This is a genomic window from Pseudoxanthomonas yeongjuensis (assembly GCF_010093345.1).
Lineage (GTDB): Bacteria > Pseudomonadota > Gammaproteobacteria > Xanthomonadales > Xanthomonadaceae > Pseudoxanthomonas_A > Pseudoxanthomonas_A yeongjuensis.
Genome location: NZ_PDWT01000001.1, coordinates 114,225 through 1,036,970 on the forward strand (window position 1 = coordinate 114,225; position 922,746 = coordinate 1,036,970).

Annotated in this window: 805 protein-coding genes, 23 tRNA genes, 2 other RNA genes and 5 pseudogenes (2 of these 835 running past the window's edge); 434 read left to right on the top strand and 401 right to left on the bottom strand. The window is 65.0% G+C overall.

Annotation, left to right across the window (positions count from 1 at the left end):
• The 9 genes from CSC74_RS00525 to CSC74_RS00565 form a co-directional block, all read right to left on the bottom strand.
• Positions 1-1,010 carry the 5' portion of a glycosyltransferase family 4 protein gene (locus tag CSC74_RS00525; RefSeq protein WP_162313663.1) on the bottom strand. Its footprint begins 139 nt before the window's first position, so 1,010 of the gene's 1,149 nt are visible here — the first part of the coding sequence; the start codon lies at positions 1,008-1,010; the stop codon falls past the left edge of the window.
• 217 nt (positions 1,011-1,227) lie between these two features.
• A complete protein-coding gene (locus CSC74_RS00530) occupies positions 1,228-1,674 on the bottom strand; it encodes a GFA family protein (RefSeq protein WP_162312489.1) in 447 nt (148 codons plus the stop codon).
• A gap of 162 nt (positions 1,675-1,836) precedes the next feature.
• On the bottom strand, positions 1,837-2,208 hold the full coding sequence (locus CSC74_RS00535) for a nuclear transport factor 2 family protein (protein ID WP_162312490.1): 372 nt from the start codon (positions 2,206-2,208) through the stop codon (positions 1,837-1,839).
• A 45-nt stretch (positions 2,209-2,253) separates the two neighbouring features.
• The gene (locus CSC74_RS00540; protein WP_162312491.1) at positions 2,254-3,216 is read right to left on the bottom strand and encodes an aldo/keto reductase; all 963 of its coding nucleotides are present in this window, start codon (positions 3,214-3,216) and stop codon (positions 2,254-2,256) included.
• A gap of 52 nt (positions 3,217-3,268) precedes the next feature.
• Positions 3,269-4,798 carry an exopolyphosphatase gene (gene ppx / locus CSC74_RS00545; RefSeq protein WP_162312492.1) on the bottom strand — a complete coding sequence of 510 codons (1,530 nt, stop codon included), beginning with the start codon at positions 4,796-4,798 and terminating at the stop codon, positions 3,269-3,271.
• A gap of 121 nt (positions 4,799-4,919) precedes the next feature.
• Entirely contained in the window at positions 4,920-6,980 is a 2,061-nt protein-coding gene (gene ppk1 / locus CSC74_RS00550) for a polyphosphate kinase 1 (RefSeq protein ID WP_162313664.1), read from the bottom strand.
• 35 nt (positions 6,981-7,015) lie between these two features.
• Complete coding sequence (gene phoR, locus CSC74_RS00555) at positions 7,016-8,356, bottom strand: phosphate regulon sensor histidine kinase PhoR (RefSeq protein ID WP_162312493.1); 1,341 nt, start codon at positions 8,354-8,356, stop codon at positions 7,016-7,018.
• A gap of 197 nt (positions 8,357-8,553) precedes the next feature.
• The gene (phoB, locus tag CSC74_RS00560) at positions 8,554-9,243 is read right to left on the bottom strand and encodes a phosphate regulon transcriptional regulator PhoB (protein WP_162312494.1); all 690 of its coding nucleotides are present in this window, start codon (positions 9,241-9,243) and stop codon (positions 8,554-8,556) included.
• Positions 9,244-9,551: 308 nt separating this feature from the next.
• Entirely contained in the window at positions 9,552-11,192 is a 1,641-nt protein-coding gene (locus tag CSC74_RS00565; RefSeq protein WP_162312495.1) for a M48 family metalloprotease, read from the bottom strand.
• A gap of 182 nt (positions 11,193-11,374) precedes the next feature.
• Between CSC74_RS00565 and grxC the strand changes: the two genes are divergently transcribed.
• The 4 genes from grxC to CSC74_RS00585 all read left to right on the top strand — a co-directional run bounded on the left by grxC (position 11,375) and on the right by CSC74_RS00585 (position 14,826).
• Positions 11,375-11,695: a glutaredoxin 3 gene (gene grxC, locus CSC74_RS00570; protein ID WP_425501428.1), complete on the top strand. Its 321-nt coding sequence runs from the start codon at positions 11,375-11,377 to the stop codon at positions 11,693-11,695.
• A complete protein-coding gene (locus tag CSC74_RS00575; protein WP_162312497.1) occupies positions 11,692-12,087 on the top strand; it encodes a carboxymuconolactone decarboxylase family protein in 396 nt (131 codons plus the stop codon). Before grxC ends, CSC74_RS00575 begins: the two co-directional genes overlap by 4 nt.
• Before the next feature lie 266 nt (positions 12,088-12,353).
• Complete coding sequence (locus CSC74_RS00580) at positions 12,354-13,364, top strand: isocitrate dehydrogenase (RefSeq protein ID WP_162312498.1); 1,011 nt, start codon at positions 12,354-12,356, stop codon at positions 13,362-13,364.
• 136 nt (positions 13,365-13,500) lie between these two features.
• Positions 13,501-14,826 (top strand): Na+/H+ antiporter NhaC family protein, encoded by a 1,326-nt coding sequence (locus tag CSC74_RS00585; protein WP_162313665.1) that lies wholly within the window; start codon positions 13,501-13,503, stop codon positions 14,824-14,826.
• 86 nt (positions 14,827-14,912) lie between these two features.
• Here CSC74_RS00585 and CSC74_RS00590 read toward each other — a convergent pair whose 3' ends face one another.
• Entirely contained in the window at positions 14,913-15,686 is a 774-nt protein-coding gene (locus CSC74_RS00590; RefSeq protein ID WP_162313666.1) for a Bax inhibitor-1/YccA family protein, read from the bottom strand.
• 150 nt (positions 15,687-15,836) lie between these two features.
• On the opposite strand from CSC74_RS00590, the gene CSC74_RS00595 reads away from it, so the two are divergent.
• The 13 genes from CSC74_RS00595 to CSC74_RS00655 all read left to right on the top strand — a co-directional run bounded on the left by CSC74_RS00595 (position 15,837) and on the right by CSC74_RS00655 (position 25,684).
• Positions 15,837-15,913, top strand: a tRNA-Pro gene (locus tag CSC74_RS00595).
• Positions 15,914-15,972: 59 nt separating this feature from the next.
• Positions 15,973-16,049, top strand: a tRNA-Arg gene (locus CSC74_RS00600).
• A gap of 39 nt (positions 16,050-16,088) precedes the next feature.
• Positions 16,089-16,165 (top strand) — tRNA-His (locus CSC74_RS00605).
• Positions 16,166-16,232: 67 nt separating this feature from the next.
• A tRNA-Lys gene (locus CSC74_RS00610) sits at positions 16,233-16,308 on the top strand.
• 87 nt (positions 16,309-16,395) lie between these two features.
• Positions 16,396-16,478 (top strand) — tRNA-Leu (locus tag CSC74_RS00615).
• Positions 16,479-16,850: 372 nt separating this feature from the next.
• A complete protein-coding gene (gene tig / locus CSC74_RS00620) occupies positions 16,851-18,143 on the top strand; it encodes a trigger factor (protein ID WP_162312499.1) in 1,293 nt (430 codons plus the stop codon).
• Positions 18,144-18,219: 76 nt separating this feature from the next.
• Positions 18,220-18,849, top strand: coding sequence for an ATP-dependent Clp endopeptidase proteolytic subunit ClpP (gene clpP, locus CSC74_RS00625; RefSeq protein ID WP_162312500.1), 630 nt, complete (start codon positions 18,220-18,222; stop codon positions 18,847-18,849).
• Positions 18,850-18,988: 139 nt separating this feature from the next.
• Entirely contained in the window at positions 18,989-20,275 is a 1,287-nt protein-coding gene (gene clpX, locus CSC74_RS00630; RefSeq protein WP_162312501.1) for an ATP-dependent Clp protease ATP-binding subunit ClpX, read from the top strand.
• A gap of 120 nt (positions 20,276-20,395) precedes the next feature.
• Positions 20,396-22,825 carry an endopeptidase La gene (lon, locus tag CSC74_RS00635; protein WP_162312502.1) on the top strand — a complete coding sequence of 810 codons (2,430 nt, stop codon included), beginning with the start codon at positions 20,396-20,398 and terminating at the stop codon, positions 22,823-22,825.
• Between the two features lie 218 nt (positions 22,826-23,043).
• On the top strand, positions 23,044-23,316 hold the full coding sequence (locus tag CSC74_RS00640; RefSeq protein ID WP_162312503.1) for an HU family DNA-binding protein: 273 nt from the start codon (positions 23,044-23,046) through the stop codon (positions 23,314-23,316).
• Positions 23,317-23,354: 38 nt separating this feature from the next.
• Positions 23,355-23,429: transfer RNA gene (locus CSC74_RS00645), tRNA-Val, on the top strand.
• Between the two features lie 31 nt (positions 23,430-23,460).
• Positions 23,461-23,537: transfer RNA gene (locus CSC74_RS00650), tRNA-Asp, on the top strand.
• A gap of 164 nt (positions 23,538-23,701) precedes the next feature.
• Positions 23,702-25,684, top strand: a complete 1,983-nt coding sequence (locus CSC74_RS00655; protein ID WP_162312504.1) for a SurA N-terminal domain-containing protein — start codon at positions 23,702-23,704, stop codon at positions 25,682-25,684.
• Positions 25,685-25,781: 97 nt separating this feature from the next.
• Here CSC74_RS00655 and CSC74_RS00660 read toward each other — a convergent pair whose 3' ends face one another.
• From CSC74_RS00660 to gloB, 3 genes are all read right to left on the bottom strand, one after another.
• Positions 25,782-26,576, bottom strand: a complete 795-nt coding sequence (locus tag CSC74_RS00660) for an enoyl-ACP reductase FabI (protein WP_162312505.1) — start codon at positions 26,574-26,576, stop codon at positions 25,782-25,784.
• Positions 26,577-26,652: 76 nt separating this feature from the next.
• Positions 26,653-27,792, bottom strand: a complete 1,140-nt coding sequence (locus CSC74_RS00665) for a lytic transglycosylase domain-containing protein (RefSeq protein ID WP_162313667.1) — start codon at positions 27,790-27,792, stop codon at positions 26,653-26,655.
• Positions 27,793-27,902: 110 nt separating this feature from the next.
• Positions 27,903-28,670 carry a hydroxyacylglutathione hydrolase gene (gene gloB / locus CSC74_RS00670; protein ID WP_162312506.1) on the bottom strand — a complete coding sequence of 256 codons (768 nt, stop codon included), beginning with the start codon at positions 28,668-28,670 and terminating at the stop codon, positions 27,903-27,905.
• A 69-nt stretch (positions 28,671-28,739) separates the two neighbouring features.
• On the opposite strand from gloB, the gene CSC74_RS00675 reads away from it, so the two are divergent.
• Genes CSC74_RS00675 through dnaQ form a run of 4 tightly spaced genes read left to right on the top strand, consistent with a single transcriptional unit; the run spans position 28,740 to position 31,167 of the window.
• Positions 28,740-29,405 carry a class I SAM-dependent methyltransferase gene (locus CSC74_RS00675; protein WP_246192888.1) on the top strand — a complete coding sequence of 222 codons (666 nt, stop codon included), beginning with the start codon at positions 28,740-28,742 and terminating at the stop codon, positions 29,403-29,405.
• 53 nt (positions 29,406-29,458) lie between these two features.
• A complete protein-coding gene (gene rnhA, locus CSC74_RS00680; RefSeq protein WP_162312507.1) occupies positions 29,459-29,911 on the top strand; it encodes a ribonuclease HI in 453 nt (150 codons plus the stop codon).
• Positions 29,912-29,919: 8 nt separating this feature from the next.
• The gene (locus CSC74_RS00685) at positions 29,920-30,450 is read left to right on the top strand and encodes a GNAT family N-acetyltransferase (RefSeq protein ID WP_246192890.1); all 531 of its coding nucleotides are present in this window, start codon (positions 29,920-29,922) and stop codon (positions 30,448-30,450) included.
• A gap of 9 nt (positions 30,451-30,459) precedes the next feature.
• Complete coding sequence (gene dnaQ / locus CSC74_RS00690; protein ID WP_162312508.1) at positions 30,460-31,167, top strand: DNA polymerase III subunit epsilon; 708 nt, start codon at positions 30,460-30,462, stop codon at positions 31,165-31,167.
• 92 nt (positions 31,168-31,259) lie between these two features.
• On the opposite strand, the gene CSC74_RS00695 is transcribed toward dnaQ, so the two are convergent.
• A complete protein-coding gene (locus tag CSC74_RS00695) occupies positions 31,260-31,964 on the bottom strand; it encodes a PP2C family protein-serine/threonine phosphatase (protein WP_162312509.1) in 705 nt (234 codons plus the stop codon).
• 199 nt (positions 31,965-32,163) lie between these two features.
• On the opposite strand from CSC74_RS00695, the gene CSC74_RS00700 reads away from it, so the two are divergent.
• Both CSC74_RS00700 and CSC74_RS00705 read left to right on the top strand, forming a co-directional pair.
• A tRNA-Ser gene (locus CSC74_RS00700) sits at positions 32,164-32,253 on the top strand.
• 103 nt (positions 32,254-32,356) lie between these two features.
• Positions 32,357-32,767, top strand: coding sequence for a DUF6165 family protein (locus tag CSC74_RS00705; protein WP_162312510.1), 411 nt, complete (start codon positions 32,357-32,359; stop codon positions 32,765-32,767).
• Between the two features lie 7 nt (positions 32,768-32,774).
• On the opposite strand, the gene CSC74_RS00710 is transcribed toward CSC74_RS00705, so the two are convergent.
• Positions 32,775-33,812, bottom strand: a complete 1,038-nt coding sequence (locus CSC74_RS00710; protein ID WP_211369528.1) for an NAD(P)H-dependent flavin oxidoreductase — start codon at positions 33,810-33,812, stop codon at positions 32,775-32,777.
• A gap of 32 nt (positions 33,813-33,844) precedes the next feature.
• Positions 33,845-34,894, bottom strand: a complete 1,050-nt coding sequence (locus CSC74_RS00715; protein WP_211369529.1) for a glycosyltransferase family 9 protein — start codon at positions 34,892-34,894, stop codon at positions 33,845-33,847.
• A gap of 21 nt (positions 34,895-34,915) precedes the next feature.
• Between CSC74_RS00715 and CSC74_RS00720 the strand changes: the two genes are divergently transcribed.
• The 7 genes from CSC74_RS00720 (at position 34,916) to CSC74_RS00750 (ending at position 39,825) form a co-directional block, all read left to right on the top strand.
• On the top strand, positions 34,916-35,665 hold the full coding sequence (locus CSC74_RS00720) for a 3-deoxy-D-manno-octulosonic acid kinase (RefSeq protein ID WP_162312511.1): 750 nt from the start codon (positions 34,916-34,918) through the stop codon (positions 35,663-35,665).
• Complete coding sequence (locus tag CSC74_RS00725; RefSeq protein WP_162312512.1) at positions 35,665-36,423, top strand: MBL fold metallo-hydrolase; 759 nt, start codon at positions 35,665-35,667, stop codon at positions 36,421-36,423. The genes CSC74_RS00720 and CSC74_RS00725 overlap by 1 nt, the downstream gene beginning before the upstream one ends.
• Entirely contained in the window at positions 36,420-37,457 is a 1,038-nt protein-coding gene (moaA, locus tag CSC74_RS00730; protein WP_162312513.1) for a GTP 3',8-cyclase MoaA, read from the top strand. The genes CSC74_RS00725 and moaA overlap by 4 nt, the downstream gene beginning before the upstream one ends.
• On the top strand, positions 37,458-37,946 hold the full coding sequence (gene moaC / locus CSC74_RS00735) for a cyclic pyranopterin monophosphate synthase MoaC (RefSeq protein WP_162312514.1): 489 nt from the start codon (positions 37,458-37,460) through the stop codon (positions 37,944-37,946).
• A complete protein-coding gene (locus tag CSC74_RS00740; RefSeq protein ID WP_425501395.1) occupies positions 37,946-38,188 on the top strand; it encodes a MoaD/ThiS family protein in 243 nt (80 codons plus the stop codon). The genes moaC and CSC74_RS00740 overlap by 1 nt, the downstream gene beginning before the upstream one ends.
• 156 nt (positions 38,189-38,344) lie before the next feature.
• Positions 38,345-38,782, top strand: coding sequence for a molybdenum cofactor biosynthesis protein MoaE (locus CSC74_RS00745; RefSeq protein ID WP_162312516.1), 438 nt, complete (start codon positions 38,345-38,347; stop codon positions 38,780-38,782).
• 20 nt (positions 38,783-38,802) lie between these two features.
• Positions 38,803-39,825, top strand: a complete 1,023-nt coding sequence (locus CSC74_RS00750; RefSeq protein ID WP_162312517.1) for a YncE family protein — start codon at positions 38,803-38,805, stop codon at positions 39,823-39,825.
• A 45-nt stretch (positions 39,826-39,870) separates the two neighbouring features.
• Here the strand turns inward: CSC74_RS00750 and ffs are convergent.
• An RNA gene (ffs, locus tag CSC74_RS00755) (signal recognition particle sRNA small type) lies at positions 39,871-39,967 on the bottom strand.
• 46 nt (positions 39,968-40,013) lie between these two features.
• Positions 40,014-40,106, bottom strand: a tRNA-Ser gene (locus CSC74_RS00760).
• 202 nt (positions 40,107-40,308) lie between these two features.
• Here CSC74_RS00760 and dnaX point away from each other — a divergent pair.
• The 4 genes from dnaX to CSC74_RS00780 all read left to right on the top strand — a co-directional run bounded on the left by dnaX (position 40,309) and on the right by CSC74_RS00780 (position 43,537).
• On the top strand, positions 40,309-42,027 hold the full coding sequence (gene dnaX, locus CSC74_RS00765) for a DNA polymerase III subunit gamma/tau (RefSeq protein ID WP_162312518.1): 1,719 nt from the start codon (positions 40,309-40,311) through the stop codon (positions 42,025-42,027).
• An 11-nt stretch (positions 42,028-42,038) separates the two neighbouring features.
• A complete protein-coding gene (locus CSC74_RS00770) occupies positions 42,039-42,359 on the top strand; it encodes a YbaB/EbfC family nucleoid-associated protein (protein WP_162312519.1) in 321 nt (106 codons plus the stop codon).
• A gap of 121 nt (positions 42,360-42,480) precedes the next feature.
• Positions 42,481-43,080, top strand: a complete 600-nt coding sequence (recR, locus tag CSC74_RS00775; protein WP_162312520.1) for a recombination mediator RecR — start codon at positions 42,481-42,483, stop codon at positions 43,078-43,080.
• 100 nt (positions 43,081-43,180) lie between these two features.
• Positions 43,181-43,537 carry a histidine triad nucleotide-binding protein gene (locus CSC74_RS00780; RefSeq protein ID WP_162312521.1) on the top strand — a complete coding sequence of 119 codons (357 nt, stop codon included), beginning with the start codon at positions 43,181-43,183 and terminating at the stop codon, positions 43,535-43,537.
• Positions 43,538-43,724: 187 nt separating this feature from the next.
• On the opposite strand, the gene CSC74_RS00785 is transcribed toward CSC74_RS00780, so the two are convergent.
• The 4 genes from CSC74_RS00785 to CSC74_RS00800 are packed head-to-tail and all read right to left on the bottom strand — an operon-like array spanning position 43,725 to position 48,115.
• The gene (locus CSC74_RS00785; RefSeq protein ID WP_162312522.1) at positions 43,725-44,243 is read right to left on the bottom strand and encodes a Slp family lipoprotein; all 519 of its coding nucleotides are present in this window, start codon (positions 44,241-44,243) and stop codon (positions 43,725-43,727) included.
• Positions 44,244-44,259: 16 nt separating this feature from the next.
• A complete protein-coding gene (locus CSC74_RS00790; RefSeq protein WP_162312523.1) occupies positions 44,260-46,188 on the bottom strand; it encodes a transglutaminase TgpA family protein in 1,929 nt (642 codons plus the stop codon).
• The gene (locus CSC74_RS00795) at positions 46,179-47,156 is read right to left on the bottom strand and encodes a DUF58 domain-containing protein (protein WP_162312524.1); all 978 of its coding nucleotides are present in this window, start codon (positions 47,154-47,156) and stop codon (positions 46,179-46,181) included. The genes CSC74_RS00790 and CSC74_RS00795 overlap by 10 nt, the downstream gene beginning before the upstream one ends.
• Positions 47,157-47,161: 5 nt before the next feature.
• A complete protein-coding gene (locus CSC74_RS00800) occupies positions 47,162-48,115 on the bottom strand; it encodes an AAA family ATPase (protein ID WP_162312525.1) in 954 nt (317 codons plus the stop codon).
• 40 nt (positions 48,116-48,155) lie between these two features.
• Here CSC74_RS00800 and CSC74_RS00805 point away from each other — a divergent pair, with 40 nt between their 5' ends.
• Entirely contained in the window at positions 48,156-49,997 is a 1,842-nt protein-coding gene (locus CSC74_RS00805; RefSeq protein ID WP_162312526.1) for an ArnT family glycosyltransferase, read from the top strand.
• 9 nt (positions 49,998-50,006) lie between these two features.
• Here the strand turns inward: CSC74_RS00805 and CSC74_RS00810 are convergent, their stop codons facing one another.
• Positions 50,007-50,576 carry a Maf family protein gene (locus CSC74_RS00810; RefSeq protein ID WP_162312527.1) on the bottom strand — a complete coding sequence of 190 codons (570 nt, stop codon included), beginning with the start codon at positions 50,574-50,576 and terminating at the stop codon, positions 50,007-50,009.
• A 122-nt stretch (positions 50,577-50,698) separates the two neighbouring features.
• On the opposite strand from CSC74_RS00810, the gene CSC74_RS00815 reads away from it, so the two are divergent.
• The 3 genes from CSC74_RS00815 to CSC74_RS00825 all read left to right on the top strand — a co-directional run bounded on the left by CSC74_RS00815 (position 50,699) and on the right by CSC74_RS00825 (position 52,669).
• A complete protein-coding gene (locus CSC74_RS00815; protein WP_162312528.1) occupies positions 50,699-51,208 on the top strand; it encodes a YceD family protein in 510 nt (169 codons plus the stop codon).
• A gap of 120 nt (positions 51,209-51,328) precedes the next feature.
• Positions 51,329-51,526, top strand: coding sequence for a 50S ribosomal protein L32 (gene rpmF / locus CSC74_RS00820; RefSeq protein ID WP_162312529.1), 198 nt, complete (start codon positions 51,329-51,331; stop codon positions 51,524-51,526).
• A 117-nt stretch (positions 51,527-51,643) separates the two neighbouring features.
• Positions 51,644-52,669, top strand: a complete 1,026-nt coding sequence (locus tag CSC74_RS00825) for a beta-ketoacyl-ACP synthase III (protein WP_162312530.1) — start codon at positions 51,644-51,646, stop codon at positions 52,667-52,669.
• Positions 52,670-52,697: 28 nt separating this feature from the next.
• On the opposite strand, the gene CSC74_RS17385 is transcribed toward CSC74_RS00825, so the two are convergent.
• The gene (locus CSC74_RS17385; protein WP_170865767.1) at positions 52,698-52,850 is read right to left on the bottom strand and encodes a hypothetical protein; all 153 of its coding nucleotides are present in this window, start codon (positions 52,848-52,850) and stop codon (positions 52,698-52,700) included.
• A gap of 171 nt (positions 52,851-53,021) precedes the next feature.
• Here CSC74_RS17385 and fabD point away from each other — a divergent pair, with 171 nt between their 5' ends.
• The 9 genes from fabD to CSC74_RS00870 all read left to right on the top strand — a co-directional run bounded on the left by fabD (position 53,022) and on the right by CSC74_RS00870 (position 61,095).
• Positions 53,022-53,984, top strand: a complete 963-nt coding sequence (gene fabD, locus CSC74_RS00830) for an ACP S-malonyltransferase (RefSeq protein ID WP_281349699.1) — start codon at positions 53,022-53,024, stop codon at positions 53,982-53,984.
• Positions 53,981-54,730: a 3-oxoacyl-ACP reductase FabG gene (gene fabG / locus CSC74_RS00835; RefSeq protein WP_162312532.1), complete on the top strand. Its 750-nt coding sequence runs from the start codon at positions 53,981-53,983 to the stop codon at positions 54,728-54,730. The genes fabD and fabG overlap by 4 nt, the downstream gene beginning before the upstream one ends.
• Positions 54,731-54,843: 113 nt before the next feature.
• Positions 54,844-55,083, top strand: coding sequence for an acyl carrier protein (gene acpP, locus CSC74_RS00840; RefSeq protein WP_093279723.1), 240 nt, complete (start codon positions 54,844-54,846; stop codon positions 55,081-55,083).
• A gap of 102 nt (positions 55,084-55,185) precedes the next feature.
• The gene (gene fabF / locus CSC74_RS00845) at positions 55,186-56,424 is read left to right on the top strand and encodes a beta-ketoacyl-ACP synthase II (protein ID WP_162312533.1); all 1,239 of its coding nucleotides are present in this window, start codon (positions 55,186-55,188) and stop codon (positions 56,422-56,424) included.
• A gap of 115 nt (positions 56,425-56,539) precedes the next feature.
• The gene (locus CSC74_RS00850; protein WP_162312534.1) at positions 56,540-57,904 is read left to right on the top strand and encodes an aminodeoxychorismate synthase component I; all 1,365 of its coding nucleotides are present in this window, start codon (positions 56,540-56,542) and stop codon (positions 57,902-57,904) included.
• Between the two features lie 158 nt (positions 57,905-58,062).
• Entirely contained in the window at positions 58,063-59,136 is a 1,074-nt protein-coding gene (gene mltG / locus CSC74_RS00855; RefSeq protein WP_170865768.1) for an endolytic transglycosylase MltG, read from the top strand.
• On the top strand, positions 59,133-59,780 hold the full coding sequence (gene tmk / locus CSC74_RS00860; protein WP_162312535.1) for a dTMP kinase: 648 nt from the start codon (positions 59,133-59,135) through the stop codon (positions 59,778-59,780). Before mltG ends, tmk begins: the two co-directional genes overlap by 4 nt.
• Positions 59,777-60,739, top strand: coding sequence for a DNA polymerase III subunit delta' (locus CSC74_RS00865; RefSeq protein ID WP_162312536.1), 963 nt, complete (start codon positions 59,777-59,779; stop codon positions 60,737-60,739). The genes tmk and CSC74_RS00865 overlap by 4 nt, the downstream gene beginning before the upstream one ends.
• The gene (locus CSC74_RS00870) at positions 60,736-61,095 is read left to right on the top strand and encodes a PilZ domain-containing protein (RefSeq protein ID WP_162312537.1); all 360 of its coding nucleotides are present in this window, start codon (positions 60,736-60,738) and stop codon (positions 61,093-61,095) included. Before CSC74_RS00865 ends, CSC74_RS00870 begins: the two co-directional genes overlap by 4 nt.
• Positions 61,096-61,140: 45 nt before the next feature.
• Here CSC74_RS00870 and CSC74_RS00875 read toward each other — a convergent pair whose 3' ends face one another.
• Together CSC74_RS00875 and CSC74_RS00880 are read right to left on the bottom strand one after the other, a co-directional pair.
• Positions 61,141-61,314, bottom strand: a complete 174-nt coding sequence (locus CSC74_RS00875) for a hypothetical protein (RefSeq protein WP_162312538.1) — start codon at positions 61,312-61,314, stop codon at positions 61,141-61,143.
• A gap of 88 nt (positions 61,315-61,402) precedes the next feature.
• Complete coding sequence (locus CSC74_RS00880; RefSeq protein WP_162312539.1) at positions 61,403-63,481, bottom strand: 3-hydroxyacyl-CoA dehydrogenase NAD-binding domain-containing protein; 2,079 nt, start codon at positions 63,479-63,481, stop codon at positions 61,403-61,405.
• A 242-nt stretch (positions 63,482-63,723) separates the two neighbouring features.
• Here CSC74_RS00880 and rpoE point away from each other — a divergent pair, with 242 nt between their 5' ends.
• From rpoE to recO, 9 genes are all read left to right on the top strand, one after another.
• Positions 63,724-64,368 (top strand): RNA polymerase sigma factor RpoE, encoded by a 645-nt coding sequence (gene rpoE / locus CSC74_RS00885; RefSeq protein WP_162312540.1) that lies wholly within the window; start codon positions 63,724-63,726, stop codon positions 64,366-64,368.
• Positions 64,365-65,243 (top strand): sigma-E factor negative regulatory protein, encoded by an 879-nt coding sequence (locus CSC74_RS00890; protein ID WP_162312541.1) that lies wholly within the window; start codon positions 64,365-64,367, stop codon positions 65,241-65,243. The genes rpoE and CSC74_RS00890 overlap by 4 nt, the downstream gene beginning before the upstream one ends.
• Before the next feature lie 82 nt (positions 65,244-65,325).
• Positions 65,326-66,879: a Do family serine endopeptidase gene (locus tag CSC74_RS00895; protein WP_162312542.1), complete on the top strand. Its 1,554-nt coding sequence runs from the start codon at positions 65,326-65,328 to the stop codon at positions 66,877-66,879.
• Between the two features lie 165 nt (positions 66,880-67,044).
• Positions 67,045-68,838 (top strand): translation elongation factor 4, encoded by a 1,794-nt coding sequence (gene lepA / locus CSC74_RS00900; protein WP_162312543.1) that lies wholly within the window; start codon positions 67,045-67,047, stop codon positions 68,836-68,838.
• An 88-nt stretch (positions 68,839-68,926) separates the two neighbouring features.
• Entirely contained in the window at positions 68,927-69,751 is an 825-nt protein-coding gene (lepB, locus tag CSC74_RS00905; protein ID WP_162312544.1) for a signal peptidase I, read from the top strand.
• A gap of 29 nt (positions 69,752-69,780) precedes the next feature.
• Positions 69,781-70,197 carry a DUF4845 domain-containing protein gene (locus CSC74_RS00910; RefSeq protein ID WP_162312545.1) on the top strand — a complete coding sequence of 139 codons (417 nt, stop codon included), beginning with the start codon at positions 69,781-69,783 and terminating at the stop codon, positions 70,195-70,197.
• The gene (rnc, locus tag CSC74_RS00915; RefSeq protein WP_162313673.1) at positions 70,193-70,870 is read left to right on the top strand and encodes a ribonuclease III; all 678 of its coding nucleotides are present in this window, start codon (positions 70,193-70,195) and stop codon (positions 70,868-70,870) included. The genes CSC74_RS00910 and rnc overlap by 5 nt, the downstream gene beginning before the upstream one ends.
• Positions 70,867-71,790 (top strand): GTPase Era, encoded by a 924-nt coding sequence (gene era / locus CSC74_RS00920; protein ID WP_162312546.1) that lies wholly within the window; start codon positions 70,867-70,869, stop codon positions 71,788-71,790. Before rnc ends, era begins: the two co-directional genes overlap by 4 nt.
• Before the next feature lie 133 nt (positions 71,791-71,923).
• The gene (recO, locus tag CSC74_RS00925) at positions 71,924-72,667 is read left to right on the top strand and encodes a DNA repair protein RecO (RefSeq protein ID WP_162312547.1); all 744 of its coding nucleotides are present in this window, start codon (positions 71,924-71,926) and stop codon (positions 72,665-72,667) included.
• A gap of 81 nt (positions 72,668-72,748) precedes the next feature.
• Here recO and CSC74_RS00930 read toward each other — a convergent pair whose 3' ends face one another.
• Positions 72,749-73,456 (bottom strand): response regulator, encoded by a 708-nt coding sequence (locus CSC74_RS00930; protein WP_162312548.1) that lies wholly within the window; start codon positions 73,454-73,456, stop codon positions 72,749-72,751.
• A gap of 34 nt (positions 73,457-73,490) precedes the next feature.
• On the opposite strand from CSC74_RS00930, the gene CSC74_RS00935 reads away from it, so the two are divergent.
• The 10 genes from CSC74_RS00935 to CSC74_RS00980 all read left to right on the top strand — a co-directional run bounded on the left by CSC74_RS00935 (position 73,491) and on the right by CSC74_RS00980 (position 84,284).
• Entirely contained in the window at positions 73,491-75,548 is a 2,058-nt protein-coding gene (locus tag CSC74_RS00935; protein ID WP_162312549.1) for a translocation/assembly module TamB domain-containing protein, read from the top strand.
• 17 nt (positions 75,549-75,565) lie between these two features.
• A complete protein-coding gene (locus CSC74_RS00940; RefSeq protein WP_162312550.1) occupies positions 75,566-76,183 on the top strand; it encodes a YdbL family probable chaperone protein in 618 nt (205 codons plus the stop codon).
• A 214-nt stretch (positions 76,184-76,397) separates the two neighbouring features.
• Positions 76,398-77,726, top strand: a complete 1,329-nt coding sequence (gene rlmD, locus CSC74_RS00945; protein ID WP_162312551.1) for a 23S rRNA (uracil(1939)-C(5))-methyltransferase RlmD — start codon at positions 76,398-76,400, stop codon at positions 77,724-77,726.
• A gap of 135 nt (positions 77,727-77,861) precedes the next feature.
• Positions 77,862-78,380, top strand: a complete 519-nt coding sequence (locus tag CSC74_RS00950) for a CYTH domain-containing protein (protein WP_162312552.1) — start codon at positions 77,862-77,864, stop codon at positions 78,378-78,380.
• A gap of 13 nt (positions 78,381-78,393) precedes the next feature.
• The gene (gene nagZ / locus CSC74_RS00955; RefSeq protein WP_162312553.1) at positions 78,394-79,401 is read left to right on the top strand and encodes a beta-N-acetylhexosaminidase; all 1,008 of its coding nucleotides are present in this window, start codon (positions 78,394-78,396) and stop codon (positions 79,399-79,401) included.
• Positions 79,401-79,955 carry a hypoxanthine-guanine phosphoribosyltransferase gene (locus CSC74_RS00960; protein ID WP_162312554.1) on the top strand — a complete coding sequence of 185 codons (555 nt, stop codon included), beginning with the start codon at positions 79,401-79,403 and terminating at the stop codon, positions 79,953-79,955. The genes nagZ and CSC74_RS00960 overlap by 1 nt, the downstream gene beginning before the upstream one ends.
• Positions 79,956-79,959: 4 nt before the next feature.
• A complete protein-coding gene (locus tag CSC74_RS00965) occupies positions 79,960-80,721 on the top strand; it encodes an S-methyl-5'-thioinosine phosphorylase (protein WP_162312555.1) in 762 nt (253 codons plus the stop codon).
• Between the two features lie 91 nt (positions 80,722-80,812).
• Positions 80,813-81,019 (top strand): cold-shock protein, encoded by a 207-nt coding sequence (locus tag CSC74_RS00970; protein ID WP_162312556.1) that lies wholly within the window; start codon positions 80,813-80,815, stop codon positions 81,017-81,019.
• 195 nt (positions 81,020-81,214) lie between these two features.
• The gene (locus CSC74_RS00975; protein WP_162312557.1) at positions 81,215-82,480 is read left to right on the top strand and encodes an FAD-dependent oxidoreductase; all 1,266 of its coding nucleotides are present in this window, start codon (positions 81,215-81,217) and stop codon (positions 82,478-82,480) included.
• A gap of 166 nt (positions 82,481-82,646) precedes the next feature.
• Positions 82,647-84,284 (top strand): acyl-CoA dehydrogenase family protein, encoded by a 1,638-nt coding sequence (locus CSC74_RS00980; protein ID WP_162312558.1) that lies wholly within the window; start codon positions 82,647-82,649, stop codon positions 84,282-84,284.
• Between the two features lie 303 nt (positions 84,285-84,587).
• Here CSC74_RS00980 and CSC74_RS00985 read toward each other — a convergent pair whose 3' ends face one another.
• The 3 genes from CSC74_RS00985 to fabR form a co-directional block, all read right to left on the bottom strand.
• Positions 84,588-85,112, bottom strand: a complete 525-nt coding sequence (locus CSC74_RS00985; protein ID WP_162312559.1) for a GrpB family protein — start codon at positions 85,110-85,112, stop codon at positions 84,588-84,590.
• Between the two features lie 63 nt (positions 85,113-85,175).
• Positions 85,176-85,565, bottom strand: a complete 390-nt coding sequence (locus CSC74_RS00990; protein WP_211369530.1) for a DUF1761 domain-containing protein — start codon at positions 85,563-85,565, stop codon at positions 85,176-85,178.
• 28 nt (positions 85,566-85,593) lie between these two features.
• Entirely contained in the window at positions 85,594-86,256 is a 663-nt protein-coding gene (gene fabR, locus CSC74_RS00995; RefSeq protein WP_162312561.1) for an HTH-type transcriptional repressor FabR, read from the bottom strand.
• Positions 86,257-86,344: 88 nt separating this feature from the next.
• On the opposite strand from fabR, the gene CSC74_RS01000 reads away from it, so the two are divergent.
• Positions 86,345-87,451 (top strand): ferredoxin reductase, encoded by a 1,107-nt coding sequence (locus CSC74_RS01000; RefSeq protein WP_162312562.1) that lies wholly within the window; start codon positions 86,345-86,347, stop codon positions 87,449-87,451.
• A gap of 8 nt (positions 87,452-87,459) precedes the next feature.
• Positions 87,460-88,584 carry a fatty acid desaturase family protein gene (locus tag CSC74_RS01005; protein WP_162312563.1) on the top strand — a complete coding sequence of 375 codons (1,125 nt, stop codon included), beginning with the start codon at positions 87,460-87,462 and terminating at the stop codon, positions 88,582-88,584.
• A 204-nt stretch (positions 88,585-88,788) separates the two neighbouring features.
• On the opposite strand, the gene CSC74_RS01010 is transcribed toward CSC74_RS01005, so the two are convergent.
• Genes CSC74_RS01010 through CSC74_RS01025 form a run of 4 tightly spaced genes read right to left on the bottom strand, consistent with a single transcriptional unit; the run spans position 88,789 to position 92,733 of the window.
• Positions 88,789-90,603, bottom strand: a complete 1,815-nt coding sequence (locus CSC74_RS01010; protein ID WP_162312564.1) for an ABC transporter transmembrane domain-containing protein — start codon at positions 90,601-90,603, stop codon at positions 88,789-88,791.
• On the bottom strand, positions 90,600-91,193 hold the full coding sequence (locus CSC74_RS01015) for an IMPACT family protein (protein WP_162312565.1): 594 nt from the start codon (positions 91,191-91,193) through the stop codon (positions 90,600-90,602). Before CSC74_RS01015 ends, CSC74_RS01010 begins: the two co-directional genes overlap by 4 nt.
• Complete coding sequence (locus CSC74_RS01020; RefSeq protein ID WP_162312566.1) at positions 91,190-92,218, bottom strand: hypothetical protein; 1,029 nt, start codon at positions 92,216-92,218, stop codon at positions 91,190-91,192. The genes CSC74_RS01015 and CSC74_RS01020 overlap by 4 nt, the downstream gene beginning before the upstream one ends.
• Complete coding sequence (locus CSC74_RS01025; protein WP_425501429.1) at positions 92,215-92,733, bottom strand: RNA polymerase sigma factor; 519 nt, start codon at positions 92,731-92,733, stop codon at positions 92,215-92,217. Before CSC74_RS01025 ends, CSC74_RS01020 begins: the two co-directional genes overlap by 4 nt.
• Before the next feature lie 337 nt (positions 92,734-93,070).
• On the opposite strand from CSC74_RS01025, the gene CSC74_RS01030 reads away from it, so the two are divergent.
• The gene (locus tag CSC74_RS01030; RefSeq protein WP_246192979.1) at positions 93,071-95,968 is read left to right on the top strand and encodes a bifunctional diguanylate cyclase/phosphodiesterase; all 2,898 of its coding nucleotides are present in this window, start codon (positions 93,071-93,073) and stop codon (positions 95,966-95,968) included.
• 353 nt (positions 95,969-96,321) lie between these two features.
• Here CSC74_RS01030 and CSC74_RS01035 read toward each other — a convergent pair whose 3' ends face one another.
• Both CSC74_RS01035 and xseA read right to left on the bottom strand, forming a co-directional pair.
• Positions 96,322-98,094, bottom strand: coding sequence for a vWA domain-containing protein (locus CSC74_RS01035; RefSeq protein ID WP_162312569.1), 1,773 nt, complete (start codon positions 98,092-98,094; stop codon positions 96,322-96,324).
• Positions 98,095-98,266: 172 nt separating this feature from the next.
• A complete protein-coding gene (gene xseA, locus CSC74_RS01040) occupies positions 98,267-99,598 on the bottom strand; it encodes an exodeoxyribonuclease VII large subunit (protein ID WP_162312570.1) in 1,332 nt (443 codons plus the stop codon).
• A gap of 132 nt (positions 99,599-99,730) precedes the next feature.
• Here xseA and ispG point away from each other — a divergent pair, with 132 nt between their 5' ends.
• A complete protein-coding gene (gene ispG, locus CSC74_RS01045) occupies positions 99,731-100,996 on the top strand; it encodes a flavodoxin-dependent (E)-4-hydroxy-3-methylbut-2-enyl-diphosphate synthase (RefSeq protein WP_162312571.1) in 1,266 nt (421 codons plus the stop codon).
• On the top strand, positions 100,977-101,708 hold the full coding sequence (locus tag CSC74_RS01050; RefSeq protein WP_162312572.1) for a phosphatase PAP2 family protein: 732 nt from the start codon (positions 100,977-100,979) through the stop codon (positions 101,706-101,708). Before ispG ends, CSC74_RS01050 begins: the two co-directional genes overlap by 20 nt.
• A gap of 133 nt (positions 101,709-101,841) precedes the next feature.
• Here CSC74_RS01050 and CSC74_RS01055 read toward each other — a convergent pair whose 3' ends face one another.
• Positions 101,842-102,738 (bottom strand): GGDEF domain-containing protein, encoded by an 897-nt coding sequence (locus CSC74_RS01055; protein ID WP_162312573.1) that lies wholly within the window; start codon positions 102,736-102,738, stop codon positions 101,842-101,844.
• A 97-nt stretch (positions 102,739-102,835) separates the two neighbouring features.
• Here CSC74_RS01055 and CSC74_RS01060 point away from each other — a divergent pair, with 97 nt between their 5' ends.
• The 3 genes from CSC74_RS01060 (at position 102,836) to CSC74_RS01070 (ending at position 110,954) form a co-directional block, all read left to right on the top strand.
• Positions 102,836-105,571, top strand: coding sequence for a serine/threonine-protein kinase (locus CSC74_RS01060; protein WP_162312574.1), 2,736 nt, complete (start codon positions 102,836-102,838; stop codon positions 105,569-105,571).
• 405 nt (positions 105,572-105,976) lie between these two features.
• A complete protein-coding gene (locus tag CSC74_RS17630; protein ID WP_162312575.1) occupies positions 105,977-109,294 on the top strand; it encodes a S8 family serine peptidase in 3,318 nt (1,105 codons plus the stop codon).
• Between the two features lie 94 nt (positions 109,295-109,388).
• Entirely contained in the window at positions 109,389-110,954 is a 1,566-nt protein-coding gene (locus CSC74_RS01070) for a YadA-like family protein (protein WP_246192893.1), read from the top strand.
• A 199-nt stretch (positions 110,955-111,153) separates the two neighbouring features.
• On the opposite strand, the gene CSC74_RS01075 is transcribed toward CSC74_RS01070, so the two are convergent.
• Both CSC74_RS01075 and CSC74_RS01080 read right to left on the bottom strand, forming a co-directional pair.
• Positions 111,154-111,417: a hypothetical protein gene (locus tag CSC74_RS01075; RefSeq protein WP_162312576.1), complete on the bottom strand. Its 264-nt coding sequence runs from the start codon at positions 111,415-111,417 to the stop codon at positions 111,154-111,156.
• Positions 111,418-111,456: 39 nt separating this feature from the next.
• Positions 111,457-112,362: a DMT family transporter gene (locus tag CSC74_RS01080; protein WP_162312577.1), complete on the bottom strand. Its 906-nt coding sequence runs from the start codon at positions 112,360-112,362 to the stop codon at positions 111,457-111,459.
• 538 nt (positions 112,363-112,900) lie between these two features.
• On the opposite strand from CSC74_RS01080, the gene CSC74_RS01085 reads away from it, so the two are divergent.
• A complete protein-coding gene (locus tag CSC74_RS01085) occupies positions 112,901-114,073 on the top strand; it encodes a DmpA family aminopeptidase (RefSeq protein WP_162312578.1) in 1,173 nt (390 codons plus the stop codon).
• 242 nt (positions 114,074-114,315) lie between these two features.
• Complete coding sequence (bla, locus tag CSC74_RS01090; protein ID WP_162312579.1) at positions 114,316-115,371, top strand: class A beta-lactamase; 1,056 nt, start codon at positions 114,316-114,318, stop codon at positions 115,369-115,371.
• A 49-nt stretch (positions 115,372-115,420) separates the two neighbouring features.
• Here bla (CSC74_RS01090) and CSC74_RS01095 read toward each other — a convergent pair whose 3' ends face one another.
• Positions 115,421-116,533, bottom strand: coding sequence for a helix-turn-helix transcriptional regulator (locus tag CSC74_RS01095; RefSeq protein ID WP_162312580.1), 1,113 nt, complete (start codon positions 116,531-116,533; stop codon positions 115,421-115,423).
• Positions 116,534-116,814: 281 nt separating this feature from the next.
• Here CSC74_RS01095 and CSC74_RS01100 point away from each other — a divergent pair, with 281 nt between their 5' ends.
• The 3 genes from CSC74_RS01100 (at position 116,815) to CSC74_RS01110 (ending at position 120,305) form a co-directional block, all read left to right on the top strand.
• Positions 116,815-117,894, top strand: a complete 1,080-nt coding sequence (locus CSC74_RS01100) for an N-acetyltransferase DgcN family protein (protein ID WP_162312581.1) — start codon at positions 116,815-116,817, stop codon at positions 117,892-117,894.
• A gap of 7 nt (positions 117,895-117,901) precedes the next feature.
• A complete protein-coding gene (dgcA, locus tag CSC74_RS01105) occupies positions 117,902-118,885 on the top strand; it encodes an N-acetyl-D-Glu racemase DgcA (RefSeq protein WP_162312582.1) in 984 nt (327 codons plus the stop codon).
• A 115-nt stretch (positions 118,886-119,000) separates the two neighbouring features.
• A complete protein-coding gene (locus CSC74_RS01110; RefSeq protein ID WP_162312583.1) occupies positions 119,001-120,305 on the top strand; it encodes a dicarboxylate/amino acid:cation symporter in 1,305 nt (434 codons plus the stop codon).
• A 125-nt stretch (positions 120,306-120,430) separates the two neighbouring features.
• Here the strand turns inward: CSC74_RS01110 and CSC74_RS01115 are convergent, their stop codons facing one another.
• Positions 120,431-121,588, bottom strand: a complete 1,158-nt coding sequence (locus CSC74_RS01115; protein WP_162312584.1) for a serine hydrolase domain-containing protein — start codon at positions 121,586-121,588, stop codon at positions 120,431-120,433.
• Between the two features lie 527 nt (positions 121,589-122,115).
• Here CSC74_RS01115 and CSC74_RS01120 point away from each other — a divergent pair.
• On the top strand, positions 122,116-124,989 hold the full coding sequence (locus tag CSC74_RS01120) for a TonB-dependent receptor plug domain-containing protein (protein WP_162312585.1): 2,874 nt from the start codon (positions 122,116-122,118) through the stop codon (positions 124,987-124,989).
• A gap of 397 nt (positions 124,990-125,386) precedes the next feature.
• On the opposite strand, the gene murB is transcribed toward CSC74_RS01120, so the two are convergent.
• The 7 genes from murB to CSC74_RS01155 all read right to left on the bottom strand — a co-directional run bounded on the left by murB (position 125,387) and on the right by CSC74_RS01155 (position 135,443).
• Complete coding sequence (gene murB, locus CSC74_RS01125; protein ID WP_246192895.1) at positions 125,387-126,424, bottom strand: UDP-N-acetylmuramate dehydrogenase; 1,038 nt, start codon at positions 126,422-126,424, stop codon at positions 125,387-125,389.
• The gene (locus CSC74_RS01130; RefSeq protein ID WP_162312587.1) at positions 126,421-127,476 is read right to left on the bottom strand and encodes a quinone-dependent dihydroorotate dehydrogenase; all 1,056 of its coding nucleotides are present in this window, start codon (positions 127,474-127,476) and stop codon (positions 126,421-126,423) included. The genes murB and CSC74_RS01130 overlap by 4 nt, the downstream gene beginning before the upstream one ends.
• A 3-nt stretch (positions 127,477-127,479) precedes the next feature.
• On the bottom strand, positions 127,480-127,755 hold the full coding sequence (locus tag CSC74_RS01135) for a DUF4190 domain-containing protein (RefSeq protein WP_162312588.1): 276 nt from the start codon (positions 127,753-127,755) through the stop codon (positions 127,480-127,482).
• An 18-nt stretch (positions 127,756-127,773) separates the two neighbouring features.
• Positions 127,774-129,306 (bottom strand): L-piperidine-6-carboxylate dehydrogenase, encoded by a 1,533-nt coding sequence (gene amaB / locus CSC74_RS01140; protein WP_162312589.1) that lies wholly within the window; start codon positions 129,304-129,306, stop codon positions 127,774-127,776.
• A gap of 184 nt (positions 129,307-129,490) precedes the next feature.
• Positions 129,491-131,758, bottom strand: a complete 2,268-nt coding sequence (locus CSC74_RS17425; protein WP_162312590.1) for a DUF559 domain-containing protein — start codon at positions 131,756-131,758, stop codon at positions 129,491-129,493.
• A 7-nt stretch (positions 131,759-131,765) separates the two neighbouring features.
• Positions 131,766-134,573, bottom strand: coding sequence for a cyanophycin synthetase (cphA, locus tag CSC74_RS01150; RefSeq protein ID WP_246192897.1), 2,808 nt, complete (start codon positions 134,571-134,573; stop codon positions 131,766-131,768).
• Positions 134,574-134,597: 24 nt separating this feature from the next.
• Positions 134,598-135,443, bottom strand: coding sequence for a cyanophycinase (locus CSC74_RS01155; protein WP_162312591.1), 846 nt, complete (start codon positions 135,441-135,443; stop codon positions 134,598-134,600).
• Positions 135,444-135,795: 352 nt separating this feature from the next.
• Here CSC74_RS01155 and CSC74_RS01160 point away from each other — a divergent pair.
• From CSC74_RS01160 to CSC74_RS01200, 9 genes are all read left to right on the top strand, one after another.
• Positions 135,796-135,872, top strand: a tRNA-Arg gene (locus tag CSC74_RS01160).
• Positions 135,873-136,194: 322 nt separating this feature from the next.
• On the top strand, positions 136,195-138,684 hold the full coding sequence (gene thrA, locus CSC74_RS01165) for a bifunctional aspartate kinase/homoserine dehydrogenase I (protein WP_162312592.1): 2,490 nt from the start codon (positions 136,195-136,197) through the stop codon (positions 138,682-138,684).
• Between the two features lie 163 nt (positions 138,685-138,847).
• On the top strand, positions 138,848-139,768 hold the full coding sequence (locus CSC74_RS01170) for a homoserine kinase (protein WP_162312593.1): 921 nt from the start codon (positions 138,848-138,850) through the stop codon (positions 139,766-139,768).
• Positions 139,769-139,930: 162 nt separating this feature from the next.
• Positions 139,931-141,223, top strand: a complete 1,293-nt coding sequence (gene thrC / locus CSC74_RS01175) for a threonine synthase (RefSeq protein ID WP_162312594.1) — start codon at positions 139,931-139,933, stop codon at positions 141,221-141,223.
• A gap of 82 nt (positions 141,224-141,305) precedes the next feature.
• Positions 141,306-142,337, top strand: a complete 1,032-nt coding sequence (locus tag CSC74_RS01180) for a LacI family DNA-binding transcriptional regulator (RefSeq protein ID WP_162312595.1) — start codon at positions 141,306-141,308, stop codon at positions 142,335-142,337.
• Positions 142,338-142,582: 245 nt separating this feature from the next.
• A complete protein-coding gene (locus tag CSC74_RS01185; RefSeq protein WP_162312596.1) occupies positions 142,583-144,721 on the top strand; it encodes a TonB-dependent siderophore receptor in 2,139 nt (712 codons plus the stop codon).
• A gap of 20 nt (positions 144,722-144,741) precedes the next feature.
• The gene (locus CSC74_RS01190) at positions 144,742-145,035 is read left to right on the top strand and encodes a hypothetical protein (RefSeq protein WP_162312597.1); all 294 of its coding nucleotides are present in this window, start codon (positions 144,742-144,744) and stop codon (positions 145,033-145,035) included.
• Positions 145,035-145,298 carry a hypothetical protein gene (locus tag CSC74_RS01195; RefSeq protein ID WP_162312598.1) on the top strand — a complete coding sequence of 88 codons (264 nt, stop codon included), beginning with the start codon at positions 145,035-145,037 and terminating at the stop codon, positions 145,296-145,298. The genes CSC74_RS01190 and CSC74_RS01195 overlap by 1 nt, the downstream gene beginning before the upstream one ends.
• A 10-nt stretch (positions 145,299-145,308) precedes the next feature.
• On the top strand, positions 145,309-146,892 hold the full coding sequence (locus tag CSC74_RS01200; RefSeq protein WP_162312599.1) for a PepSY-associated TM helix domain-containing protein: 1,584 nt from the start codon (positions 145,309-145,311) through the stop codon (positions 146,890-146,892).
• Positions 146,893-146,958: 66 nt separating this feature from the next.
• On the opposite strand, the gene CSC74_RS01205 is transcribed toward CSC74_RS01200, so the two are convergent.
• Complete coding sequence (locus CSC74_RS01205; protein ID WP_162312600.1) at positions 146,959-148,632, bottom strand: alpha-amylase family glycosyl hydrolase; 1,674 nt, start codon at positions 148,630-148,632, stop codon at positions 146,959-146,961.
• Complete coding sequence (locus CSC74_RS01210; RefSeq protein ID WP_246192985.1) at positions 148,629-150,065, bottom strand: MFS transporter; 1,437 nt, start codon at positions 150,063-150,065, stop codon at positions 148,629-148,631. Before CSC74_RS01210 ends, CSC74_RS01205 begins: the two co-directional genes overlap by 4 nt.
• A 454-nt stretch (positions 150,066-150,519) precedes the next feature.
• Between CSC74_RS01210 and CSC74_RS01215 the strand changes: the two genes are divergently transcribed.
• The 3 genes from CSC74_RS01215 (at position 150,520) to CSC74_RS01225 (ending at position 156,568) form a co-directional block, all read left to right on the top strand.
• Positions 150,520-152,139 carry an alpha-glucosidase family protein gene (locus CSC74_RS01215; protein ID WP_162312602.1) on the top strand — a complete coding sequence of 540 codons (1,620 nt, stop codon included), beginning with the start codon at positions 150,520-150,522 and terminating at the stop codon, positions 152,137-152,139.
• Between the two features lie 160 nt (positions 152,140-152,299).
• The gene (locus CSC74_RS01220; RefSeq protein ID WP_162312603.1) at positions 152,300-153,301 is read left to right on the top strand and encodes an alpha/beta hydrolase; all 1,002 of its coding nucleotides are present in this window, start codon (positions 152,300-152,302) and stop codon (positions 153,299-153,301) included.
• A 456-nt stretch (positions 153,302-153,757) separates the two neighbouring features.
• Complete coding sequence (locus CSC74_RS01225) at positions 153,758-156,568, top strand: TonB-dependent receptor (protein ID WP_162312604.1); 2,811 nt, start codon at positions 153,758-153,760, stop codon at positions 156,566-156,568.
• 217 nt (positions 156,569-156,785) lie between these two features.
• Here the strand turns inward: CSC74_RS01225 and CSC74_RS01230 are convergent.
• Positions 156,786-156,861 (bottom strand) — tRNA-Ala (locus tag CSC74_RS01230).
• A 249-nt stretch (positions 156,862-157,110) separates the two neighbouring features.
• Here CSC74_RS01230 and CSC74_RS01235 point away from each other — a divergent pair.
• Positions 157,111-157,443, top strand: coding sequence for a DUF6172 family protein (locus CSC74_RS01235; RefSeq protein WP_162312605.1), 333 nt, complete (start codon positions 157,111-157,113; stop codon positions 157,441-157,443).
• Positions 157,444-157,522: 79 nt separating this feature from the next.
• On the opposite strand, the gene CSC74_RS01240 is transcribed toward CSC74_RS01235, so the two are convergent.
• On the bottom strand, positions 157,523-158,791 hold the full coding sequence (locus CSC74_RS01240) for a DEAD/DEAH box helicase (RefSeq protein ID WP_162312606.1): 1,269 nt from the start codon (positions 158,789-158,791) through the stop codon (positions 157,523-157,525).
• Positions 158,792-159,014: 223 nt separating this feature from the next.
• Entirely contained in the window at positions 159,015-160,097 is a 1,083-nt protein-coding gene (gene rnd, locus CSC74_RS01245; protein WP_162312607.1) for a ribonuclease D, read from the bottom strand.
• Positions 160,098-160,187: 90 nt separating this feature from the next.
• Here rnd and CSC74_RS01250 point away from each other — a divergent pair, with 90 nt between their 5' ends.
• Genes CSC74_RS01250 through CSC74_RS01260 form a run of 3 tightly spaced genes read left to right on the top strand, consistent with a single transcriptional unit; the run spans position 160,188 to position 163,533 of the window.
• Complete coding sequence (locus CSC74_RS01250) at positions 160,188-162,038, top strand: formylglycine-generating enzyme family protein (protein ID WP_162312608.1); 1,851 nt, start codon at positions 160,188-160,190, stop codon at positions 162,036-162,038.
• Positions 162,039-162,052: 14 nt separating this feature from the next.
• Positions 162,053-162,991: a M48 family metallopeptidase gene (locus CSC74_RS01255; RefSeq protein WP_162312609.1), complete on the top strand. Its 939-nt coding sequence runs from the start codon at positions 162,053-162,055 to the stop codon at positions 162,989-162,991.
• Positions 162,991-163,533, top strand: coding sequence for an SRPBCC family protein (locus CSC74_RS01260; RefSeq protein ID WP_162312610.1), 543 nt, complete (start codon positions 162,991-162,993; stop codon positions 163,531-163,533). The genes CSC74_RS01255 and CSC74_RS01260 overlap by 1 nt, the downstream gene beginning before the upstream one ends.
• A gap of 95 nt (positions 163,534-163,628) precedes the next feature.
• On the opposite strand, the gene phbB (CSC74_RS01265) is transcribed toward CSC74_RS01260, so the two are convergent.
• The 4 genes from phbB (CSC74_RS01265) to gluQRS form a co-directional block, all read right to left on the bottom strand.
• Positions 163,629-164,369 carry an acetoacetyl-CoA reductase gene (gene phbB / locus CSC74_RS01265; protein WP_162312611.1) on the bottom strand — a complete coding sequence of 247 codons (741 nt, stop codon included), beginning with the start codon at positions 164,367-164,369 and terminating at the stop codon, positions 163,629-163,631.
• A 185-nt stretch (positions 164,370-164,554) separates the two neighbouring features.
• Complete coding sequence (gene phaR, locus CSC74_RS01270; RefSeq protein ID WP_162312612.1) at positions 164,555-165,061, bottom strand: polyhydroxyalkanoate synthesis repressor PhaR; 507 nt, start codon at positions 165,059-165,061, stop codon at positions 164,555-164,557.
• A 209-nt stretch (positions 165,062-165,270) separates the two neighbouring features.
• Positions 165,271-166,011: a beta-ketoacyl-ACP reductase gene (gene phbB, locus CSC74_RS01275; protein WP_162312613.1), complete on the bottom strand. Its 741-nt coding sequence runs from the start codon at positions 166,009-166,011 to the stop codon at positions 165,271-165,273.
• Between the two features lie 46 nt (positions 166,012-166,057).
• A complete protein-coding gene (gene gluQRS / locus CSC74_RS01280) occupies positions 166,058-166,960 on the bottom strand; it encodes a tRNA glutamyl-Q(34) synthetase GluQRS (protein WP_425501430.1) in 903 nt (300 codons plus the stop codon).
• 151 nt (positions 166,961-167,111) lie between these two features.
• On the opposite strand from gluQRS, the gene htpX reads away from it, so the two are divergent.
• Positions 167,112-167,993, top strand: a complete 882-nt coding sequence (gene htpX / locus CSC74_RS01285) for a protease HtpX (RefSeq protein ID WP_162312615.1) — start codon at positions 167,112-167,114, stop codon at positions 167,991-167,993.
• 69 nt (positions 167,994-168,062) lie between these two features.
• Here htpX and CSC74_RS01290 read toward each other — a convergent pair whose 3' ends face one another.
• Both CSC74_RS01290 and epmB read right to left on the bottom strand, forming a co-directional pair.
• Complete coding sequence (locus CSC74_RS01290) at positions 168,063-170,138, bottom strand: EAL domain-containing protein (protein ID WP_162312616.1); 2,076 nt, start codon at positions 170,136-170,138, stop codon at positions 168,063-168,065.
• A gap of 224 nt (positions 170,139-170,362) precedes the next feature.
• Positions 170,363-171,412, bottom strand: coding sequence for an EF-P beta-lysylation protein EpmB (gene epmB / locus CSC74_RS01295; protein ID WP_162313676.1), 1,050 nt, complete (start codon positions 171,410-171,412; stop codon positions 170,363-170,365).
• Positions 171,413-171,525: 113 nt separating this feature from the next.
• Between epmB and efp the strand changes: the two genes are divergently transcribed.
• From efp to folE2, 6 genes are all read left to right on the top strand, one after another.
• A complete protein-coding gene (gene efp, locus CSC74_RS01300; protein ID WP_162312617.1) occupies positions 171,526-172,092 on the top strand; it encodes an elongation factor P in 567 nt (188 codons plus the stop codon).
• A gap of 174 nt (positions 172,093-172,266) precedes the next feature.
• Positions 172,267-173,610, top strand: coding sequence for a TRZ/ATZ family hydrolase (locus CSC74_RS01305; RefSeq protein ID WP_162312618.1), 1,344 nt, complete (start codon positions 172,267-172,269; stop codon positions 173,608-173,610).
• Between the two features lie 80 nt (positions 173,611-173,690).
• Positions 173,691-174,425: a bifunctional 2-polyprenyl-6-hydroxyphenol methylase/3-demethylubiquinol 3-O-methyltransferase UbiG gene (ubiG, locus tag CSC74_RS01310; protein ID WP_162312619.1), complete on the top strand. Its 735-nt coding sequence runs from the start codon at positions 173,691-173,693 to the stop codon at positions 174,423-174,425.
• The gene (locus CSC74_RS01315; RefSeq protein WP_162312620.1) at positions 174,415-175,134 is read left to right on the top strand and encodes a phosphoglycolate phosphatase; all 720 of its coding nucleotides are present in this window, start codon (positions 174,415-174,417) and stop codon (positions 175,132-175,134) included. Before ubiG ends, CSC74_RS01315 begins: the two co-directional genes overlap by 11 nt.
• An 84-nt stretch (positions 175,135-175,218) precedes the next feature.
• A complete protein-coding gene (locus tag CSC74_RS01320) occupies positions 175,219-175,932 on the top strand; it encodes a phytoene/squalene synthase family protein (RefSeq protein WP_162312621.1) in 714 nt (237 codons plus the stop codon).
• Positions 175,933-176,008: 76 nt separating this feature from the next.
• Positions 176,009-176,941 (top strand): GTP cyclohydrolase FolE2, encoded by a 933-nt coding sequence (gene folE2 / locus CSC74_RS01325; RefSeq protein ID WP_162312622.1) that lies wholly within the window; start codon positions 176,009-176,011, stop codon positions 176,939-176,941.
• Between the two features lie 105 nt (positions 176,942-177,046).
• Here folE2 and CSC74_RS01330 read toward each other — a convergent pair whose 3' ends face one another.
• From CSC74_RS01330 to yidD, 3 genes are all read right to left on the bottom strand, one after another.
• Positions 177,047-177,829, bottom strand: a complete 783-nt coding sequence (locus CSC74_RS01330) for a M23 family metallopeptidase (RefSeq protein WP_246192901.1) — start codon at positions 177,827-177,829, stop codon at positions 177,047-177,049.
• Positions 177,830-178,026: 197 nt separating this feature from the next.
• Positions 178,027-179,373 carry a dihydroorotase gene (locus CSC74_RS01335; protein ID WP_162312624.1) on the bottom strand — a complete coding sequence of 449 codons (1,347 nt, stop codon included), beginning with the start codon at positions 179,371-179,373 and terminating at the stop codon, positions 178,027-178,029.
• 45 nt (positions 179,374-179,418) lie between these two features.
• The gene (yidD, locus tag CSC74_RS01340) at positions 179,419-179,637 is read right to left on the bottom strand and encodes a membrane protein insertion efficiency factor YidD (RefSeq protein WP_162313677.1); all 219 of its coding nucleotides are present in this window, start codon (positions 179,635-179,637) and stop codon (positions 179,419-179,421) included.
• A gap of 106 nt (positions 179,638-179,743) precedes the next feature.
• On the opposite strand from yidD, the gene dksA reads away from it, so the two are divergent.
• Positions 179,744-180,832 (top strand): RNA polymerase-binding protein DksA, encoded by a 1,089-nt coding sequence (dksA, locus tag CSC74_RS01345; RefSeq protein WP_162312625.1) that lies wholly within the window; start codon positions 179,744-179,746, stop codon positions 180,830-180,832.
• Positions 180,833-181,064: 232 nt separating this feature from the next.
• Here dksA and CSC74_RS01350 read toward each other — a convergent pair whose 3' ends face one another.
• The 3 genes from CSC74_RS01350 to cysS all read right to left on the bottom strand — a co-directional run bounded on the left by CSC74_RS01350 (position 181,065) and on the right by cysS (position 184,324).
• The gene (locus tag CSC74_RS01350; protein WP_162312626.1) at positions 181,065-182,294 is read right to left on the bottom strand and encodes an MFS transporter; all 1,230 of its coding nucleotides are present in this window, start codon (positions 182,292-182,294) and stop codon (positions 181,065-181,067) included.
• Positions 182,291-182,731 (bottom strand): SufE family protein, encoded by a 441-nt coding sequence (locus tag CSC74_RS01355; protein ID WP_162312627.1) that lies wholly within the window; start codon positions 182,729-182,731, stop codon positions 182,291-182,293. The genes CSC74_RS01350 and CSC74_RS01355 overlap by 4 nt, the downstream gene beginning before the upstream one ends.
• A 225-nt stretch (positions 182,732-182,956) precedes the next feature.
• The gene (gene cysS / locus CSC74_RS01360; RefSeq protein ID WP_162312628.1) at positions 182,957-184,324 is read right to left on the bottom strand and encodes a cysteine--tRNA ligase; all 1,368 of its coding nucleotides are present in this window, start codon (positions 184,322-184,324) and stop codon (positions 182,957-182,959) included.
• Between the two features lie 128 nt (positions 184,325-184,452).
• Here cysS and CSC74_RS01365 point away from each other — a divergent pair, with 128 nt between their 5' ends.
• The 11 genes from CSC74_RS01365 (at position 184,453) to CSC74_RS01415 (ending at position 195,867) form a co-directional block, all read left to right on the top strand.
• Positions 184,453-184,947 (top strand): ribonuclease E domain-containing protein, encoded by a 495-nt coding sequence (locus CSC74_RS01365; protein WP_211369532.1) that lies wholly within the window; start codon positions 184,453-184,455, stop codon positions 184,945-184,947.
• 215 nt (positions 184,948-185,162) lie between these two features.
• Positions 185,163-186,167, top strand: coding sequence for an N-acetylornithine carbamoyltransferase (locus CSC74_RS01370; RefSeq protein ID WP_162312629.1), 1,005 nt, complete (start codon positions 185,163-185,165; stop codon positions 186,165-186,167).
• A gap of 112 nt (positions 186,168-186,279) precedes the next feature.
• Positions 186,280-187,476 carry an argininosuccinate synthase gene (locus CSC74_RS01375; RefSeq protein ID WP_162312630.1) on the top strand — a complete coding sequence of 399 codons (1,197 nt, stop codon included), beginning with the start codon at positions 186,280-186,282 and terminating at the stop codon, positions 187,474-187,476.
• A 99-nt stretch (positions 187,477-187,575) separates the two neighbouring features.
• Positions 187,576-188,667 (top strand): acetylornithine deacetylase, encoded by a 1,092-nt coding sequence (locus tag CSC74_RS01380; RefSeq protein ID WP_162312631.1) that lies wholly within the window; start codon positions 187,576-187,578, stop codon positions 188,665-188,667.
• A gap of 95 nt (positions 188,668-188,762) precedes the next feature.
• Entirely contained in the window at positions 188,763-190,079 is a 1,317-nt protein-coding gene (locus CSC74_RS01385) for an acetylglutamate kinase (RefSeq protein ID WP_162312632.1), read from the top strand.
• A 1-nt stretch (position 190,080) separates the two neighbouring features.
• Entirely contained in the window at positions 190,081-190,701 is a 621-nt protein-coding gene (locus CSC74_RS01390) for a GNAT family N-acetyltransferase (RefSeq protein WP_162312633.1), read from the top strand.
• The gene (argC, locus tag CSC74_RS01395) at positions 190,694-191,653 is read left to right on the top strand and encodes an N-acetyl-gamma-glutamyl-phosphate reductase (RefSeq protein ID WP_162312634.1); all 960 of its coding nucleotides are present in this window, start codon (positions 190,694-190,696) and stop codon (positions 191,651-191,653) included. The genes CSC74_RS01390 and argC overlap by 8 nt, the downstream gene beginning before the upstream one ends.
• Positions 191,650-192,951 (top strand): argininosuccinate lyase, encoded by a 1,302-nt coding sequence (argH, locus tag CSC74_RS01400; RefSeq protein WP_162312635.1) that lies wholly within the window; start codon positions 191,650-191,652, stop codon positions 192,949-192,951. Before argC ends, argH begins: the two co-directional genes overlap by 4 nt.
• 105 nt (positions 192,952-193,056) lie before the next feature.
• Positions 193,057-193,329, top strand: a complete 273-nt coding sequence (locus CSC74_RS01405) for a YciI family protein (protein ID WP_162312636.1) — start codon at positions 193,057-193,059, stop codon at positions 193,327-193,329.
• Between the two features lie 9 nt (positions 193,330-193,338).
• Entirely contained in the window at positions 193,339-194,511 is a 1,173-nt protein-coding gene (proB, locus tag CSC74_RS01410; protein ID WP_162312637.1) for a glutamate 5-kinase, read from the top strand.
• Between the two features lie 105 nt (positions 194,512-194,616).
• Positions 194,617-195,867, top strand: a complete 1,251-nt coding sequence (locus CSC74_RS01415) for a glutamate-5-semialdehyde dehydrogenase (RefSeq protein WP_162312638.1) — start codon at positions 194,617-194,619, stop codon at positions 195,865-195,867.
• A 153-nt stretch (positions 195,868-196,020) separates the two neighbouring features.
• On the opposite strand, the gene CSC74_RS01420 is transcribed toward CSC74_RS01415, so the two are convergent.
• A complete protein-coding gene (locus CSC74_RS01420) occupies positions 196,021-197,292 on the bottom strand; it encodes a CynX/NimT family MFS transporter (protein WP_162312639.1) in 1,272 nt (423 codons plus the stop codon).
• A 252-nt stretch (positions 197,293-197,544) separates the two neighbouring features.
• Positions 197,545-197,621: transfer RNA gene (locus CSC74_RS01425), tRNA-Pro, on the bottom strand.
• A 139-nt stretch (positions 197,622-197,760) separates the two neighbouring features.
• On the opposite strand from CSC74_RS01425, the gene hisS reads away from it, so the two are divergent.
• Together hisS and CSC74_RS01435 are read left to right on the top strand one after the other, a co-directional pair.
• The gene (gene hisS, locus CSC74_RS01430; RefSeq protein ID WP_162312640.1) at positions 197,761-199,167 is read left to right on the top strand and encodes a histidine--tRNA ligase; all 1,407 of its coding nucleotides are present in this window, start codon (positions 197,761-197,763) and stop codon (positions 199,165-199,167) included.
• Positions 199,168-199,199: 32 nt separating this feature from the next.
• Positions 199,200-201,095, top strand: coding sequence for an HAL/PAL/TAL family ammonia-lyase (locus CSC74_RS01435; protein WP_162312641.1), 1,896 nt, complete (start codon positions 199,200-199,202; stop codon positions 201,093-201,095).
• Positions 201,096-201,349: 254 nt separating this feature from the next.
• Here CSC74_RS01435 and CSC74_RS01440 read toward each other — a convergent pair whose 3' ends face one another.
• On the bottom strand, positions 201,350-203,110 hold the full coding sequence (locus CSC74_RS01440; protein ID WP_162312642.1) for a sensor domain-containing diguanylate cyclase: 1,761 nt from the start codon (positions 203,108-203,110) through the stop codon (positions 201,350-201,352).
• Positions 203,111-203,420: 310 nt separating this feature from the next.
• Between CSC74_RS01440 and CSC74_RS01445 the strand changes: the two genes are divergently transcribed.
• The 11 genes from CSC74_RS01445 (at position 203,421) to CSC74_RS01495 (ending at position 213,109) form a co-directional block, all read left to right on the top strand.
• Positions 203,421-203,747 carry a YerC/YecD family TrpR-related protein gene (locus CSC74_RS01445; protein WP_162312643.1) on the top strand — a complete coding sequence of 109 codons (327 nt, stop codon included), beginning with the start codon at positions 203,421-203,423 and terminating at the stop codon, positions 203,745-203,747.
• Positions 203,748-203,757: 10 nt separating this feature from the next.
• Positions 203,758-204,672, top strand: coding sequence for an ATP phosphoribosyltransferase (gene hisG / locus CSC74_RS01450; RefSeq protein ID WP_162312644.1), 915 nt, complete (start codon positions 203,758-203,760; stop codon positions 204,670-204,672).
• Positions 204,669-205,967 carry a histidinol dehydrogenase gene (hisD, locus tag CSC74_RS01455; protein WP_162312645.1) on the top strand — a complete coding sequence of 433 codons (1,299 nt, stop codon included), beginning with the start codon at positions 204,669-204,671 and terminating at the stop codon, positions 205,965-205,967. Before hisG ends, hisD begins: the two co-directional genes overlap by 4 nt.
• Positions 205,964-207,046, top strand: a complete 1,083-nt coding sequence (hisC, locus tag CSC74_RS01460; RefSeq protein ID WP_162312646.1) for a histidinol-phosphate transaminase — start codon at positions 205,964-205,966, stop codon at positions 207,044-207,046. The genes hisD and hisC overlap by 4 nt, the downstream gene beginning before the upstream one ends.
• A complete protein-coding gene (gene hisB / locus CSC74_RS01465) occupies positions 207,043-208,116 on the top strand; it encodes a bifunctional histidinol-phosphatase/imidazoleglycerol-phosphate dehydratase HisB (protein WP_162312647.1) in 1,074 nt (357 codons plus the stop codon). The genes hisC and hisB overlap by 4 nt, the downstream gene beginning before the upstream one ends.
• Positions 208,113-208,715, top strand: a complete 603-nt coding sequence (gene hisH, locus CSC74_RS01470) for an imidazole glycerol phosphate synthase subunit HisH (protein ID WP_162313679.1) — start codon at positions 208,113-208,115, stop codon at positions 208,713-208,715. The genes hisB and hisH overlap by 4 nt, the downstream gene beginning before the upstream one ends.
• Positions 208,712-209,449, top strand: coding sequence for a 1-(5-phosphoribosyl)-5-[(5-phosphoribosylamino)methylideneamino]imidazole-4-carboxamide isomerase (gene hisA / locus CSC74_RS01475; RefSeq protein ID WP_162312648.1), 738 nt, complete (start codon positions 208,712-208,714; stop codon positions 209,447-209,449). The genes hisH and hisA overlap by 4 nt, the downstream gene beginning before the upstream one ends.
• Positions 209,443-210,219: an imidazole glycerol phosphate synthase subunit HisF gene (hisF, locus tag CSC74_RS01480; protein ID WP_162312649.1), complete on the top strand. Its 777-nt coding sequence runs from the start codon at positions 209,443-209,445 to the stop codon at positions 210,217-210,219. Before hisA ends, hisF begins: the two co-directional genes overlap by 7 nt.
• Positions 210,209-210,811 carry a bifunctional phosphoribosyl-AMP cyclohydrolase/phosphoribosyl-ATP diphosphatase HisIE gene (gene hisIE, locus CSC74_RS01485; RefSeq protein ID WP_162312650.1) on the top strand — a complete coding sequence of 201 codons (603 nt, stop codon included), beginning with the start codon at positions 210,209-210,211 and terminating at the stop codon, positions 210,809-210,811. Before hisF ends, hisIE begins: the two co-directional genes overlap by 11 nt.
• A 131-nt stretch (positions 210,812-210,942) precedes the next feature.
• Positions 210,943-212,529 (top strand): calcineurin-like phosphoesterase C-terminal domain-containing protein, encoded by a 1,587-nt coding sequence (locus CSC74_RS01490; protein ID WP_162312651.1) that lies wholly within the window; start codon positions 210,943-210,945, stop codon positions 212,527-212,529.
• A gap of 4 nt (positions 212,530-212,533) precedes the next feature.
• Positions 212,534-213,109 carry a YdeI/OmpD-associated family protein gene (locus CSC74_RS01495; protein WP_162312652.1) on the top strand — a complete coding sequence of 192 codons (576 nt, stop codon included), beginning with the start codon at positions 212,534-212,536 and terminating at the stop codon, positions 213,107-213,109.
• A gap of 10 nt (positions 213,110-213,119) precedes the next feature.
• On the opposite strand, the gene yddG is transcribed toward CSC74_RS01495, so the two are convergent.
• The 5 genes from yddG to CSC74_RS01520 form a co-directional block, all read right to left on the bottom strand.
• Entirely contained in the window at positions 213,120-213,992 is an 873-nt protein-coding gene (yddG, locus tag CSC74_RS01500) for an aromatic amino acid exporter YddG (protein ID WP_162312653.1), read from the bottom strand.
• Between the two features lie 13 nt (positions 213,993-214,005).
• Complete coding sequence (mtnC, locus tag CSC74_RS01505) at positions 214,006-214,710, bottom strand: acireductone synthase (RefSeq protein WP_162312654.1); 705 nt, start codon at positions 214,708-214,710, stop codon at positions 214,006-214,008.
• Between the two features lie 109 nt (positions 214,711-214,819).
• Positions 214,820-215,389 (bottom strand): 1,2-dihydroxy-3-keto-5-methylthiopentene dioxygenase, encoded by a 570-nt coding sequence (locus CSC74_RS01510; RefSeq protein ID WP_162312655.1) that lies wholly within the window; start codon positions 215,387-215,389, stop codon positions 214,820-214,822.
• A gap of 214 nt (positions 215,390-215,603) precedes the next feature.
• Positions 215,604-216,245 carry a methylthioribulose 1-phosphate dehydratase gene (locus tag CSC74_RS01515; protein ID WP_162312656.1) on the bottom strand — a complete coding sequence of 214 codons (642 nt, stop codon included), beginning with the start codon at positions 216,243-216,245 and terminating at the stop codon, positions 215,604-215,606.
• An 83-nt stretch (positions 216,246-216,328) separates the two neighbouring features.
• Entirely contained in the window at positions 216,329-217,873 is a 1,545-nt protein-coding gene (locus CSC74_RS01520) for an amino acid permease (RefSeq protein ID WP_162312657.1), read from the bottom strand.
• 159 nt (positions 217,874-218,032) lie between these two features.
• Here CSC74_RS01520 and CSC74_RS01525 point away from each other — a divergent pair, with 159 nt between their 5' ends.
• Complete coding sequence (locus CSC74_RS01525) at positions 218,033-218,590, top strand: NUDIX hydrolase (RefSeq protein ID WP_162312658.1); 558 nt, start codon at positions 218,033-218,035, stop codon at positions 218,588-218,590.
• Positions 218,591-218,689: 99 nt separating this feature from the next.
• Here the strand turns inward: CSC74_RS01525 and serA are convergent, their stop codons facing one another.
• Positions 218,690-219,931 carry a phosphoglycerate dehydrogenase gene (gene serA / locus CSC74_RS01530; protein WP_162312659.1) on the bottom strand — a complete coding sequence of 414 codons (1,242 nt, stop codon included), beginning with the start codon at positions 219,929-219,931 and terminating at the stop codon, positions 218,690-218,692.
• 190 nt (positions 219,932-220,121) lie between these two features.
• On the opposite strand from serA, the gene CSC74_RS01535 reads away from it, so the two are divergent.
• From CSC74_RS01535 to CSC74_RS01545, 3 genes are all read left to right on the top strand, one after another.
• The gene (locus tag CSC74_RS01535; RefSeq protein WP_162312660.1) at positions 220,122-221,510 is read left to right on the top strand and encodes an FAD-binding oxidoreductase; all 1,389 of its coding nucleotides are present in this window, start codon (positions 220,122-220,124) and stop codon (positions 221,508-221,510) included.
• A 314-nt stretch (positions 221,511-221,824) separates the two neighbouring features.
• Positions 221,825-222,124, top strand: a complete 300-nt coding sequence (locus CSC74_RS01540; RefSeq protein ID WP_162312661.1) for a DUF2388 domain-containing protein — start codon at positions 221,825-221,827, stop codon at positions 222,122-222,124.
• A 17-nt stretch (positions 222,125-222,141) separates the two neighbouring features.
• Complete coding sequence (locus CSC74_RS01545) at positions 222,142-223,974, top strand: DUF7844 domain-containing protein (protein WP_162312662.1); 1,833 nt, start codon at positions 222,142-222,144, stop codon at positions 223,972-223,974.
• Positions 223,975-224,066: 92 nt separating this feature from the next.
• Here CSC74_RS01545 and yeiP read toward each other — a convergent pair whose 3' ends face one another.
• From yeiP to CSC74_RS01590, 9 genes are all read right to left on the bottom strand, one after another.
• Positions 224,067-224,633 (bottom strand): elongation factor P-like protein YeiP, encoded by a 567-nt coding sequence (yeiP, locus tag CSC74_RS01550; RefSeq protein WP_162313680.1) that lies wholly within the window; start codon positions 224,631-224,633, stop codon positions 224,067-224,069.
• Between the two features lie 107 nt (positions 224,634-224,740).
• Positions 224,741-225,511 carry an SDR family NAD(P)-dependent oxidoreductase gene (locus tag CSC74_RS01555; protein WP_162312663.1) on the bottom strand — a complete coding sequence of 257 codons (771 nt, stop codon included), beginning with the start codon at positions 225,509-225,511 and terminating at the stop codon, positions 224,741-224,743.
• Positions 225,512-225,622: 111 nt separating this feature from the next.
• Complete coding sequence (locus tag CSC74_RS01560; RefSeq protein ID WP_162312664.1) at positions 225,623-226,138, bottom strand: GNAT family N-acetyltransferase; 516 nt, start codon at positions 226,136-226,138, stop codon at positions 225,623-225,625.
• The gene (locus CSC74_RS01565) at positions 226,131-228,713 is read right to left on the bottom strand and encodes a sensor domain-containing protein (protein ID WP_162312665.1); all 2,583 of its coding nucleotides are present in this window, start codon (positions 228,711-228,713) and stop codon (positions 226,131-226,133) included. The genes CSC74_RS01560 and CSC74_RS01565 overlap by 8 nt, the downstream gene beginning before the upstream one ends.
• Positions 228,714-228,715: 2 nt before the next feature.
• Entirely contained in the window at positions 228,716-229,609 is an 894-nt protein-coding gene (locus CSC74_RS01570) for a hydroxymethylglutaryl-CoA lyase (protein ID WP_162312666.1), read from the bottom strand.
• Positions 229,606-230,217, bottom strand: coding sequence for a hypothetical protein (locus CSC74_RS01575; RefSeq protein ID WP_162312667.1), 612 nt, complete (start codon positions 230,215-230,217; stop codon positions 229,606-229,608). The genes CSC74_RS01570 and CSC74_RS01575 overlap by 4 nt, the downstream gene beginning before the upstream one ends.
• 88 nt (positions 230,218-230,305) lie before the next feature.
• The gene (locus CSC74_RS01580) at positions 230,306-232,306 is read right to left on the bottom strand and encodes an acetyl-CoA carboxylase biotin carboxylase subunit (RefSeq protein WP_162312668.1); all 2,001 of its coding nucleotides are present in this window, start codon (positions 232,304-232,306) and stop codon (positions 230,306-230,308) included.
• Positions 232,307-232,310: 4 nt separating this feature from the next.
• On the bottom strand, positions 232,311-232,703 hold the full coding sequence (locus tag CSC74_RS01585) for a VOC family protein (RefSeq protein ID WP_162312669.1): 393 nt from the start codon (positions 232,701-232,703) through the stop codon (positions 232,311-232,313).
• Positions 232,700-233,497 carry an enoyl-CoA hydratase-related protein gene (locus CSC74_RS01590; RefSeq protein WP_162312670.1) on the bottom strand — a complete coding sequence of 266 codons (798 nt, stop codon included), beginning with the start codon at positions 233,495-233,497 and terminating at the stop codon, positions 232,700-232,702. Before CSC74_RS01590 ends, CSC74_RS01585 begins: the two co-directional genes overlap by 4 nt.
• A gap of 108 nt (positions 233,498-233,605) precedes the next feature.
• Here CSC74_RS01590 and CSC74_RS01595 point away from each other — a divergent pair, with 108 nt between their 5' ends.
• From CSC74_RS01595 to CSC74_RS01605, 3 genes are read left to right on the top strand one after another with little or no spacing between them, the layout of a single operon-like run.
• A complete protein-coding gene (locus CSC74_RS01595; protein ID WP_162312671.1) occupies positions 233,606-233,854 on the top strand; it encodes a FeoA family protein in 249 nt (82 codons plus the stop codon).
• Positions 233,851-235,734, top strand: coding sequence for a ferrous iron transport protein B (feoB, locus tag CSC74_RS01600; protein ID WP_162312672.1), 1,884 nt, complete (start codon positions 233,851-233,853; stop codon positions 235,732-235,734). Before CSC74_RS01595 ends, feoB begins: the two co-directional genes overlap by 4 nt.
• Positions 235,731-235,973, top strand: a complete 243-nt coding sequence (locus CSC74_RS01605; RefSeq protein ID WP_162312673.1) for a DUF6587 family protein — start codon at positions 235,731-235,733, stop codon at positions 235,971-235,973. The genes feoB and CSC74_RS01605 overlap by 4 nt, the downstream gene beginning before the upstream one ends.
• A gap of 115 nt (positions 235,974-236,088) precedes the next feature.
• On the opposite strand, the gene CSC74_RS01610 is transcribed toward CSC74_RS01605, so the two are convergent.
• From CSC74_RS01610 to CSC74_RS01650, 9 genes are all read right to left on the bottom strand, one after another.
• Positions 236,089-236,466 carry a hypothetical protein gene (locus CSC74_RS01610; protein ID WP_162312674.1) on the bottom strand — a complete coding sequence of 126 codons (378 nt, stop codon included), beginning with the start codon at positions 236,464-236,466 and terminating at the stop codon, positions 236,089-236,091.
• Positions 236,463-236,996: a bactofilin family protein gene (locus CSC74_RS01615; protein ID WP_162312675.1), complete on the bottom strand. Its 534-nt coding sequence runs from the start codon at positions 236,994-236,996 to the stop codon at positions 236,463-236,465. Before CSC74_RS01615 ends, CSC74_RS01610 begins: the two co-directional genes overlap by 4 nt.
• Positions 236,997-237,111: 115 nt before the next feature.
• Positions 237,112-237,885, bottom strand: coding sequence for an SDR family NAD(P)-dependent oxidoreductase (locus tag CSC74_RS01620; protein ID WP_281349702.1), 774 nt, complete (start codon positions 237,883-237,885; stop codon positions 237,112-237,114).
• A 3-nt stretch (positions 237,886-237,888) separates the two neighbouring features.
• Positions 237,889-239,496: a carboxyl transferase domain-containing protein gene (locus CSC74_RS01625; protein WP_162312676.1), complete on the bottom strand. Its 1,608-nt coding sequence runs from the start codon at positions 239,494-239,496 to the stop codon at positions 237,889-237,891.
• A gap of 122 nt (positions 239,497-239,618) precedes the next feature.
• Positions 239,619-240,026, bottom strand: coding sequence for a hypothetical protein (locus CSC74_RS01630; RefSeq protein ID WP_162312677.1), 408 nt, complete (start codon positions 240,024-240,026; stop codon positions 239,619-239,621).
• A gap of 149 nt (positions 240,027-240,175) precedes the next feature.
• Positions 240,176-240,517, bottom strand: coding sequence for a hypothetical protein (locus CSC74_RS01635; protein ID WP_162312678.1), 342 nt, complete (start codon positions 240,515-240,517; stop codon positions 240,176-240,178).
• Positions 240,518-240,649: 132 nt separating this feature from the next.
• A complete protein-coding gene (locus CSC74_RS01640) occupies positions 240,650-241,825 on the bottom strand; it encodes a thiolase family protein (RefSeq protein ID WP_162312679.1) in 1,176 nt (391 codons plus the stop codon).
• 180 nt (positions 241,826-242,005) lie between these two features.
• Positions 242,006-243,193 (bottom strand): acyl-CoA dehydrogenase family protein, encoded by a 1,188-nt coding sequence (locus tag CSC74_RS01645; RefSeq protein WP_162312680.1) that lies wholly within the window; start codon positions 243,191-243,193, stop codon positions 242,006-242,008.
• 41 nt (positions 243,194-243,234) lie between these two features.
• Positions 243,235-244,335, bottom strand: a complete 1,101-nt coding sequence (locus tag CSC74_RS01650) for a Glu/Leu/Phe/Val family dehydrogenase (RefSeq protein ID WP_162312681.1) — start codon at positions 244,333-244,335, stop codon at positions 243,235-243,237.
• 697 nt (positions 244,336-245,032) lie between these two features.
• On the opposite strand from CSC74_RS01650, the gene CSC74_RS01655 reads away from it, so the two are divergent.
• From CSC74_RS01655 to CSC74_RS01700, 10 genes are all read left to right on the top strand, one after another.
• On the top strand, positions 245,033-246,616 hold the full coding sequence (locus CSC74_RS01655) for a tetratricopeptide repeat-containing sulfotransferase family protein (RefSeq protein WP_162312682.1): 1,584 nt from the start codon (positions 245,033-245,035) through the stop codon (positions 246,614-246,616).
• Positions 246,617-246,670: 54 nt separating this feature from the next.
• Positions 246,671-247,270 (top strand): TetR/AcrR family transcriptional regulator, encoded by a 600-nt coding sequence (locus tag CSC74_RS01660; protein ID WP_162312683.1) that lies wholly within the window; start codon positions 246,671-246,673, stop codon positions 247,268-247,270.
• 95 nt (positions 247,271-247,365) lie between these two features.
• Positions 247,366-248,232, top strand: coding sequence for an alpha/beta hydrolase (locus CSC74_RS01665; protein WP_246192903.1), 867 nt, complete (start codon positions 247,366-247,368; stop codon positions 248,230-248,232).
• Positions 248,233-248,344: 112 nt separating this feature from the next.
• A complete protein-coding gene (locus tag CSC74_RS01670) occupies positions 248,345-251,974 on the top strand; it encodes a methylmalonyl-CoA mutase family protein (RefSeq protein WP_162312685.1) in 3,630 nt (1,209 codons plus the stop codon).
• A 249-nt stretch (positions 251,975-252,223) separates the two neighbouring features.
• On the top strand, positions 252,224-253,744 hold the full coding sequence (locus tag CSC74_RS01675; protein ID WP_162312686.1) for a tetratricopeptide repeat protein: 1,521 nt from the start codon (positions 252,224-252,226) through the stop codon (positions 253,742-253,744).
• Complete coding sequence (locus tag CSC74_RS01680) at positions 253,741-254,478, top strand: hypothetical protein (protein ID WP_246192905.1); 738 nt, start codon at positions 253,741-253,743, stop codon at positions 254,476-254,478. Before CSC74_RS01675 ends, CSC74_RS01680 begins: the two co-directional genes overlap by 4 nt.
• An 87-nt stretch (positions 254,479-254,565) precedes the next feature.
• Positions 254,566-255,099 (top strand): DUF2058 domain-containing protein, encoded by a 534-nt coding sequence (locus tag CSC74_RS01685; RefSeq protein WP_162312687.1) that lies wholly within the window; start codon positions 254,566-254,568, stop codon positions 255,097-255,099.
• Positions 255,100-255,251: 152 nt separating this feature from the next.
• Positions 255,252-256,760: a M20/M25/M40 family metallo-hydrolase gene (locus CSC74_RS01690; RefSeq protein ID WP_162312688.1), complete on the top strand. Its 1,509-nt coding sequence runs from the start codon at positions 255,252-255,254 to the stop codon at positions 256,758-256,760.
• A 206-nt stretch (positions 256,761-256,966) separates the two neighbouring features.
• Positions 256,967-257,488 (top strand): Pvc16 family protein, encoded by a 522-nt coding sequence (locus CSC74_RS01695; protein ID WP_162312689.1) that lies wholly within the window; start codon positions 256,967-256,969, stop codon positions 257,486-257,488.
• 2 nt (positions 257,489-257,490) lie between these two features.
• Positions 257,491-258,108 carry a hypothetical protein gene (locus CSC74_RS01700; protein WP_162312690.1) on the top strand — a complete coding sequence of 206 codons (618 nt, stop codon included), beginning with the start codon at positions 257,491-257,493 and terminating at the stop codon, positions 258,106-258,108.
• A 63-nt stretch (positions 258,109-258,171) separates the two neighbouring features.
• On the opposite strand, the gene CSC74_RS01705 is transcribed toward CSC74_RS01700, so the two are convergent.
• Positions 258,172-258,312, bottom strand: a complete 141-nt coding sequence (locus tag CSC74_RS01705; RefSeq protein WP_162312691.1) for a hypothetical protein — start codon at positions 258,310-258,312, stop codon at positions 258,172-258,174.
• Between the two features lie 19 nt (positions 258,313-258,331).
• Here CSC74_RS01705 and CSC74_RS01710 point away from each other — a divergent pair, with 19 nt between their 5' ends.
• Both CSC74_RS01710 and CSC74_RS01715 read left to right on the top strand, forming a co-directional pair.
• Positions 258,332-259,144, top strand: a complete 813-nt coding sequence (locus tag CSC74_RS01710; protein WP_162312692.1) for a restriction endonuclease — start codon at positions 258,332-258,334, stop codon at positions 259,142-259,144.
• Positions 259,141-259,371 (top strand): hypothetical protein, encoded by a 231-nt coding sequence (locus tag CSC74_RS01715; protein ID WP_162312693.1) that lies wholly within the window; start codon positions 259,141-259,143, stop codon positions 259,369-259,371. Before CSC74_RS01710 ends, CSC74_RS01715 begins: the two co-directional genes overlap by 4 nt.
• Positions 259,372-259,406: 35 nt before the next feature.
• On the opposite strand, the gene CSC74_RS01720 is transcribed toward CSC74_RS01715, so the two are convergent.
• Together CSC74_RS01720 and CSC74_RS01725 are read right to left on the bottom strand one after the other, a co-directional pair.
• Entirely contained in the window at positions 259,407-260,018 is a 612-nt protein-coding gene (locus CSC74_RS01720; protein WP_162312694.1) for a DUF892 family protein, read from the bottom strand.
• A 149-nt stretch (positions 260,019-260,167) separates the two neighbouring features.
• Positions 260,168-261,238, bottom strand: a complete 1,071-nt coding sequence (locus tag CSC74_RS01725) for a magnesium transporter CorA family protein (protein ID WP_162312695.1) — start codon at positions 261,236-261,238, stop codon at positions 260,168-260,170.
• A gap of 451 nt (positions 261,239-261,689) precedes the next feature.
• Here CSC74_RS01725 and CSC74_RS01730 point away from each other — a divergent pair, with 451 nt between their 5' ends.
• The gene (locus CSC74_RS01730) at positions 261,690-263,075 is read left to right on the top strand and encodes a hypothetical protein (RefSeq protein ID WP_162312696.1); all 1,386 of its coding nucleotides are present in this window, start codon (positions 261,690-261,692) and stop codon (positions 263,073-263,075) included.
• 683 nt (positions 263,076-263,758) lie between these two features.
• On the opposite strand, the gene CSC74_RS01735 is transcribed toward CSC74_RS01730, so the two are convergent.
• Positions 263,759-264,121, bottom strand: coding sequence for a helix-turn-helix transcriptional regulator (locus CSC74_RS01735; protein WP_162312697.1), 363 nt, complete (start codon positions 264,119-264,121; stop codon positions 263,759-263,761).
• Positions 264,122-264,495: 374 nt separating this feature from the next.
• Here CSC74_RS01735 and CSC74_RS01740 point away from each other — a divergent pair, with 374 nt between their 5' ends.
• The 3 genes from CSC74_RS01740 (at position 264,496) to CSC74_RS01750 (ending at position 266,798) form a co-directional block, all read left to right on the top strand.
• A complete protein-coding gene (locus CSC74_RS01740; RefSeq protein WP_211369533.1) occupies positions 264,496-265,284 on the top strand; it encodes an XAC0095 family protein in 789 nt (262 codons plus the stop codon).
• An 82-nt stretch (positions 265,285-265,366) separates the two neighbouring features.
• On the top strand, positions 265,367-265,999 hold the full coding sequence (locus CSC74_RS01745) for a hypothetical protein (protein ID WP_162312698.1): 633 nt from the start codon (positions 265,367-265,369) through the stop codon (positions 265,997-265,999).
• A 223-nt stretch (positions 266,000-266,222) separates the two neighbouring features.
• Positions 266,223-266,798 (top strand): lysozyme inhibitor LprI family protein, encoded by a 576-nt coding sequence (locus tag CSC74_RS01750; RefSeq protein WP_162312699.1) that lies wholly within the window; start codon positions 266,223-266,225, stop codon positions 266,796-266,798.
• A gap of 106 nt (positions 266,799-266,904) precedes the next feature.
• Here CSC74_RS01750 and CSC74_RS01755 read toward each other — a convergent pair whose 3' ends face one another.
• On the bottom strand, positions 266,905-267,267 hold the full coding sequence (locus CSC74_RS01755; RefSeq protein ID WP_162312700.1) for a VOC family protein: 363 nt from the start codon (positions 267,265-267,267) through the stop codon (positions 266,905-266,907).
• Positions 267,268-267,347: 80 nt separating this feature from the next.
• On the opposite strand from CSC74_RS01755, the gene CSC74_RS01760 reads away from it, so the two are divergent.
• A complete protein-coding gene (locus CSC74_RS01760; RefSeq protein ID WP_162312701.1) occupies positions 267,348-267,752 on the top strand; it encodes a winged helix-turn-helix transcriptional regulator in 405 nt (134 codons plus the stop codon).
• A gap of 98 nt (positions 267,753-267,850) precedes the next feature.
• The gene (locus CSC74_RS01765; protein ID WP_162312702.1) at positions 267,851-269,839 is read left to right on the top strand and encodes a serine hydrolase domain-containing protein; all 1,989 of its coding nucleotides are present in this window, start codon (positions 267,851-267,853) and stop codon (positions 269,837-269,839) included.
• Between the two features lie 248 nt (positions 269,840-270,087).
• Here CSC74_RS01765 and CSC74_RS17505 read toward each other — a convergent pair whose 3' ends face one another.
• Together CSC74_RS17505 and CSC74_RS17635 are read right to left on the bottom strand one after the other, a co-directional pair.
• Positions 270,088-270,288 (bottom strand): winged helix-turn-helix transcriptional regulator, encoded by a 201-nt coding sequence (locus tag CSC74_RS17505; protein WP_281349720.1) that lies wholly within the window; start codon positions 270,286-270,288, stop codon positions 270,088-270,090.
• A gap of 12 nt (positions 270,289-270,300) precedes the next feature.
• Positions 270,301-270,435: a hypothetical protein gene (locus tag CSC74_RS17635; RefSeq protein ID WP_281349703.1), complete on the bottom strand. Its 135-nt coding sequence runs from the start codon at positions 270,433-270,435 to the stop codon at positions 270,301-270,303.
• 79 nt (positions 270,436-270,514) lie between these two features.
• Here CSC74_RS17635 and CSC74_RS01775 point away from each other — a divergent pair, with 79 nt between their 5' ends.
• Together CSC74_RS01775 and CSC74_RS01780 are read left to right on the top strand one after the other, a co-directional pair.
• Positions 270,515-270,841: a nuclear transport factor 2 family protein gene (locus tag CSC74_RS01775; protein WP_162312703.1), complete on the top strand. Its 327-nt coding sequence runs from the start codon at positions 270,515-270,517 to the stop codon at positions 270,839-270,841.
• A 389-nt stretch (positions 270,842-271,230) separates the two neighbouring features.
• A complete protein-coding gene (locus CSC74_RS01780) occupies positions 271,231-272,274 on the top strand; it encodes a S66 peptidase family protein (RefSeq protein WP_162312704.1) in 1,044 nt (347 codons plus the stop codon).
• Positions 272,275-272,314: 40 nt separating this feature from the next.
• Here CSC74_RS01780 and CSC74_RS01785 read toward each other — a convergent pair whose 3' ends face one another.
• Positions 272,315-272,794: a VOC family protein gene (locus tag CSC74_RS01785; RefSeq protein WP_162312705.1), complete on the bottom strand. Its 480-nt coding sequence runs from the start codon at positions 272,792-272,794 to the stop codon at positions 272,315-272,317.
• A gap of 401 nt (positions 272,795-273,195) precedes the next feature.
• Between CSC74_RS01785 and CSC74_RS01790 the strand changes: the two genes are divergently transcribed.
• Positions 273,196-274,023 (top strand): alpha/beta fold hydrolase, encoded by an 828-nt coding sequence (locus tag CSC74_RS01790; protein ID WP_162312706.1) that lies wholly within the window; start codon positions 273,196-273,198, stop codon positions 274,021-274,023.
• Between the two features lie 125 nt (positions 274,024-274,148).
• Entirely contained in the window at positions 274,149-275,051 is a 903-nt protein-coding gene (locus CSC74_RS01795; protein WP_162312707.1) for an amidohydrolase family protein, read from the top strand.
• Between the two features lie 133 nt (positions 275,052-275,184).
• On the opposite strand, the gene CSC74_RS01800 is transcribed toward CSC74_RS01795, so the two are convergent.
• Entirely contained in the window at positions 275,185-276,495 is a 1,311-nt protein-coding gene (locus CSC74_RS01800) for an acetamidase/formamidase family protein (RefSeq protein ID WP_162312708.1), read from the bottom strand.
• Between the two features lie 226 nt (positions 276,496-276,721).
• Between CSC74_RS01800 and CSC74_RS01805 the strand changes: the two genes are divergently transcribed.
• Positions 276,722-277,543 carry an SGNH/GDSL hydrolase family protein gene (locus CSC74_RS01805; protein WP_162312709.1) on the top strand — a complete coding sequence of 274 codons (822 nt, stop codon included), beginning with the start codon at positions 276,722-276,724 and terminating at the stop codon, positions 277,541-277,543.
• Between the two features lie 72 nt (positions 277,544-277,615).
• Here the strand turns inward: CSC74_RS01805 and CSC74_RS01810 are convergent, their stop codons facing one another.
• Positions 277,616-278,221: a DUF1579 domain-containing protein gene (locus CSC74_RS01810; RefSeq protein WP_162312710.1), complete on the bottom strand. Its 606-nt coding sequence runs from the start codon at positions 278,219-278,221 to the stop codon at positions 277,616-277,618.
• 259 nt (positions 278,222-278,480) lie between these two features.
• Here CSC74_RS01810 and CSC74_RS01815 point away from each other — a divergent pair, with 259 nt between their 5' ends.
• Positions 278,481-279,386 (top strand): dienelactone hydrolase family protein, encoded by a 906-nt coding sequence (locus tag CSC74_RS01815; RefSeq protein WP_162312711.1) that lies wholly within the window; start codon positions 278,481-278,483, stop codon positions 279,384-279,386.
• 160 nt (positions 279,387-279,546) lie between these two features.
• On the opposite strand, the gene CSC74_RS01820 is transcribed toward CSC74_RS01815, so the two are convergent.
• The gene (locus tag CSC74_RS01820; RefSeq protein ID WP_162312390.1) at positions 279,547-279,807 is read right to left on the bottom strand and encodes a hypothetical protein; all 261 of its coding nucleotides are present in this window, start codon (positions 279,805-279,807) and stop codon (positions 279,547-279,549) included.
• 286 nt (positions 279,808-280,093) lie between these two features.
• Here CSC74_RS01820 and CSC74_RS01825 point away from each other — a divergent pair, with 286 nt between their 5' ends.
• Both CSC74_RS01825 and CSC74_RS01830 read left to right on the top strand, forming a co-directional pair.
• Positions 280,094-280,309 (top strand): hypothetical protein, encoded by a 216-nt coding sequence (locus tag CSC74_RS01825; RefSeq protein ID WP_162312712.1) that lies wholly within the window; start codon positions 280,094-280,096, stop codon positions 280,307-280,309.
• 134 nt (positions 280,310-280,443) lie between these two features.
• On the top strand, positions 280,444-281,376 hold the full coding sequence (locus CSC74_RS01830) for a M14 family metallopeptidase (RefSeq protein ID WP_162312713.1): 933 nt from the start codon (positions 280,444-280,446) through the stop codon (positions 281,374-281,376).
• Positions 281,377-281,532: 156 nt separating this feature from the next.
• Here CSC74_RS01830 and CSC74_RS01835 read toward each other — a convergent pair whose 3' ends face one another.
• Positions 281,533-282,840 carry a vanadium-dependent haloperoxidase gene (locus tag CSC74_RS01835; protein WP_162312714.1) on the bottom strand — a complete coding sequence of 436 codons (1,308 nt, stop codon included), beginning with the start codon at positions 282,838-282,840 and terminating at the stop codon, positions 281,533-281,535.
• A gap of 255 nt (positions 282,841-283,095) precedes the next feature.
• Between CSC74_RS01835 and CSC74_RS01840 the strand changes: the two genes are divergently transcribed.
• From CSC74_RS01840 to CSC74_RS01850, 3 genes are all read left to right on the top strand, one after another.
• Positions 283,096-284,010 carry a bifunctional helix-turn-helix transcriptional regulator/GNAT family N-acetyltransferase gene (locus CSC74_RS01840; RefSeq protein ID WP_162312715.1) on the top strand — a complete coding sequence of 305 codons (915 nt, stop codon included), beginning with the start codon at positions 283,096-283,098 and terminating at the stop codon, positions 284,008-284,010.
• Between the two features lie 199 nt (positions 284,011-284,209).
• On the top strand, positions 284,210-285,526 hold the full coding sequence (locus tag CSC74_RS01845) for an aminotransferase class V-fold PLP-dependent enzyme (RefSeq protein WP_162312716.1): 1,317 nt from the start codon (positions 284,210-284,212) through the stop codon (positions 285,524-285,526).
• Between the two features lie 108 nt (positions 285,527-285,634).
• Positions 285,635-286,117, top strand: coding sequence for a thioredoxin domain-containing protein (locus CSC74_RS01850; protein WP_162312717.1), 483 nt, complete (start codon positions 285,635-285,637; stop codon positions 286,115-286,117).
• Between the two features lie 78 nt (positions 286,118-286,195).
• Here the strand turns inward: CSC74_RS01850 and CSC74_RS01855 are convergent, their stop codons facing one another.
• The gene (locus CSC74_RS01855; protein WP_162312718.1) at positions 286,196-286,747 is read right to left on the bottom strand and encodes a peroxiredoxin; all 552 of its coding nucleotides are present in this window, start codon (positions 286,745-286,747) and stop codon (positions 286,196-286,198) included.
• A gap of 241 nt (positions 286,748-286,988) precedes the next feature.
• Between CSC74_RS01855 and CSC74_RS01860 the strand changes: the two genes are divergently transcribed.
• Positions 286,989-287,687 carry a hypothetical protein gene (locus CSC74_RS01860; protein ID WP_162312719.1) on the top strand — a complete coding sequence of 233 codons (699 nt, stop codon included), beginning with the start codon at positions 286,989-286,991 and terminating at the stop codon, positions 287,685-287,687.
• Positions 287,688-287,901: 214 nt separating this feature from the next.
• The gene (locus CSC74_RS01865) at positions 287,902-288,114 is read left to right on the top strand and encodes a hypothetical protein (protein ID WP_162312720.1); all 213 of its coding nucleotides are present in this window, start codon (positions 287,902-287,904) and stop codon (positions 288,112-288,114) included.
• 127 nt (positions 288,115-288,241) lie between these two features.
• Here the strand turns inward: CSC74_RS01865 and CSC74_RS01870 are convergent, their stop codons facing one another.
• The 4 genes from CSC74_RS01870 to CSC74_RS01885 form a co-directional block, all read right to left on the bottom strand.
• Complete coding sequence (locus tag CSC74_RS01870) at positions 288,242-289,609, bottom strand: sensor domain-containing diguanylate cyclase (RefSeq protein WP_170865769.1); 1,368 nt, start codon at positions 289,607-289,609, stop codon at positions 288,242-288,244.
• A 176-nt stretch (positions 289,610-289,785) separates the two neighbouring features.
• Positions 289,786-290,973, bottom strand: coding sequence for a right-handed parallel beta-helix repeat-containing protein (locus CSC74_RS01875; RefSeq protein WP_162312721.1), 1,188 nt, complete (start codon positions 290,971-290,973; stop codon positions 289,786-289,788).
• A 115-nt stretch (positions 290,974-291,088) separates the two neighbouring features.
• Positions 291,089-292,219, bottom strand: coding sequence for a DUF1615 domain-containing protein (locus CSC74_RS01880; protein ID WP_170865770.1), 1,131 nt, complete (start codon positions 292,217-292,219; stop codon positions 291,089-291,091).
• A 7-nt stretch (positions 292,220-292,226) separates the two neighbouring features.
• Positions 292,227-292,469, bottom strand: a complete 243-nt coding sequence (locus CSC74_RS01885; protein ID WP_162312723.1) for a DUF2789 domain-containing protein — start codon at positions 292,467-292,469, stop codon at positions 292,227-292,229.
• Between the two features lie 252 nt (positions 292,470-292,721).
• Here CSC74_RS01885 and CSC74_RS01890 point away from each other — a divergent pair, with 252 nt between their 5' ends.
• Positions 292,722-293,324, top strand: coding sequence for a 2'-5' RNA ligase family protein (locus CSC74_RS01890; RefSeq protein ID WP_162312724.1), 603 nt, complete (start codon positions 292,722-292,724; stop codon positions 293,322-293,324).
• A 16-nt stretch (positions 293,325-293,340) separates the two neighbouring features.
• Here the strand turns inward: CSC74_RS01890 and CSC74_RS01895 are convergent, their stop codons facing one another.
• Both CSC74_RS01895 and CSC74_RS01900 read right to left on the bottom strand, forming a co-directional pair.
• Positions 293,341-294,411: a tetratricopeptide repeat protein gene (locus tag CSC74_RS01895; RefSeq protein WP_162312725.1), complete on the bottom strand. Its 1,071-nt coding sequence runs from the start codon at positions 294,409-294,411 to the stop codon at positions 293,341-293,343.
• A gap of 82 nt (positions 294,412-294,493) precedes the next feature.
• Entirely contained in the window at positions 294,494-294,658 is a 165-nt protein-coding gene (locus CSC74_RS01900; RefSeq protein ID WP_162312726.1) for a hypothetical protein, read from the bottom strand.
• A 60-nt stretch (positions 294,659-294,718) separates the two neighbouring features.
• On the opposite strand from CSC74_RS01900, the gene CSC74_RS01905 reads away from it, so the two are divergent.
• On the top strand, positions 294,719-294,985 hold the full coding sequence (locus CSC74_RS01905; protein WP_162312727.1) for a DksA/TraR family C4-type zinc finger protein: 267 nt from the start codon (positions 294,719-294,721) through the stop codon (positions 294,983-294,985).
• 64 nt (positions 294,986-295,049) lie between these two features.
• Complete coding sequence (locus tag CSC74_RS01910) at positions 295,050-295,658, top strand: DUF6445 family protein (protein WP_162312728.1); 609 nt, start codon at positions 295,050-295,052, stop codon at positions 295,656-295,658.
• 174 nt (positions 295,659-295,832) lie between these two features.
• On the opposite strand, the gene CSC74_RS01915 is transcribed toward CSC74_RS01910, so the two are convergent.
• Positions 295,833-296,807 carry a hypothetical protein gene (locus CSC74_RS01915; protein WP_162312729.1) on the bottom strand — a complete coding sequence of 325 codons (975 nt, stop codon included), beginning with the start codon at positions 296,805-296,807 and terminating at the stop codon, positions 295,833-295,835.
• Here CSC74_RS01915 and CSC74_RS01920 point away from each other — a divergent pair.
• From CSC74_RS01920 to CSC74_RS01940, 5 genes are all read left to right on the top strand, one after another.
• Positions 296,760-297,242 carry a hypothetical protein gene (locus CSC74_RS01920; RefSeq protein WP_162312730.1) on the top strand — a complete coding sequence of 161 codons (483 nt, stop codon included), beginning with the start codon at positions 296,760-296,762 and terminating at the stop codon, positions 297,240-297,242. The two genes, CSC74_RS01915 and CSC74_RS01920, sit on opposite strands and share 48 nt — an antisense overlap.
• A gap of 727 nt (positions 297,243-297,969) precedes the next feature.
• Complete coding sequence (locus tag CSC74_RS01925) at positions 297,970-298,329, top strand: hypothetical protein (RefSeq protein WP_162312731.1); 360 nt, start codon at positions 297,970-297,972, stop codon at positions 298,327-298,329.
• 76 nt (positions 298,330-298,405) lie between these two features.
• Positions 298,406-298,744 carry a tRNA-binding protein gene (locus CSC74_RS01930; RefSeq protein WP_162312732.1) on the top strand — a complete coding sequence of 113 codons (339 nt, stop codon included), beginning with the start codon at positions 298,406-298,408 and terminating at the stop codon, positions 298,742-298,744.
• Between the two features lie 61 nt (positions 298,745-298,805).
• Complete coding sequence (locus CSC74_RS01935; RefSeq protein WP_162312733.1) at positions 298,806-299,177, top strand: hypothetical protein; 372 nt, start codon at positions 298,806-298,808, stop codon at positions 299,175-299,177.
• A 115-nt stretch (positions 299,178-299,292) separates the two neighbouring features.
• Entirely contained in the window at positions 299,293-299,910 is a 618-nt protein-coding gene (locus CSC74_RS01940; RefSeq protein WP_162312734.1) for an HD domain-containing protein, read from the top strand.
• A 43-nt stretch (positions 299,911-299,953) separates the two neighbouring features.
• Here the strand turns inward: CSC74_RS01940 and CSC74_RS01945 are convergent.
• Positions 299,954-300,433: pseudogene (locus tag CSC74_RS01945) on the bottom strand (YgjP-like metallopeptidase domain-containing protein); the annotation flags it as partial.
• Between the two features lie 38 nt (positions 300,434-300,471).
• Here CSC74_RS01945 and CSC74_RS01950 point away from each other — a divergent pair.
• Positions 300,472-300,636, top strand: coding sequence for an oxidoreductase-like domain-containing protein (locus tag CSC74_RS01950; protein ID WP_162312736.1), 165 nt, complete (start codon positions 300,472-300,474; stop codon positions 300,634-300,636).
• 68 nt (positions 300,637-300,704) lie between these two features.
• Here CSC74_RS01950 and CSC74_RS01955 read toward each other — a convergent pair whose 3' ends face one another.
• The 3 genes from CSC74_RS01955 to CSC74_RS01965 form a co-directional block, all read right to left on the bottom strand.
• On the bottom strand, positions 300,705-301,025 hold the full coding sequence (locus tag CSC74_RS01955) for a YkgJ family cysteine cluster protein (protein ID WP_162312737.1): 321 nt from the start codon (positions 301,023-301,025) through the stop codon (positions 300,705-300,707).
• A complete protein-coding gene (locus CSC74_RS01960) occupies positions 301,022-301,708 on the bottom strand; it encodes a class I SAM-dependent methyltransferase (protein ID WP_162312738.1) in 687 nt (228 codons plus the stop codon). The genes CSC74_RS01955 and CSC74_RS01960 overlap by 4 nt, the downstream gene beginning before the upstream one ends.
• A gap of 288 nt (positions 301,709-301,996) precedes the next feature.
• Positions 301,997-303,487, bottom strand: coding sequence for a phospholipase D family protein (locus CSC74_RS01965; protein WP_211369534.1), 1,491 nt, complete (start codon positions 303,485-303,487; stop codon positions 301,997-301,999).
• A 117-nt stretch (positions 303,488-303,604) separates the two neighbouring features.
• Between CSC74_RS01965 and CSC74_RS01970 the strand changes: the two genes are divergently transcribed.
• A complete protein-coding gene (locus CSC74_RS01970) occupies positions 303,605-303,949 on the top strand; it encodes a RidA family protein (RefSeq protein WP_162312739.1) in 345 nt (114 codons plus the stop codon).
• 327 nt (positions 303,950-304,276) lie between these two features.
• On the opposite strand, the gene CSC74_RS01975 is transcribed toward CSC74_RS01970, so the two are convergent.
• Positions 304,277-304,987 carry an rRNA pseudouridine synthase gene (locus tag CSC74_RS01975; RefSeq protein WP_162312740.1) on the bottom strand — a complete coding sequence of 237 codons (711 nt, stop codon included), beginning with the start codon at positions 304,985-304,987 and terminating at the stop codon, positions 304,277-304,279.
• Between the two features lie 119 nt (positions 304,988-305,106).
• Here CSC74_RS01975 and CSC74_RS01980 point away from each other — a divergent pair, with 119 nt between their 5' ends.
• The 4 genes from CSC74_RS01980 to CSC74_RS01995 all read left to right on the top strand — a co-directional run bounded on the left by CSC74_RS01980 (position 305,107) and on the right by CSC74_RS01995 (position 306,971).
• On the top strand, positions 305,107-305,964 hold the full coding sequence (locus CSC74_RS01980; protein WP_162313684.1) for a PA4780 family RIO1-like protein kinase: 858 nt from the start codon (positions 305,107-305,109) through the stop codon (positions 305,962-305,964).
• A gap of 107 nt (positions 305,965-306,071) precedes the next feature.
• The gene (locus tag CSC74_RS01985) at positions 306,072-306,581 is read left to right on the top strand and encodes a DUF1993 domain-containing protein (protein ID WP_162312741.1); all 510 of its coding nucleotides are present in this window, start codon (positions 306,072-306,074) and stop codon (positions 306,579-306,581) included.
• 15 nt (positions 306,582-306,596) lie between these two features.
• The gene (locus CSC74_RS01990) at positions 306,597-306,791 is read left to right on the top strand and encodes a hypothetical protein (protein WP_162312742.1); all 195 of its coding nucleotides are present in this window, start codon (positions 306,597-306,599) and stop codon (positions 306,789-306,791) included.
• Positions 306,792-306,818: 27 nt separating this feature from the next.
• A complete protein-coding gene (locus CSC74_RS01995; RefSeq protein ID WP_162312743.1) occupies positions 306,819-306,971 on the top strand; it encodes a hypothetical protein in 153 nt (50 codons plus the stop codon).
• Between the two features lie 135 nt (positions 306,972-307,106).
• Here CSC74_RS01995 and CSC74_RS02000 read toward each other — a convergent pair whose 3' ends face one another.
• Positions 307,107-308,372, bottom strand: a complete 1,266-nt coding sequence (locus tag CSC74_RS02000; protein WP_162312744.1) for a TIGR03862 family flavoprotein — start codon at positions 308,370-308,372, stop codon at positions 307,107-307,109.
• Between the two features lie 84 nt (positions 308,373-308,456).
• Here CSC74_RS02000 and CSC74_RS02005 point away from each other — a divergent pair, with 84 nt between their 5' ends.
• The gene (locus tag CSC74_RS02005; protein WP_162312745.1) at positions 308,457-310,070 is read left to right on the top strand and encodes a serine hydrolase; all 1,614 of its coding nucleotides are present in this window, start codon (positions 308,457-308,459) and stop codon (positions 310,068-310,070) included.
• On the opposite strand, the gene CSC74_RS02010 is transcribed toward CSC74_RS02005, so the two are convergent.
• On the bottom strand, positions 310,064-310,495 hold the full coding sequence (locus tag CSC74_RS02010; protein ID WP_162312746.1) for an FKBP-type peptidyl-prolyl cis-trans isomerase: 432 nt from the start codon (positions 310,493-310,495) through the stop codon (positions 310,064-310,066). The two genes, CSC74_RS02005 and CSC74_RS02010, sit on opposite strands and share 7 nt — an antisense overlap.
• Before the next feature lie 88 nt (positions 310,496-310,583).
• Here CSC74_RS02010 and CSC74_RS02015 point away from each other — a divergent pair, with 88 nt between their 5' ends.
• On the top strand, positions 310,584-310,949 hold the full coding sequence (locus CSC74_RS02015) for a DUF6164 family protein (RefSeq protein WP_162312747.1): 366 nt from the start codon (positions 310,584-310,586) through the stop codon (positions 310,947-310,949).
• A gap of 35 nt (positions 310,950-310,984) precedes the next feature.
• Here CSC74_RS02015 and CSC74_RS02020 read toward each other — a convergent pair whose 3' ends face one another.
• The 3 genes from CSC74_RS02020 to CSC74_RS02030 are packed head-to-tail and all read right to left on the bottom strand — an operon-like array spanning position 310,985 to position 312,345.
• A complete protein-coding gene (locus tag CSC74_RS02020) occupies positions 310,985-311,509 on the bottom strand; it encodes an SRPBCC family protein (RefSeq protein WP_162312748.1) in 525 nt (174 codons plus the stop codon).
• Positions 311,510-311,545: 36 nt separating this feature from the next.
• Complete coding sequence (locus CSC74_RS02025; protein WP_162312749.1) at positions 311,546-311,992, bottom strand: SRPBCC family protein; 447 nt, start codon at positions 311,990-311,992, stop codon at positions 311,546-311,548.
• On the bottom strand, positions 311,989-312,345 hold the full coding sequence (locus CSC74_RS02030) for an ArsR/SmtB family transcription factor (RefSeq protein ID WP_162312750.1): 357 nt from the start codon (positions 312,343-312,345) through the stop codon (positions 311,989-311,991). The genes CSC74_RS02025 and CSC74_RS02030 overlap by 4 nt, the downstream gene beginning before the upstream one ends.
• A gap of 203 nt (positions 312,346-312,548) precedes the next feature.
• Between CSC74_RS02030 and CSC74_RS02035 the strand changes: the two genes are divergently transcribed.
• From CSC74_RS02035 to CSC74_RS02045, 3 genes are all read left to right on the top strand, one after another.
• Positions 312,549-313,286, top strand: coding sequence for a sulfurtransferase (locus tag CSC74_RS02035; protein WP_162312751.1), 738 nt, complete (start codon positions 312,549-312,551; stop codon positions 313,284-313,286).
• Between the two features lie 80 nt (positions 313,287-313,366).
• The gene (locus CSC74_RS02040) at positions 313,367-314,038 is read left to right on the top strand and encodes a glutathione S-transferase (protein ID WP_162312752.1); all 672 of its coding nucleotides are present in this window, start codon (positions 313,367-313,369) and stop codon (positions 314,036-314,038) included.
• Positions 314,039-314,173: 135 nt separating this feature from the next.
• Positions 314,174-315,154: an LLM class flavin-dependent oxidoreductase gene (locus CSC74_RS02045; protein WP_162312753.1), complete on the top strand. Its 981-nt coding sequence runs from the start codon at positions 314,174-314,176 to the stop codon at positions 315,152-315,154.
• A gap of 136 nt (positions 315,155-315,290) precedes the next feature.
• On the opposite strand, the gene CSC74_RS02050 is transcribed toward CSC74_RS02045, so the two are convergent.
• Complete coding sequence (locus CSC74_RS02050) at positions 315,291-316,484, bottom strand: BaiN/RdsA family NAD(P)/FAD-dependent oxidoreductase (RefSeq protein ID WP_162312754.1); 1,194 nt, start codon at positions 316,482-316,484, stop codon at positions 315,291-315,293.
• Positions 316,485-316,487: 3 nt separating this feature from the next.
• Positions 316,488-317,033 carry a YaeQ family protein gene (locus CSC74_RS02055; protein WP_162312755.1) on the bottom strand — a complete coding sequence of 182 codons (546 nt, stop codon included), beginning with the start codon at positions 317,031-317,033 and terminating at the stop codon, positions 316,488-316,490.
• 58 nt (positions 317,034-317,091) lie between these two features.
• On the opposite strand from CSC74_RS02055, the gene CSC74_RS02060 reads away from it, so the two are divergent.
• Positions 317,092-317,988: a pseudouridine synthase gene (locus CSC74_RS02060; protein ID WP_246192909.1), complete on the top strand. Its 897-nt coding sequence runs from the start codon at positions 317,092-317,094 to the stop codon at positions 317,986-317,988.
• Here the strand turns inward: CSC74_RS02060 and CSC74_RS17400 are convergent.
• Complete coding sequence (locus tag CSC74_RS17400; protein WP_170865771.1) at positions 317,985-318,146, bottom strand: hypothetical protein; 162 nt, start codon at positions 318,144-318,146, stop codon at positions 317,985-317,987. The two genes, CSC74_RS02060 and CSC74_RS17400, sit on opposite strands and share 4 nt — an antisense overlap.
• Positions 318,147-318,421: 275 nt before the next feature.
• On the opposite strand from CSC74_RS17400, the gene CSC74_RS02065 reads away from it, so the two are divergent.
• Complete coding sequence (locus tag CSC74_RS02065; RefSeq protein ID WP_093279947.1) at positions 318,422-318,631, top strand: cold-shock protein; 210 nt, start codon at positions 318,422-318,424, stop codon at positions 318,629-318,631.
• A 95-nt stretch (positions 318,632-318,726) separates the two neighbouring features.
• A complete protein-coding gene (locus CSC74_RS02070; protein ID WP_162312757.1) occupies positions 318,727-320,286 on the top strand; it encodes a protein adenylyltransferase SelO in 1,560 nt (519 codons plus the stop codon).
• Between the two features lie 97 nt (positions 320,287-320,383).
• Here CSC74_RS02070 and dbpA read toward each other — a convergent pair whose 3' ends face one another.
• From dbpA to CSC74_RS02090, 4 genes are all read right to left on the bottom strand, one after another.
• Positions 320,384-321,769: an ATP-dependent RNA helicase DbpA gene (gene dbpA / locus CSC74_RS02075; RefSeq protein WP_162313685.1), complete on the bottom strand. Its 1,386-nt coding sequence runs from the start codon at positions 321,767-321,769 to the stop codon at positions 320,384-320,386.
• A 75-nt stretch (positions 321,770-321,844) separates the two neighbouring features.
• Positions 321,845-322,282 (bottom strand): barstar family protein, encoded by a 438-nt coding sequence (locus CSC74_RS02080; RefSeq protein WP_162312758.1) that lies wholly within the window; start codon positions 322,280-322,282, stop codon positions 321,845-321,847.
• On the bottom strand, positions 322,279-322,800 hold the full coding sequence (locus CSC74_RS02085; RefSeq protein WP_162312759.1) for a ribonuclease: 522 nt from the start codon (positions 322,798-322,800) through the stop codon (positions 322,279-322,281). Before CSC74_RS02085 ends, CSC74_RS02080 begins: the two co-directional genes overlap by 4 nt.
• A 7-nt stretch (positions 322,801-322,807) precedes the next feature.
• On the bottom strand, positions 322,808-323,263 hold the full coding sequence (locus CSC74_RS02090) for a hypothetical protein (RefSeq protein WP_162312760.1): 456 nt from the start codon (positions 323,261-323,263) through the stop codon (positions 322,808-322,810).
• Between the two features lie 175 nt (positions 323,264-323,438).
• On the opposite strand from CSC74_RS02090, the pseudogene CSC74_RS17510 reads away from it, so the two are divergent.
• Positions 323,439-323,492 (top strand): annotated as a pseudogene (locus CSC74_RS17510) (hypothetical protein); the annotation flags it as partial.
• 257 nt (positions 323,493-323,749) lie between these two features.
• On the opposite strand, the gene CSC74_RS02100 reads toward CSC74_RS17510, so the two are convergent.
• Entirely contained in the window at positions 323,750-324,529 is a 780-nt protein-coding gene (locus CSC74_RS02100) for an endonuclease/exonuclease/phosphatase family protein (RefSeq protein ID WP_162312761.1), read from the bottom strand.
• Between the two features lie 118 nt (positions 324,530-324,647).
• On the bottom strand, positions 324,648-326,408 hold the full coding sequence (locus CSC74_RS02105) for a M14 family metallopeptidase (protein ID WP_162312762.1): 1,761 nt from the start codon (positions 326,406-326,408) through the stop codon (positions 324,648-324,650).
• Positions 326,409-326,519: 111 nt separating this feature from the next.
• Here CSC74_RS02105 and CSC74_RS02110 point away from each other — a divergent pair, with 111 nt between their 5' ends.
• The 3 genes from CSC74_RS02110 (at position 326,520) to CSC74_RS02120 (ending at position 329,636) form a co-directional block, all read left to right on the top strand.
• Entirely contained in the window at positions 326,520-328,154 is a 1,635-nt protein-coding gene (locus CSC74_RS02110) for a POT-type proton-dependent oligopeptide transporter (RefSeq protein ID WP_425501400.1), read from the top strand.
• The gene (locus CSC74_RS02115; protein WP_162312764.1) at positions 328,154-328,771 is read left to right on the top strand and encodes a rhomboid family intramembrane serine protease; all 618 of its coding nucleotides are present in this window, start codon (positions 328,154-328,156) and stop codon (positions 328,769-328,771) included. The genes CSC74_RS02110 and CSC74_RS02115 overlap by 1 nt, the downstream gene beginning before the upstream one ends.
• Before the next feature lie 112 nt (positions 328,772-328,883).
• The gene (locus tag CSC74_RS02120; RefSeq protein ID WP_162312765.1) at positions 328,884-329,636 is read left to right on the top strand and encodes a hypothetical protein; all 753 of its coding nucleotides are present in this window, start codon (positions 328,884-328,886) and stop codon (positions 329,634-329,636) included.
• 126 nt (positions 329,637-329,762) lie between these two features.
• Here CSC74_RS02120 and CSC74_RS02125 read toward each other — a convergent pair whose 3' ends face one another.
• Complete coding sequence (locus CSC74_RS02125; RefSeq protein WP_162312766.1) at positions 329,763-329,975, bottom strand: hypothetical protein; 213 nt, start codon at positions 329,973-329,975, stop codon at positions 329,763-329,765.
• Between the two features lie 208 nt (positions 329,976-330,183).
• On the opposite strand from CSC74_RS02125, the gene CSC74_RS02130 reads away from it, so the two are divergent.
• The 4 genes from CSC74_RS02130 (at position 330,184) to CSC74_RS02145 (ending at position 333,001) form a co-directional block, all read left to right on the top strand.
• Entirely contained in the window at positions 330,184-330,462 is a 279-nt protein-coding gene (locus CSC74_RS02130; RefSeq protein ID WP_162312767.1) for a GNAT family N-acetyltransferase, read from the top strand.
• Positions 330,463-330,581: 119 nt separating this feature from the next.
• Entirely contained in the window at positions 330,582-331,367 is a 786-nt protein-coding gene (locus tag CSC74_RS02135) for a DUF3298 and DUF4163 domain-containing protein (protein WP_211369565.1), read from the top strand.
• A 19-nt stretch (positions 331,368-331,386) separates the two neighbouring features.
• Positions 331,387-332,520 (top strand): cyclopropane fatty acyl phospholipid synthase, encoded by a 1,134-nt coding sequence (gene cfa, locus CSC74_RS02140; protein ID WP_162312768.1) that lies wholly within the window; start codon positions 331,387-331,389, stop codon positions 332,518-332,520.
• A gap of 73 nt (positions 332,521-332,593) precedes the next feature.
• Positions 332,594-333,001 carry a hypothetical protein gene (locus tag CSC74_RS02145; protein WP_162312769.1) on the top strand — a complete coding sequence of 136 codons (408 nt, stop codon included), beginning with the start codon at positions 332,594-332,596 and terminating at the stop codon, positions 332,999-333,001.
• A gap of 139 nt (positions 333,002-333,140) precedes the next feature.
• Here the strand turns inward: CSC74_RS02145 and CSC74_RS02150 are convergent, their stop codons facing one another.
• A complete protein-coding gene (locus CSC74_RS02150; RefSeq protein WP_162312770.1) occupies positions 333,141-335,327 on the bottom strand; it encodes a M3 family metallopeptidase in 2,187 nt (728 codons plus the stop codon).
• A 169-nt stretch (positions 335,328-335,496) separates the two neighbouring features.
• Here CSC74_RS02150 and CSC74_RS02155 point away from each other — a divergent pair, with 169 nt between their 5' ends.
• The 3 genes from CSC74_RS02155 (at position 335,497) to CSC74_RS02165 (ending at position 339,122) form a co-directional block, all read left to right on the top strand.
• Positions 335,497-337,551 (top strand): amidohydrolase family protein, encoded by a 2,055-nt coding sequence (locus CSC74_RS02155; RefSeq protein ID WP_246192911.1) that lies wholly within the window; start codon positions 335,497-335,499, stop codon positions 337,549-337,551.
• Positions 337,552-338,233: 682 nt separating this feature from the next.
• On the top strand, positions 338,234-338,716 hold the full coding sequence (locus CSC74_RS02160) for a glutathione peroxidase (RefSeq protein WP_162312771.1): 483 nt from the start codon (positions 338,234-338,236) through the stop codon (positions 338,714-338,716).
• Positions 338,717-338,723: 7 nt separating this feature from the next.
• Complete coding sequence (locus tag CSC74_RS02165; RefSeq protein WP_162312772.1) at positions 338,724-339,122, top strand: hypothetical protein; 399 nt, start codon at positions 338,724-338,726, stop codon at positions 339,120-339,122.
• A gap of 117 nt (positions 339,123-339,239) precedes the next feature.
• Here the strand turns inward: CSC74_RS02165 and CSC74_RS02170 are convergent, their stop codons facing one another.
• The 5 genes from CSC74_RS02170 to CSC74_RS02190 form a co-directional block, all read right to left on the bottom strand.
• Positions 339,240-339,425 carry a TlpA family protein disulfide reductase gene (locus CSC74_RS02170; protein ID WP_162312773.1) on the bottom strand — a complete coding sequence of 62 codons (186 nt, stop codon included), beginning with the start codon at positions 339,423-339,425 and terminating at the stop codon, positions 339,240-339,242.
• 15 nt (positions 339,426-339,440) lie between these two features.
• A complete protein-coding gene (locus tag CSC74_RS02175; RefSeq protein ID WP_162312774.1) occupies positions 339,441-340,220 on the bottom strand; it encodes a ferredoxin--NADP reductase in 780 nt (259 codons plus the stop codon).
• 174 nt (positions 340,221-340,394) lie between these two features.
• Positions 340,395-342,038, bottom strand: coding sequence for a pseudouridine synthase (locus tag CSC74_RS02180; RefSeq protein ID WP_162312775.1), 1,644 nt, complete (start codon positions 342,036-342,038; stop codon positions 340,395-340,397).
• A complete protein-coding gene (scpB, locus tag CSC74_RS02185; RefSeq protein WP_425501401.1) occupies positions 342,035-342,904 on the bottom strand; it encodes an SMC-Scp complex subunit ScpB in 870 nt (289 codons plus the stop codon). Before scpB ends, CSC74_RS02180 begins: the two co-directional genes overlap by 4 nt.
• Positions 342,905-343,057: 153 nt before the next feature.
• A complete protein-coding gene (locus tag CSC74_RS02190; protein ID WP_162312776.1) occupies positions 343,058-343,972 on the bottom strand; it encodes a segregation and condensation protein A in 915 nt (304 codons plus the stop codon).
• Positions 343,973-344,311: 339 nt separating this feature from the next.
• Between CSC74_RS02190 and CSC74_RS02195 the strand changes: the two genes are divergently transcribed.
• The 9 genes from CSC74_RS02195 (at position 344,312) to CSC74_RS02235 (ending at position 357,533) form a co-directional block, all read left to right on the top strand.
• A complete protein-coding gene (locus CSC74_RS02195; protein WP_162312777.1) occupies positions 344,312-344,611 on the top strand; it encodes a YciI family protein in 300 nt (99 codons plus the stop codon).
• Entirely contained in the window at positions 344,608-344,886 is a 279-nt protein-coding gene (locus CSC74_RS02200; protein WP_162312778.1) for a BolA family protein, read from the top strand. Before CSC74_RS02195 ends, CSC74_RS02200 begins: the two co-directional genes overlap by 4 nt.
• Before the next feature lie 173 nt (positions 344,887-345,059).
• Entirely contained in the window at positions 345,060-346,100 is a 1,041-nt protein-coding gene (locus CSC74_RS02205; protein WP_162312779.1) for a LacI family DNA-binding transcriptional regulator, read from the top strand.
• Between the two features lie 82 nt (positions 346,101-346,182).
• Positions 346,183-349,197, top strand: a complete 3,015-nt coding sequence (locus CSC74_RS02210) for a TonB-dependent receptor domain-containing protein (protein ID WP_162312780.1) — start codon at positions 346,183-346,185, stop codon at positions 349,195-349,197.
• A 126-nt stretch (positions 349,198-349,323) separates the two neighbouring features.
• Positions 349,324-350,949 (top strand): glucoamylase family protein, encoded by a 1,626-nt coding sequence (locus CSC74_RS02215; protein ID WP_162312781.1) that lies wholly within the window; start codon positions 349,324-349,326, stop codon positions 350,947-350,949.
• A gap of 162 nt (positions 350,950-351,111) precedes the next feature.
• Positions 351,112-352,365 (top strand): sugar ABC transporter substrate-binding protein, encoded by a 1,254-nt coding sequence (locus CSC74_RS02220; protein ID WP_246192913.1) that lies wholly within the window; start codon positions 351,112-351,114, stop codon positions 352,363-352,365.
• Positions 352,362-353,240, top strand: coding sequence for a carbohydrate ABC transporter permease (locus CSC74_RS02225; RefSeq protein WP_162312782.1), 879 nt, complete (start codon positions 352,362-352,364; stop codon positions 353,238-353,240). The genes CSC74_RS02220 and CSC74_RS02225 overlap by 4 nt, the downstream gene beginning before the upstream one ends.
• A 118-nt stretch (positions 353,241-353,358) precedes the next feature.
• Positions 353,359-354,183 (top strand): carbohydrate ABC transporter permease, encoded by an 825-nt coding sequence (locus tag CSC74_RS02230; protein ID WP_162312783.1) that lies wholly within the window; start codon positions 353,359-353,361, stop codon positions 354,181-354,183.
• A gap of 143 nt (positions 354,184-354,326) precedes the next feature.
• Positions 354,327-357,533: a discoidin domain-containing protein gene (locus CSC74_RS02235; RefSeq protein ID WP_162312784.1), complete on the top strand. Its 3,207-nt coding sequence runs from the start codon at positions 354,327-354,329 to the stop codon at positions 357,531-357,533.
• A gap of 264 nt (positions 357,534-357,797) precedes the next feature.
• Here the strand turns inward: CSC74_RS02235 and CSC74_RS02240 are convergent, their stop codons facing one another.
• The 4 genes from CSC74_RS02240 to CSC74_RS02255 all read right to left on the bottom strand — a co-directional run bounded on the left by CSC74_RS02240 (position 357,798) and on the right by CSC74_RS02255 (position 363,033).
• Positions 357,798-358,457 (bottom strand): bifunctional 4-hydroxy-2-oxoglutarate aldolase/2-dehydro-3-deoxy-phosphogluconate aldolase, encoded by a 660-nt coding sequence (locus CSC74_RS02240; protein ID WP_162312785.1) that lies wholly within the window; start codon positions 358,455-358,457, stop codon positions 357,798-357,800.
• Positions 358,458-358,474: 17 nt separating this feature from the next.
• Positions 358,475-360,385: a phosphogluconate dehydratase gene (edd, locus tag CSC74_RS02245; RefSeq protein WP_162312786.1), complete on the bottom strand. Its 1,911-nt coding sequence runs from the start codon at positions 360,383-360,385 to the stop codon at positions 358,475-358,477.
• Positions 360,386-360,617: 232 nt separating this feature from the next.
• Positions 360,618-361,622, bottom strand: coding sequence for a glucokinase (glk, locus tag CSC74_RS02250; protein ID WP_162312787.1), 1,005 nt, complete (start codon positions 361,620-361,622; stop codon positions 360,618-360,620).
• Positions 361,623-361,671: 49 nt separating this feature from the next.
• A complete protein-coding gene (locus CSC74_RS02255) occupies positions 361,672-363,033 on the bottom strand; it encodes a GH1 family beta-glucosidase (RefSeq protein WP_162312788.1) in 1,362 nt (453 codons plus the stop codon).
• A gap of 212 nt (positions 363,034-363,245) precedes the next feature.
• Between CSC74_RS02255 and CSC74_RS02260 the strand changes: the two genes are divergently transcribed.
• The 10 genes from CSC74_RS02260 (at position 363,246) to pbpC (ending at position 384,849) form a co-directional block, all read left to right on the top strand.
• The gene (locus tag CSC74_RS02260; protein ID WP_162312789.1) at positions 363,246-364,328 is read left to right on the top strand and encodes an ABC transporter ATP-binding protein; all 1,083 of its coding nucleotides are present in this window, start codon (positions 363,246-363,248) and stop codon (positions 364,326-364,328) included.
• Between the two features lie 348 nt (positions 364,329-364,676).
• Entirely contained in the window at positions 364,677-368,180 is a 3,504-nt protein-coding gene (smc, locus tag CSC74_RS02265) for a chromosome segregation protein SMC (RefSeq protein ID WP_162312790.1), read from the top strand.
• A 92-nt stretch (positions 368,181-368,272) separates the two neighbouring features.
• Positions 368,273-368,998 carry a cell division protein ZipA gene (gene zipA / locus CSC74_RS02270; protein ID WP_162312791.1) on the top strand — a complete coding sequence of 242 codons (726 nt, stop codon included), beginning with the start codon at positions 368,273-368,275 and terminating at the stop codon, positions 368,996-368,998.
• Positions 368,999-369,159: 161 nt separating this feature from the next.
• Positions 369,160-371,499, top strand: coding sequence for an NAD-dependent DNA ligase LigA (ligA, locus tag CSC74_RS02275; RefSeq protein ID WP_162312792.1), 2,340 nt, complete (start codon positions 369,160-369,162; stop codon positions 371,497-371,499).
• 109 nt (positions 371,500-371,608) lie between these two features.
• On the top strand, positions 371,609-372,559 hold the full coding sequence (epmA, locus tag CSC74_RS02280; RefSeq protein ID WP_211369535.1) for an EF-P lysine aminoacylase EpmA: 951 nt from the start codon (positions 371,609-371,611) through the stop codon (positions 372,557-372,559).
• A 173-nt stretch (positions 372,560-372,732) separates the two neighbouring features.
• The gene (locus CSC74_RS02285; RefSeq protein WP_162312794.1) at positions 372,733-373,353 is read left to right on the top strand and encodes a DUF3011 domain-containing protein; all 621 of its coding nucleotides are present in this window, start codon (positions 372,733-372,735) and stop codon (positions 373,351-373,353) included.
• Positions 373,354-373,444: 91 nt separating this feature from the next.
• The gene (gene mtnA, locus CSC74_RS02290; RefSeq protein WP_162312795.1) at positions 373,445-374,500 is read left to right on the top strand and encodes an S-methyl-5-thioribose-1-phosphate isomerase; all 1,056 of its coding nucleotides are present in this window, start codon (positions 373,445-373,447) and stop codon (positions 374,498-374,500) included.
• A gap of 281 nt (positions 374,501-374,781) precedes the next feature.
• Entirely contained in the window at positions 374,782-377,373 is a 2,592-nt protein-coding gene (gene gyrA / locus CSC74_RS02295; protein WP_162312796.1) for a DNA gyrase subunit A, read from the top strand.
• A gap of 136 nt (positions 377,374-377,509) precedes the next feature.
• Positions 377,510-382,390: an alpha-2-macroglobulin family protein gene (locus CSC74_RS02300; protein ID WP_246192989.1), complete on the top strand. Its 4,881-nt coding sequence runs from the start codon at positions 377,510-377,512 to the stop codon at positions 382,388-382,390.
• Positions 382,391-382,464: 74 nt separating this feature from the next.
• Positions 382,465-384,849, top strand: coding sequence for a penicillin-binding protein 1C (gene pbpC, locus CSC74_RS02305; protein WP_162313689.1), 2,385 nt, complete (start codon positions 382,465-382,467; stop codon positions 384,847-384,849).
• Between the two features lie 105 nt (positions 384,850-384,954).
• On the opposite strand, the gene CSC74_RS02310 is transcribed toward pbpC, so the two are convergent.
• A complete protein-coding gene (locus CSC74_RS02310; protein ID WP_162312798.1) occupies positions 384,955-385,557 on the bottom strand; it encodes a ferritin-like domain-containing protein in 603 nt (200 codons plus the stop codon).
• A 30-nt stretch (positions 385,558-385,587) separates the two neighbouring features.
• A complete protein-coding gene (locus CSC74_RS02315; RefSeq protein ID WP_162312799.1) occupies positions 385,588-386,070 on the bottom strand; it encodes a peroxiredoxin in 483 nt (160 codons plus the stop codon).
• A gap of 147 nt (positions 386,071-386,217) precedes the next feature.
• Here CSC74_RS02315 and CSC74_RS02320 point away from each other — a divergent pair, with 147 nt between their 5' ends.
• Positions 386,218-386,688, top strand: a complete 471-nt coding sequence (locus CSC74_RS02320) for an Hsp20/alpha crystallin family protein (protein WP_162312800.1) — start codon at positions 386,218-386,220, stop codon at positions 386,686-386,688.
• 110 nt (positions 386,689-386,798) lie between these two features.
• Positions 386,799-387,692: a DnaJ C-terminal domain-containing protein gene (locus tag CSC74_RS02325; RefSeq protein WP_162312801.1), complete on the top strand. Its 894-nt coding sequence runs from the start codon at positions 386,799-386,801 to the stop codon at positions 387,690-387,692.
• A gap of 34 nt (positions 387,693-387,726) precedes the next feature.
• Here the strand turns inward: CSC74_RS02325 and pilH are convergent, their stop codons facing one another.
• The 13 genes from pilH to purB all read right to left on the bottom strand — a co-directional run bounded on the left by pilH (position 387,727) and on the right by purB (position 401,652).
• Positions 387,727-388,119 (bottom strand): twitching motility response regulator PilH, encoded by a 393-nt coding sequence (pilH, locus tag CSC74_RS02330; protein WP_162312802.1) that lies wholly within the window; start codon positions 388,117-388,119, stop codon positions 387,727-387,729.
• A 94-nt stretch (positions 388,120-388,213) separates the two neighbouring features.
• Positions 388,214-389,209 (bottom strand): acrylyl-CoA reductase family protein, encoded by a 996-nt coding sequence (locus CSC74_RS02335; RefSeq protein ID WP_162312803.1) that lies wholly within the window; start codon positions 389,207-389,209, stop codon positions 388,214-388,216.
• Between the two features lie 62 nt (positions 389,210-389,271).
• Positions 389,272-389,841 carry a GIY-YIG nuclease family protein gene (locus tag CSC74_RS17685; protein ID WP_343037866.1) on the bottom strand — a complete coding sequence of 190 codons (570 nt, stop codon included), beginning with the start codon at positions 389,839-389,841 and terminating at the stop codon, positions 389,272-389,274.
• Complete coding sequence (locus CSC74_RS02345; RefSeq protein ID WP_162312804.1) at positions 389,805-390,398, bottom strand: LOG family protein; 594 nt, start codon at positions 390,396-390,398, stop codon at positions 389,805-389,807. Before CSC74_RS02345 ends, CSC74_RS17685 begins: the two co-directional genes overlap by 37 nt.
• 99 nt (positions 390,399-390,497) lie before the next feature.
• Positions 390,498-391,922, bottom strand: coding sequence for a dihydrolipoyl dehydrogenase (gene lpdA, locus CSC74_RS02350; protein WP_162312805.1), 1,425 nt, complete (start codon positions 391,920-391,922; stop codon positions 390,498-390,500).
• 120 nt (positions 391,923-392,042) lie between these two features.
• Positions 392,043-393,269, bottom strand: a complete 1,227-nt coding sequence (gene sucB / locus CSC74_RS02355) for a dihydrolipoyllysine-residue succinyltransferase (protein ID WP_162312806.1) — start codon at positions 393,267-393,269, stop codon at positions 392,043-392,045.
• A gap of 57 nt (positions 393,270-393,326) precedes the next feature.
• The gene (locus tag CSC74_RS02360) at positions 393,327-396,173 is read right to left on the bottom strand and encodes a 2-oxoglutarate dehydrogenase E1 component (protein WP_162312807.1); all 2,847 of its coding nucleotides are present in this window, start codon (positions 396,171-396,173) and stop codon (positions 393,327-393,329) included.
• A 215-nt stretch (positions 396,174-396,388) separates the two neighbouring features.
• The gene (locus CSC74_RS02365) at positions 396,389-397,297 is read right to left on the bottom strand and encodes a GNAT family N-acetyltransferase (protein ID WP_162312808.1); all 909 of its coding nucleotides are present in this window, start codon (positions 397,295-397,297) and stop codon (positions 396,389-396,391) included.
• Positions 397,298-398,473 carry a ribosomal protein uL16 3-hydroxylase gene (locus tag CSC74_RS02370; protein WP_162312809.1) on the bottom strand — a complete coding sequence of 392 codons (1,176 nt, stop codon included), beginning with the start codon at positions 398,471-398,473 and terminating at the stop codon, positions 397,298-397,300.
• Complete coding sequence (bla, locus tag CSC74_RS02375; protein ID WP_246192915.1) at positions 398,470-399,375, bottom strand: subclass B3 metallo-beta-lactamase; 906 nt, start codon at positions 399,373-399,375, stop codon at positions 398,470-398,472. The genes CSC74_RS02370 and bla (CSC74_RS02375) overlap by 4 nt, the downstream gene beginning before the upstream one ends.
• An 11-nt stretch (positions 399,376-399,386) precedes the next feature.
• Positions 399,387-399,785: a VOC family protein gene (locus CSC74_RS02380; protein WP_162312810.1), complete on the bottom strand. Its 399-nt coding sequence runs from the start codon at positions 399,783-399,785 to the stop codon at positions 399,387-399,389.
• A complete protein-coding gene (locus CSC74_RS02385) occupies positions 399,782-400,150 on the bottom strand; it encodes a VOC family protein (protein ID WP_162312811.1) in 369 nt (122 codons plus the stop codon). Before CSC74_RS02385 ends, CSC74_RS02380 begins: the two co-directional genes overlap by 4 nt.
• Positions 400,151-400,284: 134 nt before the next feature.
• Entirely contained in the window at positions 400,285-401,652 is a 1,368-nt protein-coding gene (gene purB / locus CSC74_RS02390) for an adenylosuccinate lyase (RefSeq protein WP_162312812.1), read from the bottom strand.
• 232 nt (positions 401,653-401,884) lie between these two features.
• Between purB and CSC74_RS02395 the strand changes: the two genes are divergently transcribed.
• The gene (locus CSC74_RS02395) at positions 401,885-403,291 is read left to right on the top strand and encodes a class II fumarate hydratase (protein WP_162312813.1); all 1,407 of its coding nucleotides are present in this window, start codon (positions 401,885-401,887) and stop codon (positions 403,289-403,291) included.
• Positions 403,292-403,420: 129 nt separating this feature from the next.
• Here the strand turns inward: CSC74_RS02395 and CSC74_RS02400 are convergent, their stop codons facing one another.
• The 7 genes from CSC74_RS02400 to CSC74_RS02430 form a co-directional block, all read right to left on the bottom strand.
• On the bottom strand, positions 403,421-404,116 hold the full coding sequence (locus CSC74_RS02400; RefSeq protein WP_162312814.1) for a DUF2884 family protein: 696 nt from the start codon (positions 404,114-404,116) through the stop codon (positions 403,421-403,423).
• A gap of 35 nt (positions 404,117-404,151) precedes the next feature.
• On the bottom strand, positions 404,152-404,979 hold the full coding sequence (locus tag CSC74_RS02405; RefSeq protein ID WP_162312815.1) for a DUF4097 family beta strand repeat-containing protein: 828 nt from the start codon (positions 404,977-404,979) through the stop codon (positions 404,152-404,154).
• Positions 404,980-405,060: 81 nt separating this feature from the next.
• Positions 405,061-405,615, bottom strand: coding sequence for a YggN family protein (locus CSC74_RS02410; protein WP_162312816.1), 555 nt, complete (start codon positions 405,613-405,615; stop codon positions 405,061-405,063).
• A gap of 145 nt (positions 405,616-405,760) precedes the next feature.
• On the bottom strand, positions 405,761-406,762 hold the full coding sequence (locus CSC74_RS02415) for an ABC transporter permease (RefSeq protein ID WP_162312817.1): 1,002 nt from the start codon (positions 406,760-406,762) through the stop codon (positions 405,761-405,763).
• Entirely contained in the window at positions 406,759-407,631 is an 873-nt protein-coding gene (locus CSC74_RS02420) for an ABC transporter ATP-binding protein (RefSeq protein ID WP_162312818.1), read from the bottom strand. The genes CSC74_RS02415 and CSC74_RS02420 overlap by 4 nt, the downstream gene beginning before the upstream one ends.
• A complete protein-coding gene (locus CSC74_RS02425) occupies positions 407,628-407,990 on the bottom strand; it encodes a GntR family transcriptional regulator (RefSeq protein ID WP_162313692.1) in 363 nt (120 codons plus the stop codon). Before CSC74_RS02425 ends, CSC74_RS02420 begins: the two co-directional genes overlap by 4 nt.
• A gap of 12 nt (positions 407,991-408,002) precedes the next feature.
• The gene (locus CSC74_RS02430) at positions 408,003-408,263 is read right to left on the bottom strand and encodes a hypothetical protein (protein ID WP_162312391.1); all 261 of its coding nucleotides are present in this window, start codon (positions 408,261-408,263) and stop codon (positions 408,003-408,005) included.
• Positions 408,264-408,958: 695 nt separating this feature from the next.
• Between CSC74_RS02430 and CSC74_RS02435 the strand changes: the two genes are divergently transcribed.
• The 4 genes from CSC74_RS02435 to CSC74_RS02450 are packed head-to-tail and all read left to right on the top strand — an operon-like array spanning position 408,959 to position 412,209.
• Positions 408,959-409,900 (top strand): FKBP-type peptidyl-prolyl cis-trans isomerase N-terminal domain-containing protein, encoded by a 942-nt coding sequence (locus CSC74_RS02435; protein WP_162312819.1) that lies wholly within the window; start codon positions 408,959-408,961, stop codon positions 409,898-409,900.
• A gap of 28 nt (positions 409,901-409,928) precedes the next feature.
• Positions 409,929-411,281, top strand: coding sequence for a UDP-glucose dehydrogenase family protein (locus tag CSC74_RS02440; protein ID WP_162312820.1), 1,353 nt, complete (start codon positions 409,929-409,931; stop codon positions 411,279-411,281).
• Complete coding sequence (locus CSC74_RS02445) at positions 411,271-411,507, top strand: SlyX family protein (RefSeq protein ID WP_246192918.1); 237 nt, start codon at positions 411,271-411,273, stop codon at positions 411,505-411,507. The genes CSC74_RS02440 and CSC74_RS02445 overlap by 11 nt, the downstream gene beginning before the upstream one ends.
• Before the next feature lie 60 nt (positions 411,508-411,567).
• Positions 411,568-412,209 carry a DUF2058 domain-containing protein gene (locus CSC74_RS02450; protein WP_162312822.1) on the top strand — a complete coding sequence of 214 codons (642 nt, stop codon included), beginning with the start codon at positions 411,568-411,570 and terminating at the stop codon, positions 412,207-412,209.
• A gap of 66 nt (positions 412,210-412,275) precedes the next feature.
• Here the strand turns inward: CSC74_RS02450 and CSC74_RS02455 are convergent, their stop codons facing one another.
• The 5 genes from CSC74_RS02455 to CSC74_RS02475 form a co-directional block, all read right to left on the bottom strand.
• Entirely contained in the window at positions 412,276-413,460 is a 1,185-nt protein-coding gene (locus CSC74_RS02455) for an MFS transporter (RefSeq protein WP_162312823.1), read from the bottom strand.
• A 4-nt stretch (positions 413,461-413,464) separates the two neighbouring features.
• Positions 413,465-414,169, bottom strand: coding sequence for a hypothetical protein (locus CSC74_RS02460; protein WP_162312824.1), 705 nt, complete (start codon positions 414,167-414,169; stop codon positions 413,465-413,467).
• Positions 414,170-414,308: 139 nt separating this feature from the next.
• On the bottom strand, positions 414,309-417,044 hold the full coding sequence (gene metH, locus CSC74_RS02465) for a methionine synthase (protein ID WP_281349721.1): 2,736 nt from the start codon (positions 417,042-417,044) through the stop codon (positions 414,309-414,311).
• A gap of 111 nt (positions 417,045-417,155) precedes the next feature.
• Complete coding sequence (locus CSC74_RS02470) at positions 417,156-418,247, bottom strand: homocysteine S-methyltransferase family protein (RefSeq protein ID WP_162312826.1); 1,092 nt, start codon at positions 418,245-418,247, stop codon at positions 417,156-417,158.
• Positions 418,244-419,173 carry an ArsR/SmtB family transcription factor gene (locus CSC74_RS02475; protein ID WP_162312827.1) on the bottom strand — a complete coding sequence of 310 codons (930 nt, stop codon included), beginning with the start codon at positions 419,171-419,173 and terminating at the stop codon, positions 418,244-418,246. The genes CSC74_RS02470 and CSC74_RS02475 overlap by 4 nt, the downstream gene beginning before the upstream one ends.
• 123 nt (positions 419,174-419,296) lie before the next feature.
• Here CSC74_RS02475 and CSC74_RS02480 point away from each other — a divergent pair, with 123 nt between their 5' ends.
• Entirely contained in the window at positions 419,297-420,445 is a 1,149-nt protein-coding gene (locus tag CSC74_RS02480; RefSeq protein WP_162312828.1) for an acyl-CoA dehydrogenase family protein, read from the top strand.
• A gap of 194 nt (positions 420,446-420,639) precedes the next feature.
• Positions 420,640-422,508, top strand: coding sequence for a DUF885 domain-containing protein (locus CSC74_RS02485; RefSeq protein ID WP_162312829.1), 1,869 nt, complete (start codon positions 420,640-420,642; stop codon positions 422,506-422,508).
• A gap of 174 nt (positions 422,509-422,682) precedes the next feature.
• On the opposite strand, the gene CSC74_RS02490 is transcribed toward CSC74_RS02485, so the two are convergent.
• From CSC74_RS02490 to CSC74_RS02515, 6 genes are all read right to left on the bottom strand, one after another.
• On the bottom strand, positions 422,683-424,350 hold the full coding sequence (locus tag CSC74_RS02490) for a M28 family peptidase (RefSeq protein WP_162312830.1): 1,668 nt from the start codon (positions 424,348-424,350) through the stop codon (positions 422,683-422,685).
• A 127-nt stretch (positions 424,351-424,477) separates the two neighbouring features.
• Positions 424,478-427,651, bottom strand: coding sequence for an efflux RND transporter permease subunit (locus CSC74_RS02495; RefSeq protein ID WP_162312831.1), 3,174 nt, complete (start codon positions 427,649-427,651; stop codon positions 424,478-424,480).
• Positions 427,652-427,661: 10 nt separating this feature from the next.
• Positions 427,662-428,855: an efflux RND transporter periplasmic adaptor subunit gene (locus CSC74_RS02500; RefSeq protein WP_162312832.1), complete on the bottom strand. Its 1,194-nt coding sequence runs from the start codon at positions 428,853-428,855 to the stop codon at positions 427,662-427,664.
• 538 nt (positions 428,856-429,393) lie between these two features.
• Positions 429,394-432,558 carry an efflux RND transporter permease subunit gene (locus CSC74_RS02505; protein ID WP_162312833.1) on the bottom strand — a complete coding sequence of 1,055 codons (3,165 nt, stop codon included), beginning with the start codon at positions 432,556-432,558 and terminating at the stop codon, positions 429,394-429,396.
• Between the two features lie 12 nt (positions 432,559-432,570).
• Complete coding sequence (locus CSC74_RS02510) at positions 432,571-433,734, bottom strand: efflux RND transporter periplasmic adaptor subunit (RefSeq protein ID WP_162312834.1); 1,164 nt, start codon at positions 433,732-433,734, stop codon at positions 432,571-432,573.
• Between the two features lie 14 nt (positions 433,735-433,748).
• Positions 433,749-434,417, bottom strand: a complete 669-nt coding sequence (locus CSC74_RS02515; RefSeq protein ID WP_162312835.1) for a TetR/AcrR family transcriptional regulator — start codon at positions 434,415-434,417, stop codon at positions 433,749-433,751.
• A 392-nt stretch (positions 434,418-434,809) separates the two neighbouring features.
• Here CSC74_RS02515 and CSC74_RS02520 point away from each other — a divergent pair, with 392 nt between their 5' ends.
• The 4 genes from CSC74_RS02520 (at position 434,810) to CSC74_RS02535 (ending at position 442,299) form a co-directional block, all read left to right on the top strand.
• Positions 434,810-439,822 carry an NAD-glutamate dehydrogenase gene (locus CSC74_RS02520; protein ID WP_162312836.1) on the top strand — a complete coding sequence of 1,671 codons (5,013 nt, stop codon included), beginning with the start codon at positions 434,810-434,812 and terminating at the stop codon, positions 439,820-439,822.
• A gap of 155 nt (positions 439,823-439,977) precedes the next feature.
• Entirely contained in the window at positions 439,978-440,751 is a 774-nt protein-coding gene (locus tag CSC74_RS02525; RefSeq protein ID WP_162312837.1) for an NAD kinase, read from the top strand.
• Between the two features lie 153 nt (positions 440,752-440,904).
• Positions 440,905-441,336, top strand: coding sequence for a hypothetical protein (locus CSC74_RS02530; RefSeq protein ID WP_162312838.1), 432 nt, complete (start codon positions 440,905-440,907; stop codon positions 441,334-441,336).
• Positions 441,337-441,390: 54 nt separating this feature from the next.
• A complete protein-coding gene (locus tag CSC74_RS02535) occupies positions 441,391-442,299 on the top strand; it encodes a 5'-nucleotidase (protein ID WP_162312839.1) in 909 nt (302 codons plus the stop codon).
• Positions 442,300-442,378: 79 nt separating this feature from the next.
• On the opposite strand, the gene CSC74_RS02540 is transcribed toward CSC74_RS02535, so the two are convergent.
• From CSC74_RS02540 to CSC74_RS02570, 7 genes are all read right to left on the bottom strand, one after another.
• Complete coding sequence (locus CSC74_RS02540; protein WP_162312840.1) at positions 442,379-442,915, bottom strand: DUF2939 domain-containing protein; 537 nt, start codon at positions 442,913-442,915, stop codon at positions 442,379-442,381.
• 1 nt (position 442,916) lies between these two features.
• Complete coding sequence (locus tag CSC74_RS02545; RefSeq protein ID WP_162312841.1) at positions 442,917-443,603, bottom strand: DUF2461 domain-containing protein; 687 nt, start codon at positions 443,601-443,603, stop codon at positions 442,917-442,919.
• Positions 443,604-443,729: 126 nt separating this feature from the next.
• Positions 443,730-445,175, bottom strand: coding sequence for an exodeoxyribonuclease I (gene sbcB, locus CSC74_RS02550; protein ID WP_162312842.1), 1,446 nt, complete (start codon positions 445,173-445,175; stop codon positions 443,730-443,732).
• Entirely contained in the window at positions 445,176-446,543 is a 1,368-nt protein-coding gene (locus tag CSC74_RS02555; RefSeq protein ID WP_162312843.1) for an FAD-dependent oxidoreductase, read from the bottom strand.
• 208 nt (positions 446,544-446,751) lie between these two features.
• Positions 446,752-446,892 carry a GIY-YIG nuclease family protein gene (locus CSC74_RS17690; protein WP_343037868.1) on the bottom strand — a complete coding sequence of 47 codons (141 nt, stop codon included), beginning with the start codon at positions 446,890-446,892 and terminating at the stop codon, positions 446,752-446,754.
• Positions 446,893-446,974: 82 nt separating this feature from the next.
• On the bottom strand, positions 446,975-448,249 hold the full coding sequence (kynU, locus tag CSC74_RS02565) for a kynureninase (RefSeq protein WP_162312844.1): 1,275 nt from the start codon (positions 448,247-448,249) through the stop codon (positions 446,975-446,977).
• Between the two features lie 112 nt (positions 448,250-448,361).
• Positions 448,362-449,372, bottom strand: coding sequence for an amidohydrolase family protein (locus tag CSC74_RS02570; protein WP_162312845.1), 1,011 nt, complete (start codon positions 449,370-449,372; stop codon positions 448,362-448,364).
• A 282-nt stretch (positions 449,373-449,654) separates the two neighbouring features.
• On the opposite strand from CSC74_RS02570, the gene CSC74_RS02575 reads away from it, so the two are divergent.
• Positions 449,655-450,443, top strand: coding sequence for a hypothetical protein (locus tag CSC74_RS02575; protein WP_162312846.1), 789 nt, complete (start codon positions 449,655-449,657; stop codon positions 450,441-450,443).
• Positions 450,440-451,534: a GSCFA domain-containing protein gene (locus tag CSC74_RS02580; protein WP_162312847.1), complete on the top strand. Its 1,095-nt coding sequence runs from the start codon at positions 450,440-450,442 to the stop codon at positions 451,532-451,534. The genes CSC74_RS02575 and CSC74_RS02580 overlap by 4 nt, the downstream gene beginning before the upstream one ends.
• A 362-nt stretch (positions 451,535-451,896) precedes the next feature.
• On the opposite strand, the gene CSC74_RS02585 is transcribed toward CSC74_RS02580, so the two are convergent.
• The 10 genes from CSC74_RS02585 to asnS all read right to left on the bottom strand — a co-directional run bounded on the left by CSC74_RS02585 (position 451,897) and on the right by asnS (position 460,868).
• Complete coding sequence (locus tag CSC74_RS02585) at positions 451,897-454,017, bottom strand: FUSC family protein (protein WP_162312848.1); 2,121 nt, start codon at positions 454,015-454,017, stop codon at positions 451,897-451,899.
• 27 nt (positions 454,018-454,044) lie between these two features.
• Positions 454,045-454,575, bottom strand: a complete 531-nt coding sequence (locus tag CSC74_RS02590) for a 3-hydroxyanthranilate 3,4-dioxygenase (RefSeq protein ID WP_162312849.1) — start codon at positions 454,573-454,575, stop codon at positions 454,045-454,047.
• Positions 454,576-454,588: 13 nt separating this feature from the next.
• Positions 454,589-455,020 carry a RidA family protein gene (locus CSC74_RS02595; protein WP_162312850.1) on the bottom strand — a complete coding sequence of 144 codons (432 nt, stop codon included), beginning with the start codon at positions 455,018-455,020 and terminating at the stop codon, positions 454,589-454,591.
• Entirely contained in the window at positions 455,017-455,679 is a 663-nt protein-coding gene (can, locus tag CSC74_RS02600; protein ID WP_162312851.1) for a carbonate dehydratase, read from the bottom strand. Before can ends, CSC74_RS02595 begins: the two co-directional genes overlap by 4 nt.
• Entirely contained in the window at positions 455,676-457,118 is a 1,443-nt protein-coding gene (locus tag CSC74_RS02605) for an aldehyde dehydrogenase (protein ID WP_162312852.1), read from the bottom strand. The genes can and CSC74_RS02605 overlap by 4 nt, the downstream gene beginning before the upstream one ends.
• Positions 457,119-457,237: 119 nt before the next feature.
• Positions 457,238-458,026, bottom strand: coding sequence for an SDR family oxidoreductase (locus CSC74_RS02610; RefSeq protein WP_162312853.1), 789 nt, complete (start codon positions 458,024-458,026; stop codon positions 457,238-457,240).
• An 8-nt stretch (positions 458,027-458,034) separates the two neighbouring features.
• Positions 458,035-458,670, bottom strand: coding sequence for an FMN-binding negative transcriptional regulator (locus tag CSC74_RS02615; RefSeq protein WP_162312854.1), 636 nt, complete (start codon positions 458,668-458,670; stop codon positions 458,035-458,037).
• A gap of 9 nt (positions 458,671-458,679) precedes the next feature.
• Positions 458,680-458,988: a hypothetical protein gene (locus tag CSC74_RS02620; protein ID WP_162312855.1), complete on the bottom strand. Its 309-nt coding sequence runs from the start codon at positions 458,986-458,988 to the stop codon at positions 458,680-458,682.
• Positions 458,985-459,290: a hypothetical protein gene (locus CSC74_RS02625; protein ID WP_162312856.1), complete on the bottom strand. Its 306-nt coding sequence runs from the start codon at positions 459,288-459,290 to the stop codon at positions 458,985-458,987. The genes CSC74_RS02620 and CSC74_RS02625 overlap by 4 nt, the downstream gene beginning before the upstream one ends.
• Before the next feature lie 177 nt (positions 459,291-459,467).
• Positions 459,468-460,868 (bottom strand): asparagine--tRNA ligase, encoded by a 1,401-nt coding sequence (asnS, locus tag CSC74_RS02630; protein WP_162312857.1) that lies wholly within the window; start codon positions 460,866-460,868, stop codon positions 459,468-459,470.
• A gap of 110 nt (positions 460,869-460,978) precedes the next feature.
• Between asnS and CSC74_RS02635 the strand changes: the two genes are divergently transcribed.
• The 6 genes from CSC74_RS02635 to CSC74_RS02660 all read left to right on the top strand — a co-directional run bounded on the left by CSC74_RS02635 (position 460,979) and on the right by CSC74_RS02660 (position 466,450).
• Positions 460,979-461,314 carry a HesB/IscA family protein gene (locus tag CSC74_RS02635; RefSeq protein WP_162312858.1) on the top strand — a complete coding sequence of 112 codons (336 nt, stop codon included), beginning with the start codon at positions 460,979-460,981 and terminating at the stop codon, positions 461,312-461,314.
• Positions 461,315-461,388: 74 nt separating this feature from the next.
• Complete coding sequence (locus CSC74_RS02640; RefSeq protein ID WP_162312859.1) at positions 461,389-463,143, top strand: DUF885 domain-containing protein; 1,755 nt, start codon at positions 461,389-461,391, stop codon at positions 463,141-463,143.
• 229 nt (positions 463,144-463,372) lie between these two features.
• Positions 463,373-463,807 carry a 30S ribosomal protein S6 gene (rpsF, locus tag CSC74_RS02645; protein WP_162312860.1) on the top strand — a complete coding sequence of 145 codons (435 nt, stop codon included), beginning with the start codon at positions 463,373-463,375 and terminating at the stop codon, positions 463,805-463,807.
• 11 nt (positions 463,808-463,818) lie between these two features.
• Positions 463,819-464,049 carry a 30S ribosomal protein S18 gene (gene rpsR / locus CSC74_RS02650; protein ID WP_162312861.1) on the top strand — a complete coding sequence of 77 codons (231 nt, stop codon included), beginning with the start codon at positions 463,819-463,821 and terminating at the stop codon, positions 464,047-464,049.
• 185 nt (positions 464,050-464,234) lie between these two features.
• A complete protein-coding gene (rplI, locus tag CSC74_RS02655) occupies positions 464,235-464,684 on the top strand; it encodes a 50S ribosomal protein L9 (protein WP_162312862.1) in 450 nt (149 codons plus the stop codon).
• 371 nt (positions 464,685-465,055) lie between these two features.
• The gene (locus CSC74_RS02660) at positions 465,056-466,450 is read left to right on the top strand and encodes a replicative DNA helicase (protein WP_162312863.1); all 1,395 of its coding nucleotides are present in this window, start codon (positions 465,056-465,058) and stop codon (positions 466,448-466,450) included.
• A 173-nt stretch (positions 466,451-466,623) separates the two neighbouring features.
• Here CSC74_RS02660 and CSC74_RS02665 read toward each other — a convergent pair whose 3' ends face one another.
• Positions 466,624-467,484: a hypothetical protein gene (locus CSC74_RS02665; RefSeq protein ID WP_162312864.1), complete on the bottom strand. Its 861-nt coding sequence runs from the start codon at positions 467,482-467,484 to the stop codon at positions 466,624-466,626.
• Positions 467,485-467,757: 273 nt separating this feature from the next.
• Between CSC74_RS02665 and CSC74_RS02670 the strand changes: the two genes are divergently transcribed.
• The 3 genes from CSC74_RS02670 (at position 467,758) to pgm (ending at position 472,034) form a co-directional block, all read left to right on the top strand.
• Positions 467,758-469,227, top strand: a complete 1,470-nt coding sequence (locus CSC74_RS02670; RefSeq protein ID WP_162312865.1) for a WS/DGAT/MGAT family O-acyltransferase — start codon at positions 467,758-467,760, stop codon at positions 469,225-469,227.
• 109 nt (positions 469,228-469,336) lie between these two features.
• Positions 469,337-470,014: a YiaD family glycine zipper/OmpA-like lipoprotein gene (locus CSC74_RS02675; protein ID WP_162312866.1), complete on the top strand. Its 678-nt coding sequence runs from the start codon at positions 469,337-469,339 to the stop codon at positions 470,012-470,014.
• A 337-nt stretch (positions 470,015-470,351) separates the two neighbouring features.
• On the top strand, positions 470,352-472,034 hold the full coding sequence (pgm, locus tag CSC74_RS02680) for a phosphoglucomutase (alpha-D-glucose-1,6-bisphosphate-dependent) (RefSeq protein WP_162312867.1): 1,683 nt from the start codon (positions 470,352-470,354) through the stop codon (positions 472,032-472,034).
• A gap of 126 nt (positions 472,035-472,160) precedes the next feature.
• Here the strand turns inward: pgm and gnd are convergent, their stop codons facing one another.
• Together gnd and ssrA are read right to left on the bottom strand one after the other, a co-directional pair.
• A complete protein-coding gene (gnd, locus tag CSC74_RS02685) occupies positions 472,161-473,069 on the bottom strand; it encodes a phosphogluconate dehydrogenase (NAD(+)-dependent, decarboxylating) (protein WP_162312868.1) in 909 nt (302 codons plus the stop codon).
• 265 nt (positions 473,070-473,334) lie between these two features.
• Positions 473,335-473,688, bottom strand: a transfer-messenger RNA (tmRNA) gene (gene ssrA, locus CSC74_RS02690).
• A 160-nt stretch (positions 473,689-473,848) separates the two neighbouring features.
• Between ssrA and CSC74_RS02695 the strand changes: the two genes are divergently transcribed.
• On the top strand, positions 473,849-476,347 hold the full coding sequence (locus tag CSC74_RS02695) for a S8 family serine peptidase (RefSeq protein WP_162312869.1): 2,499 nt from the start codon (positions 473,849-473,851) through the stop codon (positions 476,345-476,347).
• 108 nt (positions 476,348-476,455) lie between these two features.
• On the opposite strand, the gene smpB is transcribed toward CSC74_RS02695, so the two are convergent.
• Positions 476,456-476,950: an SsrA-binding protein SmpB gene (smpB, locus tag CSC74_RS02700; protein WP_162312870.1), complete on the bottom strand. Its 495-nt coding sequence runs from the start codon at positions 476,948-476,950 to the stop codon at positions 476,456-476,458.
• A gap of 93 nt (positions 476,951-477,043) precedes the next feature.
• Here smpB and CSC74_RS02705 point away from each other — a divergent pair, with 93 nt between their 5' ends.
• The gene (locus CSC74_RS02705) at positions 477,044-477,472 is read left to right on the top strand and encodes a type II toxin-antitoxin system RatA family toxin (RefSeq protein ID WP_162312871.1); all 429 of its coding nucleotides are present in this window, start codon (positions 477,044-477,046) and stop codon (positions 477,470-477,472) included.
• Complete coding sequence (locus CSC74_RS02710) at positions 477,472-477,732, top strand: RnfH family protein (RefSeq protein WP_162313693.1); 261 nt, start codon at positions 477,472-477,474, stop codon at positions 477,730-477,732. The genes CSC74_RS02705 and CSC74_RS02710 overlap by 1 nt, the downstream gene beginning before the upstream one ends.
• 3 nt (positions 477,733-477,735) lie before the next feature.
• Here CSC74_RS02710 and CSC74_RS02715 read toward each other — a convergent pair whose 3' ends face one another.
• Entirely contained in the window at positions 477,736-478,128 is a 393-nt protein-coding gene (locus CSC74_RS02715; protein WP_162312872.1) for an outer membrane protein assembly factor BamE, read from the bottom strand.
• A 114-nt stretch (positions 478,129-478,242) separates the two neighbouring features.
• Between CSC74_RS02715 and fur the strand changes: the two genes are divergently transcribed.
• Positions 478,243-478,644 (top strand): ferric iron uptake transcriptional regulator, encoded by a 402-nt coding sequence (fur, locus tag CSC74_RS02720; RefSeq protein WP_162312873.1) that lies wholly within the window; start codon positions 478,243-478,245, stop codon positions 478,642-478,644.
• 89 nt (positions 478,645-478,733) lie between these two features.
• Here the strand turns inward: fur and recN are convergent, their stop codons facing one another.
• Positions 478,734-480,401 (bottom strand): DNA repair protein RecN, encoded by a 1,668-nt coding sequence (recN, locus tag CSC74_RS02725; protein ID WP_162312874.1) that lies wholly within the window; start codon positions 480,399-480,401, stop codon positions 478,734-478,736.
• 115 nt (positions 480,402-480,516) lie between these two features.
• Here recN and hrcA point away from each other — a divergent pair, with 115 nt between their 5' ends.
• The 13 genes from hrcA (at position 480,517) to recJ (ending at position 498,784) form a co-directional block, all read left to right on the top strand.
• Complete coding sequence (hrcA, locus tag CSC74_RS02730; RefSeq protein WP_162312875.1) at positions 480,517-481,566, top strand: heat-inducible transcriptional repressor HrcA; 1,050 nt, start codon at positions 480,517-480,519, stop codon at positions 481,564-481,566.
• A 48-nt stretch (positions 481,567-481,614) separates the two neighbouring features.
• A complete protein-coding gene (gene grpE / locus CSC74_RS02735) occupies positions 481,615-482,145 on the top strand; it encodes a nucleotide exchange factor GrpE (RefSeq protein ID WP_162312876.1) in 531 nt (176 codons plus the stop codon).
• Positions 482,146-482,331: 186 nt separating this feature from the next.
• The gene (gene dnaK / locus CSC74_RS02740; RefSeq protein WP_162312877.1) at positions 482,332-484,251 is read left to right on the top strand and encodes a molecular chaperone DnaK; all 1,920 of its coding nucleotides are present in this window, start codon (positions 482,332-482,334) and stop codon (positions 484,249-484,251) included.
• Between the two features lie 98 nt (positions 484,252-484,349).
• On the top strand, positions 484,350-485,480 hold the full coding sequence (gene dnaJ / locus CSC74_RS02745) for a molecular chaperone DnaJ (RefSeq protein WP_162312878.1): 1,131 nt from the start codon (positions 484,350-484,352) through the stop codon (positions 485,478-485,480).
• Between the two features lie 111 nt (positions 485,481-485,591).
• Positions 485,592-486,794: an aminotransferase-like domain-containing protein gene (locus CSC74_RS02750; protein WP_162312879.1), complete on the top strand. Its 1,203-nt coding sequence runs from the start codon at positions 485,592-485,594 to the stop codon at positions 486,792-486,794.
• Between the two features lie 112 nt (positions 486,795-486,906).
• Entirely contained in the window at positions 486,907-488,199 is a 1,293-nt protein-coding gene (locus tag CSC74_RS02755) for a hypothetical protein (RefSeq protein WP_162312880.1), read from the top strand.
• A 138-nt stretch (positions 488,200-488,337) separates the two neighbouring features.
• Positions 488,338-489,051, top strand: coding sequence for a 4-hydroxy-tetrahydrodipicolinate reductase (dapB, locus tag CSC74_RS02760; protein ID WP_162312881.1), 714 nt, complete (start codon positions 488,338-488,340; stop codon positions 489,049-489,051).
• A 182-nt stretch (positions 489,052-489,233) separates the two neighbouring features.
• Positions 489,234-490,358, top strand: coding sequence for a glutamine-hydrolyzing carbamoyl-phosphate synthase small subunit (gene carA, locus CSC74_RS02765; RefSeq protein WP_162312882.1), 1,125 nt, complete (start codon positions 489,234-489,236; stop codon positions 490,356-490,358).
• Between the two features lie 53 nt (positions 490,359-490,411).
• Positions 490,412-492,316 carry an alpha/beta hydrolase family protein gene (locus CSC74_RS02770; protein ID WP_162312883.1) on the top strand — a complete coding sequence of 635 codons (1,905 nt, stop codon included), beginning with the start codon at positions 490,412-490,414 and terminating at the stop codon, positions 492,314-492,316.
• A gap of 27 nt (positions 492,317-492,343) precedes the next feature.
• Entirely contained in the window at positions 492,344-495,586 is a 3,243-nt protein-coding gene (gene carB / locus CSC74_RS02775) for a carbamoyl-phosphate synthase large subunit (protein ID WP_162312884.1), read from the top strand.
• A gap of 34 nt (positions 495,587-495,620) precedes the next feature.
• Complete coding sequence (gene greA, locus CSC74_RS02780; protein WP_211369567.1) at positions 495,621-496,085, top strand: transcription elongation factor GreA; 465 nt, start codon at positions 495,621-495,623, stop codon at positions 496,083-496,085.
• Positions 496,086-496,097: 12 nt separating this feature from the next.
• A complete protein-coding gene (locus CSC74_RS02785; protein ID WP_162312886.1) occupies positions 496,098-497,024 on the top strand; it encodes a phosphoglycerate mutase in 927 nt (308 codons plus the stop codon).
• An 11-nt stretch (positions 497,025-497,035) separates the two neighbouring features.
• Complete coding sequence (gene recJ / locus CSC74_RS02790; RefSeq protein ID WP_162313694.1) at positions 497,036-498,784, top strand: single-stranded-DNA-specific exonuclease RecJ; 1,749 nt, start codon at positions 497,036-497,038, stop codon at positions 498,782-498,784.
• A gap of 50 nt (positions 498,785-498,834) precedes the next feature.
• Here the strand turns inward: recJ and CSC74_RS02795 are convergent, their stop codons facing one another.
• The gene (locus tag CSC74_RS02795) at positions 498,835-500,025 is read right to left on the bottom strand and encodes an acyltransferase family protein (protein WP_162312887.1); all 1,191 of its coding nucleotides are present in this window, start codon (positions 500,023-500,025) and stop codon (positions 498,835-498,837) included.
• A 151-nt stretch (positions 500,026-500,176) separates the two neighbouring features.
• On the opposite strand from CSC74_RS02795, the gene CSC74_RS02800 reads away from it, so the two are divergent.
• The 5 genes from CSC74_RS02800 (at position 500,177) to CSC74_RS02820 (ending at position 507,483) form a co-directional block, all read left to right on the top strand.
• Positions 500,177-501,085, top strand: a complete 909-nt coding sequence (locus CSC74_RS02800) for a LytTR family DNA-binding domain-containing protein (protein WP_162312888.1) — start codon at positions 500,177-500,179, stop codon at positions 501,083-501,085.
• A 38-nt stretch (positions 501,086-501,123) separates the two neighbouring features.
• Positions 501,124-502,249 (top strand): peptide chain release factor 2 gene (gene prfB / locus CSC74_RS02805; protein ID WP_162312889.1). Its coding sequence is split into 2 segments (ribosomal slippage): positions 501,124-501,198 and positions 501,200-502,249, totalling 1,125 coding nucleotides; the frame shifts between segments, so codons are not numbered across the junction.
• Between the two features lie 91 nt (positions 502,250-502,340).
• Positions 502,341-503,861 carry a lysine--tRNA ligase gene (gene lysS / locus CSC74_RS02810; RefSeq protein ID WP_162312890.1) on the top strand — a complete coding sequence of 507 codons (1,521 nt, stop codon included), beginning with the start codon at positions 502,341-502,343 and terminating at the stop codon, positions 503,859-503,861.
• Between the two features lie 313 nt (positions 503,862-504,174).
• Positions 504,175-505,314 carry a cyclic di-GMP phosphodiesterase response regulator RpfG gene (gene rpfG / locus CSC74_RS02815; protein WP_162312891.1) on the top strand — a complete coding sequence of 380 codons (1,140 nt, stop codon included), beginning with the start codon at positions 504,175-504,177 and terminating at the stop codon, positions 505,312-505,314.
• 3 nt (positions 505,315-505,317) lie between these two features.
• A complete protein-coding gene (locus tag CSC74_RS02820; RefSeq protein ID WP_162312892.1) occupies positions 505,318-507,483 on the top strand; it encodes an ATP-binding protein in 2,166 nt (721 codons plus the stop codon).
• A 52-nt stretch (positions 507,484-507,535) separates the two neighbouring features.
• On the opposite strand, the gene CSC74_RS02825 is transcribed toward CSC74_RS02820, so the two are convergent.
• Positions 507,536-508,408 carry a crotonase/enoyl-CoA hydratase family protein gene (locus CSC74_RS02825; RefSeq protein ID WP_162312893.1) on the bottom strand — a complete coding sequence of 291 codons (873 nt, stop codon included), beginning with the start codon at positions 508,406-508,408 and terminating at the stop codon, positions 507,536-507,538.
• Positions 508,409-508,666: 258 nt separating this feature from the next.
• Entirely contained in the window at positions 508,667-510,352 is a 1,686-nt protein-coding gene (locus CSC74_RS02830) for a long-chain fatty acid--CoA ligase (RefSeq protein ID WP_162312894.1), read from the bottom strand.
• A gap of 121 nt (positions 510,353-510,473) precedes the next feature.
• Between CSC74_RS02830 and CSC74_RS02835 the strand changes: the two genes are divergently transcribed.
• A complete protein-coding gene (locus CSC74_RS02835) occupies positions 510,474-510,923 on the top strand; it encodes a nuclear transport factor 2 family protein (protein WP_162312895.1) in 450 nt (149 codons plus the stop codon).
• 51 nt (positions 510,924-510,974) lie between these two features.
• Here CSC74_RS02835 and CSC74_RS02840 read toward each other — a convergent pair whose 3' ends face one another.
• Positions 510,975-511,544, bottom strand: coding sequence for a hypothetical protein (locus CSC74_RS02840; protein WP_162312896.1), 570 nt, complete (start codon positions 511,542-511,544; stop codon positions 510,975-510,977).
• 104 nt (positions 511,545-511,648) lie between these two features.
• Positions 511,649-514,414: an aconitate hydratase AcnA gene (gene acnA / locus CSC74_RS02845; RefSeq protein WP_162312897.1), complete on the bottom strand. Its 2,766-nt coding sequence runs from the start codon at positions 514,412-514,414 to the stop codon at positions 511,649-511,651.
• A 204-nt stretch (positions 514,415-514,618) separates the two neighbouring features.
• On the opposite strand from acnA, the gene CSC74_RS02850 reads away from it, so the two are divergent.
• Genes CSC74_RS02850 through acnB form a run of 3 tightly spaced genes read left to right on the top strand, consistent with a single transcriptional unit; the run spans position 514,619 to position 517,906 of the window.
• Positions 514,619-514,864, top strand: coding sequence for an AbrB/MazE/SpoVT family DNA-binding domain-containing protein (locus CSC74_RS02850; RefSeq protein WP_162312898.1), 246 nt, complete (start codon positions 514,619-514,621; stop codon positions 514,862-514,864).
• A gap of 14 nt (positions 514,865-514,878) precedes the next feature.
• Positions 514,879-515,280, top strand: coding sequence for a type II toxin-antitoxin system VapC family toxin (locus CSC74_RS02855; RefSeq protein ID WP_162312899.1), 402 nt, complete (start codon positions 514,879-514,881; stop codon positions 515,278-515,280).
• Positions 515,281-515,320: 40 nt separating this feature from the next.
• Positions 515,321-517,906 carry a bifunctional aconitate hydratase 2/2-methylisocitrate dehydratase gene (gene acnB, locus CSC74_RS02860; protein ID WP_162312900.1) on the top strand — a complete coding sequence of 862 codons (2,586 nt, stop codon included), beginning with the start codon at positions 515,321-515,323 and terminating at the stop codon, positions 517,904-517,906.
• 170 nt (positions 517,907-518,076) lie between these two features.
• On the opposite strand, the gene hflD is transcribed toward acnB, so the two are convergent.
• Genes hflD through CSC74_RS02880 form a run of 4 tightly spaced genes read right to left on the bottom strand, consistent with a single transcriptional unit; the run spans position 518,077 to position 520,784 of the window.
• Positions 518,077-518,691, bottom strand: a complete 615-nt coding sequence (gene hflD, locus CSC74_RS02865) for a high frequency lysogenization protein HflD (RefSeq protein ID WP_246192920.1) — start codon at positions 518,689-518,691, stop codon at positions 518,077-518,079.
• Positions 518,688-519,806 carry a tRNA 2-thiouridine(34) synthase MnmA gene (mnmA, locus tag CSC74_RS02870; RefSeq protein WP_162312902.1) on the bottom strand — a complete coding sequence of 373 codons (1,119 nt, stop codon included), beginning with the start codon at positions 519,804-519,806 and terminating at the stop codon, positions 518,688-518,690. The genes hflD and mnmA overlap by 4 nt, the downstream gene beginning before the upstream one ends.
• Positions 519,803-520,279 (bottom strand): NUDIX hydrolase, encoded by a 477-nt coding sequence (locus tag CSC74_RS02875; RefSeq protein ID WP_211369536.1) that lies wholly within the window; start codon positions 520,277-520,279, stop codon positions 519,803-519,805. The genes mnmA and CSC74_RS02875 overlap by 4 nt, the downstream gene beginning before the upstream one ends.
• Before the next feature lies 1 nt (position 520,280).
• On the bottom strand, positions 520,281-520,784 hold the full coding sequence (locus tag CSC74_RS02880) for a hypothetical protein (protein ID WP_246192922.1): 504 nt from the start codon (positions 520,782-520,784) through the stop codon (positions 520,281-520,283).
• A 70-nt stretch (positions 520,785-520,854) separates the two neighbouring features.
• Between CSC74_RS02880 and clpS the strand changes: the two genes are divergently transcribed.
• Both clpS and clpA read left to right on the top strand, forming a co-directional pair.
• Positions 520,855-521,175 (top strand): ATP-dependent Clp protease adapter ClpS, encoded by a 321-nt coding sequence (gene clpS, locus CSC74_RS02885; protein WP_162312904.1) that lies wholly within the window; start codon positions 520,855-520,857, stop codon positions 521,173-521,175.
• 224 nt (positions 521,176-521,399) lie between these two features.
• Positions 521,400-523,682 carry an ATP-dependent Clp protease ATP-binding subunit ClpA gene (clpA, locus tag CSC74_RS02890; RefSeq protein WP_162312905.1) on the top strand — a complete coding sequence of 761 codons (2,283 nt, stop codon included), beginning with the start codon at positions 521,400-521,402 and terminating at the stop codon, positions 523,680-523,682.
• Positions 523,683-523,723: 41 nt separating this feature from the next.
• Here the strand turns inward: clpA and CSC74_RS02895 are convergent, their stop codons facing one another.
• The 6 genes from CSC74_RS02895 to trxB form a co-directional block, all read right to left on the bottom strand.
• On the bottom strand, positions 523,724-524,092 hold the full coding sequence (locus CSC74_RS02895) for a hypothetical protein (RefSeq protein WP_162312906.1): 369 nt from the start codon (positions 524,090-524,092) through the stop codon (positions 523,724-523,726).
• Positions 524,093-524,227: 135 nt separating this feature from the next.
• Positions 524,228-524,446, bottom strand: coding sequence for a translation initiation factor IF-1 (infA, locus tag CSC74_RS02900; protein WP_079726088.1), 219 nt, complete (start codon positions 524,444-524,446; stop codon positions 524,228-524,230).
• 83 nt (positions 524,447-524,529) lie between these two features.
• Complete coding sequence (aat, locus tag CSC74_RS02905; protein WP_162312907.1) at positions 524,530-525,273, bottom strand: leucyl/phenylalanyl-tRNA--protein transferase; 744 nt, start codon at positions 525,271-525,273, stop codon at positions 524,530-524,532.
• 114 nt (positions 525,274-525,387) lie between these two features.
• The gene (locus tag CSC74_RS02910; protein ID WP_162312908.1) at positions 525,388-526,530 is read right to left on the bottom strand and encodes a GNAT family N-acetyltransferase; all 1,143 of its coding nucleotides are present in this window, start codon (positions 526,528-526,530) and stop codon (positions 525,388-525,390) included.
• Positions 526,527-526,964: a GNAT family N-acetyltransferase gene (locus CSC74_RS02915; protein ID WP_162312909.1), complete on the bottom strand. Its 438-nt coding sequence runs from the start codon at positions 526,962-526,964 to the stop codon at positions 526,527-526,529. The genes CSC74_RS02910 and CSC74_RS02915 overlap by 4 nt, the downstream gene beginning before the upstream one ends.
• Complete coding sequence (gene trxB / locus CSC74_RS02920; RefSeq protein ID WP_162312910.1) at positions 526,964-527,932, bottom strand: thioredoxin-disulfide reductase; 969 nt, start codon at positions 527,930-527,932, stop codon at positions 526,964-526,966. The genes CSC74_RS02915 and trxB overlap by 1 nt, the downstream gene beginning before the upstream one ends.
• 355 nt (positions 527,933-528,287) lie before the next feature.
• On the opposite strand from trxB, the gene CSC74_RS02925 reads away from it, so the two are divergent.
• The 10 genes from CSC74_RS02925 (at position 528,288) to CSC74_RS02970 (ending at position 540,239) form a co-directional block, all read left to right on the top strand.
• Positions 528,288-530,657, top strand: a complete 2,370-nt coding sequence (locus CSC74_RS02925) for a DNA translocase FtsK (protein ID WP_162312911.1) — start codon at positions 528,288-528,290, stop codon at positions 530,655-530,657.
• Positions 530,658-530,899: 242 nt separating this feature from the next.
• On the top strand, positions 530,900-532,834 hold the full coding sequence (locus CSC74_RS02930) for a DUF3857 domain-containing protein (protein ID WP_162312912.1): 1,935 nt from the start codon (positions 530,900-530,902) through the stop codon (positions 532,832-532,834).
• 84 nt (positions 532,835-532,918) lie between these two features.
• Complete coding sequence (lolA, locus tag CSC74_RS02935; protein WP_162312913.1) at positions 532,919-533,542, top strand: outer membrane lipoprotein periplasmic chaperone LolA; 624 nt, start codon at positions 532,919-532,921, stop codon at positions 533,540-533,542.
• A 287-nt stretch (positions 533,543-533,829) separates the two neighbouring features.
• Positions 533,830-535,131, top strand: coding sequence for a replication-associated recombination protein A (locus CSC74_RS02940; RefSeq protein WP_162313696.1), 1,302 nt, complete (start codon positions 533,830-533,832; stop codon positions 535,129-535,131).
• 3 nt (positions 535,132-535,134) lie between these two features.
• Positions 535,135-535,539, top strand: coding sequence for a fluoride efflux transporter CrcB (gene crcB / locus CSC74_RS02945; RefSeq protein WP_162312914.1), 405 nt, complete (start codon positions 535,135-535,137; stop codon positions 535,537-535,539).
• A gap of 328 nt (positions 535,540-535,867) precedes the next feature.
• Positions 535,868-537,151, top strand: coding sequence for a hypothetical protein (locus CSC74_RS02950; protein WP_162312915.1), 1,284 nt, complete (start codon positions 535,868-535,870; stop codon positions 537,149-537,151).
• Between the two features lie 229 nt (positions 537,152-537,380).
• Positions 537,381-537,680 (top strand): hypothetical protein, encoded by a 300-nt coding sequence (locus CSC74_RS02955; RefSeq protein WP_246192924.1) that lies wholly within the window; start codon positions 537,381-537,383, stop codon positions 537,678-537,680.
• 1 nt (position 537,681) lies between these two features.
• The gene (locus tag CSC74_RS02960) at positions 537,682-538,374 is read left to right on the top strand and encodes a C39 family peptidase (protein WP_162312916.1); all 693 of its coding nucleotides are present in this window, start codon (positions 537,682-537,684) and stop codon (positions 538,372-538,374) included.
• A gap of 3 nt (positions 538,375-538,377) precedes the next feature.
• The gene (locus tag CSC74_RS02965) at positions 538,378-538,890 is read left to right on the top strand and encodes a hypothetical protein (RefSeq protein ID WP_162312917.1); all 513 of its coding nucleotides are present in this window, start codon (positions 538,378-538,380) and stop codon (positions 538,888-538,890) included.
• Between the two features lie 14 nt (positions 538,891-538,904).
• Positions 538,905-540,239 carry an acetate kinase gene (locus CSC74_RS02970; protein ID WP_211369537.1) on the top strand — a complete coding sequence of 445 codons (1,335 nt, stop codon included), beginning with the start codon at positions 538,905-538,907 and terminating at the stop codon, positions 540,237-540,239.
• Between the two features lie 60 nt (positions 540,240-540,299).
• Here CSC74_RS02970 and CSC74_RS02975 read toward each other — a convergent pair whose 3' ends face one another.
• Entirely contained in the window at positions 540,300-541,373 is a 1,074-nt protein-coding gene (locus CSC74_RS02975) for an SAM-dependent methyltransferase (protein WP_162312918.1), read from the bottom strand.
• Positions 541,374-541,882: 509 nt separating this feature from the next.
• On the opposite strand from CSC74_RS02975, the gene CSC74_RS02980 reads away from it, so the two are divergent.
• The 9 genes and pseudogenes from CSC74_RS02980 (at position 541,883) to CSC74_RS03020 (ending at position 555,210) form a co-directional block, all read left to right on the top strand.
• Positions 541,883-542,305, top strand: a complete 423-nt coding sequence (locus tag CSC74_RS02980) for a DUF4124 domain-containing protein (RefSeq protein ID WP_162312919.1) — start codon at positions 541,883-541,885, stop codon at positions 542,303-542,305.
• A 2-nt stretch (positions 542,306-542,307) separates the two neighbouring features.
• A pseudogene (locus CSC74_RS02985) lies at positions 542,308-542,910 on the top strand (integrase core domain-containing protein); the annotation flags it as partial.
• 210 nt (positions 542,911-543,120) lie between these two features.
• Positions 543,121-545,544 carry a winged helix-turn-helix domain-containing protein gene (locus CSC74_RS02990; RefSeq protein ID WP_162312920.1) on the top strand — a complete coding sequence of 808 codons (2,424 nt, stop codon included), beginning with the start codon at positions 543,121-543,123 and terminating at the stop codon, positions 545,542-545,544.
• 463 nt (positions 545,545-546,007) lie between these two features.
• Positions 546,008-547,525: a M4 family metallopeptidase gene (locus tag CSC74_RS02995; RefSeq protein ID WP_246192993.1), complete on the top strand. Its 1,518-nt coding sequence runs from the start codon at positions 546,008-546,010 to the stop codon at positions 547,523-547,525.
• Between the two features lie 79 nt (positions 547,526-547,604).
• A complete protein-coding gene (locus CSC74_RS03000) occupies positions 547,605-552,527 on the top strand; it encodes a beta strand repeat-containing protein (RefSeq protein ID WP_162312921.1) in 4,923 nt (1,640 codons plus the stop codon).
• A gap of 160 nt (positions 552,528-552,687) precedes the next feature.
• Positions 552,688-553,794, top strand: a complete 1,107-nt coding sequence (locus CSC74_RS03005; protein WP_162312922.1) for a TIGR03032 family protein — start codon at positions 552,688-552,690, stop codon at positions 553,792-553,794.
• Positions 553,791-554,261, top strand: a complete 471-nt coding sequence (locus tag CSC74_RS03010) for an EF-hand domain-containing protein (RefSeq protein ID WP_162312923.1) — start codon at positions 553,791-553,793, stop codon at positions 554,259-554,261. The genes CSC74_RS03005 and CSC74_RS03010 overlap by 4 nt, the downstream gene beginning before the upstream one ends.
• A complete protein-coding gene (locus CSC74_RS03015) occupies positions 554,261-554,773 on the top strand; it encodes a hypothetical protein (protein ID WP_162312924.1) in 513 nt (170 codons plus the stop codon). Before CSC74_RS03010 ends, CSC74_RS03015 begins: the two co-directional genes overlap by 1 nt.
• A gap of 86 nt (positions 554,774-554,859) precedes the next feature.
• Positions 554,860-555,210 carry a helix-turn-helix domain-containing protein gene (locus CSC74_RS03020; protein ID WP_281349722.1) on the top strand — a complete coding sequence of 117 codons (351 nt, stop codon included), beginning with the start codon at positions 554,860-554,862 and terminating at the stop codon, positions 555,208-555,210.
• A gap of 333 nt (positions 555,211-555,543) precedes the next feature.
• Here the strand turns inward: CSC74_RS03020 and CSC74_RS03025 are convergent, their stop codons facing one another.
• From CSC74_RS03025 to CSC74_RS03040, 4 genes are all read right to left on the bottom strand, one after another.
• Positions 555,544-568,371 carry an autotransporter-associated beta strand repeat-containing protein gene (locus tag CSC74_RS03025; protein WP_162312926.1) on the bottom strand — a complete coding sequence of 4,276 codons (12,828 nt, stop codon included), beginning with the start codon at positions 568,369-568,371 and terminating at the stop codon, positions 555,544-555,546.
• Between the two features lie 483 nt (positions 568,372-568,854).
• A complete protein-coding gene (locus CSC74_RS03030) occupies positions 568,855-569,256 on the bottom strand; it encodes a hypothetical protein (RefSeq protein WP_162312927.1) in 402 nt (133 codons plus the stop codon).
• Between the two features lie 316 nt (positions 569,257-569,572).
• Positions 569,573-570,199, bottom strand: coding sequence for a response regulator (locus tag CSC74_RS03035; RefSeq protein ID WP_162312928.1), 627 nt, complete (start codon positions 570,197-570,199; stop codon positions 569,573-569,575).
• 135 nt (positions 570,200-570,334) lie between these two features.
• A complete protein-coding gene (locus CSC74_RS03040) occupies positions 570,335-573,685 on the bottom strand; it encodes a PAS domain-containing protein (RefSeq protein WP_162312929.1) in 3,351 nt (1,116 codons plus the stop codon).
• A gap of 514 nt (positions 573,686-574,199) precedes the next feature.
• On the opposite strand from CSC74_RS03040, the gene CSC74_RS03045 reads away from it, so the two are divergent.
• Positions 574,200-575,411 carry an EAL domain-containing response regulator gene (locus CSC74_RS03045; RefSeq protein WP_281349708.1) on the top strand — a complete coding sequence of 404 codons (1,212 nt, stop codon included), beginning with the start codon at positions 574,200-574,202 and terminating at the stop codon, positions 575,409-575,411.
• Between the two features lie 58 nt (positions 575,412-575,469).
• Here CSC74_RS03045 and CSC74_RS03050 read toward each other — a convergent pair whose 3' ends face one another.
• From CSC74_RS03050 to CSC74_RS03060, 3 genes are all read right to left on the bottom strand, one after another.
• Complete coding sequence (locus CSC74_RS03050; RefSeq protein WP_162312931.1) at positions 575,470-583,335, bottom strand: DUF7507 domain-containing protein; 7,866 nt, start codon at positions 583,333-583,335, stop codon at positions 575,470-575,472.
• 93 nt (positions 583,336-583,428) lie between these two features.
• Positions 583,429-587,103, bottom strand: coding sequence for a TonB-dependent receptor (locus CSC74_RS03055; RefSeq protein ID WP_162312932.1), 3,675 nt, complete (start codon positions 587,101-587,103; stop codon positions 583,429-583,431).
• A 1,172-nt stretch (positions 587,104-588,275) separates the two neighbouring features.
• Positions 588,276-588,728, bottom strand: a complete 453-nt coding sequence (locus CSC74_RS03060; RefSeq protein ID WP_343037878.1) for a redoxin domain-containing protein — start codon at positions 588,726-588,728, stop codon at positions 588,276-588,278.
• Positions 588,729-588,789: 61 nt separating this feature from the next.
• Here CSC74_RS03060 and CSC74_RS03065 point away from each other — a divergent pair, with 61 nt between their 5' ends.
• Genes CSC74_RS03065 through CSC74_RS03075 form a run of 3 tightly spaced genes read left to right on the top strand, consistent with a single transcriptional unit; the run spans position 588,790 to position 591,146 of the window.
• On the top strand, positions 588,790-589,215 hold the full coding sequence (locus CSC74_RS03065; protein WP_162312933.1) for a YciI family protein: 426 nt from the start codon (positions 588,790-588,792) through the stop codon (positions 589,213-589,215).
• 57 nt (positions 589,216-589,272) lie between these two features.
• Positions 589,273-589,812, top strand: coding sequence for an SRPBCC family protein (locus CSC74_RS03070; RefSeq protein WP_162312934.1), 540 nt, complete (start codon positions 589,273-589,275; stop codon positions 589,810-589,812).
• 50 nt (positions 589,813-589,862) lie between these two features.
• Positions 589,863-591,146 carry an RNA polymerase sigma factor gene (locus CSC74_RS03075; protein WP_162312935.1) on the top strand — a complete coding sequence of 428 codons (1,284 nt, stop codon included), beginning with the start codon at positions 589,863-589,865 and terminating at the stop codon, positions 591,144-591,146.
• 131 nt (positions 591,147-591,277) lie between these two features.
• Here CSC74_RS03075 and CSC74_RS03080 read toward each other — a convergent pair whose 3' ends face one another.
• The 5 genes from CSC74_RS03080 to CSC74_RS03100 form a co-directional block, all read right to left on the bottom strand.
• Positions 591,278-591,859 carry a YceI family protein gene (locus tag CSC74_RS03080; RefSeq protein WP_162312936.1) on the bottom strand — a complete coding sequence of 194 codons (582 nt, stop codon included), beginning with the start codon at positions 591,857-591,859 and terminating at the stop codon, positions 591,278-591,280.
• 51 nt (positions 591,860-591,910) lie between these two features.
• Positions 591,911-592,558, bottom strand: coding sequence for a glutathione S-transferase family protein (locus CSC74_RS03085; protein ID WP_162312937.1), 648 nt, complete (start codon positions 592,556-592,558; stop codon positions 591,911-591,913).
• 37 nt (positions 592,559-592,595) lie between these two features.
• A complete protein-coding gene (locus CSC74_RS03090) occupies positions 592,596-592,955 on the bottom strand; it encodes a DUF1428 domain-containing protein (RefSeq protein ID WP_162312938.1) in 360 nt (119 codons plus the stop codon).
• Between the two features lie 142 nt (positions 592,956-593,097).
• Complete coding sequence (locus CSC74_RS03095) at positions 593,098-594,000, bottom strand: SDR family oxidoreductase (protein WP_162312939.1); 903 nt, start codon at positions 593,998-594,000, stop codon at positions 593,098-593,100.
• Positions 594,001-594,025: 25 nt separating this feature from the next.
• Positions 594,026-594,805, bottom strand: a complete 780-nt coding sequence (locus CSC74_RS03100; protein WP_162312940.1) for an SDR family oxidoreductase — start codon at positions 594,803-594,805, stop codon at positions 594,026-594,028.
• 321 nt (positions 594,806-595,126) lie between these two features.
• Here CSC74_RS03100 and CSC74_RS03105 point away from each other — a divergent pair, with 321 nt between their 5' ends.
• From CSC74_RS03105 to CSC74_RS03170, 14 genes are all read left to right on the top strand, one after another.
• On the top strand, positions 595,127-596,863 hold the full coding sequence (locus CSC74_RS03105) for a copper resistance system multicopper oxidase (RefSeq protein WP_162313701.1): 1,737 nt from the start codon (positions 595,127-595,129) through the stop codon (positions 596,861-596,863).
• Positions 596,860-597,705, top strand: coding sequence for a copper resistance protein B (locus tag CSC74_RS03110; RefSeq protein ID WP_162312941.1), 846 nt, complete (start codon positions 596,860-596,862; stop codon positions 597,703-597,705). The genes CSC74_RS03105 and CSC74_RS03110 overlap by 4 nt, the downstream gene beginning before the upstream one ends.
• Positions 597,706-597,887: 182 nt before the next feature.
• Positions 597,888-598,286: a heavy metal-responsive transcriptional regulator gene (locus CSC74_RS03115; protein ID WP_162312942.1), complete on the top strand. Its 399-nt coding sequence runs from the start codon at positions 597,888-597,890 to the stop codon at positions 598,284-598,286.
• Positions 598,283-600,658: a heavy metal translocating P-type ATPase gene (locus CSC74_RS03120; RefSeq protein ID WP_162312943.1), complete on the top strand. Its 2,376-nt coding sequence runs from the start codon at positions 598,283-598,285 to the stop codon at positions 600,656-600,658. The genes CSC74_RS03115 and CSC74_RS03120 overlap by 4 nt, the downstream gene beginning before the upstream one ends.
• 11 nt (positions 600,659-600,669) lie before the next feature.
• Positions 600,670-601,251 carry a DNA-3-methyladenine glycosylase gene (locus CSC74_RS03125; protein ID WP_211369569.1) on the top strand — a complete coding sequence of 194 codons (582 nt, stop codon included), beginning with the start codon at positions 600,670-600,672 and terminating at the stop codon, positions 601,249-601,251.
• Between the two features lie 216 nt (positions 601,252-601,467).
• A complete protein-coding gene (locus tag CSC74_RS03130) occupies positions 601,468-602,913 on the top strand; it encodes a tyrosine-type recombinase/integrase (RefSeq protein WP_162312945.1) in 1,446 nt (481 codons plus the stop codon).
• Between the two features lie 48 nt (positions 602,914-602,961).
• Positions 602,962-603,219, top strand: a complete 258-nt coding sequence (locus tag CSC74_RS03135; protein ID WP_162312946.1) for a hypothetical protein — start codon at positions 602,962-602,964, stop codon at positions 603,217-603,219.
• A 252-nt stretch (positions 603,220-603,471) separates the two neighbouring features.
• Positions 603,472-604,353 carry a hypothetical protein gene (locus tag CSC74_RS03140; protein WP_162312947.1) on the top strand — a complete coding sequence of 294 codons (882 nt, stop codon included), beginning with the start codon at positions 603,472-603,474 and terminating at the stop codon, positions 604,351-604,353.
• Between the two features lie 127 nt (positions 604,354-604,480).
• Positions 604,481-604,714: a helix-turn-helix transcriptional regulator gene (locus CSC74_RS03145; RefSeq protein WP_162312948.1), complete on the top strand. Its 234-nt coding sequence runs from the start codon at positions 604,481-604,483 to the stop codon at positions 604,712-604,714.
• A gap of 161 nt (positions 604,715-604,875) precedes the next feature.
• A complete protein-coding gene (locus CSC74_RS03150) occupies positions 604,876-605,112 on the top strand; it encodes a hypothetical protein (protein WP_162312949.1) in 237 nt (78 codons plus the stop codon).
• A complete protein-coding gene (locus CSC74_RS03155) occupies positions 605,102-605,779 on the top strand; it encodes a helix-turn-helix domain-containing protein (RefSeq protein ID WP_162312950.1) in 678 nt (225 codons plus the stop codon). The genes CSC74_RS03150 and CSC74_RS03155 overlap by 11 nt, the downstream gene beginning before the upstream one ends.
• Positions 605,776-606,582 carry an antA/AntB antirepressor family protein gene (locus CSC74_RS03160; protein ID WP_162312951.1) on the top strand — a complete coding sequence of 269 codons (807 nt, stop codon included), beginning with the start codon at positions 605,776-605,778 and terminating at the stop codon, positions 606,580-606,582. The genes CSC74_RS03155 and CSC74_RS03160 overlap by 4 nt, the downstream gene beginning before the upstream one ends.
• A gap of 2 nt (positions 606,583-606,584) precedes the next feature.
• On the top strand, positions 606,585-608,024 hold the full coding sequence (locus tag CSC74_RS03165) for a hypothetical protein (protein ID WP_162312952.1): 1,440 nt from the start codon (positions 606,585-606,587) through the stop codon (positions 608,022-608,024).
• Between the two features lie 448 nt (positions 608,025-608,472).
• Positions 608,473-609,123 (top strand): terminase small subunit, encoded by a 651-nt coding sequence (locus tag CSC74_RS03170; protein ID WP_162312953.1) that lies wholly within the window; start codon positions 608,473-608,475, stop codon positions 609,121-609,123.
• 485 nt (positions 609,124-609,608) lie between these two features.
• Here the strand turns inward: CSC74_RS03170 and CSC74_RS03175 are convergent, their stop codons facing one another.
• Together CSC74_RS03175 and CSC74_RS03180 are read right to left on the bottom strand one after the other, a co-directional pair.
• Complete coding sequence (locus tag CSC74_RS03175; RefSeq protein ID WP_162312954.1) at positions 609,609-609,932, bottom strand: hypothetical protein; 324 nt, start codon at positions 609,930-609,932, stop codon at positions 609,609-609,611.
• Complete coding sequence (locus CSC74_RS03180; RefSeq protein ID WP_246192926.1) at positions 609,929-613,798, bottom strand: RHS repeat-associated core domain-containing protein; 3,870 nt, start codon at positions 613,796-613,798, stop codon at positions 609,929-609,931. The genes CSC74_RS03175 and CSC74_RS03180 overlap by 4 nt, the downstream gene beginning before the upstream one ends.
• Before the next feature lie 1,095 nt (positions 613,799-614,893).
• Between CSC74_RS03180 and CSC74_RS03185 the strand changes: the two genes are divergently transcribed.
• From CSC74_RS03185 to CSC74_RS03210, 6 genes are all read left to right on the top strand, one after another.
• Positions 614,894-615,196: a hypothetical protein gene (locus CSC74_RS03185; RefSeq protein WP_162312955.1), complete on the top strand. Its 303-nt coding sequence runs from the start codon at positions 614,894-614,896 to the stop codon at positions 615,194-615,196.
• Positions 615,196-616,692, top strand: coding sequence for a His-Xaa-Ser system radical SAM maturase HxsB (gene hxsB, locus CSC74_RS03190; RefSeq protein WP_162312956.1), 1,497 nt, complete (start codon positions 615,196-615,198; stop codon positions 616,690-616,692). The genes CSC74_RS03185 and hxsB overlap by 1 nt, the downstream gene beginning before the upstream one ends.
• Positions 616,692-617,882, top strand: coding sequence for a His-Xaa-Ser system radical SAM maturase HxsC (hxsC, locus tag CSC74_RS03195; RefSeq protein WP_162312957.1), 1,191 nt, complete (start codon positions 616,692-616,694; stop codon positions 617,880-617,882). The genes hxsB and hxsC overlap by 1 nt, the downstream gene beginning before the upstream one ends.
• Positions 617,867-618,544: a His-Xaa-Ser repeat protein HxsA gene (gene hxsA, locus CSC74_RS17710; RefSeq protein ID WP_162312958.1), complete on the top strand. Its 678-nt coding sequence runs from the start codon at positions 617,867-617,869 to the stop codon at positions 618,542-618,544. The genes hxsC and hxsA overlap by 16 nt, the downstream gene beginning before the upstream one ends.
• A 30-nt stretch (positions 618,545-618,574) precedes the next feature.
• A complete protein-coding gene (locus tag CSC74_RS03205) occupies positions 618,575-619,024 on the top strand; it encodes a phosphohydrolase (protein WP_162312959.1) in 450 nt (149 codons plus the stop codon).
• A 393-nt stretch (positions 619,025-619,417) separates the two neighbouring features.
• Positions 619,418-620,131 carry a hypothetical protein gene (locus CSC74_RS03210; protein ID WP_162312960.1) on the top strand — a complete coding sequence of 238 codons (714 nt, stop codon included), beginning with the start codon at positions 619,418-619,420 and terminating at the stop codon, positions 620,129-620,131.
• 608 nt (positions 620,132-620,739) lie between these two features.
• On the opposite strand, the gene CSC74_RS03215 is transcribed toward CSC74_RS03210, so the two are convergent.
• From CSC74_RS03215 to ppsR, 6 genes are all read right to left on the bottom strand, one after another.
• On the bottom strand, positions 620,740-621,765 hold the full coding sequence (locus CSC74_RS03215; protein ID WP_162312961.1) for a hypothetical protein: 1,026 nt from the start codon (positions 621,763-621,765) through the stop codon (positions 620,740-620,742).
• 306 nt (positions 621,766-622,071) lie between these two features.
• Entirely contained in the window at positions 622,072-622,797 is a 726-nt protein-coding gene (locus CSC74_RS03220; RefSeq protein ID WP_162312962.1) for a hypothetical protein, read from the bottom strand.
• Positions 622,798-622,963: 166 nt separating this feature from the next.
• Positions 622,964-623,039, bottom strand: a tRNA-Glu gene (locus CSC74_RS03225).
• Between the two features lie 44 nt (positions 623,040-623,083).
• Positions 623,084-623,159 (bottom strand) — tRNA-Ala (locus CSC74_RS03230).
• A gap of 122 nt (positions 623,160-623,281) precedes the next feature.
• The gene (locus tag CSC74_RS03235) at positions 623,282-623,776 is read right to left on the bottom strand and encodes a DUF1249 domain-containing protein (RefSeq protein ID WP_162312963.1); all 495 of its coding nucleotides are present in this window, start codon (positions 623,774-623,776) and stop codon (positions 623,282-623,284) included.
• 154 nt (positions 623,777-623,930) lie between these two features.
• The gene (gene ppsR / locus CSC74_RS03240) at positions 623,931-624,752 is read right to left on the bottom strand and encodes a posphoenolpyruvate synthetase regulatory kinase/phosphorylase PpsR (RefSeq protein ID WP_162312964.1); all 822 of its coding nucleotides are present in this window, start codon (positions 624,750-624,752) and stop codon (positions 623,931-623,933) included.
• 147 nt (positions 624,753-624,899) lie between these two features.
• On the opposite strand from ppsR, the gene ppsA reads away from it, so the two are divergent.
• A complete protein-coding gene (ppsA, locus tag CSC74_RS03245; protein WP_162312965.1) occupies positions 624,900-627,272 on the top strand; it encodes a phosphoenolpyruvate synthase in 2,373 nt (790 codons plus the stop codon).
• Positions 627,203-628,201, top strand: coding sequence for a mechanosensitive ion channel family protein (locus tag CSC74_RS03250; RefSeq protein WP_425501431.1), 999 nt, complete (start codon positions 627,203-627,205; stop codon positions 628,199-628,201). The genes ppsA and CSC74_RS03250 overlap by 70 nt, the downstream gene beginning before the upstream one ends.
• Before the next feature lie 43 nt (positions 628,202-628,244).
• Here the strand turns inward: CSC74_RS03250 and orn are convergent, their stop codons facing one another.
• Positions 628,245-628,808 carry an oligoribonuclease gene (orn, locus tag CSC74_RS03255; protein ID WP_162312967.1) on the bottom strand — a complete coding sequence of 188 codons (564 nt, stop codon included), beginning with the start codon at positions 628,806-628,808 and terminating at the stop codon, positions 628,245-628,247.
• 105 nt (positions 628,809-628,913) lie between these two features.
• On the opposite strand from orn, the gene CSC74_RS03260 reads away from it, so the two are divergent.
• The gene (locus CSC74_RS03260) at positions 628,914-629,381 is read left to right on the top strand and encodes a DUF2721 domain-containing protein (RefSeq protein ID WP_162312968.1); all 468 of its coding nucleotides are present in this window, start codon (positions 628,914-628,916) and stop codon (positions 629,379-629,381) included.
• 91 nt (positions 629,382-629,472) lie between these two features.
• Here CSC74_RS03260 and tadA read toward each other — a convergent pair whose 3' ends face one another.
• From tadA to folD, 5 genes are all read right to left on the bottom strand, one after another.
• Positions 629,473-629,949: a tRNA adenosine(34) deaminase TadA gene (tadA, locus tag CSC74_RS03265; RefSeq protein ID WP_162312969.1), complete on the bottom strand. Its 477-nt coding sequence runs from the start codon at positions 629,947-629,949 to the stop codon at positions 629,473-629,475.
• Positions 629,949-630,935, bottom strand: a complete 987-nt coding sequence (locus CSC74_RS03270; RefSeq protein ID WP_162312970.1) for an aldo/keto reductase — start codon at positions 630,933-630,935, stop codon at positions 629,949-629,951. Before CSC74_RS03270 ends, tadA begins: the two co-directional genes overlap by 1 nt.
• Positions 630,936-631,008: 73 nt before the next feature.
• The gene (gene guaA / locus CSC74_RS03275) at positions 631,009-632,592 is read right to left on the bottom strand and encodes a glutamine-hydrolyzing GMP synthase (RefSeq protein WP_162312971.1); all 1,584 of its coding nucleotides are present in this window, start codon (positions 632,590-632,592) and stop codon (positions 631,009-631,011) included.
• A 125-nt stretch (positions 632,593-632,717) separates the two neighbouring features.
• Complete coding sequence (gene guaB / locus CSC74_RS03280) at positions 632,718-634,175, bottom strand: IMP dehydrogenase (RefSeq protein ID WP_162312972.1); 1,458 nt, start codon at positions 634,173-634,175, stop codon at positions 632,718-632,720.
• Positions 634,176-634,313: 138 nt separating this feature from the next.
• The gene (gene folD / locus CSC74_RS03285; RefSeq protein ID WP_162312973.1) at positions 634,314-635,174 is read right to left on the bottom strand and encodes a bifunctional methylenetetrahydrofolate dehydrogenase/methenyltetrahydrofolate cyclohydrolase FolD; all 861 of its coding nucleotides are present in this window, start codon (positions 635,172-635,174) and stop codon (positions 634,314-634,316) included.
• Between the two features lie 164 nt (positions 635,175-635,338).
• Between folD and CSC74_RS03290 the strand changes: the two genes are divergently transcribed.
• Positions 635,339-635,635: a DUF1244 domain-containing protein gene (locus tag CSC74_RS03290; protein ID WP_162312974.1), complete on the top strand. Its 297-nt coding sequence runs from the start codon at positions 635,339-635,341 to the stop codon at positions 635,633-635,635.
• A 12-nt stretch (positions 635,636-635,647) separates the two neighbouring features.
• Here the strand turns inward: CSC74_RS03290 and CSC74_RS03295 are convergent, their stop codons facing one another.
• The 12 genes from CSC74_RS03295 to ndk all read right to left on the bottom strand — a co-directional run bounded on the left by CSC74_RS03295 (position 635,648) and on the right by ndk (position 648,443).
• The gene (locus CSC74_RS03295; protein WP_162312975.1) at positions 635,648-637,492 is read right to left on the bottom strand and encodes a monovalent cation:proton antiporter-2 (CPA2) family protein; all 1,845 of its coding nucleotides are present in this window, start codon (positions 637,490-637,492) and stop codon (positions 635,648-635,650) included.
• A 74-nt stretch (positions 637,493-637,566) separates the two neighbouring features.
• Positions 637,567-638,757 (bottom strand): low temperature requirement protein A, encoded by a 1,191-nt coding sequence (locus CSC74_RS03300; protein ID WP_211369538.1) that lies wholly within the window; start codon positions 638,755-638,757, stop codon positions 637,567-637,569.
• Positions 638,758-638,806: 49 nt separating this feature from the next.
• Entirely contained in the window at positions 638,807-639,052 is a 246-nt protein-coding gene (locus tag CSC74_RS03305) for a hypothetical protein (protein WP_162312976.1), read from the bottom strand.
• Positions 639,053-639,179: 127 nt separating this feature from the next.
• Positions 639,180-640,343, bottom strand: a complete 1,164-nt coding sequence (moeB, locus tag CSC74_RS03310) for a molybdopterin-synthase adenylyltransferase MoeB (RefSeq protein ID WP_162312977.1) — start codon at positions 640,341-640,343, stop codon at positions 639,180-639,182.
• 181 nt (positions 640,344-640,524) lie between these two features.
• Positions 640,525-641,742, bottom strand: a complete 1,218-nt coding sequence (locus tag CSC74_RS03315; protein WP_162312978.1) for a molybdopterin molybdotransferase MoeA — start codon at positions 641,740-641,742, stop codon at positions 640,525-640,527.
• Between the two features lie 27 nt (positions 641,743-641,769).
• Positions 641,770-643,170 (bottom strand): ribosome biogenesis GTPase Der, encoded by a 1,401-nt coding sequence (gene der / locus CSC74_RS03320; protein ID WP_162312979.1) that lies wholly within the window; start codon positions 643,168-643,170, stop codon positions 641,770-641,772.
• Between the two features lie 158 nt (positions 643,171-643,328).
• Positions 643,329-644,510 carry an outer membrane protein assembly factor BamB gene (gene bamB / locus CSC74_RS03325; protein ID WP_162312980.1) on the bottom strand — a complete coding sequence of 394 codons (1,182 nt, stop codon included), beginning with the start codon at positions 644,508-644,510 and terminating at the stop codon, positions 643,329-643,331.
• Positions 644,507-645,148 (bottom strand): YfgM family protein, encoded by a 642-nt coding sequence (locus CSC74_RS03330; RefSeq protein ID WP_162312981.1) that lies wholly within the window; start codon positions 645,146-645,148, stop codon positions 644,507-644,509. Before CSC74_RS03330 ends, bamB begins: the two co-directional genes overlap by 4 nt.
• Positions 645,149-645,224: 76 nt before the next feature.
• Complete coding sequence (locus CSC74_RS03335; RefSeq protein WP_162312982.1) at positions 645,225-646,049, bottom strand: helix-turn-helix domain-containing protein; 825 nt, start codon at positions 646,047-646,049, stop codon at positions 645,225-645,227.
• Positions 646,046-646,870, bottom strand: coding sequence for a type IV pilus biogenesis/stability protein PilW (gene pilW, locus CSC74_RS03340; RefSeq protein ID WP_162312983.1), 825 nt, complete (start codon positions 646,868-646,870; stop codon positions 646,046-646,048). Before pilW ends, CSC74_RS03335 begins: the two co-directional genes overlap by 4 nt.
• On the bottom strand, positions 646,854-648,008 hold the full coding sequence (gene rlmN / locus CSC74_RS03345; protein ID WP_162312984.1) for a dual-specificity RNA methyltransferase RlmN: 1,155 nt from the start codon (positions 648,006-648,008) through the stop codon (positions 646,854-646,856). The genes pilW and rlmN overlap by 17 nt, the downstream gene beginning before the upstream one ends.
• A gap of 9 nt (positions 648,009-648,017) precedes the next feature.
• Positions 648,018-648,443: a nucleoside-diphosphate kinase gene (gene ndk / locus CSC74_RS03350; protein WP_162312985.1), complete on the bottom strand. Its 426-nt coding sequence runs from the start codon at positions 648,441-648,443 to the stop codon at positions 648,018-648,020.
• A 210-nt stretch (positions 648,444-648,653) separates the two neighbouring features.
• Here ndk and CSC74_RS03355 point away from each other — a divergent pair, with 210 nt between their 5' ends.
• The 3 genes from CSC74_RS03355 (at position 648,654) to CSC74_RS03365 (ending at position 653,035) form a co-directional block, all read left to right on the top strand.
• On the top strand, positions 648,654-649,280 hold the full coding sequence (locus CSC74_RS03355; RefSeq protein WP_162312986.1) for a TetR/AcrR family transcriptional regulator: 627 nt from the start codon (positions 648,654-648,656) through the stop codon (positions 649,278-649,280).
• 34 nt (positions 649,281-649,314) lie between these two features.
• Positions 649,315-651,687: a 3-hydroxyacyl-CoA dehydrogenase/enoyl-CoA hydratase family protein gene (locus CSC74_RS03360; protein ID WP_162312987.1), complete on the top strand. Its 2,373-nt coding sequence runs from the start codon at positions 649,315-649,317 to the stop codon at positions 651,685-651,687.
• Positions 651,688-651,829: 142 nt separating this feature from the next.
• Positions 651,830-653,035, top strand: coding sequence for an acetyl-CoA C-acyltransferase (locus tag CSC74_RS03365; protein ID WP_162312988.1), 1,206 nt, complete (start codon positions 651,830-651,832; stop codon positions 653,033-653,035).
• An 84-nt stretch (positions 653,036-653,119) separates the two neighbouring features.
• Here the strand turns inward: CSC74_RS03365 and galU are convergent, their stop codons facing one another.
• The 8 genes from galU to cmk all read right to left on the bottom strand — a co-directional run bounded on the left by galU (position 653,120) and on the right by cmk (position 661,474).
• Positions 653,120-654,019, bottom strand: coding sequence for a UTP--glucose-1-phosphate uridylyltransferase GalU (galU, locus tag CSC74_RS03370; protein ID WP_162312989.1), 900 nt, complete (start codon positions 654,017-654,019; stop codon positions 653,120-653,122).
• On the bottom strand, positions 654,016-655,926 hold the full coding sequence (locus CSC74_RS03375; RefSeq protein ID WP_162312990.1) for a polysaccharide biosynthesis protein: 1,911 nt from the start codon (positions 655,924-655,926) through the stop codon (positions 654,016-654,018). Before CSC74_RS03375 ends, galU begins: the two co-directional genes overlap by 4 nt.
• Entirely contained in the window at positions 655,926-656,912 is a 987-nt protein-coding gene (locus CSC74_RS03380; RefSeq protein WP_162312991.1) for an MraY family glycosyltransferase, read from the bottom strand. The genes CSC74_RS03375 and CSC74_RS03380 overlap by 1 nt, the downstream gene beginning before the upstream one ends.
• The gene (gene lapB, locus CSC74_RS03385; protein WP_162312992.1) at positions 656,912-658,090 is read right to left on the bottom strand and encodes a lipopolysaccharide assembly protein LapB; all 1,179 of its coding nucleotides are present in this window, start codon (positions 658,088-658,090) and stop codon (positions 656,912-656,914) included. The genes CSC74_RS03380 and lapB overlap by 1 nt, the downstream gene beginning before the upstream one ends.
• Before the next feature lie 23 nt (positions 658,091-658,113).
• Positions 658,114-658,383, bottom strand: a complete 270-nt coding sequence (locus tag CSC74_RS03390) for a LapA family protein (protein ID WP_162312993.1) — start codon at positions 658,381-658,383, stop codon at positions 658,114-658,116.
• Positions 658,384-658,480: 97 nt separating this feature from the next.
• Entirely contained in the window at positions 658,481-658,786 is a 306-nt protein-coding gene (locus CSC74_RS03395) for an integration host factor subunit beta (RefSeq protein ID WP_162312994.1), read from the bottom strand.
• Between the two features lie 73 nt (positions 658,787-658,859).
• A complete protein-coding gene (gene rpsA / locus CSC74_RS03400) occupies positions 658,860-660,554 on the bottom strand; it encodes a 30S ribosomal protein S1 (protein WP_162312995.1) in 1,695 nt (564 codons plus the stop codon).
• A gap of 248 nt (positions 660,555-660,802) precedes the next feature.
• Entirely contained in the window at positions 660,803-661,474 is a 672-nt protein-coding gene (gene cmk / locus CSC74_RS03405) for a (d)CMP kinase (protein ID WP_162312996.1), read from the bottom strand.
• Positions 661,475-661,674: 200 nt separating this feature from the next.
• Between cmk and ykgO the strand changes: the two genes are divergently transcribed.
• The 8 genes from ykgO to CSC74_RS03445 all read left to right on the top strand — a co-directional run bounded on the left by ykgO (position 661,675) and on the right by CSC74_RS03445 (position 668,776).
• Positions 661,675-661,800 carry a type B 50S ribosomal protein L36 gene (gene ykgO, locus CSC74_RS03410; protein ID WP_005913193.1) on the top strand — a complete coding sequence of 42 codons (126 nt, stop codon included), beginning with the start codon at positions 661,675-661,677 and terminating at the stop codon, positions 661,798-661,800.
• A gap of 242 nt (positions 661,801-662,042) precedes the next feature.
• Positions 662,043-662,372: a hypothetical protein gene (locus CSC74_RS03415; protein WP_162312997.1), complete on the top strand. Its 330-nt coding sequence runs from the start codon at positions 662,043-662,045 to the stop codon at positions 662,370-662,372.
• 13 nt (positions 662,373-662,385) lie between these two features.
• A complete protein-coding gene (locus CSC74_RS03420; RefSeq protein ID WP_162312998.1) occupies positions 662,386-663,417 on the top strand; it encodes an agmatine deiminase family protein in 1,032 nt (343 codons plus the stop codon).
• 120 nt (positions 663,418-663,537) lie between these two features.
• Positions 663,538-664,512, top strand: a complete 975-nt coding sequence (locus CSC74_RS03425; RefSeq protein WP_211369539.1) for an aldo/keto reductase — start codon at positions 663,538-663,540, stop codon at positions 664,510-664,512.
• Positions 664,513-664,522: 10 nt separating this feature from the next.
• Positions 664,523-665,836 (top strand): NTP/NDP exchange transporter, encoded by a 1,314-nt coding sequence (locus CSC74_RS03430; protein ID WP_162312999.1) that lies wholly within the window; start codon positions 664,523-664,525, stop codon positions 665,834-665,836.
• Positions 665,837-666,035: 199 nt separating this feature from the next.
• On the top strand, positions 666,036-666,920 hold the full coding sequence (locus CSC74_RS03435; RefSeq protein WP_162313000.1) for a carbon-nitrogen hydrolase: 885 nt from the start codon (positions 666,036-666,038) through the stop codon (positions 666,918-666,920).
• A gap of 10 nt (positions 666,921-666,930) precedes the next feature.
• A complete protein-coding gene (locus CSC74_RS03440; RefSeq protein ID WP_162313001.1) occupies positions 666,931-667,467 on the top strand; it encodes a GNAT family N-acetyltransferase in 537 nt (178 codons plus the stop codon).
• 73 nt (positions 667,468-667,540) lie between these two features.
• Entirely contained in the window at positions 667,541-668,776 is a 1,236-nt protein-coding gene (locus tag CSC74_RS03445; protein ID WP_162313002.1) for a TraB/GumN family protein, read from the top strand.
• Between the two features lie 374 nt (positions 668,777-669,150).
• Here the strand turns inward: CSC74_RS03445 and CSC74_RS03450 are convergent, their stop codons facing one another.
• The 3 genes from CSC74_RS03450 to CSC74_RS03460 are packed head-to-tail and all read right to left on the bottom strand — an operon-like array spanning position 669,151 to position 676,903.
• Entirely contained in the window at positions 669,151-672,270 is a 3,120-nt protein-coding gene (locus CSC74_RS03450) for an efflux RND transporter permease subunit (RefSeq protein WP_162313003.1), read from the bottom strand.
• Positions 672,267-675,794 (bottom strand): efflux RND transporter permease subunit, encoded by a 3,528-nt coding sequence (locus CSC74_RS03455; RefSeq protein WP_162313004.1) that lies wholly within the window; start codon positions 675,792-675,794, stop codon positions 672,267-672,269. Before CSC74_RS03455 ends, CSC74_RS03450 begins: the two co-directional genes overlap by 4 nt.
• Positions 675,791-676,903: an efflux RND transporter periplasmic adaptor subunit gene (locus tag CSC74_RS03460; RefSeq protein WP_425501433.1), complete on the bottom strand. Its 1,113-nt coding sequence runs from the start codon at positions 676,901-676,903 to the stop codon at positions 675,791-675,793. Before CSC74_RS03460 ends, CSC74_RS03455 begins: the two co-directional genes overlap by 4 nt.
• A 323-nt stretch (positions 676,904-677,226) precedes the next feature.
• On the opposite strand from CSC74_RS03460, the gene CSC74_RS03465 reads away from it, so the two are divergent.
• A complete protein-coding gene (locus CSC74_RS03465) occupies positions 677,227-677,637 on the top strand; it encodes a c-type cytochrome (RefSeq protein WP_162313705.1) in 411 nt (136 codons plus the stop codon).
• Between the two features lie 7 nt (positions 677,638-677,644).
• On the top strand, positions 677,645-678,094 hold the full coding sequence (locus tag CSC74_RS03470; RefSeq protein ID WP_162313006.1) for a c-type cytochrome: 450 nt from the start codon (positions 677,645-677,647) through the stop codon (positions 678,092-678,094).
• Between the two features lie 181 nt (positions 678,095-678,275).
• Here CSC74_RS03470 and CSC74_RS03475 read toward each other — a convergent pair whose 3' ends face one another.
• Together CSC74_RS03475 and CSC74_RS03480 are read right to left on the bottom strand one after the other, a co-directional pair.
• A complete protein-coding gene (locus CSC74_RS03475) occupies positions 678,276-679,847 on the bottom strand; it encodes a hypothetical protein (RefSeq protein ID WP_162313007.1) in 1,572 nt (523 codons plus the stop codon).
• A 13-nt stretch (positions 679,848-679,860) separates the two neighbouring features.
• Positions 679,861-680,457, bottom strand: a complete 597-nt coding sequence (locus tag CSC74_RS03480; protein WP_162313008.1) for an NfuA family Fe-S biogenesis protein — start codon at positions 680,455-680,457, stop codon at positions 679,861-679,863.
• Between the two features lie 94 nt (positions 680,458-680,551).
• On the opposite strand from CSC74_RS03480, the gene CSC74_RS03485 reads away from it, so the two are divergent.
• Positions 680,552-680,896 carry a 4a-hydroxytetrahydrobiopterin dehydratase gene (locus CSC74_RS03485; protein ID WP_162313009.1) on the top strand — a complete coding sequence of 115 codons (345 nt, stop codon included), beginning with the start codon at positions 680,552-680,554 and terminating at the stop codon, positions 680,894-680,896.
• A gap of 77 nt (positions 680,897-680,973) precedes the next feature.
• On the top strand, positions 680,974-681,339 hold the full coding sequence (locus tag CSC74_RS03490; protein WP_246192930.1) for an energy transducer TonB: 366 nt from the start codon (positions 680,974-680,976) through the stop codon (positions 681,337-681,339).
• A gap of 99 nt (positions 681,340-681,438) precedes the next feature.
• Here the strand turns inward: CSC74_RS03490 and CSC74_RS03495 are convergent, their stop codons facing one another.
• A complete protein-coding gene (locus CSC74_RS03495; protein WP_162313010.1) occupies positions 681,439-682,419 on the bottom strand; it encodes an RluA family pseudouridine synthase in 981 nt (326 codons plus the stop codon).
• Positions 682,420-682,837: 418 nt separating this feature from the next.
• On the opposite strand from CSC74_RS03495, the gene rne reads away from it, so the two are divergent.
• Positions 682,838-685,999 (top strand): ribonuclease E, encoded by a 3,162-nt coding sequence (gene rne / locus CSC74_RS03500; protein WP_162313011.1) that lies wholly within the window; start codon positions 682,838-682,840, stop codon positions 685,997-685,999.
• 25 nt (positions 686,000-686,024) lie between these two features.
• On the opposite strand, the gene CSC74_RS03505 is transcribed toward rne, so the two are convergent.
• The 3 genes from CSC74_RS03505 to CSC74_RS03515 all read right to left on the bottom strand — a co-directional run bounded on the left by CSC74_RS03505 (position 686,025) and on the right by CSC74_RS03515 (position 688,127).
• Positions 686,025-686,675 carry a response regulator gene (locus tag CSC74_RS03505; RefSeq protein WP_162313012.1) on the bottom strand — a complete coding sequence of 217 codons (651 nt, stop codon included), beginning with the start codon at positions 686,673-686,675 and terminating at the stop codon, positions 686,025-686,027.
• A 286-nt stretch (positions 686,676-686,961) separates the two neighbouring features.
• A tRNA-Ser gene (locus tag CSC74_RS03510) sits at positions 686,962-687,051 on the bottom strand.
• 89 nt (positions 687,052-687,140) lie between these two features.
• Positions 687,141-688,127 carry a LysR family transcriptional regulator gene (locus CSC74_RS03515; protein ID WP_162313013.1) on the bottom strand — a complete coding sequence of 329 codons (987 nt, stop codon included), beginning with the start codon at positions 688,125-688,127 and terminating at the stop codon, positions 687,141-687,143.
• Positions 688,128-688,244: 117 nt separating this feature from the next.
• Here CSC74_RS03515 and CSC74_RS03520 point away from each other — a divergent pair, with 117 nt between their 5' ends.
• Positions 688,245-688,823 carry an FMN-dependent NADH-azoreductase gene (locus CSC74_RS03520; RefSeq protein WP_162313014.1) on the top strand — a complete coding sequence of 193 codons (579 nt, stop codon included), beginning with the start codon at positions 688,245-688,247 and terminating at the stop codon, positions 688,821-688,823.
• 231 nt (positions 688,824-689,054) lie between these two features.
• Here CSC74_RS03520 and serS read toward each other — a convergent pair whose 3' ends face one another.
• Positions 689,055-690,335, bottom strand: coding sequence for a serine--tRNA ligase (gene serS, locus CSC74_RS03525; RefSeq protein WP_162313015.1), 1,281 nt, complete (start codon positions 690,333-690,335; stop codon positions 689,055-689,057).
• Positions 690,336-690,447: 112 nt separating this feature from the next.
• Between serS and CSC74_RS03530 the strand changes: the two genes are divergently transcribed.
• A complete protein-coding gene (locus tag CSC74_RS03530) occupies positions 690,448-691,134 on the top strand; it encodes an energy transducer TonB (protein WP_162313016.1) in 687 nt (228 codons plus the stop codon).
• 122 nt (positions 691,135-691,256) lie between these two features.
• On the top strand, positions 691,257-691,838 hold the full coding sequence (locus tag CSC74_RS03535; protein WP_162313017.1) for an energy transducer TonB: 582 nt from the start codon (positions 691,257-691,259) through the stop codon (positions 691,836-691,838).
• On the opposite strand, the gene aroA is transcribed toward CSC74_RS03535, so the two are convergent.
• The 3 genes from aroA to serC all read right to left on the bottom strand — a co-directional run bounded on the left by aroA (position 691,825) and on the right by serC (position 695,484).
• Complete coding sequence (gene aroA, locus CSC74_RS03540; protein WP_162313018.1) at positions 691,825-693,138, bottom strand: 3-phosphoshikimate 1-carboxyvinyltransferase; 1,314 nt, start codon at positions 693,136-693,138, stop codon at positions 691,825-691,827. The genes CSC74_RS03535 and aroA overlap by 14 nt on opposite strands.
• Before the next feature lie 3 nt (positions 693,139-693,141).
• A complete protein-coding gene (gene pheA, locus CSC74_RS03545; protein WP_162313019.1) occupies positions 693,142-694,287 on the bottom strand; it encodes a prephenate dehydratase in 1,146 nt (381 codons plus the stop codon).
• Positions 694,288-694,398: 111 nt separating this feature from the next.
• Positions 694,399-695,484, bottom strand: a complete 1,086-nt coding sequence (serC, locus tag CSC74_RS03550; protein WP_162313020.1) for a phosphoserine transaminase — start codon at positions 695,482-695,484, stop codon at positions 694,399-694,401.
• Between the two features lie 177 nt (positions 695,485-695,661).
• On the opposite strand from serC, the gene msrP reads away from it, so the two are divergent.
• Together msrP and msrQ are read left to right on the top strand one after the other, a co-directional pair.
• Positions 695,662-696,630, top strand: coding sequence for a protein-methionine-sulfoxide reductase catalytic subunit MsrP (gene msrP / locus CSC74_RS03555; protein ID WP_162313021.1), 969 nt, complete (start codon positions 695,662-695,664; stop codon positions 696,628-696,630).
• 112 nt (positions 696,631-696,742) lie between these two features.
• Entirely contained in the window at positions 696,743-697,372 is a 630-nt protein-coding gene (gene msrQ, locus CSC74_RS03560; protein ID WP_162313022.1) for a protein-methionine-sulfoxide reductase heme-binding subunit MsrQ, read from the top strand.
• On the opposite strand, the gene CSC74_RS03565 is transcribed toward msrQ, so the two are convergent.
• Complete coding sequence (locus tag CSC74_RS03565) at positions 697,341-698,162, bottom strand: FHA domain-containing protein (RefSeq protein ID WP_425501408.1); 822 nt, start codon at positions 698,160-698,162, stop codon at positions 697,341-697,343. The two genes, msrQ and CSC74_RS03565, sit on opposite strands and share 32 nt — an antisense overlap.
• 68 nt (positions 698,163-698,230) lie before the next feature.
• Here CSC74_RS03565 and CSC74_RS03570 point away from each other — a divergent pair, with 68 nt between their 5' ends.
• Positions 698,231-698,506 carry a polyhydroxyalkanoic acid system family protein gene (locus CSC74_RS03570; RefSeq protein ID WP_162313023.1) on the top strand — a complete coding sequence of 92 codons (276 nt, stop codon included), beginning with the start codon at positions 698,231-698,233 and terminating at the stop codon, positions 698,504-698,506.
• 61 nt (positions 698,507-698,567) lie between these two features.
• Here CSC74_RS03570 and CSC74_RS03575 read toward each other — a convergent pair whose 3' ends face one another.
• A complete protein-coding gene (locus CSC74_RS03575; protein WP_162313024.1) occupies positions 698,568-699,281 on the bottom strand; it encodes a DUF8198 family protein in 714 nt (237 codons plus the stop codon).
• 128 nt (positions 699,282-699,409) lie between these two features.
• On the opposite strand from CSC74_RS03575, the gene CSC74_RS03580 reads away from it, so the two are divergent.
• From CSC74_RS03580 to CSC74_RS03590, 3 genes are all read left to right on the top strand, one after another.
• Positions 699,410-700,666, top strand: coding sequence for a patatin-like phospholipase family protein (locus CSC74_RS03580; RefSeq protein ID WP_162313025.1), 1,257 nt, complete (start codon positions 699,410-699,412; stop codon positions 700,664-700,666).
• Between the two features lie 84 nt (positions 700,667-700,750).
• Positions 700,751-701,302 (top strand): phasin family protein, encoded by a 552-nt coding sequence (locus CSC74_RS03585; protein WP_162313026.1) that lies wholly within the window; start codon positions 700,751-700,753, stop codon positions 701,300-701,302.
• A gap of 243 nt (positions 701,303-701,545) precedes the next feature.
• Entirely contained in the window at positions 701,546-702,505 is a 960-nt protein-coding gene (locus CSC74_RS03590) for a restriction endonuclease (protein ID WP_162313027.1), read from the top strand.
• Positions 702,506-702,572: 67 nt separating this feature from the next.
• Here the strand turns inward: CSC74_RS03590 and CSC74_RS03595 are convergent, their stop codons facing one another.
• A complete protein-coding gene (locus CSC74_RS03595; protein WP_162313028.1) occupies positions 702,573-704,561 on the bottom strand; it encodes an SDR family oxidoreductase in 1,989 nt (662 codons plus the stop codon).
• Positions 704,562-704,722: 161 nt separating this feature from the next.
• Between CSC74_RS03595 and CSC74_RS03600 the strand changes: the two genes are divergently transcribed.
• Genes CSC74_RS03600 through CSC74_RS03610 form a run of 3 tightly spaced genes read left to right on the top strand, consistent with a single transcriptional unit; the run spans position 704,723 to position 706,603 of the window.
• On the top strand, positions 704,723-704,980 hold the full coding sequence (locus CSC74_RS03600) for an acyl-CoA-binding protein (RefSeq protein WP_162313029.1): 258 nt from the start codon (positions 704,723-704,725) through the stop codon (positions 704,978-704,980).
• Positions 704,981-705,002: 22 nt separating this feature from the next.
• Positions 705,003-705,629, top strand: coding sequence for a TetR/AcrR family transcriptional regulator (locus tag CSC74_RS03605; RefSeq protein WP_162313030.1), 627 nt, complete (start codon positions 705,003-705,005; stop codon positions 705,627-705,629).
• 20 nt (positions 705,630-705,649) lie between these two features.
• Positions 705,650-706,603: a DUF6929 family protein gene (locus tag CSC74_RS03610; RefSeq protein ID WP_211369540.1), complete on the top strand. Its 954-nt coding sequence runs from the start codon at positions 705,650-705,652 to the stop codon at positions 706,601-706,603.
• A gap of 78 nt (positions 706,604-706,681) precedes the next feature.
• On the opposite strand, the gene CSC74_RS03615 is transcribed toward CSC74_RS03610, so the two are convergent.
• The gene (locus CSC74_RS03615; protein WP_162313031.1) at positions 706,682-707,113 is read right to left on the bottom strand and encodes a phasin family protein; all 432 of its coding nucleotides are present in this window, start codon (positions 707,111-707,113) and stop codon (positions 706,682-706,684) included.
• A 224-nt stretch (positions 707,114-707,337) separates the two neighbouring features.
• Here CSC74_RS03615 and CSC74_RS03620 point away from each other — a divergent pair, with 224 nt between their 5' ends.
• From CSC74_RS03620 to arr, 5 genes are all read left to right on the top strand, one after another.
• Positions 707,338-708,192 (top strand): tetratricopeptide repeat protein, encoded by an 855-nt coding sequence (locus tag CSC74_RS03620; RefSeq protein ID WP_162313032.1) that lies wholly within the window; start codon positions 707,338-707,340, stop codon positions 708,190-708,192.
• A complete protein-coding gene (locus CSC74_RS03625; RefSeq protein ID WP_162313033.1) occupies positions 708,170-708,793 on the top strand; it encodes a hypothetical protein in 624 nt (207 codons plus the stop codon). Before CSC74_RS03620 ends, CSC74_RS03625 begins: the two co-directional genes overlap by 23 nt.
• Before the next feature lie 25 nt (positions 708,794-708,818).
• Positions 708,819-709,211: a hypothetical protein gene (locus CSC74_RS03630; protein ID WP_162313034.1), complete on the top strand. Its 393-nt coding sequence runs from the start codon at positions 708,819-708,821 to the stop codon at positions 709,209-709,211.
• Positions 709,212-709,299: 88 nt separating this feature from the next.
• Positions 709,300-709,497 (top strand): hypothetical protein, encoded by a 198-nt coding sequence (locus CSC74_RS03635; RefSeq protein WP_162313035.1) that lies wholly within the window; start codon positions 709,300-709,302, stop codon positions 709,495-709,497.
• Between the two features lie 233 nt (positions 709,498-709,730).
• Entirely contained in the window at positions 709,731-710,132 is a 402-nt protein-coding gene (gene arr, locus CSC74_RS03640; protein ID WP_211369541.1) for an NAD(+)--rifampin ADP-ribosyltransferase, read from the top strand.
• A gap of 201 nt (positions 710,133-710,333) precedes the next feature.
• On the opposite strand, the gene CSC74_RS03645 is transcribed toward arr, so the two are convergent.
• Positions 710,334-711,038 (bottom strand): pirin family protein, encoded by a 705-nt coding sequence (locus CSC74_RS03645; protein ID WP_162313037.1) that lies wholly within the window; start codon positions 711,036-711,038, stop codon positions 710,334-710,336.
• Between the two features lie 525 nt (positions 711,039-711,563).
• Between CSC74_RS03645 and CSC74_RS03650 the strand changes: the two genes are divergently transcribed.
• A complete protein-coding gene (locus tag CSC74_RS03650; RefSeq protein WP_162313038.1) occupies positions 711,564-714,728 on the top strand; it encodes an ESPR-type extended signal peptide-containing protein in 3,165 nt (1,054 codons plus the stop codon).
• Positions 714,729-714,899: 171 nt separating this feature from the next.
• On the opposite strand, the gene CSC74_RS03655 is transcribed toward CSC74_RS03650, so the two are convergent.
• The 6 genes from CSC74_RS03655 to CSC74_RS03680 form a co-directional block, all read right to left on the bottom strand.
• On the bottom strand, positions 714,900-716,348 hold the full coding sequence (locus CSC74_RS03655; RefSeq protein WP_162313039.1) for an efflux transporter outer membrane subunit: 1,449 nt from the start codon (positions 716,346-716,348) through the stop codon (positions 714,900-714,902).
• Positions 716,342-717,073, bottom strand: coding sequence for an SDR family oxidoreductase (locus tag CSC74_RS03660; RefSeq protein WP_162313040.1), 732 nt, complete (start codon positions 717,071-717,073; stop codon positions 716,342-716,344). The genes CSC74_RS03655 and CSC74_RS03660 overlap by 7 nt, the downstream gene beginning before the upstream one ends.
• A gap of 70 nt (positions 717,074-717,143) precedes the next feature.
• On the bottom strand, positions 717,144-717,878 hold the full coding sequence (locus CSC74_RS03665) for an SDR family oxidoreductase (protein ID WP_162313041.1): 735 nt from the start codon (positions 717,876-717,878) through the stop codon (positions 717,144-717,146).
• 119 nt (positions 717,879-717,997) lie between these two features.
• Complete coding sequence (locus CSC74_RS03670; RefSeq protein ID WP_162313042.1) at positions 717,998-721,174, bottom strand: efflux RND transporter permease subunit; 3,177 nt, start codon at positions 721,172-721,174, stop codon at positions 717,998-718,000.
• Positions 721,175-721,364: 190 nt separating this feature from the next.
• The gene (locus tag CSC74_RS03675; protein ID WP_162313043.1) at positions 721,365-722,567 is read right to left on the bottom strand and encodes an efflux RND transporter periplasmic adaptor subunit; all 1,203 of its coding nucleotides are present in this window, start codon (positions 722,565-722,567) and stop codon (positions 721,365-721,367) included.
• Positions 722,564-723,337, bottom strand: a complete 774-nt coding sequence (locus CSC74_RS03680; RefSeq protein ID WP_162313044.1) for an SDR family oxidoreductase — start codon at positions 723,335-723,337, stop codon at positions 722,564-722,566. Before CSC74_RS03680 ends, CSC74_RS03675 begins: the two co-directional genes overlap by 4 nt.
• Positions 723,338-723,699: 362 nt before the next feature.
• Between CSC74_RS03680 and CSC74_RS03685 the strand changes: the two genes are divergently transcribed.
• Together CSC74_RS03685 and CSC74_RS17405 are read left to right on the top strand one after the other, a co-directional pair.
• Positions 723,700-724,719, top strand: coding sequence for a LysR family transcriptional regulator (locus CSC74_RS03685; protein WP_162313045.1), 1,020 nt, complete (start codon positions 723,700-723,702; stop codon positions 724,717-724,719).
• A 184-nt stretch (positions 724,720-724,903) separates the two neighbouring features.
• Complete coding sequence (locus CSC74_RS17405) at positions 724,904-725,392, top strand: hypothetical protein (protein ID WP_170865772.1); 489 nt, start codon at positions 724,904-724,906, stop codon at positions 725,390-725,392.
• 302 nt (positions 725,393-725,694) lie between these two features.
• On the opposite strand, the gene msrA is transcribed toward CSC74_RS17405, so the two are convergent.
• Together msrA and CSC74_RS03700 are read right to left on the bottom strand one after the other, a co-directional pair.
• Positions 725,695-726,231 carry a peptide-methionine (S)-S-oxide reductase MsrA gene (msrA, locus tag CSC74_RS03695; RefSeq protein ID WP_211369542.1) on the bottom strand — a complete coding sequence of 179 codons (537 nt, stop codon included), beginning with the start codon at positions 726,229-726,231 and terminating at the stop codon, positions 725,695-725,697.
• A gap of 136 nt (positions 726,232-726,367) precedes the next feature.
• On the bottom strand, positions 726,368-727,777 hold the full coding sequence (locus tag CSC74_RS03700; RefSeq protein ID WP_162313047.1) for an FAD/NAD(P)-binding protein: 1,410 nt from the start codon (positions 727,775-727,777) through the stop codon (positions 726,368-726,370).
• A 492-nt stretch (positions 727,778-728,269) separates the two neighbouring features.
• On the opposite strand from CSC74_RS03700, the gene CSC74_RS03705 reads away from it, so the two are divergent.
• Together CSC74_RS03705 and sigJ are read left to right on the top strand one after the other, a co-directional pair.
• On the top strand, positions 728,270-728,707 hold the full coding sequence (locus CSC74_RS03705; RefSeq protein WP_162313048.1) for a carboxymuconolactone decarboxylase family protein: 438 nt from the start codon (positions 728,270-728,272) through the stop codon (positions 728,705-728,707).
• A 1-nt stretch (position 728,708) separates the two neighbouring features.
• Positions 728,709-729,608: an RNA polymerase sigma factor SigJ gene (sigJ, locus tag CSC74_RS03710; RefSeq protein WP_162313049.1), complete on the top strand. Its 900-nt coding sequence runs from the start codon at positions 728,709-728,711 to the stop codon at positions 729,606-729,608.
• Between the two features lie 224 nt (positions 729,609-729,832).
• On the opposite strand, the gene CSC74_RS03715 is transcribed toward sigJ, so the two are convergent.
• From CSC74_RS03715 to CSC74_RS03730, 4 genes are all read right to left on the bottom strand, one after another.
• Entirely contained in the window at positions 729,833-730,267 is a 435-nt protein-coding gene (locus CSC74_RS03715; protein ID WP_162313050.1) for a hypothetical protein, read from the bottom strand.
• 739 nt (positions 730,268-731,006) lie between these two features.
• Positions 731,007-731,081 (bottom strand) — tRNA-Val (locus CSC74_RS03720).
• A gap of 829 nt (positions 731,082-731,910) precedes the next feature.
• Positions 731,911-732,960 (bottom strand): DUF262 domain-containing protein, encoded by a 1,050-nt coding sequence (locus CSC74_RS03725; RefSeq protein ID WP_162313051.1) that lies wholly within the window; start codon positions 732,958-732,960, stop codon positions 731,911-731,913.
• Between the two features lie 59 nt (positions 732,961-733,019).
• Positions 733,020-733,262: a helix-turn-helix domain-containing protein gene (locus CSC74_RS03730; protein ID WP_162313052.1), complete on the bottom strand. Its 243-nt coding sequence runs from the start codon at positions 733,260-733,262 to the stop codon at positions 733,020-733,022.
• A gap of 130 nt (positions 733,263-733,392) precedes the next feature.
• Between CSC74_RS03730 and CSC74_RS17715 the strand changes: the two genes are divergently transcribed.
• Positions 733,393-733,569: a helix-turn-helix transcriptional regulator gene (locus CSC74_RS17715; RefSeq protein ID WP_162313710.1), complete on the top strand. Its 177-nt coding sequence runs from the start codon at positions 733,393-733,395 to the stop codon at positions 733,567-733,569.
• Positions 733,570-733,929: 360 nt separating this feature from the next.
• On the opposite strand, the gene CSC74_RS03740 is transcribed toward CSC74_RS17715, so the two are convergent.
• From CSC74_RS03740 to CSC74_RS03805, 14 genes and pseudogenes are all read right to left on the bottom strand, one after another.
• Entirely contained in the window at positions 733,930-735,552 is a 1,623-nt protein-coding gene (locus CSC74_RS03740; protein WP_162313053.1) for an FMN-binding glutamate synthase family protein, read from the bottom strand.
• A 44-nt stretch (positions 735,553-735,596) separates the two neighbouring features.
• A tRNA-Leu gene (locus tag CSC74_RS03745) sits at positions 735,597-735,683 on the bottom strand.
• A gap of 208 nt (positions 735,684-735,891) precedes the next feature.
• A tRNA-Cys gene (locus CSC74_RS03750) sits at positions 735,892-735,965 on the bottom strand.
• 86 nt (positions 735,966-736,051) lie between these two features.
• Positions 736,052-736,127 (bottom strand) — tRNA-Gly (locus tag CSC74_RS03755).
• Positions 736,118-736,765 (bottom strand): CDP-diacylglycerol--glycerol-3-phosphate 3-phosphatidyltransferase, encoded by a 648-nt coding sequence (pgsA, locus tag CSC74_RS03760; RefSeq protein WP_162313054.1) that lies wholly within the window; start codon positions 736,763-736,765, stop codon positions 736,118-736,120. The genes CSC74_RS03755 and pgsA overlap by 10 nt, the downstream gene beginning before the upstream one ends.
• Positions 736,762-738,621 (bottom strand): excinuclease ABC subunit UvrC, encoded by a 1,860-nt coding sequence (uvrC, locus tag CSC74_RS03765; RefSeq protein WP_162313055.1) that lies wholly within the window; start codon positions 738,619-738,621, stop codon positions 736,762-736,764. The genes pgsA and uvrC overlap by 4 nt, the downstream gene beginning before the upstream one ends.
• A gap of 11 nt (positions 738,622-738,632) precedes the next feature.
• A complete protein-coding gene (locus CSC74_RS03770; protein ID WP_162313056.1) occupies positions 738,633-740,054 on the bottom strand; it encodes a redoxin domain-containing protein in 1,422 nt (473 codons plus the stop codon).
• Positions 740,055-740,078: 24 nt separating this feature from the next.
• Complete coding sequence (locus CSC74_RS03775; protein WP_162313057.1) at positions 740,079-740,543, bottom strand: low molecular weight protein-tyrosine-phosphatase; 465 nt, start codon at positions 740,541-740,543, stop codon at positions 740,079-740,081.
• Complete coding sequence (kdsB, locus tag CSC74_RS03780; RefSeq protein ID WP_162313058.1) at positions 740,540-741,307, bottom strand: 3-deoxy-manno-octulosonate cytidylyltransferase; 768 nt, start codon at positions 741,305-741,307, stop codon at positions 740,540-740,542. Before kdsB ends, CSC74_RS03775 begins: the two co-directional genes overlap by 4 nt.
• Before the next feature lie 224 nt (positions 741,308-741,531).
• Positions 741,532-742,515 carry a tetraacyldisaccharide 4'-kinase gene (lpxK, locus tag CSC74_RS03785; protein WP_162313059.1) on the bottom strand — a complete coding sequence of 328 codons (984 nt, stop codon included), beginning with the start codon at positions 742,513-742,515 and terminating at the stop codon, positions 741,532-741,534.
• Positions 742,512-744,257, bottom strand: coding sequence for a lipid A export permease/ATP-binding protein MsbA (gene msbA / locus CSC74_RS03790; protein WP_162313060.1), 1,746 nt, complete (start codon positions 744,255-744,257; stop codon positions 742,512-742,514). Before msbA ends, lpxK begins: the two co-directional genes overlap by 4 nt.
• Positions 744,254-744,676 carry an ExbD/TolR family protein gene (locus CSC74_RS03795; RefSeq protein WP_162313061.1) on the bottom strand — a complete coding sequence of 141 codons (423 nt, stop codon included), beginning with the start codon at positions 744,674-744,676 and terminating at the stop codon, positions 744,254-744,256. Before CSC74_RS03795 ends, msbA begins: the two co-directional genes overlap by 4 nt.
• Positions 744,677-744,682: 6 nt before the next feature.
• Positions 744,683-745,345, bottom strand: coding sequence for a MotA/TolQ/ExbB proton channel family protein (locus CSC74_RS03800; RefSeq protein ID WP_162313062.1), 663 nt, complete (start codon positions 745,343-745,345; stop codon positions 744,683-744,685).
• A pseudogene (locus CSC74_RS03805) lies at positions 745,239-747,735 on the bottom strand (DNA internalization-related competence protein ComEC/Rec2); the annotation flags it as partial. The gene CSC74_RS03800 and the pseudogene CSC74_RS03805, both read right to left, overlap by 107 nt.
• A gap of 316 nt (positions 747,736-748,051) precedes the next feature.
• Here CSC74_RS03805 and CSC74_RS03810 point away from each other — a divergent pair.
• Positions 748,052-749,152, top strand: coding sequence for a fatty acid desaturase family protein (locus CSC74_RS03810; protein WP_162313064.1), 1,101 nt, complete (start codon positions 748,052-748,054; stop codon positions 749,150-749,152).
• Positions 749,153-749,196: 44 nt separating this feature from the next.
• On the opposite strand, the gene lolD is transcribed toward CSC74_RS03810, so the two are convergent.
• From lolD to CSC74_RS03860, 10 genes are all read right to left on the bottom strand, one after another.
• Positions 749,197-749,907, bottom strand: a complete 711-nt coding sequence (lolD, locus tag CSC74_RS03815) for a lipoprotein-releasing ABC transporter ATP-binding protein LolD (RefSeq protein WP_425501410.1) — start codon at positions 749,905-749,907, stop codon at positions 749,197-749,199.
• A 7-nt stretch (positions 749,908-749,914) separates the two neighbouring features.
• Positions 749,915-751,159: a lipoprotein-releasing ABC transporter permease subunit gene (locus tag CSC74_RS03820; protein ID WP_162313066.1), complete on the bottom strand. Its 1,245-nt coding sequence runs from the start codon at positions 751,157-751,159 to the stop codon at positions 749,915-749,917.
• Positions 751,160-751,165: 6 nt separating this feature from the next.
• A complete protein-coding gene (locus tag CSC74_RS03825) occupies positions 751,166-751,621 on the bottom strand; it encodes a hypothetical protein (RefSeq protein WP_162313067.1) in 456 nt (151 codons plus the stop codon).
• Positions 751,572-751,844 (bottom strand): FAD assembly factor SdhE, encoded by a 273-nt coding sequence (locus CSC74_RS03830; RefSeq protein ID WP_162313068.1) that lies wholly within the window; start codon positions 751,842-751,844, stop codon positions 751,572-751,574. The genes CSC74_RS03825 and CSC74_RS03830 overlap by 50 nt, the downstream gene beginning before the upstream one ends.
• Complete coding sequence (locus CSC74_RS03835; protein WP_162313069.1) at positions 751,841-752,263, bottom strand: MAPEG family protein; 423 nt, start codon at positions 752,261-752,263, stop codon at positions 751,841-751,843. The genes CSC74_RS03830 and CSC74_RS03835 overlap by 4 nt, the downstream gene beginning before the upstream one ends.
• Before the next feature lie 186 nt (positions 752,264-752,449).
• Positions 752,450-753,229: a succinate dehydrogenase iron-sulfur subunit gene (locus tag CSC74_RS03840; RefSeq protein ID WP_162313070.1), complete on the bottom strand. Its 780-nt coding sequence runs from the start codon at positions 753,227-753,229 to the stop codon at positions 752,450-752,452.
• Positions 753,230-753,249: 20 nt separating this feature from the next.
• Positions 753,250-755,040 carry a succinate dehydrogenase flavoprotein subunit gene (gene sdhA, locus CSC74_RS03845; protein ID WP_162313071.1) on the bottom strand — a complete coding sequence of 597 codons (1,791 nt, stop codon included), beginning with the start codon at positions 755,038-755,040 and terminating at the stop codon, positions 753,250-753,252.
• A gap of 3 nt (positions 755,041-755,043) precedes the next feature.
• Positions 755,044-755,430 carry a succinate dehydrogenase, hydrophobic membrane anchor protein gene (gene sdhD, locus CSC74_RS03850; protein WP_162313072.1) on the bottom strand — a complete coding sequence of 129 codons (387 nt, stop codon included), beginning with the start codon at positions 755,428-755,430 and terminating at the stop codon, positions 755,044-755,046.
• Positions 755,427-755,822: a succinate dehydrogenase, cytochrome b556 subunit gene (sdhC, locus tag CSC74_RS03855; protein WP_162313073.1), complete on the bottom strand. Its 396-nt coding sequence runs from the start codon at positions 755,820-755,822 to the stop codon at positions 755,427-755,429. Before sdhC ends, sdhD begins: the two co-directional genes overlap by 4 nt.
• A gap of 57 nt (positions 755,823-755,879) precedes the next feature.
• On the bottom strand, positions 755,880-756,056 hold the full coding sequence (locus CSC74_RS03860; protein WP_162313074.1) for a DUF1674 domain-containing protein: 177 nt from the start codon (positions 756,054-756,056) through the stop codon (positions 755,880-755,882).
• Between the two features lie 40 nt (positions 756,057-756,096).
• Between CSC74_RS03860 and ygfZ the strand changes: the two genes are divergently transcribed.
• Positions 756,097-756,963, top strand: coding sequence for a CAF17-like 4Fe-4S cluster assembly/insertion protein YgfZ (gene ygfZ, locus CSC74_RS03865; protein WP_162313075.1), 867 nt, complete (start codon positions 756,097-756,099; stop codon positions 756,961-756,963).
• 104 nt (positions 756,964-757,067) lie between these two features.
• Here the strand turns inward: ygfZ and CSC74_RS03870 are convergent, their stop codons facing one another.
• The 6 genes from CSC74_RS03870 to CSC74_RS03895 form a co-directional block, all read right to left on the bottom strand.
• The gene (locus CSC74_RS03870) at positions 757,068-757,625 is read right to left on the bottom strand and encodes an NADPH-dependent FMN reductase (protein ID WP_162313076.1); all 558 of its coding nucleotides are present in this window, start codon (positions 757,623-757,625) and stop codon (positions 757,068-757,070) included.
• Positions 757,626-757,715: 90 nt separating this feature from the next.
• Positions 757,716-759,977, bottom strand: coding sequence for a thiamine pyrophosphate-dependent enzyme (locus CSC74_RS03875; RefSeq protein WP_162313077.1), 2,262 nt, complete (start codon positions 759,975-759,977; stop codon positions 757,716-757,718).
• A gap of 11 nt (positions 759,978-759,988) precedes the next feature.
• Positions 759,989-760,627: a glutathione S-transferase family protein gene (locus CSC74_RS03880; protein WP_162313078.1), complete on the bottom strand. Its 639-nt coding sequence runs from the start codon at positions 760,625-760,627 to the stop codon at positions 759,989-759,991.
• Positions 760,624-761,181, bottom strand: a complete 558-nt coding sequence (locus CSC74_RS03885; RefSeq protein WP_162313079.1) for a GNAT family N-acetyltransferase — start codon at positions 761,179-761,181, stop codon at positions 760,624-760,626. The genes CSC74_RS03880 and CSC74_RS03885 overlap by 4 nt, the downstream gene beginning before the upstream one ends.
• Positions 761,182-761,332: 151 nt before the next feature.
• Positions 761,333-762,496, bottom strand: a complete 1,164-nt coding sequence (locus tag CSC74_RS03890) for an acyl-CoA dehydrogenase family protein (RefSeq protein WP_162313080.1) — start codon at positions 762,494-762,496, stop codon at positions 761,333-761,335.
• A gap of 132 nt (positions 762,497-762,628) precedes the next feature.
• Complete coding sequence (locus CSC74_RS03895; protein ID WP_162313081.1) at positions 762,629-763,450, bottom strand: glycine zipper 2TM domain-containing protein; 822 nt, start codon at positions 763,448-763,450, stop codon at positions 762,629-762,631.
• A gap of 170 nt (positions 763,451-763,620) precedes the next feature.
• Here CSC74_RS03895 and CSC74_RS03900 point away from each other — a divergent pair, with 170 nt between their 5' ends.
• On the top strand, positions 763,621-763,845 hold the full coding sequence (locus tag CSC74_RS03900; protein WP_162313082.1) for a DUF6116 family protein: 225 nt from the start codon (positions 763,621-763,623) through the stop codon (positions 763,843-763,845).
• On the top strand, positions 763,846-764,643 hold the full coding sequence (locus tag CSC74_RS03905) for a TatD family hydrolase (protein ID WP_162313711.1): 798 nt from the start codon (positions 763,846-763,848) through the stop codon (positions 764,641-764,643).
• A 60-nt stretch (positions 764,644-764,703) separates the two neighbouring features.
• Here CSC74_RS03905 and CSC74_RS03910 read toward each other — a convergent pair whose 3' ends face one another.
• Positions 764,704-765,498, bottom strand: coding sequence for a tRNA threonylcarbamoyladenosine dehydratase (locus tag CSC74_RS03910; RefSeq protein WP_162313083.1), 795 nt, complete (start codon positions 765,496-765,498; stop codon positions 764,704-764,706).
• Positions 765,499-765,574: 76 nt separating this feature from the next.
• Here CSC74_RS03910 and CSC74_RS03915 point away from each other — a divergent pair, with 76 nt between their 5' ends.
• Positions 765,575-766,018 (top strand): cytochrome c, encoded by a 444-nt coding sequence (locus CSC74_RS03915; protein WP_162313084.1) that lies wholly within the window; start codon positions 765,575-765,577, stop codon positions 766,016-766,018.
• Positions 766,019-766,175: 157 nt separating this feature from the next.
• Positions 766,176-766,658, top strand: a complete 483-nt coding sequence (locus tag CSC74_RS03920; RefSeq protein WP_162313085.1) for a glycine zipper 2TM domain-containing protein — start codon at positions 766,176-766,178, stop codon at positions 766,656-766,658.
• A gap of 101 nt (positions 766,659-766,759) precedes the next feature.
• On the opposite strand, the gene CSC74_RS03925 is transcribed toward CSC74_RS03920, so the two are convergent.
• Positions 766,760-766,969, bottom strand: coding sequence for a cold-shock protein (locus tag CSC74_RS03925; protein WP_093280354.1), 210 nt, complete (start codon positions 766,967-766,969; stop codon positions 766,760-766,762).
• Between the two features lie 230 nt (positions 766,970-767,199).
• Here CSC74_RS03925 and CSC74_RS03930 point away from each other — a divergent pair, with 230 nt between their 5' ends.
• The 3 genes from CSC74_RS03930 to CSC74_RS03940 all read left to right on the top strand — a co-directional run bounded on the left by CSC74_RS03930 (position 767,200) and on the right by CSC74_RS03940 (position 770,207).
• Complete coding sequence (locus CSC74_RS03930; protein ID WP_162313086.1) at positions 767,200-767,688, top strand: DUF456 domain-containing protein; 489 nt, start codon at positions 767,200-767,202, stop codon at positions 767,686-767,688.
• A 73-nt stretch (positions 767,689-767,761) separates the two neighbouring features.
• Positions 767,762-768,919: a phospholipase A gene (locus tag CSC74_RS03935; protein ID WP_162313087.1), complete on the top strand. Its 1,158-nt coding sequence runs from the start codon at positions 767,762-767,764 to the stop codon at positions 768,917-768,919.
• 169 nt (positions 768,920-769,088) lie between these two features.
• The gene (locus CSC74_RS03940; RefSeq protein ID WP_162313088.1) at positions 769,089-770,207 is read left to right on the top strand and encodes a sterol desaturase family protein; all 1,119 of its coding nucleotides are present in this window, start codon (positions 769,089-769,091) and stop codon (positions 770,205-770,207) included.
• 94 nt (positions 770,208-770,301) lie between these two features.
• On the opposite strand, the gene CSC74_RS03945 is transcribed toward CSC74_RS03940, so the two are convergent.
• The 4 genes from CSC74_RS03945 to CSC74_RS03960 form a co-directional block, all read right to left on the bottom strand.
• Complete coding sequence (locus CSC74_RS03945; RefSeq protein ID WP_162313089.1) at positions 770,302-770,937, bottom strand: glutathione S-transferase family protein; 636 nt, start codon at positions 770,935-770,937, stop codon at positions 770,302-770,304.
• A 195-nt stretch (positions 770,938-771,132) separates the two neighbouring features.
• Positions 771,133-772,662: a fumarate hydratase gene (locus CSC74_RS03950; RefSeq protein WP_246192933.1), complete on the bottom strand. Its 1,530-nt coding sequence runs from the start codon at positions 772,660-772,662 to the stop codon at positions 771,133-771,135.
• 165 nt (positions 772,663-772,827) lie between these two features.
• Positions 772,828-774,111 carry a right-handed parallel beta-helix repeat-containing protein gene (locus tag CSC74_RS03955; RefSeq protein ID WP_162313091.1) on the bottom strand — a complete coding sequence of 428 codons (1,284 nt, stop codon included), beginning with the start codon at positions 774,109-774,111 and terminating at the stop codon, positions 772,828-772,830.
• Entirely contained in the window at positions 774,108-775,076 is a 969-nt protein-coding gene (locus tag CSC74_RS03960) for a right-handed parallel beta-helix repeat-containing protein (protein ID WP_162313092.1), read from the bottom strand. Before CSC74_RS03960 ends, CSC74_RS03955 begins: the two co-directional genes overlap by 4 nt.
• Before the next feature lie 356 nt (positions 775,077-775,432).
• Between CSC74_RS03960 and CSC74_RS03965 the strand changes: the two genes are divergently transcribed.
• Together CSC74_RS03965 and CSC74_RS03970 are read left to right on the top strand one after the other, a co-directional pair.
• Positions 775,433-777,331, top strand: coding sequence for an ABC transporter ATP-binding protein (locus CSC74_RS03965; RefSeq protein WP_162313093.1), 1,899 nt, complete (start codon positions 775,433-775,435; stop codon positions 777,329-777,331).
• Positions 777,332-777,354: 23 nt separating this feature from the next.
• Positions 777,355-777,732, top strand: a complete 378-nt coding sequence (locus CSC74_RS03970; protein ID WP_162313094.1) for a hypothetical protein — start codon at positions 777,355-777,357, stop codon at positions 777,730-777,732.
• Positions 777,733-777,820: 88 nt separating this feature from the next.
• Here the strand turns inward: CSC74_RS03970 and CSC74_RS03975 are convergent, their stop codons facing one another.
• From CSC74_RS03975 to CSC74_RS03985, 3 genes are all read right to left on the bottom strand, one after another.
• Positions 777,821-778,387, bottom strand: a complete 567-nt coding sequence (locus CSC74_RS03975; protein ID WP_162313095.1) for a DUF488 domain-containing protein — start codon at positions 778,385-778,387, stop codon at positions 777,821-777,823.
• 24 nt (positions 778,388-778,411) lie between these two features.
• Entirely contained in the window at positions 778,412-779,209 is a 798-nt protein-coding gene (locus tag CSC74_RS03980) for an amidohydrolase (RefSeq protein WP_162313096.1), read from the bottom strand.
• Positions 779,210-779,317: 108 nt separating this feature from the next.
• A complete protein-coding gene (locus CSC74_RS03985; protein ID WP_162313097.1) occupies positions 779,318-780,466 on the bottom strand; it encodes a pyridoxal phosphate-dependent aminotransferase in 1,149 nt (382 codons plus the stop codon).
• Positions 780,467-780,559: 93 nt separating this feature from the next.
• On the opposite strand from CSC74_RS03985, the gene CSC74_RS03990 reads away from it, so the two are divergent.
• From CSC74_RS03990 to CSC74_RS04045, 12 genes are all read left to right on the top strand, one after another.
• Positions 780,560-781,036: a DUF3293 domain-containing protein gene (locus tag CSC74_RS03990; RefSeq protein ID WP_162313098.1), complete on the top strand. Its 477-nt coding sequence runs from the start codon at positions 780,560-780,562 to the stop codon at positions 781,034-781,036.
• 28 nt (positions 781,037-781,064) lie between these two features.
• Complete coding sequence (ccmA, locus tag CSC74_RS03995; protein ID WP_162313099.1) at positions 781,065-781,709, top strand: heme ABC exporter ATP-binding protein CcmA; 645 nt, start codon at positions 781,065-781,067, stop codon at positions 781,707-781,709.
• Positions 781,706-782,389 (top strand): heme exporter protein CcmB, encoded by a 684-nt coding sequence (ccmB, locus tag CSC74_RS04000; protein WP_162313100.1) that lies wholly within the window; start codon positions 781,706-781,708, stop codon positions 782,387-782,389. The genes ccmA and ccmB overlap by 4 nt, the downstream gene beginning before the upstream one ends.
• A gap of 14 nt (positions 782,390-782,403) precedes the next feature.
• Positions 782,404-783,150 (top strand): heme ABC transporter permease CcmC, encoded by a 747-nt coding sequence (gene ccmC, locus CSC74_RS04005; protein WP_162313101.1) that lies wholly within the window; start codon positions 782,404-782,406, stop codon positions 783,148-783,150.
• On the top strand, positions 783,147-783,311 hold the full coding sequence (locus CSC74_RS04010; protein ID WP_162313102.1) for a heme exporter protein CcmD: 165 nt from the start codon (positions 783,147-783,149) through the stop codon (positions 783,309-783,311). The genes ccmC and CSC74_RS04010 overlap by 4 nt, the downstream gene beginning before the upstream one ends.
• The gene (gene ccmE / locus CSC74_RS04015) at positions 783,308-783,772 is read left to right on the top strand and encodes a cytochrome c maturation protein CcmE (protein WP_162313103.1); all 465 of its coding nucleotides are present in this window, start codon (positions 783,308-783,310) and stop codon (positions 783,770-783,772) included. Before CSC74_RS04010 ends, ccmE begins: the two co-directional genes overlap by 4 nt.
• A 69-nt stretch (positions 783,773-783,841) precedes the next feature.
• On the top strand, positions 783,842-785,761 hold the full coding sequence (locus tag CSC74_RS04020) for a heme lyase CcmF/NrfE family subunit (protein ID WP_162313104.1): 1,920 nt from the start codon (positions 783,842-783,844) through the stop codon (positions 785,759-785,761).
• Positions 785,758-786,348 carry a DsbE family thiol:disulfide interchange protein gene (locus CSC74_RS04025; protein ID WP_162313105.1) on the top strand — a complete coding sequence of 197 codons (591 nt, stop codon included), beginning with the start codon at positions 785,758-785,760 and terminating at the stop codon, positions 786,346-786,348. The genes CSC74_RS04020 and CSC74_RS04025 overlap by 4 nt, the downstream gene beginning before the upstream one ends.
• 169 nt (positions 786,349-786,517) lie before the next feature.
• A complete protein-coding gene (locus tag CSC74_RS04030) occupies positions 786,518-786,949 on the top strand; it encodes a cytochrome c-type biogenesis protein (protein ID WP_246192935.1) in 432 nt (143 codons plus the stop codon).
• Complete coding sequence (locus CSC74_RS04035; RefSeq protein WP_162313107.1) at positions 786,949-787,971, top strand: tetratricopeptide repeat protein; 1,023 nt, start codon at positions 786,949-786,951, stop codon at positions 787,969-787,971. The genes CSC74_RS04030 and CSC74_RS04035 overlap by 1 nt, the downstream gene beginning before the upstream one ends.
• A 160-nt stretch (positions 787,972-788,131) precedes the next feature.
• Positions 788,132-789,259: a homoserine O-acetyltransferase MetX gene (gene metX / locus CSC74_RS04040; RefSeq protein WP_162313108.1), complete on the top strand. Its 1,128-nt coding sequence runs from the start codon at positions 788,132-788,134 to the stop codon at positions 789,257-789,259.
• A 122-nt stretch (positions 789,260-789,381) separates the two neighbouring features.
• Positions 789,382-789,969, top strand: a complete 588-nt coding sequence (locus tag CSC74_RS04045) for a cysteine dioxygenase family protein (RefSeq protein ID WP_162313109.1) — start codon at positions 789,382-789,384, stop codon at positions 789,967-789,969.
• A 76-nt stretch (positions 789,970-790,045) separates the two neighbouring features.
• Here the strand turns inward: CSC74_RS04045 and CSC74_RS04050 are convergent, their stop codons facing one another.
• A complete protein-coding gene (locus CSC74_RS04050; RefSeq protein WP_162313110.1) occupies positions 790,046-791,494 on the bottom strand; it encodes an MFS transporter in 1,449 nt (482 codons plus the stop codon).
• Between the two features lie 266 nt (positions 791,495-791,760).
• Here CSC74_RS04050 and CSC74_RS04055 point away from each other — a divergent pair.
• Positions 791,761-791,846, top strand: a tRNA-Leu gene (locus CSC74_RS04055).
• Between the two features lie 141 nt (positions 791,847-791,987).
• On the opposite strand, the gene CSC74_RS04060 is transcribed toward CSC74_RS04055, so the two are convergent.
• A complete protein-coding gene (locus CSC74_RS04060; protein WP_162313111.1) occupies positions 791,988-792,647 on the bottom strand; it encodes a trimeric intracellular cation channel family protein in 660 nt (219 codons plus the stop codon).
• A gap of 330 nt (positions 792,648-792,977) precedes the next feature.
• Between CSC74_RS04060 and CSC74_RS04065 the strand changes: the two genes are divergently transcribed.
• The 3 genes and pseudogenes from CSC74_RS04065 to CSC74_RS04075 all read left to right on the top strand — a co-directional run.
• A complete protein-coding gene (locus tag CSC74_RS04065; RefSeq protein ID WP_162313112.1) occupies positions 792,978-793,667 on the top strand; it encodes a TetR/AcrR family transcriptional regulator in 690 nt (229 codons plus the stop codon).
• Positions 793,668-793,880: 213 nt separating this feature from the next.
• Positions 793,881-795,095, top strand: coding sequence for an NAD(P)/FAD-dependent oxidoreductase (locus CSC74_RS04070; protein ID WP_162313113.1), 1,215 nt, complete (start codon positions 793,881-793,883; stop codon positions 795,093-795,095).
• A gap of 235 nt (positions 795,096-795,330) precedes the next feature.
• Positions 795,331-795,534: pseudogene (locus tag CSC74_RS04075) on the top strand (HupB); the annotation flags it as partial.
• A gap of 218 nt (positions 795,535-795,752) precedes the next feature.
• On the opposite strand, the gene CSC74_RS04080 reads toward CSC74_RS04075, so the two are convergent.
• The 7 genes from CSC74_RS04080 to CSC74_RS04110 all read right to left on the bottom strand — a co-directional run bounded on the left by CSC74_RS04080 (position 795,753) and on the right by CSC74_RS04110 (position 802,021).
• Complete coding sequence (locus CSC74_RS04080; RefSeq protein ID WP_162313114.1) at positions 795,753-796,187, bottom strand: hypothetical protein; 435 nt, start codon at positions 796,185-796,187, stop codon at positions 795,753-795,755.
• A gap of 8 nt (positions 796,188-796,195) precedes the next feature.
• Positions 796,196-796,354, bottom strand: a complete 159-nt coding sequence (locus CSC74_RS04085; protein WP_246193003.1) for a PspC domain-containing protein — start codon at positions 796,352-796,354, stop codon at positions 796,196-796,198.
• Between the two features lie 176 nt (positions 796,355-796,530).
• Positions 796,531-796,893, bottom strand: a complete 363-nt coding sequence (locus CSC74_RS04090; protein ID WP_162313116.1) for a YfeK family protein — start codon at positions 796,891-796,893, stop codon at positions 796,531-796,533.
• Entirely contained in the window at positions 796,893-797,963 is a 1,071-nt protein-coding gene (locus CSC74_RS04095; protein ID WP_162313117.1) for a class III poly(R)-hydroxyalkanoic acid synthase subunit PhaC, read from the bottom strand. Before CSC74_RS04095 ends, CSC74_RS04090 begins: the two co-directional genes overlap by 1 nt.
• Positions 797,960-799,309 (bottom strand): class III poly(R)-hydroxyalkanoic acid synthase subunit PhaE, encoded by a 1,350-nt coding sequence (gene phaE, locus CSC74_RS04100; protein ID WP_246192937.1) that lies wholly within the window; start codon positions 799,307-799,309, stop codon positions 797,960-797,962. The genes CSC74_RS04095 and phaE overlap by 4 nt, the downstream gene beginning before the upstream one ends.
• Before the next feature lie 91 nt (positions 799,310-799,400).
• Positions 799,401-800,015, bottom strand: a complete 615-nt coding sequence (gene pssA, locus CSC74_RS04105; protein WP_162313118.1) for a CDP-diacylglycerol--serine O-phosphatidyltransferase — start codon at positions 800,013-800,015, stop codon at positions 799,401-799,403.
• A 167-nt stretch (positions 800,016-800,182) separates the two neighbouring features.
• Positions 800,183-802,021 (bottom strand): 3-hydroxybutyrate oligomer hydrolase family protein, encoded by a 1,839-nt coding sequence (locus tag CSC74_RS04110; protein ID WP_162313119.1) that lies wholly within the window; start codon positions 802,019-802,021, stop codon positions 800,183-800,185.
• A gap of 121 nt (positions 802,022-802,142) precedes the next feature.
• On the opposite strand from CSC74_RS04110, the gene CSC74_RS04115 reads away from it, so the two are divergent.
• Together CSC74_RS04115 and CSC74_RS04120 are read left to right on the top strand one after the other, a co-directional pair.
• Positions 802,143-802,808: a response regulator transcription factor gene (locus CSC74_RS04115; protein ID WP_162313120.1), complete on the top strand. Its 666-nt coding sequence runs from the start codon at positions 802,143-802,145 to the stop codon at positions 802,806-802,808.
• A 1-nt stretch (position 802,809) separates the two neighbouring features.
• Positions 802,810-803,256 carry a GNAT family N-acetyltransferase gene (locus CSC74_RS04120; protein ID WP_162313121.1) on the top strand — a complete coding sequence of 149 codons (447 nt, stop codon included), beginning with the start codon at positions 802,810-802,812 and terminating at the stop codon, positions 803,254-803,256.
• A gap of 134 nt (positions 803,257-803,390) precedes the next feature.
• Here the strand turns inward: CSC74_RS04120 and CSC74_RS04125 are convergent, their stop codons facing one another.
• From CSC74_RS04125 to CSC74_RS04135, 3 genes are all read right to left on the bottom strand, one after another.
• Positions 803,391-803,879, bottom strand: coding sequence for an NUDIX hydrolase (locus CSC74_RS04125; protein ID WP_162313122.1), 489 nt, complete (start codon positions 803,877-803,879; stop codon positions 803,391-803,393).
• Positions 803,880-804,087: 208 nt separating this feature from the next.
• Positions 804,088-807,435 carry a hybrid sensor histidine kinase/response regulator gene (locus tag CSC74_RS04130; RefSeq protein WP_162313123.1) on the bottom strand — a complete coding sequence of 1,116 codons (3,348 nt, stop codon included), beginning with the start codon at positions 807,433-807,435 and terminating at the stop codon, positions 804,088-804,090.
• Between the two features lie 194 nt (positions 807,436-807,629).
• Complete coding sequence (locus CSC74_RS04135; protein ID WP_162313124.1) at positions 807,630-809,843, bottom strand: TonB-dependent receptor; 2,214 nt, start codon at positions 809,841-809,843, stop codon at positions 807,630-807,632.
• A gap of 254 nt (positions 809,844-810,097) precedes the next feature.
• Here CSC74_RS04135 and CSC74_RS04140 point away from each other — a divergent pair, with 254 nt between their 5' ends.
• The 8 genes from CSC74_RS04140 (at position 810,098) to CSC74_RS04175 (ending at position 819,298) form a co-directional block, all read left to right on the top strand.
• On the top strand, positions 810,098-811,495 hold the full coding sequence (locus tag CSC74_RS04140; protein WP_162313125.1) for a GntP family permease: 1,398 nt from the start codon (positions 810,098-810,100) through the stop codon (positions 811,493-811,495).
• A gap of 123 nt (positions 811,496-811,618) precedes the next feature.
• Positions 811,619-813,490 carry a DUF1800 domain-containing protein gene (locus tag CSC74_RS04145; RefSeq protein WP_162313126.1) on the top strand — a complete coding sequence of 624 codons (1,872 nt, stop codon included), beginning with the start codon at positions 811,619-811,621 and terminating at the stop codon, positions 813,488-813,490.
• Positions 813,491-813,500: 10 nt separating this feature from the next.
• A complete protein-coding gene (locus CSC74_RS04150; RefSeq protein ID WP_162313127.1) occupies positions 813,501-814,988 on the top strand; it encodes a DUF1501 domain-containing protein in 1,488 nt (495 codons plus the stop codon).
• A 62-nt stretch (positions 814,989-815,050) separates the two neighbouring features.
• A complete protein-coding gene (locus CSC74_RS04155; protein ID WP_162313128.1) occupies positions 815,051-815,713 on the top strand; it encodes an FABP family protein in 663 nt (220 codons plus the stop codon).
• Positions 815,714-815,722: 9 nt separating this feature from the next.
• Positions 815,723-816,856 carry an alpha/beta hydrolase gene (locus CSC74_RS04160; protein ID WP_211369544.1) on the top strand — a complete coding sequence of 378 codons (1,134 nt, stop codon included), beginning with the start codon at positions 815,723-815,725 and terminating at the stop codon, positions 816,854-816,856.
• A gap of 110 nt (positions 816,857-816,966) precedes the next feature.
• Positions 816,967-818,196, top strand: coding sequence for an esterase/lipase family protein (locus CSC74_RS04165; protein WP_162313130.1), 1,230 nt, complete (start codon positions 816,967-816,969; stop codon positions 818,194-818,196).
• Positions 818,197-818,300: 104 nt separating this feature from the next.
• Entirely contained in the window at positions 818,301-818,738 is a 438-nt protein-coding gene (locus CSC74_RS04170) for an OsmC family protein (RefSeq protein WP_162313131.1), read from the top strand.
• Entirely contained in the window at positions 818,735-819,298 is a 564-nt protein-coding gene (locus CSC74_RS04175; RefSeq protein WP_162313132.1) for an NADPH-dependent FMN reductase, read from the top strand. Before CSC74_RS04170 ends, CSC74_RS04175 begins: the two co-directional genes overlap by 4 nt.
• A gap of 294 nt (positions 819,299-819,592) precedes the next feature.
• On the opposite strand, the gene CSC74_RS04180 is transcribed toward CSC74_RS04175, so the two are convergent.
• From CSC74_RS04180 to trpB, 33 genes are all read right to left on the bottom strand, one after another.
• Positions 819,593-819,964: a hypothetical protein gene (locus CSC74_RS04180; RefSeq protein ID WP_162313133.1), complete on the bottom strand. Its 372-nt coding sequence runs from the start codon at positions 819,962-819,964 to the stop codon at positions 819,593-819,595.
• Positions 819,965-820,139: 175 nt separating this feature from the next.
• Positions 820,140-821,864, bottom strand: coding sequence for a chloride channel protein (locus tag CSC74_RS04185; protein ID WP_162313134.1), 1,725 nt, complete (start codon positions 821,862-821,864; stop codon positions 820,140-820,142).
• A gap of 3 nt (positions 821,865-821,867) precedes the next feature.
• Complete coding sequence (locus CSC74_RS04190; RefSeq protein WP_211369545.1) at positions 821,868-822,380, bottom strand: MarR family winged helix-turn-helix transcriptional regulator; 513 nt, start codon at positions 822,378-822,380, stop codon at positions 821,868-821,870.
• A gap of 99 nt (positions 822,381-822,479) precedes the next feature.
• Positions 822,480-824,588, bottom strand: coding sequence for a polyribonucleotide nucleotidyltransferase (gene pnp, locus CSC74_RS04195; RefSeq protein ID WP_162313135.1), 2,109 nt, complete (start codon positions 824,586-824,588; stop codon positions 822,480-822,482).
• 178 nt (positions 824,589-824,766) lie between these two features.
• Positions 824,767-825,027 (bottom strand): 30S ribosomal protein S15, encoded by a 261-nt coding sequence (gene rpsO, locus CSC74_RS04200; protein WP_162313136.1) that lies wholly within the window; start codon positions 825,025-825,027, stop codon positions 824,767-824,769.
• Positions 825,028-825,407: 380 nt separating this feature from the next.
• Entirely contained in the window at positions 825,408-826,340 is a 933-nt protein-coding gene (truB, locus tag CSC74_RS04205) for a tRNA pseudouridine(55) synthase TruB (protein ID WP_162313137.1), read from the bottom strand.
• Between the two features lie 106 nt (positions 826,341-826,446).
• Positions 826,447-826,827 (bottom strand): 30S ribosome-binding factor RbfA, encoded by a 381-nt coding sequence (gene rbfA, locus CSC74_RS04210; RefSeq protein WP_162313138.1) that lies wholly within the window; start codon positions 826,825-826,827, stop codon positions 826,447-826,449.
• Positions 826,828-826,927: 100 nt separating this feature from the next.
• Positions 826,928-829,546, bottom strand: coding sequence for a translation initiation factor IF-2 (infB, locus tag CSC74_RS04215; protein ID WP_162313139.1), 2,619 nt, complete (start codon positions 829,544-829,546; stop codon positions 826,928-826,930).
• A gap of 129 nt (positions 829,547-829,675) precedes the next feature.
• On the bottom strand, positions 829,676-831,187 hold the full coding sequence (gene nusA / locus CSC74_RS04220) for a transcription termination factor NusA (RefSeq protein ID WP_162313140.1): 1,512 nt from the start codon (positions 831,185-831,187) through the stop codon (positions 829,676-829,678).
• 3 nt (positions 831,188-831,190) lie between these two features.
• Positions 831,191-831,868, bottom strand: coding sequence for a ribosome maturation factor RimP (gene rimP, locus CSC74_RS04225; protein ID WP_162313141.1), 678 nt, complete (start codon positions 831,866-831,868; stop codon positions 831,191-831,193).
• 184 nt (positions 831,869-832,052) lie between these two features.
• Positions 832,053-832,129, bottom strand: a tRNA-Met gene (locus CSC74_RS04230).
• Positions 832,130-832,188: 59 nt separating this feature from the next.
• The gene (nuoN, locus tag CSC74_RS04235; protein WP_162313142.1) at positions 832,189-833,637 is read right to left on the bottom strand and encodes an NADH-quinone oxidoreductase subunit NuoN; all 1,449 of its coding nucleotides are present in this window, start codon (positions 833,635-833,637) and stop codon (positions 832,189-832,191) included.
• A 9-nt stretch (positions 833,638-833,646) separates the two neighbouring features.
• Entirely contained in the window at positions 833,647-835,155 is a 1,509-nt protein-coding gene (locus tag CSC74_RS04240; RefSeq protein WP_162313143.1) for an NADH-quinone oxidoreductase subunit M, read from the bottom strand.
• A 34-nt stretch (positions 835,156-835,189) separates the two neighbouring features.
• Positions 835,190-837,373, bottom strand: a complete 2,184-nt coding sequence (gene nuoL, locus CSC74_RS04245; protein ID WP_162313144.1) for an NADH-quinone oxidoreductase subunit L — start codon at positions 837,371-837,373, stop codon at positions 835,190-835,192.
• Positions 837,374-837,380: 7 nt separating this feature from the next.
• Complete coding sequence (gene nuoK, locus CSC74_RS04250; protein WP_162313145.1) at positions 837,381-837,686, bottom strand: NADH-quinone oxidoreductase subunit NuoK; 306 nt, start codon at positions 837,684-837,686, stop codon at positions 837,381-837,383.
• Positions 837,683-838,342, bottom strand: a complete 660-nt coding sequence (locus tag CSC74_RS04255; protein WP_211369546.1) for an NADH-quinone oxidoreductase subunit J — start codon at positions 838,340-838,342, stop codon at positions 837,683-837,685. Before CSC74_RS04255 ends, nuoK begins: the two co-directional genes overlap by 4 nt.
• A gap of 4 nt (positions 838,343-838,346) precedes the next feature.
• Positions 838,347-838,835: an NADH-quinone oxidoreductase subunit NuoI gene (gene nuoI / locus CSC74_RS04260; protein WP_162313147.1), complete on the bottom strand. Its 489-nt coding sequence runs from the start codon at positions 838,833-838,835 to the stop codon at positions 838,347-838,349.
• 3 nt (positions 838,836-838,838) lie between these two features.
• The gene (gene nuoH / locus CSC74_RS04265; RefSeq protein WP_162313148.1) at positions 838,839-839,930 is read right to left on the bottom strand and encodes an NADH-quinone oxidoreductase subunit NuoH; all 1,092 of its coding nucleotides are present in this window, start codon (positions 839,928-839,930) and stop codon (positions 838,839-838,841) included.
• Positions 839,927-842,179, bottom strand: a complete 2,253-nt coding sequence (gene nuoG / locus CSC74_RS04270) for an NADH-quinone oxidoreductase subunit NuoG (protein WP_162313149.1) — start codon at positions 842,177-842,179, stop codon at positions 839,927-839,929. The genes nuoH and nuoG overlap by 4 nt, the downstream gene beginning before the upstream one ends.
• Before the next feature lie 232 nt (positions 842,180-842,411).
• Positions 842,412-843,743 carry an NADH-quinone oxidoreductase subunit NuoF gene (nuoF, locus tag CSC74_RS04275; protein WP_162313150.1) on the bottom strand — a complete coding sequence of 444 codons (1,332 nt, stop codon included), beginning with the start codon at positions 843,741-843,743 and terminating at the stop codon, positions 842,412-842,414.
• 3 nt (positions 843,744-843,746) lie between these two features.
• Entirely contained in the window at positions 843,747-844,274 is a 528-nt protein-coding gene (gene nuoE, locus CSC74_RS04280) for an NADH-quinone oxidoreductase subunit NuoE (RefSeq protein ID WP_162313151.1), read from the bottom strand.
• Positions 844,271-845,575, bottom strand: a complete 1,305-nt coding sequence (locus tag CSC74_RS04285; RefSeq protein WP_162313152.1) for an NADH-quinone oxidoreductase subunit D — start codon at positions 845,573-845,575, stop codon at positions 844,271-844,273. The genes nuoE and CSC74_RS04285 overlap by 4 nt, the downstream gene beginning before the upstream one ends.
• Positions 845,572-846,300, bottom strand: a complete 729-nt coding sequence (locus CSC74_RS04290) for an NADH-quinone oxidoreductase subunit C (protein ID WP_162313153.1) — start codon at positions 846,298-846,300, stop codon at positions 845,572-845,574. Before CSC74_RS04290 ends, CSC74_RS04285 begins: the two co-directional genes overlap by 4 nt.
• An 84-nt stretch (positions 846,301-846,384) precedes the next feature.
• The gene (locus CSC74_RS04295) at positions 846,385-846,939 is read right to left on the bottom strand and encodes a NuoB/complex I 20 kDa subunit family protein (RefSeq protein WP_162313154.1); all 555 of its coding nucleotides are present in this window, start codon (positions 846,937-846,939) and stop codon (positions 846,385-846,387) included.
• A 4-nt stretch (positions 846,940-846,943) separates the two neighbouring features.
• Positions 846,944-847,300: an NADH-quinone oxidoreductase subunit A gene (locus CSC74_RS04300; RefSeq protein WP_162313155.1), complete on the bottom strand. Its 357-nt coding sequence runs from the start codon at positions 847,298-847,300 to the stop codon at positions 846,944-846,946.
• A 127-nt stretch (positions 847,301-847,427) separates the two neighbouring features.
• Positions 847,428-847,512 (bottom strand) — tRNA-Leu (locus tag CSC74_RS04305).
• Positions 847,513-847,562: 50 nt separating this feature from the next.
• Positions 847,563-848,060, bottom strand: coding sequence for a preprotein translocase subunit SecG (gene secG / locus CSC74_RS04310; protein WP_162313156.1), 498 nt, complete (start codon positions 848,058-848,060; stop codon positions 847,563-847,565).
• An 82-nt stretch (positions 848,061-848,142) separates the two neighbouring features.
• Entirely contained in the window at positions 848,143-848,895 is a 753-nt protein-coding gene (gene tpiA / locus CSC74_RS04315) for a triose-phosphate isomerase (RefSeq protein WP_162313157.1), read from the bottom strand.
• Between the two features lie 147 nt (positions 848,896-849,042).
• Positions 849,043-849,996 (bottom strand): isopenicillin N synthase family dioxygenase, encoded by a 954-nt coding sequence (locus CSC74_RS04320; protein WP_162313158.1) that lies wholly within the window; start codon positions 849,994-849,996, stop codon positions 849,043-849,045.
• Between the two features lie 162 nt (positions 849,997-850,158).
• Complete coding sequence (glmM, locus tag CSC74_RS04325; RefSeq protein ID WP_162313159.1) at positions 850,159-851,514, bottom strand: phosphoglucosamine mutase; 1,356 nt, start codon at positions 851,512-851,514, stop codon at positions 850,159-850,161.
• Positions 851,511-852,407 (bottom strand): acetyl-CoA carboxylase, carboxyltransferase subunit beta, encoded by an 897-nt coding sequence (accD, locus tag CSC74_RS04330; protein ID WP_162313160.1) that lies wholly within the window; start codon positions 852,405-852,407, stop codon positions 851,511-851,513. The genes glmM and accD overlap by 4 nt, the downstream gene beginning before the upstream one ends.
• Before the next feature lie 85 nt (positions 852,408-852,492).
• On the bottom strand, positions 852,493-853,293 hold the full coding sequence (gene trpA, locus CSC74_RS04335; RefSeq protein WP_162313161.1) for a tryptophan synthase subunit alpha: 801 nt from the start codon (positions 853,291-853,293) through the stop codon (positions 852,493-852,495).
• A complete protein-coding gene (trpB, locus tag CSC74_RS04340) occupies positions 853,290-854,507 on the bottom strand; it encodes a tryptophan synthase subunit beta (protein ID WP_162313162.1) in 1,218 nt (405 codons plus the stop codon). The genes trpA and trpB overlap by 4 nt, the downstream gene beginning before the upstream one ends.
• Before the next feature lie 100 nt (positions 854,508-854,607).
• On the opposite strand from trpB, the gene CSC74_RS04345 reads away from it, so the two are divergent.
• A complete protein-coding gene (locus CSC74_RS04345) occupies positions 854,608-855,504 on the top strand; it encodes a LysR family transcriptional regulator (protein ID WP_162313163.1) in 897 nt (298 codons plus the stop codon).
• Between the two features lie 9 nt (positions 855,505-855,513).
• Here the strand turns inward: CSC74_RS04345 and CSC74_RS04350 are convergent, their stop codons facing one another.
• The 8 genes from CSC74_RS04350 to prmB all read right to left on the bottom strand — a co-directional run bounded on the left by CSC74_RS04350 (position 855,514) and on the right by prmB (position 863,652).
• Positions 855,514-856,149 (bottom strand): phosphoribosylanthranilate isomerase, encoded by a 636-nt coding sequence (locus CSC74_RS04350; RefSeq protein WP_162313164.1) that lies wholly within the window; start codon positions 856,147-856,149, stop codon positions 855,514-855,516.
• 207 nt (positions 856,150-856,356) lie between these two features.
• Entirely contained in the window at positions 856,357-857,154 is a 798-nt protein-coding gene (gene truA / locus CSC74_RS04355; protein WP_162313165.1) for a tRNA pseudouridine(38-40) synthase TruA, read from the bottom strand.
• Positions 857,155-857,176: 22 nt separating this feature from the next.
• Positions 857,177-858,910, bottom strand: a complete 1,734-nt coding sequence (locus CSC74_RS04360; protein WP_162313166.1) for a type IV pilus assembly protein FimV — start codon at positions 858,908-858,910, stop codon at positions 857,177-857,179.
• 86 nt (positions 858,911-858,996) lie between these two features.
• Positions 858,997-860,025 carry an aspartate-semialdehyde dehydrogenase gene (locus CSC74_RS04365; protein WP_162313167.1) on the bottom strand — a complete coding sequence of 343 codons (1,029 nt, stop codon included), beginning with the start codon at positions 860,023-860,025 and terminating at the stop codon, positions 858,997-858,999.
• A gap of 138 nt (positions 860,026-860,163) precedes the next feature.
• Positions 860,164-861,147, bottom strand: coding sequence for a 2-hydroxyacid dehydrogenase (locus CSC74_RS04370; protein ID WP_162313168.1), 984 nt, complete (start codon positions 861,145-861,147; stop codon positions 860,164-860,166).
• Positions 861,140-862,276, bottom strand: coding sequence for a chorismate synthase (aroC, locus tag CSC74_RS04375; protein WP_162313169.1), 1,137 nt, complete (start codon positions 862,274-862,276; stop codon positions 861,140-861,142). Before aroC ends, CSC74_RS04370 begins: the two co-directional genes overlap by 8 nt.
• Positions 862,277-862,334: 58 nt before the next feature.
• Positions 862,335-862,625 carry a GIY-YIG nuclease family protein gene (locus CSC74_RS04380; protein WP_343037875.1) on the bottom strand — a complete coding sequence of 97 codons (291 nt, stop codon included), beginning with the start codon at positions 862,623-862,625 and terminating at the stop codon, positions 862,335-862,337.
• Positions 862,626-862,722: 97 nt separating this feature from the next.
• Positions 862,723-863,652: a 50S ribosomal protein L3 N(5)-glutamine methyltransferase gene (gene prmB / locus CSC74_RS04385; protein ID WP_162313170.1), complete on the bottom strand. Its 930-nt coding sequence runs from the start codon at positions 863,650-863,652 to the stop codon at positions 862,723-862,725.
• A 99-nt stretch (positions 863,653-863,751) separates the two neighbouring features.
• Between prmB and CSC74_RS04390 the strand changes: the two genes are divergently transcribed.
• Both CSC74_RS04390 and asd read left to right on the top strand, forming a co-directional pair.
• Positions 863,752-864,405 (top strand): SCO family protein, encoded by a 654-nt coding sequence (locus CSC74_RS04390; protein ID WP_162313171.1) that lies wholly within the window; start codon positions 863,752-863,754, stop codon positions 864,403-864,405.
• Complete coding sequence (gene asd / locus CSC74_RS04395; protein ID WP_162313172.1) at positions 864,402-865,256, top strand: archaetidylserine decarboxylase; 855 nt, start codon at positions 864,402-864,404, stop codon at positions 865,254-865,256. The genes CSC74_RS04390 and asd overlap by 4 nt, the downstream gene beginning before the upstream one ends.
• Before the next feature lie 160 nt (positions 865,257-865,416).
• Here the strand turns inward: asd and CSC74_RS04400 are convergent, their stop codons facing one another.
• Positions 865,417-866,988 (bottom strand): transglycosylase SLT domain-containing protein, encoded by a 1,572-nt coding sequence (locus tag CSC74_RS04400; RefSeq protein WP_162313173.1) that lies wholly within the window; start codon positions 866,986-866,988, stop codon positions 865,417-865,419.
• A 136-nt stretch (positions 866,989-867,124) separates the two neighbouring features.
• Here CSC74_RS04400 and CSC74_RS04405 point away from each other — a divergent pair, with 136 nt between their 5' ends.
• The 13 genes from CSC74_RS04405 to CSC74_RS04465 all read left to right on the top strand — a co-directional run bounded on the left by CSC74_RS04405 (position 867,125) and on the right by CSC74_RS04465 (position 879,666).
• Positions 867,125-868,630 (top strand): helicase HerA-like domain-containing protein, encoded by a 1,506-nt coding sequence (locus CSC74_RS04405; RefSeq protein WP_162313174.1) that lies wholly within the window; start codon positions 867,125-867,127, stop codon positions 868,628-868,630.
• 169 nt (positions 868,631-868,799) lie between these two features.
• Entirely contained in the window at positions 868,800-870,026 is a 1,227-nt protein-coding gene (locus CSC74_RS04410; RefSeq protein WP_162313175.1) for a hypothetical protein, read from the top strand.
• Positions 870,027-870,508: 482 nt separating this feature from the next.
• Complete coding sequence (locus CSC74_RS17430; RefSeq protein WP_211369547.1) at positions 870,509-870,961, top strand: hypothetical protein; 453 nt, start codon at positions 870,509-870,511, stop codon at positions 870,959-870,961.
• Positions 870,962-871,471 (top strand): transcription elongation factor GreB, encoded by a 510-nt coding sequence (gene greB / locus CSC74_RS04420; protein ID WP_162313176.1) that lies wholly within the window; start codon positions 870,962-870,964, stop codon positions 871,469-871,471.
• 330 nt (positions 871,472-871,801) lie between these two features.
• Positions 871,802-872,461, top strand: coding sequence for a dienelactone hydrolase family protein (locus CSC74_RS04425; RefSeq protein WP_162313177.1), 660 nt, complete (start codon positions 871,802-871,804; stop codon positions 872,459-872,461).
• 10 nt (positions 872,462-872,471) lie between these two features.
• The gene (locus CSC74_RS04430) at positions 872,472-872,879 is read left to right on the top strand and encodes an HIT family protein (protein ID WP_246192940.1); all 408 of its coding nucleotides are present in this window, start codon (positions 872,472-872,474) and stop codon (positions 872,877-872,879) included.
• Complete coding sequence (gene pxpB / locus CSC74_RS04435; protein ID WP_162313179.1) at positions 872,876-873,568, top strand: 5-oxoprolinase subunit PxpB; 693 nt, start codon at positions 872,876-872,878, stop codon at positions 873,566-873,568. The genes CSC74_RS04430 and pxpB overlap by 4 nt, the downstream gene beginning before the upstream one ends.
• Complete coding sequence (locus CSC74_RS04440; protein WP_162313180.1) at positions 873,565-874,533, top strand: 5-oxoprolinase subunit C family protein; 969 nt, start codon at positions 873,565-873,567, stop codon at positions 874,531-874,533. Before pxpB ends, CSC74_RS04440 begins: the two co-directional genes overlap by 4 nt.
• Before the next feature lie 171 nt (positions 874,534-874,704).
• Positions 874,705-875,466 carry a 5-oxoprolinase subunit PxpA gene (locus tag CSC74_RS04445; protein WP_162313181.1) on the top strand — a complete coding sequence of 254 codons (762 nt, stop codon included), beginning with the start codon at positions 874,705-874,707 and terminating at the stop codon, positions 875,464-875,466.
• Positions 875,463-876,164 carry a DUF969 domain-containing protein gene (locus CSC74_RS04450; RefSeq protein ID WP_162313182.1) on the top strand — a complete coding sequence of 234 codons (702 nt, stop codon included), beginning with the start codon at positions 875,463-875,465 and terminating at the stop codon, positions 876,162-876,164. The genes CSC74_RS04445 and CSC74_RS04450 overlap by 4 nt, the downstream gene beginning before the upstream one ends.
• Entirely contained in the window at positions 876,151-877,119 is a 969-nt protein-coding gene (locus tag CSC74_RS04455; RefSeq protein ID WP_162313183.1) for a DUF979 domain-containing protein, read from the top strand. The genes CSC74_RS04450 and CSC74_RS04455 overlap by 14 nt, the downstream gene beginning before the upstream one ends.
• Entirely contained in the window at positions 877,116-877,769 is a 654-nt protein-coding gene (pcp, locus tag CSC74_RS04460) for a pyroglutamyl-peptidase I (RefSeq protein ID WP_162313184.1), read from the top strand. Before CSC74_RS04455 ends, pcp begins: the two co-directional genes overlap by 4 nt.
• Before the next feature lie 112 nt (positions 877,770-877,881).
• Entirely contained in the window at positions 877,882-879,666 is a 1,785-nt protein-coding gene (locus CSC74_RS04465; protein WP_162313185.1) for a DUF885 domain-containing protein, read from the top strand.
• A 113-nt stretch (positions 879,667-879,779) separates the two neighbouring features.
• Here CSC74_RS04465 and dcd read toward each other — a convergent pair whose 3' ends face one another.
• Together dcd and apbC are read right to left on the bottom strand one after the other, a co-directional pair.
• On the bottom strand, positions 879,780-880,346 hold the full coding sequence (gene dcd / locus CSC74_RS04470) for a dCTP deaminase (protein ID WP_162313186.1): 567 nt from the start codon (positions 880,344-880,346) through the stop codon (positions 879,780-879,782).
• A gap of 97 nt (positions 880,347-880,443) precedes the next feature.
• The gene (apbC, locus tag CSC74_RS04475; RefSeq protein WP_162313187.1) at positions 880,444-881,289 is read right to left on the bottom strand and encodes an iron-sulfur cluster carrier protein ApbC; all 846 of its coding nucleotides are present in this window, start codon (positions 881,287-881,289) and stop codon (positions 880,444-880,446) included.
• Between the two features lie 184 nt (positions 881,290-881,473).
• Here apbC and CSC74_RS04480 point away from each other — a divergent pair, with 184 nt between their 5' ends.
• The 5 genes from CSC74_RS04480 to rnfB all read left to right on the top strand — a co-directional run bounded on the left by CSC74_RS04480 (position 881,474) and on the right by rnfB (position 885,724).
• Positions 881,474-881,905, top strand: a complete 432-nt coding sequence (locus CSC74_RS04480; protein WP_162313188.1) for a DUF2147 domain-containing protein — start codon at positions 881,474-881,476, stop codon at positions 881,903-881,905.
• 89 nt (positions 881,906-881,994) lie between these two features.
• The gene (locus tag CSC74_RS04485; protein ID WP_162313189.1) at positions 881,995-882,432 is read left to right on the top strand and encodes a DUF2147 domain-containing protein; all 438 of its coding nucleotides are present in this window, start codon (positions 881,995-881,997) and stop codon (positions 882,430-882,432) included.
• A 118-nt stretch (positions 882,433-882,550) separates the two neighbouring features.
• A complete protein-coding gene (gene metG, locus CSC74_RS04490) occupies positions 882,551-884,653 on the top strand; it encodes a methionine--tRNA ligase (protein ID WP_162313190.1) in 2,103 nt (700 codons plus the stop codon).
• A complete protein-coding gene (locus tag CSC74_RS04495) occupies positions 884,653-885,264 on the top strand; it encodes an HAD family hydrolase (protein WP_246193005.1) in 612 nt (203 codons plus the stop codon). Before metG ends, CSC74_RS04495 begins: the two co-directional genes overlap by 1 nt.
• Before the next feature lie 40 nt (positions 885,265-885,304).
• Complete coding sequence (gene rnfB, locus CSC74_RS04500) at positions 885,305-885,724, top strand: Rnf electron transport complex subunit RnfB (RefSeq protein ID WP_425501412.1); 420 nt, start codon at positions 885,305-885,307, stop codon at positions 885,722-885,724.
• Between the two features lie 111 nt (positions 885,725-885,835).
• On the opposite strand, the gene CSC74_RS04505 is transcribed toward rnfB, so the two are convergent.
• The 6 genes from CSC74_RS04505 to CSC74_RS04530 all read right to left on the bottom strand — a co-directional run bounded on the left by CSC74_RS04505 (position 885,836) and on the right by CSC74_RS04530 (position 893,317).
• Positions 885,836-886,804, bottom strand: a complete 969-nt coding sequence (locus CSC74_RS04505; RefSeq protein WP_162313192.1) for a TraB/GumN family protein — start codon at positions 886,802-886,804, stop codon at positions 885,836-885,838.
• 11 nt (positions 886,805-886,815) lie between these two features.
• The gene (locus CSC74_RS04510) at positions 886,816-887,760 is read right to left on the bottom strand and encodes a DUF1684 domain-containing protein (RefSeq protein WP_162313193.1); all 945 of its coding nucleotides are present in this window, start codon (positions 887,758-887,760) and stop codon (positions 886,816-886,818) included.
• 3 nt (positions 887,761-887,763) lie between these two features.
• Entirely contained in the window at positions 887,764-889,605 is a 1,842-nt protein-coding gene (mutL, locus tag CSC74_RS04515; protein ID WP_162313194.1) for a DNA mismatch repair endonuclease MutL, read from the bottom strand.
• Positions 889,606-889,673: 68 nt separating this feature from the next.
• Positions 889,674-891,275, bottom strand: coding sequence for an N-acetylmuramoyl-L-alanine amidase (locus tag CSC74_RS04520; RefSeq protein ID WP_162313195.1), 1,602 nt, complete (start codon positions 891,273-891,275; stop codon positions 889,674-889,676).
• Between the two features lie 75 nt (positions 891,276-891,350).
• The gene (gene tsaE, locus CSC74_RS04525) at positions 891,351-891,833 is read right to left on the bottom strand and encodes a tRNA (adenosine(37)-N6)-threonylcarbamoyltransferase complex ATPase subunit type 1 TsaE (RefSeq protein WP_162313196.1); all 483 of its coding nucleotides are present in this window, start codon (positions 891,831-891,833) and stop codon (positions 891,351-891,353) included.
• On the bottom strand, positions 891,833-893,317 hold the full coding sequence (locus CSC74_RS04530) for an NAD(P)H-hydrate dehydratase (protein ID WP_162313197.1): 1,485 nt from the start codon (positions 893,315-893,317) through the stop codon (positions 891,833-891,835). The genes tsaE and CSC74_RS04530 overlap by 1 nt, the downstream gene beginning before the upstream one ends.
• Positions 893,318-893,361: 44 nt before the next feature.
• Here CSC74_RS04530 and queG point away from each other — a divergent pair, with 44 nt between their 5' ends.
• On the top strand, positions 893,362-894,423 hold the full coding sequence (queG, locus tag CSC74_RS04535; protein ID WP_162313716.1) for a tRNA epoxyqueuosine(34) reductase QueG: 1,062 nt from the start codon (positions 893,362-893,364) through the stop codon (positions 894,421-894,423).
• An 87-nt stretch (positions 894,424-894,510) separates the two neighbouring features.
• On the opposite strand, the gene pgi is transcribed toward queG, so the two are convergent.
• The 6 genes from pgi to pcnB all read right to left on the bottom strand — a co-directional run bounded on the left by pgi (position 894,511) and on the right by pcnB (position 900,163).
• Positions 894,511-896,028 (bottom strand): glucose-6-phosphate isomerase, encoded by a 1,518-nt coding sequence (pgi, locus tag CSC74_RS04540; RefSeq protein WP_162313198.1) that lies wholly within the window; start codon positions 896,026-896,028, stop codon positions 894,511-894,513.
• Positions 896,025-896,405 carry an aspartate 1-decarboxylase gene (gene panD, locus CSC74_RS04545; RefSeq protein WP_162313199.1) on the bottom strand — a complete coding sequence of 127 codons (381 nt, stop codon included), beginning with the start codon at positions 896,403-896,405 and terminating at the stop codon, positions 896,025-896,027. The genes pgi and panD overlap by 4 nt, the downstream gene beginning before the upstream one ends.
• Before the next feature lie 173 nt (positions 896,406-896,578).
• Positions 896,579-897,421: a pantoate--beta-alanine ligase gene (panC, locus tag CSC74_RS04550; protein ID WP_162313200.1), complete on the bottom strand. Its 843-nt coding sequence runs from the start codon at positions 897,419-897,421 to the stop codon at positions 896,579-896,581.
• A gap of 27 nt (positions 897,422-897,448) precedes the next feature.
• Entirely contained in the window at positions 897,449-898,261 is an 813-nt protein-coding gene (gene panB, locus CSC74_RS04555; protein WP_162313201.1) for a 3-methyl-2-oxobutanoate hydroxymethyltransferase, read from the bottom strand.
• A 7-nt stretch (positions 898,262-898,268) separates the two neighbouring features.
• Positions 898,269-898,766: a 2-amino-4-hydroxy-6-hydroxymethyldihydropteridine diphosphokinase gene (gene folK / locus CSC74_RS04560; RefSeq protein WP_162313202.1), complete on the bottom strand. Its 498-nt coding sequence runs from the start codon at positions 898,764-898,766 to the stop codon at positions 898,269-898,271.
• A complete protein-coding gene (gene pcnB, locus CSC74_RS04565; protein WP_162313717.1) occupies positions 898,763-900,163 on the bottom strand; it encodes a polynucleotide adenylyltransferase PcnB in 1,401 nt (466 codons plus the stop codon). The genes folK and pcnB overlap by 4 nt, the downstream gene beginning before the upstream one ends.
• 145 nt (positions 900,164-900,308) lie before the next feature.
• Between pcnB and CSC74_RS04570 the strand changes: the two genes are divergently transcribed.
• Positions 900,309-900,383: transfer RNA gene (locus CSC74_RS04570), tRNA-Glu, on the top strand.
• 227 nt (positions 900,384-900,610) lie between these two features.
• A complete protein-coding gene (gene fdxA, locus CSC74_RS04575; RefSeq protein ID WP_162313203.1) occupies positions 900,611-900,934 on the top strand; it encodes a ferredoxin FdxA in 324 nt (107 codons plus the stop codon).
• 266 nt (positions 900,935-901,200) lie between these two features.
• On the opposite strand, the gene CSC74_RS04580 is transcribed toward fdxA, so the two are convergent.
• The 3 genes from CSC74_RS04580 to dapA all read right to left on the bottom strand — a co-directional run bounded on the left by CSC74_RS04580 (position 901,201) and on the right by dapA (position 904,257).
• A complete protein-coding gene (locus CSC74_RS04580; protein ID WP_162313204.1) occupies positions 901,201-902,598 on the bottom strand; it encodes a mannose-1-phosphate guanylyltransferase/mannose-6-phosphate isomerase in 1,398 nt (465 codons plus the stop codon).
• 191 nt (positions 902,599-902,789) lie between these two features.
• Positions 902,790-903,290 carry a hypothetical protein gene (locus tag CSC74_RS04585; protein WP_162313205.1) on the bottom strand — a complete coding sequence of 167 codons (501 nt, stop codon included), beginning with the start codon at positions 903,288-903,290 and terminating at the stop codon, positions 902,790-902,792.
• A 58-nt stretch (positions 903,291-903,348) separates the two neighbouring features.
• A complete protein-coding gene (dapA, locus tag CSC74_RS04590; protein WP_162313206.1) occupies positions 903,349-904,257 on the bottom strand; it encodes a 4-hydroxy-tetrahydrodipicolinate synthase in 909 nt (302 codons plus the stop codon).
• Between the two features lie 133 nt (positions 904,258-904,390).
• On the opposite strand from dapA, the gene CSC74_RS04595 reads away from it, so the two are divergent.
• From CSC74_RS04595 to CSC74_RS04625, 7 genes are all read left to right on the top strand, one after another.
• Entirely contained in the window at positions 904,391-904,966 is a 576-nt protein-coding gene (locus CSC74_RS04595; RefSeq protein WP_162313207.1) for a glycine cleavage system transcriptional repressor, read from the top strand.
• An 18-nt stretch (positions 904,967-904,984) separates the two neighbouring features.
• Positions 904,985-905,467, top strand: coding sequence for a peroxiredoxin (locus CSC74_RS04600; RefSeq protein WP_162313208.1), 483 nt, complete (start codon positions 904,985-904,987; stop codon positions 905,465-905,467).
• A gap of 194 nt (positions 905,468-905,661) precedes the next feature.
• On the top strand, positions 905,662-907,065 hold the full coding sequence (locus tag CSC74_RS04605; RefSeq protein ID WP_162313209.1) for a PhoH family protein: 1,404 nt from the start codon (positions 905,662-905,664) through the stop codon (positions 907,063-907,065).
• Positions 907,066-907,266: 201 nt separating this feature from the next.
• A complete protein-coding gene (locus tag CSC74_RS04610; RefSeq protein ID WP_162313210.1) occupies positions 907,267-907,518 on the top strand; it encodes a helix-turn-helix domain-containing protein in 252 nt (83 codons plus the stop codon).
• Positions 907,518-909,236 (top strand): SulP family inorganic anion transporter, encoded by a 1,719-nt coding sequence (locus tag CSC74_RS04615; RefSeq protein ID WP_162313211.1) that lies wholly within the window; start codon positions 907,518-907,520, stop codon positions 909,234-909,236. The genes CSC74_RS04610 and CSC74_RS04615 overlap by 1 nt, the downstream gene beginning before the upstream one ends.
• A complete protein-coding gene (gene thiD, locus CSC74_RS04620; RefSeq protein WP_425501413.1) occupies positions 909,233-910,042 on the top strand; it encodes a bifunctional hydroxymethylpyrimidine kinase/phosphomethylpyrimidine kinase in 810 nt (269 codons plus the stop codon). Before CSC74_RS04615 ends, thiD begins: the two co-directional genes overlap by 4 nt.
• Positions 910,039-910,899, top strand: a complete 861-nt coding sequence (locus CSC74_RS04625; RefSeq protein ID WP_162313213.1) for an alpha/beta hydrolase family protein — start codon at positions 910,039-910,041, stop codon at positions 910,897-910,899. Before thiD ends, CSC74_RS04625 begins: the two co-directional genes overlap by 4 nt.
• Positions 910,900-911,001: 102 nt before the next feature.
• Here CSC74_RS04625 and galE read toward each other — a convergent pair whose 3' ends face one another.
• Complete coding sequence (gene galE, locus CSC74_RS04630; protein WP_162313214.1) at positions 911,002-912,015, bottom strand: UDP-glucose 4-epimerase GalE; 1,014 nt, start codon at positions 912,013-912,015, stop codon at positions 911,002-911,004.
• Positions 912,016-912,238: 223 nt separating this feature from the next.
• Here galE and CSC74_RS04635 point away from each other — a divergent pair, with 223 nt between their 5' ends.
• The 10 genes from CSC74_RS04635 to CSC74_RS04680 all read left to right on the top strand — a co-directional run.
• Positions 912,239-913,528, top strand: a complete 1,290-nt coding sequence (locus tag CSC74_RS04635; protein ID WP_162313215.1) for a nucleotide sugar dehydrogenase — start codon at positions 912,239-912,241, stop codon at positions 913,526-913,528.
• Positions 913,529-913,565: 37 nt separating this feature from the next.
• A complete protein-coding gene (locus CSC74_RS04640; protein ID WP_162313216.1) occupies positions 913,566-914,573 on the top strand; it encodes an NAD-dependent epimerase in 1,008 nt (335 codons plus the stop codon).
• A 75-nt stretch (positions 914,574-914,648) separates the two neighbouring features.
• The gene (locus CSC74_RS04645) at positions 914,649-915,263 is read left to right on the top strand and encodes an XrtA/PEP-CTERM system exopolysaccharide export protein (RefSeq protein WP_162313217.1); all 615 of its coding nucleotides are present in this window, start codon (positions 914,649-914,651) and stop codon (positions 915,261-915,263) included.
• Positions 915,260-916,819, top strand: coding sequence for an XrtA system polysaccharide chain length determinant (locus tag CSC74_RS04650; protein WP_162313218.1), 1,560 nt, complete (start codon positions 915,260-915,262; stop codon positions 916,817-916,819). The genes CSC74_RS04645 and CSC74_RS04650 overlap by 4 nt, the downstream gene beginning before the upstream one ends.
• Positions 916,816-917,544 carry a P-loop NTPase family protein gene (locus CSC74_RS04655; protein WP_162313219.1) on the top strand — a complete coding sequence of 243 codons (729 nt, stop codon included), beginning with the start codon at positions 916,816-916,818 and terminating at the stop codon, positions 917,542-917,544. Before CSC74_RS04650 ends, CSC74_RS04655 begins: the two co-directional genes overlap by 4 nt.
• A gap of 10 nt (positions 917,545-917,554) precedes the next feature.
• Complete coding sequence (locus CSC74_RS04660) at positions 917,555-918,898, top strand: outer membrane beta-barrel protein (protein WP_162313220.1); 1,344 nt, start codon at positions 917,555-917,557, stop codon at positions 918,896-918,898.
• A gap of 65 nt (positions 918,899-918,963) precedes the next feature.
• Entirely contained in the window at positions 918,964-919,722 is a 759-nt protein-coding gene (locus tag CSC74_RS04665) for a polysaccharide deacetylase family protein (RefSeq protein ID WP_162313221.1), read from the top strand.
• Positions 919,719-920,870, top strand: a complete 1,152-nt coding sequence (locus tag CSC74_RS04670; RefSeq protein WP_162313222.1) for a glycosyltransferase family 2 protein — start codon at positions 919,719-919,721, stop codon at positions 920,868-920,870. The genes CSC74_RS04665 and CSC74_RS04670 overlap by 4 nt, the downstream gene beginning before the upstream one ends.
• Positions 920,867-922,153 (top strand): glycosyltransferase, encoded by a 1,287-nt coding sequence (locus CSC74_RS04675; protein WP_162313223.1) that lies wholly within the window; start codon positions 920,867-920,869, stop codon positions 922,151-922,153. The genes CSC74_RS04670 and CSC74_RS04675 overlap by 4 nt, the downstream gene beginning before the upstream one ends.
• A 10-nt stretch (positions 922,154-922,163) precedes the next feature.
• A protein-coding gene (locus CSC74_RS04680; protein ID WP_162313224.1) for a glycosyltransferase crosses the window boundary here: on the top strand, positions 922,164-922,746 show its 5' portion. It continues 569 nt past the right edge of the window; only the first 583 of its 1,152 coding nucleotides appear in the window; its start codon is at positions 922,164-922,166; the stop codon falls past the right edge of the window.

The window sequence follows — 922,746 nt, forward strand, 5'->3', positions numbered from 1 at the left end:
GCGTCGTCGTCGGCCAGCTTCACTGCCGCGGCGATGAAATCGGCATCGTTGTCCACGGCCGCGCCCTCGATGCCGTTGCGCAGGTGTTCGCGCGCCGCACCATAATCGAAGGCGACCGTGACCACGCCGCTGGCCATGGCCTCAAGCGTGGTGTTGCCGAAGGTTTCGCTGTGGCTGGGGAACAGGAACAGGTCGGCGCTGGCGAAGTGCCGCGCGACTTCGGCGCCACGCTGCAACCCGCAGAAGATGAAATCGGGATGTTCCTGCGCAAGTTTCGCCCGTGCCGGCCCATCCCCGACCCAGACCAGGCGCGCGTCGGGGCGATTGCGCTGCAATTGGCGGAACGCGCGCACGGCCAGGTCGAGGTTCTTTTCCGGCGCGATCCGGCCCAGGTAGATGACCGCAAGGTCGCCTTCGCCCAGGCCCCAGGAACTGCGCAGCAGACGGTCGCGACGCGAGGGATCGAACTGTTCGGTATCGACCGCGCGCGCCAGTCGCGCGACTTTCCTGAAACCCTGCGCCTGCAGGAAGTCCGCCAACTCGCGGGTCGGTACCAGAGTGGCGTCGCCGCCATTGTGGAAGCGGCGCATCCAGCGCAGCGCAGTGCCTTCCAGGAAAGGCATGCCGTAATCGCGCATGTACTGGTCGAAGCGGGTGTGGAAACCGGTGGCGGCGGGAATGCCCAGCTTGCGGGCCGCGCGCAGCGCCGACCAGCCCAGTGGGCCTTCCGTGGCCACGTAGACGGCATCCGGGCGCGAATCGGTCCAGCGGCGGAGCAGGGTGGTGGTCGCCGGCAGGCCGAACCTCAGGCCCGGATAGCGCGGCAGCCCCGCGCCGCGCACGAGTAGCGTGTCGGCGGAGATTGCGATTCCTTCGTCGGCGTCCTGGCGCGGACGTACCAGCATCAGTTCGTGGCCACGCGCACGCAGGCCATGCTCCAACCCCTGCACGGTCAGGGCGACGCCGTTGATCTCCGGCGGATACGTCTCGGTGACGATGGCATAGCGCATGCGCAGCTCCACGTTTTGCGCATGCTGGACGTGGGGCATGAAGCGGGTGTTTCAGCGTCATGACCGGAAGATGACGCGGCTCACCTAAGAATCGCGATGCCGCGTCCTTGTGGGAGCGGCGTAAGCCGCGAAGGCGACAATCCCGGGGCATCGATTCACCTGGCATCGACAGGCTTCCGTTCGCGGCTTACGCCGCTCCCACAAAGTTGAATGCGGGTCAGTCGTCGGCCGCGTCGAATTCCACGTCCGGTATCCAGAGCTTCAACCATCGGGAAACCTTTTCGTCCGCGTCCAGCAGCTGCGGCGAAGCCGGAACCGGCGCCATAAATCCGCTGTCCCCGTCCAGGCATCCGATATTCACCGCGCCGTAGACGCGATCGGCGTGCTCGAAAGCGACCGCGACCAGCACGCCGCATTGGCTGCAGAGCAGGAAGTCGGCGGTGCCGGATCCCTGCCGGTACCTGTGCAGGGCGCCTTCGCGCACCGATATCGAGAGTCGACCAGTGGGGTCCGAGACATAGGCCGCCCCGTGCTTGCGGCAGAACGGACAATCGCATGCGCGCGGGGTGAAGTCCGTCGGGTGCCGTTCGGTTGAAAAGCCGATGCGCAACCGGCCGCAATGGCAGCTGCCATGGAAAATGATCGCATTGCTGGTCGGCGGCATTATCCGTCCCCGTTTCGAACGAACTGACTGGACTGGCTTGCGAACGAGGCGGCTTCGACGCCGATCAATTGCAGTTGCCGAAGCGCTCCGGTGCACGGCTGGACTGCTTTCCGGCGACGTCCGGGGCCTGGCTGCCGGAGGGGGTCCGGCTCGAATGAATGCTCAGGCCCCAAGATAGTTTTCCGGAACGGGAATGCCTTGAAGCCGGAAAAACGACAACTGGTCGAAGTAGCCCCGTTGGAAGACGATCTCGTCGTTCTGCACATGGAAGAAGCCACAGCCACGCAGGCCGGTGGGATCGCTCCATTCCAGGATCGCCCACTGGCCGTCCTCGAAGATGTTCTCGATGAGGCAGGTCATTTCCGCGCGGCCGAACTCCGTGCGGAACATCCGCCGGATGGCCTCGCGGCCGAGCAGGGGGTCCATGACCACCTGATGGTTCGTCGCATCCGCCGCGTAGAGCGAGGCGATGCCATCCACGTCCGCCTTGTTGAAGCGGGAGACCCACTCCTGGACTAGTTGCTTTGGCGACATTCGATGGCTCCTGGATTCCTGGACGGGATGGATCTTCGTTCGCGGTCATGGCGCGCCGGTGCCTCGCACCGCTTCCAGCAGCGCATACCATTCCTCGCGGCTCAACTCGACCGCATCGGCCTGGCAACTGGCGACCAGGCGTTGCGGATTGGTGGTGCCGATGATCGGCTGGATGCCGGCCGGATGCTTCAACAACCAGGCCAGGAGTATGGCTTCGGACGCGACTCCCTTCGCTTCCGCCAGTCGCGCCACCCGTTCCGCGGCCGGATGCAATTCCTTCGCAGGCGTGCCGGCGGACAGCTTGCCGCCGGCCAGGGGCGACCAAGCCTGGACCAGGATCCCGTATTCGCGGCAGTAATCCAGGGTGCGTCCCGCGCCGGTGTCGCCGGGCTGGTTGAACAGGAGGCCGTCGGAAATCATCCGGTGATGCAGCAGGCTCAGTTCCACCTGGTTGACCACCAGCGGCTGCTCCAGCTGTTCCTGCAACAGCGAAATCTGCGCCGCACTGTGGTTGCTCACGCCGAAATGCAGGACCTTGCCGCTGCTTTGCAGATGATCGAAGGCGCGGGCCACTTCCGCCGGTTCCATCAGCGGATCCGGGCGATGCAGCAGCAACAGGTCCAGATGATCCGTGTCCAGCCGCTTGAGCGTCCCTTCCACCGAACGCACGATGTGGCCGCGGCTGAAATCGTAGCGCGCCGGGCTGCCGGCTCCGGGATCGCCGGCGACGCGGATTCCGCACTTGGACTGCAGCACGATGCGCCCGCGCAGTTCCGGGATCTGCCGCAGGGCTTCGCCGAACAATTGCTCCGACTTGCCGCGGGCGTAGATGTCGGCGTGGTCGAACAGGGCGATGCCCTGTTCCAGCGCGGTCTCGACCAGCTTCAGCGTCGCCGATATTTCCGCGGCGGTGATCGCGGTGTCGTCCCAGGCGCGGCTCAGCTGCATGCAGCCATAGGCGATGCGCGGAACATCGAGTTCGGTGTGCGGGATCCGGCAGGTCTTCAAGCCACGGCCCTCTTGTCGACGATGGCGGATTGTCCAGCTTTTGCTGCGACGCTTACAACACGAACGGCTTGAACGCCACGCCCAGTCCGGCCATGTCCTCGGGTTCGCCGATCAGGTCGGTGCGCAGCAGCGGGCGCGCCTCGATCCAGTGCTTGGAAACGACCAGGCCGAGCTTGTCGCCGTCGACGCTGAGTTCCAGCTTCGGGATCGGCTCGGCGTCGTGCGCACGGTGCAGCAGCACCGCCAGGCGCAGCAACGCGGCCTTGCGCCGGGCGCTGAGCATCAGCCGGTCGGGGATCGGGTCGAAGGCGGATTTGGGGATGCCGCGCCGATGCGTCCGCACCAGCGCCGCCAGCACCTGCTGTTCCTGGCGCGAGAAACCGGCGATGTCCGAATGCTCCAGCAGGTACGCGCCATGCACGTGGTACTGGCTGTGGGCCACGGCCAGGCCGATCTCGTGCAGGCGCGCGGCCCAGCCGAGCTGGCGCGCGTCGTCGTCGTCCAGCGCCCAGCTTTCCGCGACCTGTTCGAACAGGCGCATCGCGGTGCCTTCCACGCGCGCGGCCTGGATCTCGTCGATGCCGTAACGCCGGGTCAGCGCCGCCACCGAGGCCTCGCGCGGATCGTTGTCGCCGCCGCGGCCGAGCATGTCGTAGAGGATGCCTTCGCGCATCGCCGCCTTGCTCACGATCAGCCGCTGCAGGCCGAGCGCTTCGAATGCCGCTTCCAGCACCAGCACGCCGCCGGCGATGATCGGGCGACGGTCGCTGGACAGGCCGGGCAGGTCGATCCTGTCGATGTGGTCGGCCATCAGCAGTCGATCGCGCAGCTGCGGCAGGGCCTCGGCGGTGATCGCGCCCTTGGTCAGCTTCATCGCCGCGCAGATATCGCCGATGGCCTTGTGCGTGCCCGAGGAGCCCAGCGCCTCGTGCCAGCCCAGTGCCCGGTACAGGCCGGCGAACTGCTGGAACTCGGTGCCGATCTCGGTCAGCGCATCCTTCCAGCGCTTCTTCGACAGCTTGCCGCCGGGGAAGAAGCGGCGGGTGCTGGCGATGCAGCCGACCTGCAGGCTCTCGCGTTCGATATGTTCGAAGCCGCGGCCGATGATGAATTCGGTGGAGCCGCCGCCGATATCGATCACCAGCCGCAACTGCCCGGGCTTGGGCGGTTGCGCGTGGGCGACGCCAAGGTAGATCAGGCGCGCTTCCTCGCGCCCGGACACCACTTCGATCGCATGGCCCAGCGCGGTTTCCGCCGGGACCAGGAAGTTCTGCGGCGAGGAAAGCTGGCGCACGGTGTTGGTGGCCAGCGCGCGCACCCGCAGCGAAGGGATGTCGCGGATGCGCTGGCCGAAACGGGCGAGGCATTCCAGGCCGCGCTGCCGCGCTTCGGCGGAAAGGCCGCCCTTGCCGTCCAGGCCGTCGGCCATGCGCACGGTCTCGCGCAGGCGATCGACAACGCGCAACTGGCCCAGCGTGTAACGCGCCACGACCATGTGGAAGCTGTTGGAACCGATGTCGACGGCGGCGAACTGGTCGCCGTCCTGCAAAGGGGGGGAGATGGAGGCGACGGCGAAGGGCATGCGCGAATACTAACTTATGGACCCAGTCCGGTTGGCAGATTGCAGGAGCGGGCCTTGCCCGCGATGCTTTTCACGCGTTGGTGCAAGAGCATCGCGGGCAAGGCCCGCTCCTACAAGAGGGTCAGACTTTCGCCAGCAACGCCGCCTGCGCCGAATACGCAGCTTCGCCTTCGGCCGGCGACAGCTTGTGGTATTCGCCGTCGGCGTCCAGTTCCCAGGCGTTGCAATTGTCGTCCAGGTAATTCTGCAGCGCTTCCTTGAACACGCGCCTGGCCAGGTCCTCATCGAGGATCGGGAAACAGGTTTCCACGCGGTGCAGCAGGTTGCGTTCCAGCCAGTCGGCGCTGGCGCAATAGAGCTCGGGATCGCCGTCGTTGCCGAACCAGTAGATGCGGCTGTGTTCGAGGAAGCGGCCGACGATCGAACGCACGCGGATGTTCTCCGACACGCCGGGCACGCCGGGGCGCAGCGCGCAGGCGCCGCGCACGATCATGTCGATCCTGACCCCGGCCTGCGAAGCGGCATACAGCGCTCGGATGATCCGCGGCTCGTTGATCGCGTTGATCTTGACGATGATGCGGCCCTGCTTGCCGGCGCGCGCCAGCTTCGCTTCGCGCTCGATCTTCTTCAGCAGGCCGGCGTGCAGGGTGAACGGCGACTGCAGCAGGCGTTTCAGCTTGGTCGACGGGGCCAGGCCCGAGAGTTGCTGGAATAGCAGGTGCACGTCGTTGCCGATGTCGGGGTCGGCGGTGATCAGACCCAGGTCGGTGTATGCGCGGGCGGTGCCGCTGTGGTAGTTGCCGGTGCCCAGGTGCACGTAACGACGCAGCTTGCGGCCCTCGCGACGCACGATCAGCAACATCTTGCCATGGGTCTTGAAACCGACCACGCCATACACGACCTGCACTCCGGCTTCCTGCAGGCGGTCGGCGACACCCAGGTTGGCGTCCTCGTCGAAGCGCGCGCGCAGCTCGACCACCACGGTCACGTCCTTGCCGTTGCGCGCGGCCAGGATCAGCGCGTCGACGATCGCCGAATCCTTGCCGGTGCGGTACAGGGTCTGCTTGATCGCCAGCACGTTGGGATCGACGGCGGCCTGGCGGATAAGTTCGGGCACGGGGGTGAAGGCGTCGAACGGATGGTGCATCAGTACATCGCCGTCGTCCACCGTCTCGAACATCGAATCCATCCCGCGCAAGGTGCGAGGACTGAACGGCGGATACTTGAGTTCGGGCTTGTCGGCCAGGTCGTAGACCTGGATCACGCGGTTGAGGTTGACCGATCCGTCGATCAGGTAGACCGCGTTCTCGGGCAAGTCGAAGTTCTTCAACAGCGTGCGCACGATCGGCTTGGGACAGTCCCTGGCGATCTCCAGCCGCACCGCCGGGTTGTAGCCGCGACCGATCAGTTCGTCGCGCAGGGCCAGGGCCAGGTTTTCCACCTCGGCCTCGTCCACCACCAGTTCGGAATTGCGCGTCACCCGGAACTGATAGGCGCCCTTCACCTCCATGCCCGGGAACATCTCGTCGGCGAATGCGGAGAGCACCGACGACAGCAGCACGAAATCGTGTTCGCCACCGGACACGCGCTGCGGCAGGTGGATGATGCGCGGCAGCGAACGCGGCGCACGCACGATGGCCATGTGCCCGGCGCGGCCGAATGCGTCCTTGCCCTTCAGCACCACCACGATGTTCAGCGACTTGTTGAGGATCTTCGGGAACGGATGCGAAGGATCCAGCCCCAGCGGCGACAGTACGGGCATGATCTCGTTGCGGAAATAGGCGCGCAGCCAGCGGGTCTGGCGCGCGTTCCAGCTGTCGCGGCTGAGCACGCGCACGCCGGCCTCGGCCAGGCCCGGGCGCAATACTTCGTTCCAGCAACGGTACTGGGCGTCGACCAGCAGGGCGGCGCGCTCGTGGATCTTGTTGAGCACGGTGGCCGGGCTCATGCCATCGGCCGCGGCCGGCAGGCCGAAATCCATCGCATGGCGCGTGGTCGCGGCGCGGATCTCGAAGAATTCGTCCAGATTGGTGCAGGAAATGCACAGGAAGCGCAGTCGCTCCAGCAACGGCACCTGCGGATCCAGCGCCTGGGCCAGCACGCGGAAGTTGAAATCCAGTTGCGACAGTTCGCGGTTGAGGTACAGCGCCGGGTCGCGCAGCGGATCGCCCTCGGTCGGCATGGCGATGGCGGGCAGGGCGGCAGGCAGGGCGGCGGTCATGCTATCTGGCTCTGGGAGGAGGGGCGCGGCGTGGAATCGGGTTCGCGCGGGTGCACGCGGTCGGCGTTGAAATGGATCGAGAACAGGCTGCCCTGGCCGACTTCGCTTTCGACCTCGAGCCGCGCCTGGTGCAGGTTCAACACGTGCTTGACGATGGAAAGACCCAGGCCCGTGCCGCCGCTTTCGCGCGAGCGGCTGGTGGACACGCGGTAGAAGCGCTCGGTGATGCGGGGCAGGTGCGCCTGCGGGATGCCGTAACCGGTGTCTCGCACGCTCAATACCGCGCCGTCGCCTTCGCGCGCGAAGCGCAGCGTGATCGTGCCGCCGACCGGGGTGTAACGCACGGCGTTGCTGACCAGGTTGGAGAAGGCGCTGTGCAATTCCTTGTTGGAACCCCACAGATCGAAGCCGGCTTCGTCCTGGACCACCAGGTTGTGGCGGCGCTGGCTGAGCGCTTCGGCCTCGCGCTTCAGCGTGGCCAGCATCGGCGCCATCGCCACGCTTTCGTCGGGCAGGCTGTCCTGCGCTTCCAGCCGCGACAGGGTCAGCAGGTCCTCGACCAGCTGGGTCATGCGCTGGGACTGCTTCTGCATCTCCGACAGGATCGGCGCCCAGTCGGGGAAGTCGGTCGGGTCCAGCATGTCCAGGTAGCCGTGGACCACGGTCAGCGGCGTGCGCAGTTCGTGCGAGACGTTGGCGACGAAATCCTGGCGCATCTGTTCCAGCCGCAACATCTTGCTGACGTCGCGTGCGACCAGCAGCCAGTACTCGTCCGAGTACGAAATCAGGCGCAGGTTGAGGCGCAGTTCCGGATCCACCGGCGAGGCCGCGTCCAGCATCGGTTCGGCATTGCGGCCCGCCGCCAGCCAGTGCGATAGCGGCAATGGTTGCAGGCGATCGCCGAGCGAGGTGCCCAGGCTGGAGCGTTGCAGGCCGAGCAGCGTGGTCGCCGCCTTGTTGAACCACTGCACGCGCTGGGTGTTCCGGTCCACCACCACGACCGCATCGGGCAAGGCGTCGGCGGCGGCGCGGTAGGCGCGCAGCAAGTCCAGCAAGTGGCGCTTGCGCGTGCGCATTTCCGACTGGCCGCGGTAGAGCAGGCGATCGAGCTCGTTCCATACACCCTCGCCGTGCACGGACTGGATGCGTTGCCGTGCGGTCAGCCGCAACAACACCTTGCGCAGGCGCCAGTAATGCCAGGCCACCACGCCCAGCGCCGCCACGGTCAGCACCAGCCAGACATGGCCCAGCAACCAGCCCAGCAACACGGCGGCAGCAAGTACCGCGACCAGTTGGCCGAGAGTCTTGAACCAGGCGGAGCGGAAGTGGAGGGGCATGGGGGGCAGGAGCGAGGAGTGAGGGAGGAACGAGGAGCGAGGAACGAGAAACGAGGAACGAGGAACGAGGGATGCGTGGATATGGGGGCTCGGGAAGCGGGAATGATATGAGTGAAGCATTACAGACTACCCATTCCCCCCTCACTTCTCACTCCTCCCCACTCACTCCTCGTTTCTCGTTCCTCGCTCCTCGCTCCTCACACCGACGCCGAGAACCGGTAGCCCGAACCCCGCACCGTCTGCACCATGTTTTCCACCCCGTGCGGCTCCAGGGTCTTGCGCAGGCGGCGGATATGCACGTCCACGGTGCGTTCTTCCACGTACACGCTGCCCCCCCAGACATGGTCCAGCAATTGGGTGCGGCTGTAGACGCGCTCGGGGTGGGTCATGAAGAAATGCAGCAGGCGGTATTCGGTCGGCCCGATCGGCACTGGCGCGTCGCCGGCGAACACGCGATGCGCGGCGCCGTCGATGCGCAGCCCGCCGATGGCGATGCTGCCGTCCTCGTCGTCCTCGCGCGAACGGCGCATCACCGCGCGGATCCGCGCCAGCAGCTCGCGCGCCGAGAAGGGTTTGACCACGTAATCGTCGACTCCGGCCTCGAGCCCGCCGACGCGATCGTTCTCTTCGCCGCGCGCGGTGAGCATGATGATCGGCACGTCGCGGGTCAGCGCATCCTTGCGCCAGCGCCGGGCCAGTTCCAGGCCGCTGGTGCCGGGCAGCATCCAGTCGAGCAGGATCAGGTCGGGGACGCGATCCGCGATCGCGGTCTGGGCCTCGCGGGCGTCGCCGGCATGCACGGGCTCGAAATCGCCCTTGCGCAGGGCGAAGGCGACCATGTCGCGGATCGCGGGCTCGTCATCGACGATCAGAATGTGCTTTTGCATATCGAGTCCTGCGCCAGGCCGTTCCGGCATTGTCATCCATGGCGGCAAGTAAACGACGTTTTTGTGACCATAAGGTGACAGTGCCGGCCGGGATGGCGGGAATGGCCGGGTCGTGGGGGGGGCAGATGACAGGGTGGTTGCAGGGTGGGGAGGGACGAGAAACGAGAAACGAGGAGTGAGGAGTGAGGAGTGAGGAGTGAGGAGTGAGGAGAACCGCCGGGAGCTGAAACGCAGAGGACAGACCTGATCCCGACACCGCCTCTCGCCTCTCGCCTCTCGTTTCTCGTTCCTCGTTCCTCGTTCCTCACCTAACGCCGATCCACATCCGGGTCGCGGATTCCCTGGCGGCGCAATTCCAGCACCTGCGGGGTGATGGTGGCGATCCGCGAATCGATGCGCGCGCGGGCGTAATAGTCCAGGTCCTCGCGCTTCTTCAAGGTCTGCAGCTGGATCAGCGCCTGTTCCGGGCGGCCATTGAGGAAGGCGGCCTCGGCATACGCTTCGCCGGCGCGCGCCAGGTCGCCGGCCAGTTCGTTGGAGCGGGCGAAATTCTGCTGGAACACCGGATCGTCGGCGGATCTACCAAGCAGGGGACGCAGTACGGCCTGCGCTCGCTGTCCGGCTTCGCGGCCACCTTGTTCGTTCAACATTTGCGCATAGGTCAGGGCCACGGCGCGGTTGTTGGGTGCCTGCTGCAGCAACCGGTTGAACCGCTGGTTGGCCAGTGCCGCCTTGCCGGCGCGCGATTCCGCTTCGCCCATCGCCAACTCCAGCCACAGGTTGCCCGGGTGTTTTTCCAGCAACGGCTCCAGGTCGGCGGCCGCCGCGCCGGGGCTGTTGCCGCGCAACCGGGCCAGGGCCAGGCCGTATTTCTGCGCGTCGCTGAGTCCTTTCGCGCTGGCCAGGCGGATCCGCTCGTATTCGCCGATCGCTGCGCCGGGTGTGTCTGCACTGAGCACGCGCAGGCGCTCCTTGGCCCAGTCGAACTGGCCGCTGCCGCCCTTGGCCGCATCGCCCACCGAAACGAGCAGGGAGCTCGGCAACAGCGGGTTGAGGAGGCCGGGTATGGCATAGGAGGGATTGCGCGGGATCTGTTCGGTCTGGGTGCCGCCTGGTGTGGTGGTGGTCACCGAGATGCTGTTTTCCTTGGCGATCTGTTCGGCGCGCTGGCGCGCTTCGCTGATCCGGGTGATGGTCACCGGGTGGGTCTGCAGGTAGTCGGGGGTGCGTTCGCGGTCGCCGCCGCGGTTGCCGCGCATGGCCTGCGACATGCGTTCGAAGAACCCGGCCATCGCTTCCACGTCGTAACCGGCGCGGGCCAGGGTATAGATGCCGATCCGGTCGGCTTCGGATTCATTGCTGCGGGTGTAGTCGATCTGGCGCTGGGCGATCAGGCCCATGGCGCTGGCCACCGCGGCCTGGGAGGCGTTGCTGCCCGAATCGCCGCCGGCGGCCTGGGCCAGCACGATCGCGCCCAGCATGCCCAGCAGGATCGGGATCTGGTCGCGCTGCGCGCGTTCCGCCCCGCGCAGGACGTGCTGCTGGGTGACGTGGGCGATTTCATGCGAAAGCACCGCCGCGACTTCGTCCTCGCGCTCGGCGGTGAGGATCAGCCCGGCATTGACCCCGATGTAACCGCCCAGGGTGGCGAAGGCATTGATCTGCCGGTCCTTGAGCAGGAAGAAATTGAACGGCTGGCGCGGCTGGTCGCTGTCGGCGCCCAAGTGGCCACCCATGTTCTGCAGCCAGTCGTCCAGCAACGGGTCTTCCAGCAGGTAACCGTAATTGCGCAACTCGCGCAGCATCATGCCGCCGTATTCGGCCTGCCGCGCCGGGGTCAGCAGTTCGCCTGCGGAAGAGCCGATGTCCGGAAGTTTGGAGTCCTGGGCCGGCGCCAGCGGGGCCGCCAGGGCCAGGGTCAGGGCGACAGCGAGCAGGGAAGGGCGCAAGCAATACTCCGGCAGAGGGGTGGAACAAGTAAGTGGGATACGTAGATGGGAATCGCGAAGGGAGGATGACGGCTGGCGCTGGCTGTCGAGTGAACATCCGGTTAATCCGCAGCGTTCCAGTTCGCGGGCTGGTAACGCCGGGGCATGCCACCATAGTCTCCTGACCCCGATTGCCGCCGAGAATTCCCGTGTCCGATGCAGTTGTTGCTGGAAAACCCGAGATCATCCTTTACACCACGGCCATCTGCCCTTATTGCGTAGCCGCCAAGAACTTCCTCAAGAGCAAGGGCCAGAGCTGGACCGAGGTGCGGATCGACACCGACCCGGTTGCGCGCGAAAAGATGATGGCCGCGACACGGCGCAGCAGCGTGCCGCAGATATTCATCGGCCAGACCCATGTCGGTGGCTATGACGACCTGGTCGCACTGCACCGCGCCGGCAAGCTGGAGCCGCTTTTCGCCGGTCTGGCAGATGGAGAACAGGCCTACGGAGAGCAGGCATGAGCGACAAGACCGGGAACGAAGACGATCGCCTGGCCGAGTTCACCCGGTTCCGCCAGCGCATGAACGAGCGCATTCTCGCCGAACCCAACCAGGTGGTGCGGCGCTTCTTCGCCCTCGATACCCAGACCTACCAGGCCGGCGCGCTGGACGTGAAGACCAAGGAACTGCTGGGACTGGTGGCCTCGATGGTGCTGCGTTGCGACGACTGCATCAGCTACCACGTGGCCCAGTGCAAGGAGGTGGGGGCGACCCGCGAGGAGTTCTTCGAGACGTTCTCGGTCGGGCTGGTGGTGGGTGGATCGATCGTCATCCCGCACCTGCGCCGCGCGGTCGATTTCCTGGACCAGCTGGAAGCAGGAGCATCCGCGCCCGAGGCGCATGATCACGGCTGAGGAGAGGGATCCGGGCAATTGTTGCAAGTGGGTTGCGGCGACTTGTTTCGATTGTGGGAGGGGCTTCAGCCCCGACGCTTTACCGACCTCGTTCGCTGGGGCTGAAGCCCCTCCTGCAGACTGATTCGCGCCTGATCCAGGCTTACCCTAAGACCAAGGTCGATTTGGGGTCGACGGCCAGGATCGGGCATAATCAGCGGATTCACTCTTTTACGCGCCCGCGCCGGTCATCTGCGCCGGTCGCCTCTGTACGGAATCCCCACACAATGACCACTCAGACGATCACCGTCATCCGCGGCGATGGCATCGGCCCGGAAATCATGGATGCCGCCCTCCACGTGCTCGATGCGATGAAGGTCGGCCTGGCCTATGAAGAGGCCGACGCCGGCCTGGTGGCGCTGGAGAAGCACGGCGAATTGCTGCCGCAGGCCACCCTGGATTCGATCCGCAGGAACCGCGTCGCCCTGAAGAGCCCGCTGACCACGCCGGTCGGCGAAGGCTTCAGCTCGATCAACGTGGAACTGCGCAAGCGCTTCGACCTGTACGCCAACGTGCGCCCGGCCAAGTCCTTCCCCAACACCAAGTCGCGCTTTCCGGCGGGCGTGGACCTGATCACGGTGCGCGAGAACACCGAGGGCGCGTACAGCGCGGAGGGCCAGGAAACCTCGCCCGATGGCGAGTTCGCCACCTCGATCACCCGCACCACCCGCATCGGTTCCGAGCGCATCGTGCGTTATGCCTTCGACCTGGCCCGCCGCACCGGCCGCAAGAAGGTCACCGTGGTGCACAAGGCCAACATCTTGAAGTCGACTTCAGGCCTGTACCTGCGCACCGCGCGCAAGGTCGCGGCCGAGTACCCGGACATCGAGTGCAACGAGATGATCGTGGACAACACCTGCATGCAACTGGTGATGCGTCCGGAGCAGTTCGACATCATCGTCACCACCAACCTGTTCGGCGACATCATTTCCGACCTGTGCGCCGGCCTGGTCGGCGGACTGGGCCTGGCTCCGGGCGCCAACATCGGCACCGAGGCGGCGATCTTCGAGGCCGTGCATGGATCGGCCCCCGACATCGCCGGCAAGGGCGTCGCCAATCCCTGCGCGCTGCTGCTGGGCGCGGTGCAGATGCTGGACCACCTCGGCCAGCCGGAGAACGCCGCGCGCCTGCGCAACGCCATCGTGGCCACGCTGGAAGCCAAGGATTCGCTCACTCCCGACCTGGGTGGCACCGGCACCACGATGTCCTTCGCCAAGGCGATCGCCAGCCGGACCTGAACGGTCTTTCCGCGAATGGCAATCGACGTGACGCACAGCGTCCCGTTTTTGCATCCGGGCGTCCCAGTAGTGGACTTGGAAGCCTGGATGTTGCAAAGCACAATCGCCGGCCCAGCCCGTTGATTGACCCGTGCCGATGGATCCCCGACCCAGCGCCCTGGCGCTGACTCCGCTCCTGCTGTTCCTTGCGCTGTTCTTCGGCGCCGGGCTGTACTTCACCTCGCATGGCGATGCCATGGGCTTCTACCAGTTGCACGCGCCGGTCGCGATCCTGCCCGCCCTGGCGCTGGGGTTGTGGATCGCGCATCGCCGTGGGGTCAAGGCGATGGACACGCTGATCGCCGGCATCGGCGATTCCAACATCATCCTGATGTGCCTGATCTTCCTGTTCGCCGGCGCGTTCGCCATGGTCACCCAGCAGATCGGCGCGGTGGATGCGGTGGTGTCGCTGGGCGTGGGTGCGCTACCGCCGGCGCTGATATTGCCGGGCCTGTTCCTGATCGCTGGGTTCCTGTCGTTGGCGATAGGGACTTCCATGGGTACCATCGCCGCGGTCGCGCCGATAGCACTGGGCGTTTCCGACGCGGCCGGAATCGACCGCGCGCTGGTGATCGGCGCGGTCATCGGCGGCGCCACTTTCGGCGACAACCTCTCGGTGATTTCCGATACCGCCATCGCCGCCGCGCGCACCCAGGGTTGCAGCGTGCGCGACAAGTTCCGCGAGAACCTCAAGATCGCATTGCCCGCGGCGGCGTTGACCCTGGTCGTGCTGGCCATGGTCGGCGACGCATCGCCGGTCGTGCAGATGGAGCAGGCCTCGCCCTGGCTGGTGCTGCCTTACGTGCTGGTGCTGGTGCTGGCGGTGATCGGGTTGGACGTGCTGGTGGTGTTGAGCATCGGCCTGGTGGTAGCCGGGTTGTCCGGTTATTTCATCGGCCAGGACTACGGCGTGGCCGACTTCGGCAACGACATCTACGCGGGCTTCGAGAGCGTGGTGGAAATCACCTTGCTGGCCTTGTTCATCGGCGGGCTCGGCGCCTTGATCAAGGCCAGCGGCGGATTGGCCTGGCTGGCCGCGCAGATATCCCGCATCGCCCGCGGCAACAGCGGCCGGCGCACCGGGGAATGGAGCATCGCGGCGCTGGCCTCGGTCACCGATGTGTTCACCGCCAACAACACGGTCGCCATCCTGATCAGCGGCAGCGTGGCGCGCGATATCGCCGAGCGTCACGACGTGCCGCGCGCACGGGCGGCAAGCCTGCTGGATATCTTCGTCTGCAGCGTGCAGAGCCTGCTGCCTTACGGCGCGCAGATCTTGCTGGCCGCATCGCTGGCCGGGCTGTCGCCGCTGGTGCTGGTGGGCAAGGCCCATTATTGCTGGCTACTTGCCGCGGTGACCGTGGTGTTCATGCTGTTGCCCGGGAAACGGCGGGCGCTGGCCGCGGCGGGCGACGAAGCCTGAAACCAGGAAGCCTGGAACAAGGAAGCCTGGAATGAAAAACGGGGCGCGATGCGCCCCATTCCGATTCCGGCAGTACGAAGGATGCGTCAGCGCGAATTGAGTTTCGACAACAGGCGCAGGAACTCGATATACAGCCAGACCAGCGTGACCATCAGGCCGAAGGCGCCGTACCACTCCATGTATTTCGGCGCGCCTTGTTCGACGCCGTTTTCGATGAAGTCGAAGTCCAGGACCAGGTTCAGCGCCGCGATCACGATCACGAACAGGCTGAAGCCGATGCCGACGATGCCCGATTCATGGATCAGCGGGATGTTGACGCCGAAGAAGCCCAGCACGATGCTCGCCAGGTAGACTAGGGCGATGCCGCCGGTGGCCGCGACCACGCCCAGCTTGAAGTTCTCGGTCGCCTTGATCAGGCCGCTGCGGTAGGCCATCAGCAGGGCGAACAGGGTGCCGAAGGTCAGCAGCACGGCCTGGAAGACGATGCCGTCGAAACGCAGCTCGTACACCGCCGAGATCGAGCCCAGGAAGAAGCCTTCCACCAGCGCGTACAGCGGCGCGGTGACCGGCGCCCAGGTCTTCTTGAACACGGTGACCATGGCCAGGATGAAGCCGCCGATCGCGCCACCCAGCATGTAGCCGGTCGCCGCCGGGGCCACGGCCTCGGCCGCGCCGTTTGCGCCCATGAGGAGGGATTGGTTCCAGGCGAAGGCGGCGGTCAGCACGCTCAGCAGCAACAGGATGCCGGTCTTGTTGACCGTGCCGTTCAGGCTCATTGCCCCGGCATCGCGGGAAACCACCGCGCCGCTGCCAAGGTCGAGGAAAGTGGATTCTTTGAGTGCCGGATTGCCGCTGCGGATCATGGGTTTCCTCGTTGGGGTGTACGGACTGCAGTCCACTGAATGTGAGGATAGCCTATCGACGAATCAAGTCGCCGGGTTTGACAGGGCCGGCGCAGGTTCCGACAATACGCGGCCTTGTTGGCCTGCACGGCATCGCGGGGGCCGAGTCGGGGTATAGCGCAGTCTGGTAGCGCATCTGGTTTGGGACCAGAGGGTCGGGGGTTCGAATCCCTCTACCCCGACCACTTCAGGTGCCGACCCTGGATAGGATGTCCAACGGCTGGATGCGACAATCCCGGACCGGGCGCCCGTAGCTCAACCGGATAGAGCACCGGCCTTCTAAGCCGGCGGTTACAGGTTCGAGTCCTGTCGGGCGCGCCACTGCGGTATGTTGTCGTTGTAGTTCGCGTTTTATATATGGTGGATGTAGCTCAGTTGGTTAGAGCACCGGATTGTGATTCCGGGGGTCGCGGGTTCAAATCCCGTCTTCCACCCCATATCGAGAAAGAGTCGTGGCGGGTTCCTGATCCGGCCGCGGCTTGTTACAATCTCCACACAGTTTCAGGGCTGTTAGCTCAGTTGGTAGAGCAGTTGACTCTTAATCAATAGGTCGAAGGTTCGAATCCTTCACAGCCCACCAAACCCGAAGCGCCCGGTCATCCCGGGCGCTTTTTTTGTGGCCGGAGAGACCGGTGGCCCGGTCGACGGATACAATGGCGACGGACCAGCGAAAGTGGCGGAATTGGTAGACGCACCAGATTTAGGTTCTGACGGGTAATCCCCGTGGGGGTTCGAGTCCCCCCTTTCGCACCGCGCCGCGGCTAAACCCAGTCGCGATAATGCTGAACGCGCCGCAGCGCGCCCTGATTCGTAAGTGGCGAGCGTTTGCGGTTTGCCGTCCGTAAGCTGATTCACAAGGTGTCGAACGCGCCGCAGCTTGCCCGATATCAGACAGCGGGCGCTTGCCGCCATGGTCAGGCCCGGCGCGCCGCAGCACCACAACCCCATGCGGCGAGCCTTTTCGGCCACAAAGCCCGCTCCCACGCTGGCAGCCAGCCCCGTAATCGGCGAAACTATTGCGTTGCGCCGGGGTCGCACCAGTCCTGAGACTGGGCATCTTCCGCCAACCAGATCATCAACATCGTGCTACGAGCCGTCTCGTGGCCGCAGGAGTCAGTGGATATGCAAGTTTCCGTCGAATCGCTCGGCAACCTCGAGCGCCGCATGAGCTTCACCCTTCCGGCCGAGCGCCTGGATACCCATATCGGCGGTCGCCTGCGCGAACTGGCCCGCACCGCGCGCATCAAGGGCTTCCGCCCCGGCAAGGTGCCGCAGAAAGTGATCGAACAGCGTTACGGACAGCAGGTCCGCAGCGAAGCCTTGAACGGATTGCTGCGCGAGACCTTCGACTCGGCAGTGCGCGAGCAATCGCTGCAGCTGGCCGGCAACCCGCGCCTGGAGCCGGCCGGTACCGGTGAGCTGGAGTGGGTGGCCACGTTCGAAGTGGTGCCGGATTTCGGCGAAATCGACATGTCCAAGCTCAACGTGACCCGGCACACGGCCGAAGTCACCGAGGCCGACATCGACCAGATGATCGAGAACCTGCGCCTGCAGCGCCGCACCTTCCAGCCGGTGCAGCGCGCAGCCCAGCAGGGCGATCGCGTGGCCCTGGAAACCTGGTCGCAGGCCGGCGACGAGCGCCTGCCTGCCGAGGGCGTCGAGAAGGGTGCCACCCTGATCGGCTCGGGGGTCATGTACAGCGGCATCGAGAATGCGCTGGTGGGCATGTCCAAGGGCGAGGAAAAGGACATCACCGTCGATTTCCCGGCCGACTGGCGCGTGGCCCAGCTGGCCGGTCGCCAGGTGCATGTGTATTTGAAGGCCACCGAGGTTTCCGAGTCGGTGATGCCGGAAGTGGACAAGGAATTCGCCAGGAGTTTCGGCGTGAAGGGCGGCGACCTGGAGCAGTTCCGCGGCGATATCCGCAGCAACCTGGAGCGCGAACTCAAGGGCGCCTTGATGACCCGTCTGCGTCGTGAAGTGGGCGAACAGTTGATCGCAGCCTATTCGCACGTGGAAATGCCGCCGCGCCTGGTCGAGAACGAGGCCAGGGCGATGGTCCAGCAGACCGTGGAACAGGCCCAGCGCAATGGTCAGAACGTGCAGGTTCCGGCCGATGCCCACCAGGGCTTCATGGATCCTGCCCGCAAGCGGGTTCTCGTCGGCCTGCTGGTCGGCGAGGTCGCGCGCAGCAACCAGCTGCGCCTGGATCCCAAGCGCCTGAACGAGACGCTGCGCCTGATCGCCTCGACCTACGAAGAGCCCGAGCAGGTCATTGAGTTGTACCGCAACGATCCCCAGTTGATGAGTGGGCTGCAGAACCGCGTGATGGAAGAGCAGGTGATCGACTGGATCGCCGAGCGCGCCCAGCACACCGAACAGGCGCTGTCTTTCCAGGAAGCCATCCGCCAGTAAGCAAAGGCCAGCCCAGTCCAGGGCCCGGGTGCGCGCATCCGGGCTTTCCCGCCCTCAACCAGGTCCGATACTTCTTATGAGCAATATCCAGCCCCAAGCCCTGAACCTGGTCCCGATGGTGGTCGAACAGACCAGCCGCGGCGAGCGGGCCTACGACATCTATTCGCGCCTGCTCAAGGAACGCGTGATCTTCCTGGTTGGCGGCGTCGACGACCACGTCTCCAACGTCATCGTCGCGCAGATGCTGTTCCTGGAAGCCGAGAATCCCGAAAAGGACATCAGTTTCTACATCAACTCGCCGGGTGGCGTGGTTACCGCCGGCATGGCCATCTACGACACCATGCAGTACATCAAGCCCGACGTGAGCACGATCTGCGTCGGCCAGGCCTGCAGCATGGGCGCGTTGCTGCTTTCCGCCGGTGCCGCAGGCAAGCGTTATGCGCTGCCCAACTCGCGGGTGATGATCCACCAGCCGTCGGGCGGCTCCCAGGGCCAGGCCACGGATATCGATATCCAGGCCCGCGAGATCCTGGCCATGCGCGCCCGCCTGAACGAGATCATGGCCAAGCACACCGGCCAGTCGCTGGAGACCATCGCACGGGACACCGAACGCGACAATTTCAAGAGTGCCGCCGACGCGGTCGCCTACGGCCTGGTCGACCAGGTCCTGGAACGGCGTCCGGACGACTCCATCCAGGCCGGCTGAGCAAGTTGACGAAGCCGCTGAAAGCCCCGCGATATAACGTTTCCACCCATTTCCGGCCCGCGCCCACATCGCGCGGCCGGAACTGCTATTCTCAAACCGAACACCCGCTCGACGGGTCGGGTGACTGGACAACCGAAGCATGAGCGAAGACCGGCAAAGCCGTTCCGGCGACAGCAACAAGATCCTCTACTGTTCGTTCTGCGGCAAAAGCCAGCATGAAGTCCGCAAGTTGATCGCGGGCCCGAGCGTGTTCATCTGCGATGAATGCGTGGAGCTGTGCAACGACATCATCCGCGAGGAACTCGAGGAAAAGGCGCAGTCCGCACGCAGCAGCCTGCCCAAGCCGCGCGAGATCCTGGAAGTGCTGGACCAGTACGTGATCGGCCAGCAGCGCGCCAAGCGCACCCTCGCCGTGGCCGTGTACAACCACTACAAGCGCATCGAGAGCCGCAGCAAGAACGACGAGGTCGAGCTGGCCAAGTCGAACATCCTGCTCGCCGGTCCGACCGGTTCGGGCAAGACGTTGCTGGCCGAAACCCTCGCGCGCCTGCTCAATGTGCCGTTCACCATCGCCGACGCCACCACCCTGACCGAAGCCGGTTACGTGGGCGAGGACGTCGAGAACATCATCCAGAAGCTGTTGCAGAAGTGCGACTACGACGTAGAAAAGGCGCAGCAGGGCATCGTCTACATCGACGAGATCGACAAGATCTCGCGCAAGAGCGAGAACCCGTCGATCACCCGCGACGTGTCCGGCGAAGGCGTGCAGCAGGCGCTGCTGAAGCTGATCGAAGGCACCGTGGCCAGCGTGCCGCCGCAGGGCGGTCGCAAGCACCCGCAGCAGGAATTCCTGCAGGTCGACACCAAGAACATCCTGTTCATCTGCGGCGGCGCGTTCGCCGGCCTGGACAAGATCATCCAGCAGCGCTCCACCGAGGCCAGCGGGATTGGTTTCGGCTCGAAGATCAAGAGTTCCACGATCAAGGCCGAGATGGGCAAGGTGCTGTCGGAAGTCGAGCCCGAGGACCTGATCAAGTTCGGCCTGATCCCGGAATTCGTCGGCCGCCTGCCGGTGGTCGCCACCCTGGAGGAACTGGACGAACCGGCCCTGATCAAGATCCTGACCGAACCCAAGAACGCCATCACCAAGCAGTTCAAGAAACTGTTCGACATGGAAGGCGTGGAACTGGAGTTCCGTCCCGACGCGCTGTCGGCGATCGCGCGCAAGGCGCTCAAGCGCAAGACCGGCGCGCGCGGCCTGCGCACCATCGTCGAATCGGTGCTGCTGGACACGATGTACGACCTGCCGTCGCTGGAAAACGTCGGCAAGGTGGTGGTGGACGAATCGGTGATCGAGCACAAGTCCGAGCCGTACCTGATCTACCAGAACGTGCCGCCGCAGGCCAAGGTCGCTGCCGCCGAGTAAGTCGCCCAAGCCGTTGATCCAAAACGGCTTCCGGGTTTCCTATTGCATCCCTTCGCGGATGGCCCCATAACGGGGCCATGGTGCCTTGCACCGTCTTGTCCGCAATCTTCTGGAGCCCCCATGGCCCGTTCCGAACCCGAATTCCTCGACCTGCCGGTCCTGCCGCTGCGCGATGTCGTGGTATTCCCGCACATGGTCATCCCTCTGTTCGTCGGGCGCGACAAATCCATGCGCGCGCTGGAGCAGGCGATGGAAGCGGACAAGCGCATCCTGCTGCTGGCGCAGAAGTCCGCCGAAACCGACGACCCGACCGCCGCCGACCTGTATTCGATCGGCACGCTTGCCCAGGTGCTGCAGCTGCTGAAGCTTCCCGATGGCACGATCAAGGTGCTGGTGGAAGGCACGGCGCGCGTCGAGGTCAGCGAGGTCAGCGAGCGCGACGGCTCGCTGTACGGGCGCGGCGTGGAAATCGGCTCAAGCGATATCCGTGAAGGACGCGAAGTCGAAGCGGTCGCGCGTTCGCTGATGGGCCTGTTCGAGCAGTACGTCAAGACCAACCGCAAGCTGCCGCCGGAACTGTTGCAGACGCTCGCCGGCATCGACGAACCCAGCCGCCTGGCCGACACCATCGCCGCGCACCTGGGCGTGCGTCTGAGCGACAAGCAACGATTGCTGGAAACGCTTGAAATCGGCGACCGGCTGGAACTGCTGGTGGGTTTCGTCGATGGCGAAATCGATGTGCAGCAACTGGAAAAGCGCATCCGCGGCCGGGTCAAGTCGCAGATGGAGAAGAGCCAGCGCGAGTACTACCTCAATGAGCAGATGAAGGCGATCCAGAAGGAACTGGGCGAACTGGACGACGCGCCCAACGAACTGGAGGACCTGGCCCGCAAGGTCGCCGAGGCGGGCATGCCCAAAGCGGTCGAGACCAAGGCGAAGAACGAGCTGAGCAAGCTCAAGCAGATGTCGCCGATGTCGGCCGAAGCCGCCGTCGTGCGCAACTACCTGGACTGGTTGCTCGGCGTGCCGTGGAAGAAGCGCACCAAGATCCGCAAGGACCTGAAGGTCGCGCAGGACACGCTGGACGCCGACCATTACGGCCTGGAGAAAGTGAAGGAGCGCATCCTGGAATATCTCGCGGTGCAATCGCGGGTGACCAAGATGAAGGGCGCTATCCTGTGCCTGGTCGGGCCGCCTGGCGTGGGTAAGACCTCGCTCGGGCAGTCGATCGCCAGGGCCACCAACCGCAAGTTCGTGCGCATGTCGCTGGGCGGTGTGCGCGACGAGGCCGAGATCCGTGGCCACCGTCGTACCTATGTCGGTTCCATGCCCGGCCGCATCGTGCAGAACCTCAACAAGGCCGGCAGCAGGAACCCGCTGTTCCTGCTGGATGAAATCGACAAGATGTCGATGGATTTCCGCGGCGACCCGTCTTCCGCGTTGCTGGAAGTGCTGGATCCGGAACAGAACAACACGTTCAACGACCACTACCTGGAAGTCGACCTGGACCTGTCCGAAGTCATGTTCGTGGCCACGTCCAATACGCTCAACATCCCCGGCCCGCTGCTGGACCGCATGGAAGTGATCCGCATCCCCGGCTACACCGAGGAAGAAAAGCTCAACATCGCCGAACGCTATCTGGTTCCCAAGCAGTTGAAGGCCAATGGCCTGAAGCCCGAGGAACTGAAGATCGCCGAAAGCGCGATCCGCGACATCGTGCGCTATTACACGCGCGAATCCGGCGTGCGCAACCTCGAGCGCGAGATCGCCAAGATCTGCCGCAAGGTGGTGAAGGAGATCGCGCTGGCGGGTCCGCAGCCCGCGAAGAAGAAGGTCGCCGCGATCAGCGTCACCTCGAAGAACCTTGAGAAATACCAAGGCGTGCGCCGCTTCGACTACGGCCGCGCCGAAGAGCAGAACGAGATCGGCCTGGTCACCGGCCTGGCCTGGACCGAAGTCGGCGGCGACCTGCTGCAGATCGAAGTCAGCCTGGTTCCCGGCAAGGGCGGACTGACCCTGACCGGCCAGTTGGGCGATGTGATGAAGGAGTCGGCGTCCGCGGCCCTGTCGGTCGTGCGCTCGCGCGCCGAAAGCCTGGGCATCGACACCGACTTCCTGCAGAAACAGGATGTGCACCTGCACGTGCCCGACGGCGCCACGCCCAAGGACGGCCCCAGCGCCGGTATCGCCATGGCCACCGCTTTGGTATCCACGTTGACCAAAAATCCAGTGCGGGCCAACGTCGCCATGACCGGCGAAATCACCCTGCGTGGACGCGTCTCGGCGATCGGCGGGCTGAAGGAGAAGCTGTTGGCAGCGATCCGCGGTGGCATCACCACGGTGATCATCCCGGAGGAGAACCGAAAGGATCTCGCCGACATCCCGGCCAACGTCACCCAGGGGATGAAGATCGTGCCGGTGCGCTGGATCGATGAAGTACTGGATCTCGCGCTTGAGCGGCCGTTGACGCCTGCCGCGTCGGGCGGCGGCGAAAAATTGCCCGTGCGCGGGACCGGCAAGGAGTCCGTGCAACCCGATCTCAAGCATTGATCCTGCCTTTGGGCAAGTGCTGAAAAACCCGCAAAACCCGCGCCGTTATTGGCTTTTCGGGTTGCGCGGGGTTTTCGTCGCTGGTATAACTGCGTCACCCGCTGGCGCCCGATTCCATGACGCGCTTCACGGCACACCTCGTCGGATGATCCCCAGACTGCACCGCTGGGCAAATTCGATCACTCATTCCGCGGCATCGCCGCACAGGGAGTTTCTACATGAACAAAACCGATTTGATCGAAGCCGTTTCCGAGGGCGCGGACCTGAGCAAGGCCGACGCCGCCCGGGCCGTTGACGCCGTGATTGGCTCCATCACCAAGGCGCTCAAGAAAGGCGACAGCGTGACCGTGGTGGGCTTCGGTACCTTCCAGGTACGCGAACGCGCCGCCCGCACCGGCCGCAACCCCAAGACCGGGGACACCATCAACATCGGTGCTTCGAAAAATCCTGCATTCAAGGCTGGTAAGGCCCTGAAGGATGCCGTAAACTAACTGGCTACCGCCGGTGCTTTGGCATCGGCTCAGCACCTGGGTGCTTAGCTCAGCGGTAGAGCGTCTCCCTTACACGGAGAGGGTCGGGGGTTCGAAACCCTCAGCACCCACCACCTTCGGGTGATGCAAAGAGTTCTTCAAAGCGGAGTGGTAGTTCAGTTGGTTAGAATGCTGGCCTGTCACGCCGGAGGTCGCGGGTTCGAGTCCCGTCCACTCCGCCATATTTGAGCCGAAAGGGCGCCGCAAGGCGCCCTTTCTGTTTGGGATGCCGGCCCCTGCAATACGCACATCCGGTCCGGGATGCCGCGCTGGGCGTGCCTCCGGTTTTGGGATCGGCCGAAGCGCGCTAAACTGCGCGGCTTACGTAACCGGGCCCGACTCTCCGATGCTGCAGAAACTCCGCGACAAGACTTCCGGCTGGATCGCCACCGCCGTACTCGGTTTGCTTATCGTTCCCTTCGCCTTCGTCGGCGTGAACGAATACATGGGTGGGGGTTCCGACAGCACGGTGGCCAAGGTCGAGGCTCCGCCGGCCTGGTGGCATTCCGCGCCGCATTGGTGGCCGCTGTCGATGCTCTGGCAGCACGAGGAAGTCACCCAGGAGGAATTCCGTGCCGGCTTCGAACAGGCTCGCCAGCAACAGCGGCAGGCGCTGGGCGACAATTTCGATCCGCGCGATTTCGAAACCCTGGATAACAAGCTGAAGGTGCTCGACCAGCTGGTCGATCGCAAGGTCCTGCAACTGGCCGCCAAGCGTGCCGGCATCCAGGTCAGCGACGCGGCGGTGCGCAAGACGATCGCCGAGGAACCGGCGTTCCAGGTGGACGGCAAGTTCGATCCCGCGCGCTACACCCAGATGCTGGCCACGCAGACTCCCGCGTTGACCCCGGTCCAGTTCCAGAAGGACCAGCGCGACAGGTTGCAGTTGGCGTTGATCCCGCAGGGCATCGCCGATTCCGGTTTCGCCACCAGCAAGGAGCTCGATCGTTTGATCAGGCTGCTGGGCGAAACCCGCGACATCACCATCGCCGCGTTGCCGCCGGCTCCGGCCGACGACACTCCGGTGACCGATGCGCAGATCAAGGCGTGGTACGACGGCCATGCGGCCGATTTCAAGCAGGGCGAGTCGGTCACGCTGGAATACGTCGACGTCGATGGTGCGACCCTGGCCAATACTGCCGCGCCGGCCGACGAAGCCGCTTTGCGCAAGCGCTACGAAGACGAAAAATCGCGCTTCATGAGCCCCGAGCAGCGCCTGGCTTCGCACATCCTGGTCGCGGTGCCCGCCGGTGCCGATGCGGCGACGCAGAAGGCCGCGGAACAGAAGGCGGCCACGCTGGCAGCGCAGGCCAGACAGCCGGGTGCGGATTTCGCCGCATTGGCCAAGGCCAATTCCGACGACGCCGGCTCCAAGGCGGGCGGTGGCGATCTCTCCTGGGTCGCGCACGATGGAACCATGGTCAAGCCCTTCGAGGATGCGTTGTTCGCCATGCAGGCCGGGCAGATCAGCGATCCGGTGAAGACCGATTTCGGCTACCACGTGCTGCAACTGCGCGAGATCAGGCCGGGCCATGGCAAATCCTTCGAGGAAGTCCGCGATGAACTTGCCCGCGAACAGGCCGAAGCCGATGGCGAGCGCGCCTACAACGACCTGGCCGGGCGCCTGGTCAACGAAGTATTGAAGAACCCCACCGCGCTCGGCCCCGCGGCCAAAGCGGTCGGCTTGCCGGTGCAGCGGATCGGGCCGTTCTCGCGGGCCACCGCGTCGGGCATCGCCGCCAATCCCGCGGTGTTGCGCGCGGCGTTCTCCGATGCGCTGGTGCAGGACGGCACGGCCAGCGACCCGATCGAGGTCGGACCCAAGCACAGCGTGGTGATCCGCGTGCTCCAGCACACCCCGGAACAGGCGCAACCGCTGGCACAGGTGCGCGATGCGGTGATCGCCGCGATCCGCGCCGACCGCAGCGCCAAGGCCGCTGAAGCGGCGGCGGATGCGATCCTGGCCCGCATCGCCAAGGGCGAAACCCTGAAGGACATCGCCACTGCCGACAAGCTGCAGTCCGGCGAGTTGCCGGGCGTGCCGCGTGGCGCGCCGATGCCGTCGCCGGAAATCAACGCGGCTGTTTTCTCCGTGCAGAAGCCCGCTGCCGGCAAGGTGACGGCCGGCAAGGCCAGGATGGAAACCGGGGCCTACGCGGTTTTCGTGGTGAGCAAGGTCAACGAAGGCGATCTGTCCAAGATCACGCCTGAGGAACGCATGGGTTTGCAGCAGCAGGTGATGCAGATGGAAGGCGGCACCGCGGTCGATGCGTTCGTCGCCGCGCTGCGCAAGCAGTACCGGATCACGCGCCGGGAAGACCAGCTGTAACCGGCGATTCCGGCGGTCGACAGCCCTGCGTCCACAAAAAAGCCCGGCAGCCGCCGGGCTTTTTCCATTCCAGAACCATGCCGGTCCGGGAAAGCACTCAGTCCTCGCCGATCCCGGTCATGCCCAGGATGTTGTAGCCGGCATCGACATAGGTCACTTCGCCGGTCACGCCGGCGGCCAGGTCCGAGCAGAGGAACGCGCCGACGTTGCCGACGTCCTCGATGGTCACCGTGCGGTGCAACGGCGCGTATTGCTCGACATGGCCAAGGATCTTGCGGAAGCCGGCGATGCCGGAGGCGGCCAGGGTCTTGATCGGGCCGGCCGAGACCGCGTTGACGCGGATGCCGTCGCGGCCCAGGTCCAGCGCCAGGTAGCGTGTGGTCGCCTCCAGACTGGCCTTGGCCACGCCCATCACGTTGTAGTTCTGCAGCGCGCGCTCCGCGCCCAGGTAGGTGAGCGTCAGCAGCGCGCCGTTGCGGCCTTTCATGAAAGGCCGCGCGGCCTTGGCCAGCGCGGCGAACGAGTACGCGGAGATGTCGTGGGCCAGGGCGAAGTTCTCGCGGGTCAGGCCGTCGAGGAACTGGCCGGCGATGGCTTCGCGCGGGGCGAAAGCGATGGCATGGACCAGGATGTCGAAGCCGTCGCCCCAGTGCTTGCCGACTTCATCGAAGCAGGCGGCGATCTGTTCATCGCTGGCCACGTCCAGCGGCGCGACGAACTTGCCGCCGTATTCCGCGGCGGCCTTCTCCACGCGGGTCTTGAGCTTGTCGTTCTGGTAGGTGAAGGCCAGTTCGGCGCCTTCGCGGTGCATGGCCTCGGCGATGCCCGAGGCGATGGAACGTTCGCTGGCGATGCCGGTGATGAGTGCGCGCTTGCCTTGCAGGAAACCCATGGATTCTCTCGATTGTTGAGCAACGGCTCCATTTTGCCATCTTTCGCCGCCCGACTTGCCGCATGTACCACTGCAGCTATTTGCCGATGCCGTCGCCTTCCAGTTGCAGGACCATGCCGGGTTGCAGGATGGCGCTGCTGGCCAGGCCATTGCGGGCCAGCAACTGCTGCGGCCGCATGCCGTAGCGGCGGGCGATGGTCCAGGCCGATTCGCCGCGGCGCACGGTATGGGAAAGCGCACTTCCGGTGCTCTTGGCGGCAATGGGCCGCACCGGTGTCGGTGCGGCGGAGCTGCCGGAGGGTGCAGCTTGTGCAACCGCCGTGTCCGCAATGTAGGACATGGCTTCCTTGCCGGCCGGGGCCAGCACCCGCAAGGGCTTTCCGCCACGCGAAAAACCCGTGGCAAGTGCGGGATTCAGCCGCTGCAACAGGGCGCTGTCGTGGCCCTGGCGCCGGGCCCAGGCATCCAGGTTGGCGATATCGGCGGGCAGGACCTGCGAGGCCAGGCGCGGCACCGGCCGGTCCAGGGTGCGCATCCACTCCTCGCGATCGTCGGCCTGCTGGAAGATGCAGGCCAGCGCATGCAGTTTTTCCACGTAGGCATAGGTGATGCCCGACAATCCGGGCAATTGCGCGGGTTTCGCATTCTGCGCATTCATGCCGGCACGGCGCATCGATTGCAGGATGCGATATTCGCCGGCGTTGTAGCCCATTACCGCCAACCGCCAGTCGCCGCCGAACATGCCATTGAGGGTCTTGAGGTAACGGACGGCGGCCTGGGTCGATTCCACCGGCGACAAACGCCCATCGTAGCCATTGCGCATGGCCACGCCGTGGTTGCGCGCGGTGATGCCGATGAACTGCCACAGGCCCGCGGGACCGCTGGCGCTGCGCGCGCCCGGCTTGTAGCCGCTTTCCACGAACGGGATCAAAGCGAATTCGGTAGGCAGGTCGGCTTCGCGCAGCGCGTCCACCACGTAGCCGAACAAGGGCAGCAGGTCGTCATTGGTCCGCGCCAGCCGTACCGGCGCCTGGCTGAAGTGCTTTTTCCAGCGCACGCTGGTGGCGGCCGCGTTGCATTCGGGTTCGGCCAGGCCGGCGCGGAAGCTTTCGTAGATCTGGCGGCCATTGCGCTGGCTGGGAGCGGGCTTGGGAACAGGCACCGATTCCAGTTCGATCGGCGGATTTTCGGGCAGGGAAGCGGCTGCGGCCACCATCACTACCGGAGGAGGCGTGCCCGCTTGCTGATTCGCTGTGTCGGCTGCAAGCGATCCGCCCGCCCATCCACACGCGCACAGCAACAACCAGGCGCCACGGCAACGCCGGGTCATGCGCGGAAGCCGTCTTTCCAGCGCCGCAATTCGGCGAAAGTCTCGACCCGGTCCGCGGGTTCGCGATCCAGCCGCGTGGCAACGGCCGCGTGGATCGCAGGCGCGTCCACGCGCAGGAACGGATTGGTGGCCAGCTCGGTGGCGAGGGTGGAAGGCAGGGTGGGGCGTCCGGCGTTGCGCATGGCTTGGGCTTCCTCGGTGCGGCGACGCAGGGCGTCGTTGGCGGGGTCCACGGCCCGGGCGAAGGCTGCGTTGGCCAAAGTGTACTCGTGGCCGCAGCATACGGCCGTGTCGCCGGGCAGGGCGGCCAGGCGCTCCAGCGACCCCAGCATCTGCGCCGGCGTGCCCTCGAACAGGCGCCCGCAGCCCATGCTGAACAGGGTATCCCCGCAGAACAAATGCCCTGCGGCCCCGTGGAAGGCGATATGGCTCAGGGTATGCCCGGGCACGGCCAGTACGCTGAAATCCCAGCTGTTCAGCTGGAAGCGGGAGCCTTCGCCGACCCGTTCGGTGGCATGCGGAATGCGCGGATCGTCGGGGGCGAACACCGGCAGGGTCGGCCAGCGCTCGCGCAGCGCGGCCACGCCGCCGCAGTGGTCGGGGTGATGGTGGGTGAGCAGTACCCCGGCCGGCCACAGGCCCAGGTCGCTGGCGGCCAGGACCGGCGCGGCATCGCCCGGATCCACGATCACGGCGTTGCCCTCGTCGTCGACCAGGGCCCAGATGTAGTTGTCTTCGAAGGCGGTCAGTGCGGTCAGACGCATCGGTGGTTACCGGGAAGAAGGGGAGAGCCGACAGGGCGGCGGAAGAAGGCGTCCTCTACAATTCCGAACATGCCCGTCCTGCAGATCAGCCGTCAACCCGATGCCCTAGCCTGGTTCGACAGCGTACGCGGCCAGCCCCTGCTGGCAGCGGAACAGGTGCTGATTGCAGCAGCCATGGCCTCGCGCCCGGCCCAGCAGCCCTGGTTGTGGCTGGCCCCGCAGGCCCCAGGGCCCGGCATCCCCGAACTGCCGCGACGGACCCTGGTCCTGGATCGCCGGCAGGACGGCTTTTCCGGCAGTCTGCGCTGCGGCCTGCCACTGCCGCTGCCCAACGAATCGATCGGCAACCTGATCGTGCAGCACGCGCTCGACGATGGCATGGACGGATTGCTGGACGAATGCGCCCGGGTGCTGGAGCCGGGCGGACGGCTATGGCTGTTCACCCTCAACCCCTGGAGCCCGTATCGCGCGCGCTGGCGGCACAGCGGCCTGGTGGCACGCGATCCCCAGGCCTGGCGCGGGGCCTTGCGCAGTCTTGGCCTGCAGCCCCGCATGGGCGGGATGGGTTACCTGGGCCCGATCTGGCGTATGGCCAGCGGCCCGGCGGATCTGGCGAAACCCCGATCCAGCCGCCTGCGTGCCGCCTGCGTGCTGGAATTCGAGAAACGCAGCGCCGCCCTTGTTCCTCCCGCACCGGTCACCCGCCAATGGCAGGCCGGCGCCACTCCCGCATGAGCCAGGCGCGATCCAGCCCCTGCGCGATCCAACCCCATGAAAGAAGGCGACCAATGAAAGAAGTGGAAATCCATACCGACGGCTCCTGTCTGGGCAATCCAGGCCCAGGCGGATGGGCGGCGGTGCTGCGCTACCAGGGGCGCGAACGCGAACTGTCCGGCGGCGAAGCGCTGACCACCAACAACCGCATGGAACTGATGGGCGCGATCATGGCCCTGGAAACGCTGAGCGAACCCTGCCGCATCGTCCTGCACACCGATTCGCAATACGTGCGCCAGGGCATCACCGAGTGGATGGCCAACTGGGTGCGCCGCAACTGGAAGACGGCCGGCGGCAGCCCGGTCAAGAACCGCGACCTGTGGGAACGCCTGCATGCGGCCAACCAGCGGCACACGGTCGAGTGGCGCTGGGTCAAGGGCCATTCGGGCAATCCCGACAACGAGCGCGTCGACCTACTGGCTCGCGATGCGGCGATCCGCTGCCGCGACCTGGCTCCTGCGGGATGAGCATGCCGATGAACATGCCGGTCCTCGAAACCGGGCGCTTGAAAATCCGCCCGCTGTCGGTGGACGGCGACAGCGATGCGATGTTCATCAATCGCCTGCTCAACGAACCCAGCTTCCTGCAGAACATAGGAGACCGCGGCGTCCACAGCCTGCAGGATGCGCGCGCCTACCTGTCGAAAGGCCCGATGGCCAGCTATGCCGCCAACGGTTTCGGCCTGTGCCGCATCGAGCTGAAGGAAAACGGCGCGACCGCGGGAATGTGCGGACTGGTGAAGCGCGCGACGCTGGACGATGTCGACCTGGGTTATGCGCTGTTGCCTGAATACTGCGGCCATGGATATGCGGTGGAAGCGGGTGCGGCGGTGCTGGCCGACGCGCACTCCAGACTCGGCCTGCAGCGGGTCGTCGCCATCACCGATCCACGCAACGAAGGTTCCATCCGCGTGCTCGAGCGGCTAGGTTTCCACTTCGAAAAAAGGGTGCGCCTGACAGCCGACGACATCGAGCTCAAGCTGTTCGCACGGGAGGCCGCAAGGTAAGCTGAAGGCATGCGTCAGATCATCCTCGACACCGAAACCACCGGCCTGGAATGGAAGAAGGGCAATCGCGTGGTCGAAATAGGCTGCGTCGAACTGCTGGAACGGCGGCCTACCGGGAATACCTACCACCAGTACATCAATCCGCAGCGCGAATTCGAACAGGGCGCGGCCGAAGTCACCGGCCTCAGCCTGGAATTCCTGGCCGACAAGCCCTTGTTCGCCGACATCGCCGACGATTTCCTCGCCTTCATCGACGGAGCCGAACTGATCATCCACAACGCGACCTTCGATATTGGTTTCCTCGACTACGAGCTGTCGCTGCTGGGCGAGCGCTATGGACGCATGCGCGACCGCGTGCAGGTGGAGGATTCGCTGCTGATGGCGCGCCAGCGTTTCCCCGGGCAGCGCAACTCGCTGGATGCGTTGTGCAAGCGCCTGGGCGTGGACAACGCCCACCGCCAGTTGCACGGCGCGCTGCTCGATGCGCAGTTGCTGTGCGAGGTGTACCTGTACATGACCGCAGGGCAGGGCGAGATCGGCTTCGGCGGCGACGAGTCTTCGCAACAGACTGCGGTAATGCCGGCTTTCTCGATTCCCGCGCAGGGTGCGCGTCCGCGCGTACTGGTCAGCCCGGCCGAGCTGGCTGCCCACGAATCGCGCCTGGCCGTGCTGCGCAAGAAATCAGGCGACAAATGCCTGTGGGATTTGCCTCTGTAGGAGCGGGCCTTGCCCGCGATGCTCTTGCGTGGCCTGAGGAATGTACGACCCGAGGGAAAGCATCGCGGGCAAGGCCCGCTCCTACGGGGACGTCAGTGGCAACGCACCAGGATCGCGGTGACGTTGTCCGAGCCACCCCCGTCCAGCGCCGCGGCGATCAGCGTATCCACGCATTCCTGCGCGCTGCAGTCGTCGTGGCGCAGGGTGCCGGCGATGCCCTGGTCGTCCACTTCCTCGGTCAGGCCGTCGCTGCACAACAGCAGCTGCATGCCGGGCTTCAGTTCGCCGGTCATGGTTTCCACGTTGAGGTGGTTGGGGTCGGTCACGCCCAAGGCCTGGGTGACCACGTTGCGGTGCGGGTGGGAGCGCGCCTGTTCGTTGGTCAGCGAGCCCTGCGCGATCAATTCCTGCACGTAGCTGTGGTCCTGGCTGAGCTGGGCCAGGTTGCCGTCGCGCCACAGGTAGGCGCGGCTGTCGCCGACCCAGGCCACCTCGAAACGGTTGCCGTGCACGCGCGCCGCGACCACGGTGGTGCCCATGGGCAGGGTGTCGTTGCGGCGCCTGGAGGTGCGGATGATCTCTTCGTCGGCGATGCGGATGGCCTGGGCCAGGGGGGTGCCGTCGCGGATCTCGCGGACGATGGTTTCCCGGGCCAGGGCACTGGCGACTTCGCCGCAGGCGTGTCCGCCCATGCCGTCGGCGACCAGCCACAAACCCAGCTCGCTGTCGCCGTAATAGGTGTCTTCATTCAAGTCGCGGCGCAGGCCCACGTGGGTGAGGTGTCCGAATTCGATCATGGCGCCCTGTTGGTCTGAATCCGATTGTCCGTATCGGTCTCAACGGAATGATCGCGGGGAAACGGACAGGCGGCAAGGTTTCGCGGGTTCGCGCGCATGCGGGGGTTCAGCGGCCCGGGCATGGCGTTGTTTTACTTGTCCCGGCCCGGTCCGGCCCGTATCATGCACGCCCCCGGCTCGCTACACGGCCGGGGCGACCGGAGAGGTGGCAGAGTGGTCGAATGTACCTGACTCGAAATCAGGCGTACGTGTAAGCGTACCGTGGGTTCGAATCCCACCCTCTCCGCCAATACGCCAAGGCCCCCGCAAGGGGGCTTTTGCGTATCTGGCCATCGCTGCCGGGAAATACCGGTGCCGTTACAATCGCTGTCCCCGCAGCGAGAACCCATGCCATGTCCGAAATCCAGGCCCCCGTTTCCTTCGGCGAGCTGCTCGACAAGATCGCCATCCTGCAGATCAAGTCCGAGCGCATGAACGACGAAGCCAAGCTGGCGAATGTGCGCAACGAGCTGTCGGCATTGGAGACGACCTGGATGGCGCATCCCGCCGCCGGCCACAACATCGTCGATCTGCGCGCGCAGCTGAAGGCGGTCAACGAGCGCCTGTGGGTGATCGAGGACGATATCCGGGTCAAGGAAAAGGCCCAGGCTTTCGACGCCGAATTCATCAAGCTCGCGCGCAGCGTCTATTTCGAGAACGACGAACGCGCGCGGATCAAGAAGGACATCAATCTGGCGCTGGGCTCGAGCTACGTGGAAGAGAAGTCCTACCAGGACTACAAGAGCGACGCCGCTCCGCTCTGATCGCGGTTTAGGCCCGCCCGGCCAGTTGTCTGGTCAGTTTGGCCGCGGGAATGTTCCTGCAGCCATCGGGATTCTGCCCCGACCACAGGGGCGAGAAATCCCCGCTTCCTTGACGCTCGCAATACGCCCGCAGCGGCGCCATCGCTGCCGCGGCCAGGGGGAATTCGGGAGCCAGCGGATTCATCGGTCCCAGTTCGCGCATGCAGCGATTGACCAGGCCGCGTGCCGGGCGCCCGCTGAAGAGATTGGTCAGTGCCGTATGCTGGGGTCCCCCGTCCGCCAGTGCCGCGCGATGCACTGCGCTGGTGGTGGCTTCCGGACAGAGCAGGAACGCCGTACCGACCTGCACGCCGGACGCACCCAGTGCGAGTGCGGCGACGACTGCCCTGTGGTCGGCAATGCCGCCGGCGGCGATCACCGGGACGCGGACTGCGTCGACTATCCGCGGCAGCAGGGCGAAAATTCCCGATTGCCGGGTCAGGTCGTCGGAAAGGAAGTGCCCGCGATGCCCGCCGGCCTCCAGTCCCTGCGCGATCACCGCATCCACGCCGCGGGCTTCCAGCCAGCGCGCTTCTTCCACCGTGGTGGCCGTGGACAAGACCTTGCAGTCCCAGCGGCGGATCGTTTCCAGCAGGGCGTGGGAAGGCAGGCCGAAATGGAAGCTGACCACCGCCGGCCTGAATTCCTCCAGCAATTCGGCGGTTGGCGCATCGAAGGGCAGGCGTGCCGGAGTGGCCGTCAGTTGTCCGGGGTCGAGATCGAAGGCGCGATAGTAGGGTTCCAGTACTGCGCGCCACCTGGCTTCTCGCACGGGATCGGACACGGGCGTGGCGTGGCAGAAGAAGTTGAGATTGTAAGGTCGGTCGGTTTGCGCCTTGATCGCAACGAGTTCCGCGCGCAAGGCATCCGCACCCAGCATCGCGCAGGGCAGCGAGCCCAGACCTCCCGCATTCGACACAGCGACCGCCAATGCGTGGTCTTGCGAACCGGCCATCGGCGCCTGGATGATCGGCAGGTCGATGCCGAGCAGGGATTGCAGCGACATTTCGATCTCCGGTGCGGAAAACGGAACCGGGATTATGCGCGCGGATGGTCGGACACGTAGCGCTCGAATGCGGCAACCGCATCTTCCACGCCGACCAGACCCATCACGTCGTCGAACTCGATCTTCGTCCCCCAGCCGAGCTCGCTGGCCGGCTTGCCCAGGAATTTCCGCGCCGCCGCGTCGTATTTGTCCACGCAGTAACGCACGTCGGAATACGGTCCGCTGCGCAACGGGTTGCTCGCCGCATGCAGGCCCAGCACCTTGCTGCCCATGGCGTTGGCGATGTGCATCGGGCCGGAGTCGGGTGTCATCACCAGTGCGGCGCGTTCCAGCAGGGCGGGCAACTGCTTCAGCGTGTCCTTGCCGACCAGGTCCAGCACGGGTGCCTGCATGGCCGCGACGATGGCGTCGGTGGTGCTGCGCTCGAGCTCGCTGCGGCCGCCGCACAACACGATTCGCCAACCCTTCGCTGCCGCATGGTCGGCGACGGCGGCGTAGCGATCCGGATACCAGTTGCGGCGCACATGGCTGGAACAGGGCGAGATCATCAGGGTCGGGGCGCCATCGTCGGCCCATTGCGCGCGCGCCCATTCCCGCGCCGCTTCCGGCACCGGCAGGCTCCACACGACCTCGGTCTGCTTCAGGCCCAGCGGCTCGCAGAAGCTGCCGATGGCATCGAGCACATGGATACCGGGGCGGTCGGGGATGCGTTCGTTGATGAAAAGCCCGTGCAGATCCCTGGAGCGCGTGCGGTCGTAGCCGATGCGGCGACGCGCCGGGATGAAGGCCGACAGCACGTTGGCGCGGAAGGCGACCTGCATCTGCAGCAGCGCATCGAATCCTTCCGCCGGCAGCTGCCTGCGCAGGGCGCGCATGCCGGCCAGTCCCGAGCGTTTGTCGTAGGCGTGGAAGACCACGCCGTCCAGACCATCGAGCAGCTTCTGCCCGCCCTTGTCGATGATCCAGTCGAGCCGCAGTTGCGGCCACGCCTTCTGCAGCGTGCGGACCAGGGGTACGACGTGGGTCACATCGCCGAGCGCCGACAGGCGCAGCAGGCACAGCGATAAGGGATTGATCGACAAGTGTTGTTAGACTCGGAAGATATGGTCGAATTTGACGCCACGGAATCCATGATCCCGTTCCGCGAAGGTAGCGGATTGGGAGCGATTCTGTTCGACAGCAAGCAATTGCGGCAAGCGGATCCGGAATGGTTCCTGCCGGCGAAGTGGGGCGAACGGGCCCGGCCGGTGGACAGCGGCGGCCGTGGCGGGGCCTGGTTCATCGATGCGCCTTTCGGCCCAAGCCTGTTGCGCCTGTACCTGCGCGGCGGTTGGGCGGCCCGGGTCAGCCGCGACCGGTATCTGTGGAATGGAGCCAACCGGACCCGCAGTTTCGAGGAGTTCCGCCTGACCCGCGCCCTGCTGGCCAAGGGTCTGCCGGTGCCACGCCCGATCGCCGCCAGCTATGTACGCGGGGGCATGGGTTATCGCGCCGCGATCCTGATCGAACGGCTGCCCGATGTGCGTTCGCTCGCCGACCGCGCGCAGGTCGCGGGCAAGGACGCGCCGTGGGAGGAGACCGGCCGCCTGGTCGCGCGCTTCCATCGCGCTGGGCTGGACCACGCCGATCTCAACGCGCACAACATCCTGTTCAACCCGCAGGGCAAGGGCTGGCTGATCGATTTCGATCGCGGTGCCCTGCGCATCCCGGCCACGCGCTGGCGCGAGAACAACCTGATGCGCCTGCAGCGCTCGCTGTTGAAGCTGCGCGGCTCGCGCAGCCGCGAGGAAGTGCTGCAGGACTTCGCGCGCCTGCGCCACGCCTACGACACCGCCTGGCAGCGGGGCTACTGATGGGCTGGGCATTGCGATTCCTCGGCGTGGGCAATGCCGCGGCGGTGGAGCTGGGATCGGCCAATGCCACCCTAGAGCGCGACGGCAAGCCCTGGTTGACCATCGATTGCGGCGCCGAAGGCTTGTCGGCCTATCTGGCCCATTACGGCGCGATGCCGCAGGCCCTGTTCGTCACCCATGTGCACCTGGACCACGTCGCCGGTTTCGAACGCCTGTTTGTCGCGACCTGGTTCGATCCGCAGCGGCGCGGAAAGGTGAAGCTTTACGTCCCGGCGACCGTGGTCCCGCTGCTGCACAAGCGCATCGCCGACTATCCCAACGTGCTGGCCGAGGGCGGGGTGAACTTCTGGGATGCGTTCCAGTTGATCGCGGTCGGCGATTCGTTCTGGCATGACGGCGTGCGCCTGGAAGTGTTCCCGGCGCGCCATCACTGGCCCGAGACCGCGTATTCGCTGCGCCTGCGCGGCAGCCTGGTCTGGACCGGCGATACCCGGCCGATTCCCGAGGCCCTGGCCAGATACGCGGATGCGGGGGAAGTGATCGCCCACGACTGCAGCCTGCATGGCAATCCCTCGCACAGCGGCATCGACGACCTGGAGCGCGAATACCCGGCCGAGCTGCTGCAGCGCTGCATCCTGTACCACTATGCCAGCGCCGAGGATGGCCGCGCGCTCGCGGCCCGCGGGTATCGGGTGGCGCTTCCCGGCGAAGTGGTAGCCTTGCAAGAGACGACCGCGGCCCGCATTCCTTCCCCATGAACGCAGCCCTGCAAACCACGACCTGGCCGCCGAGCGTGCCGTCGGATGCGCGTGGCCGGCCGTTGCGCGATCTGCGCCTGTCGGTGATCGAGGCCTGCAACTTCCGCTGCGGTTACTGCATGCCTGCCGACCAGGTGGCGGACGATTACGGACTGGACGCAGCTTCGCGGATGTCGTTCGACGAGATCGAGACCCTGGTGCGCGGCTTTGCCCGCCTGGGCGTCGGCAAGCTGCGTTTGACCGGTGGCGAGCCACTGTTGCGCAAGCGTCTGCCGGAGCTGGTCGCGCGGCTCGCAGCCATTCCCGGCATCGACGACCTGGCCCTGACCACCAACGGTTCGCTCCTCGCCGCGCAGGCCGGCGCATTGCATCGCGCGGGGTTGCGGCGGCTGACGGTCAGCCTGGATGCGCTGGATGCGGTCCTGTTCCGGCGCATGTCCGGCGGTCGTGGCGAAGTGGCGGCGGTGCTGGAAGGCATCGAGGCGGCGACGCGGGCCGGGTTCGCTTCGCTGAAGATCAATTGCGTGGTCCAGCGCGGCATCAACGAAGACCAGGTGATGCCCCTGCTGGAGCGCTTCCGTGGCAGCGGCCACGTCCTGCGTTTCATCGAATACATGGACGTGGGCAACTGCAACGGATGGAAACGCGAACAGGTGGTCACCTCGCGCGAACTGCGCGACCGCATCGCCGCCCGCTGGCCGCTCCGGCCGCTGGATCCGAATTATCGCGGCGAAGTGGCCACGCGCTACCGCTTCGAGGATGGTGCGGGCGAAGTCGGCTTCGTCAGTTCGATCAGCGAAACCTTCTGTGGCGACTGCCATCGCGCGCGCGTTTCCGCCGACGGCCGGCTTTACACCTGCCTTTTCGCGAGCGAGGGAACGAATCTGCGCGATGCGCTGGCGCATGGCGAAGAAGCCCTGGTCGAACGGGTCGCCGGGCTGTGGTCGCGGCGCACGGATCGCTACAGCGAACTGCGCGGCGAACGCGAGGCGGCGAAAGGCAGGCATGTCGAAATGTTCCTGATCGGTGGTTGAATGGCGACCCGCGGCAAGATCCTGACCCACCTCGATGCCGCCGGCCTGCCGGCGATGGTGGATGTTTCCGCCAAGGCCGTGACCGCCCGCGGGGCGAAGGCGGAGTGCCGCGTGCGTTTCCCGAAGGACGTCGCCGCGCAACTGCGCGGCAACGGCTTGCGCAGCGCCAAGGGCGGCATCGTCGAAACCGCGATCATCGCCGGCACCATGGCGGTGAAGCGCACCCACGAACTGATTCCCTTCTGCCATCCCTTGCCGATCGATGGTTGCCGCATCGGCATCGCCTGGGAGGGCGACAGTGCCTTGAGGATCGAGTGCGCGGTCAAGACCACGCATCGCACCGGCGTGGAGATGGAGGCGCTGACCGGCGCTACCGTCGCCGCGCTGACCGTGTACGACATGTGCAAGGCGCTTTCGCACCGCATCGTCATCGGCCCGGCCAGGTTGCTGGGCAAGCGCGGTGGCAAGCGCGATTTCGGGGCGGCGTGATGGCTGCGGTGACGGTGCTTTATTTCGCCAGCCTGCGCGATGCCGCGGGAGTCGCTTCCGAGCGTATCGAATCGGATGCGATCGATCTGCAGGGTCTGTTTGCGCAATTGCAATCCCGTCATGGGTTCGCCTGGCCGGCGGATCGCCTGCGGGTGGCGATCGATGGCGAGTTCGCGCACTGGGAGGATGGATTGCGCGAAGGAAGCGAGATCGCATTCATCCCACCGGTTTCGGGCGGATAGAGCGATGCTCTTTTCGATCAGGCCGATCCTTGCCGTCATCCCGGCATACGCCGGGATCCATCTTGATCCGGCATTCGCGCATCGATATTGCGGAGAAGCAAAGTCAAAATGGGTTCCAGCGGTCGCTGGAACGACGACCCAGGGTGTGGTGCGCCGATGAAACGTTTCCAGCTTTCGGATACTCCGATCCGCATCGAGCCCTTGCGCGATAGCCTTTGCCATCAGACCGCGGGCGCCTTCGCCAGCTTCGAGGGCTGGGTCCGCGACCACAACGAGGGCAGGGTAGTGCTGGGATTGCACTACGAGGCCTATGTCGCTCTGGCCGAAAAGGAAGGCGAACGGATCGTCGAAGAGGCGATGCGCAGGTTCGACATCGTCGAAGCACGCTGCGTGCACCGGATCGGCGAATTGCGCATCGGCGAGCTGGCGGTATGGGTGGGCGTGAGCGCGGCGCACCGGGGTGCGGCATTCGACGCCTGCCGCCATATCATCGACGAAGTGAAGTCGCGGGTGCCGATCTGGAAGCAGGAGCGCTATCGCGAAGGCGATATGGGCTGGCTGCATCCGGCTGCGGCTGCCGCCGGCAAAGACTGATTCCGATACGTAAGCCACGCATGCCCACTCCTCCACGACGGTCGTTGTCCTGCCTGCTGCTGTTTCTTGCGCTTGCGACTGGCGGTGCGCATGCCGATGAGCTGCTGGTCGGCAACAAGTCCGGCGACAGCGTGTGGCGCCTGTCGCCACGCGACGGCCACAAGACCGGCGAATTCCGCACCGGCGAGGCGCCGCATGAGATCGCCGTGGCCGCCAATGGCCGCTTCGCACTGGTCAGCAACTATGGCCGCGAGACCTCGGGCAACACCTTGTCGGTGCTGGATCTGGTCGGCGGCAAGCCGACCCGCCGCATCGACCTGGGCGAACACGGCGCGCCGCACGGCTTGCGCCTGCTGCCGGGCGATCGACGCGTACTGGTGACGACCGAAGGTTCGGCCAGCTTGCTGATGGTGGACGTCGCCAGCGGCAAGTTGGAGCGGGTGATCGACGTGGGTGGCGGCACCGGGCACATGCTCGCGCTGTCGCCGGACTCGAAGTTCGCCTACGTGACCAAGATCAATGCGGGCTCCATCGGCCGGATCGACCTGGCTTCCGGTCGCAAGACCCACGAACGCGCAGCAGGCAAAGGCGCCGAAGGAGTGGCGGTCAGTCCCGATGGCCGCGAGGTCTGGGTGGCCAATCGCGAGGACGGCACCATCACCGTCCACGATCCGGGCACGCTGGCATTGCGGCGGCGGATGAGCAGCAAGGGCTTCCCGATCCGGGTGGCGTTCACCAACGATGGCCGCCGTGCGCTGGTGGTCAATGCCGGGGCAGCCAACGTGGCCGTGTTCGACACCCGCACCAGGTTGCGCATTGCGACCGTCGAACTGGCGGAGGCGGGCATGGACTACAACCAGACCATGCTGGGCCGCGCTGCATTGCCGATCGGGGTGGTGGTGGACCCCGTGCGCGGACGTGCCTACGTGGCGATCAGCGGTGGCGACCGGGTCGCGGTGATCGATACCCGGACATGGGAGATCGTGGATCGCTGGCCAGCAGGCCGTGAGCCTGATGCGCTCGGCTTCGTGTCTGGCGATTGAGCCCAGGCAAGTCGTCGGCGATCCGGGCTCCCTGGAAGAGTGGCGGCCCCGCCGGCTGACCTCGGCACCCGCATCAGTCAATACCGTTGCTGCCTTCCGGCCCTGGCGGAGTTTTCAACCTAGCGTCGCGAGGGGCCGACGGGGCCACCATAGGACATGCATCTGGCGACGCATCAAAACTTCGAAACTGGCGGAGAGAGGGGGATTCGAACCCCCGAAGCGCGGTTTAGACGCTTACACACTTTCCAGGCGTGCTCCTTCAACCGCTCGGACACCTCTCCGGGACCTGCAGGCGGCGCAAAGCCGCTTTCAGGGCCGCGAATTCTAGCGGTCGCGGCGACTTAAAGCGAGTCCCCCTGTCCGGCAGCGGGATTCCGCCGGCCATTCATTATCCGGGCCCGTGGCGGCGGGCCGGGAAATTCTTTCCTTGGACAGATCCACTCGGCGCGGCACAATGACCGTTCAGATGAAAACGGTTGCCTGATGTCCTATCTCGTCCTCGCCAGAAAGTGGCGCCCGAAGCGTTTTTCCGAGCTGGTCGGGCAGGAACACGTGGTGCGCGCGCTGACCAACGCGCTGGAAAGCGGCCGCGTGCACCATGCCTTCCTGTTCACCGGCACCCGCGGCGTGGGCAAGACCACCATCGCGCGGATCTTCGCCAAATCGCTGAACTGCGAGGAAGGCACCAGCGCCGAGCCCTGCGGCAAGTGTTCGACCTGCCTGGACATCGATTCGGGCCGGTACCTGGACCTGCTGGAAATCGACGCCGCTTCCAATACCGGCGTCGACGACGTGCGCGAAGTGATCGAGAACGCGCAATACATGCCTTCGCGCGGCAAGTTCAAGGTCTACCTGATCGACGAAGTGCACATGCTGTCGAAACAGGCGTTCAACGCGCTGTTGAAGACCCTGGAAGAACCGCCGGAACACGTCAAGTTCCTGCTCGCCACCACCGACCCGCAGAAGCTGTTGGTCACGGTGCTGTCGCGCTGCCTGCAGTTCAACCTCAAGCGCCTGGATGAGGACCAGATCTCCGGCCAGATCGGCAAGATCCTGGCCGCCGAAGGGATCGAAGCCGACGCCAGCGCCATCCGCCAGTTGGCCAAGGCCGCCGACGGCAGTCTGCGCGACGGCTTGTCGCTGCTGGACCAGGCCATCGCCTACACCGGCAGCGGCGACGGCGGCGCGCTGCGCGAGGAAGGCGTGCGGACCATGCTCGGCACCGTCGATCGCACCCAGGTCGGCGCCATGCTCGACGCGCTGGCCAATGGCGACGGCGCCCGCCTGCTGCAGATCATTGCCGCGCTGGCCGAATTCTCGCCGGACTGGAATGGCGTGCTCGACGCGCTGGCCGAGGCGCTGCATCGCATCCAGGTCCGCCAGCTGGTGCCGGCCGTGGCAGTCGAAGCCGACGGCATCGACGCCGACGATTTCGCCCGGCGCCTGCGCCCGGAAGTGGTGCAGCTCTGGTACCAGATGGCGGTGAATGGCCGTCGGGACCTGTACCTGGCGCCGAGCACCCGCGCCGGTTTCGAGATGAGCGTGTTGCGGATGCTGGCGTTCCGCCCCGCAGGGGCGGGGCAGGTGCTTGCGGAGCCCACGGGCGCGGCCGAAGCAGCGAAGCCATCGCCGACGACTGCAACAGCTGCTGCGACCGCGGCTCTGCCGCCAGCGACGCCGCCAGCGATGAAACCGGAAGTCGCGGCACCAGCCGCCAAGCCGGCAATCGTTGCTGCAGTCGAGCCCGTCGCCAAACCTGCTCGGCCATCGGAGCCGGTCAAGGTTGCGGCTTCCAACGCCGCCGCCGCCATCGCGACCGCCGAGGAATGGTTGCAGTTCGCCGGCAACAGCGGCATGAAAGGCGCCGCGCGCCAATTGGCTGAGAACGCTGCGTTCGTCGGCTATGGCGACGGCGTGCTGAAGCTGTCGCTGGACGCGGGCTTCGACTATCTGCGTTCGGAAAAATCGCTGGCCGAATTGTCCAGCGTCCTGGCGGCCAGGCTGGGCGCCGCGCCCAGTGTCGTGTTCGATCATGCGCTCGGCGGCGAGTCGGAAACGCTGCAGCAGCGCAGCCATCGCGAGCGCAATATCCGCCAGAGCGCCGATGAAGAAAATTTCATGAACAACCCGGACGTACAGCGCCTGATCCAGCAGCACGGCGCCAAGCTGGTTCCGGATTCCATCCGCCCCTTCGACGAATAACAGGTAAGACAATGCGTGGAAATATCGCCCAACTGATGCAGCAAGCGCAGAAGATGCAGGAAAACATGCAGCGTGCGCAGGAAGAGCTGGCCAACCTGGAAGTCACCGGCAGCGCCGGCGGCGGCATGGTCAGCGTGACCCTGACCGGGGCCAAGGAGTGCAGGAAGGTACGCATCGATCCGAGTGTGCTGTCCGACCCGGAAATGGCCGAGGATCTGATCGCGGCCGCGTTCAACGACGCCTCCAACAAGATCGACGCCGAGTCCAAGAGCAAGATGGGCGCGGCCACCGCCGGCATGCAATTGCCGCCGGGCATGAAGATGCCGTTCTGATTCCCGCTCGTTTTATTTGTGAAAGCGGGGAAGGGTTCGCGTGGCATCCATACGACATTGGCCCTTCATTTGACCCCCTCCCAGCCTCCCCCTGCTTGCGCAAGGGGAGGGGCTTGAAGCCATGAGCGCTCCCCTACTCGAACAACTCATCGAAGCCCTGCGCATCCTGCCCGGTGTCGGCCAGAAGACCGCGCAACGCATGGCCTATCAGCTGCTCGAGCGCGAACGCGAGGGCGGCAAGCGCCTGGCCGCGGTGCTGGGCGTGGCGCTGGAACATATCGGCCATTGCAAATATTGCCGCGACTTCACCGAGACCGAGGTCTGCGCCATTTGCGCCAGTTCCAGCCGCGACCAGCAGCTGCTGTGCGCGGTGGAGTCGCCGGCCGATCGCCTGGCCATCGAACAGGCCACCGGTTACCGCGGGCTCTACTTCATCCTGCAGGGCCGGTTGTCGCCGCTCGATGGCATCGGTCCGCGCGAACTCGGACTCGATGCGCTGTCCCAACGGCTGGCGCAAGGCGGGATCACCGAGTTGATCATCGCCACCAACCCCACCGTGGAAGGCGAGGCCACCGCGCATTACCTCGCGCAGCTGGCGCGGCAGCAGAACGTGCATCCCAGCCGCCTGACCCATGGCGTACCGCTGGGAGGCGAGCTGGAATACGTCGATCGCGGCACGCTGTCGCATGCGTTCGGCACCCGCAGCGAAATGCCTTTGTAGGAGCGCCCATGGGCGCGAGCTCTCGCGTGTTTCGCAATCCGGTCGGAGAGCTCGCGCCCATGCGCGCTCCTACAATTATCCATCCATCAAGGAGACTGCCATGACCGGCGACACCCTCTTCGGCAAGATCATCCGCCGCGAAATTCCCGCCGACATCGTCTATGAGGACGACGACGTGCTGGCCTTCCGCGACATCGCCCCGCAGGCACCGGTGCACGTGCTTTTCATTCCGAAGAACGTGCACATTCCTACGCTGGATGACCTTCGCCCGAATGATGCCGGACTGGTCGGAAAGCTGGTGCTCGCCGCGGCCGAATACGCGCGCCGCGAAGGTTTCGCGCAGGACGGCTACCGGGTGGTCATGAACTGTCGCGACGATGCCGGACAGACGGTCTTCCACATCCACCTGCACCTGCTGGCGGGCGCGCAGCTCGGTCATTTCGGCACGCCGCGCTGAAATGCGCCTCCGAAAGAAAGGGGCTTATCGCGAAAGCCCGTCGTCGTAGGAGCGTCCATGGGCGCGAGCTCTTCGTCCAGGTCGCGGAGATTCTCGTAAAGAGCTCGCGCCCATGGACGCTCCTACGGGAAAAGCCATAAAAAAAGCCGCTCGATGAGCGGCTTTTCTTGTTCGGTCCGGCAGGCGATTACCACCAGCCCCAACGGCCCCAGCGCGGACCCCAGAAGGGATCATAGAACGGGGAGGGTCGCATTACCTGCACTTCGCGCACCTCGGGCCACAGGTAGACCACGTCGGCGGACATTTTCGGCAGGCGGTAGTCGTAGTCGCCGATGCGGGTGGTCTCCACGCCATCGACGCGGCCGATGAAGGTGACTTCGCGGCCTTCGGCGAACACGGCCGGATCGTAGAAACCCGCGCGGCAGGCGATGAAGCGGCCATCGGTGGCATCGGGCGCGCTGCTGAGCGGCCGGCCGGTCGCGCCGAGCGGTCGCGAGATCAGCTGGAAGCAGGTGCTGTCCTGGCGCGGGGTGGTTTCGACGATACGCCCGCCCCAGCGCACCGAAGTTCCGGCCTGGCTGCCGGCCACCGCATCGCGCGGAGTGACCGGGGTGAAGGTGCCCTGCAATGGCTTGGGCGCGGTGGCGCAGGCACCCAGCAGCAGGCTGCTGGCGGCCAGGGCGAGGATGCGGATCTTGCTGTTCATGGCGAATCTCCGGGTTTCAGGGATGGTGCCGGCGCAAATCGTGGACCAGAGTCGGGTCGCCGATGCCTGCAGCGTAGCGCGCATCGGCGAAACGGTGGCTGAGTGGAACCAGGGATTGCGACTGCGGCCGGGCTTCGACCACGCGTTCGGCCCACAACGGGGCCGGCTCATGCATTTCGCGGGCCAGACCGAGCTTGGCGTAGCGTGCGCCCAGCACATGCCAGGCGCGCAACAGCGGGTCGCGCTGACGCTCGCCACGGGCCAGCAGCCAGGCCATCCATGTCAGTGCCAGCAACGCGGAGAGGGCGAACAGCAGGACCAGGTGCTGGCCATCCGGATGGCGGATGCCGAATGCCTGCAACAGGCGCTGTTGGCGATCGGCGTTGAAGCCGAGCACCCAGTTGTTCCAGCCGCGCCGCATCCAGTCGCTCAGGTCGCCGAACCTGGCCAGCCGGCCAAGGGCGCCTGCAGCCGACCCTTCGCCGAGGCGATCCTCCAGCGTGTCGTAGATGCGCTCCGGCGCCACCGCGGCGGTCGGATCCGTCCGCACCCAGCCGCGCTGCGGCAGCCAGACTTCCGCCCACGCATGCGCATCCATCTTCCTGACCACCCAGTAGTCGCCGATCGGGTTGCGCACGCCGCCGGCATAGCCGGTGACCACGCGCGCGGGAATGCCCGCGGCGCGCATCAACACCACGAACGAGGAACTGAAATGCTGGCAGAAGCCTTTCTTTTCGTCGAACAGGAATTCGTCCACGCCATCGCGTCCCGGCAACGGGGTTTCCAGGGTGTAGCCGAAATCGCGGTGGATCCAGTCCATCGCCCTGCGTACGATGGCCGCGTCGTCGTTGCCCGCCTCGCGGCGCCACTGCGCGGCCAGGGCAACGGTGCGCGGGTTGTAGCCGGCCGGCAACGCCAGCGCGCGTCGCCGTAGCGGGTCGCTGAGTTGCGTCTGGAAAGAAGCCGGCGGCGACGACTGCAGGCGCCAGCGGGTCAGCGAACTCAACGACCGGTCCGAATACAGGCCGTAGTCGAGCGAAAGCGTGGTTCCCGCAAGCGCGGCGTGGGGCAAATCCAGGGCGACGAGTTGGCGCCTGTCGGTGGGTTCGAATTCGATCTGGTAATCCCAGCTGAGGTTCCTGCGCTGGACCGGCTGGGCGGGCAACTGCCGCATCATTCCCGGCTGGGTCCAACTGCGCCCGTCGAAGTCCCACAACACCGGGCCACGCCAGTACATGTCCTGCGAGCGCGGGCGCGTGCCGAAGAACTGCACGCGCAGCGCTGCAGTGTCGTCGGCCATCATGTCCAGCCACTCGCCCGGCGTCATGCGATCGGACAGGCCGGGACGGCCGAGCGCGCGTTCGGGCACTCCCCACAAGGGCGTGCCCAGCCGCGGGAACAGCCAGAACATGGCCAGCATCAACGGCAATCCGATCATCACCAGCCGGGCCACGGCCAGCAGTTTTCGCGATGGGGCGATGCTGCTGGACAGCGAGTCGGTCTCCACGTCGGCGAGGCGTTGCAGCGCGACCAGCGCGCACAACACCGCGGTCAGTCCGAGGGCCATGGTCAACGGACCCTGGTCGAGCAGGAAGGCGGCGAACGGCGCGAACAAGGCGAACCCGAGCAGGCTGCGCGCGTCGCGCAGAGTGAAAGTTTCCGAAGGCTTGACCGCGATCATCGCCGCGAGCAGTGCGCAACCGGTGTCGCGGCCCAGGTGCGATCCGGTCTGCGAGAACACCGCTGCCAGCACCAGCAATGCCAACAGCAGGCGCAACGGTGCAGGCAAGGCCTTGCGCCACGACATCGCGGCAACCAACACCGCCGCCAGCGCGATGCTCCAGCCGAGTTGCGGGGGCAGCTGCAGCAGCAAGGGCAGCAGAGCGAGCCCAGCCGTCGCCAGGGTCCATATGCGACTACCGTCGTCGATCCGGATCATGGCCATGACCGGTCTCCGGCGTCGGGCAACAATGCCAGTGCGCGCAGGCAAAGGTGCCGGTGGGCGCTGCCGTGGGCGGGCCCCAGGGCCGGCTGCCCCGGGAGCAGCAGGCGATAGCGCCGGCCTTCGCGTTCGGCCAGGTCCACCCAGTGGGCCAGCCGGTGGATGCGTTGTTCGTAGGCGAGCGGCGACAGCGTGGTCCAGTCCAGGATGACTTCGATCGCCAGCGGCTGTTCGTATTCGCGGACCAGCAAGGTGTCGCGGCGCGCCGAAGGTTTCCAGGCGATCGCGCGACGCGGATCGCCGCTGCGATAACCGCGCAGGTGGTGCACGTCGTCGCCGGCCGGATGCAGTCGCGCGTGGCTGGCGCCGCCATTCCCCGATGGCAAGGGCGGGCCTTGCGGTTCGGCGGAGGGATAGACCAGTAACGGTGCGTCCGGCCACGCCCACGACCAGGCCATGGCCAGGCCCAGCGGCTGGGTGGTGGAAACGCGGATCCGGCCCGGTTCTATCCAGCCGCGGCGCTCGGTCGCCAGTTCCAGCGTGGCCACGACCGGTTCGACGGACATCGGGGGTGCGGTGGCATGCGCCTCGCGACAGCGCAATTGCAGGCCGCGACGCATCCGCGTATCGGCGGTGGACAAGGCGACGTGCAACGACAGCACCGAACCGGCGGCGACCGGTTCGGCGGAAATCGCATCGACGCGCAAACCGGACAGTTGCAGGTGCGCGGCGATCAGGCTTGCCAACCCGGTGGCGCCGAGCAACAAGGCCAGCAGGAAAGCCGGGTTGTTGTTGTAGTTCAGCGCGCCCAGCAGCATGGCGAACAACAAGGCGGCGAAGAACAGGCCGAAACGCGTCGGCAACACATAGACCCGGCGCCGGTCGAATTCCACCGGCAGGGTTTCGCTGCTGCGCGGGTGGGCGAGCAGCGCGGCACGGGCAGCCAGGCGTTCGCGCAATGTCGGCAGCATCGCGATCAGTCCACGGCCACCGCATGGAGGATGGATTTGGCCAATGCCTGCGCGGAAGACGCTTCCGCCTCCGCGACCAGGCGATGCGCAGCGACCGCGCCGAACAAGGCTTGCACATCTTCCGGCAGCACATGCTGTCTCCCCAGCAGCAAGGCATAGGCGCGCGCGGCACGCAGCAGGGCGATGCCGGCGCGCGGCGACAGGCCCACGCGCACGCCCGGTTGCTGGCGACTGCGGGTCAGCAGGGCCTGCACGTAATCCACCAGCGCCTCGCTGGCGTGCACTTCGTTGACCGCTGTCCGCAATTGCAGCACATCGGTGCTGGACAGCAGTGGCGAAGCCCGGGCGATCAATTCGCGGCGATCGGTGCCGGCGAGCAGGGCGCGTTCGGATTCGGCGTTCGGGTAACCCAGGGTCAGCCGCAACAGGAAACGGTCGAGTTGCGAATCAGGCAGCGGATAGGTTCCGGCGAGATCGACCGGGTTCTGCGTGGCGATGACGAAGAATGGATCGGGCAGCGCGCGGGTCATCCCGTCCAGAGTCACCTGATGCTCGGCCATGGCCTCCAGCAACGCGCTCTGGGTGCGGGGCGGCGCGCGATTGATTTCGTCGGCGAGCAGTACATGGGTGAACACCGGCCCCGGGTGGAACTGGAACTGCCGCGATTGCGCGTCGTAGACCGATACGCCCAGGACATCGGCCGGCAACAGGTCCGAGGTGAACTGCACGCGCTGGAAACCGAGCCCGAGGGTCGCCGCCAACGCGTGCGCCAGCGTGGTCTTGCCCAGGCCGGGCAGATCCTCGATGAGGAGGTGCCCGCCGGAAAGCAGCGCCACGAAGGCCAGGCGCACTTCATGCGGCTTGCCCAGCACCAGCGAATTGACTTGCTGTTGCGCTGCCTTCATGGCCTGCAACAGGGTATCGGTTAGCATTCCGCGGGCAGGGGTATCGGCGGGCATTTGTTTTTCCGGATTCGTTTCCAGGGAAGTCTAACGGGATATGCAGGACGAAAAGAGCGCGCAACGCACCTTCCTGGTGCTGTGGACGGCGATCACCGCGATCAAGATCCTGATCGCGGCGCGCCTGCCGTTGTTCGTGGATGAAGCGTTCTACTGGCAGGAAGGCAGGCACCTGGCCGCGGCTTATTCGGACCTGCCGGGATTGACCGCATGGATGACCCGGCTGGGTACGGAAATCGGCGGTCAGCATGTGCTGGCCTTGCGCGCGCCATTCCTGTTGCTGGCGGCGTTGTTGCCCTGGCTGGCGGCGCACATCGCCAGCCGCTGGTTCGGGGAGGCGGTCGGCTGGCGTGCGGGCAGCCTTGTCTTGCTGATGCCATTGGCCGGCAGCCTGGGCATCCTCGCCTTGCCGGACGTGCCCATGGCGTTCGCCACGGTGCTGTGCCTGGATGCCGGTGCGCGGCTGTTGCGCGAGATCGATGCGACTTCCGCCGCCGAGCTGGCGCTCGGGTTGGCGATAGGCGCGTTGAGCCACTATCGCTTCATCGGCGTGATCGGCGTCGGTTTCATGGCCTTGCTGTTGCTGCCGCAGGGGCGACGCGTGCTGCGCGATCCGCGCGTGTGGGTCGCATTGGCGCTGGGAATCGCCGCCTGGGCGCCGTTGATCGCCTGGAACCTGGAAAACGCCGATGCCGGTTTGCGTTTCCAGTTGGTCGACCGCCATCCTTGGTCGTTCCAATCCGATGGTTGGTGGTTCCTGGTGGTGCAGGCGGCGCTGGTCACGCCATTGCTGTTCTTCGCCATGGGCTGGGTGTTCCTGCGCTCGTTCGGCAAGCAGCAGGACATGTCGGCGCAATGGCGGTACTTCGGATTGCTGGGCGGGGTTTCGACGCTGGGCTTCTTCGTCCTGGGTTTTTTCGCGGACGTGGAGCGGGTGAGTTTCCATTGGCCCTTGCCCGGCTACCTGCCGCTGCTGATCGCGGTGCCGGCCTTGCTGCGGCAATGGCCGCGTGGCTGGCGCGTCGCCACCTGGGTGTCCGCCGGCATCGTGCTCGTGCTCGTGCTCGGCTATTACCTGGTGCTGTCCACGCCGGCCTGGCGCGCGCAATTCGCTGCGGAGAAGTTCTATCCCATCAATTTCGTCGGCTGGGATGAACTGGTCGACGCCGTACGCGAGGAGCAGGCGAAGTTGCCTGCGAATACCACGTTGCTGGCGGACAGTTTCAAGTCCGGGGCCGAACTCGGCTTCGCCCTGGGCGATGCCGACATCCGCGTGCTCGACCATCCGCTCAACCACAAGCACGGCCGCGCGCCGCAATTGAACCTGTGGGGATTGCAGAACGACGGCAGCCGCGATGGGCCGCTGCTGCTGGTGCTCGGAACCAATGACGTGCAATACAAATCGTTGCTGGATTACTACCACCGGCTTTGCGCCACGGTCGGTCCGCTGCCGGCGCCGCGCGTGGTCAACGTCGATCACGGCCGGCAACGCTTCCTGCTGTTCGCGCTGCCGGCGAAGAAGGTTGCGGGGCCGTGCACCACACCCGCGTTCGCATGGGTCGATACGCCGCACAGCAAGGCCGGTGTCGCGCGCCGGTTCGACGTGAGCGGGTGGGCCTTCAAGGACGGCGTGGGCTTGAAGGGCGTGGATATCCTGCTGGATGGAAAGGCGGTCGCCGAAGCGCGCTATGGCCTGTCCAGTCCGGGCACGGCTGCGTTCTGGAAGATATCCACCGACCCCAACCACCCCGATGTCGGTTTCGCCGCGGAAGTGGACCTGGCCACGGCCGCGCCAGGCAGGCATTGGCTGGGATTGCGCCTGCATGGCGCCGATGGCAGCGTCGAGGACTGGTCGGAACAGCCGATCGAGGTCGCCGACTAGGGCCTGACCTCAGGGCAGGGAGAACCCGGCTTCCCGCAGCATTTTCGACAGCGCGATCAACGGCAGTCCGACCAGTGCGGTCGGATCGCGCGATTCGATGTGTTCGAACAAGGCGATGCCCAGTCCCTCGCTCTTGAAGCTGCCGGCGCAGTCGAGCGGTTGTTCGGCATCGACGTAGCGCGCGATCTCGTCGGTGTCCAGGGTCCGGAAGCGTACCAGCGTCGTGTCCATCGCCTCGAGCACGGCCTCCCCGCGGACCAGGCACACAGCGGTATGGAAGCGGATTTCCCGCCCGGACATGGCGCTCAGCTGGGAAACCGCGTTTTCACGGGTTCCCGGCTTGCCCAGTGCCTGTGATTCCAGGGCGGCGACCTGGTCGGAGCCTATGATCCAGCTCTCCGGGTGCTGGCTGGCGATGGCCAGCGCCTTGGCCCGTGCCAGCCGCTGGGCCAGGGCGGGCGGGGTTTCTTCGGCCAGTTGGCATTCGTCCACGTCGGGGCGGGCGACATGGAAGGGCAGGCGCAGGCGCTCCAGCAGTTCGCGGCGGTAGCGGGAAGTGGAGGCCAGGATCAGCGGCATGGAAGAGGGTCCTCAGGCAGGGGCGGGCATTCTGCCGAAGCCCGGCAAGGGCGGCAAACCCCAGTCTGGCGGGCTTTGCGGGTTTGACAGCTCGGCCTCGCATCCTTAATATTCAGCGGCTTATGTCCGTGAACGTGCCCGAGATGTTGGATGTTTGGCGCATGGTCGCGGCCAGACGCGGTTTTGAAGGGCGCCTGCCGCTGTCCGCGCTGAAGCGCCTGCAGGGGTTGCTGTTCGATACCGAAGGCGAAGTCGGGTTCACGCTGCAGTTCGACAGCGATCCGCTGCTGAAGGTGTCCTACGCGGAGTTGCGGATCGACGCGGAGTTGCCGCTGGAATGCCAGCGCAGCCTGCAACGGTTCCTGCTTCCGGTGCATATGGTGCAGCGGCTCGGCCTGATTCGCGATGAAGCGGACGAGGCCGCGCTACCTGCGGAATACGAAGCGCTGCTGGTGCCCGAAGACGGCATGCTGCGGCCGCTGGATCTGGTGGAGGACGAATTGGTGCTGGCGGTTCCCGCGGTGCCGATGAATCCGGAGTCCGACGCGGTGGATCGCGACTGGCCGATACCGGAACAAGAATTGGCGCAGGCCAGCCCGTTCGCGGCGCTGTCCTCGCTGAAGAAAAACTGATCAGGAACATCCGGTCGGGAGCTGTCTCACCAAGAGCTGCCTCATCAAGAACATCCGGCCTTTGCATCGGTCGGCACCATCAACACAACGCAACACAGCGAAAAAGTTCGGAGCAATACCATGGCAGTGCAGAAATCCCGCGTCACCCCGTCCCGCCGTGGCCAGCGTCGTTCGCACGACAGCCTGACCGCCAAGCAGCTGGCCACCGACCCGACCAGCGGCGAGACCCACATCCGCCATCACGTGACCGCCGACGGTTATTACCGTGGCAAGAAGGTCATCGCGACCAAGGCCGACGCAGTCTCCGACGAAGATTGATCCGGTTGCGCACCTTGCGGGTGCGCGTTGGATCGAACGCACTGGATTGTGCGTGCTGGATAGGATCGGGTGCGGCAAGTTTTCCAGGCCCTGCGTGGGCCAGCAGCTGGAGCGGGCATGAGCAAGCGTGATTCGGGCGGGCAGGCTTCTGTTGGGCCTGCTTCCAACGGGCGCATTTATGCCCGCATCGCCGGCACGGGCAGTTATCTGCCCGAGAAGTTGCTGACCAACGACGATCTGGCCAAGCAGGTCGATACCAGCGACGAATGGATACGCAGCCGTACCGGCATCCGCGAAAGACATATCGCCGCGGAAGGCGAGACCACGGGCGACCTCGGCTACCACGCCGCGGTGCGCGCGCTCGAGGCTGCGGGCGTGGATGCTTCCGAGATCGACATGATCGTGGTCGGCACCACCACCCCCGACCTGATCTTCCCGTCCACCGCCTGCCTGATCCAGGCCCGCCTGGGCGCCAACGGCTGCGCGGCGATGGATGTGAACGCCGCCTGTTCCGGTTTCGTCTACGCGCTCAGCGTGGCCGACAAGTTCATCCGCTCCGGCGACGTCAAGACCGTGCTGGTGATCGGAGCGGAAACCCTCAGCCGCATCGTCGACTGGACCGAGCGCACCACCTGCGTGCTGTTCGGCGACGGCGCCGGTGCGGTGGTGCTCAAGGCCGACGGCGAGACCGGCATCCTCAGCACCCATCTGCACGCGGATGGCGCCAAGAAGGAATTGCTGTGGAATCCGGTCGGTGTCTCGGTCGGCTTCAAGCACGACGAGCCCAACGGCGGCTCGCACATCCAGATGAAAGGAAGCGACGTCTTCAAGTACGCGGTCAAGGCGCTGGACGGCGTGGTCGATGAGACCCTCGAGGCCAATGGCCTGGACAAGCACGACCTGGACTGGTTGATCCCGCACCAGGCCAACCTACGCATCATCGAGGCCACGGCCAAGCGCCTGGAAATGCCGATGGACCGCGTCATCGTCACCGTCGATCGCCATGGCAACACTTCATCGGGCTCGGTGCCGCTGGCGCTGGATGCCGCGGTGCGCTCGGGTCGCGTGCAACGCGGCCAGTTGCTGCTGCTGGAAGCCTTCGGCGGCGGCTTCACCTGGGGCTCGGCGCTGCTGCGCTATTGAGGCTTGCGCGGTCGAGTCTGGCCGACACTCAGCCGTTGCGCTTGAAGTACTGCACCTCGCGTTCGTGTTTTTCAGCTGCGGCGCGCGTCTTGAACGTGCCCAGGTTGCGACGCTTGCCGGTGCGCGGATCCTTCTTGCGCGAATACAGGCGGAATTCGCCTGAGGTCAGTTTCCGGATCATTGCCTGCTCCAGGATGCTGTATGTGGCTGCGATCGAAACAAAGGCAAGGTAATCGAGGTGTGATCGATCATCGCTGATTCGTGGAGCAGCATGGTCCGACGATACGCACCGGTACAGACGATGCGGGCCGTTCGCCCTTATGATGCGCGCCGACCCCCACCGGATTGGCCAGTGACTCCACGACTCCATACCGACCCGACGCTGGCTTTCGTGTTCCCCGGCCAGGGTTCGCAATCGCTGGCGATGCTCGCCGAGCTCGCCGAGCTGCATCCGATCGTCCGCGAAACCTTCGTCGAAGCCTCCGACGGCGCCGGCGTGGATCTGTGGGCGTTGTCGCAAGGCGGCCCGGAGGAAATGCTCAACCGCACCGAATACACCCAGCCCGCGTTGCTCGCGGCAGGCGTCGCGGTATGGCGCGCGTGGCGGCAGCAGGGCGGAGCCAATCCTTCGGTGTTCGCCGGCCACAGCCTCGGCGAATATTCGGCGCTGGTTGCAGCGGATGCGCTTTCCCTCAACGAGGGTGCGCACCTGGTACGCCTGCGCGGCCAGTTGATGCAGGAGGCCGCGCCGGCTGGCGTGGGCGCGATGGCGGCGGTACTCGGCGCCGACGACGAATTGGTCGCGGAAGTCTGCGCGCAGGCCTCGGGCAGTCAGGTCGTGGTGCCCGCCAATTACAATTCGCCGGGACAGATCGTGATCGGCGGCGATGCCGAGGCCGTGGATCGCGCGATCGCGCTGCTGACCGGGCGTGGCGTGCGCAAGGTGGTGAAGCTGGCGGTGAGCGTGCCCTCGCACACGCCGTTGATGCGCGAAGCCGCCAACCGGCTCGCCGAAACCATGCGCGGCATGCGCTGGCAGGATCCGTCGATCCCCGTGGTGCAGAATGTCGATGCGCAGGTCCATCACGGAATCGACGATATCCGCGATGCCCTGGTGCGGCAGTTGTACCTGCCGGTGCGCTGGACCGACTGCACCCTGGCCTTGAAGGCGAAAGGCGCGATCCGCATCGCCGAATGCGGGCCGGGCAAGGTCCTGACCGGCCTGGTCAAGCGCATCGACAAATCACTTGAAGCAAGATCGCTGGCCACGCCGGGCGATTTCCAATCCGCGATCGAAGAGTGGAAGCAGGCATGAGCGACACGCAATTGTTGAAGGGCGAAATCGTGCTGGTCACCGGCGCCAGCCGCGGCATCGGCGCGGCCATCGCCGATGAGCTGGCCGCGCAAGGCGCTACCGTGATCGGTACCGCGACTTCGGAATCCGGCGCCAAGGCCATCGGCGAACGCCTTGCGGCCCATGGCGGACACGGTCGCGAATTGAACGTCACCGATGCGGCCGCGGTGGAATCGTTGATCGATTCCATCGGCAAGGAGTTCGGCGCCATCAGCATCCTGGTCAACAACGCCGGCATCACCCGCGACAACCTGCTGATGCGGATGAAGGACGAGGACTGGCAGGCGATCCTGGATACCAACCTGACCAGCGTCTACCGCACCTCCAAGGCGGTGATGCGCGGCATGATGAAAGCGCGCAAGGGCCGGATCATCAACATCGCCTCGGTGGTCGGCGTGACCGGCAATGCCGGGCAGGCCAATTACGCCGCGGCCAAGGCCGGCATCATCGCGTTCTCCAAGTCGCTGGCCAAGGAAATCGGCAGTCGTGGCGTCACCGTCAACGTGGTCGCGCCGGGCTTCATCGACACTGACATGACCAAGGCGATGTCGGACGATGCGAAGAACGCGCTGGTCGGCCAGATCGCGCTGGGACGCCTGGGCGAACCGGCGGATATCGCCCGCGCGGTCGCATTCCTGGCCGGACCTTCGGCCAGCTACATCACCGGCGAAACCCTGCATGTGAATGGCGGCATGTACATGCCCTAGCACAATTGTGCCGTAAGTGTTTGATTAAGCGATGATTGCCGGGGCGTGCACCGCATCCCCGGTTTCCACTAAACTACCCCCCGTTCACTCAACTCCGTCTGGAGCCATATCCAATGAGCAGCATCGAAGAACGCGTCAAGAAGATCGTCGTAGAACAACTTGGCGTCAAAGAAGAAGAAGTCACCACCAGCGCATCGTTCGTCGATGACCTCGGCGCCGATTCGCTCGACACCGTCGAGCTGGTGATGGCCCTGGAAGAAGAGTTCGAGTGCGAAATCCCGGACGAAGACGCCGAGAAGATCACCTCGGTGCAGCAGGCCATCGATTACGTCAAGGCGCACGTCAAGGCGTAAGCCCGTAGTTTCGATGAGTCGTGCCGGGGCCGCGGATGCGGCCCCGCGCATATGTGGCATGTCAATGCGCCCGGACAGGGTGCGAGAAGTCGGAGTAATCGTATGAGCCAGCGTCGCGTAGTGATCACCGGCATGGGCATGATCTCGCCCTTGGGCAACGACCTGGCCAGCAGTTGGGACGCCATCGCCAACGGGCGCTCGGGCCTGGGTCCGATCACCTCCTTCGATGCCTCGTTGTTCACCACGCGCATCGCCGGCGAGATCCGGGACTTCGATCCCACCACCTACATGTCGCCGAAAGACGTGAAGAAGATGGATGCGTTCATCCATTACGGCATCGCCGCTTCGCTGATGGCGATGGACGATTCCGGTCTGGAAGTCACCGAGGAGAACGCCGAGCGCATCGGCGCCATCATCGGTGCGGGCATCGGCGGCATCCTCGGCATCGAGGAGCAGACCGCCAGGTATCTCGAAGGCGGGCCGCGCAAGATCTCGCCGTTCTACATCCCCAGCACCATCATCAACATGCTGCCCGGCCAGCTGAGCATCATGAAGGGCATCAAGGGGCCGAGCTTTTCCGCGGTGTCGGCCTGCGCCACTTCCAACCATTCCATCGGCATGGCCATGCGCATGATCCAGTACGGCGATGCCGACGTGATGTTCGCCGGCGGTGCCGAACGCGGTTCCTCGCCGACCTCGGTCGGCGGGTTCTGCTCGATGAAGGCGATGTCCACGCGCAACGACGACCCCGCGGCCGCTTCGCGTCCCTGGGACCGCGACCGCGACGGCTTCGTGCTCGGCGACGGCGCCGGCGTCCTGGTGCTGGAGGAATACGAACACGCCAAGGCACGCGGCGCGCGCATCTATTGCGAGCTGGTCGGCTTCGGCGCCAGTTCCGATGCCTACCACATGACCGCGCCGAGCGAGAACGGCGAAGGCCCCGCACGCTGCATGGCGATGGCGCTCAAGGACGCGAAGCTCAATCCCGACCAGGTCGAATACCTCAATGCGCACGGCACTTCCACGCCGCTGGGCGATCTGGCCGAGACCCTGGCGATGAAGCGCGCCTTCGGCGACCACGCCTACAAGACCATGGTCAGCTCGACCAAATCCATGACCGGCCACCTGCTGGGTGCGGCCGGCGGCGTGGAAGCCATCTTCTCGGTGCTGGCGATCGACAAGGGCATCATCCCGCCGACCATCAACCTGGAGAACCCGGGCGAGGGTTGCGACCTGGACTACGTGCCCAACGTCGCCCGCGAGAAGAAGATCGATGTCGCCATGTCGAATGGTTTCGGCTTCGGCGGCACCAACGGCACGCTGGTGTTCAAGCGGGTTTGACAATTGCTCGTCATTCCCGCGAAGGCGGGAATCGCTCTTGTTTTTTTGCGTTCTCCATATCGAAAGAACAGGAGCGAAGAGCGATTCCCGCCTTCGCGGGAATGACGAGCGTAATGTGATCGAATCCCGCGCACTCCCTCCCGATACCGACCTGCTCGCTCTGCACCGGCAGGCGCCGTCGCGCTATCCGCTGCTGCTCGAGTCGGTCGCGTCCGGTACGGCGCAAGGACGCTGGGACCTGCTGCTGGCGACCGATGGCACCGGCCTGCAGCTGGACGCGCAAGGGGTGACACGGACGCTCGCCGGCCAACCGCTCGCAGGCGACTTCCTCGGCGCGCTCGATACCGAATGGCAAGCGCAACGCATCGCCCGCGAAGAACCGCGCTGGCCATTCCGTGGCGGCTGGGGCTTGCTGCTGGATTACGAATTGGCCGGGCAGATAGAGCCGGTGCTGGAGCTTCCGCAAGGCGATCCGATGGTTCCGGTCGCACTGGCCCTGCGTTGTCCCGCCGCGATCCTGCGCGACCGCACCAGCGGCGAATGCGTCGCCTTGGCCGAGGCCGGATCGAACGGGCTGATCGATCGCATCGCCGCGGACATCGACGCGTCGCGAAGCCAACCGGCATGGCCGGCATGGGGCGGTCCCGAGCACATCGCCGAAGACGATCCGCAACGCTTCCTCGACGGCGTGCAGCGCATCCTTCGATACCTGGTGGCAGGCGACATCTTCCAGGTGAACCTGTCGCGCGCCTGGCGCGCGCGTTTCGGGCAAGCCCTCGATCCGGCCGCGCTTTACGCACGTCTTCGCACCGCCAACCCGGCTCCTTTCGCCGGTCTGTTCGCTGCCTGTGGCCGGGCAGTAGCCAGTTCCTCGCCCGAGCGCCTGGTGTCGATCCGTGGCGACGTGGTCGAGACCCGGCCGATCGCCGGCACCCGTCCGCGCTTCGAGGGCGACGATGATGCGGAACGCATCCGCGAACTGGTCGGCCATCCCAAGGAGCGCGCCGAACACGTGATGCTGATCGACCTGGAGCGCAACGACCTGGGCCGCGTCTGCGAGCCCGGCAGCGTCGAGGTCGATGAGTTGATGACCGTGGAAAGCTATGCCCACGTCCACCACATCGTCAGCAACGTACGCGGCCGCCTGCGCGCCGATGTCACCCCGGGCGAAGTGATCCGCGCGACTTTCCCCGGCGGCACCATCACCGGCTGCCCGAAGGTGCGCTGCATGCAAATCATCGCCGAGCTGGAAGGCCAGGCGCGCGGCGCCTACACCGGTGCATTCGGCTGGCTGAACCGCGATGGCGACCTGGACCTGAATATCCTGATCCGCACCGCGGAGATCCTGCCCGGGCGGGACGGTGGCTCGGAAGTCGTTTTCCGCACCGGGGCGGGCATCGTCGCCGATTCCCTCCCCGAACGTGAGCTGGACGAAACCCGCGCCAAGGCACGCGGCGTGCTCAAGGCCCTGGTCTTGTAGGAGCGGGCCTTGCCCGCGATGCTCTTTGCTTGCTTGCTTGCTTGCTTGCTTGCAGGCAGGCAGGCAGGCAGGTCAAAGGCATCGCGCCCAAGGGGCGCTCCTACAAGAACAGGTGGGCAAGGTATCCTGCACGGCCTGGATCGGGATTCGAGGAAATCGTGGCCAAAGGTTCCAAACGCGGTTGCCGAAACTTCGTCATCGCCTGTCTCTTGCTGCTGATCGCCATTGCCGCAGGTGGCGCCTGGCTCTGGCAGCGCTATGCCGGTTTCAGCGACCGGCCCATCGCCGGCCTGCAGGCCGGCGACAGCGTGATCGTCGCTTCCGGGGACTCGTTCCCGGGCGTGTTGCGCAAGTTGCGCGCGGCGGGCGTGGATGACGGAGAGGACCTGCAGTGGCGTGCGCTGGCGCGGCACCTCGACGTGGCCGGCAGCCTGAAGGTCGGCGAATACGCGCTCGCTCCCGGGATCACCCCGCGCCAGCTGCTGCTCAACATGCGCAATGGCAAGGTCATCAGTTACCGGTTCACGATCATCGAGGGCTGGAACCTCCGCCAGCTGCGCGCGGCGCTCAACGCCGCCACCCCGCTGCGGCATGAAACCGCTGCGCTGGACGACGCGGCCCTGATGAAACAACTGGGCCATCCGGGCCAGCACCCCGAAGGGCGCTTCCTGCCGGAGACCTACGTCTATTCGCGCGGCGACAGCGACGTGGACGTGCTCAAGCGCGCGTATGCGGCGATGGACGAGGCACTGGAAGAAGCGTGGCAGTCGCGGGCCCGCGACTTGCCGCTGCAATCGGCGGAGCAGGCCCTGATCCTGGCTTCGATCATCGAGAAGGAAACCGGCGTGGCCTCCGAGCGTCCGCAGATCGCCGGCGTATTCGCGCGCCGGCTGAAGCAGGGCATCAGGCTGCAGACCGACCCGACCGTCATCTACGGCATCGGCAGCGCCTACGACGGCAACATCCGTCGCCGCGACCTGCAGACCGACACACCGTACAACACCTACACCCGCGCCGGCCTGCCGCCGACTCCCATCGCCATGCCGGGCGTGGACGCGTTGCGCGCCGCGGTCAACCCCGCCCCCGGCGATGCGCTGTTCTTCGTCGCCCTCGGCGATGGCAGCCGCAGCCACGTGTTCTCGGCCACGCTGGCCGAACACAACGCCGCCGTGGCCCGTTACCTGCAGCAGATGCGTCGCCCGCCGCTGCCGGAGGAAAAGCCGCTGCAATGAGCGAAGCCCTGTTGAAACATCCACGCTTGATCAGCCTCGAAGGCGGCGAGGGCGCCGGCAAGACCAGCGCGATCGTCGCGATCCGCGAGCTGCTGCAGGCGCGTGGGCACGAGGTCGTGCTGACCCGCGAGCCCGGCGGCACGCCGCTGGCCGAACGCATCCGCGAACTGTTGCTGAGTCCGCACGAGGAAGCGCTGGCGCCGGAAACCGAACTGCTGCTGATGTTCGCTTCGCGCGCGCAGCACGTGCGCGAAGTGATCCGGCCGGCGCTGCAGCGCGGCGCCTACGTGGTCAGCGATCGCTTCACCGATTCCAGCTACGCCTACCAGGCCGATGGCCGCGGCCTGGACCGCGCCCTGATCGAGGAGCTGGAACGCAAGGTCGTGGGCCTCAAGCCGAGCCTGACCCTGTTGCTGGACCTGGACGTGCGCGAAGGCCGCGCCCGCACCAGCGGCCGCGACCTGTGGCCGGACCGCATCGAGAGCGAGCAGGACGATTTCTTCGAGCGCGTGCGCGAAGGTTTCCGCAAGCGCGCCGTCGCCGAACCCGAACGCTTCCGCGTGATCGACGCCAGCCAGTCGCCGACGGCGGTCGGCGCGTCGGTTTCCAGTGCGGTCTTGCAATGGCTGGAGTCGTCGGCGTGAGCGTTGAATTCTCGCCATGGCAGCAGCGCGCCTACGACCAGGCGGTCGCGGCGCTCGACACGGGAAGACTGGGGCACGGATTGCTGATCTGCGGACCGGCGGGACTGGGCAAGCGCGCGGTGGCCGATCGCCTCGCCCAGCATGTGCTGGCGGGTGGCGATCCCGCCGCGCGAATCCGCAATGCCCAGTTGATCGCGGCCGGCACCCATCCCGACCTGCATGCGGTGTCCTTCGTCCCGACCAAGGACGGCAGCAAGCTGCGCACCGAGATCGTGATCGAACAGATGCGCGAACTTTCGCAGAAACTGTCGCTGACCCCGCAGTACGGCGCGGCCCAGGTGGCGATCGTCGATCCGGCCGATTCGATCAACCGCGCCGCCTGCAATGCCCTGCTCAAGACGCTGGAGGAGCCGGCCGCCGGCCGTTACCTGTGGCTGGTCAGCGCGCAACCCGCGCGGCTGCCCGCCACCATCCGCAGCCGGTGCCAGCGATTGGAATTCAAGCTGCCGCCGCACGACGAGGCGCTGGCCTGGTTGCGGACCCAGGGCCATTCCGCGAAAGACGCCGACGAGGCGCTGGAAGCCGCGCGCGGCCATCCCGGGCTTGCCGACCAGTGGCTGGGCGAAGGCGGCCTGGCCTTGCGCAAGTCGGTCGCCGGCGATCTCGACAAGCTCGAACGCGGCGAGATCGCGGTGATCGAAACCGCGCAGCGCTGGGCCGCCGACGAGCACGCCGACCTGCGCCTGCGCCACGCCGCCGACCTGGTGCTGGCCCAGGCCGGCGATGCCGGCTTGACCGATCCGGCGCGATTGCACAAGCTGGCGACGTGGTTCGATGCCGCCAACCGCACCCGCGACCTGCTGCGTACTACCGTTCGCGGCGATCTTGCGATGGTGGATTTGCTCTTGGCCTGGCGCGTTGGCGATCGCGTGCGGGCCGCCAAAGGAGAACCGAAATGAATGCAGTGGCAGGCGGTGGACGACAGGGCATCCTGTCGCTGGCGGTCAAGGACAAGGCGCAGCTGTACAACGCCTACATTCCGTACGTGAAGAACGGCGGTATCTTCGTGCCCACGCCCAAGCGCTATTTCCTGGGCGACGAGGTGTTCCTGCTGCTGACCTTGCCCGACTCGAGCGAACGCCTGCCGGTCGCCGGCAAGGTCATCTGGGTGACGCCAGTGGGCGCGCAAGGCGCCCGCGTCGCCGGCATCGGCGTGCAGTTCGCCGACACCAACGAAGGCGAAGCGGTGAAGAGCAAGATCGAGACGCTGCTGGCCGGCACGCTCAACGCGGAAAAACCCACGCACACGATGTGATCCGCAGTGCCGGTTTCGCACTGCCGCAACCGGCCACCGATCGGCTTACAGCCCCTTGAACAGGTTCCCCAGCAGCAACGTCCCCAATCCTGCGCACAGGATCCAGAAGGCGTACGGCACCAGCGCCGGGATGTAGCCCAGCTTCGCGGCCACGCCGAGGCCGCCCAGCAGAAGTGAAAGGAAGAACATGCCCGCGGTCGGGGCGCTCAGATTGAACATGCGATAGGTCTTTCGATCGGATTGGGAAGGGAACGGGGCGCCGTGGTTGGCACCCTGGACAGTTTGCAGGATATCGGGTGTCGCGCGATCAGGCGGTCGGGCCGCGCAATGCCGGCGAGTCCCAGCCCGGTCGCGGTGCGAAGCGATCGCCGTAGCGGCCCTGCAGGGTCTTGAGCTTCTCGACCAGCGCATCTGCGCCGGTGGCCTTGATGTATTCGATCGGGCCGCCACGGAACGGGGCGAAACCGGTACCGAAGATCACCCCGGCATCGAGCAGATCGGAGTCGCCGACCACGCCATCGTGCAGGCAGGCGACGGCTTCGTTGAGCAGCGGCAGGATCAGGCGGTCCTCCAGGTCGGAGGGCGCCTGGTAGTCCTTGGCGACCTCGGGTTTCACCGCCTTGCTGCCTTTCTCGGTATGCACCCACTTGTACAGGCCCTGGCCGTCCTTCTTGCCGCGCTTGCCCGGTTCCGGCGGCGCCGACAGCGCGGCGGGAATGGGCAGGCCCAGGAACGGCGCCAGCTCCTTGCCCACGCCCGCGGCGACATCCAGGCCCACGGTGTCGATCAGCTCGATCGGACCCATCGGCATGCCGAACTTCACCGCCGCCTTGTCGATGACCGCCCCCGGAATGCCTTCCGCGTAAGCAGTCACCGCTTCCAGCATGTACGGGAACAGCACGCGGTTGACCAGGAAGCCCGGCGTGCCGGCGACCGGCACGGCGAGCTTGTCGATGGCCTTGCAGAACGCAGCCAGTCTTTTCTCGGTTTCCGGCGCCATCGCGTCGTGGCGGATGATTTCGACCAGCGGCATCTGCGCGACCGGATTGAAATAGTGCAGGCCGGCGAATTGCGCCGGGCGCTGGATGTGTTCGCGCAGTTCGGTCAGCGGGATCGACGAGGTGTTGGTGGTCAGCAGCGCATCGGGCTTCAACCGCGGCTCGAGCGACTGGTACAGGTCGCGCTTGGCTTCCGGGTTTTCGATGATGGCTTCGATGACCAGGTCGGCGCTGGCTACGCCTTCGCCGGCGAGATCGCCCTTGAGGCGCGCGGCCACGGCCAGGCGCTTGCTTTCGTCCTTCACTTTCCTGGCGAACAGTTCCTGCGCGCGGGCGATGGCCGGATCGATGAAGCGCTGCTCGCGATCCTGCAGGGTGACCTCGAAGCCCTTGTAGGCCGACCACGCGGCGATATCGCCGCCCATCACTCCGGCACCGACCACGTGCACGTGCTTGATCCCGTGATCCTTCCCACCCTGACTCTTGAGGCGTTCCTGCAGGAAGAAGATCCGGACCAGGTTGCGTGCCGTGGGTGTGCTGGCCAGCTTGACCACGGCGCGGCGCTCGGCGTCCAGGCGCGCCTGGATATTGCCGCCACCGGATTTCTGCCAGGTGTTGATGAGCGCATAAGGAGCGGGGTAGTGCTCCTTGCGCGCCTTGCGTGCGACCTGCTTGGTCATTTGCGGCGCGAGGATCTGGCGTGCGATCCAGGTGTTGCTGATCCAGCCGAGGAAGCGCTGCCTGAACGGACGTACGGTGCCTTTCTGCGCCATCGCCACCGCGGCATCCAGCAGCAGGGCCGGTTCCACCACCTTGTCGACCAGGCCGATGCCACGGGCCGCGGACGCGGACAGCGTGCGCCCGGTGAGCATCATGTCCATCGCCGCGGGTGCGCCGACCAATCGCGGCAGGCGTGCGCTGCCGCCCCAACCCGGGAAGATGCCCAGCAGCACTTCCGGCAGGCCGATGCGGGTGGAGCCGTCGTTCGATGCCACCCGATAGCGGCAGGCCAGCGAAATCTCGGTGCCACCGCCCATGCAGTGGCCGTGGATCGCGGATACTGTAGGGCAGGGCAGTTCGGCCAGCTTCTGGAACACGGCCTGGCCGCGGCGGATCGCGTCGTTGACCACGCCCTTGCGGTCGAATTCCTGGAATTCCTTCAGGTCGGCGCCGGCGATGAAGCCCGCTGCCTTGGCCGAACGGATCACCACGCCCTTGGGCGGATCGATGGCGATGCGTTCGATCAGGTCGCCCAGCTCGATCAGCACATCCTGCGACAGCGCATTGACCGGCGCGCCCTGGCGATCGAGGCTGAGCACCACGATCCCGTCCACGCGCGACTCGGTCTGCCAATGACTGAATCGGAGCCCATCGAAGCTTGCTGCCATGATCAAACCATCCGTTCGCGTATGGGTAAGGCGACTATCATCCCGAGGTTGTTTAACCCACGTCAAATCCCCACTGATTCAAAGGGACATGACCGGTGGCATGGGCATGGGCCTGTTTCCCTGGTAAATCCCCGGGTTAAATCCCCGACATGGAAGCCGTTCAGGCGTGCTTCTGAACTTTTTCCCGCGATGGCGGTCACAGTGCTCGGTCATCAGCCGAGCCGACAGGAGTGCGGCCCGGCATGGCCGATGTGGATACACAAACCGATAAGGAAAGCACTCCACCCCAGGAGTTGGACCTCGAACTGGTCAGGCGTGTCCAGCGTGGCGACAGTGCGGCATTCGATCTGCTGGTGCGCAAGTACCAGCACCGGATAATCGCCCTGATCGGACGCTACATCCATGACTGGAGCGAATGCCAGGACGTCGCCCAGGACACCTTCATGCGCGCCTATCGCGCTATCGGGAATTTCCGCGGCGATGCCCAGTTCTATACGTGGTTGCACCGGATCGCAGTGAATACAGCCAAGAACCATCTCGTCGCCCACAACCGCCGCCCGCCGACCGATGACGTCGACGCCAGCGATGCCGAGCAATACGACACCGGCAGCCGCCTGCGCGATACCGATACGCCGGAACGCGAGCTGATGCGCCAGGAACTGGAGCGCACGGTGATGAAGGCGGTGGATGCGTTGCCGGAAGAACTGCGGACCGCGATCACCTTGCGCGAGGTCGAAGGCATGAGTTACGAGGAAATCGCGAAGAAGATGGATTGCCCGATCGGCACGGTGCGTTCGCGCATCTTCCGCGCCCGCGAAGCCATCGACATCGAATTGCGACCCCTGGTCGATACCCAGAGCGCCACCCGGGAGCGAGCCCGCACATGACTACCGACAAGATCGACAACCATTATTTCCAGCAACTGTCCGCGCTGGTGGACGGCGATCTGGCCCCCGACCAGGCGCGCTTCCTGCTGCGGCGGATGGAACACGACACCGAGCTGAGCGGCTGCCTGGAGCGTTGGCAACTCTGCGGCGATGTATTGTGCGGCCAGGCCCGGGCGCCGGCGCCGGCGGGTTTCGCCGACGGCATTGCCGCCGCCATTGCGGCCGAAGCCGCACCGCCGGCCGCTGGAGCGGCATCCGCGCGCAATCGCGGCAACCTGGCCAAGTGGGGCGGCGGCGCATTGGCGGCTTCCGTCGCCGCCATCGCCTTGTTCGTGGTGCGCCAGCAGGTTCCCGAGGAAGCCCCCGTCCAGGCGACGCCCACGATGGCCAGCCGGGCGCCCGCCAGCAACAACGAGGCAGGCTCCAACCGGGCAGGCTCCGGCATCCAGGGCGAGGGCGCCGCCGCCGTGACCGCGGCCAGTGTCGCCGTGGCCAGCATTCCGCGCCGGCAGAACGATGCGCGACGCAGTGCGACCCGCAACCAGCAAGCGGCACGCAAAGCGGCGATCGTACGGACCGTTCCCGATCGCGCGGTGGCCGCCGCCGCCGCGCCACCCGCTATCCGTGCGGTCGCCAGTCCGGCCATCGCCACTGCGCCGGCAGCGGGCGCAGTGCATGATCCGTTCTCGAACGTGCAGATCAATACACCCGCTGCCCGGCCGTGGCCGCGTGCGGTGCTGCCGCAGTATTCGGGCAGCGGCGCCTTCAATGCCGGCTACTCGACCGACCGTGCGGCGCAGACTTTCTATCCGTTCGAGCCGCGCCTGCCGGAAGAGCCGCCGGTGATACCGCCATCGTCCGCACCGCGCGACTGATCCGGACGATGCCGTTCGGCTGCATCCTGCGGAATCCTGCAACCCCAATCCCTGGCCCAAACCAACTCGAGGCATGCGTTCGATGACTCCCAGTGTCCGCAATAGTCTGTTCGGTCTCCTGATCCTCACTTCCCCGTTGGCCGCCTGTGCGCAACAGGCGGGCAGCACGCCGCAGGCTTCGGCGCCGGCCGTTGCTGGTTCCATTGCCCAAAGCAGTGCGCCGCAGATCGTCACCGGGTTGCCGGATTTCACCCGGCTGGTCGAGCAGGTAGGGCCTGGCGTGGTGAATATCGAAGCCAAGGTCGGGACCAAGCAGGTCGCACGTGGGCAGGACGCCGATAGCGACGCGCTGCCGGGCAGCGACGACATGCCCGAATTCTTCCGCCGTTTCTTCGGCCCCGATTTCCAGATGCCGGGGCCGCAGCAGGGCCCGCGTGGACCGCAGCGTCGCGGTACTTCCATGGGCAGCGGCTTCATCATTTCGCCCGATGGCTATGTGCTGACCAACCACCATGTCGTCGACGGCGCCGATGAAGTCACGGTCAAGCTCTCGGACCGGCGCGAACTGACGGCCAAGGTCATCGGCAGCGACCAGCAATACGACGTGGCGCTTTTGAAGATCGAAGCCAAGAACCTGCCTTCAATACGCCTGGGCGATTCCAACTCGCTCAAGCCCGGCCAGTGGGTGGTTGCGATCGGTTCTCCGTTCGGCCTGGACCATTCGGTCACCGCCGGTATCGTCAGTGCGACCGGTCGCAGCAATCCGTATGCGGACCAGCGCTACGTTCCCTTCATCCAGACCGACGTGGCCATCAACCAGGGCAACTCGGGCGGACCCCTGCTCAACACCAGCGGCGAAGTGGTCGGCATCAATTCGCAGATCTTCTCCGCCTCCGGCGGCTACATGGGCATCAGCTTCGCGATCCCGATCGACCTGGCGATGAGCGCGGTGGAGCAGCTGAAGAAGACCGGCAAGGTCAGTCGCGGCCAGCTGGGCGTGCAGGTGGGCGCCGTGACCACGGATTCGGCCAAAGGCTTCGGTCTGCCTGATACGCGGGGCGCATTGATCAACGATGTGCTTGCCGGCAGCGCCGCGGAAAAGGCGGGGCTGGAAGCGGGCGATGTGATCCGTGCGGTCAACGGCACCGAGATCGCCACTTCCAGCGACCTGCCGCCGCGAATCGGCGCCATGGCGCCGGGCACCAAGGTGACCCTGGGCATCCTGCGTGACGGCAAACCGCGCGATGTGACGGTGACCCTCTCGACCCTGGAAGAAGATGCGGGCACGGTCGCCAGCGCGGCTGCGCAGAGCGAGGATTCGCCGGCAACCCCGGGGCGTGCCGAATCGGCCTTGCTGGGCATCTCCGTGGCCGACCTGGATGCCGCCACCCGCAAACAGCTGGGGTTGAAGTCCGGTGAAGGCGTGCGTATCACCCGCGTTTACGGCGAATCCGCCAGCGAAGCGCTGCGGCCGGGCATCGTGATCCTGCAGGTCGGCCGCAAGCCGGTGGGCAGCGTCGCCGAATTCAACCAGGAGCTGCGCGGGGTCAAGTCCGGCCAGGTGGTGATGCTGCTGGTCCGCAGCCCGCGCGGTGGTTCGGCCTTCGTGGCGGTCACGGCCGGGGATGGCAACTGATTCCACGGGAATCCGCTCCCGCGCCATAGGCACTGAAAGGCCGACCTGCGCCAGACGCAGGTCGGCCAGTCCCCGGGGCGGCCGTGCGATAATGCGCCGTTATTCTTCCTGACGGCCCTTGCGGCCGCCCCCATGCAGCCCAAGTCCAGCCCGCCCCCTGCGTCCATGCGGAATATCCGCAACTTCTCCATCATTGCCCATGTCGACCATGGCAAGTCCACCTTGGCCGATCGCATCATCCAGCTTTGCGGCGGCCTCCAGGCCCGCGAGATGGAAGCGCAGGTGCTCGACTCCAACCCGATCGAGCGCGAACGCGGGATCACCATCAAGGCCCAGTCGGTGTCGCTGCCGTACACGGCCAAGGACGGGCAGGTCTATCAGCTGAACTTCATCGATACCCCCGGCCACGTCGACTTCAGCTACGAAGTCTCGCGTTCGCTGGCGGCCTGCGAAGGCGCGCTGCTGGTGGTCGACGCGGCCCAGGGCGTGGAAGCCCAGTCGGTCGCCAACTGCTACACAGCGGTGGAGCAGGGCCTGGAAGTGGTGCCGGTGATCAACAAGATCGACCTGCCCACCGCCGACATCGAAAAGGTCAAGGCCGAGATCGAGGCGGTGATCGGCATCGACGCCGAGAACGCGGTGGCGATCAGCGCCAAGACCGGGCTCAACGTCGTCGACGTGCTGGAAGCCATCGTCGAGCGCATCCCGCCACCGCAGCCGCGCGACACCGACAAGCTGCAGGCGCTGATCATCGACTCGTGGTTCGACAATTATCTGGGCGTGGTCTCGCTGGTGCGGGTCATGCAGGGCGAGATCGTGCCCGGCACCAAGATGCTGGTCATGTCCACCGGCCGCACCCACCTGATCGACAAGGTCGGCGTGTTCACCCCCAAGCGCAAGGAGACCAAGAAGCTCGGCGCCGGCGAAGTGGGCTGGATCAACGCCTCGATCAAGGACGTGCACGGCGCACCGGTCGGCGACACCCTGACCCTGGCCAGCGATCCGGCCGCCAAGCCGCTGCCGGGATTCCAGGAAATGCAGCCGCGCGTGTTCGCCGGCCTGTTCCCGGTCGATGCCGACGACTATCCGGACCTGCGCGAGGCGCTGGAGAAGCTGCGCCTCAACGATGCCGCGCTGCGCTTCGAACCGGAAAGCTCCGAGGCCATGGGTTTCGGCTTCCGTTGCGGCTTCCTCGGCATGTTGCACATGGAGATCGTGCAGGAGCGCCTGGAGCGCGAGTACGACCTCAACCTGATCACCACCGCGCCCACCGTGGTCTACGAAGTGCTGAAGACCGACGGCAGCATCCTGACCCTGGACAACCCGTCCAAGCTGCCGCAGACCAACCTGATCGACGAGATCCGCGAGCCCATCATCCGCGCCAATATCCTGACCCCGCCGGATTACGTGGGCAACGTGATCACCCTGTGCGAAGAGAAGCGCGGTCGCCAGATCAGCATCAATTACCTGGGTTCGCAGGTGCAGATCAGCTATGAGCTGCCGATGGCCGAAGTGGTGCTGGATTTCTTCGACCGGCTGAAGTCGGTGTCGCGCGGTTATGCCTCGCTGGACTACCACTTCCTGCGCTTCGAAGCCGGCCCGTTCGTACGCGTGGACACCTTGATCAACGGCGACAAGGTCGATGCGCTGTCGCTGATCGTGCATCGCCAATATGCCGATCGCCGCGGCCGCGAGCTGACCGAGAAGATGCGCGAACTGATCCCGCGGCAGATGTTCGACGTGGCCATCCAGGCCGCCGTCGGCGCCCAAGTCATCGCCCGCAGCACGGTCAAGGCGATGCGCAAGAACGTGCTGGCCAAATGTTATGGTGGCGACATCAGCCGCAAGAAGAAGCTTCTGGAAAAGCAGAAGGAAGGCAAGAAGCGCATGAAGCAGGTGGGCAGCGTGGAGATCCCGCAGGAAGCGTTCCTGGCGGTGCTGCAGATGGACAACAAGTAACGACGGCGAAGGGTAAATAGTAAAGGGTAAAGAGAAGCGCTTTCTTCACCCATCACCCTTTAGCTATTCACCGCTCTCAAGGAATTTTATGGTCTGGTTCGAAACAATCCTCGTCGTACTCACCTTGCTGACCGGCGCCGTCTGGTTGCTGGACAGACTGTTCCTGGCCAAGCGCCGCGCCGCGCGCAACGGCCTGCTGGACGAGGAGCCGGTGCTGGTCGATTACTCGCGCGCTTTCTTTCCGGTGCTGGCCGTGGTCCTGATCCTGCGCAGCTTCATCGCCGAACCGTACAAGATCCCCTCGGCGTCGATGATGCCCAACCTGCTGATCGGCGACTTCATCCTGGTCAACAAGTTCACCTACGGCCTGCGCCTGCCGATCAACAACAGGAAGTTCGTGTCGCTGGGCGAGCCCAAGCGCGGCGACGTGGTCGTGTTCAAGCCGCCGCACGATCCGGAGAACAACTGGATCAAGCGCATAATCGGCCTGCCGGGCGACCGGATCGCCTTCCAGGGCAATACCCTGTCGGTCAATGGCGTGGCCGTGACCTATCAGACGCTGGGCGCCTATTCGGGCCGGGGCGTGGCCATGGGGACTGAATCGGCCTCGCTGCTGCAGGAAAACCTGCCCGGCAAGCCGCACAAGGTGCTGGAAGGGCTGGACAACATCGTCGGGCAGGGCGAATGGGAAGTGCCGCAGGGGTACTATTTCGTGATGGGGGACAACCGCGATAATAGCGAGGACGGACGTTTGTGGCCGGAGCGTGGCGCCGATGGCGAGCCCCTGCCGAACCACAACTTCCTGCCCGAGGAAAACCTGCGCGGCAAGGCGTTCCTGGTATGGCTGAATTGCGAAGGCTGGTTCTGCAAGGACGGTTTCGATGCTTCCAGGATCGGGACCAAAATCCAATAAACGCGTCATCACGTTGGGGGAATGGGCATATGAATCGCAGGCTTGAAATCAATCGGAAGCTGGGCGTGGGTCAAGCCCAGGGGGGCATGACGCTGACCAGTTTCCTGGTGGTGCTGGCGGTGGTTGGCTTCGCCGCCTATCTCGGCATGAAGCTGTTCCCGATGTACCAGGAATACTACGCAGTGCGTACTGCGACCAAGTCGCTTGCCTCCGAACCCGGTGTCGGCGACATGGATCCGTCCAAGATCCAGGACATGTTCTTCAAGCGGCTGTACATCAGCTACTCGGAAAGCGTGAAGCCGGAAAACGTGAAATTCGAGCGGATCGACAGCGGCTGGAACATGAAGGTCAACTACGAAGTGCGCCGCTCGCTGGTCGGCAACCTGGACGTGGTCGGCGTGTTCGATATCTCCCAGGATCTGACCCGTCGCGGTGGGACCGATTGACCTCAAATACCGACGCGGTGAGCTGGATGGCTACCGTTTCTCGGATCCGGGCCTGCTCGAGCAGGCCCTGACCCATCGCAGTGCCGGCGCTCCGCACAACGAGCGCCTCGAATTCCTCGGCGATGGCATCGTCAACCTGCTGGTCGCCGAAGTGCTGTTCCAGCGCTGGCCGAAGGCCGACGAAGGAGCCTTGACCCGGGCGCGCGCGGAACTGGTGCGCGAAGCCTCGCTGGCCACGATCGCCCGCCATCTCGAACTGGGCGCGCGCCTGACCCTGGGGCCCGGGGAAATGAAATCCGGCGGCCACCGCCGAGATTCGATCCTTGCCGATGCACTGGAAGCGGTGGTCGCTTCGATCTACTTGGACTCCGATTTTGCGGCTTGCCGTGCGGCGGTGCTGCCATGGTTCGAGGAATCGCTGGCGGCATTGCCGGTGGGCAAGCCCGGCAAGGACGCGAAAACGCGTTTGCAGGAATGGTTGCAGGCACGCCAGCGGCCGTTGCCGGCCTACGAACTGGTTTCCGAAAGCGGCGACGACCACGCCAAGACGTTCAAGGTCGGTTGCACCATCATCGATCCCACACTCACCGCTGAAGGCGAGGGTAGTTCGCGCCGCAATGCGGAACAGGCCGCCGCCGCGGCCTTGCTGGAAAAACTGGACATCTCCAAGTGAGCACAGACACCTCGGCCAAGGGCGGTCATCGCAGCGGCAGCATCGCCGTCATCGGCCGGCCCAACGTGGGCAAGTCGACCCTGACCAATGCGCTGGTCGGGGCCAAGGTCAGCATCGTTTCCAACCGTCCGCAGACCACGCGCCATCGGTTGCTCGGCATCGCCACTTTCCCGGAAGGACAGATCGCGCTGGTGGATACGCCTGGCCTGCACAAGCAGGAAGGCAAGTTCTCGGCCTCGGCGATGAGCAAGGTGATGAACCGCGCCGCGCGCGGCGCGCTGGAGGAAGTGGACGCCGCCCTGATGGTGATCGAGGCCGGGCGCTGGGACGACGCCGACACGCTGGCCTACAACGTGCTCGGCGACAGCGGCATCCCGGTGATGCTGGTGGTCAACAAGGTCGACCAGATAAAGGCCAAGTCCGAACTGCTGCCATTCCTGACCCGGATCACCGAAGGCCGCACGTTCGCCAGCGTGCACTTGATCTCCGCGTTGAAGCGCAATGGCTTGGAGCAGCTGGTGCGCGACATGTTGGCTCTGCTGCCGCTGGCGCCGCCGATGTTCGGCGAAGACGAGATCACCGACCGCAGCCAGCGTTTCATGGCCGGGGAACTGGTGCGCGAGCAATTGATGCGCCAGCTGGGCAACGAGTTGCCGTATGCGACCACGGTGGAGATCGAGCGTTTCGCCGAGGAAGACGGGCTGTTGCGCATCGGCGCGGTGATCTGGGTGGAGCGTGAGAGCCAGAAATCCATCGTCATCGGCAAGGGCGGCGCGCGGCTCAAGGAAATCGGTAGCAAGGCGCGGCTGCAGATGGAGAGGATGTTCGACAACAAGGTATTCCTGGAGACCTGGGTGCGCGTGCGCGAGGGCTGGTCCGGCGATGCCTCTGCGTTGAAGGCGTTCGGTTACAGCGAATAGTTCCGACGGATAGCGACACGTGGGAGCGCCGTCCAGGCGCGAGCCGTTGCCTTGGCCGTGCGTCCGCAATCCCCAGCGAAAGACTCGCGCCGGGACGGCGCTCCCACGACTCAGCTCTTACAATGCCGTGCCGATGCGCATCGAAAACGAACCCGCCTACGTCCTGCATGCGCGCCCGTGGCGCGAGACCAGCCTGCTGGTCGAAGTGCTGGCCGAAAACCATGGACGGCTCGGCCTGGTCGCACGTGGAGTGCAGGGTCCGAAGAAGCAGGTCCTGCGCGCCGCATTGCAACCGCTGCAACACATCCGCCTTGAAGCGGTGCAGCGTGGCGAACTGGCGCAATTGGTCTCCGCGGAGGCGTTGGACGCCGCTCCCCGGCTTGCAGGCGAAGCGATGCTGGCCGCGTTCTACATCAACGAGCTGGTGATGCGCCTGGCGCCTCGCCAGGATCCGCATGGAGGCCTGTATCGCGTCTATGCAGAAACCCGCTCGCGATTGGACGGCATCGATCCCCTGGCCTGGACCCTGCGCCGCTTCGAACGCGACCTGCTGGAATCGCTGGGCTCGGGTTTCGATCTGACTGAAGATGGCGACGGCCTCGCCGTCGACCCGGCGGCGCGCTACCAGATCGATCCGGAACAGGGCCCGCGCCGGTTGCTGAGCGATCGCGGGCGCGATGAACGCAGCAGCGCCGCGACCGGCAGCGCCTTGCTGGCCCTGGCCGCCGACCGGCAACCGGAGGCGGACGACCTCGCCAGCCTGCGCCTGGCCCTGCGCAGCGTGCTCAGCCATCACCTCGGTGGGCGCGGCCTCAAGTCATGGGAAATGCTGGGCGAGTTGGGGCGCTTGAAACGTCCTGGACCGGCAAAGCCCTGAGCGATGTTTGTGGGAGCGGCGTAAGCCGCGAAGCTCTCGCGGCTTACGCCGCTCCCACAACTACCCCGCGCCGTTCCCGCATCAGCCTGAAGCCAGCGTGTCGTGGACGATGGCGGTGAAGTTCATGGCCACGGAAGGTTCGGACAATGCGTCTTCCAGGTTTTTCGCCGCCGCGTTCAAGCGCGACGCGCCGACGAAACCGCTGCTGGCCTTCAATTGATGCAGGATCTGTTTCGCGGGCCCGGGATCGCCTTTGTCCAACGCATCGATGATCGCATCGTGCTGCCGCATCAGTTCATCGAGGAACATCCTGCGCAGGGTCGCGACATGTTCCTGGCTGCCATTCAGTGCGGCCAGTGCGGCAGCCTCATCCCACAACGGCAGCGCCGTGAACGGGCTCGAAGTTTCGCCTATGCGCGGCGGCGCATCGGAAGCCATTCCCAGCCATCGACGCACCACTTCCTGCAAGCGCGCAGCACTCAGCGGCTTGACCAGCACTTCGGCAAAACCGGCCTGGAGCAACTGCGCCTGCAGCGCCTGGGAGTCGTCAGCGGTGTGGGCCAGTGCCGGTGTCGTGGGGTGCCGGACCCGTAGTTCTGCCAGCAACTCGGTCCCTTGGCCGTCGGGCAGGTTGGCGTCCAGCAGCCACAGGTCCTGGGTGCCTTCCCACGCGAGCGCGGCACGAATCGAATCGGCCGTATCGACCTGCGCAGGCAATGCCTCCAATGCGGCGGCCATGAAACTGCAACTGATCGGATCGTCCTCCACCAGCAGCAGGCGTGGCTTCATTCCCTTGTGATCTGACATCGTTATGCTGCCTTCCATGCCCCGCCGCATCTTACCGCCGCTGTTGCTGTCCCTGCTTGCGACCGGCCTGCTGGTGGTCAGCCTGCTTGCGACCAGTGCTCCCGCGCAGGCCAGGATCCTCAGCGCGCGGATCGCCAGGCTCACGACCCCGGTCGCCAGCCTGGAGCAGGTCAGCGTGCGCCTGGAGTGGCCGGCCGATGCGCAAGCAGGGCAACTGACCCTCAGCGCGCGGCGGATGCTGGCGCCCGACCTTGGCTACCGTTTCGACGACCTCACCTGGCACTGCCCGCTGCAGCGCCCGTCCAATCAGCGGGGATGGCGCTGCGAAGGCGAGATCCGCAGTGCGGGGCGCCGTCCGCTGAAACTTGGCGTGGACCTGTCCACGGCGACCACCGATGCCGAGCTCTCGCATGGCACCGCCAACCTGGCGCTGCACCGCAATGCCGGCAGCCCCGACATCACCCGCATCGACCTGACCCGGGTACCGCTGGCCTGGTCGCAGGCGCTGCTGGCGCAGGCATGGCCCGCGGCGAACCTGAAAGCCGGCACGATGGACGGACGCCTCGACATCCACACCCCCAGCGCACGGCCGTTGCGCGTCGAAGGGCGCCTGACGCTGGCCGGACTTGGCCTGGATACGCCGGATGGCAGCATCGCCGCCGAAGGCCTTGGCGCGCAGTTCGACATCGACTACCGCAAGTCCGCGGGGTTGTCGCTGGTGACCCTGGACGGCAGCCTGCGTGGCGGCGAGATGCTGGTGGGCAATGGCTACATCGCTCTGCCGGCAACGCCGGTGGCGGTCAGCCTCGCCGCGCGGCAACAGGGCGCGGGCGGTTGGGAAATTCCGCAGTTGCTGTGGGACGACAGCAATGCGCTGAAAATCGAAGGTTCACTGGGTTTCGATCCACGGTTGAATCTCGACAATGCGGACCTGCGTGTGCAGAGCGGCGATCTCGCGCCGTTGCGACCGCGCTATCTGTCCGGCTGGCTGGGAATGGCCGGATTGGGCGAACTGCAGCTGCACGGAGCGATCAATGCGCTTGTACGGATGCGGGAGGGGGCCATGGTCCTGGCCGAAGCCGACCTGCGCGAAGTGTCGGTAATCGATGGGCAGCAGCGCTTCCGTTTCGATGGACTGAACGGCAGTCCGGTGTTTTCGGCGCGTGCCCCGATGCAGAGCAACCTGCGCTGGCGTGGGGGAGCGATCCATGGACTGGCGTTCGGTCCGGCCGCATTGCCGCTGACCAGTGCCGCGGGCGTCATCGGTCTGCGCGAGCCGGTCTCGGTGCCCATGCTGAGCGGCGACTTGCGCTTCGAGACGCTCAACCTGCGTCCGCCCGCGGGCGAGCGTGGCCTGGAATTCGAATTCGGCCTGGCTGTGGAAGGGCTCGATGTAGGCCAATTGGCCGCGACGATGGATTGGCCGGCGTTCGAGGGACGGCTCGACGGACGCATTCCCAGGGCGCGCTATGCCGACGACCGGCTCGATTTCGAGGGCATCCTCACCACCCGCATGTTCGACGGCACGGTGCAAGTCTCGGGGCTGGCGATGGAGCGCCCGTTCGGCACTGCACCCACGCTGTCCGCCGATATCGTGATGGACGATCTGAACCTGGAATCGTTGACCAAGGTGTTCGGCTTCGGCGAAATCACCGGCGCACTGGATGGCAGCGTCCGCAACCTGCGCCTGGTCGACTGGAGCGCCGAGGGTTTCGATGCCGACCTGCATACCGATCCCTCCTGGAAAGGCAAGCGCCGCATCAGCCAGCGTGCGGTGCAGGACCTGTCCAGTGTCGGTGGCGGTGGCGGAGGGTTGGGCAACAGCCTGCAGGCGCAGGCGTTGAAGCTGTTCGACGATTTCGGTTACCGGCAAATCGGCATCAGCTGCAGGCTGGCCGAGCAGGTCTGCGACATGGACGGGCTTCGTTCAGCGGGCAACAGCTTTATTATCGTCGAAGGATCGGGCTTGCCGCGCCTGACCGTTACGGGATACAACCGCCGCGTCGATTGGCCCACACTGGTCGAAAGACTGGTGGCGGTCACCCAAGGCGAAACCAAGCCGGTCATCGAATAATCTCTGGGAGAAGCGACATGCATCGTTGGTTGGGAACCTCACTCGCAGCATCGTTGCTGCTCACCGCCTGCGTCACCATCAACGTCTATTTCCCGGCGGCCGAAGCCAAGGAAGCGGCCAAGGAGTTCGTCGACAAGGTGATCGGCGACCCGGTGCCGGCCACCGATGCGAAACCGCAACCGCCGGCCGGGCAGGGCGGCAGCGCCTCGCTGCGGAAACCGGAGCGTGCGTTCAACTGGCTGGCCCTGGTCGGCATCGGCACCGCCTATGCGCAGGAAAAGGCCGACATCAGCATCAGGACTCCGGCGATCCAGGCCATCCAGGGCCGCATGGCCACGCGCTTCAAGGCGCAACTGGCGGCGGGCTTCGATGCCGGAGCGCTGGGCCTGACCCGCGACGGCATGGTCGAGCTGCGCGACGCTTCCAAGCTGGCGCTGAAGGATCGCGTGGCCATCACCCAGGCCGTGGCCGACGACAACCGCGACCGTAAGGCGGTTTACCGCGAAGTCGCGGTCGCCAACGGCCATCCGGAATGGGAAGCCAAGATCCGCGAGACCTTCGCCCAGCAGTGGATCGCCAGCGCGCATGGTGGCTGGTGGTACCAGGATTCGGGCGGGAGCTGGAAGCAGAAGTGAGGGGTGAGGGGGAGCGAGAAACGAGGAGTGAGGAGTGAGGGGGAGCGAGAAACGAGAAACGAGAAACGAGGAGTGAGGAGTGAGTTCCAGGCCCCTTTTCTTCTATCCGTCAGCTTGCCTTTACTCGTTCCTCGTTTCTCGCTCCAGCCACTCGTTCCTAGCTCCCCGCCTTCTGCGACAATAGCGCCCCGCAAACGCACGCAGCTCCCGCCACGTGGCAAGACCCCGTCCCCCCCGCATCGACAAGACTCCCTTTGAAGCCGAGATCGTCGACCACAGCCACGACGGTCGTGGCGTGGCGCGGCGCGACGGCAAGACCGTGTTCATTTCGGGCGCGCTTCCCGGCGAACGGGTCATGGCGGAACAGACCGCCAAGAACCGCCATTTCGACGAGGCGCGCACGGTCGAGGTGCTGCACGCCTCGCCGGACCGGGTGACGCCGCGCTGCCCGCATTTCGGCACCTGCAGCGGCTGCGTGCTGCAGCACCTGGCCGAGGACAAGCAGATCCTGCTCAAGCAGCGCGTCCTGCTGGAGAACCTGGAGCGCATCGGCCATGTCACGCCGCAAACGGTGTTGCCGCCGCTGACCGGCGACAGCTGGGGTTACCGGCGCAAGGGCCGTTTCTCGGTGCGGCGGGTGAACAAGAAGGACAAGACACTGGTCGGTTTCCGCGAAACCGATCCGCGCTTCGTCGCCGACCTGCACGTTTGCCACACCGTCATCCCGCACATCGGCGAACGCGTGGAAGCGCTGGCCGACCTGGTCGAAGGCCTGGAGGCGCGCAACGATATCCCGCAGATCGAATTCATCGCCGGCGATGCAACGGTCGCGTTGGTGTTCCGTCACCTGAGTCCGTTGAGCGACGCTGATCGCGCCGCATTGACGGCCTTCGCCCGGCAGCACGATTTCGCCATCTACCTGCAGTCCGGTGGCGTGGACACGGTGGTGGCGCTGTGGCCGGAAGCGCCGGAGCTGGCGTTCGCGCTGCCGCAATGGAACGTGGAGCTCGTGTTCCGCCCGCTCGACTTCATCCAGGTCAATGCGACGCTGAACCAGAAGATGATCGCGCGTACTTTCGAACTGCTGGATCCGCAACCCGAGGATCGGATCCTCGACCTGTTCTGCGGGCTGGGCAATTTCACCCTGCCGATGGCAAGGCTAGTCGGCGAAGTGGTGGGCGTGGAAGGCGAGGCCGGGCTGGTGATGCGCGCACGCGAGAACGCGGGGCGCAACGGCCTGGCCAATGCGCATTTCCATGCTGCCGACCTGACCGAGGATCAACGCGGCACGCCGTGGATGCGGCAGGGCTTCAACAAGCTGTTGCTGGACCCACCACGTTCGGGCGCCGACGAGGTATTGAAACAATTGCCGCTCAAGAATATCGATCGCATCGTCTATGTCAGTTGCCATCCGGCCTCGCTGGCCCGCGATGCCGGATTCCTGGTCAATGAGCGTGGTTACAAGCTGAAGGCGGCGGGAGTGATGGACATGTTCCCGCATACGGGGCATGTGGAAAGCATTGCGTTGTTCGAGATGAAGTAAGCGATTGGGGTGATTGTTGTTTTTTGATTGCAGGACGCAAGGATCAAGATCGAAGGCACCCCTCCTCAATCCTCCCCTGCTTCGCAAGGGAGGAGGCCAAGAGCAGCAACCACCAATCACCAACGAAAGAACCCCATGGGCATCGAAATAGAACGCAAATTCCTGGTCACCAGCGACGCCTGGCGCGCCGCAGCGCATGAAGTGATGCCGATGGCGCAGGGCTACCTGAACGACCTGGCCATGGTCGAAGGCGGTGCGCAGAAGGCCTCGGTGCGGGTGCGCATCGAAGGCGGCGATGCCTACCTGAACCTGAAATCGCGCGAGCGCGGCCACACCCGCCAGGAATTCAATTACGCCATTCCCGTGGACGAGGCCCGTTCCCTGCTGGCCCTGTGCATCGGCGGCCTGATCGACAAGCGCCGCCATTACGTGCGCCACGAAGGCCATTTGTGGGAAGTCGACGAATTCCTGGGCGACAACGCCGGCCTGGTGGTCGCTGAAATAGAACTGCAACACGCCGACGAAGCCTTCGTCCCGCCGGCCTGGGCCGGCAGGCAGGTCACCGACTCGCTGCGCTATTACAATCTGGCCCTGGCCTCGCGCCCGTATTCGCAATGGGCGGACCACGAACGCGCCGCCACCGACATTCCCTGAGGACAACACACGCATGCTCGTCATCGGCATTTCCGGCACCGAACTCACCGCGCAGGAGCGCGAATGGCTGCAGCACGACGCGGTGGCCGGGGTGATCCTGTTCACCCGCAATTTCTCCTCGCGCGAGCAGGTGGTGGAGCTGTGCGCGGCGATCCGCGAGGCCGCGCCGCGTCCGCAACTGATCTGCGTGGACCAGGAAGGCGGGCGCGTCCAGCGTTTCCGCGACGGCTACAGCCCGCTGCCCTCGCTGGAAGGTTTCGGCGCGCTGTACGCACAGGATCCCGACGCCGCATTGAAGCTGGCCGAGGAACACGCCTGGCTGATGGCCAGCGAAGTGCGGGCCAGCGGCGTGGACCTGAGTTTCGCGCCGGTGGTGGACCTTGCACGCGGCAATCGCGCCATCGGCGACCGCGCCTTCAGCGCCGATCCGCAGGTGGTCGCCGCTTTCACCCGGGCCTATGTGCGCGGGATGCACAGTGTCGGCATGGCCGCCACGCTCAAGCATTTCCCCGGCCACGGCACGGTGCTGGAAGATACCCATTTCGATGATGCGATCGATCCGCGCCCGCTGGATGTGCTGCGCAAGGAAGACCTGGTGCCGTTCGTGGCCGGGATCGAGGCCGGCGCCGATGCGGTGATGCTGGCCCACGTGAGCTACCCGGCGGTGGCACCGGAACCGGCGGGTTATTCGCCCTTCTGGATCCAGCAGGTCCTGCGCAAGGAAATGGGCTTCCGCGGGGTGATCTTCTCCGATGACATCGGCATGGCCGCGGCTTTTTCCGCCGGTGGAATCAAGGCGCGCATCGACGACCACCTGGATGCCGGCTGCGACGTGGTCCTGGTGTGCTCGCCGAAGCTGGTCGAGGAATCGCTGCGTGCGATGGAAGGTCGTGTTTCCAATACCGCCGCGCTGCTGGGCCTGATCGGGCGCGGTGGCCTCGGTTGGGACGGATTGCTGGCCGACGCGCGCTACGGCGCGGCGCAGTCGCGGCTGCCGAACGACGCCGGGAACCTCGCCTGATGCAGCCGCATCCGCTGTCCGCGGCACTGGCCAATGCGGAACTCATCGTCGACCGCGCCACCCTCGATGCCGCCATCGCGGCGATGGCCGCGCCCATCGCGCGCGACTATGCCGGCGAAGTGCCGGTCTACCTGACCGTCATGCACGGTGCCTTGCCCTTCGCCGGCCAGCTTTCGCTGGAGCTGGGCGCGCTGGGCCTGGACCTGGAGTTCGACTACCTGCACGCCACCCGCTATCGCGGCGAGACCAGCGGCGGCGAACTGGTCTGGAAGCATCGTCCCGCCACCGCGCTCTACGGCCGTCGCGTGCTGCTGGTCGACGACATCCTCGACGAGGGTTACACCCTGGCCGCGGTGCGCGAATGGTGCAGGGAGCAGGGCGCCACCGACGTGCGCATCGCCGCATTGGCCACTAAACAGCATGCACGCACGATCGCCGGCATCAGCGCCGATTACGTCGGCCTGGAAGTGCCCGACCGCTATGTGTTCGGTTTCGGCATGGACTACCACGAGCAGGGCCGCAACCTGCCGGGCATCTACGCATTGAAGGATTGAGCGGATGAGCGCGATCGCACTGGCGGTGATTGGCGGAACCGGCGTCTACAAGCTCGCCGACCTGCAGGACGTGGACACGCGCGAAGTCGATACGCGCTTCGGCAAACCTTCCGGCCCGATCCGCATCGGCACCTTGCTGGGCCAACGCGTGGCTTTTCTCGCCCGCCATGGCGAAGGCCACTCGGTGCCGCCGCACCTGATCAACTACCGCGCCAATCTGGCCGCGTTGAAGGATATCGGCGCCACCCGCGTGCTGGCGCTGAACACGGTCGGCGGCATCGGCGACGATTTCGGCCCGCGCGTGCTGGCTTGCCCCGACCAGTTGATCGATTACACCTGGGGCCGTATCTCCACGATCTGCGAGGGTGATGTCGATACAGGCATGGATTCCGAGGTGCTGCATGTCGATTTCGGCGACCCCTACACTACGTTGCTGCGGCACAAGATCATCGCGGCCGCGCGCGTAACCGGTGTTTCGCTACAAGGCCATGGATGCTACGGCGCGACGCAGGGACCGCGCCTGGAGACCAAGGCCGAAATCGCGCGCCTGCGCCGCGACGGCTGCGACCTGGTCGGCATGACCGGCATGCCCGAGGCGGCGCTGGCGCGCGAACTGGGCCTGGACTACGCCTGCCTGGCCATAGTCGCCAACTGGGCCGCCGGTTGCGGCACCGGCGAGGAAATCACCATGGGCGAGGTGCTGGCCAATGTCGAGGCGGCCTCCAACGGGTTGCCGGAGCTGATTGCCGAATTGGCACGCGGGTGATTGTCAACGCGGCCCGGTCTTTGCATACTCCGCCCGTGCGTCTTGCGCACACCACCACCACCCGCATCCAAACCAAGGAAATACCAGAGCTATGCCGACCGGTACCGTGAAATGGTTCAATGACGCCAAGGGCTTCGGATTCATCGCGCCGGAAGATGGCAGCGCCGATGTCTTTGCGCACCACTCCGCGATCAACAGCAAGGGATTCCGCAGCCTGCAGGAAGGCCAGCGCGTCAGCTACGAGTTGACCCAGGGCCCGAAGGGCGCACAGGCCTCGAACATCGAACCTGTCGCCTGACCCCATTGTCTGGATTTATTTGAACCCCGCTACGGCGGGGTTTTTTATGGCTGTTCCCTGTAGGAGCGCCCATGGGCGCGAGCTCTTCGTCCCGATCGCGAGAAGATCAAAAGCTCGCGCCCATGGACGCTCCTACGGGATGACGATCCTTCCCGGTAATCGGTGAAGAACCTTTTTATGGCTGGGAAAGCACGGATGATCGGGAAGTTGAACATCGCCATCGTCGGCTACGGCACTGCCGGACAGGCATTGGCGATCCTGCTGTCGCGGGACGGGCATGCGGTGGAAGTGTTCGAGCGCGCCGCCGAGCCCGGCCCGGTCGGCGCCGGCTTCCTGCTGCAACCGACCGGCCTGCAGGTGCTGTGGCAGATGGGACTGCTTCCCGCAGCGCTGGAATACGGCGCGCCGGTCACCCGCCTGTATGGCGAAACTCCCGACGGGCGCGGGGTGATGGACATGCGCTACCAGGGACTTGATTCGCGGATGCACGGACTGGGCATGCAGCGTGGCGCCTTGTTCACCTTGCTGGCCGATGCCTGGGAAGGCATTGCCGGGTTGCATCGCGGCACCCGCGTGGCCAGTGTCGACCATGAAACCGGACGGCTGGCCGACGAGCATGGCCGCAAGCATGGTCCTTTCGATCTGGTGATCGCCGCCGATGGATCGGCGTCTCAATTGCGCAGGCAGGTATCGGAAAGCCGCGTCGACCGCGTGTATCCCTGGGGCGCGTTGTGGTGCCTGGTGCCGCGTGGCGACTGGCCATGGGCCGGCGAACTGCGCCAGCGCTACGTCGCCGCACGCAAGATGATCGGCCTGCTGCCGGTGGGTACGCGGCCGGGGGACGACGTGCCGCGGCTCAGTTTCTTCTGGAGCCTACCGACCTCCGACTTCGATGCGTGGAAGGAGCGTGGACTGCAGGCGTGGTTGCAGCAAATAGACGGAATCTGGCCGCAAGCAAGCACGCGCCTGCAAGGCATCATCGATGCCTCGCAGCTGGCGCGCGCCAGTTATCGCGATGCGATCCAGAAGCAATGGCATCGCGGGCGGCTGGTGCTGGCCGGCGATGCCGCGCACGCGATGAGTCCGCAACTGGGGCAGGGCGTCAACATGGCGCTGATGGATGCGATGGCCCTGCGCGACGCATTGCGCGACGAGGCGCGGGTGGGCGATGCATTGGCGCGTTACCAGCGCGTGCGTCGAAGGCATGTGTCCATCTACCATTTCTGGAGCCACTGGCTGACCCCGCTGTTCCAGTCGGATCGCGATGTGGTGGCGAAGATCCGCGATATGAGCATGCTGCCCTTGGGCAGGTTGCCCGGCGGCAGCGGCCACATGCTGCGGATCCTCAGCGGCACCCAGCAAGGATGGCTGGGCAAACTGGCGCTGGAACCCGGGTTCATCGCCGCCCTATCCGCACATCGCACTCCCGTGTCCCCCAAGGAGACTTCCTTCGGGGCGTAGGAGCGGGCCTTGCCCGCGATGCTCTTGCTTGGTAGGTCCAAGCTTGCTCGGATGCTCTGGCTTCAATGCGAAAAGCATCGGAGCAAGCTCGGATCCACGAGAAGCGAAGCAAAGGCATCGCGGGCAAGGCCCGCTCCTACGGTTAGAATCGGGGCGAGGTGACGCCGTGAACGATCTGCCGCCATTCGAAACCCACAACGTCGACAACCAGCCGCCGCCGTTCGAGCCACGCGATCTGTGGGCCGATGACGCGGTGTTGCGCGAGGCCATCGCCCGCGAGGGCGCCGTCACTTTCGCCACGCAACTTTCGCACTACGCGCAATTGGCCGGCGACGAGCTGTACCGCATCGGCTTCGACGCCAACCGCGACAAGCCGCGGCTGAAGACCCACGACCGTTTCGGCCATCGCATCGACATGGTGGAATTCCATCCCACCTACCACCGGTTGATGCAGGCCGCGAAGGAACATGGCGTCGCCGGCCTGTCCTGGCACCAGCCGCAGGCGGGCGCGCACGTCGCCCGCGCGGCCTTGAGCTACCTGCATCACCAGGTGGAAGCCGGGACCAGTTGCCCGTTGACCATGACCCATGCCGCGGTGCCGGTGCTGCGCCGCGAACCCGCTTTGCGCGAATGGGCGGACAAGGCGGCGGCGCCTTCCTACGATGCGCGCGACCTGCCTGTCGCGCAGAAGTCCGGCATCACCCTGGGCATGGGCATGACCGAGAAGCAGGGCGGTTCCGACGTGCGCGCCAATGCGACCGTCGCGACGCCGTTGACGGAAGAAGGCGAATATTCGCTGGTAGGACACAAATGGTTCCTTTCCGCGCCGATGTCGGATGGCTTCCTCGTGCTCGCGCAGGCGCCCGGTGGACTGACCTGTTTCCTGCTGCCGCGCCGGCTCGACGATGGCGGCAAGAATGCGTTCCGGCTGATGCGGCTGAAGGACAAGCTGGGCGACTGGTCGAATGCGTCCTCCGAAATAGAATTCTGCGGGGCCTGGGCGCGCCGCATCGGCGGGGAAGGGCGCGGCGTCGCCACGATCATCGAGATGGTGATGTTCACGCGTCTGGACTGCATGCTGGGCGCGGCCGCGGAAATGCGCATGGCCCTGTCCCAGGCGATCCACCACGCGCGCCATCGCCTCACCTTCGGCAAGACGCTGGTCGAACACGCATTGATGCGCAACGTGCTGGCCGACCTGGCGCTGGAATCCGAAGCGGCGCTCGCCTTCTCGCTGCGCGTGGCGCGGGCGGTGGACGCCGCGCCAGGCGATGCCGCGGAGGCGGCGTTCGCACGTATCGCCACCGCCATCGGCAAGTACTGGCTGTGCAAGCGCGCGCCTCCCTTCGTCAACGAAGCGCAGGAATGCCTGGGCGGCGCCGGCTACATCGAGGAATCGATCCTGCCGCGCCTGTACCGGCAGGCGCCGCTCAATTCCATCTGGGAAGGCAGCGGCAACATCCAGTGCCTGGATGTGTTGCGGGCATTGTCGCGGGAACCGGAAACCGGCGCTGCGTTGCTGGCGGAGCTGGAAGCCGTGGGTGGTCGCGATGCGGTGTTCGATGAGTATGCGGCGAAGTTGCGGGCGGATCTATCTGCGGCTTCGACTGAAGAGATCGGTGCGCGCTGGTTGGTGGAGCGGCTCGCGCTGGCGTTGCAGGCTGCGGTATTGCTAGGTTCCAGAAGCCCGGCGGCGAGCCTGTTCGTGCGCAGCCGATTAGGTGGGGAACATGGCTTGGCGTTCGGCACCTTGCGTGCCAGCGATGATATCGATGCGTTGATAGCACGCGCGTTGCCGCTTTAAATCCCTTCTCCCTCCGGGAGAAGTTGGCGCGAAGCGCCGGATGAGGGAGGAAGAATTCCCCCCGTACCGAACTTTCATCGCGATCTGACAATGCATTCCCTCATCCGCCCTTCGGGCACCTTCTCCCGGAGGGAGAAGGGAAGCGCGATGCGCCTCGATCTTGCCCGGATCAGTAGGACGCAATAACCGTAGGGCATTGCGCCGATCGGGAATGACGACGCGGCATCGGCTTGCAAGACAACCCGATCATTCGGTAGCGGATGCTGCCGGCTGCGTATAGCCATGCGGTGCAATGCCCTGCGGTTATTGCGCCCTACGGGGTATTGCCCAGAGCAGGGCGTGTCTTTCGTGCTCTTTTACGAATGCGTCCTTGCCATCCATGTACGCGGCCATGTCGTGTGGATGGGCAATGGCCAAGCGTTCCTTCAGCGCGCCGTATTCCTCGGCTAACGAAAGATGCGCCCGCATGTAATCGCGGAAAGCGACATGGCGGACGACATTCGGTGTGCCTGCTTCGAACGCATGGATCTGGTGCGTCCGTGTTCCATCAGAATCGTTCAGACGGAAATAGCGGCGGCCCGGAATTCCGAACTCACCCTTTGCCTCATAGCCCATGGCTTCAAGTATGGGTGCATGCTGATCCAGAGCTTCGAGTGAAGTGGCCTCCAGCAAGATATCGATGATTGGCTTTGCCTTGGTCTGCGGAATCGCAGTGCTGCCGATATGGTGTATCCGGACGGCAACCTCTCCCAATGCTTGCGCAATCCGTCCAGCCTCAGCCTCGAACCTGACTGGCCAGGCAGGATCATGGGCAACTACTCGAATCATTGTGCGCTCCGGGTGTGCCGCGTAACCAACAGATCGACTGCGACCCGGGGAAAACCGGATCGCTCAATGCCACAACCCCAGCACCAACCCGAACAACACGAACTGCACTGTGTGGTAGCCCCCGTCGATCAACCACAGCTTGAAGCTGCGGTTGGCGAACTGGTAGTTGATGCCGAAGCTGGCCGCGACCAGACCGGCGCCGACGAGCAATCCGTGGTGAAGCGCGATATGGAGTGGGGGACTGGGTCCGAGCAGCCAGGCGAAGAGATAAGCGGCGATCAGCGAGAACAGGAAACTCACCCCGAACACCCTGGCCGGGTGACCGCCGGCTTCGCCTTTGGGATCGCGCCCCGATTCGCGATTCCAGACCGTTCCGAACAACGCCGGCGAATACCAGAGGCCACCCACCAGGAAACTGGAAAGCGCCGCCACCACGACCGCCAACAGGTTCATGTCCGTCATTCTCGAGTGAGTACTGTCGTTATGCCTTGCCGGCCTCGGCCATCGCCCGCGAGCCGGTGATGATCATGCGCAGCATCTGCGAAAGCTGTTCGATCAGCTCCGGATCCTTTTCCGGCGGCATGTCCATCGCGCTGGCGCCGGCGGCAAACACCAGGCGGGTGATCGCCTTGGCCACCAGCGCCGGTTCGTGCAGCCGCGCATTGTCCGCGGCGGCCAGGCGGACCAGGTCGATCTGCAATTCCTCCTCGAAGAAATTGAGTTCGCGGTCCACCGCCTGCTTGAACGCATCCGAGCCCACCGTACCCTCGCGCAACAGCACGTGCAGCAGCTTGTCGTCGGCGCGCAGCTGCTCCATGAAGGTTTCCAGCGAGCCGCGGACCACGCTGCGCTCGGTGGTCGCGCGCTGCCGGGCCTGGCCGATGATCTTGCGCAGCGAGCGTCCGGACAGGTCGATCAGCGCCACCGCCAGCTCGTCCATGTCGCGGAACTGGCGGTAGAAGCTGTTCGGCGCGATACCGGCCTCGCGGGTCACCTCGCGCAGGCTCAGGGTGGACAGGCTGCGGTGCGGGCCGACCAGCTTCAGTGCCGCCGCGATCAGATCGTCGCGCGAGATCGCCGCCTTGCGCGGGGCGGCGTGCTCGGTATCGGCAAGGGTGTCGGTGGGGTTCACGAGGGCCGTCATGCCATTGAAAGGTGATGGGAGCATCATATCGGCTGAATGGAATATACAGTTGTCTAGACAATTGTATCTGCATCCGTATAGTGAGCTCATGAATGCTCGTCTGGATCCGTCCCCCAAGTCCCCGACCAGCCATGTCAGGCGCCTGCTCAGGCCTGTCGTGGCCCCGTCCGTGTTCGATTTCTGGGCTTCCCGGCTCAATCCGGCCTGGTCCTGGGAGCGCCCGCTGGCCCGCGTGATCGCCCGCGAGCAGGCTTCCCGCGACGCCGTGACCCTGGTTCTGAAGCCCAATCGGCACTGGCGCGGCTTCCAGCCCGGCCAACACCTCAACGTGAGCGCCGAGATCGACGGCAGCCGGGTGACCCGCAGCTACAGCCTGACCGGACCGCCGCGCGCCGACGGCCGCATCGCCATCACCGTGAAGGGCATCGAGGGCGGCAAGCTCAGCCAGCACCTGTGCCGCGAGGCCAGGATCGGCGATGTGCTGGAACTCGGCGCCGCCTTCGGCGGCATGACCCTGCCGGAACGCCTGGACGGCCGCTGGCTGTTCCTGGCCGCCGGCAGCGGCATCACTCCGTTGGTGGCGATGGTTCGCACGCTTGCCGCGCAAGCGATGCCGGTGCCGCTCGACCTGGTCTATTGGGCGCGCCACCGCGAAGAACTCTGCTTCGCCGCGGAACTGCGCGCACTGGCCGCGGCCCACGCAAGCTTCAAGGTCCACTTCGTGTTGACGCGGGAGGCGGAACGGGCCGAAGGCGAGTCCTCCGGCCGCATCGATCGCGCGCTGATCGACTCATTGCTCGATGACGCAGGCGAACGGCATGTCTTCGCTTGTGGACCGGGTGGTTTCGTGGACATCGCCAAGTCATTGTTCTCCGCAGGCGCTCCCACCTTCCATGCCGAAGCCTTCACCCCGCCGCCAAGGGTGGTCGAGGGGGGCGGCAACGTGCAGGTCACCCTGGCCGCCAGCGGCCGCACCCTGACCCTGGCGCGCGGCCAGTCCCTGCTGACCGCGCTGGAAGCGGAAGGGCTTAGGCCGGCCTCCGGGTGCCGCATGGGCATCTGCAATACCTGCTCTTGCGGCAAATCGTCGGGAACCACCCGCAACCTCAATACCGGCGATCTCGCCGGCGAACCCGTCTCGGCGCTCAAGCTCTGCATCAGCAGCGCGGTGAGCGACCTCGTACTCGACCTCTGAATCCCCACATGGCCACTAAAATCAAAAACCGCGCACTGACCGCGGCCGAACTCGACGGCTTCGCCGCCGAACTCGATGCCGTGCGCGCCCGCACCACCGCCCGCCTGGGGCAGTCGGATGCGAACTACATCCGCCGCATCGTCAAGGCCGTGCGCTACACGGAAATCGCGGGACGCGCGCTGCTGTTCGCCGGCGCCTTCGTTCCCGCCATCCTGGTGCCGGCATGGATCGTCGGCACGCTGTTGCTGGCGCTGTCGAAGATCCTGGAGAACATGGAACTGGGCCACAACGTCATCCACGGCCAGTACGACTGGATGGGCGACCCGCACCTCAACGGCAAGACCTACGAGTGGGACATCGCCGGCACCAGCGACAACTGGCGCCATACCCACAACTTCCAGCACCACACCTACACCAACGTGCGCGGGATGGACGACGACATCGGCTACGGCCTGCTGCGGATCTTCCCCGAGCAGCGCTGGAAGCCGTTCTACCTGGCGCAGCCGATCATCGCGGTGGTGTTCGCCGTCCTGTTCGAGTGGGGCGTGGCGATCCAGAACCTGAAGCTGGGGCGCTGGTGGGCCGGCAAGACCAGCAAGGCGAAGATGCGTGAAATGTTCCGCCCGGCCGGCAGGAAAATGCTGCGCCAGATACTGAAGGACTACGTGGCGTTCCCGCTGCTGGCCGGTCCGTTCTTCCTGCCGGTGCTGCTGGGCAATGTGGCCGCCAACGTGCTGCGCAACCTGTGGACCTACATCATCATCTTCTGCGGCCACTTCACCGCCGATGCGGAAACCTTCCCCAAGGAATCGATCCGCAACGAATCGCGCGGTCACTGGTACGTGCGCCAGCTGCGCGGTTCCTCCAACCTGTCGGGCGGCAAGCTGCTCAACGTGATGTCGGGCAACCTGAGCCACCAGATCGAGCACCACTTCTATCCCGACATCCCGGCCAACCGCTATGCGGCGATGGCGGTGGAAGTGAAGGAGATCTGCGCCCGCTATGGCCAGCACTACAACACCGGTTCGTTGCCGAAACAGTTCGGCCAGGTGATCTGGCGGATCCTGCGGCACGCGTTTCCCAGCCGGCCCAGGAAAGCGCGGGCGCCGCTATTGCAGGCGCAATCCAGCTGATCCATGTAGGAGCGCCCCTTGGGCGCGATGCCTTTCGGTCAGGTCGCGCAAGAGCATCGCGGGCAAGGCCCGCTCCTACAGGGGTTGTTGTAGGAGCGCCCCTTGGGCGCGATGCCCTTCGGCCAGGTAGCGCAAGAGCATCGCGGGCAAGGCCCGCTCCTACGGGCTGATTGTCGATGGTGGGCCAAGGCCCACCCTACGGTTTCAATCGATGAACTGCAGGCGCGCCAGTTCCGCATACAGGCCGTCCTGGGCGATCAATTCCGCATGCGTGCCCTGGGCGACGATACGGCCGCGATCCATGACCACGATGCGGTCGGCCTTCAATACCGTCGAAAGCCGGTGCGCGATGACCAGCGTGGTGCGGCCTTCCATCAACCTTTCCAGCGCCTGCTGCACCGCTCGCTCGCTCTGCGCGTCCAATGCCGAGGTCGCCTCGTCCAGCAACAGGATCGGCGCGTCCTTCAACAGCGCGCGGGCGATGACGATGCGTTGCTGCTGGCCACCGGACAGGCGCGCGCCGCGTTCGCCGAGTTCGCTGGCGAAACCTTCGGGCAATTCGCGGATGAAATCGTCGGCTTCGGCCGATTCGGCTGCGGCCTGCAGTTCGGCATCGGTGGCATCGAGCCTGCCGTAGCGGATATTTTCGGCGGCGCTGGTGGCGAAGATCGTCGGTTGCTGCGGGACCAGGGCGATGCGTTCGCGCAGTTCGGCCGGGTCCAGTTCGCGCAGGTCCATGCCGTCGATGCGGATGTTGCCGGACTGCGCATCGTGGAAGCGCAACAACATCGAGAACACCGTGCTCTTGCCGGCGCCGGACGGGCCGACCAGGGCCACGGTTTCGCCCGGCTCGATCTGCAGGTCGAAGCCATCGAGCGCCGGCAGGTCCGGGCGCGAAGGGTAGTGGAAGACGACGTTGTCGAAGCGGATGTCGCCACGCAACGGCGACGGCAGGGAGCGTGGATGCGCGGGCGCGACGATGTCCGGGGTTTCCTGCAGCAGTTCGGTGATCCGGCCCATGCCGCCGGCCGAGCGTTGCAGGTCGTTCCACACTTCGGCCAGGGCACCGACCGAACCGCCGACGATCAGGGCGTAGACCACGAACTGGGCCAGCGTGCCCTTGCTCATGTCGCCGGAGATGACGTCGTGGGCGCCGGTCCACAGCATCAGCACGATCGCGCCGAATACCAGGGTGATCGCCGAGGCGGTGACGAAGGCCTGCGCGCGGATGCGCTTGCGCGCGGTGTCCACCGCGGTCGCGACCGCGCCGCCGAAGCGTTCGCGTTCGTAGGGTTCCCGCGCATGCGATTGCACCGTGCGTACTGCGCCGAGGGTTTCGCTGGCCAGGCTGTTGGCGTCCGCCACCCGGTCCTGGCTGGCCCGGGATATCTTCCCCAGGCGCCGGCTGCCGAGCACGATCGGCAACACCGCCGCCGGGATGCCGATCAGCGCGAACGAGGCCAGGCGCGGGCTGGTGACGAACAGCAGGACCAGGCCGCCGACCACGGTCACGCTGCTGCGCAGGGCCACCGACATGCTGGTGCTGACCACGTTGCGCAGCAGTTCGCTGTCGGCGGACAGGCGCGAGACCAGTTCGCCGCTGCGGGTGCGGTCGTGGAAACCGGCGCCGAGGCCGATCAGGTGGCCATAGAGTTTCTGGCGCAGGTCGGCGACGACCTTTTCGCCCAGCAGCGACACGAAATAGAAGCGCGTCGCACTGGCCAGGGCCAGTACCACGGCCACGCCGAACAGGGAAAGGAATGCCTGGTCGACATTGGTGCCGCTGGAAAAGCCCTGGTCGATGATCTGACGGACCGCCATCGGCAGGCTCAGGGTCGCGGCCGAGGCCACCGCCAAGGCGACCAGCCAGGCCGCGAACAGGCCGCTGTGCCGGCGCACGAACGGCCACAGGGCGCGCAGGCTGCCGAGCCTGGGTTTGGGCTTGGCGGCAGCGGGTTCAGCAACCGGGTCAGGTTTTGCGGCTGTCGCGTCGGAGGAATCAACGGCAGGAGAGGTCATTCGGCATCCGATTCGGCAAAGCGCACACGGTTACGGGTGGCGTCGCGCAGGTGGGTTTTCAAGGCGTCGAGCCGTGCCGTGGGCAGGCGCAGGCGCAAGATGACGCCGGTTTCGTGGAACTCCTCGCTCATTTTCTCGGCTGACCAGGATCCCATCGCGGCATGCACGCTGCCCAGGTCGTCGAACGAACAGGCGATCGTGGTTTCGCTCATGACCACCAAGGCCCGGCGCTCCGCGCGGCGTAGGCATTCGGTCGCCGCACCGCCATAGGCGCGGACCAGTCCGCCCGCGCCCAACTTGATGCCGCCATACCAGCGGGTGACCACGGCCACGACCTGGTCGTAGCCCTGGCCCTCGATCGCCGCCAGGATCGGCCGGCCGGCGGTACCGGAGGGTTCTCCGTCGTCGCTGGAACGGTATTCGGCGCCGATCCGGTAGGCCCAGCAATTATGGGTCGCTTCGGGATCGGAGACTTGGGTGAGGAAGGCCAGGGCCGCTTCCGGTGAAGTGGCCGGTGCCGCCTGGACGATGAAGCGGCTGTGCTTGACCTCGAGAGCGTGCGTCGCGATTGCGGCCAAGGTGTCGCTCATTTTTCCAGCAGGGGTTCCAGGTCGCCCGGTACGGCTTCCTCCGGATGGTCCCGGACGAACAGCAGCAGGCTCCGTTTCGCCGCTTCGGCATCGCCCAGGCCATAGCGGGTGCGCACGCGCTCCAGCCATTCGTCCACCGGAAGCCGGGCATCGTCGGAGATCGGCACCTGCAGGTCGGTGCGCTGCAGGCGCGAGCCGGTGACTTCGACGCGATCCAGGCTGGTGCGATCCTGCGTGCCGGGTTCTTGCGCGCCGCGCTCCTGTTCGCGCAGGGCCGTGCTGGCCTTCGTCTCCGCGCGGGCAGCGCTTTGCTTCGCCGTTGTTGCACGGGTGGCGGAATAGCCGGCCGCTTCGTTCGCGGAAAGGCTCACTGCAACGGCCGCATCGTGTGGATCGGGTGCGAACGCCGCCGGCGATTCAGTGGCAGGTTCAGGTGCGGCCATGACCGGAGCAGGCGGGGCGGGAGGTGGCGGCACCGCACCGAGGGAACGAAGACGATCGCCACCCTGCGTCTGGCGCTGGACCGGTGGGGCTTGCGGTGGACGGACCGTGCGCCGGGGCGGCGGCATCGACGTCGCGCGCGGCGGCGCGGTTTTCGCGGCCGGAGGTGGTGGCGGAGGTGCGGGCATCGGAATCTCCGCCGCTACTGCCGAGTCCTGCGCCACTGCGTCTGCATGCGGAAGTGGTGGCGATGCGGGTTCAGCGGCGGGTTCCGCTTCGGTCTGCGTCATCATTTCCGCCGCCACGGGCCCGGGCGCCTCGGACGACGCGGTCGCCACTGGCTGCACCGGGCGCAGCTGCCAGGCGATGCCCACGGCCAGGACCATCGAAGCGGCCAGGCCGATCGCCACCGGCCAGCGTGGTTTGTACGCGCGTTGCGGCTTGCCGGCCACCGCGGCATGCGCGGCGGCCAGGATCTTCGCATCCAGCGTGGTTGGAGGTTCCCCATGCGGGCCCGTGCGCGCGATGAGCTGGGCCAGCTCGCGCTCTTCCTGGGTCAGGGGTTCCGAAGGGTGGCGGTTCATTCGTTCAGTCTCGTGCGCAACTTGTCCATCGCGTAGCGCAACCGCGATTTGACCGTTTCCCGGCCTACACCGGTGATCTGACCGATTTCCTCGAGCGACAGTTCCTGTTCCAGGCGTAGCTGCAGGACCTCTCGCTGGTCTTCGGGCAGTTCGGCCAGGGCCAGTTGCAGGCGCCGCCGTTGCTCGAATTCGGAAAGATTGCGCTCCGGGGTGTCCGGGTCGGGGATCCTCGCGGCGCGTTCATCGCCATCAACGGGTGCCGGCGGGCGGTGCTTGAGCGCGCGCCAGTGGTCGGTGAGGCGATTGTGCGCGATCCGGAACAGCCAGGTGGTGAAAGCCGCTTCAGGCTTCCAGCCTTCACGTGCGGTGATCACGCGTTGCCAGCTGTCCTGGAAAAGCTCGTCGGCCAGCGCGGGGTCGCGGACCTGGCGCAGCAGGTAGCGATACAGGCGGTTGCGGTGGCGCGAATACAACTGCTCGAAAGCGCTCGTGTCGCCAGCGGCATAGGCCAGCATCAGGGCTTCGTCGGCGATTTCCGCGGAATCGTTCACCCTGACAAGCGTACGGCCTCGGCCCCGATCCGCATAGCCGTGCCGGCGCTTGCCGACTGGCCGCAGACGCCGGTTTACCGCGTATAGACAGGAAACAGGTGCAAAAACCGGAGGGGGCATGGCGCGGCGCATGTAACCTGCTAACGTCCCCGTGGCGGAGATGGGGTTTCCGCCCGCGATGGCTTCCGGTATATCGCATCAACGAATTCAACCTGGGGAATCCGTGCACTTGCCGAATACCGAAGCTGCGGAAATCCCGTCTCCTGTCCAGATCGCGACCCCGGACCAGGAGCCTGCGGACGTGGCCAGATCGCCGACCGAGCAGATCGTGGCCGTCCTGTCAGGGTTGCTGCCGAACAAAGCGTCCGTGGCGGTTTGCTGGCGCGACTGGGCCCTGGGTAGTGGCAGTGCGTTGTCCGCGGGCGGAAGCCAGGCGTTGCGCAAGCGCGCCGAGCTTGCGCTATCCGATCTTGAGGCGGCACGTCCGGATGCGGCGTGCGACGAGCAGGAGTGGCTGGTCCACGCCTGGGACAACGTCGATGGCAATGCGCGCATGGCGGTCGCGGCGAGCTTGCCGCAGACCGTGGCCAGCGCCGAACGCGAGTCCTGGCTGGCGCTGGCCAAGACCCTGCTGGTGTCCACCCTGGACGCCTCGCGGGCGCAGGCGCGCATCGTTTCCCTGGAAAAATCCAAGCGCCTGCAGCAGGCCCTGTACGAAATCGCCGACCTGGCCAGCGCCGACCTGGAAATGCCGGAGATGCTGCGCCGGATCCATGTGGTGGTGGGCTCGCTGATGTACGCCGACAACTGCTACATCGTGCTTTACGACGACCAGCGCCGCAGCGTGCGCTTCCTGCACTTCGTCGACCAGCGCGATCCCTATGTCGCCGACCCCGATCGCGAATTCACCGAGGAGGAAATGCCCAACAGCATGACCTTCGCCTTGCTGCGCCACGGCCAGCCGGTGCGCGGGCCTTCGACCGTGATCCGGCAGAAGCTCGGCGTGGTCCCGGACGCGAGCCACGGCCCCGACAGCCTGGACTGGATGGGTGTGCCGATGCGCCGCGAGGATCGCGTCTGCGGCGCGATCGTGGTGCAAAGCTACGACACCCCGGCCAGCTACACGGACGAGGACCGGGCCCTGCTGGGTTATGTCGCCCAGCACATCCTGACGGCGCTGGACCGCAAGCACGCGCACGTGGACCTGGAACGCCGCATCGAGGCGCGTACCCACGAACTGCAGCGCGCCAACCGCGAGCTGCAGGCCGAGGTGCTGGAACGCAAGCGCGCGGAGAAGCTGCAGCGTGCCTTGTTCCGCATCGCCGAACTGGCCATCACCTCGGAAAGCCTGGAGCGCTTCTACGCCGACGTGCACGCGGTGGTGGACGAACTGATCTACGCGCGGAATTTCTACATCGCCCTGCTGTCCGACGATGGCGAGCGTCTGGACTTCCCGTATTCGATCGACGAACGCGACCCGATGCGGCTGTCGCGCAAGCTGACCAACGGCCTGACCGAACACGTCCTGTCCAGCCGCCAGCCCCTGCTGGCCGATCGCGGCAGGCTGGTGGAGCTCGGCCTGCAGGGCAAGGTCCACGAATACGGCCCGCACGCCTACAGCTGGCTGGGCGTGCCCTTGTTCCGCGACGAGGAAGTGGTCGGCGTACTCGCCGTGCAGAGCTATTCGCCCGATGTCAGTTTCAGCCCGTACGACCAGAGCCTGCTGACCTTCGTGGCCCACAACATCGGCAACGGCCTGGCCCGGCAACGCGCCCAGGAACACCTGCGCGTGGCCCATGCCGAACTGGAGCGCAGGGTCGATGCGCGTACCCACGAGCTTGCCGAAGCCAATTCCAAGCTGATGGCGCAGATCGGCGAGCGCTTGCGCGCCGAGCAGCGCCTCACCCACCAGGCCACCCACGACGGGCTGACCGGATTGCCCAATCGGCCGCACCTGCTCGACCGGCTTTCGGCCGCGATCGACCGCGCCCGCCATGGCGATGGCCAGGAGTTCGCGGTGCTGTTCCTGGACCTTGATCGCTTCAAGCTGGTCAACGACAGCATCGGCCATGCCGCGGGCGACGAGTTGCTGGTCGAAGTCGCGCGTCGCATCACTTCCATGGTCCGCAGCAACGACGTGGTTTCGCGCCTGGGTGGCGACGAGTTCGCGGTCCTGATCGAATACACCGATGGCCTGGACAGCGCACGCGAGCTTTCCCAGCGCATCCTTTCGGTGCTGGGACGGCCGATGTGGGTAGCGGGGCGCGAACTGTTCCCGTCCGCCAGCCTCGGCATCGCCGCCTGGCATCCGCGTTACCGCAACGGCGAGGAGCTGCTGCGCGACGCCGATGCCGCGATGTACCGCGCCAAGGCGCAGGGACGCGATTGCTATGCCGTGTTCGACGAACCGATGCGCGAAGCGGCGATGCAGAGCCTGGACCTGGAGGCCGACCTGCGCCGGGCCATCAACAACCACGATTTCCTGCCGTTCTACCAGCCCATCGTCCGCCTGGAGGATGGGGCGGTGATCGGCCACGAAGCCCTGTTGCGCTGGCAGCACGAACGCCGCGGCCTGCTGCTGCCGGCCGAGTTCATCAGCCTGGGCGAGGACAGCGGCCTGATCGAACAGGTCGACTGGCTGCTGTACGAACAGGTGGTGGCGCAGCTGGCGCGCGGCGGCGAAGGCTATATCTCGGTCAACGTCTCGCCACGGCATTTCCGTTCGCCCGATTTCGCCGATCGCCTGCTGTCGATGTTCGATGCGGTCGGCGCCGATCCTTCGCGGATGCGCGTGGAGATAACCGAAGTGGCGCTGCTCGACGACGCTCCGCGCACCTTGCGCACCCTGCGTACGTTGCGCCAGCACGGCATCCTGGCCCAGCTGGACGATTTCGGCACCGGCTTTTCTGCGCTGTCCTATCTGCATCGCTTCCCGATCTCGGTGCTCAAGATCGACCGCAGTTTCATCTCCGGCATCGGTAGCGAAGGGCGGCCGGAAAGCCTGGCCCTGGTGCGCGCGATCCTTGCGCTGGCCAGTACCCTGGGCATCGACACCATCGCCGAAGGCGTGGAGACGCAAGAGCAGAAGCAGGCCCTGATCGACCTCGGCTGCAGCCTCGGCCAGGGATACCTGCTTGGCCGGCCGGCACCGCAGATGGGCGGCCTGCCGGCAGCGCCGCTGTATCCCAACTGGGATTGAACCGACCGGTGTAGGAGCGGGCCTTGCCCGCGATGCTCTTGCGCGATCTGGTCGAAGGGCATCGCGCCCAAGGGGCGCTCCTACACCCACACCGTAGGAGCGGGCCTTGCCCGCGATGCTCTTGCGATCTGGCCGAAGGGCATCGCCCAAGGGGCGCTCCTACACCCACACCGTAGGAGCGGGCCTTGCCCGCGATGCTCTCTTGCGCGATCTGGTCGAAGGGCATCGCGCCCAAGGGGCGCTCCTACACCCACACCGTAGGAGCAGGCCTTGCCTGCGATGCTCTTGCGCGGTCTGGCCGAAGGGCATCGCGCCCAAGGGGCGCTCCTACGGAGGAACCCATTGCGGCTGGATCATTCGCCGGCGATCACCTGGGGCTTGCTGTCGTTGGCGACGATCCGCCGGCCTCGATCGACCAGGTCCACGAACTCCCGGCGCAATCCGTAGCGATCGCCGCCTTCGGCATCGCGCGCGGCTTTGGCGACATCGATCCAGTTCCATCCATCGACATGGGTGCCGCCGCGCAGCAGGTCCGCGTATGCCGCTACCGCGCTGGCGAAGCGGAACGATTCGCCGGGACGGGAGGTCAGCGATGAAGCCAGGATCGGATTCTCGATCAGGCGGCTGCTGTCGTTGCCCGGCAGCTTGTAGCGCAGGCGCAGGTGGGCGAGTTCCCCCTTGCCCTGGCCGGCAAGGCTCTTTTCCTTGCCGTAGCGCAGGGCCGGCAGTCGCTCTGCGCCGGAACCGACCGGTGTGATCTCGTACAACGCGGTGACCTCGTGGCCCGCGCCGATGTCGCCGGCATCGACCTTGTCGTTGGCGAAATCCTCACGAGCGAGCAGACGGTTTTCGTAACCGATCAACCGGTATTCCGACACCTGCGCCGGGTTGAACTCGACCTGGATCTTGACGTCGCGGGCGATGGTCAGCAACGTGGCCTGCATTTCCTCCACCAGCACCTTGCGCGCTTCCTGCGGGGTGTCGATGTAGGCATGGTTGCCGTCGCCTACGTCGGCAAGGCGTTCGGCCATCGCGTCGTTGTAGTTGCCCTGGCCGAAGCCGAGCGTGGTCAATGCGATGCCCGACTTGCGTTGATCGCCGACCAGCGTTTCCAGTGTTTCCTGGCTGACCGTGCCGACGTTGAAATCGCCATCGGTGGCCAGGATCACGCGGTTGACGCCATTCTTCATATAAGCCTTTTCCGCCATGTCGTAAGCCAGGCGGATGCCGTCGCCGCCGTTGGTGCTGCCGCCGGCTTGCAAGCGGTCCAGAGCGCCCAGGATTTCGTCGTGGCGATCGCCCGGGGTCGGCGGCAACACCAGTCCGGCGGAACCGGCGTAGACGACGATCGAGACGCGATCCTGCTCGCGCAATTGCGGCACCAGCATCGAGAACGCCTGTTTCAGCAGCGGCAGTTTGTCGGGCGAATCCATCGAGCCGGAGGTGTCGATCAGGAACACCAGATTCGAAGGCGGCAGCGTGGCCTTGGGCACGTCGTAACCCTTGATCCCGATCATCAGCAGCTGTCGTTGCGGATTCCACGGCGCGGCCGCAAGTTCGGTGGTGACGCGGAAGGGGATATCGCGGTTGACCGGGGCCGGATGCCCGTAGCTGAAATAGTTGATGAACTCTTCGGAACGCACCGAATCGGCGGGTGGGCGGACGCCGTCGCGCAGCATGCGGCGCACATTGCTGTAGCTGCCGGTATCGACATCGACGGAAAAGGTGGAGACCGGCTCCTCGCTGGCGCGATGCACCGGGTTATCGGTGCGCTGTTCGTATTTCTCGGTATCGACGGGCTGTTGCTGGACATAAACCGGCGCGGTCGCGGCATAACCATCGGCCGCGCTGGCGGCGTAGGCCATCAATGCGGCCGGCGGTGGTGCGGGCGGTGCGTAAGCGGACTTGGCCTGGGCGGAGGCGCGCAACTGGCTGCGTTCCATTTCCGCTCGTTTCATGTGGGCGCCGGTGACTTCGACTCGATCCAGTGTGCCGGCTTCCTGGCGTACAGGAGTGTCGGCAGGCGCTTCCGCAGTGCTCTCGGGGCTGGACTTGCAGCCGGCGATGGCGGCGAGGGCGATCAGGCTGGCGGTGAACAGGGCGGTGCGGGGCAGGTGGCGTTGCATGGTGGTTCTCCCGTGGTGGTCGGGAGGGTTGAACGCGCCATGTTCCGAGGTGGGGTTAAGCGATTTCCGAATGGCGAACGGCGTAGGAGCGACGTGAGTCGCGATGGAAAAACCATCGCAACGAATCATTCGCGACTCACGCCGCTCCTGCGTCGCCTCGTGATCGCCCCGCTTATTCGACTCGCAACTTGAGTTCGCCGTCGCTGAGTCGGGCGCTCACCGGATCTCCCGGTTGCGCCTGGGAAACGGATCGGACCAGCCTCCCTTCGGCGTCGACGATGATCGAATAGCCACGGGCCACCGTCGCCAGCGGGCTCACCGCTTCCAGCGAGCGTGCCAATGCGCGCAGTTTCAGGGTGTCGCGCTGCAGCTCGCGCGCGATCGCCGCCTGCGGGCGCAGACCCAGCGATTGCAGGCGTTCGCGCAACATGGCCAGCCGGCGTTGCGGCTGGGTGGCGCGGAGCACGGCCGCGGCATGGCGCAGGCTGGAGCGGCGGCGCTCCAGTTGCTCGCGCCAGGCCGATTCCAGCCGTCGGCGCGCTTCCTGCTGGCGCCGCTGCAACAGTTGCAGCCGCGCCTGCGGACGCATCGCCTGCAGGCGCAGGACCGCACGATCGGCGCGCTGCATCGACTGGCGCAGCGACTGCAGCTGCAGGGCGGACAGGCGGCGCTGCAGGCCCTGCAGGCGGGCGTCGAGGGCGTTGCGATCGGGAACCAGCAATTCCGCGGCGGCCGAAGGCGTGGGCGCGCGCAGGTCGGCGGCGAAGTCGGACAGGCTGAAGTCGGCTTCGTGGCCCACCGCGGAAACGATGGGAACCGGCGACGCGGCGATGGCGCGGGCCAGGCGCTCGTCGTTGAAAGCCCACAGGTCTTCCAGCGAACCGCCACCGCGCGTCACCAGCACGATGTCGTAGCGGCCCGAGGCGCCGGCGCGCTGCACCAGCGAGGTGATCTGCGCCGCTGCCGTCGCGCCCTGCACCTGGGTCGGCAGTATCTCCACTTCCAGCAACGGGAAACGACGCGCCAGCACGCTGAGCACATCGCGCACCGCCGCGCCGCTGGGCGAGGTGATGATCGCCAGACGCCGTGGATACAGGGGTAGCGGACGCTTGCGCGCCTCGTCGAACAGGCCTTCGGCCTGCAGCCTGGCTTTCAGTTCCTCGAATGCGCGGCGCAATGCGCCTTCGCCGGCTTCCTCCAGGTGATCCAGGACCAGCTGGTAATCGCCACGCGCTTCGTACAGGGTCAGGCGCCCACGCCCCAGCACGCGCAGGCCTTCGCGCGGCACGAACTTCAACCACTGGCTCTTGGGCTTGAACATGGCGCACTTCACCTGCGCGCGCGCGTCCTTCAGGGTGAAGTACAGGTGCCCGGAAGCGGGGCGGGTGACATTGCCCAGTTCCGCTTCCACCCAGACCAGCGGGAACGCGCTTTCCAGCAGGTCGCGGGCCAGCGTATTGAGCTGGGTGGGGGTGAGGACGTCGCGGGCGGGGTCTTCGAGCATGGCGATACCCTAACCGATCTTGTGGGAGGGGCTTCAGCCCCGACGCTTGTCCAGTTGAAGAGCATCGGGGCTGAAGCCCCTCCCGCAAGAGCAACTCCTCCCACAAGAGCGGCAGGCGCTAAAATGCGGGTCATGAACGACCTGATCACTCCCTGCAAACTCCCGATCGAAGCCGGCGCCGCACCGCGCCGGATCACCCGCGCCGTCAACGTGGGTGCGGTCACCCTGGGCGGCGGCCATCCGGTGGTGGTGCAGTCGATGACCAATACCGACACCGCCGACATCGCCGGCACGGTGAAGCAGGTGGCGGAACTGTGGCGCGCGGGCTCGGAACTGGTGCGGGTGACGGTCAACAATCCCGAATCCGCCGCGGCCGTGCCGCACATCGTCGAGAAGCTGCGGATGATGGGCGTCGAAGTGCCGGTGATCGGCGACTTCCACTACAACGGCCACACGCTGTTGACCAACGAGCCGGCCTGTGCCGAGGCGCTGGGCAAGTACCGGATCAACCCCGGCAATGTCGGCTTCGGCCGCAAGCGCGACACCCAGTTCGCGCAGTTGATCGAATTCGCGCTGAAGTACGACAAGCCGGTACGCATCGGCGTCAACTGGGGTTCGCTGGACCAGTCGCTGGCGGCACAGTTGATGGACGAGAATGCAAAGCGCGCCGAGCCCTGGGAAGCCAGCCTGGTCCTGCGCGAAGCGCTGATCCGCTCGGCGCTGGATTCGGCCGAACGCGCGGTGAAAATAGGCCTGCCGCGCGAGCGCATCGTGCTCAGCTGCAAGGTCAGCGGCGTGCAGGAACTGATCGCGGTCTATCGCGATCTGGCCCAGCGTTCGGATTTCGCCCTGCATCTGGGTCTGACTGAAGCCGGCATCGGCAGCAAGGGCATAGTCGCCTCGTCCGCCGCGCTGGCGGTGCTGCTGCAGGAAGGCATAGGCGACACCATCCGCATTTCGCTGACGCCGGAACCCGGCCAGTCGCGTACCCAGGAAGTGATCGTCGCCCAGGAACTGCTGCAGACCACCGGCCTGCGCGCGTTCACGCCGATGGTCACCGCGTGTCCCGGCTGCGGGCGCACCACCTCTGAGTTTTTCCAGGAACTGGCCGGCGTGGTGCAGAACCACGTGCGCGGCAAGATGCCGGAATGGAAAGTCAGCCACCCGGGCGCGGAGAACATGACCCTGGCGGTGATGGGCTGCGTGGTCAACGGGCCTGGCGAATCGCGTCACGCCAATATCGGCATCTCGTTGCCGGGCACCGGCGAGGCGCCGACCGCGCCAGTGTTCATCGACGGCGAAAAGGCGGTGACCCTGCGTGGCGAGAACATCGCCCACGAATTCGTCGCCCTGATCGACGCTTACGTCGACAAGCGCTATGCACGAAGCGCTGGGTGAAGCGGCCGCGCGCGGCGCGCGAGTCATCGCCTCACTGCTGAAACGCCACGGCGGCTGGATCGCATTGCTGTTCGTCGGCGTACTGCTGCCGCTGTGGGTTTTCACCGAGCTGGCCGACGAAGTGCATGAACTGGAGCGGTTCGTGTTCGACGATCCGATCCTGTTGCGCGCCCATGCTCATGCCGGCCCGGCGCTGGACCGGTTCTTCATAGTCGTCTCCCGGATCGGCTATGAAGGCGTCATTGCGATCGACGTCGTCATCGTCCTGTCTCTGCTCGGCTTCAAGCGCTGGCGCGAGGCGACGTTCGCCGCGGTCGCTTTCATGGGTTCGGCGCTGCTGAACCTCGGCAGCAAGCAGTTGTTCCAGCGCGACCGGCCTTCGCTGTGGGAATCGGTCTCGCCGGAAACCACATTCAGTTTCCCCAGCGGACATGCGATGGGGTCGATGACCCTGGCGATGGTGGTGATCCTGTTGGCCTGGCCGACCCGCTGGCGCTGGCCGGTGCTGCCGATGGCCGTGGTCTTCGTGTTGCTGGTGGGGTTTTCGCGGATCTACCTGGGCGTGCATTACCCTTCCGACATACTGGGCGGGTGGGTTGCGGCGATGGCATGGGTGGCGGGTGCACACTTGCTGCTCTTCCGCGGTTCCCTGCGGCCCTGGAAGCGGGCATCAACGGCTGTCCAGCAGTCCGGGAATTGCGATGCCTTGTAGATCCGAGCTTGCCCGGGTGCTCTTGATCTTCGCGAAAAACATCCGAGCAGGCCCGGATCTGTAAAGCGGGTAACGGAATCCGGGCAAGCCCGGATCCACGTACCGGATGAAGTCCATTGGGGGCAAAGCGGCATCAGTCCTGGATGCACACCTGGTTGCGACCCTGGCTCTTGGCGCGATAGAGCGCGGCATCGGCCGCAGCCATCATCCGGCTGCAGGTGTCGCGTTCGGCGTTCATCGCTGCAACGCCGATGCTTATGGTGATGGTCTGGGCTTCGTTGCCCGGCCTGAATTCGGCCCCGGCGATGGCCTGGCGCAGGCGTTCGGCGAAACCATAGGCTGCGTCGATGTCGCATTCGGGCAAAAGCACGGCGAATTCCTCGCCGCCGATGCGCGCGGCGAAATCGTCGCTGCGTACGTGCCGGCGCAGCACGCCGGCGATCTGGCGCAGCACGTTGTCGCCGGAGATGTGGCCGTAGCGGTCGTTGACCGGCTTGAACAGGTCCACATCGATGATGCACATGGTCAGCACGCGTCGATGGCGCATGGCGCGCGCGATCTCCTTGTCCGCCATCTCGATGAAATGGCGGCGGTTGTGCAGGTCGGTCAGCGAGTCGTGGGTGGCGAGCTGGTAGATCTCCTCGTGGTAGCGCGCCTCCACGCTGCAGTGGCTGATGAACTTGAGGATGCTCTCGCCCAGGGTGATGTGGTCGCCATCGACCAGCACGGCCTCCTCGATCGCCTGGTCGTTGACCTGGGTGGGATTGGTGGCCTGCAGGTCGCGGATCCGGTATTCGTCGCCGTCGCGCCAGACCTGGCAGTGCTGCCGCGATACGCTCCTGTGCGGGATGTGCAGGTCGGCTTCCTGCGAACGTCCCACCACCACCGCGCGCTCGTCCACGTCCGCGCGCCGGCCAAGTCCTTCGCCATGGATCACCACCACGCAGGCCGAACGCGGCCCGGCGCGATGCGGCCCGGCGCTGAGCATCGTGCGTTGCGTGGTGGCGGGGTTTTCGTCTTTGGGGGCCATGCGCGATGCGCCGGAATGAGCGCGTGAAGTGTAGCCCATGGCCGCTTCGGCACCGGCGCATCCGCTAAGATGGATCCGCTATCGACAGGGGGATGGCATGAACCCGCATGACCCGCCGGACGATCCGGACCCGACTGAGATCCTGCCGGCACGCGTGCCGCAGGCCGCCGCGCAGGCGGGCGAAACGCTGGCTGCCGGCACGCGCGTGGGCCGCTACCGCATCGAATCGCTGCTTGGCCGCGGCGGCATGGGCGAGGTCTATCGCGCCGAGCAACTCGAACCGGTACGGCGCACGGTTGCGTTGAAACTGCTGCTGCGGCAGCGCCTGGATGCCCGGCACCTGGCCTATTTCGAAGTGGAGCGGCAGATGCTGGCGCAGATGCGCCACCCGGGCATCGCCCAGGTCTACGACGCGGGCGCCACCGCGGAAGGCCACCCGTACTTCGCCATGGAGTTCATCGACGGCACTCCGATCAACCGTTATTGCGGAGAGCGCGCGCTGCCGCTGCGCCAGCGCATCGGGTTGTTCATCCATGTCTGCCAGGGCGTGCAGCACGCGCACCAGAAGGGCGTCATCCATCGCGACCTGAAGCCGGGCAACCTGCTGGTCGACGAGGTGGATGGAAAACCGGCTCCCAAGATCATCGATTTCGGCATCGCCACGGCGGCCTCGCTGGCGTCGGGCAATGAAGCCGGCGAACGCGCCGGCACGCCCGACTACATGAGCCCGGAACAGGCCGGTGCCGATCCGGATGTCGCGGGCGCGGTCGATACGCGCAGCGATGTGTATTCGCTGGGTGTGGTCCTGTACGAACTGCTGGCGGGCAGCCGCCCTTCGGCCACGCATGAAACCATTGCCGGCACCGCCGACACGACGGTGCGCCGTCCCTCCGAGCAACTGGCCACGCTTCCGCCGGGGCAGGCGCAACAGGTCGCGCAGGCCCAGGGCGTGAGCCTGTCTGGCATGCGCCGGATGCTGCGTGGCGAGCTGGACTGGGTGGTGCTGAAAGCCATGAACCACGACCGCGGCGGGCGTTATGCCTCCGCCGCGGAAATGGGCGAGGACCTGCAGCGTTTCCTCGATGGCCGTCCGCTGCTGGCGGTGCCGGCCAGCCGCGGTTACGTGTGGGGCAAGTTCGCCCGCCGCCATCGTGGCGCATTGGCGGCGGCGAGTCTGGTGGCCTGCGCCCTGGTCGGCGGGCTGGCGCTGTCGCTGTACGGCTTGCAGCAGGCGCGCGAACAACGCGCGGTCGCCGAACAACGCAGCATCGAGTTGGGCAAGGTCTCCGCTTTCCAGCAATCGATGCTGGAAGACATTGATATCGAAGCCATGGGCCTGGGCATGGCCAACGACCTGCGCGGACAGGTCGCGCAGGCCGATCCCGCCGACACCGCGGCGTTGGAGCAAGCACTGGGCCATGCCAGCACCAGCGACCTGGCCCGCGGACTGATCGAGCGCAACATCCTGGCCGGCGCCGAACAGGCCATCGCCCGCGATTTCGCCGGCGAACCCGCGCTGGCCGCGGACCTGCGCGAATCGGTGGCGCGGGTGCGCAACGCCCTGGGCCTGTATGCGGAAGCGGCGGAAGGTTTCCGCCAGGTCGCCGATTACCGCGCCGGCGTAGCCGGGCCGATGGCGGCAACCACCCTGGAAGCGAGGCGCGAACAGGCCAATGCACTGCTCAACGCGGCCCGGCCCAAGGATGCGATCGCGGTGCTCGACAAGGCGATGGCCGCTGCCCCCGCACTGCTGCCGGGCGACCGCATCCACCTCGGCATGGAGCTGGTGCAGAGCGACGCCATCGCCGCGTTGGGCGACCGGCCGCGCGCGTTGCGCATGCAGCGGGAAATCCATGCGCGCGCGCTTGCCGCCTATGGCGAACGCGACCAGCTGACCATGCAGGCCGCGACCAGCCTGGCCGTGACCCTGGCGCGTTCCGGCGAGATCAAGGCCGGGCGCGCGCTCATGGAAAAACAGGTGCCGTTGAGCACGGCGGTGTTCGGCGCCGACAGCAAGGACACCCTGTTCGCCATCGGCAGCCTGGCCAGCATGCGCGCGATGGATGGCGACTTCGGGAGTGCCGCCGAGCTGCAGCGCGGACTGGTGGCCACGCAGATCCGCCGGCTGGGCAGCGAGCATCCGGCCACCCTCGCTGCACGCGGCAACCTGGTCAACATGCTGATGGATTCGGGACAGGCCAAGGAAGCCTTGCCGGAGGGGCTGGCCGTCGTCGAGGCGCGCACCCGCGTGCTCGGCCCGGACAATCCGCAGACCCTGCGGGGGATGCTGAACCTGTCGACGCTTTACGCGCGGCTGGAGGACTTCAAGTCCGCGCTGGCATTGCAGCAGAAGGTCATCGATGCGCGCATCCGCGTACTCGGCCCAAGGCATCCGGACACGCTCTTCATCATGATCAATCACGCCGGGTCGCTGCAGCAGGCCGGCCAGCCCGCGGCGGCGTTGAAGGAATTGCAGCGCGTGCTGCCGCTGGCGCGCGAGGTGCTGGAACCCGCCCATCCGCAACTGCAGGAGGCGCTGAAGATCGTGGCGCATGCGTCGGAAGACAGGGGCGATTCCGCCAACGAGATCGGTGCCTATCGCGAACTGCTGGAAATGCGGCGCGCGAAGCTGGGCGAGGACGATGCCAAGACCATCGAAGCGGCGTGGCAGCTGGGCGAGGCGCTCGACTACTACGGCAAGCGCGAGGAAGGCGCCGCATTGCGCAAGCGTTACGTCACGCCGCTGCTGGAAGCGAGTGCCGAAAAGCTCGATCCGGCGAAGTCCAGGCTGGCGGAACACATCCGCCAGTCGGACAAGGAAAACGCGTCCTGATTTTCTCTTTCGCGATCAGCGCACCGCCACCGTGGTCGCCTGTTCGCGATCGGGTATGTAAACAGGGGTAGTCCAGAGCGCATTTCTGTTTTCGCTTTTCTAAGGGGGCGCCTAGAGAATTAGTACTCTGATCCCTGTTTATCGGTGCATCGTCCCGCAATAGGGCTGGCGCTCGTTCGATGTGGCTCGCGAAAAATGTGTTGCGGCTCACAAAGATGAGGTATCGTTCAGCTAGGCGCTGGGGAGCGCTGCGGGCAAAGGCCCGCATTTTTTTTGCGGGCCCCGGACGGAGTGTCGTCGGCGCCGGGCCCGCAAGGAATCCCGAATCGGGCGTTCAAAGTGCAGTGCATCTGTGTGCGCCATGGGGTTGGCGCACACCTCCAGATCGAAAACCAAGGGGAAAACATGTCTAGGACGTGGTTGATCAGGAACAAGTGGATAGGCCTGGCATTCGCAGGCGTCGCCGTGCTGGCCGCCGCCGCCGCGAGTGTGGTGGCTGTGCGCAGTGCGATGAATCCGAATGGAGCGCATAGCGCCACAAGCGTGCCGGCGGCCGCTGCGGGCAAGGCTCCAGCATCCGCCAGTGACAATGCGGTGCGGCACAACAACAAGTACATCATCGTATACCGGGAGGCTCCGCTGGCCAGCTACAAGGGCGAGATCAGGAACCTGCCCGCGCCGGACCGGATGAAATCGCGTTCCGGGCGCGTGTCGGTCAATGGCGCTCGTTCGCGCGATTACGTGCGTTACCTGCAAGGCAGGCAAATAGCGCATGAATCGAAGATCCGCAACCTGATTGGCCGCCCGCTGCAGGTCGACCGCCGCCTGCAGCACGCGCTCAACGCAGCCATCGCATCGATGAGCGAGACCGAAGCGCAACGCGTGCGCAAGCTGCCGGAAGTCGCATTCGTCGAGGAGTACCGCGAATACCAGATGGACACCGACACCGGTCCGACGCTGATTGGCGCGCCGGCCCTCTGGAATGCCACCCCCACCCGTTACCGCGGCGAGGGAGTGGTCTTCGGCATCCTCGATTCCGGTATCAATTTCGGCAGCCCTTCGTTCGCGGCTCAGGACGAGAGTGGCTACCAGCATGTCAATCCGCTGGGCGACGGCAACTACCTGGGCACTTGCGCCAGCGGCGGCGTGGATGCGGGTCGTTGCAACGCCAAGCTCATCGGTGGCTATGATTTCGTCTGCACCGCCCGTGCCAACACCTGCGGCCAGGCCGGCATACGCGAGGAGCCGGGTTTCGGCGATACCAATGGCCACGGTAGCCATACGGCGTCCACCGCCGCAGGCAATGCGCGGACTGCCCAGTACAAGAGCGCCCCCGTGCACCTCTCCGGGGTCGCGCCGCGCGCCAACATCATTGCCTATGACATCTGCTATACCAACACCATCACCGGCCAGGGCCTGTGCCCCAACGTCTCCGCGGTTGACGCCATCGACCAGGCCATCGCCGATGGCATCGTCGACGTCATCAACTACTCGGTCGGCGGCGGTGCCCAGCCATGGAGCGAGGCGGTTTCGCTGGCGTTCCTGAATGCCACCGATGCCGGCATCTACATCGCGACCTCCGCCGGCAACTCCGGTCCGGCCGCCAGCACGGCCGGCCATCTGGAGCCGTGGACGGCGTCCACCGCTGCTGCAACACACGGGCGCGGCGAGTTCGGCATCCTGATGCAGGTCACCGGTCCGGGTACCGTCCCGGCCGCGCTGCGGGCAATCGAGATCAACGTGGGTGCGGATAGCGTAAGCCTCACCTCGTCGCTCCCCGGCACCACCGCGTTGCGCGTCAGCGCCGGCATCAACAGTGTCAACGACGGATGCGATGCGTACCCGGCGGGAACCTTCCAGAATGCAGTTGCCCTGATCCGTCGCGGCACCTGCTCGTTTTCGATCAAGGTCAACAACGCGGCCGCGGCGGGTGCCATTGCCACCCTCATTGCCAACAACACGACCGGCGTCATTGCGCCGACGGTAACGGGCACCACCATTCCCAGCTTCGGCATGACCCAGGCCGACGGCGATGCCGTGCGCGACTTCGCAGCCGCGAATGCCAATACCACGCTTGCGATCGGTTATCCGGCGGTGGCGCTGCCAAACACGCCGGATGTATTGGGCGACTTCAGTTCGCGTGGTCCGGCGGGCACGTTCGATCTGGTCAAGCCTGACCTGACCGCGCCCGGTGTCGGCGTGCTGGGAGTCGTGTCCGGCACTGCCGTCACCGGTTCCGAAAACGCACTGGAGCTCTACAACGGCACCTCGATGGCGTCCCCGCACCAAGCAGGCGCGGCCGGCCTGTTGCGCCAGGCGAAGCCGGCCTGGACCGTGCAGGAGATCAAGTCCGCATTGATGATGACCGCCAAGCAGGAGGTCTTCAAGGAAAATTCGGTCACTCCGGCGAATGCGTTCGACATGGGCGCAGGCCGCGTCCAGGTCGACCAGGCGCTGCGTGCGGGCCTGGTCATGAACGAGACCACCGCCAATTTCCTTGCGGCGAACCCGGCAACCGGTGGCGATGTGTCCTCGCTGAACCTCCCCAGCCTGGGCAAGGCCAGTTGCGCTGACAGTTGCACATTCACCCGCGTGTTCCGCAACGTGCTGACCACCCGCCAATCGTGGACGGTGAAAGTGCAGGGCATGACCGCCCTGGTGTCGCCATCGCTGATCAGCCTCAACCCGGGCGAAACCAAGTCGGTCAAAGTGACCATCAGCACCGGATCCCTGCCCAGGGCAACGTGGAACTTCGGCAAGCTGGTGATTACGCCGCAGGGCGGCAATACCACCCAGCCGATCCTGCGCCTGCCGATCGCGGTACGCGTGCCGCCGGCGGTCATCGCGGTGAACCCGGCCAGCATCGCACTCAGTCTGCCGGCCGGCGGTAGCGGCTCGGTCTCCTTCACCGTCGGCAATACCGGTGGTTCGCGCCTGGACTATCAGGTCGACAACACGGGATCGGGCATGCGCACGCTGGTGGATGCACCGAGGGGCGCGGTCAGCAGCGGCTTCCGCAGCACCCGATATGCCGATCCCGCCACTGCCGGTAATCCGGGCCAGTATTCCGCCGATGACTTCACCATGACCGAGTCGGGTGCAGTGAGTCGTCTGTTCACCGAAGGCTTCGTTTCCAGCGGCCAGCCGTTGGCAACGACAACGTTCGGCCTGACCTGGTCCATCTATCGCGACGTGGCTGGGAATCCGGAAGGCAATCCGCAGACCTCGCCGGGCGTGGCGGTCTGGAGTTACAGCGCATCGCCGACCTCCGCCGGCGTGATCGTCGAGGGCGCCAACATCACCCTCAACCTGGCCGCGGCCGGACAGAATGTGAATCTGGCCCCGGGCCGCTACTGGTTGATCGTGCATTCGCACAGCAGCTTCGCCAATCGCTGGGTGTGGTTCGCCAGCACCACCGGCGACAACACCTTCCAGGCCATCACCCCGGGCACTGCCGGCACCGGCACCTGGACTGCTTCCACCGGCTTCGCCGGCCTGGCGTTCAATATGCAGGCGGCTTTCGCCTGCGGTGCGCCGTGGATCGGAAATGCCACGGGCGCAATCGGGCAGATCGCCCCGGGTGCCGCGAATCGCACCGTACAGGTCCAGATCAACACGGTCGGCCTGACACCCGGGACACGCGCTGGCTATGTGTGCGTGGGCAGCAACGACCCGACCAGGCCGAAAACGGCCGTGCGCGTGGCGTTGACCGTCATGCCATAGCGCACTCTCCCGGCCCGGATCCCGCCAAGGATCCGGGCCTGTCCGCTCCGCATTCCGATTTCCATTCCGAACGAGTTCCGACCAGGGGGTTACCTTGAAGACTTTGCATAAGAACATCCTTGCCGCTGCACTGATCCTCGTCACTTCGCCCGCGTGGGCGGGCGAGACCTGCGTGCTCGACGACGGTATAGGCGGCACTACTACCGGAGGCGCTGTGGCCATCGGCTCGCTGGCTATCGCCTGCGGACAAGGCGCGTCGGCCGAAGGCGATTTCGCGGCGGCATTCGGCACCAATAGCATCGCAATGGGCACAGGCAGTTCCGCATACGGTGCCAACAGCACGGCGTCGGGCGTGCAGAGCACCGCAATGGGCATTGGCACTACCGCTTCGGGCGACAACAGCACTGCTGTCGGCGACAGCGCCAGCGCTGCTGGGATATACAGCAGCGCCATCGGCTCCAGCAGCAGTGCTGTGGGCGATTTCGGCACCGCGATCGGTGCAGGCAGCATGGCCAACAACAGCAGCAGCACCGCCATTGGCGCGCTGTCCGATGCGAGTGCGGACAACAGTGTCGCGCTCGGCGCGGGTTCCATCGCTGATCGTGCCGATTCGGTATCAGTAGGAAGCGCAGGCGCGGAACGCCAGATCACCAGCGTCGCAGCCGGCACTCTGGCTACCGATGCGGTGAACCTGGAGCAGATGGAAGCAGGCGACGCCGCGACGTTGGCGGGCGCAAATACCTACACCGACACGGCCACAGCCGGGATCTTGGCCGATGCCAACGACTACACCGACACGGTGGCGGCCGACACGCTGACCAGTGCCAACAGCTACACCGACACGGTGGCGGCCGATACGCTGGCCAGTGCCAACAGCTACACCGACACAGTGGCCGCCGACACGCTGGCCAGCGCCAACAGCTACACCGACACGGTGGCGGCCGATACGCTGACCAGTGCCAATGGTTATACCGACAGCCAAGTCGCCAATGCCAGTGCGGTCACGCTGACGCAGGCGAATGCATATGCCGATGCCGGCGACGTCGCCACACTGGCTTCCGCCAGCACTTATGCCGACGCAGGCGATGCGGCGACGCTGGTTTCGGCCAACACCTACACCGACACGCAATCGGCGGTGACGTTGGCCAGTGCCAATGCCCATGCCGACGCAGGCGATGCGGCGACGTTGGTTTCGGCCAACACCTACACCGACACGCAATCGGCAGTGACGTTGAGTTCGGCCAACACCCACGCCGACGCAGGCGATGCGGCGACCCTGGAGTCCGCGAACAACTACACGGACATACAGGCCACCGAAACCCTGGAATCGGCCAATGCTTATACCGATGCCGCGATCGCGGCCTTCGACTTCGATATCGGCGGTTTCCGCAGCGAGGTGGAACGTCGCTTAGAACACCAGGATCGCCGGATCGACCGTCAGGGCGCGATGAGCTCGGCGATGATGAACATGGCCATCAATGCGGCCGGTTCGCAGACTCCGCGCGGGCGCATTGCGGTGGGTGCGGGCTTCCAGGGTGGCGAACAGGCCTTGTCCATCGGTTATGGCAAGCGCGTTGGCAGCCGTGGTTCATTCTCGCTGGGTGGCGCTTTCAGCAGCGGCGAGAAGTCGGCAGGCGTCGGTTTCGGCTTCGACCTTTAAGCACTTCGCAATCCACCATGCATGGCCCCCGGTATCGGGGGTCATGCCTTGGCCCTTGGCGAGACATGGCGCGGCGGCGGCCATCGTCCGGTTGCAGGCGTCGCTGCTGGCGCGCGGCGAAGTCGCCCGCCATTTCAGTGGAATGCCCGCGATTCCGCAGGCGACGAGGGGAAAAGCCTCCCGACTTTCTTGTCGCGGGTCAGCGCACGACTACCGTGGTCGCCTTGTTCGCGATCAGATAGGGCTTCAGGTCCTCGATCTGCCTGACCTTGCCGATCGCACGCTGGGCGAACTTCAAGCCGGTGATGCGCACATGGCAGTTCTCGAATGGCCGCTCCGCGTCCTTGCCCTTCGAACAATAGACCACGCGGCCGTCGCGGTCCCAGCCCAGCACCAGGCGCTCCTGGTTGTGGCTGGTGCGGTAGATCCAGCCTTTCTGGATATCGGATTCGGACATGGCCATGGCGGTTTTTCCTGGGTTTCGTGATTGGGTGGGGAGCGGCTATTCGCCGGGCTTCGCCGCAGCGGTGGGCGACTGGGTCGCCGCACGCCGGGCCAGAAGCGCTTCGCGGTGGGCGATATAGGCATTCGCGCCGAGGATGATGCCCACACCTATGATCGTCCACCGATCCAGCGATTCGTCGAACAGCCACCATCCGAACAAAGCCACCAGCGGCAGTTGCATGAAGCTGATCGGGGTCAGCGCGGAGACTTCGCCCAACCGCAACGCGCGCGTCCACAGCAATTGCCCCAGCGTGCCGAACATGCCCGTGGCCGCCAGCCACAGCCAGGCGATGCCGGACGGCCACACCCACACGAACAACGCCGGAACCAGCGACAGCGGCACCCAGAACACATAGGTGTAGAACACGACCGTGTCGGCGCCGTCGATCCGGGTCAGCTGCTTGATCTGGATGGCGACCAGCGCGCTGAGTACCGCGGCGAGCACGGCGATCAGGGTGCCGGGAGTGAAATCCGTGGAGCCCGGACGCACGATCACCAGCACGCCGATGAAGCCGATGATCACCGCCCCCCAGCGGCGCATGCGCACGGTTTCGCCCAGCCACAGCACCGCGGCGATGGTGACGAACAGCGGGGTCGAATACGACAGCGAGACCGCCTGGGTCAGCGGCAGGTGGCCCAGTGCCCAGAACCCGCACAGCATCGAGCCCAGGCCGATCACGCTGCGCAGGAAGTAGCGCGGCAGTTGCCGGGTGCGCAGGGATGCGTGGCCCGGGCGAAGCAGGATCGGCAGCAGTGCGAGCAGGCCGAAGGCGTTGCGGAAGAACGCCACTTCCAGGGTAGGCACGTACGCCGTGGCCAGGCGGATGGCCACCGCCATCATGCCGAAGGCCATGGTGCTGCCGAGCATCAGCAGGGCGGCGCGTATGGGTGTGGGGAGAGGCATAGGGGAGAGGGCGGCTCGTTGCTTGTGGCGTTAGTCTGCGGTCGCGGATGCGCGTATGCAATTGCGGGCCTGCGATTGGTGCCATCGATGCGAAGCGGCATTGATCGATCCTGGTGCCGGGGCCAGGCGATTCGCAAGACTGCCATCGCGCGAACGGGCTGTGGTCGGTCGCGGTTCGTCGCCACCGGGATCTCGCCATGCGCGCGGGTTCAAGCCCGATCCGCTCGGGGGCATTGGCATTGCAGTGGAAGCATGGGGAAACCCCGGGTTGCGATTCCTGCGGGGCCACGGCGCATGATCCGCCCGCGCATACCGGGATCGCGTGGGACGGCATATCCGATCCGCGTGGCTCTTTCTTCATCTGTCCGCATCATGCCTCCGGGGCTTGGATGCCGGTGCGCGTCACGAAGCTCGTGCCGTGGCCGGAATTAGGGATTTCCACTGATGCGCCCGGGTGGCGCCTGCCCCAGCATGGAGGGTGTTTGCGGCGTAATGCCCATGACTTTTGCATTCTTGCGCGAAGAGGGATTTTTCTCAGATGAAACTCCGGTCCATCCTGTTGCATGTCCTGGTTGTGGCCAGTGCGGCGCTGCCTGCCACGGCTGCCGAGCAGCGCCCGCGTGCGCGCGAGATCGGGGTTGTCATCGGTACGTTGCCGACCGGTCCGCGTAATGCGATCACCGATGTGGCCGGGGTCGGTGTCGGCCATGCCACGCTGGCCGAAGGCACGCGTCTGCATACCGGCGTCACCGCGATCCTGCCGCACGCCGGCAATCTGTACCGGCAACGGGTGCCGGCGGCGATCGTCGTCGGCAATGGCTTCGGCAAGCTGGCCGGCATCACCCAGGTGCAGGAACTGGGCGAGTTGGAAACGCCGATCCTGCTGACCGGAACGCTGAGCACCTGGAAGGTCGCCGACGCCACTGTGGACTGGCTGCTGCGGCAGCCGGGAATGGAGCAGGTGCGATCGATCAATCCGGTGGTGGGCGAAACCAACGATGGTTACCTCAGCGATATCCGCGCGCGGCCGCTGACCCCGGCCCTGGTGGAACAGGCGCTGACCGAACCGTCCTATGGCGATGTCGGTGAAGGCGATGTCGGTGCGGGCGCCGGCACGGTCGCGTTCGGCTGGAAGGGCGGCATCGGCACCAGTTCGCGGCTCCTGGCGCATGCCGACGGCGGTTACACGGTGGGCGTTCTGGTGCAGAGCAACTTCGGCGGTGAGCTGACCGTGGCCGGGGTGCCGGTCTGGAAGGCCTTGCCGGATCCGGCTGAGTACGCGCGCAGTCTTGCGGTTCCGCCGCCGAGCAGCGGCGATGGCAGCATCATGATGGTGGTGGCGACCGACGCGCCGCTGGACGCGGCGCAATTGCAGCGGCTGGCGCGGCGCGCGCTGGTCGGGCTGGCGCGAACCGGTTCGGTGATGTCGAACGGTTCCGGCGACTATGTCATCGCCTTCTCCACGGCCAAGGACAACCTGCGCGATCCGGACGCACCGGTGCAGCCGGCGCGCAGCCTCGCCGGCGAGAGCATGTCGCCGCTGTTCCAAGCCGCGGCCGAGGCGACCGAGGAAGCCATCCTCAATTCGCTGTTCCGCGCGCGCACCGTGCATGGCCATCGCGGCACCGCCGCGGCGCTGCCGCTGGAGCCGGTGCTGCAGGCGCTGCGCAAGGCGCGGGTACTGGAGCCGGCACGACCGGACAAACCCTGACGGAGGCCCCGATCGTCCCGGTGGCGCCCGCAACGTCGATGTCGAACTGGCCATCGACCTGGCGCGGCGGCGCACGAACGCGGCATCGATCATCGGGCCTTGATCGTGCGCCACGACGCATCACCTGTTGCGCTACGCCGACATCCTGCGCATCGACCAGGCCACGCCGCGTTTCTTCGGGCATCAGCTCTGCGCCGCCACCACGATGCCCTGATCCACGTATTCCCGACGGAGAGAAAAAAATGAGTGGATTTGCCGTGCCAATGCCATTGCGCCCGGGCCCGGCCCGTTCCCTGGTCAGGTCGATCCTGACGGCGCTGGTATTCCTCCTGTTTTGCCCCACGTCGGTTGCCGCCGACAACGCGCCTGCCGGCGCCAGCGGTCTGCAGCAGGAACTGGATCGCCTGGTGTCGTCCTTCGACGGGGAGGCCGGCGTATACGCGCTCGACCTTCGCAGCGGACGCACCGCCCATGCGAACGCGGAGGTCGGTTTTCCCATGGCCAGCACGGTCAAGGTGCCGGTGGCGGTGCATATCCTCGGCCTGGTCGACGAGGGCAAGCTGGACCTGCGCCAGCAGGTGCTGCTGAAGGAAGGGGACATCTATCCCTCGATGGGCGGTCCCGTGGATATCCACCTGACCCCTGGTTCGGCCATCACCCTCCGCGACCTGCTGCACATGATGCTGACGGTCAGCGACAACAACGCCACCGACATCCTGATCCGGTTGGGTGGCGGCGCTGCGGCGGTGAACGCACGGATGCGCGCATTGGGCGTGCAGGGAATCCGTGTCGATCGCTACATCTGGGAAATGCTGTCGCATTATCTCGGCAAGCTGGATGCATCGCCTTCGAAACCGGTCAGCCCGGCCGATTACGCGCTGCTGGACTCGGCGAAAAGAAGTGCGGAGGAACGCCACCGTTTCACCCGCCTGTACAACGACGATCCCCGCGACACCAGCACGCCCGCAGGCATGGCGTCGCTGCTCAGGCTGGTCTGGGAAGGCAAGGCGCTCAAGCCCGCCACGACCGATGCGCTCAAGACGATCCTGCTGGACTGCCGCACCGGACAGGATCGGCTCAAGGGCATGCTGCCCGAGGCCACGCCGGTCGCGCACAAGACCGGCACGGTCGACGAAGTGATCAACGACGTGGGCGTGATCACGCTGCCGGCGGGGAAGGGCGATGTCGTCGTCGCGGTTTTCCTCAAATCCGACCAGGGCGACCGGGCCAGGGACAGGATGATCGCGCAGGTGGCCCGCGCCGCTTACGACTACTTCGTGTTCGTCCCGGGCGATTGAAACGGGTTTGCGCTTGCCACGGGAGAGCGGGCGACGGCGGCTTTCCGAATCAGTTGAGCAGCCGCGCCAGTTGCGTGCGGTTAGCGATGTTCAACTTGCGGAAGATGGAACTGATCTGGCTTTCGATCGTCTTGCGGGAGCGGCACAGCCGTTGCGCGATCGCCTCGTTGCGCAGGCCGGCGGCGACCAGGCCCGCGACTTTCCGCTCGCTGGGCGAAAGGCATTTCAGCGAAGACAATGCGCGCGGCGAGTCGATGTCGACCGCTCCATCGGTTTCGTCGTCGGGGGTCAGGATCAGCAGGTGCTGGGTGTGGCGGGAGGAATTCCCCGGCGCGGAACTGACTTCCAGGCGCAGGCGCAGGTCCGGATGGCGAGGGTGTCCGATCGTGAAAGCGGCCCTGTTGCCGAGGTGGAGCGGCGCCTCCGGCATGCTTTCCATCCACAGGCGCAGGGGGGCTTCGATCGCCCGCGGCAGGCGTCCGTCCTTGTCCGTGTCCTCGCTCCAGCGGCGACAGACGCGCTTGGCCTCCAGCGACATGTACGACGGCGCCAGGTCGCCGTCGACGAGGATCGCGGCAAGCGGAAGCTCGTACAGCAGATCCTCGATGGCCTTGCGCCGCATGCGGTCGGATTCCAGCGAGCGGATGCGCTGCAGGCTGGCATCCAGCAACGGATACAGATCCTTCAGGAAGGACAGTTCGGATTCCGACAGGTAGGCATGCTCGGCGCGGATGCGGATGCTCAGCACGGCTTCAAGGCGTGTGCCATCCCAGAACGCGAGATGGATGAACTCGCGCCAGCCGGGAGTCGGGTTCTGTGCCCTGAGCCGTTCGGGAGCGAGCGCGTCCTGCGAGGCGATTTGCGAAAAGGTGTACCAGCGGATGCGCGGATTCGCGTCCAGGTAAGGCGCCGCGACGTCCAGGCTGGTGATCAGGTGCGCGCCGTCGTCGCGGGTTTCGGTCAGGTGATGCCTGCCCTGCTGCGGCTGGTAATCGTCGATATCGAACAATAGGCTGCAGGAGTGGCAAGGCAGCGCCATGTTGATCAGGGCCGAACAGGATTGCCACAGCGCACCCATGTCGAGCGACTTCACCAGCGCTGCGCGCTCGACGGCCATGTTGTCCGCGGGGGCGGAGGGGCTGAAGGCATCAAGCATCAACATGTCGTCTCCAGCGAAGGTAAAACCAGCGAAGGTAAAGCAGGCATGTGCGCGCCCGGGCATCGGTTGTCGGTCGTGTCGATGGCTCTGTTCCGCCGTATTGCGACCGTCATCTTTTAACACCCGCCCAATGCAGTGGCAAGCATCGGGCAGGAGACTGCAGGGAAGTTGGAAGGCCGGTTTTTCCATGGGGAATATCCGGGTTTCTTCCGATTCCAGTTGCGCCGATGTGTGCTCGAATGTCGAGCATTCCGAACAGGCCCGTGCAGGGATAAGGAGCGACCATGGACCACACCAGTGCAGAGCGGCAGCAAGTGACGGGGACAGCAAACGAGGATGCCGCGAGCCAGTCGTTCGGCACGGTGGCGTTGCGCAAACCCTATCTGCTGTTCCTGGGCGAGGAAACAAATCCGTTGAAGGCGAAGACCGCCTTCGGGCTGCGCGATTGGGCGGCGGAAAGCTGCATCGGCCAGACGCGGATGCCCGGCGGAACGGTGGACCTGGGATTGCCGGAACTGGGGCCGGCCGCGGCCGTCGCCGCGGGCGCGCGTTCGCTGGTGCTAGGCGTCACTCCGCCGGGTGGGAGCATCCCGCCGCATTGGAGCCGGCTGCTGGTCGCGGCGACCGAGGCCGGGCTGGACATCGTCAGTGGCCTGCATACGCCGCTGGAATCCGTGCCTGGCCTGGCGCAGGCCGCGGCAGGCTCCGGCGCGCGGCTGGTGGATGTGCGCAGGCCCCCGGACGGCTTGCCGCGGGCCACCGGCAAGCGACGCAGCGGCAAGCGCGTGGCCATGGTCGGCACCGACTGCGCGCTGGGCAAGAAGTACACCGCCCTGGCGCTGGCCAGGGCGATGCGTGGACAGGGTGTGGACGCCGATTTCCGCGCCACCGGCCAGACCGGGATCATGATCGCCGGCGCCGGCATCCCGGTCGATGCGGTGATCTCCGATTTCATCGCCGGCGCCGCCGAATGCATCTCGCCGGCGGCGGCGCCGGACCACTGGGATCTCATCGAAGGCCAGGGTTCGCTGTTCCATCCGGCCTATGCCGGAGTCACGCTGGGTCTGCTGCACGGCTCGCAGCCGGATGCGTTGATCCTGTGCCACGACCCACGGCGCACGCACACCGTCAGCTGGCCCGACTATCCGTTGCCCAGCCTGAAGGACGCGGAGCGGCTCTACCTGGAGATGGCGCGCAGGACCAATCCGCACGCACGCCTGGCGGGAGTGAGCCTGAATACCTTCGCGATGGACGAAGCCACGGCGCAGGACGCACTGGCGCAGGCGGAACGCGAACTGGGCGTCCCGGCCTTCGATCCGATGCGCACTCCGCTGGAACGGGCGGTCGCGGCGATCCTCGGCTGACGCGGGCATGGCGCGCAGGCTGCAGGCCAGGCCGCATGCCTGGAAGTTGAAGGAACCTTTCGCCATCGCCCGCGGCGTGCGCAGCGAGGCCGGGGTGATCATCGTCGAGTTGCACGAAGACGGGGTCGTGGGTCTGGGCGAGGCCGGCGGCGTCCTCTACCACGGCGAAACCCCGGAGAGCATGCTGGCCCAGATCGAGCAGGTGCGTCCCATGGTCGAAGCCGGCTGCGACCGGCATGAATTACTGGATTCGCTGCCGGCGGGAGGCGCGCGCCACGCGCTGGATGCGGCGCTATGGGATCTGGAAGCCAAACGCACCGGTGTGCCCGTCTGGAAGCGCGCCGGCATGGCTCGCTGGGAGCCGGTCGAGAGCGCGGTCACCATCGGCATGCGCGACATCGCCGCCTATGAAGAAGCCGCGCGTGGCCATGCGGACTTCCGCTGGCTCAAGGTGAAGGTGGGACGTGGCTCGCCGCTGCAAGCAGTGGCCGCGGTACGCAAGGGAGCGCCGAATGCGCGCCTTATCGTCGATGCGAACCAGTCCTGGAGCGTGGACGAGCTGCTGGCCTATGTGGAGCAGTTGCAGCCGTATCGCGTGGATCTGATCGAGCAACCCGTCGCCGCTGGCGCCGACCAGGGACTCGATGGCTATGCGGGCGCGATCCCGATCTGCGCCGACGAGTCGCTGTCCACGCAAGAGGACTTGCTTGGCCTGGTCGGGCGCTACCAGTTCGTCAACATCAAGCTGGACAAGGTCGGTGGCCTGACCGCCGGCCTGGAACTGGCGGCGGCGGCGCGCGCGGCCGGGTTCCGCTTGATGGTGGGCTGCATGCTCGGTGGTTCGATCTCGGTCGCGCCGGGCATGGTACTGGCGCAGCAATGCGAGGTTTGCGACCTGGATGGCCCTTGGCTGCAGGCCGAGGACTGGCCGTCGGGCATCGTCTATCGCCAAGGGCGCATGTCCACGCCCACACCTGCGCTGTGGGGGTGAGGCGAGCGGCAGCGCCGCGTACGCGGCGCTGCACAGGTTTTCCAGAACGCTGCGCGGACTCGCCAGGGTTGTCCGTTTCCGGTGTCACTGCAACCAGTCCGAGCGAAGGTAGACCATGATCGTGGAACAAGCCTGCGGGCGCGCAAAGCTCCCGTTGCACTGGAAGATGGCCATCGGCTTTTCCCTGGGCCTGCTGCTGGGCCTGGCGGTGAACGCCACGGTCGGCGCCGATGCGGATTGGGTGCGATGGCTGACGGGCCACGTGTTGCAGCCGGCCGGCACGCTTTTCCTGCGCCTGATCTTCATGCTGGTGCTGCCGTTGCTGTTCTCGGCGCTGGTCGTGGGCGTGGCGGAAATGGGCGACGTGCGCACGCTGGGCCGCATCGGCTGGCGCACGCTGGCCTACACCGTCATCGTGTCCGGCATCGCCGTGCTGATCGGCCTGGTGCTGGTCAACGTGCTGAAACCCGGTGCCGGGGTCGATCCGGTCGCGGCGCAACAGTTGCTCGCGCAAGGCAGCGAACGCGCGCAGGCGGTCATCGGCGACAACGCCCAGCAACCGGGCGCGGCCGACATGCTGCTGTCGCTGGTGCCGGAAAACGTGGTTCGCGCGGCCAGCAGGAACGAGATCCTCGCGGTGATGTTCTTCGCCCTGATGATCGGGGTGGGTCTGGTCCTGACCAAGGGCGACGAGTCCATCGCGGCCTTCACGCGTGCGGTCGATGGCCTGTTCAAGATTTCGATGACCTTGATCGGGCTGGTCATCAGGCTGGCGCCGTATGCGGTGTTCTGCTTCATGTTCAACCTGGCTGCGTTGTTCGGCTGGGAACTGCTGGCCAAGCTCGGCTCCTACGTCCTCGTCGTCGTGCTGGCGCTCGCATTGCATCTGTGCGTGGTCTATTCGGTGGCGCTGAAGTGCGCCGGCTGGTCGCCGCTGGTCTGGTTCGGGCGGGTGCAGGAAGCGATGCTGATGGCGTTTTCCACCGCCTCCAGCAACGCCACGCTGCCGACTTCGCTGCGGGTGGCGGAGGACAAGCTGAAACTGCCCAACAAGGTCTCGCGCTTCGTGCTGACGGTCGGCGCGACCGCCAACCAGAACGGCACCGCGCTGTACGAGGGCGTGACCGTGCTGTTCCTCGCGCAATTCTTCGGCATCCACCTCGACATCGGCCAGCAACTGCTGGTGATGTTCGTCTGCATCCTCGGCGGCATCGGCACCGCCGGCGTGCCTGCCGGCTCGTTGCCGGTGGTCGCGCTGATCTGCGCGATGGTCGGTGTGCCGCCGGAAAGCATCGGCATCATCCTGGGCGTGGATCGACTGCTCGACATGTGCCGCACCACGCTGAACGTCACCGGCGACCTGGTGTTGGCGACGATCGTATCCAAGGGCGAACAGGACGAAGACGATCCGGTCCAGTGAAAGCGGCACGGCATGCAACGGTTCGCGCTCGTCGCCGAAAGCGCGCCGCTTGCCGAAGGCGGAGGCTGGTCATGCGCTGATCGCGGCCTTGCCAGGGAAACGGCCTCCGGAATACCCGGGACGCCTCAACTATGCGCGCTGGCCCAATCGACGGCCGGGTACTCGCCTTCGCCCATGAACAATTCCAGCACTTCCTTGTAGGTCGATGGTCCGTTCTCGCTGTTGGTGAACAGGACGATGCTTTCGCCGGTGGCGGGATCGAGTGCGAAGAAAGCCTTGAAGCCCGGGTTGTCGCCCCAGTGCCAGACAAGCTTCCTGCCTTCCGTCGACTGGATGCCGACGCCCAGGCCCCAGTCGATGAACGGATCCGCGGGGTTGGGGACGGATTTGTCATCGGCATTGCTAGAGCGGGCGAGCATCATTCCGTGCGTTGACGGCTTGAGCCCTTCGCCTTTGTACAAGCCTCCCTGGATGAAGTTGTTGTAATCATGGGCGTTGGTCACCAGGGTCCATGCGGTGTTTTCCTTCGGGAAGACCCTGGCCGACCTGACCGTGCCATCCTGTTCGTGCCCGGTGGAATTGAATGCATCGAACGCGGCGAGCGTGTGGAAGCTGCTGCTCGGCATGTCGAACCGCGCGAAGACTTCACGTTCGGCCAATTCCTCCCAGCGCATGCCTGCAAGGTGCTCAAGCGTGTTCTGCAGTAGATAGAAACCTTCCCCGGAATACTGGAAACGTTCGCCTGGCGCGAATTCGTTGACCAGCGGCGTGTCGTCTATAGCGGGGTTGGACGGCGAGATCTGCCAGTTCGGAAGCCCGGTGGTGTGGTTGAGCACCATGCGCGCGGTGACTTTCATGGCAAGCGCGTTGTCCCTGGTTCTGGGCGATTGCCAGTAATTCCAGAGTGGCGTGTCCAGGTCGATCTTTCCTTGGTCGACGAACCTGAGCGTGATGTACGCCGCAACGACCTTGGAAAGCGATGCCGCCTGGAACACCGTCTTGCCGGTGACTTCCTTCCCCGATTCATTGCTCATCACGCCATGGCAATACGCCTGGTAGGCGCCCTGGCGCGCGTGGATCAACTGGGCGCCGGGGATTGCCTGCTCCCGCATCGCCTCGCTGAACTTGCCGAGCCTGATGCCAGCGGCGTCGCCGTCATTCGAGGCGGAGAAATCGCTGGTCCTGATGCAATCCGCATCGGCGGCCGGCGGCATCGCGTAGGCAGCTCCCTGGGGAAGTAGTGCTGCCGCAAGCAAGGTCGCGCGCAAGGTTTGTTTCTTCATTCTGTCCTCGGTGGTTGCAATGGATGGATGCGTCATCGGATCTCGAGTCCGACGATCGTTCAGGCGATTCGTGGCCTGGCCTGGATGACTTCGCCGCCGCGGAAATTTTCGCGTGATGGCGAACTGGACGAACTGCAGGAACGATACCGCATCCGTGCCCGATAGGAAGCTCTCGGCGCGATGCGTCGTGTCGTTCGATGACGCCGATGGAAACGTGTCCATGGCGTTGCTGGATCCGGCGAAGAATCGGGGTTTTTCCCGATGCGTCCCGGGATTCTTCCCACCTAGTATCGGCGACGTCGCTCCACGGAAGTTGCGATTCCTGCCGTTGCGGTCTGCCGCATGGCCTGGACATCGACCACGGAACGGTCATCGCGAAGGGGCGCGGCGGGCACGGACGATAGCTTCGCTGGCGATGCGCCCATGCCATGGCCGCGGGCGCAGGAATAGCCCTTCAGGGTTCGATCGTTACCGCCGCAACGTCACCCAATCACTCCATGCCGAGCAACCCAGAGAGACGAATCCTGATGTCAACTCACCATCATCCGCTGCAACGATACCGCCTCCGCGCCGCGATTCTCGTGGCCCTGGCCATGCCGGCGACGGCATTCGCGACCGACGTTGCCACCGACCCCGTGGATGCGACCGGGGACACGGGCTCCAAGCCGGCCCAGACCCTCGACGCGGTCCTGGTGACGGGTTCGCGCATCAAGCGCGCGGAGATCGAAGGCCCGTCGCCGGTGACGGTGATCACCGCCGAAGACATCAAGAAGCAGGGCTACAGCACCATCGCCGAAGCCTTGCAGACCCTGACCCAGTACAACGGCGAGGTCGTCGCCGGCGAATGGAACGCAAGCTCCTCGCAACCGGACGCCTCGTTCCTCAATCTGCGCGGCATGGGCGTCGGCTACCAGTTGATATTGCTCAACGGCAAGCGCATGACCGAATACGCGGCCAGTTCCGGCGCGGCTTCCACCGGCGTCAGTATCGGCAGCATCCCGACCGCGGCGGTCGAACGCATCGAAGTGCTCAATGGCGGCGCGTCGGCGATCTACGGCTCCGACGCGGTGGCCGGCGTGGTCAACATCGTCACCAAGCAGAACTGGGAAGGCAACAACCTGCGCATCCGCGGCGGCACCACCGCCCGCGGCGGCGGCGATACCGGCCAGATCCAGTTCAGCGGCGGCAAGGCCTGGGATCGCGGCAGCGTCACCTATGCGTTCGAGCAGTTCAACCGCGAGCCGATTTTCTCCTGGCAGCGCGACAACATCATCCGCACCGGCATGAATGCGCCGGGCAACGCGGAGAATCCGAACCGCCCGACCTGGGGGCTGGACAGCGCCTTGACGGACGGCGACTACAACGGCTACTACTGGATGAACCCGAATGGAGAGCTGGTCTATACCGGCGACACCGGCACGTCCAACGCCGACGGGGCGCTGGAGTATTCCTGCCGCAACGCCGACCCCGAATACTTCCCGTTGTACTGGTCCGTCGATGACGCCTTGCCCAGCGCCTGCGGCAACGCCAGCTACTACGACGGCGATACGCTGGCGAACAAGCAGAACAAGACCTCGGCCTATGTGGCCGGAAGCTATCGGTTCACGGACAGCATCGAAGGCTACGGCCAATTGCTGATGCAGCGCTCGAAGGCCGAGGCCGCCCACCGCACCAGCATGTACCTGTACAACGCCGGCAATGCCTACGATGTGGACATCGGCAAGTTCGAGTATTGGCGCGCACTCAATCCCAACAGCATCGGCGGCGCGCCGATGCGGATCTGGGAAGAGAACACCATCAGCGCGAACGCAGGCGTGCGCGGGACCCTGGGCGCCGGCCGCTTCGACTGGGACGCCAGCCTCAGCCTTTCGCGCGACGAGATGAAGAGCAGCTGGAAACAACTGATCACCGATCGCGTGCACCGCTACCTGTTCGGCGAACGGGTCGGCACCATCGATGGAGACCCGCTGTACGACATCGACCCGACGGTGCTGTTCGGTACGGTCAGCCCCGAACAATACGCGGCGATGACCGACACCATCCGCAACAAGAACCTGTCGCAGACCTCGCAGGCGCAGTTGGTGATCAGCGGTCCGCTGTTTTCGCTGCCGGCCGGCGATCTGGAAATGGCCGCGGTGGTCGAAGCGTCCCACTCCAAGTACCAGCTGCGCCCGGATGCGCGCAGCATCAGCACCTATGAAGGCGCCGACAAGACCTTCAACCACACCGGCGTGGTCGGCGGCGGCCCGCGCGACCGTTACGGCGCGGGCGTCGAGTTCCGCATCCCGCTGCTGCAGAGCCTGACCGCGAACGTGGCCGGCCGTTACGACCTGTACGACGACATCTCCGATGTTGGCGGCGCCGCCACCTGGCAGGCCAGCCTGGAATGGCGCCCGATCGAAAGCCTGCTGGTCCGCGCCAGCCACCAGACCAGCTTCATGGCGCCGAACATCATGTGGATCTACGGCGAGCCGGTGACGGAATACGACGACTACGTGACCAACGAATACCTGTGCCGCGTCGATGGCCTGGACCTGAGCACCCCCGCGGGCCTCACCCAGTGCAGGAGCGACTACACCCAGGGTTCGTGGTATGTCGAAGGCGGCAACAACACCAAGTTGCACGAGGAGACCGCTACCTCGAACGGATTCGGATTCGTCTGGGACATCACCGACGGACTGTCGGTCAGCGCCGATTACTGGGAGATTGAGCTCGAGGGCAAGAGCCAGTACCTGGACACCGCCACGCTGCTCAATGCCAACGCCGACTGCCTGCTGGGCCAACGGGTCGACGGCACCCCGGTCGATCCGAATTCGGGTGCGTGCGCGCTTTACGCCAGTTATGTGCAGCGCGACGCCGCCGGCAAGGTCACCGAGTACTTCCTGGGTGCGATCAACCAGGCCGGGGTGCGCACCAACGGCTTCGACGCCAGCGTGAAGTACGCCTGGAGCTGGGGCGCGCTGGGCGACTTCACTCTGAATGCCGGCCTGAGCCGCACCCTGGGCTACGACGTGAAAGTCGCCGACGGAGATCCGTGGGAGGACTACATGAACTGCTCCTACTCCGCGACCTACAGTTGCGGCAGCCAGCCGCTCGCTTTCCGCACCCGCACCAACTGGACCCTGAGCTGGAACAAGGAAGCGTGGTCGGGCAGCGTGTACGGCTACCGCAACGGCGCGCGCGTGAACGAGCAGGCCACCGGTCACCTGCCGGCGTACGTGCAGTGGAACGCCAGCCTGTCGAAAAAGATCACCGACAAGGTGCGCCTGGGCGTGGACGTGACCAACCTGTTCGATACGTACGGGCCGAAGGATTCGACCATGACCTGGTATCCGTTCTACCAGAATACCTATGGCATCCAGGGCCGTGCGATGTACGTGAATCTGGATATCGACTTCTGATGTGGGCTTGACCCGGATTGCAGCCACGGATTGCAGGTGAGACGACACGCTGCCGCAGGCCACCCTGCGGCAGCGTTCGTTCATGCTTCACGGAAGTCCGGGGTTTACGCCGGCAAGTTCGATTCCCTGGAGTGTGATTCGCGGGCGTAGGAGCGACGCGAGTCGCGACCGAGCCCGCCCGTGGCCCTGAGGCGATGCGGAGAAAACAAGGAACAACACCATGGCGGCGGGTCGAGGAATGCCCAGTCTAGGGAGGGGAGCGATTACGGTCGCGACTCACGTCGCTCCTACGTCCGCTCAACGTCGCTGGAAGCATCTTCGCCTGACTCCGCGGTTTCTTTATCGCACTCGCTCCCCGGATTCCTGAAGAACCTTTTCAAAAGGGGAAGTCCAGTCGCTACCAGATGGCTCCGATGATCCTCGGTTCCGGCTCCAGACCCAGGCCGAATTCCAGTCGCACCGATTCTGAGATGCGTCGGGCCAGCGACAGCAGTTGCGCGCCGCTCGCGGCGCCGTGGTTGACCAGCACCAGCGCATGCGTGGCGGCCACGCCGGCATCGCCTTCGCGGAAACCCTTCCATCCGCAATGCTCGATCATCCATGCTGCGGAAATCTTGCGGTTGTCCGCGGCATCGCCGCGAAACACCGGCAAGCCGCCGTGCTGTTTTTGCAGTTCGTCGGCAACGGCGGCCGGGACGATGGGGTTCTTGAAGAAACTGCCGGCATTGCCGATCACCGCCGGATCCGGCAGCTTGCGGCGGCGGATCCGGATCACCGCTTCAGCCACGTCGCGAAAGGTCGGCGCGATGGCGTCCATTGCGGCGAGTTCTTCGGGGATGCCTGCGTAATCGAGTTTCAGCGCGCGCTGCCGCGGCAATGCGAATTCCACTGCGGCGACGAGGTAGCGGTCCGGCACCTGCTTGAACAGGCTGTTGCGATAGGCGAAGGCGCAGGCCTCGCGATCCAGTCGCAGCATGTTGCCGGCCTCGCGGTCCCAGGCCTCGACCGTGCGCACGAACTCGCCGACTTCGGTGCCGTAGGCGCCGATGTTCTGGATCGGCGCCGCGCCCACCGTGCCCGGGATCAGGGCCAGGTTCTCCAGTCCCATCAGGCCTTGCTCAAGCGACCACAGGACCAGCGCATGCCACTCGACCCCGGCATCGACGCGGACCAGGGCGAGGTCGCCATCGTCTTCAAGGATATCGGTGCGATGGGTGTCCAGGGCGATCACCGCGGTCTGCGGATCGCCTGCGAACAGCAGGTTGCTGCCGCCACCGAGCAGTAACGGCGCCGGTCCTTGCAACTCTGGCAGCGCCAGCACTTCGCCGAGCGCGCCCGCATCTTCCACTTCCACCAGCCATGGCGCGCGGGCCGCGACGCCGAAGGTATTGCGTGATTGCAGCTCCGCGTCGGCGATCAACCGCCACCCACTCATGCGGGAGGAACCGCGCCGCCGCTGCGGTGCTCGCGACGGCGGCGGATGGCTTCCACGCATTCGTGCACCAGTTCCGGGCCGCGATAGACCATGCCGGTATAGAACTGCACCATCGACGCGCCCGCGGCCATCTTGGCCACCGCATCGGCGCCGGAGAGGATGCCGCCGACGCCGATCACCGGGATGCTGTCGGGCAGGCGGGTACGCAGCTTGCGCAGGACCATGGTCGACTGGTTCATCAGCGGCGCGCCGGACAGGCCGCCGGTTTCATGGGCCAAGGGATGGTCCTGCACGCTCATGCGCGAAACGGTGGTATTGGTGGCGATGACCCCGTCGACGGAAAGATCGCGCAGCACGCGCGCCACGGCGTCGATGTCCTCGTCGGACAGGTCGGGGGCGATCTTGACCAGCATCGGCACGCGCTTGCCGTGCTGCGCGCCCAGTTCTTCCTGCGATTCGCGCAAGGCGCCGATCAGCTGGCGCAGGGCCTGCTCTTCCTGCAGTTCGCGCAGGCCGGCGGTGTTGGGCGAGGAGATGTTGACGGTGATGTAGTCGGCCAGCGGGTACACGCGCTCCAGGCAATACAGGTAATCGGACGCGGCGCGGTCGTTGGAGGTGTCCTTGTTCCTGCCGATGTTGATGCCCAGCAGCCCGTCCTTGCGACGCGCGCGTTCCACGTTGCGGACCAGCGCGTCCACGCCTTCGTTGTTGAAGCCGAGGCGGTTGATCACCGCCTTGTGCTGCGGCAGGCGGAACATGCGCGGCTTCGGGTTACCGGCCTGCGCGCGTGGCGTGACCGTGCCGATCTCGACGAAACCGAAACCCAATGCGAGCAGCGCGTCGATGTGCGCGCCGTTCTTGTCCAGGCCGGCGGCCAGGCCGACCGGATTGGGGAAGGTCAGGCCGAAGGCCCTGGTGGGAAGTGGTTCGATCCTCTTCGCCAGCAGTGGACTGGTACCGGTGCGATAGGCCAGCTCCATCGCCTTGAGCCCGAGTCCATGGGCGTGTTCTGCATCCAGTCCGAACAGGAAGGGGCGGGCCAGGTTGTACATCCCTCAGCGCGTGCCCAGCCAGGCCAGGCCGCCGAAGAACAGCACGAACAGGAGGATGCCGACGATCCACAGGATCACCGAGGCCCAACCCAGGACCAGCCCGATCACCGCCATCACGTCGCCGTCCAGCGCCGGGTCGCGGCGTATTTCCTTGCGTGCCATGTGCCCGGTGATGATCGCGGCGATGCTGCCCAGGAACGGCAGCAGGGTCCAGCCGAGGATGCCGGCGACCAGGCTGATGATCGCAAGCGAGCTGTTCTGTCGAACGGGAACATTCATCGATCGGCTCCTTGCGGTTCAGAGGTCGAACTTGATGCCCTGGGCCAGCGGCAGCGAATCGGAGTAGTTGATGGTGTTGGTCTGGCGGCGCATATACACCTTCCACGCATCCGAGCCCGATTCGCGGCCACCGCCGGTTTCCTTCTCGCCACCGAAGGCGCCGCCGATCTCGGCGCCGCTGGTGCCGATGTTGACGTTGGCGATGCCGCAATCGGAACCGGCCGCCGACAGGAACTGCTCAGCAGCCTTCAGGTTCTGGGTGAAGATCGACGACGACAGGCCCTGCGGCACCGCGTTCTGCATGTCGATGGCTTCGTCCAGGGTCTCGTACTTCATCACGTACAGGATCGGGGCGAAGGTTTCGTGCTGCACGACTTCATCGGTGTTCTTCAGGCCGGTGACGATCGCCGGCAACACGAAGTGGCCCGGGCGGTCGATGGCGGTGCCGCCGGTTTCGATGGTGCCGCCGCTGGCCTTGGCCTTGGCGATCGAAGCCAGGAACTGGTCCACCGCATGCTGGCTGTTGAGCGGGCCCATCAGGTTGGCCGGATCCAGCGGATCGCCGATCTTGCCTTCGACCTGCTTGTAGGCCTTGATCAGCGTGGCCAGCACGTTGTCGTAGATCGACGAATGCACGATCAGGCGGCGGGTGGTGGTGCAGCGCTGGCCGGCGGTGCCGACCGCGCCGAAGACGATGCCGGGAATGGCCAGCTTCAGTTCGGCGGTTTCGTCGAGGATGATCGCGTTGTTGCCGCCGAGTTCCAGCAGGCTGCGGCCCATGCGATGGGCGACGCGCTCGCCGACGCGGCGGCCGACGGCGGTGGAGCCGGTGAAGCTGATCAGCGGGATGCGCTTGTCGTCGACGAACTTCTCGGCCAGTTCGATGCCGGCATCGTTGATCAGGAAGAAGATGTCCGGGAAGCCGCCGGCCTTCAGCGCTTCGTTGCAGATCTTCATGCTGGCGATGGCGGTGAGCGGAGTCTTGTTGGACGGCTTCCAGATGCAGACGTCGCCGCAGATCGCCGCGAGGAACGAGTTCCAGGCCCATACCGCGACCGGGAAATTGAAAGCGCTGATGATGCCGACCAGGCCCAGCGGCTGGTACTGCTCGTACATGCGGTGGCCGGGGCGCTCGGAGTGCATGGTGTAGCCGTACAGCATGCGCGACTGGCCGACGGCGAAATCGGCGATGTCGATCATTTCCTGTACTTCGCCGTCGCCTTCGGGCTTGCTCTTGCCCATTTCCAGCGCGACCAGCGAACCCAGCGCGTCCTTGTGCTTGCGCAGCGCGTCGCCGCACAGGCGTACCGCTTCGCCGCGGCGCGGGGCCGGGGTGGTGCGCCAGATCTTGAACGCGGCCTGGGCGCGGGCGACGATGCGCTCGTAGTCGGCGTCGCTGGTGGCTTCGACCGTGGCGATGGTTTCGCCGGTGGTCGGATTGACCGACTGCAGCACGCCTGCGCCGGTGGTCGTGGACCACTCGTCGCGGCCGAGGTAGGTGCCGGAATTGGTCGGGCCAAGGGCAAGCGCCTTGAGCAGGTCAGCGGACATGAAAACTCCTGGGAACCATGTGGATGTTTGGGGAAGGCCGCGAAGCGGGGGAACGCGGCCGAGAGTGCGGCGATTTTAGCAGACCGGGGAAGCGCGCCGGGCCTTGCTTTTTTTGTAGGAGCGGGCCTTGCCCGCGATGCTCTTCGTTCCGGTGAAGCAAAAGCATCGCGGGCAAGGCCCGCTCCTACAGTGGCAGTGGGCTTCCCGGCAGCCAGCCCGCGGCATCCATGCGGTCCAGCAGCGTCGTGACCTGTTCGCGCGCGTCCATTTCGTGGATCGGCAGCACCAGCAGGTCGCCATCGCGTGCCCAGGCCAGGGGAATGCGCGCGGCCTCGACTTCGTCCAGGCAGGTGATGATGGCTTCCGGTCGTATTCCGTCCTCCAGCAATCGCGCGTGCATGACGGCCGCGACCTCGCCCGAAGCGCGGCCGCGCTCGTAGCCGGCGATGTTCTTCAGCATGACCAGGTCGGGGCGGGCGCCGGCTGCGGTCGCAGCCACCGCCCGCAGGTCGGCGTCTTCGCGATTGCCGGCGTGGCCCAGGATCAGGGCCAGGCGGCCTTTCCTTCCTTGCGCGTCCACTGCCTCGAACAGGCCCTGCAGGCCATCGGGGTTGTGGGCGTAATCGACGAATACGTCCGTCGTCCCGAACCGCCAGTGCTGCAGGCGTCCGGGGTTGTCGGCCCGCGAGCGCCCGAAACCGGCGGCTACCGCGGCGAGCGTGGCAGGAGCTATGCCCAGCGCCGCGCCGGTCAGTGCGGCGCCGGCCAGGTTGGCGATGTTGTAGGCCGCCCGGCCGCCCAATGTCAGCGGCATCGCCGCGACTTCGCCCAGGTCGTGGGTAATGCCGTGGAAATGCAGCAACAGGCGTCCGTCGCGAACGCCGCAGGTGGAGCCGCTCCGTCGACGATGCTCGGCCAGTGCGGGTAGGTCGAAATCCAGCGCGAACCAACCCAGCGGGCAGGACAGGACCTTCGACTGACGGACGAGGACCGGGTCGTCGGCATTGAGCACCAGCATTCCCCGGTCATCGATGGCGCGGGCCACGACCAGCTTCACCGAGGCGAGGTCATCGAGGTCGTGGATGCCGTATTCGCCGAAATGGTCGGCGGCGATATTGGTGACGATGGCGGCATCGGCGTGCGCGACCGCCAGGCCGCGGCGGAGCATGCCGCCGCGCGCGGTTTCCAGGATCGCGGCCTGCGCCTCGCCCTGGCGCAACGCGGTGCGGGCGCCGGTGGGGCCGGAGAAATCGCCGGCCTCCAGCGCCTTGCCATCGAAATACACGCCATCGGTGCAGCTGTGCGCGGTGCGCCAGCCATGCGCCCGGGTCATCGCCGCCAGCAGGCGCACGGTGGTGGTCTTGCCGTTGGAGCCGGTGATCAGTGCGGTGGGGATCGCGTGCAGCTCACCCCACGGCACGGTGTCGGGCGACGGCAATTCGTCGACGAACCAGCTGCGGCTGCCGTTGCCTTCGCCGAGGGTCGCTTCGTCGTCGTCGGCGAGGAAGGGCAGGTGGTGGGCTTCGGCGGCCTGCATGAGCTCGATCAGTCCTGGCCGTGCTTCCGCTTTTGCTGCCGCGCGCAGGGTGTGCAGCGCGGATTCCTCATCCCAGACCGCAGCGTGGCCAGGTGAGTGGTATGGCTCTGGCATTTCCCTTCTCCCACCGGGAGAAGGTGCCCGAAGGGCGGATGAGGGAATGGACCTTCCGGTAACCGTATCGCTGGCTACCCGCGCATGCACTTGCTCCCATAGGTCTGCCAGAACGTATTCAGTCCGTTCGAGTACATCGTGATTCCAGTACCGCAGCGTCGTGATGCCCTTGCCTGCGACAAAAGCATCACGCCGACTATCGGGAGTCAGATGTTCATCTTCATTGTGCTGTCCACCATCCAGCTCGATCGCGAGTTTCAATTCGTGGCAGTAGAAATCGAGTACGTAAGGGCCAAGCGACTTCTGACGCCTGAATTTCTGATCATGCAAGCGACGGTCGCGCACATACGACCAGACGAGTTGCTCGGCATCGGTCGAGTTCTTCCTCAATTCACGTATGAAATCCAGCGATTTCTGGTCGAAGGGAAGTTTCTGGCGGGGGCTTGCATCGCCACTGATGGGTTCTTCCCTCATCCGGCCTTCGGCCACCTTCTCCCGGGGGGAGAAGGGAAAAGCAACAGCCGACCACCACGCCCACTCATTGACCTCGGTGGCGGTGTAGAGCTGGTCGACGGGCGCGATGAAGGCGAGCGAGACGCCAGTGCGGTGGTGGCGGAGGACGATCTTTTCCTCCGGCCAGCCGAGCGCCATGCGTGCCGTCCCGATGTTCCTCTTCCACGCCGCGAGCATGGCCTCATCGAACGCCAGTCCACGCGCCGCCTCCAGCGCCGCGCCGGCGCCGTTGAAATACAGGTTGCTGCCGGTCAGGCGGCGCGAGTCTTCGAACGGTTCGGGAAGCACGGAAGGCTCAGTCGCTTTCTTCGCGTTCGAACACCAGCCCGCGTTCCTCGCGGATCACGCCTTCCATGCTCGCGAACGGCGAGTCCTCGGCCGAGGTTTCCAGGGAAGGCAGTTCGACCCTGGGCGCGGCCTTCGCCATTTCGCCCTGCGGCTGGAACTTGATGATCTGCTTCCACGAACGGGTCAGCGCATCGGCGAAGACCAGGATCAGGTCGCCGGGCTGGCCCATGCGCAGGGCGGCATCGGTGGCTTGCTGCTCGTCGGGGATGATCGACATCGCCTCGGCCGCAACGCCTTGCGCCTGCAAGGCGCGGGCGATGATCCGCGGCACTTCGTCGCCGTCGCGGCCGCGCAAGGAATCGTCGCGGCGGACCACGTAGTGGTCGAACTTGCCGGCCACCGCCTCGGCGATCGCGCGCAGATCCTCGTCGCGGCGATCGCCGGGACCGGCCAACACCACGATGCGTCGTCCCGTGACATCCAGGCGCTGGGCCAGGTCGGCCATCATCCCGACCGCGTGCGCGTTGTGGCCGTAATCCATCAGCACCTTGAACGGATGCTCGTTGTAGACGTTCATGCGGCCGGGAGCCTGGAAGAACGTGGTGTCGAAGGTGCGCAGGCCCTGGCGGATCGCGTCGAGCTTGATCCCCAGCGAGAACGCCATCGCCGCGGCGACCATCGCGTTCTGCACGTTGTGCAGGGCGCGGCCCTCCAGCGTGGCCGGGATCAGGTGGGTCCACATCAACGGGATGTAGCTGCCCTTGTCGTACAGGGTGATCATGTGGCCGTTGACCCCGGCCTCCAGCGCGCAGGCGCGGCCGTTGGCGCGGATGTGTTCGCGGACCAGCGCATGCGACGGGTTCATGGTCACGTAGCAGATCGTCTTCGCATCGGTGTACGCGGACATCTTCAGCACGTTGGGATCGTCGGCGTTGAGCACCGCGCAGTCCTTGGCCACTTCGACCACGATGCGCTTGATCTCGGCCAGTTGCTCCAGCGTATCGATGCCTTTCAGGCCCAGGTGGTCGGAGGCCACGTTCAACACCGCGCCGACGTCGACTTCCGGCACGCCCATGCCCGAACGCAGCAGGCCGCCACGCGCGGTTTCCAGCACGGCCAGGTCGATCTGCGGGTCGGCCAGCACCATCCGCGCCGATACCGGGCCGGTCATGTCGCCTTCCACGGTGCGCTGGCCGTCGATGTAGACGCCGTCGGTGGTGGTCAGGCCCGGGGTGTAGCCGGCCATCTTGGCGATGTGCGCCAGCATGCGCGCGGTGGTGGTCTTGCCGTTGGTGCCGGTGATCGCGGCGATCGGCACGCGCGCCGGCGTGCCCGGCGGGAACAGCATGTCGATCACCGGGCCGGCGGCGTCGCGCGGGGTGCCTTCGCTGGGCGCCACGTGCATGCGGAAGCCGGGCGCGGCGTTGATTTCGCAGATGCCGCCGCCGACCGACCGGTAGCTCTCGGCGATGTTGGGGGAAATGAAATCCACGCCGCCCACGTCCAGGCCGATCGCGCGCACCGCGCGCACCGCCATGTCGCGGTTGTCGGGGTGGATGATGTCGGTGACGTCGGTGGCGGTGCCGCCGGTGGAAAGGTTGGCGGTGGAGCGCAAATAGACGATTTCGCCTTCCTTGGGCACGGAGAAGTGGTTGTAGCCGACACGCTCCAGCATCAGGTCGGCCTGCGCATCCAGTTCCAGTTGGGTCAGCACCTTTTCGTGGCCGACGCCGCGGCGCGGATCCGAATTGACGATGTCCACCAGTTCGACGATGTCGCTCTTGCCATCGCCCACCACGTGCCCGGGCGTGCGCTTGGTCGCGGCGATCAACTCGCCATTGATCACCAGCAGGCGATGGTCGTCGCCGCCGATATAGGTTTCGACGATGACCGAGCGCGAATGTTCGCGCGCCGCGGCGAAGCCCTCGCGGATTTCGTCGTCGCCGGAGATGTTGATGGTGATGCCGCGGCCGTGGTTGCCGTTGTACGGCTTGGTGACCACGGTGCCGCCGAGCTTCTTCGCCGCGCGCAGCGCGCCGGTGGCATCGCTGACCAGTTCCTGGCGCGGCACCGGCAGGCCGAGCGAGCCGAGGATCTTGTTGGTTTCCTCCTTGTCGCTGGCCAGTTCCACGGCGATGTGCGAGGTCTTGCCGGTGACCGTGGCCTGGATGCGTTGCTGGTACTTGCCATGGCCGAACTGGATCAGCGACTGCTGGTTGAGGCGCAGCCACGGGATGCCGCGTTCCTCGGCCGCACGTACCAGCGAAGCGGTGGATGGACCGAGCGCGCGGCGCTGGGCGTAACGGATGAAATCGACGAGCGCGGTATCCCAGTTCCAGTCCTCCGGCACACTGCCGCTGGGCCTGATCTCGACCGGAAGCAGCGAAGAAAGCAGCTTCAGCGCCAGTTCGCCGGCGGCGATGCCTTCTTCCTTCTGCGCGTATTCGTAGACCACGCTGTACACGCCGGGACGGTCGTCGCCGACGCTGCGGGTCTTGCCGAAGGTGACGTTTTCGCCGGCCACGTTCTGCAGTTCGATGGCGACGTGTTCCAGTACATGGCCCAGCCAGGTGCCTTCGCCCTCGCGCATGCGGCGGATGAAGCCGCCGGGTTCGCGGTAGGAGCAGCCGTGCTCGGCCAGGCCGGGCAGGGCGGCGACCAGGCCATCGACGAACGCAGCGCCCAGCTTGCCGGTGGGCCATGCCTCCAGCGCCTGCAGGTCCAGCTCCAGGCGGATCACCGGGAAGTGGGCGTATTGCGAGGGGCCGACGTAGACGGAGCGTTCGAGGATGCGCATGCCTTGCCTCTTGATCATGGGAACAATCTTGTGGATACGGGACTAGCTGGATTTGGAAAGGGCGAGCGAACCGGCCGAAGCCTTGCGCGTATGCAGGTTGAAGGTAGCGCCCGCGACCAGGATATGCACGGTCAGGCCGAGCAGGCAGACCGGCTCGTCCTCGCGCACCTGGGCCATGGAGGAGAAAGTGAGTCCGTCGGCATCGACCACGGTGACCGCGCCGCTGCCTTCCACTTCCAGGGTGTTGTCCGGGCCGATGAAGGCGGCGGTGTCCTCGTCCAGGCCGACGCCGATGGCGAACGGGTTGTAGGCCAGTGCCGCGACCAGCCGGCCGAGGCGGTCGCGTTGGCGGAAATGCTGGTCGATGACGAAGCGGTTGGTCAGGCCCAGGCCCGGGGCCAGGCGCACGCTGTCGGCCTGCGGCGAGGAGCCTTCCTTGCCGAAGCCGATCATGTGCTCGCTGAGGATGCTGGCGCCGGCGCTGGTCCCGCCCACGGTGACGCCGGCGGCATTGCGCTCGCGGACGAGCTTGGCCGCCGGGGTGCCGCCGAGGATGGTGGACAGGCGCAACTGGTTGCCGCCGGTGAAGAAGATCCCGCTGGCGCGCTCGATCCGGGCCAGGCGGTTGGCTTCCTGGCAGTCGCGGCGGGTGTCGAAATCGATCACGTCGACACTGGCGGCACCCAGGCCTTCGAAGATCGCCTCGTAGCGGGGACCGGTTTCAGCCAGCTGGCTGGCCGTGGGAATGACCACGATATTGGCGTCCCGGCCGCCGCAAAGGCCGAGGAAACGCTTGAGGATGCGGGGGTTGTCTTCCTTGTTCTCGGCGCCGCCGATGGGAACGATCCAACCTCTTTCGCCACCATCGGCGACCTTGCTGGGACACATGCAGTACGACTCCTGACAGCTGAAGGGCTTCGCGCAACGCCGCCGCGACGGGAGCCGGGCGGCGCAACGCGCCACAGGCTCCCGATTTCCCCCGATGAAGCCCCCCGATGCCGGCCAGCAACACGCGCGGACCGGCTTTGGAAAGGTAGCACGGCGCTGGGGCAGGGGGTTGGAGGTTGCGTAGGAGCGGGCCTTGCCCGCGATGCTCTCCGTCGAGCGCGATGATCTTCGTCGGGCTTATCGCGGCGTGAGGAAGAGCATCGCGGGCAAGGCCCGCTCCTACGGGGGGTCTCGATGGCTTGCTGTTCCCGAAGCACCAACTCGCAATCACCAACCGCTACAATTTACCCATGGCCCCGTAGCTCAGCTGGATAGAGCGGTCCCCTCCTAAGGGACAGGTCGTGCGTTCGAATCGCGCCGGGGTCACCATCTTTAGTTTCATGGGCAACTTGTAAAATTGCGGCTTGTCGCACTGCAGCACTTGACAGCCGCCCGCGTATTCATGTCCTCTAGGCGCATGCCTTCCTTCGCCGACCTCGCATCGCTTCGCACGACGACCCTCCCGGTCGCGTCGCGCGCGCATGCCGGTTCCGGCCTTGGCCGCATTACCACCGCCACTACCCCGATTACCGGGGGGCGGTGGATCGTGTTCGCGTAAGTCTCGCAAACCACGTCCCCGCACCCGGATCAGGAGGCGGGGGAACCCGGATCCTGGCCCGAGCGGTGACCTCACCCAGAGGTTCTTCGCTTTATGTCGTCCGCAGCGCAATCAACCGGGTCTACTCCACGCACCATCGTGCACAAGTTCGGCGGCACTTCCGTCGCCGATGCCGATCGCTACCGGCATGTCGCCGGACTGCTGCTGGCGCGCGACGAGGAGGTGCAGGTCACCGTGGTATCGGCGATGAAGGGCGTGACCGATGCCCTGATCAGGCTGTGCGAAGTGGCTTCGGCCAGCCGCAGCGAATGGCGCGAACCCTGGCATGAACTGCGCGCGCGCCATCGCGGCGCGGTGGTCTCGCTGCTGGGCGAAAATTCCGGCGCCACGCTCGAATGGCTGGACGAACGCTTCGACAAGCTGGCCGAGATCCTGGCCGCGCTGTCGGTGATCGGCGAACTGCCGCGCGAGGTGCTGGACCGGGTGCAGGGACTGGGCGAAGTCTGTTCGGCGCGATTGCTCGGCGACTACCTGAAATCGAAGGGCGAGGACTGCGCGGTGCTCGACGCGCGCGAAGTGCTGGTGGTGGACCGCAGCGACCTGGGCGTGGAAGTGGACTGGGAAACCAGCGCCTCGCGCCTGGCCGGTTGGCGGGCCCGTAATCCTCAGCGTCGCGTGGTCGTCACCGGTTTCGTGGCGCGCGACCGCCAGGACCGCCTGACCACCCTGGGCCGCAACGGCAGCGACTACAGCGGCGCGATCTTCGCGGCCTTGTTCGACGCCGCCGAACTGCACATCTGGACCGATGTCGATGGCGTGCTCTCCGCCGATCCGCGGGTGGTGCCCGAAGCGGTGCAGCTTAGCGCGCTCAGCTACGACGAAGCCTGCGAACTGGCCTACTTCGGGGCCAAGGTCGTGCACCCGCAGACCATGTCGCCGGCGATAGAGCGCGGCCTGCCGATCATCATCCGCAACACCTTCCACCCCGAGCATCCCGGCACCCGCATCACCGCCGAACGCGATGTCGCCGGCCCGGTGAAGGGCCTGACCCTGAGCGCCGACCTGGCGGTGCTGAACCTGGAGGGCACCGGCCTGATCGGCGTCCCCGGTACCGCCGAGCGGGTGTTCGCGGCATTGCGCGAAGCGCGCGTATCGGTGGTGATGATCTCGCAGGGCTCTTCGGAACACTCGATCTGTTGCGTGGTGCGCGCGGCCGAATCGCGGCGCGCCCAGGCCGCGTTGCTTACCGCGTTCGCGCACGAGCTCAACATCGGCCAGATCCAGCGCGTGCAACTCACCGAAGGCGTCAGCGTGCTGGCCGCGGTCGGCGACGGCATGGCCGGACAGCCGGGCGTCGCCGCGCGCCTGTTCGAATCGCTGGGCCGCGCGCGGGTGAACATCCTGGCCATCGCCCAGGGTTCCTCGGAGCGCAACATCTCCGTGGCCATCGACGGCGCCGATGCGACCAAGGCCCTGCGCGCCGCGCATGCGGGTTTCTGGTTGTCGCCGCAGACCTTCGCGGTCGGGGTGATCGGCCCGGGCAATGTCGGCGCCGCCTTGCTCGATCAGCTGCGCGCCGCGCAACCGCAGCTGCTGGGCAAGGCCAACCTGGACCTGCGCCTGCGCGCCATCGCCTCCAGCAAGAAGATGTTGCTGGACGAACGCGGCATCAGCGGCGACTGGCGCGAGCGTTTCGCCTGCGCAAGCCAGGCGCTGGACCTGGATGCCTTCACCGCGCACCTGGTCGGCTCGCATTTGCCGCACCTGGTGATCGTCGATTGCAGCGCCAGCCCGTTGGTGGCCGACCGTTATGCCGACTGGCTGGCCGCAGGCATCCACGTGGTCACGCCGAACAAGCAGGCCGGTGCCGGCCCGGATGCACGCTACGACGCGATCCGCGAAGCCGCTGCCGCCAGTGGCGCGCGCTTCCGCTACGAGGCCACGGTGTGCGCGGGCCTGCCGGTGATCTCGACCCTGCGCGATCTGGTCGACACCGGCGATACCGTGCTGTCGGTGGAAGGCATCTTCTCCGGCACCCTGGCGTGGTTGTTCAACCGTTTCGACGGCAGCGTGCCGTTCTCGCAACTGGTCGCCGAGGCGCGCGGACTGGGCTACACCGAGCCGGATCCGCGCGACGATCTTTCCGGTACCGATGTCGCCCGTAAACTGGTGATCCTTGCACGTGAAGCGGGACGTACCTTGAACCTGGACGATGTCGTGGTCGAGAGCCTGGTCCCGGCTTCCCTGCGCGAGGCCAGTGTCGACGACTTCATGGCGCGGCTGGGCGAAGTGGATGCGCAGTTCGCCGACCGGCTGGCGAAGGCGGGCGCAAGCGGCCAGGTGCTGCGCTACGTGGCCAGGCTGGATGCCGAAGGCCATGCCAGCGTCGGCCTGGTCGAATTGCCCAAGGACCACGCCTTCGCCAACCTGCGCCTGACCGACAACATCGTCCAGTTCACCACCCGCCGCTACTGCGACAATCCACTCATCGTGCAGGGCCCGGGCGCCGGCCCGGAAGTCACCGCAGCCGGCGTGTTCGCCGATCTATTACGCGTCGCTGCGGGGCAGGGGGCGAAGCTGTGAGCTTGTCGAGGCATGTTTTTAGACGCGGATCAGGACGGATGAAGGCGGATAAAGCGGATAAAACGATGGGATATGAAGCGCTCGTGACATCTGCAAAGAATGCTCTATCCGCTCTTTTCGGATTTGATCCGCGTGCAAATGCCTTTGTCGGAAGAGGCTGCGCATGAAGATCACGGCAACCGCCTTCTCGCCCGCCTCGGTCGGCAACGTCGGCGTCGGCTTCGACATTCTTGGTCACGTAATCGAAGGTGTCGGCGATACCGTCACCGTGCGTCGCATCGACGCGTCGGAAGTGCGCATCGCCGCGATCCGCGGTGCGACGATCGATCTGCCGATGGATGCGCCGGGCAATACCGCCGGTGCTTCCCTGATCGCCTTGCGCGAAGCGCTGGAGTTGCCGTTCGGTTTCGAGATCGAGATCGACAAGGGCATCCCGCTGGGTTCGGGGATGGGCGGTTCCGCGGCTTCCTGCGTGGCCGCGCTGGTAGCGGCCAACGAATTGCTGGAGACGCCGTTGTCGCGGGAAGCGCTGTATCCGTTCGCGCTGACCGGCGAAGCCGTCGCCAGCGGCGGTCGCCACGGCGACAACCTCGGTCCAATGCTGCTGGGCGGACTGGTCCTGTCCACGGCCGAGCGACTGGTCAGGATTCCGGTGCCCGATGCGTGGCACAGCGTGCTGGTGCATCCCGATGCGATCCTGGAAACGCGGCGCGCACGCGGAGCGCTCAAGGGTCATTACGCGTTGGGCGAATTCGTGGCGCAGTCGGCCAATCTGGCGCTGGTGCTGGCGGGCTGCCATGCCGGCGATGCGGCGCTGGTGCGTGCGGGATTGCAGGACGTGCTGGTCGAACCGAGGCGCGCGCCGCTGATCGCCGGTTTCGATGCGGCCAAGCGCGCGGCGCTGCAGGCGGGCGCGATGGGCGCGAGCATTTCCGGCGCGGGCCCCAGCGTGTTCGGCTGGTTCGAGACACGGTTGCAGGCCGAAGCGGCTGCGCCTGCGATCCAGGCCGCGTTCGCCGCCGCAGGATTCGGCAGCCAGGCCTGGGTGTCGCCGATCAATAGTGCGGGGGCGAAGGTGCTTTAGCTGTTCCTTCTCCCGCGGGGAGAGGGTGGCGCGAAGCGACGGATGAGGGACTGTACTTTCCGGCGCATCTGGCTACCGCAGCACATCATTCTCCTTCCCTCATCCGCCCTTCGGGCACCTTCTCCCGGTGGGAGAAGGGAAGAAACGGATCAACGACCAACCATGAACTTCATCTCCACCCGCGACAATTCCCCCGCAACCACCCTCAGTCAGGCCATCGCCGCCGGCCTCGCGCCCGATGGCGGGCTGTACGTGCCGGAGACGTTGCCCTCCGCGCGCCCTCTGGAACTCGGCAGCGACCTGGCCGACACCGCCGCGCTGCTCATCGCTCCGTTCTTCGCCGGCGATGCGCTGGCCGATGCGTTGCCTGCGATCTGCCGGGAAGCCTTCGACTTCCCCGCGCCGATGCTGCCGCTGGCGACGCCGGACGATCACGTGCTCGAGTTGTTCCATGGCCCCACGGCAGCCTTCAAGGATTTCGGCGCGCGTTTCCTCGCTGCCTGCCTGACCCGCTTGCGCAAACAGGAAGATCGTCCGCTGACCATCCTGGTGGCCACCTCCGGCGATACCGGCGCCGCCGTCGCCGCCGCGTTCCACAACCGGCCCGGACTGCGGGTCATCGTGCTTTATCCCGATGGCCGGGTGTCGCCGCGCCAGGCGCATCAGCTGGGCTGTTTCGGCGACAACATCACCGCGTTGCGCGTGGCCGGTTCGTTCGACGATTGCCAGGCCCTGGTCAAGCGCGCGCTCAACGACGCGGCGCTGCAGGCGCAGGCGCCGATGAGCTCGGCCAACAGCATCAGCCTGGGCCGCCTGTTGCCGCAGATGAGCTATTACGCGCATGCGGCGCTGGCGCATAAGCGCGCCACCGGCGAAGCGCTGAATTTCGTCATTCCCACCGGCAACCTCGGCAATGCCATGGCCGCGATCATCGCGCGCGCGCTGGGCGTGCCGCTGGGCCGCATCGTGCTGGCGACCAACGCCAACGACGTATTGCCGAAGTTCTTCTCCGGCGCGGACTATTCGCCCGCCGACAGCGCCGCCACCATCGCCAACGCGATGGATGTCGGTGCGCCGAGCAATTTCGAACGCCTGCGCTGGCTTTACCGGGGCGACGACGCGGCCCTGCGCGCGGCCTTCACCGCGTCCAGCGTGGACGACGGGCAGATCCGCGACACGATCCGTGCGCGCTACCAGGCCCATGGCGAAGTGTTCTGCCCGCATACCGCGACCGCGGTGAAGGTGCTGCAGGACCTGCGCGGGCAGGGCGCCGCCGGCGATTGGGCGGTCGCGGCGACCGCGCATCCGGCCAAGTTCGAAAGCGTGGTCGAGCCCTTGATCGGACGCACTCTGGAAGTGCCGCCGGCATTGGCCGGGTTGCTCGCGCGCCCGGCGCATGCCGATCCCATTGCCGCCGATTACAGCGTTTTTCGCGAATACGTCGCCCGCGGCTGATGGCGCGGCCGCAGCGCTGCGGCTGCGGCTGCGGTGTGCGGCGCGCCATGCCTATGCCGGGCGTTTCTGCGACCATGGCGCCATGACGATCAAGGGCAAGGCGACTTCGCTGGATATCGCGCACCTGGCCGGGGTTTCCCAGCCGACGGTGTCGCGTGCCCTGCGTGGCAGCCCGATGGTCAGCGAGGAAACGCGCAAGCGCATCCAGGCCATCGCCGAGCAGCTGAACTACAAGGTCGACAAGAACGCCTCCAACCTGCGGACCCAGCACTCCGGGACCATCGCGTTGCTGTTCTTCGAGGATCCCACCCCCGACGATTCGCAGATCAACCCTTTCTTCCTGTCGATGCTGGGTTCGATCACGCGCGCATGCGCGCTGCAGAGTTACGACCTGCTGATCTCGTTCCAGCAACTGTCGACCAACTGGCAGGCCGACTACGAGGACAGCAACAAGGCCGACGGCCTGATCCTGCTGGGCTATGGGGACTACCTGGAGTCGCAATCGCGGCTCGAACGCCTGGTCGAGCAGGGCACGCACTTCGTGCGCTGGGGCGCGGTGCTGCCCGGGCAGCCCGGCATTTCGATCGGTTGCGACAATTTCCAGGGCGGCCACGACATCACCACGCACCTGCTCGGACAGGGGCGGCGCAGCATCGCTTTCCTGGGCCATGCCTCGAACCACTATCCGGAATTCTTCGAGCGCTATCGCGGCTATGCCCACGCGCTGCTGAGCGAAGACCAGCGGGTGCTGCCCGCCTTGCAGGTGGACGCGGTGACCGCCGAGCAATCCGGCTACGAGGCCGCGCAGGAATTGCTGGCGCGTGGCCAACCGTTCGACGCCATCTTCGCGGCCAGCGACCTGATCGCGATCGGCGCGATGAAGGCTTTGCACGAGCGTGGCCTGCGCGTGCCCGACGACGTGGCGGTGGCCGGGTTCGACGACATCCCGCTGGCCGCTTTCGTCAATCCCAGCCTGTCCACCGTGCAGCAGGACACCAAGCTGGCCGGCCGGATCCTGGTGGAAACCCTGCTGGCGCTGATCAACAACGAACCCGCGGAAAGCCGGACCATCCCGGTCAAGCTGGCGCTGCGCAGGTCTTCCGGCGCGGGCTGAAGCTTCTGTGGGAGGGGCGTCAGCCCCGAAGGCTTTGAAGCAGGAGCATCGGGGCTTACGCCCCTCCCACAAACATCGAGGCCGTCGTGTCTTGCTGAACAGGGCATTGGTCTCTAAGATAAGAATCATTCTTATCTGTCGCGTCACCCCAGCCTTCGCCACGGGCGGCGATACCTTCCGGTTGCGTCCACCGCCCTGCGAGCGGTCTTGCAGCTGCCCACGATTCGCCAGAACTGCAGGTTCCCATGCCTTACCCATCCTTGTTTTCCCCGTATTCCCGTACCCGCCTGTACCGGGACCTGGGACTGACGTTGGCTTTTTCTTCCGCCTTTTCGCTGCCTCTGGCTGCGCAGGAAAGCGGTATCGAAGTCGACGCGACCACGCTGGACCGGGTCGAGGTCACCGCTCCCATCGCCAGGGAAAGCGGCACGGCGACCAGGACCGGCACCCGGATCGCCGAGATTCCGCAGTCCATTTCGGTGATCACCGACCGGCAGATGCGCGACCGCGGCATCCATGGCGTGGAAGAAGCGGTGTGGTTCACCGCCGGCGCGCAGGGCGGCGGTTACGGCACCGACAGCCGCAGCGACTGGCTGCTGGTGCGCGGCTTCACCCCGGCGCGCTACATGGATGGGCTGGCGTTGCCGGAAGGTTCGGGAACCGGCATCACCCGCATCGAGCCCTACGGCCTGGAGCGCGTGGAAGTGCTGAAGGGACCGGCCTCGGTCAACTACGGGGCGATGCCGCCCGGCGGCCTGGTCAACTATGTCAGCAAGCGTCCGGTCGAAGCGCCCTTGCATGAAGTCGAAGCGCAGGTGGGCAGCGACGACATGCGGCAACTGGCCTTCGACTTCGGCGGGCCCTTGAACGACAGTGGCACGCTCCTGTACCGGCTGACCGGCCTAGCCCGCAACAGCGATACCTCGGTCGACTATATCCACGACGACCGTTATTTCCTGGCCCCGGCGCTGACCTGGAAGCCGGATGATGCCAACAGCTTCACCGTGCTGGCGCGTTACCAGAAGGCGGACACCAAGTCGGGCGCGGGCTTCCTGCCGGCCGAAGGCACTTTGCTGCCGAATCCCAACGGCAGGATCCCCACCAACCGCTTCACCGGCGAGCCCAACGCCAACGATTACGTGAAGACGCTGAAGTCGCTCGGCTACGGGTTCCAGCACGACTTCGGCGCCGGCACGATCTTCCAGCAGAGCCTGCGCTACGGTACGGCCGAGGTCGACCCGAACGTGGCGGTCGGTGCATTCGGATTGCTGGCCGACCAGCGCAACCTGTTCCGCTACCTGTGGTCCACCCGCGAGGACGAGAAGACGCTGGGCGTCGACAACAACCTGCAATGGCATTTCGGCGACCGCGTGCAACACACGCTGCTGGCCGGGCTGGATTACCGCCGTTCGCGCTACAGCTACGATTCCAACTTCGTGTTCGCCGCGACTTCGCTGGATGTGTTCAATCCGGTCTATGGGTCGATGCCGGACCTGGCGCCCGATTTCGATCCGGCGACCACGGCCGGCACGCGGCAGACGCAATCGCAGGTGGGCCTGTACGTGCAGGACCAGATGAAGATAGACCGCTGGGTCGTCACCGTCGGCGGTCGCCAGGACTGGGTCGGCACGGACAGCAACGGCAGCCACCAGAGCGACGACAAGTTTTCGGCGCGCGTTGGCGTGAACTACCTGTTCGACAACGGCTTCGCGCCCTATGTGGGCTGGTCGCAGTCGTTCCAGGCCACCATCGGCACCGAGCATCCGGATCGCGGTGGCAGTGCGTTCGTGCCCACCTCGGGCGAACAGGTCGAACTGGGCCTCAAGTACCAGCCCGCGGGCGGCAACCTGCTGGCCACGCTGGCGCTGTACCAGATCACCCAGGAAAACACCCTCACGGTCGACCCGGAGCACACCCTGTTCCAGATCCAGCAAGGCGAAACCCGGGTCCGCGGCGCCGAGCTCGAGGGTCGCTGGAACGTCGGTCGCGGCCTGAGCCTGTATGGCGCGTACGCGTACATCGATTCGGAAGTGACGAAAACGACCGTGGCGGACACGCTGGGCAAGCAGATCGCGTTGCAGCCCAGGCACGCCGCGTCGGCGGGCGGCGACTACACGATCACCGAAGGCGCGCTCTCCGGGCTGGGCTTCGGCGCCGGCGTGCGCTACACCGGCGAGCATTACGGCGATGCCCCCAACCTGTGGCGGACGCCGTCGTACACGGTCTTCGATGCCGCCGTGCATTACGACTTCGGCAACTGGCGCCTGCAATTGAACGCGCAGAACGTCACCGACAAGGAATACATCAGCGCCTGCAACGCGGTGTACTGGTGCTATTACGGCTACGCCCGCAACGTCACCGCCACGGCGCGTTACCAGTGGTAGGAGCGCGCTAGCGCCATCCGATGGGCATCCTGATCGCGGTCGCTGCTTTCACGACTTCGCTGCTTTCCGCGGTGGCGTTGTATGCGGGCTCAGCCCATTGCCGATGGCCGGCGCTGCACGGCTGGCGCGGCACCGGTAGTTGGACCGGGCTGGCGCTGGCCGGCCTTTCGCTCTGGCTGTGGGTGCTGACGCTGGGCGGCGGTGCCGGGTTATGCGTGATGCTGGGAACCTGGATGCTGGCGATGATGGCGTTGCCCTATGTTGCGTTGGCAACAGGTGGGACGGCTGCAGGTCGGCATGAAGGGGAAGGCTGATGTGGGCGCGTGCGCTTGCGGGCGTCTTTCCGGGTTTTTTTCTATCTGCCGGTCTGGTGGGAGCCGTGTCCTGGCTGTGGCCTGGCCCCTGGCAGGCGACACTGGTGCCGGGGCTGATCGCGGTCTTTCCGATATGGATGTGCGTCATCGGAGCGAGTTTCTTCTTCCGCGACGGCAAGCGCGCATGGGCATGGCTCAGCATCGCCGCCCTCGTCGCGATGGGATTCCTGTGGCTGCTGCAATCCATGCGCCTGGTCGAGTGAGGCGATACGCATGAAGCTCAAGTCAGCCACCTTGCGCACGTTCACCACCTTGCATACCTGGGTGGGCCTGGTCGCGGGGTTCGCGTTGTTCGTCGCGTTCTACGCCGGCGCCATCACCGTCTGCCATCATGAGCTGCAGGTCTGGCAGTCGCCGCATGCGGCCGGTCGCCCATCGCAGACGCTCGACGATGCGCAGCGCCTGCTCGATGAGACGCTGCGGCGGCATCCCGAAGCGCGCAAGCACGCGGGCATGCTGATCCCGGGCGATGAATCGCCGCATTCGGTGATCTATTGGCAGGATGCGAAAGGCGTCTGGCAGTTCGCCACGCTGGACGATCCGCAGGGCTCGACGGAACCGCCGCAGGCCGCGCTGTCCGAGCTGGTCAATGCATTGCACTATTCATTGGGGATACCCGTCGCTGGCACCTACCTGATGGGCATCGTCAGCCTGCTGTACGGCGTGGCGCTGTTCTCGGGACTGGTGATCCACTTGCCCAGGCTGGTCCAGGATCTGTTCGCGTTGCGCCCTGGCCGCAACCTCAAGCGGTTCTGGCAGGACGCGCACAACGTGGTCGGCGTGCTCGGCCTGCCCATGCACCTCATGTTCGCAGTCACCGGCGCCATGCTGTGCCTGCTGCTGGTGACGATGATGGTGCTGAACCCGTTGGTCTACCGCGGCGGATTGATGGCTGCGCTGCCGGCGGCATTCGATACCGCTCCAGTGCGGCCGGCGACGCAGGAGGCGGTGCGACCGGGAACCCTGGCGATGTGGCATGCGCGCTCGGTCGAAATCGCGCTGCAGCAGGGCGAGAAGGGCTTCGAGCCCGCTTACCTGAAACTCGCCAACGCCGGCGACCGCAATGCCGTGGTGGAAGTCACCGGCGAATCGCCCGGCGCACTCGGTCCGCTGGGCGCAGTGGCGCTGGATGCCAATACCGGTGCATTGCTGCGCACGCAGTTGCCCGGTGCGCGCGACGCCAACCATGCCACCCTGGCGTCCGCGTATGCGCTCCACTTCGGCGAGTACGGCAATGCCTGGGTCAAGCTCCTGTACTTCCTGATGGGCGTGGGCGGCGCGTTCCTGTTCTATTCCGGCAACCTGTTGTGGGTGGAGTCGCGGCGCAAGCGCAGGCAGCGGCAACAGGGGCGTGCGCAGATCAACCTGGCCCGGGCCACCGTCGGTGTCTGCATCGGCCTGTGCGTGGCGGTGTCGGCGGCGTTCGTGGCCACGCAGTGGTCCGAATGGCTGGCGCAGCGGCGCGATGTCGATGTGGCTTCCGCCATCGGCTGGGTATGTTTCGGCACCTGGGGCCTGTGCCTGCTGTGGTCTTCGACACGCACGCCGGTGCGCGCCGCACAGGAGCTCCTGTGGCTGGCCGCACTGGTAACGGTGCTGGTGCCGGTCGCGCATGGTTTCGCCACGGGCTGGTGGTTCTGGAAGAGCGCAGCGGCGGGGCAGTGGGGTTTGTTCTGTATCGACGCGGGGGCGTTGGCCATGGCGTTCGGCTTCGCCGCGCTGGCGCGGGCTACGGCCCGCCGCGCGGTCACGGGGGAGCCGAACAGCGTCTGGGCATCGGGGCCGGCAGTGTCGTAGGAGCGACGTAAGTCGCGAAGGGTGATTTGTTTCGCGACTTACGTCGCTCCTACGGTGATCCGGGGCTCAGCGATTCTTGCGCGACATCGAATCGGCTAGCCTCGCGCGCAGGTCCTTGCGGGTCAGCGCCTGGTCGAAGAACAGCACGCGCACGCCATGGGCAGGGATGTCGATACGCAGCTGCCTGCCGACCTTGATCTTCTTGCTACTGAATCCGTCGCGCCACGTCCCGGGCTGCAGGAACTCGCTGACCTGGATCGATCGTGCGGCGTCGCCCTTGTTCAACAGCACCAGTGCGGTCTGGGTGATGCCCTCGTGTTCGTACACGCGGTAGAACACCGCTTCGTCGCCCTTCAACCGCAGGTTCAACTGCAATCCGCGCTGCAATGCGGGTGAATCGCGGCGCAGGGTGGCGATGCGTTTCAACGCGGGGTAGATCGGACTCTTGCCAGCCGCATCCACGCGCTCCTGGCCGTAATAGTTGCGATTGCCATCATGCTCGGCGTGGCCGCGCATGAAGCCGGTTTCCGAACCGTAATAGACCGCGGGGATGCCGCGCGCGGTGAACAACCAGTTGTTGGCGTCGATGAAACCCTGGTCGGTGGCATTCATCCGGGCCATGTCGTGGTTGTCGTAGAAAGTCACCAGGTCGTAGGGATTGGCGTAGGGACCATCCTCCAGGTACAGCGCCTTCTCCAGTTCGGCGAAATCGCTGCCCGGCTTCTCGAACAATTCAGCCAGCTTCCCGCGCAAAGGGAAATCCAGCACGCTGATGCCGCCGTTGCGTGGCAGGGTGTGCCCGGCGATGGTGGCCGCGTCGTAGTTGAAGTCCTCGCCGAACAGGAAGAAATCCGGATGCCTGGCGCGGATGCGGTCGGCGAAGGCCTTCCAGAACCGGTGCGGCATCCAGCCGATGGTATCGACGCGGAATGCCGCCGCGCCCTGGTCGATCCACTGTCCGTAGGCGCCGACCAGGTAGTCGAGCACCGCCGGATTGTCCTCGTCGAAGTCGGATAGTTGGGCCAGGCCACCGGCGGTGTTGTAGAACGCGTGCAGGCGCTTGTGCGCCGGGTCGAGCTTGGCCGGATCCAGATTCTGGTGGTCGGCGATGAGTTTTCCGTCGCGGTCGTAGACCTTGCCGTACTGCGGCTGCATCTTCGGCATGCTGTAGGCGGGCGAGCCATGGTTGCCGACGATATCCAGGACCACGTCCAGTTGCTTGTCCTTCATCGCCCGGGTGAAGCCGGCGAAGTCCAGGCCTTCGCTGGGCAGGTGTTCGTCCAGCTTGTAGAAGTTGGTGCCCCAGTAGCCGTGGTAGCCGGTCTTGCCCTGGTCCTTGAAGAACGCATCGGATCCGATCGGCGAGCCTCCGGTGAAGGCCTGGTCCGGGTTGTCGACGATCGGCGTCACCCAGACACTGGTGAAGCCCATGCCGCGAATGTAGTCCGCGTTCTCGACGATGCCCTTGAAGTCGCCGCCGAGGTAGCCGATGTTGTCCCCGTCCGCATCCGCCACCGGCCGGTCGAAGGTCCGTAGCGCCGGATCCTTCCCGCCCTGGTCGCGATGGTCGTTGGACGGATCGCCGTTGACGAAGCGGTCGGTCATGACGAAGTAGATGGCTTCGCTGGCGAAGGGTTCGGTGGTGCCGTAGAAATCGTCGGCGTCCGCAGCGAGCACGGAGACAGAAGAGCTTGCGTACAGCATTGCTGCAGCGAGCAGCGTGATGCGGGGTGAGGTCATGCCACGGTCTCCTTGCGCACCATCAGCACGCATAGTCCGGCTAGGATCAGGCTGATGCCGCCGATCATCAGCGCATTGATCGGCTGGTTGCCGAAGAAGGTCTTCAGCAGGAAACCCAGCAGGCTGGCGGCGACCAGCTGCGGGATGACGATGAAGAAATTGAAGATGCCCATGTACACACCCATCTTCCTGGCCGGCACCGCGCCGCTGAGCAGCGAATAGGGAATGGCCAGGATCGCCGCCCAGGCGATGCCGATGCCGGCCATCGGCAGCAACAGCATTCTCGGATCCTGGATGAAGCGGAACGAGAGGAAGGACAGGCCGCCGATCACCAGGCAGGTCAGGTGGGTGGCGCGCAGGCCGATGCGCTGCGACAGCGGGGCCAGGCCGAACGCCGCCAGCGCGGAGAACGCGCTGTAGGCGGCGAACAGCACGCCTACCCAGTCGGCGCCGTCGTTGTAGGCGGCAGATGTGGTGTCGGTGCTGTGGAAATGCAGCGCGGTGACCGCCGGCGTGGTGTAGATCCACATCGCAAAGAGCGCGAACCAGGAGAAGAACTGGACCACCGCCAGCCGTCGCATGGTGACCGGCATGTGGCGCATGTCGTGGATGATTTCGCCCAGCGCGCCGCCACGGCGCCCGCCGAAGGTCAGCAGCAACAGCAACGCATAGGCGGCAAGACCGCCAGCGAGCAGGTACAGGGACTTGTCCAGGCCATGACGGCCGACGCAGAACGCCAGCACCGCCGCCGGCACCAGGAAAACCGCCATTTCCTTCGCCAGCCGGCTGCCGGAGACGGGGGGCGGGGCGGCGGCGACTTCGGGATGGGCGTCGTCGAAGCGTTCCAGTTGTTCCGGCGGATACTCGTGCGTCCGCAATATCGTCCAGCCCATCGCGCAGATCAGCACCACGCCGCCGATGTAGAAGGACATGCGCACGCTAGGCGGGATGTCGCCCGCGGCGGCGGTGTTGGCCACGCCCAGTTGGGTCAGGATCTCGGGCAGCAGGTAAGCGACGACCGCACCCGCGCCGATGAAGAAACTCTGCATGGCGAAACCACGCGTGCGCTGCTCGGGCGGCAACTGGTCGCCGACGAAGGCGCGGAACGGTTCCATCGAGATGTTGATCGATGCGTCCAGCAGCCACAGCATGATCGCCGCGAACCACAGCACCGACGAGTTCGGCATCACGAACAGCGCCAGCGTGGTCAGGATCGCGCCGACCAGGAAGTAGGGACGGCGGCGGCCCAGCCGGGTCCAGGTGCGGTCGGAGTAGTAACCGATGATCGGTTGCACCAGCAGGCCGGTCATCGGCGCGGCGATCCAGAGGATGGCCAGGTCGTCCATCTTCGCGCCCAGGGTCTGGAAGATGCGGCTCATGCTGCCGTTCTGCAGGGCGAAGGCGAACTGGATGCCGAAGAAGCCGAAGCACATGTTCCAGATCTGCCAGAACGAAAGCTGCGGCTTCCTGTTCGTGCCGGCCACGCTCGTAGCGGATGTGCTCGTGTCCGATGTGTTCATTCTGCGTGCTCTCATTCCGCATGTCCCCCGCCGCACTGGGCGACGACCCCGGGCATGTTGCAGGCAATGCTTGCGGAAACCATGCTGCACTGCGAGACGTTCCACGCTCTCCGTGCTTTCCTGTGTAATGCCGGCGCGCGCGAGCAGAGGTAACGAAAACCGCTGAAAGCAAGGCTTTTTTCGTGGTATCGATGGGCCGCAGGCGATCCGGAGGACGTTTTGGCCCATGCGACGACAGCTCGCGTCGCATACGTATTCATCGCCAGCACGCGAACCGGTCCAATGCCGCGGACGGCGCGGCATGGAATAGTGTCGCCCATTGCGCGCAGCGGACGGCTGCGCGGGGCATGAAAGTCAGAGGACGCGGATGGCGACGAATCGTTGGTGGCGTGGCGGGGTGATCTACCAGATCTACCCACGCAGTTTCATGGATACCAATGGCGACGGCGTCGGCGACCTGCCCGGGATCGTAGACAGGCTGGACTACGTCGCCAGCCTGGGCGTGGACGCGATCTGGATATCGCCGTTCTTCAAGTCGCCGATGGCCGACTTCGGCTACGACATCGCCGACTATCGCGATGTCGACCCGCTGTTCGGCACCCTCGCCGATTTCGACCGCCTGCTGGCCAAGGCCCACGGCCTGGGCATCAAGGTGATGATTGACCAGGTGCTCAGCCATTGTTCGGTCGAGCACGAATGGTTCAGGGAAAGCCGCGAAAGCCGCGACAACCCAAGGGCGGACTGGTTCGCATGGGCCGATCCGAAACCCGACGGCACCCCGCCGAACAACTGGATGTCGCTGTTCGGCGGCGTGGCCTGGAAGTGGGAACCACGCCGCGAGCAGTACTACCTGCACAACTTCCTGTCCTCGCAGCCGCAGCTGAATTTCCACTACCCGGCGGTGCGCGAGGCGATGCTGGACAACCTGAAATTCTGGCTGGACCGCGGCGTCGACGGCATGCGCCTGGACTCGATCAATTTCTGCTTCCACGATGCGCAACTGCGCGACAACCCGGCCAAGCCGGCGCACCTGCGCGTCGGCCGCGGCTTCAGCGCCGACAACCCGTACGCCTACCAGTACCACCACTACAACAACACCCAGCCCGAGAACCTCGCGCTGATGGAGCAGTTGCGCGAATTGTTCGACCGCTATCCGGGGGCGACCACGCTGGGCGAGATATCGTCGGAGGATTCGCTGGCGACCATGGGCGAATACGTCAACGATCGTCGCCTGCACATGGGATACAGCTTCGAACTGCTGACCGAGGATTTTTCCGCCGCCTACATCCGTGGCACCGCCGAGGCGCTGGAGGCGAGGATGGCCGACGGCTGGCCGTGCTGGGCGATCTCCAACCACGACGTGCAGCGCGCGGTCACGCGCTGGGGCGGGGCGGAGGCGAGCGGCACCTTCGCCAAGCAACTGGTGGCGCTGGTATGTTCGCTGCGCGGTTCGGTGTGCCTGTACCAGGGCGAGGAACTGGGTCTGGGCGAGGCCGACGTGCCTTACGAAGCGCTGCAGGATCCCTACGGCAAGACCTTCTGGCCCAACTTCAAGGGCCGCGATGGATGCCGCACGCCGATGCCCTGGGACGACAGCGCGCAGGCGGGATTCACCACCGGCAGCCATCCCTGGTTGCCCATCGCCGAGGCGCATCGCGCGCTGGCCGTGCAAGGGCAGGAGCGCGACGCGCACTCCACGCTCAACGCCACGCGCGGGTTCCTGCGCTGGCGCAAGACCCAGCCGGCATTGCAATGGGGCGACATCCGTTTCCTCGACACGGCCGAGCCGGTGCTGGCCTTCATCCGCAGCTTCGAGGGCCAGCGCTTGCTGGTGGCCTTCAACCTGTCCGCCGCGGCGGTGGAATGGGAAATTCCTGGCGACCTGCAAGTGCGGGCCATCGACAGCCACGGCCTCATCGCCGGGCAGGTAGAAGATGGCTTGCTTAAATTGCCCGCGCAAGGGGTGTTCTACGCAACGATCGCTTGATCGTGGGAGCGGCGTCCCGCCGCGAGCTCTTGATCTTGTTGCCGCTTGTGTTTCCTGGGGAATCGGGCAAGGGCGAAAAGCTCGCGGCGGGACGCCGCTCCCACGAGGTGAATCAATGACGGAACCATGCCGCTTGCCAGCAAGGACCATGATCGTCGCAATGATCGCGATCCTTGCCGCCTGTGCGACCCATCACGGAGTCCGTAGCAGCGACGTCGGTCGCGATCCGGGTATCGATGCGCTCTCATCGCGACTGACGCCGCTCCCACAAGCACTTGGCGCATCGACCGTAATCGGTGCCGAGCTGGAGGCGAAGGCGTTCGCCCCGGACAAGGTCAAGGTCGCCATTTACCTGCCGCCGGGTTATGAACCGGCTTCCGGAACGGCCTATCCGACGCTGTATCTCAACGATGGACAGGACGCGGCTGAGGTTGGGTTGGGTCCGACGCTGGAGAAGTTATACGCGGACGATGCAATGGAAAAAGTCATCGTCGTCGCCATCGACATGCTGCCGGATCGCATGGGCACGTACGGTCTGTCCGATCGGGCGGGGCGACGCAGTATCGTCGGCGATTCGCGCTTCGGTCCCATAGGCCGCCGCGCGCACGACTATTCCGAATGGGTCGCTGGCGAACTGGTTCCCTACATCGACAGTCGCTATCGCACCCGTCGCGAACCCCAAGCGCGCGGCGTGCTCGGCTGGTCGCTGGGCGGACTCAATGCCTTCAACCTGGGCTGGGAATATCCGGATGTGTTCGGACGAGTCGGCGCGTTCTCGCCTTCGTTCTGGCTGTCGTCCGATCGGACCGACGCGGCCAGCGTGCAGCGCACGCGGCTGGCGCAGGGCAGGGTCGAGGCCGGGCCGAAGCGTGCCGGCTCGCGGTTCTGGTTCGCGGTCGGCAGCGCGGAGGAAACCGATGATCGCGACGGCGATGGCGTGATCGACGCCGTCGACGACACCCTCGACCTGGCCAGCGGGCTCGCGCGGCTGGGTTATTCCGCGAACCTGGAATACGCATCGCATCCGTCCTGCGAAGAAGCAGTCGCCTTCGAGTTGCTGCCGGATGGCCGGCACAACCAGGCCGCGTGGGCGCGGATGCTGCCGTTGTTCCTGCGGTGGGCTTACGGGAAGGAGCGGCCAGACGCACAGCCGCAGGAATGAGATGGACGCCGCTTCCATGATTGCGGATTGACGATGCACTCGAGTTGCTTTTCGCTGCCGCGCTGTATCCGGAATTACGCGCCGCTGAAATCTTGATCGTCTTGCTGCGTCGCAACATGCGTGTGCGTGTTGTCCGGATCGGCAGGGGATTGAATCGTTTCTCATCGCAAGGATTTGATTCGAAGCGCAGGCAATGCGACCGGGTCTCCTGAATACGCAGGTGTCCGAGCGAGCAGTCCGTTCGAAGCCCGCGTGCATGACGAGTGCTGCGTCATTGGATGACGCATTTGCATGAATACGTATGCAGCACAAGTTGTGCGGCGAGTGCCGCGACTACCATTGCCGCACGTATCGGGAACGGCCTGCGTAACCGGACGCACGGCTCCATGCGGGTGCCGCAACGGCACCGCGACAGAGCCGTGAAACTGAAAAACCAACCATGGGAGTGGAGGGGAGATGGTAAAGCTCAAGCGCAATCTGCTGAGCGTGGCGCTGGCGTCCGTAGTGACGATGAGCGCGACGGCTGCCTACGCACAATCGGCTGACGAAACCACCGACCAGGCAACGCAGGCCGAGGCCGCAGCTGCCAAGAAAGGCGATGCCAGGAAAGACGCCACCACCGAACTCGAAACGGTGACCGTCACCGGCATCCGCGCAGGCATCGAAGGCGCCATCTCGGTCAAGCGCGATTCCACCTCCATCGTCGAGGCGGTGACGGCGGAAGACATCGGCAAGCTGCCGGATGTCAGCATCGCCGAATCCATCGGCCGCCTGCCGGGCCTGGCCGCGCAGCGCGTCGCTGGCCGTGCGCAGGTGATCAGCGTGCGGGGCCTGTCGCCGGACTTCTCCACCACACTGCTCAATGGCCGCGAAATGGTCAGCACAGGCGACAACCGCAGCGTGGAATTCGACCAATATCCCTCCGAACTGGTCAGCGGCGTGACCGTATACAAGACCCCGGACGCCGGCCTCATCGGCCAGGGGCTGTCGGGCACGATCGACATGCAAACCGTGCGTCCGCTGAGCTATGACGGATCCGCGGCCATCGTCGGCATCCGCGGCCAGCGCAACTCGTTGGGTTCGGCGGCAGACAGCGATGCGACCGGCGGCCGTTACAACATCAGCTACATCGACCAGTTCGCCGACAATACCTTCGGCATCGCGCTGGGTTACTCCTATTCGAATACGCCCATCCAGGAAAACCAGGTCGGCTTGTACGAACCCTGGCAGGCCATCGGCGACAACTGGCGTCCGGGAGTGCCTGCCGGGACCTTCTACTCGGACGGCATCAAGGCGCTGCGCCGCACCGGCGAGCAAACCCGCACCGGCTTGATGGCCACGCTGCAGTACCGTCCTTCGAATGCCTGGACCAGCACGCTGGACATGTTCCATTCCTCGGCCGAGCAGGTGGATACCGCCAACCAGCTTGAGGTCCATATCGGCGACTACAACGGCGGCTATGGCCGCCTGGAAGTCACCGATCCGGTCATCAACGGCGACAACACCTTTACCGGCGGTACGGTGGGCAACGTGTATCCGCTGGTGCGCGGCATGTACAACAAGCGCGAGGACGAGATCAACGCCTTCGGCTGGAACAACGACTTCACCGTCGGCCAGGCGCGCATCGTCGCCGACATCGGCTGGTCGCGCGCCAAGCGCGACGAACTCAACCTGGAAAACAATACCCAGATGTTGCCTGCCCCGCAGCCGGATACGCTGCAATTGCAGATCAGGAACAACGGCTTTTCCCAGCTGAATCCGGGCCGGGACTATTCGGATCCGAATTCGCTGTACCTCACCGGCACGATCTACGGCTCGGGCTACGGCAAGGTGCCGAAAGTTGTCGATGAACTCAGAACCGCCAAGCTGGCCGTTTCGCTGCCGGCGCCGGCCTGGCTCAAGGGGTTCTCGGACATCGATTTCGGCTTGAACTACGCCGATCGCGAAAAGAACAAGCGCCAGCCCGAAGGCAACATCAATCTCGGCGCGCAAGGCAACACGACCATCGCGTCGGACTTGCAATACGACCCGGTCAACCTCGGCTTCGCCGGCATCGGCTATATCCCCGCCTGGAACGTTCCGGGCGCGGTCGCCCGCTACATGACCTTCGAACCGAGTGCCACGGCGTTCCCGTACCTCGTCGCCAAGGCCTGGGACGTGAACGAGGAAACCACCACCGCCTACCTGCGGGGCAATATCGACACCGAATGGGGCAACGTAACGGTGCGCGGCAATGCGGGCGTACAACTCCAGCGTGTCGATCAATCCTCGGATGCGATCCGGCTCTCCGGCGGCAGCGATCCCCAGCCCATCCATATGGGCAAGACCATCACCGACGTGCTTCCGAGCATGAACCTGGTGTTTGGTTTCGACCACGACCAGACCTTGCGTGTAGCCCTTGCCAGGCAGGTGGCGCGTCCGCGCGTGGACCAGTTGCGCGCCTCGCTCGAAGTGACCGCTTCGGATGGCCCGAACCCGGACACCGGCACCAACCTGCGTGACAGCTTCGCCAGTGGCGGCAACCCCATGCTGGATCCATGGCGCGCCAATGCATTCGATATCTCCTACGAAAAGTACTTCGGTACCCGGGCTTATGTGGCGGCCGCCTATTTCTACAAGGACCTGCAGTCGTACATCTATACCCAGACCGATCCGTTCTACGATCTGTCCGCGTACACGCCCGACATTCCCGAGCATGCGAATTTCCCGGGCGTCGGGGTCAACCCGACCGGCAGCTACTCCAGGCCGGTCAACGGCGAGGGCGGCACCCTGCAAGGCCTGGAGCTCACCGCTTCCTTGCCGCTCGAGATGGTCACCGACGCATTGCAGGGTTTCGGCGTAGTGGCCAGCGCCACCTTCAACGACAGCAACATCAAGATCCGCGACCCGGAAAGCTCAAGCAGCGTGGGTAGCGGCGAAATCGACCTGCCGGGCCTGTCCAAGCGCATCTACAACCTGACGGTCTATTACGAAAGGAATGGTTTCGAGGCGCGCGTCAACCAGCGTCGTCGTTCGGACTTCATCGGCGAAATCGGCAACTTCAACGGCAACCGCACGTTGCGCTATGTCATCGGCGAAAACATCACCGATGCGCAGGTCAGCTACACCTTCGGCGAAGGAACCGCCCTCAGCGGATTGTCCCTGCTGCTCCAGGCCAGCAACCTGACCAACGAGGCCTACCGGACCTACGCCGGCAGCAAGGACCGCCCCCTGGAATACGTCGAATGGGGCCGGACCTACCTGTTGGGATTGACCTACAAGTTCTAAGCGGTCGGCAAGTAGTGGCGACAAGAAAGGGCTGCGGAAAACCGCAGCCCTTTCCCATTTCCGCAGGAGCGCCCCTTGGGCGCGATGCTCTTCGGCCAGATCGCGCAAGGGCATCGCGGGCAAGGCCCGCTCCTACGGCGATGCCGAGGTGTCGCCGGGAAGCCGATTCCAAAAAACAAAGAAGGGCTGCGGTTTCCCGCAGCCCTTTGCGATCCTGTGGTGGAGCGGAGGGGGATCGAACCCCTGACCTCCACGATGCGAACGTGGCGCTCTCCCAGCTGAGCTACCGCCCCAGGTGCGGTGGAATTCTAACGCCATGGGTGAGTGCGGCGCCAGTCCGGGCGGCTTGGGAAGCTCGCCTTCAGGTCGCCCGGTATCGACACATGCAATAAAGGCGGACCCTTGCCCGACGAGGTGGAGTATCGTTCCGGCATGCGCCGGATGCCGCTTTGCCTCCGCAGGCGAGGACCGGCACCCGCCGAGGCCCGCCACCAGCGCCATGCCGGCATGCCGACCAGAACCGATAACCCATCAGGATCCCAGTGAGAAAAACCTACACGCTCAACATAGAAGGCAAGAACCGCGATCGATTGCTCGAGGCCAGCAAGCACGATATCCGCAAATACCTCAAGCGCGAGCGCAACAAGACCTTGCCCGCGGGTGTCGATTACTGGGATTTCGATACGAAGTCGGGCGTGGACGAGGCCAGTGCGGTAGTGATTCCGTACGGCGATCTGTTCAGTTCCATCGATGCGCTGGTGGCCGATGGCGGCGACCAGTTCTATGTGGAAGTGGTGAGCAAGCCCGGCCACCGCAGCGTGAAAGCGCCGCCGCCCGATGTGTGGGGAAAGCCGCGCGAGGAGTCCGGGACGTAGGAGCGACGTGAGTCGCGAGCGGAACAAACGCCAGGAGATATCCTTCGCGACTCACGTCGCTCCTACGTGCGCGCCGTTTTCAATCCTTGTCGCGTTTCTCCAAGGCCGCCGCCGCGCGAAGCTTGTCCTTCCTGCTGGGCCGCGTACCTTTGATGCCGCCGGTCGCGGCAGGATCCGCCGGATTGGGCGCCAAGGCCTCCATCGGTTCGAATCCTGCGATCCGTTCGCGCGGCACGCGCAAGCGCCCGCGCTTTTCGATCAGGCGGAAGTGCGCCGCGGTGCCCGCGCTGATGAAGCTGATCGCCACGCCGCTCTGTCCGGCGCGGCCGGTGCGGCCGATGCGATGGGTGTAGTCGGTGGTCGAACGCGGCAGGTCGTAGTTGACCACCACCGGCAGTTCCATGATGTCGATGCCGCGCGACGCCACATCGGTGGCCACCAGCACCTGCACCTGCTCCTGCTTGAACTCCTGCAGCACACGCGTGCGCCGGCCCTGGCTCAGGTCGCCATGCAAGGCTTCGGCCTGGATGCCGGCCTTGCAAAGCTTGGCCGCGACGACTTCGGCCGCGTGCCTGCTGGCAACGAACACCAGGGCGCGGCCCCAGCCTTCCTGCAGCAGCAGGTGCCGGAGCAACTGCGTGCGCTGTCCCGGATCCACTTCAAGCGCGCGTTGCCGGATATCCGGCGAAGGCTGCGATTCGGCCTGCACGTCGATGCGCTCGGGTTCCTGCAGCAGATCGTTGGCCAGGGCCCGGATGGAAGCCGGGAAGGTGGCGGAGAACAGCAATGTCTGCCGCGCAGGTGGAAGCAGTGCAAGCAGGCGCCGGAGTTCGTCCTCGAAGCCCAGGTCCAGCAGCCGGTCCGCCTCGTCCAGCACCAGGGTGTTCACGTCGGCCAGGCTGAGCGCGTTGTTGTCCACCAGATCCAGTAAGCGGCCCGGGGTGGCGACCACGATGTCGGCACCCCAGCGCAGATCGATCATCTGCGGATTGATGGAAACTCCGCCGAATACCGCAGCCACCTTGATGGGCGGGGAAAGGTGCCGGCCCAACTGGACGAAGGTGTCGCCCACCTGCGCGGCCAGTTCACGCGTGGGGACCAGGACCAGGCTGCGTACCCGGCGCGGCGGTGCGGAGGACGCGAGGGCGAACCGCTGCAGCAAGGGCAGTGCGAAGGCAGCGGTCTTGCCGGAGCCGGTCCGGGCGCGGGCGAGCAGGTCCTGCCCACGCAGGATGGCCGGTATGGCGCGCTCCTGGATCGGTGTCGGTGCCGCGTAGCCTGCCTGGTCAAGCGCACGCTCGAGCAGGGGAAACAGGTACGGCGAGAAGCCCAATGAGGAGAACGGCATCTAACGAATATCCTGGAAATGCTGGCGGACAAGGCGCAGCAAATGTTCGCCAACGAGCGGCAAGTCCAAACGCCGCGGCAGGACAGGCCCGTGGTCCTGGTCTCGATAATGCCGCCCGGCAGTCATCATGCGGGTTGGCACATGCAGGCTGGTACCCGCCGGACAAGCTTCGATCGACGACCTCCGATCGACAACAGAAAATGAGCTGAAGAAGCCCCGTGGTTCACCCGGCCTGCGGCAACAGTGGTGCCAGCATGGGCTCCAGCACCTCGCGGCGCCAGCCGGCGAGCGCGGTGGGCCAGGTGCCGTTTTCCTGCAGCGATTCGAGATAGCGGCGGGAGGCGAGGATTCCGTCCGGCAATCCCAGTTCGGCGCTGCGTGCCGACACCGCATCCTGCAGCCGCTTGAGCGCGTTCTTGTCCTCGTTGCTGGCGTTGCGCGCGAGCGGCGCCTGCGCTTCGTCTTCCAGTGGCGTGGCCAATGCCTGCCAGATCGCGTCGCCCAGTTTGCGCGGCGCCTTCGGGTGGGCCTCGAGTTGGGATTGAAGCTGGGCGCGGTCGCCGGGCGGCGTACGCGCCAGATTGGTGGCTAGTTCGTTGTCCAGGATCCAGCTGCGCGGCTTGTCGCTGTCCCGTGCCTGCGCGTCGCGCCAGCGCAGCAGGCGCAGCAGGCGCAATTGCGCTGGTGCTTCGAGGAACTGCGCGCTGCGCATGGACAGGTGCGGCCAGCGTTCGCCGTCCTGGCTGGCATTGGCCAGCATGCGCTCGCCATCCTGGTCCAGCCATTCGCGTCGTCCCAGTGCGCGAAGGCGGGTATCGAGTTCGTGGTAGATCGCGCCCAGGTGGACCACGTCGTCGGCCGCGTATTCCAGCTGCGAATCGCTGAGCGGACGGCGCAGCCAGTCGGAGCGCGTCTCGCCCTTGGCCAGGGCCACACCGGTGATTTCCTGGACCAGCTTCTGGTAACCCATGCCGCCACCGATGCCGCACAGCGCGGCGGCGATCTGGGTGTCGAACAACGGCACGGGCAACACGCCGCAATCATGCGACAGCGCCACCAGGTCCTCGCTGGCGCTGTGCATCACCTTGAGCACGGCGGGATCGGCCAGCAGCGGCCGCAGCGCTTCGGCGATGCCGGGGGCGAGCGGGTCGATCAGCAGGATCTCGTCGCCGATCGCCATCTGCACCAGCGCCAGTTGCGGCCAGTAAGTGCGTTCGCGGACGAATTCGGTATCCAGGCCGACCCAGGCGGGCGGGTTCTGTAGCCGGGTGCGCAATGTTGCGGGGTCATCTATCCAGACGGGCACGAAATCTCCAGGTGAATGCATCGATCGCCGGGTCGGGCGACAATAGCCTAACGCCACGCCGACCGCGGCGAACCGACATTGTGGAGGAAGATGCGCGCGATCCGGTACCTGTTGCTGTCGACCCTGGCGCTGTTGTGCGCCTGCGGGCGTGCACCCGAGCCGGTCGCTCCGGCGAAGGTGACGGTCGCCGAAGCGGTGGATCCGCGCCTGCCCAGCATCACCGTCAGCGGCGACGAAAGCGGCGCCGCTGCGTGGAACTGGCAGCCGCCGCGGCCGCAGGTGCTTGCGCAGGACGTCGCCAGGGCAAAGCGCGATGCGGCCCGGGCCCTGGCCGAGGGACGCCTGTACACGGAAGCGGACGATGCGATTCCGCTGTACCTGGTACTGAAGGAAATCGCACCCGGGGACAAACAGGTCGCGCGCGGGCTGGAAAAATCGCTGCGGCAGTTGCTGCAACGCGGCGATACGGCCCTGGCCGGCGCCGATGACGATGCCGATGCGCTGAGCCGCGCGGGCGAGATCGCCGCGGTCGCGCGCACGTTGGCACCGCAGGATCCCGCGGTCGTCGCCTATCTGGCGAAGGTGGACCTGGCCGACCAGTTGTGGCGGCTCAACGCCGAGGGCGAACGCGTCTTGCGCGACGACCGGATCGGCCCATCCGGCGAGGCTGCGCTTGCCCGCTTCCGCGAAGTGTTGGCGCTGCAGCCCAAGCAGGCGCGCGCCTTGCAAGGCCTCGCGGCCACCGAAAGCGCATTGATCCGGCAAGCGGAGGAAAGCGCGGCGGCCGGCGATTTCATCGCCGCCGGGCGCTGGCTGGCGTTGGCGGGCGAGGTGCGTGAGGCATCGCCCACGATCGCGGACGCGCAACGACGCATCGCGGGCATCCGCCATGCGCGGATCGCGGCGTTGCGCGAAAGCGGCAGCAAGGACCTGGTCACGCCACGCGGTTTGCGCAACGCCAGGATCCTGCTGGCCGAAGTCCTGCGCATCGCCGAACCCGGCGACCCGGTGGCCGCGGATTTCCGCGAGCGCATCGACCTGGCCACCCACTACGGGTTGTTCCGGCCCGGCCAGGCGTTCACCGATGCGCTGGCCAACGGAGGCCGCGCGCCGGAAATGATCGTGCTGCCGCACGGCGGATTCCGGATGGGCGCCGCCGATAGCGAGCCGGGTGCGGCCGATGCGGAAAAGCCCGCCCATTACGTGCGTTTCGAGCGCGGTTTCGCCCTGTCGCGGAAAGCGGTCAGCGTGGGCGAGTTCCGGCGCTTCGTGCAGGCGACCCGATACCGGCCACGGGCCAGCCGGCGCGGTCATTCCACCGTGTACGACGAGCGCAGCGGCAACTTCGCGCGGCGCAGCGGCGTCGACTGGCAATCCGATTACGCCGGTGCCAAGGCCGCCGACGACCTGCCGGTGCTGCATGTCAGCGTGCGCGACGCCGAGGCCTATGCGGAGTGGCTGTCGCAACAGACCGGTCGCGGCTATCGGCTGCCAAGCGAAGCGGAGTTCGAGTACGCCGCACGCGCCGGCGTGCAGGGCCGTTACCCCTGGGGCAACAACGGCATCCCGCCGAAGGGTTTCGGCAACCTTACCGGCGGCAACGACGTTTCCCCCAGCGGGCGGCACTGGAACAACGCCTTCGTCTCCTACGGCGACGGTTACTGGGGCCCGGCGCCGGGCGGCAGCTACAAGGCCAATCCATGGGGCCTGTACGACATGGGCAGCAATGTCAGCGAATGGGTCAGCGACTGCTGGCATGCCAGCTATCGCCGCGCCCCGGCCGGGGGGGCGCCGTGGTTCAATCCAGGCTGCCGTTCGCGGGTGGTCCGCGGTGGTTCCTGGGCCGGCTCGCCGGTGCAGGCGCGCGCGGCATGGCGCTCGTCGTCGAATTCGGATATGACTAGCGCGCGGACCGGCTTCCGCGTGGCACGCGGCATCTGAACAGGAGAAAGGAAATGAGCAGCAACCGGTTCGGCCAGCAGGGTTACGAGCAGCAACAACAGGCGCCACGACGGCGGGGCCTGTTCGGCAACGTGCGCTGGTGGATACTTCTGTTGTTCGCGGGCTATGCGGCCTTCAGCTGGTTCGGCAGCAAGGAAACCGATCCCTATACCGGCGAATCCGCTCACTACGGCGCGACGCCCGAGGAAGAATCGCAACTCGGCGCACAGGCTTACCAGCAGGTGCTGGGCGATGCGCAAGCACAGCAGGCGCTGTTGCCGCCCAACGACCCGACCAGCCAGCAGATCCGGCAGATCGCGCAGCGACTGGTGGCCCGTGTACCGCAGGTGGCCGCCGACCTGGCAGCGCTGCACCAGCAGCCCACACCGGACCTGAGCAGCTATCAGTGGGACGTGAACGTCATCCAATCCGAAGAGGCCAATGCATTCTGCTTGCCTGGAGGAAAAATCGCGGTCTATACCGGGCTGATCCCGATCGCGAAGAACGCCGATGCGATGGCCGTGGTCATGGGCCATGAAATCGCCCACGCGCTGCAACGCCATGGCGCCCAGCGCATGGCCCAGCAGAAACTGGTGCAGATGGGCCAGATGGCGGCCGGCGTGGCCGGGGTGGACCAGTCGACGATGTCGGCGCTGGGTGCCGGCGTGCAGTACGGTCTGGTCCTGCCCTATGGACGCAGCCATGAATCGCAAGCCGACGAAGTGGGACTGATGCTGGCCGCCGCTGCCTGCTACAACCCGGAGGAAGCGATTCCGTTGTGGGAGCGCATGTCCGAGCTCGGTGGCGGCGCGCGTCCGCCCGAATTCGCTTCCACCCATCCCGATCCCGCCAACCGGATCCAGCATCTGCAGCAGTTGATGCCGCAGGCGAAGCAGTTCTATCAGAAGTATTGCAGCCAGGGCGCGGCCGCCGGTGCGACCGGGGCGAAGTGATGCGCGGCCTGGTGCTGCGCGCGGCGCTGGTCTTTTTCGCTGTCGCGCCACCTGTTGCCAAGGCCGGGATCGTCGACCAGGCGGCGAACGGCTTCACGGTCGAGAATTCGCAGTGGGTTCCCACCGATCCGGCCACCAGTTGGAAGGCCTTGGTCGATGACGTAGGCAAGTGGTGGCCGGCCGACCACACCTGGTGGGGCGATGCCTCGAAGCTTTCGATTTCGCAGAAAGCCGGCGGTTGCTTCTGCGAAATCGATGGCGCCCGGCAGGCCTGGCACATGACCGTGGTTTTCGTCGATCCTGGCAAGACCATGCGCATGAGCGGCGGCCTGGGTCCGCTGCAGGGCATGGGCCTCGGTGGCGCGCTGGAATGGCGCTTCGCCGAAGAGAAGGGCGGCACCCGCATCACTCTGTGGTATCGCGCCGGCGGCTATACGCCGGACGACCTGGGCAAGTTCGTGCCGGTGATCGATCAGGTGCAGGGGCTGCAGCTGGGTGGGCTGGCGGACTATCTGCGCAAGCAGGGCGCGGGACAACTGTAGCCTGGGTAGAGCGCAGCGAAACCCGGGGGCTGTTGTCCAACCCACCGAGAGCCCCGGGTTTCGCTACGCTCTACCCGGGCTACTAATCCCGCTACTCAGAAACTCATGAACAACCCGCCATTCACCGGCACGTTCGCGCCGGTGATGTAACCGGCGGCATCGTCGCTCAGGAAGGCGACGGTGCGGGCGATGTCGGTGGGCTGGCCCAGGCGGCCGGCGGGAATGGAAGCAGCGACCTTGTCCAGGACTTCCGGCGGCATCGCACCGGTCATCGCGGTGTGGATGTAACCCGGCGAAACGCTGTTGACGGTGATGCCCTTGCTGGCTACTTCACGCGCCAGCGACATGGTGAAGCCATGCAACCCGGCCTTGGCTGCGGCGTAGTTGGTCTGGCCGAAATTGCCGGTCTGGCCGCTGACCGAACTGATGTTGACCACGCGGCCGAAAGCGCGCGCCTGCATTCCGGCAATCGCGTGCCCGCACAGGTTGAAGGCGCTGCCCAGGTTCACGTCCAGCACCGCATCCCATTGCGCGCGATCCATCTTGCGCAGGGTCGAATCGCGGGTGATGCCGGCATTGTTGACCAGGATGTCGAGCGAGCCGTGGCGTTCCTCGATGTCCCTTACCAGTCGGCCGCAATCTTCGTGGTCGGCGACATCGGCGGCGGCGAAATGGATGTCGAGGCCTTCGACTTCGCGCTTGAAGCCGGCGATACGCTGTTCGCGAGAATCCAGGTCCACGGCGATCACGGTGCGTCCGGCCAGCGCCAGCGCCTTGCAGATCTCCGTGCCCAGTCCGCCGATCCCGCCGGTGACTACAGCTATGCGCTTGCCCATTTTTTTCCTTGTTCCATTTTCTGTTGCATCAATAAAGGCTTCCCCTGTAGGAGCGTCCCTTGGGCGCGAGCTCTTCAGCCCGATCGCGAAACAAATCAAGAGCTCGCGCCCAAGGGACGCTCCTACAGGGAAGCATTAAAAAGCCCGCACAGCGATGTGCGGGCCTGGGTTGTCTATCCGCGGGTTCAGCGCGAGCGCGAGGTTTTCGGCGTTTCGCGCTGCGTGGTTTCCGGCTTGACCGCCGGCCGGCCGAGGCCGCCACCGCTGAGGTTGCGCTGGAACTCCTGCCACAGCTCCATGTTGCGCTCGGTCAGCTGGTTCATCATGGTCCACGGCGTCTGCCCCAGCATGCCGCCCATCTGCTGGCGGAACTGCTGCTGCTGCTCCATGAACAAGGTGACGCTGCGCTCCAGGTAATTGCCCATGAAACCCTGCATGGAGTCGCCGTAGAAACGGATGATGTGGCTGAGCAGTTGCGTGGACAGGATCGGCTCGCCGTCCTGTTCCTGTTCGGTGATGATCTGCAGCAGCACGGTGCGGGTCAGGTCGTCGCCGGTCTTGGCGTCGCGGACCTCGAAGTCCTCGCCATCGACAATCAGCTGGCGCACGTCCTCGATGGTGATGTAACTGGAGATCTCGGTATCGTACAGGCGACGGTTGGGATATTTCTTGATGATGCGCATCGCAGCCATTGAGCAATCACTCTAAATCCAATGGCATGCAGCATGACGCAGCGCAGCAGTGGATGCAACAGGGGCGAGGGGGGGCCGTACGTATTCAGGAAAAGGCGGGTGGCCGTCCGGGATCGTAGGGCTATCCGTCGGCCATGGGGCTGCTGGTTCGGGGCTGGTAGTCGGTGGTTTGTGCAGCAAAAGACAGGCGTCTTCTTGCAACCGCCAACTCACCAGCCCATGTACTGCCCACCGTTGGCGGAGAGGTTGGCGCCGGTGATCCAGGCGGCCTCGTCGGGGACGAAGAACGACACCGCGTAGGCGATCTCCTCCGGACTGCCGAGGCGGCCGGTGGGAATCTGCGCCACGATCTTGTTGCGGACTTCCTCCGGCACCGCCATCACCATGTCGGTGCCGATGTAGCCGGGCGAAACGGTGTTGACGGTGATCCCGAACTTGGCGTTTTCCTGGGCCAGGGAAATGGTGAAACCATGCATGCCGGCCTTGGCCGCGGCGTAATTGGCCTGGCCATACTGGCCCTTCTGGCCGTTGATCGAACTGATCTGGATCACCCGGCCCCACTTGCGCTCGCGCATGCCCTCGATCACCGGGCGGGTCATGTTGTAGACCGAGTTTAGATTGGTGTTGATGACCTCGTTCCAGTGCTGCGCGGTCATGCGGTGGAAGGTGGTGTCGCGGGTGATGCCGGCGTTGTTGACCAGGATGTCGATCGGGCCGAGCTTGGCTTCGGCCTCGCGCACCAGCGCTTCGGCTTCTTCCGGTGAGGACACGTCGCCCTTGACCGCGACGATGTCGTAACCCTGCGCGCGCATCTGCTGCAGCCACGCCTGGGTCTTTTCCTCGTTGCGGTAGTTGGTGGCGACCTTGTGGCCCATGTCGGCCAGTTTTTTGCAGATGGCGCTGCCGATACCGCCGGTGCCGCCGGTCACCAGTGCGACGCGTGAAGTCATGTCGGAGTCTCCCTTGTCCTGCCGGAATGCGAGGTCTGCAAGGATTCTAGACAGCGTTGGTGTCAGTGGTGTTGTGCAGTGCAGCGGTCGACAGTGATGCCGCGCGAGGCAGTCGTGACGGCATGAACGACGCCACCGACGCAGCCAGCAGGGACGCTGCATCCGTGCTTCCGCGCAACGAGGCGGGATCCTGTCCCAGCGCTCGCCAGGCCGCGTCGAGCGCGGGCAGCGGAGCGTCGGCATCGATGGGAAGCGCGGCGTCGGACTTGGACAGTTTTCGGCCGTTGCCATCCACTATCAGTGGAAGATGCAGATAGCGCGGCGTCGGCAAACCCAATGCCTGCTGCAGCAGGATCTGCCTTGGCGTCGAATCCAGCAGGTCGGCGCCGCGCACGATATCGGTCATGCCCTGCGCCGCATCGTCGACTACGACCGCGAGCTGGTAAGCCCACAGGCCGTCGGCGCGCCTGAGCACGAAATCGCCGACTTCGCCGGCTACGTCCTGGCTGAAGCGGCCTTGCAACTGGTCCTCGAAGGTCACCACGGTGCCTTCGGCCACGCGCAGGCGCACGGCGGGATCGGCGCGCCGGGTGTTACCGACGCAGGCGCGATGGATGCCGCCATTGGCGGCGAGTTCGCTGCGGCTGCAATGGCATTCGAAGGCCTCGCCTTGCTCCAGCAGACGTTGCAACGCGGCCTGGTAGAAAGCGGAACGGCGGCTCTGCCATTCCACGATCGCATCGCTGTGCAGGCCGAAAGCCTCCAGCGTGGCGAGCTGCGTTCGCGCGGCGCCGGCGACTTCGCGTGGCGGATCCAGGTCTTCCATCCGCACCCACCATTCGCCGCCCGCATGGCGCGCCAGCAGCCAACTGCCGAACGCGGCCAGCAGCGAGCCGAAATGCAGCGGGCCGGTAGGCGAGGGCGCGAAGCGCCCGCGATAGATTGTCATTGCTGGCATGCGTCCGCTTCGGTAAAGCTGAATCCTCGGTCAGTACCGCGCTTGAATTCAAGCGCCGGCAACCGCAAATCCGCCTCGCACGGGCAGTCGTTGCCGGTGTCGTTGCCTGTTCCGCGACGCTGCATCCCGACGGAGACCACCCATGTTCAATCGCATCGCCCTGTTCCTCGCCACCAACCTGGCCGTGATGCTGCTGGCGGGGCTGGTGATGTCGTTGCTGGGGGTGAATTCCAGCCAGATGGGCGGGTTGCTGGTGATGGCGGCGATCTTCGGCTTTGGCGGCTCGATCATCTCCTTGTTGCTGTCCAAGACCATGGCCAAGCGCGCCACCGGCGCGCAGGTCATCGCCCAGCCGCGCAACGAGGGCGAACAGTGGCTGCTGGCCACGGTGCAGCGCCAGGCCCAGGCTGCCGGCATCGGCATGCCCGAAGTGGCGGTCTATGACGCGCCGGAGATCAACGCCTTCGCCACCGGCGCCAATCGCAACAACGCACTGGTGGCGGTTTCCACCGGACTGTTGCGGGCAATGAACCGCGACGAGGCCGAGGCAGTGCTCGGTCACGAGGTCAGCCATGTGGCCAACGGCGACATGGTGACCATGGCCTTGCTGCAGGGCGTGTTGAATACCTTCGTGATCGTGCTGGCGCGCGTGGTCGGCGGCATCATCGACAACTACATTTCCGGCAATCGCGACAGCCGCGGCCCGGGCATCGCCTACTATCTCATCGTAATGGCGCTGGAGCTGGTACTGGGCCTGTTCGCCACCATGATCGCGATGTGGTTCTCGCGCCGGCGCGAGTTCCGGGCCGACGCCGGTGGTGCCGCCCTGGCGGGGCGCGACAAGATGATCGCAGCGCTGGAACGCCTGTCGGCCAACCCTCGGCCGAGCACGTTGCCGACCCAGGTGGAAGCGTTCGGCATCGCCGGCGGGATCGGCCAGGGCCTGAAGAAACTGTTCCTGAGCCATCCGCCCATGCAGGAGCGCATCGCGGCGTTGCGCAACCAGGACGCCCTCGCGGGTTGAAGCCCGCCGCAGCGGCACAAGCAAAGCCCGCCATCAGGCGGGCTTCTTCTTTTCGTGTGGCTGGCCCGCTCAGGAGAAATCGTAGTTCATTGCCGGCGCAGGCGCGGCGAGGAAATAACCCTGCACGTAATCCACGCTGACGCCGAAAAGGAAACTCATCGTGGCCGCATCCTGCACGTACTCGGCGATGGTCAGGATGCTGCCGTTGCGCGCTCGCTCGGCGATTTCGCGGATCTTGGCCTGCTGTTCGGGCGCCTTGGACAGGTCCTCGGTGAAGCTGCGGTCGATCTTGAGGAAGGCGGGCCGGAAGTGGGCCAGCAGCTGGAACGAATCCAGTCCGGAGCCGAATTTCTCCAGTCCCACCTTGCAGCCCAGGCGCGTCGCGCCGGCCAGGAATGCCTGGGCCTGGCGCAGGTGGGTGAACACCTTCGCTTCCGGTATCTCCAGCCACAGGCGTTCGCCGGGGACGCCATGCGTGGCCAGCTGCTGTTCGATCACCTGCAGCAGCCGGTCGTCGGCGAACGAAGCCGGGCTGACCTTGACCAGCATGCGGGTGTCGTGGCCGGCGCGGTTGCGCTCGCCGATCAGTTCGATCGCCCGCTGCGCGACCCAGCGGTCGATGGCGTCGAGCAGGCCGTTGTCCTCGGCGATGCCCAGGAACGATTGCGGGGTGACCAGCTCGCCGTTGTTCTCGAGCCGCAACAAGGCCTCGTAGACCTCGCCCGGTTCGCCCTGCAGATTGACCGCGGGCTGGTAGTGCAGGACGAAGCCGCCGCCCTCCAGCGCCTGGCGCAGCATGTCGACCCAGTTCTGCTTGCGCTCTTCCTCGGCGCGATCCACGGCGCCGGGGTCGAAGATCTCGCTGCGGTTGCCGCCCAGCGCGGTCGCGTTCTGCAGGCTTTCGCTGGCGCGGTTGAGGACCTGGCCGACGGTGGCGATCTTTTCGCCGATCTGCACGCCGCCGATGCTGGCGGTGATCGCCGCCGAGCGTTCGCCGACGTTGAATACGTGCGAGGCGAAGGCGGTGCGCAGGCGTTCGCTGAGCTCGGCGGTGCTCGCATGGTCGCCCTTGAGCAGGACCGCGAAACTGCGCTCGCCGAAACGCGCGGTGGTGATGCCGGCGCCGACGGTCTCGCTGAGCCGGGCGGCCAGCGCGGCGATCAGCAGATCGGCCGAATCCAGGCCGAAATCCTGCAACAGGCGCTGGTAGTGGTCCGGTTCGACCAGCAGCAGCGCGTACTGGCCTTCGCCGCGCGCCGCGTGGCTGACCACGTCTTCCAGCGCATGCAGGAAGGTGGAGCGGTTCAGCAGGCCGGTCGCGATGTCGCGCTGGCGCAGGTCTTCGACCTCGCGGGCCAGTTCGGGATCCTGCTCGAATTCGCGGCGGCGGAACACCACCTGCACGCAGGATTCGCCCTCGTAGCTGGCGGTGGCGAATTCCAGCGCGGCCGGGAAACTTTGCCCATCCAGCGATCGCGCCTCCAGTTCGAAACGCGGCGGTGCCTCGCCCTTGCCCAGTTTCTTCAGCAGCAGCTTGAACTCGGCCACGTATTGCGGGGCGACCAGGTCCAGCAGCGACAGGCCTTCCACGTCCTCGAACGACTCGAAGCCGAACATTTCCAGGTAGGCGTCGTTGGCGCGGATGTGCATGCCTTCGTGGATATAGGCGATGGGGTCGCGCGAGGACGCGATCAGCGCATCGCAGCGGCGCTCGGTTTCGCGCAACTGGGCTTCCAGCAGGCGCAGGGCGCGCCGCGCCTCCAGGTCGGCCCATTGCCCCTGCAGCACCTTGAGCAGGTGCTCGTAGCGGCCGCGCAGGGCGATGGCGCGCGCGCCCAGGGCCAGGTCGCCGATGAAGGCGGCCTCGTCGATACCGTCGGCGAGCGCGATCACCGGGATGTCCTTGCCGCTGGCCTTGACCTGGGCGAGCACGGTTTCGAGCGAGATCGCCTGCGAGGATTTCGAGGCGAGGATCATGTCGATCGGCTGGGCGGCCAGCATCGCGCCCAGTTCCGCCTCGTTGAGCGGGCGGTGCGGGCGGATGGCGATGCCGCCATTGCGGAACGCGCTGACGACGGCTTCGGCGTCTTCGCCGCTGTCGTCGATGATGATCAATCGAATGGTGGTGTCTTTGCCGATCTGCATGCAGCACATCCGCCGGGGGAGCCGATTTAATACACGATGAGTGCGAGGGCGTCCATTCCCGGTGCCTGGAAATGGGGGGCGAAGTCGCGCCTTCGGCGCTGTCAAGGGTGAAGTCGGCCGCATGCGGCCTGCCAAGAAAAAGCTACCGCTGTCGATTGGTTCGACTGTTCGCAGGCGGCTGCGCCCCCGACCTCACAGCTCGCGCAGCAAGCGACCTGGCCGCGCTACAGCGGCCGCTTGCCCGGATCGCCGGCCACTTCACGAACCAGCCGCGGCAGCAGATAGCCCGAGGTCCGCGCCGCGAGGGCGGCATGCAGCGCTTTGGCTTGCTGGTCCGGCACCTCGAAATGCGCTGCGCCGGCCACGCGGTCCAACTGGTGCAGGTAATAAGGCAGGACCCCGGCGGCGAAGCCGCGTTCGCCCAGGTCGGCCAGCGCTTCTACGCTGTCGTTGACTCCACGCAACAGCACCGCCTGGTTGAGCAGGCGCGCGCCGGCATCGCGCAAACCAGCCAGGGCGCTGTCCACCGAGGCATCGAACTCGTTGGCGTGGTTGGCGTGGATGACCACGGCCACCGGCCACGGCAATTCCGCCAGCCATTGCAGCAGCGGAGCGTCCACGCGTTCGGGCAGGACCACCGGCAGGCGGGTGTGGATGCGCAGGCGCTTGAGGTGGCCGATGCCGGCAAGGGCCGCGGTCAGTTCGGCCAGCCGGGAAGTCGCCAGCGAAAGCGGATCGCCGCCCGACAGGATCACCTCGTCGATGCCGGTGTCGGCCCGGATCGCCTGCACGGCTTCGCGCCAGCCATCGCGTGCGGCGGTTTCCTCGGCATAGGGGAAATGCCGGCGGAAGCAGTAGCGGCAGTTCACCGCGCAGCTGCCGGTGGTCACCAGCAGGGCCCGGCCGCGGTATTTCTGCAGGACCCCGGCGCCGGCGCGCGCGGCGCCATCGCCGACCGCATCCAGCGAGAAACCGGGCGCTGCGCGCATCTCCTCGTCCAGTGGAAGCACCTGGCGCAGCAGCGGGTCGCGGGCATCGCCGTGGCGCATGCGGGCCACGAAGCCGCGCGGCACCCGCAAGGGGAATTGGGCGTCGGCCTCGGCGGAGACCCGGTTGGCGAGCGCCTCCAGTCCCAGCATCGCCAGCAGTTCGCCCGGATCGCGCACGGCTTCGCGCCACAGCTGTTGCCAGCGTACGGGCTGCAACGGGAGCGCGGGCGGCGGGGCGGCGGGCAGGGGGGCGGTGTGTAAGGGAACGGTGGCTGCAGGTATCATGACGGCCTGGAACAATGTGGTCTCAAACAAGCGCCTGCCGGTTCCGGCGGGCTTCCCATTCTATCCGGCCGGCCGCAGAACGCGGCTGGCTTGTCTTACCCCCAGGAGTTTCCATGGCCAGTTATGGCATGAACGACGTCAAGAACGGGATGAAGATCCTGGTCAACAACGAGCCCTGCGTCATCACCGAAACCGAATACGTCAAACCCGGCAAGGGCCAGGCCTTCACCCGGATCAAATACCGCTTCATCAAGTCCGGGCGCATGGTGGAATTGACCATGAAGGCCACCGACGACCTGGAAGCCGCCGACGTGATCGATACCGACATGCAGTTCCTCTACGCCGACGGCGAGTACTGGCACTTCATGCAGCCGGAAACCTTCGAGCAGGTCCAGGCCGACAAGAACGGCGTGGGCGATGCGGCCAAATACCTGAAAGGCGAAGAGGAATGCGTGGTGACGCTGTGGAATGGCGTGCCGATCGCGGTGCAGCCGCCCAACTTCGTCGAGCTGAAGATCACCGAGACCGACCCCGGCGTGCGCGGCGACACCTCCGGCGGCGGCGGCAAACCGGCCACGCTGGAAACCGGCGCGGTGGTGAGGGTGCCGCTGTTCGTCGGCCAGGACGAAGTCATCAAGGTCGATACCCGCACCGGCGAATACGTGTCGCGGGTGAAGTGACGATTTGGCCCGTGGCCGCTTGCGGCCACGGCTCTGCCAAATCGTCATCCCCGCGTAGGCGGGGATCCAGCGACTTCGGCTGTTGCACCGTATAAAGAAGCCAGGTCACTGGATTCCCGCCTTCGCGGAGCTTTCAACAGCCGAATGGCTGGTCATGACGAGCAAAACTGAAGAATGACGACCGATCCCAATCCCCAGACCTGCGACCTCCTCATCGAAGCCGGCTTCGTGGTGCCGGTGGAGCCGCATGGCGTGGTGCTGGAAGACCACACGGTCGCCGTTTCCGGCGGCGCGATCGTCGCCATCCTGCCGATCGCCGAAGCGCGCACGCGCTTCCGGGCGACGGAAACGGTGTCGCGCCCGGAAGCGGCGTTGATCCCGGGCCTGGTCAACGCGCATGCGCACAACCCGATGACGCTGTTGCGCGGTGTCGCCGACGACCTGCCGCTGAAGGTCTGGCTGCAGGAACATATCTGGCCGATCGAGGGCGCGGTGATCGGCCCGGAATTCGTCGCCGATGGCGTGACCCTGGCCATCGCCGAGATGCTGCGCGGCGGCACCACCTGCTGCAACGAGAACTATTTCTTCCCCGACGTGCAGGCGGCCACCTACAAGCGCCATGGGTTCCGCGCGCGCGTGGGCCTGCCGGTGATCGACTTCCCGACCGCCTGGGCCAAGTCCGACGACGAATACTTCGACCGCGCCGGCGAGGTCCACGACCAGTGGCGCGACGATCCGCTGATCGCCACCGCGTTCGCGCCGCATGCGCCGTACACGGTGTCGGACGAGAATTTCGCGCGCATCCGCATGCTCGCCGACCAGCTCGATCTGCCGGTGCACCTGCATCTGCACGAGACTGCGCAGGAAGTCGAACAATCGCAACAGAAGCACGGGCAACGGCCACTGGCCCGGATCGACCGCCTGGGCCTGGTCAACGACCGCCTGATCGCGGTGCACATGACCCAGCTGACCGAGGCGGAAATCCACCTCTGCGCCGAGCGCGGCGTGTCGGTGGTGCATTGCCCCGAATCCAACCTCAAGCTCGCCTCCGGTTTCTGCCCGGTCTGCGCCCTGCAGAAGGCCGGCGTCAACCTGGCCATCGGCACCGATGGCGTGGCCAGCAACAACGACCTGGACATGTTCGGCGAGACCCGTACCGCGGCGATCCTGGCCAAGGCCGTGGCCGGCGATGCGGCCGGCTTCGATGCCTTCAGCGCTTTGCGCGCCGCGACCCTCGGCGGAGCCAGGGCGATGGGTTTCGATCATCTGGTCGGCTCCATCGAGCCGGGCAAGCAGGCCGATCTGGCCTGCGTCGATCTTTCCGCGCTGGAAACCCAGCCGCTGCACCACGTGGTGTCGCAGCTGATCTACGCCACCGGCCGCCACCAGGTCAGCGACGTGTGGATCGCCGGCAAGCCGAAAATGATTGCGCGCGAGCTGGTCGATATGGACGTGCCGGGAATCCTCGCCAATGCGAAGCAATGGCGTGGGCGGATCGCGGCGGTCGGCACCCAATAACTTTTTTGCTCGTCATGACCAGCCATTCGGTTGTTGAAAACCCCGCCTTCGCGGGAATGACGACGTGAGAGAATATCGCCATGACCAACACAACCGCCCCCAGCGACAACTTCGACCAGGCCGAACTCGACAAATTCGGCGCCCTGGCGAACCGCTGGTGGGATCCGCAAGGTCCGCAGAAGGCGTTGCACGCGCTGAATCCGGTGCGCCTGGACTATGTGAAGCAACGCATCCCGCTGCGCGATGCGGCGGTACTGGATGTCGGTTGCGGCGCCGGCCTGCTCAGCGAGGCCCTGGCGAAGGAGGGCGCGGCCGTCGCCGCCATCGACCTGGCGCCGGAACTGATCAAGGTCGCCAGGCTGCACCGGCTGGAATCGGGTGTGGAGGTCGATTACCGCCTGCAATCGGCCGAAGCGCTGGCCGCGGAAGCACCGGGCAGCTTCGATGCGATCACCTGCATGGAAATGCTGGAACACGTGCCTGATCCGTCCGCGATCATCGCCGCCTGCGCGCAGTTGCTGAAGCCGGGCGGACGCCTGTTCCTGTCCACGCTCAACCGCACTCCGGCCGCGTTCGCACTGGCCATCGTCGGCGCCGAATACGTCGCCCGGCTGCTGCCCAAGGGCACGCACCACTACCAGGATTTCATCAAGCCGTCGGAACTCGCGGGCTGGTTGCGCGCGGCCGGCCTGCAACTGGAGGACGTCAGCGGCCTCGCCTACGAACCCTGGCGCAACGCGGCGCGGATCATCGGCCGCACCGAGGTGAACTACCTGGCCTGCGCGATGAAGCCGGGAATCGGGAATGGAGAATAGGGAGTTGCAACAACAAGTACCGGGCGCTTTGTTCCCACGCGCCGTACTGTTCGACCTGGATGGCACGCTGCTGGACAGCGCGCCGGACATGCTGGCCACGGCCAATCGCCTGCGCGATGCGCAGGGACTGGCGCCGATGGCGTTGGCGCAGATCCGCCCGCACGTGTCCAAGGGATCGCGGGCGATGCTGGCCGCGGCTTTCCCGAAGCTGAAGACAGCTGCCCGCGAGGCGATGGTACCGCTGTTCCTGGAGACCTACCTGCAGGAGCTGGGCCGGCACAGCGTGCTGTTCGACGATATCGAGACCATGCTCGCGGCCCTGGAGGCGGATGGCGCGGCCTGGGGCATCGTCACCAACAAGCCCGAATACCTGGCACGCGAGATCCTGCCGCAACTGGGCTGGGAAACCCGCTGCGCGGTGCTGATCGGCGGCGACACGCTGGCCGAGAAGAAGCCGCATCCGCTGCCACTGCTGATCGCGGCCGAGCGCATGGGTTTGGCGGCAGGCGATTGCGTCTACGTCGGCGACGACGAGCGCGACATCGTGGCCGCGCGCGCGGCCGGCATGCCTTCCATCGCCGCCTTGTGGGGCTACCGCCAGGATCACGAGCGACCGGCGGAGTGGGGTGCGGACAGCGTGCTCGAATCTCCGGCTGAATTGCTCATTCCCGCAAATTGGCCCCAGCCCCTGTCGTCCCCCGGCGCGTAGGAGCGGGCCTTGCCCGCGATGCTCTTGCATGGTGTCCGGATTAAAGCATCGCGGGCAAGGCCCGCTCCTACCCATGATCGATCCATGACCGACTCCACCGCACTCGACAATTTCCTCGACAAATGGCTCGCACGCTGGCCGGAATGGCGCGTGGTCGAAACCTTCGTCCCCGTTCCCCAGCGCCGGCTTGCGATCGCCTGGTTCGCCCTGCAGCAGGAATTCACCGATGCGATGAACATCGCCGGCGACCCGCTGCCGGCCGACGCCAAGCTGGCGTGGTGGGGCGAGGAGTTGCGCGACTGGAGCCGGCAACGCTCGCGGCATCCGCTGGGCCGGGTGCTGGAACCGCAGCGCGCGCCGTGGTTCGAACTGGCCGAAGCCTTGCCGACCCTGATCCGCTTGCGTGAACGTCCGCTCGATGCGGAAAGGGCGTTCGATGCGGTGCGTCCGCTGGCGGTCGCGATTGCCGGTGTCGAGCATGCGCTGTTCCCTGCGCCGGCCAGCGACGTAGCGATCCAGGCGCTTGGCGCACAGTTGCTCGCGGCACGGCTGGAAGGAGCAGGCGAGGTCGCGGTGCCGCTGCATGTCGCCGGTGCCGAAGGCCCGACGCGCGACGCCTGGGTCGGGGAGCTGTTGCTGCGCTGGCCAGCGCGCGAGGGCGGCCCGCTGCCGCGCCGATTGACCGCGGCACTGGCGCGCTCGCAGCTGCAACGGTCCGGGGCAGGCGGGGAAAGCATCGCCACGCTGCCGCCGCTGCGTGCCTTGTGGCTGGGCTGGCGCGCGGCAAGGCGGCGCTGACGTAACGTACCGTTGCAGGGGCGCCAGGCCCCGAGCCGGTACAATTCGCCTCTGTTCCGCCCCCACGGCCCCTTAGATGTCCGCTACACGCCCGACCCTCCCGAGCACCGACCTTCCCGACGTCGCCGGCCATGCCGTGCCCCTGGCGCGTGCGCTGGACTGGGTAGGCATGGAAGGCATCGCCTTGCCGGTGCGCGTGTCCGATGGCGTCGGCGGGCAACTGCAGGTCGCCGCCAGCATCGACCTGTCGGTCGACCTGGCCGATCCCGAAGCGCGCGGCATCCATATGTCGCGCCTGTACCTGCAATTGCAGGACAGCCTGGCCCGCGAAACCATCACCCCGGCCGGCCTGCGCCATCTGTTGCAGGAAAGCATCGCCTCGCAATCCGGCCTTGCCTCGCGGGCACGATTGAAGATCCGTTATGAAGCGCTGCTGCAGCGTCGTGCCTTGGAGAGCGAATACACGGGTTGGAAGCGCTATCCGGTCGAGATCGAAGCGACGCTCGACGAAGGTCATTTGCAACTCGCCTTGTCGTTCTCGCTGGAATACTCGAGCACCTGCCCGGCGTCGGCCGCGCTATCGCGCCAGGCCAATGCGCAGCGTTTCTCGGAAGATTTCGCTGCCGCGCGCCCATTGTCGGTAGGCGTGGTCCACGACTGGCTGGCCTCCGAGCGCGGCCTCGCCGCCACCCCGCATGCGCAGCGCAGCCGCGCGCAGGTGCGGGTGGAACTGCGCACCCAGTTCGACGAACTGCCGCTGGTGGCGTTGATCGATGCGCTGGAAACGGCCCTGGCCACGCCGGTGCAGACCGCGGTCAAGCGCATCGACGAGCAGGCCTTCGCCCGCCTGAATGCCGAAAACCTGATGTTCTGCGAAGACGCCGCGCGCCGCGTGGCCTCGGTATTGTCGAAGGATTCGCGGATCGAGCGTTACGACGCGACCGTATCGCACTTCGAGAGCCTGCATCCGCACGATGCGGTGGCGCGGGTAAGCGGCAGCAACGCCTGATGGCGCCGCCTCGCGTAGGATCTGCGTAGGAGCGACGTAAGTCGCGAATGATCTTTCCGACGGGATTCCATCGCGACTCACGTCGCTCCTACAGCGTTGATTGGTTTATTTCCGCTCCAGCACCAGCAGCGGATCGATGCGCACATCGAACCAGTTCATCCCCCAATGCAGATGCGGTCCCGTCGCACGCCCCGTGGCACCGACCGCGCCGATGACCTGGCCCTGTTCCACGCGATCGCCGATTTTCACGTCTATGCGCGACAGGTGCAGGAAATTGGAGCTGACCCCGAAGCCATGGTCGAGCAGCAGCGTGCCGCCGGTGAGGTAGAGGTCCGGCGCGGCGAAAGTCACCACGCCGGCCGCGGGCGCCTTGACCGGGGTGCCGGTCGGCACCGCGATGTCCATTCCCGAATGCCCGGACCCTGGCTGCCCGTTGTACACGCGGCCATTGCCGAAACGGCCGCTGATGCGGCCCTGTACCGGCCAGACGAAGGCTTGGGCGAAGTCGGTGCGGTCGTCGTCGCGGCTGCGCGCGGCGACCACCAGCGCCTGCTCGCGTTTGATCCGCGCTGCGATGTCCGGCGGCGGGTTGACGGTCTTCGGCGGCACGCCGTTGACGTGTTCCAGCGGCCAGTCGCGCGCGGTGACCATGACCTGCGCGGCGTCGCGGATGCCGTCGGGGCGCTTGACCTCGATCTGCAGCGGCCCCTTCTCGTCGCGGCCCACGCCGAAGACCACGGTGCCGTAGCTGCTAACGCGTAGTTCGCGGCCCGCATAGCTGACCTTGCTGCCTGGCGGCACCTTGCCGATGACCAGCGCGCCCTGCGAAACGCTGGCGGGGAAGGCGATGCGGGTGTCGGTTTGCAGCTGTGCCGGAGCGACGTTCACAGGGGAGGGTGGAGTACCCGCTTGCGTCTGCGCAAAAGCCGATGTCGCACAGGTAGCCAGCGCGAACAACAGCATCGTCATTCCCGCGAAGGCGGGAATCGCTCTTCTGCTCTTCGGACGGATTGCTGCGATTCGAGTGAAGAGCGATTCCCGCCTTCGCGGGAATGACGAACAAGAACAAGAACGGGATTGCAGAATCAACGATCGAACTCCAACCGCTGCCCGTTCGGCGTGCCGACCAGTTGTTCCCCATTCCAGACCATGCGCCCATTGACCCAGGTGGCGCCGATGCGCGACTGGAACGTGGTGCCCTCGAATGGCGACCAGCCGCATTTCGACAGCACGTCCTCGCGACGCACGGTGAACGGTTCGTCCTCCACCAGCACCAGGTCGGCCCAGTAGCCTTCGCGCAGGAAACCGCGCTCCTTCACGTCGAACAGCCGCGCCGGCGCGTGCGCCAGCTTGTTGACGATCTGCGCGCGGGTCGATTTCTTCTCGTGCGCCAGTTCCAGGGCCGCGACCAGCGCGTACTGGACCAGCGGCAGACCGGAAGGCGCCTGCGAATACGGCCTGGATTTTTCCTCCAGCGTATGCGGCGCGTGGTCGGTCGCCAGCACGTCGATGACGTCCTCGGCCAGCGCGCGGATCAGCGCCTCGCGGTCGCTGGCGTCCTTGATCGCCGGGTTGCACTTGATCAGGTTGCCCAGGCGCGCGTAGTCGTTGCGGTCGAAGCGCAGGAAGTGGATGCAGGTCTCGGCGGTGATGCGCTTGCGCACGCCATCGGCGCCGACCAGCGGGCCGGGCTGGAACAGGGCCAGTTCGTCGGCGGTGGAGATATGCAGCACGTGCAGGCGGGTGTCGTGCTTGCGCGCCAGCGAGATCGCCAGCCGGGTCGACTTGATGCAGGCCTCGCGCGAGCGGATGTCCGGGTGGCATTCCACCGGGATGTCCTCGCCGTAACGCACCTTGAACCTGGCCAGGTTGGCATCGATGGTCGGCGTGTCTTCGCAGTGGGTGATGATCGGCGTGGGCGCTTCGCGGAAGATCGCGTCCAGGGTCTCCGGGTTGTCGACCAGCATGTTGCCGGTGGAGGCGCCCATGAACACCTTGATCCCGGGCGCGGTCTTCGGGTCCAGGGTGCGCACCGCTTCCAGGTTGTCGTTGCTGGCGCCCAGGTAGAAGCCGAAATTGCCCCAGGCCCGGCCCGCCGCGGCGTCGTACTTGGCCTGCAGGGCCCGCGCGTCCAGTGTGGGAGGAGTGGTGTTGGGCATGTCCATGAAAGTGGTCAGGCCGCCAGCCGCCGCCGCCGCCGATTCCGTGGCGATATCGCCCTTGTGGGTCAGCCCGGGTTCGCGGAAATGCACCTGGTCGTCGACCATGCCCGGCAACAGCCAGCGGCCGCCGGCCTCGATCACCTGATCGCCCGGTTGCGCGCTCAATTCACCGCCCACATGGGTGATGCGGCCATTGGCGAAACGCAGGTCGCCGTCGAATTCACGGCCTTCGTTGACCAGGCGGGCGTTGACTATCAGCGTACCGGGCATCAGCGGGTTCCTGTGGAGAGGGAGGGGTGGATGTGACGTTTCTGATTATTTCCCGGGAATCGGATCATGCCCGCCGGGGTGGAACGGATGGCAGCGGCCGATACGGCGCATCGCCAGCCAGCTGCCCTGCAGCGGACCGAAACGGGCGATGGCTTGCATCGCATATTCCGAACAGGTGGGCTCGAAGCGGCAGCGCGGCCCCAATAGCGGACTGATGAAGCGCTTGTAAAACCGCAGCAGGACGATGAGGAAGCGGCCAATCATTGGCTGATGATATGCGACTTGGCCTAATTCGTGGTTGCCGGACCCGGCCGGGTAGGCTATAAAGGCGCCCCCTTCCCGGACCTCGGGAAGTTGAAGGACGCTTTTCGTGGCTGCAAAGAAACCTGCGAAGAAGGCCGCCAAGCCGGTCAAGAAATCCGCCAAGCCCGTCGCCAAGAAGCCCGTCGCCAAAGCGGCCCCCGCCAGGAAACCGGCGGCCAAGCCCGTGGCCAAGAAGGCGCCGGCCAAGCCGGTAGCCAAGAAGGCGGTCGCGGCCAAGAAAGCAGTAGCCAAGAAGGCGCCTGTCGCCAAGAAACCGGTACCGGTCAAGAAGCCGGTCGCCAAGAAGCCCGCGCCCAAACCCGCAGCCAAGGCTGCTGCGAAAGTTGTGCCGGCCAAGAAACCCTCCGCCAAACCGGCCCCGATCAAGTCCGTCCCGTCCAAATCCGTACCGAAACCGGCCGCCAAGCCGGTTGCGGCCAAAGCGACTCCTGCCAAGACCGCCCCCCCGGCCGCTGGCCGTGCCGTAGCGCCTGTTTCCAAGGCCGCAACCCCGGCACCGGCGCCAGCCGTCAAACCGACTCCCAATAAATCAGTGCCTTCCCCCAAAGCAAACTCAAAGAACACCTCGAAAGCCTCCGCAGTACCGCCGATCCCCGTTGCCAAGGCACCCATCCCGCGTCCCGTGGGCAAGGTGGCTGTGGCCGTGGTTTCCAGGCCCTCGTCCACGCCCGCACCGCGCGGCAAGGTCAAGGTGGTGCCCTTCAAGACCGATGAAGCCACCGGTCGCCCGCTCATCCCCAATGGCTACAAGCCGGCGGCGGATGAGGAATATATGAGCACGCTGCAGCTGGAGTATTTCCGCCAGCGCCTGCTCGACTGGCGCGCGGACCTGGTGGAGGAATCCAAGCAGACCATCGAGAACCTCAAGGACGAAGTGCGCGACGTCGGCGACGAAGCCGAGCGCGCCACCCGCGAAACCGAGAACTCGCTGGAGCTGCGCACCCGCGACCGCTACCGCAAGCTGATCGGCAAGATCGACAGCACGCTCAAGCGCCTGGAAGCCGGCGACTACGGATACTGCGCCGACACCGGCGAGGAAATCGGCCTGGAACGCCTGGAAGCGCGCCTGACCGCCGAGCGCACGATCGATGCGCAGGAGCGTTGGGAACACATGCAGAAACAGCAGGGCGATTGATTCTTCGCCCAGCTCCGGCTCGCAACGAAACCCCGCCAAGGCGGGGTTTTTCGTGGGAGCGGCGTCCTCGCCGCGAGCTCTCGATCCGCATTCATTCCAGACCCAGAACGGTTGGCCAAGATCATTGCCTATGGGAGGAACTTCAGCCCCGACGCTTTTTTCCCGCTGCGTCCGTCCGGGCCGAAGCCCCCCATAAATCAACCGCCGCGCGATGATTGTGCGGGATATCCGCTTACTGCAGATCCTGCAGGTTCAGCCGCCGCAGCTTCGGCGCCTTCCATGCGGTGATGCCGACCACGCCGAGGGTGACGAAGCCGCCCATCAACACCGCCGGTACCAGGCCCAGCAGGCGCGCCATCACGCCGTCGTAGAAAGCGCCAAGTTCATTGGACGAGCTGATGAAGATGCTGTTGATGGAGGACACCCGGCCGCGCATGTGGTCCGGAGTCACCAGTTGCATGATGGTCGAACGCAGCACCACCGACACGCCGTCGCACATGCCGTAGGCGACCAGCAGCGCCGCCGACAGCCAGAACTGCCGCGACAGGGCGAAGGCGATGGTGCACAAGCCGAAGCTGGCCACCGCCAGCAGCAGCACGCGGCCGGCGTGGCGTTGCAACGGATGGCGGGTCAGCCACAACGCCACCACGATCGAACCCACGGCAGGCGCTGCGCGCAGCATGCCCAGCGCCTCCGGGCCATGGTGCAGGATGTCCTTGATGAAGGCCGGCAGCATCGATAGCGCGCCGCCCAGCAGCACCGAAAACATGTCCAGCGCCATCGCGCCCAGCATGATCTGGTTGGAGGCGACGAAGCGCGCGCCCTCGGCGATGCTGGCGAACACCGGGCCACGCTGCTGTTGCTGGGCAGGCTCGGTTACCGGCATCAGCAGCAGCGCGCCGCCGGCGGCGATGGCGAAGCAGGCAGCCAATCCATAGGCGAAAGGCGTGCCGAGGCTGCCGATCAGCAGGCCGCCCAGCGCCGGGCCCAGCACCAGTCCGCCCTGGAACACCACGCTGCCCAGGCCGGCACCGCGCGCGAACTGCTCGCGCTTGAGCGCGCGCGCGAACAACGCGTTGTAGACCGGCCCCAGGAACGAGCGGCCGACGCCGCCGACTGCGATGGCCAGGTAGATCGGCCACAGGCCGTGCAACGGCAGCACGTCCATGGCAATCAGGGTCAAGGCGATGGCATTCGCAGCCAGGCCAAGACAGGCCGCCGCGCCCAGCTTGCGTCGTGGCAGGTGATCGACCAGGTAGCCGGAGAATGGAGCGACGCAGAAGAACGGAATCACCTCGGCCAGGCCGACCAGGCCCAGCGACCACGGATCGCCGGTGATCCCGTACACGTGCCAACCCACCGTCACTGCCACGATCTGGTACGAAAACAGGGTGCAGATGCGATACAGCATCAGCCAGCGGAAGCCAACGCTGTGCAGCGGTGACGCTGGAGCTTCGCTCATGCGGTGGCGCGTTGCGCCGTGTCGCGGATGAAGGCCAGCAGCGAGGCCAGCCCGTTGCTGCGGGTCGGCGACAGGTGCTTGGCCAGGCCGATGTCGGCGATGTAGTCCGGCGTGGTGGCGAGGATTTCCTGCGCGCTGCGGCCCGAATAGACGCGTAGCGCCAGGTAGATCAGCCCGGAAACGATCGCCGAATCGCTGATCGCGCTGAAGTCGAGCCGGTCCGCATCGCCCTGCGGCACGATCCAGACCAGCGATTGGCAACCGAGTAGCCGGTTTTCCTCGGTTTTCCACTCTTCCGGGAAAGGCGGCAGCTTGCGGCCCAGGTCGATCAGGTACTGGTAGCGCTCGGACCAGTCGCTGAAGAAGCCGAACTCGTCCTTGATCGCCAGTTGCGCGCCGGTGGGGGTGGCTTCGAGGGGGAAAGTGCTGGTGTCCACGGGAATATTTGTACTCAGGGCCGGTCGACTGCTCAATGTTTTTCGTCTATTCGGATTTCGTCGTCCCCGCGAAGGCGGGGACCCAGTGACTTTCGCTCTCATCGCGCAAGGGCAAAAGCGAAGTCGCTGGGTTGACCGGCTTTGCCGTTGAGAAGCGCTTCCGCCTTCGCGGGGCTTCCAACAGTCGAATGGCTGGTCACGACGATCAGCATTGGATGCTTATTGTCAGGCACGCTTCCAGCGTACGCCCTGCGCCGTGTCTTCCAGCAAAACGCCTTCGGCGGCCAGCAGGTCGCGGATGGCGTCGGAGCGCGCGAAATCGCGGTTCTTCTTGGCGTTGTTGCGCTCGTCGATCAACGTCTGGATGCGGGCGTCGTCGTCGTCGGAGGCGCCGCGCCCGAACCAGTCCGCCGCTTCCTGCTGCAACAGGCCCAGAACCAGGCCGGCGCCCAGCAGTTCCGATTTCAGCCGGATCTTGTCCTCGGCCGTAACCGCTTTGCGGGCCTCGCCTGCGATGCGCGCCAGCTCGGCCAGCGCTTGCGGCGTATTCAGGTCGTCGTCGAGCGCATCCTCGACCGCACCCGGAATCTTCGGCTCCGCCTCGACAGTGGAGAGATCGCGCAGGGTTCCGTAAAGGCGATCCAGCGTCCGCACCGACTGCTCGATCAGCGCATCCGACCATTCCAGCGGCTGCCGGTAGTGCGCGGACAGCAGTGCGTAGCGCAGCGCCTCGGGCGGATGCCGCTTGAGGAGCTCATGCACGCGCTCCACGTTGCCGACCGACTTCGACATCTTGGCGCCGCCGAAATTCAGCATGCCGTTATGCAGCCAGAAACGGGCGAAGACCTTGCCGCCGTGGGCGCATTCGCTCTGCGCGATTTCGTTCTCGTGGTGCGGAAACTGCAGATCCACGCCACCGGCGTGGATGTCGATGGTCTCGCCGAAGATCGCCTCGATCATCGCCGAGCATTCGATGTGCCAGCCCGGACGGCCGCGGCCCCAGGGCGATTCCCAGCCGGGGAGATCATCGGTAGAAGGCTTCCAGAGGACGAAATCGCCCGGGTCGCGCTTGTATGGCGCCACTTCCACGCGCGCGCCGGCCAGCATTTCCTCCGGATCCCGGCGCGACAGTTTGCCGTACTCCTTGAACGTGGCTACCGCGAACAGCGCGTGGCCCTCCGCGGCATAGGCGTGCCCGCTTTCGATCAGGCGCTCGATCATGGCGATGATGTGCGGAACGTGGGCGGTCGCTTCCGGCTGCAGGTCCTGCGGGACCACGCCCAGGCCGGCCATGTCCTCGCGATAGGCGGCGGCGTATTTGTCGGTGATCGTGGAGATCGGTACGCCGAGTTCCTTCGCGGCGGCGTTGATCTTGTCGTCGATGTCGGTGATGTTGCGCGCGTAGCGCAGCCCGCCGAAGCGGCGGCGCAGCAATGCGGCCAGCACCCCGAACACCACCGGGCCGCGGGCGTTGCCGATGTGCACGTAGTTGTAGACCGTCGGTCCGCACAGGTACATCGTGGGGCAGGCGGGATCCAGGGGCACGAAGGTTTCCACCTGTCGCGTCAGGTTGTTGTGCAGTCGCAGGGTCATCGGCTGTGGGTGCAGTGGAGGTAGCAGGACGATTCTACCGGCCGGTACAGGGCTCCGACAGCATCGATTCAGCCCCTCTCCATCCGCGCTGCCTACACTGTGGTCCGGGATTCCAACCAAGCGGCCCAATGCGTCTGATCTGTTATCCAGTGCTCTGCCTGTGCCTGTCGGCTTTCGCCAGCATGCCGGTGGCCGCGCAGGATCAACCGCAAACCACGGTCGTGCCAGTGGAGAACGTCCGCCTGGACTATGCCCAGGTGCTCGCGGTGGAGCCGGTGTACCAGACCTTGCGTGCTTCGCGGACCGAGATGCGTTGCGAGGAAATCCCCGCGCCCAGGCCTGCGCGACCCGCCGAGGAAGGGCGTTGGTCCAGGCTCGTCGATTCGGTCAAGGGGGTATTCACCAGCGACCCCGAACCCGAACCCAGGGCGGAGCCGGCAAAATCAAGTTGTCGCATGGTGCCCGTGGACCGTGAGTTCCGCCGCCCCATCGCCTACGACGTCGATTACGTCTACAAGGGCTTCAAGTACCGTTCGCGCCTGGCCGAAGACCCCGGCAACCGCCTGCGGATCCGGGTTTCGGTGATGCCCTATGTGCCCGGCCAGGACATTGCCAGCCCCTGAGCCTTGCGCCAACGGCTTCCCGCATGCGACGATGCGGGCAATGAAGATCAACCTGCACTCGTACGCCAGCTCTGCCCGGATGGCCTCCGGCATGACTTCGCGTGCGCGCCGACCGGAACCGCTTATCTAGCTGGGTCGCCGGACGTGTGTGCTTGTTCAACCGGAACCCAGCCTGGCGCTGGGTTTTCTCGTTTCTGATCCTTTGGAAGTCACAAATGAAACATTTCTTGAATACGCAGGACTGGTCGCGCAACGAACTGGACGCCTTGCTGACCCAGGCGGCGCTGTACAAGAAGCACAAGCTGGGCGATGAACTGAAGGGCAAGTCCATCGCCCTGGTGTTCTTCAATCCATCGCTGCGCACGCGCACCAGCTTCGAGCTCGGCGCCTTCCAGCTGGGCGGCCATGCGGTGGTCCTGCAGCCGGGCAAGGACGCGTGGCCGATCGAATTCGGCGTCGGCACGGTGATGGACGGCGATACCGAAGAGCACATCGCCGAAGTGGCCAAGGTCCTGTCGCGCTATGTCGATCTCATTGCGGTGCGCGCCTTCCCGAAGTTCATCGACTGGTCGCAGGACCGGCAGGACCACGTCCTGCGCGGTTTCGCCCAGCACGCGACCGTGCCGGTGATCAACCTGGAGACCATCACCCATCCTTGCCAGGAACTGGCCCACATACTGGCCTTGCAGGAACACTTCGGCACACCGGACCTGCGCGGCAAGAAATACGTGTTGACCTGGACCTACCACCCCAAGGCGCTGAACACCGCGGTCGCCAACTCCGCGCTGACCATCGCCACGCGCATGGGCATGGACGTGACCCTGCTGTGCCCGACGCCCGAGTACATCCTCGACGAACGCTACATGGGCTGGGCCGAGCAGAACGTGGCCGAGAGCGGCGGCTCGCTACGCATCAGCCACGACACCGACAGCGCCTACGCCGGCGCCGACATCGTCTACGCCAAGAGCTGGGGCGCGTTGCCGTACTTCGGCAACTGGGAACCGGAAAAGCCCATCCGCGACCGGTACAAGCACTTCATCGTCGACGAACGCAAGATGGCCCTGACCAACAACGGCGTGTTCAGCCACTGCCTGCCGCTGCGCCGGAACATCAAGGCCACCGACGCGGTCATGGATTCGCCGCAATGCATCGCTATCAATGAAGCCGAGAACCGCCTGCACGTGCAGAAGGCGGTGATGGCGGCTTTAGCGCAGAAGTGAGTGGAGAGGAGTGAGGAGCGAGCGAAAGCGCTTGCCCCCTACTTCTCCCGCACCTCCGCTTCTACTCACTCCTCACTCCTCACTCCTCTCCACTCACTCCTCTCAAGACCCCATGACCCAGACCAAAGACATCGTCCTCGCCTTCTCCGGCGGCCTCGACACCAGTTTCTGCATTCCCTACCTGCAGGAGCGGGGCTACGCCGTGCACACCGTGTTCGCCGATACCGGCGGCGTGGATGCGGAGGAACGCGACTTCATCGAGAAACGTGCGGCCGAACTCGGGGTCGCCAGCCATGTCACCGTCGATGGCGGTCCCGCCATCTGGGACGGCTTCGTCAAACCGTTCGTGTGGGCAGGGGAGGGCTACCAGGGCCAGTATCCGTTGCTGGTTTCGGATCGTTACCTGATCGTCGATGCCGCGCTGGCGCGCGCCAGAGAGCTCGGCACCAGGGTCATCGCCCACGGCTGCACCGGCATGGGCAACGACCAGGTGCGCTTCGACCTGGCGGTGAAGGCTTCCGGCGACTACGAAATAGTCGCGCCGATCCGGGAAATCCAGAAGGAACACACCCAGACCCGCGCCTACGAGCAGAAATACCTCGAGGACCGCGGTTTCGGTGTGCGTGCCAAGCAGAAGGCCTACACCATCAATGAGAACCTGCTGGGCCTGACCATGTCCGGTGGCGAGATCGATCGCTGGGAAGCGCCGGGCGAAGGCGCGCGCGGCTGGTGCGCGCCGCGCAATGCATGGCCGGTGGAACCCTTGAACGTCACTTTGAAGTTCGAGAACGGCGTGGCCGTGGAACTCGACGGGAAACCTACCGAGGGCGCCAAGCTGCTGGCCAAGCTCAATACCTTGTTCGCGCAGTACGGCGTGGGGCGCGGCATGTACACCGGCGACACCACCATCGGCCTGAAGGGCCGCATCGTCTATGAAGCGCCCGGCCTGATCGCGCTGCTCACCGCGCACCGCGCGCTGGAAGAGGCGGTGCTGACCAAGCAGCAGAACCGCTTCAAGCCCGAGGTCGCGCGCAAATGGGTGGAACTGGTCTACGAGGGTTTCTACCACGACCCGTTGAAGACCGATCTCGAAGCCTTCCTGGCGTCCTCGCAATCCACCGTCAACGGCACCGTCGCGCTGGAAACGCGCGGCGGCCGTGTGGATGCCGTGGCCATCGAATCGCCGCATATCCTCAACGCCAAGGACGCGACCTACGCGCAGTCGGCGGACTGGGGCGTGGAGGAGGCCGAGGGCTTCATCAAGCTGTTCGGGATGAGCAGCACCCTTTGGGCCGAAATCAATCGCTGAAACCCTGTAGGAGCGGCCCTTGGCCGCGATGCTCTGCACCGGAAAATCAGTGAAAGCATCGCGGCCAAGGGCCGCTCCTACGACGACATTGGAAACGAAATGCTGGAGTCGGTCCTCAAACATCTTGAAGTGCTGGTGTCCTTCGACACCCGCAATCCGCCGCGTGCGATCAACACGGGTGGCATCTTCGACTACATCCGTGCGCAGCTGTCCGACTTCAAGGTCGAGGTGGTCGATCATGGTGCCGGCGCGGTGTCGCTGTTCGCCGTGCGAGGCAATCCGAAGCGCGTCTTCAACGTGCACCTGGACACCGTGCCTTCGTCGCCAGCGTGGACGGCCGATCCCTTGAAGCTGCGCGTGACCGGCGACCGCGCCATCGGCCTGGGTGCCTGCGACATCAAGGGCGCTGCCGCAGCCTTGATCGCCGCAGCGCAGGTCACCCAGGGCGACGCCGCATTCCTGTTCAGCAGTGATGAGGAAGCCAACGATCCGCGCTGCATCGCCGCCTTCCTTGCCCGCGACCATGGTTTCAGCGAGGCGATCATCGCCGAACCCACCCAAGGCCAGGCCGTGCTGGCGCATCGCGGGATCAGCGCGGTGCGCATGGCGTTCAAGGGCCAGGCGGGTCACGCTTCCGCGGAAAATGCGCTGTCGCTGAGCGCGGTGCACAACGCCATGCGCTGGGGCGTCGATGCGCTGGATTTCGTCAAGTCGCAGAACCACCTCCGCTTCGGCGGCTTGACCGGCCTGCGCTTCAACATCGGTCGTGTGGAAGGCGGGATCAAGGCCAACATGATCGCGCCGAGCGCGGAAATCCGTTTCGGGTTCCGACCGCTACCGTCGCAGGACATGCAGGCGCTGCACGCGCAGTTCCGCAACTTCGCCAATGACGATGCGTTGGCGGAATACGAGGAAACCTTCCGCGGTCCTTCGCTGCCTTCCGGCGATGTGGCCCGCGCCGAGGAACGCAGGTTGGCGGCACGCGACCTTGCCGACGAACTCAACCTGCCGGTTGGCAATGCGGTCGATTTCTGGACCGAGGCCTCGCTGTTCTCCGGTGCCGGCCTGACTGCGCTGGTCTATGGCCCCGGCGACATCGCCCAGGCGCATACCGCCGACGAATGGGTTTCCCTGCAACAACTCTACGCTTATGCCGAATCGATCATGCGGGTGCTCGGAAAAACGAATTGACTGTGGGAGGGGCTTCAGCCCCGACTGCCTTGCGATCATCGCATCGGGGCTGAAGCACCTCCCACAAAAGCCAACAAGAACATAGAAAGAACGACATGGAATCGCACAAGCAGACCCGTCAGACCATCATCCGCCTGCTCTCCAGCATGGCCAGCGCCAAGGAGATCTCGCAGTACGTCAAGCGCTTCTCGCAGCTCGACGCCAAGCGCTTCGCCGTGGTCAAGGTCGGCGGCGCGGTGCTGCGCGACGACCTCGAGGCGCTGACCTCGTCGCTGACTTTCCTGCAGGAAGTCGGCCTGACTCCCATCGTGGTGCATGGCGCCGGCCCGCAACTGGACGAGGAAATGGCCGCCGCCGGCATCGCCAAGCAGACCGTCGACGGCTTGCGCGTGACCACCCCGGACGTGCTGGCGATCGTGCGCAAGGTGTTCCTGCAGCAGAACCTGGCCCTGGTCGAGGCGCTGCAGCAATCGGGTGCGCGGGCGACCTCGATCGTGTCCGGCGTGTTCGAAGCCGAGTACCTGGACCAGGCAACCTACGGCCTGGTCGGCGAAGTGAAACGGATCAACCAGTCGCCGATCGAGGCGAGCCTGAAAGCCGGGTCGATCCCAGTTATCGCCAGCCTGGGCGAGACCCACGGTGGCCAGATCCTCAACATCAACGCCGACTTCGCCGCCAACGAGCTGGTGCAGGTGCTGCAGCCGTACAAGATCATCTTCCTGACCGGCACTGGCGGCCTGCTGGATCCGCAGGGCAATGTGATCGATTCGATCAACCTGTCCACCGAATACGACGAACTGATGGCGCAGCCGTGGATCAACGGCGGCATGCGGGTGAAGATCGAGCAGATCAAGGATCTGCTGGAAAAACTGCCGCTGACTTCCTCGGTGTCGATCACCCGGCCCGCCGAACTGGCCAAGGAACTGTTCACCCACAAGGGGTCCGGAACATTGGTGCGCCGTGGCGAACGCGTGCTGCGCTTCGATTCCTGGGAGGGCGTGGACCTGGCACGGATGCGCGAACTGATCGAATCGAGCTTCGGACGCACGCTGGTCGCCGACTACTTCGAGAACACGAAGCCCTATCGCATCTACATCAGCGAAAACTACCGCACCGCTCTCATCCTGACCCAGGAGGAGGGCTTCGCCTACCTGGACAAGTTCGCCGTGCTGGACGATGCGCAAGGCGAGGGCCTGGGCCGCGCGGTCTGGCATGTGATGCGCGAGGAGAATCCGCAGTTGTTCTGGCGCTCGCGCCACAACAACCAGGTCAATATCTTCTATTACGCCGAATCCGATGGCTGCTACAAGCAGGAGAAGTGGAAAGTGTTCTGGTACGGCATCGATGCATTCGCCGACATCGAGCGCTGCGTCGCCCATTGCAAGACCCGCACGCCCACGTTGGTGGACTGAGATGAGCTTATCGAACCTCCCCGCGAATTGGCACGCGCCCCGGTTGTCCGGCGCGCATGCGTCGCTCGAGCCGCTGGCCATCGAACATCTGGATGGAATCGACCAGGCGCTGGACGGCGATGCGCTGGCCAGGCTCTGGTACACCAACGTGCCGAAGGCGGTCGACGCGGGCGCCTGGTTGCGCGGCGCGCTGGACAAGCAGGCACAAGGCGTCGAAGTGCCTTTCGTGGTGCGCGATGCCGACGGCGTGGTCGCGGGCAGCACACGCTTCTACGACCTCGATCCTTCCATTCCCCGGCTCAGCATCGGCTACACCTGGTATGCGCCGCGCGTGCAGCGCACCGGGCTCAACACCGAGGTCAAGCTTCTGCTGCTCACCCATGCCTTCGAAACCCTGGGCTGCGCGTCGGTCTACCTGGAGACGAGCTGGTTCAATCACACCTCGCGCGCGGCCATTGCGCGCTTGGGCGCGAAGCAGGACGGCGTGCTGCGCAACCATCGCCGCCATGCCGACGGCAGCCTGCGCGACACGGTGGTGTTCTCCATCCTCGACAGCGAATGGATCGGTGTGAAAAGCAACCTGCAATACAGGCTGGAACGCGGAGGCCGCAGCGATGGCTAGTCATTCGGTCGGCATCGTCGGCGCGCGCGGCCATACCGGCGCCGAACTCATCCGCCTGATCGCCCGGCATCCTTCGCTGGAGCTGGCGTTCGTGTCGTCGCGCGAGCTGGCCGGACAGTTGGTGGGCGAGCATATCGAGAGTTTCAGCGGCTCGCTCCGTTACGAGAACCTCACCCATGGCGAAGTCGCGGCCAAGGGCGCCGATGCAGTGATCCTGGCATTGCCCAACGGCAAATCGGGAGAGATCGTGGCGGCCATCGACGCCAGGACGCCGGATACGGTGCTGGTGGACCTGTCCGCGGACTATCGCTTCGATGAAAGCTGGTATTACGGCCTGCCCGAATTGACCCGCACGCGCTATGCCGGGCAGAAGCGGATCAGCAATCCCGGCTGCTATGCCACCGCCATGCAGCTTGCGATCTCGCCCTTGCTCGACCGCTTGGCGGGGCCTCCGCAATGCTTCGGCGTTTCCGGCTACTCCGGCGCCGGCAGTACGCCTTCGGACAAGAACGATGTGGACAAGCTGCGCGACAACCTGATGCCTTACGCATTGGCCGACCACATGCACGAGCGAGAGGTCTCGCGGCACCTGGGCGTACCGGTGGAATTCATGCCGCACGTGGCTCCGCACTTCCGCGGCATCACCATGACCGTCAACCTGTGGCTGGACCAGGCAGTGAAGGCCGATGCGATCCGTGAGCTGTACCGGGAGCGTTACGCCGGCGAGCCATTGATCCGGGTTCTCGACGAGGCGCCCTGGGTCAGCAATATCGCCGGCAAGCACGGCGCGGAGCTCGGTGGCTTCACCGTGGCGCCCGGCGGCAAGCGGGTGGTCGTGGTGGCGACGCTGGACAACCTGCTCAAGGGCGCGGCGACGCAGGCCATGCAGAACCTCAATCTTGCTTTCGGCTTCGACGAATTCACCAGCATTCCGATGGAGGAGGGCGCATGAGCGACCTGTTATGGCATAAACCCGGCGTCACCGTCGATGCGCGGATCCAGAAATTCCTCGCCGGCGACGACGTCATCCTGGATCGCGAGTTCTTCCTGCACGACATCGCCGCCAGCAAGGCGCATGCTGAAGGCCTGCAGCGCATCGGCATCCTTTCCAGCGAAGAGCTGGCTGGATTGTTGCGCGAGCTCGACCTGCTGGCGGCGGACTTCCGCAGTGGCGAGTTCGTGCTGGACGAACGCTTCGAGGACTGCCATTCGGCCATCGAATCGCGCCTGACCGAGCGCCTGGGCGATGCGGGTCGCAAGATCCACACCGGGCGCAGCCGCAACGACCAGATCCTGGTGGCCACGCGGCTGTGGTTGAAGGAAAAGCTGGCGCGCGTTTCGGAGCTCAGCCGCCACATCGCCAGGATCGCACTGGATCGCGCGGAAGCCGAAAAGGACTTGCCGCTTCCCGGCTACACGCATATCCAGCGTGCCGTGGTCTCCTCCACCGGCATGTGGTGGGCGGGTTGGGCCGAGGCCTTCATCGACAACGCGGTCCGTGCCGACGATACCCATCGTTTGATCGATGCCAATCCGTTGGGGACGGCCGCCGGCTATGGGGTCAATCTGCCGCTGGATCGCGACCACACCACGCGGGCATTGGAATTCTCGCGCCTGCAGGTCAGCCCGGTCTATGCCCAGCTCTCGCGCGGGAAGTTCGAAATGGCGGCACTGGAAGCCCTGGGAAGCGCGACACTCGACCTGCGCCGGCTGGCCTGGGACCTGTCGTTGTTCACCAGCGCCGAATTCGGTTTCGTCGCACTGCCGGCGCAGTACACCACCGGCAGTTCGATCATGCCGAACAAGCGCAACCCGGACGTGATCGAACTGATGCGCGCCACCCATGCCAGTGTCGCCGCGGCGCGCACCGAGATCGAGCAGTTGCTGTCGCTGCCTTCCGGTTACCACCGCGACCTGCAGGCCAGCAAGGGCGCGATCTTCCATGGCTTCGGCCGTGGTTTGCCGGCGCTGGAGCTGCTGCCGGACCTGCTGGCCAACCTGGAATGGCGCGAAGAGCGGATGCGTGCGGCGATTGATTCGGGCATGTACGCCACCGATGCAGCGGTCGAGCAGGCCGTCGCGGGCGTGCCGTTCCGCGATGCCTATCGCGCAGCGGCGGCTTCGGCGAACGAGGCCGCTGAAGGACGTACGCCCGAATCCAGCCTGGCCGCGCGCGTGTCCCCGGGAGCTGCGGCCGACCTGCGCCTGGATGAGTTGCGCAAGCGCTGGAAAGTCTTGATGTCGCCGTAGGAGCGGCGTGAGTCGCGAATACGTATCTCCCAATCTTCAAATCAATGCCGCATCGTTCCAGTCGCGACTCACGTCGCTCCTACGCCGATCTACGCTGGTCTCCTCATGTCCGAATCGAAACCAATCACGCGCTACCTGGTCATGGCCATGCGCAAGCCGAGCTTCAGCGATGAGGTGATCGCGCCGCACCTCGCCTTCCTGGATGCCTTGCGTACCGAAGGCAAGCTGGAGATGACCGGCGGATTCAGCGACAAGTCCGGTGGCGCCTATGTCCTGCGAGTAGCCTCGATGGAGGAGGCGCAAGCCCTGGCGACAGCGGATCCGCTGGCGACCTCCGGTTCTTCGGCGGTCGCCGTTTACGAATGGAACACGCGCTGAGTCCATGACATGAGCCAGGCCGACTCGCCCTTCATCGAACAGACGCTGCCGCAATGGCGGCGCGCGGTCCTCAAGGTGGGCAGCAGTCTGCTGGCGGCCCAGGGCGAAGGGCTGAGTACTCGCCATGCGCTGGGCCTCGCCCGATTCGTTGCCGACAGCCTGGCCGCCGGACGCGAGGTGGTGATCGTTTCCTCGGGTGCGGTCGCCGCCGGGCGCGCGGTGATCCATCGCAAGTCCGAGAGCGGCGCGGCCATGGCCGAACGACAGGCGCTGGCGGCGCTGGGCCAGGCGCAACTGATCGGGCTCTGGCAGGGCCTGTTCGAGCGTCCGGTGGCGCAAGTGTTGCTGACCCACGACGACCTGCGCAATCGTCGCCGCTACCTCAACGCGCGCGCCACCTTGAACGAGCTGCTGGCGTTGGGCGCCTTGCCGGTGATCAACGAGAACGACACGGTTTCGGTCGATGAACTCAAGCTCGGCGACAACGACAACCTGGCCGCGGTGATCGCGGCACTGGTCGATGCCGATGCCTTGTTCATCGCCACCGATATCGATGGTTTCTACACCGCCAATCCGCGCACCCATGCCGGCGCAAAACCAATCGACGAAGTGGAGGCGCTGACCCCGGAATTTTTCGCCATGGCTGGCGATGCCGGCAGCAGCAGCGGCACCGGCGGCATGCGCACCAAGCTGGAAGCGGCGGCCAAGGCGGCGGCGGCTGGCATCGAGACCTTCCTGTTCAACGGCACCAACGCCGATGTGGTGAGCTCTCTTGCCCAAGGCCGGTTGCGCGGCACGCGTTTCCGCCCCGCGCAGAACCGCATTGCGGCACGCAAATACTGGTTGCGGAACGTGCCGCTGGAATCGGGAAGCATCATCGTCGATGCCGGTGCGGCCCGCGCGATGGGCGAGAAGGGCGCCTCGCTGCTGCCGGGCGGGGTGGTGACGGCCGAAGGGGATTTCCGGCGCGGCGACATGATCGAGGTGCGGCTGCGCGACGAACAGGGCGATCGCGGCATCGCCCGCGGGGTCAGCCAGTATTCGGCGGTGGACATCCGCCGCATCGCCCGCCGCCACTCGCGCGACATCGAGGCGGTGTTGGGCTACAACTACGGCGGGAACGTGATCCATCGCGACGATCTGGTCCTCTTGTCCCCCACGGGGATTTCCTTCGGAACGTAGGAGCGGGCCTTGCCCGCGATGCTTTTCGATGTAGGAAAGCCAGAGCATCGCGGGCAAGGCCCGCTCCTACGAATCGTCAACTGCTGCAAGAATTGGATGTTCCTGATGGATATCAAGCAACAGGCCCTGCAATGCCGCGACGCCGCGCAGCAGATCGCGCAACTGTCCACCGAAGCGAAGAACGCGTTGTTGCGGGCGATGGCCGCTTCGCTGGAAGCGGATGCCGGCGCGATCCTCGAAGCGAATGCGAAGGACATGGCCGCCGCCGAAGGCAACGGGACCACGGGGGCGATGCTGGATCGCCTCAGGCTCGACCCGTCGCGGCTCGCCGGCATCGCCGACGCCTTGCGCGAAGTCGCCGCGCTGCCGGATCCGGTCGGCCTGGTCACCCGTCGCGATACGCGTCCCAACGGCATCGACATCCAGCGCGTGCGCGTGCCGTTGGGCGTGATCGCGATGATCTACGAGGCCCGGCCCAACGTCACCGCCGATGCCGCAGCGCTGTGCCTGAAGGCCGGCAACGGAGTGATCCTGCGCGGTGGTTCCGAGGCGATCCATTCGAACACGGCCATTGCCGCTTCCCTCAAGCGTGCCCTGCGCGAAGCCGGGTTGCCGGATGCCGCCCTGACCCTGGTCGAAGACCTGCGTCGCGAAACCATGCTGGAGTTGCTGCAGCTCATCGACATCGTCGACCTGGCCATTCCGCGTGGCGGTGAAGGCCTGATCCGCTTCGTCGCCGAGCACGCACGGGTGCCGGTGATCAAGCACTACAAGGGCGTGTGCCACCTGTTCGTCGATGCTAGCGCCGATCCCGATCTGGCCTTGCGCCTGCTGGTCGATGGCAAGGTGTCGCGGCCCAGCGCCTGCAATTCATTGGAAACCCTGTTGGTCCATGCCGACATCGCCGCGCAATTCCTTCCCCGTGCCGCCCAGGTACTGTCCGCGCACAAGGTGGAGTTGCGCGGTGATCCGCGTAGTGCCGCGTTGCTGAGCGGGGCCCGGCCGGTGGAAGAAGACGATTACGCCGCTGAATTCCTCGATCTGATTCTTGCCGTGCGCGTGGTCGACAGCCTCGACGAAGCCATCGCCCATATCCGTCGTTATGGTTCGGATCACACCGAGGTCATCGCGACACGCGATGGGGCCAATGCGGAGCAATTCGTACAGTCGCTACGTTCGGCGGTGGTGATGGTCAATGCGTCGTCGCGCTTCAGCGATGGCGGCGAACTGGGGCTGGGCGCGGAAATCGGCATCTCGACCACGCGCCTGCATGCCTACGGCCCGATGGGGCTGGAAGCGTTGACGGTCGAGCGTTTCGTGGTTCGCGGTACCGGACAGACACGCAACCTGCCGTGACAAGTTGTCGTCATTCCCGCGAAGGCGGGAATCGCTCTAATAGCAAAGGCGCTGGATGACCAGCCTTCGGCTGTTGAAGAGCGATTCCCGCCTTCGCGGGAATGACGATCAAAAACGGTGTCTCGGACGTTCCCTAATTAAAGAAGATCCTGCCTACCAGCTGTCTTCCAGCATCCGCGGCTTGCTGGCCAGGTAACCGCCGAACAGCAGGACCAGTGCGCACAGGCCGAGGAAGGCGAAGGGCAAACCCCAGCCGTGGCTGTATTCGTGCAACAGGCCGAACAGCAGCGGGCCCAGGCACGACAGCGAATAGCCGACGCCCTGCATGAAGCCCGACAACGCGGCCGAGCCTCCCGGCGTGCGCGTACGCAGGTTGATCAGGGTCAGCGCCAGCGGGAACGTGCTGGGGCCCATGCCCAGCAGCGCCACCCAGAGCACCGGCCATTTCATCGGCGCCAGCAGCAGGCCGGCGAACGCCAGCGCATAGAACACGAAACAACCCAGCACGATCAGGAACGGGTTGCGCATCCTCACCGCCAGTGCCGGCATGGTCAGCGCCGAGATCAGTCCCAGGGTCGAGAACAACGCCACCATCGCGCCGCCCAACGCGGGGCTGCCGCCGGCTTCGACCAGCAGTTTCGGCAACCAGGTGAACATCGAATAGGTGATCAGCGAGGTCATGCCGAACATCAGGGCCATGCCCCAGGCGACCGGCGAGCGCCAGATGCGGCCGCCAGCGGCCGGCTCAGCCAGTTCCGGCGCCTCGTCGCCGGGCGTCACCGCGCTGTCGTGGACCTGGGCCAGCGGCGATGCGTGGCGGCGCTCGATGACCAGCAAGGTCGCCCACGGCAGCGTCGCCACGATCGCGAACAAGGCCCAGGAACCCAGCGATACCTGCCAGTTGGCCGCAGCCGCCAGCGGCACCGCGAACAGCGCGGGCAGGATGGTGCCCAGTTGCAGCACGGTGATGTACAGGGTGCTGACCGTGCCCACGCGATCGGCGAAATAGCGTTTCACCAGCGGCGGCAGCACGATGTTGCCGATGCCCATGCCGGCCAGCGCGATCGCCGAGCCGACCAGCAGGCCGGTGGTACCGCCCGCGGCCGAACGCAGCAGCAATCCGGCGGTGGCCAGCAGCATGGACAACAGCGCGGTGCGTTCCAGGCCGATGCGGTGGGCGATGCCCGGGGTCAATGCGCCGAACAGCGCGAAAGCGGCGGTCGGCATCATCCCGAACACGCCGGTCATGGTTGCGCCGAAACCGAAGGTGCGGCCCAGTTCGTCGAGCAAGGGCGTCAACGAAGTGACGGCGGTGCGCAGGTTGAACGCGGACAGCACGATGCCGACCAGCACCAGGCCACGGCCGGACCAGAGCGATCCGGAAAGAGAGGAGGAAGTGCCTTGCGGCGGAGTGGGGTTATTCATGCACGGTGATTATCGTCGATGCGGATGACGCCGATGGGGCGTGGAACGTTGCGTCTTCCGTGTGTCGCGCGGTCGCTTGCCGTGGCATCCGGCCATCTCCGTGCGCCCATGGGCGCGAGCTCTTAACGGAAATTTCGGCGATCTGGACGAAGAGCTCGCGCCCATGGGCGCTCCTACAGGGGTGGCGATTCCTTCCGGTGATCGGCGAAGAGCCACAAAAAAACCGGCACGGGGCCGGTTTTCTGGTCTTCTTGGTCGGGGAGACAGGATTCGAACCTGCGACCTCTACGTCCCGAACGTAGCGCTCTACCAGACTGAGCTACACCCCGATGAAGCCGCGTATTGTATTCAGTCGGGCCGGGGTGGGGCAAGTAGTACGTGGGTTCCCGCCTGCCTGGGCCGTTCAGCCGCTAAAATGCCGGCTCGCCCTTACTTGCCGCTGTGCGGCCGCCATCCGGGAGTTTTCGCTTGATCAAGCCGCGCACGCCGCCAGGGGTCATGGAGCTGCTGCCCCGCGACCAGATCGCCTTCCAGCGCATGCTGGACACGATCCGCCGCAACTACGAGCGTTTCGGGTTCCTGCCGGTGGAAACCCCGGTCTTCGAGCTGTCCGAGGTCTTGCTGACCAAATCCGGCGGCGAGACCGAGCGCCAGGTGTATTTCGCCCAGTCCACCGGCGCGCTGGAGAAATCCGGGAGCGAGGCGGATGGCGGGTCGAGATCCGCCCTGCCGGAGCTGGCCCTGCGTTTCGACCTGACCGTGCCGCTGGCCCGCTACGTGGCCGAGCACGAACACGAACTGGCCTTCCCGTTCCGCCGTTACCAGATCCAGCGCGTGTATCGCGGCGAGCGCGCCCAGCGCGGCCGTTTCCGCGAGTTCTACCAGTGCGACATCGACGTGGTCGGCAAGGATTCGCTGAGCATCCGCTTCGACGCCGAGATCCTGGCGGTGATCCATGCGGTGTTCTCGGAACTGGGCATCGGCGACTTCACCGTGCAGCTCAACAACCGCAAGCTGATGCGCGGCTTCTTCGAGGGCCTGGGCGTCGCCGATGGCGAGCAGCAGATGGCGGTGCTGCGCGAAGTGGACAAACTGGACAAACGCGGTGCCGACTACGTGCGCGAGACGCTGACCGGCGAAGGCTTCGGCTTGTCGGCGGAGACGGTGGAGAAGATCCTCGGATTCGTGGCCGTGCGTTCGACCAGCCATGCCGATGCGCTGGCCCGCCTCGACGCTCTGGGGCAGGGTAGCGACACCTTCAACCAGGGCGTCGCCGAACTGCGCGAGGTGCTGGAGTTGGTGCATGCGCTGGGCGTGCCGGAAAGCGATTACTGCCTCAACCTGTCGATCGCGCGCGGCCTGGATTACTACACCGGCACCGTGTGCGAAACCGTGCTCGACGATTTCTCGCAGATCGGCTCGATCTGTTCCGGCGGACGCTACGACGACCTGGCCAGCCACTACAGCAAGTCGAAGCTGCCGGGCGTAGGCATTTCCATCGGCCTGACCCGCCTGTTCTGGCAGCTGCGCGAAGCGGGCCTGGTGGCTGGCGTCGATGAAAGTTCGGTACAGGCGATGGTCGCGCTGATGGAGGAAACCCAGCTCACCGATTCGCTGGATATCGCCCGGCGCCTGCGCGCCGGCGGCATCAACACCGAAGTGCAGATGGAGCCGAAGAAACTGGGCAAGCAGTTCCAGTACGCCTCGCGCGCCGGGATCCGCTTCGTGGTCCTGGCCGGCGAGGACGAACTGGCGCGTGGCGTGGTCACGGTGAAGGACCTGGCCCGCGAGCAGCAATTCGAGGTGACGCGCGATGAGCTGGCTTCCAGCCTGCGCGTGGAGTTGGAACAGACTCGCGCGCTCGCCGGTCGCTGAGAGAGCCTGCATTCAATGAAACCGAGTATTCAATGAAACCGATCCGCCTCGATGGACAATCCCTGACCCGCGACCAATTGGTTGCGATCGCTTGTGGCGCCAGCGTCGGGCTCGACCCGGGCGCACTGAAAGCAGTGGCGCGCGCCGCCGATTTCCTCGCCGAGCAGGTGCGCCGGGAAGAGCCGATCTACGGCGTCTCCACCGGCTTCGGCAGCAACGCCGACAAGCTGCTGGGCGCGCATCCGTTGCGCGACGAACTGCCGGGCGCGCAGAAGTCCGGTCGCTCGCTGCACGAGGAGCTGCAGAACAACCTGATCATCACCCACGCCGTCTGCGTGGGCGAGCCGATGTCCGCCGAAGTGGTGCGGGCGATGCTCGGTATCCGCATCAACACCCTGCTGCGTGGCCATTCCGGTATCCGCGTGCAGACCCTGGAAGCGATGGCGGCGATGCTCAATGCCGGCATCGTGCCGGTGGTGCCGGAGCTGGGTTCGGTCGGCGCTTCCGGCGACCTGGCGCCGCTTTCGCATCTGGCGCTGGTGCTGCTCGGTGGTGGCGAAGCCTTCTACGAAGGCGAGCGCATGCCAGGTGCGCAGGCCCTGCAGCGTGCCGGGCTGACGCCGGTCAAGCTTTCCTACAAGGAAGGCCTGGCGCTGAACAACGGCACCGCGCAGATGCTGGCGATGGGCGTGCTGTCGCTGCACAAGCTGGATGCCTTGCTGGATACCGCCGATCTTGCCGCGGCGATGACCATCGATGCCTTCGCCGGCCGACTCGGCGCTTTCGCGGAAGAAGTGCACGCCTTGCGTCCGCACCCCGGACAGGTGCACGTGGCCTCGCGCCTGCGCGACCTGCTGCAGGGCTCCACCCTGGCCGATATTTCCTATCACCTGGTGCCGAAGTTCAAGCAATGGTTGCCGCACAGTTGGGACACACCGGAATCGCAGCAACTGCGTTTCGATATCGGCTGGGACTGGGTGCCCAGCGACCAGCGCCATGGACGCGAGAAGTTCTACGACCGCTTCCGCCCGTTCCGCGGCGGCAAGAAGCACCAGCCGCAGGACAGCTACTCGCTGCGCTGCATTCCGCAGGTGCATGGCGCGGTGCGCGACGCGGTGGCGCAAGCCAAGCGCGTGCTCGATATCGAATTGAATTCGGTCACCGACAATCCGTTGGTGTTCCCGGACAAGAGGGATGCGGCGCACGTGGAAGAGCAGGTGATTTCCGCCGGCCATTTCCACGGCATGCCGCTGGCCCTGGCGATGAGCTACGTGAAGGCCTCGATTCCGGTGCTGGCCTCGATCAGCGAGCGCCGGCTGAACAAGCTGGTCGACCCCGCCACCAACGACGGCCTGCCCGCGTTCCTCATCGGCAACGAAGACGGCACCGAGTCAGGCCACATGATCGTGCAGTACACCGCCGCGGCCATCGTCAACGACCTGGCCAGCCGCGCGCATCCGGCCTCGGTGTTTTCCATTCCCACCAGCGCCAACGCCGAGGACCATGTGTCGATGGGCGCGAACGAAGCGCGCCAGGTGCTGGCGATGACGCGGGACCTGGGCAAGGTGCTGGCGCTTGAGTTGTACACCGCGGCACAGGCGCTGGATTTGCGCATGGACATGATCAATGCCGCGCGCGACCTGTCGCGGCGTACCGATGCGGCGGCGTTCGCGGCGAAAGTGCAGGGTGGTCCGCATGGCGACGCAGCTGCCGACGGAGCGTTCCACAGCGAGGTCGAAGGCCTGCGCGCGGAGCTTGCGAAGGCCGATGAATTCCATCCGGGCCGTGCCGTCGCGGCGGCGCACACGGCGATCCGCACGGAGATCCCTTTCCTGGATCGTGATCGGGCGATGGATGGGGAAGTCGCCAGGGCGGTAAGCCTGGTGGAATCCGGCAGGTTGCTGGACGCGATACGTCAGGCTGGCTGAGCCTTGTAGAGCCGAGCTTGCTCGGCTGCTCTTGCCTGGATGGCAATGCAGCCGAGCAAGCTCGGCTCTACAAAACCGCGAGAAGCTAGCGATTCTGGGTTGGCGCGTACGCCTTTGCCATGCTGCGCTCACCACCAAGTAGGCCGGCATTCGGAATGTCGCGCCGCACTTTCAAGCGCAGCTAATGTCACGCCAGGACAATATTTATTTGCGTTTGCATGACTGTGCCCGCAGGCGTTTGAAATCATTCGCGATCAAAGCGTCCGCACGCAATCGCGCCCTTCCGCCTTGGCCGCGTACAAGGCCTGGTCCGCCACCTGCAGCGCCGATTCGACGCTGTTCTTCGCGGCGACGTCGACCGAATGCACGCCGATGCTGGCCGAGACCGGGATCACCAGTTCGCCGCTCACGCAGGGCCGGCGATTCAGGCTCTGCCGCAGCTCTTCGGCCACCGCGCTGGCCTGGGCCAGGTCCATGCCGGGCAGGGCGGCGATGAACTCCTCGCCGCCGAAACGCGCCAGCAGCGCGCCATGCGGGGCCAGCGCCTCGGCCATGGTGTTGGAGGTGCAGCGCAGGCAGTCGTCGCCGACCAGGTGGCCGTAGCTGTCGTTGATCTTCTTGAAATGATCCAGGTCGATCATCAGCAGCGAGATCGGATGGCGGCTGTTGCGCGCCTCCGACAGCAGGTGCTCGAAGGCCTCGCGGAAATGGGTGCGGTTGTACAGGTCGGTCAGGCCGTCGTGGCGGCTGAACTCGCTGAGCCGATGGTGCGCGTCCTCCAGCTGCCCCAGTGCGTTGCGCAGTTCCGAGGTGCGTTGTTCGACCTTGTGCTCAAGCTGGTCGCGGGCTTCGCGCACGATGCGTTCGTTCTCGTTGCGCAGGGCCGCATAGCGGTAACCCAATGCGATCGATAACAGCAGCATTTCCAGCGCGGAACCGATCTGCACGCCGTACTCGGTGACGAAGTTCTTCGGCAGCAGGTTGAAAGCGATGGCCGCGAACATGCCGGTGCCCAGCAGGAACAGGAACCACGCCAGCAGGAACAACTTGGCCGGCTTGTAGCCGCGCCGCAGGACCACGATGGTTTCCACCAGGATCCAGCCGATGCACGGGAACACCGCCGCCGATGCCAGCGGCACCACGCTGCGATAGGGCAACTGCGTGGCGGCGATGCCGAGGAGGACGAAGAAGGCGATGATCGCCAGCGCGACCCGGTCGCCGAAGCGCCAGCGCTGCTTCAGTTCCAGGAATATCCGCGCGAACTGCTGCATGCCGATCAGGGCCAGGCAGATCGACAGCGGCACCATGTGGTCGGCCAGCCACGCCGATCGCGGCCACAGGTATTCGAAGCCCAGTCCGTTGAGGGTGAACAGGACCAGGCCGAAGGCGCTGATATGGAACAGGTACCAGAAATAGCCGGGGTCGCGCAGGGTCAGCCACAGCACCAAGTTGTAGATGAAAAGCGCCAGCAGGATGCCGTAGTACAGGCCGATGGCGAACTGGGCATCGCGCGATTGCTCGATGAAGGCGGCGGGCGCGTACAGGCGCAACGGCACCTGCATCGAGCTTTCGCTCTGCACGCGGACCATCAGGTCGACGGTCGTGCCTTGCGGCACGCTCAACCAGAAATTCGGGTGCCGGTAACGGATGTTGCGCTGGTCGAAGGGCAGGTGATCGCCGCCCGAGGCGTGCACCACCCGGCCATCCGGATAGGTCGCATACAGATCGATGCGGTCGCTGAGTGCGTACTCCTGGGTCAGCAGCCACTTGTCTTCGGGGCTGTCCCGGTTGCTGACCTGCAAATGGAACCAGTAGGCGCCATCCTGGAAGCCGAAGGACGGGTTGTCGCCGGGTATCCGCTGGAAACCGCCCCCGGCCAGTCTTGCCCGGGCGGCGGCAAGATCGTCCTTGCCGGTTTCGTCGTGATGGAAGGTGGTGTACGGGGCCAGCGACACCTGCGCAGTGGATGCAGCGAGTTGCAGCGGCGTGCGCGCGAATGCGTTCGCTGCCAGCAAGGCAAGAAGGATCGATAACAGCCGAATCAGTCGACTCCGCCAACGCAGCATCCTGCTAACTCCCCAAAGTCTGTTTCCGGGTTGCGGGTCCACCACGGGGACCGGCCCCGAGTCTACTCTCGCCGGATCATGGCCCCAACGGGCTCCAGTCCGGATTCCTTTGTTACTTGAACGGAATAACCGATGGCCCGGGGACAGGTCGTCGCTCGATGCCGGCTTGACGGGCGCCGCAGGTATCGACTAATGTAATAGCACGCTAATACATTGATACAAGCCGTTCCCATGGAAATATCCCCGTGAAGATGTCCGCATGAAGCGCCGTTCCCCCGCCGATGACCGGGCCGCCTCCGCCTCGCTGCAGGCGCTGTCGCGGGCGTTGGCGTCCCTGGGCAAGCCCGAGGACGTGCGCGCCTTCCTGCAGGACCTGTGCACCCCCGCCGAACTGGAAGCCATGGCCGATCGCTGGCGGGTGGTGCCCTTGCTGCTCAAGGGCGTGCCTTACCGTGAAATCCACGACCTGACCGAGGTCAGCGTCACCACCATCGGGCGCGTGGCGCGCACGCTGGAGAGCGGTACTGGCGGTTACGCATCGGCATTGCGCCGCCAGCAGTCCCGTCCTGCCGCCGCTTCCCACTGAGTCCGCCCGAATGAGTCCTTCAGTCGCCCCTGCGACGCGCGATCGCCTGCGCATCGCTATCCAGAAAAGCGGGCGCCTCGCCGAGCCCGCCCGTGCGCTGCTGGCAGCCTGTGGCCTGAGCTGGCGCGAAAGCCGCGACAAGCTGTTCTGTTACGGCGAATCGTTGCCGGTCGATCTGCTGCTGGTGCGCGACGACGACATCCCCGGCCTGATCGCCGACGGGGTCTGCGATTTCGGCGTGGTCGGGCGCAACGAACTCAATGAACAGGCCGCCGCCCGCGCCAGTTTCGGCCTGTCCGACGCCTATGCGGAAGTCCGCGCACTGGGCTTCGGCAATTGCAGGCTGATGCTGGCGGTGCCGGAAACCTGGGAATGGACCGGCGCCTCGCAATTGCACGACATGCGCATCGCCACCAGCTATCCGGCGATCCTGGCCGGCTGGCTGGAGAAGCAGGGCGTGCGCGCCAGCGTGGTCGAATTGTCCGGCTCGGTGGAAATAGCGCCGAAACTCGGCACCGCCGACCTGATCTGCGACCTGGTATCCAGCGGCGCCACGCTGCTGGCCAACCAACTCAAGCCGGTGGAAACGCTGCTGGAAAGCGAAGCCGTGCTGGCCGGTCCGACGCGTGCGCTCGAGGACCAGCGCGCCGATCTGGCCGCGATGCTGCTGCGGCGGATGGACGGCGTGCTCAAGCTCAAGGACAGCAAGCTGCTGATGTTCCGCGCAGAACCCGCCACCGTGCCCGCGTTGCTGCGACTGCTGCCCGATGCGGATCCGCCGACCTACCTGGCGGCCGAGAACGGTGGCCCGCTGTCGCTGCAGACCATGTGCCACGGCCTGGTGACCTGGCAACGACTGGAGGAGCTGGAGCGTGCCGGTGCCCAGGGCCTGATGGTGCTGTCGGTGGAAAGGTCGCTGGCATGAACCGGCTGGACTGGCCGTCGCTGGATGCCGAAGCGCGCCGCGTCGCGTTGCTGCGCCCGGTGCAGCAAGTCGCCGCGGAAACACGCGACGCGGTGGCTGCGCTGCTTGAAGACGTGCGCGAGCGCGGCGATGCGGCTCTGCGCGAAATCACCGCGCGTTTCGACAAGGTCGCGCTGGAAGGTTTCGAGGTCGGCGAGGAGGAATTCGCGGCCGCCGAAGCCGCGGTTTCCGATGAGCTGAAAGCCGCCATGGGCCAGGCCGCGCAGCGCATCGAGGCCTTCCACAAAGCCGGCATCGCCCAGCCGTACGCGGTGGAAACCGCACCGGGCGTGATCTGCGAACGGATCCTGCGCCCGATACGCCGGGTCGGCCTGTACGTGCCGGCCGGCACCGCGCCGTTGCCTTCCACCGCGCTGATGCTGGGCATCCCCGCACGGCTCGCGGGTTGCCCGGAAGTGCTGCTGTGCACGCCGCCGCGCAAGGACGGCAGCGCCGATCCGGCGGTGCTGGTCGCGGCAGGAATGACCGGCGTGTCGCGCGTGCTCAAACTCGGCGGCGCCCAGGCCATCGCGGCGATGGCTTTCGGCACAGGTTCGATCGGCAAGTGCGACAAGCTCTTCGGACCCGGCAACAGCTATGTCACCGAAGCCAAGCAGCAGGTCGCGCGCGCCGGCGTGGTCGCCATCGACATGCCGGCCGGTCCATCGGAAGTGCTGGTCATCGCCGATGGCGGCGCGGATCCCGCCTTCGTCGCGGCGGACCTGCTTTCACAGGCCGAACATGGGCCCGATTCGCAGGTATTGCTGCTTTCGGACGATGCGGGGTTGCTGGCCGCGGTCGAACGGCAGATCGAATTGCAACTTGCACGACTGCCGCGCGCGGACATCGCCCGTATCGCATTGTCGGCCTCGCGCCTGGTCAAGGTGGAATCGCTGGAGCAGGCCTTCGCCATCAGCAACGATTACGCGCCGGAACACCTGATCCTGGCCCTGCGCGAACCGCGCGCCTGGCTGGACCAGGTCCAGGCTGCGGGTTCGGTGTTCCTTGGCGACTTCACGCCCGAAGCCCTGGGCGATTACTGCAGCGGCACCAACCACGTGCTGCCCACCAGCGGCGCGGCGGCGGCCTACAGCGGGGTCAACGTGTCCAGTTTCCAGAATTCCGTCAGCGTGCAGTCCGCTTCGCTTGCGGGCATCGCCGGCATCGGCGCTTGCGCAGTGATCCTGGCCACGGCGGAAGGACTGGAAGCGCACGCCAATGCGGTCAGGTTGCGCATGCAGGAGGTCGCGGCATGAGCGACCTGCTTGCCCTGGTGCGCGAGGACCTGCGTGGTTTCGCCGGGTACAAGTCCGCGCGCAGCGAAGCATTGCAGGGCGACGTGTGGTTGAACGCGAACGAATCGGCATGGCCCAATCCGGCCGATACCACCGCCAGCTGCCGTCGCTATCCCGACCCGCAACCCGTCGCCCTGCGCAGCGCGCTGGCTGCGCTCTATGCTTGCGATACATCGCAGCTGTTGGTCGGGCGGGGTAGCGACGAAGCCATCGACCTGCTGGTGCGCGCATTGTGCAATCCGGGCAAGGATGCGGTGGTCGTTACTCCGCCGGTATTCGGCATGTATGCGGTTAGCGCGCGATTGCAGAATGCACCGGTCATCGAGGTGCCTTTGCAGGAAGCTGCCGATGGCCTTGAGCCCGATCTCGATGCCATCGCCAGGGCGGCGATCGAGGCGCGCGCGAAGCTCGTCTTCCTTTGCTCGCCCTCCAACCCGGCGGGGTCCGCGATTCCGCTCGCCGACATCGGGCGACTGGCGCAGCGGCTGGAAGGTGTCGCGCTGGTGGTGGTGGATGAAGCCTATGGGGAGTTCTCCGACATCCCGTCCGCAACCGCGCTGCTGCCTGATCACTCCAACATCGTCGTCCTGCGGACCCTGTCCAAGGCCCACGCGCTGGCCGCCGCGCGCATCGGTGTGGCGATGGCCGACGCGTCGCTGATCGAAGTCCTGCGTCGTTGCCAGGCGCCTTATCCGGTGCCGACGCCTTGCGCGGAACTGGCGTTGGCGGGATTGGCGCCGGAAGCGTTGGCAGAAACCGCGAGGAGGGTCGCGCTGGTCCGGTCCGAACGGACCCGGTTGCAGGCGGCGCTCGCCGCATTGCCGGACGTACTGCGTGTATATCCGTCGCAGGGCAATTACCTGCTGGTCAGATTCCACGATGCCGAATCCGCGTTCCGTTCGCTGCTGGCGGCAGGCGTCGTGGTTCGCGACCAGCGGGCAGCCCCACAGCTTGGCGATGCGTTGCGCATCACGATCGGTTCGCCGGAGCAGAACGATCGGGTGGTTTCCGCGTTGCGCCTGCAGGAGGCCGCCGCATGACCCCGATCCTGTTCATCGACCGCGACGGTACCCTGATCGAGGAACCGTCCGACTTCCAGATCGATGCCTACGAGAAAATACGCTTCGTGAAGGACGTGGTGCCGGCATTGCTGAAGCTGCGCGACGCCGGCTACCAATTCGTGATCGTCAGCAACCAGGACGGCCTGGGCAGCGAGGGCTATCCGCGCGGATCCTTCGATGGTCCGAACAATCTGATGCTGCAGGTCTTCGAGAGCCAGGGCGTCGTGTTCCGCGATGTATTGATCGATTGCAGCTGGCCAAGCGACAACGCGCCCACGCGCAAGCCCGCGATCGGCCTGGTGGTTCCGTACCTGCAGGACCGCGGCATCGACTGGCCGCGTTCGGCGATGGTCGGCGACCGCGACACCGATATCGCCTTCGCCGACAACCTGCGCATCCGCGGCTTCAAGCTGAAAAGCGCCCAGTTCGGCGGCGAGTGGGACTGGATGGGCATCGCCCATGAACTGGCCGATGCGCCGCGCCGCGCCGCGGTCGAACGCAACACGAAGGAAACAAGGATCCGTGTCGAAGTCGACCTGGATCGCATCGCCGAACCCGCCATCGCCACCGGTCTTCCGTTCTTCGACCACATGCTGGAACAGATCGGCAAGCATGGCGGCTTCGCGCTGGACATCCGCACCGACGGCGACCTGCACATCGACGAGCACCACACCGTCGAGGACACCGGACTCGCTCTGGGGCAGGCCTTGAAGGAAGCGCTGGGTAACAAGCGCGGGATCGGCCGCTATGGATTCACCCTGCCGATGGATGAAACGCTTGCCAGTGCGGCGCTGGATTTCAGCGGGCGCCCGTACTTCGTGTTCTCCGGTGAATTCAAGCGCGAGCGTGTCGGCGATCTGCCGACGGAACTGGTCCCGCATTTCTTCCGTTCCGTATGCGATGCGTCCGGCCTCAACCTGAACCTGCAGGTGCAGGGCGACAACGATCACCACAAGGTCGAGGCCTGCTTCAAGTCCTTCGCCCGCGCACTGCGCCAGGCGATCAAGCGTGAAGGCGCCGAGTTGCCCAGCACCAAGGGTGCGCTCTGATGAAAGTGGCTTTGGTGGATGCGGGTGGGGCGAACCTGGGTTCGGTGCGGTTCGCACTGCAGCGCCTGGGCGTGGAAGCCACACTGACCGGCGATGCGCAGGTGATCCGCACAGCCGATCGCGTGATCCTGCCCGGGGTCAGCACCGCCGGCACGGTGATGCGCCGGCTGCGCGAACTGGACCTAGTGGAAACGCTGCGCAACCTGGACAAACCGCTGCTGGGGGTCTGCATCGGCATGCAGCTGCTGTTCGAAGGCTCCGACGAGGGCGACGTGGAATGCCTCGGCCTGTTGCCGGGCCGGGTAGCCAAACTGCCCGCCGGCCCGGGCATCCGTGTTCCGCACATGGGCTGGAACACGTTGCTGCCGGTGCGCAGCAATTCGCTGTCCGCGGGTATCGGTGGCGACGATCGCGCCTACTTCGTGCACAGCTACGCCGCGCCGGTGACGCCCGATTGCGTGTTTTCCTGCGAGCACGGCGCTGCCTTCGCGGCGGTCGTGCAACGCGGCAACGTGGCCGGCGCGCAGTTCCATCCGGAACGCTCGGCCGGGACCGGCGCGCGGTTGCTGCGCAATTTCCTCGAACAGGGGCTGGCATGAGCGGCTTCACCGTCTATCCCGCCATCGACGTGCGCGAAGGGCGCGTGGTCCGGCTCGCGCAGGGCGACTATGCGCGGCAAACCAGTTATGAGCGCGATCCTCTCGAGACCGCGCGCCGGTATGCAGATCAAGGCGCTACCTGGCTGCATCTCGTCGATCTGGATGCCGCGCGTGCCGGTGGCTACACCCTGGCACCACTGCTGAGCGAGATCCGTGCCTTCACCGGTTTGCGGGTGCAGACCGGAGGCGGCGTGCGTGAGCGCGACGATGTCGTGCGGATCCTCGCCGCAGGCGCCGCGCGCGTGGTCATCGGTTCGCTGGCGGTGAAGGATCCGGAACGGGTATTGGGATGGGTCGACGAATTCGGCGTCGATCGCATCACCGTGGCGCTGGATAGCCGGCAGGATGAGGCCGGCCGCTGGCGCCTGCCAGTGCATGGTTGGACCGAGACCGCCGCGTCGACGCTGGATGAACTCGCCGTGCGCTATGCCGACGCCGGCCTGGAACACCTGTTGAGCACCGATATCGCGCGTGATGGCATGTTGTCCGGCCCGAACGGCGACCTGTACGCGCATCTGCGGGCCATCGCCCCAGGCTTGCAGGTGCAGGCATCCGGTGGCGTCCGTGACGTGGCCGACGTTGCCGCGGCGAAGGCTCAGGGTTGCGCCGGCATCGTGCTCGGCCGCGCACTGCTGGAAGGGAAGCTGGAGCTGGAAGAGGCCCTGGCATGCTGAGCCGGCGCATCATTCCCTGCCTGGACGTGCGCGATGGCCGCGTGGTCAAGGGCGTGCGTTTCCGCGACCATGTGGACGTGGGCGATATCGCGGAGCTGGCATTGCGCTATCGCGACGAGGGCGCCGATGAACTGGTGTTCTACGATATCGGCGCCAGTCCGGAAGGCCGCTCCGTCGACCATGCCTGGGTGGAACGCGTTTCCAGCCTGCTCGACATCCCGTTCTGCGTGGCCGGCGGCATCCGCGACGTGGCGACCGCGCGCGCGGTGCTGCATGCGGGCGCGGACAAGATCTCGGTCAACAGTCCGGCGCTGGAACGGCCTGCGTTGATCTGCGAACTGGCCAATGCCTTCGGCGTGCAGTGCATCGTGGTCGGCATCGATTCGATCCGCGAAGCCGACGGCGAATGGCGGGTGCGCAGCAATACCGGCGATCCTTCGAAGACGAGGGCGCTGCCATTACGCACTCTGGACTGGCTGGTCGAGGCGCAACGGCTGGGTGCCGGCGAAATCGTGTTGAACTGCATGGACAGCGATGGGGTGCGTCGTGGTTACGACCTCGCCCAGTTGCAGGAGGCGAGGACGCTTTGCGAAGTGCCGCTGGTGGCTTCCGGGGGAGCGGGAGAAATGCAGCATTTCGCCGCCGTTTTCCGTGACGCCGATGTAGACGGGGCACTGGCTGCCAGCGTTTTCCACAGCGGCGCCATCGCCATTCCCGCGCTCAAGCGCTATTTGCGTTCGCAACAGATCGAGGTGCGCGATGCCGGATGAGTTCGGAAATCTGGACTGGGAGAAAGGCGATGGTCTGCTGCCCGTGATCGTCCAGGACGCCGCCAACCTGCGCGTGCTGATGCTCGGCTACATGAACGCCGAGGCGCTGGCGGCGACGCGGGCCAGCGGTTTGGTCACTTTCTACAGCCGCAGCAAGCAGCGTTTGTGGAAAAAGGGCGAGACTTCCGGCCACGTGCTGGAACTGGTGTCGGTAGAGGCGGACTGCGACAACGACACGTTGCTGGTGCTGGCCCGCCCGCAGGGACCGACCTGCCATCTGCAGCGTGCGAGCTGTTTTCCCGATGCACCCGGCGACTTCCTGGCCGACCTCGATGCGCTGGTCGCGCAACGCGAGCGCGAGCGTCCTGCCGGCAGCTACACGACCGGGTTGTTCGCGGGCGGCGTGCGCCGGATCGCACAGAAGGTGGGCGAGGAGGGCGTGGAAACCGCATTGGCCGCGGTCGCGCAGGACGATGAGGCATTACTGGGAGAAGCTTCGGACCTGTTGTTCCACATGATCGTGCTGCTGCGCGCGCGCGGGCTTTCCCTGCGTGACGTCGCAGGGGTGCTGGAGCAGCGGCACCGCAAATAGGCCGCGCGTAGGAGCGACGTAAGTCGCGATGGGAATCTCAGGGGAATGGGTTTCGCGACTTACGTCGCTCCTACGCGCGCGCGCGTCGCCGGATCGGGCCATAATCCGCGCGACGCCACCGGGAGCCGTCCATGCGCCTGCTCGTATCCATCGCCTTGTCGCTGCTGGCCGCGCCAGTGTTCGCGAAACCTGCGCCATGCGACGGAGGCATGGTCTGGGAAGACGCCAACGGCAACGGCACCCACGACCCCGACGAACGTCCACTGGCGGGTATCAAGGTTTCCGATGGCGCGGAACTGGCGCTGACCGATGGAACTGGCAGGTACCGGCTGCCCATGGTCGATGGACGCACAATGTTCGTGATCAAGCCGGCGCAATACGATCTTCCCGAACGCAAGGACGGCTTGCCTGATTTCTGGAACAACATCCGCAGCGAGGCCGGTCCCGCGCTGAAATACGGCGGTATTCCCGCGGCCTTTCACGGATGCGGGGATTTCGGTCTGCTGCCGAAGCCGGCTGCTGCGGGGAACGCGACTCCACTCGACGTGCTGGTGTTCTCCGACACCCAGACCAAGAGCCGGGCCGACATCGATTACTACAAGCGCGACATCGTCGAGCCGCTGGCAGGCAAGCACCAGGCCACGCTCGGTCTTACCCTCGGCGATGTAGTCAACGACGATCTCTCGCTCTATCCGCAGCTCAACCAGGTCACGCGGATGCTGCAGGTGCCGTGGCTGCACATCGCCGGCAACCACGATCTCGACTTCGATGCGGCCGGCGACGAGGATTCGCTGCTGACCTACCGCAATACCTATGGCCCCGATACTTTCGCCTGGGAGGAAACCCAGGCGGTGTTCATCGGCATGGATGATGTGGTTTACATGCCCGGCAAGAAGCCGGCCTACATCGGCGGACTGCGCGAGGACCAGTTCGCCTTCCTCGAAGCCTATCTGCCGACGATACCGAAGGACCGGTTGCTGGTGGTCGGCGTGCATATCCCGTTCTTCGACGCGGATCCCGGGCGTGAAACCTTCCGCCACGCCGACCGTGCACGGCTGTTCGCCTTGCTGAAGGATTTTCCGCACGTGTTGCTGCTCAGCGGCCACAGCCACACCCAGCAGCACGTGTACCACGGCGCCGGCAGCGACTGGCATGGGGCCGCGCCGCTGCACGAATACAACGTCGGCGCCGCCTGCGGGGCGTTCTGGTCGGGGGTGAAGGACGCGCAGGGCATCCCCGACGCGACCATGGCCGACGGTACGCCCAATGGCTACGCCAGCCTGCAGGTGCGCGCTGGCGGTGAATATTCGTTGGCCTGGCATCCGGCGCGGGATCCGGAGCGTGCGATGTCGCTGCATGCACCCAAGGCGCTGCGGAAGGGCGCATATCCCGCGTTTGCGGTCTACGCCAACGTGTTCATGGGCCAGGACGACAGCAAGGTGGAATATCGCGTCGATGCAGGCCGATGGAAACCGATGGTGCTCGTGCGCCAGCCTGATCCGGCTTTGCTTGCAGAAAACACGAAGGACGATGCCGCCGACGCATTGCGTGGCTACGATCGTTCGCCCGAGGCGGAGCCTTCGCAGCACCTGTGGCGTGGTGCCTTGCCTACCGATCTGGCGGTGGGCGAACATCGGGTCGAGGTGCGCGCAAACGATCGATGGCGTGGCGAACAGACCGCCGCCACCGTGTATCGACTGCAGGAAGCTGCGGAGTAGGGCCATGCCCGTGCCTGACGACTTGCCCATCAAGCACTTCAAGGACCAGAAGGCCTGGGAGAAATGGCTGGTGGCGAATGCGGACGGGAAGGGCATCTGGCTGCAGATCGCCAAGAAGGATTCCGGAATCGCTTCGGTGAACTATGCCGAAGCGCTGGAGGTCGCGCTCTGCCACGGCTGGATCGACGGGCAGAAGCGTGGGCATGACGAACAGTTCTTCCTGCAGCGCTTCACCCCGCGTCGTCCACGCAGCCTGTGGTCGAAGATCAATATCGCCCATGTGGAGCGCTTGATCGCCGCAGGGCGCATGCAGGCCAATGGCCTGCGCGAGATCGAGGCGGCCAGGGCCGATGGACGCTGGGACGCCGCGTATCAAAGCTTCTCCGGCATGGAAGTGCCTGTCGAACTCGTCGAAGCGCTGGAGAAGAACAGGAAGGCCAAGGCGTTCTTCGATCGGCTCGACAAGACCAACCGCTACGCGTTCTGCTGGCGCGTGCACACCGCGAAGAAAGCGGAGACGCGCATGGCGCGTGCGCGGAAATTCGTGGAGATGCTCGCCAGGGGCGAGAAAATACACTGATCCGGGAGAATCAGCTTTCCCGTGTCTTCTGAGCGCGCACGCTCAACCACGCGCCCAGCAGCAACAGTGCGATCGCCACCGCCTGCGACCAGTGCGGCGCGGCGCGGCCGGCCAGTACCAGCAACAGCGTGGACAGCAGCGGCGCGAGATAGGACAGGCTGCCCAGCAGCGCGATGTCGCCGTGCTTGGTGCCGTGGTCCCACAACAGGAAAGCCGCGCCAACCGGACCCAGACCCATCAGTGCCAACGCACCCCATTGCAGGGCGCTCGGCTGCACGCTCTGCTCGAAAGCCAGGTGCGCCATCGCCCCGAACATGGCGACCAATGCGCATGCCACCGTGATCGCTGCGCTCGGCACCGCGGCATGGCGGCGATTGAGCACCGAATACGCCGCCCAGATCACCGCTGCGCTCAAGGCCGCCAGGTAGCCGGGCAGGTAACGCGGCTGGATCTCGATGCCGCTGCCGCGGGTGACCAGGACGATGGCCGCGACCAGTCCCAGCAGGGTTCCGGCGACCTGCGCGCCGCGCACGCGCACGCCGGGCAACAGGCCGGCGAACAGCACGATCAGCAATGGCCACATGTAATTGAGCAGGTTGGCTTCCACCGCGGGCGCGCGCTTGAGGGCGATGAAATACAGCGCGTGGTAACCGAACAGGGCGGCAGTAGTCAGCGCCAAGGCGGATAACGGCTGATGCAGTTCGCGCCAGCCGTGCCGGCCGTGAAGAACCGTGCGCGCGAATCCGAACAGCGCCGCGAAGCCGAAACCGATCGCCAGCACCTCGAAGGGCGGCAGGCCTTCGGTCGCGGTGGTCAGCAGCGCCAGCGACGACCACAGCAGGATCGCCAGCAACCCGCTGAGGGTCGCGGTCTTGGTCGTCATGGTCGTTGCGCGCTCAGTCGGGCAACTGGATGTCGGCGAAGCTGTCCACGCGCCGATGACCGTGCGCGGCCTCGCCCTCGCGAGGCTGCGGATAATCCTCGCGGCGATCGACCAGCACGGTCTGCAGCCCGGCCACGCGCGCCGCGTCCAGTTCTTCCACCACGTCCGACAGGAACAGGAGCGCCGACGGTTCGATCCCCACTTGTTCCGCGATCCGTGCATAGCTCCCGGCCTCGCGCTTGCCGCCGATCTCGGTGTCGAACCAGCCGGAAATCAACGGGCCGAGGTCGCCGGCATCGCTGTGGCCGAAGAACAGCTGCTGGGCCGGCACCGAGCCGGAGGAATACACGTACAGCGGCATCCCCGATTCGTGCCATCGGCGCAGCGCCGGCGCGGCATCGGGATAGATATGCGCGGTGAAATCGGCGTCGTGGTAGCCCGCCTTCCAGATCATTCCCTGCAAGGCCTTCAACGCGGTGTGCTTGCGGTCCTGGTCGATCCAGCCCTGCAGGGTCTCCACGATCATCTCGTCCTTGCACATGCTGCCGTGCTCGATGGCCACTTCATCCAGCCAGCGCCGCACTTCCGGATCATCGCTATGCGCCGCAACGAAGCCGGGCAGGGCGCGGCGCGCATACGGAAACAGCACGTCCTTGACGAAGGAGATGCTGCTGGTGGTGCCTTCGATGTCGGTGAGGATGGCGCGGGGAGTGGGCATGGGTCAGTGGTCGGGATTGGAGATGGGGTTCGCAAGTCCGGTCTTGCTAGTACTCGTCATTCCCGCCTGCGCGGGGTTCTTAACAGCCGAATGGCTGGTCATGACGAAGTCACGTCGCTGCCGTAGGCTGCGTCAGGCCGTGATAGCGCGGGAACTTCTTCGCGATGTCCTCGCCAGTGAAATGGCCGACCCAGCCGTCCGGCTCGGTGAAGAAGCGGATGGCGATGAAGCTGGGCTCGTCGCCCATGTCGAACCAGTGCAGGGTGCTGTCGGGCACGGCGATCAGGTCGTCCTGCACGCATTCCACCTCGTAGACCTTGCCCTTGACGTGCAGGGTGAACAATCCCGAGCCGGCGACGAAGAAGCGCACTTCGTCTTCCTTGTGGTAATGCTCGTCGAGGAACTTGGCGCGCATGGCCTCGCGCTGCGGGTTGTCCGGCGCGATGCTGACCACGTCCACGGTCTTGAAGCCGTGTTCGGCGACCAGTCGGTCGATGTCGCTCCTGTAGGCCGCCATCACTTCCTCGGGGCTGGCGCCCGGCGCGAGCGGATGCGAGGCCTTCCAGCGCTCGAAGGTCACGCCGATCTTCTGCAGTTCGGTGGCGATGAAATCGGGATCGAAGCTGGCGAACTCGGGGGTATCCGGGTTGTTTTCGTCGAAGATGCGCAGACGGCTCATGGCGGGGGCTCGAGTGTCGTGGAAGGAGAAAGGGTAGCAAACACAGGATGGAAACTCGTGACTGTAGGAGCGGCCCTTGGCCGCGATGCTTTCGCGCGGTTTACAGGTCCGAGCCTGCTCGGACCTGTAAAAACCAGAGCATCGCGGCCAAGGGCCGCTCCTACGAAGCGGGGCAAAAGCATCGCAGGCAAGGCCTGCTCCTACAAAGACACGGTCAACCGCGGCAGCCCAGCTTGCGCAGCTCCAGTTCGCAATGGAACAGGAACTCGAACGCTTCCAGGTGCCGGCGCGCCTCGGCCATGTCGCGGCCCCAGGCGTACAGACCGTGGCCGTCGATCAGGTAGCCCCACAGTTTCTGCCGGTCGAGCAGGGCATCGACCTGCGCGGCCAGCGTGTGCATGTCCTGGGTGTTGGCGAGCACCGGCACGTCCATGCTGTCGTCGTGGGTGCTGTTGCCGTGGAAGGCCTTCTGCAGTTCGTAGCCTTCCAGGCGGAGGTGGCCGGCGCCGGCGTACAGGCGCGAGGCGATGGTCTGCACCGGCGAATGGGTGTGCAGCACGCAGCCGATTTCCGGGAAGCGCCGGTACAGCTGGGTATGCAGCAGGGTTTCCGCGGAAGGACGATGCTCGGTGGCCACGCCCTTGCCATCGAAATCGACCACCATGATGTCGTCGGCCGTCAGCCGGCCCTTGTCGCGCCCGGAGACGGTGATGGCCGCGTGGCGGTCGTCCAGGCGCTCGGAGAAATTGCTGCTGGTCGCCGGCGTCCATCCGGCCTGCGCCAGTTCGCGCACGTTGGCGATGATTTCCTGCGCGAGTTGCTGCAGGCGGACCGGGTCGTAAGGCAATGCGTTCATGCGCCGAGTTTACAAAACCCGGGTGACAAACGAAAACGGCGCGGAATCCCGCGCCGTTTCCCTGTTGCATCGCGAGCCGGTCGTCAGGCTTGCGGACCTTCGTGGAACGGCGGTTCCGGCTCCAGCCTGTCGGCGGCCGCGGCCTGATGGGCCACACTTCCAGGCGCAAGCTCGCTCTTTCGATAGCCGTAGACCGCATACACCACGGCACCGATGGCCGCCCAGATGAAGAACAGGCTGATGGTGTACATGGACAGGTTGAGGAACAGCAGGATGCAGCCGGCGATCGCCAGCGGGCACACCAGCCATACCAGCGGGGTGCGGAACGGACGCGGACGGTTGGGCTGGGTCTTGCGCAGCACCAACACACCTATCGACACCATCATGAACGCGAACAGCGTGCCCGAGTTTGAGATGTCGGCCAGGATGCCCACCGGGAACAGCGCCGCGAACAGCGAGACGAACACGCCAGTGATGATGGTGACTACGTGCGGGGTGTGGAAGCGCGGGTGCACCTTCGACAGGATTCCCGGCAGCAGGCCATCGCGCGACATGGTGAAGAAAATGCGGGTCTGGCCATAGATCATCATCAGGATGACCGAAGGCAGCGCAAGAGCCGCAGCAATGCCGATCGCATTGCCCCATTTGGCAAAACCAAGCATGCGCAGCACATGGGCCAAGGGCTCGTTGCTGCAAACCAGCGCTTCACTGCCTTTACAGGCGGCCGCCAGCTCCGGCGTGCCCGGATGCAGGGCCATTCCGTTCGCGCCCATCATCGGCTGGGCGCCATTGGCGCCCACTGCGCCGTAGCTCACCAGCATGTAGAAGATCGTGCACACGGCCAATGAAGCGATCAGGCCAATCGGGATGTTGCGGTTGGGATTCTTGGTTTCCTCGGCGGCGGTGGAGACTGCATCGAAACCCACGTAGGCGAAGAAGATGGAGGCGGCTGCACCCAGTACGCCAATCCCACCCAATGGGCTGCCCCAGCCGGTCGGGAAGAACGGCTGGAAGTTGACGTCTTTCGCTGCGGGAACGGCGATGAAGATGAAAGCGGTCAAGGCGGTAACCTTGATCAGCACCAATACCGCGTTGACCTTGGCTGACTTCGACGTGCCGATCACCAGCAGGAAGGTCACCAGCAGCGAAATCAGGAAGGCCAGCAGGTTGAAAGTGCCGCCTGCGTAGGGGCCGGTGCGCAATGCTTCGGGTATCTGGTAGCCAGCACTGAGCAGCAGGCCGTTCATGTAGCCCGACCAGCCCACCGCCACGGCACCGGCAGCCACTGCATATTCGAGTACCAGCGCCCAGCCCACGGTCCAGGCCAGCGCTTCGCCCATGACCGCATAGGTGTAGGTATAGGCGGAGCCGGAAACCGGGACCATCGCGGCCAGTTCGGAATAGGCCAGCGCAGCGAGGCCGCAGACCACGGCAGCGATCACGAACGCCACCATCATCGCCGGCCCGGCCTTCTGGCCCGCTTCGGCGGTCAACACGAAAATACCGGTGCCGATAATGGCGCCGACGCCCAGCATGGTCAGTTGGAAGGCGCCTAACTGTCGCTTCAGCGACTTTTTCTCGGCGGTGGCAAGGATCTGATCGAGCGGTTTTACACGCCAAGATGACATTCGGTGATTCCCCAGTGCCGTTGATCTGTGAGCCGGACCGGCCACGGATGGCCGGCGCGGGGTTGCCGAACCTTACCTGTCATACCAAAGTCGCACAAGGCGCGGCGACTTCGCCAGCGCCGATAATGCGACCCTGAACAGGCAGCCAGGAAAACATCGATGGATGATCGGAATCGGGCAGGGCCCGTGGCATTGGCCGCGCAGCTGGTGTACTACCGGATACGCTGGCCGGGGGAATCCGCGGTGGTGGAGGATTTCCTGGCCTTGCTGGACGATCCGCTTGATCCGTTCGTGCGCGAGCGGCTCGCGGGCCATTTCACCAGCGGCGTATGGCTGGTCAGCGCCGACGGCGCACGGGTGCTGATGACCCATCACCGCAAGCTGGAGCGCTGGCTGCAGCTGGGCGGGCATGCCGACGGCGACACCGACATGGCCAGGGTGGCGTTGAAGGAAGCACAGGAGGAATCCGGTTTGCCCGGTTTGTCGGTCGAGGGGGATTCCATCTTCGACCTCGACCGGCACTGGATCCCCGAGCGGAAAGGCGTGCCGGGGCACTGGCATTACGACGTGCGTTACGTGGTGCGTGCAGGCGCCGACGAGGACTACGTGGTCAGCGACGAATCGCACGACCTGGCCTGGCGGCCGATCGCCGGTATGGCCGATGATCCGGACGAGTCGCTGAGCCGCATGGCGCGGAAATGGCTGGGAATGAGGTAGCGATGCAGAGCGACGTAGGAGCGACGTAAGTCGCGAAACCGGGATGACACGTTGTCGGCGACTTCGCGACTTACGTCGCTCCTACGCGCATGATATTGGTCAATACAGGACGCGGGTCCGCAGCGTCCCCGGGATCGCCGCCAGCGCCTCCCTCAGGTCCACGGCCTGCACGTCGGTCGCCGACACGTCGATGACCACGTAGCCGACCTTGGCGTCGGTGCGCAGGAACTGGCCGTCGATGTTGATGCTGTGCTTGCCGAAGATCTCGTTGACCTGCGACAGCACGCCCGGCACGTTGCGGTGGATGTGCAGCAGGCGGTGGCTGGCGGCGTGTTCCGGCAAGGTCACTTCGGGGAAATTGACCGCCGACAGGGTCGAACCGTTGTCGCTGTAGCGCACCAGCTTGGCCGCGACCTCTATCCCGATGTTGTCCTGCGCCTCCAGCGTGCTGCCGCCCACATGCGGGGTCAGGATCACGTTGTCGTGGCCGGCCAGCGGCGAGACGAAGGCGTCGCCGTTGCCCTTGGGCTCCACCGGGAACACATCGACGGCCGCGCCGCCGACCTGGCCCGATTCCAGTGCTGCGGCCAGCGCGTCGATGTCGACCACCGTACCGCGGGCGGCATTGATCAGGTGCGCGCCGCGCTTCATCTTCGCGATCTGCTTCGCGCCGAACATGTCCCTGGTCGCCGGTGTTTCCGGCACGTGCAGGGTGACCACGTCCGAGCGCGCCAGCAGATCGTCCAGGTTCAGCGCCGAGCGCGCGTTGCCCAGCGACAGCTTGGTTTCGATGTCGTGGAAGACCACGTTCATGCCGATGGCCTCGGCCAGCACCCCGACCTGGGTGCCGATATGGCCGTAGCCGATGATGCCCAGGGTCTTGCCGCGGACTTCATGGCTGCCGGCGGCGGATTTCGACCAGCCGCCGCGGTGGCATTCGGCGCTTTTCTGCGGAACGCCGCGCATCAGCATGATCGCCTCGGCGATGACCAGTTCGGCCACGCTGCGGGTGTTGGAATAGGGCGCGTTGAACACCGGGATGCCGGCCAGCTCGGCCGCGTCCGTGTCCACCTGGTTGGTGCCGATGCAGAAGCAGCCGATCGCCATCAGCCGGCGCGCGTGCGCGAGCACCTCGGGGGTGAGCTGGGTGCGCGAACGGATGCCGATGATGTGGGCGTCGGCGATGCGCGCTTTCAGTTCGTCCTCGGGCAGCGACTTGGCATGCGCCTCGATCTGCGAATAGCCGGCCGCATGGAAGGTGTCGATGGCGGTCTGGCTGAGGCCTTCCAGCAGCAGGATGCGGATGTCCTGCTTGGGGTACGAGGTCTTCTTCTTCGACATGCGGGCGGCGGGACGTTGAGTGGCGGGACAGTCACTATGCCAGATGGGGCGGGGGTTTGCTGCGGTGCGGCAGATGGTTTTCCGGTCTGCCAGCAGCAGTAAAAATGGTTTCAACCGCAACCACAAAACGGTTTCTGGACGCACCGCAACATCGCTGGCACGCTGGCTGCCCCCAACCGGATCGTTACCGATGAGCAGCCCGCATCTCGACACCCTGTTGCAAGCCGTGCCGCAGTTGCGCTTGAAAAACGACCCGGCCGACCTGGAGCACTACGGCCGCGACTGGACCCGGCGCTGGGCTCCAGCCCCATTGGCGATCGCCTTGCCGGTCTCCATCGAGGAAGTCCAGGCCGTCGTGCGCTGGGCCAACCAGCATCGTGTCGCCATCGTGCCTTCCGGCGGCCGCACCGGCCTGTCCGGCGGCGCGGTCGCCGCGAACGGCGAGCTGGTGCTCAGCCTGGAACGGATGAACAAGGTGCTCGACTTCAACGCGGTCGACCGCACCCTGACCGTGCAACCCGGTATCGCCCTGGAGGCCGTGCACAACGCCGCCCGCGAACACGGGCTGGAATACCCGGTGGATTTCGCCGCGCGCGGTTCCTGTTCCATCGGCGGCAACATCGCCACGAATGCCGGAGGCATCCGCGTGATCCGCTACGGCAACACCCGCGAATGGATCGCCGGGATGAAGGTGGTGGCCGGTAGCGGCGAGCTGCTCGACCTCAATCGCGGCCTGGTCAAGAATTCCAGCGGCTACGACCTGCGCCATCTGATGATCGCCTCCGAAGGCACCCTGGGCATCGTGGTCGAAGCGACCCTGCGCCTGACCGATCCGCCGCCGCTGTCCAACGTGATGCTGCTGGCGTTGCCCTCGTTCGAGGTGCTGATGCAGGTGTTTTCAGCGTTCCGCGAGCGGTTGCAACTGGAAGCCTTCGAGTTCTTCACCGATCGCGCCCTGCAGCACGTGCTGGCGCATGGCGCGCAGCAACCGTTCGAGGAAACCCACCCGTATTACGTGGTCACCGAATTCGCTTGCGGCGGCGAGGCGCAGGAAGCCGCGGCGATGGCCGCGTTCGAGGCCTGCATGGAAAGCGGCTGGGTCAGCGACGGCGTGATCAGCCAGAGCGACGCCCAGGCCGCGCAGCTGTGGCGGCTGCGCGAAGGCATCACCGAGAGCCTGGCGCGCTTCAAGCCGTACAAGAACGACGTATCGGTGCGGATTTCGGCGATGCCGGCCTTCCTCGCGGAAACGCAGAAGCTGCTGGGCGAGGCCTATCCGCATTTCGACGTGGTCTGGTTCGGCCACATCGGCGACGGCAACCTGCATATCAACGTGCTGAAACCGGACGATCTGGGCGATGCGGATTTCGTCGCCCAGTGCGAGCAGGTGACCAAGCTGCTGGCCGAATCGCTGAAGCGCCATGAGGGCAGCATTTCCGCCGAACACGGCATCGGCCTGGTCAAGAAGGGCTACCTGGGAAGCACGCGCAGCGCGGCGGAGATCGAGGCGATGCGCGGGATCAAGCGCGTGCTCGACCCGAACGGGTTGATGAATCCGGGCAAGTTGTTCGATCCCTGACAGCTGGATGGCTTTTACCCGTCATTCCCCATTTGCTCGTCATTCCCGCGAAGGCGGGAATCGCTCCTGCTCTCCAGCCTTCTCTTCCAGGAACACAGTCGAGCATGCCCGGCTCTACAGAACGAGAGCGATTCCCGCCTTCGCGGGGTTTTCAACCGACGCATGTCGGGTCATGACGACGAGAGGACGAGGTCGAGCCGGGCAGATGCGCATCGATCTCGTCCAGACGGCAGGAATTCAGGCGAGTCGCAGCGATTGCGGTTAGTCTTCCCGCACCTGCCCACCGGGCTCACGCGAACCGAACCCTGCCTCCTATGACCCGATTCTTTCTCGTTGCCGCTCTGCTGGCGTTTTCCGCACCGGCCTTCGCTTCCAGTTTCGCCGGCTCCTCGGCAGGCGCATCCTCGGCCGGCTCCTCGGCTTCCTCCGGCAGCACTTCCGGCGACGACAAAGTGGTGCTGCGGGCACGCGATGACGCCGCCAGTTTCGTCGCCAGCGAAGGGCGCATCCGTGGCGCCCGGCTGGAAGCGGCCCTGCGCCAGCTCCGCGAACGCAACCCGGCCGCACGCACCGCCAGCGACATGCAACTCGCGCAGGCCATCCTGGCCTTGTGATCCTGCGGCACGGGCCGGTGAGCCGGCTGGCCTGGAACCTGGTCCCGTGCCTGCTGGCCTGCGCGGGAAATGCGCAGGCCGCGTTGCAGTTGCAACCTGAAACCGCATCGCTGACGCAGGAACAGGCTGCGGCCACGCGACAGCTGTTGGAGGCCGCCGTGCAACGGCTGCCCCCCGCATGGACGACCGCCCTGGACCGGCGCATCGATGTCGCATGGCGCGACGATCTGCCTGCCGAGGTCCACGGGCGCGCAAAAGCCAGGCAACTGCTGCTGAAACGCGCTCTGCTGTACGACTGGATGGCGCGCCCGCCGAATGCCGGAATCGATGAGCCTGCCACGCGCGCGGCGCTGTCGGCAGTGATCCACGAACTCGCGCATTTCTACGACCGCACGCCGCAAGGACGGTTGTCGCAGGATCCGCGCCTGCTCGATCTCGCCGGCTGGCAGGTACGCCCGCTGCGATTCGGCCTGCGCACGCCGCACAACGCCTTCAGCGACCGCAGCCCGGATCGCTATGAATTGAGCCGGCCGTCGGAGTTCGTCGCGGTCAACCTGGAGCACTTCCTGCTGGATCCGGACTACGCCTGCAGGCGTCCCGGCCTGCATCGCTATTTTTCAGGGCATTTCGGCTGGTCGCCGCCGCAGTCCGCCTGCGCATCGGGACAGGTTTTCCTGCAGGCCGATCCCGAAGACGATGAAGCGGCGTTGCTGCCATTGGAAGCGTCGCGCGTGTACGCAGTGGACTACCTGCTGGCCGAGGCCAACGAGCAGCCGATGAGCCGCTGGGGCCACAGCATGCTGCGGCTGGTGATCTGCGCGCCGGGACGTGCGCCGGGGCCGGACTGTCGCCTGGACCTGCGATACCACCGCGTGCTGTCGTTCCGCGCCTTCGTCGACGACGTGCAGATTTCCAGCTGGCGCGGGCTCACCGGTTCGTATCCCTCGCGATTGTTCCTGCTGCCGCTGGACCAGGTGATCGACGAATACACCAAGGTCGAGCTGCGCGGACTGCAGTCGATTCCGTTGCGCCTGGACCCGGCGGAAATCGCCGGTCTGCTGGAGCGCGCCGCGCAGTTGCACTGGGCCTATGACGGTCGCTATTACTTCATCGGCAACAACTGCGCGGTCGAGACCTTCAAGCTGCTGCACGACGGCGTGCCGCGCCTGGCTGCGGAAAACCTGTCCAGCGTCACTCCGACCGGCCTGCTGCGGCGTCTGGAGAAGGCAGGCATCGCCGATGGCGCGGTCCTGGACGATGAGGCGGAAGCCTTGCGCCTGGGCTATCGCTTCGCGCCGGCGAGCGCGCATTACCAGGCCATGTTCGAGGTGGCGCGCGCCGGGCTCGCATTGCCGCAGCGTCGCGTGCAGGACTGGCTGGAATTGCCACCGGCCGAACGTGCGTCTTGGTTGGGCCGAGCCGACCTCCGCTCAAGCGCTGCATTGCTGTTGCTCGAAGAAGCGGCGCTTCGCCAGCAGGAATTGCTGGTGCGCGATGAACTCAAGCGCCGTTACCTGGGGCAGGGCAAGCAAGAGGCTAGTGACTTCGAGGGCGAAGCAGCGCTGCGTGAGCTCCTGCGCCTGGAGGGTTTCTTCAGCCGCCCGGCGGCCTTGTTGCCGGATAGCGGCTATGGGGTGCCGCAGGCGGATGAGCGCAGGGCCCTTGAGCTGGAGAGCGAACGGTATGCGGCGCAGTTGAAACGACAGGGCGTTGCCTTGCGCGCCGATGCGCGCCGGTGGTTGTCGCCGGGGCGCAGGGTGATGCTGGAAGGGACTGAAGCGAATATTGCCTTGCTGGGGGAACGGTTGCGGAGGTTGCACCAGGAACAAGGTGGGCTGCAGTTGCCGTGAATGGCGGGCAGGCTGGTCAGTGCGATTGAAATGACACCCTTCTCCTCCCCCTTGCACACCCTGCGGGCGCCGCAAGGGGAGAGGGAGGGCAATCAATCCGCTCTGCCGCCAAACTCACCCGTCGTCGTATTCACCAGCACCCGCTCGCCGTTGACGATGTACTCAGGAACCATGATCTCCAGCCCGGTGTTGAGCTTGGCCGGCTTCGGCCGCTTGGTGGCGCTGCCGCCCTTCAGTTCCGGCGGGGTCTCGACCACTTCCAGGGTCACGTGCTGCGGCAGCTGCAGGGCCACCGGCTGGTCGTCGATGATCTGCACGTAGCTGCCGGCCAGGCCGTCGGCGATGTAGCCGGCGTCGTCGCCGATCACGTCGGCGTCGAAGGTGTAGGGCGTGTAGTCCTCGTCGTCGAGGAATACGAACGCATCGCCATCCTTGTACGAGAACGTGGCCATGCGCCGGCTCAGCTCGACTTCCTTCAGCTCGTCGTCGCCACCGACGCTGAGGTCGTACTTGACGCCGCCGGGCACGCTGTACAGGGTGAAGCGGAACTTGACGTTGCCGCCGCGACCCTGCGGCGAGCTGCGTTCGATGTCGCGCACCTGGTACACGGTGCCGTTGTGGTCGACGACGTTGCCTTTCTTGATTTCGTGGGCTTTCATTGGAGTGCCGGGAATGGAGAATGGTTTTTTGTAGGAGCGGGCCTTGCCCGCGATGCTCTTGGCGGTATCGTGGAAAAGCATAGCGGGCAAGGCCCGCTCCTACGGGGTTATTTGGGAGCCAGGCGCACCGCGCCATCGAGGCGGATGGTCTCGCCGTTGAGGTAGCGGTTCCGCACGATGAAGGCCACGGTTTCGGCGAATTCCTCCGGCCGGCCCAGGCGGGCGGGGAAGGGGATCGAGGCGCCGAGGGACTTCTGCACCTCCTCGGACATGCCATCGACCATCGGCGTCCAGAAGATGCCCGGGGCCACGGTCATCACCCGGATGCCGAAACGCGCAAGCTCGCGCGCCATCGGCAGGGTCATGCCGACCACGCCGCCCTTCGAAGCCGAATACGCCGCCTGGCCGATCTGGCCTTCGTACGCCGCCACGCTGGCGGTGTTGACGATCACGCCGCGTTCGCCGTCTTCGCCCGCCGGGTTGTGCTGCATCAGGTTGGCCGCGGCCTTGGCCACGTTGAAGCTGCCGACCAGGTTGACCAGCACGGTGCTGCGGAAGTTGGCAAGCGGCATGGGAGCTTCCTTGCCCAGCACGCGCCCGGCGCCGAGGATGCCGGCGCAGCTGATCGCGGCATTGAGGCCGCCGAGGAATTCCCGGGCGGCGGCGGCGTTGGCGGCCACGCCGTCCTCATCGGTGACGTCGGTGCGGAAATAGCGCGCGTTGCCTTCGCCCAGTGCGGCGACCGCGGCCGCGCCCTTGTCGTCGTTGACGTCGAACAGGGCGACCTTGCCGCCGTTCGCCACGAGATGCCGGGCCACGGCCAGGCCCAGGCCGGAAACGCCGCCGGTGATCAGGGCGCGGGTATCGGAAAGCTGCATGCGGGGGTCCAGCGCTGGGAAACGGGCATTTTACGCGATGTCCGTAGGAGCGGGCCTTGCCCGCGATGCCTTTTGCGATATCGCCAAGAGCATCGCGGGCAAGGCCCGCTCCTACAGGTCCAGCAGGTAGAAGGTATTGCAGCCTCCGTGTCCGGTATCGCCCAGGGGCGAGTCGATGCGCCTGAAGCCGCTGCGTTCGTACAGCCGCATCGCCGCGTCCATGCCGCCGAGGGTTTCCAGATAGCAACGGCCGAAGCCGGCGTCCCGGGCGGCCTGCAGGCAACGCGCCATCATCGCCGTGCCGGCGCCGATGCCGCGCGCCTCGGGCAGGAAATACATCTTGCGCAATTCGCAGGTGGCGCCATCGCCGCCCACGAGCGGCGCGATGCCGCCGCCACCGATCACCGCGCCCCCCGCCTTCGCGGGGGCAGGCTTGCGTTCGACCACGAAGTAGGCCGAACGCGGTTCGGCATAGGCCCGGCTCATCCAGTCCACTTCCGGATCGCTGATCGCGAAGCCGCAGCCGACCGCACCGAATTCCGGCATCACCGTGCGGATGATGGCCGCGACCGCCGGGTCGTCGCGCGGCTCGATAGGACGCAGCAGGTACGCATTCGATTCAGGCATTGGAAACGCGTTCCTCCGGCGAGCGCAGGCGGCTGGCGAATTCATCCGGCGACAGGCCGGGCGCGAACAGGAAGCCCTGGCCGATCGGCACGCCGAGCTGGAGCAGGAACTGGCGTTGCGCCTCCGATTCCACGCCTTCGGCCACCAGTCCCAGGCCCAGGCTGCGGGCGATCGCCGAGACCGCCTGGCACACGGCCACGTCGGAACGGTTGTTGGGCACGCCCTCGGTGAACAGCTGGCTGATCTTCAGCCCGTGGATCGGCAGGCGGCGCAGGTAGTTGAGCGCGCTGTAGCCTTCGCCGAAATCGTCGATGGTCAGGACCACGCCCAGCGCGCGCAGTTCGGCGAAGGTCTTGAGCGTGGCCGGCGCGTCCTCGATCAGCACGCGTTCGGTGAATTCCAGTTCCAGCGCGGAGCCGGGAAGATCGTATTCGGCGAGCACCGCGCGCACGTTCTCGGCCAGCTCGTCGCCGGCGAACTGGCGATAGGAGACGTTGACCGCCACGCGCACGATGCCCAGACCCATGTCGCGCCATTCGCGCACCTGGCGGCAGGCTTCGCGCAGCACCCAGCTGCCGATGCGGACGATGTCGCCGGTGGTTTCGGCATGGCTGATGAAGAGATCCGGACGCAGCTCGCCGAGCTGGTGGTTCTGCCAGCGGATCAGCGCCTCGGCGGCGACGATGCGGCCGCGGCGCAGGTCGACCTGCGGCTGGTAGACCAGGCGGAATTCCTGGTTGTCCACCGCGCGCCGCAGTTGCGTCTCGATCTGCAGCCGGTCCTGCTGGCGGCGCGCCAGTTCCGGGGTGAAGGCCTGCCAGGCGTTGCGCGAGCGATGCTTGCTGTCGTACATGGCGATGTCGGCATGCTGGATCAGTTGCTGCGGGCGCAGTCCGTCGGCCGGCGCGCGGGCGATGCCGATGCTGGCGGTGATGGCGAATTCGTCCTTGTCGAAACGGAACGATTCGGCGAAAGCGCCGAGCACCGCGTCGGCCAGGCGTTCCGGCTGGGCCGGATCGCCGCTGGTATCGCAGACCACCAGGAACTCGTCGCCGCCGAAGCGCGCCACCAGGCCCTCGGTGCCCACCGCATCGAGGATGCGCGTGGCGGCCTGCATCAACAGCTCGTCGCCGGCACTGTGGCCGAGCACGTCGTTGACGGTCTTGAAGCGGTCCAGGTCGATGTACAGCAGCGCGACCTGCGCGTGCACCGGGTCGATCAGGCGCGTGCCGAGTTCGTTGAGCACCGCGTCGCGGTTCATCAGTCCGGTCAGCGGATCGGTACGCGCCTGGATGCGCAGGGTTTCCTCGGCGCGCTTGTCCAGCGAGATGTCCTGCAGGGTGCCGGTGATGCGCGCGGAGGTCGGGTCGGTGGCTTCGGCCTCGCCGATGACGCGTATCCAGAAGGGGTGGCCGTCCAGCCGGCTGCCCTGCAGTTCCAGGTCGAAACCACCGCCGGTTTCGATCACCTGTTCCATCGCGCCGCGGAAGCGGCGGCGGTCGGGTTCGCGCAGGCAGGCCAGCATCGCCTCGATGCCGGTCGGCGCCTGCGCCGGCCCCAGGATGCGTACCGCCTCGTCGGTCAGGTAGATCCGGTCGCGGCCGGTGTCCCATTCCCAGCCGCCGATATGGGCCAGCGACTGGGCGCGGTCGAACAGGGCGCTGTCGCGCTTGAGCGCGGTGACGTCGCTGAAGATCGAAGTGACCTGGGCCGGCTGGTCGCCACCGGCGGCGAATTGCGGCACCGAAGTCACCGTCAACCAGAGCAGTTGCTTGTTTTCGCGGTGGTACATGCCCAGCACCTGGCTCTCGACCACCTGGCCGGTGCTCAGCGCGCGGTACGAAGGCAATGCGTCCCTGGCCATCTCGCGGCCATGCTGGTCGACGATCCGCCAGTGGTCGAGGCTCAACTCCTCATCCATGCGCTTGCCTTCGCCGACCCCGAAGATGCGCATCGCCGCGCGATTGGCGTAGACGATCTCGTGAGCCTGGTTCTGGACCACGATGCCCTTGTCGATCACTTCCATCAGTTCGCGGTAGCGCAGTTCCGCATCGCGCCGGCCGCTGAGGTCGCGAGCCACCGCGACCAGGCTCTTGCGGCCGTCGTAGACCAGGTTCGCCGAATGCACCTCGACGGGGAAGCGGGTGCCGTCGGCGCGCATGTTGGTGACCTCGATGACGTAGGTCTCGCCGCGGTTGAGGGTTTCCCAGACCGGTCCCATGTGATCGTGCGGAAGCTCGGGATTGAGCACGTTGATGTTCTTGCCGACGATCTCTTCGCGCGGCCGCTTGTAGGCGGCCATGCCGGCCTTGTTGAGGTCGAGCACGGTGCCGTCCTCGGCCAGGATGCTGACCGGGTCGGGCACCGCGTCGAACAGCGCCCGGTAACGCAGCCGCGCCTCGTCGGTTTCGGCGAGGGAGGCGTGCAGTGCGAGTTGAGCCTGCTCAAGCAGCGCGCGCAGGGCCGGATCCAGCGCGGAGCCGGCCAGTGCTTCCTGCAAGGACGCCAGCGTGGCGGCGACTGCTTCGCAAGTGGGCCTGGCGCCGGGATCAGCCGGATCCGCGGGTGGCCGCATGCTCATGCGCCGGACAGGGCCCGGCTCACCTTGCTGCCGGTTTCGCGCCCGAGCAGGGCCGACAGCCACAGGCCGGTTTCGCTCAGCATGGCGGCGTCGACGCCGGTTTCCAGCCCCATTCCATGCAACAGGTAAACCACGTCCTCGCTGGCGACATTGCCGCTGGCGCCCTTGGCGTAGGGACAGCCGCCGGTGCCGGACACGGCGGAATCGACCACCGCCACGCCTTCTTCCAGGCAGGCGAGGATATTGGCCAGGGCCTGGCCGTAGGTGTCGTGGAAATGCACCGCGAGTGCGGACAAGGGAACTTCGCTGGCGACGGCCTTGAGCATCGCGCGGGCCTTGCGGGGGGTGCCGACCCCGATGGTATCGCCGAGCGAGACCTCGTAACAGCCCAGCGCATGCAGGCGCGCGGCGACCCGGACCACGTCGGCCACCGGTACCTCGCCCTGGTAGGGGCAGCCCAGCACCGTGGACACGTAACCACGCACCTTCACTCCGTCGGCCCGGGCCCGTTCCAGCACCGGGCGGAAGCGCTCGATGGATTCGTCGATGCCGGCGTTGATGTTCTTGCGGTTGAAGGCTTCCGAGGCCGCGGTGAACACCGCCACTTCCTGCGCGCCGACTTCGCGCGCCCGTTCGTAGCCTTTCTCGTTCGGCACCAGCACCGGATAGGAGATGCCCGGCCTGCGTGCGATGGCGCCGAATACTTCGGCCGCATCGGCCAGTTGCGGAACCCACTTCGGACTGACGAAACTGGTGGCCTCGATGCTGCGCAGCCCGGTCCGCGACAGGCGGTCGATCAGCTCGATCTTGTCGGCCGTGGCGATGATGGCCTTTTCGTTCTGCAGGCCGTCGCGCGGGCCGACCTCGACGATGCGGACGAAGTCGGTCATGGGGTCTCCAGCGCAGGCGCGCGGCGCAGTGTCATCGGTGGGGCCTGGCCTTGCCCGAACAGGCCGGGATGTTTGAGCAGCACATCGCGCAGTTGCGCTTCGTCGCCGGGAATGACGTAGTTGAGCTGGTCTTGCGCCCTGGCGGACAGTTCGTGCTGGTCGACCATGCGCTTGACCGTGTCCACGTCGATGGTTTCGAGCTTCAGGATATCGCCCTGGATGCGGTAGCGCACCAGGCTGACGCTGCTGCCCGGGGTCCTGTCCGGCGACAGCGTGTCGGAACCGGCGAACAGGCGGATGAGGTCTTTTTCGCCCAGCACCAGGTAATGCTCGCCACCCAGTGCGAAACCCGAGGCCTGCACCTCGGCCTTGCGGGCCGGCTTGTCCGCGGTCTGGCTCATCGAGAGAGTGGCGTGGCACTGCCCATCGACTGTCGCGTAGTCGTCCGTGGTCAGCTTCTCCGCTTCCTCGGCGCTGTTGGCGATCGGCAACCAACGCCCTTCCAGGCGCGCATCGCAGGCCAGCGGCAGCGGCGACCTTTCGAAGGTCACGCAGCCGGCCAGCGACAGGAACAGGAGGACCAGCAGCAAGCGGGTGCGCGAGAGCATGAAGACTCCGTGGTTGTCAGGTGCAAACGCGAATCACCGCCGCATCCGGCCTGGAGGGCGGTGCGCGGGATGAGTCGCATGAGGGGGATCACGCCTGCGGTTCCAGTGTCGCCAGCACGGCGTCGGCTTCGACGAAATCGCCGGCCGCGGCGCGCAGTTCGGCCACCACCCCGTCGCGCGGCGACCTGATCGCCAGTTCCATCTTCATCGCCTCGATCACCAGCAACTCCTGTCCGGCGACCACGGCCTGGCCTGGGCTGGCCTTGAGCACGACCACGCGCCCTGGCATCGGCGCGACGATGCGGCCGTCGTTGCCCGAGGCGGTGGCGCTCTTCGGCCGATACACCGGCACCAGCGCAAGGCTCAATCTCTGCTCACCGTCGTGCACGGTGACCCGGCGTTGATCGGCGTGTACCCGGAATCGTCGCGCCTGGTCGCCCAGGCGCAGGCTCAACCCGCCGGCATGGAGCCGGGCGCCACTGATCGGCTGGCTTTGGCCGTCGGATTCGATCACGTATTCGCCGGTTGCGCCTTGCGCCACCAGAGCGAGTTCCTCGCCACGATGCAGGAACACCAGCGGGCGACGGCCGGCATGGCCCAGGCGCCAGCCATCGGCGATCGCCCAGGGAGAGCATGGATCGTTCGAGGCCTCGGCCTGCACGTGGGCCCCGGCTTCCTGGAGCAGCAGGGTCGCGGTCGCGGCGGCATGGAGCAGGGCCGGATCGACGGCATGCGCCGGCATGAATTCTTCGAGATGCCGATCCAGGTAGCCGGTATCGATGTCGCCTTCGACGATCGCCGGGTGGCGCACCAGTCGCTCGAGGAAATCGATGTTGGACTTCGGACCGACGATTTCGCAGGCGGCCAGCGCATCGCGCAGGCGGGCGAGGGCGGAGGCGCGATCCTGGTCGCACACGATCAGCTTGGCGATCATCGGGTCGTAGAAGATGCTGACCACGTCGCCTTCGACCACGCCGGAATCGATGCGTACCTGCGGCGAAGACGGCGGCAGCAGCAGTTTCTCCAGCTTGCCCGAGCCGGGCAGGAAACCGGCTTCGGGATCTTCCGCGTACAGCCGCACTTCGATGGCGTGGCCGTGTTGCGGCACCTGCTGCTGGGTGACCGGCAGGGCGTCGCCCGCGGCGATGCGCAACTGCCATTCGACCAGGTCGAAGCCGGTGGTCAGTTCGGTGACCGGGTGCTCGACCTGCAGGCGCGTGTTGATCTCCATGAAATAGAACGCGCCGTCGGGATCGACGATGAATTCCACCGTGCCCGCGTTGACGTAGTCGATGGCGTGCGCGGCCTGCACCGCGGCCTCGCCCATCGCCGCGCGCAGTTCCGGGGTGAGGAAAGGCGAGGGCGATTCCTCCAGCACCTTCTGGTAGCGGCGCTGGGCGGAACATTCGCGTTCGTTGAGGTGGATGGCGTTGCCATGCGCGTCGCCGAAGATCTGGATCTCGATATGCCGCGGCGTCCGCACATAGCGCTCCAGCAGCACGCGGTCGCGGCCGAAGGCATTGCCGGCTTCGCGCTGGCAGCTTTCCAACTGGGAGATGAATTCATCCAGGCGGTGGACGATGCGCATGCCCTTGCCGCCGCCGCCGTGCGCAGCCTTGATCATCAGCGGGAAGCCGATCCGCGCCGCTTCGCGCGACAGCACGTTAGGCGACTGGTCCTCGCCCGTGTAGCCGGGCACCACCGGCACGCCGGCCGCCATCATCAGGTCCTTGGCCCCGGCCTTGCTGCCCATCTTGCGCATGGACGCGGCCTTGGGACCGATGAAGACCATGCCCGCGTTCTCGACCGCGTCGGCGAAGTCCGCGTTCTCCGACAGGAAGCCGTAACCCGGATGGATCGCCTGCGCACCGCTGCGCCTGGCGACTTCGAGGATCGCGTCGCCACGCAGGTAGCTGTCGGCGGGACGCGGCCCGCCGATCGGATAGGCCTCGTCCGCCTGGCGCACATGCTGCGCATCGGCGTCGGCTTCCGAATACACCGCCACCGTGCGGATGCCGAGCTTGCGGCAGGTACGGATCACGCGACAGGCGATTTCGCCGCGGTTGGCGATGAGGATCTTGGAGAACATCGGTTTATCCAGGTAGATGGCACACCGCCTCGACATTGTGTCCATCGGGATCGGTGATGTAGGCGCCGTAGTAGTCCGGGTGGTAGTGCGCACGCAGACCGGGCGCGCCGTTGTCGCGGCCACCGGCGGACAGGCCGGCCGCGTGGAAGGCATCGACCTTGGCGCGGCTGTCGGTGGTGAAGGCGATGTGGGTATGCGCGGCGACGCCGCGGGCGTCGCTGCCGATCCAGAAGCTGGGCTTGTGGTCGCGTCCGAAGCCCGCCGCCCAGGTACCGTCGCCGGTCTGTTCGGGCGTGACTTCCATGAGTAGCGATGCGCCGATGACGGCGAACAGTTGTTCGTAGAACGCCTTGCTCCGCGCGTAGTCGGAGACGGGGATGCCGGTATGGTCGATCATCGCTTTTCTTCTTGGTTCGCCCACGAGGGCGCTCGTTTGTCCAGGAAAGCGGAAAGCCCTTCCTGTCCTTCCTGTGAAACACGCAGCCTCGCAATGAGGTCCGCGTTGTCGGAATCGAGGATGTCGCGATCGCTTTCGCCCGCGACACGGGTCACCAGCGTTTTCGCGCTCGCCGCCGCTATCGGTCCGGCTTTCAGCAACAGGTCGATCTGGCGCTGCACTGCCGAATCGAGCTGTTCTTCCGGGACCACCTGGTGCAGCAGCCCGATCTGCAGCGCGGTCTGCGCATCGAAGATCTCGGCGGTGGCGAACCAGCGCCGCGCCTGGCGCGGGCCTATCGCGGCGATCACGTAGGGCGAGATCACCGCCGGCAGCAGGCCCAGTTTGCTTTCGGTCAGCCCGAACCTGGCCCCCGGCACGCCGATGGCGATATCGCAGCACGCCACCAGGCCGACCCCGCCGCCGAAGGCCGCGCCATGCACGCGGGCCACGGTCGGTTTGGGCAGTTCGTCCAGGGCGCGCATCAGGTGGGCGAGGGCAAGCGAGTCTTCGCGGTTCTCGGCCTCGCTGGCGGCGGCCATGCCGCGCATCCAGTTGAGGTCGGCCCCGGCGGAAAACGAGGCGCCGGCCCCTTCCAGGACCACGACACGGATCGCGGGGTCGGCGCCGGCGGCGGCCAGCGCGGCGGTCAATTCGGCGATCAGCCCCGCGTCGAAGGCGTTGTGCAGCGCCGGCCGGTTCAAGCGCAGGCGCAGGACCGCGCCTTCCCGTAACAATTCCAGCATCTGCGGCATCACAACCCTTCCCGGCGGCGAGGCTGAATGATAGCCGGTCGCCCGCGACCCACGTGCGGGCAGCGCAGCGATGGTAGAATGAGAACAATTCCTATTTGAGCCCTGTACGTGACGTTGACCGACCTGCCGCACCGAACCCTGGCCATAGTCGATTCCGTGCAGGAAGTGGGCGAAAACGACAATATCGCGCGCCGTTTGCGCGAGTTGGGTTTCGTCGATGGCGAACAGGTGCGGATCGTGGCCCAGGGCCCGCTCGGGGCCGAGCCGCTGCTGGTGCAGGTCGGTTTCACCCGCTTCGCCCTGCGCCGCAGCGAAGCGGCCCGCGTGCGTTTGCGACCGGCGGGAGACGGGATGTGAGCGCCGCCGCCTTTCCGCTGCGCCTGGCCCTGGTCGGCAATCCGAACTGCGGCAAGACCGCCTTGTTCAACCAGCTGACCGGCAGCCGCCAGAAGGTCGCCAATTACGCCGGCGTCACCGTAGAGCGCAAGGAAGGGCGCCTGCACAGCGCCAGCGGCCGCAGCTATGCGGTGCTGGACCTGCCAGGGGCCTACAGCCTGAACGCCGCCAGCCTGGATGAAGCCATCACCCGCGACCTGTGCCGCGGTTTCCTGCCTGGCGAACCCGCGCCGGACGTATTGGTCTGCGTGGTCGACGCCACCAACCTGCGCCTGCACCTGCGCTTCGCGCTGGAGGTGCGGGAACTGGGCAAGCCGATGATCCTGGCCGTGAACATGGCCGACGTCGCGCGGCGCCGCGGGATCACCATCGACCTGGAAGTGCTGCAGCGCGAGCTGGGCGTGCCGGTGGTCGAAACCGTCGCGGTCAGGCGCAATGGCGCCCGTGCGCTGGTCGAGCGGATCGACCGCCTGGTCGCCGAGCCGCATGTCCCGCGCGTCCACCTGGCCGAAGGCGCGGCTTCCGGAGCAGCGTCGGCGCAGGCGCTGCATCACGAAACCATCCGCTTGCTTTCGGCCGCGGTCGGCATGCCCACCCGCACGGCCAGGATCGACGATGCGCTGGATCGCTGGCTGCTGCATCCGGTGTTCGGGTTGCTGGCCCTGGCCGTGGTCATGTTCCTGATCTTCCAGGCGGTCTATGCCTGGGCCACGCCGATGATGGACGCGATCGAAGCCGCCACCGGCTGGCTCGGCGCGAGCGTCGGCAGCGTATTGCCCGAAGGTCCGCTCAACAGCCTGCTGGTGGACGGCATCATCGCCGGCCTCGGCGGGGTGATCGTGTTCCTGCCGCAGATCCTGATCCTGTTCGCCTTCATCCTGGCGCTGGAGGAATCCGGCTACCTGCCGCGCGCGGCGTTCCTGCTCGACCGGATGATGGCCTCGGCGGGATTGTCGGGGCGTTCCTTCATCCCGCTGCTTTCCAGTTTCGCCTGCGCCATTCCCGGAATCATGGCCACGCGTTCCATCCAGGATCCGCGCGATCGCCTGGCTACGATCCTGGTGGCGCCACTGATGACCTGCTCGGCGCGCCTGCCGGTCTATGCACTGCTGATCGGTGCGTTCATTCCGCAGAAACAGGTCTGGGGCGTGCTCAACCAGCAGGGCCTGGTGCTGTTCGGCCTGTACTTCGCCGGTGTGGTCAGTGCGCTGATCGTGTCCTGGGTGATGAAGAAATGGCGTCGCGACAAGAGCGAGCATCCCTTGTTGCTGGAGCTGCCTTCGTACCGCATCCCGCATCCGCGCGACCTGCTGATCGGTTTGTGGGAGCGTGCCTGGATCTTCCTGCGCCGGGTCGGCGGCATCATCCTCGCGCTGACCATCCTGCTCTGGTTCCTGTTGTCGTTCCCCGGCGCCCCCGTCGATGCGACCATGCCGGCGATCGATTACAGCTTCGCCGGCCGCATCGGTCACGCGATGACCGCGATCTTCGCCCCGATCGGTTTCAACTGGCAGATCTGCATCGCCCTGATCCCGGGCATGGCCGCGCGCGAAGTGGCGGTATCGTCGCTGGCCACGGTGTATGCGCTGTCGGCCGCGGACGACGATGCCGCCGCGCAGGCGCTTACGCCGTTGATTTCCGACGGCTGGTCGCTGGCCACCGCGCTGTCGCTGCTGGTGTGGTTCATCTATGCGCCGATGTGCATCTCGACCCTGGCCACGATCAAGCGCGAGACCAATTCGTGGAGGAAGATGTCCTACGCCACGATCTACCTGTTCGCACTGGCCTATGCCGCATCGCTCCTGACCTACCAGGTCGCGGTGCTGCTGGGGGCGGGATGAGCATGTCGCTGCTGCTGCAGTACGCGATCATCGCGCTGGCGGTGCTGCTGAGCGCGTGGGGGGTGGCGAAGAAGCAGTTTCCCGGCGGCGTGCGCAAGCTGCGCGTGGCGATCGCCTTGCCGCTGCTGCGCGAAGGCAAGCCGGCGTGGTTGCGTTCGATCGGGCGCCGGGTCGCCCCGGCGACCCGGACCAGCGGTTCCGCGTGCGGCGGCTGCGACAACTGCGGGCCCGAGCGCTGAGCAGAAAGCGCGTAGGAGCGACGTAAGTCGCGAATCATTTTGCGTGCCCCCCCCGATGCGCTCAGGCGACGGGTTTTCGGTCGCGACTCACGTCGCTCCTACGGTCGCGTAGGGATCAGTGATCCCTGCGTCCGCGCGGACCCTTCAGGTCGCTGCGCGGCACGGCTTCCACCGCCAGGGTGAAAGTGCGCTCCTCGTCGACCTGCATCGCGCCCACGCCGACGACGTGGCGCGCGATCTCGTCGCCGCGGCCGTTCCTGATCGTCAGCACGACCGTATATTCCCAGGCGGCGCCTTCGGCCGGATGCTTCACCGTGCCCTGCACGCGCAGGGGCACGATGGTTTCGGCCGCGCGCCTGGCGGTGACCGCGGCCTCATCGAAACGCAGGTGATGCTTGCACGCCGGGCAGACGCTCGCGCTTTCGAGGATGGTGGTCTTGCAATGCGGGCAGCTGCGCGTCGCGCCCGCAGTGCCCGGACGCGGCGTGCTCATGAAGCCGCGTCGTTACCCGTTTCCTTGCCGCCGGATTTCGACGTGGAGGCCGCCTTGCCGTCGTCCCAGCCGAAGTCGGCCTGGCCGCGCATGCGCGAACCGGCGGCGACGGTCAGCGAACCCGCCTTGAGGTCGCCGATGATCACGCCCGAGCTGAGCAGTTCGACCCGCGACGCCGCCTCGATATTGCCTTCGAGCTCGCCGGCGATGGTGACCTTCTTGGCACGCACGCCGCCGTTCAACTTGGCTCCGGTCTCTATGGTCAGGTCGCCCTGCACATTGACGTCGCCCTTGAACTTGCCGGCGATGCGGACATGGCCGGTGCCTTCGATCTTGCCCTCGATGGTCAGGTCGGCGGCGATCAGCGATTCCTTGGGTTCACGCTCGTTGCTGGCAGCGGGCACGGCGCGCGGCGGCGCGGTGGTCGTGGGCGAGAAGTCGGCGGCGGTGGCCGGCGCATCGCGCACGGGTTCCGGCGGCAGCGGGATCGAATCCTTGCGGGCGGGGTTCTGATCCTTCCAGATAGACATCGGCGTGGTCTCCAGCGAAGTACGGGGGATCGCAGACTATCGCGGTCCAGTGACGATTTTGCTGTGACCGCGCTCACCAAAATGCTCGCCTGAGCACAGGTTTGGCGCCGGGACTTCAGGTAACACCTGATATCTGAACGTCAGCGCCCGCCCGCCACGTCGATGAATGCGCCGGTCGTATACGAAGCTTCCGCGGACAGCAGCCACAGGATCGCCTGCGCGACTTCCTCCGCCTGGCCGCCCCGGCCCAGCGGCACCGCGATGCCTTGACCCGTTCGATCCGGTCCGGCTCGCCGCCGCTGGCATGCATCCCGGTATGGATGAAACCGGGGCGCACCGCATTGACCCGGATGCCCTCGGCGGCGACTTCAGCGGCCAGCCCGCGGGTGAAGCTGTCGATCGCGCCCTTGCTGGCCGCGTAGTCGACGTACTCGTTCGGGGAACCGGTGCGCGCGGCCACGGAAGAGACATTGACGATGGCCCCGCCGCGTCCGCCTTGTGCGGTGGACATGCGCAGCACGGCTTCGCGTGCGCACAGGAAGCTGCCGATCACATTGGTGGCGAACACGCGCTGCAGGCGGGCCGCGTCGATCGATTGCACGCGAGTCTGTCGCTCCAGGATGCCGGCGTTGTTGACCAGAGCCGTGACCGGACCCAGTTGCCGGTCGATGGAGTCGTACAGGCGCAGCACCTCGGCTTCGACCGATACGTCCGCGGCGACCGCGATGGCCCGGCCGCCTTCGCGGTCGATCGCCTCCACGACCCGCATCGCCGTTGCCTGGTCGCGCAGGTAATTCACGCAGACCGCATAACCGCGCCGTGCCGCCAACATTGCCGTGGCCGCGCCGATGCCGCGCCCGCCGCCGGTGACCAGCAGGATCCCGTCCATCGCCTACATCCGGAACACGCCGAATTTCGCCGGCTCGATCGGTGCATTGAGCGAAGCCGAGATCGCCAGCCCCAGCACGCGCCGCGTATCCGCGGGATCGATGATGCCGTCGTCCCACAGGCGCGCGGTGGCGTACCACGGACTGCCCTGCGATTCGTACTGTTCGCGGATCGGCGCCTTGAACGCTTCCTCTTCGTCCGCGCTCCACGACTTGCCGGCGGCTTCGATGCCGTCGCGCTTGACCGTGGCCAGGACGCTGGCGGCCTGTTCCCCGCCCATCACGCTGATGCGGGCGTTCGGCCACATCCACAGGAAGCGCGCGCCGTAGGCGCGGCCGCACATGGCGTAATTGCCGGCGCCGAAACTGCCGCCGATGACCACGGTGAACTTGGGCACCGACGAACACGCCACCGCGGTGACCATCTTGGCCCCGTCCCTGGCGATGCCGGCGTTCTCGTATTTCTTCCCGACCATGAAGCCGGTGATGTTCTGCAGGAACACCAGCGGGATGCCGCGCTGGTTGCACAGTTCGATGAAGTGCGCGCCCTTGAGCGCGCTTTCGGCGAACAGGATGCCGTTGTTGGCGATGATCCCGACCGGATAACCGTGCAGGTGGGCGAAGCCGGTGACCAGGGTCTTGCCGTAGCGCGCCTTGAACTCGTCGAACCGCGAGCCATCGACGATCCTCGCGATGACCTCGCGGATGTCGAACGGGCGCCGGGTGTCCTGCGGCACGATGCCGTACAGCTCATCGGCGGCGTACAGCGGTTCGCGCGGTTCGCGCAGGGCCAGGGTCGTAGTCTTGGTACGGTTGAGGTTGCCGACCAGGTTGCGTGCGATCTGCAGCGCATCGCGGTCGTCCTCGGCGAAGTGGTCGGCCACGCCGGAAACGCGGGTGTGCACATCGGCGCCGCCCAGCGCCTCGGCATCCACCACTTCGCCGGTCGCCGCTTTCACCAGCGGCGGGCCGCCGAGGAAGATCGTGCCCTGTTCCTTGACGATGATGCTCTCGTCGCACATCGCCGGCACGTAGGCGCCGCCGGCGGTGCAGCTGCCCATGACCACGGCGATCTGCGGGATGTTCTCGGCGCTGAGCCGGGCCTGGTTGTAGAAGATGCGGCCGAAGTGTTCGCGGTCGGGGAAGACCTCGTCCTGCAGCGGCAGGAAGGCGCCCCCGGAATCGACCAGGTAGAGGCAGGGCAGGCGGTTCTCGCGTGCGATCTCCTGCGCGCGCAGGTGTTTCTTTATCGTCATCGGGAAATAGGTGCCGCCCTTGACCGTGGCGTCGTTGGCCACGATCACCACTTCCAGTCCCTGGACCCGGCCGATGCCGGCGACCATGCCGGCCCCCGGGGCCGCGTCGTCGTACATGCCTTCGGCGGCCAGCGCGGCGATTTCCAGGAACGGCGAGCCCGGGTCGAGCAGGGCGGTGATGCGTTCGCGCGCCAGCAGCTTGCCGCGTTCGGTGTGTTTGTCGCGGGCCTTCTGGCCGCCGCCACCGGCCACGCGCGCGAGGCGCTGGTCCAGTTCTTCCACCAATGCGCGGTGGTAAGCGGCGGTATCGATGAATTCGGTGGAGCGTGGATCGAGTTGCGAAGCCAGTACCGACATGCCATCGACGCCTGCGGAAGGAGACGACAAGGATACAACCCGACCCGTTCTACGCCCTAGAAACGACAAAGCCCGCGTAGGCGGGCTTTGTCGGACTCGCAGCGGATGGCTGCAGTCGGTGCTTACTTCTTGGCGGCTTCTTCGGCCTTGTCCGCGACTTCCTTGGCTTTGTCGGCCAGGTCGGAAGCCTTGTCGGCGGTTGCCGCAGCGGCATCGGCGACGGCGTCGGTGGAGGCGGCAGTAGCGTCCTTGGCGGCATCGGTGGTCGCGGCAGCGGCGTCGCCGGCGGCGGCGGCGGTCGCGTTCGCGGCGTCGGTCACCGAGGCGGCGGCGGAATCAGCGGCAGCGGAAGCCGAATCGGCGGCAGCGGTCGCGGCATCGCCAGCGGCGTTGGCGGCGGTGTCGGCAGCGGTGGCGGCCTGGTCGGCGGCGGCGGCGGCGTCGTTGGCGGCCTGGTCGGTCTGGGCCTTGTTGCAGGCGCTCAGGGCCAGCACGGAAGCAGCGAGCAGGACATAGAACTTGGTCTTCATGGTTTTTCTCCGGTGGGTTGTATGGAACAGATCGGCAATACAGGCGGAGTCTGGAATGCCACCCCCTCGGCCTGATACTGAAAAAGGCCGCCGGCATGCACCGGCGACCTTTTCCATTTTACGCTAGCTTGAAGCGATACCTTGCGGTATTACTTCTTGGCTTCTTCTGCAGCGTCCTTGGCCTGGTCGGCCGTGTCGGCAGCAGCAGCGGCCGTGTCGGCAGCAGCGTCGGCGGCGGCAGCGGTCGGAGCAGCGGCAGCGTCGGTAGCGGCCGTGGCAGCAGCGTCGGCAGCCTGGGCGGCGGCGTCGGCGGAAGTCTGGGCGGCATCGGCCGTGGCAGCGCCGGTAGCGGCGGCGGCGTCGGCAGCAGCCTGGGCTTCGGTAGCCGTGGCGGCAGCGTCGGTCGCGGCGTCAGCAGCCTGCTCTTTGTTCGAGCAAGCAGCCAGGGCCAGGCCCAGAGCCAGCGCGATCAGCGTCTTGTTGATGGTCATTTTGCATTTCCTCGTCGTTTAGATGGCAACGCGCTATTGCGCGCCGGTGACATGATGACAATCCGGATTCGGCTGTCAAGCGGTTGCGCAGTTATTTTTGTCAACTTGTTGTTAAACGTGCTCCGGAAGGCATCACGTCAGCTCGATGGCGATAGCGGTCGCCTCGCCGCCGCCGATGCACAGGGAAGCGATTCCACGCTTGCCGCCGCGCTTGCGCAAGGCATGGACCAGGGTCACCACCAGGCGGGCACCGGAGGCGCCGATGGGGTGTCCGAGGGCGGTGGCGCCGCCGTTGACGTTGACCTTGGCGTGGGGGATGCCCAGTTCCTGGATCGGAGTCATGGCCACGACCGCGAAGGCCTCGTTGATCTCGAACAGGTCCACGTCCGCCACTGTCCAGCCCACCTGCTTCAGCAGTTTTTCGATCGCGCCGACCGGTGCGGTGGTGAACCATTGCGGTTCCTGCGACCAGGTGCTGTGGCCGACGATACGGGCCAGCGGGGTGATTCCGCGCCTGGCCGCCTCGTCGGCGCTGAGCAGGATCGTGGCCGCGGCGCCGTCGGAAATGCTGGAGGAACTGGCGGCGGTGACCGTGCCGTCCTTCTTGAAGGCGGGCTTCAGGCCCGGGATCTTGGCGATGTCGGACTTGCCCGGCTGCTCATCGGTGGCGAACTCGACCTCGCCCTTGCGCGTGGTCACCTTGACCGGGACGATCTCGTCGGCGAATGCGCCCGACTGCTGCGCGGCCTGCGCGCGGGTGACCGATTCGATGGAATACGCGTCCTGGGCTTCGCGGGTGAAGCCGTACTTCTCCGCCGTGGCTTCGGCGAACACGCCCATGGCCTGGCCGTCATAGGGATTGACCAGTCCGTCCCAGGACATGTGGTCGACCGCCTGGAAATTGCCGAAACGGTTGCCGGTGCGCGAGTTGGGGATCATGTGCGGAGCATTGGTCATCGACTCCATGCCGCCAGCGACCACGACCGTGGCAGAGCCGGCCTTGATCAGGTCGTGGCCCAGCATGATCGCCTTCATGCCCGAACCGCAGACCTTGTTGATGGTGGTGCAACCGGTGGAAACCGGCAGGCCCGCGGCCAGCGACGCCTGGCGGGCGGGTGCCTGGCCGAGGTTGGCCGGCAGCACGCAACCCATGATCACTTCGGAGACGTCGGCAGCCGGGATGCCGGATTGCTCCAGCGCGGCCTGGATCGCGGCGGCGCCGAGGGTCGGGGTGGGAACGCCGGTGAACTGGCCGAGGAAGGAACCGATCGCGGTGCGCTTGGCCGCGGCGATGACGATGTCGGACATGGGGGAACTCCAGTAAATGAACTTCTAGATGAGCTTCGGATTATCGGCTATCCGGGATGGACGGTGGTAAGGGGCTGAGCTGGGGGCATGTAGGAGGGGCTTCAGCCCCGACAATTTCTCACCGAAAGCGTCGGAGCTGAAACCCCTCCCACAGTTCGATTCCGCGCATGCGCAGGATGATCAGCCCCGACCCTCGAACAGTTCGCGGCCTATCAGCATGCGCCGGATCTCGTTGGTGCCCGCGCCGATCGCGTACAGCTTGGCGTCGCGCAACAGGCGTCCGGTCGGGTATTCGTTGATATAGCCGTTGCCGCCCAGCGCCTGGATGGCTTCCAGCGCGACCTGCACGCAGGCCTCGGAGGCGTGCAGCAGGCAGCCGGCGGCGGCGGCGCGCGACCGGTGGCCGGCATCGTAGTCGCGTCCCACCTGGTAGGCGTAGGCGCGGCTGGACTGCAACGCGGTGTACATGTCGGCGATCTTGCCCTGCATCAGGCCGAAGGTGCCGATGGCCGCGTCGAACTGCTTGCGCTCGCGCACATAGGGCAGGGCGGCGTCCAGCGCGGCCTGCATCAGCCCCAGCGGGCCGCCGCTGATCACCAGGCGCTCGGTGTTGAGGCCGGCCATCAATACCTTGACCCCGTTGTTGACATCGCCCAGCACGTTTGCCGCCGGGATCTCGCAGTCCTCGAACACCAGCTCGCAGGTATTGCTGCCGCGCATGCCCAGCTTGTCCAGCTTCTGCGCGGTGCGGAATCCCTTCATGGTTTTTTCCACGATGAAGGCGGTGATGCACTTGGATCCGCATTCCTTGCCCGCGGTGCGCATGTACACCACCAGCACGTCGGCCTCGGGGCCGTTGGTGATCCACATCTTGCTGCCGTTGGCCACCCACGTATCGCCGCGAAGCTCGGCCCGGCAACTCATCGAGCCGACCACGTCCGAACCCGCGCCCGGCTCGCTCATCGCCAACGCACCCTTCCACTCGCCGGTGCACAGCTTCGGCAGGTACTTCAGGCGCTGCGCTTCGGTGCCGTTGGCGTACAGGTTGGAAACGCAGAGGTTGGAATGGGCGACGTAGCTCAGGCCGACCGAGCCCGAGGCCCGCGAAATCTCCTCCATCGCCACCAGGTGGGCCAGGTAGCCCATGTCGCTGCCGCCGTATTCGCCGGGCACGGTCAGCCCCAGCAGGCCCAGTTCGCCCAGCTTCGGCCACAGATCCTGCGGGAATGCGTTATCGCGGTCGATCGCTTCGGCGCGCGGCGCGATCTCGCTGTCGGCGAAGCGGCGTACGGTCTCGCGCAAGGCGTCTATCTCTTCCCCTAACGGAAATCCACCTAGTGAAGCAGCACCTGTTGAAGCGGGTCGCATTCGGTCCTCCCCTTGTCGCGGCCTTGGATTGCACGATGAACCTAGTGTTCTCCGCGCAGGTGTCCCATGAAACGCGGCGCGGTGCGTCCCAGCGGCAGCTTGAGCTTGCCGATGGAGGCGATGCGCGCCTCGGCGATGCGGTCGGCGGCGTATTGCGGGGCGATGCCCTCGCGCTCCGACAACTCGAAGATCTTGCCGACGTTGTGGTAGATGTTGCGCATCAGGCGCATGGCGCGTTCGCGGTTGTAGCCGTCGATCTCCAGCGACACGTTCATGACCCCGCCGGCGTTGACCGCGTAATCCGGTGCGTAGAGGATCCCGCGTTTGGCCGCTTCGTCGCCGGTCTTGTGCGACATCTGGTTGTTGGCCGTGCCGCAGATGACCTTGGCCTTGAGTCGCGGCAGGGTCTCGGCGTTGATCGCGTATTCGAATGCGCAGGGCGAGAACACGTCCACCGGCAGGTCGTAGATCTCGTCGGGCTTGACCGCCTCGGCGCCGTATTCCTCGACAGCGCGTTCGACCAGCGCCGGATTCAGGTCGGCGACGAACAGCTTGGCCCCGCGTTCCTTGAGCAGCTTCAGGAACTCCATGCCGATGTGGCCCAGGCCCTGCACGGCGAAACTGTACTTGCCGACCTCCTCGTTGCCGAACTTGTTGTTCAAGGTGGCCATCAGGCCCTGCAACGCGCCGTAGGCGGTGAACGGCGCCGGATCGCCGGAACCGCCGTGGACCTGGTGCACGCCGACCACGTACTCGGTCTCGCGGTACACATGCTCCATGTCGTTGACGTCGGTGCCCATGTCCTCGGCGGTGATGTAGCGGCCGCCCAGCGAATCGACGTAACGGCCGAGGGCGCGGAACATCGCTTCGGTCTTGTCCTTGGTGGGGTCGCCGATCAGTACCGCCTTGCCGCCGCCCACGTTGAGCCCGGCCAACGCGTTCTTGTAGGTCATGGTGCGGCTGAGCCGCAGCGCATCGGTCACCGCATCGGCCGTATCGGGGTATGAGCGCATGCGCACGCCGCCCAGGGCCGGACCGATCACGGTGCTGTGGATGGCGATGATCGCCTTCAGCCCCGCGTCCTTGTTGTTGCAGAACACCACCTGTTCGTGGCCGGAAGTGTCTAGGGTTTCGAAAATCATGGGGAGGGCTCCGAATTGCGCTGCCATCTGGCTGCTGCAAGTTGCCAGGAACTTTGCCTAAGAGGTTGACCGGAAACAAAAAAGCGACGATGCCAGGAGCGGGCAAGGGCGTCGCAGGCTGCCAGTCTAATCCAATCGTCGTTGCCGGGTCGGCAACCCGCAGCCAGTGCAGCGGGCCGGCTTCCCGCAGCGCCGCGTTGCAATGTCGCCCGGTGCGGACAGGCGTTGCCATTCGGGCAGGCTCTTGCGGCAGGGAAGTTCCGAACAATTCCGGGAAGCAGGCGCGACTGCTGAAATGCCGTTCGTGATGAGCCCCGGATCAAGCCTGCCCCGTACTCGATACGGGGTCCGGGGCGCCACGTCGGGCTCTCGGCACCTACCGTACGGGAAACTCAAGACATAAGAGCTCTTAGACACGGATCAGAGCGGAAAAGACAGATACAGCGAAAGACAGATACAGCGTTTGCTTTATCCGTGGTTTCCGCTCTGATCCGTGTCTAAAGGCTTCTGCCTTTCCTGCTTTGCGCAATGAGCGCGAAAGAGGGAATTAGTCAGAGACTCCTTGGGCAGTGAGGTTGCGACGGGTTCCGCCCGGGTTCCGAATCGGCTCTGTCCGTCTTCGCGATACGTCCTGCAGGCCAGGGGCGACGAGGGCGCCCGCTACAATCGCCAGTCTCCGGCAACCCGAAGCAAACGCATGACCTTATCCGCCCAGCAGACCTGGCACGACGCCGAACGCCTGTTGCAGGCCCGGCAGCACGCCGCGGCCCGCGCCGGATACGAGTCCATTGCCGGCGATCCGGACTGGACGCTGCCGGCGAACCTGCGCCTGTCCGCGATCGCCCTCCAGGACGGGCGCCTGCGCGATGCCGTGGCCCACGCGCTGGCGGCGTATGCGGTGCGGGAACCGGACCCGGTGCTGCTGGAGGCCCTGTGCCGGCAACTGATCGCGGTGGGCGAACTTGAAGCCGCAGTCGATTGCGCGCAATCCCCGGTGGTGTCGCAGGCGCACGACCCGGAGGTGCTGGCGGGCGTCGGCAAACTGATGAGCGAGCAGTCCTTCCCCGATCTCGCTCTGCCGTTGCTGCGACGGGCGAATCGCTTGGGAATGGACGCGCCTTCATTGCATTACCTGATCGGCCTGGCGGAAATGTACGCCGGCGACCTGGGCAGCGCGGGTAACGAATTCGATCATTGCCTGCAGGCCGATCCCGACTTCGCTCCCGCGCACCGGATGCGCGCCAGACTGCGTAGGCAGACCGTCGCCGACAACCATGTCGACGCCCTGGCCGCGGCGATCGCGCGCATGCCCGGCGATGCCGCCGATGCGCCGCCGCTGTATTACGCCCTGTTCAAGGAACTGGACGATCTGGACCGCAGGGATGAGGCCTGGCAGGCGCTGGAAACCGGCATGCGCCTGCGCCGGCGGCAGGTGGATTTCGATGCCGACGCCGAGGCGCGCCTGTTCGATCAGTTGCAGCGAAGCGGCGCTGCCGGGATCACGCGCACTCTCGGTGCGGATGACGCAGGCCCGTCGCCGATCTTCATCGTCGGCATGCCGCGTTCCGGCACGACCCTGCTGGAACGCATCCTCGGCGCGCACCCGCAGGTCGCCGACGCCGGCGAGTTGCGCGACTTCACCATGCAACTGCGCTGGATGTGCGATCGCGCCGGCGGTCCGCAACTCGACCTGGATCTGGCGCAACGCGCCGAGGCCATCGACATGGCCGAACTCGGCCGCCGCTATCTGTCGCATACCCGTTGGCATGCCCGTGGCAAGCCGTTCTACACCGACAAGCTGCCGGCCAACTTCGTCCATGCCGGCTACATCGTCCGCGCCCTGCCGCAGGCGCGGATCCTGCACATGGTCCGCGAGCCCATGGACACCTGCTTCTCCAACCTCAAGGAACTGTTCGCCAACGCCTATCCGCACAGTTACGACCAGGCCGAGATGGCCGGCCATTTCCTGCGCTACCGGCAGCTGATGGCGCATTGGCACCGGCAATATCCGGGCAGGATCCTGGACGTGCGTTACGACGCGCTGGTCGCCGAGCCGGAGCGGGTGGCGCGCGAAGTGCTGGATTTCTGCGGCCTGGCCTGGGATCCGTCGGTGGTCGCCATCGAGGCCCGTACCGGTGCGGTGGCCACCGCCAGCAGCGTGCAGATGCGCGAGCCCATCCACCAGCGTTTCATCGGCCAATGGCGCCGTTACGAGGACTGGTTGCAGCCCCTGCGGCAGACCCTGGAGGCGGGCGGCCTGGGGCGGGACGCCGGATCCTGAAAGAACCGACGAACGGGTTTGAATAAAACGAACGGTCGTGCTATTAATTCCGTCGTGAGCCTTCCCATCGCCACCTCCAAAGGTGCCGCCACGCGCGAACTGATCGTCGAGCGTGCCTTCGCCATCGCCCGCCGCAATGGCCTGGAAGGCCTGTCCATCGGCGAACTGGCCAATGCGGTCGGCATGTCCAAGAGTGGGGTGTTCGCCCATTTCGGCTCCCGCGAGGACCTGCAACTGAGCGTGCTGGAGTGGACCGCGGGGCGTTTCACCGAGATCGTGGTGCGCCCGGCACTGGCCCAGCCACGTGGTCTGCGACGCCTGCGCGCCATCGTTTCGGGCTGGTTCGACTGGGTGCTGATGCACGAGGAAGGCTGCGTGATCCTGGCCGCTGCCGGCGAGTACGACGGCCGCCCGGGCCTGATGCGCGATCGCATCGTCGGCTGGCTGGGCCAGTGGAACGTCCAGCTGGTCAAGGCGGTGAGCCATTGCATCGAGTCCGGCGAACTGGCCGCCGACACCGATCCCGAACTGATGGCCTTCGAGCTGGCGGCGCTTGCCGATGGCCTGCACAACACGCGCCTGATCGACCCGACCCGCGCCGAAGAAATGGCGCGTCGCTCGTTCGAACGACTGATCCGCTCGTACTCCCCCTGATGTCCATCGAGGAAACCGCCATGGCTGCCGTGACTACGCCTGCGAATAGCACGATCGTACTAAAATCATTGAGGAATTCGCTTCGTTCCATTGCCATGCGCACCGGCTTCGCCGTCGGCAGTTGGCTGATGCCGCGGGCGACGCTGCATCGCGCGTTCCGCCTGTTCGGCACGCCGATGCCGGGCGCGCGCGAAAAAGCGCTGGCTGCCGACACCCTGGGCGCACGCATCGAAATGCTCGAACACGATGGCTACCGCGTCGCCACCTACACGTGGGGCGATCCGGCCGCGCAGCCGCTGGTGCTGCTGGCGCATGGCTGGTCGAGCTACGGTCTGCGGTTCGCACCCTGGATACGCGCGCTGCGCCAGGCCGGGTACGCGGTGATCACCTTCGACCAACTGGCGCATGGCCGCAGCAGCGGCAAGCGCGCGACCTTGCCGTCTTTCGCCGAAACCCTGTTCCAGGTCGCCAGGCACTATGGCCCGCTCGCTGCGGTGGTCGGACATTCGCTGGGCGGCGCCGCGACCATGCTCGCCTTGTCCAGGGGCATGCAGGCAGAGCGCTCCGTGCTGATCGCGCCGGCCGCCGACCCCATGGCCGCCGGCGATCGTTTCGGGCGCGCGGTGGGGCTGGCGCAATCGCTGCGCGACCATCTCTTCGACGAGTGGGAAAAGCGCTTCCAACTCCCGGTCGCCAGCATGCAGGTACACGTCAACGCCCCCTTCATCGCCCGCCCGGCGCTGGTCGTGCACGACCTGGAGGACCGCGAAGTGCCGTGGGCCGAAGGCGAACGCTATGCGCGCTACTGGCCGCAGGCGCGCCTGCTCAGCACCACCGGCCTGGGCCACCACCGCATCGCCGCGCAGCCGGAAGTGATCGCCGATGCGCTGCGCTTCCTCGCTGGGGAAACCGTCGGCGAGCGCGTGGTGTCCTCGCCCAATCTGCCGTTTGGCGTCGCCTGAACCTCCTAGCAGGCGACGTACGGGTGGGAATGGAAGCCCGCCCAATTTTGGCCGCATAGGGAGATAACGCGCCGGCCGTTACAATCGGGGCCTGTCCCGCATGAGAGCGCGCATGAGCACGCCGGCTTCCAATCTTCCCGCCACGCAACACGACCACTCGCCGTTGCGTTTCGTCACCGCCGCCAGCCTGTTCGACGGGCACGACGCGGCGATCAACATCATGCGCCGGCTGATCCAGGGGCAGGGCGCCGAAGTGGTCCACCTGGGCCACAACCGCAGCGTCGAGGACGTGGTCCGCGCCGCGTTGCAGGAAGACGCCGACGCGATCGCGCTGTCGTCCTACCAGGGCGGCCACGTCGAATACTTCAAGTACATGGTCGACATGCTGAAGGAGCGCGGCGCGCCGCACATCCGCGTGTTCGGCGGCGGTGGCGGCACCATCACCCCGGAGGAGATCCGCGAGCTGCAGGCCTACGGCGTGGAGCGCATCTACCACCCCAACGACGGCATGCACATGGGCCTGGTGCAGATGATCGAGGATGTGGTGGAACGCGCCAGCGAGCACCGCCTGCCCACCGACAAACCCGCCCATATCGCCATCGACGACGAGATCTCCATCGGCCGCATGCTCAGCGCGATCGAAGAAGGCGCGCTCGACGAATCCGAACTCGTCCGCCTGCGCAAGCAATGGCAACTGGCCGGCAGTAAGACCCCGGTGGTCGGCATCACCGGCACCGGCGGCGCCGGCAAGTCGTCGGTCACTGACGAACTGTTGAACCGGTTCCTCGCCAGCTTCCCGCAGATGCGCATGGCGGTGATCTCGGTCGATCCCACCCGCCGCCGCACCGGCGGCGCGCTGCTCGGCGACCGCATCCGCATGAACTCGCTGCGCAGCCATCGCGTGTACATGCGCTCGATGGCCACGCGCCGCCAGCACGCGGCCACCAACAGGGTGCTGAAGGACTGCATCGGCTTCCTTAAGGGACTGGGCTACGACCTGGTCATCGTCGAGACCGCCGGCATCGGCCAGAGCGATTCGGAGATCGTCGACCTGGTCGATTTCCCCATGTACGTGATGACCAGCGAATACGGCGCGGCCAGCCAGCTGGAGAAGATCGACATGCTCGACTTCGCCGAGCTCATCGTGCTCAACAAGTACGACAAGCGCGGTGCCGAGGACGCGTTGCGCGACGTGCGCAAGCAGTGGAAGCGCAACCGCGTCGCCTTCCAGACCGCCGACGAGGACGTGCCCGCGTATCCGACCATCGCCAGCCAGTTCAACGACCCCGGCATCAGCTGGATGTTCGTCAACCTGTGCCGGCTGCTGCGCGAGAAGCTCGCGCTGCCGGCGAACAAATGGACGCCTCAGCTCGACACTTCGCTGAAGGAACCGCGCGCCACCGTGCTGATCCCCGGCGCACGCGTGCGCTACCTGGCCGAGATCGCCGAGCAGGGCCGCGGCATCAACAAGGCGGTCGAGCAGCAATCCGAGATCGCCAGCCGCGCGCAGCATTTGTGGGAATCGTTGCGCGAGATCGGGGATGGAAAGTTGCCGAAGGCGCTGGAGTTGTTTGCCTTTGATTCCCTTCTCCCCTCGGGAGAAGGTGCCCGAAGGGCGGATGAGGGAATGAGCCATCAGTCTCTAGGTAACGTTCCTGAGCAAGTCACTCCCCCTCCCTCATCCGGCGCTTCGCGCCACCTTCTCCCGGAGGGAGAAGGGAAGCATGTGGATCGCTCGCTCCTCACCCTGCGCCAGCGTTACCAGGACGCGGTGCAGTCGCTGACCAACGAAAACCTCAAGCTGCTGCGCGACTGGCCGCAGCGACTGAAGTCGATCACCGACGAACACTTCACCTACGAAGTGCGCGGCAAGGCGGTCACCGGCGAGAACTACCGGCAGTCGCTCAGCCACCAGCCCATTCCCAAGATCGCCGCGCCCACCTACAAGTCGTGGGGCGAGTTGCTGACCTTCCTCGGCAAGGAAAACCTGCCGGGCAGCTATCCCTACACCGGCGGCGTGTATCCATACCGCCGCAGCGGCGAGGACCCGATCCGCATGTTCGCCGGCGAAGGCACGCCGGAGCGCACCAACCGCCGCTTCCATTACCTGTCGGTCGGCCAGCCGGCCGCGCGCCTGTCCACCGCCTTCGACAGCGTGACCTTGTATGGCGAAGACCCGGCGCCGCGTCCGGACATCTACGGCAAGATCGGCAACTCGGGCGTCAACATCCCGACACTCGATGACATGAAGAAGCTGTATTCCGGCTTCGACCTGTGCTCGCCGACGACCTCGGTGTCGATGACCATCAACGGCCCGGCGCCGATGATCCTGGCGATGTTCATGAACACCGCCATCGACCAGCAGGTGGAGCTGTACCTGAAGCAGGATGAGCAGCGCTGGAAGGATGCGCAGAAGAAGATCGACGGGATTTTCGAAGGCCGCCAGCGTCCGCAGTACCACGGCGAGCTGCCGCCGACCAACAATGGCCTCGGCCTCGGCCTGCTCGGCGTCACCGGCGAGCAGGTCGTCGATGCCGATACCTATGCGCGGATCAAGGCGCAGACCCTGAAGACCGTGCGCGGCACCGTGCAGGCCGACATCCTGAAAGAGGACCAGGCGCAGAACACCTGCATCTTCAGCACCGAGTTCGCCTTGCGCATGATGGGCGACATCCAGCAGTACTTCGTCGACAACGGCGTGCGCAATTTCTACTCGGTGTCCATTTCCGGTTATCACATCGCCGAAGCCGGGGCGAACCCGATCAGCCAGCTCGCCTTCACCCTGAGCAACGGCTTCACCATCGTCGAGTACTACCTGGCCCGCGGGATGAAGGTGGACGATTTCGCCGCCAACCTGTCGTTCTTCTTCAGCAACGGCATGGATCCGGAGTATACCGTGATAGGCCGCGTCGCCCGCCGCATCTGGGCCCGCGCCATGCGCGAGCGCTACGGCGCCAACGAACGCAGCCAGATGATGAAGTACCACATCCAGACCTCGGGCCGCTCGCTGCACGCGCAGGAAATCCAGTTCAACGACATCCGCACCACGCTGCAGGCCTTGTACGCGCTGTTCGACAACTGCAACTCGCTGCACACCAACGCCTACGACGAAGCCATCACCACGCCGACCGAGGAATCGGTGCGCCGCGCGGTCGCCATCCAGATGATCATCAACAAGGAACTTGGCCTCAACTTCATCGAGAACCCGTGGCAGGGCAGCTTCGCCGTCGAGTACCTGACCGACCTGGTGGAAGAGGCGGTGTACAAGGAATTCGAGGCGATCAGCGAGCGCGGCGGCGTGCTCGGCGCGATGGACACCATGTACCAGCGCGGCAAGATCCAGGAAGAGTCGCTGTACTACGAACACAAGAAGCACGACGGCAGCCTGCCGCTGGTGGGCGTCAACACCTACCTGCCGCGCGAGCACGGCGGCGATATCGTCACCGAGATCGAGCTGATCCGATCGACCGAAGAAGAGAAGGGCCAGCAGATCGCCAACGTGCTCGGCTGGCAGCGCTCGCGCAATGCCTTCGCGCCTGCGGGCGAGACTTCGCACGGGCATGTGGTGGAGTCGGAAGACCAGGAGGCCCATGACGGCCACGGCCTGGCCTACCTGCAGAACGCCGCGCGCGAACGCCGCAACGTGTTCGAAGCCCTGGTCGAGGCGGTGAAGACCCACAGCCTGGGCCAGATCAGCCACGCGCTGTACGACGTGGGTGGGGAATACCGCCGGAACATGTGACGCCGTGCCCCGCACGGTCCTGATTACCGGTTCGGAGGTCATGGCGCCACCCGACCGGTGGGGATCGAACCGGCGGACAGGAAAGCTCCGCGGCCGCTCCCCCGGTCTGTTCCAGGCGCTTTGCGGCCTGGCTGCGCTGCTGTTGCAGGCGGAGGTTTACTCCGGTCTTCCTGCCGGTTAGCTTGCGGGTGGGGAATACGGCAAACGGGGAAGGGAATGGGAATTCGCATGCGGGGCGCTTGCGCAAGGATGCTGCTTGGATTGCTGGCCTTGCCAGGATTGGCCCAGGCCCAGGCCCAGGCCCAGCCGCGGACGCCACCGGCTCCGCCCGAAGCGCTGATCGCCTATTTCGCACAGGTGCGGCAGGCCGAGGTCATCCAGGATCCGGAACAGCGGTGCCTGGCGTATCCGGATCTGCCCGACAACGCCTGGCCCGCTGGCGCCGCCCAGTCGCGCTGCCTGACCGTGCGCGCGCCGGTGCTGCCGCTGGCGGAGATCGAATCCCGGCTGGCCACGGCCGATGGCGGTGCCTGGCTGGAACAGCGCCTCGACGAAATGCTCGACGCGAACGATGAACCGCGCGAACGCGACCGGATCTTCGCCGTGCTCAACCTGTTCGATGCCAGCGAGCGCGCCGGCAGCGTCGCTACCCTCTGGTTGCGGCAGATGCCGCAAAGCCCGTTCGCGCTCACCGCCATGGGCAAGCACCGCGCCGCGCAGGGCTGGGCCTCGCGCGGCACCCAATACGTCTACAAGACCTCCGACGCGCAGTTGCAGCGCATGCGCCAGCTGTTCGCCGGGGCTGCGCCGCTGTTGTCCGATGCGCTGGAGCGCGAACCGCGGCTGACGCCGGCTTGCGTGGCCCTGGCCGAAATCGGGCGGCAATCGTCCGATACCCTGCAGCGGTCGGCACTGGAACAATGCCTGCAGGCCGATCCGCTTTCCTATTACGTCGTGTGGGAATGGATGAACAGCGCCACGCCCAAGTGGGGCGGCTCGATGGAGGCGATGGACATGGTCGCGGCGTACATCCGCCAGCGTGGACCGGAAAATCCCACACTGTATTCGTTGCTGTCGCAGCCGCCCGGCTACGAGGCCTCGCTGATGGACAAGTACGCCGACGGCCAGGAAGGTTTCGTCGCCGCCTCGCGTGCCGGGCCGGGCGCCTACATGATGAGCAAGGCGGGCTATGCCTACTGGGCGAAGGACGACCCGTGGATGGCGCTGGTGTACTGGTCGCAGGCGATGCGCTTCTGGCCGGACGACATGGAGGTGCGTGGCATGCGGGGCAGGGCCTTGCACCATGTCCGCGACTACGCATGGGCGGTGAAGGACCTGCTGCCGGCCGCCGCCGCGGACGGCAGCGACCTGGAGTTGCAGTACGCCACCGGCTCGACGTTGCTGGAGCTTCGGCGTTTCGAGGAGTCGCGGCCGTACCTGTTGCGTGCGCAGAAGCAGCCGGGCCGCCAGCTGGCCGCGCTGGAGCGCTATTGCTTCACCTGGATCAACTACTGGGAAGGCTTGAAGACGAAACAGGCGCGCGATTGCACCGCCGCGCTGGTCAGCCAGGTACCCACCCATGGCGAGTACTGGGGCTGGCGCTACACCACGTTGTCGGCATCGCGCGATGAGCGATGGGTGGAGGCGGCGGGGCAGTTCCTGCTGTACGCCAATCCCAGGGATCCACGACAACAAGCGTTGAAGAAGGACTTGCTGGCCAGCGGTGTGCAGCCGGCGAAATCCGGCAGTGGCAAACGGGGGAATCCATGAAAAGGAACATGCGCGTGGTGCCGATGGCGCTGTTCTTGGCGACGGCGACGGCGAGTGCGGTCGCGGTTGCGGTTGCGGCGCCTCCAGTCGAGCGCCCGACGGTTTCGCCGGTGCTGCCACTGACCGCGCAGGTGGAGGGCAAGGGTTACGCGCAATGGTCGGCGGCCTGGTGGCAGTGGGCGATGTCGATGCCGGTGGAACCCTATGTGGATCCGGACGGCCGCTTTTGCGACCTGGGCCAGGAAGGACCGGTCTGGTTCCTGGCCGGGACGGACGGCAGCTTCGATGCGCAACGCGAATGCCGCATACCGCTCGGGAAATACCTGTTCCTGCCGATCATCAACATGATCCACCAGACCCCGTTGGGGGTGAAGAAGGAAGGCAAGGTGGCGTCGTGCAAGGAGCTGCAGGCGTCGGCCGCGGTCAACAACGATCACCTGGTCAGCGCGGTGGTGTTGATCGATGGGGCGCTGGTCAAGAACGTGGTGTCCTACCGGGTGCGCAGCGAGGGCTGTTTCCCGATGTACCCGAAGCTGCCGGAAGACGATCGCTACATCACCCCGGTCGCGGCCAGCGATGGCTACTGGCTGATGATCGAACCCCTGCCGATCGGCCGGCACACGATCACCGTCGGCGCCAACTACGGCGCGCCCGGAGGCGGCTACCACCACATGGTGCAGAATTTCGAATACGTGCTGCAGGTGGGCATGCAGGACGGATTCGTGATGCGGTGATGGCCGCGGGCCGGCGGCGATGGTTCCGTGTGTCGGCGGTTATCATGGCCGGCATGTACTCCGGCATCCGCGACAGGTTCCCTCTCCATGCGTAATCCCCTGCAGGAACAACTGCTCAAGGCCGGCCTGGCGAAGAAGTCCAAGCTGGACCAGGTGGCGCGCGAGCAGGCGAAGCAGCGGCATGCGAAATCGGCGCCTGCAGTCAACGTCGAACAGGCCGAGGCCGAACGCATTCGCCTGGAGAAGGTCGAGCGCGACCGCGCGCTGTCGGCCGAGCGCAACGCGCAGGCGAAGGCGCAGGAACTGCGTGCGCAGGTGCGGCAGATCGTGGAGCAGAACCGGCTCAAGCCCGAGGGCGGGATCGACTACCGCTTCACTCACAACGGCGCGATCCGCAGCCTGCTGGTCACCGATGCGCTGCGCCGGCAACTGGCCAACGGCAGCCTGGTCGTCGCCTGCCACGACAGCGGCTATGCGATCGTGCCGCGCGCCGTCGCGGAGAAGATCGAGGCGCGCGACCCGGCCATGATCGCGCTCGACCATGGGCGCAATGCATCGGCTGCGCCTGACGACGACGACCACTACAGCCAGTTCAAGGTGCCGGACGACCTGATCTGGTAACCCCGGCGCGACGTAGGAGCGGGCCTTGCCCGCGATGCCCTTCGCGTGGTCCCGCATGAAAAGCATCGCGGGCAAGGCCCGCTCCTACGGGGTCGTTCGCGGCTATCGTGCAACCGGCGTAGCATCGCGCAACACCCGACCTGGAGCGCCGCATGCCCCCGTCCTACCGTAGCCGTCCTCCTGCTCTTTCCGTAGCCATGCTGGTCGTCCTGCTCGGCGCACCGGTGATGGCCTCCGCTGTCGAGGCCGACATGGCCGCCCTCCAGCGCACCGTCGCCGCGCAGCACGACGCCTCGCTCAAGCGGCTGCAGGACTGGATCGCGCTGCCGTCGATCGCCGCCGAAGACCTCAACTCGCGCGAAGGCGCCGAGTACATGGCGACGCTCGCCCGCGAGGCTGGCTTCCAAAAGGTCTCGATCCTCGACACCGACGGCAAGCCGGGCGTGTTCGCCACGCTCGATGCCGGTGCGCAGAAAACCGTGGGCCTCTACTTCATGTACGACGTGAAGCAGTTCGATCCTGCCGAATGGTCCTCGCCACCGCTTGAATCGAAGCTCGTCGACAAGCCCGGCCTGGGCAAGGTCCTGGTCGGACGCGGCGCGGTCAACCAGAAGGGCCCGCAGTCGGCCTTGCTCGCCGCGCTGCACGCCATCAAGGCCGCCAACCAGAAGATGCCGGTGAACCTGGTGCTGGTGGCCGAAGGCGAAGAGGAGATCGGCTCGCCGCATATCGGCCAGCTGGTGCATCGCCCGGAAGTGGAAGCCGCCTTGCGCGATACCGTCGGCGTGTTCATGCCTTCGGCCTCGCAGGACGCCGAAGGCAACGTGACCATCAGCCTCGGCGCCAAGGGCGTGATCGAGCTGGAGCTGGTCGCCAGCGGCGAGAAGTGGGGCAGGGGTCCGAAGAAGGACGTGCATTCCTCGCTCAAGGCCATGGTCGACAGTCCGGCCTGGCGGTTGGTGAAGGCGCTGGACACGCTGGTTTCCGACGACGGCAACACCATCGCCATCGACGGCTATCCCGTGGCGCCGCCGATCAGCGCCGAACACAAGGCGATGATCGCCGCCGCCACAAAGGTGCGCAGCGAAGCCAAGAGCAAAAAGCTGCTGGGCGTGGACCACTGGATCGACGATCTGCCCTGGCAGCAGGCCAACGAGCGCCTGGTTTCGCAGCCCACGGTCAACATCGAGGGCCTGGTCGCCGGCTACACCGGCCCGGGCGGCAAGACCGTGCTGCCGAGCCGCGCGGTGGCCAAGATGGATTTTCGCCTGGTGCCGGGCATGAAGAAGGACGACGCGGTCGCCGCGCTGAAGGCGCACCTGGCCAAGCGCGGCTACGGGGACATCGAGGTCAACGTCAGTGGCGGTTATGACGGCACCCAGTCGTCCGCCGATGCGCCGCTGATCCAGGCGCAGCGCGCGGTGCTGGAACGCCGCGGGATCAAGCCGCTGTTCTGGCCGCGCAACGCGGGCTCGTATCCGGGCTTCGTCTTCACCGATGCGCCCTTGAGCCTGGCCTCCGGGCACTTCGGCCTGGGCAATGGCAGCGGCGCGCATGCGCCGGACGAGTACTACCTGATCGAATCCAGCAACCCGGCGGTGCAGGGCTACGACGGTGCGGTGATGTCGTTCGTCGAGTATCTGTACGAACTGGGCAAGTGAAAATGTAGGCTGGGTTGGCTCTATCAACCCAGCAAGCGGGAGGCTGGAACCAAAGCGCTGGGTTGATGAAGCCAACCCAGCCTACGGCTCTCCATCAACCCGGCAAGCGGGAGGCGGGGACAAGGGCGCTGGGTTGGTGAAGCTGACCCAGCCTGCGTTCCTGGCGTATCTTCAAGCCACTGAACGCAGCGAGGGGGGGGGTCGCCATGTCGTCGGACCAGTTGATTGCAGTCGCCACGGATGCCTTGCGTGGCTTGATCCAGGCGGTGCTGCCCGCGGGCAGTGCGGTGCTGGTGGGGCCGCCTTCGCCGGAGGCCGAAGAGGTCTCGGGCTTGTCGGTGCATCTGTACCGGGTCGGGGTGTTGCCGCTGGTGCGGGCGGTGCCGGTGCTGGGTGCGGATGGGCGGCGGATGCGGCCGGAGATCGGGCTGCAGCTGGATTACCTGGTCAGCGGGCTGGGCGGGGAGGCGCTGGAGGAACTCGGTCTGCTTGGGACTGCGTTGCACGCGCTGGCGGATTCGCCGGTGCGCGAGCGGCAGTCGTTGTCGGCGTTGTTGTCGGAACCGGATCGGTTGGCTTCGGTGGCGCCGGGATCATTGAGCATCCAGTGGCGGGTGTTGGACCTGCCGCTGGACCAGGTGTCGGGGGTGTGGCTGGCGAGTGGGATGCGGCAGCGGGGTGGGGTGTTCTGCAGGGCTGAGGCGGTTTGGCAGGCGGTGCAGGGTTGAGATTGGAAATTGAAGGGGGACTTCAAGTGGAAATAAAGCAAAGTCGTAATTCCAACCGTATCCGTTATCAGTTTGGGGAAGACGAACTGAACTACTCGCTCGAAGACAGTTCGGGTAGCCGGTCTTTCTCGGTTCAGTACACCGATATCAGTCGCGATCGGCAGACGCTGGAAGAGCGCAATCAGTGGTTGCGGAATGCGGGGTTGTTGTGGATCGCGTTGGGTGGCGTGCTGACAGCGATGAGCTATTTCGGCGAGGGCCCGTTCCGGGCGTCGTTCTGGTTGTGGATCGGGTTGGGTTGTTATGCGGTGTACTGGTTCCGGCGCACGAAGTTCACGATCCTGCCCACCGACAAGGGCAATCTGTTGGTGATCGACAACGACGACGGTCCGCGCCTGATCCAGGAGATCGAGTCGCGCCGTGCGGCGCAGTTCCTGCGCGAATACGACTTCATGGATGCGGACGAGACGCCGGAACAGCAGCGCAAGCGGTTCAAATGGTTGCACAGCGAGGGGGCGTTGTCGGATGAGGAATTTCAGAGGCGGGTTGCGATGATTGGTGAAGTGGGGGTAAAGGGTGCGGCTGAGGCAGTTGTCGGATCGCGGCAGACGTTGAATTAGCCGTTGCTGAGTTCAGGGAAGGATGGGGTCAGTGAAATAATTACCTCCGTTTCCTTTAGTCGTTTAGTCGAGCGCGGAGGGAGGGGCGGACTGGGACAGGGCGGGCTGCAGCTGGTGGATCGCGCCGGTGTTGAGCAGTTGGCCCAGGTCGGCGAAGCCGCCTGCGCGGATGATGCAGAGGGGGTTGAAAGAAATGATGCCCATCAACCTCCGTGGGGACGGAATGAACGGACTGAAGAATGTACGCAACCGCCGCGATGATACGTTGACGCGGGTGGGGTGGGATCGGCTGGAGACGATGCTGGCTGATTACTATCGGGCGCAAGGCTGGAGTGTTGACCATGTCGGCACTGGTAGTGGCCGCACCCGGTTCGATGGCGGCATCGACCTGAAACTGCGCAAGGACGGCGAGTACGTCCTGGTCCAATGCAAGCACTGGAACGCCAAGCAGGTCACCCACAACGCCGTGCACGAACTGCTCGGCATCAAGGTCAACGAGAACGCCACCGGCGCCATCGTCGTTACCAGTGGCGAGTTCACCCAGGCTGCCAAAGAAGCCGCTACGCGCCTGGGTCACGTCCAGCTCATTGATGGCGATGCGCTGCGTGCCATGCTCGGCCCGCAACTGGAAGGCATGGCATCGACTATGCCGCCGCCGCTGCCGCGCGCCTCAACACACTACCGTAACCGCAAAAGAAAACCACCCGCCGACCGTGGTCCATTGCTAGTTGGCGCTCTGATCGGTGCTCCATTGGTTTGTTACGCTGTGTACCGCCTGCTCACCTTTCCTTTCTTTAGTCATCGGATCGAAGTCGATCTTCCGCAGCGTGTCCAACCCGTTGCCCAGTCACCAAAGACAGCCCGCGTCCCTGTGGAGAAGCCCGCGATCAGTCCTACGACCGAGCAATCGCCGGTCCTCGAAAAGGGAATGACTGGCGCTGAGCTCGAAGAATGGAAGCGCAAGAACGATGAGTCCATGCGTATCCTGGAAGAGAACGACAAGCGGGACCAGGAACAGGCGGATTCCGAACGATGAGCGCGGAAGATCCCTATGCCGCACCCGGCGCGGCGGTCAGCGATCCTGCCGATCCTGCAAAACAAAGGGGCCAGAGTGAATATCCGTTTGAATCAGATATTTCCTCTGGCCCCTTTATAGCGGTGTGGGGTCCGCCGCTTCCAGTGTGGAAGCAGTCACGAAGCGGTGCCACCCAGTTTTTCATGCGGACGCTCGCCGGCGAGGGTACTGACCGGCGAGCTTCGTGATCAGAGCAACGAGCTGACAAAAGCAAACGTGGCGATCAGAGCATGGCGTCCCGCGATTTCTCTGCACGCGCTGCGCCGATGGCGGTCTCCACCTTTTTCACTTCCTCGGGCGGCGGCAGCACGGCGGGCATTCCCAGGCTCTGGATCCACAGCTCGCGGCACCAGCCTTTGGTGTGATACAGGTGGTGATCCTCGTCTTCTTCGACCTCGTCGAACGCGGCCTTGAGCGCTTTAGCGACCGTGTCGCTGGCCTCGTCGGCCACCCGGCCGATCAGCTCCCAGTTCGAGTGGTCCTTGGTTTCCGCAAGCACCACGCATTCGCACGCTACCAGCTCGGCTGCGGCAGGTTCCGCGTCTGCAATGGCCATCTCGATCGCCTGCACCAGTGCGGCGCCGTTGTGGGCCACGACGGCACGGCCGGGGCTTTGTTCTTCGGCATCGATCTTGAGCTGGGCGAATACGCCGGTGAGTACTTCCTCGTGATGTCTGGTCTGGTCCAGGTATTCCTGGAACTCCTTTTTCAAGTCCTTGTTCCTGGCCGCCTTGATGGCGGCGGTGTAAACCTGGATGCCGCCGCGTTCAGTTTCCAATGCTTGCAACAACAGTTCCTTGACGGCGGACGGGTCGTATTTCGCTTTGCTGGCCATGGGTATCTCCTCGGTGGGATTGGATCATTTAGGGCAATGACCCGCTAGCTGCGCGTGAACTTTTCTTTCGCGTGTTCTTCACCATGTCCTGGCCGTAAAACGCAGGGAACCGTTGCTTGCCAATCGGGGAGGGCCACGCCTCGCGCCAATCAGAACCATTGCTTGCGCTTGCCTATCCATATCGACACGCCTGCTATGGCCAGCATCAAACCGAGAGCCACGTAAAAGCCGAGCGCTCCCGTCTTGAAGAACGGGGCCTCGAAATTCATTCCCAGCACGCCGCCAAGCACGGCCAGCACGCCGATGACCACGGTGGCGAAGGTCAGCACCTTCATCGTTTCGTTGGCGGTCAAGGCGGTCTGGCTGCTGAACAGTTCGAAGCTGCCCACCACCAGGTCCCGTGCATTTTCGACCATGTCCATGGCGCGTTCGTAATGGATATCCAGGGCGCTGAAATGCTGTTCGGTGCGCTCGTCTTCCCCGGGCCGGAAGTCGGGCCGGGCCAGCGCCGTGTAAACCACCCGATGCGGTGCCAGCATGCGACGCAAGCGGGAGGCGCCCTTGCGCAGGGTACGCAGTTCCGCCAGGCAATCGCGCGGATTTTCCGAGAGGATGTCCACTTCCAACCGCTCGACTTCCCTTTCGAATCGTGAAACCGCCTCGAAGTAGGTTCCCAGCTGCCAATCCAGCAACGCCGATACGAAGCTGGCTGCGCCAAGCTCACCTGCGTCGCCGTGGTCGGATTGGGTGGCCCGGAATTCATCCAGGAAAGCCACGGGGTGGTGGTGCAGGGTGATCACAAGATTGGGACCAGCGATCATCGAGAGCACCGTGCCCGAGAACTGCAGTCCGGGTTCGTCGTTGATCGACACCACGCGCAACCAGAAGCATTTTCCGCGGGGATCCAGGCAGGGGTTGGTGTCCGACCCCAGGTATCCCTCGATGGCAGCGGGAGGTAGGGACAATTGTGTCGCCAGGGCACGCAGCTGTTCCTCCGCGGGATTGAGAAGGTCTATCCAGAGGAGTTTCTTGTCTCCCAATCCTGCCAGCACGGCCGCATCGATTGCGCCGAGTTGCCGGTCGCCGGAAACCGCATCGAACAGGACCGCGTGGAAGGCCGGTCGATCGACGGACGCATCGCCGGTAAGCGGCATGGCATTTTCCTTTTCCCGGTTCATTGCTTGCGGCTGGCGGGTGGCATCGCTGGTTTTTCTCGTCATGGATCTGTCGGACCAGCACGGGCGATCGCGTAATGCGGCCTACGGGAGAAGCGGGTGGAACAGCCGCCCCAGGCGCGACCGGGTCGCCATCCCCTCACTCGCTCGCTACGCTGGCCTGTCGCTTGTTAGAAGCGCGCGAAGAGCGTCGGATCGCATGGAAGGCGCTTGACGTTGCGTTCACGGCGGTGGGGTCCCGAACAAAGGGGCCCGAACAAAGGGGCCAGAGTGAATATCCGTTTGAATCAGATATTTCCTCTGACCCTTTTGTTGCTTGAGGCGACAGAGAAATGGAGCAGGGAACATATTCGATCGAAGCGAATATGCGCTCCGGACTATCCCCAGTTTCCCGGAGGCCCACTCGCCAGCGCTTCATGGAGGCCGCCCTTGGCCGCTTCCTCCCCGCGACTGCGTGACATGAAGTGCAGGGGATGCTGAATCACGGAGGTGTTTCATGCGGAGGCATATTTTTGCGGCCCTGGTGCTGGCGACGGGCCAATGGTTCATGACGACCACGGCGTTCGCGCAGGACGAAGCGCTGGGGCCGCCGGAAGCGCTGCAATACCCGTTCCAGGCCAGTGAAACCGCGCCGCGCGCGGTCACCATGCCCTTCCTGCGCAAGGCCATCGAAGACGCCGCCGACCTCGGCCTGTGCGAAGCCCTGATGCGCGAGGCCGGCCACGAATTTCCCAATGGCTTCCGCCCGCAGGATTGCACCACCGAGTTCGCGGCCAGGGTGCGCGACCGCGACGGCCTGGTGCACTGGCGCAGCGAGAACGCGCGACCGCTGAAGTGCGGCGGCGACTGCGTCGGCCGGCCCTTCAACAGCGTCACCCGCAACGTGGACAAACCCAACCTGCGCGAGGCCATGCTCTACGGCCGGCTGCTCTTCAAGATCGACCCGCCCGGCCCGGTGGATCGCGACCTCACTTACAGCTACGAGGTGCACGTCCAGTGCAAGGCCGCGGACGGCGCCCGCAACGGCGATATCGAAGTCAAGGTCGACGTGGGCGAGCCGGTGCTGGGCGATCCGCATACGCTGGAATCGACCCTGGATTTCCTGTTCCTGCCGGTGCAGATCTCGCGCCGCATCGAGTCCTTCATCCGCAGCAAGCTCCGCTCGATACCGACCACGGCCATCGGCGGCGAACCCTGCCGCTCCATCGGCGTGAGCCGCGCGCAGGATCCCAAGTTCGATGCGATGCCGTTCGACCTGGCGCCGACGCCGGGTCGCGTGGTGCGCCCGGGACTGGACGCCATCGGCGGCGTGCGGGCGGAACGGGCGCGGGTGGAGTTCCTCTCCATCACCCGCCATCCGTTACCGGTCGGCGTGGCGCCGGAGCATGCGCGGCCCGGCGCGGTCGAGGCGGGATACTTCAACGCCTACCTCAACGGCGCCAACGTATCGTTTCCGCCGCCGCTGGAAGCGCCGGACGGATTGCGGCTGCCGCCCGCGGGCGGAACGGTGGCGCTGAACTATTGCAGGACGGTGCCGCTGGACGGCATGGACCGCCTGCAACTGCTGTTCGTCAATGCGCTGGGCGGCGCGGTCTGGTCGCAGTTCGCACGCGATGCCGGCTTCGGCGCGGGCGCGCCGCATGCCATCACCACCGGACGCACGATCGTGGTGCCGGGCACGCCGAAGCCGCGGGTGGTGCCGCTGCGCGAGTTCGAACTGGCCTACCGCATCGTGTACCTGCCCGCGCCGGTGCTGACAGGAGCCACCGCCGGCCCGCGCGGCGGCGTGCGCCCGGTGCGCGGTTCCCACGACCTGCCCATCGCGCGCCCCGAAGTGCTGGCCGAAAGCGACGCGTCGGCAACGACGTGCCGCGAGATATGAAGTGAGCCAACAGGGGTCGCAGTGCGCTTTCTTTCGATTCAACAGGAAAGACGACTCCGACCCTTGTTCTTGCCGATTGCCGGAACCTGGCGAGTCGGTCCTTGTGGGAGCGGCGGCGCCAAGGGGACTTCCTTCGGGGCGCAAGCCGCGAAGGCGACGATCCCAGGCCATCGATTCGCATGGCGTCGTCGAGCTCCGTTCGCGGCTTACGCCGCTCCCACAACAGCGCATCAAACAAAGGGGCCAGAGTGAATATCCGTTTGAATCAGATATTTCCTCTGGCCCCTTTGTTGCCTTTGTTGGCAGTGCACTTTCTTTTGATTCAACGGGAAAGACGACTCCGACCCTTGTTCTTGCTGATTGCCGGAACCTGGCGAGTCGGTCCTTGTGGGAGCGGCGCCGCCAAGGGGACTTCCTTCGGGGCGCAAGCCGCGAAGGCGACGATCCCAGGCCATCGATTCGCATGGGGCCGTCTAGCTCCCGTTCGCGGCTTGCGCCGCTCCCACGACAGCGCATGGGGCGGGCTCAAGCCCGCCGCCTGTGGCAATGACGATAGGGGCCTGGTTGCTGCGAGCGATGCCGCTCAGCCTTCAGCCGGCCACTCGCGGATTTCCGTGGCGCAATGCCCTGCGGTTATGCCGCGCAGGAAGTCCCCTTGGGGGATTGCGCCCTACGGGCCACGGCTATTTTTCCAGCAGGTTCAGCAGACTGCGGCGCCGGGCCGTCGGTGACGCGCGAAAGCGGGTGAGCAGGGTCATTTCTTCCTGGCTCTGCGCCGCTCTTGCGGGCTCGCGGGTGCTTTCGCTGATGTACTGGCGGGACTTGGCCGCGGCATACGTATCGTCGATCAGATAGTCCAGGGTCAGTCCATCGGCTGCGTAGAGCCGGCGGATCTTCGCCAGGTTGCCCAGGTTCGGCTCGGCGCGGCCGGTCTCCCATTTCGAAACCGTGGCCTTGCTCACCTCGAGTTCGAAGCCGACGCGCTCCTGCGACCAACCCCGCGCATCGCGGAATTCCTTCAGGCGTGTACCGAAAGTGCTGCTCATGGGCGGCATTCTCGGCGCCCGGGAAACATCTGTCGTTTCTGCATGGTTGACATCCAGTATATCCGTATCGGATACTTCGAAGGTCGCGAGAACGGAAACCTGCGGTATGCGCAGCTGGAGATTCCGCGCCGTGGAGAAGTATGCACAAGCGAAGAACGGTGTCGGCGAAGAACAGAGTCGAAAGAACGGGATCAGGTTCGGCCATCCCTGATTTACCGGAGGCCTGAAAGCAGGCGCACTTGCTTGCCTGGAGGGACTGGGTGGAAAAGCTTCGGCGTTGTACGGCGGAGATCAGGCGCGAAGCGGTGAGTGGCCATTTCATGGAATGAGGAGGCAACACAATGTCGAGGCATGAATCGGAGGATCGGGAAGGGTTGGGCTATCTGCTGCCCGAGGAGAGCCAGCTGCGGCTGGCGAGGTTGAGCGATCACATCAGGTTCCTGGCGCGGATGGCGCAATCGCGCATCGCGCAGGGATCGTTGGAACACGCGCCGGAGGTGAGCATGGGCGAACTGACGTTCTGCCTGGAGGCGCTGGCGGATCAGCTGGACCTGGTGCTGGACGAGGTCTCGTGGCCCGCGCAAGGGACGGCGACGGTGGAGGTGCCGGAGCGCGACGTCATGTCCGCGGCGAGGCCAGGGGCGACTGGCACGAACACCGGCCGCTTCATCTTCGGCGTCACCCTCGACCAGATCGACACGCTCGGCCGCCTGATCCAGACGATCTCGGCCCATGGCGATGTCGTGTCGAGCAGCGACATGCCCGACCTGGCCAAGCACACCCTGCCCATGCTGGGGTACGCGATCTTCGACGGTGCGGCCGCCGTGCGCGACATCCTGGCCCAGGTGGAAGAGCAGCGGCTCGGCGAGGCGCCGCATCGGCGACCCGGCGTGGGCGAGGAGCGGGGTGTCTACGCGGTGGCACTCGTGTCCCCGGCAGCGGCACGCAATTCTCCAAGGGGATTGCGCCCCACGGGCTCTCCGGTCCGGCTCTTGTGGGAGCGGCGTCAGCCGCGAACGGGAGCTCGACGGCGCCATGCGAACCGGTGGCCTGGGATCGTCGCCTTCGCGGCTCACGCCCCGAAGGAAGTCCCCTTGGGGGACGCCGCTCCCGCAACAGCGAAGCGGATCAACGCCTTCGGCGGTTCCGCCCTACGGCTCTAGGCCGGGTCCGCGCATCGCATAATGACGCGCGACGGCAGGCCCGCCATGACCTGCCTTGCGCAACAACATCCAAAGGAATCCCATGACAGAACCCGCACCGAGTGCGTCCGAACCCGCCTCCGAGGCGCAACCCGCACCGATGCCGCCGCGGTATCGCCTGTTCGAACTGCTGATCGGCGCCGGCGTGCTGCTGATTTCGGCGGTGTCCGTGTTCGTGGCGTACAGCGCCAACCGCACCCAGGAGCGGATGCTGGCGGCCAGCGTCTGGCCTTCGCTGGTCTTCGGCACCAGCGACCTCGCCCAGGACGGCAGCCCGCAGCTGTCGATCGACCTGCTCAACCGCGGCGTGGGACCGGCCCGCGTGCGCTGGGCCGAAGTGTTGTACGCCGGCAAGCCGGTCGCCGGTCCTTCGGCATTGCTGGCCGCCTGTTGCGGCGACCAGGACACGACGCCCGACGCATCCATCGTCAGCAGCGCCATCCAGCGCCGCGTGATCGGCGCCGACGAATGGATCCAGGCCATGCGCGTGCCCCCGTCGTCGACCTCGCCGGCGGTCTACGCGGCCCTGACCCGGTCGCTGCCGGGCGTGGGCATGCGCCTGTGCTATTGCTCGGTGCTGGACGAGTGCTGGCTGCTGGACAGCAAACACGACGAGCCCGAACCGGTGCGCGACTGCAAGGCGGCGCCGGCGGTGCTGTGGGGAAGCGGTGCCTGAAGGCTGTAAGCCAACATAGGGCAGGCTCAAGCCCGCCGCAGCTGGCAATGATGATTCCATTCGGCGAGCCGAGGCCTGCCCCATGGGCCTGCTGTTCATCCCCCGTATCCTGCGAAGGCTGGGCGGCCAAGCGGGCTCTGTTTCGTGGCCCACGGCACAGTTCTGACCAAGTCATCCGAGTCGGGTGTGTCAGAATCCGTCCGTCGCTACAGGGAGCAGTACGATGAAACGCCTTCCGATTTATCTGGCCGTGCCGATCTTCTTTCTGACGGCCAACGGCTGCGGCCGGACTGCATCGATGAAGTCGGATGCAGCGCTGGATCCGCAGTACGCGGCGAGGTCGTCGGAACCTGCTGGCAGGCTTGTCGCCGAACATGAAGATGGTGTGATTGGACGTGAGCCTGCGCGCTCTGCGGGCGGCAGTGGAACCTATGGCAGCGACTATGGAGTGCGGCCCGAATACCAAGCCTGCATGACGCATCAACCCGAAGACGTCAGCACTGCTGGCCATCGGCAGGATTGCGCCGACAAGGAGTCCGAATTCCAGGATTCAAGGCTGGATCGGGTTTACCGTCAGGCCGAAGATGCGCTCGAGAAGCGGAATGATAAAAGCGGTGCATCGGCCCGTCTGCGGGATTCCCAGTCGCGATGGTTGTCGCAGATCGAAAGTGCCTGTGGAAAGGTTGCTGAGGGGGCTGGTTCCACGATGGGGCCAGCGGCACAATCGACATGCATCATGGATATGACTGCGCGACGCGCGGACGAACTGGAGCGTCAGTATCTGAACGGCGGAAAGTAAATCGGAAAATTGTTCAACCAGGGAGCAGGTGATGCCAGTCGAGGACGATTCCATCCGGCGGGCCGGGACCCGCCCTATGGGCCTGGTTTGTTGCGGGTGACGCCGCTCAGCCTTCGGCCGGCCACTCGCGGAAGATCACGCAGACCGTGGTCTTGTCCAGCATGGCGAACTCGCGCGAGCCCCAGGGCTTGCGCGTGACGCGATTGGAGTTGGGGTGCAGCAGATGCGGCGAACGCGTCGACAGCTCGCGGTAGACCGCTTCGATGTCGTCCGTGTCGATGCCGAGTTCCGGTCGGTCCAGCGCCGCGCATTCCGCATTCGCGACCAGGTAGGCCTTGGCCCCGTCGCGGACGATGACCGCCATCGTGGCGTCCTGATAGCCGACTTCGAAGCCCAGTCCTTCCACGAAGAACTCCAGTCCGTCTTCCAGACTGTCGTAGAAGATCTTGGGGATGAGGTTGTTGAACATTTCCGTCTCCGCAGGACCGGCCCGGAAGGCCGCGCGGGTGATGATAGGATCTTCGCGGACCAAGGCAAGAAGGCACTTTCTTGAGCGCTACGAACACTTCTGTGCGTACGGTCCACGGCGCCGACCCGAATTACCGCGCGGCGCTGGAAACGCTGGCGCGCATCGGCGACAAGTGGACGGTGATGGTGGTCGCCGCGCTGTGGCAGGGACCGTTGCGTTACAGCGAGATCCAGCGCGGCGTGCAGGGCATCTCGCAACGCATGCTCACCCTGACGTTGAAAGGGCTGGAGCAGGATGGGCTGGTCGAACGCACGATGTTCCCGACTGTTCCCCCGCGCGTGGACTACGAACTGACGGAACTGGGCCGCAGCTTGATCGTGCCGCTGCATGCGCTGTACGAGTGGGCGGTGGAGCATCGACCCGCCATGCTGGAAGCAGGGGCCAGGTTCGCCGCGAAAAAGGGCGTGCGGGACGCTGTCGAATAAAAGCGGCACAAGCTCGCACTGGCCCATCCGCAATGGGACTTGCGTAGCCGGCGGGGAGTATGCGCATCTAGCGCCACCCCTCTTGCCGGAGATTTTCGATGCGTCCTTCCGTCCATCCACTGGTCCTGGCCCTGCTGCTGGCGTCGCCTTTCGCTACGTCGCCTGCCCATGCCGCCGACGCGGCGGCAGCCACTGCAGAAACTGCGGCGGACACGCCTTCCAGGACGCCGGCTGGCACCACCTTCGTCCTGCCCGGCGGCTGGAGCCAGCGAGTGCAGGGCAACGCCGTATTGATCATGCCGCCCGAAGGCGACGGCTCGCGCCTGGCCATCGTCGATGCCAAGGCGGCCACCGCCGACGAAGCGATCGCCGAGGCCTGGGCCATCCTCGGCATGACCCCGAAGCTGCTGGTGGCCACCGACGCCGCGCCCAAGGACGGCTGGGAAGCCCGGCGCTTCTACGACTACGACGTCGCCGCGAATGCCAAACGCGCCGTCGGCGCCAGCGCCTATCGCAAGGGCACGGCCTGGACCGCCGTGGTGGTCGACGTGGACCAGGCCATCGCCGAAAAACGCGGCTCGCAATTCGGCAAGATCTCCCAGCGCCTGCAGCCCGCCGGCTACAAGCGCGAGAGCTTCGCCGGACGCACCGCGCACAAACTGGACGACGCGCGCCTGCAGCAGGTCGCCGGGTTCGTCGAGCGGATGCGCCAGGAATTCGACGTGCCCGGCGTGGCCATCGGCATCGTCCAGGACGGCAAGGTGGTGATGTCGCAGGGCTTCGGCGTGCGCCAACTGGGCAAGCCCGGGAAAGTGGATGGCGACACCCGCTTCATGATCGCCTCCAACACCAAGGCGCTGACCACGCTGATGCTGGCCAAGCTGGTCGATGCCGGCAAGCTGGACTGGAACGCGCGCGCCGAGGACGTCTACCCGGATTTCAAACTGGGCGATGCGGCCACCACCGACCAGGTGCTGGTCAAGCACCTGATCTGCGCGTGCACCGGCGTTCCGCGCCAGGACTACGAGTGGCTGTTCGACGGCGAGAAGCAGACGCCGAAGACGGTCATGGCTACGCTGGGCACCATGCAACCGACCAGCGGCTTCGGCGAACTGTTCCAGTACTCCAACCCGATGGCCGCGGCGGCGGGCTACATCGGCGGCCAGGTCGCCTATCCCGGCACCGAACTGGGCGCGGGCTACGACCAGGCCATGCAGGCGCTGGTGTTCGATCCGCTGGGCATGCGCAACACCACCTTCGACTACGCCAGGGCGCAGACCGGCGACTATGCCGCGCCGCACGGCTACGACATCGAGCACCAGGTGGAAGTCATGGGCATGGGCCTGAACGACACCATCGTCGCGTCGCGTCCGGCGGGCGCGGCGTGGAGTTCGGTCAACGACCTGCTCAAGTACGTGCGGATGGAGATCGACCACGGCCTGCTGCCCGACGGCAGCCGCTACATCGGCGAGGCCGCGCTGCTGCAGCGGCGCGAACCGCAGATCGCGCTGGGCGTGGACCGCAATTACGCGATGGCGCTGATGGTGGACAAGAGCGACGGCACCACCGTGATCGACCACGGCGGCGACATGGGCGGCTTCCACTCCAACATGATGTGGTGGCCCGGGCAGAAGGTCGGCGCGGTGATCCTGACCAATGCCGATGAAGGCGTGAACCTGCGCGGCCCGTTCAAGCGCCGCCTGATGGAGCTGATGTTCGACGGCGAACCGCAGGCCGAGGCCGCGGCGAAGGCCGGGGCCAAGGCCAACCGCGAGGGCTTCGAGGCGTTCCGCAAGCAACTGCAGGTGCCGGGAGACGCGACGGCGCTGGCCGGGCTGGCCCCGCGCTACCACAACGATGCGCTCGGCGAGCTGCGGGTGACGCGCGCGGGCGGCAAGGCGTCCTTCGATTTCGGTGCGTTCGCTTCCGAGGTGGCGACCATGCCGCAAACCGACGGCAGCCTGGGCTTCGTCACCATCGACCCGCAGGCGCTCGGCTTCCTGTTCGTGCGCGCGGACAAGGACGGCGTGCGCAAGCTGATCGTCCGCGATGGCCAGCATGAGTACGTTTTCGACGAAGTGAAGTAGGGCCTGCAAACAGCGTAGCCCGGGTAAGCGAAGCGCACCCGGGACGCTTCCACCTGGTTGCCGCAGGACCGGCTACGGCGCGATCCCACGCCGCGGCCGCCACAAGCAAGGCCCCGCAATGCGGGGCCTTCCTGTTTCACCGCCCGGACACCCGTTTCACGCCAGGGCCGCAAGGCGCATCGGCAAGTAGGGGGCAATCCTCCTTGGGGGTGCGCCCTACGGCTTTCCGATTTCCTGCGGCAGAGGCGTCATCCGGCGTTTCGTTGCTCCGCCCAGTTCAACAGCGCATCCAGCGCCGGGCATAGCGCCTGGCCCCATCCGGTGAGCTGGTAGTCGACCCTGGGCGGAACCTGCGGATACACCGTGCGCAGGACGATGCCGTCCGACTCCAACTGCCGCAACTGTTGCGCAAGCATCTTCTGCGACACGCCGGGGATCAGTTTTTCCAGATGCGAGAAGCGCTACACCTTGCCGCCGAACAGGTGGAACAGGATGACCAGCTTCCACCGGCCTTCGAACAGATGGAGCACGGATTCCACGCCAGCCGCGGCAGTATCCGGCGTGTAGGTCTTCGCGCTTACTTTTCCGTTAGCCACTCACTTTCCAGTGCGTTCTTGCGGTCTGGCCAGCCTATCCCCACCCTTGGCTCATCGCAAACCATCCAAGAGGCCCGCCATGACCATTGCACTGCCTGCTGCCGTAGAACGCTACCTGCGTGCCGACGCAAGCGCCGACGAAGATCGATTCTCCACCTGCTTCGCCGCCGATGCCGAAGTCCGCGACGAGGCGCGCACGATCCAGGGACTGCCCGCCATCAAGGCCTGGAAGCGGGAAAGCAGGCGGAAATACCAGTACGTGGTCGATCCGCTGGCTTGCACTCAGGAAGGCGACGCGGTCCTGCTGACCGCGCGCGTTGCCGGCAATTTCCCCGGAAGCCCGGTCGAATTGACCTACGCCTTCGTCGTGCGGGACGATCTGATCGCCTCGCTCGAGATCCGCTGATACCTCTTGCCATCGACATGACCCTCTACAAGAAGGCCACCCTGAGGCAGTGTAGGAGCGACGTGAGTCGCGAAGCGATGTAGCCCGGGTAGAGCGAAGCGGTCTTCAACATTGCGAAGCTGGTCAACCCGGGGCTCTTTGCCTTCGACGGAAATCCCCGGGTTTCGCCTGCGGCTCTACCCGGGCTACGCCACTCGAGATCCGCTGATACCTCTTGCCATCGACGCGACCCTCTACAAGAAGGCCACCCTGAGGCAATGTAGGAGCGACGTGAGTCGCGAAGCCGACTTTATCGAGGCTTCGTAGCGACTTGCGTCGCTCCTGCAATTGCGATGTCCTGCGGTTTGCTTGCTACCCTGATTGCGGATTCCCCAGAGGCAGGCGGCGACATGCACAGAAGACAATTCCTTGGCAACGCGGCACTGGCGGCGTTGCTGCTGCCCCTGGCCGGTGGTGGCGATGCGCGGGCGGCGACGGCGCGCAAGCGCTTGCTGCCGGTGCCGTTGGGCAAGGGCGACACCGTTGCGCTGGTCAGCCCGTCGTCGGCCACCGACGAACCGTTCGACCTGCAACTGGCGCAGGAAGCGATGCAGGCGCTGGGCTTCGAAGTGAAGACCGGCGCGCATTACGCGCAGCGGCGCGGCCACCTGGCCGGCACCGATGCGGGGCGCGCCGGCGACCTCAACGCGATGTTCGCCGACAAGCAGGTCAAGGCCATCATCTGCGCGCGTGGCGGTTCCGGTGCCGCGCGCCTGTTGCCGCTGTTGGACTACGACGCCATCCGCCGCAATCCCAAGGCGCTGCTGGGCTATTCCGACATCACCGCCTTGCACAGCGCCCTCCATGCGCGCACCGGCCTGGTCACCTTCCATGGGCCGATCGGTTCGGGCAGCTGGAATCGCTTCAACGTCGACCAGTTCCAGCGCATGTTCTTCGACCGCGAACTGATGCAATACCAGAACCCGACCGATCGCGGCGACGAGCTGGTGCAACGCAAGAACCGCACCGTCACCATCACCGGCGGCAAGGCGCAGGGCGAACTGGTCGGCGGCAACCTGTCGGTGCTGGTGGCCTTGGCCGGTTCGCCCTACCTGCCGGACTTCAGCGGCAAGATCCTGTTCCTGGAGGACGTGTCCGAAGCGCCCTACCGCATCGACCGCATGTTCAGCACCTTGAAGCTGATGGGCGTGCTGGACCGGGTCGCCGGCGTGATCTTCGGCCAGTGCACCGATTGCGATCCTGGCGATGGCTACGGCTCGCTGACCCTGGCCGGGATATTCGACGACTACCTCAAGCCGTTGCGGATCCCCGCCTACCGCGGCGCGATGATCGGCCATATCCGCGAACAGTTCATCGTGCCGATCGGCGGCAAGGTGGAAATGGATGCCGACGCCGGCAGCTTCCGCATGCTGGAGCCCGTGTTCCAGTCCTGAGGCAGTTCGCAGGGCGGGTCCCGACCCGCCCTGCGATGGGTCAGCCGCGTCGCGCCGCCTCGATCGTGGCGATATCGATCTTGCGCATTTCCATCATCGCGTTGAACGCGCGCTTGGCGGCGGCGCGGTCCGGGTCGGCGACGGCGTCGGTCAGGGCGCGTGGGGTGATCTGCCAGTTCAGGCCCCACTTGTCCTTGCACCAGCCGCAGGCGCTTTCCTGCCCGCCGTTGCCGACGATCGCATTCCACAGGCGATCGGTCTCGGCCTGGTCGTCGGTCGCCACCTGGAACGAGAACGCCTCGCTCTGCTTGAACGCCGGCCCGCCGTTGAGGCCGATGCAGGGAATGCCGAGCACGGTGAATTCGACCGTCAGCTCATCGCCTTCCTTGCCGGAGGGAAAGTCGCCGGGCGCGTAATGCACGGCCTTGACCTCGCTGTCCGGGAAGGTGGCGGCATAGAAGGTCGCCGCTTCCAGCGCGTTGCGGTCGTACCACAGGCAGATCGTGTTCTTCGGGGTCATCGCTGTTCTCCTTGTCGGTGGGGTAGGGGTCGGATCCGGGCCTTGAGCATCCCCGGGTCCGTGCAAAATCGTGGTGAACGGAAAGTCCGGGCCAGGCGTTGTATGCCTGCCTGTCTTCAACGACGAGCGGCGGGGCGGAGAATCGACAGCCGCCGGGAAAAAATCCGGCGCATGGCGGAATCCGCGAGCGATGCAGTTATGTAGCCTGGATAGCGCGCAGCGGTCTTCAACAGCGAAGCTGGTCAACCCGGGGCTCTTCGTTCCGTGTCGAAAGACTTGCGCTTGCGCAATTGCAAGGACCGCGTGAGTGTCGATGCGCATGCCGTTCACCAGTGTGGAACGGCGGATCACCGAGGCTACGGACATAGTGCGCATCAGCGCCCGTCACCAGGAGTCAGACGATGTCCGCCACTGCAAACCAGAATGCCCGTGTCCGCCTGCACGTCGAAGACAGCGGAGGCGAGGGCCGGGCGATCGTGCTCATCCATGGCTGGCCGTTGTCGGCGGAAGCATGGAAGCCGCAACTGGGCCCATTGCGCGACGCCGGCCATCGCGTCATCGCCTATGACCGTCGCGGCTTCGGTCGTTCGGAAAAGCCGGCGAGCGGTTTCGACTACGACACCCTCGCGGACGATCTCGCCGATCTGCTCGAGGCGCGCGATCTGAACGACGTCACCCTGGTGGGGTTCTCGATGGGCGGAGGCGAAGTGGCCCGCTATGTCGCCAATCACGGCGAGGACCGCTTGCGCAGTGTGGTCTTCGCCTCCGCGGTACCGCCTTTCCTGATGAAGACCGACGACAACCCCGAGGGTCCGCTGACCGAGGACAAGGCCAGGCAGAAGGAGAATGGACTGAAGGCGGACCGGGAGAAATTCTTCGACGGGTTCACCCGGGATTTCTTCTCGGCCAAAGGGGTGCTGAAGGTCAGCGAAGCCGAACGCCAGCAGGCGATCGCGCTCTGCCTGCAGTGCGACCAGACGGCGGCATTGGGTTGCATGAAGGCGTTCGCCACTACCGATTTCCGCAAGGACCTGGAAAAGGTCGGCGTGCCGACCCTGGTGATCCACGGCGACAGCGACGGCACGGTGCCCTTCGAAGGCTCGGGCAAGCGGACCCACGCCGCCATCGCCGGCAGCGAGCTTGTGCTGCTGGCGGATGCGCCGCACGGCTGCAACGTCAGCCATGCGGATGCATTCAACGCGGCTTTGCTGGACTTCCTGGGCGGCTAGGCCTTACGCCCTGGCGGCAAGGACGAAAGTGCGCGTCGCCTGCGGCGGTTCCGCCCTACGGTCCTCGCCTGTCCGGAATGCGGTCCCTGGCGCGTTGATTTTCCTGACACCCGTGGAGCCAGGCCATGCGATCGATCCTCCTGTTGTCCCTGTTGCTGGCCTGCGCGACTTCGGTGTGCGCGCAGCCCTACACCGGTCCGATCATCGACGTGCACCTGCACGTGGGCGCCGCGGCGCCGGGCGCGCCCAACCCGGCGACCGGCCAGCCGACCAGCGCCAACACCGACGAAGAGCGCGAACGGCTCACCTTCGAACAACTGCAGAAACACAACGTGGTGCTGGGCCTGGTCAGCGGCCCGGAGGCGGCCATGGCCAGCATGCGCAAGCGCGGTGGCGAGCGGATATGGGCCGGCGCGTTTCTCGACGATGGCCGCACGCCGCTGCCGCCACCGGAGACCCTGCGCGCCGCATTCGCCGCGGGCGACCTGAAAGTGATGGGCGAGATCGCCGCCCAGTACCACGGCCTCGACCCCAGCGACGCGTGGTTCGAATCCTATCTCGCTCTGGCCGAGGAGTTCGACATCCCGGTCGGCATCCACACCGGTCTCGGCCCGCCCGGCGCGGCGTATGGCTGCTGCCCGAAGTTCAGCGTCGCGCTCGGCAATCCGATGCAACTGGAACCCCTGCTCAAGCGCCATCCCAAGCTACGCGTCTGGCTGATGCACGCCGGCTGGCCGTACCTGCAGGAGACCAAGGCGATCCTCTACATGTACCCGCAGGTGCATGCCGACGTGGCGGTGATCGACTGGATCATCCCGCGCGCCGAGTTCCACCAGTACCTGCAGTCGCTGCTCACCGCCGGCTTCGGCGACCGCCTGATGTTCGGCTCCGACCAGATGGTCTGGCCCGAGGCCATCGGCCAAGCCATCGAAGGCGTGGACAGCGCCCCGTTCCTGGACGCGAAACAGAAGCGCGCGATCTTCCACGACAACGCGGCACGCTTCCTCAAGCTGGCGCCGGTGCGCTAGGCGAGGCGCGCGCAGGGCGAGTTCAGTCGAACGACACTTGTAGGAGCGACGTCAGTCGCGAAGCCGGCATCACCGAGGCTTGATCGCGACCGACGCCGCTCCCACAGGAACCCAGGGGCACCTGGCCCGGGGATCAGCCATCGGCGGGCTTCAGCGTCCGCAGCACCGACTTGTCCAGCTTGGCCGCGATGCCGACGCTGCGCCCGGCCAGATTGGCGACCACGTAATGGACCGAGCTGCCGATCAGCTGCGCGCATTCGGACAGGGTCAGCCCGTAGTCCTGCTGCAGCCACTGGATCATGCCCGACGTCGCGCTGCGCAACGCGTCGTCCAGCGAGCCGGCCTGGCCCAGCACCATCAACTGCCGCTCCGATTCCACACGCGGCGCGGAGAGGTTCCTGTTGGGCAACACGTCCACGCTGAATTCCACCTCCATCGACGTTTCCAGCGCGTATTGCGAGGTCTCGCCATCGCCCTGCAACGCATGCGCATCGCCCAGGTACAGCAGCGCGCCGGGTTGCGACACCGGCAGGTAGACCGTGGCGCCTTCGCGGATCCCGTTGAAGTCCATGTTGCCGCCGAAGCGGCCGGTGTCGCCGGTGGAAACCGGGGCGGAGCCGAAACCCGGCGCGACCGCCAGCCCGCCCAGCATCGGGCTCAGCGGCACCGACAGCGTGCGCAGCCCCGGCGTGGGCGTTTGCGGAAAGGCCACGCCGCGTTCGCGGTCCAGGGTCCAGCGCACCGGCTTGCCCAGTTCCATCGCCTTGGCCGCCACCGCCGTCGACATCGCGCGGCCCACCAGGCTGTCGAGGCTGTCGGCATAGTCGCGGTTCAAGCGCAGGCGCTTGATGCGGATGGCCAGCACGTCGCCGGGCTTGGCGCCCATCACGAAGAACGGCCCGGTCTGCGGATTGCCGAACAGCGCCCGGGTCTTGCCGTGCTGGTCCACGCCGCCGGAATCGAGGGTGGTGGTGTGCACGCTGTCGCCGGGCCAGATCGTCAACACCGGTGCGCGATGCGGGGAGAATTCGTTCGAGTAATCGGTGGGGACGAACTCATGCCGTTGCGGCGCATTGCCGCTACGTTGCGGCAGGCGCCTGGCCGAAAACGCGTGGGCGGCGCGCTGGTCCTTGTTGTTGGTATCGGGATAGTCGGCGTTGCCGGTAATCGCGTCCTGGGTCTGCGTACCGGCGAAGCGGTAGATCGCGCCATCGCTGCCGGTCACGGTGAACTGCAGGGTGGTGCCGTTGCGATTGCCGACGAGCGGGTCGCCGTCGAACACTCCGCTCAGGGCGCCGTCGCCGTCGGTAATATCGAGCTGCTGGTAGGCGGGATTGCCCCAGAGGTCGGTGGTGACCAGCCACTGCCCATTCGCCCCGGCCGCCTTGGCGAACGGCACGCAGGCGATCGACAGCAGGAACAGCACAACAAGGCGAAGGCTCATCGGAATCCAATGTGACTACAAGTGTAGTCACATTGTTCGCCTCTGCCTTCCCTGCTGTCAACTCTCCTGTGCAAGCCGACCGGAACCAGGCGCGCGCAAGGCGGGGCGAACCGTCGTCGCAAGATCGACTATTCGCGGGACGGCCTCTGTCCGGGAAGTCCGTGTTGCCGTTCAAATTCCGGCTGTGAGACTGTGTGCGGCCAGAACCGGCTTTGGAGACCGATGCATGCGACTCGCAGCCCGACTTGTTCTTGCCGCCACGATCGCCCTGGCGCTCGCCGCTTCGGCGAAAGCGGGGCGCCAGCAGTCCCGGTCGCCGGCACCCGATGGGGTAGCACCCGAAGCGATCGACCCGCGCTACATCGCGGCGCCCACGTCGTTGACCTCGCAGGACCTGGCGTCGCTGCAGAATCTGTTGGCCGATTGGGCGCGGCTGGGGCGCTACCGCAAGGACAACGCAGCGTTGCCGCCGCCACTGGCGGGCGAACGGCGCGTGGTGTTCTACGGCGACTCGATCACCGAAGGCTGGGGCGCGGACGGGGTGCCGTTCTTCCCGGACAAGCCGTACGTCAATCGCGGCATCAGCGGACAGACCACGGCGCAGATGCTGGTGCGCTTCCGCCAGGACGTCATCGAACTGGATCCGGCAGCGGTGGTGATCCTGGCCGGAACCAACGACCTGGCGGGCAACACCGGTTACGCGACGCTGGCGATGATCGAGGACAACCTGCGTTCGATGACCGAACTGGCGCAGGCCCACGGCATCCGCGTGGTGCTGTCGTCGGTGCTGCCGGTGACCGACTATCCATGGCGTCCGGGCGTGCGGCCCGCAGCGAAGGTGCGGGCCTTGAATGCGTGGCTCCGCGACTACGCGCGGACGCACGATGCGACCTGGCTCGACTATCACGCGGCGATGTCCAATGCCGAAGGCGGCCTCGACGCCCGCCTGGCCGCCGACGGTGTGCACCCGACACCCGCCGGTTACGCGGTCATGGCGCCGCTGGCGCAAGCGGCGTTGGAGGAGGCGTTGGAAAAACAGAACCCATAGGGCGGGCTCAAGCCCGCCGCATGCGGGAGCGAAGATTGCATTCGGCGGGCCGGGGCCCGCCCTATGGCCGCGTTACTGTGTGCGCTTCTTGTAGGTGATCTCCATCATTTTGGCTTCCTTGCCGTCGGGGCCGGGCGCGTACATCTCGAAGACTTCGGTGTTCTTGTCGGTCCAACGCGTGGTCATGCGCGTGGCCTGCGGCTGCTTGCTGACCGGATCGTGGTAGCTGCCGGTGTAGGTGCAGGCCATGTCGGCGTCGCAGCTGCCTTCGCTGACCATCAGGCCGGTGCTCATGCTGTCGCTCCACGTCGCCCAGTACTTGCCGGTGACGTTGTCGAAGCCGTGCAGGCCCTGGCCGGTGTAGGGCTGGCCCATCATCTGCGAAGACACCTCCTCGACCATGACCCGATCGCCGAGGATCGTCTTGCGCGTGGCGGTGCCGGTGTCGGTGGTGGGCGCGGCGCCGGGTGTGTGCCAGGCCTTGACCGTGAGGTCGTAGGTGCCGGCCATCGCGGCCAGTTGCTTGTGTTCGGCGCCGGGCGTGCCGGCTTTCTGGTAGGCCTCCATCATCGCCTGCATCTCGGGCGTCATCGCCGGCGCCGTGGTTTCCTGCGCGCAAAGCGGGCCGCTGAGCAACAGGGCGAGGGCGGTCGTGGAAAGGGCGTGCTTGCGGGTCATGTTGAGCCTCCTGGGTGGGTGGGAATCGACAGTGGCGATATGTTCGCTACTGCCTGCTCAGTTGGCGTGAAGAAATCGCTGGCTTGGGTTGCTGAGGATATTCCCTGGAATCCGGCCCTCTCCCCCCGCCTTCGCGGGGGCAGGCTCTGCTTCGCTGCGCGGAGCGGCCCCTCTCCCGTAAAGGGAGAGGGGAGGGCCGCTGGCGTGGGGCTTGCGGCAAGGGGTATGGTTCGCGCAACCAGGCGCATCCGAGGCTCCCATGACGACTCCTCCCCGCAAGACCGCCGACGATTTCGATCCGGAAGTGCTGCGCCTGTTCGACCAGTACGTGCATGGGCTGATCGACCGTCGCGGATTCCTCAGCGGTGCCGCGCGCTTCGCGGTCGGCGCGAGCACCGCGGCCGGGTTGCTGGCGGCGCTGGCGCCGCAGTTCGCCGCCGCGCAGCAGGTGAAGCCGGACGACAAGCGCCTGCTGGCGAAGTACCTGGAATTCGCATCGCCCGAAGGCTATGGTCGCGCCCGCGGCTACCTGGTGCGGCCCGCGCATGCGCGGGGACCGTTGCCGGTGGTGCTGGTCGCGCACGAGAACCGCGGTCTCAACCCGCATATCGAGGACGTGACCCGGCGCTTCGCGCTGGAGGGCTTCATCGCCTTCGCCCCGGATGCGCTGTTCCCGCTGGGCGGCTATCCCGGCGACGAGGACAAGGCGCGCGCCGAATTCGCCAGGCTCGACCAGGCGAAGACGCGGCAGGACTTCATCGCCGCGGCGCGGATGCTGCAGGGCATCGAAGGCGGCAATGGCCGCCTGGGCGCGGTGGGCTTCTGCTATGGCGGCGGCATCGCCAATTTCCTCGCCACGCAGTTGCCGGAACTGCGCGCGGCCGCGCCGTTCTACGGCAGCCCGCCGCCGCTCGAGGACGTGCCGAAGATCAAGGCCGAAATGCTGGTGGTGCTGGCCGCGAACGACGAGCGCATCAACGCCGCCTGGCCCGCGTACGAGGCGGCGTTGAAGCGGGCCGGCGTGCGTTACGCCTCCTACCAGCCAGCGGGCACGCAGCACGGCTTCAACAACGACACCACGCCGCGCTACGACGAGGCCGCCGCGCGCGAAGCGTGGAAGCGCACGGTCGAGTTGTTCCAGCGCAGTTTGCGTAGGGCGCGATAACTTCCGTCCTCCCTGCGGAAGCGGTGGGCCGCTGGTCTGATCGCGGCTCTCTATTTCCGGCTATCCGTTTCCGGTTCCCGCAGGAGTTTCGACAGTCCAATGGACGCGAAGGAAAAAGCCCCGCATCGCGGGGCTTTTTCTCGTCGGCCCGGTTGCCAGGTCAGCCTCGGGCCACGGACTTGGGAGTGGTCTCGCGCGGGGCGGCCTTGTGCTGGGTATTTGCCTTGGAGCTGAAGGCGGCGACATTCGCGCGCAGCGGCGTATTGCCCAGGACTTCGATACGGCCGCCTTGTTTACGGAAGGCGACAAGGTCCGAGGCGATGCTCTGGCTGGTGATGTTCAGGCCCGGGTCTTTGCCTTGGCTGCTGCGCCTGGTCCGCGGGGAAGGGGTACTGCGGGTACTGGTGGCCTTGAGTGGCATGGAATCTCCTTTTTTCGATTCGCCGTGGGCGAGCGACTTGCTGGCCGGCGTAAGGGCAACGTATCCGGGACGGTAGGATTGCCAGGATCGGAACTTCCCCTCGGCTTGGCGCGAAGGCGCGTGTGCGCCACGGCGAGTGCGGTGGCGTGGAGGGTGAGCGGGAAGTGCGCGCATAGTGCGCTTTTCCCACTGAACACGATGTTATTTCCGCATAATTCCGGCGAAATGACGGTTCATGTTGTTTTCTGGCTGTGCCGGGCAAGCGCCTGGATATGGGTAAGTAAAAATGCGGTTCACCCTGGTCCTGTTCTTCGTACTTGATCCGGCACGCGTGATCGGAACCTTCCACAGTCGCCATGGCGGACGGGTTGCCGGCAGTTTGCGCAGGATGAATTGGCGCGGGCATCGGCGCGCGATAAGTTCAATACGCCGAATCGACGGCATTGCTGCGGTGAGCAGGCAAAAGCGCAAAAGCGCAAAAGCGCAAAAGCGGATGGAATGAGCCGGTCCCGTCGCCGAACCCGGATGGGCTCATGCTCGCCGCATGCGCCGATCAGACCGGTCAGGCGGCCAGACTGGACCGCGATGCTAAAATTCTCCGCCTTCCCCTGACGCTGCGGCAAAGCGAGCGATGCAATGACGACTGATGCGTTCTATCCGATCGGCATCCCCGGTCAACCATGGGGACCGGCGGAGGTGGCCGAATGGCGGTCGCGCCAGACCCGCCAGCGCAGCTATGAAGCCGACGTGCTGCGTGCCATCGACGGCCTGCGTTCGTGCTTCGACGTGGTCGAGTACGGACGTCTCGACTACGCGCCCGACAGCTACCCGCTGTTCGCGATCAGGAGCCGCGACTGGAACGATGCGCTTCCCTGCGCATTGGTCACCGGCGGTGTGCACGGCTACGAAACCAGCGGCGTGCACGGCGCGCTGCAGTTCATCGAAAAGCATGCGGCGGACTACGCGGGCCGGGCCAATCTCCTCGTCGCGCCTTGCGTCAGCCCGTGGGCCTACGAACGCATCAACCGCTGGAACGCAGACGCCATCGATCCCAACCGCTCGTTCCGCGACAGCAGCCCCGCGCAGGAATCGGCCGCACTGATGCGCCTGGTCGCGCCGCTGCGCGATCGCGTGGGCATGCATATCGACCTGCACGAAACCACCGACACCGACGAATCGGAATTCCGTCCCGCGCTGGCCGCACGCGACGGCGTGGCCTACGAGCCGGGCGAGATCCCCGACGGTTTCTACCTGGTCGACGATACCGAGAACCGGCAACCCGAATTCCAGCGGGCGGTGATCGAGGCGGTGGCCAAGGTCACCCACATCGCCCCGGCCGATGCGCATGGCCAGATCATCGGTTCGACCGTGGTCTCCGCCGGTGTCATCGAGTACTCGCTGAAGAAACTCGGCCTGTGCGCAGGCGTCACCAACGCCCGTTACACGACCACCACCGAGGTCTATCCCGACAGCCCCCGCGCCACTCCCGAACAATGCAACGACGCGCAAGTGGCGGCGGTCCGCGCGGCGATCGATTTCATGCTGGGGCACATCCAAGTCACGGCGTAGCAACGCAGTTGTAGGAGCGGCGCAAGCCGCGAAAAAAGCAACCCGGCGCATCAATCTGCAGGGTTGGCCAGCAGCCAATTCCGCGGTGGGATGCTTTCGCGGCTTGCGCCGCTCCTACAAACCGCTCCTGCAGAATGCAGCGCTTCGCGTCCGCGATTACCAGTGGCTCTTCTTCGGCCGCAGTTGCGTCAGATACACCCACTTGCCCACCTTGCGGCTCTGCACGACGCCGGCCTCGCAGCCGAAGCGGAAGTGGATGCCGCCGTAGACGCGTGCATCGACTGAGTCGGATTCGGCGTCGGACAGGCGCGTGTAGGTGCGGGTGATGCCGCCGGCGGTGAGGGTATAGGGCAACCGGTCGGTGCCGAAGTACGAACGCAGCACCTGCGCGCCGGCGCCCATCGTGGTCGGCAGGCCGCAGGGGTAGTCCGGGTAGGGCGGGGTGGTGATGTAGCTGGTCCAGGCCGGGTCGGGCTGGGTCAGCGGGTTGCCGTCATCGGCCCAGCGGATCGCGGTGTACGGGCGCCAGAAGGTATAGTGGTACTTGGCGTAGAAGGTGGTGATCAGCGCGTCGTTGACCGCCATGTTGATCATCGCGAACAGGCGCGCGTGCTGCCAGCGGTCGAGTGGTTTCCCGGCCACGGCGGCGCGGGCGATCGCGTTGAGGTTGGCGCCGCCGGCGGGGAAATAGCGGGCCACGCGGCTTTCCTCGGAGTCGGGTGCGGCGTTGCGCACGGCGAACGATCCCATCGACTTCACCTCGTTGTACTCGTCGGCGTACGCCCGGCTCCTGAGCCTGAGTTCCGGCGCCGGCGGAGCGACGAACTGGCGCCGGTTGACGATCGCGAAGGGCCTGAGATTGGCCCAGCCGGCGAACTGCGGATAGGGCGCCGGTGGCGGCGGTGTCGGCAATGTGGGCTGGTAGACGCCGGGACCGGGCGCGAGCGTATAGGGCAGGTGCGGGGTCGCTGAGCCGTCGCCCTGGCGCAGTTGCAGGATCGCCGCGGACGCCGCCGCGCCGGCGGCGATGCCCTGGTCGATGCAGTTCGGGGCGGCCACCGGACACGCCGGCAAGGCGGCGAGGGACAGTGCGTATTGGGCGTCGATCGCTGCGGCCTGGCTGGGAATGGCCGCGCGCAGCACGTCGGCGGCGGCGCGCGCGACCGCGGCATCCGGCGATGCATTCGGATTCACCGCACCGAGGATGGTGTAGGTGCGGTAACGCCGGTCGATGCTGTTCAGCGCATCGTGCACGGCGATCTGGGTCATCGCCAGCACGCGGAACTGCTGCGGTGGCGCGCCGGCGCCGGCGATGACCTGGTCGGCGAAGGCGCTCCAGTCGGTCACCGAATCCGCGAACGCGGAACCAGGCAACAGCAGCAACAGGGCGCTGGCCAACGGCCAGCGGCGCGGGAGGTGGTGGGGGAGCAGGTGGTTCCCCGGCGCTTGCGGCGATAGTTTCATGATGATTTCCATGGCATGGAGGACAGGGCGCGTGCGGGAGGCCGGTGGCCTGGGCAGGCTATGGTTCCAACGCCCCGCTGAAGACCGGTCGGACAGGGCCCAGGGTGCGATTCCGCGGTTGCCGACCAACGGCAGCGGCGATGCCGGGAATGCCTGTTCATCCTGCTGGCGCGCGTCTTGTCCACGGTTTTTCCGTCATGCAGGACAGGTGGTCCTGCGTTGACAGTGCCCATTTACCTGACTAAAGTCAGGAAAATGGACGAGACCCAGATCGAGCGAGTCCGCAGCTTCAACCGGGCCGTCACCCAGCGGATCGGGGTGCTGTCGGACGACTACCTCAGCCGCGGCCGCCCGTTGGGCGAATCGCGGTTGTTGTTCGAGATCGGCAGGAGTGGCGCGGACCTGCGCGACCTGCGCCAACGACTGTCGCTGGACTCGGGATACCTCAGCCGGATGCTGCGTTCGCTGGAGGCGCAGGGACTGGTGGATTCGCAGCGCGCCGCCGGCGATGGCCGGGTGCGGCGGGCGGTGCTGACGCGGAAGGGGTTGCGCGAGTTCGCCGCGCTCGATCGCCGTTCGCAGGATTTCGCGACTTCGTTGCTGGCGTCGCTGGGCGCGGCGCAGCGCGAGCGCATGGTCGCGGCGATGACGGAGGTGGAGCGGCTGATGCGCGCGGCGGCGGTGGCGATCGAACCCGCCGATCCCGCCAGCGTCGATGCCCGCCTGTGCATCGAGGCGTATCTGCGCGAACTGGAACAGCGTTTCGAATCGGGATTCGATCCCGCACGCAGCGTGTCGGCCAATCCCGAGGAACTGGTGCCGCCGTCCGGACTGTTCCTGCTCGCGTACCTGGATGGACGCCCGGTGGGTTGTGGTGGGCTGAAGGTGACGGGACGCAGGCTGGGCGAGATCAAGCGCATGTGGGTCGCGCCCGACGCACGCGGCCTCGGCATCGCCCAGCGCCTGCTCGATGCGCTGGAACGGCACGCCGTGGGCATGGGCCTGACCACGTTGCAACTGGACACCAACCGCAGCTTGAAGGAAGCCCATGCGCTGTATGTCCGCAACGGCTACCGCGAAATCGCCCGTTACAACGACAACCCGTACGCCGACCACTGGTTCGAGAAGCGGGGGTTGAAGCGTGCTGCGGCAGCCGTAGGAGCGGCGTAAGCCGCGAAAAGAATCCCGATGGATCTGGTGCTGGCTCACCTGGGTCGATGCACGAGCTACGGCTTTCGCGGCTTACGCCGCCCCTGCGACTGCCGTGAATCCCGCAGGACGAGGGGGCATCGTGCGATGTCCGTTGCTGGCATCCCGGTGCGTTGGAAATCCCGAATGGACCCTCCCGGTCCAACCCGGGAGAAACGACATGGGCCTGAGCCGACGCAGCTTCCTCACCACGCCGGCGGCGCTGACCGCCACTGCGCTGCTTCCTACCGGATTGCTGTCCGCGCTGGCTGCGGAAACCCCGGCGCCGCCCGATCTGTCCGACTGGGACAAGGTGCGCGCGCAGTTCGTGCTGGACCCGGCCTACCTGCACTTCGCCAGCTTCTTCATCGCCAGCCACCCGGCGCCGGTGCGTGAGGCGATCGAAGGCTATCGCCGCGCGATCGACGCCAATCCCTTCCTGGTGGTCGAGCGTGGATTGTTCGAGGAGGATGAGCACAACGTGCCGCTGCAGGTGCAGACCGAGATCGCCGCATACCTGGGTGGCCGTGCCGAGGACGTATGCCTGACCCCCAACACCACCACCGGCCTGGCCCTGGTCTACCACGGCCTACCGCTCAAGCCGGGCGAAGAAGTGCTGTGCACCACCCACGACCACTACTCGCACCACGAATCCATCCGCCTGGCCACCGAACGCGCGGGCGCGAGCATGCGCATGATCCCGCTGTTCGCCGAGGCGGCCAGCGCCAGCACCGATTCGCTTATCGCGACGTTGCTGGCCGGCATCGGCCCGAAGACCCGCGTGGTCGGTCTGACCTGGGTGCATTCGGCCAGCGGCATCCGCCTGCCGATCCGCGAGATCTCCGCCGCGTTGCGCGCGCGCAGCGGCGCGCCGGTCTTACTGGTGGTGGATGGCGTGCATGGCCTGGGTTGCACCGATGAGACGGTCGCGACCATGGGTGCCGACTATTTCTGCGCGGGTACGCACAAATGGATGTTCGCCCCGCGTGGCACCGGGCTGGTATGGGCCAGCGCCGACAACTGGGCACGGCTGCGGCCGCTGGTTCCCAGCTTCAGCGACCTGGACCAGTACACGGCGTGGGAACAGCGGTCGCCATTGACCTCGCCAAACAATGCCAACCGCATGAGTCCGGGCGGTTTCGTCGCCTACGACCACCAGTGGGCGACTGCCGCCGCGTTCCGCATGCATCAGCAGATGGGCAAGGAACGCGTGGCCGCGCGCATCCGCAGCCTCAACGACCAGTGCAAGGCCGGGCTGGCGGAAAACAAGCGGGTGAAGATCCACACGCCGAAGTCCGGCGATCTTTCCGCCGGGCTGGTCTGCTTCGAGGTGGATGGCTTCAAGCCGGCCGACGTGGTCAAGCAGTTGCTGGCGCGCAACATCATCGCCAGCACCAGTCCCTATGCCATCACTTATGCGCGGCTCGCGCCCAGCCTGATGAATACGCCGGAACAAGTGGAACAAGCGGTACGGGCGGTGCGCGAGGTATCGGGTTGAAGTACTTGCCAGGCGATTGAGCCTGGCCGGTTTTCGCTTAATGCACTGCGGCGGTGTGCGCGGAGGATTCGGATATCCTGACCCCGGATCCCGATAAGTGATGACGTCATGGCCCCGCAACCCGCCCCTGACTGGTCGATTTCGCGCTGGTTCAACGCAGATCAAGATTTGACCCTGGCTTCGTTGCGCGGGCGCGTGGTGTTCCTGCATGCGTTCCAGATGCTGTGCCCCGGTTGCGTGCAGCATGCGGTGCCGCAGAGCCTGAAGGTCGCCGCGGCATTCGCCGGCACCGACCTTGCGGTGGTCGGCCTGCACACGGTGTTCGAACACCACCACGCGATGGGCCCGGAAGCGCTGGCGGTCTACCTGCACGAGAACCGGATCGCTTACCCGGTCGGCGTCGATGCCTATCGCGAAGGAGATCCGGAACGGCACCCATTGCCGCTGACCATGCACGCCTACGCCATGCAGGGCACGCCTACCCTGTGCCTGATTGATCGCCGCGGCAACCTGCGCCGCCAGTTGTTCGGTTTGCTCGACGACCTGCGCCTGGGCGCGGAAATCGCGACGTTGCTGGCCGGGCCCGCCTGACCCGGGCGCGGCACACGCGATGCGGGTGAAGTCCGTGTCGCGGGTGCCGGCTCATGATTCCGGTTCAAGCGGCGCCGGTTATTTCCCGAGTTCCTTTACCGCCTCGAGCGTCTCGCTGACGTGCTTGTTGGGATTCAGGTCGGAGTATGCGTGGGCGATGGTTCCCGCTGGCGAGATCACGTAGGACGTGCGATCGGACCAGCCGGGTTTCATCACCAGCAGGGCGTCGTATTCCCTGGCGATCTTCGCGTCGGTATCGGCGGCGACCGCGAACTTGCCGCCGCAATGCTCGGTTTCCTTCGAGAAATCGGCGAGTTCGTCGGTATTGCCGGCGGTGATGCCGATCACGGTCGCGTGCTGCGCCTTGAACTTGTCGATGGCCACGGAGAACAGGTGCGCCTCCAGGTTGCAGCCGGGGGTGTGGGCGGCGGGGAAGAAATAGACCACCACCGGGCCCTTCTTCAAGGCGTCGGACAACTTGAACGTGAACGGCTCGCCGGCGAGATAAGCGGGCGCGCTGAAATCGGGCGCGGGGTCGCCGGCCTTCAATGCGGCGAACGAGGGCGCGGCCAGGGCGAGCGCGCCGACGATGGCAACGGTGGTGGCAGCGAGTTTCAACAGAGGCTTCATGAGGGATGCTCCAGGGCGACTGAAGCCTTATACACCTGTTGCATCGAATCCGCGTAGCCGTGACTAGCGGGTTGTTGGCAATGCGCCGTGGCTCCATTCGCAGCGCACGCGTGGGAACGCGCTTTTCGCGGGTTGCCGGCGACCGTCGCTGCGGCCACCGCGAGCGGGTAAAGTGGGGTGGCGAACGGGGAGTTCGTTACTTCTTTCATCAGTGCCTCAGTGCCAATCAAGGGGGAATGCCGTGGGCGATCGAATTTCGCGGGACAAGGTGGAGGTCGAGGCGGCCGAAGCCGCGCCGAAGGAAGCGAAGGGAAAGAAAGGCGGTGTGGTCCGGGGCTGGAGCAAGGAAATCCTGAAATGGGCGGTGCTGGGCATCGCCGGTTTCCTGCTCAGCGAAGGATTGACCTGGTTGAAATTCAAGAAACTGGGCGCGGAGGACGGGGTAGCGCAACTGGCCGAGTCGCAGAAGGCCGAGGTCGAGTCCTTGCGCAAGAGCCTGAGCGGGATCAGCAGCGCGATCCCGGCGGCGAATCGCGGCGAGTTGCAGCAGATCAAGGGTTCGCTGGCCAAGATCGAGGGACAGAACCAGGACATGGTCCGGGTAATCGCCCTGGCGCGCGAGGAAATATCGAGAGTAAGCCAGTTGGCCGAAGCCAGGACCGGGGTGCCCGGCGCATACAGTTTCATCCTCACCGAGAATTCCGGCATGCAGCTCGATGCCGACAACACCCTGGGTGTCGGTTATATCAGCCGAACCGCGGTCGAGGTCCATCTCAGCAGCCTGGGAGGCGGAGCCAACAAGCGCGCCGTCCTCAACAGTGGCGAAGGGATCGAATACCGGGGCACGGACGGACGCGCTTGCCGCGTCTCGGTCATTTCGATCGGCCGGGAACAGGCGGCTTCATTCGCGGTGCGCTGCGAAGATTCTTCTTCCGCATAACCCCGGGGCCGGGGCACGGGGTAGGAAAATTCCTACCCCACAGCGGGCAGTCGGCTGATGGTGGACGGGCGCCACGGCAGGCAATCTGTCGCTGCCCCCGGAAGCCTGCCTGTGCGTTGACAAGCAATGTCGCTCAGCACAAGGAAAAGGGTACCGCCTTGAGCAAGCGGTCAGCTGGGCCGGGGGCAACCTTTCCAGGTTTGGGGTCGAGCGTATGGATGCCGAGTTCTTCGTGGTCATGCCGTCCATGACCGGTTGGGAGCTTTATCACGGCATGGAAGGCCGGGGCTGGTTCGCCCGCTGGGACGATGCCCTGGAAGCCGCCGACGTGATGGCCGAGGCAAGGCATGAGGTGACGGGAGTGCCCACCACGGTCATCGTCGAGATGAAGGACCGCGACGCGGCGATCGTCAGCGTTTACGCCTAGGGTCTACTCGGGGCCGCAGTTCTTGCCGGTGTGGGAGCGGTGTCCCCCAAGAGGACTTCCTTCGGGGCGTAAGCCGCAATCCCCGCAATCCCGCGCCATATAATCTTGGTTCGCCACTCTTCGCGGCTTACGCCGCTCCCGCAGTGGCCAGCAGCCAGCGGTTGCCGCCGGCGTGCTTGGCCGCGTACATCGCTTCGTCGGCGCCATGCACCAGTTGCAGGTCGTCGTGGCCGTGGGCGGGGCAGGTGGCCACGCCGATGCTCGCCGAGATGCGGATCTGCCGTCCGTCCCACTCGAAAGGCTGTTCCAGGGCGGCGCGGATCTTCTCCGCGGCCAGCGTGGCCTGCTCCGGCTGGCTGATGTCGTGCAGGATCACCATGAACTCGTCGCCGCCCATGCGGCCCACGGTGTCCGCTTCGCGCACGCAGGTCTGCATGCGCGCCGCGACTTCCTGCAACAGCTGGTCGCCGGCGGGATGGCCGGAACGGTCGTTGACCTGCTTGAAATCGTCCAGGTCGATGAACAACACCGCCAGTTGCCGGTCGTCGTGGCGGGCACCGGCCAGCGAAGTGCGCAGGCGATCCAGTACCAGCGCGCGATTGGGCAGGGCGGTGAGCGGGTCGTGCCGGGCCATGTGCTGCAGCGCGGCCTCGGCTTGCTTGCGCTCGATGGCCACGGCGACCTGGGTCGAGACGAACTGGAGCAAGGCCTTGTCCTGTTCCGTGTAGCGCACCTCGCCGGTATAGCTCTGCACCACCAGCGCGCCGATCACGCCCCGCGAAGTCTTCAGCGGCACGCCCAGCCAGTCGATGGGGTTCTTGCCGATCGCGGTCGCGACGTGCGCGGGCAGGGACACGTCCGAATCGGGGGTCAGCAGCAACGCCTGCCCGCTGCGGATGACTTCGGCGCTGAGGGTGCCCGAGTCGAGCTTGCGCGGGGCCGGTTGCGGGTCGTGTTCATCGACGAAATAGGGAAACGACAGTTCGTCCTGGCTTTCGTCGTAGAGGGCGACGAACAGATTGCTGGCCGGCAGCAGGCTGCCGATGATCTGGTGGGCGCGGCGGCACAGGGCCAGCACGTCCTCGGCCTTGTTGGCGGCTTCGGAAATATCGAACAGCGCGACCTGCACGAACTGGGCGCGCTTGAGTTCGGTGACGTCGCGTCCTACCGCGATCCGCGCCTGGTCGGCCTCGGACCAGCGCGCCGACCACATGATGTAGGCGATCTTGCCGTCCTTGCGCAGGTAGCGGTTCTCGAAGTACGGCATGGGCTCGCCCGCGATGATCCGCGAGGCGACCTCCAGGGTCCGCTCGCGGTCCGCAGGGTGCACCAGTTCGATCATCGGCCGGCCGATGACCTCCTCGGGCGTGTAGCCGAAGATGCGTTCGAACGCGGCGCTGACGAAAAGATAGCGGCCCTCGCGATCGACCACGCAGATGGCATCCAGCAGCAGATCCATCACGTTGGCCAGGGGAACCAGGTTCTTGTCATCCATGCCGTCATTATCGCAAGCACGGGTGGAAATGGGGACGTTCTGGCGCTGGCGCACGAGCGGGAGGCATGCGGCACGGAGGCCGTCTTCGCATCGGCGATCAACGGGTGGATCCGTGCCATCCCCGCAAGAGCGGGTGGGGTTATCCCGCTTCCGTCGCTTTGCGCACCTAGAACCCGTCAGCGGATTGGGCGGAAATAGCCGGTGGAACGCTTGGTTTTGCCGCCGGACACCTTCCCGGATGCGCCGGGTCCCGCAAGGTGGCGCCCCTGCGCTTGCGGAGCTGGCGGAATGCCGCCCGCCGGTCTGGCCGATATCCGCGACGAACCACCGCGACGGACCGACTGCATGCTGGAGACCGAGTTCATGATTCCGTCGTCGCGCACCGCGCGTCCCGTATTGAAGAACAGGTTGCCGGTGGCCACGTTGTCGAAACTGTCCGCGCGCAGGTGCAGGCCGAGGTCGAAGGCGGCGATGCTGTTGCCGGAAACGAGGTTGCCGAACACCAGCGGGCGACGGCTGTTGCCGCGACCCAGCAGGATCGCGGTCTGGCCGAGGCTGAAGTCGTTGTCGAGGATCCGGTTGTCGTCGACTTGCGGCAATGGCAGCGATCCGGTCGCGCACTTGCCGTTGTAGGCGGGGATCAGGGCGATGCCGTTTTCGTAGCGATGGAGGCCATTGTCCCTGACCAGGTTGCCGCGGCTGCCGAACAGGAGGATGCCGAAGCCGCGAGGCAGGCCGCCTTCCATGACATTGCCCGAGATCTCGTTGCCGCTGGCTCCGTCCATGAGCAGCACGCCACCGCCATGCATCTCGTTGCCGCGGACCAGACTGCCGCCATTGGCCGCACCGCACACGCCGATCAGCGAGGGCGGGCCTTCGAGCCAGTTGCCGGCGATGACATGGCCGCCGAGCGTGGACCTGCTGCCGGCGTAGGCGGGCAGGAAGAAGCCCCAGCTTTCGAGCAGGTAGGCGGTGTTGCCGACCAGGGTGACGGCGCGGCTGTCGCTGGCGATCACCGCCGAGCCCAGGTTCCACAACAGCATGCCGTTGACGGTCAGGCGATCGGCGCGACTCGCGTTGACGCCGACCCGGAAACCGCTGAGGTTGCCGTACAGCAAGGTCACGTCGCTGGCGTCGGCGACGCGGATGCCGTCCATCGAGGCGTTGCCGCGCACGCTGTAGCCGTTGAAGTCGATGGTCACGCCGGATGTCGCCACGTACAGCGCATAGCCGCCGCCGCTGCAGGAAAGGTCGGCAGTCAGGGTGGTGTCGCGGGTGATGGCGTCGCCGCAGTACAGCGCAAGCGCATCCGCGTGCCAGCACAGGCCGGCGAGCGACAGGATCAGGGCCAGGATGGATTTCATCGTGGTGTTTTCGCTGGGGTATTAGCCCCTTCAACGCGAAACCGGAACCGATCCGGCCTTGATTGCCTTCACATGACCGACTGCGATTGCGGGACATTGCCGCATTTAGCGTTATTCAGCGTTCGAAAGCGGCATCCTCGCAACGACGGTAGCGTTGTTCCACTCGCGTGGCGAACCATTCGGTGGTGAGCTTGCGGGTGATCTTCGGGCTTTGCAGGGTGATGCGCGGCAGCACTGCGCGAGGCAGTGGCTGTCCATTGCGTTCGGCGAGGGCGAACACGCGCGCGTATACAGCAGTGTCCTCGAATCCGAAGCGGTCGCCCTGCTCCAGCGCACGCCGGATCGCGGCGTCGCTCATGTCCAACCGGGAACCCAGCGAACGCACCGCCGCTTCGGTCGCGCCGACCTTGTCGCTGCCATGCAGGATCAGGTCGCCATCGAGGGCAAGCGGGACCCCGGATGCCGCGGTCACCGCGGCCTGGAACGCGGCATTGCGGCTGGCGTACCAGCCCGCGTTGAAGTCGGCGAAGCGATACAGGTGCCGTTGGTAGGAATTGGGGTAGTCGAGCAGATGGGCGATGCCGAAATAGAGTCCGCCACGACGGGTGAACACTTCGTGGCGGATCGAGGCATCGGTCGCATACGGATACGGATGCGCGCTGGCGTGCTGTTCGGCGAAGGCGATGCCGACCTGCATCGGGCCGCCGGTGCGCACCGGATTGGCGCCGCTGAGCAGGCGCCTGCCCAGCGGCACCCTGCCGATGAAGTCCTCGTACAGGCGGCTCAGTTCGCGCTCGGTGCGCACCGACTGCAGCCGCTGCTGGTAGCTCTTGCCGCCAGGCGAGGGCAGCTGCAGCGCGGCGCTGACCAGCAGTTTCGGCAGGTGATGCTGCGCGGCACGGCGATCGATCTCGCCGCGCGCGATCCGGCCCAGGCCCGGTACTTCGGGATCGGCCTTGAAACCGGATTCCTGCGCGGCCACCGCCAGTGCGGCGCACAGGTTCTCGCTGCTGGGAGGAATGTCGAGCAGCTGAAAGGCGGACTGGATATCGGTCGCCCAGCCTTCGCGATCCGCGGTGTCCCTGGGCAGTAGCCGCACCAGTTGCGCGCGTACTTCGGCGGGGCTGCGCGGTGGTGCCTGCACCCGCTGTTGCGTGGCACAGCCGGCCAGCAACGCGAGCAGGGCCAGGAATTGCAGCGCACGCCAACGGTGCGCGGATTTTGCCGGGCAAGCGGACAGATCCATGCCTGTGTCAGCGGGGCGCGGCATGCAGGGCCACGTTCAGGCGGTCCACCACCATCGCCCAGTCGGCATCGTCCTGGCGTTCCTCTCGCAGCAGCTGTGCCTGCGCCGGCGACCAGAACGGCGCGTCTTCCAGGCGCATGCCATCGGGCAGGGGCGAATGCGTGGCGATGAAGACCTGGATGCCGGCATTGTCGTCGGCCAGTCCCAACTGGGCGAACAGCTGCGAAAACGGATGCACGCTCGGTTCCATGGCCATGCTCCAGCAGGAAAGAAGTGTCAGCTTGATGACGCACAGGTTAAACCGTTGCGATACTGGATAGTCGATAGAGGCAGCGCAACATGCCGCCATGCTGGTGCCGTGCGCAGGCGCCGGAATTTTGCCCGTGCGTCGCGCATGCGTTAGCGTGTGCTCTCGTCGAAGCACGGTCATGGAGATGGATATAGTGGATTCCAATACGCGAAGTGCCTTGCCGCCGGGGTCCTGCAGGGGCGGAAACCGCGGGTGAGCGTTCGCCGTGGCTCGCCCCTGCCGATGCAGGGATCGCTCATGGGCATGGAGGCGGTGCCGGAAACCGGCAGCCTGTTCCTTGGCGTATTCCCGCCCCCCGCTGCCTGCGAAGCCATCGCCGTCGGGAGCGACGCCCTGCGCGTGGAGCATTCGCTGGTCGGCCAGCCGATCAAGTCCAATCGCCTGCACGCGACCCTGCATTACCTGGGCGAACACGCGATCGAGCGCGGCGACATCATCGACAAGGCTTGCGTCGCGGCATCGCGGGTGGCCCATGCCGGATTCGGAATGACCCTGGCCAGCGCTTCCAGCTTCTCGACCCGCAACGACCGGCATCCTTGCGTACTGCTATGCCCGGAAGAGCGCCCGCCGATCCACGGCCTGTGGCGCGAGCTTGGCAACCAGTTGATGGCGGTGGGGTTGGGGCGCTACCTGAAGCGCGATTTCGTTCCGCACGTCACCGTGCTGTACGACAGCCGGGTGCTGATCCCGCAAGCCATCGAGCCGGTGCGCTGGCAGGTTCAGGATTTCTCGTTGGTACGCAGCCAGCCGGGCAGGAACGACTACGAATTCCTCGCCACCTGGGCGCTGCGTTGACCGTCGTGGGCGGCTTTCACGGCGAAGCCCGCAGCTGTTCCAGCCTGGCCTGGTAGGACGCGCGGGAATCCCCGTCCCTGGCCAGCGAAAGCGCGCGCTCCAGCGCTTTACGGGCGCGACGCGGGTCGCCGTCGAGCAAATACGCACGAGCCAGTCCCGAATAGAACCGGTGTTCACCGTCATGCAACCGGATAGCACGCAGATAGCGCTCCACCGCGTGCGCGCCATCGCCCCGTTTCTCGTATTCCACTGCCAGCAGGAAATGGTGGAAAGGATCCTTTTGCTCCACTTTCTCCAACCGCTTGCGCAGCAGCGCCTCGCGTCCGCGGTCGCCGCTGCGTTGGTACAGGCCGACCAGGTTGAACAACGCCGAGGCATTGTCCGGGTCAAGCCTCAACGCAGTGAGGTAGGCGCGTTCGGCGCCGCTCCTGTCCCCGCTGCGCAGGCGCAGCACGCCGGTGTTGCTCCAGGTGGTGGGATAGTCCGGATCCAGTTCCAGGGCGATGGCGGCGTGGGCCAGTGCGGCAGGCATCCGCTGTTCGGACAGCAACACGACCGCGCGGTTGTTGTAGTACTGGGCCAGCGCACGCTGCATCGAGATCCGTTTGGCTGGACGGCGGGCGATCACGGAATCGCCGCCCACGTCCACCAGATAGTGCCGCCTGCCGACGTGCACGCGCACGTTGACATGATTGCTGCGGTAGACGATGTCGCCGAGCTGCTGCCAAGACAGGATTTCCTCGATTTCCTGCGGGTACGCCTCCAGCCCGGCGAGGCGCGCCAGGGCGAGGAACACCAGGGTGTAGGTGACGCAGTTGGCTTGCCGGTCGAGATAGGCCTCGGCCACGGTGCGGGTGGCGTCTTCCCGGTATTGCAGGCCCAGGCCGCGTTCGCCATCGTCCATGAACCGCACCAGCCGCTGCAGCCGGTCCAGGTCGCCGCGGGCCGGGTCGATCACTTCCGCCTGCAGTTGCGCCTGCAGCGGCGGCGGCACCGCCATGCCCTGCCCGGGCGTTGGCGGCACGGCTTCCGGTACCGCCACGGGGACGGGCAGTGCCAGGGCCGCAACAAGTACCCAGACGATCATCCGCAGGCCTCCGCACCAGCAGCGGGAATGTCGGTCCGGAGTCTAGACCTTCGTGCCTGCCGACCTGCCTGGGAAGGCGGATTCACATGGCGACGCGGTGCGCGATCCCGACGTCCAGCTTCTCCGTCCGCATCATCGCCGCAATGGCTTTGCGCGGATTGTCGGCAGCGGAATCGGGCAGGCCCGCCGACACCGCCGAGCCGGACGACGGACCAGAGGACGTGGAATCGGCATGTGCCGCCCCCATGTCATCGACTCTGGCGGGGGTTATCCTCGCCCCACCTCGGACACAGAACGGGAGGCCGACATGGCAACCGGATGGGCCGGCGATGGCGCCGTGCAGGACCAGATCGACGCGACGGTGAAGGACGGGATCAAGCGTGCGCGCAGCCAATTGCCGCAAGGGCCCGGCCTTGAGCGTTGCGAAGAATGCGATGCGCCGATCCCCGAGGCGAGGCGCAAGGCGGTGCCCGGGGTGAAACTGTGCGTGGCCTGCCAGCAGGCGCACGACGAGGAAGACGGCGCCCATAGCGGCTACAACCGCCGCGGCAGCAAGGACAGCCAGTTGCGTTGAGCGGGACTCGCGTTTTGGTTGCTTTGGTTGAAGAAAGGCGCGATGAAAGATTAGGCTGGCATCCATGCCTACTTCAATGATCGTCGTCGACGACTTCCTCGACAACGCCCACGCGCTGCGCGAAGCAGCGCTGCGCCTGACCTATCCGCCGCAGGCGGGGATGTTCCCGGGGCGCAATTCGGTCGAGCGCATCGACATCGACGGCCTGGCCCAGCAATGCTCGCGCCTGGTCGGCGAGCCGCTGCAAGCCATGCCGCCTCCGCAGGCGCACGCCAAGAGCCGCATCACCCTGGCCGCGGACCAGGGCCAGGCCAAGGTCCATGTCGATGCCGCGCACTGGTCCGGCATCCTTTACCTGAGCAGGCCCGAGGATTGCCGCGGCGGCACCGAGTTCTTCCGCCACCTGCCGACCAACACGGATCGCGCGCCTTACAGCGATGCGGAAGCCGCGACTTTGGGATTCGCGTCGGCCAAGGGCATGGTCGATGAGATCCTCGACCGCGACAGCCTCGACGATACGAAGTGGGAATTGACCCAGCGCGTGCCGATGCGCTTCAACCGCCTGCTGTTGCTGCGTCCGTGGCTGTGGCATACCGCCGGCGAGAATTTCGGCGACACCCTGGAGAACGGAAGGCTGGTGTACCTGATGTTCTTCGCTTCGGCGCAACGCTGACTCCGTAGGCGTACCCCTTGGGCGCGATGCCTTTCGTCGGGTCGCGTAAAAGAGCATCGCGGCCAAGGTCCGCTCCAGCAGGATTGTAGGAGCGCCCCTTGGGCGCGATGCCTTTCGACCGATATAAAAAACGCCCGGCATCGCCGGGCGTTTCGTTTCAAGCCATTGCGTGGATCAATCGAGTAATTGCAGCCCCAGGATCAGGCCCAGCACGCCGGCCAGTATCGTGTAATTGCCGTCGCTGCCACGGTTGCCGTAACGGTATCGGCTGTAGTAGCCATCCTCGTAGCCGCGCTGGAAGCCCTGGCGGAAGTAGTAGTTGTACTGGTCCTGTTCCAGGTAATAGCCGTTGTAGCCGTAGTTGGCATCTTCATAGGCATAGCTGTTGCGGTAGTCGCTGCGCCAGCCGTCCTCGCGGTCGGCGCGGCCGGCGCGCAGGCCTTCCTGGTAGCCGTAGTTCACGGCCTGGTTCATCAGGTCGCGGCCGTAGCGGTTGGTCTGGTAGTAGCGGCCGCCGTAGTTGTAGCGGTAGCTGGCCGGTGTGTAGTAGTACGGGTCGTTGTAATAGTTGTAGTTGCGCGCGCTGAAGCGCTGCTGCTGCTCGCGCAGGCGGTTGTAGTACTGCTGCTGGTAGCGGTACTGCGAATTACGACGTTGCTGCTGCAGCTGGCGGGCATAGCGCTGTTCCTGCTCGCGGCGGTCGCTGCGCTGGCGGTCCAGGCGATAGCGTTCGGCGCGCTGGCGTTCCTCGCGGATGCGACGTTCCTGTTGATCGCGGCTCAGGCGATTCTGTTCGTTGCGACGTTCATCGTCACGCCTGGCGTCACGGCGACCGGCCTGGTTGCCACCGGTGACCCGTGCGGGCTGTCCCTGTGCCTGGCGTTGCTGGCGGAGCAGCTCGGCGTTGCGCGCGGCCTGCTGGCGCGGGTCGCCGCTGCGGACGCGTTCGCCCTGGCGTTGCGCCTGCTGGCGATGCTGTTGCTCGCGCTGGGTTTGCTCGCGCTGGGTTTGCGCGCGTTGCGCGTTCTGGCGAGCTTCGGCTTGCTGGCGCAAGGCACGCTGTTGGTCCTCGTTACGGCGCTCGTTCTGTTGACGCGCGCCTTGACGCTGGGCCTGCTGGCGCTGGGCCTGTTCGCGTTGGTTGTTCAAGCGTTCCTGCTGCTGACGCTGGGCATTCTGGCGCGCTTCTGCCTGCTGGCGTTGGGCATTGGCGCGTTGCTGTTGCTGCTGGCGCTGGGCCTGTTGCTGGCGCGCAGCGTTCTGCCGGGTTTCGGCCTGCTGGCGTTGGACGCTGGCGTTGCGTTCCTGCTGCTGGCGCTGAGCGTTCTGGCGCGCTTCTGCCTGCTGGCGCTGGGCACCCTGGCGTGCGCTTTGTTGATGCTGGGCTTCGGCGCGTTGCTGTTGCTGCCGACGCTGTGCCTGTTGGGCCTGCTCCTGGCGCGCAGTGTTCTGCTGGGCCTGCTGGCGACGCTGGTCGGCCTTGGCCTTGTTCTCGTCCTGCTGCTCCTTGTTGTCGCGGTCGCGACCACCGCGATCCTGCGCGGTGGCGGCCGAACCCATTCCAAGCGCAAGCGCGGCGCCTAGCGCAACGGACCAGAGTGTCTGTTGGCGTGGGGAGAGTTTCATGTCGGTTACCTTGCTTGGACTACCAACGATGTAGTTGGCCTGCGCCTAGTTATAGATCGGCGCGATGAATGGCTTCTGAGGCGATCCGGTGCTATTTAGCTGGCGGAAGGCGTAAACGGTTACATATACGCAAGGGATCTGGAACGCTGCGTTTTCCTGCAACCACGAGCAACGATTGTCGGAGTGCGTGCGCTCACAGCAACATGCTGGCGCCACCGACGGCTCAAGGCCGCAGGTGCGGTTGCAACCCCAGGCGGCGCAGGACGACCTGGAGGCGGACGCGCGCTGCAACTCTGGCCGCAGCCGGCTGGGTCGACGTTGCAGCGCGCCGCCCTCGACCCAGTGCGCATGGGTGATGGCCTACGCCCGGATCGGATAGAACGGGATTCGGTTGCCATCGCTTTCATCGTCGTAGTCGAAGACCACGCTCTTCCTGGCCTGTGTCGCATCGATCGCCGCACAGGCCGCGGATCACCAGCAGGCGGCCGCGATCCGTTATGTCGCGTGGCCGAAAGCGTGACCGCCGGCGTGGAATGCGCCGATGGCGGCGGACGTGCGTCGGTCCGGTGCGGAAGGCGGGCAGGGTGGATGCTAGCCTGTGCCGATGCGCCGCGCCGCTGCCTGGTCGACAATGCGTACCTCCGATCCGCGCCGTGCCGGCGCCGCAAACGTGCAAGGAATCCCGATGCGTAGTCCGTTCCCACCTTCCTGGCTGCTCGCCGTGCTTGCCGCGACCGGATTCACGGCCATGGCCGGGCCTGTATCGGCACAGGAGACCGCGCCAGCCGCCACCGCATCGCCGATCCGCTACTCCGGTGGCGACGGTCTGACCCTCAAGAAATCCATCGTCATCGCGGGTGCGGTGAGCACCGGCGCAGGCGAGGCGGCGGAACTTGACTGGATCCGCGAACATCATCCGGGCGCGGTCTTCCAGTCCCGCGGGCGGATCACCGGCCCGCCGCATTACGATGTGGTCACGGTGAAGCTGGCCAGTGGCGCGCTGATGGACCTGCATTTCGATATTTCCGGGTTCTTCGGCAAGTGACAGACGGGCATCGCTGCCTCTGGCAGCGCGTCCGGAAAGCGGTTGTCGGGGGAAGGAAACAGGGAGGACAAGACCGGTGCAGACGATTTCCTGGAGCGATTTCGAGAAAGTGGAACTGCGCGTGGGCCGCATCCTCAGCGCCAAGCCGTTTCCCGAAGCGCGCAAGCCGGCCTATGTGCTGCAGGTGGACTTCGGCGACGTCATCGGCGTGCGCAAGTCCAGCGCGCAGATCACCGCGCTGTACGCGCCGGAACAACTGGTCGGCAGGCTGGTGGTGGCGGTGGTCAACTTCCCCGGCAAGCAGATCGGCCCGCTGATCTCGGAATGCCTGGTCACCGGCTTCCATGACGGCAATGGCGATGTCGTCCTGTGCGTGCCCGACAAGGACGTTCCTCTGGGCACCCGGTTGCTCTGAGCCTTATAGTCATGCCCTGATTTCCACGGCGGGCCTTCTACGGTCCGGGAGAGGCCGGGATATGGCGGCATCGAATCGCATCGAACTAGTGGACGGCGTCGGCTACTGCCGGCTGCCGGGAAATCTTGGATTCCAGCAGGCGGTAAAAGCCATCCGCGAAGCGATAGTGACGGCCAGGGAGGGCGGGCTCCGCGCCTTGCTGGTCGACATTCTGGAGGTTCGTTTCGAGCTGCCTGGTGTCGCCGAGCGGCACGTCATGGTGCGTACCTGGGCGGAAGCGGCAGAGGGCGTGCTGAAGATCGCGATGGTGGCGCCGCCCAGGTTCATCGACCCGGAGAAATTCGGCGTGATTGCCGCGGCGAACTTCAACTTGCCCGGCAACATATTCAGTTCCGAGGTCGAGGCGCTGGCCTGGCTGGGAGAAACGAAATGAGCAGGCAACCCATGCACCCTGCGCAATCCTTGTTCTTCCTTGCAAGGTCGGAACACGATGCTCTGTCGATATGGTTGCCCGTGGCAAGACGTATGGGATTCCTGCTGAGGTCGACATGTCCGCACCCCTGACCCTGCCCACTGCGATGCTGTCCGCGCTGGAATCGGCGTATGCGACGCCGCCGCGCGCCTACCACGGCTTCCACCATGTACAGGAAGTGTTGCGCCATTTCGCCGAGGTAAGCGCCGGCCCGGGATGGACCCAGCCGAGGGAGGTCTACCTGGCGGTGCTTTACCACGACGCGATCTACGAAGCGGGGCGCAAGGACAACGAATCGCGTTCGGCCGCGCTGGCGATGGAACAGATCGCGCAATGGTTGCCGGAAGCCGGTATCGACACATTGCGTGTCGCCGAGTTGATCGACCTTACCGCCCGCCATGGACAATTCTCGCCTGGCGATTTCGGTGACGACGGGTTCGGCCTGGATACGCGTCATTTCCTGGATTGCGACATGGCCATCCTCGGCGCGGAATCCACGGTGTTCGACGCCTACGACCGCGGCATCGAGGAGGAATACCGCGGCCACGTGCCGGGTTTCCTGTTCAGGCTCAATCGCAGGCGTTTCCTCAAGGGATTGCTCGCGCGCGAGCGCATCTTCCTCAGCGAGTTTTTCCACCAGCGCCATGACGCGGCGGCGAGAAGGAACCTGGAGCGGGCGACAGGAAAGAAATAGTGAAGTCGTCATCCCCTGGATTCGCTTGCGGCTTCCCGCATTGCAGATGCGTCAGGTACAGCCGCAGGTCGAACTCGAGCTGGTGGTAGTCCGGGGCCATGTGCATGCACAATTGGTAGAACGGCTTGTTGTGCTCGTTCTCCTTCAGGTGGGCCAGTTCGTGGATCACGATCATCTTCAGGAATTCGGCCGGTGCCTCGCGGAACACGCTGGCGATGCGGATCTCGCGGCTGGCCTTCAATTTGCTGCCTTGCACGCGCGACACGGTGGTATGGGTGCCCAGCGCATGCTTCACCACCTGCAGCTTGCCGTCGTAGACGACCTTGTTCAGTGGTTCGGCCTTGCGCAGGTAGCGGTCCTTCATCTGCACTGTGTACTCGTACAGTTGGCGGTCGTTGCGCACCGCGTGCGATTCGCCGTACTTGTCGCGCAGGATGCCGCCCAACCGGTCCTCTTCGATCAGGGTGCGGACCTGGGCCTGCAGGTGTTCGGGATAGCCGATCAGGTATTTCAGCGGTTGCATGCTGCAACCATACCGGTTCGCGGCGCTACAGTAAGCCCATGGAACCCGATGACGACCCGCCACCGAAGCGTCCCAGCGAGCCGGACCCTGCCGATTGCTGCGGCGAGGGCTGCGTGAACTGCGTTTACGACGTCTACGAGGCGGCGTTGGCGCGTTACGAGAAGGACCTGGCGGCCTGGCGCGCGCGGCAACAACGACCGTAGGAGCGCCCATGGGCGCGAGTTCTTGTTTTTTCGCGGCCGGATCGAAGAGCTCGCGCCCATGGGCGCTCCTACAAATGGTCGTAACGGGTGCGGTAGGTCTCGCGTTCGTCGCGGCAGTACTCGCTGCCCATGGCGAACTTGCGGCAGATGCCGGGGCGCTGGTCGTAGATGCTGCAGCACATGCGCAAGGGGTCGATCGCCACGCACCAGCCATCCTCGCCGTGCGCCATCACTTCCACTCCGTGGTCGTTGCGTTCCACCAGGTGGCGTGGCACCACGTCTTCCGGCATCACCACCACGGTCAGGCGGCAGCACACCGCATCGCAGGTCGTGCACGACACGGTGGCGTCGACGCCTTCCTGCTGCAGTTGCAAGGGGATAGTGCTCATTGCAGCATCCGCGGCGCATTGGCCATCGGCGCGCCGCGCCGGTAGCTGAGCAGACGGCCGCGGAAGGGTTCGCTGTCCTTCTCGTCAAAACGGCTGCGGATCTCGACGACTTCGTAGCCTTGCGTGGCCATGGCGCGGGTGAACGGACCGCTGTTGCCGCGGCCAGGATCGGTGACCAGGAGCTCGGCATCGGGCTTCGCATGGCGCAGCATCATGGCTGCGATCTGCGCCGCATGATCGCGTTCGTACAGGATGTCGCTGCCGATGATCAGGTCGAAGCTGCCCAGGGTGGCGTCGGGCACCGCCCACGGCAGGTCGCGATAAGTCACCGCCGGCAGGTCGTTGAGGCCGGCGTTGTAGGCCAGGAACGGTTCGGCCAGCGGGTGGTGATCGCTGGCCACCACGTCGGCGCCGCGATGTGCGAGCACCAGGCTGGACAGTCCCAGCCCGCAGCCCAGTTCCAGGATGCGCTTGCCAGCAACATCGAAGCCGCTCATGGCCTCGGCAAGCACGCGGCCGGAAGGCCAGACCTGGCCGAACAGGCTCCACAGCGACGAGGAAATGCCCGCGCGCTGCGCATGGCCGGTGGGGTCGGCGAATTGCTGCAGGTCGCTGAGCGCGCGGATGCGGTAATCATGGCCGCCGAGACGGACCGTAAGCATGCGGGTGGAATAGCCCGGCATGGTGGCTCCAGGAAAAGCGTCGCGGGAACAATCCCGATACGGGACCAGCCCGATGCGGGCCAGGGACGCGGGAATAAGGAGCGAAGCGGGCGACTGAATTGCGGTCGGGCGAGACGCGCGTAGGAGCGTGTGAACAACTGCATCCTACGCCATGCCCGCAATCCGGAGCTTAACGCCGCTGGTCGCCGCCGCGGTTCAATGATTCGTTCGCGACAGGTTCCAGGCCTTATCCGGAGCCCACAACGGCGTATTTTCGTGGCGCTGCCGGGGACCTGTCCCGATGGATGGCTAGAAACTCGACAGCCCGGTGGCTTCGGTGAACCGGTAACGCCAGTAGCGCCAGCGCGAAGCGTCCTCGTAGGCGGAGTAGGGCAGGCTGATGCGGCGGCCGTCGCCGTTGTTCCAGCTTTGCTCGAAATAGGCGGTCGCCTGTTCCATCACCGCCGCATCGGTCGTTGCCAATACGCGCGCACTGCTTTCCAGGTTGTAGTCGTCCAGGTTGCGCCGGGTGTAGTTGGCCGAACCTGCGATCAACTCCGCACTGCCATCCACGCCGCGCCTCAGCACCAGCTTGGCGTGGCATTGCTCGCCATGGGTATCGCACCAGCGCACCGCCACGCCGGCCCGGTGCAGTTCCAGCGCCGCCTGGCGATTGGGGATGCCATTCTTCTTGCGGCCGAAGGCGTCCTCGTTCGGATCCAGCAGCACGCGCACCTGCACGCCACGTTGCCGGGCGGCGGCTACGGCTTTCAGCAGGGCGCGGTGGGAGAAATAGAACACCGCGATATCCAACTGTTCGCCGGCTTTGGCGCTGGCCACATTGCTGAGCAGGGCGTCGCGGATACGGCCTTCGGTGACGATCTGCACGCGCGTCTCGGCTGTGCCCGCATCGGATGCCGGGCCGGTTTGTGCGGCGGCTAGCGCCTGTGGCCAGCGAGCGCCAGACAGGGCCGCCACCGCACGCTCGCTGCGCAGCAGGTCGAGCGCCGCGGCGCCGTCGAATCGCAGCGCGACATTGCCATGCGCGCTGCTGCCGTCGTGCGGGTTGGCGCTGGCCACCAGCCCGGCCCAGCCGTCGCCCGTATCCGCCACCAGGGTCTTGCGGTGGTTGGCGTTGAGGTTGAGCAGGGCCAGGTAACTGCGCAGCGTGACCTTGCCCTGGCCGAACGGGCTGGGCAGCCAGCCGCCGTCCCCGCTGTTGCCGGCCCAGCGGCAGCACAGTTGCCAGAAGCCGGACCAGGCCGGGTTCGGCGTGCGTAACCGGGCCAGGTCGGTAACCACCACTTCGATGCCGGCCGCGCGCAAGGCATCGAGATGTTTCGAAGGCATGCCGCCGTAAAGCGTGTTGATGGGATCGGTGATCAGCACCGCCTGCAAGCCGGGAACGGCCCGTTTGCGCTCGACCAGGGCGTGGGTGAGTTGCGCGCTGAGCGGGCGCAAGGGGGGTGCGGCGCCGGTGCCGGAAAAATCGTTGAACAGGAACATGTCCAGCACGACCGCCTGGCGTGCCTGCCCGATCAGGCGCAGCGCCTCATCGAAAACCTGCTGGTCGCTATGTCGGACGCCGGCGGCGTCGAGGTAGGTGACATCGGTCAGCAGGGTCACCGCGCCGGCGGGCCGCAGCGGGAATTCCTGGCCGATACCTTCCGGCAAGGGCTTCCAGACCTGGTACACGGCCATTGCCAGATAACACGCGAGCGATATCAGCAAGAAACGTTTGAACCAGACCCGGGCGCGCTGTTTCAGCGGTTTCGGCGTGGAGGCGGCGGTTTCGCTCAAGGTGCATTCCCTGCAGCAGGATCGGACCGATCCGTGTCGGCTCGCAGGATATCCCACGGGATATCGGGGGATGCGCGGTAGGATGGCCGTCACCCTGACGGTCCGCGGAGGACACACATGATCCAGCGATTCGAAGTAGGCAAGCGTCTGTCGGAAATGGCCGTGCACAACGGCACGGTTTATCTGTCGGGCCAGATCGCCGACGACACCAGCGCCACTATCCAGGGCCAGACCCGGCAGGTGCTAGAGGCCATCGATGCTTTGCTGGCGCAGGCCGGCAGCGACAAGAGCCGGATCCTGCACGCGCAGATATTCCTTCCCGACCTGGGCGATTTCGCGGCGATGAACGAGGTCTGGGAAGCTTGGGTAGCCCCGGACAATGCGCCGACCCGTGCCACCGTGCAGGCCGGATTGGCCGATCCGAAGTGGAAGATAGAAATCGTCGTGACTGCGGCGGTCTAGCCTTGTAGAGCCGAGCTTGCTCGGCTGCTCCTGGTATTGAATCAAAAGCAGCCGAGCAAGCTCGGCTCTACAAAAAAAGGGCGGCTCCCGTAGGAATCCGCCCTTGTATCGTGAAGCGCTTGCTTACTTGTTCTTCTTCTTTTCCTGCTTCTCGGCGCGCTTTTCCTTCAAGGTCTTGGTCGGCGCCTTCTTTTCGCTTTTCTTCTGGTCCATTCCCTTGCTCATACGGGCCTCTCGTCGGTGTGGATCGGGTGCCTAGTGTCGGCAAGCCGACAGGGTGGCGTCAATCGCTGCATTCGCCATCGGGCCGGTCGGAGCAGTTGCTATTCAGAAGCGTTCGGCGACCGGCAGGTAACGCCATTCGCCGACCGGCATCTTGCTGAGCGGAATGCGGCCGATGCGGATGCGGCGGATCGACAGCACATCCAGGCCTACCTGCCCGCACATGTGCCGCAACTGGCCGGGGCGCACCGCCTTGATCGCGAAGCGCAAGCGGTTCTCGCTCTGCCAGCTGACCTTGGCCCTGGGCAGGGCGCGGCCCTGGTAGAGCATGCCGTCGCAAAGTCTGGGCAGGCCGTAGGGCGCCAGCTCGCCTTCCACTTCCACCACGAATTCCTGTTCGATCATGTCCGCATCTTCACTCAGCCGCCGCCATACGCGGCCGTCCTGGCTCAACACCACCAGGCCGCTGGCTTCTTCGTCCATCGGCATCAGCGGGGTCAGGCGCACGAAATGGCGCTTGAGTACCCGCACGCCGGGGTCGTCGCCTGCGGTATGGCTTGCGGGCGTCGCCAGCTTCGGCGAAGCGTCGAATGCGATGCCGGCGGGCTTGTGCAGCAGCAGGGTCGCGGGTTCGGCCGCTTCCAGGTCCGCTTCCGGATCGATCAGCACGGTCTGGGTGGTGATCGGGTGCTGCGGGGCATCGATCACTTCGCCGTCCACGGTCACCCAGCCGCCCTGGATGTACTGGTCGGCCTCGCGCCGGGAACAGCCGGCGAGTTCGGCGACGCGTTTGGCCAGACGGACGGGTTCGGACATGGGAAAGTCGTGCGTTTGCGGGCATGCAGTGTAAGCGCTGACCCCGGAAACCGCCGTTTTCCCCGGTTCCGGCCGCCGGACAGGCACAATGGGCGCCCCCAAGCCGAACCATGTACTGGATGAAGACCCCGGAAGGCCTGCAAGCGCTGATCGATGACGGCGTGATCGACGAAGTGATGCGCCCGCTGAAGAGCGGCAAGGAAGCGGCCGTGTACGTGGTCCGCGTCGGCGACGACGTGCGTTGCGCCAAGGTCTACAAGGACATGGCCCAGCGCAGCTTCAAACAGCGCGTGCAATACCAGGAAGGGCGCAAGGTGCGTGGCAGCCGCGAGGCGCGTGCGATCGGCAAGGCCAGCAAGTACGGGCGCAAGCAGCAGGAAACGGCCTGGAAGAACACCGAGGTCGATGCGCTGTACCAACTGCTCGAAGCCGGGGTGCGCGTGCCGCGGCCGTACGGCTACTTCCACGGCGTGCTGGTGATGGAGCTGGTCACCGATGCGGAAGGATTCTCCGCGCCGCGCCTGGGCGAACTGCAGCTGGAGGCGGAGGAAGCCCGCGAATACCACGCCTTCCTGGTCCGCCAGGTGGTGCTGATGCTGTGCGTCGGCCTGATCCATGGCGACCTGTCGGCCTATAACGTGCTGGTCGGCGCCGAGGGCCCGGTGGTGATCGATTTCCCGCAGGTGGTCAGCGCCGGCGGCAACAACGCCGCGCGGGCGATGCTGCTGCGCGACGTCAACAACCTGACCGCCACGCTGGGCGCCTTCGCCCCCGAATTGCTCGATACCTGGTATGGCGAGGAAATGTGGGCGCTGTTCGAGGCTGGCGACCTGCTGCCGGATACGCCGCTTACCGGCAAGTTCGTGCACGACGAGCGCAGCGTGGACCTGGATGGCGTCCGCGATGCGATCAACGATGCGCGCGAGGAAGCGTTGATCCGCCAGCAGGGACGCGAGGCCGCCGCCGAACAGGATTGACCGCCAACTTTTTACCTGTGGGAGCGGCGTAAGCCGCGAAGCCCTTGCGCTAGGCAATCGCGGCTTACGCCGCTCCCACAACATCTTATTTTTCAAGAGGAATTCCGATGACCATTTCCCTGTACGCCGCTTCCGTTCCCGTGTTCCGGCAATTGCTCGGCAGTCTCGACCAGTTGCTGGCCAAGGCCGAGGCCCACGCTACCGAACGCAAGATCGATCCGGACGCGTTGCTGCAGGCGCGGCTGTTCCCCGACATGTTCCCGCTGCTGAAGCAGGTGCAGATCGCCTGCGATTTCGCCCGGGGCGTCTCCGGAAGACTGGCAGGGGCCGAATTGCCGGTCATCGATGCAGGTCAAAAGACTTTCGCGGACCTGCGGGCGCTGATCACCGCCACCCTGGACTTCATCGGCGGACTGGACAGCGCAGGCTTCGATGGCGCCGACACGCGTGAAGTCGTCCTGCGTCCCGGCACCCCCAAGGAACGGCGCATGCCCGGCCAACACTACCTGCTGCATTACGGACTGCCGCAGTTCTTCTTCCACGCCACCACCGCTTACGACCTGCTGCGGCACAATGGCGTGGAAGTCGGCAAGCGCGACTTCATGGGCAATTACTGAACCGGAATCCAAGAAATGACCAATCGTTCACCGAAACCCTGGGATCGCAAGAATCCCCTTAATGCGGAAGCGCATACCAAGCTGACGCCCGAACAGGTCGAGCAGGCCAGGCAACGCGCCGCCGCCGCGGGACGCGCCTATCCGAACCTGGTCGACAACATGTTCGTTGCCGCGCAAGCCAGGAAGCAGGGCAAGCGGAAGCCTTCCTGACCCAATGCGTTTTTCCGGAGGATGGAGATGAGCCTGGTAGGAATCGTACTGATCGTCGTGGGCATCTATCTGGCGATCAAGGTCGCCGGTTTCGCGCTGAAGCTGGCGATGTGGGCGCTGGTGATCGCCGGCGTGTACTGGTTGCTGGCGCCCTATCTGGGATTGCCGTTCCCATTCTGAACTGATCGCCGCATGTCATGAGGATGACGCGGAAACCTAACCGTTTTTCAACATGCGAATGACTATGCTGTTGCCACGTCCGCGATCGCTGCAGGCAGGAAAGCATTCCTTGCCGGGCCATAGCGGACGACCAGATTAAGAGCGCCCAGATCGGAGCGGCGTAGATTCCTGCAGCCAAGTCGCCGCGCCCTTGCCGGCGCGGCGGCCGCTGGCGAAGCAGGCGCTCAGCAGGTAACCGCCGGTCGGCGCTTCCCAGTCCAGCATTTCGCCTGCGCAGAAGGTGCCGGGCGATGCCTTCAGCATCAAGCGCTCGTCCATCGTTTCCAGGCGTACGCCACCGGCGCTGCTGATGGCTTCGGCCATGGGGCGCGGGCGTTTCAAGGTAAGCGGCAGGCGATGGATGGTGCGTGCGAGCGAGACAGGATTGTCCCGCTGCGACTTGTCCAGCACTTCGTAGAGCAAGGCGGCCTTGACCCCCTCGATCCCGGCCTGCCGGCGCAGGTGTTCGCTGACGCTGCGGTGGCCGCGCGGTTTCGCCAGCTCCTTCTGCAAGCGTTCCAGGCTGCGTCCGGGCGCCAGATCCAACTGCAGGGTGGTGTGTCCGTTGCGCGCGATGGCCTCGCGCAATTCCGCCGACAGCGCGTAGACCAGGCTGCCTTCGATACCCTCGACGCTGATCACGCATTCGCCCTGGAGTTCGTGTTCGCGACCTTCGGCATCGCGCCAATGGGCGACCACGGGTTTCAGCGGCGCGCCTGCATGGCGGCTGGCGAGGTGCTCGCTCCAATCGATATCGAATCCGCAATTGGCGGGCTGAAGCGGCGCGACCTCGACGCCGCGCGCGACCAGCAGCGATTGCCAGGCGCCATCGGAGCCGAGTTGCGGCCAGCTGCCGCCACCGAGCGCAAGGATCGCCGCGTCGGCGTGCAGTCCGGTTTCGCCTTCAGGCGTGGCGAAGCGCAAGGCGTCGCCATTCCAGCCCAGCCAGCGATGGTGCACATGGAAGCGCACGCCGCTTTCGCGCAGGCGCCGCACCCAGCCGCGCAGCAATGGCGCGGCCTTGAGATCGGAGGGAAACACGCGCCCGGAACTGCCGACGAAGGTTTCCACGCCCAGCCCGCGCGCCCATTCGCGCAGGGCGCCGGCATCGAATTCACGCAGCCAGGCGCCGACTTCATCGGATCGCTCGCGGAAGCGGCGCACGAATGCTGGCATGGGCTCCGAATGGGTCAGGTTCAACCCGCCCTTGCCGGCGATCAGGAACTTGCGTCCCACCGATCCCTTGGCTTCATACACATCGACTTCGAGCCCGGCGGCGCGGGCCGTTTCCGCGGCCATCAATCCGGCGGGTCCGCCGCCTATCACGGCCAATCGTCTGTTCGTGCCGGGGGCGATATCCATGTACGTATTATGCCCGGCGGTCGCCGTCGCCAATCGATGCGGTATCGTCGCGGTTCCGACCCTGGATCGAGAATCGATCAAGCCATGCCAAGTTTCCTTGCAAGTCCACCGATCGCCTGCCTGCTGTTGTCCTTGCTCCTGTTCCCGGGCATCGCCCGTGCGCAGGCATCCCCGGAGAGCCTGCCCGCGCAGTTGCAGGACTTCGACGCCTATGTGGAAGAAGTGCGCAAGCAGTTCGATGTGCCAGGGATAGCAGTGGCCATCGTCAAGGATGGACAGGTGGTGCTGGAACGCGGCTACGGCGTGCGCGAGTTGGGCCAGCCAGACGAGGTCGATGCGCACACGCTGTTCGCCATCGCTTCCAATACCAAGGCGTTCACCTCGGCATCCCTATCGATACTCGCCGACGAAGGCAAGCTGAAGCTGGATGACCGCGTGATCGAGCATCTGCCCTGGTTCCGCATGTCCGATCCGTACGTCACCCATGAGATGCGCATCCGCGACCTGCTGGCGCACCGCAGCGGCCTGGGGCTCGGCGCGGGCGATCTGCTTTACTGGCCCACTACCGACTACAGCAATGAGGAAGTAGCGCGTCGCCTGCGCGACGTGCCGTTGACAGGAAGCTTCCGCAACCAGTACGCCTACGACAACATCCTCTTCGGTGTGGCCCAACTGGTGGTGGAACAGGCCAGCGGGCAGTCCTATCGCGAGTTCCTGCAGTCGCGCATCTTCATGCCGCTGGACATGGCGGAAACCCGCTATAACAGCGACCACCTCAAGCCTGGCGACAAGGTCGCAACCGGCCATGCCAAGGCCGGCTTCACCGAACTGCAAGCGGTTCCGCGCATGACCTGGTCGAACGTGGCTGGTGCGGGCGGAATCTATTCCAGCGTGCACGACATGGGCAAGTGGATGCGGTTGCAGTTGGATGGCGGGGTGATTTCCGGCGAAGGCGAACAGGCGAAGCGCTTGTTCAGCGCCAAGCGCCAGCAGGAGATGTGGTCGATGATCACGCCCATTCCGATACCGACGCCGCCGGTACCGCAACTGGCCGCTGCAAGTCCTGACTTCCTCGGCTATGGCGAAGGCTGGAATCTGTCCGATTACCGCGGCCGCAAGCTGGTCTGGCATACCGGCGGCTGGCCGGGAATGGTGTCGCGCGTGACCCTGGTGCCCGAGCAGAAGCTCGGCATCGTGGTGCTGACCAACCAGGAGGTGGGCGCCGCGTTCCACGCCATCACCCTGCGCGCGCTGGACGCCTATGCGGACGCGCCGAAGAGCGACTGGATCGCCGCCTACGCTGCGGGCATGGCCAAGAAGCAAAGCGAAGCCGAAGACAGCTGGCGCAAGCACGTCGCCGCGCGCGATACGCAATCCAGGCCTTCATTACCGCTGGCGAAGTATGCGGGAACCTATCGCGATGCCTGGTATGGCGACGTGGCTGTCGCGGAGCAGCGCGGCAAGCTGGTGTTGCGCTTCAGCCACACAGCGCAGCTGGTCGGCGAACTGGAGCACTGGCAGCACGATACTTTCATCGTGCACTGGCGCGACCGCGGCCTGAATGCCGACGCTTTCGTCGATTTCGACCTGGATGCCGACGGCATGATCCGCGAAATACGCATGAAGCCGGTTTCGCCGTTGACCGATTTCAGCTTCGATTTCCAGGATCTGCGCCTGACGCCAGTCAAGGATCAGTGAGGCTCGACGCCCAGCAGCTCCACTTCGAACACCAGCGAGGCATTGGGCGGGATCACGCCTCCCGCGCCATCGCGGCCGTAACCGTAGTCCGAGGGAATCAGCAGGGTGCGCTTGCCGCCGACCTTCATCCCGGCTACGCCATCGTCCCAGCCGCGGATCACCTGGCCGGCGCCGAGCAGGAAGGTGAAGGGTTCGCCGCGATCCACCGAGCTGTCGAACTTCAGCCCGTGCTTGTCCTTGGCGGACTCGCTGTACAACCAGCCGGTGTAGTGCACGGTCACATCGGAGCCCGCGGTCGCCACGGCGCCAGTACCTGCCTTTTCGTCGATGCGCTGCAGTTCGATCACGCTGCCATCGGGTGGGGGAGCGGAGTCGGCGCAGGCGGTGAGGACGAGCAGGACGAGCAGCGGTAGTGCGAAACGCATGGTTTTTCCTTCGATCGACAGACGCAAAGGTTAACGCATGCGGTGTGTGCCTGCAGCGCAGGACAGGCCGCGCCGCTATCATGTGCGCATGGCCAAACTCCTGCTCAACCTGCGCAACGTGCCCGACGATGAAGCCGATGAAGTACGCGATTGGCTCAAGGACAGTGGCATCGAGTTCTACGAAACAGAACCCAGCTCATGGGGCATTTCGTCGGGCGGGATCTGGATCCGCGAAGATGCGCAGATCGCCAGGGCCAAGGCCCTGATGGCCGAATACCAGGCGCAACGCAGGCAGCGTGCGCAAGCCGACCGTGCCGCCGCGCGCAGCGACGGCAGCGCGGAAACCTTCGCCAGCCTGCTGCGCCAGCGGCCGGGATACGTGCTGGGCGTGCTCGTGGCGATCATCGGCATCGTCGCGTTGACCCTGGCGTTGCCGTATCTGTTCCTGCGCTGAGGGTATCGCCGGTGGGCCGGGGCCCACCCTATGGATCACGGAATGCGTTGCGCGTACTCGGCTTCCAGGCGTGTGTGCGTGGTCCAGAAGCCTGGCGACATGCGGCCATCGAGGCGATCGACCAGGATATCCAGGTGCGTGTGCCATCCGCCGGCGACGCTGAGCATCTGCTCGCGGTCGGGCAGGCGGGTGTGGGTCAGCAGCAACCGCACTTCATCGCCCTGCGCGCTGAGTTCGAAGCGGACTTCCGAAGTCCCGTCCCAGGTATAGGCGAGCAGCCGCGGTGGCTCGCAGGCGATGATGCGGCCGTGCATACGGCTTTCGGCCCCGTATCTGGCGTACTTCTCCGGCGGCGGATCGTCGTTTGCGGTGAGCTCCGAATTGCGGAACACGAGCTCGACGCTCCCTCCCTCGCGTAATTCCATCTCGCCGGCCGCGAGCCACTGCGCGCGCTTGTCCGATTCGGTGAGAAAGGCCCAGACCCGTTCGACCGGGCCGGGCAGGATGCGCTCGAAGCGGACCGTGTCCGCTGCGACAAGCGTGGCGTAAGCAGTATTCATGGCGTTATTCATGGCGTTTCTCTCCGCTGACGGGGATCAGGTGAACAGGTCGGCGAGCGCATCGAGCATCGTGGTCCAGCCATGGCGGGTGCGATCGGCGTAGTCGCTCCACTTCGCGTCCATGCGGTGTACCAGGGTGAGCACGCAGCCGCTGCCGCTGGCCTCGATGTCGATATGCACTTCGCTGGGCGCGTCGTCCGAGTCGTCCTTGACCGCCCAGGTGAAGATGAGGCGATGCGGGCGCTCGATTCGCAGGTACTGGCCGACGTGGTCGATGAGCTCGCCGTTGCGCTCGACCTTGAGGGAGAAGCTGCCGCCCACGCGCGGATCCACGTCCAGGCGGACCACGTTCTCGTCGCGCACGCGCGGTCCGAACATCCATTGGCCCAGCGTGCGCGGCACCAGCCAGGCATCGAATACGCGCTCGGGCGAAGCCTCGAAGTAGCGGGTGACGCGGACTTCCACGGGAGCAGCAGGAGTCATCGTGTTGTTCCTTTGGATGGCTCGGCGGGATCGACGCGCAGTACGGTTTCCAGCGCATCCAGGCGCTCGCCCCAGAACTGCCGGTAGTACTGCAGCCAATGTTCGGCTTCAGCCAGCGCCTCGGCGCGTAGCTGGCAGAGATGGGTGCGGCCCTGGATCCGGCGCTGCACCAGGCCGGCACGCTCCAGCACCTTGATGTGCTTGGAAGCGGCGGCCAGCGAGATCTGGAACGGCGCCGCCAGCTCGCCGACGCTGCGCGATTGCACGCTCAGGCTGCGCAACATCCGCCGCCGGGTGCCGTCGGAGAGCGCCTGGAAGACGACGTCGAGTCGGGTGGATTCATATTCAACCATATGGTTGATAGTAGGGCGGCTGACATGCTTTGTCAACCGTTTGGTTGAATATAAATCAGGACGCATCCCAGGACGCATCCCTTGCTTGTCTTTGTAGATCCGAGCTTGCTCGGATGCTCTTGGCTCACGATCAAAAGCATCCGAGCAAGCTCGGATCTACGACGATGGAAAAGCAGCGCGGACAGTGCATTTACAATGGACGCATGATCCTCAACGCCGCTGCCTATCATTTCGTTCCCATTGCCGACCCGGAGGCGCTGGCTGGCCAGTTGCATGCCTGGGCCGGCGCTGGAGGGCTGCGCGGCACTTCGCTGGTCGCAGGCGAGGGCATCAACCTGTTCCTTGCGGGCGAAGAAAGTGCTGTCCGCGCGTTCTTCGAGCAACTGCGCGCGGATCCGCGTTTCGCCGCGATCCGGGTCAAGTTCAGCCACAGCCGCAGGCAACCGTTCGCGCGGCTGAAGACAAAGGTCAAGCCGGAAATCATCAGTTTCCGTCGCGACGACGCCTCGCCCTTGGCCAAGCGGGCGCCTGCGGTCGCGCCGGCGACGTTGGCGCAATGGCTGCGACAGGGCCACGACGACCGGGGCAAGCGCGTGGTGCTGCTGGACACGCGCAACCGGCAGGAAGTGGAGCACGGCACCTTCGTCGGCGCGTTGACCCTGCCGATAGACAAATTCACCGATCTTCCCGAAGCAATGGAGCCGCATCGTGACGGACTGGCCGACGCTACCGTGGTGAGTTTCTGCACCGGCGGCATCCGTTGCGAGAAGGCAGCGCTGTGGATGCAGGAAACCGGCATGGACAACGTGCTGCAGCTGGAGGGCGGCATCCTGGGCTATTTCGAACAGATCGGCGGACAGGGCTACCGGGGCCGCTGCTTCGTGTTCGACGAACGTGTCGCCCTGGATGCGGAACTCAATCCGCTGGTGGATGCGGCCTGACCTGGCCATCGCATCGCGCGGGCTATGATCCGGTGGTCGATGCCGGCCTCCCTGCCGGATCCATTTCCCCCGAGGCTTCCATGGTCACCGTCCACCACCTCAACAACTCCCGTTCGCAGCGCGTGCTCTGGTTGCTGGAGGAACTGGGCCTGGATTACAACGTGGTGCGCTACCAGCGCGATGCCGAGACCATGTTGGCCCCGTCATCACTGCGCAAGGTGCATCCGCTGGGCAAGTCGCCGGTGGTGGTGGATGGCGGGAATACCCTGGCCGAATCCGGCGCGATCCTGGAATACCTGGTGGAACGCTACGATTCCGCGCGCAACTTCGCGCCATCGCCCGGCACGCCGGAACAACTGCGCTACCGCTACTGGATGCATTACGCGGAAGGTTCGGCGATGCCGCCGCTGCTGATGAGCCTGGTGTTCTCGCGCTTGAAGAAGGCGCCGATGCCGTTCTTCGTGAAACCGGTGGCCAAGGGCATTTCGGATAAGGTGATGAAGACCTTCGTCGGGCCGCAGGTGGAGCTGCACCTGGATTACATGGAAGGCGAGCTGGGCAAGTCGCGCTGGTTCGCCGGCGACGGATTCAGCGCGGCCGACATCCAGATGAGCTTTCCGGTGGAAGCGGCGTCGGCGCGTTACGGGCTCGACGACAAGCCGAACCTGCGCGCCTTCCTGCAGCGCATCCATGCGCGGCCGGCTTACCGGAAAGCACTGGAGCAGGGCGGTCCGTTCGACTTGTTGAGCTGAGTACGCGTTCTGTAGGAGCGACGTGAGTCGCGAAACGAGGCGCCTGCAAGTCCCGGAACTCAGCGTCCCGCCCATCCGTTTGCCATTGACGTAACCAGCCCCCATCTCGAAGCAATGACTTTCGAGCGAGCAGCCATGATTCCCTATTCGATACTCGACCTGGCCCCGGTCTGCGAAGGCAGCGATGCCGCGCAGGCCTTCCGCAATACCCTGGACCTGGCGCAGCACGCCGAAGGCTGGGGCTACCAGCGCTACTGGCTGGCCGAGCACCACAACATGCCGGGCATCGCCAGCGCCGCGACGGCGGTGTTGATCGGATACATCGCCGGCGGCACGAAGACCATCCGGGTCGGCGCCGGCGGGGTGATGCTGCCCAACCATGCGCCGCTGCAGGTGGCCGAACAATTCGGCACGCTGGCCTCGCTGTATCCGGGCCGCATCGACCTGGGCCTGGGCCGCGCGCCCGGCACCGACCAGCCCACGGCCAAGGCCTTGCGCCGCTATTTCGACAGCGCCGAGCAGTTCCCGCACGACGTGCAGGAATTATTGGGCTATTTCGCGCCGGTGCAGCCCGGTCAACTGGTGCGTGCGGTCCCCGGCGCAGGGCTCGACGTGCCGGTGTGGCTGTTGGGTTCCAGCCTGTTCAGTGCGCAACTGAGCGCGGCACTGGGGCTCCCGTTCGCCTTCGCCTCGCACTTCGCACCCGATGCGATGGACCAGGCGCTGGCGGTCTATCACCGCGATTTCCGGCCTTCGCAGCATCTGGCCCAGCCGCACGCGATGCTGGCCCTGAACGTCGTCGTCGCCGCGACCGACGCCGAAGCGAAACGCCTGTTCACCACCGCCCAGCAGAGTTTCGTCAACCTGCGTCGCGGCAAGGCGGGATTGATCCCGCCTCCGATCGACGATATCGAGGCCTATTGGGAACCGCACGAGAAGCTGGGCGTTGAGAATGCGCTGGCCTGCAGCGTGGTCGGTAGCCCGGAAACGGTGAAGCGCGGCATCGCGGCGTTCATCGACCGGCATCGTCCGGATGAATTGCTGCTGGTGGCGAATGTGTTCGACCACGACGCGAGGTTGCGCTCGTTCGAACTCGCCGCCGAAGCGATGCGCTGACGAAGGAGCGTTGTAGGTGCGATTGTAGGAGCGACGCAAGTCGCGAAGCCCCGGAATCATCGGCCGCCGCAATCAACGATCTATCGACAGTGTCGCCTTCGCGACTTGCGTCGCTCCTACAAACCGGAGTGATCGGTCAGACCGCGTTACCGGCGGCATGCCCCGACGCCCACGCCCACTGGAAGTTGTAGCCGCCCAGCCAGCCGGTGACGTCCACCACTTCGCCGATGAAGTACAACCCGGAAACCTTCTTCGATTGCATGGTGCTGGAGGACAGCTCATCCGTATCCACGCCGCCGAGAGTGACTTCGGCGGTGCGGTAGCCTTCGGTGCCGCTGGCGATCAGCGGCCAGGCCTGCAGCTGCGCGGCGATCTGTTTCAGTTCGGGCAGGTTGAACTGCTTCATCGGCCGCTGCGGCTTCCATTGCGGCAGCCACACCTCGCACAGGCGCTGGGCGAAGCGCTTCGGCAACAGGTCGCCGAGCACGGTCCTGAGTTCGGCCGCCGGCCGCTCGCGTTGCATCCGTTGCAGGACCTCCAGTGCATCCTGGCCCGGCAAGAGATCCAGGCGCAGGTCGTCGCCCGGCTGCCAGTAGGAAGAGACCTGCAGGATCGAAGGGCCGCTGACCCCGCGATGGGTGATCAGCATGAAGTTGCGGAAACTCCTGCCGTTGCAGTTCGCCTCGACCGGTAACGCCACGCCGCTCAGGTCCTGCAGGTGTTCCTGGTGCTTGCCGGTCAGGGTCAAGGGCACCAGTCCGGCACGGGTCGGCAGCACCGCGTGGCCGAACTGGCGCGCGAGTTCGTAGCCGAAACCGCTGGCGCCCATGCTGGGGATGGAGAGGCCGCCGCAGGCGACCACTAATGCCGGCGCGGAAAGGCTGCCGCGCGTGGTGTGCAGGCGGAAGCCTTCGTCGGCGTGCTGCGCGCGTTCCACGCTGCAGCCGGTTTCGATGCGTACACCGGCGGCTTCGCATTCGTCCAGCAGCATCTTCACGATCTGCTTCGAAGAGTCGTCGCAGAACAGTTGCCCCAGCTCCTTCTCGTGCCAGGCGATGCCATGGCGGTCGACCAGGTCGATGAAATCGGAGGGGGTGTAGCGCGCCAGCGCCGACTTGCAGTAGTGGGGATTGGCGGAAAGGTAATTGGCCGGCGTGGTCCCGGTATTGGTGAAGTTGCAGCGCCCGCCGCCCGACATCAGGATCTTCTTGCCCACGCGGTTGGCGTGTTCGACCACCAGCACGCGCTTGCCGCGCCGGCCCGCGGTCAACGCGCACATCAACCCGGCCGCGCCGCCGCCGATGACCAGCACATCGTGGCTGTGGCTCATCGCCTACTTCGCCGCCTGGCGCACCAGGGGCCGGACCTCCACGGTCACGTCGCCGCCCAGTACCTGCACTTCGCCATCCTGGATCATCACGTTCAGGCGCATGCCGCGGGCCATCAGTGCGGTGAGCGCGGACACGGTTTCGGCGGCGATGTCGATCACGGTCAGGTTGCTGTTGCGTGCAAGCGAGTTCGAGTTCTTTTCCCACCAGATGTCCGCGCTGCGGCCCGAATAAGTGACCACGACCGCCCGCCGTGCGCGGCCGCAGGCCTTGCGGATGCGCGCCTCCTCCGGCTGGCCCAGGTCGATCCACAGGTCTATTTCGCCGGTGAGTTCCTTCAGCCAGAGATCCGGCTCGTCGTCCTGGCTCAGGCCACGGCCGAATTCCAGCCGTTCCTCGGCGAACAGGGCGAACGCCAGCAGCCGCACCATCAGGCGCTCGTCGGTTTCGGAAGGGTGCTGGGCCACGGTCAGGTTGTGCGTGGCGTAGTAGTGGCGGTCCAGGTCGCTGATCTGCAACTCGGCCTTGACCACAGTGGATTTGAGCGCCATGGAGGTGCCTGGAGGAAAGGTCGGCCATGATACGGCCTTGCTCCACGGAAGCCTTGCCTTGTCAGATTGCGTCATCCCGGCCGGAGAGGAAATTGCCAGCGCACTGCAGCTGCCGCCGGGGCAGTGGCCTACCTTGCTGGATGGCTTGTGCGCCCGTTTCCCGCGCATCGGCCGCGAGCAATGGCAGGACAGGTTCGCGCGCGGCCGGGTACTGGATGCGGAGCGGCAGGTGTTGTCCGCCGATGCGCCTTATCGGGTGGGCAGGACCATCCTTTATTTCCGGGAAGTCATCGATGAACCAGTAATCCCCTTCGAGGAAACCCTGGTCCATGTCGATGAACACCTGGTGGTGGTCGACAAGCCGCATTTCCTGCCGGTGGCGCCCACCGGCAGGCATGTGCGGGAAACATTGCTGACCCGGCTGGTCGGCCGCCTGGGCATCAGGGAACTGGTGCCGCTGCACCGCATCGACCGCGATACGGCCGGCCTGGTGCTGTTTTCAGTTCGTCCTGATAGTCGCGGTGCGTATCAGGAACTGTTCCGCCGGCACCGGATCGAAAAACGCTACGAAGCGGTGGCGCCCGCCTTGCCCGGATGTGTTTTCCCTCTGTTGCGCGAGACCCGCCTGGTCAAGTCCGAGCCTTTCTTCCGCATGCAGGAAGTGGAGGGCGAGGCCAATGCACGGACCCTGATCGAGGTCCTGGCAGGGGAAGGGGAATGGTGGCGGTATGCGCTGTTCCCGGTCAGCGGCCGCAAACACCAGCTCAGGGTGCACATGGCCGCGCTGGGGGCGCCGATCCGGAACGACCCGTACTACCCCGGGCTGACAGTCCCGGCCTCCGGCGACTACTCCCGGCCGCTGCAGCTGCTGGCCAAGGGGCTGTCCTTCGTGGACCCGTTGACTGGGCTGGAACGGGAGTTCGAGAGCCGGAGGGAGCTGGAGGCAGCTACCTAGCGGCCACCGCCGGAGGAGGGGTCGGAACCGGCCGGCGGCGCATTCTCGGCCTGCCCGGGCTCCCGCGTGGCCTGCTTCTTGGCCAGTTTCTCGTCCTGCTTCTTCTTCTTGGCGATCTCGCGCTGCTTCTTTTCGAACGAATAATTGGGCTTGGCCATGGGCTTCTTTCCGGGAGGGGCCCCCAGTTTAGGCCAAACCGGCCCGGCGCCGGTCATGCCCGGTCAGGGGTGGTTGGGCGGGGGGATTGGCTTTTCCGGGAAAAGGTGTGTAGTGTGCGCGGCACTGTGTTTGCTTGGGTCACCGTGAATCGTGGCCTGATGCAGTCGATCCAAAACGATCAGCTACATCTTTCCGCTTTGCTTAACACCTGCAACTCAGTCTCGGCACGGATCCCCGGCCGTGATTTTTTTCATCCGTTTCAGGAGTTTCAAAGATGTCTGACCGTCAAACCGGTACCGTCAAGTGGTTCAACGATGCCAAGGGTTTTGGCTTCATCACCCCGCAGAGCGGCCCGGACCTTTTCGTGCATTTCCGCGCGATCCAGGGTTCCGGCTTCAAGTCGCTGCAGGAAGGCCAGAGCGTGAGCTTTGTCGCCGTGCAGGGCCAGAAGGGTATGCAGGCCGACGAAGTGCAGCCGCTGTAATAGCGACCGCATAGCTCGTTACCGACGCCGGGGCTTGCCCCGGCGTTTTTGTCTGCGCGGCAGTAATTCGTGTCGCTGGCGCGTAGCCTGTACCGATGAAACCGCTGCTGTTCGATAACCGCTTCATCGCCGGCCTCCCCGCGGATCCGGTATCGGGGGGCGGTGTGCGCGAAGTGCGCGATGCCCTGTATTCGCGGGTGGCGCCGATCCCGGTCGCGGATCCACGCTTGTTGGCCTGGTCCCGGGAAACCGCCGCCTTGCTCGATCTGGATGAAGCGGACGTCACTTCACCCGAGTTCGCCCGGATCTTCGGCGGCAACGCCTTGCTCGAAGGCATGCAGCCTTACGCCGCCAACTATGGCGGCCACCAGTTCGGGCATTGGGCCGGGCAACTCGGCGATGGCCGGGCCATTTCCCTGGGCGAAGCGGTCAATGCCGCCGGCCAGCGTTGGGAATTGCAGTTGAAAGGGGCAGGGCCCACGCCGTATTCGCGCCATGCCGATGGTCGCGCCGTCTTGCGTTCCTCGATCCGCGAATTCCTGTGCAGCGAAGCCATGCATCACCTGGGCGTGCCGACCACGCGCGCGCTGAGCCTGGTGACGACCGGCGAAACGGTGGTCCGGGACATGTTCTACGACGGCCATCCGCGGGCCGAGCCCGGCGCTATCGTCTGCCGTGTGGCGCCTTCATTCCTGCGTTTCGGCAACTTCGAACTTCCCGCATCGCGCGGGGAACTGCCGCTGCTGCGACAACTGGTGGACTTCGCTATCCGCCGCGATTTCCCGGAATTGCAGGGCGAAGGCGAAGCGCTCCATGCGCAGTGGTTCGCCAGCGTCTGCGAGCGCACCGCGGTCATGATCGCGCACTGGATGCGGGTCGGCTTCGTGCACGGGGTGATGAATACCGACAACATGTCGATCCTGGGCCTGACCATCGACTACGGCCCCTACGGCTGGATCGACGACTACGATCCCGACTGGACCCCCAACACCACCGACGCGCAGGGCCGCCGCTACCGTTTCGGCTGGCAGGCCAAGATCGCCTACTGGAACCTGACCCGACTGGCTGCGGCGCTTTCTCCGCTGTTCGCCACTCCAGAGCCATTGCAGGAAGGGTTGCAGCGCTATCGCGAAGTCCATGCTGCGGCGGAGCGCGACAACATCGCGCGCAAGCTGGGCCTGGCGGAGTGCGGCGACGACGACATCGCATTGATGGAGAAGTTGCACGCGCTGCTGCATGCGGGCGAAATGGACATGACGATCTTCTTCCGCAACCTGGCTGATGTGGACCTGTCCATGCTGGGCATCGCATCGTTGGCGGATGCGTTCTACGACGCGGGCAAGCGCGATGCGATAGAACCCGCATTGGCCGACTGGCTCCAGCGCTATGCGCGGCGGGCGGCGGACGATCCGTTGGACATCGAAGCCAGGAAAGCCAGGATGCGTGCGGCCAATCCGCGTTACGTGCTGCGCAATTACCTGGTCCAGCAGGTGATAGACCGGGCCGAGGCTGGCGATGAGTCCGGGATCGCCGAGTTGCTGGAAGTGATGCGACGGCCCTACGACGACCAGCCCGGCAACGAACGCTTCGCGCAACGGCGGCCGGATTGGGCGCGCGACCGGGCCGGGTGTTCGATGCTGTCCTGCAGTTCCTGACCCGGAGTGGTAGGAGCCACGCAAGTCGCGAAGTCCGCACGGTTTGAGGTTACGGACTTGGCGACTTGCGTCGCTCCTGCATTGCATTCTTTGGGATTCAGATCTTGCGCACGCGGAAGTTGCGGCCCTTGATCTTGCCGGCATCGAGCCGCGCCAGCGCGTTGTTGGCCTGGTTGCGCACGATGGCGACATAGGAACGGGTGGCGAAGATGTCGATCTTGCCGATGGAGCTGGCCGGCAGGCCCGCGTCTCCGGTCAACGCGCCGAGGATGTCGCCCGGGCGCAGCTTGTCGGTGCGTCCGGCGTCGATGCGCAGGGTCGCCATCGCCGCGGGCGGCGCGCTGCGCGCGGCAGGAGCCACCGCGACCGGTTTCTTCCAGCGCAACGGCACGCCTTGTCGCTCTTCGAGCGCATGCGCGCGCGAGATCTCGCGCGGGGTGACCAGGCACAGGACTTGGCCGCCATTGCCGGCGCGGCCGGTACGGCCGATGCGGTGCACGTACACGTCGGGATCGGTCGGCAGTTCGTAGTTGATCACGGTGGCCAGTTCGTCGATGTCCAGTCCGCGCGCGGCCACGTCGCTGGCCACCAGCACGTTGCAACTGCGGTTGGCGAAGCGCACCAGCACCTCGTCGCGGTCGCGCTGCTCCATGTCGCCATGCAGGGCCAGGGCGGTGAAGCCGAAGTGCTTCAGCGACTCGGCCACTTCGTCGACGTCGCGGCGGGTATTGCAGAACACCACGCTGGATTCGGGGCGCTGCTCGAACAGCAATCCGGCCAGGGTGGTCTGCTTGCGCGACAGTTCCACCTCGTAGAAGGTCTGCTCGATTACGGGTTGCTCGGCCACGCCGCCTGCGGTGACCTCGAGCGCATCGCGCATGGTGTTGCGGCCGATTCCACGGATGGCCTCGGGGAAGGTCGCCGAGAACAGCAGCGTCTGCCGCTCCTTCGGGGTCTTGCCGACGATTTCCCGGATCGCTTCCTCGAAGCCCATGTCGAGCATGCGGTCGGCTTCGTCCAGGACCAGCGTGCGGATGCCGCCCAGGTGCAGGACTTTTTTGCGCATCAGCTCCTGGATGCGGCCGGGGGTGCCGACGACCACGTGCGGATCATGGGTCAGCGAAGCCAGTTGCGGCGCCAGCGGCATGCCGCCGGTCAGCACCAGCACCTTGAGGTTGGGAATGCCGCTGGCAAGCTTGCGCAGCTGCTTGCCGACCTGGTCGGCGAGTTCGCGGGTGGGGCACAACACCAGCGCCTGGGCGCGGATCAGTCCCGGGTCGAGCCGCTGCAGCAGGCCCAGGCCGAAGGCGGCGGTCTTGCCGCTGCCGGTCGGCGCCTGCGCGATCACGTCGCGCCCGGCGAGGATCGCAGGCAGGCTTTCGGCCTGGATCGGGGTCATCTGCGTGTAGCCAGCGGCTTCCACGCCCTGTTGCAGTCCGGGCGACAGGCCCAGGCTGGCGAAGTCTTTGTCGTCGTCGGTCATGTCGTTTTCAGTCATGCGCCATGATCGCAGCATCGCGCTGAACTGCGTAGGCCTGGCGGCGGATGAGTGGCGCGATCAGTCCTCGAGTTCGACGAAATCCCGTTCGCGCAGAGCCAGGAAGGCCCAGAACGGGACCTCGCGCGCCTTCCATGCCTGGTTGGCTTCGTCGAGGATGCTGACCAGCGTGTCGAAATCCTCTTCGTCCTCGTGATGCAGTTCGCCGGCGCCTTCGAACAGCAGGACATAGCCGCCGGCCGGCATCCAGTTGAGGTCGCGGAGGCAGTCCGACAGCGCGTCCCAGTTGCGGCTGGAAGTGGTCGGGAACTCCATGGCCACGGCGATGCGCAACAGCAGGGTGGCCTTGTTGGCGCAGCCCATCAGGTCGACATGGCAGGGCAGCAGGCCGGCATCGTGCGCGGCCGCGCCCAGCACGTTGAGGTCTTCGTTGGTGACGAAGAAGACGCCGGCGCGCGCGGGATCGTCCAGCCCCAGGTCAAAACCGGACTGGGTCATCGCGCCACCTGGAAACTGCGGAACGTGTCGTAGTGGTCATCGGTGTAGTAGTAGGTGACGGGCGGTTGCCCGCCGGTGACGATGCGGCGCGTGCCGCGATGGCTCAGGCCAGGGGTATCCACGGTGTACTCGTGGTAGTAGCCACGCGGTTTGTCGGGCAGGCGCCGTTCGCGATTGCCGAACACGCTGCCGTCCTGCGGATACGGGAACGGTCCGCCGCGTGCGATCAGGCGCAGCGTCCCGTGCGCTTCCGGCGGCAGGAAGACGGGCAGAGTGTCGGCGGGTCGACCGGCGTCGTTTCCGTTTCCGTTTTCGCTTTCCGCTCCGGGCAGAGGCAGTGGCTTGATCTGCCTGTCGCTGCCGGAGATCGTCGAAGATGTGGCTTCCTGCGCAACCGTCGGCTTCTGCGTCCGTTGCTGCTGCCAGAACCAGCCGGCCAGCAGCACGACCAGGACCAGGGCGATGAGCCCCGGCTTGCGCGCGGTGGATCGGTTGCGGGAACGGGAGCGACGGGTCATCTGGTTTTCATTCCTGCAGGAAGCGGCCGCAGCCCGTGTAGGTCTTGTCGCCGACGTTGAGCTTCGCGGAGACCGGATAGGTCTCATCGCTCATGCCGTCGCTGCAATCCCCGCGCTGCAGTCGCAGTTTCACTTCAACGCCATCGCCGGTCGTGCCCATGTAACCCGTGGCTGCGGCGAGCGGCTGTGCGTGTGCGACGTCGATCCTGCGCTCGCCGTAATCCAGCTCGGCATGCAGTGCGGGAGTTTCGCCGGTACCGACCTCCACCAGCCAGCCCGGCTCGTTGCCGATGCCGCGGAAGAAGATGCCGCGCGTCCTGGCCTGTTCCCAGGGCGAAGCCTGTGCGGTCGCGGGAGCCGAAGGTTCCGCAGGCATCGGAACGGCCCCGGTGGAAGGCGACTTGTCCGAAGTGCAAGCGGACAGCGCGATGGCGCCGATCAGGAGCAGGGCGCGTGCATTCATGCGGATACCCTCGGGGGAAAGGAGCGCGCGGGAAGGACCGGCATGGTCGCCCGCCAACGGCCGGTAGTAAAGTGCCGCATTCACAGTCGAGCGTTGCCATGTCCGACCCCGACCCGCGTATCGATGCCTATATCGCGAAAAGCGCCGGCCCATCCTGCGGCATCTGCGCAGCCTCGTGCACGGGGCCTGCCCGCAGGTAGAGGAAAGCATCAAGTGGGGTGCGCCGTCCTTCGGCCATGCGGGTGGAATCCTCTGCGGGATTTCGATGCCTTCGGCCCCGGTGCTCGTCGCGAATACATGCAATGGATCATCGAAGCTAAGCGCGACGAAACCCGGCGGCGCCGCATCGCCCAGGCGGTCGAGTGGATGGCGGAGGGCAAGCAACGCAACTGGAAATACCAGAGTTGTCGAGGGCGTTTGTGGGAGGGGCGTCAGCCCCGGTGCTTTCCGTCGGACTCCGTCGGGGCTGAAGCCCCTCCTGCAACTTCAGTCCTTGCCAGCGGATTGGAAACGCAGGATCGCCAGCATTCCATAGTGGTCCGACGCCCAGGTGCCGTCGGCATCGGCCTGGTTGAAGATGACCTGCGACGAAACCGGGGTGAACTCGCCGCGCTGGTAGAAGACATGGTCGATGCGCTTCGGCGCGTAGTACTTCAGGTTCAAGGTGCTGCTGGAAACCGGGTCGGCGTCGGGATGCTGGCTGCCGTAGGTGTCGATGAAGCCGCCGTGCAATGAGGTCAGCTCCGGGGAATCTGCAGTCGCATTGAAATCGCCGGCGACGATGCTGGCAATGCCTTCGGAGGTCGCGGCGATGTACTGGAGCAGGTCGGCCACCTGTTGAGCGCGGATCGGGCCGCCCTGGTCGGTCCAGTGCAGGTGGGTGACATAGACATTCAGCGCACGCCCGTCCAGGTCGATGCGCAACAATCCTGCCGTACGACTGTCGTCCAGCGGACGCAGGCGTTGTTCGCCGCGTAGCAGGACGGGATGGCGGGTGAGGATCGCGTTGCCGTAGCGCATCGGCTTGCCGGGCGGGTCGGTGCTGACGAAATGCCAGGCGTATCCCAGCTGACCGGCGAGCCACTCGGCCTGGTTGACCAGGCCTTCGCGCTGGATCACTTCCTGCAGCGCGATTACGTCGGGCCGTTCCCGCTTGAACTCCTCGACGATCTGCACGCGCCGCCTGGGCCAGTCGTCCTTGTCGTGATAGAGGTTGAGGGTCGCGATCTTGAGCGTGCCGTGCTCCGGAGCGTCGGTTGCGGGCATGGTCCGGCATCCATTCAAGAGGATGAGCAGGAAGAAGAGGGAGATGGAAATTTTCATGAGGGCCGACTCTCCCGCGCCAGCTTTGCGGATCCGGGCAAGCCCGGATCTGCAGCGATCGTCAATCCGGAACAGCATCGGTCCGCATCACCGGGTACAGGTTGTAGCGCTCATCCCAGGAAGAATGCAGCCGGTAGAAGAAGTCGAGGCGCGCCTGCGGGTCCTTGGCGAACGCCGCGTCCTCGGCGACGCGCTTCTCGAACCGCGCCTTCAATGCGGGATCCTTGCCCAGCATCTCCCGCGCCACGTCCTCGGCCACGTAGTCCTCCATGTATTCCTTGCGCTCGAAGGCATTGTTGAATTCGCCCCAGCCGGCCAGCGAATCCGGGGCCAACGGTTCCAGGATCGACATCGCCAGTTTCGACTTCGGCTGGGTGATGGGGACGAACAATGCGCCATCGCCGATGTCGCGGGTTTCCGCTTTCCACTCGCCTTTCAAAGCCATGCGCTGGTGGCCTTCGACGGATGCCGCGGCCGGCGTCGCCTCGCTGGCGCGGAAGGTTTCGACCGCCGCCCGGGGTTGCGCGGAGATTGTGCGGAACTCGATGCCGTGCTGTTTCAGCTTCGCGCCTACCCACGCCGCATGGGCCGCAGGCACCAGGTATCCGGCGGCAGGCGGCACCACGCTGACGCTGGGTTGCACGTTGTCGCGCAATGGAACCTTCCAGACCTGCGGCCTGCTTTCGTCATAGCGCGTCATCAGTGCGCCGGACACTTCCGAGGGCGTGCGCGTGTACTCGTAGCCGCGGAAATCCACCAGGTGCGATTCCTTGCCCGCGGCATAAGCCAGGGGTACCGCAAGCTTGCCGGGATGGCTGGAACGCGCATCGGCTTCATGGGCGACCCGCAGCCATTGCCGACCGTGCTGCGCCACCTGTTCCAGCACCGAGACGATCGCGTTGCGGGTCACCCGCACGCGTACCGGATAGGTCTTCCACGAATGGGTTTCCACCAGCATGCCCATGCGGTTGCGCAGCCAGAAGTAGCCATGCGAAAAACGTGGCGGCGCCACACCGTCCTCGAAGCCCGAAGCGGGGTCGTCATAAACCACGAACGAAGGATAGTAGGGCAGGGGGAGCGAACCCTGTGCGGCAAGATCGGCGAGCACTCCGTCGCGCCAGGCGCGGCCGGCCTTGCGCAATTCCGCATCGCCGGCATGCAGCGGTTCGACCTGGAGGGAGACATCGTGCTCGAACTTGGCGCCATCGGTGACGTGCAGGTCGACTTCGACCAGCGGGTCCCATTCGTTGACCAGGCCCAGCATCGCCTGCATTTCCGGCGCGTCGGCCTTCACGTAATCGCGGTTGAGGTTGTAGCCCTGGGCGGTGGTGCGCCAGCCCATCTGCTCGGGCCCGCGCTGGTTGGGACGGTTCCAGGCGCCGAAGCGCTCGTGGCCGTCCACGCTGAACACCGGCACGAACACCCACACCAGTCTGTCCAGCGCGCCCTTCGCGACCTTGCCTTCCAGGATCTCGCGCAAGGCCAGGAAGCCTGCGTCCTTGCCGTCGATTTCGCCGGAATGGATGCCGCCCTGGATCAGGACCACGGGCAAACCACGTTCGCGCGCACCGGCGGCATCCAGCGTACCGCTGGTGGAGGCGACCAGGGCCTTCATCGGCCGGCCTTCGGGCGAGGTGCCGAAATCGATGCAGCGCACCGATTCCGGGTAAGCCTTGGCGAAGGAATCGCAGAGCGCGATCACCTCGGCGTAGCGTCCGGTCTGGACGAAGCCGGAGCGCTCGGAAACCGTGCTCAGCGCGTCGTCGCTGGCGTGGGCGGGAATACTGAATATGAGCAGCGAGAACCAGATCAGTTTGGACATGGGCGGCTTTTCAGGAGGATTCGGGACCAATGATGCACGTTGCGGGCCCGCGCCGCATCAGCCGGGAACATCGATCGGCAGTGGGTCCATGGGTTACCCTTCCTGAAATCAATGCAGGAACACCGTATGAACCCGACCGCCGGAGCGCAACCCGCACGCTTGCCGCGACAAGTCCCCTACATCATCGGCAACGAGGCCTGCGAGCGCTTCAGCTTCTACGGGATGCGCAACATCCTGGTCCAGTTCCTGGTCAGCAGCGTGATCCTTGCCTATCTGCCGGAGGCGGATCGCCAGGGCGCGGCCAAGGATGTGTTCCACAGCTTCGTGATCGGGGTGTATTTCTTCCCGCTGCTCGGCGGATGGTTGTCGGACCGGTTTTTCGGCAAGTACGACACCGTGCTGTGGTTCTCGCTGATCTACTGCGCCGGCCATGCCTGCCTCGCGTTGTTCGAGGACAACCGCAACGGCTTCTACACCGGCCTGTTCCTGATCGCGCTGGGTTCGGGCGGGATCAAGCCGCTGGTGGTCTCGTTCGTCGGCGACCAGTTCGACGAGTCGAACAAGAGCATGGCCAAGGTCGTGTTCGATTTCTTCTACTGGATCATCAACTTCGGCAGTTTCTTCGCTTCGCTGCTGATGCCGCTGTTCCTGCGCAGCTACGGCCCCGCGGTGGCCTTCGGCATCCCGGGCGTGCTGATGTTCATCGCGACCCTGATCTTCTGGCTGGGGCGCAGGCAATACGTGCGGGTGCCGCCCACGCGCGGCGAGGATCCCGATTCGTTCTTCAACGTCGCACGCACCGCACTGACTACGCGCGTCGAGGGCCAGGGCAGCGCGGGCCTGCGGGTAGTGCAGGCTGGCATGGTGCTGGCGGTGGCAATGCTGCTGTGCTGGGCATTCAAGCCCGGTTTCTGGCCGGAGGATTTCGGTTTCGTCATCACCGCCTGCCTGGCGCTGGGCGCGTTGATCGCCTTTGGCGGCATCGGCGTGTCGATGCAGCTCGAACGCGCCCGTGGCCGCCATCCCGATGCCGCCATCGACAGCGTGCGTTCGGTGCTGCGGGTGATCATCGTGTTCGCGCTGACCACGCCGTTCTGGTCGTTGTTCGACCAGAAGGCCTCGACCTGGGTGCTGCAGGGCAAGACCATGATGGTGCCGCACGACCAGTGGTGGTGGCCGAGCTGGCTGGTCAAGGAAGCCAGCCAGATGCAGGCGCTGAATCCGTTGCTGGTGATGGCCATCATCCCGTTCAACAACCTGGTCCTGTACCCGGCGCTGCGCCGCTGGGGCTTCGAGCCGACCGCGCTCAGGCGGATGGGCTGGGGCATCGCGTTTTCCGGCGTGGCCTGGATCGTGGCGGGCATGATCCAGCTGTCGATAGACGGCGGGGATCCGGTGTCGCTGGCGTGGCAGATCGCGCCGTATGCGCTGCTCACCTTCGGCGAGGTATTGGTCTCCGCGACCGCGCTGGAGTTCGCCTACAGCCAGGCCAGCCAGGCGATGAAGGGCGTGATCATGGCGTTCTGGTACCTGGCCAGCACCTTCGGCAGCCTGTGGGTGCTGCTGACCAACGCGGCGGTGCGCAATGAAACGGTCATTTCGAGGATCGCGGGCACCGGGCTCAGCGAGAACGCATTCCTGATGTTCTTCTTCGCCCTGTTCGCCTTCGTCGCGGCGGCGGTCTTCGCGCTGTATGCGCGCAGCTACCCGATGCAGGACAACTACCGTGCAGCAGGAGCGGTCTGATGCAATCCCCCGTCACTTACGCATTGATCGCCATCACCTGCCTGGTGTCGTGGCTGGCCTTCAACAACCGCAAGCTGGCCGACCGCCTGATCCTGTGGCCGCCGGCGATCGACAAGCACAAACAGTACGACCGGCTGGTGACGTATGGATTCATCCATGCCGATTTCATGCACCTGCTGTTCAACATGATGACGCTGTATTTTTTCGGCCGGCAGATCGAAATGCTGATGAGCGGTCTGGTCGGCGTTTGGGTGTATCCGGTTTTCTACATTTCCGCGCTGGTGGTTTCGATCCTGCCGACCTATCTCAAGAACCAGCACAACCCCAATTACTTGAGCCTGGGCGCGTCCGGTGCGGTCTCGGCGGTACTGTTCGCCTTCATCCTGGTCGCGCCCTGGCAGCTGATCTTCGTCTTCTTCATCCCGTTGCCGGCGATCGTTTTCGCGGTGCTCTACGTGGGTTACAGCATCTGGATGGACCGGCGCGGCGGCGATCGCATCAACCACAGCGCGCATCTAGCGGGTGCGGCTTACGGCATATTGTTCATGCTGCTGATGGATGGAAGAGTGCTGGGGCATTTCCTGCAGCAACTGTTGAATCCCTCGCTCGGCGGTTGAAGGCCGATCGTTCGCGATCACCGGATCTGAATGTTCCGCATGCTATCGATTGATGCATGTGAAGTGATTCATGTGCATCGACTCGTGGAAAACGGACCGGAGGTCGTGAACGATGGCTACCCGCAGCACACGCAAGCCTGCCAGTAAGGCCACAAGGAAGGTCGCCAGGAAGACTGCCGACAAACCTGCTGCTCCGCGAAAGACAGCCAAGGCCTCCTCCGCCAGGAAGCCGGTGGCGCGCAAAGCAGTGAAGAAGACGATGGCCTTGAAGGTCGCGGGCAAGAAACCCGCAGCCAAGAAAGCCGTCAAGAAGGCGATCGCCAAGAAAGCCGTGGGCAAGAAGGCCGTGGCCCGGAAAGCCGCAGGAAAGGAGGCGATTGATCCGGCATTCACCCGGCGGCTGAGGACAGTCACGAAACCGCCTGCAGCGAAGCCTTCAGCCAAGAAAGCGCCTGTAGCCAAGAAGGCGGCGGTCAGGAAGGAAGCTCCCAAGAAAACGGCTTCCAAGAAAACAGCCGTCAAGAAAGCGGTCGGCAAGCTCGCTACCGGGCCGGCCACGACCAGAACTGCTCCCACAGTGCGCAAGACACCGGCAAGGAAGGCAGCTCCACGCAAGCCGACGCCTGCACAGGCACTGGCCAGGACGAAAGAACTGCTGGCGCAGAAACAGGCGCATGACCGCGAGGTGCAGCCATGGCAACAACTCGATCCACAGCATGCGCACGTGGCCGGGCAGGACCATCAGTCGGTGGTTGCGGCCGACAAGGCAACGGAGCTGCACGCGGCGGAAAGCAGGATGAAGGCGATCCAGGGCAGCATCGGCACGCAGGATCGCCACAACCAGGGCAAGCGCGATAATCGCTGATGCCTTGCGTCGGATCGAAGTTCACCTGGAGATAAATCGACGCAGGCGGTCGATGCCGCCCGCGTCCGGACCTGTGGTCAGGCCTCTTGTTGCTTTTTCATGCGCCGGTGGAGGCGGCGCGGAAGATCAGTCCATCATGCTCTGCGGATTGGCCACGGCATGCATGCCCATGTCCACGCTGTTGTACGAGGACAGCAGGCGCTCGTACACGGCATTGTTCAGGCGCTCGAATTCCCAGTCATCGGTGTGGCCGGTGACGGCGAGCTGGTACAGGCCTTCCAGCAGGGTGAAGTCGCTGGAAGTAGCGTTGTTGCTGATGGTTGCGTCGTCAAGGCTCATGCCGTTCCCCGTTTGTTTAACTCGTGGGAGGGATAAAGCAGTAATCGTGCCAACTCCGGGAAGGCGTCCGGAAAGCCTTGTGGAAGGGGTGCAGGCGCCGGATCGCCGGCTGAATGTGACGTGCAACGTCCAGTTATGCCGCCGCCCGCGACCGCCCACGGCAAAATGGCAGAGTCAGGCAACCCCCCCACCTATCGGAGATCCCGCCATGTCCATCCAGATCAGCCACGACCCCGCTTCAGGACGTTTCAGCGCCCGGCTGGACGGCCACGAGGCCGAACTGGTCTATCGCCGCCAGGGCGGGCGCCTGCTCATCGACCACACCGGCGTGCCGGAAGCCATCGGTGGGCGCGGGGTGGCGGGGGAACTGGTCAGGTCCGCCCTGGACTACGCCCGTGCCGAGGGCCTGCGGGTAGTGCCGCTATGTTCCTATTCGGCCGAATATATCCGGCGCCATCCCGGATACGCCGATCTGGTCGATGCCTGAGCGTGGCGGCTTGTTGCGTCGCGGCATAGACTGTATGCCTCATTGGAAGGAGCCTGACCGTGCGATCCCTGTTGAACCTCGCCTTGCTGAAGCCCGCCCTGCTGGTATCGGTCGTCCTGATGGCAGCGGCGTGCAAGCGCGAAGCCGATGTCCCGGCAGCGCCGGCCCCCGCGCAGACGGTTCCGGCTGATACGGCTACCGGCACCGTCGCCGCGGTCCCGGAGCTCAAGGACGTCATCGAGACCACCGAGGGCTACATCGTCGGCATCAGTTACCCGCCGACGATCAACAAGTATCCCGGCCTGGCCCAGGCCGTTTCCGCCTATGCCGATGCCGCCCGCGCGGAGTTGATGCAGGCCGTCGCCGGTTTCGGCAACGACAAGCCTTCCGCGCCGTACGAGTTGTCGCTGAGCTTCGAGCAACTGGTGGAAACGCCGGAACTGGTCGCGGTCGCCGCCGATGGCAGCCGTTATACCGGTGGCGCCCATGGCGAACCGCTGGTGGCGCGCTTCGTCTGGTTGCCAGCGCAAAACAAGCTGTTGACCGCCAGCGAACTGGTCCCGCGGGTGGAAGGCTGGGCGGCCATCGCCACTTACATCCGCGAGCAGCTGCACACCAGCGTATCGGTGCGTGCGGATGCCGACGAAATGCCGCCCGAAGAACGCCTCGAGTTCGTGCGCACAGCCGACAAGATGATCGACGAAGGTACCGCGCCCGATGTCGCCAACTTCGCCGCTTTCCAGCCGATCGTCGATGCGCAGGGCAGGATCACCGCATTGCGCTTCGTGTTCCCGCCCTACCAGGTCGGGCCGTACGCCGACGGTACCCAGACCGTCGATGTGCCCGCCGCGGTCCTGTTGCCGCACCTCGCGCCCGAATATACCGGGCTGTTCGCGAAACCCTGACGGCGACCGGTCGCAGGCCATGCCGCAGCAACGCTTCCAGAAACGGGTCGGCGATCTGCTTGCGGGAGCGGACATACGCGTGGACGGCGAGCGTCCCTGGGACCTGCAGGTCCACGATCCGCATTTCTACGCTCGGGTCCTGGGGCAGGGTTCGCTGGGTCTGGGCGAAAGCTACATGGACGAGTGGTGGGATGCGGAATCGCTGGACGGGTTCCTGTTCCACCTGCTCGCCGCCCGGCTGGACCAGCGCGTGCATGGCGCCGGCGAAATCTGGGATGCCCTGCGCGCGCGCCTGCTCAACCTGCAGACGCGCGACCGCAGCCGTGAGGTCGGCGAGCGCCATTACGACCTGGGCAACGATCTTTACGCCGCCATGCTGGGCAAGCGCCTGGTCTACAGCTGCGGTTACTGGACCCAGGCCGACGGCCGCGTGCTCGACGGCCTGGACGCGGCGCAGGAAGCCAAGTTGGACCTGGTCTGCCGCAAGCTGCGGATGCGGCCGGGCATGCGCGTGCTGGATATCGGTTGCGGCTGGGGCGAGGCGCTGAAATTCGCCGCCGAGCGCTACGGCATCAGCGGAGTGGGGATCACCATATCGAAGGAGCAGGCCGATTACGCGCGCGACCTGTGCAGCGGCCTGCCCATCGAGATCCGGTTGCAGGACTATCGCGAACTCGATGAGCCGTTCGATGCGGCGTTCTCCATCGGCATGTTCGAGCATGTCGGGGTGAAGAACTACCGCGGCTACATGGAAGTGGCACGGCGCTGCCTGGCGCAGGGTGGGCTGTTCCTGCTCCACAGTATCGGCACCAACCGTTCGGTCAACCATACGGATCCGTGGATCGGACGCTACATCTTCCCTAATTCGATGCTGCCGTCCGCCGCGCAGATCGCGGAAGCGGTGGAGGGTCTGTTCGTGATCGAGGACTGGCACAACTTCGGTACCGACTACGATCGCACCTTGCAGGCCTGGCGCGACAACGTGGAGCGCGCCTGGCCGTCGCTGCCCGCGCGCTACGACCAGCGCTTCCGGCGCATGTGGCGATACTATCTGGCCGCCTCGATGGCGACGTTCCGCATCCGCAATTCGCAGTTGTGGCAGGTGGTGCTTTCGGTGGGCGGAGTGAAGGAAGGCTATCTGGCGCCACGCTGAAGCGGCTTCCTTCATGGTCCATGAATCAACGGGGGATTAGTTTCGGGTCATTCCCCAACCATGGAGTCGCGCCATGAAACGCATTCCTCTCGGCCTGGCCACGCTGATGTGCCTTGCCGCCGGACCTGCGGCTGCGCAGCAGTTGCTGCAACCCTCCGTTCCGGCCAACAAGCCGGTACCCACGCAAACGGGAGTCGGCCCGCAGCTCGAGCAGGCGCAGCCGATGCAGGTTCCCAAGGTGGCTACGGATCCCGACCAGCGCCCGCAATCGTCCAGTCCCATTCCCAGCACGGGACCGGCGAAACAGGTGTCCGCGGAACAGGCCACGCCTGCGCGGAAAAATCCCGCAAGCGTGCTCGATGCGGCCGGCAAGCCGCTCGGTGGCATGATCCAGGTCGCCCCCAACCGCGTGTACGACCCGGCCACCGGTCTTTATCACTGGACACGGATGGAAGGGCAGCAGCAAAAGCTGATCGACTAGCAGGGCCGCCCGCCGGGCGCGGGCATGGCTTCAAGGGCGTTGATCGTAAAGTCGATCGTGAAACCGCAAGCAACGACGCCACCCGGAGGTGGCGTCGTCGAGGCAACAACCGGGCCGGCATCGGCCGGTGGTGCCGGACTTACTCCTTGCTGGCTTCGGACGCAGGGGCGGCGCCATCGCCGGCTTCCGCCAGCAACCCACGCTTTTTCAGCAGCGGCTCGATCTTCGGTGCGTGACCGGCGAAATCCTGGAACAGCTGCAGCGCATCCTTGCTGCCGCCCTGCGAGAGCAGGGTCTTGCGGAAATGGTCGCCATTGGCGCGGGTCAGGCCGCCATGCTGCTCGAACCATTCCACGCTGTTGGCGTCCAGCACTTCCGACCAGATGTAGGCGTAGTAACCCGCCGAGTAGCCGCCCATGATGTGGCTGAAATACGGCGTGCGGTAGCGCGGCGGCACCGGCGGATAATTCAGGCCATCGGCGGCCTGCGCATCGGCTTCGAATTTCATCACGCCCGCCGCATCGGGCACCTGGTCGGCCCCGATCTGGTGCCAGCGCTGGTCGAGCATGGCCGCACCCAGGTATTCGGTGGTGGCGAAGCCCTGGTTGAACTTGGACGCGGCGATCACCTTGTCCAGCAACTCCTGCGGCATCGGCGCGCCGGTTTCGTGGTGCTTGGCGTAGTTCTTCAGGATCGCCGGCCAGTCGGCCCACATCTCGTTGACCTGCGACGGATATTCGACGAAGTCGCGCGGCACGCTGGTGCCGGTGAAGTAGGGGTATTCCACATTCGAGAACATGCCGTGCAGCGCATGGCCGAATTCGTGGAAGGCGGTGGTCACTTCGTCCCAGGTCAGCAGCGTCGGCTTGCCGGCCGGCGGCTTGGGAATGTTGAGGTGGTTGGCGACGACGGGCTTGTAGCCGGTCAGATCGGATTGCGACACATAGGAATTCATCCATGCCCCGCCGCGCTTGGACGGGCGCGCGTACATGTCGGCGATGAAGATCGCCAACTGCTTGCCGTCGGTGTCGAATACGTCGTAGGTGGTGACGTCGGGGTTGTACAGCGGCAGGTCGGTGCGCTTCTTGAAGGTCAGGCCATACAACTGGTTGGCGGCGTAGAACACGCCGTTTTCCAGCACGTTGTTCAATTCGAAGTACGGCTTGAGCTGGGATTCGTCGAAGTTGAATTTGTCCTTGCGCACCTTCTCGGTATAGAAGGACCAGTCCCACGGCGCCAGCTCGAAATCGCCGCCTTCCTTCCTGATCATCGCCTGCAGGTCGGCGGCCTCGCGCTTGGCGTTGGCCACCGCGGCGGGGGCCAGCTTGCCGAGCATGTCGTTGACCGCCTGCGGGGTCTTGGCGGTTTCGTCTTCCAGCACGTACGCGGCGTGATTGGGATACCCCAGCAGGTTGGCGCGTTCGGCGCGCAGTTTCATGATCCGGGAGATGATCGCGGTGTTGTCGAAATCGCCGCCGTGGCTGCCGCGGGCGATCGAAGCCTCGTGCAGTTTCTGCCGCGTGGCGCGGTCGGTCAGCTCGGATTCCGGCGGCTGGCCGGTGGTGTTGAGCAGGGTGATGACGTACTTGCCTTCCAGCTTGCGGGTCTTGGCCACATCGGCGGCGGCGGCGATCTGCTCGGGGGTGAAGCCGTCGAGCTGCTTGGCGTCGTCGATGATCACGGCCGAGGCGTTGACGTCCTTCAGCACGTTGTCGCTGAACTTGCTGCCCAGTTCGGCCAGCTCGGAATTCATCGCCTTGAGCTTGGCCTTGTCGGCATCGGAAAGCTTGGCGCCGGAGCGCACGAAATCGGTGTGGTAGCGCTCGACCAGGCGCACGCCTTCCGCATCGAGGCCCAGCGTGTCGCGCTTGTCGTACAGGGCCTGGATGCGTGCGAACAGCTTGCCGTTGAGGCCGATGGCGTCGCCGTGCGCAGCGAACTTGGCCGCGTAATCGGCGCGCAGCTTGTTGCGCGCATCGTTGGTGTCGGCGCCGACCAGGCTGAAGAACACGGTCTGCGCACGATTCAGCTGCTGACCGCTTTTTTCCAGGGCCAGGATCGTGTTGTCGAAGCTCGGGGCTTCGGGGTTGTCGGCGATCGCGTCGATTTCCTTCAATTGCTCGGCCATGCCGGCGTCGAAGGCGGGAGCGAAGTCGCTGTCCTTGATCTTGTCGAACTGCGGGTAGTGCAGTGGCAGCGGGCTTTCCGCGGCGAAGGGATTGGAAGTCTGGGCGGCTGCGGCGGTGGCCGGAGCGGCGGCCTGTGCATAGGCGGGCATGGCGAGTCCAAGGGAGGCGGCAAGCGCCAGGGCGAGGCGGGTGGTCATACTGCGGATTCCTTGCAGAGTCGGACTTTACAGGCTAACCGATGCCCGGCCGCCGGGCCTGTGACGAAAGGCAGGGGTAGCCGGAAGTCGGGGCTGGGATATGCTCGCGGCTTCGGCCTGCGGCCAACCGGCGCACGGCCCGGTCCCTGGATTGCCTGGAGATGCCCTGATGCAGCGTACCTCGATGAAACGTGCCCTTTGCCTGTGCCTTGCGTTGTTCCTTGCCGGTCCGGCGATGGCGGCCGAGACCCTGCGTTATGTCGCCCTGGTCGATGGCGGCACCAAGGCCGGCGAACAGGTCGTGCGCAAGGACGAAGACGGCAGCATCCATGTCGATTTCATCTTCAAGGACAACGGCCGTGGCCCGGAACTGAAAGAGGAGTACCGGCTGGCGGCCGATGGCACCTACAGCGAGTACAAGGTGACCGGCACTTCCACCTTCGGCGCCAAGGTCGATGAAACCTTCGCGCGCAAGGGCGACCAGGTGGAATGGAAGTCGACTTCCGACCAGGGCAGGCAGGCGGTCGCCGGCAGCGCGATGTATTCGGCGCTCGGTGGCACTCCGGAGGGTTTTTCGGTAGCGCTGTCGGCCCTGGCCAAACGCAGCGACGGCAAATTGCCGCTGATTCCCAGCGGCACGCTGAGCGTGCGCAAGGTCGGCGATGCCGAGGTGGCGCGCGGCAGCGACAAGCGCAAGGTGCAACTGGTCGCCATGACCGGCGTCGGCCTGACCCCGACCTTCGCTTGGGCCACGACCGGCGACGATCCGCGCTTGTTCGCCTTCATCTATCCCGGATTCCTGCAGCTCATCGAAGAAGGCTGGGAAGCCAATGCCGATGCACTGGAAAAGCAACAGAAGCAGGCCGAAGGCGAAGTGCTGCTGGGCATGCAGCAGCGCCTGGCCCATCCCTTGCCCGGCACGACCCTGATCCGCAACGCCCGCGTGTTCGACAGCGAGCATGCGATCCTCGGCCCGGCTTCCGACCTGTTGGTCGAGGGCGGGAAGATCGTTTCGATTTCCAAGGGCGGCGGTGAGCTCGCCAAGGCCGACAACATTGTCGACGCCGGCGGCAGGATCCTGTTGCCGGGCCTGTTCGACATGCACGCGCATTTCGGTCCGTGGGATGGCGGCCTGCATCTGGCGTCGGGCATCACCACCATCCGCGACATGGGCAACGACAACGCCACCCTGCAGCAACTGATGGTGCAATTGGGGGAAGGAAAATTGCTGGGCCCGGACATCGTGCCGGCGGGTTTCCTCGAAGGCGAAAGCAAGATGTCGGCGCGCAACGGCTTCGTCATCAAGGACCTGGCCGAGGCGAAGAAGGCCATCGACTGGTACGCCGACCACGGCTATCCGCAAGTCAAGATCTACAACTCGTTCCCGAAGGCGATCCTGCCGGAAACCACCGCCTATGCGCACCACCGCGGCCTGCGCGTCAGCGGCCACATTCCTGCGTTCCTGACCGCGCATGAGGCGGTGGAGCAGGGCTACGACGAGATCCAGCACATCAACCAGGTGCTGCTGAACTTCTTCGTCACCCCGGAAACCGATACGCGCACACTGGAACGTTTCTATCTGGTGGCGAAGAAGACCGCGGGCCTGGATTTCGACTCGAAGCCGGTGCAGGACTTCATCGGCATGCTGGCGCAGAAGCGGATCGTGATCGATCCGACCCTGGCGACGTTCGAGTTCCTGCATCAGCGTAATGGCGAGTTGTCGCCGATCGTGGCCGACGTGGCCGATCACCTGCCGCCGGACATCCAGCGCAGCCGCCGCGCGGCCGAAATGGATATCCCCGACGATGCCACCGCGGCGCTGTACACCAGATCGTTCGACAAGCTGGTCGAGTTCGTAGGGCGCATGTACAAGGCGGGCGTGCCGATCGTGGCCGGCACCGACGAGCTGTCGGGTTTCACCCTGCAGCGCGAGCTCGAGCTTTACGCGAAAGCCGGGTTGACCCCGGCGCAGGTATTGCAGGTGGCGACCTGGAACGGGGCCAGGTACACCGGCACCCTGCAGGACCGCGGTTCGATCGCCGTCGGCAAGCTCGCCGACCTGGTGCTGGTCGATGGCGATCCCACTACCAATATCTCCGATATCCGCAAGGTCGCGCTGGTGATCAAGCAGGACAAGGCGTATTACCCGAGCGAGATCGACGAGGCGTTGGGAATCAAGCCGTTCGCGGAACCGGTGCGGGTGAAGGCTCGGGATAGGAAATAGATAGCGCCCAATGGGATCCATCCCGCTCTTGCTCGCTTTAACGTTCGCGCCTGGGATAGCTGGCACCTTTGTGCTGTGGCATGAGGCCGCCTGGAAGCTATCGTCAGAGACTACCGGAAGCCCGAAGCTTCTCACGCGCTGGAGCTACCGCTATCTCATTTTTTCCTTCTGGTTCATGTTTTCATTTCTATCGATTGGCCCACTTACTACTTGGCAGCTGATAAAGATTCCGGAGATTCAAACTTTCGGCCGTGAGCACGCTTGGCTATTGTTTGCTCTCGCTGTTCCGCCTGCTTTGCTCCTTTATTATCTGCATCGCCGGTTTGTACGCTGGGCTGATCCCCGAAAGATTGAAGGCCGAAGAAAGCTGGCCGCTCGTGTCGCCCGACTTGGGCGCTAACAATCCATTAAAGCCGCCCCGCTTTGCGTATCGACCGGTCGAAGAGCTCCTCTCCCATCGGGAGAGGGGTGAGGGTACGGTGGAGCTGAGGTGGTTCAATCGTCATCAGTCTCGTCGTACCCTCATCCACCCCGTATCAAGTACGGGGCAGGCTCTTCTCCCGGGGGGAGAAGGGATCGATACAGCCAGCCCAGCCATTTCTATCTGACGGCCCACGCATTCCGGTATTGCCAGTACGCCCGATGCGGTGTCTGATGTCGCATCCCCATACGGAAGACGGCCATGACCACCGCATACGACTTCGACGCCATCGACATCGATGGGAAAACGGTGTCCCTCGCCGACTACCGGGGCAAGGCCCTGCTGGTCGTCAACGTGGCTTCCAAATGCGGCTTCACCCCGCAATACGCCGGGCTGGAAAAGCTCTGGCAGGATTACCGCGAGAGCGGCCTGGTGGTGCTGGGTTTTCCCTGCGATCAGTTCGGCAACCAGGAACCGGGCAACGAGGAAGAGATCAAGAACTTCTGCTCGCTGACCTATGAAGTGGACTTCCCGATGTTCGCCAAGATCGAAGTCAACGGCGCCCAGACCCATCCGCTGTGGAAGTGGTTGAAGAAAGAGAAGGGCGGGTTGCTCGGAATCGATGCGATCAAGTGGAATTTCACCAAGTTCCTGGTCGGACGCGACGGCAAGGCGATCAAGCGTTACGCACCGACCGACAAGCCCGAATCCATCGCTGGCGATATCGAAGCCGCACTGGGTTGATTCCGCGATGGCTGGGTCCCCGGCTGCAAACCCCTTCGATATCGTCTTCACGCAGATGGACTATGGCCTGCGTGCGCACGTGACCGGCATCAACGGCACGTTGGAAACGACGCTGGCCTACTGGCGTCGCATTGCAGAGGAAGTGCGCAGGGTGCGGCCGCCGGGCGTGCTGGTGGTGGACGACATGGATGGCGAGCCACCTCCGCCAGAACAACTGCTGACCTTCGTCCTGTCGATGAAAGGCGAAGGCATGGAGGATGTGCACATCGCCTGTGTCGAGAGGGATGCGGCTCAGATCCCCCAGGTCGAACTGGCCGGATTGATGGCCTACGAACACGGATTCAATGCACGCATCTTCGACCGGGAAGAGGCTGCCGTCGTATGGATGCGCTACGGCGAGCGTTGACCATCCGGCTGCCGTTCAAATACTTCTTCCGGTAGGGCATAAGGCGGGCTCAGGCCCGCCGCATGCGGCAATGGCGATTCCATTCGACGGGCCGGGGCCCGCCCTATGCGCTAGGCATCAGCTACCGCCGGCGGGTCGCTTCAACGCGTCTTCCGGCAGCAGGGCCAGGATTTCCTTCATGAATCCCTCGAGCATTTCCGGCGAATAGCCGCGATGGACATGGACGATCCTGCCGTCGCGATCGATCACGAACATGTTGGGTAGCGACTGCACGCCGTATTCGTCGCTGGCGATACCCCTCACGCCAGCGGGCGGCGGTTACTTTTCGACGAAAGCGCGCTCGAAGACGTACTGGCCGGCGCTGCCGATGCGTGGCGCGGGAGCGAAGCCGCGCGCATCGAGGATCCCGCGCAGGTCGGCGAGCATCTGCGGGCTGCCGCAGATCATGGCGCGGTCGTGCTGCGGATCCAGTGGCGGCAAGCCCAGCGATTCGCTCATCCGGCCGCTTTCCAGCAGTTCGGTCAGTCGCCCATGGTTGGCGAAATCCTCGCGGGTGACCGCCGGATAGTAGAGCAGTCTTTCGCGGATCTGCTCGCCCAGGAATTCGTGCTGCGGCAATTCCTTCTCGAAATAATCGCGGTAGGCGAGGTCGTGCGCATGGCGCACGCCATGGGTCAGGATCACGCGGTCGAAGCGTTCGTAGGTCTCGGGATCCTTGATGATCGACAGCCATGGCGCCAGGCCGGTGCCGGTGCCGAGCAGGTAGAGGTTGCGTCCGGCATGCAGGTCGCTGATCAGCAGGGTGCCGGTGGGTTTCTTGCCGATCAGGATCGTGTCGCCGGGCTGGATGTGCTGCAGGCGCGAAGTCAGCGGGCCGTGGGGCACCTTGATGCTGAAGAATTCCAGTTGTTCTTCCCAGTTGGCGCTGGCGATGGAATAGGCGCGCATGAGGGGTTTCGTTTCCCCTTGCAAGCCGATCATCACGAACTGGCCGTTGTCGAAACGGAAGCCGTCATCGCGGGTGGTGGTGAAGCTGAAGTAATCGTCGGTCCAGTGACGGACGTCGAGCACCGTTTCGGTGCCAAAGGCGGAGGACATGGGGATCGGATGCGGTGAGTCAGGTGCGTATTGTAGCCGGCGCGGGAAAACGAGCCTTGTAGGAGCGACGCAAGTCGCGAAATCCGCACGGTTTGAGGTTACGGACTTCGCGACTTGCGTCGCTCCTACGCGCGCGGGGGTTCATGGAAAAGGGCGCCGAAGCGCCCCTTTCGATCAACCGTGGCCGCCACCGCGCGGACCGCGTGGCCCGCGGTTGCCGCCACTGGGCGGCCGGCCGGCGCCGCGTGGGCCCGCGGGGCGTGGACCGGCATTGTTGCCAGGACGATTGCCGGCCGGGCGTGCGCCCTGCGGACGCGGTGGGCGCGGCTGCTGGCCATACGGGTTGTAGGCGCCAGGGTTGGCGTGGTCGGAAGGAAAGCTCGGCGCATTGCCCGGATGGCCGTAGGGGCGCGGTGCGCGCTGCTGGCCTTCTCCCTGACCAGCCGGACGGGGACCGCGTGCGCCGGGGCCGCGCGGGCCACGCGCTTCGTTGCCGAAGTTGCCTTCGCTGCGTGCCGCGTACGGACGGTTGCCGCCTGCGCCAGGACGTCCCGCTCCGCCCGGGCGTGCTCCGCCGGGACGCTGGCCACCCGGCTTCGCACCGTAGGGCTTCGGCGGTCCCGCATTGCGGTGGCCGGTCGGGCCGGTATCCACGCCTTCTGGCACATACCAGCTGCGGAACGCGGCCGGATTGCCATCGGGAAGCGGCTTGGGTCCCTTGGTGGGGCGCGACTTGAACGGCTTCTGCGATTGCTTGGCCGCGGCTTCGCCGCTGACCGTCAACCCGCCATGCGGCTTCTTGCTGCCGAAACGGCCACGGCCGCGGTCTTCGCGCACGTTGTCGAAACGGCGCAGTTCACGGCCTTCATCGGCGGTGTTGTGGCCGTTGACATAGGCCTGTCCCGTGCCACGACCCGCGCCGATGTGCACGGTGGCCTTGGCCGCCTTGCGTTGGCCGATCACCGGCTGCAGGGTGAGTGCGGGCGGAGCGCCGGTTTCCAGGTTGAGTTCGGCGCGCAGCTTCTCGACCTGCGCTTCGGGCAATTCCTGCGACTGCCCGCGCAGCAGCGGCTGCGGCAGGCTGATCTTGCCGTAGCGCGTGCGCTTGAGGCGGCTGACCTGGCAACCCTGCGATTCCCACAGGCGGCGGACTTCGCGGTTGCGGCCTTCCTTGACCACCACGCGGAACCAGTCGTGCGAGTCGGTGCCGCCGATGCGTTCGATCACATCGAACTTGGCCGGACCGTCTTCCAGCGCCACGCCACGGGCAAGGCGATCCACGAGATTGTCGGGAACCGTCTCCATGCCTTCGGGCGCGCGCACGCGGCAGACGTATTCGCGTTCGACTTCATGCGACGGGTGCATCAGCGCGTTGGCGAGTTCGCCATCGGTGGTCAGCAGCAGCAGGCCGGTGGTGTTGATGTCCAGGCGGCCGATCGCGATCCAGCGCGCGCCCTTCAAGGCCGGCAGCGCTTCGAAAATGGTGGGGCGGCCTTCCGGGTCTTCGCGCGTGGTCACCTCGCCTTCGGGCTTGTTGTACAGCAGCACGCGCGCCGGTTCGGTCAGGGCGCTGGCGACGAAGGTCTTGCCATCCAGCTCTATCTTGTCGCCGCCGGTGATGCTCATGCCGGTCTGCGCGACTTCGCCATTGACCTTGACCAGTCCATCGGCGATGCGCTGTTCCAGCGCGCGGCGCGAACCCAGGCCGGCCTGGGCCAGGACCTTGTGCAGGCGTTCGGAAAGCTTGCTGGTGTCGCCGGCTTCGGCGTTGTCGCCGCCGCGCTTCAGGGAAAGCTTGTTGCGGGGGGTGTCGCTCATTGTTTCTGCTCCGACGAAATCGGGCTGTCCGGATCGGCGCCTTCGGTTTCGTCCTGTTCTTGATGGATGTGTTCTTCGGAAGACGGGTCTTCGGAAGATTGTGCTTCGGAAGGAATCTCTTCCCGTCCGGGGTCGTCCTGTCCAAGGTCGTCGGCCGCGTCTTCAGCGTCGGCGTCCCCTTGCATTTCGTCATCGGCCGCCTGTGGCTCGTCGCCGGCTTCCGTCGTCGGGTTTTCCTGCATGGAGTCTTCCTGCGCAGGGTCTTCCTGTGCGGAATCCGGGCCGGGAAGCCCGGCTGGCACCGGCGCCTCGTCCATGAACAACTGCGGCTCCAGTTCGCCGATGTCCTTGAGTTCCGACAACGGCGGCAATTCGTCCAGGCGTTTCAGACCGAAATAGTCGAGGAAGATCTTGGTGGTGCCGAACAGCGCCGGCTTGCCGGGCACGTCGCGGTGGCCGACCACGCGGATCCACTCGCGTTCTTCCAGGGCCTGGATGGTGTTGCTGCTGACCGCCACGCCGCGGACCGCTTCGATCTCGCCGCGGGTGATCGGCTGGCGGTAGGCGATCAGGGCCAGGGTTTCCAGGGTGGCGCGGGTGTATTTGGTCTTGCGCTCGGTCCACATGCGCGAGACCCAGCCATGCACTTCCTCCTTCACCTGGTAACGGAAGCCGGAAGCGACTTCGACCAGTTCCACGCCGCGTTCGGCGCAGGCGTCGCGCAACTGTTCAAGCGCCTGCTCGACGCTGTCGGGCGGTGCCGGTTGCTCCTCCGGGAACAGTCCGTGCAGCTGCGTCAGGGTCAACGGCTGGTTGGCCGCCAGCAGGGCGGCTTCGACGATACGGGTGATCAGGGCTTGGTCCATGCGGTCGTATATTTTCTTGAAGTGTTTTCTTGGTTCGGGCGGGAACTGCAATAAACATGTGGGAGGGGCTTCAGCCCCGACGCTTTCCGGTCCGTGTTCGTCGGGGCTGAAGCCCCTCCCGCAACAGCCCTGTCGCGATTGTTCAGAGATTCATCAGGCGTCGTTCGCCGCGTCGCCGTCATCGAACTCGCTGGAAAACGCCAGCGGTTCATTGGTGTTGTTCAGGGCCAGCGACTTCAGGTAGATCGGCGCCAGCGGCGCTTCCTGGACGAAGTCGAGCAATTGTTCCTTGGCCAGTTCCAGCATCGCCAGGAAGGTGACCAGCACGCCCTGGCGTCCTTCTTCCGGAGTGAACATGGACTCGAAACGGTGGAACTTGCCGTCTTCCAGGCGCGTCAGCACATCGCCCATGCGCTGGCGCACGCTCAGCGCATCGCGCTTGATCGCATGGCCGGTGAACAGGTCCGCGCGCTTGAGCACGTCGTGCAGGGCCAGCAGCATCTCGCGCAGGTCCACCGGTGGCGGCAAGCGGACCACGCTGCGTTCCGGCACATGCGCCTGCACCGGCGTGGTGTCGCGGTCCTGGCGGGGCAGGGCGTCGATATCCTCGGCGGCCTGCTTGAAGCGTTCGTATTCCTGCAGGCGGCGGACCAGCTCGGCGCGCGGATCGCCCTCTTCGCCGTTTTCGCTGATCGGGCGCGGCAGCAGCATGCGCGACTTGATCTCGGCCAGGATCGCGGCCATGACCAGGTATTCGGCGGCCAGCTCGAAGCGCAGGTCCTGCATCGCCCCGATGTAGTCGACGTACTGGCGGGTGATCTCGGCGACCGGGATGTCGAGGATATCGAGGTTCTGCCGGCGGATCAGGTACAGCAGCAAGTCCAGCGGGCCCTCGAACGCATCCAGGATCACTTCCAGCGCATCCGGCGGGATGTACAGGTCCTGCGGGATCTGCAGCACCGCCTGCCCATGCACCATCGCCAGCGGCATCTCGTGTTGCTGAGGAGCCTGCTGCGGTTTGGACGTATCGATTTGCGGGTTCGCGTCTTGCGCGAGTTCAGAGGTCATCTAATAAAGCCATGAATTGCAGGCATCACGGTGGCTGGGGCCAGCGTGCTTCGGTATTACGGCTTAACAGCGCGTCGCGGTGCGATCGCATTCCCACACATCAAGCAGACAGCACGCGCCACGGGGGTGGGGCGGCGGACAGCGAGGAGGTCATCGGGCCCGGGCGGTAGGGGGCAGCGAATCGGCCGTCGGGACGTCTGGCGAATGGGCCGGATCCGGGCGGGCCGCTGCTTCCGGCCGTGCAATGGGGCAAGAGTAAGCGGTGGCGAGGCCGGTGTCCAGCGCCCGGCCTGCCGGGGAACCGTACAATTCAGGCTTGGATGATTCCGGAGAAAATACATGTGGTATGCGATCGAGGGTTACGACGCGGCCGAAGCATTGCCCAGGCGGATGGCCGCAAGACCCGCCCATGTGGCGCGCCTGATCGCGTTGCGCGACCAGGGTCGGTTGCTGCTGGCGGGGCCGTGCCCGGCCATCGACGCCGAAGATCCGGGCCCGGCCGGATACAGTGGAAGCATCGTGATCGCGGAATTCGATTCGCTGCGGGCGGCGCGCGATTGGGCCGATGCCGATCCGTATATGGAAGTGGGCGCCTATGCGCGGGTCGAAGTCCGTCCCTTCCGCCAGACACTGCCTTGAACCGGGTCGAACGCATCCGCCAGGCGCTGGAGTCGGCCTTCGCCCCCAGCCTGCTGGTAGTGAACGACGACAGCCACAAGCATGCCGGCCACGAGGGCGCGCGCGATGGCCGGGGGCATTTCAGCGTGGAGATAGTCAGCGCCGCTTTCCAGGGCAAGGCACCGCTGGCGCGTCACCGTGCCGTCTATCTCGCGCTCGGGGAAATGATGACTACCGATATCCACGCGCTTTCCATCCAGGCGCGCGACCCGGACCAGACTGCGCCGGACATTTGACGTCCTGGTGGGACCGGGAATGACGCATTGCAGCATCGATGTCGCCCGAATGTTCCACGCAAGCCAATGATTTATATGGCTTTACCAGCGGCAATAACATTGACTTTACATATGTTGTTGGAAACGTTTACAGTCCGCCCAGCTTGCTGAGTCCGAATCGTTGAGGGCAGCGAATGGCGCGAACCACAGTCACCATCAAGGATGTCGCACGCGAGGCTTCGGTCTCCGTCGCCACCGTGTCGCGCGCATTGAACGGACACGAGAATGTCGCCGAGGGCGTGCGCAAGCATGTGGTCGAAATCGCCAGCCGCCTGCGCTACCAGCCGCATGCCGCCGCGCGCAGCCTCAGCAGCCGCAGCACCCAGACCATCGGCGTGGTCCTGCCCGACCTGTATGGCGAGTTCTTCTCGGAACTGATCCGCGGTATCGACGTGGTCGCCCGGGCCCACCGCAAGCATCTGCTGGTTTCCAGTTACCACGGCCATCCGGAAGAGCAAGGCGAGGCATTGCGGGCCATGCGTGGTCGTGTCGATGGCCTGCTGGTGCTGTCGCCGTACGCGGATCGTCCCGGGTTCCTGACCGACAACCTGCCCACGGCTCTGCCGGCGGTATTGATCAACACCCAGTTGGCCGATGCCGCCTATCCGGTGTTGAGCATCGACAATTTCGGTGGCGCCACGGCCATGGTCCGGCACCTGGCCGAAGCCGGGCACCAGCGTATCGCCTTCATCTGTGGCCCCGAGGACAACTTCGATGCGCGCGAGCGCCTGCGTGGCTACCGCAGCGCGCTGGCTGAATATCTACCGGGGGCCGAGGCCCTGGAACTGCCGGGCGATTTCGACGAGTCGTCCGGTTATGAGGCCGGCAAGCTGATCCTGACGGAGAAGCAACGCCCGGATGCGGTTTTCGCGGCCAACGACATGATGGCGTTGGGTTGCCTGTACGCCTTCAACGAGGCCGGCGTGAAAGTCCCGACGGACATCGCCCTGGCTGGTTTCGACGACATCCCGCTCGCGCGTTTCGTCCATCCCACTCTGACCACGATGCGGATCAGCATCGCCGAACTGGGCGGACTGGCGCTTTCCCGCCTGTTGCAGGCGATAGAAGCCGATGGCGTCGCCGATCTCACTCCCCATACCCTGGCGCCCGAGTTGATCGTGCGCGAATCGACCCTGCATGCAACGCGCCAGCGAGCGAAAGCCGGCGATATTTGAGTCACGCGTTTTTTTGATCTGAAATGTAACCGGTTCCAATTGCTGTTCTCATCCGACTGCCAACCCTGGGAGGGGAGAGGTCATGAAAAACCAGAAGCAACGCAACATCCGTCCCACCCGCAAGCTGCTGACCTGCGCGCTGGCAAGTTGCCTGATGCTGGGCGTGGCGCCAACGGTGTTCGCGCAATCCACGGGCGCGACCCTGCGCGGCCAGGTATCCGCGGATTCCGCGCCCGCCACGGATGCGAAAGTCACCGCAACCAACCTTGCCACGGGCCTGACCCGCAGCGTGCAGGCCAATGCCAATGGCGGCTACTCGCTGGGTGGTCTGCCGCCCGGTGCCTATCGCATCGATGTTGCCGCCGGAGGCAAGACGAACTCGCAGAACGTAACTCTGCAGGTGGGTCAAACGGCTACCGTTAATCTCGGCGTAGGCGGTGTCGCGGAGACAACAGCAGGTGAAGCCACCAACCTCGATGCCATCACCGTGATCGCACCGATGCTGGTCGAAACGAAGACATCGGAAGTAGCCACCTACGTGACCCAGAAGCAGATCCAGGCTTTGCCGCAAGCCTCACGCAATTTCCTTGCATTCGCCGACATCGTGCCCGGTGTCCAGTTCTCGACGGGAGCGGAAGGGTCTACTTCATTGCGAAGCGGCGCCCAGCTTTCCAACGGCATCAATGTATTCATCGATGGTGTCGGCCAGAAGGATTATGTGCTGAAAGGCGGCATCACCGGCCAGGACTCCAGTCGAGGGAATCCATTTCCCCAGCTGGGCATCGCCGAATACAAGGTCATCACCTCGAACTACAAGGCCGAGTACGACCAGCTCAGCAGCGCCGGCATCACGGCGGTGACGCAATCGGGTACCAACGATTTCCACGGAAGTTTCTTCTGGGACAAGACCGGGAATGACTGGACCGCCAAAACCGTCCGTGAAGAGAAGGGACTGACGGAACAGCCGCAATCCAAGGACGAGCAGTACGGCTTCTCGTTGGGTGGTCCGATCATCAAGGATGCGATGCATTTCTTCTTCGCTTACGAAGGGAAGGACTACAACTCTCCCCGTTCGGTGACTCCAGGGCGGCAATTCCAGGTCGAGGATCTTCCGGCGCGGTTCCAGGAAGCTGCCAGGGCCTCGTTCGGCGCGCCATTCCACGAGGATCTGTACTTCGGCAAGATCGACTGGGCTTTCGGAGACGCCCATCTGTTCGAATTGACCATGAAACGGCGCGAAGAAGACGAGCTCACCAACGTAGGCAACGGCCCCAATGTCAAGGCCTACGGCACATTGAAGACAGGAGAGGAAACCCGTGTCGACCTGCGCTACCAGTACAGCGCGGAGAACTGGTTGAACGATGCCCACGTCACTTTCGAGGACACCAATTTCGCTCCGCGGCCGGCAACCCTCGAGAACGGATACAAATTGTTCGTGCCGCGGATCGGCCAGGAAGCCAATAACAACCCGGACATGGAGGAAGTGCTCAATCTCGGCGGCGGCGGGGACTACCAGAACAAGGGGCAGCGGGGCTATGCCTTCCAGAACGATTTCACTTTCTTCGGATGGGAAGGCCATACGATCAAGGCCGGCCTCAAGTACAAGGCGATCGACATAACCGCCTTCGAGAAATCGCCCTACACCCCGCAATACCGGTACGACATCAACCAGGACCTGGACATCCCGTATTTCGTGCAGTTCACGGCTTCCGGCAATGGCTTCCCGACCTCGGTTGAATCGAACGCCAAGCAACTGGGGATCTACCTGCAGGACGACTGGGCGGTCAACGAGCATCTGACTCTGAATCTGGGCGTGCGTTGGGACTACGAACAGAACCCCAGCTACGAAGATCACGTGACGCCCGCCACCTTGGTGTCCGCGCTGCAGAACTACCCGAACATAAACAATCCCGGCGTCGATTACGATTACAACGACTACATCAGCACCGGCAACAATCGCGATTCGTTCAAGGACGGATGGCAGCCGCGGCTGGGGTTTTCCTATGACTTCAATGGCGACCAGCGCCATGTATTGTTCGGTGGCGCAGGACGCTCGTACAACCGCAACCAGTTCGATTATCTTTCCTACGAGCAGTATCGCCTTGCTTTCCAGCGCTATGAATTCTCGTTCAATACTCCTGGGCATTCCTGCGTCGTCGACAATACTTTCTGCTACAACTTCGATCCGAGCTACCTGAATCCCGACACCTTGGCCGGACTGGTCGATCCGGGCACCAACTTCGGCTCGGAGGTCTTCCTGCTCAACAACGACCTGAAAACCCCTTATTCCGACCAGTTCAGCCTCGGGATGCGCAACACCTTCGAATTGTTCGGCAACGACTGGAATTCCTCGGTCACCTTGCTGCATATCCGCAGTCATGACGGAATCCTGTTCGCCTTGGGTAATCGCAATCCGGATGGCAGCTATTTCCCGCCCGGGCTCGAGTTCGGCAACGGTAATGTGGTGGGCAACAACCCGCTACCCGGATACAGGCAGTTTTTCCTTGGCGACAATGCCGTGGAGACGAAACTCAATTCGGTATTGCTCTCGCTCGACAAGCCTTATACACAGGCATCGGGCTGGGGCGTGAGCGTCGCCTACACCTACAGTGATGCAAAGGAGAACCGGAACAACTCCGACATATTCACCTTCGACTACCCCAATCTCGACAATGTCGGATTCACGTCCGCGCTGGGCATCGCCAAGCATCGATTGGTGACTACGGGCATCGTCGATTTCTGGGGCTTCACCGTTTCCGGGAAACTGACGTTGGCTTCGCCTGTCGCTAAAGAGGCGCTCAACTGCTACGACACCACTGTTGCGGGAAACTGCTATTTCGATCCGTTCTTCGCCTCCGATACGATCGGCTACAAGCAGTTCGACATGGCATTGCAGAAGGAATGGAATACCGGCACGGACCTCAAGCTGCGGGTTCGCGCGGACATGCTCAATGTCTTCAACTGGCGCAATTACACGGACTACTCGACATGGCGCGGTTTTGACCACAATCCAGATCCTGCCTACGGCAGCCGTAATGGTGACGGCATCCTGCTGCCCACCCGCACGTTCAAGCTGTCCTTCGGTCTGGACTGGTAGGCAACATGCCGACCACTCCCCGGAGGAGTGGTCGGTTTCCCACCGACGTATCCCATCCAACACAGCATGAAATAGGCATCCGTCCGCGAACGGATGCAATCATTTCCACCAAGGATCCAGGTTTCAATGAAATCCCGCCGCCTGCGTGCAACACTCTGCGTATGCCTTGTCGCGCTGATCACCGTGGTGTCGGCGTGCAAGAAGCCTTCGGAGCCGGTGGTGCAACAACCTGTCGTTCCCGCACCGGTCGCAGGGCAACCTGTCGCCAAGCCAGAACCGCCCGCCAGGCCGGAACTGCCGCCGCTGTTCCACGACATCGAGCGCCGCACCTTCCAGTTCTTCTGGGACACCACCAATGAATTGAACGGACTGACCCCGGACCGCTTCCCGTCGCGTCCGTTCGCCAGCATCGCCTCGGTCGGGTTCTCGCTCACCGCGTATCCGATCGGCATCGAGAACAATTGGGTCAGCCGCAACCAGGCCGTGGACCGGACCCTGCTCACGCTGAAATTCTTCCGCGACCTGCCGCAAGGCCCGCAACGTACCGGCAAGGGCGCCTACAAGGGCTTCTATTACCATTTCCTGGACATGCAGAAAGGCCAGCGCTACGACAGCTGGGTGGAACTTTCCAGCGTCGATACCGCGCTGCTGATGATGGGCGTGCTGTTCGCCCAGTCCTACTACGACCGCGACGATCCGCGCGAGAAGGAAATCCGCGACATTGCCGAGGAGTTGTACAAGCGCGTCGACTGGAACTGGCTGCAGCAGAACAAGCCGCTGATCTCGATGGGCTGGTTCCCGGAGAGCGGTTTCATCAAGCACGACTGGAGCGGTTACGACGAGGCCATGATGGTCTACATCCTGGCGCTCGGTTCGCCGACCCATCCGGTCAGCCCGGATGCGTGGCAGGTGTGGACGCGCACCTACAACGACGTATGGGGCGTGTACCAGGACCAGGAATTCCTGGCCTTCGGCCCGATGTTCGGCCACCAGTACAGCCATGTGTGGGTGGACTTCCGCGGCATCCAGGACGACTACATGCGCGAACGCGGCATGGACTACTTCGAGAACAGCCGCCGGGCCACGCTCGCGCAGCGTTCCTACGCCATCGCCAATCCGATGAAGTGGAAGGACTACGGCGAGAACGTGTGGGGCCTGACCGCCAGCGACGGGCCGCAGCAGACTCTGCAGGAATACCGCGGCGAGCAGCGCGAATTCCGCCATTATTCGGCGCGCGGCGCCGGCCTGCGGGTGAACTTCGACGACGGCACCATCGCCCCGACCGCAGCGCTGGGCTCGTTGCCGTTCGCGCCGGAGATCGTGATCCCGGCGGCGGTGGAGATGCACGACCGTTACGGCGAATACCTGTATTCCAGCTATGGCTTCCTGGATTCCTTCAACCGCAGCTTCGACTACGACATCCCGCTCAAGACCGGGCGCCTGGTGCCGGGCGAGGGCTGGGTGGCCAGCGACTACATCGGCATCGACCAGGGCCCGATCCTGACGATGATCGCCAACTACCGCAACGAGTTCGTGTGGAACGTGATGAAGAAGAATCAGCACATCCGCAAGGGCCTGGAGCGCGCCGGTTTCAAGGGCGGCTGGTTGACGCCGAAGGACGAACCGGTGCCTCCCGTGGCTCCCGCCGATCCGAAGGCCGCGGCTGCGCGCGAGCTGGGTGGTGCGGAATCACGTGCCAGTAATCCGGACAACCCGCAACCGGAACCGCCGCGACCGCAGCAACCGAAGTAAGCTGCGAGGATGATGGGTTCGACAAACAGACAACGGGATCGTCGTCCCCGCGAAGGCGGGGACCCAGTGTCTTTGCCCGGATATGCGCATCATCCCAATGCGCGAAGACACTGGGTCCCCGCCTTCGCGGGGACAACGAAAATTTGTGTAACGGGCTTGTGCTTGTTCCTGCTTTTTTTCATGGTCGCCTGCAGCCACGAGGCCGACGACCGTGAAGTAGTCACTTTCTGGGCCATGGGTTACGAAGCCGAGGTCGTCGCCCAACTGATCCCCGAGTTCGAGCGCCGCAACCCCGGCATCCGCGTCGACTTGCAGCAACTGCCGTGGCTGTCGGCACACGAGAAGCTGCTCACCGCGTTCGCCGGCGAATCCTTGCCGGACGTGTCGCCGATCGGCAACACCTGGATTCCCGAGTTCGTGGCGTTGGGCGCGCTGGATCCGCTGGACGGGGAAATCGCCGCGACCAGGGACTTCGACGTTGCCGATTATTTCCCGGGCGTGTGGGACAGCGGCGTGGTCGATGGCAAGGTCCACGCGGTGCCGTGGTACGTGGAAACCCGCCTGCCGTTCTATCGCACCGACCTGCTGGCCAAGGCCGGCGTGAGCACGCAGCCACGCAGCTGGAACGAGTGGCTGGCGGCGATGACCGCGGTCAAGCGGGAAGTAGGCCCGGACCGTTACGCGATCCTGTTGCCGTTGAACGAATTCGAACCGCTGCTGAGCCTGGCTATCCAGCAGCCCGAACCGCTGCTGCGCGACGGTGGGCGCTATGGAAATTTCCGCAGCGCCAGCTTCAAGCGCGCGCTGGGTTTCTACAAGGAAATGTTCGACCGGAAACTCGCGCCGGTGGTCACCAACAACCAGATATCCAATGTCTGGGACGAATTCGGCAAGGGCTTCTATTCGTATTACATCTCCGGCCCCTGGAATATCGCCAAGTTCAAGGAGCGCCTGCCGCCCGCGCAGCAGGGCGACTGGATGACGATGCCTTTGCCGGGCCCGGACGGCCCGGGCGCTTCGCTGGCCAATGGCACCAGCTTCGTCGTATTCGGCCAGTCGCGGCACAAGGCGGCGGCGTGGAAACTGATCGCCTACCTGTCCACGCCGCAGATCCAGGCGCAGTTCCATGCACTCACCGGCGATCTGCCGCCGCGACGTTCGCCCTGGCGGACGCCAGCGTTGGCGAACGATCCGTACGCCAAGGCATTCCGCGAGCAACTCGAACGCGCGGTACCCACGCCCAAGGTGCCGGAGTGGGAACGCATCGCCCAGGAGATGCGGGTGATCGGCGAGGAAGTGGCCAACGGGCGCATGGACGTGGACCAGGCGGCGGCGGAACTGGACCGGCGCGCCGACCGGTTCCTGGAGAAGCGGCGCTGGATGCTGGACCAGGCGGCGGAGGCGGGCGCGCCATGAAACCTTCGATCGCAGGCTGGATGTTCGCTGCACCGGCGCTGACCGTGATCGGCCTGTTCTTCGGTCTGCCGGTGATCGCGGCGCTGGCCTTGAGCCTGACCGATTTCGACATCTACGCACTGGCCGACCTGCGCAACCTGCGCTTCGTCGGCATCGACAATTACCTGGGCCTGCTGCAGAACCCGCTGTTCTGGAAAACCCTGGGCAACACGCTGTATTTCGTCGTCGCCGGGGTGCCGCTGTCGGTGGCCCTGTCGCTGGGCGCGGCCCTGCTGCTGCATTCGAAGCTGGGCCGGTTGAAGCCGTTCTTCCGCACCGCGTTCTTCGCCCCGGTGGTGACCACGGTGGTGGCGGTGGCGGTGATCTGGCGCTATCTGTTCCACACCAAATACGGCCTGGTCAACTGGGGCCTGTCTTCGCTCGGCATCGATGCGATCGACTGGCTGGGCGATCCGCACTGGGCCATGCCGACTATCATTTTCTTCGCGGTATGGAAGAACTTCGGCTACAACATGATCATCTTCCTGGCCGGCCTGCAGAGCATCCCGGAAGACCTGTACGAAGCCGCGCGCATCGACGGCGCCGGTACCTGGAAGCAGTTCCGCCACGTGACCCTGCCGATGCTCGGGCCGGTGTTGCTGCTGGTCAGCATCCTGACCATGGCCGGCTACTTCCAGTTGTTCGCCGAGCCTTACGTGATGACCCAGGGCGGGCCGCTGGAAAGCACTAAGAGCGTGCTCTACCTGATGTACGAGGAAGGCTTCAAGTGGTGGAACCTGGGCAACGCTTCGGCCGTGGCCTTCCTGTTGTTCGTGCTGATGGTCGCCACCACCAGCGGCCTGCTGTGGTTCGCGCGCAGGAAGGGGGTCGAGTGAAGATCATGCGGGAGGGGCTTCGGCCCCGACGGGATAATGGGAAAGGCGTCGGGGCTGAAGCCCCTCCTACAAGGGCAGCCGCTCCTGCAGAGGTCGTGCTGATCCGGGAGGTCGGGCGATGAGAAGTCGTCTGCTGCCCTCGCTGATAATCAATGGCTTGCTGGTGGCGCTGGCGATAATCAGCCTGGCGCCGTTGCTGTGGATGCTGTCGGTGTCGTTCATGCAGACCGGCGAGGCGGCCCATTTCCCGCCGCCGCTGTTGCCGTCGCGCATGACCCTGGACAACTACCGCGAGTTGTTCGTGCGCGCGGGCATGGGTCGTTTCCTGTTCAACAGCTTCCTGATCTCCAGCTGCGTGATGCTGCTGTCGGTGCTGTTCAACACGCTGGCCGGCTACGCCTTCGCCAAGCTGCGCTTCAAGGGCCGCGACCGCACCTTCCGCACGTTGCTGGCCGCGCTGGTGATCCCGGCGCAGGTGGCGATGATGCCGCTGTTCCTGCTGCTGAAGCAGATCGGGCTGGTGAACACCTACATGGGCGCGATCGTGCCGGGCATGGCCGCGATCTTCGGCATCTTCCTGGTGCGCCAGTACGCGCGCTCGATCCCCGACGAGTTGCTGGAAGCCGCGCGCATCGACGGCGCGGGCGAGTGGCGGATATTTTTCCAGATCGTGCTGCCGGCGCTCAAACCGATCCTGGTGACCCTGGCCATCTTCAGTTTCCTGGGCGCATGGAACGATTTCATGTGGCCGTTGATCGTGCTCAGCGACGAAAGCCTGCAGACCCTGCCGGTGGCGCTGGCATCGCTGTCGCGCGAGCACGTGACGGATTACGAGTTGATGATGGCCGGTTCGGTAGTGACTGTGCTGCCGGTGCTGCTGTTGTTCCTGGTGTTGCAGCGGTATTACCTGCAGGGGTTGCTGCTGGGGAGTGTGAAAGGATGATTCCGACCGGAAACGAATCGTCGATCAATATCAATTCGTCATTCCCGCGAAGGCGGGAATCGCTCTTTGCGAGTTACCCGATCGACGAAGATCGTGGGTTGCACGGAGACCAAGAAACCAGAGCGATTCCCGCCTTCGCGGGAATGACGAGTTTATTTTTTGCAAGCGCGCTTATTGGACTTGCCTCCTTTGGCGCTCATGCGCAGAACAAATCCAGGGTCCTGGACGACTTCAGCGATGCCTCCGAGTGGCGCGCCGTCACCTCCAACCAGGTCAGCGGCAGGCTCCGCCAGGTCGATGGCGCGCAGGGCAAGGCGTTGTGCCTGGACTACGACTTCAATGGCGTGTCCGGTTACGCCGGCATCCAGCGCGACCTGGCGTTGGAGTACCCGGAGAACTACCGGTTCGATTTCCAGTTGCGCGGCGATTCACCGAAGAACGACCTGCAGTTCAAGCTGGTCGACACCAGCGGCGACAATGTGTGGTGGGTCAACAAGCCGAAGTACGGCTATCCGCACGAGTGGACCGGCGTGGTCTACAAGAAGCGGCATATCGGCAAGGCCTGGGGGCCGGATCCGGACCGCGTGCTGCGCAACAGCGCGAAGCTGGAGTTCACGGTCTACAACAATGCAGGCGGCAAGGGCTCGGTCTGTTTCGACGAACTGACCTTCACCGTGCTGCCCGCCGAAGATCGTTCACCGCTCACTGCCACGGCCAGCGCCTCGGTCGCCAATGGCAGCGGCGTGGCGGGCAATGCGGTGGACGGTGATGCCGCGACGGCCTGGTACGCCGATTTCGCTGCACGGACGCAACCCCGGCTGACCCTGGACATGGGCAAGCTGCGCGAGTTCGGTGGCCTGAAGCTGGCATGGAAGGAGGGCGAATTCGCTTCGGATTATCTGTTGCAGCTGTCGGACGATGGTGCGGACTGGCGCGATGTGCGTACTGTGGTGGGTGGCAATGGTGGGACCGATTACCTGGCGCTGCCCGAATCGGAAGCGCGCTACCTGCGACTCAGCGTGGCATCAGGACCCGGAAAATCATTCGGACTGGCCGAGGCCACGGTCCAGCCTCTGGAATTCGCGGCCACACCCAACGATTTCATCAGGTCGGTGGCCAGCGAATCCCCGCGAGGCTGGTATCCACGTGGTTTCACCGGCGAACAGCCTTACTGGACCATCGTCGGCCTGGATGGCGGCACCGAGCAGGCGTTGATCGGCGAAGACGGAGCGGTGGAAGTGGCCAAGGGAGGCTTCAGCATCGAGCCCTTCGTCATCGCCGACCGCAAGCTCGTCACCTGGGCCGATGTGGAAACCATGCAGTCGTTGCAGGACGGTTACCTGCCGATTCCCAGCGTGGACTGGAAGCATGAAGCGTTCTCGCTGCAGGTGACCGCATTCGCGCAGGGCACGCCACAACATTCGCAACTGGTGACGCGTTATCGCCTGACCAACACCGGCGAGGCGCCGGGCCGGTTCGCATTGGCGCTCGCGGTGCGGCCGCTGCAGGTGAATCCGCCGACCCAGTTCCTCAGTACCGTCGGCGGGGTCAGCGAAATCCATGGGTTGACGGTCCGGGAAGGAACTGTCGGCGTGGAGGGCGTGCCGCGTGTGCGCGCCAACAGGAAATCGCTCGCTGCGTTCGCAAGTCCCTTCGATTCTGGCGATATCGTGCAGCGGCTCGCGGATTTGGAATGGGCTTCTTTTTCCGACCAGACAGAAACGATGGGAGTCCACTATCGCGGGCCCGATACCGGCGAAGACGCGGTCGATGACCCTACCGGCCTGGCTTCGGGCGCCTTGCTGTATCGCGTGTTGCTGGCGCCGGGTGAGACCTATGAAGTCGACCTGATCGCACCCATGACGGGTGGCTTCGAGAAGGGAGCCGTATCGGGTTTTCCGGAAGAAGCCGAGGTTCTGCAGAAGCGCGTGGCGGACCAGTGGCGCGGCAAACTCGACCGCGTGCATATCGAGGTTCCGCCGCAAGGCCAGGACTTGGTCGATACCCTGCGCACGGCCGCCGCGCACATGCTGATCTCGCGCATCGGTCCGCGCCTGCAACCGGGCACGCGCTCGTATGCGCGTAGCTGGATCCGCGACGGGGCGATGATTTCCGAAGGCCTGCTGCGCATGGGCCGCGAGGACGTGGTGCGCGACTACGTGGACTTCTACGCGCCGTACCAGTTCGAGAACGGCATGGTCCCGTGCTGCGTGGACGACCGCGGCAGCGACCCGGTGCCGGAGAACGACAGCCATGGCGAGCTGATCTTCAACATCGCCGAACTGTATCGCTACAACGGCGACAAGGCATTCCTGCGGAAGATGTGGCCGCACGTTCTGGGCGCCTGGACCTACATGGAGAAGTTGCGCCAGCGCGAGCGTACCGAGGCCAATCGCGCGCTCAATCCCGCGTTCTACGGGATGATGCCGGCGTCGATCAGCCATGAGGGTTATTCGGCCAAGCCCATGCATTCCTACTGGGACAACTTCTGGGCCTTGCGTGGCTACAAGGATGCGGTGGAAGTGGCGCAATGGCTGGGCAAGGCCGAAGACGCCAAACGATTCGCTGTCGCGCGCGATCAGTTCCGCGATGATTTGTACGACTCCCTGCGCGCGGCCGCGAAGCTGCACGACATCGACTTCCTGCCGGGAGCGGCGGAGCTTGGCGATTTCGACGCGACTTCCACCACCATCGCGCTGGCGCCGGGTGGGGAGCAGGGCAGGCTGCCCAAGGACTTGCTGGACAATACCTTCGAGCGTTACTGGCGCGAATTCGTACAACGCCGCGACGGCAAGCGCGAATGGAAGGACTACACCCCCTATGAATGGCGCAACGTCGCCGCGTTCGTGCGCCTGGGCTGGCGCGAGCGCGCCTGGGAGACGGTGCGGTTCTTCTTCAAGGACCGCGCGCCGCAGCCCTGGAACCAGTGGGCGGAAGTCGTGTCGCGCACCCCGCGCAAGCCGTTCTTCGTCGGCGACCTGCCGCATGCGTGGGTGGCATCGGATTTCGTGCGTTCGACGCTGGACATGTTCGCCTACACCCGCGAGATCGACGACAGCATCGTGCTGGCCGCAGGTATTCCGGCCGATTGGCTGGAAGGCGAGGGCATTGCGATCCGCGATTTGCGCACGCCGGATGGAAAGTTGGGGTATGCGTTGCGCCGGGCAGGTGGAAAGCTCGAATTGCAGGTCGGCGAGGGATTGGAGGTGCCTGCTGGCGGCCTGGTGCTGCCGTGGCCCTATGCCTCCGTACCCGGCAAGGCCACGGTGAATGGCAAGCCGGCGGCATGGACCGACAGCGAGTTACGCATCTTGTCGTTACCCGCAAAGGTCAGCATCGAAGCTCCATAGGAGCGAAGCGGTGTAGGAACGGTGTAGGAGCGACGCGAGTCGCGATGCCGGAGCGATATCCCGGCATGCAATTCGTGAAGTGGTTTTATTGCCGGTACCTTCGCGGCTTGCGCCGCTCCTACAAGGTGGTCTGGCGCTCTAAGCGATGTGGCAGCGACGTCAGTCGCGATGCCGGAGCGATATTCCGGATGCAATTCTCGAAGAGACTTTATCGCCAACACCTTCGCGGCTCACGCCGCTCCCACAAATGCGGTCTGTCGCTCTTTATGTGCCGCGGACCTTGCCGACGATGGCTGCGGCCTTGGCCGAGCTAGCGGTCACCTTGTCCCATTCCCCGGCTTCGATCCAGTTCTTCGGGACCATCCACGAACCGCCGATGCACACGACGTTAGGTTGCGACAGGTAATCGGCCGCGTCGTCCTCGGTGATGCCGCCGGTCGGGCAGATCTTCAAGTCCGACAGCGGGCCTGCCAGCCCTTTCAGCATCGCCAGTCCACCGACCGCGTTGGCCGGGAACAACTTGCACACGCGGAAACCACGTGCCATCAGCGACAGCAATTCGGTCGGCGTGGCCGCACCGGGAACAACGGGAATAGGCGCCTTGGCGAGAGCATCGGCCATTTCCGCAGGCGTGCCGGGAGTAACCAGGAAATCCGCGCCGGCGGCGATCGACTGTTCCATCTGCCCGATGGTCAGCACTGTGCCAGCGCCGATCACGATGTCCGGCAGTTCCTTCTTCAGCATCGCCAGTGCTTCCATCGCCACCGGCGTGCGCAGGGTCAGCTCGATCGCCGGCAGCCCGCCTTGCAGCAAGGCTGCCGATACCTTGCGCGCTTCATCCAGCGTATACACGGTGACGACGGGAAGGATGCCGGCGGCGCGGAGCAGTTGTTCGGCTTTTTGCTGGTGCTGGGCGATGGTCATTCGTTTATCCGTGGTTCTCAGGCGTCTTTGGCTTCATGCGGTGCGGCGGCCGCTGCATGATCATGACCCAACTCGTATTCCGCATCGTATTCCCAGCCGCCTTCCGGCGTCGGCGGGCCGCAGGAAATCGACAGCGCGCCCTGGTCGGCCGGCGTCACCAGGTTGCGATTCCAGGCGAACAGGTTCCGGCCCAGGTCGTGCGCCGCCGGCGCGGTGTTGGACGCGTGCGCGCGTGCGTTCCATTCGTCAGCGTCGACCAGCACTTCCAGCGTGCCGGCTGCGGCATCGAGGCGGATCATGTCGCCTTCGCGGAGTTTTCCGATGGGGCCGCCGCGCGCGGCTTCGGGAGTAAGGTGGATCGCGGCGGGGATCTTGCCGGAGGCGCCGGACAGGCGGCCGTCGGTGACCAGGGCCACGCGCCGTCCCTGGTTCTGCAGCAGGCCCAGCAGCGGTGCCAGCGAATGCAGTTCCGGCATGCCGTTCGCACGCGGTCCCTGGTAACGCACCACGGCGATGAAATCCTGCGGCAGCACGCCGGCGGCATGCAATTTATTGAGTGCGCGCGGGTCGTCGATGACCACCGCGGGCGCTTCGATGCGATGGTATTCCGGCTTCACCGCCGAGATCTTGATCAGCGAACGGCCCAGGTTGCCGCGCAGCAGGCGCAGTCCGCCGTGCGGATCGAAGGCATCGCCGACCGGCCGCACCACGGCTTCGTCGGCGCTTTTCTCGATGCCGGGCGAATAATCCAGCTTGCCGTCGGCCAGGCGTGGTTCGTCGCAGTACGCGCGCATGCCGCCTGGGACCACGGTGGCGATGTCGCCATGCATCAGCCCGGCATCGATCAGTTCGCGGAATACGAACTGGGTGCCGCCAGCGGCGGCGAAACGGTTCACGTCGGCCTCGCCATTGGGATACACGCGCGCCAGCAGCGGCACGGTCTGCGAGAGCTGGTCCATGTCGTCCCAGGTCAGCATGATGCCGGCGGCACGGGCCACCGCGATCCAGTGGATGGTGTGGTTGGTGGAACCACCAGTGGCCATCAGCGCGACCATCGCGTTGACGATGGCGCGTTCGTCGATCAACTGGCCGATCGGGCGATAGTCGTTGCCGAGCGCGGTGATGCGCAGCGCCCGCTCGGTCGCGGCGCGGGTCAGCGCGTCGCGCAACGGCGTGCCCGGATTGACGAAGGAAGCCCCCGGCAGCTGCAGGCCCATCGCTTCCAGCAGCACCTGGTTGGAATTGGCGGTGCCGTAGAAGGTGCAGGTGCCCGCGGCATGGTACGACGCGGCCTCCACTTCCAGCAGTTCCTCGCGCGTGGCTTCGCCGGCGGCGTAACGCTCGCGCACTTCGGCCTTCTGCTTGTTGGGAATGCCCGGAGTCATCGGCCCGGCAGGCACGAACATCGCCGGCAGGTGGCCGAAGGCGAGGGCGCCGATCAGCAGTCCCGGCACGATCTTGTCGCATACGCCCAGGTACAGCGCCGCGTCGAACATGTCGTGGCTGAGCGAGATGGCGGTGGCCTGGGCGATGTTGTCGCGAGAGAACAGCGACAGCTCCATGCCCGGGCGCCCCTGGGTGACGCCGTCGCACATCGCCGGCACGCCGCCGGCGACCTGCGCGGTGGCGCCGAGTTCGCGCGCGGCCCGGCGCACGATTTCCGGGTAATGCTCGAACGGCTGGTGCGCCGAGAGCATGTCGTTGTAGGCGTTGATGATGCCCAGGTTGGGGGTCGCGTCGGCGCGCAATCGGCCTTTGTCGGGGCCGCTGGCGGCGAAGGCATGGGCCAGGTTGCCGCAGCTCAGGCGGGTGCGGTTGGGCCCCTCGCGGTGCGCGGCCTCGATGCCTTCCAGGTAGGCGCGGCGCGAATCGGCGCTGCGCTGGCGGATGCGTTCGGTGACTTCGTGGAGGTGGGGATGCAGGGTCATGGCGGAAGGCTGGGTCTGCGGGAAAGGCAGAAAGCGACCGGTAGGGATGATCGGCTGGCCAGCGGCAGCGCGGCGAATCTCCACCACGAGATACCAGCAAAATACCAATTATCCGAACCCATTCGCTCCGGATCTGCGTCGCAGCTATCTTAACTGTTCTTGCACTTGAATTTGCGAGAATATTGGATACCAGAAAGATACCAGTGCTGTCGATGCGACGGGTGGTCCCGGGTCACTTCGCTGCGAGGCTTTCCATGGCGAACGCCGCGGCACCGAGCAATCCTGGCTGCGGATGGACCACCACCAGCGTAGGTACCCTGGCCATGGCCGGCGAGAACCGGCCCTTGTGTTCGAAGCGCTGGCGGAAGCCGGAATGCTGCAGCGACGACAGCAGTTTCGGCGCCAGGCCGCCGGTGAGGAACACCCCATCCCAGGCCCCGGCGCTGAGCACCAGGTCGCCGGCGATGGCGCCGAACACCGCGCAGAACACGTCCAGCGTGCGCATGCAGCGTGGATCGCCGGCGGCGGCACGCGCGGTCACGTCCGCGGGCTGCATCGGGCCCGGGTCTTCGCCCGCGATCTCGCTCAGGGCGCGATGCAGATTGACCAGGCCGGGACCGCAGATCAGGCGTTCATTGGACACGCGACCGAACTGCGCGGAGAGTTTTTCGAGGATTTCGATTTCTTCCGGCGTGCCCGGCGGGAAGCTGACGTGGCCGCCTTCGGTTTCGAGCGCATGGCGGTGGCCGTTGCGAACCAGCAGTCCACCCACGCCCAGCCCGGTGCCTGGGCCGATGACCGCATAGGTCCTGTCCTCGGAAACAGCGGCGGGCGACCAGCGGGCGCCGCCGATCGCGACCACATCGGCCGCCGTCAGCAACGACACCGCCATCGCCTGCGCGGCGAAGTCGTTGACCAGTCGCAGTCCATCGAAACCCAGCGCGCTGCGCGTGCGCGACAACGAGATGACCCAGGGGTGGTTGGTGATGCGCGCTTCGTCGCCATCCACGCGGCCGGCGACGGCGAACACGCCGTTCTGCGCAATGGCGCCAGTCTGGTCGAGGTAGTGCCGGGCGGCGTCGGCGAGCGAGGGGAAATCCGCCACCGCGTATTCGCCGATGCTGTCGACGATCAAAGGGGTTGCCAGCGACGTATCGGCCAAGGCGAAACGCGCATTGGTGCCGCCGATGTCGGCGAGCAGCACGCGCGCGGCCGAAGCGGTAGCGGAGCCGGTCATGCGGAGTACTTCAAGCGATGGTTACAAAGAGTATTCCGCGGCATCCGGCTCAATCGTCCTCGTTGGTCAGCGCTGTGCCGTGACTGGCGACAACCTTCGCATAGTAACGTGCGCTGTCCTTCGGTGTGCGGGTCTGGGTTTCGAAGTCCACATGGACGATACCGAACCGTTTGGAGTAGCCCAGCGACCACTCCAGGTTGTCCAGCAGCGACCAGACGAAGTAACCGCCGATGTCGCATCCGGCTTCGATGGCGGCATGCACCGCGCGCAGATGCTGGCGCAGGTAGCTGAGCCGCAACGGGTCGCGCACGCGTCCACGCTCGGCCTTGGGCGGATCGAAGAAGGCCGCGCCGTTCTCGGTGATGAAGACTTTCGGATTTCCGTAGCGTTCCTTGACCCATACCAGAGTATCGGTCAGCCCTTGCGGGAAAACCTCCCAGCCGGTTTCCGTATACGTATGCTGTTTCTGCCGGACCGGTGCGACCTTCAGCGGCCAGTTCGATTCCTCGTGCCTGGACACGTTGCGGGTGTAGTAGTTGACGCCGATGAAATCCAGCGGCTGCCTGATCAGGTCCATGTCCTCCTGCGACCACTCCGGCCAGGCTTCGCCGAAGATCTCGCGCAGTTCTTCCGGATAGGTACCGAAGAACGCCGGGTCCAGGTACTGGCGATTCATGTAGGCCTCGGCGCGTCGGGTCGCGGCGAGGTCTTCGGGACTGTCGCTGGCCGGGTACTTCGGCTCGATGTTCACCACCAGGCCGATCTCGTGCTTGCCGGCCTCGCGGTACGCCTTCACCGCGGCGCCATGCGCGCGCATCAGGTTGTGCGAGGCGATGGGCGCTTCGAAACGGTTGCGGTGGCCCGGCGCCAGCGCGCCATGCAGGTAGCCGCCATCGGTGACCACCCACGGCTCGTTGAGCGTGGCCCAGCGCTTGATGCGGCCGTCTAAGCGTTCGAACATCACCCGTCCGTAATCGGCGAACCAGTCGGCGATGTCGCGGTTCAACCAGCCGCCCTGGTCGTCGAGCGCGGCGGGCAGGTCCCAGTGGAACAGGGTGGCGACCGGCTCGATGCCGTTTTCCAGCAGGGTGTCGACCAGCCGCTCGTAGAAGTCCAGGCCTTTCTGGTTCACCCGGCCCTTGCCTTCGGGCAGCACGCGGCTCCAGGAAATACTGAAACGGTAGGCCTGCATCCCCAGTTCTTTCATGATCGCGATGTCTTCGCGCCAGCGGTTGTAGTGGTCGCAGGCCACGTCGCCGGTGTCGTCGTTGAGCATCCGGCCCGGGGTGTGGGCGAAGCGTTGCCAGATGCTGGGACCAGCACCGTCGGCGAGTGGGGAACCTTCGATCTGGTAGGCGGCGGTGGCGCTGCCCCAGACGAAGCCTTCCGGGAACTGGTAAATATTCGACATGGCCCCTCCGGCGGTGTCGTGGATCATGCTTGGGTGATGTTGGCTATGGGGTTGCGTTGTGAAAACGGTTACATGGCAGAATAACATGGAGAGGGCAATGAAGAACGAGGAGTGAGAGGTGAGGGGTGAGAGGCGACTGCGCTCCCCGGCTATCACTCACTCCTCACTCCTCGTTCCTCGCGCGCAAATCCACCACCAACTCCGGGAGCCCCATGGCCAGCGTCCAGCTCGACCGCGTACGCAAGGTTTACGACAACGGCCAGGTGGCCGTGCACGGGGCCAGTTTCGAGGTCGCCGACGGCGAGCTGATGGTCCTGGTGGGGCCCTCGGGCTGCGGCAAGTCCACCCTGTTGCGGATGATCGCCGGGCTGGAGGACATTTCCGCCGGCACGCTTTCCATCGGCGGCCGCGTGGTCAACGATGTGGCGCCGAAGGACCGCGACATCGCCATGGTCTTCCAGAGCTACGCGCTGTACCCGCACATGACCGTGGCCGAAAACCTGGCCTTCGGCCTGAAACTGCGCAAGCACGACAAGGCGACCATCGAAAAGCGGGTCAACGCGGCGGCCGAAACCCTGGGCCTGAGTCCGATGATGGACAAGCTCCCCGGCCAGATGTCCGGCGGCCAGCGCCAGCGCGTGGCCCTGGGCCGGGCGCTGGTGCGCGAGCCATCGGTGTTCCTGCTCGACGAGCCGCTTTCGAACCTGGACGCGAAGCTGCGTCATTCGGTGCGCACCGAGATCGCGCGCCTGCACCGGCAACTCGGCACGACCATGGTCTATGTCACCCACGACCAGGTCGAGGCCATGACCCTGGGCCAGCGCATCGTGGTGCTGAAGGATGGCGAGATCCAGCAGATCGATACGCCGATGGCCTTGTACGAACGCCCGGCCAACCTGTTCGTAGCCGGTTTCCTCGGCAGTCCGGCGATGAACGTGCTGCAAGGACGCCTGGTGCAGGCGGACGGGCTGGCGCTGGAATTGGCTGAAGGACTGCGGGTGCCAGTGGGCGCTGCGCGCATCGATCCGGCCTGGCTGGACAGGGATATCAGCGTCGGGATCCGCCCGGAGAACCTGCAGCCGGGTGCTGCCGGGCCGGGAGCTTTCGAGGCGGTGGTCGAGGTGGTCGAACCCGTTGGCAACGAGGTGTTCCTCAATCTGCGTTACGGGGCGCAACCATTGGTAGCGCGGGTCGCACCCTCGGCGATGCCGGTGATCGGCGATCGGCTGGCATTGACCGTAGCCAGCGATCGGCTGCATTTCTTCGATCCGGAGAGCGGGAGGCGGTTGGAGTAGCGGCGTCCAGGCTCTCCCTTCGTGGGAGAGGTCGACGCGCTTGCGCGTCGGGAGAGGGGCAGGCGGAGCGATATCAGTTGCACATTGCCTTCCCGTTCCGCGTTCATGACGGTTGTTGGCCGACGCCAAGATCAAAAGCCGAACCCTCTCCCGGCCTGCGGCCACCCTCTCCCGTAAAGGGAGAGGGAAGGGCCTCCACCGGTCAGTTATACTCGCCCGTGAAACCGCTGCTTATGTCGCGGCACTGCCATTCAATTCAATGACTTGGCGGAACTTCTTAATACAAATCCATAATTCAAGCGCGGCGTCGCGGACACTGATCCAGACGCTGCCGGAAACCACTGCCGCATGCGCCTTTCCACCATCAAGCTGTCCGGTTTCAAATCTTTCGTCGATCCGACCACCCTGCACCTGCCGACCAACATGACCGGCGTGGTCGGGCCCAACGGCTGCGGCAAATCCAACATCATCGACGCGGTGCGCTGGGTGATGGGCGAAAGTTCGGCCAGCCGCCTGCGCGGCGACTCGCTGACCGACGTGATCTTCTCCGGTTCGGCCGCGCGCAAGCCGGTGTCGCAGGCCACGGTCGAGCTGATCTTCGACAACAGCGACCACACCATCGCCGGCGAGTTCGCCGCGTTCAACGAGATCTCGGTCAAGCGCCTGGTCAGCCGCGACGGCACCAGCAACTACTACCTCAACGGCACCAAGTGCCGCCGCCGCGACATCACCGACCTGTTCCTCGGCACCGGTCTGGGCCCGCGCAGCTACTCGATCATCGAGCAGGGCATGATCAGCCAGATCATCGAGGCGCGGCCCGAGGACCTGCGCATCTACCTGGAGGAAGCCGCCGGCATCTCCAAGTACAAGGAGCGGCGCAAGGAAACCGAAACCCGCATCCGCCACACCCGCGAGAACCTCGACCGCCTGGGCGACCTGCGCGAGGAAATCGGCAAGCAGCTCGAACACCTCAAGCGCCAGGCCCGCCAGGCCGAGCAGTACCAGGCGCTGCAGGAAGAGCGCAAGGTCAAGGACGCCGAATGGAAGGCGCTGGAATACCGCGGCCTGGACGGCCAGTTGCAGAAGCTGCGCGAAGGCCTGTCGCAGGAAGAAACCAAACTGCAGCAACTGATCGCCGAGCAGCGCGAAGCCGAACGCCAGCTCGAAACCGGTCGCGCCGGCCGCGAATCGGCCAGCGATGCCTTGAACAAGGCCCAGGGCGAGGTCTACCAGGTCGGCAGCGCGCTGGCCCGCATCGAGCAGCAGATCCAGCACCAACGCGAACTCGCCGAACGCCTGCACAAGGCGCGCGAGGAAGCCGCCAATGCGCTGGCCGAACTCGGCCAGCACATCAGCGGCGATGAAACCCGGCTGGGCGTGCTGCGCGAATCGGTCGCCGAGGCCGAGCCGCAGCTGGCGCAGTTGCAGGAAGACGACCAGTACAAGCAGCAGGCCCTGCGCGACGCGGAAACGAAACTGTCCGACTGGCAGCAGCGCTGGGAAGGACACAGCCGCGAGTCCGCCGAAGCCGCGCGCGCCGGCGAAGTGGAGCGCACCCGCGTCGATTACCTGGACAAGCAGTCGCTGGAAGCCGATCGCCGCCGCGAAGTCCTGACCAGCGAACGCAGTGGCCTGGACCTGGACGCGCTGGCGCTGGTGTTCGAGCAGGCGCAGCAGCAGCACGAAACCCAGAAAGCTTCGCTGGATGGCCTGAACACCGATCTGGAAACCCGCAAGCAAGCGGTCGGCGCGCTGCAGGAGCAGCAGCGCGGCGCGCAGTCGGAGCTGGCCGAGGTCCGCAAGAACACCCAGGCCGCCCGTGGCCGCCTGTCCTCGCTGGAAACCCTGCAGCATGCCGCGCTGGGCCAGGAGCAGGGCGCGGCGGTGGCGTGGCTGAAATCGCGCGGCCTGGATTCGGCCGCACGCGTCGGCGAAAAACTCACGGTCGAACCGGGCTGGGAAAATGCGGTCGAAGGCGCGCTGGGCCAGTTGATCGAGGGCGTGCTGGTCGATGCGCCGGAAGCGCTGGTCGGCGCGCTCGCCGAGCTCGGCGAAGGCCGGATCGCGCTGGTTTCGTCCGATGACGATGGTTCTTCCTTCGCCTCCACTTCGCTCGCCGCCAAGGTGCAGGGTCCGCTGGCGATCCGTCGCCTGCTCGCGCGCCTGCATGTCGCCGAGGATTTGACCGAAGCCCGTCGCCTGTTGCCGCAACTGGGCGACGGCGATTCGATCATCACCCGCAGCGGCGAACGCATGGGCGCCGGCTGGATCCGGGTGCTGCGTTCCGGCGCGGCCAAGCAGGGCGCCTTGCTGCGCGAGCGCGAGATCCAGTCGCTGCGCGTGGAGATCGAAGCGCTGCAGAAGCGCGAAGCCGAACTCGACCAGTTGCTTACCAGCTTCCGCGACCAGTTGCTTGCCGCCGAACAGCACCGCGAGGACGCGCAGCGCGCGCTGTACATCGCCCATCGCGGCGTTTCCGAACTCGCCGGCCAGTTGCAGAGCCAGCAAGGCAAGGTGGAATCGGCGCGCAACCGCATCGACCGCATCGATGGCGAGCTGCTGCAACTGCACGAGGTCCTGGACAACAGCCGCGAGCAGGCGCGCGAGGCGCGTTCGAAGCTGGAAGACGCGATCACCCGCATGGCCGAACTGGAAACCGCGCGCCAGTCGTTGGAATCCGAGCGCCGCCAGCTGGCCGAGGCCCGCGACGCATCGCGCGATGCCGCACGCGGTTCGCGCGATGCCGCGCATGCGCTCGCGCTGACCCTGGAATCGCAGCGTGCGCAGATCGTTTCGCTGAGCACGGCGCTGGAACGCATGGGCACCCAGCGCGGGCAACTGGATTCGCGCCTCGGCGACCTCGCCTCGCAGCTCAGCGCGGGCGATTCGCCGGTCGAATCGCTGGAGAACGAACGCCAGGCTGCGCTGGAACAGCGCGTGCTGGCCGACCGCGCGCTGGGCGAGGCGAGGGCGGCACTGGAAGGCATCGACAACGACCTGCGCAACTTCGAGCAGGTGCGCCACCAGCGCGACGAGCAGTCGTTGACCCAGCGCGAAGTGATTTCCCAGCGCAAGCTCGACCAGCAGGCGTTGAGCCTGAAGGCCGACCAGCTTTCATCCGCCGTGGTCAATGCGGGTTTCGTGCTGGAAGACGTCATCAACAGCCTGCCCGAAGTCGCCGCAGTGGCCGACTGGGAGCAGGCCGTCAATGCCATCGATGGCAAGATGCGCCGGCTGGAACCGGTGAACCTGGCCGCGATCCAGGAGTTCGGCGAGGCCTCGCAGCGCGGCGAGTACCTGGAGGCGCAGAACGCCGACCTGACCTCCGCGCTGGAGACCCTGGAAGAAGCGATCCGCAAGATCGACCGCGAGACCCGCGGCCGTTTCAAGGACACCTTCGACCGGGTCAATTCCGGCGTGCAGGAGCTGTATCCGCGCCTGTTCGGCGGCGGCCATGCCTACCTGGAGCTGACCGGCGAAGACCTGCTGGACACCGGCGTGGCGATCATGGCCCGTCCACCGGGCAAGCGCGTGTCCAACATCTCGCTGCTCTCGGGCGGCGAGAAGGCGATGACCGCGGTGGCGCTGGTGTTCGCCATCTTCCAGCTCAATCCCGCGCCGTTCTGCCTGCTGGACGAGGTGGACGCGCCGCTGGACGAGGCCAACGTCGGCCGCTTCACCGCCATGGTCAAGGAGATGAGCGAGAAGGTGCAGTTCCTGTTCGTCAGCCACAACAAGTCGACCATGGAAGCCGCACACCAGCTCAGTGGCGTTACCATGCGCGAACCGGGCGTCAGCCGACTCGTGTCGGTGGACCTGGAAGAAGCGGCACGGCTGGCAGGAGCGGCTTGAGTTTTCGCGGTACGACCCTTGGCATGACCCTGGCCAGCATGACCTGGACCAACATGATCCCCTCAGCGACCCCCACGCGGAGAAACAGATAAATGTCCGACATGGCCATGCTTCGAATCGGCATCCTCGTCGCCGGCGTCCTCCTGATCGCCGCGATCGTCTTCTTCGGTCGTCCGCGTAAATCCTCGCAGGGCAAGCGCATCGAACCCGCCGAGCGCGACGGCGCGCGGGTCGAGCCCAGCCTTGCCGGCGATCTGGCGGCGGATGGCTCCGGCATCGACTACAGCGGCGATGAAGTCTCCCAGCCCGAACTTGGCCTGCCCGGCGCCGGCCTGGATTCGGACCTGGGCAAACGCCCCAACCAGGACTTCGACAAGATCGTCTCGCTTTACGTCGCCGCACGCGCCGGCCACACCCTGCGTGGCGAGGACATCGTGGTCGCAGCGGAGAAGACCGGCCTGACCTTCGGCCACATGAACGTGTTCCACCGCCTGGTCGAGAACCACCCCGAGCGCGGCCCGATCTTCAGCATGGCCAACATCCTGCAGCCGGGCAGTTTCGACATGGCCAACATCCGCGAACTGGAAACCCCGGCGATCGCCTTCTTCCTGACCCTGCCGGCGCCGATCACCGCGTTGGAGGCCTGGGAAAAGCTGCTGCCCAACGTACAGCGCATGGCCGAGCTGCTGGACGGCGTGCCGCTGGACGACAGTCGCAACGCCCTCGGCCGCCAGCGGATCATGCATATCCGCGAAGAGCTCCGCGCTTACGATCGCCAGCATGAAGCGCCGCCGCTGACCAAGACGCCGCGGTGGTGATGGGCGTTTCCTTCTCCCGCCGGGAGAAGGTGGCGCGCAGCGACGGATGAGGGCGGGAGGCATCGGCTCACGGAAGCTCTGCTACAACCTGCGTGCTCGTTCCCTCATCCGCCCTTCGGGCACCTTCTCCCGGGGGGAGAAGGGAACTGCAGAATACTTTGATGACCAGTCCCGCCGCCCGCGCCACCAAGCTCCGCCAGCAACTCGAAGACGCCAGCTACCGTTACCACGTCCTCGACGAGCCGAATATTCCGGATGCGGAATACGACCGCCTGCTGCGCGAGCTGGACGAACTGGAAGCGGCGCATCCGGAACTGCTGACGCCCGATTCGCCGACCCAGCGTGTCGGCAGCGCGCCGTCCTCGAAATTCGCCGAAGTCCGCCACGCCATCCCCATGTTGTCGCTGGGCAATGCCTTCAGCGAGAGCGAGGTGCGCGATTTCGTGCGCCGCATCGAGGAGAAGCTGGAGCGGCCGGTACTGAAGTTCTCCGCCGAACCCAAGCTGGACGGCCTGGCCATCAGTCTGCGCTACGAGGACGGGAAGTTCGTGCAGGGCGCGACCCGTGGCGATGGCGCCAGCGGCGAGGACGTCACTGCCAACCTGCGCACGGTCAAGGCCATTCCCCTGCATCTGCGCGGCAAGGACTGGCCTCAGGTGCTGGAAGTGCGCGGCGAGGTGTACATGCCGCGCGCCGCATTCGAGAAATACAACGAACAGGCCCGCCTGCACGGCGGCAAGGTGCTGGCCAATCCGCGCAACGGCGCGGCCGGTTCCCTGCGTCAGCTCGATCCGCGCATCACCGCGCAACGGCCGCTGGCGTTCTTCGCCTATGGTATCGGCCTGGTGGAAGGTGGCGAACTGCCGGATACGCATTCGGCGACGTTGCGGGCTTTGCGCGAGTGGGGATTCCCGGTCAGCGCGGAAAGCGATGTCGTGGAAGGCGCGCAGGGCCTGCTTGGATATTACGAACGTATCGGAGGCAAGCGCGATGCGTTGCCTTTCGACATCGACGGCGTGGTCTACAAGCTCGACGACAACGCGGGCCAGCGCGAGATGGGCTTCGTTTCGCGCGCGCCGCGCTGGGCGATCGCGCACAAGTTCCCGGCCCAGGAGCAATCGACCACGGTCGAGGCCATCGAGATCCAGATCGGACGCACCGGCGCGGCGACCCCGGTCGCGCGCCTGAAGCCGGTGCAGGTGGCCGGCGTGGTCGTCACCAACGCCACCTTGCACAACGCCGACCAGATCGCGCGCCTCGACGTACGCGTGGGCGACACGGTAATCGTACGCCGTGCCGGCGACGTGATCCCTGAGGTGGTCAGCGTGATGCTGGAGCAGCGTCCGGCCCATGCGGTGCCCTGGTCAATGCCGGCGGTTTGCCCGATCTGCGGTTCGGAAATCGTGCGCGAGGAAGGAGAAGCGGCTTGGCGCTGTTCGGGCGAGTTGAGTTGCCCGGCGCAGCGCAAGGAAGCCATCCGTCATTTCGCCTCGCGCCGGGCGATGGATATCGAAGGCCTGGGCGACCGGTTCATCGAAGACCTGTCCGACATGGGCTACCTGGCATCAGTGGCTGATCTGTACAAACTGACGCTCGAAGACCTGCTGGAAATGAAGCGGCGCGTCGACGAACGCGATGGCACCACTCCGGAAACGGTGAAAGCCGGCAAGGTCGCCAGCAAGTGGGCCGAGAATCTTGTCGAAGCCATCGATCGCAGCCGCGCCACCACCCTGGAACGTTTCCTGTTCGCCCTGGGCATCCAGCACGTCGGCGAAAGCACGGCCAAGGCGCTGGCCGCGTGGTTCGGCGATCTGGAATTGATCCGCCATCTGCCGTGGCCGTTGTTCAAGCATGTGCCGGATGTCGGCGGCGAGGTCGCGCGTTCCATCGGCCATTTCCTCGACCAGCCCGGCAACCAGCAGGTGATCGACGACCTGCTGGCACGCGGGGTGAGGGTGGCGGACACGCACGCGCCAACCGCGAAATTACGCGAAGGCCTGAATCTTTCGACCCTGCTGGTAGACCTGGAAATTCCGAAAGTCACCCGCATCCGTGCCGATCAGCTCGGCAATGCGTTCGTCAATGCGGAGATGCTTGTGGATGCGCCTGTGCATCAGTTCGTCAGTGCCGGTTTGCCCTCGGAATCGGCCAACAGTCTGGCCGCGTGGCTGGAAGTCCCGGAGCACACGAGTCTCTTGCTGAAGGGCGCCGCCGCGATCCACCGGTTGCTTGCGGCCGTTCCGGAAACCGAAGAAGCCGTCGCCGGCCCGCTCGACGGCAAGACCGTGGTGCTTACCGGCGGACTGGCGTCGATGAGCCGCGACGAGGCGGGCGCGAAACTCGAGGCGCTGGGCGCGAAGATCGCGGGCAGCGTGTCGAAAAAGACCAGCCTGGTGGTGGCGGGCGAGGCGGCGGGTTCCAAGCTGGCCAAGGCCGAGGAACTGGGCATCGAGGTATGGGACGAAGCGCAATTGCTGGCTTTCCTGGACAAGCACGCATGAGCGTATCCCTACCTCCGGAACGTAGGAGCGACGTAAGTCGCGAATGGACTTCGCATGTAGTACCCATTCGCGACTTGCGTCGCTCCTACAATCATCGGCGGCTGTAGCCATGCGCATGGAAGCCCTGCGCCTGCGCGCCGCGGTCAACGCGCTGTTCCGCCTGTATTTCGCCGAGCGCGATGTGCTGGAAGTGGAAACCCCGATCCTGTCCGAAGCCGGCAACACCGAGCCGAACATCGAGAGTTTCACCACCACCTTCACCGGCCACAGCGATGCCGGGTCGCGGACGCGCTGGATGCGGACTTCGCCGGAATTCCCGCTCAAGCGCCTGCTCGCCGCCGGCGTGGGCGATTGCTACGAACTCGGCCGCGTGTTCCGCAACGGCGAGGCCGGGGGGCGCCACAATCCCGAATTCACCTTGCTGGAGTGGTATCGGGTGGGCTGGGACCACCTGCAGCTGATCGATGAAACCGTGGCTCTGGTGCAACGCGCACTGGGCCTGATCCGCCGCGAAGCCGAGGTGCTCTCCTGCACCTATCGCGAACTGTTCCTGGAAGGCCTGGGAATCGATCCTTTCGTCGCCACGGAAGCCGAATTGCGCGCACCGCTTTCCGACCATGCCATCGATGGCGCTGGCCTGACCCGGGACGACTGGCTGGACCTGCTCATCACCCATCGCCTGCAGCCCGCGTTCCCGGCCGACCGCATTACCGTGGTCCGCGACTGGCCGGCCAGCCAATGCGCGCTGGCCAGGATCCGCCCCGGGAATCCGCCCCTGGCCGAGCGTTTCGAGCTGTACCTGGGCCACCATGAGCTGGCCAACGGCTACCACGAGCTCACCGATGCGGTTGAACAGCGCAAGCGTTTCGAACGCGACCTGCGATTGCGCGAATCCAGGGTCGCCTCGTTGCCTTCCCTCGACGAGCGATTGCTGGGAGCCCTGGCGCAGGGAATGCCGGCCTGTGCGGGCGTCGCGCTGGGCGTGGACCGCTTGCTCATGGCGATGATGGGCAGCGAGCGCATCGCCGATGTGCTGGCCTACGAATTCAGGGAAGCCTGAACCGCAGCGCTTCCGTGTCCCTTACCCATCCTTTAACGGCGATAGTGTGATCCTGCCGTCGGAAGCAAGGGGGTGGCATGAAGATTGTTCTCAAAGGATTCGCTGCATCGCTGCTCATGGCTTGTTCGGCCAGTGCGCTTGGCGAGCCCCCGGCTGCCGGAGCAGGGAAGGGAATGCGTTTCCGCTGCGAGACCGACAGTAGCCAGCAGCGCTACTGCAAAGTGGATACCAGCGACGGGATCACCCTGGTCAAGCAGCTTTCCAGAATCCCGTGCATGCAGGGACGCAATTGGGATTACGACCGTCACGGCGTCTGGGTTTCGCATCGTTGCGGAGGCGAATTCGTGACCGGCAAGCGGATCGAGCAATCGCCAAGGCAGGGCCCGCTGGTGCGATGCGAATCGCAGGCCAACCGGATCGAGCGCTGCGCGGCGGACACGCGCAACGGCGTGCAACTGGTGCGGCAGCTATCCGCATCGGACTGCGTCGAAAACCTGGACTGGGGCCATGACGATAAAGGCATCTGGGTAGCCCGCGGCTGTCGCGCGGAATTCAGGACAGGAGGGGACGAGGCCGTGTCCGGGCAGACGGGTGCGGAGAACGCAGGGATCACGAAGATTTCCTGCGAATCCAGCGACAGGCAGCGGCAGCGATGCGATATCGCGGTGAAGACAGGCGTGGACCTGTTCCGCCAGATATCGAAGACGCGCTGCATACGGGACCGGAACTGGGGCTGGGATGCCGGCGGCATCTGGGTGGACCACGGCTGCCGCGCCGAATTCAGCGTGCGGTAGCGGTAGGAGCGCCCCTTGGGCGCGATGCCTTTCTTCCAGGAAAACCAAAAGCATCGCGGGCAAGGCCCGCTCCTACGGGTAGACTTCGGGTATGGACAACAAGATCGACTACGCCCGTTACGACCGCATCCGCCCGATCCTGTGGACCGGCGAAACCCTGGATCTGCTCGACCAGCGCAAGCTGCCGTTCGAGGTCGAGCATCTCAGTTCCCGGACCAGCGACGAAGTCGCCGCGGCGATCCATTCCTTGGCGGTGCGCGGCGCCCCGGCCATCGGCATCGCCGCTGCCTGGGGCGTGGTGCTGGCAGCGCGCGCGATCGAAGCGGCCGAGGGTGCCGAAGCTGCGTTGAAACTGGAACCGGCCTTGCAGCGTCTCAACGCCGCGCGACCTACCGCGGTGAACCTGGCCTGGGCGCTGGCGCGCATGCGCCGCGTGCTGAAACCTGCCGGTGCCGATTGGCGGCAAGTGCTGGAACGCGAAGCGCAGGCCATCGCCGAGGAAGACCTGGCCGCCAACCGGCACATGGGCGAACTCGGCGCCGCCTTGATCGAGCCGGGCAGCGGCGTGCTGACCCACTGCAACACCGGTTCGCTGGCGACCGCCGGCTTCGGCACCGCGTTGGGCGTGATCCGCGCCGGCGTGGCCCAGGGGCGCATCGCGCGCGTATTCGCCGACGAAACCCGGCCCTGGCAGCAGGGCGCGCGCCTGACCGTGTGGGAACTGCAGCAGGACGGCATCGATGCGACCCTGATCGCCGATTCCGCCGCTGCGCACCTGATGAAGACCGGTGCGGTGCAATGGGTGGTGGTCGGCGCCGACCGCATCTGCGCCAACGGCGACACCGCCAACAAGATCGGCACCTACCAGCTGGCCATCGCCGCCCGCCACCATGGGGTGAAATTCATGGTGGTGGCGCCTTCCTCGACCGTGGACATGGAGACGGCCAGCGGCGACCTGATCGAGATCGAGGAGCGCGATCCGGGCGAAATGCTCGGCATCGGCGGGGTACGCATCGTGGCCGAGGGGATCCATGCGTGGAATCCGGTATTCGACGTGACACCGGGCGGACTGATCGATGCGATCGTCACCGAAAAGGGCGCGATCGAATGCCCCACGACGGCGTCCATGCGGGCCGCATTCGGCTGACCACACCCTTGTAGATCCGAGCTTGCTCGGATGCTCCTTGCGCCGGATCAAAAGCATCCGAGCAAGCTCGGATCCACAAAGCCAAAGCATCCGGGCAAGCCCGGGCCCGCAAGGCAAAAAATGGCCGCCAAGTGCTTGATTTCGGAAGGCTTCGGGGTGTCCTTCCGGGGCCTGTTCGTGGTATCATTCCGAGGTTGAAAATCCCACCGATTTCCGGCCCGCCGAACCCGCTTCGGCAGCACGGTTTTTGGCCGAAGAAATAACCAGACAACGGAACCCGAATGGCAGAACTCGCCAAGGAAATCATCCCGGTCAACCTCGAAGACGAGATGCGCCGCAGCTACCTGGATTACGCCATGAGCGTGATCGTGGGGCGCGCGCTTCCCGATGTCCGCGATGGCCTGAAACCCGTGCATCGCCGCGTCCTGTTCGCGATGAACGAACTCGGCGCGCACAGCAACAAGGCCCACTTCAAGTCGGCCCGTATCGTCGGCGACGTGATCGGTAAATACCATCCGCACGGCGACCAGTCGGTGTACGACACCCTGGTGCGCATGGCCCAGCCGTTCTCGCTGCGCTACCTGCTGGTGGACGGACAGGGCAACTTCGGTTCGGTCGATGGCGACTCCGCCGCGGCCATGCGTTACACCGAGGCGCGCATGGCGCGCCTGACCGACCAGCTGATGGCGGACATCGACAAGGAAACCGTCGACTTCCAGCTCAACTACGACGAGAAGGAATACGAACCGACGGTCATGCCGACCCGGTTCCCGAACCTGCTGGTGAACGGTTCCGCCGGCATCGCCGTCGGCATGGCGACCAACATCCCGCCGCACAACCTGACCGAAGTCATCGACGGCCTGATCGCGCTGATCAACGATCCCGAGATCGACGTCGACGGCCTGATGCAGTACATCCCGGGACCTGATTTCCCCACCGCCGGCATCATCAACGGCACCAGCGGCATCGTCGCCGGTTATCGCACCGGCCGTGGACGGGTGCGCATGCGCGCCAAGGCCGATATCGAGGTCAACGACGACAACGGCCGCGAATCGATCATCGTCACCGAGATCCCGTACCAGGTGAACAAGGCCCGGTTGATCGAGAAGATCGCCGAGCTGGTCAAGGAAAAGAAGCTGGAAGGCATCAGCGAGCTGCGCGACGAATCCGACAAGGACGGCATGCGCATCTACATCGAGGTCAAGCGCGGCGACTCCGCCGACGTGGTGCTGAACAACCTGTACCAGCAGACCCAGATGGAATCGGTGTTCGGCATCAACATGGTGGCGCTGGTCGATGGCCGCCCGCAGACGCTGAACCTGAAGCAGATGCTGGAGGCCTTCGTCCGCCATCGCCGCGAAGTGGTCACCCGCCGCACCATCTTCGAACTGCGCAAGGCCCGCAACCGCGCCCACATCCTCGAAGGCCTGACCGTAGCGCTGGCCAACATCGACGAGATGATCGAGCTGATCAAGACCTCGGCCAACCCGCAGGAAGCGCGCGAGCGCATGCTGGCCAAGACCTGGGAACCCGGCCTGGTCGGCGCGCTGCTGGCCGCCACCGGCGCCGACACTTCGCGTCCGGAAGACCTGCCAGCGGGCGTCGGCTTCCTGGACGGCCGCTATCAGCTGACCGAAGTCCAGGCGACCCAGATCCTGGAGATGCGCCTGCATCGCCTGACCGGCCTGGAACAGGAAAAGCTGACCGAGGAATACAAGGAGCTGCTGGAAACCATCGCCGGTCTGATCCGCATCCTGGAAAATCCGGATGTATTGCTGGAAGTGATCCGCACCGAACTGCTGAACATCAAGGAAGAGTTCGGAGACGCGCGCCGCAGCGAAATCCGCCACAGCGAGGAAGACCTCGACATCCTCGACCTGATCGCCCCCGAGGACGTGGTGGTCACCCTGTCGCACGCCGGTTACGCCAAGCGCCAGCCGGCCAGCGACTATCGCGCGCAGCGTCGTGGCGGCCGCGGCCGCAGTGCGGCGGCGACCAAGGAAGAGGATTTCATCGACCAGCTGTGGCTGGTCAACACCCATGACACCTTGCTGACCTTCACCAGCAGCGGACGCGTGTTCTGGCTGTCGGTGTACCAGTTGCCCGAAGCCGGTTCCAACGCGCGCGGGCGACCGATCATCAACTGGATCCCGCTGGAAGCCGGCGAGCGGGTGCAGGCGGTGCTGCCGGTGCGCGAATACGACGAAGGCCACTTCGTCCTGTTCGCCACCCAGGACGGCACGGTCAAGAAGACCCCGCTGACCGAGTTCGCCTACCGCCTGGCGCGCGGCAAGATCGCGATCAACCTGGACGAAGGCGACGCGCTGGTCGGCGTGGCCCTGACCGACGGCGAACGCGACGTGATGTTGTTCGCCTCCAACGGCAAGGCGGTGCGTTTCGCCGAGAAGGAAGTGCGCAGCACCGGCCGCAACACCACCGGCGTACGCGGCATCCGCCTGGCCAAGGGCGAGAACGTGCGCAGCCTGATCGTGGTCGAGGGCGATGGCGATATCCTCACCGCCAGCGAACGCGGCTATGGCAAGCGCACTCCGGTCGAGGATTATCCGCGCAAGGGCCGCGGCACCCAGGGCGTGATCGCCTTGCAGACCACGGCCCGCAACGGCCAGCTGGTCGGTGCGGTGCAGTTGTCGGAGCAGCATGAAGTGCTGCTGATTTCCGACGGCGGCACCCTGGTGCGCACCCGCGCCTCGGAAATCTCCCAGGTCGGCCGCAACACCCAGGGCGTGACCCTGATCAAGCTGGCCAAGGACGAAACCCTGCAGGCGGTGGAGCGTCTGGATGCTTCGCTGGACGACGACGAAGAGGCCGCGATCGAGTCCGCGGATGCGCCGGAGTTGCAGCCCGATGCCTGAAACCCGCTTCGCGGAAATGCGGAGCGGGTGACCCCGAAGCCCGATCATTTGCGTTCTATACTGCCGACATAATCAGGGCAGGGAGTCGCACATGGAATCGGAATCGCAGGCAAAGACAAGCGCGCGTATCCAGTGGATGCGCGCGTTTTTCGTTTCATTGTCCGTGTTGCTGGCGCTGGGCGCCTGCAAGCGCAATGAGACCGGGCAGTTGCCCGCTCCCAGCGGCGAACCGATCACGGCGCAGAAGCAGGAGATCAAGGGCTTCGACCTGGCCGGACTCTATCCGGACCAGCACGACGGCGACCTTGCCATCGCCCTGGAATTCAGCCGCCCGCTGGTGGGCTCGCAGAATTTCGACGAATTGCTGGCCGTCACCGACGACAAGGGCGCCGCGGTCAAGGGCAGCTGGGTCCTGGACAAAAAAGGCTTGATCCTGCGCTTCCCGTACGTGGAGGCGGCCAAGGACTATGAAGTGCTGGTGCGCGCCGATCTGTTGGCCGCCGACGGCAGCCGCCTGGGCAAGGAACTGAAGGAAAAGGTCCACACCGGACAACTCGACCCGGCGGTGGGGTTCGCTTCGCAAGGCAGTGTGCTGCCGGCGCGCGAAAGCCGCGGCCTGCCGGTGGTGTCGATCAACGTCAAGGAAGTGGATGTCGAGTTCCTGCGTGTCGGCGAAAAAAACCTGCCCAGGTTCTTCTCCGAATACCAGCGCGGCGGACGCCGCGGCAGCTGGGACCTGGACAGCGAATACGGCGACAACACGCCGCTAGGCGAGCTGGCCGAGCCGGTCTACGTCAACCGTTTCCTGCTGGGCGGCAAGCCCAATGAGCGCCTGCTGACCTACCTGCCGATCCAGGGCATCAAGGAGTTGCAGGAGCCTGGCCTGTATTTCGCGGTGATGAAGCGCACAGGCAAGTTCTCCGGCGATTTCGAGACCGCGTTCTTCACCGTCAGCGACATCGGCCTGCACGCGCGCGCCTACAAGGACAAGCTGTTCGTGCACACCGCCTCGCTCAACAGCGGCGATGCCGTGGGCGGGGTGGAACTGAAGATCCTCGACGCAAAAGGCGAGGTGTCTCTTAAAGGAGAGACCGACGGCAACGGCAACGCCTTGCTCAACTACAAGCTCGACGCAGGCCATGTGCTGATCGCCAGCCGCGGCAAGGACGTGTCGATGCTGCCGTTCAACCAGCCGGCGCTGGACTTGTCCGAATTCTCGGTCGCCGGCCGCGAGGCCGCCTGGTTCGACGTGTTCGCATGGTCCGGGCGCGATCTCTATCGCCCCGGCGAAACCGTGCGCATCAATGCCCTGTTGCGCGACAACGACGGCAAGCCGACCAAGCCTCAACCCGTATTCCTGCGCCTGAAGCAGCCTGACGGCAAGACCTTCCGCGAAACCCGCCTGCAGCCGGGCGCGCAGGGCTATTTCAGCTTCGAGCAGGCTATTCCCGCCGAGGCGCCGACCGGGCGCTGGCAGGTGGAATTCCGCACCGATCCGGCCAGCAAGGAAGCGGTGCAGGGCATGGCCTTGCGCATCGAGGAATTCCTGCCCGAGCGCATGAAGCTCGACCTCGATACCGCGCAGCAGGTGTTGAAACCGGGCGAAGCATTCAAGGTGAAGGCCAAGGCGGCCTATCTGTACGGCGCGCCAGCGGATGGCAATCGTTTCACCGCCAAGCTGGCCGTGGCGGTCGAGCAGCACCCGCTGGAACAGCTGCCGGGTTACTTCTTCGGCGACCCGACCCTGCAGTTGCCAAAGGAAGCCAAGGACGTCATCGACACCACCTTCGATGCGAACGGCGTGCACGAGGAAGACATCGCGCTCCCCGCCGAGGCGAAGCCCACCAGCACGATCGCGGCCGTCGTTTCCGGCAGCGTGTACGAAACCGGTGGGCGCACCGTCAATCGCACGCTCAAGCGCGTGCTGTGGCCGGCCGATGCGCTGGTCGGCGTGCGCCCGTTGTTCGACGACAAGGACGGCGCGGACGCCAACGCCAACGCCCGTTTCGAAGTCATACGCGTGGATGCCGCGGGCAGGCCGCAACCCGCCAGGGGCCTCAAGGTCACCCTGGTGCGCGAACACCGCGACTACCACTGGAACTACGACGAGGACGATGGCTGGGATTACGACTTCACCCAGCGCTTCGAGAATCTCGAGGTCAAGACGATCGACATCGGTGCGACCGCGGCCAAGGTCGATTACCCGGTGGAGTGGGGCGGTTACCGGCTTGAAGTATTCGATCCGTCCACCGGACTGACCACGCGCTATCCGTTCAATGCCGGCTGGAGCTGGGACGACGAGAACCGCGGCCTGGATGCGCGCCCCGACAAGGTCAAGATCGCCCTCGACAAGACCGGCTACAAGGCCGGCGACACGATGAAGGTGACGGTGACCCCACCACACCCGGGCAAGGGCCTGCTGATGGTCGAGAGCGACCACATGCTGTATGTGCAGGCCATCGAGGCCAAGCCAGGCAGCACGTTCGAGATCCCGGTGACAAAGGACTGGGAGCGGCATGACGTGTACGTCACCGCACTGGTGTTCCGTGGCGGTTCGGTGTCGAGCAAGATCACTCCGGCGCGTGCCGTGGGCGTGGCCCATGTACCGATGGACCGCAGGGCGCGCCGCGTCTCGGTGGGCCTGGTGGCACCTGGGCAGATGCGTCCGCAACAGGACATGCCGGTGACGGTCAGCGTGCCGGAACTCGCCGGCAAGCAGGCGTTCGTGACGGTCTCCGCGGTGGACGTGGGCATCCTCAACATCACCCGCTTCCCGGTGCCCGACGCCAACGCACAGTTCTTCGCCCAGCGCCGGTTGGGCGTGGACGCCTACGACATCTACGGACGCGTGATCGAGAGCTTCGAGGGCGATACCGCGAAAATCCGCTTCGGTGGCGACATGGCGCTGGCGGCGTTGCCGCAGGCCAAGCGCCCGACTTCGCGCGTGCAGACCGTCGACCTGTTCTCCGGCCCGGTGCAACTGGATGCCAAGGGCAATGCGCGGGTGAAGCTGAAGGTTCCCGATTTCAACGGCACCTTGCGCGTATCCGTGCTGGTGTATTCGGACGAACGCTACGGCAACAAGGATCGCGAGACCCTGGTGCGCGCGCCGATCGTGGCCGAAGCCAGCCTGCCGCGGGTGCTGGCGCCGGGCGACAAGAGCACCGTGACCCTGGACGTGCAGAACTTCACCGGCTCGGCGGGCGACTTCAAGGTCCAGGTCGATGGCATCGGGCCGCTGTCGATCGCCCAGTCGACGCGCAGTACGAAGCTCGGCAAGGACGCCAAGACCACGCTCAGCTTCCCGATCACCGCGGGCGAGGGCTACACCACCGCCCAGGTACGGGTGCGCGTGGACGGTGGCGGCTTCAAGGTCGACCGCAAGTACGACGTGCCGGTGCGCGCGGGCTGGCCGTCGGTGCTGCGCTCGCAGACGCGGGTGCTGGATGCGATGGCGGCGATCGAGCTGGGCAGCGGGTTCGCCGATGGGCTGATGACCGGTTCGGTCAACGCGCGGATGATGGTCAGCGCCTTGCCGCCGATCCCGTTCGCCAGCGCGCTGCAGGGCGCGCTCGATTATCCCTACGGCTGCGCCGAGCAGACCACCAGCAAGGGCTATGCCGCGCTGGAACTGGACGATGCCACAGCGAAGCTGCTGGGAGTGAAGGGACTGGATGCGAAAAAGCGCCGCGAGCGCATGGAAGGCGCGTTCGGGCGGCTGGCCTCGATGCAGGTTTCCAGCGGACACTTCTCGATGTGGGGCGACGACGGCTACGTCAATCCGGGTCTGACGCCGTACATCGTGGAATTCCTGCTGGATGCGAAGGAAGGCGGCTTCGCCGTGCCTGATGCCGTATTGCAGAAGGCATTGAACCGACTCAGCGAAGACCTGCTGTCTGGCGGCGCGCAGTTCTACGGCTACGATTCGCGCGAACACCTGAAGTTCGCAAGCCAGGCTTATTCGGGTTATGTGCTGGCACGGGTCAATCGCGCTCCGCTGGGCACGTTGCGCGCGCTCTACGACAACGAACGCGGCAAGAGCCTGACCGGCCTGCCGCTGGTGCACCTGGGCATCGCCCTGTCGCTGCAGGGCGACAAGAAGCGCGGCGAGAAGGCGATCGCCGATGGCTTCGCCAAGACCGGCGACCGCCCCGGTTACCTGGGCGACTACGGCAGCCGCATCCGCGACGACGCGCTGATGATCGCGCTGGTCCACGAGCGCAAGCTGGGCAAGCCCGAATACGAGGCGCGCTCGGTTTCCCTGGGTCGCGAACTGGACGCCCGCCGCAACAGCGGCTGGATGTACCTGAGCACGCAGGAGCAGATCGCGCTGGCGCGACTGGGCAAGGCCTTGATGGTCGACCAGAAGAAGCTGGTCTCGGGCACTTACAGCGTCGGCGGCGAAAGCGAAGCGGTCGCGGCGACCCGGATCTTCGGCCGCAGCTTCGATTACGCCACGTTGGCGAAGGGAATCCGTTTCGTTCCCGAAGGCCAGCCGCCGTTGTTCGCCAGCCTGGAAGTCGCGGGGATTCCACGCAACGCACCGGCTTTCGACAACAGGCAGATCGGGATCGAGCGCAAGTACTACACGACCGACGGCAAGGAGTGGAAAGGCAGCAGTCTGAAGGAAGGCGACGCATTGATCGTGCGGGTCAGCATCACGCCCAACGTCGGCATGCCCGATGCCTTGTTCACCGACCTGTTGCCGGCGGGGCTGGAGATCGAGAACTTCAACCTGGGCGACGCCAAGCAGTGGGCCGACGTGGTCGTGGACGGCATCGAGATCGCTGATCGCTCCAGTTCGGCCGACGTCAAGCACGAGGAGTTCCGCGACGACCGCTATGTGGCCGCGTTGAAGCTCGATCGGGGCGATGCGGCCAAGGTGTTCTACCTGGTCCGCGCGGTCACGCCCGGCACCTACACCGTGCCGCCGCCGCTGGTCGAGGACATGTATCGTCCGGATATCCGCGGCGTGGGCAAGTCGACGCCGGCGACGATCACGGTGGTGCAGCCGTAAGGGCAGGAACGAGTTTGCAGGAACGAGGAACGAGTGGGGCGGCACGGCACGGCTTGAAGAAGCTGGCCTCGCGGTTGTCGTTCACTCGTTCCTCGTTCCTCTCCACTCGTTCCTCGCTCCTCTCCACCCGTCTCCTGCCGCTATTACGCTGGGGAACGGCCGTGGTGCTGGCGACGCTGCTCGTCCTCGACCTGGCATTCCCTCCGCCACTGCCCAAGGCCCGCGACACCAGCACCCTGGTGGTCGCGCGCGACGGCACACCGCTGCGCGCCTTCGCCGACCGCAATGGCGTGTGGCGCTATCCGGCCACGATGGAAAGCGTGTCGCCGCTGTACCTGCAGGCGCTGCTGAATTACGAGGACCGCTGGTTCTGGAAGCACCCGGGGGTGAATCCGTGGGCGTTGCTGCGCGCGGGTGGGCAATGGCTGCGCGGTGGGCGCATCGTTTCCGGCGGCTCGACCCTGACCATGCAGGTCGCGCGCCTCCTCGATCCGCATACGCGGACCCCGTGGGGGAAGACGAAGCAACTGTTGCGCGCGGTGCAACTGGAAGCGCACCTGGGCAAGCGCGAGATCCTGCAGTTGTATCTTGAGCGCGCACCCTTCGGCGGCACCATCGAAGGTGTGGAAGCGGCCAGCTGGGCCTACCTCGGCAAGCCGGCATCACGGCTGTCGCAGGCCGAGGCGGCCTTGCTCGCAGTGCTTCCGCAATCGCCCAGCCGGTTGCGTCCCGACCGCCATCCCGAAGCCGCACGCAAGGCGCGCGACAAGGTGCTGCAACGCATGGTCGCGCTCGGCGTGTGGACCCAGGCGCAGGTGGACGATGCGCGCATCGAACCGGTCGTGGCCCGCTCGTTGAAGCCGCCGCTCAGCGCCGCCTTGCTGGCCGAACGCCTGCACCAGGCCGACCCGAAGGCCGCGCGCATCGTTTCCAGCATCGATCCCGGATTGCAGCGCACCCTGGAAGAACGCGTTTCCGCTTATTTCTCCAGCCTGCCGGAACGCACTTCCGCCGCGCTGCTGGTGGTCGATAACGCGAGCCTGCAGGCGCGCGCCTACGTCGGTTCGGTGGCTTTCGGCGACAAGCAGAGGCTGGGCCATGTGGACATGGTCCGGGCCTGGCGCTCGCCGGGTTCCACGCTGAAGCCTTTCCTCTACGGGCTGGCGCTGGATGATGGGCTGATCCATTCGGAAAGCCTGATGGTCGATGCGCCGCAGACGTTCGGCGGCTACCGGCCGGGGAATTTCGATTCGGCATTCAATGGTCCGATAGGCGCGGCCGAGGCCCTGAGGCTTTCCTTGAACGTACCGGCCGTGGACCTGCTGGACCGCGTGGGCCCCGCGCGCTTTTCCGCACGCCTGGCCAACGGCGGCATCGAGTTGAAATACCCGCGTGGCGGCAAGCCCAACCTGGCCATGATTCTCGGTGGCACCGGTGCGCGACTGGAAGACTTGGTCGGCGCCTTCGCCGCCTTCAACCGGGGCGGCGTGGCGGGACGCGTGCGCTATACCGAAGCCGATCCGGTGATCGACCGCCGCATGATGTCGCCGGGCGCGGCCTGGATCCTGCGTGAAATCCTGGAAGCCAATCCACGACCTGGCTACGGACTGGGGACGTTCGACATCGGTTCGCGCCCACGCACGGCCTGGAAGACCGGCACGAGCTACGGCTTTCGTGACGCATGGGCGATCGGCGGCACGCGGCGCTACACCGTCGGGGTCTGGGTAGGCCGACCGGATGGCACGCCGTTGCCGGGACAGTACGGCGCAGTCACTGCGCTGCCGTTGATGTTCGAGGTGATCGACAGCCTGCCGCGCGCGCGCGGCGATGGCGTGCCGGCGCCGCCGCCCGCCAACGTGGCCGAGGTCGAAATCTGCTGGCCGCTGGGCCTGCCGCCCGAAACCGACGCGCCAGGACTGTGCCAGCGCCGGATGAAGGCGTGGACGCTGGACGGAGCGATACCGCCGACCTTCCCGGAGCGCGATGCGCGGCTATGGAACGCGGGTCGCGAGCGTTTCGAGGTGGATGCGAAGACTGGCCTGCGGCTTTCGGCCGAATGTGCGCAGCCGCACGAACCGCGCAGTGCGGAAATCGCGCGTTGGCCCGCACTGGCGTCGCCCTGGTTGTCGGCACAGGTGCGCAAGGAATCCAGATTGCCTGCGCTGTCCCCCGATTGCATCGCCGACGGCCGTGAGGCCTCCACCGAACTGCGCATCGAGGGACTGAACGACCGTGCGACCATCGCCCGTGCGCCGGGCAGCCCCCATGGCGCGCGCTTGCAGATGCGTGCGCTGGGCACGGACACCAGGGTGCAATGGCTGCTGGATGGGAAGTGGATCGCCGAGACCCAGGGCGCACGAAGCTTCCAGCGCGATTTCGAGGATCCGGGCGAGCACACGCTGACCGCCCTTGCCGAAAGCGGCGCATGGACGCGAGTCGGTTTCCGCGTATTGCGCTAGGCGATGCCTTTGTAGGAGCGTCCCTTGGGCGCGAGCTCTTGCTCTTGTTCGAGGTCAGCGCAAGAACAGAAACAAGAGCTCGCGCCCAAGGGACGCTCCTACAGGTTATTTTCCTATCCAGCCATCCAGCAGGTCGGAGAACTCGTCGGCGTGCTCTTCTTCCTGGGCCAGGATCGATTCCAGGATGCGCTTGGTGGTGGTGTCGCGGTCGCCGATGTAGTTGATCATCTCGCGATAGCTGTCGATGGCGATGCGCTCGGCGATCAGGTCTTCCTTGACCATGTCGCGCAAGTCCTGGCCTTCCTTGTATTCGGCATGCGAACGCTTGCTCAGCGTATCCGGATTGAGGTCCGGTTCGCCGCCCAGTTGCACGATGCGCTCGGCCAGCAGGTTCGCGTGCGCCTGTTCCTGCTGCGCATGCTCCAGGAACTCGGCCTTGATCGAATCGGCGAGCATGCCCGAAGCCATGAAATAGTGGCGGTAATAGCGCAGTACGCAGACGTATTCGGTCGCCAGCGCGTCGTTGAGCAGCTTGATCACCACCTTCTTGTCCGCGAGATAGGTGCGGGTGATCGCGCCGTCGCCGATGTTCTTGCGTGCGTTGGCGCGCAGGGTGGCGGTATCGGTCAATACGCCGCTACCGGACGAAGAAGGCTTGCCGGGTGCGGCTGTTTTCCGCGGCTTCGGTTTGCTGGCTGGCTTGGACATTGGCTGGCCTTGGTGGTGGGGGAAAGGTAGTCAGCTGGGCAGGTTTTCCAGCACATGTTCGGCGGAGGACACCTTGTACTCGCCAGGCGACTCCACCCACAGCTGCTTGACGACACCGTCTTCGGCGTACAACGCATAGCGCTTGGAACGCACGCCCATGCCATATCCGCTGGCGTCCATCTCCAGACCCAGCGCACGGGTGAAATCGGCATTGCCGTCGGCCAGCATCTGCAGGCCGTCGGGAACGTCCTGCGACTTTCCCCAGGCCTGCATCACGAAAGGATCGTTGACCGAAACGCAATACACATCGATGCCGCGTTTGCGGAACTCGTCGAAGTGCTGCACGAAGCCGGGCAAATGACGTTCGGAACAGGTCGGGGTGAAGGCGCCGGGCACGGCGAACAGGACGGCGTTGTGGCCCTGGAACAGGGTGGGTGTGTCGACTGTCTCGACGCCATCGCGGATGCGCTTGAGGATGACTTCGGGAATGGCGTCGCCGGTCTGGATGGTCATGGATGCTCCTTGGGGATGAATGAAGGGTAGGCGCGGGAATGGTAAGGCTGCGTCAAAGGTACTTGAAAAAACCGCAGGGGCACTCATCTCGGAGCCATGACGGCCCGGTGCCGTCGCAACCAAAGACCCCGTACCAGGAGTTCCAGCATGAGCATCGTCCGTTACCACCACTGGCCGCGCCACGCCGCGCGCCAGGAGCAGATCAACCACCTGTTCGAGCGCTTCTTCGACAAGGGCGCCGCGAATGCGGCCGCCGAAGAGGGCCAGGCCGAAGCCCGCCAGTGGGTGCCCCGCGTGGATGTCCGCGAGGAAGCCGAGCGCTTCGTCATCCTTGCCGACCTGCCGGGCATCGAGCCCGACCAGATCGAGATCCAGATGGACAAGGGCGTCCTGAGCATCAAGGGCCAGCGCAAGGGCGAACCGGCCACCGAAACCTCGCGCTATTCGCGGGTCGAGCGCCGTCAGGGCGGCTTCCATCGCGATTTCAGCCTTCCCGACAGCGCCGATGCCGAAGGCATAGTCGCCAGCGGCCGCAACGGCGTGCTGGAGATCAGCATCCCCAAGAAGGCCGAATCCACCCCGCGCCGCATCCAGGTGGGCAGTCCGTCGGTGCAGTAAACAGCCGCAGGCCGGCCACCCGTATTCCAGCGGGACCCCGCCAACGCGCCCAGTAAGTAGAATCGGCTCGCAGTCGCAGGATTGCGGGCCGATTGTCCGAGAGGTAAGCGATGCAGTTCAAGGATTACTACCAGGTACTCGGGGTCGAACCGACCGCGGGCGACGCCGAGATCAAGACCGCCTACCGGCGGATGGCGCGCAAGTACCATCCCGATGTCAGCAAGGAAGCCGGCGCCGAGGACAAGTTCAAGGGCGTCAACGAAGCCTATGAGGCGCTGCGCGATCCGCAGAAGCGCAAGGCCTACGACCAGTTGCGTTCGCAGGGCTATCGGCCCGGCGAGGAATTCCGCCCGCCGCCGGATTTCGGACGCGGGGGCGTGGGCGGCAACCCGGGTTTCGATTTCGAGGAAGTGTTCGGCAGCGACGGTTCGGCGGGTGGCGGCTTCAGCGATTTTTTCGAAGGCCTGTTCGGTCGCCGCGCGCAGGCGGGCGCCGCGCCGCGCGGCCCGCGCCCGGCCGGCGACACGCGGGCGAAAGTATCGGTGCCGCTGCAGGCGATTCACGACGGCGGCAACGTGCGCCTGGATATCAATGGCAAGCATCTGGACGTGCGCATACCCAAGGGCGTGCGTCCGGGGCAGGTGATCCGCCTGGGGGGGCAGGGCAGCGGTGGCGGCAATCTGTTGCTGGAAGTGGAATACGCGGCGCACCCGCAATTCGAAGTGGACGGGCGCAACATCATCTACGTACTGCCGGTCGCTCCATGGCAGGCGGCCCTGGGCGCGACGGTCAGCGTGCCGACGCTGGGCGGATCGGTTGAGCTGAAGGTGCCTGCCGATTCGGAGGCTGGCCGCAAGCTGCGCCTGCGCGGACGCGGCCTGCCGGGCACGCCGGCGGGCGATCAGATCGTGGAGCTGGAAATCACCGCCCCGCGCGCCGTCACCGAACGCCAGCGCACCGTTTACCGGATGCTGGCGAGTGCGTTCGAGGGAAACGACGAGTAGCGAACGGAGCGACGACCGCCGCTCCGTGCCGGCCTCAGGCAGCGCTTGGCGGCGGCGCTTCGGTGGTATTGAAGATGCGTTCGATGACTTCGGCCAGTTCGTCTTCGGAGAACGGCTTGGTCAGATAGGCCTTGGCGCCCTGGCGCAGGCCCCACATGCGGTCGGTGTCCTGGTCCTTGGTGGTGACCAGGATGACCGGGATATGCCGGGTATTGCTGTCGCGGCTCAGCGTGCGGGTGGCCTGGAACCCGTTGAGGTTGGGCATCACCACATCCATCAGGACCATGTCCGGAAGTTCGCGCTTGGCGACTTCCACGCCTGCGGCGCCGTCTTCGGCGGTCAACGATTCGTGGCCCAGTTTCTCGACGATGCGCTGTATGCCCAGCAGTTGGGAAGGCGAATCGTCGACTATCAGAATGCGCGCCATGCTTTACCCCAAGTTGTCCCCAGTCGCGATTGTAGTGTGACTTTGTGCCTGCGGAAAATGGGGGTGGCCCAGGCAGGCGCGATCGGGGGCGTGTTCAGCCGGTTCTGACCACGGTGCGGCCGAAGGATTGGCCCGAAAGCATGCCGTTGAACACCTCCGGAAGCCCTTCCAGCGTCGTTTCCCGCCTGCAGATGACCTCCAGATGCCTCGGTTTCCAGTCGTCGGCCAGATGCCGCCAGATATCGTCGCGTATGCCGCGGGCGGTTCCGGCCGAAGCCACGCCCAACAGGGACACGCCGCGGATGATGAAGGGCATTACCGTGGCCGGCAGGTCGTGGGTGGCGACGAGACCGGCGGATGCGACATTGCCATAAGGCGCGGTCTGCGCCAGCAGGCTGGCCAGCATGCCGCCGCCGACGTTGTCCAGGCCGCCGCCGAAGCGCACGGATTCCATCGGCCGCTTGCTGTCCAGGACCTCGCGCCCCAATACCCGGGTAGCGCCGATAGATTCCAGGTAATCGGCCTGGTCGGCCTTGCCGCTGACCGCATGCACTTCGAAACCGGCACTGCTGAAGATGTCCACCGCGAGCGAACCGACCCCGCCGGTGGCGCCGGTGACCGCGAGCGGCCCGAGTTCCGGAGTCTGCCGGTTGTCCAGCATGCGATACAGCGCCAGCGCCGCGGTGAAGCCGGCGGTGCCAAGGACCATGCTCTCGCGCAGGCTCAATCCGGAGGGCAGGGGAACGACCCACTTCGATTCCAGCCGTGCGTACTGCGCATAGCCGCCATCGCGGGTTTCGCTGAGCCCAGAACCGGTGACCAGCACCGCGTCGCCTTCCTTGAACGCTGGGTCGGTGCTGGCGACGACATGGCCGGCGACATCGATGCCGCCGACCAACGGGAACCTGCGCAGGATCTTGCCCTGGCCGGTGCCGGCCAGCGCGTCCTTGAAATTGACCGAAGACCAGGCGGTCTTGACGACGACTTCGCCGGGATTGAGATCATCCAGCGAGATCGATTCGATGCCGGCACGATAGCCGGCGTCGTCGTTGTGGATGCGGAAGGCGGGGAAGTTGTCTGGAGTGCTCATTCAATGATTCTCGTCATCCCAGCGAACGCTGGGATCCATTTTGATCTGGCTTTCAGACCGGGTCAGAGTATTTCAATGTACAGATCACGCCATTCAGGATTGGATGTCTCGATCAACTCCAGCTTCCAGGCGCGCTTCCAGGCTTTCAATGACTTCTCGCGAAGAATTGCAGATTCCATGGTTCCATGCACCTCGTACCAGACCAAAGTATGAATCCGGTACTTCCTGGCGAAGCCTTCGGCCCGATCGCTCTTGTGCTGCCAAATGCGGCCAGGCAGGTTGGAGGTAACGCCGACGTAAAGCGTTCCGCGTATTCCGCTAGCGAGTATGTAAACGCATGGAATTCGTTCCCGTTGCATAAGCCTTTCCTTGGCTTCGAGCGATAAGCGTAATTGCAAATGGTTGGTCATTCCAGCGAACGCTGGAATCCATCCTGAGCTTGCGGCGACGCCCGGCAACGAATAAAAGGCAACGTCAAAATGGATCCCAGCGTTCGCTGGGATGACGTCGGAGAGATGACAGTTGCGCCGGGGTGACGTCGAAAGTCGTTTGAATCTGCCCGCAGAAACAAGCTGCCCCAACCCCCCGATCCCGGTTACCGCAACGCTGAACGCCGCTTCTCGTCTATCCACTTGCTCGCCTGCGCCGGCTGGTAGTCGCGCATCCACTGCAGCATCGCGGCGATGTCCTCGCCGTGCCACAGGTCCTGGCGTTGCTCGGCATGCAGGAAGCGTTCCTCGACCATCCGATCGATCATGCCGATCAGCGGCGAGTAGAAACCGTCCACATCGAGGAAGGCGCAGGGCTTGTTGCCGATGCCCAGCTGGCGCCAGGTCAGCATCTCGAAGATTTCTTCCATGGTGCCGAAGCCGCCGGGCAGGGTGACGAAACCGTCGGACAGGTCGAACATGCGCGCCTTGCGCTCATGCATCGAGCCGACGATTTCCAGCTCGGTCAGGCCGCGATGCGCGACCTCCCAATCCGCCAGTTGCTTCGGGATCACTCCGGTGACCTGGCCGCCGGCTTCGAGCACGGCATTGGCGACCACGCCCATCAGGCCGACGTTGCCGCCGCCATAGACCAGTCGCAGTCCTTCCTTGGCGATGCGATCGCCCAGCGCGGCGGCGCGTTCGGTATAGGCGGGTTTGCTGCCCGAGTTGGAACCGCAGTAGACGCAAATGGATTTCATGGGAGCCGTGAAGGGTGAATGGACCGCATGCTGTGCATGCTCAATGGGAAAGGAGAAGGGCGCTTCTCCTAACCCTTCACAATTTATCCTTTACCGCTCTCAATTGACCTTGTGGATCGAACGCTTGTCGACCGCCATCGCGGCATCGTGGATGGCCTCGGACAGGGTCGGATGCGCGTGGCAGATACGCGCCAGGTCGTCGGCCGAACCATTGAACTCCATGGTGATCACGCCTTCGTGCACCAGCTCCGATACTCCCACGCCCACGAGATGCAGGCCCAGGATGCGGTCGGTTTCGGCATGCGCCAGTACCTTCACGAAACCGGCAGGTTCGCCCATGGCGACGGCACGTGCGATCGCGGCGAACGGGAAGCTGCCCGCTTTGTACGGGATGCCTTCGGCCTTGAGCTGCTGCTCGGTCTTGCCGACCCAGGCGATCTCCGGTTCGGTGTAGATCACCCACGGAACCGTGTCGAGATTGACGTGGCCGGGCAGGCCGGCGATCAGTTCGGCCACGGCGATGCCTTCCTCGAAGCCCTTGTGCGCCAGCATCGGCCCGCGCACGCAGTCGCCGACCGCCCACACGCCATCGACGCCGGTGTGGCAATGCTCGTCCACCTCGACCATGCCGCGCTCGTTGAGCTTCACGCCGGTGCCATCGGCCAGCAGGCCCTTGGTGGCGGCGCGGCGGCCCACGGCGACCAGCAGCTTGTCGACCACGATGGTCTTCTCGCCTTCGGCATCGCTGTAGGTGACGTGCACTTCTTTCTTCTTGATCTCGGCCTTGCTGACCTTGGCGCCGAGCTTGATGTCCAGGCCCTGCTTCTTGAATTCCTTGGCCGCGGTCCTGGCCACTTCGGCATCGGCGGCGGCGAGGAAGTCGGGCAGGGCTTCGAGAATGGTGACCTCGGCGCCCAGGCGCTTCCACACGCTGCCCAGTTCCAGGCCGATCACGCCGGCGCCGATCACCGCCAGGCGCTTGGGCACGCTGGTGAAATCGAGTGCGCCGACGTTGTCGACGATATATTCGTTGTCGAACTTCGCGAACGGAAGTTCGATCGAATCGGAGCCAGCGGCGATCACCACGTTGGTTCCCTTCAACTCGACTTCGCTGCCGTCGTGCTGCTTGACCTTGACGAGGTTGCCCGGCTGCAGCTGGCCGAAGCCGTAGTACGGCGTGATCTTGTTGGCCTTGAACAGCATCGCGATGCCGCCGGTGAACTGCTTCACGATCTTGTCCTTGCGGCCGATCATGGTGGCGATGTCGACCTTGGCGTCCTTCACGGTAATGCCGTGGTCGCCGAACAGATGCTGCAGGTTGTGGAACTGGCGCGAACTGTCCAGCAGCGCCTTCGAAGGCACGCAGCCCACGCGCAGGCAGGTGCCGCCCAGGGCAGGCTTGCCGTCCTTGCCCAGCGCCGCGTCGATGCAGGCGGTCTTGAGGCCGAGCTGCGCGGCGCGGATCGCGGCGTGATAGCCGGCCGGGCCGGCGCCGATGACGACTACGTCGAATTGTTCTGCCATTTCGGTTCAGTCCCTTGGGAGGAGTAAGGAGTGAGAAACGAGGAACGAGGAGTGAGGAACGAGAAAAAACGGGGCGTGCTCTTCACTCACTCCTCGTTCCTCTCCACTCACTCCTCGCTCTTACATGCCAAGCAGCATGCGGCTCGGATTTTCCAGCTGGTTCTTGATATCGACCAGGAACAGCACCGCGTCCTTGCCGTCGATGATGCGGTGGTCGTAGGACAGCGCGATGTACATCATCGGCGCGGCGATGACGGCGCCGTTCTCGACGATGGCGCGTTCCTTGATGGTGTGCATGCCCAGGATCGCGCTCTGCGGCGGGTTGACGATGGGCGTGGACATCAGCGAACCGAAGGTGCCGCCGTTGGTGATGGTGAAGGTGCCGCCCTGCAGGTCTTCCAGGGTCAGCTTGCCGTCGCGGGCCTTCTTGGCGTATTCGGCGATGCCCTTCTCGATGTCGGCGAAGCTCTGGCGCTCGACGTTGCGCAGCACCGGCGTGACCAGGCCTTTCTCGGTGGACACCGCGATCGAGATATCGGCGTAGCCGTGATAGATGATGTCGTTGCCGTCGACCGAGGCGTTGACCACCGGATAGCGCTGCAGCGCATTGGCCGCGGCCTTGGCGAAGAAGCTCATGAAGCCGAGCTTGATGCCGTTGGCCTTCTCGAACGATTCGCCCAGCTCCTTGCGCATGGCCATGACCTTGCCCAGGTTCACTTCGTTGAACGAGGTGAGCATGGCGATCGAGTTCTTCGACTGCATCAGGCGCTCGGCGATGCGCGTGCGGATGCGGGTCATGGGGACGCGCTCTTCAGGGCGCGCGCCGCCGGAGACGCCGGGGGTCTTGCCGCTGGCGTAATTGATCAGGTCTTCCTTGGTGACCGCGCCCTTGCGGCCGGTGCCCTCGACGGCGGCCGGATCGATGCCTTCCTTGACCGCGGTGAAGCGCGCACCGGGCGGCAGGCCATCGGTGGAAGCCACGGGCGCCGGCTTGGTGGAAGCGGGCGCGGCCTTTTCGGCCTTGGCGGCCTCCGCCTTCGGTTGCACTTCCTGCGCGCCGGCCGCGGGTGCGGCCTCCTTCTTGTCGGCAACCGGAGCGGGCGCGGCGGCGCCTTCCTCGATGATCGCCAGCAGCTGCTGGCTGGTCACGGTGGCGCCTTCGGCGAACTTGATTTCCTTCAACACGCCATCGACCGGCGACGGCACTTCCAGTACGACCTTGTCGGTTTCCAGGTCCAGCAGGTTCTCATCGCGCTTGACCGCGTCGCCAGCTTTCTTGTGCCACGTCGCGATGGTGGCGTCGGAAACGGATTCGGGAAGTACCGGGACTTTGACTTCGGTGGCCATGTTGGAAACGCTTCCTGTCTGAATGGTGTTGGTCGAATGGATTAATGTCGAATGAATTTATTCGGCGACGATGTCGTTGCCGAAAGTGTTGACCAGCGCATCGGCGACCAGCTTGAGCTGCTCTTCGACGTGCTGGGCGAAATGACCCGCCGCCGGCGAAGGCGAACGTGCGCGGCCTGCGTAATACAGCTCCTGCTTGTCGCTGGTGCAGGCATTGAGGTGGTGGCGGATCTGGTACCAGGCGCCCTGGTTCTGCGGCTCTTCCTGGCACCACACCACTTCCCTGGCGCTGCTGTAGCGCTTGAGTTCGGCGGCCAGCAGTTCGCGCGGGAAGGGGTAGAGCTGTTCGATGCGCAGGATCGCGACATCGTCCTGGCCGCGCTTGTGCTGGTCCTCCAGCAGGTCGTAATAGACCTTGCCCGAGCACAGCACCACACGCTTGACCTTCTTCGGATTCGCGTTGGCGTCCGGGATCAGGTGCTGGAATTCGCCGTTGGCCAGTTCGTCCAGCGACGACACCGCCAGTTTGTGGCGCAACAGCGACTTGGGCGTCATCACGATCAGCGGTTTGCGCGTGGTCATGCGCAACTGGCGGCGGATCATGTGGAAGCACTGCGCCGGCGTGGTCGGCACGCAGACCAGCATGTTCTCCAGCGCGCACAGCTGCAGGAAGCGCTCCAGGCGCGCTGAACTGTGTTCCGGGCCCTGGCCTTCGTAGCCGTGCGGCAGCAGCAGGGTCAGGCCGCTGATGCGGCTCCACTTGGCTTCGCCGGCGGCGATGAACTGGTCGATCACCACCTGCGCGCCATTGGCGAAGTCGCCGAACTGTCCTTCCCAGATGTCCAGGGTATTGGGATCGGTCGTCGAATAACCGTACTCGAACGCCATCACCGCTTCCTCGCTGAGCAGCGAGTCGATGATCGTCGCGTCTTCCGGATTGTCGACCAGCTGGCGCAACGGCACGTAATAGCTGTCGGTCTTCTGGTCGTGCAGGATCGCATGGCGGTGGAAGAAGGTGCCGCGGCCCGCGTCCTGGCCGACCAGGCGCAGCCGGTGGCCTTCGGACAGCAAGGTGGCGTAGGCCAGATTCTCGGCGAAACCCCAGTCGCCCGGCAGCTCGCCCTTGCTCATCTTCACGCGGTCGTCGTAGATCTTGGCCACGCGCGGATGCAGGGTCACGCCCGCGGGAATGGTGTTGATGATGCTGGCCAGCGAGTCCAGCGACTTGCGCTTGACCCGGGTGTCGACCGGATCGCTGACCTTGCCGGACAGGTATTTCGACCAGTCGATCGCCAGTTCGTCGGGCTTGGGCTTGGCCAGCTCGGTGGTGACTTCGCCCGAATCGAGCTTGTTGCGGTAGCTGTCCACCAGCGCCTGCGCCTCGCCAGGCTGGATCACGCCTTTGGCTTCCAACTGCGTGGCGTACAGCTCGCGCGTGGTCTTGTGGGCGCGGATCACCTGGTACATCAGCGGCTGGGTCGCTGCCGGTTCGTCGGCTTCGTTATGGCCCCAGCGGCGGTAGCAGACCAGGTCGATGACCACGTCCTTCTTGAATTCCTGGCGGAATTCGTAGGCCAGGTTGGCGCAGAACACCACCGCTTCCGGATCGTCGGCGTTCACATGCAGCACCGGCGCGCCGACCATCTTGGCCACGTCGGTGCAGTACAGGGTGGAGCGCGCATCGTCGCGGGCGCTGGTGGTGAAGCCGATCTGGTTGTTGATGACGATGTGGATGGTGCCGCCGACCGCGAATCCGCGCGCCTGCGACATCTGGAACAGCTCCATCACCACGCCCTGGCCGGCGAACGCGGCGTCGCCATGGATGATCACCGGCAGGACGGCCTTGCGTTCGCTGTCGTCGCGGCGTTCCTGGCGCGAGCGCACGCTGCCGGCGACCACGGGGTCGACGATCTCGAGGTGCGACGGGTTGAAGGCCAGGGCCAGGTGCACCGGTTCGCCCGGGGTGGCGATGTCGGCGCTGAAGCCCATGTGGTACTTCACGTCGCCGGTGTGGGCGCGGTCGTCGTCGGCGTGCTCGAACTTGCCTTCGAATTCGTCGAACAGCTTGCGCGGCGACTTGCCCATGGTATTGACGAGCACATTGAGGCGGCCGCGGTGGGCCATGCCCAGGACGATGTCCTTGACCCCGTCGGTACCGGCGCGGCGCACGGTGACGTCGAGCAGCGGGATCAGCGAATCGCCGCCTTCCAGCGAGAAGCGCTTCTGGCCGACGTACTTGGTATGCAGGTAGCGTTCCAGGCCTTCGGCCGCGGTCACCCGTTCCAGGGTGCGTCGTTGCGCTTCGGCATCCAGGCCGTAATCGCCGCCGGCCGCTTCCAGGCGCTGGTACAGCCAGCGGCGCTGTTCGACGTCGGTGATGTACATGAATTCGGTGCCGACCGAACCGGCGTAGGTCGCCTTCAGCCGGGCCAGCAGGTCGCGCAGTTTCATCCGCGGCTGGCCGGCGACGCCGCCGGTGCTGAATTCGGTGTCCAGGTCGCGGTCGGAGAGGTTGTGGAACCCGATCTCCAGGTCCGGCGAATCCTGGCGCGGGGTCAGCCCCAGCGGATCGAGGTTGGCGCCCAGGTGGCCGCGCGAGCGGTAGGCGGTGATCAGGCGGCCTACGTTGCGCTCGCGTTCGTCACCGGCGCCGGGGGAGCCGGCCGGGGCGCTGGCGTAGCCGTTGTTGGCGGCATGGCGGGCGGCTTCGGTGATCTGGGCGATGACCGCCGAGTGCGGCACGTCGCCGGCCTCGCGGCCCTTGAAACCGTCGAAGTAGGCCTTCCACTTGGGGCCGACGCTGTCGGGAGAGACCAGGTATTGCTCGTACAGGTCTTCGATGAAGGAGGCGTTGCCGCCGCCGAGTTGCGAGGATTGCGCGAACTGCTTCAGGAGGTTGTCCACGATGGCGTAGTTTGGCTCGTCGGGTAGGCCGGTGTCTGGCTTGCGGGGGTTCCGGCAGGTACTTGTGAGTAACCCTGCGCGGGCGAAATGAATACGCCGAAATTATACCCGTATGGCGACAGGGGCGGGCGGATGGCTTGGACTAAAGGAGCAGGGCGAAGGCGATTGTGCAGCCGGCTGGCTGTCGTCAGGCTGTCTTGGGCGAAGCGTATGTCCTAGATGCCCAGGGCCCTGAATTCGGTGCACGGCCTGGCCCGCTCCCAGAAACGGCCGAATTCCTCGCGCAACTGCCGTGCACGGCCGGCGCCGTCCAGGTCGGTTTCGCCGTCGAAACGATGGCCGAGGGTACGGAAGTAGTATCCGCTCGCATCGTTGGCGATGAAGGCCGAGGCATAGGCCTTGTCGACGGGTTCGCGGACTTCACGGAATGCGAACACGCTGGGCAAGCGCTGGGCCAGGGTCAGCAGGGGCGCCAGGGTGTGCTGCGGGGTGGCGGCATCCTGCAGCAGGATTCTTATCTCGCCACCGGAATTGCCGGTGGAAAAGCGGCGCAGGGCACCCAGCACCGCTGCGTTGTCCAGCAGGCCCGGGTCCAGTTCGCGGCTGTAGATGCGCAGATGCCGGCGGGCCTGGGTGGCGATCGCGATGGTTGCGGCGATCGCGCCGGCGAGGTCCTCGACGACGGTCGGACCGGCCAGGGCGCGGCGCATCGATTGATGCTCGATCCCGGCTTCCATGAATCGTTCGCCTTCGGGAATGAAACCCTGGCGCGCATAGAACGCTTCCGCGGACACCTGCGCGTTGAGCGAAACCGCCGGCCATCCCAGTTTGCGGGCTTCGGCCATCAGCGCGGCCAGCATCGCATCGCCGACTCCACGGCCGCGCCAATCGGCCAGCACCGCCATGCGTCCGATCCGGCGCTCGGGGGTCAGCCGGCCGGTACCGATCGGCGCTCCGGCCTCGTCACGGGCGATCACGTGCCGGCACAGGGGATCCAGCGCATCCCATTCTTCTTCCAGCGGTACCTGTTGCTCGTGCACGAATACGGTTTCGCGTACCGCGCGCAGTTCGGCCAGGCCGGTCGCGTATTCGATCGCTTCGACATGGAAACCATGCGTGGCCATCTAGCCTTCCTCGTCCAGCAGCAATTGATAGTGCCCCTGCGCATGCAGGTCCATCGCCACGTCGCGGCCGGCTTCGGACAGGCCGGCATAGGCCTCGCCATCCAGCGTTTCGGCCGCGGCAAGGCGTTGCGCGTCCTTGACCGGCAGCGCGAATTCCAGGCCGCTGCAGAACAGCATCGCGGCCCGCCCGCTTTTGCGCCAGGCCAGTCGGGAGAAAGGATGCCGCTGCAGCACCGCGCCATGTTCCAGGTCCCACTCGACCTCGATGCGCGAACGCGCGTCGCCGCCCGCGACCACTTCGCCGCCGGCGCGGTAGGTGGTGATGAAACGGCCGAACCAGTCGCCCAGCTTGTCCGGATCGTTGAGGCGCAGGGTATTCAATGCCTCGACCGCACGGACCATGGCCGCTGCATCGATCTCGTTCGGATCCTTCGGCGGGACCAGATCCGGGTCGTGGTAGCGCATGGATTCGTCGGCATCGGCGATCAGGTTGTCCAGGTAGTCGCCTACCAGTTCTGCGGAAGAAGGCGCACGCATGCCGATCGAAAAGGTCAGGCACGGATCCACGGCGACGCCGTGGTGCGGGACGCCTGGCGGCAGGTAGAGCATGTCGCCGGGTTGCAGGACCCAGTCGTGGGTCGGGGTGAATTCGCGCAGCAGCTTCAGTTCCACGTCGTCGCGGAACTCCAAGGGTGGGTTGGAGCCGGCATCGATCTGCCAGTGCCGCTGGCCCTGTGCCTGCAGCAGGAACACGTCGTACTGGTCCACGTGCGCGCCGACCGACCCGCCGGTGGCGGCGAAGCTGACCATCACGTCGTCGATGCGCCAGCGCGGCAGGAAGTCGAAATGGCGCAGGATTTCGCGCACGTCCACGTCCCACTTGTCCACGTCCTGGACCAGCAGGGTCCAGTCGTGGTCGGGCATGCCGGGGAATTCTTCCTCGGCGAACGGTCCGCTGCGCAGCGTCCACGCATCGCGTTGCCGATCATGCGAAACGATGCGCGACAAGGCCATTTCCTCGCAGGCCAGGCCGGCCAGGTCTTCGGGTTGTATTGGCGACCCGAAACCGGGGAATGCGTTGCGGATCAACAGTGGTTTCTTCTGCCAGTAGTCCCGCAGAAAGGCCTTGGCCGACATGCCCAATGGCTGCTTGCTGGTGGCGTCGATTTCGATCATGGCATTGACCCTGCAGATTCCTTGGCGATCCGCGCATCCAGGTTCCCGCCAGCGGTCGCGGCATAGCGACGACAAGCGGCCGGGTCGACCAGCGGTGCCGTGGCTTCCCGCCCCACACGCGACCACAGATTGCTGGCGCCCGGGTGCGGGGTGAGCAGGATATCGCAGGGTAGCGCGGCGACGGTGACGAGGGTTTTCCGGAATGCGGCCAGCACGCCCGGATGGGCCGCTTCATTGCCGTAGCGATATACCTCGTCGGAAATGGCGGTCAAGCTGTCGGCATAGGCGATGTCCAGGCAGCGTCCGGACTGGCACGACTGCCAGGTCCAGCTGGTGCTGCCCTGGGTATGTCCCGGCGTGGCGTGCGCCTGCAATGTGATCGGCCCGAGCACGATCGTTTCCCGGTCCGCGATGCGGCGCACCGGGGACACGGGCGGAAAAGGCCCGGTAGTCAGGAACTGCGGATCGCTGCGGTCGCTTTTGCCCTGTTCCAGGATGGCCGCGGCCTGGTCGCGGGCGATGACGATGGCATCGCTGTCGCGCTGCAGTCGGGCGATGCCGCCGGCGTGGTCCAGGTGTTCGTGCGAATTGAGGATGTAGCGGACATCCTTGAGCTTGAAGCCGAGCGCAGCGATGCTTTCCTCGATCATCGGCGTGGCTTTTTCGGTTGCGCCATCGATAAGCACATGGCCCTCGGGCGAAGTAATGAGGATGGCGCTGAGGCCGCAGGTGCCGACGTACCAGGTGTTGCCATACAGATGTCTGGGCGTTGCGGGGTCGTTCCAGCCGGCGTCGGCCGCGCAGGTCTCACCGGGCAGGGAAGACGGAACTCCCGCAGTAGACGAAGCATGCGTGCCGGAGATGATCAGGGCGAGCAGGATAGTGGCAAGTCGGTAGTGCAAGTGCGGGTTCCTCAAGTCGTTATTTCGTCGTAGCCGAGGCCGACGAACTGCAGCAGGCACCAGCCGTGGCCGAAGGGATCGGCTATCTGCACGATGCGGCCCCAGTCGGCCCCGCGTATTTCGCCTTCCTGCATGGCGCCCGCTTCCAGGGCGCGGGCGAGGGCAGCGGCGAGATTTTCCACCACCACGTCGGCATGCATCGGCATCCAGTGCCTGGTGTAGTCGCGCGTCGCGGTTCCAGCCCCGGTGCTGCCCGCCTGCTTCTTCAACAGGTAGATCGCCGTTTCGGCGCCCAGCATTTCCACGACTTCATCACCGAAGCGGCGCGCCGGAACCAGGCCGAAGGCGGCGGCATAAAAGGTCTCCGCCTCCTCCAGGTCGGGCACATCGATGTTGACCAGCATCTTCATGGCAGGATTTGGGCGAAGCGCAGGCCGAAACCGGCAGGGTCGACGAGCACCAAATCGCGTAATCCGTAATAACGATCGCCGATGGGCGTGCCGACCTTGAGTTGCAGGCGAACGGCTTCGCGCCACAGGGCATCCACGTTGTCGACCATGATCCGCAAGCTGCTCCAGCGATCGTGGACTGGCGCATCGGGATTGCCGGCCAGGAACAGGCGCTGGCCTTGCCAGTGGACGACGGCGAAATCGCCGGTGCGCCGCTCGAGCGCGAAGCCGATGGACAGGTAGAAGTCGAGCAGGGCGCCGAGATCCGGGCCGACTATTTCGACGACGCCTTGGGATTGGTTCTCTGCAGCGATCGGTCGGCTCATCTCTTCTTTGCTCGTCTTCCTTGCTCGTCATCCCGGCGCAAGCTGGGATCCACCTTGATCTTGCTCTGGTTTGCTTGGGCTACACAGGAGAGCAACGTCAAAATGGGTCCCAGCTTGCGCTGGGATGACGTGCTTCAAATATCCTTGGCGAGTTTTCCAGCCAAGCCGGTGTAACTCCCCGGAGTCAGGTCGAGCAACCGCTGCTTCGCATCCTCCGGCAACTGCAACGAGCCGATAAACTCCCGCATCGACTGCTCGGTGATGCCCTGGCCGCGGGTCAAGGCCTTCAACTGTTCGTACGGATTCGGCAACCCATGGCGGCGCATCACCGTCTGCACGGCTTCGGCCAGCACTTCCCAGGCGGCATCGAGGTCGGCGTCGAGCCGTTCCGGGGACACGGTCAGCTTGCCCAGGCCCTTGCCCAGCGAATCCAGCGCGACCAGGGTATGGCCGAACGCGGTGCCGAGCGCGCGCAGCACGGTGGAATCGGTGAGGTCGCGCTGCCAGCGGCTGATCGGCAGCTTGGCGCTGAAATGCTCGAACAAGGCGTTGGCCAGGCCGAAGTTGCCTTCCGCGTTCTCGAAGTCGATCGGATTGACCTTGTGCGGCATGGTGCTGGAGCCGACTTCGCCTTCCTTGAGCTTCTGCTTGAAGTAGCCGAGCGAGATATAGCCCCAGATATCGCGGGAAAGATCGATTGAGATGGTGTTGGCGCGGCGGATGGCGTCGCCGATCTCGGCCACGTTGTCGTGCGGTTCGATCTGGGTGGTGTAGGGGTTGAAGACGATGCCCAGCTTTTCGATGAAGGACTGTGCGAAGGCAGGCCAGTCGACTTCGGGATAAGCGATGGCATGGGCGTTGTAGTTGCCGACCGCACCATTGATCTTGCCGGTCAGTTCGACCGCGGCGATCTGCTTGCGCTGGCGTTCCAGGCGAGCGACGACGTTGGCGACTTCCTTGCCGAGCGTGGTCGGCGATGCGGTCTGGCCATGGGTGCGCGACAGCATCGGCTGCGCGGCCTGGGCATGCGCCAGCGCGCGCAACTGTTCGATCACCTTGCCTAGCGCCGGCAGCAGCACTTCGCTGCGCGCCTGTTCCAGCATCAGCGCATAGCTGAGGTTGTTGATATCTTCGCTGGTGCAGGCGAAATGCACGAATTCCAGCGCCGGCCCCAGCTCCGCATCCTCCTTCAGCCGTTCCTTGATGAAGTATTCGACCGCCTTCACGTCGTGATTGGTGGTGCGCTCGATTTCCTTCACCCGCGCCGCATCGGCGGTCGAGAAAGCGGACGCCAGCGCGCGCAGGCGGATGGCAGCCGCAGCGGAAAACGGCGCCAATTCGACGATGCCCGGCTCGGCGGCCAGGGCCAGCAGCCATTCCACTTCCACCTTTACCCGGGCCTTGAGCAGGCCGTATTCGGAGAAGATCGGACGCAAGCGGTCGACCTTGCCGGCATAGCGGCCATCGAGCGGTGACAGGGCGAGCAGGGCGGCTTCGGACATTGCAAAGGACTCAGGTGAAGGGAGCTTTTGTAGAAGCGGGCCTTGCCCGCGATGCTTTTGGCGGTATCGCGGAAAAGCATCGCGGGCAAGGCCCGCTCCTACGGGGATCGGTGGCCGCATAGTTTAACGCCAGACATCCACCTCCAGCCGTTGGCGTATTCTTGCGGGCCTCAGCCCGCTACGCGATCTTCAGCGCCGCGCGCCAGCCGCGAACCCGTTACGGAGACCCCCGATGACCGCTTCCTTCCGCACAGAACACGACAGCATGGGCGAACTGCAGGTGCCCGCCGCGGCCCTGTGGGGCGCGCAGACCCAGCGCGCGGTCGAGAACTTCCCGATTTCCGGCCGGCCGATGCCGCGCGGCTTCATCCGCGCGCTGGGCCTGGTCAAGGCCGCCGCCGCCGAGGTCAACGTCGGGTTGGGACTGCTGCCGAAAGGCGTGGCGAAAGCGGTGCGGGAGGCGGCGTTGCGTGTCGCCGACGGCGAGTTCGACGAACATTTCCCGATCGACATCTACCAGACCGGTTCCGGCACCTCGTCCAACATGAATGCCAACGAGGTCATCGCCACGCTGGCGTCGATGGCGGGCAAGACCAAAGTGCACCCCAACGACCACGTCAACCTCGGCCAGAGTTCCAACGACGTGGTTCCCACCGCGATCCGCGTTTCCGCGCAACTGGCGGTGGTCGAGAACCTGCTGCCGGCGTTGAAGCGCCTGCGCCGGACCATCGACCGTCGCGGCAAGTCGCTCGCGAAAGTGGTCAAGACCGGCCGCACCCACCTGATGGACGCGATGCCGCTGACCTTCGGGCAGGAGTTCTCGGCCTGGTCGGCGCAATTGCAGTCGGCCGAGGACCGGATCCAGGACAGCCTCAAACGCCTGTGCCGCCTGCCGCTGGGCGGAACCGCGATCGGCACCGGGATCAATGCCGACCCGCGCTTCGGGGCGAAGGCGGCGCGTTCGCTGTCGCTGCTGACCGGGACCCGGTTCGAATCGGCAGCGAACAAGTTCGAAGGCCTGGCCGCGCAGGACGATGCGGTCGAGTTGTCGGGACAACTCAATGCGCTCGCAGTCGCCTTGATCAAGATCGCCAACGACCTGCGCTGGATGAATTCGGGACCGCTGGCCGGACTGGGCGAAATCGAATTGCCCGCCCTGCAGCCGGGCAGCTCGATCATGCCGGGCAAGGTCAATCCGGTGATCCCGGAGGCGACGGTGATGGTCTGCGCGCAGGTCATCGGCCATCACTCCGCGATTACCGTGGCCGGACAGACCGGCAATTTCCAGTTGAATGTGGCCCTGCCGCTGATCGCCGCCAACCTGCTGGATTCGATCAACCTGCTGGGCAACGTGTCGCGTTTGTTGGCGGACTCGTCGATCGCCGGCTTGAAGGTGCGCGAGGCGCATATCCGCGAGGCGCTGGACCGCAATCCGATCCTGGTGACGGCCTTGAATCCTGTGATCGGCTACGAGAAGGGCGCGGCCATCGCCAAGCAGGCCTACAAGCAGAACCGGCCGGTGCTGGAGGTCGCGCGCGAGTTGACCGGGCTACCCGAGAAGACGCTGAAAGCGTTGCTGGATCCGGCGGTGCTGGCCAAGGGCGGCATCCATGGCAAGCCGGGTGGCGGCGCGGGTTGAGTTTTTTGTAGGAGCGTCCATGGGCGCGAGCTCTTGGCAATGTCGCGATGTGGCCGTAGAGCTCGCGCCCATGGACGCTCCTACGGCGATGACGACCTTCCCGGTGATCCGTGAGCGGAAAGCCAGGTTTCAACGTTTACTTGTGCTGTCGCTGTCGTCCGCAACAGCCTCTGCTTCCACGGCAGCTGCCGCATCCGCCCGTTGCGCCGCGTCCAGGTCAGTGGACTCGTTCTTGTCGCCCTTGATCGCCTTGGCCAGCGAGCCGCCAGCTTGCTTGCCGGCGCTGTAGCTGTCGTTCTGGCTCGACCCGCAGTCGTCCACATCGGACTGGTCCAGCGTGGCATAGGGTTTGAATTCGGGCAACGAGGCCGCCAATGCGTCCTGGGATGCCTTGACCGTGACCAGGCGTTTGCACAACTGCATGGCCTGCTGCTCGATCTTCTTCGTTTCCGCTTCAACCTTGCTTTCGACGTCATCGGTCTTGCCGCTGATCGCGCCCTTGATCGCCTCGGTGACGGCTTTGCCGGCCAGCGCCGCACCCTGTTTTCCAATCGCGATGCCGTCGGCGGTCATGGCGTTCATTTCCTGGTGATAGGACTGCAGCAACGCACGTTGCGAGGCGTTCACCGCCACCGCCTTGCCGTCGATGCTCAAGTCGCCGGTAGCGGTGATTTCCGCGTTCGGCAGCCCGTCCACGCGCAGGGTCACGCTCTTGCCGTTGGCGCTGATCTTGCCGCCATCGGTGGAGACGCTGGTGCCGGAATTGCAGCTGCACAGCAGGGCAGCCATGAAAAGCGCGATCAATGGGGAGTGAATGGTCTTCATCGAAGCCTCGGGATCAGGTAACCAGAATCGGGGGGTCAATCGTCGTTGGGCACGCTGACGCGCCCGCCGACGTCTCTGTGGCTGGCAGAACCGCTGCCTTTCTTGCGCAGGGTGAAATCCCCGCGGATGCCGGAGGCCTCGATATCGCCGGAGCCCACGGAATCCACGCTCAGGTCGCCGGACACATCCCGGACTTCGGCATCGCCGGAACCGATCGAGCCTATTTCCACATCGCCCGCGGCGCCATCCAGGCTGAAGTCCCCGGAGCTTATGCTTCCGACCTTCACCGGCCCACGGATCTTCTTCGCGACCAGATCGCCGGAACCCACCGAGATCACCTGCAGCGAGCCTGCGCCGTCGATTTCGATATCGCCGGAGCCGACCTTGGCCGCGACCAGGCCGCGCGTGTTGCTGGCTTTCGCATCGCCCGAACCGACGTCGGCGCTGACGATAGAGGCGCCGCTGACGCTGGCATCGCCGGAACCGACTTTCAGCTGCACGGTGACGTTGTCGGGCAGGGTCCCGGCAAGCTTGAGGTAGGCGTAATTGTTGCCGAAGAAAAGACCGCTGGACCTGCCTTCCCGGTGCAGGCTCACGTACAGCTTGTCGCCGGATTTCCGCTGGGTCAGCTGCAACTGCTCCAGCAGCTTGGCGTCCGAGGCGCAGGCCTGTCCCTTCAGGTCCGACCTGGCATTGGCGCTGGCCTGGATCGTCAGATCGTGGGATTCGACATCGAAGACCACCGTCTTGACCCCGACCAGGTCGAGCTGCAGGTCGCGCGCTTGCGAATGCCGGCATTCCGGCGAGGCGGCGAAGGCTGCGGTGGGCAGCAGGAACAGCAGGGGAAGAAGCGACTTGCGCATGGATGCTCCGTTGGAACCGATGGCATTAAGGCTGGAACGAGGGCCGCACTGGATCCAGTCCGGCCACGGTTGGGCGCAGGCTCAGCGCGTGGCGAATTCGTTGCGGAGATCGCGCTCGCATTCGTCGATGTCGCCGCGTTCGAGGGTGGCGTAGGGCTGGAACTGGGGCAGGCTGGTGGCCAATTGTTGCTGCGATTCCAGCACCTGCGGCAAGCGCTGGCAGATCTGCCGGACCAGCGGTTCGACATGCTGCTTCACTGATGCTTCCACGCGGCGTTCGAGGCTGCCGCTGAGGCCGCCGACGATGAGGCTGAACAATGAGACATCGGTCGCGTCGAGGGCGGCCATGGCGGCGAGCTCGCCTCCATCGATGCCGACTCTGGCCAGTTCGATGACCTGTCCGCGATAGTCGAGCAGCTGCTGGCGTTGCTGCGGGTTGATCGCTACTGCCTTGCCATCGACGAGAAAATCGCCCTTCGGAGTGATCTGCGCCGCCGGCAGGGAATCCTTGCCGGCGGATTTCCTCTTTCCGTCTTTGCCGAAATGCAGGCCTTGGTCGAGGGACAGGTTGTCGCTGCCCAGTTCGGCGCGTGCCTTGGCCATTTCGGTGCGGACTTCCTGGCGGGCATCGGCCATTTCGCGTTTGATTTCCGAGCGGGTCTCCGATGGTGCGGATCCGGCGGCTTGCGCACCCAGCGGCAGCAAGAGGGCGAGGAGGGCTATGGCAACGGGCTTGCTTGCGTTCATGGCGCGATCTCTATCGGGTTGTGAGGAGTGACGATCAGTCGGCCAGTTCGCGCCAGCGACGCAGGTAGATGGAGATCGCGATGAAGGCTATGCCGATGGCTGCGCCGATCCACAAATCCGGTGTGCCCAGCACGTCCAGGTTGCTGACGTTCATCAGGCGCATCAGGTCGGCCGGCCCCTGGATGTCGCTGTTTCCGGCATTCTGCATGTTCGCTTCGAATGCACTACTGGCAGGGAACCAGGCGCCGGGTACGACGCTCAACAAGCCGCGATAGACCAGGGTGTACCAGACCGCGCCGTAATTGATACCCACGCCGGGCAGGACGCCTGCCATGCTCACCATCACGCAGGCCAGTATCGGCAGCAGCACTGCCCACAGGAACGGCTTGCTGCGTGCCCAGGCCGAGCACAACATCAGCCAGCCGACCGCAGGCAGCGCCCAGAGCAGATAGACCGGAATCATGGTCAGCTGGTTGCCGATCACACTGAAGGGATGGGCATGGGTGAAGACGGCCGATGCATTCGGCACGCCGGCAGCGGCCAGGCTGGCGCCAGCGATGATCCAGAGCACCACGCCGATCAGCACGCCGGCGACGATGGACACGATGGGTGCCAGCAGCAATGCCCAGGTCGCCTTCGACAGCACGATCTGCAGGTCGGACGCCGGCAATGATTTCCAGAACAGCACGCTGCGATCGCGACGATCGTCGTACAGGCATCCCAGCGCGTAGAAAAACACCACGAACGCAAGCACCAGGATGGTCAGGCTGATGCCGATCAATAACGCGGTATCTCCAATGCCGCCGATCTGGCGTGCGTGTTCGGCCATGTCGCCGCCGATGTTGAACTGCATTCCCTCGCCGTGGCGTTTGACCTGAATCAGGCCGATCACCGCCATCACCGCCGTGAGGAAGCTGACGATGGTGCCGGTGATCAGCGGCGCCCACAGGAAACCACCGCGGTTCTCCCAGAATTCGCGCTTCAGCAGCCACTTGAAGGTATTGGTCTTGTGGTTGTGGGTGGTGACGGCGTTCATGCGTAGGTTCCTTTCATGATGGCCACGAACAGGTCGGCCAGGCCGGGGTTGCGGGTTTCGCCCAGGGTCGCCAGCTGGCTCCTGGGTACGCCGTCGAACAGCATCACGGTCTTGCCGAAGGGCAGGGCGCGTTCGTCGATCGGCTTGAGCGCGCGGGCCGCGTCGGTGTTGTCGGCCGACGCAAGCACTTCGGTATAGCGGTCCGCCACTTCATCCATGGCCGCGGTCAGCACGATCCTGCCGTCGCGGATGAACATCACGTCGGTGAGGATGTTCTCGATCTCCTCGACCTGGTGGGTGGTGATGATGATGGTCTTCTGTTCGTCGAAGTAATCCTCCAGCAGGCGCTGGTAGAACTGCTTGCGGTAGAGGATGTCCAGGCCCAGGGTCGGCTCGTCCAGCACCAGCAGCCTGGCGTCGATGGCCATCACCAGCGCCAGGTGCAGCTGCACGATCATGCCCTTGGACATTTCGCGCACGCGCAGGTTGGGGTTGAGCTGGGTGTTGGCGATGAAGCGTTCGCACTTGGCCCGGTCGAAGCGCGGATGGATGCCGTCGACGAAATCGATGGCTTCCTTGACCTTGATCCAGCGCGGCAGCACCGCCACGTCGGCGATGAAGCAGACCTCGTTCATCAACTCGTCGCGCTGCTTGCGCGGGTCCATACCGAGGACCTTGAGGTCGCCGTCGAAGGGAATCAGCCCCAGGATCGCCTTCAGCGCGGTGGTCTTGCCGGCGCCGTTGGGACCGATCAGGCCGATGATCCTGCCGGCCTCGATCTCGAAGCTGGTGTCGTTGAGGGCCAGCTTGTTGCGGTAGGCCTTGCGCAGGTTGCGCGCCGAGACCACGTTGTTTGCGACGGCATTCACTTTGCACCCCCTTGGCGCAGCAGTTCTTCGGCGGAAAGTCCCAGGCGCTGGATGCGTTCGGCGACGGCCGGCCATTCATCGTGCAGGAAGCGCTCGCGCTCGCTGGTGAGCAATTTCTTTGCGGCTTCGTCGGTCACAAACATCCCCAGTCCTCTGCGTTTTTCGACGAGTGCCTCGTCCGCCAGTTCCTGGTAGGCGCGCGAGACGGTGATCGGGTTCAGCTGGTACTCGGCCGCCACCTGGCGGACCGAGGGCAGCGCGTCGCCCGGCTTGAGTACGCCGTCCAGCATCATCGCGATCACGCGATCCTTCAGCTGGCGGTAGATGGGAGCGCCATCGCTCCACTGGATCGAGGTCAGGGTCATCATGATTCAGCTCCCCGGACGCAGTGATTGGGCGAAGGAAAAATAGGGCATGGAAAGCGGGGCGCGGTTGCGGCGATGCTTGGGTTCCCTCGGCGCCACCGCTTCCTCGGTGGCCTGGAGGGCACCGGTTTCGATGGTCTCGACCAGCAGGCCGTCATCGACGGCGTCGGGCAGGCGAGTCGCCTGCCCGAACGCCATCAAGCCGACGACCAGCAAGGCGCTGCTGATGAAAAGGCCTGACAGTGTGGTGAACAGTTTGTGGTTCATGGGATCCCCCGCTGCGCTGGGTAGGTGGTGTTGTATTGAACTATAACACCAAAGCAGAGGCAGTCAAGTAGGCAAACCAGTTTTGTTACCCAACTAACGGCATATGCCGGGGCTACCCGCACGAAACGTTCATTATTGAAATCAAGTCATTGATTTTATTTGAATTTATAGAAAATCCATGGCGCGGACATGGCCGATTTCACGGATTGACGATGGTAAAGCGGTTGGATGGGGCGTGAGAGCGAGACTCGAATAGAAGAAACCTGTGGCAGCAGGCAATCCTGGTGGTCATCTCGCCACCCGCACACTTGCACGCCGCGATACCGCTGCTGCGAAAGCATTCGCACGGAATTCGATCGTGCCGGCGGAGCGCCTCGAATCATTGCTTATGAATAAAGCAGGACTCCAGCGGACAACCGTGGATTAAGGAGTGCCCCACGCTGATTGGTGGGGTCTGGTTTCGTGCGTTCGTGGAGCCTTTGTCAATGCTGCGGTTACCGCGCTGCCTGATGCAGGTCCGGCGAAGACGGCCGGCGAAGCAGGCCCGACGCCGCAGCACCGGTAGCGGGGCGAACACGAACCGAAGGCCGCGACCCCAGTCAGGCGACTGCAGGCGTCCGCCTTGCCGTGCGTGCGACAATATCCGGGTTGCGCCGTTTTACCGGCGCTGTTTTTTCTTATCCGAGGAATTGGTGATGAAGCGGACGATGCGCGGCGTAGCCGCATTGGTGGCGGCGACCTTGGCGATGATGGGGGGCAATCTTGCGGCGCAGACGCTGGAGAAGGGAGACAAGACAGTGCTGACGACGGAGAAGGAAAAAGTCAGCTATGCGATCGGCATGGACGTGGGCAAGTCGTTCGAGCCGGTGGCCGAGTTCGTCGACCTGGGCGTGTTCGAGCGCGCGGTGAAGAATGCTTTCGACGGCGGCAAGCCGCTGCAGTCCGAAGAGGAAGCCAAGGCGACCGACCAGGCGTTGCGCTTGAGCATCGCCGCCAGGCAAGGCCAGGCCGTGCCCGGTATGCCGCCGGGCTCGCAGCCGCCGGCCGTGGCCAAGGACAAGGTCGGCATGATGCTGGGCGATCGCGCGGTGGGGCCGTCGCTGGCGCCATTGAAGGACGAGATCGATCTGGCCGTTTTCATGCAGGCCTTGCGTACTTCCTTTGCAAAGGGACAGTCGTTGCTGAGCGAGCAGGATGCGATGGCCACGATGCAGGCCTACATGACCAGGAAGCAGGGCGAAGCGGCTGGGAAGAACCGCGCCGAGGGCGCAGCGTTCCTCAGTGCCAACAAGTCGCAGAAAGGCGTGATCACCACGCCTTCGGGCTTGCAGTACATGGTGCTGCGCCAGGGCAACGGCGCGCGCCCTACGCCGGCCAGCCGGGTTCGCGTCAACTATGAAGGCAAGCTGCTCAATGGCACGGTGTTCGACAGTTCCTACCAGCGCGGCGAACCGGCCGAGTTCGGCCTGAACCAGGTGATCCCGGGCTGGTCCGAAGGCGTCTCCCTGATGCCGGTAGGCGCCAAGTATCGCTTCTGGATTCCGTCCAGCCTGGGCTATGGCCCTGCCGGCACCCAGGGCATCGGCCCGGATTCCACGCTCACCTTCGACGTGGAGTTGATGGGCATCCTCCAGTAATCCTTTCAAGTTCTCAGGGAAGCAAACAATGCGGGTAGCGATTTTCGGAACCGGCTACGTCGGCCTGGTCACAGGCACATGCCTGGCGGAAGTGGGCCACGACGTGGTCTGCGTGGACATTGATGCGGCCAAGGTCGAGGGCCTCAAGCAGGGCGTGATCCCGATCTATGAGCCGGGCCTCGAGCCCATGGTCAAGCACAACCATGCCTCGGGCCGCCTCGATTTCACTACCGATGCCGCGCAGGCGATCGCGCATGGAGAAGTGGTGTTCATCGCCGTGGGCACGCCGCCCGACGAAGACGGCAGCGCCGACCTGCAATACGTGCTGACGGTGGCCAGGACCATCGGCCGCCACATCACCCGGCCTACCGTGGTCGTGGACAAGTCCACCGTGCCGGTGGGCACCGCCGACAAGGTCCACGCCGCGATCGCCGCCGAACTCCAGGCGCGCGGGATGGAAGTGCCGTTCGATGTGGTTTCCAACCCCGAGTTCCTGAAGGAGGGCGACGCGGTCAACGATTGCATGCGCCCGGACCGCATCGTGATCGGCGCCGACAGCGCTCCGGTCGTCGAACGGATGAAGCGGCTGTACGCGCCGTTCAACCGCAACCATGACCGCATGGTGGTGATGGATGTGCGTTCGGCCGAACTGACCAAGTACGCGGCCAATGCGATGCTGGCGACCAAGATCAGCTTCATGAACGAGATCGCCAACATCGCCGAGCGCGTCGGCGCCGACATCGAACATGTCCGCCACGGCATCGGTTCCGACCCGCGCATCGGCTGGCACTTCATCTATCCCGGCGCCGGCTACGGCGGTTCCTGCTTTCCCAAGGACGTGCAGGCGCTGGCCCACACCGCGCAGCAGCACGGTTACGATGCGCGCCTGCTCAATGCGGTCGAGGAGGTCAACGAGTCGCAGAAGGGCCATCTGTTCGAGCTGATCCAGCGCCATTACGACCGTGGCGAGGACGAAGGCGTGCGCGGCAAGACCTTCGCGGTATGGGGTCTGTCGTTCAAGCCCAATACCGACGATATGCGCGCGGCCTCCAGTCGGACCCTGCTGGCGCAGTTGTGGGAAGCAGGCGCCAGGGTGCGTGCCTACGATCCCGAAGCCTCGCATGAAGCGAAGCGCATCTTCGGCGAACGCGATGACCTGCTGCTCTGCGATTCTGCGTCCGCGGCGCTGGAAGGCGCGGACGCGCTGGTCGTGGTGACCGAATGGAAGCAGTTCCGCAGCCCCGATTTCGCCCGTCTCAAGACTACCCTGGCCGATGCGGTCGTGTTCGACGGCCGCAACCTCTACGAGCCGGTCGAAGTCGAAGCGGCGGGCCTGGCGTACTACGGCATCGGCCGCGGGAGATCGTTGCGTGCCGAATGATCCGAATCCGCTGGACCAGGCGCTGGAGCAGCGCCTGGTCGAACTGGAGACGCGGCTGGCATTCCAGGAGCATGCCCTGGGCGAGTTGAGCGAGGCGCTGGCCGACGCACGCGCCGAAGGCAACCGCACTTCCGAACTGATGCGCAACATGCTGTCCGACCTGCGCAAGGTCCGCACCGAGTTGTACGCCGATGCCGCGGACGAACCGCCGCCGCCGCATTATTGATACGCTGCCACCGCCCGGTCGCCACGCATCGGGCAAGCGCATCCATTCCCGCACACGATCATGACCGATTCCCTACGCGACCAACTCCTGGGGCTTGGCTTCAAGCCCGCCCCCAAGCCCGAGCGCAAACCCGAACGCAGGCCGGAGCGCCGACCCGATCCGAACCACGCAGGCAAACAGGCAGGAAAACCAGCCGGAAAGCCGGCTGCAAGGCCGGCAGGCGGCAAGCCGAATCCCGGGTCGCGTCCGCCGCAGTCCAGGCCCGCACGCTCACGCGAGGAAATGGACCTGGCCAAGGCCTATGCGATCCGCGCGCAGAAGGAAAAGGACGAGCGCATCGAAGCCGAGCGCCTGAAGCAGGAAGAGGCGCGCGTGCGTCGCGAAGCCAAGGCGCGGGTCGAGGAATTGCTGAAAGGACAATCGCTGAACGATGCGAATGCGGAGATCGCCCGGCATTTCCCTTACGGCGGCAAGATCAAGCGCATCCACGTCAATGCGGAACAGTTGAAGGCGCTCAATGCCGGTGAGTTGGGCGTGGTCCAGCAGAACGGGCGTTACCTGCTGGTGACCGCCGCGTTGCTGGCCGAGGCGGAAAGCATCTTCCCTGCATGCGTTGCGTTGAAGGTCAATCCGGACGCACCTGCTGAAGACGACCCCTACGCCGATCCGCAATACCAGGTGCCCGACGACTTGGTCTGGTAAGCGATAGCGCGCGCGTAGGAGCGACGTAAGTCGCGAATGAAAAAAGCGTGCACGACCATTCGCGACTTACGTCGCTCCTACGCCCGGTCGACGCCTGAGCAGCCAATACCAGGCGATCGCGAACGCGGCCAGGGCGATGAAACCGGAGGCCACGAACGCAGCCTGGCCGCCGATGCGCCAGAGCTGGCCCGCGAGCAGGGCACCGATCACCCCACCGACGCCCGAGGAAAGGCCATAGAACACCCCTTGGCCGTGACCGTTGTGGCGGCCAGGGAAGTACTCGGCCAGCAGCAGCATGGCCGCGGCGAAGAACGCGGCGAAGCTGAAGGCGTGGGTGGTTTGCGCCAGCACCATCACCGGCAGTGAATCCGGCCATGCGGCCGTCACCCACCAGCGCACCGTCGTGATGCCCAGCGAGAACACCAGCAGCCGCCGTGCGCCCCAGCGGCGGAAGATGCGTTGCGACAGGAACAGCAGGCCGATCTCCACCAGCACGCCGATGCTCCACAATAACCCCTGCACGCTGGGCGTATAGCCATGCTCGCCCAGGTAGATCGAGAAGAAGGTGTAGTAGGGGCCGAACGACACCTGCACCAGGAACGCCGCAATGAAGAACGCGCGTGTTTCAGGACGACGGAGACGCTGGCGAAAGCCGGTCTCGTCGCCATGCATGGCCATGGCCGGTGGCGCCGCATAGCCGTTGCAATAGGACGACACCAGCAAGCCGGCGAACAACGGCAGCATCAGCCAGGGCAGCATCGTCGCGCCCAGGCGGTCGATCAATACGCCGAACAGGGCGACCACGACGATGAAACCGATCGAGCCCCAGACCCTGATCAGACCGTAACGGTCGCTGCGGCCGTGCAGGTGCGATTGGGTGATCGATTCGAACTGCGGCATCACCGCGTTGTAGAAGAAGCAGAACGCGCACATCACGGCAAACAGCCCTGCGAACTTCCATGGCAGCAGGAAACCGGTAAAGCTGGCCAGGGTCAGCCAGCAACCGACATGCAGCCAGCGGATCGGCCGGGGCGAACGTGCCGCCAGCATGGTCCAGGTGCTCGGCGCGAGGACGCGCGTGGCGTACCACAGGCTCATCAGCACGCTGATCGCCGCCACGCCCATGCCTTGCGACTGCAGGTAGAGGCTCCAATACGGAGTGAACGCGCCCAGTGCGGCGTAGTAGGCGAAGTAGAACCCCGCCAGTCGCAGCATCGGCACCGGCGTAACGATGGAGGACGGAGGGTTCATGTATTCAGAACAGATCTTCGACCGGCGTGTTGAGCAGCTCCCCGGCGCCGTGGGCGAAACGGCGCAGGCTGGAGATGCCGAGATCGCGGATCAACGAGTGGGTTGCATGCGGCAGCACCGAGTCGTAGATGTCCTGCGGGGCGATGTTCTTGCCGTGCACGCCGGGGATGAATTCCACGCCGGCGGCCGCGTAGCAATACTGGACCATGGCCGAACAGTACAACGCGCCTTCCTTGGCCAGCAGGTTGTCGCGCTTGCGCAGGCGGGTGCTGTGCATGGCGAACAGGGTGCCGACCAGTTCGCTGAGCGAATAGCTGGACAGTCCCGACAGCAGGTCCAGGCCGGCGACCTGCACCTGTCGCGTCCGTTCGGCGTCGAGGCCGAAATCCAGGATCGCCAGGTTGGGGAACAGATCGTCGTCGAAGTAACGGTCGGCGCGGTTTTCCTGTACGCCCAGGCGGATCTGCCGGTAACGCAGGTCCAGGTCGGATTCCAGTACCCACCAATGCCCGTCGATGCGCTGCCCGCTGAAGAGGAAAGCGTGCGACCAAAGACTGCGATGTCCATCGCCGGTCAGCGGCGCCTGCGCCTTGCGGATGGCTTTGTTGATCCAGTCGCGTCCGCCGCATAAACCGATCCGGCCGGGCGCGGCATGCTTACGGATGAAGGCGGCGTTGGCGGAGGTCGCAGGATCGGCGATGACTTCCATGTGCGGTAGTTCCCAGGAACTGGTGCGTATTATCCCGGATCGTAATCGGGATTGGAGGCGAGCCGCGCCGCGATGTGAGCGGGCGCCGGGACGACGGGCGCGCTGCAGCGCGCCCAGGTGCATCCGTGCAGACGGTGAGTCATTCGGGATCGTAGTCCAGGTTGGAAGCCAACCATCTTTCCGCCTGCCCCAGGTCGACGCCCTTGCGTTTGGCGTAATCCGCGGCTTGTTCCTTGGAGACCCGGCCGACCACGAAATACTGGCTGCGCGGGTGGCTGAAGTAGTAGCCGGAGACCGCCGCGGTCGGCAGCATGGCGAAGCTTTCGGTCAGGGTCATGCCGGCGTTGGCGGTTGCGTCCAGCATGTCGAACAGCTTGCGCTTCTCGCTATGTTCCGGACACGCTGGATACCCCGGGGCGGGGCGGATACCGACATACTTTTCCGCGATCAGGTCCTCGTTGCCCAGCGTTTCGTCGGGCTGGTAGCCCCAGAACTCCTTGCGCACGCGCCGGTGCAGGTGCTCGGCCAACGCTTCGGCCAGGCGGTCGGCGAGCGCCTTGAGCAGGATCGAGTTGTAGTCGTCATGGTCGGCGAGGAAGCGTGCGAGATGCGGCTCGATGCCGAGGCCGGCGGTGACCGCGAACGCGCCGATCCAGTCCTGCTTGCCCGATTCCTTCGGTGCGATGAAATCGGCAAGGCAGAAGTCGGGGCGCTCGACCGGTTTGTCGACCTGCTGGCGCAAGAAGTGCAAAGTTTGGGTAGGAGCGACGTCAGTCGCGACCGACGTCGCTCCTGCGGTATCGACCAGCACGTCGTCGCCGACGCTGTTCGCCGGCCACAGTCCGAACACGGCCTTGGCGGTCAACCACTTCTCGTTGACGATCTTCTCCAGCATCGCCCGCGCGTCGCGATACAGCTCGCTGGCGGTCTTGCCGACGACCTCGTCGGTGAGGATGGCCGGGAACTTCCCCGCCAGTTCCCACGCCTGGAAGAACGGCGTCCAGTCGATGATCTCGACCAGGTCCTGCAGTGGATAGTCGTCGAAGACGCTGATCCCCGGTTTGATCGGCGTTGGCGGCGTGTAGTTGTCCCAGTCGCCGTCGAATTTCTGTCCGCGCGCCTTTTCCAGCGAGACCAGCCGCTTGGCGTCGCCGCGGTTGCGGTGGCGCTCGCGGATCTCGGCATAGTCGGCCTCGTTGGCGGCGACGAAGCTGGTGCGCAGGTCCCGGGAAATCAGCGACTGGGCCACGCCGACCGCGCGCGAGGCGTCCTTCACCCAGATCGTCGGCGATTTGTAGAACGGGTCGATCTTCAGCGCGGTGTGCGCGCGCGAGGTGGTGGCGCCGCCGATCATCAGCGGAATGGTGAAGCCTTGCCGCTGCATTTCGCGGGCGACATGGCCCATTTCTTCCAGCGAGGGCGTGATCAGCCCGGAAACGCCGATGATGTCCGCCTTCTCGGCGATCGCCGCATCGAGGATCTTCTGCGCCGGGACCATCACTCCCAGGTCGACCACGTCGAAGTTGTTGCAGGCCAGGACCACGCCGACGATGTTCTTGCCGATGTCGTGGACGTCGCCCTTGACCGTGGCCATCACGATCTTGCCGTTGGACTTGCCGGCATCGCCGGTCACCAGCTTCTCGGCTTCGATGAAAGGCAACAGGTAGGCTACCGCCTTCTTCATCACCCGCGCCGACTTGACCACCTGCGGCAGGAACATCTTGCCGGCGCCGAACAGGTCGCCGACCACGTTCATGCCATCCATCAGCGGGCCTTCGATCACGTCCAGGCCACGCGTGGACAACTGGCGCGCTTCCTCGGTGTCGCCTTCGACGTATTGGTCGATACCATGGACCAGGGCATGACTGAGCCGCGCCTGCACCGGCTTTTCGCGCCAGGCCAGGTCCTCGGCCTGCGACTGGCCCTTCTTGCCCTTGTAGCGGTCGGCCAGCGTGAGCAGACGTTCGGTCGCATCCGCGCGGCGGTTGAGGATCACGTCCTCGACGTGCTCGCGCAATTCGGGATCCAGATCGTCGTAGATCGGCATGGCGCCGGCGTTGACGATGCCCATATCCATGCCGGCCTTGATCGCGTGGTACAGGAAGACCGAGTGGATCGCCTGGCGCACGACCTCGTTGCCGCGGAACGAGAACGACACGTTGGAGACGCCGCCGGAGATATGGCAATGCGGCAGCGTCTTGCGGATGATCCGCGTGGCTTCGATGAAATCGACCGCGTAGTTGTTGTGCTCCTCCATGCCGGTGGCGATGGCGAAGATGTTGGGGTCGAAGATGATGTCCTCGGGCGGGAATCCGACTTCCTCGGTGAGGATCTTGTAGGCGCGGGTGCAGATCGCGACCTTGCGCTCGCAGGTGTCGGCCTGACCCACCTCGTCGAAGGCCATGACCACGGCGGCCGCGCCGTAGCGCAGTACCTTGCGGGCCTGTTCGATGAAGGCTTCCTCGCCTTCCTTCATCGAGATCGAATTGACCACGCTCTTGCCCTGCAGGCATTTCAGGCCGGCCTCGATGACGCTCCACTTGGAAGAATCGACCATCACCGGGATGCGGGCGATGTCGGGTTCGGACATGATCAGGTTGAGGAAGCGGACCATCGCCTTTTCGGAATCGATCAGGCCTTCGTCCATGTTCACGTCGAGGATCTGCGCGCCGTTGGCGACCTGCTGGCGCGCCACTTCGACCGCTTCCTCGTAACGGTCTTCCTTGATCAGCTTCTTGAACTGGGCGCTGCCGGTGACGTTGGTGCGCTCGCCGATGTTGATGAACAGCAGGTCGGGAGTGATGACCAGCGGTTCCAGGCCGGAAAGACGGGTATATCGGGTCATGCGCTTGCGCCTATTCTCATTTCTGTCTATCGGGAAAGCGGTTTTTGACGCGGATCAAATCGGATAAACACGGATAAGAAACAAACCATATAAAAGCCCTTATCCGCTTTCATCCGATTTGATCCGTGTCTAAAAAAAGACTCAAGCCGCCTGCGCATGACGTGCGAGTGTTCGCGGAGCGATTCCCTCGACCGCTTCGGCGATCGCCTTGATGTGCGCGGGCGTGGTGCCGCAGCAACCGCCGACCAGGTTGAGCAGGCCGGACTGCGCGAATTCCTTCAGGGTCGCGGCCATTTCCTCGGGAGTCTCGTCGTATTCGCCGAAAGCATTGGGCAGGCCGGCGTTCGGGTGCGCGCTGATATAGCTGTCGGCGATGTTGGCGAGCGTTTCCACGTGCTCGCGCAGGTCCTTCGCGCCCAGCGCGCAATTCAGTCCGATCGACAACGGCCTGCCGTGCGAGACCGAAGCGTAGAAAGCTTCCGCGGTCTGCCCGGACAGAGTGCGCCCGGAAGCGTCGGTGATGGTGCCGGAGATCATCACCGGCAAGCGTCCGCCGCGCGCGTCGAACACTTCCTCGATCGCATACAGCGCGGCCTTGGCATTGAGGGTGTCGAAGATGGTTTCGACCATGAGCGTGTCGGCGCCGCCATCGATCAGCCCTTCGATGGCTTCGCGATAAGTGCCGCGCAGTTCGTCGAAACTGGTGTTGCGGGAGCCGGGATCGTTCACGTCCGGGCTGATCGAGGCGGTACGGCTGGTGGGGCCGAGCACGCCGATCACGAAACGCGGTTTGTCCGGCGTCCGGGCTTCCACGGCATCGCAGCAGGCGCGGGCGACGCGTGCGCCTTCTTTGTTCAATTCATAGACCAGATGCTGCAGGTGGTAATCGGCCTGGCTGACCGAGGTGGCGTTGAAGGTATTGGTCTCGACCAGGTCGGCGCCGGCTTCCAGGTATCCGGTATGCACGCCGGCGATCACTTCCGGCTTGCTCAGCAGCAGCAGGTCGTTGTTGCCCTTCAAGTCGTGGCCGCACTGTCCGTCGTGCGAGTGCTTTTCAGGAGCGTGCACGCTGTCGTAGCCGTCGACGAAACGTTCGCCGCGATAGTCCGCCTCCTCCAGCCGGTGGCGCTGGATCATCGTGCCCATGGCGCCGTCGATGATCAGGATGCGTTCGGAAAGCGCCTTCTGCAGCGCCTGCACGCGTGCGGGATTCAACCAGGGCAGTCGATTCATGGTTTTACTCCAATGAGCGAGATCACTTCGAAATGCGGGGGGCGGCGTTCGCGGGTGACGGTGCCCAGGTTGGAAACCTGCAGCCCGGCTTTCTCTGCGAACTTGCGCAGTTCCCTGTCGCTGAAACCCAGGTTGAGGTGGCCGTAGGCCTGCACCGCCGCCTCGTGTTCGTGCCTGGCCAGGCTGCTCAGCAACAGGCGCCCGCCGCGACGCATGACCCGCGCGGCTTCGGCGACGGCCTGGGCGGGCTTGGACGAATAGGTGAGCGCATGCATCAGCACGACCAGGTCGAAGCTGTTGTCCTTGAAGGGCAGGGCATGCATGTCGCCCTCGCGCACTTCCACGTTGGGGAAGCGGCGCAGACGCTCGCCGGCCGCCGCGACCACGCGCGCGCTGGTATCCACGCAGACATAGCGCTTGGCGTGCGGCGACAGCAGTTCGGCCAGCACGCCGTCGCCGGAGGCGATGTCGAGCACGTCGCCGGTTTCCAGCAAGGGCAGCGCGGTGCGCGCCATCGCCTCCCAGGTGCGCCCGGGGGAATAGTGGCGTTCCATGTCGCCGGCGACGGTGTCGGCCCAGTTCTGCTCGGTGGCACGCAAGGCCAGCACCGAAGGCACGCGCTCGGCGTCCTGGCGCAGCAGCGGATCGTCGCTGCCTTCGCGCAGGCTGCGCCAGAGCTCGCGCTGGGTCGCATCCAGGTTGCCCTCGTCGAAACGGTAGTAGGCCGAAACCCCGGCGCGACGGTCGCGGACCAGACCGGCCTCCTTGAGCTTGGCCAGGTGGGTGGACACGCGCGGTTGGGCCAACTGGGTGATGGCCGAGAGTTCGGCCACGGTCAGTTCCTCGCCGGCCAGCAGCACCAGCAGGCGCACGCGAGTGGCGTCGGCGAACACCTTGAGCCGGGTCGACCAGGCTTCCAGATCCATAATATCTTCCTATCGCGATATAAAGATATTGTCCGCCCGCGTCGGCCATGGGTCAAGCCGCGTACGCCCGCGCATGGTGCATCGGTACAATGGGCCGATCAGAACTAATGCAAGGGGTTGCCCGTGGATTTCGGATTCACCGAAGAACAGTTGATGCTCCAGGACGTGGCGCGGCGCATCGCCCAGGAGAAGATCGCGCCCAGCGCCGAGCACTTCGACCGGGTCGGCGAGTTCCCGCTGGAGAACATCCGCCTGCTGGGCGAGAACGGCCTGATGGGCATAGAGGTCCCCACCGAATATGGTGGATCCGGCATGGACCCGATCGCCTACGTGCTGGCCATGGTCGAGATCGCCGCCGGCGATGCGGCCCATTCCACGATCATGTCGGTCAACAATTCGCTGTTCTGCAACGGCATCCTGTTGAACGGTACCGAAGCGCAGAAACAGAAGTATGTGCGCGCGATCGCCGAAGGACGCGAGATCGGCGCCTTCGCCCTGACCGAACCGCAATCGGGTTCCGACGCCACGGCGATGAAGTGCCGCGCCAGCAAGCAGGCCGACGGCAGCTTCGTGATCAACGGCAAGAAGAGCTGGATCACTTCAGGTCCCGTGGCCAAATACATCGTGCTGTTCGCGATGAGCGAGCCGGACAAGGGTGCGCGAGGCGTCACCGCCTTCCTGGTCGACACCGCCAAGCCCGGCTTCCACCGCGGCAAGACCGAGCCGAAACTGGGCATCCGCGCTTCGGCCACCTGCGAGATCGAATTCCAGGATTACGTGGTCGCCGCCGAAGACGTGCTGGGTGCGGAGGGCGAAGGCTTCAAGATCGCCATGGGCGTGCTGGATGCGGGCCGCATCGGCATCGCTTCGCAGGCCGTAGGCCTGGCCCGTGCGGCCTATGAAGCGACGCTGGCCTATGTGAAGGAACGCAAGGCCTTCGGCGCGGCCATCGGCACCTTCCAGATGACCCAGGCCAAGATCGCCGACATGAAGTGCAAGCTCGACGCGGCCCTGCTGCTGACCCTGCGCGCGGCGTGGGTGAAAGGCCAGGGCAAGCGTTTCAGCAACGAGGCGGCGATGGCCAAGCTCACCGCGTCCGAAGCGGCGATGTGGATCACCCACCAGGCGGTGCAGATCCACGGCGGCATGGGCTATTCCAAGGAAATGCCGCTGGAACGCTACTTCCGCGACGCCAAGATCACCGAGATCTACGAAGGCACCAGCGAGATCCAGCGCCTGGTCATCGCACGCAACGAGACCGGGCTGCGCTGAGCCGCCTGTGTACCTGACGGGCGCCCCTGTCCCAGGGTGGCGCCCGTTTCCTTTCTGCTGGATTGCCGGAGTGGGCGCCCGGTCACGGCGCTGACGGCGCGTACCTATCTTTAGTAATGGGACGGGCTGGCGTCGGGTCCGCTAGAGTCTTTCGATGCGGGAGTCTGTCTCCCGTATCCCAACAGGAGAACCCGATGCGTAAAACCCTGCTTGTCTGTGCCCTCGCGCTGGCCTTGACCGCCTGCGACCGTGCCGCTTCGCCCGAAGCCGGTGCGGCTTCAACCCCCGCCGCCACGGTCTCGCAGGCCGACATCAAGGCCGAGACCGGACGCCTCAACCAGTGGTTCGAGAAGAAATACGAGGAGCAGCTGCAGTTCAGCCCGCTGCAACTGACTTTCCAGGGCCGCAAGGATCTGTACGACCAACTCGACGACCTGTCGGAAAAAGCCGCGCTGGACCAGGTGGCCTGGCAGAAGGCCAGCGTCGAGGAAATGGAGAAGACCTTCGATTACGCCAAGCTCGGCGACGAAGGCAAGTTCTCCTACGACCTGTGGAAGCTGCAGTACGAAAACGCGCGCGATGGCGTTCCGTTCCTGGCCGATGGCTATGCCTTCGATCAGATGAACGGCGCGCAGAGCCTCCTGCCGACCGTGCTGATCAGTTTCCACAAGGTGGACGAAGAATCGGATTACACGGCTTATATCGCACGCCTGAAGGCCAGCGCCCGCGCGTTCGACCAGTTGCTGGAACGCGCCCGCAAATCGGCCGGGCAGGGCATCCGGCCGCCGAAGTTCGCCTACGAAGGCGTCATCGATCAGTCGCGCAAGGTCATTGCCGGCGCTCCCTTCTCGTCGGGCAAGGATTCGGCGATCTGGGCCGATGCGCAGGCCAAGGCCGATGCGCTGGTGAAGAACGGCAAGATCGATGCCGCGCGCGCGGCCGCTTTGAAGGAAGAGGCGCGCAAGGCGCTGCTGGAGCAGTTCAAGCCCGCCTACGAACGCATCATCGCCTGGTGCGAGGAAGACCTGCCAAAGGCCGCGGTGAACGCCACCGGCGTGGGCAGCACCCATCCCAACGGCAAGGCGTACTACGAGTACCAGCTGCGCCAGATGACCACCACCGACATGACCGCCGAGGAAATCCACGCGCTGGGCCTGAAGGAAGTGGAGCGGATCAAGGGCGAGATGACCGCATTGAAGGACAAGGTGGGCTTCAAGGGCGACCTGGACGCCTTCTTCGCTTTCATCGACAGCGATCCGCAGTTCAACTTCCCCGACACGGATGCGGGCCGCAAGGCCTACCTCGACGCGGCGACGAAGGACATCGCCAACATCAAGAAAGAGCTGCCCAACTACTTCGGCCTGCTGCCGAAGGCGGACCTGGAAGTGAAGCGCGTGGAAGCGTTCCGCGAACAGGACGGCGCGGCACAGCATTACTTCCCCGGCACGCCCGACGGTTCGCGCCCGGGCGTGTATTACGTGCATTTATCCGACATGAAGTCGATGCCGAAGCCGGAGCTGGAGGTCATCGCCTACCACGAAGGCCTGCCCGGCCATCACATGCAGATCTCGATCGCGCAGGAACTGACCGGTGTGCCGAAGTTCCGCACCCAGGCCAACTTCACCGCGTATGCGGAAGGCTGGGGCCTGTATGCGGAATGGCTGGCCAAGGAGATGCCCAACACCTACCAGGACCCGTATTCGGAGTTCGGCCGGTTGAGTTCGGAAATGTGGCGCGCGATCCGCCTGGTGGTGGACACCGGCCTGCATGCCAAAGGCTGGACCGAGCAGCAGGCGGTGGAGTATTTCGATGCCAACAGCGCGGTGCCGCTGACCGCCATCAAGTCGGAAGTGCAGCGCTACCTGATCATGCCGGGCCAGGCCACGGCCTACAAAGTCGGCATGATCCGCATCCAGGAACTGCGCAGGAAAGCGGAGACGGAACTGGGCGACAGGTTCGACATCAAGGGCTTCCACGACGCCGTGCTGGGCGGCGGCGCACTGCCGCTGACCCTGCTGGAGCGTCGCGTGGACCAGTGGATCGCCAGCCGCAAGGCAGGTTAGTCCCGGCTATTGGCCTCCGCAACGGAAGGCCCGGGTTTCCGGGCCTTTCCCATGGGTTTCCCGTAGGAGCGCCCATGGGCGCGAGCTCTCCGTGATGCAGTCCCAAAAACCAAAAGCTCGCGCCCATGGACGCTCCTACGGCGGAGCCGATCTCTGCTTTTCTAATGGGGAAAGTCAGTCGGCCTTTCCGGCAGGCGCGAAACGGTCGCCGAAGAAATCGCCCTTGTTCCACTTCGGTCTTTCAGGAGCGTCGCCGATCAACGCGCCGATCCGTGCATTCAAGCGTGCAAGCCGCGCCGCGTCCTGGTACTGGATGGGCTGCGATGCGTCGTCGCAAGGCTGGTGGTAACAGTTGCGCAGGAACCTGTCCATGGCATCTTTCGGGCTCGCGCCGCCCGCGATTGCAGGTTCGACGCCGCCATCCAGATAGACCGCAGGCACACCGGCACGCACGAAGGCGTACTGGTCGCTGCGCACGAACACCACTTCTTCCGGGAACGGATCGGCCGACAAGCCGACGCCGATCTCCTTCGCCGCCGTATCCAGTGCGGTCTTCAGCGTCGAATGCTCCAGGCCGATCGGCACCACGTCCTTGCTCGGCGCCAGCAACACCGGCATGTCCATGTTGATGTTGGCCACAAGATCGGTCCTGGGCACGGTCGGATGCGAGGCGAACCATTCCGCGCCCAGCAAACCCTTTTCCTCGCCGGTCAGGGCGATGAACAACAGCGAGCGTTTCGGCTTGGCCGTGGTGGCGCTCAGTTGCCTTGCCGCTTCGAGCATGATCGAGACGCCCAGGGCATTGTCCATCGCGCCGTTGTAGATGCTGTCGCCGTTGACCGCGGCGCCCACGCCGATGTGATCCAGATGCGCGGTGTAGGCGATGAATTCGCGGCCAAGGACCGCGTCGCTGCCATCGAGCCGGGCGACCACGTTGCGCGATTCGGCGGGTTCGATCCGGGTGCTGCCAGCCAGGGTCAGCGTGCCCGGCAGGTCGAAGGGTTTCAGCTGTCCGGCCGTATTGGCCTTGAACAGCGTGTCCGCGGTCTGGGCGCTGCCGGCGAAGAGGCGGCTGGCCGCCGCCGCGCTGACCGAGGCGGTGGCCTTGAGCTGCGGGAAAGTATCGATGCCGCTGCCATCGGCGGCGCGCAGGCGCATCCCGGGCATGTTCCATTTCGCCGCCGCGTTGCTCCAGGGGCCGCGCTGCTCGTATTCCGGCGTGTTCACGAACACGGCACCGACCGCGCCGCGTTCGGCCAGCGTTCGCAGTTTCTGCGTGCCGGAGGAATAGAAGGCGCGGCGATCGTTGTCGAAGCGTACCGGCGCGCCCGGGAACAGCACCGCGATCTTGCCGCGCACGTCGACTCCGGCGAAATCGTCCTGGCCGAGGTCCGGCGCATGCACGCCCTGGCCGACGAACACCGCCGGCGCGGTCAGCGCATGGGTCGGCGCGTTGTAATTGAGGCCAGGCAGGAATTCCTCGCGGAACGCGAGCGATTGCTTCGTCCCATCGCGCTCGACGACCAGTTGCGCGCCTTGTTCCTGGCGCAGCGCCTTCAACAGCGGCACGCGCTGGAAGTAGGTGCCGTCGTCGCCGGCCGGCTTGAGGCCCAGTTCGGCATAGCGGCGAGCGACGTACCCGGCTGCGAGGTCGTAGCCGCGGGTGCCGGTATCGCGCCCTTCGAGCTTGTCGTCGGCAAGGTAGCGGACGTCGGCTTCGATGCGTTGCGCGGATGCGGAGTCCGCGGCACTGGCTGGTGTCGCGGCCGGGTCCGCGGCGGGTTCGGGTCTGCATGCCGCCAGGCAGGCGAGGGCGAGGATCAACGGAAGGTTCCGTGGCATCGGTCAGGCTCCATTGGAAGTGAGCGGACCCTAGCACGCGCGCCGCCCGGCACCGGAGTGCCGGAACTCATGGCGCCAGACCGCGACAAGCCCGGCGAGGAGACGCGTCCTCGCCGGGATCCGGCCTTCAGTGCGCGGGTTGTACCGTTTGCCCGGCAGCCGTGTCGCCGTCTTCCTGGCTGCGCTCGCGCCCCTGGTTATGGTCGCGCGCCAGGTACAGGTAGAAGGCCGGCAGCACGAACAGGGTGAAGGCGGTACCGATGGTCATGCCCGAGGCGATGACCACGCCCATCGAGAAGCGCGATGCCGCGCCCGGGCCGCTGGCGATCAACAACGGAATCATCGCGAACACCAGCGCGGCGGTGGTCATCAGCACCGGCCGCAAGCGGATGGCGGTGGCTTCCTCGATCGCTTCGCGCTTGCCCAGGCCCTGCTCCTGCTGCAGCTTGTTGGCGAACTCCACGATCAGGATGCCGTGCTTGGAGATCACGCCGACCAGCGTCACCAGTCCGACCTGGGTGTAGATGTTGATGCTCATTCCCGGGAAGGCTTCGATACCGGCGAACTGCAGGATCCCGGAGAGGATGCCCAGCACATTGAGCGCCAACAACGCTCCGCAGATCGCCATCGGCACGGTCAGCAGCATGATCAGCGCATCGCGGAAACTCTCGAACTGCGCCGACAGGACCAGGAAGATCACGATCAGCGCCAGCGCCAGGGTCAGCAGCATCGCCGAGCCTTCCTGCTTGAACTGGCGCGACTCGCCGGAGTAGTCGACGCTGTACCCCTGCGGCAGCACTTCCTTCGCCGCCTGATCGAGGATTTCCAGCGCCTGGCCCTTGGTCACGCCGGGACGCGGCGCGAAGGTGATCGAGACCGCGTTGAGCTGCTGGAAACGCTTGAGCGATTGCGGTTGCGCGGTTTCCTTCAGCGTGACCACGGTCGACAGCGGGATCAACTCGCCATCGCGCGTGCGGGTGTAATAGTTTTCCAGCGCGCTGGCGTTGAGGCGGTCGCTGCGTTGCACCTGCGGGATGACCAGGTAGGAACGGTTCTGCATCGCGAAGCGGTTGGTGTAACCGCCGGAAAGCATCGCCGACATGTCCGCCGCCAGCGTGCGCATGTCGATGCCCAGGCTCGCCGCCTTGTCGCGGTCGATCTGCACCTCGATGCGCGGTTTGTCGATCTTCAGGTCCTTGTCCAGGAAGATGAAACGCTTGCTGGCCATGGCCTTCTGCAGGATCGCATCGGCAAGTTCGCTCAACTGGCTCAGTTCGCCCACGCCGCCGATGATGAACTCGCCGCCGCCGTCGCCGCCCGCGCTGGGCAGCGAGGGCGGGACCAGGGCGAACACGTTCAAGCCGGTGACCTGGCTGATCTTCGGCTGCAGTTCCTGTTCGAGCACCGCCTTGGTCGACTTGTCGCGCTCGCTCCAGGGCTTGAGCACGAAGCCGGCCATCGCGCTGGGACTGGCGCCGCCGCCGCTGCCGCCGAAGCCGCCGTTGAACAGGAAGTAGTCCTGCACCTCGGGCACGCCCTTGGCGATTTCGGTGATTTCCTCGGTGTAGCGCTCGACGTAGTCCAGGGTGGCGGTGGGATCCGCCTGGCCGATGGAGAAGATGAATCCCTCGTCTTCCAGCGGTGCCGGCTCCTTGGGCGCGCCCATGTACAGGAAAGCGCAGGAAACCAGCGCGATCAGGCCGAACGCCGCGACTACCGCCTTGGTGTCCAGGGTTCCATGGAGCCGGCGCTGGTAACCATGGCGCAACCATTCGAAGCGGTCGTCCAGCCAGGCCTCGAGCTTGCCCTTGCCGCCTTCGGTGTGCGGCTTGAGGATCGTCGCGCACATCATCGGGGTCAGGGTCAGGGCGATGATGCCGGACAGCAGCACCGCGCCGGCCAGGGTGAAGGCGAACTCGGTGAACAGCACGCCGGTCAGCCCACCCTGGAAGCCGATCGGCAGGTACACCGCGATCAGGGTGGTGGTCATCGCCACCACCGGCCACGCCAGCTCGCGCGCGCCGCGGATCGACGCATCGAACGGCGACATGCCTTCCTCGATGTGGCGATGGATGTTCTCCAGCACGATGATCGCGTCGTCCACTACTATCCCGATCGCCAGGACCATCGCCAGCAACGTCAGCAGGTTGATGGTGAAACCCATCAGCAACATCAGGAACAGGGCGCCGATCAGCGACAGCGGAACGGTCACCGCCGGGATCAGCACGCTGCGGAACGAACCCAGGAACAGGAAGATCACCACGATCACGATGATCACCGCCTCGATGATCGTGCTCACCACTTCGTTGATGGCGTCCTGGATCGATTCGGTGCTGTCGTAGGGAATGCTGGCCTTGATGCCCTGCGGAAGCTGCGGGACGATTTCGCCGTCCCACAGCTTGCGCACGTCCTTGATCACGTCGAGCGAGTTCGCATCCGGGGCGACGAAGATGCCCATGAAGGTCGCCGCTTCGCCGTTGATGCGCACCGAGGTGCCGTAGTTCTCCGAGCCCAGCGCGACGTCGGCCACGTCGCCGAGGCGGACGATGGCGCCGTTCTCTTCGCGGATGACCAGTTTCCTGAATTCCCCGGCATCGCGCAGATCGGTGCGCGCGGTCATGTCGATCGCGACCATCTCGCCTTTGGTCGAGCCCACCGCCGACAGCACGTTGTTCGACTGCAGCGCATCGGAGACGTCGCTGGCGGTGACCTTCAACGCGGTCATGCGGTCGGGCTTCAACCAGACGCGCATGGCGAACGTGCCCGCGCCGAGGATGTCGGCGCGCTGCACGCCGGGGATGGTGACCAGCTTGGGCTGGATCACGCGGGTCAGGTAGTCGGTGATCTGGTTGTTGTCCAGCGACTCGCTGGCGAAGGACACGTACATCGCCGCGATCTGCTGGCCCTGCTGCAGGTCGATCACCGGGTCTTCCGACTCCGGAGGCAACTGGCCGCGCATCTTGTTGACCTTGGCCGCGATCTGGGTCAAGGCCTCGTTCGGGTCCTGGTCCAGGCGGATATAGGCCTGGATCGTGCTGACGCCGGCCGAGCTGGTCGAGCTCATGTACTCGATGCCTTCGGCGCTGGCGATCTCGCGCTCGAGCGGGGTAGTGATGAAGCCCTGGATCAGGTCCGCGTCGGCGCCGAAATAGGTGGTGCTGATGTTCACCACCGCGTTGCGCAGCTCCGGGTACTGGCGCACGTTCAATTCGGTGAACGCGCGCAGCCCGAACAGCAGGATGAACAGGCTGACGACGATCGCCAGCACCGGCTTCCTGATGAAGATGTCGGTGAATTTCATCCAGTGATCCTCAGCGGTTCTCGGGCGTCGGACTGGCGTTCGCCGCCGGCTGCACCTTGTTGTTGACGGTCACTTCGGCTTCGTTGCGCAGTTTCAGCAAGCCGCTGGTCGCGATCCGCTCGCCGGACTTGAGCCCATCGGTCACCGCGATCAGGTCGCCGCGGGTGGCGCCGGTCTTGACGAAACGCTGCGTGACGATGAGCTTGTCGCCGGTGAGCGGCTTGCCCTGCATGTCCTTCTCGCCCTCGGCGCGCTTGACCTTGGTAATGACGTAGACCGCATTGCCATAGGGGTTGAAGCTGACCGCGGTCTGCGGAATCACGACCACGTTGCGGGCATCGCCCGTGTCGAAGTCCACGTGGGCGAAGGTGCCCGGGCTGAGCCTGTTGCCTGGATTGGGCACGGTCGCCTGGACCTTGAAGTTGCGGGTGCTGGCATCGACCAGCGGCTCGATGGCGGTGATCTTGCCTTCGAATACCTGCCCGGGCAGTGCGTCGACCGTGGCCCGGACCCGGGTGCCTTCGGTCACCTGGCCCATGCGCTGTTCGGGCAGCGAGAAATCCAGGTAGATCGGGTCCAGCGACTGCAGGCTGACGATGGCGTCGCCCGGGTTCACGTATTGGCCCAGGTTGACCTTGCGCAGGCCCAGGATTCCGTCGAACGGCGCCCGGATCGTTTTCTGCGCGATCAACGCGCGTTGCGCTTCCACCTGGGCCAGGGCCGTCGCCGCCTGGGTGGCGCGCTCTTCGACTTCCGCTTGCGAAACCAGCTTGTCCTTGCCCAGTGCGCGCCAGCGGTCGCGCTGGACCACGGCCAGCCTGGCCGAGGCTTCCAGCGATTTCAGCACCGCCAGTTCGTTGCTGGTATTGAGCTGCACCAGCACCGTGCCGGCCCGTACCGGTTGCCCGGAGCGGATCGACAGTTCGCGCACGACGCCACCTGCTTCGGTGGTCACTTCGGTACCGTTGATCGCGACGAAGGTGCCGACGGATTCCTGCGCATCGCTCCATTCCTGTTGCTTGGCGATGTAGTCGGTCACCGCCGCGGCCGGCTGCGGCATGCTGTCGAAGAAGGCATTGGTCTGCGCACCGAGGAACGCCTTGACCGCGAACACGCCGCCGAATACCACGAACGCGAGCAGCAGCATCCAGAACAGGCGCTTGGGCAGGGAGGCAGGCTTCTTCGGCTTTTCTTTCTCAACCATGGGAGGAACCTCGAGGAAACGGATAGACGTGGCCAGGCAGACCATGTCGCGGATTTTTGGCAGGCCCGGGCGATTGCCTCCACGTCATCCGTAGTCTGGCGATCGCATTCGGGGAGCTGGGCAGGGAGGCGTGGCTGGGGGACGGCGCCAGGGTGGAAGATACCGGCCCATCGGACGCAAGGAAAGTACCCGATGCAGGAATGATCAATGCAGATTGTCCTTTCCGCGTCGCACATGCTGCGACATGCATTCGCGGCAGAGGTTGGTCTCGCGGCTGGATATGCGGTGCAAGGCGGGGCGATTGGCCAAGGGGGATTTGCCGATGCGACGAACCAGTACGCACTGGATCGACAAACTTCGCACATTGGCGCCAGCCAGGATCGTGGGTCTCGCGTCGGATCGAATTGCAATGTCATGGCGGTAGAGCGTAATGACAGTTACGCGGGCGTCCCTCCGCTCTTGGCTGAGCGCATGGAAAAAAAGCCCCGGCAAGGCCGGGGCTTTGGATGGATCGAGTTGCTTGTCGGCGCGTTGCTTGTCAGCGAGGTGCCGGCTGGTTCTTGTGTTCCAGGTATTCCCTGGACGGCTCGTCCAGCTTGTCGCCCAGCATGCGCCGCACCACGATGAAGAACACCGGGATCAGCAGCAGACCGAGGAAGGTGGCGAATATCATGCCGCCGATCACGCCGGTGCCGATCGCGTGGCGCGCGTTGGCGCCGGCGCCGCTGGAGACCGCCATCGGCATCACGCCCATGATGAAGGCGAACGAAGTCATCAGGATCGGGCGGAAGCGCAGGTGCGCCGCTTCGACCACCGCGTCGCGCAGGGTCTTGCCTTCGCGGCGTTGTTCCACCGCGAACTCGATGATCAGGATCGCGTTCTTGGCGGCCAGGCCGATGATGGTGATCAGGCCGATCTTGAAGTAGATGTCGTTGGGCAGGCCGCGGGCCATGGTCAGCAGGATCGCGCCCAGCACGCCCATCGGCACCACCAGCAACACCGCCAGCGGGATCGACCAGCTTTCATACAGCGCGGCCAGGCACAGGAACACGACCACGATGGACAACGCCAACAGCAGCGTGGCCGCGTTGCCCGCCAGGATTTCCTGGTAGGACATGCCGGTCCAGTCGTAGCCGAAACCCGCGGGCAGGTCGTTGGCCACGATTTCCTCCATCGCCTGCATCGCTTCGCCGGAACTGCGCCCCGGCGCGGGCGAGCCGTTGATGTTGACCGCGGCATAGCCGTTGTAGCGGGTCAGCGCGGGCGGACTGGTGATCCATTCGGTCTTCATCACATTGCTCAACGGGATCATGGTGCTGTCCACCGAACCGGTGCCGGCGGCGGTGACCAGGTTGCTGGGCGTGTAGAAATGGCTCAGCGCTTCCGGACCCATGCGGAATGGGGCGTCGGCCTGCAGGGTCACGCGCTTGATCCGGCCTTCGTAGAAGAAATCGTTGACGTAGACCGGCGCCAGCATCAGCTGGATCGCGCTGTAGATGTCGCTGACCGACATGCCCATGGCCTGGGCCTGCACGCGGTCCACGTGCAGCTTGAGTTGCGGCGCGTCCTCCAGCGTGTTCGGCCTTACCGCGGTCAGCGCCGGATTCTGGTTGGCCTTGCCGAGCAGGATATTGCGCGCATCGGTCAGGGCCTTCTGGCCGGCGCCGCTGCGGTCCTGCAGGTACATGTCGAAGCCGCCGAACTGGCCCAGACCGTTCACCGTCGGCAGGTTGACCACGAAGATGCTGGCTTCCTTGATGCCGTAGAGCATGCCGTTGAGCTTGCCGATGAACTCGGTGGCGCTGATGTCGCGCTCGCCCCAGGGCTTGAGCTTGATGAAGGCCATACCGACGTTCTCGCCGGAACCCACGAAACTGAAGCCGGTGATCTGCATCATGCCTTCGAATTCCGGCTGCTTCTCCAGCATGCCGCGCATCTGGGTGAAGACCTCGCCGGTGCGCTTCATGCTGGCGCCGGGCGGCAACTGCACGATGGCCAACGCGTAACCCTGGTCCTCTTCCGGCAGGAAGCTGCCGGGCAGGCGGGTGAACAGGAAGCCGCACAACAGCGCCAGTACCGCGAACAGGACCATCCAGCGCGGCGCATGCTTGACCGCGCTGCCGATGTGGCCCACGTAGGTGCGGCTGATCTTGTCGTAGTACTTGTTGAAGGTGCGGAACACGAAGTTGGACTTGTGCTGTTCGGTCGGCTTCAGGAAGGTGGCGCACAGCGCCGGGGTGAAGCCGAGCGCCAGGAACGCGGAGAAACCCATGGCGATGGCGATGGTCAGCGCGAACTGCTTGTAGATCTCGCCGGCCGCGCCGCCCTGCAGCGCGCTGGGGATGAACACCGCCGCCAGGACCACGGTGATCGCGATCACCGCGCCGGTGATCTGGCCCATGGCCTTGCGCGTGGCTTCCTTGGGCGGGAGTTTCTCGTCGGTCATGATCCGTTCGACGTTCTCGATCACCACGATCGCGTCATCGACCACGATGCCGATCGCCAGGACCATCGCGAACAGGGTCAGCTGGTTGATGGTGAAACCGATGATCGACATGCCCAGGAACGTGCCCAGCAGCGCCACCGGGATCACCAGGGTGGGGATGATGGTCGCGCGGATGTTCTGCAGGAAGATCAGCATCACCAGGAACACCAGCACCAGCGCCTCGCCCAGGGTCTTCACCACTTCCTCGATCGAGATCTTGACGAAGGTGGTGCTGTCGTACGGCGAGAACCAGGACACCCCCTGCGGGAAACTGGGCTGCAGTTCGTCCATCTTCGCGCGCACGGCCTCGGCCACGTTCAGCGCATTGGCGCCAGGCAGCAGCTGGATGGCGAAGGCGCCGGTCGGCGCACCGTTCCATTGCGTGTCGAAGCCGTAGGAAGAAGAGCCGAAGGCGACGCGGGCCACGTCCTTGAGCCGGACCGTGGTGCCGTCGCTGTTGGCGCGCAGGATGATGTTCTCGAATTCCGAGGGCGAGCTGAAGCGGCCTTCCGCCGAAACCGTGGCGGTGAAGCCCTGGTCGCTGGGCGCGGGCGCCGAACCCAGCGAGCCGGCGGCGAACTGCACGTTCTGGCTGCGGATCGCGGCCAGCGCCTGGCTGGCGGACATGCCGTAGCCTTTCAGCTTGTCGGGATTCAACCAGATGTTCATCGCGTACTCGGCGCCGAACTGCTGGGTGCTGCCGACGCCGGGGATGCGCGAGATCTGGTCGAGCACGCGCGAACCGACGATGTCGCTGAGCTGGTCGCGGTTGACCGACGGATTTTCAGAACGCAACGCCGCCACCATCAGGAAGCCGGCGTTGGCCTTGGCCACGACCACGCCCTGCTGGGTCACTTCGGTGGGCAGGCGCGGGGTGGCCAGTGCGACCTTGTTCTGCACCTGGACCTGGGCGATGTCGGCGTTGGTCCCGGTTTCGAAGGTCAGGGTGATGTTGGCGCGGCCGCTGGCGCTGGAGGACGAGCTGAAATACAGCAGGTGGTCGATGCCGGTGAGCTGCTGTTCGATCACCTGGGTGACCGCTTTCTCGGTGGTTTCCGCACTGGCGCCCGGGTAGGACGCGCTGACCGTCACCTGCGGCGGGGCGATGCTGGGATAGGACTCGACGCCGAGGTTGAGGATCGAGATCACCCCGGAAATGGAGATCAGGATCGCTACCACCCAGGCGAAGATCGGGTGGTCGATGAAGAACTTGGGCATGGGGGAGTTTCCTTATTCCGGCTGGGCGGCGACGGGCGCGGGCTTGCCGGCGGCGGGTGCCGCGGGCTTCCAGGGCACGGCCTTGGCGGGCGCGCCTTCCTTCACCTTCTGCAGGCCGGAAACGATGACCTGGTCGCCGGCGGCCAGGCCGCCGGTGATCAGCCAGTTGCCGCCGGTGGCATCGCCGGTGACCACATTCTTGCGGACCACGCTGCCATCTTTGCCGACGACCATGGCGTAACCGCCGGCGGCGTCGCGCTGGATCGCGGCCTGCGGGACCAGGAACGCGTTCTTCTGCTCGCCCAGGGTCGCGCGCAGGGTGACGAAGCTGCCCGGCAACAGTCTCTTGTCCGGGTTGGGCAAGGTCGCGCGCAACGAAATCGCACCGGTGTTCGGATCGACGACGGTGCCGGAGAAATCCAGCTTGCCGGTTTCGGCATAAGGCGTGCCGTCGGCCAGCAACACGCTGACCGTCGATTCGCCGTCGCCGGACAGGGAGACGTTCTGCGCGTTGCGCAGTTGTTCCAGTTCGCTGGCGCTGATCGAGAAGTTGACGTACAGCGGATCCAGCTGGTCCACGGTGGTCAGCAGGGTCACGTCGCCCTGGCCGACCAGTGCGCCCTCGGTCACCTGCTGCTTGCCGGCGCGTCCGGAAATCGGCGCGCGCACGCTGGCGTAATCCAGGTTGATGCGCGAGCTGGTCACCCCGGCCTTGGCCGATTGCACGGCGGCGGCGGCGCTGCGTTCGGTAGCTTCGGCGTTGTCCAGGTCCGCCCTGGACACGAACTTCTGCCCGATCAGCTGGCGTGCGCGATTGGCGGCGACATGCGCATTGGCATAGCTGGCCTGGGCCGATGCCAGTTGCGCCTGGCTGGCGCTCAACGCGGCCTGCAGTGGCGCCGGGTCGATCTGGAACAGCACCTGGCCTTCCTTCACGTCGCTGCCTTCCTGGTACAGGCGCTTGAGCAGCACGCCGGGAACGCGGGCGCGTACATCGGAGCTGCGCACGGGGGCCAGGCGACCGACCAGGTCGCGCTGCAGCGGTACGTTCTGCGCAACCGCGGCGATCACGCCGACTTCCGGCGGCGGCGGGGCGGGTTGTTCCTGCTTCTTGCAGGCCGCCAGGGCCAGAAGCAGCGCGCAACTCAGGGTAAGCATGCGAAGGGGAGAGGTCATGGGGGGGCTCCGGATCAAGGCCTGGAAATGGGGAATATAGGATGTGGTTGTGTCGGTGCTGGTGATGCATCGACCGAGAAGGCACGAAGGAAGGCATCGACAGCGAACCCGGCCCAGTGCTTGCGGCGGTCGTCGCTGTCGCGATGCGGCACTGCGAAGCGCTGGCGCTCGAAATCGAGGCCCACGATCATGCCCAGCAACAGTTCGGCTGTGTAGTGAGGATCGTCATGCCTGAGCTGCCCGCTGCGCATGGCCAGGCGCAGCCACTCGGCCAGGCGTCGCTGCAGGGTTTCGCAACCGTCGCGGTACAGGGTCCGGGCTTCTTCGGGGAACTGGGAGGCCTCCGCGCTGAGCAACTGGCAGGTGGCGACCACGGACGGGTCCGACAGGCGCTGCAGATGCTCCATGGCGAACCCGAGCAGGGTCGTGCGTGGATTGGTCGCTCCCCCCGCCTTGCCGTCCAGGCGCGCGGTAGCCATGTCCAGGTGCTCCTGCATGACACTGCGCAGCAGTTCCTGCTTGCTGCCGAAATGCGAATACAGGGTCTGTTTCGAGCAACCCGCACGCGCCGCCACCGCGTCCATGCTGACGCGGAAACCCTGTTCGGCCATCAGTTCGCGCACTGCATCGTGCACACGCTGACGTCGCAGTGAAGCGGGGGAAGGGAGGGGGGAGGGCTGCATCGAAACTGGACTATACCGTCCAGTTCACAATTTGGCTAGTGCCGGGGAGGGGCGAGGAGTGAGTGGAGAGGAGTGAGTGGAGGAACTTAGGAACGAGGAACGAGGAACGAGGAACGAGGAACGAGGAACGAGTGTAGGCGGGTGCGGGCGTCTGGCGCCGCTCTCTGCATGGCGGCGCTTCGCCCTTCCGCTCCCACTCACTCCTCACTCCTCTCCACTCACTCCTCGCTTCAAAAGACGAAAGGACGAACAAGCCCGAATTCTTCGGCGGTTCGCTGGCGCGGCCTGTCGTTTCACCGGAAAGTACGGGCATTTGTGGCCGTGCAACAAGGCGGTCATCGCCTTCAGGGCTACAATTGCGGACTGCCTACAAACACAGAGCCATGTCCTGCATGAACGCTGTTCGCAAACCGAAAAAAGCCGCGAAGTCCCCGTCCAAAACCGAATCCGCCGCTGGCAAGGCCAGCAAGCCTCCGGCTGCGAAGCCAGCGTCCCCCAGGCCCTCGCCGGGGCTCTCGCTGGAGCCTGTTTTCGCTGCGATCCGCAAGCGCCTGCCCGCGGCGCGCCAGGCCGAAGCCAAGGCATTCGCGGAGTCGTTCTACAAGCGCATGGAAGAAGACGAATACCCGCACCACAGCCCCGAGGCCTGGGCCGCGCTGGCCTGCGACATGCTCGATTTCGCCCGCGTGCGCAAACCCGGCACGGCCAACGTGCGCGTGTTCAACGCCAGCCTGAAGGGCAATGGCTGGGAGTCGCCGCACACCGTGCTGCAGATCGTCAACGACGACATGCCGTTCCTGGTCGATTCGGTGAGCATGGCCCTGGCCGATGCCGGCATCGGCGTGCACGTACTGGGCCACCCGCTGCTGCGCTTCACCCGCGACAAGGCCGGCAAGCTCACCGCGGTCGGCGAGGGCAAGTCGGAATCGTTGATGCTGCTGGAAATAGACCGCCAGCCGGCCGGACAGATGCCAGTGATCGAGGCCCGCATCCGCCAGGTGCTCGGCGAAGTCCGCGCCATCGTCCAGGACTGGAACGCGATGCGCGACAGGATGCTGTCGTTGTCCGAGGAGCTGGCCACGCGGCGCATGCCGATCGACGACGCCGGGCGCCGCGAGGCGCAGGAGTTCCTGCGCTGGGCCGCGAGCGACCACTTCACCTTCTTCGGCTACCGCGAATACCGCATCGAGCAGAAAAACGGCGAACGCATCCTCAATGCGCTTGATGGCGGCCTGGGCCTGCTGCGCGGCAAGGACCACTCCACCGCCCGCAACGTGAAGTCCCTGGCTGCGTACTACATGCCGCAATCGGGTTCGGTGGATACGCTGATCCTGACCAAGACCAACGCGCGCTCCAGCGTGCATCGCCCGGGCAACATGGACTATATCGGGGTGCTCGAATTCGACGCCAAGGGCAATCCGGTCGCCGAGCAGCGCTTCATCGGCCTGTACACCTCCAGCGCCTACAATCGCCGCCCCTGGGAAATCCCGTTGGTGCGCGAGCGCCACGAACACGTGATGCGCCAGTCCGGCCTGTTGCCCGACAGCCACAGCGGCAAGGCCTTGCGCCACATCCTGGAAACCCTGCCGCGCGAAGAACTGTTCCAGTCCAGCGAGGAAGAGCTCAGCCGCACCAGCATGGGCATCCTCGGCCTGCAGGAGCGCGTGCGCAGCAAACTGTTCCTGCGCCGCGACCGTTATGGCCGGTTCTTCTCAGCGCTGGTGTACATCCCGCGCGAGCGTTTCAACACCGACGTGCGCCTGCGCATCGAGGCGCTGTTGAAGGAAGCGCTGCACGGCGAATACGTGGACACCACCGTCCAGCTCGGCGAATCGCCGCTTGCGCAGTTGCACCTGGTGGTGCGGCCGCACGCCGGCGAACTGGTCAAAATCGACACCGCGCAGCTCGAGGCGCGCCTGGCCCACCTGTTGCGCAACTGGCAGGACGACCTGCGCGAGATCCTGATCGCCCGTCATGGCGAATCCGAAGGCCTGAGGCTTTCCGGCAGTTATGCACGCGCCTTGCCGGCGGGATACATCGAAACGGTCACGCCGGAACTCGCCGCCAGCGACGTGGAAAGCCTGGCCGCGCTCCAGGGACCGCACGACCTGCGCCTGAGCCTGCACCTGTCGCGTCGCCAGCGCGACGGCGAAGGCCGGTTGCGGCTCAACCTTTACCGCCAGCTGCAGGACATCTCACTGTCCGATGCGCTTCCGCTGATGGAGAACATGGGCTTGCGGGTGATCTCCGAGCATCCGTTCCGCCTGGAAGTGGACAACGCGGCGACGTACATCCAGGAATTCGAGGTCGAATCCAGCAGCGGCGAGATCGACGTCGAGAACCGCAGCGCCGCGTTCGAGGAGGCCTTCGCACGGGTCTGGCGCGGCGATGCCGAGAACGACGGTTTCAACCGGCTGGTGCTGGGCGCCAGCCTGGAATGGCGCCAGATCGCGCTGCTGCGCGGCTACTGCAAGTACTTGCTGCAGACCGGAGTGCCGTTCTCGCAGAATTACGTGGAAGAAACCCTCAACCGCTATCCGCTGCTGGCGCGATTGCTGGTGGAGCTGTTCGAGGCGCGTTTCGACCCGGCAACGGGTCGCGAAAGCAAGGCCGAGATCAAGCTGGGCCAGCAGCGTTTCATGCAGCAGCTGCATGCGCTGGCGGGCGGCGACGAGGCTACGTTGAAAGCGCTGCAGTACGTGGTCGACGCACGCAGCGACAAGCGCGAGCGCCAGGTCGAGGCCACCCACAAGACCCTGCTCAAGCTGATGGATCGCGTCTCCAGCCTGGACGACGACCGCATCCTGCGCAGTTTCATCGGCGTGATCGAAGCCACCCTGCGCACCAGTTATTACCAGAAGGGCAGCGATGGCCAGCCCGCGCACACGATCAGCTTCAAGCTGGATTCGGCGCGGGTCCCGGACCTTCCCAAGCCGCGCCCGTATCGCGAGATCTTCGTCTACGGGCCGCGCGTGGAAGGCGTGCACCTGCGCTTCGGGCCGGTGGCGCGTGGCGGCCTGCGCTGGTCCGACCGGCGCGAGGATTTCCGCACTGAGGTGCTGGGCCTGGTCAAGGCGCAGATGGTGAAGAACACGGTGATCGTTCCGGTCGGCGCCAAGGGCGGCTTCTTCGTCAAGCAATCACCAGTCGGGGGCGACCGCGACGCGGTGCTGGCCGAGGGCATCGCCTGCTACAAGATGTTCATCCAGGGCCTGCTGGACATCACCGACAACATCGTCGGCAACAAGATCGTGCCGCCGGTCGACGTGGTCCGCCACGACAACGACGATCCGTACCTGGTCGTCGCCGCGGACAAGGGCACGGCCACGTTCTCGGACATCGCCAACGGCCTGGCCATCGCCCACGGTTTCTGGATGGGCGATGCGTTCGCCTCCGGCGGCTCGGTCGGCTACGACCACAAGGGCATGGGCATCACCGCCAGGGGCGCGTGGGAATCGGTCAAGCGCCACTTCCGCGCCCTCAACCGCAATTCGCAGACCGAGGATTTCACCTGCGCCGGCATCGGCGACATGTCCGGCGACGTGTTCGGCAACGGCATGCTGCTGTCCGAACATATCCGCCTGGTCGCCGCCTTCGATCATCGCCACATCTTCCTCGACCCCAACCCGGATGCGGCGCGCTCGTTCAAGGAGCGCCAGCGCATGTTCAAGGTGCCGCGTTCGAGCTGGGCCGACTACGACGCCAAGCTGATTTCGAAGGGCGGCGGCATCTATCCGCGTTCGCTCAAATCGATCGAGATCACCGCACCGGTACGCGCGGCGCTCGGCCTGGCCGATGACGTGAAGTCGCTGTCGCCGAACGAGCTGATGAGCGCGATCCTGAAGTCGCCGGTGGACCTGTTGTGGAACGGCGGCATCGGCACCTACATCAAGGCCGCTTCGGAGAGCAATGCCGATGTAGGCGACCGCGCCAACAACGGCTTGCGCATCAACGGCGGCGACCTGCGCTGCAGGATCGTGGGCGAGGGCGGCAACCTGGGCATGACCCAGCTGGGCCGCATCGAGGCGGCGCAGAACGGCACCTTGCTCAATACCGACTTCATCGACAACTCGGCCGGTGTGGATACCTCGGACCATGAGGTCAACATCAAGATCCTGCTCAATGGCGTAGTCCAGGCGAAGAAGCTGACCTATGACGCGCGCAACAAGCTGCTGGCCTCGATGACCGATGAAGTCGCCGGCCTGGTCCTGTTCGACAACTATCGCCAGAACCAAGCGATCAGCCTGATGGAGCGCATGAGCGTGTCGCGGCTGGGTTCCAAGCAGCACTTCATCCAGACCCTGGAATCGCAGGGGCTGCTGGACCGGCAGATCGAATTCCTGCCGTCCGACACGGAGCTGGCCGAACGCAAGGCGCGCGGGCAGGGACTGACCCGTCCGGAACTGGCGGTGCTGCTGTCCTATTCCAAGCTGGTGGTGTTCCAGCAATTGCTGGATTCGGATATTCCCGAGGACCCCTACCTGTCCAAGGAACTGCAGCGCTACTTCCCGGAACCGTTGCAGAAGAAGTACTCGGGGGAGATGGAAAAACTTCGCCTGAAGCGCGAAATCATCGCCACCGCGGTCACCAACTCGACCATCAACCGCATGGGCGCCACCTTCCTGCTGCGCATGCAGGAAGACTCGGGCCGCAGCCCGGCCGAAGTGGCCAAGGCCTTCACCATCACCCGCGAGACCCTGGATGCGCGCGCCTTGTGGAACCAGATCGACGCGCTCGACGGCAAGGTGCCGGAATCGGTGCAGATCGATGCCTTGCAGGTGATCTGGTCGTTGCAGCGTTCGTTCACGCGTTGGCTGTTGGGGCGACCGGGTCCGATTCCCGACATCGCCACGGCGGTGGCGCGCTACCACGACGGCTACAACGAGATCCGCGCCGCGGGCGGCGTGCTGCCCGATTCGCAACGTCCGGCCTACGAGGCCAGCCGCAGCGAATGGAAACAGAAGGGATTGCCGCCGGCGCTGGTCGACCAGTTGGCCGCGTTGCCGTACCTGGAGTCTTCCTGCGACATCATCGAAGTGGCGCGTGCGCGCAAGCTCAAGCCGGTGGAGGTTTCCAAGGTCCACTTCCGCCTGGGCGAAGCGTTGCATATCCCGTGGCTGTTCGAGCAGATCGACGGCTTGCAGGTCGATGGCCGCTGGCATGCGGTGGCGCGTGGCGTGCTGCGCGATGAACTGGCCACGCAACAGCGCGTCCTCACCGACCAGGTCCTGTCGATGCCGGGCGCGAACGCCGATGCCAAGGTCCGTCACTGGATCGAACGCGACGACCCGGTCCTGCGCTTCACCCTGGGCATGCTCAACGAGCTTGCCGCGCAGAAGACGCTGGACTACCCGACCACGTCGGTCGCGGTGCAACGGCTGTCGCAGCTGTCGGCCAAGCACTGACGGCATGGGTTGATCGGAAGCAGCCGGGCAAGCCCGGCTGAGACGGATCGTAGAAGCGGGCCTTGCCCGCGATGCCTTTGCATCTGCTACGGATGCGAAAGCATCGCGGGCAAGGCCCGCTCCTACATTGTCGGGGGACACGGTATGCTGCGGCCATGAGCACCCAAGCGCCGCGCATCGCCTTCCTTGCCAGTCCGACCGACGAGGCCAAGCAGGCCCTGTCCGTGCTGCAGGCACGGCATGGCATGTGCGAGCCGGAAGACGCCGACGTGCTCTGCGCGCTCGGTGGCGACGGCTTCATGCTGCAGACCTTGCATCGCCACGGCAGCCTGGGGAAACCGGTGTTCGGCATGAAGCTGGGAACGGTCGGCTTCCTGATGAACCACTATCGCGACGACGATCTGCTCGATCGCATCGCCGCGGCCGAGCCCGCCAAATTGCGCCCGCTGGAAATGCTGGCGCTCACCGAATCGGGCGCCAGCATCGCTTCGCTGGCCTACAACGAAGTCTCGCTGTTGCGGCAGACCCGCCAGGCCGCGCACCTGGGCATCGACCTCAACGGCCAGACCCGGGTGGATGAACTGGTCTGCGATGGCGTGCTCGTCGCCAGCCCGGCCGGCAGCACCGCCTACAACTTCTCCGCCCATGGCCCGATCCTGCCGCTGGGTTCGCACACCATCGCCCTGACCCCGATCGCGCCCTACCGGCCGCGCCGCTGGCGTGGGGCGATCCTCAAGGCCGATACCGAAGTGCGCTTCCATGTGCTCGACCCGTATAAGCGCCCGGTCAGCGCCACCGCCGACTCGCACGAAGTGCGCGACGTGGTCGAAGTGACCATCCGCGAATCGCGCGAACGCATCGTGACCCTGCTGTTCGATCCGGAGCACAACCTCGAAGAACGCATCCTCAGCGAGCAGTTCGTGGTCTGAGCGGCGTCCGCGCGGTTGCCGTATGCTGCCGGCAGCCGCGACTTGGGCGGCTGGATCCAGACGGTTCGATTGGGGGAGGGGTCTCCTATGAGGAAGTCGTGTGCAGTCGTGTTGTGCGCATGGTTGATCGCGCCTGGCGCAGGGGCTTGCGGCATGACCAGCAGGCTGACCGCGTTCGAGCCCGCTGCGGGCAGCGTGCCGACCGCCGGGACATCCGGAGACCTGCCAGCGCCGGTAGCGGTGGTGACCGGAATCGTTCGAGGAATCGGTCCCAGGCATTCCACCTGCGACGACACCGGCCTGCTCAGCGTCGAGATCGAGTGGCCGCGCGGCGGATACAAGCTGCGCGACCTGGGGTTCGAGTTCAAAGTGGTTTCCGGTGCCACGGATTACGTCATTTTCCCCGAAGGTCCGGTCCAGGCGCCGATCAACGGACGCCGTGGCGATTTCCTTTTCATGTGGCGGGAAGGCGGACCGTCGCAACAACAGCCCATCGACCTGCAAGTCGAAGTGCGTGCGGTGACCCGCAGCAACCTGCGTGGACCACCGGCCCGGGTCGTGGTGCGCGCCGCTCCTGGCGCCTGAGGCCCGGGCCACGATATCTCGCGTGCTGCGACCACGGTGCGGGATAATCGCCGCATGTCTTCCGACAACATCCCCCGCCTGCTGACCGTCGCCGTGACCTCGCGCGCGCTCTTCGACCTGGAAGAGAGCCACAGCCTGTACGAAAGCGAGGGTGTCGATGCCTACAGCAGCTTCCAGCGCGACCACGAAGACGATGTGCTGGCGCCCGGCATGGCTTTCCCGGTGGTGCGCAAGCTGCTCGCATTGAACGAGGGTGCGCCGGTCGCTGCGCCACGGGTCGAGGTGATCCTGCTATCGCGCAACTCCGCCGATACCGGGCTGCGCATCTTCAATTCGATCCAGCACCACAAGCTCGGCATCGTCCGTGCGACCTTCACTTCCGGCGAGCCGACCTGGCCGTATGCGCGGCCGTTCGGCGCCGATCTCTTCCTGTCCGCCAACCCCGAGTCCGTGCGCCGTTCGCTTGAACACGGTATCGCCGCGGCCACGATCCTGCCGGCGAAAGCCCTGCAGCAGCGCTCGGATCAGCTGCGCATCGCCTTCGACGGCGACGCGGTGATCTTCGGCGACGAGAGCGAGCGCGTTTCCCGCGAGCAGGGCGTGGAAGCCTTCGGCCGGCACGAACGCGACAAGGCCAAGGAGCCCTTGTCGGGCGGACCCTTCCGGGGCTTCCTGTCCGCGCTGCACGACCTGCAGGCCGCGTTTCCACCGGGCAAGGACGCACCCATCCGCACTGCGCTGGTCACCGCGCGCTCGGCGCCCGCGCATGAGCGGGTGATCCGCACCCTGCGCGAATGGGGTGTGCGCCTGGACGAAGCGCTGTTCCTCGGCGGCCGCCACAAGGGCCCGTTCCTGGAGGCCTTCGGCGCCGATATCTTCTTCGACGATTCGCAGCACAACATCGACAGTGCGCGCCTGCATGTGGCTACCGGGCACGTGCCGCATGGCGTCGCCAATCCCTGACCGATTCCCGTAGGAGCGCCCCTTGGGCGCGATGCTCTTCGTTCACATCGCGCAGGGGCATCGCGCCCAAGGGGCGCTCCTACAATGGCAGGCGGATGTCGGCCAGCTTCCAGCTGAGCCCGTTGCGCTTGAACACGAATACCACCGGCTTGCCGTCTTCGTCATGCACGGTTGCGGTGAAGCGCGACAGCGATTCGTAGTGATGCTCGGCGTTCTTCAACGGATCGGCGGGGACGGGCTTGCCGTAGGTATCGCCATCCACGGTGTCGCCGAGCGATTTCTTCCACATGCTGCGTCCCTGCAGCAGCGCACCGATGCCCAGGGGCGTGACCATGGCGTCGACGCCGCTGCCGAGCAGGTCGCCGGCTACGGACAGCGCGAGGGCGCCGAACAGGTTCGACTGGACCTCGTTGCCCACGCGCCGCGCCAGCGAGTCCTCCACCTGCGCCTTGATGCTGACCCGCAACGCGGCGAAATCCACGTGCCGTTCCAGCTTGCCGGTGTCCTGTTCGGCCAGTGCGGTGCGGATGCCGTTGATGGCCAGGTAGGGGCCGGCGGCGACGTAGCCCGCCAGCGCGAGCAAGAGGACGACGGCCAGTGCGATCCACTTCTTCATTTCAGAACTCCAGGTCCAGCGCCGCGCAAAGGTAGTCCACGAAAGGCGCCAATGCGGCCAGGTCGGTGGCCAGTACCTGCCGCAACTTCGGTCCGGTCATGGTGTCGTTCTCGAGCGAGCGCCAGAACACGAAGTTCTTGTGCTTCAGGTCGTCGATGAATTCGAAATCGGCCGGGAACCCGCGCGGCGGCCGGCTCAGCATTTCGCCTTCCTCGAAATCGAAGCGCTTGCGGAACTTCGGCGCGTGCGCGGCGGCTTTCCAACTGCCGGGATTGTCGTGGATGAACTGGCGGATGCGACGCTGGGTGTCCGGTTCGGGGTGCCACAGGCCCGCGCCGACGAAGCATCCGCCCGGCTGCAGATGCAGGTAGAACGAGGGCGCCGGCACCTGCTTGCGGCGCTCGTGGTACAGGCGCGCGCCTTGCCAGGACTTGTACGGGGATTTGTCGTTGGAGAAGCGGGCGTCGCGGTAGATGCGGAACAGCGAGCCGCCGACGGTTTTCGGATCGGAACGGAAGTGCGGACTCACCGCCGCCAGGTCCGGCTGCAGGTCCACCAGCAGGCGCAGGAACGGCTGGCGCACATGATCTTCGTATTGCTGCTTGTGCGCGGCGAACCAGGTCTTGTCGTTGTTCTTGGCCAAGGCACGCAGGAACTTGAAGCTGGCATCGGAGAAATATTGGGTCATGGCAGTCGGTTTGCGATGGAGGGCGCCGCCGTAGGAGCGACGTGAGTCGCGAAGTCGGGGATTCCTATGTTCTATGATCCGTTGTTTCGCGACTCACGTCGCTCCTACGGCATTCCTACGGCATTCCTACGAAAGAGCGACCTGCAGATCATCGCCCCATACCTGCAGATGGTCGAGCAGGGCCAGTTTGCCGCCGTCACCCGCATGCTGCACCCGCAGGGCGTCGATTTCATGGAAGTAGCTTTCGAAAGTCATTTCCGACAATCCACCATCCACGTTCAACCGTTGCCTGCGATAAGCATCCCATCGCCGCTGTTCCGGCTGCGTCAAGGTGCTGGGCCAGTTGCGTGCGCGATAGCGGAACAGCAATTCCGGCAGGCGCGGGTCCTTGAAGCCGAACTCGCGCCTGTCCAGGTGCTCGGGCGGCGTGGCCCGGACTTCCGCAAGGCGGCGCTTGTCGCCGTCGGCGATGAATCCGTCGTACAACGAAGCATCTGCATCGGGCTTGTCGTGCGCACGCTCGCTGCCGAATACCTGGCGCACCTTCTCGGCGAGCTGCGAGGCATGGGGGCGGAGCTGGCCGGCTACCGCTTCCACGCCTGGTTTGTCGATCTGCAGCCGTACGAAATCCTCCCCGCGCAGGTGCGACCAGGCCACCAGCGCCGGCGACCGGTTGAGATGCACCTCTTTCAGCGGCACGCGTTCCTCGCCAGGCGGCAGGTCCGCCGCGGGCGTGTACACACGGTCCGCGATGTCTTCCGCATCGAGCTGCAGCAGTGCGTCGGCATCGCCGTCCAGGTCGAACACGATGATCCGGTTGTCGAAGCGCGGATGCCGTGCCAGCGGCAATACCGGTGCGGCGCACAGACGGCTGGCGGGATAACGCTGGGAAACATGCAGGGCCGGGGTCAGCGCGATGGTGTCGAGCAGCGCTGCGGCGAATTTCTTGTCGCGCAACTTCAGCGCGTAATCCCATAGCCGCGGTTGCGCGTCGCGGAACTTGCGGGCCATTCCAACGGTGGCGAGCACATCGGAAAGCGCTTCGTGCGCATCGCCTTCGCGCACGCCATTGGCCAGGGCCAGGTGCTCGAGCTTGAACGAAACGCCCTTGCCGTCCTCGCGCTGCGGCCATTCGATGCCTTGCGGCCGCAGGGCATGGGCCAGGCGCATCACGTCGAGCATGTCCCAGCGCGAATTGCCGCCACGCCACTCGCGCTCATAGGGGTCATGGAAGTTGCGGAACAGGCCATGACGGACGAACTCGTCGTCGAAGCGCAGCGAATTCCAGCCAAGGGTGCAGGTTTCCGATCGCGACATTTCCTCGGCGATGCGGGCGAAGGCTTCGGCTTCGCTCACGCCTTCGCGCAGGGCACGCTGCGGGGTGATCCCGGTGATCAGGGTGGCGATGGGCGAGGGCAGCAGGTCGTCGGCAGGTTGCACGAAGAAACTGATCGGTTCCTCGATCAGCTTGAGGTCGGCATCGGTGCGCACCGCGGCGAACTGGGCGATGCGGGTGCGGCGTGGGTCGCGGCCGAAGGTTTCGAGATCGTAGAAGAGGAAGCTCGCGGCCATCTAGGCGGCATCCACCAACAGGTCCAGGCGTGCGAGCACATCCGCGTCGACGGCATCCCAGTCGATGGCGTCGAGCGAATCCTTGCCCAGGGTGGCGGCGACCAGGATCCCACGCTGGATGTCGCTGCGCGCAAGGGCGACGGAGTAGGGGATCAGCATGAAGGTGACCATGGTGTAGTGCGGCACGAAGCGCCCCGGATGGCGTTCCTGCAGCGCGCGCTCCAGTTCCCGCTGCAACAGGAAATCGGGATCGTCGACCCGGTCGCGCATCTCCAGGTAGTTCTCCAGCGCCATCTGCTGGATGGCGAGCGCGTTGGGCCGGCGCTCGGCCTGGAATGCGGCGAAGGCTTCGGCTAGGTCGGTGTGTTCCTCGAGCTTGCGCGCCAGCGCCACGCAATCCTCGAAGGCGCAGTTCATGCCCTGGCCGTGGAACGGCACCATCGCATGCGCTGCGTCGCCGAGCAGCACGGCGCGTCGGTCGATATGCCAGCGCTCCAGGTAGAGAGTGGCCAGAAGACCGGGAGGGTTGCGCTCCCAGTCCTGTTCCAGGTCGGGGATCAGCGGTATGGCATCGGCGAAATCGCGCTGGAACAAGGCCATGGCCTGCGCACCGGTCTTCACCGTGGCGAAGCTGGGTTCGCCTTCGTTCGGCAGGAAGGCGGTGACCGTGAAGGTCTTTTCGTCGTTCGGCAGCGCGATGCACATGTAGCGGCCACGCGGCCAGATATGCAGCGCATTGGGTTCGATCTTGAAGCCGCCGTCTTCGGCCGGCGGGATCACCAGCTCCTTGTAGGAGTGGTCCAGGAATTCGGTACGCTCGCCCAGATCCGACAGCCGCATCATCGCTGCCCGCAGCGAGGAGCCCGCGCCATCGGCGCCGACCAGCGCAGTGAAACCGAGGTCGTGCGCGCTTGCGTCGCGGTCATCGATGAAGCGTGCGGTCTTCGCGTCGAAGTCCACGCTTTCCAGGCGCTGGTGGAAATGCAGCCTGGCGCCGGCCTGTTCGGCCAGGTCCAGCAGACAGATATTGAGGTCGCCGCGATGGATCGACCAGATCACTTCCGAGTCATCGCGCCCGTAGCGCTGCAGTTGCTGTCGCCCATCGAGGAAGTGGACCATGCGCCCGCGCATCATCACCGCCTGGGTCATCACCTCGTCGTCGGCGTCGGCCTGGCGCAGCGCGTTGCGACCACGTTCGGCCAGGGCCAGGTTGATCGAGCGACCACCTTCATAGCCCTTCACCCGCGGGTCGCCGCGCTTCTCGTGGACATCCACTTGCCAGCCGCGTCGTGCCAACAGCGTGGCGAGCAGGGCGCCGGCGAGGCCGGCGCCGATCAGGGTGATGGATCTGGATTCACTAGTCTGCAAAAGTTTCGCCTTTACTCGTTATTCCCGCGGAAGCGGGAATCCAGTGCCTGCGGGCTCTAGCTAGAAATTTCCGGCCAAAGATCATTCCAATATGGATTCTTCCCTTCGATAAGCTCGATCTTCCAGGCTCTCAACCGCTTTTTAACGTTCTTCTCCCGGGCGATCGCAGTTTCCATCGTTCCATGAAGCTCATAGCAAACCAGCCTCGTCACATCATATTTCCGTGTAACCCTTCCGCCATGTGTTCACGATGCTGCCAGGTTCTGGCGATAAGGTTACTAGTGACGCCTGCATAGAGCGTGGCATTCCTGTCCTTGGCCATGATGTAGACAGCGGGCTGCTTTTCCATAAGCAATCTCCATGCAGTTCAAGTCGCTGGATTCCCGCTTTCGCGGGAATGACGGTTTTTCCCATGTTCCACGCGAAAGTGATCACACCCCGCGCCACGACTCGACTTCCTCGACGAACCGGTACACATCCATGAACTTGTTGTACAGCGGCGCCGGCGAGATGCGGATCACGTCGGGTTCGCGCCAGTCGCCGATGGTGCCGATCGAGGTCAGGTATTCGAACAGCTCGCGTCCGCGCTCGCGCCCACCGGTGACGCGCAGTGAAAGTTGGCAGCCGCGGCGTGCGGGTTCTGCGGGAGTGATGACCTGCAAGGTATCGGCGACGCGAGCGCGGATCAGCGCTTCCAGGAAACCGGTCAGCTTTTCCGATTTGGTCCGCAGCGCGGCGACGCCATCGGCCTTGTCGAACAACTCCAGCGACGCCAGCAGCGGCGCCAGCCCGAGGATCGGCGGATTGCTCAGTTGCCAGCCGTCGGCGCCGGGGGTGGGCACGAATTCGGGGCCCATCTGGAACCGGGTCTTCTTCTCGTGGCCCCACCAGCCGGCGAAACGCGGGCGATCGGTATGCGCATGGCGCTCGTGGACGAAGCAGCCGGCGACCGCGCCGGGACCGGCGTTCATGTATTTGTAGTGGCACCAGACCGCGAAATCCGGGTTGTCGTCGTGCAGCCGCAGGGGCAGGTTGCCGGCCGCATGAGCCAGATCGAAGCCGGCCACGGCGCCCTGCGCATGGGCCAGGCGCGCGATCTCCTTCAGGTCGAACGCTTGTCCCGTGCGGTACTGGATGCCGGGCCACAGGACCAGTGCGAGCCGCGGGCCGTGTTCGGCGATGGCGCGCTCGATCGCCGCCATGGAAATGGTGCCGTCCACTTCATCGGACAGTATTTCGATGAGGTCGGTGTCCGGATCGAAGCCGTGGAAGCGGATCTGCGATTCGACCGCATGCCGGTCGGAGGGGAACGCGCCGGCTTCGATCAGGATCGCCGGGCGCGCGGGCGTGGGGCGGTAGAAGCTCACCATCATCAGATGCAGGTTGGTGGTCAGCGAATTCATCGCCACCACCTCCGAAGGCAGCGCGCCGACCACCCGGGCCAGCGGTTCGCGTACCTGCTCGTGATAGGTCAGCCATTGCGCATGGCCGGTGAAGTGGCCTTCGACCGCCTCGTGGCTCCATTTGTCCAGCACCTGCAGCACGTGCTCGCGCGCGCCGCGCGGCTGCAGGCCCAGCGAGTTGCCGCAGAAATAGACCTGCTCGTTGTGCTTGTGCTTGGGGATCAGGAAATCGTTGCGTAGCGGGCGCAGCGGGTCGGCGGCGTCCAGGGCGATGGCGTGGGTGCGCGAAAGCGGGTCGGTCATGGCGAGTCAACAAGGAAAAAGGGAGCCGTAGGAGCGGGCCTTGCCCGCGATGCTCTTTCGCGATGCGCTTCAAAGGCATCGCGGGCAGGGCCCGCTCCTACGGGGATGGTGTTCATGCGAAGCGCGAGGCCGACAGGCCCAGCCATTCCAGTGCGGTGCCGTGGTACAGGCGCGCCTGGCCGACAGTATCCAGATCCAGCGCTGCGATGCCGGCGCCCGGTTCCTGTTCGCCCAGCGGGAACGGATAGTCGGTGCCCAGCATCACCCGGTCGGTGCCGACCGTGTCCAGCAGATACTGCAAGGCGCGCGGATCCGCCACCCAGGAATCGAAGTACAGCTGCTTGATGTAGTCGCGCGGATTGCCCGGGTTGTCGGTGGCGACCAGGTCCGGGCGCATGTTGAAACCGTGTTCGATGCGGCCTATGGTGTACGGGAAACTGCCGCCGCCGTGGGCAAGGCAGATCTTCAGCTTCGGCAGGCGTTCCAGCACGCCGCCGAAGATCAGGCAGCACGCGGCGCGAGATTGTTCGGCTGGCATCCCGACCAGCCACGGCATCCAGTACTTGGGCATGCTCGCCGCGCCCATCATGTCCCAGGGATGCACGAGGATCGCCGCTTCCAGTTCTGCCGCGGCCTGGAAGAACCCGAACAGTTCGGGCGCGTCCAGGTTCCAGTCACCGACATGGCTGCCGATCTGCACGCCCTGCAAACCCAACTGGTCCATGCAGCGCTCGAGTTCCTGCACTGCCAGGCGCGGGGACTGCAGCGGCACGGTGCCGATCCCGGCGTAATGGCGCGGGTGCTGGCGGCAGGCCTCGGCGGTGTGGTCGTTGAGCGCCTGGTGCAGGGCCAGCGCCTGGTCCGGTTTTGCCCAGTAACTGAACATCACCGGCACCGTGCTCAGCACCTGCACCTGCACGCCGAACTTGGCGTAGTCGTCGATGCGCACCTGCGGGTCCCAGGTCTTTGGCCAGATTTCGCGGAAGAACTTGCCGTCCTTGTAGATCCGCGCGCGACCGTCTTCGCCATGATGGATCACCGGGAAACGGTCGTCGTTGTACTTCCTGGCCAGGTCCGGCCAGGTGCGCGGCAGGTAGTGGGCATGGGTGTCGATCTTGAGCATTGCCGCAGTTTAGCCGAGCCCGCTGGGGCAGGCACGGTCCATGTGGGGGGGCCGTCTGTCTTGTCGGGCGAGCTGTAGAATGCGAACACCGGGCAGCCGGGAACCGGACCCAAACAGCAAGCCGATGCCTGCAGAATCGCCCGCGCGTTCCTACGCAGACTGGTGATCCCGGTTTCTCAGGCGTTCGTGCCTTGGTCGCTAAGGTATCGTAGCCAGCCTGCTATGGGTGGCACGCCTGGTGTTCGCGCTTGATTGTTTCTGATCAGGCCCCACGAAAATCACGTGGCAACAACCCAGCCGGACATGATTGGAGCGCAAATGGGATCTTTGCTTTTTGTTGGTTGCAGTCACGTCGCCGCCTTTGCAAGGGCAGGCGAGTCGCTCAAACGGGAAAATCCGGGCTCGAAGCGGATCCTCGCTGTCCACCTGCAAAACCCGAAGTATCTTCCGCAAATCGTAGAACGCGCCACGGGTTTTGGCTTGAGCGATGCGATGGAGGAATTGTTGACCCGGCATATGAAGCAAGGTGCGCGGATTGTCTCCTGCGCGGGTGGAAATCGCCACAACATCATCGGGCTGATGCGTCATCCGTGCCCATTCGATTTCGTGCTTCCGGAAAGGCCGGATCTGCCCATTACCCCGGATTGCCAGCTTGTCCCTTCAAGCTTGATAGAGGATTTCATGCGGCGCGATACCCGTGCGGAAAAGACGATGCTCGGCGCGCTGAAAGCGACTGCCCCGGATCTCGTGCATATCGAATCTCCGCCACCGGTGCGGGATGACTCGTTCATCCTGGAAAATGCGGATCAATACTTCCGGTCGCGAGACATTCAAGGAACTGGTGTGACGCCAGCTTGGATCAGGTACAAGCTATGGAAAACCTATTCAAAGGTAATCCGCGGCTATTGCACTGAGCTTGGGATAGGGTTCATGCCTACTCCACAGACCGTCATGGATGAAAGCGGGTTCCTGCTCCCGGATGCGCGTATCGATGCCACGCATGGCAACGAGTGGTACGCGGGGAAAATTGTTCATTACCTTGAAGGCGTCATGTTTGGCGAAGCGAAATGAACCAGCACCCATATAAATCCTTGCCCGATCATGCTTTCTGGCGTCGAGCGGTCTCCGGGGTGGCGCCCAGCGAAATCGACCCGGTAGTCAGCGCGGGATTCAGTATCGACAGGGCCGACAAGGTGGCGACGGCCGGCAGCTGCTTCGCTCAGCACATCGCCCGGTATTTGAAGCAAAGCGGCTATAACTACCTTGTCACCGAAACGGCGCACCCGCTGGTCGCACAGGATGCGGAGAAATTCAACTATGGACTCTTCACCGCCCGCTACGGAAATATCTACACCTCACGCCAGCTATTGCAGCTATTCGATCGCGCGTTCGGGGAATTCGTGCCGGAGGAGGATGTCTGGCAAGGCGAGAACGGAGGCGTTATCGACGCGCTTCGCCCCACCATACAGCCCGGGGGATTCCCGAATATCGAGGAACTTGTGTCCGATCGCAACCAGCATTTGGCAGCGGTGCGACAAGCCTTCAGGACACTCGACGTCTTCGTTTTCACATTGGGCCTTACGGAATGTTGGCGATCTCGCGCAGATGGACTCGTCTATCCGATATGCCCTGGTGTATCGGGCGGCAGGTTCGATCCGGAGAAGCATGAGTTCTTGAATCTCTCCGTGGACGAGATTGTTTCCGATCTCCAGGACTTCGTTCATAAGCTCCGTTCAATCAATCCGTCATCCAGGGTGGTGCTGACAGTCTCGCCCGTGCCACTTGCCGCAAGCGCCTCGGGAAAACATGTACTGACTGCGACGACACTCAGCAAGTCGATTCTGCGCGTAGCGGCGGAAATAGCGTGTACAACACTGCCGAAAGTTTTTTATTTCCCTTCCTATGAGATCGTGACCGGGGCATTTGCGCGAGGCGCTTATTTCGCTCCCGACTTGAGGTCCGTGACCGAGCCCGCGGTCGAACACGTAATGTTTCTGTTCCTCAAGCATGCAACCGTGGGCGAATCGGGCATTTTACGATCTTCTGCCAACGATGAATCGTTGGGGCAGGCTGCCAACGACAGGTTCCTCGGCGAGATGAGTGCATGGGTACAAGTCATGTGCGACGAGGAGGCTTTGGATCCAGAGGAGGGAGCCATCTAGGGATTGGGCAGATGGATCCAGGATGCGCGTCCATGAATCACCACCTTGCCAAAGTGATGGCGCACATTTTCCGGATACTCCTCTGGCCACTCGTGCATCGAACATCGCTTGCCTGGGCGGCGCGGTATTCAAGCGTACGTAGTCTCCGCAACTTCGATGCCGGGACGACGATGTAGCGATCGAGCACTGGCGGAAAATATCTCCCCATATCGTGCAGGCGGGAATATCCCTCGCGCACGTTAATAGCTGCAGCGCATGACCGTCGTCGTGATGGATCGCCGGGAAACGGACGTCGTTGTATTTCCTGGCCAGGTGCGCGGCAGGTAGTGGGCATGGGTGTCGATTTTCAGCATGCAGGCAGTTTACCCGGCCGCTGCCGTGGCTGCCTGCGATGCGCGCGGCCTGGTCCGGCGCAGCAGATGCGCCAGCGCGTCGACGCTGTCGGCGATGCGGTCGCAGGTATCGGCCAGGGCCAGTCCGGTGGGCGAATGGGCCAGCACCGGGTCCTTTTCAAGCGCCTCGGCAAGGCGGCGTTCGGCGGCGCGCGGGGAATGGGGCTGCGGCGGTGCGTCGTCGCGCAGGGCCGCGGCGATCGCGGCCAGGGCACGATCCACCTGTGCCGAAAACTCGGCGAGTTCCGGCAGTGCCGGCAAACTGCCTACGTCGCGCAACACCGCTTCCAGCGACAACGAGGTACGGATCAGGCGGTGCGCGTTGGCGAGGAAGGATTCGGTGGATGCTAGTTCTGCCCGCGCCTGCGCGCGCTTGGGCTCGGCCTGCAGTCGTTCGAGCGAGGCCAGCACCCCCGTGCGCGCGGCGCGGGCGGAGGTGCGGGTTTCATGCAAGGCGGGGATGTCGTTGCCGAGCACCGCGCGGATGTGGGCACGGTAGCTTTCGATCAGTTTCGCCAGTGCGATGTTGGCGCGCCGGCCTTCCCATGTGGGCCATGCCAGGTAGGCTGCCAATGCCAGTACGCTGCCGAGCAGGGTGCCGAACAGGCGCATCTGGATCGCATCGCCCGGCGCGATGCCCTCGAACGACAGCAGCAATACCAGCATGCCCGACAGCATCGCCACGCCGATGCCGTAGTTGACCTGCACCAGCAGGCGGAACGCCAGGCACAGCGCTGCCATCAGCAGCAGCGTCGGCACCACGCCATCCATCGCGTAATGCACGATCAGGGTGGTCAGCAACAAGCCGGCGAAGGTGCCGGCCACGCGCAGCAGGCCGAAGCGCAGGGTGCCGCCGAAATCCGGCTTCAGCACGATGGCGGCGGTCATCGGGATCCACACGCCATGCGGGATGGCCAGGGCGCGTTCGCAGGCGACGGCCAGGCCGAGGCAGGCGGCGCAACGGATCGCATGGCGCATCGCCACCGAGGAAATCTTCAGGTTGGCGCGCAAGGTCTGCCATGGGTTGCGCGGGCGCAATGCCGAAGGCAGGCGGGCTTCGGCCAGTTCGGCGCGGATTTCGCCGCTGCTGCTGGCCCAGTCGCTGTTGCGCACCAGCGAGCGCAGCTGGCCGGCGAGGCTTTGCGCGCGCGCGGCGGCAACCCGCAGGAAGCGGCGGTCGCGTGCACTGTGGCCGTCGTCGTCGCTGGTGCGTGCCAGTGCGGCGACGCGCGCACCGAAGGTAGCGACTTCCTGTTCCGCACGGAACGGTTTTTCGGCGGCGCGCATGGCCTCCGACAGGTGCATCAGGATGGTGTCGGCGCTGTCCAGGAGGTCCTCGATGCGCAGGCGGACACCGGCGTCTTCGATCCGGGTGTCCAGGTCGCCCAATGCCAGCAGATCGATGCGCACGCGTTCGCACAACTCCGCGATGATGCGGAACGACTGCACCGCCACGCCGCGCGAACGGTGCTGGCCATGCAGGGTTTCCAGTGCCTCCATCGCCGCCATCGACACTGGCGGCGGTTGCGAGGGATCCGGACGCGTGCGTGCGACCGCTGCCAATTGCTCGAGCACCGCGGCCAAGGCGAATCGTTCGGGCCGGTAACGTTGCAACGGCCATGCCGCCAGTGCCAGCAGCATCTGCAGCAGGCCGCCGGCGAAGATCAGCGCCGCCACCCCGGGCGCGTGCACGACCGGCAGGCCCATGTCGGCGGTGATCATCATCACGATCATGCTGGTCAGGCCGGCGCGTGCGGCGACCGGTCCCAGCGCCACCAGCAGGCCACCGACCAGTCCGAATATCACCGCCGCAATCACGAACAGCGTGGTGTTCTCGCCGATCAGTATGCCGGTCAACGCGGACAACCCGGCCGCCAACGCAGCCAGCAGCATCCGTTCCATCCTCTGCCGGTAAGGGCCGGGCTGGTCGGTGAACATCGTGTTGATCGCGCCGGTGGTCATCGCCAGGCCGGCCGGGACTTGATCGAACGCCAGGCCCAACGCCAAGGGCGCGATCACCGCGACGGTGTTGCGCAGTGCCACGCGGAATGGCACGTCGCGCGGCTTGAGGGCGATCAGCGAACGCAGCACGGGCGCCTCGTCACGATCGTCGCGATGTCAGGTATCGGGAAATTCGTAATGCGTCGGCGCCGGATTGAGGTGGCCGCACTGCTTGCAGGTGCGATGTTCCCGCGACGAATAGAACCGGTCGAACACCGGCGGGAAATCCTTTTCGATGTCGCGCAGGTGGAAATATTCCTCGTAGACCTTGTGGTTGCAGTTCTCGCAGAACCACAGCAAGCCATCGTCCTCGTGCGCCAGGCGCTTGCGCTCGATCACCAGGCCGATGGAATCGGGCAGGCGCTGCGGCGAATGCGGCACGCGCGGCGGCAACAGGAAGATCTCGCCGGCCTTGATCGGGATGTCGCGCGGCTTCCCGTCCTCCTGGATGCGCAGCACCATTCCGCCTTCCAATTGGTAGAACCATTCCGGGCCCTCGTCCCAGTGGTAATCGGTGCGCGAATTGGGCCCGCCTACCACCATCACGATGAAGTCGCCTGCGTAGATCACCTTGTTGCCGACCGGTGGCTTCAGCAGGTGGCGGTGTTCTTCGATCCAGGCTTGCAGGTTGAGCGGATTCGGTAGCATCGGCGGTTCTCCTTCAGCATGATTCCTTGGCCGCGGCGACGCATTTGAGCTCGATCGCGATCGGCGTCGGCAGCGCGGTGATGCCCAGGGTGGTACGGCAGGGCGCGGTGGCGGCATCCGGGAAATGCTCGGCCCAGACCCGGTTGTAGGCCTTGAAATCGCGGACCATGTCGGTGAGGTAGACGGTCACGTCGACCAGGTCCTCCCAGGCGCCGCCGCTGGCTTCGAGCACCGCGCGCACGTTGGCGAAGACCGCGCGCGTCTGCGCCTCGATGTCGTACTTGCGCACGCGCCCGTCGGCGAAATATTCGTTGCCGGCGATCTCGTTGCTTGCCGGATCGCGCGGGCCGATGCCGGACAGGAACAGCAGACTGCCGACGCGACGCGCATGCGGATACGTACCGACTGGAGCCGGGGCGCTGGCTGCGTGGATGGAGTTGTTCATGACAGCGGCTCCCGGTCGCGGAGCAACCCGGCGAGGGCATTGGCGTAGGCCGGCGTGAGTTGGTCGGCGGAATCCACGTCCATGCCCAGCTCGCGCACGCAGCCGTCGAGCAGGCTGTAGACCCAGCCGTGCACCGACAGCTTCTGTCCGCGCGCCCAGGCATCCTGCACGACCGTCGTCAGGCAGACGTTCTCGGCCTGCTCGATCGCGTTGAGCTCGCACAGGCGGTCGCTGCGCAGCGAAGGGTCGAAGCTTTCCAGCAGCGCCGCATGTTTCTGGGCGACGTCGCCGACGTGCCGGATCCAGTTGTCGGCCAGGCCGATGCGCGCGCCGTGCAGCGCCGCGTTCACGCCGCCGCAGCCGTAGTGGCCCACCACCAGGATGTGTTCGATCTTCAGCACGTCCACGGCGAACTGGATCACCGACATGCAGTTGAGGTCGGTGTGGACCATGACGTTGGCGATGTTGCGATGGACGAAGACCTCGCCGGGCGCCAGGCCCATGATCTGGTTGGCGGGCACGCGCGAGTCGGAGCAGCCGATCCACAGGTATTTCGGCGCCTGCAACTGCGACAGGCGCAGGAAGAACTCCGGGTCTTCGGCGCGGGTCCGTTCGGCCCATTCGCGGTTATTGCGTAGCAGTTCGTCGAGGATTTTCATGTTGGGCGATTTCCTTGCAGGGCAATGCCCACATTCTTGGGTTCGGTGAAAAAGCGCATCGCTTCGGAACCGCCTTCGCGACCCAGGCCGGACTGGCCCATGCCGCCGAACGGGGTGCGCAAGTCGCGCATCAGCCAGCAGTTGATCCAGACCATGCCGGCGCGGATGCCGGCGGCGAGGCGATGGGCGCGATCGAGGTCGCGGGTCCAGACCGAAGCCGCCAGGCCGTAGTCGCCGGCGTTGGCCAGGGCCAGCGCATGCTCATCGTCGTCGAAAGCTTGCAGGGTCGAGACCGGGCCGAAGATCTCGTCGCGGTTGCTGGCGCAATCCGGGCCAAGGCCGTCGATCACCGTCGGCGCCACGAACCAGCCTGGCCGGTCCAGCGCATCGCCGCCGCAGAGGAAGTTGCCGCCTTCCTCGCGGGCACGGGCGATGGCGGCGACGACCTTGTCGAAATGCGCCTGCGAAACCAGTGGGCCCAGCTGGATTCCGTCGGCCATCGGGTCGCCGACACGCAGGCTGCGCACGCGCTCGACGAAGGCCTCGCGGAATTCATCGTAGATCGACCGTTCGATCAGCAGTCGCGAACCGCACAGGCAGATCTGCCCGGAATTCTGGAAGGCCGAGCGGACCAGCGTATCCAACTGGTTGCGCCAGTCGCTGTCGGCGAAGACCAGGGTGGGATTCTTCCCGCCCAGTTCCAGCGACACCTTCTTCAGCGCAGGCGCGGCGAGCGCGGCGATGCGCTTTCCAACCACGGTGCTGCCGGTGAACGACACCGCGCGCACGCGCGGATGGATCACCAGCGGCTCGCCGGCTTCGGCGCCCAATCCGTGGACGATATTGAGCACGCCTGGGGGGAAGCCTATCTCCGCCGCCAGCTCGCCCAGCATCGTGGCGGTGAGCGGGGTCACTTCGGACGGCTTGGCGACCACGGTGTTGCCTGCGGCCAGCGCGGGGGCGATCTTCCAGGTGAACAGGTACAGCGGCAGGTTCCACGGCGAGATCGTGGCGATCGCGCCCAGCGGCGTGCGCAGGGTGTAGTTGAGCCCGGCTTCGCCGTGATGCGATTCGCTGGAGAACTGGGTCGCGGCCTGGGCGAAGAAGCGCAGGTTGGAAACGGCGCGCGGGATCTCGATGTCGCGCGCCAGGGCGAAGGGCTTGCCGCCGTCCAGCGATTCGGCGCGGGCGAAGGCATCGATGCGCGATTCCAGCGCTGCGGCGAGCCTTTCCAGCCAGGCGGCGCGTTCGCTGTTGCGCAGCGCGGACCAGGCCGGAAAAGCCTGTTCGGCGGCGGCGACCGCAAGTTCGACGTCCCGTGCATCGCCAGCGGCGACTTGCGCATGGGCCTGGCCAGAGGCTGGATCGAACACCTCGAGCCAGCGCCCGTTGGCTGCGGGTCGTGCCTCGCCATCGATCCAGTGGGTCAGGGTCTGCATACCGATAGCTTAACCGGCCAAGGCCTCACCGTAGGAGCGCGCCTTGCGCGCGATGCTTTCCTCGATATGGGTCATGGCCAGGGCATCGCGCGCAAGGCGCGCTCCTACGGGCGTGGAGGTCAGATCGATTGCATGCGCCCGCCGTCCACTGCCAGGCTGACTCCATTGATGTAGGCGGCGGCCGGACTGGCGAGAAAGGCGATGGCCGCGGCGATCTCACTGGCCTCGGCGAAGCGGCCCACCGGAACGGTCGACAGCATGGTCGCGGCGATGGCGTCGCGGGATTTTCCGGTGGAGGCGGAGCGATCATCAAGGATCTGTTCCAACCGCTGGGTGCGGGTGTAACCGGGCAATACGTTGTTGACCGTGATCCCGTCCGGCGCCAGTTCGCGCGACAGGGTCTTGGCCCAACTGGCCACCGCGCCGCGGATGCTGTTGGAGACGCCAAGGTTGACGATGGGTTCCTTCACCGAAGTGGAGATCACGTTGACGATACGGCCCCATTGCGCGGCCTGCATGCCGGGCAACACCGCCTGCACCAGGACCTGGTTGCCGAGCAGGTGCTTGTGGAAGGCATCGAGGTAGGCGGCGGCATCGGCATCGATGGCGCGTCCGCTCGGGGGACCGCCGGTGTTGTTGACCAGGACATGCACCGGATCGGCGCCGGCCAGCGCCTGCACCTGCGCGGCGAGTTCGTCGTGTCGCGAGACGTCGGCGGCGATCCAGCCATGCCGCTGGCCGGCAGCGGTGCGGGGCAGGGAGGCGGCGGCGGCTTCGAGAGCATCGGCGCGCCGTGCCAGCAGGGTAACGTCCGCACCAAGCAGAGCGAGTTCCAGTGCAGCCGCGCGGCCGATGCCTTCCGATCCGCCGCAGACCAGCGCGTGCCTGCCGTTGAGTTCCAGGTCCATGTCGTTCCTCAGTCCGGTGGGCGGCGGTCGAGCCGCTCCAGCATCATGGCCGCGACTTCCCGCGACCGGAGATCGTCCTGCTCGCGCAGGGCCTGTGCCGCGCCGCGCACGTTGGCGGCGGGGTGGTTCTGGCTGAGTTTGAATTTCAGCTCGATCCGATCCGGCACGAAGCGGAAACCGATGATCCCCCGCAACTGGCCGCGGTGGGCTTCACGATCGTGTTCGTAACGCCAGTCGCTGCCGATGGCGGTTTCGTGCCGGATGCTCAGCCGGTCGACGATGCTGGCGAGGAATGCCTCATCGGTCGAGGCCTCCAGCTTCCCGTCCAGGTGCGCCACCGCATAGTTCCAGGTCGGGACCCGCGCGGCTTCTTCCTTGTCCGCATACCAGCCGGGTGAAACGTAGGCGTGCGGTCCATGCACGATCATCAGCGCGGCTCCGCCATGCGTCGCCTGCGGGTTCGGCCGGGCCCAATGGCCTTCGATCAGTATCCTGTCGCCTTCACGCGAATACAGCACCGGCAGGTGGCTGGCGAAAGGCTTGCCGTCGGGGCCGGTGCTGACCAGGGTGACGAAGGGATCGCGCGCCAGCAGCCGGTCCAGTTCGCCCAGGTCGGTTTCAGCGAAGGCGCGTGGCGTGTACATCTATCGCGGTCAGGCCCGCGCGCCCAGCGATTGCACCATCAGCCCGCGCAGCGCCGCGTCGTTGTCCGCGCGCGGCGGCGCGACCTCGGTCAGCGAAAATCCGCGGGCCAGCGCATCGTCCTCGTCCAGTCCGTCGAAGGCCACGAACTCGGCATCGAACAAAGCCGCGCGCGCGGTGTCGTCGCTGTCGTAGGCCAGGGTGTTGCCGTCGCTGTCGAACACTTCCGCGGTGCCCGCATCGAGCAGGCGCAGGCGTGCCCACACCAGCGTCCGCCCCAGCGAGGCGACATACCACTGGGTGTCGATCGTGTCGTTCATGCCATCACCAGCGATGCGAGCCAGAGCAGCCCGGCGCAGGCCAGGCCGCCGAAAATGACCAGCAGCGAGATCTTCGCCGGTGTCGCCAATCCGCTCAGCGAACTGTCGCGGCTTTCGCGGTAGCGGCCGCTCAGCAACCAGGCCAAGGCCGCAGGCTTTAGGAATGCGCCGGTGCCCAGTTGCGCGGTGATCTCCGGATGGCGGTCGCGGATGTGCACCAGGGTCAGCGGCCAGAAAATCACGAACGCGGTGAAGCCGGCGATGGCGGCGGCGACGAAGAGCAGGGCGAAGAACAGGATCACTGGTAATCAAACCTCGTAACTTTGGGGCATCGTCATCCCGGCGAACGCTGGGATCCATTTTGACTTTGATTTTTCCTGCAGCGCATCTGGAACGTTATGGTTATCGCGAAGATCAAGGTGGATCCCAGCGTTCGCTGGGATGACAGCGCTCTCTGTTCCGGCTTGCTGCGGAAAACCTCAGAACTCCGCATTGCCGGGCGCGCGGGGGTAGGGAATGGAGTCGCGGATGTTGGACAGCCCGCAGACGTAGACCACCAGGCGCTCGAAGCCCAGGCCGAAACCCGCGTGCGGCACCGTGCCGTAGCGGCGGAAATCGCGATACCAGCCGTAATGCGCCGGATCCAGGCCGAACTGGGCCATGCGCGCGTCGAGGATGTCGAGGCGTTCCTCGCGCTGGCTGCCGCCGATGATCTCGCCGATGCCCGGCGCCAGCACATCCATCGCCGCGACGGTCTTGCCGTCGTCGTTGAGGCGCATGTAGAACGCCTTGATGTGCTCGGGATAGTTGGTGACCACGACCGGGCGGCCGACGTGCTGTTCGGTCAGCCAGCGCTCGTGTTCGGTCTGCAGGTCCAGGCCCCATTCGACCGGGAATTCGAACTTGTGCTTCGATTCCTGCAGCAGCTTGATCGCATCGGTGTAGTCGATGCGCTCGAACGGCGCGTTGATGAAATCTTCCAGCTTGCTGATCGCGGTCTTGTCCACGCGCTCGGCCAGGAACGCGAGGTCGTCGCCGCGTTCCTCCAGCACCGCGCGGAACAGGTACTTGAGGAACTCCTCGGCCACCCGCGCATCCTCGGCCAGGTCGGCGAAGGCGATCTCCGGTTCGATCATCCAGAACTCGGCCAGGTGCCGGGTGGTGTTGCTGTTCTCGGCGCGGAAGGTCGGGCCGAAGGTGTAGACCTTGCTCAGCGCCAGCGCGTAGGCCTCGACGTTGAGCTGGCCGGAGACGGTCAGGAAGGTTTCCTTGCCGAAGAAATCGCGCGAGAAATCGACTTCGCCCTTGCCGTTGCGCGGCAGGTTGGCGGTGTCCAGGGTGGACACGCGGAACATCTGCCCGGCGCCTTCGGCATCGGAGGTGGTGATGATGGGCGTGCTGATCCAGCAATAGCCGTTCTGGTGGAAATAGCGGTGCACCGCCTGCGACAGGCAGTTGCGGATGCGCGTGACCGCGCCGAACAGGTTGGTGCGCGGGCGCAGGTGGGCCACTTCGCGCAGGAATTCCAGCGAGTGCGCCTTGGGCTGGATCGGGTAGGTCTCGGGGTCCTCGACCCAGCCGACGACTTCCAGCTTCGATGCCTGGATCTCGAACGACTGGCCCTGGCCCTGCGATTGCACCAACGTGCCGGTGGCGATCACCGCGCAGCTGGCGGTCAGCCGCTTCACTTCGGATTCGTAGTTGTCCAGCGTGCTCGGCACGACCACCTGGATCGGGGCGAAGCAGGAGCCGTCGCTGACGTTGACGAAGGACAGCCCGGCCTTGGAGTCGCGGCGCGTGCGCACCCAGCCGCGGACCGTGACTTCGCCGCCGGCCGGGATCTTGCCCGCCAGCGCATGTTCGACGCTAACCACCGTCATGACTTGAATCCTTGTGCGACCGCAACCATTAATGGAACGCGGAGTTTACCGGAGCGGCGCCGGGAACGCCGCGTTCGCGGGTCTATAATCGCCGCCAGCAAGGAGAGTCCATGGCCATCACCCTTACCCCGGTCGCGTTCCAGCGCGTGCAGCGTTTCGTTGCCGAATCGGGCGCCCTGGGCCTGCGCTTCGGCGTCAGCCGCACCGGTTGCTCCGGCTGGGGCCACGTGGCCGACCTGGCCCGCGACCAGCGCAGCGACGACACCGTGTTCGAGCAGCAGGGCGTGAAGATCTTCGTCGACGCCGACAGCCTGGCCCTGGTCGACGGCACCGAGATCGATTTCGGCAAGCAGGGCCTCAGCGAGGCCTTCCTGTTCCGCAATCCCAATGCCACCGCCGAATGCGGTTGCGGGGAAAGCTTCACCACCGAGGCCGACAGGGCCTGAGACATCGTGCCCTTCTCCCGGGGGGAGAAGGGAAATCGTATTAAGCTCCCGGTTCACCGAATCCGGAGTCACCCATGTTCCGTTCCCTGTTGCTGGCAGTGTTGACGCTTGCCGCTGTGATGCCTGTGCGTGCGCAGCAGGCTTCACAGAACCCGACCTTGCAAAAGCTCTTCGCCGACGAATGGGAGCGCGGCCTGCGCGAGAGCCCCGAGAACGCCAGCTACAACGGCGATTCCCGCTTCAACGATCGCTGGAGCGATCTCAGCCTCGCCGCCATCGCCAGCCGCGAAGCCGAGGATCGTGCCGCACTGGAGCAACTGCACGCGATCGATCGGAAGGGCCTGTCGGCCGCCGACCAGCTCGATTACGACACCTTCGAATGGAACCTGCAGCGCAGCATCGAGCGGCAGAAATTCCACGAATACCAGCAGCCGATCAGCCACCAGGGTGGGCCGCAGACCGCGGACGGGATTGCCGAGGTGCTGCCTTTCGCCAGCCTCAAGGACTACCAGGACTGGCTGAAGCGCCTGCGGGCGCTGCCCACGGTCATCGATCAGGTCATCGTCCTGATGCAGGAAGGGGTGAAGGCCGGCAACCTGCCGCCACGGGTCCTGATGCAGCGGGTGCCAGCGCAGATCGCAGGGCAGGTGGTCGATGATCCGGCGAAAAGCGCCTTCTACAAGCCATTCCTGAAATTTCCCGATGCGATTTCCGCCAGTGACCGTGATCGCTTGCAGGCTGAGGCGAAACGTCTCATCGCCGGCGACGTGGTCCCGGCCTATCGCAAGCTGCAGACGTATTTCAACGACGAATACCTGCCCAAAACCCGCGCATCCATCGCCGCCACCGACCTGCCGGACGGCAAGGCCTATTACGACTTCCTGGCGCGCTACTACACCACCACCGACCTGACCGCCGAGCAGATCCACGCGATCGGGCTCAAGGAAGTGGCGCGGATCCGCGCCGAGATGGAGAAGGTCAAGGACCAGACCGGCTTCAAGGGCTCGATGGCCGAATTCTTCACTTACCTGCGCAGCGACCCGAAGTTCTTCTACAAGACCCCGGACGAGCTGCTGACCGCTTACCGGGCGTTGGCCAAGCGCATCGATCCGGAGCTGGTGAAGGTGTTCAAGACCATCCCGCGCCTGCCGTACGGGGTGCGCGCGATCCCCGACAACATCGCCCCGGACACCACCACCGCCTACTACATGCCAGGCGCCTCCGATGGCACCCGTCCTGGCTATTACTACGTCAACCTGTACAAGCCGGAAGTACGCCCGACCTGGGAAATGTTGCCGCTGTCGCTGCACGAAGCCGTGCCCGGGCACCACTTCCAGTTCGCCCGCGGCCTGGAGCTGCCGGACGCCCCGATGTTCCGCCGCACCGCTTATTTCGTCGCCTACGGCGAGGGCTGGGGCCTGTACGCCGAGCAGTTGGGCTACGAAATGGGCCTGTACGACGACCCCTACGACCGTTTCGGCCAGTTGACCTACGAAATGTGGCGGGCGGTGCGGCTGGTGGTCGATACCGGCATGCACGCCAAGGGCTGGACCCGGGAACAGGCCATCGCCTATTTCAAGGACAATGCGGCCAAGACCGACCAGGACATCGTCAACGAGGTCGACCGCTACATCGGCACTCCCGGGCAGGCGCTGGCCTACAAGATCGGGCAGATGAAGATCTCGGAGTTGCGGGACAAGGCCAGGCGGGAGCTGGGGCCGAAGTTCGACCTCCGGGCCTACAACGACGCGGTGCTGGAGACCGGTTCGGTGCCTTTGGAGGCGCTGGAGAGGCATATCGATGCCTGGATTGCGGCGCAGAAGGGCTGAAGAGCGGGGTTGGCGGTTGGTACAAAGCCGGGGTTTCCACGAACTACCAACCACCAGCCATCAATCCGCATTTGCACCTAACCCATTGACCTGACATAATTTCCGGCTTCCTGCGGGCTTCCGTCTGCGGGAACCCTTGCCCCACCGCGTCCTCCATTTCCACATTGGGGGCGGCCGGGGGGCTGTCCGGTCCGGCTTCCGCCGGGCCTCATCCGAAAGGTATACAACGATGCGTCATTATGAAGTCGTGTTCCTGGTCCACCCTGACCAGAGCGAGCAAGTGCCGGCCATGATCGAGCGTTACAAGACGCTGGTCGAGAACGGCAACGGCAAGATCCACCGCCTGGAAGACTGGGGCCGCCGCCAGCTGGCGTACCCGATCCAGAACCTGGTCAAGGCCCACTACGTGCTGTTCAACATCGAAGTCGAGCAGGCGATCCTGGCCGAGCTGACCGAAAGCTTCCGCTTCAACGACGCGGTGCTGCGCCACCTGATCATGAAGCGCGATGAAGCCGACACTGAGATGTCGATCATCATGAAGAGCAAGGACGAGAAGGGCGACAAGCCCGAGCGTGGCGAACGCCGCCGTCGCGATGAAGACGAAGGTGGCGAAGTGGTCGAAGCCGCCGTCGATACCGATTCCGACACTGCCGAAGCCGCCTAAGGAGCACCCCCATGTCCAAGTTCTTCCGTCGCCGCAAGTTCTGCAAGTTCACCGCCGAAGGCGTGAAAGAGATCGATTACAAGGATCTCAACACCCTGCGCCAGTACCTGACCGAAACCGGCAAGATCGTCCCCAGCCGCGTGACCGGCACCAAGGCGCGCTACCAGCGCCAGCTGTCCACCGCGGTCAAGCGCGCCCGTTTCCTGGCGCTGATCCCGTACACCGACAGCCACGACAACTGATCGAAGCGGTAACGAGGTGAAGTCGGCGGCTACGCCGCCTGCAAATGGCGAAGGGTATAGGCCCCGACCATCCGCAGCCCGCGCAGCGGGCGACTTCACTCTTCACCTTTTCGCCCCATTACTGTCATTCGGACAGCTCAATCGCTGCGGGGCTATTCCCCGCTAACGAATACGGAGTACAAACCATGCAACTGATCCTCCTGCAGAAAGTGACCAACCTCGGCGTCCTCGGCGACAAGGTCGACGTGAAGCCGGGTTACGGCCGCAACTACCTGGTGCCGCAGGGCAAGGCCGTGCCGGCCACCGCCGCCAACGTCGCCGAGTTCGAAGCCAAGCGCGCCGACTACGAAGCCAAGGCCAAGTCGATCCATGACGAAGCCGAAGCCCGCCGCGCCAAGCTGGAAGGCGCCAGCGTCACCATCAGCGCCAACGCCGCCACCGAAGGCAAGCTGTTCGGTTCGGTCGGCCCGCGCGACATCGCCGACGCCTTCACCAAGGCCGGTTTCCCGGTCGAGAAGAGCGAAGTCATCCTGGGCGAGGGCGCGTTCCGCCACATCGGCGAATACGACGTGGTCCTGCACCTGCATGCCGACGTCGAAACCACCGCCAAGGTCGTCGTCATCGGCGACGTCTGATCCTGGCTGGCAGCGATACCGCGACGGGCGCCGAAAGGCGCCCGTTTCGTTTGTCCCCGGATCATGTCCGCCGCCGTTCCGTAGGAGCGGGCCTTGCCCGCGATGCTCTTTCATCATGCCTCGGCAATCCCGACGGAGAGCGCCGTCACGAGCGATAAGCATCGCGGGCAAGGCCCGCTCCTGCAATCGCAGTCCTTGAGACGGCCGACGCGTATCCAACAATCGTACTTATCCACAGGTTGTGCCATCGCGAGCACACAGGCGGAGCACCTACGATGGCCGACCAGATCCGCCGAGCGACGTCTCTCACCCGCGTTCGCCTCATCGCAAGACCCGCACAGGCAAGCTCCACAAAGGAACACCCCGCAACTATGTCCGCACGCCCCGGCTTCCGTTACGACCAGCACGACGCCCGCATCGAGCAGCTGCGCGTGCCGCCGCATTCCATCGAAGCGGAGCAGGCGGTGCTGGGCGGGCTGATGCTGGCGCCGGAAGCCTACGATCGCATCAACGACAAGCTCAACGATACCGACTTCTATCGTCGCGACCACCAGCTGATCTACCGCGCGATCAGCGAGCTGGCGGAAAAAAGCCGGCCTTACGATGCGGTGACCCTGGGCGAATGGTTCGAATCCCAGGGCCAGATCGAGCAGGTCGCCGGTGGCGCCTACCTGGTCGAGCTGGCCAGCACCACGCCTTCGGCCGCGAACATCGTCGCCTACGCCGAGATCGTGCGCGACAAGGCGGTGATGCGGCAGCTGATCGAGGTCGGCACGCAGATCATCAACGACGGCTTCCAGCCCGACGGCCGCGACAGCGCCGAACTGCTGGCCAAGGCCGAGCAGGAAGTCTTCGCCATCGCCGAGGCCGGCGCACGCGGACGCACCGATTTCACCGCGGTCAACACCGCGCTGAAGGATGCGTTCGAGGTTCTGCAAAGCCGCTTCGAAAGCGGCGGCAGCATCACCGGCCTGCCTACCGGTTACCACGAGTTCGACGAGATGACCGCCGGCCTGCAGCCGACCGACCTGCTGATCCTGGCCGCGCGCCCGGCCATGGGCAAGACCACCCTGGCCTTGAACATCGCCGAGTACGCAGCGATCAAGTCGAAGAAGGCGGTGGCCGTGTTCTCGATGGAAATGTCCGCATCGCAGCTGGCCCTGCGCCTGATTTCCTCCAACGGCCGGGTCAACGCCACCCGCCTGCGCACCGGCCAGCTGGAGGACGAGGACTGGAGCCGCGTCACCAGCGCGATCCGCATGCTCAAGGAAACCAAGATCTTCATCGACGACACCCCGGCGCTGTCGCCGGACGTGCTGCGCTCCAAGGCGCGACGGCTCAAGCGCGAACACGACCTGGGCCTGATCGTGATCGACTACCTGCAGCTGATGGCGGTGCCGGGCAACAGCGAAAACCGCGCCACCGAGATTTCCGAGATCTCGCGTTCGCTCAAGGGACTGGCCAAGGAACTCAACGTGCCGGTGGTCGCGCTGTCGCAGCTCAACCGCTCGCTGGAAACCCGCACCGACAAGCGCCCGGTGATGGCCGACCTGCGCGAATCCGGCGCCATCGAACAGGACGCCGACGTTATCATCTTCATCTACCGCGACGACTACTACCACAAGGATTCGGCCGACAAGGGCCTGGCCGAAGTCATCATCGGCAAGCAGCGTAACGGCCCCACCGGTTCGATCAAGCTCAAGTTCTTCGGCGAATACACCCGCTTCGACAACCTGGCGCACGACGCAGTCGGAAGCTTCGAGTAAACGGGTAGGGCGGGTCTTGACCCGCCGTCAGAAAGATCGCGACTTTTCTGAAGGAGTCGTGACCTGCCTTGCGGAAGATCGCAACCCACCCAAGAAAAAATGAGCTTCTTTGCGGAATATCGCGACTGCCCAATGGCGGGCTGGTTTCCAACAGCGAAGCGGGTCAACCCGCCCTACGCCTGACCGGATTTTTCCTGCGTCACCTTGTTCAGCAGCTTCACCGCATAGCCGCTGCCCGGGACCACGGCCGAGGCGACCTCCGCGCCGAGTTCGAACATCATCTCGCGCGACATCATGATGTCGACCTTCTCGCGGAACCATTCGCCGTTCTCGATCACCTCGCCGGTCAATCCGTCTATCTCGATCACCCCCAGCTTGTTGTTCCAGTTGTATTCGAAGGCGAATACCGGGCGGAAATACAGATGGGCGGTGGTGAACTCGACCGTGTCGCCCTGGATCGAGTGCGCGTCGATCGGTTCGGCCGCCAGCTTCGCCTTCACGATCTGCACCGCGGCATTGAAAGGCAATTGCGGAGGAATGGTTCCCTCGACATCCAACTGGCTGCGTTCGGCGGCCTTGTAACGCTCGATGTAACTCTGCAGCTTGGCCTGTTTGATCCCGCGCTTCAGCCCGTCCTGGTGGATGACCACGTCGATCTTGCGGTGGCAGAATTCCTGCAGCTGCACGTCGATGCGCGGCTTGCCGCCGCTGTTGGGCAGGATCTCGAAAGCGCTCCCGGCTATTTCCACCTTGCGTGCGTAGGGATTGGTGATCTGCACCGGATAAACCGCCTCGTGCAGGTAATCGACCTCGCGCCGCGCCACCAGGTGCCAGAACGGCTCGTAACGCAACTCCCACTTGGACAGGCGCACCGTATCGGCCTTGGGCCGGTTGAGCGGATTGAGCCTGGCCAACGTGCCGAAGGCGGCGAGCTTGCTCTTTTCCGCCTGCTCCTCGGCTGCGCGGCTGGGATAGACCTCCTCGAAATAGAGGATCCGGTAGACCGAACTGTCGGGGTTGATGATCGGTTCCATGGTCTGTTTCCCGTCGCACGCGAAGTTTCCCGATCATACGTAAAAGGCGACGCCGCAAGGACATTGCCGGTGGCGTAGGAGCGACGTGAGTCGCGAAACCAGGGCCTGTGCACGGGGCTGCCATCGATATTCCCGCATACGCTCCGTGTCGCTACCGGATGCCCTTGTGCGGTCACGTTCGCGACTCACATCGCTCCTACGCCGGGTACGGCGTGTCCGCGTTGACGCCCTTCGCCGCAGCGTGCTTCACTCGCCGCGGGCGAGGAGAGACCGATGGCAACCAGCAAGGTAACGCGCAAGCCGCGCAAGGAACCCATGTCGCGGGTCGATACCGCATGGCTGCGGATGGAGCGCCCGACCAATCCGATGATGATCACCGGGGTGCTGATGTTCGACGAGCCGATGACCATCGAGCGGCTCAGGGACGTGGTCAGGAAGCGCTTCCTCGCCTATCCGCGCTTCCGTCAGAAAGCGGTGGATACGCCGGCCGGCGCGTCGTGGGTGGAGGACGGGAATTTCGACCTGGACCTGCATGTGCGCATCACCGCGCTGCCGGGACGCAGCGACAAGAAATCAGAGAAGAAAGCCTTCGAGCGCTTCGTCAGTCAGTTGGCGTCCTCGCCGCTGGACAAGTCGAAGCCGCTTTGGCAATTCCACCTGATCGAGAAATACGGCGCCGGCTCGGCGGTGGTCGCTCGCATCCACCACTGTTATGCCGATGGCATGGCCCTGGTCCAGGTGATGCTGTCGATGACCGACACCACCCGCAAGCCAGTGAAGAGCAGCAACCTGCGCGACGCATGGCTGAAAAGCGATGGCGCCAACGTCGAGCGCAGGGTCGGCGCCATCGACCGCTACATGAAGATCGGCGGCAAGGTGCTGGGCAAGGGCATGGACATGTATCGCGACCCGACCCTGGCCACGGTGCTGGCCAGGGAGGGTGGCGAGATCGGCCGCGAACTGCTGGCCGCGCTGGCCTTGTCCGACGATCCGCCGACGCTGCTGCGCGGCGCCCTGGGGGTCAGCAAGCGCGTGGCCTGGGCCGAACCGCTGGACCTGGACGAGGTCAAGGCGGTCGGTCGCGCCTGCGACTGCACCGTCAACGACGTGCTGATGGCCGCCGCGGCCGGGGCCCTGCGCGGCTACATGCTTGAACGCGGCGAGAACCTCGAAGGCGTGACCCTGCGCGCCACGGTGCCGGTGAACCTGCGCCCGCTGGAGCACGCCAAGAAGCTGGGCAACCACTTCGGTCTGGTGTTCCTGGAGCTGCCGGTGGGCGAAGACAATCCGATCCGCCGGGTGGAGCGGGTCGCCAAGTGCATGTCAGACCTAAAGAATTCTAGGCAAGCCATTGTTTCATTTGGACTTCTTGCGGCATTGGGAATGGCCCCAGCGGCCGTGCAGGGTATTGCCCTGGATCTGTTCAGCCGCAAGGCGACAGTGGTGGCCACCAACGTGCCCGGGCCGCAGCAGCCGTTGTACATGGGCGGCTGCGGGATGCGCGAAATGATGTTCTGGGTGCCGCAGACCGGCTCGGTCGGCATCGGCCTGTCGATCCTGAGCTACAACAACCGGGTCCATTTCGGCCTGATCTCGGACGCCAGGCTGGTGCCCGATCCTGATGCGGTGATCCAGCGCTTCGGCCCGGAATTCGAGAAGCTGCTGTACCTGTCGCTGATGGGCGATTGGGACCATAGCCTGGATTCCGAAGCCGCGACCGCCCTGACCGGCAGCCGGACCTGAACGAAATCCCCGGAGACTTGTTCATTTCACCTGGCAGACATCCGGCAGCCAGTACCTTCTCAAAGCTGAACCCCCTGCCTGACGCAAGTCCCACCAGAAGGAGAACGCGATGAAGAAGCAAACAATGATGGTCCTGGTCTCCGCACTCGTTGCCACGGTCACCCTGGGTGGCTGCGCCACTTACACGGGACAGACCAACGACCCCAATGATCCCAACCGGACCCGCAACAACGCCTTGATCGGCGCCGGCATCGGTGCCGTCGCCGGCCTGCTCAGCGGTGGCGATGCCACCGAGCGCCGCCAGCGCGCCCTGGTCGGCGTGGGCGTGGGTGGCCTTGCGGGCGGTGCGATCGGCGCCTACCAGGACCGCCAGGAAGCCGAACTGCGTCGTCAGACCGCCGGCACCGGGGTCGAGGTCAGCCGCGATGGCGATGTGATCAAGCTCAACCTGCCTGATGGCGTCACCTTCGATTTCGGCAAGGCCAACCTGAAGCCGCAGTTCTACCCGGCGCTGGACAACGTCGCCAGCACCCTGGCCGAGTACAACCAGACCATCGTCGAAGTCTCCGGCCATACCGACAGCATCGGCAGCGATGCGGCCAACCAGACCCTGTCGGTGCAGCGCGCCAATGCGGTCGGCAATTACCTGATCGGCAGGGGCCTGGTCCGCGAACGTTTCGAGATCGTCGGTTTCGGCGAAACCCGGCCGGTGGCGAGCAACGACACCGACTCGGGTCGCGCCCTCAATCGCCGCGTGGAAATCCGCGTGGTGCCGGTGCGCTCGTAATCTGCAGCGCGCGTCGCAATTGGAGAAACGGGTCGCTTATGCGGCCCGTTTTTTGTTCTTCACGGATTGCCGGAAAAGATCGTCGCGCCGTAGGAGCGCCCCTTGGACGCGATGCCGTTGCGCAATGTGATCGGAAAGGCATCGCGCCCAAGGGGCGCTCCTACTCGGCATTGGCCGAGAGGGCGGGTATCCACTTGGGCAACCTTGTTTTCACGCAAGGCAAGCTAGTATTTGGCATGAATACCAGCCTGGAAACCCGTTTGACGATCCTCTCCAGTACTCGGACGTCGCCTGCCGCACCCGGTGGCGGCAAAACCCGGGGCAGGGCGTTTCCTCGGTGACCGCCCCTGCCAATCCATCAGCGGGGAAACCCGCGCCGGCCGGGCAACTGGTCGACATTGGCAAGCTTCTCGCCGCCTATTTCGACCTCAAGCCCGATCCTTCCGTCGCCGCGCAGCGGGTGGCGTTCGGCACCTCCGGCCATCGCGGCTGCTCGTTCGATCGCAGCTTCAACGAAGCGCACGTACTTGCGATCACCCAGGCGATCTGCGAGTACCGCGCGCAGCAGAACATCGACGGCCCCTTGTTCCTTGGCATAGACACGCATGCCTTGTCGAAACCGGCCTGCGATAGTGCCCTGGAAGTGCTGGCCGCCAATGGCGTCGAGGTGCGCATCGCCCAGGGCGGCGAATACACGCCGACGCCCGCCGTCTCGCACGCGATCATCGTCCACAACCGCGGCCGCGACAGTGGTCTGGCCGATGGCATCGTGATCACGCCCTCGCACAATCCGCCTGGCGATGGCGGCTTCAAGTACAACGGCAGCAATGGCGGCCCGGCCGACACCGTGATCACCAACGCGGTCCAGGAACGGGCGAACGCGCTGCTCGAAGGCGGGTTGAAGGAGGTCAGGCGCGTGCCACTGCAGCAGGCACGCAGTGCCGCGAGCACGCGCGAGCACGACTACCTCGGCGTCTACGTCGCCGACCTCGGCAACGTGCTCGACTTCGAGCTGATCCGCGCTTCCGGCCTGCGCATGGGCGTGGATCCGCTGGGTGGAGCCGGCGTCCATTACTGGGCACGCATCGCCGAACGCTACCGCATCGACCTGGACGTGGTCAGCGAACAGGTCGACCCCGCATTCGCATTCATGAGCCTCGATTGGGACGGCCGGATCCGCATGGACCCTTCGTCCTCCTTCGCGATGCAGCGCTTGATCGGATTGAAGGATCGCTACGACATCGCCTTCGCCTGCGACACCGACCACGATCGCCACGGCATCGTCGCGCCCAGCGTCGGCCTGCTGCCCTCCAACCATTACATGGCGGTGATGGTCGATGACCTGTTCCAGCACCGCCCGGGATGGAAAGCCGATGCTGCGGTCGGCAAGACCGTGGTCAGCAGCAGCATGATCGATCGGGTCGCCGCGCGGCTGGGCCGCAAGCTGTACGAGACGCCGGTCGGCTTCAAATGGTTCGCCGACGGCCTGTCCGATGGCTCGCTCGGATTGGGCGGCGAGGAAAGCGCTGGCGCCAGTTTCCTGCGCCGCGACGGCAGCGCGTGGACCACCGACAAGGACGGCATGGTGCCGGCGCTGTTCGCGGCGGAGATCACCGCGAGGCACGGGCAGGATCCGGGCGAGCGCTACGCCGGCCTGTGCCGCGAATTCGGCGAATCGTTCTCCAGCCGCATCGATGCGCCGGCCGATCCGCGGCAGAAGCGACTGCTGTCGAAACTGACCCCTTCCCAATTGCTGGCCGACACCCTGGCTGGCGAGAAGATCGAGCGGGTGCTGGACAAGGCGCCGGGCAACGGCGCAGCCATCGGCGGGATCAAGGTGGTCGCGGTCAACGGCTGGTTCGCCGCGCGTCCGTCCGGCACCGAGGACATCTACAAGATATACGCGGAAAGTTTCCTCAGCGGCGAACACTTGCAGGCGATTCTGGCCGAGGCGCAGGGGATTGTTGATGCGGCGGTAGGCGGTAGGAGCGAGGAACGAGGAACGAGAAACGAGGAGTGAGGAGTGAGGAGTGAGGAGTGAGGAGTGAGCTGAGAGCTGGGAGCTGGGAGAAGGAAGTCAAAAGACGCACTCCTGCTCCTGCTTTTCCTCACTACTCGTTCCTCGTTCCTCGTTCCTCGTTCCCGTCTAAAGCTCCTTCTTCACCGCATGCCCGCCGAATCCATTGCGCATCGTCGACAGCAACTTGTCGGTGAACGAATCCGCATCGCGCGAGCGCAGCCGTTCGATCAGCGACAAGGTGATCACCGGCGCCGGCACATCGAGGTCGATCGCCTCGGCCACGGTCCAGCGGCCTTCGCCGGAATCGGGCACGAACGGGGCGATGCCGTCCAGGGTCGGGTTTTCGCCCAGCGCCTCGGCGGTCAGATCCAGCAGCCACGAACGCACCACGCTGCCGTGGCGCCAGATCTCGGCGACCTGGTGCAGGTCCAGGCCGAATTCCTTCTTGTGTTCGAGGATGGAAAAGCCTTCGGCGTAGGCCTGCATCATTCCGTACTCGATGCCGTTGTGGATCATCTTGGTGAAGTGTCCGGAACCCGCCGGCCCGACCCGGCCCCAGCCCCGGTCCTTGCCCGGCGCCAGGGTCTCGAAGACCGGGCGCAGGCGCTCGACCGCGTCGGCATCGCCGCCGATCATCAGGCTGTAGCCCTGTTCCAGCCCCCACACGCCGCCGCTGGTGCCGGAATCGACGTAGTGCAGACCCTTGTCGGCCGCCGCCTTGGCGCGATCCATCGTGTTCTTGTAGTTGGAGTTGCCGCCATCGATGATCGTGTCGCCGGCGGAAAGCAGCGACAGCAGCGCATCGACCGTGCCACCGGTGATATCGCCGGCCGGTACCATCATCCACACCGCGCGTGGCGCGGCGAGCGCGGCCACCATCGCTTGCAGGGAATCGACCGGTTCCGCGCCGAATTGCTCGACGCGCATGCGCGCCTCCGCGCCGGGATCGAAGCCGACCACGCGGTGGCCACCGCGCACCAGCCGCTGCGCCATGTTCGCGCCCATCTTGCCCAAGCCGATCATGCCCAGTTCCATGCGTGCTCCCGTGTCATCCAGCAAAATAGAGGGCGCCATTTTGCGCCCGAACCCGTGACGGAAGTAGCAACCCTTGTAGGAGCGGCGCAAGCCGCGAAAGCATGAACCCTGGGCCACCGATTAACTGGCATCACCCTGGCTCCTGTTCGCGGCTTGCGCCGCTCCTGCAAAGATCAAGGACTCGCGGCGGGGACGCCGCTCCCACACAAGCGCACAGACGCACAAAGAAACGGACCGCTTGCGCGGCCCGTTTCCTTTCACTGGATGGTGGAGGTGGGGGGAATTGAACCCCCGTCCGAAGGCACTCCATCCCCGGTACTACATGCTTAGCGCTCCGTTAGGTCTCGTCCCCCGACAGCACGGCGCGCAAAGCGCATCCGGGGACCAGCCTGTTTTGGTTAAGCCGTGACTGACAGGCAGCCGTCACAGCCGGTTCCGTGATAATGACCCTACATCCACGAGCACGGGCACAAGTGGGTTCGGGGCTTACGCCTTAAGCGGCGAGAGCGTAGTTGTCGTCGTTGGCAACTAGAAGTTTGCTACTGGATTAACGAGGAAAGTCGCCCCCTCGGCATGCACCAGGCAATTTCGCGACCCCCGTCGAAGCCAGTGCACCCCCGGGAATCAGAACTCGCTGATGCAGTCAGTGTAGGGGCGATGGACCGTGGTCACAACCGCTGCGACGGGAGGTGGTTAGGATCGCTTCATCGCCTTCCCACGGCTCTCTGGCCCCGGTCCCGACGGGAATGCGTTTCCTTTGGCAAACCGGAGGATTCGTCATGGCAACCAGGAAAGCCGGTACACGCAAGCCGGCCGTCGCAGCGGTCAAGGCCGCGAAACCCACCCCCAAACCCGCCAGCAAGGCCGCCAAGCGCGCAGCGCCGGCTAAGCGTGCGCCCACCATAGGCACGCCCGCACCCGCGCCGGCCAGGAAGCACGCGCTGCAACGTTCCGACTTCATGGCCGCAGCCCAGGGCGAGGCCAAGACCGTCATCTATATCCACGGCATCGGCAATAAACCGACCCCGGAAGTGCTGCGCTGCCAATGGGACAAGGCCTTGTTCGGACGCGGCATGGGCGAGCGCACGCGCCTGGCGTACTGGGTCAACCGCCTGCGTTATCCGACCCCGGAAATCGCCACCTGCGGCGACCGCGACGAAGGCCCCACCGTCAACCAGGCCGAACAACGCGTGCTCAGCGCGCTGGGCGTGACTCCGAGCAATCGCGACCTGGGGCAACTGGCCGATGCGCTGGCCGGGACGCCGGCGGAAAGCGCGATGCTGCACGGCATGCTCGGCGAACTGAGCGCAAGCAAGGCCAAGCAGACAGGCTTGGGCGCGCGCGGCCTGCTCGACAAGATCAACGAGATCCTGCTGAAACTCATTTCCGCGGCCTTGCTGCAGGACGTGCACGATTTCTTCTTCGACAAGCGCCGACGCGAGGCGATGGAGAAGAGCCTGCTGGACCGCATGGAATCCGGTGGCGGGCCATTTGTGGTCGTGGCCCACAGCCAGGGTTCGATGATCGCCTACGAAGTCCTGCGCAAGCTCGATCCGGCCAAATACGACGTGGCCCTGTTGGTCACCATCGGCTCGCCGCTGGGCCTGCCCAGCGTGCGCAGCATGTTCAAGCAATCGATCAGGAAGAAGAAACTGCCGTTCCCGCCCTGCGTGCGCCATTGGTACAACGTGGCCGACCGGCTGGACCCGGTGGCCCTGGACGGCAATCTTGCCGACGATATCGAGAATCCGGGGCAGCGCTATTCCAACCTGCAGGGCGCGGACGTCAACGTCGACAGCCCACGCAATCCGCATTCTGGATCGGGCTACCTGTCCAACCTGCACGTACGCGCCAAGGTGCGCGAAGTGGTGGGCGTGGGCTTCGACCAGCCGGTGTCCAACACGGTGCTGATCAAGGACCTGTCCGACCAGCTGGAAGCCAATGGTGCCGAACATCGCCACGAAGTATTGATCGAACTGGACAAGCTGCCGACGGGCGAGGGCGGACGCGAGGCGGCGCGCACGGCGCTGGTCACGCGCATCCGTGGCCTGGCCGGCGAGACCACGCGGCTCAAGGGCGTTGCCCTGGATGACGAGATCTACCTGGAAGACAACCTGCAGCGTTTCGTTTCCGCCAAGCTGACCCGCTTCGAGATCGAATCGCTGCGCAACGATTACCAGACCCTCAGTTTCAAGCGGCTGTGGCGCGATGCGGGCAAGCGCGCGTTGCTGAACCAGTCGCGCAGCGTGATCCAGGCCGATGCCGCGCAGACGGCGTACCGCGCCCTCGGACAGAAGATCGGCTGGGCGGTGCTGGATACCGGCATCGCCGCCGGACATCCGCATTTCTACCAGAAGGGCAAGCGCGACGTGGTCGTCGCGCAGTGGGATTGCACGGTGCGCGGCAAGCCGAAGAAACTGTTGCGCGCCGATGGCGTGGCCTTCAGCAAGCTGGATCGCAACGGCCACGGCACCCACGTGGCGGGTGTGATCGCCGGCCAGTGCAACGCACCGTTGCCGGGCGCCAACGGCAAGGAGAAAATCGAATTCGCGGGCATTGCGCCGCAGGCGCAGTTGTACGGCTTCAAGGTGCTGGACGACGACGGTAATGGCCGCGACTCGTGGATCATCAAGGCCGTGCAACAGGTGGCCGACCTCAACGACCAGGCCGGGGAGCTGATGATCCACGGCGTGAACCTGAGTCTGGGCGGCTATTTCGACGCCGAGAGTTACGGTTGCGGCTTCACGCCTCTCTGCAACGAACTGCGGCGCCTGTGGCGGCAGGGTGTGGTCGTGGTCCTGGCGGCAGGCAACGAAGGCCTGGCCTGGCTGGTGCAGAACGATGGCGAGTCGTATCCGATGAACATGGACATGACCATCGGCGATCCCGCCAACCTGGAGGACGCCATCGCGGTCGGGTCGGTGCACAAGGGCAATCCGCACAGCTACGGGGTTTCGTATTTCTCATCGCGCGGACCGACCGCCGATGGCCGGCACAAACCCGACGTGGTCGCGCCGGGCGAAAAGATCATTTCCGCGCACTACGGTTTCAAGGTCTCCGACCCGAAGACCTGGATGGTGGAGATGAGCGGCACCAGCATGGCCGCGCCGCATGTGTCCGGACTGGTCGCGGGATTCCTGTCGGTGCGCAGGGAATTCATCGGCTCCCCGGACCGGGTCAAGCAGATCCTGCTCGATCATTGCACCGATATCGGCCGCGATCCCTACATGCAGGGCAAGGGCATCCCGAACATGATCCAGATGCTGGCCTCGACTTGACCGTAGGAGCGTCCATGGGCGCGATGCTCTTGGCGCGATCTGGACGAAAGGCATCGCGCCCATGGGCGCTCCTACAAAGGCCGACCGGGATCGCGCACGGACGCGTGGTCAGGCGTCGCGGTTGTGGCGGCGCATCACGCGCTGCTTGTCGCGGGCCCAGTCGCGATCCTTGGCCGCGTCGCGCTTGTCGTGGGTCTGCTTGCCCTTGGCCAGCGCGATCTCGGCCTTGACCTTGTTGCCTTTCCAGTACAACGAGAGCGGCACGATGGTGTAGCCGTCGCGCTCGACCTTGCCGATCAGTCCGTCGATCTCGCGCTTGTGGAGTAATAGTTTGCGCGTGCGGCGGTCGTCGGCGATCACATGGCTGGATGCCTGGATCAGCGGCGTGATCTGCGCGCCGAACAGGAACAGCTCGCCAGCGCGGACCACGGCGTAGGCTTCGGTGATGTTGGCGCGCCCGGCGCGGATCGCCTTCAGCTCCCAGCCCTGCAGCGCCATGCCCGCCTCGAAGCGTTCCTCCAGGTGGTATTCGTGGCGTGCGCGCTTGTTCTGCGCGATCGTGCCAGTGCTGTTTGCTTTATCCTTGCCGGGTTTCTTCGCCATGGGTGCATTGTCGCCGATGGCGCAAGTGCAAGCGAGCCCAGACCCTCTGCAAGTCCCTTTCCAAGAGCCGTCCTCGAAGAGCCCCGTCAACGCATGCAAACCATCCGCCGCAGCGCCCTGGTCGAACACTCCACCGCCCGCATGTTCGATCTGGTCAACGACGTGGCCGCGTACCCGCGCCGTTTCGACTGGTGCAGCGCCGCGCAATTGATCGAATCCGGCACCGACCGGCTGGTCGCGCGGCTGGACCTGGGGCTGGGCGCGCTGAGCACCTGGTTCACCACCGAGAACGCCCTGGATCGGCCGCACAGCATCGACATGAACCTGGTCGACGGACCTTTCCGGAAACTGCACGGGCGCTGGGAATTCCATGCGCTGGACGAATGCGCCAGCAAGGTCACCCTGACCCTGGAATTCGACCCCAGCAGCCGGCTGCTGGGGCCCGCGTTCGCAATCGGGTTCCAGAGCCTGGCCGACCGCATGGTCGATGATTTCGTCCGGGTCGCCGACCGGGGCGAATGATGAAGGTCGAGGTGGTCATGGCCTGGCCGCGCCGGCACGAAGCGGTGGTCGTGGAACTGCCGGAGCATGCGACGCTGGCGCAGGCGGTCGAAAAGGCGGGCTTGTCCGGGGGCGACGAAGTGACCGGTTATGCGATCTTCGGGATCAACGCCGAAGCGACGACTCCGTTGCGCGACGGAGACAGGGTCGAGTTGCTGCGTGCCCTGCAGATCGATCCGAAGGACGCGCGCCGGCGACGCGCGTCGAAGCCGAAGCGCTGAAACTCAGCGGCGGCCGCCCTTCTTCTTGTCCTTGGCCAGGTTGGGGCCGAACTTGCGCACGTCCTTGGCCAGCTGGATGTCGTTCTCGGGGAAGTATTCGCCCTCCCACTTGGCCAGCGAGTCGCCCTCGAAAAAGACCGTCAGGTTCTTGATCTCGGTGGTGCCGCGGCGGTTGGTGCGCTCGGCGGCGGTGTAATCCCAACGCTGCGCATGGAACGGATCGGCGATGGAAGGCGTGCCGAGCAGGGCGATGACCTGCTGCTTGCTCTGGCCGACGGCCAGTTGGTCGGCGTTGCTCTTCTCGATCAGGTTGCCCTGGTAGATGGGCTGCTTGTACAGGATCCCGCAACCGGCGGTGGCGAGGGTGACGGCGGCAACCAGCAGGAATCTACGCATCGGCAAGTGCATCGCATTGGACAGGAAGAAAGACCGGGCGATGATACACTTCCCCTGTCCGCCGCAACCCATTCCGAGGCAGCTGGCGCTAAACCGCCAATGAACGGAGAGGCCATGGAATCGCAGGATTTACGCAAAGTCGGTCTGAAGGTGACGCATCCACGGATACGCATCCTCGAATTGCTGGAACAGAGCAAGCCCCGGCACATGACCGCCGAGGACATCTACCGCCACCTGCTCGACCATGGCGAGGAGATCGGCCTGGCCACCGTGTACCGGGTGCTGACCCAGTTCGAGGCGGCCGGCCTGGTGCTCAAGCACAACTTCGAGGGCGGCCAGGCGGTGTACGAACTGGACCGCGGCGAGCACCACGACCACATGGTCGATATCGAGACCGGCAAGGTCATCGAGTTCTCCAGCGACGAGATCGAGGCGTTGCAGCACAAGATCGCCGCCGAGCACGGCTACGAGATCGAAGAGCACGCGCTGGTGCTGTACGTGCGCAAAAAGCGCTGACCGATCCCGTAGGAGCGCCCCTTGGGCGCGATGCTGTTGCGCGATGTGACGGAAGAGCATCGCGCCCAAGGGGCGCTCCTACGGCGCGATCAGACGGCGTTGCTCAGCAGCCGTTTCGCCGCGGCCCGCGCTTCCTTGCTGACTTCGACGCCACCGAGCATCCGGGCCAGTTCTTCCTCGCGCTGCTTCGCGCCCAGCGACTCGACCGAGCTCTGGGTCATACCGTCCACCGGCGCCTTGCTGACCCGGTAATGCGCGTGGCCTTGCGCGGCGACCTGCGGCAGGTGGGTGACGCAAAGCACTTGGCGCTTGTCGCCCAATGCACGCAGCTTCTGGCCGACGATCTCGGCGACCGCGCCGCCGATCCCGGAATCCACTTCGTCGAAGACCATCGTCGGCACCGCGTCCAGGCCCAGGGCCGCGACCTCGATCGCCAGCGAGATGCGCGAAAGCTCGCCGCCCGAGGCGACCTTGCGCAGGGCGCGTGGCGGCTGGCCGGCGTTGGCGGCGACCAGGAATTCCACCCGCTCCGAACCCAGCGGGTCGGCGCGTTCGCTTTCGTTGGGCTCGATCGCGATCTGGAAATGACCGCCGCCCATGCCCAGCTCGGCGATCAACCCGGTAGTCGTCCTGGAAAGCTTCGCCGCCGCGCTCTGGCGTGTCTTGGTCAGCTTGCCCGCGGCACTGCGCCAGGCCGAGGCGGCGGCTTCGATTTCGGCATTCAAGCTGAGCAGGCGCTCGCCGGCGCCGCGCAGGCCATCCAGTTCGCTGGCGATGCTGTCGCGCTGTTCGCCCAGTTGCGCGGGCGTCACCCGATGCTTGCGCGCCAGGTCGTGGATACGGGTGAGCTTGCGCTCCAGCTCCATGAACTGGGCGGGATCGGCATCCAGATCCTCGCGGACGCGGTCGAGCAGCACAAGTGCTTCGTCCAGCTGGATGTTGGCGTTCTCCAGCAGGGCATCGACCTCGTGCAGGCGCGGTTCGTGCTCGGCCATGCGCGCCAACTCGCTGCGGGTCTGCTGCAGTTGTTGCGACACCGATGGCGATTCTTCGCCAGCCAGTCGCGCGAAGGCGGCATTGCAGGCGTCGATCAGCCCCGAGGCATTGGCCTGGCGGCGATGGTTGGCGGAAAGCGCTTCGATCGCCGGGGCGGCGAGGTCCTCGCGTTCGAGTTCGTTGAACTGGTGCTCTAGGTAGTTGATGCGGTCGGATACGTCGCCTTGCCTGGAAAGGTTGTCGCGTTCTCCCAGCAACGTGTTCCATGCAGCCGCGGCACTGCGCACCGCCGCACGCTCGCTGTCGTTGCGGGCATAGGCATCCAGCAGGGCCAGTTGGCTGGGCCTTGAGAGCAGGGCCTGTTGTTCGTGCTGGCCATGGATTTCCACCAGCAGCGCCGCGAGCTCGGTCAGCTGCGACAGGGTGACGCTGCGGCCGTTGATCCATGACCGCGAACCACCGTCGGCGCGGATCACCCGGCGCAGCTGGCAGACCTCGTCGTCGTCCAGTTCGTTTTCGCGCAACCAGGCGAAGGCGCTGGGCACGTCGTTCAGGCTGAATTCCGCGGAAAGCTCGGCGCGCTCGGCGCCATGCCGGACCACGCCACTGTCGGCGCGCAGGCCGGAAAGGAAACCCAGGGCGTCGACCAGCAGGGATTTGCCGGCGCCGGTTTCGCCGGAAATGACGGTCATGCCCGGGCCGAATTCGAGCTCGGCGGAACGGACGACGGCGAAGTCCTTGAGGGCGAGGTGTCTGAGCATGGACGCGCATTGTAGAGGCATGTGGCGCAAGTCCTGAGACACCCACCCCTTTTGTACAACGACTTGTGTAGGAGCGGGCCTTGCAAACCCGTGCGCAGGCGGCTATCTATTCGGCATGTCCGTTCCGCCCGCCACGCTCGACCTGCGCTCCCGCCACCTGCTGCGGACGCTGATCGCGCGCTACATCCGTGATGGCGAGCCGGTCGGCTCGCAGACGCTGGCGCGGCACGCAGGCCTGGATGTCAGCGCGGCCACGATCCGCAACATTCTCGGCGACCTGGAGGAGATCGGCTTGCTGGCCTCGCCGCATACCTCGGCCGGGCGCATTCCCACCGCCCAGGGCTACCGCATGTTCGTCGACAGCCTGGTGCAGATGCAGCCGCTGGGCGAGGGCGAGGTCGCACGATTGCGCTCGGAACTTCCTGCCGGGGTCGGCACCCAGGCATTGCTCGGCAATGCCTCGGAACTGCTCTCGGCGATGACCCATTTCGTCGGCGTGGTCAGCGCCCCCCGGCGCGAGCAGTTCGCCTTCCGGCATATCGATTTCGTGCCCCTGGATGGGCGCAGGGTGCTGGCGATCCTGGTGTTCGCCGACAACGACGTGCAGAACCGGGTGATCGAGCCGCGCCGCAGCTACGACCCGTCCGAGCTGGAACGGGTCGCCAATTACCTGAATTCCAATTTCGCCGGGCGGCCATTGGCCGATATCCGCGCCACCTTGCTGCGCGACCTGCGCAATGCCCAGTCGGAAATGGAGGGTTTGCTGGCCCATACCGTGGAACTGGCCGAGCACGCCTTCGTTCCCGCCGGCGACGACATGGTCCTGACCGGGCAGACCCGGCTGATGGGCGTGCAGGACCTGTCCGACCTGGACCGGCTGCGCGAGCTGTTCGAGACCTTCGCTCGCAAGCGCGAGATCCTGCAACTGCTGGAACGCACCCTGCAGGCCCCGGGGGTGCGCATCTTCATTGGCGAGGAAACCGGGTTGGCGCCGCTGGATGGGGTATCCGTGGTCACCGCACCGTATATCGCCGGCGGACGCGTACTGGGTGTGCTGGGCGTGATCGGACCGACCCGGATGGCCTATGAACGGGTGATCCCGGTGGTCCAGGCGGCGGCCGATGCGCTGGGTTCCGCCTTGAATCCGGACGCACCGACCCCATAGGTTGCTCCGACCCCGCCGTAACCGGGCGGCAAGCCATGGAACCCCTGCATGACCCACAACCACGACGAATCCACCCCCACGCACGATGCCGTTGCCGGAGACGAGAACGCCAGCAACGAGAGCCAGCTGGCCGCCGAAGTCGAACAACTGCGCGCCGAGCTGGAACAGACCCGCGCCGATGTCATGCGCGAGCGTGCCGACCTGGAAAACCAGCGCAAGCGGGTCAGCCGTGACCTGGAGCAACTGCGCAAGTTCGCCAACGAACGCCTGCTGTCCGACCTGCTGCCGGTATTCGACAGCCTGGACGCGGGCCTGGCCGCGGCCGGCAAGGAACCCGGCCCGCTGCACGACGGCCTTGAACTGACCTTCCGCCAATTGCTGAAGGTGGCCGCGGACAACGGCCTGAGCATGGTCAACCCGGTCGGCGAAACCTTCAATCCGCAATACCACCAGGCCATCAGCCACGTCGAAACACCGGGCGCGGCGCCGGACAGCGTGGTCGAGGTGTTCCAGAAGGGCTACCTGCTCAACGAGCGGCTGCTGCGTCCCGCACTGGTAGTGGTCGCCAAGCACGATTGAGCGAAACCCGTAGGAGCGGGCATTGCCCGCGATGCTTTTGATTTGTGCCGCTGAACGAAGGGCATCGCGGGCAAGGCCCGCTCCTACGGAAGCGACAGCCGGCTTGAATGTTCCACGCCGGACCCCACATTCCATCCATAACCCGGCAGTGGCCGGCCAAAGACAGACCTTTAGGGAGCAAGCAACATGGGCAAGATCATCGGCATCGACCTCGGCACGACCAACTCGTGCGTGGCGATCATGGACGGCGGCAAGGCCCGCGTCATCGAAAATTCGGAAGGCGACCGCACCACGCCCTCCATCGTCGCCTACACCAAGGACGGCGAAGTGCTGGTCGGCGCCTCGGCCAAGCGCCAGGCGGTCACCAACCCCAAGAACACCTTCTACGCGGTGAAGCGCCTGATCGGCCGCAAATTCACCGACGCCGAAGTGCAGAAGGACATAGGCCTGGTGTCCTACGGCATCACCCAGCACGACAACGGCGACGCCTGGGTAAGCACGTCCGATGGCAAGAAGCTGTCGGCGCAGGAAATCTCCGCGCGGATCCTGGAGAAGATGAAGAAGACCGCCGAAGCCTTCCTTGGCGAGCCCGTCACCGAAGCCGTCATCACCGTGCCGGCCTACTTCAACGACAGCCAGCGCCAGGCGACCAAGGACGCCGGTAAGATCGCCGGCCTCGACGTCAAGCGCATCATCAACGAACCGACCGCGGCCGCGCTGGCCTATGGCCTGGACAAGGACGGCGGCGACCGCAAGATCGTCGTGTACGACCTGGGCGGCGGCACCTTCGACGTGTCGATCATCGAAATCGCCAACGTCGATGGCGAAAAGCAGTTCGAAGTGCTGGCCACCAACGGCGACACCTTCCTCGGCGGCGAAGACTTCGACAAGCGCGTCATCGACTACCTCGTCGAAGAGTTCCAGAAGGACCAGGGCATCGACCTGCGCAAGGATCCGTTGGCGCTGCAGCGTCTGAAGGACGCGGCCGAGCGCGCCAAGATCGAGCTCTCGTCCTCGCAGCAGACCGAAGTGAACTTGCCATACGTCACCGCCGATGCCTCGGGTCCGAAGCACCTCAACATCAAGCTGACCCGCGCCAAGCTGGAAGCACTGGTGGAAGACCTGGTGAAGAAGACCATCGAGCCGTGCCGTATCGCCATGAACGATGCCGGCATCCGCACCAGCGACATCGGTGAAGTGATCCTGGTCGGTGGCCAGACCCGCATGCCCAAGGTGCAGGCGGCGGTGACCGAGTTCTTCGGCAAGGAACCGCGCAAGGACGTCAACCCGGATGAAGCGGTCGCCCTCGGCGCCGCGATCCAGGGCGGCGTGCTGGGCGGCGACGTCAAGGACGTGCTGTTGCTGGACGTGACCCCGCTGAGCCTGGGTATCGAAACCCTGGGCGGCGTGTTCACCAAGATCATCGAGAAGAACACCACCATCCCGACCAAGGCCTCGCAGACCTTCAGCACCGCCGAGGACAACCAGTCCGCGGTTACCGTGCACGTACTGCAGGGCGAGCGCGAACAGGCCCGCTTCAACAAGTCGATGGCCAAGTTCGACCTGTCAGGCATCGAGCCTGCCCCGCGCGGCCTGCCGCAAGTGGAGGTGTCGTTCGACATCGACGCCAACGGCATCATCCACGTCAGCGCCAAGGACAAGAAGACCAACAAGGAACAGAAGGTCGAGATCAAGTCCGGTTCGGGCCTGTCCGAGGCAGAGATCCAGCAGATGGTCGCCGATGCCGAAGCGCACCGCGAAGAGGACAAGAAGTTCCACGAGCTGGTATCGGCGCGCAACCAGGCCGACGGCCTGATCCATGCCACCCGCAGCGCCATCACCGAGCACGGCAGCAAGGTCGACGGCGCAGTCATCGGCCAGGTCGAGGCGGCATTGGCCGACCTCGAAACCGCGATGAAGGGCGACGACAAGGCCCAGATCGAGGCCAAGACCAAGGGCCTGGAAGAGGCCAGCCAGTCGCTGTACGCGGCGGTCGCCGCGGCAGGGCAGGCGGGTGAGGCCGGTGGCGAGACTTCCGGCCAGAACGCAGGCGAAGACGTGGTCGACGCCGAGTTCACCGAAGTCAAAGAAGACGAGAAGAAGTGATCGGGTAACGATCGTGATTCTGTAGATCCGATGGAGCGGGGCGTTTGCTCCGCTCCATCTTGTTATCCGATTCCTGAAACCTGGTTCCCGATCAAACCATGAGCAAACGCGACTATTACGAAGTCCTGGGCGTGGCCCGCACCGCCAGCGAGGAGGAGCTGAAGAAGGCTTACCGGCGCTGCGCGATGAAGCACCACCCCGACCGCAATCCCGGCGACCATGCCGCGGAAGCCGCGTTCAAGGAATGCAAGGAAGCCTACGAAGTGCTGTCCGACGGCGGCAAGCGCCGCATGTACGACCAGCATGGCCATGCCGCGTTCGAGCATGGCATGGGCGGTGGCGGGGCCGGTCCCGGCGGCGTGGACATGGGCGACATCTTCGGCGACATCTTCGGCAACATCTTCGGTGGTGGAGGCGGTGGCGCACGCGCGGCGCGGCGTGGCGCGGACGTCGGTTACGTGATGGAGCTGGACCTGGAAGAAGCGGTCGCCGGCATCGAGAAGCGCATCGAGATTCCCACCCTGGCGGCATGCGGGCCCTGCCATGGTTCCGGTTCGGAAGACGGCAAGACCGAGACCTGCAGCACCTGCGGCGGACGCGGTCAGGTGCGCATGCAACGCGGCATCTTCGCCATGCAGCAGGCCTGTCCGCATTGCGGCGGCCGCGGCCAGATCATCCGCAACCCGTGCAAGACCTGCCACGGCGCCGGACGCGTGGAGGAAGAGAAGGTGCTGTCGGTGAAGATCCCGGCTGGCGTCGACAACGGCGATCGCATCCGCCTGGCGGGCGAGGGCGAAGCCGGTCCGACCGGCACGCCGCCGGGCGACCTGTACGTGGAAGTGCGCGTGCGCGAACACGATATCTTCCAGCGCGACGGCGACGACCTGCATTGCGAAGTGCCGATCCGCATTTCCCAGGCCGCGCTCGGCGACACCGTGCGCGTGCCCACGCTGGAAGGCGAAGCGGAGATCCGCATCCCCGCAGAGACCCAGACCGGCAAGCTGTTCCGCCTGCGCGGCAAGGGCGTCAGGTCGGTGCGCAGCCGTAGTACCGGCGATCTGTTCTGCCGCGTGGCGGTGGAAACCCCGGTCAACCTGACCCAGCAGCAGCGCGAACTGATGGAGAAGTTCGAAGCCACGTTCACCGGCGAGGATGCGCGTCGGCATTCGCCCAAGTCGGCGACCTTCCTCGATGGGGTCAAGTCGTTCTGGGACCGGATGACTTCGTAGTTCCGGGTTTCGATACGGCGCAACCACGACCGCTGCGTCGTTGCTGTTGCGGCGGGATGGCGGAACTCCGCGATCGCGGACGGGCAGGGGCAATCCCGTTAAACTAGCGCCATGACGACCAAAATCACCCTCTCCAAGCGCGCCCAGGGCCTCACCAGCTCGGCAATCCGTGAAATCCTCAAGGTCACCGAGCGTCCGGAGGTCATTTCCTTCGCCGGCGGCCTGCCTTCGCCGACGACCTTCCCGATCGAGCGCATCCGCTGGGCCTGCACCAAGGTGCTCGATGAAGCCCCGCAAGCCTCGCTGCAATACGGCCCCACCGAGGGCTACAAGCCCTTGCGCGAGTGGGTCGCGGCGCGCCTGAGCAGGAACGGCGCCAGCATCCGCCCCAGCCAGGTACTGATCACCACCGGTTCGCAGCAGGCCCTGGACCTGCTCGGCAAGGTGCTGATCGACGAAGGCAGCAAGGTGCTGGTGGAAACCCCCAGCTACCTGGGCGCGCTGCAGGCGTTCTCGCTGTTCCAGCCGGCGTATTCCTCCATGAAGACCGACGAGGAAGGCATCGTCACCGACGCACTGACTCCGGAACAGTTGGCCGGCGCCCGCTTCATGTACTGCCTGCCCAATTTCCAGAACCCCACCGGCCGGCGCATGCCGCTGGAACGGCGCAAGGCGCTGCTGGAAAAAGCCATCGCCGCCGGCGTGCCCGTAGTCGAGGACGATCCCTACGGCGCGCTCAGCTACAGCGGCGAAGAGCTGCCCAGCCTGCTGTCGATGGCCCCGGAACAGGTCATCTACATGGGCTCGTTCTCCAAGGTGCTGGTCCCGGGCCTGCGCCTGGGTTACGTGGTCGCCCCCGAGGAGTTGCTGGGCAAGCTGGTCCAGGCCAAGCAGGCCGCCGACCTGCACACGCCTTCGTTCACCCAGCGCGTGGTCCATGAAGCGATCCAGGACGACTTCCTGGACCATCACATTCCCGGAATCCGCACCCTCTATGCCCACCAGTGCGAGCTGATGCTGGCGGCGCTGGACCGGTATTTCCCGGCCACGGCCCGCTGGACCCGTCCGCACGGCGGCATGTTCATCTGGGTCACCCTGCCCGAAGGCGTGGACAGCGCCGCGCTGCTGGCCAAGGCGATCGAACAGAACGTCGCCTTCGTGCCGGGCGCGCCGTTCTACGCCAACGATCCGCAATCCAACACTTTGCGCCTGTCCTTCGTCACCGTGCCCGCCGACAAGATCGATAGCGGGATGCAGGTACTGGGCAAGCTGTTGAAGGCGGAGATCGAGGCGCAAGGGGCGATTGCAGCCTGACGTCGACGCCAGTCAAGTGAAGCCAGCGGCCCGGTCGGGCCGCTCAGGCGATAGTGCAGCCAAGAGAGCGTTCTGACCATAAAGTTTCGCCATAAGGAGCGGCAGCAGGCGCATGCATAACTCCCTCCGACACGGATACGGCAAAAAAACGTCCGCGGAAGAATGGAAATGGCAGTACGGACCGGCGATCTGGCTGGTCGGTGCATTGCTGGTTTTCAGCAGACGGCCGGACGCATTGCTCAACGCGCAATTCTGGGCCGAAGACGGAGTGATCTGGTTCAGGCAGGCCTATGAAATGGGATGGCCGACCCTGGCGCTCCCGCAGAACGGCTACTTCCAGACGGTCTCCAAGCTGACCGCGCTGATCAGTCTTTTCTTTCCGCTTGCCTTCGCGCCCTTGTTCTTCAATATGGTGGCGCTGTTCTTCAAGCTGCTGCCCGTCGCGCTGATCAATTCTTCGCGTGGCCGGGAGCTGGTTCCGGCTACCGGGTGGCGGCTGCTGCTGTGCTTCCTGTACCTGGCGCATCCGTACTCGCGCGAAGTGCATGCAAACGTCACCAACATCCACTGGCACCTGGCCCTGTCGGCCTTGATCGTCGTTGTGTTTCCTGCGGCAAAAAACCGCTGGGGCGATGCGCAGGATTTCCTGCTGGTGCTGTTGTGCGGCTTAAGCGGCACCTTCAGTCTTTTCCTGGCGCCGTTGGCGCTCTGGCGTTGCCATTCGGTGCGGAACAGGCGCCAGCTGTTGCTGGCATCCGTGCTTGTCATTGCCGCCGCTGTCCAATGCATGGCGATACTCACCCATCCAGGGACGCGCAGCCATGCGCCACTGGGCGCTACGACGGAACTGGCGGCATGGATATTCAGCGGGCAAGTCGTGGTGGCCGGTTTGGCGGGCGACCTGTGGAGCCAGCTTTACGCATCCCAGGCATGGCGCAATGCCGGTTTCCTGGCATGGGCCCTGACGTTGCTGGGCGCCGCGGTCTTCGTACGTGCCTGGCTTGTTTCCAATCAGGCCCTCCGCTGCCTGATCGCTTTGGGATCAATGGTGCTGGTGGCTGCCTTGGCCATGCCGCAAATCTCCGGTACTGAGCCTCAGTGGCCGCTATTCGCGCAGCCGTACACGGGCGGGCGCTATGCATTCGTGCCGATACTGGCGTTCTATGGATGCCTGGCCTGGCTTGCCGCGTTCGATGCCAATCGCCTTTTCCGTCATGGCAGCCGCTTGGCGCTCGCCTGCGTGCTGCTGGTGGCTGTGCCGGCTAGTTGGAAAATCAGGCCTTACCAGGACCTGGAATTCAAGGCGCATGCCGCGCGCTTCGAGGCGGCACCGCCGGGCTCGGTGGTTGAAATCCCCATCAATCCGCAGGGCTGGTCGTTCAAGCTTCGCAAGCACGATCGATAAGCCCGGACCGGCTGGCGCGACGATGTGACCAGGTCTGCAGTTTTCGCAGCCGGCCATCGCGGCTGGAACGCATTCCAGCGGGGCGGGAAGGCAACCGACGCGCTTGTAGCCTTGCGCGCGCGCCGCTAGCCTGCACGCATGAGCGAATCCACAAGAATCCTGATCCACGGTGCTTCCGGTCGCATGGGCCAGGCCTTGCTGCGCCTTTGCGCAGAACAGACCGATTGCCAGGTTGTTGCAGCAGTGACGCGCAAGTCTCCGGCCCAGAGAGTAGTGGAAGGCGTGCCGTTCTTCGCGGCCAGCGAGCTTTCCTCGGTGCCGGCCTTCGATGTGGCAGTCGATTTCAGCCTGCCCGAAGGCTTCGATCCCCTCCTCGCGTTGTGCATGGCCCGCGGCGCGGCACTGGTATCAGGCACTACCGGGCTGAGCGACGCGCAACGTGCCGCCCTGGAGGCGGCGGCGGCGAAGATACCGCTGGTCTGGGCCTCCAACTTCAGTCTTGGCGTGGCGATCCTGAGCGAACTGGTGGAGCGGGCGGCGAAGGCTTTGCCGGGCTGGGACTGCGACATAGTCGAAGCCCACCACACACAGAAGAAGGACGCCCCTTCCGGCACCGCCCTGACCCTGGGCGAAGCCGCCAGCGCCAATGGGGCCAAGGTCGCATACGCCAGTCTGCGCGCCGGCGACATCATCGGCGAGCACACGGTCCAGTTCACCGGCCTGGGCGAGCGCCTGGAACTGGTCCACCGCGCCGGCAATCGCGACATTTTCGCCCGCGGCGCCTTGCATGCCGCGCGACGCATCGTCGGCAGGCCCGCTGCGGCGTATCGGGTCAGGGATTTGCTGGACTGAGCGCTACCGGTGCCGGCGGCATGGCGCTTTCAGGAAAAAAACGACTGGCGCCGGGGACCCCGCGCCCGTACAATTCTCGCTCGCCTGTTACCCACCGCCACGGACCGGAACAATACCGAGTCCGCGGTTTCTTGCAGCCGCAAGTTGGAGGGGCAGGGTTCCTCCACCCCAAGGCGAACCCAGTGACCCAACCCGCAATCCTCGCCCTCGAAGACGGCACGATATTCGAGGGCGAATCCGTAGGCGCCAGTGGCCTTTCCGCGGGCGAGGTGGTGTTCAACACCGCCATGACCGGTTACCAGGAAATCCTCACCGATCCCTCGTACGCGCGCCAGCTGGTCACCTTGACCTATCCCCATGTCGGCAATACCGGCTGCACCGGCCAGGACGACGAAGCGCGCCAGGTCTGGTCCTCCGGCCTGATCGTGCGCGACGTACCGCGCCGGCCCAGCAGCTGGCGCAACCGGCAGGCCTTGCCCGAGTGGCTGGCGCAGCGCGGCGTGGTCGCCATTGCCGGCATCGACACCCGCAAGCTGACCCGCATCCTGCGCGATCGCGGCGCCCAGAACGGTGCGCTGATGGCCGGCGAAATCGATGTCGATAAAGCACTGGAAGCCGCTCGCAAGTTCCCCGGCCTGAAAGGCATGGACCTGGCGAAAGTCGTTTCCACCAAACACAGCTACCCATGGCAAGAGGGGCAACTGGACCTGGATCGCAATGAGTTCGTTGCGGCTGCCCCCCGCTTCAAGGTCGTCGCCTACGACTTCGGGGTGAAGCTCAACATCCTGCGCATGCTGGCCGAGCGCGGTTGCGACGTGACCGTGGTCCCCGCGCAGACTCCGGCGGCCGACGTCCTGGCGATGAAACCCGACGGTGTGTTCCTTTCGAATGGTCCTGGCGATCCTGAGCCTTGCGATTACGCGATCGCTGCGACGCGCGAGTTCGTGGCGCGGAAGATTCCGCTGTTCGGCATCTGCCTGGGCCACCAGATCCTGGCCCTCGCGGTCGGCGGCGACACGCTGAAGATGACCCACGGCCACCACGGCGCCAACCATCCGGTGCAGGACCTGGCTTCGGGCCGGGTGATGATCACCTCGCAGAACCATGGTTTCGCGATCGACGAGAACACACTGCCGGCCAACGTGCGCGTGACCCATCGCTCGCTGTTCGATGGCAGCAACCAGGGCATCGAACTGACCGACGCGCCGGCGTTCTCGTTCCAGGGCCACCCGGAAGCGTCGCCGGGGCCGCGCGACGTGGCGCCGTTGTTCGACAGGTTCGTGGAAACGTTGCGCGAGCGCAGCTGATTGCAGTGGCATCAGAAGGTGCTGTATTCGAAATACCTAAAAAGGAGAGGGGAATGAAATTGTTGAGCCGCTTGTTGCTGATCCTGTGCTTGCTGCCTGCCATCGCCTGGGGCAGGGAAGTCCCGATCGAGGATTTCTTCAAGGACTCCGAGTTCAGCAGTGTCAAGCTTTCGCCGGACGGCAAGCATCTGGCCGTGATCGTGCCGCAGAGCGACCGTACGGTCCTGGCGGTTCTGGATACGTCGAACCGCAAGGTGGTCGGCAAGTGGGACTACGGCGAGAACCGGCACTTTTCCGATGTGGTCTGGGCCAACGACAAGCGCCTGCTGTTCTGGGTCGGCATCAAGCTCGGCAGCTTCGATTTCAAGGTCAGCAAGGGCGACCTGTACGCTTCCAACCTGGATGGCAGCGGCCGCATCGACATTCCCAATGGCGCCTACTACAGCGTGGTCGACCTGACGCCTGAAGACCCCGACACGATCCTGGTGGAACGGTCCTTGGGCACGGCATTCCTGTTCAAGTTGAACGTCAACAATGGCCGCACGATCACCGTATCAAGCGCGCCGGTCGATGGCGGCGGCTTCATGGTCGACCATGATCGCAAGGCGCGCTATGCCTACGGCGAAATGGAAGATGGACGCGAAGTCACTTATCGTCGCGACGGAGAGAAGTGGACGCTGGTCCACGAAGTCGGCCGCAGCGGCGCCAGCTATGTCCCATTGGGCTTCGCTGCCGACAACAAGCACGTCTATGTTTCCAAGGGCGATGAAGGCAAGCCGGAAGCGCTGATGCTGGTGGATCCCGACACCAACGAAGAAACCCAGCTGTCGAGCGACGGCATCGTCGACGCGAGCACCTACCTGTGGAGCAGCGACGACAAGACGCTGCTGGCGGTCCGCTACGATGAAGGCATTCCCTACTGGGATTTCGTCGCCCCCGAACATCCCGAAGCCAAGATCTACGCCGGGGTGATCAAGGCGTTCCCGGGCAAGGCGGTCAGCTTCGGCGGCATCACCGACGACGGCAGCAAGTTCGCATTCCGCGTTTCCTCGGATACGGACCCGGGCCAGGTCTACCTGTTCGATACCGCGAGCGGACGCGCCACCTACCTGCTTTCCTCCAGGGACTGGATAAAGCCCGAGGAAATGTCGCAGATGAAGCCGGTCGACGTAACCACCCGCGACGGCAAGGTCATACACGGCTACCTGACCGTGCCCCACGGTAGCGATGGCCGGAATCTGCCGCTCATCGTCAATCCGCACGGTGGCCCGCACGGAGTGCGTGATTACTGGGGATTCAACCCGGAAGTGCAACTCCTCGCCAATCGCGGCTTCGCGGTACTGCAGATGAACTATCGCGGTTCGGGCGGCTACGGCAACTCCTTCATCAGCGCCGGCTACCGCAACTGGGGCACGTCCATGCAGGACGACCTGACCGATTCGGTGAATTCGCTGGTCAGCAAGGGCATCGTCGACAGGAACCGCATCTGCATCTATGGTGCTTCCTACGGCGGATACGCGGCATTGATGAGCGTCGTCCGCGAACCGGACCTGTACCGCTGCACGGTCGGCTACGTGGGCGTCTACTCACTGCCGTTGATGTTCGCCAAGGGCGATATCCAGGAGCGGAAGAGCGGCCGCAACTTCCAGCACGACGTCCTTCCGCAGGGCACCGCCGCGCTGGAAGCGAACAGCCCGGCCTACAACGTCGGCAAGATCAAGACGCCGATCATGCTGGTGCATGGCGGCAAGGACCAGCGCGTGCCGATCGCACAGATGCATTTCCTCGTCAATCAGCTGAAGGGCGTCGGCAAGCAGCCTGAAGCCATCGTCGTGGAAGACAAGGAAGCCCACGGTTTCCGCGACCTGAAGAACAACGTCAACCTCTACACCAGGATGCTGGCCTTCTTCGACAAATACATCGGCCCGAAGAGCGCGACCGCGCAAGCCACCCAGTAAACAAGCGAACCGGAAAACGAATCCCCCATGCCCAAGCGCACCGACCTAAAAACCATCCTCATCATCGGTGCCGGCCCGATCGTCATCGGCCAGGCCTGCGAGTTCGATTATTCGGGCGCGCAGGCCTGCAAGGCGTTGCGCGACGAGGGTTACCGGGTGGTGCTGGTCAACAGCAATCCGGCGACGATCATGACCGATCCGGAAATGGCCGATGCGGTCTACATCGAGCCGATCACCTGGCAGATGGTCGAGAAGATCATCGCCAAGGAGAAGCCCGATGCGTTGCTGCCCACGATGGGCGGGCAGACCGCGCTGAACTGCGCGCTGGACCTGGCCGACAACGGCGTGCTGGAGAAATATGGTGTCGAGCTGATCGGCGCCAAGCGCGAAGCGATCATGATGGCCGAGGATCGCGAGCTGTTCCGCGTGGCCATGAAGGAGATCGGCCTGGAATGCCCCAAGGCCGAAGTCGCGCGTTCGCTCGAGCAGGCGCTGGATATCCAGACCCGCGTCGGCTATCCGACCATCATCCGCCCCAGCTTCACCCTGGGCGGCAGCGGCGGCGGCATCGCCTACAACCGCGAGGAGCTGGTGGAGATCGTCGGTCGCGGCCTGGAGCTTTCGCCGACCAGCGAAGTGCTGGTCGAAGAGTCGGTGCTGGGCTGGAAGGAATTCGAGATGGAGGTGGTCCGCGACACTGCGGACAACTGCATCATCGTCTGCTCGATCGAGAACCTCGATCCGATGGGCGTGCATACCGGCGACTCGATCACGGTGGCTCCGGCGCAAACCCTGACCGACAAGGAATACCAGCGCCTGCGTGATGCCTCCATCGCGGTGCTGCGCAAGATCGGCGTAGATACCGGCGGCTCCAACGTGCAGTTCGGCATCAATGCGCAGACCGGCCGCGTGGTGGTGATCGAGATGAACCCGCGCGTCTCCCGTTCCTCGGCGCTGGCGTCCAAGGCGACCGGTTTCCCGATCGCCAAGGTCGCGGCCAAGCTGGCGGTCGGCTACACCCTGGACGAATTGCGCAACGAGATCACCGGCGGCCTGACCCCGGCCTCGTTCGAGCCGACGATCGATTATGTGGTCACCAAGATTCCGCGCTTCGCCTTCGAAAAATTCCCTGCGGCCGATGCGCGTTTGACCACGCAGATGAAGTCCGTCGGCGAGGTGATGGCGATGGGCCGCACCTTCCAGGAATCCCTGCAGAAAGCCTTGCGCGGCCTGGAAACCGGCAAGGTTGGATTGGACCCGACCGGGCTCGACCTGGACGATGCGGAAGACCTGACCGACCTGCGCCGCGAAATGAAGGAGCCCGGCCCCGAGCGCCTGTTCTACGTGGCCGATGCGTTCCGCGCCGGCATGAGCGTGGAAGAAGTGCATACGCTGTCGTTCATCGATCCGTGGTTCCTCGACCAGATCGAGGAAATCATCGCGGAAGAGAAGAAACTGGCCGGACAAGGGCTCGGCTCGCTGGATGCCGCGCGCCTGCGCGAGCTGAAGCGCGCGGGCTTCTCCGATGCGCGTCTGGCGCAATTGGCGAAGACCGACGAAGGCGCCATCCGCAACCTGCGCCGTACCCTGAAGGTCAAGCCCGTCTACAAGCGCGTGGATTCCTGCGCGGCCGAATTCGCCACCAGCACCGCCTATCTGTATTCGACCTACGAGGACGAATGCGAAGCCGAGCCGACCGGGCGCGACAAGATCATGATCCTCGGCGGGGGCCCCAACCGCATCGGCCAGGGCATCGAATTCGATTATTGCTGCGTGCATGCCGCGCTGGCGCTGCGCGAGGATGGCTATGAAACCATCATGGTCAACTGCAACCCGGAAACCGTCTCCACCGACTACGACACCTCCGATCGCCTGTATTTCGAGCCGCTCACGCTCGAGGACGTGCTGGAGATCGTCGAACTGGAGAAGCCCAAGGGCGTGATCGTCCAGTACGGCGGCCAGACCCCGCTCAAGCTCGCCCAGGCGCTGGAAGCCAACGGCGTGCCGGTGATCGGCACTTCGCCCGATTCCATCGACCTGGCCGAGGACCGCGAGCGCTTCCAGCAACTGGTCGAGAAGCTCGGGCTGAAGCAGCCGCCCAACCGCATCGCCCGCAACGACGAGGAAGCGCTGGTGCTGGCGCGCGAGATCGGTTATCCGCTGGTCGTGCGCCCGTCCTACGTGCTCGGCGGCCGCGCCATGGAAATCGTGTACGGCGAATCCGACCTGGCGCGCTACGTGCGCGATGCGGTCAAGGTCTCCAACGATTCGCCGGTGCTGCTGGACCGGTTCCTGGACAACGCGGTGGAAGTCGATGTCGACATCATCGCCGACGACACCGGCGCGGTGCTGGTCGGCGGGGTGATGGAGCATATCGAAGAAGCCGGCGTGCATTCCGGCGATTCGTCGTGCTCGCTGCCGCCATATTCGCTTTCCGCGAAAACCCAGGCCGAACTGCGCAGGCAAGTGGTGGAACTGGCCAAGGCGCTGAACGTGGTCGGGCTGATGAACACCCAGTTCGCCATCCAGACCAGCGACGAAGGCGACGACACCATCTTCCTGCTCGAAGTGAACCCGCGCGCCTCGCGTACGGTGCCGTTCGTATCCAAGGCCACCGGCATGCCGCTGGCCAAGATCGCCGCGCGCTGCATGGCCGGCAAGTCGCTGGCGGAGCAGGGCGCGACCAAGGAAATCGTGCCGCATTACTATTCGGTCAAGGAAGCGATCTTCCCGTTCGCGAAGTTCCAGGGCGTGGATCCGATCCTCGGCCCGGAGATGCGTTCCACCGGCGAAGTGATGGGCGTGGGCCGCAACTTCGGCGCCGCGTTCGCCCGCGCGCAGGAAGCCGGCGGGATCAAGGCGCCGCCAGTGGGCAAGGTGTTCCTGTCGGTGCGCGATCCGGACAAGTCCCGGGTGTTGCCGGTGGCGAAGGACCTGATCGAACGCGGCTACACCCTGGTCGCCACACGCGGCACCTGCGCCTGGCTGCAGCAGAACGGACATGCCTGCGAACAGATCAACAAGGTGGTCGAAGGCCGCCCGCATATCGTCGACCTGATCAAGAACGGCGAAATCGTGTATATCGTCAACACCACCGAAGGCCGCCAGGCGATCACCGACTCCTTCTCGATACGACGCGAGGCTCTCCAGCATCGCGTCACCTATTCCACCACCATTGCCGGCGCCAAGGCGCTGGTGCATTCGCTGGAGTTCCGCGGCACCGGCCCCGTGTGGGCGCTGCAGGAACTGCACAAGGAGTTGCAGGCGTGAACATCCGCATGAGTACGTCCCCATGAGAGCACCGCTGACATTGAAAGGCGCGCAGCGTTTGCGCGAGGAGCTCGACCATCTGAAGTCGGTGAAGCGGCCGGCGGTCATCAACGCCATCTCCGAAGCCCGCGCGCACGGCGACCTCAAGGAAAACGCCGAGTACCACGCCGCCCGCGAGCAGCAGAGCTTCATCGAAGGCCGCATCAAGCAGCTGGAAGGCGAGCTGTCGCACGCCGAGGTGATCGACGTGGCCCAGCTCAACGCCGGCTCGCGGGTGGTATTCGGCGCCACCGTGACCCTGGCCGACGTGGAAACCGACGAAGAGAAGCGTTACCAGATCGTCGGCGACCTGGAAGCGGACATCAAGCTGGCGATGATCGCTATTTCCTCGCCGCTGGCGCGCGCGTTGATCGGCAAGCACGAGGGCGATTCGGTCACCATAGACGCACCGGCCGGACAGCGCGAATACGAGATCGTCAGCGTCGCTTACGCGGGCTGATCGGGATAACGGATGGCGTCGGCTACGCTGCTGCTGCCCTTGCGTTCGCGTTTCGCCGGCCAGGCGCTGCCGGCCGCGTTCGCCAAGGCGCTGGCGCAAGCCGATCGCGCAACCGGCGATGCGGGCGAGCGAGCGCAGTTGCGCCGCCATTTCCAGCTGATCCCGGACCACTGGCCGATTGCCGCGCTCACCCGCCAGCGCGATGCGGGCGATGCCGCCCAGGCCTCGTGGTTGCGTGTCGATCCTGCCCACGTGGCCCCGGACATGGGTGGCGCGCGCATGCTGTCGCATGGCGAAGCGCTGGCGCTCACTGCCGAAGACGTCGCGCAACTGCTGCCTGCGCTGCGCCCCTTGTTCGGGGATGCGGGCTTTTCGCTGGACGCGCCGCATCCCTCGCGCTGGTACCTGCGCCTTCCCCGAGAATCCCGATTGCCCACGTTCGCGACTCCTGACGAAGTGCTGGGCGAAGACCTGTTCGCGCACCTGCCCGAAGGCGACCTGGGACGGCGCTGGCGCGCCTTGCTCACCGAGGCGCAGGTCGTCCTGCACAACCATCCGTGGAACTCGGTACGCGCCTCGCTCGGCAAGCCTGCGGTGAACTCGCTGTGGTTCTGGGGCGCCGGCGCGCTGCCGGACTTCGTGCGCACGCGCTATCGGCAGGTCAAGGGCAACGACACCTTGCTGCGGTCGCTCGCCAGTGCGGCGGGCGTCGCGGATGAAACGGGCGATGCGCAGGAAGTCGATGCACTGGTGGACCTTCGCCACCTGCGCGACCTGGGCATGCTGGCCCGGGACGCCGTGCAGCCGCTACTGGAAGCGGTGCGCAAGCGCGAACTGCAATCGCTGGGCCTGGACTTCGAGGACGGCGCGATCTTCCGCCTGCGCCGGGAACAGCGCTGGCGTTTCTGGCGCAAATCGTTGCCGAAGCTGGACGCATGACCTCAAGCCCGATGACCCCGGGCCCGAGGATCCGTCGGCGCCAAGTCGACGCGGCAGGAAGCTGGCCCGATTCGATATCGCCCTTGTTGCGCCGTATCTATGCGGGACGCGGCGCCACCGGCATCGCCCAGGCGCAACCGAAACTCGCGCAATTGTTGCCGCCCGATTCGCTCGGCGGGCTCGCTGAAGCGACCGCCTTGCTCGCCGACGCCATCGCCGGTAATCGGCACATCGTCGTGGTCGGCGATTTCGATTGCGATGGGGCTACCGCCTGCGCGGTGGGCGTGCGTGGGTTGCGCATGCTTGGCGCGACCCGGGTGACGCCGGCCGTGCCGAATCGCATGGTTCATGGCTATGGGTTGTCGCCTGGGCTGGTCGCAGAGCTTGTCGGGCTGGAGCCTGACCTATTGATCACTGTGGATCATGGCATCGTCTGCCATGCCGGTATCGCGGCGGCGAAGGCATTGGGTTGGCAGGTATTGGTCACCGATCATCATCTGCCCGGCGAACAGTTGCCGACGGCCGATGCCATCGTCAATCCCAACCTCCGCGGCGATGCCTTTCCCAGCAAGATGCTGGCCGGCGTGGGGGTGATGTTCTACGTGCTGCTCGCGCTGCGGAAGAAGCTGCGCGATAGCGGGGTTCTCGCCAATGGCGGACACGATCTTTCCACCTTGCTGGACCTGGTCGCGGTAGGAACCATTGCCGACCTGGTCCCGCTGGACGTCAACAACCGCGCCCTGGTCGGTGCGGGCATGCGACGGCTTCGTGCGGGGCAGGGATGCGCAGGACTGCGCGCACTGATCGAGGTATCGGGCCGCGATGCCGCAAGATTGACCGCGGCGGACATCGGCTTCGCCATCGCTCCCCGGCTCAACGCCGCCGGTCGCCTTGAAGACATGGCGATCGGCATCGAATGCCTGCTCAGCGACGACGCCACCCAGGCGGGCGAGCTTGCGCAGGTATTGAACGGCATCAACGCCGAGCGCCGTGGCGTGCAACAGCAGATGGTCGATGAAGCCGAAATCGCGCTTGCGCGGCTCGGCGACAGCGTGGCTCAGGCACCGATCGCGCTCTGCCTGTTCGATCCGGAATGGCATCCCGGCGTGGTCGGCCTGGTCGCATCGAAGATGAAGGAAAAGCTGCATCGCCCGGTGATCGCGTTCGCGCCGTCCGAACCGGGCAGCAGCAGCCTGCGCGGATCGGCCCGTTCCATTCCCGGATTCCACATCCGCGATGCGCTGGCCGGCGTGGACGCGGCGCATCCCGGGCTGATCGGGAAGTTCGGCGGGCACGCGATGGCAGCGGGCCTGAGCCTCGATGAAAGCGAATTCGCGCGCTTCCAGGACGCTTTCCGCGAGCAGGTCGAGTCGATGATGGATCCGGCCATGCTGCACGCCGAACTGCTCAGCGACGGCGAACTGGCGGCGGACGAGTTCATCGCCGCCAACGCCGAGGCGCTGCGCAGCGGCGGCCCCTGGGGCCAGGGCTATGGCGAGCCGTTGTTCGACGGCGAATTCGAGGTGATCGACTGGCGCGTGGTCGGCGAGCGCCACCTCAAGCTGGTCCTGCGCGTCGAGGGCCGCCGCGAAACGCTCAACGCCATCCATTTCGGCGGCTGGCAGGAGCAGGAACCCGGATCGCGCCAGCGCCTGGCTTATCGACTGGTGCCGGACGACTATCGCGGTGGCGGCGCAATCCAGTTGATCGTCGAGCATCGGGAATCCCTGTCCCCCAAGGGGACTGCCTTCGCTACGTAGAGCCGAGCTTGCTCGGCTGCTCCAGCCAAGGATAAAAAGCTGCACAGTGTTTATCCGGGCGATGGCTGCGCATCGCGGATCGGCAATGCCGACTCACGTCGCTTCAACCCGAACAACGGCCGTAGCCAGCCTGCGCGCCGGATGATTTCGTAACCGCCAAAGCACGCCACGAAGGTCAGCACGATCAGCAGCGGCCCTTCCAGTAACGGTGGAATCGCAAGCGGCTTGAGATTGTGCGCAGCCACTACGATCACGGTCTGGTGCAGGATGTAGACCGGGAACACCGCCTGGGTCAGGTAGCGCAGCGCGGGACTGTCACCGGGAGCGAGACGATGGGCGAAGCCGAGGATGGCGGCGATGCTGGCCCACTGGTTGATGCCCCAGGCCAGACGCTGGGCCATGCGTAACAGGTCGGGTGGCGGATTGGTTTCATCGGTATAGCCCGAGCCGAAGAAGTACCAGACGATGAAGACATAGCCGGCGATCGCCAGCCAAAACGCGATCCAGCGCAGGCGTTGCAGGCTTTCCCACACACTCGCCGTCCGCGCCACCAGGAACCCGAGCAGGAACAGGGGCAGGTACTGCGCATGGTTGTACCAGTCGCCCACCAGCGCGTGGGTCGATTCGAAACGGCCCACCAGGGCGATCCGGACCACGATCAGCAGCAGCACGGGCCAGATGAGCACGCCCGGTCCCGAGAGCAGGGTGCCCAGATGTTGGCGAACCCATTCGACCAGTTTCGGTGGCAGCCGCAGCAGCAGCCAGAGCACCACGGTGTAGACCCATAGATAGGCCACGAACCAGAGATGGTTCCAGGTCGGCAGATCCAGGCAATCGCCGTCGCGGCAGAAGCTGCCGTCGCCGGCCAGGTAGCGCGCATAGAAGGCCAGGTAGCCACCGGTGTAGCCGCCGGGCAGCTTTTCCACCACCTCGTAGTACGGCTGCGGCACCACCACCACCAGCATGCCGAAGACCAGGGGCACCAGAAGGCGCCAGGAACGCGTGCGCAGGAAGCCCCGTGGCGTCTTGCCGAACAGGAACGCACTGGCCGCCCCGGAGACCAGGAACAGCAACGAAAGCCGCCAGGGGCTGGTCAGCATCATCAACGGCTCGATGGTCTCGCTGGCGTGCGGACTTTTCACGTGCCAGTCCCAGGTCACGTAGTACATGCCTACGTGGTAGAGGACCAGCAAGCCGAAGGCGCAGACGCGGACCCAGTCGAGGTCGTGGCGACGGGTCATGGTGATCTCCTGTCCGGGAAAGCAGCCACTCTGGGTTTCCGCCTGATCGATGCCAGCGCGAAGTGACGGGTAGAGGCGGGGCAGGGACGAAACGAGGAACGCAGGGACGAACTCCCCCGGGTTGCGCCATCCGGGAACGTAGAATGCGGCGATGGATTCCGCCCCACCCAGCGCCTACCAACGCTTCCTGCCCTGGCGGCGGACCTTCGAGGTGGGCTTCTGGGTGGTGCTGACCCTGGTCAACGGCATCGCCAACAGCATCACCGTGCTGATCGACATCCGCCGCAGCGAACTCGACTTCGCCGCCTGGCAGCCGGCGGTATGGGAATTCACCAGCGGACTGCTCATGCTGACCCTGGTTCCGGCGCTGGTCTGGTTCACCCGCCTGTTCCCGCTGCACTGGGACAACTGGCGCCGCCAGCTGCCCTGGCATTTGCTGGCCAGCGCAGTGTTCTCGCTGGTCCATGTGGTGGGCATGGTCGGCCTGCGCATGCTGATCTACCGCGCGCAGGGGATGGAATACGACTTCGGTCCGTGGCCGCGGGAGCTGTTCTACGAATACCTGAAGGACATCCGCTCCTACGCAAGCATGGTGGCGGGGATCGAGATCTACCGCTTCGTCCTGCGCCGCTCACAGGGCGAGGCCAGCCTGCTGGACATGCCGGACGAGGGCGAGCCAGTGGAACCGGTGGATCGGCCGGAACGTTTTCTGGTGCGCAAGCTGGGCCGCGAGTTCCTGGTGTCCGCCGCCGATATCGAATGGCTGCAGGCCTCGGGCAACTACGTCAACCTGCGCATCCGCGAGCACGACTACCCGTTGCGCAGCACCATCGCAGGCATCGAATCGAAACTGGATCCACGCCGTTTCGCCCGCGTCCACCGCAGCTACATCGTCAACCTGGACCTGATCGCCTCGATCGAGCCGCTGGACACCGGCGATGCCCGCCTGCACCTGAAGGACCGGACCACGTTGCCCTGCAGCCGCCGCTACCGGGCCGGGTTGCGGGGCAGGGCGGGCGCCACGATGCAGGAGCCGGGCCAGCCCGCTGCGGCATCCTGATAGAATTCACGACCGTTTTCATCCGTATTCCCCCCGCCATGATCGAACTCAACCCCATCCGCCAGCGCATCGCCGATCTCCAGGAACGGCTGCTTTCGCTTCGGGGGTATCTTTGACTACGACGCCAAGCGCGAGCGCCTGGAAGAAGTAAACCGGGAACTCGAAAACCCGGAGATCTGGAACAACGCCGAATACGCCCAGACCCTGGGCCGCGAGCGTTCCAGCCTTGAAAAGAACGTCAACGGCATCGCCAGCCTGGAAGACGGGCTGGGCGAGGCCAGCGAATTGCTCGACCTGGCCGAAAGCGAGAACGACGAGGAAACCGCACAGGCGGTGGTGGCCGACGTGGCGGGGTTCAACACGCACGTCGAGAAGCTGGAGTTCCAGCGCATGTTCTCCGGCGAACTGGACCCGGCCAACTGCTTCGTCGATATCCAGGCCGGCGCCGGCGGCACCGAGGCCCAGGACTGGGCCGAGATGATGCTGCGCATGTACCTGCGCTGGTGCGAGTCGCGCGGCTGGAAGACCGAGCTGATGGAAGTCAGCGCCGGCGAAGTGGCGGGCATCAAGTCGGCCACGTTCCGCGTCGAAGGCGAATACGCCTATGGCTGGCTGAAGACCGAGATCGGCGTGCACCGGCTGGTGCGCAAGTCGCCGTTCGATTCGGACAACCGCAGGCATACCTCGTTCACGTCGGTGTTCGTTTCGCCGGAAGTCGACGACAACATCCAGATCGACATCAATCCCGCCGATCTGCGTACCGATGTGTACCGCTCCTCCGGCGCCGGCGGTCAGCACGTCAACAAGACCGAGTCGGCGGTACGCATCACCCACATCCCGACCAACACCGTGGTCGCCTGCCAGACCGGCCGCAGCCAGCACCAGAACCGCGACAATGCGATGAAGATGCTGGCGGCCAAGCTGTACGAACTGGAGATCCAGAAGCGCAACACCGAGCGCGATGCGCTGGAAGCGACCAAGTCCGACATCGGCTGGGGCAGCCAGATCCGCAACTACGTACTGGACCAGAGCCGGATCAAGGACCTGCGTACCGGCATCGAACGCACCGACACGCAGAAGGTACTGGACGGCGACCTGGACGAATTCGTCGAGGCCAGCCTGAAATCGGGGCTGGAGGCCGGCTCGAAACGCAGCGATGCTTGACCTGCCGTAGAGCGGAGCTTGCTCCGCTGCTGTTCTTCCGCAACCCTTCAGCCGAGCAAGCTCGGCTCTACAACAGAATCCACTCACCCCCATGACCGAGCAGACTCCCGCACCGCCTCCCGTCGACGAAAACAGCCTCATCGCAGAGCGCCGCGCGAAACTCACGGCCTTGCGCGGGCAGGGGATCGCGTTTCCCAACGACTTCCGCCGCATCGACTATGCCGGCGACCTGCAGGCCCAGTACGAGGACCAGGAGCTGTGGCCTGCCGAGGCACTGGAAGCGACACGGCGCGAGGTCAAGGTCGCCGGGCGCCTGATGGCCAAGCGGATCATGGGCAAGGCCAGCTTCGCCCAGATCCAGGACGAATCCGGGCGCCTGCAGCTGTTCCTGCAGACCAACACGCTGGGCGAGGTGTACGACGCCTTCAAGGGTTGGGACATCGGCGATATCGTCGGCGTCGAAGGCGGTTTGACCCGTACCCGTACCGGCGAACTGTCGGTCAAGGTTTCCAGCCTGCGCCTGCTGACCAAGTCGCTGCGGCCGCTGCCGGACAAATGGCACGGCCTGACCGATGTGGAACAGCGCTATCGCCAGCGCTACGTGGACCTGATCGTCACTCCCGAGGCGCGCGAAGTCTTCATCAAGCGCTCCAGGATCATCCGCGCGATGCGCGAATGGCTGGATGCGCGGCGTTTCCTGGAAGTGGAGACGCCGATGATGCATTACATCCCCGGCGGCGCCGCGGCCAAGCCGTTCACCACCCACCACAACGCGCTGGACCTGGACCTGTACCTGCGCGTGGCCCCGGAGCTGTACCTCAAGCGTCTGGTGGTCGGCGGCCTGGAACGCGTCTACGAGATCAACCGCAACTTCCGCAACGAAGGCGTGAGCACCCGCCACAACCCGGAATTCACCATGCTGGAGTTGTACGAGGCCTACGCCACCTACAACGAGATCATGGACCTGACCGAAGGTGTGATCCGCGACGTGGCCCACGAGGTGCTGGCCACCGGCCAGGTGCTGTGGGAGGGCGAACAGATCGATCTCGATCCGGCTTTCCGGCGCTGGCGCATGGATGAAGCCGTGCGCCACCACAACCCGGAAATCAGCGCGGCCGACTGCACCGACCGCGATGCCCTGGTGCGCCATTGCGAGCGCCTCAAGATCCACGTCAAGCCCGGCTACGGCTGGGGCAAGCTGCTGCTGGAAATCTTCGAGAAGACGGTGGAGCACACCCTGATCCAGCCGACCTTCATCACCGACCATCCCGTGGAAGTTTCGCCGCTGGCGCGGGCCAACGACGACCAGCCGGGCTACACCGACCGGTTCGAGCTCTTCATCAACGGCAAGGAACTGGCGAACGGCTTTTCCGAGCTCAACGACCCGGAAGACCAGGCAGCTCGTTTCCAGGCCCAGGTCGAGGCCAAGGACAGCGGCGACGACGAGGCCATGCACTTCGACGCCGATTACATCCGCGCGCTGGAGGTCGGCCTGGCCCCGACAGGCGGCCTGGGAATCGGCATCGACCGCCTGGTCATGCTGCTGACCGGGTCGGATTCGATCCGGGACGTGCTGCTGTTCCCGTACATGCGCCCGGAAAGCACGGGCTGAAGCCACTTCACCAGGTGACGCTCGGGGGCAGGTTGTGCCCGGGCTTGGATCTTGTATTGACGGCCAGATCCTGTCGGACAAAGCGACTTCCCACCCGGATAGCCGCCTTTAACGCGATATAGGTCACTATTTCCCGGGGCAGGCGCATTGGCCGCTCCAATGGCATGGTTTCTGCGTCAATTCCCCGGCAACCAGGGTATCCGGGCAAGGCAATCGACTTCCCTCCCGGGTTCCCGCAGTTGATTTCGAGCCGACCATCGAGACCAGAGCACGGGTATATTCGCCAGCAGGCGGAATGCCAGGGAGATTGGAAATGCTAGATGCCAGCAGGGTCTACACCGGAGTATCCTCATCGGAAAGCCACGCCACGTGGCCCAATGGGGTAGGAAGCGACTTGGATATCGTCATCGTCGACGATCAGACTTCTGCGCGCACGATGCTGCGGCATGTGATCGAGGATATTGCCTCCGAATTGTCGGTGCACGACTTCGGCGACCCGGCAGTGGCGCTGGCGTGGTGCGAGGCCAACCGTACCGACCTGCTGCTGCTGGATTACCGCATGCCGGGCATGGACGGGCTCGAATTCGCGCGCCGGTTCCGGCGCCTGCCTATGCATCGCGACATCCCGATCATCCTGATCACCGTGGTCGGCGACGAACCGATCCGCCAGGCCGCGCTGGAAGCCGGGGTGATCGATTTCCTGGTCAAGCCGGTACGCCCGCGCGAATTGCGCGCCCGCTGCCGCAACCTGCTGCAACTCCGCCAGCAGAGCGAAAACATCAAGCAGCGCGCGATGTCGCTGGAGCAGCGCCTGCTGTCGAGCATGCACGAGGTGGAAGAACGCGAACGCGAAACCCTGTCGCGCCTCGCCCGCGCCATCGAATACCGCGACAGCGGCACCAGCGCCTATCTGGAACGCATGGCCCACGTCGCCGGCCTGATCGCCGAACAACTGGGTCTGCCCGAGGACGAAGTGCGCGCCATCGAAATGGCCGCGCCGTTGCACGACATGGGCAAGATCGCCATTCCCGATTCTGTGCTGATGAAGCCGGGCCCGCTGACCGAGGAAGAAACCGAGATCATGCGCCGCCATCCCCGCATTGGCCACGAATTGCTCAGCGGCAGCCACAATCGTTTCATCCAGGCCGGCGCGATCATCGCCCTGCGCCATCACGAGCGTTACGACGGCAGCGGCTATCCCGATGGCCTGAAGGGCGACGCCATCCCGTTGGAAGCAAGGATAGTGGCGGTTGCGGACGTATTCGATGCGCTCATTTCCCCGCGTCCCTACAAGAAGGCCTGGGACAAGGACGCTGCGCTGGCCTACCTGTACGCCCAGCGCGGTCGCCTGTTCGATCCCGCCTGCGTCGATGCGCTGGGTCGCGGCCGCGCGCGGCTGGACGACATCTGCGCGCAGTACTCGACCGTCCATGTCCGCCCGGGCATGCAATAAGCCATGAACAACCTGTCGACATGGCTGCGGACGAGGCTGTCCAACCGCCCTGACAGCGAGCACGGCCAGGCCCTGGTCCGGTTGATGATCTTCGTCGGGGTCATGGCCTACCTGCTGCTCGGTGCCGCGCTCGGCGGGGTTGCGCAGGATGTGTCGCAAACCGCGCTGGCCATGAGCAGCATCGGCGTGGCCATCGGTTCGGTGCTGTTCTGCTGGATCCTGTGGGCTCCGGGCAAGTCGAATGTGCGCCGGATCATCGGCATGGTCGCCGACTACGGGTTGATGTCCACGGCCATGGCCCTCATGGGTGAGCCGCTGGCCTGGCTGTACGTGATCATGATGTGGGTGACGGTCGGCAACGGCCTGCGTTACGGCAACCGCTTCCTGACGGGGGCCGTCAGCATGGCCACGATCGGCTTCTCCGTGGTGGTGTTGACCAATTCCTACTGGGGAAACAACCTCAGCCTGGGTATCGGCCTGCTGGTCGGGCTGGTAGCCGTGCCCATGTACCTGTCGGGACTGCTGCGGCAGTTGACCCGGGCCACGCAGGAAGCGCATCGCGCCAACGAGGCGAAGACCCGCTTCCTGGCCAACATGAGCCATGAATTCCGCACCCCGTTGAATGGCCTGTCGGGCATGTCGGAGCTGCTGGCGACCACCAAGCTCGATAGCGAGCAGCGCGAGTGCCTGTCCACCATCCAGGCCTCGACCCGCAGCATGCTGGCGCTGGTCGAGGATGTGCTGGACATTTCCGCGATCGAGGCGGGCAAGCTCAAGCTCGATATCGTCGAGTTCTCGCCGCGCGAACTGATCGACAACGTCGGCATGATCCTGCTGCCCCAGGCGCGCGCCAAGAAGCTGAGTTACGAAGTCAAGATCGGCGCGGACGTGCCGGGCAAGTTGCGCGGCGATACCCGCCACCTTCGCCAGGTCCTGCTGAACCTGGCAGGCAACGCGGTCAAGTTCACCGACCTGGGCAGCGTGCGCCTGGAGGTGACGACGTTCGCTACCGCAGGCGACAAGGTCGGCCTGCGTTTCACCGTCACCGATACCGGCATCGGCATCCCGGTCAGCATGCAGGCGAGGTTGTTCGAGGCATTCGAGCAGGCGGACGTCAGCCTGTCGCGACGCTACGGCGGCACCGGCCTGGGCACCACCATCGCCAAGGCGCTTGCCGAAGCCATGGGCGGCAGCATCGGTTTCGAGAGCGCCGAGCAACGCGGCAGCCGCTTCTGGGTCGACATTCCCTTCGACATCGCCACCACGCCCGCCACTGTGGTGCCGGCCTGGATCGAAGACCAGAACCCGCACGGCGCGGAAAACATCATCGCCTTCTCGGATCCGTTCCTGCGCCATCGCGCCCGCGTGCGCAGCCTGCAGATACTGGTCGCCGACGACCATGAAGCCAACCGCATGGTGGTGCAGCGCCTGCTGCAGAAGGCGGGGCATCGCGTGGTCTGCGTCAATGGCGGCGAAGAAGTGCTGGATGCGCTGGAAATCGCCGACTACGACACCGTCATCGTCGACCTGCACATGCCGGGCATCAGTGGGCTCGACCTGCTGAAGCAGTTGCGGGTCATGGAAGCTGGCGGTGGACGGCGCACACCCGTACTGGTGCTGAGCGCCGACGTCACTCCCGACGCGATCTCGCGCTGCGAGCAGGCCGGTGCACGAGCCTTCCTGGCCAAGCCGATCGTGGCCGCGAGGTTGCTAGACGTACTGGCCGAGATCGCCAACAACGGCCGCGTCACCACGCCCGTGCCGGTGGAAAGGCCGGAGATCGCGGTCTCTGACGATGTGCTGGACCCGGGCGTACTCAACGAACTCAGCGCCCTGGGCATGGGCGAAAGTTTCGAACGCGAGTTCATCATCCAGTGCCTCAACGATGCCGATGGCTGCATCGGTGCGATGGCGCATGCGATGGAGCAGGGCAATGGCGGGCACATGCGCGAACATGCGCATGCACTCAAAGGCGTGGCCAGCAATCTTGGACTGGTGAAGCTCGCGGCCGCGAGCGGCGAAATGATGCGGCTGGCGGACTCCGAGATATCGAAGGAGTGGCGCCAGCGGCTGGCCATGCTCAACTCGCACCTCAGCCATGGACGCGCCGCGCTTGAAGCGCGTGCGCGCAATAACCATGGCTCGCTCGACAAGGGCGAGCGCAACTGACTACGGACTGGCTGGTTTCCCCGTTCCCCGTTTTGTTAGAAGCACGCGCCGATCAGGCCACGTTCGATGCCCCAAGGCGCCTTTCCTGGGCGCGCACGATGCGCTCCATCATGCGCAACGACTTGTCGCCCAATGCCAGCGCCGTATCCACCCATACTTCGGTGATGCCCATCAGTTCGTCGTAACCCACGCGCTGGGCGATGTTGCGGACCGAGTTCATGGCCAGGTGCGCGTGCGGTGCGCGTTGCTGCTGACGGATCAGTTCCTGGACGGCGATTTCGCCTTGGCCCTTGGGAACCAGCACATCGACCACGCCCATCCGGTACATCTCGTCGCTGGTATAGATGTTTCCGTCCAGGATGATCTTCTCGGCCAGTTGCGGCGATACGCGCTTGCACAGGAACGAGTAGGCGCCCATGCCCGGGAACAGCCCGAACAGCACTTCCGGCAGGCCCATGCCAACGCCTTCCTCGGCCACGATGGTGTGGCAAGCGAGGGCCATTTCCAGGCCGCCGCCCAGCGCATCGCCCTGGACCAGTGCGATCGTGCGTACGTCGCCACCCAGTCCGGTATGCAATCCATAGACGCCATCGATGCAACGGCGTGCATAGGCAAGCAGGTGTTCGCGGTCGTTGGCGCGAATCAGCTGCGAGAACAATTCCAGGTCTCCGCCCAGGTTGAATGCCGAAGCCGCCGAGGCCAGCACGAAGTGGCGCAGTTGGCCGGGCCGGCGCTCGCTGTCGCGCTTGATGATCGAAGAAGTGAAACTCCACATGTCGTCCAGCAGATCGTTGCGGAAGCACGGACGCATGCCGCTGCCGATGTTGTCGTGCATGTACAGCCAGTGGCTGTCGCCAGCTGGTGAGGATTCGGCACGGATGGTGGGGTAGGTGCGGCTGCGCTGCAGTTTCTCGACATTGCTCATTTTCGGATCCTCGACGGGTGGTTTGCGTTGTATGGGGTGGAGAAGGGCCGGTAATCCGGGGGGCTTGGTTCCCGGGATCGTACACCTGAACGAAGCATTAAAAAGCCTTGTGGGCGTTCTGATGCCCGCTCAAAACGGCTTCCAATCAGGCACTTGCCGGAAAAGTGTGACCTATGTCATAAAATGTGGCCAGTAAGCCCGGTTCCGGGCACCAGGCAAAAAAAAGACCGGCGTTAGCCGGTCTTGGGGAAAACCCGATTACTGGGCGGCAGGGGGTGGGTCGCGCAGCTCCTTCCGCAGGATCTTGCCGACATTGGTCTTCGGGAGTTCGGTGCGGAATTCGACCAGCTTCGGCTGCTTGTAACCGGTCATGTTTTCGCGGCAGAAAGCCTTCACTTGTTCGGCGGTGAGCGAGGGATCCTTCTTGACGATGAACACCTTGACCGCCTCGCCGGATTTTTCGTCGGGCACGCCGATCGCGGCGACCTCGAGCACGCCCTCCATACCCGCGATCACGTCCTCGACCTCGTTCGGATACACGTTGAAACCCGAAACCAGGATCATGTCCTTCTTGCGATCGACGATGTAGAAGAAGCCTTCCTCATCCATCTTGGCCATGTCGCCGGTGTGCAACCAGCCATCGGCATCGATCACGTTGGCGGTTTCCTCCGGGCGCTGCCAATAGCCTTTCATGACCTGCGGCCCCTTGACGCACAGCTCGCCGACTTCGCCCAGTACGGCGAGGATATTGCCGTCGTCGTCCTTCAGGCAGACGTCTGTGGACGGGATCGGCAACCCGATCGCTCCGTTGTAATCCTTCAGGTCGGGGGGGTTGATGCATGCCGCGGGCGAGGTCTCGGTCAGGCCATAGGCCTCGACCAGGGTCACGCCAGTGGCTTTCTTCCATTTCTCCGCCACGGCGCGCTGCACGGCCATGCCGCCGCCCAGGGTCATCTTGAGGTGACTGAAATCTATCTGGTCGAAGCCTGGCGTGTTCAACAATCCATTGAACAGGGTATTGACGCCGGTGATGGCGGTGAACGGAATCTTGCCGAGTTCCTTGACGAAACCGGGCATGTCGCGAGGATTGGTGATGAGATAGTTTTCGGCTCCGAATTTCATGAAAACCAGGCAATTCGCGGTCAATGCGAAGATGTGGTACAGCGGCAGGGCAGTGACGATGAGTTCCTGTCCGGCCACCGCACTGCCGCCGATCCATACCGATGCCTGCTGCATGTTCGCGACCAGGTTGCGGTGGGTCAGCATCGCGCCCTTGGCCACGCCGGTGGTGCCGCCGGTGTACTGCAGGAAGGCGATGTCCTCGCCATCGATGTCGATTTCGGGAAGCTTGTGCATGCGTCCCAGGGTCAGCGCGTCCTTGAAGCGCACCGCCCCGGGGATGTCGTAATCGGGGATGAGCTTTTTCACGTACTTCAGCATGAAGTTGACGATCGCGCCCTTCGGAAAGCCGACCAGGTCGCCCAGTCCGGTAGTGATGACCTGTTTCAGCGGCGTGTCCGCCACCACTTGCTGCACGGTATGGCCGAAGTTGTCCACCACCACCAGCACGCTGGCGCCGGAATCGGTCAGCTGGTGCTTGAGTTCGCGCGCGGTGTACATCGGGTTGACGTTCACCACGGTCAGCCCGGCGCGCAGGATGCCGAAGATGGCGATGGGATACTGCAGGCAGTTCGGCGCCATGATGGCGACGCGATCGCCCTTTTTCAGCTTCAATTCGCCCAGCAGGTAAGCCGCGAAATGACGGCTGAGCACTTCGATTTCACGATAGGTCAGGGTCTTGCCAAAGTTGGAGAACGCAGGGCGGTCGTTGAAATTGCCGACTGCGGTCTCGAACACCGAGACGATGGACCGGTACTCGTCCATATCTATTTCACGCGGCACGCCTTGCGGGTAATTCTTAAACCATGGACGATCCTGACTCATCTCTTGCTCCCTCCCCAGGGCCTTTGGTTTGGATGGTGCGCCACACGCAGAAGCGCATGGCGGCTGTGGGGTTCCACCATGCGAGCATACCGCCCCGGATGGAAAACACGAAGCCATTCCCATGAACCAGCGAACAGGATGGAAAGGGCTCCTCTTCGGCCTGACCTCGTGCGCCCTGATGGCGATCTCCGCCTGCCATCGAGACTCTCCCGAGGCGGCCTTGCGCACGCAATTGCAGGAAATGCAGTCGGCCGCCGGCGAGGGCAGGATCGATGATTTCATGGCAAGCGTAACCGGCGATTTCGCCGGCAACGAGGGCATCGATCGTGCTGCGCTGCACAATATGCTGCAGATGCTAGTGCTCGGCAAGTCCAATCCGAGCACTATCACCGGTCCGCTGCGGATCGAGATGCGAGGCGATCAGCCGATTGTGCGATTCGACGCGCTCCTGGCTGGCGGCAGCGGACGTTTCCTGCCCGACAGTGCGCAGAGTTATTCCATCACCAGCGGCTGGCGTATCGAAGGGAGCGAGTGGCGCGTGTATTACGCGCAGTGGGAACCGATGCTCTGATTCGCACGCCCTGATCCGCATGTTCCGATCCACCAGATCATGCGCAGCCGCTCATTTGCATCTGGAATAGGGCGACCCCGCCACCAGGGCGCTGTTGCGCGGGGTCAGCGCAGGACCACCTTTCCAGCCCTCGTCATGACCGGCAATGGTCAGGATGCCTTTGTTCTCCTCGGCATTGAACATCATGATGATCGGGTAGCCATCCTGGCCGTTGCGGAACGGGAAGAACACCCGGCTGATACCTTCGTAGTTGTCGCTGGCGCCGCCGAAATAACTGGCCGCGAACTCCGGATTGGTTACCCGCGCCTTGGCCCCGGCAACCTCGAAAGTCATGCCGCCCGCGTCGACGACGATCTGCGGCTGGCGCTTGCAATTGCCCGCGGGGGCATAACGGCCATGAAGATCGCTGAAATCCTTCATGCCGTTGATTTCCACCGCCTGCACCTGCAGACACGCGCCTGCCAGCAGGCCCAGGGAAGCGATGCGCAATATGGAAGTCAGTCGTTGCATGTACGGGTCTCCGGACAGGCGAGGCGACAAAGCGATGGCATATCCCTGCACCGATGGGTTGAACCGTCCCGTTCGATGACGACAACGCCAGGCGGTGTTGCCGGCGGCCATGCATTTCGGCATGCCGAAATGCGCGACAGCGACCTCTGTCACGCCAGATCCGATGCCCCCCAGGGCAGGCGGGGGACATCGGACCGGTCCGCTACCGCAGCGGGTTACGCGGCTTTCTTTGCCGCCAGTTGGCGGAGCACGTAGTGCAACAGGCCGCCATTGCGGAAATATTCCACTTCCTTCGGCGTGAGCAACAGCACTTTGGCCTCGAACTCCAGCGTGCTGCCATCCTTGCGCGTCGCGGTGACCGTGGCATGTTTGCCGGCGCCATCCTGCAGACCGGTGATGTCGAAGGTTTCCGAACCATCCAGGCCCAGGGTCTGCGCGTTTTCGCCCTGCTTGAACTGCAGCGGCAGCACGCCCATGCCGACCAGGTTCGAACGGTGGATGCGCTCGAAACTTTCCGCGACCACTGCCTTCACCCCGAGCAGATTGGTGCCCTTGGCCGCCCAGTCGCGCGAGGAACCCGTGCCGTATTCCTTGCCGGCGAAGACCACCAGCGGCACGCCATCGGTCTTGTATTTCATCGCCGCATCGTAGATCGACAACTTCTCGCCAGCCGCGTTCGCGTCGCTGAAATACAGGGTATTGCCGCCTTCCTCGCCACCAAGCATCCGGTTCCTGATGCGGATATTGGCGAAGGTGCCGCGGACCATGACGTCGTCGTTGCCGCGGCGCGAGCCATAACTGTTGAAGTCGGCCGGTTGCACGCCGCGCTCCTGCAGGAAACGGCCGGCGGGCGAGTCCTTCTTGATGTTGCCGGCCGGCGAGATGTGGTCGGTGGTGATGGAATCGCCGAACAGGCCGAGCACGCGGGCGCCGTGCACGTCGTCGATGCTGCCGACCTGCATGGTCATGCCGTCGAAGTAGGGCGGGTTCTTGATGTAGGTGGAACCGGCATCCCATGCGTACAGCTCGCCATCGGGCGAGGCGATCGCATTCCAGCGGCTGTCGCCCTTGAACACGTCGGCATAGTTCTGCTTGAACATCTCCGGGCCGATGGTGCGGGCGATGGTGTCGCCGATTTCCTTGTTGCTGGGCCAGATGTCGCGCAGGAACACCGGGTTGCCATCGCCGTCCTTGCCCAGCGGCTCGGTGAGCAGGTCGATGTCGATGGTGCCGGCGATGGCGTACGCCACCACCAGCGGCGGCGAAGCCAGGTAGTTCATCTTCACTTCGGCGTGGATGCGGCCCTCGAAGTTGCGGTTGCCCGACAGCACCGCGGCCACGGCCAGGTCGTTGGCCGCGATGCCCTTGGACACCGCGTCCGGCAGCGGACCGGAATTGCCGATGCAGGTGGTGCAGCCATAGCCGACCAGGTAGAAACCCAGCTTCTCCAGTTCGCCCATCAGGCCGGCCTTGTCGAGGTAGTCGGTGACCACCAGCGAACCCGGGCCGAGCGAAGTCTTGACCCACGGCGCCGCTTTCAGGCCCTTGGCCGCCGCGTTGCGCGCCAGCAATCCGGCACCGATCATCACCGCCGGATTGGAGGTGTTGGTGCAGGAAGTGATCGCGGCGATCACCACCGAACCATCCTTGAGTTCCGCATCCTGGTCCTGCACGCGGATTTTCGAGACCGGCTTGGCCGCCAGGTGCTCGGCCTGCGGCTGGGCACCGCCTTCGGCCTTGAGTTCATCGACCGCGCAACCGGTCTTCGCTTGCCGGCCATTGGTCATCGCGCCGACGTTGTCGTGGAAGTTGGCCTTCATGTCGCCCAGCAGCACCCGGTCCTGCGGACGCTTGGGGCCGGCCAGCGACGGCTGCACTTCGGCCATGTCCAGGTGCAGGGTGGCCGAATAAGTCGCTTCGGCCTGGCCGGGTTCGTGCCACAGGCCCTGGGCCCGGGCATAGGCTTCGACCAGGGCGATCTGTTCCTCGCTGCGGCCGGACAGGCGCAGGTAGGTCAGCGATTCGGCGTCGACCGGGAAGATGCCGCAGGTGGCGCCGTATTCCGGAGCCATGTTGCCGATGGTGGCGCGATCGGCCAAGGGCAGGTGCTGCAGGCCTTCGCCGTAAAACTCGACGAACTTGCCGACCACGCCGAACTTGCGCAGCATCTGGGTGACAGTCAGCACCAGATCGGTGGCGGTCGCGCCTTCGGGCAATTTGCCGGTCAGCTTGAAGCCGACCACTTGCGGGATCAGCATCGACGAAGGCTGGCCGAGCATCGCCGCTTCGGCCTCGATACCGCCCACGCCCCAGCCGAGCACGCCGATGCCGTTGATCATGGTGGTATGCGAATCGGTGCCGAACACCGTGTCCGGGAACGCGAGAAGTTCTCCATCGACCTCACGCTCCATCACCACCCGGGCCAGGTTCTCCAGGTTGACCTGGTGGACGATGCCGGTGTTGGGCGGCACCACCTTGAAATTGCCGAAGGATTTCTGGCCCCAGCGCAGGAAGCCGTAGCGTTCCTTGTTGCGTTCGAACTCGATCCTGCCGTTGATGTCCAGCGAGTCCGGGCGGCCGAACGCGTCGACCTGCACCGAGTGGTCGATGACCAGTTCCGAAGGGATCAGCGGGTTGATCTGGCTGGCTTTGCCGCCGAGCCTGGCGACCGCGTCGCGCATCGCCGCCAGGTCGACCACGCAGGGCACGCCGGTGAAATCCTGCAGCACCACGCGCGCCGGCATGAAGGCGATCTCGGTGTCCGGTTCGCGGGTCGCATCCCATTGCGCCACGGCCTCGATATGGTCCTTGCCCACGGTCATGCCGCCGTCTTCATGGCGCAACAGGTTCTCCAGCAGGATCTTCATGGAGTAGGGCAGGCGGGCGATATCGAAACGCTGCCCCAGTTTGGGCAGGCTGAAGTAGGTGTAGGACTTGCCATTGACCTGCAGGGAGGTGCGGGTGGCGAAGGAATCACTCATGGGAGGCTCCATAGCTGGGGGAAATCGTGGCCGGTCTGATAGGGGTGCCGGATACGGTCACCACGCCGGGCGTTCTGTTCATTATCCCCAAATCCGGGGACAGGCCGTGTGACAACAAGGAGTTGTCCTTGGTTTCGAACAGTATGCTCGCTTGAGTATGGATAATAAAGTACGTATCATCAACGCATACTCAGGAGCATGCTGATGGAAGCGACCGTCGCCGAACGTGGTCAGATCACCCTGCCCAAAGCCGTGCGCGATGCGCTGGGCCTGACCAAGGGCAGCATCCTGAAAGTCGAACTGGAGAATGGGCGGATCGTCCTGCGCAAGAGCGTCGACGATGCCATTTCCCGCGCCCGCGGTCGCTTCAAGCTGGATGGTTTCGAATCCACCGATGAAGCCATGCGCGCCATCCGTGGCCGTGCGCCTGGCGATCCGCTGGATCCCTGAGCGGCCTCCCGAACATGATCGCCATCGATTCTTCCGTGCTCGTTGACCTGCTGGCCGACGGCCCACAGGCCGATGCCGCCGAGGCCTGCCTGCGCCAGTGCCTGAGCAATGGCCCGGTGGTGGTTTGCGACGTCGCCCTGGCCGAGGTCTGCAGCGCGTTGCGCGATGGCTCGGAGGCATTGAGCGTGCTGGAAGAGATGAGCATCCGCTTCAATGCGCTGGAAGCCAAGTCGGCCTTGCGCGCAGGCGAGATGCAGCGGCGCTACCGCCAACGCGGCGGCACGCGCAGCCGCGCGGTTCCCGATTTCCTGATCGGTGCCCATGCGCTATTGCAATGCGATGGCCTGATCACCCGCGACGACAGTTTCTATCGCGATTATTTCAAGGGTCTCAAGTTGATCGTTCCAGCGGCCTGAGCCTTTTCCACCTTCACCCGATTTCCCCGGAGACGTATCCATGCTGCAAGCCTACCGCCAACACGTTGCCGAGCGCGCCGCGCTCGGAATCCCGCCGCTGCCGCTGTCGGCGCAGCAGACCGCCGAAGTGATCGAATTGCTGAAGGCCCCGCCCGCGGGCGAGGAAACCTTCCTGGTCGACCTGATCACCCATCGCGTGCCCGCCGGCGTCGACGATGCGGCGAAAGTGAAGGCGTCGTACCTGGCCGCGGTGGCTTTCGGCAGCGAGCAGTGCGCGCTGATCACCCGCGAACGCGCTACCGAACTGCTGGGCACCATGCTCGGCGGCTACAACATCCATCCTCTGGTCGAATTGCTGGACGATGCGCAACTGGCTCCGATCGCCGCCGAAGCGCTGAAGAAGACCCTGCTGATGTTCGACGCCTTCCATGACGTCAAGGACAAGGCCGACGTCGGAAATGCGCACGCGCAAGGCGTGCTGAAGAGTTGGGCCGAGGCCGAGTGGTTCACCAGCCGCCCGGAAGTGCCGCAAAGCCTGACCGTGACCGTGCTCAAGGTCACCGGTGAGACCAATACCGACGACCTGTCGCCAGCACCGGATGCGACAACGCGCCCGGACATCCCGCTGCACGCGCTGGCCATGCTGAAGAACAAGCGCGATGGCATCAGCCCCGAGGAAGACGGCAAGCGCGGCCCGGTCGCGTTCATCGAATCGCTGAAGGAAAAAGGCCATCTCGTCGCTTATGTCGGCGACGTGGTCGGCACCGGTTCCAGCCGCAAGTCGGCGACCAATTCGGTGCTGTGGTTCACCGGTGAGGACATCCCGTTCATTCCGAACAAGCGTTTCGGCGGCGTCTGCCTGGGCAGCAAGATCGCCCCCATTTTCTACAACACCATGGAGGACGCCGGTGCCTTGCCGATCGAGCTCGACGTGACCCAGATGAACATGGGCGACGTGGTCGAATTGCGTCCGTACGAAGGCAAGGCGCTGAAGAACGGTGAAGTGATCGCCGAATTCCAGGTCAAGTCCGAGGTCCTGTTCGACGAAGTGCGCGCCGGTGGCCGCATCCCACTGATCATCGGCCGCGGCCTGACCGCCAAGGCCCGCGAGGCACTGGGTTTGCCGGTTTCGACCCTGTTCCGCCTGCCGCAGGTGCCCGCCGATACCGGCAAGGGCTACACCCTGGCGCAGAAGATGGTCGGCCGCGCCTGCGGTCTGCCGGAAGGGAAGGGCATGCGTCCGGGCACATATTGCGAGCCGAAGATGACTTCGGTGGGTTCGCAGGACACCACCGGCCCGATGACCCGCGACGAGCTGAAGGACCTGGCTTGCCTCGGCTTCAGCGCGGACCTGGTGATGCAGTCGTTCTGCCACACCGCCGCCTATCCGAAATCCGTGGACGTGAAGACCCATCACGAACTTCCCGCCTTCATCAGCACGCGCGGCGGCATTCCGTTGCGCCCGGGCGACGGCATCATCCACAGCTGGCTCAACCGCATGCTGTTGCCCGATACCGTCGGTACAGGCGGCGATTCGCACACGCGTTTCCCGATCGGCATTTCCTTCCCGGCCGGCTCCGGCCTGGTTGCGTTCGCCGCCGCCACCGGGGTGATGCCGCTGGACATGCCGGAATCGGTGCTGGTGCGCTTCAAGGGCGAATTGCAGCCCGGCGTAACTCTGCGCGACCTGGTCAACGCGATCCCGCTGTACGCGATCAAGGCTGGCCTGCTGACCGTGGCCAAACAGGGCAAGAAGAACATTTTCTCCGGCCGCATCCTCGAGATCGAAGGCCTGCCGGATCTGAAGGTGGAGCAGGCGTTCGAGTTGTCCGACGCCTCGGCCGAACGTTCCGCCGCCGGCTGCACCGTGCACCTGGACAAGGCGCCGATCATCGAATACATCAACAGCAATATCGTGATGCTGAAGTGGATGATCGCCGAGGGCTACCAGGACGTGCGTTCCATCACCCGCCGGATCAAGGCGATGGAAGCCTGGCTGGCCAACCCGCAGTTGCTGGAACGCGATGCCGACGCCGAATACGCGGCAGTGATCGAGATCGACCTGGCCGACGTGCATGAGCCGATCGTGGCCTGCCCGAACGATCCGGACGACGTGAAGACGCTGTCGGAAGTCGCCGGCGCAGCGATCGAGGAAGTATTCATCGGTTCGTGCATGACCAACATCGGGCATTTCCGCGCCGCATCGAAACTGCTGGAAGGCAAGCGCGACATCCCGACCAAGCTGTGGGTCGCGCCACCGACCAAGATGGACGCCGCCGAACTGACCAAGGAAGGCCATTACGGCACCTTCGGCAGCGCCGGCGCGCGCATGGAAATGCCGGGTTGCTCGCTGTGCATGGGCAACCAGGCGCAGGTGCGCGAAGGCGCCACGGTGTTCTCGACCAGCACGCGCAACTTCCCGAATCGACTGGGCAAGAACTCGAACGTGTACCTGGGTTCAGCGGAACTCGCCGCGATCTGCTCGCGCCTGGGCCGCATCCCGACCAAGACGGAATACATGGCCGACATGGGTGTACTCAGCGCCAATGGAGCGGAGATCTACCGCTACATGAATTTCGACCAGATCGAGGATTACAAGGACGTGGCGGATACGGTTTCCGCCTGACCATAAAAAAAAGCCCGGCACTGCCGGGCTTTTCTTTACCTGTAGGAGCGGGCCTTGCCCGCGATGCTTTTTGCGGAATTCCACGGAAGGGCATCGCGGGCAAGGCCCGCTCCTACGCACCGAAGGAAGCCCCCTTGGGGGACAAAAGCATCAACGCAAACACGGATGCTTCAGCGCAACCATTCGCTGGCTGCGTCGGCCATAGCGCGACGCGAGAACAGCAAGTCCCAGAAGCTGCCGCCCAGTTGCCGCCACAACACCGCCGAGCGCACCGCGGCCAGCAGGATCGCCCGGATCTCGGCGACCACCCCGGGCTGGCCCAGGTAATGCGGATTGCCTTGCACCATCACCCGCGGACGCAGATGGCTGATGGTGTCGGCATACAGGCTGCCCAGCGCGGACAGCACTTCCGGATGCGTGCTGCCGGAAGCTTCGGCCTGCGGTGCGATCTCGGCGATGCCGCCGGCGACGGCCGCGACCGTGTTGGGTTCGCCGACGAAACGGCGCTCCAGTTGCAAGACCGACAAGGCCAGGCGTGGCAGTCCCTCGTCGACATTCGCCTGCTTGTTGAAGTAGTCGCGCAACAAGCGCAAGCCGGGCGCAAGGTCCGCCACCCGGCCGTAGACCGCCTCGGGTGTATCGGCATCGATACGGAAAATACTTTCCAGCGCGGTCTGCACTACCGAAGCTTCGGATTGCCCGGTGTCGGCGATGCGCCGGACCTGGGCCAGGGCCTGGACCAGGCCGGCGAGGGCCAGCACGCGTTCGGGAAGGGGTCTGCTCAAGCTGCCTGCTCCGCAAGTTGTTGTTCCAGCGGTGCATCGGTGCGCGCGATGACCGCGCCACCCAGGCATTCATCGCCACGATATAGGACCACGGACTGTCCGGGCGTCACTGCGCGCTCGGGATCCTGGAAATGCACCTTCAATGAGCCGTCGTCCACCACGTCGACGCTGCAAGGCACGTCGGCCTGGCGATAACGCGTCTGCGCGGTGCACTCGAAATGGCCGGCCGGCGGACCGCCTTGCACCCAGTGCGCACGTTCCGACCACAGGGTCGTGGAGTGCAGATAGGGGCTTGCGGTGTCCTGGTCCACGTAGAGCACGTTGTTGGCCACGTCCTTGCCGACGACATACCACGGCGCCGCCGCCCGTCCACGCACGCCACCGATCTGCAGCCCTTCGCGCTGGCCCAGGGTGAAATAGAAAACCCCGGGATGCTCGCCGATCTTGTGCCCGGCAGGGTCGCGCATCTCGCCGGTTTTCGCCGGCAGGTAGCGGCCCAGGAATTCGCGGAAATCGCGTTCGCCGATGAAACAGATCCCGGTGGAGTCCTTCTTCGCATGGGTCGGCAACCCGGCTTCCCTGGCGATCGTGCGTAGGTCGGATTTCTGCAGTTCGCCCACCGGGAACAGGGTGGCCGACAATTGCTCCTGGCCCAGTTGATGCAGGAAATAGCTCTGATCCTTGTTGCGGTCGACCGCACGCAGCAATTTCGCAGCGCCACGATCATGGGCGATCCGCGCGTAATGGCCGGTGGCGATCTTCTCGGCGCCGAGATCGCGCGCAGCATCCAGGAAATGCTTGAACTTCACCTCACGGTTGCACAGCACGTCCGGGTTGGGGGTACGACCGGCGGCGTATTCGGCCAGAAAATGCGCGAATACTCCTTCCCAGTATTCGGCGGAAAAATCGCGGAAGTGGAAAGGAATCCCCAGCTTCCCGCAGACCGCGACCGCATCGCGGCGGTCGTCCTCGGCACGGCAATCGCCACTGCCATCGTCGGCCCAGTTCTGCATGAACAATCCGGCGACCGCTTCCCTCTCCTGGACCAGGCGCAACGCGGCCACTGACGAATCCACGCCGCCCGAAACCCCCACGATGACGCGCGGCGCGCTCATGCAACCTGCTGCAGCATGGAAAGCGGCGAACGGCGTCCGCCAAGGTAGTCCTGCACCACTTGCCAGACCAGTGGGCTGCGATGGCGCGCCTGCTGGTCGTGCAATTCGGCCGGGGTCATCCACAACGCCTGGACGATGCCATCGTCCAGTGCGCGCGTCGCATCGTGCGCCAGCGGCTCGGCGGCGAAGGCGAAACGCAGATAATGGCGACTGCCGATCCCATCGGAATCGACGGTCTTCCATTGGTAAGCGCCGATGAAAGCGGTCAGTTCCACGTCCCAGCCGGTTTCCTCTCGGGTCTCGCGCAGGGCCGCTTCGGACAGGCTTTCATCGGGCTCCAGGTGGCCGGCGGGCTGGTTGAACACCAGTTTGCCGTGGGCCCGCTCTTCCACCATCAACAGGCGCCCGTCGCGGACCACCACGGTGGCCACGGTCACGTCGGGTTGCCAGAAGCGGCCTTCGCGGTAACTCACTTCAGAGATCGTCCTTGCCGGGCGACAGTTCGGCTTCCATTTCGTCGGCCAGGCCCGAAGCGGCGCTGATCGCGTCATCCAGGGCTTCCTTGCTGGCATCGGCAGCTATTTTGACCACGAACACCGCATTCCTGCCTTGCTTGACCCAGCCCCCCAGCTTGGCCGAGTTGGAGGCCTCCAGCAGGCGGTTGGCGATGGGCGCGGCGAAATCGTCGGTTGCGGACTCGTAGGCCGGCGACCAGATTTCGCGCACCTTGTGCTCGCCATAGCTTTCCACCGCGGAAAGGATGTAGACGATCTGGCTTCGGCCCTCCTCGCCGACCTCGAAGACCAGCTTGAAGTCATTGTCTTCGTCGACTTCGTATTGGTAATCCAGTTCGGCCAGCTGGGCCTTGATGCCGGCGTCCGCAACGGACCTTTCCGGATCCTGGGCATGCGCGGGCAGGCACAGCGTCAGACCGAGGCCCGAGGCGAGTAGTGAGGCGAGGGACAATTTCCAGTGCAAGGCGGGTCTCCGGTCGGGGCATGAATTGTGCGGGCCGCGATGCGGCCCGTCCAATCCGTATAATTCTCCCATGCCCCGCAAGAACGAAAACGAACGCGACCATGGCGTGATGGTCGAAACCAGCAAGCCTGAGGTGGCGCGCCCGCCGCTATACCAGGTCCTGCTGCTCAACGACGATTACACGCCCATGGATTTCGTGGTCCTGGTGCTGCAGCAGTTCTTCGCCATGGACATCGAGAAGGCCACCCAGGTCATGCTCCACGTGCACACCCGCGGCCGTGGCGTATGCGGGGTCTATACCCGGGAAGTGGCCGAATCCAAGGTCTCCCAGGTCAACGAATACGCCCGGATGAGCCAGCATCCGCTGCTGTGCACGATGGAAAAGGCGTAGGGGCGGGGAAGGGGGCAGGGTAAATGGCGAAGAAGAAAGCCGGAATATCGGGCTTCGGCAAGCGTATAACGACACCGGACTGCCGCTTTCCCCTTTGCCATTTACCCTTTCCCCTTCACTGCTTTCCAAGCTGCTTTCCATATCCTGAACAATGAAACCCGCCAGGGTTGTGGAAATCCGCTATACAGGCCTCATATTGTGGGGAACGGCAGTCGGAGTAACCCATGTTCAGCAAAGATCTCGAGCAAACCATAGGCCAATGCTACAAGCGCGCCCGTGAGGCACGGCATGAATTCATGACCGTGGAGCACCTGCTGCTGGCCCTGCTGGACAACACCTCGGCCCAGGCCGTGCTCAAGGCCTGCGGTGGCGATGCCCCGCGCCTGCGCAACGACCTGGAGCAGGCGATCGAGGCCTCGGTTTCGCGCCTGGCCGAAGACGACGGCCGCGACACCCAGCCCACCCTGGGCTTCCAGCGCGTGCTGCAGCGCGCCGTCTACCACGTGCAGTCTTCCGGCAAAAAGGAAGTCACCGGCGCCAACGTGCTGGTGGCGATCTTCGGCGAAAAAGACTCGCATGCGGTCTATTTCCTGACCCAGCAGGACGTGACCCGCCTGGACGTAGTCAATTACCTGTCGCACGGCATCGCCAAACAGGGCGAAGAGAACGAAGCCGGCGGCCAGCCCGAAGGCGAGGGCAAGACTGGAGAAGGCACGGAAGGCGAGGGCAAGGCCGACGCCTTGGCCGAGTTCGCCAGCAACCTCAATGAAATGGCGCGCAACGGCAAGATCGACCCGCTGGTCGGCCGTGCCGACGAAGTGGAGCGCACCATCCAGATCCTGTGCCGCCGGCGCAAGAACAACCCGCTGTACGTGGGCGAAGCCGGGGTCGGCAAGACCGCCCTGGCCGAAGGCCTGGCCAAGCGCATCGTCGAGGGCCAGGTGCCCGACGTGCTGCTGGACGCCACCATCTACGCGCTGGACCTGGGCGCGCTGGTCGCGGGCACCAAGTACCGCGGCGATTTCGAGAAGCGCCTGAAAGGCGTACTGACGGCGATCAAGAAACTGCCGGGCGCGATCCTGTTCATCGACGAGATCCACACCATCATCGGCGCCGGTTCCGCCAGCGGCGGCACCATGGACGCCAGCAACCTGATCAAGCCGGCCCTTGCTTCCGGCGAGCTGCGCTGCATCGGTTCCACCACCTTCCAGGAATACCGCGGCATCTTCGAAAAGGATCGCGCGCTGGCCCGGCGCTTCCAGAAGATCGACATCGTCGAGCCCACCGTGGGCGAAACCTTCGAGATCCTGCAGGGCCTGAAGCCCAAGTACGAGACCCACCATGGCGTCACCTACGCCGACGATGCCCTGCAGGCCGCCGTGGACCTGTCGGTGAAGCACATCGGCGACCGCCTGCTGCCGGACAAGGCCATCGACGTGATCGACGAAGCCGGCGCCCGCCAGCGGCTGTTGCCGGTCGGGGTGCGCAAGGAACTGATCGACGTCGAGGAAATCGAGACCATCGTGGCCAAGATGGCGCGCATTCCCGCCAAGCAGGTGTCCTCGTCGGACAAGGACGTGCTGCAGCACCTGGAGCGCAACCTGAAGATGGTGATCTTCGGCCAGGATCCGGCCATCGAGACCCTGGCGTCGGCGATCAAGCTGGCCCGTTCGGGCCTGGCCAATCCGGACAAGCCGATCGGCAACTTCCTGTTCGCCGGCCCCACCGGCGTGGGCAAGACCGAGGTGACCAAACAGCTCGCCCTGCAACTGGGCATCGAGCTGGTCCGCTTCGACATGAGCGAATACATGGAATCGCATTCGGTCAGCCGCCTGATCGGCGCGCCTCCGGGCTATGTCGGTTTCGACCAGGGCGGCCTGCTGACCGAAAAGATCGTCAAGACCCCGCACTGCGTGTTGTTGCTGGACGAGGTGGAGAAGGCGCATCCGGACATCTTCAACATCCTGTTGCAGGTCATGGACCGCGGCATCCTCACCGACACCAATGGCCGCGAAGCCAACTTCAAGAACGTGATCCTGGTGATGACCACCAACGCCGGTGCCGCCCAGGCCGCGCGACGCACGATCGGCTTCACCCAGCAGGACCATTCCACCGACGCGATGGAAGTGATACGCAAGAGCTTCACTCCGGAATTCCGCAACCGCCTGGATGCGGTGGTGCAGTTCCAGGGACTGGGCTTCGATCACATCCTGCGGGTGGTGGACAAGTTCCTGATCGAACTGGAGATGCTGCTGCAGGAGAAGCACGTCAGCCTATCCAGCACGCCGGCCGCGCGCGACTGGCTGGCCAGGCACGGCTTCGACCCGTTGATGGGCGCACGGCCGATGACCCGCCTGATCCAGGACAGGATCAAGCGCCCGCTGGCCGACGAACTGCTGTTCGGCAAGCTGGTCGGCGGTGGTCGCGTCAGCATCGACGTCAGGGACGACGAGCTGGTGGTGGATGCGCAGTCCGAACCGGAGCGGTTGCTGCCGGCGACGGTCTGACCGACGCCGGCGCCGGCAAGTCCCTTTCTTCGCTGGCGGGGTCAACGCTGCCGGCGGCTGTACTTCTCGTACTCGATCTCATCGACGCGCAACACCTCTCGTGCGTCGCAACTGTCGCGCTTGGTCTTGACCTTGCTGGCCGCCGGGCACAACTGGTTGTCTTTCCCGTCGGTGGCTATCTTGACGCTGGAGGAAAGGGTGATGGCGCTGCAACCGCTGCCACCGAAAGCGATGCGGTAATACGCATCACCGTCCTTGACCATCAGGTATTGGGACCCAAAACGCGCTACCTGGTAATCGGGGGAAAGTTCGACGCAATCGGCAAGCGGCTCGCTGCGGTCTTTCGCATGGGCCGCGGTCGCGCATGCCGCCAACAGGACGAAGGCGATCGGGAATCTGGGTTTGAACATGGACAGGCCTGGCTGATGTGGCGACCCGGAAGCGGGCCGAACTCAGGTTAGGTTCCTGTGCGGGAAAGCGAATCTGTATGAAGTGCCGGTGACCAATTGCATGGCGCCAGGCCAAACCATGCAAAGTGCCGGTGCTTACTTCATGCGATAGGTGATCCGACCCTTGGTCAGGTCGTAAGGGGTCATTTCGACCTTGACCTTGTCGCCGGTGAGGATGCGGATGTAGTTCTTGCGCATGCGTCCGGAGATGTGGGCGATGATTTCATGCCCGTTCTCCAGCTTGACCCGGAACATGGTATTGGGCAGCGTCTCGGTGACGGTGCCTTCGAATTCAATTGAGTCGTCTTTCGACATGTAGACCTGCAGGTGTCGCGGGCGGCGCGGGGCCGTAAGAGCGGGGATTCTACGCGCCGCCCGCCCTGCATGCAAAAAAAGCGTTAACCAGCGCTGGTTTCAGCCAGTGCGGAAGCCTCAACCACGCCGAACCCGGCAGTCCAACTGCCTATTGTTCCAGCTTCCCCGGCCAGCTCCGCGACGCGGGCGAGGAATTCGGGCCGCGGCCAGCTTTCCGCGCCCAGGCTCAGCAGATGCGGGTTCTCGACCTGGGCATCGATCAGCGGCCAGCCCCATGCACGCAGGCGATGGGCCAGGGCCGCAAGGGCGACCTTGGAGCCGCCCGATTCGCCGCTGTACATGCTCTCGCCAAAGAACATCCGGCCGATCGCCACGCCATAGAGGCCTCCCACCAATCGGTCCTGGTAGAAGACTTCGACCGAATGCGCGTGGCCCAGGCGGTGCAATTGCAGGTAGGCGGACCGCATCGCGTCGGTGATCCAGGTGCCGTCCTGGCCCGGGCGGGGCGTGCCGGCGCAGGCAGCCATGACCTGGGCGAAGACGGTGTCGGCGCGCACCTGCCAGGTGCTGTGGCGTAGCCCGCGGCGGAAGCGGGAGGACAGGCGCACGCCATCGGTGCGGAACACCATGCGCGGATCCGGCGCCCACCACAGGATCGGCTGGCCTTCGGAGTACCAGGGGAAGATGCCGTGGCGATAGGCGTTGAGCAGGCGTTGCGCGGACAGATCGCCGCCGATGGCCAGCAGGCCGTCGGGCTGCCGCAGGGCGGTTTCCGCGGAAGGGAAGGGCGCCTCGGGGTCGGGCGACAGGAAAGCAGGGCGGCGCATCGAGGCAGATTAACCCGTGCATGTCGTAGGAGCGACGCGAGTCGCGACTGAAGAATAAAGCCGAACTATCGAATCGTTCCATGACCGGACTTTCAGTCGCGACTCACGTCGCTCCTACGCCGCGGTCTTGAACGGTGAGTGCGCCGCCAGCGTCGCCGCATAGCGCTCGATCGAGCGGGTTTCCTCCGCGCACCAGCGACGCAGGGCATCGGCGAACTCCGCATCGGCGATCCAGTGCCGGCTGCGCACGAAGGCCGGCAGGAAGCCCCGCGCCAGTTTGTGTTCGCCCTGCGCGCCCGGCTCGAACACCTTGAGCCCTTCGCGCAGGCAATATTCGATGCCCTGGTAGTAGCAGGTCTCGAAATGCAGGCCGGGCAGGCGGCTGTCATCCTGCATGCCGCTTGCGCCCCAGTAGCGGCCGTAGAGGGTTTCGCCGCCGCGCAGGCATAATGCTCCGGCGATCGGTCGCCCCTCGCGTTCAGCCAGGAAAATGACCAGATTGCGCGGCATGGTGCTGGCCAGATGGCGCAGGAATTCCAGGGTCAATGCCGGCGAATTGCCATAGTCGCGGAAGGTCAGCAGATAGAAGGCGAACATCGTCGCCAGGTCTCGCTCGCTGGCCTCGTCGCCATGCACCACGCGATAGCTGACGCCGGCGCGCTGCACCTTGGCGCGCTCCTGGCGGATATTCTTGCGATGTTTGTGGTCGAAGGTAGCGAGGAAACCGTCGAAGTCGCTCCAGCCAGCTTCATTGCGCCAGTGGTATTGCACGTCGATGCGCGGAAGCCAGCTCGGGTCGAACTCGCTGTCTTCCGCCGCCGTGTGGAAGTTGATGTGCGCCGAGGACAGTCCGCTGTTGCGCGATTGTTCGATCACTGCCTCCAGCAAGGCCTTCCTGTGGGCTTCCGTCCGCGCCAGCAGGCGCGGGCCGGTGACGGGCGAGTAGGGCACCGCACCCAGCCATTTCGGGAAATAATCGCGGCCATGCTGCGCATAGGCGTGCGCCCAGGCGTGGTCGAAGACGAACTCGCCATGGGAATTGGTCTTCAGGTAACCCGGTGCGGCGGCGACCATGCGCTCGCCTTCCCACAAGGTGAGGTGATGCGGCGTCCAACCCCAGTCCTCGCGCAGGCAGCCGTGCTGTTCCAGGCCGGAGAGGAAGGCGTGGGTGACGAAGGGGTTGCTTCCATCGTGCAAGGCATCCCATCTGGATTCGGCAACCTGCGGCAGGTCGTCAACGATGCGCAGCCTGGTCATGCAGGCTTGCTGGCCGCTCGCCGATAGACGTCGGGATCGTGCTTCTGCATGTGCAGCTCCGGCTGGTCCAGCGCGGTGAAGCCGAGTCGGCCATACAAGCCCTGCATATCGCGCGTCACCAGGTGCCAGCGGCGCAGGCCCTGCAGGCGGGAATCCTGCATCAGGGCGCGCACGATATCGCGCCCGTAACCCTTGCCGCGATGGTCGGGAACCACGAAGACATCGGCGAGGTAGGCGAATGTGGCCTGGTCCGTCACCGCGCGGGCGAAAGCCACCTGCGCGCCATCGACGTACCCGCCATAGCAGACCGAGTTGGCCAGGGCGCGCTCAAGCGTGGGCAACGGAATGTCCGCGGCCCAGTAGGAGCTGCGCGACAGGAAACCATGGATCAGCCCGACCTCGAGTTCGGCCGGATCGGCGCTGATCCGCAGCATCACGCATCCTTGTCCAGGTAGCGCTCCGCATCCAGCGCGGCCATGCAGCCGAAGCCGGCGGAAGTAATCGCCTGGCGATAGACCTGGTCGGCCACATCGCCGGCGGCGAACACGCCGGGCACGGTGGTGGCGGTGGCTTCGCCATCCAGGCCGGTACGGATGGTGATGTAGCCGTTCTTCATTTCAAGCTGGCCTTCGAACAGGCTGGTGTTGGGGGTGTGGCCGATGGCGACGAACAAGCCGTGCGCGGTGATTTCCCGGGTGCTGCCGTCCTGCACCGACTTGACCCGCACGCCGGTCACTCCCGCCTCGTTGCCCAGTACCTCGTCGATGGCGTGGTGCCAGACCAGCTCGATCTTGCCGGCCTGGACCTTGGCGAACAGCTTGTCCTGCATGATCTTCTCCGCCCGCAGGTTGTCGCGGCGATGGACCAGGTAGACCTTGCGGGCGATGTTGGACAGGTACAGCGCTTCCTCGACCGCGGTGTTGCCGCCGCCGACCACCACCACGTCCTGGTCGCGGTAGAAGAATCCATCGCAGGTGGCGCAGGCGGAGACACCGCGGCCCTTGAAGGCCTCCTCGGATTCCAGGCCCAGGTATTTGGCCGTGGCGCCGGTGGCGATCACCAGCGCATCGGCGGTGTATTCGCCGTTGTCGCCGATCAACTTGAACGGACGCTGGGCCAGGTCCACGGTGTGGATGTGGTCGAAAATCACCTCGGTATCGAAGCGCTCGGCATGGGCCTGCATCCGGGTCATCAGGTCCGGCCCCATCAGGCCGTGGGCATCGCCCGGCCAGTTGTCCACTTCCGTCGTGGTCATCAGCTGGCCACCCTGCTGCAGGCCGGTGATCAGGACCGGCTTGAGGTTGGCGCGTGCCGCATACACCGCGGCGGTCCAGCCAGCGGGGCCGGAGCCCAGGATCAACAGGTGGCAGTGCTTGGACGAATTGGCGGAAGTAGCGCTCATGTATACTCAAAATGGTGGTGGGGAAGGCGATGCGGATGCGTTTTCGCATCGTCATCGCAGGCACATAGAGTGGCGGTGGGGCGCAGTTGAATCAAGGCGCCGGATGGAATGCGCTGGTGCGTACCGGTTGCGGAGCGCCTGGAGGACACTCCGTCGTCATGAGTCTGTCGAACCATGGTTCCCCGTGAATGCCATCCGCCGCCATGGCGTGATCCGGCGGGCTTGCAACCGATGGAATCCACGGAATGTCTTGCTGTCTTCAACGGCACTACAATATTGTTGTTATTGCGCAAATCCCTCCCAGATTCGTTTATTATCAAAGACTAATGCAGCATTCTTAAGGTCTGGTCGATAGGTGGCAAAGCAGCTTCCGGAAACTTCCAAAGCCAAGGGCGCCAATTCGGCCGCCCGCAAGCAGGCGTCGGTGGCCAATCCACGCCGCCAGCGCCTGTGGCGCGACCTTGCGCTGATCGCGATCGCGCCCTTGCTGCTTTATCTGCTGGCGAGTCTTTTCACTTATTCGCCCGACGATCCCAGTTGGTCGCAGTCCACCAGCCTGACCGCACCGATCCACAACCTGGGCGGGCGGGTAGGGGCGTGGACCGCGGACATGCTGCTTTACCTGTGCGGCTACGTGGCCTTCCTGTTGCCGATCATGCTTGGCGTGGTCGCCTGGATCGCACTGTTCGGCATGGACACCGATGGCGATGGCGAAGCCGACCTGGGGCCGGCGCTGCGCCTGATCGGCATGGTCGGTTTCCTTATCTCGTCGACCGGTCTGTTGTTCATGCGCGACTTGCCGGCCGCCGATTTCTCGGCCGGACCCGGTGGCATCCTCGGCCGCCTGGTCGGCGGATCGCTCAACAGCCTGTTCGGCAGCCTGGGCGGCAACCTGTTCCTGCTGGCCTTGTTCCTGGTCTCGGTGACCCTGGCCACCGGCCTGTCGTGGTTCGCAGTGATGGAGCGCATCGGCAAGGGCGTGCTGGCCTTGCCGGACCTGTTCCGCCGCGGCACCCATCAGGCCGCCGAATGGCAACAGACGCGTGTAATGCGCGAGGAACGCGAGGAAGTGCGCAAGATCGAGGCGGTCAAGCGCGCACGGCGCGAGCCCGTGCATATCGAACCACCACCGGCGCCGGTCATCGAGAAGAGCGACCGGGCCAAGCGCGAGCAACAGATCCCGCTGTTCCATGGCACCGGTGGCGACGACTCGGGCATTCCGCCGCTGTCGCTGCTGGACGACCCCAAGCCGCAGACCCGGGGCTATTCCGAGGAAACCCTTGAAACCCTGTCGCGCCAGATCGAATTCAAGCTCAAGGATTTCCGTATCGACGTGAACGTGGTCGGCGCCTATCCGGGCCCGGTCATCACCCGTTTCGAGATGGAACCCGCGCCCGGCGTGAAGGTCAGCCAGGTCAATTCGCTTGACAAGGACATCGCCCGCGGCCTCAGCGTGAAGTCGGTGCGCGTGGTCGACGTGATTCCCGGCAAGTCGGTGATCGGTCTGGAGATCCCCAACACCAGTCGCGAGATGATCTATCTGAGCGAGTTGCTGCGCTCCAAGGAATACGACAAGTCGCCGAGTCCGTTGACGATCGCACTCGGCAAGGACATCGCCGGCCGGCCGACCGTCGCCGACCTGCAGCGCATGCCGCACCTGCTGGTCGCGGGTACGACTGGTTCGGGCAAATCCGTGGCCGTGAACGCCATGGTCCTGAGCCTGCTGTACAAGGCCAGCGCCAAGGACGTGCGCATCCTGATGATCGACCCGAAGATGCTGGAACTGTCGGTCTACCAGGGCATCCCGCACCTGCTGGCGCCGGTGGTCACCGACATGAAGGAGGCCGCCAACGGCCTGCGTTGGTGCGTGGCGGAAATGGAGCGCCGCTACAAGCTGATGAGCGCGGTCGGGGTGCGCAACCTGGGCGGCTTCAACAAGAAGGTCAAGGACGCGCAGGATGCCGGCCAGCCGTTGATGGATCCGCTGTTCAAACCGAATCCCGACCTGGCGGAAGCGCCAATGCCGCTGGAGACGCTGCCGTTCATCGTCATCTTCATCGACGAATTCGCCGACATGATGATGATCGTCGGCAAGAAAGTCGAAGAACTGATCGCGCGCCTGGCGCAGAAATCCCGCGCTGCCGGCATGCATCTGATCCTGGCTACCCAACGTCCGTCGGTGGACGTGATCACCGGCCTGATCAAGGCCAATATCCCGACCCGGATCGCATTCCAGGTCTCCAGCAAGATCGACTCGCGCACCATCCTGGACCAGTCCGGCGCGGAAACGCTGCTCGGCATGGGCGACATGCTGTACCTGCCGCCGGGAACCGCGATGCCGGAGCGCATCCACGGCGCCTTCGTCAGCGACGAGGAAGTGCATCGCGTGGTCGAGCACCTGAAAGCCACCGGCAAGGCCGATTACGTCGAAGGCGTGCTCGAGGAAATCCAGACCATGAGCGACGGCACCGTGGTCGGCGCCACCGGCCTGCCCGAAGCCGCCGCCGGCTCGGGCGATGCGGAGAGCGACCCGCTCTACGACGAGGCGGTGCGCATCGTCACCGAAACCCGCCGCGCTTCCATTTCCGGCGTGCAACGGCGCCTGAAGATCGGCTACAACCGTGCCGCGCGGCTGGTGGAAGCCATGGAAGCTGCCGGCGTGGTGACGCCGCCCGAGCACAACGGCGACCGTAGCGTGCTGGCGCCGCCTCCGCCGCGCAATTGACCGCTGTACCCTGCACGAACCCGCATTTGTAGATCCGAGCTTGCTCGGATGCTCTTGGTCCTGCGTAGCAGCATTTGAGGAAGCTCGGATCTACAAAGAATTCGGATAGCCCCGGTAGAGCGTAGCGGCTTTCAACAGCGAAGCTGGTCAACCGGGGGCTTTCCGTTCCGTTAGGCAAGAGCCCCGGGTTTCGCTACGCTCTACCCGGGCTACTGTTGCTTCCTATGTTGAGTTGGAAACCAATGCACCGTATCGCTGCACTTCTGCTGGCCGTTCTTTTCTCCACTGCATTGCATGCGCAAGAACCCACCCAAGTCCAGAAACAGCCAGAGCAGGCCCAGGAACCCGCCAACAGCTTCAGTTTCGTCCGCTATCGCGTCGACTACGAAGTGAAGGCCGACGCCGCCAGCGTCGAGACCAGCGAATACGAGATCCTGATCAAGACCAAGGCGGGCGTGGACAACTTCAGCCAGGTGCGCCTGAGCTACAGCGAGAAGATGGAAACGCTGGAAGTGCTGGCCGCATACACGCTGACGCCGGACGGCACCCGCCATGACGTGCCCGCCGACAAGATCTACACCCAGGAAAGCTATTCCAGCGCCTCGGCGGCGATGTACGCCGACCGCAAGGTCAAGGTCATCGTGTTCCCCAACCTGTCGCCGGGCACGCGTCTGGTCTATCGCACCCGCCAGAGCCAGAACATTCCTTTTTTCCCGGGGTACTTCAACCTGTGGGAGAACCTGAGTCCGTTCACCCAGTACGACGACGCGAAGATCACCCTGTCTGCGCCGAAACAGCTTCCGATGCATGTGTACACGCGCGACATGCAGGGCAGCGACCGGCCGGTGATCGAAGGCGACAGCGCACGATGGTCGTGGTCCTACAGCCGCAAGGCGCCTATGCAGAACCAGAACTGGACCGCCGCCAGCTGGGAATACGGCCCGACCATCATGGCCAGCACCTATCCGGATTTCTCGGCTATGGGCCGCGCCTACCAGTTGAAAGGCGCGGAGGCAGCGAGGGTCACGCCGATAATCCAGTCGCGCGCCGACGAGATCACCCAAGGCATCAGCGGGCGCCGCGAACAGGCGAAAGCGATCTACGAATGGGTCGCGAAGAACATCCGCTACGTGGCGGTCTACCTCGGCAACGGCGGCCTGGAACCGAACGCGGCCGACAGCATCCTCGGCAACCGCTATGGCGACTGCAAGGACCACACCGTGATCCTGGAAGCCTTGCTCGCCGCCAAGGGCATCGCCAGCACACCGGTGCTGATCGGTGCCGGTGGTGGCCCTGCATTGCCACGGATCGCTGTGCTGGGACGTTTCAACCATGCGATCAATTACCTGCCGGAATTCGACCTGTACCTGGATTCCACCAGTCCCTATGCGCGTTTCGGCCAGTTGCCCGCCAGCGACCTGGGTGCGCCCGTGGTGCATACCGTGGACGGCGCGATCGCACGCACGCCAGCCAACGATCCAAGCGTCAGCGCCTACAAGGCGGAGAGCTTCTACACCTTCAGCGCCAATGGCGATGTCACTGGGCACACGCTGCAGGACAGTGGCGCCTCCGGAGAGATCGGCCTGCGCGGCGCATTCTCGCGGCTCACCTCGCAGAACCGGGCCCGCATCGAGGAATCGATCATGTCGGCCTCCGGTTTCAATGGCGTGGGCAGATTGAAGCTGCAGGGCGATGTCGACGACCTGGACCGTCACTTCGGTTATTCGTTCGATTTCAAGGCCACCGATTACGTCGATTTCAGCGTGGTCGGCGGCATGATCCTGCCGGATCCGCCGGGCGCCGAATCGATGCGCGGGATCTACGCCACGGCTTCCAGCGAAACCAACGCCACCCCGTTCTATTGCAACGACAGCTTGCACGAAGAGACCTATACGCTGGAATTCCCCGCGACCGTACCGATCATCGCCATCCCGCGCAGCAGCCGCTTCGACAATGCCGCCGGCGGATACGAGGCCACGTGGAAGAGGGAAGGGCAGCAAGTCATCGCCACCCACCGGCTCAGGCTGAAGGCGATCCATGGCCCCGACCGGTTATGCCAGCCTGCCGACTACCCGGCATTCCGCGATCTCTACCAGTACGTGAGGCGCGGCTTCCGCGCGCAGATCGTGTACGGCGACCTGGGCAACGCGCAGGTATCCCCGGACGCCGGACATTGAGGTTCAGCCTGTGCCGAAGGTGATCGGTACGTGTTCAGCTTCGGCCCGCAACACTGTCGGCCTGCCTTATTCCAAGGGAATCCAATGAAACAGCCCCTCCGCCTCATCGCCCTGGGCGCCGCGCTGCTCGCCGGTACCGCCATCGCTGGTGCCCGCGACAACCTCAAGTCCTTCACCTCGGGGTTGAAAGGCCTGGATGGCCAGTTCACCCAGCAGGTCTACGATACCAAGGGCAAGCTCAAGGAAACCTCCAGCGGCCGCGTGGCCTTGTCCGCACCGCGCCTGTTCCGCTGGGAATACGCCAAACCCTATCCGCAACTGATCGTGGCCGATGGCAAGAAGGTGTGGGTCTACGACCCCGACCTGCAGCAGGTCACCGTGCGCGGGCAGGGCAGCGAGGAACAGAACAGCCCGCTTTCCGCATTGATCGACCCTGCCAAGCTGGACCAGCAGTTCAACGTCACCGAATCCGGCAGCGCCGAGGGCCTGCAGTGGCTGACGCTGACGCCGAAGAGCGAAGGCGACGCCAGTTTCCAGTCCGCGCGCCTCGGATTCGGCGACGGTGGGCTGACCCGAATGGAAGTGCTGGATGCCGTGGGTCAGAGCACCAGAATCAGCTTCACCGGTTGGAAGCGCAATCCCGCCTTCGCCGCCGGCACATTCAAATACGTGCCCGTCAAGGGTGTGGATGTAGTCGGCGATCTCTGAGCGGCGGCTTTCCCCTCTCCCTTTACGGGAGAGAGTGGCCGAAGGCCGGGAGAGGGTTCGGCTTTTATCCTTTCCAACAGGTCCAATAGCTGGACATGCGCGAATCCGGATCGCAAGACCCAATATCGACATTTCCGCTCCGCCTTGCCCTCTGCCGACGTGGCAGGCGCGTCAGAAGGGAAGTCTTTCGCGCCCCTTGCGACTTGGGCCGTTAGAATGCCCACGTGGCCAAGCCCAGGACAAAACCGACCGACGAACCCGATCTGCTCAGCGTGGATCGCAAGGCCATGCGGCCGCTGGCCGAGCGCATCCGTCCGCGCACCCTGGATGAAATGGTCGGCCAGCGCAGGTTGCTGGCGCCGGGAAGCGCGCTACGCCGCGCGGTCGAATCAGGCCATGTGCACTCGATGATCCTGTGGGGGCCGCCAGGCTGCGGCAAGACCACGCTGGCGTTGTTGCTGGCCAAGTATGCGGATGCGGAATTCAAGGCGATCTCGGCCGTGCTTTCCGGTCTTCCCGAAGTGCGCCAGGTACTGGCCGAGGCCGCGCACCGTTTCGCCGAGGGCCGGCACACGGTCCTGTTCGTGGACGAGGTGCATCGCTTCAACAAGGCCCAGCAGGACGCGTTCCTGCCGCATATCGAGCGCGGCACCATCATCTTCGTCGGCGCCACCACCGAGAACCCTTCCTTCGAACTGAATTCGGCGCTGTTGTCGCGTTGCCGCGTGCATGTGATGGAATCCGTGTCCCGCGAAGACATCATGCAAGCGCTGAAGCATGCGCTGGCCGATGAAGAGCACGGCCTGGGCGGGCAGGGCATCCTGATTCCCGAAAACCTGCTAGGAGAGATCGCAGGAGCCGCCGATGGCGATGTGCGGCGTGCGCTGACATTGCTTGAGATCGCCGCGGAGCTTGCACAGGGCGAAGGCGGCGAGATCACCGAACAGACCCTGCTGCAGGTGCTGGCCGACCGCACCCGGCGCTTCGACAAGGGCGGCGAACAGTTCTACGACCAGATCTCGGCGCTGCATAAATCGGTGCGCAGCTCCAATCCCGATGGCGCGCTGTACTGGCTCACACGCATGCTCGACGGTGGCTGCGATCCCGGCTACCTGGCCCGGCGCATGACCCGCATGGCGGTGGAGGATGTCGGCCTGGCCGATCCACGCGCATTGCAGATGGCGATCGAAGCTTGGGAGACCTACGACCGGCTCGGCAGCCCGGAGGGCGAACTGGCGCTGGCCCAACTGGTCATCTACCTGGCCAGCACGGCCAAGTCGAACGCGGGCTATCTCGCCTATGGCGCGGCCAAGCGCGATGTGCGCGAATACGGTACCCAGGACGTTCCGCTGCACCTGCGCAACGCGCCGACCAAGCTGATGAAGGAACTCGGTTATTCCAAGGGTTACCAGTACGACCACGATGCCGAAGGCGGCATCGCCCTGGACCAGACCGCGTTTCCCGACGCGATGGGCGAACGCGTGTACTACGAACCGGTGGAGCGGGGCATGGAGATCAAGCTGAAGGAAAAGATCGACCGCCTGCGCGCCGCCCGCGCCGAAGCCGTGCGCAAGGCAAGGAAATCCTGAGCCATGGCGCCGATGATCTGGTGGCAACAGCTTGCCTTGGTGATGGCGGGCGGCGCGCTTGGCGCCGCGGGTAGATTCTGGCTGGGCGGTGCGCTACTGCGACAGCTCGGCCACGGATTTCCGTGGGGCACGTTGGCGGTCAACGTGGCCGGCTCCTTTCTCGCCGGTTTCCTCATCATCTGGCTGCAGGACCGCGGTCCCTCGGCGATCTATTGGCGCGCCTTCCTGCTGATCGGGATGATGGGTGGATTGACCACTTTTTCAGCACTGATGGTTGAATGCCTGGTGTTCTCTAAATCCGATCGCAACGACCTGATGCTGCTCTATCTCGGCGTCAGCCTGGCTGCCGGAATGCTGGCGATCTGGCTGGGCAGCCGATTGGGCCAGGCATGCGCGCCGGCAATCTGACCGGAGCTGCCAACCCGCAGCATGGTGCAGCGACGATAGTCGCCCGACCGGTGGTTGCGGCTTCCCATACTTATTTTTTTCGTTAAATTGCCGCCGACCGTTCGGCGGTTTTTTTGTCCGCTTTGTCCTGCTTTCATTTTTCGCCGCGTTCTTGCCGCAAAACCAGGGTAATCGCCGATACACATTTTGGGGAGCCGGAGGCCTGTTTCCAGGCCTTTTTTCATTAACTTACCGTGGACAGGCCAATAACAAATCCTCTTGTAAATGACGCAGGCGTCGTCTTTATCAGGCCTCCCCTGGGCTTGTGGCGGCGTGCAGGAGACGAATAATGTTTACGAGAAAAACCCTGATCGCGTCGGCGATAGCGTTGGGCCTCGGACTTCTGGGACCAGCTTCCGCGGCGGAAAACACCGAGAACGGAGATGGCGACGATCTGCTGGTCGCAGTGGATGTAGTCGCCACGGACAACAGCAACAACAGTGATAACAGCGACAACAGCGATAACAGCGCGAATGGCGTTGCCGGTGCCGAGGGTTATGGCAACGCTGCCGCCAACAACGGTGGTACCGCAACAGCCAATTTCTCCAGTTCCTTCAATCACAGCAAGGCCATTGCCACGACCAAGCTCGAAGGCTATGTGAGCGACGTCTACGTGCATGACATCGGCAATGTCGCCAAGAATTCCGGCGACGCCAATGGCGGAAAAGGCGGCAAGGGCGGAGCCGGCTATGGCGGTGATGGCTATGGCGGCGAAGGCTACGGCGGCAACGGTGGCGACGGCGGTAACGGTGGCAACGGCGGCAACGGCGGCGATGCCGACAACGGCAGCGCATCGGCAGGCGATTCCAGCAATGGCAGTGCCACCATCGGTGATGCCTATGCTGGAAACGGCGGTCGTGGCGGACGCTCCGACAACAACGGCAGCGGCAGTGGCGGCGATGGCGATGGCTATGGCGGCCATGCCGGCGGCTGGAGTGGGGCAGGCGGTGGCGACGCTGCTGGTGGTGGCGGTGATGGTGGCGGCCTGGCCGCGGCGGGTGGCGGTGACGGCAGCGGCACCAGCGGCGACAGCACCACCGGCGATACCACCGGCACGGGCGGTGCTGGTACTTCCGGCGATGGCACTGGCACCGGCGGTGCCGGCACTGGCACCGGCGGGGCTGGCACGGCCGGGCCGGCGACCGCAACCGGCGGGGCCGGCAGTGGCACCGGCGGCAACAGCGGCGACGTGGCGAGCACCGCGGGCAACGGCGGCGATGGCGGGTCGGCCACTAATGGCGATGCCACCAATGGCGGCGCCTCGTCCAGCGCCACCAATGGCGACGCCCTGGCAGGCGACGGCGCGACTGGCGCGGTCGGCGCGGAAGGCGGCGTCGGCGGCGATGGCAATGGCGGCGTCGGTAATGGCGGCGTCGGCAATGGCGCCACCGGCGGGGCCGGCGGAAATGGCGGATCGCTTGCCAACGATGCCGGTACTTTCGACATGTCCAACAACATGACCAGTGTCGGGCAGTCGGCGGCGGGCATCATGGTGGCAGCGCAGAACAGCGGCATGGCGTCGCTGATCCAGCAGGGCATCACGGTGCAGGCCAACCTGACCGTAGGTCCGTAAACGCAGGACGGCATGCACCGGGCTGCCCTCGCAGCCCGGTGCATCTCCCGCGCCGAGCCGCAGGGGCGGCAACGTGCGGGACGTATGGGAGAAAGCCATGAATATTACTCGTACGATTTTCCTGCTTGCGTGCATTGCCGGAGCCAATACCTGCCTTGCCGAGGAAAACGCGTTTCCTGTACAGGGACAGGGCGCTGATCTCCTGCAAGCCCCGGTCGAGGTTCCGGACTTGTCGCCCCTAGCCGTCGCCGGACCGGTCGCGCTGGAGGAACCCAGCGCCATCGGCATTCCGGTCGACCCCGGAGTACTGCAGGAACTGCGTGGAGGCGAAAGCAGTGTCGACAATAAAGTCCTCACCGACGGATGGGTGGATGGCAACGTGGCCGAGGACGTGGTCACCGGTTCCAACGCCATCAATGGCGATGCCTTCGCCAACACATCCGGGATCAGCACCGTCATCCAGAACACCGGTAACAATGTCCTGATCCAGAACGGCATGGTGGTCAACGTGCAGTTCGTCGGTCCGTGACATGGACGTGGGCAAGCTCTGCCTAGGCCTGGGCCTGGTGGCGTCGTCGTTGATGCTGCCAGCGCAGGCCAAGGAGATGACGTTGCGCGTGCCGCAAGGCGCAAGCTATGCGGTGCGCGTTACCAGTCTGAAGGAGGCGCGTTACCAGACCACCATCGCGCAGCAATACGATTTCAGCTGCGGCTCGGCGGCCACCGCCACCCTGCTTACCTACCAGTACGGCCATCCGGTGGATGAGCGCCAGGTTTTCCTGGAAATGTATGAGCATGGCGACCAGGCCAAGATCCGGAAGCAAGGATTTTCGCTTCTGGACATGCGCAGGTACCTCGAGTCGGAGGGCTTCCAGGCCGATGGTTTCGAACTGCCGCTGGAAAAACTTTCGGAAGAGGGCCTGCCCGCCATCGTCCTGCTCAACGACCGCGGCTACCGGCATTTCGTCGTGGTCAAGGGTCTGCGCAATGGACGCGTGTTGCTGGGTGATCCGGCCCGCGGCACGCGCGCCATGCCGCGTTCCCGTTTCGAAGCGCTGTGGGACAACCACTTGCTATTCGTCGTGCACAACCGCCGCGACCGCGCGCGCTTCAACCAGGCCGTGGACTGGCGTACCGCGCCACCGGCACCGCTGGAACTTGGGGTCCAGCGCGATGGCCTGCGCAACATTGCCCTGCCGAGGCGCGGTGTGGGAGATATCTGAGCCATGAACAGAATCCTTTTCCTCGGTGTGTTGTGCGCGATCTTTGCCAGCCCGCCCGCGATTTCCGCCGATGCAGCGTCGCCGGACTCCGCTCCCGACGCCCTTGGCAACGAATGGGTGCCGGTCGATCCGGCCATCCTTGCCAAAATGCGCGGCGGCATGCTGCTGCCTTCCGGACTGTCGCTTTCATTCGGCATAGACAGGCTGGTGTACGTCAACGGCGACCTGGTCGCCAGCACGCGCCTGCATATCGCCGACATCGCCCAGATGACCCGGGAAGACGCGGCGGCCCTGGTGGCGCTAAACCAGGGCACGGTCATCCAGATCGGCAGTGGCAACGTCATCGCTCCGGGTCCGGCCACCAATGGGCTGGTGATCCAGAACACGCTGGACAACCAGGACATCCGCGCCCTGACCAGTCTGCAGGTTGGCGTGGACACCTTGGGCATGTTGCAGGCAATCAATAGCTACGACGCGCTGTATAACGCCTTGATCGCGTCGCCCGGTGGCCCATGAACACGGAGAAGGCTGTGCAACGGAAGACATCGAAGCATCATGCGAGCCTGATCCCGCTGGTATGCGCCACGCTTTCGTTCTGCTACGGCGCCAATGCCCAACAGGCCACCGGCACATGGGATGCGAGTCGGCTGGCTGTCCTGCAGCAGCAGATCAACGAGCAATCACAGAAGCTTGAAGACATGCGCCAGGCGATAGGGGTGCAGGAAGAAAGCCTGTCCCGCCTGCAGCGTGCACTGGATGACGAGGTCCTGGCCAGCGCGCGCGCGCGCGGCATCCAGCCGGCACCGCCGCACCCGATGCTGCAGTCCGCCCCCGCCTATGCACAGGCACAGAGCCGCCCGGTGGAAGAAACACGGCAGCCCGTCGGGCAGGCGCCGGAAACCGATGACCGGCCCCCGGAAGTGGCGCAGATCTTCGACCAGCCCGGGGTGCTTACGCCACCCGGGAAGTTCGTACTGGAACCTTCGCTGCAGTACGGTTATTCCTCCAACGATCGCGTTGCACTGGTCGGATACACCATCATCCCGGCGCTGCTGATCGGATTGATCGATGTGCGCCAGGTGAAGACCACCTCGGCGACGGCCACCCTCACCGGACGTTACGGCCTGAACAACCGCTTCGAGCTGGAGGCAAAGATCCCCTATGTCTACGTCAACGGCGACACGGTCAGCCGAGAGATCTTCACCGGCACGGCGGTGGACAATGTATTCAACTCCCACGGCGACGGCTTGGGCGACGTGGAGGTCACCGCGCGCTACCAGATCAACCGGGGCGGCCCGGACAAGCCTTTCTATGTGGCCTGGCTGCGCTACAAGAGCAGGACAGGCAAGGACCTCTTTGAGGTGGTGACCGACTGCATCACCCGTTGCGTCGGCAACACCACCGGCACCGGGCTGCCCCTGGACCTGCCGACCGGCAGTGGCTTCGAGGCGATCCAGCCCGGCGTCACCTGGCTGTTTCCCTCCGACCCGGTGGTGTTTTTCGGAAGCCTGAGCTACCTGCACAATTTCAAGCGCAATAACGTGTCGCGCACGCTCGTCGACGGCCAGCGCGAGCTGCTCGGCGACGTGGAAGCCGGAGACATCATCGGCTTCAACCTGGGCATGGGCCTGGCCTTGAACGAGAAGGCCGCCATCAGCATCGGCTACGACCAGAACCTGGTGGCCAAGACCAAGCAGAATGGCGAGGCGGTCGCCGGTTCGGTGAATGTCACCCTGGCTACCCTGCTGCTGGGAGGCACGTACCGGTTCAACGAAAAAGCGTCACTGAACGTGGCGCTGGGCGCGGGCCTGACCCGTGATACCCCGGACGTGAGCGTGACGGTGCGCGTGCCCGTCACTTTCTGACAGGTCATCGGCGCAAGGGAAGGACGGGTACGCATCCGCCCCTGGGTTGCCTGCAAGCTGTCAACGCTTGAAGCGGTAGTGCGCGACCATCCACTCGTTGCCGTTGTCGAAACCGAACAGCTCCGCGCAAGCCATCCAGAACATGCGCCAGCGCTGGTACCAGACGGCCGCATCGGCCATCCCGTAGACCCCTTGCAGCACGCGCATGACCTGGTCGCGGTTGTTGTCCTGGTTCTGCAGCCAGGCATTGGCGGTCTTTTCGTAATGCGTGCCCGACAGCAGCCAGCGCTGCTCGATCGATATCACGTCCTGGAAGTGCAGCAAGGTGTCCGCCGAAGGCATCAGCCCGCCGGTGAAGAAATGCCGGCCCATCCAGTTGCCCTCGCTGGTGGCCTCGAACAGGTACAGAAGTTCGCGATGGCAGAACAGATGCACGAACAACTTGCCGCCTGGCACCAGCCAGTTGCCGATGCGCTTCAGCAGTTCCTGGTAGCTGCGCATGTGCTCGAACATCTCGATCGAAACCACACGGTCGTAGCTGGCTTCCTCCAGGCGCAGGCTGTTGACGTCCGCAGTGATCACCTCGACGTTGAAGATGGCGCGCTCCAGGCAACGCGCCTCGATGAATTCTCGTTGCGCCTTGGAATTGGAAACCGCGGTGATGCGCGCGTTGGGAAATTGCTTGGCCATCCACAGGGTCAACGAGCCCCAACCACAACCCAGCTCGAGGATGCGCTGGCCATCGCCCAGCTCAGCCCGTTCCACATACAACCGCATCATGTGTTCCTCCGCCATATTGAGACTGGTGGTGGACTCATCCCAGAAACAGCTGCTGTATTTCAGGTGCTTGCCCAGGCAGAGTTGGAAGAACTCGGCGGGCAGTTCGTGGTGCTGGCGGTTGACTGTCCGGGTTTCCAGCGCGATGTCGCTGCTACGCAATCCCTCCAGCCAGGCCTGCTGGCGCTCGAACACGGCATCGGTGCCACCCTTGCGTTCGTCCTTCAGGCGCTGCGCGCACTGGCGGCGGATGCCCATCCTGAGGATGTTGTCGGGAATACGGCCGGATTCCGCCCAGCGAGTGGCAAGACTCTCTTTTTCGGATTCGGCGGCGTACGAAGTGGTCGGTGTGGACATGCAGTCTCCAGGGGCTGGACATCGATGCTTCGGGGGAAGCAGCAGGAATGAACGGCGGATGCGGCGCTGCCCGGCCGCGGGTGCGAACCTGCGGCGGGGTGGGGGAGTGCCTGCAAACGCAGTCGGTCATGCGCGGGCAATCATCATCGTCCTTGATTTTGGCCATGCGCTGATAACTCGGGTTTGGACGATCTGCCGGGGATGCGAAGCATCCGTTGCATGACGACATAGCTGAACAGGCCTGCCGCCGCTCCCCAGGGCGTTCCCGACATTACCAGCACTTCGACTGGTGGTTCTGTGAAACCCGCCGCAGCCCGGCCATACGAGTACCGTGGAAACGACCCGTAATCGCGTCGGCTTCACGAACTCGGATCAACTCGGGGTTCTCCTACCCGGTCGGGATCGGATTTCCTACGAATTTCCACCGGCTAGTCGCCTTGTGCCGGATCCGACCACGGATACGATTGGCTCACGCCAAGGACAGGCGTGATCAGTCGAGGGAGCAGGGAATGCGTGCAGTAATGGTGCCTTTTATTTTATTCATCGCTTCCAATGCCAGCGCACAGCAGGTCTACAAATGCGTCCGTGGCAACGAAGTCAGTTACCAGTCCACAGCTTGCGACGGCACCCAGAAGGTTGTCAGGCAGTGGGATGCGACCCCGGAGCCGGAACCAACGAGCGATGAGCTTCGCCAGCGTCAGCTGAAGAGCCAACGCGGTAGCGCCCAATCCGCACAGCTCAGCCGCGCTGCAGGTAGCGGACGGAAACGCTACGCGAGCAACCACCGGGAATCCTGGAGCAGGAAACCCGGCGTGTCGCGTTGCGATGCCGCCAAGGCGCGCCGCGAAGCGAAGCTGAAGTCGGTCGGACTGAAACGGACGTTCGATCTGTTGCGCAAGCTGGATGACATCGTCAACGAAGCCTGCAAATAGGTTCCAGGCTGGCGCTGCGTCGGCGCAAGAAGGTCAAGTTACCCGTCGCCTTGCGCTAGAAGCTGGCGCCAGCGGCCGCGCCCAACGACGTGTTGAGCATGGACTTCGTGTTCGACCAACTGGCCAACGGTCGCCGGATCAAGCGCCTGACCATTGCCGACGACTTTACGCATGAGTGCACAAGCATCGTCGTTGACCATGGCATCAGCAGTGCCTGCGTGGTGCGCATGCTGGACCAGGCCGCATGCTTCCGCGGCTATCCGCGTGCGGTGTGCACCGACAACGGTCCGGAGTTCACCAGTCGCGCCTCCATCGTCTAGACGCAGCAGCACGGCATCGAACACATCCTGATCGAACCCGGAAAACCCATGCAGAACGGCTATATCGAGAGCTTCAATGGAAAATTCCGCGACGGGTGCTTGAACGAGCACTGGTTCATTTCGCTGATCCAAGCCCGCGAAGTCATCGCTGATTGGCGATGCGACTACAACGAGGTTCGATCGCACAGCAGTTGCGGCCGCATCCCGCCGTCACAGTTCGCCGCCAATTATCGCGCACAACAAGACGACAACGCTGTACCCTCCAGCCCCGGGCTTTATCAGTAATCACTGGTACGGCTGGTGGGGGCTGATCAGATCAAAACCAAACAGCCTCGGGCATTCCCGGGGCGGTTCACCAGCTTGGGCCGAGCCCAGTATCAAGCGTATTTTCGCTCTGCGGGAGCGAGGATCTTCGTTGTATGATTGAAGAAGCGGCAATAGGTCGGGGAGGGCTTCGCTTACTCTCTTGGTAGAAGTACGTAAGCGGCGGGCCTTATGCGTCTGAAGTATCTGTTCGGCGAATTCGAACTTAATCCGGCATCGCGAGAGCTTTTGCGCAACGGAAAGTTGGTCGCGCTTCGTCCGCGATCGCTGGAATGCCTGATTTATCTGATCGAGCATCGCGATCGGGCCGTAGGGCGCGATGAGCTGATTTCGGCGGTCTGGGGACGAATCGATGCCAGCGGCACGGTTGTGGCGCAGACATTGCTGCGCGCACGCAAGGCGCTGGACGACACCGGCGATCAACAGGCGATGATCCGCACGCTGCCCCGGTTCGGCTATCGGTGGGTGATGCCGGTCCAGGAAGTGGCGCTCTCATCCGAAACGGACGGAGCGGATGGCGAGTCTGTTGCCGAGGCCGCACCTCCCGAGAGGGAGCCAATCGTCCCGGCCGATGCCTGGGAGGAAGTCGAGGTCGAGGCTCCGGCACCGGAACCTGAAGGAGGGAGGGCCGGAGACGGCATGGCAGTGGAACCGGGTATCGGAACAGCCATGGCGGCGCCATCGGCGACCGTATGGGCTCGACGCTTCCCGCAACTGGGATGGTCGATGCTGGTCATGTTGCTGGTGGCGGCCGGGCTTGGCTTCTACTACCTGCGGTATTGGGACAAGGGGCCATCGGTCACGGCGGATGACGCGGTGCTGGTCATGCCGGTCGCCGTCGTTCCCATGGATTCGGAGAATGCATGGGTCCGGTTGGGCGCCATGGACTACATGGCCGCACGGCTTCGTGGCAGCGGCATTAACGTGCTGCCCAGCGAACAGGTTTTGCGCCTGAGCGCGGCTGTCGAAGGCGATGCGCCTGTCCTGGCCCGAAAAAAGCTGCTTGCGCTCAGTGGCGCCCGCTGGATCATCCTGCCGGAAATGCGACGGGAGCAAGAAGGCTGGCGGGTCCGCCTACGCTTGTTCGATGCCGGGGAGGAGCAAAGGATCGAAGCGCGAGGAGGCACAGTGCTGGTGGCCGCCGCCGAGGCGGCCGATGCGTGGCTGCGGCGGCAGGGTGGGAGCGGGGCCGGGCCGCCGCCAGGCCCGCTGACCGAGCGCCTGCATCGGATCGATGCGGAGATTCTGGCGGGTCGGTTGACGGAAGCACGCCGGCTGGTCAGGTCGGCATCGCCCGATGAGCGCGGCGATCCCCGATTCCTCCTTCGTGAGGCGAGGTTGGAGTTCCGTGCCGCCAATTTCGACGTCTCGGGCAGGCTCTTCCAGAGCGCCTTGGACCAGGCGCCCAAAGCAGATCTGGAGACAAGGATCGACGCGCTGATCGGATTGGGGACCGTCGAACGCTCGCGAAACAACCTGGACGCCGCCGAGCAGCGGTTCACCCAGTCGCTGGTGCTGCTGGAATCGCTGCCTCCCGATCGCGTCAATTCGAGGATGGTCGGGGTGACCTATCAGGGGCGCGGAATCATCCGTGCCCAACGCGGCGATGTCGACGCCGGCGTCAAGGACATGGGGCAGGCACGAGTCTGGCTTCAGCGCTCCGGGGATCTCATCAGGTTGGGGGTGGTGGGGCACAACATCGGCAAGGCCGAGGCCATCCGCGGGGACTATCTGCAGGCCTTGCATGAGTTTGACCGCTCGATCGAAACCTTCGAACGCTTCCGGGTCAACGACTATCTTGCGATCACCCTGCAGGAGAAGGCGGAGGTGCAGATCGTCCTGGCCAGGCCGGCTGAGGCCTGGAGCACCATCCGCCGCGCAGAAGTGCAATTGCCGAAGTTGGAAAACGGTGATGTCGCCATGGGCATCCTGGCGACGAAAGCCAAGATCCAGATAACCCTGGGGCGATTGCGCGACGCCCACGACACGCTAACCGGCCTACGCTCGCGCGGCATGCCGGACACTGATCCGCGCCTCCTGGAATTGTGGCTACGCCTGTATCTGGCACGGGGCGAATTCGCCGAGGCCCGACGGCTTGCCGAGAACGGACCGCCTGCGGCCGGCGCGAGTGGCGGGCTGATGCTGGCCGCCATTCAGGCCGCGCTGCGCGGCCGCGAAGTCCGGCTGGCCAGAACTTGGCTGGTGGAAGTTGCGCCGCGCGACGAACAGGCGGGCGACCACGCCATCGCCTTGGGACTAGCGCGTTCGCTCATCGCCCGGGCTACAGGAGAGCGTGGCGCCGCTCTTCAGCAGGCGGATAAGGTCGCGGTCTTGGTGGGGGGGCGCGCCGCCCCGGAGATGGAAATCCGGACTGGCGTCATGCAGGCGATGCTGCTGCTCGATACGCATCAGTACGCTGCCGCGTCGGCCATCATGGGCGAACTGGAGAAGTACGCGGAGACGGACTACCGCGTGGCCTGGGTCATGTCGGCGTTGTACCAGGCCTTGGGCGATCCGCGTGCCGCGGCATCCGCAGGCGAGCGCATCAGGACGCTTGGCGGGGAGCGTGATACGGCGATCGAGCCTATCCTGTGACCTCGCAGGGTCGATCCCCCGGAGATCGACTTGGCCGGACGCGGGGAGGCGCTATTTCACACCTCCCCCGATCTCTTGCTTGCCCGCGGAAAATATCCGGTCGGGCGTGATCGCTGCGGCAATGGAGATTCGGCGCCTCGTGTCCGGCATTTTCCCGGCGTGGACTCCATGCAAGGCGATCGGAATCGCAAAGGCATCATGTTGGCGATACCGGCCCATGACCATGCTCGCCAACGGGCGTCCTCAGGCGCGCCATGAGGCTGCGGGCCATGACCGATGCGTTTGCGTTCGATTTCCTTTCCATTACCTCGCCGTTTCCGCCACTTGTGGTACGCCCGGCATACGGGGGAAAGTTGATTCCAGTAGCCATGCTGCGGCGGGCTGCTCGCGCGTTGCGATTACGTCGGAATCGATGCCATAGGGGTAGTTCATGTATCTGAATAGGAAGTTGTTGGTGCTGGCGATGGCCACGCTGATTGGCGGTGACGCGATGGCCGAAGGCAGGGCGGATAGCCCGATCGTCGGTCGCGCCCTAGGCCTTGTCCGCAACCATCCGGGTGTCGCCCGGATGTCGGCGGCTGACGGATTCCTGGTCCGGGACGCGATCGTGGACGCCGACGGAACCGAACACGTCCGCTTCGATCGCACTTACAACGGGCTGCCGGTGATCGGCGGCGATCTGGTCGTCCATTCAAAGAACGGCCAGTTCAAGTCCGCTTCCATTACCCAGCAAACCGGCCTGAACCTTTCTACCCGACCTGCGATCAAGGCGGATGAGGCAGTCATCTCCGCCGGTGCGGAGTTCGGCTCCGACTTCGCCGGTTCGCCGGATGCGTCGCTGGCGGTCTATGCGCGGGGACGTGGTGCCGCCCGGCTTGCGTGGCGGGTGCGCCTGTACAACCAGAGCGCGGACATGACCTACATCGTGGATGCCCTGAACGGGAAGATTCTCGAACGTTGGAGCAACCTGCATACCGCCGCGGCCGCCGGCACCGCACGGACTCTGTATTCGGGAAGCGTGCCACTGGTAACCAACTCGGTAACCGGCGGCTACGAACTGCGTGACCCCTCGCGCGGCGGGCTCTTCACCATCGATGGCTCCAATAGCCGGACCGCGGGTCAGGTCTACAAGGACAGCGACAACACCTGGGGCAGCTACGCGACCTCCGATGCCGCAACCGCGGCGGTGGATGCGCAGTACGGTGCATCCGTCACCTGGGACTACTACAAGACCATCCACGGCCGCAACGGCATCGCCAACAATGACAAGGGGAGCTACAGCCGCGTGCACTACGGCCGCCGCTACGGTAACGCCTATTGGTCCGATGCCTGCTTCTGCATGACCTATGGCGATGGCGACGGCGTCGCCATCGGTCCGCTGGTCTCGCTCGACATCACCGGACACGAGATGAGCCATGGCGTCAACTCGCATACCGCGAATCTCATCTACTCCGGGGAGTCGGGCGGTCTGAACGAGGCGAACTCGGACATTCTCGGCACCATGGTCGAGTTCCATGCCAACAATCCGCAGGACACGCCGGACTACATGGTCGGCGAGGAGACCATCCTCGCGAACGTCGCCGGCAGCCCGAACCAGCAGGCCCTGCGCTTCATGTTCAATCCGTCGGCCGACGGCCGCTCGCCGAACTGTTATGCCGGCAACCTCGGCAGCCTCGATGTCCACTACTCGTCGGGAATAGGCAACTTCTTTTTCTACCTCCTTGCGGAAGGCACGAGCGCTAAGACGTTCAGCGGCGTCAACCATGCGCCGAGAACGTGCAACGGAACGACGTTCGGGGGGATCGGGCGGAACAAGGCGGCGAAGATCTGGTACCGGGCCCTGAGCGTTTACTTCACTTCCAGCACCGGTTATGCCGGCGCACGCGCCGCCACCATCCAGGCCGCGAAGGATATCTACGGCGCCACTTCGGCGGAGGTCACCGCCGTCGCGCGGGCGTGGTCCGCAGTCAAGGTCAATTGAGCCGGATTGAACGAACAGAATCCGGCTGCCGCTCTCGCCGGCAGCCGGGCTTCCAACAACGGATTCCCCAGGGGTAGAGATGACCGGTTTTGCGCAGCACAACGGCGCGCCCACGCGGCGTGCCAACACAATCCCCGCGGTAGCTCCAATCGCTCGAGCGGTTCGTGCCGCGCTGGCCGTTTCGGCAACGATGCTGGCATTTTCGGCGCCCGTGATGGCGCATGCCGATGGCGCATGCGGTCCGACCGCAAGCCAACAGGCGTATGCATGCGATGACGCCACCATCCACATCGAAGTCGGTGCGACCGCCCCATACGATCTGACCCGGTTAGCGGACGGGGAGCGGCCGGTCAGCGTGAATTCCCCTGTCGGGGGAAAAGATGGCCTTGTCGCATTGGCCGATGACCCTAGCGGCGATGAGTCGGTTCGGTCGATGACGACAAGCGCACCAGCCGTCGACTGGCTCGTGGACGACATTACCGCAGTCGGTGGCGACAACCCGGAACCGCATGCATTCACCTCGCCCGCGCAGGCAGGTACTTTCGCGTCCGTCGACAGCACCGTCCATGCCTATGGTTCGGATGTCGCGATCAACTACGGCATCACCGAATCCACCGAGTCCTTCACGTATCTGACCAATTACGATTCCGTCAGCGCGTCCGCGGATGCCGAGGACGGCGATGCTTTCGTCATCGGCGCGCTTGCCCAAGGCTGGGATGCGGCGACGCTGCACAACTACGCCGATATCGCCGCGCGCGCCAGCAGCGACACCGCCGACGCCCAGGCGTACGCGGCGGTGGCAGATGGTGCCCACAACAACGGCATCGGGATCCTGATCAACGGCGGCGACCTGGTCGCCGAAGCGACGGCCGCGGGTGCTGATGGGCTGGCATACGCCACGGGCGCTTATGCCATCGGCAATGTCGCAAGCGTCTTCAACGACCTCAACAGTACCGCCACCGCCATCGCCGGCGAGGGCGGCGGCGCAACGGCACGCGGTGCGCGCGCTTACGGGTCGTACACGGCGGTCTATAGCTACGGCGATCTCACCGCCATCGCCAGCGCCGATGGTGGCACGGCCGACGCGCGCGGCGCGGATTCGGCCGGCTATTACGGCTCCACTGTCTACAACGCCGGCAATATCCATTCCAGCGCCACCGGTGCCGACCTGTCCACGTCGATCGGCGCTTATTCGGTCGGCGCCGGCTTCAGCGCCTACACGACCAACACCGGCAGCATCCTCGCCGAAGCGCAAGGCGAGGGCGCCAAAGCGTATGGCGTGGTCAATGCTTCCCTTTACCTGGGCGATGCCATCACCATCAACCAGGGCGACATTTCAGCCGTTGCCGTGGGCGGACAGGCCGCTTACGGGGAGGCGGAAGCCTACGCGTTCGGCGTCTACAACCTGGCGACGATCTATGCATCGTCGATCGACAACAGCGGGACGATCGCGGCCACGGCACTGGCGCAGGCCGACATGAGTGGTACCGACGGGTTCCTCCAAGCCAAGAGCATTGGCGCGATTGCGGTTAACTCCCTGGGCTATTGGGATGCCGACATCGTCAATTCCGGGGAAATCGGCGCCATCTCCAAGACCAGCCAGGGTTATGCATCGGCCTGGGGTGCGGTCGTGCAGTCGAGCGGTGCGTATGGTGGGGCGGTTTCGCTCGACAACACTGGTTCGATCTGGGGTTACGCGCAAGCCGACCTCGGCGTCGCGAATGCCATAGCCGCCTATGCCGTCAACCAGATGGGCGCCGTGGACGTGGCGAATTACGGCGATATCGAGGCTGTCGCACATACCGTTCGCGGAGACATGGATCGGTATGTCACCTCGTATGCCTACGCGACCGGTGTCAAGGCGGCGGGACTGTACGGTTTCGACGGCACCCACGTCGACAACCACGGCAGCATCGTGGCCCATGCCTCCGCCGAAGCCGGCATTGCCGGGTCGATAGGCATCGGGGCCTCGGGCGTATACACCTCGATCGCCAATGCGGCGGATGCCAGCGTGGTCTCCATCGGCGAAGCCGAACTTTACGGGGGCGGGTTCGCAACCGGCATCGAGGCGACCGGCATATATGGCATCGATGTCGTCAACGACGGCCAGATCACCGCTTATGGCCATGCCCACGGTTATGCGTACGGCACCCATACGTTCTACAGCAACACCAAGGCCTCGGGCATCTATGCAGGGGCCGGTTTCCAGGGCGACGCCTCGATCGTCAACAATGGCGACATCGCGGCCATCGCCGTCTCCGAGGATGCGGTGAACCACTTCTCCGGCGGCGCGGGCGCGACGGGCGTCCAGGTCTACGCGAAGTACGATGGCTTGGTGGTCAATTCGGGCGACATTACCGCCTCGGCGACCGCCAACCTGGGGATTACCGGCGCTTACGGCGCCATGGTGACGGGTAAATACTCCGGCAACCTGATCAACGAGGCTGGCGCGACCATCACCGCACAAGCCACGGTAGGCAGCCTGTACAGCGATGCATATGCCGGTCGCGCAGTGACCTTCGGCGTGCACACGTTCAGGACCGATCATGGCGGTATCTACAATGCCGGCACGGTTATTTCGCACGCCACAGTCACTGCCGACGGAGGCGCGAACGCGAGTCGCAGCCTGGCGACCGCATTCGGTGCCTCGATCGGCTACAACTCCGTCAGCCTGACTGGCGAGATGGTCAACCTGGGCGACGTCGAAGCCGTTGCCAGCGCCGATTTCGGTTATGCGTCGGCCTATGGAACTTTCGTCCAGGCCCAGTACGACTCAAGCACCGACAACACCGGTGCCATCCGTGCCGGCGCCATGGCCGCCAACGGCGATGCCTGGGCGGTCGGCAGCTACGGGTTCTCGATGCACCAGACGGTGACCTACAACTGCGATGCCTATGGCTGCGACTGGGCGAACCCGGTGAAGGTTACGGATGGCGGCAAAACTGCGATCGACAACAGCGGCAGCATCGTCGCCACGGCGAGCGCCGACGGTGGCGTCGGCCGCAGCTACGGCGCGGTGGCGCTTGGCGCACTCACGGCCGGCATCACCAATGCCGGACACATCACCGCTGTCGCAGAGGCCGATGACGCAATCGCGGTTGGCGCCCTCGCCAACAGCTTCTACGGCAACGCGAGGGTGGTGAACGGCGGCGACATCGCCGCCGCCGCGACCGGCACCACTGCCAACGCAACCGGTGCGAACGTCCTTGGCGAAGAAGGCGTGCAGGTCGACAACGCCGGCCGGATCCTTGCCGCCGCTTACGGCAGCGATGCCACGGCCATCGCCGTCTCGATGGATTCCCAAGGCAACAATGTGCTGACCAACACCGGCACCATCGGCGCGTTCGGCGACGGGACGCGGATCGCCATCTCGTCGGGCGCGGACGCGACGGCCAGCATCGACAACCGCGGTGATCTGACCGGTGCGGTCGTCACTGGCGGATTCGGCGACAGCCTGACCAATGCCACGGGTGCGACCTGGCTCACGATGGGCTACTCCGAGTTCGGGGGAGGCGACGACCATATCGTGAACAACGGCCTGGTGATCATGGAAAACGCCGTGATCGAACTGGGTGCGGCCGACAGCGGCAACTCGTTCTTCAACGTCGGCACGCTGCGAATATCGGGTGGCGGCAACGCGATCGGGTCGGCGACGCTGGTCAACGACGGCATCATCAGTTTCTTGGATGGCGATACCGACGACGCTCTGGTCCTGACCGGCGCTCTCGAAGGCCAAGGCACGATCAATCTGGACGTGAACGCGGCCGACCTGAGCAGCGATATCTTCCGCACCGGTCAGGCGGGCACCGGACAGGCGCAAACGCAGGCAGTCACCGCCTTTGCGTCCATGCCGCTCGCCGCGGCTTCGGTGCAGCAAATGCAGACGCTCAATGTCGGCCTGATCGGCTTGCCTGGCACGGCCAGCAGCGACATCACGCTGGCACATGTCCCCACTGCCCAGGCCGATGGCTTCTCGCTGGGTCAGGTCCAGTACGCGCGGACCGGCTTCGTTTCTCTCGACTTCGGACTCAAGGCTTCCGCGGATCCATCGAACGCGGCCGAGACCATCCTTGCCCTGAGCATGGACGTGACCGGTCTGAACGACGCGGGCTCGGCGGCCGCCGCCATCGCGCCTGGCGTGCAAAGCATGATCAACGCGCAGGTCGGCGCTTATCGCCCGCGCGTCGTAGCGTCCCCGGACGACGCTGGTCCTTCGCCCTGGCTGCGCATGTTCAGCAGCAGCGGCGACGTCGAACTGCAGCACGACGCCAATTACGGGGATGGCGGCAGCTTCGGTTTCCACCAGTCGAACCGTGGCTGGGAACTGGGCCTGGACGTCAGGCCATCCGACACAGTTTCCCTGGGCGTGCTGATAGGAAAATCCGAAGCCGATCAAAGCCTGGGCGGCGCCGGCAGGGATGATCTGGATGGACGCACGTTCGGTCTGTACGGCACGTGGCTTGACCATGGCGGCACGTATGCCGATGTCTCCCATCGCTGGATCGGGATCGATGCGCACCTGCGCTCGTCCTCGGCCGAATACCGGACGGAAACCTCGGCACAGGCCACCAACGTCGAGGTTGGGCATATCTTCGCCACGGCAGGCGGGCTTCGCATCGTGCCGCAGCTGCAGTACACACGCACCCGCATCGACGATATGACCGCGCTTCGCGGAGGCGGCACGGCCTTCGCGAGCGAGGGCGGCACGTCATCGCGGGGCCGTCTGGGCGTAACCTTCGAGAAAACGTTCCAGGCGCGCGGATTCGCGTGGAGTCCCTATGGCACAGCCAGCGCCGTGCGCGAGTTCGACGGGGAGTTCAGCCATGCGATCGGCGACGGCCTGCAGGGCGCCGTAGGCACCAAGGGCAACAGCGCGATGGTCGAGTTGGGCCTGACGGCACAGCGGAACGGCTTGTCGATCAGCGGTGGTCTCGACTGGACCGATGGCGGTTCGCTGCAGAGCGTCCACGGTGGCCAACTGACCGTTCGCTACGGTTGGTAAGGACGCCGCGATAGGGTAGTGATATCGTCCCGCCGGTCGCCGGCGGGAGTCGAGGAGCAAGCAGCAAGTGGCAAGAAAGAAGAACCCGGAAGGGGACGGCGGACAGGCCGGCGAACAGGATAAGGCTGGTCCGCCGCCCGCCGCCGATGAGGCTCGGCCGATGCCCGCGGTCCAGAGCGTTACCGCCGCGCCGCCGCAGGACCTGATGAAGTTGAAGGTGGAGAAAAGCTGCTCGCGCGGGTTGGCGGGCTGGCTGGCGGCGAACAGGCTCTCGCTGGCCGTTTCCTCTTACCAGACCGGCCGGCTGTATCTGGTGGGCAGCGACCGGCAGGGTAGGGTGTCGTTCTTCGAACGCATTTTCGAGCGCGCCATGGGCGTGGTGGGCAATGCCCAGCGCATCTACCTTGGCGGGCTGTACCAGTTGTGGCGCTTCGAAAACGTCCTGCGTGCGAACGAAGTGATCCACCAGCAGTTCGACAAGTGTTACGTACCGCGCAATGCACAGACCATCGGGGACCTCGACATCCACGAGCTGGGCATCCGCAAGAACGGCAAGGTGGTGTTCGTCAACACCAAGTATTCGTGCCTGGCGGAACTGGACCAGACTCACAGTTTCAAGGCAGTCTGGAAACCCGATTTCATCAGCAGGCTGGCGCCGGAAGACCGCTGCCATCTCAACGGCCTGGCGATGGTCGACGGCGAGCCGCGCTACGTGACGGCGGTGTGTCGCAGCGACAGCGTGGACGGCTGGCGCGACCGGCGCCACGACGGCGGCATCGTGATCGACGTCGCCAGCAACGAGATCGTCTGCGAAGGCCTGTCGATGCCGCACTCGCCCCGGTGGGCGAACGGGAAGTTGTGGGTGCTCAACGCGGGCACGGGCCACTTGGGGTGGGTGGATTTCGAAAACAGGAAATTCGTGCCGTTCGTCTTCTGCCCCGGGTTCCTGCGCGGCCTGTCAATCATCGGCAACGTCGCTGCGATCGGTCTGTCGAAACCGCGCAACCAGCGCTTCGAAGGGCTGCAGTTGGACGAGGAGTTGCGCAAGCGGGACGCCGACCCCTGGTGCGGCGTGCAGATCGTATCGCTGACCAACGGGGACGTGATGAACTGGATACGGTTCGAAGGCGACATCACGGAGGTCTTCGATCTTTGCTTCCTTCCGAATGTGAAGAATCCCATGGTGGTCGGGCTGCGCACGCCCGAGATCCGCGAACTCATCACTTTCGAAGCGGAAGCGGGGAACAGCGAGGTTCAATTCAGATGAATGTGCGTGCTGTTGCTTTAGCGGCGATTCCATCCATTCCCATGCTCTGCATCGCGTGGACTGCAATGGCGGGACAGGTGGGCCACTCGGCGCCGGCGATGGACGGAAGCTCGAAGGTCTTCGCTGCCTTGGATGTGGATCATGATGGGGACCTGTCGCCGGAAGAGTTCCGGAAAGGGTACTCCGGCTTGCGGCAGGCCATTGCGCTGGAGGTACGTCTGCGCGAACAGTTCCAGGCGATCGACGCGGATCGTAGTGGTGCTCTGGATGCGGCGGAATACGCCAGCCTGGCCTTGGTGAAGCGGGCGGGGCAGACTGCTCCGGGCCTGCCCGCATTCGACGCCAACAAGGATCAGAAGCTCGAATTCGAAGAATACCTGGCCGCCGTGCGCGCATTGTTCGTCCAAGGCCGGAAGGTGCGGGAAAACGCGCTCCAACCGGAAAATGAAAGTCGGGAACGTCGCTGATGTCCGATTCGCCGTACGAATTCGTTCCCGTCTGGAAGGGCGTGACCGAGGCTCTTGCCGCCGAGCTGACGGATTTCTGGGCGCGCAACCGCGCGATCCCGGATGCTGACAGGGCGGCCGCGCGCGCGCGCCAGGCCGTTTGCATTGCGCGCGGCGCCGATGGCGCGCTGGTCGGCGTCGGGACGGCAGTAATGCGGATACTGCCCAGGCTGCGCCAGCCGATGTACTACTACAGGCAATTCTTTTCTCCGGACTTTCGAGGACAAAAGCGGACCGGCCCGTTCTTCAATTTCGCGTGCGAAATTCTGCAATCGTATAACGCTGCGCTGAAGGAGCCGGAAAGCCTGGGAGTACTGGTGGAACTCGAGAGCGCGATACTCGTATCGCGATACATCCTGGCGCACGAGCCGACTGTCAATTCGACCTTCATCGGCTACTCGCAGAAGGGGCTGCAATTGCGCGTCACTTATTTCGAAGGGGCGAAACTTCACCCACTCCGAGCCCTGTCCTGATCTGTTCTCCGACTGCTGCGGCCTGCGGCAACCGGTCGGTTAAACAGCATCGCATCGAGCTATTAAGAAAGGCACTTATGGCCTCCATGGCCCTGCGCATACGGCGATGCCGTACGCTTATGAGAATATCCCAAAGTGAATTGGCCCATAGGGTTGGTGTCCATCGCAGTGCGGTGACGCAATGGGAGCGCGATGGCGGCACGCATCCCTGCATCGACCACCTGGCCGCCATTTCCATTGCGGCCAATGTCCCGTTCGACTGGCTTGCTACGGGGCGCGGCGATCCAACTCGGTGCCCCGAAATCGAAGTTCCCGCCATCGCGTTCGACTACGCCGTGAATGAGGCGGAGGCGAAATTGTTGGAAGTGATCCGTCGATTGCCTAAGAGAACGCGAAAAGCAGTGTGTGACCTGGTGGAGCTGATCGCAGTCGGATAGCCGGAACAGCGCGGCTTTAATCGAACAGCCTTGCCCCAATTGGACTCACTGACTGCTCGAATTGCCGACTTGGAGGCACATCAGCGGCGCTCAAGCCCAGTAACACACGGCCCAGACGTCACGTCTTTAACACGCCCCGAGCTAGTAAACCTGTGACATCGTCGAGCTAGGGGGTATTAGCCATAGCTTTACCGAGCCCGGTTGGGGTTCAGGACGTTTCTGACCCTCATACTGCATCTTCTTAATTTCGCATAATGTATATTATGTAAAATATACTCGGTGGAGGCGACTGGGCTGGACCTGGACTTCGACGCCGCCTTCCCAGCGCCGGTTTCACCAGCGCACCCGCACACCGAGGTTGGCTTCGCGCTGCTCGTAATCGGTGCCATCGAGTTGCTTGCCGACCGACAGCACACCGAACAGGCTGATACGCCGGCTCAACATCGCTTCCACGCCGACCTCCAACGTTGCGGACGCGCCCAGTTGATGGTTCGGCAGCGCTTGCGTATCGCCTGTCGCTCCAGCTGCCATCAGAGTCACGCTGGTATCGTTCTGCCCCATGATTTTCTGCACACCGAGCGTGGCCCAGGGCCGGATCATCGCTCCATCGTCGCGGGCGATCTCCTTCTCGATGCGTAGCGCGGCGCGTGCCGTGGTCACCAGGTCGTCGTCGAATCCAACCTCCTTTCCGGCCTGGTCGATCTTGCTGCCCCAACCCGCCGCGCTGATCGTCAGCTGCGCCTGTGGCTCGAGCGTCCAGTCGCTCTGGATGCGATAACGATGCCCCACGCGTGAGCTCAGGGTCAGGCTGTTGCCGGTGATGTGTTCGCTGAACCCGTCCGGGGTGCGGATGTCCGCGCGCGGCAGCTGCCCGGTGAGTACGAAGTTGAGGTAGCCACCGGTGTCCCAGGTGTGGCTCATGTACATGCCGGCGACCAGAGTGTCGATCTGTACGTGGGCGGCCCCCGAGCCGGGTAGATCGGTGGAATTGACGCCGGTGGTCCAGTAGTTGCCGTGCCGGTAGCCGAGGTAGATGCCGCCGCGCAGCGTCCGTCCCGGGCGATCGAAGGCGCTATCGACGCCCACGTACAGACCCACGTCGTCGCCGGAAACTTCGAAGCCCGGATTCGCGCCCAGTTCGGTTTCGCTTCCCGTGGCCGCCACCCAGACGCCGCGGCAATCGTCGATCACTTCGGCGCCGGCCTGCTGTACTGGCCATTCGGGGGTGATGCCGCACTGGGGCGACTCGCGGCCGCGGACGCCAGCCAGACGTTGATGGATGAGGTTATCGCTGTTCTGAGCGGCCAGCAGCCCCAGGCTCGGCAGCACGCCATAGCCGGGAACCTCAGGCAACACGCCAGCTTCGGCATTCAGGTACCAGTTGTTGTCCGCTTGTTGCCCGAAACTCCACGGATAGATGCTGCCTTCCAGGCGGATGACGTCCTGGGCCGGCACGAAACCGCCGGCGGTGGCGAGGTCGTCGTTCGGGCTGGAAATGACCAGGATCGATGCCGTACCGCCTTGCGTGAAATCGCTGCCGTCGCCTGCAAACGCCACGCGGGTAGTGCCGGCCACGTCGCCAGCGATATCCAGTCCGCCTGCACTCAACGAGCCTGGCGACACCGTCAGCTGCAGCGAGCCATCATTGCCGGTGTAGTTGCCGCTGATCGCCAGCCGGTTCGTCCCGACATCGATCAAGCCGGCGTTCTCCACGCTGCCGCCGATCGCGGCAGCGATTCCAGCCATCAGCCGCGAGGTGCCATCGATCGCCAGCACACCGCCGCCCAGGTCCAGTTCATCGGCCAGGTTCAGCGAACTGTTGTTCAACAGCTCCACCCGTTCCCAGCTCGTCAGTGCCGGCAAGGTCCCGCTTTCCAGTTCGAGGCCGCTGAAGCTGAGCAGATCGCTACCCAGGCCGCCATCCAACGAGGTGACGCCGCTCGGGTCGCCTCCGATGAAAGCCACCGTATCGTCGCCACCGCCGAAGGCGAATGCGCCGCGCACGGTACCCTGCGAGGTGAAGCTGTCGTCACCGTCGGTACCGGCATAGCTGCCTTGCACGTCGAGGACGGCACCGGCGGCGACCGTGGTGGTCTGGGCCATGATGCTGCCGTCGGCAGTCACGTTCAAAGTACCGCCCAGCACGTTGACGGTGTTGAAGTCCGAACTGGCCGGGCCGTTGACGTTCAGTACGCCGCCGCCGGTCTTGCTCAGCGTTTCGAAGTCTTGCACCGCGCCCAGGTCGGCGACGGTCGTGATGTCGGCGTTGAACGTGTCGTTGCCTGCGCCCGCCACCACCGTGCCGGCGATGAGGGTGTCGTCGTGGATGGTCAGCATGTCGTCGCCATCGCCGAGGACGAACGTTCCGTCGACGGTATCCAGCGTGCCGGCCACATCGAGCACATCGTTGCTAGCGCCGAGGTCGCCCGTCGCCAGCAGGGTACCGCCCTCGCCCACCGTCACGGTGTTGACGCCGGTACTGCCGGCAATCGCCACGGCTGTACCGCCGGCTGCGTCCAGCGTGCCGTCGACGTTGAGCACGGTGTCGTCGGCCATTGCCACGCTCGGCGTCTCCAACTGGCCGGCCACGGTCAACGTTCCTCCGCTGACGGTGGTGCCGCCGGTGAAGCTCTGAACTCCGACCAGGGTCGCTTCGCCCGCGTTGTCTTTTTGCAGGTATTCGAAGTTGATCGTGTTGGCAGCGTCGAAGGTAAAGGCCGAGGCCGTATCGAGTACGACCGTGTCGCCGCTGCCGTGGCTCCCGCCGCTGATGACATTGGCCAGCACCGCGCCGTCCTGCAACGTCAGCACGTCCTCGCCACCGCACATGTCGATGGTGCCGGTGCCCGACACGGTGCCGGCCACGGTCATGGTGTCGTCGCTGTCGCCGCAGCCGAAGCTGCCGTCGACGTTCAAGGTCGCGCCACTGGCCACTACCGTGTCCAGTACGCTGCCGCTTGCGGCGACGATGCTGCCGCCTGCGGTCACGTCGAGCGTGCCGCCGTTGACGGTGACCAGGCTGAAATCGGACACGCCCGGCCCCGTAATGTTCAACGTGCCGATGCCGGTCTTGTCCAGCGCTTCGAATCCGCTCACCGCACCCAGATCCGCCGTCGTCGCGATATCGGTGTTGAAGGTGTCCATGCCGCTGCCGCCGATCACCGAACCCAGCACCACGGTGCCGTCGTGGAGGGTGAACGTGTCGTTGCCATCGCCCAGCAGCAAGCCGCCTGCTCCGGTGTTCAGCGTGCCGGCGATATCGAGTACGTCATCGCCCGCGGTACCGCTGTAGCTGCCCTGCACGTCGAGGGTGGCGCCGGCGGCGACCGTGGTGGTCTGTGCCGATACGCTGCCGCCCGCCGTCACGTTCAAGGTGCCACCCAACACGTTGACCGTGGTGAAGTCGGAACTCATCGGGCCGTTGATGTTCAGCGCACCGATGTTGGTCTTGCTCAGGGTCTCGAAATCCTGCACGGCACCCAGGTCGGCGATGGTTGCGATATCGGCATTGAAGGTGTCGTTGCCTGCTCCTGCCGTCACCGTGCCGATGATGTTGGTGTTGTCGTGGATGGTCAGGGTGTCGTCGCCATCGCCAAGCGCGAACGTACCGCCCAGCGTGTCGAGGGTGCCGGCCACATCGAGCGTGTCATTGCCGGCGCCGAGATCGCCGGTGGCCAGCAACGTGCCGCCCGCGCCTACCGAGACGGTATTCGCACCGATGCTGCCCGTGATCGTCGCTGCCGTACCACCGGCAGCCCGCAGGGAACCGTCGATGTTGAGCACGGTGTCGTCGGCCATCGCTACCGTCGGAGTTTCCAGCGTGCCGGCCACGGTCAGGGCGCCCTCGTTCAGTGCAGTGCCGCCGCTGAAGCTCTGCGTCCCGGTCAGGGTTGCTACGCCGCTGTTGTCCTTCTGCAGGTACTCGAAGTTGATCGTGTTGCCCGCATCGAAGCTCAGCGCATTGGCGTTGTTCAGCACCACCGTGTCGCCGGTGCCGTGACCGCCGCCACTGATGACGTTGTCCAGCATTGCGCCATCGTTGAGGGTCAGCGTATCGTCGCCATCGCACAGGTCAATCGTGCCGCTGCCCGACACCGTGCCCGACACCGTCATGGTGTCGTTGCCGGCGCCGCAGCCGTAGCTGCCATCCACATTCAGGGTCGCCCCACTGGCGACCACGGTGTCCAGCGTGCTGCCGGCGGTGGCGACCACGCTGCCGGACGGCCCGATGTTCAGCATGCCGCCAAGCACATCGACTTCCTGCAGGTCGGTCGCGCCCGGTCCATTGATGTTGAGGATGCCGGTGCCGGTCTTGGCCACGCCCTCGAAGTTCACCAGTGCGCCCAGATCGGCGCTCGCATTGATGTCGTAAGTGCGGGTATCCAGACCAGCCCCGCCGTCGACGGTGCCGAGCACTACGGTGCCATCGTGCACGATGAAATTGTCGTCGCCGTCGCCCAGCGTGAAGGCGCCGCCGCCTGTGTCGAGCGTGCCCGCCACATCCAGCAGATCGTCACCCGCCGTGCCGGAGTAACTGCCGTTGACCAGCAGCGTGGCGCCCGCGGCGACCGTGGTGCTCTGCGCGCTCACGATGCCGCCGGCGGCCACGTCCAGCGTGCCTTCCCGCACTTCGACGTCGATGAAGTCCGCCACGCCGTTGACCTGCAACGTGCCCAGGCCCGTTTTTCCCAGGGACTCGAAGTTGAACAGGTCGGTCAGCGCCGCGGTGCCGGCGCTGATGTCGGCTTCCAGATTATCGATGCCGTCTCCGGCATCGATGCCGCCGAGGATCGAGGTGTTGTCGTGCACGATGAGGGTGTCGGCGCCCGCGCCCAGCCCGAAGGCGCCGCCAATCACGTCCATGTTGCCTGCCACATCGAGCACATCGTCGCCGTCGCCCAGGCTGCTGCCGCTGGCCGCGACCAGCAGCGAGTTCTCGGCCACGACCACCGTGTTGACCCCGGCGCTGCCGGTGATTGCGATTGAGTCGATAAACAGCGGACCGCCGCTGGCGAACCCTTCCACGTTGAACACGGTGTCGTCGGCCATGTTCAAGGTCGTAGCGTAGAGCACACCGCTCAGGTCCACTGTCAGCATTCCCTCGTTGAGGTCGACCGTGTTCCAGCTCTGCGTACCCATCAGCGTCGCTTCGCCCACGTTGTCTTTCTGCAGGATCTCGAAGTCGGTCGTGTTGCTGGCGTCGAATGCCATCGCGCCGGCGTTGTCGAGCACCACGGTGTCGCCGGTACCCGTGCCGCCGCTGATCGCGGTGGCCAGCACGGCACCATCGTTGAGGGTCAGTGTGTCGTCGCCACCGCACAGGTCGATGGTGCCGCTACCCGACACCGTGCCCGATACCGTCATCGTGTCGTTGCCTGCGCCACAACCGAAGCTGCCGTCGACGTTCAAGGTGGCGCCACTGGCCACCGTGGTGTCCAGGGTGCTGCCGGCGGTGGCGACCACGCTACCGGCCGGCCCGATGCTCAGCGTGCCGGCGAGCACGTCGACTTCCTGCAGGTCGGTCGCGCCCGGTCCATTGATGTTGAGCACGCCGGTGCCGGCCTTGGTCACGCCCTCGAAGTTCACCAGCGCGCCCAGATCGGCAGCGGTATCGATGTCGTAGGTGCGGGTGTCCTGGCCGGCGCCGCCGTCCACGGTGCCGATCACCACGCTGCCGTCGTGCACCACGAAATTGTCGTCGCCATCGCCAAGGGCGAAGACGCCGCCACCGGTGTCCAGCGTGCCGGTTACGTCCAGCGTATCGACACCAGTGCCCAGGTCGCCGGTGGCCAGCAACGTGCCGCCCGCCCCCACCGTAACGGTGTTCGCACCCGTGCTGCCGCTAATCGATGCCGCCGTGCCACCCGCTGCCTGGACCGAGCCATCGACATTCAGTTCGGTGCCATCGCCCAAGGCGATGGTTGGCGTTTCCAGCATGCCGTCCACGTCCAGGACACCGCCATTGATCGTGGTGCCGCCAACGAAGCTCTGCGCTCCAGTGAGGGTGGCGGTGCCGCTATTGTCCTTCCGCAGCAATTCGAAATCGGCCGTGTTGCCCGCGTCGAAACTCAACGCACCAATGTTGTCGAGCACCACGGTGTCGCCGGTACCCGTGCCGCCGCTGATCGCGGTGGCCAGCACGGCGCCATCGTTGAGGGTCAGCGTGTCGTCGCCATCGCACAGGTCGATGGTGCCGCTGCCCGACACCGTGCCCGATACCGCCATCGTGTCGTTGCCTGCGCCACAACCGAAGCTGCCGTCGACGTTCAAGGTGGCGCCACTGGCCACCGCGGTATCCAGGGTGTTGCCGGTGGTGGCGACCACGCTACCGGCCGGCCCGATGTTCAGGGTGCCGGCGAGCACGTCGACTTCCTGCAGGTCGGTCGCGCCCGGTCCGTTGATGTTGAGGGTGCCGGTGCCGGTCTTGGTCACGCCTTCGAAGTTCGCCAGCGCGCCGAGGTCGACGGTGAGGTTGATGTCGTAGACGCGCGTGTCCTGGCCGGCACCGCCATCCACGGTGCCGATCACCACGCTGCCGTCATGCACCACGAAATTGTCGTCGCCATCGCCCAGCGCGAATACACCGGCGCCAATATTGAGCGTGCCCGCCACATCCAGCACGTCGTTGCCGGTGCCCAGGTCGCCGGTGGCCAGCAGCGTCCCGCCCGCCCCCACCGTAACCGTGTTCGCACCCGTGCTGCCGGTGATCGCCGCCGCAGTGCCGGCGCCGCCCTCCACCGTGCCGTCCACGATCAATGCGGTGTTGTCGGCCAGATCGATAGTCGGCGTCTCCAGCGTGCCGTCGATGTCCAGCGTGCCCTCGGCAAGGGTAGTGCCGCCGCTGAAGCTCTGGCTGCCGGTCATGGTGGCGGTGCCGGTGTTCTGCTTGAGCAACGTCTCGAAGCCGGCGGTCTGGCCGCCGTCGAAAGACATTGCCAACGCGTTGTCCAGGACCAGTTGATCATTGGTACCAGTGCCGGCGTCCACGCCACCGCCGGCGATCGAGGTGCCGTCGCTCAGGGTCAGCCTATCGTCGCCACCCCCCAGCCCGAGGGTGCCGGCGCCGGTATCGAGGCTCCCGGCCAAGGTGACCGTATCGGCCCCGTCGCCCAGGTCGCCGTCGGCGACCAGGCTGCCGCCGCTGTTGACGTTTATGGTGTTGGTGCCGGCACTGCCGATCATGGTGGCTGGGGCGCCGCCGGCGCCCTCGACGGTGCCGCCCACATTCAACGTGGTGTCGTCGGCCATGGCGACGGTCGGCGTCACCAGGTTGCCGTCCACGTCCAGGGTACCGTCGTCGATATTGGTGCCGACGCTGAAGTCGTGGTCGCCGATCAGGGCCAACTCGCCGGAGTTCTGCTTGGTCAGGATATCGAAGGTGTCGATGTTGCCGCCGTCCAGGGTGTAGCCCAGCGCGGTGTTGACCACCAAGGTATCGGTGCCGTTGCCGCCGGAGGTATCCACGCCGTTGCCCAGGATCTGCGCGCCGTCGTTGAGCACCAACGTGTCGTCGCCATCGCCCAATTGCAGGGCTCCGGTGCCGGAATCCAGGGTGCCGGTGAGGTCCACGATATCGTTGCCGCCACCCAGGTCGCCGCTGGCCAGCAGGGTGCCGCCGGTGCCTACGATGACGGTCTGTTCGCCAGCGTCGCCGGTGAGCACGGTCTGGGTGCCGCCTGGCGCCTGCACCATGCCATTCACGCTCAGTGCCGAGGTGCCGGTCATGGCGACGGTAGGCGTTTGCAGCGCGCCGTCCACCTGCAGCGTGCCGGCGCTGAGGGTGGTGGCGCCGATGCTGTTGCTTGCCGAAGTCAGCACGCTGGTGCCGGTGCCGATCTGCGCCAGAGTGCCGGGGCCGCTCAGAGTACCGTCGAAGGTGAAGGTGTCCCTGCGATTCAACGACAGGGTCGAGGTCGGCGAATCCACGATCACGTTGCCGGCGCCGGCGTTGCCGGTGTCGCCGCCGTTGCCGATCATCAGGTTGCCGTCGTTGATGACCGTGTTGCCGGTGAAGGTGTTGTTGCCGGTGAGTATCCAGGTACCGCTGTCGTTCTTGGCCAGGGTGGTGGCGCCGGCGCCATTGTCGCCGATGGCGCCGCCCAGGGTGTTGTTGCCGGTATTGGTGCCGCCCAGGGCGATGGTGCGCGCGATATCGGTGCCGGTGAGGCTGACGACTCCCGTGTTGGTGAACTGCAGGGCGCCGGTGCCGGAGGACTCGATGAAGGTGACGCCGGTATCCAGGGTGAACTGGCGGTCGGTGGTGTCGCCGGCGCCGGTGTAACGCAACGTGGAGCCGTTGCCGATCACCAGGTTGGCGGCCGCATTGGACGAAGCGCCAATGCTGCTGGCCAGGCCGCCGTCGGCCATCTGGTCGACGCTGAGCACGCCGCCGTTGATCCGGGTGACGCCGGTATAAGTGCTGTTGGCGTTGGTCAGGCGCCAGGTGCCGGCGCCGGTCTTGGTCAGCGACGTGGCGCCGGTGCCGTTGTCGTCCAGTTGCGCGGAGAAGACGTTGTCGCCCGTGTTGGTGCCGGTCAGCGTCAAGGTGCGGGCGGTGTTGGCGCCGGCCAGGGTCACCGGGCCGCCGTAGGCGAAGTCGATGGTGCCGGTGCCGGAGGATTCGATGGTGCCACCGTTCGCACCCAGCGTGAACTGGCGGTTGGTGCTGTCGCCACTGCCGACATAGCGCAGCGCGCCATTGATCACCAGGTTGGCGGGCGCGGAACCGGAGGCGCCGATGGAGCTGCTGACACCGCCATCGGTCAGGCAACTAACGGTGAGGCTGCCACCGTTGATGACCGTGGGGCCGGTATAGCTGCTGTTGCAGCCGGTGAGCGCCTGGTTGCCACCGCCATTTTTGATCAGGCTGCCGGTGCCGCTGATGGCCCCCGCGTAAGTGGTGCCGCCACTGCTGAGCGTCAGCACGGCATCGCCCAGGCTGATGTTGCCGCCGTTGGCGCCGCCGCCGTTGAGGGAGGTCACTACCGTGTCGAACCCGTCCAGGTCCAGCAGCACACCCGCGGTGTTGTTCAGGGTCATGATCCCCTGGGGGCCAAAGGCATTGGTTCTCGCTGCGCGCAGCACACCTCCCGAGACCTGCGTATTGCCGGTGGACGTGTTTGTCCCGGACAGGACCAGAGTGCCCGCGCCCCCTTTGTTCAAGCTGCCGCCGCCGATCACCTGGCCGGTGAACTCCAGCGTGGTCGACGCATCGGTCACGCCAATCGTGCTGGTGCCGCCGGCAAGCTGAAAGCCGCGATCGATCGTGATGGTGTCGCCGGTGTAGTTCAAACCACCGCTGTTGAGAACCAGGTTGGTGGAAGCACTGCCGGATGCGCCGATGCCGCTGGCGATCCCGCCATCGGCCAGGCAGTCCACGCTCACGGTGGCGCCCTGCAGGCTGGTAGGGCCGGTGTAGGTATTGTTGCAGCCATTGAAGGTCTGGGTGCCGCCACCGGCGCGCGTGATGCCGCCCGTGCCGCTGATGACACCCGAGTAGTTGCCGCCGTTGCCGTTGATCGTCAGGGTGGCGGCGTCCAGGATCACGTTGCCGCCGTTGGCGCCACCGCCGCTCAGCGGACCGATGGCGTTGTCGAACCCGTCCAGGTCCAGCAACACGCCCGCCGCGTTGGCCAAGTTCATGGGTCCACCGGCCGCGCCGAAGGCCTGGGTCGAGCCGGCGCGCAGAATGCCGCCGTTGACCGTGTTGCCGCCGCTGTAGGTGTTGGTGCCGGACAGCACCAGCGTGCCGTCGCCGTTCTTGGTCAGCCGGCCGGCGCCCACCACCGCGCCGCTGACGGTCAGCGCAGTCGCGCCACCGCTCACGTCGACGGTGCCGTTGCCGGCGCCCACGGTGAACCCCCGGTCGATGCTGGTGGTGGCACCGGTGTACTGCAAACCACCGCCGGCAAGCACCAGATTGGCCGAAGCGCTGCTGGCCGCGCCAATGCCACTGACCAGGCCGCCATTGGCAAGTGTATCGACCGACAGCAAACCGCCGGTGACCGTGGTGATGCCCGTGAAGTCGTTGGCGTCGTTGGTCAGGGTCAGGGTGCCGGCGCCACTCTTGGTGAAGTTGGCGCCGTCGATGCTGGTGACCAGACCGCCGAAGATCAGGTTGGCGCCGGCGTTGCTGACTTCGATTCCGCTGCTGATGATGGCGCCGGACTTGGCGAAGGTGAAACCGCGATCGCTGGCGTCGCCGGTGCCGGTGTAGCGCAAGGTGGCGCCTTCCAGCAGCAGGTTGGCCGAATCGGCGGACGAGGCGCCGATGCCGCTGGCCGTGCCGCCATTGCCGATATCGGTGACGGACAACGTGCCCTGCACCACCTGGGTAGCGCCGGTATAGCTGTTGTTGGCATTGGTCAGAGTGACCAGACCGGTGCCGGCCTTGGTGAAGCCGATGCTGCCGCCGTTGTCGACGATCTGCGAGGCGATGGTGAAATTGCCGGTGCTGTTCTGCTGCACACCCAATGTGCCGCCGATGGCGCCGGTCAGCATGCCGCCGGTGATCATCTGGTTCGTGTTCGCCACCGAGGGCGCGACGATGATGGTGCCGTCCACGCCCAGGGTCTCGCCGGCCTGCACGGCCACGGTGGTGGACGTCGGCACGGTGTAACGCAGGCCGCCCAGCTGCACGCTGCCGTTCACCGCGCCGAAGAAGCCGTCGACATCGGTGATGAACTCGTTGTCCAGCCAGTTGGCCGCGTTGTCCTTGTCGGTGTAATCGGCCTCGGTGAAGGCCAGGATGTTGCCGCCGACCACCTTGGCGTAGTCGGTGCCGTTGACCGTGGCCCAACCACCCAGCGCCGTATTGGTCGTGGTGATGTTGCCGCTGCCCGGCAGGTTGAAGTTCATCAGCCCACCGGTGCGGGTGATGGCGCCGAGATTGACCGTCAGGCTGCCGCCGGTGCCGGACGTGGCATTGATCGTGTTGTTGCCGGCGCTGATGAACACACCGTCGAAGGTTTGGGTATTGTTCTCGCCCGCTGCGCCGGTCACGTTGATCCGGCCGCCGCTCATGTTCAGCGTGGAGGCGCTGGAAATGATGCCGCTGGCCGGCCCGCCGGCGCCGCTGAAGTCGAGGTTCAGTACGCCGCCGCCGATGGTGGTGTCTCCGGTGTAGGTGCTGGCGCCGGTCAAGGTCTGGGTGCTGGCGCCCAGCTTGGTCAGGCCGCCGCTGCCGGCAATGTTGCCGGCATAACTGGCGGTGACTCCTGTCGCCCCCTGCAGCGTCAGCGTGGCGTTGCCCAGGTCGAGCGTGCCGCCACTCCCCGACAGGGTGGTGAGCGTCTTGTCGAAGCTGTTCATGTCGAGCGTGCCGCCGTTGACGACGAAGGCGGTGGACGCGCCGAAGGCGCCGGCCGACCCCGCACGCAATACGCCACTGTTGACGATCGTGTTGCCGGTATAGGTATTCGTCCCGGTGAGCACCCAAGTGCTTGCCCCTCCGCTGCGCAGGTTGCCGGCGCCCGAGATCACCCCCGAAACCACGTTGTCCGCGCCGGTGAAGCTGCCACCCAGGGTAGCGGTGCCGCTGAGGCCCATGCCACCGCTCAGCGTCAGAGCGCCCGTCCCGTCATTGCTGAGCGTGCCGCTGAGGCCCCAGGCGCGATTGGTGCTGGCGCCCGCCCCGACATAGCTCAGGGTGCCGCTTATGCCTGTCCCGCCCCCCGTGCCCAGCGAACTGGCGACGCCGACATTCGCCAGAGTCGCCGCTTCCACCTTGCCCGCACCGCCGATGCTGCCGCTCGCGAAGGTGTTGGCATCGCCAAGCCTCAGGACGCGACCAGCATTCGCGTTGAAGGCGACCTCATTGCCGCTGATGACGCCAAGCAGCTCAAGGTCCGCGGTCTGCGCCGTGAAAGAAGGCGTCTGGGCGAGAGAGGTCCTGTTCACCGAAATGGCGCCTGTCAGCGTCAGGGTGCCGGTGCCGCTGTTGGTAAGGCCCGCGCCGCGATAGCCGTTGGAGGTCAGGACCCAATTGCGGTTCGACACATCGCCATCGCCGACATAGGAAACGGTGCGCGTGCCGGTGGTTCCGCTCGGATTCGAGATGCCGATGGTGCCGTCCGCAACGGTGGTGGGCGCCCCCAGCGAACTGGCTTCCCCCAGATTGCCGATCGAAGTGAATGTGGAACCGCCAGCGCCGTTGAAGGCGGTCGAACCGGTGTAGTTGTTCGTATCGTCGGTCAGGTTCACCCCGGGACTGACGGTAAGGCCACCAGTGCCGGTGAAATGGGCCCCGCCGATACCCGCGCCGGCGACGCCGACTCTCCCCACCCCGCTGAGTGTGACGGTGCGTCCAGCCAGACTGCCGCCTGTCGTGCCGATGCTCAGCGAGCCGGCCGATATCGTGATGTTGTTGCCGACGTCGCCCAGCGCCGCGGCGCCGCTGGCAGACAGCGTGCCATTGACGTTGATGTCACCGACGAAGCTGTTGGTGCCCGTCAGGTTGAGGCTGCCGCCGTTGTTTACCCGGGGCGCACTGCCGAAACTGTTGTTGCCCGAGAGGACCAGCGCGCCGGCACTGACGACCACGCCGCCGGCGAAGCTGTTGTTGTTTGACAGGGTCAGCGTACCCCCGCCGGCCTTGGTCAGCCCGCTGGTGCCATTGATCAGCGAGGAAATGGTGGCAGCGCCGGTCGTAACCGAAATGGTGGGATCCACGCCATCCAGGGTCAGGGTGCCGCCGGTGATCGAGTAACCGCTGGTCTGGAACGTGATGTTGTGGACGGTGATGGGCCCGCCCAGGGTTACGGCGCCGGCAGTGCCAGCGAAGAAGGCATCGTCCAGGGCCGCATTGTTCCACGGGCTGAAGGGACCGCTCACGCCATCGCTGTTGGTGCTCCAGAAAGCATTGCCCGTATTCCAGGTGTCGACCCCGCCCAGGCCGATGGCGGTGCCGTTGGGATCCCACCACCGGTCCGCCGCCTGCGCAGGCGCGCACAGTGCCAGCAGCGCCATGAGGATGCCCAGGCGCAGCGGCCAAGCCTGGGCCGGCGGTGAATCTTCGAATGCGTCTTGAACCTGCGCCACGTCGGCCGCAGCGACCCGGCGGTCGATTGTCCGGCCGTTCTTGCCACCCGGGGTGGCCAACTCCGAAGCGACCACCCAGGTGCGCAAGGCCTTGGACCAGAGAATGCGGAAAATGCGGTTCATGACCTTGCTCCTAATGACATCCGTGTGGCGGACGCGACAATCGATGGGCGGCACAACGCCGACGTAAGCTTGCAGAACGATCAACGGCACGTAGCGCGGTCCAGGACCGCGCAACGCTTCAATTCAGAAAGAACGGTATCGGGTGCGGTCTTGCGCGCCAGGACGGAGCCGGGCTGTGGGCCAGGCCCTGCGAAAGAGGGCAAACAAAGTCTTTCGGGCATCGCCCCCACAGGGACGGAAGCGTAACCACAAGACGACGGACAAGACCCGCGTCGGGCAGCGGAAATCCCCCTGCAGCTTTCATCACCATGCCCCCAAGAACGGTCGATGCAGTGTGCAACCTTCTACACCGATACGATTGAACATTCAAACCCGACACGCCCTCACGATCGAATGCTAAAAAGAACAAGCCACCGCCGATATTGGGAAAAGTCTGAGGACCTGGACCCTTGTGGCTCGATACGAACATAGCCCCCCGCTTGCTCACGCCACAGAATCGAGTTCATCGACATCGGCATATGCCGCGGCGCGATCAAGGGCCCCCACGAGACGGTCGCGTGCGCAGCCAAACTGACGCGTGAAATCGCTTGAACCTGTCGCAGCACAGGTGCGGGCACGCTCGATAGCGGACACCGCCTCGGAGATGAGCTCGTCGGCCATACTCTCTTCGCCGATTTGTCGGCACCCGATCGATATGCGATGCACCAGCCGCAGAACCAGGAACCACTGCCCGCAGGCGGCGGCTTGTTCCATCGCCTGGAGATCCTTGCTGACCGACAGGTGGAAGACCCGCAGGATCGTCCTGATCTTGCGGCCATCGCCTTTCAGTAGCGTTGCAAGAACGGGATACGGCGAAGTTTGTTCGTGTCCCATTTTCATATTCATGCCTTGGACCATCATCGCTTGGGAGTGCAGGCGCAACCTGCGCGCAAGGAATTTTTGCCCTGCTATTGGGCGCTCCCCCGCATCGGGGCATTGTGGCCACGCCCTGGTTTTCTCGCTTGAAAGCCATCGTAGGGCCAAGCATCAGGAAACGATATTGGGAAAAGTCCTAGCGCGTAGCAGGCGCTTTCCTTCGAGACGCGTCGCTTCGCGCCCCCGGCACGCGATATGGTGCGCAACCAGTGCCCTGTCATCGCTTCGGGGGGGGAAGGGGGGGAATCACACCCCGACCCTGCGCGGCACGACAGCGCCTTCAGACTCAGTCTGCCAACAGGTAATCCAGACCGTGGTTCGCCAAATAAGGGCCAATCTCTGTGTTGGCGCGCAACCCCAGCTTACGCAGTGCGTTGTACTTGTGGGTCGTGACGGTCTTGTAGCTGCGCTCGCTATCGATCGCCAATGCCTGCAGGTTGTTTCCCTTGGCGAGCGCTATGAGAATGCCTTGTTCGGCTGCCGTCAGACGCCTCCAAGGGTGGCTTCGCGCCGCCTGAAGATCGATGGCCGGATCCACAAACTGTCCGCCATCGACGACCGTGCGCATCGCCTCCATGGCCGAGAACGGCCCACTGTTCTTCGAGACATAACCGGAAGCGCCCAGGTCGAGCGACGCCAGCGCCAAGCACGGATGCACATGGCCCGTGTACACGATGACCCGCAGACCCGGACAAACGCCCATTACCGCTTTCAGAAGTGGAATGCTCGTCGGCGAACCGGGCATCTGCAGGTCAAGAACAAGGTAGTCATAGCGCGCCTGGCCCAGCTTGTTCAAAAGACCGGGACCATCGATGATCGCCTCAATGCGGATATCGTCCGGAAACGCCGTCTTCAGCATCTCCGTAAGCGCGATGGCGATGATTGGATGGTCGTCTGCAATCAGAACTCTCATCAGCACGTACTCCGTTGTGCGCGTTATCGCCGGGTGGAACTCCGCTCTTGCAACCCGCCTCGTCCGTTCAAGACACGCTGAAAAACCTGTCCCCGACCCCCAAAACCATGAAAGCGATTTTTGCTGCTGGGGCCTTCATCCCCCACCCTCCGCGGGCCGGTCTGTCTCAAGGCAGGTTCGGACGTGCGCCAATACCCGCTGAAGTTCATGGCATGCGGTCGCGAACTGGCCGTCGAGCTCGGCATCGCCCTTCGCTTGAGCTTCGAGGAAGTCCAAAGCGATCGCAGCGGATTCTTCGCCCAGTTGCCTGCATCCTGATTTGAGCTTGTGCGCCAGGTCGCGCACGCGTCTCCAGTCGCCGGCGGCATACGCCGCATCCAGCAGCTCGCAATCGGCGCGGGTCGAACTCTCGAACACGCCCAGCACATGGCGAAGCTTCTGCTCGTCGTTTCCGAGGATGTCCGCGAGTTCGCGGAAGCGCACTATTGCTCCGCCAGCCGGTTGATCGGCGGCGACCGGGGTGGAAACGGCGGCCAGCGGCAGGAGTTCGGCCAGGACCCGCTTCAGGTCGCGGATCTGTAGTGGTTTCGCCAAATAGCCATTCATGCCCAAGGCAAGGCAGCGCTCGCCTTCGCCCTGCAACGCGTTGGCTGTAATTGCGACGATAGGCAATCTGGAAGCTCCACTACTTTGCTCATGGACGCGGATCCGGCGGGTGAGCTCATATCCGTCCAGCCGCGGCATGTGGCAATCGGTCAACAGCAGGCCATAACGATATCGGCCTTGGTGGAGCATCGTCCAGGCGCGCGCGCCGTCTTCCGCCACGTCGCACGCATAACCCAACCGGGCCAATTGTCGACAGATCACCACGCGGTTGGTGGGATTGTCTTCCGCCAGCAGGATCAGCCGGCCAGCCTCTTCTTCCTGTTCCCTGGAGAACGACGCCGCGCCAGCGCCATCCATCTGATCCGCGGCGATGGCCGGTACGGGCGCGCTGATCCGCCCAAGCGCTACCGCGATGCCCGGGATCAGATTGGCGCGGGTCAGCGGGTTGCCGTTGATCAGCGTCGCGTTCGGAATCAGCTGCGCGTGCAGGGACTCCGTGGAACGCACGACGACAAACGGCACGTCGCGCAGCGCGATGATTTCGTCGAAACGCCGACGCAGACCCGCGCATTCGGAGATCGACCAGTCCCGGTCGACCAGGACGAGGTCGAACGAACGCGTCGGCGCGCCCGATTGCGCACGCGCCAGAAGTTTTTCGGCGGAATCGAAGAACTCGACATCAACAGCGAACTGTCCCAGAAGATCGGCGAGAATCCTTTGTCGCAGTTCGCGCGCCACCAGCGCCAACACTCGAACCCCGGCGATCGAATAGCCCCAGTCGTGCTCGCGGGCCGTCACCGTTCTGAAGGGAACCACCACACTGAACTTGCTTCCATGAAGCAGCCGGCTTTCGCTTTCCACCCATCCGCCCATTAGCTCCGTCAGATGCTTGACGATGCTCAGCCCCAATCCCGTTCCGCCAAAGCGGCGCGTAGTCGCCGCGTCGGCCTGCTGGAAAGGCTGGAACAGGTTCTTGACCGTGTCCTCATCCATGCCGATTCCACTGTCGGCGACTTCGAAGCGAACCTGGGCCGGGCTCTCATGTTCTGCGTCGCGCCGCTCCAGCGATACAGTCACTACCACGCCGCCCCGATCGGTGAACTTGATGGCGTTGCCGACGAGATTGGTCAGTATCTGGCGCAATCGAACCCTGTCTCCGATGACGCGGCGCGGCACATCCGGAGAGATATCGATATCCAGATCGATGCCGCGCTGCGTTGCATGCAGGCCAAGCGATTCGCCTACGCTCTCGGTCAAGCGTCGCAGCGACAGCTGCGCATGTTCCAGTTCGAGCTTGCCGGCTTCGATCTTCGAGAAGTCCAGGATGTCGTTGATCACGGTCAGCAATGCGAACGCCGAGTCCTTGCAGGTCCCGAGCATCTGGTGCTGCTCGGGACTCAGCGGAGTTTCGAGCAGCAGCTCGATCATGCCAATCACGCCGTTCATCGGCGTCCTGATCTCATGGCTCATCATGGCCAGGAAACGGGCTTTCGCCTCCGTCGCAAGCTGCGCCTCACGGGCCGTATTGCGAAGGTCCGCCTTGAGGTTCTCTTCTTCGGTGATGTCGCGGGCAATGCCGATCATCCATCGGCGCTCGCCGATTCCGGGATGTATCCGCGAAACCAATGTCGCATGCACGGCGACCCAGCGCATCTGCCCGTCGGGGCGCAATATCCGATACTGGTCGATGTAGTCGCTGCCGTCCCGGGCTACTTCGGCGATCCTGTCCAGGACCCTCGCGCGATCTTCGGGGTGAAGCGCTTGAAAGAAATGCCGGCGCGTGACTGTCTCTTCGACGCCATAGCCGTAAATGCGGCGGACATTGGCGTCCCATTCGATGGGATCGTCGAGCCCTGAATCATCCACTTGGTCGGCCTCGGCCACATCGCGGAACTCGGAATGCCAGGCGCCCAGCTGCCCGCTTCGCAAGGCCAATTCCAGGTTGGTGCGGGCCTCGGCCAGGTCCAGGGACGCGAACTGCGCTTCGTGGACCTTCTGGCGAAGATCGGCTTTCAGGTTTTCCTCGTCGGTGATGTCCCTGACGATGCCGGTGGTGTGCCATTGGCGCTTGCCGGTATCGGGATCGACTCGCAACGACCGAGCCGCCGACACCACGGTCGTTCGCTCGCCGCCGTCGGGCCGGATGATACGGTACTGATCCGAATACCCCGCGTCATGGTGTTGCAAGTACGCCAGCCCCGCCAGCACCCGCTCGCGGTCTTCCGGGTGCAATGCCTCGAAGTACTGCCGGCGGGTGATGCGCTCGGTCGCGCCACGACCGAAGATGCGGCGAACATTGGCGTCCCAGTCGACGGGTTCGTCGGCCCCCGGATCCAGCGTTTCCTCATCGACATCGCGCACGCTGTGCCAGACGCCCAGTTGTCCGCTCCGCAGCGCGAGATCGAGTTCCGTCCGCGATTTCTCCAACTCCATCAGGGAACGCTCGGCGTGCCGCTTCGCCTCGGCCAGTTCCAATTCCTGCCGCTTGCGGAGGGTGATATCGCGGTTGACCCCGATCAGACAGGTCGGCCCGCCAGGCATGTTGTGACGGATAGCCGAACCCTCGACCCAGTACCAACCACCGCCTTTGACCGGAACCCGGAATTCGTAATCGACAGCCACCCCCTCCTTCAGGGCACGCCGGACCGCATCCCTCAAAGGCCCGATATCATCCGGATGCATGTGCACCGCCAATTCCGCGGCCTTGTACGACCCTTGGCCAAGACCGAACAGCCGACGCTCGAAAGCGTCGAGATCCAACTCGTCGCTCTTCGAGTCCCATGCCCAGGTCCCCATTTGCGCTGCGCGCAGCGCCATGCCTAAACGCGCATTGCTGACTTCCAGTTGCTGGCGCAGCTCTGTTCCATCGGAAGTATTCATCGACGCCCCCAGAGTGCCGGAAGGCCGGGCTTGCGAACCGAAGAACGATGCCTTGCGCGCATAGGGAGAGCGGCCGCTCCCATCCGCCGGATGGTCCTCGAAGAACCTGCGTACCTCTCAATCGGCCGGTATGGCAGGGCCCTGGGCGATCGACGGGAAATATCGCTGTGGAGTGGCGCTGAATCCCGAATCGTCCGCGCCCGGCGAATAGACTGGCGGGGCAATACGCCCGCCCCCGCAACACCGACCCATGGAGACACTCCCCCGGACATACGCGCAGTCTCAGCCTTTACCTTACTTGCCATGCAGCCCCCCCCCCGGAATAACCGAAGACGCTGCCACGCAGCGTGCCGCCGTCTTCCTGCACCCCAGTATGCCCCCATCCAAGCGCCTGCACCTGCATAGGACGAAGGATTGCCCAGCCCGTTTAATGTCGCTCCGGTTGTCCTTGTTTGTCAACGCGAAAAGCCTGCTCTAAAGTCGCTCGAGGATCCTCTCCAGGACTGCGCCGATCATGCCTAGAAACCGATTCTCCGACTTGCGTGCGCTGGTAGTCGACGACGATCCCCTGATGACGACACTGATCGCGATGCTTCTCCGGGATTGCGGATTCGTGCAGGTCGAAATCGCCGGCGGCGGACAGGCTGCTCTCGAGCACCTCTCGAGGCGCACCGTCCATCTGCTCATATGCGACCTCAACATGCCGGGCATGGACGGTGTTCAACTGATGAGCCGGATAGCCGCACTCGAGCAGCGTCCGGCGATCATTCTGGTCAGCGGCGAACACTCGCGCATTCTGGACTCCAGCCGCCAGTTTGCCGAAGCCAAGCAATTGACCTTGCTTGGCGTGCTCCGCAAGCCGGTCGCGCGGGATCCATTGATATCCCTGCTCGACCTCTATCGGCCCGAGATCGGACTTCCTCGCGCCGACCCGGTGCACGCACCGATGGATGCGGCGTATTTGAGCAAGGGCATTGGGAGTGGCGCGGCGCGTTTGCGCTACCAGCCGAAGATCGACTTGCGCTCCGGCGAACTGATTGGTGTGGAAGCGTTGCTGCATTGGACCGACCCGACATTCGGCGTTGTGCCCTCTGTCCATGTGGTCGATGCGGCAGAGCGATGCGATTTGATCGACGAGCTGACTCTGGTGGTCCTTGCCCAAGCCGCACATGACCGCCGGACTGCCGCGGACAAGGGAATATTCCTCAACTTCGCCATCAACGTATCGCTTAAAAACCTGCGCGATGCGGACATCGTCGAACGGATGCTGGAAGCCGTGGCGAGCGAACTCGGCGAACCTGCGGATTTCACGCTGGAGATAACGGAAACACACCTGGTCGATGACCTGGCGAAAATCCTTGAGCCCCTGCTCCGCCTGCGTTTGTTCGGCTTCAAGATCTCCCTGGACGATTACGGTACCGGCGCTTCCAGCATGCAATTGCTTTCGCAGTTGCCCAGCACCGAACTGAAGATCGACCGAAGCTTCGTGACCGCCGCGCCGAGAAGCATGCAAGGTCGAGCGTTCATGCAGTCCGCCGTCGAATTGGGGCTGCAGATGGGCCAATCCATCGTTGCCGAGGGCATAGAGACCGAGGAAGAGCGCGCGCTGGCCCTGGAGCTTGGGTGCGAGATTGGACAGGGCTATCTTTTTTCCCGGCCTCTCATCTTCGAAGATCTAGTGGCGATGGCTGGAAAAATGCCCCAGCTTGCGCACGACGCGTCGTAGCCTGTTCTCCTTCTATCTTTCTTTACGCGCTCAACCACTGCCCGCAAGGCCACCCCCTTCAAGGAGCCGGCCCTGCGGGCACATTCGAAAGCGGCGGCGCCGGATCCGCACTGGCGTCCACCCGCACCTTGGCCCGGACCTCCGGGCTCAACCGCTGGACCAGCGCCGCCTGCACCGCCTGCGCCCGCCGCTGACCCAGTGCCGTGTTGTAGGCGTGCGTCCCGCGCCCGTCGGTATGGCCGACGATCGTCACCACCCCGCCGCCCGGCCGCTCCAGCACCGCCGCCACCTGGTCCAGCAACGGCTCGAACTCCGGCCGGATCGTCGCCGCGTCCGTGTCGAACAGCACCGTGCCCAGCAACAGCCCGCCCTCGCCCACGCCCGTCACCAGGGTGTCGGGCGTGTCGACGTCGGCACGCACGCTCACGCTCAGTTGCGCCGCGACCGCCGCCTCCAGCTGTGCCGCCAGCGCCTCCTGCACCGCTTGTGCACGAGCCAGGGCTAACGCTTCGCCTTCGCCATCAGCCGCGATCACCACCTCGCCCCCCCCGTGCGCACGCACCGTCGCCGCCATCTGTTCGATCACCGGCACATGCTCCTGCGGGATCCGCGCACTGCCCGGCGCGAACAGCACCGTGCCCAGCTGCAGCTCCTGTATCTCCTTCACGCACCGCTTCACGCCCCAGTCGAACCGTACCGGCACGCCTGGCGTGATCCGCCGCAGCAGCGGGTTGTCCGTGGTGAACGCCGCGCCCGCCGGCAACGTCGCTGGGTCCACCTTCAGGATGAAGTTGCGGCCGCGTTCCCACGGACCGCCCGGGATCCCCGCCAGGTGGTAACGACCATACCGGTCCGTCTCCGCCATCAGCCCCTCCACCGATACGATCCGCACCCCCGGGATCCCGCGCTCGTCCGGTGGCGTCTGCTCGCCGTCGCCGTCGCAGTCGTTGAACACCGTGCCGAACACCAGGCTGTCGTCCACCAGCGGGTCGGCCACCACCTCCACCCGCGCCGTGGCGATATTGGAGATCGGCTCGCCCGTCGTCGGCGAGAACGCCTGCGCCTGGTTCTCATGCACCCCCGGACGCACGCCCGCGCCCACCCGCATCAGGTAGACCAGCGTCGCCGTCTCGCCACCGGCGATGTCCAGCCCGCCGAACCGCACCGGACTGAACCCCTCCGCCGTGCCGGCATCGTCCTCGTCGTCCACCACCAGCGAACCGGCCACGTAGGTGAACCCCGCTGCCGGCGTGTCCACGATCGTGCCGTCGCGCAGCCGGCCGTTGCCCAGGTTCTGCACCGTCAGCGTGTAGCGCACCAGATCGCCAATGTGGGTCTGCCGCACCGCCGCCACCTTCGCGATGCGAAGGTCAGACGCCGCCACCACGTGTTCGGTCGCACAGCTCACGCAGGTCACCGTGGTCAGGTTGCCGTGGCTGGTGGCCGTCACCGCGTTGCCCACCGTCGCGCCGGCCTGGTCGTTGATCGTCGCCGGATAGGTGAACGTGTACGTCCCCGCCGGCGTGCCCGCCGGCAGCGTGCAGGTGATCGCCCCGCCGCCCTGCACGCAGCCCGACGGCAGCGTGCCGATCGTCAGCCCCGTCTCCGGCGTGTCGGTCAGCACCAGCTCGCCGTTGAGCGCTGCGTTGGCGATGGTCGCCATCAGGGTGTAGGTGAGCGTCTGACCCACTTCCAGCTCCGTGCCCGCGGCCGGATCGGACGTCTTCACCACCTCGACCACCGCCGCGATCACCGTCACCGGCACCGTGCAGGTGCCGGCGCACGTGGGTGGGTTGGCCGGATCGTCGCTGCGGCCGGTCACCGCGTTGTCCACCGTGCCTCCGGCCGGCGCCTGGTTGGTCACCGTCGCCGTGTACACCCCCGGGTACGTTCCCGGCAGCGTGCCCGCCGGCAGCGTGCAGGTCAGCACGTTGCCGCTGCCACTGCACGTGTACGCACCGGCATCGCTCACCGCCCCGAACGCCAGGCCGGTGCCCAGCGTATCGGTCAGGGTCGTCACCGCCGTGGTCTGCGACTGGCTCACCGTCGCCGTCAGCGTGTAGGTGATCGTGTCGCCCGCCCGCACCGGCCCGGCCGTGTCGGCGACCTTGGCATACGTCACCGCCGGTGGCGCTACCGGCGTGGCGGTCGTGCACGTCCCCGCACAGGTCGGCGCCGGCGTGTTTGTGTCACCGCTGGCACCAGTCACCGCGTTGTCGACCGTTCCCGTCGCCTCGGTGTTCACCGTGACCGTGTAGCCCACCGTGTAGGTGCCCGGCGGCTGGCCGGCCGGTAAGGTGCAGGTCACCGTGTTGCCAGTGTTGCTGCAGGTGAACCCGCCTGCAGCGGTCATTGCGTTGAAGGTCAGACCCGTTCCCAGCGTGTCGCTCAACACTACGTCGCTTGAACTGGTCGCGTACTCCACCGTCACCGTCAGCGCGTAGGTCAGGACATCGCCCACCGCCACCGGGCCGGTCGTGTTCACCGTCTTGCCGTAGGCCACCCGCGCCCGCGCGCCCACCGTCACGCTGTCCGTCGCCGGCGCCAGCGTGCCGCTGGCCGGCGTGCCCGTCGCGCTCGCGTTGTTGGTCACCGAGCCCGCGCCCAGGTCCGCCTGCGTGATGGCGTAACTCGCCGTGCACGTCGTGCTCGCCCCCGGCGCCAGCGTCGTCGCCGGACACGTCACTGTCGCGATCTTGTCGTCGCTCACCACCAGCGCCGTGATCGTCACGTTGCCGGCGTTGGTCACTACGTACGTGTAGCCGACCACGTCGCCCACCGCCGTGTACGGCACGCCGCTCACCGCCGTCTTGTCCAGCGTCAACGACGGCGTCGTCGTCGCCGTGACCGTCACTGTGTCCATCGCCAGCGTCAGCGTGCCCTGCGCCGGCGTACCCGTCGCACTGGCGTTGTTGGTCACCGAGCCGGCATCCAGATCCGCCTGCGTCACCGTATAGCTGGCCGTGCAGGTCGTGCTCGCCCCCGGCGCCAGACTCGTCACCGGACAGGTCACCGTCGCGATCCGGTCGTCGCTCACCGTCAGCGCGGCGATCGTCACGTTGCCGGTGTTGGCCACCTCGTAGGTGTAGCCGACCACGTCGCCCACCGCGTCGTACGGGGTCCCGCTCGCCGCCGCCTTGTCCAGCGTCAGCGCCGGCGTCGCCGTCGCCGCGACCGTCACCGTGTCGGTAGCCGGCGTCAGCGTGCCCTGCGTCGGCGTGCCCGTCGCACTGGCGTGGTTGGTCACCGAACCGGCATCCAGATCCGCCTGCGTCACCGTATAGCTGGCCGTGCAGGTCGTGCTCGCCCCCGGCGCCAGACTCGTCGCCGGACACGCCACCGCCGCGATCTTGTCGTCGCTCACCGCCAGGCTGTTGATCGTCACATTGCCCGTGTTGGTCACCACGTACTGGTAACCCACCACATCGCCCACCGCGTCGTACGGCGCTCCGCTTGCCGCCGTCTTGTCCAGCGTCAGCGATGGCGAGGCATCGGCATCCACCGTCTCGGTATCCGTCACCGACGTCAGCGTCGGCGGCGAACCCGACGCCGTCGCCCGGTTCGTCACCGAACCCGCATCCAGGTCCGCCTGCGTGATCGTGTAGCTCGCCGTGCACGTCGTGCTCGCCCCCGGCGCCAGACTCGTCGCCGGACACATCACCGTCGCGATCCGGTCGTCGTCCACCACCAGTTCGTTGATCGTCACGTTGCCGGTGTTGGTCACCACGTAGGTGTAGCCGACCACGTCGCCCACGCTGTCGTACGGCACGCCGCTCACCGCCGTCTTCACCAGCGTCAACGCCGGCGCCGAAGTCGCCGCGACCGTCTCCACGTCCCGGCCCGGCACCAGCGTGCCGCTGGCCGGCGTGCCGGTCGCGATCGCAGTGTTCGTCACCGACCCCGCGTCCAGGTCCGCCTGCGTCACCGGGTAGCTGCCCGTGCACGTCGTGCTCGCCCCCGGCGCCAGACTCGTCACCGGGCAGCTTACCGTCGCGATCTTGTCGTCCGTCACCGTGATCGCGTTGATCGTGATCGCGCTCGGGTTGGTCACCACGTAGGTATAGTCGATCGTGTCGCCCACCGCGTCGTACGGAGCGCCCGCCACCGCGGTCTTCACCAGCGTCAGCGACGGTGTCGCACTGGAGGTCGCCGTCGCGCTGTCCGTCGCCGGCGCCAGCGTGCCGCTGGCCGGTGTCCCCGTCGCACTCGCGTTGTTGGTCACCCGCCCCGCGTCCAGGTCCGCCTGCACGATCGTGTAGCTGCCTGTGCAGGTCGTGCTCGCCCCCGGCGCCAGGCTCGTCACCGGACAGGTCACCGTCGCGATCTTGTCGTCGCTCACCGCCAGCGCATCGATCGTCACGTTGCCGGTGTTGCTCACCTCATACGTATAGCCGACCGTGTCGCCGACCACTGTGTAGGGGTTGCCCGAGGCCACCCGCTTCACCAGCGTCAGCGACGGACTGGCCACCGCCGTCGCCACCGCGCTGTCCGTCGCTGGCGTCAGCGTCCCCTGCCGCGGCGTGCCGGTCGCGCTCGCGTTGTTCGTCACCGACCCCGCGTCCAGGTCCGCCTGGGTGATGGTGTAGTTGCCCGAGCACGTCGTGCTCGCGCCCGGCGCCAGGCTCGTCGCCGGACACGTCACCGTCGCGATCCTGTCGTCGGTCACTGTCAGCGCATCGATCGTGATGCCGCCGGTGTTGGTGACCACGTAGCGGTAACTGACTAGGTCGCCCACTTCGTTGTACGGACTGCCCAGCGCGACGCTCTTGTCCAGCGTCAACGCCGGCGTCGCCGCGCTGTTGACCGTGGCACTGTCGGTGGCCGGCGCCAGCGTGCCGCGCGTGGGCGCGCCCGTCGCGATCGCGTTGTTGGTCACCGATCCCGCGTCCAGGTCCGCCTGCGCCACCGTGTAGCTCGCCGTGCACGTCGTGCCCGCCCCCGGCGCCAGTGTCGTCACCGGACACGTCACCGTCGCGATCTTGTCGTCGCCCACCGCCAGCGCGGTGACCGTCACGTTGCCCGTGTTGGTTACTACATACCGGTAGTTCACTACCGCGCCCACCGCGCTGTACGGTGCACCCGATACCGCCGTCTTCACCAGCGTCAGCGCCGGCTGCGCATTGGCGGTCACCGTCTCGCTGTCCGTCGCCGGCGTCAGCGCCCCCTGCGTCGGCGTACCGCTCGCGCTCGCGTTGTTGGTCACCGAGCCCGCATCCAGGTCAGACTGGACGATCGTGTACGTCGCCGTGCACGTCGTGCTCGCCCCGGGCGCCAACGTCGTTACCGGACAGCTCACCGTCGCGATCTTGTCGTCCGTCACCGCCAACGCATTGATCCTCACGTTGCCCGTGTTGCTCACCACGTACCGGTAGCCGACGACGTCGCCCACGCCGTCGTACGGGCTACCCGACGTCACCGTCTTGACCAGCGTCAACTGCGGACTGCCCGTCGCCACGGCCGTCGCATCGTCCGTGGCCGGCGCCAGCGTGCCGCGTGCCGGCGTACCGGTGGCCGAGGCGTGGTTGACCACCGTGCCGGCATCCAGGTCCGCCTGGGTGATCGCGTAGCTCGCCGTGCACGTCGTGCTCGCCCCCGGCGCCAGACTCGTCACCGGACACGTCACCGTCGCGATCCGGTCGTCCGTCACCACCAGCGCATTGATCGTCACGTTGCCGGTGTTGGTCACCACGTAGCGGTAGTCGACGACGTCGCCCACGCTGTCGTACGGGCTGCCTGACGTCACCGTCTTGGCCAGCGTCAGCGCCGGCGCCGCCGCTGGCGCCGTGATCGTCACCTGGTCCCGCGGGACGCTCAGCGTCCCGTTGGCCGGCGTGCCGTTCGCGGTCGCCACGTTGGTCACCGACCCCGCGTCCAGGTCCGCCTGCGTTACCGTATAACTGCCCGTGCAGGTCATGCTGGCCCCGGCCGCCAGCGTGCTCGCCGGACAACTCACCGTCGCGATCCGGTCGTCCGAGACCGCGATGCCGCTGATGCCCACGTTGCCCGTGTTGGTCACCACGTAGGTGTAGTCCACCTCCTGGCCCACCGTCGCATAGGTCGCGCCCGACTCCTGCTTGTCCAGCGTCCACGCCGGCACGCCCAGCGAGATCACCGCATCGTCGGTCGCCGTCAGCGTCTGGTTGCTCGGGTTGCGCGCCGTCGCCCGCACGATGTTGGTCACGATCGTCGCGTCCACGTCGGCCTGCGTCACCGTGTAGGTCCCGGTGCAGGTCACGCTCGCGCCCACCGCCAGCGAGGTGATCCCGCCGCAGCTGACCGTGGCGATCCGGTTGTCCGTCACCGCCAGGGTGGTCAGCGCCGTGCTGCCGGTGTTGGTCACCACATAGCTATAGGTGGCCGTATCCCCCACGCTGTCGTAGAACGACCCGCTGGTCACGCTCTTGACCACGCGCAGTCCCGACGGCGCGGTGGTCGCCCGGTTGGTGAGCGTGCAGCTGATGTTGTCCCCGGCTGCGATGGTCACGCTGAAGTCGCTGCCCGCACCGCTGGGCAATACCGTGGTCGACTGCGGCGTGGTGTTGGTGCAGCTGATCGACGGCGCATACGCGCTCAGCGCCGAAGTGCTGCCCGCCGCCATGATCTCCCGCACGGTATAGCTGGTCCCCGCCGCCGCCGGCGCCACCTGGATGCTGCCGTTGCCGACCGTGCTGCCCGTGCCCGTCGTGGTCGTCTGCACGCCGTTGGTGCCGACGATCCGCAGGGTGAACTGATCGCTCACCGCAACCCGGGCCGAGGCCAGCGCCTTGTTCAATTGCAGCCGCGGCAGCACCGGCTCGGCCTCGTTGATCGTCGTGGTCGCCGCCGTCTGCGGCGTCCCGCCGCAGGTCCGCATCGAGGCTACGTTGTAGGGATCGGCCGTGGTCGTCGGATCCAGATCGAAGGTGATGGTCTCCCCGGGATCGCCGAGACCATCGTCCACCAGCGTCACCGGCAGGTCGAACAGGGTGTCGTCGTACGCGCCCGCCGGGATGAACACGTCGAAGCTGGCACTGTTGCCCGGGGTGAGGTAGTCCACCCCCAGCGTCGCCGTCCCGCCCGTGATCCGCACCCGCACATTCATGCCCCCCGCCGGCACCGTGCCGGCCACGCGCAGCTGCGGCACGTTCACCGCCGGCTTGTCCTCCGTCTGCAGGTACGAGGTCTGCGCAAACTCCACGAAGGGGCGAAGGGTGACTTGGATGTTGTCGAGCGCGTTGCCTGAGTTGACCCCCCCGACACTTGAAATCGCTTCAAATCCGATATTGACCGCGCCCGTGGCCCCGGCATAGGTGTATTGGCCAGCATAGTCGGCCCAGCCATAGCCATTCGGGGCCATAGTTCCCGTGCGACTGCCAGTCCCTTGCAACACAGTGATATTGGCGACGCTGGCATTTCGCGATGTGGCAAAGCGCGCCACGCCGTTTCCCGTGCCAAAGCTCAACTCCATCACGTCCGCGACCGTGTTGCTGGCCCCACCATGGTGGCTGAGGCTCCAACCCACCGTCTCGCCCGTTACGAGGCATATATTCTGGAAAAGTCGCGACGCCTCTACCGAATTGAGCTCCGCGACCTGCTCGCCCGCACGTGGCACAACTGGAGGTTGCCAGAGAGTACCAAAGGCAAACCCCCGCGCCATGATGTCTACGGGTCGTCCGGTCGTCGTTGCTCCGGGAATCGGAACGCCTGTGCACGTGGTAGTGGCGTTATTGCCACGGACGCTATGGGTTGTCTGCCACCCGGGGATCACTCCGATAGAGAGTTGTCGGGTGCAACCCGTTCCAAGAACCGGCTGTTCGAAGCCAAGATTGATCATCGTGCGCTGCACCTGCGCCACCGCCGGCGCCGCCAGCGCCAGGGACGCCAGCCCCACGACCAACACGCACAGGCCTCGCGCCCACGCAACGAGCCGCATCAACGCCGACATGGAATCCCTCTTGGACGCAACCCGCATACGATTCTCCCCGCTCATTTCTTTTCCCCTTGCCCGCAGGCGCACGACACCGCTTGTGTACCCACGTCAATAACGGCCCGTAAGGTTCAGGAACCAGCCGCGCTGTCTGTAATCGAAGTCCGTCAGGTCATCGCTGAAGTCGGTGAAGTTGTAGCCGACGCCGATGCGGAAGTTGCGGCCGATGTCGCGATCCAGCCCGACCAGGAAGCCGCGCCTGGTGCCGCCGTCGTCCACCGCCAGCCATCGGTACTCGGCCAACGCATGCCATTGCGTGCGCAATTCGTAGCGTGCCTGCAGCGCTGCGAAGGTCGTGGCGGAATCGAACCATTCGCCTTCGCCGCGCCCCATCCGCACTTCGCCTTCGCGGCGCGCCAGCTTGGCGGCGTATTCCCAATGCTGTCCCGGCTTGAATACGCCCTCGAACGACAGTACGTGCGAACGCTGGTCGACCTGCGCGCCGCCGTCCTGTCCCAGCGTCGCCAGGTCGTACAGGTACGTATATCGGCCGAACAAGCCCCAGCGCGTGCTGTCCCATGGCCGGTACGCGAAGCCGAAGTTGCCTTCGATGAATTTCGCCCCTGCCTGCGGATCGAGCCGGTCGTCGGTGTCCGAGTAGTTCAGGCGCGCCGCGATGCGCCAGCTTTCGTTGATCTTGTGCGTCAGACGGTTGGTGCTGACCCACTGCTCGCGCTGCTCCGCACCGGTGTCGCGGCGCCACTCCAACTGGCTGCGCCACTCGGTATCCGACGAGGTGTGGCCGCCGCTCACGCTCACCGCGCGCCGATCCACCACGCCGGTACTGGATTCGAGTTCGCCCGAGTTGAGGGTGAAGCCCAGGTTCCAGCCCTGCCCCGGGTAGAAGTCCATGCCATAGGTGTGGACCAGGCCACTCTGTGCCGGCTCCTTCAGGAACTGGCTTTCGCTGTACATCGTGGCCTGGTTGGACAGGCGCCAGCGCTGGCCCAGCGTCCAGCCGCCCCGCGGATCGGGATCGAACAGCGAGCGATGCGTGCTGTCGGTCGAGTAGGTGTAGGCACCGTACAGTGTGTAGTCGGGGCTGAGCCTGTACTCGGCGTTGACCTGCGCCGCGTCGCCGCGGTCGCCGGTGGTCACTTCGGCGCCTACCGTGGACTGGCTGCCGAACAGGTACTTGCCGCCCAGCGTCAGCGCGTCGTTGTCGTCGTATCGGCCGTGGTCGTCGTCCAGGGTGAACTGCGCCAGGCCGTAAAGATCCAGCGACGTACCGACCCGTTGCGCGTACTTCAAGGCGCCCAGCAGGCCTGCCGCGTCCGCCACGCTGCTGTCTTGCACCCGGCGTATCTCGGCGCTGAAGGTCCGCGCATCATCGATGCGCCACTCCAGTGTGCCTTGCACCTGGGTGAGCGCGTCGCTGCCGCTCTCGGCCTTGCTATAGCGCGCATATACACCCAGCTGCGGGGTGAAGTGGCCCAGCACTTCGGCCCCGTATTCGGTGGTAGCGCGGCCCGACGCGTAGCGGCTCTGTGAGTAGCCTTCGCCGACCTCTCGCCACCAGGCGCCCGCCGCCCAGTCCATGTCGGTCCAGCCCAATTCCTTGAAATTGGCCCGCGCCTCCACCAGTTTGGCCTCGCCTTCGCGCGGACCCTGCGCGTCGAGCCGGGTGAAACTGAAACCGCCGTTGTCGGAGAAGAACACCGGTGAGGTGGACGATTCGGTCTGCACGTACTCGGCCTTGACGTAGGTGCCCTTCCCCGCTTGCAGGGTCAGGTCGCCGCCCATGATCGTGTAGTCCTCGCCTGCGCGCTTCTCGTCCACGTAGGTCAGGCCAACGCCGACGTGATCGCCGAACCACTGTCGGGCGCGACCGCCCGCGGTGATCTGGTCGTTGTCGAAGTCGGAAGGTACCCACTCGTAGTCCACTACCAGGCGCTGTTCGAAACCATTCAATGGCGTGTCGCGCGTCAGGGTCGGCGAATTCTCGCGCGTGATTTGCGCCAGCGGCCGCGTCAGCAGCAACCGGCCCTGCAATTCGTCGATCTCGTAATCGGCGCCCCGTTGCAGCGGGATGCGCCGCTCCACCCGGCCCGTGGTCAGGTCGCGCACTTCCAGCACCACCGTGTCCGAACCCGGCAGCAGGTCGGTATGCCGCAGGTAGTACAGGCTGCCGCCGGTGCCCAGGAACTCGACGTGGCCCGGCGCCGTCTGCGCCTCCGAGCCGAACAATCGCAGTTCCTGCTTCGGGGCGCCCCACGGATTGGTCTCGGGCGAGCGCCAGCTCAGTGCCGCGCCATACAGGGAACGCACGTACTGCGCGTACTCGTTGCCGGTCAGGCCGGTCGCGTAGTTGCCCCACAGCGCCTGGTTCTTGTCCCAGTCCACCCGAAGGTAGAAGCGCCCCATGGTGTCCACATCGCGCCAGACGCTGGAATCGTCGCCGTAGACCGGGTAATAGAGGTCCGGATCCAGGCGCCGGAACACGTCCTGCGGATCGGCCCGGGTAAAGCCGTCGAACAGACGCTCCAGGTCGCGCTCGGTCGTGTCCGCCTGAGCCGTCACCAGGTACTTCCCGCCCAATTTGGCCTTGCCGTAGAACGCCAACCGACCATCGCTGATCAGGTCGTCCTGGTAGCGGCTGTCGTTGGCGAAGGCGGCATCCGAACCGCTGACATGGTTCTTCGACAGCGTCACGTCGGCCAGCCCGACCGCGAAGAAGTAGCGGCCGGTCACATCGATCTCCTCCAGATGACGCTCTTCTTCCTTGCCATCCGTGCCACCTCCCTTGGCCACGATCTCGAACGGATGCCTGCCCACCGGCACCAGATACTCGGCCGCGAACTTGCGCTCCATATCCACCGGATAGTCGTCGCCGTTGATCGTCAGGGACATGCCCTGCGGCACATCGCGTCCCTGGATCCGGATGCGTGAGCCGTAGATCGGGATGTTCTGCAGGCGCAGACCGTTACCGGCAAAGGCGTTGTCGACCAGACTGCGCTGCAAGGCCTCGTCGATGCTCAGGTCCGTGCCGTCCTGCGCCTTCTCCCGCAGCAACCGCCCCGTCCGCTCCGCTTCCTGCGGCGTTACCAGTTGTAGCGTCTGCGCCTTGGTCTCGTCGTAACGGCCCTCCTTGTCGTACGCGCGCAGGACGTACACCAACTCGTCGCCCGCCCGCAGCGGGCTTCCCGCCATGACCCCATCCCACTGGGCGCGGGAAACTCCGGTCACGGCCACGGGAAACTCTGCCAGCGGTTCGATCAGATCGCTGTCGGTCGCGTGGTACAGGCTGATTTCGTAGCGTTCGACGAACGCCGGATAGTTGCCACGGACGTAGAAGTCCACCGGCTTGGTGATACGACCACCTTCGAAGGCCGCGACCGTCGGCGCGGACACGGACAACTCCGGCTGGCCCAGCACGGGATCCTCGGTGGCCCAGATAGCTGCGCCGCAGGCCAGCGTGATCGAGAACCGACCGGTCACCACCGCGCGACCCGGCTGCTCCATCGCGACGGTCACGCGCCTGTCAGGCTGCAGCGCCTCCGACGAAGAGCGTGCGTCCGTGCCTTGCGTTACCGGGACGTCGTAGCTGCGCGTGCGCACCTGGAACAGCAATCCCTCTTTACCCGTGCAGCCCTGCACGGTGCATTGGGGAGACGATGCGACAGGCTCCGCCTGCGGGATCCCGGATCCACTGCTGCCCTCCATCGCTTCTGCCAACGGCGCCATACCGGCGAGCAGTCCGATCAAGGCGCAGTCGAGCGTCTTCATCCTCAATGCACGGCGAACAACGGCATTGCTGCGCGCCATGGCAGGGTGTCTGTCAACAATCAGCCTCATCGCACTTCCCCTTCCCCCATCCGCCCCTTGCCACAGGCGGGTTTCTGATCAAGCCTCGCGCCTCTCGATGTCGGGCGGAAGTTACGTCCGGAGTCATCGGCCGATGCACCACAGACGCACTAGAACTGCGCCCCTTTTTTTGGAGGGGAGGGTTGAGGGGAATCAGGCAAACACGCTCTCGCCGGGCAGAACGAGGAGGCTCGACCCGTCAACATCACGCAGTGGAAACCGACAAGCCAGCGTTTATTCCAGCTCGCCCCCCCGTGCCGGCTCGCCTTGTTGTTAAGAACGGTCAGAACAAAATGCCTACGCCCCCCTTCGCGGGGATGACTGCAGTTATTCAAGCCTTCCAGAACCGGATATCCCGATGCGCCGATTCGCTTCTAGCACCCGACCCAAGGCAACGCAAGGGAGGGGGTACTCGATGCAGGCTTGGATCATGGGGCCGCTGCGGAACGCCCGCGGTTCGCCGACATGATCTGACCTTCATACGCTATCCCTGATCGGCAAGTTAGAACTTCGTCCTGTCGCACACAATTGGGAATAGTCTTAGCCGATCCGCTTCAATTCTTCGCTGGCATGCGTGTCGATTGCGAAGCAGGCACGGGCAGTCAGCATCGGATACAACCCGAACTACAAGCTTGCAGCGTTGACCATTTCCTCGATCCGGATGGAAATCACCTTCGGCATGCCCAGCCCTCCGAACTCCGGGCCGCCGCCTATCCCGACCCATCCCCCTTCGGCCTAGTCGCGATAGGCCTCGGGAAAACCGGCCGGCGTGGCGACCTCTCCCTGCCGCCAGGTGCAGCCCTCCTCGTCATCGCTGCGGTTTTCCGCTCGCCTTGGTGACGCTCCGCGTGCTGCAGCAACGCCGAGATCAGCAGCGGCTGCTGCATCATCAGGTCATTGATCATGTTTTCCTCGGAGGGCTAGACCTGTTCGGCCAGGGCGCCGGTAGCGGCCTCCGTTTCGGGCATGGGCTCGCGGCGCTTGTCGAGCAGGAACATGAAGGTCAGAAGTATGCCCACGAGCGCCACTACACGCCCGGTGAAGCGCAGCGCTTCCCGATAGGCCTGCGCCAGCCCGCGGCACGACAGCCACGATCACCGCCCTCCAGGAGCGAAGGTCACCAGGCATAGGATGACCACCGCTGATCCCATGCTGCAGCTGGTAAACGCCGTACAGGCACGCAACCCGCCCTTGGGTTCGAAATCCGCCAGCAACGGGAAATGCAGCTTGCGATCAAGCGCAAAGGCCGCATGGCACCACGCCCCGTCGACGGAAATTCCGATGACCGTGGCATGGAAGCGGCGGAATTCGGACAGCAACTCGTTGTAGAGCGCCATCTGATCGCCGCATACCGGACTCCAGTCCGCCGGGTAGAACGCACGCACCACCGGGTGCCCTCGCAACTGCGAAAGCGAGAGGGTCTGGTCGGGCGTCGAATGGAGGGTGGAATCCGGTGCCGGCTGGCGAGCGGATAGTAGGCGCCCGCGCGTTAGTTTGGCATCAGCCCTGCCCCCAACCAGACTCGAAATATCCGCTGGCTTGTCGATCCATGGCCCGCTGGTTCGTCATGGGTACATATCCCGATAAAAAACCAGAGGAGAAACGACGATGAGGTTCATGGTGATGGTCAAGGCCAGCGCGGAATCCGAGGCCGGCGTGATGCCCAGCGAGCAATTGCTGACCGAGATGGGCAAGTTCAACGAGGAACTGGTCAGGGCCGGCGTGATGCTGGCTGGCGAGGGCCTGCATCCCAGTTCCAAAGGCGCACGGGTGCGCTTTTCTGGCGGCAAGCGCACGGTCATCGACGGGCCTTTCCCGGAAACGAAGGAACTGGTGGCAGGATTCTGGTTGCTGCAGCTCAAGTCGAAGGAAGAAGCGATCGAGTGGGTCAAGCGCTGCCCCAACCCGATGCAGGGAGAATCCGAAATAGAGATCCGTCAGGTATTCGAGGCAGAGGATTTCGGTGCGGAATTCACCCCCGAGTTGCGCGAGCAGGAGGAGCGCCTGCGCGCAGGGATCGCGCCGAAGCAATAGCGCAGCCGCATCGCTGCCCTTCCCTTCTTGCGAAACAACCTTCTGGAGATCATGTGAATGAATGCAACAACCCTGGTTTTGGTCGTCATGGCCTTGATCGTCGTCGGCATCCTTGTCCGCGCCGCCACCAAACCCGATGTGTTCCGCCTGCAACGCAGCATCGTCATCGATGCCATGCCCGAGCGCATCTTTCCACTGATCGACGATCTTCGCGCGCACGAATCGTGGAATCCGTTCGACAAACCGGATCCGGATACCCGCAAGACCCATACGGGAGCGATCCAAGGCGCGGGAGCCGTGTACGAATGGAACGGCAAGGGGCAAGCGGGCGCAGGACGGCTTTCCATCCTGGAATCCGCTCCTTCTTCGCGGATCGGGATGCAGCTGGAGATGCTGAAACCATTCAAGACCAGCAACCAGGTGACCTTCACTCTGGTGCCTGAAGGCGCAGCAACCCACCTGACCTGGTCCATGCAAGGTCCCGTGCCCTACCCCGCCAAGATAATGCATACGCTGTTCAACATGGATCGCATGGTCGGAAAGCAGTTCGAAGCCGGTTTGATGAACCTGAAGAACATCGCCGAGACCTATCGATGAGTTGCATCGCAGCTTGCGCGCAAGCTGCTGCGATGTTCTGATCGCCGACCATGACGAATACGGATGCACACCGCGCGATCGATGCCGTCTGGCGGATCGAATCGGCCCGCCTCATCGCCGGCCTGGCCCGCATGCTGCGGGACGTCGGCCTGGCCGAGGAACTTGCGCAGGACGCGCTGGTCATCGCGCTGGAAAAATGGCCGCAGACCGGCGTGCCGGACAACCCGGGAGCGTGGCTGATGGCCACGGCCAAGCACCGCGCCATCGACCGCTTGCGCCGAAGCAAGCTGCAGCAGCGCAAGCACGAAGAACTGGGCTACGAACTCGAGCGCGAGTGGGAGGACGCCACCGCGAAACTGGAGGCGGCGATGGACGACGACATTGGCGACGACCTGTTGCGCCTGGTGTTCACCGCCTGCCATCCGCTGCTGTCGATGGAGGCGCGTGTCGCCCTGACCCTGCGCCTGCTGGGCGGATTGACCACCGACGAGATCGCGCGCGCCTACCTCGTCCCCGAAGCGACGGTCGCCCAGCGCATCGTCCGCGCCAAGCGGACCTTGTCCGAGGCCAATGTCCCCTTCGAGGTTCCGCGCGGCGATGAACTGGCCGAACGGCTTTCCTCGGTCCTCGGCGTCATCTACCTGATCTTCAACGAGGGCTATTCGGCTACCGCCGGTGACGACTGGGTACGGCCGGCCTTGTGCGAAGAGGCATTGCGGCTGGGTCGCATCGTCGCCGAACTGGCGCCGGAAGAAGCGGAAGTGCACGGTCTGGTCGCGCTGATGGAGATACAGGCATCGCGCCTGCGCGCGCGTACCGACCCGGCCGGCGCCCCGGTCCTGCTGCTGGACCAGGACCGGTCGCGCTGGGATCAATTGTTGATACAGCGTGGTTTCGCTGCGCTGTTGCGTGCACGCCAACTCGGCGGTGGATTGGGGCCTTATGCCTTGCAAGCTGCGATCGCCGCCTGCCATGCACGTGCCCGCACCGCGGACCAGACCGACTGGGAAACGATCGCCGCGCTTTACGGCACGCTGCTGCAGTCCAACCCCTCGCCCATCGTGGAGCTCAATCGCGCGGTCGCCGTTTCCATGGCGTCCGGGCCGGCCGCCGGTCTTGCCTTGGTGGACAGACTCATTTCGGAACCGGTGCTGGCCAATTACCATCTGCTGCCGAGCGTGCGCGGCGATCTGCTGGCCAAACTGGGCCGGCATGAGGAGGCGCGCATCGAATTCGAGCGTGCCGCAGGCATGACCCGCAACGCACGTGAACGCGAATTCCTGCTGACGCGTTCCCACTCCTCTGCAAGGGAAGCCACCCAGTCCGCCGGCTGATCCGGATCGAAATGCGAGAGAGCCTGGGGATGTGGGAGGGGCTTCAGCCCCGACGCTTTTTACCCGAAGAGCGTCGGGGCTGAAGCCCCTCCCACAGGATGCGGTTGTCGAAACCGATATCCGGGCTTTCCCTAAGGCTGCAGGCCACCCTGTATCGCTTCCATCTGGATGCGCAGATTGACGTCCATGTTGAAGCCATAGTCCTTGCCCGCGACGAGTCCGAACTCGTCACGCTTGAACACCGCCGAGGCGTTGGCCCCGCAAAGCTCGCGCTTGTACATCGGATGCGGAATGCATTTGAAGAGATCGATCTTCAATTCGACCGGCCTGGTGATGCCATGCAAGGTCAGCTCGCCGACTACACGGGTCGGAGCGCCGTCGACGAAGCCTTCCAATCGACCCTTGTAGGTGGCCTTGGGATACTTCCCGACATCGAAAAACCCGGCGGCCCTGGCCTGCTCGTTCATCGAATCCAGGCCGAAGTCGACGCTATCCATGTCGATGCTGACATCGACGCTCCCGGTTCCCGCTGCCTTGTCCACAACCAGCGTGCCGGCAGTCTTGTTGAACTTGCCACGCCACACCGAGATTCCCATGTGATCGGCTTCGAAACTGGGGAAGGTGTGGTTGGGATCGATCTCGTAGCTGACCGGCGCGGCCATTGCGATGCCGCTGGTCGCAGCAAGCGCGCAAAAAATGAGGATTCGTTTCATGGGATTTGTTTCCTTTTGTAATGGTCAAGTGAAATCCAACGACAAACTGCGTCAGCCGGGGAACATGGAAAAATAAGGTTGGGCTTCCCGCAGCACGCGTGCATAGGAAGGCCGCTGCATGAGCCGATCCAGATAACGCTTCACATTCGGGTAGTCCGCGGCGATCGGCATCACCTTGTCGGCGTAGAACAAGGCCGGTGCGGCTGCGCAGTCGGCCAGGCCGAAGGTCTCGCCGGTCGCCCATGTCCGCGACGCCATGTCCTTTTCCAGCATGCCCAGCGCGGTGCGCATCGTTTTCCGGGCATGGTCCACGCCATGCGGATCCTTGGCCCCTTCGGGGCGCAGCCGGTCGCCGACGATCTTCTGCATCGGTTCGTGCACGTACAGATCGAAGAAGCGATCGAGCAGGCGGGTTTCCCGCGCCTGTCCGGGATCGTCCGGGATCAGCTTTTCCTTGCCTGGATGATATTGCTCGAGGTATTCGACGATGATGGTCGACTCCGGGACCGTCCTGCCCCGGGCCGCATCCTGCAGCACCGGGAATTTTCCTATCGGCCACAAGGCCTGGAACTCGGCGCGTTGCCCGGGATCGCCCAGGTCCACGAGCTTTGGAGTGAACGGCACCTCGTTCTCGTACAGGGCGATCAGCGCCTTGTGGCAGAAGGACGAAAGCGGGTGGTAGTGAAGAACAAGCGGCATGGATCCGACCTCCGTGGTCGAAAGACGAGGGAAACGCTCAGAGCTGGACGATGCTCTTGAAGCCGCCGAAGATCATGCGCTTGCCGTCGAACGGCGACGCCTTCGGATCCATCATGCTGGCCAGGCGCGGGTCGGCCATGGCCTGCTTGTTGACACGGTCGCGTTGCGCGCGGGATTTGTACACGATCCACGAGAACACCACGATCTCGTCCTTCTTCAACTTCACCGCCTGCGGGAACGAGGTGAGCTTGCCTGGCGCTACGTCGTCTCCGGCGCATTCGACATAGGAAAGCGCGCCATGCTCCCTCCAGACCTTGCCCGCCTTGCGCGACAGGGTGCGATAGGCCGCAAGGTTCTTCTTCGGTACCGCCAGCACGAATCCGTCGACGTAGCTCATGGCTCGACTCCCTGGTTGATGCCCCGTCTGCGGGCAGGATATCAATGCGTCGAACCAGGGAAGCCGGGATCGACACGGCCCCTGCGATGGATTCAGTTTGTTCAGCCGCTCCCTGGACAGGGCCTGATGGGAGCCAGGCCTGTCAGGCCCGCAATGCAGCCGCGAGCTGGGCACGCAGCTCGGGTTTGTGCGCGAACGGATCGGCCGGGTTGCGCAAAGCCACCACGTCTTCGGCCTGCTGGCGCACCGCCTCCAGCGCATCGGGATGCGAAACTATGTAGAAGGAGTCGCGCCTGATCGCATCGAAGGTGCGTTCGGCGATATCCGCCGCCGTGAGCTTCCCGGAAGCGACCGCCTTGCTGATCATCGCCTGTGCGACCAGTTGCGACTGGGTGGCCGGGGTCGGATTGGCCAGCCCGGATGGGCGATTGCGGTGCGACTTGTGGATGCCGGTCGGGACGAAGTAAGGACACAGCACCGAGCAGCGCACCTGATCGGTGACCAGTGAAAGATCGTGGTAGAGGGTCTCGCTGAGCGACACCACCGCATGCTTGGAGACGTTGTAGGCGCCCAGGTTGGGCTGGTTCAACAGTCCCGCCATCGAGGCGGTGTTGACGATGTGTCCACGGTAGCCGGGATCAGACTTCGCAGCAGCCAGCATCAGCGGAGTGAACGTACGCACGCCATGGATGACGCCCCACAGGTTCACGCCCAGCGCCCATTCCCAATCGCGCACGGTGTTTTCCCAGATCAATCCGGCCGCGCCGATGCCGGCGTTGTTGAACAGCAGGTGCACGCCGCCGAAGGTTTCCATCGTCGCCGCGGCGAGCGCTTCGACCTGCCCGCCATCGGAGACATCCACCACCCGTGCGATGACCTCGGCGCCCTGCGCTTCCAGTTCGACGCGGGTTTGTTCCAGCGCATCGGCCTGGATGTCGGCCAATACCAGTTTCATGCCCAGCGTGGAGCCCTTGCGTGCGAATTCGCGACCGAAGCCCGAACCCGCACCGGTGACCACCGCGACCTTGCCCTCGAATCCTTCCATCGTGCCCTCCCAGGCGATGACGCGGTCAGACCGCGCTGTAGCCGCCGTCGACGGCGAGTATCTGTCCGGTAATGTGCTTGCCCGCATCGGAGGCGAACAACAACGCGGCGCCCTTCAGGTCTTCGTCGTCGCCCAAGCGTTGCAAGGGCGAATTGCCGATCAGCGTTTCCTCGCCCAGGGCCTTGATCAACCCTTGCGACATCTTCGACGGGAAGAAACCCGGGGCCAACGCATTCACCGTTATCCCGTACCTGCCCCACTCGCCCGCCAGGGTGCGGGTGAAGTTCACCAGCGCGCCCTTGCTGGTGTTGTAGGCGATGGTCTGCATGGCGCCCGGCGGATTGCCGCGCAGGCCGGCGATGGAAGCGATGTTGATGATGCGCCCGTACTTGCGCGGGATCATCGAACGCTTGCCTAGCTGCTGGGTCAGCAGGAACAGCCCGCGGATATTGAGGTCGAATACCTTGTCCCAGGCCTCGGCCGGATAGTCCTCCGCCGGCGCACCCCAACTGGCGCCGGCGTTGTTGATCAGGATGTCGACGTGGCCGAGCTTTTCCATCGCTGCCTCGGCCAGCATGCCGATATCCGCGTCCTTCGATCCATCGGCGGCGACCCAGTCCGCATCGATCCCCGACTTCTGCAGATGCGCCTGGGCCTGTTGCAATTCGTCGGCCTTGCGCGCGGACAGGACCAGTTTCGCGCCGTAGCCGCCCAGCGCTTCGGCCATCTGCAGGCCGAGGCCGCGCGAACCGCCGGTGATCAGGGCGGTCTTGCCGGTGAGGTCGAAGAGGTTCTTTTCAGCCATGCGTGCTTTCCTCGGTTGCAATGGGGTTTGGGCCTGCGCGAAAACGGCAGGATGGAGTCCCTGCTGATAATGGCGACCTGAAGATATTCCTTGATTCCATTTCCAGTGGCCCTGGTCGGCAATCCCAGCTACAGAGGTGCCCTACATGCCTAGTGTAGGGCTCCGGCTGACTGGAGATTCAGGTATCCGCCACCAACGATATTGACTGTAGCCCACTCCAGGGTTGGCATAATCCGCGCATAGTCGACTGGATTACCTGCATTGAAACCTCTTCAACCCAGCCACGATCCCGTCCGCCGCCAGTTCGTCACCGGGCTCGGCATGGTGGTCGCCGGCGCCCATCTTCCCTTCAGCGCCACCGCCGCCGACTACACGACATCGTCGCCGACGCCGGAGCTCCGCGGCACCGACTTCGAACTAAGCGTCGCTGCCCTGCCGGTCAATCTCACCGGCCGCTCCGCAACCGCCATCGCCATCAACGGCACCCTCCCCGGCCCGGTCCTGCGCTGGCGCGAGGGCGACACCGTGACCCTGCGCGTGGCCAACCGCCTCGGCGTGGACACCTCGATCCACTGGCACGGCATCCTGCTGCCTTCGAACATGGACGGCGTGCCGGGTTTCAGCTTCCACGGCATCGCTCCCGGTGAAACCTTCACCTACCGCTTCCAGCTGAAGCAGGCCGGCACCTACTGGTACCACGCCCATTCCAGCCTGCAGGAAGCCAAGGGCGTGTACGGCGCCATCGTGATCGAACCGCGCGACGCCGATCCGATCGCCGCCGACCGCGACTACGTCGTGCTGTTGTCCGACTGGAGCGACGAGGATCCGCACGCCATCGTGCGCAAGCTCAAGATCCAGGCCGATTACTACAACCGGCACAAGCAGACCGTGGGCGACCTGTTCAGCGATGCGCGCCGCGATGGCTGGAAAGCCACCATCGCCGACCGCAAGGCCTGGGGTGCGATGCGCATGAGCCCGACCGACCTGGCCGACGTCAACGCCGTCACCTACACCTATCTGGTCAACGGCACGACCCCGGACGGCAACTGGACCGGCCTGTTCAAGCGCGGCGAGAAAGTGCGGCTGCGTTTCATCAATGGTTCGGCGATGACCTTCTTCGACATACGCATCCCCGGTTTGAAACTGACCGTGGTCGGCGCTGACGGCCAGCCGGTGCATCCGGTGTCGGTGGACGAGTTCCGCATCGGCGTGGCCGAGACCTTCGATGTCATCGTCACACCGGAGGAAGAACAGCCGTACACGATCTTCGCCCAGGCTATGGACCGCAGCGGCTACGCACGCGGCACGCTGTCGCCGCGTGCCGGACTGCAGGCGCCGGTGCCTGCGCTCGATGCCCGCGCGTTGTTGACCATGACTGACATGGGTCATGGAGGCATGGCCGGAATGAAGGGCATGGAAGGCTCCTGCGGCGCCGGCATGAAAATGGGCGAAGGCGGTTGCGGCGCGAACATGCAAGTCGGCATGGATCATTCGAAGATGGACCATGGCGCAATGAAACATGATGCGATGGCGGGCATGGTTTCGCACCCCGCCAGCGAATCCGGCAACCCCGCCGTCGACATGCAGACCATGACTCCCTCGAAGGCGCTGGACGATCCCGGCATCGGCCTGCGCGGCAACGGTCGCCGGGTACTGACCTATGCCGACCTCAAAAGCACTTTCGCCGATCCCGATCCGCGCGAGCCCGGGCGCACGCTCGAACTGCATCTCACCGGCAACATGGAGCGTTACGTCTGGGGCTTCGACGGAATTCCTTTCTCCAAGGCCGAACCGATCCGCCTCAACCATGGCGAGCGCATGCGCATCGTGCTGGTCAACGACACCATGATGGAACACCCCGTCCACCTGCACGGCCTGTGGAGCGACCTGGAAAGCGAAGCCGGCGAATTCCAGGTGCGCAAGCACACCATCAATGTGCCGCCCGGGCATGTCCGCAGCTATCGCGTCAGCGCCGATGCGCTCGGTCGCTGGGCCTACCATTGCCACATGCTGCTGCACATGGAACTGGGCATGTTCCGCGAGGTGCGGGTCGAATGAAGACGCTCATTCCCCTGTGGTTGGCGCTGTTCGCACTGCCTGCCCATGCCCAGCACGAAGGCCACGGACAACCGACGCCACAGGATCACTCGCAGCACCAGATGCCAGCGACGCCGGTTCCGCAGCCGACCGATTCTCCTTTTCCGGAACCCACTGCCGCCGAGCGCGCCGCCGCCTTCCCCGACCTCGGCGGCATGGACATGCGCGAGCACATGGTGGAAAACCCGCTGGTCGCGGTAATGCGCGTGGACCAGTTGGAGTGGAACCAGGACGATGCCCTGGGCTGGAACCTGCGCGCCGGCATCGGCCGCAACTTCGACAAGCTGTGGTTGCGCAGCGAGGGCGAGAAGCCACAGGGCCACGACGCGCACGGTCACGCGGAACTGCTGTGGAGCCATGCCACAGGACCGTGGTGGGATCGCGTGATCGGCGTGCGCAGCGATTTCAGCGAAGGCCCTTCGCGCCAGTGGTTGGCGCTCGGCGTGGTCGGCCTGGCCCCGTACAAGTTCGAGGTCGAAGCCACCGGCTATATCGGCGCTTCCGGCCGCCTCGCCGCCAAGGTCGAAGGCGAATACGAGATCCTGCTGACCAACCAGTGGATCCTGCAACCGAAGCTGGAAGCGAATCTCTACAGCAAGGACGACTTCGAGAACGGCATCGGCAAAGGCTTGAGCGATGCGGAATTCGGCCTGCGCCTGCGTTATGAATTCAGCCCGCGGTTCGCGCCGTACGTCGGCTACGCGTGGTCGCGGAAGTTCGGCGACACCGCCGACCTGGCGGAATCGGCTGGCGAGTCGGCTACGGAGCATGGCTGGGTCGCCGGATTGCGCTTTTGGTTCTGATCCACTGGGAGAGCTGCCGTAGGAGCGACGTGAGTCGCGAAGGGTTTTGATCGGAGCGTCAATTCGCGACTCACGTCGCTCCTACGGCAGTCGATCCGACTCCGGGATTTCCAGAACAAACCCTTGACTCTTGACCAGACTCCAAGGTGCAGAATGGCCGCTGCCCCCTTCCGGAGTCAGGCATGAACATTGGCCAGCTCGCGCGCCTCACAGGCGCGCCCATCGACACCATCCGCTATTACGAACGCCAGCAATTGCTGCCGCCGCCGCAGCGCAGCGCCAGCGGCTACCGCCAATATGGCGACGACGACGTGGCCCGGCTGAACTTCATCCTCCGCGCCAAGACCCTGGGATTCAGCCTGCAGGAAATTTCCGAACTGCTGGCGATCAGCGCCAGTCGCAACGATGACATGGCCGCCGTAAAGCAGGCCGCCAGCGTCAAACTGGCCCGGATCGAAGCACAACAGGCCGAGCTCGCGCGCATGCACGCCGCATTGCTCACCCTGATCGATGCCTGCCCGGGGCATGGCGCACTGGACGAATGTCCGATCATCGCCGCGTTGGGCAAGGAGCCGGCATGAACAATCACAGCCCCCACGAGCACGGCAACGACGCGGGCGCGGGCGCGCACTCCTGTTGCGCCGGCAAGTCCGACGCGGCTCCGTTGAAGGTACGGGACCCGGTCTGCGGCATGACCGTCGACCCGGCGGCCACCCCGCATCACGCGCAGTTCGAAGGTCACGACCATCACTTCTGCTCGGCCGGATGCCGCACGAAATTCATCGCCGATCCGCACAAATACCTGCGCCCGGCGGAATCCGTGCAATCCCGGCCGACCATTCCCGGTGCGCAATACACCTGCCCGATGCATCCGGAAATCATCCGCGGCGCACCCGGCTCCTGCCCGATCTGCGGCATGGCCCTGGAGCCGATGATGCCGTCTCTGGACGAAGGCGAGAATCCCGAGCTCACCGATTTCCGCCATCGCTTCTGGTGGACCCTGCCGCTCAGCGTGGCGACCATGGTCCTGGCCATGGCGGGCATGAGCCCTGCCCTGCACGCCCTGTCGCCCGGCCTGCGCACCTGGCTGGAACTGGTCCTGGCCACCCCGGTGGTGCTGTGGGCCGGCTGGCCGTTCCTGGTGCGCTGGCTGGAGTCGATCCGCAACCGCAGTCCCAACATGTGGACCCTGATCGGCACCGGCGTGCTGGCGGCCTACGGTTACAGCCTGGTCGCCACACTGGCGCCGCAGTGGTTCCCCGCCTCGTTCCACGAACACGGACGCGTCGGCGTGTATTTCGAGGCGGCCGCGATGATCGTGTCGCTGACCCTGCTCGGCCAGTTGCTGGAATTGAAGGCACGCTCGCAGACCTCGGCGGCGATCAAGGGCCTGCTGGGCCTGGCTCCGAAGACCGCGCGCCGCCTGCGCGACGATGGCGACGAGGAAGACATCGAACTGTCCCATGTGCACGTCGGCGATCGCCTTCGTGTCCGTCCCGGCGAAAAGGTGCCGGTGGACGGCGAGGTGCTGGAAGGCCGGTCGCATATCGACGAATCGATGTTGACCGGAGAGCCGATCCCGGTCGCGAAGTCGCCGGGCGATCGGGTCATCGGCGCCACCCTCAACACTTCCGGCAGCCTGGTGATCCGCGCCGAAAAGATCGGCAGCGACAGCATGCTCGCGCAGATCGTGCAGCTGGTGGCGCAGGCCCAGCGCTCGCGCGCGCCGATGCAGCGGATGGCCGACAAGGTGTCGTTCTGGTTCGTGCTGGCGGTGCTGGCGGCCGCGGCACTGACCTTCTTCGGCTGGGGCCTGTTCGGCCCCGGATCCTCGTGGACCTATGCGGTATTGAACGCGGTCTCGGTGCTGATCATCGCCTGCCCCTGCGCGCTGGGCCTGGCCACGCCGATGTCGATCATGGTCGCCAGCGGGCGCGCGGCGCAGGTCGGGGTGCTGTTCCGCGACGCCGAGGCGATCGAGACCCTGCGCAAGGTCGATACGTTGATCGTCGACAAGACCGGGACCCTGACCGAAGGACGCCCCGCCTTCCGCGAGGTGTCGGCTCTGTCGCCGTATTCCGCCGAGGAAGTGCTGCGCCTGGCCGCCAGTCTCGATGCCGGCAGCGAGCATCCGTTGGCGCAGGCGATCGTGGCCGAAGCGCGTCGGCGCGGGCTGTCGCTTTCGCCCGCGCAGGATTTCGAGTCGGCCAGCGGTATCGGCGTGCGCGGGAAAGTCGACGGCCATGCGCTGGCGCTCGGCAATACGGTGTTGATGGTGGAAACCGGGGCCGATGTGCGACCGCTGCATGAAACAGGAGAACGCCTGCGCGCGGAAGGCGCCAGCGTGATGTTCCTGGCGGTGGACGGCATCGCCGCCGGTCTGCTCGCGGTCGCCGACCCGATCAAGGCGACCACGCCCGCGGCGATCGCCAACCTGCACCGGGCGGGCCTGCGCATCGTCATGGCCAGCGGCGACGGTATCGCCACCGCGCAATCGGTGGCCAGGCAACTGGGTATCGACGAAGTGCATGGCGAAGTGCGCCCGGCCGACAAGCTGGAACTGGTCGCCAGGCTGAAGGCCGAGGGCCGTCGCGTGGCCATGGCCGGCGATGGCATCAACGACGCGCCGGCGCTGGCCGCGGCGGATGTCGGCATCGCCATGGGCACCGGCACCGACGTGGCCATGTCCAGCGCGCAGGTCACCCTGGTCAAGGGCGACCTGCGCGGCATCGTGCGGGCCAAGGCCATCTCCGAGACCACGGTGCGCAACATGCGCCAGAACCTGGGCTTCGCCTTCCTCTACAACGCCCTGGGCGTGCCGATCGCCGCCGGCCTGCTCTATCCCGTCAACGGACTGCTGTTGTCGCCGATGCTGGCCGCGCTGGCGATGAGTCTGAGTTCGGTATCGGTGGTCGCCAATGCGCTGCGCCTGCGCGGGTTGCGGCTGGAATGAAGCCGGCCCGGCTGCCGCGCGGGTTCTACCGGCGCGATTCGCGCGTGGTGGCGCCCGAACTGCTCAACAAGGTGCTGGCGACCGCCGACGGCCGCAGCGGACGCATCGTCGAAGTGGAGGCTTATTGCGGCGCGCTGGATCCGGCCGCCCACACCTTCCGCGGCAAGACCGCGCGCAACGCCACCATGTTCGGCCCGCCCGGCCATCTGTACGTGTATTTCATCTATGGCATGCACTGGAACTGCAACGCCGTCTGTGGCGGCGAGGTCGTCGGCAACGGCGTGCTGATCCGCGCCCTGGAGCCGCTTGCCGGCCTCGACCGGATGCGCACTGCGCGCGGCGGCATCGACAACGACCGCCTGCTCTGCAGCGGCCCCGCACGACTCAGCCAGGCGCTGGGAATCGATCGCAGGCTGGACGGTGCCGACCTGGTGACCGGTGCGGCAGGCATCAGCATCCTCGACGACGGAACCGCGCCACCCGGACACGCCCTCGCCTCGCGCCGCATCGGTATCAGCAAGAGCACCGAACCGCTGTGGCGATGGTGTGTACCCGATAACCGTTATGTCTCCCGGTCGGCAGTGCGCTCGTGAACCGTGCCGGATCGGCAGATACATGCCCATGGCATGTCCGCGAAACGGCTATCGAAGGGAACCTCTGAAAACCCTGCTTTTGATCGTCATTCCCGCTTTCGCGGGAATGACGACTTTTTTTGAGTTTTATTGTTGTTCCTGCAAAAACGACTTGGGCCCGCCGAAGCGAGCCCAAGTCGATACATCAGTGGCGTCCCCACGGGGATTCGAACCCCGGTGTCCACCGTGAAAGGGTGGTGTCGTGAGTCCGCCCTAGTTCGGCTGAGTTCGCCCGAAACCGCCATTTTGTCGGTATATATTGACTTTTATTTCCGGAATGGTACGGTGACGTTCGCCGGGATTCGCCCCGGTTTATTCCGGATGACTCCGGAAAAAGGACATGGCTCCACCGTGGCACGGAATCCGCGAGATCATCGGCTGGAAACCAGAGAGGCACGGCTCAAGCTGAAACCACGCAAGGAACCGTATTGGCGCCAGATTGTCCCTGGGACGTTTTTAGGCGTTTATCGCGGCTCTCGTGAGTCCGCTTGGATTGTCCGACAGCGCGCAGGCGCAGGGTATCGCCATCAACGCATCGGTACGCCAGACGATCACGCAACAGCTGATGGTGCTGTGGTGCTCTCCTACACCCAGGCCGTCACGATGGCCACCAGCACCCAATCCGAAGCCCGTGAGGCACGGCCACGCCACTACACCGATGGCCTGACTCTCAATGCCATCATGGTTATCTACTTCGAGGATCACCTTGCTGGGAAAGGGTCCGAATACGACTCCAAGCGCTTCTGGGCCCGCCACGGCGAAACGACGATCGGAACCAAGCTGGTTACCTCCCTGGACGCGGACGCGCTTAGGAAGTGGCACAAGGCGATGGCTGCCAAGGCTCCTACCCGGCGCGGCAAGAAAATGGAGTTCGACCCTACAAATCCGGAACAGCGGCGCGCGCGGCGCGCGACGGCGAACCGGGTCCTGACCATCGTCAAGGCCGCGCTCAACTACGCCTGGCGCAACGACAAGCTGCCGACCGACCTGCCAACCTTCTGGCAAAAGGTGGAACCCTTCGAGCTGGGCGAGGATCCGCCGCCGCGCATGCTCGAGCGTGACGAGATAACCCGCTTACTCAATACGGCGGCCGTGGACCTTCGCGACCTGCTTACCGCGGCCCTGATGACAGGCGGGCGCCGGGGCGAGCTTCTGGCGCTACCAGTGCGCGATTACAGCCCCGGTCGCGGCACGGTGCGCCTTTACCAGTCCAAGACCGGCAAGACGCTGCTGCAGCCGCTTACATCCGAAGGTGTGGCCTTCTTCGATCGCGTCACTGCCGGCAAGGCGCCTGCGGACCTCATGTTCACGCGCGCCGACGGCCTGCCCTGGGGCCGCAGTGACCTGGTGCGCCCCATGCGCGCCGCTATCGACGCTGCAAAGCTAGAGGACGTGTCCTTCAAGACAACGCGGGCCACGTACGGAAAGCTGCTCCTGCTGGCCACCAAGGATATCGAAATGGTTGCCAAGGCCCTGGGCCACAGCGACAGCCGAATCACGCGCAAGCACTACGCACAATATTTGCCGAACGAGATCGCCGCGGCCGTGGCCAAGATGCCAAGCCTGGGTGTGAATGTCGGCAGCAAAGTTTCCCCCATCGGGAAAAAGCGGCGGACAGGGTGATTGAGGCACCCCGCCCGCCTTCCACAACTGTTCATTAGGAGAACAATCATGGCAATTGAAAGCGTAGCAGTTTCCGATCCAGGCTTAGGAGAGGATTTCCAATACAGCGAACCTGACGTGTTCGAGCGTATCGGGACTCGGCTGGATGGGATTCATGCGATGGGCGAGCTAGCTATAGCCGCAGATGAGCAAGGACCTAGCCAAGAGATTCGCATGCGGATCTGGGATGCAATCAAGATTCTTGCTGAAGACACGCAACGTGATCTAGCTGTACTTCATAAAGCTTCGTTCGGCCAAGCTGACTAGAATTCATCCTGCCACGGCTAGGCCGGCCAGCCGAAAGCGCGCCTACCTCAGCGCGCTGCCGTGGTTCTGATGAGGGCGCGAGGCGCGCATGTCCACGAGTGAAGACGATCTGGATGATATCGATAGTGAGCAACTCAACTCGCAGATGCCGAAGCCCGACCTAGAGACGGCGCAGATGGCGCCCTACCGTATGGCCTCCCTCCCTCGCTCGGTGACGAACTGGCCTGAATTGGTCCGGGAAATATAGTCGTGATGTTGAATAAGGAGCCTAGGAAAGACGGTAGAGGTGGGCGCCGTAAGCGGAGATTTCAGAAGCCGCAAAGTCTCGGCGAGATCGACCGAAAGGTGCTCGCCACACTTCTGGAGAAGCTGGGGCCGAGAGAAACCAGCAGCCAGCGTGAGAGTGCGCTGAAGATTGTGGTCAAGGGCATCGAGATCTATCGAGAGTGCGCGCCTCGCGGTAGCGCGCTGACTGGCACTGTTCAGAAAAACCGGCGCGCGTTGGAGAAGCTCAAGAAGGGCAAGACGGAGACGGGGCAGTTGCCGTTCAATAGCTTCGCCCGCGTCGGCAAAACGCTCTATGGGGCCGCCAGCAACGGGCTATACCGGATTGAAGATGTTCCTGGCAGAAGTGCCGAAAGCTATGGGGATCTGGAATCGGCCATCGCTGGCCCGCTGCGTACCCTCGCCGTCATTCAGCAGCTTGCCGCTGGATTCAGGAACGTCGACCCCAACATCCCATTCAATGGGATCGTCAACGTAGGAACGAACGGGGAGCAAATCACCACCGGCGACGTCCTGTTGAACGACCTGGCAAAACCGCAGGATAGGGAGGCAGAACTGGCGGGCTATTGCTACCTTGCACTGGCGAGAGGCTTGGAGAAGCGTGTCGTTTTGACGCAACCGAAGCACCACCCCAAGAGATCCGGATTCAATTACTGGCAGTTGCTGAGGTTGGCGTTGATTCAGGCCGGTGTGCCGCTTCCGAACGAGGAACTGCACAGCAATCCCGTTAGGCTGGAACGCCTCATGAAAGCAGGAGAGGAATCTGCTGCAAGAATGTTGGCGCCAGCAATCACGCACGCCGACGGCAGGACATTCAGCGACTTCGAAATGACTTTCTCTGAAACGTAGCCGGGAGAGGTTTCCCGAGGCCTTACCTACCGATGCACTTGTTTTTGGTGTGGGTTATTTTCCTCGTCACCGGTTCGCCAACATCCACAGGAAGCCCGTGCTGTACGGGTGTAACTGAGGGTGCAAGATGAACACTACTCCTACGGATGCGCTGGCGACGCCCAACCGCCTTATCCGCCTGCCGGAAGTGATTGCGCGTTGCGGTGTTGGTCGCACGACGATCTACGAAATGATCAATCGGGTCGAGTTCCCTGCACCCGTGAAGATCGGGCCACGCTCCAGCGCTTGGCCGCAAAACGAAGTCGATCGGTGGATCGAGGATCGTATTGCGGAGCGTAAAGACAAAGCGAAGGCGGCCTAAATGGATGCCGTCAAAGAAAAAAGCCCGGCGGTTAGGCCGGGCTGCACATCTAAGCTGGCGAGCTGTGTGTGCATCGATTCTAACCTCGACTCCACCGCGCATCAACATACCGCCATTCTGGCGGTTCGTTTGGGCAACCATGTACTTGCCGGGGGCGCGAAATGACCACCGACGAGATCGTCGCCACCTACGCGGTGTTGTACGGACCGTCGGTCGCGACTCTGGCAAACACCATGCCTGACATGGGTGAAGCGATCAGCACGCAATGCCAGGCGCTCCGTCGAGATCCCACGGTGGATGCGTGCGAGGTTCTGGCAGCCAACCTGGACGGCGCCAGGCGTGCAGTTCTGAGGTTGAGGGAGGCACTCATGAGGGAGGGGTCAGGTGATGGCCAATGAGCCCTACGAGCGTCCCTTCATCCTGCAATGGAGGTCGGCCGTGCTGAACTCGCCCCTTGGAGCCGCGACGAAGCTGGTTTTGCTGGTGCTGGCAGAGTATGCCGACGTGAACGGAGCCGATTGTTACCCCTCCCTTCCATCGATCGCACGACTGATGTCGGCGAACGAGAGAACTGTGCGACGCAACCTAGATCCAGCTATTGAGGCGGGATATATCCAAAGGTCCTGCATAGGCAAGTCCAGTAACGGTTTTTCCCAAAACTGGAAACATTACAAATACGAATTGCTGATCCCGACAGGAGCGGACACCTTGTCAGCACGTGCATCACTAGGCGCTGGCAAAAAGTCCACAGCTGCAGGAGTTACGAATGGCCACCGCGCCCAGAACGTGTGGACATTCCCGCAAAAAAGTATGGACAAAAAGTCCACTGAACTAGCTTCTAAATATGAAAAAGCATCAATGGACAAATTGTCCACCATGGACAATATGTCCGCACGTGTACCTGTCACTCTTTCTGAAGCTGTCAGAAAACTGGAAGATGAAAAGTACATGGTCCTCAGCGACCTCAAGTTTCCTGACCTCATCACACCCGAGGCAGCCAGCGCCAAGCTGGCAGAGCTTGATCGTGAGATTGCGGCAGTAGTAGCCAAAGCGGTGTCGGCATGAGGGCGCTCATTCCCTTGCAGCAGCGCTCGTTGGCCGGCGAAGCCGTTCAGACGGTCAATGCCCGAGACCTCCACGTCTTCCTCCGGATAGGCCGCGACTTCAGCACCTGGCTGAGGGCTCGGATCGAGCAGTACGGGTTCGTTGAGAACGGCGACTTCGTTTGCTCTTCGATTCAGAGGAGCAAACAGGGCCGCGGTGGTCACAACCGGCTGGACTACCACCTGACGATCGACATGGCCAAGGAGCTGGCCATGGTCGAACGGTCGGACCGCGGCAAAGAAGCCAGGCAGTACTTCCTCGAGTGCGAGAGGCGTGCCCAGGCACTCCCGTCGCCGCTCGAGCCAACCATTGGGGAGGTCCTTCGTAACCCTGAACATCTGCGCGACCTGTTGCTGGGCCAGACGGAAAGGGTCCTGCAACTGGAGGCAACGGTCGCCGAGCACAGGCCCCAGGTCGCGGCAATGGAACGTATGGCCAGCGCCGACGGAGATACCAACCTGAGCAAGACGGCCAAGGTCCTAGGGATGCAGCCGATGACCTTTATCCGGTGGCTTGCCGACAAGGGATGGATCTACCGGAGGGGTGACTCTGGGGCATGGACCGCCTACCAACCCCGCCTCGATCAGGGGGTGCTGGTGCATCGGGTCAGGGTCATCGAGAGGACCGACGGTACCCCCCGGATGCTTGACCAGGTGATGGTCACGCCGAAAGGGATCTCCAAGCTCGCCGCGGCCTTGGAGCAAGAGCGCGGCACCCAATCAGATCCATGTTCAATCACCGGCCCCACCAACCCGAGGAACTAGCAATGGCACTCTCCCAGCTCGACCAGATCAACAAGACTCAGGAGGGTGTCCGCAAGCTGCGTGAATCCATCCCGGGCCCGGCCTACGATCCGCCGGAAGCTTTCGCGCCAAAGCCGGCGGCGCCAGCCGCGCGCCCGGCTGTGTCGGCGCAGCCGGGCGCGCAGGTGCAGTCAGTCAGGCCGAAGCGGACGTTTCCTACCCAGGTTGGCCAGTACGCCCAGGGTCGCGTCAATGCGACGTTGCATGGTGCCGAACAGCTAGGCGACATGGCTACCTTCAACTTGAGGCGCGGTCTGGGCGGAGTCCGCGATGCTTACAAGGCCTTCACCGGCGGCGCCAATCCGAATGAAGGACAGATGGTCGGATCAAACTTCGACTTTGGCCGCGTCGGTGGGCCTTCCGCGCCGACACCCGCTGCACCCGCTGCTGTTGGGACGCCGGCGGCGCCAGCAGCGAGGCCAGCAGCGATCGTCAGCGACGGCAGCGCCGGCACGCCGGCGAACCCGTACGTGAAGCCAGCAGCGGCAGCGGCACCTGCAGCGCCGGTGGCCAACGCGGTCCAGGACAGCGGCATGCCGGCGGGCATCACCAAGACCTTCGACTCCGCCGGCAACCCGATCTACAGCGGCACCGGTGCAAGCGTCGCCGCTGCAGGCGGACCACCGCAGGGCAGCACGGTTGTCGGCCGGCCCACCAACTACGCGATGCCGCAACGCAGCCTGCCGCCGGACGTCGTGGCACCGAGCAACATGGCTGGCCAGTACCAGGTCCGGGGCCGGCAAGGCGGCATCATCGAGAATCCCGCCAACGGATCCGTCGCCGACCAGATCACCAGGGCCATCGGTAGCCCCAGCCTCAAGGGAAGCCCGTCGGCGCGCGCCGCGGTGGCCCAGGCCATCCTGCAGCAGGCCGGCTTCGCCAACGACGAGCGCCAGAGCGCGCTGCGCACCGGTGACCAGGCCGACCTGCAGAGCATCAACAACAACGCCAACGCGAACGAGAACTTCGCCCGGCGCCGGTTCGACGCAAGCAAGTTCAACGTCGGGGTGGACCTGCAGGCCCAGGAGCTGGAGGCAAGTCAGAGGGTACCCTTCGAGCAGCAGCCCATCCTTCGTGGCCTGGATGGTGGTACCAGTGTGCTGCACCGGGACGGTACCCTTTCGGCACTGACCAACAAGGACGGTACCCCCTTCAGGGTCCTGGACCCTTCCCAGCGCACCACCGTATCGCCCGACGCCGAGTTCAAAGCGCTGACCGACGAGCTAACTGCCATGAGCCAGTTTCCGGGAGACGGTACCGAGCAGCGCCGGGGGCAGATCCAGGCGCGCATGGCACAGCTCACCGGTCAGGGTGGCCAGGCAAAACAGGTCAGGCGCACAGGTACCCTCGATGGCAGGAGGGTGGTCGAGTACCAGGACGGCACCAAGGCGTTCCTGGACTGAAGTCGGCGTACTGAGGCAGCAGGATGACCGTTTAATTCCGGCCATCCGAGACTCGGTTGCTGCCACCTTATAGGCCTACGGAGTGTGACTTTCGGCAGCAGTACGCGCACGCGCGCGAGGAAGGGCCTGTTTGAGGCGCCATTTTTGGCCCCATGCGCCCAAAAAAAAACAGGCAGCGGACCACGGTCTAGATCGGCCAGGCTTGCTGGGTGATTTGTTAATAATTGTTGAGAAATTGAAGCAGACCGATGGACTTACCAGATGACATAAACGACGTTCGCGATGATCCGTTTCCTGACCGTGATCCGCCTGAAAGGGCGCCGTTGTTTATGCCGGCCTGGGAGCTAAGTGGAACGTTATCGGCCTTCCTCCTGGCCCGAACGCTTCGCCATTATGGAGTCGACGCTGTGGTCCAGATCCGCCTGAGCCCGCCCGGGCAGGAGAAAAAATGACGATCGAGAAACAAATCTCCTTAAATGACGCTCAGCGGCGGTTCTGCGACGAATATTTGGTCGACTTCAACGCTGGTGCCGCCTACCAGCGCTCCGGTTACAAGTCACGGGGCAGGTCTGCCGATACCTGTGCAAGTCGGCTGCTAACAAAACCTGAGGTTGCCGCTTATCTTTCCGAGCGCAAGAAGGTGCTCGCCACGGAGACAGGCCTCTCCCTCGCCCGGATTACCCAGGAACTCAAGGCGATCGCACTGATGGACCCACGAAAGCTCTACGACGAGGACGGCGCCGTCCTTGCTCCGAAGGATTGGCCCGATGAGGTTGCCGCGGCGGTGGCGGGCATAGACGTGACCGAAATATCGGAGCAGCGTGACGGGAAGAAGGTTCGAATCGGCCAGACCAGGAAGCTAAACCTCTGGAACAAGCTCGACGCGATCGAGAAGGCTCTGAAGCTGCTCAATGCCTACCCTGAGAAGAAACAGGATGGGCCGAAGGAAACGATCCTTGGTGTCGTCGTCATTCCGGCGAAGCGCGACTATCAGGGTCCGCAGCATCAAGGCGCAATTGAAGGCGAGGTCAGGCGCGTGGTGCGCACTGAGCCACTGCCATCTCCGACGAATCGCTTCATCGTTCCCAGGGTTGAATAACAGAAGCCCCACCTCACCCGCTTCCCTGTTATCGAATCAGGTGCGTGGTGAAAGCGGAGCTAGGAATCAACCTTAGCCCAGTACCTACCCCTTGGCAATTGCCGGCTATGCGTCTTCAATGCAGCTGCGAATTCCAACCGCGCAGCATGAATTCTCTTGGCCCTACCTAGTGCAGCGATCGAGATTCCACGCCTCTGCTCGTTCGTAAGGGCTTTGATCCTAGGGCCATAGTCGATAGCTGGCATTTTTCGTTCCTCGCGGTTGCGGTCCTATTAGATAACTCGAACAACCAGACGTCCGCTACCGATCCTACGTGACTATCGGTCTGGTAATAGCGCCCCCACTCATCATAGCTACTGCCTGTTCTTTAGAATCTGCTGCATCGGCTTAAAACCAACGCAAAGTGACTAAGAATCAGGATAGAGACTGCGTTAGCACTGAGCATCCATACATCTCCATCTTGAGGGCGCACTCTGCAGTGCATCTCATGCCTGATCGAATTGGATAGATCCCGCTGTCACGGATAGGCAGCCATCGAGAAAATAGATGAACGTAGTGCCATCTTTCTCGCATGGGTTCCAATGATTTATATTGCCGGCCTGTGAATTATCGGCAATAGAATCGAAATCCAATATTCCTGAGAGCGAGGATACAGAGGTAAATATTATTACCCCAGACGATCGTGCTTTGGCCTCGCCTGAACTGTAATACTTAACTCTGATTTCTACTAATCGATCGAGCAAAGATATGGTCATTTTCTCGACAATTGCATCGTGCAAATCAATTTTATTGGTGTCTGAGATATTCAAGAGCCCGCTCCCGTTAGCACCGCGAAAATTATCAGCAGTGTTCCACCTATCATCATTGCAGCGTTTGTAGCAGTTGACATGTCGGGCATGGACATATTGTTATTTGTATTCTCAAATTGAACCGCATCGCCCACAAAGCCGTTCTTTATAGCGCATTCCTTTACCGATCTCGGCGCATCCGCCCAGCTCTCGCCGTGTGACTGCTCACCAAATTCTCCGCAAGCTCCACTTTGACCCTTGCACTCCCAATGAAGATGTCTTCTAGTCACTCCTTTTACTATCGACTTATCAATTCTGATTCTGCATCCGTTTCCACATTCGATCCAGCGCCCTGACACGTGGTCAATTAACCCAAGTGGATCAGTAGTCTCTAGTGGCGCGCTTCCAACATAGCCATAGGTACTAATACCTCCCAGCAATCCCACTGGATCACTTTGAGAATATCTGCCAGTACTCGGGTCGTAGTCCCTCATGTAGTTATAGTTCAGCCCGCTCGCCGCGTCGTATCGTTGGCCCGAAAACCGCATATCGAACACGAGCGGATTCGCGTCCCCATCTGGGTCCTGATCCTGCACGCCGTTACCAAACGCTTCGCTTTTCAGGTCCCATTTCCACACCGGCAAATTGCGTGCCACTTCGATAACCACGCGCGGGGTACCCAGATGGTCGGGTTCGATGTAGTGCAACTGGTTGCCGTTGGCGATCAGGCCCACCGGCAGATCATCCAGCCAGATCGCCTGCTGTAGTGCGGCGCCGGTGTTGTCATAGTCGCCAAGCCAGTGACCGGCTTCGTCGTAGACCGTGTAGGTGTTTGAAGCTCCGAGATACTTGCGGACCTGTTCGCCCTTGCCGTTGTAGGCGTAGTTCCTCTGCACGATCGCGTTCTGCATCACCTGACTCATGCGGCTGGTGTCGTCGTACACGAACTCCTTAGCGATGCCGCCGATGGCAGTGGTGTTGCCGGCATTGTCGTAGGTTCGGGCGACGGCGCCCACGTGACTCAGTCGATGACTGGTGGACGGATAGGCATAAGCCTGGGTGCCGGCTGCGTTGGTGAAGCTCTGGCGGTTGCCGGTGGCGTCGTAGGCGTAGCTCTCGATGGCCACGTCGGTCGGACCGTCCTTGAACGCGGTGAGACGGCTCAAGGCGTCGTAGTCGAACTTCACCAGCGGGGTGGTACTTGCGGCCGGCGTCAGCTGGGTCAGGTTGCCGACCGGATCGTATTGGAAGCCTACGGATAGTCCACCGGCGCTGGCGTCATGGACAGCAGTGGGCTGGTAGTTCTGGTTGAGCGGACGCAGCAGCTGTCGGCCATTGCCATAGGTCCAACCGGCGACCGGACCGAAGGGGTGATAGCTGGCCTGGTCCAACAACACTTCTGTTGTTGCGCCGGCCCGTTGCACATTGACCTGGGTGGTGCGGCCCTGCGCGTCGCGGACATAACTGGCGATGGCCCCATCGGGGTAGGTCACACTGCTCAGCTGCCCGGCCAGCGTATAGGCATAGCGCACGGTGAAGGCGACGCCGTTGGTCGTCTGCACCTTGCGCACCAGATTGCCGAAGCGGTCGTAGCAGTATTGCGTGGTGCCGCTGGCATCGGCCAGCCGGGTCAGGCGGCCGGTAGAGAAGGTTTCCCCGGCGACGCACGTGGCTTGAGTGGCATCGTACGTATAAGCCACGTCGAGGCTGGGAGTGGCGTAGGCGATGCCGGTCAGCCGGTTCAAGGCGTCGTAGCTGTAGGTCGACGTCTGGCCACGCGCATCGGTCTGAGTCAGGCGATTGCCGGCGCTGTCGTAGGTATAGGTGGTCGTGCCGGTGTCGGGGCTGGACAGTTGGGTCAGGTCGCCCAGGCCGTTGTAGGTGTAATCGGTGTTCAATCCCTTGGGATCGGTGACCTGGGTCAGGTTGTCCAATGCGTCATAGGTGAACTTGGTCTCGGCATTGATGCCGCCGACATCCTGCAAGGTGCGACTGAGGCGGTTGAGCGGGTCGTAGTCGTTGTCGGTGACCCGGGCCAAGGCATCGGACACCGTGTTGGTATTGCCGTTGGCGTCGTAAGTGAAGTCAGTGGGATTAGCCTGCGCATCAGCCTGGGTCTGTAATTGGCCCAACTGGTTGAAGATTCGCGATAGGGTGCGTTTGAGGACGTTGGCAGGATCCTTGGTGTCTTCCTGGGTACGGTTGCCGGCATTGTCCAGCGTGTAGTGGATTGTGTTGCCGGCGTTGTCGGCGATATCGGTCAGACGATGGGCGGCATCGTAGGTGTAGGTGGTGAAGGCCCCGTCAGGCTGGATGACTTTCTTCACCAGACCCGTGGGCCAGTATTCGATGCGCGTGATGACGTCGTCGGTTTCCACGGCATCGTTGGCGCCACGGATCTTGCGAGCGGTCAGCCAGCCACGCGGGTGGTACTCCAGGTCGGTCATGACGCCGTTGGGGTCTTTGACAGACAGGGCGCGGCCAGCGCCATCGTAAGTCAGGGTTTCAGTGATCTGGCCCAAGGCATTGGTGACCTTCCACAGGTCACCTTTGCGATGGGGGCACGTGATCGGATTGGCGACACAGGTCGCATCGTCGCTAAGGTAATAGGCAAACGAGGTGGCGTCCGAGACGTCGGTGCGAGGACCATCTATCGAGAGCGCTAATCCGAGCAACGGGCACGTACCAGCAGTGACCGCCGCTTGTTCGCAGTAGCTCGTGACTGTAGTGCGGGTGGCGCCGGTGACTGGGTCGATTTGGGTGGCGGTCAGGGCTTGACCACGGGCGTTGTAGGTCCAGGTGGACTTGGCGACCAGTGCCCCTGCTGTGTCCAGAGTACGGCGTTCGGTGGGTACACGAAACGTTGTGTGCCAATCAGTTTGTATGGTGCGTTTTCGGCCAATCGCATCGTTGCTAGCGTCGACCTTCTGATCCACCAAGCCGCGAGCAGAGTAGTCGAAGTCGGTAGTAACCCCCGCGAAGTCGGTGACCCCATCGGGATAACCATTGACATCATAGGTGCGGAATTTTGCCGACGTGCTGCCACACGTTCCGCACAGTTTTTCCGCTGACTCGACCTTGGCGCGCCCGAACTGTAGTTGATATCCATACTCGGTGGTTTCGCCTAGAGCGCTGTTGACCCAGACGCGATCCACACCATAGGCAATCGTCACCTTGTCGCTAGATGCTCCGTGCCAGCTGGATGTTCCCCTTCCTTGCAGGTCATATGTCCAGGTCGCATAACGCTGGGTCGATTCATCCACGACACCGGTTAGAAGCAACGGGTTATTGGCATCCTCATAGAGATAGTGCTTCGACACGGACGAGGGTTGATAAGTGACCTGTTCGAGACGTTGTTGGGCGTCGTAGCTATAGGCGACCGATTGACCATCCGGGAAGGTGACGCCGCTCAGCAATGCCCCCGTGTAGCTAAGATCGATAGCGCGTCCCTTCCGGTCCTGTGCGCGAATTAACTTATTGCCAGAATCATAGGTGAGCTGAACGATATCTCCATCCGGATATTCGACGCGAGTAAGCGGACCGCTGAACGTGAAGAATTCCTTTCGATTGTCCGCAGTGGTCACCCGCCATCCGTTGCCATCAATGGCCAGCTCATCCGCGACGTCACTATCGAACTTATAGGCATATTGCGGCGAAACATAGCTATTTCCCGAGGGGCGGTTAAGGCGCTGACCGCCCCCAAAACCATTGCTGACTACTTCACTCTGAAAGCCATGACGCCATCTAGGTCCCATAGTCGTGCCGGCCGCACCTGGCGCGCTGCTATAAAATCTGGAAAAGCTCAAGTGCCCTGTCGGATCGGAGTAGTCGAGTGCCGTCTCGGTTTTTCCACCTGTGAACATATTGATCGGATTGCCGACCGCCACAGGTCCCGTAGTGACGTCACACTGATTGTTCTTCCCTGGGTCGAACTCTGGCTCATCGCATATGGCGCCCGTGGGTTGTGCAACTACTCCGCCGCCGGGTGATGCCGAGTATGAGTACTCACATGCCTGGGTGCACTGGGTTTGACCTGGAGGAACTAGACTTGTCGAGGTGATAGGTGGCCGCGCTTGGCAAGTGTCCGCAGCTCCGTAGTAGTTCCACTCGCGATCCGTTAATGGCACTCCAGTTGCGCCGCAAGTGTCCGTCGACAATATGACATCCCACATAACCTTCGGTTCGTTGTGGTACGGATACCCACCCATGTTTCCTCGCCAAGGTCCGCAGACTTTCCAGCGTGTGGAATGGCCGTATCCAATTGCATGCTTGTTCGCATCGTCTTTGTAGGCGGCTGCTCTTTTATAGGCTTCGCTAAGCGCTTGCCCTTCATCTGCGCAAGCGTTCCCATTGACGTAGCAATATGTACCCGGGAACTGAGTGGCATTGGCTTTGCCAGAAACGCCGCCCAGGGTCAACCCTATAGCGCTGATAAAGACTATTGCGAAGTTGCGCAATCTACGTGGGGCCAGGCTGGCCCATGCCGCCCGAATAGCCATTTTTCCGCCAGGGCCGAGCAAGGCACGTCTAAACATTCTGTTTTCCCCAATTAATGCCGTGAACGCCTGTCTAGCATGAGACGGGCGAGGCCGTTTCGTTTGCAAAGGCTACCACTGTCGTTTTGCGTGCAGAACCAATCTAAGACAACTCTGCTTTCAGACTAGAGCGAACTGTGACTGAGAGCTCGGTAGCCGCTCTGCAGTTTCAGGTGGGTTTGTATGCCCTAGCAGGCCTCTTGTGTGCGGAGTGAAGTGCGCATCAGATTCATGATGCTGAACTTTGGGGGCAAGTATCTGTGCAGCATGTGTGAAATATTTACGTTGCGCCAATGCTGGGAAATGTGCCAGATATGCAGTTAGGGGTTCCTAAGTCATAACGCAAATTCGTACGTACCGATTTTTTCAGATTCCTATAAAAATGGGTTGCAGTAGGGTCCACGGCGGCGCAGCATCAACTGCGTAGAGTTGAATGGGGAGTGGTCAATGCAAGCTCAAGTGGGCTTAAGCATCGTATTGGGGGAAGTGTTTCCAATCGAAGTTGTTGCCAGGACAGCTCATCGCTATACCGGCGATTTCTTCGTGAAAATCAAAGACGACACCAGTGGTATTCATGTCGACTTGATGCCCCGAACTGAAGATGTCCCAACCGACGGCGTAGAACGCCGATTCCACAATGATCTGCTGGACGACCTGTTGCGGGACAAGGTGAGAACTCAAACTGCGGAACTGCATACGGTGCTGGCTGAGGCGGCGCTAAGGCAAGCACGTCCAAGAGCCATTGGGTAATGATGAAGTTCGCGGACAAGGAATCGTTTCAGGGGGCTGGAGGCTACCATTTGTTGCCTCTGCGTTTTCGTAGATTGCCCTGGGATCAAGAGCGTGTGTTCGTTTCGTCCATGTCAGGCGACTGGTCGGTGATGCTTCGTTCGGATCTGGATCGGGCGGTGGGTGGCGATCTGCAGCCCAGCGAATCCCTGTTTGCGGACATGGAGGCTCGTAATCTCATCTCAACGGATCCGGATCGTTCTACGCTGGCGCCGCTGCTGAGTCAGTACAGAACCCGCAAGGCCTATCTGCAGAGCGGACCGGCGCTGCACATCTTCGTCGTATCCCTGCGCTGCCATCACACCTGCTCGTATTGCCAGGTTTCCAGACAACCTACCAGCAAGTCAGAGTTCGACATGTCCGGCCTCGCGGCCGGGCATGCCGTCGATCGGTTGTTCGAGTGGCCCTCCGAACAGTTGACGATCGAGTTCCAAGGCGGAGAGCCCTTGCTTCATTTTGATCGTGTGAAGTCTCTGGTCGGAATGATTGAAGCACGCAATAAGACGGAAGGGCGCAGCTTACGCTTTGTGCTGGCATCGACTCTCCATGACTTGTCGGAAGAGCAACTGGCGTTTCTGAAGGATCATCAGTTTCAACTGTCGACCTCGCTGGACGGACCGGAATGGCTTCATAACGCCAATCGGCCCAGGCTAGAGCGTGACAGTTACAAGCGAACCGTCGAGGGCATTGGCAGAGGTCGCAGGGCGCTTGGCGATGATGCTGTGTCAGCGCTGACGACCCTGACCAGTCGCAGCCTGCAAGTTCCAACCGATATCATCGATGAGTACAGGAAGCTGGGATTCCATTCCATTTCGTTGCGCCCATTGAGTCCCTACGGTTTTGCCAGGAAGACCGCGGTTCGCAACGGATATGGCATCAGCGATTTCCTGCGCTTCTATGAAGTCGCTCTCGGCCATATTCTTGCAGTGAATCGACAGGGCTATGCGATGGAAGAGACCTACGGAAGCCTGCTGCTATCGCAGCTCCTGACTCCATTCAGTCACGGCTATGTCGACCTGCGCTCACCGACGGGCGCCGGTTTGGGCACGGTGGTCTACGACTATGACGGTCAGGTGTACCCGTCTGATGAAGCCCGCATGCTCGCGGCGATGGGTGACGACACGTTCTCCATGGGGCGGGTAGATCAACCGGTTTCCACATGGCTCACCTCGCCCGCGATGAAGGCCGTCATTGAGGCGGGTGTGGCTGAGGCACTGCCAGGCTGTTCTGACTGTGCCTATGTCCCGCTGTGCGGAGCCGATCCCATCGACCACTACGCCCGCCAGGGAAATTGCATTGGCCACCGGCCTACAAGTGATTTCTGCCGAAAACAAATGGGATTGTTCGACCTGCTACTGGAGAAGCTCGAAACCCTGTCTTCCAGCGACCGGACCACCTTGGAAAGCTGGGTTTTCCGCTCGCACCAAACGGCCTCGGATATGAAGGAGGTGGCCTGATGCTTGCTTTGGAAGCCAAGGCCGAGCTGCAGGGCTGGACGGAGCCGGCATTGCTGAAAGTAAGTGGCCTCAAGGAATTTGCTGAAGGCGAATTCCCTATCCAGAACATGATGCTGGATTTGCGCTCCGACCCACTAGTCCGCTCCGAGAGCATTCTTGCGCTTCCGTGGGCAGGCTTCCTTACCGATGACAGGATTACATCGCCTCTTTCCCGGCCAAGCCTGAAGCTGCTGGGCGACCCTGCGATCGCTTGTGTCGGCGACGTCATTGAGATCAAGCCGGCCGTCTCCAAGATTGCGGTGAGGTACCGGCGCGGCGATAACGGCAATGTTTTGTTTGCCACGGAGCGCTGTAACAGCTTCTGCTTGATGTGTTCACAACCCCCACGTCAGATACAGGATGATTGGCGCGTGGGCCATCTGTGCGAATTGGCCAATCTGATCGACAAGGATGCTGCCTCCATTGCCATCAGCGGTGGCGAACCCACCTTGCTCGGTGAAGGACTCGCCCAGGTCGTTGCGGCATGCGCGAGCGCGCTTCCCGATACCCATGTCCACATCCTTTCCAATGGTCGCAACTTCGAGGATGCAGCCTATGCGGCCACGTTCAAGGATCTGCACCCCTCATTGACCTGGGGAGTGCCTTTGTATGGGGATCACTACCGGCTACATGACTATGTGGTGCAAAGCGGCGGGGCATTCGGTCAAACGATCAAAGGGCTCTATGCCCTGCACGCGGCCGGACAATGCATAGAGATCCGGGTTGTGCTGGTGAAGCCCACCGTGGAACGACTTTCGTCCCTGGCCAGGTACATCTACCAGAACCTACCGTTCGTAGAGCACGTGGCCTTGATGGGCATCGAGCCAATCGGATTCGCCAAGGCTCATCACCAGGCGCTCTGGATCGATCCGCTGGATATGGCCGACACGCTATCCGCTGCAGTCGGATTCCTGGATAAACGGAGGATATCCGTGTCGCTTTACAACTTACCGCTCTGCACCTTGCCTGTTTCGCTCAGGCCGTTCGCGAAGCGGAGCATATCGAACTGGAAGCAGGACTATCTGCCGGTGTGCGCCGAATGCGACATTAAGTCGGAATGCGGCGGCTTCTTTGGTTGGGTCACTCCCGAGTGGACGAGCCGCGGCATTGGACCGGTGAAACTGGAGGAACACGCATGCGCAAGACACTGACGGTTGCCGGGGCCACGCTTTCCAGTCTCCATGGCGCCATGCAAGATCAAAGCAGCACCGTTGCGGATGCGAACCTGCTGGCGATGTCCGAACGCGATTCGGGATATGCGGTGACTCTCAGTGCGCCGCTTAACGTCAACATGGAAAACATGTACGCGGGGCATCGGTCGCACAGTAGCCACAGCTCGCATAGGTCCCACAGTTCACACAGTTCGCACTACTCGGGAAGCGGCTCTTCCTACTCGCCACCGCCTGCTCCGCGTTCCACCTATGTCCCACCGCCGCCGCCACCTCCCGCACCGAAGCGCACTTACACACCGCCGAGTACGTATCAGCCCACTACGCCGGCGCCAAGCACATACCGTCCCGCCACACCCACGACTTCCAGTGATGCGAACAAGCCTTGGCGGAATTACGGGTCCCCACAGCTCTTGGAGTCCGAAACTTCGTCGCGACCTTCTGCTGATCAGCTGCGACTGATGATCATGCGGGTCCAGGCTGCTTTGTATTCCAAGGGATACGACCCAGGTGCGATAGACGGAGTATTGGGCGGCGCTACAAAGGCTGCCTTGCAGAGCTTCCAGGTCGACCACGGACTGGTTGCATCCGGTGCAATGACAACAGAGACGCTGAATGCGCTGGGTATCTCGCTAAGGCCCTAGACGCGCGCTCGCGCTGGGAGGAGATTTGTGATGGATCAGCATGTCGAACAGGCAAAGGCGCTGGCCTATCGCGCGCATGCAGGGCAGCTAGACAAGGCGGGGCGTCCTTACATCGAGCATGTGGCACGGGTAGCTGCTGCCGTTTCAGACGACCCTGAAGCTGAGGCCGCCGCATGGCTACATGACGTGCTGGATCACTGCCCGGCATACGAAGATGACTTCTGGGAGCTAGCGCCGCCCATTAATGCCAGGGCCGCTGTGGTCATGCTCACACGATACGACACTGCCTCCGACATCTACTACCGAGGTATCAAAATTGACCGGATCGCTTTGCGCGTCAAGCTTGCCGATATCGCCGACAACGCGAATGAGGAGCGGCTGGCGCTGCTGGACGTTGACACTGCGGCACGGCTGCGGTGGAAGTACGCGGAGGCAATCAAGGCGCTTACAGGCAACGGCACCGGCCGAGGTGGCGAATGATGAGGGCTGCTGACCACGACTGGCTAATTGAGCAGGAAGGGGCCGAGCATTGTCGGTGCAACCCAGGGCCTTCCGGAGGATGGGCCTTGCCCACCAACATCTCTGGTGCAAGACGAGCTGCTCCGGGCGTTGGCGGGATTGGAATGCGCTCGCGTGGAAACGTGCGTCGATGCCCAGCAGCCAAGCGCCATTCGCTAGACCCGATTGCTAGGGGTTCGAGTTGGAGTTTCCTGACCCGTTGCCTGGGTTCCTGCCCAACGGCAATGATGCTTTCATGTTCGTGCGGACAAGGAAGTGGAGGCACATACCTGTTGGAGACGTGCCCCGCACGCTACAGTGAAATCTGGCGTACATTCGAGCTAGGGATGGGCGTGACATCGATGGGGGTTTAGCATGAAGAATGTGCTTTGGTTTGTTGCCGGCATATCGGCGGGTTGCCTGCTGGCAGTCGTACTGGGTATGCCGTTGTTCCGGCCACTCGACGCGAACACAGCAGCCGTCGTTGCCGCATTATTTTCTACAGTTCTTGCAGTGGTCGGCGCGTATGCATTGTGGCTCCATCAAACGAAGAAAAAGCAACAAGATTTGGCAACTGTCGTTGTCCCCATTTTCGACCCACTCTATATTGCCCTCCGTCAGGTTCACCAACTAGGCAACATCGATCGAGCCGCGGAGTTGTTCGGGGAAATAGATCTTTCGCGGCTCGGCGAAGTTAGAGATAAATTTGAATTAATTGATTACAGAGTAAGAACATTCTCACCCGCGATAGATGCAGCGGTACTGGAAGCGGAGACCGTCCTGGCCCACTGGAGTAGCATTCAGGACCTTGTGCTCAGTGCGAACCCAGAACACCTACCTCACTTGCTCGCCCTGCATAGAGTGGCCAAGGCTGCTGTAGTGCTATTGCCGCCCGTGAAGGAGACGGTAAAGCCAATTTACGTGGAAGACGTGTGGAGAGAACCAAGCGAATCCGACATGAGGAAGCTTGCCTGGGGAATCGGGAGTATCGCCAAAGCGCTGAATGCGATGGATCATGGTTCCCGCGATGAGTCCGGATACGACGCGCTACAAGCAGGGCGTCTTGCGGTACTTTCGGTGCTGAAGTAGCGGTTCAAACGCGACCGGGCGTTCCTGTCGGCTACGGCGCGCATTGAACCATCGCTAGCGTCTCAATCTATGGGATGCGGCCGCGACAAGCTTCTGTCCCCCACCAGAAGGCCCGCGCAATTGCGAGTACAGATCGACCCGATGGGTTCGCTTGGGAGCCGCACACGGGCCGCAATATGGCGCTGAAGGCAACGGGAAGGCCGCGGTATTGCGTATCGCGCTAGACCTGGGCTACGGCTTTTCGATTGGATATCGATCCGGATCGCTTGAGCCGCCGCTCGGAATTAATGCAATCTAAGGAACATGCGACGGCTTACCTAGCGGCTTGGGGGAAAGTAGCAAAAGCAGCTGCGCGCCACCTAGGCACAAGTCACCGTAGGCTGCATCAGCCCTAATCGGGCCTCGAACCCGCAGTCGACTAACGTGACTTAGCTATCACTTTCACCGAGGGCTGACCTTGGGTGATACGCACTATCACCGTGCGCTCCTTCGGAAGCGCTGTACGGTCGTTGGGGGGGGCCTTCGTGGAACCGTGACGATCTCGCACCGCATAACGATCGCCTTGGCTTCCGGCAAGGGAGCGACCATGGGTATCGGGAAATGGGTAGTTACGCATCGGTGAGGTATCCAGTGTGGATATGGGACAAGGCAGGTTCATTCAACATAGCAAACGGAACGTTACGGCGAAGTAGGCCAATTCGAGTGCGACCCCCGACAACGGGTATTCCCTGAACGAACTTTTGCATGCCAGACTCGGTATTGACGAGTGCTGAGACCAACTCAATCGCAGTCTGGATAGGCATATTGCCCCAATCAATGGGAGCAATGGCACTAGACCATGGAGGAGCTGCTGGCACTGATTCGTCCAGGTCCAACTCTAGATCCTGAATGCCGGCGGCGACAATAGCCTTCGTAAATGAATCGAGCAGGCTGTCACGCTGCGCCTTCAGCGCCTCGACGATCCCCCGGCTCACTTGGTCCTGTAGGCCCGGATCGACCCCCATGATGAGCCTAGCCGCGAAATTGCTTTGTCCATCCCAAGCGGCACCGGTATAGGGTTCTTCCGATAGCTGATCGATGCAGATATTTTCTTCGACACTTACCCGAAAAACTTTGAAACGCGCATCGTCTCGGCAGTATCCAGCCACCATGAACCTCAAGGCCGCCTGGGACGGATGACTGAAGCCCTGGCGTACGTAGTCCGCCTCCCATAGACCTCGCATATGTGCAAGGAAATGGTTCGCTAAACTTACCACTTCACTGAAAACGACCTTGTCTCTATCCAATTGCAGGCGGTATCGATTTGCGTGCTCCGCAATCGTGATGCCATCCATGGTCGCGAGGCCGCTAGTGACAGCTGCTACAGAACAGTCGCAGTGTCCATTTACGTCTTCGAAGAGGATAAACATTTTGCGTACTCCACCCATCACGGTGGTAGCGGTGTATGCGAGTTGATCCTGTCGATAAGACACGAGCAGATTTCCCTCCGCGTCGCGCATCTGGTTGCCTGCAGCGTCGACGGCAAAGGAACTGCCCTCACGAAACGGAAAGAACGCGCGTTCAACCCGGCTCGATAACGAATCACAGCCAAGAACGACGGCGTCAAACGTTGCTACAGCAACATTGATCGTCAAAAGTATCTCCCCTTCCCCAGCGACAGCGTACTGCGGTTCCTGATCGGGGGCAATGTGCGAAGCTCAGCTCTCGCATGTGTGAATTATTTACAGTAAGACTCGCGGCAGGAGGGCTCTGCGTGGCCAAGGCGGGTGACTGCGATCGACGCAAAGCGTCCCCGCGACCGCGTATGAGAGTGCCCGGCCCAGCTTCACGGCTTACTCATGACCGCGCCCTGTTCCTTTCGCTGAGTGGCATCCATCGCTGGTGCAAAGGCGTGCTGCCGGGGGCATGAGTAGATTGCCGTTCCAATCGGCCGGCTGGTATCAGACGACACCGCCTTCTGGTGTAGGAATAGTCTGACCCCCCGGCGATGCTGAGTGGTGCGGCTGAACTGTAGGGACAGCTGCTCCCTGAAATGCTTGCTGAATTACATCTTCGATTTGATTCGACACCTGCAACAGTCTGAACTGGTGGTTGGATAGTTGAGGGAGCCGTCGCGTTCTCACTTTTGATATTTCGCGCGGGACGCCCTCTTGGTCCATCTCACGTCGAATATCCAAACTCAACTCGGTGCCTTCTTCCAGAAGCGCTGCGAAGTGCAGAACGGGAGTAAGCGCCTCTGGGAAATAGAGTAAAGCAAGGGTGTGTGCCTTCTTCCCAATGGTGTGGAAGAGCTTCAACTCGTGGAACAGGTGATTCTCGCCCTGCTCCCGGAACGTATTCATGGCATCACGCACTTCGTTGAGTAGTTCCTCCGCCTTCACTCGACGCAAGGTTTTCCACTCACGGGTTGCCCAATCTTGGTGCGCGAAATCCGTGCGGATCTGCTCGGTGAGCCGAGTGTTATCGCGCAATTGGCGCGTGAGTTCCTGGAAGTCTGACCTGATTGCCGCGACCTCCCCCCGTTTTCGGAAATAGGCACCCGCGTACGCGCCAATGGCTGCAGTGACGAGAGTCATCAAACCCCACAGTACGTAGAAGCGCCAGTCGTTGACCAAGGACTCTTCGGCCATCGCCCGAGCCAGCGCTTTCAGATCAATGGAATCCAATTTGCCCCCTAAACCGCATTTGTGCCTCGAAGCGTACTCCCGACATGGTCCTTGCACTCGATCGGACAGTCGTTGCTCGGGGGCAACTTCAGTGCAGGGAATTCCGGAAAGGCTGCGGAAGAAACGACTTAGGCCCGGTTGCCCGGGCCTAAGTCGTTGAATCAATTGGCGTCCCCACGGGGATTCGAACCCCGGTGTCCACCGTGAAAGGGTGGTGTCCTAGGCCTCTAGACGATGGGGACGTGGAACTTGTTCCCTATCCTGGATCGGCCTGATCCCAGGATATTGGTGGAGCCAGGCGGGATCGAACCGCCGACCTCCTGCATGCCATGCAGGCGCTCTCCCAGCTGAGCTATGGCCCCACGGGCTGGAAGGGGCGGAATTCTAGCTAGCGTCCACGGATCGCGCAAGTGTTGCGTTGCGAAAAAATAAATTTGCTTCAGTTTCAGCGTCGCTCCGCAGAGTCATCGCCGACATGCAAGGGCTAGTCGGCTGCTTCCAGCGCAACGACCAGGTCGTCATGGCGGCGCAAGGTCGCCACGCCATGGCCGCTTTCGGCCAGGTACTCCAGCCACTTGCCCAGGAAGGTGTTCATGCGCATGCGGTGGCTGATCAGTTCCGCCGGCGGCGGGTACATCCCGATCACGTCCTGCCAGCGCCGGCCCACGTAGCAATGCGTGGCCTCGGCCTGGCGCGCATCGCGGTACAGGCGCACGAAAGCCGAAGGATCGAGTTCGCCGGTCTCGGGATCGCGCAAGGCGTAGGTCAGGCGCAACTCCACCGTGTAGCGGTGGGTCTCGATCACGTCCAGGTACACGTCCAGCCCGTCGCCGATGCTGGACACATAGCGCCCCGGAACCAGATCGGCCGGTGCGAACAACCGGGACAGGCGCGCGTGGTTCTCCGCGTACAGCGCCATCAGCCAACCGAAACGGTTGAGTTTGGGGATGCTGGCGGGACGGGCGAGTGCTTGCGTCATGACCCGATCCTACACGCTGGATCGCGATCGCGGCAGCATTGACGGAATGCGATGGACGGCCTAACTTGGGCGCTTCTCCGGACACCTCCTCCGCAGCCCTTTCCGCACGCCTCCGGCCTGCGCGACCAATCTGCGCGATCCGCGCCACCTTCCCCTAGAACATTTCCCGCTGCAGGCCCAGGGTCGACATCACCTTGCTCGAGATTTCCTCGATGGAGGTGTGGGTGGTGCTGAGCGTGGGAATGCGCTCGGCCTGGAACATGCGCTCCGCCGCCGCCACCTCGCTGATGCAGGTTTCGAGCTTGGCGTAGGTGGAATTGGGCCGGCGTTCCTGGCGGATCTGCTGCAGGCGCTCCGGGTCGATGGTCAGGCCGAAGATCTTGCGCCGGTAGGCGCGCAGGCGCGCCGGCAGGCGATCGCTTTCCAGGTCCTGGTCGGTGAGCGGATAGTTGGCCGCGCGGATCCCGTAATGCAGCGCCAGATACACACAGGTCGGGGTCTTGCCGGCCCGCGACACCGCCACCAGGATCAGGTCGGCCTCGTCGTAGTTGATGGCGATGCCGTCATCGTGGGTCAGGGCGTAGTTCATCGCGTTGATGCGGCGGTGGTAGGTCTCGAAATTGACCAGGCCGTGGGCCTGCCCTATCCGGGATTGCCGCAACGCGCCCAGTTCCTGTTCCATGGGCTGGATGAACGGCGCGAACACGTCCAGGGTCAGCGCCCCGCTTTCTGCGAGAACCTCGCTGATGGCCGGATCGACGTTGGAATGGACGACGATCGGCCGCGACTCATGGCGCAATCCAGCCTCGCGGATGCGGTCTGCGGCCGCACGGGCCTTGGCGAGGTCGTCCACGAAGGAAATCCGGTCGGTGACGAAACTGAACCCGGTGAACTGGGTCAGCAGGCTATGGCCAATGGTTTCCACGGTAATACCGGTACCGTCGGAGACATAGAACACCGGGCGCACGTTCGACATCGATCCTTCTCCCTCGTCAACACGAAAAACACCGTCAGATCAAGCTTGTCTGCGCTTGTCCCGCACTGCATCATAGCGATTCTTCCCCTGGACGCGGCCCTCGCCGTAGCCTTCGGCGAGGCGCACGGCCGCTTTGGAGCAATGCGCTTGAACCAGAACATCCTGTGGTTGCACGACCTGCGCCTGGCCGACCTGGCCCGGGTAGGCGGCAAGAATTCCTCGTTGGGCGAAATGATCGGCCAGTTGGCCAACCTGGGGGTTTCCGTTCCCGGTGGCTATGCGACCACGTCCGAGGCCTTCAAGGACTTCATCGCCCACAACAACCTGTCCAAGCGCATCTTCGACAAGCTGGCCACGCTGGACGTGGAAGATGTCGATGCATTGACCCTCGCCGGCAAGGAAATCCGCGGCTGGGTCATCGACGCGCCGCTGCAGCCGCAGCTGGATGCGGACATCCGCAGCGCTTATCGCAAGCTCGCCGACGAAAACGGCGGCGGCGACATCGCCGTGGCCGTGCGTTCCTCCGCGACCGCCGAGGACTTGCCCGACGCCAGCTTCGCCGGCCAGCAGGAAACCTTCCTCAACGTGACCGGCGCCGACGACGTGGTGTTGAAGGTCAAGGAAGTCTTCGCCAGCCTCTACAACGACCGCGCCATCGCCTACCGCGTGCACCATGGCTTCAAGCACGAGGACGTGTTCCTGTCGGCCGGCGTGCAGCTGATGGTGCGTTCGGACGTCGGCGCTTCCGGCGTGCTGTTCACCCTGGACACCGAATCCGGCTTCCGCGACGTGGTCTTCGTCACCTCCAGCCTGGGCCTGGGCGAGATGGTCGTGCAGGGCGCGGTCAACCCGGACGAGTTCTACGTGTACAAGCCGACCCTGCTGCAGGGCAAGCCGGCGATCCTGCGCCGCTCGCTGGGCAGCAAGCTGCTGCGCATGGTCTATTCGGACCAGCCCGGCGAGCGGGTGAAGATCGAGGACACGCCGGTCGAACTGCGCAACAAGTTCTCCATTTCCGATGAAGACGTGCAGGCGTTGTCGACGCAGGCACTGACCATCGAGAAGCACTACGGCCGCCCGATGGACATCGAGTGGGCCAAGGACGGCGTCAGCGGCAAGCTCTTCATCGTGCAGGCCCGCCCGGAAACGGTGAAGTCGCGCGCCAAGGCCACCCAGATCGAGCGTTACCACCTGCTCGAGCGCGGCGAAGTGATTTCCGAAGGCCGCGCCATCGGCCAGAAGATCGGCAGCGGCGTGGCCCGCGTGGTGCGCAGCCTGGCCGACATGAACCGCGTGCAGCCCGGCGACGTGCTGGTCGCGGACATGACCGATCCCGACTGGGAGCCGGTGATGAAGCGCGCCTCGGCCATCGTCACCAATCGCGGCGGACGCACCTGCCACGCGGCGATCATCGCCCGCGAGCTGGGCGTGCCTGCGGTCGTCGGTACCGGCAACGCGCTGGACCACATCGAGGATGGCAAGGAAATCACCGTCAGTTGCGCCGAAGGCGACACCGGCTTCATCTACGGCAGCACGTTGAAGTTCGAGCGCATCACCACCGACCTGACCGACATGCCCCCTGCCCCGCTCAAGATCATGATGAACGTGGCGAACCCTGAGCGCGCCTTCGATTTCGGCCAGTTGCCCAACGCCGGCATCGGCCTGGCGCGCCTGGAAATGATCATCGCCAGCCACATCGGCGTGCACCCGCTGGCGCTGCTGGAATACGACCGTCAGGACGCCGAGACCAAGCGCAAGATCGACGCCAAGACCGCCGGCTATGCCGACCCGGTCAGCTTCTATGTCGATCGCCTGGCCGAGGGCATCGCCACCATCACCGCCTCGGTCGCGCCGAACCCGGTGATCGTGCGCCTGTCCGACTTCAAGTCCAACGAGTACGCGAACCTCATTGGCGGCAGCAACTACGAGCCGCACGAAGAGAACCCGATGATCGGCTTCCGCGGCGCCAGCCGTTACGTCGATCCTTCGTTCGAGCCCGCGTTCGCGCTGGAATGCAAGGCGGTGCGCAAGGTCCGTAACGAGATGGGCCTGGACAACCTGTGGGTGATGATTCCGTTCGTGCGCACCCTGGACGAAGGCCGCAAGGTCATCGAAGTGCTGGCCAAGCATGGCCTCAAGCGCGGCGAGGATGGCCTGAAGATCATCATGATGTGCGAGGTTCCGTCGAACGCGTTGCTCGCCGACGAATTCCTCGACATCTTCGATGGCTTTTCCATCGGTTCCAACGACCTGACCCAGCTCACCCTGGGCCTGGACCGCGACTCCAGCATCGTCGCCCACCTGTTCGACGAGCGCGACCCGGCGGTGAAGAAGCTGCTGTCGATGGCGATCAAGTCCGCCAGGGCCAAGGGCAAGTACGTCGGCATCTGCGGACAGGGTCCGTCGGACCATCCCGACCTGGCCGACTGGCTGATGCAGGAAGGCATCGAATCGGTATCGCTGAATCCCGATACCGTGGTCGATACGTGGCTGCGGCTGGCCAAGCTCAAGGCGCAATGATCCAGGCGAAGGCCACCACTGCAGCGCCCGCGGATATCGTGAAGGACATCCGCGGGATCGACTGGCTGGGATTGCTGGAAACGTGGGGTCTGAAGCTGCTCGCCGCAGCGCTGATCTTCCTGATCGGCAAGTGGCTGGCCAATCGCTTCAGTGTCGGGCTGGAACGCGTGCTGGGGCGCGCCCACGTCGATTCCACGCTGTCCGGTTTCCTGCGCCGGATCAGTTATGCGGTGATGCTGGTACTGGTGATCATCACCGCGTTGAGCGCGATCGGTGTTCCCACCACGTCCATGTTCGCATTGCTCGGCGCCGCCGGCCTTGCGGTAGGCCTGGCGCTGAAGGACTCGCTGTCCAATATCGCATCGGGCGTCATGCTGATCGTCCTGCGCCCCTTCCGGGCTGGCGACCATGTGGTCGTCGCCGACCAGGAAGGCACGGTGCTGGAAGTACGCATTTTCCAGACCAGGATCCGTGCGTTCGACCAGCGTCTGATCATCCTGCCCAACAGCACCATCACCACCGCACCGATCATCAATTATTCGTCCCTGCCCACCCGGCGCATCGAAATCGCGGTGGGCGTTGGCTACGACGACGACCTCAAGCTTGCCCAGGAGATCCTGCTGCGCCTGGCGCACGAGAATCCCATGGTCATCGACGACCCCGCGCCCTTCGTGCAGGTCACCAACCTCGGCGAGAGCAGCGTCGAACTCAAGCTCTTCGCCAACTGCAAGAATCCGGACTATGGGGACGCGAAGAGCGCGTTGACCCAGGCGATAAGGAACGAGCTGATCGGGAACGGGCTTTCCATCCCCTACCCGCAACGCGACCTCAACGTCTACCACCACAATGCCGATGGCAAGCCGCTAAGCGAGATCATGGCCCGCTCGGTCGCCGATGACGGCGACATCGCGCCCAAGCCGCAATCCTGACCAGGTCGTCTTGCGTCGCTCCTACGCCCTACGATGCGTCAGGTCACTCGCCGGCGAGTTCGGCCAGGTGCTTGCGGTAGTGCTTGAGCTCGTCGATGGAGTCGCGCACATCGCTCAGCGCCGTATGCGTCGACTGCTTGCGCACGCCTTCCAGCACCCTGGGGGCCCAGCGCCGCGCCAGTTCCTTCAAGGTGCTGACATCCAGGTTCCGGTAATGGAAGTATTTCTCCAGCCTCGGCATCAACCGGTGCAGGAAGCGCCGGTCCTGGCAGATAGAATTTCCGCACATCGGCGAGGCGTTGGCCGGCACCCATTGGGAAAGGAAATTCACCGTCTGCGCCTCTGCCTGGCCCAGGGTTACCGTGCTTTCCAGCACCCGTTTCCATAAACCCGACTTGCCATGCTGGGCCCGGTTCCAGTCGTCCATGGCTTCCAGTGCGGACAGCGGGTGGGCGATGGCGAATTCCGGGCCCTCGGCCAGCACATTCAATTGCGCATCGGTGACCACGGTGGCGATCTCGATGATCGAATCCTGATTGGTATCCAGCCCGGTCATTTCCAGGTCGATCCAGATCAGGCGGTCGCTGTTGGGGTTATGGGCAGGCATGCGTCGGTCTTGGTCCTTCGGGCTGCGCATCGCCAGCGGCGAGCGTGTTTTGCGGAAAGATCGCATTGTGACGCATCATAACGCAGCTCCCCCCAGGCACGGGCCATGCTCCAGAACACCGATCAGTACGTGCATTACGCCACGCTCACCGCGATGCTGGCGCCCGCGTTCTTCCTGACCGCGACCGCATCGCTGCTGTTGTCGGCCAACAACCGCCTGGCGCGGATCATCGATCGCGCACGCACGCTGCTGAAGGAACTGATCGATATCGAGGACCCGCTGCAGCGGGAGCTTTACGAGCAGCGCATCGCCCTGCAGCGGCGGCGCAGCCTGATCATCCTGCGCGCCGGGCAGTTGCTGTACATCGCCATCAGCCTGTTCGTGGGCACCAGCCTGGCGGTAGCTGCCGACAACCTGCTGGGCCACCGGCTGGGTGCGGTCCCGACCGTGCTCGCCGCGCTGGGCGTGCTGGCGATGTTCGCGGCCAGCATACTGCTGGCGCGCGAGTCGACATTGGCGGTGAAGGCGGTGAACGAGGAAATGGACCACCGCCATATCGCCAGGCGCGAATAAGCACGCAGGAGCGGGCCTTGCCCGCGATGCTTTCGCACGATGCGCAAAATCGAGAGCATCGCGGGCGAAGCCCGCTCCTACGGTCGTGACGTCAGTCGAGAAGTGGTTTGCCGCGCTTGGCCCTGAAGTAATTGGTCAAGCGCCGGCTGGCTTCTTCGGCTAGCAGGCCGGAGCTGACTTCCACCCGGTGGTTGTGGCGCGGATCGCCGACCAGGTCGAACACGCTGCCGCACGCTCCCGTCTTCGGATCCGATGCGGCGTAGACCAGCCTTGCGACCCGCGCATGCACCATCGCCATCGCGCACATCGCGCACGGCTCCAGGGTCACGTACAAGGTGCTGCCGACCAGGCGATGATTGCCGAGCCTCTGTCCGGCGCGGCGCATGGCCACGATCTCGGCATGCGCCGTGGGATCGTGTTCTGCCAGGTTGCGGTTCCAGCCTTCGCCGAGCAACTCTCCCTCCGCACCCACCAGCACCGCGCCTACCGGGATCTCGTCGTCCTCGCGTTCGGCCTTGTCGGCCAACATCAGCGCATGGCGCATCCAGGTTTCGTCGTCCATCACCATCACCAACGCTGGTGCACGTAGGGCTTGATGTCTTCGGCATAGATCCGCGCGATCGCGTCGACGACCTCGTCCGGCAACGGCGGCAGATCGGCGGCGGCGGCGTTGGCCCGCGCCTGCTGCGGATTGCGCGCGCCCGGGATCACGACGGTGACGGCCTCGGACATCAGTATCCAGCGCAGCGCCAACTGCGCCATCGTCGCATCGCCGGAAACCAGCGGCCGGATCCGTTCCACCGCCGCCAGGCCGACTTCGTAGGGCACGCCGGAGAAGGTTTCGCCGACATCGAAGGCTTCGCCGTTGCGGTTGAACTGGCGGTGATCGGTATTTTCGAAATGCGTGTCGCGGCTGAACTTGCCGCTGAGCAGGCCGCTGGCCAGCGGCACGCGGGCAATGATCGCCACGCCCTTCTCCTGCGCCTGGCGGAAGAAATGTTCGGCCGGGCGCTGCCGGAACAGGTTGAAGATGATCTGCACGCTGGCCAAGCCCGGGTATTCGATCGCCTTCAGCGCTTCCTCGACGCGCTCGACGCTGACCCCGTAGTGGCGGATCTTGCCTTGTTCGACCAGCCGCTCGATGCGCTCGAAGACTTCCGGGTGGTAGTACAGATCGGTCGGCGGGCAATGCAGCTGCAACAGGTCCAGGGTCTCGGTCGCCAGGTTCCTCAGGCTGCGATCGACGAAGGCGCTTAGGTTTTCCTCGCTGTAGCCGGCGACGGTCTGCTGCGGCAGGCGACGGCCCGCCTTGGTGGCCACGAACGGCCGGTCGCCGCCGCGTTCCTTCAACACCCGTGCGATCAGTTGTTCGGAATGTCCATCGCCGTAGACGTCGGCGGTGTCGATGAAGTCGACGCCGGCATCGAGCGCCGCGTGCAGCGCGGCGATGGCCTCGGCGTCATCGACCCGGCCCCAGGCGTCGCCAATGGCCCAGGCGCCGAAGCCGATTTCACTTATGGAACGGCCGGTGCGGCCGAAAATCCTGCAACGCATCTGTCCTACCTGCCTGTCGCCTGGGCTGTTTCCATCCCGAATGGGTATCGGAACCGTACCGGGCGAGTCGCGGTCATTCCCACTCGATCGTTGCCGGCGGCTTGCCGCTTATGTCATATACGACACGAGAAATACCACGCAACTCATTGATAATACGGTTAGATACTGTGCCAAGAAAGTCGTAGGGCAGGTGCGCCCAGTGCGCGGTCATGAAGTCGATGGTTTCGACCGCACGCAACGCGATCACCCATTCGTAGGCGCGCGCGTCGCCGACCACGCCGACCGATTTCACCGGCAGGAACACGGCGAAGGCCTGGCTGGTCTTGTCGTACAGGTCCGCCTTGCGCAGCTCCTCGATGAAGATCGCGTCGGCCTGGGCCAGCAGCTCGGCGTATTCGCGCTTCACCTCGCCGAGGATACGCACGCCCAGCCCCGGGCCCGGGAACGGGTGGCGGTAGACCATCGCCCGCGGCAGGCCGAGTTCGACGCCCAGGCGCCGCACCTCGTCCTTGAACAGTTCGCGCAATGGTTCGACCAAACCCATCTTCATGTGTTCGGGCAGGCCACCTACGTTGTGGTGGCTCTTGATCACGTGGGCCTTGCCGGTCTTGCTGCCGGCGGACTCGATCACGTCCGGATAGATCGTGCCCTGCGCCAGCCACTTGGCGTTGGCCAGCTTGTTCGATTCCTCGTCGAAGATGTCGACGAACAGGTTGCCGATGATCTTGCGCTTGGCCTCCGGATCGGCCACGCCTTCCAGCGCCTTGAAATAACGGTCGGCGGCGTTGACCCGGACGACCTTGATGCCCATGCCGCCTTTATCGGCTTCGCTGGCGAACATCGCCATCACCTGGTCGCCCTCGTTCCAGCGCAGCAAACCCGTGTCGACGAAGACGCAGGTCAGCTTGTCGCCGATGGCCTTGTGCAGCAGCGCAGCGACGACCGATGAATCGACACCGCCCGACAGACCCAGGATGACTTCATCCGAACCGACCTGTTCGCGTACGCGCGCGATCTGGTCGTCGATGATGTTGGCCGCCGTCCACAAGGTCTTGCAGCCGCAGATATCGATCACGAAACGGCGCAACAACGCTTCGCCCTGGCGGGTGTGGGTGACTTCCGGATGGAACTGCACGCCGTACCAGCGCTTGTCCTCGTTGGACATCGCAGCGACCGGGATGCGGTCGGTGACGGCGGTGACGGTGAAGCCGGGAGGAGCTTCCGCCACGTGGTCGCCGTGGCTCATCCATACATCGAGGCGCGGCGGCGTACTGGCGTGGTCGTTGAGGCCGGCGAACAACGCATCCGCTGCGACGACTTCCACTTCGGCATGGCCGAACTCGCGCGCGTCCGCGGCTTCGGTGGCGCCGCCCAGCTGCGCCGCCATCGTCTGCATGCCGTAGCAGATGCCCAGGATCGGCAGACCGGAATCGAAGACCTGTTGCGGCGCGGCCGGCGCACCGGCTTCGGTGGTGGATTCGGGGCCACCCGACAGGATGATTCCCTTCGCCCCGTAGGCCGCGATCTCGGACGGGTCGTGGTCCCAGGCCCAGATCTCGCAATACACCCCGATCTCGCGGATGCGACGCGCGATAAGCTGCGTGTACTGCGCGCCGAAATCGAGGATGAGGATCTTGTCGGTGTGGATGTTGGTCATGGGGCTGGAAACGAGTGGATGGAACTAGGAACGAGTGGGGAGGAACGAGTAAAAGCGGGAGGCGGATACACAAAGAGGAACCCGGACACTCGTTCCTCGTTCCTCTTCACTCGTTCCTCAAGCTCTCAGCCCATCCGGTAATTCGGCGGTTCCTTGGTGATCTGCACATCATGCACATGGCTTTCGCGCTGGCCCGCGCCGGTGATGGTCACGAAGCTCGGCTTCTTCTGCATGTCGTCGATGGTCGCGCAGCCCACGTAACCCATGGTGGCGCGGAGGCCGCCGATGAGCTGGTGGATGATGCTGCCGACCGGGCCGCGATACGGCACGCGGCCCTCGATGCCTTCGGGCACCAGCTTGTCGGCATCGGAGGAGTCCTGGAAATAGCGGTCCTTGCTGCCTTTTTCCATGGCGCCGAGACTGCCCATGCCGCGATAGCTCTTGTAGCTGCGGCCCTGGAACAATTCCACCTCGCCCGGCGCTTCCTCGGTGCCGGCGAACAGGCCGCCGATCATCACCGTGGAGGCGCCCGCCACTATCGCCTTGCCGATATCGCCCGAATAGCGGATGCCGCCATCGGCGATCAGCGGGATGCGTCCCTGCAAAGCTTCGGCCACCATGTCGATCGCGGTGATCTGCGGCACGCCGACGCCCGCGACCATGCGCGTGGTGCAGATCGAGCCCGGACCCACGCCGACCTTCACCGCATCCGCGCCGGAGTCCATCAACGCCAACGCCGCATCGCCGGTGACGATGTTGCCGCCGATCACCTGCAATTGCGGGAAGCGCTTCTTGATCCAGGCGACGCGGTCGAGCACGCCTTGCGAATGGCCGTGCGCGGTATCGACGATGACCACGTCCACGCCCGCGGCGACCAGCGCTTCGACGCGCTGGTCGGTATCGCCGCCGACGCCGAGCGCCGCGCCCACCAGCAGGCGCGTGGCGCTGTCCTTGGCCGCGTTCGGGTTGTCGGTCTTCTTCTGGATGTCCTTGACCGTGATCAGGCCGCGCAGCTCGAAGCTGTCGTTGATCACCAGGATCTTCTCGATGCGGTGCTTGTGCAGCAACTGCAGCACTTCGCCGTCGCTGGCGCCTTCGCGCACGGTGACCAGGCGATCCTTCCTGGTCATGATGTTGCGGACCGGGTCGTCCAGTTTGGTCTCGAAGCGCATGTCGCGGCTGGTGACGATGCCGAGCAACTGGCCGCCTTCGACCACCGGCACGCCGGAAATATTGCGGGCCCGGGTCAGCGCCAACACGTCGCCGATGGTGGTTTCGGGGGTGACGGTGAAGGGATCCTTGATAACGCCGGCTTCGAACTTCTTGACCTTGGCCACTTCGGTGGCCTGCTGCTCGACGCTCAGGTTCTTGTGGATGATGCCGATGCCGCCCAGTTGGGCCAGGGCGATGGCCAGGCGCGCTTCGGTCACCGTGTCCATGGCCGCGGAGACGATCGGCAGTTTCAGGCGCAGGTCGCGGGTCAGGCGCGTACCGAGGTCGACATCCTTGGGCAGGACGAGGGAATGCGCGGGGACGAGGGAAACGTCGTCGTAGGTGAGTGCTTCAGCCTGGATGCGTAGCATCGGCGGACCCGAGTGTGGGGAAGCGCGTAATTATACGACGAATCGGAACCCGGGCGCTCGGCTTTTTTTGTAGGAGCGGGCCTTGCCCGCGATGCTTTTGGGAACATTGCTGAAAAGCATCGCGGGCAAGGCCCGCTCCTACGGCAGGGCCGCTTCGGCCGCTTCCAGGGTGTTCTGCATCAAGGTGGCGACCGTCATCGGCCCTACCCCGCCCGGTACCGGGGTGATCCAGCTGGCTCGCTGCGCCGCCGCCTCGAAACCCACGTCGCCGACCAGGCTGCCGTCCTCCAGCCGGTTGATGCCCACGTCGATCACCACCGACCCCGGCTTGACCCATTCGCCCGGGATCAACCCCGGCCGGCCGGCAGCGACGACCAGGATGTCGGCATCGCGCACGCGTGCCTCGAGGACCGCCGCGGGGGTGAACTTGTGGCAGCTGGTGACCGTACAGCCGGCGATCAGCATCTCCAGCGCCATCGGCCGGCCCACGTGGTTGCTGACCCCGACGATGGTCGCGTTCTGCCCGCGGACCGGCTTGTCGGTGTAGCCCAGCAGGGTGGTGATGCCGCGCGGGGTGCACGGACGCAGGCCGAACTCGCGCAGGGCCAGGTGGCCGACGTTTTCCGGATGGAAGCCGTCCACGTCCTTGCGCGGGTCTATGCGGTGGATCAGGCGGCTGGCATCGGGGATTCCTGGCAGCGGCAGCTGCACGAGGATGCCATGGACCTTCGGGTCGGCATTGAGCTTGTCGATCAGTGCCAGCAGCTCGTTTTCCGAGGTGCCGGCAGGCAGGTCGTGGTCGAAAGCCTCGATCCCGACCTTCTCCGCCGCACGACGCTTGTTGCGCACGTAGACGGTGGAGGCAGGATCGCCGCCCACCAGCACCACCGCCAACCCGGGGCGCGACAGCCCCGCGGCGACCCGCGCGTCGACCTTGGTTTTCAGCTCGTCGAGCAGGTCTTCGGCGATACGGCGACCATCGAGGATGCGGGCAGTCATCATGGGCTTCAGGTGTAAAGTCTTGCGCGTATTCTCCCCGATTCCACCTGCCGGGTGTAGTTACCGCCTCGGCGCCACCTGATGCTGTGGGAGCGACGTCAGTCGCGATGCCTTCCCATTCCCTCTTCGCGACTTGCGTCGCTCCTACAACCTCAACCACGACCATGACCGACACCACCGAATTCGAAGCCGCCGCCTTCCGCCGCCTGCTGCGGCACCTCAACGTCGAACGCAGCGACGTGCAGAACATCGACCTGATGATCCTGGCCGGCTTCTGCCGCAACTGCCTGTCGGACTGGTACCGGGAGGCGGCCGGGGCCGCAGGCCAACCGATCGGCAAGGATGAAGCCCGCGAACGGATCTATGGCATGCCTTTCGCCGAGTGGAAGGCGAAGCACCAGAAGGAAGCGACGCCGGATCAACTGGCGGCCTTCGCCGAAGCGCAGCGACGCCACGGCTAGGCTGCCGGCACCCTACTCTTCCTCTTCCTCGCCGATGGCCTCGGCGGCCTCGTCGTTGAGCGGCCGGGCTTCGCGCTTGGGCTTGGTGAACGGGGTCGGCGTGGGCTTCGCTGGCGCTGGCTTGTTGCCATAGACCATCGACGCGCCGGCCTGCAGGTTGCCGCTGGCCATCTCCAGTTCGAAGCGCTCCGCGTCGCGTCGGCGGATCTGCTCGGCAATGGCATCGGCATCTTCCTGCGGCACGCCCACGCTCCTCAGCGCCGCCTTGCCGAATTCCACCGCCGACTCGAACGTCTCGCGGATCTGGAAGTCCACGCCCGCGCTGATCAGCGCCAGCGAGTGCTCGCGGTCGAACGAACGCACCAGCACCTGCGCCTGCGGGAACTCGTGCTTGACCAGTTCCACGATGCGGTTGGCCGCATCCTTGTCGTCGATGCAGATGGCGATGGATTGCGCGTTCTGCGCGCCGCAGGCGCGCAATACATCCAGCCGGGTGCCGTCGCCGTAATAGATCTTGAAGCCGAACTCCTCCGCGCTGCGGATCATCTCGATGTCGGTGTCGATGATGGTCACGTCCACGTCGCGGGCCAGCAAGGACTGGCTCATCACCTGCCCGAAGCGGCCGAAGCCGATGATCAGCACGCTGCCGGTCAGGCCGTTGGCCTCTTCGATGCCTTCCAGCGAGGCCTGGGCCCTGGGCGTCAGGCGCTTGAGCACGATCACGAACAACGGGGTCAGGACCATCGACAACACCACGATGGCGGTGAGGTTGGCGTTGACCGTGGCATCGATGATCCGTGCCGCCGCGGCGGCGGAGAAAAGCACGAAGGCGAACTCGCCGCCCTGGGCCATCAATACCGCCCGGTCCAGCGCTTCGGCATGCACGCTGTGCGTGATCCGGGCCACGACATAGATGCATAGCGCCTTCGCCGCCATCATCACCAGTACACCGGACAGGATCAGCGGCCAGTTGCCCGCGACCACGGCCAGGTCCAGCGACATGCCCACGCTGAGGAAGAACAGGCCCAGCAGGATGCCGCGGAACGGCTCGATATCCGCTTCGATCTGGTGGCGGAAGGTCGATTCGGAGAGCAGTACACCGGCCAGGAACGCGCCCATGGCCATCGACAGCCCCCCGATCTGCATCAACAACGCAGCACCCAGCACCACCAGCAGCGCCGCGGCGGTCATCACTTCGCGCGCCTTGGCCGCGGCGAGGATGCGGAACAACGGATTGAGCAGCCAGATCCCCGCGACGATCAGTCCGGCCAACGCGGCGATGCCTATGCCGATGCTGACCCAGCGGGAACCTTCGGCGTGGTCCGGCACCACCGGCGACATGAAGGCGATCATGGCCAGCAACGGCACGATCAGCAGGTCCTCGAACAGCAGGATCGAAACGATCTTCTGCCCCCGCGGCAAGGCGATGTCGCCGCGTTCGCCCAGCAGTTGCATGACGATCGCAGTGGAGGTCATCACGAAACCGGCCGCACCGACGAAAGAGACCGGCAGGCTGAATCCAAAGGCCAGTCCGACCCCCATCAAGGCCGTGATGCACAAGACGATCTGCAGCGTGCCCAGGCCGAAGATCTGCCGGCGCAGGCTCCACAGGTGCGAGGGCTGCATTTCCATGCCGATCACGAACAGGAACATCACCACGCCCAGCTCGGCCACGTGCAGGATGGATTGCGGATCGGAGAACCAGCCGAACCCGAACGGACCGATCAACAGGCCAGCGGCGAGATAGCCCAGCACCGAACCCAGGCCCAGGCGCCGGAAGATCGGAACGACGACCACGGCCGCGCCCAGCAGGGCGACGACCTTGACCAGGTCGGTGGAGACGAGTTCGGCGGCCAAACGAAGGTCCTGCGGTTGCGGTCGCTACAGGTTAACCGCTGTCGCCGCGATTCCGGTTAACCGTCGGCCGGTATTCACGGCACCGGGCGCGGCGGGCGGCGCAGGGCCAGGCTTTCCCAGGCCGCGACCAGGACCATCACGCTGGTGGTGGCAACGCCCAATTCCAAGGCGGAAAAATGCTGCCCGAAAGCGAATGGCGCGAGTACCGCCAGCAGCAGTAAGCCGACCAAATGCGACAACGGCGGCAGCTTGCGGTCGTTCGATGCCCACTTGAACAAGGCGTTGCCCAGCAGATACAGCGCGGGGCCGGCGAGGATGGTCGCGATGCCCATCGCCTCGGCGTGGCCCGGATGCACCAGCACGATCTCGTCGGCCACGGCGCAGACGATGACTCCGGCGATGATCAGCAGATGCAGATAGGTGTAGGCCAGGCGCGCGATCCGTCCCGGGTCGCTGGACTGGCTGATGCGATGGCTGGCGCGTTCCGCCGAGGTATCGAAGTACATCCACCACATCGCGATGCTGCCGAGGAACGAGGCCAGGAAGGCGGCGATGGTGGTGGCGTTCCACGAAGATTCGGCGAAGGTGGCGCCGGTGACCAGGATCGATTCGCCCAGCGCGATGATCACGAACAGGCCACAACGCTCGGACAGGTGGCCGCCATCGATATCCCATTCCGCCGTGCTTGAACGCCCCAGCCCCGGCACCCAGAACGCCACCGAGGGCGATACATATTCCACGGCAATGGCCAGCATCCACAGGATCGTGCGCTGCGGGTCATCCTCGAACCCGCCCCAGATCCAGAGCACCGCCGATATCAGGAACCACGCCAGGATACGGATGAAATTGCGGAACTGGGCGCGACTTTCGTTGCGCAAGGCCCACAGCATGAATAGCGTGCGGCCCACCTGCATGGCCGCGAAGACGCAGCCGAATACGACGCCCTTTTCGGCGAACGCCTCGGGTATCGAGGACGACAGCAACAACCCGCCCAGCATCAACGCGAACAGCAGGACGCGCACCGGCATTTTCTCGGGATCCAGCCAGTTGGTGAACCACGAGGTGAAGATCCACAGCCACCACACCGCCAGGAACAGCATCAGGGTCTGCAACGCGCCGAGCGGCGAGAGATGCGCCAGCAGCCCGTGCGAGAGCTGGGTGACCGCGAACACGAAGACCAGATCGAAGAACAGTTCGACCATCGACACCCGGCCGCTGTCGCGCTGGCCGCGCGTGCGTAGCAGCGAGCGGGAAACGGCGCTCATCGATCACCAACCGATGTCCTGGACGCTGCCCGGATCCGCGCCACGCGCATCAGCCGCGCCTCCGCGTCAGCACCCAGGCGGCGATCACCGGCACTGCGAAGATCGCCACCTGGATCGGCAATTCCTCCTGCAGCGAATAACCATGCGACATCCCGGCGTACAGGTTCCATGACGTCACCAGCAGCCATGCGCCGGTGAAAAGCCAGGCCGTGCCGACGCGCCCGGCGGGCTTGCTCAGCCACATCGCCAACCCCGCCAGGGCCAGTCCGATCAGGATAAGGACGATCGTGCGCATGCTTCTTCTCCCAGGTTTCCAGCGCCAGCCAGCTACCCTCGCCAACCCATGGATTGGCTGGCGGCGGGCACGACCCCGCAAGCAACGATACCGGGAAATACGCCCGTATCGATGCGTGGCGCCCAGATTATTCCGGCCGGTTCCCGCAGAACTGCTGGTAGTCGATATACCCGGGGAACGCCCTGCCCTCGGCGCAGACCACGCAATCCGGATCCGGGCGCAGACGCAGCTCCCGGAAGCGCATCGCCAGCGCGTCGAAATGCAGCAGGCGGCCACGCAAAGGCTCGCCGATGCCCAACAGCAACTTGATCGCCTCGTTGGCCTGGAGCAGGCCGATCACGCCCGGCAATACGCCCAGCACTCCCGCCTCCGAACAATTGGGGGCGAATTCGGGCGCCGGCGGTTCCGGGAACAGGCAGCGATAGCATGGCGCCTGTCCGCGATGGCGGCCGGCGTCGAACACGCTCACCTGTCCTTCGAAGCGCTGCACCGCGCCGTACACCAGCGGTATCCCCAGCTTCACGCAGGCATCGTTGAGCAGGTAGCGCACCGGGAAGTTGTCTGCGCCGTCGAGCACCAGGTCCACGCCGTCGAGCAGGCGTTCGATGTTGGCGGAGGTCACGCGTTCGGCGACCGCCTCGATGTCCGTACGCGGATTCAACGCCGACAGCGTGGCCTGGGCCGAAGCCACCTTGGGTTCGCCGATGCGCGCGTCGGTGTGCAGGATCTGCCGCTGCAGGTTGCTGCGGTCGACCACGTCGTCGTCGGCGATGCGCAACCGCCCTACCCCGGCCGCGGCCAGGTAGAACGCCGCCGGCGAGCCCAGCCCGCCGGCGCCGATCACCAGCACCCGCGAAGCCTGCAGCTTGAGCTGTCCGGCTTCGCCCACCTCGGGCAGCAGCAGATGGCGCGAATAGCGTTCGTTGAAATCCTGTCGGTCGGCGTCCAGTTCGGGCCTGACCACCGGCAGCTCTTCGGCGATCCAGCGCGTAGTGCCGCCGGCGACCGAGGCCAGATTCGCATATCCCGCCGCCTGCAAGGCCAGTGCGGCCTGCATCGAGCGGGCGCCGCCCTGGCAGATCAGCAGCAGTTCGGCGCCGCGATCCGGCAGGTAGACGCCGGGATCGGCTTCCAGCGTCGCCCGGGCGATGCCGAGCGCGCCTTCGGCCAGGCCATTGGCGCGTTCATGGGCTTCGCGCACGTCGACCAGCACCGCGCCGCGCAACTGCCGCTCGCGTGCCTGTCGGGGAGTGATTTCATCGATTGCCATGCGTTGATTATCCACCACCATGGCCGCATCGGTTCGGCGATGAGCAGGGTTGCCTCGCGGACAAGCCGTTGGAGCGCTCCTACAGGTGAATTTCCGACGGCTCGGCATACTGGTAGGTGCGGGCCTTGCCCGCGATGCTCTTCGTCCAGCCGGCGGCAATTCCAATAAAAGGCATCGCGCCCAAGGGGCGCTTCTACAAGGATCAATAGGTGATTATTTCCACGATGTCGTCCGCTGCGTACTCGCGCGATCCTTCGACCAGAACGATCAAGGCATCGCTTTCGGCGGCACCACGCAGGCGGTGCGAGGCATCGGCTGGATTGGGCAGGACCCGCAGCACGGCGTCCTCGCCGTATTCCAGGCGGCCGCGCAGGAACTCCAGGCGCTCGTGCGGCTTGCTCCACCAGGTCGTCAGCTTTGCGAAACGGCGCGCACGCGGCTCGGCCCTGCCCTGCAAACCATCCAGCAGCCCGCGTCCAAGGGTCAGGAAGGTGGACAGCACCGACACCGGGTTGCCCGGCAGTCCCAGGAACAGCGCCCGGTCCATCTCGCCGAACAGCACCGGCATGCCGGGCTTCACCTTCACTTTCCAGAAATGGATCGCGCCCTGCTCCGCCAGCAACGTCGGTAGATAGTCCTTTTCGCCAGCGGAAACGCCGCCGCAGGTGATGACCACGTCGAAGGCGGAAGCCGCGTCGCGCAACGCGGTTTCGATCCGCGCCGGATCGTCGGGCAAGGTCGGCCAGGCCACGGGTTCGAGCCCTTCGGCTCGCAGCAGGCCCATCAGCAGTTCGCGGTTGCTGTTGTAGATCTGCCCAGGTGCGAGTGCGAGGCCGGGTTCCACCAACTCGTCGCCGGTAGTGAACACCGCCACGGTCGGACGCCGCGACACCGCGAGTTCGGCCACGCCCAGCACCGCGGCGAGACTGATACGTGCTGGCGAAAGTACAGAGCCCGCTTGCAGCACTTCATCGCCAACCTGCACGTCCTCACCCGCGCGACGGATATCGGCTCCGACTTTGACTCCACCGACAACCGTGAGCCAGCCCTCATGCTCGCGGAAGTTTTCCTTGATGACCACGGTGTCCGCATTCCGCGGGATCGGCGCACCGGTGGTGATGCGCACGCATTCGCCGGGTCGCACGATCAGGTCCAGCGCAGGCCCGGCGAACTGCGCACCGGCGATGCGCAGCGAAACATCGCCCGCAGGATCGAGGTCCGCGTGGCGCAAGGCGAATCCGTCCATGCGGCTGTTGTCGAACGCGGGCGATGCGATCGACGCGATGACGTCCTGCGCCAATACCCGCCCATCCGCTCGCTTGATCGCGATCCGTTCGCTCTCCAGCCGTCGTTGTCCGGCGATCTCGCGCACGATGGACAGCGCTGTTTCGTAACTGATGCGTGTCGGGAAACCGCTCATCGGCTGGCGACGGACAGACGGAGCGACTTACTTGCCGCGCTTGACGTGCCGGATCAGCCGGCGCTTCTTGGCCACCTGCTTGTCGGTCAGCACGTTCTTCTTGCCTTCGAACGGATTGACCGAATCCTTGAAGATGAAGCGCACCGGCGTGCCCACCATCTTGAAACGCTTGCGGAAGAAGTTCTCCAGATAGCGCTTGTACGACTCGGGCAGGTTCTTCAGGCGCGTGCCATGGACCACGAAGGTCGGCGGGTTGAGGCCGGCCGGGTGGGCGAAACGCAATTTCGGCGCGCTGCCACGAACGGCTGGCGGCGGATTGGTCTCGTAGGCTACTTCTATCGCCTTGGTGACTTCGCTGGTGCCGTGTTCCTTGGTCGCCGAGGCATGCGCGCGATGGATGGCGCGGAACAGCTCGCGCAGGCCGGAACCGTGCTTGGCGGAAATGCGCACGCTCTCCGCCCATTCCACGAAATTCAGCTTGCGCGACAGCAGCGACTCGGTCTGTTCGCGCTGGTAGGTTTCCAGGCCATCCCACTTGTTCACCGCGATCACCAGCGCGCGGCCGGCATCGAGGATCGCGCCGAGCACGGTCGCGTCCTGATCGGTCACGCCTTCGGTGGCATCGAGCATCAACACCGCGACCTGGCACTGCTCGATCGACTGCAAGGTCTTGATGATGCTGAAGATCTCGACCGCTTCCTCGACCTTGGACTTGCGCCGCAGGCCGGCGGTGTCGACCAGCCGGTACTGGCGGCCATCCCGCTCCATGTCCACCGCGATCGAATCGCGGGTGGTGCCCGGCACTTCGGACGCGATCATCCGTTCCTCGCCCAGCAGGCGGTTGAACAACGTCGACTTGCCGACATTGGGACGACCGACGAAGGCGATGCGCACCCGCGCCGGATCGTTGTCCAGCACTTCGGTGGTGCCTTCCTCGGGCAGGCGCTGCTGCACTTCTTCCAGCAATTCGTCGATACCCGACCGGTGCGCGGCCGAGATCGTGACCACGTCGTTGAAGCCGTAGCGCGAGAACTCGGAAATCGCGGTGGATTCCTCCAGTCCATCGATCTTGTTGATCACCAGCATCGTGGGGCGCGCGCTCTTGCGCAGCCAGGTCAGGATGTCGTCGTCCAGGGTCGAGGCGCCTTCGCGGCCATCGACGATGAACAACACCAGGTCGGCTTCCTCCGCCGCGGCGCGGGCCTGGCGCGCGGTGGCGCCGGCCAGTCCTTCCTCTTCCCCGGCGATGCCGCCGGTGTCGACCACCATGAACGGGTTCTCCTCGTCCAGGCGGCAGATGCCGTAGTTGCGGTCGCGGGTCACCCCGGGCTGGTCGTGGACCAGCGCATCGCGGCTGCGCGTCAGCGCATTGAAGAGCGTCGATTTGCCCACGTTGGGGCGGCCGACCAGTGCAACGAGGGGAAGCATATTTGAAAGCCGGGAAGGAAAGTGGAGATCGGCGGCATGCACTGCAGGCCTTGCGAAGCCCGATTATCCCCTATTCGGCGGGGTCGCATCGGCCGGAACGGAAAACAGCGCACCAGGGTGCGCTGTTTCCAGGAGCCATGCGAAGAGGACGGAACCGGTTATTGCAGACGGAAAGCGCTCAGCTCGCCTTCGACGTTCTGCACCACCAGGATCCCGTCGACCACGACCGGCTTGGCCCGCAGGGCCTTGCCGCCGACGCGTTCGCGTGCGGCCTCCTCACCGTTGTCCAGGCGCAACCAGTGCAGGTAGCCGTCGTAATCGCCGACCACCGCGTAGTCGCCCTGCACCGTCGGCGCGGTCAGCGAACGGCGGGCGAACGTCTGGTTGGACCAGAGCGACGCGCCCGAACTCTTGTCCAGCGCCCAGACGGTGCCGGCCGGATCCGAAACCACCACGCTGCCGGATGCCAGCCCCAGCCCACCCACACCACCATTGTCCTGCGCCCACAGCGGACGCCCGCTGGGGCCGTCGATGGCGACAGTCTGCTTCTTGAAGCTGGTGGCATAGACCGTGGCGTCCTCGAGCACGACCGGGCCATCCACGTCGGCCATGCGTTCCAGCTCGGTACGGCCTTCGGGAACCCCGATCACCTGGTTCCACAACGGGCGGCCATCGCTCAGGCCCATCGCCGAAACCGTGCCATCGTCGTTGCCGACGAAGACCACGCCCGGCCCCAGGGTCACCGGCGCGTTGCCGCGTACGGTCAGACTGGGCAGATCGTGGTTGGAGAACCAGCGGCGCTCACCGGAAGCGGCATCGAATGCCGATACCCGGCCATCGTTGGAACGGACCAGTACCAGCCCCTGACCGATGGTCGGCGCGGCGATCACTTCGTTCGGAACCTTGGCCTGCCACTTTTCGGTGCCCGTGGAGGCGTCCAGCGCGATCACACCGCCATCCAGCGTGCCGACCACAACCAACCCGTCGCCCGCACCCGGGCCGCCCGACAGGCGCGCATCCGATTTGTACTGCCACACGGACTTGCCGGTCTGCAGGTCGAATGCACGCACGCCGCCTTCGATCGCAGCCGCATAGACACGGCCATCAGCCACTGCCGGGCCTTGGCGTACACCCAGGCGGTCCTCGCCCTTGCCGGCATTCGCACTCCACAATTTGGAGACCGTGGCGCTGGGAGTGAAATCGACCAATTCGGCAGGCTCGGTCGGCTTACCATCGTCTTTTTTACTGCCGAACCAGCCTTTTATCGTGCTGCAACCGGACAGGACCACCGCCAGCACGGCGACCGCAAGAAAGCGCTTGAACATGGAAACAGGCCTCATCGGGTGGGCTGCTCGGGTTTGGGCGGCGTGCCGCCTGCATCGGTGAGTTTGAGTTCGACCAGACGGCGCTGCGGTGCGGCCACATCCATTCCGGTCAGCGCCTTGAGATAGGCATCGCGAGCCTGGTCGCGTTTGCCGGTGGCGAACAATGCGTCACCACGCGCCTCGAGGCTGGAACTGTCGCTGGCATCGCCCAGGACCTTGAGCGCTTCTTCGCCCTTGCCCGCATCGGTCAGCAACCGGGCCAACCGCAGGTCGACCAGGGATTTCAGCGAGGGATCCGGATTGAGCGCACGCAGGGTGGCGATGGCGGTTTCCGCCTGGCCGGCATCGACCTGGGCCTTGGCCAACCTGAGCGTGGCCAGGTCGGCATACACATTCGCGTCGCCGCCTTGCAGTTTGACGACCTCCGCCTGCGCCTTCTTGAGGTCCGCCGTAGCCAGGCTGTCCACTGCCAGCTGGTAATCCAGGTTGGCTTGCTCGGCCTGCTGCACCTGGTGCTTCTGCCACCACTGCCAGCCAAAAATAACCGCGAGTCCCAAGGCTATGCCGCCGATCATTCCAGCGCCGTTGTTCTTCAGCCAATTGCGGACGCGTTCGCTTTGTTCGTGCTCGTCGAGCAGATCGTCGATCGCCATGCGTACTCTCGCCCCGTCTAGGCGGGGTCATTGATTCGGGTTGGAGGATTCAAGTGGAAAAATCCCCCGAATCCAGTCAGTCGGCAACCGGAGCGAGGGAACCGTCAGAGGATACCGTAAAGCGCGCCACATTGGCTCGCCTGTAGGGCGCGATATCCACCGTACTACCCGCTTGCTGAACCTCGACCGCCGATGCATTGCCCAGCACCACGCGGCCTACCTGGCCATTGCGGTAGTTGCGCTCCTCGCCCGACTTGAGCAGCCCTTTTTCCAGCGTGACGCCATCGGGCCCGGTGATCTGGACCCAACTGTCCCCGCTCATGCGCAAGACCAGCCCGTTGCCGTTATTGCGCGGAAGCGGGGTAAGGGAAGCGACATAGGGCGCGGCCTGCCTGCCTGCGACCGCCTGCGGCTGCGTGGTCTGGTTGCCTGTCGACACTACATCTGAAGGGACCACGTCGAGGGAGGCAGTGGTCCGTGAATCATCGCCCTGGTCGATATGCGATTGCGTGGCGACCCATACCGGCACCGCGATCGCAGCGGTGATCACGACATAGACCGCACGACGGGCGACGCTTTCCAGCAACCGCTGGTAGCGCGGGGTGTGGCTGTGGCTGATCAGCTCGGCCGGACGGATGGGTTGCAACTGGGCCTGTTGCAGGTAGGGATCGATATCGACCTTCAACAGCTTGGCGTAACTGCGCAACTGGCCACGGACGAAGACCGGGGCCCCAAGCTGCTGCCAATTTTCGTCCTCCAGCGATTTGAGTACCCGCTCGGGCATTTTCAGCTGGCTGGCCGCGTCCTGCCGGCTCATGCCGGCGTCCTCGCGCGCCTGTTTCAACAGGCTGCCGCAGCCTTGGGCGAATTCGCCCGCGGCCGATTGCATTTGTTCGTTCATGGCCTTGTCGTTTCCCCAGGGTTCGCGGTGACCGAAGGGAACTCCGCCCTCAACCGCTGAACATATCGGCTGGCGGCGGCCTTGTCGCCCAGCTTGGTCTCAATATCAGCTGCCAGTTGTAGCACGCTCGGATCGGCGGGTGCAGCAGCCAATCTCCGTTCTGTGAACGCCCTCGCTTCGAAATAACGACCCTGGCGGTATTCGTTGTCCGCCATAGAGGCCAGCGCGTAGGAATTATCCGGATCCAGCGAAAGCGCCTGGCGCAGGTCGCGTCCGGCGCGCTCGTATTGGCCCGTTTTCAGAGCGCAGCCCCCGGCATTGGCCAGTGCCGCCGCCGGGGTCGCGTATCCGGGTGCGGCCAGCGCCCGGTCGAACCAGACCAGCGCCTCGGCGGGGAACCCATTGGCACAGAGCCACGCACCGTAATTGTTGAGCGCACCTCCCCGGGCAGGGGCAAGTTCGGCGGCACGCTTGTAATAGTCGCCAGCCTGCGCGGTATTGCCCTGCTGGCTGCGGATGACCGCCAGCACGGTATAGGCATCGGCCGAACCCGGATCGTCCTTGAGGAGCATCCTGGCCTCGCGTTCGGCCGAAACCAGGTCGCCGCTGCCCAGTCTTTGCGTGGCGAGGCGCAGGCGGTCCTGGGTGGCGAGGCGCCGCTTGGTCGCGGCGCTGTCGCTGACGCGATGTTCGACTTGCGCCTCGGGAAACGGGATCGATTTCGACTTCGAGCTGGGCCTGATGAAGGTAAGCCTGGAGCAACCTGCCGTCACCAAGGCCAGCATCACCGCCAGGACCATCGCATTACGCAGCCGCATCATCGATCCCCTGCGATTGCAGGTGCAGGCGGAACTCGGCCTGGCGCCGGGTCCGGTCGACGACCTGCCCCTTCAACTGGCCGCAGGCGGCATCGATGTCGTCGCCACGCGTGCGGCGGACCATAGTTAGAACCTGCGAGTCGAGCAGGATCTTCTGGAAGGCGCGGATATCGGCCTCGGTGCTCCGTTCGTAACGCGTGCCCGGGAACGGATTGAATGGAATGAGGTTGACCTTGCCCGCGTCCTTCGACTGCACGGTATTGTCGAACTGCCGCATCAGCCGCGCCAGTTCCCGCGCATGCTGCGGCTGGTCGTTGACGCCGCGCATCATCGTGTATTCGAAAGTGACCGAATCGCGTTTCTTGCTGCCCTGCACGTAACGCGCGCAAGCGGCCATCAATTCGGCGATCGGGTACTTCTTGTTGAGCGGCACGAGTTCGGTGCGCAGTTCGTCGTTGGCCGCATGCAGCGACACCGCCAACGACACGTCCGATTCCACCGAAAGCCGGTCGATCATCGGCACCATGCCGGCCGTGGAAAGGGTCACGCGCTTGTTGGCCAGGCCATAACCCAGATCGTCGCGCATCACGCTCATCGCGCGCACGACGTTGTCGAAATTCATCAACGGCTCGCCCATGCCCATCATCACCACGTTGGTCAGCTTGCGCTGCAGGTGCGGCACGTTGCCCAGGTGGCGCGCGGCCACCCAGACCTGGCCGATGATTTCGGCGGTGGACAGATTGCGGTTGAAACCCTGCGTCGCAGTCGAGCAGAACTGGCAATTCAACGCGCAGCCCACCTGCGAAGACACGCAAAGCGTGCCGCGGCCCTTGTCCGGGATGAATACGGCTTCGATGGCGTTCTTGCCGTCCATGCCGAGCAACCACTTGTGGGTACCGTCGGTGGAGGGCTTTTCGAACTGTATCTGTGGAACCACGACCTCGGCATGTTGCTGCAGCTTCGCGCGCAGCGCCTTGCCGAGGTCGGTCATGGCATCGAAATCGGTGACATAACGGTGATGGATCCACTTCATCACCTGATGGGCGCGGTAACGCTGTTCGCCGAGCGTATCGGCGAAGAAGCGCTCCAGGCCCTCGCGATCGAGGTCGAGCAGATTCTGTTTCTTGGCGACCTCGTTCACGGCATGGACTCAGCGCGAGACCACTTCGGTCGCGGCGAAGAAGTACGCGATTTCCACGAGACCGTTCTCGACCGAATCCGAACCATGCGCCGCGTTGGCGTCGATCGAATCGGCGAAATCGGCGCGGATCGTACCCGGTGCCGCGTCCTTCGGATTGGTGGCACCCAGGAGTTCACGATGCAGGGCCACTGCGTTCTCGCCTTCCAGCGCCTGGATCATCACCGGGCCGGAGATCATGAAGTCGACCAGCGCATTGAAGAAGGGACGTTCGCGGTGCACCGCGTAGAAACCTTCCGCCTCGCGACGCGAAAGTTGCTTGTACTTGGCGGCCACGATCTTCAGGCCGGCCTTTTCGAAACGCGAATAGATCTCGCCGATGACGTTCTTGGCGACGGCATCGGGTTTGACGATTGACAGGGTGCGCTCCAGCGCCATGGATATTCTCCGTTGGGTGGGCCACTGCGGACCCGAGGTTAACATGAAAAACCCGCGTCGAAACGCGGGCTTAGGCTAAATTGCGTAGCGCAATTCTAACGTATCGCCGCTATTTTTGCAGTGGCTCCATACGCCGTATGCGGCACTGCAGCATGACTTTTTCTATCGTCGGGACCAGTATCAAACAAGCGTTTGATTACTGAGAGCCTCATGGCCAACACGACCCACTTTTCCACCAAGGACCGGATCCTCGGCGCCGCCGAAGAGCTGTTCGCCCAGCACGGCTTCGCCGGCACCTCGTTGCGCCAGGTCACCAGCCGCGCCGACGTCAACATCGCTGCGGTCAACTATCACTTCGGCTCGAAGGAGAATCTGGTCAACGAGGTCTTCCGCCGGCGCATGGACGACATGACCGACTTGCGCCTGAGCCAGCTGAAAACCGCGCTGGAGAAGCATCCCGGCGAACTGCAGCCGGTGCTGGCCGCTTTCGTCGAGCCGGCCCTGGCGATGTCGCAGGACCGCCACGGCGGCGGCGCCTTCGTCCGCGTGGTGGCGCGCGCCTATGCGGAGAAGAACGATGGGCTGCGCAAATTCCTTTCCGATCACTACGGCCATGTCCTGCGCGAATTCGGCAAGGCCATCGCGACCTGCGTCCCCGGCCTGAGCAAGGAAGAGCTGTACTGGCGGCTCGACTTCCTGGCCGGCGCCCTGACCTATGCCATGGCCGATTTCGGCCTGATCAAGCGTCCTGCCGATGTCACCGAAGCGGCGCACCGTGAACGCGCCGCACGCGAACTCATCCGTTTCGCCGAAGCCGGCATCCGTGCCGGACATTGAATCAATATTTTTTAAAAACAAGGATTTAAGTAATATGCCTAATAAATTACTTGTACGAAAAGCCGCCGTCCTCGGGGCCGGTGTGATGGGGGCGCAGATCGCGGCGCACCTGACCAATGCCGGCGTGGACACGGTGCTGTTCGACCTGCCGGCGAAGGAGGGCAACCCGGACGGCGTGGTCCTGAAGGCGATCGCCAACCTGGGCAAGCTCAGCCCCGCCCCCCTGGCCAGCAAATCGCTGGCCGAAGCCATCGCCCCGGCCAACTACGACGATGGACTTGAGCAACTGCGTGGCTGCGACCTGATCATCGAAGCCATCGCCGAGCGCATGGACTGGAAACAGGACCTGTACAGGAAGATCGCCCCGTTCGTGGCCGATCATGCGGTGCTGGCCAGCAACACGTCGGGGCTGGGCATCAACGCCCTCTCGGACGTGCTGCCCGAGCAGCTGCGCCACCGCTTCTGCGGCGTGCATTTCTTCAACCCGCCGCGCTACATGCACCTGGCCGAACTGATCCCGACCCAGGTCACCGACGCCGCCGTGCTGGAAGGCCTGGAAGGCTTCCTGGTCACCACCCTGGGCAAGGGCGTGGTCTATGCCAAGGACACCCCCAACTTCATCGGCAACCGCATCGGCGTGTTCTCGATCCTGGCCAGCATCCACCACACCGCCGAATTCGGCCTGGGTTTCGACGAAGTGGACGCGGTCAGCGGTCCGTTGATCGGCCGGCCCAAGTCGGCGACCTACCGCACTTCGGACGTGGTCGGCCTGGACACCATGGCCCATGTCATCAAGACCATGGGCGACACCCTGCCCGACGATCCGTGGCACAAGTATTTCGTCGCACCGAAATGGCTCGAGGCGTTGATCGCCAAGGGTGCGCTGGGCCAGAAGACCGGCGCGGGCATCTTCCGCAAGGTCGGCAAGGACATCATGGTGCTGGACCTGAAGGCGCAGGACTACCGTCCTTCGACTGGCGTCGCTGCGCCTGAGGTCGTGGAAATACTGAAGCTCAGGAATCCGGCCGAGAAGTTCGCCAAGCTGCGCGAAAGCCAGCATCCGCAGGCGCAGTTCCTGTGGGCGACCTTCCGCGATCTGTTCCATTACAGCGCCTACCACCTGGCCGACATCGCCGAGACCGCGCGCGACGTGGATCTGGCCATCCGCTGGGGCTACGGCTGGTCGCTGGGGCCGTTCGAGACCTGGCAGGCCGCCGGCTGGAAGCAGGTGGCGCAATGGATCGCCGACGACATCGTCGCCGGCAAGGCCATGAGCAGCGCGCCGCTGCCGAACTGGGTATTCGACGGCCGCGAAGGCGTACATGCGGCCGAAGGCAGCTACAGCCCCGTCAAGAATGCGAAGTTGCCACGATCTTCGCTGGCCGTGTACCAGCGCCAGCGCTTCCCGGACCCGCTGTTGGGCGAGAAATTCCCGGCCGGCGAAACCGTGTTCGAGAACGACGGCCTGCGTATGTGGACCGATGGCGACGGCATCGCCGTGGTCGGCTTCAAGACCAAGATGAATACCGTCAACGACCATGTGCTCAACGGCCTGCAGGAAGCGGTCGGACGCGCCGAACAGGACTTCAAGGGCCTGGTACTGTGGCAGAACAGTGAGCCGTTCTCCGCCGGCGCCGATCTTTCCGGGGCCATGGGCCTGCTGCAGGCGGGCGACGTGAAAGGCTTCGAGGCGATGGTCGCCAACTTCCAGGCCACCAGCCAGCGCATCAAGTATTCGCTGGTGCCGGTGGTTGCCGCCGTGCGCGGCCTGGCCCTGGGCGGCGGCTGCGAATTCCAGATGCATAGCGCCAAGACCGTGGCGGGACTGGAAAGCTACATCGGCCTGGTCGAAGCCGGCGTCGGTCTGTTGCCTGCGGGTGGCGGCCTGAAGGAAATCGCGGTGCGCGCTTCGCAGGCGGCCGGTCCGGGTGGCGATGTGTTCGCCGAGCTCAAGAAGACCTTCGAGACCGTGGCGATGGCCAAGGTATCCGCTTCGGCGATGGAAGCGCAGGAACTCGGCCTGATGCGCAAGACCGACAGGATCGTCTTCAATGCCTATGAGCTGCTGTACGTGGCCAAGCAGGAAGCGCTTGCCCTGGCCGAAAGCGGTTACCGCCCGCCCCTGCCCGCGCGTCGCGTCGCGGTGGCCGGCGACGTCGGCATCGCCACCTTCAAGATGATGCTGGTCAACATGCTGGAAGGCCGCTTCATCAGCGAATACGACTACGAGATCGCCGTGCGTATCGCCACCGTCCTGTGCGGCGGCGAAGTGGATCGCGGCTCGCTGGTCGACGAGGAATGGCTGCTGAAGCTCGAGCGCCAGCACTTCGTAGAACTGGCCCAGCAGGAGAAGACCCAGGCGCGCATCGGCCACATGCTCAAGACCGGCAAGCCGCTCAGAAATTGATTCTCTGGACCGTCATTCCCGCGAAGGCGGGAACCCAGTGCCGTTGCCATGAAAGGCCATGTCGCCGGATCCCCGCCTATGCGGGGACGACAGGAAGAAATTCAAGCCCACAAATCCGTTTAGCTCTAGCAGAGGCTGGAAAATGACCAAGCAGATCCAGGAAGCCTACATCGTCGCCGCCACCCGCACCCCGGTGGGCAAGGCGCCCAAGGGCGTATTCCGCAACACCCGTCCCGACGACATGCTGGCGCATGTGCTCAAGGCCGTCGTCGCGCAGGCGCCGGGCATCGACGTCGGCCGCATCGACGACGCCATCATCGGCTGCGCCATGCCCGAGGGCGAGCAAGGCATGAACGTGGCCCGCATCGGCCTGCTGCTGGCCGGCCTGCCCGACACCGTCGCCGCGCAGACCATCAACCGCTTCTGTTCGTCGGGCCTGCAGGCCGTGGCCCTGGCCGCCGACCAGATCCGCCTGGGCAATGCCGACCTGATGCTGGCCGGCGGCACCGAATCGATGACCATGGTGCCGATGATGGGCAACAAGATCGCCATGGCCCCCAGCGTGTTCAACAACGATCACGTGGCCATCGCCTATGGCATGGGCATCACCGCGGAGAAGGTCGCCGAGGAATGGAAGGTGTCGCGCGAGGACCAGGATGCCTTCGCCCTCGCCTCGCACCAGAAAGCCCTCGCGGCGATCGCCGCCGGCGAATTCCGCGACGAGATTTCGCCTTATGAAGTGATGTCGCGCATCCCCGATCTGGCCGGCAACACCATCCAGTTACGCAAGCTGCTGGTGGAAAACGACGAAGGCCCGCGTCCGGACACCACCCTGGAAGGCCTGGCCAAGCTGCGTACGGTGTTCCGCAATCCGCAGTTCGGCGGCACCGTGACCGCGGGTACTTCCTCGCAGATGAGCGATGGTGCCGCCGGCGTGTTGCTCGCTTCGGAACAGGCGATCAAGGATTACGGCCTGACCCCGCTGGCGCGCTTCGTCTCGTTTTCGGTGGCGGGCGTGCGCCCCGAGGTCATGGGCATCGGCCCGATCGCCGCGATTCCGAAGGCGCTGAAGCAGGCCGGACTCTCCCAGGACCAGTTGGACTGGATCGAGTTGAACGAAGCCTTCGCCGCGCAGGCGCTGGCGGTGATCCGCACCGTGGGCCTGGACCCTACGAAGGTCAATCCGCTGGGCGGCGCCATCGCCCTGGGCCACCCGCTGGGCGCGACCGGCGCGATCCGTACCGCGACCCTGGTCCACGGCATGCGCCGGCGCCAGCAGAAGTACGGCATGGTGACCATGTGCATCGGTACCGGCATGGGTGCGGCGGGTATATTCGAATCGCTCTGAGTACCGGATCGGGACGAGAACAAGAAGGGCAGCCCATGGCTGCCCTTTTCATTCCGGACCGGGCAGCGAAACGCCCGATACGACTTATTCGAGCTCGGTAACGCCCAGCTCTTTGAGCGCGTTCTGCATCAACTGCTGCGCGGCGTCGCTGAGCTTTTCGTGGTCCAGCGCATAACGGATGGTCGCCTCGATCAGGCCGATATGCGTGCCGCAATCGAAACGCGTGCCGCGGAAGCGGTAGGCATGCACCGGATGCTCGACCAGCAAGGCGGCGATGGCATCGGTCAGCTGGATCTCGCCGCCGGCACCCGGCGTGGTGCTTTCCAGCAGATCGAAGATCCGCGGACTCAGGACATAGCGTCCGACCACGGCCAGGTTGCTCGGTGCGATTTCCGGCGCGGGCTTTTCGACGATGGCCGAGATCCTGCCCTCGCGTCCGGAGAAAGTTTCGGTGGCGACGATCCCGTAACTGCCGGTCTGCTCGCGCGGCACGTCCTGGACCGCGATCTGGCTGGCCCCGGAGGCTTGCGCCGCATCGGCCATCTGCGCCAATGCCCCCGGCCCCCGGTTCCAGATCAGGTCGTCCGGCAGCAGGACCGCGAAGGGCTCGTCGCCGATGATGGGCTTGGCGCACAGCACCGCATGGCCGAGGCCCAGGGCCTCGGCCTGGGTCACGAACACCGCGCGCACGTGGCTAGGCAACACGTTGCGGACCAGTTCGAGCTGTTCGGTCTTGCCTGCGCGCTCGAGCTTCTGTTCCAGCTCGTAGGCCTTGTCGAAATAGTCCGCGACCGCATGCTTGTAGCGGTTGGTCACGAATATCAGGGTATCGCAGCCGGCTTCCACCGCTTCGTCCACCGCGTACTGGATCAGTGGCTTGTCGATGATCGGCAGCATTTCCTTCGGCACGGTCTTGGTGGCCGGCAGGAACCTCGTTCCCAGTCCGGCGACCGGGAATACCGCCTTGCGTATACGTTGGCTCATCGTGTCCTTCTGGCTTCGCGCGCAGGAAATTGCACGATTGTAGCGCCGGTCTCCTCGACCTTGTCGGACGGCAGGAACTCGGGAATGGTGGCGCGCAGGATCCGCGATAGTTCCTCGATGTCGTAGGCATCGACCGCAGCCTGCAGCAAGACAAGTGCCCGGGCGATGATCTCGGCCGAGGCATCGCGCGCGCGCGCCTCCAGGATCTTGGAATGCGACGTAGGCCGATAGAGCTCATCCGCATGGAACAGGGTTTCGTGCAGTTTCTCGCCCGGCCTCAGTCCGGTGTAAACGATGGCGATGTCCTTGCCCAACTGCTTGCCGGCAAGACGGATCATCTGTTCGGCCAGGACCCGGATCGGAATGGGCTCGCCCATGTCCAGGGTGTAGATGGAAGCATGCGCGGCGCTGGCGGCCGCCTGCACGATCAACTGGCACGCCTCCGGAATGGTCATGAAATAGCGCGTCACTTCGTGGTCGGTAACGGTCACCGGTCCACCCTGGCGGATCTGTTCGCGGAACAACGGCACCACGCTGCCAGCCGAGTCCAGCACATTGCCGAAACGCACGGTGACGAAGCGGGTCGATTTGCGGTCATCCAGGGTCTGGCAGACCATCTCCGCGAAGCGCTTGGTGGCACCGAGGACGTTGACCGGATCGACCGCCTTGTCCGTGGAGATGAACACGAAAGTGCCTACCCCCGCCTCGCGGCAGGACCTGGCAACCACTTCGGTCGCCAGCACGTTGTTGCGTACCGCTTCGCGCAACTGGCGCTGGAGCAGGGGGACCTGCTTGTAGGCGGCCGCATGGAATACGGCGTCGGGTTCGGCGATCTTCAGTGCATGGGAGATCACGGCGGGGTCGCCGCAATTGCCCAGTACCGAGACTACTTCCAGATCCGGGAACGCCCGCATCAACTCGGCATGCGTAGTGGTCAACGCCAACTCGTCGACCTCCAGCAGGGCGATCTTGCGCGCCCCATGCCTGGCGCACTGCCGGCAGAGTTCCGAACCAATGGAGCCGCCCGCGCCGGTGACCAGTACGGTGCGGCCACCCAGCCAGCCACGGATCAATTTCCAGTCGGGGGTGACCGGCTTGCGGCCCAGCAGATCGTCGATGGCGACTTCCTTCAACTCGCCGGGCAACGAGCGGCCCTCCAGCACATCGACCAGGCGCGGGACGGTACGGAACGGCAATCCGGTGCTTTCGCAGATCGCCACCACCTTCTGCATCGACACCGCATCCAGCGAAGGCATGGCGATGACGATCAGTTTCGCCGCTGTTTCCCGTGCCACGGTTACCGCATCCGCCAAGCCCCCCAGCACCGGCACGTCGTGCAGCTTGGTGCCCTGCAGCTTGGCCGCGTCGTCCAGCAGGCCAACCGGCTGGTAGGCACCGCTGCGACGCAGATCCCGCACCAACGCTTCAGCCGCACGCCCTGCCCCAAGGATCAACACCCTGAGGGCGACCCCATTCTTCAGCTCGGAATTCTGGTTGTCCTTCCACGCGCGGAACAGCAACCGGGGCATGCCCAGCAAACCCACGAGTACGAAGGGGTAAAGCACCAGTACCGCACGCGGTACCGTGCCCAACCGGTTGTACAGCGCCAGCCCCAGGGCAAGGGCCAGCAGCCCCAGCAAGGCGGCCTTCAATATGTTCCACAGGTCCGGCACGCTGGCGAAACGCCAGAGGCCGCGATACAGGCCCACCCGCCAGAACACCAGTCCCTGCGCCACCAGCACGATGGCGATCTCGGTCGACCAGAGCGGGAACAACGGCGGATCCGGAAGCATGGCGTAACGCAAATGGTGCAGCGTCTGCCAGCAAACCCACACCATCACCAGGTCGTGGGTCACCACAGTCAATCGTGGCAACAGGGCGGCCATTCGCTCACGCCATGACGTCATCATGCTTCCTTACTCAATCGAACATCCCTGCGCAATCGCGCCCAAGCCAGCACAAGCGCCCCATACCATGCCCAGCAGACCCAATCCAGCAGCGGCTGCGGCGAACGCAGGGCAAACAGCATCAGGACCACCGCCAACAGACTGGACACCGCATAAGCCATTGTAACCGGCACATGACCGCCCAGCCGCCTCGACCAGGACTGATAAGCGTGTTGCACATGCGGCTCCCACCAGCGTTCCCGGTGCAGCATGCGCATGGCCAATGTGAAGCCCGCGTCTATGAGGAACACGGAAGCCGGCAACAGCAGGAAAGGCCACTGGCTCCGATGGCCGATGAAGGCCGCCAGGATCAGCAGCGCCAGCAGATAGCCCAGGGCACCACTACCCACATCGCCCAGGAAGACCCGGGCCTTGGGGAAGTTGAAGGGCAGGAAACCCGCGATCGCGGCAAACAGACCGGCCGCCAGCCACGCCCATGGCCCGGCTCCCGGTACCAGCGCCAGCCCAGCGGCGGCAATGGCGGCCTGACTGGCCGCCAGGCCATCGATCCCATCCATGAAATTCCACACATTGACCATCACCATGACCAAGGCGAACGCAAAAAGCGCATCCGGCATGACAGCGGTGGCCCGGTGGACCGCCCAGGCCACCATCGATGCCGCCAGCGCCTGGACCAGCAACCGGGGCCAGGCGGGCAACGCGACATGGTCATCGACCCAGCCGATGCCTGCGACCAGGATCAGGCCAAGCGCACAGGACGCCAACGGCCAGACCTGTCCGGGTTGCCGGACCGCCAGCCAGGCGATGCCCAACAACACGGCCACCACGATGGCGATGCCGCCGCCGCGCGGGGTGGCCGTGGCATGGCTGCGCCGCTCTCCGGGCTGGTCCAGTAGCTTCCGCCTCAGCGCATAACGGATCGCCAGCCAGGTACCCGCTGCCGCCACCACGAAGTGCAGCAGCATCCAGGACAAGAACACCGGCATCAGACCACCGCGTAGTTGAGCAGTGGCTTGACCGTGCCCCACTCCTTGCAACTGGGGCATTGCCAATGGTGCGTGCGTGCGCCGAACCCGCACCGGGTACAGCGGTAGCTGGGATTGCGCACCAGCAACTGGTCGGTGATGTGCTTGAGGTCGTTGAGGGTTGCGGTGGAATCCGCGCCTTCGGCCAGGGTCAGGTCGATCAGCGCGGCCTCGCCGCGGACCGAGGGACGGTCCTTCAGCTGCCGCGCAAGATAGGCACGCGCCGCGGCCACCCCATCCTGGCTTTCGACCAGACGGGTCAAGGCGAGCACCGGAGCGATGCCGCGGTAGTGCTCGCACATTTCCGAGAGGAAGGCGCGCGCGCCGGACAGGTCGCCGCCCAGCTCGTAGTTGGCCATCAGGCTGGGCAGCACTTCCGGCAGGTAATCGGGATCGTGGCGCGCGGCACGTTCGTATGCGCGGATGGCAGCTTCGTGATTGCCGGCATCGGACTCGATGCGCCCTTCCAGGATACCGGCGCGGACGCAGCTCGCATCGGCCTGGTAGGCGCGCGCGATCGCGGCGCGCGCGGCGTCGGCATCGTTCGCCGTACGGTGGCGCTCCGCCAGCTCGCACTCGAATTGCGCGATCAGCTTGCCCATCGGCTCGCCAGCCACCTCTTCGTAGCGGGTGGCGTTGTCGATGGCTTTTTCCCAATCGCGCTCGGTCTGGTAGATGCCGATCAGGTGCTTGAGCGCCTGCGGTGCGCGCTGGTCGATGCGGGTGAGGTCGCTGAACACCGTTTCGGCACGGTCGAGCAAGCCCGAACGCATGTAGTCCTCGCCCAATGCGAGCAAGGCCTGCACTTTCTGCTGGTCGCTGAGATCGTTGCGCTGGACCAGACCCTGGTGCAGGCGGATGGCGCGATCCACTTCGCCACGACGGCGGAACAGGTGGCCCAGCGCGACCTGGGTCTCGAAGGTTTCCTTGTCCAGTTCGGCGATGTGCAGGAACAACTCGATCGCCTTGTCCGGCTGCTCGTTCAACAGGTAGTTGAGGCCGCGGAAGTAGGTGCTGGAAAGCCGGCTGACCTGGGTATCCCCGTGCCGCTGACCTCCCCTTCGCCCGATCACCCAACCGCTGAGCGCGGCCAGCGGCAGGAACAGGAAGAACCAGAACCACTCGTTGAGGAATTGCATGCGTTATCGGCCTGTTGGATCGGCTAGACGCCGGCACCCGGCATCGGTGTTGGCGCGGCGGCCTGCTTGTTGGCTTTGCGCAACCTGGCGTACAGCGGCCACACCAGCGTCGCCAGCATGATCAGCCCGCCTATGACCACTCCGGCCAGCAATGACAGGATGATCGCCACGCCCGAGGAAGTCTGGATATCGGTGAACAACAACTTCAACGTGATCGGCTGGGTGTTGAGCACGCCGATCAGCAGACCGGCACCCAGGAAGATCAGCGCCACGATCAGACGCAGGATATTCATCGGACAGCTCCATGCACAGGAGCCGCTAGCTTACTCCGAGACTGTCGCCGACTACACGCCGCGGAACCAGCGGACCACGACGACGGACCACGACGATCTATTCGCCGCTTTCCTCGATCGGGGTCACGCCACTGACGCGCTCGCGCAGTTCCTTGCCGGGCTTGAAATGCGGCACGTGCTTGGCCGGCAGGGCGACGGAATCACCGGTCTTGGGATTACGGCCCAGACGGGGCGGACGGTAATGCAGGGAAAAACTCCCGAATCCACGGATCTCGATGCGTTCGCCTTGGGCCAGGGCACCGCCCATCATCTCCAGCAGCGACTTCACTGCCAGATCGACGTCGTCGGCCTTCAGGTGCGGCTGGCGACGGCTCAGGATTTCGATGAGTTCGGATTTGGTCATCGTCACGGAAATAGGCGAAGGGCACCACTACCGGCCCGGTACGAACCGGGCCGGCGTGGATCGGATGGCTTGCTTACTCGGACTTGTTGCCTTCCAGCTGCGCGCGCAGCAACGCGCCGAGCTGGGTGGTGGCGCCGGTCGAAGACGAGGAAGACTGCGACTGGTAATCCTCCAGCGTTTCGCGCATTTCGGCGTCGTCCTTGGCCTTGATCGAGAGCTGCAGCACGCGGCCCTTGCGGTCCATGCCGACGAAACGGGCTTCGATCTTCTCGCCCACCTTCAGGTGCTGGCTGGCGTCGTCGATGCGCTCGTTGCTGATGTCGCGCGCGGCGACGTAGCCTTCGACGCCTTCGGCGATGTCGATGATGGCGCCCTTGGCGTCCACTTCACGCACCGTGCCTTCCAGCTTGGAGCCCTTCGGGTTGGCGGCCATGAACTGGCCGAACGGGTCCTGCTCCAGTTGCTTGACGCCCAGGCTGATGCGCTCGCGTTCCGGGTCCACGGCAAGCACGACGGCTTCCAGCGTGTCGCCCTTCTTGTAGTTGCGGGCCACGTCTTCGCCGGTGGAGTTCCAGCTGATATCGGACAGGTGGATCAGGCCGTCGATACCGCCGTCCAGGCCGATGAAGATGCCGAAGTCGGTGATCGACTTGATCTGGCCCGACACCTTGTCGTTCTTCTTGTGGATGGCGGCGAAGGTTTCCCACGGATTGGCGGCGACCTGCTTCATGCCCAGCGAGATGCGGCGACGCTCCTCGTCCACGTCCAGCACCATCACTTCGACGTCGTCGCCGACCTGCACGACCTTGGACGGGTTGACGTTCTTGTTGGTCCAGTCCATTTCCGAAACGTGGACCAGGCCTTCGACGCCCGGCTCGATCTCGACGAACGCGCCGTAATCGGTGACGTTGGAGACCTTGCCGTATACGCGGCTGTTGGCCGGGTAGCGGCGGGCGATGTTGTCCCACGGATCCTCGCCCAGCTGCTTCAGGCCCAGGCTGACGCGGTTGCGTTCGCGGTCGTACTTGAGCACGCGAACGTCGAGTTCCTGGCCGACTTCCACGACTTCGGACGGATGGCGCACGCGCTTCCAGGCCATGTCGGTGATGTGCAGCAGGCCGTCGATGCCGCCCAGGTCCACGAACGCGCCGTAATCGGTGAGGTTCTTGACCACGCCCTTCAGCACCACGCCTTCCTGCAGCTTGTCCATCAGCTGCTCGCGCTCTTCCGAATGCTCGCTCTCGACCACCGCACGGCGGGAGACCACGACATTGTTGCGCTTGCGATCCAGCTTGATCAGCTTGAACTCGAGTTCCTTGCCTTCCAGGTAGCCGGGGTCGCGCACGGGGCGCACGTCGACCAGCGAACCCGGCAGGAACGCGCGGACGTCCTTGATGTCGACGGTGAAGCCGCCCTTGACCTTGCCGCTGATGCGGCCGGTGATGGTGGCGTTGGCTTCCAGCGCTTCTTCCAGTTCGTCCCAGACCATGGCGCGCTTGGCTTTCTCGCGCGACAGCACGGTTTCGCCGAAGCCGTTCTCGAGCGAGTCGAGGGCGACCTTAACTTCATCGCCGACGGCCACGGTAAGCGTGCCGTCGTCGTTACGGAACTGTTCGATCGGCACGATGCCTTCGGACTTCAGGCCGGCGTTGATCACCACCACGTCGTTGCGGACTTCCACGACGGTGCCCATGACGATGGAACCGGGCTTCAGCTTGGTGAGGTGGATCTGGCTCTGTTCAAACAGTTCTGCAAATGATTCGATCATTGAAAAAATCTCGGTTGATGACGCAGACCGGAAGCGCGTTGTCGCGTGCGTGCCGGTCCACCCGTTGTCGGCCTGGCGGAATGCCTGTGGCCGTGAGTGTTGTGGTGGATGAACCGCCGGAACACGTTTCCGGCGGGGCTGTTCTGCTGCACGACATTGCAATCCGTCGAACCGGCTGGAAAACCATCCCCATCCTTGCCTTCCCCTCGAAGGGGAAGGAAACGGGTGTAGCCGCAATACAGCCGCGACTACGGGCTCACCAATGCCAGCACGCGCTCCACGACCTGATCGATGTTCAGGCCGGTGGTATCGAGGAGGACGGCGTCTTCGGCCGGCCTCAACGGTGCCACCGTGCGCTGGGCATCACGGGCGTCGCGGGCGAGAATCTCGCGTAGCAGACCGGCTATAGTGACGGAAACCCCTTTGTCTTTCAACTGGTTATAGCGCCTTTCCGCCCTCTCTTCGGCGCTGGCGGTCAGGAAAACCTTGTACTGGGCGTCGGAGAAGATGACCGTACCCATGTCCCGTCCGTCGGCCACCAGGCCCGGCGCCTGCCGAAAAGCGCGCTGGCGCTCCTTCAGCGCCGAACGGACCTCGGGGAAGGCGGCGATGGCCGAGGCCACGGCGCCGGTGGTTTCCAGGCGCAATTCGTCGGTGGCGTCGACGCCATTGACCCAGACCCGTAGGTCGCCAAGGTCGTCCTCCCTGAATGCGACTTCGGTATCGAAGGTGCAGCGCACCAGCGCGGCGGGATCGGAGATGTCCAGGTTGGCCCAGCTGGCCGCGACCCCGACCGCACGGTATAGCGCCCCGGAGTCCAGGTAGTGCCAGCCCAGTCGCCTGGCGACGATGCGACTGACGGTGCCCTTGCCGGCGCCGGAAGGACCGTCGATGGTCAGTACTGGAATGTTTTCGGACATGACTACCCCGTGGTTTTGGGCATTATGCCCGGCCCGGGGCATGGCCCGCGGCTCCGGCTCGGCCGTGCCGCATGCAAGGGCTTGAACCTCAACGGAAAAAACCGCTAGAATGCGCGGCTTGATTTTCGTCCCGGCCGTGCCACTGGCTCGCACCGATCCCATTCCCAGACAGTTCCACCCCAAATTCCCCGAGGTATGTCATGAAAGTCCTTTCCTCCCTGAAGTCGGCAAAGACCCGTCATCGCGACTGCAAGGTGGTCCGCCGCCGTGGCAAGGTCTTCGTGATCTGCAAGTCGAACCCGCGTTTCAAGGCGCGCCAGCGCTGAAACCCTCGGGTATGGCCAAGGCGCGCCTGCGCTGAAACCACGATGTGACCAAGCGCGCTGCCAAACCGCAGCCCGCCTGGCGAACCGCAAAGCCGCCGGAAGGCGGCTTTTGTTTTCGCCACTTGCTGCCTCGGCGCGTGGCGACGCTGCAACCGGCCCTGTTGCCCGATATCCGGGCGGCGCGGCGGTTTTTTGTTGGGGCGCTTTTGCTATAAAGACGCGTCCTCTGGGGAGCCACCGCCATGAACCGTCGCCTTTACGCCGTTCCGTTGTTCGCCCTGCTTTGCTGCGCCGGCACTGCCGGCGCCGACACCTTGCTGATCGAGCGCGCGCAGGAAAAACCCGCCGCAGCCCTGCCCGTACGCGGTCAGACCGCCGCCCAGGTGGAGGCCAGGTTTGGCGCTCCCCAGCAGAAGCTCGAACCGCGTGGCGGCCAGAAAAGCCAGTGGCCGGTGATCAACCGCTGGGTGTATGCCGATTTCACCGTATATTTCGAGAAGAGCCGCGTCATCGACGTGGTCGCCAACCAGGCCAGCCCGGACGAAATCGGGCCCAAGCCTCCAATCAGATAAGACCAAGACTTCCATGACCGATGCCTTTCGCTTCCCTGCGGAATGGGAACCCCAGTCCGCGGTCCTGATCGCGTGGCCGCATGCCGACACCGACTGGTCCGAGCGGCTGGCCGGGGTCGAAGAAACCTACGTGGCCCTGGTCGCGGCGATTACCCGCTTCGAGCCGGTGATCATCTGCATCGCCGACGAGGATCTGCAGGTCTATGCCGAAGCGCGCCTACGCTCCGCGCGGATCGACATGGCCCGGGTGCGTTTCGTACCCGCCGAATACGACGACACCTGGCTGCGCGATACCGGCCCCATCACCCTGCGCGCGGACGATCGCTTCAAGCAACTCGATTTCCGCTTCACCGGCTGGGGCGGGAAATACCAGGCAAGTCGCGACGACCGCCTGGTCGGCGAACTCTCCGGCATGAACCTGTTCCATAACTATTTCGTCCAAAGCATTGATTTTGCTTTGGAAGGTGGCGCCATTGAAACCGATGGTCGAGGTACCTTGCTGAGCACCTGGCAATGCCTGCATGAGCGTCATCCCGATGTGCCGCGTGAAGAAATCACCGCCAGACTGAGCGAGTGGCTGCGGCAGGACCGGGTCCTGTGGCTCGATCACGGTTACCTGGAAGGCGACGACACCGACGCCCATATCGACACCCTCGCCCGCTTCGCGCCCGGCGACGGCATCGTGTTCCAGGCCTGCGACGATCCAACCGATTCGCACTACCCCGAGCTCATGGCCATGGCCGACGAGATCGCCGCGTTGCGCACCCGCGATGGCCAGCCGTATCGCCTGTTCCCGCTGCCGTGGGCCAAACCGGTCATCGACGAAGGCCGCCGCCTGGCCGCGTCGTACGCCAACTACCTGATCATCAACGGCGCGGTGCTGATCCCGGCCTATGGCGATCAGGCCGACGCGAAGGCCGCCGAAGTGCTGGCCGCCGCCTACCCGGGCCGCGAGATCGTGCAGGTGCCGTGCCGGCCGCTGATCTGGCAGAACGGCAGCCTGCATTGCATCACCATGCAATTGCCCGAGGGTCTGGTGGGCTGATACCCCTTGTCCGTCGGTCCCGGCATGACTTCAGTTGGGGGCTGAACAAACGCTTCGTTTACACACGCTTATCCGTGATCGCGGATAACCAGCAGTCACCGCTCATCAGTGGAGGCTGCCGTGTACACACGACGCAAATTCCTGGCTTCGACCACCCTCGCCGCCGCCGGCCTGACCCTGGCGGCCTGCCGCGACAATGCCCAGGCGGGAGCCGCCCAGGCACCTGCCGGCCGGACCCCGGCCAGCGCCCCACCTGCCGCGATATCCGGCCCCTTGAACACCCGCGCCATCCCCGCCACCGGCGAGAAGATCCCGGTCATCGGCATGGGCACTTCCGGCAGCTTCGAGGTCGGCGATTCCGCCGCCGAACTGGATCCATTGCGCGAGGTGCTGAAACGCTTCTTCGCCGCGGGCGCAACCGTGATCGATACCGCGCCTACCTACAGCGTGGCCGAAGACCGGATGGGCGCGCTGCTCACTGAACAGGATCTCGCCGGCAAGGCGTGGCTGGCGACCAAGCTGTCCGGCGTCAGTGGCCGCGAAGAAGGCATGGCCCAGTTCCACGAAAGCCTGCGCCGACTCAAGACCGACAAGGTCGCGCTGCTGCAGGTCCACAACCTCGGCGACCTGAAAACCCAACTCGCCGTCGCCCGCGAACTGAAGGCGCAAGGCAAGGTGCGCTACGTCGGCGTCACCCATTACCTGGAAAGCGCGCAGGACCAACTGACTGATATCGTCCAGGCGGAGAAACCCGACTTCCTGCAGATCAATTATTCGGTGGTGTCGCGCGGCGCCGAGAAGCGCGTGCTGCCGCTGGCCCGCGACCTGGGCGTGGCGGTGATGATCAACCGCGCCTTCGAGGACGGCAAGCTGTTCGCGCAGGTCAAGGACAAGCCGCTGCCGGAAGCGCTGGCCGCTGCCGGTGTAGGTTCATGGGCGCAGGCCTTCCTGAAATTCGCGCTGAGCCATCCGGCGGTGACGGTGGTGATTCCGGCCACCGGCAAGCCGGATCGGCAGAGCGACAATCTGAAGGCCGGCATCGGTCCGGACCTTGACGAAGCGCAGCGCCAGGCGCTGGTCGCGGCACTCGCTTGATCCGCCCCCGATGAACCAGCCGACCTCCGGGGCTCCATCAGCACTGCGCCTCGTCGCCCGCGTGTTCAATGTCGAACCGCACGAAGCGCCCGCCGTGGCGGCGGGACTGGCGATGTTCTTCCTGCTGTTCACCGGCTACTTCATGCTGCGGCCGATCCGCGAAACCATGGGCGTGACGGGCGGCGTGGACAACCTGCAATGGCTGTTCACCGGCACGTTCCTGGCCACGGTGGCGGTATTGCCACTGTTCGGCTGGCTGGCATCGAAGGTGGCAAGACGGCGGATCGTACCGTGGGTGTTCGGCCTGGTGGTGCTGAGCCTGCTTGGATTCGGCATCGCGATGCTGTCGCAGCCGGACGATCCGTGGAACGCCCGGGCGTTCTATATCTGGGTTTCGGTCATCAACATGCTGATGATCTCGCTGGCCTGGAGCGTGCTGGCCGATGTGTTCGTCACCGGCGAGGCCAAGCGGTTGTTCGCGCTGATCGCCGGCGGCGCCAGCCTGGGCGGATTGGCGGGTCCGCTGCTGACCACATGGCTGGTCGAGCCGCTGGGGCACGGCGGCCTATTGTTGCTCTCCGCGATGCTCATCGCCTGCAGCGCGGCAACTGCCATGTGGTTGCATCGCTGGCGCGATGGCCACCCCTTGCCTGCCCACCACAGCAGTCCGGAACAACGCAGTCGTCCACTCGGCGGCAATCCGTTCGCGGGCGCCACGGCGGTGTTCAAGTCGCGCTACCTCATTGCCATCGCGGTATTCGTGGTGCTGCTGTCCAGCGTCACCACCTTCCTGTATTTCGAACAGGCGCGACTGGTGGCTGAAACCTTCCCTGACCAGACCCGGCAGACGCAGGTGTTCGGCGCCATCGACGCCGTGGTCCAGGGCATGGCCATCCTGACCCAGGTGTTCCTCACCGGGCGGGTGGCGCAACGGCTGGGCGTCGGCGTGTTGCTGGTGGCGGTGCCGGTGATCGTGGCGGCCGGATTCGTCTGGCTGGCGCTGGCGCCGACCTTCGCGGTGTTCGTGGTGGTGATGGTGGTGCGGCGCGCGGGCGAATACGCGTTTGTGCGGCCGGGCCGCGAGATGCTGTACACCGTGGTCCCACCGGAAGCCAAGTACAAGGCCAAGAACTTCATCGACACCGTGGTTTACCGCGGCGGCGATGCGGTCAGCGCCTGGATCAAGCGCGGCCTGGACCTGGTGGCCGACCACCCGGCGCTGGCGATGCTGATCGGCGCCGGCATCGCCCTGGTCTGGGCTTTCACCGGCAGCCTGCTGGGCCGCTGGCAGCGCGGACAGGAAGTGGAAAATACATCTTCCTGACTTGAAGGGCGTTTACTCCGATCGCCGTCATCTACTCCGGACATCGTCATGACCAGCCATTCGGCTGGTCATGACGAGCAATGAGGATCCCGCTCTGGTAAGCGCCATTCCTCATCCGATCCCCGTATTCACGCTACGGAAGCCCCCGCCGCGGCCTTCCGCGTTACCATGCGCCCTCCCCGTATCGCCCGCCTTTCCCATGACCCGCAACACCCTGCCCGTCGCCCTGATCCAGGAAAAGAACCATGGCGATGCCGAGGCCAACCTGGCGGTGATCGAGCAGCGCGTGGCCGAAGCCGCCAAGCGCGGAGCCAGGCTGGTCCTGCTGCAGGAACTGCACAACGGCGCGTATTTCTGCCAGCACGAGTCGGTGGACGAATTCGACCTGGCCGAACCGATCCCCGGTCCCAGCAGCGAACGCCTCGGCAAACTGGCCAAGCGGCATGGCGTGGTCCTGGTCAGTTCGCTGTTCGAGCGCCGCGCCGCCGGGCTGTACCACAACACCGCGGTCGTGTTCGAAAAGGACGGCAGCACGCTGGGCAAGTACCGCAAGATGCACATCCCGGACGATCCTGGTTTCTACGAGAAGTTCTACTTCACTCCCGGCGACATCGGCTTCAAGCCGATCGATACTTCGGTGGGCCGCCTCGGCGTGCTGGTGTGCTGGGACCAGTGGTATCCGGAAGCCGCGCGCCTGATGGCGCTGGCCGGGGCGGAAGTGCTGCTCTACCCGACCGCGATCGGCTGGGATCCGGACGATGCGCAGGACGAGAAGGACCGCCAGCGCGGCGCGTGGATCCTCAGTCACCGCGGCCACGCGGTCGCCAACGGCCTGCCGGTGCTGTCGTGCAATCGGGTCGGCCACGAAGCCTCTCCTCTGGGCGCATCGGGCATCCAGTTCTGGGGCAACAGCCATGTCCTCGGGCCGCAAGGCGAGTTCATCGCCGAAGCGAGCGGCGAAGCGGAAATCCTCAGCGCCGAAATCGACCTCGCCCGCAGCGAACACGTGCGCCGCATCTGGCCGTTTCTGCGCGACCGCCGCATCGATGCCTATGGCGACCTGCTGAAGCGCTACATCGATTGAGACGCTGCGCTTGGACCTGATCATCCGCGACGTCACGCCGGCGGACATGCCGGCCATCTCCGCCATCTACGCGTCGGAAGTCCGGGACCACGTCAATACCTACGAGTACGACGTCCCGGACCAGGCCGAGATGCAGCGCCGCATGTGGGGCATCGTCGAGGCGGGCTATCCCTACCTGGTCGCGGAAGCCGGTGGACAACTGCTGGGATACGCTTACGCCAGCAGTTACCGCGCACGCGCCGGCTACCGCTTCACGGTGGAGAACTCGGTGTACGTCGCGGCGGGACGGCAGGGACATGGCGTCGGCGCGGCGCTGCTGGAGCGCCTGATCGCCGAATGCGGGGCGCGCGGCTACCGGCAGATGATCGCGGTGATCGGCGAACCCGCCAACACCGCGTCGATCCGGCTGCACGAGAAATTCGGCTTCCAGTTGATCGGCGTTTTCCGCGGCATCGCCTGGAAGCACGGCCGCTGGCTGGACACCGTGCAGATGCAGCGCGCGCTGGGCCGAGGCGATCGCGACGCACCCGCCGCTGAAATTCCTTGAACATCATCGTAGGAGCGACGTCAGTCGCGACTGACGTCGCTCCTATGAAACCCCACGCTTCGAGCCTGAATCAATGATCGAAACCCCAGACCAGCCACTCCTCGCCGACCCGCTCGCCGGTCAGCCCCACCAGATCGTCGAACGCGATGGCGTGCGCTACACCCTGCTCGGCACCGCGCATGTGTCCAAGGCCAGCGTCGATGCGGTGGTCGCGGCGATCGCCGATGGCAACTACGACGCGGTCGCGGTCGAACTGGATGCGCAGCGGCTGCAGGCGTTGAACGATCCCGATGCGCTGGCCAAGCTAGACCTGGTCAAGGTGATCCGCGACGGCAAGGTCGCGCTGTTCGCCGCGAACCTGGGCCTGGCCGCGTACCAGCGCCGTCTCGCCGAACAGCTCGGCATCGAGCCCGGCGCGGAACTCAAGGCCGCGGCCAATGCGGCGAAAGGCCGTGGCCTGGACCTGCACCTGATCGACCGCGATGTCGGCCTGACCTTCAAGCGCATTTCAGCCAAGCTGGGCTTCATCGGCCGGATCAAGCTGGGCGCGGGGCTGGCGACCAGCCTGTTCGTCGACGATGAAGTCGGCGAAGAGGAAATCGAGAACCTGAAACAGGGCGACATGCTGGAATCGAGCTTCGGCGAATTCGCCAAGCAGAGCCCCGCTCTGTTCGCGGCGCTGATCGACGAACGCGACCAGTACATGGCGGCGCGCTTGCGCCAGATCGAGGCCGCGCCTGGAGCCGACAAGCCTTACGAAGTGCTGGCGGTGGTCGGCGCCGGCCACTTGCAGGGGCTGGCGCGTTACCTGGGAGAGGAACAGCGCGATCCCACCGCGCTGTGCGAGGAGTTGAACCATGTGCAGCAGAAAAAGAAACTGCCCTGGTTCACCATCGCCCTCACCACCCTGGTCCTGGGCGGCATCGCCTGGGGCTTCTGGCACGGCGGTTATGCGGTCGGCGCGGACCTGCTCAAGCAATGGGTCCTGTTCACCGCCGGCCTGGCCGCCGTGGGTTGCGCATTGGCGGGTGGACACCCGCTCAGCATCCTGGCCGGGGCCATCGCCGCACCGCTCAAGCCGTTCCGTCCCGGCATTCCGTCCGGCATGTTCAGCGCGCTGGTCGAAGTGCGGATACGCAAGCCGGCCTACGGCGATTTCCTGGCGCTACGCGACGACGCGCAGACCCTGCGCGGCTGGTACCGCAACCGCGTCTCGCGCGTGGTCCTGAACTTCATCCTGACCAACCTGGGCACCGGTATCGGCGTGTGGATCGCCGGGGCGCGCATCTTCGGCAAGTTGGCCGGTTGATCGCAGCTTGGTCCTTGTAGACCCGAGCTCGCTCGGATGCTTTAGGTGCTTTGTAGGTCCGAGCTTGCTCGGATGCTTTTCGCATTGAAGCCAGAGCATCCGAGCAAGCTCGGACCTGCGCCCCGAAGCGGCATGAGGCTTTTTTCTATTCCGGAAGGCAAATTTTCTGTTCGCGAATGGCTTTTTTGTCTTCGCGAAGAGCTCTGCGGCATTCCGGAAGGCTTGTTTGCTCTTCCGGCAAACAAGAAAGCCGCCCGGAGGCGGCTTTTCGGAGTTGACGGCAGGTGTCGGCTCAACCAGAACCATAGAGTGGACCCCGGCCCGCCAGACGACGTCGCCGTCATCCATGCGGTGGGCTTGAGCCCACCCTATGGCTACTCCACCTTCAATGCCGCTACCGCTGCCGCCGGCACGCCGCCTTCGCCCTTGCGCGTGCGCGCCCGCTTGAGCAGGCGTGACGTGCCGCTGCGCATGTCGTCGAGGATCGCGTAGATGGTCGGCAGGAACAGCAGGCTGACCACGGTGGAGAACGCCAGGCCGCCGGCGATCGCGCGCGCCATCGGGTAGTACGGCGGACCGTCGCCGCCCATCTGGGTGTTGCCCCAGGCGATCGGGATCATCGCCAGGATCGCCGTGCCCATGGTCATCAGGATCGGCCGCAATCGTTCCCGGCTGCCGCTCACCAATGCATCGGTCCGCGACAGGCCGCGCCGTCGCAGGTTGTTGATGTGCTCGATCATCACGATGCCGTTGTTCACCACCACGCCCATCAGCACCAGGATGCCGATGAAGGCCATGATGTTGAACTCGGTGCCGGTCAACCAGAACAGCCAGAACACCCCGAACACCGAGAACAGCACGCCGCTCATGATCGCCGCCGGGAACAGCAGCGACTCGAACACCGCCGCCATCACGATGTAGATCAACAGCAGCGCGATGATCAGGTTCTTGCCCATCTGCGCGCCGGCTTCGTCCTCTTCCTGGAACGCGCCGCCGTCGAACGAATAGCTGTAGCCGGTCGGGAACGAAGCGGCCTTGAGCACGCCTTCCATGGCCTCGCGCGCCTCGGGCACGGTGACCTTGTCGGCCAGGTTGGCCTGCACGGTCAGCGTGGTCTGGCGATTGGTCCGCGAGATCTGCGTCGCGGCCGGAGTCACGCCCACGTCGACCATGCTCAGCAGCGGCACGGTGCGTCCGTCCGGCGCGCGGACCATGAACGTATCCAGGTCCTCGATGCCGTATTGCTCGGCGCCGGCGAAGCGCACCCATACCGGGACTTCGCTCTCGCCACGGCGGAACTCGCGCAATGGCGCGCCACGCAGGGCGATGCCGACGAACTTCGCCACCTCGTCGGCGCTGAAGCCGAAGGCCGCCGCGCGCTCGCGGTCCACGCGCACCGACAGCTCGCTGTTCTGGTCGCCCGCATTGACCTTCACGTCGCGCAACTGCGGGCTCTTGGACAGCATCGGCACGATGTCCCTGGCGATCTCGGCCAGGGTTTCGGTCGAATCGCCGACCAGCTGCACCTGCACGTTCTCGCCCGGCTGGCCGCTGCCACCCGGTCCGCCACCACCGCCATTGCCGATGCCAATCGTCGCGCGCGCGGACTTGGGCAGCTCCTTGCGGATTCCGTCGATCAGCGCCTTGGTATCGCTATTGTCGAGCGTGCTCATGTCGAACTTGATCCGGGTGCCCGCATCGCCTTCCTCGCTGTACCAGGAATAGATCTGCTCGACATGGAAGCGCTTGCGGTTGGCGTCCATGAACTTCTCGACCTTGAGCACTTCGTCGGAGATCTGCTCGAGGCTGTAGGAACCCTTCCACTGGTAGAAGATGTTGGTTTCGCCGCCGTCCTCGCCGCCGAACATGTTCTTCTTGGTCAACATCATCGGCACGATGCTGACCATGATGATCAGCAGGATGCCCAGCACGCTCCAGCCGCGGTGGTCCAGGGTCCAGCGCAACAGGCCCGCGTAGCGGTTCTGCATGCGCGGGATGATGCCCTTGTGGCTGCCCACCGCCGGCGGCGTCTTCAGCCGCGCCGACAGCATCGGGATCAGGCTGACCGCGACCAGCCACGAGGCCAGCAGCGACACCGAGATGGTGATCGCGATCTGCGACAGGTAGATGCTGAGGAAATTGCGTTCGCCGAACAGGTTCGGCACGAACACGATGCAGTGGCACAGGGTGCCGGCCGACAGGGCGATGGCCACATGGCGGGTGCCGACGATCGAAGCCAGCCGCGGCTGGTCGGGCATCCGTTCCCGTTCCTGATAGATGCTTTCCACCACCACCACGGCGTTGTCCACCAGCATGCCGATGGCCAGCAACAGGCCCATCATCGACAGGATGTTGAGGGTCACCCCGGCGAAGTACATGAAGCCCAGGGTCATGACGAAGCAGATCGGGATCGCCAGCGTCACCATCAGGGTCGATGGCCAGTGGCGCAGGAAGAAGAACAGCACCGCGATCGACAGCACCAGGCCGATCGCCCCGGCCTCGGCCAGCTCGATCAGCGAGGTGGTGACGTTGTCGCCCTGGTTGTCGATGATCTTGACCTGCAGGTCGTTGAGCGAAGGCTCCTTGCGGATTTCCTCCACTTCCTTCAGCGCATTGCGCGAGACCTCCACCAGGTTGGCGTTGCGTTCCTTGAAGATGTCCAGGCCGACCGCTTTCTTGCCGTCCAGGCGGCGGCCCATGTTCATGCGCTCCTTCTTCAGGCGCACGTCGGCGATGTCGGACAAGCGCACGCCGTTGCCGATGACCAGGTCGCGCAACTGCTGCAGGTCGTTGAGTTCGCCCACCGGCTGCACCCGCAGGCGCATGCCGCCGTCGGTGATGGTGCCGGCCGAGACCGAGAAGTTCACCGCCTGCAGGCGCGTGGTCAGGTCGTTGAGGCCCAGTCCGTGCGCGGTCAGCCGATCCTGGTTGATCGCGATCTCGACCTCGTTGGCCGGCGCGCCGGAGATGTCCACGCGGGCCACGCCGGGAATGCGTTCGATGCGCCGCTTGAACTCGCGGTCGATCATGTCGTACGCGCCGGTCAGGTCCATTTCGCTGGACAGGCGCACGCGCAGCACCGGCTGGTCGGTGGTGGAGAACTTCAGCACCACGTAGCGCTGCAGGTCGTCGGGCAAGTCGGCGCGGATCGCGTCGATGCGCTCGCGGGCCTCGGAGGCGGCGATGGCCACGTCGCGCTCCCAGTCCGAGAACTGGATGAAGATCTGCGCGCCATCGGCCGTGGCATTGGCGTCGATGCGCTTGATCCCGGCCATGGTCGACAGCGTTTCCTCCACCGGTCGCAGCACCGTGCGCTCCACTTCATCGGGGGTGGAGCCGGCATACGGCATCTGCACGAAGATGAAAGGCGGCGAGACTTCCGGGAAGGCCTCCAGCGGCAAGCGGAAGGCCGCGATCAGGCCGATCACGGTCAGCGACACGAACAGCATGATCGCGCTGACCGGACGCTTGATGCTCAGTTCGGCGATGCTCATGCGCGGCTGGGCTCCTGCGCTCCGGCATCACCGGCGTGCCCGCTGGAGTGCTCTATCGTCTGGCGATGCAGGCGGCCGCGTTCGGCGTAGTACTCGTCGGAGCGGCGATCCAGCAGGTCGTACACCACCGGGATCACCACCAGGGTCAGCAGGGTCGAGACCAGCAGGCCGCCGATCACCGTGATCGCCATCGGCGAACGCACTTCCGCACCCTCGCCGAAGGCCAACGCCAGCGGCAGGAAGCCGAACAGCGTGCACAGCGTGGTCATGGTGATCGGGCGCAGGCGCGAGCGTGCACCCTCCACCAACGCGATGCGCTTGGCCACGCCGGCTTCGCGCAACTGGTTGACCTTGTCGATCAGGATGATCGCGTTCTTGACCACCAGGCCGACCAGCAGGATCAAGCCGATGAACACCACCACCGAGACCGGCGAGCGGGTCAGCAGCAAGGCCAGTACCGCGCCGACCAGCGCCAAGGGGATGGTGAACAGGATCACGAACGGATGCAGCAGCGATTCGAACTGCGAGGCCATCACCAGGTAGACCAGGAAGATCGCCAGACCGAAGGCGAACAACAGCGCCTTGACCGACTCAGCCAGTTCCTCGCCCTGCCCGCCGATATGCATGCCGATGCCTGCGCCCAGATTGTTTTTGGCGACCATGTCCCGCACTTCCTCGACCGCGCCGCCCAGGTCGATGTCGCGCAGGTTCGAGGAAACGATCGCCACCCGCACCTGGTCGGCGCGGTGGATCTCGCTCGGGCCTACCGTGGACACGACCTCGGCCACCGATTCCAGAGTCACCGGCCGCGAACTGCCGGGATTGACGATCAGCTTGCGGATGCTTTCCACCGAGGCACGGTCCGATTCCTGCGCACGCACCAGCACGTCGATCTTGCGGTCGCGGAAGCTGTAGCGCGTGGCCACGTCGCCGCGCACCTTCTTCACCACCACATCGGCGATCTGGCGCGTGGTCAGGCCCAGCGCCCCGGCGCGTTCCTGGTCGAAGCGGATCTGGATCTCGGGGAAGCCTTCTTCCACCGTCGATTTCACGTCGGCGTAGTGCGGGTTGGCGCGCAGCATCGCGGCCATCTTCTGCCCGGCCTTCTGGATCGTCTCCAGGTCCTGTCCGCGCAATTCGATTTCCAGCGGGGTGGAGAAACTGAAGAGTTCCGGGCGGCGGAAATCGGCCTGCGCGCCCGGATGGTCCTTGATCGACGCGCGCAGCTTCTCGGTTTCGCTCGCCTCCAGTTCCTTGCTGCCGCCATCGGCCATGACCACAGTGATCTTGCCGATGTTCTCGCCGCTCTCGGTCGGGCTGGCGTCCAGCCGCGTGCCGGTGCCGCTGACGCCGTACAGCGCGTGGATGCCTTCGTCCTTGGCGTGCTTCTGCTGCAGGTCGCGGACGATGTCGTCGGTGCGGCTGAGCGGCGTGCCGGGCGGCAATTTGACCGTCATCTCGAAGCGGTCCTGGGCCAGCTGCGGGATCAGGTCGGCGCCCAGCATCGGGATCGCCATCAGGGTCAGGACGAACGCCGCCGCGGCCATGCCCAGCACCAGCCATGGCTTGCCCAGCGAAGTGGGCAGCAGCTTCATGTAACCGCGTTCGGCGCGGTCGTACGGCGCCATGGCCAGGTCGCTGGCCTTGCGCATCACCGGTCCGACCACCGCGACCAACCCGCGCCATGCGCGCACGAACAACCAGGCGATGCCGAAGAAGAAACCGCGCACGCCCGCGCCTACGCCGTGCCCGGTAGCGGCCAAGGGTTTCTGCCAACGCGATTGCGGCTGCCAGCGCGGATGCGGCGCTTCCTCCGGGAAGGCCATCGGCGGCCTGCCCTTCAACGCGCTCAGCATCGGGATCAGGGTCATCGACACCACCAGCGACACGGCGATGGCTATCGCCACGGTCAGGGCCTGGTCGCGGAACAGCTGTCCGGCGATGCCCTGCACGAACACCAGCGGCAGGAACACGGCGATGGTAGTCAGGGTGGAAGCGACCACCGCCATGCTCACCTCGCCGGTGCCGGTGATGGCGGCCTGCAACACGCTGAGCCCGCGCTCGCGCGCCTTGGCGATGCTTTCCAGCACGACGATCGAGTCGTCGACCACCAGGCCGGTGGCCAGCGCCAGGCCGCCCAGCGACATCACGTTGAGACTCAGGCCCAACTGGTCCATGAAGAAGAAGGTGGTGATGATCGAGGTCGGCAGCGACAGCGCGACCACGAAGGTGCTCCAGCCGTCGCGCAGGAACAGGAAGATGATCAGGATCGCCAGCATGCCGCCGATCAGCGCATCGACCTCCACGTCGGAGATCGCGTGCTTGATGAAAGTCGACTGGTCGTCGATGGTGGTCAGTTCGACGTCGGACGGAACCTGTTCCTTGATCTGCTCGAGCTTCTTCCTGATCGCATCGGCGGTGGACACGGTGTTGGCGTCGCCTTCCTTGTAGATCGCCAGCTCCACCGCTTCATGCCCGGCCAGGCGGATGATGCCTTCGCGCTCCTTGTAGCCCTGGCGCACGTCGGCGATGTCCTTCAGGCGCACCGGCATGCCACCGGCGATCGCAGTCGAACTGGAGGACGATGCGCTCTGCACCGAAGCCGCAGCGGCCATGGTCGCTGCGTCGCCGCTGGAGGCGGCGATCGCCGCCATCTGCTGGGCCGCGCTGGCCGCATCGCTGCCGCCGCCACTCTGGGTAGTGACCAGCATGTTGCGGATTTCGTCGACCGTGGCGAACTGGTTGACGGTGCGCACCAGGTAGCGTTGCGAGCCCTGCTCCAGGCGGCCGCCGGAGATATTGATGTTCTCCTGCTGCAGGCGCTGGATCACGGTGTCGATCGGCAGATTCAACTGCGCCAGCTTCTGCTGGTCGATGTCGACCTGAATCTCGTCTTCGAGGCCGCCGCCGACCTTGACCGCGGCCACGCCGCTGACCGGCTCGAGTTTCTTCTTCAGGTCTTCATCGGCGTAGCGCCGCAACTCGGTGAGCTGGCGGATGGCATCGGCATCGGTCTTACCGCCGGCCTTGGACGACAGCGCCAGGCGCATGATCGGCTGGGTGGACGGATTGAAACGCAGCAGCACCGGCGCCTTGGCTTCCAGCGGCAGCTGCAGGACTTCCATCTTGTCGCGCACTTCGAGACTTGCCTGGTCCATGTCGGTGCCCCAGGCGAATTCCAGGACCACGTCGCTCTGGCCGGTGCGCGAAACCGACTTCAGCTTGCGCAGGTTCTTGACCACGCCGACCGCTTCCTCGACCGGCTCGGAGATCAGCGTCTCGATCTCCGACGGAGCGGCGCCGGTGTATTCGGTGCGCACGGTCAGGGTGGGATAGCTCAGATCCGGCAACAGGTTGACCTTGAGCGCCATCAGCCCGAGGAAACCGAACAGGAACATGGTGATCCAGAACATCGCCACGGTGACCCGGCGACGGGTGGAGAATTCCACCAGGCCGCCCCCGGTCAGGCCCGCAGGTGGCGCGAGCGGATCGGTGCCTTGCCCTTCAGAAGCATGCCCGCTCATTGTTTCTTACCGGCAGCTTCAACCTCCACCTTGACGGTGGCGGTTTTCTTGACCTTGTCGCCGATCACCTCCACCGGAGTGCCGTCGCGCAAGGCGATCTTGCCCGCGGTCACCACGCCATCGCCTGCCTTGAGGCCTTCGCGGATCTCGACCCACTCGCCATCCATGTAGCCGGTCTTGACCGCGACCCGCGCCGCCTTGCCGGCGCGTACCGCGAACACCGCCGGTTCGCCTTCGTCGTCCAGCAACGCCACGCGCGGCACGACCAGGGCATCGGCGCGCTTGTCGTAATCGATCCTGATGCGCCCGAACATGCCCGGCTGCAACGAATCGCCATTGCCGGAGAAACTGCAGACCACACGGAAGGTACCGCTGCCCGAATCGACCACCGGGGCGATGCGGTCGACTATGCCGGTGAAGCTCTGGCCCGGCAGCGCATCGGCGGTGAGTTGCACCGGCTGCCCCGCCTTCAGCGTGGCGATCTCGCGCTCGGGGACGTTGAGGGTGGCTTCCAGTTTCGAGTTGTCGACGATGCGGAAGATCGGCGTGTTGATCTGCACGAAGTTGCCGGTCTTGATTGAGCGCGAAGCGACGATCCCGGAAATCGGCGCGGTCACCGTGGTGTAGGAAAGTTCCAGCGTGGCCAGGGTGTACTGGGCGCGTGCGTTCTCCAGATCGAACTTGATCTGGTCGACGTCGTTGGCGCTGATCATCTGCTGTGCGACGAGTTGCCTGGCGCGGTTGTAGTTGTTTTCCAGCTTGTGCATCTGCGCCGAAGCCTGGGCTACCGCCAGCCGCGAACGGTCCGGATCCAGCCGCACCAGCGCCTGCCCGGCACGCACCGTCTGGCCCTCTTCGACCAGGACCGCAAGGGCCACGCCCGAGGTCTTGGCCACTACCTGCGATTCGCCGCGCGGTTCCAGTGCGGCGGTCCCGGTATAGCTGGCCGCGACCGGCCGATGCGCCGCCTTGACCACTTCGACCGGTACCGCATCGGGGCCTTTCGCGGCATCGCCAGGCTTGGCCTGGGCCTCCCCGTCGCCTTTCTTGCAGGCACCCAACGAAAGCCCCAGGACAAGGACCAGGGCGGAGGCGCGCAGCGCACGCATGGAGAGACGGCCTGCGGAGAAGTCGGGTCGGAACATGCGGGTACCAGGTGGTTGTTAGGTGTTGTACATAGGTATATCACCCAACCCCTGCCCGAACATGCGCCGAAGGTCATGGTGACTTGCGTCGGATCGTCCTTCACTCACCAACGGAAGTGGCAAGGATGCACGGCACACGCCTGCGCGGAATAGCCGATCATGGGCATTGTCGGGCACGCGAGTGGCGTGCGGATGGCAGGCGCCGGGAGTCGCACGCTATACTTCGCCCAGCCAAGCGCTGCGGTTGGACGCAGCGCACGCAAAAGAGAGACCCGGATTACGACATGATGCGACCGCTTCCGCTCGCCGCTTGCCTTGCCTTGGCCGCCGCCCTTCCGCTGGCCGCCGCCGTCACCGCACAGGTTCCTGCCCAGCAGGAAACCGCGCCCGCCACCACCGAAGCCGCCCCGGCTCCGGCCGCCGCACCCGCCGCTCCGCAAAAGCTGGCCGGCGACGCGCAGAACGGCCGCACCCTGTCCTACACCTGCCAGGGTTGCCACGGCCTCACCGGCTACAAGAACGCCTATCCGAGCTACCACGTGCCCCGGATCGGAGGCCAGTCGGCCGAATACCTGACCCAGGCCCTGACCGAATACAAGAAAGGCAACCGCAAGCATCCCACCATGCAAGCGCAGTCCGAGAGTTTCTCGGACCAGGACATCGCCGATCTTTCCGCCTACCTTTCCTCGTTGAAGTAAGCCACCCATGTCGAATGCCGTGCACGCCCAGCGTCTAGCCATCGCCCTGCTCGCCGCCCTCGCCCTGGCCGCCTGCTCCCAGAACAATGAAGTCGCCGCCGAAGACCCCGGCCATGCCAGCGGCGAGCACGGCTCCAGTTCCTCCGCGGGCCTGCCCGATGGCCGCATCGCCATCGGCGAGAAGCGCGCGCAGGTCAAGAGCGAAGCGACCAAACAGAGCTGCGTGGATTGCCACGGCGCCGAAGGCAATGCGCCGATCGATGCCACCTACCCCAAGCTCGGCGGCCAGTACGGCGATTACATCGCCCACGCGCTGCAGGCCTACCGCGCCGGCAACCGCCAGAATGCATTGATGACCCCGCAGGCCGCGCAATTGAGCGACCAGGACATCTCCGACCTGGCCGCCTATTTCGGCTCACGCAGCACCCAGTTGCGCGACCTGCACGGCGTCGACTGAGCGGTCCCGGAAGTCGCAAAAAAAAAACGGGGCCGTGAGGCCCCGTTTTCGTTGCGCCGGAAAGAGATCAGGAGTGAGATGGAAGTCAAAAGCCCCTCACTCCTCACTCCTCACTCCTCACTCCTCGTTTCTCGTTTCTCGTTTCTCGTTTCTCGTTTCTCGTTTCTCGCTCCTCGCCCCCTCAACTATCCGTCGGAATCGGATTGCGCTTGACCGGGATCTCCGGCGGCGGCCGCGCCGTGGCCGGCTGCTCGTTGAGGTTGGGGTCGAACAGGTTGCAGGCGCCGCCGGCCTGCAGCACCGACACCACGCACTTGACCCGTTTGGAAGTGCCCGGGATCGGGATCTCCACTTCCTGGATCGCACGACGCACCCATTCCCCCAGCAGCGATTCGTTCGTCGGCCGCCAGTACTTGTCGAACATGGTCGGCTCATAGGGAAACTCGGGGCGATCCAGCCATTTGCTGGCGCGATCGGCATCGGCGCGCTGCGCCTGCTTGGAACCAGGCGCCCCCGGCTTGCTCGCAGTGCCGGCGAGATTGTCGGGAACGCGCACGCTGCCATCGGCATTGAACAGGCCCGGCCCGTTGCCATCGCGACCACCGACCTGGCCGGGCACGTTGCGGGTCGAAGCACCCCAGTCGTCGCCGCGCCTGGGTGTGGGCGTGGCGCCGGGGCGGTTCGCAGTCGTGGCCGAACCCGACGCAGTGGCATCGGGCTGGGTGCCCTGGCGGGTACTTGGCGTGCTTGCCGAATCGCCTGACGCAGTCGCGCTGATCGCCTTGTTGTCGCTGCCGCTGGCGGCAGTGCCGGGTTGCGGCGATGCGATCTCCGCCTGGCGCACGGTGGGCGTGGGTGCCTGCAGCACAGGGGCGACGACCGCGCGCGCGGGTACCTGCACGGTGCGGATCTGCGGCAGCGGCGCTGGTATCTCGCGTTCCTGCACCACCGGCGTATCGGGAGCAGTCCGGGGCACCGCTATTTCCCTCTGCGGCATTTCGCGTTGCGCCGGCGGCACATCGACCACGGTGACTTCGCGCACCGGCACGCCGATCTCGCGCGGCCGGATCTGCGGCGGAGCGATTTCCGGACTGCGGGCCGTGACCGGCGGCAGCACGAAGGTGGTGGTGGGAACTGGGGTTTCGGTAACCTGCAGTGTCTGCTGGGCGACCGGCGGCGCGGGAACCGGGACCTGCTCCTGCGGCAGCGCCGATGCCTGGGGCGACGCTTGCGAAGCGGCGCTGGAGGATTGCGCAGCCGACGCCTGCGCCGCCGCCGCGGAAGAGTCGGACTGCGCCGGCGGCCCGCCGCCCTCTTCTTCCGGCGTACCCTCGCCGATGAACTCGACCTGGACCCGGCTTTCCTCTTCCGCAACGGGCGGTGGCGGCACCTTGACCACGGCCAGGAATACCAGCAGCAAGACGAACAACAGATGCAGCAGGATGCTCAGGCTGCCCGCGAACCAGCGTAACCTGCGGTCCTCGCGCAACGGCGGGCCCCAGTCCTGGTAGAACATCGAGCGGAACGCCTGCCAGCGATTCAGCGCCAGCGGTTTCGGCAGTGGCGCCGGCAACGGCCGCTGTGCGAACAGCTGCACGATCGTATCGGCGCTTTCGCGGCGGATCGCTCCCAGTCTTTCCTTCAGCGCGCGCAGCCACAAGCCCCAGCCGTACGGCATGCCGGTGTGGCGCTCCAGCATGGGCGCAGGCCTGGCCGCCTGCAGCGCTGCGATGATGTCGGCGGCTTTCGTCACCGGGAACGCGGACTCAGGCCGTGGCGCCGCGCGGAATGTACGGTGCGTCGCCGGTGTCGTGATCGGTGACGTCGCGCACCGCGATGACGCCAGGCACGCGTGCCAGCAAGGTCTTCTCGATGCCTTGCTTGAGGGTGACATCGGCCATGCCGCAGCCGTTGCAGCCGCCGCCGAAGCGCAGCAGGACCACGCCCTCGGCGCTCACCTGTTCCACCGCCACCTTGCCCTTGTGCTGGGCCAGTTGCGGATTTATTTCGTTCTCCACCACCCAGCGCACCCGTTCCACCAGCGAGGCGGATTCGGCCGGCGCGTGACCCTTGATCTTGGGCGCCTTGATGGTGAGCTGGCTACCGGCGCCCTGGGCGACGTAATCGATCTCCGCGCCATCCAGCCAGGCCACGCTGTCCGCATCGACATAGACGGTGAAGCCTTCGCAATCCACCGCCCATTCGTCGCCCGCCAGGTCGCGCGGCTCGGAGAATTCCAGCCGCGCGTCGGCTCGCGCGGTGCCCGGATCCACCGCGCTCAGGCGCACGCCCAGCCCGGGCAACGCCTCGCGTTCGATCAGTTTGCGGAAATAGGCCTGGGCAGTGTCGGAGATCTGGATCATGCGGCTATTCTAGCCACCAGACCGTTAGCCATTCATTCGCGGATATAACGGCGTGGGTGGTACGTTCAGCCTGCCGTCGTCGAAGGAAAACGCCATGCCCGACCTGATCCCCCTGGCCCAAGCCCACTGCCTGCCGCTGAAGGGCAGCGAACACAAGCTCACCCAGGCCCGCGTCGCCGAACTGATGCCCGAACTCCCAGGCTGGGAACTGGTGGAGGAAGGCCGCGCGCTGTGCAGGACCTTCAAGTTCGACAACTATTACCAGACCATGGCTTTCGTCAACGCGCTGGCCTACATCGCCCATCGCGAAGACCACCATCCCGACCTGGGCGTGCATTACGACCGGGCCGTGGTGCGCTATTCCACCCACGATGTCGGCGGCTTGAGCGAGAACGACTTCATCTGCGCGGCCAAGGCCGCGCAACTGGCTGGAGAATGACCATGCAAACCAACTCTCTTGCACGCATGCCTTTATCGGCCCCGGCGTACAGCCTCATGGTGGCGATCGCCTGCTCAATGGCGCTCGTCGCCTGCAATGCCGAACAGGCGCCGCCGGCGCCGGTGGTTCCATCGACCGAACTCGCCGCCGTGGATACGCCGAAACCCGACTATCCGCTTGAGCTGGCCTGCGCCGGCATCAGCGGCACTACGGTCCTGGTAGTCACCGTCGGTACCGAAGGAAAGCCCACCCAGGTGCAGTTGTCGCAAAGCAGCGGCGACGAACGCCTGGACAAGTCCGCGCTGGAACGCGTGCCGTCATGGCGATTCAATCCACCGACCCGCAACGGCCAAGCTTTCGCGCAGACCATCCAGGTCCCGGTGAACTTCAAGGCCCCGGCGGAACGGCCGGCCGAATGCTTCGCGCTGGATGCCGGCAAGTAACACGAAGCCTTGTAGAGCCGAGCTTGCTCGGCTGCTTTGGTATCAATTGAATCGGATCAGGCTGGAAGCAGCCGAGCAAGCTCGGCTCTACAAACCACCTCAGGCCAACCGATCCAGCGCCGCCGCCAGATCATCGGCCAACGGCGCACTCAACAGGTAAGGCGCCTTGCCGCCATCCAGTGCGAATTCCAGCGAAGCCGCATGCAGGAACAGGCGCTTGAGCCCGGCCTGCTCGCGCAACCGCCTGTTGACCGCTTCATCGCCATACTTGTCGTCGCCGGCCACCGGGTGGCCGATGTGTTGCGCATGCACGCGGATCTGGTGGGTGCGTCCGGTTTCGATCCTCACTTCGCAATAGGAATGCCCGCTGCGGCGTTCCAGCACGTTGAAATGGCTGACCGATTCCTTGCCGATCGCATTGACCTGCACATGCCGCTCGCCGCCCTGGCGCAGACCCACATGCAAGGGCGCATCGACCGTCATGGTGCCGTCCGGCATGCGTCCGACCAGCAGGGTCAGGTAACGCTTGCGGATACCGGTGCCACCCTCTTCCCGCATCAACGCCTGCAACTCGGTCAGAGCGGAGCGTTTCTTGGCGACGATCAGCAGGCCTGAGGTGTCACGGTCGAGCCGGTGCACAAGCTCCAGGTTCATGGTCGGCCGCAAGGCACGCAGCGTCTCGATGGCGCCATGGCTGATCCCGCTGCCGCCATGGCTGGCCACGCCGGTCGGCTTGTTCAGTACCAGCAGCCGTGCGTCCTCGAACACGATCGCCGCCTCCAGCCGCTGCAGGAACCCGACCGGTGGCGGCGCCTTGTCTTCCGGATCGCTGAGACTGACCGGCGGGATGCGGACTTCGTCCCCGACCTCCAGCTTGCGGTCGGCCTTGGCCCGGCCACCGTTGATGCGGACCTGGCCGCTGCGGACCAGCTTGTAGACCAGGCTGCGTGGCGCGCCTTTCAGCTGGCCCAGCAGGAAGTTGTCCAGGCGTTGCCCGTCACGGTCTTCAGGCACCTTTATGGTGCGTACGGCGGTCTTGATGGCCCCTTCGGGCTTGCTTGCGGGGGGCTGGTCGGTCATGTGGCTTTATCTGATACACTCGGCGGGCGAGATAAGGGTTTGATTTCGCAGGAAGTTAACCAGCATCTTCATGGTGCTGCGGGCCAGAAGCCCAGCTTCCCGCGATTCCGACAAAGTGCGCGGCCACCGCCCCCGGGGCGACCATGTTAGCGGCTAGTCGGCGGATCCGGACATCGCCCGGTGCGTCAGACGTCGGTAGCTGAACATGTCCCGTGAGGCGCAAGAGCTCTGCTCGGGCAGCCTCCGGCCCGCAACATATTTGTTAAATGAACCAAAGCGCTCCCGCGGCCCGCCGTGGTGTTGCAGCGCTGGAAACCAACCCCTGCCCTCATCGCGCCTGCGCGAGGGGCGGCGAGCAGTATCCAGATTGCGAAACCCACGGTGTTCCGCGCGGTAGCAGCGCGCGAGGAACGCACACATGAAACGCATGCTGATCAATGCGACGCAGGAAGAAGAACTGCGCGTCGCCATCGTTGACGGACAGACCCTGTACGACATCGATATCGAACAACCGTCCAAAGAACAAAAGAAATCCAATATCTACAAGGGCCGCATCACCCGGCTCGAGCCTTCGCTGGAAGCGGCCTTCGTCGAATACGGCGGCGAGCGCCATGGCTTCCTGCCGCTGAAGGAAATCTCCCGCGACTATTTCCAGGCGGGCGTCGACCACAACAAGGCCGGCCTGAAGGAACTCCTGCGCGAAGGCCAGGAAGTCGTCGTCCAGGTCGACAAGGACGAACGCGGCAACAAGGGCGCGGCCCTGACCACGTTCATCTCGCTGGCCGGCCGCTACATGGTGCTGATGCCCAATTCGCCCACCGCCGGCGGCGTCTCGCGCCGGATCGAGGGCGACGACCGCGCCGCGCTGAAGCAGGCCATGGACGCGCTGACCATCCCCGACGACATGGGCGTGATCATCCGCACCGCCGGTGTCGGCCGCGACGCCGAAGAGCTGCAGTGGGACCTGGACTACCTGTTGCAGGTCTGGCGTTCGGTCGCCGAGGCCGCGCTGAGCAAGCCGGCCCCGTTCCTGATCTACCAGGAGTCGCGCCTGATCGTGCGCGCCCTGCGCGACTACCTGCGTTCCGATGTCGGCGAGATCCTGGTCGACACCCCCGAGCTCTACGCCACGGCGAAGGAGTTCATGGAACAGGTGATGCCGCACAACCTGCGCAAGCTCAAGCACTACACCGACGACATCCCGCTGTTCAACCGCTTCCAGATCGAATCGCAGATCGAAGGCGCCTACGAGCGCAACGTGCGCCTGCCGTCGGGCGGCTCCATCGTCGTCGACCAGACCGAGGCGCTGACCGCGATCGACGTGAATTCCTCGCGTTCGACCAAGGGCAGCGACATCGAGGACACCGCGTTCCAAACCAACATGGAAGCCGCCGACGAAGTGGCCCGCCAATTGCGCCTGCGCGACCTGGGCGGCCTGGTGGTCATCGACTTCATCGACATGTCCAGCAGCAAGCACCAGCGCGACGTCGAAAACCGCTTGCAGAACGCGCTCAAGTACGACCGCGCGCGCGTGCAGATCGGGCGCATCTCGCGCTTCGGCCTGATGGAAATGAGCCGCCAGCGCTTGCGTCCGTCGCTGGGCGAATCCAGCCAGATCGTGTGCCCGCAATGCGAAGGCCATGGCCGCATGCGCAGCATCGAATCGCTGTCGCTTTCCATCATCCGCGTCGCCGAAGAACACGCGATGAAGGAAAACACCGGGCAAGTGCTGGTCCAGGCCCCGGTCGAGATCGCCAACTTCCTGCTCAACGAAAAGCGCGGCGCGCTGCGCGAGATCGAAAAGCGCCACGACGCCCCGATCATCATCGTCGCCGATGAGGCGCTGCACACGCCGCACTACGAAGTGACCCGCGTGCGCGAGAACGAACTGGGCGAAGAGACTTCCAAGCCCAGCTACCAGCGCAACACTCCGCGCAAGCTGCCGGTGCATGCGCTGCCCAAGGCGCAGTTGAACACCCCCGCCCCCGCCGTCACCCACGTCAGGCACAGCCAGCCAGCGCCGATCCGCGAGGAACGCGAGGAAGCGGCCGCTCCCACGCCGGCCTTCGCCGTATCCGCACCGGTGGCGCAGGCGCCTGTCGCCAACGGTGGGGTGGTCGGCTGGTTGAAGCGCGTATTCGGCGGCGGCTCCAGCGAGGCTTCCGGTGCGACACTCGCCGAACAGACCCGCCAGCGCGACCGCGACCGCGACAACCGCCAGCGCAGCGACCGCGGCAACGATCGCAACAACAGCCAGCAGCGTCGCGATGGCCGCAGTGGCGGCACGCAGGGCCAGGGACGCGGCAATAACGGCGGTCCACGCCGTGAGGAGCGCGGCCCCAAGCCGCAGAATCCGCAATCCGCCCAGGGTGGCCAGCAGCAGAAGCCGCGCAACGAACAGGCGGCGCCGAAGCAGCCGAAGCAGCCGCAGAATCCGCCAAGGCAGCCCAAGCAGCAGAACGAAACGGGACAGAGTGCCGGCCGTCCGCCGCGCACGCCGCGCTCCAACGAAGCGCCGAGGCAGCCGCGCCAGGAAGGCGTGGTGGAAGTCGCCGAGTTGAATGGCGCACCAGCGATCCCGGCGTCCGCAGCTGCCACCGACGCAATCGCAACTCCCACCGTTGCCAACGTGGCCATCGGTGAAGCGCCCGCCTCCACACCTGGCGAAGTCGAAACACTTTCGGCACAGGTCGCGGGCAACATCGCCGCCAACGATTCGCATGAAGGCGAAGCCAACGATACCGGCGATGGCGCGGGGCGCCGCCGTCGCGGACGTCGTGGTGGCCGTCGCAGGCGCCGCGGCGCCGGTGAATCCGGTACGGACAGCGAGGCCAGTGGCGTCGAGGACTTCGGCGACGAAGGCCAGCCGCAGGTGATCGTCGCCAACGGCTCGCAACCGGAATTCGATTTCGACGATCAGGCACCCGTAACCAGGCCAGCAGCAGCGCGTCCCGCCGCGGCAACGCAGGCGCAGACACTTGCGGCACCGATGGCCGCCGCGCCAGTCGCAATGGCTATCGAGCCTGCCCACGAGTCCCCTGCCGCCCCGCAAGCAACCGCGCCGGTCGCAGCATCCGCACCCGTGGCGGAATCGTCGCGGCCGCCAGTCGAATCGGCACCTGTCGTCGATTCGCAGGCGGAGCCGGTCCCCGCCCGGATAGCGGACGAAACCAGTGTCGTGACCCGGGAAATCCAGAAGAGCGACGCCGGAGAGAACTTTGCCGTGGTTGAAAGCCCCGCACCCGCCGAAGCCGTCGCCCCTGCAGCGCAAGCCGCTTCCGAAGCGCCGGTATCCGAAGCGCCTGCTTCACCGACCCCGGTTGCGGTTGCGCCCGCAATCGTGGTCGAGCCAGCGAAGCCCGCTCCGGTGCGTCCGGCAGTCGGCAACACGGGCTCGCTGTTCTTCACCGCCGATGCGGATACGCCGTCTTCGGTAACCCGCCATCTGTTCGAGCCGGCGCCTGCCGCGCAGCCTGCGGCAGCAGCGGAAAAGAGCGAAGAGCACGACCTGCCCTTGCTCGCCGACAACGACGAAGCTAGCGACGAAGAAAAGAACCAGGGCAGCGAGCGCAGCGCCTGATCGCTTGGTGATCCCCGCGCGTTCGCTATAACGAGCGCGCGGGATCCAGCAGACCGTACTGGGCGGCCAGCCGGGCCAGCGAGATGCTGTCCTGGATGCCGACCTTCTGGAACAGCCGCGTCTTGTGCGTGTTCACCGTCTTCGCACTCAGGCTCAGGCGCTTGGCGATATCTTCCTGGCGTAGCCCCTGGCTCAGCAGCATCGCCACTTCCAGTTCACGCGGCGACAGATCATCGAAGGGCGAGCCATTGCCGCCACCCACGTTGGACAGCGCCATGTTCTGGGCCACGTTGTTGCCCAGGTAGCGCTTCCCGCGCGCCACGTCGCGCACCGCGCGCAACAGTTCGCCGGCATCGCCCGCCTTGCCTATGTAGCCGCACGCGCCGGCTTCCAGCAAACGCTTGGGCAAGGGCCCATCTTCCAGTACCGACACGATGATGACCTTCGCAGCGAGGTTGCTGCGGGTGATGCGTTCGGTGATTTCCAGCCCGCTCAGGCCCGGCAGGTGCAGGTCGCAGAGGACCACGTCGGGATCCAGCTTGCGGATCTGCGGCAATGCGTCCTCGCCGTTTTCGGCTTCGCCGACGACCTCGATATCGACCTCGCCGGCAAGGATCATCTTCATGCCGGTTCGCACCAGCGCATGGTCGTCGATCAGGTATACGCGAATCGCCATCCTTGTTTCCCCCATGTAACTCCCGCCGTGAGACTAACTGCGCCCGGTAGGCAAGGCAAGCCGCTGCATTCCGCCACGGTTGCGGCCCAGACCTGGAACGCCTTGACCCGGGAGCTTCGGCATTCGGCACGACGATACCGTCATGGCTGGCATGTGCAGCATGCTGCCCCGCTGGATGCCAGTTACAACGGATGCACGCAACGCGTTACGAAAGCGGACTTATCGGGTTGATTGGCGCATCGATGGTCGGTGGCCTCCGACCGACTCATGACGTGGACCATCGAAGTGGCGGAGAGAGTGGGATTCGAACCCACGGATGGTTTGACCCATCGCCGGTTTTCAAGACCGGTGCCTTAAACCGCTCGGCCATCTCTCCGTTTGCTTCTCATCAAGGCGGGAGCATTCGCCTTGCCAGCGGCCCGTTGCGGACCGCGCGGCATTTTCCCATGAAGCGCGCGTTCGTGCCTACGACGCCTTCTTGATCTTTATTGCGGGCGTTTCCTTGCCCGCTTCCGGCTCATCGCACTTGCCGCCGCAATCCAATCGCGAGGATTCGATCTGCTTGGGCAGGTGTTCGGCCAGGAAATCGATGAATACCCGTACCGCCGGCAGCATGCCCCGGCGCGAGGCGAATACCGCATGGCAGATGCCTTGCGGCAGCGTCCATTCGGGCAGCACCACTTCCAGCTCGCCCTTGCGCACCAGTTCCGCGCACACCGTTTCCGGCAGCAGGGTGATGCCGAAGCCGTCCCTCGCCATCGATTGCAGCAGCGGGAAATCGAAACCGGACAAGCGCGGCTGGATGTCCACGCGGCGGATGTCGCCATCGGGGCCATGCAATTCCCAACGCTGACGCGCTTCGTCCTCGCTGGTGCTCAGGGTCACGTGCTGGGTGAGCTCGTCCGGATCCTTGGGCCGGCCGGCGCGGGCCAGGTACCTGGGGCTTGCGACCATCAGTTGCCGGATCTGGCCGAAACTGCGCATCACCAGGCTGCCGTCGTCGTCCAGCTTGGCGCGCACGCGCAGGGCCACGTCGTAGCCTTCGTTGATCAGGTCCACGCGGCGGTTGCTGACGTGCAGTTGCAGGCGGACCTTCGGGTATTTGTCCAGGAAGGCCGGCAGGATCTTCGGCAACTGGGTCTGCGCCACTTCCACCGGCACGCTGACCCGAACCACGCCACGCGGCTCGGCGCTGAGACGGTCCACCACTTCGCGTGCGGCCTGGGCTTCGGCCAGCATGGTCTGCGCGTGTCGATGGACGCTCATACCTACGTCGGTGACCGCGAACCTGCGCGTGGAACGCTGCAGCAGGCGCACGCCCATGTCGGTTTCCAACTGGCTGATGCGCCGGCTCAGGCGCGACTTGGGAATCCCAAGCGCGCGCTCGGCCGCAGCGAAGCCACCGTGGTCCACGACCATGGCGAAGTAATAGAGGTCATTCAGATCCTGCATGGGAATAATTCCATATTCAGAACAATTAGTGATATTAAACCATCTTTATTCTATTTAAGCAACAATCTACCTTGGCATCCAACGCGGCGTCGCCGCCTCCCGAAGTGGACAGCCAACATGAAACTCCTGCACCTCGACTCCAGCGCACTGGGCACCGGCTCGGTGACCCGTGAACTCACAGCCGCCATCGTAGCCCGTTGGCAGGACAAGCTACCGCAGTTGCGGGTCGAGTATCGCGACCTGGATGCCGACCCCCTGCCCCATTTGACCGGCCAGTCGCTGGCCCAGGCCAATCCCGGAGAGGTCGCCGACGCCGCACGCACCATGGAACAGTTCCTGGCCGCCGACGTACTGGTGATCGGCGCGCCGATGTACAACTTCTCCGTCCCTTCGACGCTGAAGGCCTGGATCGACCGCGTGGCCGTGGCCGGCAAGACCTTCCGCTACACGGAAAACGGCCCCGAAGGCCTGGCCGGCGGCAAGAAGATCATCATCGCCAGCGGACGCGGCGGCATCCATACCGATTCGCCGACCGATTTCCAGGAAGCCTACCTGCGCCAGGTGTTCGGTTTCCTGGGCGTGACCGACATCGAGTTCGTCCGCGCCGAGGGCGTGGCCTATTCGCCGCAGCATCGCAGCGACGCCATCGCCGGCGCCTTGGCCTCCATTCCCGAGCCGCTGCGTTTGGCTGCATGAAGCACGTGGGAAACCGCTCACTCTCCATTGGGCCCGCTACTCGCGGGCCTTTTTTTGGACTCTTCACGGAAGCCCGGAGAGCGGGCAAAAAAACGGCCGGAAATAAGTGAGCGCAAATACAGGCGAGCGTAGGAGCGACGTAAGTCGCGAATGAATAATTCTTCGCGACTTACGTCGCTCCTACGCAGGATTTATACGCCCGATTTTTTACGCCCGATCCCGGATGTTTTTTCAGGCGAGGGTTTCGACCCCACCCATGTACGGACGCAGCACTTCCGGCACGGTGATCGAGCCATCCGCGCTCTGGTAGTTCTCCATCACCGCGATCATCGCCCGGCCCACGGCCACGCCGGAACCGTTGAGCGTATGTACGGGCTCGGGCTTGCCGGTGGCCGGATTGCGCCAGCGCGCCTGCATCCGGCGCGCCTGGAAATCCTCGCAGTTCGAGCACGAGGAAATCTCGCGGTAGGTGTCCTGCGAAGGCAGCCAGACTTCCAGGTCGTAGGTCTTGGTGGCGGAGAAACCCATGTCGCCGCTGCACAGCAGCATGCGTTTGTAGGGCAAGCCCAGCTTTTCCAGCACAACTTCGGCGCAACGGGTCATGCGCTCATGTTCGTCGTAGCTTTCGGCCGGGCGTGCGATGGAAACCATCTCGACTTTCTCGAACTGGTGCTGGCGGATCATGCCGCGGGTGTCGCGACCGTGGCTGCCGGCTTCGGCGCGGAAACACATCGAATGCGCGGTCATGCGCAGCGGCAACACGCCGTCTTCCAGGATCTCGTCGCGAACGATGTTGGTCAGCGGCACTTCCGAAGTCGGGATCAGGTAACGCTTCGCTTCCCCGACGAACGTGGAGAACAGATCCTCCTCGAACTTCGGCAACTGGCCGGTGCCGCGCATCGAGTCCTCATTGACGATCAGCGGGACATTGGTTTCCTGATAACCGTGCTCGTTGCCGTGTAGGTCGAGCATGAACTGCGCCAGCGCACGGTGCAGGCGGGCGAGCTGTCCGCGCAGCACGGTGAAGCGGGCACCGGACAATTTCGCGCCGGCATCGCCATCCAGCCAGCCATGGCGCGTGCCGAGTTCCACATGGTCTTTCACCGCGAAATCGAACGTGCGCGGTTTGCCCCAGCGACTCACTTCCACATTGCCGCTCTCGTCGCCACCCGGCGGCACGCTGGCATGCGGAAGGTTGGGAATGCCCAGCGCGATGGCTTCGATCTCGCCGCGGATGCGTTCCAGCTCCACTTCCGACTGCTTCAGTTCCTCGCCGAACCCAGCCACTTCCGCCATCAGCGCCGACACATCCTCGCCCTTCGCCTTGGCCTGGCCGATGGCCTTGGAGCGGGTGTTGCGCAGGTTCTGCAGCTCCTGGGTACGGGTCTGCAGCTGCTTGCGCGCGGATTCCAGCGATTCCAGCGCGGACACATCCAGGGTGTAGCCCCGCGTGGCCTGCAGGCGTTGGGCGAGTTCGGCGGGATTGGCGCGGAGCAGGGCGGGATCGAGCATGGAGTGGATTTCGTGGCTGTCGAAGCTTAATTATCGCCTGTAATGCAGGCTGTTGCCTCGTCCGCCCGGCGCAGGCCGTGTCAGAATCGCCGCGAGCCGACCGGACCCCGCCATGCCTGCCTCGAATACGCCCACCTCGAACCAGCCGGACCACGATTACGTTTTCCGCCTGCCGCGCAGCGCGTTGCGCATCGCCTCCATCGCCTTCGGCATCGGCTTGCTGCTGTTCGCGGTCGTCTGGTGGATGGGCCGCGACAAGGCCTTCTACAAAGTCGAGCCGACCGCGCCCGGAAAACCATTGAGCGAACTGGAAGCCTTGCCCGAGCCGCTGGCCGGTGGCGCGGGCGCCAGCGACATGCCGGATGCCGCCGGAAAGGACAACGCGCCGCAAGAGCGGCCGCAACTGGTTGAAACCGCTCCACCGGCGCCTGCCATGCCTGCGCCCATCGACGAAAGCACGCAGCCGGCGATGCCGATCGCCGATGCCCCCGTCGCCCCGGCATCGGTCGCACTCGCACCGGGCGAACAACCGGTCCCGATCGAGGGACAGATGCCGCCGCCACGTTATCCGGCCGCCGCATTGCGTCGGGGCGAAAGCGGGACCGTGCTGGTACGGGTCGAAGTGGATACCGCCGGGATGCCTGCCGGTGTGGCCCTGGTCCAGCGCAGCGGATCGCGCGACCTCGACCGCGCCGCGATGGAGGCGGTGCGTGGATGGCGTTTCCAGCCGGCGCAACGCAACGGCCAGGCCATCTCCGCCAGCCTGGTGATCCCGATCGACTTCAAAGCCGATCGCTGACCTGTGACGGACTGAACGGATCTCCCGCGCGACAGGCCGCTTTCACGGTCCCGTGACACTATCGCAACAAACCCCCATGCAAGACTCGCACCTGTTCATTCACTTGTTCAGGGAGGTCAAGCATGTCCACACCCAATCCGAACGATCCCGGCTACAACCACGTCGACCCCGATGCACCCGTCGTGGCGCCTTCGCGCAACAGCAGCGGATTACTCTGGATTCTGCTGCTGGTGGCGCTGATCGCCCTGGCCTTGTGGTGGTACAGCAAGCGCTCCGCTGTCGAACCGGCGACTGCGCCGACCGTCACCGAGCAACCCGCCGTCGTGGACGAAGGGGCTGCCGCTTCCCCGACTGCCGCAGCTGACAAGGCAGCAAAAAGACCGGCGGCCAAACCGCAGGCCAAACCGAAACCCGTTGCGAAGATCACCCGTGATCCGTCGCCGCTGGCCGGCAATCAGGCACCGAAATATCCGCCGCAGGCGCTGCGTTCCGGCGTGGAAGGCAGCGTAAGCGTGCGCGTCGAAGTCGATGCCAGTGGCGTGCCCACCGACGTCAAGGTGGTGGAGCGCAGCGGCGAACGCAGCCGCGACCTGGACCGCGCCGTGACCGACGCCGTGCGCAAGTGGCGCTTCGAACCCGCGATGAAAGACGGCAAGGCCGTCGCTGGCGCCGTGGTGGTGCCGGTGGAATTCAAGTCGCAGTAAAGGCGCCGAAACCGATGCCCTGCGCCAGGGCGTCGTAGCCCGGGAACGACGTGGCCACATTGGCCACGTCGAGAATCCGCACCGGCCCGCTCGCCCGTTGCGCGGCGACGCTGAAAGCCATGGCGATGCGATGGTCGTCGTGGCTATGCACTTCCCCGCTTCCGATTTGGCCGCCAAGGACGGTGGCACCATCGGCGGTCTCGTCCACCCGGATGCCCAAGGCACGCAGGCCCGTGGCCATGGAAGCCAGGCGGTCGGATTCCTTGACCCGCAATTCGGCCGCACCACGCACCGTGGTACGGCCTTCGGCGCAAGCTGCGGCGACGAACAACGCCGGGAACTCGTCGATCATGTCCGGCACGATCTCCACCGGCACCTCGATGCCATGCAACGGCGCATGGCGCACGACGAGGTCGGCGACCGGTTCGCCGCCATGTTCGCTGCGGTTCTCTTCCACGATGTCCGCACCCATCGCCCGCAATGCGATCAACAGACCTGTGCGGCGCGGGTTCAGGCCGACCGCGCGCAGGCGCAATTCGGAACCGGGAACGATGCTCGCCGCGACCATGAAGAACGCAGCCGAGGAAAAATCCGCAGGCACCGCGATATCGGTCGCGCGCAGGCGCTGCCCGCCGCGCAGGCGCGCATGGCCAGGCGAGAATTCGATGTCCACGCCGAAGGCCGTGAGCATCCGCTCGGTGTAATCGCGGGTGGGATGCGGCTCGCGCACCACGGTTTCGCCTTCGGCATACAGGCCGGCGAGCAGCACCGCCGACTTGACCTGGGCGCTGGCCACTTCCAGGGTGTAGTCCATGCCGCGAATCGTCTGGCCGCCCCGGATGCGCAGCGGCGGCAGGCCGCCGGCTTCCGACTCGATGCGCGCGCCCATCCTGGACAGCGGATCGATGACCCGGCGCATGGGACGCCTCGAAAGCGATTCGTCGCCGACCAGCGTGCTGTCGAAGGCCTGCGCCGCCAGCAACCCGGACAGCAGGCGCATGCCGGTGCCGGCGTTGCCGCAATCCAGCGGCGCGCTTGGCGCACGCAGGCCATCGACGCCGACGCCGTGCACGACGCGCCGCGAAGGCGATGGGGTTTCGATGCGCACGCCGAGCTGGCTGAAGATCGCGGCGGTGGCGCGGGTGTCCTCGCCTTCGAGGAAGCCGTCGATGGTGGACACGCCGTCGGCCAACGCGGCCAGCATCACCGCGCGATGCGAAACCGACTTGTCACCGGGGATCTCGAGCTCGCCCTGTAGCGCCCGCCCACTTGAAACGGTCCAGTTCTGCCGATCGGCCATGTCTTACGGCACCGCCACAGGATACGAACCCAGCACCTTGATCTGGGCCGAATGCGCCTTCAGTTCGGCCAATGCCTTCTTCATCGACTCGTCCTCGATGTGTCCGGCCAGGTCGATGAAGAAGCCGTATTCCCACTTGGCGTGGTGCGAAGGCCGCGACTCGATCCGGTTCATGCTGATGCCGTGTTTCGCGAACGGACTGAGCACGTCGAACAAGGCGCCGGGCTTGTCGTGGATGAATACCAGTACCGAGGTGCGGTCATGACCCGAGGTGGGGAAAATGCTGCGACCGATCACCAGGAAGCGCGTGGTGTTGTCGGCCTCGTCCTGGATCGGGCTCATCACCACCTTCTTCAGTCCATACACATGGCCGGCGCTTTCGCCGCCGATGCTGGCCGCGTCCTCGGAGTTGCGTGCGCGGCGCGCGCCTTCGGCGTTGCTGGACACCGGGATCTTCTCGACCTTGGGCAGGTTGGAACGCAGCCACGAGGACGTCTGCGCGAACGATTGCGGATGCGAATAGATCCGCTCGATGTCCTCGATGCGGCCGGTGCGCGACAGCAGGTACTGGTGCACGCGCAGTTCGACTTCACCGCAGATCTTGAGGTTGGAGGTGAGGAACATGTCCAGGGTGACCTGGATCGTGCCCTGCCCCGAGTTCTCCACCGGCACCACGCCGAAATCGGCGTTGCCGTTCTCCACTTCCTGGAATACTTCCTCGATGCTGGCCAGCGGCAGGCCGTGCGCCGAGCGGCCGAAGTGTTTCATCACCGCCTGCTGGCTGAAGGTGCCTTCCGGGCCGAGGAAGCCGACTTTCAGCGGTTCCTGCTGGGCCAGGCAGGCGGACATGATCTCGCGGAACACATGCACCAGCACTTCGTCGCTCAGCGGGCCCTCGTTGCGGTCCACGACCATGCGCAATACCTGCGCCTCGCGTTCCGGCCGGTAATAGTCGACTGCAGCGGCGAGCTTGCCCTTGGCCTTGCCGACCTGTAGCGCATAGGCGGCGCGGTCCGCGATCAAGCCCTGGATCTGGCGGTCGATGCCGTCGATGTGGGCGCGCACGTCGGCGAGTACCGGCGCCGCGGCGGTCGGCTTGTTGGTGGCCTTGGCGACCTTGTTTGCGGGTTTCTTGGGCTTGGAGGCCATGATGTCGTCCGTCTTCTCGATGTGTCGTGTTTGTAGGAGCGGGCCTTGCCCGCGATGCCTTTTCGCGACATGGCGAAGAGCATCGCGGGCAAGGCCCGCTCCTACGGGGGATTATCCATTTCTGCGCTGGAAATCGCGCATGAAGTCGACCAGCGCCTGCGCGCCTTCCACCGGCAACGCGTTGTACAGCGAAGCGCGGATGCCGCCGACCGCCTTGTGGCCCTTGAGCGCAATCAGGCCAGCGGCTTTCGATTCGGCCACGAAACGCGCGGTCAGGGTTTCATCGGGCAGGAAGTAGGGGATATTCATCCGCGAACGCGCCGCAGGCACTACTTCATTGCGATAAAAACCACCCGAGGCATCGATGGCGCCGTACACCAGTTTCGACTTGATCGCGCTGCGGCGTGCGAATTCCTCCACTCCGCCCTGCGCCAGCATCCACTTGAACACCAGGCCGGCCAGGTACCAGTTCCAGGTCGGCGGCGTATTGAGCATGGAATCGCGCTCGGCATGCGAGCGGTAATCGAAGATGTCGGCGCGCGGCTGGCCCGCGCGTTCCAGCAGATCGCGGCGGATGATCACCACGGCCACGCCCACCGGGCCCAGGTTCTTCTGCGCACCGGCGTAGATCACTCCGTACTTCGACACGTCGATCGGCTCCGAAGCGATGCTGGAGCTGAAGTCGGCGAACAACGGCACCGCGCCGACCTCCGGCGTGCCGCGGAATTCGACGCCGTGGATGGTCTCGTTGGCGGTGATGTGCACATAGGCCGCGCCCGGCGTGAGTCTCCAGCTGTCGCGTGCCGGGATATCGCGAAAGCCGCCGGGTTCGCCATCGGCGGCGATATTGACCTTGGCGTAGGGCTTGACCTGCTTGATCGCGGTCTTGCCCCAGTGGCCGGTCACCACGTAGTCGACGGTCTCGCCCGGCGCGGCGAAATTCAGCGCCAGCAAGGCCTGCTGGGTGGTGGCGCCACCGGACAGGAACAGCACGGCATAGTCGTCGGGAATCCCGACCAGGGCGCGCAGGTCGGCTTCGGCTGCGGCGGCCACGGCGATGAAATCGGCGCTGCGGTGGCTGATCTCGACGATGGACGCGCCCACGCCGTTCCAGTCGAGCATTTCCGCCTGGGCCTGGAGCAGGACCGATTCCGGCAAAGTGGCGGGGCCGGCACTGAAATTGAAGACGCGCGTCATGGGCAACCTGCAAAGATGAAGCCCTAGTATGCCGCAGCGCAGCAGGCTTGGTCAGGCGTTTGTTTGCGGGCCGTTACTGGTTTCAAACGTAACTTGTGCTGTGCTGTCGATACGCTCCACGAAACCTTTTGCCGCCTGCCCTTCTCTTACAGGTTCGGCACCCAGAGGAAACCTGCCATGTCACTGCGCGATGCACTGAAAATCCCCCCCAATCAGGTCACCGAAGAATCGGTCTACCTGCAGCGCCGCAACCTGCTGCGCGCCTTCGCCATGGCTCCCGCGCTGACCCTGGCCGGTTGTGCCGAGGCCGAACCGCCCGCCCCTCCGAAGCAGGTCGTCACCCCGGCGCAGGCGCGTTCCGGCTTCCGCACCAGCGAGGAACTGACCCGCTACGCCGACATCACCAGCTACAACAATTTCTACGAATTCGGCACCGGCAAGACCGACCCTTCCACTGCCGCCAAGACCCTGAAAACGCGGCCGTGGTCGGTGGCGGTAAGCGGGGAATGCGAAAAACCCGGACGCATCGCCATCGAGGACCTGCTCAAGGGCCTGACCCCGGAAGAACGCATCTACCGGCTGCGCTGCGTTGAAGGCTGGTCGATGGTGATTCCGTGGCTGGGCGTGCCGTTGGGCGACGTGCTGAAGAAATTCGCCCCCACGTCCAAGGCCAAGTACGTGGCCTTCACCACCCTGGCCGATCCCGGGCAGATGCCCGGGGTGCGTTACGACTCGATCAACTGGCCGTATCGCGAAGGCCTGCGCATCGACGAGGCCATGCATCCGCTGACCCTGCTGGCCACCGGGCTGTACGGCAAGCCGCTGCCGCAGCAGAACGGCGCGCCGCTGCGGCTGGTGGTGCCGTGGAAATACGGCTTCAAGAGCATCAAGTCGATCGTGGAGATCAAGTTCGTCGAGAAAATGCCGGAAACCGCCTGGCACGATCTGCAGCCTTCGGAGTACGGGTTTTTCTCCAACGTCAATCCGGCGGTGGACCATCCGCGCTGGAGCCAGAAGACCGAGCGCCGCATCGCCGGCAACGCCAGCAAGTTGTTCGCCGACCGCATTCCGACGCGGCTGTTCAACGGCTATGGCGAGCAGGTCGCGTCGATGTACGCGGGCCTTGATCTGAAGAAGTGGTACTGACGAACACCCCCGTAGGAGCGGGCCTTGCCCGCGATGCTTTTAAGCGCGTTGCCAAAAGCATCGCGGGCAAGGCCCGCTCCTGCAAACTCAACCCCTCCCTCATCGGAACGCAATGGCCAAGACCTCCCCCGGCCTCATCGCCGCCAAGACCCTGGTACACATCGCCGCGCTGATTCCCCTGGCGATCCTCGCCTGGCAGTTCTACGACGTATGGAAGACCGGCAGCGACGCGCTCGGCGCCGATCCGGTGGCAGAAGTCGAACACCGCCTCGGCCTGTGGGCGCTGCGCCTGCTGATGATCGCCCTGGCCATCACCCCGCTGCGGCAGCTGACCGGACAGCCGATGCTGATCCGCTTCCGCCGGATGCTGGGCCTGTACGCCTTCTTCTATGCGTGCCTGCATTTCGCCGCCTACCTGGGGCTGGACCTGCGCGGCTACTGGACCCAGATCTTCGCCGACATCGTGAAACGGCCGTACATCACCGTGGGTTTCAGCGCATGGCTATTGCTGGTGCCGCTGGCCATCACTTCCACCAAAGGCTGGATCAAACGCCTCGGACGCAACTGGGGACGCCTGCACAAGCTGGTCTATGCGGTCGGCGTGCTGGCCGTGCTGCATTTCTGGTGGCTGGTGAAATCGGATACCCGCGAACCGTTGCTGTATGCATCGATCCTGGTCGCATTGCTGGGTTGGCGACTCTGGAAACGCTTCAGCCGGCCCCGAACAGCAGCAGCGCACTGAGCATTGCGGCCAGGAACAGAGCGGCCAGCAGCAACCACGGCCAGCGTCGCATCGAATGCTTGTTGGCCGGCGCCGCAGCCTCGCCGTTTCCATCCCGACCGCTATCGTCGGCCAGCTCCCGCGCGTCGCCGGAGGCTTCCTGCCACGGCACTTCCAGCACGAAGCGGTGCTGGCTGCCGAACGCGACCTGATCGCCCGCGGCCAACAGCGCATCACGCACGGCCACGCCATTGACCATGCTTCCGGCGGGCGAGCCCAGGTCGCGCAGCATCACCCGGTCGCCGCGCCTTTCGAGCTGCGCATGGCGCTCGGCGAAACCAGGTTCGTCGATGTGGATCGCGGCCGCGGCTGAACGCCCGACCAGGCACGGCTGCGCCAAGGTATAGGCGCGGCCATGATGCTGTCCGCCCAGGCCGCGCAGCACGATACGGGGGTCGTTGCCGTCGCCCGGGTCCGCTTGCGGAACCGCATCCAGGCCCTGGTGCGAGGCCTGCACCAGGATCTCGGCGCCATCCAGATACACCGTATCGCCAGCCCGCAGCAGGGCCATGCGCTGCACCGGCCTGCCGTTGACATGGATGCCGCGCCCGCCGCTGGCGACCTGCAGCCACAGGCCACGGCGGTCCACGCAGAACTGGGCCAGCAGGGCGCCCTGGGCGTTGTCGCCCACGCCGATCAGGCCGCTGGCTTCACGCACCACGCGATGCACGCCGGTGACCAGGGCGCGATCGGGTTGCTGGCGATTGCCGAAATGGAGTCTGAGGTTTTCCACGCGCCGGGAGACTAACATGCCGTGCAGCGGCTTGGACTTGGCGCCAAGCCTGCGCACAATAGGCGCGACACACAGGAAGCCCACGCATGCCCAGCATCGATATCCATCACTCGCATTCCAAGACGCCGGCGCAGGCGCGCAAGGCGATCGAAGGCGTAGCCAGGAAATTGGCGGAACGTTTCGATATCGAGCACGCATGGGACGGCGACACCCTCAACTTCAACCGCGCCGGCGTCGACGGCAAGATCAAGCTGTCGCCGAAGAAACTGCATGTCACCGCACAACTGGGTTTCATGCTGTCGATGCTGAAGGGCCCGATCGAGGCGGAGATCAAACGGGTGCTCAGCGAAAAATTCGACTGACTGCGGTCGACTGACTACGATCGATTGACCAGGAACCGCCGGCTCCAGGCCAGCCAGGCGATCAGCGGAACGGATCCGGATCGCCGCTGAACAAGCGCCGGGACGTCTTGCGCTCGGCGCTCTCGATGTCGGCGACGAAGGCCTTGCCGTCGCCCAGCGCGGCGAATGCGGCGAAGCCCCGCTCCAGGAAGCCCTGCAGCTCGCCCAGGCCGCTGGCCTTGGCCGGTCCGCGCGACAGCCGCAACAGCATCGCCACGCCGGGCGTGCGCACCGCCCTGGCCAGTCCGACGCCGACCCCGGCGATCAGGTCGATCTGGTGATCGCGCAGGCGCTCGTGGCCGATGCCGCGATACGCCTTCGCATACAGCGCCGTGTCCAGCCGCTTGCGCGCAGGCGCGATGCGCTGCAGTTCCTCGGCCATACGCAGGTCCAGCGCATGGGTCACCGCGCCCAGCTCGATGCCATCGGCGACCGTGGCCAGTACCGCCGCCGGCAACAGCCGCTGCATCATCGGCAGGACCTTGGCGACATTGGCATCGCGCCGGCTGAAATCGCGGTCGCCATAGACATCGGTCAGGAAGAACTGCGCCGCCGCGCGTCGCTGCGGATCGTGGAGGAAGTGCTCGAAGCTGCTTTCCAGCCGCTGCGTCTGCCAGCTGCGCAGGATCGGCAGCCAACGCAATTGGTTGCGCGGTTCCCGCTTCGGGTCGTGCAGGGCCTGGTGGCAAGCCAGGCGGCGTCCGAGCCGTTCGATGAGAGGATTGCCGCGCGCCATGCCACGAATGATCCGGTGCAGGGCACGCAACCGCAAGCTTTGCGCACCGTTTTCCGCCCTGCCGATGGCGTTTACAAGCTCCAGCGCCAGTCGGCTACACTCGGGCAGCTTTCGCAACCGGAACCTGCATGCTCTCTCTCCATAGCGCCCGGAAACGCGGGTCCGACGGCCGCATCGGCCTTGCCATCGCCGGTGGCGGCCCGATCGGCGGCATGTACGAACTGGGCGCATTGCGAGCCATGGACGAGGCGATGGACGGCCTCGACCTGACCCGCCTGGATTGCTACGTGGGAGTCAGTTCCGGCGCATTCCTGGCCGCGGGTCTGGCCAATCGCATGAGCACCGCGGAAATGTGCCGGATCTTCATCACCGGCACCAGCGACGATGCGCAATTCCGGCCGGAAATCTTCCTCAAGCCCAACGTCGGCGAATACCTGCGTCGTGCCGCCGCCCTGCCCGGCCTGTATGCCGACTGGGCGCGCCGGCTGATGCTCAACCCGCGCAAGGCCACGCGCGTGTCGGACCTGATCCTGCGTTTCGGCGGACTGGTGCCTACCGGCCTGTTCGACAACCAGGGCGTGGAGGCCTTCCTGCGCGACATCTTCACCCGCCGCGGCCGCAGCAACGATTTCCGCACCCTGGGCGCGGACCTGTTCGTGGTCGCCGTCGACCTGGACAGCGGCGAAGCCGTGCGCTTCGGCGAGAAAGGCTGGGACCAGGTTCCGATTTCCCAGGCCGTGCAGGCCAGCTCCGCGCTGCCGGGACTGTACCCACCCGTGAAGATCAAGGGCCGTCATTTCCTCGACGGCGCCCTGCGCAGGACCATGCACGCCTCGACCGTGCTGGAGCGCGGTATCGACCTGATGATCGGGGTCAATCCCCTGGTGCCCTTCGATGCCAGCCGTGCGCCGCTGCAGGCCGGCGAGGAAGAGCGCCATGGCCTGGCCAGCGGCGGGCTGCCGGCAGTGCTGTCGCAGACCCTGCGCACACTGCTGCAGTCGCGCATGCAGATCGGCATGGAAAAATACCCGCGCCAGTTCCCGGACATCGACCAGTTGCTGTTCGAGCCGAACGCGGAAGACAGCGAACTGTTCTTCACCAATCTGTTCAGCTTCTCCGCGCGGCACCGCGTCTGCCAGCTGGCCTATCGCAACACCCTGGCCGACCTGCGCAAGCGCGCCGACGTGCTGCGGCCGATGCTGGCCGCGCACGGCATCGGCCTGCGCGAGGAGGTCATCAACGACCGCCGCCGCTCGCTGCTGGACGGACTGGACATGGCCCCGCGCATGACCGAAACCACTGCCCGCCTGCGGCGCGCGCTGGACGACGTCGACCGGGTCGTGGCATCGCAGCGCCGCACCCGCAAGCTGCAACGGACGGCTTGAAGCGCGATCCATCGCTGGTGTGAAAGCTCTAGACAGGCGGGTGATTCTGCTTGCTCCTCATCATTCCCTTTGTCGACGGATCCCATGGCCAAGCTGAAGAAAACCGCGCGCAAGACCACCTCCGCTGGCACTCCCGACCTGCAGGCGCAGGCGGAACGCCTTTCCAAGAACCTCGGCGAATCCGCCCAGCAGGTGTGGCTGGCCGGCGTCGGCGCCTTCGGCCGCGCCCAGTCCGAGGGAACCAAGCTGTTCGAGACCCTGGTCAAGGAAGGCCTGTCGCTCGAGCAGGTCACCCGCAAGGTCGCCGGCGGCAAGGTGGAAGCCGTGCGCGACGCGGTCGAGAGCAAGGTCGGCCAGGCGCGCGAACGCGCTTCCGATACCTGGGATCGGCTGGAGAAGGTCTTCGAGGAACGCGTGCAGCGTGCGCTGCGTCGCCTGGAAGTCCCCGGCCGCGAAGACCTGAGCGCATTGATCGATCGGGTGGATTCGCTCAATGCCCAACTGCGCAAGCTCGGCGGCGCTCCGACCCCGCGCAAGAAAGCCACGGCTAAGAAGCCTGCGAGCAAGGCTCCCGCCAAAAAAGCGACCCCGGCCAAGCGCACCACCAAGAAAGCGACGCGCAAGACCGCGAAGTAAGTTGCAGACCAACGAGTCGTGGTGTGTCGTCGGTTAAATCGACGATTAACCCGCGACGCAGCGTTCCAATAATTTTGTTGCAAGGCACAATGTAAAGCGTAACAATCGTTTCAGCCCGCCAGTCCACTCGAAGTACGTATGCTCCCCTCCCCTTACGACTTCGGACTGGCGGGCTTTTTCGTGCCCGTAAAACGCTGGCGTAGGTAGAATGCGCGACGTTCTCAGCTCACTTGAAAGGTAACCATGCCCGCCTGGTTGTTCGGATTAGCCATCACCCTGCTGGTGGGCGCCGCTGCTACTGCCTATCTCTGGCTGATCCGTCGCCGCGACGACGAAACCGCAGCGGGCCTGCTGGCATTGGCCGGCATGCGCTGGCGCGATTTTTCCCGCCTGGTGCTGGAAGCCATGGAGTTGCGCGGCCTGGCGCGGATACCGTCCGCCCATGAGGAAAACCAGGAGCACAGCTCCAGCTTCATGCTCAGCGGCGAAGGCAGGCGCCTGCTGCTGGCCTGCAAACACGGCTCGGCTTATCGCATCGGTTCGGCGGCGGTCGACGAATTCGCTTCCGAAATACGCCTGCGCGGCACCAAGGGCGGGATCCTGGTGACCGAAGGCGTGCTCGACAAGGATGGACTGGAAAAGGCCGAGAGGCACAACATCGAAATCATCGACGGACCGCGGCTTTGGCCGACGGTCAAGCCGATGGTGGAAGGCAAGCTGCAGCAGCGCATCGTCGGCAACGCCTCGGCACGCGCACGGCGCCATATCGCCATCGCCTGGCTGGGTTCGGTCACCCTGGGATTGGCGGTCGCGCTGGTATTTCCCAGCGTACTGAATCCGACAGGCGCATCCGCTGCCGCGCCCGTCGCGGCGAAGCTGGCTCCTGCAGTTGCGCCCGCAGCGCAACCGACCACCGGGACCACGTCCGTGGCGGCCGCGTCGGCGGAAGTTACCGAAGCCGACACCGAAAAACACCGTGCGGAAATTTCCAGGAAACTGTCCAGGATCTCCGGCATCAGCCGCGGCGTCTGGATCTCGCGATCCACTCTGGCGGTGGATCGCCTGGTCGCCGAACAGGACGCCTGGCCTCTGGTCTGCAGCCAGCTGTACGCCTATCCGGACCTGGCCCTGACCCGGGTGCAGATGAACCCGCCCCCGGGCAGCGACGAGCAGGTGCGCTGGCGCCAGTGCGAGCAGCTCTGAGCCACGCTTGAACCGGCAGGCTTGAACGGCAGGCGGCGATCCCCCTGCCGGATTGGATCCCTACCTACTACCAGTGCACCCCGCGCATCAGCGACGCGAACGCGATCTGTTCCTGGCTGGGCGCGGCTTCCTTCAGCGCCTTGCGGTCGCCCTTGGCCGCGGCCGAATCCGGGAACAGTTCGAACGCGGTGCTCATGATCACCTCGTAGGCCTTCGGCGCGACCGCGTTGACCAGGGCCGAGAAAATACCCAGGCGGGTGGCGATGCGACTCGGTTTTTCGATGATGGCCTTGACCAGCAGGTCCGCGGCTTCGTCCGGCGACAAGGTGGGCACGCTGTCGTACATCTTGGTCGGCGCGATCATCGGCGTCTTCACCAGCGGCATGTTGATGGTGGTGAAGCTGATGCCCTTGCCCGACAGTTCGCCCTGCGCGCAGCGGCTGAAGGCATCCAGGGCCGCCTTCGACGCCACGTAGGCCGAGAAGCGCGGCGAGCTGGCCAGCACGCCGATCGAGCTGATGTTGATGATGTGGCCCTTGCGCCGATGGGTCATGACCGGCATGAAGCCCATGATCAGGCGGATGCTGCCGAAATAATTCAGCTGCATGGTCCGTTCGAAATCGTGGAAGCGGTCGTAACTGGCTTCGATCGAGCGGCGGATCGAACGTCCTGCGTTGTTGATCAGGATGTCGACATGGCCGTGTTCGTCCAGCACCTTCTTCACCAGCCGGTCGCAATCGGCCAAGTCGGCCAGATCGGCGGTGTAGGCGAACACCTTGCCGCCGGCCTTCTTCATTTCATCGCGCGCCCTGAACAGTTCTTCCTCGCCACGCGCCACGATCACCGTGATCGCGCCGGCCTCGGCCACGCGCTGGGCGGTGGACAGGCCGATGCCCGAGGAGCCGCCGGTGATGACCACGACCTTGTTGCGGACCTTGCCCTTCAGGGTGCGGTCGATGAACAGGTCCGGATCGAGGTGGCGCTCCCAGTAATCCCACAGCCGCCAGGCATAGGTGTCGAGCCTGGGCACCACGATGCCGCTGCCCTTCAATGCGCGTTCGGTTTCGCGGCTGTCGAAACGGGTGGGATAGGTGATGAACTTCAGCACTTCCTTGGGGATCTTGAAGTCGCGGAGCAGCATGCCGATGAAACGCTTCACCGGCGGCAGGTTGCCGACCGCGCCGCGGATCCCGCTGGGCACGAAGGCGAACATGCGCGCATCCACGCGCATGGTCATTTCCGGCGCATGGCCGGCGCGGCAGAAAGTGTTCAGCACCTCGCCCACGCGCAGCGGCTCGGGATCGGTCAGGTGGAAGGTATGGCCATCGAGCTTGGGCTTGTGCGCGATGTGGTCCATCGCATCGGCGACGAAGTCCACCGGCACGATGTTGATGCGCCCGCCCTCGATACCCAGCACCGGCATCCATGGCGGCAGCACTTCGCGCAGTTTCTTGATCAGGGTGAAGAAGTAGTAAGGACCATCGATCTTGTCGATCTGCCCGGTCTGCGAATGGCCCACCACCATGCCGGGGCGGTAGATGCGCCACTTCAGGCGCTTCTCGTCGCGCACCAGTCCTTCGGAATCGTGCTTGGTCCGCAGGTACGGATCGTCCAGGCCCTCGGCTTCGTCGAACATGTCCTCGCGGAAGATGCCCGGGTACAGCCCGGCGGCGGCGATCGAACTGGTGTGATGGAACACGCCCGCCTTGATCGCCGCAGCCAGGTCCAGCGCATGCCGGGTGCCGTCGATGTTGGCGGCCTGCTGCGCCTCGGCGCTCGCGGACAGGTCGTAGATCGCGGCCAGGTGGAAGAAGTGCTTGATCTTGCCCGAGAGGTTGCGGACCTGGGTCGGGGTCAGGCCGCATTTCGGCTTGGTCATGTCGCCATGGACCACGGTGATGCGCTTGAGGTCCCAGCCGGCCTGTTTGGCGATGGCGTCGAATTTCTTCTGCGAATCCTTGCGCACCAGGACATGGACCATGCCGGTGCGCTTGAGCAGGTTGCTGACCAGGTAGCGACCAATGAAACCCGTGGCGCCGGTTACGAAATAACTCATATGCAGACTGTCCTGGTTTGTGGGCGCCGCCCCTCCGCTGCGTCCCTGCGGTCTAAATTGCCAGAGAAGTCGGGTTTGGACAATGCCGCCACGGACAGGCGAGCATTGACCGGTCCTGCCGCGCATGGTGTGATGCGCGCGATCACCGGGAGGGATCACGCATGGCAGATCTTAAAAGCACCTTCGAGCAGGCATCCAAGAGCATCCAGGGCCTGTCCGAACGCCCCGACAACGACACGTTGCTGCGCCTGTACGCGCTGTACAAACAAGGCTCGGAAGGCGACGTGAGCGGCGACAAGCCGGGCTTCTTCGACTTCGTCGGCACCGCCAAATACGAGGCCTGGGCCAAGCTCAAGGGCACTTCGCAGGAAGACGCGCAGAAGAAATACGTGGACCTGGTGAAGAAACTGACCGCCTGACGTTCGCTGTCGAGCCCCCACCGTGGCCCGCGATACGCGCCAACGCATCCTCGATGCCTCGCTTGCGATGTTCAACGCGCAGGGCGAGCCGCATGTCACCACCAACCACATCGCCGACGAGCTGGAAATAAGCCCGGGCAACCTGTACTACCACTTCCGCAACAAGGACGACATCATCGAGCAATTGTTCGCGCGCTACGAAGAGCGCATGGACGCAGCGCTCGAGACGCCGTCCGGGCGCCTGCCCGGCCTAGAGGACATCTGGCTGCAACTGCACCTGGTGTTCGAGTGCATCTGGGACTATCGGTTCCTGTATCGCGACCTGGTGGAAATCCTCAGCCGCAACCGCCGCATCCGCATGCGCTTCGCCCGCATCCTCAAGCGCGCCGACGACAGCGCGCACACGGTCATGCGCGGTATGTCGCAGGCCGGGGTGATGCGTGCCTCGGCGGCCGAACTGGCTGGCACCGCGACCAACGTCCTGGTCATCGCCACCTTCTGGCTCAATTACTCCGCCAGCCGCGGCGACAAGGACGAACAGGTCGCGATCCGCCACGGCATCGTCCAGGTGATGATGCTGCTGGCCCCGTTCCTGCGCGATGCGGAACGGGTGCACCTGAATACCCTGATCCAGGCTTATCTGGATTGACTCCGAACCACGGTGAAGCAATGAGCCTGCAACGGACCATCCGTCCCAAGCTCATCGGCCCGCTCATGCTCGCCCCGATGCCGGAAGCAAAAGCCGCACGACACCTCGGCGCGGCCAGCGGCATGGTCGTCGCCGGGAACTTCCTGTACGTGATCGCCGATGACGAACTGCATCTGGGCGTCTTCGATGTCCGGACACCAGGCGATGGCAGATTGGTCCGCATTCTCCCTGGGGGACTGCCGGACGACCCGATCCTGCGCAAGGCGGCCAAGCCCGACCTGGAAGCGCTGGTCAGATTGCCGCCCTTCGAAAATTATCCGCATGGCGCCTTGCTGGCGCTGCCCTCCGGCTCACGATCCAATCGGCGCACCGGCGTGATACTGGCCGTGGACGCGGACAACAGTCTCAATGGGGCTTTCCTTCCGCTCGATCTCGGTCCTTTTTACTTGCCACTGGAAGCCTCTTTCCCTGCGTTGAACATCGAAGGAGCCGTCGTGCTCGGCACCGAGCTGGTCCTGCTCCAGCGTGCAAGCAGGATGCATCCGCAAAACGCGCTGGTTTACTTGTCGCTGGACGAAGTCTTGCGTGCGATGAGTTCAACAGATAGCGCAGCCAGCGAACCTGCCCGCGTGCATATCGTCGACCTGGGCACGATCGAAGGCGTCCCACTCGGTTTCACCGACGGTGCGGCACTGCCGGACGGCAGGATCGTGTTCAGCGCGGTGGCGGAAAACGCACAGGACACCTATCTGGACGGCCCGTGCATGGGCGCAGCCATCGGCATCATCGGAACCGATGGGCAGGTGGACGCCCTGCACCGGCTCGAACCGACGCAAAAGGTCGAAGGCGTGCATGCCGCGATCCATGGCGGTCTCATCCACCTGCTCATGGTGACGGATGCAGATGATGCGAGCGTGGCAGGCAAGTTGCTGAGTGCGGAGATACCGTCACATCCGATGACCCGGCTCGGTTAGGATCGAAGCCATCAATCGTGTTCACGAAAAAAGCCCCGCATCGCGGGGCTTTTCATTCATAGCGACAACCTGCCGGATTCAGGCGCGGGTCTTGCGGACCGTGCGCTTGGCGGCAGGCTTCTTGCGGGCCGGGGTGGCGCGGGTCGTGCGCTTGGCGGCGGCCTTCTTGATCGGCTTGCGGCCGCGGGCGGCTTTCGTGGCCTTGGGCTTCAGGCCCAGCTTGACCAGCACCGGCGCCAAACGGGCTTCCACCTCCGCGCTGAACTGGCTGGCCTTGGCCTCGCCCTGCTCGCGCACGCTGGCGATGCCGCCACGGACGTTGGCCTGCGCATCGTTGGCCAGCTTGCCGGCCTGCTGCTTCAGGGACTCGACCCTGGCGACAGCGTCGTTGGCGATGTTGCGGGTTTCGCGACGGGCGACGGCGATCGCGCCGAGACCGGCGAGCCAGAGGTGGCGGAAGGTGGTTTCCTGCGCCCTGGAGGGGGTCTTGGTTTTCTTCTTGGCGGCCATGGGGGGGCTCCGGGTTACCGGCCCCGATGGCCGGCTTGCGATGGAGTCTGCCCAGCGGCGATGGAGCAAACACACTACGCACGCTCCCGTAGGAGCGGACCTTGCCCGTGATGCCCTTTTATAGAGCATCGCGGGCAAGGCCCGCTCCTACAAAAAATCGGAAGGACTTGCCAGCCGCAGCGCTCCCAGCCATGCTCGCCCTATTCCTTGGAGGGGAGTTCCATATGGCAGGAAAATCATCGAAGTGGGCCGCATTCCCGCATGACGCCAAGGGGTTCGCCTATGCCGGCGACGCACTGAAGAAAGCATGGCCCGCGTTGCATGCGGGCGACAACGAACCCTACCCGGATGCGAAGCGCGCGCAGGCCTTGCTAGATGCCGCCGGCAAGGCCACCAAGGGCCTGGATGCGGCGACGCTTTCAAGCAAGCTGCAGGATGCCTGGCGCGCCTTCCATCGCGGCGATTTCCAGGCCGCGTTCGAGGCCGGCGAAGCGCTTGGCCCGCTCGGCGCTTCGGTCGCGGTCAAGGCACTGGGCATCCACGCCACCTATCTGGTCGATGACGACGCGGAAAAGCTCAAGCGTTACGAGCAGGCCGCGAAGCTGGCCGAAGCCGCGGTCAAGGCGCTGCCGGGCGAAGCCAACAGCCACTATCGCCATGCCTTCGCCCTGGGCCGCTACAGCCAGGGGCTGAGCATCGCCAAGGCGCTCAAGCAGGGCATCGCCGGCAAGGTGCGCGAATCGCTCAACGCCACGCTTGAACTCGCGCCCAAGCACGCCGAGGCGCATACCGCGCTGGCCCTGTACCACGCCGAGATCATCAACAAGATCGGCGCCATGATCGGCGGCCTGACCTACGGAGCCAAGGCGGCCGAGGCCGAATCGCATATCAGGACCGCGTTGAAACTGACCCCGGATTCGCCCATCGCCCATGTCGAACACGGCAACGTGCTGCTGCTGCTGTACGGCGACAAGAAGGAAGACGACGCCGCCAACGCCTTCGAAAAGGCCGGCAAGCTCAAGCCCAAAGACGCGATGGAAGCGCTGGACGCGGCATATGCGAAATCCCAGCTGGAATAAGCCCGCACTGGGCATGGCCGTGTATGCATTCGCCATCCTCGCCTCCGCGCAGGACGGCAAGCCGGTCGTTCCAGCGACGCCACCCGCCGCCAGCGAAAATTTCGCCGGGGCCGATGCGCTGGCCGATGCGCTGACCTGCCGGATCGGCAACGACCGCTACCCGGGATTGATGGAGGAAATCCGCAACGAGCGCCCACAGGATTTCCGCCAGACCTATCGGCAATACAGCGCGCCGATGATGGACGTCTACCACCTCGAGGATCCGGTACAGGCCTGGGGAAACGAAAGCGACACGATCGTCATCGGCCCCAACCGGGTGATGGTGGCGATCAAGGGTTCGCTGGACGCGGTCACCGCGCAGTTGGAGCATTCGCTGGAACAGTCCAGTCAATCGCCGCTGTCCGGCGCACTGGACGACAAGCACGCATTGGTGATCTTCGAGGCAGAACAACCGGGACTGGAAGGCATGGTGCTGCTGGGCTGCGAATACCGGAACCCGGGTATTTCGCTGCTGGATGATCCGGCGGATGCCTGGAAGAAGAAGCCGGAAGGGAACCCGCCTTCTCCACCCCAATCCCGCACAGTTCCATCCAATCCCTAGTTAAGCGCCAATTCGAGATTTCTCGATGATCCAGAAAAGCAAGGTGAGCTTTGTATTGCCGGCGCTGATCTATGCGCTCCTCATTGGCACTACGTTCTCGCCGGACGTTCAACCAGTCCTGGTCAAGGCGTTCAGCGCCTCGCCGCTCGGCCTTCCGGTTGCCCCAGTAGTTGCAGGGGCCGTAGCCGTTCTTTTTCTCCCGTTCGCATTTTCCCTCCATCACTTCATGCTGATCGCGGGACGAGCTGCGGCGGATGGCCACAGCCTCAGCAAGGTCGGCCTGCTGGCTTATGCCGCCAGCGTTGGGCAACGTTATCCAGAGTTGCGTCGGTCGCAACTCATTTGCTTCGCCGGTCTAATCTACTTCGTACTGGTCTGCGCCGCGTGGATCGTCTATGCCGACTCTATCGGCATCTAGGTCCGGGTTGGCGCCTAAAAATTCATTCAAGCCGAACCCGCATCGGGGCGACTTAATTCAGGTGTTAAGCGGCAACAGGAACACCGTGATGTTCGATATCTTGCAAGTGATGAGCGCCCCTCGTTTCGCAGCGCCATTTCTGATCTCGATCGGCATTGCCATTGGGGTGTACTACCTGACTGGCCAGGAACCTTCCTCGGCGGCCATCGCATTCTTCATAGGGATGATCGGGTTCTGCGTCGGAGTTGTATTCCATCTTGCTGGCGGCAAACCGGATACCGACTGACAATCCATTCGAGCCAAACCCGCTTCTCGAATCAGCTTGACAAGAGCGTTGAACGGTCTCGCCAGAGCTGCACGCCCTGCGCGCAAGAAGGCCCCAGGCAGCCGTAAACGAAAAAGGGAGCCGCCATGCGCCTCCCACGAACAATTTATACGACACAAGGGGGCTTGCGGCAAGGCCCCGCGCGTGATGCAGCATCGCCGGCCTGTCGAATGGCAGGAGACCGGAGCGACGCGATGACTGATGCGAAAATCTACTACCACGGCACCAAGGCCGCCCTGAAGGTGGGCGATCTCGTCGAACCGGGCCATGCCTCCAACTATGGAAAAAGGAAACAGGCGGCGTTCGTTTACCTGAGCGCCACCCTGGATGCGGCCATCTGGGGAGCAGAGCTGGCCGTTGGCGCGGGGCCTGGCAGGATCTACATCGTGGAACCGAGCGGATCCATCGAAGACGATCCCAACCTGACCGACAAGAGATTCCCCGGAAATCCCACGAAGTCATACCGTTCCCGGGAACCATTCCGCATCATCGGCGAGGTCACGGAGTGGAAGGGCCACTCCCCCGAGCGGCTCGAGGAAATGCACGACCATCTCGAGAACCTCAAGCAACGTGGTGTCGAGGCAATCGAAGAATGAGCGATGTCGCCCGGGCAGAACCATGATCATTCGATCCGAGGCGGCATTGCAGTCTTCATGCAGGAGGGGCTTCAGCCCCGACGCTTTCCGTAACAGGGCGTCGGGGCTGAAGTCCCCCCTACAAGCGCATGTCCTTCCCACAGGAGCTGATTTCGTATTGCTGGCGCTGGCGCCGGAACACTCGCCACGTCACTCGCCACATCACATCCGCGGCAGGTCGAACACCAGTACTTCCGCGCCCTGCCCTTCGCCGATGCCGACCGACGCCTCATCCTCGTAAAGCAGCGCATCGCCTGCCGCCAGCTTCCGCCCATTGACCACCACTTCGCCGCGTGCGACATGCACATAGGCCAGGCGGCCCGGCGCGATGGTCAATTCGGATTCTTCCGCGCCATCGAACAATCCCGCATACATCCGCGCATCCTGGTGGATGCTCACGGATCCATCCGCGCCATCCGGACTGACGACCAGCCGCAACCTGCCACGCTTTTCCTCCGCCGGGAAATTCTTCTGCTCGTAGGACGGCGCCACGTCTTCCCGTGAAGGAATGATCCAGATCTGCAGGAAATGCGTGGCCCCGGACTCGCTGTGGTTGAATTCCGAATGCTGTACGCCGGTGCCGGCGCTCATGCGCTGCACGTCGCCGGGGACGATGCTGGAACTGGTGCCCATGGAATCCTTGTGCCCCAGCGCGCCCTCCAGCACGTAACTGATGATTTCCATGTCGCGGTGGCCGTGCTCGCCAAAACCGCGACCGGCGGCGACGCGGTCCTCGTTGATCACCCGCAGCGGGCCCCAGTGGACGTGATTGTCGTCGCGGTAGCCAGCGAAGGAAAAGCTGTGCCAGGAATCCAGCCAGCCATGGTCGGCATGGCCGCGCTCGGCAGCGGGTCTGAGGGTGATCATCGGGCGCTCCAGCAGTGTCGGAAGTCCTCAGGATGGGGGTTGATCAGGCGCAGGGTAAGTGCCGTTTCCCCAACGCATCGTTTCATGCGGCTTCTGTAGGAGCGCCCCTTGGGCGCGATGCTCTTCTGGGAATTACCGTGAAAGCATCGCGCCCAAGGGGCGCTCCTACGGGGTAAAGGGCACGTATTGCGGCCTGTGCCTGGGTACCACCGCAGCCGGATGGCAAGGACGGTCGGATGGGTTCACGAATCCTGATTGGCTTCGCAGATCACGTATCGGTATTGCGGTCCAATGACCTGCGAGTGCGCCGGGGAAAATCTGTCAACGCGCCGTGTTCGAGGCCTCGCATTGGCCGCATCGCTGCTCTTACCACGTGGTTTCCCTGGAACGGGAAAAGAAGAAAACATATTGCCGCCCGGCGCACATCGCCGGTCGGTTGTCGACTCATCGGTCCGCGATCCTTGCGCTGGGGGACGCGGGCAAGCCTTGGCGGCGTGCGCTGCCATCACTGAAGGGAGAAAGGGAATGAACAAGGTCTACAGGAAAGTCTGGAGCCGGGTACTTGGCTGCGTGGTCGTCGCTTCCGAATTCGCGAACGGGCGGGGATCGAAGCCGGCTGGGCGTGGCCTGGGGCGGCGACCCGCGGCAGCGTTGGCGATGCTGTCCCTGCTGGCTGTCGCGATGCCTTCATTCGCGATCGAGGCGACAGGCACGGATAGCGCGATCGGGGCAACGGATTCCGGCGCCATTGCAAAGCCGGGTAAAGCCACGACGTCCGCGTCCACGGAAACGCTGGCCACGACCGAGGATCTACGGGATGAGGACGATCTGGACCTCGAGTTCGCCGAAGACACCGGCTGGTCGCCGACGACGCTGCTCCCGACGATGTCGATGTCGACGGCATCGGGCGGCATGATGATGCCGAACTCCGTCATCGAGCCGCCGCCGGCGACCAACGACACCTTGCCCGGCCACACCCAGTACCTCAACAACTGGCTGCTCGGCAACGACTACCAGGCCTGCGGAACCTTGGGCACAGGCTGCCTGACGATCGATCGCGCCAACTTCAACTATTCCTACCTGTCGCTGATCCTCAACCTGGTGCAGTCGCCGAACAGCCTCGACATGGACGGCAACCAGCCGGCCAACCATCTGACCCTGATCGGCAGCGTGCAGTCGGACAGCTACATCCAGTTCCAGGACAGCAACTACGTCGGCAACAACAACAGCGCGAGCTGCGTGATCATCGGCCTGGCCTGCACCTGGAGAACCAACGCGGCGCAGAACAACCAGGTCATCATCGGCGACGGCAGCTACGCCAACGGCTCCAACACCGTGGTCATGGGCACCAATGCGCGCCATCAGCTGCCCACGGTCACGGCCGCGAGCGCCGGCTTCATCGGCGGTCCGGACACCGACTACGCTGCGCGCCTGGGCAACTCGGTGGTGATCGGCGACAACAGCTTCGGCAACGCCAACCGCCAGACCATCGTCGGCTTCGGCGCGGTCTCGACCCACGCCAACAGCGTGGCGCTCGGGGCCGGATCATCCACCGCGGTCGGTGCGCAGGCCAACTACACCGCATTCGGCCTGGTCGCGCCACAGACCTCGGCCGGCGAAGTCTCGATCGGCTCGGCGGGCGCTGCGCGCACGCTCAGCAACGTCGCCGCCGGCAGCGCGGGCACCGACGCGGTCAACGTGGCGCAACTGCAGGGAGCGCTCGCCGGCATCGACGCGGCAAGCGACTACTTCACGGCCAATTCCACCGGCCCCCTGGCGCAGGCGCTGGGCACGGACAGCATCGCGGTCGGCCCGGATGCGATCGCCAGCGCGACGGCCGGCATCGCGATGGGCCTGGGCAGTCGCAACTTCAACGAGGGCGGCATCGCGATCGGCCGTGGCGCGCAATCCGGCGATGCGCTCGATCCGACACGGGTCAACACGGTCGCGATCGGCAACAACTCGCGGGCGACGGCGCAGAACAGCACCGCTCTGGGCGACGCCGCGATCGCCGGCGGCCCGCAGGCGACGGCGCTGGGATCGGCGGCGCAGGCCACCGGGTCCAACAGCGTGGCGGTCGGCCGCAACACCCGCGCCGGCAACTCGGGCACGGCCCTGGGCGCAACGGCGCAGGCGGCCGGCACGCGCGCGACGGCGCTGGGACAGGGCGCGCAGGCCAACTTCACCGACGCAACCGCTATCGGCCAGTTCGCGCAGGCCACGGCGACGAACAGCGTCGCCATCGGCGTCGGCTCGATCGCCGACCGTGTCGGCACCGTATCGATGGGCGCGGCCGGGGCGGAACGCCAGATCACCAACGTCGCGGCCGGCACCGCGGCCACGGATGCGGTGAACGTCAGCCAGCTTGACGCCGTATCGGACGATGTGACCGCGCTGGACGCGTTCGCCGTCAAATACGACGACGACGGCACCGGCAATCCCGACACCAGCCGCATCACGCTGGCGGGTGCGGGCGGCACCACCCTCGGCAACCTTGCGGCCGGAGAGGTCAGCGCCACCAGTACCGAGGCGATCAATGGCGCCCAGCTCCACGGCACTGCCACGTCAGTCGCCACGGCGTTGGGCGGCGGCGTAGTGGTCAACCCGGATGGCAGCATCAGCGCACCGGCCTACAGCATCGATGGCGGCACTTACGGCAACGTCGGCGATGCCTTCGACGCCGTCGATACGGCTCTGGCAAGCGTCGGTGGAAGCGTCGGCGAACTCGATGCCTTTGCCGTGCGCTACGACGACGACGGCAGCGGCAACCCGGATACCGCCAGCATCACCCTGGGCGGGGTGGACGGCACCTCGATCGACAACGTCGCGGCCGGCCAGATCGATCCAGCCAGCATGCAGGCGGTGAATGGCGCGCAGCTGTTCGCCCTCGGCGACCGGGTGGCCACGGGTTTCGGTGGTGGCGCCAGCTATATGGGAGGCAGCTTCGTGCCGCCGACGTTCGTGATCCAGGGCGACTCGTACAGCACGGTCGCGGGCGCCTTCGACGCGGTCAACGGACAGATCACCAATCTCTACGACAGCATTGCCGACATCCAGACCACGCCGGGCCCGCAAGGTCCTGAAGGTCCGGCCGGCCCGCAGGGACCGGCAGGCCCCGAAGGCCCGGCTGGTCCGCAAGGCCCCGAGGGTCCGCAGGGGCCTGCAGGCCCCGGTGGCGGGGATCCGAACGCCGTCGCCTACGACGACGAGGCCGGTTCCACGCTCACACTGAAGGGCGAGAGCGGAACCCGGGTCGCCAACGTCGCCGACGGAGTGGACGCCACGGACGCGGTGAACAAGGGCCAGATGGATGCAGGCGATACGGCGACGCTGGCATCGGCCCACACCTACACCGATACCGTCGCCACCCGGACGCTCACCCAGGCCAACACCTACACCGACCAGCAGGTCACGCTGCTCAACGATCGCTTCGAGCAGCGTTTCAGCGAACAGGACCGCCGCATCGACAAGCTCGGCGCGATGAGCGGCGCGTTGACCGGCATGGCGATGAACAGCGCCAACCTGCGTGGGCAGAACCGGATGGCGGTCGGCGTCGGCGCGCAGGGTGGCAGCCAGGCTTTTGCGGTCGGTTACCAGCGCGCGCTCGGCGAGGCCGCCAGTATTTCCATCGGCGCGGCGTTCTCCGGGAGCGAGAGCACCCTGAGTGCGGGTGCAGGCTTCAGCTGGTAGGACAAGCTGGCAGGAACCGCTGCGGACGGCGGCGGCGCAGCATCGCGCCGCCGCCCTGCCGCTACCGGCAGATGCGCTTGCACCGATATCCGCGCATCCATGTCCGCATACCGGGCCGTGACCCGGCGAAAGCATCGCGCCCAAGGGGCGCTCCTACGGGTCAGGGAAAGATCAAGGCAACTTGGCCGTGCTTTCCTTCGGCACATATTGCGGCCAGCCACCGGCCATGGCCTTGTACAGCGACACCACCGCCACCGTGTTGCGCACCCTGCCCTGGGCGAACTCGTCCTCGGCCTGCAGGCTGGCGCGTTCGGCCTCGAGCACGTCGAGCACGTCGATGGCGCCATTGTCGTAGCGCACCCGGGCGATCGATGTCGCCCGCGCACCCGCAGCCGCGGCACGTTCCAGATGGGTGTTCTCTTCCGCGCTGCGCGCAACGCGGACCAACGCGTTCTCGGTTTCCTCCAATGCCAGCAGCACGGTTTTCTCGTAAGCAGCCAGGTCGGCGGCGGTCGCCGCATTGGCGGCGGCGATGCGCGCACGCACCCGGCCGACGTTGAGGAACGAACCATCGATGCCGAAGGCGATCAGCCGGGTTTCGCTGTCGCGTTCGAACAGCGCGCCGGCATCCAGCGCCTGCGTGCCGATCAACCCGCCCAGGGTGAAGCGCGGGAACAGGTCGGCGGTGGCTACGCCGATGCGTGCGGTGGCCGCACCCAGCCTGCGTTCGGCAGCGGTCACGTCGGGACGACGACGCAACAGTTCCGCCGGTGTGCCGACCGCCATGGTTTCCGGCAGGGACGGCAGAGGTCTCGCCGTGTCCAGGCCGGCCAGCACTGTTTCCGGGGTCTGTCCGACCAGCACCGCGATGCGATGGGTGGCGACTGAAATCGCCGATTGCAGCGCTGGAACCCGCGAACGGGTGGTCTCCAGCTGCGTGCTGGCGCGATCCACTTCGAAGGAACTGCTCAGCCCCGCCGAACTGCGCAGGTCGATCAGGCGCAAGGTCTGCGCCTGGTTGTCGGCGTTGCGTTGCGCGATGCGCAATTGTTCCTGCAGGCCACGCAGGCGGAAATAGGTTTCCGCCACATCGCCGACCAGCACCACCTGTACGGCAGCCAGGTCGGCTGCGCTGGCCTCGGTCTCGGCGCGCTGGGCTTCCACGCCACGGCGGATGCGACCGAAGAAATCCAGTTCCCACAACGCACCGATGCCTGCGCTGTACTGGTGGTCCACGTCGCGCCCGGCCCGATCGATGCCGGGCAGCTGATCCGAGCTGCTGCGGGTGCTGCTGGCTTCCGCATTGGCGTTGAGCGTGGGCAGGCGGTCGAACTTCGAATTACGCAGCAGCGCATTGGCCTGTTCGTAATGCGCCAGGGCGATGCGCAGGTCATGGTTGGAAAGCAGCGCCTCGTCGACCAGTTGTTCCAATACCGGATCGCCGAAGCTGCGCCAGAACTCCAGGTCCACCGCCGGCGCGGCTTCCCGTGCGACCTGCGGCGAGGCGCTGTTGGAGAACTGGTCGACCGCCGGCAGCGTCGGCCGTACATAGTCGGGACCGACCGTACAGGCCGCCAGCAACACGCTGGCGACCGCAACAGTGAGGATACGGATCACCATGGCAGCACCTCGCCGCGATGCTGGAACGACCCGGTCGGGCCGGCGGCGTCGAGCAGCGCCAGGCCCACGCTGGTACTGGCGCCATCGGCCAGTTCGAGTTGCCCGTTGCTGTTCATGTCGGTCTTCACCGAACCGGGATCGGCGGCGTTGACCTTGATCGCGGTATCGCGCAACTCGTAAGCCAGCTGCACGGTCCATGCATTCACGGCGGTCTTGGATACGTTGTAGGCCGGGACCTTGAATTCGTAGAACTCGGAACCCGGGTCGCTATGCAACGCCAGCGAAGCGAGGCTGCTGGAAAGATTGACGATGCGCGCGGTCGGCGCACGCCGCAACAGCGGCAGCAGGGCCTGGGTGACGGCGACCATGCCGAACAGATTGGTGTCGAAGGTCTCGCGCCATACTTCCAGGCTCTGTTCGGAAGGCGACCTGGCGAAGTCGTCCTTGAAGATGCCGGCGTTGTTGACCAGGATATCCAGCCGGCCGTGGCTGGCTTCGACCTGTTTGGCGGCTGCCGCGATGCTGGCGGCGTCGCCGACATCCAGCGCGATGGCTTCCACCGGCAACCCCTCGGATTTCAGCGCCTGGGCGGCCTCGCGGGCCTTGGCTAGGTCGCGCCCGGCCAGCAGCGTATGCACGCCGGCAGTGGCGAGTTGGCGCACGGTTTCCAGGCCGATGCCGCGGGTTGCGCCGGTGACCAGCGCGACTTTCTGATTGTTGCTCATGATCTGCTCCGTTGACGCGCGCGTGGCGCGCGGGATGTTTCGTGTTCGTTTTTTCGCGGTACGCGGTTCTTCACCAGGGAATTACGTTGTCGAGGTAGCGATACGAACCATTCGGACCGGCATCGTCGATCAGCGCCATGGCGACGCTGGTCCTGGCGCCATCCGGAACATCGATCTCACCCCCGCCAGCGTTCATGTCCGTCTTCACGTAGCCCGGATGGATGGTGTTGACCTTGATCTTGCTGTCCTTCAGCTCGTAAGCCAGCTGCACGGTCCACGCGTTCACCGCACTCTTGGAGACGTTGTAGGCGGGCACCTTGAAATCGTAGATGGGCGAAGACGGGTCGCTGTGCTGCGCCAGCGAACCCAGCAGGCTGGAGACGTTGACGATGCGGGCCGACGGCGATTTGTGCAGCAGCGGCAGGAACGCCTGCGTGGTTTCGATCAGGCCGAAGACATTGGTGTCGAAAGTGTCGCGCCAGGCCTGCTGGGTCTGCTCGGAAACCTTCTTGCCCATCTCATCGCGCATGATGCCGGCGTTGTTGACCAGGATATCGAGACGACCGAATTTCTTCGCTACTTCGTCGGCGGCCGCGACGATGCTGGCGGCATCGGTGACGTCGAGGACGATAGCTTCCACCGGCAGGCCTTCGGCCTGCAGTTTCAGCGCCGCTTCGACGGCCTTGGCGCGATCGCGTCCGGCCAGCAGGGTGTGGACGCCGGCCTGGGCCAGCTGGCGAACGGTTTCGAAACCGATGCCGCGGGTGGCGCCGGTGACGAGTGCGGTCTTGGATGTGTTGCTCATGGGATTCTCCAATTCTGGATGAGTAGTTATTAATACTGGGGCGACGGGTTGGCGCCGCCCGTGCAATCGATATATTCCGTCGTGCCGCCGAGTGGCGCTATCCGATTCCTGCGTTCGCCTCAAGCCTGCACCGCGTGCGATGGCGGGAGTGAGGACTCGCCGTGCTGGACCAATGGCCGCCCCGCCAGCTTGCGCAGCGCCACGTAGAACACCGGAGTCAGGAACAGGCCGAACAGGGTCACGCCCAGCATGCCGGCGAACACGGTGATGCCGGTGACCGAGCGGACTTCCGCACCGGCGCCATGCGACAGCACCAGCGGCACGGTGCCGGCGATGAACGCCACCGAAGTCATGACGATGGGACGCAGGCGCAGGCGGCAGGCTTCCAGCGCGGATTCGACGATGCCCTTGCCCTGCATTTCCAGTTCGCGGGCGAACTCGACGATCAGGATCGCGTTCTTGCACGCCAGGCCCATCAGCACCACCAGGCCGACCTGCACGAACACGTTGTTGTCGCCACCGGTCAACCACACGCCCAGCAACGCGGACAGCAGCGTCATCGGCACGATCAGGATCACCGCCAGCGGCAACGTCCAGCTTTCGTACAGCGCGGCGAGCACCAGGAAGGCCAGCAACACCGCCAGCGGGAACACCACCAGCGCCGCCTTGCCCTGGGTCGCTTCCTGGTAGCTCAGGTCGCTCCAGTCGATGCCCATGCCGGCCGGCAACGCGGTCGCCGCAATCTCCTTCACCTTGGTCATGGCCTCGGCCGAAGACAGCATGCGCGGGTCCGCTTCGCCGAGGATGTCGGCGGCCGGATAGCCGTTGAAGCGGATCACCGGATCCGGGCCGTAGGTCTTGGTGATCTTCACCATGCTGCCGATCGGCACCATCTCGCCATTGACGTTGCGGGTGCGCAGGTTGCCGATGTCCTCGACGTCGTCACGGAACGAACCATCGGCCTGGGCGATCACCTGCCAGGTACGGCCGAACATGTTGAAGTCGTTGACGTAGGCCGAACCCAGGTAGGTCTGCAGCGTGTCGAACAACTCCGTCAACGGCACGCCCTGCGCCTTGGCCTTGACCCGGTCCACGTCCGCGTCCAGCTGCGGCACGTTGGCCTGGTAGCTGCTGATCGGGAAGCCCATGCCCGGCGTCTGCGACGCCGCGCCCTGGAACGCATTCACTGCGTTTTGCAACGCGCCGTATCCCTGGTTGGTGCGATCCTCGATGAACAGCGAATAGCCCGAACCGTTGCCCAGTCCCTGGATCGGCGGCGGCATCAGCGCGAAGGCGAAACCTTCCTGGATGCCCGAGATCTTCGCGTTCAGTTCATCGCTGATTTCCTTGGCGCTGTTCTTGCGCTGGTTGAACGGCTTCAGGGTGAAGAACGCCACGCCGCTGTTCGGGGTATTGGTGAACTGCAGCGGGTTAAGGCCCGGGAAGGCGATCTCGCTTTCCACGCCTTCGATGCCCTTGGCGATCGCCGCCACTTTCTTCAAGGCCGCGTCGGTGCGTTCGATGGAGGCGCCTTCCGGCATCTTCACGCCTGCAATGAGGTAGAGCTTGTCCTGCAAGGGAATGAAGCCCGTGGGCACGGCCTTGAACATCACGCCCGCACCGACCAGCAGCACCACGTAGACGGCGAACACCGCGCCACGCTTGCCGAGCGCACGCGATACCGCGCCCTCGTAACGTTCGGAACCGCGCTTGAAGAAGCGGTTGAACGGACGGAACACCCATCCGAACAGGCGTTCGATCAGGCGCGACGGCGCGTCCTTGGCCGCATCGTGCGGCTTCAGCAGCTTGGCGGCCAGGGCCGGCGACAGGGTCAGCGAGTTGATCGCCGAGATCACCGTGGAAATGGCGATGGTGACTGCGAACTGCTTGTAGAACTGGCCGGTCACCCCGGACAGGAACGCCATCGGCACGAACACCGCGCACAACACCAGCGCGATCGCGATGATCGGGCCGGAGACTTCCCGCATCGCCTGGTGCGCCGCGGCCAGCGGAGTCAGGCCTTCCTCGATGTTGCGCTCCACGTTCTCGACCACGACGATGGCGTCGTCGACCACGATGCCGATCGCCAGCACCAGCCCGAACAGGGTCAGCGTGTTGATCGAGAAGCCCAGCAGATAGAGCACGCCGAAGGTGCCCACGATCGACACCGGCACCGCGATCAGCGGAATGATCGAGGCGCGCCAGGTCTGCAGGAACAGGATCACCACCAGCACCACCAGCAGCGTGGCTTCGAGCAGCGTGGTGATCACGGCCTTGATCGAATCGCGGACGAATATGGTGGTGTCGTAGACCGACTTTATTTCCACGCCCGGCGGCAGGGTCTTGGAGATTTGATCCATCTTGGCCACGACCGCGTCGCGGATCTCCAGCGCATTGGCGCCGGGGGCCTGGAAGATGCCGATGGCCGAGGCATTCATGCCATCCAGCCGCGCGCGCAGCGTGTAGTCGCCGGCGGCCAGTTCGATCCGGGCGACATCGGAGAGACGCACGATCTCGCCATCGGCGCCGGCCTTGAGCACGATGTTGCCGAACTCCTCGGTGCTGCTGAGGCGGCCCTTGGCGTTGATCGGCAATAGGAAGTCGCTGCCGTTGGGCATTGGTTCGGCGCCGAGCTGGCCGGCGGACACCTGCACGTTCTGCTCACGCACCGCACGCAATACGTCGCTGGCGGTCAGGCCACGCGAAGCGACCTTGTCCGGATCCAGCCACAGACGCATGGCGTAGTCGCCGCCGCCGAAGGCTTGCGCCTCGCCGACTCCCGGGATCTTGGCCATTTCGTCCTTCACGTGCAGCCGCGCGTAATTGCGCAGGTACAGCGAGTCGTACTTGCCGTCGGTGGACACCAGGTGCACCACCATCAGGAACACCGGCGATTGCTTCTGCGTGGTCACGCCCTGCCGGCGCACGTCCTCGGGCAGGCGCGCCAGCGCCTGGCTGACCCGGTTCTGCACGCGCACCGCCGCATCGTCGGCATCGACGCCCGGCTTGAAGGTCACGGTCATCTGCAACACGCCGTCGGAACCGGCGACGGACTTGACGTACATCATGTCCTCGACGCCGTTGATGGCCTCTTCCAGCGGCGTGGCCACGGTTTCGGCGATCACCTTGGGGTTGGCGCCGGGATAGACGGTGCGCACCACCACTGATGGCGGCACCACTTCGGGGTATTCGCCGATCGGCAGCATCGGGATCGCGATCAGGCCGGCGGCGAAGATCACGATCGACAGCACCGCGGCGAAGATCGGCCGGTCGATGAAGAATCTTGAGAAGTCCATGGGTGGATTTCCTGTAACTGAAGAAAAAAGAACCCGTCTCCCTGTACGACAGGAAGCCGAACCCTTCTCCCGCCACGCGGGAGAAGGTGCCCGAAGGGCGGATGAGGGAGCTTTCGACGCGGAGGGCAAATGCAAAGAGCAACCCCTCCCCACCCCTCCCCTGCTGCGCAAGGGAGGGGGCGGATCGCCGCTACTTCATTGCTATCGCGGGTGCCGCTTCCGGCGCACCCATCACCACTGTCTTGTCCTCCACCGGCATGCCGGGGAAGAACACTTTCTGCACGCCGCTGACGATCACCTTGTCGCCGGGCTTCAGCCCGGTTTCGACGATGCGCAATCCGTCCGCGGTGCGGCCCAGGGTGACGTCGCGGCGCTGGGCCTGGTGCTTGGCGTCGACCACGTACACGTACTTGCGGTCCTGATCGGTCAACACCGCCTTGTCGTCGACCAGCATCGCCTTGAACTCGCCACTACCCAGCACCCGGACCCGTGCGAACAGGCCGGGGGTGAAGGCACGGTCGGCGTTGTCCAGCAAGGCGCGCGCGCGGATGGTGCCGGTGGCCGGGTCGACCTGGTTGTCGAGGAAATCGACCACGCCAGTGTGCGGGAAGCCCTCTTCACCGACCAGGCCGACCTGCACGGGTACGCCGGCGCCGTTCTCGCTGGGACGTTCGCCCTTGCGCGCCAGTTCGGCGTAGTGGAGGAAGGTGCGTTCGTCGGTATCGAAATGCACGTGCATCTTGTCCAGCGACACCAGCGTGGTCAGCACGCTGGCGGCATCGCCGGCGCTGACCAGGTTGCCGGCGGTGACCAGCGCACGGCCGGCGCGGCCGCTGATCGGCGCGCGCACCTGGGTGAATTCCAGGTTCAGGCGCGCCGCATCCACTGCCGCTTGCGCGGCGGCGACATTGGCCTGCGCTTCGGCTGCGGCGGAGCGGCGCTGTTCGTAGGTCTCGGTGGAAATGGCCTGCAGTTCCGAAAGCTTCTTCGCGCGCGCCGCTTCGCTGCGGCCCAATTCGGCCTGGCTGCGGGCGCGGGCCAGGTCGGCTTGCGCCCGTGCCAGTTCGGCGCGGTAGCTGCGCGAGTCGATGGTGAACAGCACGTCGCCCTTGCGGACTTCCTGGCCTTCTTCATAGTTCACGCGATCGATGTAGCCGGACACGCGCGGACGCAGGTCGACGCTTTCGACCGCCTCCACTCGCCCGCTGAAGTCGTCCCATTGGCTGATCTGCTTGACCAGGACCGGGGCCACGCTGACTGCGGGCGGTGGCGGCATGCCGTTTTCCGCGGCCTGGCCGCTGCAACCGGCGATGACGGCGACGGACAGCGCCAGCAGCACGCCGAACGAAGTGGTGCGCAGGGCGCGGCTTTCGATGATGGAGTTGAGGTTCATGGATTGGTCTCGTGGGTGGACAAGGGGAGGGAAAATTCGGAGAACAGCGCGCGCGGCGGCGTCAGCGCACGACCGGCATCGAAAGGCACCACGGCGCGCTGGCGTTCGTCGCGGGTCAGCAGCGACACCGCATGGCGGCCGACCGCCATCGCGCTGGGCCATTCGGCGCAGGCATTGCGTACGTTGGCCGGGGTGCTGACCGGCTTGTCGACGGCGAGCATCTGCACGCGCACGCCCAGGCCGTTGGCTTCCTGGTGCAACACATTGGTCAGCATGCGCAGCGCAGCCGAAGTGATCGAGGCGTGGCCATAACCGGCCCAGCCGCATTCGGCATGCGGGCCGCCGAGCAGGATGTAGTGCGAAGTGCCTTCCTGTTCGCCCAGGAAGGGAATCAGGTGACGCGCGGCGGCGAGGTGCGGGAGCAGGTCGTATTCGAGTTTCTGGCGCAGGAAATCGGTGGGCTTGTCGAGCAGGCGGCCGCCTTCGAGCGGAGTGGCCAGGCTGGCGAACACCGCGCGCAACGGACGCTTGCGCTTGCGCAGGCGCAGCACCAGTTCGGCGGCATCGGCGTCGTTGACGACGCAACCGGAGGTCATCAGTTCCAGCGCGGGCTCGTCGGCGAAGTATTCGGCCAGCGCCTGCATGCGCGGACCGTCGCGGCCCACCGCCAGCACCGGGCTGCCGGCTTCGAGCAAGGCGCCGACCACGCCGAAGCCGACCGTGCCGCCCGCGCCGAGGACCAGGACCTCCGGATTCAATATCCCACTCATGGGACTTTTACTCCCGTCGACGGGATAATCCCGATAGTGGCGATAGTCCCGCGGCCCTTGGGGCCCAGTTGGATGCCGCCCCCAGCCTGGTTGCGATGGGGCGAGGTGAATTCCCGGAAAGCCTTGCCAGACAGGCGACTGGTCAGCGCCTTCATCTCGGAAAGCGTTGCCTCCTCTGTGATCTCGCGAATGGGCTTGGGCTGGAAGAACCGGGAAAACAACATGGCATCAGGACGGCTGGCTGGAGTGAGCCGACAAGATAGACCTGCAATCAGGACTTGATTAGTCCGGATTTAGGGGAATAATAATCCCGCCAACGGGTCAATCCCCTCCCCGACCCGAACAACCACCCGGAGTCCACGATGAGCCATGATCTCAACGACACCCTGATCTTCGTCAAAGTGGTCGAGCACGGCAGCTTCATTGCCGCGGCCAATTCCCTGCGCCTGCCCAAGACCACGGTCAGCCGCAAGGTGCAGGAACTGGAAACGCGCCTGGGCGCGCAACTGCTGCACCGGACCACGCGCAAGCTGGGCCTGACCGAAGCCGGCAACATCTATTACGAACACTGCCAGCGCATCGCCCGCGAACTGAGCGAGGCCGAGAGCGCGGTCAGCCAGTTGCATGCCGGCCCGCGCGGCTGGTTGAAGTTCACCGCGCCGTATTCGATCGGTATCGACAAGATCGCGCCGCTGCTCGGAGAATTCCACGCACGCCACCCGGAAGTGCGGGTGGAGATGATCCTCAGCAACGAACCGATGGACCTGATCGGCGGCGAGATCGATGTCGCCCTGCGCCTCGGCAGCCTGCCCGACTCCAACCTCATCGCGCGCCGCCTGGGCAGCCTGCGCACCCAGGTCTATGCCGCGACCAGCTATCTGGCCAAGCATGGCGAGCCGCTGCATCCGGACGACCTGCAGCATCACCGCACCTTGGCGATGCTCAAGCACCGTCACGGCAACAGCTACCAGTGGTCCTTGAACGATGGCACCAGCGACCGCGACTTCAACGTCAACCCGATCCTGGTCGCCAACGACCCGGCCGCGCTCAAGGGCGCCCTGCTCTGCGGCGAAGGCGTGATGATCGCGGCCGACGTGATGGTCAGGCCGTTCGTGGAGATGGGCAAGGTGCAACGCGTGCTGGCCGGCTGGACCGGCGGCGAGTACGAGTTCAACGCGGTGTTCCCGCGCGGCCACGTACAGTCGCCCAAGGTGCGCGCATTCGTCGACTTCCTGCTCGAACGCCTGAACCTGGACATCGACTACATGAGCGCGCACTGCCCGCTGATGCTGGCCAAGGAAGCCGCCGCGGCGGCCGAAGCGACTGAAGCCGAAGACACGGCCGCGGTCGGCCTGCGGATCCTGGAAGCGGCGATTCCCTGACACCGGCGAGTAAAGAACAACGAATGTGGGAGCGACGTAAGTCGCGATGCCTTATCGACAAAGCATCGCGGCTCACGCCGCTCCCACATTACATTCCTGTCAGTCACGAACCTGCAACACAACCGTCGCAAACTTGTTGCGTGGCCGTAATACGCGCCACGCACCTGTCGCCGGAGTGACCCGCATGTTCGCAAGGTATGTACTCGCATTGACGCTTTCTGTGGCTTCGCTCGCGGTTCTGGCGGAACAACCCTATGTCGATCTCGAACAGCGCCTGAGCGCGGAGCAATTGCACGCGACCGGCCTGGATAGCCTTTCCGCCGAACAGCTCAAGCTGTTGAACAGCCTGCTGCGCGACGACGTGGCCAGGGCGGTGGAAGCAGGCAAGGCGGAGACACGCGAAAACAATGGACCCGGGCGCGGCGCTGCCTCGCTGATCGGTTTCAACGACGAACCGATCCGCAGTCGCTTGAACGGTCCGGTCAATGGCTGGGAACCGGGTACCGAGTTCATGCTGGAGAACGGCCAGACCTGGAAGGTGCTCAAGGGCAGCATGAAACTGCGCAAGCCGTTCGAGTCGCCGGAGATCATGGTCATCCCCGGCATCGCCGGCCGCTGGTTCCTGCAGGTCGACGAAGACCTGCCCAAGGCGCGGGTTTACCGCATCGATTGACCAGTGTGGGGCAGACGCTGCCCGATCTCGCTGCCAGATCCGGTCATGACGGTCCCCTCACGCGACAGGGCCGATGCTCTGTGTCCAGGAGATCGCCGTCATGAAGATCCGCTCCGCTTTGCTCTTCCTCACCCTGGGCCTGGGTATCGGCTCGGCCCTGTCCAGCCTGCTGGTTGTTTGAGCCGCCAATGCGATTCCGTTCGCACAGGCCAGGATAGCTTTCTCGCGCAGGGTGGGCCTTGGCCCGCTACTTCCTCCGGAGTCATTGCGCCCGATGCAACGGGTGGTGGGCCAAGGCCCACCTACTCCCGCATGAAGTGACAGCTGTAGCCACCCGGGTGCTTGCGCAGATAATCCTGGTGATAGGTTTCGGCGCTGTACCAGGTCGCTTCGGGCTCGATGGAGGTGGTGACCGGCTGCTTCCATTTGCCCGATGCGTTGACCCGCGCGATCACCGCTTCGGCCGTCGCCTTCTGCTCCGGCGTGTGCGGGAACAACGCCGAGCGGTACTGGGTGCCGATGTCGTTGCCCTGGCGGTTGAGCGTGGTCGGGTCGTGCAGTTTGAAGAACCACTTTTCCAGCAGGTCTTCGTAGCTGAGCACGGATGGATCGAAGGTGATCCGGATCGCCTCGGCATGGCCGGACTTGCTGTCGTGGGTGTCGTCGTAGGTCGGATTCTCCAGCCAGCCGCCGGTGTAGCCCACATCGGTATCGATCACCCCGGGCACCGCCCGCAGGATTTCCTCCACGCCCCAGAAGCAGCCGCCGGCAAGCGTGGCGATTTCCGTACGCTGCGCGCCGGTACCGGACGTGCTGGTGATGCTGTCGTGCTCGCTCATGTCGGCCTCCTCATCGGGTTGTCGGGATAATGGGGGCATTGGATACCACTTCCAATAGCGCGCCAAGATTCCCGGCGCACGGACCGCGCACGGACCGATGTAGGAGCGACGCCCTTATCCGACCTTGGCGAGGCGATCAGAAACTCTGCGACAGGGCGAGCTCCCGTTCCAGGTTGCGGCGCCGACCTTGCGCCGTTGCATTCGATCCGGCCAAGCCCAGTTGTTGCGAAAGCTTCTTCGCCGCCGTCCGCAGCTCGGGAACCGCGGTGATCTCCCACAGATGGCCACGCAGCAAGGGACCCAGGCAGTAAAGACCGGCGATGGGGGCGCCGCGGCTGTCGAGGACTTCGAGCGAGTCACTCACGTTCACGCCCAATCCGTGTGCATCCGCGCTGATGAGTCCCGCCTCGTGCAGATGCGATGCAAGCGGATGCGTGGTCTGCGCGATGTCCGTATCCAGCCCGGTCGCCCGGATCACGTAGTCGAACCGCTCCACTCCGATCTGTTCGCTGCCACGCTCGCGGATCAGCACATGCGCACCGTCCGTCCGCAGTCCGGCCCGGACCAGGCGACCCGCACGCATGTCGAGCTGGCCGGAGGCCCGCAGATCGTCCAGCACCGCGCCGACTTCCGGGGCGACACGATGCCGGACCACTTCCCAGTACGAACGGACATGGCGCAGGAACCGCGCGCGATCGCGCGCCGGCAACCCACGCCAGAAGTCCTGCAGGTGCGGGCGCAATGCGTCGATCGCGCTGCGCCAGTCGGGTATGACGCGCGCCAACGGTCGGATCGCGGCGACCAGCTGGCGGATGCTGTAGGTGCGCAGCGCCTGCTGGAGGCTGGGTGGCAACTCGATGGCAGGCCCCGGTTCCGGCTGGTGGGACTGGGGGACCAGGCCATGGCGCGAGATCGCCACGATCCCGCCAGTGTGTCCGCGCTTCGACAGGCTCATGACCACGTCGGCCATGGTCAGCCCGGTGCCCACGATCAGCACGCGTGCGTCCGGCTGGATCTTGTCCAGTGCGTTGTCCTGCCACGGCCATGCGACGTATCGCTGGCTCTGCGCGAGCCGCGGCCCGACGCCTGCCAAACGCTGTGGAGCGAGCGCGCCCAGCGCCAGCACGACGCGGTCGCTGGCGAAGTAGCTTCCATCGTCCAGGTGCACCCGAAAACCGTCGCCGATGCGATCAACCGCGATCGCTTCCTGGCGCAGCAGGGTCAGGTTGGTCGCGTGCGCCTTCGCCTTGTGCAGGCGGTCGGTCAGGTATTCGCCATAGGCAAGGCGCGGCAGGAATCCATTGCGTCCCTGCGGTCCGAGATGCAGCCAGTCCGCGAATTCCCCGGCGTTGTCCGGGTCCGCGCCAAGGTGTCCAGCGCGCACGTTCAACAGGTGCTCGGGTCTTGTTTCCCCATAAGCCACGCCACGTCCGAAAGTTTCGTCCACTCCGACCAGGCAGACTTCGGTCGCGGTTTCACTCTCGGAAGCGAGCAACGTGGCCAAGGTGTTGCCGCTGAAACCGGCACCGATGATGGTGATACGCATGGCATGCCCCTCGGTAATGAATGGCATGCTTTTTAGCAGCAGGCTCTGCGGTGAATGTAATGAAACGGTTATCGCCGATCATCAACCCCAGAGCCGTCGCGCTTGCCGACAGCCGACCACTACCGGAAACGTTGAGCTGCCTTGCCTGACGCAACTTGCCGCATCACGAATCGCAATATGCTTATGCACAATTGACGAATTCCGCTTTGGAGCCCGCATAGGTTTGGGTTAACGAAGTGAATCCCAATTGCCCCTTTCACACTGCGTGATCCCCAATTCTCTCGGCGCATTCCAATCCATTGGCAATTATTTTTTGCGTCGATGCCTCATTGCTCCCTCTTCGCCATGCACATTTGGGTTCGCAAGCTCACCCCGACCTATATCACGCGCTTCCGCCCTGCGCATGCCGGCAAAGAATATTTGACCCAGGGATGTCACAGCCGCCTGCCGTGGATCGTCGAACCTGCGAATCCAACGCCCAGGAGGCACCCCATGTCCCGTCCCGACGCACCCATCCTGCTCCAGAAACAACTTCCCGACGTCGTGCAGGCCCTGCTTGCCGTGTATACGCCGATCAACAAAGCAGCGGCGCCCGAGCCGGGCCTGCAGCATCTCGTCGTACTGCGCGCGTCGCAGATCAACCAGTGCGGCTACTGCGTGAAAATGCATACGCGCGAGGCGCGCGCCGATGGTGAAACCAACGAACGTCTGGATCGGCTGGTCGTCTGGCGCCATGTTGGCGACTACAGTCCCCGTGAACGTGCCGCGCTCGCATGGACCGAGGCCCTGACCCAGCTCGATCCGCGCGCCGATTACGGCCCGTTGCGCGCCGAGCTGCGTGCGCATTTCAGCGATGCGGAAATCGCCGCCTTGACCGCCACTATCGCAATGATCAATGTATGGAATCGCATCCAGGTTTCTGATCATTGACATGAGCGAGGCGGATCCCGCGCTGCGTTTCCAGGCCGCCCGGCCGATGCTGCTCGGGCTGGCCTACCGCATCCTCGGTTCGCGCGCCGACGCCGAGGATGCGGTGCAGGACACCTTCCTGAAATGGCAGGCTAATGAACGCGGCGACATCGTCAACGCCGAGGCCTGGCTGACCACGGCCTGTACGCGCCATTGCCTGGACCTGCTCAAGGCGGCGGATCGCGCACGCGTCGATTACGTCGGCACGTGGTTGCCCGAGCCCGTGCAGACCGCAGGCGATGCCACAGGCGACGATGATCCGTCCCGGGCGGCGACGCTGGCTTCCTCGTTGACGACCGCTTTCCTGCTGGCGCTGCAACGGCTGACGCCCAAGGAGCGCGCGGCCTATCTGCTCCACGAGATTTTCGATCGCCCTTATCCGGAAGTGGCCGCGACCCTGGAACTGCAGGAACCTGCGTGCCGCCAGCTGGTGACCCGCGCACGCCAGCACATCGGGCATGAGCGCGTGCGCCACGATACGCCGCCGGCCCGGCAGCGGCGCCTGCTGGATGCTTTCCGCGAGGCGATCAGCACAGGCTCGACCGCCGTGCTGGCGACGCTGCTGTCCGACGACGTGCGCCTGTCGTCCGATGGCGGCGGCAAGGTCACCGCGGCCCGACGCGTGATGCGTGGGCCGGGCGAGGTGCTGCGCTTCATCGAGGCCGGTCTGCACATCTGGTGGCCGCCAGAAGCGCTGGTGGAAGTCCCGCTCAACGGCGAGCCTGGCTTCGTCGTGCGCGATGGCGATGGCATCGTCGCGACGGTCTCATTCGCCTGGAACGACGCCGGCCAGCTGCAGGACGTCTTCATCATGCGCAACCCGGACAAGCTGGCGCGCGTTGGCGGGCCAGCGATCCACTAGGCCGTGAGCAGATGACGGAAAGCCGCCGGCGACCACTACGTCGCTGGCCTGGGAGTCGAACCGGTGGGTTCCAGGTATCGAATCGGAGAGCTCCAGGAGTCGAACTGGAGGGTCCTGGGAACCGAACCGGAGGGTTCCGGGAGTCGAACCGGCGGGTTTCACGGACAACCGAGCTGGCAATCCGCCTGCGGGTTCCGGTCTGCAGGGGCCTTGTCGGGAATCAGTCAGTCCAGGATCTCGGGCGCTATCCGGTGGTGCTCATGCATCTCGATGGCTGCCTTCAATAGACCGACATAGCCGAGCCCCAGGGTCAGGACACCGAAGCTCACTTCCTTGAGGATGCCGCCCTTGGCGACATACAGGCCGTATATTCCGAGCAACAGGAAGATCAGCGTCGTGGCCGAGATCGCGACCAGCGCGATCATTCCCTTCCGCGGGCTCTGCCAGACCTTCTTCGAAAATTCGTTCTGCGTTTTCGTCGTGTCCTGCAGCGTCGAGAAACCGACGCCCAGCCCGCTGAAGATCAACGCATTGTTGAGCGACGGCCAGAACGTGTCGAAACCGATGAAGTACGGATAGACCATGTAACCAAGCGCAATCAGCAGCAGCGGATACTGCAGATAGCTGATGATCTGGAAAAGCTGCTTTACCTTGCCCATGTATCCGTGGCTCCCCGCCCTTCTTCGCTGGCTGTTGCAGCATCCTAGCTCACAGCAGGCCCAAGCGGCATCCAGGAATCATGGAGAGCTCGCATGGCTCGCATAGTTCGGGGTGAACGAAGTGAACTCCAACAGCCCTCGACTTTCAGTCTGCGCACAGGCTCCGACTCCGACGGCGCCCCCCAATCAACGGGTGTTGCTTTCACTGGCGTATTGGCAGAGGAAACTATGAGGCCAGTCCAAAGTGCATGTTGGAATTCGCAAGTTCACCCCACGTCACTGAAACCGTTGCGTTGCGACCCGAAGCGGACATATGCATGAACCAGCAAAGGTGATAAAGACTCAGCATCTCCTCTGGATACTGCTATGGACGTCTTATCACCGCCTACTACTAAAGAGGACGGATTACACGAACATGTTGTCGCATGCAGCACCTCATTAGTGGGGGCGCAAGCCGGAATCGATCAAGCCATTCGCTATGCAGCGATGCTGGGCGCGCCAGTAGGAATTGTCAGCGATGGCCGACAATGGATTGGCTTTAGGGCCTCATGATCTGACGGGTTACCACCAACCGATGGTCTCGCAGCAGTAGCGCAGCCCGGGTAGAGCGCAGCGAAACCCGGGGCCCTTGGCGGATCAATTGAAGAGCACCGGGCTTCGCTGCGCTCTACCCGGGCTACCGTTTGCTACGCGCAACGAAAAAGGCCACGCGCTAGGGCGGCCTTTTTCGTTGAGACATTGGTGGGCGGTGCAGGGTTCGAACCTGCGACCCTTGCCGTGTGAAGGCAATGCTCTACCGCTGAGCTAACCGCCCTGAAATCAATAACTTACAAGCGATAGAGACGCCCAGTTTTCGCTGGTTGATACCCCATGGGGTATCGGATTCACCTCGCTAGCTGCATAGCATAACAAAAAATTTATTTGGCACAAAATTAATAGAGCATTGCCGTAGGACAGCAACGTTCGTGGTCACCCGACTGAGCCACTAGCCTACGCATCCCTCGGCAATCACTCTCATGTCGTCAAGCCAGGACACGAACGCATGTTGGGAGGTTACAGGGTCACGCCAAGCAGTTGCTTCCACTGGATGCCTTATGCGTGATGCGGTGTAAAAGGGTGAGAGAGCTTCCACATCAGCCTTATTCTGATGGTTGAGATGGGCGCATGCGTTGCGGACTAGCTGACAGTGTTTTGGACCATGTAAGCCGCCGCCTAGGTTTCGGACGAGGGTTGCTGCATTGCCGGGATTCAACTGAGTAACAACCCTAGTGATAACCAGGGGGTCACCCCAAGTTGGTTCGAACCGCATCACGCTATTCTCTGAACCAGCGTCGATGGGGCGGCGTTGCTTCACCTGGGTTGCAATATAGGAAGCCCGCTGCCAAGTGGCTGGTGCAATGGAGGCGGCATGAACGACCCCGCTTGCTGTTGTGCAGCCCGTGCTAGATCTCATAACGACCAATCGAACGAATCCGCAATACGCCTGCCAGGCATCCGATAACGCACCTTCGAGTCGGTGTCTCCGTTTCAGCCGGTCCGACTGAGCAACCAGAAGCAGCGCATCCTTAAACGCCTGCTCGCATCTGGCGAGCTTGAGCTCCAGCGCGAATCGCAGCGGGAACAGTTCCACCGAAGCCCCTCGCCTACAGCTGGTCTCTCAGTGCAGCGCAGATTATGGAAATGCGCTCAGTTCTTTGCGCCGCCCGGTTCGAACCTGCACTCATCGCTTCGACATACTCTGGATAACGGGACATGTCCTTGCTCTCGTGAGCGGCGGCCAATTCTAGAAGGTTGGCTACAGCACGCTCAGGGGGGCAGCCAAACGGCTGACCTATTGGTGCAATCCCTGTTTCTTCAAGAAAGTTCTTCAAGCCGTAGGCGTTATGGTAAAGAGCGCAAAACAGCGCATGCAGAGCGAACGGCTTCGTCATATACGACCCCCGTATGGGCGACAGGTCGCGTGCGATAACGTCGAACATCTGCAAGATTATCTTCTCAACGTTCTCCGCCTGCGGATAGGCACTGTCGTAGCGCTTATAGAGAACGTGTAGTTTTGCATCACTGGTACTAACGACACCCTCTTCGATGGCCAACACAACGTCTGCGACAAACGCCGCATCTGCCATTCTTACAATCTGTCGTGTAGTAAAAACATCCCACTCGGCCAACAATCCTGCTCGATCAAGCACACGATTGACCATGTCCTTGAACTCACCAAAGAACTCAGAGTGCCTCTTCTCTGCAGCGTTTAATGGCAAGGTGTATGCATTCATGCGGCGGAACATCTGAAGGATCTCAGTTCTGCCTGCATCCCGTATTACGTCGCTTGATACGACATAGAACAGGAAAGCGTCCTGCGTGTCATCGTCCAGATCAGAGAATTTCAGGCCATGATACTTCGCCGAGTTCTTACCTAGCGCGAACTTGTCTCCCAGAAAATCCTGGATGGTGGTGATGCGTTGCTGACCGTCAACGATCTCGGTCTTGACCTTCTTAGACTTTCGATCCAGGAACTCATGGAGATATATTTTGGGGAATGCATAGCCTTCGAGAATCGTGTCTATGAAATAGCTTCTCGACGCATTCGGCCATAGCCCTGGCGATCGCTGGTAATCTCGATTGGCAACAAGGTCGCCTCGGACCAACATGTCGCGCAGGTTCGCAATGGACAATTTGCTTTCGTCGAGCTTCATCACGATCTCCAGTAAGACGATGAACGCATGGCCGCGAAGCCCTGCCCTGCAAATAGGCGTCAGCCTTTTTTATGGTCCACAAGTCGGATCAATTCAGATGGCTCTACATCAAGGCCTCGACACACCATCAAAAAATCAATCACGTCCAACCGCCGCTCACCCTTTTCATACTTCGAAACGAAAGACTGAGTTCGAGCCAGCTTGGCAGCTAGTTCGACCTGGGTAAGGCCAGCTGCCTCGCGTGCTGCTATCAGCTCTCGCCGCAGCAAGACGTACTCATGGCTATTTAGCACCCGCGTCATTCAGCGAGGCTATAGCCCAAAATGGAATAACCCATTTTGGACTATTATATTAGTCAGGCATGGCGCGGTGCCATGTGAAAGCAGGAGGATGGCGAGAATGCGCAGGCAAACGAGGGAACTGAAACCGCCTATGCAGGACGAGTTTCTAACGACAAGAGAAGCGGCCGCCTTAACCAAGATGAGCGCAGCCTGGTATGAGAAAGCGAGGTGGCAAAAACGCGGGCCACCATTCCTGAGAAAAGGCCGAGCTGTTCGATACCTGCGGAGCGAGCTGATGAATTGGTGGACGGAAAATCCCGACCAGTAAGCGCGAAAAGTCACTATGGACTGACTTACTTGATACCCCATGCATACCCCACAGCGTAGGGACTCAGCAAGCACTGAAGTCAAAAGCTATACAGCGTAAGGGTTTTGAGCTGTGGCAGTCACCGCTGACTTACAGGTGTGAAGGCAATGCTCTACCGCTGAGCTAACCGCCCGAATGGGTGCGAATCGGGCCGCAGATGTTAAAGGTCGGGGCGGTTCTGGTCAATCAGCGCTTGACCTCGCTGGCTGCGAAAAGACCCGGGCTGGTGCCAGCTTGCTGTTGTGGGAGGGGCGTCAGCCCCGAGGGATGTGGGTGGAAAGGCATCGGGGCTTACGCCCCTCCCACAAGCAGCCCGCCCGCCTAACGGGACTTGGACTCGCGCAGGGAGCTGACCCGCGCCGGGGGCGCGAACGAATCGCTGCGGGCGTCGGCCCAGAAATTGTGGAAAACCGCGTGTTCCGGGATCCGGTTCAGCAGTTCCCCCGGCTCCAGGAACCGGAACAGTGCCGCCAGCGAACGGATCTCCACCGGCGAAATGCGCCGCAGGATGTGTTCCGGCCCCAGCTGCTCCGGATGCGACAGCCCCGACGCGCCCAGCAGGTCGCGCAGCGCCTTCAGCGTGTTGTCGTGGTACTGCTGCACCCGGATCGCCTTGTCGGCCACGTCCAGGTGCTGCCAGCGGTTGGGATTCTGCGTGGCCACCCCGGTCGGGCATTTGTCGTTGTGGCAGCTCTGCGACTGGATGCAGCCCAGCGCGAACATGAAGCCGCGGGCCGCGTTGCACCAGTCCGCGCCCATGGCCAGGGTCCGGGCGATGTCGAACGCGCTGGTGATGCGCCCGGCCGCGCCGATGCGTATGCGGTCGCGCAGGCCCAGGCCGACCAGGGTGTTGTGGACCAGCATCAGCGCCTCGTGCATGGGCACGCCGACATGGTCGATGAATTCCGCCGGCGCCGCGCCGGTGCCGCCCTCGGCCCCGTCGACCACGATGAAGTCCGGCAGGATTCCGGTTTCCTGCATGGCCTTGGCGATGCCGAACCATTCCCACGGATGGCCGATGGCCAGCTTGAACCCGGTCGGCTTGCCGCCGGACAGCTCGCGCAGCCGGGCCACGAATTCCAGCAGGCCCTTGGGCGTGGAGAACGCCGAATGCCGGGCCGGCGACACGCAGTCCACGCCCATCGGCACGCCGCGGGTGATCGAGATCTCGTGGCTGACCTTGGCCGCCGGCAACACCCCGCCATGGCCGGGCTTGGCCCCCTGCGACAGCTTGACCTCGACCATCTTCACCTGCGGCGCGCGCGCGTTCTCGACGAAGCGCTCCCCGCTGAAAGTGCCGTCGTCGTTGCGGCAACCGAAATAGCCGGAACCGATTTCCCAGACCAGGTCGCCGCCGGGTTCGCGGTGATAGGGCGAAATCGAACCCTCGCCGGTGTCGTGGTAGAAATTCCCGCGCCTGGCGCCCGCGTTGAGCGCACGGATGGCATTGGCCGACAGCGAACCGAAGCTCATCGCCGAAATGTTGAACACGCTGGCCGTATACGGCTGCGCGGATTCGCTGCCGATGACGATGCGGAAATCGTGCGATTCGATCTCGATCGGCGCCAGCGAATGGTTCAGCCATTCGTAATCGACGCTGTACACGCCCTGCTGGCTGCCGAACGGGACCACGTCGTTGACGCCCTTGGCGCGCTGGTAGACCAGGGCGCGCTGCTGGCGCGAGAACGGGACTTCGGCGGTGTCGCCTTCGATGAAGTACTGGCGCATTTCCGGGCCGACCGATTCCAGCCCGTAACGGAAGTGGGCGAGGAGCGGATAGTTGCGGCGCAGGGTGCTGCGCTTCTGCACGATGTCCCAGGTGCCCAGCAACGCCAGCGTGCCGAAACCGACGACGCCCCACCACCATGCAGGCGAATGCAGCGTCAGCAGCAACGACAGCAGTGCAAGGGCGATGCTGAGCGCATAGGCCAGGTAACGGGTCATCGTGTTCCTCGCGGCGTGTTGCGGACCGCCCCGAAGGTCGGCGATGGTGCCCGGAGCCGGAATCGAACCGGCATGGGGTTGCCCCCGGCAGATTTTAAGTCTGATGCGTCTACCAATTTCGCCACCCGGGCATGCGGATAGCTGGCCCGGTTGCGGGCGTGGATCATGATACGGGGAGGATGCTGAGAACGGGAACGTAGCGTCGGTTTATCGCACCCCTCCCTCATCCGGCCTGTCGGCCACCTTCTCCCGCTCGCGGGAGAAGGAAAGGACACTCCCCAACAAAAAACGCCCGCGATGGCGGGCGTTTTCAGCGAACCCACCGGCTGTCGCCGATGATGGAGGCCTGGGTCGGAATTGAACCGGCGTACGCGGCTTTGCAGGCCGCTGCATAACCACTCTGCCACCAGGCCGGTGACTCGCGCCGATTTGGGCGCTGAGGCGCTGATTGTAGCGCCCCACAAAACAAAACCCCGCGAACGGGGTTTCGTCGTGAAACTGGAGCGGGAAAAGGGACTCGAACCCTCGACCCCGACCTTGGCAAGGTCGTGCTCTACCAACTGAGCTATTCCCGCGTAGTGAGGGGCGGAATTTTACCGTCCTTACGCGAACTGTCAACAGCTGCCCGTTCATCCTCGCGCAAGGTTGGCCACGCGGCGCGCAAATACAGCGCTCCGGACCACAAGGTGAGGATGGCCGCGATCGCCAGCAACCAGTCGCCGATATGGAAAACCAGGCTGCCCATCCAGATATTGGTCTGCGGCGCACTGGCCGGGGTGACCGAATAAAGCAGGCAACCCAGCGCGACCATCTGCACGATGGTCTTGAACTTGCCCAGGGCCGCGACCTTCACTTTCGCGCGCTGGCCCAGTTCGGCCATCCATTCGCGCAGCGCCGAAACCGCGATCTCGCGGCCGACGATGACCGCCGCCCAGAACGCCATCCACGGAGTCGGATGGCCCTGCACGATCAGGAACAGCGCCACTGCCACCATCAACTTGTCGGCGACGGGATCGAGGAACGCGCCGAAAGCGGAAAACTGGTTGTAGCGGCGCGCGATCCAGCCATCCAGCCAGTCGGTCAGCGCCGCCAGCACGAACACGAACACGGCCGCGAAATTGGCCCAGGCATAGGGCAGATAGAACACCACGACCAGTACCGGGATCATGAAGATCCGCAGCAGGGTCAACCAGGTGGGGATGGTCAACTTCATTGCTTGGCTTGCTCGCTTCCTGCAACGGGAGGCGCCACTGGCGGCGCCAACCCATGCAGGTTAGCGTAGATTCGCTCGGCCAGCGCGGCGTTGATCCCTTCCACCCGCGCGATTTCGTCGATTCCCGCCGCTTTCAATCCCGCCAATCCACCGAAATGCTTGAGCAGGCTGGCGCGGCGGCGCGGCCCGATGCCGGCGATGTCTTCCAGCCTGCTGGTCATGCGCGCCTTCTGGCGTTTGCCGCGATGGCCGGTGATGGCGAAACGATGGGCCTCGTCGCGCACCTGCTGGACCAGTTGCAGCGCGGGCGAGGCGGCGCCGGGGTTCACTTCGCGGCCGTCGGCCAGGATCAGGGTCTCGTGGCCGGCGCGGCGCTCCACGCCCTTGGCCACGCCGACCAGGGTTACGCCGTCCACGCCCAGTTCGGCCAGCGCGGCGCGGGCCTGGGTCAGCTGTCCTGCGCCGCCATCGATCAGCAGGACCTCGGGCAATATCCCGCCCTCTTCCATCCCCCGCCGGAAACGCCGCTCGATCGCCTGGCGCATCGCCGCGTAGTCGTCGCCCGGCTCGATCCCGGTGATGTTGTAGCGGCGGTACTGGGAACGCACCGGTCCGTTGCCGTCGAAGACCACGCAGGACGCGACGGTGGCCTCGCCCATGGTGTGGCTGATATCGAAGCACTCTATGCGCTTGGCGGGTTCGGAAAGACCCAGCAGGTCGCGCAGGGCCTCGCCGCGCACCTGCTGCGCGTTGCGGCTGGACAATTCGCTGGCCAGGGTGATCTCGGCGTTGCGCGTGGCCAGCTGCAGGTAGCCGGCACGTTCGCCGCGCACGCTCCACTTCAACTGCACCCTGCGTTCGGCGGCGGCGGACAACGCCGTCTCGATCAGCGCAGCGTCGGGGATCTCGCGATCCAGCACGATTTCCTGCGGCGGGATCTGTTCCGCGTAGTACTGGGAAACGAAGGCGGCCAGCACTTCGGCGGCGCTGTCCTCGCCATTGGTCCTGGGGAAGAAGGCGCGCGTGCCCAGGTTGCGGCCGTCCCGGAACGCGAGCAACAGGACGCAGGCACCGGTGCCCTGCATGGCGCAGGCCAGCACGTCCAGGTCGGCGGCGCGCCCGTCCACGTACTGGCGGGATTGCATGCTGCGCAGCGAACCGATCAGGTCGCGCAGGCGCGCGGCCTGTTCGAAATCCAGGCGTGCGCTGGCCGCTTCCATCGACGCGCCGAGTTCGCTGGTCAGTTCGTCGCTGCGACCATCCAGGAACAACGCGGCGCGGCGCACCGAATCGGCGTAGTCCGGCACCGGCACCAGGCCCACGCAGGGTGCGCTGCAGCGTCCGATCTGGTGCTGCAGGCATGGCCGGGTGCGGTTGCGGAACACGCTGTCCTCGCAATTGCGGATCTTGAACAGCTTCTGCATCAGGTTGAGCGTGTCGCGCACCGCGCCCACGCCGGGGTATGGGCCGAAATAGCGCGCCGCCACCGCACGCGGCCCGCGATGCATGGCGATGCGCGGCCACTGCTCGGTGGTCAGCATCACGTAGGGATAGCTCTTGTCGTCGCGCAGGGAGACGTTGTAGCGCGGGGCCAGCGACTTGATCAGCTGGTTTTCCAGCAGCAGCGCCTCGCCCTCGGTACGGGTGACGGTGACGTCCATGCGCGCGACCTGGGCCAGCATGGCGTGGATGCGCGGGGTCTTGGGACTGTTGCTGAAATAACTGGACACGCGCTTGCGCAAGGCGCCGGCCTTGCCCACGTACAGCAGGCTGTCGTCGGCGGCATACATGCGATAGACGCCCGGCGCGGTGCTCAGCCCCGCCGCGTATTCCTTGCCGTCGAACCTGCCTGCCACGCCCGCGCCCGTCACTCGTCGATCGCGACCCGGCCCAGCTCACCGGTGGCGGGGTCGAAGCGCAGCACCGCGTGCGCGTCGGTCTCGGCGATCCACACCGCGCCGGCCGCGACCGAAAGCCCGGCCACGCCATGCAGGCGCCGCGGCAACGGCACCGCGGAGACTTCGCCCCCGCCCAGACGCAGCGTGCGCAGCTTGCCGTTGCCGCTGTCGGCGATCCACAGCAACGGCGCATCGGGGCTGAGCGCGATCGCCCGTGGATTCTGCAGGCGCGCGCGCTCGCGTGGGCCATCGGCATCGCCGAATTCCCAGGCGCCCTGCCCCAGCAATGTCTGCACCGTGTTGTTGCGCAACTGCAGCGAACGCACCGCCGAGCCCAGCGCATCGCAGACGTACAACACCTGTTGCACGCCGGCCAGCGCCGTCGGCTGGGCGAAGGCGGCCATGGAGCCGCTGCCGTCGCGCACCTCGAGCTGGCCGGAGCCGGCGCGACAGGTCAGCTCGCCGCGACCCAGGCCATAGCTCCAGATGCGGTTGTCGCCGGCCAGGGCCAGGTGCACTTCGCTGTCGGTCGCGAACACCGCTTGCGGCTGGTTCAGGGCGATATCGCGCGCCGAGGACACGATGCCTTCGACCGGTTCCCCGGCACGGCCGTTGCCGCAGATGGTGTCCACGCGGCCGCTGCGCAGCATGATCCGGCGCAAGGCATGGTTGCCGGTATCGGCCACGTACAGCACGTCGCGGACCAGGGCCAGCCCGTGCGGGCGCCGGAATGCGGCTTGCTCCAGATCGCCATCGATGAAATCGGCGGTGCCCATGCCGAACTGGCGCAGCACGCGCCCGGCATGGTTGCATTCGAGGATCCGGTGATGGCCGCTGTCGGCCACGTACACGCGATCCTCGGTCGCTGCGATGCCGCCCGGGAAGCGCAGCGGCAGGCGCGGCTCGGCGCTGGCTTCCACGAACGCACGCAAATCGTCGTCGTTCGGCATCGGCAGCGCGTCGCACAACGCCGCCAGCGGCCGCTCCAGTTCGGCCATCGAATCCAGGCCGGTCACGCGTTCGCGAACCTGGCCATTGGCGTCGATCAGCAGCACCGTCGGCCAGGCCTCGATGCCGAAGCGTTGCCAGGCCTGCCAGTCGAGGTCGTGCAGGATGGGAAAGTTCACGCCCTGGCGGCGCAACTGTTTCAGCACGTACTGCGGATCGCGCTCGCAATCGAAGCGCGGCGCGCACACGGCCAGCGGCTGCAGGCGCCCCGGATAACGGGTGTGCAGCTGGGCCACGTCGCGCAGGCGCTGCCATGACCAGGCCGATGCGCCATTGACGAAGACCAGCGCCACCACCCGCCCGCGCTGCTCATGCAGCGAGCTCGCAGGGGCATTGAGCCATTGCAGGTTGCCTGGGAGTTCAGGTGCGGGATAAGTACTCATCGGTATCCCGATTATGCCGGAGTCTCACTGCGCGCACAGTCGGGCCACAACCGCCTGTGCCGCCGAATCGACCAGTCGCCATGCATGCTCGAACTCCGCGGGGCCGCCGGTGTAGGGATCGGGAATGACGCCATCGCCGTCGATACCGGCCCATTCCATCAGCAAGGCGGCCCTGTCGCGCGCGTTTGCCGGTGCCTGGGCGATGACACCGCGCAGGTTCTCGCGGTCGGCGCACAACAGCCAGTCGAATTCCGCGTAGTCCTGCTTGCGCAGCTGGCGCGCGCGCAACATGGAAATATCCACGCCATGCCCGCGTGCGCAGGCGATGCTGCGCGGATCCGGTAGCTTGCCGGCATGCCAGCCCGCCGTTCCCGCCGAATCGACCGTCACCTTCGCGGCCAGTGGCGAAGCGGCGATGCGCGCACGCAAGGCGCCTTCGGCCATGGGCGAGCGGCAGATGTTGCCCAGGCAGACCACCAGCAGTTTCAAACGGCACCCGCGGCCAGATGGGCCTCGGCGCGGGCCAGGTCCTCCGGCGTATCCACGCCTGGCGGGAACGGTTCCGGGGTGAGCGCGACGGCGATGCGGAAACCCGCTTCCAGCGCGCGCAGCTGTTCCAGCGATTCGATCCCTTCCAGTCTTCCTGGCGGCATCTTCGCGAACCGGCGCAGGAACCCGACGCGATAGGCGTAGATGCCGATATGGCGCAGGCATTCGCCGGGAACCAGCGCGCTGCGATCATCGGCGAAGGCATCGCGATGCCAGGGAATCGGCGCGCGGCTGAAATACAGCGCATCGCCGCGCTGGTTGCGGACCAGCTTGACCGCGTTGGGGTCGAACAGGATTTCCGGATCGTCGATGGCGGCGGCCAGGGTGGCCATTTCCGCGCCGCTGGCAGCCAAAGCCTCGGCGACGGCGCGGATGCCCGACGCCGGTGCGAATGGTTCGTCGCCCTGCAGGTTCACCACCAGGGTGTCGTCGGGCCAGCCGGCGATATCCGCGCATTCGGCCAGGCGATCGCTGCCCGAAGCATGCGCGGCGGAGGTCATGGCCACGCGCACCCCGGTTTCACCCAGGGCCTCGACGATGCGCGGGTCGTCGGCCGCGACCCAGACTTCGCGCGCGCCTGCGGCCAGCGCACGGCGGGCGACGTGCACCACCAGTGGTTCGCCGCCGAGCGCGCGCAACGGCTTGCCCGGCAAGCGCGTGGCGGCATAGCGGGTGGGAATGGCGACTATGAAATCGGGAGGCATGGTGGGGAGTGAGGAGTGAGGAGTGAGGAGTGAGGAACGAGGAACGAGAAACGAGAAACGAGGAACGAGAAACGAGGAACGAGGAACGAGGAACGGCGTGACTTTTTTGTTCGTCATCGTGGTTTTCGCCAGGATGACAGGGAAGAACAGGACATCCATGTCGGGCGGTGTACTTGCATTCAATTGATGTCCGCCAACTGCCAGCGCACATCACTTACTGTTTCTTATCTCTTGCCCAGCTTTTCCAGCAGCGCGACCCAGAACGCCTCCGGCAGTTCCGCGGTCACCGGCACGCTGTAATGCCACTCGTTGGCGAACGCCGCGCATTTGACCGCGTCCTTCTCGGTCATCAGCACCGGCAGTTCGCTGCCGAACTCGAAATCCGCGGCCACGTAGCGATGGTGGTCGGCGAAGGCATGCGGGACCACGCCGATCGCCAGGCTGCGCAGCATTTCGAAGAACCGTTGCGGGTTGCCGATGCCGGCAACCGCATGCACGCGGTGCCCGCCGAAGGAAGCCAGCGGGCGGCTGCGCCCACCACGCATCGGCACCGCGCGATCGGCGTGCAATTGCATGGACCATTCGCCGAAGCTGGCGTCGCCGCCGTTGACCACGCGGAAATCGCATTCCGCGCCGCGTTCCGGCGGCTCGCGCAGCGGACCGGCAGGCAACAGCCGGCCATTGCCGTAGCGGCGGCGGCCATCGATGACTTCGATTTCCACGTCGCGGCGCAGGCGGTAGTGCTGCAGGCCGTCGTCGCAGACGACCACGTCGCAACCGGCCGCGATCAGCTCGCGTGCGGCCGCGGACCGGGACCGGTCCACCCGCACCGGCACGCCGGCCCGGCGCGCGATCAGTATCGGCTCGTCGCCGCCCAGCGCGGGCGGCGTATCGGCCTCCACCCAGGCGGCGCTGCTTTCATCGCTGCGCCCGTAACCGCGGCTGGCGACGCCCGGTTTCCATCCCGCGTCCCGCAGCCGCTGCACCACTGCGATGGTCAGCGGCGTCTTGCCGGTGCCGCCCACGGAAACGTTGCCGATCACGATCACCGGCACCGGCAGCTTGTGGCTGCGCAATATTCCTTTCCGGAACAGCTTGCGGCGCAGGGAAACGACCGACGCGTACAGCCCGGCCAGCAAACGGGCATGCCAGGGCACTGCCGCATCGCCATACCAATACGCGGGAGTCTTGTCCTGCAGCTTGCTCACTCGGTTTCCCGGAACTGCATGCCGTGCAAGTGGGAATAGAGTCCGCCCTTGGCCAACAGTTCGGCATGCGTACCCTGCTCCACCAGCTTGCCTTGATCCAGCACCAGCACCTGGTCGGCATGCTCGATGGTGGACAGGCGGTGGGCGATGACCAGCGTGGTGCGGTCGGGCATCAGCTTCTGCAAGGCGTTCTGCACCAGGCGCTCGGATTCGTTGTCCAGCGCGGCGGTGGCTTCGTCGAGGATCAGGATCGGCGCGTCGCGCAGGATCGCGCGGGCAATGGCCAGGCGCTGGCGCTGGCCACCGGAAAGCAGCGCTCCGTTTTCGCCGATCGGGGTCTCCATCTGCTGCGGGAACCGCTCGATGAATTCCCAGGCGTTGGCGGCTTCGGCGGCGGCACGGAGCTTCACCGGATCCGCTTCCGCGCCATAGGCGATGTTGATGCCCACGCTGTCGTCGAACAACATCACTTTCTGCCCGACCAGCGCGATCTGCCGACGCAATTCGGTGAGCCGATAGTCCTCCAGCGGTATGCCATCCAGGGTAATCAGGCCGGCGGTCGGTTCATAGAACCGCGGCACCAGCCGCACCAGGCTGGTCTTGCCGCTGCCGGAGCGCCCGACGATGGCAGTGACCGTGCCCGGCCGCGCGGTGAAGCTGATGTCGCTCAACACGGTGCGCTCGTGGCCCGGGTAGCGCAGGTCCACGTGGGAGAACATCAACTCGCCGCGCGCGCGCGCTACCGAAACCTGGCCGCGGTCCTGTTCCTCGGTCGCGTCCAGCACGCCGAACAGGCGTTCTGCCGCGGCCACGCCGCGCGAAATCTGGGTCTGGATGCTGGTGATGCGCCTCAACGAAGGGATGATCGCCATCATCGAGGTCATCAGCACGATGAACTGGCCGGCATTCAGGCGTCCCACCAGCGCTTCGCGGGTCGCCACCCAGACGATCGCGGCCAGCGCGAACGCCGCCAGGAACTGCACCGTGCTCGAGGCCAGCGCGCGCGTGGTCTCCACCTTCATGTTCAGGCCGAGGATGCGGTTGGCCAGCTTCGCGTAGCGCGAGATCTCCAGGCGCTGCGCGCCGTGCACCTTGACGTCCTGCTGCGCGGCCAGCGACTGCTCCGCTGCCTGGGCCATGCGCCCCATGCCATCCTGGATGCCGCCGCTGATCTTGCGGTAACGCTTGCCCACGTACGACACGATGATGCCGATCAGCGGTGCGATCACCAGCAGCGCCAGGGTCACGCGCACGCTGGACTGGAGCATCGAAACCACCATGTAGACGATGGTCAGCGTATCGGTCACCACGGTCTTCAGCGCATCGGCGCTGGCCTGCGTCACCTGTTCGGTGTCGTAGTTGAGCCTGCTGACCATCACCGGCGTGGCTTCGCCATCGAAATGCGACGAAGGCAGGCGCAGGTATTTCGCCAGCACTTCTTCGCGCAGGTCCCTGACCACGCTGCGCCCGGTGCGCGCCATCCCGTAATCGGAAACGAAGGTGGCGAAACTGCGCATCACGAAAATCACGACGATGGTCAGCGGCAGGATCACCGCCATCTTCGGATCCGGATGCACGAATCCCTGGTTGGTCAGCGGCTCCATCAGGCGCACGAACTTATAGCCGGCCGTGGCCTCGATGATCATCCCGACCAGGGCTGCGCCCAGGAACCAGCGGTAACGGGCGGTATAACCGAGCAGGCGCCTGTAGATCGGCCAGACCGGCGTGCGCGACTTGCTCATTTGCGCTGCTCGGGCGCCGTGGCGATGGAGATCCTGCGGAACCCCAGTTGCCCCAGCGCATCGAGCGCGGTGACCACCGCCTGGTGCGGGGTACGCGCATCGGCGCGCAGCAGCACCGCGCGACCGTGATCATCGCCACCGACCTGGGCGATGGTCTGCTTCAGCGAGTCGATATCGGTGCGCAGCACTTCCTGGTCGCCGACGAAATAGCGGCCCTCAGCATTGATCAGCACGCTCAGCGACCGGGTCTGGTCGCTGGCCGGCTCGCCGGTGGCGCTGGGCAACTGCAGTTGCAGGGTCGAACGCGCATCGAAGGTGGTGGTGATGACGAAGAAGATGATCAGCACCAGGATCACGTCGATCAACGGGATCAGGTTGATCTCCGGTTCGTCGTGGGCACGGTCGTCGCGGATGCGCATGCGGGGTCAGGCCTGGTTCGGCGCGGCGTTCTGGCCCTGCCCGACGCGCGCGCGGACCACGGCCACGGACTTGGCGTCCAGCGCATCGAGCAGCGCGCTGGCCTGCTGTTCCATGTCGATCACGTAGCCGGCGACGCGGCTGCGGAAATGGCGATGGAACATCAGCGCCGGGATCGCCACGATCATGCCGGTCGCGGTGCAGACCAGCGCCTTGCCGATACCGCCGGCCAACTGGTTCACGTCGCCGACGCCGTGGTCGAGGATGCCCAGGAACATCTGGATCATGCCCACCACCGTCCCGAACAGGCCGAGCAAGGGGCCGGCGGCGGCGATAGTGCCCAGGGCGTTGAGGAATTTCTCCATCCGGTGGACCAGGTGGCGGCCGGTATCCTCGATCCGTTCGCGGATCTGCTCGCGGGGACGGTTGCGCATGTCCAGCGCGGCGGCCAGCAGCGCGCCCAGGGGCGAATTGCGACGCAACGATTCGATATGCGCCGGGTCCAGTTGCCCACGCGCGGCCCAGTTGCGCACTTCTTCGCCCAGGTTTGGTGGCAGGACTTCCTTGCGCCGCAGGGTCCAGAACCGCTCGACCACGATGGCCAGGGCCACCACGGCCAGCAACAACAGGGGAATCATGGGCCAGCCGCCGGCCTTGACCAATTCCAGCACTTTCAGTCCTCCGGCACCTGTGGCCGTTCGTTCGCGGATCGATAGGATAGCGTAGCCGCATGGCGCAGCCGCACGGCGTCCCATAAACGCGCCCGGGCGCGGCGGTGTTCACGCAGCTCGAGGCCGCCATCGCCCAGCCAGACGCTGATGGCGCCGCTGTCCGCCGTGTTCAGCACTTCGGCGCCCCGGTCCTGCCAGCGACGCACGACCTGCGGCTTGGGGTGGCCGAAGCGATTGCCGAAACCCGCCGACACCAGGGCCAGCCGCGCACCGGTCGCGGCGACGAAATCCGGATCGGAGGACCCCGCGCTGCCATGGTGCGCGGCCAGCACCACGTCGGCGCGGAGGCTGGCGGCATCGCGGCGCAATAGCTCACGCTCGATCACTTCGCCCACATCGCCGGTCAGCAACACCGCTCCATGCCTGCTCTCCACCCGCAGCACGCAGCTCGATTCGTTGTCGAGATAGGGGAAATGCGCGGTCGGATGCAGGAAGCGGAAGCGCACGCCGTCCCATTGCCAGGCCTGGCCGGCCACGCAGCGGTCCGTGGTTGCGACCGGCGAGCCTGCAGGCGTCATCGATAGCGCCACAGGCACCTCTGCACCGACCGATTCGAAACCGCCGGCATGGTCGTTGTCGCCATGGCTGATGACCACGCGGTCCAGTCGCGGCACGCCCAGTGCGCGCAGGGTCGGGACCACCGCCCACTCGCCCGCATCGAAGCCGTCGCGGACCGCGGGGCCGGCGTCGTACAGCAGGGCGTGATCCCGGGTGCGGACCAGCACCGAAAGCCCCTGGCCCACATCGATCACCTGCAACTGCGCTTCGCCCTGTTGCGGCAAGCCGCGATCCGGCCACAGCAACGGCAGCCACAGCAAGGCCGCGAGCGCCTTGCCCGGCACGCCACGCGGCAGCAGCAGCCAGAACGCGCCGAACAGCGCGAGCGGCAACGCAACCCGATGCGCCTCGGGCAGCCACCACAAGGCGAAGCGGCTTTCGGCCAGCCTGCAGAACCACGGCCAGGTCAGGTCGAAACACCAGGCCGCGGCACGCCACGCCCAGCCGCCAAACCCGGCATGCAATGCTTCGAGTGCGGTACCGATCAGGGCCAACGGCACCACCACCAGGCTCCACCACGGGATCGCGACCAGGTTGACCAGCGGCCCTACCGCCGAGGCCTGGCCGAACAGCAACACGGTCAGCGGCAACAGCCCCAGGGTGGCGACACCCTGCGCGGACAGGAATCCTTTCGCCCAGTGCCGGGATTGCGGCAGGCACCATGCCAGCCAGGCCACGCCGGCGAAACTGAGCCAGAAGCCGGCCGCCAGCAGCGAAAGGGGATCGAACAGCAACACCGCGATCGCCGCCAGGGCCAGCGAATCGGCGATCCGTACCGGTCGCCGCCAGAGCCGGGCCAGCACCACCACGGCGATCATCAGCACCGTGCGCGTGGTCGGCAGTGCGAAACCCGCCAGTACCGCGTAGCCGAAAGCACCGGCCAAGGCGGCAAGACCCGCTGCTTGAGGCCGCGGCATGCGTCGCGCCCACGACGGAAACCATTTCCACAACCCGCCGACGCACAACGCGAAGAAGCCCGCGACCAGGCCCACGTGGAACCCGGAAATCGCGATCAGGTGGGTGACGCCGGTGGCGCGCAGGACTTCCCAGTCGGCATCGTCCAGGCCACGCGTGTCGCCCAGCGCAAGCGCGCGCACGTAGCGCGACGAAGTCGAGGCGACCGCGGCATCGATGCGCGCGGACATGCGCTCGCGCCAGCCATCGACGCCCTGTCCGGGCGCAAGCTGCCGTGCGAGTCCGGGCGCGCGTATGTAGCCGGTCGCGGCGATCCGCTGCGCCAGCGCATGGCGCTCGCTGTCGAACCCGCCTGGGTTGCTCAATCCGCGTGGCGCACGCACCTGCACGTGCAATTTCCAGCGTGCGCCGGCCCGCAGTTGCCTGCGCGGCCCGGGTTCCTTCGCATCGAAATCGTCGTACCAGGAAAGTTGCAGCAGCTTGCCGCGCAGGGGTTGCGGTTGTGCGGCATCGTCATCGACACGGAACCGGAAGCGCGTGCGCCGCTGCTGGAATTCCGGCAGGTTGTCGATGCGGCCTTCGATGGCCAGGTCGCGCTTTTCCCACGATGGTGGCAGCTGCGAAGACAGCACCGTCGTTGCCTGCAAACCCGCCCAACCGAAACCGACCAGCAACAGGCCCAGCGCCCGTAATCGTCGTCCCCTCCACCACCATGCGAGGCCAGCGGCCACCGCGATGCCGAGCAGCGGCCATGGCGGCAATCCGGGAAGACCCAGGCATGCGCCCATTCCCGCCAGCAAGGCCAGCGCGTTGGCGACGCTGAAGGGCGTCGGGGAAGATCCGTTTCCTGCAGGCATTCGCGGCTACCGGCTTGCGTTCGGGCCACTATGCCGAGGTCCGGCACGCTGCCGCCATCGGCGGGAAAGCCGCGATGCGGTAGGGGTTTCCTGATTTTCCGCCCGTCCCGCCCGAGCGCTGTCGCCACCCGTCCGCGCCTGTGCCGCGGCGCACATTGCACGCCGGACCTCTGTTGCTAGACTACGAAGCGTAAGGGGAACTACAGCTTTTGAAGCCGGGGGGAAACCGGCTTCGCGACCGCAGGTCGTGAATGACAGCCTTCAGGAAATCGCATCGTCGGGGCACTGCCGCCGACTCTTCAGGGGGATACGCATTATGCAAGGCACGACGATTACCCGCAGGGAGCTGATACGTGAGATCTCGCCCTTCTCCAAGGTATCCACCGCCCATGGACTGGCATTGTTCCTGTTCGATTACATCGTCTATATCGCCGCGATCGCCGGAGCCCTGTTGTTGCCTTCGCTATGGATGCAATTGCTGTGCAGCATGATCGCCGGGTTCAAGATCGGGACGCTGCTGACGGTCGGCCACGACGCCGCGCACGGCAGCCTGGTGAAAGGCAAGCGCCTGAACTGGTTCCTGGGCGTGATGTGTTTCCTGCCCTGCCTCTACAGTTACCGGATGTGGGTGTACGACCACCACATCCTGCACCACGCGCATACCAACAAGGACCACAAGGACACCTACACGCCGCTGACCAAGGCCGAGTTCGATGCCCTGCCGCGATGGAAACAGTGGCGCGAGCGTTTCTACCGGCAGGCCAACCCGGTTTCCTTCGCTACTTATTACATCGTCGAGCGCTGGAGCCAGGCCAAACTGTTCCCGCACGCCGGGCTGCCGGCGTCGATGCGCGCCTCGGCCTGGAAGCATTGCGCCTTCGTGGTGATCGTCAACCTCATCTATGCGGCGTTCCTGCTGGCGGCGCCGTTGTACTCGCACAACAGCCCGTTGATGGGCCTGTTCCTGGGCCTGCTGCTGCCGTTCTTCACCTTCATGTTCGCCGCCTGCCTGGTGCTGTGGTCCATGCACACCTGCCCGGATCTGGCCTGGTATCGCGGCGATGCCCCGAATGCGGAACTGGAGCGCGCAGGCGAGCTGGTTTCCGTGCACGTGGACCTGCCGCGCTGGCTGGGCTGGATGGTGCACGACGTCAACAACCATCCGGTGCACCACCTGTATCCGGCCATGCCGTGCTACCGCCTGCACAAGGCACAGATCAGGTACAACGAGTTGATGGGCGAACGCGCGGTGGTGGCCAAGGCCAGCATCGGCTACTTTTTCGACACCATGCGCCGCTGCAAGCTGTACGACTTCGAACGCAACCATTGGCTGGATTTCGAGGGCAAGCCGACGAGCGGATTGACCAAGCCTTACCGCAACTTCCAGAACGCACCCGCGGAAGCCGTCAACGCCTGATCCAGGCACCGACCGGTCGGTCTTGCGACGGGAAGCCCTGCGCCTCAGACATCCTGCAGCGCAAGGCCGCGCAACTTGCCCTCATGCAGCTCCAGCACGCGGTCCAGCTTGCGGGCCAGGCGCCGGTCGTGGGTCACCAGCACCAGGCTGGTCTTCTGTTCGCGGTTGAGCTCCAGCATCAGTTCGAACACGGTCGCCGCGGTCTTCTCGTCCAGGTTGCCGGTGGGCTCGTCGCCGAGCACGCAGGCGGGCTGGTTGACCAGCGCGCGCGCGACCGCGGCACGCTGGCGTTCGCCACCGGAAAGTTCGCCGGGCTTATGCTCGATGCGATGGCCCAAACCCACCTTCTCCAGCAACGCCTTGGCGCGTTGCGCGGCCGCCCTCACGTCGACGCCACCCAGCATCACCGGCATCATCACGTTCTCGAGTGCGGTGAATTCCGGCAACAGGTGATGGAACTGGTAAACGAAGCCGAGCGCCTGGTTACGCAATTGCCCGCGCGCCGAATTCGACAGCGAGGACATCTTCTTCCCTGCCACGTAGACCTCGCCCGCGGTCGGCGTATCCAGGCCGCCGAGCAGGTGCAACAGCGTGCTCTTGCCGGCGCCTGAGGCGCCGACGATGGCCACCGTTTCGCCCGCTTCGACCCTCAAGTCCAGACCATCGAAAACCGGAGTCCTCATCTTGCCTTCGGCATAGGTCTTGGCCAGCTTCTCGCACTGGATGACGGCGCCCGGACTCGATTGATCACTCATCGACCGATCACTCATAACGCAGCGCCTCCGCCGGATCGGTGCGCGCCGCGCGCCATGCCGGGTACAGCGTGGCCAGGAAACTCATGGCCAGCGCGATGAGGGCGATGATCGTCACGTCGCTGGACTGCAGGTCATACGGCAGGCCGGTGATGTAGTACACATCGGCAGGCAACAAGGTGACGTTGAAGGTGGATTCGATCAATCCCAGTATCCGCTCCAGGTTGATGGTCAACAGGATTCCCCCGACCACGCCCAGCACCGTGCCGATGATGCCGATCAGCGAACCCTGGACCATGAACACTTGCATGACCCCGCGCGGGGTCAGGCCCAGAGTACGCAGGATGGCGATGTCGGCCTGCTTGTCGGTGACCAGCATCACCTGCGAGGAAACGAGATTGAATGCGCCCATGGCGATGATCAACGACAGCAGGATGCCCATCACCGTCTTTTCCATCTTCAGCGAACTGTAGAGATTGGCGTTCTCGCTGGTCCAGTCGCTGATCCGGTACGGGCCCTGCAGATGCTCGGCCAGGTCGCGGGCCACTTCCCAGGACTGATCCATGTCGTGCAGCTTCAGGCGCACGCCGGTGACGCCCTCGCCCATCTTCAGCACGCGCTGCAGGTCGGACATGTTGACCACGGCCAGGCCCTTGTCGATCTCGTTGTAGCCGGCCTCGAAGATTCCGCTGACCTTGAAGCGCTTCATCTTGGCCACTGCTCCCATCGGTGTCGACTGCGCATCGGCCAGCATCACCAGCACGCTATCGCCGGTGCTGACCCCAAGCCACAACGCCAGCTCCTGGCCCAGCACGATGTTGAACGAGCCTGGCTCCAGCGAATCCAGGCTGCCGCGCTTCATCTTCTCGGCCAGCATCGAGACCTTCTTCTCTTCCGCCGGGAGGATCCCACGCACCATCGCGGGCTGGTTGCGCACCCCTTCGATCAGGGCCTGGATATCCACGTACGGTGCCGCACCCTCCACCCGAGGATCCTGCATCGCCACCTTCACCGCATGCGGCCAGTCCTGCATCGACTCGCCCGCGGCGCTGACCGTGGCATGCGCGGTCATCTGCAGCATGCGGTCGCGGATCTCGCGCTGGAAGCCGCTCATCACCGACAGCGTGGTGATCAGCACGGTCACGCCCAGGGCGATACCGAGGATCGAGGCCAGCGAGATGAAGGAAATAAAGCCATTGCGGCGTTTGGCGCGCAGGTAGCGCAGGCCGATGGCGACAGGGATGGGTTTGAACATAGGCCGCTATGGTGCCATCGCCGGCCTGTTCCGCGCAGCCTCCAGGCTTCCAGCGGCCAGACGCAGTTCACGTCGCCGGGCGGCGGGCAGCGTGTCCGGCCACCAGGACAGGTGCCTGCTCTGCCCGTCTCGCCCTTGCCAGCGGACGAACGCCAGGGAGCCGCGCCACTGCACCTCGACCGAGTCGATCGGCGCCCCATCGAGCATGACCGGCAGGTCGTCGTTGCCGGGGAAAAAGAGTTCGTGGACTGGCGATCTGGATTCCCGCCATGCCCGCCACAGGCCGTAAGCCAGGGCCGACAGGGCCAGCGGCCAGGCCGCCAGCCGCGGCATCTCCGAGACCAGCATCGAGAAGGCAGCCAGGATTCCCAGCAGCGACAGCACGCCGGTCACCCAGCGCGAAGGACGCCATTCAAGCCGGCAGCTGACGGATCCGCTGGACGAGTGATGCGAGTGCGTCATCGGGACATTGTTCGTAGCCCATGAACCAGCGCCAGAGCTTATCGTCCTCGGATTCCAGAAGCTGTAGGAAAACCCCGCGATCTTCGCCGGAAGCCTGCTTCCATTGGCGATCGAGATAACGGCCTAACAGTTGGTCGAGTTCGCGCATGCCGCGCCGGCAACGCCAGCGCAGGCGCCGGAACTCGATCTCTTCCGCTTCGTGCGCGGTTTGCACGTCGCTCATGCGCGCACCAGGCCCGCCGCAAGCACCGCCCACAATATCCATACCAGGCCGGTCGAAACGAAGTACACGGTGAAGCGATGCATGACCTTGTTGTAGCTGCACTGGATCAGGCTGTGCAGCACGCGACCGGCGACGAAGGCCCAGGCCAGCCCGAGCACCAGCGGCGTCACCTGCCGGGTCAGGCAGGCCACGATCAGCGCCAGATAGAACAGCACCGGCACTTCGAACAGGTTGCTGAAATTGTCGGCGGCGCGGGTATCGACCAGGCGTGCGGATTTCTGCGCGGACGTGGCCACGGACTGGGGATGGATCCGCAGGCGCCGCATCTCGGGGATGCGCACCGCATAGAGACGCAGCCAGACGACCAGGGTCAGGACGACCATGGCGAGCATGGGGTAGAAGATTTCTTTTCCGCTCATTCGCGACCCCCTGGAATCGTCGTTCCCGCGAAGGCGGGAATCCAGTTATTTTCGACTCCGACGCCTTGCTGCAAGATCAAAAATATCCCAGCTTGACCAGCCATACGGCTGTTGAAAACAACCGGGATGACGGCAAGGGCGCAAGTCGCCGGGTTCCCGCCTACGCGGGAACGACGAGCAAAAATATTATGCCCGGCGCGCCAGCATCAGCTTCTTGATCTCGGCGATGGCCAGCGCCGGGTTCAGGCCCTTCGGGCAGGTCCGCGCGCAGTTCATGATGGTGTGGCAGCGATACAGCTTGAACGGATCTTCCAGATCGTCCAGGCGCGCGCCGGTGTCCTCGTCGCGCGAATCTACGATCCACCGGTAGGCCTGCAGCAGGATCGCCGGACCCAGGTAACGCTCGCCGTTCCACCAGTAGCTGGGGCAGGACGTGGAGCAGCATGCGCAGAGGATGCATTCGTACAGTCCGTCGAGCTGCTTGCGGTCTTCCGGCGACTGCAGGCGCTCGCGATCCGGCGCCGCGGTCTGGGTGCGGATCCACGGCTTGATCGAGGCGTACTGGGCGTAGAAATGGGTCAGGTCCGGGACCAGGTCCTTGACCACGTCCATGTGCGGCAGCGGGTAGATCGGCACCTCGGTCTTCTTGCAGTCGCTGATCGCGCGGGTGCAGGCCAGGGTGTTGGTGCCATCGATGTTCATCGCGCACGAGCCGCAGATGCCCTCGCGGCAGGAACGGCGGAAGGTCAGCGTGGGATCGATCTCGTTCTTGATCTTGATCAGCGCGTCCAGGACCATCGGTCCGCACGCGGCCAGGTCGACCTCGTAGGTGTCGGTGCGCGGGTTCTGGTCGTCGTCCGGGCTCCAGCGATACACCTTGAAGGTGCGCGGATTCTTGGCGCCCTTGGCCGGGAAATGCCTGCCCTTCTGGACCTTCGAGTTCTTCGGGAGCGAAAATTCTGCCATGTCTGTCTTCTGTCCCGGGTTCAGTAAACGCGCGGCTTCGGCGGCACCACGTCCACGTCCTTGCTCAACGTGTACATGTGCACCGGGCGGAAATCGAAACTGCACTGGCCCTTCTCGTCGACGTTGACCAGGGTGTGCTTCATCCAGTTGGCGTCGTCGCGATCCGGGAAGTCCTCGTGCGCGTGCGCGCCGCGGCTCTCGTGGCGCTGTTCGGCCGAATTGATCGTGGCCACCGCGTTCAGCAGCAGGTTGTGCAGCTCGTAGGTCTCGATCAGATCGGAATTCCAGACCAGCGAACGGTCGGAGACCTTGACGTCCTCGAACGAGGCGTAGATGTCGGCCATCTTGTCGCAGCCTTCCTTCAGCGTCTTGCTGGTGCGGAAGACCGCGGCATCGGCCTGCATCGTGCGCTGCATCTTGTCGCGGATCACCGCCGTCGGCGTGCCACCGTTGGCGTTGCGCAGCTTGTCCAGGTGCGACAGCGCCTTGTCGCAGGCATCGGCCGGCAGGTCCTTGTGCGACGCGCCGGTCTTGATGGTTTCGGCGCAACGGTTGGCCACCGCGCGCCCGAACACCACCAGGTCGAGCAGCGAGTTCGAACCGAGGCGGTTGGCGCCATGCACGGACACGCAGGCCGCTTCGCCGATCGCATACAGGCCCGGGACCACGGCATCGGGATCGTCGCCGACCTTGCGCACCACCTCGCCGTGGTAGTTGGTCGGGATGCCGCCCATGTTGTAGTGCACGGTCGGGATCACCGGGATCGGCTGCTTGGCCACATCGACGTTGGCGAAGATGCGCGCGCTTTCGGCGATGCCCGGGAGTTTCTCGTTGATCACTTCCGGCCCCAGGTGGGTCAGGTCGAGCAGGATGTGGTCCTTGTGCTCGCCGACGCCGCGGCCCTCGCGGATCTCGATCGTCATCGAGCGCGAGACCACGTCGCGCGAGGCCAGGTCCTTGTAGTGCGGGGCGTAGCGCTCCATGAAGCGCTCGCCGCTGCTGTTGCGCAGGATCCCGCCTTCGCCGCGCACGCCTTCGGTGATCAGGCAGCCGGCGCCGTAGATGCCGGTGGGATGGAACTGCACGAACTCCATGTCCTGCATCGGCAGGCCGGCGCGCAGTGCGAGCCCGCCGCCATCGCCGGTGCAGGTATGCGCCGAAGTGGCGCTGAAATACGCGCGGCCGTAACCGCCAGTGGCCAGGACCACGCCCTGGGCGCGGAACAGGTGCAGCGTGCCTTCGGCCATGTCCAGGGCCAGCACGCCCTTGCAGGCGCCTTCCTCGTCGAAGATCAGGTCCAGGGCGAAGTATTCGATCATGAAGCGCGCATCGTGCTTCAACGACTGCTGGTACAGCGTGTGCAGCATGGCGTGGCCGGTACGGTCGGCGGCGGCGCAGGTGCGCTGCGCGGACGGGCCTTCGCCGTACTTGGTGGTCATGCCGCCGAACGGACGCTGGTAGATCTTGCCCTCTTCGGTACGGCTGAACGGCACGCCGTAGTGCTCCAGTTCGATGATCGCGGGGATGGCCTCGCGGCACATGTACTCGATCGCATCCTGGTCGCCCAGCCAGTCCGAGCCCTTGATGGTGTCGTAGAAGTGGTAGCGCCAGTCGTCCTCGCCCATGTTGCCCAGCGCGGCGGAAATACCGCCTTGCGCGGCGACCGTATGCGAACGGGTCGGGAACACCTTGGTCAGACACACCGTCTGCAGGCCCTTGGCGGCCAGGCCGAAAGTGGCGCGCAGCCCGGCGCCGCCGGCGCCGACCACGACCATGTCGTACTTGTGTTCGGTGATCTTGTAAGCGGACATCAATCAGTTCCCCAACGCAATGCGGACCACGGCGAAAACGCTGGCCAGCGCGCCAAGGATGCAGACGAAACGCACCGCGATCTGCGCGGTCAGTGCCAGGCCATGGCTGTGCACGTAATCCTCGATGACCACCTGCACGCCTAGTTGCGCATGCCAGAACATCGCCACCAGGAAGGCGATCAGCAGCATCGCGTTCCACGGCCTGGCGACCGCGTCGGTGGCGGTCAGGTAATCGGCGTGCATCAGGCCGACGACGAAGTACACGAACCAGCAGGCCAGGAATACCAGGGCGATCGCGGTCAGGCGCTGGACGAGGAAGTGGCCAGTGCCCTCCTTCGCCGAGCCCAGGCCTTTGGCGACCTTCAACGGGGTCCGGTAACGAAGGCTCATAGCCAGCCTCCCTTGGCTGCGACCGCGCCCCATATCGCCCCGGTCAGCAACAGGCTGCCGAACACCGACAACCAGCCATTGCGAACGAAGGCCGGGATGCTGAAGCCGAAACCCGCGTCCTGCACCAGGTGGCGGATGCCGTTGAGCAGGTGGTAGGCGAAGGCCCAGGTCCAGCCGAACAACACCGCCAGGCCGAACCAGGAACCGGCCAGGTCGCGCACGCAATCCCAGGCTTCGGAGCCGGTGGCCAGGGCCAGCAATGCCGCCGCGATCAGCAGCGCGCCGAAGGCGAGGATGATTCCGGTGGCCCGATGGATGATGGAAGTCATCATCTGGATCTGCCAGCGGTACACCTGCAGGTGTGGTGAAAGCGGACGTGGTCGGGTCGCCATTCGCTGGGCTCGTCTCTCGGCTGGGCGATCGTGCTGACCGCGTTGGCTCAATGCTGATCAGAAATCGATGCAGCGTCCGTTTTTTTCCCAATCCCCGTAACGCGTCGGTTCCGGACCGTCGCGACCGCCGATTTCCTTCGCCGCTTCCTTCGGCACAGGCACCCTGGCGGGTTGCTGTGTTTCAGGGACGGACGCGTCGACCGGAGCGGGTATGGAAGTTGTTTCGCCTATCATGATGGGTCTCGCAACCCGCTGAATTTTAGTCCTCCCCTCCTTGTCTGACAACCTGCCCACCTCCGCAGCACCCTGGTTTGCCCTGCCCGACCACGCCGTGATCGCGCTGGAGGGGCCGGATGCGACTGCGTTTGCGCAGGCCCAGTTCGCCAACGACGTGGCCGCCCTGGCGCCGGGATATTGGCAATGGAATGCGTGGTTGACCCCGAAAGGCCGCGTCATTGCGCTGTTTGCGCTGCTGAAACTGGAACAGGACCGGATCCTGCTGCTGTTGCCCGACGCCGATGGCGACGAGCTCGCATCGCAGTTGCGGCGTTTCGTGTTCCGGCGAAAGTTGAAGATAGAGACAAAGAACGACCTGCAGGCCAGCGGCGCCTTCCGTGAGCCGGATTCGGCGCGGAATGCGCGGATCGGCATCGATGGCGACTCGATCGAGATCGATTGCGGCGATGGCGACAAAGGCCGCGCCCTGCGCATTGCGCCTGCCGGGGAACCTCTGGAACACGCCGATTCGTGCGCACGCTGGAAAGCCTTCGACCTGCTCCACGGCCTGCCGCGCCTGCCCGCCCAACAGCGCGAGCAATGGACTCCACAGCAACTTTCACTGGAACGACTGCAGGCTTTCAGCGTCAAGAAGGGCTGCTATCCGGGCCAGGAAATCGTCGCCCGCACCCATTTCCTGGGCAAGGCCAAGCGTGGGCTGGTGTTGTTCGAAGCCGAATCCCCGGTCGCACCCGGCACGGAGGTCAGCGATGCGGTCCGTGTCGTCGGCAGCGTGGTGAGTGCCGGCGGAAGCGGATGTCCCCTGGCATTGGCGGTCCTGCCGCTGGAACGCGAAGCCGGCGCGCTGAACGCGGGCGGCATCGGGTTACGCGAACTTCCGCTCATCGGCGGTCTCCAGCGCTAACCCTCGCCCGTGGACAGGGCGTAGGAGCGACGTAAGTCGCGACTGGAATGCGTGCGAAGCCCTTTCGCGACTTACGTCGCTCCTACGCCGCATCGCGCGTGCTTCTATTTCGCCAGCGCCTTGGCCACCCAGGCGACGTAGCGATCCACGAATCCCTGCAGGAACTTCTGCGTTTCCGGGTTGCCGATCCTGCCCTCGTCATCCATCAGCCCATCCTTGAACTGGACATACACTTCCGGCTGGCCCAGCAGCGTGACATCCAGGTACAGGAGCACGTTGCGCAGGTGCTGTTGCGCCATCGAAGCGCCGGTGGCCCCGATCGAAATGCCGATCGCCGCGCCCGGCTTGCCCGCGAACGAATTGCTGCCCCACGGCCGCGAGCCGATATCCAGCGCATTCTTGAGCACGCCGGGCATCGAGCGGTTGTATTCCGGGGTAACGAACAGCAGCGCATCGGCCGCTTCCACTTCCTGCTTAAGGCGCTTGCATTCGACGGGGTAATCGCCGTCGAAATCCTGGTTGTACAGCGGCAGGTTGTCGAGGCGGATGTGCTGGAACTCGAACCCGTCCGGCGCGAGCTTCTCGACAGCCTTGGCCAACCTCTTGTTGAACGAATCCTTGCGCAAACTGCCGACAAAGACTGCAACCTTGATCTTGTCCATGGCGATGCTCCCTGGAAGAAGCAACGACTATCCGCCACCCGATGTAAGCAAGGCGTATACAGGGCGGCGTGTGCCGCCCGGCGCATTGCTTCAGGCCAGTTTGTCGGCCGCGGCGACGATGTCGTCATCGCCCGGCAACACCAGCAACGCGGCGCCGGCCAATGGCGTGTAGGTATCCACGCCCACCACCCGCTGGAACGGCCGGCCGGCGAAACCGGCTTCCGCGATCGCGGTGATGATGCCCTCGCCCACGCCGGCCGAATGGCGGCCTTCGTCGACGATCAGGATGCGTTCGGCCGACTTCGCCTGTTCGGCGATGAAAGCCTCGTTGAGCGGCACCAGCCAGCGCAGGTCGACCACGCGCACTTTCCATCCACGCTTCTTCTCGATCGTGCGCGCAGCACGCAGGCTCATCGGCACCCCGTTGCCATAAGTGAAGATCACCAGGTCGTTGGCGGCTTCTTCGTAGATGCGGCCTTCGCCCAGGGTCATCGCCTGGTCCGGCGCCGGATAGGTGGTGAGCCACGCGCCGTCGCCCGCCTCGTACAGATCCTTGGTCATGTACAGCGCGATCGGCTCCAGGAAGATGCTCACGCGCCCGTCCACCTTGGCCAGCGCGGCCAGCGTGCGCAGCATTGTCGCGGCATCGTCGCCGCGCGAAGGACATCCGACCACCAGGCCGGGAATGTCGCGCAGCGCGGTGATCGAGTTGTCGTTGTGGAAATGGCCGCCGAAGCCACGCTGGTAGCCCAGTCCGGCCATGCGCACCACCATCGGGTTGCGGTACTGGTTGTTGGAGAAGAACTGCAGCGAAGCGGCCTCACCGCGGATCTGGTCGCAGGCGTTGTGGAAATAGGCCAGGTACTGGATTTCCGGCACCGGCAACATGCCGAGGTTGGCGTAACCCTGGGCCAGGCCGAGGATCATGGTTTCGTCCAGCAAGGTGTTGAACACGCGGCTGTTCTTGAACGCTTTGTGCAGGCCCTTGGTGACCGTGTACACGCCGCCCTTCTGGGCCACGTCCTCGCCGAACAGCAGCGCTTCCGGATATTTGCAGAACAGGTCGTGCAGCGCGTTGTTGATCTGGATGGCGAGGTGTCGCGGGGGCAGTTTCTCGGGCAGCTTTTCCTCGCTGCCGAAGACCGCGATACGTTTCTCCGCGTCGCCGACGCGGCTGGCTTCGGTGGATACCGCATCAGGCGTGTACGGCGCCAGCGGCGCGACCACATCTTCCAGACGGGTCAGCTTCGGCGTCTTGTCGGCCGCTTCGGCCGCGGCGAAGCACTTGCCGCGGATTTCCTCGTACAGGGCGAGCAAATCCTGCTTCGTGTAGAGGCCCGACTGCAGCGCGATGCTCGCCGAACGCAGCAATGGATCGCCCGCCTCCACCGCGACCAGTTCCTCGATGGGCCGCCATTCGATCTCGAAGTCGGTCCCTGCGTGGCCCATGATCCGCGTGGTGCGCAGGTGCAGGAAAGTCGGGCGACGGGTACGACGGCAATGCTCCACCGCGGCCTGCACCTGTCCGTAGCCTTCGGCCAGATCGAGGCCATCGGCGTAGAAATAGTCAAGGTCGTCGCGCCTGGAGAAATTGCGCTCGATCCAGCCGCCGGGCGTTTTCACCGAGATGCCGATGCCGTTGTCCTCGCATACGAACAGCACCGGCGCCGGCAGTTTCTGGTACGACGTCCATGCCGCGGCGTTGAACGCGGTCTGCGCGGTCGCATGGTTGCTGGAGGCATCGCCGAACGAACAGATGGCGATGCTGTCGCCGGGAATCGGCGAGGCATGGCCGATGCGCTTCGCCTGCTCGATCGCTACCGCGGTGCCGAGCGCCTTGGGCAGGTGCGAGGCGATGGTCGAGGTCTGCGGCAGGACCCACAACGGCTTGGAACCCCAGACCTTGTGGCGCCCACCGGATGCCGGGTCTTCCGAACTGGCCGCGAACGACAAGGCCGAATCCATGATCGGATCCATTCCCGGCAGCTTGCGGAAGCGCTCGGCCATGAACGCGCCGCTGCGATAGTGCAGGAACGCCGGGTCGGTGTGCCGGGTCAGGCGCGCGACCATCGCGTTGCCTTCATGCCCGGAGCTGCCGATGGTGTAGAAGACCTTGTTCTGCACGCGCAGCACGCGCGCCATCAGGTCGAGGTGACGCGAAACCAGTTGCGATTCCAGCAGTTCGACGAACGACGCCGCATCCAGCGCGCTTCCTTCCAGCACCGCCTCGCCCGGCGCTGGCCTGGCATCGACCGCTCCGTCCCATTCCTGCACGAACTCGATGAAGTTCTGGTCGCAGATCTCGGCGCGATTGAGGCCCTTCATGCGGGCGGGAATGGGTTTTGCGGTCATGTCGTTCGTCTTCAGGAAGAAGCCAGGCGGGCGGCGACTTCATCGCTGACCGCGGGCATGGGAGTGAAACCCGGCATCGCGCGCACCCGCGCGAGCCAGGCGGAAACCAGGGGGAATTTGCCGAGATCGAAACCGCCGTCTTCGGCACGGTCGGTGTAGGCGAACAAGGCGATGTCGGCGACGCCGTAACCGGCGCCAGTGAACCACTGCGCCGATGCCAAGTGCTTTTCCATCACCGCCAACGCCTGTTCGCCCCGCTCGATCAATCGCGGGAGGTCGGCGCGACGCGGGGAATCCAGCGGCGTCCAGCCACGAATGAAACGCGCGACCGCGACATAAGGTTCATGGCTGTATTGCTCGAAGAACATCCAGCTCAATGCCTGCGCGCGTTGCCATGCCTCGGTTGGCAGATAGTCCGTACCCTCGGCCAGGTAACAGAGAATGGCATCCGATTCGACCAGGACACGGCCGTCTTCCAGTTCCAGCATCGGCACCTTGCCGTTGGGGTTCCGGGCCAGGTATTCGGGCGTGCGGGTCGCACCATTCGCGCTGTCGACTTCGATCCAGCGGTATTCGCGGCCGAGTTGCTCAAGCAGCAAGCGTACCTTGTGGCAATTGCCGGAAGTGGACATGCCATACACGGCGATCATGTCCTGTCCTCCGCCTTGCGGCGCGCCATCCACTCTTCCCGCGACTGCCCCCAGATTTCGACCGGCTTGGCATCGTGCGGCGCCGGCAGCCAGCCCATGCGCAGGAAGCGCGAGCCGAGCTTCGCGGCGACGGTTTTCGAGTTCCGGTTGTCCTCGGCGATGGTGTGGATCATTTCGCTCCAGTCCAGGCGGTCGAAGGCCCAGTCGGTGGCCGCGGCCGCGCCCTCTGGCGCGAAACCCTTGCCCCAATGCTCACGGGCGATGCTCCAGCCGACTTCGGTTCCCGGCCAGCCTTCCGGTTGCCATGGGCCGAGACGTCCGACCCATTGGCCGGTCGCTTTCTCGATCACCGAGAACATGGCGAAACCCTTGAGGTGCCAGATCCCGATCATGGCGGCGAAGCTGCGCCAGGCCACCGGACGCGATTGCGTCCCGCCGATATGCCGTGCTGCTTCCTCGTCGGCGATGAAAGCCGCCCACGCCTCGAAATCCTGGGCCTGCGGCGGGCGCAGGATCAGGCGTTCGGTTTCGAGTTGCAGGTCGAAGATGCTCATGGACTCTCGCTTTGTCCTTCTCCCACCGGAAGAAGGTGCCCGAAGTGCGGATGAGGGAATGCCCTTTCCGCTTGCATCGAAAAACGGATGCGGGAGGCTCCTTCCCTCCTCCGCCGCTACGCGCCCCCTTCTCCCGGTGGGAGAAGGGGAATCAGAACGCATTGATCCCGGTAAGCTCCCGCCCGATCACCAACTGATGCACGGTCTCAGTGCCTTCATAGGTGATGACCGATTCCAGGTTCAGCGCATGGCGGATCGCAGCGTGTTCGGTGGTGATACCGGCTCCGCCGAGCAGATCGCGGCATTCGCGGGCGATGTCGATGGCCATGCGGCAGTTGTTCCACTTGGCAAGCGAGACCTGCGCCGGCTGCATGGTGCCCGCATCCTTCAGGCGACCGAGTTGCAGCGACAGCAGCTGCGCCAAGGTGATGCGGCGGGCCATCTCGGCCATCTTGATCTGCGCGCTCTGGGTCGCGGCCACCGGACGCTCGAACAGGATGCGTTCCTTGGTGTAGTTCAGAACTTCGTCCAGGCAGGCGATGGCCGCGCCGATCGGGCCCCAGGTGATGCCGTAACGGGCCTGGGTCAGGCAGCCCAGCGGGCCTTTCAGGCCCTTCACGTTGGGCAGGCGATTGGCTTCGGGCACGCGCACGTTGTCGAAGAACAGCGCGCTGGTCACCGAGGCGCGCAGGCTCATCTTTTTATGGATCTCTTGCGCCTTGAAGCCGGCGAAATCCTTCTCCACCACGAAGCCCTGGATGCCGTCCTCGGTCTGCGCCCAGACGATGGCGATATCGGCCAGGTTGCCGTTGGTGATCCACATCTTGGAGCCGTTGAGGATCCAGTCGCCACCATCGCGCTTTGCATTCGTCTTCATGCTGGCCGGGTCGGAACCGCCCTGCGGCTCGGTCAGGCCAAAGCAGCCGATGACCTTACCAGCGGCCATGTCCGGCAGCCAGCGCATGCGCTGTTCTTCGCTGCCGTAGGCGTAGATGGGATACATGCACAACGAGGACTGCACGCTGACGAAGCTGCGGATGCCGGAATCGCCACGCTCCAGTTCCTGGCAGATCAGGCCATAACTGACGCCATTGAGGCCGCCGCCACCGTATTGTTCCGGCAACGAGGAGCCCAACAAGCCGAGATCGGCGATTTCCGGGACCAGTTCCTGGGGAAAACGGCCTTCGGCGAAGGCGTCGCCGATGATCGGGCGCACGCGCTCGTCGGTGAAGCGGGCCACGGTGTCCTGCACCGCACGTTCTTCTTCGCTGAGCAGGGAACGGATATCAAACAGGTCGTAGGGGTGCAGGGCCATGCGCGGAAACCGGTTCGGACAATCCGCCATTGTATTCGGCACCTATAGAGCACCGTAACCCCCTGTTCCGCCGACAGGAAACGGAAAAGCCGGCGAAATCGCCGGCTTTCCTGGTAGATATGCCGAAGCGGCTCAGCCCTGCGGATTGCCATCCACCGAAGCGGTCTGGGTCACCACCTTGCCGTCGATGACCGGCAGGCGGTCGGCCGGCTTTTCATCCATGCGCACGGTCTTTTCCTCACCGTCGAAGCGGTAGGTCACGTTGTAGCCCACCACCTTGTCGGTGTCGCCCATGGCGATGCGGGTACCGGGCTTGCTGCCCATGCGCATGGTGCCGGTGGTGCCATCGGCGTTGCGGTAGGTCACGTTGTACCCGGTGACGCGCGAGGACTCGGAGCTGGTGTTCTCGGTGTGGCACTGGCGCTCGGTCCGACTGACAACCTTGCCGCCGACATGGTTCTTGTCGACCTTGTTGCCGATCAGGCCGCCGGCCACGGCACCTGCGGCAGTAGCTGCCTTCTTGCCGTTGCCACCGCCCACCTGGTTACCCAGCAAGCCGCCGATGACCGCACCGGCCACGGTACCGCCGACATTGCCATCGCGCTCGGGCAGGCGTTCCTGCACGACCACGTCGTTGCAGACTTCGTGCGGGGTGTTGGTAGTGGTGGTCTCGCGCACCGGCTCGGTGCCGATCACGGTGGCGTACACCTTGTTCTTGTTGGTGATGGGGTCGACCTTGACCACTTCCGCATATTGCAGAGCATTCGGTTCGATCTGGCCGTCGACCGCCGGCGCATCGTCCAGCGCGGTGCTGGCGGCATCGATAGGTTCGCCGGTGGTGGCGTTGACGAATTCCGCGGGCTTCTCGCGATTATTCATGTAGGCGGCCGTCGCTATGCCGCCGAACAGCAGTGCGCCAGTGGCAATCAGGATCGTGGTGGTGTTGCTTTTCATGTCGACCTCCGGGCGGGCGGCTCCCGCGTTATGGTTGAGTCAATTGCAGCACGACATAGCTGAACAAGAACCGGTTGCCCCTGCCCGAAACCACCCACAACGTGAACCGCTGCGCCCTGTCCTTCAGGCGTGCTAGCGTGTCTGCCGTCACACCTCGAACGAGTCTCCCAATGGCTAGCCCCCTATTGTTGCCACTGATGAACTGGGCAAGGAAATTGCGTTACCCGGCCCTCTTCAAGATCACCGCAGCGCTTTTCCTCGTTACCCTGGTGATTCCCGACCCGATACCGTTCGTTGACGAGATCCTGCTTGGATTGGGCACTTTGTTGCTGGCCAACTGGAAGAATCGCAAGGGTCCGGCAGTAATCGACTCTTCCGACCGATCGCAGTCCTAGATCCCCGTGCTGACCGACAGCCATTGCCATCTCGATGCGCCTGAATTCGACCACGATCTTGATGCGGTAATCCGACGCGCCCATGCTGCAGGAGTCATGCGTCAGGTGATACCGGCGGTCGAGGCAAAAGGGTGGCCGCGCTTGCGGAACCTCTGCAGAGCCGGAGCAGGCCTGTTCCCTGCCTACGGCCTGCATCCCATGTACCTGTCATCGCATCATCCGGCGCACTTGCGGGAACTTGGCGAATGGATCGCCCGCGAGCGCCCCGTGGCGGTAGGCGAATGCGGCCTGGATTTCTTCGTCGATGGGCTGGACCAGAATGCCCAGCGACTCTATTTCGACGGACAACTGGCCCTGGCACGCGATTTCGACTTGCCGGTGATCGTGCATGCCCGACGCGCAGTCGATGCGGTGATCGCTTCCTTCAAGCGCATAGGCGGGCTGCGCGGCGTGGTCCACAGTTTTTCCGGCAGCCCCGAGCAAGCCCGACAACTCTGGCGATTGGGTTTCCTGGTCGGCATCGGCGGCCCGGCCACTTATTCTCGCGCCAACCGCCTGCGTGGGCTGGTCGCGGAAATGCCGTTGGAACACCTGCTGCTGGAAACCGATGCCCCGGACCAGCCCGATGCGGGCATCCGCGGACAACGCAACGAACCGGCCAGGCTTCCCTTCATTTGCCAGACCATCGCCGAACTCCGCGGCGTGGATGCCGAAGTCATAGCCGCGGCGACCTCGGCCAACGCGCAACGGCTTTTCAAGTTGCCGGTTGCGGCATCGGGCGACGTAGGAGCGACGTAAGTCGCGAAACCTGAAGACACGTTGCGTGGTTTCGCGACTTACGTCGCTCCTACGTAGTCCCTACGATTGCGGCTTTTTAAGCAGCAACTCCAACGCCTTGGCGACCATGGCAAATGCAAAGGCGCCGGTGATGTGCGTGGCCGCGCCCAGTCCCGCGCCGCAATCCAGCTTCAGCGCCGCATCGGCGCCCAACTGCGGGCGCAAGCCGCAGACGCTGCCGTCGGCTTGCGGATACTTGACGTTTTCCAGCGAATACACCGCCTGCACGCCGAAATAGCGATCCGGGTTCTTCGGGAAATTGAACTCGCTGCGCAACTTCTTGCGGACCAGCGCCAGCAGCGCGTCGTGCTCGGTGCGCGACAGGTCGCGCAAGCGGATCTGGGTGGGATCGGTACGCCCGCCCGCCGAGCCGGACACGACGATCGGCAGCTTGCGGCGGCGGCACCAGGCGATCATCTCCACCTTGGTGCGGAAACTGTCGCAGGCATCCAGGACCAGGTCGAACCTTCGATCCAGCAGCGATTCCAGATTGGCGGCGGTCAGGAACATAGGCACCGCATCCACTTCGATCAGCGGATTGATCGCGCGGCAGCGATCGGCCATGGCTTCCGACTTGTTGCGACCGTACTGGCCTTCCAACGCGGGCAACTGGCGGTTGGTGTTGGAAACGCAGATATCGTCCGCGTCGATCAGGGTCAGGTGGCCCACGCCCGAACGCGCCAATGCCTCCACCACCCAGGAACCGACACCGCCCATGCCGACCACGGCCACGCGGCTGCCGGCATGCCTTTCCACCGCGCCGCTCCCATACAGACGATCGATGCCGGCGAAGCGTTCGCGCAGTTCCTTCTTCATCCAGCCATTGTAAACGTGGCGGAACCGGCGACGTGCGTCGTACTATCCCTGCAACACAACCAAGGGAAGCCAGTGCATGTCCAGCCAACCCACGAGCCCGTCCAATGCTCCCCGTTATCTTTTCCTGTTCCTGCTTGGTCTGGTCATCGGGGTCATCGGCCTGGTGATGGTGCTGCGCGCCGTCGAAGGCCGCAAGACCTGGCAGGACCGCTTCCCCGAAGCCGCCATGCACGTGATGGAGGCCCACGTGCAAGAACTGCGCGTGACCGCCGCAGCCAATCGCTGCAACGCAACCGACGTGCTGCCGCACCTGCAGACGCTGCGTTACCTGGCCAACGATCCCGAACTCGCCTTCCCTGAACTCAGGGACGATGCACGCTTCACCAAGCACGCTGGCGAGCTGCGGGCGACATTGGACGGCCTGCTGGCAACGCCTCCTCTGGGTTGCCCCGGTGTCGAGGCCGCCAGCAAGCAGATCGGCGTGGCCTGCAAAGCCTGCCACCAGGATTTCCGTGGCTGAATCGCTGCTGGCGCTTCGCTGGCTGATCGCCCGACGCCGGGTTCCGGTTGACGCGCGGTTCATCCAATAGCGAACAGGATGGCGTCCACGAAGCACGGGGCTGTGCTTCCTTCGACTTCCAACCGCCAATGCCCGCAAAGGGCTCAAGGAGAACCGCATGAAGATCCGCTTGCTTGCCCTCAGCGCCGTAGCCGCCGCCGCGTTGGCCGGTTGCGCCACCACTTCCCCCGGTTACGGCAGTTCGTCGTCCTATCCGTCATCGAACTATCCGTCATCGAGCGCGTCGTCCCGCTGCTATGACTGCGGCATCGTTGTCGGTATCGATGCGGTCGGCTCGGGCCGTACCGCTCCCTCCAAGACAGGCGCAGTATTGGGCGGTATCGTGGGCGCCATCGCCGGGCATGAAATTTCCGACAAGACCGGCGGCAGCAAGGGCAACCAGAACATCGCCACCGTCGCAGGTGCGGTCGGCGGCGCGGTCGCCGGCAACGCGATCCAGAACCGGGCGACCGGCGACAGTTATGACGTGCGCGTGCGCATGGACGATGGCCGCACCGTTGTAATCAATCAGCGCAACATCGATGGCATCCGCGAAAATACCTATGTGCGCGTGGTCAACGGCAAGGTCGTCTTGCGCTGAACCATCGCACCCGCGATGCGAGTCCAAAGAAAAACCCGGCCTAGGCCGGGTTTTTCTTTTTCCACGAACCGGCCCGGGGCCGGCGCTTGATCAACAGCCGGTCAGAGTGCTTCCACCGCGTCGGCCTGCAGGCCCTTCTGGCCCTGGACCACGGTGAAGCTGACCTTCTGGCCTTCCTTCAGGCTCTTGAAACCCTGACTCTGGATGGCGCGGAAGTGCACGAACACATCCTCGCCATTTTCGCGGCTGATGAAGCCGAAGCCCTTGGCATCGTTGAACCACTTGACGGTACCGTTTTCGCGATCTGCCATTTGTACTAACTCCTTGGAACGGGTGGTGGATACGCCGTTAGCGCGGCGGCTGGTTGCAAGGAGGAAGCGTGTAACGATCTAGCGGAACATGGTTCGACCGCATCAGGCCACAATTCACGGCGGCCTTGGCAAGCGCAGCGCCCGAACAGTAACTCGCCATTTCTGAAAATGCAATAATTTCGCCGGCCGTCACGGTCTTCGTAAGTCATTGATTTAACTAGGGGAAATTCTTGGAAATCCAGTCGCTTTACTACGCCCTCGCAGTCGTCCTGGTCCTGGTCGGCATTGCAGGGGTGATTTTGCCGGCCCTGCCCGGCCTTCCCCTGGTCTTCGCAGGCATGCTGCTGGCGGCCTGGGCCGGCGATTTCCAGAAGATCAGCTGGATCGCCCTGGTGGTGCTGGGCCTGCTCACCTTGCTGTCGCTGGCGGTGGATTTCTTCGCGACCATGATGGGGGCCAAGCGCGTGGGCGCCAGCCCGAAGGCATTGCTGGGCGCCGTGGTCGGCACGTTCGCCGGGCTGTTCCTGGGAGGTCCGATCGGCTTGTTCGCTGGACCCTTCATCGGCGCGCTGCTGGGCGAGCTCTGGCACGGCCGCGAATTGGGCAAAGCCGCCAAGGTCGGCCTGGGCACCTGGCTGGGCATCCTGCTGGGCACGGTACTGAAGCTCGGGCTTGCGTTCGCTATGCTGGGCTTGTTCGCGTTCGCCTGGTTCGTGTGAGCGCGATGCGACGCAAGCCGTGGTTAAACTGGCCGGGATTTCGCACCCGCCCTTCGCAACCATGAGCTCCCCCATGATTCGTACCCGTGTACGCCATACCCTCCTGGTTTCTGCGATTGCCGCCGCGTCCAACGCAATGGCGCAACAGGCACCCGCACCAGCGACACCGGAAGCTTGCGTGGCGATCGAAGTCGATGCCACGCGCCTGGCCTGCTACGACGCCGCATTCAAGCATGGCAGCAGGGACACCCGCGCTGCCGATGCCGCCGCCAGACAGGCGATCGATCTGGCCAGGCAACAGCGCAGGACCGGAGCGACGGATGAAAAAGACGACACCTTGGGCGAACGCGCTCGGCATCGCCTTGGCGCGGTATTCGGCAATGACGATGCCTATGCCGCGGCGCGCGCCAATGCCGGCAAGGGTTCCCTGCTCGACAGCCGCTGGGAACTGGCCAAGGACTCGAAACTGGGCGTGTTCCAGATGCGCGCCTACAAGCCGGTCTATCTTTTGCCCGCGTTCTGGACCAGCAACATCAATGAGGCGCCTTACTCGCCCAATCCGGACAACACCGTGACCGCGCCGCAGGACCTGACCAGCGTGGAAACCAAGTTCCAGATCAGCTTCAAGACCAAGATCGCGGAGAACCTGTTCGGCGACAACGGCGACCTGTGGACCTCTTTCACCCAGAGCTCGCGCTGGCAGGTCTACAACGGCGAGCAATCGCGTCCGTTCCGCGAGACGAATTACGAACCGGAAGCGATGCTGGTGTTCCGCAACAACTACAGCCTGGGCGACTGGAAAGGCCGCATGACCGGGATCGGCATCAACCACCAGTCCAACGGCCGGGGCGACCCGTTGTCGCGCAGCTGGAACCGGGTGATCCTCAACATCGGCCTGGATCGCGAGAACTGGGCGTTCGTGGTGCGGCCATGGTGGCGCATCCCCGAAGGCCACGATGACGACAATCCGGATATCGAGAACTACTTCGGCCGCGGCGATGCGATGCTGGTGTACAGCAAGGGCGGACACGAATTCTCGCTGTTGGGCCGGCATTCGTTGCGCGGCGGCGACGACTCCCATGGATCGTTGCAGATGGACTGGGGATTCCCCATCGACCGCACCCTGCGCGGGCACCTGCAGGTCTTCCATGGCTACGGCGAAAGCCTGATCGACTACAACCACAAGGCTACCTATGTCGGCCTGGGCATCTCGTTGCTGGAGTGGTTCTGACCGCAGCCCATCGCATGGCGATCCTGAGCTCGGCCCTTCGATGCCACGCCGAGAGTGGCGCTGCCTCGAGGGGAAGCCATAGCCATCGCATAGGTCGGGCGATTCTGCGGTCGTTTGTTTTTCCGCGTTTGGCAGGCGACTATTCGCCCACCTGAACCGGCCCTACGCCATGCCCGACCAGCCGCGACCCAAGCGTTCTTACGCCGCCTACTCCTCCGCCCTGCTGGGGCTGCTCAGCCTGTTCGGCGTGCTGTGTTTCCATTTTCCGGACCTGCTGACCAGTCGGGAATTCCGCGCGGTCTACAGCGAGACCTTCGCCCGGCACCTGCTGCTGGTGGGGTTGGTGGCCGCTTTCCTGCTGGGGACGCTGGCCATCCTGCGCGATCGCAACAAACGGATCGCATTGATCGGCGTGGGCGGCGCGACCCTGGCGGTCCTGCTGGGCGGCACCAACGTGCAGTTCGACTCGATCGGAAAGACGCCGTACTCGCTCGGACTGGACTGGTTCGTGATCTCGCTGTTCTTCTCCGCGCTGGTGTTCGTTCCCATCGAGCGGTTCCTGGGCAAGCGCGCGATATCTCCATTGCGCCCGGGCTGGCGCACCGACCTGGTCTATTTCTTCATGAGTCACATGCTGGTGCAGTTCATCCTGATCCTGGTCACCGCGTCGACCTCGACCATCGCCGGGCTTGCCGCGTTCCCCGCGCTGAAGGATGCGATCCAGTCGCTGCCGGTGTGGGCGCAATTCCTGATCGCGGTCTTCGTGGCCGACCTGGCCCAGGCTCTGCTGCATCGCGCGTACCACAACATCCCGTGGCTCTGGCGTTTCCATGCCGTGCACCACTCGAGCCGCGAGATGGACTGGCTGGCGGGCTCGCGCATCCACTTCGTCGAGATCGTGCTGACCCGCAGCGCGGTGCTGCTTCCGTTGCTGATCCTGGGTTTCTCGAACTCGGCGGTGAATGCCTACGTGGTGCTGGTCGGCCTGCAGGCGGTGCTTGCCCACGCCAACCTGGGCATCCGTTTCGGACCGCTGGAATACCTGCTGGTGCTGCCGCGCTACCACCACTGGCACCATGCGCGGCAAAAGGAATTCATCGACGTCAACTACGCCATCCACCTGCCGCTGGTGGACATGCTGATGGGCACCTTCAAGCTGCCGCGCGACCAGTCGGAGTGGCCCGGGGAATACGGGGTGATGAAACTGGAGACCGTGCCGCGCGGCATCCTGCGCCAGCATCTGATGCCGTTCCAGGGCGGGAAGAAGTTCGACGATCACGTGGCTTGAGCTTCCATATGCAGGAGCGGGCCTTGCCCGCGATGCTCTTGCGCGATCCGGCCTAGAGGCATCGCGCCCAAGGGGCGCTCCTACGGAAGAAGCGTCAGGTCCAGTCGGTCAGTCCTTCGCGCGCGCAGACCTCGCGGAACGACGGCAGCGCCTTCATCCGCGAGGCATGCGCGAGCAGTGCCGGCCAGCTGTCGGTCGGCCTGGGCATGTTGCGCGACCAGCGCATCAGCATGGTCAGCACGAAATCGGCGGCGGACTTGCGTTCACCGAGCAGGAACGGGCCATTGATTTCGAGATGATCATTGACCTGCTGCCAGGCGTATTCGATCGCGGCACGCGAGGATGCCTTGACCTTGTCGATGTTTTCCCCGCCCGCCGGCTCGTCCGGATAGAACCAGCCACGGTAAGCAGGCATCAGCGTGTAGGCGCAGAAGAACATCCAGCGGTAGTAAGCGGCGCGCTCCGGCGAGCCGATGGCCGGCGCGAGCGCCGCCTGCGGGTACAGGTCGGCCAGATGCATCGCAATGGCGGCGGATTCGGTCAGCACCTGCCCGTCGACCAGCAGCGCCGGCACCCTGCCCTGCGGGTTGATGGCCAGGTATTCCGGCGACTTCTGCTCATGCTTGTCGAAGTCGAGCATCTTCAGTTCGTGCTCGATGCCGAGTTCGATCAGCAGCCAGTGGACGACCAGGGAGGCGGTGCTTTGGGAGCCGTAGAGGATGATGGACATTCGGTTCTCCGGGTATTTGGATTCGTCATTCCCGCGAAGGCGGGGATTTCAACAGCCGGATGGCTGGTCATCGCTCTGCCGTTGGATCACAACCACTTTGCCGAAGAGCGATTCCCGCCTTCGCGGGAATGACGAGCTCCAGGCTTGACCGGCTACGCGACTGCTGAAAAAGTCGCCTGGTTGGCGAGCTGAACTTTACGCGACAACCACCGGAATCTTGCCGATCCGGGCCTGCCACTCCTTCGGGCCGGTCTGGTGCACGGATTCGCCGGTCGAATCGACCGCGACCGTCACCGGCATGTCCTTGACCTCGAATTCGTAGATCGCCTCCATGCCCAGGTCGGCGAAGCCGACCACACGCGAAGCCTTGATCGCCTTGGAGACGAGGTACGCCGCGCCGCCGACCGCCATCAGGTAGACCGACTTGTGCTTGCGGATCGCCTCGATCGCGACCGGGCCGCGTTCGGCCTTGCCGACCATGCCCATCAAACCGGTTTCGCTGAGCACCTGCTCGGTGAACTTGTCCATGCGCGTGGCGGTAGTCGGGCCAGCGGGACCGACCACTTCGTCGCGCACCGGATCGACCGGGCCGACGTAGTAAATGAAGCGCCCCTTGAAATCGACCGGCAATTCTTCGCCACGGTCGAGCATTTCCACCATGCGCTTGTGCGCGGCGTCGCGGCCGGTCAGCAGCTTGCCGTTGAGCAGCAGCACTTCGCCGGGCTTGAAGCTGGCCACGTCCTCGGCGGTAATCGCGTCCAGGTCCACACGCCGGCCCCTGGAGGTGTCGTAGGTCAGCTTGGGCCAGTCTTCCAGCGACGGCGGATCCAGCATCACCGGCCCGCTGCCGTCGAGCACGAAATGCGCGTGACGGGTGGCGGCACAGTTGGGAATCAGCGCCACCGGCAGGTTGGCGGCATGGGTCGGGAAATCCTTGACCTTGATGTCCAGCACCGTGGTCAGGCCGCCCAGGCCCTGCGCGCCGATGCCCAGCGCGTTGACCTTTTCGTACAACTCCAGGCGCAGTTCCTCGGCGCGATTCGACGCGCCGCGCGCCTGCAGGTCGGCGATGTCGATGGGTTCCATCAAGGCTTCCTTGGCCAGCAGCATCGCCTTCTCGGCGGTGCCGCCGATGCCGATGCCGAGCATGCCCGGCGGGCACCAGCCCGCTCCCATGGTCGGCACGGTCTTCAGCACCCAGTCGACGATGGAATCGGAAGGATTGAGCATGGCGAACTTGGATTTGGCCTCCGAGCCGCCACCCTTCGCAGCGACGATAACGTCGACCGTATTGCCCGGCACCACTTTCATGTTGACCACGGCCGGGGTGTTGTCTTTCGTGTTGGTGCGCTTGCCGGCCGGATCGGCCAGCACGCTGGCGCGCAGCTTGTTGTCCGGGTGGTTGTAGGCGCGGCGCACGCCTTCGTTGGCCATGTCCTCCACGCCCATGGTCGCGTCGGCCCAGCGCACGTCCATGCCGATCCGCAGGAACACGGTGACGATGCCGGTGTCCTGGCAGATCGGCCGGCGGCCTTCGGCGCACATGCGCGAATTGATCAGGATCTGGGCGATGGCGTCCTTGGCCGCCTCGGACTCCTCGCGCTCGTAGGCGGCGGCCAGGTTCCTGATGTAGTCGACCGGGTGGTAATAGCTGATGTACTGCAGCGCGTCGGCGACGCTCTGGATGAAGTCTTCCTGCTTGATTGCGGTTGAACCTATGGTCACGGCTTGCTCTGGGCTGGCGAGGGATCCGGCAGGTGATTTTAATGCAAAGTAGCAGCCGAGCTGGCTGCCACTTTGGTAAGGATTGTTCTGCCCAGTCGGCATCAATCAACTCAGTTTGTTCGCGAAGCCGTTACGAACACCGACTCAACGGCTGCCCGAAATCCTTCACTGAACGGCGTTTCGAGTAGCTCTGCGCTCTTCGGCCATGGGGCGTGGGCGGATCCGAGGGGCCGGTCCGATCACCGCTTGCTCCACCGCAGGCTGGGACGCGGAGGTTGCCGTAGTGCTGGGTAAAGCACCAGGCTTCGACGGCACCTTGGGCTGGGAACCGTTGACAGCCGTGGGAAAGAGGGTCCGCACTTCAATGTTCTCGGAAGCGACAAGGCAACCCGCGAAAGCCGGGGTCGCAAAACCGATACTGAGGTTACCCACGCATTCCGCTGCCTCCAGGGCAATCCCGTCGGTCGCATAGGCGAATGTGTTCAAAGGGTGCTGCCGGATCATGAGTTCATTGCCCTGGATGATCGTACCTGTGGTGAGCACATCCTGACCGGGCGGCTTGGGCCAGCGATACAAGGCCCGCAAGGATATCCCGTGGACCATCGCATCCGGTCCTGTAACGCGCAAGTCTAGAATCTTGTTGCCTAGGAGTTTAGCCTCCTGGCTACCGACGACCTCGATCCCAATTGCCTGTTGGCTGCCTGCGATACCGACGATGACGTTGTCCTGGATCACGGCGCCAGTGGAAGGCTGGTCACTCGTTCCGTCGAACGAACTGAGCAGTATTCCGATGCCCCTGTCGGGCGGGCCGAGAAAGTAGTCCATTGCCACGATACGATTTCCGGCGATCAGCGTGCCGTTCCCCGCCAGATGGATACCTATGCCGGTATTGCGGATATCGTTGTTCAAAGCTTGCAGGCCAGTGCCGCCAACCCCGCCCCGGATACCGAATGTGAAATCCTCGATCACACAGTTTGTGACGATCACTCCGGTCAGGGCTGCCTGGATGAATACGCCTTCGTTGCCCTCCGCACGGGAGGCGGGGCGCAGGGATTTCCCCTGGCAATCGATAGTGACATCACTGGCCAGGATCCTGACCGCCGTGTGGTACGGGCCCTCCAGGACCAAGTCCTGATCAAGCACATAGGTCCCTGGATTGGATATGGTGAGCGTCTGATTCGGCACTATGGCAGCTGCGACTCGCGCAGGCAGCCGACTACGTTGCATCGCCGGACGACGTCGGAATGCTTCCCTATCCGGCCTGTTCGGGCTTTCGGCCAACCTTGTTTCGCGAATCGCCGCCGCGGGCATGCGCGATTCGCTTTCAGCCGCATACGCATTGACGCCCGATATGGTTGAAAACAGCAACGATGCCTGGATAAAAGATTTCATCACTCGCCCGTTTGTGAATGGATATCGCGCCTGTCCCCGCATATCGGCCATGGTCATTGCATGATCACATTGCCATCTTGCTCGCTGCAGATGGAATAGCTGATCTGCGCGAATCCGATGGCGGTATTATCAGTACACCTGCTTTCGGCATCCCGCAGATCGGCATCCCACAAGTAGATGTCCTCGTAACCATCCACTCCTGGCCTGGATGACATCATCACGTTGTTCCTGATCAGAGCCCCCACGGTGGGACCAGGGTGGTCTTGCTCAATGTAATAAAAGTACAGATAGACAATTGCTTCTGTATTGGGCCGGATATCCAGAATAGAGTTATCCGCTATGACCGGCCGAATGCTGGGAGTCACTGTGATGCCGAACGATTGATAGTCACCACGAACATCGGCGACCACATTGTGGGAAATCACAGCATCCTCGGAAAGCACGTCCGCATTCCCGTCAAACGCCGTCAATACCATGCCTGTGCTCGTTCCGGCGCTGATGGTACGAAGACCGATTACCCGATTCTCCGAAACGAAGGCATTATGGCCGCGGATCATGATGCCGCGCACACCGCCATCCAGAATCCGATTGCGTATCAGCCGCGGTCTGTAATTGCGCTCGCCGACCGTGATGCCACCATCGAAATTGGATAGCGTGCAGTTCTGGATGGTGACGTCGGACAGATCGGCGTAGCCGACTACCCCGCGCGAGCCGGCGACCCTGACGCTGTCGGTAATGGAGTGCCCAAGGCAATCGAGAGTCACGTCGCTGGAATAAATCGAGATCGCGCTGGAACCAGTGTTTACCGCAGCCACCAGGTCGTTCGCCAGCACATAGGTACCTGGCGTCCTGATCTCGTAAGGTAGCGAAGTAATGATCGTCGTCGACTGTGCGTAGGCCATAGGCATTAACAAAGCCAGTGCCAGCACGCACGGCACAGCGCCGGTCGCACGACGATCCCCGGACACGGATCGACCGCTCCGGATCAACCAATCCAAAGCAAAAATGGCGTACGAACGCATGCATCCCCCCCTGCGAAGATGTCCGGTTAGAGACGAACGGGCGGTTGCCAACTCCCCATTGATGCAGTTCCACCACCCGGCTGCACAATAATCGAAGCCGTACTACCCGTCCACCAGTGGCCCAGCACGCCAACGGCGGCCACCTCCGCAGAGCGGAGCGGATACATCGGGATACTGCCACTGCTGGCTCGGTCCATGGATCCACCGGCATCCACTTGCCTGCTACAGCACCTAATAACCTGCGATGGTTGCATCTGCCCATGCCCGTCCAGGGCTGGATCGCCCAGACACGTGCCCGCCGCTGACTCCGACACGTCTTCATCGCCGAGCGGAAAGGATCACGGCACAATACGAACATGGCCGAATCCACAACCGCCTCATCCGCCGCTGACCCAAGTAAGCCAAAGCGGGGTGGCAAATCCGGGCCCAGCCTGCGCGAACGCTTCAACGCGATGCGCAACCTGCCTCCCTTCCTCAAGCAGATCTGGGCCACCAGCCCCTGGCTGACGCTGAGCAGCCTGGGCCTGCGCCTGGTGCGTTCGCTGCTGCCGATCGTCACCCTGTACATCGGCAAGCTGATCATCGACGAAGCCGTGCGCCTGGTCGCCCTCGGACTTGGTTTCGACAACCTCGGCGATGCACTGCGCGGTGGCCAGCTCGACCACTTGCTGTGGTTGCTGGCATTCGAATTCGTCCTGGCCATCCTCTCCGACCTGCTCGGGCGCATGGTCAGCTACGCCGATTCCCTGTTGTCCGAACTGTTCACCAACGCCACCAGCATCCGCCTGATGGAACACGCGGCGACCCTGGACCTCGAGGACTTCGAGGACCCCGACCTGCAGGACAAGCTCGACCGCGCCCGCCGCCAGACCATGGGCCGCATGAACCTGATGAGCACGCTGTTCGGCCAGGTGCAGGACGCGATCACCGTGATCAGCTTCGCCGCCGGCCTGCTGATCTACGCGCCCTGGCTTATCGCGCTGCTGGCGGTGGCGCTCGTTCCGGCGTTCATCGGCGAAGCGCATTTCAACGCGATGGGCTATTCGCTCAACTTCGCCTGGACGCCGGAACGCCGCCAGCTCGAATACGTGAAGCAGACCGGCGCCAGCGTGGAAAGCGCCAAGGAAGTGAAGATCTTCAACCTCCACCACTTCCTGATCGCGCGCTACCGGACCCTGGCCGACAAGTTCTACCAGGCCAATCGCACGCTGGCCAGAAAGCGCGCGATCTGGGGCGCGCTGTTCGCCGCATTGGGCACGCTGGGCTATTACATCGCTTACGCCTACATCGCCTGGCGCACGGTGCGCGGCGATTTCACCATCGGCGACCTGACCTTCCTGGCCGGCAGCTTCCGCCGCCTGCGGCAATTGCTGGAAGGCCTGCTGGTCGGCTTCTCGCAGGTCGCCAGCCAGGCGTTGTACCTGGACGACCTGTTCTCCTTCTTCGAGATCGAACCGGAAATCAAATCCCCCGAGAATCCGGTGCCGGTGCCGAAACCGATCGTGCGCGGCTTCGTGTTCGAGAATGTCGGCTTCCGCTATCCCGATGCCGAACGCTGGGCCGTGCGCCACCTCGATTTCGAACTGCATGCCGGCGAAGTGCTCGCTCTGGTCGGCGAGAACGGCGCCGGCAAGACCACCCTGGTGAAATTGCTGGCGCGGCTGTACGACCCGGACGAAGGCAGGATCCTGCTGGATGGCGTCGACCTGCGCGACTACGACATCGAGGAACTGCGCGCCAACATCGGCGTGATCTTCCAGGACTTCGTGCGCTACAACCTGACCGCCGGCGAGAACATCGGCGTGGGCCAGATCGACGCCATGGAAGACGGCGCGCGCATCCGCGAAGCGGCGCGGCGGGCGATGGCCGATGAGGTCATCGCCTCGCTGCCCAATGGCTACGACCAGCAGGTCGGCCGGCGCTTCAAGACCGGCGTGGACCTGTCCGGCGGCCAGTGGCAGAAGATCGCTATCGCCCGCGCCTACATGCGCGACGCGCAGGTGATGATCCTCGACGAGCCCACCGCGGCGCTGGACGCGCGTTCCGAATTCGAGGTGTTCCAGCGCTTCAAGGAACTGTCCGACGACCGTACCGCCGTGCTGATCTCGCATCGCTTCTCCAGCGTGCGCATGGCAGACCGCATCCTGGTCCTGAACGAAGGCCAGCTGGAAGCCAGCGGCACCCATGAGCAATTGCTCGCCCAGGGGGGCCGCTATGCGGAACTGTTCGAACTGCAGGCCGCCGGCTACCGCTGATGGAACGAACTGAAAGGAACCGCATGAAACTCATCGCATTGATCGCATTGGCCGCGCTCAGCGGAGCGTCGTCGGCCGCACCCGCGCTGGAGTATGTGGAAGCGAAAGCACTGGCCGACAAGGACGAGGCATCGCTGACGCAAGCCGAAACGACGAACCTGCTCCGGGCCCAAGGTGAACTGCTGGGTGCAGGCACCGCGGCCTGCGCCACGCCCAAGCCAGACCTGTCGCCCTTCGTGGTGGTGATGGAACTGGATGCCGAAGGCAAGGTCGTGCGCACCTGGCTGCAGGGCTCCTCACCGATCGGCATCTGCCTGCGCAAGTACGTCGCCGGCAAGGTGCTGGTCGTGCCGCAGCGGGTGCCGTTCTATTCCTCGCTGGAACTCTCGTTCTCGAAGTAGCTGCGGACTTCACAGAAACAAGTTTCCCAAGAGCGGATTTGATCGTGCCCAGTTTTATCTAAGGCTTTGCGGTGGGCCAAGGCCCACCTTACGGGAACAACGACGCTTGCTGGCTGCCTTCGACTTGGGCGGTGTAATCCAGTCGTCCCTCGACGATGCGTGCGGCCGAGGTATAGGGATGCTCTTGCTCGCGCCCTGGCGACAGCAGGTGGATCACTTCCCAGCCGGCGGCCTTGAAATCGTCGGCGATCAGACTGCGGTGGCATTGCCACCACATCGCCTCGGCGCACATCACCGCCACCCGCTTCTCCCGTGCCAATTGCGCCAGCCGCTCACGCGCCACGCGATAGCCCGGTGTCTGCATGTAGTCGGCATAACCACGGAAGCTCGCGTTGCGCCAGGCGACATTGGGCGAATCGGCGCGAGTCGGGCGGCGGCCGCCCAGCTCGGGCATTGGAACATAGGCGATGTCCGATCCCGCCAAGGCCGCGCCCATGACCTGGCCGCTGAATTGCGGATTGCGGCGGGAACCGGCGAAACGGCGCACGTCGGCCAGGATTTCGATGCGGGCCGCAAGCAGCATTGCCACGAACTCGTCCCATGTGCGACTCGAATGACCGATGGTCCAGAGCGTGCCGGTGTTGTTCCCTGTCATGCCGGAAGCGTATCGCCCCCTGCATTAGTCCAGCGAGAAAGCGTCTCCGTCCAGCATCGCCGGGAAACGCTCGCGGTGGGCCGCGAGCTCGGCTGCCGAAGCCACGCTGCTGACCACGCCTTCCTCGCCCGTGGTTTCGATCAGCGGCTGGCCGAGGAAATCGATCAATGCGCTGTCGCCCGAATACTCCAGCCCATTGCCGTCCACGCCCACGCGATTGACCGCAGCGACATAACAGAGATTCTCGATCGCGCGCGCGCGCAGCAGCGTCTTCCAGGCGTAGGCGCGCGCCGATGGCCAGTTGGCGACGAAGATCTGCAGGTCGAAATCCAGCTGGCCTGCGCGCTCGACGTCGTAGCGGTTGCGCGAATACACCGGGAAGCGCAGGTCGTAGCAGACCAGCGGATTGACCCGCCAGCCCTTCCATTCCACCGTCAGCCGCTTATCGCCGGCGGCGTAGCGCTTGTGCTCGCCGGCATAGCGGAACAGGTGGCGCTTGTCGTAGTACTGCAGGCCGCCATCGGGCGTGGCCCAGAGCAGGCGATTGAACACGCCTTCGTCGGTGCGCAACTGCACGCTGCCGGTGATGGCGGCGCCCAGCGCGGCCGCTTGCTCGCGGATCCACGTGACCGTCGGGCCGTCCATGCCTTCGGCCTTGTCGATGGCATCGTTGCTGAAGCCGCTGGTGAAGGTTTCGGGCAGGATCACCAGGTCGGTACTGCCGGCAAGCGGCTTGATCAGCTCGCCGTAATACTCGCGGTTGCCTGCGGGGTCGTGCCAACGGGTGGCGCCCTGGACCAGTGAAATTCTCAAATCCTGCATGTCATTCCCATCGCGGCAGTGCATGACGAAACGTAGGAGCGACGTGAGTCGCGAATACTTGCTTCTGGAATATTCATTCGCGACTCACGTCGCTCCTACGCGCTGTTCTCATAGTTTCAGCAATCGCTCGACCGCCGCATCCATGGTCGCATCGTTCTTGGCGAAGCACAGGCGCGCCAGGCGCTGGTCCGGCGGCGGCGATTCGTAGAACGGCGACAGCGGGATCGCGGTGACGCCATGCTCCACCGTCAGCCATTTCGCGAATTCCAGGTCCGGAAGATCGCTGACCGCCGAATAGTCCACCAACTGGAAATAACCGCCCGGCACCGGCAGCGGTTTCAGCTTCGTCGCCAGCAATTGCCCGTGGAAGCGGTCGCGCTTGGCCTGGTAGAACGCGCCGAGCTGCTCGTAATGCTCCGGTTCGTCGCGGATCATCGCCGCGAAGGCGTATTGCGCGGGCGAGAAGCTGGTGAAGGTGTTGTACTGATGGACCTTGCGGAATTCCGCGCTCAGCGCCGGCGGAGCGATGGCGTAGCCGATCTTCCAGCCGGTGCAGTGGTAGGTCTTGCCGAAGCTGGAGATGACGAAGGCGCGCGCGGCCAGCTCCGGGTGGCGCAGCACGGACTCGTGCCGGCGACCGTCGAAGACGATGTGTTCGTAGACTTCGTCCGAGACCAGGAAGATGTCGGTGCCGCGCAGGATTTCCGCCAGCGTGCGTAGGTCGGCTTCGCCGAGCATGGCCCCGGAGGGATTGTGCGGACTGTTGATCATCAGCATGCGGGTGCGGGGAGTGATCGCATCGCGGACCTTCTGCCAGTCCACGGCGAAAGTCCGCGGATCCAGCGCCACATGCACGGCCCGGGCCCCGGCCAGGTCGATGGCCGGTTCGTAGCAGTCGTAGGCGGGGTCCAGCACGACCACCTCCTCGCCCGGACGCACCACGGCGTGGATGGCGTTGAAGATGGCTTCGGTGGCGCCGCTGGTGACGGTGATCCCGGTATCGGCATCGACTGCGGCGCCGTAGCAGCGCAGCGCCTTGTCGGCGATGGCCTGGCGCAGCGCCGGCACGCCGGTCATCGGCGCATATTGGTTGTGCCCGGCGCGCATGGCCGCGTCCAGCTCGTCCACCAGCCGTTGCGGCACGGCGAAATCGGGGAAGCCCTGACCCAGGTTGACCGCTCCGTGCTCGGCGGCCAGTTGCGACATCACGGTGAAGATGGTGGTGCCGACCTTGGGCAGTTTGGTTGCGAGGGGCATGGACGCTCCGTGGATCGTGGGTGGTAGGTCGTGAGTGGCGATTTGTAAGAAACAGGAGTGTACGCAATGCCGGAGAACGGCGATGATGTGCCCATGAACGGGGGCGAAAATCGCGAGCCGCAGATGGCCGCACTGGCCACGGCGTATGCGTTGGCGCACTACTTCGTGACCATCGGCCACCGCGAGTGGCTGTTCGGCGTCGGCCAGCCTGCGGTGGACATCGAGCGCGAACTCGGCGCCGGGCGATATCTGTTCATCACCGCCTGGAATCCACCCTCCCGCCCAGCCACCACGGCCGAGAACCTGGCGGCCGACGAACGCCTGCAGGCACGGCTGAAGGAGGCTGGTTTCAGCCACCATTCCGCGCTGGGCTGCAATGCCCAGGGCGGCGCGGTGGAATACGGCTGGATAGTGCTTGACGTGCCGCTGGAAAGCGGCGATGCGTTGGCCCGTGAATTCGGCCAGGCCGGCACCCTGTATTGGCAGCGCGGCGAACCGGTGCGCCTGCGCATGTTGTCGCCGCAGCCGGCCGGTACCGACGAACAGCCGCACATAGACTGGGCCGGATGAAGCGGATGCGCCTTTACAATAGGCGCAGATGAACCCTTCCACCCAATCAGCCCCGCCGCTGCTGGCCGCGCACGGCCTGGCCTTCACCCGCAACGACGAACCCGTGTTCGGCCCGCTCGATTTCGTGGTGGCCGCCGGCGAAGCCCTGCTGGTCCAGGGTGGCAACGGCGCCGGCAAGACCACCCTGCTGCGCGTGCTGGCCGGCCTGCTGCGCGCCGACGCCGGCGAGATCCATATCGATGGCCGTGCCGCCAGGGCCGACCTCCGCGCGCATGCGATCGCCTACCTGGGCCATCTGCCCGCGTTGAAGGCCGATCTGGACACCCTGGAGAACCTGGATTTCCTGTGCGGCCTGCACGGACGCCGCGCGCGCCAGCTGCCGGGCAACGCGCTGGCCATGGTCGGACTGGCCGGTTATGAATCCACCCTGGCGCGCCAGCTTTCAGCCGGGCAGAAGAAGCGGCTTTCGCTGGCCCGCCTGTGGCTGTCGCCTGCGCCGCTGTGGCTGCTGGACGAGCCCTACGCCAACCTAGACCTGGACGGGATCAACCTGGTCAACCGGATGATTTCCGCGCACTTGCGCGACGGTGGCGCCGCCCTGGTGACCACCCACGGCGCGTATGCCGCACCACCGGTGCAGACACGGATGCTGGTGCTGGAGCGCGCCGCATGAACGGGCCATCCTTGTTCCAGGCCGGCAAGGCGCTGCTGGTCCGCGACCTGCGTCTGCTCTGGCGCCGTCGCGGCGACGCTTTCCAGCCGGCGTTGTTCGCCCTGCTGGTGGTGGTGCTGTTCGCACTGGCATTGGGCGGCGAGCCGCAGGCGCTCGGCAAAGTCGCCCCGGCGGTGTTGTGGGTGGCGGTATTGCTGGCCGGCCTGTTGTCGCTGGATACGCTGTTCCGCGGCGATGCGGAGGATGGTTCGCTGGAACAGTGGATCCTGGCCCCGGTGCCGCTGGCCTGGCTGGTGCTGGTACGCGTGTTCAACCACTGGCTGACGACGGCATTGCCGCTGATCGTGGCCACGCCCCTGCTTGGGGAACTTTTGCATCTCCCGCACAGCCAACTGCCGGTACTGCTGGGCTCGCTGGCATTGGGCACTCCGCTGCTGAGCCTGCTGGGCGCGGTGGTGGCGGCGCTGACGGTCGGAATGAGGCGCTCTGGTATCCTTGTCGGCCTGTTGGCGTTGCCGCTGTACGTGCCGGTGCTGGTGTTCGGCGCAGGCAGCGTCGCTGCGACCGCACAGGGCCTGGATGGGGGTGGCGCCCTGCTTCTGTTGGGCGCCGGACTAGTACTGACGCTGGTACTCGCCCCTCTGACCGCCGCCGCCGCGATCCGCATCGCCTTGCACTGAAATCCGCCCTGCCCATGAATCCCGTTCTGCTCTGGTTCCACCAACTCGGTTCGCCGCCGGTCTTCGACCGTTTCGCGGCGCGCTGGGCGCCCTGGTGCTATCTGGTCGCATTGCCCCTGATCGGCATCGGCTTGTGGCAGGGGTTGTTCGTGGTGCCCGCCGACTACCAGCAGGGCGACAGCTTCCGCATCTTCTACATCCACGTGCCCAGCGCGATGATGAGCATGCTCGTATTCGCGCTGATGGCCGCGTACGCGGCCATCGCCCTGATCTGGCGGATCAAGCTGTGCGAGATCCTGGCCATGGCCTGCGCCCCGATCGGCGCCGCGTTCACCGTCATCACCCTGGCCACCGGTTCGATCTGGGGCAAGCCGATGTGGGGCGCATGGTGGGACTGGGACCCGCGCCTGACCACGGAACTGATCCTGCTGTTCCTCTATCTCGGGGTGATGGGCCTGTACAACGCCATCGACGACCGCCGCGCCGCCGCGCGCGCCGCCGGCCTGCTGGCCATCGTCGGCGTGGCGTTGTTGCCGGTGATCAAGTATTCGGTGGTGTGGTGGAATTCGCTGCACCAGGGCCAGACCATCAGCCTGTTCGGCAAGTCGGGGATGGACTCCAGCATGGAGTGGCCGTTCTGGCTGGTGTTCGCGGGCGTGCATGCCTGGTTCTTCGGCTCGCTGCTGTTGCGCGCGCGCGCCGACAACCTGCGCCGCGAGGCCGGCAAGGACTGGGTGGCGAAAATGGCGGCCCGGCCATGACCTATCTGAACTATGTGATCGGCGCCTATGCGGTGTTCGCCGTGGTGATGCTGTGGGACTTCGTGGTCCCGCGCCTGCAGATCCGCCGCGAGCTGCGCGCCGCCCGCCTGCGCAAGACGCGCGAGAAAAAACCTTCCCCACCCGTCGAGTTGACGCGATGAATCCCGTACGCCACCGCCGCCTGCTGCTGGTCCTGTTGCTGGCCGCCGCCGCCGCCATCGCCACCACCCTGGTGGTGTTCGCCCTGCAACGCAACGTCGCCTACCTGTACACGCCAGCGGAAGTACTGCGCGGCGAAACCGGCGAGCGAGCGCGCTTCCGCCTGGGCGGCATGGTCGAAAAAGGCTCGTTCCAGCGCACGCCGGGCTCGATCGAGACACATTTCAAGGTCACCGACGGCGACGCGCAGTTGCCGGTGGTGTATTCGAAGATCCTGCCGGACCTGTTCCGCGAGGGCCAGGCGGTGGTCGCCACCGGCACCATGCAGGACGGCGTGTTCGTGGCCGAGGACGTGCTGGCCAAACACGACGAAACCTACATGCCGAAGGAAGTCGCGGACAAGATGGGCATCGCGCACAAGAAGCACGATGTTCCGGAGACTGCGGCGGAGCCAGCGCCTTGATCGCAAAAGACGTGGATTCCGTCGGTCGCGCCGAGCGCACCACGAAAAACAAAAAAACATTGAGCCGACATGCTGCCTGAACTCGGCCAGATCGCCCTGGTCCTCGCGCTGCTGGTCGCGGTGCTGCAGGCCGTGTTGCCGCTGGCCGGCGCGCAGCGCGGCAAGCCGGCCTGGATGGCGGTCGCCCGGCCCGCCGCCTATGCGCAACTGGTGCTGGTGCTGGGCGCATTCGCGATCCTCACCATCGCCTTCGTCACCCAGGATTTCTCGGTCAAGTACGTGGCCGAGAATTCCAATTCGCTGCTGCCGCTGATGTACCGCTACACCGCGGTATGGGGCGCGCACGAAGGCTCGCTGCTGTTGTGGGCGCTGGTCCTGGCGGTATGGACCGCGACCGTGGCCTGGTTCTCGCGGACCTTGCCCGAGCAGGTCATCGCCCGCGTGCTCGGAGTGATGGGCATCGTCAGCATCGGCTTCCTGGCGTTCCTGTTCTTCACCTCCAATCCCTTCGCCCGCCTGTTGCCGATGCCGCCGGAAGGCCGCGACCTCAATCCGCTGCTGCAGGACGTGGGCATGATCATCCACCCGCCGATGCTGTACATCGGCTATGTGGGTTTCGTGGTGCCGTTCGCGTTCTCGATCGCCGCCCTGCTCGACGGCAGGGTCGATGCGCGCTGGTTGCGCTGGACCCGGCCGTGGACCAACGTCGCCTGGGGTTTCCTGACCATCGGCATCGCCCTGGGCAGCTGGTGGGCGTATTACGAACTGGGCTGGGGCGGCTGGTGGTTCTGGGACCCGGTGGAAAACGCCAGCTTCATGCCCTGGCTGGTGGGCGCCGCGCTGTTGCATTCGCAGGCCGCCACCGAGAAACGCGGCAGCTTCCGCGGCTGGACCCTGCTGCTGGCCATCGCCGCCTTCTCGCTGTCGCTGCTGGGCACGTTCCTGGTCCGCTCGGGCGTGCTGACCAGCGTGCACGCGTTCGCCGCCGACCCGACCCGCGGCCTGTTCGTGCTGATTTTCCTGGGCCTGGTCATCGGCGGCTCGCTGCTGCTGTACGTGCTGCGCGTGCCGCGACTGGAACAGGGCGCGCCATTCGCCGCCAGTTCCCGCGAAACCCTGCTGCTGGCCAACAACGTGCTGCTGACTTCGGCCTGCGGCATGGTCCTGCTGGGCACCTTGTATCCGCTGCTGGCCGATGCGCTGGAACTGGGCAAGATTTCGGTCGGCCCGCCTTATTTCGGGCTGCTGTTCCTGCTGCTGATGACCCCGCTGGTGTTGCTGCTGCCGTTCGGGCCGCTGACCCGCTGGCAGCGCGAAGAGCCCTCGCGGCCGCTGCGCATGCTGGCGCCATGGGCGGTGCTGGCGCTGGTCCTGGGTGCGATCGGTTATTCCACCGCTCCGCAGGGTCCGTGGAAACCCGCCGCCGGCATCGCCGGCGCCGCCTGGATCGCCCTCGGCACGCTGCGCTTCCTGTGGACGCGATTCCAGTCCAGGGGCAGCCGCTTCACCGCCGAAATGCTGGGCATGACCCTGGCCCATGGCGGCATCGCCGTGTTCCTGCTGGGTGCGCTGCTGGTGGAAGGCTTGAACGTGCAGCGCGAGCTGGCCATGACGCCGGGACAAACGGTCGCGATCGGCCGCTACGCGTTCCAGTACCAGGGTGTGGATGAAATCCGCGGCCCCAATTACCTGTCCACGCGCGGCCATGTGCAGGTCCTGCGCAACGAGCGGCCACTGGTGCTTCTGCATCCCGAGAAACGCGCCTACGCCAGCGGCGGCCAGGTGATGACCGAAGCCGGCATCCACCCCGGATTATTCGGCGACGTGTATGTCGCCATCGGCGAAGCGCTGGGGGGCGAGGCGCGCGCGGTGCGTATCCACATCAAGCCGTTCGTGCGCTGGATCTGGCTCGGCGCCGGCCTGATGGCGCTGGGCGGATTCGTCACCGCCACCGACCGGCGTTTCCGCAAAACCGAGGACAAGCGATGAACCAGCCCGCACCCGCACCGGGGAAACCGCCGACCGGCGCCTTCGTCTTCGCCGGGGTGATCATCGCGCTGTTCTTCATCGGCCTGATGGGCCTGCTCTATTACGGAGTGAAGAAATCGGACACGGCCAACCGCGACGCCCTGCCCTCGCCGCTGATCGGCAAGCCCGCACCCGCCTTCGACCTGCCGCTGCTGCACGAACCCGGCAAGCGCCTGACCCTGGCCGAGTTGCGAGGACAGCCGTTCGTGATGAACGTGTGGGGTAGCTGGTGCCCGGAATGCCGCGTCGAGCATCCGGTGCTCAGCAAGTTCGCCATGACCAAGCGCGTGCGCTTCATCGGCTACGACCTGAAGGACGCGCGCGAGGACGCGCTGGCCTGGCTGGAACAGTTCGGCAACCCGTACCTGATGGTGGTCGCCGACGAAAGCGGCCGCACCGCGATCGACTGGGGCATCTATGGCGCGCCGGAGACCTTCCTGGTCGACGCCAAGGGCATCGTCCGCTGGAAACACGTGGGCGCGGTCACCGACCAGATCATCAAGGACGAGCTGGTGCCGCTGCTGGACAAGCTGGATGCGGAAAAGTGACGGAACGATGAGCGCAAATCTCGCGGCCTCCCTCAATTCGTCATTCCCGCACAGGCGGGGCTTTCAACAGCCGCATGGCTGGTCATCGCTCTTCGCTTTTGTGCCGGGGAAAAGTAAAAGCAGGAGCGATTCCCGCCTGCGCGGGAATGACGACAGGTGTATTTCCCTCTTGCGGGTACTCGTCCTGCTGGCCCTGCTCCTGGCCCCCATCCTCTGCATCGCCCAGGTCAGCGACCCGACCCCGTTGCGGTTCCGCGACGCGGCCGAGGAAACCCGCTTCCACCAGCTGACTTCCGAACTGCGCTGCGTGATGTGCCAGAACCAGTCGCTGGCCGATTCCAACGCGCAGATCGCCCACGACCTGCGCCGCGAAGTGCTGGACCTGATGAACCAGGGCAAGTCCGACGCCGAGATCAAGCGCTTCCTGGTGGAGCGTTATGGCGAATTCGTTCTGTACAAGCCCGAGATCCAGCGCGATACATGGCTGCTGTGGTTCGGTCCGGGGCTGTTGCTGCTGGCGGGAGCGATCGTCGTCGTCGTGATCGTGCGCAAGCGTGGCGCCGGCGGCACCGTCGTCAGTGACGACAACCAGGAGTGGTGATGGGTCTGTTCCTCGCGATTGCGGTAGTGCTGGCTCTGGCCGTATTCGGCGTGGTGTTGCGGCCGCTGTGGCGCGAGTCGCGCGGACTGGTGCTGGGCGGGTTCGTGGCCCTGGGCCTGGCGACGTTCGCCCTGTACCGGCTCATGGGCACGCCTGCCGCTACCGGCCAGGTCGCGGCGAACGCGATGCCCACCACCCTGGACGAAGCCATCCTCCAGTTGCAGGCTGCGCTCGAACGCGATCCCAACCAGCCACAAGGCTGGCTGCTGCTGGGAAAATCGCTGGCCTCCGAAGGCAGGCTTGCCGAATCCAGCGATGCCTTCGCCCGGGCGGTGAAACTGTTGCCGGATGATCCGGATCTGTTGGTCGAAGCGGCGCAATCGCGGCTTTATGCCTCGCCGGAACGCAAGCTGGATGCGCAGGCCATTGCCTGGGTGCGGCACGCTTTGTCGGTGCAGCCCGGACACCAGCGTGCGACCTGGTTGCTGGGGATTTCGCAGCGCCAGGAAGGCCAGTCGGCCGAGGCGGCCAAGACCTGGGAACCCCTGCTTGCCCAGGTCGATGCGGCCACCGCCGCCACCTTGCGCCAGCAGATCGATACCGCCCGCGCCGATGCCGGCCTGCCGCCGTTGCCTGCCCCGGCGGAGTCCGCGAGTCCGGCCACCAGCGCCAATGCATTGACCGTGAAGGTCGCGCTGGATCCCGATTTCGCCGCGCGCGCGCGCCTGCGTGGCGACGCCACGGTTTTCGTGATCGCCCGCGTGCCCGGCGGTCCGCCGATGCCGGTCGCGGTGGAGAAGCATTCGCTGTCCGAGTTGCCGCTGACAGTGGCGCTGGACGATGGCGACAGCCCGATGCCCACGCAGAAATTGTCGGCGTTGAAGGAAGTGGAAGTGTTCGCGCGCCTGTCGGCCAGCGGCGATCCAATGCGCCAGGAAGGCGACATGGAATCGAAACCGGTGCGTATCACCTTGCCAGCCACATCGCCCGTCGAGCTGATCTTGGGCCCATCCAGTAAATAAGCGGAGCGGATCCTGTGGGAGCGGCGTCCCGCCGCGGGTTCTCGATCCTGTTGTTGCTTCTGCTTTCCAGGAATTGAGCTGGCGCGAAAAGCCCGCGGCGGGACGCCGCTCCCACGAAGTCGCTTCCACCTTGGCTTGATGCCCCGGCTAGAATCCCCCCATGACCGAATTCATACCGCCCGGCACCCGCTTCCACGCCTTGCCCTCGCCTTTCCCGATGAAGCGCGGCGGCGAACTGCGCGACGCACGCATCGCCTATGAAACCTGGGGCGAGCTGAATCGCGCGCGCGACAACGCCGTGCTCATCGTCACCGGCCTGTCGCCGGATGCGCACGCGGCCGCCAATGCAGGCAATGCCGAACCGGGCTGGTGGGAAGCGATGCTGGGGCCGGGCAAGCCGATCGACACCGACCGCTGGTTCGTGGTCTGCGTGAATTCGCTGGGCAGTTGCAAGGGTTCCACCGGGCCAGCCTCGGTCGATCCGTCCACTGGAAAACCCTATCGCCTGGATTTCCCCGAACTGTCGATCGAGGACGGTGCCGACGCGGCCCATGAAGTCGTGCGCGGCATGGGCATCGAACGCCTGGCCTGTCTGATCGGCAACTCGATGGGCGGCATGACCGCGCTGGCCTACCTGCTGCGCCATCCCGGCAGCGCGCGCACCCACATCAATATTTCCGGCAGCGCCCACGCCCTGCCGTTCTCGATCGCCATCCGCTCGCTGCAGCGCGAGGCGATCCGCCTGGATCCCAACTGGAATAACGGCGACTACGACGAGGCGACCTACCCCGAGTCCGGGATGCGCATGGCGCGCAAGCTGGGCGTGATCACCTATCGCTCGGCGCTGGAGTGGGACGGCCGCTTCGGCCGCGTGCGCCTGGAGTCCGACCGCCCGGACGAGGAACCGTTCGGCCTCGAGTTCCAGGTCGAGAGCTACCTCGAAGGCCACGCGCGCCGCTTCGTGCGCCGTTTCGATCCGAACTGCTATCTGTACCTCAGCCGCTCGATGGACTGGTTCGACCTGGCCGAGCATGCGGATGGAAAACAGGCTGACGGCGATGTGCTGCAGGGCCTGGCCCGGATCCGCGTGGACAAGGCCCTGGCCATCGGCGCCAGCACCGACATTCTGTTCCCGTTGCAGCAACAGCAGCAGATCGCGGACGGCCTGCGCGCGGGCGGGGCCGAGGCGGAGTTCCTGCCGCTGGAATCGCCGCAGGGGCACGACGCCTTCCTGGTGGATATCGAGCGTTTCGGACCTGTGGTAGCCGACTTCCTAGCCGGGATTTGACCTTGTAGGAGCGGGCCTTGCCCGCGATGCTCTCCCGCGACCGGGCTGGAGAGCATCGCGCCCAAGGGGCGCTCCTACAACGGGCGGGGTAAAATGGCCGCAAATTCCACGGGATATGCCCCATGAGCATCAACTTCCACGGCCACGACAAGCTGGTCGCTTCGCTGGATGCCGCCGTCGCATTGGGCGACGACCACGCCATCACCGACGCATTGCGCAAGACCCTGTGCGAGATGATCTGCGATGAGGAAGTCGCGCTGCCGGACTGCGTGCTGGAGCCCATCGCCGACCACTATGCACGGCGCGAGCTCTACACCAGCCCCGAACATGGTTACAGCGTGGTCGCGATGACCTGGGGTCCCGGCCAGGGCACCAAGATCCACGATCACTCGGGAATGTGGTGCGTGGAAGGCGTGTGGAAGGGCCGCCTGGAAATCACCCAGTACGAACTGGCCGAACGCGACGACGAACGCTATCGCTTCATCCCGGTCGGCACCATCGAGGCCGGCACCGGCTCGGCCGGCAGCCTGATCCCGCCGCACGAATACCACACCATCCGCAACCCCAGCGACAAGGCGATCGCCGTGTCGTTGCACGTCTACCAGCGGACCATGGTCCGCTGCGGCGTGTTCTCGCCCGACGGGGACGACGCGGAATGGCAGAGCCGTGGCGAGCGTTTGCTGGGAACGGACCAGGTAGTTCCCAACTGACTGTCCCGGGGCAGGTACGTCCCGCCTCCCTGCTCTTCCCGACCCGACAGGCTCGCCAGAGGCGAGCCTGTACGTATCAGTGCGAGCCGCCTGCGCTGATCCTGTCCAGATCGATGCCCTGCTTCTTCAGGATGCCGACCGTGCTCAACGCGTAGAACGCCAGGTAGGCGAAGCAGGCCACACCCACGATATAGCTCATCTGCATGCCGATGCTGTCCGCCGCCACGCCCTGGATCCAGCTGACGATGCCGCCCCCCATGATCATCATGATCAGCAGGCTGCTGCCCTGGTTGGTGTGCTTGCCCAGGCCGGTGATCGACAGGGTGAAGATGCAAGGCCACATGGTGCTGCAGAACAGGCCCACGCTGATGAACGCCACCGCGCTGGTCTTGCCGCTGGCGAACATGCCGATCAGCAAGGCGACGATGCCGCAGACCGCGAAGTACAACAGCATCCGCGCCGGGCTGCCGCGGCTGGCCAGGGTGGCCACGATCATCAGCGCAATGACGAAGACGTAGCCAAGGAACTGGGACACCTCGTGCCGTGCGATGGCATTGACCGCCAGGAACACGCCGAAGGCCAGGAACGGCAGGATCAGGGTAAGCAGGCGCTTGGCGCCCGCACCGACATCGAAAGCGCCTGCCGCCCCGGTCCAGCGGCCGATCATCAGGCTGGCCCAGTACAGCGAAACGTAGGGCGCGACCGAAGAAGTGGGAATGCCCATGCTTTCCTGCAACAACGCCGGAAGGTTGGCGACGGTCGAGACTTCCACGCCTACGTAGACGAAGATCGCCAGCATGCCCAGCACCAGTTGCGGGTAGCCGAAGGCCGATGCCTTGTGCAGCAGCCTGGAGTTGTCCCGGGCCTCGGATTCGGTGACCTGGTCCAGGTCGATGCGGTCCGGTACCGACGAGAATTTCAGGAACACGGCCACCAGGATGAAGGCCAGTCCCAGCACCAGGTACGGCGTCTTGACGCTTTCGATGCTGGCTTCGGTGCCGCCCGCCGCCACGCTGCCGAAAATCGCCACGCTGACCAGCAACGGCCCGATGGTCGTGCCGAAATTGTTGACGCCGCCAGCCATGGTCAACCGCTGCGAACCGGTCCGTGGATCGCCCATCACGATCGCCAGCGGGTTGGCCGCGATCTGCTGCAACGAGAAACCCAGGCCGACGATGAACAGACCCGAGAGCATCAGGTTGAATGAGCCCAGGTTCGCCGCCGGATAGAACAGCAGCGTGCCGATCGCGGAAATGACCAGGCCCAGCGCGATCCCGTTCTTGTAGCCGATGCGATTGAGCACATCGGTGCCGATCAGCTTGGAGACGAAGAAATAGATCAGCGAGCCGACGGTATAAGCCACATAGAACGCCACCGACACCAGCTGGCTCTGGCCGTGGGTCAGGCCGAACGCGCTCTTGAACACCGGGATCAGGATGTCGTTGCTCGCCGCCACGAACCCCCAGAAGAAAAATACCGTGATGAGTACGCCGAACTGCGACCAGCGGGTCTGTTGTGTCGTCATGGCTGTTGTTGTTCTTCCCCGGAGTTTTTGGATAAGTGAAGCGGCAGCAGCGAGAGCGCCGCCTCGGCATGCCGTCACCATGCGATACCGATTCTGTCACCCATTGCAGCAACGCTCACTGGGTGACAGCGCTGTCAAGATACTCAAATCGTTCTGGAATGCATCCCGCGCTGCAGCATCGCCGGGCGAAGTGCCCGCGCCCGCCGCCAGCGGCCGCGCTCATGGAATTGGGGTTTTCCGATCACTCCGCTATACTTCGCGCCCGCGCCGAAGTGGCGGAATGGTAGACGCAGCGGACTCAAAATCCGCCGCCCTTAAAAGCGTGTGGGTTCGAGTCCCACCTTCGGCACCAGAAAAAGCCCCGTTTTCGGGGCTTTTTCCATTTCGGCCGCCTCCCCGCCGCGAACGCATTACGGCGGCAGACCGCGGAATCCATGAATACGTATGCGGGGACGCATTGCGATCGCAGCGATGCGTATCGCGCCAAATGGCTCTAGCCGGGGTTTTGGTCCGGATCCTTGCCATCGTCCGGCGCCAGGCCCGGAGCCACCGGCAGGTGCCAGTCGTAGCGCAGCGCCAGCCCCCGCAGCAGGAAGCACAGGCCTGCGCCGCCGATCGCCGACACCGTAGGCAGCCAATGCAGCCAATGGCCGACCACCACCACCGATGCCCCCGCCAGCGCCACCACCGCATACAGGTCGGCACGGAGCACCGCGGGAACCCGGTTCAACAACACGTCGCGCATCACCCCGCCACCGACGCCGGTGAGCATGCCGAGCAAGGCGGCCATGACCGGATGCAGGCCGAACGCCAATGCCTTCTGCGTGCCGGCGACGGCGAACAGCGCAAGCCCCATCGCATCGAAGATCAGTACCGGGTGGCGCAGCTTCTCGACGAGGGCGTGCCAGCGGAACGTGATCATCCCCGCCAACAGCGAGACGATGAGGTAGCGCCCGTCCTCCAGCGCGGCTGGCGGAACCGCACCGATGAGCAGGTCGCGGGTGATGCCGCCGAAATTGCCGGCCACGAACGCCACCACCAGCACGCCGAAGACATCGAGCCGCTGCCTGGCCGCCGCGCTCGCGCCGCTGATGGCGAACACGAACGTGCCGACAAGATCGAGGATCGAGACCAGGGTGCCGACCTGGATCATCGCGCACCTCCCCGCCCATGCGGCACGCCAGGTCCGCGTATCGGCGCCTGTGTCCACAGCTTCGCCAGGCGGAAAGCCGCCGGTAGGGGCATGCGGTTGGCCAAGTCGGTTTCCCCGGGAATGGAAGGGCGCCAGATATACCATCTGGCGCGCCCCGCTTCAGGGAAACCGCTTTCAGCCGCAGGTTTCCGATTTCCGGCCTGGACAAGGCCATGCCTCCATTCCCGGCACCTGCGCCTCGCGCCCTGTCCGGCTCGATGAATCCGGCTTCATGCGCTTTTTTGCTAGATTGCGCCAGCGGCAACCAGCCACGACACCTGCTCCAGTCCCATGACCGCACCTTCGGACACGCTCGACCACGACAACTCCCGATCCCCGGCCTCGATAGCCGCGCTACGCCCACGGACGCCAGTGGACCTGTGCAAACGCGGCGAAATGCGGGTGGAGCGATTCCTGGACGCGGCCACCGAGGTATTCACCGAAAAGGGCTACCAGCATGCGCGCCTCAGCGAAATCGTGGCCCGTGCCGGCGGTTCGCTGGCCACCCTGTACCGGGTGTTCGGCGACAAGGAAGGTCTGGCCCATGCCATCATCCAGCGCGGCTTGCGCGACCTGTCCTCGCACCTGCAGGTCAACCTGTCGGGCCTGCCGCCGGAACAGGCCCTGCACCTGACCGCCGAACAATTCTCCGATAGCGTCGCTTCCGAACAATTCCACGTCATCCACCGCATCGTGATCGGCGAAGGCCAGTCCTTCCCGGCCTTGCGCGACTGGTATTTCGACCATGGCGTGGGCGCGCTGCGCACCCACCTTTGCGAATACTTCGAGCAGGAAGTGGCCGCCGGACGACTGCGCATGGCTTCACCGATCATGGCTTCCAGCCAGTTCTTCATGATGTTGTTCGGCGACCTGGTGATCCGCATCTCCAGCGGCAACCTGCAGCGGATCGATGCGACCGAGCTGCGTGCCTATGCGCGCGATGCGGTGGAGAACTTCCTCTACGGTACGCTACCCCGCTAGGGAGAAAGTTGTGCGGGCTTGTTGTTGCGGGGAGGGGGCTTCGGCCCCGACGCTCTCCTCTGCACTCGTCGGGGCCGAAGCCCCTCCCACAACAAGCCCCTTCCACGGCAAGTGGCGGCGTCAAATTCGCGCTGTTCCATTCTCACCAGCCTCACGCCACCCAAATCTCCCGCAACGCATGCTTTGCCGCATCGTTGCCCAGGCGTGGAATAAATGGATCTCAAGAGCGGTTACCCCTACTGGGCGGTCAAGAATGGCCTCATGCACGCCTTCCCGCCCCTGCAGGCGGATCTGCGTTGCGACGTGGCCATCATCGGCGGCGGCATCACCGGCGCGCTCATCGCCGATGAACTGGCGCGACACGGACACGACGTCGCCCTGATCGAGCAACGCGACGTCGGCTGGGGAAGCTCCTCCGCCAGCACCGCATTGCTGCAGTACGAGATCGACACCCACATGGTCGATCTGGCCAAGCGCTATGGCGAGAAAGATGCCGCCCTTGCCTACGTCAAATGCGCCGAGGCCATCGAGCTGCTGCAGGACAGGGCCCGCGATATCCGCGACGTCGACTTCGCATGGATGGACAGCCTGTATTACGCCAGCAGGCGCCGCCACGCCGGCGTGCTGCGCGAGGAATTCGAATTGCGCCTGCGCCATGGTTTCCAGGTCGAGCTGCTGGAGCATAAGGAGGTGCAGGCGAGGTACGGTATCGATGCGGCGGTCGCCCTATTGAGCCGCCAGGCGGCGCGTATCGATCCCTATCGCATGGCCTGCCGCCTGCTTGCGCGCTTGCAGAAGCGTGGCAGCCATATCTTCGACCGCACGAAGATAGAACGCATCCAGGCCACGTCGCGCAGCGTGGCCTTGCAGACCAGCGAGGGCCATGTGATCCGCGCCAGTCACCTGGTGTTGGCAGCCGGCTACGCCAGCCAGCAATGGCTACGCCGGAAGGTGGCGCAGAATCGCAGCAGCTACGCATTCATCACCGATCCCATCGAGGACACGGCGCTGGGTCCGCTCAAGCGAACAATGGTGTGGGAATCGGCACGTCCGTATCTCTACATGCGTAGCACCGGCGATGGGCGGCTGCTGGTCGGCGGCGAGGACGACAGCGTTGACATGCCGGCGCGGCGCGATGCCCGCGTGGATTCGAAGGCAGCCAAGCTGGCGAAAAAGGTGGCCAGACTATTTCCGGACGTGCCGTTCGAACCGGCGTTCGCCTGGGCTGGCACGTTCGCGGAGACCGACGACGGCCTGCCCTTCTTCGGCCCCCATGCCCAGCATGGGTCGCGCGTGCATTTCGCCATGGCTTACGGTGGTAATGGCATCACCTACAGCATGCTCGGCGCAGGACTGTTGCGGGCCCTGATCGAGAAGCGCCAGCACCCGCTGGCCGAGTTGTTTTCGTTCAGGCGCCTGGATCGTTAGCAACGATCATTGATCATTGGTCTTGTCGCATGGCCCTCGCGATCCACCGTCGCACGCCTTCCGTAGGAGCGACGCGAGTCGCGAATATCGGGAATGCAATGTGAATTCGCGACTGACGTCGCTCCTACGCCCACGTCGGAACCGTGTCGATCTCACATGGCCCTGCCATATTTTTCACCGGGCCCACACGTCCTTGCTCCTAGCCTTGGGCACGTCCAATGTCAGGAGAAATGGCATGCCACGCGGCGAGAAGTCGGCCTATACCGACAAACAGAAACGCCAGGCGGAACACATCGAGGAAAGCGAGATCGACCAGGGCCGCTCGCGGGAAGATGCCGAGCGCATCGCCTGGGCCACGGTGAACAAACAGGATGGCGGCGGCAAGAAGTCCGGATCGGGCCGCAAGTCAACGAAGAAAACCAGTGCGAGGACCGCGAAGAAGGGGGGCAGCTGACGGATAGCAGCGACCGACGCAAACGACAGCGCTTACAACAGATGAAGGCCCAGTCTCCCCAAGTATTACCCTGGATCGGCTGAGCCTTCAGGTCGGAAACCGGTTCTTCCGATTTGCATCGTCCGCCTTGCTTCCGACACGTCGAAAATAGCGCAGCTGCTGTTACCTGGATGTCAAAAACAAACGCCGTTCGTCGGCGGATTTCATGGCCACCAGCCCTTCCCGGTCATCGCATAACGGTCGGCCGCGCGCTCCAGAGGATTGCGCACGCTCACCCCGCCGCAAACCAGGTACACCGGCAGGAACAACGGTCCCAGCACCATGTACTGATAGACGTGGGCCCGCTCGTGGTCGCCGAGCTTGATCGGCGGGTGTCTGCAGCGGCCGGCGCGGTGCTCGTAGGTCACGCATTCCGAATCCAGGGTCGTGCCGGTGTGCAGGATCGTGTTGCCGAAGGTGATCGCACCGCCCGGGCCCCACGGCCAGCGGTGGAACACCAGCGCGTAATCCCTGCGGCTGAATTCAGGCCTGGCGCCGAACGGCATGCCGATCGCGCCGGCAAACAATCCGATCAATGTGTTGGGCAGCGCCCACACGATGCCGAGCAAGCGTGCAGCGCCGATCCAGGTGAGCCGCATCTTGATGCTCAGTCCGCCTCGTTGGGCATCAGCAGCCACAGGATCAGGTAGACCAGGACGCCCGGGAATGCGGCGGAAGCGATCGACACGATCACGAACACCGCCCGCAGCAAAGTCGAATTCCAGCCGAAACGATGCGCGATCCCGCCCATCACCCCGGCGAGCATGCGGTCGTTGAGCGAGCGGGCGAAGGGTTTTGCCTGGTCCACGATGGCGGCTCCTGAACGGGTTCGGCGGAAGTCTAGCGCGCCCACGCGCCCCAATCATCCACCAAGAATCGTGTAGGAGCGACGCGAGTCGCGATGAAGCATCATTGATATCGATTTCGCGACTCGCGTCGCTCCTACATTGCGCCCCGCAAACGCTTCAATTGCCCATTGAACCAGCCGGCGGCGTCCTGTTCCTTGCCATCGCATCGCACCCGGTAAGCCCGACCGCTCATGCTGCTGACGCTGGCGGCACGCTCGATGAACTGCTCTGCGCTGTCGACCTTGCCCTTCTTCAGCAGGTAGTCGTACTTGCGCTGCAGGTGGGCGCGCGCCTCGGCCGCGTCATGCCAACTGCCGTTGCGCTGGAAACGGCAACCCGATTCCGATAGCGCATCCATCAACTGCGCGATTTCAGCTTTCGCTTTTGCCGAAGGTACCGCCGATGCCGGCAACAGGAATCCCAGCAACAGCAACCCGATGATCGCGGATCGACCCATCAACGCGCGCGCTTGCCCAGCCACTCGTGGATCGCGGTCGGCACCTCGCGCTGGGCGCGGCTGGAAACGTAGATGCCGATATGGCCGCCCTTGAAACTGAGTTCGGTGTAGTCGCGCGTACCGGCTAGTCCTCGCAACGCGCGCGAAGCATCCGGCGGCACCAGGTGGTCCTGCTCGGCGAAGATGTTGAGGATCGGCATGTCCACGTTGCCCAGGTCCACCGCCTCGCCGTCGATCTCGATGCCGCCGTTGACGAAGCCGTTGTCCTGGTAGAACTGCTTGATGAACTGGCGGAACGCTTCGCCGGCCAGGTCGGGCGAATCGAAGATCCACTTTTCCATGCGCAGGAAATCCTCGATCGCGGCCTTGTCGTCGAGGATGTCGATCAGGCCCACGTATTTCTGCAGGTGCAGGCGGAACGGCTTGAGCATCAGGTAACTGGAATTCATCAGGTCGGCCGGCACGTTGCCCAGCGTGTCTACGAACAGGTCCACGTCGATGTTCCGGGTCCAGTTGGACAGCATGTTGTCCGGGGTGTGGAAATCCACCGGCGTGACCATGGTGATCAGGTTCTTCACCTTCTCCGGATGCAGCGACGCATAACACAGCGAGAACGCGCCGCCCTGGCAGATACCGAGCAGGTTGACCGCGTCCACGCCGGAGCCGCGCCGCAAGTGGTCCACCGCACCGTCGATGAAGCGGTTGATGTAATCGTCCAGCATCAGGAAGCGATCGGAACGATCCGGATAACCCCAGTCGATGATGTACACGTCCTCGCCGCGCGCCAGCAGCCCCTTGACCAGGGAACGATCCGCTTGCAGGTCGACCATGTAGGGGCGGTTGACCAGCGCGTAGGCGATCAGCAGCGGCACTTTCGCGGTCGGCGTCTGCTCGCCGACGAAGCGGTAGAGCACGACCTTGCCGTCGCGCCAGACTTCCTGCCTGGCGGTGGCGCCGTACTGCACGTCTTCCACTTCCGGTAGGGTCCGCAAGCCTGCGGACAGCTTCTGCTGCAGGATCATGGCTTCCTGGGCCAAGGCATCGGGGGTGATGTTCAACGGTCCGTTCATTTGCGCGCCTTGCCCTTGCCGATGGCGTCAGGGGTATTCAACGCCGCGTAGCGGGCGACCCAGTCCTTCATCGAAACCACCCTCCCGCTGTTCGCGCGTGCGGGAGCCGTCTTCTTTGCAACTGGCTTCCTGGCGACGGTTTTCGCCACAGGAGCGGATTTCTTCCCGGCAGCTGGTTTCGTGGCCACGGATTTTCCCGATGCCGTCTTGGCGACCTGCTTTGCGGCCGCCTTCTGCTCCATGACCGCGGGCTTGGCCGCCAGTTTGCGTGCGGCTGTCCTACGCTTTGATGCAGGCTTGCGTATTGCCGATTTTGGTTTCGTCGGGGTGCGCCGTTTCCCGGCTAACACCGCTCCTGCAAGGGGGGAAGTCGCGCTTCGGGATCGGGATTTCGCAGGAGATGCGGTCGACTCTGCCGGCCTGGGTGCGCGTGTTGCCCTGGGTTCGGCAACCGGGCGCGCAGCAGCAGCTGCGCGACGCAATGCACGCTCGAGTTCGGCGACCTTGCGATGCGCCGAATCGATTTCGGTCCGGGTCGGCATGCCGAACAAGCCGGTCATGTGCTCCACTTCCAGTTGGATCGCCGCGCGCAGGCGCATCTGCGCATTGGTCAGCTCGCCCTGGACCTTGCGGAATTCGGCCGACAAGGCGATGACCGCATAGGCCTGTTCCGCGGAATCGATCCACAGGTCGAACAAGGCGCGTGCGCTGGTGATCTGCCGGCCAGGCTCCTCGTGCGCGATCAGCTTGTCCTCGAACACCTCGAAAGCGCGCTGTGCGCACTTGAGCATCAGCGCATTGAAGGCCTCGCTCTGCTGCTGGTACTCCTGCTGCGCCAGTTGCAGCGCCTGCCAGCGCTCCTGGTGCTCGCGGTACTGACCGAAGGCAGGCAGTTGCTGCCAGCGCTGATTCTGCTGCTGGAATCCTTCCAGGTAAGGCTTGACCTGGTCCAGCCACTCGTCCATCCCGTGCGCACCCTGCCCGCGCATCGCCTTGAACAGGTCGGTAAAGGGATTGCCGTCGCCATTGGCGCCCATCGCCTGGCGCCAGGCCTGGCTCACTTCCCTGGCGCTGCTGTCCTGGCCGGCGAATTGCGCGGCGACCTGCTGCATCCGCCCGAACCACTGGCTGGCCTGCTGGTTGAAGCGCCCTACCGCATCGTTGGCCTGGCTGCGGCCGTCGGGCAACAGTTGCGACCACCAGTCGACCGCCTGCTGCCATTGCTGTGCGGGCTGCGGAGTTGCGGCGCCGCCCATGCCGCCCTGGCGCATCGCATCGCCCCACGCGCTCCAGTACTGCCGTGCCATCGCCTCGAAATCGCCTGTATCGCCGAATCCCGACTTCACTATCACCCCTCCTCCGAGGCCATGGCCCCGATCATAGCAATCGCCGGTTTTGCCTGCGTTACCACCGCACCTGCGTCGCCACGCGCCGGTGTCAGGGCTTGGGAATGCGCAGGGTCTTGCTGATCATCAACGAGCCCGACAACGCGAACACCAGCACCAGCGGATGCAGCAGCCATGGGCCGATCCGGACCGCGCCGAACCATAGCGCTTCGCCGATCGCGCCCGAACCGGCGGCCACGGCCAGCAGGATCACCAGTACCAGGCTGGTGGGAATGGGCGTGCCTTCGAAATATTTCACCTTGTCGTCTTCGTCCGCCAGTTGTTCGGCGGTGACGTTGTAACGGGCCAGTCGACTGACGCCGCAGCAGACGAAGTAACTGAGCACCACCCAGTCCCAGCCGCCCCGCAGTCCGCAGGCATAGGCCAGCGCCGCCGGGGCGACGCCGAATGAAATCACGTCGGCCAGCGAATCCAGTTCACGCCCCAAGGTCGAGGACGACTTGCGCCAGCGCGCGATGCGCCCGTCCAGCGCATCGAAGATGAAAGCCAACGGGATCAGCGCCATGCCGACCATCAGATCGCGTACGTCGCCCTCGTGCAGATAGCGCATCGCCGCGAACACGGCGCCGGTGCCGCAGAAGGCATTGCCCAGGGTGAACCAGTCGGCCAACTGGAACTCGCGCAGCATCGAAAAGTGGCGTGGCATGTCGTTCCCATGGTCGTTCGGGGAACACAGACTGCCAAAACCCAGGTGAAGCCCGCAACCCGTAGGAGCGCCCCTTGGGCGCGATGCTCTTCGTCGGGATCGTGGAGGCGGGCCGAAGAGCATCGCGCCCAAGGGGCGCTCCTACGGGGATCGGGTCTGGCGGAAACTCAAGGTTGCGCGGGTATCGCGAACTGCTCCGCTTCGACCGCGCCGGCGCCGCGCGGCGTGGATTCGATCACCGCATCGGCCGGCAGTTTGCCCTTGCCGTCCAACTGCGCGGAGACCTGGTCGAGCGCGGCATACACATACGGCAGTAGCGGCACGTAACGCGCGCCATAGGCCGGCAACGCCAGGAAACCGTCGAAGTGCTGTGCGTGCTTCACCTGCCAGTAGCTGATCTCGCGCCCGGCGGCCTTGGAGGCAGCGACATAAGGCGCGCTGCTGAAGGCAGGCGGCACCAGGCCGTCATCGAGGCCGTGGATCACCACCATCGGCAGGTCTTTCTGCGGCAATGCGGCGGTGGTTGCCGCCAGTCCCTTGCCGAAGGCGGTCGTGCCGCCGGCATCCAGCAATCCGCGCAGGCATTGCAACCCCGGCAGAGTGAAATCCGGCGGCGCGAGCTGCGTGTCGATGATGCCCACACCCGCACCGGGGGGAATGCCGCTGCCGTCGGCGAACCAGGCGCTGCGTTCGGCCGCCGTCGCCTCGCGTGGCGAGAAATCCGGGTTCTGTGCGGCGAACGAATAACCGCAAGGATGTTCGCCGATCCCGGCGCGCGCATAGGCGGAGGCATAGGTCACGGCCACCGCGCGCCACAGGTCGAAGCCGACGCTTAGAGCGCCGGCAATGAGCGACCGGTCGGTCCAGCCCTTGGCGCGCAACTGGTCGTAGGCGGAGTTCACCTGCGCGGCGGCATCATCGCCGCTGACCAGACCGGCGCTCTTCAAGGCACTGCAGCGCGTGGTCCACAGCGGTTCGGCCTGGGCGCGCAACGGCGGCTGCGGCAGCGAATCGACGGGAAGATGGAGCAAGGCGCAGGGCATCAGCAGCGCCGCTTCGGTGGTGTAGTCGTAGAGCGTGCGGCTGCCTGGGGCCGGCAGGAAGACATTGGGTTCACCGGCGACCACGGCATCCAGCCAGTCGCCGTCCAGTTCCGCCGCGCGCAGCACCGCGCCGCCACCGTTGGAAATACCCACAGCGATCACTCGCGTATTTTCGAAGGTGAACGGCTTGGCCTGCGGGAAAGCGCGATCCAGCGCCGACAGTGCGAACTCGGCGGCCTGCTTCACGTGCCGGCCCCAGTCGGCTTCCGGATTGTCCCCGGACAGCGCGTGCTTGAAGGCCACGCCGGACATGCCCACCGGCACCTCCGGCACGAAGGCCAGCGTTTCGCCGAGTTCACCGCGGGTGCCGTCGAGCTTCACTCCGGTATGCGTATCGATGTCGTAGTAGTCGGTGCCCGCGCCCTTGTCGGTGTAGGCGACCGCGCAGCCCTTCGGCAGTCCCCAGGCACCGGCGACGGCGATGGAGCCGTAGATGCCGCGCGAACCGGAGGAAGCCGTCACCACCACGCAACGTTTCCCGGTATCGAAGCTGTCGGGTACCTGCAGCAGCACGCGATGCGGCTGTTTCGCGCCCGGAACGGTGGCGAAGGCGGAGAATTCGCGTCCCGGCACGTGGGCCACGCTGCCGTAGACCTCGCCATAACCGCCAGTGAGGGAAAGATCGGCGATGCCGCGCCAGTTGTTCCAGATCGACCGCCGCCGCAGTTCTTCGGCAGTGGGAGCGGCCGCATCGGCGAAACCCGGCGGCGTCATCCCGCGCAGGCCCGCAAGTCCCAGGCCGGCGGTCAACAGGTCGTCGCTGCCGCGATGCTCGGTTTCGCGCTGCGGTTCGATCATCGCGGCTTCCTTCGTAGGCGCCCGGCTGGGCGAGGTGCTGCAGGCGGCCGCCGAGAGGCAGGCGAGGAGGATGGCGGCGAGGCGCAGGCACGGATTATTGTTCATGGCTACAAACTAACCGCTCGCGCCGGTCGCGTCATCGTACTTTGGTACCACGCTGCGCCAGCCACTATGCTGGTACGGTGCCCCACCCGACTCGTACGCCTTCGATGAACCTACCGCGCGCATGCCCAGGCTGCTGATCGCCGACGACCACCCGCTGTTCCGTGCGGCGCTACGCGGCGCCGCGATCGATGCCGTGGCGGAACTGTCGGTGCTGGAAGCCGAATCGCTGGACGGCGTGCTGGCCGCGCTGGAAGCGAACCGGGATATCGACCTGGTGCTGCTGGACCTGCACATGCCCGGCAACCACGGACTGGCGGGACTCGCGGCGATCCGCGCGCAATATCCGGAAGTCGCAGTGGTGGTGGTTTCCGCCAACGACGACCCGCGCGTGGTGCGGCGCGCGCTGGACCATGGCGCCGCCGGCTACCTGCCCAAAAGCTCCGGCCTGGACGAACTGCGCGACGCCATCCGCAGCGTGCTGGCCTGCGAACAATGGTTGCCGTCGTCACTGCGCGCCTCGGTGGCGCGCGCGCAATCCTCGCGACACGACGCCGAACTCGCCGCGCGCCTGGCCAGCCTGTCGCCGCAGCAGTTCCGGGTGTTGACCCTGGTCGCCGAAGGCCTGTTGAACAAGCAGATCGCCGACCGCCTGGACGTGCAGGAACGCACGGTCAAGGCGCACCTCACCGCCATCTTCGAGCGCATGGGCGTGCGCAACCGCACCCAGGCCGGCGTTGTGCTGCGGGAACTGGAATTGAGCGATCCAGCGCGGCAGATGGAGGGATGAAATGCCAACGAACCACGCATTCGAATTGCGCTCTGCGCGACTCGCCGACGCGGCCGAAGTAGCGCGCCTGTCCACGCAGCTGGGTTATCCCGCCAATGAACGGGAAATGGCAGGGCGGCTCGATGCCGTTTTGTCCGCGGCCGATCGCCATGTCTTCGTCGCCGCGCGAGGCCAGCGCTTGTGGGGTTGGATCGGAATCGAACTGCGCACCACACTGGAGACGGGCCTGAAGGCGGAAATCGTCGGCCTGGTGGTCGATGACGAGGCGCGACGCTCGGGCGTGGGCAGGGCGCTGGTCGATGCGGCCGAAGCCTGGGTCCGCGAACAGGGGTTGCACACGCTGATGGTCCGCTCCAATACAGCGCGTGTGGAATCGCACCCGTTCTACCAAGGCCTTGGTTTCGTCCGCAGGAAAAGCCAGCACGTCTACTTCAAGGCATTGGACTGAAGCGGCGATCGCACGGTATGCATAGGGCGGGCCCTGGCCCGCCGCTCCAGGTTATCGCGAACATGCCGTAAAACGAGGTTGGCCCGCAGCCACAAGCTATCGCAAGTACTCCGGAAGGCGGGCCGGCCCCCGCCCTACACCCGCGAATAATTCCACGAGACCATCTTGCCCTCGCGGTATGGCATCACCCCGTGGAAAGCGCGCTGATCGTCGTCGAACACCAGCGGCAGGAAATGCCGGTCTCCATCCCATAACGGCAACTGCATGATGTCCGCCACCGGCACCCATTCCAGCGTGCCTTCCGGGTTGCTGGCGTGGGGCGTGCCGGAATACTCGGTGATCACGAACAGGAAGCCCAGCCAGTCCTCGCCATTCTTGCCGAAGCCGGGCCAGCTGATGGTGCCGCGCAGCGACAGCGCATCGCATTCGATGCCCGCCTCCTCATGGATCTCGCGGCGCATGCCCGCGACCACGTCCTCGTCGCGTTCGATCTTGCCGCCCAGTCCGTTGTACTTGCCCAGGTGCTGGTCGTCGGGCCGCGCGTTGCGATGGATCAGCAGCACCTGCAAGCGGTCGGGCGACAGCACGTAACCGAGGGTGGCGACGATGGGGGTGTAAGGCATGAGGAAGTTCCGGGAAAGCAGACTCGCATTCTAAATGGGTGCGCCGACAATGCCCGTGTAGGAGCGACGCAAGTCGCGAAGGCGATGCGTCATCCTGTGCGGAATGCATCGATCCGCGCGTGATTCCGGGGTTACGGATATCAAAGGTGTTGGGTTTCCTGGATTTCGCGACTTGCGTCGTTCCTACAACATCCCTCCCGCATCGCTTCTACATCGCGCGTGCGGCCAGCAACCGGTCCAGCACCGATTTCAACGCCAGCGGCCGCACCGGCTTGGCCAGCAACGGCAGGCCTGCTTCCTGCACCGCGTGGCGCACCGCTTCGGTCTGGTCGGCGCTCAGGATCAGGCACGGCCTGGTGCCGAATCGCTGCGCCAGCCGTTGCGCCACCTGCACGCCGGTATCGCCGTCGTCCAGGTGGTAGTCGAACAGCCACAGGTCGGTCTCGCCGTTTTTCAGCGCGGCCATGGCCTCAGCGCCATCGCGCGCCACCGATACCGTGCTGCCCCAACCCGCCAGCACCTGCCGCAACGCATCCAGCGCCGCTGGATCGTTGTCCAGCGCGAGCACGCGGCGTCCCGACAAACCGGTCTTGTCCAGGGTCGGCGTCGCGCTGGAACGCAGCAGCGCCGTCATCGACAGCTCCATCTTCGGCAATTCCACCGCGAACATCGCGCCCTTGCCGGGCCGGCTGCGCACCGACAACGGCGCATGCAGCAGATGTGCGATCCGATCCGCGATCGACAGGCCAAGACCGAGTCCCTGCCCGCCGGCGTCTTCGCCGCGGCGGAATTCCTCGAAGATCGCCTGCTGGTCGGCCAGGGCGATGCCCGGCCCGCTGTCATGCACTTCGACGCGTAGGCCACCCTCCGTGCGACGCACGCCGAAAACGATTCCGCCCGATGGCGTATAGCGCACCGCATTGGCCAGAAAGTTCTGCAGGATCCGTCGCAGCAATTGCGGGTCGGTATGCACCCAGGCGCGGGTGGCCACGAAGGCGAACGACAGCCCACGCTCGCCGGCCAGCGCGCGGAATTCCGACGCCAGCGGCTCCAGCACTTCGCCCAGCGGGAAATCGCGCGGTTCCGGCACCAGTCCGCCCGCCTCCAGCCGCGACATGTCCAGCAGCCCGGTCAACAGATCGGTGGTCGAATCCAGCGCGCCGCGGATCTGCTGCACCGATTCGCGCTGCCGCGCATCGGCCAGTTGCTGCGACAGCGCATCGGTGAACAGGTGTGCGGCGTGCAGCGGTTGCAGCAGGTCGTGGCCGATCGCGGTGAGGAAGCGGCTCTTGGCGTCGTTGGCGTGCTCGGCCTCGCGCTTGGCGGTTTCCAGCAAGGCGGTACGCTCGTCCACGCGTTGTTCGAGCGTCTCGTTCACCTGCTTCAGCTCGCGCTCCGCCAGCCGCGAGGCGGTGATGTCGGTATAGGTGGCGACGAAGCCGCCACCCGGCATCGGGTTGCCGCGGATTTCCACCACGCTGCCATCGGGAAACACGCGCTCGGTCAGGTGCGGCGTGCCGGCGCGCATGAAGGCCAGGCGCCGCTGCAGGGCGGCCTCGTCCGAACCGCGGTGCGGCATGCGCTGCAGCGACCAGCGAGTGAGTTCGGCGATCGAGCGGCCGACCTGCAGCAATTCGTCGGGGAAGCCGAACATTTCCACGTAGCGGCGATTCCACGCGACCAGGCGTTGCTCGCGATCGACCACGCTGATGCCCTGGCTCATGTTCTGCAGCGCCGCTTCCAGCACCTGCTGGTTGAAGCGCAGGTCCTGCGAGGCCTCGCCGACGATCGCCGCGACCGCATCCAGTTCCCCGCCCTCGCGCCGCGCCGCGTTCAGCAGCAGGCGCGCGGAAGCCGACCCGAGCACCGCGGAGAGTTCGCGTTCCAGCCCCGATTCGATCGATGCGGGAACCGGTCCCTGTATCGGAGCGCCTGCCAGCAACTGCTCGACGCGTTCGCGGGCGAGGAAACGCAGGCCGGCATCGCTCAACGCCTGCCGGTCCAGGTTGCGGCCGGTGCGATGCGGGGTTTCGCGACGCCAGGCGGCGGCCATGAAAGTCGCGACGATGCCGGTGAACAGGCTGGCTCCGACCGCGCGACCCAGCGGACTCCAGCCGGTCAATCCGAACAATCCTTGCGGCGAAAGCCAGGCCTGGCCGAACGGGCCGGCGGTCATCCAGGTCGACTCGCTGCCGGAGATCGCGGCGACCATCGGTATCAGCATCACCCAGGCCCAGACGACGAACGCAGCGACCACGCCGACGATCGCCGCACGTGGCGGCGTCTGCGGCCGCCACACCGCGAAGCCCAGCGCCGGCGCCAGCGTGGCGAGGGCGGAAAAGGAAACCGCGCCGATATCGGCCAGCGCATCGTTGCCGCTGTCCAGGCGGCTGTAGGCCCAGGCCAGCAACATGATCGCGAGGATGCCGCCGCGCCGCAGCAGCAGCAGGTCGCCGCGACGGTCGCCGCCCTTGTCGCGCGACCACGCCCCACGCAACAGGCCGGGTGCGAACCAGTGGTTGCCTATCATCAGGCTCAGGGTCAGCGTGCTGACCACGACCATGCCGGTGGCCGCGCTGAGCCCGCCGAGGAACGCGAACAGGGCCACGCCTTCGTGCCCCTGCGAAAACGGCAAGGCCAGCGCGTACATGTCCGAAGGCACGCCGTCGCCGAGCAAGGCGGTGCCGGCACGCGCCAACGGCAACGCCGGCAGGGCGATCAGCATCAGATACAACGGGAACTGCCAGCGCGCGGTACGCACGTCGCGGTCGTCGCGGCATTCCACCACGCCGACATGGAACTGATGCGGCAGGATGAACATCGCCAGCGCGCCCAGCAGCACCAGCGGGGCGAAGCCGCCGACCGGCGTCGAGGACGCGATCGGCAAGGCGGCCGCCGGCATGGACTTCAAGCCGAACCAGACGAACGCGCCCAGCGCCAGCATCGCCACCAGCTTGAACAGCGACTCGAACGCCATCGCCAGCACCAGGCCGCGGTTGTGCTCGGCCGCGTTGGCGCGGCGGGTGCCGAACAGCATCGCGAACAGGGCCATGGCCAGGGCCACGTACAAGGCGCTGTCGCGCCAGGCGGGCACCGCTTCCACCGCATCGCCCGCCTCCACCGTCAACGTGGCGAAACTCATCGCGATCGCCTTCAGCTGCAGAGCGATGTAGGGAATCAGGCCGAGCACGGCGACCAGGGTCACCGTCGCCGCCAGCCATGCGTCCTTGCCCAGGCGCGTGGCGATCAGGTCGGCCAGAGAAGTGGCGTTGGTCTCGCGCGCCAGCTTGACCAGCCGGATCATGAAGGCCACCGCCAATCCGTAGAACAGGATCGCGCCGAGGAAGGTCGGCGGCAGCGGCCAGCCGTAGCGCGCGGCCTGGGTGACGGTGCCGTAGAAGGTCCAGGAAGTGCAATGCACCGCCAGCGACAACGAATACACATGCCGCCAGTGCCGCGCGAAGATCGTGGGATGGCGTTCGCCGTACAGCGCCGTGCCGAACATCAGTCCGAGCCAGACCACGCTGGCGAAGGCGACGGTCCAGAAGCTCAGCATGCGGTGGCGCGATCAGTGGGCAAGGTCATGGTCGTTCTGGCGAAGCGCATCGTAGAGCCGAGCTTGCTCGGCTGCTTTCGATCCATTGACAGGAGCAGCCGAGCAAGCTCGGCTCTACGGACTCCTTGAAGCATAACGCAGCAGCGGCGGGCTTTCGCCCGCCGCTGTCGGTCTACCCTGCCGCCCCGTCCCGATCAGAAATCGTAGCGCGCACTCAGGGTGTACTGGCGCGGCGCGCCGTAGAAGCCGGTCAACACGCCGTACGCGGCGATGTTGTAACCGGTGGTCCGATATTCCTTGTCGGCCAGGTTGCTGCCCTGCAGGGAGAACTGCCAGGCATCATTGACCTTCCAGATCACGCCCGCACCGACCAGGCCGTAACCATCCTGCCTGATCGCCGGGCTCAGGTCGGTGGTCGGCCAGACCTCGCTCTGGTAGGTATAGCCCACGCGCGCCGACAAGTTGCCGCCATTGGCCAATGGCGTGCGGTATTCGACGTTCAGTGCGCCCGAGAATTCCGGCGCATTGGTGAATTCCTGGGTGTCGGCGATGTCCACTCCCGCACTGATGAACTCGTCGTACTTCGCATCCAGCCAGGCCAGGTTCCCGCTGATCAGCCAGTTCTGGGTTGGCAGCCACTGGTATTCGACCTCGACGCCGTTGACCGTGCCCTTGCCGGCATTGGTGAAATCGCCGAAGAAGCTGGAGCCACCGCCCGGCAGCGTGTACGAAGTGAACACCGACAGCTGGATGTCCTTGTAGACGTTGTGGAACGCTGCCAGGTTCAGGAACAGCTTCTGGTCGAAGAAGCCCATCTTGCTGCCGATCTCGAAGCTGTCCACGCTCTCGTCGTCGAACGGTTCGCCCGAACGCGGTACCGCGGTAGTGTTGGCGCGGATGTTGAAGCCACCGGACTTGAAGCCGCGCGAGGCCAGGCCGTAGACCATGATGTCGGGGGTGACCTGGTAGTCCAGCGAGATCTTCGGCGACACGTTCTTGAAGTTCACGGTCTTGTCGAAGTTGGCCGCCGTGCCCCAGGAAGTGTTGTAGTCCAGGCCGGTGTAGAAACGGTTCAGGGCGACGGCATGCTTGTCTTCGTCGGTATAACGCAGGCCCGCGTCCAGCTTCAACCGGTCGGTCAGGTCGAACGTCCAGTCGGCGTAGACCGCGAAGCTCTTGGTGTTGACCACGCCCTGGGTGTCGCCGAACAGCGGATTGGTCAGGCCGACCGGGAGCAGCGTGTTGAAGAAGTGGTTGAGCACCTGGCCGCCGGCATCGCCGTCGAAGGCATAGATGCCCATCACACCGCGGGCACGGCCACCGCCGTCGAAGTTGGCCTGCAGCTCATGGCTGACCTGGCTGTCGCTGTAGAACGCGCGCACGTCGACCAGGGTCAGCGGCGTGGTGTCGAAATCGATGTTGGTCTCGGTATCGGATTCGCGCTTGGCGATCACGTACTTGAACGCCCAGTCGTCGTTGGGACGCCAGTTGACCGTGGCCGACGCGCCCTTCATCACCGTGTCGTTGACGTTCTTCATGCCGCTGCGGATGTCGTAGCGGTCGTCGGTCGGCGGATAAGCCGGAGCCAGCGGATTCGGGGCCAGCATCTTCGCGCCGCGCATGCCGGACTGGTCGTCCATCCAGTCCAGGGCGAACTGCACATCGAAATCGTCACCGGCATAAGCGCCCAACTGGAAGCGGGCCGCGTTGATTTCCTTGTCGCTGACCTCCTGGCCGGTCTCGGTGTTGGTGCCGAAACCATCGCGGTTCATGCTGGCCACCGCCACACGACCACGCAGGCCGCTATCGGCGCCGCCGATGGAACCGCCAATCGCGGCCTTGGCATCGAGCTGGTTGTAGTTGCCGACGCTGATCTGGGCGAAGCCCTCGGTTTCGGTCGGCAGTCCGCGCGAGATGTACTTGATCGCGCCGCCGATGGTGTTCTTGCCGTACAGCGTGCCCTGCGGACCGCGCAGCACCTCGATGCGGCCGACGTCGAACACGTCGAGCAGCGCGCCTTGCGGACGCGCGATGTAGACGTCGTCCAGATAGATGCCGACGCCCGGGTCCACGCCCCACAGCGGATCGGCCTGGCCGATGCCGCGGATGTAGGCGGTGGCGGTGCTGCTGGAGCCGCGCGCGGCATAGATGGTCAGGTTGGGCACCTGCGCATCGAGATCGCCGATATCGTTGATGTTGAGTTTGTCCAACGCTTCCGAAGTGAAGGCGGTGACCGCGACCGGCACTTCCTGCAATGTTTCCTCGCGCTTGCGTGCGGTTACCGTGATCGCATCCAGCGTAGTGGGATCCTTGGCGACCTGCCCGGTGGCGGCAGGTACGTCCTGCGCCCATGCCGCCGGTGCCAGCAGGCTGCAGGCAATGGCCAGACTCAGATGTTTACGCTTCATTTGTTTCCCCTCTCCCGGGTACGACGTAGTGGGCCGATGCGGCCGATTCGCAGGCAAGGCTAGTGATTGCGGCCCGGATAGGCACCTGTACCTTCGTACAGTGGGGACGATGCACCGCGCTGCGGATACTCGCTGTGCAGAAAGTAAAGGGTAAATAGCGAAGGGTGAAGAAAAGCTCGTCACTTTTGGCTCTGGCCATTTACCGGCAGCGCAGTTGCCGACTTCACCCTTGACCGCTTCACCGGAGCTTCCCGATGTCGTTCCTGATCGTGCTGGCCGCGTTGTGTTTCCTGATGTTCGTGGCCTATCGCGGCTACAGCGTGATCCTGTTCGCGCCGATCGCGGCATTGGGCGCGGTGCTGCTGACCGACCCGGCGCTGGTCGCGCCGATGTTCACCGGCCTGTTCATGGACAAGATGGTCGGCTTCCTCAAGCTGTACTTCCCGGTGTTCCTGCTCGGCGCGGTGTTCGGCAAGCTGATCGAGATCTCCGGGTTCTCCAAGTCGATAGTCGCCGCGACCATCAAGGTCGTCGGTGCGCAGCGCGCCATGCTGTCCATCGTGCTGGTCTGCGCGCTGCTGACCTACGGCGGCGTATCGCTGTTCGTGGTGGTGTTCGCGGTGTATCCGTTCGCGGCCGAGCTATTCCGCCAGAGCGACATCCCCAAGCGCCTGATCCCCGGCACCATCGCGCTCGGCGCCTTCACCTTCACCATGGACGCGCTGCCGGGTACACCGCAGATCCAGAACATCATCCCCACCTCGTTCTTCGGCACCACCAGCTGGGCCGCGCCGGTGCTGGGCACGCTGGGCGGCGTGTTCATCCTGCTGCTCGGCATGAGTTACCTCGAATGGCGGCGTCGCGTGGCGATGCGCGCGGGCGAAGGCTACGGCGGCGACCTGCGCAACGAGCCGGAAACCTTCCGCGGCGACAAGCTGGCCCATCCGCTGATCGCGATCCTGCCGCTGGTGCTGGTCGGCGTGGCCAACTTCGCCTTCACCAAACTCATTCCCGGTTTCTACGGGGACAGCCAGTCGTTCGTGCCCGCGGTGATCGGCAACCCCGCGCCGGTGGTCCAGGAAGTCTCCAAGGTGGCCGCGATCTGGGCGGTCCAGGGCGCGCTGCTGGTGGGAATAGTCGCGGTGATCCTGTTCGCCTGGCGGCCGGTCATGGCGAGTTTCGCCGAAGGCACCAGGTCGGCCATCGGCGGCGCCCTGCTGGCCTCGATGAATACCGCTTCGGAATATGGCTTCGGCGCGGTGATCGCGGCCCTGCCCGGTTTTCTGGTGGTGGCCAATGCGCTGCAGGCGATACCGAACCCGCTGGTCAACGAGGCGGTTTCGGTCACCGCGCTGGCCGGCATCACCGGCTCGGCTTCGGGCGGCATGAGCATCGCCCTGGCCGCGATGGCCGACAGCTTCATCGTCAACGCCAATGCCGCCGGCATTCCCATGGACGTGCTGCACCGGGTCGCGGCCATGGCTTCCGGCGGCATGGACACCCTGCCCCACAACGGCGCGGTGATCACCCTGCTGGCGGTCACCGGCCTGACCCATCGCCAGTCGTACAAGGACGTGTTCGCGATCACCGTGATCAAGACCCTGGCGGTGTTCTTCATCATCGGCCTGTACTACGCGACCGGCCTGGTCTGACCCCGGGTAATTCCTGCGCCAACCCATACGCAGCAAGGCGCACGGGCCTGTGCGCCAGGTCGCAGACCGGTCAGGCAAACTCCCTATACTCGGGCGGTCTTGGGGATTACCTGGAGTTCGCACATGGCGCGACGCATGTTCCGCATCGCACGGATGGGGTCCCGTGCCCGCCTTCGTCCGGACCTCCGGATCAGCGAAGCCGACCCGGCTCCGCAAGGCCAGCGGACGCTGCGATCGTCCGAGCGCCTGCTGATCCAGGTCAAGGCGCGGCAGCAGCGCTTGTATGGCGCGCGCTGGGCATCGGCCACGTTGCCGCCACCCAGGGAAGAAGCAGTGCAAGCCGATGCGGAAACCAGCGCATCGTCGGCGTCGCATTCCAGGTCGTCGATGTCCAATCCACGCCTGCGGACACTGGCCAAGCCCGGCTTCGCCGTGCGTGCGCTCAACAATCTGAGCTATGGCGCCACGCCGACCTCCATCGCCGAGTTCAACGCCCTCGGCGGCAACGACTTCCAGCGCCTGGCCAACTGGGTCGACTGGCAACTCGACTGGACTTCCATCGACGACAGCGCGCTGGACGCGCGCCTCGCCAGCGCCGGCTACACCACACTGGGCAAGAGCCTGACCCAGCTGTGGGCCGACCACATCAAGGCCGATCCCGAATACGACGTGCGCATGCGCCCGGCCTGGGAAGTGCAGCGCGCCGCCTATGTGCGCGCCACCCATTCCAGGCGCCAGCTGCGCGAAGTGATCGCCAATTTCTGGCACGCCCACTTCAACGTGATGGGCAGCGACTTCAGCGCGGGCCCGGTGTTCGTGCATTACGACCGCGACGTGATCCGGGCCAATGCCACCGGCAACTTCCGAACCATGCTCGAAGCCGTGGCCAGCAGCACTTCGATGCTGTACTACCTGGATAACCTCAACAACTCGCGTGCCGGCCCGAACGAGAACTTCGCCCGCGAACTGCTGGAACTGCACACCCTGGGCGTGGACAACTACCTGGGCTTCATGGATCCGTTCCTGGTGCCGAAATGCCCGGAGGATCCCGCCTATCCGATCGGCTACACCGACATCGACGTCTACGAGACCTCGGCCGCGTTCACCGGCTGGTCGGCGAAGAACGGCCACTGGGAATTCCCGGCCGAGAACGACGGCACCTTCGTCTATCGCCAGTCCTGGCACGACGCGGGCCCGAAGTTCCTGCTCGGGATGATGGTCTACCCGGAACAGCCGGCATTGAAGGACGGCCGCGACGTGCTCGACCGGCTGGCCAGCCACCCGCGCGTCGCGAAATTCATCTGCAAGAAACTGATCCGTCGCTTCATCAACGACACCCCGAAACAGGCGTTGATCGACAGCGCCGCGGCGATCTTCCGCGCCAACTGGAAGCACCCGCAGCAGATCGAGATCACCCTGCGCCACATCCTCAATTCCGACGACCTGTACAACAGCTGGGGACAGAAGATCCGGCGCCCGTTCGAGGCCACGGTGGCGGCGATGCGCGTGCTCGGCCAGGACTGGACCCTGCGCCTGGACCACGGCAAGAGCGACGAGTTCATGTGGCGTGTCGGCTATACCGGGCATACCGCCTACAACTGGCCATCGCCGAATGGTTACCCGGACACCGCGGTGTCATGGTCGGGCGCCAACTCCTTCGCCATGACCTGGAAGCTGCTCAACTGGATGACCGAAACAAAGGATGCCGAGGTTCCCATGAGCCCGATCCTGGACGCCACCCGTGCGGGCGTCGCCTCGTGGACGGCCGACAACCTGGTGGCCTTCTGGTGCCGGCGCGTATTGGGATACCAGCCGACCGCCGCACGCAAATCGGTGCTGGCCAGGTTCATGGCCCAGAACGGCAATGCCGCCACCGACGTCATCGCCGACACCGACGAGTGGTCCGCGAACGATCTGAAGAAGCATTACAACCAGCAACGCCTGCGCAGCATGGTCTCGCTGATCCTGCTTTCCCCCGAATTCCAGACGCGCTGAGGCCGACGACATGAGCGACTACACATTGACGCGCCGCGAATTCGTCAAGGGCTGCTGCAGCGCCGCGCTGGTCGGCGGCGCCGGCACCAGCCTGATGTTCGCCGACGACGCCATCGCCGCCGCCAACGGCTACGACACGGTCGTGCACCTGTTCCTGCGTGGCGGCATGGATGGGCTGAACCTGGTGCTGCCGGTAAGCGGCGCCGACCGCACCTTCTACGAGGAAGCCCGGCCCGATCTTGCCATCGCCGCCAGCGGCGCCTACGGCGCATTGCCGCTGACCCTGGGCACGGGCGCGGCCACCGGGTTCGGATTGCACCCTTCCGCCACCGGCCTGCGCGACCTGTGGAACGACGGCAAGCTGGCCATCGTCCACGCCTGCGGCATGCCCACCGGCACCCGCAGCCATTTCGATTCGCAACTGTCCATCGACCTGGGCACGCCGGGGAAATTCGGCACTCCCACCGGCTGGATGACCCGCGCCTGGCAGACGCGCGCCGCTTCCACGCCTACGGCCGTGCTACCCGCACTGGGAGTCTCGGGCACCCAGCCGATCGGCCTGATGGGCGCAACCGACGCGCTGACCATGAGCAATCCGCAGGATTTCGAACTCAATGCGGGGGCATGGGCCTGGCAGATGGTGCGCGCGGATTCGCCCGCGGGTTTCAAAGGTCTCAACGAAACCCTGGCCGAGATGTGGTCGGGCAGCACCGGCATCGAACTCAACGGCAAGCGCGCCGATGCGGCGTTGAAGACCATCGGCAAGCAAAGTTATGCGGCGCTGCCCGCCGCCTGGCCCACCGGCGGCTTCGCCGACCAGTTGTGGACGATCGCCCAGTCGATCAAGTTCAACCTGGGCCTGCGCTTCGCCACTCTGGACCTGGGCGGCTGGGACACGCACGAAGGCCAGGGCACCGCTGGTGACGGTTATCACTACTACCAGAACAAGATCAACGAACTCTCGGCCGGCCTGGCTGCGTTCTTCAGCGAATTGAACGCCAGCGGCCAGATGTCGCGGGTCACGGTGATCGTGCAATCTGAGTTCGGCCGCCGCGTGCGCGCCAACGCCAACGGCGGCACCGACCATGGCTACGGCAACCCGCTGCTGGTGCTGGGCGGCGCGGTCAACGGACGCAAGTTCTACGGCAACTGGCCGGGCCTGAATCCCACCATCCTTTCGCCGACCTTCGGCGACGTGCCGGTGACCACGGACTATCGCCGCGTGTTCTCCGAAATCATGGTCCGGCGCATGGCCAACCCGCAGCTCGGCACGATCTTCCCCGGTTACACCGGCTACTCGCCGCTCGGCATCGTGCAGGGCACGGATCTCGCGGTGCAGGGGGCGGTCGCCAGTGCGATGGCCTCGTCTTCGGTCGCCACTGCAGGGCATGCCATGTTGGGCAATGCCATGGACAGCGGGCCATCGGCGCAGCCCGTCGCGCCCGAATGGCAACTGCGCGGGCGTGGCGACAGGATGATGACCAGACGTGAGCGTTGAGGGTTGCCGCGCCGACACGTAGGATCACGGCACCCTCCACGTGCCAGGCCTACGGATCGACAATGGCGGATTTTCCGAAAGACATCTACACGGAACCCCAACCGGACAGCAATACGCTGGCCAACCTGGGGCCGCTCGCCGGGATGGCGGGGATATGGACCGGCACCTGCGGCCTCGACGTCAACCCGAAGCCCGACGGCCCCGAAAGGCAGTCCTATCTCGAACGGATCGAGTTGCAGCCCATCGATGCGCAGACCAATGGGCCACAACTGTTCTATGGATTGCGCTACCACACGCGGATCGTCAAGCCCGATGAAGTCGAGACGTTCCACGACCAGGTCGGCCATTGGCTATGGGAGCCGGCGACCGGCACCGTGATCCAGACGCTTTCGATACCGCGCGGACAAGCGGCGATGGCGGTCGGCCATGCCGCGGCGGACGCGAGATCGTTTCGCCTGCAGGCAATCCGCGGATCCGAGACCAATGGGATCGTGTCGAATCCGTTCCTGGAGTATGCGTTCAGGACGCAGAGCTACACCATCACGATTTCGATCAATGCCGATGGAAGCTGGTCCTACGAGCAGGAAACCGTATTGATCATCCCGGGCCAGGCGGAACCGTTCCATCACACGGACCGCAACACGCTGCGGAAGGTCGGCGAACCTACGCCCAACCCTACGGCACAAGCGGCGGCGATGAAATCCGGAATATCCCAAGCGCTGTAGGGACTCCAGGTGGCACTGGCGCGATCCGGCAATTCATTCGGGCCGAACCCGCATCGGGCCGGCTTAACTCAGGCGTCAGGCCCTGTTGATCAGCTTCCGATATTCCGCACGCCAAAGGAAATGACGCAAATGCACCCCTTACGTCTTCCCATATTGAATGCCGTCTTTCTGTTGTCCATTTCTTCTGCGGTTCTTGCCTCAAGCAGCGAACGGCCTTTGGTAGAGAGCCCAGCCGGCGCATCGCAGCCAGCGGGCGCTTCCGCGGACACCTCGCCTACGGCGGGCTATCCGCAAGAGGTGCCGTTATGGCCCGAAGATTCCCGGGTCATTCAGAGCGGAATCAAGGCGCTAGCCCACGAAAAATGGTCTATACCCCATCCGTCCTTTCTACTTTATCCGCCACAAGTGAATTCAGCACGATCCGCTGTCCTCGTTTTCCCGGGAGGCGGATACAAGGCTCTGGCAATCGGGCCGAAGAGCACGCTCGGACTTCGGGGAGCCGATGTATGCAAGTGGTTGACCGATTCGGGCATCACCTGCATTCTCGTGAAGTATCGCGTCCCCAATACCGGATGCAATTGGAACGACAAAACCAAGAGGCACGAGACGCCCGGGATTCCAATGGCTCTGCAAGACGCGCAGAGGGCGATTTCCATCGTTCGATACAACGCAAACAAGTACGGCATAGACCCGCATAAGATTGGCGTCATGGGGTTTTCAGCCGGAGGAAACCTGGCGGTCCTTTCGTCAACGGCTTTCAAAGAGCGATCTTATGAGCCGATCGATGAAATCGATCATGTGAGCAATCGTCCCGATTTTGCGATACCCGTTTATCCAGGGCACCTGACGATGGAGCACAAGAACAAGACTCCAAAAGAAATCGCTGCGCAAGAACTGAATACCGATATTTCGATTTCAAAGGAAGTGCCGCCAACTCTTCTCATACACGCCAAAGATGACCCGGTCGATCCAGTTTATTATTCAGAGGTGTATGAAAGAGAGTTGAAGAAGGCTGGCGTAAATGTGGAACTCTTCATCTATGAAAGCGGCGGGCATGCTTTTGGGGTCAGGAAGCAGGGCAAAGACACTGATCGATGGACTGTTGATGCACTCCGGTGGCTAAAGAAAATCAAGGTCCTTTGACGATCTTTATCTTCCGACGCATCGCTCGATCACCGAATGGGGCCCAGCAATTCATTCGAGCCGAACCGGTTCTCCACCCGCACCAGCGACTTCAACCAGACGGCCGATCCATGCCCCGGCGTAAAAGCAGAAAACCCGAAACGCCCATCGCCGACGACCTGCGCGGCCTCAATCACCTGGCGATCGACAGCGTTACCGGCATCACCGACCTGATCGAGGCCATGCACGCGGCGATCACCCATCTGCCGTCGGCAATAGGGCGACCCGCTCCGACGGCAACCACTGGCATCACCGGATTCGTCTACCGCAGCGTGCGCGGGGTGACCAAACTCGTCGGCTCCGGCGTCGATGCTTCGCTGTCGAAAGTTGCGCCCATGCTGGGCGGCAGCAAGCTGTCGCCGCAGCGCGAAGCGGTACTCGCCGCCGCGAATGGCGTGCTCGGCGATCATCTGGAAGCCACCGGCAACCCGCTCGCGCTCCGCATGGAATTCCGCCGCGACGGGCAGGCGCTGCCGGTGACACGCAAGCAACTGGCATCGCACCTGCCGAAAGCCAGCGGCAAATTGCTGGTGCTGGTGCACGGCCTGTGCATGAACGACCTGCAGTGGAAATACGCCGGCCACGATCATGGCGAAGCCCTGGCGCAAGACCTCGGTTACACACCGGTGTACCTGCACTACAACAGCGGCCGGCACATCTCGACCAACGGCCACGATTTCTCGCGATTGCTGGACAAGCTGGCCAAGGCGTGGCCGGTGCCGATGGAGGAAATCGTCCTGCTCTGCCACAGCATGGGCGGACTGGTGGCGCGCAGCGCGCTCGATGACGCCTTCGGCAACGAACTGGCGTGGTCGGAACTCCCGATCAGGATCGTCTTCCTCGGCACCCCGCATCACGGCGCGCCGCTGGAGCGCGCCGGAAGCTGGGCCGATCTGCTGATCGGCATCAGCCCCTACAGCGCGCCCTTGGTACGCCTGGGCAAGGTCCGCAGCGCCGGCATCCAGGACCTGCGCCACGGCAATGTCCGCGATTCCGACTGGCAGGACCGCGACGGCGACGGCCGCGCCGATGGCCGCACTCCCCTGCCCTTGCCTAGGCGGATCGCGGCCTACGCCATCGCCGTGACCACGCAGGACGCACGCGAGGACGGCGACGACAGCAAGCTACGCGGCGACGGACTGGTGCCGATCGCCAGCGCACTGGGCGAACACGCCGATCCCGCCTTCGACCTGCGCATCCCCAAGTCGCGCCGCTGGGTGGGACATGGCATCAATCATCTGGAGATGCTGGGCAGCGACGAGGTATATGCGCGGATCGAACGCTGGCTGCGCGCAGCGTAGGCCGGGAATCGACTCGCACCCGTCTCGATCCACGCATTGCTTCCATGGCCCGTGGCATGCGGATTGGGAGATGATGGGTCGAAGTTCACCCAGAGGATGACGACATGACCGCACCCACCGTCCGCGCAATCACGGGCACCACTCCCTATGCGGTGACGCTGGCCGATGACGCCGGGCACGCCTGGCTGGCCGACGAGCCGCTCGATGCCGGCGGCGCCGATACCGGCCCGACACCCGAGCAACTGCTGCTGTCGGCGCTGGGCGCGTGCACGTCCATCACCCTGGAGATGTATGCGGCACGCAAGCAATGGCCGCTGGAAGGTGTGCAGGTCGAGTTGCAGTTCAACCCGGACGGCAAGCCCGCCGCCGGCACCGACATCACCCGCGCGATCGCCTTGCAGGGGCCGTTGAGCGGCGAACAACGCGAACGTCTGCTGCAGATCGCCAATGCCTGCCCGATCCACAAGGTCCTGAGCGGCGAGGTGCGCATCGCCACCCGACTCGAGGATGATGCAGCCACCCCCTCGGGAAACCAGCCATGATCAAGCTCCTCGGCATCTCCGGCAGCCTGCGCGCGCAGTCGTACAACACCGCGCTTCTGCGCGCCGCGCAGGCGCAGGCCGGCGACGGCTTCACCCTGGACGCGGCCACCCTCCACGGCATCCCGCTGTACGACGGCGACGCGGAACAACGCGACGGCCTGCCCGCGACGGTCGTGGAGCTGAAGGAACGCATCGTCGCCAGCGATGGCGTGCTGCTGGTGACGCCGGAATACAACAACGGCATCCCCGGCGTGTTCAAGAACGCGATCGACTGGCTGTCGCGCCCGGCCGCGGACATCGCGCGCGTGTTCGGCGACCGCCCCTTCGCGGTGATCGGCGCCTCGCCCGGCGGCTTCGGCACGATCCTCGCCCAGAACGGCTGGCTGCCGGTATTGAAGACGTTGGGCACGCAGCAATGGTCAGGCGGACGCCTGCAGGTCTCGCGCGCCGGCAAGGTGTTCGACGAGCAAGGCGAGCTGGTGGACGAAGCGGTGCGCAAGCAGTTGGGGGATTTCCTGCAGAGATTCGCGGGTCACATCGGCCGCCACAGGTCAGGGTGACCGGGTAGCCTGGGAGCTGGAGCATTGTGGGAGCGACGTCAGTCGCGATGCCGCCAAGTCCACTGCTCCCAACCCTCCATCGCGACTAACGTCGCTTCCAAAAAAGCCTTCTCAACGATTGCTTTGCTTTCCGGAAGGCTTGTTTGCTGCAAGCAAGGATTACGTCGGGTGGGCCTTGGCCCACCCGACCCATCACCCCGATCCACGCGGCCGCGATGATTTCGGCAAGCATGGTGGGCGAAGCTCGCCCCACGGCTTCAGCCCTTCCTCGCGAGGTCGCGCAGCCGGATACCGTCATTCGGCGCCAACGTCGATCTTCACGCCCTGCACGCTGTTCTCGACCACGGTGATGACGAAATCGCGCTCGCCCTCGTGCTTCTTGACCAGCACGTCCTCGCCATCGTCCATCTCGACGTCATAGCGCTTGCCCGCCGCCGCCTGCAGTGCAGTGCGGACATCCCTGGCCACGTCGTTCTCGCCGCGTCCCTCTGGAATCGCGGCGGTCGCTGTGATCGGATAGCCCTCCGCCGGCGCCAGCTGCAACACTATGCGACCCGCCGACTCGGCGTTGCCGCTGACTTCCAGGCGCCACTTGTTCTGCACGCCATCCGCGCTGGCGACCGAGGCCATCAGTCCCAGGCACAGTCCAAAAATGAGTTTGCGCATGAGTTCGCTCCTTTCCGGCACGGGAGAGGAAAAATAGCCATGGCGCGGTTAATCGCTGGTGAGATATACGCGTAGGCCGCCGGACGCATTCAGGATCGGTTACCCCGAATGCGCCGGTCGCCTGCGTCTTTCGGGAGACGCCCGCAGGACGGGCTGGAATCCAGTTCTGCGAGGGTCAGCGCAGGAACCGCTCGCGCCGCGATTCCTCTTCGTGCAATTGCCGGGCCGGCTTCAGCAGGTCGCTGCGGCTGACCACGCCGACCAGCTTCAGCGATTCGGCCGATTCGACGACCGCGAGCCGTTCCAGCCCCAGCGCCGCCATCCGCGAAGCGACCGCACGGCAGGTTTCATTCGCCAATGCATAAGTGATCGCGATGCCCTGCAGCAATTCCGCTACCGGCTGTACGGGATCCTGCGCCACTTCCGGCGGCAATTCGTCGCGGACCAGCATGCCGAGCAGGCGATCGCCGTCGACCACGGGATACGCGCGCTGCTTCTGGGTCGCGCCGAAGTAGCGCGCCTGTACCTCCGGCACCGGCATCGCGGCCGGAATCGAAATCACCGCGCCGGTCATCACCTCGTTGACGAAATGCCGCTCCAGCGGGTCGACGCCGTATTCGCGATACACATGCAGGCCGCGGCGGGCGATCTTCTCGGTCAGGATCGAACGCGGCATCGCCACCACCGAGAATCCATAGGCGACCACGCAGCCGAGGATCGTCGGCAGCAGCGCATTGGTGTCGAAGGTCAGTTCGAACGCGAACACTACCGCCATCAACGGCGCGCGCATGGTGCCGCCGAGGGTCGCCGCCATGCATACCAGCGCCCACAGGCGCACGTCGCCGCCCGGCAGCCAGGGGCCGATAACGCAACCGAGTCCCGCACCGATCATCAGCAGCGGCGCGAGGATGCCTCCCGACGTGCCGGAACCCAACGCCACCGCCCAAATGACCGCCTTCACCAGCACCAGCGCGACCACCACCGACAGAGCGAGATGATTGGCGAGCAGGTCGCCGATCACGTCGTAGCCGACGCCCAGCGCGCGCGGTTCGAACCAGCCGCCGATGCCGACCACCAGCCCGCCCAGCGCCGGCCACCACATCCAGTGCAGCGGCAGGCGGCCAAAGCCATCCTCGACCGTGTACAGCACCCTGGTCATCAGCGTGCACAGCATCCCTGCGGCAAGGCCGGCGACGACGCACGACAGTAGTGCGATCGTGTCCGGCGCCGGCGTCTGCATCGCGAACAGCGGGCCGGGCTCGGCCCATAACGGCCGCAGGAAGCCGGCCACGGTGCAGGCCAGCGCTACCGGCAACAGACTGCGCGGGCGCAATTCGAACAGCAGCAGTTCCACCGCCAGCAGGATCGCCGCCAGTGGCGTGCCGAATACCGCGGTCATGCCGGCGCAGGCACCGGCGACGAGCAAGGCCTTGCGTTCGGCCGAGGTCAGGTGGAAGGCCTGGGCCAGCAGCGACGCCGCCGCGCCGCCGGTCATGATCACCGGACCTTCCGCACCGAACGGTCCGCCACTGCCGATGACCACGCCCGACGACAATGGCTTGAGCAACGCGACCTTCGCCGACATCTGGCTCTTGCCGAACAGGATCGCTTCCAGCGCCTCGGGAATGCCGTGGCCGCGGATCTTGTCGCTGCCGTAGCGCGCCATCAGGCCGACGACCAGGCCGCCGAGTGCGGGCACCAGGATCACCCATGCGCCGAGCTGGTTGTCGGCCGGCGTCGATTGCGCAAGGGAGAACGTCTGGTAGAAGAACAGATTGGTGAAGAAGCGGATCATCGCCAGCAGCAACCACGCGCCGAGCGTACTCAGGCCGCCGATCGCCACGGCGAAAGCGGACAGCATCAGCAGGCGGTTGCTGCCGGAAAAATCGCGCTTGTGCATGGCCTACCCCTGTCCGGCCGTGTCGACCTTGCGGTGTGGCGTGCGGCGTCCGACCCTGGCGCCAGCGGCGCTGGCCGCGCTGAAAACCAGGTCCATCTGCGCCAGTGCCTCCGCGTGGCGCTTTGCGATCCGCTGCACCAGCCCGCGCGCACGCGGTGTCAGACGGATCTCGACGCATCGCGCATCGGTGCGGCTGCGCCGCTTGCTGACCAGCCCATTGCGTTCGCAACGCTGGACCAGCGCGACCGTGCCCTGGTGGCTGGCCTGCAGGCGCTCGGCCAACTCGCCCACCGTGCCCCATTCGCGCCCGGGGAACCCGCGCAGGTGCAGCAGCAACAGGTATTGCGCCGGGGTGATGCCCGCGGCCTGCGCCGCCGATTCGCTGAAATGCAGGAATTCGGCCAGCCGGAAGCGGAACTCAGAAAGCGCCTGGTATTGCTGCTTGCCGATCATTCCTTCCTCCCGGTGCGGCCGGGAAATATACAACATCGTGTTGTATTTGGAGCGGTACGGCATGCGCATCGATGATCGATACGGGCATCGGGCCATACCTGCGGGCAAAGAAAAAGCGGGCCGAAGCCCGCTTTTCCGCAACTCCCGCGATGACGCGACGGCTTACTCGGCCGCGACGCCCTCGCCTTCTTCGACGGCCTTCATCGACAGGCGGATGCGGCCCTGCTTGTCGACTTCCAGCACCTTGACCTTGACGATGTCGCCTTCCTTCAACACGTCGCTGACCTTCTCGACGCGGTCGCTGGAGATCTGCGACACGTGGACCAGGCCGTCCTTGCCCGGAGCGATGGTGACGAACGCACCGAAGTCCATCAGCTTGGCGACCTTGCCCTCGTAGATGCGGCCCGGCTCCACGTCGGAGGTGATCTGCTCGATGCGGGCCTTCGCGGCCTGGCCGGCGGCGCCGTTGACCGAGGCGATGGTGATGGTGCCGTCGTCCTGGATGTCGATCTGGGTGCCGGTTTCCTTGGTGATCGCCTGGATCACCGAACCGCCCTTGCCGATCACTTCGCGGATCTTGTCGGGGTGGATCTTGATCGTGATCAGGCGCGGCGCGAACTCGCTCAGCTCCTGGCGCGGCGCGTTCATCGCGTTGGCCATCTCGCCGAGGATGTGCAGGCGGCCGGCCTTGGCCTGCGACAACGCCTGCTTCATGATCTCTTCGGTGATGCCTTCGATCTTGATGTCCATCTGCAGCGCGGACACGCCGTTCTGGGTACCGGCCACCTTGAAGTCCATGTCGCCCAGGTGGTCTTCGTCACCCAGGATGTCGGACAGGACGACGAAGCTCTCGCCTTCCTTGACCAGGCCCATGGCGATACCGGCGACGGGCGCGGTGATCGGCACGCCGGCATCCATCAGCGCCAGCGAGCTGCCGCAGACCGAGGCCATCGACGAGGAACCATTGGACTCGGTGATTTCCGAGACCACGCGGATCGTGTACGGGAAGGCTTCCATGGTCGGCATGACGGCGAGCACGCCGCGCTTGGCGAGACGGCCGTGGCCGATTTCGCGACGCTTCGGGCCCATCATGCGGCCGGCTTCGCCCACCGAGTACGGGGGGAAGTTGTAGTGGAACAGGAAGTGGTCCTTGTACTCGCCGGAGACCGCGTCGATGACCTGGCCATCGCGGGCGGTGCCCAGGGTGACTGCCACTATCGCCTGGGTTTCACCGCGGGTGAACAGCGCCGAGCCGTGCACGCGCGGCAGCACGCTGACCTTGGAGCTGATCGGACGCACGGTGTCGAGCGCACGGCCGTCGATGCGGACCTTGGTGGCCAGGACCGAACCGCGCATGGTCTGGTATTCCAGCTCGCCGAATTCCTTGGACAGGTCGCCATTGCTCCAGCCATCGGCTTCGGCGCGGCCGGCCAGGCCCTGCAGCACGTCGCTCTTGATCGCGGCGATGGCGTCGCGGCGCTGCAGCTTGTCGCGCACCTGGAAGGCGGAATCCAGCTGGGTGCCGACGGCTTCCTTCAGTGCGGAGACCAGCGCGTCGTTCTTGGCCGGTGCGGCCCAGTCCCAGTTCTTGGTACCGGCCTCGGTGACCAGTTCGTTGATGATGTTGATGACCTTCTGCATCTCGCGATGGCCGAACATCACCGCGCCCAGCATCACGTCTTCCGACAGCTCGGCGGCTTCGGATTCGACCATCAGCACGGCGTTGGAGGTACCGGCGACGACCAGCTCGAGCTTGGAATCCTTCAACTCGCTGACGGTCGGGTTCAACACGTATTCGCCGTTGATGTAGCCGACCTTGGCCGCGCCGATCGGGCCGTTGAACGGCGCGCCGGTCAGGGCGACGGCGGCGGAGGCGCCGATCAGGGCCGGGATGTCGCCGTCGATTTCCGGGTTCAGCGACATCACCGTGGCGATGACCTGCACTTCATTGCGGAACTCTTCCGGGAACAGCGGGCGCAGCGGACGGTCGATCAGGCGCGAGATCAGGGTCTCCTTCTCCGTGGCGCGGCCTTCGCGCTTGAAGAAACCGCCCGGGATGCGGCCACCGGCGTAGAAACGCTCCTGGTAGTCGACGGTCAGCGGGAAGAAGTCCTGGCCTTCGCGCGCCTTGCGGGCGGCGACTGCGGAAACCAGCAGCACGGTATCGTCGAACTTGACGATGACGGCGCCGCCCGCCTGGCGGGCGATCTCGCCGGTTTCCAGGGTGACCTGGTGCTTGCCGTACTGGAAGGTCTTGGTGATTTTTGCCACGTTGTCTGATCCTTGGTGATGCGCTATCGGTTGAACCGGATGCGACCCTTGCCGCAGGCGGATGGCCGGGTTGGTCCGGCCGGGTGTTGCACTGGTGGAAACTCTTCAACGCCGGGACATTTTCACTTCCCGGAAATGCAAACCGCGGCGCATCGCTGCGCCGCGGTCGGTATTCGGTTCAGCGACGCAGGCCGAGTTTCTCGATCAGGGTCTTGTAGCGCGCGCCGTCCTTCTTCTTCAGGTAGTCGAGCAGGCTGCGGCGGCGGTTCACGAGCTGGAGCAGGCCACGGCGGCTGTGGTGGTCTTTCTTGTGGGTCTTGAAGTGGCCGCTGAGCTGTTCGATGCGGGCGGTGATCAGGGCGACCTGGACTTCCGGCGAACCGGTATCGGCGGGACCGCGCTTGTTGTCTTCAATGACTTTCTGGGTATCGATGGGCATTTTGTTTTCTCTTGAGATGCGTGGCCTGCAGGAACGCGCTGGATCCCTGGGAAGGGATGCGGTGCGCACCGCCGGGCTCGCCGTTTACGATGGGATGTTGCGAAGGTGATCGGTGAAGATCGAGGATGCCGAAAAGGCCGCGGCATTGTAGTCGCCGAGGCCTTGCGGAACAAGGGCTTACTTGGGCGAGGAGTGAGTGGGGAGGAGTGAGAAGTGAGGTAAGGACGGGCGGAGCACGGGGGCAATATCAATGGAAACAAGGGCCAGGACGTTCGTACTTCCACTGAAAACACCTGCAAAGGCGCCTTTCTTGCTCAAAAAAGCAAGAATCCCGCCCCCCACTCACTCCTCACTCCTCACTCCTCCCCACTCACTCCTCGCTATTGCCAGTTGAACAGGCGCTGCGGCGCCAGCACCCTGCCCTCGTCCAATTGGGCCAGGCCCAGCACCCGCCCGGCCGTGTCGTAGACCGCGCACGGGCCCACGGAGCCTGGGATGCCTGGCAGGCGCTGGCCCTGGCTGAAGCGGCGGGCCGCGTCGTCGGTCAGGTCGATGCGGCGGAAACCGATCAGGCCCGCGTCCAGCGGCAGCAGGCAGGCGTCCAGGCTGCGCTCGTCGCGCTGGGCCAGGGCCTGCAGGGCTTCCAGCGTCCACATTCGCGGCTCGCGGAACGGCTCCACCCACAGGCGGCGCAACTCCACCACGTGCGCGCCGCAGCCGAGCAGCTCGCCCAGGTCGCGGACCAGGCTGCGCACATAGGTGCCGGAGCCGCACTCCACCTGCAGGCGCAGCAGCGGGACCTCGCCGTCGAGCAGGTCGGCCGCGGACTGCAGTTCGAAGCGGTGGACTTCGACCTCGCGGGGTTCCACTTCCACGATCTCGCCGCGCCTGGCCTTGGCGTACAACGGCTCGCCGCCGCGTTTGAGCGCTGAATAGATGGGCGGGCGTTGCTGGATGCGGCCGGTCAGTTCGCGCAAGGCGGCGTCGATCTGCGGCAAGGTGTATTTGCCGACCGGGCGCTCGCGCAAGGGCTGGCCTTCGGCGTCGTCGGTATCGGTGGTGACGCCCAGGCGCGCGACCGTGTCGTAGGCCTTGCGCGCGCCGAGCAGGTTGCCGGCGATCTTGGTGGCCTCGCCGAAGCACAGCGGCAGCAGGCCGGTGGCCAACGGATCCAGGCTGCCGGTATGCCCGCCCTTCTGCGCGCGGAACAGGAACCGCGCCCGCTGCAAGGCCTGGTTGGAACTCAGCCCCTGCGGCTTGTCCAGCAACAGGATGCCGTCGAGGCGGCGGAATTTGACCTTGGGCAGCGACATCGGAGGTGCACGCGATCCTTGTAGGAGCGGGCCTTGCCCGCGATGCTCTTGGTTGCCCGGGGGAAAAGCATCGCGGGCAAGGCCCGCTCCTACAATTCCCGCACCGTCACTTCGCTTCGGTTTCGCCTTCGTCGTCCACCGGCGGCGGCGGCAGGTCGCGCAGCAGGTTCTCCATGCGCTCGCCGCGATCCACCGAATCGTCGTAATGGAAATGCAGTTCGGGTACGTGACGCAGTTTCATCGCCTTGCCCAGCTGGTAGCGGATCTGCGGAGACAACTCCTTCAGGTCCTTCACCGCTTCGGCGGACTTCTCCTGCATCAAGGCAGTGACGAATACCTTGGCGTGGGCCAGGTCGCGGGTGACTTCCACGTCGGACACGCTGACCGACGGCAAGCCGTGCTCGCGCACGAACTCGTGCACCAGCTTGCCCAGCTCGCGGCGGAGCTGGGCGGAGACGCGGTCGCTGCGGTGGAAAGTCTTGTTCATAAGTCAGGAACGAGCGGAGAGGAACGAGGAACGAGTGAAAGCGGGGAGGAACGGTGAAAACCACTCGTTCCTCGTTCCTCTCCGCTCGTTCCTCGCTTCATCACAGCGTGCGCTGCACTTCGATGCGCTCGAAGCACTCGATCTGGTCGCCCGGCTGCACGTCGTTGTAGGCCTTCACGCCGATGCCGCACTCGGTGCCGTTGCGCACTTCGTCCACGTTTTCCTTGAAGCGGCGCAGCGATTCCAGTTCGCCCTCGAACACGACCACGCTGTCGCGCAGCACGCGGATCGGCTTGTTGCGCTTGACCGTGCCCTCCACGACCATGCAGCCGGCGACCGCGCCGAACTTGGAGCTGCGGAACACGTCGCGCACTTCGGCGATGCCGATGATCTCTTCGCGGATCTCCACGCCCAGCAGGCCGGAAGCCACCTGCTTCACCTGGTCGATCACGTCGTAGATGATCGAGAAGTAGCGCAGGTCGACACCGTTGGATTCGACGATCCGGCGCGCGGCCGCATCGGCGCGCACGTTGAAGCCGATCATGGTGGCCTTGGAGGTCAATGCGGAATTCGCATCGGACTCGGTGATGCCGCCCACGCCGGAATGGATGATGTTGATCCGGATCATGTCGTTGGACAGCGCGACCAGCGCATGCTTCAGCGCTTCCACCGAGCCCTGCACGTCGGCCTTGATCACCAGGTTCAGGACCAGTTGCCCATCGCCCTTGCCGAGCTGCGACATGATGTCTTCCATGCGGCTGCCGGCGGACTGGACCAGGCGCGACTCGCGGCGCTTGGCGTCGCGCTGCTGGGCCACGTCCTTGGCCAGGCGTTCGTCGGCGACGACGACGAAATCGTCGCCCGCGTCCGGCACGCCCGACAGGCCGAGCACCTGCACCGGGATCGACGGGCCGGCTTCGGCCGGCTGGCTGCCGGTTTCGTCGAACAGCGCGCGCACGCGGCCGTACTGGGTTCCGCAGACCAGGTAATCGCCCTTGCGCAGCGTGCCCTGCTGGACCAGCACCGTGGCCACCGGGCCACGGCCCTTGTCCAGCGAGGATTCGATGACCACGCCGCTGGCGCGGCCTTCGACCGCGGCCTTGAGTTCGAGCACTTCGGCCTGCAGCAGGATCGAATCGAGCAGGTTGTCGACGCCGGCGCCGGTCTTGGCCGAGAGCTCGACGAACTGGGTGTCGCCGCCGAATTCTTCGGCGACCACGTCATGGGTCAGGAACTCGTTCTTGACCCGGCCTGGGTCGGCGTCGCTCTTGTCCATCTTGTTCACCGCCACGATCAGCGGCACGTTGGCCGCCTTGGCCAGCTTCACCGCTTCGATGGTCTGCGGCATGACCCCGTCGTCGGCGGCCACCACCAGCACCACGATATCGGTGAGCTTGGCGCCGCGCGCGCGCATTTGGCTGAAGGCGGCATGGCCTGGCGTATCCAGGAAGCTGATGACGCCCTTCTCGGTTTCCACATGGTAGGCACCGATGTGCTGGGTGATACCGCCGGCTTCGCCGGTGGCGACCTTGGTCCGGCGGATGTAGTCCAGCAGCGAGGTCTTGCCGTGGTCGACGTGGCCCATGATGGTCACCACCGGCGGACGCGGGCGCAGTTCGCCCTGGTCGGTCTCGGTGTGCGCGATCAGGTGGTCCTCGACGTCGCCGCTGTCGGCGCGCACCACGTTGTGGCCGAGTTCCTCGGTCACCAGCGCGGCGGTGTCATGGTCGATGCTCTGGGTGATGGTGGCCATCACGCCCATCTTGAACAGCGCCTTGACCACGTCGCCGCCCTTCAGCGCGAGTTTCTGCGCCAGGTCGGCCACGGTGATGGTTTCGCCGATGGCGACGTCGCGCACGACCGGTGCGGTGGGACGCTCGAAGCCATGGGTGCCGGTGCCGCCACGGGATTGTTCCTGGCGGCGCGGCTTGGGCTTGCCGCGGGTGGTCGTGCGGCGCGCGCGATCGGCGGCGGAAAGGTGCAGCTGCCCGGCGAAACGCTGGGTGCTGTCGTCGTCTTCCACGCTGGCGACCATCGCGTGCGAACCGCGGGTCTTGTGCTTGGCCGCGGTGGCGTTGCGGTCGTCCGCGCGCGGCGGGTCCTTGCGTACCGGCGGCTTGGGAACGTGGTGCCCGCTGGGCTTGGCCGGACGCGCGGTCTCTTCGCCATCGGCAGGCACGGCGCCGGTGGCGGCGGCGACAGCCTCGGCCTCAGCCTGGATGCGCTCGGCTTCCGCCTGCAGGCGCACGGCTTCTTCCGCCTGGCGCGCGCGTTCGCGTTCGTCGGCACGCTTCTTGTCGGTTTCGGCGAGGCGCTGCTGTTCTTCGAGATTGCGCTGCCTGGATTCCTCCAGCTTGCGCAGCGCATCGGCGCGCTCGTCGCTCGGCGGCGCTTCGACTTCGTCGGGCTTGACGTAGGTGCGCTTCTGCCGGACCTCGACGTTGACCGTGGTCTTGCTGCGACCCGCGGCGACCGTCACTTCCTGCACCTTGCGGCGGTTGAGCGTGATCTTCTTCGGTGCGGCCGCGTCATCGGCGGGCTGGTCGGCCTTGCCATGGGTGCGGCGCAGGAAACCGAGCAGTTTCATCTTCTCGGTGCTGGTCACGGCCTGGTCTGGGCCGCTGAAGCTCATGCCGGCCTCGGCCAGTTGCTCCAGCAGTTTCTCGACCGGCGTATTGACCAGTTCGGCAAGCTTGCGGATGGTGGTTTGCTGCGTCATTCGGATCCCGTGACCTTCGTAGGCGTCCCCCGCCTATTGCGAAGGGAACGCGGATTCTAGCCCTGTATTCTGCAGGGCGGCGTTCATTGCCGGCTCATTCGCCGCGTTCCAGGCGTGCCCGCGTGGCGCTCATGCGCCACGCTCCAGGCGTGCGATCTCCTCGGCCCGGGCCGCCAGGATCAGCGCCTTGGCTCGATCGGCGTCGATGCCTTCGATGCCGAAATCGACGATTTCATCGGCGCCCAGGTCGGAAAGATCCTCGCTGGTGCGCACGCCATGCGCAGCCAGCGCATAGGCGGTTTCGTCGTCCATGCCCTCCAGCGCCAGCAGGTCGGCGGCCGGCTGGTTCTCGTCGGCCTCCTCTTCCTCGGCCAGCGCCTCGTTGAGCAGGGCGTCGCGGGCGCGGGCGCGCAGTTCCTCGACGATGTCCTCGTCGAAGCCCTCGACCGCCAGCAGTTCGCCGACCGGCACATAGGCGATTTCCTCGACCGTATTGAAACCTTCCGAGACCAGGATCGCGGCGATTTCCTCGTCCACTTCCAGCTTGTCGACGAACAACTGGCGGGCGATGGCCTGTTCGCCCTCGGACTTGGCCGCGACCTGGTCCTGGGTCATCACGTTGAGCTGCCAGCCGGTCAGGCGGCTGGCCAGGCGCACGTTCTGGCCGCCCTTGCCGATCGCCTGGGCCAGGCGGTCTTCGGCCACGGCCAGGTCCATGGAGTGCTTCTCTTCGTCGACGATGATCGACTGCACTTCCGCCGGCGCCATCGCGTTTATGACGAAATTGGCGGCGCTGTCGTTCCACAGCACGATGTCCACGCGCTCGCCATTGAGCTCGTTGGACACGGCCTGCACGCGCGAACCGCGCATGCCGATGCAGGCGCCGATCGGATCGGTGCGGGTGTCGTGGGCGAGCACGGCGATCTTGGCGCGGTCGCCCGGATCGCGTGCGCAGGCCTTGATCTCGACCAGGCCCTGGCCCACTTCCGGCACTTCCAGCTTGAACAGCTCGATCATGAATTCCGGGGCGGCGCGGCTGATGAACAGCTGCGGGCCGCGCGGCTCGGTGCGCACGTCGAACAGGTAACCGCGCACGCGGTCGCCGGCGCGCAGGGTGTCGCGCGGGATGCCCTTGTCCTTGGGAATGAAGGCCTCGGCGTTGCCGCCCAGGTCCACGTAGATATTGCCGCGTTCGGCGCGCTTGACGATACCGGTGACCAGCTCGCCGATGCGGTCCTTCCACGCGTCCACGACCTGGGCGCGCTCGGCTTCGCGCACGCGCTGGACGATGACCTGCTTGGCGGCCTGGGCGGCGATGCGGCCGAAGTCGGGATTCTCGATCTGTTCTTCGACGTAGTCGCCCACTTCGGCGCCATCGCTTTCGTCCAGGGCGTCCATCAGGCGGATCTGGAAGTCGGGCGACTCCATGACCACGTCGTCGGCCACCACTTCCCAGCGGCGGAAGGTTTCGTACTCGCCGGTCTTGTGGTCGATGGTCACCCGGGTCAGCACTTCCTGCTCGGGGTAGCGCTTCTTCGCAGCCGAGGCCAGCGCGGCCTCGATCGCATCGAAGATGACTTCGCGCGGCACGCCTTTCTCGTTGGCGACCGCGTCGACTACCAGCAACAATTCCTTACTCATCTTTCACTCCGCGCGCGGCCGCTTGGCGGCCGGTTGGTTGGTTTTTACCCGACCCGGTTGTCCCGGGCCCGCTTTCTTCGTGGCCGTTCTACCGGCCGGTTTCTTCTTCGCCGCCTTTTTCGCCGGCGCTGTTTTCTTTGCGGCGGGCTTGGCCGGCGCCGCCTTGGCGGCCGCTCCCTTCTTCGGCTGCGGAGCCAGGCCCAGCGCCACCCAGTCGGGCATCAGCCTGGCCTTGTCCACGTTCTCGAACGCCACCGTCATTTCGGCGTTGTCGACCAGGAACACGATGCCGTTGCCTTCGATACGGACGATCGACCCCTGCAGCCGGCGACGACCCTCCTGCGGAATCCTCAGCACGACCTTGGCCGATTCGCCCTGGTGGCGCACGAACTGGGCCAGGGTGAACAGCGGGCGATCGATGCCGGGCGATGATACTTCCAGGGTGTAGTTGCCGGTGATCGGATCCTCGACGTCGAGCTGCGCGGAAACCTCGCGGCTGACCGCTTCGCAATCCTCGATGTTGACCATGCGCGTGGCCAGTTCGGCCTCGGGCACGTCGATGTACAGGCGCAGCGTGGCGCTGCCCGGCGCGGGCAGGTATTCGGCGCCCAGCAGCTCCAGGCCCAGGGCCCGCACCGTTGGCGACAGCAGGTTAGCGATTTGTTTTGCCTTGTCGCTCACGTGGTGACGATCCGCCCGCTGGAGTGGAAAAACGATGGCCCGGAAACAGCAAAGGGCCCCGATGGGCCCCTTGTCCGATACTGCTGGATTCCGGTGTGCAGGCGGGAACATTCGCCTTCACGAGCCCAGGCCTTGGTCAGCAAAAAAGCCTCTTTGGGAGGCCTTCCAGTCGAACCGAAAAGCTTGGTAGCGGGGGCAGGATTTGAACCTGCGACCTTCGGGTTATGAGCCCGACGAGCTGCCAGACTGCTCCACCCCGCATCAGAAGCGGAATTATGGTGACTCGGGTCGTTTAATGCAAGCCCGAATCGTTTTCAGGTTCAGCCGGCGAAGGCCTGTTGGCACCATGCCATGAGCGGATTCCATGCGAGGCCCAATGCCAGCAGGGCCAGCGCATTGACGGTCAACACCGCCGGGGCCACACGGTCCTTGCGCGGCGGCGGCAGTTCGCCGACCGGTTCATCGAAATACATCACCTTGATCACGCGCAGGTAGTAGAAGGCGCCGATCACCGCGCAGACCACGCCCAGGACCGCCAGCCAGGTCATCCCCGCCTCCACCGCCGCGCCCAGCACCAGCAGCTTGGCCCAGAAGCCCAGGAACGGCGGCACGCCGGCCAGCGAGAACATCGCGCACATCACCAATCCCGCCTGCCAGGGATTGCGCGCGTTGAGACCCTTGAAGTCGTCGATCCTGTCGGCCTCGAAACCCTGCCGCGACAGCACCACGATGGCGCCGAAGGCCGCGGTGGACATCAGCGCATAGGTGATCGCGTAAAACAGCGCGGCGGCGTAACCGCGCTCATCGCCGCCGGCCAGGCCCACCAGCAGGAAGCCGATGTGCGAGACCGTGGAATAAGCCAGCATGCGCTTGAGGTTGGTCTGGGCGATGGCGATCACGTTGCCGATGACCAGCGACACGGCCGCCAGCCCGCCCAGCAGCAACTGCCATTGCTGCGACATCGGGCCGACCCCGGCTTCAAGCAGGCGGTAGGCCATGCCGAATGCGGCGAGTTTCGGGCCGGCGCTGATGAACAGGGTGATCGGCGTCGGCGCGCCCTGGTAGACGTCCGGCAGCCACATGTGGAACGGCGCCGCGCCCAGCTTGAAGGCGATGCCCGCGACCAGGAACACCACGCCGGTCAGCAGCAGGGTCCTGTCGGCGACGTTGCCCGAAGCGGCATGGATGCCGGCCAGGTCCAGGGTGCCGGTGGCGCCATAGACCAGCGACATGCCGTACAGCAGCAAGCCCGAAGCCAGCGAACCGAGCACGATGTACTTCATGCCCGCTTCGGTCGAAAGCCCGTCGTCGCGGTTCAGTGCGACCAGCGCATAGGAACACAGCGCCAGCAATTCCAGGCCCAGGTAGATCATGACCAGGTTGCCGGCCGAGACCAGCATCATCATGCCCGCCGTCGCGAACAGGATCAACACCGGCACTTCGCCCGGATACAGATTGCGTTCGCGCAGGTACGGCCAGGCGTAGAGCAGCGACAGCGCGCTGGTCAGCAGGATCGCCACCTTGCTGACGTCGGCCATCACGTCGCGCACGAACATGCCGTGGAATACCGTGCCGTGCCCGCCCGTTCCACAGAGGATCATGGCCATCACCACGGCCAGCAGGGCCAATCCGAGCGCCTGGGTGACGTAGCGGCGATTCGCGTCCAGGAACAGGTCGAGCATCAGCAGGGCGAAGGCACCCCCGATCAGCACCAGTTCCGGCAGCAGCGGCATCAGGTCGGCGGTGGTGGATAACATCGGCGTGGTCATCATTCTTCCTTACAGCTTGCTGTTGGCGAGCTGCATCGCCAGTTGCGCGATCGCGGGCTCCATCAGGTCGGTGAGCGGCTTCGGCCAGAGGCCGATCGCCAGCACGCCGATCGCGAACACCCCCAGCACCAGGATCTCGCGACCGTTCAGGTCCTTCATTCCGGCGACGTGCGCGTTCGCCACTTCGCCGTACATCACCCGCTTGGTCAGCCACAACGTATAGGCCGCGCCGGTGATCAGGGTGGTCGCCGCGACCAGGGCCATATACGGGTTGCGCTGGAACGCGGCCACTATCACCATGAATTCGCCGACGAAGCCGCTGGTGCCGGGCAAGCCGGAGTTGGCCATGGCGAAGAACACGAACAGCACCGCGAACCACGGCATCACGTTCGCCACCCCGCCGTAATCGCGGATCATGCGCGTATGCATGCGGTCGTAGAGCACGCCGACGCAGGAGAACATCGCGCCCGATACCAGTCCGTGCGAAATCATCTGCACCATCGCGCCCTGCAGGCCCAGGCGGGCGCCGTCGAAGTTGCCGTCGCTCATCATCCCGAACGAGATGAAGATGCCCAGGGTCACGAAGCCCATGTGCGAGACAGACGAATAGGCGATCAGCTTCTTCATGTCGTCCTGGACCAGCGCCACCAGGGCCACGTAGACCACGCCGATCAGCGACAGCACGATCACCAGCAGGGCCCACTCGCGGCCCGCATCGGGCAGCATCGGCAGGGTGAAGCGCAGGAAGCCGTAGCCGCCGATCTTCAGCATGATCGCCGCCAGGATCACCGAACCGGCGGTGGGCGCCTCGACGTGCGCGTCCGGCAGCCAGGTATGCACCGGGAACATCGGCACCTTGACCGCGAACGCGATCAGGAAGGCGAAGAACAGCCAGGTCTGTTCCTTCGCGTTCAACGGCAACTGGTACAGGTCGGCGAACTGGAAGCTGCCGCCCTTCAGATACAGATAGATCAGGCCGACCAGCATCAGCACCGAGCCGAGGAAGGTGTACAGGAAGAACTTGACCGAGGCGTAGATGCGGCGCGGCCCGCCCCAGACGCCGATGATCAGGAACATCGGGATCAGCATGGCCTCGAAGAACACGTAGAACAGCATCGCGTCGGTGGCGCAGAACACGCCGATCATCATCCCTTCCAGGAACAGGAACGCGGCCACGTACTGGCTGACGCGCTTCTCGATCACCGTCCACGCGCCGATCAGGGCCAGCACCGTGGTCAGCGAGGTCAGCACGATCAGGGCGATGGAAATGCCGTCGGCGCCGAGGTTGTAGCCGATCTTGTAGGCGGGGATCCAGGCGCGCGTCTCGACGAACTGCATGTTCGGGTCGGCGTGGTCGACGCCGGCCAGCAGTCCGATGCTGGCGACGAAGGTCAGCAGCGCCACGCCCAGCGCGGTCCAGCGCGCGGCACTCGGCCGGGCATTGCCCAGGGCGAGGACCAGCGCGCCGCCCAGCATGGGCAGCCAGATCAATACACTCAATAAAGGCCAGTTCGACACGTGTTCTTAGTCCGTCAGTTCAACGCCGCGGCGTTCATTGCCAGAAACGCATGAGCACGGCCAGGAGTGCAATCAGGCCGATGATCATCGCGAAGGCGTAGTGGTAGAGGAAACCCGATTGGGTGCGTCGCAGCAGGTTGGCGGCCAGGTCGACCAGCCGGGCGCTGCCGTTGACCGCGACGCCATCGATAACGTTGCTGTCGATCTTCCGCGACAGGTCGCCCAGGGCCAGACCGCCGCCGGCCAGGCCGCCGATCCAGATCGTGTCCATCCAGTACTTCTTGTCGAGGATGTTGGCCAGGAACCCGCCGACCCGGCTGTTGCGCATGCGCGCCGGCCATTCCGGCGACAGCACGATGTACAGCAGCGTGGCCAGGGCGAAGCCGGCGAAGGCCAGCCAGAACGGCCAGGCCTTCAATCCATGCAGGGCGAAAGCAACGGGGCCGTGGAACTCTTCCTTCAGCGCCATCACCGTATCGCGACCCGGGTTGATGAAGTCGATCGCGCCGAGGAAGAACGGCAATTGCTCGTGGTGGCCGCTCCAGTCGGTGCCGAACAGCATCGGCCCGATGGTCAGGAAACCGATGCCGATCGACGGGATGGCCAGCAGGATCAGCGGTATGGTCACGACCCAGGGCGATTCATGCGGCTCGTGCACGCCGTGATGGCCATGGTCGTCATGCGCGTGCTCGTCATGGCCGTGGCCATGATCGTCGGCCTGCGCATCGCGGAAGCGCTCCTTGCCATGGAAGGTCAGATACAGCAGGCGGAAGCTGTAGAAGCTGGTGACGAACACGCCCAGCAACACCGCCCAGTAGCCATAGGTCGCGATCCAGCTGCTGGCGCCATGGATGCCTTGCGGCGCCATCGCGCCCATTTCGGCGAGCTTGTGCGCGGTTTCGACAGCCTGCTCCTGATGGTGCGCTGCCGCCTCGATGATCGTGTCCTTCGAATAGAAGCCGGAGAAGAACGGCGTGCCGACCAACGCCAGCGTGCCGACCAGGCTGGTGATCCAGGTGATGGGCATGTACTTGCGCAGCCCGCCCATCTTGCGCATGTCCTGCTCGTGGTGCATGCCGATGATCACCGAGCCGGCGGCGAGGAACAGCAGCGCCTTGAAGAAGGCGTGGGTCATCAGATGGAATACCGCCGCCGAATACGCCGACACGCCCAGGGCCACGGTCATGTAGCCGAGCTGGGACAGCGTGGAGTACGCGACCACCCGCTTGATGTCGTTCTGCACGATGCCGATAAGGCCGGTGAACAACGCGGTGGTGGCGCCGATGAACAGCACGAAATCCAACGCGGTCTGCGACATCTCGAACAGCGGCGACATGCGCGCCACCATGAAGATGCCGGCGGTGACCATGGTTGCGGCATGGATCAGCGCCGAGATCGGGGTCGGGCCTTCCATCGAATCCGGCAGCCACACATGCAACGGCACCTGCGCCGACTTGCCCATGGCGCCGATGAACAGGCAGATGCAGATGATGCTGGCGATAGACCACACCGCCGGCTGGTCCAGCACCTGCCAGCTTCCGATCGAGCCCGTCCACACCTGCACCATCTTGCCCGCGAGCAGCGGCGCGTTGGCGAACACCTCGGCATAGTCCAGCGTGCCGAACATGCTCAGCACCGCGGCGATGCCGAGCAGGAAGCCGAAATCGCCGACCCGGTTGACCAGGAACGCCTTGAGGTTGGCGAAGATCGCGCTGGGACGCTTGAACCAGAATCCGATCAGCAGGTACGAGACCAGGCCGACCGCTTCCCAGCCGAAGAACAGCTGCAGGAAGTTGTTGCTCATCACCAGCATCAGCATGGAGAAGGTGAACAGCGAAATGTAGCTGAAGAACCGCTGGTAGCCCGGATCGTCGGCCATGTAGCCGATCGTGTAGATGTGCACCAGCAGCGAGACCAGGGTCACCACCACCATCATCATCGCGGTCAGCTTGTCGATCATGAAGCCGACATGGGCGTGGATGTTGCCGACCTCGAACAGCGTGTACAGGTTCTGGTTGAACGGCGAGGCGCCCTGCCCGACCAGCTGGTACAGCACCCAGCACGACAACGCGCAGCTGGCCGCCACGCCGAGGATGGTGACCCAGTGCGCGCCGGCCCTGCCGACCTGGCGTCCGAACAACCCGGCCACGATGCTGCCCAGCAATGGCGCCAGGACCACGGCCAGAAGTAGATTCTTGGAAATTTCCAGACCTGTCATCGGTGCATCAGCCTTTCAAACTATCGACTTCGGCCACGTTGATCGTGTGCCGGGCGCGGAACAGGGCGACCAGGATGGCCAGGCCGATGGCGGCTTCCGCGGCAGCCACGGTCAGGATGAAGAACACGAAGATCTGCCCGTCCGGATCGCCGAACTGGCGCGAGAACGCGACGAAGTTGACGTTCACCGCCAGCAGCATCAGCTCGATCGACATCAGCAGCACGATGACGTTCTTGCGGTTGAGGAAGATGCCGGCGACGCTGATGCAGAACAGCGCCGCGCCCAGCGCGAGCAGGTGGCCCAGGGCGATCATGGCTTGGCCTCCGGGTCGGCCGCGGCCGGCACGATCAGGGTCTCGCGGACCGGGTTTTCAACCGCCACGTCGACCATGCGCAGGCGGTCCGATGCCTTGACCCGCGCCTGCTCGGCCGGCTTCTGGGTCTTGGTGCCCGGGCGCTTGCGCAGGGTCAGCATGACCGCGGCGATCACCGCCACGGTCAGGATCACCGCGGCGAACTCGAACGGCAGCAGGAACTTGGTGAACAGCGTGTGCGCCAACCACCTGGTGTTGGAGACATCGGCCGCCGCCGACGCGGCATTGGCCGCATACGGCGCGGCCAGCTTGGCCTTGAAGCCGATCAAGGCGAGGATTTCCACCAGCATCACCACCGCCACCAGCAGGCCGACCGGCAGGTAGCGGACCCAGCCTTCGCGGATCTTGACGATGTCGATGTCCAGCATCATCACCACGAACAGGAACAGCACCATCACCGCGCCCACGTACACCAGGATCAGGGCCACGCCGAGGAATTCGGCGCCGACCAGCAGCCAGACGCAGGCGATGGAGAAGAAGGTAAGGATCAGGCACAGCACCGCATGCACCGGATTGCGCACGCTGATCACCCCGCCGGCGGCGACGACCGCGATGGTGGCGAATGCGTAGAAAGAGAGGAGCAGCAGATCCATCATGACCTCAGCGGAAGGCGGCGTCGGCAGCGCGGCGCTCGGCGATCTCGGCTTCCAGCCGGTCCCCGATCGCCAGCAGCTGCGGCTTGGTGACGATGTTCTCGCCACGGTTCTCGAAGTGGTATTCCAGGATGTGGGTCTCGACGATGGAATCCACCGGGCAGCTTTCCTCGCAGAAGCCGCAATAGATGCACTTGAACAGGTCGATGTCGTAGCGCGTGGTGCGGCGGGTGCCGTCCTCGCGCTTCTCCGAATCGATGGTGATCGCCAGCGCCGGGCACACCGCCTCGCACAGCTTGCAGGCGATGCAGCGTTCCTCGCCGTTCGGGTAGCGGCGCAGCGCGTGCAGGCCGCGGAAACGCGGCGACTGCGGGAACTTCTCCATCGGGTACATCACCGTGTACTTCGGCTTGAACGCGTACTTGAGCGTCAGCCACATGCCCTGGACCAGCTCGACCAGCAGCAGGCTCTTGAAGTAATGGAAAACCTTGTTCATCGCTCAGACGCCCTTCTCGAACACGCCAAAGAACACCATCAACGCGGTGACCGCGATCCAGGCGATGGTCAGCGGGATGAATACCTTCCAGCCCAGGCGCATGATCTGGTCGTAGCGGTAGCGCGGGAAGGTGGCGCGGAACCAGATGAAGGCGCTGGCGAAGAAACCCACCTTCAACAGCAACCACGGCCAGCCGCCCTGCCAGATCCAGTCCACCCACGGCGACACGTCGGCGACGATCAAGCCCTGCAGCGGGCTGAGCCAGCCGCCCATGAAGAACAGCGACACCAGGAAGCTGACCAGGATCATGTTGGCGTATTCGGCCAGGAAGAACAGCGAGAAAGCCGCGCCCGAATATTCCACCATGTGCCCGGCGACGATTTCCGATTCGCCCTCGGTCACGTCGAACGGCGCGCGGTTGGTCTCGGCCACGCCGGACACCCAGTACACGATGAACAACGGGAACAGCGGCAGCCAGAACCACTCGAACGGCCCGGCGTTGCCGGCCTGGGCCATGACGATGTCGGTGAGGTTGAGGCTACCCGAGGCGATCAGCACGCCGACCAGGGCGAAACCCATCGCGATCTCGTAACTGACCACCTGCGCGGCCGCGCGCATCGCGCCGAGGAAGGCGTATTTCGAGTTCGACGCCCAGCCGGCGATGATGATGCCGTACACGCCCAGCGAGGTCATCGCCAGCAGGTACAGCAGGCCGGCATTGGCGTTCGACAACACGATCTTCGCATCGAACGGCACCACCGCCCACGCCGCGAATGCGGGCGCGAGCGCGATCAACGGTCCAAGGAGGTACATGGTCTTCTGTGCCTTGGCAGGCATCAGGACTTCCTTGAACAGCAGTTTGAATACGTCGGCGAAGGCCTGGAAGACGCCCATGCCCACGTACATCGGCCCATGGCGGACATGCATCCAGCCGATCAGCTTGCGTTCCCAGACCACATAGAAGGCGACGGCGACGATCACCGGCACCGCGATGGCCAGGATCTTCAGCACGATCCACAACACCACGCCGATATTGCCCAGCCCGAGGAACCATTCGCGCAACGGGTCGATGGCGTTCAACAGCAGCTCGTTCATGCGCCCACCACCGTCACGTTGCCGGCGCCCAGCGGCGCGGTGGCGCCATGGCCGCTTTCGATCCAGGCCGCACCGCGCGCGACGCGCGCATCGATGAAGACCGGCAAGGTGGCCGTACCGTCGGGAGCGCCCACTTTCGCGACCGCGCCTTCGGCCAGGCCCGCCGCCTGGGCATCGACCGGATTGAGGGTGATGCGCGGCGACAGGTTGAGGGGATGTTCCTGCAGTGCCCGGGCACGGCGGACGACGCCGTCGGTACGATAGATCGCGGCGGTCGCGGCGAGTTCCAGCCCGCCCGTGGCGGGCGCAGGCGCAGCCGACTTCGCGATCGAAGACGGCGGCAACGCCGCACCCGAGGCACGGGCACCGGCCAGGTCGATGAATTCGAAAGCCGGCAATTGCAGCTCGCCGCCAAGCGCCCGCAGTACCGTCCAGCCCTCTCGCGCCTCGCCCGGCAACTTGCCGCCGGCCTGGGTGCGCTGGTCGCTGCCGTCCAGGTTGGTCAGGGTCGCCTCGATTTCCGGCAACGCGCCGATCGGCAGGATCACGTCGGCCACGTTGCGCGTGGACTTGCAGGCGAAGTGGCTGAAGGCTACGACCTTGGCGGCCTTCAATGCCTTCTGCGCGGCGGCGCCATCGGCGAAATCCAGGCCCGGTTCGATGCCGTAGATGACGTAGGCGGAACGCGGTTCCGCAAACATGCCCGCGACATCGCGCTTGGCTGGCAGTACGCCATTGCGCGTAAGACCGAGCGCATTGGCGCCCTGCGGGATGCGGCATAGCGCGGCACCCGTGGCGGCAGCGAAGGCTTTCGCGGCGGCGCGGAGGGAAGCGGCTTGCGGGTGGTTCTCGGCGAGCGCGCCGACGATCAGTACGGGGCGGCTGGCGCCCTTCACTGCTTCGATCAGTGCGGCATCGTTCAAGGCGTTGGCCAATTGCGACGGCGCGACGATCTGCTTGCCGGCCAACGAGAACGCAAAATCGAAGTCGACGGGGTTGACCGCATAGACCTTGGCATTGCGCTGCGTATTGGCCTTGCGGATGCGCTGGTGCAGCAACGGCAGCTCATGGCGGATATTGCTGCCGAACAGGACGATGACGTCGGCCTGTTCGATCTCGGCCAGCGGCATGGCGAACGGCTCGGCCACGGCGCCATCGGAAAAATCGCGATTGAAGATACGGTGGTCCAGGTTGCCGCTGCCCAGCCCCTCGGCCAGGCGCGCGAGCAGGCTGCCCTCGTCGTTGGGCGTGGCCGGATGCGCGAGCACGCCGAGATCGTCGCCCTTGTTGGCGCGCAGGATTTCCGCGGCGGCGGCCAGGCCTTCGGCCCAGGACACCTCCTTCCAGTCGTTATCGGTACCGCTGTCGCCCACTTTCAGCAGCGGCTTGACCGCGCGGTCCTCGGCGTACAGGCCCTGGTGCGAATAGCGGTCGCGATCCGACAACCAGCATTCGTTGACCGCTTCGTTGTCGCGCGGGACCGTGCGCAGGATCTCGCCACGACGCACGTGGGTGAACAGGTTGGAACCCATCGCATCGTGATAGCCGATCGATTCGCGCGCGACCAGTTCCCACGGACGCGCGCGGAACTGGAACACCTTGTTGGTCAGCGCGCCGACCGGGCATACGTCGACGACGTTGCCGGACAGTTCGGTGGTCAGCGGCTTGCCGTCGTAGGTGCCGATCTGCAGGTTCTCGCCGCGATACATGCCGCCCAGTTCGTAGGTACCGGCGATGTCCGCGGTGAAGCGCACGCAGCGCGTGCACTGGATGCAGCGGGTCATCTCGGTGGCGACCAGCGGGCCGATGTCCTCGTCCGGGACCACGCGCTTGCGTTCCTGGAAGCGGCTGACCGAACGGCCGTAACCCAGCGACAGGTCCTGCAGCTCGCATTCGCCGCCCTGGTCGCAGATCGGGCAGTCCAGCGGATGGTTGATCAGCAGGAACTCCATCACGTTGCGCTGCGACTTCAAGGCCTTGTCGCTGCGTGTGGCGATCTTCATGCCGTCCATCACCGGCGTGGCGCAGGCCGGCGCGGGCTTGGGCATCTTCTCAACTTCCACCAGGCACATGCGGCAGTTGGCGGCGATGGCCAGCTTGTCGTGGTAGCAGAAGCGCGGGATCGGGATGCCGGCCTTGTCGGCGGCCTGGATGATCATCGAGCCCTTGGGTGCGGCCAATTCCACGCCGTCGATGAAGACGGTGACATGGTCGGGCGCCAGGTTCGGGTTGACGGGCTGCGCGCTCATGCTTTGGCTCCCATGGGAACCAGCAATGCGACGATTTTCCCCTCTCCCCTTGTGGGAGAGGGTGGCCGAAGGCCGGGAGAGGGTTCGGCTTTTCGCGCAAGTCCAATCATAGCGGCGAGAGCAAAAGCACGCTTCGCTACGCTCGCGCCCCCTCTCCTGCCCTGCGGGCATCCTCTCCCACAAGGGGAGAGGAGAGAATCCAAAAACCCTCTCTCGATTCTCACGGCCGCATTCATGCCGCTACCTCCAGCTTCGCATCGACAATGGAACGGCCGTTGAGGATGAAGTATTCGAATTCGTTCCAGTAGTGGCGCAGCATGCCTTGCACCGGCCACGCCGCGGCTTCGCCGAAGGCGCAAATGGTGTGGCCTTCGATCTGGCCCGCGGAGGCCTTCAACGTATTGAGGTCTTCCAGCGTGGCCTTGCCTTCGACCACGCGGGTGATCATGCGGTACATCCAACCGGTGCCTTCGCGGCACGGCGTGCACTGGCCGCAGGATTCGGCGTAATAGAAACGCGCGATGCGCTGGCAGGCGCGGACCATGCAGGTGGTTTCGTCCATGACGATGACCGCGCCCGAACCCAGGCCGGAGCCCGCCTTCTGGATGCTGTCGTAGTCCATGGTCAGGCCCATCATGGTTTCGCCCGGCAACACCGGCATCGAGGAACCACCGGGGATCACCGCCTTCAGCTTGTGGCCGTTGCGGATGCCGCCGGCCATTTCAAGGAGCTCGGAGAAAGGCGTGCCGAGGCGGATTTCGTAATTGCCCGGGCGCGCGACATGGCCGGACACCGAGAAGATCTTCGGACCGCCGTTGTTCGGCTTGCCGAGGTTGAGGAACCATTCGGCGCCATTGCGGATGATCGCCGGCACCGAGGCATAGGTCTCGGTGTTGTTGATCGTGGTCGGCTTGCCGTACAGGCCGAAGTTGGCCGGGAACGGCGGCTTGAACCGCGGCTGGCCCTTCTTGCCTTCCAGCGATTCCATCAACGCGGTCTCTTCGCCGCAGATGTAGGCGCCTGCGCCGAGCGCGTTGAAGATGTCGATGTCGATGCCCGAACCAAGCACGTTCTTGCCCAGCCAGCCGTGCTTGTAGGCCTCGGCGGTGGCTTCTTCCAGGTGCTCGAACGGCTCGTGGTGGAATTCGCCGCGCAGATAGTTGTAGGCGGTGCTGGAACCGGTGGCATAGCAGGCGATGGCCATGCCCTCGATCACCGAATGCGGGTTGTAGCGCAGGATGTCGCGATCCTTGGCGGTGCCGGGCTCGGATTCGTCCGAGTTGCAGAGGATGTACTTCTGCATGTCGCCCTTGGGCATGAAGCTCCACTTCAGGCCGGTGGGGAAGCCTGCGCCGCCGCGGCCGCGCAAACCGGACTGCTTGACCATCTCGACCACGTCGGCCGGCGCGATCTTCTCTTCGATGATCTTGCGCAGCGCGCTGTAACCGCCGGTCTTCAGGTAGTTTTCGTACGACCACGGCTTGTCGAAGTGCAGCGTGGTGTAGACCACCTGGTGCTCTTTCGGGGCCGGGCCCACGGGGCCCATCGTTTCGTGGTGTGCCATCGTTTATTCCAACCCGTCCAGCAGTTCGTCCACCTTCGCGGGCGTGAGCTTCTCGTGGTAATGGCCGTTGATGACGACCACCGGCGCGCCGCAGCAAGCGGCGACGCACTCTTCTTCGCGCTTCAGGTAGACGCGACCGTCGGCGGTGGATTCGCCGAGCTTGCAGCCGAGCTTCTTCTCCGCATGCGCGACCAGGTCCTCGGCGCCGTTGAGCCAGCAGCTGATGTTGGTGCAGAAGGCGACGTTGTTGCGGCCGACCTGCTTGGTCTCGAACATCGAATAGAAGCTGGCGACCTCGTAGGCCCATACCGGCGGCAGATCGAGGTACTTGGCGACCGCCGCGATCAGCTCGTCGCTGAGCCAGCCATCGTTCTGCTCCTGCGCCGCATGCAGGCCCTGCAATACGGCCGAACGCTTGCGGTCCGGCGGGAACTTGGTCAGCCAATGGTCGATATGCGCGCGCGTCTTGTCGTTCAACGCGACCAGCGGATCGACATTGCGTGCCGCTTCGAAATTACCCGTGGCCCTCATCGGTCCACCTCACCAAAAACGAGATCGTAGGTGCCGATCATGGCCACGACGTCCGGCAGCATGTGCCCGCTGACGACGTGGTCCATCGACGAAAGATGGGCGAAGCCGGGCGCGCGCAGGTGCACGCGGAACGGCTTGTTGGCGCCATCGGAAACCAGGTAGCAGCCGAACTCGCCCTTGGGCGCCTCGACCGCGGCGTAGGTTTCGCCGGCGGGCACGCAATAGCCTTCGCTGAACAGCTTGAAGTGGTGGATCAGCGCTTCCATGTCGTCCTTCATCTCCTCGCGGGACGGCGGCGCGACCTTGAAGTTCTGCACCATCACCGGGCCCGGATTGGCTTTCAGCCACTTCACGCATTGCTTGATGATCAGGTTGGACTGGCGCATCTCCGCCACTCGCACCAGGTAACGGTCGTAGCAATCGCCATTGGTGCCGACCGGGACCTCGAAATCGACGGTGTCGTATTTGGCATAGGGCTGCTTCTTGCGCAGGTCCCAGGCGATGCCGGAACCGCGCAGCATCGCGCCGGTCATGCCCCAGGCGCGCGCCTCTTCCGGCGAGATCACGCCGATGCCGACGGTGCGTTGCTTCCAGATGCGGTTTTCGGTGAGCAGGGTTTCGTACTCGTCGACGCGCTTGGGGAATTCGTTGGTGAAATCCTCGAGGAAATCCAGCAACGAGCCTTCGCGCGCGGCATTGAACCGCTTCAGCGCCTTGCCCTTGCGCCAGGGCGATTCCTTGTACTTGGGCATGTGGTCCGGCAGGTCGCGATAGACGCCGCCCGGACGGTAATAAGTGGCGTGCATGCGCGCGCCGCTGACCGCCTCGTAGCAGTCCATCAATTCCTCGCGCTCGCGGAAGGCGTACAGCATCACCGCCATCGCGCCCAGGTCGAGGCCGTTGGAGCCGATCCACATCAAGTGGTTCAGGATGCGGGTGATCTCGTCGAACATGGTGCGGATGTACTGCGCGCGCTCCGGCGCCTGGATGCCCATCAGCCGCTCGATCGCAAGCACGTAGGCGTGCTCGTTGCACATCATCGACACGTAATCCAGGCGATCCATGTAGCCGATCGACTGGTTGAACGGCTTGCTCTCGGCCAGCTTTTCGGTGCCACGGTGCAACAGGCCGATGTGCGGATCCGCGCGGACCACGGTTTCGCCGTCCATTTCCAGGATCAGGCGCAGCACGCCGTGCGCGGCCGGGTGCTGCGGGCCGAAGTTCAGGGTGTAGTTGCGGATTTCCTGGCGGCTTTCGGCAGCATTGCTGGCGAAGGCGACACCGGATTGCTGGACGCTCACTTGGCGGGCTCCCTTTGTGCGGCCTCGCCGGCCGCCGTCGCATAACGCGCATCGTCGCGGATCACGCGCGGCACGCCGACGCGGGGCTCGACCGAGGTCACCGGTTCGTAGATCACGCGCTTCTTCTCTTCGTCGTAGCGCACTTCCACGTTGCCGATCAGCGGAAAATCCTTGCGGAACGGATGGCCGACGAAACCGTAGTCGGTGAGGATCCGGCGCAGGTCCGGGTGGCCTTCGTAGAGGATGCCGAACAGATCGAAAGCTTCGCGTTCGAACCAGTTGGCGCCGGGCCAGATACCGGTGACCGAAGCGATCATCGGCAATTCGTCGTTCGGCGCATAGCAGCGCACGCGCAGCAGGCGGTTGTGCTGGTAGGAACGCAGGTGGACCACGGTGGCGAAACGATGCACCGGGCCTTCGCCGCGCGGGCGGTTTTCCCAGGTGAAGCGCCCCGGACCGAAGCCCAGTTCCACGCCACGGCTGAAACCTTCGGAGGAAACGTTGGCCGTTTCCCACTCGTCGCTGCCATGGCCGAGATAATCGACGCCGCACAGATCGACCAGTTGCTCGAAACCGAAGTCGTCGCGCAGCGAAAGGCAGGCGGCATGCCAGGTCGCGGACGGCACTTCCAGCGTCACTTCGCCACGGGCTTCGGCGATGCCGAGGATCGCGTCGGGAAAACGCGCCTGCAGTTGTTCGATGTAGGTTGCAGCTTGCTCGGCCATGGGGGCGTGGCGTGCTCGGTAGTTAAGTGGGTGGAATCGTCTTGAAACTGGATCGTTTGAAGCTTGTCTTGTCTCGAAGCCGGATCAGCGGGCGATGGTCTGGGTGCGCCAGATCTTCTTCTGCAACTGCAGGATGCCGTAGACGAGCGCCTCGGCCGTTGGCGGGCAGCCCGGTACGTAGACATCGACCGGCACGATGCGATCGCAGCCGCGCACCACCGAATACGAGTAATGGTAGTAACCGCCGCCGTTGGCGCAGCTGCCCATCGAGATGACCCACTTCGGCTCGGGCATCTGGTCGTAGACCTTGCGTAGCGCCGGGGCCATCTTGTTGACCAGGGTGCCGGCCACGATCATCACGTCGGACTGGCGCGGCGACGGGCGGAACACCACGCCATAGCGGTCCAGATCCAGGCGCGAGGCGCCCGCATGCATCATCTCGACCGCGCAGCAGGCCAGGCCGAAGGTCATCGGCCACATCGAGCCGGTCCGCGCCCAGTTCATCAGCGCGTCGACGCTGGTGGTGACGTAGCCTTTTTCCAGCAGCGGATTCTCGCCGTCCGGACGCAGGATGTCGTCGACCCGCCCTTGCGGGATCGGGCTGGTCATCAGCCGATCGATGGTCCCGATCACACTCACAGGATCACTCCCATTCCAGGGCTCCCTTCTTCCAGACGTAGATGAATCCGAGGAACAGCATGCCCACGAACAGGCCCATGGTGACCAGCGCGCGCGCGCCCAGCTCCTGGAACACCAGGGTCCACGGCATGATGAAGATGATTTCCAGGTCGAAGACGATGAACTGGATGGCGATCAGGTAATAGCGCACGTCGAACTTCATGCGCGCGTCCTCGAAGGCCTCGAAACCGCACTCGTAAGGCGAGAGCTTCTGCGCATCGGGACGACGGGGACCGATCAACCGTCCTATCACCATCAGCGAGATGCCGATGCCGGTAGCGACGATCAGGAATAACAGGGTCGGCAGGTATTCGGCCAGCACGCGTGGTCCTCGGTTGGTTTCCCCGCAGGAAACGCGCCGGTCAGGCGCGTGTTCCGCAGGCTTCTCGCGTCTCCCAATTGTAAAGTCCGCGCCTTGCGAGCGCGGGCTTTCATAAGGATTCGCATCTTGGTGCCCAAGAGGGGACTCGAACCCCTACGACTTTCGCCGCTACCACCTCAAGGTAGTGCGTCTACCAATTCCGCCACCTGGGCAAACATATGCGTCGGGGCATGCCCCGACGCGCTGACTATTGTAACCGGCTTCAGCCGCCTTGCGCGGGTGCGGCGGGTTGCGGCGCGGGCTTGGCGGGCGTGCTTTCCACTTCGGTATTTTCCACTTCCGCCGGAGTCGCTTGCGCGGGCGTGGTCGCGGCGGGCGCCGTCGGCACTGTCGGGCTGGCGGAGGGAATGCCGGCCGGAGCGCTGGGTACCGTGGACGGCTGCGCTTGCTTGGGCAATTCGCCCGCCGCCGCAGGCACGGGTTGTTCAGCCATCACGCCGAGATTCTGCTCCACCACGGGACGCGCCCTGTGCGCTGCGTTCCAGGCCATGAACAAGCTGATGGCGAAGAAGGTGATTGCCAGCCACTTGGTGCTCTTGGACAGGAAGTTGGACGCGCCGCGCGCGCCGAATACCGTGCCCGAAGCGCCCGCGCCGAAGCCCGAGCCGGCGGCCGCGCCGCTACCGCGCTGCATCAGCACCAGGGCGATGATCGCGATGGCGATCAGCACGTAGATTACATTCAAGGTCAACATCAACATTTCATGGATCTCGATCGAAATTGGAGAAGTCCGGCGAACCGCACCGGACTTGCAAGTGGCGCTCTGACAAGCAGTGTCGTGGTCAGCCCGCCGCTGCCCGGGCGATGGCCAGGAAGTCGCCAGCGACCAGGGAGGCGCCGCCGACCAGCCCACCATCGACATCGGCTTGCGCGAACAGTTCCGCGGCGTTGTCGGGCTTGACGCTTCCGCCATACAGCAGCGGCAGCGAGTCGGCGATTCTAGCATCGCGGCCCTTGACCACGCCACGGATGAAGGCATGCACCGCCTGCGCCTGCTCCGGACTGGCGGTGCGGCCGGTGCCGATGGCCCAGACCGGTTCATAGGCCACCACCGCCCCGGCGAAGGCCTCCACCCCGACCAGATCCAGTACCGGCTCCAGCTGGGCCGAGATCACGGCCTCGGTCTGTCCGGCCTCGCGCTGCTCCAGGGTTTCGCCAACGCAAAGGATGGGAACGAGCCCGGCATTCTTCGCCGCCCGGAACTTCGCGGCCACCAGTTCGCTGCTTTCGGCATGGTACTGGCGGCGTTCGGAATGGCCGACCAGGCCATAGCGCGCACCCACGTCCACCAGCATGGCCGCGGAAACCTCGCCGGTGTAGGCGCCCTTTTCGTTGCTGCTGACATCCTGCGCGCCGAAGGAGATAGCGTGGCGCTCGAAGTCCTCGATCAGGTCGCCCAGGTAGGGCAACGGCGGCAACACGACCATCTCGACCCCTTCAAGGGGTAGGCCGGCCACCAGCTCCGCCACCAGCCGGGTGGCGAAATCGCGGCTGCCGTGCAGCTTCCAGTTTCCGGCTACGATCTTGCGGCGCATCGTTTTTTTCCTGTCGGGCCTGCCTCGGAGGCCGCAAAGGATAGCCGATACCCCTCCCCGACCCCAGCCGACAGATAGCTTCCTGGTTTCCGGCGCCTCCGTTGGCCACTTTCTTCGGATCGAATCCGGACGGGCCCGGCCACGAGGTTACTTGAGCTTGATCTCGCGCAGGCGTTCTTCCAGATAGCCCTGCGCGGTGATCGGCTCGGGATAACGCTTGGGGTTTTCCGCGCTGATCGTGGAAGGCAGCACGTCGATCAGGAAATCCGGGTTCGGGTGCAGGAAGAACGGCACCGAATAGCGCGGCTTGCGCGCCTGTTCGCCCGGCGGGTTGGTGACCCGATGGGTGGTGGACGGATACACGTGATTGGTCAGGCGCTGCAGCATGTCGCCGATGTTGACCACGATGGTGTCGGCATCGGAAGTGAACGGCACCCACTCGCCCTGCTTGGACTTCACTTCCAGGCCCGCCGCGCTGGCGCCGACCAGCAGGGTGATCAGGTTGATGTCCTCGTGCGCACCGGCGCGCACGTTGGGGATATCGTCGGCGGTGATCGGCGGATAATGGATCGGGCGCAGGATGGAATTGCCGGAATCGGTCTTGTCGGCGAAATAGTTCTCCGGCAATTGCAGATGGAGGGCCAGCGCCGACAGCACGCGCGAACCGAGCTGGTCGAGCGCTTCGTACAGGCCATAGCCATGCTCGCGGAAACCCGGCACCTCGTCCGGCCACAGGTTGGGCGGCATCACCCCGGCGTACTTCGAATCGCGCGGAATCTCGCGGCCGATATGCCAGAACTCCTTCAGGTCGAAGTGCTTGGAATCCTTCGCCGTTTCCACCCCGAACGGGGTGTAGCCGCGCGCGCCGCCGCTGCCGGGCACGTGGTACTTGAGCTTGGTTTCATCAGGCAGGGCGAAGAAATTCCTGAACACCTCGTAGGCGGCATCGATCGCCGGTTGCGGGATGCCGTGGTTGCGGATGCCGGCGAAACCCCACTCGCGATAAGCGGCGCCGAGTTCGGCCACGAAGGCCTCGCGGTCGCGGCTGTCCGACGGATTGCTGAAGCGGGTGATGTCGAGGGTGGGGATTCTTGCTGTCATGCGAAGGCTCTGGTTTGTTTGTTCCCTTCTCCCACCGGGAGAAGGTGCCCAACGGGCGGATGAGGGAATGTGCTCTCAGATCGCCGAACAATGCCGATACGGATGACTCCCTCCCTCATCCGGCGCTACGCGCCACCTTCTCCCGGCGGGAGAAGGAAAGCTTCATGCAACCGCACGCACCGCATCGGCCAGCTTGTCCAACGTGTTCTGCATCAAGACATCGTCATCAGCTTCCACGGTAACCCGCACCACCGGCTCGGTACCGGAAGGTCGCAGGAAAGCGCGGCCACGACCGGCGACCGCGGCCTGCGCTTCGGCCAGTGCGGCTTTCACGCTTTCGGCTTCGGTAGGCTTGGCGCCGTTGGCTAGTCGCACGTTGATGGTTTTCTGCGGCACCATCACCAGCCCGGCCAGCGCCTCGCGCAACGACCTGCCGGTGCGGCTCAGCACCTCCAGCACCTGCAGCGCGCTGATGATGCCGTCGCCGGTGCTGGTGCGGTCCAGGCACATCAGGTGCCCCGAAGCTTCGCCGCCGAGGATGCCCTGCCCTTCGACCAGGGCCTGGTGGACGTAACGGTCGCCGACCTTGGCCCGCTGGAACGCGATGCCGGCCTCGGCGAAGGCGCGTTCCAGGCCGTAATTGCTCATCAGGGTACCGACCACGGGCCCGCGCAGGCGCCCGCTTTGCTTCCAGTCGTTGGCCAGCACGTAGATCAGGCCGTCGCCATCGACGATGCCGCCATCGCCATCCACGAACAGGACCCGGTCGCCATCGCCGTCGAAGGCGATGCCGAGGGCCGCGCCCGATTCGCGCACGCGCGCCGCCAGCGCTTCCGGATGGGTGGAACCGACGCCATCGTTGATGTTCACGCCATTGGGTTCGGCGCCCATCGCTTCCACGCGCGCGCCGAGTTCGCGCAGCACGATCGGGCCGACCTGGTAGGTGGCGCCATTGGCGCAATCGACCACGATGCGCATGCCGCCAAGATCGAACAGGCGCGGCACCGAATTCTTGCAGGCCTCGACATAGCGGCCGATCGCATCGCGGGTGCGTACCGCCTTGCCCAGTTGTTCCGAAGGCACGGTACTGAAGGGCTGTTCCAGCGCCGCTTCGATGGCGAGCTCGGCGGCGTCGTCGAGCTTTTCGCCCTGCGCCGAGAAGAACTTGATGCCGTTGTCGTAGTGCGGGTTGTGCGAAGCGGAGATCACGATGCCGCCGTCGGCAAGCAGCGAGTGGGTCATGTGCGACACCGCCGGGGTCGGCATCGGCCCCATCAGCTCCACGTCGACACCGGCCGCGACCAGCCCGGCCTCCAGTGCGGCCTCGAACATGTAGTTGGAAATGCGCGTGTCCTTGCCGATGATCACCCGCGGCTTGCGCCAGTCGCCCGCACTGCGCACCGAAGCGCGCAGCGCGTGGCCGTAGGCGTTGCCCAGGCGCAGCATGAAATCGGCCGAAACCGGGCCTTCGCCCACGCGTCCGCGGATGCCATCGGTGCCGAAATACTTGCGGCTCATGCGGCCTCCACCAGCGGGCTGTCGCCCGGCTTGGATTGCCTCATCATCAGCGCCAGCAGGTCGGCGAGCCGGTCGCGCATCTCGCGGCGGTCGCAGATCTGGTCGATCGCGCCATGCTCGACCAGGAACTCGGAACGCTGGAAGCCTTCCGGCAGGGTTTCGCGCACGGTCTGCTCGATCACGCGCGGGCCGGCGAAGCCGATCAACGCCTCGGGCTCGGCCAGGTTGATGTCGCCGAGCATGGCGAACGAGGCCGAGACGCCACCGGTGGTCGGATGGGTCATGACCGAAATGTAAGGCAGGCCGGCTTCACGCAGGCGGCCGAGCGCCGCCGAAGTCTTGGCCATCTGCATCAACGAGAACAGGCCTTCCTGCATGCGTGCGCCGCCACTGGCGGAGAAGCATACGAACGGGGAGCCGATCTCGAGCGCGCGCTCCGCGCCCAGGGCGAAACGTTCGCCGACGACCGAGCCCATCGACCCGCCCATGAAGGCGAAATCGAACGCGGCGGCGACCAGCGGGCGCTCCTTCAATTGCCCCTGCAACACGACCAGGGCATCGCGCTCGCCGGTCGACTTCTGCGAAGCCTTGATCCGATCGGCGTATTTCTTCTGGTCCTTGAACTTCAAGGCATCCACCGGACCCAGCGCGGCGCCGACTTCCTGCAGGTTGCCGGCATCGAACAATGCGGTCAGTCGCGCCCGCGCGCGGATCGCCATGTGGAAGTTGCACTTGGGGCAGACCTCCAGGTTCTCTTCCAGTTCGGGACGGTAAAGAACGGAGCCGCAGCGCTCGCATTTCTCCCACAGGCCTTCCGGCACGCTGCGCTTGTTCTTGTTGGTCCCCGCCTGGGTGCGGATGCCCGACGGCATCAATTTGCTAAGCCAGCTCATGCGTTTGCCATAGTGTTTGCGATGCCCCGTTCAGTTTCGGCGCTGGAATCAGCCTGAGAGTTTAGCCCAGCCGCCGTTTTTGGGTTCAGGCATCCAGCGCCTGGCGCAACGGCACCAGGAAGGCCGCAGCCCGCGACGCCGCCTCTTCCGGGGTCGCGGCGTCCGCCAGGCAAGCTACCAGCGCACTGCCGACCACCACGCCATCGGCCTCGACTGCCATGGCCGCGGCGCTGGCCGCGTCCTTGATGCCGAAGCCGGCCACCACCGGCACCCGTGACTGCGCGCGCAGGTCGTGCAGGCGCAGACCCGCCGCCTGAGTATCCAGATGACCGGCACCGGTGACCCCGGCAAAGCTCACGTAGTACAGGTACCCCTGCGCGGAGCCGCAAAGCATGGCCATGCGCTCGGGCGTGGTGGTGGGCGATGCCAGTGCGATCAGGTCCAGGCCCTGGCGGGTGAATGTTTCGCGCGTCTCCGCGGCTTCCTCGGGCGGCAGGTCGACCAGCAGGATGCCGTCCACGCCGGCCTGCACGGCTTCCTCGGCAAAACGCTGGTTGCCATGGATCTCGACCGGGTTCAGATAGCCCATCAGCACCACCGGGGTATCGGCATCGCGCTGGCGGAATTCACTGACCACCTGCAGCACATAGCGCAGGCCCGCACCACGCCGCAGCGCCTGTTCGGAACTGCGCTGGATGACCGGGCCGTCGGCCATGGGATCAGAGAACGGAACGCCGAGCTCGATCACGTCAGCGCCGGCTTCGACCAGTGCGTGCATCACCGGTACGGTGGCTTCCAGCGAGGGATCGCCGGCAGTGATGAAGGGGATCAGGGCCTTGCGGCGGGTGGATTCAAGCTGGGAAAAACGCTGGGCAATCCGGCTCACAGCTCGAAGCCCTCGCGCGCGGCGATGGTATGCACGTCCTTGTCGCCACGTCCCGACAGGTTGCACAGCACCAGTGCGTCCTTCGGCAGATCGCGCGCGAGCTTGATCGCCTGGGCCACGGCGTGGCTGGATTCCAGCGCCGCCAGGATGCCTTCGGTGCGCGCCAGCGTGTGGAACGCCGCAAGCGCTTCGTCGTCGGTGACGCCGACGTACTGCGCACGCCCGGCATCGCTGAGGAAGGAATGTTCCGGTCCTACGCCCGGGTAATCCAGGCCGGCGGAAACCGAATGGGTCTCGATGATCTGGCCATCATCGTCGCAGATCACGTAGGTGCGGTTGCCATGGAGCACGCCCGGCCGGCCAGCGGCGATGGACGCGGCATGGCGACCGGTGTCGATGCCGTCGCCCGCCGCTTCGGCACCGACGATCTTCACCTCGGCATCATTGAGGAAAGCATGGAACAAGCCGATGGCGTTGCTGCCACCACCGACGCAGGCGGTGATGACATCCGGCAGGCGGCCGTAGTCGGCCAGCATCTGCGCACGCGCCTCGCGCCCGACCACGGCGTTGAAATCGCGGACCATGCGCGGATACGGATCCGGGCCGGCGACCGTGCCGATGATGTAGAACGTGTCGCGCACGTTGGTCACCCAGTCGCGCATGGCTTCGTTCAAGGCATCCTTCAAGGTCTGCGAACCCGAGGTCACCGGCACCACGGTCGCACCCAGCAGTTTCATCCGGTAGACGTTGATCTTCTGCCGCTCGATATCGGTGGCGCCCATATAGACCACGCATTCCAGGCCCAGGCGCGCGGCCACGGTGGCGCTGGCCACGCCGTGCTGGCCGGCACCGGTCTCGGCGATGATCCGGGTCTTGCCCATGCGGCTGGCCAGCAGGGCCTGGCCGATGGTGTTGTTGATCTTGTGCGCGCCGGTGTGGTTCAGGTCCTCGCGCTTGAGCAGGATGCGGGCGCCGCCGACTTCCTTCGACAGACGCTCCGCTTCGTAGATCGGACTGGGCCGGCCGACGTAGTGCTTCAGGTCTTTCTCGAACTCGGCGATGAAGGCCGGGTCCACGCGCGCCGCGTCGTAGGCAGCCGCGAGTTCCTGCAACGGACCGATCAGGGTTTCGGCGACGAATCGACCGCCGTAGCGCCCGAAGTGGCCGTTGGCGTCCGGATAAGCGTGGTAGTCGGAAATGCGGGCTTGGTTCATGGCGTGATCAACGGAGCACATCGGGGCCAGCACTTTAACGCACACAAAATCCGCCATAAAGCTATAAAATATCAATGACACGTCAGTAAAACTCACCTATATGAGCAGAATACTGCCCTCGCTCAATGCCCTGCACGCCTTCGAGGCCGCCGCCCGCCTTGAAAGCGTGACCCGCGCGGCGGGCGAGCTGCATGTCACCCATGGCGCGGTGAGTCGTCAGATAAAGGCGCTGGAAGGTGAGCTGGGCAAAGCCTTGTTCGCGCGCCAGGGCCGCGGCCTGACCCTGACCCCTGCCGGCCTGCGCCTGCGCGACGCGGCCGGCCAGGCCTTCCAGCAACTGGAGGAAACCTGGTCGGATCTGCGTCGCGACAGTGCGCCTTCGGCACTGGTGTTGGGTTGCCCGGGCAGCGTGCTGGCCCGCTGGGTTATTCCGCGCCTGCCACGCCTGGGGCGGGAACTGCCGGAACTGAACCTGCATCTGGTCGTCCACGAAGGCGAATTCGACACGCGCCTGAGCGGCCTGGATGCTGCGTTGTTGCTTGCCGAGCCGCCCTTTGCCGAAGGATGGGAGGTACATGAACTGGCCACCGAAAGGATTGGTCCGGTGGTGAGTCCGCGCTATGCGGGCTTCGACTCGCTGCGCGATCAGCCGCCTGCGGCATTGCTGGGCGAAGCATTGCTGCATACCAGCTCGCGACCGCAGGCGTGGCCGGCGTGGGCGTCAAGTAATGGCCTGCAAGCGGACAGCCTGGGCTTCGGCACGGGTTTCGAACACCTTTACTACCTGCTGGAAGCGGCGGTGGCCGGACTGGGCGTGGCGATCGCGCCGCAACCACTGGTCAGCGAGGATATCGAGTCAGGACGTCTGGCGGCGCCATGGGGTTTCGTGGAAGCGCCAGCGCGATGGGTACTCTGCGCCCGCCGTAACGAGGCCGATGCGCGCACCACCCAGCTGGCCGAATGGCTGCGGCGCGAACTGACCGGCGATGCGCCGTGATGCAAACGCTCAATCGGGCCGCGCGTCGGCGCGCCGGGTCTCGTCCAGGAACAGGCGCATGCGATCGGGGCTCTTTATTCCGGGCGCCGATTCGATGCCGCTGGATACATCCACGCCCCAGGGGCGTGCCGTGCGAATAGCAGTCGCCACGTTTTCGCTGCTCAGGCCACCCGCCAGAAAGAACGGTTTTTCGAGCTGCGGCACGCGTTTCCAGTCGAAGCGCTGGCCACTGCCTCCTTGCTCGCCCCTGGCGTGGCCGTCTAGCAAGTAGCCGTAAGCGGAAGGAAATTCAGCGGCCCGCACAGACGCGTCTTCGTCTTCGCTGGCCATGGCGATGGCTTTGAGGAAAGGCAGGCCGAACCCGGCGCAATAGGCGTCGGTTTCGCCGCCATGGAACTGCAGCAGATCCGGCCGCACGTTTTCGATCAGCGCTTCGATTTCTGCGAGCGTGTTGTCCATCACCAGAGCGACGACCGCTATTTCTTCCGGCACCAGTTCACGCAGCATGCGCGCCTGCCCCAGCAGCAACTTGCGCGGACTCCGCGGCGCGAATACCAGGCCGACGTAGTCCACGCCCAGCTCCACTGCCAGGCGCACGTCTTCGGCGCGGGTCAGGCCGCAGAATTTGATCCGGGTATGGGTCATAGGAGCAGGAGCGAGAAACGAGTGGAGAGAAACGAGGAACGAGTATTTGTCATTCCAGCGCGCATTGGAATTCATTTTTACTTTTGTATTTCTACGCACTATAGACAAACAGGGAAAAGGGAAAGTCAAAATGGATGACCCCCCTTCGCTGTTATAAGGCGCTTTCGGCGTTCGCCGGGATGACGAACACTCTTTCCTCGTTTCTCCCTACTCGTTTCTCGCCCCCTCCGTCACTTCCCCCGGCAGCCCCCACAACGCCGGATACAGCGGCCCCAGGAACACCAGCCCATCCGCGGGCGCCGTCGGTCCCGCCAGCGTGCGGTCGCAACCTGCGAGCAGTTCTGCGATCCAGGCTTGCGGCCGCTCTCCCCGGCCCACCATCAGCAGTGAACCGACGATGTTGCGGACCATGTGGTGCAGGAACGCGTTGGCCTGCACTTCGACGATCACCTGTTCGCCTTCGCGCACGATGGAAATCGCCTGCAGGTCGCGCACCGCGTGCGGGGCCTGGCAATGCACGGTGCGGAAGGCGTTGAAGTCGTTTTCGCCGAGCAGCGCCTGCGCCGCGCGATGCATGGCGTCGGCGTCCAGCGGCAGGCGTTCCCAGCTTAGCTGCTCCCGGCCCAGGGCCGGGCGCACCGCGCGGTTGAGGATGCGATAGCGGTAACGCCGCGCACGTGCGGAAAAACGCGCGTTGAAGTCTTCCGCCACCGGCAAGCACCAGCGCACGCACACCGAAGGCGGCAGGCGCGTGGTCGTGCCCAGGCTCCAACTGCGCGGCGTGCGCGGTGCGTCGCTGTCGAAGTGCACCACCTGGCATTGCGCATGCACCCCGGCATCGGTGCGGCCGGCGCAGACGACCTGGACCGGCATCGCGGCGACCGAAGACAAGGCGTCCTCCAGCGTGGCCTGCACGGTCGGTTCGCCGGGCTGCCCATGCGGACTGAGCCGTTGCCAGCCGCGGAAATCGCTACCGTCGTACTCGACGCCCAACGCGTACCGCATCAGCAGCGTTTCATTGCTAAGGTCAGCCGATCTCGCGCAGCAGCTGCGTCGCTTCGTTGCGCGCGACGGCATCGCCGCCGGCGACCACTTCGTTGAGCAGGTCGCGCGCGGTCTCCAGGTCGCCCAGGTCCAGGTAGGCGATGGCCAGCTCCAGGCGCTCGCGTCCCGCCGGCGCGGCGTTCAATGGCGCCACGTTCAGGCCGCCATCGCCGGTATGCCAGGTGGGATTGATCGCGGCCGTGGTCCAGGCCTGCGGAGCCGGGGTGGGAGTTGCCGCGAATCCGGGCTGGTCATCGTCTTCGGCGAGCGTCGCCGGAATTTCGTCTTCTTCCTGGGCTTCGAGGGTTGCATCCACGGTCGCGGCGGCTTCCTCGCGCGCGCTTCCGGCCGCCGGCATCGCCGCGGCCAACGCCGCGCTGTCGTAGCCGGAACGCTTGGGGGCGACCGCCACCGACGGCTTGCGGCGGCTGATCAGCCAGCCCACCACCAGGCCGGCCACCAGCAGGCCCAGCCCGGCCCACATCCACAACGGCTGCGAAGCATCGCCCTGCGACTTGGCCAGGCGCTGCTGCGCGGCGGCCAGTTCGCTGTCCTTCATCGCGATCAGCTTGCCCTGCTGCTGCTTGATGCTTTCCAGTTCGGCGACCTGGGCGCGCAGTTCCTGCACTTCCGATTCGCGCGCCGCCAGCTCTTCCTTGGTCAGCGTCAATTGTTGGTTCGCCAGCATGTCACCCTCGCCTTCGGCATCGATGCCGGATTGTGTTCCCGCCCGGGTCGCCGCACTGGCGGCGGGCGGTGCGATCTCGAGCCTGGCCTCGGCGACCTTCGAAGCCGTGGCCGGCGCGCGCGTGGGCGCCGGGGCGGCCATCGATTCGACCGGTTGCGGGATCGGCCTGCGCGCCTGGCGCCATTCGGCCATCTGCTCGCGGACCAGTGCGGCGGCTTCGGACCTGCCAAGCTGCGCCTGTTCCGCCGACTGCGGTACGCGCAGCACCGCACCCTGCTTCAGGCGGTTGATGTTGCCGTTGATGAACGCCTCGGGATTGGCCCGCAGCAGCGCCAGCATGGTCTGGTCCAGGCTGTAATCCTGGCCCAGGTCGCGGGCGATCTGCGACAGGGTCTGTCCGCGTTGCACTTCGATCCGGCCATTGATGGCAGCCGGGACCACGGGCGTCGGGGCCGGTGCGGCCGGGACAGCAGCGGGCGCTGGGGCAGCGGGAGCGGGAGCGGGAATTTCAGCCGGAGGAGCAACCGGCTCGCCCGCAATGGCGGCTTCCGGTTCGCGAATGATGGTGTTGGAAGGCGGCGGCAACGGCGCTTCGATGATCGGCTGGCTGGCCGCGGCCAAGGCACCGGGCGTATCCACCAGCGCCGAATATTCGCGCACCAGGCGGCCCTGGCCCCAATCCACTTCGATCAGGAAATTGAGCGCCGCGACCTGCACCGGCTCCTGGCTGGTGACCCGCACGACCGCACGGCCATCGTCGCTCAGGCCCACGGCGAAGCTGAGGTTGTTGATCAGGCCTTCCGGCCGCGCCAGGCCCACGCGTTCGAAGGTGACCGGCGAAGCCAGGCGTACCTGCAGCTGTTCCAGTTCGCCCGGTTCGCTGGAGATGATCGGGATTTCCGCCACCAGCGGCTGGCCGGGCTGCGATTTGACCCGGATTTCGCCCAAGCCGAGGGCCATGGCCGCGCCACTGAGCAGCAGCAGCGCCACGCCGGCCAACCCGCGCAGGCCCCATGAACGGAATTTCATCCCGCCCTGCCTCATCACCATGTCGCAGCCTGTGTCATGGGCATTCCCCTTTCCTCGCGGTGCCGAATATAGCCCTAGCGGTCCGATTATGCCGACTCCGCCGCGACCAGTTCGGCCACCTGCACCGCGTTAAGGGCCGCGCCCTTGCGGATGTTGTCCGAGACCACCCACAGGTTGACCGCGCGCGGATGCGAGAAATCCTCGCGGATCCGGCCCACGTAGACCGGGTCGGTGCCGGAGGCATGGGTGACCGGGGTCGGATAACCGCCGGCGACCCGTTCGTCCACCACTTCCACGCCCGGCGCGGACTCCAGCAGGCTGCGCACGTCGGCCGCGCTGATCTTGGTCTTGGTTTCCACGTTGACCGCCTCGGAGTGGCCGTAGAACACCGGTACCCGCACCGCGGTCGGGTTCACCTGGATGCTGTCGTCGCCGAGGATCTTGCGGGTCTCCCAGACCAGCTTCATCTCTTCCTTGGTGTAGCCGTTGTCCTGGAAGTCGTCGATATGCGGGATCAGGTTGAAGGCGATCTGCACCGGGAAGCGCTGCGGATCGATCTCCTGGAAATTGAGCAACTGGCCGGTCTGCTTGCCCAGTTCCTCCAGCGCCGAGCGGCCGCCGCCGGACACCGACTGGTAGGTGGCCACGTTGATGCGCTCGATGCCGACCGCGCGATGGATCGGCGCCAGCGCCACCAGCAGTTGCATGGTCGAGCAATTGGGATTGGCGATGATCCCGCGCGGGCGGTTCTTCGCCGCTTCCGGATTCACTTCGCTAACCACCAGCGGCACATCGTCGTCGTAACGGAAGGCCGAGGAGTTGTCGATCACCACCGCGCCGGCTGCGGCGAATTTCGGCGCGTATTCTTTCGAGATGCCGCCGCCCGCGGAAAACAGGGCGATATCGACGCCGGTCGGGTCGAAGGTGGCCAGGTCCTGCACGTTGACCTTGCGCCCGCCGAAATCGACATCGGCGCCCGCCGAGCGTGCGCTGGCCAGGGCGACCAGTTCGCTGATCGGGAATTTGCGCTCGGCCAGGATCGACAGCATGACTTCGCCGACGGCGCCGGTGGCGCCAACGACCGCGACTTTGAAGCTTCGGGGCTGGTTGCTCATTTCTTCTTCGACAGGTGGGGGTGGGGTTTCGTGTAGGAGCGGGCCTTGCCCGCGATGCTCTTACGCGATCTGGCCGAAAGGCATCGCGCCCAAGGGGCGCTCCTACGTGGACGTTGAAGGATAACGGAACGCGGGCGCTTACGCGCCGATCTGATTCGGCGGCGAACCCGCATCCGGTCCGAAGCCCATCGCCGCGATCAAATTATCCACCGCCAGCGACACCATCGCCCGTCGGGTCGCCAGGCTGCCGCTGGCGATATGCGGGGTCAGGACCACGTTGCGCAGCGCCAGCAACCGCGGATCCACCGCGGGCTCGCCTTCGAATACATCCAGTCCCGCCGCCGCCAGCCTGCCATTGCCCAGCGCATCGGCCAACGCGCCTTCATCGACGATGCCGCCGCGGGCGATGTTCACCAGCGTGGCGGTAGGTTTCATCTGCAACAGTGCGCGTGCATCGATCAGATGGTGGTTTTCCTTCGAGTAAGGCAGCACCAGCACCAGGTGATCGGCCTGGGCAAGCAGCGCGTCGAAACCGACGTATGAGGCACGTGTCTGGCGCTCGACGGCTTCCGGCAGGCGGCTGCGGTTGTGGTACAGCACCTTCATGTCGAACCCGGACGCGCGCCGGGCGATGCCCTGCCCGATCCGGCCCATGCCCAGGATGCCCAGGGTGCTGCCATGCAGGTCTGCGCCGAGCAGGTTCTGGAACGACCATTGCCGCCAGTGCCCTTCGCGCAGCCAGCGCTCGGCCTCGGTGATGCGGCGCGCGGTGGCCATCAGCAGGGCGAAACCGAAATCGGCGGTGGTCTCGGTCAGCACGTCCGGTGTGTTGGTGGCGATGATCCCCGCCGCCGACAGTGCCGGGACATCGAGGTTGTTGTAGCCGACGCCGACATTGGCGATCGCCCGCAGCCGCTGCGCACCTGCGATCTGTTCGCTACCGATGCGCTCGTTGAGGGTGATCAGCGCGCCATCGACTTCGGCGAGCGCGGCTGAAACCTGTTGCGGGGTGTATTCGGAGACTTGCGACGTCGAAACGACTTCGAAATATTCCCCCAGCCTGGCGATGACGTCATCGAACAGGGGTTGCGACACCCAGACGCGCGGGCGCGATTCAGCCATGGCCGCTGTCTGCGGGCGCGTTGCCGGGAATCAACGGAACGACCGGACCGACATCGCCGCACTGGGCACGGTGGCGCAGGGCCTGGTCGATCAGCACCAGCGCCATCATCGCCTCGGCGATCGGGGTGGCGCGGATGCCGACGCAGGGATCGTGGCGGCCGGTGGTGATCACTTCGGTCGCGTTGCCTTCGATGTCCACCGTATTGCCCGGCAGGCGCAGGCTGGAAGTCGGTTTCAACACGATCGAGGCGGTGACCTGCTGGCCGGTGGAAATGCCGCCGAGGATGCCGCCGGCATGGTTGGAGAGGAAACCGTCCGGGGAGATCTCGTCACGATGCCCGGTGCCTTTCTGCGCCACCGCGGCGAAACCGTCGCCGATCTCCACGCCCTTGACCGCGTTGATGCTCATCAGCGCCGCCGCCAGTTCGCCGTCGAGCTTGCCGTAGATCGGCTCGCCCCAGCCGGGCGGCACGCCATCGGCGACCACGTTGACCCGCGCGCCGACCGAATCGCCGGATTTGCGCAACGCGTCCATGTAGCTTTCCAGCACCGGCACCTGTTCGGCCGAGGGCCAGAAGAACGGATTGTCCTCGACCGCGTTCCAGTCGAAGCCCTGCGGAGTGATTTCGCCCAGCTGCGACAGATAACCGCGCACGTGCACGCCGTGATGCAGCGCCAGCCATTTCTTGGCGATCACCGCCGCGGCCACGCGCATGGTGGTCTCACGTGCCGAGGAGCGCCCGCCACCACGCGGGTCGCGGATGCCGTATTTCTGCCAGTAGGTGTAGTCGGCGTGGCCGGGACGGAACTGGTCGGCGATCCTGCCGTAGTCCTTGCTGCGCGCGTCGGTGTTGCGGATCAGCAGGGCGATGGGCGTGCCTGTGGTCCTGCCCTCGTACACGCCGCTGAGGATTTCCACTTCATCGGCTTCGTGCCGTGCCGAGGTATGCCGCGACTTGCCGGTGGCGCGACGATCCAGGTCGTGGCGGAATTCTTCCACCGCGATCTCCAGTCCAGGCGGGCAACCATCGATCACGCAGCCGATAGCGGGGCCGTGTGATTCGCCGAAGGTGGTGACGCGGAACAGATGGCCGAAGGTATTCACTTGCTTGCCTTTTTTGCTCGTCATTCCCGCGAAGGCGGGAATCGCTCTTCGCTCTACTGCTTTTTACGTTGAGACCAGAACCCTACCCAACAATGTCATCCCACAAATCCCGCCACTCCGGATTGAACTCCTGCACCAGCCGCAACTTCCATTCGCGGTTCCACTTTTTCAGCTGCTTCTCGCGAAGGATTGCCGACTCCATCGTGCCGTGCAACTCGTACCAGGCGAGCATCGTCACGTTGTAACGTCTGGTGAAGCCTTCGACGATATGCTCGCGGTGTTGCCAGGTACGGGCGACCAGGTCGCTGGTGACGCCGATGTATAACGTCCCTCGTTTCCCGGTTGCAAGCATGTAGACGGCGGGCTGTTTCACGAGCAACTCACAGGTCACCCGAAAGTCAAAAGCAGGAGCGATTCCCGCCTTCGCGGGAATGACGACCTTACTCTTTCATGCCCGCGCACTTACTTTTTCAGCCTCGCGCATTCGCCAATTCGCGGATCCGCGGGTGGTGCACGATCAGCTCCGCGCATTCGACCGCGAAGATGCCCATCTGCCCGACCTTGAACTCGATCCAGGCGAACTCGACGTCCGGCAGCAGCTTCACCAGCGCGTGTTCGGATTCGCCGACCTCGCAGATCAGCAGGCCGTCCTGACTCAGGTGCAGCGGCGCGTCGCGCAGGATCTTCAGCACCAGGTCCAGGCCATCGTCGCCGGCGCGCAGGCCCAGTTCCGGCTCGTAGGAATATTCCTGCGGCAGCGCGTCGGTTTCCGCATCGGTCACGTACGGCGGATTGGTGACGATCAGCTGGTAATGCTCGCCCGAGAGGCCGGCGAACAGGTCCGACTTGAAGAAACGCACGTTGTCGGCGTGCAGGCGCGCCTTGTTTTCGGCCGCCAGGGCCAGCGCATCGTCGCTGAGGTCCACGCCGTCCACGTGCCAGTCCGGGTGGTAGTGGCCCATGGCGATGGCGATGCAGCCCGAACCGGTGCACAGGTCCAGCGCGCGGCGCACCTCGCGGCCGCCCAGCCACGGCTCGAAGCCGCTCTCGATCAACTCGGCGATCGGCGAACGCGGCACCAGCGCGCGGGTGTCGCTCTTGAAGTTGAGGCCCGCGAACCAGGCTTCGCCGGTCAGGTAGGCGACCGGCACGCGCTCCTCGATGCGCCGCTCGAACAAGGCCAGGATCTCGGCCTTCTCCGCCGTGGTCACCCGCGCCTGGCCATAGGCCGGGCCCAGATCGGGTGGCAGATGCAGGGTGTGCAGGACCAGGTGCGTGGCTTCGTCCAGCGCGTTGTCGTAGCTGTGCCCGAAGGTCAGGTCGGAGGCGTTGAAACGGCTGGCGCCGTAGCGGATCAAGTCGATGATCGTATGCAGTTCGGCGGCCGGGTCGGCAGTCATGGCAAGGCTTTCGCAGGGTCGGCCCCGGATTATAGGGGGCGTGAAGCGGATGCGCCGGTATCATGGGCGCTTGCCAAGACGGATTGCCCGGATCACCCCATGTTCAACCGCAGAATCGGCTTCATCCTCGTCATCGCCCTGGCCGCCGGCCTGGGCCTGCTCGCCGCCCAGAAGTATTTCGGGAGCACTGCCAGCAGCCCGCGCTGGCCGGAAACGAAGAGCATCACGATGTTCCCGCAGGCGCGCGCCCTGCCCGCCTTCTCCCTGCGCCAGTCCGATGGCACGCAGTTGGCCTCAGGCGAATTGAACGGGCACTGGACCCTGGTGTTCCTGGGCTTCACCTACTGCCCGGACGTGTGCCCGACCACCCTGGCCGAATTGGCCCAGGCCCAGAACCAGTGGAAGTCGCTGCCCGACAGCACCCGCCCGCGCGTGCTGTTCGTGTCGGTCGACCCGGAGCGCGACACCCCCACCCGGATCGGCGAATACGCCCACGCCTTCCATGCCGATACGCTGGCGGCGACCGCCGACGTGCCTACCCTGGAGAATTTCGCCAGGTCGATGATGTTCGTGTTCCAGAAGATGCCGGGGAAGAATTTCGACCAGAATCCCGACGACTACACGATGGATCATTCGGCGAATATCGCCGTACTCGACCCGCAGGGACGCATGGTCGGCTTCATCAAGCCCCCCTTCCAGCCCAAGGCCATCGCCGACGACATGACTGCCCTGACCAGGGCCTCGATGCAATGAGTCTGGTCACCCGCCTGACTTACCTGCTGCCGCATCGGCTGGCGTCCTCGCTGGCACGGCGACTGGCGTATTCGCCCTCGCCGCGGACCAAGCAATGGCTGATCGACACGGTGACCCGCAAGTTCGGCGTCGACCTGGGCGAAGCCGCGCAGCCGGACCCGACCGCCTACCCGACCTTCAATGCCTTCTTCACCCGCGCGCTGAAACCGGGCGCGCGCCTCGCCGACCCGGACCCGCGCACCCTGCTGATGCCCGCCGACGGCCGCATCAGCCAGTGCGGTCCGATCCGGTCCGGACGCATTTTCCAGGCCAAGGGCCGTTCGTTCACCGCAGCCGAACTGCTGGGCGATGCGGAAGCCGCCAAACCTTTCGAGAACGGCCTGTTCGCCACCGTGTACCTGTCGCCGAAGGACTATCACCGCGTGCATATGCCGTGGACCGGCACCCTGCGCGAAACGGTGCATGTGCCAGGCCGGCTTTTCAGCGTAGGCACGGCCGCGGTGGCGACAGTCCCGCGCCTGTTCGCGCGCAACGAACGCCTGGTCTGCCATTTCGACACCAGCTTCGGGCCGATGGCCTCGGTGATGGTCGGCGCGCTGTTGGTATCCGGCGTGGAAACGGTGTGGAGCGGCGTGGAAATCCCGCGCTACGGCGATGCGATCACGCGCAAGGACTGGCGTGGGAAGGGAATCGTTTTGGAACGCTTCGCGGAGATGGCCCGTTTCAACTACGGCTCGACGGTGATCGTGCTGCTGCCGCCGGGGGTGGCGGAGCTTTCACTGGAGTTGGTTGCAGAAGCTCCGGTACGACTCGGGCAAGCCTTGGCCCGGCGCATTCCAGGCACTGTCTGACCGCAAGCCCCAGGCGCGTTGCGACGCGCTCATTGCCATCAGTTCCCTGTTTTCGCGCGGCGCGGCCCGGATTCCAGCTTCTGTGGGAGGGGCTTCAGCCCCGACGCTTTAATCACCAAAGCAGTCGGGGCTGAAGCCCCTCCCACATTCGTGGCTACTGCTACTTCTTGCACCCCTGCAACTTGATCTCCTGCCCAGGCCGCACGCTATAGCCTGGCGCCTTCAATCCGTTCGCCTTCGCCAGCTGCTTCATGTCGCAATCGAACTTCCGCGAAATCTTGCCCAGGTTATCGCCGCGCGCCACCCGGTAATCGCGCACCTGCTGGGCCTTGGGCTTGGCCGGCTTGGGTTCGCCGGTGGCCACGGTGGTGGGCACGCCGGGCACGGGGGTGACGTCGCCGACCGCAACGCTGCCGGCCAAGGGCGAACGGGTGATCGCAGACTCCACGTTCGCCGCGATCAGGGTCCGGGCCAGGTCGGCGCGCGGGCCATTGACGCAATTGCGCGCATACAGGCTGGCGATCTTGGTGGTGCCCTTGAGCATGGTGTTGGCGGGAATCCAGCCATCGGCCTCGTAACGCGGATTGAGGTTGCGCAGCGCGCGCATATAGCCGTCGCGGGTGCCGCCATTGCCCAGGCAGATGGTCAGCTCATAGATGGAAGCGGCTCTGGCCAGCCTGAACGAGGCCGGCTGCGCGTCGACTTTCGGAAAGGTCAGCCCGTACTGCTTGGGATGCAGGAACAGCCACGCCGCCGCGATCACCATCGGCACGTAGTCCTTGGTTTCGCCGGGGAACTGGTTGTAGACCACCTCGTCCCAGAAACTGCGGCCGGCGAACTGGTTGTAGACGCGCTGGGCCCTGCCCTCGCCGCCGTTGTAGGCGGCCAGCGCCAGTTCGATGTTGTTGTTGAGCGCGCCCATGCGCTCGTTGATGTAGTCGGCGCTGGCCATGCCCACCGCCTGCGGATCGAAGCGGGTATCGAAACCGGTGCCATCCGGACCCAGGCCGAAGCGGCGGCCGGTGGCCGGCATGAACTGCATCAGGCCGGCGGCGCCGGCTCGTGAGCTGGCGTGGACACGGCCGTTGGATTCCTTGGCCATGATCCCGAACAGCAGCGCTTCGGGCAGTCCATCCCGCTGCCACGACGGCCACATCGACGGACGCACGTACTGGTAATTTTCGTAACTGGTGATCAGCGACACGCGCATGTCGGTCAGCCAGCGGCGGATGCCGGCCTGCACCGCCGGGTTGTATTCCACCATCCGGTCGAAGGCGTGGCGCTGGTCGTTGAGCAGCGCGGCGGCGCGCTCGGCTTCCGGCAGGTTCGCCACCACCACGGCATGGTCGGTGCCGTCGTCGAGCAGGTCGACCTCGGCATCTTCCTCGGAAGCGGAGGATTCCGCATCGACGTTCTGCTTGAGCAGGCGCTTGTACGCGGTCAGCAGGGTATGCATCTGGCAACCGCGCTGTTTGGTGCAGGCGTCCAGTACGTCTTCCATGTCCTCCAGCGCCGCGTCGCCTTCGGTGCTGCCCTTGGGATCGCTGTTGGCGCTCAGCACCAGCGCGGCCCGGTAGCGCTTCTCGGCCGCCTCCATGCGCTGGTTGAGGGCTTCCGCGGCTTGCTGGTCGCGTGCGGAGACGCGCTGGGCCAGGACGGAAGGAGTGATGAACAGAAGCGGCAGCGCTGCCAGCAACGGCCAGGCGCGGGAAAGGAAAATCCGGGAAGGCATCAGCGGATACGACTACAGGAAAAAGGCAGGTTAGCCTCGCGACGCTGCATGGGGCAAGGTTGACAAGCGCCGCCATTGCCCTGAGCGACAGGTTCAACCGCTAGAATCCCCGCTCCACTTCATCATCAGGAACGACATGGATCCCATCCTGCTAGGCAAAGGCATCACCGACGAGGTCGCGGTCACGCTTCTGCCCAAATTCGGCAACCGCCATGGACTGGTCGCCGGCGCCACCGGCACCGGCAAGACCGTGACCCTGATGACCCTGGCCGAAGGTTTCTCGAAGCTGGGCGTGCCGGTATTCATGGCCGACGTGAAGGGCGATGTGTCCGGCCTGGCCGTGGCCGGCGACGGCAATGAAAAGATCCTGCAGCGTGCCAGGGACCTCGGCGTCGCCGACTACGCGCCCGGCGCCAGCCCGGTGATCTTCTGGGACCTGTACGGCAAGAAGGGCCACCCCGTGCGGACCACGGTCAGCGAAATAGGCTCGCTGCTGCTGGCCCGCATCCTGGAACTGAACGACACCCAGAGCGGCGTGCTCGACATCGTGTTCAAGCTGGCCGACGACCGCGGCCTGCTGCTGCTGGACCTGGACGACCTGCGCGCCCTGCTCGCCCTGGTCGCCGACGAACGCAAGGACATCGCCACCGAATACGGCCTGGTCAGCACCGCCTCGGTCGGCGCGATCCAGCGCTCGCTGCTGCGCCTGGCCCAGAACGGCGGCGAAGGCTTCTTCGGCGAACCGGCGCTGGAACTGGCCGACCTGATGCGCACCACCACCGATGGACGCGGGGTGATCGGCATCCTCGCCGCCGACCAGTTGGTCCTCAATCCGCGCTTGTATTCCAGCTTCCTGCTGTGGCTGCTCTCGGAACTGTTCGAGCAGTTGCCGGAAGTCGGCGACCTGGACAAGCCCAAGCTGGTGTTCGTGTTCGACGAAGCGCACCTGCTGTTCGACGATTCCCCGCCGGCGCTGGTACAGCGCGTGGAACAGGTGGTGCGGCTGATCCGTTCCAAGGGCGTGGGCGTGTATTTCTGCTCGCAGTTCCCCGACGACGTGCCCGACAACATCCTCGGCCAGCTCGGCAACCGCGTGCAGCACGCGTTGCGCGCGTTCACCCCGCGCGACCAGAAGGCGGTGCGCACCGCCGCTGAAACCTTCGTACCCAACCCCAAGCTCGACGTAGCCGAAGCCATCTCCAAGCTGGGCACCGGCGAGGCGCTGGTCTCCACCCTGCAGGACAAGGGCGTGCCGATGCCGGTGCAGCAGACCCTGATCGCACCGCCGCGTTGCCGCATGGGCTCGATCAGCGATGCCGAACGCGCCCAGGTGCGTGCCGGCAGCCCGGTGGGCGCGAAATACGACAACGCCATCGACCGCGAATCGGCCTCGGAAATGCTGGCCAAACGCGCCGAAACCGCGGCGGAGAAAGCCGAAGCGCCGCCGGCCAAGACCCGCGCGCAGGACGACAGCCAGGAAGGCGGCTTCGGCCAGTCGGTGAAGGACGCGGTGTTCGGCACCAAGCGCCGCCAGGGCATGGTCGAGACCATGGCCAAGCAGACCGCGCGCACGGTCGGCAACCAGGTCGGCCGGCAGATATTGCGCGGCCTGCTTGGCGGCATCTTCGGCGGAAAGCGCTGATATACGCTGGATATGACCCAGGGAATATCCGTCGAGAAGTGACCGCCCGGGCAAGTCGCTTCTGGCCGGAAATCCACAACACACACAACTCTTGGACCCGTCGACTCCCTGCTAGTATGCAGGGCGAGCAGGCAGCTCGAACCCATTACATTAAGGAGGATGTAGTTTCATGAAAATTGAAGCAGTGGTTATCGGATTACTCGCTTGCACGATTTCCCCGTCGAATGCGCAGGGGCACCCCGCCACCAACGGCGCATCGGCCGACGATCGGAACACCCCCGACGGAGTCCTCCAGGTTGCGGGCATCGAGCAACCGCGGAATCAGGACGGCAATCCCGTACCGAAGCGCAGGAAATGGCGGCTGAGCAAAGCCGAAAAGGCCGCCGAAAAACAAGAGCAGGCGAGGCAGGCGCTGCTTGATGCCACCGACATGCTTTTCCTGGGCGCGCTTTCTTCGGGGAAGTCCATCGTTGTGACCACAACGATCAACCTGGACAGCAAGTATGTCGGACCAGACGCGGTGACGGAAAACAACGCGATGTATGTGACCAGCAAATCCGGCATATTCATAACCGACCTGACCTCGACAAGCGAATGGAAAAACACGCAGGTTTCCGGAGCCACCTTCAAGGTCGGCAATGAGGCCCAGGCCGAGAAAATAGGGTTGGAAGGCTCGTTCTACCGATTCGCCTCGGGCGGCACGCTGTACCAGGTCTATATCGTGGAGCCTGGCGTCTATTCGCTCTCCGGCAGCAGCTATGAAGTACGCCGCATGAAAGCGCCGCCCGTCGGCGGCGGCAGTCCAGCCGGGAGGCCGGGCCTGGGGCGAGTGACTTTCCTGGAAACAAAAAACTCCGAGTACGAACGGGGCCAGGAATGGCGCGGCGAGCAGTACACGACCGAAACCGTCCAGAGCAGTTATTGCAACCTGGTCATTGCCGGATCCGACCAGTGCGTGTCGTGGGGGACGAGGACCGACGAGGTGCCACGACAGACACGCGCGGCGGGTTATTACCCAACGATAGAGGAATACAAGGTCGACGGAGTGACAGCCACTGCAAGGCTTTCGAAGAACTTCGCCTCCTTCACTGTCGGTCCCGGGGAAGCCGTATTGGTGGACGGGTTGTTCGCGGCGTATCCCGTGATGAATTTCGACGATGGCTCCTGCCAGCGCATCGACGCTAACAAGGTCGATTGCGAGATCACCGATTACGCCTTGACCCGCATGCCGGCTTCCATCGAAGAGGTCAGGAAAAACAATCCTGCAGCCAGGGGCTATCCGAGGTTGGCCCAGGTTCTTTCCACGATTCAATACCGCCCCCTGGATATCCTGGCAAAACCGGAGTCTTCCAAAACCGAAGGGGCGCAGAGTTATGTTTTATCGGCTGGAGAATGAGATTCAGGGAGCGTCTGCAACAATCCGACCCCTTCCGGTCAGCCGCGCTCTACTCGCTCCACGGCACTCGCTGTGCATTCTCGACGGCAAGCGAGAGACGACCAATGAGAGCATGCATGCCGCTCCTGGCAACGGCGTTATTGGGCGTAGCACAATCCGCCTACGCCCGGAGCGCGACCGAGAACGGCGGTTATGGGCCGATCGCGCGGTCCAAGGAGCGCCTGCCTGATTCTCGACAAGGAAAATGGTGGACCGGAGATGTTCGGCTTCCGCGTCGGCGATGCCGCGAACCAACTGTCGCTGGATGGAGGCGACTGCACCGCGGCCGATGGACTCGATGCTCCTCACCGGCCCAGGCGCACGCGAAGCGGGCGATGGCCATCGGATTGCATCGCTGAACGGCCGCCCGGAGGATTTGGTTCTACTATTCGCATTTGCTGCACTCCAGATGTTCCAGAAGAAACTCACAGGAAGCCAGATCAATGACCCGTCGAACACTACTTCTGCTTGCGCTCGTCGCCGCATCGGCGACCGCCTGCAAACCCGAAGAGCCTGCGGCACCGGCTGAACCCGTCGCAACCCCAGCCACCACGCCTGCGGATGCCGCCAATCCGGTCGATGCCAGCGCCGCGGTCGAGAACACGCCCGCAACGGATGCGAGCAGCGCCACGCTCGATAGCAAAGCGCTGGCCGGCAAGTTCGACGACGGCGAATCGGTGCTGGAACTGCGCGCCGACGGCAGCTACGTGCAGACATTGCAGGCCGGCGGCAATCCGATTTCCACCGATGGCAGCTGGAGCGCGGCGGACGGCGGCGGCTTGTTGCTGGACCCCAACAGCAAGTCCGCCGAAGACGTCCGCTTCCAGGTCGTCTCCAACGACGAATTGCGCAGCGGCGACGGCACCCGCACCTTCCGCCGCGTCGCCGGCCAGTAAGTGAGCCGTTGGCGTCCGCCCGGGGAGAAAAGCACCGCCCTGATCACGCGCCAGGGCCATGACCGCCTGAAGGCAGAACTGGACGACCTGTGGCGGGTGCGGCGTCCGGAAGTGGTCGTCGCGCTCACCGCAGCCGCCGCCGAAGGCGATCGTTCGGAAAACGCCGAGTACCACTATCGCAAGAAGCAACTGGGCGAGATCGACCGCCGCGTGCGCTACCTGACCAAGCGCCTGGAGGTATTGCGCGTGGTCGATACGCCACCCGCCGACCCGGAGGCGGTGTTCTTCGGCGCCACGGTCGAACTCGAGAACATCGCCAATGGCGCCCTGTCGCGTTACCGCATCGTCGGACCCGACGAAACCGATGCCTCGCGCGGCTACATCAGCATCGATTCGCCGCTGGCGCGGGCCTTGCTGAAGAAGCACATCGACGATGAAGTGGAAGCCAGCCTGCCCGGCGGCATCCAGTCGTTCGCGGTCATCGGCGTGGACTACATCGACCTGTCCTGAGCCGCGCCTACCTCCTCCCTTGCGCGCAGCGCAGGGAAGGAGCATGAAGCGCGAGCTGTTGACCTCCTCCCATGCGTAGCAGGGGAGGATTGAGGAGGGGTGCTTGTGATCTTGATCTTGATCTTGATCTTGATCTTGATCCTGCTTCCAACCTCCTCACTCCTCACGAAAAGCTCTGGCTTCAATGCGAAAGCATCGCGGGCAAGGCCTGCTCCTACAAAGCCGGAAGCATCGTGGGCTGGGTCCGCTCCTGCAAGGCCGGAAGCATCGCCTGTGCGAGGGAGCCCGCCCGAGGGATTAAACTCGCCTCCTCTCGTCGAGGAGCCGGACATGGGCCAGTGGATCGATCTGCACACCGCGCACGGCGACATCGCCGCCTGGCGTGCCGAACCGGCGGGCAAGCCGCGCGGCGCGATCGTGGTGATCCAGGAGATCTTCGGCGTCAACCCGCATATCCGCAGCGTCGCCGGGGATTTCGCCAGCGAAGGCTACGTGGCCCTGGCGCCCGCGTTCTTCGATGTACTGGAACCCGGGGTCGAACTCGGCTACGACGATGAAGGCATTGCCAGGGGCCGTGACCTGATCACCCGGCTTGGCCTGGAAAAAACGGTGGGCATCGTGGACGACGCGGCCAGGTCGCTTTCCGGTATCGGCCCCATAGGCACGGTGGGCTACTGCTGGGGCGGCACCGTCGCCCTGCTCGCCGCGCTGCGCCTGGGATTGCCCTCTGTCAGCTACTACGGCTCGCGCGACGTGCCGTTCCTGGGCGAAGCGCCGAAGGCTCCGCTCATCTTCCACTTCGGCGAGCGCGACAAGTCGATCCCGCCGGAAATGGTCCAGCAACATCGCGATGCGTTGCCGCAGATGCCGGTGTACACCTACCCCGCCGATCATGGTTTCAATTGCGACGCACGCGCCAGTTACGATCCAGCCAGCGCGAAACTCGCCCGCCAGCGCACCCTCGCTTTCTTCGCCGACCATCTCGCTTGAGGCACAACCCGTGACCGATTTCCTCCTCGACCCGCGCCTGGCCGCCGACAGCGCGTTCATCGCCGACGGGCCGCTGTCGCAGGTGCGGCTGATGGACGACACGCGTTTCCCGTGGCTGCTGCTGGTGCCGCGCGTGACCGGTGCCTCCGAATGGCTGGAACTGGACGGCGCGCAACAACGCCTGTTGCTGGCCGAGGTCAACCGGGCCGGCAACCTGGTCCGCGCATTGCCCGGCGTGGAAAAACTCAACATCGGCGCGCTCGGCAACATCGTGCGCCAGTTGCACGTGCACCTGGTCGGCCGCCATGCCGGCGATGCCGCGTGGCCGGGACCGGTATGGGGTAGCGGCACCGCGCAGCGGCACGCACCGGAGGCGCTGGCCACGCAGGTCGAATTCTGGCGCTCGCGGCTGCAATGACCCCGGCATTCGAAGCGCTGGCCGACGATGCGCTGTTGCTGCGCTTCGGCAACGCGATCGAGCAAATCCACAACACCCGGGCCCTTGCCGTTGCGCGGCGCCTGCGCGAACGGCAACCGCCGTGGCTGCGCGACGTGGTGCCGGCCTACGCCAGCCTCGCGGTGTTCTTCGATTGCGACAGCATCGACGACGCCGATCCGCACGCCTTGGTGGCTGCGGTCTTGCGCAACTGCCTGGATGCGGGCACGGAAGCGGACGAAGCCCATGCGCGCACCGTCGACATACCGGTCTGCTACGACCACAGCATGGCTCCCGACCTGGCGGAAGCCGCCGACGAACTCGGTCTCGGCATCGAGGAGCTGATCCATCGTCACTGCGCCGCGGATTACACCGTAGCGATGATCGGTTTCGCACCGGGATTCCCCTATCTGCTCGGCCTGCCGGAATCGCTGACGCTACCGCGCCTGGCCACGCCGCGCACGCGCGTGCCCGCTGGTTCGGTCGCCATCGGCGGCAACCAGACCGGCATCTATCCTCGCGAAAGCCCGGGTGGCTGGCGTTTGCTCGGACGCACGCCGTTGGCGTTGTTCGACCCCGCGCGCACTGCGCCCTCGCTGCTCGCGCCCGGCGATCGCGTGCGTTTCCAGCGCATCGGCCTTGCAGCATTCGAACGCATGGCATCGTCATGACTTCTGTTTCGATTACCCATTGGGAAGTGATCGCCCCCGGCGCACTGACCACGGTCCAGGATCGAGGACGCGAGGGCTGGCGGCACCTCGGCGTCGCGCGCGCAGGAGCGCTGGACCTGGACGCAGCGATGCTGGCGAACGAACTGCTCGGCAACAGTCCCGATGCGGCGGTGCTGGCACTGAGCCTGCAGGGGCCAACGCTGCGGCTTCCACAGGCTGCCATGATCGCCATCACCGGAGCGATGGTGGTGGCTACGTCGAATGGCATTGCGTTGCCCGGTCATCGGCCTATCGCGGTGCCGGCGGGAGAACTGAAGCTGACCGGGATCCGTGCGGGCATCCGTGCCTGGCTGGCGGTGGCCGGCGGCTTCGATGCGCCGTCCTTGATGGGCAGCCGCAGCACCGATCTGCGTGGTGGTTTCGGCGGCATGGAAGGTCGCGCCCTACGTGTCGGCGATCGACTGCCGGTAGTCGCCTCGACCATCGCGGAAATCGCGACACCGCGGATCGCCGCCTGGTGGATCGGCAATGACGATCCCGCTTTCGACGACCACCGTCCGATCCGCTTCGTTGCCAGCGCATCCGTGCACGCGAAAGCGCTTGCCAAGCGACCCTGGCAGGTCAGTCCGAACAGCAATCGACAGGGCATACGGTTGCAGGGCGAAGCATTGGCCGGCGCCGGGCCTGGCCGTGTTTCAGAACCCGTGGCCATCGGCAGCATCCAGTTGCCGCCCGATGGCCAGCCCATCGTCCTGCTGGCCGACGCCCAGACCATGGGCGGCTATGACCTGCTCGGCCACGTGATCGCCGCCGACCTGCCACGACTGGCGCAAGCGGGACCCGGCGCCACTCTGGCGTTCGCGCCGGTGGATATCGACGAAGCACGCAGGATCGGCCTGCGGCATCGGCAACAACAGGCCCGCACCGCGCTCGCGATACGGCAACGCCTGGCCATGCCTTCGTGACCTGCCTTCATGAACGGATAAAAGCTGCATAATCGCCGCTGCTTTTTTCGCGGGCAGGAAGCTTTCCATGAGCACCGATCTTCTCCCGACCCCGACCCCGACCCCGGCCTTGGCCGCGCCCGGCGTGCCATGCACGCGTGATCTCGCGATCTAGGTGCCCTCGGCAAGCGCATGGCGACAGCACCGCACATAGATTTCAACTGCGACCTGGGCGAAGGCGTCGGCGATGATGCGGCGATCCTGCCTTTCATCAGTTCGGCCAGCATCGCCTGCGGTTTCCACGCCGGTGGCCCGGCCCTGATGCAGCGCAGCGTGGCCTTGTGCGGCGAACATGGGGTGGCGATCGGTGCGCATCCTTCGCACGACGACCGCAAGAACTTCGGACGCATCGCATCTCCCCTTTCGCCCGCCGATGCCTATGCCCTGACTCTGTACCAGGTCGGCGCGCTGGATGCGTTCGTGCGCGCGGCGGGATTGCGCATGAACCACGTCAAGCCGCACGGCGCCCTTTACAACCAGGCCGCACGCGACCGCGTGTTGGCCGATGCCATCGCCACCGCGGTGCGCGACCACGACCCCGGGTTGATCCTGTACGGTCTGGCCGGCAGCGCCCTGACCGAGGCCGGCACGGCGCTCGGACTGCAGGTGGCGCATGAAGCCTTCGCCGAACGCCGTTACGAAGCCGATGCCACGCTGACTCCGCGTAGCCACGCCGATGCGGGCATCGGGGATCCCGCCGATGCCGCAAGCCAGGTGACGGGCATCCTGCGCGATGGCGTGGTGATCGCGCGCACCGGCGAACGCGTTGCGCTGCAGGCGGACAGCATCTGCCTGCACGGCGACCGCGCCGATGCGGCCGGCTTTGCGCAAGCGCTGCACGCCGCCATCGGCGCTGCGGGCTTCCGGATCACGGCACCGGAGCGGCGCGCATGAACTACTGGCCGCTGCTAGGCATCGCGGTGGTGGTGGCCGGCTTCGTGCTGCGCTTCAATCCGGTGCTGGTGGTGGTGGTCGCCGGATTGACCAGCGGACTGCTGGCCGGGATCGCCCTGCCCGACCTGCTCGCGTTGCTGGGCACCAGTTTCGTCGAGAACCGCGCGCTGCTGATGTTCCTGCTGACCCTGCCGGTCATCGGACTGCTCGAGCACTACGGTCTGCGCGAACGCGCCAAGGAATGGATCGCCAGCTTCCGCGGGCTGACCCTGGCGCGTTTCCAGATCGCCTACCTGGCCATCCGCCAGCTCGCGAGCATGGCCGGCCTGACCCATGTCGCCGGTCCCGCGCAGACGGTGCGTCCGCTGGTGGCGCCGATGAGCGAGGCCGCCGCCGAACGCACGCTGGGCGAACTGACCGACAGCGAACGCGAACAGGTGCGGGCCAGCGCCGCGGCGACCGACAACATCGGCCTGTTCTTCGGCGAGGACGTTTTCGTCGCCATCGGCGCGGTGCTGCTGATCCAGGGCTTTTATGCGCGCAACGGTATCGAACTGGAGCCGTTGACCATCGCGATCTGGGCCCTGCCTACCGCGATCGCCGCCTTCGTCATCCATTCGATCCGCCTGAAGCTGCTGCAGCGCCGGCTCGAGCGCACGCGCGCCGCGGCGACCGGAACGGCCGATGCTGAAGATTGATTACTTCTACTGGCTGGTCGCGGCCTTCCTGCTGGTCGCCGCGGGCTACAACCTGCGCGAACGGCGTTACGCCACGGCGGCGTTCTGGCTGATCCTGACCGGTCCGTTCGCATTCGGGGCGCAGATCCTCGCCGCGGCCAGGACGGGCGTGCAATGGCCGGCGCAGGCGATGGGCGCCGGCGTGATCGCATTGGGCGCGCTGGCCGCGCTCAGCCGCCTGGGCACGCCGCCCGACAACGCCGAGGCGCTGGCGCGACGCCAGGCCCTGGCAGCGACCCTGCGCAACCGGCTGTTCCTGCCGGCACTGCTGATTCCCGTGCTGACCCTGGTGTTGTTCGTCGCCAGCAAGTGGCTGCCGGGCATGGACCGGTTGATGGATCCCAAGGCCCTGACCCTCAGTTCGCTGGGCATCGCCAGCCTGCTCGCCTTGATCGCCGGCTTGTGGGTGACACGCGCCCGATCGACCGAACCGCTGGCGCAGGGACGCCGCCTGCTGGATTCGCTGGGCTGGGCGGTATTGCTGCCGATGGTGCTGGCGACACTGGGCGGCGTGTTCGCCGCGACCGGCGTGGGCGAAGTCATCGCGGCACTGGTGGGACAGGTGATCCCGATCGAAAACCGCGTCGCCTGCTTGCTGGCGTTCGCGCTGGGCATGGTCCTGTTCACCGTGATCATGGGCAACGCCTTCGCCGCGTTCCCGGTGATGATGGCCGGCATCGGCCTGCCGCTGCTGATCCGCAAGCATGGCGCCGATCCCGCCAGCCTCGGCGCCATCGGCATGCTCACCGGTTATTGCGGCACCCTGCTCACGCCGATGGCCGCCAACTTCAACATCGTGCCGGCGGTGCTGCTGGAGTTGAAGGACCCGTATGCGGTGATCCGTTCGCAGGCGATGACGGCTTTCGCACTGATGGCGGTCAATGTCGCCTTGATGCTGGTGTTGTGTTTCCGATGAAGAAGTTGCCCACGATCCTGCTGACCGGTTTCGCGCCGTTCGATGGCCAATCGCTCAATCCCAGCTGGGAAGCGGTCCGCGCACTGCAGGGCAAGCGCATCGCGGGCCACCGTATCGTCGCGCGCTGCCTGCCGGTCGCGTTCGATGCTTCGTTGAAACAGTTGCGCGCCGCCCTCCGCGAAACATCGCCGGAGATGGTGATCTGCGTGGGCCTTGCCGGCGGGCGCGAACGGATCTCGCTGGAGCGCATCGCGATCAATGTCGATGACGCGCGCATAGCCGACAACGAGGGTCGCCAACCGATAGACGAAGCCATTGTCGTCGACGGGCCCGCCGCGTATTTCTCGACCCTGCCGATCAAGTCGATGCTGGCCGGATTGCGCGATGCCGGATTCCCGGTCGAGGTTTCCCAGACCGCCGGCACCTACGTCTGCAACCACGTGTTCTACGGGCTGATGCACGCCCTGCGCAGCCGTCGCAAGGTCCGCGCCGGATTCATCCACGTTCCTTATTCTCCGGAACAGGCGGCCGCCATCGCCGGTGCGCCGGGCCTTGCGCTGGAAACCGTCATCGACGCGCTGCGGCTGGCGCTGCGCATTGCCATGGATACTCCTATCGACCAGCGCATAGGCGCGGGCACCGAGCACTAGTCCATTCCTTGAGCGTGATTCACGCAGGACGGATTCGACAACGACTAGGATTGCCGCACGATCGCGTTACCGCTCCTCGAACAACCCTCCCCTTCCGGCCTGGATCCATACGATGCGCTCACTGGACAAACCTTCCCGACTGTTCCTGGCAACTTCCGTCCTCGTCGCGTTGCTGACGGGTTGCAAGCAGCCCGCCGCTCCCGCCGCCGATACCGCTGCCGTTCCGGCAACTGCCGCGCCCGCTGCCGGCGACGCCACCTGGCAACCGGCCGTGGACGATTTCATCTCCGGTTTCTTCCAGCATTTCCCCACCTGGGGCGCCAATGCGGGCAAGCATGAATTCGACGGCAAGCTGCCCGACTTCAGTCCGGAAGGGTTGAAGGCGAACATCGACTGGCTGCATGCGCAACGCGACCGCCTCTCCGCTTTCGGCCAGGACAAGCTGGACGCGACCCAGGGCTTCCAGCGCGACTACGTGCTGGCGGTGATCGATGCGCAGTTGTTCTGGCTGGAGGATTCCGGTTTCGCCAGGAACAATCCGGGCTTCTACACCGGCGACCTGTCGCCCAGCATGTACCTGACCCGCCCATACGCGCCGCTGCCGCAGCGCATGGCCGCGTTCGTCGCCTACCAGGAAGCGCTGCCCAAGGCGATCGAACAGATCCGCGGCAACCTCACGGGCCCCTTGCCCGCGACCTATATCGACCTCGGTGCCAACAGCTTTGGCGGCTACGCCAGCTTCTTCAAGGACCAGGTGCCTGCCATCTTCGCCGAGGTGAAGGACGAGGCCTTGCAGGCGCGCTTCAAGGCCTCCAATGCCGCCGCGGTGAAAGCCACGCAGGAGATGGCCGACTGGTTCACCGCGCAGAAACCCAAGGCCACCCAGGATTTCGCCCTGGGCGCGGAGAAGTTCTCGAAGATGCTCTACGCCACCGAGCGCGTGGACCTGCCGCTGGACCAGCTGAAGGCGATCGGCGAGGCCGACCTGCAGCGCAACCTCGATGCCTTGAAGGCGGCGTGCGACCAGTTCGCCGCCGGCCAGACCATCAACGCCTGCATCGCCAGGGTCGATGCCCACAAGCCCGAAGGCGGCGCGGTCGAAGGCGCGCGCAAGCAATTGGTCGGGTTGAGGCAGTTCATCCTCGACAAGGACCTGGTGACGATCCCGGGCACCGAGGAAGCCAAGGTCGACGAAGCGCCGCCGTTCAACCGCTGGAACTTCGCCTACATCGAGATCCCCGGCCCCTACGAAAAGAACCTGCCGTCGGTGTACTACATCGCGCCGCCGGATCCGAAGTGGCCCAAGGCCGAACAGGAAGCCTACGTGCCGGGCCAGGCCGACCTGCTGTTCACCTCGGCGCATGAAGTCTGGCCGGGCCACTTCCTGCAGTTCCTGCACGCCAACCGCGCCAAGTGGTCGTTCGGCCAGTTGTTCGTCGGCTACGCCTATGCCGAAGGCTGGGCGCACTACACCGAGGAGATGATGTTCGACGCCGGCGTGGAAGGCGCGACCCCGGAAGTGCACATCGGCCAGCTGACCAATGCGCTGCTGCGCGACGTGCGTTATCTGTCGGCGATCGGCCTGCATACCGGCGGCATGACCGTGGCCCAGTCGGAACAGATGTTCAAGGACAAGGCCTACCAGGACCCGGGCAACGCGCGCCAGCAGGCCGCGCGCGGCACCTACGATCCGGCCTACCTCAACTACACCATGGGCAAGCTGATGATCATGCAGCTGCGCCAGGACTGGACCGCGAACCATGGCGGGCGCGAAGGCTGGAAAGCCTTCCACGACCAGTTCCTGAGCTACGGCGGCCCGCCGATCCCGCTGGTGCGCGCGCAGATGCTGGGAGGCAAGGCGGAAGCGAAGCTGTGGCAGGCGCCTGCGAAGGACTGATACCCGAACGCAATTCGAGCCTGACCGTAGGAGCGTCCATGGGCGCGAGCTCTTGGGCGGGAGCCTCGAGGCGTTACGAAGAGCTCGCGCCCATGGGCGCTCCTACAGATGGCTCAGGTGCGCGGCAGGGTCACGCCGGTCTGGCCCTGGTACTTGCCGCCACGGTCCTTGTAGCTGGTCTCGCAGACTTCGTCGGATTCGAAGAACAGCATCTGCGCCACGCCTTCGTTGGCGTAGATGCGCGCGGGCAGCGGCGTGGTGTTGCTGAATTCCAGGGTCACGTGGCCTTCCCACTCCGGCTCCAGCGGGGTCACGTTGACGATGATCCCGCAGCGCGCATAGGTGCTCTTGCCCAGGCACACGACCAGGGTACTGCGCGGGATGCGGAAGAACTCCACCGTGCGCGCCAGGGCGAAGCTGTTCGGCGGGATCACGCAGGAGTCGGCCTCGACGTCGACGAAGCTGCCGCTGTCGAAATGCTTCGGATCGACGATCGTCGAGTTGATGTTGGTGAATATCTTGAATTCGCGCGAGCAGCGCACGTCGTAGCCGTAGCTGGAGGTGCCGTAGCTGACGATGCGCTCGCCGTTGACCTGCTTCACTTGCCCGGCTTCGTACGGTTCGATCATGCCGTGCTGCTCGGACATGCGGCGGATCCAGCGGTCGCTCTTGATGCTCATGCAATGGTTTCCCGGAAATCGACACGATCATTATAAGGTGGGCCCTGGCCCACCATCCGGCCATCGCGCCATCGGCGATGGCGGGCCGGGGCCCGCCCTATACCAGCGACGAGGCGATCGGCATCGAGGCGCGCGGGCGCTTCGCCAGTTCCGCGGCCATGGCCCGCGCGACCTGGCGATAGGCCTGGGCCACCGCCGAATCCGGCGCCGCGGCCATCACCGGCTGGCCGGCGTCGCCCTGCTCGCGGATGGCGATGTCCAGCGGCAGCGAACCCAGCAACGGCACGCCGTATTGCGCGGCCATGCGCTCGCCGCCGCCTTCGCCGAACAGGTGCTCCTCGTGTCCGCAGTTCGAGCAGACATGCACGGCCATGTTCTCGACGATGCCCAGCACGTGCACATTGACCTTCTGGAACATCGCCAGCGCCTTCTTCGCATCCAGCGTGGCGATGTCCTGCGGCGTGGTGACGATGACCGCCCCGGCCACCGGGATCTTCTGCGCCAGGGTCAGCTGGATGTCGCCGGTGCCCGGCGGCAGGTCGATCAACAGGTAGTCCAGGTCGTCCCAGCGGGTGTCGTTGAACAGCTGGGTCAGCGCCGAAGTCGCCATCGGCCCGCGCCAGATCATCGGCGTGTCGGCATCGACCAGGAATCCGATCGACATGGCTTCCACGCCGAAAGCGCGCATCGGCTCGATCGACTTGTTGTCCGGGCTCTCGGGCTTGCCGCTCAGACCGAGCATGGCGGGAATGCTGGGGCCGTAGACGTCGGCATCGAGGATCCCGACTTTGGCGCCTTCCGCATGCAGGGCCAGGGCCAGATTGACCGCAGTGGTGGATTTACCGACTCCGCCTTTGCCTGAACCGATCGCAATCACGTTCTTTACGCGCGGCGATGGCGACAGGCCTGTCTGTACCGCGTGCGCGCTGATTCGCTGCTTCATGAATGAAGCCCCTGGGAATTCCGGAAGGATTTCATTTTACCTTTATCCCTTGCCGCGGCGCCTGCTGAACGGGTGTCCGGAGCCGGCTCCATACGCCTCCGGATGCGGTATAAAGGCCGCTGCATCCGGCGCGGTACATCGTGGCGACCCGGACCCAACCATCCACTGTCCCTGGGAGGGGAATATGCGCAACAAACTGATCGCCACCCTGGTGGCACTGCCCCTGCTGGTCATTTCGATGTCGGCCATGGCGGCCGATCCAGCGGTCGGCCGCTGGAAGACCTACGACGAGGAAACCGGCAAGCCGCGCCTGATCGTGGACGTGTACGAAGCAAAGGGCGGCACCATCGCGGCCAAGGTTGTCGACACCCTGTTCGCGCCCAATGCGACCTGCACTGCCTGTACCGGCGCAGCCAAGAACAAGCCGATCAAGGACATGGTGATCGTGTGGGGCCTGAAGCCCGATGGCGCCGCGTACAGTGGCGGGACCGTGCTCAAGCTCGCCAACGGCAAGACCTACAAGTCGAAGGCCGAGCTGTTGTCGCCGAACAAGCTACAGGTCTCCGGCTGCCTCGGCTTCATCTGCAAGCATCAGGAATGGACCCGCGAGCACTGAGGCTCCACCCGAGCTGAAAGACCAACGGCCCGGATATCCCGGGCCGTTTTGCGCATCATCCCACCTTCGCTTCGAACGGATCACCAGCCATGTCCCTGCAACGCCTGTCCATCGCCCTGCTCCTGCTGGTTCTGCCTTTTGCGTGCTTCGCCCAGAACAGTCCGGTCGGGCGCTGGAAAACTATCGACGATGAAACCGGCAAACCAAAGTCCATCGTCGAGATCTACAAGACCACCAACGGCACCCTGGCCGGCAAGGTGGTCGAGATCCTGCAGTCCGACAAGGGCCCGAATCCGCTTTGCGACAAATGCTCCGGCAGCAACAAGAACAAGCCGATCAAGGGCATGATCATCCTCTGGAACCTCAAGGAACAGGACGCCACCCATTGGACCGGCGGCACCGTGCTGGATCCGGCCAAGGGCAAGACCTACAAATCCAAGATCGAGCTGCAGGCCGGCGGCAACAAGCTGGACATGGACGGCTGCATCTCCTTCATCTGCCGCACCCAGACCTGGGTCCGCGAATAAGCGATCACTGCCGCAAGCAAGCGATCTGTTCGGCCCGGCACCTGCCGAGCCGAACCTTTTCAGGCGGACCGGTTTGCCGCGCATGCGATAATCGCGTCCCCTCCGCACGCCGCAGCCCATGACCCGCACCGCGCTCGTCACCACCGCCCTGCCCTATGCCAATGGCCCCCTGCACCTGGGCCACCTGGTCGGCTACATCCAGGCCGACATCTGGGTCCGCGCGCGCCGCCTGCGCGGCGACACGGCCTGGTTCGTGTGCGCCGACGACACCCACGGCACCCCGATCATGCTGGCGGCGGAAAAGGCCGGGGTGACGCCCGAAGCCTTCATCGCCAGCGTCCAGGCCTCGCACGAACGCGATTTCGCCGCCTTCGGCGTGGCCTTCGACCATTACGACTCGACCCATTCGTCCGCCAACCGCGAGCTGACCGAAATCTTCTACGCCCGGCTCGAAGCCGGTGGCCACATCGCCCGCCGCAGCGTCGCCCAGTTCTACGATCCGGAAAAAGGCATGTTCCTGCCGGACCGCTACATCAAGGGCATCTGCCCCAACTGCGGCACCCCCGACCAGTACGGCGACAACTGCGAGAACTGCGGCGCGACCTACGCGCCGACCGACCTGAAGGAACCGAAGTCGGTGCTCTCCGGAGCCACCCCCGAGCTGCGCGATTCGGAGCATCATTTCTTCGAGGTCGGGCGCTTCGAATCCTTCCTGCGCGAGTGGATGGCCGGCGACGTGGCCCTGCCCGGGGTCAAGGCCAAGCTGATGGAATGGCTGGATGCCGAGGGCGGCTTGCGCGCCTGGGACATCTCCCGCGATGCGCCGTATTTCGGTTTCGAGATCCCCGGCGCGCCCGGCAAGTATTTCTACGTCTGGCTGGACGCGCCGATCGGCTATCTGAGCAGCTTCAAGAACCTGTGCGCGCGCAACGGCCTGGATTTCGAATCGCACCTGCTCGCCGGCACGCGGACCGAGCTGCACCATTTCATCGGCAAGGACATCGTCAATTTCCACGGCCTGTTCTGGCCGGCGGTGTTGCATGGCGTCGGTTTCCGCTCGCCGACGCGCCTGCACGTCAACGGCTACCTGACCGTGGACGGGGCCAAGATGTCGAAATCGCGCGGCACCTTCGTCATGGCCCGCACCTTCCTCGACGTGGGCCTGGAACCGGAGGCGCTGCGTTATTACTACGCGGCCAAGTCCTCGGGCGGGGTCGACGACCTGGACCTCAACCTCGGCGATTTCATCGCCCGGGTCAACGCCGACCTGGTCGGCAAGTTCGTCAACCTGGCCAGCCGCTGCGCCGGTTTCATCGAGAAACGCTTCGACGGACGGTTGGCTGCCGCATTACCCGAACCCGCGATGTACGACCGCTTCGTGGCCGCGCTGGCGCCGATCCGCGAAGCCTATGAGCGCAACGACCCGGCCGGCGCGATCCGCCAGGCCATGGCCCTGGCCGATGAAGCGAACCGCTACATCGACGACAAAAAGCCCTGGGTCATCGCGAAGGAACTTGATATCAGCCGGGAAGGCGCCGATGCCGAACTGCAGGCCGTGTGCACGCAGGGCCTGAACCTGTTCCGCGTGCTGGTCGCCGCGCTGAAGCCGATCCTGCCGGATACCGCGGTCCAGGCGGAAGCATTCCTCGCCGCCCCGGTGTACGCATGGCAGGACCTCGACGCGCCGTTGCTGGCGCACACGGTCAAGCCCTACCTGCCGCTGTTCACCCGCATCGACCCGAAGAAGATAGACGCCATGACCGAAGCTTCGAAGGACACGATGGGCGCCGCGCCCGCCACCGCCGTAGGAGCGACGTCAGTCGCGAATGCAAAACCGGCAGGCGCAACAGTCGCGACTCACGTCGCTCCTGCGCCTGCAGTCGCGGGCTCGACCATCTCCATCGACGACTTCTCCAAGCTGGACCTGCGCATCGGCAAGGTGCTGGCCTGCGAATTCGTCGAAGGCTCCGACAAGCTGCTGCGCTTCGAGCTGGATGCCGGCGATCTCGGCAAGCGGCAGATCTTCTCGGGCATTCGCGCCAGCTACGGAGAGCCTGAGAAACTGGTCGGCCGCACGGTCGTGTTCATCGCCAACCTGGCGCCGCGCAAGATGCGCTTCGGCACCAGCGAAGGCATGATCCTGTCCGCCGGTTTCGACGGTGGCGCGCTGGCCCTGCTGGACGCCGACAGCGCGGCGGAACCGGGTATGCCGGTCCGGTGATTGCCGGACCGCGGAACGCCACCGACCTGGCGTTGTTCGATTTCGACCACACCATCACCGACGCCGACAGCTTCGGCCGCTTCATCCGCGACCTCGCCACGCCACGACAATTGGCTATGGCGAAGTGGACGGCCGGCCCCTGGCTGGCCGGCTACCGGTTGGGCCTGGTGTCGGCCCGGCGACTGCGGGAACGGGTACTGAAGCTCGCTTTCCGCGGCCGCGGCGAAGCGGAGATCCGCGAGTACGGCGCCCGTCACGCGCAGGAGGTGCTGCCCGGCCTGCTGCGCCCGGAGATGATGCAACGCATCGCCTGGCACCGGGAGCGCGGCGATACCGTGGTCCTGGTTTCCGCTTCGCTCGATGTCTACCTGCAGCCGTGGTGCGAACGCCATGGCCTGGAACTGATCTGCAACCGGCTGGAAGCGCGCAACGGTGTGCTCACCGGCCGCTACCGCGACGGCGACTGTGGCCCGCGCAAGGCGCGGCTGATCCGCGCACGCTACGATGTCGGCGCCTATCCGCAAGTCCACGCCTACGGCGACAGCCGCGAGGACCTGGACATGCTGGCGCTGGCCCAGCAGCGCTGGTACCGCGGTCGCCAGGTCGCCTGAAACCACCACCTCCCGCGCCACGGCGCGATGCACGGCCCCGATGCCAACGATGCAAGACCCCGCCGACAACCTGACCGAACGCCTGGATCGCGTACTGCCGCAGACCCAGTGCGGCCAGTGCGGATTCGAAGGCTGCCGCCCGTATGCCCAAGCGATGGCAAGCGGACAAGCGCAAGTGGACCGTTGCCCGCCTGGTGGCGACGCTGGCGCGCGCGCGCTGGCGCGGATCCTCGGTGTCGCGCCCCTGCCCTACGACCGCAACCGCGGCCAGCACAAACCTGCGCAGATCGCGCTGATCGTGGAAGCCGACTGCATCGGCTGCACCAAGTGCATCCAGGCCTGCCCGGTCGATGCCATCGTCGGCGGCGCCAAGCACATGCATGTGGTCATCGAGCCGCTGTGCACCGGTTGCGAGCTGTGCCTGCCGGCCTGCCCGGTGGATTGCATCGTGATGGTGTGACCAGACGACCGGAAACGGATTACCGCACCGTCATCCCATGTGGGAGCGCCCATGGGCGCGAGCTCTTGGCTTTCCGCGATCGGATCGAAGGGCTCGCGCCCATGGGCGCTCCTACAAGGGAGCCGCGCATGCCGAGCAGATGCGCTCGACCTTGTAGCCTTTCGCGCGCAGCTTCTCGACCACGCCGTCCGGACCCAGCAGGTGCAACGCACCCACCACCACCAGGGTGTCGTCGGTGCCGGGCCGGGTGAGGCGTTGTTCGATCTTCGGCACCCATGCGTCGTTGCGGGCCACGTTGATCCGCTGGTACAGACGCGGGTATTCCTTCTTCATTTCCACGCCCATGTCCTCCCACAGCAACCGGGCATCGCCTGCGCGCCATGCCTTGTGCAGCCTGGCGGTTTCGGCGCTGCCTTCCTTGGCCTCGGTCAGCGCTTCGGTCAGGAACTGGACCTGCTCCTCCTTGCCCATGCCATCGAGGAACGCGATCTGTTCGGCGCCGGTTTCCAGCCCTGCGGTCGGCTTCTTCGCCTGCGTGGCGCGCTCCGCGAAGTGGGAATCCAGCCCCAGCTTGGGATCCAGGCCCTGCCTGGTCATTTCCACGATGCTGATCATCAAACCCGCGAACCAGGGCTCGAACCTCTGCATGACCTGCGCGGTCACTCCGGTTTTCTGCAGTTCGGCGTCGTTGCCGGCCAGCCACTCTCCAAGCATCGCCGCCGTCGCCGGCGGCAGTTCGCTGTCGAGCGTGCTGCCGTCGGTGCGCAGCGCCGCCTGGCCCATCTGCATGCCCAGGGCGGGCGACGCCATCTCTTCCGGGGTCATTTCGAAGACCAGCGATTCCGCATCCGCGAATGCCGCGTCCACGTCCTTCGACAATGGATAGTCGGCCGGCTTCAGCAGGTGGAACGAGCCCAGCAGGTAAACCGAATTATCCGCATCGGACACCTTCCACAACAACGGCACCGGCGGTTGCGAGAGCGCGGGCTTCGGCGAATCGGCATTGACCGCGAAGGCGGACATCGCCAGCAAGGACAGCAGCAGCGGCTTGAACGAACGCTTGAAAGAGCGGGAACGCATAGTGATCCTTGTCATGGGGCTGCGGCAGTGTGGGCGTAGGCTTTTTCGCCGGCATCGATGGCCAGGTCCAGCCGGTTCTCGGGTGGCGGCAGCGGACAGGTGGCGAATGGCGTGAACGCGCACGGCGGGTTGTAGGCGCGATTGAAATCCAGCACTACCCTGCCCTGCGCATCCGGACCCGGCGTATCCATGAAACGGCCGGCCGCATAACTGCCGTGACCGCTGGTGCGGTCGGCGAACACCAGGAACAGTTCGTCGCTGCCAGGCTCCCCCATGGCCTCGATGCGGTAGGTCTTGCCGTCACGCACGAACTCGACCGCGCCGGGATTGGGCGCATCGCTGGTGGTGCCGATGATGTCGACGATGGGCATGGTCTTGCCTGGCGGATGCGGCACGAACTTGCCCGCGATCTTCCAGCCGGGATCCGCGGGCCAGTACTCCAGGCCGGCGAACCGCAACCGGGTCGACGCGTCCGCGTGCTTGATCCGCAAACCGTAGCGCTCGCCACGCTTGATCACGCCGAGCACGCCCTTGCCTTCATCGAAACCGATCAGGCTGGGAGCTTCGTCGCGGTCGGTCTTCAGCTCGACCCGCCCCTTCAGCGGCTCGCCATCGAGGGTCAGGGCGACGCCGCGTTCGGGGGTGAAGAAGATGCGTCCGTCGCGCTGTTCCAGCAGGCCCATCTTCGGCGGGCCCACGGCCAGGCGGATGCCGCTGTCGGCGCCACTACCGAGGTAATGGGCCTTGAGTTCCAGCCAGTGCAGGCCGACCAGGCTGGTCCAGCCATCAGGCTCGAGCAATTCTTCCTTGCGTTGCGCGCGCCAGGCCGCATCCTCGGCGAGGAAATTCACATCGATCGCGGCTTTCGCGCCCTGCTCCTGCTCGCCATCGCGATCGCAGGCCGCCAGCGGCAACAGCAACAGCGCGGCCAGCGCAACACCGATGAACTTCCCCATCTTCTAACGTCCCCTCATGAACCAGCGATCGATTTCAGCCAGGGAAAAACGCGCCCAGGTCGGCCGCCCGTGGTTGCATTGGCCCGAGCGCTCGGTGATTTCCATCTCGCGCAGCAGCGCATTCATTTCCGGAAGGGTCAGGCGACGGTTGGCCCGCACCGCGCCATGGCAGGCCATGGTCGAAAGCAGTTCGTCGCGCGCGGCGGCGACGCGCAAGGTCTCGCCATGCTCGCGCAGGTCGGTCAGCACGTCGCGCAACAGGCCTTCTGGTTCGGCTTGCGCCAGCAACGCCGGCACGCTGCGTACGCTCAACGACTGCGGCCCGCTGCGGGTCACGTCGAAGCCCAGCGAAGCGAGCGTTTCGGCCTCGCGTTCGGCGACCTCCGCCTCGCGCTCGGCCACCGCCAGGGTCAGCGGCACCAGCAAGGGTTGCGAATGCAGGCCGATGCCGTCATGCGCGGACTTGAGTTTCTCGTAGCCGATGCGTTCGTGCGCTGCGTGCATGTCGACCACGATCAGGCCATCGGCGTTCTCGGCCAGGATGTAGATCCCATGCAGTTGCGCGACCGCATAGCCCAATGGCGGAATCGCGGCATCGCTGCTCGCCGGCAACGGCTGTTGCTGCGACTGCGCGGAGAATCCTTGTGTGGAACCGGCCTGCGTGGAGCCTGCTTGCATGGAACCGGCAGACTGCGCATAGAGCGCTGTATATGCAGCCGGAGCCTCGCCCAGGCCCAGGCCTTGCGGCGACTGCCGCGCATAGGCCCAGGATTGCGGCGAACCGGGCGAAGCAGTGGCCTGCGGATAGCGTGCGTTGTCCGCGGCGCCCTGGGTCGCCGCCGCGATCGCACCGGCACGGGTTTCCGCCAACGCATCCTGCAGGGTGCGATAGACGAAATCGTGGACCAGCCGCGTGTCGCGGAAACGTACCTCGTGCTTGGCCGGATGCACGTTGACATCGACGCGCAGCGGATCGATTTCCAGGAACAGCACGTAAGCCGGCTGGCGTCCATGGAAGAGCACGTCCTGGTAGGCCATCTTCACCGCATGGGCGATGTTGCGGTCGCGTACCGCGCGGCCGTTGACGTACAGATATTGCTGGTCGGCGCTGGCGCGCGAATAGCTCGGCAAGGCGATCCAGCCATGCAGGCGCAGGCCGGCCGCGCCGTGCTCGACGCGCAGCGCCTGGCGGGCGAAATCCTCGCCCAGGGTTTCGTTGAGGCGCAGCGACGCGTCCAGCAGGTCGGGCTTGTAGCGGCGCGAGGGACGGCCGTTGTGGCTGACCCGCAGCTCCACATCCGGCCGCGCCAGCGCCAGCGAACGCAGCCATTCCTCGATGTGGCCGAGCTCGGTGCGTTCGGCGCGCAGGAACTTGCGCCGCGCCGGCACGTTGTAGAACAGCTCGCGCACTTCCACTGTGGTTCCCGGCGGCTGCGACTTGGGCGTCACTTCGCCGAGCCGGCCGCCTTCGACCTGCAAGGCCGCGCCATGCGCATCACCGGCGCGGCGCGAGGACAGCGAGAAGCGGCTGACCGAAGCGATCGAAGGCAGCGCCTCGCCACGGAAGCCCAGCGTGGCCACCGATTCCAGGTCGTCCAGCGAAGCGATCTTGCTGGTGGCGTGGCGGGATACGGCCAGCGGCAACTGTTCGGCGGCGATGCCGCCGCCATCGTCGCGGATCCGGATCAGGCGGATGCCGCCTTCCTCCAGGTCGATGTCGATGCGCAGGGCGCCGGCGTCCAGCGCGTTCTCGACCAGTTCCTTGACCACGGATGCAGGACGTTCGACGACCTCGCCCGCGGCAATCTGGTTGATGAGGGTGTCGGGGAGTTGGCGGATCTGCACTGGGGTCTGTTGACGGCGCGGTGCGCCGTCGGGGGAAACCAGCCGTGATGATAGCCGAGGGCTGGCGCCTACGGCGCGCCGCCGTTGCCGTTGCCGGTGGCGACGGCGGCCACTTCGATGGCGCGCGCGCGCGCGGCGAACAGCGTGCCCGGCGGCGGCTGGCGGGTGAAGTAGGTCTGCACGCCATCCAGGACCGCGCCGGCGACCTTGCGCTGGTAGGCCGGGTCGATCAGGCGACGCTCTTCTTCGGCATTGGAGATGAAGGCGGTCTCCACCAGCATCGCCGGCATGTCCGAAGTGCGCAGCACGGCGAAATTGGCCCGCTCGATATTCGGCTTGTGGTTGTTGCCGACGCGCTTGAGGCCGTCCAGCACGTGGTTGGCGGCGTCTTCGGAGGCCTTCATGTGGCCGCTCTGGGCCAGGTCCAGCAACACCGACGACAAGGTGTTGTCGACCTGCTGCAGGCGCACGCCGCCGACCAGGTCGGAGGAGTTTTCCTTGTCCGCCAGCCAGCGCGCGCGCTGCGAGGAAGCGCCCCGCAGCGACAGCACGTAGACCGAGGACCCGCGCGCGCTGCGGTTTTCCGCCGCATCGGCGTGGATGGAGACGAACATGTCCGCCTTGTTCGCCCGCGCCTTGCGCGCGCGCTGCGGCAAGGGAATGAAGTAGTCGCCGTCGCGCACCAGGTAGGCCTTCATGCCCGGGGTGGCGTTGACCTGGCGGGCCAGCTCGCGCGCGACCGCGAGGACCACGTCCTTCTCGCGCTTGCCGGTCGGGCCCTGCGCGCCCGGATCCTGGCCGCCGTGGCCGGCATCGATGGCGATGACCAGCGGGCGCATGCCGCTGCGCATCGGCAGCTGCGTCATGGGCCTGTCGGGTGCGGGCTTGTCGGGCGCGGATGCCGCGCTGGCCGGAACCGCTTCGTCCACCTCGGTGGTCGCCGGCCTGGCGGGCGTCGGCACGCCGGTGGCGATGGTGTACTGGGCCGGGGCCGGCGGACTCGATCCGGTCTGCGCCGCTCCTGCGGTGGATGCGCCTGCACCGGCTGCGGAAGCCACCGGCATGCCGGTGGTCTGGCCATTGAGGATGGCCTGCGGTGAAAGTTGCGAAGTGGTCGCCGGCGGTTTGGCCGTAGCCTGCCGCACCACGGCCGAAGCCAGAGCGGCGGTGGCACGCGCGGCGGACCCGGTGTCGGGCGGCGCTGAAGTTGTAGGCGCTGGGTCAGCAGGCGGCGAAGCGACGATAGGCGATTCCGCAGCCTTCGCCGGACCGTCGCCCGGCCACTCCAGGACCAGCCGCGAACCGGTGGCCAAGGGTTCCATGCGCGGCTTCAACACTACGACCGGGGAAGCGAGGTCGAACACGATGCGGAACGTGTCCGGAGTCGGCTGGCCGGTGCGCACCGATTTGACGATGCCTGCGCCGGCGGGAAGTTTCAGCCCGCGGACGGCGCTGGAAGCAGGCAGGTCTACCACCAGCCGATCCGGGCCGGCCAGGGAAATGGTCTTGTACTCGCCCTTGCCTTCCAGCTGGATCTCGGCACGGGTGCCGGTGGCGCCGAGATCGACGCTGACGCTGCGGACTTCGCCAGCGGAAACCGGAAACGCGGCCGCCAGGGCGAGCGCGAGGCCCACCATGCTGCTTCCGAAACGGGCGATCCCCATATGCATGCGGCGGATTCAAGCAGCATCGACCAATAAATGCAACTACTTTTTCCTTAATAATCCGTGACCTGCCGGAACTTCCTACACAGGTTGGACAGCTAGGTCCGCCAAGTCGCTGCGCGCACCCAGCTCGGCCAGCCAGTGCCGGCCGATATCCGATCGGGCTTGCAGGCGGGCGCTGCGCCCGCTGCCCGTCATCCCCAATTCCACCCGCAAATCGGCTGCCGGCAAGGCGGAACCCGCCCGCTCCGGCCATTCCACCAGCCACAGCGTGGCGATCGCATCGTCCAACCCCAGGAAATCCAGTTCCCCGGCATCGCCGATACGGTAAAGATCGAGATGCCACGCCTCTCCCGCGGGAATCGGATAGCGCTCGACCAGGGTGTAGGTGGGGCTGCGGATGGCGCCCTCGACTCCGAGTGCACGCAACAGGGCGCGTGCAAGCGTGGATTTCCCTGCGCCAAGATCGCCTTGCAGATGCACGACCGCCTGCGGCGGTCGCGTCGCCGCAAGCGCGCGTCCCAGGGTTTCGGTCATGCCGGTATCGGCCAGTTGCAGCAACATCACTCCAGCGCCTCCGGATTGGCGAAACGGCGCAGATGCGGAAACAGATCCGACGGCAACAGCCCACGCTCGCCAGCGCCCGCCGCCGCATCGCCTGCCAGCGAATGCATCAGCGCGCCCGCGCTTGCCGCATCGAACGCGGACATGCCGCTCGCACGCAGTGCCACGATCACGCCGGTAAGCACGTCGCCCATGCCGCCCACGGCCATGCCGGGATTGCCGGCGTCGATCACCCGCGGAATTTCGCCCGGTGCGGCGATGATCGTGCCCGCGCCTTTCAACACCGTCGCCGCGCCGTAGCGTTGCGCGATTTCACGCGCGGCGGCGAAACGATCGCGCTGCACACTGGCGTTGTCGATGCCGAGCAGGCGCGCGGCTTCGCCCGGATGCGGCGTGAGGATCGCATCGGCGAGAGTGCACGGTTGTGCAGCGATCAGGTTGAGCGCATCGGCATCGATTACCAGCGGCTTGCCCGACGCCAGCGCGAGTCGCAACATCGCTCGCGCCCACTCGCCCTGCCCCAGGCCGGGTCCGATCGCGACCGCATCGGCCTGCGCCAGCAACGGCTGCAGGTCCTCGCCGGATTCGACCGCGCGCGCCATCGCTTCCGGGCGCCGCGCGAGGATCATCGGCACGTGGCTTTCGCGCGTGGCCACGCTCAACAATCCGGCGCCACTGCGCAAGGCGGCTTCCGCGCACAACGCGATCGCGCCGCCATGGCCGTGGTCGCCGCCGATGCACAGCGCGCGGCCTGATTCGCCCTTGTGGGTGTTGCGCCGTCGCGGCAGCAGCCAGCGCGACAGCGCGTCGCCGGTCAACAGCGTTGCGCAGGGAATGGCCGAGTCGAAGGTTTCCTCCGCTACGTCGAGTCCGTCCAGCCCGAGCATGCCGACGTGCTCCAGCGCATCTCCGCTGTACAGGCCCGCGTGCCGGGCGATGAACTGCAGCGTCGCAGTCGCGCGCACCACCTTGCCCGGCGCCGAGCCCAGGTCAGAATCCAGGCCGCTGGGGACATCCAGCGAGAATACCGGCGCAACCTGCATGTTGATCGCGTCGATCAACGCAGCCGTTGATTCGTCCACGGCGCGCGACAGTCCGATGCCGAACAGCGCGTCCACCACCACGTCGCCTTGCGGCAATGCTTCGGGGAAGAGTCCGATGCGTCCGCCGGAAGATACGTACTCGGTGCAGGCGCGCTGGGCCAGCGGCGTGCGCGGCACGTGTTCGGCAAGATGCAGTACGCCGACCTTGCGCCCGGAACGATGCGCCAGTCGCGCCAGCACGTAGCCGTCGCCGCCGTTGTTGCCGGGACCGCAGACCACGGTGATGCGCTGGGCGGAGGGCCAGTGCTGCAGCAGGTGCTGCCAGGCGGCCTGCCCCGCCCGCTGCATCAGCACGTAACCATCGCCGCCCAGCAGCGCGGTGGCGCGCCGGTCCAGTGCGCGCGCGGCGCTGCGGTCGAACAGGGGCAGGAAACCGTACATGGCATGGATTCTATACTTCGCCCATGTCCTCGCCCTCCCAAGCCATGTCCGACGCCCTGCCCGACCCGGCCGCATTCGCGCGAAAGGTGCGCCTGCTGTCGCGCGAGCTGGGCTTCCAGCGCTGCGGCATCAGCGGGATCGAACTGGGCGCGGACGAAGGACACCTGCGCGACTGGCTGGCCAAGGGCCTGTATGGCTCGATGCGGTGGATGGCACGGCACGGCGACAAGCGCTCGCGCCCGCAGGAACTGATTCCCGGGACCTTGCGGGTGATCTCGGTCGGGCTGGATTACGGTCGCAACGACGGCGAGCAGGCCTGGGCCACGCTGGCCGATGGCGAACGCGCCTATGTCGCCCGCTATGCGCTGGGGCGCGACTACCACAAGCTGATGCGGCAACGCCTGCAGAAACTCGCCGAGCGCATCCAGCAGGAAATCGGGCCGTTCGGCCATCGCGTGTTCGTCGATTCGGCGCCGGTGCTGGAACGCGCCCTGGCGCGCAACGCAGGACTGGGATGGATCGGCAAGCACACCTGCCTGATCGACAAGGATGGCGGCTCGTGGTTCTTCCTGGGCGAGATCTACGTCGACCTGCCGCTGCCCATCGACGCACCAGCCAGCGCGCATTGCGGCACCTGCATGAAGTGCATCGACATCTGCCCGACCCAGGCCATCGTCGCGCCTTACCGGCTGGATGCGCGGCGCTGTATTTCCTATCTGACCATCGAACACGAAGGCTCGATCCCCGAGGAACTTCGCCCGGCGATCGGCAACCGCATCTTCGGTTGCGACGATTGCCAGCTGGTCTGCCCCTGGAACAAGTTCGCCAAGCGCACCGACGAACCCGACTTCCGCGCCCGCAACGGTCTCGATGTCGCCACGCTGCCGCAATTGTTCGCGTGGACGGAAGACGAATTCCTCAGCCGCAGCGAAGGCTCGGCGATCCGCCGCAGCGGCCATGAGCGATGGTTGCGGAATATCGCGGTGGCGCTGGGCAACGCGCCCGGCACGCCGGAAGTGCTTACATCGCTGGCGTTACGGCGCGAGCACGAATCGGATGTCGTGCGCGAGCATGTGGCATGGGCGCTGCAGCGCCACGAGAAATGACCGTAGGAGCGCCCCTTGGGCGCGAGCTCTTCGTTACGTCTTCGAAATCCCGACGAAGAGCTCGCGCCCAAGGGGCGCTCCTACGGGTCAATCGCGCGCCTTCAATTCCGCGAGCAAAACCCGGGTCACCGGATCGCTGGCCTGCGCGTCGCCACGCAATGCCGGCAACAACCCGTTCGCCAACTGCTTGCCCAGCTCCACGCCGAACTGGTCGAAGGCGTTGATGCCCCACAGCACCGATTGCGCGTACACGCTGTGCTCGTACATGGCGATCAATCCGCCCAGCGAGTGCGGGGTCAACGCATCCAGCAGGATCAGCGTGCTCGGCCGCCCGCCCGCATAGGCGCGGTGCGGATCGTCATTGGATTGGCCATTGGCCAGCGCCTCGGCCTGGGCGAACAGGTTGGACATCAGGGCCTGGTGGTTCTCCGCATACGGATCGTCGTTGCGGATCGTGCCGACCAGGTCCAGCGGCACGATGCCGGTGCCCTGGTGCAGCGCCTGGAAGAAGCTGTGCTGCACGTCGGTGCCCGCGCCGCCCCACCACACCGGCACCGTGTCGCCGTCGACCGGGCTGCCGTCCAGTTTGACCGACTTGCCCAGGCTCTCCATCACCAGTTGCTGCAGGTAGGCCGGCAACAGGGCCAGGCGCTGGTCGTAGGTCATCACTCCGTGCGCGGCATGGCCCAGCGCATTGCGGTTCCACACCGCGGTCAGCGCGTGGCGGACGGAGATGTTCGTTTCCAGAGACGAATTCAATACGTGCGCATCGAATTCCGACGCTCCGGCCAGCAGTTCCTCGAAACCCTCGAAACCGATCGCCAGCGCGATCGGCAGTCCCACCGCCGACCACAGCGAATAACGCCCGCCGACCCAGTCCCACATCGGCAGCACGCGTTCGGATGCGATGTCGAAGGCGGCGGCGGCGCGCTGCGGATTGGCGCTGACCGCGTACAGGCGCCCGCTGCCGCCCAGCCAATCGCGGAGGATGCCGCCGTTGAGCAGGGTTTCCTGGGTACCGAAAGTCTTCGAGATCAGGATCGCGGCGGTGCGCGCCGGATTCAACGACGCCAGCGTGCGCTGCGCGGCGGCACCGTCCACATTGGACAGGAAATGCACGCGGAAGCGGCCCCAGGCAGGATCGCGCAGCGCATCGACCACCAGCCGCGGACCCAGGTCGGAGCCGCCGATGCCGACGCTGACGATATCGGTGATGTCGCTGGCTTGCAGTTGCACGATCAATGCCGCCATGCGCTCGCGCACCGCACTGGCGGTCGCATAGGCTTCGCGCGCGGCCGCAGCGCCCGAATGATTGCCGCGCAAGGCGGTGTGCAGTGCCGCGCGGCCTTCGGTGACGTTGACTTCCGCGCCGTCGAACAGGCGCCGGAATGCCTCCGGCATCGCCTGCGCACGCGCCATCGCCAGCAACGCGTCCAGCGCCTCGCGATCGTAGGACTGGCGCGCGAAATTGAAATACAGCGGCCCTTCGCGCAAGGCGAAATCGGTGGCGCGTGCCGGATCGCCGGCGAGCAATGCGGCGATCTTCATGCCGCGCAGCCGCGAGGCGTGCGAGCGCAGCGCGGCGAAGTCCGCCCCGGCGCTCATGCGGCCTGCTTGGGAATGGAATGGTTGGTGTGGGTCAGCTTGTTGTCGCGATCCACGTAGACCAGAGTTGGCTTGAACGCGGCCGCTTCCTGTTCGCTCATGCCGGCGAAGGCGGCGATGATCACCAGGTCGCCGACCTGGACATGGCGGGCGGCGCCGCCATTGAGGGAAACGATGCCGCTGCCCTCGTCCGCGCGGATCGCATAAGTGCTGAAGCGGCTGCCGTTGGTGACGTCCCAGACGTGCACCTGCTCGAACTCGCGGATGCCGCTGGTATCCAGCAGCAGGCCGTCGATGGCGATGGAGCCTTCGTAGTTGAGTTCGGAATGGGTGACGGTGGCGCGATGGATCTTGGTTTTCAGCAGGCTCAGTTGCATGGCGGGTGACGGGCGTGGGTGGGGACCCGAAGTCTAACAGCCGATCAAATCCCATGGTTTTCGTAGGAGCGGGCCTTGCCCGCGATGCTCTTGCGCGCTCTGGCCGAAGGGCATCGCGGGCAAGGCCCGCTCCTACGCTCCGAAGGAAGTCCCCTTGGGGGACAAAAGCAGGGTCACCACTCCAGGTTGTCGATCAACCGGGTCTTGCCCAGCTTGGCTGCGATCAGCGCGACTTTCGCGCCTGCCTCGCCTTCGTCCGGCTGCCCCAGATCGGGGCGTCTGACCACAGCGTAATCGACCGCGAAACCCGCTTCGGTCAATCGCCGCGAGGCCTCGGCCTCGACCGTACCGCGCGACCGGCCGGCGACGATGCCGTCGCGCATCGCCAGCAGCGTGCGCCGGATCTCCGCCGCCGCCGGACGCTCGTCGGCGCCCAGGTACTGGTTGCGCGAACTCATCGCCAGGCCGTCGCTCTCGCGCACGATGCCGCCGCCCAGGATCTCGATGGGAAAGGCCAGGTCGGTCACCATCTGCCGGATCACCGCCAGTTGCTGGAAATCCTTTTTGCCGAATGCGGCCACGTCCGGCTGCACCTGGTTGAACAGGCGCGTGACCACCGTGCACACGCCATCGAAATGGCCGGGACGGTGCGCGCCCTCGAGCACTTCACTGATGCCCGGCACATTGATGCTGGCGGCCAGATCGACGCCGAACGGATACATCGATTCCACAGTAGGCAGCCACAGGGCATCGCAGCCGGCGCCTTCAAGACCAGTCGTGTCCGCTTCCGGCGTGCGCGGATAGCGGGTGAAGTCCTCGTTGGGTCCGAACTGGGTCGGGTTGACGAACACGCTGGAGACCACCCGGTCGGCGTATTGCCGGGCCAGCATCACCAGCGAGTAATGGCCGGCGTGCAGGTTGCCCATGGTCGGCACGAAGCCGACCCTCAGGCCTTCGCGCTTCCAGCCATTGACCCGCGCGCGCAGCGCGTCGAGTTCGGTGATGGTTTCGATCATTGCGCGTCCCTATGCGGAGCGGTGGCGTCAGTAGGAGTGTTCGGCGTCGGGGAAGGAGCCATCGCGCACCGCCGCCGCGTAGGCGGAAATCGCGCCGGCGATGGAGCCGCCATCGGCGAGGAAATCCTTGACGAACTTCGGCTTGCGGTGGCCGGTATCGATACCGAGGAAGTCGTGCAATACCAGCACCTGGCCATCGCAGTCCGGGCCGGCGCCGATGCCGATGGTGGGAATGGCGATGGCCGCGGTGATCGCGGCGGCCAGCGACGACGGCACGCATTCCAGCACCAGCATCGAGGCGCCGGCGTCGGCGACGGCCTGCGCCTCGGCGCGCAGCCTGGCAGCGGCGGCTTCATCGCGTCCTTGTACCTTGTAGCCGCCGAACTTCAGCACCGATTGCGGGGTCAGGCCCAGGTGCGCGCAGACCGGAATGTCGCGCTCGGCCAGGAAGCGGATCACTTCCAGCTTGTGGCCCGCGCCTTCCAGCTTGACCATTTCCGCACCGGCCTGGAGCAGGACGATCGACGCCTGCAGGGCGCGCTCCGGGGTGGCGTCGGACTGGAACGGCAGGTCGGCGATCAGCATCGCCCGCGACAGTCCGCGGGCGACCGCGGTGGTGTGGTAGGCGATGTGCTCGATGGTGACCGGCAGGGTCGAATCGCGTCCCTGCACCACCATGCCCAGCGAATCGCCGATCAGGACCAGGTCCACGCCATTGTCGTCGACCACCCGGGCGAAGCTGTAGTCGTAGGCGGTCAGCATCACCAGCTTGCGGCCATCGCGCTTGGCCAGCGCCAGCTGCGGCAGGGTCCATTTGCTGATTTCGGCGTGTGTGCTCATGGATCGATTATCCCTCTAATGCTTCGATGGCCGACGTTTCCAGGCGGGACAGCGCGTCCCGCGCGGAACCTTGTCCGGGGATCAGGATATCCGCTGCGATCTCGAGCAAGGGCACCAGGGCGAAGGCGCGCTCGTGCAGGTGCGGATGCGGCAAGCGCAGACCAGGCTGGTCGACGACGGCGTCGCCATGCAGCAGCAGGTCCAGGTCCAGGGTGCGCGGACCCCAGCGCGGCCCGCCGGTGCGTTCGCGACCGCACTCGCGTTCGATCCGCAGCAGCTCATCGAGCAATTCGCGCGGATCCAGGCGGGTTTCCAGCGCAACCACGCCATTGATGAAGTCGGGTTGCTGCTCCAGCCCCCAGGCCGGGGTCCGGTACAGGCCCGAGGCGCGCAGCAGGCGGGTTCCGGGCAGGCGCGACAACGCGTCCGTCGCCGTGCGCAAGGTCGCGGCGACCTCGCCCAGGTTGCCACCCAGGCCGACGAAGGCGACAACGGGAACAGTCATTCCGCGGCGGGCGCGGCGCTGCCGGAGCGGCGCCGGCGACGGCGGCGTTTCGGCGCGGCCGCAGGATCTTCCCCGGGCTGCTCTTCGCCGACCTCTCCATCACCGGCATCTCCTTCACCGGTATCCAGGCCCCGTGGAGGCGCGACACCAAGGGCCGCGGACAGCTCTTCGCTGGACTGCGTCTGCGCCGCGCGCCAGAACGCCACATCCTCGGCGTGCTCGCTGGAAGCGGTGAGCCGCAGCAGCAGGAAATCGTAGGCGGCGCGGAACCGCGGATGCGCGAGCAGGCGCATCACCCGCTTGCGCTGGCGCGTGGCGAAACGCGACTGCAGCAGCCAGATTTCCTGCATCGGCAGCGAGAAGCGGCGCGGCAGCGCGACCGTGCCCAACTGGTGCAGGGTCACCCGGTCGGCGGCGCGACGTTGCGCCTCCTCGGCATTGACGCCCTGCGCCTGCAGTCCGATCAGGGCGCGGCAATACGCCGGCCACAGCAGCAGCGCGAACAGGAACGCCGGCGACACCGGTTCGTCGTTGGCGACCCGCGCATCGGTGCCGCGCAGGCCTTCCAGCAGCATGTTGCGCAACGCGCCGCTGCGGTTGGAAGCGAGCGCGGCCGCCGTCTCCGGCAGGATCGACGGCAGCAGGCCGTAACGTTCCAGGCCCTCGAAGCTGGCCACCGCATTGCCGGACAGGAACAATTTCAGCAGTTCCTCGAACAACCGCGCCGGGGCGGCTTCGGACAACAGCGGGGCCAGGCGCGGGATCGGTTCGGCGGAAGCGGCATCGATCCCGAAACCCAGCTTGCCGGCCAGCCGCACCGCGCGCAGCATCCGCACCGGATCCTCGCGATAGCGCTGCTCGGGGTCGCCGATCAGCTTCATCTTGCGCGCCTGCACGTCCTCGAAACCGCCGACGTAGTCGCGTACCGAGAAATCCTCGACCGCGTAATACAGCGCATTGGCGGTGAAGTCGCGGCGCACCGCGTCGTCCTCGATGGTGCCGTAGACGTTGTCGCGGACCAGGCGCCCGCCTTCGTGGGTTTCGCGGTCGCCACTGCCATCGTCGACATTGGCGCGGAAAGTGGCGACCTCGATGATCTCGCGCCCGAACACCACGTGGGCCAGGCGGAAGCGCCGGCCGATCAGGCGGCTGTTGCGGAACAGCGCCTTGACCTGCTCCGGGGTGGCGTCGGTGGCCACGTCGAAATCCTTCGGATGGCCGCCGACCAGCAGGTCGCGCACCGCGCCGCCGACGAGATAGCCGGCGAAGCCGGCATCGCGCAACCGGTACAGGACGCGCAAGGCATTGGGACTGATGTCCCGGCGCGAGATGGTGTGCTGGTCGCGCGGGATGACGCGCAGGGTGACGGCGGGAGTGGTGGCTTGCGACGTAATGATGGCGGTCCGTGTCGAAGAGGGAGATCGGGATAGGAAAACAGGAACGGGATCTGGAGGGTTGCAGGCCCGATTCGCGCCTGGCCGGCATTTGCCGCAGGTGCCGGCTGGCGAATATACTAGTCCGTCACGACGCTGCTTACCAAAAGCTCCCTTCGTCTAACGGTTAGGACGTGGCCCTCTCAAGGCTAAAATAGGGATTCGAATTCCCTAGGGAGCACCATACCCCGCCTGCGCAGGCCCCGTGGCCGCCAGGATTTCCAGCAAGGCCCGGCCCTCGAAAGCCGGGCCTTTGTTGTATCTGTCGATCGAATCCCCCGTAGGAGCGCCCCTTGGGCGCGATGCTTTTCGATCAGATCGCGCAAGAGCATCGCGGGCAAGGCCCGCTCCTACGGCAGCATCGTGCGCGGTGATCTAAACTATCGGCGCCTACACACCCGGAACCGGACCATGCCCTTCGTCGTCACCGAGAACTGCATCAAGTGCAAGTACACCGACTGCGTCGAGGTGTGCCCGGTGGACTGTTTCCACGAAGGCCCCAACTTCCTGGTGATCGACCCGGACGAATGCATCGACTGCACCCTGTGCGAGCCGGAATGCCCGATCAACGCGATCTATCCCGAGGACGACGTACCCGCCGGCCAGGAAGGCTACCTGGCCTTGAACGCGGAGTTGTCCAAGGTCTGGCCGGTGATCACCGTGCGCAAGGATGCCCCCGCCGACGCCAAGGACTGGGAAGGCAAGCCGGACAAGCTGCCGCTGCTGGAGCGCTGAGCCTCCGGCCCGACCCGTAGGAGCGGGCCTTGCCCGCGATGCTCTTGCGCGACCTGATCGAAAGGCATCGCGCCCAAGGGGCGCTCCTACAACCGCTTCGGTAGGAGCGGGCCTTGCCCGCGATGCTCTTGCGCGACCTGGCCGAAAGGCATCGCGCCCAAGGGGCGCTCCTACAATCGCTTCGTAGGAGCGGGCCTTGCCCGCGATGCTCTTGCGCGATCTGATCGAAAGGCATCGCGCCCAAGGGGCGCTCCTACAACCGCTTCTCAACCGCGGCCGTAGACGTCTTCGAAACGGACGATGTCGTCTTCGCCCAGATAGCTGCCCGACTGGACTTCGATCAATTCCAGCGGCACCACTCCCGGGTTTTCGAGGCGGTGCTTGACCCCCAGCGGGATGTAGGTGCTCTGGTTTTCCGACAGGATCAGGGTCTCTTCGCCGCGGGTGATGCGGCCGGTGCCGCTGACCACGATCCAGTGTTCGGCGCGATGGTGGTGCATCTGCAGGCTCAGCTGCGCGCCCGGCTTGACCGTGATCCGCTTGACCTGGAAGCGTTCGCCCAGGTCGATCGAATCGTAGCTGCCCCACGGCCGGTAGACCTTGCGGTGCCAGGTCGGCTCGGGCCGGCCGGCGGCCTTGAGCCGGGTGACTATGCCCTTCACGTCCTGCACGTGGTCGCGGTGCGCCACCAGCAGCGCGTCGGCGGTGTCCACCACCACCACGTCCTGCAGTCCCAGCAGCGCGACCAGGCGGCCGTCGCCCCAGGCCAGGGTGTTGTGGCAGTCCTCGGCGATCACGTCGCCATGATGGGCATTGCCGTCGCCGTCCTGCTCGGCGATGTCCCACAGCGCGGCCCAGCTGCCGACATCGTTCCAGCCGACCGCGATCGGCAACACCGCGGCCTGCGCGGTTTTTTCCATCACCGCATAGTCGATGGAGTCGGCGGGACAGGCGGCGAAGGCGTCCTGGTCCAGGCGCACGAAGTCCTGGTCGCGGCGCGCCGCGGCCAGGGCCGCGCGGCAGGCGGTCAGCATCGCCGGTTGCTGGCGTTCCAGCTCGGCCAGGTAGGCGCCTGCGCTGAACAGGAACATGCCGCTGTTCCAGAAGTATCCGCCGCTGGCCAGGTAGCGGCCGGCGGTCTCCGCATCGGGTTTCTCCACGAACTCGGCGACCGCGCGCACGCCCTCGCCCGCTTCGGCCCGGATGTAGCCATAGCCGGTTTCCGGACCCGTGGGGACGATGCCGAAGGTGACCAGGCGCCCGTCGCGCGCGGCGCCTTCGGCCGTGCGCACCGCCGCCTGGAACGCGGCCACGTCGCTGATCACGTGATCGGACGGCAGCACCAGCAACAGCGGATCGCCACCCTCGGCGACGGCCTGCAGCGCGGCCACGGCGATGGCCGGGGCGGTGTTGCGGCCGACCGGTTCCAGCAGGATCGCGGCCGGGCTGCAATCCACCTGGCGCAGTTGCTCGGCGACCATGAAGCGGTGTTCTTCGTTGGCGACGATCAACGGCGCGGCCGAAGCCAGCGCCCGCGCCCGCAGCCAGGTCGCCTGGAGCATGGTGTCGTCGCCCGCCAGAACCAGGAACTGCTTGGGATAAGCCTCTCGCGACAGCGGCCACAGGCGTGTGCCCGAGCCGCCGGAAAGAATCACTGGGATCATGGCGGGAAGCCCTATTTTTCAGACAAGGTTAACGTCTGGCGCGTGATCCGTCATCGGAGCTTTTCCCGAAGCCCGCGCAGCAGGGCCTTCATTCCTTCAGGAGCGGGCATTGCCCGCGATGCTCTCGCGCGACGGATCGAAAGAAGCATCGCGCCCAAGGGGCGCTCCTACTCGGGGGTGGCGATTGCGGCTCAGCCGCCCAGCTTCGCCTTCAGCGCGGCGATCAGCTTCGGTGCGGAGCCCGCGGCGGGGAGGCCACGCGGATCGATCGCCGAAACGTAGGTACCGGCTTCCACCGCGACCGCGCGGACCAGGAAGTTGCTGCCCTCGTAGGTGACATCGTAGGTGCCCAGCAACTGCGACCGATTGGCGACAGTGACCCCGTCGGTCCCGTCCAGTGCGGCCCCGATCTTGACGAACACCTCGTCGCGCGGACCGGCGACGTTGAACCCGGTCGTCGACGCCACCGCGCCCGCCTGCGCGGAAACCTGGCCGGCGGCCGGCGGCAGCTTCATCGCGCCAGCGGTGTTGGGCAGGTTGAGGTCCGGCGGCACTTCCAGCGGCCTGGCTTCGGCGCTGAGCGCATAGTCCGGATTGCCTTTCTTGAACCATTTGCAGCCGGAGACGCCAAGCACGGCGATGGCCAACGCGGCGAAAGCCAGCGGGCGCAGGTACGGGGATGTGGAACGCATGGGTGATCTCCTGGGGAATACTGTAATTAAGCCACGATTGGATCGTGGCCGGCTGGAATCAGGCAGCGATGGTTTCGCGGGTGGATTTTTCTTCCAGCGCCAGTGCGACGGCATGCAGGCGATCCGCCTCGGCGGCATGGGCGGCGGAAAGCGGCAGCAACGGCAGGCGCAGGCCGGCACCGTAACCCATGCGTTGCAGCAGCGCCTTCACCGGGATGGGATTGGATTCGATGCCGAAGAAGGCATGGAACGGCTGCAGCGCCAGGTCCTGGGCTTCAGCGGCGGCGCGCTGGTGATCACGGGCCAGATCGCAAAGCTTGCGGAAGGCGCGCGGCAGCGCATTGGAACCGACCGAGATCAGGCCATCGGCGCCGGCCAGCATGGCCCGGCAGGCAGTGGGATCATCGCCGCTGAGCACCGCGAAGTCGTCGCGGCGCAAGGCCAGCAGGGCGGCCATGCGCTCGGGTTCCGCGCGCGCTTCCTTGATGCCGACGATCTGCGGGTGCGACACCAGTTCGGCCACGGTTTCCGGCAACAGGTCGCAACCGGTGCGGCCCGGCACGTTGTACAGCACCACCGGCAGGCCGCCCTGGTCGGCCACGGCGCGGAAGTGGGCGATCAGCCCGGCCTGGGTCGGGCGCACGTACGCCGGGGTGACCACCAGGGCGAAACCGGCCCCCGCCGCGGCGGCGCGGCGGGTCTGGGCGATGGTCTTGGCGGTGTTCATCTGTCCGGTGCCGACCAGGATCGGAATCCGGCCAGCCACGGTCTCCACCGCGATTGCGATCAGGGTGTCGTATTCGGCATCGTCCAGCGCGGCGGCCTCGCCGGTCGAACCGGCAACCACGATTCCCTGGGTGCCACCCTCGAGTTGCTGCCGGAGCAACCGGCGCCAGGCATCGAGATCGAGCTCGCCATTGGTCGTGAACGGGGTCGCAAGTGCGGTGATACTGCCGGAAAGTGACAAGTCTTCTGCCTTCGCAAGGGGAACCGCGCGGATCGTCGCGCACCCTGCGATGTTACTTGCGGCTTGAAAGCGCGGGCAAGTATGCTGGGCCATGCACCGGGCACCTGCCCGGTCGCCATTCAGACTTGAAGTGATGCTGGAAACCCCCACGACCGATTCCACCGCCCGGCCTTCGCCGAACGAAAACCACCTCCTGATCAACGCCTATACGACGCATCCGGAGTCGCCGCTCCTGTCGGTGACGCGCCGGATCGCCGACAGCGGCTGCAACCTGGTCGATGCGCGCCTGTCCACCGTGGGCCGCGATGTCTCGGTGACCGCGCTGGCGACCGGCTCATGGGATTCGGTGGCCAAGCTCGAGGCCATGCTGACCCGGCTGGAACGCGAGGAAAGCATGAAGCTGGTCTGGTACCGCACCGGGGCCAAGGTCGTGCAGTCCAACCTGCTGCCGTACATCGTGGAAGTGGTGGCGGCCGACAAGCCCGGCATCCTGTTCCAGCTGGCCGATTTCTTCGACCGCCAGGGCATCACCATCGAAAACCTGCAGAGCACCCGCTACCGGGCGATGCAGACCGGCGCGGAGATGTTCTCGGCGCAGGTGACGATAGGCGTGCCGGCCAACATGCACATCGCCGCGCTGCGCGACGACTTCCTCGAATTCTGCGACCACTTGAATCTGGACGCGATCATGGACCCGATGAAATTTTGAGCCTGAAATCCTGAGCATATGACTGCAACCGGCACGGCCCTGAGCAAGACCACGCTGAAGCTTCCGCTGGCGCTTTCCGGCGGCGAAACCGCGAAACTCTCCGACTATGCCGGCCAATGGCTGGTGCTGTATTTCTATCCCAAGGACAGCACCCCGGGTTGCACCACCGAAGGCATCGGCTTCAATGCCCTGCTGCCGAAATTCAGGAAGCTGGGAGCCAGCGTGCTGGGCGTCTCCCGCGATTCGGTGAAATCGCACGACAACTTCTGCGCCAAGCAGGGTTTCAAATTCCCGCTGGTCAGCGATGGCGACGAAGCCTTGTGCAAGGCCTTCGACGTGATCCACGAAAAGAACATGTACGGCCGCAAGGTGCTGGGCGTGGTCCGCAGCACCTTCCTGATTTCGCCCGACGGCCGCATCGCCCGGGAGTGGCGCGGCGTGAAGGTCGCCGGCCATGCCGAAGCCGTGCTTGAAGCCCTGAAGGTCGCCAGCAAGCAGTGACCTCCCAACCCCTCAGTGCGCCATCGCCCCGCTCCGCGGGCCGCGGTGGTCGGCCGCCGTCCCAACGCCTCACTCCTCACTCCTCACTCCTCACTCCTCACTCCTCACTCCTCACTCCTCGTTACTCGTTGCTCGTTGCCCGCCTCCCGCAACACCGCACCCATCCACACCCCACCCTCCATGAGGCTGTCTAGATGACCCGAAGCAAGCGCATCTACGTGTTGGACACCAATGTGCTGATGCACGACCCGACCGCGCTGTTCAAGTTCGAGGAACACGACGTGTTCCTGCCGATGCAGGTCATCGAGGAACTGGACAACGCCAAGAAGGGCATGACCGAAGTCAGCCGCAACGCGCGTCAGGTCAGCCGTTTCCTCAATGAACTGATCGAAGGCGCCGGCGCCGAGCAGATCGACGCCGGCATCATCCTCAGCCACCCGCAGGGCCTGCAGCTGAAGTCGCAGAGCGCGATCGGCAGGCTGTATTTCCAGACCAAACCGGCGGCGCCGGGCCGCACCTTCGGCACGGTGGCGCCGGACAACAAGATCCTCGCCTCGGTGCTGGAGCTGCGCGAACAGCATCCCGAGGTGCCGGTGATCCTGGTCTCCAAGGACATCAACCTGCGGATCAAGGCCGCGATCAGCGGACTGGTGGCCGAGGATTACGAGAACGACCGCGCGCTGGATGATTTCAGCCTGCTGTTCACTGGCGCGACCGAGCTTTCGACCGATTTCTGGGACCGCCACGAGAAGGATCTGCGCTCATGGAGCGACAAGGGCGGCCGCACCAGTTACGAAGTCAGCATGACCGACGACGAGGACTGGTATCCGAACCAGTTCCTGTACCTGCCGGGCGAGGATGAAGTCGAATTCCGTGTCGCCAGGATCGGTACCGACAAGAAAGCCACGCTGGCCCTGGCCGACGATTTCCGCAGCAGCCAGCATGCGGTCTGGGGCATCATCGCCCGCAATCGCGAACAGAATTTCGCGTTGAACGCGCTGATGGATCCGGAAATCGATTTCGTCAGCCTGCTCGGCACCGCCGGCACCGGCAAGACCCTGCTCGCCCTGGCCGCGGGACTGGCGCAGACCATGGACCAGCAGCGTTACCGCGAAATCATCATGACCCGGGCTACGGTCAGCGTCGGCGAGGACATCGGTTTCCTGCCCGGCACCGAGGAAGAAAAAATGACTCCGTGGATGGGCGCGCTGACCGACAACCTGGAAGTGCTGACCCACAACCAGGAAGGCGGCGCCTGGGGCCGCGCGGCGACCAACGACCTGCTCGCCTCGCGGATCAAGATCCGTTCGATGAACTTCATGCGCGGGCGCACTTTCCTCAGTCGTTACCTGATCCTGGACGAGGCGCAGAACCTCACCCCGAAGCAGATGAAGACCCTGATCACCCGCGCCGGTCCCGGCACCAAGATCGTCTGCCTGGGCAACGTGGAGCAGATCGACACGCCGTACCTGACCGAGACCACTTCGGGCCTGACCTACGCCGTCGATCGCTTCAAGAACTGGGCGCACAGCGCGCACATCACCCTGCGCCGCGGCGAGCGTTCGCGACTGGCGGATTACGCGTCGGAAGTGCTGTAGGGCAGCCATGCCCGTAGGAGCGCCCCTTGGGCGCGATGCTCTTGGGTCTTTCACGATCTGACCGAAGAGCATCGCGCCCAAGGGGCGCCCCTACAAGCGGACAGACTTATGATGTTTAAAACATCACAATGAATGTCTGTTGATTGCCTAGGCAGGGTTCATGTGCTGGAATGCGCTCCGGCCTTGTTCACCGGCAGCCCCATGATCACCGCCACCCAACTGCGCGCTGCGCGCGCCCTGCTCGGCATCGACCAGCGTGCGCTGGCGGCGATGGCGGGCGTATCCCTGCCCACCATCCAGCGCATGGAAACCAGCACCGGCAATGTCCGCGGCGTGGTCGACACCCTGACCAAGATCGTCGAGGCGCTGGATGCCGCCGGCATCGAACTGATCGGCAACGAACAACCCAGCCAGGGCCGTGGCCGCGGCGTGCGCCTGAAGGAGCCTTCGTGATGTCCTCGAGCGCGGCTTCCAGCTACGCACGCATGTTCGTGCCAAAACTATATACCGTGCTGCGTGGCGGCTATCGCTGGGGCGACCTGCGCGCCGACGCGGTGGCCGGCCTGACCGTGGCCATCGTCGCCCTGCCGCTGGCCATGGCCCTGGCCATCGCCAGCGGCACCACCCCGGACAAGGGCCTGCACACCGCGATCATCGCCGGCTTCCTGATCTCGGCCTTCGGCGGCTCGCGGGTGCAGATCGGCGGACCGACCGCGGCCTTCATCCCGGTGGTGTTCGTGGTAATCCAGAAATTCGGCTACGGCGGCATGATCCTGTGCACGCTGATGGCCGGGTTGATGCTGATCGGCGCCGGATTGCTGCGCCTGGGCACGTTGATGAAGTACATGCCGCAACCGGTGATCACCGGCTTCACTGCCGGCATCGCGGTCAGCATCTTCTCCAGCCAGGTCAAGGACCTGCTCGGCCTGAAAATGGGCGCGGTGCCGGCCGAGTTCCTGCCGCGCTGGGTCGCCTACGGCAAGCACATCGCCAGCACCCAACCCGCGGCGGTGGTGATGGCGGTGCTGGGCCTGGCGGTGATCGTGGCTTTGCGTCGATGGAAGCCCAATTGGCCCGGCTTCCTGATCGCGCTGCTGGTCTGCACCGGCGTGTGCGTGGCCTTCGCCCTGCCGGCCGAAACCATCGGCAGCCGCTTCGGAAACCTGCCCTCGACCCTGCCCGGCTTCGAATTCCCGCATATCCCGTTCGAACGCACCTTCGAACTGCTGCCCAGCGCCTTCACCATCGCCTTCCTGGCCGGGGTCGAGTCGCTGCTCTCGGCTGTGGTCGCCGACGGCATGATCGGCGGCCGCCATCGCTCCAACGCGGAGCTCGTCGCGCAGGGCGTGGCCAACGTCGGTTCGGCCCTGTTCGGCGGCCTGCCGGCCACCGGCGCGCTCGCACGCACCGCGACCAACGTGCGCGCCGGCGCGCGTTCGCCGATCGCGGGCATGCTGCACGCGGCATTCCTGTTGCTGTTCATGCTGCTGCTGTCGCCGTGGATGCGTTACGTGCCGCTGGCGGCCCTGGCCGCGGTGCTGCTGGTGGTGGCCTGGAACATGAGCGAATACCAGCACTTCCGCCACACCATGTCGGCGCCGAAGGGCGACCGGCTGGTATTGCTGCTGACCTTCTTCCTGACCGTGTTCTTCGACCTGACCGTGGCCATCCAGGCCGGCATCGTGGTCGCGGCCTTCGTCTTCATGTTCCGCATGGCCGACGCGGTGGAGGTCACTTCGGGCATCAAAATGCTGGAGGGAAACGGCGACGGACAGGTCGACGAAGATGCCACCCAGCGCGCGCGCCTGCCGGCCGGCGTGGAAGCGTTCCAGATCAGCGGACCGCTGTTCTTCGGCGTCGCCAGCCGCCTGGACGACCTGCTGGACCAGTTCCGGGTCGCGCCCAAGGTCTTCATCCTGCGCATGCGACTGGTGCCGTTCATCGACGCCAGCGGCATGCACGCGCTGGAGACGCTGTTCGACCGCTGCCGCCGCCGCGGTATCGTGCTGGTGATTTCCGGGCTGCAACAGCAACCACGACGCCTGGTCGGCAAGATGCAGCTCCATCCGCGGGAAGGCGAACTGCATTTCGTCGCCGATTTCGAATCGGCGCTGGAGTTGTCCGAAACCCTGGTCGCCGCCGCTCCCGGCCGCGGGAAAACTGAGGCTTGAATCCGATGCGCGCACGTTCCGCCCTGACCATCGCCGGCTCCGATTCCGGCGGTGGCGCCGGCATCCAGGCCGACCTGAAGACCTTCGCCGCGCATCGTGTGCATGGGTTGTCGGCCATCGCCGCGTTGACCGCGCAACACACTCGCGGCGTCATTGCGGTCAACGTGCCGCCGATGGAATTCCTGCGCGCGCAACTCGATGCCTGCTTCGACGATTTCGACATCGGTGCGGTCAAGCTGGGCATGCTGGCCAATGCGGAAGTGATCGGTGTGGTCGCCGATGTATTGCAGACGCGGCATCCGCCTTTCATCGTGCTCGACCCGGTGATGATCGCCACCAGTGGCGCGAAGCTGCTGGAAGACGGCGCCCTGCTGGCGCTGCGCACGCGGCTGCTGCCGCTGGCGTCGCTGGTCACGCCCAACCTGCCGGAAGCGGAACTGCTGCTGGGCCACGCCATCGCCGACCTGGCCACGATGCGTGCGGCCGCGAACGAGTTGCTGGTCCTCGGCGCGCGCGCGGTGTTGTTGAAAGGCGGGCATCTGCAGGGCGACGGCGACGTGGTCGACCTGTTCGCCGATGCCGATGGCATCCGCGCAATCGTCCATCCGCGATTGCGACTGGAAGCGCACGGCACCGGCTGCACGCTGGCCTCGGCGATCGCGGCGAACCTCTGCCTCGGCCTGCCGTTGGCCGCAGCCTGCGCGGCGGCATCGGACTATGTGCATGCCGCCCTGCGCACGGGTTACCGCCCGGGCCGCAGCGATATCGTCGTGCTCGACCATTTCGGGGCGGCGCCTTCGGCATGAGCGTGCAGGAACTCGAAATCCCGCTGGTTGCGGACGATGGCCACCGATTCAACCTGATCGCGCGCCTCCCTGCGCAAGCACACAGCTCCGTGCTGTGGCTGCCTGCGCTGGGCGTCGCCGCGAAGCACTACCTGCCGCTTGCCGAGGCCCTGGCGGAGCGCGGCGTTGCCGTCTTCCTGCACGAATGGCGCGGCAACGGCAGCAGCAGCGTGCGCGCCAGCCGCGAAGTGGATTGGGGTTATCGCGAGATCCTGACCCTGGACCTGCCATGCAGCCATGCCGCCATCGCACGGCATTGCGATGCGCCTGTCGGCGCCATCGGCGGACACAGCATCGGTGGACAATTCGCAGCCTGCTACCTGGCCTTGCACCCAGGCGCCTTCCAGGAACTGTGGCTGGTCGCCACCGGTTCGCCCTACTGGCGCACGTTTCCCGCACCGAAGCGCTACTTCTTTCCGCTGGCCTTCCAGTTCGTGCCCTGGCTGGCGGACCGTCGCGGCCTTTTGCATGGCCGCAGGTACGGATTCGCCGGCGACGAAGCGCGCACTCTGATCCGCGACTGGGCGAAGGTCGGTCTGAGCAATCGCTATGCCGCCGCTGGATTGGACACCGATCTGGAAGCCGCCCTCTCACGCGTGGAGGTGGAGACGCATGGCGTGCTACTGGCGCGGGACTGGTTCGCGCCACGCCGTTCGATGCAGGCCTTGCTCGACAAGATGCCGCGATCCCGTTCGACCGTCACCACGCTGGACAGCGCCGCCCTCGGCGCGCGCGCGGATCATTTCGCATGGATGAAGCAGCCGCAGGCCGTGGTGGATGCGTTGCTGGATCGCAAGGCCCGGGAAAGGACTGGATAACTTGTGGGAGGGGCTTCAGCCCCGACGAACGCAAGCGGGAATGCACCAGTAACAGCCGGAGCAAGAGCTCGCGGCGGGGACGCCTCCCACGATCCTCGCTGGTCAGGTCGCGTAACCCTGCGGGTTCATCGACTGCCAGCGCCAGGCATCGCGACACATGGCATCGGCATCCAGTTGCGCATGCCAGCCGAGCAGGCGGTTGGCCAGCGACGGATCCGCATAGACCTCGGCCACGTCGCCCGGGCGCCGCGCTACGATTTCGTAGGGGATGTCGCGACCCGAAGCCTTCTCGAAGCTGCGCAGCAGTTCCAGCACGCTGACGCCGCGGCCGGTACCCAGATTGACGGTCAGACTGCGGTCCTCGCGCACCAGGTAGTCCAATGCATCGGCGTGCGCGCGGGCCAGGTCCATCACATGGATGTAGTCGCGCACGCCGGTGCCGTCGACGGTCGGATAATCGCCGCCGAATACCTGCAGCTTCTCGCGCCTGCCCACCGCCACCTGGCAGATGTACGGCATCAGGTTGTTGGGAATGCCGGACGGATCCTCGCCGATCAACCCGGATTCGTGGGCCCCGACCGGATTGAAATAGCGCAGATTCGCGGCTCGGAACCCTGCATCGGATCGGCACAGGTCTTCGATCAGCTGCTCCATCACCAGCTTGGTGCGGCCATAGGGATTGGTCACCTGCAGGCGCGCATCCTCGCGCACCGGCACGCTCTCCGGATCGCCATAGACCGTGGCCGAGGAACTGAACACCAGACGCCCCACCCCCGCTTGCTTCATCGCCTGCAGCAATGTGATCGTGCCGCTGATGTTGTTTTCGAAGTAGTCCAGCGGACGCTCGCAGGATTCGCCCACGGCCTTCAGCGCGGCGAAGTGGACCACCGCGTCGAAAGGCCGCGTGGCGAACAGCGCGGCCATCGCCTCGCGGTCGCGCATGTCCACGTGGTGGAATTCGACCGGCTTGCCCGACAACCGCTGCAGCCGCTCCAGCACCTGGGCCGAACTGTTGCTGAAATTGTCGGCGATGACCACGTCGTGGCCGCGCCTGGTGAGTACCACATGGGTATGGCCGCCGATGTAGCCGGCGCCGCCGCAGAGCAGGATGCGCATCGGTATTCCTCTTGTTCGATAGGCCATTATCCATGAGGATCGACCGGGCCATGCGATGGCGCGGCTGCAAGGAAGCGCAGGACTGTTGCTGTCCTGTTTCCTGCGATTTGCGCGTTACACGGGCCTGTAGGCCGACGATATGCGTCATCGACGCCTGCACAAGCCGCCAACGGCATCCGCTAGACTCAACCACTGCCCGCCCCATGGACGAGACCCATCATCGATGAATGCGCCATTGCCTTCGCCTGACCAGACAAGAATCGCCGTCATCGGACTGGGTTACGTAGGCCTGCCACTGGCAGTCGCCTTCGGCCGCCGCTTCCCCACCCTGGGCTTCGACATCAATGGCAAGCGCATCGACGAGTTGCGGCGCCACCACGACCACACGCTGGAAGCTTCCGAAGAAGAACTGCGTGCGGCAGAGCGCCTGGAATTCACCGACGATCCCGCCGCGCTGGCCGGCTGCAATGTCTTCATTATCACCGTACCCACCCCGATCGACGAGTACAAGCGCCCCGACCTGCGCCCGCTGGAATCGGCCAGCCGCACCGTCGGCCGGGCGATCGGCAAGGGCAGCGTGGCCATCTACGAATCCACCGTGTACCCGGGCGCCACCGAGGAAGTGTGCGTGCCGATCATCGAGCGCGAATCGGGGCTGGAGTTCAACCAGGACTTCTACGCCGGCTACAGCCCCGAGCGGATCAATCCCGGCGACAAGCAGCATCGCCTGGAGACCATCATGAAGGTGACTTCCGGCTCCACGCCCGAAGCCGCGGATTTCGTCGATGGCCTCTATCGCAGCATCATCACCGCCGGTACCCACAAGACCTCCAGCATCCGCGTGGCGGAAGCCGCCAAGGTCATCGAGAACACCCAGCGCGACGTCAACATCGCCCTGATCAACGAACTGGCGCTGATCTTCCACCGCCTCGGCATCGACACCCACGAAGTGCTGGAAGCCGCGGGCACCAAGTGGAACTTCCTGCCGTTCCGCCCCGGCCTGGTCGGCGGCCACTGCATCGGCGTGGATCCCTACTACCTGACCCACAAGGCCCAGCAGATCGGCTACCACCCGGACGTGATCCTGGCCGGACGCCGGATCAACGACGGCATGGGCAGCCATGTGGCACTGCGCGTGGCCAAGCTGATGGCCCAGCGCAACCTGCAGACCACGCAGTCCAATATCCTGATCCTGGGTCTGGCGTTCAAGGAAAACTGCCCCGACCTGCGCAACACCAAGGTCGTCGACATCGCCAACGAATTGCGCAGCTACAACGCCAACGTGCACGTCCACGACCCATGGGTGAATGCCGACGAGGCGCGCCACGAATACGGCCTGGACCTGATCGCACAACCCGAAACCGGGAAATACGACGCGGTGATCCTGGCGGTGTCGCACAACGAGTTCATCGCCCTGGGCGCGGAAGGCATCCGCGCCTTCGGCAAGCCGGACGCGGTGCTGTTCGACGTCAAACGGGCCCTGCCGCGCGCCAGCGTGGACGATTGCCTGTAATTCCTCCTTCCGAATTTTCGACCCAGCAAGGATCCACATGCGCGTTCTGGTTACCGGCGCCGCCGGCTTCATCGGCTCACACCTCAGCCAACGCCTGCTCGCGCGTGGCGACGAAGTGCTGGGCTACGACAACATGAACGCCTATTACGATCCGCGCCTGAAGGAAGCGCGCCTGGCCAGGCTCACGCCGCAGGCCGGTTTCAGTTTCGTGCGCGCTTCGCTGGAGGACCGCGCGGCGCTGGAAGCCGCCTTCGACGAATTCAAGCCGCAGCGCGTGGTCAACCTGGCCGCGCAGGCCGGCGTGCGCTATTCGCTGGAGAATCCGCAGGCTTATATCGACAGCAACATCATCGGTTTCATGAACATCCTGGAGGCCTGCCGCCATCGCGGCATCGAGCACCTGGTGTACGCCTCTTCCAGCTCGGTGTACGGCGCCAACAAGAAGCTGCCATTCGCGGTCGAGGACAGCGTCGACCACCCGGTCAGCATGTATGCGGCGACCAAGAAGGCCAACGAGCTGATGGCCCACACCTACAGCCACCTGTTCAACCTGCCGACCACCGGCCTGCGCTTCTTCACCGTGTACGGCCCCTGGGGCCGGCCGGACATGGCCCTGTTCCTGTTCACCCGCAAGATCCTGGCCGGCGAAGCCATCGACGTGTTCAACCACGGCCGCCACACCCGCGACTTCACCTATATCGACGACATCGTCGAAGGCGTGATCCGCACCCTGGATCGCGTACCCGGGCCGGACCCGGATCACGACCCGATGGCGCCCACGCCCGCCACCTCCAGCGCTCCCTACCGGGTCTACAACATCGGCAACCACCAGCCGGTCGAGTTGCTGCGCTACATCGAGGTGCTGGAAGATTGCCTGGGCCGCAAAGCTGAACGGAACCTGCTGCCGCTGCAGCCCGGCGACGTGCCCGACACCTATGCCGATGTCGAAGCCTTGCAGCGCGACACCGGCTATTCGCCTTCGACCTCGATCGAAAGCGGAGTCAAGCGCTTCGTCGACTGGTACCGGGAGTTCTACGCCGTCTGAGCGTTTTCCCGCGGGGCCGTGGCCTGATCCGCGCGCAACCCGCGTTGTATGGGATATCCATACAGGGGAAAACGTATGACACGCCTCCTCACCGCCCTCGCGGGCTTCAGCCTGTCGCTGCTTCTGGCCGCAAGCGCCAACGCTGCCGAAACCGTGCCGGCGCCTGCCGCCACCATTTCGACCAGCACCTACAAGATCGGCGTGGACGACATCGTCCAGGTCTCGGTCTGGCGCAACCCCGAACTGGGCATCACCGTGCCGGTGCGCCCCGACGGGATGATTTCCGTGCCGTTGATCGGCGACGTGCCGGCCGGCGGCCACACGCCTTCGGAAGTAGCCCAGACCATCCAGGACAAGCTGGCCACTTATGTGCGCGATCCGCAGGTCGCGGTGATCCTGACCGAACTGCGCAGCCACGAATACCTGTCGCGCGTGCGCGTCACCGGCGCGGTCCGCCAGCCGGTTTCCATTCCCTATCGCCCCGGCATGACCGTGCTGGATGCGGTGCTGGCGGCGGGCGGAGTGACCGAGTTCGCCGCGCCCAACCGCTCCAACCTGTACCGCAAGACCGCGGACAGCACCAGGACCTATTCGGTGGAACTGGACCGCATCCTCAAGCGCGGCGACCTTTCCACCAACTTCGACGTGGCGCCAGGCGACGTGATCACCATCCCGGAACGCATCCTGTGAGCAATACCAACAACGACGAAGGCCAGTCGGCGCTCTTGCTGCTGCCGATACTGGCCAAGGAATTCCGCCGCCGCTCGGTCCTGCTGCTGGGCATCTTCGCCGCCATCGCCACGCTCGCGCTGATGCTGGGCGTGCTGCTGCCGAAGAAGTACACCTCCACGACCACCATCCTGGTGGAGGAGCGGAACATCATCGCGCCGCTCATGGAAGGACGCGCCGTGGCCACCAACGTGGTCGACCGCGCCAGCATCCTGCGCGAAGTGGCCTTCAGCCAGAAGGTGATGGAGGAAATCCTGAAGACCGGAGGCTGGCTGGAGGACAATCCCTCGCCGCTCGAGAAAGACAAGCTGATCGAGAAGATCATCGGCCGGACCAAGGTCAGCAATCCCAGCGCCAACCTTATCCAGGTCGCCTACAGCGACTCCGATGCCGAACGCGCCTATCACGTGACCAAGCGCTTCGCCGAGCTGATGATCCAGGAAAGCCTGTCGACCAAGGAACGCGAGAGCAGCGACGCCTATGCCTTCATCGATTCGCAGGTCAAGCAGTACCACACCAAGCTGACCACCGCCGAGTCCGAACTGGAGCGGTTCCGCAACGGCAACCCGGATGCGCGTCCGGGCGTGGATACCGACGTCAACGCGCGCATCGGCGAGTTGCGCCGGATCGTGGAGACCGGGCGCATGGAGCTGATCGACCTGCGCTCGCAGGAATCGGCCCTGAGATCGCAACTGTCGGGCGAGAGCGAAGTCACCCAGGTCCAGACCCGCGCCGGCCAGATCAGGGCGCGGCTGGGGGAACTGCAGGCGCAGCGCGACCAGTTGCTGCTCACCTACACCGAGCAGCATCCCGACGTAGTCCGCGTGCAGCACCAGTTGCGGGACCTCGAAGAGGACCTGCGCCGAGAACAATCACAGCAACAGCTCGCCCGCGCCACCGGCGCGACCTCGCTGGACAATCCGTCCACCTTCAACCCCCTGTATGCCGAACTGCGCAGCAAGCAGGCCGAGGCCGGCCGCCGCAGCGCTTCGACCGCCGCCCGCATCGCCACCGCCGAAGGCATGCTCGCCGAAGAACTCGGCCGCAGCGGCCGCATCGCCTCGTCGGAAAGCGCACTGGCCGAACTGACCCGCGACTACGAGGTGAACCGCGACCTGTACCAGGACCTGCTGAAGCGCCGCGAAAACGCGCGGGTCTCGATGAACCTGGACGCGGAGCAGCGCGGCTTGAGCTTCCGCATCCAGGAGCCGGCAGCCATGCCCCTGCGCCCCAGCGGCCTGCGGGTGATGCACGTCGCCATCGCCGGCCTGGTGCTGGCCCTGATCATCCCGTTGCTGCTGCTGTTCGCATTGGTCAAGCTGGACCCGCGGGTGCGCTCGCCATTGCAGATCGAACGCGAGGCCGGATTGCCGGTATTGGGCTCGGTGCCGATGTACATGAGCGTCAGCAAGCGCCACCAGCTGATGCGCCGCAACGCCTTCGCCACGATCCTGTTCCTGTCGGTGCCACTGGTTTACGGACTGACCTATACCCTCAAGCTGATGGAAGTGCTATGAGCAATCCGATCACCCCCCTGCACAAGGAAGACACCACGGTGGCCGGGCGCTCCATCGCTCCACGCGCCAGCACCACCGCGCTCACCCCGCTGCAGCTCGAGGACCGGGCCACCATCTACCGCGGCGAATCCGCGCGTCGCGAGGTCGATGCCTTCCGCGAACTGCGCACGCGCCTGCTGGCCGTGGTCGGGGGCAACGCGGTCACCCTGATCGCGCCGGTCAGCGCCGGCAGCGGCGGCAGCTTCGTCGCCCGCAACCTCGCCGTGGCGGTGGCCTTCGACGAATCCAAGAACGCGATCCTGGTCGATTGCGACCTGCGTCACCCCTCGCAGCACGCCACCATGCGGATCAATGCGTCCGCCGGCGGCCTGATCGACTACCTGGAGGACGGCGACGGCGACGCGGCCAGCGTGCTGTACGACACCGGCGTGGCCCGGCTGCGCCTGGTGCCGTCGGTGCAATCGCGCGAGAACGGATCCGAATACTTCTCCTCGGCCCGCATGCGCCTGCTGCTGGATACCCTGCGCACCCAGCCCTCCACCCAGATCTTCCTGGACAGCCCGCCCGTGCTGGGCTCCCCGGATGCGCGCATCCTCGCCGATCTCGCCGACGTGATCGTGCTGGTAGCCGGCTATGGCCGCGACACCCCGGCGACCATCGCCCAGGCTGCCGCGAACTTCGACCCGAAGAAATTCGCCGGCGTCGTATTCAACGAAGGCGTGTGAGGGGAACATCATGAGCAAGCACAATCGCGGCACCATCGCCAGGCACCTTCCGCGCACGACCCTGTTCTGCGCCCTGCTGTCCTTGTTGCCCCAGGCCGCCGACGCCGTGGAACTGGACTACCAGATAGGCATGCGGCTCATGCATAGCGACAACATCTCCCTCGTGGAGGACGACAAGGTCGACGAAACGGTCCTGTCGCCGCAGCTCAGTTTCACGCTGGCGCACGATGGGCCCTCACTGCAGGCCAGCGTCCGCGGCGATGTCCAGTACCTCAGCTACCTGGACAATACCTACGACGACGACACCCGCGGCCAGTTCGACGGGCAACTGGACTGGATGCTGATCCCGGATCGCCTGAGCCTGATGGCCGCCGACACGCTCAGCCAGCAATCGGTCAGCACCCTCTCCGCCTTCAATCCGGGCAATCAGCAGCAGATCAACGTATTCGTGGCCGGCCCGAGCTTCTATGCGCGCTTCGGCGAAACCACCCGCGGCCAGCTGGACGTGCGCTACACCAACAGCTACGCCGAGGAAACCGCCGGCTTCAACAACGATCGCTACAACGTGGCCGCGCGCCTGCGCCGCCAGCTCAACGAAACCGACCAACTGCTGTTCAACGTGGAAACCACCAAGGTCGAGTTCGACACCCTCAGCGAGTTGTACAACTACAGGCGCGAAGACGCCTACGTGACCTACCGCACCCAGTTGTCGCGGGTGCAGTTGAACGTGGACGCCGGTTACACGCGGTTGAAGCCGCAGGATATCGGCAAGGCGGAATCCAGCTCGCTGCTGCGCGCCAGCGCGAACTGGCAGGTCACCGCCAGCAGCCTGCTCAGCGCCAGCTTCCGCAACGAATTCGCCGACGCCACCCAGGACCTGGTGGTGCGCATCGGCACGCCCGGAACGCCGGGCACCCCCGACGGCCCGCCGAACGGCAACCCGGACGATCCGAACCTGATCGTCATCCCCGACACCTACAAGCAGAAGCAGCTGTCCGTTTCCTACGAGTACAGCGGACAGCGCCTGCGTACCGAACTGGCCCCCTACTACCATCAACTGCGCTACCTGCGCGATCCCACCTTCGATGCGGACAGCTACGGAGCCAGGTTCAACGGCAGCTACGAGTTGCGGCCACAGACCTTCCTCACGTTCGTCGCCGCCCGCGAAGCGCGCGACTTCGACAACCTGGCACGCAAGGACCGGGACACGACCGTGGGCGTGGGACTGGACAAACGCTTCAGTCGCCACTGGGGCGGCGCGCTCGAGTACCGGCACCGCAAACGCAACAGCTCGCTCGCCGGCCAGGACTATGTCGAGAACATGGTGCAGGTCTCGTTCTCCTATTTCCGTTGACGCCGTCCGCTGCAATGCATCCCGATTCCCCTCCCCGACCAGGATCCGGCCCTGCCGTCGCGCTGATGTACCACGCGCTGACGGACGGGACCCATCCTCCCGGCCAGGATCCGCACTACACACTGACCTTGCGCGCGTTCGACCGGCAACTCGACCGCATCGCCGCGATGGGCGGCGGCGGCAGCGCACGCGGATGGCTCGATGGACAACGGGGACAGGCGATCCTGCTCACGTTCGACGACGGCCACGTCAGCAACCACCGCATCGCCTTGCCCGCATTGGCGCGTCGGGGCATGAGCGCCGATTTCTTCGTCAACCCGGCCATGGTCGGCACGCCCGGATTCGCCAGTTGGGGCGAATTGCGCGAAATGTCGGATGCGGGCATGTCGATCCAGTCGCACGGCTACGACCATGTCTACCTGACCAGCCTGTCGGACCAGCGCCTGCGCGAAACCCTGCGCGCGGCGCGCGAGGAAATTTCCGAGCGCGTGGGCAGGCAGGCCACGCTGCTGGCGCCGCCTGGCGGGCGCATGCCGCGCGGCCTGGCCGCGGTGGCGAAGGATTGCGGCTATACCCAGGTATTGTCTTCGCGCCCGGGCCTGATCGAAGCCGACACCCGGCGCGTCCGTCCGCTACCGCGCATGGCGATGACCGCGGCTGTCGACGCAATCGCTTTCGAGCGCTGGATCAACCGCGACCGGATCGCCATCGGCCGGGAACAAATGCGCTACGCCGGCCTGGCCACGGCCAAGCGATTGCTGGGCGACCGCCGTTACGAGCGCGCGCGGGCATGCGCGCTCGGGCTGCTGCGGGGTCCGGCGTGAACACGATCTTCTGGCTGGCCGCCGCGGTCACCGCTTTCGCCTACGTCGGCTATCCGTTGTGCATGGTCCTGCAATCCCTGTTGTTCGCGCGCTGGTCGCAACCACGCGACTACACACCCGGCATCGACGTGCTGCTGGTCGTGCACAACGGCGCCGGGCAACTGTCGGCCAAGCTATCCAATCTCCTGGCGCTGGATTATCCGCCGCAGGCCCTGCGCATCAACGTGGTCTGCGACGGCTGCAGCGACGCTTCGGAAAGCATCGCCCGCGGCTTCCCCTCCGACCGCATCCGCGTGTTCGCCTTCTCCGAACGCCGCGGGAAATCCGCCTGCATCGGCAACGTGCTGCCGCTGCTGGACGCGGAGATCATCCTGTTCAACGATGTGCGCCAACGTATCGATGCCGGCGCCGCCAGGGCATTGGTGGCGGCTCTGGCGGACCCGCAGGTCGGCGCCGCCAGCGGCGAACTGGTCCTGGAAACCAGCACCGGCTATGGCCAGGGCATCGACGCCTACTGGCGCTACGAAAAACTGATCCGGCGCATGGAGAGCGCCAGCGGTTCGCTGATCGGCGCGACCGGCGCCCTGTATGCCGCCCGTCGCGCCGCCATAGGCGCCGTGCCCGAAGGCGTGGTCCTTGACGACATGTGGATACCGCTGGGTGTCGCCGCCGCCGGTTACCGGGTGGTATTCGCGCCCGATGCGCTGGCCTACGACCAGGCCGCGACCGACGCGGTGGACGAAGAACGGCGCAAGCGCCGTACCCTGGCCGGCAACTACCAGTTGCTGCATCGCTGGCCGCAGTTGGCCATTCCATTCGCGCATCCGCTGGCGCTGCGCCTGTGGGGCCACAAGTGGCTGCGCCTGGCGGTGCCGTGGTGCCTGCTGCTGATGCTGCTGTCCAGCGCGGCGCTGGCGATCGATGGCAGCCGCTTCTACCAACTGTTGTTGCTGCTGCAGCTCGCCGCCTATGGCGCCGCCCTGCTTGGCCGCTACTGGCCGGCGACGGCGAGCCGCTGGCTACCCGTGCGCATCTGCACCGCGTTCTTCAGCCTGAATTTCGCGGCCGCCATGGCCCTGTTCGACTATCTGCGCAATCCCAACGCCCATTTGTGGCGTCCCACCACCGATGGTGTATCCGCCTCATGACGACCGAATCCCCCACGCCCCTGCGCGTGCTCTACGTGGTATCGCTGTTCCCGTGCTGGTCGGAGACCTTCATCCTGCGCGAGATCCACGCGATGATCGGCCACGGCGCCGAGGTCGGCATCCTTTCGCTCAAGCCGCACAGCGAGGCGCTGGTGCAGGAGCGTGCGGTGGAACTGCTGCCGCGCACGCGCCATCCGGCCAAGCCTGCGCGCGCGCTGCTTTCGATGCTGGCCCTGGGGCTGCGCCATCCGCTGAAGGTGAGCGGCTTCGTCGCCATGCTGTGCGCGCGCATGTGGCGCCAGCCCGGCAACCTGTTCAGGAGCCTGGCCGCGCTGTGCAACGCGGCCAGCCAGTGGAAGTGGATCCGCGGATTCCAGCCGCAGATCATCCATGCCCCCTGGGCGACCTACCCGGCCACCGTCGCCTGGTTCCTGTCGCGGTTGACCGGCATTCCCTACTCGTTCACCAGTCGCGCGCACGACATCTTCGTCGAGAACCACATGATGCCGGCCAAACTGGCGAGCACTGCGCTGGCGGTCACGATCACCCGCAACAACGTGCGCCACATGACCCAGTGGATGGGTGCGCCGGGCGCGGTGCCGATCCAGGTGGTCCATTCGGCGCTGGACCTTCCGGAAATCCGCTATTCGCGAGAGAACCGCCTGCCGCACCGTTTGCTCTCGGTAGGACGCCTGGACCCGATCAAGGGTTACGACGTGCTGCTGCCGGCGCTTGCCGAGTTGAAGCGGCGTGGCGTCGCTTTCGAGAGCGTGGTCATCGGCGAAGGACCGGAGCGCGCCGCCCTGGAAGCGCAGCGCGACGCGCTCGGCCTGCGCGACGATGTCGCCTTCGCCGGCGCGCAGCTGGGTGCGCAGGTGCGCCAGGCGATGGCCGAAGCGACCTTGATGGTCATGCCCTGCGTGGTCACCCCGGAAGGCAATGCCGACGGCATTCCGAACGTGTTGACCGAGGCGATGGCCTCGGGCCTGCCCGCGATCAGCACGCGCGTTTCCGGCATTCCCGAATTGATCGACGACGGCATCAGCGGACGCCTGGTCGAACCGCGCGACCCCATCGCCCTGGCCGATGCCATCGTGGCGATGCTAGCCGATCCCGCGTTGCGCGACGCCTGCGCGGTGGAGGGCCGGCGCAAGGTCGAGCGCGAATTCGACGTGCGCAAGGAATCGGCACGCCTGTTCGGGCACATGCTGGAGGCCACGCGTGCAGGCAAGCACCCGCGCCGCGCCGCGGTTTCGACGGAGGCCGCCGGCGATGCGCGCTAGGAAACTGCTGGTGGCGACCGACGAAATGGAAATCGGCGGAAGCCAGCGTCAGATCACGCGCCTGCTCGGCGGCCTGGACCGTACGCGCTGGCAGCCGGAACTGGTGTTCTTCCGCAACGAATCGTTCCTGGTCAACGAACTGCGCCAACAGGGCATCGTCGTCCACCATCTGCCCAAGCGCGGCCGCATCGATATCGGCTTCGTCCTGCGCTACGCCGCCTTGTTGCGGCGCCAGCGCTACGACGTGGTGCACGCGTTTTCGCTGACCGCCGAATTGTGGACCGCGGTGGCCAGCCTGCTGGTGCGCAAGGCGCCGCCGCTGGTGTCGTCGGTGCGCAACCTGTTCCCGAACCAGCCGCCGTGGTTCTGGCGGATCAAGCGCTTCATTCTCGGCCGCAGCGCGGCGGTCATCTCCAACTCCCGCGCGGGCGCGGCCGAGACCGCATCGCGCACCGCCACCCACCTGCAGGATTTCGACATCGTCCCCAATGGCATCCGCCCCGTCGAGCCGATGCCGCCCGGCCAGCGCGAACAGTTCCGGCGCGCGCTGGGCGCGCCGTCGGGGCGCCCCTTCGGCCTGTTCGTCGGCCGGC

Coding starts and splice junctions, on each gene's coding strand:
- CSC74_RS01625 (WP_162312676.1), bottom strand. CDS start 239,496: ATGTCGGTACTGGCTTCGCAACTCGATCCACGCTCCACCGAATTCATC.
- CSC74_RS02160 (WP_162312771.1), top strand. CDS start 338,234: ATGACCACCGCATACGACTTCGACGCCATCGACATCGATGGGAAAACG.
- CSC74_RS02205 (WP_162312779.1), top strand. CDS start 345,060: ATGGCGCGAACCACAGTCACCATCAAGGATGTCGCACGCGAGGCTTCG.
- CSC74_RS02430 (WP_162312391.1), bottom strand. CDS start 408,263: ATGAACCACAAACTGTTCACCACACTGTCAGGCCTTTTCATCAGCAGC.
- CSC74_RS04165 (WP_162313130.1), top strand. CDS start 816,967: ATGCCCCGGCGTAAAAGCAGAAAACCCGAAACGCCCATCGCCGACGAC.
- CSC74_RS01350 (WP_162312626.1), bottom strand. CDS start 182,294: ATGAGCGAAGCTCCAGCGTCACCGCTGCACAGCGTTGGCTTCCGCTGG.
- CSC74_RS01170 (WP_162312593.1), top strand. CDS start 138,848: ATGAAGATCACGGCAACCGCCTTCTCGCCCGCCTCGGTCGGCAACGTC.
- CSC74_RS03360 (WP_162312987.1), top strand. CDS start 649,315: ATGCCTAATAAATTACTTGTACGAAAAGCCGCCGTCCTCGGGGCCGGT.
- purB (WP_162312812.1), bottom strand. CDS start 401,652: ATGTCCGAAGCCGCCCTGCTCGCCCTGTCACCGCTCGATGGCCGCTAT.
- CSC74_RS01715 (WP_162312693.1), top strand. CDS start 259,141: ATGAGCGCGGAAGATCCCTATGCCGCACCCGGCGCGGCGGTCAGCGAT.
- CSC74_RS02150 (WP_162312770.1), bottom strand. CDS start 335,327: ATGACCACCCGCCTCGCCCTGGCGCTTGCCGCCTCCCTTGGACTCGCC.
- CSC74_RS03160 (WP_162312951.1), top strand. CDS start 605,776: ATGAGGGCGCTCATTCCCTTGCAGCAGCGCTCGTTGGCCGGCGAAGCC.
- CSC74_RS02440 (WP_162312820.1), top strand. CDS start 409,929: ATGCGGGTAGCGATTTTCGGAACCGGCTACGTCGGCCTGGTCACAGGC.
- CSC74_RS03515 (WP_162313013.1), bottom strand. CDS start 688,127: ATGCAGGATCTGAATGACCTCTATTACTTCGCCATGGTCGTGGACCAC.
- CSC74_RS01560 (WP_162312664.1), bottom strand. CDS start 226,138: ATGCCTGAATCGAATGCGTACCTGCTGCGTCCTATCGAGCCGCGCGAC.
- CSC74_RS03155 (WP_162312950.1), top strand. CDS start 605,102: ATGGCCAATGAGCCCTACGAGCGTCCCTTCATCCTGCAATGGAGGTCG.
- CSC74_RS03580 (WP_162313025.1), top strand. CDS start 699,410: ATGCTCTCTCTCCATAGCGCCCGGAAACGCGGGTCCGACGGCCGCATC.
- CSC74_RS04510 (WP_162313193.1), bottom strand. CDS start 887,760: ATGGGGAAGTTCATCGGTGTTGCGCTGGCCGCGCTGTTGCTGTTGCCG.
- recJ (WP_162313694.1), top strand. CDS start 497,036: ATGACCCCGGGCCCGAGGATCCGTCGGCGCCAAGTCGACGCGGCAGGA.
- CSC74_RS03470 (WP_162313006.1), top strand. CDS start 677,645: ATGTCGAATGCCGTGCACGCCCAGCGTCTAGCCATCGCCCTGCTCGCC.
- CSC74_RS01635 (WP_162312678.1), bottom strand. CDS start 240,517: ATGACCATCAACAAGACGCTGATCGCGCTGGCTCTGGGCCTGGCCCTG.
- CSC74_RS00975 (WP_162312557.1), top strand. CDS start 81,215: ATGATCGGGAAGTTGAACATCGCCATCGTCGGCTACGGCACTGCCGGA.
- CSC74_RS00890 (WP_162312541.1), top strand. CDS start 64,365: ATGACTACCGACAAGATCGACAACCATTATTTCCAGCAACTGTCCGCG.
- CSC74_RS04050 (WP_162313110.1), bottom strand. CDS start 791,494: ATGACGACACAACAGACCCGCTGGTCGCAGTTCGGCGTACTCATCACG.
- gyrA (WP_162312796.1), top strand. CDS start 374,782: ATGGCAGAACTCGCCAAGGAAATCATCCCGGTCAACCTCGAAGACGAG.
- CSC74_RS01445 (WP_162312643.1), top strand. CDS start 203,421: ATGAAGCGCCGTTCCCCCGCCGATGACCGGGCCGCCTCCGCCTCGCTG.
- CSC74_RS04440 (WP_162313180.1), top strand. CDS start 873,565: ATGACTTCTGTTTCGATTACCCATTGGGAAGTGATCGCCCCCGGCGCA.
- CSC74_RS03135 (WP_162312946.1), top strand. CDS start 602,962: ATGGCAATTGAAAGCGTAGCAGTTTCCGATCCAGGCTTAGGAGAGGAT.
- CSC74_RS01820 (WP_162312390.1), bottom strand. CDS start 279,807: ATGCCACTCAAGGCCACCAGTACCCGCAGTACCCCTTCCCCGCGGACC.
- CSC74_RS01825 (WP_162312712.1), top strand. CDS start 280,094: ATGCGGTTCACCCTGGTCCTGTTCTTCGTACTTGATCCGGCACGCGTG.
- CSC74_RS04110 (WP_162313119.1), bottom strand. CDS start 802,021: ATGAACAATAATCCGTGCCTGCGCCTCGCCGCCATCCTCCTCGCCTGC.
- CSC74_RS02785 (WP_162312886.1), top strand. CDS start 496,098: ATGGCGTCGGCTACGCTGCTGCTGCCCTTGCGTTCGCGTTTCGCCGGC.
- amaB (WP_162312589.1), bottom strand. CDS start 129,306: ATGTCCGCTGACCTGCTCAAGGCGCTTGCCCTTGGCCCGACCAATTCC.
- CSC74_RS01640 (WP_162312679.1), bottom strand. CDS start 241,825: ATGTCCGACATCGTCATCGCCGCGGCCAAGCGCACCGCGATCGGTTCC.
- CSC74_RS02225 (WP_162312782.1), top strand. CDS start 352,362: ATGAAACCTTCGATCGCAGGCTGGATGTTCGCTGCACCGGCGCTGACC.
- kynU (WP_162312844.1), bottom strand. CDS start 448,249: ATGACCGACCCGCTTTCGCGCACCCACGCCATCGCCCTGGACGCCGCC.
- pgsA (WP_162313054.1), bottom strand. CDS start 736,765: ATGAAGTTGACCATCCCCACCTGGTTGACCCTGCTGCGGATCTTCATG.
- smpB (WP_162312870.1), bottom strand. CDS start 476,950: ATGGCGAAGAAACCCGGCAAGGATAAAGCAAACAGCACTGGCACGATC.
- cfa (WP_162312768.1), top strand. CDS start 331,387: ATGCCGCAGCAACGCTTCCAGAAACGGGTCGGCGATCTGCTTGCGGGA.
- bla (WP_162312579.1), top strand. CDS start 114,316: ATGAGTGGATTTGCCGTGCCAATGCCATTGCGCCCGGGCCCGGCCCGT.
- CSC74_RS02385 (WP_162312811.1), bottom strand. CDS start 400,150: ATGAGCCGACCGATCGCTGCAGAGAACCAATCCCAAGGCGTCGTCGAA.
- CSC74_RS02380 (WP_162312810.1), bottom strand. CDS start 399,785: ATGAAGATGCTGGTCAACATCGATGTGCCCGACCTGGAGGAGGCGGAG.
- CSC74_RS04635 (WP_162313215.1), top strand. CDS start 912,239: ATGAATGCGCCATTGCCTTCGCCTGACCAGACAAGAATCGCCGTCATC.
- nuoN (WP_162313142.1), bottom strand. CDS start 833,637: ATGACCACGCCGATGTTATCCACCACCGCCGACCTGATGCCGCTGCTG.
- dgcA (WP_162312582.1), top strand. CDS start 117,902: ATGGCGCGCAGGCTGCAGGCCAGGCCGCATGCCTGGAAGTTGAAGGAA.
- CSC74_RS02965 (WP_162312917.1), top strand. CDS start 538,378: ATGAACAGAATCCTTTTCCTCGGTGTGTTGTGCGCGATCTTTGCCAGC.
- CSC74_RS03145 (WP_162312948.1), top strand. CDS start 604,481: ATGAACACTACTCCTACGGATGCGCTGGCGACGCCCAACCGCCTTATC.
- CSC74_RS02070 (WP_162312757.1), top strand. CDS start 318,727: ATGAAACCGCTGCTGTTCGATAACCGCTTCATCGCCGGCCTCCCCGCG.
- CSC74_RS01185 (WP_162312596.1), top strand. CDS start 142,583: ATGCCTTACCCATCCTTGTTTTCCCCGTATTCCCGTACCCGCCTGTAC.
- nuoH (WP_162313148.1), bottom strand. CDS start 839,930: ATGAACGAGCTGCTGTTGAACGCCATCGACCCGTTGCGCGAATGGTTC.
- CSC74_RS02255 (WP_162312788.1), bottom strand. CDS start 363,033: ATGTCGAATATTTACCAGTTCCCGGAAGGCTTCGTCTGGGGCAGCGCC.
- CSC74_RS01435 (WP_162312641.1), top strand. CDS start 199,200: ATGAAACCGATCCGCCTCGATGGACAATCCCTGACCCGCGACCAATTG.
- moeB (WP_162312977.1), bottom strand. CDS start 640,343: ATGGTGGTGGATAATCAACGCATGGCAATCGATGAAATCACTCCCCGA.
- CSC74_RS01525 (WP_162312658.1), top strand. CDS start 218,033: ATGGATGATCGGAATCGGGCAGGGCCCGTGGCATTGGCCGCGCAGCTG.
- metX (WP_162313108.1), top strand. CDS start 788,132: ATGACCGAATTCATACCGCCCGGCACCCGCTTCCACGCCTTGCCCTCG.
- CSC74_RS00875 (WP_162312538.1), bottom strand. CDS start 61,314: ATGTTCAATCTGAGCGCCCCGACCGCGGGCATGTTCTTCCTTTCACTT.
- guaA (WP_162312971.1), bottom strand. CDS start 632,592: ATGACCAACATCCACACCGACAAGATCCTCATCCTCGATTTCGGCGCG.
- CSC74_RS00725 (WP_162312512.1), top strand. CDS start 35,665: ATGGGCTGGGCATTGCGATTCCTCGGCGTGGGCAATGCCGCGGCGGTG.
- CSC74_RS03100 (WP_162312940.1), bottom strand. CDS start 594,805: ATGGCTGAAAAGAACCTCTTCGACCTCACCGGCAAGACCGCCCTGATC.
- CSC74_RS00795 (WP_162312524.1), bottom strand. CDS start 47,156: ATGCTGCCGACATTGCGCGAACGCCTGGCTGCCCGTGCCGCGCTGCTC.
- CSC74_RS03105 (WP_162313701.1), top strand. CDS start 595,127: ATGGTGGTCGCCGGCGCCCATCTTCCCTTCAGCGCCACCGCCGCCGAC.
- CSC74_RS01385 (WP_162312632.1), top strand. CDS start 188,763: ATGGAATCGCACAAGCAGACCCGTCAGACCATCATCCGCCTGCTCTCC.
- CSC74_RS00675 (WP_246192888.1), top strand. CDS start 28,740: ATGCCCGTCCTGCAGATCAGCCGTCAACCCGATGCCCTAGCCTGGTTC.
- CSC74_RS04505 (WP_162313192.1), bottom strand. CDS start 886,804: ATGCGTTCCCGCTCTTTCAAGCGTTCGTTCAAGCCGCTGCTGCTGTCC.
- CSC74_RS02415 (WP_162312817.1), bottom strand. CDS start 406,762: ATGAACGCCGTCACCACCCACAACCACAAGACCAATACCTTCAAGTGG.
- thrA (WP_162312592.1), top strand. CDS start 136,195: ATGTCGTCCGCAGCGCAATCAACCGGGTCTACTCCACGCACCATCGTG.
- CSC74_RS03330 (WP_162312981.1), bottom strand. CDS start 645,148: ATGGCGATCGACGATCTGCTCGACGAGCACGAACAAAGCGAACGCGTC.
- phaR (WP_162312612.1), bottom strand. CDS start 165,061: ATGGCTGCGATGCGCATCATCAAGAAATATCCCAACCGTCGCCTGTAC.
- CSC74_RS01590 (WP_162312670.1), bottom strand. CDS start 233,497: ATGCCGCAGATGCTGGAATTGTTACGGGAAGGCGCGGTCCTGCGCCTG.
- CSC74_RS03955 (WP_162313091.1), bottom strand. CDS start 774,111: ATGACCATGGCCGATATGCGGGGACAGGCGCGATATCCATTCACAAAC.
- msrQ (WP_162313022.1), top strand. CDS start 696,743: ATGGCCAAGACCTCCCCCGGCCTCATCGCCGCCAAGACCCTGGTACAC.
- CSC74_RS17715 (WP_162313710.1), top strand. CDS start 733,393: ATGCAGGACGAGTTTCTAACGACAAGAGAAGCGGCCGCCTTAACCAAG.
- CSC74_RS03435 (WP_162313000.1), top strand. CDS start 666,036: ATGACCCGCAACACCCTGCCCGTCGCCCTGATCCAGGAAAAGAACCAT.
- panB (WP_162313201.1), bottom strand. CDS start 898,261: ATGAGCACACACGCCGAAATCAGCAAATGGACCCTGCCGCAGCTGGCG.
- CSC74_RS04615 (WP_162313211.1), top strand. CDS start 907,518: ATGTCCTCGAGCGCGGCTTCCAGCTACGCACGCATGTTCGTGCCAAAA.
- CSC74_RS02405 (WP_162312815.1), bottom strand. CDS start 404,979: ATGCGCAAGTCGCTTCTTCCCCTGCTGTTCCTGCTGCCCACCGCAGCC.
- folD (WP_162312973.1), bottom strand. CDS start 635,174: ATGACTGCCCGCATCCTCGATGGTCGCCGTATCGCCGAAGACCTGCTC.
- CSC74_RS02755 (WP_162312880.1), top strand. CDS start 486,907: ATGCATAACTCCCTCCGACACGGATACGGCAAAAAAACGTCCGCGGAA.
- CSC74_RS02130 (WP_162312767.1), top strand. CDS start 330,184: ATGTCCATCCAGATCAGCCACGACCCCGCTTCAGGACGTTTCAGCGCC.
- CSC74_RS04070 (WP_162313113.1), top strand. CDS start 793,881: ATGGATCTCAAGAGCGGTTACCCCTACTGGGCGGTCAAGAATGGCCTC.
- CSC74_RS02485 (WP_162312829.1), top strand. CDS start 420,640: ATGCGTAAAACCCTGCTTGTCTGTGCCCTCGCGCTGGCCTTGACCGCC.
- pgi (WP_162313198.1), bottom strand. CDS start 896,028: ATGAGCGCCGGGGCGGACTTCGCCGCGCTGCGCTCGCACGCCTCGCGG.
- CSC74_RS01950 (WP_162312736.1), top strand. CDS start 300,472: ATGGAACCCGATGACGACCCGCCACCGAAGCGTCCCAGCGAGCCGGAC.
- CSC74_RS03075 (WP_162312935.1), top strand. CDS start 589,863: ATGACGAATACGGATGCACACCGCGCGATCGATGCCGTCTGGCGGATC.
- panC (WP_162313200.1), bottom strand. CDS start 897,421: ATGATCGAAACCATCACCGAACTCGACGCGCTGCGCGCGCGGGTCAAT.
- CSC74_RS03120 (WP_162312943.1), top strand. CDS start 598,283: ATGAACAATCACAGCCCCCACGAGCACGGCAACGACGCGGGCGCGGGC.
- CSC74_RS03115 (WP_162312942.1), top strand. CDS start 597,888: ATGAACATTGGCCAGCTCGCGCGCCTCACAGGCGCGCCCATCGACACC.
- CSC74_RS03960 (WP_162313092.1), bottom strand. CDS start 775,076: ATGCGTTCGTACGCCATTTTTGCTTTGGATTGGTTGATCCGGAGCGGT.
- CSC74_RS01190 (WP_162312597.1), top strand. CDS start 144,742: ATGGGCATCCTGATCGCGGTCGCTGCTTTCACGACTTCGCTGCTTTCC.
- CSC74_RS02705 (WP_162312871.1), top strand. CDS start 477,044: ATGCAAACCATCCGCCGCAGCGCCCTGGTCGAACACTCCACCGCCCGC.
- CSC74_RS01320 (WP_162312621.1), top strand. CDS start 175,219: ATGACCGACTCCACCGCACTCGACAATTTCCTCGACAAATGGCTCGCA.
- CSC74_RS01195 (WP_162312598.1), top strand. CDS start 145,035: ATGTGGGCGCGTGCGCTTGCGGGCGTCTTTCCGGGTTTTTTTCTATCT.
- CSC74_RS00745 (WP_162312516.1), top strand. CDS start 38,345: ATGAAACGTTTCCAGCTTTCGGATACTCCGATCCGCATCGAGCCCTTG.
- pssA (WP_162313118.1), bottom strand. CDS start 800,015: ATGCCACGCCACTTTTCGATGCTGCGCGAGTTCCAGTTGGCCGACTGG.
- CSC74_RS01975 (WP_162312740.1), bottom strand. CDS start 304,987: ATGTCCGAACCCGTCCGTCTGGCCAAACGCGTCGCCGAACTCGCCGGC.
- prmB (WP_162313170.1), bottom strand. CDS start 863,652: ATGACTGCCGACCCGGCCGCCGAACTGCATACGATCATCGACTTGATC.
- CSC74_RS03655 (WP_162313039.1), bottom strand. CDS start 716,348: ATGGTGATCCGTATCCTCACTGTTGCGGTCGCCAGCGTGTTGCTGGCG.
- CSC74_RS03080 (WP_162312936.1), bottom strand. CDS start 591,859: ATGAAACGAATCCTCATTTTTTGCGCGCTTGCTGCGACCAGCGGCATC.
- CSC74_RS00770 (WP_162312519.1), top strand. CDS start 42,039: ATGCGTGGAAATATCGCCCAACTGATGCAGCAAGCGCAGAAGATGCAG.
- CSC74_RS03900 (WP_162313082.1), top strand. CDS start 763,621: ATGGCTAGCCCCCTATTGTTGCCACTGATGAACTGGGCAAGGAAATTG.
- CSC74_RS01910 (WP_162312728.1), top strand. CDS start 295,050: ATGCCTACTTCAATGATCGTCGTCGACGACTTCCTCGACAACGCCCAC.
- CSC74_RS01620 (WP_281349702.1), bottom strand. CDS start 237,885: ATGGACGGGATCCTGCTGGTCACCGGCGGCGGGCGCGGCATCGGCGCG.
- murB (WP_246192895.1), bottom strand. CDS start 126,424: ATGAGTGGGTGGCGGTTGATCGCCGACGCGGAGCTGCAATCACGCAAT.
- msrA (WP_211369542.1), bottom strand. CDS start 726,231: ATGAGCGAGCACGACAGCATCACCAGCACGTCCGGTACCGGCGCGCAG.
- CSC74_RS03820 (WP_162313066.1), bottom strand. CDS start 751,159: ATGTTCAAACCCATCCCTGTCGCCATCGGCCTGCGCTACCTGCGCGCC.
- CSC74_RS04085 (WP_246193003.1), bottom strand. CDS start 796,354: ATGCTCGCCGGGGTGATGGGCGGGATCGCGCATCGTTTCGGCTGGAAT.
- CSC74_RS01870 (WP_170865769.1), bottom strand. CDS start 289,609: ATGGATGACAAGAACCTGGTTCCCCTGGCCAACGTGATGGATCTGCTG.
- CSC74_RS03040 (WP_162312929.1), bottom strand. CDS start 573,685: ATGAATACTTCCGATGGAACAGAGCTGCGCCAGCAACTGGAAGTCAGC.
- CSC74_RS03335 (WP_162312982.1), bottom strand. CDS start 646,049: ATGAACGAACAAATGCAATCGGCCGCGGGCGAATTCGCCCAAGGCTGC.
- CSC74_RS01390 (WP_162312633.1), top strand. CDS start 190,081: ATGAGCTTATCGAACCTCCCCGCGAATTGGCACGCGCCCCGGTTGTCC.
- CSC74_RS02750 (WP_162312879.1), top strand. CDS start 485,592: ATGACGACCAAAATCACCCTCTCCAAGCGCGCCCAGGGCCTCACCAGC.
- CSC74_RS03615 (WP_162313031.1), bottom strand. CDS start 707,113: ATGGCCGCCAAGAAGAAAACCAAGACCCCCTCCAGGGCGCAGGAAACC.
- acpP (WP_093279723.1), top strand. CDS start 54,844: ATGAGCAGCATCGAAGAACGCGTCAAGAAGATCGTCGTAGAACAACTT.
- CSC74_RS00815 (WP_162312528.1), top strand. CDS start 50,699: ATGTCCGTGAACGTGCCCGAGATGTTGGATGTTTGGCGCATGGTCGCG.
- CSC74_RS01895 (WP_162312725.1), bottom strand. CDS start 294,411: ATGATCGTCTGGGTACTTGTTGCGGCCCTGGCACTGCCCGTCCCCGTG.
- CSC74_RS02535 (WP_162312839.1), top strand. CDS start 441,391: ATGTCTTCCGACAACATCCCCCGCCTGCTGACCGTCGCCGTGACCTCG.
- CSC74_RS02770 (WP_162312883.1), top strand. CDS start 490,412: ATGAAATTGTTGAGCCGCTTGTTGCTGATCCTGTGCTTGCTGCCTGCC.
- CSC74_RS02830 (WP_162312894.1), bottom strand. CDS start 510,352: ATGAGTCAGGATCGTCCATGGTTTAAGAATTACCCGCAAGGCGTGCCG.
- CSC74_RS03445 (WP_162313002.1), top strand. CDS start 667,541: ATGATCGAAACCCCAGACCAGCCACTCCTCGCCGACCCGCTCGCCGGT.
- CSC74_RS02020 (WP_162312748.1), bottom strand. CDS start 311,509: ATGAATACTGCTTACGCCACGCTTGTCGCAGCGGACACGGTCCGCTTC.
- CSC74_RS03305 (WP_162312976.1), bottom strand. CDS start 639,052: ATGCGCACGATCGTCCTTATCCTGATCGGACTGGCCCTGGCGGGGTTG.
- recO (WP_162312547.1), top strand. CDS start 71,924: ATGCGCATCGAAAACGAACCCGCCTACGTCCTGCATGCGCGCCCGTGG.
- CSC74_RS02495 (WP_162312831.1), bottom strand. CDS start 427,651: ATGAAATTCACCGACATCTTCATCAGGAAGCCGGTGCTGGCGATCGTC.
- epmA (WP_211369535.1), top strand. CDS start 371,609: ATGCGCATGGAAGCCCTGCGCCTGCGCGCCGCGGTCAACGCGCTGTTC.
- CSC74_RS03675 (WP_162313043.1), bottom strand. CDS start 722,567: ATGAACCTCAACTCCATCATCGAAAGCCGCGCCCTGCGCACCACTTCG.
- CSC74_RS02995 (WP_246192993.1), top strand. CDS start 546,008: ATGGCCACGCTGATTGGCGGTGACGCGATGGCCGAAGGCAGGGCGGAT.
- CSC74_RS03575 (WP_162313024.1), bottom strand. CDS start 699,281: ATGGCGCGCGGCAATCCTCTCATCGAACGGCTCGGACGCCGCCTGGCT.
- CSC74_RS03835 (WP_162313069.1), bottom strand. CDS start 752,263: ATGAGCGGAAAAGAAATCTTCTACCCCATGCTCGCCATGGTCGTCCTG.
- CSC74_RS04060 (WP_162313111.1), bottom strand. CDS start 792,647: ATGATCCAGGTCGGCACCCTGGTCTCGATCCTCGATCTTGTCGGCACG.
- CSC74_RS02660 (WP_162312863.1), top strand. CDS start 465,056: ATGTCCGCACGCCCCGGCTTCCGTTACGACCAGCACGACGCCCGCATC.
- tpiA (WP_162313157.1), bottom strand. CDS start 848,895: ATGCGCCGCAAGATCGTAGCCGGAAACTGGAAGCTGCACGGCAGCCGC.
- CSC74_RS02010 (WP_162312746.1), bottom strand. CDS start 310,495: ATGCGTTTCGCACTACCGCTGCTCGTCCTGCTCGTCCTCACCGCCTGC.
- gloB (WP_162312506.1), bottom strand. CDS start 28,670: ATGCGTCTGACCGCACTGACCGCCTTCGAAGACAACTACATCTGGGCC.
- CSC74_RS01995 (WP_162312743.1), top strand. CDS start 306,819: ATGAGCCTGGTAGGAATCGTACTGATCGTCGTGGGCATCTATCTGGCG.
- CSC74_RS04255 (WP_211369546.1), bottom strand. CDS start 838,342: ATGATGGATCTGCTGCTCCTCTCTTTCTACGCATTCGCCACCATCGCG.
- CSC74_RS04035 (WP_162313107.1), top strand. CDS start 786,949: ATGGGTCTGTTCCTCGCGATTGCGGTAGTGCTGGCTCTGGCCGTATTC.
- asnS (WP_162312857.1), bottom strand. CDS start 460,868: ATGACGGTGGTTAGCGTCGAACATGCGCTGGCGGGCAAGATCCCGGCC.
- CSC74_RS04465 (WP_162313185.1), top strand. CDS start 877,882: ATGCGCTCACTGGACAAACCTTCCCGACTGTTCCTGGCAACTTCCGTC.
- CSC74_RS01025 (WP_425501429.1), bottom strand. CDS start 92,733: ATGCTGGCCTATGCCGCTGGCGACACGAGCGCTTTCGAGCAGTTGTAT.
- CSC74_RS03890 (WP_162313080.1), bottom strand. CDS start 762,496: ATGGCCCTGCACCCCTACGACCTGTTTGATATCCGTTCCCTGCTCAGC.
- pcp (WP_162313184.1), top strand. CDS start 877,116: ATGAAGAAGTTGCCCACGATCCTGCTGACCGGTTTCGCGCCGTTCGAT.
- CSC74_RS01850 (WP_162312717.1), top strand. CDS start 285,635: ATGGCCCCGCAACCCGCCCCTGACTGGTCGATTTCGCGCTGGTTCAAC.
- CSC74_RS02080 (WP_162312758.1), bottom strand. CDS start 322,282: ATGACCCAGTCCGGTTTTGACCTGGGGCTGGACGATCCCGCGCGCGCC.
- CSC74_RS01775 (WP_162312703.1), top strand. CDS start 270,515: ATGACCATTGCACTGCCTGCTGCCGTAGAACGCTACCTGCGTGCCGAC.
- CSC74_RS03630 (WP_162313034.1), top strand. CDS start 708,819: ATGATCCAGAAAAGCAAGGTGAGCTTTGTATTGCCGGCGCTGATCTAT.
- CSC74_RS01005 (WP_162312563.1), top strand. CDS start 87,460: ATGGCCACTAAAATCAAAAACCGCGCACTGACCGCGGCCGAACTCGAC.
- cmk (WP_162312996.1), bottom strand. CDS start 661,474: ATGTCCGAAAACATTCCAGTACTGACCATCGACGGTCCTTCCGGCGCC.
- CSC74_RS00970 (WP_162312556.1), top strand. CDS start 80,813: ATGCCGACCGGTACCGTGAAATGGTTCAATGACGCCAAGGGCTTCGGA.
- CSC74_RS02960 (WP_162312916.1), top strand. CDS start 537,682: ATGGACGTGGGCAAGCTCTGCCTAGGCCTGGGCCTGGTGGCGTCGTCG.
- CSC74_RS01085 (WP_162312578.1), top strand. CDS start 112,901: ATGAAACTCCGGTCCATCCTGTTGCATGTCCTGGTTGTGGCCAGTGCG.
- grpE (WP_162312876.1), top strand. CDS start 481,615: ATGACCCACAACCACGACGAATCCACCCCCACGCACGATGCCGTTGCC.
- phbB (WP_162312611.1), bottom strand. CDS start 164,369: ATGGGCAAGCGCATAGCTGTAGTCACCGGCGGGATCGGCGGACTGGGC.
- CSC74_RS01835 (WP_162312714.1), bottom strand. CDS start 282,840: ATGAAACTATCGCCGCAAGCGCCGGGGAACCACCTGCTCCCCCACCAC.
- CSC74_RS02915 (WP_162312909.1), bottom strand. CDS start 526,964: ATGCTGCGGATCAGCGCCGATCCGGCCGAACTCGAGGTCGGGCTGATC.
- CSC74_RS04065 (WP_162313112.1), top strand. CDS start 792,978: ATGACCGCACCTTCGGACACGCTCGACCACGACAACTCCCGATCCCCG.
- CSC74_RS01670 (WP_162312685.1), top strand. CDS start 248,345: ATGAGCACGCCGGCTTCCAATCTTCCCGCCACGCAACACGACCACTCG.
- CSC74_RS00940 (WP_162312550.1), top strand. CDS start 75,566: ATGCATCGTTGGTTGGGAACCTCACTCGCAGCATCGTTGCTGCTCACC.
- glmM (WP_162313159.1), bottom strand. CDS start 851,514: ATGAGCCGCAAGTATTTCGGCACCGATGGCATCCGCGGACGCGTGGGC.
- ligA (WP_162312792.1), top strand. CDS start 369,160: ATGACCAGTCCCGCCGCCCGCGCCACCAAGCTCCGCCAGCAACTCGAA.
- CSC74_RS02605 (WP_162312852.1), bottom strand. CDS start 457,118: ATGCAGACCCTGACCCACTGGATCGATGGCGAGGCACGACCCGCAGCC.
- CSC74_RS03715 (WP_162313050.1), bottom strand. CDS start 730,267: ATGGGCAAGGTAAAGCAGCTTTTCCAGATCATCAGCTATCTGCAGTAT.
- CSC74_RS01785 (WP_162312705.1), bottom strand. CDS start 272,794: ATGACCCCGAAGAACACGATCTGCCTGTGGTACGACCGCAACGCGCTG.
- hisB (WP_162312647.1), top strand. CDS start 207,043: ATGACCCCGATCCTGTTCATCGACCGCGACGGTACCCTGATCGAGGAA.
- hxsC (WP_162312957.1), top strand. CDS start 616,692: ATGCTTGCTTTGGAAGCCAAGGCCGAGCTGCAGGGCTGGACGGAGCCG.
- CSC74_RS02675 (WP_162312866.1), top strand. CDS start 469,337: ATGAAGAAGCAAACAATGATGGTCCTGGTCTCCGCACTCGTTGCCACG.
- CSC74_RS03730 (WP_162313052.1), bottom strand. CDS start 733,262: ATGACGCGGGTGCTAAATAGCCATGAGTACGTCTTGCTGCGGCGAGAG.
- CSC74_RS01015 (WP_162312565.1), bottom strand. CDS start 91,193: ATGAGCGACACCTTGGCCGCAATCGCGACGCACGCTCTCGAGGTCAAG.
- cysS (WP_162312628.1), bottom strand. CDS start 184,324: ATGACCCTGCGACTGCACAACAACCTGACGCGACAGGTGGAAACCTTC.
- CSC74_RS00825 (WP_162312530.1), top strand. CDS start 51,644: ATGAGCAAGCGTGATTCGGGCGGGCAGGCTTCTGTTGGGCCTGCTTCC.
- guaB (WP_162312972.1), bottom strand. CDS start 634,175: ATGCTACGCATCCAGGCTGAAGCACTCACCTACGACGACGTTTCCCTC.
- CSC74_RS03395 (WP_162312994.1), bottom strand. CDS start 658,786: ATGACCAAATCCGAACTCATCGAAATCCTGAGCCGTCGCCAGCCGCAC.
- CSC74_RS01365 (WP_211369532.1), top strand. CDS start 184,453: ATGCGTCTGATCTGTTATCCAGTGCTCTGCCTGTGCCTGTCGGCTTTC.
- CSC74_RS03110 (WP_162312941.1), top strand. CDS start 596,860: ATGAAGACGCTCATTCCCCTGTGGTTGGCGCTGTTCGCACTGCCTGCC.
- CSC74_RS02595 (WP_162312850.1), bottom strand. CDS start 455,020: ATGAACAACTCCATCCACGCAGCCAGCGCCCCGGCTCCAGTCGGTACG.
- CSC74_RS04175 (WP_162313132.1), top strand. CDS start 818,735: ATGATCAAGCTCCTCGGCATCTCCGGCAGCCTGCGCGCGCAGTCGTAC.
- ppsR (WP_162312964.1), bottom strand. CDS start 624,752: ATGTCGAACGTGCGCCCGGTGTTCTATGTCTCCGACGGTACCGGTATT.
- CSC74_RS01250 (WP_162312608.1), top strand. CDS start 160,188: ATGCGCGCGATCCGGTACCTGTTGCTGTCGACCCTGGCGCTGTTGTGC.
- CSC74_RS02980 (WP_162312919.1), top strand. CDS start 541,883: ATGCGTGCAGTAATGGTGCCTTTTATTTTATTCATCGCTTCCAATGCC.
- CSC74_RS04130 (WP_162313123.1), bottom strand. CDS start 807,435: ATGCTGAGCTTCTGGACCGTCGCCTTCGCCAGCGTGGTCTGGCTCGGA.
- CSC74_RS03680 (WP_162313044.1), bottom strand. CDS start 723,337: ATGAGTGGGATATTGAATCCGGAGGTCCTGGTCCTCGGCGCGGGCGGC.
- ccmC (WP_162313101.1), top strand. CDS start 782,404: ATGAATCCCGTTCTGCTCTGGTTCCACCAACTCGGTTCGCCGCCGGTC.
- CSC74_RS04455 (WP_162313183.1), top strand. CDS start 876,151: ATGCTGAAGATTGATTACTTCTACTGGCTGGTCGCGGCCTTCCTGCTG.
- CSC74_RS02895 (WP_162312906.1), bottom strand. CDS start 524,092: ATGTTCAAACCCAGATTCCCGATCGCCTTCGTCCTGTTGGCGGCATGC.
- CSC74_RS02515 (WP_162312835.1), bottom strand. CDS start 434,417: ATGCAGCCCTCCCCCCTCCCTTCCCCCGCTTCACTGCGACGTCAGCGT.
- CSC74_RS03085 (WP_162312937.1), bottom strand. CDS start 592,558: ATGCCGCTTGTTCTTCACTACCACCCGCTTTCGTCCTTCTGCCACAAG.
- CSC74_RS01615 (WP_162312675.1), bottom strand. CDS start 236,996: ATGTCTATCTGGAAGGATCAGAACCCCGCCCGCAAGGATTCGATCCCG.
- lapB (WP_162312992.1), bottom strand. CDS start 658,090: ATGCAATTCCTCAACGAGTGGTTCTGGTTCTTCCTGTTCCTGCCGCTG.
- CSC74_RS02015 (WP_162312747.1), top strand. CDS start 310,584: ATGGCCAAACTCCTGCTCAACCTGCGCAACGTGCCCGACGATGAAGCC.
- CSC74_RS02855 (WP_162312899.1), top strand. CDS start 514,879: ATGATCGCCATCGATTCTTCCGTGCTCGTTGACCTGCTGGCCGACGGC.
- CSC74_RS02180 (WP_162312775.1), bottom strand. CDS start 342,038: ATGAGCGACACCCCCCGCAACAAGCTTTCCCTGAAGCGCGGCGGCGAC.
- serC (WP_162313020.1), bottom strand. CDS start 695,484: ATGACGCGCGTCTTCAATTTCAGTGCCGGCCCCGCCACTTTGCCGGAA.
- CSC74_RS01080 (WP_162312577.1), bottom strand. CDS start 112,362: ATGCCTCTCCCCACACCCATACGCGCCGCCCTGCTGATGCTCGGCAGC.
- CSC74_RS01990 (WP_162312742.1), top strand. CDS start 306,597: ATGACCAATCGTTCACCGAAACCCTGGGATCGCAAGAATCCCCTTAAT.
- CSC74_RS00805 (WP_162312526.1), top strand. CDS start 48,156: ATGCAGGACGAAAAGAGCGCGCAACGCACCTTCCTGGTGCTGTGGACG.
- CSC74_RS01705 (WP_162312691.1), bottom strand. CDS start 258,312: ATGGGCATCATTTCTTTCAACCCCCTCTGCATCATCCGCGCAGGCGGC.
- CSC74_RS03965 (WP_162313093.1), top strand. CDS start 775,433: ATGGCCGAATCCACAACCGCCTCATCCGCCGCTGACCCAAGTAAGCCA.
- acnA (WP_162312897.1), bottom strand. CDS start 514,414: ATGAGTGATTCCTTCGCCACCCGCACCTCCCTGCAGGTCAATGGCAAG.
- CSC74_RS01095 (WP_162312580.1), bottom strand. CDS start 116,533: ATGTTGATGCTTGATGCCTTCAGCCCCTCCGCCCCCGCGGACAACATG.
- CSC74_RS03535 (WP_162313017.1), top strand. CDS start 691,257: ATGTCCACACCCAATCCGAACGATCCCGGCTACAACCACGTCGACCCC.
- CSC74_RS02530 (WP_162312838.1), top strand. CDS start 440,905: ATGACCAGCAGGCTGACCGCGTTCGAGCCCGCTGCGGGCAGCGTGCCG.
- CSC74_RS01720 (WP_162312694.1), bottom strand. CDS start 260,018: ATGGCCAGCAAAGCGAAATACGACCCGTCCGCCGTCAAGGAACTGTTG.
- lepA (WP_162312543.1), top strand. CDS start 67,045: ATGCGGAATATCCGCAACTTCTCCATCATTGCCCATGTCGACCATGGC.
- CSC74_RS03940 (WP_162313088.1), top strand. CDS start 769,089: ATGCCCGACCAGCCGCGACCCAAGCGTTCTTACGCCGCCTACTCCTCC.
- CSC74_RS03300 (WP_211369538.1), bottom strand. CDS start 638,757: ATGAGCGCCGTTTCCCGCTCGCTGCTACGCACGCGCGGCCAGCGCGAC.
- CSC74_RS01985 (WP_162312741.1), top strand. CDS start 306,072: ATGACCATTTCCCTGTACGCCGCTTCCGTTCCCGTGTTCCGGCAATTG.
- CSC74_RS04180 (WP_162313133.1), bottom strand. CDS start 819,964: ATGCGCAAACTCATTTTTGGACTGTGCCTGGGACTGATGGCCTCGGTC.
- CSC74_RS03150 (WP_162312949.1), top strand. CDS start 604,876: ATGACCACCGACGAGATCGTCGCCACCTACGCGGTGTTGTACGGACCG.
- CSC74_RS02370 (WP_162312809.1), bottom strand. CDS start 398,473: ATGATCGAAATCGACGCCACCAGCAAGCAGCCATTGGGCATGTCGGCC.
- truA (WP_162313165.1), bottom strand. CDS start 857,154: ATGCGGTACGCGTTGGGCGTCGAGTACGACGGTAGCGATTTCCGCGGC.
- CSC74_RS02100 (WP_162312761.1), bottom strand. CDS start 324,529: ATGCCCGCAACCGACGCTCCGGAGCACGGCACGCTCAAGATCGCGACC.
- CSC74_RS04390 (WP_162313171.1), top strand. CDS start 863,752: ATGTTCAACCGCAGAATCGGCTTCATCCTCGTCATCGCCCTGGCCGCC.
- infA (WP_079726088.1), bottom strand. CDS start 524,446: ATGTCGAAAGACGACTCAATTGAATTCGAAGGCACCGTCACCGAGACG.
- ccmE (WP_162313103.1), top strand. CDS start 783,308: ATGAATCCCGTACGCCACCGCCGCCTGCTGCTGGTCCTGTTGCTGGCC.
- CSC74_RS01940 (WP_162312734.1), top strand. CDS start 299,293: ATGTCCGCACCCCTGACCCTGCCCACTGCGATGCTGTCCGCGCTGGAA.
- CSC74_RS03595 (WP_162313028.1), bottom strand. CDS start 704,561: ATGAGTTATTTCGTAACCGGCGCCACGGGTTTCATTGGTCGCTACCTG.
- CSC74_RS03480 (WP_162313008.1), bottom strand. CDS start 680,457: ATGATCCAGATCTCCGACACTGCCCAGGCCTATTTCCGCAAACTGATC.
- CSC74_RS01845 (WP_162312716.1), top strand. CDS start 284,210: ATGGGCCTGAGCCGACGCAGCTTCCTCACCACGCCGGCGGCGCTGACC.
- CSC74_RS17405 (WP_170865772.1), top strand. CDS start 724,904: ATGTTCGCAAGGTATGTACTCGCATTGACGCTTTCTGTGGCTTCGCTC.
- acnB (WP_162312900.1), top strand. CDS start 515,321: ATGCTGCAAGCCTACCGCCAACACGTTGCCGAGCGCGCCGCGCTCGGA.
- yidD (WP_162313677.1), bottom strand. CDS start 179,637: ATGATTGGCCGCTTCCTCATCGTCCTGCTGCGGTTTTACAAGCGCTTC.
- serS (WP_162313015.1), bottom strand. CDS start 690,335: ATGCTCGATCCCGCCCTGCTCCGCGCCAATCCCGCCGAACTCGCCCAA.
- CSC74_RS02665 (WP_162312864.1), bottom strand. CDS start 467,484: ATGGAACCGATCATCAACCCCGACAGTTCGGTCTACCGGATCCTCTAT.
- CSC74_RS04665 (WP_162313221.1), top strand. CDS start 918,964: ATGTACCACGCGCTGACGGACGGGACCCATCCTCCCGGCCAGGATCCG.
- CSC74_RS04370 (WP_162313168.1), bottom strand. CDS start 861,147: ATGGCTGAATCGCGCCCGCGCGTCTGGGTGTCGCAACCCCTGTTCGAT.
- recR (WP_162312520.1), top strand. CDS start 42,481: ATGAGCGCTCCCCTACTCGAACAACTCATCGAAGCCCTGCGCATCCTG.
- rpsF (WP_162312860.1), top strand. CDS start 463,373: ATGCGTCATTATGAAGTCGTGTTCCTGGTCCACCCTGACCAGAGCGAG.
- CSC74_RS02580 (WP_162312847.1), top strand. CDS start 450,440: ATGAACCAGCACCCATATAAATCCTTGCCCGATCATGCTTTCTGGCGT.
- CSC74_RS04045 (WP_162313109.1), top strand. CDS start 789,382: ATGAGCATCAACTTCCACGGCCACGACAAGCTGGTCGCTTCGCTGGAT.
- CSC74_RS01745 (WP_162312698.1), top strand. CDS start 265,367: ATGACAGAACCCGCACCGAGTGCGTCCGAACCCGCCTCCGAGGCGCAA.
- hisA (WP_162312648.1), top strand. CDS start 208,712: ATGAGCGGCTTCACCGTCTATCCCGCCATCGACGTGCGCGAAGGGCGC.
- CSC74_RS03725 (WP_162313051.1), bottom strand. CDS start 732,960: ATGAAGCTCGACGAAAGCAAATTGTCCATTGCGAACCTGCGCGACATG.
- CSC74_RS03565 (WP_425501408.1), bottom strand. CDS start 698,162: ATGTTAGTCTCCCGGCGCGTGGAAAACCTCAGACTCCATTTCGGCAAT.
- CSC74_RS04185 (WP_162313134.1), bottom strand. CDS start 821,864: ATGCACAAGCGCGATTTTTCCGGCAGCAACCGCCTGCTGATGCTGTCC.
- CSC74_RS03485 (WP_162313009.1), top strand. CDS start 680,552: ATGCCCGACCTGATCCCCCTGGCCCAAGCCCACTGCCTGCCGCTGAAG.
- CSC74_RS00710 (WP_211369528.1), bottom strand. CDS start 33,812: ATGTCGCTGCAATCCCTGCTCGGCATCGACCTGCCGATCATCCAGGCG.
- CSC74_RS03700 (WP_162313047.1), bottom strand. CDS start 727,777: ATGCGTATCACCATCATCGGTGCCGGTTTCAGCGGCAACACCTTGGCC.
- CSC74_RS02615 (WP_162312854.1), bottom strand. CDS start 458,670: ATGTACACGCCACGCGCCTTCGCTGAAACCGACCTGGGCGAACTGGAC.
- CSC74_RS04655 (WP_162313219.1), top strand. CDS start 916,816: ATGAGCAATCCGATCACCCCCCTGCACAAGGAAGACACCACGGTGGCC.
- CSC74_RS00990 (WP_211369530.1), bottom strand. CDS start 85,565: ATGAACCTGTTGGCGGTCGTGGTGGCGGCGCTTTCCAGTTTCCTGGTG.
- CSC74_RS03365 (WP_162312988.1), top strand. CDS start 651,830: ATGACCAAGCAGATCCAGGAAGCCTACATCGTCGCCGCCACCCGCACC.
- CSC74_RS01200 (WP_162312599.1), top strand. CDS start 145,309: ATGAAGCTCAAGTCAGCCACCTTGCGCACGTTCACCACCTTGCATACC.
- CSC74_RS04660 (WP_162313220.1), top strand. CDS start 917,555: ATGAGCAAGCACAATCGCGGCACCATCGCCAGGCACCTTCCGCGCACG.
- sdhA (WP_162313071.1), bottom strand. CDS start 755,040: ATGTCCGCTTACAAGATCACCGAACACAAGTACGACATGGTCGTGGTC.
- CSC74_RS01675 (WP_162312686.1), top strand. CDS start 252,224: ATGCTGCTTGGATTGCTGGCCTTGCCAGGATTGGCCCAGGCCCAGGCC.
- CSC74_RS03920 (WP_162313085.1), top strand. CDS start 766,176: ATGAAGATCCGCTTGCTTGCCCTCAGCGCCGTAGCCGCCGCCGCGTTG.
- CSC74_RS02260 (WP_162312789.1), top strand. CDS start 363,246: ATGGCCAGCGTCCAGCTCGACCGCGTACGCAAGGTTTACGACAACGGC.
- CSC74_RS04080 (WP_162313114.1), bottom strand. CDS start 796,187: ATGCGGCTCACCTGGATCGGCGCTGCACGCTTGCTCGGCATCGTGTGG.
- CSC74_RS01290 (WP_162312616.1), bottom strand. CDS start 170,138: ATGCAGATCGGCAAAGACACCACCATTCGATTGATCATCATCGACGAC.
- CSC74_RS04485 (WP_162313189.1), top strand. CDS start 881,995: ATGTCCCTGCAACGCCTGTCCATCGCCCTGCTCCTGCTGGTTCTGCCT.
- CSC74_RS02825 (WP_162312893.1), bottom strand. CDS start 508,408: ATGAGCAATGTCGAGAAACTGCAGCGCAGCCGCACCTACCCCACCATC.
- CSC74_RS01755 (WP_162312700.1), bottom strand. CDS start 267,267: ATGTTCAACAACCTCATCCCCAAGATCTTCTACGACAGTCTGGAAGAC.
- CSC74_RS01880 (WP_170865770.1), bottom strand. CDS start 292,219: ATGGATCTGTCCGCTTGCCCGGCAAAATCCGCGCACCGTTGGCGTGCG.
- CSC74_RS02000 (WP_162312744.1), bottom strand. CDS start 308,372: ATGGATATCGCCCCCGGCACGAACAGACGATTGGCCGTGATAGGCGGC.
- CSC74_RS04020 (WP_162313104.1), top strand. CDS start 783,842: ATGCTGCCTGAACTCGGCCAGATCGCCCTGGTCCTCGCGCTGCTGGTC.
- CSC74_RS01205 (WP_162312600.1), bottom strand. CDS start 148,632: ATGACCTCACCCCGCATCACGCTGCTCGCTGCAGCAATGCTGTACGCA.
- CSC74_RS02365 (WP_162312808.1), bottom strand. CDS start 397,297: ATGGCCACGCATGGTTTCCATGTCGAAGCGATCGAATACGCGACCGGC.
- lolA (WP_162312913.1), top strand. CDS start 532,919: ATGAAACAGCCCCTCCGCCTCATCGCCCTGGGCGCCGCGCTGCTCGCC.
- CSC74_RS04675 (WP_162313223.1), top strand. CDS start 920,867: ATGACGACCGAATCCCCCACGCCCCTGCGCGTGCTCTACGTGGTATCG.
- CSC74_RS02715 (WP_162312872.1), bottom strand. CDS start 478,128: ATGCGTAGATTCCTGCTGGTTGCCGCCGTCACCCTCGCCACCGCCGGT.
- CSC74_RS01630 (WP_162312677.1), bottom strand. CDS start 240,026: ATGAAGACCAAGTTCTATGTCCTGCTCGCTGCTTCCGTGCTGGCCCTG.
- CSC74_RS02460 (WP_162312824.1), bottom strand. CDS start 414,169: ATGGAAGTCATCGCCGATCCTGCGACCTCCGCCAACGCCGCCTTCATC.
- CSC74_RS04140 (WP_162313125.1), top strand. CDS start 810,098: ATGTCGTTCCTGATCGTGCTGGCCGCGTTGTGTTTCCTGATGTTCGTG.
- CSC74_RS04405 (WP_162313174.1), top strand. CDS start 867,125: ATGGATCCCATCCTGCTAGGCAAAGGCATCACCGACGAGGTCGCGGTC.
- CSC74_RS03055 (WP_162312932.1), bottom strand. CDS start 587,103: ATGAAGACGCTCGACTGCGCCTTGATCGGACTGCTCGCCGGTATGGCG.
- CSC74_RS01510 (WP_162312655.1), bottom strand. CDS start 215,389: ATGAGCCGTCTGCGCATCTTCGACGAAAACAACCCGGATACCCCCGAG.
- CSC74_RS00535 (WP_162312490.1), bottom strand. CDS start 2,208: ATGTCGCCAAAGCAACTAGTCCAGGAGTGGGTCTCCCGCTTCAACAAG.
- CSC74_RS03495 (WP_162313010.1), bottom strand. CDS start 682,419: ATGACCGACCAGCCCCCCGCAAGCAAGCCCGAAGGGGCCATCAAGACC.
- CSC74_RS03645 (WP_162313037.1), bottom strand. CDS start 711,038: ATGATCACCCTCAGACCCGCTGCCGAGCGCGGCCATGCCGACCATGGC.
- CSC74_RS04530 (WP_162313197.1), bottom strand. CDS start 893,317: ATGTACGGTTTCCTGCCCCTGTTCGACCGCAGCGCCGCGCGCGCACTG.
- CSC74_RS02145 (WP_162312769.1), top strand. CDS start 332,594: ATGAAACGCATTCCTCTCGGCCTGGCCACGCTGATGTGCCTTGCCGCC.
- rpsR (WP_162312861.1), top strand. CDS start 463,819: ATGTCCAAGTTCTTCCGTCGCCGCAAGTTCTGCAAGTTCACCGCCGAA.
- clpS (WP_162312904.1), top strand. CDS start 520,855: ATGCCCCGCAAGAACGAAAACGAACGCGACCATGGCGTGATGGTCGAA.
- CSC74_RS02940 (WP_162313696.1), top strand. CDS start 533,830: ATGCGGCCGCTGGCCGAGCGCATCCGTCCGCGCACCCTGGATGAAATG.
- CSC74_RS02610 (WP_162312853.1), bottom strand. CDS start 458,026: ATGGACCTGGAACTCAACGGCAGGCACGCGCTGGTCTGCGGCGGATCG.
- CSC74_RS01795 (WP_162312707.1), top strand. CDS start 274,149: ATGCGATCGATCCTCCTGTTGTCCCTGTTGCTGGCCTGCGCGACTTCG.
- CSC74_RS03090 (WP_162312938.1), bottom strand. CDS start 592,955: ATGAGCTACGTCGACGGATTCGTGCTGGCGGTACCGAAGAAGAACCTT.
- CSC74_RS01135 (WP_162312588.1), bottom strand. CDS start 127,755: ATGAATGTTCCCGTTCGACAGAACAGCTCGCTTGCGATCATCAGCCTG.
- rpsO (WP_162313136.1), bottom strand. CDS start 825,027: ATGCCCATCGATACCCAGAAAGTCATTGAAGACAACAAGCGCGGTCCC.
- fabG (WP_162312532.1), top strand. CDS start 53,981: ATGAGCGACACGCAATTGTTGAAGGGCGAAATCGTGCTGGTCACCGGC.
- kdsB (WP_162313058.1), bottom strand. CDS start 741,307: ATGCCTCCCGATTTCATAGTCGCCATTCCCACCCGCTATGCCGCCACG.
- CSC74_RS04145 (WP_162313126.1), top strand. CDS start 811,619: ATGGCGCGACGCATGTTCCGCATCGCACGGATGGGGTCCCGTGCCCGC.
- CSC74_RS04645 (WP_162313217.1), top strand. CDS start 914,649: ATGACACGCCTCCTCACCGCCCTCGCGGGCTTCAGCCTGTCGCTGCTT.
- ccmB (WP_162313100.1), top strand. CDS start 781,706: ATGAACGGGCCATCCTTGTTCCAGGCCGGCAAGGCGCTGCTGGTCCGC.
- dnaX (WP_162312518.1), top strand. CDS start 40,309: ATGTCCTATCTCGTCCTCGCCAGAAAGTGGCGCCCGAAGCGTTTTTCC.
- CSC74_RS02235 (WP_162312784.1), top strand. CDS start 354,327: ATGACGAGTTTATTTTTTGCAAGCGCGCTTATTGGACTTGCCTCCTTT.
- CSC74_RS01875 (WP_162312721.1), bottom strand. CDS start 290,973: ATGAAATCCATCCTGGCCCTGATCCTGTCGCTCGCCGGCCTGTGCTGG.
- CSC74_RS01180 (WP_162312595.1), top strand. CDS start 141,306: ATGACGATCAAGGGCAAGGCGACTTCGCTGGATATCGCGCACCTGGCC.
- xseA (WP_162312570.1), bottom strand. CDS start 99,598: ATGCTCGAAGACCCCGCCCGCGACGTCCTCACCCCCACCCAGCTCAAT.
- gluQRS (WP_425501430.1), bottom strand. CDS start 166,960: ATGACAATCTATCGCGGGCGCTTCGCGCCCTCGCCTACCGGCCCGCTG.
- CSC74_RS01955 (WP_162312737.1), bottom strand. CDS start 301,025: ATGAGCACTATCCCCTTGCAACTGCAGCAGGAAGGCGTCGACGCCACC.
- folE2 (WP_162312622.1), top strand. CDS start 176,009: ATGTCCGCTACACGCCCGACCCTCCCGAGCACCGACCTTCCCGACGTC.
- CSC74_RS02090 (WP_162312760.1), bottom strand. CDS start 323,263: ATGAATGCACGCGCCCTGCTCCTGATCGGCGCCATCGCGCTGTCCGCT.
- nagZ (WP_162312553.1), top strand. CDS start 78,394: ATGCTCGTCATCGGCATTTCCGGCACCGAACTCACCGCGCAGGAGCGC.
- ndk (WP_162312985.1), bottom strand. CDS start 648,443: ATGGCGCTGGAGCGCACCCTGTCAATCGTCAAACCCGATGCCGTCGCC.
- CSC74_RS00810 (WP_162312527.1), bottom strand. CDS start 50,576: ATGCCGCTGATCCTGGCCTCCACTTCCCGCTACCGCCGCGAACTGCTG.
- CSC74_RS04520 (WP_162313195.1), bottom strand. CDS start 891,275: ATGCATATGGGGATCGCCCGTTTCGGAAGCAGCATGGTGGGCCTCGCG.
- hisG (WP_162312644.1), top strand. CDS start 203,758: ATGAGTCCTTCAGTCGCCCCTGCGACGCGCGATCGCCTGCGCATCGCT.
- CSC74_RS01800 (WP_162312708.1), bottom strand. CDS start 276,495: ATGAGCCTTCGCCTTGTTGTGCTGTTCCTGCTGTCGATCGCCTGCGTG.
- CSC74_RS02520 (WP_162312836.1), top strand. CDS start 434,810: ATGAACGCTGTTCGCAAACCGAAAAAAGCCGCGAAGTCCCCGTCCAAA.
- dnaJ (WP_162312878.1), top strand. CDS start 484,350: ATGAGCAAACGCGACTATTACGAAGTCCTGGGCGTGGCCCGCACCGCC.
- CSC74_RS03530 (WP_162313016.1), top strand. CDS start 690,448: ATGCCTGCCTCGAATACGCCCACCTCGAACCAGCCGGACCACGATTAC.
- aroA (WP_162313018.1), bottom strand. CDS start 693,138: ATGGCCGATCGGCAGAACTGGACCGTTTCAAGTGGGCGGGCGCTACAG.
- CSC74_RS03505 (WP_162313012.1), bottom strand. CDS start 686,675: ATGGCGATTCGCGTATACCTGATCGACGACCATGCGCTGGTGCGAACC.
- CSC74_RS01730 (WP_162312696.1), top strand. CDS start 261,690: ATGCGGAGGCATATTTTTGCGGCCCTGGTGCTGGCGACGGGCCAATGG.
- CSC74_RS04155 (WP_162313128.1), top strand. CDS start 815,051: ATGGCGGATTTTCCGAAAGACATCTACACGGAACCCCAACCGGACAGC.
- serA (WP_162312659.1), bottom strand. CDS start 219,931: ATGTCGAAGAAGAAGACCTCGTACCCCAAGCAGGACATCCGCATCCTG.
- CSC74_RS02540 (WP_162312840.1), bottom strand. CDS start 442,915: ATGAAGAAGTGGATCGCACTGGCCGTCGTCCTCTTGCTCGCGCTGGCG.
- CSC74_RS03420 (WP_162312998.1), top strand. CDS start 662,386: ATGACCGATGCCTTTCGCTTCCCTGCGGAATGGGAACCCCAGTCCGCG.
- folK (WP_162313202.1), bottom strand. CDS start 898,766: ATGACTGTTCCCGTTGTCGCCTTCGTCGGCCTGGGTGGCAACCTGGGC.
- CSC74_RS01075 (WP_162312576.1), bottom strand. CDS start 111,417: ATGGCCATGTCCGAATCCGATATCCAGAAAGGCTGGATCTACCGCACC.
- CSC74_RS03880 (WP_162313078.1), bottom strand. CDS start 760,627: ATGATCGCCGTGTATGGCATGTCCACTTCCGGCAATTGCCACAAGGTA.
- CSC74_RS17630 (WP_162312575.1), top strand. CDS start 105,977: ATGTCTAGGACGTGGTTGATCAGGAACAAGTGGATAGGCCTGGCATTC.
- CSC74_RS02040 (WP_162312752.1), top strand. CDS start 313,367: ATGGTCACCGTCCACCACCTCAACAACTCCCGTTCGCAGCGCGTGCTC.
- fabR (WP_162312561.1), bottom strand. CDS start 86,256: ATGACGGCCCTCGTGAACCCCACCGACACCCTTGCCGATACCGAGCAC.
- CSC74_RS01865 (WP_162312720.1), top strand. CDS start 287,902: ATGGATGCCGAGTTCTTCGTGGTCATGCCGTCCATGACCGGTTGGGAG.
- CSC74_RS01315 (WP_162312620.1), top strand. CDS start 174,415: ATGGAGAATAGGGAGTTGCAACAACAAGTACCGGGCGCTTTGTTCCCA.
- CSC74_RS03975 (WP_162313095.1), bottom strand. CDS start 778,387: ATGACAGGGAACAACACCGGCACGCTCTGGACCATCGGTCATTCGAGT.
- CSC74_RS04625 (WP_162313213.1), top strand. CDS start 910,039: ATGAGCGTGCAGGAACTCGAAATCCCGCTGGTTGCGGACGATGGCCAC.
- CSC74_RS04360 (WP_162313166.1), bottom strand. CDS start 858,910: ATGAAATTCCGTTCATGGGGCCTGCGCGGGTTGGCCGGCGTGGCGCTG.
- clpA (WP_162312905.1), top strand. CDS start 521,400: ATGTTCAGCAAAGATCTCGAGCAAACCATAGGCCAATGCTACAAGCGC.
- hxsA (WP_162312958.1), top strand. CDS start 617,867: ATGCGCAAGACACTGACGGTTGCCGGGGCCACGCTTTCCAGTCTCCAT.
- hisD (WP_162312645.1), top strand. CDS start 204,669: ATGAACCGGCTGGACTGGCCGTCGCTGGATGCCGAAGCGCGCCGCGTC.
- CSC74_RS02005 (WP_162312745.1), top strand. CDS start 308,457: ATGCCAAGTTTCCTTGCAAGTCCACCGATCGCCTGCCTGCTGTTGTCC.
- dapB (WP_162312881.1), top strand. CDS start 488,338: ATGAGCGAATCCACAAGAATCCTGATCCACGGTGCTTCCGGTCGCATG.
- CSC74_RS01885 (WP_162312723.1), bottom strand. CDS start 292,469: ATGGAACCGAGCGTGCATCCGTTTTCGCAGCTGTTCGCCCAGTTGGGA.
- sucB (WP_162312806.1), bottom strand. CDS start 393,269: ATGGCCACCGAAGTCAAAGTCCCGGTACTTCCCGAATCCGTTTCCGAC.
- CSC74_RS01790 (WP_162312706.1), top strand. CDS start 273,196: ATGTCCGCCACTGCAAACCAGAATGCCCGTGTCCGCCTGCACGTCGAA.
- CSC74_RS03000 (WP_162312921.1), top strand. CDS start 547,605: ATGACCGGTTTTGCGCAGCACAACGGCGCGCCCACGCGGCGTGCCAAC.
- CSC74_RS02135 (WP_211369565.1), top strand. CDS start 330,582: ATGGCAGCGGCGTGCAAGCGCGAAGCCGATGTCCCGGCAGCGCCGGCC.
- CSC74_RS01020 (WP_162312566.1), bottom strand. CDS start 92,218: ATGAACCGCCACCCTTCGGAACCCCTGACCCAGGAAGAGCGCGAGCTG.
- CSC74_RS01555 (WP_162312663.1), bottom strand. CDS start 225,511: ATGCAGCTTTCCGATACCCGCGCCCTGATCACCGGCGGCGTTTCCGGC.
- CSC74_RS03450 (WP_162313003.1), bottom strand. CDS start 672,270: ATGAGCATCGCCGAACTGAGCATCAAGCGTCCGGTCAGCGCGATCATG.
- CSC74_RS01210 (WP_246192985.1), bottom strand. CDS start 150,065: ATGTGCTTCGGCTTCTTCGGCATCCAGTTCGCCTTCGCCCTGCAGAAC.
- rne (WP_162313011.1), top strand. CDS start 682,838: ATGAAACGCATGCTGATCAATGCGACGCAGGAAGAAGAACTGCGCGTC.
- CSC74_RS01830 (WP_162312713.1), top strand. CDS start 280,444: ATGACGACTGATGCGTTCTATCCGATCGGCATCCCCGGTCAACCATGG.
- CSC74_RS00785 (WP_162312522.1), bottom strand. CDS start 44,243: ATGAACAGCAAGATCCGCATCCTCGCCCTGGCCGCCAGCAGCCTGCTG.
- CSC74_RS03935 (WP_162313087.1), top strand. CDS start 767,762: ATGATTCGTACCCGTGTACGCCATACCCTCCTGGTTTCTGCGATTGCC.
- msbA (WP_162313060.1), bottom strand. CDS start 744,257: ATGAGCAAGTCGCGCACGCCGGTCTGGCCGATCTACAGGCGCCTGCTC.
- CSC74_RS01375 (WP_162312630.1), top strand. CDS start 186,280: ATGACCCAGACCAAAGACATCGTCCTCGCCTTCTCCGGCGGCCTCGAC.
- CSC74_RS02050 (WP_162312754.1), bottom strand. CDS start 316,484: ATGAGCCACAGCCACGATGTGCTGGTCATCGGCGGCGGCGCGGCCGGG.
- CSC74_RS03925 (WP_093280354.1), bottom strand. CDS start 766,969: ATGGCAGATCGCGAAAACGGTACCGTCAAGTGGTTCAACGATGCCAAG.
- CSC74_RS03210 (WP_162312960.1), top strand. CDS start 619,418: ATGAAGAATGTGCTTTGGTTTGTTGCCGGCATATCGGCGGGTTGCCTG.
- CSC74_RS01155 (WP_162312591.1), bottom strand. CDS start 135,443: ATGTGTCCCAGCAAGGTCGCCGATGGTGGCGAAAGAGGTTGGATCGTT.
- CSC74_RS00740 (WP_425501395.1), top strand. CDS start 37,946: ATGGCTGCGGTGACGGTGCTTTATTTCGCCAGCCTGCGCGATGCCGCG.
- can (WP_162312851.1), bottom strand. CDS start 455,679: ATGAAAATCCTCGACGAACTGCTACGCAATAACCGCGAATGGGCCGAA.
- CSC74_RS02035 (WP_162312751.1), top strand. CDS start 312,549: ATGATCCTCAACGCCGCTGCCTATCATTTCGTTCCCATTGCCGACCCG.
- CSC74_RS03025 (WP_162312926.1), bottom strand. CDS start 568,371: ATGAACCGCATTTTCCGCATTCTCTGGTCCAAGGCCTTGCGCACCTGG.
- CSC74_RS02500 (WP_162312832.1), bottom strand. CDS start 428,855: ATGGTTGAGAAAGAAAAGCCGAAGAAGCCTGCCTCCCTGCCCAAGCGC.
- CSC74_RS00665 (WP_162313667.1), bottom strand. CDS start 27,792: ATGGTGGCCGCAGCCGCTTCCCTGCCCGAAAATCCGCCGATCGAACTG.
- moaA (WP_162312513.1), top strand. CDS start 36,420: ATGAACGCAGCCCTGCAAACCACGACCTGGCCGCCGAGCGTGCCGTCG.
- lpdA (WP_162312805.1), bottom strand. CDS start 391,922: ATGGCAGAACAATTCGACGTAGTCGTCATCGGCGCCGGCCCGGCCGGC.
- CSC74_RS03665 (WP_162313041.1), bottom strand. CDS start 717,878: ATGAGCAACACATCCAAGACCGCACTCGTCACCGGCGCCACCCGCGGC.
- CSC74_RS03170 (WP_162312953.1), top strand. CDS start 608,473: ATGACGATCGAGAAACAAATCTCCTTAAATGACGCTCAGCGGCGGTTC.
- rnhA (WP_162312507.1), top strand. CDS start 29,459: ATGAAAGAAGTGGAAATCCATACCGACGGCTCCTGTCTGGGCAATCCA.
- CSC74_RS02975 (WP_162312918.1), bottom strand. CDS start 541,373: ATGTCCACACCGACCACTTCGTACGCCGCCGAATCCGAAAAAGAGAGT.
- nuoI (WP_162313147.1), bottom strand. CDS start 838,835: ATGAACAAGGTTTTCCATTACTTCAAGAGCCTGCTGCTGGTCGAGCTG.
- CSC74_RS04410 (WP_162313175.1), top strand. CDS start 868,800: ATGAAAATTGAAGCAGTGGTTATCGGATTACTCGCTTGCACGATTTCC.
- CSC74_RS03660 (WP_162313040.1), bottom strand. CDS start 717,073: ATGAGCAACAATCAGAAAGTCGCGCTGGTCACCGGCGCAACCCGCGGC.
- CSC74_RS02525 (WP_162312837.1), top strand. CDS start 439,978: ATGAGCACCCAAGCGCCGCGCATCGCCTTCCTTGCCAGTCCGACCGAC.
- CSC74_RS02320 (WP_162312800.1), top strand. CDS start 386,218: ATGAGCATCGTCCGTTACCACCACTGGCCGCGCCACGCCGCGCGCCAG.
- CSC74_RS02190 (WP_162312776.1), bottom strand. CDS start 343,972: ATGACCTCTGAACTCGCGCAAGACGCGAACCCGCAAATCGATACGTCC.
- CSC74_RS02165 (WP_162312772.1), top strand. CDS start 338,724: ATGGCTGGGTCCCCGGCTGCAAACCCCTTCGATATCGTCTTCACGCAG.
- CSC74_RS03620 (WP_162313032.1), top strand. CDS start 707,338: ATGGCAGGAAAATCATCGAAGTGGGCCGCATTCCCGCATGACGCCAAG.
- asd (WP_162313172.1), top strand. CDS start 864,402: ATGAGTCTGGTCACCCGCCTGACTTACCTGCTGCCGCATCGGCTGGCG.
- CSC74_RS03455 (WP_162313004.1), bottom strand. CDS start 675,794: ATGAGCGGGCATGCTTCTGAAGGGCAAGGCACCGATCCGCTCGCGCCA.
- CSC74_RS04605 (WP_162313209.1), top strand. CDS start 905,662: ATGACCCGAAGCAAGCGCATCTACGTGTTGGACACCAATGTGCTGATG.
- CSC74_RS04115 (WP_162313120.1), top strand. CDS start 802,143: ATGCCCAGGCTGCTGATCGCCGACGACCACCCGCTGTTCCGTGCGGCG.
- CSC74_RS01055 (WP_162312573.1), bottom strand. CDS start 102,738: ATGGCCCCCAAAGACGAAAACCCCGCCACCACGCAACGCACGATGCTC.
- CSC74_RS03185 (WP_162312955.1), top strand. CDS start 614,894: ATGCAAGCTCAAGTGGGCTTAAGCATCGTATTGGGGGAAGTGTTTCCA.
- CSC74_RS02490 (WP_162312830.1), bottom strand. CDS start 424,350: ATGCCACGGAACCTTCCGTTGATCCTCGCCCTCGCCTGCCTGGCGGCA.
- CSC74_RS02800 (WP_162312888.1), top strand. CDS start 500,177: ATGGATTCCGCCCCACCCAGCGCCTACCAACGCTTCCTGCCCTGGCGG.
- CSC74_RS03970 (WP_162313094.1), top strand. CDS start 777,355: ATGAAACTCATCGCATTGATCGCATTGGCCGCGCTCAGCGGAGCGTCG.
- CSC74_RS02400 (WP_162312814.1), bottom strand. CDS start 404,116: ATGAAGACCATTCACTCCCCATTGATCGCGCTTTTCATGGCTGCCCTG.
- CSC74_RS00780 (WP_162312521.1), top strand. CDS start 43,181: ATGACCGGCGACACCCTCTTCGGCAAGATCATCCGCCGCGAAATTCCC.
- clpX (WP_162312501.1), top strand. CDS start 18,989: ATGAGCGAAGACCGGCAAAGCCGTTCCGGCGACAGCAACAAGATCCTC.
- CSC74_RS04150 (WP_162313127.1), top strand. CDS start 813,501: ATGAGCGACTACACATTGACGCGCCGCGAATTCGTCAAGGGCTGCTGC.
- CSC74_RS01520 (WP_162312657.1), bottom strand. CDS start 217,873: ATGTCATCTTGGCGTGTAAAACCGCTCGATCAGATCCTTGCCACCGCC.
- CSC74_RS04095 (WP_162313117.1), bottom strand. CDS start 797,963: ATGAACGGACCGTTGAACATCACCCCCGATGCCTTGGCCCAGGAAGCC.
- CSC74_RS04580 (WP_162313204.1), bottom strand. CDS start 902,598: ATGATCCCAGTGATTCTTTCCGGCGGCTCGGGCACACGCCTGTGGCCG.
- CSC74_RS01690 (WP_162312688.1), top strand. CDS start 255,252: ATGCCCCCGTCCTACCGTAGCCGTCCTCCTGCTCTTTCCGTAGCCATG.
- CSC74_RS03390 (WP_162312993.1), bottom strand. CDS start 658,383: ATGAATATCCTGCGTCTGATCGTGGCGCTGATCTTCCTGGGTGCCGGT.
- recN (WP_162312874.1), bottom strand. CDS start 480,401: ATGCTCAGACACCTCGCCCTCAAGGACTTCGCCGTCGTCCGTTCCGCC.
- CSC74_RS04170 (WP_162313131.1), top strand. CDS start 818,301: ATGACCGCACCCACCGTCCGCGCAATCACGGGCACCACTCCCTATGCG.
- CSC74_RS01610 (WP_162312674.1), bottom strand. CDS start 236,466: ATGAGCACGCCGCGTCCGGGCACTGCGGGCGCGACGCGCAGCTGCCCG.
- CSC74_RS03065 (WP_162312933.1), top strand. CDS start 588,790: ATGAGGTTCATGGTGATGGTCAAGGCCAGCGCGGAATCCGAGGCCGGC.
- CSC74_RS03910 (WP_162313083.1), bottom strand. CDS start 765,498: ATGAAGAAGGAACTGCGCGAACGCTTCGCCGGCATCGATCGTCTGTAT.
- CSC74_RS02285 (WP_162312794.1), top strand. CDS start 372,733: ATGCGTTTCCGCTGCGAGACCGACAGTAGCCAGCAGCGCTACTGCAAA.
- hisC (WP_162312646.1), top strand. CDS start 205,964: ATGAGCGACCTGCTTGCCCTGGTGCGCGAGGACCTGCGTGGTTTCGCC.
- pxpB (WP_162313179.1), top strand. CDS start 872,876: ATGACCCCGGCATTCGAAGCGCTGGCCGACGATGCGCTGTTGCTGCGC.
- CSC74_RS00685 (WP_246192890.1), top strand. CDS start 29,920: ATGAACATGCCGGTCCTCGAAACCGGGCGCTTGAAAATCCGCCCGCTG.
- CSC74_RS03235 (WP_162312963.1), bottom strand. CDS start 623,776: ATGACGCAAGCACTCGCCCGTCCCGCCAGCATCCCCAAACTCAACCGT.
- pilH (WP_162312802.1), bottom strand. CDS start 388,119: ATGGCGCGCATTCTGATAGTCGACGATTCGCCTTCCCAACTGCTGGGC.
- nuoG (WP_162313149.1), bottom strand. CDS start 842,179: ATGAGCGCGCAGCCCGTCAACCCGAACCTGGCGCCCGACCATGTCACC.
- CSC74_RS03670 (WP_162313042.1), bottom strand. CDS start 721,174: ATGGACTTCTCAAGATTCTTCATCGACCGGCCGATCTTCGCCGCGGTG.
- phoR (WP_162312493.1), bottom strand. CDS start 8,356: ATGCCCCTCCACTTCCGCTCCGCCTGGTTCAAGACTCTCGGCCAACTG.
- CSC74_RS03870 (WP_162313076.1), bottom strand. CDS start 757,625: ATGGACAAGATCAAGGTTGCAGTCTTTGTCGGCAGTTTGCGCAAGGAT.
- CSC74_RS01260 (WP_162312610.1), top strand. CDS start 162,991: ATGCGCGGCCTGGTGCTGCGCGCGGCGCTGGTCTTTTTCGCTGTCGCG.
- CSC74_RS01000 (WP_162312562.1), top strand. CDS start 86,345: ATGAATGCTCGTCTGGATCCGTCCCCCAAGTCCCCGACCAGCCATGTC.
- CSC74_RS03685 (WP_162313045.1), top strand. CDS start 723,700: ATGAGCCATGATCTCAACGACACCCTGATCTTCGTCAAAGTGGTCGAG.
- CSC74_RS02325 (WP_162312801.1), top strand. CDS start 386,799: ATGCAGTTCAAGGATTACTACCAGGTACTCGGGGTCGAACCGACCGCG.
- sigJ (WP_162313049.1), top strand. CDS start 728,709: ATGAGCGAGGCGGATCCCGCGCTGCGTTTCCAGGCCGCCCGGCCGATG.
- CSC74_RS02930 (WP_162312912.1), top strand. CDS start 530,900: ATGCACCGTATCGCTGCACTTCTGCTGGCCGTTCTTTTCTCCACTGCA.
- CSC74_RS01605 (WP_162312673.1), top strand. CDS start 235,731: ATGAGCATGTCGCTGCTGCTGCAGTACGCGATCATCGCGCTGGCGGTG.
- CSC74_RS03315 (WP_162312978.1), bottom strand. CDS start 641,742: ATGAGCGGTTTCCCGACACGCATCAGTTACGAAACAGCGCTGTCCATC.
- CSC74_RS01710 (WP_162312692.1), top strand. CDS start 258,332: ATGAACGGACTGAAGAATGTACGCAACCGCCGCGATGATACGTTGACG.
- bamB (WP_162312980.1), bottom strand. CDS start 644,510: ATGAGGCCTGTTTCCATGTTCAAGCGCTTTCTTGCGGTCGCCGTGCTG.
- CSC74_RS04640 (WP_162313216.1), top strand. CDS start 913,566: ATGCGCGTTCTGGTTACCGGCGCCGCCGGCTTCATCGGCTCACACCTC.
- mnmA (WP_162312902.1), bottom strand. CDS start 519,806: ATGAGCGCGCCGCGCGTCATCGTGGGGGTTTCGGGCGGCGTGGATTCG.
- CSC74_RS01380 (WP_162312631.1), top strand. CDS start 187,576: ATGCTGGAGTCGGTCCTCAAACATCTTGAAGTGCTGGTGTCCTTCGAC.
- CSC74_RS03005 (WP_162312922.1), top strand. CDS start 552,688: ATGCCCGCGGTCCAGAGCGTTACCGCCGCGCCGCCGCAGGACCTGATG.
- CSC74_RS00910 (WP_162312545.1), top strand. CDS start 69,781: ATGAATCGCAGGCTTGAAATCAATCGGAAGCTGGGCGTGGGTCAAGCC.
- CSC74_RS03205 (WP_162312959.1), top strand. CDS start 618,575: ATGGATCAGCATGTCGAACAGGCAAAGGCGCTGGCCTATCGCGCGCAT.
- CSC74_RS01115 (WP_162312584.1), bottom strand. CDS start 121,588: ATGAAGAAACAAACCTTGCGCGCGACCTTGCTTGCGGCAGCACTACTT.
- CSC74_RS00640 (WP_162312503.1), top strand. CDS start 23,044: ATGAACAAAACCGATTTGATCGAAGCCGTTTCCGAGGGCGCGGACCTG.
- CSC74_RS01370 (WP_162312629.1), top strand. CDS start 185,163: ATGAAACATTTCTTGAATACGCAGGACTGGTCGCGCAACGAACTGGAC.
- CSC74_RS02635 (WP_162312858.1), top strand. CDS start 460,979: ATGGCCATCACCCTTACCCCGGTCGCGTTCCAGCGCGTGCAGCGTTTC.
- infB (WP_162313139.1), bottom strand. CDS start 829,546: ATGACGCAGCAAACCACCATCCGCAAGCTTGCCGAACTGGTCAATACG.
- CSC74_RS01415 (WP_162312638.1), top strand. CDS start 194,617: ATGGATATCAAGCAACAGGCCCTGCAATGCCGCGACGCCGCGCAGCAG.
- CSC74_RS01685 (WP_162312687.1), top strand. CDS start 254,566: ATGCGTAATCCCCTGCAGGAACAACTGCTCAAGGCCGGCCTGGCGAAG.
- carB (WP_162312884.1), top strand. CDS start 492,344: ATGCCCAAGCGCACCGACCTAAAAACCATCCTCATCATCGGTGCCGGC.
- CSC74_RS01905 (WP_162312727.1), top strand. CDS start 294,719: ATGGCAACCGGATGGGCCGGCGATGGCGCCGTGCAGGACCAGATCGAC.
- CSC74_RS01010 (WP_162312564.1), bottom strand. CDS start 90,603: ATGACCTCTCCTGCCGTTGATTCCTCCGACGCGACAGCCGCAAAACCT.
- CSC74_RS03035 (WP_162312928.1), bottom strand. CDS start 570,199: ATGAGAGTTCTGATTGCAGACGACCATCCAATCATCGCCATCGCGCTT.
- CSC74_RS01750 (WP_162312699.1), top strand. CDS start 266,223: ATGAAACGCCTTCCGATTTATCTGGCCGTGCCGATCTTCTTTCTGACG.
- CSC74_RS00960 (WP_162312554.1), top strand. CDS start 79,401: ATGCAGCCGCATCCGCTGTCCGCGGCACTGGCCAATGCGGAACTCATC.
- moaC (WP_162312514.1), top strand. CDS start 37,458: ATGGCGACCCGCGGCAAGATCCTGACCCACCTCGATGCCGCCGGCCTG.
- CSC74_RS01840 (WP_162312715.1), top strand. CDS start 283,096: ATGGACGAGACCCAGATCGAGCGAGTCCGCAGCTTCAACCGGGCCGTC.
- CSC74_RS01655 (WP_162312682.1), top strand. CDS start 245,033: ATGACCTTATCCGCCCAGCAGACCTGGCACGACGCCGAACGCCTGTTG.
- fabF (WP_162312533.1), top strand. CDS start 55,186: ATGAGCCAGCGTCGCGTAGTGATCACCGGCATGGGCATGATCTCGCCC.
- CSC74_RS01735 (WP_162312697.1), bottom strand. CDS start 264,121: ATGAGCAGCACTTTCGGTACACGCCTGAAGGAATTCCGCGATGCGCGG.
- fdxA (WP_162313203.1), top strand. CDS start 900,611: ATGCCCTTCGTCGTCACCGAGAACTGCATCAAGTGCAAGTACACCGAC.
- CSC74_RS03415 (WP_162312997.1), top strand. CDS start 662,043: ATGAACCGTCGCCTTTACGCCGTTCCGTTGTTCGCCCTGCTTTGCTGC.
- CSC74_RS04135 (WP_162313124.1), bottom strand. CDS start 809,843: ATGAAGCGTAAACATCTGAGTCTGGCCATTGCCTGCAGCCTGCTGGCA.
- CSC74_RS03600 (WP_162313029.1), top strand. CDS start 704,723: ATGGCAGATCTTAAAAGCACCTTCGAGCAGGCATCCAAGAGCATCCAG.
- CSC74_RS03380 (WP_162312991.1), bottom strand. CDS start 656,912: ATGCCGGTGTTCTTGTCCTGGATGCTGCTGCACTTCGTGGTGGCGGCA.
- CSC74_RS02115 (WP_162312764.1), top strand. CDS start 328,154: ATGCAATCCCCCGTCACTTACGCATTGATCGCCATCACCTGCCTGGTG.
- sdhC (WP_162313073.1), bottom strand. CDS start 755,822: ATGGCGACCCGACCACGTCCGCTTTCACCACACCTGCAGGTGTACCGC.
- CSC74_RS03520 (WP_162313014.1), top strand. CDS start 688,245: ATGAAACTCCTGCACCTCGACTCCAGCGCACTGGGCACCGGCTCGGTG.
- CSC74_RS01680 (WP_246192905.1), top strand. CDS start 253,741: ATGAAAAGGAACATGCGCGTGGTGCCGATGGCGCTGTTCTTGGCGACG.
- panD (WP_162313199.1), bottom strand. CDS start 896,405: ATGCAACTGAGCCTGCTGAAAACCAAGATCCATCGCGCCACCGTCACC.
- CSC74_RS04090 (WP_162313116.1), bottom strand. CDS start 796,893: ATGGGTCGATCCGCGATCATCGGGTTGCTGTTGCTGGGATTCCTGTTG.
- CSC74_RS01780 (WP_162312704.1), top strand. CDS start 271,231: ATGCACAGAAGACAATTCCTTGGCAACGCGGCACTGGCGGCGTTGCTG.
- CSC74_RS01490 (WP_162312651.1), top strand. CDS start 210,943: ATGCGCCTGCTCGTATCCATCGCCTTGTCGCTGCTGGCCGCGCCAGTG.
- CSC74_RS02030 (WP_162312750.1), bottom strand. CDS start 312,345: ATGGTTGAATATGAATCCACCCGACTCGACGTCGTCTTCCAGGCGCTC.
- CSC74_RS03635 (WP_162313035.1), top strand. CDS start 709,300: ATGTTCGATATCTTGCAAGTGATGAGCGCCCCTCGTTTCGCAGCGCCA.
- CSC74_RS01575 (WP_162312667.1), bottom strand. CDS start 230,217: ATGCTCTCGCGCACCCGCTTGCTGCTGGTCCTCCTGTTCCTGTCGCTG.
- CSC74_RS01900 (WP_162312726.1), bottom strand. CDS start 294,658: ATGGGGGCGGCACATGCCGATTCCACGTCCTCTGGTCCGTCGTCCGGC.
- CSC74_RS03165 (WP_162312952.1), top strand. CDS start 606,585: ATGGCACTCTCCCAGCTCGACCAGATCAACAAGACTCAGGAGGGTGTC.
- CSC74_RS04610 (WP_162313210.1), top strand. CDS start 907,267: ATGATCACCGCCACCCAACTGCGCGCTGCGCGCGCCCTGCTCGGCATC.
- CSC74_RS02055 (WP_162312755.1), bottom strand. CDS start 317,033: ATGGCGCTCAAATCCACTGTGGTCAAGGCCGAGTTGCAGATCAGCGAC.
- CSC74_RS02310 (WP_162312798.1), bottom strand. CDS start 385,557: ATGTCCAAGCCAGCCAGCAAACCGAAGCCGCGGAAAACAGCCGCACCC.
- CSC74_RS01495 (WP_162312652.1), top strand. CDS start 212,534: ATGCCCGTGCCTGACGACTTGCCCATCAAGCACTTCAAGGACCAGAAG.
- CSC74_RS04425 (WP_162313177.1), top strand. CDS start 871,802: ATGGGCCAGTGGATCGATCTGCACACCGCGCACGGCGACATCGCCGCC.
- CSC74_RS02195 (WP_162312777.1), top strand. CDS start 344,312: ATGTGGTATGCGATCGAGGGTTACGACGCGGCCGAAGCATTGCCCAGG.
- CSC74_RS00705 (WP_162312510.1), top strand. CDS start 32,357: ATGTCCGAAATCCAGGCCCCCGTTTCCTTCGGCGAGCTGCTCGACAAG.
- CSC74_RS04350 (WP_162313164.1), bottom strand. CDS start 856,149: ATGACCCATACCCGGATCAAATTCTGCGGCCTGACCCGCGCCGAAGAC.
- edd (WP_162312786.1), bottom strand. CDS start 360,385: ATGACCCTGCATCCCCACCTCCACGAAGTCACCGAACGCATCCGCCAG.
- CSC74_RS03015 (WP_162312924.1), top strand. CDS start 554,261: ATGTCCGATTCGCCGTACGAATTCGTTCCCGTCTGGAAGGGCGTGACC.
- rbfA (WP_162313138.1), bottom strand. CDS start 826,827: ATGAACAAGACTTTCCACCGCAGCGACCGCGTCTCCGCCCAGCTCCGC.
- hisF (WP_162312649.1), top strand. CDS start 209,443: ATGCTGAGCCGGCGCATCATTCCCTGCCTGGACGTGCGCGATGGCCGC.
- CSC74_RS02795 (WP_162312887.1), bottom strand. CDS start 500,025: ATGACCCGTCGCCACGACCTCGACTGGGTCCGCGTCTGCGCCTTCGGC.
- CSC74_RS01935 (WP_162312733.1), top strand. CDS start 298,806: ATGGCGGCATCGAATCGCATCGAACTAGTGGACGGCGTCGGCTACTGC.
- CSC74_RS17430 (WP_211369547.1), top strand. CDS start 870,509: ATGACCCGTCGAACACTACTTCTGCTTGCGCTCGTCGCCGCATCGGCG.
- thrC (WP_162312594.1), top strand. CDS start 139,931: ATGAACTTCATCTCCACCCGCGACAATTCCCCCGCAACCACCCTCAGT.
- ppx (WP_162312492.1), bottom strand. CDS start 4,798: ATGCCCTTCGCCGTCGCCTCCATCTCCCCCCCTTTGCAGGACGGCGAC.
- CSC74_RS03830 (WP_162313068.1), bottom strand. CDS start 751,844: ATGAGCGACGTGCAAACCGCGCACGAAGCGGAAGAGATCGAGTTCCGG.
- CSC74_RS03030 (WP_162312927.1), bottom strand. CDS start 569,256: ATGAATATGAAAATGGGACACGAACAAACTTCGCCGTATCCCGTTCTT.
- CSC74_RS02110 (WP_425501400.1), top strand. CDS start 326,520: ATGCAGGAACACCGTATGAACCCGACCGCCGGAGCGCAACCCGCACGC.
- dbpA (WP_162313685.1), bottom strand. CDS start 321,769: ATGACCGACGACGACAAAGACTTCGCCAGCCTGGGCCTGTCGCCCGGA.
- CSC74_RS02065 (WP_093279947.1), top strand. CDS start 318,422: ATGTCTGACCGTCAAACCGGTACCGTCAAGTGGTTCAACGATGCCAAG.
- CSC74_RS02435 (WP_162312819.1), top strand. CDS start 408,959: ATGAAGCGGACGATGCGCGGCGTAGCCGCATTGGTGGCGGCGACCTTG.
- galU (WP_162312989.1), bottom strand. CDS start 654,019: ATGAGCCAACGTATACGCAAGGCGGTATTCCCGGTCGCCGGACTGGGA.
- CSC74_RS02510 (WP_162312834.1), bottom strand. CDS start 433,734: ATGACCTCTCCCCTTCGCATGCTTACCCTGAGTTGCGCGCTGCTTCTG.
- CSC74_RS03885 (WP_162313079.1), bottom strand. CDS start 761,181: ATGAGCATCTTCGACCTGCAACTCGAAACCGAACGCCTGATCCTGCGC.
- yeiP (WP_162313680.1), bottom strand. CDS start 224,633: ATGAAAGCCCACGAAATCAAGAAAGGCAACGTCGTCGACCACAACGGC.
- phoB (WP_162312494.1), bottom strand. CDS start 9,243: ATGCAAAAGCACATTCTGATCGTCGATGACGAGCCCGCGATCCGCGAC.
- CSC74_RS03260 (WP_162312968.1), top strand. CDS start 628,914: ATGCTCCAGAACACCGATCAGTACGTGCATTACGCCACGCTCACCGCG.
- proB (WP_162312637.1), top strand. CDS start 193,339: ATGAGCCAGGCCGACTCGCCCTTCATCGAACAGACGCTGCCGCAATGG.
- CSC74_RS00870 (WP_162312537.1), top strand. CDS start 60,736: ATGAATGCAGTGGCAGGCGGTGGACGACAGGGCATCCTGTCGCTGGCG.
- CSC74_RS00930 (WP_162312548.1), bottom strand. CDS start 73,456: ATGAAGCCACGCCTGCTGCTGGTGGAGGACGATCCGATCAGTTGCAGT.
- CSC74_RS02155 (WP_246192911.1), top strand. CDS start 335,497: ATGCAGCGTACCTCGATGAAACGTGCCCTTTGCCTGTGCCTTGCGTTG.
- nusA (WP_162313140.1), bottom strand. CDS start 831,187: ATGAGTAAGGAATTGTTGCTGGTAGTCGACGCGGTCGCCAACGAGAAA.
- CSC74_RS02085 (WP_162312759.1), bottom strand. CDS start 322,800: ATGACCCGTCGCTCCCGTTCCCGCAACCGATCCACCGCGCGCAAGCCG.
- zipA (WP_162312791.1), top strand. CDS start 368,273: ATGTCCGACATGGCCATGCTTCGAATCGGCATCCTCGTCGCCGGCGTC.
- CSC74_RS01585 (WP_162312669.1), bottom strand. CDS start 232,703: ATGATCGACCATACCGGCATCCCCGTCTCCGACTACGCGCGGAGCAAG.
- CSC74_RS02710 (WP_162313693.1), top strand. CDS start 477,472: ATGAAGGTCGAGGTGGTCATGGCCTGGCCGCGCCGGCACGAAGCGGTG.
- nuoK (WP_162313145.1), bottom strand. CDS start 837,686: ATGATCGCCCTGGGCCACCTGCTCGCGCTGGGCGCGGCGCTGTTCTGC.
- pilW (WP_162312983.1), bottom strand. CDS start 646,870: ATGATGCGGCTGCGTAATGCGATGGTCCTGGCGGTGATGCTGGCCTTG.
- CSC74_RS02835 (WP_162312895.1), top strand. CDS start 510,474: ATGAACCAGCGAACAGGATGGAAAGGGCTCCTCTTCGGCCTGACCTCG.
- CSC74_RS01570 (WP_162312666.1), bottom strand. CDS start 229,609: ATGACCGACTTCGTCCGCATCGTCGAGGTCGGCCCGCGCGACGGCCTG.
- truB (WP_162313137.1), bottom strand. CDS start 826,340: ATGTCGCTGCCCAAGGTCAAATTCCGCCGCCTCGACGGCATCCTGTTG.
- CSC74_RS01060 (WP_162312574.1), top strand. CDS start 102,836: ATGAACCCGCATGACCCGCCGGACGATCCGGACCCGACTGAGATCCTG.
- CSC74_RS02505 (WP_162312833.1), bottom strand. CDS start 432,558: ATGCCCAAGTTCTTCATCGACCACCCGATCTTCGCCTGGGTGGTAGCG.
- epmB (WP_162313676.1), bottom strand. CDS start 171,412: ATGATACCTGCAGCCACCGTTCCCTTACACACCGCCCCCCTGCCCGCC.
- CSC74_RS01335 (WP_162312624.1), bottom strand. CDS start 179,373: ATGCCCGGTACGCTGATAGTCAACGCCCGCCTGGTCAACGAAGGCCGT.
- hrcA (WP_162312875.1), top strand. CDS start 480,517: ATGTCCGTTCCGCCCGCCACGCTCGACCTGCGCTCCCGCCACCTGCTG.
- CSC74_RS02850 (WP_162312898.1), top strand. CDS start 514,619: ATGGAAGCGACCGTCGCCGAACGTGGTCAGATCACCCTGCCCAAAGCC.
- CSC74_RS03590 (WP_162313027.1), top strand. CDS start 701,546: ATGCCCGCCTGGTTGTTCGGATTAGCCATCACCCTGCTGGTGGGCGCC.
- msrP (WP_162313021.1), top strand. CDS start 695,662: ATGTCACTGCGCGATGCACTGAAAATCCCCCCCAATCAGGTCACCGAA.
- CSC74_RS03770 (WP_162313056.1), bottom strand. CDS start 740,054: ATGAGTACTTATCCCGCACCTGAACTCCCAGGCAACCTGCAATGGCTC.
- CSC74_RS03825 (WP_162313067.1), bottom strand. CDS start 751,621: ATGACGCACTCGCATCACTCGTCCAGCGGATCCGTCAGCTGCCGGCTT.
- CSC74_RS00530 (WP_162312489.1), bottom strand. CDS start 1,674: ATGCCGCCGACCAGCAATGCGATCATTTTCCATGGCAGCTGCCATTGC.
- lolD (WP_425501410.1), bottom strand. CDS start 749,907: ATGAGTGATCAATCGAGTCCGGGCGCCGTCATCCAGTGCGAGAAGCTG.
- CSC74_RS02450 (WP_162312822.1), top strand. CDS start 411,568: ATGACCGATTCCCTACGCGACCAACTCCTGGGGCTTGGCTTCAAGCCC.
- ppk1 (WP_162313664.1), bottom strand. CDS start 6,980: ATGCCGACCGAGGGCGATCCGCTGCGCGACCCGGCGCTGTACCTCAAC.
- gnd (WP_162312868.1), bottom strand. CDS start 473,069: ATGGAACTGGGCATGATCGGCTTGGGCAAGATGGGCGCGAACATGGCG.
- rpmF (WP_162312529.1), top strand. CDS start 51,329: ATGGCAGTGCAGAAATCCCGCGTCACCCCGTCCCGCCGTGGCCAGCGT.
- CSC74_RS01240 (WP_162312606.1), bottom strand. CDS start 158,791: ATGCCGTTCTCCTCATTGGGCTTCTCGCCGTACCTGTTTCCCCTGCTC.
- CSC74_RS02410 (WP_162312816.1), bottom strand. CDS start 405,615: ATGGCCGATGCCCGCCAGGAAGTCCGCACCGAAATGGCCAAGGCACGC.
- CSC74_RS03990 (WP_162313098.1), top strand. CDS start 780,560: ATGAACGGGGGCGAAAATCGCGAGCCGCAGATGGCCGCACTGGCCACG.
- sbcB (WP_162312842.1), bottom strand. CDS start 445,175: ATGGCCGCGAGCTTCCTCTTCTACGATCTCGAAACCTTCGGCCGCGAC.
- CSC74_RS03490 (WP_246192930.1), top strand. CDS start 680,974: ATGGCGCTCGTCGCCTGCAATGCCGAACAGGCGCCGCCGGCGCCGGTG.
- CSC74_RS03985 (WP_162313097.1), bottom strand. CDS start 780,466: ATGCCCCTCGCAACCAAACTGCCCAAGGTCGGCACCACCATCTTCACC.
- CSC74_RS02590 (WP_162312849.1), bottom strand. CDS start 454,575: ATGCTACCGAATCCGCTCAACCTGCAAGCCTGGATCGAAGAACACCGC.
- CSC74_RS02315 (WP_162312799.1), bottom strand. CDS start 386,070: ATGACCATCCAGACCGGCGACGCCATTCCCGAAGTCATCCTCAAGCGC.
- cphA (WP_246192897.1), bottom strand. CDS start 134,573: ATGATCAAGAGGCAAGGCATGCGCATCCTCGAACGCTCCGTCTACGTC.
- CSC74_RS03045 (WP_281349708.1), top strand. CDS start 574,200: ATGCCTAGAAACCGATTCTCCGACTTGCGTGCGCTGGTAGTCGACGAC.
- CSC74_RS01980 (WP_162313684.1), top strand. CDS start 305,107: ATGAAGACCCCGGAAGGCCTGCAAGCGCTGATCGATGACGGCGTGATC.
- CSC74_RS01925 (WP_162312731.1), top strand. CDS start 297,970: ATGCGTAGTCCGTTCCCACCTTCCTGGCTGCTCGCCGTGCTTGCCGCG.
- CSC74_RS03625 (WP_162313033.1), top strand. CDS start 708,170: ATGCGAAATCCCAGCTGGAATAAGCCCGCACTGGGCATGGCCGTGTAT.
- CSC74_RS01420 (WP_162312639.1), bottom strand. CDS start 197,292: ATGAATAACCCCACTCCGCCGCAAGGCACTTCCTCCTCTCTTTCCGGA.
- CSC74_RS01960 (WP_162312738.1), bottom strand. CDS start 301,708: ATGCCGGGCTATTCCACCCGCATGCTTACGGTCCGTCTCGGCGGCCAT.
- dcd (WP_162313186.1), bottom strand. CDS start 880,346: ATGAGCATCAAGAGCGACCGCTGGATCCGCCGCATGTCCGAGCAGCAC.
- CSC74_RS03140 (WP_162312947.1), top strand. CDS start 603,472: ATGTTGAATAAGGAGCCTAGGAAAGACGGTAGAGGTGGGCGCCGTAAG.
- CSC74_RS04010 (WP_162313102.1), top strand. CDS start 783,147: ATGACCTATCTGAACTATGTGATCGGCGCCTATGCGGTGTTCGCCGTG.
- CSC74_RS02820 (WP_162312892.1), top strand. CDS start 505,318: ATGAACAACCTGTCGACATGGCTGCGGACGAGGCTGTCCAACCGCCCT.
- CSC74_RS01970 (WP_162312739.1), top strand. CDS start 303,605: ATGATCCAGCGATTCGAAGTAGGCAAGCGTCTGTCGGAAATGGCCGTG.
- CSC74_RS04595 (WP_162313207.1), top strand. CDS start 904,391: ATGCTGGAAACCCCCACGACCGATTCCACCGCCCGGCCTTCGCCGAAC.
- CSC74_RS02640 (WP_162312859.1), top strand. CDS start 461,389: ATGTTCCGTTCCCTGTTGCTGGCAGTGTTGACGCTTGCCGCTGTGATG.
- CSC74_RS02990 (WP_162312920.1), top strand. CDS start 543,121: ATGCGTCTGAAGTATCTGTTCGGCGAATTCGAACTTAATCCGGCATCG.
- CSC74_RS01650 (WP_162312681.1), bottom strand. CDS start 244,335: ATGATTTTCGAAACCCTAGACACTTCCGGCCACGAACAGGTGGTGTTC.
- CSC74_RS03375 (WP_162312990.1), bottom strand. CDS start 655,926: ATGACGTCATGGCGTGAGCGAATGGCCGCCCTGTTGCCACGATTGACT.
- CSC74_RS03070 (WP_162312934.1), top strand. CDS start 589,273: ATGAATGCAACAACCCTGGTTTTGGTCGTCATGGCCTTGATCGTCGTC.
- argH (WP_162312635.1), top strand. CDS start 191,650: ATGAGCGACCTGTTATGGCATAAACCCGGCGTCACCGTCGATGCGCGG.
- CSC74_RS01405 (WP_162312636.1), top strand. CDS start 193,057: ATGTCCGAATCGAAACCAATCACGCGCTACCTGGTCATGGCCATGCGC.
- CSC74_RS02470 (WP_162312826.1), bottom strand. CDS start 418,247: ATGAATCGACTGCCCTGGTTGAATCCCGCACGCGTGCAGGCGCTGCAG.
- argC (WP_162312634.1), top strand. CDS start 190,694: ATGGCTAGTCATTCGGTCGGCATCGTCGGCGCGCGCGGCCATACCGGC.
- CSC74_RS02345 (WP_162312804.1), bottom strand. CDS start 390,398: ATGAAATCCATTTGCGTCTACTGCGGTTCCAACTCGGGCAGCAAACCC.
- CSC74_RS03860 (WP_162313074.1), bottom strand. CDS start 756,056: ATGATAGGCGAAACAACTTCCATACCCGCTCCGGTCGACGCGTCCGTC.
- CSC74_RS02125 (WP_162312766.1), bottom strand. CDS start 329,975: ATGAGCCTTGACGACGCAACCATCAGCAACAACGCTACTTCCAGCGAC.
- rpsA (WP_162312995.1), bottom strand. CDS start 660,554: ATGATCGAATCATTTGCAGAACTGTTTGAACAGAGCCAGATCCACCTC.
- rplI (WP_162312862.1), top strand. CDS start 464,235: ATGCAACTGATCCTCCTGCAGAAAGTGACCAACCTCGGCGTCCTCGGC.
- accD (WP_162313160.1), bottom strand. CDS start 852,407: ATGAGCTGGCTTAGCAAATTGATGCCGTCGGGCATCCGCACCCAGGCG.
- CSC74_RS03875 (WP_162313077.1), bottom strand. CDS start 759,977: ATGACCGCAAAACCCATTCCCGCCCGCATGAAGGGCCTCAATCGCGCC.
- tsaE (WP_162313196.1), bottom strand. CDS start 891,833: ATGTTGCTGCAACTGGCCGATACCGGCATGACCGAAACCCTGGGACGC.
- CSC74_RS03895 (WP_162313081.1), bottom strand. CDS start 763,450: ATGAAAAGCAACACCACCACGATCCTGATTGCCACTGGCGCACTGCTG.
- ccmA (WP_162313099.1), top strand. CDS start 781,065: ATGAACCCTTCCACCCAATCAGCCCCGCCGCTGCTGGCCGCGCACGGC.
- CSC74_RS00985 (WP_162312559.1), bottom strand. CDS start 85,112: ATGATTCGAGTAGTTGCCCATGATCCTGCCTGGCCAGTCAGGTTCGAG.
- mtnA (WP_162312795.1), top strand. CDS start 373,445: ATGGACAACAAGATCGACTACGCCCGTTACGACCGCATCCGCCCGATC.
- CSC74_RS01815 (WP_162312711.1), top strand. CDS start 278,481: ATGACGACTCCTCCCCGCAAGACCGCCGACGATTTCGATCCGGAAGTG.
- CSC74_RS01220 (WP_162312603.1), top strand. CDS start 152,300: ATGATCGCGATCCTTGCCGCCTGTGCGACCCATCACGGAGTCCGTAGC.
- CSC74_RS03705 (WP_162313048.1), top strand. CDS start 728,270: ATGTCCCGTCCCGACGCACCCATCCTGCTCCAGAAACAACTTCCCGAC.
- CSC74_RS04400 (WP_162313173.1), bottom strand. CDS start 866,988: ATGCCTTCCCGGATTTTCCTTTCCCGCGCCTGGCCGTTGCTGGCAGCG.
- mtnC (WP_162312654.1), bottom strand. CDS start 214,710: ATGCCCACTCCCCGCGCCATCCTCACCGACATCGAAGGCACCACCAGC.
- CSC74_RS02670 (WP_162312865.1), top strand. CDS start 467,758: ATGGCAACCAGCAAGGTAACGCGCAAGCCGCGCAAGGAACCCATGTCG.
- CSC74_RS02950 (WP_162312915.1), top strand. CDS start 535,868: ATGTTTACGAGAAAAACCCTGATCGCGTCGGCGATAGCGTTGGGCCTC.
- CSC74_RS01305 (WP_162312618.1), top strand. CDS start 172,267: ATGACGACCGATCCCAATCCCCAGACCTGCGACCTCCTCATCGAAGCC.
- secG (WP_162313156.1), bottom strand. CDS start 848,060: ATGTTGATGTTGACCTTGAATGTAATCTACGTGCTGATCGCCATCGCG.
- rnfB (WP_425501412.1), top strand. CDS start 885,305: ATGCCAACGATGCAAGACCCCGCCGACAACCTGACCGAACGCCTGGAT.
- CSC74_RS03980 (WP_162313096.1), bottom strand. CDS start 779,209: ATGCAGGATTTGAGAATTTCACTGGTCCAGGGCGCCACCCGTTGGCAC.
- rpfG (WP_162312891.1), top strand. CDS start 504,175: ATGCTAGATGCCAGCAGGGTCTACACCGGAGTATCCTCATCGGAAAGC.
- CSC74_RS00965 (WP_162312555.1), top strand. CDS start 79,960: ATGAGCGCGATCGCACTGGCGGTGATTGGCGGAACCGGCGTCTACAAG.
- CSC74_RS01565 (WP_162312665.1), bottom strand. CDS start 228,713: ATGCGGCCACCCGCGGATCCGGCTGATCCCGGCGCCAGGCCCACTTGC.
- CSC74_RS02230 (WP_162312783.1), top strand. CDS start 353,359: ATGAGAAGTCGTCTGCTGCCCTCGCTGATAATCAATGGCTTGCTGGTG.
- CSC74_RS01130 (WP_162312587.1), bottom strand. CDS start 127,476: ATGTACAACCTGGCCCGCCCCTTCCTGTTCGGACTGGATGCAGAACAC.
- metG (WP_162313190.1), top strand. CDS start 882,551: ATGACCCGCACCGCGCTCGTCACCACCGCCCTGCCCTATGCCAATGGC.
- CSC74_RS03020 (WP_281349722.1), top strand. CDS start 554,860: ATGGCCCTGCGCATACGGCGATGCCGTACGCTTATGAGAATATCCCAA.
- CSC74_RS02175 (WP_162312774.1), bottom strand. CDS start 340,220: ATGTCCTCCGCCTTTGGCACCGAAACGGTGCTCGACGTCCGTCACTGG.
- CSC74_RS04120 (WP_162313121.1), top strand. CDS start 802,810: ATGCCAACGAACCACGCATTCGAATTGCGCTCTGCGCGACTCGCCGAC.
- sdhD (WP_162313072.1), bottom strand. CDS start 755,430: ATGAGCCTTCGTTACCGGACCCCGTTGAAGGTCGCCAAAGGCCTGGGC.
- CSC74_RS02025 (WP_162312749.1), bottom strand. CDS start 311,992: ATGACTCCTGCTGCTCCCGTGGAAGTCCGCGTCACCCGCTACTTCGAG.
- CSC74_RS01515 (WP_162312656.1), bottom strand. CDS start 216,245: ATGAACGCATTGCCTTACGACCCGGTCCGCCTGCAGCAACTCGCGCAG.
- CSC74_RS01255 (WP_162312609.1), top strand. CDS start 162,053: ATGAGCAGCAACCGGTTCGGCCAGCAGGGTTACGAGCAGCAACAACAG.
- CSC74_RS03460 (WP_425501433.1), bottom strand. CDS start 676,903: ATGCGTGCGCTGCGCGCCTCCGCCCTGGTCCTTGTCCTGGGGCTTTCG.
- CSC74_RS00720 (WP_162312511.1), top strand. CDS start 34,916: ATGGTCGAATTTGACGCCACGGAATCCATGATCCCGTTCCGCGAAGGT.
- CSC74_RS01810 (WP_162312710.1), bottom strand. CDS start 278,221: ATGACCCGCAAGCACGCCCTTTCCACGACCGCCCTCGCCCTGTTGCTC.
- CSC74_RS03795 (WP_162313061.1), bottom strand. CDS start 744,676: ATGCGCATCCGCGACGACCGTGCCCACGACGAACCGGAGATCAACCTG.
- CSC74_RS03430 (WP_162312999.1), top strand. CDS start 664,523: ATGAACCAGCCGACCTCCGGGGCTCCATCAGCACTGCGCCTCGTCGCC.
- crcB (WP_162312914.1), top strand. CDS start 535,135: ATGGCGCCGATGATCTGGTGGCAACAGCTTGCCTTGGTGATGGCGGGC.
- CSC74_RS04365 (WP_162313167.1), bottom strand. CDS start 860,025: ATGAGCAACCAGCCCCGAAGCTTCAAAGTCGCGGTCGTTGGCGCCACC.
- hxsB (WP_162312956.1), top strand. CDS start 615,196: ATGATGAAGTTCGCGGACAAGGAATCGTTTCAGGGGGCTGGAGGCTAC.
- dnaK (WP_162312877.1), top strand. CDS start 482,332: ATGGGCAAGATCATCGGCATCGACCTCGGCACGACCAACTCGTGCGTG.
- CSC74_RS02910 (WP_162312908.1), bottom strand. CDS start 526,530: ATGACCAGGCTGCGCATCGTTGACGACCTGCCGCAGGTTGCCGAATCC.
- dnaQ (WP_162312508.1), top strand. CDS start 30,460: ATGCGTCAGATCATCCTCGACACCGAAACCACCGGCCTGGAATGGAAG.
- aroC (WP_162313169.1), bottom strand. CDS start 862,276: ATGACGAGCAAAAAAGGCAAGCAAGTGAATACCTTCGGCCATCTGTTC.
- CSC74_RS17690 (WP_343037868.1), bottom strand. CDS start 446,892: ATGGAAAAGCAGCCCGCTGTCTACATCATGGCCAAGGACAGGAATGCC.
- CSC74_RS04585 (WP_162313205.1), bottom strand. CDS start 903,290: ATGCGTTCCACATCCCCGTACCTGCGCCCGCTGGCTTTCGCCGCGTTG.
- CSC74_RS01120 (WP_162312585.1), top strand. CDS start 122,116: ATGTCAACTCACCATCATCCGCTGCAACGATACCGCCTCCGCGCCGCG.
- CSC74_RS04450 (WP_162313182.1), top strand. CDS start 875,463: ATGAACTACTGGCCGCTGCTAGGCATCGCGGTGGTGGTGGCCGGCTTC.
- glk (WP_162312787.1), bottom strand. CDS start 361,622: ATGACCGGCTCCGCTACCGCTTCGGCCGCGCGCGTGCTGCTCGCCGAC.
- scpB (WP_425501401.1), bottom strand. CDS start 342,904: ATGGACCAAGCCCTGATCACCCGTATCGTCGAAGCCGCCCTGCTGGCG.
- CSC74_RS03010 (WP_162312923.1), top strand. CDS start 553,791: ATGAATGTGCGTGCTGTTGCTTTAGCGGCGATTCCATCCATTCCCATG.
- efp (WP_162312617.1), top strand. CDS start 171,526: ATGGCCAGTTATGGCATGAACGACGTCAAGAACGGGATGAAGATCCTG.
- nuoL (WP_162313144.1), bottom strand. CDS start 837,373: ATGACAGGTCTGGAAATTTCCAAGAATCTACTTCTGGCCGTGGTCCTG.
- CSC74_RS03050 (WP_162312931.1), bottom strand. CDS start 583,335: ATGTCGGCGTTGATGCGGCTCGTTGCGTGGGCGCGAGGCCTGTGCGTG.
- CSC74_RS17400 (WP_170865771.1), bottom strand. CDS start 318,146: ATGGCCAAGCCCAATTATTCGTTCGAAAAGAAGCAGCGCGAGATCGCC.
- nuoF (WP_162313150.1), bottom strand. CDS start 843,743: ATGGCACACCACGAAACGATGGGCCCCGTGGGCCCGGCCCCGAAAGAG.
- CSC74_RS04600 (WP_162313208.1), top strand. CDS start 904,985: ATGACTGCAACCGGCACGGCCCTGAGCAAGACCACGCTGAAGCTTCCG.
- CSC74_RS04125 (WP_162313122.1), bottom strand. CDS start 803,879: ATGCCTTACACCCCCATCGTCGCCACCCTCGGTTACGTGCTGTCGCCC.
- CSC74_RS01110 (WP_162312583.1), top strand. CDS start 119,001: ATGATCGTGGAACAAGCCTGCGGGCGCGCAAAGCTCCCGTTGCACTGG.
- lon (WP_162312502.1), top strand. CDS start 20,396: ATGGCCCGTTCCGAACCCGAATTCCTCGACCTGCCGGTCCTGCCGCTG.
- CSC74_RS01215 (WP_162312602.1), top strand. CDS start 150,520: ATGGCGACGAATCGTTGGTGGCGTGGCGGGGTGATCTACCAGATCTAC.
- CSC74_RS00790 (WP_162312523.1), bottom strand. CDS start 46,188: ATGGCCATGATCCGGATCGACGACGGTAGTCGCATATGGACCCTGGCG.
- CSC74_RS03945 (WP_162313089.1), bottom strand. CDS start 770,937: ATGTCCATCATCCTCTACGGCTCCCAAAGCACCGCCTCCCTGGTCGTC.
- lepB (WP_162312544.1), top strand. CDS start 68,927: ATGGTCTGGTTCGAAACAATCCTCGTCGTACTCACCTTGCTGACCGGC.
- CSC74_RS02335 (WP_162312803.1), bottom strand. CDS start 389,209: ATGAGCACTCCAGACAACTTCCCCGCCTTCCGCATCCACAACGACGAC.
- CSC74_RS02570 (WP_162312845.1), bottom strand. CDS start 449,372: ATGCTCAAGATCGACACCCATGCCCACTACCTGCCGCGCACCTGGCCG.
- CSC74_RS02620 (WP_162312855.1), bottom strand. CDS start 458,988: ATGAACGACACGATCGACACCCAGTGGTATGTCGCCTCGCTGGGGCGG.
- der (WP_162312979.1), bottom strand. CDS start 643,170: ATGCTTCCCCTCGTTGCACTGGTCGGCCGCCCCAACGTGGGCAAATCG.
- apbC (WP_162313187.1), bottom strand. CDS start 881,289: ATGAAGCAGCGAATCAGCGCGCACGCGGTACAGACAGGCCTGTCGCCA.
- CSC74_RS03570 (WP_162313023.1), top strand. CDS start 698,231: ATGCCCAGCATCGATATCCATCACTCGCATTCCAAGACGCCGGCGCAG.
- orn (WP_162312967.1), bottom strand. CDS start 628,808: ATGCCTGCCCATAACCCCAACAGCGACCGCCTGATCTGGATCGACCTG.
- CSC74_RS04480 (WP_162313188.1), top strand. CDS start 881,474: ATGCGCAACAAACTGATCGCCACCCTGGTGGCACTGCCCCTGCTGGTC.
- ispG (WP_162312571.1), top strand. CDS start 99,731: ATGAACGACCTGATCACTCCCTGCAAACTCCCGATCGAAGCCGGCGCC.
- CSC74_RS00950 (WP_162312552.1), top strand. CDS start 77,862: ATGGGCATCGAAATAGAACGCAAATTCCTGGTCACCAGCGACGCCTGG.
- CSC74_RS00585 (WP_162313665.1), top strand. CDS start 13,501: ATGGATCCCCGACCCAGCGCCCTGGCGCTGACTCCGCTCCTGCTGTTC.
- queG (WP_162313716.1), top strand. CDS start 893,362: ATGTCCGACGCCCTGCCCGACCCGGCCGCATTCGCGCGAAAGGTGCGC.
- trpB (WP_162313162.1), bottom strand. CDS start 854,507: ATGAACCAAGCCCGCATTTCCGACTACCACGCTTATCCGGACGCCAAC.
- CSC74_RS00895 (WP_162312542.1), top strand. CDS start 65,326: ATGACTCCCAGTGTCCGCAATAGTCTGTTCGGTCTCCTGATCCTCACT.
- CSC74_RS00655 (WP_162312504.1), top strand. CDS start 23,702: ATGCTGCAGAAACTCCGCGACAAGACTTCCGGCTGGATCGCCACCGCC.
- CSC74_RS02045 (WP_162312753.1), top strand. CDS start 314,174: ATGATTCCCTATTCGATACTCGACCTGGCCCCGGTCTGCGAAGGCAGC.
- CSC74_RS03270 (WP_162312970.1), bottom strand. CDS start 630,935: ATGCGTTGCAGGATTTTCGGCCGCACCGGCCGTTCCATAAGTGAAATC.
- CSC74_RS01225 (WP_162312604.1), top strand. CDS start 153,758: ATGGTAAAGCTCAAGCGCAATCTGCTGAGCGTGGCGCTGGCGTCCGTA.
- CSC74_RS04345 (WP_162313163.1), top strand. CDS start 854,608: ATGAGCAGAATACTGCCCTCGCTCAATGCCCTGCACGCCTTCGAGGCC.
- arr (WP_211369541.1), top strand. CDS start 709,731: ATGACTGATGCGAAAATCTACTACCACGGCACCAAGGCCGCCCTGAAG.
- tmk (WP_162312535.1), top strand. CDS start 59,133: ATGAGCGAAGCCCTGTTGAAACATCCACGCTTGATCAGCCTCGAAGGC.
- CSC74_RS01100 (WP_162312581.1), top strand. CDS start 116,815: ATGGACCACACCAGTGCAGAGCGGCAGCAAGTGACGGGGACAGCAAAC.
- CSC74_RS03810 (WP_162313064.1), top strand. CDS start 748,052: ATGCAAGGCACGACGATTACCCGCAGGGAGCTGATACGTGAGATCTCG.
- fur (WP_162312873.1), top strand. CDS start 478,243: ATGGAATCGCAGGATTTACGCAAAGTCGGTCTGAAGGTGACGCATCCA.
- CSC74_RS04445 (WP_162313181.1), top strand. CDS start 874,705: ATGGCGACAGCACCGCACATAGATTTCAACTGCGACCTGGGCGAAGGC.
- CSC74_RS00935 (WP_162312549.1), top strand. CDS start 73,491: ATGCCCCGCCGCATCTTACCGCCGCTGTTGCTGTCCCTGCTTGCGACC.
- smc (WP_162312790.1), top strand. CDS start 364,677: ATGCGCCTTTCCACCATCAAGCTGTCCGGTTTCAAATCTTTCGTCGAT.
- CSC74_RS03610 (WP_211369540.1), top strand. CDS start 705,650: ATGAGCCTGCAACGGACCATCCGTCCCAAGCTCATCGGCCCGCTCATG.
- rpoE (WP_162312540.1), top strand. CDS start 63,724: ATGGCCGATGTGGATACACAAACCGATAAGGAAAGCACTCCACCCCAG.
- clpP (WP_162312500.1), top strand. CDS start 18,220: ATGAGCAATATCCAGCCCCAAGCCCTGAACCTGGTCCCGATGGTGGTC.
- CSC74_RS02840 (WP_162312896.1), bottom strand. CDS start 511,544: ATGGCCGCCGGCAACACCGCCTGGCGTTGTCGTCATCGAACGGGACGG.
- lysS (WP_162312890.1), top strand. CDS start 502,341: ATGACCGAGCAGACTCCCGCACCGCCTCCCGTCGACGAAAACAGCCTC.
- tig (WP_162312499.1), top strand. CDS start 16,851: ATGCAAGTTTCCGTCGAATCGCTCGGCAACCTCGAGCGCCGCATGAGC.
- CSC74_RS03290 (WP_162312974.1), top strand. CDS start 635,339: ATGACCGACACCACCGAATTCGAAGCCGCCGCCTTCCGCCGCCTGCTG.
- CSC74_RS01535 (WP_162312660.1), top strand. CDS start 220,122: ATGAGCAGCCCGCATCTCGACACCCTGTTGCAAGCCGTGCCGCAGTTG.
- CSC74_RS01580 (WP_162312668.1), bottom strand. CDS start 232,306: ATGTTCTCCAAGATCCTCATCGCCAACCGCGGCGAAATCGCCTGTCGC.
- CSC74_RS02120 (WP_162312765.1), top strand. CDS start 328,884: ATGGCTACCCGCAGCACACGCAAGCCTGCCAGTAAGGCCACAAGGAAG.
- CSC74_RS01665 (WP_246192903.1), top strand. CDS start 247,366: ATGCGCACCGGCTTCGCCGTCGGCAGTTGGCTGATGCCGCGGGCGACG.
- CSC74_RS03585 (WP_162313026.1), top strand. CDS start 700,751: ATGGCCAAGCTGAAGAAAACCGCGCGCAAGACCACCTCCGCTGGCACT.
- CSC74_RS00695 (WP_162312509.1), bottom strand. CDS start 31,964: ATGATCGAATTCGGACACCTCACCCACGTGGGCCTGCGCCGCGACTTG.
- CSC74_RS01725 (WP_162312695.1), bottom strand. CDS start 261,238: ATGACGAGAAAAACCAGCGATGCCACCCGCCAGCCGCAAGCAATGAAC.
- CSC74_RS02695 (WP_162312869.1), top strand. CDS start 473,849: ATGGCAACCAGGAAAGCCGGTACACGCAAGCCGGCCGTCGCAGCGGTC.
- CSC74_RS03915 (WP_162313084.1), top strand. CDS start 765,575: ATGTCCAGCCAACCCACGAGCCCGTCCAATGCTCCCCGTTATCTTTTC.
- CSC74_RS02210 (WP_162312780.1), top strand. CDS start 346,183: ATGAAAAACCAGAAGCAACGCAACATCCGTCCCACCCGCAAGCTGCTG.
- yddG (WP_162312653.1), bottom strand. CDS start 213,992: ATGACGACCAAGACCGCGACCCTCAGCGGGTTGCTGGCGATCCTGCTG.
- CSC74_RS01645 (WP_162312680.1), bottom strand. CDS start 243,193: ATGCGACCCGCTTCAACAGGTGCTGCTTCACTAGGTGGATTTCCGTTA.
- tadA (WP_162312969.1), bottom strand. CDS start 629,949: ATGGTGATGGACGACGAAACCTGGATGCGCCATGCGCTGATGTTGGCC.
- CSC74_RS03840 (WP_162313070.1), bottom strand. CDS start 753,229: ATGGCAGAATTTTCGCTCCCGAAGAACTCGAAGGTCCAGAAGGGCAGG.
- nuoE (WP_162313151.1), bottom strand. CDS start 844,274: ATGAGGGCCACGGGTAATTTCGAAGCGGCACGCAATGTCGATCCGCTG.
- CSC74_RS00575 (WP_162312497.1), top strand. CDS start 11,692: ATGAGCGACAAGACCGGGAACGAAGACGATCGCCTGGCCGAGTTCACC.
- CSC74_RS04190 (WP_211369545.1), bottom strand. CDS start 822,380: ATGCCGTACCGCTCCAAATACAACACGATGTTGTATATTTCCCGGCCG.
- pheA (WP_162313019.1), bottom strand. CDS start 694,287: ATGGCCTCCAAGCCCAAGAAACCCGCAAACAAGGTCGCCAAGGCCACC.
- CSC74_RS03095 (WP_162312939.1), bottom strand. CDS start 594,000: ATGGAAGGATTCGAGGGCAAGGTCGCGGTGGTCACCGGTGCGGGTTCG.
- CSC74_RS03740 (WP_162313053.1), bottom strand. CDS start 735,552: ATGACCCGTTACCTGGCCTATGCGCTCAGCATCGCCCTTGCACTGCTG.
- CSC74_RS04290 (WP_162313153.1), bottom strand. CDS start 846,300: ATGGCCGAGCAAGCTGCAACCTACATCGAACAACTGCAGGCGCGTTTT.
- phbB (WP_162312613.1), bottom strand. CDS start 166,011: ATGACTTCACGCGTCGCACTGGTGACCGGCGGCACCGGCGGTATCGGC.
- CSC74_RS02545 (WP_162312841.1), bottom strand. CDS start 443,603: ATGACCCAATATTTCTCCGATGCCAGCTTCAAGTTCCTGCGTGCCTTG.
- CSC74_RS00580 (WP_162312498.1), top strand. CDS start 12,354: ATGACCACTCAGACGATCACCGTCATCCGCGGCGATGGCATCGGCCCG.
- CSC74_RS02300 (WP_246192989.1), top strand. CDS start 377,510: ATGCGCGCGTTTTTCGTTTCATTGTCCGTGTTGCTGGCGCTGGGCGCC.
- CSC74_RS03650 (WP_162313038.1), top strand. CDS start 711,564: ATGAACAAGGTCTACAGGAAAGTCTGGAGCCGGGTACTTGGCTGCGTG.
- CSC74_RS02105 (WP_162312762.1), bottom strand. CDS start 326,408: ATGTCCAAACTGATCTGGTTCTCGCTGCTCATATTCAGTATTCCCGCC.
- CSC74_RS01035 (WP_162312569.1), bottom strand. CDS start 98,094: ATGCAACGCCACCTGCCCCGCACCGCCCTGTTCACCGCCAGCCTGATC.
- CSC74_RS00800 (WP_162312525.1), bottom strand. CDS start 48,115: ATGCCCGCCGATACCCCTGCCCGCGGAATGCTAACCGATACCCTGTTG.
- CSC74_RS03355 (WP_162312986.1), top strand. CDS start 648,654: ATGGCCAACACGACCCACTTTTCCACCAAGGACCGGATCCTCGGCGCC.
- CSC74_RS01695 (WP_162312689.1), top strand. CDS start 256,967: ATGTCGTCGGACCAGTTGATTGCAGTCGCCACGGATGCCTTGCGTGGC.
- CSC74_RS01540 (WP_162312661.1), top strand. CDS start 221,825: ATGACCCGATTCTTTCTCGTTGCCGCTCTGCTGGCGTTTTCCGCACCG.
- hisIE (WP_162312650.1), top strand. CDS start 210,209: ATGCCGGATGAGTTCGGAAATCTGGACTGGGAGAAAGGCGATGGTCTG.
- CSC74_RS02475 (WP_162312827.1), bottom strand. CDS start 419,173: ATGGATCTGGAAGCCTGGTCGACCCGGCTCAAGGTGTTCGCCGACGCC.
- galE (WP_162313214.1), bottom strand. CDS start 912,015: ATGCGCATCCTGCTCTGCGGCGGCGCCGGCTACATCGGCGGCCATACC.
- CSC74_RS01855 (WP_162312718.1), bottom strand. CDS start 286,747: ATGAAGCCTCTGTTGAAACTCGCTGCCACCACCGTTGCCATCGTCGGC.
- ubiG (WP_162312619.1), top strand. CDS start 173,691: ATGACCAACACAACCGCCCCCAGCGACAACTTCGACCAGGCCGAACTC.
- CSC74_RS01050 (WP_162312572.1), top strand. CDS start 100,977: ATGCACGAAGCGCTGGGTGAAGCGGCCGCGCGCGGCGCGCGAGTCATC.
- CSC74_RS04025 (WP_162313105.1), top strand. CDS start 785,758: ATGAACCAGCCCGCACCCGCACCGGGGAAACCGCCGACCGGCGCCTTC.
- CSC74_RS02240 (WP_162312785.1), bottom strand. CDS start 358,457: ATGACCATCGCCCAGCACCAGCAAAAAGCCGAACAACTGCTCCGCGCC.
- CSC74_RS01765 (WP_162312702.1), top strand. CDS start 267,851: ATGCGTCCTTCCGTCCATCCACTGGTCCTGGCCCTGCTGCTGGCGTCG.
- CSC74_RS02215 (WP_162312781.1), top strand. CDS start 349,324: ATGAAATCCCGCCGCCTGCGTGCAACACTCTGCGTATGCCTTGTCGCG.
- aat (WP_162312907.1), bottom strand. CDS start 525,273: ATGCGCCGCCCTGCTTTCCTGTCGCCCGACCCCGAGGCGCCCTTCCCT.
- CSC74_RS02395 (WP_162312813.1), top strand. CDS start 401,885: ATGACCGCTTCCTTCCGCACAGAACACGACAGCATGGGCGAACTGCAG.
- CSC74_RS04320 (WP_162313158.1), bottom strand. CDS start 849,996: ATGACAGCAAGAATCCCCACCCTCGACATCACCCGCTTCAGCAATCCG.
- CSC74_RS03465 (WP_162313705.1), top strand. CDS start 677,227: ATGCGACCGCTTCCGCTCGCCGCTTGCCTTGCCTTGGCCGCCGCCCTT.
- CSC74_RS00880 (WP_162312539.1), bottom strand. CDS start 63,481: ATGGCAGCAAGCTTCGATGGGCTCCGATTCAGTCATTGGCAGACCGAG.
- CSC74_RS01805 (WP_162312709.1), top strand. CDS start 276,722: ATGCGACTCGCAGCCCGACTTGTTCTTGCCGCCACGATCGCCCTGGCG.
- trxB (WP_162312910.1), bottom strand. CDS start 527,932: ATGAGCGCTACTTCCGCCAATTCGTCCAAGCACTGCCACCTGTTGATC.
- CSC74_RS00750 (WP_162312517.1), top strand. CDS start 38,803: ATGCCCACTCCTCCACGACGGTCGTTGTCCTGCCTGCTGCTGTTTCTT.
- CSC74_RS00660 (WP_162312505.1), bottom strand. CDS start 26,576: ATGGGTTTCCTGCAAGGCAAGCGCGCACTCATCACCGGCATCGCCAGC.
- htpX (WP_162312615.1), top strand. CDS start 167,112: ATGTTCAATCGCATCGCCCTGTTCCTCGCCACCAACCTGGCCGTGATG.
- CSC74_RS02455 (WP_162312823.1), bottom strand. CDS start 413,460: ATGAACCCTCCGTCCTCCATCGTTACGCCGGTGCCGATGCTGCGACTG.
- CSC74_RS17385 (WP_170865767.1), bottom strand. CDS start 52,850: ATGATCCGGAAACTGACCTCAGGCGAATTCCGCCTGTATTCGCGCAAG.
- ykgO (WP_005913193.1), top strand. CDS start 661,675: ATGAAAGTCCTTTCCTCCCTGAAGTCGGCAAAGACCCGTCATCGCGAC.